General features: G+C 62.1%; 796 protein-coding genes, 19 tRNA genes, 3 rRNA genes, 4 pseudogenes and 2 riboswitches (2 of these 824 only partly in view). Of the genes and pseudogenes, 459 read left to right on the top strand and 363 right to left on the bottom strand.

Features of this window, described 5'->3' with window-relative positions; all coding sequences use genetic code 11:
• From QYQ99_RS09380 to QYQ99_RS09360, 5 genes are all read left to right on the top strand, one after another.
• Positions 1–359, top strand: partial view of a response regulator gene (locus QYQ99_RS09380; RefSeq protein ID WP_302092387.1) — the 3' portion only. Its footprint begins 349 nt before the window's first position; only the last 359 of its 708 coding nucleotides appear in the window; the start codon falls outside the window, past its left edge; the stop codon is at positions 357–359.
• Between the two features lie 18 nt (positions 360–377).
• A riboswitch (S-adenosyl-L-homocysteine riboswitch) is annotated at positions 378–475 on the top strand.
• A gap of 75 nt (positions 476–550) precedes the next feature.
• A complete protein-coding gene (gene ahcY, locus QYQ99_RS09375; RefSeq protein WP_302092386.1) occupies positions 551–1,981 on the top strand; it encodes an adenosylhomocysteinase in 1,431 nt (476 codons plus the stop codon).
• A 304-nt stretch (positions 1,982–2,285) separates the two neighbouring features.
• Positions 2,286–3,482 (top strand): TlyA family RNA methyltransferase, encoded by a 1,197-nt coding sequence (locus QYQ99_RS09370; protein WP_302092385.1) that lies wholly within the window; start codon positions 2,286–2,288, stop codon positions 3,480–3,482.
• Between the two features lie 78 nt (positions 3,483–3,560).
• Positions 3,561–4,388, top strand: coding sequence for a methylenetetrahydrofolate reductase [NAD(P)H] (metF, locus tag QYQ99_RS09365; protein WP_302092384.1), 828 nt, complete (start codon positions 3,561–3,563; stop codon positions 4,386–4,388).
• A 139-nt stretch (positions 4,389–4,527) separates the two neighbouring features.
• Positions 4,528–5,205, top strand: coding sequence for a septal ring lytic transglycosylase RlpA family protein (locus tag QYQ99_RS09360; RefSeq protein ID WP_302092383.1), 678 nt, complete (start codon positions 4,528–4,530; stop codon positions 5,203–5,205).
• Positions 5,206–5,319: 114 nt separating this feature from the next.
• On the opposite strand, the gene QYQ99_RS09355 is transcribed toward QYQ99_RS09360, so the two are convergent.
• Complete coding sequence (locus QYQ99_RS09355) at positions 5,320–6,186, bottom strand: 23S rRNA (adenine(2030)-N(6))-methyltransferase RlmJ (RefSeq protein ID WP_302092382.1); 867 nt, start codon at positions 6,184–6,186, stop codon at positions 5,320–5,322.
• Positions 6,187–6,518: 332 nt separating this feature from the next.
• Here QYQ99_RS09355 and rplM point away from each other — a divergent pair, with 332 nt between their 5' ends.
• The 7 genes from rplM (at position 6,519) to QYQ99_RS09320 (ending at position 15,286) form a co-directional block, all read left to right on the top strand.
• Positions 6,519–6,947: a 50S ribosomal protein L13 gene (gene rplM / locus QYQ99_RS09350; RefSeq protein WP_003059004.1), complete on the top strand. Its 429-nt coding sequence runs from the start codon at positions 6,519–6,521 to the stop codon at positions 6,945–6,947.
• 10 nt (positions 6,948–6,957) lie between these two features.
• On the top strand, positions 6,958–7,350 hold the full coding sequence (gene rpsI, locus QYQ99_RS09345; RefSeq protein WP_003059002.1) for a 30S ribosomal protein S9: 393 nt from the start codon (positions 6,958–6,960) through the stop codon (positions 7,348–7,350).
• Between the two features lie 211 nt (positions 7,351–7,561).
• Entirely contained in the window at positions 7,562–7,927 is a 366-nt protein-coding gene (gene erpA / locus QYQ99_RS09340) for an iron-sulfur cluster insertion protein ErpA (RefSeq protein ID WP_003059000.1), read from the top strand.
• A 112-nt stretch (positions 7,928–8,039) separates the two neighbouring features.
• On the top strand, positions 8,040–9,464 hold the full coding sequence (gene mdtD / locus QYQ99_RS09335) for a multidrug transporter subunit MdtD (RefSeq protein WP_302092381.1): 1,425 nt from the start codon (positions 8,040–8,042) through the stop codon (positions 9,462–9,464).
• 319 nt (positions 9,465–9,783) lie between these two features.
• Positions 9,784–11,394 carry a xanthine dehydrogenase small subunit gene (gene xdhA, locus QYQ99_RS09330; RefSeq protein ID WP_302092380.1) on the top strand — a complete coding sequence of 537 codons (1,611 nt, stop codon included), beginning with the start codon at positions 9,784–9,786 and terminating at the stop codon, positions 11,392–11,394.
• Position 11,395: 1 nt separating this feature from the next.
• Positions 11,396–13,822 (top strand): xanthine dehydrogenase molybdopterin binding subunit, encoded by a 2,427-nt coding sequence (gene xdhB / locus QYQ99_RS09325; protein ID WP_302092379.1) that lies wholly within the window; start codon positions 11,396–11,398, stop codon positions 13,820–13,822.
• A 162-nt stretch (positions 13,823–13,984) separates the two neighbouring features.
• Entirely contained in the window at positions 13,985–15,286 is a 1,302-nt protein-coding gene (locus QYQ99_RS09320; RefSeq protein WP_302092378.1) for an NCS2 family permease, read from the top strand.
• Positions 15,287–15,611: 325 nt separating this feature from the next.
• Here the strand turns inward: QYQ99_RS09320 and QYQ99_RS09315 are convergent, their stop codons facing one another.
• Together QYQ99_RS09315 and QYQ99_RS09310 are read right to left on the bottom strand one after the other, a co-directional pair.
• Positions 15,612–16,751: an anhydro-N-acetylmuramic acid kinase gene (locus QYQ99_RS09315; protein ID WP_302092377.1), complete on the bottom strand. Its 1,140-nt coding sequence runs from the start codon at positions 16,749–16,751 to the stop codon at positions 15,612–15,614.
• Between the two features lie 142 nt (positions 16,752–16,893).
• Entirely contained in the window at positions 16,894–18,252 is a 1,359-nt protein-coding gene (locus tag QYQ99_RS09310; RefSeq protein WP_302092376.1) for a M23 family metallopeptidase, read from the bottom strand.
• 191 nt (positions 18,253–18,443) lie between these two features.
• On the opposite strand from QYQ99_RS09310, the gene tyrS reads away from it, so the two are divergent.
• Entirely contained in the window at positions 18,444–19,676 is a 1,233-nt protein-coding gene (gene tyrS, locus QYQ99_RS09305) for a tyrosine--tRNA ligase (RefSeq protein ID WP_302092375.1), read from the top strand.
• Between the two features lie 197 nt (positions 19,677–19,873).
• Here tyrS and QYQ99_RS09300 read toward each other — a convergent pair whose 3' ends face one another.
• Positions 19,874–20,854, bottom strand: a complete 981-nt coding sequence (locus QYQ99_RS09300; protein ID WP_302092374.1) for a LysR substrate-binding domain-containing protein — start codon at positions 20,852–20,854, stop codon at positions 19,874–19,876.
• Between the two features lie 104 nt (positions 20,855–20,958).
• Here QYQ99_RS09300 and glmU point away from each other — a divergent pair, with 104 nt between their 5' ends.
• Complete coding sequence (gene glmU / locus QYQ99_RS09295; protein ID WP_302092373.1) at positions 20,959–22,407, top strand: bifunctional UDP-N-acetylglucosamine diphosphorylase/glucosamine-1-phosphate N-acetyltransferase GlmU; 1,449 nt, start codon at positions 20,959–20,961, stop codon at positions 22,405–22,407.
• The gene (locus QYQ99_RS09290; RefSeq protein ID WP_302092372.1) at positions 22,407–23,204 is read left to right on the top strand and encodes a sensor histidine kinase; all 798 of its coding nucleotides are present in this window, start codon (positions 22,407–22,409) and stop codon (positions 23,202–23,204) included. The genes glmU and QYQ99_RS09290 overlap by 1 nt, the downstream gene beginning before the upstream one ends.
• Positions 23,205–23,208: 4 nt before the next feature.
• On the opposite strand, the gene QYQ99_RS09285 is transcribed toward QYQ99_RS09290, so the two are convergent.
• Both QYQ99_RS09285 and QYQ99_RS09280 read right to left on the bottom strand, forming a co-directional pair.
• Positions 23,209–24,288, bottom strand: coding sequence for a sensor domain-containing diguanylate cyclase (locus QYQ99_RS09285; RefSeq protein WP_302092371.1), 1,080 nt, complete (start codon positions 24,286–24,288; stop codon positions 23,209–23,211).
• Between the two features lie 181 nt (positions 24,289–24,469).
• The gene (locus QYQ99_RS09280; protein WP_302092370.1) at positions 24,470–24,970 is read right to left on the bottom strand and encodes an Lrp/AsnC family transcriptional regulator; all 501 of its coding nucleotides are present in this window, start codon (positions 24,968–24,970) and stop codon (positions 24,470–24,472) included.
• A 136-nt stretch (positions 24,971–25,106) separates the two neighbouring features.
• Between QYQ99_RS09280 and glmS the strand changes: the two genes are divergently transcribed.
• Complete coding sequence (glmS, locus tag QYQ99_RS09275) at positions 25,107–27,023, top strand: glutamine--fructose-6-phosphate transaminase (isomerizing) (RefSeq protein ID WP_302092369.1); 1,917 nt, start codon at positions 25,107–25,109, stop codon at positions 27,021–27,023.
• Between the two features lie 539 nt (positions 27,024–27,562).
• On the opposite strand, the pseudogene QYQ99_RS09265 reads toward glmS, so the two are convergent.
• Positions 27,563–28,567: pseudogene (locus tag QYQ99_RS09265) on the bottom strand (IS481 family transposase).
• 185 nt (positions 28,568–28,752) lie between these two features.
• Positions 28,753–30,801, bottom strand: a complete 2,049-nt coding sequence (locus QYQ99_RS09260; RefSeq protein WP_302092368.1) for a sensor histidine kinase — start codon at positions 30,799–30,801, stop codon at positions 28,753–28,755.
• Between the two features lie 116 nt (positions 30,802–30,917).
• Between QYQ99_RS09260 and QYQ99_RS09255 the strand changes: the two genes are divergently transcribed.
• The 4 genes from QYQ99_RS09255 to QYQ99_RS09240 all read left to right on the top strand — a co-directional run bounded on the left by QYQ99_RS09255 (position 30,918) and on the right by QYQ99_RS09240 (position 36,602).
• Positions 30,918–31,607: a response regulator transcription factor gene (locus QYQ99_RS09255; RefSeq protein WP_302092367.1), complete on the top strand. Its 690-nt coding sequence runs from the start codon at positions 30,918–30,920 to the stop codon at positions 31,605–31,607.
• A gap of 333 nt (positions 31,608–31,940) precedes the next feature.
• The gene (locus tag QYQ99_RS09250; RefSeq protein ID WP_302092366.1) at positions 31,941–33,110 is read left to right on the top strand and encodes a TolC family protein; all 1,170 of its coding nucleotides are present in this window, start codon (positions 31,941–31,943) and stop codon (positions 33,108–33,110) included.
• 6 nt (positions 33,111–33,116) lie between these two features.
• Complete coding sequence (locus QYQ99_RS09245; RefSeq protein WP_302092365.1) at positions 33,117–35,372, top strand: ATP-binding cassette domain-containing protein; 2,256 nt, start codon at positions 33,117–33,119, stop codon at positions 35,370–35,372.
• 3 nt (positions 35,373–35,375) lie between these two features.
• Positions 35,376–36,602 (top strand): HlyD family efflux transporter periplasmic adaptor subunit, encoded by a 1,227-nt coding sequence (locus QYQ99_RS09240; RefSeq protein WP_302092364.1) that lies wholly within the window; start codon positions 35,376–35,378, stop codon positions 36,600–36,602.
• 549 nt (positions 36,603–37,151) lie between these two features.
• On the opposite strand, the gene QYQ99_RS09235 is transcribed toward QYQ99_RS09240, so the two are convergent.
• Both QYQ99_RS09235 and QYQ99_RS09230 read right to left on the bottom strand, forming a co-directional pair.
• Positions 37,152–44,756, bottom strand: coding sequence for a cadherin domain-containing protein (locus QYQ99_RS09235; protein ID WP_302092363.1), 7,605 nt, complete (start codon positions 44,754–44,756; stop codon positions 37,152–37,154).
• A gap of 251 nt (positions 44,757–45,007) precedes the next feature.
• Positions 45,008–45,854: pseudogene (locus tag QYQ99_RS09230) on the bottom strand (IS5 family transposase).
• Between the two features lie 131 nt (positions 45,855–45,985).
• On the opposite strand from QYQ99_RS09230, the gene QYQ99_RS09225 reads away from it, so the two are divergent.
• Complete coding sequence (locus QYQ99_RS09225) at positions 45,986–46,279, top strand: hypothetical protein (RefSeq protein ID WP_302092362.1); 294 nt, start codon at positions 45,986–45,988, stop codon at positions 46,277–46,279.
• Between the two features lie 166 nt (positions 46,280–46,445).
• Here QYQ99_RS09225 and QYQ99_RS09220 read toward each other — a convergent pair whose 3' ends face one another.
• The 4 genes from QYQ99_RS09220 to QYQ99_RS09205 all read right to left on the bottom strand — a co-directional run bounded on the left by QYQ99_RS09220 (position 46,446) and on the right by QYQ99_RS09205 (position 50,153).
• Positions 46,446–47,741, bottom strand: a complete 1,296-nt coding sequence (locus QYQ99_RS09220; RefSeq protein ID WP_302092361.1) for a TRAP transporter large permease — start codon at positions 47,739–47,741, stop codon at positions 46,446–46,448.
• A complete protein-coding gene (locus QYQ99_RS09215) occupies positions 47,734–48,240 on the bottom strand; it encodes a TRAP transporter small permease (RefSeq protein WP_302092360.1) in 507 nt (168 codons plus the stop codon). The genes QYQ99_RS09220 and QYQ99_RS09215 overlap by 8 nt, the downstream gene beginning before the upstream one ends.
• 80 nt (positions 48,241–48,320) lie before the next feature.
• Positions 48,321–49,304 carry a TRAP transporter substrate-binding protein gene (locus QYQ99_RS09210; protein WP_182285590.1) on the bottom strand — a complete coding sequence of 328 codons (984 nt, stop codon included), beginning with the start codon at positions 49,302–49,304 and terminating at the stop codon, positions 48,321–48,323.
• 171 nt (positions 49,305–49,475) lie between these two features.
• Positions 49,476–50,153, bottom strand: coding sequence for a GntR family transcriptional regulator (locus QYQ99_RS09205; protein ID WP_302092359.1), 678 nt, complete (start codon positions 50,151–50,153; stop codon positions 49,476–49,478).
• Positions 50,154–50,446: 293 nt separating this feature from the next.
• On the opposite strand from QYQ99_RS09205, the gene QYQ99_RS09200 reads away from it, so the two are divergent.
• Genes QYQ99_RS09200 through QYQ99_RS09175 form a run of 6 tightly spaced genes read left to right on the top strand, consistent with a single transcriptional unit; the run spans position 50,447 to position 56,964 of the window.
• Positions 50,447–51,166 carry a DUF969 domain-containing protein gene (locus QYQ99_RS09200; protein WP_302092358.1) on the top strand — a complete coding sequence of 240 codons (720 nt, stop codon included), beginning with the start codon at positions 50,447–50,449 and terminating at the stop codon, positions 51,164–51,166.
• Positions 51,163–52,116 (top strand): DUF979 domain-containing protein, encoded by a 954-nt coding sequence (locus QYQ99_RS09195; protein WP_003074320.1) that lies wholly within the window; start codon positions 51,163–51,165, stop codon positions 52,114–52,116. The genes QYQ99_RS09200 and QYQ99_RS09195 overlap by 4 nt, the downstream gene beginning before the upstream one ends.
• 12 nt (positions 52,117–52,128) lie before the next feature.
• Positions 52,129–52,791 carry a pyroglutamyl-peptidase I gene (gene pcp, locus QYQ99_RS09190; protein ID WP_302092357.1) on the top strand — a complete coding sequence of 221 codons (663 nt, stop codon included), beginning with the start codon at positions 52,129–52,131 and terminating at the stop codon, positions 52,789–52,791.
• Positions 52,792–52,811: 20 nt separating this feature from the next.
• Complete coding sequence (locus QYQ99_RS09185) at positions 52,812–53,579, top strand: LamB/YcsF family protein (RefSeq protein WP_302093147.1); 768 nt, start codon at positions 52,812–52,814, stop codon at positions 53,577–53,579.
• 5 nt (positions 53,580–53,584) lie between these two features.
• Positions 53,585–55,216: an urea amidolyase family protein gene (locus tag QYQ99_RS09180; protein ID WP_302093146.1), complete on the top strand. Its 1,632-nt coding sequence runs from the start codon at positions 53,585–53,587 to the stop codon at positions 55,214–55,216.
• Positions 55,217–55,227: 11 nt separating this feature from the next.
• Positions 55,228–56,964: an acetyl/propionyl/methylcrotonyl-CoA carboxylase subunit alpha gene (locus tag QYQ99_RS09175; RefSeq protein WP_302092356.1), complete on the top strand. Its 1,737-nt coding sequence runs from the start codon at positions 55,228–55,230 to the stop codon at positions 56,962–56,964.
• A gap of 50 nt (positions 56,965–57,014) precedes the next feature.
• Here the strand turns inward: QYQ99_RS09175 and QYQ99_RS09170 are convergent, their stop codons facing one another.
• Entirely contained in the window at positions 57,015–57,668 is a 654-nt protein-coding gene (locus tag QYQ99_RS09170; protein ID WP_302092355.1) for a TetR/AcrR family transcriptional regulator, read from the bottom strand.
• Between the two features lie 244 nt (positions 57,669–57,912).
• Between QYQ99_RS09170 and QYQ99_RS09165 the strand changes: the two genes are divergently transcribed.
• The 4 genes from QYQ99_RS09165 (at position 57,913) to QYQ99_RS09150 (ending at position 63,157) form a co-directional block, all read left to right on the top strand.
• The gene (locus tag QYQ99_RS09165; RefSeq protein WP_302092354.1) at positions 57,913–58,794 is read left to right on the top strand and encodes a TauD/TfdA dioxygenase family protein; all 882 of its coding nucleotides are present in this window, start codon (positions 57,913–57,915) and stop codon (positions 58,792–58,794) included.
• A complete protein-coding gene (locus QYQ99_RS09160; protein WP_302092353.1) occupies positions 58,776–59,546 on the top strand; it encodes a class II aldolase/adducin family protein in 771 nt (256 codons plus the stop codon). The genes QYQ99_RS09165 and QYQ99_RS09160 overlap by 19 nt, the downstream gene beginning before the upstream one ends.
• Before the next feature lie 73 nt (positions 59,547–59,619).
• Positions 59,620–60,570, top strand: coding sequence for a 2-hydroxyacid dehydrogenase (locus QYQ99_RS09155; RefSeq protein ID WP_302092352.1), 951 nt, complete (start codon positions 59,620–59,622; stop codon positions 60,568–60,570).
• A 103-nt stretch (positions 60,571–60,673) separates the two neighbouring features.
• Entirely contained in the window at positions 60,674–63,157 is a 2,484-nt protein-coding gene (locus tag QYQ99_RS09150; RefSeq protein ID WP_302092351.1) for a heavy metal translocating P-type ATPase, read from the top strand.
• Positions 63,158–63,214: 57 nt separating this feature from the next.
• On the opposite strand, the gene QYQ99_RS09145 is transcribed toward QYQ99_RS09150, so the two are convergent.
• The 5 genes from QYQ99_RS09145 to hglS form a co-directional block, all read right to left on the bottom strand.
• Complete coding sequence (locus tag QYQ99_RS09145) at positions 63,215–63,922, bottom strand: riboflavin synthase (RefSeq protein ID WP_003074301.1); 708 nt, start codon at positions 63,920–63,922, stop codon at positions 63,215–63,217.
• A 93-nt stretch (positions 63,923–64,015) separates the two neighbouring features.
• Entirely contained in the window at positions 64,016–64,891 is an 876-nt protein-coding gene (locus tag QYQ99_RS09140; protein WP_302092350.1) for a hypothetical protein, read from the bottom strand.
• Between the two features lie 138 nt (positions 64,892–65,029).
• Positions 65,030–65,221, bottom strand: a complete 192-nt coding sequence (locus tag QYQ99_RS09135; RefSeq protein WP_302092349.1) for a hypothetical protein — start codon at positions 65,219–65,221, stop codon at positions 65,030–65,032.
• Between the two features lie 181 nt (positions 65,222–65,402).
• Entirely contained in the window at positions 65,403–66,641 is a 1,239-nt protein-coding gene (locus QYQ99_RS09130) for a PLP-dependent aminotransferase family protein (protein WP_302092348.1), read from the bottom strand.
• A complete protein-coding gene (gene hglS, locus QYQ99_RS09125) occupies positions 66,638–68,056 on the bottom strand; it encodes a 2-oxoadipate dioxygenase/decarboxylase HglS (RefSeq protein WP_302092347.1) in 1,419 nt (472 codons plus the stop codon). Before hglS ends, QYQ99_RS09130 begins: the two co-directional genes overlap by 4 nt.
• Positions 68,057–68,227: 171 nt before the next feature.
• Here hglS and QYQ99_RS09120 point away from each other — a divergent pair, with 171 nt between their 5' ends.
• Positions 68,228–69,148, top strand: coding sequence for a LysR family transcriptional regulator (locus QYQ99_RS09120; protein ID WP_302092346.1), 921 nt, complete (start codon positions 68,228–68,230; stop codon positions 69,146–69,148).
• Between the two features lie 122 nt (positions 69,149–69,270).
• On the opposite strand, the gene QYQ99_RS09115 is transcribed toward QYQ99_RS09120, so the two are convergent.
• Entirely contained in the window at positions 69,271–70,182 is a 912-nt protein-coding gene (locus QYQ99_RS09115; protein ID WP_302092345.1) for a transporter substrate-binding domain-containing protein, read from the bottom strand.
• Positions 70,183–70,647: 465 nt separating this feature from the next.
• Between QYQ99_RS09115 and QYQ99_RS09110 the strand changes: the two genes are divergently transcribed.
• On the top strand, positions 70,648–71,325 hold the full coding sequence (locus QYQ99_RS09110; RefSeq protein WP_302092344.1) for a DUF2760 domain-containing protein: 678 nt from the start codon (positions 70,648–70,650) through the stop codon (positions 71,323–71,325).
• Positions 71,326–71,328: 3 nt separating this feature from the next.
• A complete protein-coding gene (locus QYQ99_RS09105; RefSeq protein ID WP_302092343.1) occupies positions 71,329–73,308 on the top strand; it encodes an Hsp70 family protein in 1,980 nt (659 codons plus the stop codon).
• A 357-nt stretch (positions 73,309–73,665) separates the two neighbouring features.
• On the opposite strand, the gene QYQ99_RS09100 is transcribed toward QYQ99_RS09105, so the two are convergent.
• Entirely contained in the window at positions 73,666–74,697 is a 1,032-nt protein-coding gene (locus tag QYQ99_RS09100) for a porin (protein WP_302092342.1), read from the bottom strand.
• Positions 74,698–74,893: 196 nt separating this feature from the next.
• Between QYQ99_RS09100 and QYQ99_RS09095 the strand changes: the two genes are divergently transcribed.
• From QYQ99_RS09095 to QYQ99_RS09010, 18 genes are all read left to right on the top strand, one after another.
• Positions 74,894–77,767, top strand: coding sequence for an Hsp70 family protein (locus QYQ99_RS09095; protein ID WP_302093145.1), 2,874 nt, complete (start codon positions 74,894–74,896; stop codon positions 77,765–77,767).
• 195 nt (positions 77,768–77,962) lie between these two features.
• Entirely contained in the window at positions 77,963–78,991 is a 1,029-nt protein-coding gene (locus QYQ99_RS09090; RefSeq protein ID WP_302092341.1) for a Bug family tripartite tricarboxylate transporter substrate binding protein, read from the top strand.
• A gap of 13 nt (positions 78,992–79,004) precedes the next feature.
• Complete coding sequence (locus tag QYQ99_RS09085) at positions 79,005–79,430, top strand: DUF2809 domain-containing protein (protein WP_302092340.1); 426 nt, start codon at positions 79,005–79,007, stop codon at positions 79,428–79,430.
• 145 nt (positions 79,431–79,575) lie between these two features.
• Positions 79,576–80,850, top strand: a complete 1,275-nt coding sequence (locus QYQ99_RS09080) for a nitrate regulatory protein (protein WP_302092339.1) — start codon at positions 79,576–79,578, stop codon at positions 80,848–80,850.
• A gap of 260 nt (positions 80,851–81,110) precedes the next feature.
• Complete coding sequence (locus tag QYQ99_RS09075) at positions 81,111–82,385, top strand: CmpA/NrtA family ABC transporter substrate-binding protein (RefSeq protein ID WP_302092338.1); 1,275 nt, start codon at positions 81,111–81,113, stop codon at positions 82,383–82,385.
• A 26-nt stretch (positions 82,386–82,411) separates the two neighbouring features.
• On the top strand, positions 82,412–83,404 hold the full coding sequence (gene ntrB / locus QYQ99_RS09070; RefSeq protein ID WP_302092337.1) for a nitrate ABC transporter permease: 993 nt from the start codon (positions 82,412–82,414) through the stop codon (positions 83,402–83,404).
• Between the two features lie 109 nt (positions 83,405–83,513).
• Positions 83,514–84,326 (top strand): ABC transporter ATP-binding protein, encoded by an 813-nt coding sequence (locus QYQ99_RS09065; protein WP_302092336.1) that lies wholly within the window; start codon positions 83,514–83,516, stop codon positions 84,324–84,326.
• A 289-nt stretch (positions 84,327–84,615) separates the two neighbouring features.
• A complete protein-coding gene (gene nirB / locus QYQ99_RS09060; protein ID WP_302092335.1) occupies positions 84,616–87,090 on the top strand; it encodes a nitrite reductase large subunit NirB in 2,475 nt (824 codons plus the stop codon).
• A gap of 177 nt (positions 87,091–87,267) precedes the next feature.
• Positions 87,268–87,666 (top strand): nitrite reductase small subunit NirD, encoded by a 399-nt coding sequence (nirD, locus tag QYQ99_RS09055; RefSeq protein ID WP_302092334.1) that lies wholly within the window; start codon positions 87,268–87,270, stop codon positions 87,664–87,666.
• 189 nt (positions 87,667–87,855) lie between these two features.
• On the top strand, positions 87,856–90,717 hold the full coding sequence (locus QYQ99_RS09050; protein WP_302092333.1) for a nitrate reductase: 2,862 nt from the start codon (positions 87,856–87,858) through the stop codon (positions 90,715–90,717).
• A 36-nt stretch (positions 90,718–90,753) separates the two neighbouring features.
• On the top strand, positions 90,754–91,578 hold the full coding sequence (gene cobA, locus QYQ99_RS09045) for a uroporphyrinogen-III C-methyltransferase (protein WP_302092332.1): 825 nt from the start codon (positions 90,754–90,756) through the stop codon (positions 91,576–91,578).
• Positions 91,579–91,724: 146 nt separating this feature from the next.
• Positions 91,725–93,167 carry an NAD-dependent succinate-semialdehyde dehydrogenase gene (locus tag QYQ99_RS09040; protein WP_302092331.1) on the top strand — a complete coding sequence of 481 codons (1,443 nt, stop codon included), beginning with the start codon at positions 91,725–91,727 and terminating at the stop codon, positions 93,165–93,167.
• 255 nt (positions 93,168–93,422) lie between these two features.
• Entirely contained in the window at positions 93,423–95,387 is a 1,965-nt protein-coding gene (locus QYQ99_RS09035; RefSeq protein ID WP_302093144.1) for a TonB-dependent receptor plug domain-containing protein, read from the top strand.
• Between the two features lie 5 nt (positions 95,388–95,392).
• Entirely contained in the window at positions 95,393–96,298 is a 906-nt protein-coding gene (locus tag QYQ99_RS09030; RefSeq protein ID WP_302092330.1) for a substrate-binding domain-containing protein, read from the top strand.
• Between the two features lie 13 nt (positions 96,299–96,311).
• Positions 96,312–96,860 carry a DUF2478 domain-containing protein gene (locus tag QYQ99_RS09025; protein WP_302092329.1) on the top strand — a complete coding sequence of 183 codons (549 nt, stop codon included), beginning with the start codon at positions 96,312–96,314 and terminating at the stop codon, positions 96,858–96,860.
• Positions 96,854–97,906: an iron ABC transporter substrate-binding protein gene (locus tag QYQ99_RS09020; protein ID WP_302092328.1), complete on the top strand. Its 1,053-nt coding sequence runs from the start codon at positions 96,854–96,856 to the stop codon at positions 97,904–97,906. The genes QYQ99_RS09025 and QYQ99_RS09020 overlap by 7 nt, the downstream gene beginning before the upstream one ends.
• Before the next feature lie 135 nt (positions 97,907–98,041).
• Positions 98,042–99,043 carry a FecCD family ABC transporter permease gene (locus QYQ99_RS09015; protein ID WP_302093143.1) on the top strand — a complete coding sequence of 334 codons (1,002 nt, stop codon included), beginning with the start codon at positions 98,042–98,044 and terminating at the stop codon, positions 99,041–99,043.
• Positions 99,043–99,798, top strand: a complete 756-nt coding sequence (locus tag QYQ99_RS09010) for an ABC transporter ATP-binding protein (RefSeq protein WP_302092327.1) — start codon at positions 99,043–99,045, stop codon at positions 99,796–99,798. The genes QYQ99_RS09015 and QYQ99_RS09010 overlap by 1 nt, the downstream gene beginning before the upstream one ends.
• Positions 99,799–99,803: 5 nt before the next feature.
• Here QYQ99_RS09010 and QYQ99_RS09005 read toward each other — a convergent pair whose 3' ends face one another.
• The 3 genes from QYQ99_RS09005 to QYQ99_RS08995 all read right to left on the bottom strand — a co-directional run bounded on the left by QYQ99_RS09005 (position 99,804) and on the right by QYQ99_RS08995 (position 103,555).
• A complete protein-coding gene (locus tag QYQ99_RS09005) occupies positions 99,804–101,798 on the bottom strand; it encodes an FUSC family protein (RefSeq protein ID WP_302092326.1) in 1,995 nt (664 codons plus the stop codon).
• The gene (locus QYQ99_RS09000) at positions 101,795–102,286 is read right to left on the bottom strand and encodes a MarR family winged helix-turn-helix transcriptional regulator (RefSeq protein ID WP_302092325.1); all 492 of its coding nucleotides are present in this window, start codon (positions 102,284–102,286) and stop codon (positions 101,795–101,797) included. The genes QYQ99_RS09005 and QYQ99_RS09000 overlap by 4 nt, the downstream gene beginning before the upstream one ends.
• Before the next feature lie 180 nt (positions 102,287–102,466).
• Positions 102,467–103,555 (bottom strand): YeiH family protein, encoded by a 1,089-nt coding sequence (locus QYQ99_RS08995; RefSeq protein WP_302092324.1) that lies wholly within the window; start codon positions 103,553–103,555, stop codon positions 102,467–102,469.
• Between the two features lie 216 nt (positions 103,556–103,771).
• Here QYQ99_RS08995 and QYQ99_RS08990 point away from each other — a divergent pair, with 216 nt between their 5' ends.
• Complete coding sequence (locus tag QYQ99_RS08990) at positions 103,772–104,716, top strand: LysR family transcriptional regulator (RefSeq protein ID WP_302092323.1); 945 nt, start codon at positions 103,772–103,774, stop codon at positions 104,714–104,716.
• Positions 104,717–104,855: 139 nt separating this feature from the next.
• Positions 104,856–105,077, top strand: coding sequence for a hypothetical protein (locus QYQ99_RS08985; RefSeq protein ID WP_003058848.1), 222 nt, complete (start codon positions 104,856–104,858; stop codon positions 105,075–105,077).
• Positions 105,078–105,147: 70 nt separating this feature from the next.
• On the opposite strand, the gene QYQ99_RS08980 is transcribed toward QYQ99_RS08985, so the two are convergent.
• The gene (locus QYQ99_RS08980; protein WP_302092322.1) at positions 105,148–105,648 is read right to left on the bottom strand and encodes a CreA family protein; all 501 of its coding nucleotides are present in this window, start codon (positions 105,646–105,648) and stop codon (positions 105,148–105,150) included.
• Between the two features lie 274 nt (positions 105,649–105,922).
• Here QYQ99_RS08980 and QYQ99_RS08975 point away from each other — a divergent pair, with 274 nt between their 5' ends.
• Positions 105,923–107,122, top strand: a complete 1,200-nt coding sequence (locus QYQ99_RS08975) for an MFS transporter (protein WP_302092321.1) — start codon at positions 105,923–105,925, stop codon at positions 107,120–107,122.
• A gap of 11 nt (positions 107,123–107,133) precedes the next feature.
• On the opposite strand, the gene QYQ99_RS08970 is transcribed toward QYQ99_RS08975, so the two are convergent.
• From QYQ99_RS08970 to cphA (QYQ99_RS08955), 4 genes are all read right to left on the bottom strand, one after another.
• Positions 107,134–109,440: a TonB-dependent receptor gene (locus QYQ99_RS08970; RefSeq protein WP_302092320.1), complete on the bottom strand. Its 2,307-nt coding sequence runs from the start codon at positions 109,438–109,440 to the stop codon at positions 107,134–107,136.
• Positions 109,441–109,524: 84 nt separating this feature from the next.
• On the bottom strand, positions 109,525–109,899 hold the full coding sequence (locus QYQ99_RS08965; RefSeq protein WP_302093142.1) for a DUF2946 family protein: 375 nt from the start codon (positions 109,897–109,899) through the stop codon (positions 109,525–109,527).
• Between the two features lie 306 nt (positions 109,900–110,205).
• Positions 110,206–112,776 (bottom strand): cyanophycin synthetase, encoded by a 2,571-nt coding sequence (cphA, locus tag QYQ99_RS08960; RefSeq protein WP_302092319.1) that lies wholly within the window; start codon positions 112,774–112,776, stop codon positions 110,206–110,208.
• A gap of 95 nt (positions 112,777–112,871) precedes the next feature.
• Entirely contained in the window at positions 112,872–115,052 is a 2,181-nt protein-coding gene (gene cphA / locus QYQ99_RS08955; protein ID WP_302092318.1) for a cyanophycin synthetase, read from the bottom strand.
• A gap of 225 nt (positions 115,053–115,277) precedes the next feature.
• On the opposite strand from cphA (QYQ99_RS08955), the gene QYQ99_RS08950 reads away from it, so the two are divergent.
• The 3 genes from QYQ99_RS08950 (at position 115,278) to QYQ99_RS08940 (ending at position 118,706) form a co-directional block, all read left to right on the top strand.
• Positions 115,278–117,575 carry an ABC transporter ATP-binding protein gene (locus QYQ99_RS08950; protein WP_302092317.1) on the top strand — a complete coding sequence of 766 codons (2,298 nt, stop codon included), beginning with the start codon at positions 115,278–115,280 and terminating at the stop codon, positions 117,573–117,575.
• The gene (locus QYQ99_RS08945) at positions 117,572–118,063 is read left to right on the top strand and encodes a DUF1854 domain-containing protein (protein ID WP_302092316.1); all 492 of its coding nucleotides are present in this window, start codon (positions 117,572–117,574) and stop codon (positions 118,061–118,063) included. The genes QYQ99_RS08950 and QYQ99_RS08945 overlap by 4 nt, the downstream gene beginning before the upstream one ends.
• Positions 118,064–118,268: 205 nt before the next feature.
• A complete protein-coding gene (locus QYQ99_RS08940; RefSeq protein ID WP_302092315.1) occupies positions 118,269–118,706 on the top strand; it encodes a hypothetical protein in 438 nt (145 codons plus the stop codon).
• 66 nt (positions 118,707–118,772) lie between these two features.
• Here the strand turns inward: QYQ99_RS08940 and QYQ99_RS08935 are convergent, their stop codons facing one another.
• The 3 genes and pseudogenes from QYQ99_RS08935 to QYQ99_RS08925 form a co-directional block, all read right to left on the bottom strand.
• Positions 118,773–119,240, bottom strand: coding sequence for an EF-hand domain-containing protein (locus QYQ99_RS08935; protein WP_302092314.1), 468 nt, complete (start codon positions 119,238–119,240; stop codon positions 118,773–118,775).
• A 71-nt stretch (positions 119,241–119,311) separates the two neighbouring features.
• Positions 119,312–119,719, bottom strand: a pseudogene (locus QYQ99_RS08930) (5'-nucleotidase); the annotation flags it as partial.
• Positions 119,720–119,908: 189 nt separating this feature from the next.
• The gene (locus QYQ99_RS08925; RefSeq protein WP_302092313.1) at positions 119,909–120,064 is read right to left on the bottom strand and encodes a helix-turn-helix domain-containing protein; all 156 of its coding nucleotides are present in this window, start codon (positions 120,062–120,064) and stop codon (positions 119,909–119,911) included.
• Between the two features lie 391 nt (positions 120,065–120,455).
• On the opposite strand from QYQ99_RS08925, the gene QYQ99_RS08920 reads away from it, so the two are divergent.
• The 3 genes from QYQ99_RS08920 (at position 120,456) to QYQ99_RS08910 (ending at position 122,071) form a co-directional block, all read left to right on the top strand.
• On the top strand, positions 120,456–120,881 hold the full coding sequence (locus QYQ99_RS08920; protein ID WP_280008351.1) for a hypothetical protein: 426 nt from the start codon (positions 120,456–120,458) through the stop codon (positions 120,879–120,881).
• Positions 120,882–120,943: 62 nt separating this feature from the next.
• On the top strand, positions 120,944–121,279 hold the full coding sequence (locus QYQ99_RS08915) for a hypothetical protein (protein ID WP_302092312.1): 336 nt from the start codon (positions 120,944–120,946) through the stop codon (positions 121,277–121,279).
• A 249-nt stretch (positions 121,280–121,528) separates the two neighbouring features.
• The gene (locus tag QYQ99_RS08910) at positions 121,529–122,071 is read left to right on the top strand and encodes an HAD domain-containing protein (RefSeq protein WP_302092311.1); all 543 of its coding nucleotides are present in this window, start codon (positions 121,529–121,531) and stop codon (positions 122,069–122,071) included.
• A gap of 604 nt (positions 122,072–122,675) precedes the next feature.
• On the opposite strand, the gene QYQ99_RS08905 is transcribed toward QYQ99_RS08910, so the two are convergent.
• Positions 122,676–123,020, bottom strand: coding sequence for a DUF4148 domain-containing protein (locus tag QYQ99_RS08905; RefSeq protein WP_302092310.1), 345 nt, complete (start codon positions 123,018–123,020; stop codon positions 122,676–122,678).
• Between the two features lie 279 nt (positions 123,021–123,299).
• Between QYQ99_RS08905 and QYQ99_RS08900 the strand changes: the two genes are divergently transcribed.
• Positions 123,300–123,587: a heavy-metal-associated domain-containing protein gene (locus QYQ99_RS08900; RefSeq protein ID WP_367882845.1), complete on the top strand. Its 288-nt coding sequence runs from the start codon at positions 123,300–123,302 to the stop codon at positions 123,585–123,587.
• A gap of 27 nt (positions 123,588–123,614) precedes the next feature.
• On the opposite strand, the gene QYQ99_RS08895 is transcribed toward QYQ99_RS08900, so the two are convergent.
• Entirely contained in the window at positions 123,615–125,018 is a 1,404-nt protein-coding gene (locus QYQ99_RS08895; RefSeq protein WP_302092309.1) for a heavy metal sensor histidine kinase, read from the bottom strand.
• Complete coding sequence (locus QYQ99_RS08890) at positions 125,019–125,702, bottom strand: heavy metal response regulator transcription factor (protein WP_302092308.1); 684 nt, start codon at positions 125,700–125,702, stop codon at positions 125,019–125,021.
• A 407-nt stretch (positions 125,703–126,109) separates the two neighbouring features.
• On the opposite strand from QYQ99_RS08890, the gene QYQ99_RS08885 reads away from it, so the two are divergent.
• From QYQ99_RS08885 to QYQ99_RS08850, 7 genes are all read left to right on the top strand, one after another.
• Positions 126,110–128,074 carry a copper resistance system multicopper oxidase gene (locus QYQ99_RS08885; RefSeq protein WP_302092307.1) on the top strand — a complete coding sequence of 655 codons (1,965 nt, stop codon included), beginning with the start codon at positions 126,110–126,112 and terminating at the stop codon, positions 128,072–128,074.
• A gap of 25 nt (positions 128,075–128,099) precedes the next feature.
• Positions 128,100–129,080, top strand: coding sequence for a copper resistance protein B (locus QYQ99_RS08880; RefSeq protein ID WP_302092306.1), 981 nt, complete (start codon positions 128,100–128,102; stop codon positions 129,078–129,080).
• Between the two features lie 239 nt (positions 129,081–129,319).
• Complete coding sequence (copC, locus tag QYQ99_RS08875; RefSeq protein WP_302092305.1) at positions 129,320–129,706, top strand: copper homeostasis periplasmic binding protein CopC; 387 nt, start codon at positions 129,320–129,322, stop codon at positions 129,704–129,706.
• Positions 129,707–129,710: 4 nt separating this feature from the next.
• Positions 129,711–130,637, top strand: coding sequence for a copper homeostasis membrane protein CopD (copD, locus tag QYQ99_RS08870; RefSeq protein WP_302092304.1), 927 nt, complete (start codon positions 129,711–129,713; stop codon positions 130,635–130,637).
• Positions 130,638–131,032: 395 nt separating this feature from the next.
• Positions 131,033–131,176, top strand: a complete 144-nt coding sequence (locus QYQ99_RS08860) for a hypothetical protein (protein ID WP_302092303.1) — start codon at positions 131,033–131,035, stop codon at positions 131,174–131,176.
• A 131-nt stretch (positions 131,177–131,307) separates the two neighbouring features.
• Positions 131,308–131,559 (top strand): DUF2933 domain-containing protein, encoded by a 252-nt coding sequence (locus QYQ99_RS08855; RefSeq protein ID WP_302092302.1) that lies wholly within the window; start codon positions 131,308–131,310, stop codon positions 131,557–131,559.
• Between the two features lie 3 nt (positions 131,560–131,562).
• On the top strand, positions 131,563–133,887 hold the full coding sequence (locus QYQ99_RS08850; protein WP_302092301.1) for a heavy metal translocating P-type ATPase: 2,325 nt from the start codon (positions 131,563–131,565) through the stop codon (positions 133,885–133,887).
• A 486-nt stretch (positions 133,888–134,373) separates the two neighbouring features.
• Here QYQ99_RS08850 and QYQ99_RS08845 read toward each other — a convergent pair whose 3' ends face one another.
• Both QYQ99_RS08845 and QYQ99_RS08840 read right to left on the bottom strand, forming a co-directional pair.
• Positions 134,374–135,639, bottom strand: coding sequence for a type II toxin-antitoxin system HipA family toxin (locus tag QYQ99_RS08845; RefSeq protein ID WP_302092300.1), 1,266 nt, complete (start codon positions 135,637–135,639; stop codon positions 134,374–134,376).
• Positions 135,636–135,965, bottom strand: a complete 330-nt coding sequence (locus tag QYQ99_RS08840) for a hypothetical protein (RefSeq protein WP_302092299.1) — start codon at positions 135,963–135,965, stop codon at positions 135,636–135,638. The genes QYQ99_RS08845 and QYQ99_RS08840 overlap by 4 nt, the downstream gene beginning before the upstream one ends.
• Before the next feature lie 384 nt (positions 135,966–136,349).
• On the opposite strand from QYQ99_RS08840, the gene QYQ99_RS08835 reads away from it, so the two are divergent.
• Positions 136,350–136,820, top strand: a complete 471-nt coding sequence (locus QYQ99_RS08835; protein WP_302092298.1) for a hypothetical protein — start codon at positions 136,350–136,352, stop codon at positions 136,818–136,820.
• Positions 136,821–136,879: 59 nt separating this feature from the next.
• Here the strand turns inward: QYQ99_RS08835 and QYQ99_RS08830 are convergent, their stop codons facing one another.
• The 3 genes from QYQ99_RS08830 to QYQ99_RS08820 form a co-directional block, all read right to left on the bottom strand.
• Positions 136,880–137,911: a DNA helicase UvrD gene (locus QYQ99_RS08830; RefSeq protein WP_280008338.1), complete on the bottom strand. Its 1,032-nt coding sequence runs from the start codon at positions 137,909–137,911 to the stop codon at positions 136,880–136,882.
• On the bottom strand, positions 137,896–139,464 hold the full coding sequence (locus QYQ99_RS08825; protein ID WP_280008337.1) for an ATP-dependent nuclease: 1,569 nt from the start codon (positions 139,462–139,464) through the stop codon (positions 137,896–137,898). The genes QYQ99_RS08830 and QYQ99_RS08825 overlap by 16 nt, the downstream gene beginning before the upstream one ends.
• Positions 139,465–139,614: 150 nt before the next feature.
• Complete coding sequence (locus tag QYQ99_RS08820; RefSeq protein WP_280008336.1) at positions 139,615–140,949, bottom strand: hypothetical protein; 1,335 nt, start codon at positions 140,947–140,949, stop codon at positions 139,615–139,617.
• Between the two features lie 151 nt (positions 140,950–141,100).
• Here QYQ99_RS08820 and QYQ99_RS08815 point away from each other — a divergent pair, with 151 nt between their 5' ends.
• Complete coding sequence (locus QYQ99_RS08815; RefSeq protein WP_280008335.1) at positions 141,101–142,414, top strand: RES domain-containing protein; 1,314 nt, start codon at positions 141,101–141,103, stop codon at positions 142,412–142,414.
• Between the two features lie 318 nt (positions 142,415–142,732).
• Here QYQ99_RS08815 and chrA read toward each other — a convergent pair whose 3' ends face one another.
• Positions 142,733–143,962 carry a chromate efflux transporter gene (chrA, locus tag QYQ99_RS08810; RefSeq protein WP_280032001.1) on the bottom strand — a complete coding sequence of 410 codons (1,230 nt, stop codon included), beginning with the start codon at positions 143,960–143,962 and terminating at the stop codon, positions 142,733–142,735.
• Positions 143,959–144,288, bottom strand: coding sequence for a PadR family transcriptional regulator (locus QYQ99_RS08805; protein WP_280007610.1), 330 nt, complete (start codon positions 144,286–144,288; stop codon positions 143,959–143,961). The genes chrA and QYQ99_RS08805 overlap by 4 nt, the downstream gene beginning before the upstream one ends.
• Before the next feature lie 476 nt (positions 144,289–144,764).
• Here QYQ99_RS08805 and QYQ99_RS08800 point away from each other — a divergent pair, with 476 nt between their 5' ends.
• Positions 144,765–145,997: an RES family NAD+ phosphorylase gene (locus tag QYQ99_RS08800; protein WP_280007609.1), complete on the top strand. Its 1,233-nt coding sequence runs from the start codon at positions 144,765–144,767 to the stop codon at positions 145,995–145,997.
• An 86-nt stretch (positions 145,998–146,083) separates the two neighbouring features.
• Here QYQ99_RS08800 and QYQ99_RS08795 read toward each other — a convergent pair whose 3' ends face one another.
• From QYQ99_RS08795 to gspF, 8 genes and pseudogenes are all read right to left on the bottom strand, one after another.
• On the bottom strand, positions 146,084–147,016 hold the full coding sequence (locus QYQ99_RS08795) for a 5'-nucleotidase (protein ID WP_280007608.1): 933 nt from the start codon (positions 147,014–147,016) through the stop codon (positions 146,084–146,086).
• Positions 147,017–147,039: 23 nt separating this feature from the next.
• Positions 147,040–147,570, bottom strand: a complete 531-nt coding sequence (locus QYQ99_RS08790; RefSeq protein ID WP_280007607.1) for a hypothetical protein — start codon at positions 147,568–147,570, stop codon at positions 147,040–147,042.
• The gene (locus QYQ99_RS08785; RefSeq protein ID WP_280007606.1) at positions 147,567–149,831 is read right to left on the bottom strand and encodes a hypothetical protein; all 2,265 of its coding nucleotides are present in this window, start codon (positions 149,829–149,831) and stop codon (positions 147,567–147,569) included. Before QYQ99_RS08785 ends, QYQ99_RS08790 begins: the two co-directional genes overlap by 4 nt.
• A gap of 20 nt (positions 149,832–149,851) precedes the next feature.
• On the bottom strand, positions 149,852–151,906 hold the full coding sequence (locus tag QYQ99_RS08780) for a hypothetical protein (RefSeq protein WP_280007604.1): 2,055 nt from the start codon (positions 151,904–151,906) through the stop codon (positions 149,852–149,854).
• A 12-nt stretch (positions 151,907–151,918) separates the two neighbouring features.
• Positions 151,919–153,046, bottom strand: coding sequence for a site-specific integrase (locus QYQ99_RS08775; RefSeq protein ID WP_280007603.1), 1,128 nt, complete (start codon positions 153,044–153,046; stop codon positions 151,919–151,921).
• 305 nt (positions 153,047–153,351) lie between these two features.
• A pseudogene (locus QYQ99_RS08770) lies at positions 153,352–153,861 on the bottom strand (5'-nucleotidase); the annotation flags it as partial.
• Positions 153,862–153,922: 61 nt separating this feature from the next.
• On the bottom strand, positions 153,923–155,125 hold the full coding sequence (locus tag QYQ99_RS08765; RefSeq protein ID WP_302092297.1) for an ammonium transporter: 1,203 nt from the start codon (positions 155,123–155,125) through the stop codon (positions 153,923–153,925).
• A gap of 131 nt (positions 155,126–155,256) precedes the next feature.
• Positions 155,257–156,480: a type II secretion system inner membrane protein GspF gene (gene gspF, locus QYQ99_RS08760; RefSeq protein WP_302092296.1), complete on the bottom strand. Its 1,224-nt coding sequence runs from the start codon at positions 156,478–156,480 to the stop codon at positions 155,257–155,259.
• Between the two features lie 175 nt (positions 156,481–156,655).
• Here gspF and QYQ99_RS08755 point away from each other — a divergent pair, with 175 nt between their 5' ends.
• On the top strand, positions 156,656–157,405 hold the full coding sequence (locus tag QYQ99_RS08755) for an SDR family NAD(P)-dependent oxidoreductase (protein WP_302092295.1): 750 nt from the start codon (positions 156,656–156,658) through the stop codon (positions 157,403–157,405).
• 71 nt (positions 157,406–157,476) lie between these two features.
• Here QYQ99_RS08755 and QYQ99_RS08750 read toward each other — a convergent pair whose 3' ends face one another.
• The 14 genes from QYQ99_RS08750 to gspG all read right to left on the bottom strand — a co-directional run bounded on the left by QYQ99_RS08750 (position 157,477) and on the right by gspG (position 170,100).
• Positions 157,477–158,133 carry a glutathione S-transferase family protein gene (locus tag QYQ99_RS08750; RefSeq protein WP_302092294.1) on the bottom strand — a complete coding sequence of 219 codons (657 nt, stop codon included), beginning with the start codon at positions 158,131–158,133 and terminating at the stop codon, positions 157,477–157,479.
• Between the two features lie 93 nt (positions 158,134–158,226).
• Complete coding sequence (locus QYQ99_RS08745; protein ID WP_302092293.1) at positions 158,227–158,916, bottom strand: helix-turn-helix transcriptional regulator; 690 nt, start codon at positions 158,914–158,916, stop codon at positions 158,227–158,229.
• Positions 158,917–159,043: 127 nt separating this feature from the next.
• The gene (locus QYQ99_RS08740; protein WP_302092292.1) at positions 159,044–160,048 is read right to left on the bottom strand and encodes an LLM class flavin-dependent oxidoreductase; all 1,005 of its coding nucleotides are present in this window, start codon (positions 160,046–160,048) and stop codon (positions 159,044–159,046) included.
• A 46-nt stretch (positions 160,049–160,094) separates the two neighbouring features.
• On the bottom strand, positions 160,095–160,379 hold the full coding sequence (locus QYQ99_RS08735; protein WP_302092291.1) for a hypothetical protein: 285 nt from the start codon (positions 160,377–160,379) through the stop codon (positions 160,095–160,097).
• 150 nt (positions 160,380–160,529) lie between these two features.
• Complete coding sequence (locus QYQ99_RS08730; protein WP_302092290.1) at positions 160,530–161,891, bottom strand: GspE/PulE family protein; 1,362 nt, start codon at positions 161,889–161,891, stop codon at positions 160,530–160,532.
• A gap of 13 nt (positions 161,892–161,904) precedes the next feature.
• A complete protein-coding gene (gspD, locus tag QYQ99_RS08725) occupies positions 161,905–164,283 on the bottom strand; it encodes a type II secretion system secretin GspD (protein WP_302092289.1) in 2,379 nt (792 codons plus the stop codon).
• 3 nt (positions 164,284–164,286) lie between these two features.
• The gene (gene gspN / locus QYQ99_RS08720; protein ID WP_302092288.1) at positions 164,287–165,117 is read right to left on the bottom strand and encodes a type II secretion system protein N; all 831 of its coding nucleotides are present in this window, start codon (positions 165,115–165,117) and stop codon (positions 164,287–164,289) included.
• A gap of 9 nt (positions 165,118–165,126) precedes the next feature.
• Positions 165,127–165,669, bottom strand: coding sequence for a type II secretion system protein GspM (gene gspM / locus QYQ99_RS08715; protein WP_302092287.1), 543 nt, complete (start codon positions 165,667–165,669; stop codon positions 165,127–165,129).
• Positions 165,666–166,892 carry a type II secretion system protein GspL gene (gene gspL, locus QYQ99_RS08710; protein WP_302092286.1) on the bottom strand — a complete coding sequence of 409 codons (1,227 nt, stop codon included), beginning with the start codon at positions 166,890–166,892 and terminating at the stop codon, positions 165,666–165,668. Before gspL ends, gspM begins: the two co-directional genes overlap by 4 nt.
• A 45-nt stretch (positions 166,893–166,937) precedes the next feature.
• Positions 166,938–168,008, bottom strand: coding sequence for a type II secretion system minor pseudopilin GspK (gspK, locus tag QYQ99_RS08705; RefSeq protein ID WP_302092285.1), 1,071 nt, complete (start codon positions 168,006–168,008; stop codon positions 166,938–166,940).
• Positions 168,005–168,697: a PulJ/GspJ family protein gene (locus QYQ99_RS08700; RefSeq protein ID WP_302092284.1), complete on the bottom strand. Its 693-nt coding sequence runs from the start codon at positions 168,695–168,697 to the stop codon at positions 168,005–168,007. Before QYQ99_RS08700 ends, gspK begins: the two co-directional genes overlap by 4 nt.
• A gap of 3 nt (positions 168,698–168,700) precedes the next feature.
• A complete protein-coding gene (gspI, locus tag QYQ99_RS08695; RefSeq protein WP_034357356.1) occupies positions 168,701–169,066 on the bottom strand; it encodes a type II secretion system minor pseudopilin GspI in 366 nt (121 codons plus the stop codon).
• Complete coding sequence (locus QYQ99_RS08690; RefSeq protein ID WP_302092283.1) at positions 169,063–169,503, bottom strand: prepilin-type N-terminal cleavage/methylation domain-containing protein; 441 nt, start codon at positions 169,501–169,503, stop codon at positions 169,063–169,065. The genes gspI and QYQ99_RS08690 overlap by 4 nt, the downstream gene beginning before the upstream one ends.
• A 168-nt stretch (positions 169,504–169,671) precedes the next feature.
• Entirely contained in the window at positions 169,672–170,100 is a 429-nt protein-coding gene (gene gspG, locus QYQ99_RS08685) for a type II secretion system major pseudopilin GspG (protein WP_302092282.1), read from the bottom strand.
• A 70-nt stretch (positions 170,101–170,170) separates the two neighbouring features.
• Here gspG and QYQ99_RS08680 point away from each other — a divergent pair, with 70 nt between their 5' ends.
• Positions 170,171–170,641, top strand: coding sequence for a general secretion pathway protein C (locus QYQ99_RS08680; RefSeq protein WP_302092281.1), 471 nt, complete (start codon positions 170,171–170,173; stop codon positions 170,639–170,641).
• Here QYQ99_RS08680 and QYQ99_RS08675 read toward each other — a convergent pair.
• From QYQ99_RS08675 to ilvA, 3 genes are all read right to left on the bottom strand, one after another.
• Complete coding sequence (locus tag QYQ99_RS08675; protein WP_302092280.1) at positions 170,634–171,197, bottom strand: histidine phosphatase family protein; 564 nt, start codon at positions 171,195–171,197, stop codon at positions 170,634–170,636. The two genes, QYQ99_RS08680 and QYQ99_RS08675, sit on opposite strands and share 8 nt — an antisense overlap.
• Positions 171,194–172,027 carry an adenosylcobinamide-GDP ribazoletransferase gene (locus tag QYQ99_RS08670; protein WP_302092279.1) on the bottom strand — a complete coding sequence of 278 codons (834 nt, stop codon included), beginning with the start codon at positions 172,025–172,027 and terminating at the stop codon, positions 171,194–171,196. The genes QYQ99_RS08675 and QYQ99_RS08670 overlap by 4 nt, the downstream gene beginning before the upstream one ends.
• Before the next feature lie 106 nt (positions 172,028–172,133).
• Entirely contained in the window at positions 172,134–173,687 is a 1,554-nt protein-coding gene (ilvA, locus tag QYQ99_RS08665) for a threonine ammonia-lyase, biosynthetic (protein ID WP_302092278.1), read from the bottom strand.
• A 383-nt stretch (positions 173,688–174,070) separates the two neighbouring features.
• Here ilvA and QYQ99_RS08660 point away from each other — a divergent pair, with 383 nt between their 5' ends.
• Complete coding sequence (locus QYQ99_RS08660) at positions 174,071–174,523, top strand: OsmC family protein (RefSeq protein ID WP_302092277.1); 453 nt, start codon at positions 174,071–174,073, stop codon at positions 174,521–174,523.
• Between the two features lie 59 nt (positions 174,524–174,582).
• Here the strand turns inward: QYQ99_RS08660 and coq7 are convergent, their stop codons facing one another.
• On the bottom strand, positions 174,583–175,200 hold the full coding sequence (coq7, locus tag QYQ99_RS08655) for a 2-polyprenyl-3-methyl-6-methoxy-1,4-benzoquinone monooxygenase (protein WP_302092276.1): 618 nt from the start codon (positions 175,198–175,200) through the stop codon (positions 174,583–174,585).
• 330 nt (positions 175,201–175,530) lie between these two features.
• Here coq7 and QYQ99_RS08650 point away from each other — a divergent pair, with 330 nt between their 5' ends.
• Entirely contained in the window at positions 175,531–176,586 is a 1,056-nt protein-coding gene (locus QYQ99_RS08650) for a porin (protein WP_099738791.1), read from the top strand.
• 229 nt (positions 176,587–176,815) lie between these two features.
• Positions 176,816–177,985, top strand: a complete 1,170-nt coding sequence (locus QYQ99_RS08645; protein ID WP_302092275.1) for a porin — start codon at positions 176,816–176,818, stop codon at positions 177,983–177,985.
• Positions 177,986–178,147: 162 nt separating this feature from the next.
• Here the strand turns inward: QYQ99_RS08645 and groL are convergent, their stop codons facing one another.
• Together groL and groES are read right to left on the bottom strand one after the other, a co-directional pair.
• The gene (gene groL, locus QYQ99_RS08640; protein WP_302092274.1) at positions 178,148–179,791 is read right to left on the bottom strand and encodes a chaperonin GroEL; all 1,644 of its coding nucleotides are present in this window, start codon (positions 179,789–179,791) and stop codon (positions 178,148–178,150) included.
• A gap of 92 nt (positions 179,792–179,883) precedes the next feature.
• A complete protein-coding gene (groES, locus tag QYQ99_RS08635; RefSeq protein WP_003058782.1) occupies positions 179,884–180,174 on the bottom strand; it encodes a co-chaperone GroES in 291 nt (96 codons plus the stop codon).
• A 245-nt stretch (positions 180,175–180,419) separates the two neighbouring features.
• Between groES and QYQ99_RS08630 the strand changes: the two genes are divergently transcribed.
• Positions 180,420–183,062 (top strand): chemotaxis protein CheW, encoded by a 2,643-nt coding sequence (locus tag QYQ99_RS08630; protein WP_302092273.1) that lies wholly within the window; start codon positions 180,420–180,422, stop codon positions 183,060–183,062.
• Between the two features lie 12 nt (positions 183,063–183,074).
• On the opposite strand, the gene QYQ99_RS08625 is transcribed toward QYQ99_RS08630, so the two are convergent.
• The 6 genes from QYQ99_RS08625 to QYQ99_RS08600 all read right to left on the bottom strand — a co-directional run bounded on the left by QYQ99_RS08625 (position 183,075) and on the right by QYQ99_RS08600 (position 189,460).
• Positions 183,075–183,413 carry an H-NS histone family protein gene (locus QYQ99_RS08625; protein WP_003058775.1) on the bottom strand — a complete coding sequence of 113 codons (339 nt, stop codon included), beginning with the start codon at positions 183,411–183,413 and terminating at the stop codon, positions 183,075–183,077.
• A 188-nt stretch (positions 183,414–183,601) separates the two neighbouring features.
• Entirely contained in the window at positions 183,602–184,096 is a 495-nt protein-coding gene (locus QYQ99_RS08620) for a GNAT family N-acetyltransferase (RefSeq protein WP_302092272.1), read from the bottom strand.
• A 66-nt stretch (positions 184,097–184,162) separates the two neighbouring features.
• Complete coding sequence (locus QYQ99_RS08615; RefSeq protein ID WP_302092271.1) at positions 184,163–185,323, bottom strand: bifunctional nicotinamide-nucleotide adenylyltransferase/Nudix hydroxylase; 1,161 nt, start codon at positions 185,321–185,323, stop codon at positions 184,163–184,165.
• Positions 185,324–185,531: 208 nt separating this feature from the next.
• Positions 185,532–187,235: an NAD+ synthase gene (locus tag QYQ99_RS08610; protein ID WP_302092270.1), complete on the bottom strand. Its 1,704-nt coding sequence runs from the start codon at positions 187,233–187,235 to the stop codon at positions 185,532–185,534.
• A 16-nt stretch (positions 187,236–187,251) separates the two neighbouring features.
• Complete coding sequence (gene pncB / locus QYQ99_RS08605) at positions 187,252–188,457, bottom strand: nicotinate phosphoribosyltransferase (protein WP_302092269.1); 1,206 nt, start codon at positions 188,455–188,457, stop codon at positions 187,252–187,254.
• Between the two features lie 154 nt (positions 188,458–188,611).
• Positions 188,612–189,460 carry a cysteine hydrolase gene (locus QYQ99_RS08600; RefSeq protein WP_302092268.1) on the bottom strand — a complete coding sequence of 283 codons (849 nt, stop codon included), beginning with the start codon at positions 189,458–189,460 and terminating at the stop codon, positions 188,612–188,614.
• Positions 189,461–189,581: 121 nt separating this feature from the next.
• On the opposite strand from QYQ99_RS08600, the gene QYQ99_RS08595 reads away from it, so the two are divergent.
• The gene (locus QYQ99_RS08595) at positions 189,582–190,265 is read left to right on the top strand and encodes an NUDIX hydrolase (RefSeq protein ID WP_302092267.1); all 684 of its coding nucleotides are present in this window, start codon (positions 189,582–189,584) and stop codon (positions 190,263–190,265) included.
• An 86-nt stretch (positions 190,266–190,351) separates the two neighbouring features.
• On the opposite strand, the gene QYQ99_RS08590 is transcribed toward QYQ99_RS08595, so the two are convergent.
• Together QYQ99_RS08590 and metK are read right to left on the bottom strand one after the other, a co-directional pair.
• Positions 190,352–190,513 (bottom strand): DUF1328 domain-containing protein, encoded by a 162-nt coding sequence (locus QYQ99_RS08590; RefSeq protein WP_302092266.1) that lies wholly within the window; start codon positions 190,511–190,513, stop codon positions 190,352–190,354.
• 194 nt (positions 190,514–190,707) lie between these two features.
• Entirely contained in the window at positions 190,708–191,895 is a 1,188-nt protein-coding gene (gene metK / locus QYQ99_RS08585) for a methionine adenosyltransferase (protein ID WP_302092265.1), read from the bottom strand.
• Between the two features lie 126 nt (positions 191,896–192,021).
• Between metK and QYQ99_RS08580 the strand changes: the two genes are divergently transcribed.
• On the top strand, positions 192,022–192,873 hold the full coding sequence (locus QYQ99_RS08580) for a lysophospholipid acyltransferase family protein (protein WP_302092264.1): 852 nt from the start codon (positions 192,022–192,024) through the stop codon (positions 192,871–192,873).
• Positions 192,870–193,751 carry a lysophospholipid acyltransferase family protein gene (locus QYQ99_RS08575; protein ID WP_302092263.1) on the top strand — a complete coding sequence of 294 codons (882 nt, stop codon included), beginning with the start codon at positions 192,870–192,872 and terminating at the stop codon, positions 193,749–193,751. Before QYQ99_RS08580 ends, QYQ99_RS08575 begins: the two co-directional genes overlap by 4 nt.
• 52 nt (positions 193,752–193,803) lie before the next feature.
• Here the strand turns inward: QYQ99_RS08575 and QYQ99_RS08570 are convergent, their stop codons facing one another.
• Both QYQ99_RS08570 and yihA read right to left on the bottom strand, forming a co-directional pair.
• Positions 193,804–194,721, bottom strand: a complete 918-nt coding sequence (locus QYQ99_RS08570) for an alpha/beta fold hydrolase (RefSeq protein ID WP_302092262.1) — start codon at positions 194,719–194,721, stop codon at positions 193,804–193,806.
• Between the two features lie 44 nt (positions 194,722–194,765).
• The gene (gene yihA, locus QYQ99_RS08565) at positions 194,766–195,536 is read right to left on the bottom strand and encodes a ribosome biogenesis GTP-binding protein YihA/YsxC (protein WP_042437473.1); all 771 of its coding nucleotides are present in this window, start codon (positions 195,534–195,536) and stop codon (positions 194,766–194,768) included.
• Positions 195,537–195,613: 77 nt separating this feature from the next.
• On the opposite strand from yihA, the gene QYQ99_RS08560 reads away from it, so the two are divergent.
• The 5 genes from QYQ99_RS08560 to QYQ99_RS08540 all read left to right on the top strand — a co-directional run bounded on the left by QYQ99_RS08560 (position 195,614) and on the right by QYQ99_RS08540 (position 201,698).
• On the top strand, positions 195,614–196,237 hold the full coding sequence (locus tag QYQ99_RS08560; protein WP_003058744.1) for a c-type cytochrome: 624 nt from the start codon (positions 195,614–195,616) through the stop codon (positions 196,235–196,237).
• A 130-nt stretch (positions 196,238–196,367) separates the two neighbouring features.
• Positions 196,368–198,548: a cytochrome c biogenesis protein ResB gene (locus QYQ99_RS08555; protein WP_302092261.1), complete on the top strand. Its 2,181-nt coding sequence runs from the start codon at positions 196,368–196,370 to the stop codon at positions 198,546–198,548.
• Positions 198,545–199,879: a c-type cytochrome biogenesis protein CcsB gene (gene ccsB / locus QYQ99_RS08550; RefSeq protein WP_302092260.1), complete on the top strand. Its 1,335-nt coding sequence runs from the start codon at positions 198,545–198,547 to the stop codon at positions 199,877–199,879. The genes QYQ99_RS08555 and ccsB overlap by 4 nt, the downstream gene beginning before the upstream one ends.
• A gap of 194 nt (positions 199,880–200,073) precedes the next feature.
• Positions 200,074–201,066, top strand: a complete 993-nt coding sequence (msrP, locus tag QYQ99_RS08545; RefSeq protein ID WP_302092259.1) for a protein-methionine-sulfoxide reductase catalytic subunit MsrP — start codon at positions 200,074–200,076, stop codon at positions 201,064–201,066.
• A complete protein-coding gene (locus QYQ99_RS08540; RefSeq protein WP_302092258.1) occupies positions 201,066–201,698 on the top strand; it encodes a sulfite oxidase heme-binding subunit YedZ in 633 nt (210 codons plus the stop codon). The genes msrP and QYQ99_RS08540 overlap by 1 nt, the downstream gene beginning before the upstream one ends.
• On the opposite strand, the gene QYQ99_RS08535 is transcribed toward QYQ99_RS08540, so the two are convergent.
• Positions 201,662–202,489, bottom strand: a complete 828-nt coding sequence (locus tag QYQ99_RS08535) for an MBL fold metallo-hydrolase (RefSeq protein ID WP_302092257.1) — start codon at positions 202,487–202,489, stop codon at positions 201,662–201,664. The genes QYQ99_RS08540 and QYQ99_RS08535 overlap by 37 nt on opposite strands.
• 74 nt (positions 202,490–202,563) lie before the next feature.
• The gene (lptM, locus tag QYQ99_RS08530; RefSeq protein ID WP_302092256.1) at positions 202,564–202,812 is read right to left on the bottom strand and encodes an LPS translocon maturation chaperone LptM; all 249 of its coding nucleotides are present in this window, start codon (positions 202,810–202,812) and stop codon (positions 202,564–202,566) included.
• A gap of 12 nt (positions 202,813–202,824) precedes the next feature.
• On the opposite strand from lptM, the gene cyaY reads away from it, so the two are divergent.
• On the top strand, positions 202,825–203,166 hold the full coding sequence (cyaY, locus tag QYQ99_RS08525; protein ID WP_003061987.1) for an iron donor protein CyaY: 342 nt from the start codon (positions 202,825–202,827) through the stop codon (positions 203,164–203,166).
• A gap of 67 nt (positions 203,167–203,233) precedes the next feature.
• Here the strand turns inward: cyaY and QYQ99_RS08520 are convergent, their stop codons facing one another.
• Positions 203,234–205,564 (bottom strand): penicillin-binding protein 1A, encoded by a 2,331-nt coding sequence (locus QYQ99_RS08520; RefSeq protein WP_302092255.1) that lies wholly within the window; start codon positions 205,562–205,564, stop codon positions 203,234–203,236.
• Between the two features lie 349 nt (positions 205,565–205,913).
• On the opposite strand from QYQ99_RS08520, the gene QYQ99_RS08515 reads away from it, so the two are divergent.
• The 10 genes from QYQ99_RS08515 to QYQ99_RS08470 all read left to right on the top strand — a co-directional run bounded on the left by QYQ99_RS08515 (position 205,914) and on the right by QYQ99_RS08470 (position 215,688).
• Positions 205,914–206,996, top strand: a complete 1,083-nt coding sequence (locus QYQ99_RS08515) for a pilus assembly protein PilM (protein ID WP_302092254.1) — start codon at positions 205,914–205,916, stop codon at positions 206,994–206,996.
• Positions 206,993–207,604, top strand: a complete 612-nt coding sequence (locus QYQ99_RS08510; protein WP_302092253.1) for a PilN domain-containing protein — start codon at positions 206,993–206,995, stop codon at positions 207,602–207,604. The genes QYQ99_RS08515 and QYQ99_RS08510 overlap by 4 nt, the downstream gene beginning before the upstream one ends.
• A complete protein-coding gene (locus tag QYQ99_RS08505; protein ID WP_302092252.1) occupies positions 207,604–208,278 on the top strand; it encodes a type 4a pilus biogenesis protein PilO in 675 nt (224 codons plus the stop codon). The genes QYQ99_RS08510 and QYQ99_RS08505 overlap by 1 nt, the downstream gene beginning before the upstream one ends.
• A complete protein-coding gene (locus tag QYQ99_RS08500) occupies positions 208,275–208,826 on the top strand; it encodes a pilus assembly protein PilP (RefSeq protein WP_302092251.1) in 552 nt (183 codons plus the stop codon). Before QYQ99_RS08505 ends, QYQ99_RS08500 begins: the two co-directional genes overlap by 4 nt.
• Positions 208,823–210,934, top strand: coding sequence for a type IV pilus secretin PilQ (gene pilQ, locus QYQ99_RS08495; protein WP_302092250.1), 2,112 nt, complete (start codon positions 208,823–208,825; stop codon positions 210,932–210,934). Before QYQ99_RS08500 ends, pilQ begins: the two co-directional genes overlap by 4 nt.
• A 114-nt stretch (positions 210,935–211,048) precedes the next feature.
• Entirely contained in the window at positions 211,049–211,585 is a 537-nt protein-coding gene (locus QYQ99_RS08490; RefSeq protein WP_302093140.1) for a shikimate kinase, read from the top strand.
• Positions 211,586–211,649: 64 nt separating this feature from the next.
• Positions 211,650–212,747, top strand: coding sequence for a 3-dehydroquinate synthase (gene aroB, locus QYQ99_RS08485; protein ID WP_302092249.1), 1,098 nt, complete (start codon positions 211,650–211,652; stop codon positions 212,745–212,747).
• Positions 212,748–212,831: 84 nt separating this feature from the next.
• A complete protein-coding gene (locus QYQ99_RS08480) occupies positions 212,832–214,010 on the top strand; it encodes a deoxyguanosinetriphosphate triphosphohydrolase (protein WP_302092248.1) in 1,179 nt (392 codons plus the stop codon).
• A 155-nt stretch (positions 214,011–214,165) separates the two neighbouring features.
• The gene (locus QYQ99_RS08475) at positions 214,166–214,783 is read left to right on the top strand and encodes a DUF1415 domain-containing protein (RefSeq protein WP_302092247.1); all 618 of its coding nucleotides are present in this window, start codon (positions 214,166–214,168) and stop codon (positions 214,781–214,783) included.
• Positions 214,783–215,688: a class I SAM-dependent methyltransferase gene (locus tag QYQ99_RS08470; protein WP_302092246.1), complete on the top strand. Its 906-nt coding sequence runs from the start codon at positions 214,783–214,785 to the stop codon at positions 215,686–215,688. Before QYQ99_RS08475 ends, QYQ99_RS08470 begins: the two co-directional genes overlap by 1 nt.
• A 45-nt stretch (positions 215,689–215,733) precedes the next feature.
• On the opposite strand, the gene pgi is transcribed toward QYQ99_RS08470, so the two are convergent.
• Both pgi and tal read right to left on the bottom strand, forming a co-directional pair.
• Positions 215,734–217,335 (bottom strand): glucose-6-phosphate isomerase, encoded by a 1,602-nt coding sequence (pgi, locus tag QYQ99_RS08465; protein WP_302092245.1) that lies wholly within the window; start codon positions 217,333–217,335, stop codon positions 215,734–215,736.
• A gap of 15 nt (positions 217,336–217,350) precedes the next feature.
• Complete coding sequence (gene tal / locus QYQ99_RS08460) at positions 217,351–218,316, bottom strand: transaldolase (protein ID WP_302092244.1); 966 nt, start codon at positions 218,314–218,316, stop codon at positions 217,351–217,353.
• 244 nt (positions 218,317–218,560) lie between these two features.
• On the opposite strand from tal, the gene QYQ99_RS08455 reads away from it, so the two are divergent.
• The gene (locus tag QYQ99_RS08455; RefSeq protein WP_003058703.1) at positions 218,561–219,406 is read left to right on the top strand and encodes an SIS domain-containing protein; all 846 of its coding nucleotides are present in this window, start codon (positions 218,561–218,563) and stop codon (positions 219,404–219,406) included.
• Between the two features lie 214 nt (positions 219,407–219,620).
• Here the strand turns inward: QYQ99_RS08455 and catC are convergent, their stop codons facing one another.
• The 10 genes from catC to QYQ99_RS08405 all read right to left on the bottom strand — a co-directional run bounded on the left by catC (position 219,621) and on the right by QYQ99_RS08405 (position 228,564).
• A complete protein-coding gene (catC, locus tag QYQ99_RS08450; protein ID WP_302092243.1) occupies positions 219,621–219,905 on the bottom strand; it encodes a muconolactone Delta-isomerase in 285 nt (94 codons plus the stop codon).
• Between the two features lie 57 nt (positions 219,906–219,962).
• On the bottom strand, positions 219,963–221,300 hold the full coding sequence (locus QYQ99_RS08445) for a short-chain fatty acid transporter (protein WP_302092242.1): 1,338 nt from the start codon (positions 221,298–221,300) through the stop codon (positions 219,963–219,965).
• A gap of 206 nt (positions 221,301–221,506) precedes the next feature.
• The gene (locus QYQ99_RS08440; protein ID WP_302092241.1) at positions 221,507–222,244 is read right to left on the bottom strand and encodes an SDR family oxidoreductase; all 738 of its coding nucleotides are present in this window, start codon (positions 222,242–222,244) and stop codon (positions 221,507–221,509) included.
• Between the two features lie 51 nt (positions 222,245–222,295).
• Positions 222,296–222,604, bottom strand: coding sequence for a YciI family protein (locus tag QYQ99_RS08435; protein WP_302092240.1), 309 nt, complete (start codon positions 222,602–222,604; stop codon positions 222,296–222,298).
• 19 nt (positions 222,605–222,623) lie between these two features.
• The gene (locus tag QYQ99_RS08430) at positions 222,624–223,685 is read right to left on the bottom strand and encodes a cyclase family protein (RefSeq protein WP_302092239.1); all 1,062 of its coding nucleotides are present in this window, start codon (positions 223,683–223,685) and stop codon (positions 222,624–222,626) included.
• 68 nt (positions 223,686–223,753) lie between these two features.
• Positions 223,754–224,551, bottom strand: coding sequence for a 3-oxoadipate enol-lactonase (gene pcaD, locus QYQ99_RS08425; RefSeq protein ID WP_302092238.1), 798 nt, complete (start codon positions 224,549–224,551; stop codon positions 223,754–223,756).
• A gap of 207 nt (positions 224,552–224,758) precedes the next feature.
• The gene (locus QYQ99_RS08420; protein ID WP_302092237.1) at positions 224,759–225,754 is read right to left on the bottom strand and encodes a Bug family tripartite tricarboxylate transporter substrate binding protein; all 996 of its coding nucleotides are present in this window, start codon (positions 225,752–225,754) and stop codon (positions 224,759–224,761) included.
• Positions 225,755–225,921: 167 nt separating this feature from the next.
• Positions 225,922–227,133 (bottom strand): 3-oxoadipyl-CoA thiolase, encoded by a 1,212-nt coding sequence (gene pcaF, locus QYQ99_RS08415; protein WP_302092236.1) that lies wholly within the window; start codon positions 227,131–227,133, stop codon positions 225,922–225,924.
• A 56-nt stretch (positions 227,134–227,189) separates the two neighbouring features.
• Positions 227,190–227,831 (bottom strand): 3-oxoacid CoA-transferase subunit B, encoded by a 642-nt coding sequence (locus QYQ99_RS08410; protein WP_003074107.1) that lies wholly within the window; start codon positions 227,829–227,831, stop codon positions 227,190–227,192.
• Positions 227,832–227,862: 31 nt separating this feature from the next.
• Positions 227,863–228,564, bottom strand: coding sequence for a 3-oxoacid CoA-transferase subunit A (locus QYQ99_RS08405; RefSeq protein WP_302092235.1), 702 nt, complete (start codon positions 228,562–228,564; stop codon positions 227,863–227,865).
• Positions 228,565–228,667: 103 nt separating this feature from the next.
• Here QYQ99_RS08405 and QYQ99_RS08400 point away from each other — a divergent pair, with 103 nt between their 5' ends.
• From QYQ99_RS08400 to QYQ99_RS08385, 4 genes are all read left to right on the top strand, one after another.
• Positions 228,668–229,504 (top strand): IclR family transcriptional regulator, encoded by an 837-nt coding sequence (locus tag QYQ99_RS08400; protein WP_302092234.1) that lies wholly within the window; start codon positions 228,668–228,670, stop codon positions 229,502–229,504.
• 89 nt (positions 229,505–229,593) lie between these two features.
• Complete coding sequence (locus tag QYQ99_RS08395) at positions 229,594–230,301, top strand: transposase (RefSeq protein ID WP_003062049.1); 708 nt, start codon at positions 229,594–229,596, stop codon at positions 230,299–230,301.
• A 182-nt stretch (positions 230,302–230,483) separates the two neighbouring features.
• Positions 230,484–235,220 carry a glutamate synthase-related protein gene (locus tag QYQ99_RS08390; protein ID WP_302092233.1) on the top strand — a complete coding sequence of 1,579 codons (4,737 nt, stop codon included), beginning with the start codon at positions 230,484–230,486 and terminating at the stop codon, positions 235,218–235,220.
• 73 nt (positions 235,221–235,293) lie between these two features.
• A complete protein-coding gene (locus tag QYQ99_RS08385; RefSeq protein WP_302092232.1) occupies positions 235,294–236,769 on the top strand; it encodes a glutamate synthase subunit beta in 1,476 nt (491 codons plus the stop codon).
• A gap of 145 nt (positions 236,770–236,914) precedes the next feature.
• Here the strand turns inward: QYQ99_RS08385 and QYQ99_RS08380 are convergent, their stop codons facing one another.
• On the bottom strand, positions 236,915–237,364 hold the full coding sequence (locus QYQ99_RS08380; RefSeq protein WP_302092231.1) for a DUF3293 domain-containing protein: 450 nt from the start codon (positions 237,362–237,364) through the stop codon (positions 236,915–236,917).
• A 269-nt stretch (positions 237,365–237,633) separates the two neighbouring features.
• Between QYQ99_RS08380 and QYQ99_RS08375 the strand changes: the two genes are divergently transcribed.
• From QYQ99_RS08375 to QYQ99_RS08300, 16 genes are all read left to right on the top strand, one after another.
• A complete protein-coding gene (locus QYQ99_RS08375) occupies positions 237,634–238,443 on the top strand; it encodes an amino acid ABC transporter substrate-binding protein (protein WP_302092230.1) in 810 nt (269 codons plus the stop codon).
• Between the two features lie 143 nt (positions 238,444–238,586).
• Positions 238,587–239,240 carry an amino acid ABC transporter permease gene (locus QYQ99_RS08370; protein ID WP_302092229.1) on the top strand — a complete coding sequence of 218 codons (654 nt, stop codon included), beginning with the start codon at positions 238,587–238,589 and terminating at the stop codon, positions 239,238–239,240.
• Positions 239,221–239,997 (top strand): amino acid ABC transporter ATP-binding protein, encoded by a 777-nt coding sequence (locus QYQ99_RS08365; RefSeq protein ID WP_409813814.1) that lies wholly within the window; start codon positions 239,221–239,223, stop codon positions 239,995–239,997. The genes QYQ99_RS08370 and QYQ99_RS08365 overlap by 20 nt, the downstream gene beginning before the upstream one ends.
• 221 nt (positions 239,998–240,218) lie before the next feature.
• A complete protein-coding gene (locus QYQ99_RS08360; RefSeq protein WP_302092228.1) occupies positions 240,219–241,031 on the top strand; it encodes an ABC transporter ATP-binding protein in 813 nt (270 codons plus the stop codon).
• Positions 241,028–241,804 (top strand): lipid asymmetry maintenance ABC transporter permease subunit MlaE, encoded by a 777-nt coding sequence (gene mlaE / locus QYQ99_RS08355; protein ID WP_302092227.1) that lies wholly within the window; start codon positions 241,028–241,030, stop codon positions 241,802–241,804. Before QYQ99_RS08360 ends, mlaE begins: the two co-directional genes overlap by 4 nt.
• A gap of 29 nt (positions 241,805–241,833) precedes the next feature.
• Positions 241,834–242,334 carry an outer membrane lipid asymmetry maintenance protein MlaD gene (gene mlaD, locus QYQ99_RS08350; protein WP_302092226.1) on the top strand — a complete coding sequence of 167 codons (501 nt, stop codon included), beginning with the start codon at positions 241,834–241,836 and terminating at the stop codon, positions 242,332–242,334.
• On the top strand, positions 242,331–243,128 hold the full coding sequence (locus QYQ99_RS08345) for an MlaA family lipoprotein (protein ID WP_302092225.1): 798 nt from the start codon (positions 242,331–242,333) through the stop codon (positions 243,126–243,128). The genes mlaD and QYQ99_RS08345 overlap by 4 nt, the downstream gene beginning before the upstream one ends.
• Positions 243,129–243,208: 80 nt before the next feature.
• Complete coding sequence (locus tag QYQ99_RS08340; protein ID WP_302092224.1) at positions 243,209–243,841, top strand: MlaC/ttg2D family ABC transporter substrate-binding protein; 633 nt, start codon at positions 243,209–243,211, stop codon at positions 243,839–243,841.
• A gap of 19 nt (positions 243,842–243,860) precedes the next feature.
• Entirely contained in the window at positions 243,861–244,187 is a 327-nt protein-coding gene (locus tag QYQ99_RS08335) for an STAS domain-containing protein (RefSeq protein ID WP_302092223.1), read from the top strand.
• Positions 244,188–244,261: 74 nt separating this feature from the next.
• Positions 244,262–245,197, top strand: a complete 936-nt coding sequence (locus tag QYQ99_RS08330) for an ABC transporter ATP-binding protein (protein ID WP_302092222.1) — start codon at positions 244,262–244,264, stop codon at positions 245,195–245,197.
• A complete protein-coding gene (locus tag QYQ99_RS08325) occupies positions 245,194–245,949 on the top strand; it encodes an ABC transporter permease (protein WP_003058656.1) in 756 nt (251 codons plus the stop codon). Before QYQ99_RS08330 ends, QYQ99_RS08325 begins: the two co-directional genes overlap by 4 nt.
• A 72-nt stretch (positions 245,950–246,021) precedes the next feature.
• Positions 246,022–246,264: a BolA family protein gene (locus QYQ99_RS08320; protein WP_003062090.1), complete on the top strand. Its 243-nt coding sequence runs from the start codon at positions 246,022–246,024 to the stop codon at positions 246,262–246,264.
• Positions 246,265–246,357: 93 nt separating this feature from the next.
• The gene (gene murA, locus QYQ99_RS08315; protein WP_302092221.1) at positions 246,358–247,629 is read left to right on the top strand and encodes a UDP-N-acetylglucosamine 1-carboxyvinyltransferase; all 1,272 of its coding nucleotides are present in this window, start codon (positions 246,358–246,360) and stop codon (positions 247,627–247,629) included.
• Positions 247,626–248,288 carry an ATP phosphoribosyltransferase gene (gene hisG, locus QYQ99_RS08310; RefSeq protein ID WP_034364421.1) on the top strand — a complete coding sequence of 221 codons (663 nt, stop codon included), beginning with the start codon at positions 247,626–247,628 and terminating at the stop codon, positions 248,286–248,288. Before murA ends, hisG begins: the two co-directional genes overlap by 4 nt.
• Before the next feature lie 21 nt (positions 248,289–248,309).
• Complete coding sequence (gene hisD / locus QYQ99_RS08305) at positions 248,310–249,626, top strand: histidinol dehydrogenase (RefSeq protein ID WP_302092220.1); 1,317 nt, start codon at positions 248,310–248,312, stop codon at positions 249,624–249,626.
• A 198-nt stretch (positions 249,627–249,824) separates the two neighbouring features.
• Positions 249,825–250,676, top strand: a complete 852-nt coding sequence (locus QYQ99_RS08300; protein ID WP_302092219.1) for a hypothetical protein — start codon at positions 249,825–249,827, stop codon at positions 250,674–250,676.
• 57 nt (positions 250,677–250,733) lie between these two features.
• On the opposite strand, the gene QYQ99_RS08295 is transcribed toward QYQ99_RS08300, so the two are convergent.
• The gene (locus QYQ99_RS08295; RefSeq protein WP_302092218.1) at positions 250,734–251,048 is read right to left on the bottom strand and encodes a DUF2917 domain-containing protein; all 315 of its coding nucleotides are present in this window, start codon (positions 251,046–251,048) and stop codon (positions 250,734–250,736) included.
• Between the two features lie 152 nt (positions 251,049–251,200).
• Here QYQ99_RS08295 and QYQ99_RS08290 point away from each other — a divergent pair, with 152 nt between their 5' ends.
• The 8 genes from QYQ99_RS08290 (at position 251,201) to QYQ99_RS08255 (ending at position 257,776) form a co-directional block, all read left to right on the top strand.
• Positions 251,201–252,637 carry a PLP-dependent aminotransferase family protein gene (locus QYQ99_RS08290; RefSeq protein WP_302092217.1) on the top strand — a complete coding sequence of 479 codons (1,437 nt, stop codon included), beginning with the start codon at positions 251,201–251,203 and terminating at the stop codon, positions 252,635–252,637.
• Positions 252,638–252,689: 52 nt separating this feature from the next.
• Positions 252,690–252,962 (top strand): hypothetical protein, encoded by a 273-nt coding sequence (locus QYQ99_RS08285; RefSeq protein WP_256496887.1) that lies wholly within the window; start codon positions 252,690–252,692, stop codon positions 252,960–252,962.
• A 5-nt stretch (positions 252,963–252,967) separates the two neighbouring features.
• Positions 252,968–253,399 carry a PIN domain-containing protein gene (locus tag QYQ99_RS08280; RefSeq protein ID WP_302092216.1) on the top strand — a complete coding sequence of 144 codons (432 nt, stop codon included), beginning with the start codon at positions 252,968–252,970 and terminating at the stop codon, positions 253,397–253,399.
• A 69-nt stretch (positions 253,400–253,468) separates the two neighbouring features.
• Entirely contained in the window at positions 253,469–254,587 is a 1,119-nt protein-coding gene (gene hisC, locus QYQ99_RS08275) for a histidinol-phosphate transaminase (protein WP_302092215.1), read from the top strand.
• Complete coding sequence (hisB, locus tag QYQ99_RS08270) at positions 254,584–255,207, top strand: imidazoleglycerol-phosphate dehydratase HisB (RefSeq protein ID WP_003058637.1); 624 nt, start codon at positions 254,584–254,586, stop codon at positions 255,205–255,207. The genes hisC and hisB overlap by 4 nt, the downstream gene beginning before the upstream one ends.
• An 81-nt stretch (positions 255,208–255,288) precedes the next feature.
• Positions 255,289–255,957: an imidazole glycerol phosphate synthase subunit HisH gene (gene hisH / locus QYQ99_RS08265; protein WP_302092214.1), complete on the top strand. Its 669-nt coding sequence runs from the start codon at positions 255,289–255,291 to the stop codon at positions 255,955–255,957.
• Between the two features lie 216 nt (positions 255,958–256,173).
• On the top strand, positions 256,174–256,917 hold the full coding sequence (gene hisA, locus QYQ99_RS08260) for a 1-(5-phosphoribosyl)-5-[(5-phosphoribosylamino)methylideneamino]imidazole-4-carboxamide isomerase (protein WP_302092213.1): 744 nt from the start codon (positions 256,174–256,176) through the stop codon (positions 256,915–256,917).
• Entirely contained in the window at positions 256,910–257,776 is an 867-nt protein-coding gene (locus QYQ99_RS08255) for a D-hexose-6-phosphate mutarotase (RefSeq protein WP_302092212.1), read from the top strand. Before hisA ends, QYQ99_RS08255 begins: the two co-directional genes overlap by 8 nt.
• 133 nt (positions 257,777–257,909) lie before the next feature.
• Here QYQ99_RS08255 and QYQ99_RS08250 read toward each other — a convergent pair whose 3' ends face one another.
• The 7 genes from QYQ99_RS08250 to glmM form a co-directional block, all read right to left on the bottom strand.
• Entirely contained in the window at positions 257,910–258,779 is an 870-nt protein-coding gene (locus QYQ99_RS08250) for a hypothetical protein (RefSeq protein WP_302092211.1), read from the bottom strand.
• 47 nt (positions 258,780–258,826) lie between these two features.
• On the bottom strand, positions 258,827–260,461 hold the full coding sequence (locus tag QYQ99_RS08245; protein WP_302092210.1) for a DUF2334 domain-containing protein: 1,635 nt from the start codon (positions 260,459–260,461) through the stop codon (positions 258,827–258,829).
• Positions 260,462–260,499: 38 nt separating this feature from the next.
• Positions 260,500–260,817 carry a hypothetical protein gene (locus QYQ99_RS08240; protein WP_302092209.1) on the bottom strand — a complete coding sequence of 106 codons (318 nt, stop codon included), beginning with the start codon at positions 260,815–260,817 and terminating at the stop codon, positions 260,500–260,502.
• A gap of 102 nt (positions 260,818–260,919) precedes the next feature.
• Positions 260,920–263,670: an NfrA family protein gene (locus QYQ99_RS08235; protein ID WP_302092208.1), complete on the bottom strand. Its 2,751-nt coding sequence runs from the start codon at positions 263,668–263,670 to the stop codon at positions 260,920–260,922.
• A 10-nt stretch (positions 263,671–263,680) separates the two neighbouring features.
• Positions 263,681–265,903, bottom strand: a complete 2,223-nt coding sequence (gene nfrB / locus QYQ99_RS08230; protein WP_302092207.1) for a cyclic di-3',5'-guanylate-activated glycosyltransferase NfrB — start codon at positions 265,901–265,903, stop codon at positions 263,681–263,683.
• Positions 265,890–267,071: a non-hydrolyzing UDP-N-acetylglucosamine 2-epimerase gene (gene wecB, locus QYQ99_RS08225; protein ID WP_302092206.1), complete on the bottom strand. Its 1,182-nt coding sequence runs from the start codon at positions 267,069–267,071 to the stop codon at positions 265,890–265,892. Before wecB ends, nfrB begins: the two co-directional genes overlap by 14 nt.
• 162 nt (positions 267,072–267,233) lie before the next feature.
• Positions 267,234–268,568, bottom strand: coding sequence for a phosphoglucosamine mutase (glmM, locus tag QYQ99_RS08220; RefSeq protein ID WP_302093138.1), 1,335 nt, complete (start codon positions 268,566–268,568; stop codon positions 267,234–267,236).
• A gap of 787 nt (positions 268,569–269,355) precedes the next feature.
• Between glmM and hisF the strand changes: the two genes are divergently transcribed.
• The 9 genes from hisF (at position 269,356) to tatC (ending at position 275,122) form a co-directional block, all read left to right on the top strand.
• Complete coding sequence (gene hisF / locus QYQ99_RS08215) at positions 269,356–270,156, top strand: imidazole glycerol phosphate synthase subunit HisF (protein ID WP_003058607.1); 801 nt, start codon at positions 269,356–269,358, stop codon at positions 270,154–270,156.
• A gap of 109 nt (positions 270,157–270,265) precedes the next feature.
• Complete coding sequence (gene hisI, locus QYQ99_RS08210; protein ID WP_003058605.1) at positions 270,266–270,655, top strand: phosphoribosyl-AMP cyclohydrolase; 390 nt, start codon at positions 270,266–270,268, stop codon at positions 270,653–270,655.
• Positions 270,656–270,659: 4 nt separating this feature from the next.
• Entirely contained in the window at positions 270,660–271,058 is a 399-nt protein-coding gene (locus tag QYQ99_RS08205) for a phosphoribosyl-ATP diphosphatase (protein ID WP_034364449.1), read from the top strand.
• A 15-nt stretch (positions 271,059–271,073) separates the two neighbouring features.
• Entirely contained in the window at positions 271,074–271,472 is a 399-nt protein-coding gene (locus QYQ99_RS08200; RefSeq protein ID WP_302092205.1) for a DUF4870 family protein, read from the top strand.
• 269 nt (positions 271,473–271,741) lie between these two features.
• Positions 271,742–272,785, top strand: a complete 1,044-nt coding sequence (locus tag QYQ99_RS08195; RefSeq protein ID WP_302092204.1) for a patatin-like phospholipase family protein — start codon at positions 271,742–271,744, stop codon at positions 272,783–272,785.
• 98 nt (positions 272,786–272,883) lie between these two features.
• Positions 272,884–273,252, top strand: coding sequence for a histidine triad nucleotide-binding protein (locus QYQ99_RS08190; RefSeq protein ID WP_149354967.1), 369 nt, complete (start codon positions 272,884–272,886; stop codon positions 273,250–273,252).
• Between the two features lie 120 nt (positions 273,253–273,372).
• Complete coding sequence (gene tatA / locus QYQ99_RS08185) at positions 273,373–273,609, top strand: Sec-independent protein translocase subunit TatA (protein WP_302092203.1); 237 nt, start codon at positions 273,373–273,375, stop codon at positions 273,607–273,609.
• 22 nt (positions 273,610–273,631) lie between these two features.
• Complete coding sequence (gene tatB, locus QYQ99_RS08180; RefSeq protein ID WP_302092202.1) at positions 273,632–274,153, top strand: Sec-independent protein translocase protein TatB; 522 nt, start codon at positions 273,632–273,634, stop codon at positions 274,151–274,153.
• 156 nt (positions 274,154–274,309) lie between these two features.
• Complete coding sequence (gene tatC / locus QYQ99_RS08175) at positions 274,310–275,122, top strand: twin-arginine translocase subunit TatC (RefSeq protein WP_302092201.1); 813 nt, start codon at positions 274,310–274,312, stop codon at positions 275,120–275,122.
• Positions 275,123–275,331: 209 nt separating this feature from the next.
• Here tatC and QYQ99_RS08170 read toward each other — a convergent pair whose 3' ends face one another.
• Complete coding sequence (locus QYQ99_RS08170) at positions 275,332–276,492, bottom strand: trypsin-like peptidase domain-containing protein (RefSeq protein WP_034364461.1); 1,161 nt, start codon at positions 276,490–276,492, stop codon at positions 275,332–275,334.
• Between the two features lie 364 nt (positions 276,493–276,856).
• Between QYQ99_RS08170 and QYQ99_RS08165 the strand changes: the two genes are divergently transcribed.
• The 3 genes from QYQ99_RS08165 to pdxA all read left to right on the top strand — a co-directional run bounded on the left by QYQ99_RS08165 (position 276,857) and on the right by pdxA (position 280,177).
• Positions 276,857–278,182: an MFS transporter gene (locus tag QYQ99_RS08165; RefSeq protein ID WP_302092200.1), complete on the top strand. Its 1,326-nt coding sequence runs from the start codon at positions 276,857–276,859 to the stop codon at positions 278,180–278,182.
• Positions 278,183–278,284: 102 nt separating this feature from the next.
• Positions 278,285–279,037 (top strand): Nif3-like dinuclear metal center hexameric protein, encoded by a 753-nt coding sequence (locus QYQ99_RS08160; RefSeq protein WP_302092199.1) that lies wholly within the window; start codon positions 278,285–278,287, stop codon positions 279,035–279,037.
• Positions 279,038–279,118: 81 nt separating this feature from the next.
• A complete protein-coding gene (gene pdxA / locus QYQ99_RS08155) occupies positions 279,119–280,177 on the top strand; it encodes a 4-hydroxythreonine-4-phosphate dehydrogenase PdxA (protein WP_302093137.1) in 1,059 nt (352 codons plus the stop codon).
• 126 nt (positions 280,178–280,303) lie between these two features.
• On the opposite strand, the gene mscL is transcribed toward pdxA, so the two are convergent.
• Both mscL and QYQ99_RS08145 read right to left on the bottom strand, forming a co-directional pair.
• Positions 280,304–280,738: a large conductance mechanosensitive channel protein MscL gene (gene mscL / locus QYQ99_RS08150; RefSeq protein WP_302092198.1), complete on the bottom strand. Its 435-nt coding sequence runs from the start codon at positions 280,736–280,738 to the stop codon at positions 280,304–280,306.
• A complete protein-coding gene (locus tag QYQ99_RS08145; protein WP_167006308.1) occupies positions 280,713–280,889 on the bottom strand; it encodes a hypothetical protein in 177 nt (58 codons plus the stop codon). Before QYQ99_RS08145 ends, mscL begins: the two co-directional genes overlap by 26 nt.
• Here QYQ99_RS08145 and petA point away from each other — a divergent pair.
• From petA to QYQ99_RS08115, 6 genes are all read left to right on the top strand, one after another.
• Positions 280,888–281,490: a ubiquinol-cytochrome c reductase iron-sulfur subunit gene (petA, locus tag QYQ99_RS08140; RefSeq protein WP_302092197.1), complete on the top strand. Its 603-nt coding sequence runs from the start codon at positions 280,888–280,890 to the stop codon at positions 281,488–281,490. The two genes, QYQ99_RS08145 and petA, sit on opposite strands and share 2 nt — an antisense overlap.
• Positions 281,491–281,504: 14 nt before the next feature.
• Positions 281,505–282,920, top strand: coding sequence for a cytochrome b (locus tag QYQ99_RS08135; RefSeq protein WP_302092196.1), 1,416 nt, complete (start codon positions 281,505–281,507; stop codon positions 282,918–282,920).
• 17 nt (positions 282,921–282,937) lie between these two features.
• Positions 282,938–283,693 (top strand): cytochrome c1, encoded by a 756-nt coding sequence (locus tag QYQ99_RS08130; RefSeq protein ID WP_003062174.1) that lies wholly within the window; start codon positions 282,938–282,940, stop codon positions 283,691–283,693.
• A gap of 100 nt (positions 283,694–283,793) precedes the next feature.
• Complete coding sequence (locus QYQ99_RS08125) at positions 283,794–284,405, top strand: glutathione S-transferase N-terminal domain-containing protein (RefSeq protein ID WP_003058564.1); 612 nt, start codon at positions 283,794–283,796, stop codon at positions 284,403–284,405.
• Between the two features lie 99 nt (positions 284,406–284,504).
• Positions 284,505–285,023 (top strand): ClpXP protease specificity-enhancing factor, encoded by a 519-nt coding sequence (locus tag QYQ99_RS08120; protein WP_302092195.1) that lies wholly within the window; start codon positions 284,505–284,507, stop codon positions 285,021–285,023.
• An 84-nt stretch (positions 285,024–285,107) separates the two neighbouring features.
• Positions 285,108–285,183 (top strand) — tRNA-Thr (locus tag QYQ99_RS08115).
• A gap of 52 nt (positions 285,184–285,235) precedes the next feature.
• Here the strand turns inward: QYQ99_RS08115 and QYQ99_RS08110 are convergent.
• Positions 285,236–285,544: a hypothetical protein gene (locus QYQ99_RS08110; protein ID WP_003074017.1), complete on the bottom strand. Its 309-nt coding sequence runs from the start codon at positions 285,542–285,544 to the stop codon at positions 285,236–285,238.
• A gap of 330 nt (positions 285,545–285,874) precedes the next feature.
• Between QYQ99_RS08110 and secA the strand changes: the two genes are divergently transcribed.
• From secA to QYQ99_RS08090, 4 genes are all read left to right on the top strand, one after another.
• A complete protein-coding gene (gene secA, locus QYQ99_RS08105; RefSeq protein WP_302092194.1) occupies positions 285,875–288,634 on the top strand; it encodes a preprotein translocase subunit SecA in 2,760 nt (919 codons plus the stop codon).
• A 377-nt stretch (positions 288,635–289,011) separates the two neighbouring features.
• Positions 289,012–290,241 carry a bifunctional glutamate N-acetyltransferase/amino-acid acetyltransferase ArgJ gene (argJ, locus tag QYQ99_RS08100; RefSeq protein WP_302092193.1) on the top strand — a complete coding sequence of 410 codons (1,230 nt, stop codon included), beginning with the start codon at positions 289,012–289,014 and terminating at the stop codon, positions 290,239–290,241.
• A gap of 272 nt (positions 290,242–290,513) precedes the next feature.
• Entirely contained in the window at positions 290,514–291,449 is a 936-nt protein-coding gene (locus tag QYQ99_RS08095; RefSeq protein ID WP_302093136.1) for an ATP-binding protein, read from the top strand.
• Between the two features lie 12 nt (positions 291,450–291,461).
• Entirely contained in the window at positions 291,462–291,932 is a 471-nt protein-coding gene (locus QYQ99_RS08090) for an NUDIX domain-containing protein (protein WP_302092192.1), read from the top strand.
• Between the two features lie 12 nt (positions 291,933–291,944).
• Here the strand turns inward: QYQ99_RS08090 and QYQ99_RS08085 are convergent, their stop codons facing one another.
• The 8 genes from QYQ99_RS08085 to QYQ99_RS08050 form a co-directional block, all read right to left on the bottom strand.
• Complete coding sequence (locus tag QYQ99_RS08085; protein WP_034357520.1) at positions 291,945–292,154, bottom strand: DNA gyrase inhibitor YacG; 210 nt, start codon at positions 292,152–292,154, stop codon at positions 291,945–291,947.
• A gap of 99 nt (positions 292,155–292,253) precedes the next feature.
• Positions 292,254–293,009 (bottom strand): cell division protein ZapD, encoded by a 756-nt coding sequence (gene zapD / locus QYQ99_RS08080; RefSeq protein ID WP_302092191.1) that lies wholly within the window; start codon positions 293,007–293,009, stop codon positions 292,254–292,256.
• 87 nt (positions 293,010–293,096) lie between these two features.
• Entirely contained in the window at positions 293,097–293,723 is a 627-nt protein-coding gene (gene coaE / locus QYQ99_RS08075) for a dephospho-CoA kinase (protein ID WP_302092190.1), read from the bottom strand.
• Positions 293,724–293,726: 3 nt separating this feature from the next.
• Complete coding sequence (locus QYQ99_RS08070) at positions 293,727–294,596, bottom strand: prepilin peptidase (RefSeq protein WP_302092189.1); 870 nt, start codon at positions 294,594–294,596, stop codon at positions 293,727–293,729.
• Positions 294,596–295,813 (bottom strand): type II secretion system F family protein, encoded by a 1,218-nt coding sequence (locus tag QYQ99_RS08065; RefSeq protein ID WP_302092188.1) that lies wholly within the window; start codon positions 295,811–295,813, stop codon positions 294,596–294,598. Before QYQ99_RS08065 ends, QYQ99_RS08070 begins: the two co-directional genes overlap by 1 nt.
• A gap of 24 nt (positions 295,814–295,837) precedes the next feature.
• The gene (pilB, locus tag QYQ99_RS08060) at positions 295,838–297,580 is read right to left on the bottom strand and encodes a type IV-A pilus assembly ATPase PilB (RefSeq protein WP_302092187.1); all 1,743 of its coding nucleotides are present in this window, start codon (positions 297,578–297,580) and stop codon (positions 295,838–295,840) included.
• A gap of 138 nt (positions 297,581–297,718) precedes the next feature.
• Positions 297,719–297,795 (bottom strand) — tRNA-Pro (locus QYQ99_RS08055).
• Between the two features lie 39 nt (positions 297,796–297,834).
• Positions 297,835–298,764, bottom strand: a complete 930-nt coding sequence (locus QYQ99_RS08050; RefSeq protein WP_302092186.1) for a polyprenyl synthetase family protein — start codon at positions 298,762–298,764, stop codon at positions 297,835–297,837.
• 365 nt (positions 298,765–299,129) lie between these two features.
• Between QYQ99_RS08050 and rplU the strand changes: the two genes are divergently transcribed.
• The 4 genes from rplU (at position 299,130) to proB (ending at position 302,237) form a co-directional block, all read left to right on the top strand.
• Complete coding sequence (rplU, locus tag QYQ99_RS08045; RefSeq protein WP_003058536.1) at positions 299,130–299,441, top strand: 50S ribosomal protein L21; 312 nt, start codon at positions 299,130–299,132, stop codon at positions 299,439–299,441.
• 16 nt (positions 299,442–299,457) lie between these two features.
• A complete protein-coding gene (rpmA, locus tag QYQ99_RS08040) occupies positions 299,458–299,715 on the top strand; it encodes a 50S ribosomal protein L27 (protein ID WP_003058534.1) in 258 nt (85 codons plus the stop codon).
• 156 nt (positions 299,716–299,871) lie between these two features.
• Positions 299,872–300,987 (top strand): Obg family GTPase CgtA, encoded by a 1,116-nt coding sequence (cgtA, locus tag QYQ99_RS08035; RefSeq protein WP_302092185.1) that lies wholly within the window; start codon positions 299,872–299,874, stop codon positions 300,985–300,987.
• Between the two features lie 110 nt (positions 300,988–301,097).
• The gene (gene proB / locus QYQ99_RS08030) at positions 301,098–302,237 is read left to right on the top strand and encodes a glutamate 5-kinase (RefSeq protein ID WP_302092184.1); all 1,140 of its coding nucleotides are present in this window, start codon (positions 301,098–301,100) and stop codon (positions 302,235–302,237) included.
• A 52-nt stretch (positions 302,238–302,289) separates the two neighbouring features.
• Here proB and QYQ99_RS08025 read toward each other — a convergent pair whose 3' ends face one another.
• Positions 302,290–302,994, bottom strand: coding sequence for an RNA pyrophosphohydrolase (locus QYQ99_RS08025; protein ID WP_302092183.1), 705 nt, complete (start codon positions 302,992–302,994; stop codon positions 302,290–302,292).
• 94 nt (positions 302,995–303,088) lie between these two features.
• On the opposite strand from QYQ99_RS08025, the gene QYQ99_RS08020 reads away from it, so the two are divergent.
• Both QYQ99_RS08020 and QYQ99_RS08015 read left to right on the top strand, forming a co-directional pair.
• Entirely contained in the window at positions 303,089–304,831 is a 1,743-nt protein-coding gene (locus QYQ99_RS08020; RefSeq protein ID WP_302092182.1) for a proline--tRNA ligase, read from the top strand.
• Positions 304,832–304,840: 9 nt separating this feature from the next.
• Entirely contained in the window at positions 304,841–305,494 is a 654-nt protein-coding gene (locus QYQ99_RS08015) for a lytic transglycosylase domain-containing protein (protein WP_302092181.1), read from the top strand.
• A gap of 109 nt (positions 305,495–305,603) precedes the next feature.
• On the opposite strand, the gene QYQ99_RS08010 is transcribed toward QYQ99_RS08015, so the two are convergent.
• The 8 genes from QYQ99_RS08010 to hemA all read right to left on the bottom strand — a co-directional run bounded on the left by QYQ99_RS08010 (position 305,604) and on the right by hemA (position 314,042).
• Positions 305,604–306,989, bottom strand: a complete 1,386-nt coding sequence (locus tag QYQ99_RS08010) for a hemolysin family protein (RefSeq protein ID WP_302092180.1) — start codon at positions 306,987–306,989, stop codon at positions 305,604–305,606.
• A gap of 97 nt (positions 306,990–307,086) precedes the next feature.
• A complete protein-coding gene (locus tag QYQ99_RS08005) occupies positions 307,087–307,545 on the bottom strand; it encodes a ribonuclease HI family protein (protein WP_302092179.1) in 459 nt (152 codons plus the stop codon).
• A gap of 31 nt (positions 307,546–307,576) precedes the next feature.
• Entirely contained in the window at positions 307,577–307,897 is a 321-nt protein-coding gene (gene grxD, locus QYQ99_RS08000) for a Grx4 family monothiol glutaredoxin (protein WP_003058519.1), read from the bottom strand.
• Between the two features lie 127 nt (positions 307,898–308,024).
• Positions 308,025–308,900 carry a peptide chain release factor N(5)-glutamine methyltransferase gene (gene prmC, locus QYQ99_RS07995; protein WP_302092178.1) on the bottom strand — a complete coding sequence of 292 codons (876 nt, stop codon included), beginning with the start codon at positions 308,898–308,900 and terminating at the stop codon, positions 308,025–308,027.
• Between the two features lie 13 nt (positions 308,901–308,913).
• On the bottom strand, positions 308,914–309,447 hold the full coding sequence (locus QYQ99_RS07990; protein ID WP_302092177.1) for an SUKH-3 domain-containing protein: 534 nt from the start codon (positions 309,445–309,447) through the stop codon (positions 308,914–308,916).
• Positions 309,448–309,456: 9 nt separating this feature from the next.
• Complete coding sequence (locus QYQ99_RS07985) at positions 309,457–311,433, bottom strand: PEP/pyruvate-binding domain-containing protein (protein WP_302092176.1); 1,977 nt, start codon at positions 311,431–311,433, stop codon at positions 309,457–309,459.
• 98 nt (positions 311,434–311,531) lie between these two features.
• Positions 311,532–312,611, bottom strand: a complete 1,080-nt coding sequence (gene prfA, locus QYQ99_RS07980; RefSeq protein ID WP_302092175.1) for a peptide chain release factor 1 — start codon at positions 312,609–312,611, stop codon at positions 311,532–311,534.
• 126 nt (positions 312,612–312,737) lie between these two features.
• Positions 312,738–314,042 carry a glutamyl-tRNA reductase gene (gene hemA / locus QYQ99_RS07975; protein ID WP_302092174.1) on the bottom strand — a complete coding sequence of 435 codons (1,305 nt, stop codon included), beginning with the start codon at positions 314,040–314,042 and terminating at the stop codon, positions 312,738–312,740.
• A gap of 72 nt (positions 314,043–314,114) precedes the next feature.
• Between hemA and QYQ99_RS07970 the strand changes: the two genes are divergently transcribed.
• A complete protein-coding gene (locus QYQ99_RS07970; protein ID WP_302092173.1) occupies positions 314,115–314,390 on the top strand; it encodes a hypothetical protein in 276 nt (91 codons plus the stop codon).
• Between the two features lie 89 nt (positions 314,391–314,479).
• Here the strand turns inward: QYQ99_RS07970 and QYQ99_RS07965 are convergent, their stop codons facing one another.
• Positions 314,480–315,385 carry a LysR substrate-binding domain-containing protein gene (locus tag QYQ99_RS07965; protein WP_302092172.1) on the bottom strand — a complete coding sequence of 302 codons (906 nt, stop codon included), beginning with the start codon at positions 315,383–315,385 and terminating at the stop codon, positions 314,480–314,482.
• Positions 315,386–315,543: 158 nt separating this feature from the next.
• Here QYQ99_RS07965 and QYQ99_RS07960 point away from each other — a divergent pair, with 158 nt between their 5' ends.
• From QYQ99_RS07960 to QYQ99_RS07945, 4 genes are all read left to right on the top strand, one after another.
• Positions 315,544–316,533 carry a tripartite tricarboxylate transporter substrate binding protein BugE gene (locus QYQ99_RS07960; protein ID WP_302092171.1) on the top strand — a complete coding sequence of 330 codons (990 nt, stop codon included), beginning with the start codon at positions 315,544–315,546 and terminating at the stop codon, positions 316,531–316,533.
• Between the two features lie 11 nt (positions 316,534–316,544).
• On the top strand, positions 316,545–317,438 hold the full coding sequence (locus QYQ99_RS07955) for an N-formylglutamate amidohydrolase (protein WP_302092170.1): 894 nt from the start codon (positions 316,545–316,547) through the stop codon (positions 317,436–317,438).
• A gap of 189 nt (positions 317,439–317,627) precedes the next feature.
• Entirely contained in the window at positions 317,628–319,256 is a 1,629-nt protein-coding gene (locus QYQ99_RS07950) for an SEL1-like repeat protein (RefSeq protein ID WP_302092169.1), read from the top strand.
• Positions 319,257–319,438: 182 nt separating this feature from the next.
• Entirely contained in the window at positions 319,439–320,422 is a 984-nt protein-coding gene (locus QYQ99_RS07945; RefSeq protein ID WP_302092168.1) for a Bug family tripartite tricarboxylate transporter substrate binding protein, read from the top strand.
• A 202-nt stretch (positions 320,423–320,624) separates the two neighbouring features.
• On the opposite strand, the gene ugpQ is transcribed toward QYQ99_RS07945, so the two are convergent.
• The 5 genes from ugpQ to ugpB all read right to left on the bottom strand — a co-directional run bounded on the left by ugpQ (position 320,625) and on the right by ugpB (position 325,820).
• Complete coding sequence (gene ugpQ, locus QYQ99_RS07940; protein ID WP_302092167.1) at positions 320,625–321,401, bottom strand: glycerophosphodiester phosphodiesterase; 777 nt, start codon at positions 321,399–321,401, stop codon at positions 320,625–320,627.
• Between the two features lie 179 nt (positions 321,402–321,580).
• Entirely contained in the window at positions 321,581–322,588 is a 1,008-nt protein-coding gene (locus QYQ99_RS07935; protein WP_302092166.1) for a sn-glycerol-3-phosphate import ATP-binding protein UgpC, read from the bottom strand.
• Between the two features lie 60 nt (positions 322,589–322,648).
• The gene (ugpE, locus tag QYQ99_RS07930) at positions 322,649–323,500 is read right to left on the bottom strand and encodes a sn-glycerol-3-phosphate ABC transporter permease UgpE (protein ID WP_302092165.1); all 852 of its coding nucleotides are present in this window, start codon (positions 323,498–323,500) and stop codon (positions 322,649–322,651) included.
• Positions 323,501–323,502: 2 nt separating this feature from the next.
• Positions 323,503–324,384, bottom strand: a complete 882-nt coding sequence (ugpA, locus tag QYQ99_RS07925) for a sn-glycerol-3-phosphate ABC transporter permease UgpA (protein WP_034364530.1) — start codon at positions 324,382–324,384, stop codon at positions 323,503–323,505.
• A 122-nt stretch (positions 324,385–324,506) separates the two neighbouring features.
• Positions 324,507–325,820 (bottom strand): sn-glycerol-3-phosphate ABC transporter substrate-binding protein UgpB, encoded by a 1,314-nt coding sequence (gene ugpB / locus QYQ99_RS07920; protein ID WP_302092164.1) that lies wholly within the window; start codon positions 325,818–325,820, stop codon positions 324,507–324,509.
• Between the two features lie 504 nt (positions 325,821–326,324).
• Here ugpB and QYQ99_RS07915 point away from each other — a divergent pair.
• The 16 genes from QYQ99_RS07915 to QYQ99_RS07840 all read left to right on the top strand — a co-directional run bounded on the left by QYQ99_RS07915 (position 326,325) and on the right by QYQ99_RS07840 (position 344,316).
• Complete coding sequence (locus tag QYQ99_RS07915; RefSeq protein WP_302092163.1) at positions 326,325–330,242, top strand: FAD/FMN-binding oxidoreductase; 3,918 nt, start codon at positions 326,325–326,327, stop codon at positions 330,240–330,242.
• 156 nt (positions 330,243–330,398) lie between these two features.
• Positions 330,399–330,836 (top strand): HIT family protein, encoded by a 438-nt coding sequence (locus QYQ99_RS07910; protein ID WP_302092162.1) that lies wholly within the window; start codon positions 330,399–330,401, stop codon positions 330,834–330,836.
• Between the two features lie 74 nt (positions 330,837–330,910).
• Positions 330,911–331,330 carry a DUF971 domain-containing protein gene (locus QYQ99_RS07905; RefSeq protein WP_302092161.1) on the top strand — a complete coding sequence of 140 codons (420 nt, stop codon included), beginning with the start codon at positions 330,911–330,913 and terminating at the stop codon, positions 331,328–331,330.
• Between the two features lie 243 nt (positions 331,331–331,573).
• Positions 331,574–332,305 (top strand): bifunctional demethylmenaquinone methyltransferase/2-methoxy-6-polyprenyl-1,4-benzoquinol methylase UbiE, encoded by a 732-nt coding sequence (gene ubiE / locus QYQ99_RS07900; protein ID WP_302092160.1) that lies wholly within the window; start codon positions 331,574–331,576, stop codon positions 332,303–332,305.
• A 51-nt stretch (positions 332,306–332,356) separates the two neighbouring features.
• Entirely contained in the window at positions 332,357–333,352 is a 996-nt protein-coding gene (locus tag QYQ99_RS07895) for a Tim44 domain-containing protein (RefSeq protein WP_302092159.1), read from the top strand.
• A 140-nt stretch (positions 333,353–333,492) separates the two neighbouring features.
• Positions 333,493–334,104 carry a hypothetical protein gene (locus tag QYQ99_RS07890; RefSeq protein ID WP_302092158.1) on the top strand — a complete coding sequence of 204 codons (612 nt, stop codon included), beginning with the start codon at positions 333,493–333,495 and terminating at the stop codon, positions 334,102–334,104.
• Positions 334,101–335,669: a ubiquinone biosynthesis regulatory protein kinase UbiB gene (gene ubiB / locus QYQ99_RS07885; RefSeq protein ID WP_302092157.1), complete on the top strand. Its 1,569-nt coding sequence runs from the start codon at positions 334,101–334,103 to the stop codon at positions 335,667–335,669. Before QYQ99_RS07890 ends, ubiB begins: the two co-directional genes overlap by 4 nt.
• Positions 335,670–335,704: 35 nt before the next feature.
• Entirely contained in the window at positions 335,705–337,156 is a 1,452-nt protein-coding gene (locus QYQ99_RS07880) for a sodium:solute symporter family protein (RefSeq protein WP_302092156.1), read from the top strand.
• Positions 337,157–337,257: 101 nt separating this feature from the next.
• Positions 337,258–337,545, top strand: a complete 288-nt coding sequence (locus QYQ99_RS07875; RefSeq protein WP_302092155.1) for an FmdB family zinc ribbon protein — start codon at positions 337,258–337,260, stop codon at positions 337,543–337,545.
• A gap of 14 nt (positions 337,546–337,559) precedes the next feature.
• Entirely contained in the window at positions 337,560–338,204 is a 645-nt protein-coding gene (locus QYQ99_RS07870; protein WP_302092154.1) for a DUF502 domain-containing protein, read from the top strand.
• Positions 338,205–338,222: 18 nt separating this feature from the next.
• Positions 338,223–340,028 carry an aspartate--tRNA ligase gene (aspS, locus tag QYQ99_RS07865; protein ID WP_302092153.1) on the top strand — a complete coding sequence of 602 codons (1,806 nt, stop codon included), beginning with the start codon at positions 338,223–338,225 and terminating at the stop codon, positions 340,026–340,028.
• Between the two features lie 242 nt (positions 340,029–340,270).
• Positions 340,271–340,774: a dihydroneopterin triphosphate diphosphatase gene (gene nudB, locus QYQ99_RS07860; RefSeq protein ID WP_302092152.1), complete on the top strand. Its 504-nt coding sequence runs from the start codon at positions 340,271–340,273 to the stop codon at positions 340,772–340,774.
• A gap of 14 nt (positions 340,775–340,788) precedes the next feature.
• Complete coding sequence (locus QYQ99_RS07855) at positions 340,789–341,553, top strand: endonuclease/exonuclease/phosphatase family protein (protein WP_302092151.1); 765 nt, start codon at positions 340,789–340,791, stop codon at positions 341,551–341,553.
• A gap of 228 nt (positions 341,554–341,781) precedes the next feature.
• Complete coding sequence (gene folE, locus QYQ99_RS07850; RefSeq protein WP_302092150.1) at positions 341,782–342,504, top strand: GTP cyclohydrolase I; 723 nt, start codon at positions 341,782–341,784, stop codon at positions 342,502–342,504.
• Positions 342,505–342,699: 195 nt separating this feature from the next.
• Positions 342,700–343,590: a DMT family transporter gene (locus QYQ99_RS07845; protein WP_302092149.1), complete on the top strand. Its 891-nt coding sequence runs from the start codon at positions 342,700–342,702 to the stop codon at positions 343,588–343,590.
• A gap of 78 nt (positions 343,591–343,668) precedes the next feature.
• Positions 343,669–344,316, top strand: coding sequence for a LysE family translocator (locus QYQ99_RS07840; protein WP_302092148.1), 648 nt, complete (start codon positions 343,669–343,671; stop codon positions 344,314–344,316).
• Positions 344,317–344,490: 174 nt separating this feature from the next.
• Here the strand turns inward: QYQ99_RS07840 and QYQ99_RS07835 are convergent, their stop codons facing one another.
• The 5 genes from QYQ99_RS07835 to QYQ99_RS07815 all read right to left on the bottom strand — a co-directional run bounded on the left by QYQ99_RS07835 (position 344,491) and on the right by QYQ99_RS07815 (position 349,888).
• The gene (locus QYQ99_RS07835; protein WP_302092147.1) at positions 344,491–345,978 is read right to left on the bottom strand and encodes an ABC transporter substrate-binding protein; all 1,488 of its coding nucleotides are present in this window, start codon (positions 345,976–345,978) and stop codon (positions 344,491–344,493) included.
• Positions 345,979–346,149: 171 nt separating this feature from the next.
• Entirely contained in the window at positions 346,150–346,980 is an 831-nt protein-coding gene (locus tag QYQ99_RS07830; RefSeq protein WP_302092146.1) for an ATP-binding cassette domain-containing protein, read from the bottom strand.
• Positions 346,977–348,005: an ABC transporter ATP-binding protein gene (locus tag QYQ99_RS07825; RefSeq protein WP_302092145.1), complete on the bottom strand. Its 1,029-nt coding sequence runs from the start codon at positions 348,003–348,005 to the stop codon at positions 346,977–346,979. Before QYQ99_RS07825 ends, QYQ99_RS07830 begins: the two co-directional genes overlap by 4 nt.
• Before the next feature lie 18 nt (positions 348,006–348,023).
• Positions 348,024–348,929: an ABC transporter permease gene (locus QYQ99_RS07820; RefSeq protein WP_302092144.1), complete on the bottom strand. Its 906-nt coding sequence runs from the start codon at positions 348,927–348,929 to the stop codon at positions 348,024–348,026.
• Positions 348,926–349,888, bottom strand: coding sequence for an ABC transporter permease (locus QYQ99_RS07815; protein ID WP_302092143.1), 963 nt, complete (start codon positions 349,886–349,888; stop codon positions 348,926–348,928). Before QYQ99_RS07815 ends, QYQ99_RS07820 begins: the two co-directional genes overlap by 4 nt.
• Positions 349,889–350,063: 175 nt before the next feature.
• Between QYQ99_RS07815 and QYQ99_RS07810 the strand changes: the two genes are divergently transcribed.
• Complete coding sequence (locus QYQ99_RS07810; RefSeq protein ID WP_302092142.1) at positions 350,064–350,324, top strand: YfhL family 4Fe-4S dicluster ferredoxin; 261 nt, start codon at positions 350,064–350,066, stop codon at positions 350,322–350,324.
• 80 nt (positions 350,325–350,404) lie between these two features.
• Here QYQ99_RS07810 and pth read toward each other — a convergent pair whose 3' ends face one another.
• The 7 genes from pth to QYQ99_RS07775 all read right to left on the bottom strand — a co-directional run bounded on the left by pth (position 350,405) and on the right by QYQ99_RS07775 (position 356,304).
• The gene (pth, locus tag QYQ99_RS07805) at positions 350,405–351,043 is read right to left on the bottom strand and encodes an aminoacyl-tRNA hydrolase (protein WP_302092141.1); all 639 of its coding nucleotides are present in this window, start codon (positions 351,041–351,043) and stop codon (positions 350,405–350,407) included.
• A gap of 129 nt (positions 351,044–351,172) precedes the next feature.
• The gene (locus tag QYQ99_RS07800; RefSeq protein ID WP_302092140.1) at positions 351,173–351,796 is read right to left on the bottom strand and encodes a 50S ribosomal protein L25/general stress protein Ctc; all 624 of its coding nucleotides are present in this window, start codon (positions 351,794–351,796) and stop codon (positions 351,173–351,175) included.
• Positions 351,797–351,952: 156 nt separating this feature from the next.
• Positions 351,953–352,912: a ribose-phosphate pyrophosphokinase gene (locus tag QYQ99_RS07795; RefSeq protein ID WP_003066035.1), complete on the bottom strand. Its 960-nt coding sequence runs from the start codon at positions 352,910–352,912 to the stop codon at positions 351,953–351,955.
• Between the two features lie 44 nt (positions 352,913–352,956).
• Positions 352,957–353,033, bottom strand: a tRNA-Gln gene (locus QYQ99_RS07790).
• A 30-nt stretch (positions 353,034–353,063) separates the two neighbouring features.
• Positions 353,064–353,939, bottom strand: a complete 876-nt coding sequence (gene ispE, locus QYQ99_RS07785; protein ID WP_302092139.1) for a 4-(cytidine 5'-diphospho)-2-C-methyl-D-erythritol kinase — start codon at positions 353,937–353,939, stop codon at positions 353,064–353,066.
• A 59-nt stretch (positions 353,940–353,998) separates the two neighbouring features.
• Entirely contained in the window at positions 353,999–354,520 is a 522-nt protein-coding gene (locus QYQ99_RS07780; RefSeq protein ID WP_302092138.1) for an outer membrane lipoprotein LolB, read from the bottom strand.
• On the bottom strand, positions 354,517–356,304 hold the full coding sequence (locus QYQ99_RS07775) for a tetratricopeptide repeat protein (protein WP_302092137.1): 1,788 nt from the start codon (positions 356,302–356,304) through the stop codon (positions 354,517–354,519). Before QYQ99_RS07775 ends, QYQ99_RS07780 begins: the two co-directional genes overlap by 4 nt.
• A gap of 50 nt (positions 356,305–356,354) precedes the next feature.
• Here QYQ99_RS07775 and mutM point away from each other — a divergent pair, with 50 nt between their 5' ends.
• From mutM to mutY, 3 genes are all read left to right on the top strand, one after another.
• Positions 356,355–357,194: a bifunctional DNA-formamidopyrimidine glycosylase/DNA-(apurinic or apyrimidinic site) lyase gene (gene mutM / locus QYQ99_RS07770; RefSeq protein WP_302092136.1), complete on the top strand. Its 840-nt coding sequence runs from the start codon at positions 356,355–356,357 to the stop codon at positions 357,192–357,194.
• 267 nt (positions 357,195–357,461) lie between these two features.
• A complete protein-coding gene (locus QYQ99_RS07765) occupies positions 357,462–359,459 on the top strand; it encodes a dynamin family protein (protein ID WP_302092135.1) in 1,998 nt (665 codons plus the stop codon).
• Between the two features lie 4 nt (positions 359,460–359,463).
• The gene (gene mutY / locus QYQ99_RS07760) at positions 359,464–360,531 is read left to right on the top strand and encodes an A/G-specific adenine glycosylase (RefSeq protein ID WP_302092134.1); all 1,068 of its coding nucleotides are present in this window, start codon (positions 359,464–359,466) and stop codon (positions 360,529–360,531) included.
• A gap of 63 nt (positions 360,532–360,594) precedes the next feature.
• Here mutY and QYQ99_RS07755 read toward each other — a convergent pair whose 3' ends face one another.
• The 7 genes from QYQ99_RS07755 to QYQ99_RS07725 all read right to left on the bottom strand — a co-directional run bounded on the left by QYQ99_RS07755 (position 360,595) and on the right by QYQ99_RS07725 (position 368,165).
• Positions 360,595–360,876: a hypothetical protein gene (locus QYQ99_RS07755; RefSeq protein WP_302092133.1), complete on the bottom strand. Its 282-nt coding sequence runs from the start codon at positions 360,874–360,876 to the stop codon at positions 360,595–360,597.
• Entirely contained in the window at positions 360,873–362,297 is a 1,425-nt protein-coding gene (gene creD / locus QYQ99_RS07750) for a cell envelope integrity protein CreD (RefSeq protein ID WP_302092132.1), read from the bottom strand. The genes QYQ99_RS07755 and creD overlap by 4 nt, the downstream gene beginning before the upstream one ends.
• A 107-nt stretch (positions 362,298–362,404) precedes the next feature.
• A complete protein-coding gene (gene creC, locus QYQ99_RS07745; RefSeq protein WP_302092131.1) occupies positions 362,405–363,859 on the bottom strand; it encodes a two-component system sensor histidine kinase CreC in 1,455 nt (484 codons plus the stop codon).
• A 5-nt stretch (positions 363,860–363,864) separates the two neighbouring features.
• Positions 363,865–364,548, bottom strand: coding sequence for a winged helix-turn-helix domain-containing protein (locus QYQ99_RS07740; RefSeq protein ID WP_302093135.1), 684 nt, complete (start codon positions 364,546–364,548; stop codon positions 363,865–363,867).
• A 29-nt stretch (positions 364,549–364,577) separates the two neighbouring features.
• On the bottom strand, positions 364,578–365,501 hold the full coding sequence (rapZ, locus tag QYQ99_RS07735; protein WP_302092130.1) for an RNase adapter RapZ: 924 nt from the start codon (positions 365,499–365,501) through the stop codon (positions 364,578–364,580).
• A gap of 4 nt (positions 365,502–365,505) precedes the next feature.
• The gene (gene recN, locus QYQ99_RS07730; protein WP_302092129.1) at positions 365,506–367,263 is read right to left on the bottom strand and encodes a DNA repair protein RecN; all 1,758 of its coding nucleotides are present in this window, start codon (positions 367,261–367,263) and stop codon (positions 365,506–365,508) included.
• Positions 367,264–367,265: 2 nt separating this feature from the next.
• Positions 367,266–368,165, bottom strand: coding sequence for an NAD kinase (locus QYQ99_RS07725; RefSeq protein WP_302092128.1), 900 nt, complete (start codon positions 368,163–368,165; stop codon positions 367,266–367,268).
• Positions 368,166–368,194: 29 nt separating this feature from the next.
• Between QYQ99_RS07725 and hrcA the strand changes: the two genes are divergently transcribed.
• The 3 genes from hrcA to QYQ99_RS07710 all read left to right on the top strand — a co-directional run bounded on the left by hrcA (position 368,195) and on the right by QYQ99_RS07710 (position 369,524).
• The gene (hrcA, locus tag QYQ99_RS07720) at positions 368,195–369,202 is read left to right on the top strand and encodes a heat-inducible transcriptional repressor HrcA (RefSeq protein ID WP_302092127.1); all 1,008 of its coding nucleotides are present in this window, start codon (positions 368,195–368,197) and stop codon (positions 369,200–369,202) included.
• 52 nt (positions 369,203–369,254) lie between these two features.
• Positions 369,255–369,331, top strand: a tRNA-Ile gene (locus tag QYQ99_RS07715).
• A gap of 116 nt (positions 369,332–369,447) precedes the next feature.
• Positions 369,448–369,524, top strand: a tRNA-Arg gene (locus tag QYQ99_RS07710).
• 53 nt (positions 369,525–369,577) lie between these two features.
• Here the strand turns inward: QYQ99_RS07710 and QYQ99_RS07705 are convergent.
• The 5 genes from QYQ99_RS07705 to QYQ99_RS07685 all read right to left on the bottom strand — a co-directional run bounded on the left by QYQ99_RS07705 (position 369,578) and on the right by QYQ99_RS07685 (position 376,618).
• Positions 369,578–371,923 (bottom strand): CHASE2 and HATPase_c domain-containing protein, encoded by a 2,346-nt coding sequence (locus QYQ99_RS07705; RefSeq protein WP_302092126.1) that lies wholly within the window; start codon positions 371,921–371,923, stop codon positions 369,578–369,580.
• Positions 371,924–372,039: 116 nt separating this feature from the next.
• Positions 372,040–373,746 carry a FecR family protein gene (locus QYQ99_RS07700; protein WP_302092125.1) on the bottom strand — a complete coding sequence of 569 codons (1,707 nt, stop codon included), beginning with the start codon at positions 373,744–373,746 and terminating at the stop codon, positions 372,040–372,042.
• Between the two features lie 70 nt (positions 373,747–373,816).
• Positions 373,817–374,527: a response regulator transcription factor gene (locus QYQ99_RS07695; protein ID WP_302092124.1), complete on the bottom strand. Its 711-nt coding sequence runs from the start codon at positions 374,525–374,527 to the stop codon at positions 373,817–373,819.
• Between the two features lie 78 nt (positions 374,528–374,605).
• Positions 374,606–375,907 (bottom strand): tryptophan--tRNA ligase, encoded by a 1,302-nt coding sequence (locus QYQ99_RS07690; protein ID WP_302092123.1) that lies wholly within the window; start codon positions 375,905–375,907, stop codon positions 374,606–374,608.
• A gap of 42 nt (positions 375,908–375,949) precedes the next feature.
• On the bottom strand, positions 375,950–376,618 hold the full coding sequence (locus QYQ99_RS07685; protein ID WP_302092122.1) for a site-2 protease family protein: 669 nt from the start codon (positions 376,616–376,618) through the stop codon (positions 375,950–375,952).
• A gap of 226 nt (positions 376,619–376,844) precedes the next feature.
• On the opposite strand from QYQ99_RS07685, the gene QYQ99_RS07680 reads away from it, so the two are divergent.
• The gene (locus tag QYQ99_RS07680) at positions 376,845–378,101 is read left to right on the top strand and encodes a methyl-accepting chemotaxis protein (protein ID WP_302092121.1); all 1,257 of its coding nucleotides are present in this window, start codon (positions 376,845–376,847) and stop codon (positions 378,099–378,101) included.
• A 1-nt stretch (position 378,102) separates the two neighbouring features.
• On the opposite strand, the gene QYQ99_RS07675 is transcribed toward QYQ99_RS07680, so the two are convergent.
• The 3 genes from QYQ99_RS07675 to QYQ99_RS07665 are packed head-to-tail and all read right to left on the bottom strand — an operon-like array spanning position 378,103 to position 379,963.
• Positions 378,103–378,426 carry a hypothetical protein gene (locus tag QYQ99_RS07675; RefSeq protein ID WP_302092120.1) on the bottom strand — a complete coding sequence of 108 codons (324 nt, stop codon included), beginning with the start codon at positions 378,424–378,426 and terminating at the stop codon, positions 378,103–378,105.
• 10 nt (positions 378,427–378,436) lie between these two features.
• A complete protein-coding gene (locus tag QYQ99_RS07670) occupies positions 378,437–379,081 on the bottom strand; it encodes an L-threonylcarbamoyladenylate synthase (RefSeq protein ID WP_034364598.1) in 645 nt (214 codons plus the stop codon).
• 18 nt (positions 379,082–379,099) lie between these two features.
• A complete protein-coding gene (locus QYQ99_RS07665; protein WP_302092119.1) occupies positions 379,100–379,963 on the bottom strand; it encodes a 3',5'-nucleoside bisphosphate phosphatase in 864 nt (287 codons plus the stop codon).
• 190 nt (positions 379,964–380,153) lie between these two features.
• Between QYQ99_RS07665 and QYQ99_RS07660 the strand changes: the two genes are divergently transcribed.
• The gene (locus tag QYQ99_RS07660; RefSeq protein WP_302092118.1) at positions 380,154–381,899 is read left to right on the top strand and encodes a methyl-accepting chemotaxis protein; all 1,746 of its coding nucleotides are present in this window, start codon (positions 380,154–380,156) and stop codon (positions 381,897–381,899) included.
• 312 nt (positions 381,900–382,211) lie between these two features.
• Positions 382,212–383,930 carry a methyl-accepting chemotaxis protein gene (locus tag QYQ99_RS07655; RefSeq protein WP_302092117.1) on the top strand — a complete coding sequence of 573 codons (1,719 nt, stop codon included), beginning with the start codon at positions 382,212–382,214 and terminating at the stop codon, positions 383,928–383,930.
• A 69-nt stretch (positions 383,931–383,999) separates the two neighbouring features.
• Here QYQ99_RS07655 and recJ read toward each other — a convergent pair whose 3' ends face one another.
• Genes recJ through QYQ99_RS07635 form a run of 4 tightly spaced genes read right to left on the bottom strand, consistent with a single transcriptional unit; the run spans position 384,000 to position 389,134 of the window.
• Entirely contained in the window at positions 384,000–385,739 is a 1,740-nt protein-coding gene (gene recJ / locus QYQ99_RS07650; RefSeq protein ID WP_302092116.1) for a single-stranded-DNA-specific exonuclease RecJ, read from the bottom strand.
• The gene (locus QYQ99_RS07645) at positions 385,736–386,707 is read right to left on the bottom strand and encodes a phosphoglycerate mutase (RefSeq protein ID WP_302092115.1); all 972 of its coding nucleotides are present in this window, start codon (positions 386,705–386,707) and stop codon (positions 385,736–385,738) included. The genes recJ and QYQ99_RS07645 overlap by 4 nt, the downstream gene beginning before the upstream one ends.
• 52 nt (positions 386,708–386,759) lie before the next feature.
• Positions 386,760–388,085: a sulfatase family protein gene (locus QYQ99_RS07640; RefSeq protein WP_302092114.1), complete on the bottom strand. Its 1,326-nt coding sequence runs from the start codon at positions 388,083–388,085 to the stop codon at positions 386,760–386,762.
• A 47-nt stretch (positions 388,086–388,132) separates the two neighbouring features.
• Positions 388,133–389,134, bottom strand: coding sequence for a Bug family tripartite tricarboxylate transporter substrate binding protein (locus tag QYQ99_RS07635; RefSeq protein WP_302092113.1), 1,002 nt, complete (start codon positions 389,132–389,134; stop codon positions 388,133–388,135).
• A 159-nt stretch (positions 389,135–389,293) separates the two neighbouring features.
• On the opposite strand from QYQ99_RS07635, the gene QYQ99_RS07630 reads away from it, so the two are divergent.
• The 3 genes from QYQ99_RS07630 to lolD all read left to right on the top strand — a co-directional run bounded on the left by QYQ99_RS07630 (position 389,294) and on the right by lolD (position 391,777).
• Positions 389,294–389,764 (top strand): MarR family winged helix-turn-helix transcriptional regulator, encoded by a 471-nt coding sequence (locus tag QYQ99_RS07630; RefSeq protein ID WP_326999585.1) that lies wholly within the window; start codon positions 389,294–389,296, stop codon positions 389,762–389,764.
• A 77-nt stretch (positions 389,765–389,841) separates the two neighbouring features.
• On the top strand, positions 389,842–391,095 hold the full coding sequence (locus QYQ99_RS07625) for a lipoprotein-releasing ABC transporter permease subunit (RefSeq protein WP_302092111.1): 1,254 nt from the start codon (positions 389,842–389,844) through the stop codon (positions 391,093–391,095).
• The gene (gene lolD / locus QYQ99_RS07620; protein ID WP_302092110.1) at positions 391,088–391,777 is read left to right on the top strand and encodes a lipoprotein-releasing ABC transporter ATP-binding protein LolD; all 690 of its coding nucleotides are present in this window, start codon (positions 391,088–391,090) and stop codon (positions 391,775–391,777) included. The genes QYQ99_RS07625 and lolD overlap by 8 nt, the downstream gene beginning before the upstream one ends.
• Positions 391,778–391,861: 84 nt before the next feature.
• Here lolD and QYQ99_RS07615 read toward each other — a convergent pair whose 3' ends face one another.
• Positions 391,862–393,286 carry a methyl-accepting chemotaxis protein gene (locus tag QYQ99_RS07615; protein WP_302092109.1) on the bottom strand — a complete coding sequence of 475 codons (1,425 nt, stop codon included), beginning with the start codon at positions 393,284–393,286 and terminating at the stop codon, positions 391,862–391,864.
• 170 nt (positions 393,287–393,456) lie between these two features.
• Between QYQ99_RS07615 and QYQ99_RS07610 the strand changes: the two genes are divergently transcribed.
• From QYQ99_RS07610 to QYQ99_RS07570, 9 genes are all read left to right on the top strand, one after another.
• Positions 393,457–394,278, top strand: a complete 822-nt coding sequence (locus QYQ99_RS07610) for a TatD family hydrolase (protein ID WP_302092108.1) — start codon at positions 393,457–393,459, stop codon at positions 394,276–394,278.
• Between the two features lie 99 nt (positions 394,279–394,377).
• Positions 394,378–394,914: a DNA-deoxyinosine glycosylase gene (locus tag QYQ99_RS07605; RefSeq protein WP_302092107.1), complete on the top strand. Its 537-nt coding sequence runs from the start codon at positions 394,378–394,380 to the stop codon at positions 394,912–394,914.
• Between the two features lie 15 nt (positions 394,915–394,929).
• Positions 394,930–395,793 carry a spermidine synthase gene (locus QYQ99_RS07600; RefSeq protein ID WP_302092106.1) on the top strand — a complete coding sequence of 288 codons (864 nt, stop codon included), beginning with the start codon at positions 394,930–394,932 and terminating at the stop codon, positions 395,791–395,793.
• A 67-nt stretch (positions 395,794–395,860) separates the two neighbouring features.
• Positions 395,861–396,223 (top strand): FlxA-like family protein, encoded by a 363-nt coding sequence (locus tag QYQ99_RS07595; protein WP_302092105.1) that lies wholly within the window; start codon positions 395,861–395,863, stop codon positions 396,221–396,223.
• 114 nt (positions 396,224–396,337) lie between these two features.
• Positions 396,338–398,140, top strand: coding sequence for a GspE/PulE family protein (locus QYQ99_RS07590; RefSeq protein WP_302092104.1), 1,803 nt, complete (start codon positions 396,338–396,340; stop codon positions 398,138–398,140).
• A 191-nt stretch (positions 398,141–398,331) separates the two neighbouring features.
• Positions 398,332–398,820: a tripartite tricarboxylate transporter TctB family protein gene (locus tag QYQ99_RS07585; RefSeq protein ID WP_043370989.1), complete on the top strand. Its 489-nt coding sequence runs from the start codon at positions 398,332–398,334 to the stop codon at positions 398,818–398,820.
• A gap of 15 nt (positions 398,821–398,835) precedes the next feature.
• On the top strand, positions 398,836–400,347 hold the full coding sequence (locus QYQ99_RS07580) for a tripartite tricarboxylate transporter permease (protein WP_087084926.1): 1,512 nt from the start codon (positions 398,836–398,838) through the stop codon (positions 400,345–400,347).
• A gap of 126 nt (positions 400,348–400,473) precedes the next feature.
• Positions 400,474–401,781 (top strand): DUF3422 family protein, encoded by a 1,308-nt coding sequence (locus tag QYQ99_RS07575; RefSeq protein ID WP_034349041.1) that lies wholly within the window; start codon positions 400,474–400,476, stop codon positions 401,779–401,781.
• A 106-nt stretch (positions 401,782–401,887) separates the two neighbouring features.
• Positions 401,888–402,685 carry an SDR family oxidoreductase gene (locus QYQ99_RS07570; RefSeq protein WP_302092103.1) on the top strand — a complete coding sequence of 266 codons (798 nt, stop codon included), beginning with the start codon at positions 401,888–401,890 and terminating at the stop codon, positions 402,683–402,685.
• Positions 402,686–402,751: 66 nt separating this feature from the next.
• Here QYQ99_RS07570 and QYQ99_RS07565 read toward each other — a convergent pair whose 3' ends face one another.
• Positions 402,752–403,651: a DMT family transporter gene (locus QYQ99_RS07565; RefSeq protein ID WP_302092102.1), complete on the bottom strand. Its 900-nt coding sequence runs from the start codon at positions 403,649–403,651 to the stop codon at positions 402,752–402,754.
• A gap of 150 nt (positions 403,652–403,801) precedes the next feature.
• Here QYQ99_RS07565 and QYQ99_RS07560 point away from each other — a divergent pair, with 150 nt between their 5' ends.
• Positions 403,802–404,617: an NUDIX hydrolase gene (locus tag QYQ99_RS07560; protein WP_302092101.1), complete on the top strand. Its 816-nt coding sequence runs from the start codon at positions 403,802–403,804 to the stop codon at positions 404,615–404,617.
• A gap of 16 nt (positions 404,618–404,633) precedes the next feature.
• Here the strand turns inward: QYQ99_RS07560 and QYQ99_RS07555 are convergent, their stop codons facing one another.
• The 4 genes from QYQ99_RS07555 to QYQ99_RS07540 all read right to left on the bottom strand — a co-directional run bounded on the left by QYQ99_RS07555 (position 404,634) and on the right by QYQ99_RS07540 (position 411,328).
• Positions 404,634–406,298 (bottom strand): Na/Pi cotransporter family protein, encoded by a 1,665-nt coding sequence (locus tag QYQ99_RS07555; RefSeq protein WP_302092100.1) that lies wholly within the window; start codon positions 406,296–406,298, stop codon positions 404,634–404,636.
• Between the two features lie 377 nt (positions 406,299–406,675).
• Positions 406,676–407,188, bottom strand: a complete 513-nt coding sequence (gene lspA, locus QYQ99_RS07550) for a signal peptidase II (RefSeq protein ID WP_302092099.1) — start codon at positions 407,186–407,188, stop codon at positions 406,676–406,678.
• A gap of 117 nt (positions 407,189–407,305) precedes the next feature.
• Positions 407,306–410,161 (bottom strand): isoleucine--tRNA ligase, encoded by a 2,856-nt coding sequence (gene ileS, locus QYQ99_RS07545; RefSeq protein WP_302092098.1) that lies wholly within the window; start codon positions 410,159–410,161, stop codon positions 407,306–407,308.
• Between the two features lie 105 nt (positions 410,162–410,266).
• The gene (locus tag QYQ99_RS07540) at positions 410,267–411,328 is read right to left on the bottom strand and encodes a bifunctional riboflavin kinase/FAD synthetase (protein ID WP_302092097.1); all 1,062 of its coding nucleotides are present in this window, start codon (positions 411,326–411,328) and stop codon (positions 410,267–410,269) included.
• 182 nt (positions 411,329–411,510) lie between these two features.
• Here QYQ99_RS07540 and QYQ99_RS07535 point away from each other — a divergent pair, with 182 nt between their 5' ends.
• On the top strand, positions 411,511–412,068 hold the full coding sequence (locus tag QYQ99_RS07535) for an HNH endonuclease (protein ID WP_034364656.1): 558 nt from the start codon (positions 411,511–411,513) through the stop codon (positions 412,066–412,068).
• Here the strand turns inward: QYQ99_RS07535 and QYQ99_RS07530 are convergent.
• Positions 412,051–412,287 (bottom strand): hypothetical protein, encoded by a 237-nt coding sequence (locus QYQ99_RS07530; protein ID WP_302092096.1) that lies wholly within the window; start codon positions 412,285–412,287, stop codon positions 412,051–412,053. The genes QYQ99_RS07535 and QYQ99_RS07530 overlap by 18 nt on opposite strands.
• 364 nt (positions 412,288–412,651) lie before the next feature.
• Here QYQ99_RS07530 and QYQ99_RS07525 point away from each other — a divergent pair, with 364 nt between their 5' ends.
• Positions 412,652–413,599, top strand: coding sequence for a bestrophin family protein (locus QYQ99_RS07525; protein ID WP_302092095.1), 948 nt, complete (start codon positions 412,652–412,654; stop codon positions 413,597–413,599).
• Positions 413,600–413,674: 75 nt separating this feature from the next.
• On the opposite strand, the gene QYQ99_RS07520 is transcribed toward QYQ99_RS07525, so the two are convergent.
• From QYQ99_RS07520 to QYQ99_RS07505, 4 genes are all read right to left on the bottom strand, one after another.
• Positions 413,675–414,169, bottom strand: a complete 495-nt coding sequence (locus QYQ99_RS07520) for a nucleoside deaminase (protein ID WP_302092094.1) — start codon at positions 414,167–414,169, stop codon at positions 413,675–413,677.
• A 162-nt stretch (positions 414,170–414,331) separates the two neighbouring features.
• Entirely contained in the window at positions 414,332–415,447 is a 1,116-nt protein-coding gene (locus QYQ99_RS07515) for an acyl-CoA dehydrogenase family protein (RefSeq protein ID WP_302092093.1), read from the bottom strand.
• Positions 415,448–415,593: 146 nt separating this feature from the next.
• A complete protein-coding gene (locus QYQ99_RS07510) occupies positions 415,594–416,775 on the bottom strand; it encodes an acyl-CoA dehydrogenase family protein (protein WP_302092092.1) in 1,182 nt (393 codons plus the stop codon).
• Between the two features lie 234 nt (positions 416,776–417,009).
• Positions 417,010–417,696, bottom strand: coding sequence for a YceH family protein (locus QYQ99_RS07505; RefSeq protein ID WP_302092091.1), 687 nt, complete (start codon positions 417,694–417,696; stop codon positions 417,010–417,012).
• A gap of 86 nt (positions 417,697–417,782) precedes the next feature.
• Here QYQ99_RS07505 and purN point away from each other — a divergent pair, with 86 nt between their 5' ends.
• Entirely contained in the window at positions 417,783–418,361 is a 579-nt protein-coding gene (purN, locus tag QYQ99_RS07500; RefSeq protein ID WP_302092090.1) for a phosphoribosylglycinamide formyltransferase, read from the top strand.
• Between the two features lie 62 nt (positions 418,362–418,423).
• Here purN and QYQ99_RS07495 read toward each other — a convergent pair whose 3' ends face one another.
• Positions 418,424–418,681: a DUF1653 domain-containing protein gene (locus tag QYQ99_RS07495; RefSeq protein WP_302092089.1), complete on the bottom strand. Its 258-nt coding sequence runs from the start codon at positions 418,679–418,681 to the stop codon at positions 418,424–418,426.
• 96 nt (positions 418,682–418,777) lie between these two features.
• On the opposite strand from QYQ99_RS07495, the gene QYQ99_RS07490 reads away from it, so the two are divergent.
• The 3 genes from QYQ99_RS07490 (at position 418,778) to QYQ99_RS07480 (ending at position 423,561) form a co-directional block, all read left to right on the top strand.
• Positions 418,778–420,655: a M48 family metallopeptidase gene (locus tag QYQ99_RS07490; RefSeq protein ID WP_302092088.1), complete on the top strand. Its 1,878-nt coding sequence runs from the start codon at positions 418,778–418,780 to the stop codon at positions 420,653–420,655.
• A gap of 231 nt (positions 420,656–420,886) precedes the next feature.
• Complete coding sequence (locus QYQ99_RS07485) at positions 420,887–422,218, top strand: RsmB/NOP family class I SAM-dependent RNA methyltransferase (RefSeq protein ID WP_302092087.1); 1,332 nt, start codon at positions 420,887–420,889, stop codon at positions 422,216–422,218.
• 122 nt (positions 422,219–422,340) lie between these two features.
• Complete coding sequence (locus QYQ99_RS07480) at positions 422,341–423,561, top strand: DesA family fatty acid desaturase (RefSeq protein ID WP_302092086.1); 1,221 nt, start codon at positions 422,341–422,343, stop codon at positions 423,559–423,561.
• Here QYQ99_RS07480 and QYQ99_RS07475 read toward each other — a convergent pair.
• A complete protein-coding gene (locus QYQ99_RS07475) occupies positions 423,536–423,931 on the bottom strand; it encodes a hypothetical protein (protein ID WP_302092085.1) in 396 nt (131 codons plus the stop codon). The genes QYQ99_RS07480 and QYQ99_RS07475 overlap by 26 nt on opposite strands.
• Positions 423,932–424,129: 198 nt before the next feature.
• Here QYQ99_RS07475 and QYQ99_RS07470 point away from each other — a divergent pair, with 198 nt between their 5' ends.
• Positions 424,130–425,656 (top strand): PLP-dependent aminotransferase family protein, encoded by a 1,527-nt coding sequence (locus QYQ99_RS07470; RefSeq protein ID WP_302092084.1) that lies wholly within the window; start codon positions 424,130–424,132, stop codon positions 425,654–425,656.
• A gap of 16 nt (positions 425,657–425,672) precedes the next feature.
• Here QYQ99_RS07470 and QYQ99_RS07465 read toward each other — a convergent pair whose 3' ends face one another.
• The 4 genes from QYQ99_RS07465 to trxB all read right to left on the bottom strand — a co-directional run bounded on the left by QYQ99_RS07465 (position 425,673) and on the right by trxB (position 428,218).
• On the bottom strand, positions 425,673–426,431 hold the full coding sequence (locus QYQ99_RS07465) for a hypothetical protein (protein ID WP_302092083.1): 759 nt from the start codon (positions 426,429–426,431) through the stop codon (positions 425,673–425,675).
• Positions 426,432–426,570: 139 nt separating this feature from the next.
• A complete protein-coding gene (rpmG, locus tag QYQ99_RS07460) occupies positions 426,571–426,741 on the bottom strand; it encodes a 50S ribosomal protein L33 (protein WP_003058233.1) in 171 nt (56 codons plus the stop codon).
• A 20-nt stretch (positions 426,742–426,761) separates the two neighbouring features.
• On the bottom strand, positions 426,762–426,995 hold the full coding sequence (gene rpmB / locus QYQ99_RS07455) for a 50S ribosomal protein L28 (RefSeq protein WP_003058229.1): 234 nt from the start codon (positions 426,993–426,995) through the stop codon (positions 426,762–426,764).
• A gap of 269 nt (positions 426,996–427,264) precedes the next feature.
• Positions 427,265–428,218 (bottom strand): thioredoxin-disulfide reductase, encoded by a 954-nt coding sequence (gene trxB, locus QYQ99_RS07450; protein ID WP_302092082.1) that lies wholly within the window; start codon positions 428,216–428,218, stop codon positions 427,265–427,267.
• 258 nt (positions 428,219–428,476) lie between these two features.
• Between trxB and QYQ99_RS07445 the strand changes: the two genes are divergently transcribed.
• Together QYQ99_RS07445 and lolA are read left to right on the top strand one after the other, a co-directional pair.
• Positions 428,477–430,837 (top strand): DNA translocase FtsK, encoded by a 2,361-nt coding sequence (locus QYQ99_RS07445; RefSeq protein WP_302092081.1) that lies wholly within the window; start codon positions 428,477–428,479, stop codon positions 430,835–430,837.
• A gap of 20 nt (positions 430,838–430,857) precedes the next feature.
• Positions 430,858–431,493 (top strand): outer membrane lipoprotein chaperone LolA, encoded by a 636-nt coding sequence (lolA, locus tag QYQ99_RS07440; protein ID WP_302092080.1) that lies wholly within the window; start codon positions 430,858–430,860, stop codon positions 431,491–431,493.
• A 123-nt stretch (positions 431,494–431,616) separates the two neighbouring features.
• Here the strand turns inward: lolA and brnQ are convergent, their stop codons facing one another.
• Positions 431,617–432,945, bottom strand: a complete 1,329-nt coding sequence (gene brnQ / locus QYQ99_RS07435) for a branched-chain amino acid transport system II carrier protein (RefSeq protein WP_302092079.1) — start codon at positions 432,943–432,945, stop codon at positions 431,617–431,619.
• Positions 432,946–433,344: 399 nt separating this feature from the next.
• Here brnQ and QYQ99_RS07430 point away from each other — a divergent pair, with 399 nt between their 5' ends.
• The 7 genes from QYQ99_RS07430 to QYQ99_RS07400 all read left to right on the top strand — a co-directional run bounded on the left by QYQ99_RS07430 (position 433,345) and on the right by QYQ99_RS07400 (position 440,806).
• Positions 433,345–434,685, top strand: coding sequence for a replication-associated recombination protein A (locus QYQ99_RS07430; RefSeq protein ID WP_302092078.1), 1,341 nt, complete (start codon positions 433,345–433,347; stop codon positions 434,683–434,685).
• Between the two features lie 350 nt (positions 434,686–435,035).
• The gene (locus QYQ99_RS07425) at positions 435,036–435,965 is read left to right on the top strand and encodes a branched-chain amino acid ABC transporter permease (protein ID WP_302092077.1); all 930 of its coding nucleotides are present in this window, start codon (positions 435,036–435,038) and stop codon (positions 435,963–435,965) included.
• A gap of 9 nt (positions 435,966–435,974) precedes the next feature.
• Positions 435,975–437,054: an ABC transporter permease subunit gene (locus QYQ99_RS07420; RefSeq protein WP_302092076.1), complete on the top strand. Its 1,080-nt coding sequence runs from the start codon at positions 435,975–435,977 to the stop codon at positions 437,052–437,054.
• Positions 437,055–437,084: 30 nt separating this feature from the next.
• Positions 437,085–437,867, top strand: a complete 783-nt coding sequence (locus QYQ99_RS07415) for an ABC transporter ATP-binding protein (protein ID WP_302092075.1) — start codon at positions 437,085–437,087, stop codon at positions 437,865–437,867.
• Positions 437,868–437,869: 2 nt separating this feature from the next.
• The gene (locus tag QYQ99_RS07410) at positions 437,870–438,628 is read left to right on the top strand and encodes an ABC transporter ATP-binding protein (RefSeq protein ID WP_302092074.1); all 759 of its coding nucleotides are present in this window, start codon (positions 437,870–437,872) and stop codon (positions 438,626–438,628) included.
• Positions 438,629–439,128: 500 nt separating this feature from the next.
• Entirely contained in the window at positions 439,129–439,776 is a 648-nt protein-coding gene (locus QYQ99_RS07405) for a DUF47 domain-containing protein (protein ID WP_034364720.1), read from the top strand.
• A 19-nt stretch (positions 439,777–439,795) separates the two neighbouring features.
• Complete coding sequence (locus tag QYQ99_RS07400) at positions 439,796–440,806, top strand: inorganic phosphate transporter (RefSeq protein ID WP_302092073.1); 1,011 nt, start codon at positions 439,796–439,798, stop codon at positions 440,804–440,806.
• A gap of 122 nt (positions 440,807–440,928) precedes the next feature.
• On the opposite strand, the gene QYQ99_RS07395 is transcribed toward QYQ99_RS07400, so the two are convergent.
• Positions 440,929–442,713: a putative bifunctional diguanylate cyclase/phosphodiesterase gene (locus QYQ99_RS07395; RefSeq protein WP_302092072.1), complete on the bottom strand. Its 1,785-nt coding sequence runs from the start codon at positions 442,711–442,713 to the stop codon at positions 440,929–440,931.
• Positions 442,714–442,931: 218 nt separating this feature from the next.
• A complete protein-coding gene (locus tag QYQ99_RS07390) occupies positions 442,932–443,417 on the bottom strand; it encodes an NINE protein (RefSeq protein WP_302092071.1) in 486 nt (161 codons plus the stop codon).
• A gap of 282 nt (positions 443,418–443,699) precedes the next feature.
• On the opposite strand from QYQ99_RS07390, the gene rpsP reads away from it, so the two are divergent.
• From rpsP to QYQ99_RS07360, 6 genes are all read left to right on the top strand, one after another.
• Positions 443,700–443,954 (top strand): 30S ribosomal protein S16, encoded by a 255-nt coding sequence (gene rpsP / locus QYQ99_RS07385; protein WP_003058210.1) that lies wholly within the window; start codon positions 443,700–443,702, stop codon positions 443,952–443,954.
• A 103-nt stretch (positions 443,955–444,057) separates the two neighbouring features.
• Positions 444,058–444,627 carry a ribosome maturation factor RimM gene (gene rimM, locus QYQ99_RS07380; protein ID WP_302092070.1) on the top strand — a complete coding sequence of 190 codons (570 nt, stop codon included), beginning with the start codon at positions 444,058–444,060 and terminating at the stop codon, positions 444,625–444,627.
• A gap of 52 nt (positions 444,628–444,679) precedes the next feature.
• A complete protein-coding gene (trmD, locus tag QYQ99_RS07375; protein ID WP_302092069.1) occupies positions 444,680–445,459 on the top strand; it encodes a tRNA (guanosine(37)-N1)-methyltransferase TrmD in 780 nt (259 codons plus the stop codon).
• 137 nt (positions 445,460–445,596) lie between these two features.
• Positions 445,597–445,983: a 50S ribosomal protein L19 gene (rplS, locus tag QYQ99_RS07370; protein ID WP_003076790.1), complete on the top strand. Its 387-nt coding sequence runs from the start codon at positions 445,597–445,599 to the stop codon at positions 445,981–445,983.
• Between the two features lie 111 nt (positions 445,984–446,094).
• Positions 446,095–446,793 (top strand): CoA pyrophosphatase, encoded by a 699-nt coding sequence (locus QYQ99_RS07365; RefSeq protein WP_302092068.1) that lies wholly within the window; start codon positions 446,095–446,097, stop codon positions 446,791–446,793.
• A gap of 47 nt (positions 446,794–446,840) precedes the next feature.
• Positions 446,841–447,824 carry a CobD/CbiB family protein gene (locus QYQ99_RS07360; RefSeq protein ID WP_302092067.1) on the top strand — a complete coding sequence of 328 codons (984 nt, stop codon included), beginning with the start codon at positions 446,841–446,843 and terminating at the stop codon, positions 447,822–447,824.
• Between the two features lie 146 nt (positions 447,825–447,970).
• On the opposite strand, the gene QYQ99_RS07355 is transcribed toward QYQ99_RS07360, so the two are convergent.
• The 4 genes from QYQ99_RS07355 to QYQ99_RS07340 form a co-directional block, all read right to left on the bottom strand.
• Positions 447,971–448,861, bottom strand: coding sequence for a lytic transglycosylase domain-containing protein (locus QYQ99_RS07355; protein ID WP_409814058.1), 891 nt, complete (start codon positions 448,859–448,861; stop codon positions 447,971–447,973).
• A gap of 143 nt (positions 448,862–449,004) precedes the next feature.
• Positions 449,005–449,991, bottom strand: a complete 987-nt coding sequence (gene rsgA, locus QYQ99_RS07350; protein ID WP_302092065.1) for a ribosome small subunit-dependent GTPase A — start codon at positions 449,989–449,991, stop codon at positions 449,005–449,007.
• 5 nt (positions 449,992–449,996) lie between these two features.
• Positions 449,997–450,335, bottom strand: coding sequence for a 4a-hydroxytetrahydrobiopterin dehydratase (locus tag QYQ99_RS07345; protein ID WP_302092064.1), 339 nt, complete (start codon positions 450,333–450,335; stop codon positions 449,997–449,999).
• 19 nt (positions 450,336–450,354) lie between these two features.
• Positions 450,355–451,656: a M48 family metallopeptidase gene (locus QYQ99_RS07340; protein WP_302092063.1), complete on the bottom strand. Its 1,302-nt coding sequence runs from the start codon at positions 451,654–451,656 to the stop codon at positions 450,355–450,357.
• Between the two features lie 30 nt (positions 451,657–451,686).
• Here QYQ99_RS07340 and orn point away from each other — a divergent pair, with 30 nt between their 5' ends.
• Both orn and QYQ99_RS07330 read left to right on the top strand, forming a co-directional pair.
• Positions 451,687–452,295, top strand: a complete 609-nt coding sequence (gene orn, locus QYQ99_RS07335) for an oligoribonuclease (protein WP_409814065.1) — start codon at positions 451,687–451,689, stop codon at positions 452,293–452,295.
• A 287-nt stretch (positions 452,296–452,582) separates the two neighbouring features.
• Positions 452,583–454,760 (top strand): DEAD/DEAH box helicase, encoded by a 2,178-nt coding sequence (locus tag QYQ99_RS07330; RefSeq protein WP_302092062.1) that lies wholly within the window; start codon positions 452,583–452,585, stop codon positions 454,758–454,760.
• A gap of 180 nt (positions 454,761–454,940) precedes the next feature.
• Here the strand turns inward: QYQ99_RS07330 and QYQ99_RS07325 are convergent, their stop codons facing one another.
• The 8 genes from QYQ99_RS07325 to QYQ99_RS07290 form a co-directional block, all read right to left on the bottom strand.
• Complete coding sequence (locus QYQ99_RS07325; protein ID WP_053283649.1) at positions 454,941–456,173, bottom strand: multidrug effflux MFS transporter; 1,233 nt, start codon at positions 456,171–456,173, stop codon at positions 454,941–454,943.
• Between the two features lie 160 nt (positions 456,174–456,333).
• A tRNA-Lys gene (locus tag QYQ99_RS07320) sits at positions 456,334–456,409 on the bottom strand.
• Positions 456,410–456,458: 49 nt separating this feature from the next.
• A tRNA-Lys gene (locus QYQ99_RS07315) sits at positions 456,459–456,534 on the bottom strand.
• 49 nt (positions 456,535–456,583) lie between these two features.
• Positions 456,584–456,659, bottom strand: a tRNA-Lys gene (locus QYQ99_RS07310).
• 49 nt (positions 456,660–456,708) lie between these two features.
• Positions 456,709–456,784 (bottom strand) — tRNA-Lys (locus tag QYQ99_RS07305).
• A 79-nt stretch (positions 456,785–456,863) separates the two neighbouring features.
• Positions 456,864–457,742: an NAD(P)-dependent oxidoreductase gene (locus QYQ99_RS07300; RefSeq protein WP_302092061.1), complete on the bottom strand. Its 879-nt coding sequence runs from the start codon at positions 457,740–457,742 to the stop codon at positions 456,864–456,866.
• A gap of 198 nt (positions 457,743–457,940) precedes the next feature.
• Positions 457,941–458,918: a GMP reductase gene (locus QYQ99_RS07295; RefSeq protein ID WP_302092060.1), complete on the bottom strand. Its 978-nt coding sequence runs from the start codon at positions 458,916–458,918 to the stop codon at positions 457,941–457,943.
• Between the two features lie 199 nt (positions 458,919–459,117).
• On the bottom strand, positions 459,118–459,765 hold the full coding sequence (locus tag QYQ99_RS07290) for a TetR/AcrR family transcriptional regulator (RefSeq protein ID WP_302092059.1): 648 nt from the start codon (positions 459,763–459,765) through the stop codon (positions 459,118–459,120).
• 106 nt (positions 459,766–459,871) lie between these two features.
• Between QYQ99_RS07290 and QYQ99_RS07285 the strand changes: the two genes are divergently transcribed.
• The 5 genes from QYQ99_RS07285 (at position 459,872) to QYQ99_RS07265 (ending at position 466,907) form a co-directional block, all read left to right on the top strand.
• Positions 459,872–461,368, top strand: a complete 1,497-nt coding sequence (locus QYQ99_RS07285) for an efflux transporter outer membrane subunit (protein ID WP_302092058.1) — start codon at positions 459,872–459,874, stop codon at positions 461,366–461,368.
• A gap of 124 nt (positions 461,369–461,492) precedes the next feature.
• Positions 461,493–462,665, top strand: a complete 1,173-nt coding sequence (locus tag QYQ99_RS07280) for an HlyD family secretion protein (RefSeq protein ID WP_302092057.1) — start codon at positions 461,493–461,495, stop codon at positions 462,663–462,665.
• Between the two features lie 7 nt (positions 462,666–462,672).
• On the top strand, positions 462,673–464,253 hold the full coding sequence (locus QYQ99_RS07275; protein ID WP_302092056.1) for a DHA2 family efflux MFS transporter permease subunit: 1,581 nt from the start codon (positions 462,673–462,675) through the stop codon (positions 464,251–464,253).
• A 58-nt stretch (positions 464,254–464,311) separates the two neighbouring features.
• Positions 464,312–464,452 (top strand): hypothetical protein, encoded by a 141-nt coding sequence (locus QYQ99_RS07270; protein WP_302092055.1) that lies wholly within the window; start codon positions 464,312–464,314, stop codon positions 464,450–464,452.
• On the top strand, positions 464,430–466,907 hold the full coding sequence (locus tag QYQ99_RS07265) for a UvrD-helicase domain-containing protein (protein WP_302092054.1): 2,478 nt from the start codon (positions 464,430–464,432) through the stop codon (positions 466,905–466,907). The genes QYQ99_RS07270 and QYQ99_RS07265 overlap by 23 nt, the downstream gene beginning before the upstream one ends.
• 82 nt (positions 466,908–466,989) lie before the next feature.
• Here QYQ99_RS07265 and QYQ99_RS07260 read toward each other — a convergent pair whose 3' ends face one another.
• The 4 genes from QYQ99_RS07260 to QYQ99_RS07245 form a co-directional block, all read right to left on the bottom strand.
• Positions 466,990–468,981, bottom strand: a complete 1,992-nt coding sequence (locus QYQ99_RS07260) for a PhoX family protein (protein WP_302092053.1) — start codon at positions 468,979–468,981, stop codon at positions 466,990–466,992.
• 234 nt (positions 468,982–469,215) lie between these two features.
• Entirely contained in the window at positions 469,216–470,046 is an 831-nt protein-coding gene (locus tag QYQ99_RS07255) for a BPSS1780 family membrane protein (RefSeq protein WP_302092052.1), read from the bottom strand.
• A gap of 111 nt (positions 470,047–470,157) precedes the next feature.
• Positions 470,158–471,114 (bottom strand): homoserine kinase, encoded by a 957-nt coding sequence (locus QYQ99_RS07250; RefSeq protein ID WP_302092051.1) that lies wholly within the window; start codon positions 471,112–471,114, stop codon positions 470,158–470,160.
• A 112-nt stretch (positions 471,115–471,226) separates the two neighbouring features.
• Positions 471,227–471,589, bottom strand: coding sequence for a hypothetical protein (locus QYQ99_RS07245; RefSeq protein ID WP_302092050.1), 363 nt, complete (start codon positions 471,587–471,589; stop codon positions 471,227–471,229).
• A gap of 100 nt (positions 471,590–471,689) precedes the next feature.
• Here QYQ99_RS07245 and polA point away from each other — a divergent pair, with 100 nt between their 5' ends.
• The 5 genes from polA (at position 471,690) to QYQ99_RS07220 (ending at position 477,922) form a co-directional block, all read left to right on the top strand.
• Positions 471,690–474,503 (top strand): DNA polymerase I, encoded by a 2,814-nt coding sequence (gene polA, locus QYQ99_RS07240; RefSeq protein WP_302092049.1) that lies wholly within the window; start codon positions 471,690–471,692, stop codon positions 474,501–474,503.
• Positions 474,504–474,740: 237 nt separating this feature from the next.
• Positions 474,741–475,421 carry an AzlC family ABC transporter permease gene (locus QYQ99_RS07235; protein ID WP_302092048.1) on the top strand — a complete coding sequence of 227 codons (681 nt, stop codon included), beginning with the start codon at positions 474,741–474,743 and terminating at the stop codon, positions 475,419–475,421.
• The gene (locus tag QYQ99_RS07230; protein ID WP_302092047.1) at positions 475,418–475,729 is read left to right on the top strand and encodes an AzlD domain-containing protein; all 312 of its coding nucleotides are present in this window, start codon (positions 475,418–475,420) and stop codon (positions 475,727–475,729) included. Before QYQ99_RS07235 ends, QYQ99_RS07230 begins: the two co-directional genes overlap by 4 nt.
• A gap of 132 nt (positions 475,730–475,861) precedes the next feature.
• Positions 475,862–476,767: a dienelactone hydrolase family protein gene (locus QYQ99_RS07225; protein ID WP_302092046.1), complete on the top strand. Its 906-nt coding sequence runs from the start codon at positions 475,862–475,864 to the stop codon at positions 476,765–476,767.
• Positions 476,768–476,968: 201 nt separating this feature from the next.
• Positions 476,969–477,922, top strand: a complete 954-nt coding sequence (locus QYQ99_RS07220; protein WP_302092045.1) for a ZIP family metal transporter — start codon at positions 476,969–476,971, stop codon at positions 477,920–477,922.
• A 49-nt stretch (positions 477,923–477,971) separates the two neighbouring features.
• Here QYQ99_RS07220 and QYQ99_RS07215 read toward each other — a convergent pair whose 3' ends face one another.
• The 3 genes from QYQ99_RS07215 to QYQ99_RS07205 form a co-directional block, all read right to left on the bottom strand.
• On the bottom strand, positions 477,972–478,709 hold the full coding sequence (locus tag QYQ99_RS07215; protein ID WP_302092044.1) for a LytR/AlgR family response regulator transcription factor: 738 nt from the start codon (positions 478,707–478,709) through the stop codon (positions 477,972–477,974).
• Positions 478,690–479,760, bottom strand: coding sequence for a sensor histidine kinase (locus QYQ99_RS07210; RefSeq protein ID WP_302092043.1), 1,071 nt, complete (start codon positions 479,758–479,760; stop codon positions 478,690–478,692). The genes QYQ99_RS07215 and QYQ99_RS07210 overlap by 20 nt, the downstream gene beginning before the upstream one ends.
• A 195-nt stretch (positions 479,761–479,955) precedes the next feature.
• Positions 479,956–480,921: a DMT family transporter gene (locus tag QYQ99_RS07205; RefSeq protein ID WP_302092042.1), complete on the bottom strand. Its 966-nt coding sequence runs from the start codon at positions 480,919–480,921 to the stop codon at positions 479,956–479,958.
• Between the two features lie 340 nt (positions 480,922–481,261).
• Here QYQ99_RS07205 and argH point away from each other — a divergent pair, with 340 nt between their 5' ends.
• The 11 genes from argH (at position 481,262) to pbpC (ending at position 499,030) form a co-directional block, all read left to right on the top strand.
• Positions 481,262–482,710, top strand: a complete 1,449-nt coding sequence (argH, locus tag QYQ99_RS07200; protein ID WP_302092041.1) for an argininosuccinate lyase — start codon at positions 481,262–481,264, stop codon at positions 482,708–482,710.
• 99 nt (positions 482,711–482,809) lie between these two features.
• Positions 482,810–483,790: a Bug family tripartite tricarboxylate transporter substrate binding protein gene (locus QYQ99_RS07195; RefSeq protein WP_302092040.1), complete on the top strand. Its 981-nt coding sequence runs from the start codon at positions 482,810–482,812 to the stop codon at positions 483,788–483,790.
• A gap of 153 nt (positions 483,791–483,943) precedes the next feature.
• A complete protein-coding gene (locus QYQ99_RS07190) occupies positions 483,944–489,958 on the top strand; it encodes an alpha-2-macroglobulin family protein (RefSeq protein WP_302092039.1) in 6,015 nt (2,004 codons plus the stop codon).
• Between the two features lie 227 nt (positions 489,959–490,185).
• The gene (locus QYQ99_RS07185) at positions 490,186–491,307 is read left to right on the top strand and encodes an ABC transporter ATP-binding protein (protein WP_302092038.1); all 1,122 of its coding nucleotides are present in this window, start codon (positions 490,186–490,188) and stop codon (positions 491,305–491,307) included.
• A 46-nt stretch (positions 491,308–491,353) separates the two neighbouring features.
• Positions 491,354–492,643: an ABC transporter substrate-binding protein gene (locus tag QYQ99_RS07180; protein ID WP_302092037.1), complete on the top strand. Its 1,290-nt coding sequence runs from the start codon at positions 491,354–491,356 to the stop codon at positions 492,641–492,643.
• A gap of 35 nt (positions 492,644–492,678) precedes the next feature.
• A complete protein-coding gene (locus QYQ99_RS07175) occupies positions 492,679–493,599 on the top strand; it encodes a carbohydrate ABC transporter permease (protein ID WP_302092036.1) in 921 nt (306 codons plus the stop codon).
• Positions 493,596–494,462 (top strand): carbohydrate ABC transporter permease, encoded by an 867-nt coding sequence (locus QYQ99_RS07170; RefSeq protein ID WP_302092035.1) that lies wholly within the window; start codon positions 493,596–493,598, stop codon positions 494,460–494,462. Before QYQ99_RS07175 ends, QYQ99_RS07170 begins: the two co-directional genes overlap by 4 nt.
• 34 nt (positions 494,463–494,496) lie before the next feature.
• The gene (locus QYQ99_RS07165; protein WP_302092034.1) at positions 494,497–494,883 is read left to right on the top strand and encodes a VOC family protein; all 387 of its coding nucleotides are present in this window, start codon (positions 494,497–494,499) and stop codon (positions 494,881–494,883) included.
• 67 nt (positions 494,884–494,950) lie between these two features.
• Positions 494,951–495,826 (top strand): endonuclease/exonuclease/phosphatase family protein, encoded by an 876-nt coding sequence (locus QYQ99_RS07160; RefSeq protein ID WP_302092033.1) that lies wholly within the window; start codon positions 494,951–494,953, stop codon positions 495,824–495,826.
• Between the two features lie 106 nt (positions 495,827–495,932).
• Positions 495,933–496,490 (top strand): HdeD family acid-resistance protein, encoded by a 558-nt coding sequence (locus QYQ99_RS07155; RefSeq protein ID WP_302092032.1) that lies wholly within the window; start codon positions 495,933–495,935, stop codon positions 496,488–496,490.
• Between the two features lie 134 nt (positions 496,491–496,624).
• Positions 496,625–499,030, top strand: a complete 2,406-nt coding sequence (gene pbpC, locus QYQ99_RS07150) for a penicillin-binding protein 1C (protein WP_437439066.1) — start codon at positions 496,625–496,627, stop codon at positions 499,028–499,030.
• A 27-nt stretch (positions 499,031–499,057) separates the two neighbouring features.
• Here pbpC and QYQ99_RS07145 read toward each other — a convergent pair whose 3' ends face one another.
• Positions 499,058–499,951 carry a LysR family transcriptional regulator gene (locus QYQ99_RS07145; protein ID WP_302092030.1) on the bottom strand — a complete coding sequence of 298 codons (894 nt, stop codon included), beginning with the start codon at positions 499,949–499,951 and terminating at the stop codon, positions 499,058–499,060.
• An 80-nt stretch (positions 499,952–500,031) separates the two neighbouring features.
• Here QYQ99_RS07145 and QYQ99_RS07140 point away from each other — a divergent pair, with 80 nt between their 5' ends.
• Together QYQ99_RS07140 and QYQ99_RS07135 are read left to right on the top strand one after the other, a co-directional pair.
• Entirely contained in the window at positions 500,032–500,652 is a 621-nt protein-coding gene (locus QYQ99_RS07140) for a nitroreductase family protein (RefSeq protein ID WP_302092029.1), read from the top strand.
• Positions 500,649–501,530, top strand: coding sequence for an EamA family transporter (locus tag QYQ99_RS07135; RefSeq protein WP_302092028.1), 882 nt, complete (start codon positions 500,649–500,651; stop codon positions 501,528–501,530). Before QYQ99_RS07140 ends, QYQ99_RS07135 begins: the two co-directional genes overlap by 4 nt.
• A 40-nt stretch (positions 501,531–501,570) precedes the next feature.
• Here QYQ99_RS07135 and lldD read toward each other — a convergent pair whose 3' ends face one another.
• From lldD to QYQ99_RS07115, 4 genes are all read right to left on the bottom strand, one after another.
• Positions 501,571–502,707 carry an FMN-dependent L-lactate dehydrogenase LldD gene (gene lldD / locus QYQ99_RS07130; protein WP_302092027.1) on the bottom strand — a complete coding sequence of 379 codons (1,137 nt, stop codon included), beginning with the start codon at positions 502,705–502,707 and terminating at the stop codon, positions 501,571–501,573.
• The gene (lldR, locus tag QYQ99_RS07125; RefSeq protein WP_302093133.1) at positions 502,704–503,474 is read right to left on the bottom strand and encodes a transcriptional regulator LldR; all 771 of its coding nucleotides are present in this window, start codon (positions 503,472–503,474) and stop codon (positions 502,704–502,706) included. The genes lldD and lldR overlap by 4 nt, the downstream gene beginning before the upstream one ends.
• A 17-nt stretch (positions 503,475–503,491) precedes the next feature.
• The gene (gene lldP / locus QYQ99_RS07120; RefSeq protein ID WP_302092026.1) at positions 503,492–505,156 is read right to left on the bottom strand and encodes an L-lactate permease; all 1,665 of its coding nucleotides are present in this window, start codon (positions 505,154–505,156) and stop codon (positions 503,492–503,494) included.
• Positions 505,157–505,536: 380 nt separating this feature from the next.
• Entirely contained in the window at positions 505,537–507,195 is a 1,659-nt protein-coding gene (locus QYQ99_RS07115; RefSeq protein WP_302092025.1) for an L-lactate permease, read from the bottom strand.
• A 198-nt stretch (positions 507,196–507,393) separates the two neighbouring features.
• Between QYQ99_RS07115 and QYQ99_RS07110 the strand changes: the two genes are divergently transcribed.
• A complete protein-coding gene (locus QYQ99_RS07110) occupies positions 507,394–508,572 on the top strand; it encodes an alpha-hydroxy acid oxidase (protein WP_302092024.1) in 1,179 nt (392 codons plus the stop codon).
• A 55-nt stretch (positions 508,573–508,627) separates the two neighbouring features.
• Here the strand turns inward: QYQ99_RS07110 and QYQ99_RS07105 are convergent, their stop codons facing one another.
• The 3 genes from QYQ99_RS07105 to nhaA form a co-directional block, all read right to left on the bottom strand.
• Positions 508,628–509,386: a tetratricopeptide repeat protein gene (locus QYQ99_RS07105; RefSeq protein WP_302092023.1), complete on the bottom strand. Its 759-nt coding sequence runs from the start codon at positions 509,384–509,386 to the stop codon at positions 508,628–508,630.
• Between the two features lie 43 nt (positions 509,387–509,429).
• On the bottom strand, positions 509,430–510,284 hold the full coding sequence (locus QYQ99_RS07100; RefSeq protein WP_302092022.1) for a tetratricopeptide repeat protein: 855 nt from the start codon (positions 510,282–510,284) through the stop codon (positions 509,430–509,432).
• A 362-nt stretch (positions 510,285–510,646) separates the two neighbouring features.
• Positions 510,647–512,035, bottom strand: a complete 1,389-nt coding sequence (nhaA, locus tag QYQ99_RS07095; RefSeq protein WP_302092021.1) for a Na+/H+ antiporter NhaA — start codon at positions 512,033–512,035, stop codon at positions 510,647–510,649.
• 351 nt (positions 512,036–512,386) lie between these two features.
• Here nhaA and QYQ99_RS07090 point away from each other — a divergent pair, with 351 nt between their 5' ends.
• Positions 512,387–513,319: a DMT family transporter gene (locus QYQ99_RS07090; protein WP_302092020.1), complete on the top strand. Its 933-nt coding sequence runs from the start codon at positions 512,387–512,389 to the stop codon at positions 513,317–513,319.
• A gap of 160 nt (positions 513,320–513,479) precedes the next feature.
• On the opposite strand, the gene QYQ99_RS07085 is transcribed toward QYQ99_RS07090, so the two are convergent.
• Positions 513,480–514,748 carry a D-amino acid dehydrogenase gene (locus QYQ99_RS07085; protein ID WP_302092019.1) on the bottom strand — a complete coding sequence of 423 codons (1,269 nt, stop codon included), beginning with the start codon at positions 514,746–514,748 and terminating at the stop codon, positions 513,480–513,482.
• Between the two features lie 171 nt (positions 514,749–514,919).
• Positions 514,920–515,019, bottom strand: a riboswitch (glycine riboswitch).
• Between the two features lie 543 nt (positions 515,020–515,562).
• Here QYQ99_RS07085 and QYQ99_RS07080 point away from each other — a divergent pair.
• The 4 genes from QYQ99_RS07080 (at position 515,563) to QYQ99_RS07065 (ending at position 522,619) form a co-directional block, all read left to right on the top strand.
• Positions 515,563–517,083, top strand: coding sequence for an amino acid permease (locus QYQ99_RS07080; protein ID WP_302092018.1), 1,521 nt, complete (start codon positions 515,563–515,565; stop codon positions 517,081–517,083).
• Positions 517,084–517,275: 192 nt separating this feature from the next.
• Positions 517,276–518,493: a DNA polymerase IV gene (gene dinB, locus QYQ99_RS07075; protein WP_302093132.1), complete on the top strand. Its 1,218-nt coding sequence runs from the start codon at positions 517,276–517,278 to the stop codon at positions 518,491–518,493.
• 137 nt (positions 518,494–518,630) lie between these two features.
• Positions 518,631–520,187, top strand: a complete 1,557-nt coding sequence (locus tag QYQ99_RS07070; protein WP_302092017.1) for a methyl-accepting chemotaxis protein — start codon at positions 518,631–518,633, stop codon at positions 520,185–520,187.
• A 74-nt stretch (positions 520,188–520,261) separates the two neighbouring features.
• A complete protein-coding gene (locus QYQ99_RS07065; protein ID WP_302092016.1) occupies positions 520,262–522,619 on the top strand; it encodes a hypothetical protein in 2,358 nt (785 codons plus the stop codon).
• Between the two features lie 96 nt (positions 522,620–522,715).
• On the opposite strand, the gene queF is transcribed toward QYQ99_RS07065, so the two are convergent.
• The 4 genes from queF to QYQ99_RS07045 form a co-directional block, all read right to left on the bottom strand.
• Positions 522,716–523,561: an NADPH-dependent 7-cyano-7-deazaguanine reductase QueF gene (queF, locus tag QYQ99_RS07060; RefSeq protein ID WP_302092015.1), complete on the bottom strand. Its 846-nt coding sequence runs from the start codon at positions 523,559–523,561 to the stop codon at positions 522,716–522,718.
• Positions 523,562–523,634: 73 nt separating this feature from the next.
• A complete protein-coding gene (locus tag QYQ99_RS07055; RefSeq protein WP_302092014.1) occupies positions 523,635–524,534 on the bottom strand; it encodes a 2OG-Fe(II) oxygenase in 900 nt (299 codons plus the stop codon).
• Positions 524,535–524,579: 45 nt separating this feature from the next.
• Positions 524,580–525,380, bottom strand: a complete 801-nt coding sequence (gene yaaA / locus QYQ99_RS07050) for a peroxide stress protein YaaA (protein WP_302092013.1) — start codon at positions 525,378–525,380, stop codon at positions 524,580–524,582.
• Positions 525,381–525,485: 105 nt separating this feature from the next.
• Positions 525,486–528,461 carry an Rne/Rng family ribonuclease gene (locus QYQ99_RS07045; RefSeq protein WP_302092012.1) on the bottom strand — a complete coding sequence of 992 codons (2,976 nt, stop codon included), beginning with the start codon at positions 528,459–528,461 and terminating at the stop codon, positions 525,486–525,488.
• A 585-nt stretch (positions 528,462–529,046) separates the two neighbouring features.
• On the opposite strand from QYQ99_RS07045, the gene QYQ99_RS07040 reads away from it, so the two are divergent.
• The 4 genes from QYQ99_RS07040 to QYQ99_RS07025 are packed head-to-tail and all read left to right on the top strand — an operon-like array spanning position 529,047 to position 532,172.
• Positions 529,047–530,051, top strand: coding sequence for an RluA family pseudouridine synthase (locus QYQ99_RS07040; protein WP_326999432.1), 1,005 nt, complete (start codon positions 529,047–529,049; stop codon positions 530,049–530,051).
• Positions 530,052–530,060: 9 nt separating this feature from the next.
• On the top strand, positions 530,061–530,744 hold the full coding sequence (locus QYQ99_RS07035) for an HAD family hydrolase (protein ID WP_302092010.1): 684 nt from the start codon (positions 530,061–530,063) through the stop codon (positions 530,742–530,744).
• 8 nt (positions 530,745–530,752) lie between these two features.
• Entirely contained in the window at positions 530,753–531,118 is a 366-nt protein-coding gene (locus QYQ99_RS07030) for a Rieske (2Fe-2S) protein (RefSeq protein ID WP_302092009.1), read from the top strand.
• Between the two features lies 1 nt (position 531,119).
• Positions 531,120–532,172 (top strand): S49 family peptidase, encoded by a 1,053-nt coding sequence (locus QYQ99_RS07025; RefSeq protein ID WP_302092008.1) that lies wholly within the window; start codon positions 531,120–531,122, stop codon positions 532,170–532,172.
• 95 nt (positions 532,173–532,267) lie between these two features.
• On the opposite strand, the gene QYQ99_RS07020 is transcribed toward QYQ99_RS07025, so the two are convergent.
• Together QYQ99_RS07020 and QYQ99_RS07015 are read right to left on the bottom strand one after the other, a co-directional pair.
• Positions 532,268–533,056, bottom strand: a complete 789-nt coding sequence (locus tag QYQ99_RS07020; RefSeq protein ID WP_302092007.1) for an SAM-dependent methyltransferase — start codon at positions 533,054–533,056, stop codon at positions 532,268–532,270.
• Positions 533,053–533,661 (bottom strand): Maf family nucleotide pyrophosphatase, encoded by a 609-nt coding sequence (locus QYQ99_RS07015; protein ID WP_302092006.1) that lies wholly within the window; start codon positions 533,659–533,661, stop codon positions 533,053–533,055. Before QYQ99_RS07015 ends, QYQ99_RS07020 begins: the two co-directional genes overlap by 4 nt.
• 25 nt (positions 533,662–533,686) lie before the next feature.
• On the opposite strand from QYQ99_RS07015, the gene QYQ99_RS07010 reads away from it, so the two are divergent.
• From QYQ99_RS07010 to purT, 26 genes are all read left to right on the top strand, one after another.
• Positions 533,687–534,241, top strand: a complete 555-nt coding sequence (locus tag QYQ99_RS07010) for a YceD family protein (protein WP_302092005.1) — start codon at positions 533,687–533,689, stop codon at positions 534,239–534,241.
• 235 nt (positions 534,242–534,476) lie between these two features.
• Complete coding sequence (rpmF, locus tag QYQ99_RS07005; protein ID WP_003058062.1) at positions 534,477–534,659, top strand: 50S ribosomal protein L32; 183 nt, start codon at positions 534,477–534,479, stop codon at positions 534,657–534,659.
• 196 nt (positions 534,660–534,855) lie between these two features.
• On the top strand, positions 534,856–535,896 hold the full coding sequence (gene plsX, locus QYQ99_RS07000) for a phosphate acyltransferase PlsX (RefSeq protein ID WP_302092004.1): 1,041 nt from the start codon (positions 534,856–534,858) through the stop codon (positions 535,894–535,896).
• Positions 535,897–535,904: 8 nt separating this feature from the next.
• Complete coding sequence (locus QYQ99_RS06995) at positions 535,905–536,885, top strand: beta-ketoacyl-ACP synthase III (RefSeq protein ID WP_302092003.1); 981 nt, start codon at positions 535,905–535,907, stop codon at positions 536,883–536,885.
• A gap of 51 nt (positions 536,886–536,936) precedes the next feature.
• Positions 536,937–537,881, top strand: a complete 945-nt coding sequence (fabD, locus tag QYQ99_RS06990) for an ACP S-malonyltransferase (protein ID WP_302092002.1) — start codon at positions 536,937–536,939, stop codon at positions 537,879–537,881.
• Positions 537,878–538,621 carry a 3-oxoacyl-ACP reductase FabG gene (fabG, locus tag QYQ99_RS06985; RefSeq protein WP_003058052.1) on the top strand — a complete coding sequence of 248 codons (744 nt, stop codon included), beginning with the start codon at positions 537,878–537,880 and terminating at the stop codon, positions 538,619–538,621. Before fabD ends, fabG begins: the two co-directional genes overlap by 4 nt.
• 159 nt (positions 538,622–538,780) lie before the next feature.
• A complete protein-coding gene (gene acpP / locus QYQ99_RS06980) occupies positions 538,781–539,020 on the top strand; it encodes an acyl carrier protein (protein ID WP_003058049.1) in 240 nt (79 codons plus the stop codon).
• A 36-nt stretch (positions 539,021–539,056) separates the two neighbouring features.
• Positions 539,057–540,304 (top strand): beta-ketoacyl-ACP synthase II, encoded by a 1,248-nt coding sequence (gene fabF / locus QYQ99_RS06975; RefSeq protein ID WP_302092001.1) that lies wholly within the window; start codon positions 539,057–539,059, stop codon positions 540,302–540,304.
• 124 nt (positions 540,305–540,428) lie between these two features.
• Positions 540,429–540,911: a hypothetical protein gene (locus QYQ99_RS06970; protein WP_302092000.1), complete on the top strand. Its 483-nt coding sequence runs from the start codon at positions 540,429–540,431 to the stop codon at positions 540,909–540,911.
• 38 nt (positions 540,912–540,949) lie between these two features.
• Complete coding sequence (gene rpoE, locus QYQ99_RS06965; protein ID WP_302091999.1) at positions 540,950–541,579, top strand: RNA polymerase sigma factor RpoE; 630 nt, start codon at positions 540,950–540,952, stop codon at positions 541,577–541,579.
• Positions 541,580–541,606: 27 nt separating this feature from the next.
• Positions 541,607–542,395, top strand: a complete 789-nt coding sequence (locus QYQ99_RS06960) for a sigma-E factor negative regulatory protein (protein WP_302091998.1) — start codon at positions 541,607–541,609, stop codon at positions 542,393–542,395.
• A gap of 258 nt (positions 542,396–542,653) precedes the next feature.
• Positions 542,654–544,153, top strand: coding sequence for a DegQ family serine endoprotease (locus tag QYQ99_RS06955; protein ID WP_302091997.1), 1,500 nt, complete (start codon positions 542,654–542,656; stop codon positions 544,151–544,153).
• A gap of 429 nt (positions 544,154–544,582) precedes the next feature.
• Positions 544,583–546,391, top strand: a complete 1,809-nt coding sequence (gene lepA, locus QYQ99_RS06950) for a translation elongation factor 4 (RefSeq protein WP_302091996.1) — start codon at positions 544,583–544,585, stop codon at positions 546,389–546,391.
• On the top strand, positions 546,391–547,368 hold the full coding sequence (gene lepB, locus QYQ99_RS06945; RefSeq protein WP_302091995.1) for a signal peptidase I: 978 nt from the start codon (positions 546,391–546,393) through the stop codon (positions 547,366–547,368). The genes lepA and lepB overlap by 1 nt, the downstream gene beginning before the upstream one ends.
• Before the next feature lie 72 nt (positions 547,369–547,440).
• Positions 547,441–547,791, top strand: coding sequence for a DUF4845 domain-containing protein (locus QYQ99_RS06940; RefSeq protein WP_034364897.1), 351 nt, complete (start codon positions 547,441–547,443; stop codon positions 547,789–547,791).
• 9 nt (positions 547,792–547,800) lie between these two features.
• Positions 547,801–548,484: a ribonuclease III gene (rnc, locus tag QYQ99_RS06935; RefSeq protein WP_302091994.1), complete on the top strand. Its 684-nt coding sequence runs from the start codon at positions 547,801–547,803 to the stop codon at positions 548,482–548,484.
• A complete protein-coding gene (gene era / locus QYQ99_RS06930; RefSeq protein WP_302091993.1) occupies positions 548,481–549,584 on the top strand; it encodes a GTPase Era in 1,104 nt (367 codons plus the stop codon). The genes rnc and era overlap by 4 nt, the downstream gene beginning before the upstream one ends.
• A 145-nt stretch (positions 549,585–549,729) precedes the next feature.
• Positions 549,730–550,509: a DNA repair protein RecO gene (gene recO / locus QYQ99_RS06925; RefSeq protein WP_302091992.1), complete on the top strand. Its 780-nt coding sequence runs from the start codon at positions 549,730–549,732 to the stop codon at positions 550,507–550,509.
• Complete coding sequence (locus tag QYQ99_RS06920) at positions 550,506–551,279, top strand: pyridoxine 5'-phosphate synthase (RefSeq protein WP_302091991.1); 774 nt, start codon at positions 550,506–550,508, stop codon at positions 551,277–551,279. Before recO ends, QYQ99_RS06920 begins: the two co-directional genes overlap by 4 nt.
• Positions 551,280–551,343: 64 nt before the next feature.
• On the top strand, positions 551,344–551,739 hold the full coding sequence (gene acpS / locus QYQ99_RS06915) for a holo-ACP synthase (protein ID WP_003064212.1): 396 nt from the start codon (positions 551,344–551,346) through the stop codon (positions 551,737–551,739).
• A gap of 56 nt (positions 551,740–551,795) precedes the next feature.
• On the top strand, positions 551,796–552,887 hold the full coding sequence (gene nagZ / locus QYQ99_RS06910) for a beta-N-acetylhexosaminidase (RefSeq protein ID WP_302091990.1): 1,092 nt from the start codon (positions 551,796–551,798) through the stop codon (positions 552,885–552,887).
• 194 nt (positions 552,888–553,081) lie between these two features.
• On the top strand, positions 553,082–554,863 hold the full coding sequence (locus tag QYQ99_RS06905; protein ID WP_302091989.1) for an ABC transporter ATP-binding protein/permease: 1,782 nt from the start codon (positions 553,082–553,084) through the stop codon (positions 554,861–554,863).
• A 112-nt stretch (positions 554,864–554,975) separates the two neighbouring features.
• Positions 554,976–556,031: a 6-phosphofructokinase gene (locus QYQ99_RS06900; protein ID WP_302091988.1), complete on the top strand. Its 1,056-nt coding sequence runs from the start codon at positions 554,976–554,978 to the stop codon at positions 556,029–556,031.
• 54 nt (positions 556,032–556,085) lie between these two features.
• The gene (locus tag QYQ99_RS06895; RefSeq protein ID WP_302091987.1) at positions 556,086–556,556 is read left to right on the top strand and encodes a hypothetical protein; all 471 of its coding nucleotides are present in this window, start codon (positions 556,086–556,088) and stop codon (positions 556,554–556,556) included.
• A gap of 115 nt (positions 556,557–556,671) precedes the next feature.
• On the top strand, positions 556,672–557,025 hold the full coding sequence (locus QYQ99_RS06890) for a hypothetical protein (RefSeq protein WP_302091986.1): 354 nt from the start codon (positions 556,672–556,674) through the stop codon (positions 557,023–557,025).
• Positions 557,026–557,158: 133 nt separating this feature from the next.
• Positions 557,159–558,376: a formate-dependent phosphoribosylglycinamide formyltransferase gene (gene purT, locus QYQ99_RS06885; protein ID WP_302091985.1), complete on the top strand. Its 1,218-nt coding sequence runs from the start codon at positions 557,159–557,161 to the stop codon at positions 558,374–558,376.
• 61 nt (positions 558,377–558,437) lie between these two features.
• Here purT and QYQ99_RS06880 read toward each other — a convergent pair whose 3' ends face one another.
• Positions 558,438–559,094 carry a mechanosensitive ion channel family protein gene (locus tag QYQ99_RS06880; protein ID WP_302091984.1) on the bottom strand — a complete coding sequence of 219 codons (657 nt, stop codon included), beginning with the start codon at positions 559,092–559,094 and terminating at the stop codon, positions 558,438–558,440.
• A 144-nt stretch (positions 559,095–559,238) separates the two neighbouring features.
• On the opposite strand from QYQ99_RS06880, the gene QYQ99_RS06875 reads away from it, so the two are divergent.
• On the top strand, positions 559,239–559,421 hold the full coding sequence (locus tag QYQ99_RS06875; RefSeq protein ID WP_302091983.1) for a hypothetical protein: 183 nt from the start codon (positions 559,239–559,241) through the stop codon (positions 559,419–559,421).
• A gap of 10 nt (positions 559,422–559,431) precedes the next feature.
• Here QYQ99_RS06875 and QYQ99_RS06870 read toward each other — a convergent pair whose 3' ends face one another.
• The 7 genes from QYQ99_RS06870 to QYQ99_RS06840 all read right to left on the bottom strand — a co-directional run bounded on the left by QYQ99_RS06870 (position 559,432) and on the right by QYQ99_RS06840 (position 565,741).
• Positions 559,432–559,869, bottom strand: coding sequence for a hypothetical protein (locus QYQ99_RS06870; protein ID WP_302091982.1), 438 nt, complete (start codon positions 559,867–559,869; stop codon positions 559,432–559,434).
• A gap of 98 nt (positions 559,870–559,967) precedes the next feature.
• Positions 559,968–561,026, bottom strand: a complete 1,059-nt coding sequence (locus QYQ99_RS06865; protein WP_302091981.1) for a GGDEF domain-containing response regulator — start codon at positions 561,024–561,026, stop codon at positions 559,968–559,970.
• A 114-nt stretch (positions 561,027–561,140) separates the two neighbouring features.
• Positions 561,141–562,169, bottom strand: a complete 1,029-nt coding sequence (locus QYQ99_RS06860; RefSeq protein ID WP_302091980.1) for a hypothetical protein — start codon at positions 562,167–562,169, stop codon at positions 561,141–561,143.
• Positions 562,170–562,276: 107 nt separating this feature from the next.
• Positions 562,277–563,113, bottom strand: coding sequence for a class II glutamine amidotransferase (locus tag QYQ99_RS06855; RefSeq protein WP_302091979.1), 837 nt, complete (start codon positions 563,111–563,113; stop codon positions 562,277–562,279).
• A 180-nt stretch (positions 563,114–563,293) separates the two neighbouring features.
• Positions 563,294–564,838: a lysine--tRNA ligase gene (gene lysS, locus QYQ99_RS06850; protein ID WP_302091978.1), complete on the bottom strand. Its 1,545-nt coding sequence runs from the start codon at positions 564,836–564,838 to the stop codon at positions 563,294–563,296.
• The gene (locus tag QYQ99_RS06845) at positions 564,831–565,064 is read right to left on the bottom strand and encodes a hypothetical protein (RefSeq protein ID WP_302091977.1); all 234 of its coding nucleotides are present in this window, start codon (positions 565,062–565,064) and stop codon (positions 564,831–564,833) included. The genes lysS and QYQ99_RS06845 overlap by 8 nt, the downstream gene beginning before the upstream one ends.
• A gap of 26 nt (positions 565,065–565,090) precedes the next feature.
• Positions 565,091–565,741: an LON peptidase substrate-binding domain-containing protein gene (locus tag QYQ99_RS06840; RefSeq protein WP_302091976.1), complete on the bottom strand. Its 651-nt coding sequence runs from the start codon at positions 565,739–565,741 to the stop codon at positions 565,091–565,093.
• Positions 565,742–565,801: 60 nt separating this feature from the next.
• Here QYQ99_RS06840 and QYQ99_RS06835 point away from each other — a divergent pair, with 60 nt between their 5' ends.
• Complete coding sequence (locus QYQ99_RS06835; RefSeq protein WP_043371073.1) at positions 565,802–566,368, top strand: YggT family protein; 567 nt, start codon at positions 565,802–565,804, stop codon at positions 566,366–566,368.
• Between the two features lie 174 nt (positions 566,369–566,542).
• Here QYQ99_RS06835 and accD read toward each other — a convergent pair whose 3' ends face one another.
• The 11 genes from accD to QYQ99_RS06780 all read right to left on the bottom strand — a co-directional run bounded on the left by accD (position 566,543) and on the right by QYQ99_RS06780 (position 580,698).
• Entirely contained in the window at positions 566,543–567,418 is an 876-nt protein-coding gene (accD, locus tag QYQ99_RS06830) for an acetyl-CoA carboxylase, carboxyltransferase subunit beta (RefSeq protein WP_003076614.1), read from the bottom strand.
• 187 nt (positions 567,419–567,605) lie between these two features.
• Positions 567,606–568,415: a tryptophan synthase subunit alpha gene (gene trpA / locus QYQ99_RS06825; RefSeq protein WP_302091975.1), complete on the bottom strand. Its 810-nt coding sequence runs from the start codon at positions 568,413–568,415 to the stop codon at positions 567,606–567,608.
• The gene (trpB, locus tag QYQ99_RS06820; protein WP_302091974.1) at positions 568,412–569,704 is read right to left on the bottom strand and encodes a tryptophan synthase subunit beta; all 1,293 of its coding nucleotides are present in this window, start codon (positions 569,702–569,704) and stop codon (positions 568,412–568,414) included. Before trpB ends, trpA begins: the two co-directional genes overlap by 4 nt.
• On the bottom strand, positions 569,629–570,414 hold the full coding sequence (locus tag QYQ99_RS06815) for a phosphoribosylanthranilate isomerase (RefSeq protein ID WP_302093131.1): 786 nt from the start codon (positions 570,412–570,414) through the stop codon (positions 569,629–569,631). The genes trpB and QYQ99_RS06815 overlap by 76 nt, the downstream gene beginning before the upstream one ends.
• A gap of 42 nt (positions 570,415–570,456) precedes the next feature.
• Positions 570,457–571,287 (bottom strand): tRNA pseudouridine(38-40) synthase TruA, encoded by an 831-nt coding sequence (gene truA, locus QYQ99_RS06810; protein ID WP_034364957.1) that lies wholly within the window; start codon positions 571,285–571,287, stop codon positions 570,457–570,459.
• A gap of 40 nt (positions 571,288–571,327) precedes the next feature.
• Positions 571,328–574,255, bottom strand: a complete 2,928-nt coding sequence (locus QYQ99_RS06805) for a FimV/HubP family polar landmark protein (protein ID WP_302091973.1) — start codon at positions 574,253–574,255, stop codon at positions 571,328–571,330.
• 368 nt (positions 574,256–574,623) lie between these two features.
• Positions 574,624–575,736 carry an aspartate-semialdehyde dehydrogenase gene (gene asd / locus QYQ99_RS06800; RefSeq protein ID WP_302091972.1) on the bottom strand — a complete coding sequence of 371 codons (1,113 nt, stop codon included), beginning with the start codon at positions 575,734–575,736 and terminating at the stop codon, positions 574,624–574,626.
• A 390-nt stretch (positions 575,737–576,126) separates the two neighbouring features.
• On the bottom strand, positions 576,127–577,203 hold the full coding sequence (gene leuB / locus QYQ99_RS06795) for a 3-isopropylmalate dehydrogenase (RefSeq protein WP_302091971.1): 1,077 nt from the start codon (positions 577,201–577,203) through the stop codon (positions 576,127–576,129).
• Positions 577,204–577,468: 265 nt separating this feature from the next.
• Positions 577,469–578,125 carry a 3-isopropylmalate dehydratase small subunit gene (leuD, locus tag QYQ99_RS06790; protein ID WP_302091970.1) on the bottom strand — a complete coding sequence of 219 codons (657 nt, stop codon included), beginning with the start codon at positions 578,123–578,125 and terminating at the stop codon, positions 577,469–577,471.
• A gap of 125 nt (positions 578,126–578,250) precedes the next feature.
• A complete protein-coding gene (gene leuC / locus QYQ99_RS06785; RefSeq protein WP_302091969.1) occupies positions 578,251–579,672 on the bottom strand; it encodes a 3-isopropylmalate dehydratase large subunit in 1,422 nt (473 codons plus the stop codon).
• A 57-nt stretch (positions 579,673–579,729) separates the two neighbouring features.
• A complete protein-coding gene (locus tag QYQ99_RS06780; RefSeq protein WP_302091968.1) occupies positions 579,730–580,698 on the bottom strand; it encodes a LysR substrate-binding domain-containing protein in 969 nt (322 codons plus the stop codon).
• A gap of 372 nt (positions 580,699–581,070) precedes the next feature.
• Between QYQ99_RS06780 and QYQ99_RS06775 the strand changes: the two genes are divergently transcribed.
• Complete coding sequence (locus QYQ99_RS06775) at positions 581,071–582,372, top strand: tetratricopeptide repeat protein (RefSeq protein WP_302093130.1); 1,302 nt, start codon at positions 581,071–581,073, stop codon at positions 582,370–582,372.
• A 63-nt stretch (positions 582,373–582,435) separates the two neighbouring features.
• Here QYQ99_RS06775 and dnaJ read toward each other — a convergent pair whose 3' ends face one another.
• The 3 genes from dnaJ to grpE all read right to left on the bottom strand — a co-directional run bounded on the left by dnaJ (position 582,436) and on the right by grpE (position 586,275).
• Positions 582,436–583,572, bottom strand: a complete 1,137-nt coding sequence (dnaJ, locus tag QYQ99_RS06770) for a molecular chaperone DnaJ (protein WP_034364974.1) — start codon at positions 583,570–583,572, stop codon at positions 582,436–582,438.
• Positions 583,573–583,672: 100 nt separating this feature from the next.
• A complete protein-coding gene (dnaK, locus tag QYQ99_RS06765) occupies positions 583,673–585,607 on the bottom strand; it encodes a molecular chaperone DnaK (RefSeq protein WP_302091967.1) in 1,935 nt (644 codons plus the stop codon).
• Positions 585,608–585,729: 122 nt separating this feature from the next.
• Entirely contained in the window at positions 585,730–586,275 is a 546-nt protein-coding gene (gene grpE, locus QYQ99_RS06760; RefSeq protein ID WP_302091966.1) for a nucleotide exchange factor GrpE, read from the bottom strand.
• Between the two features lie 313 nt (positions 586,276–586,588).
• Here grpE and rpsF point away from each other — a divergent pair, with 313 nt between their 5' ends.
• From rpsF to dnaB, 5 genes are all read left to right on the top strand, one after another.
• Positions 586,589–586,951 carry a 30S ribosomal protein S6 gene (gene rpsF, locus QYQ99_RS06755; protein ID WP_003057922.1) on the top strand — a complete coding sequence of 121 codons (363 nt, stop codon included), beginning with the start codon at positions 586,589–586,591 and terminating at the stop codon, positions 586,949–586,951.
• A 20-nt stretch (positions 586,952–586,971) separates the two neighbouring features.
• Complete coding sequence (priB, locus tag QYQ99_RS06750; protein ID WP_302091965.1) at positions 586,972–587,262, top strand: primosomal replication protein N; 291 nt, start codon at positions 586,972–586,974, stop codon at positions 587,260–587,262.
• 18 nt (positions 587,263–587,280) lie between these two features.
• Positions 587,281–587,562: a 30S ribosomal protein S18 gene (rpsR, locus tag QYQ99_RS06745; protein ID WP_003057920.1), complete on the top strand. Its 282-nt coding sequence runs from the start codon at positions 587,281–587,283 to the stop codon at positions 587,560–587,562.
• Between the two features lie 11 nt (positions 587,563–587,573).
• On the top strand, positions 587,574–588,026 hold the full coding sequence (gene rplI / locus QYQ99_RS06740) for a 50S ribosomal protein L9 (RefSeq protein WP_003057918.1): 453 nt from the start codon (positions 587,574–587,576) through the stop codon (positions 588,024–588,026).
• A 150-nt stretch (positions 588,027–588,176) separates the two neighbouring features.
• Positions 588,177–589,610 (top strand): replicative DNA helicase, encoded by a 1,434-nt coding sequence (gene dnaB / locus QYQ99_RS06735; protein WP_302091964.1) that lies wholly within the window; start codon positions 588,177–588,179, stop codon positions 589,608–589,610.
• 159 nt (positions 589,611–589,769) lie between these two features.
• Here dnaB and QYQ99_RS06730 read toward each other — a convergent pair whose 3' ends face one another.
• From QYQ99_RS06730 to QYQ99_RS06715, 4 genes are all read right to left on the bottom strand, one after another.
• Positions 589,770–590,174 carry a hypothetical protein gene (locus tag QYQ99_RS06730; RefSeq protein ID WP_302091963.1) on the bottom strand — a complete coding sequence of 135 codons (405 nt, stop codon included), beginning with the start codon at positions 590,172–590,174 and terminating at the stop codon, positions 589,770–589,772.
• On the bottom strand, positions 590,175–591,953 hold the full coding sequence (locus tag QYQ99_RS06725; protein ID WP_302091962.1) for a PhoH family protein: 1,779 nt from the start codon (positions 591,951–591,953) through the stop codon (positions 590,175–590,177).
• Positions 591,954–592,176: 223 nt separating this feature from the next.
• Complete coding sequence (locus QYQ99_RS06720; RefSeq protein WP_003057908.1) at positions 592,177–592,665, bottom strand: peroxiredoxin; 489 nt, start codon at positions 592,663–592,665, stop codon at positions 592,177–592,179.
• Positions 592,666–592,804: 139 nt separating this feature from the next.
• Positions 592,805–593,173, bottom strand: a complete 369-nt coding sequence (locus tag QYQ99_RS06715) for an Mth938-like domain-containing protein (protein WP_302093129.1) — start codon at positions 593,171–593,173, stop codon at positions 592,805–592,807.
• Positions 593,174–593,339: 166 nt separating this feature from the next.
• On the opposite strand from QYQ99_RS06715, the gene QYQ99_RS06710 reads away from it, so the two are divergent.
• The 8 genes from QYQ99_RS06710 to QYQ99_RS06675 all read left to right on the top strand — a co-directional run bounded on the left by QYQ99_RS06710 (position 593,340) and on the right by QYQ99_RS06675 (position 601,590).
• Positions 593,340–594,629: a pyridoxal phosphate-dependent aminotransferase gene (locus tag QYQ99_RS06710; protein WP_302091961.1), complete on the top strand. Its 1,290-nt coding sequence runs from the start codon at positions 593,340–593,342 to the stop codon at positions 594,627–594,629.
• Positions 594,630–594,697: 68 nt separating this feature from the next.
• Entirely contained in the window at positions 594,698–596,032 is a 1,335-nt protein-coding gene (locus QYQ99_RS06705) for a homoserine dehydrogenase (RefSeq protein ID WP_302091960.1), read from the top strand.
• Between the two features lie 91 nt (positions 596,033–596,123).
• Entirely contained in the window at positions 596,124–597,320 is a 1,197-nt protein-coding gene (locus tag QYQ99_RS06700; RefSeq protein WP_302091959.1) for a hypothetical protein, read from the top strand.
• Positions 597,321–597,476: 156 nt separating this feature from the next.
• Positions 597,477–598,901, top strand: a complete 1,425-nt coding sequence (gene thrC / locus QYQ99_RS06695) for a threonine synthase (protein ID WP_302091958.1) — start codon at positions 597,477–597,479, stop codon at positions 598,899–598,901.
• A 129-nt stretch (positions 598,902–599,030) separates the two neighbouring features.
• On the top strand, positions 599,031–599,573 hold the full coding sequence (mobB, locus tag QYQ99_RS06690) for a molybdopterin-guanine dinucleotide biosynthesis protein B (protein WP_302091957.1): 543 nt from the start codon (positions 599,031–599,033) through the stop codon (positions 599,571–599,573).
• Positions 599,574–599,587: 14 nt separating this feature from the next.
• Complete coding sequence (locus tag QYQ99_RS06685) at positions 599,588–600,844, top strand: molybdopterin molybdotransferase MoeA (protein WP_302091956.1); 1,257 nt, start codon at positions 599,588–599,590, stop codon at positions 600,842–600,844.
• Positions 600,845–600,855: 11 nt separating this feature from the next.
• The gene (moaD, locus tag QYQ99_RS06680) at positions 600,856–601,110 is read left to right on the top strand and encodes a molybdopterin converting factor subunit 1 (RefSeq protein ID WP_302091955.1); all 255 of its coding nucleotides are present in this window, start codon (positions 600,856–600,858) and stop codon (positions 601,108–601,110) included.
• 126 nt (positions 601,111–601,236) lie between these two features.
• Positions 601,237–601,590, top strand: a complete 354-nt coding sequence (locus QYQ99_RS06675) for a recombinase family protein (protein WP_302091954.1) — start codon at positions 601,237–601,239, stop codon at positions 601,588–601,590.
• 108 nt (positions 601,591–601,698) lie between these two features.
• On the opposite strand, the gene QYQ99_RS06670 is transcribed toward QYQ99_RS06675, so the two are convergent.
• Complete coding sequence (locus QYQ99_RS06670; RefSeq protein ID WP_302091953.1) at positions 601,699–602,892, bottom strand: MFS transporter; 1,194 nt, start codon at positions 602,890–602,892, stop codon at positions 601,699–601,701.
• 89 nt (positions 602,893–602,981) lie between these two features.
• On the opposite strand from QYQ99_RS06670, the gene QYQ99_RS06665 reads away from it, so the two are divergent.
• From QYQ99_RS06665 to QYQ99_RS06655, 3 genes are all read left to right on the top strand, one after another.
• Positions 602,982–603,554: a TetR/AcrR family transcriptional regulator C-terminal ligand-binding domain-containing protein gene (locus QYQ99_RS06665; RefSeq protein WP_437439065.1), complete on the top strand. Its 573-nt coding sequence runs from the start codon at positions 602,982–602,984 to the stop codon at positions 603,552–603,554.
• A 171-nt stretch (positions 603,555–603,725) separates the two neighbouring features.
• A complete protein-coding gene (locus QYQ99_RS06660) occupies positions 603,726–604,076 on the top strand; it encodes a GIY-YIG nuclease family protein (protein ID WP_302091951.1) in 351 nt (116 codons plus the stop codon).
• The gene (locus QYQ99_RS06655) at positions 604,073–604,660 is read left to right on the top strand and encodes a hypothetical protein (RefSeq protein WP_302091950.1); all 588 of its coding nucleotides are present in this window, start codon (positions 604,073–604,075) and stop codon (positions 604,658–604,660) included. Before QYQ99_RS06660 ends, QYQ99_RS06655 begins: the two co-directional genes overlap by 4 nt.
• A gap of 82 nt (positions 604,661–604,742) precedes the next feature.
• Here QYQ99_RS06655 and QYQ99_RS06650 read toward each other — a convergent pair whose 3' ends face one another.
• Together QYQ99_RS06650 and QYQ99_RS06645 are read right to left on the bottom strand one after the other, a co-directional pair.
• Complete coding sequence (locus tag QYQ99_RS06650) at positions 604,743–605,069, bottom strand: hypothetical protein (RefSeq protein WP_302091949.1); 327 nt, start codon at positions 605,067–605,069, stop codon at positions 604,743–604,745.
• Positions 605,070–605,072: 3 nt separating this feature from the next.
• Complete coding sequence (locus QYQ99_RS06645; RefSeq protein WP_003057869.1) at positions 605,073–605,327, bottom strand: hypothetical protein; 255 nt, start codon at positions 605,325–605,327, stop codon at positions 605,073–605,075.
• A 53-nt stretch (positions 605,328–605,380) separates the two neighbouring features.
• On the opposite strand from QYQ99_RS06645, the gene QYQ99_RS06640 reads away from it, so the two are divergent.
• From QYQ99_RS06640 to QYQ99_RS06615, 6 genes are all read left to right on the top strand, one after another.
• On the top strand, positions 605,381–605,842 hold the full coding sequence (locus tag QYQ99_RS06640; RefSeq protein WP_302091948.1) for a molybdenum cofactor biosynthesis protein MoaE: 462 nt from the start codon (positions 605,381–605,383) through the stop codon (positions 605,840–605,842).
• Positions 605,843–606,291: 449 nt separating this feature from the next.
• Entirely contained in the window at positions 606,292–608,904 is a 2,613-nt protein-coding gene (gene clpB / locus QYQ99_RS06635) for an ATP-dependent chaperone ClpB (protein WP_302091947.1), read from the top strand.
• A gap of 29 nt (positions 608,905–608,933) precedes the next feature.
• Complete coding sequence (locus QYQ99_RS06630; RefSeq protein WP_302091946.1) at positions 608,934–609,290, top strand: hypothetical protein; 357 nt, start codon at positions 608,934–608,936, stop codon at positions 609,288–609,290.
• A gap of 179 nt (positions 609,291–609,469) precedes the next feature.
• On the top strand, positions 609,470–610,909 hold the full coding sequence (locus tag QYQ99_RS06625; protein WP_302091945.1) for a coniferyl aldehyde dehydrogenase: 1,440 nt from the start codon (positions 609,470–609,472) through the stop codon (positions 610,907–610,909).
• Positions 610,910–611,176: 267 nt separating this feature from the next.
• Entirely contained in the window at positions 611,177–611,701 is a 525-nt protein-coding gene (locus QYQ99_RS06620) for a GNAT family N-acetyltransferase (RefSeq protein WP_218242760.1), read from the top strand.
• A gap of 33 nt (positions 611,702–611,734) precedes the next feature.
• Positions 611,735–612,949, top strand: a complete 1,215-nt coding sequence (locus tag QYQ99_RS06615; protein WP_302091944.1) for a class I SAM-dependent methyltransferase — start codon at positions 611,735–611,737, stop codon at positions 612,947–612,949.
• 11 nt (positions 612,950–612,960) lie between these two features.
• Here QYQ99_RS06615 and QYQ99_RS06610 read toward each other — a convergent pair whose 3' ends face one another.
• The gene (locus tag QYQ99_RS06610) at positions 612,961–613,572 is read right to left on the bottom strand and encodes a hypothetical protein (protein ID WP_302091943.1); all 612 of its coding nucleotides are present in this window, start codon (positions 613,570–613,572) and stop codon (positions 612,961–612,963) included.
• A 172-nt stretch (positions 613,573–613,744) separates the two neighbouring features.
• Here QYQ99_RS06610 and QYQ99_RS06605 point away from each other — a divergent pair, with 172 nt between their 5' ends.
• Positions 613,745–614,788, top strand: coding sequence for a tRNA dihydrouridine synthase (locus QYQ99_RS06605; RefSeq protein WP_302091942.1), 1,044 nt, complete (start codon positions 613,745–613,747; stop codon positions 614,786–614,788).
• Here QYQ99_RS06605 and QYQ99_RS06600 read toward each other — a convergent pair.
• The 9 genes from QYQ99_RS06600 to QYQ99_RS06560 form a co-directional block, all read right to left on the bottom strand.
• Entirely contained in the window at positions 614,742–616,457 is a 1,716-nt protein-coding gene (locus tag QYQ99_RS06600; protein ID WP_302091941.1) for a phospholipase D-like domain-containing protein, read from the bottom strand. The genes QYQ99_RS06605 and QYQ99_RS06600 overlap by 47 nt on opposite strands.
• A 52-nt stretch (positions 616,458–616,509) precedes the next feature.
• Positions 616,510–617,619 (bottom strand): bifunctional diaminohydroxyphosphoribosylaminopyrimidine deaminase/5-amino-6-(5-phosphoribosylamino)uracil reductase RibD, encoded by a 1,110-nt coding sequence (gene ribD / locus QYQ99_RS06595; protein WP_302091940.1) that lies wholly within the window; start codon positions 617,617–617,619, stop codon positions 616,510–616,512.
• 30 nt (positions 617,620–617,649) lie between these two features.
• Positions 617,650–618,099, bottom strand: coding sequence for a type IV pilin protein (locus tag QYQ99_RS06590; RefSeq protein WP_302091939.1), 450 nt, complete (start codon positions 618,097–618,099; stop codon positions 617,650–617,652).
• A gap of 11 nt (positions 618,100–618,110) precedes the next feature.
• The gene (locus QYQ99_RS06585; RefSeq protein WP_302091938.1) at positions 618,111–621,656 is read right to left on the bottom strand and encodes a pilus assembly protein; all 3,546 of its coding nucleotides are present in this window, start codon (positions 621,654–621,656) and stop codon (positions 618,111–618,113) included.
• A 282-nt stretch (positions 621,657–621,938) separates the two neighbouring features.
• Positions 621,939–622,631: a pilus assembly PilX family protein gene (locus QYQ99_RS06580; protein WP_437439076.1), complete on the bottom strand. Its 693-nt coding sequence runs from the start codon at positions 622,629–622,631 to the stop codon at positions 621,939–621,941.
• 114 nt (positions 622,632–622,745) lie between these two features.
• Positions 622,746–623,684, bottom strand: a complete 939-nt coding sequence (locus QYQ99_RS06575) for a PilW family protein (RefSeq protein ID WP_302091936.1) — start codon at positions 623,682–623,684, stop codon at positions 622,746–622,748.
• Positions 623,681–624,328, bottom strand: a complete 648-nt coding sequence (gene pilV, locus QYQ99_RS06570) for a type IV pilus modification protein PilV (RefSeq protein ID WP_302091935.1) — start codon at positions 624,326–624,328, stop codon at positions 623,681–623,683. Before pilV ends, QYQ99_RS06575 begins: the two co-directional genes overlap by 4 nt.
• Positions 624,319–624,819 carry a GspH/FimT family pseudopilin gene (locus tag QYQ99_RS06565; protein ID WP_302091934.1) on the bottom strand — a complete coding sequence of 167 codons (501 nt, stop codon included), beginning with the start codon at positions 624,817–624,819 and terminating at the stop codon, positions 624,319–624,321. The genes pilV and QYQ99_RS06565 overlap by 10 nt, the downstream gene beginning before the upstream one ends.
• A gap of 139 nt (positions 624,820–624,958) precedes the next feature.
• On the bottom strand, positions 624,959–625,564 hold the full coding sequence (locus QYQ99_RS06560; RefSeq protein ID WP_302091933.1) for a GspH/FimT family pseudopilin: 606 nt from the start codon (positions 625,562–625,564) through the stop codon (positions 624,959–624,961).
• Between the two features lie 597 nt (positions 625,565–626,161).
• Between QYQ99_RS06560 and rpsO the strand changes: the two genes are divergently transcribed.
• The 22 genes from rpsO (at position 626,162) to QYQ99_RS06445 (ending at position 646,814) form a co-directional block, all read left to right on the top strand.
• A complete protein-coding gene (gene rpsO, locus QYQ99_RS06550) occupies positions 626,162–626,428 on the top strand; it encodes a 30S ribosomal protein S15 (RefSeq protein ID WP_302091932.1) in 267 nt (88 codons plus the stop codon).
• 205 nt (positions 626,429–626,633) lie between these two features.
• Complete coding sequence (pnp, locus tag QYQ99_RS06545; RefSeq protein ID WP_302091931.1) at positions 626,634–628,877, top strand: polyribonucleotide nucleotidyltransferase; 2,244 nt, start codon at positions 626,634–626,636, stop codon at positions 628,875–628,877.
• Between the two features lie 131 nt (positions 628,878–629,008).
• Positions 629,009–630,016, top strand: coding sequence for an NAD(P)H-quinone oxidoreductase (locus QYQ99_RS06540; RefSeq protein ID WP_302091930.1), 1,008 nt, complete (start codon positions 629,009–629,011; stop codon positions 630,014–630,016).
• Complete coding sequence (gene tpiA / locus QYQ99_RS06535) at positions 630,013–630,759, top strand: triose-phosphate isomerase (protein ID WP_302091929.1); 747 nt, start codon at positions 630,013–630,015, stop codon at positions 630,757–630,759. The genes QYQ99_RS06540 and tpiA overlap by 4 nt, the downstream gene beginning before the upstream one ends.
• Before the next feature lie 57 nt (positions 630,760–630,816).
• A complete protein-coding gene (gene secG / locus QYQ99_RS06530) occupies positions 630,817–631,203 on the top strand; it encodes a preprotein translocase subunit SecG (protein WP_302091928.1) in 387 nt (128 codons plus the stop codon).
• A 119-nt stretch (positions 631,204–631,322) separates the two neighbouring features.
• Positions 631,323–631,407: transfer RNA gene (locus tag QYQ99_RS06525), tRNA-Leu, on the top strand.
• 74 nt (positions 631,408–631,481) lie between these two features.
• Positions 631,482–631,841 carry an NADH-quinone oxidoreductase subunit A gene (locus QYQ99_RS06520; RefSeq protein WP_003064381.1) on the top strand — a complete coding sequence of 120 codons (360 nt, stop codon included), beginning with the start codon at positions 631,482–631,484 and terminating at the stop codon, positions 631,839–631,841.
• A gap of 22 nt (positions 631,842–631,863) precedes the next feature.
• The gene (locus tag QYQ99_RS06515) at positions 631,864–632,343 is read left to right on the top strand and encodes a NuoB/complex I 20 kDa subunit family protein (protein WP_003057832.1); all 480 of its coding nucleotides are present in this window, start codon (positions 631,864–631,866) and stop codon (positions 632,341–632,343) included.
• A gap of 9 nt (positions 632,344–632,352) precedes the next feature.
• Positions 632,353–632,964: an NADH-quinone oxidoreductase subunit C gene (locus tag QYQ99_RS06510; RefSeq protein ID WP_302091927.1), complete on the top strand. Its 612-nt coding sequence runs from the start codon at positions 632,353–632,355 to the stop codon at positions 632,962–632,964.
• Positions 632,965–632,993: 29 nt separating this feature from the next.
• Entirely contained in the window at positions 632,994–634,247 is a 1,254-nt protein-coding gene (locus QYQ99_RS06505; RefSeq protein WP_302091926.1) for an NADH-quinone oxidoreductase subunit D, read from the top strand.
• Positions 634,244–634,735, top strand: a complete 492-nt coding sequence (gene nuoE, locus QYQ99_RS06500; protein ID WP_003057829.1) for an NADH-quinone oxidoreductase subunit NuoE — start codon at positions 634,244–634,246, stop codon at positions 634,733–634,735. The genes QYQ99_RS06505 and nuoE overlap by 4 nt, the downstream gene beginning before the upstream one ends.
• Positions 634,732–636,096 carry an NADH-quinone oxidoreductase subunit NuoF gene (nuoF, locus tag QYQ99_RS06495; RefSeq protein WP_003064388.1) on the top strand — a complete coding sequence of 455 codons (1,365 nt, stop codon included), beginning with the start codon at positions 634,732–634,734 and terminating at the stop codon, positions 636,094–636,096. Before nuoE ends, nuoF begins: the two co-directional genes overlap by 4 nt.
• A 23-nt stretch (positions 636,097–636,119) precedes the next feature.
• Positions 636,120–638,237 carry an NADH-quinone oxidoreductase subunit NuoG gene (gene nuoG, locus QYQ99_RS06490; protein ID WP_302091925.1) on the top strand — a complete coding sequence of 706 codons (2,118 nt, stop codon included), beginning with the start codon at positions 636,120–636,122 and terminating at the stop codon, positions 638,235–638,237.
• Complete coding sequence (gene nuoH, locus QYQ99_RS06485; protein WP_294257745.1) at positions 638,234–639,310, top strand: NADH-quinone oxidoreductase subunit NuoH; 1,077 nt, start codon at positions 638,234–638,236, stop codon at positions 639,308–639,310. The genes nuoG and nuoH overlap by 4 nt, the downstream gene beginning before the upstream one ends.
• An 11-nt stretch (positions 639,311–639,321) precedes the next feature.
• On the top strand, positions 639,322–639,831 hold the full coding sequence (gene nuoI, locus QYQ99_RS06480; protein ID WP_003057824.1) for an NADH-quinone oxidoreductase subunit NuoI: 510 nt from the start codon (positions 639,322–639,324) through the stop codon (positions 639,829–639,831).
• Between the two features lie 34 nt (positions 639,832–639,865).
• Entirely contained in the window at positions 639,866–640,546 is a 681-nt protein-coding gene (locus tag QYQ99_RS06475) for an NADH-quinone oxidoreductase subunit J (RefSeq protein WP_302091924.1), read from the top strand.
• Positions 640,543–640,851, top strand: a complete 309-nt coding sequence (gene nuoK / locus QYQ99_RS06470; RefSeq protein WP_003057821.1) for an NADH-quinone oxidoreductase subunit NuoK — start codon at positions 640,543–640,545, stop codon at positions 640,849–640,851. Before QYQ99_RS06475 ends, nuoK begins: the two co-directional genes overlap by 4 nt.
• A gap of 30 nt (positions 640,852–640,881) precedes the next feature.
• Positions 640,882–642,918: an NADH-quinone oxidoreductase subunit L gene (gene nuoL / locus QYQ99_RS06465; protein ID WP_302091923.1), complete on the top strand. Its 2,037-nt coding sequence runs from the start codon at positions 640,882–640,884 to the stop codon at positions 642,916–642,918.
• Positions 642,919–642,934: 16 nt separating this feature from the next.
• Positions 642,935–644,410 carry an NADH-quinone oxidoreductase subunit M gene (locus tag QYQ99_RS06460; protein ID WP_302091922.1) on the top strand — a complete coding sequence of 492 codons (1,476 nt, stop codon included), beginning with the start codon at positions 642,935–642,937 and terminating at the stop codon, positions 644,408–644,410.
• A gap of 24 nt (positions 644,411–644,434) precedes the next feature.
• Complete coding sequence (gene nuoN / locus QYQ99_RS06455; RefSeq protein ID WP_302091921.1) at positions 644,435–645,928, top strand: NADH-quinone oxidoreductase subunit NuoN; 1,494 nt, start codon at positions 644,435–644,437, stop codon at positions 645,926–645,928.
• Positions 645,929–645,984: 56 nt separating this feature from the next.
• Entirely contained in the window at positions 645,985–646,290 is a 306-nt protein-coding gene (locus tag QYQ99_RS06450; RefSeq protein ID WP_003057814.1) for a DUF2818 family protein, read from the top strand.
• 8 nt (positions 646,291–646,298) lie between these two features.
• Positions 646,299–646,814, top strand: coding sequence for a DUF1178 family protein (locus QYQ99_RS06445; protein WP_302091920.1), 516 nt, complete (start codon positions 646,299–646,301; stop codon positions 646,812–646,814).
• A 33-nt stretch (positions 646,815–646,847) separates the two neighbouring features.
• Here QYQ99_RS06445 and QYQ99_RS06440 read toward each other — a convergent pair whose 3' ends face one another.
• From QYQ99_RS06440 to QYQ99_RS06430, 3 genes are read right to left on the bottom strand one after another with little or no spacing between them, the layout of a single operon-like run.
• Complete coding sequence (locus tag QYQ99_RS06440; RefSeq protein ID WP_302091919.1) at positions 646,848–647,648, bottom strand: anti-sigma factor family protein; 801 nt, start codon at positions 647,646–647,648, stop codon at positions 646,848–646,850.
• Between the two features lie 11 nt (positions 647,649–647,659).
• A complete protein-coding gene (locus QYQ99_RS06435) occupies positions 647,660–648,187 on the bottom strand; it encodes an RNA polymerase sigma factor (RefSeq protein ID WP_053283575.1) in 528 nt (175 codons plus the stop codon).
• On the bottom strand, positions 648,188–648,577 hold the full coding sequence (locus QYQ99_RS06430; protein WP_087084761.1) for a COG4315 family predicted lipoprotein: 390 nt from the start codon (positions 648,575–648,577) through the stop codon (positions 648,188–648,190).
• Between the two features lie 718 nt (positions 648,578–649,295).
• Between QYQ99_RS06430 and QYQ99_RS06425 the strand changes: the two genes are divergently transcribed.
• From QYQ99_RS06425 to QYQ99_RS06395, 7 genes are all read left to right on the top strand, one after another.
• On the top strand, positions 649,296–650,066 hold the full coding sequence (locus tag QYQ99_RS06425; RefSeq protein ID WP_302091918.1) for an ABC transporter ATP-binding protein: 771 nt from the start codon (positions 649,296–649,298) through the stop codon (positions 650,064–650,066).
• 120 nt (positions 650,067–650,186) lie between these two features.
• Positions 650,187–650,906 carry an ABC transporter ATP-binding protein gene (locus tag QYQ99_RS06420; RefSeq protein WP_003057808.1) on the top strand — a complete coding sequence of 240 codons (720 nt, stop codon included), beginning with the start codon at positions 650,187–650,189 and terminating at the stop codon, positions 650,904–650,906.
• Positions 650,907–650,961: 55 nt separating this feature from the next.
• On the top strand, positions 650,962–652,158 hold the full coding sequence (locus QYQ99_RS06415) for an ABC transporter substrate-binding protein (RefSeq protein ID WP_003064413.1): 1,197 nt from the start codon (positions 650,962–650,964) through the stop codon (positions 652,156–652,158).
• Between the two features lie 48 nt (positions 652,159–652,206).
• The gene (locus QYQ99_RS06410) at positions 652,207–653,091 is read left to right on the top strand and encodes a branched-chain amino acid ABC transporter permease (RefSeq protein WP_003057801.1); all 885 of its coding nucleotides are present in this window, start codon (positions 652,207–652,209) and stop codon (positions 653,089–653,091) included.
• A gap of 12 nt (positions 653,092–653,103) precedes the next feature.
• Positions 653,104–654,096: a branched-chain amino acid ABC transporter permease gene (locus tag QYQ99_RS06405; RefSeq protein WP_302091917.1), complete on the top strand. Its 993-nt coding sequence runs from the start codon at positions 653,104–653,106 to the stop codon at positions 654,094–654,096.
• A 223-nt stretch (positions 654,097–654,319) separates the two neighbouring features.
• Positions 654,320–656,764: a membrane-bound PQQ-dependent dehydrogenase, glucose/quinate/shikimate family gene (locus QYQ99_RS06400; RefSeq protein WP_302091916.1), complete on the top strand. Its 2,445-nt coding sequence runs from the start codon at positions 654,320–654,322 to the stop codon at positions 656,762–656,764.
• Positions 656,765–656,954: 190 nt separating this feature from the next.
• Positions 656,955–657,626 carry a TetR/AcrR family transcriptional regulator gene (locus tag QYQ99_RS06395; RefSeq protein WP_302091915.1) on the top strand — a complete coding sequence of 224 codons (672 nt, stop codon included), beginning with the start codon at positions 656,955–656,957 and terminating at the stop codon, positions 657,624–657,626.
• Between the two features lies 1 nt (position 657,627).
• Here the strand turns inward: QYQ99_RS06395 and QYQ99_RS06390 are convergent, their stop codons facing one another.
• The 9 genes from QYQ99_RS06390 to QYQ99_RS06350 all read right to left on the bottom strand — a co-directional run bounded on the left by QYQ99_RS06390 (position 657,628) and on the right by QYQ99_RS06350 (position 668,603).
• On the bottom strand, positions 657,628–658,800 hold the full coding sequence (locus QYQ99_RS06390) for a carotenoid 1,2-hydratase (RefSeq protein WP_302091914.1): 1,173 nt from the start codon (positions 658,798–658,800) through the stop codon (positions 657,628–657,630).
• A gap of 63 nt (positions 658,801–658,863) precedes the next feature.
• Positions 658,864–659,304: a VOC family protein gene (locus tag QYQ99_RS06385; protein ID WP_003057786.1), complete on the bottom strand. Its 441-nt coding sequence runs from the start codon at positions 659,302–659,304 to the stop codon at positions 658,864–658,866.
• An 87-nt stretch (positions 659,305–659,391) separates the two neighbouring features.
• Entirely contained in the window at positions 659,392–662,052 is a 2,661-nt protein-coding gene (locus tag QYQ99_RS06380) for an FtsX-like permease family protein (protein ID WP_302091913.1), read from the bottom strand.
• Positions 662,049–662,783, bottom strand: a complete 735-nt coding sequence (locus QYQ99_RS06375; protein WP_302091912.1) for an ABC transporter ATP-binding protein — start codon at positions 662,781–662,783, stop codon at positions 662,049–662,051. Before QYQ99_RS06375 ends, QYQ99_RS06380 begins: the two co-directional genes overlap by 4 nt.
• Positions 662,784–662,821: 38 nt before the next feature.
• Positions 662,822–663,829 (bottom strand): tRNA (adenosine(37)-N6)-dimethylallyltransferase MiaA, encoded by a 1,008-nt coding sequence (gene miaA, locus QYQ99_RS06370; protein ID WP_302091911.1) that lies wholly within the window; start codon positions 663,827–663,829, stop codon positions 662,822–662,824.
• Between the two features lie 121 nt (positions 663,830–663,950).
• The gene (locus QYQ99_RS06365; protein ID WP_302091910.1) at positions 663,951–665,273 is read right to left on the bottom strand and encodes a sulfatase family protein; all 1,323 of its coding nucleotides are present in this window, start codon (positions 665,271–665,273) and stop codon (positions 663,951–663,953) included.
• A gap of 16 nt (positions 665,274–665,289) precedes the next feature.
• Positions 665,290–666,288, bottom strand: a complete 999-nt coding sequence (locus tag QYQ99_RS06360) for a tripartite tricarboxylate transporter substrate-binding protein (protein WP_302091909.1) — start codon at positions 666,286–666,288, stop codon at positions 665,290–665,292.
• Between the two features lie 117 nt (positions 666,289–666,405).
• Positions 666,406–667,581 carry a multidrug effflux MFS transporter gene (locus QYQ99_RS06355; RefSeq protein WP_302091908.1) on the bottom strand — a complete coding sequence of 392 codons (1,176 nt, stop codon included), beginning with the start codon at positions 667,579–667,581 and terminating at the stop codon, positions 666,406–666,408.
• A gap of 158 nt (positions 667,582–667,739) precedes the next feature.
• Positions 667,740–668,603: an alpha/beta hydrolase gene (locus QYQ99_RS06350; RefSeq protein WP_302091907.1), complete on the bottom strand. Its 864-nt coding sequence runs from the start codon at positions 668,601–668,603 to the stop codon at positions 667,740–667,742.
• A 183-nt stretch (positions 668,604–668,786) separates the two neighbouring features.
• On the opposite strand from QYQ99_RS06350, the gene QYQ99_RS06345 reads away from it, so the two are divergent.
• Complete coding sequence (locus QYQ99_RS06345; protein WP_012837335.1) at positions 668,787–669,662, top strand: methylglyoxal synthase; 876 nt, start codon at positions 668,787–668,789, stop codon at positions 669,660–669,662.
• 16 nt (positions 669,663–669,678) lie between these two features.
• Here the strand turns inward: QYQ99_RS06345 and QYQ99_RS06340 are convergent, their stop codons facing one another.
• The 3 genes from QYQ99_RS06340 to QYQ99_RS06330 all read right to left on the bottom strand — a co-directional run bounded on the left by QYQ99_RS06340 (position 669,679) and on the right by QYQ99_RS06330 (position 671,679).
• Positions 669,679–670,044, bottom strand: coding sequence for a DUF5329 domain-containing protein (locus tag QYQ99_RS06340; protein ID WP_302091906.1), 366 nt, complete (start codon positions 670,042–670,044; stop codon positions 669,679–669,681).
• A gap of 93 nt (positions 670,045–670,137) precedes the next feature.
• A complete protein-coding gene (locus QYQ99_RS06335; RefSeq protein WP_302091905.1) occupies positions 670,138–670,575 on the bottom strand; it encodes a cupin domain-containing protein in 438 nt (145 codons plus the stop codon).
• Between the two features lie 162 nt (positions 670,576–670,737).
• Positions 670,738–671,679, bottom strand: coding sequence for a Bug family tripartite tricarboxylate transporter substrate binding protein (locus QYQ99_RS06330; RefSeq protein WP_302091904.1), 942 nt, complete (start codon positions 671,677–671,679; stop codon positions 670,738–670,740).
• 406 nt (positions 671,680–672,085) lie between these two features.
• Between QYQ99_RS06330 and QYQ99_RS06325 the strand changes: the two genes are divergently transcribed.
• A complete protein-coding gene (locus QYQ99_RS06325) occupies positions 672,086–674,791 on the top strand; it encodes an HAD-IC family P-type ATPase (RefSeq protein ID WP_302091903.1) in 2,706 nt (901 codons plus the stop codon).
• A gap of 100 nt (positions 674,792–674,891) precedes the next feature.
• Here the strand turns inward: QYQ99_RS06325 and gdhA are convergent, their stop codons facing one another.
• Positions 674,892–676,238 (bottom strand): NADP-specific glutamate dehydrogenase, encoded by a 1,347-nt coding sequence (gene gdhA, locus QYQ99_RS06320; protein WP_302091902.1) that lies wholly within the window; start codon positions 676,236–676,238, stop codon positions 674,892–674,894.
• A 255-nt stretch (positions 676,239–676,493) separates the two neighbouring features.
• On the opposite strand from gdhA, the gene QYQ99_RS06315 reads away from it, so the two are divergent.
• Genes QYQ99_RS06315 through QYQ99_RS06305 form a run of 3 tightly spaced genes read left to right on the top strand, consistent with a single transcriptional unit; the run spans position 676,494 to position 678,961 of the window.
• Entirely contained in the window at positions 676,494–676,703 is a 210-nt protein-coding gene (locus QYQ99_RS06315) for a hypothetical protein (RefSeq protein ID WP_302091901.1), read from the top strand.
• 60 nt (positions 676,704–676,763) lie between these two features.
• Positions 676,764–678,260, top strand: a complete 1,497-nt coding sequence (locus tag QYQ99_RS06310) for an MFS transporter (RefSeq protein WP_302091900.1) — start codon at positions 676,764–676,766, stop codon at positions 678,258–678,260.
• The gene (locus QYQ99_RS06305; protein ID WP_302091899.1) at positions 678,257–678,961 is read left to right on the top strand and encodes an aspartate/glutamate racemase family protein; all 705 of its coding nucleotides are present in this window, start codon (positions 678,257–678,259) and stop codon (positions 678,959–678,961) included. Before QYQ99_RS06310 ends, QYQ99_RS06305 begins: the two co-directional genes overlap by 4 nt.
• Positions 678,962–679,100: 139 nt before the next feature.
• On the opposite strand, the gene QYQ99_RS06300 is transcribed toward QYQ99_RS06305, so the two are convergent.
• The 3 genes from QYQ99_RS06300 to QYQ99_RS06290 form a co-directional block, all read right to left on the bottom strand.
• Complete coding sequence (locus QYQ99_RS06300; RefSeq protein ID WP_302091898.1) at positions 679,101–679,976, bottom strand: MurR/RpiR family transcriptional regulator; 876 nt, start codon at positions 679,974–679,976, stop codon at positions 679,101–679,103.
• A 109-nt stretch (positions 679,977–680,085) separates the two neighbouring features.
• Complete coding sequence (gene mutL / locus QYQ99_RS06295; RefSeq protein WP_302091897.1) at positions 680,086–682,419, bottom strand: DNA mismatch repair endonuclease MutL; 2,334 nt, start codon at positions 682,417–682,419, stop codon at positions 680,086–680,088.
• 113 nt (positions 682,420–682,532) lie between these two features.
• Positions 682,533–682,778 (bottom strand): hypothetical protein, encoded by a 246-nt coding sequence (locus QYQ99_RS06290; protein WP_302091896.1) that lies wholly within the window; start codon positions 682,776–682,778, stop codon positions 682,533–682,535.
• Positions 682,779–683,159: 381 nt separating this feature from the next.
• On the opposite strand from QYQ99_RS06290, the gene QYQ99_RS06285 reads away from it, so the two are divergent.
• Entirely contained in the window at positions 683,160–683,816 is a 657-nt protein-coding gene (locus QYQ99_RS06285) for a DedA family protein (RefSeq protein WP_302091895.1), read from the top strand.
• Between the two features lie 92 nt (positions 683,817–683,908).
• Here the strand turns inward: QYQ99_RS06285 and QYQ99_RS06280 are convergent, their stop codons facing one another.
• From QYQ99_RS06280 to tsaE, 7 genes are all read right to left on the bottom strand, one after another.
• Positions 683,909–684,850: a response regulator gene (locus tag QYQ99_RS06280; protein WP_302091894.1), complete on the bottom strand. Its 942-nt coding sequence runs from the start codon at positions 684,848–684,850 to the stop codon at positions 683,909–683,911.
• Positions 684,851–684,889: 39 nt separating this feature from the next.
• Positions 684,890–686,734, bottom strand: coding sequence for a DAHL domain-containing protein (locus tag QYQ99_RS06275; RefSeq protein ID WP_302091893.1), 1,845 nt, complete (start codon positions 686,732–686,734; stop codon positions 684,890–684,892).
• Between the two features lie 7 nt (positions 686,735–686,741).
• Complete coding sequence (locus QYQ99_RS06270; RefSeq protein WP_302091892.1) at positions 686,742–687,749, bottom strand: cytochrome-c peroxidase; 1,008 nt, start codon at positions 687,747–687,749, stop codon at positions 686,742–686,744.
• 229 nt (positions 687,750–687,978) lie between these two features.
• A complete protein-coding gene (locus tag QYQ99_RS06265; protein ID WP_302091891.1) occupies positions 687,979–688,176 on the bottom strand; it encodes a hypothetical protein in 198 nt (65 codons plus the stop codon).
• A gap of 374 nt (positions 688,177–688,550) precedes the next feature.
• Complete coding sequence (locus QYQ99_RS06260) at positions 688,551–688,766, bottom strand: glycine zipper 2TM domain-containing protein (protein ID WP_003064466.1); 216 nt, start codon at positions 688,764–688,766, stop codon at positions 688,551–688,553.
• A gap of 196 nt (positions 688,767–688,962) precedes the next feature.
• On the bottom strand, positions 688,963–690,483 hold the full coding sequence (locus QYQ99_RS06255) for an N-acetylmuramoyl-L-alanine amidase (RefSeq protein WP_302091890.1): 1,521 nt from the start codon (positions 690,481–690,483) through the stop codon (positions 688,963–688,965).
• Complete coding sequence (tsaE, locus tag QYQ99_RS06250) at positions 690,480–691,001, bottom strand: tRNA (adenosine(37)-N6)-threonylcarbamoyltransferase complex ATPase subunit type 1 TsaE (RefSeq protein ID WP_302091889.1); 522 nt, start codon at positions 690,999–691,001, stop codon at positions 690,480–690,482. The genes QYQ99_RS06255 and tsaE overlap by 4 nt, the downstream gene beginning before the upstream one ends.
• 12 nt (positions 691,002–691,013) lie before the next feature.
• On the opposite strand from tsaE, the gene queG reads away from it, so the two are divergent.
• Positions 691,014–692,054, top strand: a complete 1,041-nt coding sequence (gene queG, locus QYQ99_RS06245; protein WP_302091888.1) for a tRNA epoxyqueuosine(34) reductase QueG — start codon at positions 691,014–691,016, stop codon at positions 692,052–692,054.
• Between the two features lie 56 nt (positions 692,055–692,110).
• Here the strand turns inward: queG and QYQ99_RS06240 are convergent, their stop codons facing one another.
• Positions 692,111–693,019 (bottom strand): AEC family transporter, encoded by a 909-nt coding sequence (locus tag QYQ99_RS06240; protein WP_367882843.1) that lies wholly within the window; start codon positions 693,017–693,019, stop codon positions 692,111–692,113.
• A 236-nt stretch (positions 693,020–693,255) separates the two neighbouring features.
• On the opposite strand from QYQ99_RS06240, the gene QYQ99_RS06235 reads away from it, so the two are divergent.
• Complete coding sequence (locus tag QYQ99_RS06235; RefSeq protein WP_302091887.1) at positions 693,256–694,236, top strand: tripartite tricarboxylate transporter substrate binding protein BugE; 981 nt, start codon at positions 693,256–693,258, stop codon at positions 694,234–694,236.
• 190 nt (positions 694,237–694,426) lie between these two features.
• Here the strand turns inward: QYQ99_RS06235 and QYQ99_RS06230 are convergent, their stop codons facing one another.
• Positions 694,427–695,467, bottom strand: a complete 1,041-nt coding sequence (locus QYQ99_RS06230; RefSeq protein ID WP_302091886.1) for an NAD(P)H-quinone oxidoreductase — start codon at positions 695,465–695,467, stop codon at positions 694,427–694,429.
• Positions 695,468–695,578: 111 nt separating this feature from the next.
• Here QYQ99_RS06230 and QYQ99_RS06225 point away from each other — a divergent pair, with 111 nt between their 5' ends.
• On the top strand, positions 695,579–696,463 hold the full coding sequence (locus tag QYQ99_RS06225; RefSeq protein WP_302093126.1) for a LysR family transcriptional regulator: 885 nt from the start codon (positions 695,579–695,581) through the stop codon (positions 696,461–696,463).
• Between the two features lie 114 nt (positions 696,464–696,577).
• The gene (gene xerD, locus QYQ99_RS06220; protein WP_302091885.1) at positions 696,578–697,534 is read left to right on the top strand and encodes a site-specific tyrosine recombinase XerD; all 957 of its coding nucleotides are present in this window, start codon (positions 696,578–696,580) and stop codon (positions 697,532–697,534) included.
• Positions 697,535–697,542: 8 nt separating this feature from the next.
• Here the strand turns inward: xerD and QYQ99_RS06215 are convergent, their stop codons facing one another.
• Positions 697,543–698,205: a Twin-arginine translocation pathway signal gene (locus QYQ99_RS06215; RefSeq protein ID WP_302091884.1), complete on the bottom strand. Its 663-nt coding sequence runs from the start codon at positions 698,203–698,205 to the stop codon at positions 697,543–697,545.
• Positions 698,206–698,428: 223 nt separating this feature from the next.
• On the opposite strand from QYQ99_RS06215, the gene QYQ99_RS06210 reads away from it, so the two are divergent.
• Positions 698,429–699,433: a Bug family tripartite tricarboxylate transporter substrate binding protein gene (locus QYQ99_RS06210; protein ID WP_302091883.1), complete on the top strand. Its 1,005-nt coding sequence runs from the start codon at positions 698,429–698,431 to the stop codon at positions 699,431–699,433.
• Between the two features lie 108 nt (positions 699,434–699,541).
• Here the strand turns inward: QYQ99_RS06210 and QYQ99_RS06205 are convergent, their stop codons facing one another.
• The 3 genes from QYQ99_RS06205 to QYQ99_RS06195 form a co-directional block, all read right to left on the bottom strand.
• A complete protein-coding gene (locus QYQ99_RS06205) occupies positions 699,542–700,825 on the bottom strand; it encodes an EAL and HDOD domain-containing protein (protein ID WP_302091882.1) in 1,284 nt (427 codons plus the stop codon).
• A 35-nt stretch (positions 700,826–700,860) separates the two neighbouring features.
• Positions 700,861–702,120: an EAL and HDOD domain-containing protein gene (locus QYQ99_RS06200; RefSeq protein ID WP_302091881.1), complete on the bottom strand. Its 1,260-nt coding sequence runs from the start codon at positions 702,118–702,120 to the stop codon at positions 700,861–700,863.
• Between the two features lie 162 nt (positions 702,121–702,282).
• On the bottom strand, positions 702,283–703,089 hold the full coding sequence (locus QYQ99_RS06195) for a ferritin-like domain-containing protein (RefSeq protein ID WP_302091880.1): 807 nt from the start codon (positions 703,087–703,089) through the stop codon (positions 702,283–702,285).
• Positions 703,090–703,139: 50 nt separating this feature from the next.
• On the opposite strand from QYQ99_RS06195, the gene QYQ99_RS06190 reads away from it, so the two are divergent.
• Both QYQ99_RS06190 and QYQ99_RS06185 read left to right on the top strand, forming a co-directional pair.
• Entirely contained in the window at positions 703,140–703,664 is a 525-nt protein-coding gene (locus QYQ99_RS06190) for a gamma carbonic anhydrase family protein (protein ID WP_302091879.1), read from the top strand.
• A 30-nt stretch (positions 703,665–703,694) separates the two neighbouring features.
• Positions 703,695–704,702: an Hsp33 family molecular chaperone HslO gene (locus tag QYQ99_RS06185; protein ID WP_302091878.1), complete on the top strand. Its 1,008-nt coding sequence runs from the start codon at positions 703,695–703,697 to the stop codon at positions 704,700–704,702.
• Between the two features lie 122 nt (positions 704,703–704,824).
• Here the strand turns inward: QYQ99_RS06185 and QYQ99_RS06180 are convergent, their stop codons facing one another.
• The 5 genes from QYQ99_RS06180 to QYQ99_RS06160 all read right to left on the bottom strand — a co-directional run bounded on the left by QYQ99_RS06180 (position 704,825) and on the right by QYQ99_RS06160 (position 710,123).
• Complete coding sequence (locus QYQ99_RS06180; protein WP_302091877.1) at positions 704,825–705,367, bottom strand: hypothetical protein; 543 nt, start codon at positions 705,365–705,367, stop codon at positions 704,825–704,827.
• Entirely contained in the window at positions 705,336–705,614 is a 279-nt protein-coding gene (locus QYQ99_RS06175) for a septum formation initiator family protein (protein ID WP_302091876.1), read from the bottom strand. Before QYQ99_RS06175 ends, QYQ99_RS06180 begins: the two co-directional genes overlap by 32 nt.
• 117 nt (positions 705,615–705,731) lie before the next feature.
• On the bottom strand, positions 705,732–707,018 hold the full coding sequence (eno, locus tag QYQ99_RS06170; protein WP_302091875.1) for a phosphopyruvate hydratase: 1,287 nt from the start codon (positions 707,016–707,018) through the stop codon (positions 705,732–705,734).
• A 435-nt stretch (positions 707,019–707,453) separates the two neighbouring features.
• Positions 707,454–708,311: a 3-deoxy-8-phosphooctulonate synthase gene (kdsA, locus tag QYQ99_RS06165; protein WP_003076380.1), complete on the bottom strand. Its 858-nt coding sequence runs from the start codon at positions 708,309–708,311 to the stop codon at positions 707,454–707,456.
• A 150-nt stretch (positions 708,312–708,461) separates the two neighbouring features.
• Positions 708,462–710,123 carry a CTP synthase gene (locus QYQ99_RS06160; RefSeq protein WP_302091874.1) on the bottom strand — a complete coding sequence of 554 codons (1,662 nt, stop codon included), beginning with the start codon at positions 710,121–710,123 and terminating at the stop codon, positions 708,462–708,464.
• Between the two features lie 113 nt (positions 710,124–710,236).
• On the opposite strand from QYQ99_RS06160, the gene coaBC reads away from it, so the two are divergent.
• The 4 genes from coaBC to QYQ99_RS06140 all read left to right on the top strand — a co-directional run bounded on the left by coaBC (position 710,237) and on the right by QYQ99_RS06140 (position 713,464).
• Positions 710,237–711,463 (top strand): bifunctional phosphopantothenoylcysteine decarboxylase/phosphopantothenate--cysteine ligase CoaBC, encoded by a 1,227-nt coding sequence (coaBC, locus tag QYQ99_RS06155; protein WP_034365190.1) that lies wholly within the window; start codon positions 710,237–710,239, stop codon positions 711,461–711,463.
• 23 nt (positions 711,464–711,486) lie between these two features.
• Positions 711,487–712,014: a hypothetical protein gene (locus tag QYQ99_RS06150; RefSeq protein ID WP_302091873.1), complete on the top strand. Its 528-nt coding sequence runs from the start codon at positions 711,487–711,489 to the stop codon at positions 712,012–712,014.
• A gap of 151 nt (positions 712,015–712,165) precedes the next feature.
• Positions 712,166–712,615 carry a dUTP diphosphatase gene (dut, locus tag QYQ99_RS06145; RefSeq protein WP_012837362.1) on the top strand — a complete coding sequence of 150 codons (450 nt, stop codon included), beginning with the start codon at positions 712,166–712,168 and terminating at the stop codon, positions 712,613–712,615.
• Between the two features lie 30 nt (positions 712,616–712,645).
• Complete coding sequence (locus tag QYQ99_RS06140; protein WP_302091872.1) at positions 712,646–713,464, top strand: hypothetical protein; 819 nt, start codon at positions 712,646–712,648, stop codon at positions 713,462–713,464.
• A 6-nt stretch (positions 713,465–713,470) separates the two neighbouring features.
• Here QYQ99_RS06140 and QYQ99_RS06135 read toward each other — a convergent pair whose 3' ends face one another.
• From QYQ99_RS06135 to QYQ99_RS06125, 3 genes are read right to left on the bottom strand one after another with little or no spacing between them, the layout of a single operon-like run.
• Positions 713,471–714,958: a sensor histidine kinase gene (locus QYQ99_RS06135; RefSeq protein WP_302091871.1), complete on the bottom strand. Its 1,488-nt coding sequence runs from the start codon at positions 714,956–714,958 to the stop codon at positions 713,471–713,473.
• Positions 714,940–715,635 (bottom strand): response regulator transcription factor, encoded by a 696-nt coding sequence (locus tag QYQ99_RS06130; RefSeq protein WP_302091870.1) that lies wholly within the window; start codon positions 715,633–715,635, stop codon positions 714,940–714,942. The genes QYQ99_RS06135 and QYQ99_RS06130 overlap by 19 nt, the downstream gene beginning before the upstream one ends.
• A 28-nt stretch (positions 715,636–715,663) precedes the next feature.
• The gene (locus QYQ99_RS06125; protein ID WP_367882852.1) at positions 715,664–715,963 is read right to left on the bottom strand and encodes a PepSY domain-containing protein; all 300 of its coding nucleotides are present in this window, start codon (positions 715,961–715,963) and stop codon (positions 715,664–715,666) included.
• Positions 715,964–716,252: 289 nt separating this feature from the next.
• Between QYQ99_RS06125 and QYQ99_RS06120 the strand changes: the two genes are divergently transcribed.
• Entirely contained in the window at positions 716,253–716,633 is a 381-nt protein-coding gene (locus QYQ99_RS06120) for a PepSY domain-containing protein (protein WP_302091869.1), read from the top strand.
• Positions 716,634–716,908: 275 nt separating this feature from the next.
• Positions 716,909–717,529 (top strand): glycine zipper 2TM domain-containing protein, encoded by a 621-nt coding sequence (locus QYQ99_RS06115; RefSeq protein WP_302091868.1) that lies wholly within the window; start codon positions 716,909–716,911, stop codon positions 717,527–717,529.
• A 194-nt stretch (positions 717,530–717,723) separates the two neighbouring features.
• On the opposite strand, the gene QYQ99_RS06110 is transcribed toward QYQ99_RS06115, so the two are convergent.
• A complete protein-coding gene (locus QYQ99_RS06110; protein ID WP_302091867.1) occupies positions 717,724–718,245 on the bottom strand; it encodes an FKBP-type peptidyl-prolyl cis-trans isomerase in 522 nt (173 codons plus the stop codon).
• Between the two features lie 233 nt (positions 718,246–718,478).
• Here QYQ99_RS06110 and QYQ99_RS06105 point away from each other — a divergent pair, with 233 nt between their 5' ends.
• A complete protein-coding gene (locus QYQ99_RS06105) occupies positions 718,479–719,261 on the top strand; it encodes a DUF2076 domain-containing protein (RefSeq protein WP_302091866.1) in 783 nt (260 codons plus the stop codon).
• A gap of 220 nt (positions 719,262–719,481) precedes the next feature.
• Here the strand turns inward: QYQ99_RS06105 and QYQ99_RS06100 are convergent, their stop codons facing one another.
• From QYQ99_RS06100 to QYQ99_RS06075, 6 genes are all read right to left on the bottom strand, one after another.
• Positions 719,482–720,933 (bottom strand): aldehyde dehydrogenase, encoded by a 1,452-nt coding sequence (locus QYQ99_RS06100; protein WP_302091865.1) that lies wholly within the window; start codon positions 720,931–720,933, stop codon positions 719,482–719,484.
• Between the two features lie 227 nt (positions 720,934–721,160).
• On the bottom strand, positions 721,161–721,874 hold the full coding sequence (locus tag QYQ99_RS06095) for an ABC transporter ATP-binding protein (RefSeq protein WP_302091864.1): 714 nt from the start codon (positions 721,872–721,874) through the stop codon (positions 721,161–721,163).
• Positions 721,867–722,637, bottom strand: coding sequence for an ABC transporter ATP-binding protein (locus QYQ99_RS06090; protein ID WP_302091863.1), 771 nt, complete (start codon positions 722,635–722,637; stop codon positions 721,867–721,869). The genes QYQ99_RS06095 and QYQ99_RS06090 overlap by 8 nt, the downstream gene beginning before the upstream one ends.
• Positions 722,634–723,584, bottom strand: coding sequence for a branched-chain amino acid ABC transporter permease (locus QYQ99_RS06085; protein WP_302091862.1), 951 nt, complete (start codon positions 723,582–723,584; stop codon positions 722,634–722,636). The genes QYQ99_RS06090 and QYQ99_RS06085 overlap by 4 nt, the downstream gene beginning before the upstream one ends.
• On the bottom strand, positions 723,581–724,456 hold the full coding sequence (locus tag QYQ99_RS06080) for a branched-chain amino acid ABC transporter permease (protein WP_302091861.1): 876 nt from the start codon (positions 724,454–724,456) through the stop codon (positions 723,581–723,583). Before QYQ99_RS06080 ends, QYQ99_RS06085 begins: the two co-directional genes overlap by 4 nt.
• 217 nt (positions 724,457–724,673) lie before the next feature.
• A complete protein-coding gene (locus tag QYQ99_RS06075; RefSeq protein WP_302091860.1) occupies positions 724,674–725,897 on the bottom strand; it encodes an amino acid ABC transporter substrate-binding protein in 1,224 nt (407 codons plus the stop codon).
• 217 nt (positions 725,898–726,114) lie between these two features.
• Between QYQ99_RS06075 and QYQ99_RS06070 the strand changes: the two genes are divergently transcribed.
• Entirely contained in the window at positions 726,115–727,095 is a 981-nt protein-coding gene (locus QYQ99_RS06070; RefSeq protein ID WP_302091859.1) for an AraC family transcriptional regulator, read from the top strand.
• Between the two features lie 253 nt (positions 727,096–727,348).
• Here QYQ99_RS06070 and QYQ99_RS06065 read toward each other — a convergent pair whose 3' ends face one another.
• The 4 genes from QYQ99_RS06065 to QYQ99_RS06050 all read right to left on the bottom strand — a co-directional run bounded on the left by QYQ99_RS06065 (position 727,349) and on the right by QYQ99_RS06050 (position 731,396).
• A complete protein-coding gene (locus QYQ99_RS06065) occupies positions 727,349–728,899 on the bottom strand; it encodes an FAD-binding oxidoreductase (RefSeq protein WP_302091858.1) in 1,551 nt (516 codons plus the stop codon).
• Positions 728,900–728,918: 19 nt separating this feature from the next.
• Positions 728,919–729,434, bottom strand: coding sequence for a hypothetical protein (locus QYQ99_RS06060; protein ID WP_302091857.1), 516 nt, complete (start codon positions 729,432–729,434; stop codon positions 728,919–728,921).
• A gap of 13 nt (positions 729,435–729,447) precedes the next feature.
• Positions 729,448–729,768, bottom strand: coding sequence for a c-type cytochrome (locus QYQ99_RS06055; protein WP_302091856.1), 321 nt, complete (start codon positions 729,766–729,768; stop codon positions 729,448–729,450).
• Positions 729,769–729,944: 176 nt separating this feature from the next.
• Positions 729,945–731,396, bottom strand: coding sequence for an aldehyde dehydrogenase (locus tag QYQ99_RS06050; RefSeq protein ID WP_302091855.1), 1,452 nt, complete (start codon positions 731,394–731,396; stop codon positions 729,945–729,947).
• A gap of 355 nt (positions 731,397–731,751) precedes the next feature.
• On the opposite strand from QYQ99_RS06050, the gene QYQ99_RS06045 reads away from it, so the two are divergent.
• From QYQ99_RS06045 to QYQ99_RS06035, 3 genes are all read left to right on the top strand, one after another.
• On the top strand, positions 731,752–732,702 hold the full coding sequence (locus tag QYQ99_RS06045; protein WP_302091854.1) for a helix-turn-helix domain-containing protein: 951 nt from the start codon (positions 731,752–731,754) through the stop codon (positions 732,700–732,702).
• A gap of 71 nt (positions 732,703–732,773) precedes the next feature.
• Positions 732,774–733,898: a JmjC domain-containing protein gene (locus QYQ99_RS06040; protein ID WP_302091853.1), complete on the top strand. Its 1,125-nt coding sequence runs from the start codon at positions 732,774–732,776 to the stop codon at positions 733,896–733,898.
• 377 nt (positions 733,899–734,275) lie between these two features.
• Complete coding sequence (locus QYQ99_RS06035) at positions 734,276–734,542, top strand: hypothetical protein (RefSeq protein ID WP_034359978.1); 267 nt, start codon at positions 734,276–734,278, stop codon at positions 734,540–734,542.
• A gap of 306 nt (positions 734,543–734,848) precedes the next feature.
• On the opposite strand, the gene bamC is transcribed toward QYQ99_RS06035, so the two are convergent.
• The 7 genes from bamC to QYQ99_RS06000 all read right to left on the bottom strand — a co-directional run bounded on the left by bamC (position 734,849) and on the right by QYQ99_RS06000 (position 742,308).
• Positions 734,849–735,961 (bottom strand): outer membrane protein assembly factor BamC, encoded by a 1,113-nt coding sequence (bamC, locus tag QYQ99_RS06030; RefSeq protein WP_302091852.1) that lies wholly within the window; start codon positions 735,959–735,961, stop codon positions 734,849–734,851.
• A 63-nt stretch (positions 735,962–736,024) separates the two neighbouring features.
• Complete coding sequence (dapA, locus tag QYQ99_RS06025) at positions 736,025–736,921, bottom strand: 4-hydroxy-tetrahydrodipicolinate synthase (RefSeq protein ID WP_302091851.1); 897 nt, start codon at positions 736,919–736,921, stop codon at positions 736,025–736,027.
• A 298-nt stretch (positions 736,922–737,219) separates the two neighbouring features.
• Complete coding sequence (locus QYQ99_RS06020; protein WP_302091850.1) at positions 737,220–739,370, bottom strand: DUF6630 family protein; 2,151 nt, start codon at positions 739,368–739,370, stop codon at positions 737,220–737,222.
• A 35-nt stretch (positions 739,371–739,405) separates the two neighbouring features.
• Positions 739,406–740,026: a class I SAM-dependent methyltransferase gene (locus QYQ99_RS06015; RefSeq protein WP_437439064.1), complete on the bottom strand. Its 621-nt coding sequence runs from the start codon at positions 740,024–740,026 to the stop codon at positions 739,406–739,408.
• Between the two features lie 82 nt (positions 740,027–740,108).
• A complete protein-coding gene (locus tag QYQ99_RS06010; RefSeq protein ID WP_302091848.1) occupies positions 740,109–740,921 on the bottom strand; it encodes an SDR family oxidoreductase in 813 nt (270 codons plus the stop codon).
• Positions 740,922–740,963: 42 nt separating this feature from the next.
• Positions 740,964–741,095, bottom strand: a complete 132-nt coding sequence (locus QYQ99_RS06005) for a hypothetical protein (RefSeq protein WP_302091847.1) — start codon at positions 741,093–741,095, stop codon at positions 740,964–740,966.
• A 16-nt stretch (positions 741,096–741,111) separates the two neighbouring features.
• Positions 741,112–742,308, bottom strand: a complete 1,197-nt coding sequence (locus tag QYQ99_RS06000) for an MFS transporter (RefSeq protein ID WP_302093124.1) — start codon at positions 742,306–742,308, stop codon at positions 741,112–741,114.
• Positions 742,309–742,722: 414 nt separating this feature from the next.
• Here QYQ99_RS06000 and QYQ99_RS05995 point away from each other — a divergent pair, with 414 nt between their 5' ends.
• The 4 genes from QYQ99_RS05995 to QYQ99_RS05980 all read left to right on the top strand — a co-directional run bounded on the left by QYQ99_RS05995 (position 742,723) and on the right by QYQ99_RS05980 (position 749,912).
• Positions 742,723–744,693: a DNA topoisomerase IV subunit B gene (locus QYQ99_RS05995; RefSeq protein WP_302091846.1), complete on the top strand. Its 1,971-nt coding sequence runs from the start codon at positions 742,723–742,725 to the stop codon at positions 744,691–744,693.
• A gap of 54 nt (positions 744,694–744,747) precedes the next feature.
• Positions 744,748–745,614: a lytic transglycosylase domain-containing protein gene (locus QYQ99_RS05990; protein ID WP_302091845.1), complete on the top strand. Its 867-nt coding sequence runs from the start codon at positions 744,748–744,750 to the stop codon at positions 745,612–745,614.
• Positions 745,615–745,654: 40 nt separating this feature from the next.
• Positions 745,655–748,045 (top strand): DNA topoisomerase IV subunit A, encoded by a 2,391-nt coding sequence (parC, locus tag QYQ99_RS05985; protein ID WP_302091844.1) that lies wholly within the window; start codon positions 745,655–745,657, stop codon positions 748,043–748,045.
• A 205-nt stretch (positions 748,046–748,250) separates the two neighbouring features.
• Entirely contained in the window at positions 748,251–749,912 is a 1,662-nt protein-coding gene (locus tag QYQ99_RS05980; RefSeq protein WP_302091843.1) for a methyl-accepting chemotaxis protein, read from the top strand.
• A 16-nt stretch (positions 749,913–749,928) separates the two neighbouring features.
• On the opposite strand, the gene pdxY is transcribed toward QYQ99_RS05980, so the two are convergent.
• Both pdxY and QYQ99_RS05970 read right to left on the bottom strand, forming a co-directional pair.
• Entirely contained in the window at positions 749,929–750,819 is an 891-nt protein-coding gene (gene pdxY, locus QYQ99_RS05975) for a pyridoxal kinase PdxY (protein ID WP_302091842.1), read from the bottom strand.
• A 163-nt stretch (positions 750,820–750,982) separates the two neighbouring features.
• A complete protein-coding gene (locus QYQ99_RS05970) occupies positions 750,983–751,441 on the bottom strand; it encodes a RidA family protein (protein ID WP_302091841.1) in 459 nt (152 codons plus the stop codon).
• A gap of 208 nt (positions 751,442–751,649) precedes the next feature.
• Between QYQ99_RS05970 and QYQ99_RS05965 the strand changes: the two genes are divergently transcribed.
• The 4 genes from QYQ99_RS05965 to QYQ99_RS05950 all read left to right on the top strand — a co-directional run bounded on the left by QYQ99_RS05965 (position 751,650) and on the right by QYQ99_RS05950 (position 758,773).
• The gene (locus QYQ99_RS05965; RefSeq protein ID WP_302091840.1) at positions 751,650–754,139 is read left to right on the top strand and encodes a DNA internalization-related competence protein ComEC/Rec2; all 2,490 of its coding nucleotides are present in this window, start codon (positions 751,650–751,652) and stop codon (positions 754,137–754,139) included.
• A 303-nt stretch (positions 754,140–754,442) separates the two neighbouring features.
• A complete protein-coding gene (locus QYQ99_RS05960; RefSeq protein ID WP_302091839.1) occupies positions 754,443–755,816 on the top strand; it encodes a hypothetical protein in 1,374 nt (457 codons plus the stop codon).
• 400 nt (positions 755,817–756,216) lie between these two features.
• On the top strand, positions 756,217–757,677 hold the full coding sequence (locus QYQ99_RS05955; protein WP_302091838.1) for a circularly permuted type 2 ATP-grasp protein: 1,461 nt from the start codon (positions 756,217–756,219) through the stop codon (positions 757,675–757,677).
• Between the two features lie 139 nt (positions 757,678–757,816).
• The gene (locus tag QYQ99_RS05950) at positions 757,817–758,773 is read left to right on the top strand and encodes an alpha-E domain-containing protein (protein WP_302091837.1); all 957 of its coding nucleotides are present in this window, start codon (positions 757,817–757,819) and stop codon (positions 758,771–758,773) included.
• A 65-nt stretch (positions 758,774–758,838) separates the two neighbouring features.
• Here the strand turns inward: QYQ99_RS05950 and bfr are convergent, their stop codons facing one another.
• Positions 758,839–759,315 (bottom strand): bacterioferritin, encoded by a 477-nt coding sequence (gene bfr / locus QYQ99_RS05945; protein WP_003057652.1) that lies wholly within the window; start codon positions 759,313–759,315, stop codon positions 758,839–758,841.
• Between the two features lie 382 nt (positions 759,316–759,697).
• On the opposite strand from bfr, the gene ahpC reads away from it, so the two are divergent.
• The 8 genes from ahpC (at position 759,698) to QYQ99_RS05905 (ending at position 769,079) form a co-directional block, all read left to right on the top strand.
• Complete coding sequence (ahpC, locus tag QYQ99_RS05940) at positions 759,698–760,273, top strand: alkyl hydroperoxide reductase subunit C (protein ID WP_302091836.1); 576 nt, start codon at positions 759,698–759,700, stop codon at positions 760,271–760,273.
• A 175-nt stretch (positions 760,274–760,448) separates the two neighbouring features.
• The gene (ahpF, locus tag QYQ99_RS05935; protein ID WP_302091835.1) at positions 760,449–762,005 is read left to right on the top strand and encodes an alkyl hydroperoxide reductase subunit F; all 1,557 of its coding nucleotides are present in this window, start codon (positions 760,449–760,451) and stop codon (positions 762,003–762,005) included.
• Positions 762,006–762,409: 404 nt separating this feature from the next.
• Positions 762,410–764,674, top strand: a complete 2,265-nt coding sequence (locus QYQ99_RS05930; protein ID WP_302091834.1) for a TonB-dependent hemoglobin/transferrin/lactoferrin family receptor — start codon at positions 762,410–762,412, stop codon at positions 764,672–764,674.
• A gap of 71 nt (positions 764,675–764,745) precedes the next feature.
• Positions 764,746–765,135 (top strand): hypothetical protein, encoded by a 390-nt coding sequence (locus QYQ99_RS05925; RefSeq protein WP_302091833.1) that lies wholly within the window; start codon positions 764,746–764,748, stop codon positions 765,133–765,135.
• On the top strand, positions 765,132–766,244 hold the full coding sequence (locus tag QYQ99_RS05920) for a hemin-degrading factor (RefSeq protein WP_302091832.1): 1,113 nt from the start codon (positions 765,132–765,134) through the stop codon (positions 766,242–766,244). The genes QYQ99_RS05925 and QYQ99_RS05920 overlap by 4 nt, the downstream gene beginning before the upstream one ends.
• Positions 766,241–767,125, top strand: a complete 885-nt coding sequence (locus QYQ99_RS05915) for a heme/hemin ABC transporter substrate-binding protein (protein WP_302091831.1) — start codon at positions 766,241–766,243, stop codon at positions 767,123–767,125. Before QYQ99_RS05920 ends, QYQ99_RS05915 begins: the two co-directional genes overlap by 4 nt.
• Positions 767,126–767,139: 14 nt before the next feature.
• Complete coding sequence (locus QYQ99_RS05910) at positions 767,140–768,249, top strand: FecCD family ABC transporter permease (RefSeq protein ID WP_302093123.1); 1,110 nt, start codon at positions 767,140–767,142, stop codon at positions 768,247–768,249.
• Positions 768,246–769,079: a heme ABC transporter ATP-binding protein gene (locus tag QYQ99_RS05905; RefSeq protein WP_302091830.1), complete on the top strand. Its 834-nt coding sequence runs from the start codon at positions 768,246–768,248 to the stop codon at positions 769,077–769,079. Before QYQ99_RS05910 ends, QYQ99_RS05905 begins: the two co-directional genes overlap by 4 nt.
• 85 nt (positions 769,080–769,164) lie before the next feature.
• On the opposite strand, the gene QYQ99_RS05900 is transcribed toward QYQ99_RS05905, so the two are convergent.
• Positions 769,165–769,437 (bottom strand): DUF2798 domain-containing protein, encoded by a 273-nt coding sequence (locus QYQ99_RS05900; protein WP_053282249.1) that lies wholly within the window; start codon positions 769,435–769,437, stop codon positions 769,165–769,167.
• A 189-nt stretch (positions 769,438–769,626) separates the two neighbouring features.
• Here QYQ99_RS05900 and QYQ99_RS05895 point away from each other — a divergent pair, with 189 nt between their 5' ends.
• Entirely contained in the window at positions 769,627–770,547 is a 921-nt protein-coding gene (locus tag QYQ99_RS05895; RefSeq protein ID WP_302091829.1) for a LysR family transcriptional regulator, read from the top strand.
• A 131-nt stretch (positions 770,548–770,678) separates the two neighbouring features.
• Here QYQ99_RS05895 and ppsR read toward each other — a convergent pair whose 3' ends face one another.
• Entirely contained in the window at positions 770,679–771,500 is an 822-nt protein-coding gene (gene ppsR, locus QYQ99_RS05890; RefSeq protein WP_302091828.1) for a posphoenolpyruvate synthetase regulatory kinase/phosphorylase PpsR, read from the bottom strand.
• 252 nt (positions 771,501–771,752) lie between these two features.
• Here ppsR and ppsA point away from each other — a divergent pair, with 252 nt between their 5' ends.
• From ppsA to QYQ99_RS05870, 4 genes are all read left to right on the top strand, one after another.
• Positions 771,753–774,143: a phosphoenolpyruvate synthase gene (ppsA, locus tag QYQ99_RS05885; RefSeq protein WP_302091827.1), complete on the top strand. Its 2,391-nt coding sequence runs from the start codon at positions 771,753–771,755 to the stop codon at positions 774,141–774,143.
• A 15-nt stretch (positions 774,144–774,158) separates the two neighbouring features.
• Positions 774,159–774,548, top strand: coding sequence for a DUF4212 domain-containing protein (locus QYQ99_RS05880; protein ID WP_302091826.1), 390 nt, complete (start codon positions 774,159–774,161; stop codon positions 774,546–774,548).
• On the top strand, positions 774,541–776,634 hold the full coding sequence (locus tag QYQ99_RS05875; RefSeq protein ID WP_302091825.1) for a VC_2705 family sodium/solute symporter: 2,094 nt from the start codon (positions 774,541–774,543) through the stop codon (positions 776,632–776,634). Before QYQ99_RS05880 ends, QYQ99_RS05875 begins: the two co-directional genes overlap by 8 nt.
• A gap of 179 nt (positions 776,635–776,813) precedes the next feature.
• Positions 776,814–777,320, top strand: a complete 507-nt coding sequence (locus QYQ99_RS05870; protein ID WP_302091824.1) for a hypothetical protein — start codon at positions 776,814–776,816, stop codon at positions 777,318–777,320.
• A 77-nt stretch (positions 777,321–777,397) separates the two neighbouring features.
• On the opposite strand, the gene QYQ99_RS05865 is transcribed toward QYQ99_RS05870, so the two are convergent.
• The 6 genes from QYQ99_RS05865 to dnaG form a co-directional block, all read right to left on the bottom strand.
• Positions 777,398–777,751, bottom strand: coding sequence for an FKBP-type peptidyl-prolyl cis-trans isomerase (locus QYQ99_RS05865; RefSeq protein ID WP_302091823.1), 354 nt, complete (start codon positions 777,749–777,751; stop codon positions 777,398–777,400).
• 128 nt (positions 777,752–777,879) lie between these two features.
• Complete coding sequence (locus QYQ99_RS05860) at positions 777,880–778,185, bottom strand: winged helix-turn-helix transcriptional regulator (protein WP_003057624.1); 306 nt, start codon at positions 778,183–778,185, stop codon at positions 777,880–777,882.
• Positions 778,186–778,541: 356 nt separating this feature from the next.
• Positions 778,542–779,486 carry a ketopantoate reductase family protein gene (locus QYQ99_RS05855; RefSeq protein WP_302091822.1) on the bottom strand — a complete coding sequence of 315 codons (945 nt, stop codon included), beginning with the start codon at positions 779,484–779,486 and terminating at the stop codon, positions 778,542–778,544.
• 21 nt (positions 779,487–779,507) lie between these two features.
• Positions 779,508–780,500 (bottom strand): Bug family tripartite tricarboxylate transporter substrate binding protein, encoded by a 993-nt coding sequence (locus QYQ99_RS05850; RefSeq protein WP_302091821.1) that lies wholly within the window; start codon positions 780,498–780,500, stop codon positions 779,508–779,510.
• 147 nt (positions 780,501–780,647) lie between these two features.
• Positions 780,648–783,095: an RNA polymerase sigma factor RpoD gene (gene rpoD, locus QYQ99_RS05845; protein WP_367882842.1), complete on the bottom strand. Its 2,448-nt coding sequence runs from the start codon at positions 783,093–783,095 to the stop codon at positions 780,648–780,650.
• Between the two features lie 275 nt (positions 783,096–783,370).
• Positions 783,371–785,356: a DNA primase gene (gene dnaG / locus QYQ99_RS05835; RefSeq protein WP_302091818.1), complete on the bottom strand. Its 1,986-nt coding sequence runs from the start codon at positions 785,354–785,356 to the stop codon at positions 783,371–783,373.
• 151 nt (positions 785,357–785,507) lie between these two features.
• On the opposite strand from dnaG, the gene QYQ99_RS05830 reads away from it, so the two are divergent.
• Positions 785,508–786,728: an ISL3 family transposase gene (locus QYQ99_RS05830; RefSeq protein ID WP_302089465.1), complete on the top strand. Its 1,221-nt coding sequence runs from the start codon at positions 785,508–785,510 to the stop codon at positions 786,726–786,728.
• Positions 786,729–787,264: 536 nt separating this feature from the next.
• The gene (locus QYQ99_RS05825; protein WP_302091817.1) at positions 787,265–788,911 is read left to right on the top strand and encodes an acyl-CoA synthetase; all 1,647 of its coding nucleotides are present in this window, start codon (positions 787,265–787,267) and stop codon (positions 788,909–788,911) included.
• A gap of 191 nt (positions 788,912–789,102) precedes the next feature.
• On the opposite strand, the gene QYQ99_RS05820 is transcribed toward QYQ99_RS05825, so the two are convergent.
• The 4 genes from QYQ99_RS05820 to QYQ99_RS05805 all read right to left on the bottom strand — a co-directional run bounded on the left by QYQ99_RS05820 (position 789,103) and on the right by QYQ99_RS05805 (position 792,149).
• Positions 789,103–789,900 carry a UDP-2,3-diacylglucosamine diphosphatase gene (locus QYQ99_RS05820; protein ID WP_302091816.1) on the bottom strand — a complete coding sequence of 266 codons (798 nt, stop codon included), beginning with the start codon at positions 789,898–789,900 and terminating at the stop codon, positions 789,103–789,105.
• A gap of 378 nt (positions 789,901–790,278) precedes the next feature.
• Positions 790,279–790,806: a peptidylprolyl isomerase gene (locus QYQ99_RS05815; protein ID WP_003076264.1), complete on the bottom strand. Its 528-nt coding sequence runs from the start codon at positions 790,804–790,806 to the stop codon at positions 790,279–790,281.
• A gap of 69 nt (positions 790,807–790,875) precedes the next feature.
• The gene (locus tag QYQ99_RS05810; RefSeq protein ID WP_302091815.1) at positions 790,876–791,460 is read right to left on the bottom strand and encodes a peptidylprolyl isomerase; all 585 of its coding nucleotides are present in this window, start codon (positions 791,458–791,460) and stop codon (positions 790,876–790,878) included.
• A gap of 125 nt (positions 791,461–791,585) precedes the next feature.
• Positions 791,586–792,149: a tetratricopeptide repeat protein gene (locus tag QYQ99_RS05805; protein ID WP_302091814.1), complete on the bottom strand. Its 564-nt coding sequence runs from the start codon at positions 792,147–792,149 to the stop codon at positions 791,586–791,588.
• A 222-nt stretch (positions 792,150–792,371) separates the two neighbouring features.
• Here QYQ99_RS05805 and cysS point away from each other — a divergent pair, with 222 nt between their 5' ends.
• The 12 genes from cysS to QYQ99_RS05745 all read left to right on the top strand — a co-directional run bounded on the left by cysS (position 792,372) and on the right by QYQ99_RS05745 (position 804,908).
• On the top strand, positions 792,372–793,757 hold the full coding sequence (cysS, locus tag QYQ99_RS05800) for a cysteine--tRNA ligase (protein WP_302091813.1): 1,386 nt from the start codon (positions 792,372–792,374) through the stop codon (positions 793,755–793,757).
• Positions 793,758–793,807: 50 nt separating this feature from the next.
• Entirely contained in the window at positions 793,808–794,632 is an 825-nt protein-coding gene (locus tag QYQ99_RS05795; protein WP_302091812.1) for a DNA-3-methyladenine glycosylase family protein, read from the top strand.
• Between the two features lie 60 nt (positions 794,633–794,692).
• Complete coding sequence (locus tag QYQ99_RS05790) at positions 794,693–795,670, top strand: acetyl-CoA carboxylase carboxyltransferase subunit alpha (protein WP_302091811.1); 978 nt, start codon at positions 794,693–794,695, stop codon at positions 795,668–795,670.
• A gap of 155 nt (positions 795,671–795,825) precedes the next feature.
• Positions 795,826–796,830, top strand: a complete 1,005-nt coding sequence (gene tilS / locus QYQ99_RS05785; RefSeq protein ID WP_302091810.1) for a tRNA lysidine(34) synthetase TilS — start codon at positions 795,826–795,828, stop codon at positions 796,828–796,830.
• A 93-nt stretch (positions 796,831–796,923) separates the two neighbouring features.
• Complete coding sequence (locus tag QYQ99_RS05780) at positions 796,924–798,189, top strand: aspartate kinase (RefSeq protein WP_302091809.1); 1,266 nt, start codon at positions 796,924–796,926, stop codon at positions 798,187–798,189.
• A gap of 54 nt (positions 798,190–798,243) precedes the next feature.
• A tRNA-Ser gene (locus QYQ99_RS05775) sits at positions 798,244–798,336 on the top strand.
• A 342-nt stretch (positions 798,337–798,678) separates the two neighbouring features.
• Positions 798,679–800,211: ribosomal RNA gene (locus tag QYQ99_RS05770) — 16S ribosomal RNA — on the top strand.
• 90 nt (positions 800,212–800,301) lie between these two features.
• Positions 800,302–800,378: transfer RNA gene (locus QYQ99_RS05765), tRNA-Ile, on the top strand.
• Between the two features lie 28 nt (positions 800,379–800,406).
• Positions 800,407–800,482, top strand: a tRNA-Ala gene (locus tag QYQ99_RS05760).
• Positions 800,483–800,902: 420 nt separating this feature from the next.
• Positions 800,903–803,780: ribosomal RNA gene (locus tag QYQ99_RS05755) — 23S ribosomal RNA — on the top strand.
• Between the two features lie 164 nt (positions 803,781–803,944).
• A 5S ribosomal RNA gene (gene rrf, locus QYQ99_RS05750) occupies positions 803,945–804,057 on the top strand.
• The 16S, 23S and 5S rRNA genes sit together here with 3 tRNA genes alongside, the layout of an rRNA operon.
• Before the next feature lie 104 nt (positions 804,058–804,161).
• A complete protein-coding gene (locus QYQ99_RS05745; protein ID WP_302091808.1) occupies positions 804,162–804,908 on the top strand; it encodes a 16S rRNA pseudouridine(516) synthase in 747 nt (248 codons plus the stop codon).
• A 65-nt stretch (positions 804,909–804,973) separates the two neighbouring features.
• On the opposite strand, the gene QYQ99_RS05740 is transcribed toward QYQ99_RS05745, so the two are convergent.
• From QYQ99_RS05740 to QYQ99_RS05720, 5 genes are all read right to left on the bottom strand, one after another.
• On the bottom strand, positions 804,974–805,786 hold the full coding sequence (locus tag QYQ99_RS05740; RefSeq protein ID WP_302091807.1) for a DNA/RNA non-specific endonuclease: 813 nt from the start codon (positions 805,784–805,786) through the stop codon (positions 804,974–804,976).
• 297 nt (positions 805,787–806,083) lie between these two features.
• Positions 806,084–806,791 (bottom strand): hypothetical protein, encoded by a 708-nt coding sequence (locus QYQ99_RS05735; protein WP_302091806.1) that lies wholly within the window; start codon positions 806,789–806,791, stop codon positions 806,084–806,086.
• Between the two features lie 72 nt (positions 806,792–806,863).
• Complete coding sequence (locus QYQ99_RS05730) at positions 806,864–807,301, bottom strand: RNA-binding S4 domain-containing protein (protein WP_302091805.1); 438 nt, start codon at positions 807,299–807,301, stop codon at positions 806,864–806,866.
• 32 nt (positions 807,302–807,333) lie between these two features.
• A complete protein-coding gene (locus tag QYQ99_RS05725; RefSeq protein ID WP_302091804.1) occupies positions 807,334–808,809 on the bottom strand; it encodes a sensor histidine kinase in 1,476 nt (491 codons plus the stop codon).
• Positions 808,806–809,507 (bottom strand): response regulator, encoded by a 702-nt coding sequence (locus tag QYQ99_RS05720; protein ID WP_302091803.1) that lies wholly within the window; start codon positions 809,505–809,507, stop codon positions 808,806–808,808. Before QYQ99_RS05720 ends, QYQ99_RS05725 begins: the two co-directional genes overlap by 4 nt.
• A gap of 135 nt (positions 809,508–809,642) precedes the next feature.
• Between QYQ99_RS05720 and QYQ99_RS05715 the strand changes: the two genes are divergently transcribed.
• From QYQ99_RS05715 to QYQ99_RS05650, 14 genes are all read left to right on the top strand, one after another.
• A complete protein-coding gene (locus QYQ99_RS05715; protein ID WP_302091802.1) occupies positions 809,643–810,608 on the top strand; it encodes a Bug family tripartite tricarboxylate transporter substrate binding protein in 966 nt (321 codons plus the stop codon).
• A gap of 224 nt (positions 810,609–810,832) precedes the next feature.
• On the top strand, positions 810,833–811,426 hold the full coding sequence (locus QYQ99_RS05710; RefSeq protein ID WP_302091801.1) for a tripartite tricarboxylate transporter TctB family protein: 594 nt from the start codon (positions 810,833–810,835) through the stop codon (positions 811,424–811,426).
• Positions 811,426–812,943 (top strand): tripartite tricarboxylate transporter permease, encoded by a 1,518-nt coding sequence (locus QYQ99_RS05705; RefSeq protein ID WP_302091800.1) that lies wholly within the window; start codon positions 811,426–811,428, stop codon positions 812,941–812,943. The genes QYQ99_RS05710 and QYQ99_RS05705 overlap by 1 nt, the downstream gene beginning before the upstream one ends.
• 196 nt (positions 812,944–813,139) lie before the next feature.
• Positions 813,140–814,663 (top strand): sigma-54 interaction domain-containing protein, encoded by a 1,524-nt coding sequence (locus QYQ99_RS05700; protein ID WP_302091799.1) that lies wholly within the window; start codon positions 813,140–813,142, stop codon positions 814,661–814,663.
• An 85-nt stretch (positions 814,664–814,748) separates the two neighbouring features.
• Positions 814,749–816,737: an acetoacetate--CoA ligase gene (locus tag QYQ99_RS05695; RefSeq protein WP_302091798.1), complete on the top strand. Its 1,989-nt coding sequence runs from the start codon at positions 814,749–814,751 to the stop codon at positions 816,735–816,737.
• A gap of 47 nt (positions 816,738–816,784) precedes the next feature.
• Complete coding sequence (locus QYQ99_RS05690; RefSeq protein ID WP_034357944.1) at positions 816,785–817,666, top strand: amidohydrolase family protein; 882 nt, start codon at positions 816,785–816,787, stop codon at positions 817,664–817,666.
• Between the two features lie 247 nt (positions 817,667–817,913).
• Positions 817,914–819,101: a substrate-binding domain-containing protein gene (locus tag QYQ99_RS05685; RefSeq protein WP_302091797.1), complete on the top strand. Its 1,188-nt coding sequence runs from the start codon at positions 817,914–817,916 to the stop codon at positions 819,099–819,101.
• 139 nt (positions 819,102–819,240) lie between these two features.
• On the top strand, positions 819,241–820,071 hold the full coding sequence (locus QYQ99_RS05680; RefSeq protein ID WP_302091796.1) for an ABC transporter ATP-binding protein: 831 nt from the start codon (positions 819,241–819,243) through the stop codon (positions 820,069–820,071).
• Positions 820,068–820,793 carry an ABC transporter ATP-binding protein gene (locus QYQ99_RS05675; protein ID WP_302091795.1) on the top strand — a complete coding sequence of 242 codons (726 nt, stop codon included), beginning with the start codon at positions 820,068–820,070 and terminating at the stop codon, positions 820,791–820,793. The genes QYQ99_RS05680 and QYQ99_RS05675 overlap by 4 nt, the downstream gene beginning before the upstream one ends.
• Positions 820,794–820,884: 91 nt before the next feature.
• Positions 820,885–821,868 (top strand): branched-chain amino acid ABC transporter permease, encoded by a 984-nt coding sequence (locus tag QYQ99_RS05670; RefSeq protein WP_302091794.1) that lies wholly within the window; start codon positions 820,885–820,887, stop codon positions 821,866–821,868.
• A gap of 11 nt (positions 821,869–821,879) precedes the next feature.
• Entirely contained in the window at positions 821,880–822,950 is a 1,071-nt protein-coding gene (locus tag QYQ99_RS05665; RefSeq protein ID WP_302091793.1) for a branched-chain amino acid ABC transporter permease, read from the top strand.
• A gap of 57 nt (positions 822,951–823,007) precedes the next feature.
• The gene (locus QYQ99_RS05660; protein ID WP_302091792.1) at positions 823,008–825,146 is read left to right on the top strand and encodes a D-(-)-3-hydroxybutyrate oligomer hydrolase; all 2,139 of its coding nucleotides are present in this window, start codon (positions 823,008–823,010) and stop codon (positions 825,144–825,146) included.
• A 92-nt stretch (positions 825,147–825,238) separates the two neighbouring features.
• Positions 825,239–826,153, top strand: coding sequence for an alpha/beta fold hydrolase (locus tag QYQ99_RS05655; protein ID WP_302091791.1), 915 nt, complete (start codon positions 825,239–825,241; stop codon positions 826,151–826,153).
• 84 nt (positions 826,154–826,237) lie between these two features.
• Positions 826,238–827,188 carry a VTT domain-containing protein gene (locus tag QYQ99_RS05650; protein WP_302091790.1) on the top strand — a complete coding sequence of 317 codons (951 nt, stop codon included), beginning with the start codon at positions 826,238–826,240 and terminating at the stop codon, positions 827,186–827,188.
• 63 nt (positions 827,189–827,251) lie between these two features.
• Here the strand turns inward: QYQ99_RS05650 and QYQ99_RS05645 are convergent, their stop codons facing one another.
• The 14 genes from QYQ99_RS05645 to hemH all read right to left on the bottom strand — a co-directional run bounded on the left by QYQ99_RS05645 (position 827,252) and on the right by hemH (position 840,808).
• The gene (locus tag QYQ99_RS05645; RefSeq protein ID WP_302091789.1) at positions 827,252–827,425 is read right to left on the bottom strand and encodes a hypothetical protein; all 174 of its coding nucleotides are present in this window, start codon (positions 827,423–827,425) and stop codon (positions 827,252–827,254) included.
• A 13-nt stretch (positions 827,426–827,438) separates the two neighbouring features.
• Entirely contained in the window at positions 827,439–828,536 is a 1,098-nt protein-coding gene (locus QYQ99_RS05640; protein ID WP_302091788.1) for a YeeE/YedE thiosulfate transporter family protein, read from the bottom strand.
• Positions 828,537–828,703: 167 nt separating this feature from the next.
• Positions 828,704–829,660 (bottom strand): sulfurtransferase, encoded by a 957-nt coding sequence (locus QYQ99_RS05635; RefSeq protein ID WP_302091787.1) that lies wholly within the window; start codon positions 829,658–829,660, stop codon positions 828,704–828,706.
• A gap of 215 nt (positions 829,661–829,875) precedes the next feature.
• Positions 829,876–830,412 carry a (2Fe-2S)-binding protein gene (locus QYQ99_RS05630; protein ID WP_302091786.1) on the bottom strand — a complete coding sequence of 179 codons (537 nt, stop codon included), beginning with the start codon at positions 830,410–830,412 and terminating at the stop codon, positions 829,876–829,878.
• Positions 830,409–832,691: a xanthine dehydrogenase family protein molybdopterin-binding subunit gene (locus QYQ99_RS05625; protein WP_302091785.1), complete on the bottom strand. Its 2,283-nt coding sequence runs from the start codon at positions 832,689–832,691 to the stop codon at positions 830,409–830,411. Before QYQ99_RS05625 ends, QYQ99_RS05630 begins: the two co-directional genes overlap by 4 nt.
• Before the next feature lie 6 nt (positions 832,692–832,697).
• Positions 832,698–833,495: an FAD binding domain-containing protein gene (locus tag QYQ99_RS05620; RefSeq protein WP_302091784.1), complete on the bottom strand. Its 798-nt coding sequence runs from the start codon at positions 833,493–833,495 to the stop codon at positions 832,698–832,700.
• Positions 833,496–833,519: 24 nt separating this feature from the next.
• Positions 833,520–834,032: a nucleoside deaminase gene (locus QYQ99_RS05615; protein ID WP_302091783.1), complete on the bottom strand. Its 513-nt coding sequence runs from the start codon at positions 834,030–834,032 to the stop codon at positions 833,520–833,522.
• Between the two features lie 20 nt (positions 834,033–834,052).
• Positions 834,053–834,814 (bottom strand): ABC transporter permease, encoded by a 762-nt coding sequence (locus tag QYQ99_RS05610; protein WP_043371226.1) that lies wholly within the window; start codon positions 834,812–834,814, stop codon positions 834,053–834,055.
• Between the two features lie 30 nt (positions 834,815–834,844).
• A complete protein-coding gene (locus tag QYQ99_RS05605) occupies positions 834,845–835,624 on the bottom strand; it encodes an ABC transporter ATP-binding protein (protein ID WP_302091782.1) in 780 nt (259 codons plus the stop codon).
• A gap of 68 nt (positions 835,625–835,692) precedes the next feature.
• Positions 835,693–836,691, bottom strand: a complete 999-nt coding sequence (locus tag QYQ99_RS05600; RefSeq protein WP_302091781.1) for an ABC transporter substrate-binding protein — start codon at positions 836,689–836,691, stop codon at positions 835,693–835,695.
• 40 nt (positions 836,692–836,731) lie between these two features.
• Positions 836,732–837,532 (bottom strand): alpha/beta fold hydrolase, encoded by an 801-nt coding sequence (locus QYQ99_RS05595; RefSeq protein WP_302091780.1) that lies wholly within the window; start codon positions 837,530–837,532, stop codon positions 836,732–836,734.
• Between the two features lie 11 nt (positions 837,533–837,543).
• Positions 837,544–838,497: an isopenicillin N synthase family dioxygenase gene (locus QYQ99_RS05590; protein WP_302091779.1), complete on the bottom strand. Its 954-nt coding sequence runs from the start codon at positions 838,495–838,497 to the stop codon at positions 837,544–837,546.
• 190 nt (positions 838,498–838,687) lie between these two features.
• Entirely contained in the window at positions 838,688–839,665 is a 978-nt protein-coding gene (locus QYQ99_RS05585) for a LysR family transcriptional regulator (protein WP_302091778.1), read from the bottom strand.
• 45 nt (positions 839,666–839,710) lie between these two features.
• Entirely contained in the window at positions 839,711–840,808 is a 1,098-nt protein-coding gene (gene hemH, locus QYQ99_RS05580) for a ferrochelatase (protein ID WP_302091777.1), read from the bottom strand.
• Positions 840,809–840,880: 72 nt separating this feature from the next.
• Between hemH and QYQ99_RS05575 the strand changes: the two genes are divergently transcribed.
• From QYQ99_RS05575 to QYQ99_RS05565, 3 genes are read left to right on the top strand one after another with little or no spacing between them, the layout of a single operon-like run.
• Positions 840,881–841,630: an HAD family hydrolase gene (locus QYQ99_RS05575; protein ID WP_302091776.1), complete on the top strand. Its 750-nt coding sequence runs from the start codon at positions 840,881–840,883 to the stop codon at positions 841,628–841,630.
• 45 nt (positions 841,631–841,675) lie between these two features.
• Positions 841,676–842,524 (top strand): DUF2189 domain-containing protein, encoded by an 849-nt coding sequence (locus tag QYQ99_RS05570; RefSeq protein ID WP_302091775.1) that lies wholly within the window; start codon positions 841,676–841,678, stop codon positions 842,522–842,524.
• 47 nt (positions 842,525–842,571) lie between these two features.
• Entirely contained in the window at positions 842,572–842,787 is a 216-nt protein-coding gene (locus tag QYQ99_RS05565) for a DUF2788 domain-containing protein (RefSeq protein WP_003078455.1), read from the top strand.
• A gap of 122 nt (positions 842,788–842,909) precedes the next feature.
• On the opposite strand, the gene QYQ99_RS05560 is transcribed toward QYQ99_RS05565, so the two are convergent.
• The 4 genes from QYQ99_RS05560 to hpnC all read right to left on the bottom strand — a co-directional run bounded on the left by QYQ99_RS05560 (position 842,910) and on the right by hpnC (position 847,301).
• Positions 842,910–843,932 (bottom strand): Bug family tripartite tricarboxylate transporter substrate binding protein, encoded by a 1,023-nt coding sequence (locus QYQ99_RS05560; protein WP_087086057.1) that lies wholly within the window; start codon positions 843,930–843,932, stop codon positions 842,910–842,912.
• Between the two features lie 149 nt (positions 843,933–844,081).
• Positions 844,082–845,428, bottom strand: coding sequence for a hydroxysqualene dehydroxylase HpnE (hpnE, locus tag QYQ99_RS05555; RefSeq protein ID WP_302091774.1), 1,347 nt, complete (start codon positions 845,426–845,428; stop codon positions 844,082–844,084).
• A gap of 7 nt (positions 845,429–845,435) precedes the next feature.
• Positions 845,436–846,275 carry a presqualene diphosphate synthase HpnD gene (gene hpnD / locus QYQ99_RS05550; protein ID WP_302091773.1) on the bottom strand — a complete coding sequence of 280 codons (840 nt, stop codon included), beginning with the start codon at positions 846,273–846,275 and terminating at the stop codon, positions 845,436–845,438.
• A gap of 144 nt (positions 846,276–846,419) precedes the next feature.
• Entirely contained in the window at positions 846,420–847,301 is an 882-nt protein-coding gene (hpnC, locus tag QYQ99_RS05545; RefSeq protein WP_302093122.1) for a squalene synthase HpnC, read from the bottom strand.
• Positions 847,302–847,493: 192 nt separating this feature from the next.
• On the opposite strand from hpnC, the gene QYQ99_RS05540 reads away from it, so the two are divergent.
• The 12 genes from QYQ99_RS05540 to QYQ99_RS05485 all read left to right on the top strand — a co-directional run bounded on the left by QYQ99_RS05540 (position 847,494) and on the right by QYQ99_RS05485 (position 859,181).
• On the top strand, positions 847,494–848,732 hold the full coding sequence (locus tag QYQ99_RS05540; RefSeq protein WP_302093121.1) for an efflux RND transporter periplasmic adaptor subunit: 1,239 nt from the start codon (positions 847,494–847,496) through the stop codon (positions 848,730–848,732).
• Positions 848,729–851,938: an efflux RND transporter permease subunit gene (locus QYQ99_RS05535; RefSeq protein WP_302091772.1), complete on the top strand. Its 3,210-nt coding sequence runs from the start codon at positions 848,729–848,731 to the stop codon at positions 851,936–851,938. Before QYQ99_RS05540 ends, QYQ99_RS05535 begins: the two co-directional genes overlap by 4 nt.
• Before the next feature lie 85 nt (positions 851,939–852,023).
• Positions 852,024–852,110, top strand: a tRNA-Leu gene (locus QYQ99_RS05530).
• A 338-nt stretch (positions 852,111–852,448) separates the two neighbouring features.
• The gene (gene tig, locus QYQ99_RS05525; RefSeq protein WP_302091771.1) at positions 852,449–853,759 is read left to right on the top strand and encodes a trigger factor; all 1,311 of its coding nucleotides are present in this window, start codon (positions 852,449–852,451) and stop codon (positions 853,757–853,759) included.
• A gap of 133 nt (positions 853,760–853,892) precedes the next feature.
• Positions 853,893–854,501 carry an ATP-dependent Clp endopeptidase proteolytic subunit ClpP gene (gene clpP / locus QYQ99_RS05520; RefSeq protein ID WP_003068910.1) on the top strand — a complete coding sequence of 203 codons (609 nt, stop codon included), beginning with the start codon at positions 853,893–853,895 and terminating at the stop codon, positions 854,499–854,501.
• A gap of 176 nt (positions 854,502–854,677) precedes the next feature.
• Positions 854,678–855,940 (top strand): ATP-dependent Clp protease ATP-binding subunit ClpX, encoded by a 1,263-nt coding sequence (clpX, locus tag QYQ99_RS05515; protein ID WP_003057503.1) that lies wholly within the window; start codon positions 854,678–854,680, stop codon positions 855,938–855,940.
• Positions 855,941–856,094: 154 nt separating this feature from the next.
• Complete coding sequence (lon, locus tag QYQ99_RS05510; RefSeq protein ID WP_302091770.1) at positions 856,095–858,509, top strand: endopeptidase La; 2,415 nt, start codon at positions 856,095–856,097, stop codon at positions 858,507–858,509.
• A gap of 108 nt (positions 858,510–858,617) precedes the next feature.
• A tRNA-Gly gene (locus tag QYQ99_RS05505) sits at positions 858,618–858,693 on the top strand.
• A gap of 57 nt (positions 858,694–858,750) precedes the next feature.
• Positions 858,751–858,826 (top strand) — tRNA-Gly (locus QYQ99_RS05500).
• A 57-nt stretch (positions 858,827–858,883) separates the two neighbouring features.
• A tRNA-Gly gene (locus tag QYQ99_RS05495) sits at positions 858,884–858,959 on the top strand.
• Between the two features lie 57 nt (positions 858,960–859,016).
• A tRNA-Gly gene (locus tag QYQ99_RS05490) sits at positions 859,017–859,092 on the top strand.
• Positions 859,093–859,107: 15 nt separating this feature from the next.
• A tRNA-Cys gene (locus tag QYQ99_RS05485) sits at positions 859,108–859,181 on the top strand.
• 224 nt (positions 859,182–859,405) lie between these two features.
• Here QYQ99_RS05485 and metE read toward each other — a convergent pair.
• Positions 859,406–861,727 carry a 5-methyltetrahydropteroyltriglutamate--homocysteine S-methyltransferase gene (metE, locus tag QYQ99_RS05480; RefSeq protein WP_302091769.1) on the bottom strand — a complete coding sequence of 774 codons (2,322 nt, stop codon included), beginning with the start codon at positions 861,725–861,727 and terminating at the stop codon, positions 859,406–859,408.
• Positions 861,728–861,856: 129 nt separating this feature from the next.
• On the opposite strand from metE, the gene QYQ99_RS05475 reads away from it, so the two are divergent.
• Positions 861,857–862,780: a LysR family transcriptional regulator gene (locus QYQ99_RS05475; RefSeq protein WP_302091768.1), complete on the top strand. Its 924-nt coding sequence runs from the start codon at positions 861,857–861,859 to the stop codon at positions 862,778–862,780.
• A gap of 44 nt (positions 862,781–862,824) precedes the next feature.
• Here QYQ99_RS05475 and QYQ99_RS05470 read toward each other — a convergent pair whose 3' ends face one another.
• A complete protein-coding gene (locus QYQ99_RS05470; protein WP_302091767.1) occupies positions 862,825–864,042 on the bottom strand; it encodes an MFS transporter in 1,218 nt (405 codons plus the stop codon).
• 150 nt (positions 864,043–864,192) lie between these two features.
• Between QYQ99_RS05470 and QYQ99_RS05465 the strand changes: the two genes are divergently transcribed.
• Together QYQ99_RS05465 and QYQ99_RS05460 are read left to right on the top strand one after the other, a co-directional pair.
• Positions 864,193–864,759, top strand: coding sequence for a TetR/AcrR family transcriptional regulator (locus QYQ99_RS05465; RefSeq protein WP_302093120.1), 567 nt, complete (start codon positions 864,193–864,195; stop codon positions 864,757–864,759).
• A gap of 176 nt (positions 864,760–864,935) precedes the next feature.
• A complete protein-coding gene (locus tag QYQ99_RS05460) occupies positions 864,936–865,154 on the top strand; it encodes a DUF4287 domain-containing protein (protein ID WP_302091766.1) in 219 nt (72 codons plus the stop codon).
• Between the two features lie 561 nt (positions 865,155–865,715).
• On the opposite strand, the gene QYQ99_RS05455 is transcribed toward QYQ99_RS05460, so the two are convergent.
• From QYQ99_RS05455 to QYQ99_RS05445, 3 genes are all read right to left on the bottom strand, one after another.
• Positions 865,716–866,576, bottom strand: coding sequence for an isocitrate lyase/PEP mutase family protein (locus QYQ99_RS05455; RefSeq protein WP_302091765.1), 861 nt, complete (start codon positions 866,574–866,576; stop codon positions 865,716–865,718).
• Positions 866,577–866,702: 126 nt separating this feature from the next.
• On the bottom strand, positions 866,703–867,704 hold the full coding sequence (locus QYQ99_RS05450; RefSeq protein ID WP_302091764.1) for a Bug family tripartite tricarboxylate transporter substrate binding protein: 1,002 nt from the start codon (positions 867,702–867,704) through the stop codon (positions 866,703–866,705).
• Positions 867,705–867,779: 75 nt separating this feature from the next.
• Positions 867,780–868,754: a Bug family tripartite tricarboxylate transporter substrate binding protein gene (locus QYQ99_RS05445; protein ID WP_302091763.1), complete on the bottom strand. Its 975-nt coding sequence runs from the start codon at positions 868,752–868,754 to the stop codon at positions 867,780–867,782.
• A gap of 183 nt (positions 868,755–868,937) precedes the next feature.
• On the opposite strand from QYQ99_RS05445, the gene prpR reads away from it, so the two are divergent.
• Positions 868,938–870,947 carry a propionate catabolism operon regulatory protein PrpR gene (gene prpR, locus QYQ99_RS05440; protein ID WP_302091762.1) on the top strand — a complete coding sequence of 670 codons (2,010 nt, stop codon included), beginning with the start codon at positions 868,938–868,940 and terminating at the stop codon, positions 870,945–870,947.
• Positions 870,948–871,172: 225 nt separating this feature from the next.
• A complete protein-coding gene (locus QYQ99_RS05435; RefSeq protein WP_302091761.1) occupies positions 871,173–872,120 on the top strand; it encodes a sensor domain-containing diguanylate cyclase in 948 nt (315 codons plus the stop codon).
• Between the two features lie 50 nt (positions 872,121–872,170).
• On the opposite strand, the gene prpF is transcribed toward QYQ99_RS05435, so the two are convergent.
• The 5 genes from prpF to prpC all read right to left on the bottom strand — a co-directional run bounded on the left by prpF (position 872,171) and on the right by prpC (position 878,314).
• Positions 872,171–873,364, bottom strand: a complete 1,194-nt coding sequence (prpF, locus tag QYQ99_RS05430; protein ID WP_302091760.1) for a 2-methylaconitate cis-trans isomerase PrpF — start codon at positions 873,362–873,364, stop codon at positions 872,171–872,173.
• A 54-nt stretch (positions 873,365–873,418) separates the two neighbouring features.
• The gene (locus tag QYQ99_RS05425; RefSeq protein WP_437439063.1) at positions 873,419–873,793 is read right to left on the bottom strand and encodes a 2'-5' RNA ligase family protein; all 375 of its coding nucleotides are present in this window, start codon (positions 873,791–873,793) and stop codon (positions 873,419–873,421) included.
• A 209-nt stretch (positions 873,794–874,002) separates the two neighbouring features.
• Positions 874,003–876,639, bottom strand: a complete 2,637-nt coding sequence (gene acnD / locus QYQ99_RS05420) for a Fe/S-dependent 2-methylisocitrate dehydratase AcnD (protein ID WP_302091759.1) — start codon at positions 876,637–876,639, stop codon at positions 874,003–874,005.
• 21 nt (positions 876,640–876,660) lie between these two features.
• Positions 876,661–877,095: a GntR family transcriptional regulator gene (locus QYQ99_RS05415; RefSeq protein ID WP_302091758.1), complete on the bottom strand. Its 435-nt coding sequence runs from the start codon at positions 877,093–877,095 to the stop codon at positions 876,661–876,663.
• Between the two features lie 31 nt (positions 877,096–877,126).
• Complete coding sequence (prpC, locus tag QYQ99_RS05410; protein WP_302091757.1) at positions 877,127–878,314, bottom strand: bifunctional 2-methylcitrate synthase/citrate synthase; 1,188 nt, start codon at positions 878,312–878,314, stop codon at positions 877,127–877,129.
• 170 nt (positions 878,315–878,484) lie between these two features.
• Between prpC and QYQ99_RS05405 the strand changes: the two genes are divergently transcribed.
• The 23 genes from QYQ99_RS05405 to QYQ99_RS05295 all read left to right on the top strand — a co-directional run bounded on the left by QYQ99_RS05405 (position 878,485) and on the right by QYQ99_RS05295 (position 903,726).
• Positions 878,485–879,972 carry a short-chain fatty acyl-CoA regulator family protein gene (locus tag QYQ99_RS05405; RefSeq protein ID WP_302091756.1) on the top strand — a complete coding sequence of 496 codons (1,488 nt, stop codon included), beginning with the start codon at positions 878,485–878,487 and terminating at the stop codon, positions 879,970–879,972.
• 235 nt (positions 879,973–880,207) lie between these two features.
• Positions 880,208–880,939, top strand: a complete 732-nt coding sequence (locus QYQ99_RS05400; RefSeq protein ID WP_003078419.1) for an SDR family NAD(P)-dependent oxidoreductase — start codon at positions 880,208–880,210, stop codon at positions 880,937–880,939.
• A 12-nt stretch (positions 880,940–880,951) separates the two neighbouring features.
• A complete protein-coding gene (locus QYQ99_RS05395) occupies positions 880,952–881,719 on the top strand; it encodes an SDR family NAD(P)-dependent oxidoreductase (protein ID WP_302091755.1) in 768 nt (255 codons plus the stop codon).
• Positions 881,720–881,735: 16 nt separating this feature from the next.
• The gene (locus QYQ99_RS05390) at positions 881,736–882,386 is read left to right on the top strand and encodes a nuclear transport factor 2 family protein (RefSeq protein WP_302091754.1); all 651 of its coding nucleotides are present in this window, start codon (positions 881,736–881,738) and stop codon (positions 882,384–882,386) included.
• A 9-nt stretch (positions 882,387–882,395) separates the two neighbouring features.
• Positions 882,396–883,478, top strand: a complete 1,083-nt coding sequence (locus QYQ99_RS05385; RefSeq protein ID WP_302091753.1) for an alkene reductase — start codon at positions 882,396–882,398, stop codon at positions 883,476–883,478.
• A 294-nt stretch (positions 883,479–883,772) separates the two neighbouring features.
• On the top strand, positions 883,773–884,675 hold the full coding sequence (locus tag QYQ99_RS05380) for a VOC family protein (protein ID WP_367882841.1): 903 nt from the start codon (positions 883,773–883,775) through the stop codon (positions 884,673–884,675).
• A gap of 16 nt (positions 884,676–884,691) precedes the next feature.
• Entirely contained in the window at positions 884,692–885,570 is an 879-nt protein-coding gene (locus QYQ99_RS05375) for a CoA transferase subunit A (RefSeq protein WP_302091751.1), read from the top strand.
• 12 nt (positions 885,571–885,582) lie between these two features.
• Positions 885,583–886,353: a CoA-transferase subunit beta gene (locus QYQ99_RS05370; protein ID WP_302091750.1), complete on the top strand. Its 771-nt coding sequence runs from the start codon at positions 885,583–885,585 to the stop codon at positions 886,351–886,353.
• Between the two features lies 1 nt (position 886,354).
• The gene (locus QYQ99_RS05365; RefSeq protein ID WP_302091749.1) at positions 886,355–887,257 is read left to right on the top strand and encodes an enoyl-CoA hydratase; all 903 of its coding nucleotides are present in this window, start codon (positions 886,355–886,357) and stop codon (positions 887,255–887,257) included.
• A complete protein-coding gene (locus QYQ99_RS05360) occupies positions 887,254–888,342 on the top strand; it encodes an NAD(P)H-dependent flavin oxidoreductase (RefSeq protein WP_302091748.1) in 1,089 nt (362 codons plus the stop codon). The genes QYQ99_RS05365 and QYQ99_RS05360 overlap by 4 nt, the downstream gene beginning before the upstream one ends.
• A 22-nt stretch (positions 888,343–888,364) precedes the next feature.
• Positions 888,365–889,123: an enoyl-CoA hydratase family protein gene (locus tag QYQ99_RS05355; protein WP_302091747.1), complete on the top strand. Its 759-nt coding sequence runs from the start codon at positions 888,365–888,367 to the stop codon at positions 889,121–889,123.
• Between the two features lie 28 nt (positions 889,124–889,151).
• Entirely contained in the window at positions 889,152–890,306 is a 1,155-nt protein-coding gene (locus QYQ99_RS05350) for an acyl-CoA dehydrogenase family protein (protein WP_302091746.1), read from the top strand.
• Positions 890,307–890,323: 17 nt separating this feature from the next.
• Positions 890,324–891,463: an acyl-CoA dehydrogenase family protein gene (locus QYQ99_RS05345; RefSeq protein ID WP_302091745.1), complete on the top strand. Its 1,140-nt coding sequence runs from the start codon at positions 890,324–890,326 to the stop codon at positions 891,461–891,463.
• Positions 891,460–892,614 carry an acetyl-CoA C-acetyltransferase gene (locus tag QYQ99_RS05340; RefSeq protein ID WP_302091744.1) on the top strand — a complete coding sequence of 385 codons (1,155 nt, stop codon included), beginning with the start codon at positions 891,460–891,462 and terminating at the stop codon, positions 892,612–892,614. The genes QYQ99_RS05345 and QYQ99_RS05340 overlap by 4 nt, the downstream gene beginning before the upstream one ends.
• Before the next feature lie 191 nt (positions 892,615–892,805).
• Entirely contained in the window at positions 892,806–894,368 is a 1,563-nt protein-coding gene (locus QYQ99_RS05335; RefSeq protein ID WP_302091743.1) for an amidase, read from the top strand.
• 57 nt (positions 894,369–894,425) lie between these two features.
• A complete protein-coding gene (locus QYQ99_RS05330) occupies positions 894,426–895,301 on the top strand; it encodes an SDR family oxidoreductase (protein WP_302091742.1) in 876 nt (291 codons plus the stop codon).
• A gap of 99 nt (positions 895,302–895,400) precedes the next feature.
• Positions 895,401–896,510, top strand: coding sequence for an acyl-CoA dehydrogenase family protein (locus QYQ99_RS05325; protein ID WP_302091741.1), 1,110 nt, complete (start codon positions 895,401–895,403; stop codon positions 896,508–896,510).
• Positions 896,507–897,685, top strand: coding sequence for an acyl-CoA dehydrogenase family protein (locus QYQ99_RS05320; protein WP_302091740.1), 1,179 nt, complete (start codon positions 896,507–896,509; stop codon positions 897,683–897,685). Before QYQ99_RS05325 ends, QYQ99_RS05320 begins: the two co-directional genes overlap by 4 nt.
• A 217-nt stretch (positions 897,686–897,902) precedes the next feature.
• A complete protein-coding gene (locus QYQ99_RS05315) occupies positions 897,903–898,688 on the top strand; it encodes an SDR family oxidoreductase (RefSeq protein WP_302091739.1) in 786 nt (261 codons plus the stop codon).
• A gap of 2 nt (positions 898,689–898,690) precedes the next feature.
• Positions 898,691–899,176, top strand: a complete 486-nt coding sequence (locus tag QYQ99_RS05310; RefSeq protein ID WP_302091738.1) for a MaoC family dehydratase — start codon at positions 898,691–898,693, stop codon at positions 899,174–899,176.
• Positions 899,177–899,312: 136 nt separating this feature from the next.
• Entirely contained in the window at positions 899,313–900,515 is a 1,203-nt protein-coding gene (locus QYQ99_RS05305) for an acetyl-CoA C-acyltransferase (protein ID WP_302091737.1), read from the top strand.
• 41 nt (positions 900,516–900,556) lie between these two features.
• Positions 900,557–901,804: a LuxR C-terminal-related transcriptional regulator gene (locus QYQ99_RS05300; RefSeq protein WP_302091736.1), complete on the top strand. Its 1,248-nt coding sequence runs from the start codon at positions 900,557–900,559 to the stop codon at positions 901,802–901,804.
• A gap of 470 nt (positions 901,805–902,274) precedes the next feature.
• Positions 902,275–903,726, top strand: a complete 1,452-nt coding sequence (locus QYQ99_RS05295; RefSeq protein WP_302093118.1) for a sensor domain-containing diguanylate cyclase — start codon at positions 902,275–902,277, stop codon at positions 903,724–903,726.
• 140 nt (positions 903,727–903,866) lie between these two features.
• Here the strand turns inward: QYQ99_RS05295 and QYQ99_RS05290 are convergent, their stop codons facing one another.
• Positions 903,867–905,000 carry a CaiB/BaiF CoA transferase family protein gene (locus QYQ99_RS05290; protein ID WP_302093117.1) on the bottom strand — a complete coding sequence of 378 codons (1,134 nt, stop codon included), beginning with the start codon at positions 904,998–905,000 and terminating at the stop codon, positions 903,867–903,869.
• 182 nt (positions 905,001–905,182) lie between these two features.
• Between QYQ99_RS05290 and QYQ99_RS05285 the strand changes: the two genes are divergently transcribed.
• The 7 genes from QYQ99_RS05285 to QYQ99_RS05255 all read left to right on the top strand — a co-directional run.
• On the top strand, positions 905,183–906,157 hold the full coding sequence (locus QYQ99_RS05285; protein ID WP_302091735.1) for an SDR family NAD(P)-dependent oxidoreductase: 975 nt from the start codon (positions 905,183–905,185) through the stop codon (positions 906,155–906,157).
• An 83-nt stretch (positions 906,158–906,240) separates the two neighbouring features.
• A complete protein-coding gene (locus tag QYQ99_RS05280) occupies positions 906,241–907,446 on the top strand; it encodes an acetyl-CoA C-acetyltransferase (protein ID WP_302091734.1) in 1,206 nt (401 codons plus the stop codon).
• A 17-nt stretch (positions 907,447–907,463) separates the two neighbouring features.
• Positions 907,464–909,635, top strand: coding sequence for a 3-hydroxyacyl-CoA dehydrogenase NAD-binding domain-containing protein (locus QYQ99_RS05275; protein ID WP_302091733.1), 2,172 nt, complete (start codon positions 907,464–907,466; stop codon positions 909,633–909,635).
• A gap of 88 nt (positions 909,636–909,723) precedes the next feature.
• Positions 909,724–911,430, top strand: a complete 1,707-nt coding sequence (locus QYQ99_RS05270; RefSeq protein WP_302091732.1) for a GMC family oxidoreductase — start codon at positions 909,724–909,726, stop codon at positions 911,428–911,430.
• A 30-nt stretch (positions 911,431–911,460) separates the two neighbouring features.
• On the top strand, positions 911,461–913,872 hold the full coding sequence (locus QYQ99_RS05265) for an acyl-CoA dehydrogenase (protein WP_302091731.1): 2,412 nt from the start codon (positions 911,461–911,463) through the stop codon (positions 913,870–913,872).
• Between the two features lie 103 nt (positions 913,873–913,975).
• The gene (locus QYQ99_RS05260; protein ID WP_302091730.1) at positions 913,976–915,334 is read left to right on the top strand and encodes a spinster family MFS transporter; all 1,359 of its coding nucleotides are present in this window, start codon (positions 913,976–913,978) and stop codon (positions 915,332–915,334) included.
• Positions 915,335–915,598: 264 nt separating this feature from the next.
• Positions 915,599–916,825, top strand: the 5' portion of a protein-coding gene (locus QYQ99_RS05255; RefSeq protein ID WP_302091729.1) for an AMP-binding protein. It continues 399 nt past the right edge of the window; 1,227 of the gene's 1,626 nt are visible here — the first part of the coding sequence; its start codon is at positions 915,599–915,601; its stop codon lies off the right edge, out of view.

The following is a 916,825-nucleotide window of genomic DNA, read 5'->3' as shown; positions in this document are numbered from 1 at the left end:
GCGTGATGCTGCGCCGCCGCCAGCAGGCCTCGGGGGCAGACAAGCCCGGCAACTGTGCGCGTTTCGGCACGGTGGTGGTGGATCTGGCGGCGCACGATGTCAAGCGTGACGGAGCGGCCGTGCACCTCACACCCATTGAGTTTCGTCTGCTGGCGACGCTGATTGCCGGTCATGGCAAGGTGCTGACGCATCGCCAGCTGCTGCTGCAGGTCTGGGGGGCGGAGTATCTGGACCGACCTCACTATCTGCGCGTGCACATGGCCAACCTGCGCCAGAAGATAGAGAGCGATCCGGCCCAGCCCCGGCATCTGGTAACCGAGTTGCAAGTCGGTTATCGCTTGGTGGGCCTGGAAGGCTGATTCCTTTATAATCGCCCTCCATCCGAGGAGCGTTGCAGCGTTCCCCCGGCCAGCCATGAGCTGGTCTGCGCGGGGCGTGAGGCTCGGATTTCATCCCGCAACGACGCTCGCCCACGCTTTCTGTGCGGTGAGCCGGTTCATTCCCCCTCTGCTGCAGAACGTGGTTTTTCATTCAAGATTTGGAGAAAACCATGAACGCTGCCGTGCGCTTCAACCCCGCTGATTCGGCCATTACCGATATTTCCCTGGCTGCCTGGGGCCGCAAGGAAATCAGGATCGCCGAAACCGAAATGCCCGGTCTGATGGCTGTGCGTGAAGAGTTCGCCGCTGCCCAGCCCCTGAAGGGCGCGCGCATCACCGGCTCGCTGCACATGACCATCCAGACGGCCGTGCTGATCGAGACGCTGACGGCTCTGGGCGCACAAGTGCGCTGGGCTTCGTGCAACATCTTCTCGACCCAGGACCACGCAGCAGCAGCCATCGCCGAAACCGGCGTGCCTGTCTACGCCATCAAGGGCGAGTCGCTGGAAGACTACTGGAACTACACCCACAGCATCTTTGAATTCGGCGCCGCCGGCACCGAAGGCGAAGGCCCCAACATGATCCTGGACGACGGCGGCGATGCCACCATGCTCATGCACCTGGGCAAGCGCGCCGAGAAGGACCTGTCCGTGCTGGCCAACCCCGGCTCGGAAGAAGAGCGCATCGTCTTCGCCGCCATCAAGGCCAAGCTGGCCGTGGACCCCACCTGGTACAGCCGCAAGTCGGCCCAGATCCTGGGCGTGACCGAAGAAACCACCACTGGCGTGCACCGCCTGAACGAAATGTCTGCCAACGGCAGCCTGCTGTTCCGCGCGATCAATGTGAATGACTCGGTGACCAAGTCCAAGTTCGACAACCTGTACGGCTGCCGCGAATCGCTGGTGGACGGCATCAAGCGCGCCACCGACGTGATGATCGCCGGCAAGGTTGCCGTGGTCGCCGGTTACGGCGACGTGGGCAAGGGCTGCGCCCAGGCGCTGTCTGCGCTGCGCGCTCAAGTGTGGGTGACCGAGATCGACCCCATCAATGCACTGCAGGCCGCCATGGAAGGCTACAAGGTCGTGACCATGGAATATGCCGCCGACAAGTGCGACATCTTCGTGACCACCACCGGCAACAAGGACATCATCCGCCACGAGCACATGGTCGCCATGAAGGATGAGGCCATCGTCTGCAACATCGGTCACTTCGACAACGAAATCGATGTCGCTTCGATCGAGAAGTACGAGTGGGAAGAGATCAAGCCCCAGGTCGACCACATCACCTTCCCCGACGGCAAGAAGATCATCCTGCTGGCCAAAGGCCGCCTGGTGAACCTGGGTTGCGCCACCGGCCACCCCAGCTTCGTGATGTCCAACTCGTTTGCCAACCAGACCCTGGCGCAGATCGAGCTGTTCACCCGCCCCGACGCCTACGAAGTGGGCAAGGTCTATGTGCTGCCCAAGGTGCTGGACGAGAAGGTCGCACGCCTGCACCTGAAGAAGGTGGGCGCCCAGCTGACCGAGCTGAGCGACGAGCAAGCCGCTTATATCGGCGTGAGCAAGCAAGGCCCTTACAAGCCTGAAACTTATCGCTATTAAGCACCCCCTGAGCGGCGGCCCCGCCGCTTCCCCCTCTCTGGCGCTTTGCGCCGGAGGGGGACGACAGCTTTGCTGCGCGGCGGCGCTTGCTCGCTGTCACTTTGCTAGGCTCTGCCAGTATTAGTGAGCGGCTGTCGTGGTTTAAATTTTATAGCTGCTTGCGCACGTCATATATAGATTTCAGGTGAATATTTATCTGAAATCAAGATGTATCAAGCGTAGGCTGCTATCTCAAAAGATTTCTTTTGCCCGCTGCATCTTTGTGCAGCGCCTGGCGCCGGTTTATTTCAAAGGAAGCGACGCTATGCGCGCAGATGTTTTTTTGGTTGAAGCAGGTCATGCTGCCACCCGTTCCCAGGCCCAGCGCCTGATCGCCTCGGGTGTGGAGTGGCGCCTGACGCCGCTGGCGCCATGGAAGAAAGTGGCCAAGAACGGCGACGAGATCCCTGCCGGTGCCGAGCTGCAGCTGCTGGACGCCGCCGAGGCCAAATACATCTCGCGCGGCGGACTCAAGCTCGAGGGCGCGCTGGCCGCGACCGGCCTGAGCGTCAAGGGCTTGCGCTGCCTGGACGTGGGTCAGAGCACGGGCGGCTTCACCGATTGCCTGCTGCAGGCCGGTGCGACCCAGGTCATCGGCATCGACGTGGGTCATGGCCAGCTGCACGAGCGCCTGAAAAGTGACGAGCGCGTGGTCTGCGTCGAGGGCTTCAACGCCCGCGCGCTGACGCCCGAGCTGCTGGAGAAGGCCTGCGACGAGGCGCTGTGCGAAGTCATCGAGGAAGAAGAGGACAACGACACCCAGCCCGTCGCTCCCTATGCCTGGATGCGCAACGGCGGTCAGGTCGATGAAGACTATGACGACAGCGACGATGCCAAGGAGCAGGAAGTCGAGAGCTTCAAGGCCGAGCGCGCCGCCAAGGCCAAGGCCCGGGCCGAAGGGCTGGCTCCGGTGGAGTTGCGCCGCAAGCCCGGCACCGAGCATATCGACATCAGCCCGACGTTTGATTTCGTGACCGGCGATCTGTCCTTCATCTCGCTGACCCTGGTGCTGCCTGCCGTGGTGCAACTGCTCAAGCCCCATGGCCAGCTGCTGATGCTGGTCAAGCCCCAGTTCGAGCTGCAGCCCGGCCAGATCGGCAAGGGCGGCATTGTGCGCGACACGGCCTTGTACGCCGAGGTCGAAAAGCGCATTCGCGACTGCCTCGGCGATCTGGGGCTGAGCGTCAAGCAGTGGCTGGACTCGTCCATTGAAGGCGGCGACGGCAATCACGAATTCTTTGTCTGGGCCCAGCAGGGCGCTGAAGTCAAGGCTCCGGCCCCGGCTGTTGCAGACGAATCGGCTGCGGCCAGGCCAGCCGTCAAGGCGGCCGCCAAGCGCCCTTCGCGTGCCGACATCAAGGCCCAGCGCGCCAAGCAGGAGCTCTACGAAGACCCCGAGGTGGCTAGCTTCGGTCAGCCCGGCCCGGCCCGCAGCAAGCAGAAAAAGCGCAACGACCGTTGAGCGTTGAGTAAAAAAGCGTGGCGGGTGCCGAGCCTTCGACGCCCGCCCATGACCCAGGATTCAGAGACATAGACCGCCATGAGCTTTCCCGTCAGCTTCGAGTTTTTCCCCACCAAGACGCCCGAAGGCGCTGCCAAGCATGTGGGCGTGCGCCAGGCCCTGTATGCGCGCAAGCCCGAGTTCTGCTCCGTGACCTATGGCGCGGGCGGCTCCACCCAGGCCGGCACCTTCACCATGGTGCGCGACATCCAGAACGAAGGTGTGGGCGCGGCCTCGCACTTCTCCTGCATCGGCGCCACGCATGAGAAAGTGCGCGCCGAACTGAGCGAACTCAAGGCCATGGGCGTCAAGCGCATCGTCGCCTTGCGCGGCGACCTGCCCAGCGGCTACGGCCTGGGCGGCGAGTTCCAGTACGCCAGCGATCTGGTGGCATTCGTACGCCAGGAGTTCGGCGACTGGTTTCACATCGAAGTGGCCGCCTATCCCGAAACTCACCCCCAAGCAAAGTCCCCTCGCAGCGATCTGGACGCATTTGTTGCTAAAGTGCGCGCTGGTGCAGATTCCGCCATCACGCAATACTTCTACAATGCCGACGCATACATGCGCTTTGTCGATGAGGTGAAGGCTCTGGGGCTCGACGTGCCGGTCGTGCCAGGAATCATGCCCATTACCAGCTCTACGCAGCTGATGCGCTTCTCGGATGCATGTGGTGCCGAGATTCCGCGCTGGATTCGTCTGCGTCTGCAGGCGTTCGGAGATGACACCGCTTCCATTCGTGCGTTCGGTCTGGATGTCGTGACTCATCTATGCGAGCAGTTGCGCAGCCAGGGTGCTCCCGGGCTGCACTTCTATACGATGAACCAGAGCGTCGCCACTCTGGAGATCTGCGACCGTCTGGGCCTGTAAGCCAAAAGCTTGCCGGCCGCGAGGCGGCCGGTCTTGGGCGGCTCTCACTTGAGCTTTCAAGGAGATTGCGCCCGTGCAACCGAAATTTTGGCGCTTGCGTTGTTGTCAGTGGATAGGTCTTGCCGTCGTCACCGCGACCATGGCCGGCTGTGCTCCACTGTCGCAAAAGCCTGAGGAACAGCCTCCCGTCGTTCAGAGCCAGCCCCGAAAAAAGGGCGCGCAGCCCACGGTCTCCGCCCCCCTGCTGCCCGACGCCTATGCGCGCAGCAACTATCGCGACAAAGGCCTGGGCGTCAAGGCCAACAAGCCTGCGGATGCCGACAAGGCAGACCTGCCCGAAGACAGCACCAAGTACGAGCTGAGCCCGCCGCGTGAAAGCGACCAGGCGGGCCTGGCCTCCTGGTATGGCGAGCAGTTCCACGGCCGCAAGACGGCCAGCGGCGAGCGTTTTGACAGCATGGACTTGACGGCAGCGCACAAGACCCTGCCCTTCGGGACGCGCGTTTGCGTGCGTAGCTCCGTGACCGGCAAGAGCGTGGTGGTGCGAATCAATGATCGCGGCCCCTTCGCGCCTGGTCGCGTCATCGACCTGAGCAAGGCCGCCGCCCAGGAGCTGGGCATGCTGGGCCTGGGCATCAAGCCCGTGGAGCTGTGGCAGCTGGACGCCGATGAAGACGAGTGCCCGGCCACGCTCAATGCGTCGAGCCGAAAGCGTCACCCCAGCGTGGCGCAGGGAGCTGCCGCCGCCAAGACGCGCGCGGCATCCGCGAATCAGCCCGCGCGCAAGGTCTCCCACGCCGCCAAGCGCAAGCGCTGAACCATCATTGCCGGTTGAAGGCGGCGCGCCGCCTGCGCAGCTGGTGCGCCTGGACGGCAAAGGGACTGCAAAGCGCCGGCAAAGGTCGGCAAGGGCCGACCCGCAACTGCTCTGTTAGCCGCCGGACTCCAGCGTGAATCCTGCATTGCTGTCCTGACCCAGCAGCTTGACCAGCTGCGGCATGGCGGGCTTGAGCTGATCCTTGAGATTGAACGGCGGGTTGATCAAAAACATGCCGCTGGCGGGCAGGCCGCCGCGCTCGGAGGTCTTGTTGCTCTTGACCGTGAGCGTTGCATGCAGCCAGCTCTTGCCGGCCTTGGTGGCCATGGTCTTGAGCCGCTTGGGCAGATCATGGGCGTCGGGGCGCGGGATGATGGGATACCAGACGGCGTAAGTGCCTGTGGGAAAGCGCTTGAGGCCGTCCGCCACCATGTCCAGCACGCGGCCGTAGTCGGTCTTCAGTTCGTAGCTCGGATCGCAGAGCAGCAAGGCGCGGCGCGATGGCGGAGGCAGGAATTTCTTCACGCCTTCAAAGCCATCCTCGTGCAGGATGACGACCTGGCGCCTGGCTTCCAGCTGGGCCATGTTGCCGATCAGCGAGCGCATGTCCGTGGGGTGCAGCTCAAAGGCCTTGAGACGGTCATGACCGCGCAGCAGTGCCTGGGTGATGAAGGGCGAGCCGGGATAGTTGCGTATGGCATTGCCCTGGTTGAAGCGACGCACCATCTGAAGATAGTCCTGCAGCACCGGGGCCAGCTCGGCCTCCTTGGCGGCAGCCAGGCGCAGCACGCCTTCTTCGGCCTCGCCGCTCTTGCTGGCGTAGTCGCCGTCCAGGCGGTACAGGCCTGCGCCGCCGTGGGTGTCGAGCACCGTCAGCGCAGCCTCTTTTTGCGTGAGGTATTGCACGGTGGCAATCAGAACGGTGTGCTTGAGCACATCGGCGTGATTGCCTGCATGGAAGGCGTGGCGGTAACTGAACATAGAAATGGATGGTAACCAGCAGGGCAAGAGGGGAACAGCACTTTTTACCCTGTGGTCTTTAAAGGCTGTCGTCGCCTGGGTGCAGAGGGAGAAACAGGCACTGGGGGCTGTTTCACAACAGGCTGCTGCACGAAAACACGCAGATTCTGGCGTTTTTGTATAATGGCGGGCTTCGCAGCGATTTTATGGTTCCCGCGGCGAAGGCTTGGGCCAAGTTTAAATGGGTCCGAGTAACCCCGCCTAAGAGGCTTCCTTTAAAAGACCTGTCTTTTTCAAGAAGAAGCACCGACCGCGGAAAAGGGACCGCCAAACCCTCTTGAAAGAGAAAACTCATGTCTACATTCAGCGCAAAGCCCGCTGAGGTGCAACACGAGTGGTTTGTGATTGACGCCACCGATAAGGTGCTCGGACGTGTCGCCAGCGAAGTGGCACTCCGTCTGCGCGGCAAGCACAAGGCCATTTACACACCTCACGTTGACACCGGTGACTACATCGTCATCATCAACGCCTCCAAGCTCAAGGTCACTGGTACCAAGAACCTGGACAAGGTGTACTACCGTCACTCCGGTTTCCCCGGTGGCATCACTGCTACCAACTTCCGCGACCTGCAAGCCAAGTTCCCTGGCCGTGCTCTCGAGAAGGCCGTCAAGGGCATGCTGCCCAAGGGTCCTCTGGGCTACGCCATGATCAAGAAGCTGAAGGTTTACGGCGGTGCTGAGCACCCCCATACCGCACAGCAGCCTAAGGCTCTGGAAATCTAAGGAGACCTAGATGATTGGTGATTGGAATAATGGCACAGGCCGTCGCAAGTCCAGCGTCGCTCGCGTGTTTCTGAAGAAGGGCTCCGGCAAGATTACTGTGAATGGCAAAGACATTCAGCAGTACTTCGGCCGCGAAACCTCCATCATGATCGCAAAGCAACCCCTGGTTCTGACTGAGAACCTGGAGACTTTCGACATTCAAGTGAACGTCCATGGCGGCGGCGAATCCGGTCAAGCCGGTGCAACCCGTCACGGCATCACTCGTGCCCTGATCGACTATGACGCAGCTCTGAAGCCTGCACTGAGCCAAGCCGGCTTCGTGACTCGCGACGCTCGTGAAGTCGAACGTAAGAAGGTCGGTCTGCACTCCGCACGCCGCGCCAAGCAGTTCTCGAAGCGTTAATCCGCGTCCCCTGCAGGAAAGACTCTTCGGAGTCTTTTCAAGAAAAGCCGCCTCGAATGCAAGTTCCAGGCGGTTTTTTCATGGGCGGCCTGCGCCTTGTCCAGCGCTTGCGCAAAGCCCCCACTTGCTCTGGCGACAAACAGATACGGCCGGTATTCCCGAGCCCCTTGCTGTACCATTTCAGCCAATCAAGAAACTACGGAGTAATGCCATGAGCGCCGTTGCTGAAACCACGACCACCGAAATGCCTTCCCCCATCGTCTTCACCGACAGCGCTGCTGCCAAGGTGGCCGACCTGATCGCCGAAGAGGGCAATCCCGATCTGAAGCTGCGCGTTTTTGTGCAAGGTGGTGGCTGCTCCGGTTTCCAGTACGGTTTCACCTTCGACGAGATCACCAACGACGACGACACCACCATGACCAAGAACGGTGTCTCGCTGCTGATCGACTCCATGAGCTATCAGTATCTGGTGGGTGCCGAGATCGACTACAAGGAAGACCTGCAGGGCGCTCAGTTCGTGATCAAGAACCCCAATGCCTCGACCACCTGCGGTTGTGGCTCCAGCTTCTCGGTCTGAGTGAGATGATTGTCTGCGCGCCGGCCGCTCTGGTCTGGCGCTTGCATATTGCTTAAGCCGCTGCCTGTCAGCGGCTTTTTTGTTGCCGTGCCGCCTTGTTCCGGAGCTGCCCATGGGTGAGATGCCCGCCGCGCACCATAGTGCCCCCCATAAAGAAAGACTGCTGTGGCTGGTGGCCATAGGCTTTTTCATGCAGTCGCTGGACGCGACCATTCTCAACACGGCCTTGCCGGCCATGGCGACCGAGCTGGGCGAGAGTCCGATGAAGATGCAGTCCGTCATCGTGGCCTATGCGCTGACCACGGCCATGCTGATTCCGGCCACGGGCTGGGTGGCCGACCGCTTTGGCACGCGGCGCGTCTATGGCTGGGCGATAGGGCTGTTTGTGCTGGGCTCGGTGCTGTGCGCGCTCTCGCCCAGCCTGCCGTTTTTGATCGCGGCGCGCGTGGTGCAGGGCGTGGGTGGGGCCATGATGCTGCCCGTGGGGCGGCTGGCCGTGCTGCGCACCTATCCGCGTGGCGAGTTCATTCGCGCCATGAGCTTTATCGCCATTCCCGGCCAGGTCGGGCCGCTGCTGGGGCCTACCCTGGGCGGCTGGATGGTGGAGTACGCCAGCTGGCACTGGATCTTCTGGATCAATGTGCCCGTGGGCCTGATCGGGCTGTGGGCGACCTGGCGCTGGTTCCCGCGCAGCGCGCCCGTGCCCGTGCACCGCTTTGACGGCACGGGCTACGCCATGCTGGCCTTCGGCATGGTGGCCATTTCCATCGCGCTGGACGGCCTGTCCGGCATGGGGCTGGGCATGGCGCTGGTGGTGGTGCTCATGGTGTTCGGCCTGGCCAGCCTGGCCAGCTACTGGATGCATGCGCTGCGTGTGGATGAGCCGTTGTTCCCGCCGGGCCTGTTCAAGGTGCGCTCGCTGCGCGTGGGGCTGCTGGGCAATCTGTTCACCCGTTTCGGCAGCGGCGCCGCGCCGTTCCTGATCCCGCTGATGCTGCAGGTCGGCCTCAAGATGTCGCCCATGAACGCGGGTCTGATGATGCTGGCCACGGTCACCGGCAGCATGCTGGTCAAGCGCGTCGCGGTGCGCACGGTGCAGCACTTCGGCTACAAGCGCGTGCTGCAGGTCAACTCGGTGATGCTGGCCTTGATGCTGGCCTCGTTCGGGCTGGTGGTGCCGGGAACGCCGGTCTGGCTGCTGCTGGTGCAGCTGTTCATCTTCGGCGGCTTCAACTCCATGCAGTTCTCGGCCATGAATTCGGTCACGCTCAAGGATATGGAGGGCGAGTCGGCCAGCAGCGGCAACAGCCTGCTGTCCATGGTGCAGATGCTGGCCATGAGCATGGGCGTGGCCCTGGCCGGCGCCCTGCTGACGGGCTTCAGCGATATGTGGCCGGCGCACAGCGACGAGCGCATGCAGGCCATTCGCGCGACCTTTGTGACGGTGGCTCTGATGACGCTGGCGGCAACGCTGGTGTTCAGCCAGCTCGATGCCGACGAGCCCGTGCGCCCGGCTCCGGATGGCGGCGATGCCTGAAAAATTTGATAGCTGGTGGCGCTTGTCAATAAACGATTTCAGATAGTTTTGTCTTTGAAATTGTTGATTGGAAAGTGCTATTAGCTATTAATGTGGGAGCGTTACTCTGCTCCCACTTCCTGGGACTTACCCGTAGGCAACCGGGTTTTGTACGGGTTCTCCCTTGATTTTGGTCATGGATATATGACGCACTACATAGCCCCTATGAGCGCGTCCATATGAGAAGCTGCCCCTGCAGGCGTAGCCTTCGATCTTGACGAATGCTGCGTTTGGAATGCATCTTGCATGCAGGCATTCAATCTCACCCAGTCCCACGATCATGAGCACCAGTCAGAACTCTCAACCGATACGCTTCTTCCACCGCGGCGAGGTGGTGGAAGTGCAAGGCCCGCACCCCACACGCTCCGTGCTGCAATGGCTGCGCGAGGATGCCCATTGCACCGGCACCAAGGAAGGCTGCAACGAAGGCGATTGCGGTGCCTGCACGGTCGTCATCGGCGAGCTGGCCGAAGCCGGCGATACCGAGGCCATCAACGGCCTGCGCCTGCAGACCGTCAATGCCTGCATTCAATTTCTGCCCAGTCTGCATGGCAAGGCCTTGTTCACGGTGGAAGACCTCAAGAGCCAGTGCGCGGGCAAGTCTGCCTGCGCCGGCAAGCCGGCAGGCCCGCAAAGCCTGCATCCGGTACAGCAGGCCATGGTGGAGTGCCATGGCTCGCAATGCGGCTTCTGCACGCCCGGCATCGTGATGACGCTGTGGTCGGCCTATGAGCATCACCAGCAGCAGGGTAGCGAGCCCACGCGCCAGCAGCTGGCCGACGAACTCTCGGGCAATCTGTGCCGCTGCACGGGCTACCGCCCGATTCTCGATGCCGGTCAGCGCATGTTCGACCTGCCTGCCGCGCGACTGGATACGGCACCCGTGGTGGCTGCGCTGCAGGGGCTGAAGGCCGAGGCTGGCGATGCAGGGCTGAACTATGCGGCCCCCCAGGGCCTGCGCACCGACTTCTTCCACGCTCCGCGCACGCTGGCAGAGCTGGCCGGCCTGTGCGAGGCCAAGCCCAAGGCGCGCATCGTGGCCGGCTCCACCGATGTGGGGCTCTGGGTCAACAAGCAGTTTCGCGATCTGGGCGACATGATTTACGTCGGCGACGTGGCCGAGATGAAGCGCATCGAAGTGCGGCCCGACGCCGAGGGCGGCGAGCTGTATATCGGCGCGGGTGCGTCGCTGGAGTCCGCCTGGAGCGCGCTGGTGCAGCGCTGGCCCAGTCTGACCGATGTCTGGCTGCGCTTTGCCTCCACACCCATCCGCCATGCAGGGACCATGGGCGGCAATGTGGCCAACGGCTCGCCGATCGGCGATTCGCCGCCCGTGCTGATGGCGCTGGACGCCCAGATCGAGCTGCGCAAGGGCGAGCGTGTGCGCCGCATGCCGCTGACGGAGTTCTATCTGGACTATATGAAGAACCAGCTGGAGGCGGGCGAGTTCGTGCAGGCTTTGGCGGTGCCGCTGGCGACCATGCAGCGTCAGGTGCGCGGCTACAAGATCAGCAAGCGCTTCGACTGCGATATCTCGGCCCTGTGCGCCGGCTTTGCCATCGAGCTCGATGGCGAGGTGGTGCAATCCATCCGACTGGCCTTTGGCGGCATGGCGGCCACGGTCAGAAGAGCGGCGGGCGCCGAAGCGGCCCTGCTGGGCAAGCCCTGGAGCCTTGAGAACGTGAAGGCCGCACAGGCCGCGCTGGCCCAGGATTTCAAGCCCATGAGCGATATGCGCGCCAGCGCCGATTACCGCCTCAAGGTGGCACAGAACCTGATTCAGCGTCTGTGGCTGGAAACGCGTGCCGAGCAGCCGCAAAGTACCGAGGCGACCAGTGTCTGGAGCGTGATGCCCCATGTTGTTCCTGCCGCCGTGGAGCAAGGAGTCTGAAATGAACCACCCCCTTGAATTGACGAATGAACTGGTGGCAGAAGCCTTTGCCGATTACCGCAAGAACCAGGCCTATCGGATCGACGAAGTGACCGAGGCCAAGGCCCATGACCAGGGCGCGCGCGTGGGTGTCAGCCGCAAGCATGAGTCCGCACACCTGCATGTGGCCGGCGAGGCCGCCTATATCGACGACCTGCCCGAGCTGGAAGGCACGCTGCATTGCGCCCTGGGGCTCTCGCCCGTGGCTCACGGCCGTCTGACGGCGCTGGCGCTGGAGGCCGTGCGCGCCATGCCCGAAGTGGTGGACGTGATCACGGCAGCCGATATTCCCGGCGTCAACGACTGCGGCTCCATCATTCATGACGACCCGATCCTGTGCGATGGCGAGATCCGCTACGTAGGCCAGCCCCTGTTCGCCGTGATTGCCCGCTCGCGCGATGCGGCGCGGCGTGCGGCTGCCCTGGCCAAGGCGGCCGCCACCATCAGTGAGCTGGCGCCCGTGCTGACGCCGCGCCAGGCCCATGAGCTGGGCCAGTACGTGATGCCGCCCATGCACCTGGAGCGCAGCACCCGCGAAGGCGGCGCGCGCGCCGCCATGGATGCCGCGCCGCACCGCCTCAAGGGCTCCTTCGATGTGGGCGGGCAGGAGCAGTTCTATCTGGAAGGGCAGATCAGCTACGCCACGCCCAAGGAGGACGGGGCCGTGCATATTCACTGCTCCACCCAGCATCCCAGCGAGATGCAGCATCTGGTGGCGCATGCCCTGGGCGTGGCTTCGCACTGCGTGCATGTGGAATGCCGGCGCATGGGCGGCGGCTTCGGCGGCAAGGAGTCGCAGTCGGCGCTGTTTGCCTGCGTGGCGGCCGTGGCGGCCACCCGGCTGCAAAAGCCGGTCAAGCTGCGCCTGGACCGCGACGACGACTTCATGATCACCGGTCGCCGTCACTGCTTCTGGTATGAGTACGACGTGGGCTATGACGATGAGGGCCGCGTGCTGGGCGCCGAGATCTCCATGGTCTCGCGCGCCGGTCACTCTGCCGATCTGTCGGCGCCGGTGATGACGCGTGCGCTGTGCCATTTCGACAATACCTACTGGCTGCCCGATGTGCTCATGCATGGCTATATGGGCAAGACCAATACCCAGAGCAATACGGCTTTCCGTGGCTTTGGCGGCCCCCAGGGCGCGATTGCCATCGAGAACATTCTGGATACGGTGGCCCGCAGCCTGGGGCGCGATCCGCTCGATGTGCGGCGCGTCAACTTCTACGGCAAGGGCGAGCGCAACATCACGCCCTACGAGCAGGTCGTGACCGATAACGTGATTCACGAGCTGGTGGCCGAGCTGGAGGAGTCCAGCGACTACCGTGCGCGCCGCGCGGCCGTGAATGCCTTCAACGCCGGCAGTGCCGTGCTCAAGCGCGGCCTGGCGCTGACACCGCTGAAGTTCGGCATCTCCTTCAATGTGGCCCACTTCAATCAGGCCGGCGCACTGGTCCATATCTATACCGATGGCTCGATTCTCGTGAACCATGGCGGCACCGAAATGGGCCAGGGCCTGAACACCAAGGTGGCCCAGGTGGTGGCGCATGAGCTGGGCGTGGCCTTCGAGAATGTGCGTGTGACGGCCACCGATACCAGCAAGGTGGCCAACACCTCGGCCACGGCGGCTTCGACGGGGGCCGACCTCAACGGCAAGGCCGCACAGGATGCCGCACGTCAGCTGCGCGAGCGTCTGGCCGAATGCGCAGCGCGCCTGCATGGCGGCGAAGCGCATGACGTGCGCTTTGCCAACAATGCGGTGCAGGTCAATGGCCAGAATGTGCCGTTTGCCGAGCTGGTGCGCGCCGCCTACCTGCAGCGTGTGCAGCTGTGGTCGGATGGCTTCTATGCGACGCCTGGCCTGCACTGGGATGGCAAGCGCATGAAGGGCCACCCCTTCTTCTACTTTGCCTATGGTGCAGCCGTCAGCGAAGTGGTCATCGATACGCTGACGGGCGAATGGAAGCTGTTGCGCGCCGATGTGCTGCATGACGTGGGCCGCTCGCTGAACCCGGCCGTCGATGTGGGCCAGGTGGAGGGCGCCTTTATCCAGGGCATGGGCTGGCTGACCACCGAAGAGCTGGTCTGGCATCCGCAAACCGGAAAGCTCACGACCCATGCGCCCAGCACCTACAAGATTCCTACTGCCAATGACTGCCCGCCGGTCTTCAATGTGCGCCTGTTCGAGGGTGACAACTATGAAGACTCCATCCACCGCAGCAAGGCCGTGGGCGAGCCGCCGCTGCTGCTGCCGTTCTCGGTGTTCTTCGCGATTCGCGATGCGGTGTCTGCCGCCGGCGAGCACCGGATGAACCCTCCACTGCAGGCACCTGCCACGTCAGAAGCCATCCTGCGCGCAGTGGAAGCCGTTCAAGGGCACACTGACTAGTTTTTCCTCACAGGTGTTGTCGCCTTGCGGGGCGGCAGCCATTTGAGTCATGGCTGTTTGCCGCGGGGCAAGGCCATGTGCTGCGCCGCTCATTTGGCGGCGCAGGACCGGGCGCGTTCCTCGCGTTGCGCCTTGCATGCAAAACAACACGGAGACTATGCAATGAATTGGACAGAGCGGATATTCAAACTCAGGGAGCACAACACCAATGTGCGCACCGAACTGGTCGCAGGACTGACGACCTTTCTTTCAATGGCCTACATCATGTTCGTCAACCCCTCCATTCTGGGGGATGCGGGCATGCCAAAAGGCTCGGTCTTTGTCGCCACCTGCCTGATCGCAGCGCTGGGCTCGACCATTATGGCGCTGTATGCCAACTACCCGATCGCGCTTGCGCCGGGCATGGGGCTGAACGCCTATTTTGCCTACGTGGTGGTGCTCAAGATGGGCTATACGTGGGAGGCGGCTCTGGGGGCGGTGTTCATCTCGGGATGTCTGTTCCTGATCTGCACGATGCTGGGCCTGCGTGAGCTCATCATCAAGGGCATACCGCAGTCCATACGCGTGTCCATCACCGTCGGGCTGGGACTGTTCCTGGCGCTGATTGCGCTCAAGACCGCCGGTGTGGTTGCCGCTGACCAAAATACCTATGTGACGCTGGGCGATCTGCACAAGCCCGAGGTCATCATGGCGCTGCTGGGCTTTTTGCTGATCGTGGTGCTGGACCGTCTCAAGGTGCCGGGCGCATTGCTGATCGGCATCCTGGCCGTGACGGTGGCCTCGTTCTTCTTCGGCGGCAATACCTTTCACGGCATCTTCTCGGCACCTCCCTCCATCGAGCCCACCTTCATGAAGCTCGACATCAAGACGGCGCTGACCACGGGCTTCCTCAATGTGGTGCTGGTGTTCTTCCTGGTGGAGCTGTTTGATGCCACCGGCACGCTGATGGGCGTGGCGCGCCGCGCCGGCCTGCTGGTGCCTGAGCGCATGGGGCGTTTCAACCGCTCGCTGCTGGCCGATTCGGGCGCGATTTTCGTGGGCTCCATCCTGGGCACCTCCAGCACCACCGCCTATGTGGAGAGCGCTGCCGGTGTGCAGGCCGGCGGCCGTACCGGTCTGACGGCTCTCACGGTTGCCATGCTGTTCCTGGCCTGCCTGTTCATCGCACCGTTGGCCAGTGTGGTCCCCGGCTATGCCACTGCGCCTGCTTTGCTGTTCGTGGCCTGCCTGATGCTGCGTGACCTGACGGAAGTGCAGTGGGATGAAACCACCGAAGCCATACCGGCAGTCGTCACTGCGCTGATGATGCCTTTCACCTACTCCATCGCCAACGGTCTGGCCTTCGGCTTCATCACCTATGCGGTGCTCAAGCTGTGCACGGGCAAGGTCAAGGAGGTGCACTGGATCATGTGGGTGATTGCTGCCCTGTTCCTGTTCAAGTTCATCTACGTCGGCGGTCACTGAGCGTTCATGCGCTGATCGAACCCGGCCTGGCTCGATGGAGCCAGCCGGGCAGGACATCCAAGATGCGAAAAGCAGTCCGGCTACTGGTGGGTCGGGCTGCTTTTTGCATTGCGGGCGGCCGGCTTTCGGCAGCCTGGCGTCATGCCACCGGCGCTGCACTCCCCGCGCCATGGGCCATGGGCCATGGGCTGAGCATGCCGCGCTCATCCAGCAGCTGCTGGAGCTGTTGGCCAAGCGAGGTCGTGCCCATTTTGCGCAAGCGCGGGCTGTTGCACAGCGACCGCGAGAGCGGAACAGGCCTGCAGTCAGACCGGCGTACGCGCTGTCAAGCGGGGTGGATGGCGCCCAGAATGCGCGGGCCGCTGGCACCCGTCACGCTGGCCAGATTGCCGGGCAGGCCCAGCAGGCATTGGCGTGCCAGCCAGGCAAAGGCTGCGGCTTCCACTTCCAGCGGGGGCAGGCCGCGCTTTGCCGTGGAGGCTACTGTCACGCCCGGCAGCAGGGCGGCCAGGCGTTGCATCAGATAGGTGTTCAGTGCACCGCCGCCGCAGACCAGCAGTTCGGTGCCGCCCCTGCCGATACGCTGCACGGCATGGGCGCAGCTGGCGGCCGTGAATTCGGTCAGGGTCGCCTGAACATCGAGCGCGGCAGCCTGCGCCGCATGTTGCTGCAGATGCCGCTCCAGCCAGCCGGCATGAAACAGATCGCGCCCCGTGCTCTTGGGCGGCTGCTGGGCCAGATAGGGATCGCCCAGCATGGCGGCCAGCAGTTCGGGCAGGACCTTGCCGCTGGCGGCCCACCGGCCGCTGTCGTCATAGCTCTTGCCGGTATGGCGCAGGCACCAGCCGTCCATCAGCGCATTGCCGGTGCCGGTATCGAAGCCCAGCACCGAGCCGTCGGCATCCAGCACGCTGAGATTGGCAATGCCGCCGATATTGAGCACCAGGGCTGTTTCCCCGGGCTTGCCGAACACGCTTTGATGAAATGCCGGCACCAGCGGCGCACCCTGGCCGCCCGCTGCCACATCGCGGCTGCGCAGGTCGGCGACGACGGTGATGCCGGTCAGCTCGGCCAGCAGGGCGGGACTGTTGAGCTGCAGCGTGTAGCCCGTGCCATCGTACATCTGCGGACGGTGGCGCACGGTCTGGCCATGGGCGCCTATGGCCGCGATCTGCCCGGGCTGGACGCCGGCTGCAGCCAGCAGTTGCTGTACCACCTGTGCATAGTGGCGCACCAGTGCATTGGCAGCCAGGGCCGCGCGATGCAGCTCGTCCTGGCCGCCAGCGGTGTTGAGGGCCAGCAACTCGGCGCGCAAGGCCGCGTCGAAGCCGCAGCTGGCATGTTGCAGCACTCGCGTTGCCTGGCTGAAGTCCACGAGAACCCCGTCGACGCCGTCCAGCGATGTGCCGGACATCAGGCCGATATAGAGGGAGCTTTGAGCGGCTTGTTCAATGGCATTGGGCATGGCAGATCAGACGGGTTGGCGTGCGGTTTACTATCTTAGCTGTAGCGTTTGCGGCTTTCCTGGCGGTGGCTGCAAACGATCCTGATGCGGAAATGAAAAAGGGCTGCAATGTGCAGCCCTCAGGTTGTTTCGCGGCGATGGATCAGCGCGCGCTGGCCACGGCGAAGGCCTGCGTGCCGGCGTTGAGTTCGATGCGCATCTGCGCTGCCTGCTGCTCGAAGGCCGGGCGAGCGGCCTTGGAGATGGGCTGGGCGGCATCGGTGATCTGGGCAATGGTCAGCGGGTCGCGCTGCTCGCCCTTGTCGCGGAATTCGAAGTGCAGATGAGGGCCGGTGGCCCAGCCCGTGGAGCCCACGGCGCCGATGATGTCGCCCTGGTCCACGCGTTGACCGCGCTTGACGTCGATGCGGCTCAGGTGGGCATACACGGTGGTGTGCTGGTTGGCGTGATCGACAAAGATCACATTGCCGTAACCGTTTTGTACGCCGGCAAAGGACACGACGCCGTCGCCCACGGTGCGCACCTTGGTGCCCGTGGGTGCCGCGAAGTCGGTGCCCAGATGGGCGCGCCAGGTTTTCTGGATGGGGTGCACGCGCATGGAAAAACCGCTGCTGATGCGCGAGAACTCCACGGGGTAGTTCAGATACGCCTGGCGCAGGCTCTTGCCGTCCAGCGTGTAGTAGGCGCCTTTCTTGCCGGCTTCCTGGAACCACATGGCCTGATGCGACTTGCCATTGTTGTAGAACTCGGTGCTCAGCACGCGGCCGGCGCGCAGCGGCTCGCCATCGGCTTCCAGCGATTCATAGACCACGGCAAAGCGGTCGCCCTTGCGCAGGCCGCGGCGGAAGTCCAGCTCGCCCTGGAAGATGTCGGCCATCTGCATGGAGACACTGTCGGGAATGTCGGAGGCATCCGTGGCGGCAAAGAAGGAGGAGCGGATCACGCCCCCCGCGAGGCGGGGGCTGGCCGTGAGCTTGCCGGTCTCGATCTTGGACTGCAGCTTGCCGTCCACGCGTTCCACGGTCAGGCGCTGAAAGCTGCCGTCTTCGCCGGGGGCCCAGCGCACGGTCAGCTGGCTCAGCTGCTGGTCGGGCGTGGTCTCTGCGGACACCAGGCGGCCGGCGCGGCCCAGCACGTTCTGGCGCACGGCTTCATTGCTGCGCATGAAGGCTGCGGCCTGCGGGTCGGCAATGCCAAGGCGCTGCAGCAGCGACTCGGTGGTGTCGTTGCTGCGGGTGTATTCGGAGCGGTAGAGGGAGAAGGACTGCAGATCCGTCAGATCGGCCAGATCCTGGCCGGCGGCCAGGGAGGCGACGGGTTCGGTCAGTGTGCGTACGGGGAGGTCGGCGGGGTCGGGGCCCAGGCTGGCCACTGCGAAGGCACCGCTGCCACCGGTCAGCAAAACAGTCGCCAGCGCCGCCGTGGCGCGCTTGGGGTGTTTTTGCAGAGCCGATGTCAGCCGTGCAAGCAGGGCACCGCCGGCATTTTTCAAGCCAGTCATCAAAACATCAAATCCTTGGGAAAGCGTGTCGGTGGAGTTGGTATTTGTTACGACTGACACGTCTCCAGCAGCTCTACCGTGCCATAAGTCCATCCAAAGAGGTCTTTATGAGGGAGCAGTCTAGAATTGACCGTAACACCAAACCTCCAAGTATATCGGCCGCGTCCTACCTCGCCTGCCGAAAAACCCTTATGAATCAATCTGCTGTTACAAGTTTTCCCGTGACCGACAGAGTGAACCAGGCGCTGGAAGTCACTCTGCGTGGAGTCGATGAGCTGCTGCCGAGGGACGAGTGGGTCCAGAAGCTGGCCAGGTCCGAAGCCACCGGCGTGCCCCTGCGCATCAAGCTGGGTCTGGATCCGACAGCTCCCGACATTCACCTGGGCCATACCGTGGTGCTCAACAAGATGCGCCAGTTGCAGGATCTGGGCCATCAGGTGATTTTCCTGATCGGCGATTTCACCACGCTGATCGGCGACCCTTCGGGCCGCAACTCCACGCGCCCGCCGCTGACGGCCGAGCAGATCAAGCTCAACGCCGAGACCTATTACACCCAGGCCGCCAAGGTGCTGGATCCGGCCAGGACCGAGGTGCGCTACAACAGCGAGTGGTGCGACCAGCTGGGCGCGCGCGGCATGATCCAGCTGTCGGCCAAGTACACCGTGGCGCGCATGATGGAGCGCAACGACTTCCATACGCGCTTCACCGACGGCAGCTCCATCAGCCTGCACGAGTTTCTCTATCCGCTGCTGCAGGGCTATGACTCGGTGGCGCTCAAGTCCGATCTGGAGCTGGGCGGTACCGATCAGAAGTTCAACCTGATGATGGGCCGTCATCTGCAGGCCGAGTATGGTCAGGAGCAGCAGTGTGTGCTCACAATGCCGTTGCTGGTGGGTCTGGACGGCGTGCACAAGATGTCCAAGTCCAAGAACAACTACATCGGTATCACCGAGGACGCCAACACCATGTTCGCCAAGGTGCTGTCGATCTCGGACGAGCTGATGTGGGACTGGTACACCCTGCTGTCCTTCAAGAGCCTGGCCGAGATCGCTGCGCTCAAGGCCGAGATCGAGGCCGGCGGCAATCCCAAGCATGCCAAGGTGGCGCTGGCCAAGGAGATCACCGCGCGCTTTCACAGCGCCGAAGCCGCCGATGCGGCCGAGCAGGATTTCATCAACCGCTCCAAGGGCGGCATCCCCGACGACATCCCCGAGCTGAGCCTGTCGGGTGCGCCCGCCGGCATTGGCGCGCTGCTCAAGCAGGCCGGCCTGGCTGCATCGACCGGCGAAGCCAACCGCCTGATCGATGGCGGCGGTGTGCGCGTTGACGGCAACGTCATCAGCGACCGCGCTCTGAAGCTGGATGCCGGCACCTTTGTGCTGCAAGTGGGCAAGCGCAAGTTTGCGCGCGTCACGCTGAGCTGAGGGCCCTGGGGCGTCTTGCCCCATTCGCCCCATTCGCCTCTTTTGTGTTTCGCGCCACAGGGCAAGACCTTTGCCGCTGTGGCGTCGCCGAAAGAAGGGGGTAGTAAAAATGAGAGCTGTTTACGCTTGATACATATGCGTTTCAAATCATTTTGTATTTGAAACCGTTGCAGATCATGCGTGGGTAGCTCTCTTTTTTATTGCTCGCTGTGGCTCGCAGCTTGCATGGCGCTGCGGGTCTGCAGGGCTTCGGTCATCAGCCATTGGCAGAAGGCCTGCACTTCGGGCCGTTCGCTGCTGCGCGGGCCTTGCAGCAGCCAGTACGACAGGGGCGATGCCAGGCGATGCTCTGGCAATACCTCGACCAGGGTGCCGGCCGCCAGCGCATCGGCCACCAGCGGCAGGCGCGCAATGGCCAGGCCCTGGCCCGCCAGCGCGGCCTGCACGATCTGGTGGGCGTAGTTGAAGTACAGCCAGCGCGGCGGCTGCAGCTGGTCGCAGCCGTTGGCGGCAAACCAGCGCTGCCAGCTCAGCCACTCCAGCTGGGGCATGCGGTGCACGTCGCCGGTTTCAATCAGCGTGTAGCGGGCCGCATCGGCGGGGCTGCGCACGGCGGGGCCGCTCTTGAGCAGGGCTGGGCTTGCGACCAGCACCAGCTCTTCGCCAAACAGGGCCTTGGCCGCAGCATCGGAGACTCCGGCGCTGTAGCGTATGGCCAGGTCCACATCGGTGGTCTCCAGATCGACCACGGCGTCGCCCGTGTCGATGCGAATGTCGATATCGGGATGGGCGCGCTGGAAAGCTTCCAGGCGCGGAATCAGCCACATGGCGGCAAAGCTGGCCCAGGTGGTGATGGCCACGCTCTTGCGGCCCACAGTCTGGCGGATCTGGCGCACGGTGGCGTCGATCGACTCCAGCGCAGGTTGCACGGCATGCAGCAGCTGGGCACCGGCACCCGTCAGCTCCACGGCGCGCGAATGGCGCAGAAACAGCGGAATGCCGACCTCGTCTTCCAGCGACTGGATCTGGCGGCTGACGGCAGACTGGGTCAGTGCCAGCTCGTTCGCTGCGGCACGAAAATTCAGGTGTCGGGCTACGGCCACAAAGGCGCGCAGATGGCCTGCGCCGACGGCGCGGGTGCGAAGCAGCGGAGTGGGGCTGGTGGTTGCATGAGGCATGGCAGGCAAAGCATAAGGCGTTTGCGGCCACTGTTGCCTGCGCTTGCAGTTGCCGGCAGCGGCTATGGGTCGATAATCAGGCGGTTTTCATCCCACAAATCAATATGACTGCACCTCTGGACATCGTCGTCATGGCTGCCGGCAAAGGCACCCGCATGAAAAGCCGCCATCCCAAGGTGCTGCAAAAGCTGGCCGGTCGTGCCCTGTTGCAGCATGTGCTGGATACCGCTGCGCAGCTCAAGGCGCGCTCGGCGGTGGTGGTGACGGGCCATGGTGCTGCAGAAGTTGAAGCGGCCATCGCCGCTGCCAATGGCGCGAGTGGCGCGGATGGCACCCATGGTGCAATGGATCTGAGGTTTGTGCGCCAGGAGCCCCAGCTGGGAACCGGCCATGCCGTGCAGCAGGCCGTGCCTGCGCTCAAGGACGATGGTCTGGTCGTGGTGCTGTCGGGTGATGTGCCGCTGACCCAGGCCGACACGCTGCAAGGTCTGCTCGATGCCGCAGGCAGCGACAAGATGGCGCTGCTGACCGTGACCATGGCCGATCCCACGGGCTACGGCCGCATCGTGCGCAACGATGCCGGCACGGTGCAGCGCATCGTCGAGCAAAAGGACGCCAGCGAAGCCGAACGTGCCATCACCGAGATCTACAGCGGCATCATGGCCGTGCCAGCCAGGCATCTGACGGCCTGGCTTGCCAAGCTCGACAACAACAATGCCCAGGGCGAGTACTACCTGACCGATATCGTCGCCATGGCCGTGGCCGACGGCGTGCCTGTGGTGGGCCACCGCATTGCCGATGCGCTGCAGGTGGCGGGCGTCAACAGCCCGCTGCAACTGGCCGAGCTGGAGCGCGCCCACCAGCTGCGCCAGGCGCGCCAGCTGATGGAGCAGGGCGTGCGCATGGCCGATCCTGCGCGCTTCGACCTGCGTGACGATGCTCGCGGCACCAAGGCCAGCCTGAGCTGCGGCCAGGATGTGGAAATCGACGTGAACTGCATCTTTGCCGGCAAGGTGACGATCGGCGCCGGCGCCAGGATCGGCGCCAACTGCCATCTCAGCAATGTGAGCATTGCCGAGGATGCCGTGATCCACCCCTTCACGCATATCGATGGCGAGAAGGCCGGTGTGGAAGTGGGTCAGGGCGCGTTGATCGGCCCGTTTGCCCGCCTGCGCCCCGGAGCCAGACTGGGCCGCGAAGTGCATATCGGCAACTTCGTGGAAGTGAAGAACTCCACCCTGGCCGATGGCGCCAAGGCCAACCACCTGGCCTATCTGGGCGACGCCACGGTGGGCGAGCGCGTGAACTATGGTGCAGGCAGCATCACTGCCAACTATGACGGCGTGAACAAGCACCGCACCGTGATCGAGGCCGATGTGCATATCGGCAGCAACTGCGTGCTGGTGGCTCCGGTGACGATTGCCGCCGGCGGCACGGTGGGCGGTGGCTCTACCGTGACCAAGAATACGGAGGCAGGCGCGTTGACGGTAGGACGTGGCAGGCAGGTCAGCATCCGCAACTGGAAGCGCCCTGAAAAGCTGCCCAAAGCCTGATGGAACAAGTGCAGCAAGCTTTGGAGAGCCTGGCGCCTCAGTCCCTGGACGAGGCGCTGGCGCTGCTGGCCAGGCGCGAGGCCGAGCTGGCCGCCTTGCGCACGGCCCAGCAGGAATGGATGCATGCCGTCTCGCATGATTTGCGGGCGCCGCTGCGCCATCTGCTGGCTTTCAATCCGCTGGTTGCCGAGTTGCTGCAGTCCACCAGCCCGGGTGTCGAGGACCTGGAGGAAGCGCGCAGCTTTTTGCAGACCATGGACCAGTCCGCCCAGCGCATGGCGGCCATGCTCGACGGTTTGCTGCAGCTGAACCGGGCTCAGAGCCATGTGCTGCGGCCGCAGCCCGTGGACTTGCAGGCCTTGCTGCCCGGTATTCGGCAGCGTTTGCAGGCTGGCTCGGAAGGCCGAAGCATCGAGTGGTGTCTGCCTGCGGCAGCGCCCATGTTGCTGGCCGATCCTCATCTGCTGGAGCAGGCTTTGAGTGCGGCTCTCGCCAATGCCGTCAAGTTCACGCGCACCATGTCTCTGGCGCGCATTCAGGTCGATGTGCAGCGCGACGGGCAAGGCGGTTGCTGCATCTCGGTGACGGACAACGGAGTCGGCTTCGAGCAGGCGCGCGCGGGCAAGCTGTTTGGCGTCTTTCAGCGCATGCATCGCGAGGCCGAGTTCGAGGGCCTCGGTGTCGGTCTGGCACTGGTGCGCGATATATGTCGTCGCCATGGTGGCGAGGCGGAAATTCAAGCCCGGCCCAATGCGGGATGCCAGTTGCAGATGCACTGGCCAACCTGCCTGCCCTGAGTGCTCAGACCACGTCGCGGTCCAGGTTTTCCTGCCCGGCGCTCGACGGGCTGATTCGCGTGGATTCCGGTCGCATGGGCATGGTCGAGGGACTGTGCTGCCGCTCGGGTTGCTGCGTGGCATCCATCACCTGGTCGCGCCCGCCGCTCTTGGCGCTGTAAAGCGCACTGTCGGCCGCTTTGATCCACTCGGTCACCGAGCCAAAACTGTGATCGGCGGCCGCAACGCCGATACTCGCACTGAGGTGCAGCTGTGGATATTCGCGAATGCGTATATGAGCAATTTTTTCGCAAATACGCATGGCGACCGAATATGCCTCCTTGGCCGTGGTGTGCTTGCAAAGCACGGTGAATTCATCGCCGCCGTAGCGCCCTGCAATATCGTTGTTGCGCAGGCTGCTTCTAATCGCCAGCCCGATCATTTTCAAAACATCGTCGCCCACAATATGGCCGTACAGATCATTCACGCTCTTGAACCGGTCAATGTCAATCACCAGCAGGCAGGTCTGCTCCTTGACGGTGCGGTGCTGGTGCAGCGCGACACGGGCTTTCTTCCACCAGTAATCGCGGCTGTATACCGTGGTCAGCGGATCAATGCGCCCCAATAGCTTGAGCTGCAGGTTCTGCCTGGCCAGAGCCTTGAGCATCCGGCTGTTGGACCAGCTGGCATAGGCGCTGTGCAAAATGATCAGCGGCAGCAGGCTGAGCTGCACCGCCAGTGGTGCGTCCCATTGCGGAGTGGGCGTTAAGGCGATGCCCATGAACAGCATGCCGCACAGCAGCGCGATCAGGGAAGGCAGCCAGCGGCGCTTCAAACCGGTATAGAAGCGGTCGGCCACGCCGATGGCCAGAATGCAGATGCTGGGCAGCAGGCTCCAGTGCATCAGAGAAATCCAGCAGCCGACGATCAGCGCATCTATCAGAGAATTGAAATACTCCGCATGGAACTGATCCTGTTGCCGACTCGAATGCAAAAACGCAATATGCGGCCATAGCAGCGCACTGACCGCAGTGAATGCCCACCATGCGAGATTGGTCGGGAGATATGACAGGCTCGCAGCCACCACTGCTCCGCCCAGTGCCATATAAGAGGCGCGTAGAGGGTAGGTCCGGCGGTGAATATCTCGATGCAAGGGCATCTGGTGGGATTGGCTTAAGTCAAGGCTGCGAGAATAATCGAATTAATACAATTTGTATCAATTATTGAGGGGCTTGCGCGGCGTCCGCACCACACATGGCGGTTCAAAAATAAAGGCGTGCAAGTCCCTAATGATTGGGGACGGGCAAGGGCAGTGCGGTACTGAATTTGGCTCGCTTGATGCTGAAGAAGGCTTTGACATTGCGCACATTGGCATCCTGCGTGAACAGCTTCTGGCTCAATGCCAGGTAGGCCGGCATATCGATGCAGGCAATGACGAGGATGAAGTCGGGGCCGGGAGAGACGCGCCAGCATTGCTGCACGCCGGGTTCGGCCACTGCCTTGTGCTCGAATTGCAGCAGTGAGCTGCTGTCTTGTCGGTCCAGCGAGACTTCCACAATGGCCTGCAGGCCATGACCGGTGAGGCGGGCGATGTGTTCGCTGCTCAGAATGGCGACTTGTTTCTCGATCAGGCCCAGCTCCTGCAGGCGCTTGACCCGGCGCAGGCAGGTAGGGGCAGACAGCTCGAGATGCCGGGCCAGGGCCTGGTTGCTCAGGCTGGCATCCAGCTGCAATTGCTGTAGCAGTTGCAAGTCGGTATCGTCCAGATTGATGGAATTTTCATTCATTTATATGAATTTTATTGAATAAATAATCAATATTCTTGTTTGGTGAAATTTTCAATCATTTCGTTGTTTTTATTGATTGAAAATTTTTTATTGTAGCCGTTAGCATGCTCGCTCAAACAACCTAAGGTGTACCTCTATGTGTGGCATTGTTGCTGCGGTGTCTCATCGCAATATCGTTCCGGTTCTGGTCCAGGGTCTGCAGCGACTCGAGTATCGCGGTTATGACTCCTGTGGTGTGGCTGTACAGGCCGCTGATGCCAACGGCTTGAGCCAGGGCTTGCAGCGCGCGCGCTCTACAGCCCGCGTGGCCGAGTTGATGGAGCAGGTCAAGACCGAGCATGTGGAAGGTTTCACCGGCATTGCCCATACCCGCTGGGCCACTCACGGCGAGCCTGCGGTGCGCAATGCCCATCCGCACTTCAGCCATGGTCCCGGCATCTCGCCCGTGGCTGATGCCGATGCACCGGCACGCGTGGCATTGGTGCACAACGGCATCATCGAGAACTACGAAGCCTTGCGTGCCGAGCTGCAGGCCAAGGGCTATGTATTTGCCAGTCAGACCGACACCGAGGTCATCGCCCATCTGGTGGACAGTCTCTACAACGGCGATCTTTTCGACGCCGTGCAAGCCGCAACGGCTCGCCTGCATGGCGCCTATGCGATTGGCGTGATGCACCGGGACGAACCTCGCCGTGTGGTGGGTGCTCGTGCCGGCTCGCCGCTGATTCTGGGTGTGGGCAAGGACGGCGCGGAGCATTTCCTGGCCAGCGATGCCATGGCGCTGGCGGGTGTGACCGACCAGATCGTGTACCTTGAAGAGGGCGATCTGATCGATCTGCAGCCGGGACGCTACTGGGTCATCAGCAAGAGCGGCGAGCGCCTGACAGAGCAGCAGCGTCCGGTCAGGACCGTGATGGCGCACAGCGGCGCAGCCGAGCTGGGCCCTTATCGCCACTACATGCAAAAGGAAATCTTCGAGCAGCCGCGCGCACTGGGCGATACGCTGGAGGGCTTGAAGAACATTGCCCCCGAGCTGTTTGACGGGGTCACTTCGGAAGGCAAGACCGGTGCTGCTGCCTGGCGCGTGTTCAAGGAGATCGACCGGGTCCTGATTCTGGCCTGCGGCACCAGCTATTACAGCGGCTGCACGGCCAAGTACTGGATAGAGGCGATTGCCGGCATTCCCTGCAATGTGGAAGTGGCCAGCGAGTACCGCTACCGCACCAGCGTGCCCGATCCCAAGACCCTGATCGTGACCATCAGCCAGTCGGGCGAGACCGCCGATACATTGGCGGCCCTGCGCCATGCCCAGAGCCTGGGCATGAAGCACAGCCTGACCATCTGCAATGTGGCCACCAGCGCCATGGTGCGCGAGTGCGAGCTGGCCTACATCACGCGCGCCGGCGTGGAGATCGGCGTGGCATCGACCAAGGCCTTCACGACACAGCTTGCAGGCCTGTTCCTGCTGACGCTGGCGCTGGCTCAGTCCAAGGGACGTCTCACGGAAGAGAAAGAGCAGCAATATCTGACGGCCATGCGCCACCTTCCCGTGGCCCTGCAATCCGTGTTGGCGCTGGAGCCGCAAATCATCAGCTGGGCTGAAGACTTTGCAAAGAAGGAAAACGCACTGTTCCTGGGTCGCGGCATTCACTACCCCATTGCACTGGAAGGTGCGCTCAAGCTCAAGGAAATCAGCTACATCCACGCCGAGGCCTATCCCGCCGGCGAGCTCAAGCATGGCCCGCTGGCGCTGGTGGACAGCCAGATGCCTGTGGTCACCGTGGCCCCCAACGACGAACTGCTGGAAAAGCTCAAGAGCAATATGCAGGAAGTGCGTGCGCGCGGCGGTGTTCTCTATGTGCTGGCCGATGCCAAGACCAATATCGAAAGCAGCGAAGGCATGCATGTCATTCGCATGCCCGAGAACTATGGTGCGCTGAGCCCCATCCTGCACGTGGTGCCGCTTCAGCTGCTGGCCTATCACACTGCGGTGGCACGCGGCACCGATGTGGACAAGCCGCGCAACCTGGCCAAGTCGGTCACGGTGGAATAAGCCAATGGCTTCGTGCTGACAAGAGTAAATAAATTTTGTCGGACGCGAATAAAGTTAGTAGGGCTGGGTGTCCCACTTTTTGCTTGAGTTAGCAGCAGTAAAAAAGCGCTCGGATGTGAGCGCTTTTTTGTGTCCAGAGTTTCACCGCTCTTCCTGGGCAGGACTCCTTTGTCGGAATGCTGCTCTGTGACGAATTTGTATTTCGGTCGGAGGATGGTTCGAAGGCTTGTCGAGTTTAGACGCTTGCTTCAGGCTGCAAGCGGTTGATGGTGGTGTCGCAAAGCAGTCGAACAAGGATCGACAAGGTCGACGCCAGTGTCATAGATCCCAATAGCGCCGCTGAACACCACGTTAGCCGCACTGGCGCGGTATCAGGTGCGGGGGCACGGCTCCGTGCAACCCGAGCGCCCAAATGTCTATTTCGATGATCTCGTGTTCTGCCTCAGTCGGCGCACATCCAACTCACGCGCAGGGCTGTTTTGTCGCTTGCAACCGCAAGAGGTGGTTACGCCACCAGTGATTTATGCAGATTTCGCCGACTAGGTGTTTAGTCCTGGCATTTGATGGAGCGGAGCGAGTTTGAAGCGTTTGGGCTCGGATGTCCACTGCTTGCAAATGAACTCATACGGCGTCAAGCCCTTGAGCGTCTTGAGTCTTCGCCCGAAGTTGTAGGCAGCGATGAAGTCAGCCAGATGCTGCTGCAGCTGCTCGTGATCGTCGTAATGAAAGCGCTTGACGGTAGCTTCTTTGATGGTCCGGTTCATTCGCTCAACCTGCCCGTTGGTCCAAGGATGTTTGATCTTGGTAAGGCGATGTTCAATGTTGTGCTCGGTGCAGACGCGGCCAAAAATATGATCGCTAGCCCACCGATCACACGCACGGTTCATAAACTGGATGCCAGACCGGTGCACGATGCTGTTGTCGTTTGGCAGAAGACCTCTTGCATTTAGTGCGTTATCAGTCAGCACCGTATGGATGGTGTATGGCACTGCGCTGACCAGATGCTGCAGGAACTGTGCAGCAATCATCTTGCCGGCCTTGGCATGGAGTTCGATAAAAGCGAACTTGGAAGTTCGGTCAATGGCCACAAGCAGATAGAGCTTGCCTTGGGCTGTTTGCACCTCGGCAATGTCGACGTGGAAGTAACCGATTGGATAGCTCTTGAACTTCTTCTTGACAGGCTTGTTGCCTTCAATCTCTGGCAGCCGCGAGATGCCATGACGCGGCAGACATCGATGCAGCGACGAGCGCGTCAGATGCGGGGTGCTCGGCTGCAGTGCATAGAGGCAATCGTCCAGCGGCAGCAAGGTATGCCTGCGAAAGGCGATGATCGCCGCCTCATCTTCAACGGACAAAATGGTGGAGCACGGCTGCCTCGGCCCTGTTGGCAGATCGGCGACCGAGGTTCGCTTCTGCCACTTCGCCACCGTCTTCTGACTGATCCCGTAGCGCTTGGATAGTGCTCTTCAGCGCTCTTGACTATGTTGTATCGCTCGACGGACTGCCTCTGTCGTTGTGGCGCTCACGTGCAGTACCTGGCTCATAGTGCTTCCTTCCATTCATGGGAAAAAATTGCACCATCAAAACGTGGGATCAAACACCTGTTGCGGGTTGTCCAAATTTTTCTCAAAAGGAAGAGGCTTGCCGTTCATATGCGCAGTCCATCAGTGTGCAAGTGATGGACCTTGTCCCGGGGGAAGAGCAAGATCACCGCTTGAGTTTGACTGACTCATACAGGAATACTTATTAGGAACCGTACGGTTTTATCCTTTCTCAAGTCTTCCAGCACTACCTCTCCGTTATGTAGCTCTGCGATCCGGCGAACCAAGTACAAGCCCAGCCCTGCCCCTGGAGATTGTTGAGCCTGCCGGCCTCGAAAATATTTTTCGAACAGATAGGGCACTTCTTCGACAGGTATCTCAGTACCAGGGTTACTGACCCGAAAGGCAATTCTGCTTTGAGATTGCCTCAAGACCTCCAAATCGAACTGCAGGCCAGACGCTGTGTGACGATCGGCATTCGCCAACAGATTACGGATCGCCACCCTCATAAGCTGCAAATCGCACCACAGCCGATCGGGAATGGTTGCGTCATGCAGTCTCACTCTTTCTTCAGGCCAGTCTGATACCAACTCATCCAAAAGTTCGCGCAACTCCGCGCCAGAGCACTCCCGCGGTTGAAACGGTGCATGCTCGGTGTTCATGCGATCGGTGCTCAAATACTCATCGACCAGTGCCATCATCCGCTTGGCTGCGTTGCGCAGATTTACGCATCGTGCCAACGTCTTTTCACGCGCTGCATCAATATTGCGAGCGATCTGCTGAGCAGTCGTGTTGACGATGGCCAACGGCGTGAGAAACTCATGTGAAATCATTGCGATGAAATCCAGTTGTGACTGCCTGGTCCGGCGCTCTGTCTCCAGTGCCGCCCGCAGTTCTGTCTCCAGATACTCTCTTCGTCCAATTTCCTGACGCAAAGCCTCAGTTCGACGAAGTACTTCCTGCTCCAGCAGCTCGTTTTGTTGCTCGACCAACGCCACAACGCGCTGCTGCGCGGCTTCCTTCTCTCGGTGCATGCTGTCGTAGTTCCCACTGAGCCGAACGCTCATCACAACCATGTGAACCAGAGTACCCAAGGCTGCGGCGTTCTGAGAGATCACTGAGTTTGGAACCAGCCCTAGGTTGCGCAAGAAGGAGACCATCACGCCAGCGTAATAGATACCAAACACCAGCAGAAATGCGCGTGCCCGGCCATCGTCTCTTTGCAGCATCCAGATAGCCGTCCCTATCATGATGAGCATGGCCGCCAAGGCAGAAAGCTGCATCAGCAGCATGCCGGAGCCGAAGTCACCTGCGATTACCAGCGTCGCTGCAATCAGCCCTATCGCGGTAAAGACGACAATCAAGCCCCGACTGAAGCGCGGCATTCTCTGTGCCAGCCCCAGTTGCATATCACTGTAGAACACCCCTACAGGTAAGGCCGCACACAAGACCAAGCTCAGCCAATAGTCCGAAAGCCATCCCGGCAGACCGAAGGTCTGTTGGGCCAGGCCGGAAGTCAGCCACTCGCTTTGCAAAGCAATCCCCACATAAGCCACGTACCAGGCATTAACCGTCTCGCGCGTCTTAAACCAGAACAACGCATGAAATAGGATCAGCAGCAGTCCGAAACCAAGGCCCAGCCCGTAATAAAAGCTTTCGCGCTGCGATTCGGATCCATGCAACTCTGGCGTGGCAATTTCCAGGCGTGTCGTCAGCGCATTGCGTGTCTGTACGCGCAATAGAAGGGATTCGGGAGCTGCGCTGTCCAGTTGCAGCGGCAGCACAGGATTCCTTGCATTGATAGGCCAAAGTCGGCGATCTTGCTCCTCGCCGGAATGCTGCACTAACTGCCAATACCCGAAACGATCACGCCGATACAAGCGTACATCGTCAAGCAATGCATTGCTGAACTTAAGCAGCCAGCGGGCAGGAGCATCTCTGCCACGTTGCACGCTTAGGCGAAGCCATACCGCATCATCGGTATAGCCCAGATTCACAGAGCCGGGCAGAGCTCGCCACGAAGCTGCCGCGTCCGCTGCATCGGCATCCATTAATTCACCTGGATCGCGCAAAAGCGCCAGATAGCCATTGGCCGAAATGCTGTCGCCAACCTCAAGCTGCAACACGGGCTGAGCATAGGCGGAAGGGCAGGCCAGAGCCAGCAACAGTACCGTCATCAACACCCACAACCTGTGCTGGGCCAGCCGTGCCAATGGAAACAATATCAGGGTCCACATCGGCGCAGATTATCGGTGTACGAACGATGTGTGCCCGGACTGCGGGAGCTGCTGCCTGTAGCACAATACCGACCAATGCTCAGATTGGCGCACTCCCTGCGACCTACCCTACACTCATGTTTGATGTGATCTTGCTCGAAGACGAAGCGGTGCTGCGTGACGAACTGTGCGACTTTCTCAGTGACTGCGGCTATCGCGTCGACGCAGAGTCCTCGTTGGCTGGCTTTCGTAGGCGCTTTGATCCGAATCGCCACGGCCTAGCACTGCTCGACCTTGGGCTGCCCGACGGCGATGGCTTAGCTGTGATCCAGGAACTGCGTACACGCGGCGAAAATCTAGGCATTGTGGTGTTCACAGCGCGTGGTAGTGCACGCGACCGCGTCAGCGGCCTGGATGCCGGAGCGGACCACTACCTTTCCAAAACCTCAGATCTGGACGAGCTGGCCGCAACCCTGGCGGCACTGTCCAGACGGCTGAACGCACCCAGCACCAAAAAGGCAGACACCTGGGTGCTGAAACCGGGACCCCGCAGCCTGCACCCACCAAGCGGACCAACCATCGCTCTTTCCGAGCAGGACTTGATCGTATTACAAGAGCTGATGCGCCATGCAGGCCATATCGTTAGCCGAAGACAGATCATTCAAGCTCTGGACGAGGACTACCTCAGCTATGACCAGCGGCGATTGGATACCCAGATGCGCCGCCTTCGTCGCAAGGTCGACGAATGCAGCGGACTGACATTGCCGATCATCACGGCGCGCAATGTGGGCTATCGCTTCCATGCGAACGCGCTCGTCAGCATCTGAACGCCGCCCAGCACTCACGCAGAAACTTTATCCGCAACCTGCAGTTAAGCCACTTCTGCTCAGAATCCCTCAGATTGGCTACCTTTAATGCGCTTATAACCAGCTGCCGGGCAGCCAAGGCGCCATCTTGAGCCAATTTCATCAATGGCTCCACGATCGCGAGCTGCCGAGCGCTTTGTCAGACTGTGTCGTCCTTAACTACAGGTCGGCCATTGCCCCATCATGCATCGCACCCTTCTTCTGACCGCAGGCATGGCTTGCTGCCTAGCCTTTTCAGCATCTGCTCAAGCCATAACCGATTTACCCTCCGGTCTGCCGGCGGCTCTGCGCAGCATGCTGCAAAACCACCCCGCTCTGGCTGGAAAGCAAGCCCAGGTTAGAGCCAAGGAATCCGCTGCCGATGGCGCGCGTGCCGCACGCTACCCCACGCTCAGTACCTCGATCGGCACCGGTCAGAGTTCAGGCTACAGCGGCGCTAGTACCGCCACGATTAACGCTAGACAGCCCCTGTGGGCATTCGGTCGTATCGACAACGCAATCGCCTATGCCGACCAGGATGTTCAGGTGCAGCAGGCCGAAGTCTGGTTCACCATGCGGCAGCTGCTGGAGGAAACCGCCGTTAGCTACTCCAACGTGCAAGGCGCGCGTGAGCGTCTTGCAGTTGCGGAGCAAAGCGTGCTTCGTCATCAGGAGTTGCAGCAGCAAATCCAGCGCCGTGCTACCGGTGGTCTGGCCTCTGCAGTGGATGTCAGCATGGCTCAGACCCGGCTGCTACAAGCCCGTGCCCAGCGCGAAACCGCTGGAGCCGATCTGCGCAATGCCGAGGCTGCGTTATTGGCTCTAACTCAATTGACGGTGGCCAGCGATCTGCCAGCGCCTTCCTTCATGCTTGATCTTCCTGGCGAACCAGTGATCAACGAGCAGGTATTGGGGCAAAGTGCACCTGTGCGCCTGCGCGAATCCATGGTGACTCTGGCCGAGGCCGATGTGCAGCGCGCACGTACCGCCAACATGCCCACGGTGCTTCTGGAGGCCGGGCGCAACCAGGTTGCAAGGCTGCCCAATCAAACCAGCAGTACGACGCTCAATATCGTCATGCAAGCCAGCTTGGAAGGTATGGGGTTGGCCAATCAGGCGCAACAGCGAGCTGCATTGGAACGCGTCGAAGCCGCACGCCAGGACTTGGCCCAGCAGCGCCACGAACAGCAGATCCAGCTGCTCCAGTTACTGGACCGTCGTGCCTCCGACCAGACCTTGCTGGCTGGTTATGCCGAATCGGTGATGACGCTGGAGAGCACCCTGGCATCGTTTCGCCGCCAATACGAATCCGGCTACAAAAGTTGGCTCGACGTGCTCAACGCCGTACGTGAGCTGGCAGATCAGCAAATGCAGCAAGCCCAGGTGCAAGCCAGCTGGCGCGTCAACAGCTTGCGCCTGTCTGCTCGCATGGGGCGGCTGGACCCCCCAGGTGCCATGCCTGCCATGTTCTCGCAACCTCGATAAGTTCCCATGAAACCCGTATCCCTGCCCGAACTGCAGGCCCTGCTGGGCAAATTGCGTATCAGTGCCAACGCCTCAGAACTGGCCCAGGCCTACGGCCACGCATCGAAAACCCGGACACAGGTACACCCACTGGAGCAACTCAGGCAGTTGCTGGTGGAGGCCGGCCTGAAGGATATCCAGGCAGCCATACTGCCTTGGCGCCGTCTGGATCCACGCCGGCTACCAGCATTGCTCTGGTTTAAAGAGGAATGGTGGCTTGCCGAGCGCACGGCTCCCGGACGGATCAGCCTGAGTCGTGAGGGCGCCGCACAGTGTGAGTGCACTGAAGATGCCTTGCATGAAGCCGAGGTGCTGTGGCTACGTGCCCCGGCTAGGCACAGTAGAGACGACGCAGAAGAAGACCCAAGCAACCCGGCACTGCATATGGTCTGGCACGAATTGCTGCGCAGCCGGGGCTGGATTCCACGTGTGGTGGTCGCCACTCTGCTGGTGAACCTGTTAGCGATCCCGACCTCTATCTTCGCCATGCAGGTCTATGACCGCGTCGTTCCCACAATGGCCTACGCGACCTTGGCCACCCTGACTGTCGGCATGTTGCTGATGATAGGTTTGGACTGGCTGCTCAAGACGTTGCGCGCCCATATCCTGGACAGTGTGAGCTGTGGCATGGATCAGCGCCTGTCCCAGCGGGTCTATGAACATCTGCTGCGCTTACAGCTTGATCAACAGCCGCGAAGCCTCGGCACACTTGCAGCGCAGGTCGGAGCGCTGGACTCGGTACGGCAGTTTTTCTCATCCAGCATCATCTTCGCGCTGGTAGATCTGCCATTTGCGCTGCTCTTCATCGGCCTCATCGCACTGATTGGCGGGCATATCGGCTGGGTCTATGCCGGTATATTGCCCGTGGCGCTGCTGATAGGTCTGTACACCCGGTTGCGCCTGCGTCGGCTGACCCGCCAGCAGATGATGCGCAGCAACGAGCGCCAGGGCCTGCTGGTGGATAGCATTCGGGGTGCGGAAAGCATACGTGCCAGTCATGCTGGCTGGCGCTTTGCCCAGGACTGGCAGAAGCTGAGCCAGTCGATTGCTGGCTATAGCATCCAGCACAAATCCCTGGCTCATTTCAGTGCCACCACTACAGCCAGTCTATCCACGCTGGCCTATGTTGCCGCTATCGTCGTTGGCGTCTGGCAGGTCGAAGCCGGACATCTGACTATGGGCGGCATGATCGCCTGCAGTATCCTAGGCGGGCGAGTCATCGCACCCATCGCCCAGGGGGTGCAATATCTGGTGCAATGGCAGCAGGTCAGCGAATCGCTGCAAATGGTGAATGGCCTGTTGAAACTCAACCCCGAGCGCCGCCCTCACCAGACCTTGCTTCTGCCCGAGCGCCAGCCCGAGAGATTGGCCGTCGAGCAACTGCGCTTTGCCTTTCCCAACTCCCCGCTTCAACTGCTGAATCTGCCACGTCTCGAATTCAAGTCCGGTGAGCGCGTGCTGCTGCTCGGCCCCGTGGGCGGTGGTAAATCCACTTTACTCAAGGTTTTGGCCGGCCTATATCGCCCCAGCGAAGGCCGCGTACGCTTGGGCGATGCTGACTTGTGGGAGATAGACCCTCAGCTCGTCAGCACCCAGGTCGGCTACCTGCCTCAGAACGTGCAATTGTTCAAGGGTACGCTGCGCAGCAATCTATCACTGTCTGGTGCCGTCAGTGATTCCGCCATGCTTGAAACTGTGCGCGCACTTGGCTTGGACCAGGTCGCGGCCGGTAGCCCGCAAGGCATGGATATGGAAATCAGCGAAGGCGGCGAAGGCTTGTCCGGCGGCCAACGGCAGCTCGTGGGCCTGGCTCGCGTGCTGATGGCTCGTCCCCGCATCTGGCTGCTCGATGAACCCACTGCCTCCCTGGACGGCGATGCCGAGGCTCGTGTCTGGCAGCAGTTGCAGCAGTTGCTGCGCCCAGAGGACATTCTTATTGTGTCCACACATCGGCCCATGGCCGCCATGGCGCTGGCCACCCGCGTCATCGTGCTGCAGCAGGGTCAAGTCAGTCGTGATGGTCGGCCTGACCAAGTCATGCCCGGCTTGATGGCTCGTGCTGGTGGTGCCCCGGTCACTATGCCCGACGCTGCAGCGCCTCAGCAGCCCTCAGCGATGCAGTTGCGGCAAGTACGTGTGCAGCCTCAGACTGCGGCGCATGCCACCCCCACCAGCACTCCGGCTGCAACGCTTGGCGGCATGGCGGCACAGACGAAGGAGTAATGCATGCCCATAGACCTGTTTGAAGAAGAGAGCGCTGACTCCGCCCGCGTGCAGCGCCTCAAAAACTACCACCAAAGCCGCGCAGCTGCCGGTCTGATCTGGGGCATTGCGCTTGCTTTGGTCGGCTTTGTGCTGTGGGCCATGTTTTTCCAGATCGACGAAGTTGCCAAGGCGCGCGGCGAGGTCATTGCCAGCAGCCGGGTGCAAATCATTCAGTCCGTGGATGGAGGCGTATTGTCCGAACTGAATGTTAGAGAAGGAGATCAGGTGCGTGCCGGCCAGCTTTTGGCTAGGCTGGACCCCACGCGGCTGGAAGCGGCCGCAGGCGAAGTCGATGCCCGCATTGCCGGCCTGCAAGCCAGAATCGCCAGACTGCGCGCAGAAGCCATGGGCCTGGCCGCACCACAATTCCCTGGCCAGGTCAGCGCTGGCCTGCGCGAGCAGGCCGCCATCGAGCGCGCCTTATTCGTGCAGCGTCGCCAAGGCCTGCAGGAAGATCTGCGCACCCTGCAAACCGCCGTGGACCTGGCTCGCAAGGAGCTGGTGCTGGTGGAAGGGCTGCAGCGCTCCGGTGACGTTAGTACTGCCGAAGCGCTACGCGCACAGCGCGGCGTAAACGATGCCGAGGCCAGACTTATTGGTCGGCGCAACAAATTTTTGGAGGATGCCCGCGCCGACCTGAGCAAGGCCGAGGACGAACTCAGCCAGGTCAGCCAGTTGAGAACCCGCCGCCGTCAGGAAGTGCATGACAGCATCTTCACCGCAGCCGGCTCCGGCATTGTCAAGAATGTGCGCGTCACCACACTGGGCGGCGTGTTGCGGGCGGGTGAGGAAATCATGCAGATCGTGCCCCAGGACGATGCACTCATTCTTGAAGCCAAGGTACTGCCCGCCGACATTGCGCGCGTGCGCGTAGGTCTACCAGCCACGGTGCGCCTGGATCCATTCGACTACACCATCTATGGTTCCGTGCAGGGCGAGGTGACCTATGTCAGTGCCGACACGCTCAAGGAAAATACGCCGCGCGGCGAAGAAATTTATTATCGCGTTCACGTGCGGCCTCAGATGCCCAAGCCGGGTCAGCCCGTGGTCAGCAGCACCGGACGCACGCTGGAAATTTTGCCCGGCATGACCGCGCAGTTGGACATACGCACCGGAGAGCGCACGCTGATGAACTATCTGCTCAAGCCGCTGAACAAGACGATCAGCGAGTCCTTCAAGGAGCGTTGAATTACAACACACACGGACGCGTTGCCTATATTCATAGCAACGCTTTTCCTTGTGCCAATCAAGGCAGTGCGCCAAGCTCTATCGCCGGCAGATCATGCGGGATGCAGAAAACATGGTGCGTACCCTCAAAAGCTAACGCAAAGTACAACAGGCCTCGATGACGCATCAACCTGCGGCGAGTGGCACTAGATGCCATGAACCCGTAGGACTGTACTATCAGGCAGGGGGGGTCTCCTGCCTTTTTCATTCCGGCGCACTTGAACTTCAGGCAAGGCTGTGCCTTCGTACCGGCCCTTTGGACTCTTGCAGTCTGGCAAGCTCAAACCCCAGTGGCCAAGAAGTGCAGATTGCTCCCCCAACTCTTTGGATCTTCTCCCAGTCAAGCTCATCGAAAGCTGACTTTGATACGCGCTATGCCGAACAGGGCAGAACATGAAGCGAGTCCCGCCGGTATTGAGGTATGTATAAAAATAGCGTCCAACGCTTTTCAACAAAGCGTTGGACGCTATTAAAGCGACGACGAAATGCCGTCACTCGAAGACCTAAAAATCACGTAGGCATGGGCGTCCAGAAGGCGAGATGGTTCTCGAAATCAAACCCTGAGCCAATCCCGACAGCCAGCTCCAGCGTACCGCTATCGTCCGGTTTGCTGTACATAGCATGCACACCCTGGGCATCCACCTCCACGCGCAGTTCTGCATCCGCGCCGCCCGAGTTGCCGTCGTAATAGTAGTGCGTGACTTCTCTGAAATAGTTGCCTTCGTCGGTTTGCTGCCAGTAAGCGTAGCTCTGATTCAGCTCCCCCATGTCCAACCCCATGCCCGTGTTGTTGTAGACAGTGCTGTCGTCCATGACAACTTCCAGGAAGTCATTGGCACCCAAACCATTCAAGTCAAGTTTGGGGCCGACGACGCTCATGAACTTCACTGTCCAAGCGTCGTTAGCCAGATCGATCGTATGACCAGTGCCATCTTGAAGTCCATTGATCACTGCATTGCCCGTTACTCCATGAAAACCCGGTGTACCTATAGCCGCCTCGGTGTATTCCCAGCCCATGGCACCTTTGGTCACCAAAGCCATGTCGCCCTGGCTGAACACTCCATTGCCGTCCTGGTCCACATACACCCCTTCGCTATACACCATCAACGTGCGGCTTAAGGGTTCGCCCGCAGTGACCGCAAAATTCAGTGCAGTGCCGCCGCTGATGCCCGCATAGCTGTTGCCCGCCACATCCTTGAGCGCGCCGCTGTCCACTTCAATGTGGTAGTTCCCGCCAGCTAAAAAATCGCTGCTCGGATTAACAGTCACCGTCGCACCGTTGATGTTGACTTGGCTGCTGTCGAGCACATCAATGGTCAACGATAGGTTCGGATTGTCATCATTGACGATGCGGATGAAGCCTGTGCCCGCCAGCACAGCTTCGGAGAAGCTCAGCACGATATCGGCACCCACCGCCACATTGCTGGCGTCATCGGCAGGGTTGGCAGTCACTAGCGTGGGCGTCGTGTCGTCCATATTATTAATGGCCAACGTCACCAACTGCTGACTGTGGTTGCCTGCCAAATCGGTAGCTACCACCGTGAAGCTGTAGCCGGCTTTGGCCTCGAAATCAGGATTACCTGTCAGCGTAACTTGGCCGGTCGCTGAATCGATGCTGAAGGCGGCTGCATCGCCATCTGCCTTCAAGCTGTAAGCCACCGCGTGACCATCAGTGGCTGCTGCGGTGTAGATCACCTGGCCCGCACCGCTGTTCTCGTTAATTGCGGCCGCAACGGTCTCGGAGCTGAAGACTGGATTGTGCGCATCAAGCGTGATATCCAGGCTGGCGACGCCTGAGGTGTGGCCGGCCGCATCGCGCTGGCGTACTTCCACGGTATACAAACCGTCCGCAGTGGGTGCTGTATAAGAGGAGCTCCATTCGCCAAATGCGCCGGAACCTTCCTTGACGCGGTACTCCATCACAAAGCCGGAGAGCTGCCCTGCGGCAGCCAAGGCTGCGCTGCTGGTAATGCCGTCGCTACCGTCAACGCCCGTGTCTTGAATCAGCGTGACTTGGGGCGTAGGAATATGCTGCACGACCACGCTATAGGGTGCAGAAGCGATAGAGGTATTGCCAGCGACATCTGTTTGACTCACGCTCAGCAGATATTCTCCCGGAGCCAGGGCTTCGGTCCAGGTGAAGGACCATTTACCGGTCGCATCGGCAGTTGCCTGGCCGATAGGTGTGTTGCTGCCTTGCAATGCAATGGTGATGAGCGCATTGGCCTCAGCACCCGAACCACTCAGTTTGAGATCCTGCGAAACATAGGTTGAGACCGAACTGGTCCCCTTGCCGGTGTTGATTTGATCATCTGCCAAACGCAGGGCAAAGGTCACATCATTGCGGAAATAGCGGATGGTTCCTCCTGAGTCACCAATCAGAAAATCGGCATCACCATCGCCATCTATATCCCCAGCTGCAGCAAAGGGAATGTTAAACGTCAAATTTTTGAACGGGTTGCCTGCGACCTCCTGGACAAACTGTCCCTGGCCATTGCCTTGGTACAACCAGATCTTCCCTTCTTTGCCATAGACAGCAAAGTCCAGCTTGCCGTCGCCATTGAAATCCCCCAGATATGGGATGTAGTAATGGGGAGATGAACTAGTACCTTCAAGGCTGTTGAAGGGATTGGACGCTCCGCTGATCTGCGTAAAAATGCCGCTGCCGTCGTTTCGCCAAAGCTGAATGGCGCCGCCACTTTGCCCGAACTGTCCCACGACCAGATCATCGTCACCATCTCCGTCGACATCTCCTGCCGCCAGAAATGAATAGGACTGGCGCACGATACTGGCAAAGGGATTGTTGTTACCCGTTTGCTCCGTGAACTGTGGCTGGCTGGCCGTTCCGGTGTTCTTGAAATACTTGACGGCCCCGCCACCGACTCCAACCAGCATGTCCAGCAAGCCATCGCCATTGACATCCAGCAGAGCTGGGAACGAATCATAGACAGGGGCAGGCAAGATCGCTCCCCCCATGGGATCGTTGGCACCGCTGGCCAGCACAAAGCTGCCATTCTCCTGCTGAAAATAGGTCCGAACCCGATTGGAACTGCCATCCATACCGACTACCAGGTCAAGCCGGCCATCGCCATTCAGGTCGCCCAGTGCAGGAAAAGCCCATTGCCCGGCAGATACGCCTGCAAATGGATTGGTCACCCCGGTCTGCTGGTTAAATTGTCCCTCTCCAACCAACTGCTTGGCAATGCTGTCCAGCGTCAAACTCAGCGCCGCACTGGCTGCACTGGTATGGCCGGCACCGTCGGTCAGTGTGGCCGTCAGGCTCTTGACGCCGTCTGCTCCAAGACTGCTGGTGGCTATTTCCACATAGCCTGCTGAAATATCGTCCGCCGTCAGGGTTGCGGTACCCACCTGATTCGATCCGCCCAAAAATACCTTAATTACATCGCCAGCGACTGCGGCCGTGGCGCCACTGCCCGCCAAAGACACCCGCAACGTGGGAACCGAAACATTGGTAATGCCATCACTATCGAAACGTCCGCTATCGCTGCTCGCAAGCAATTGAAGGCTCGGGGCTGCTGGAGCAGTGGTATCGAGGGCGAACTCCAAACGTCCGGATTCGGAAGCATTGCCAGCTGCATCAACCTGACGCACTTCTACCGTGTATAGACCATCAACCGTGGGCGCCACATAGTTCGCGGACCAGCCACCAAAATCTCCCGAGCCAGCTTTAATACGGTACTCAACAAGCGCTCCAGCTTCGGTACCACTGGTGCTGAGCGTCGCATTGCTGGTGACTCCGTCAGCACGTCCGGTATCGTTGACAAGGCTCAGCGCTGGGGCTGAAGGTGCTTCGGTATCGACTCGGTATGCCGATTCATCTTCCAACGGTGGATGATTCAATAGCGCATGGTTGCCAGCTGCGTCCTTGAGAACGCCACCATTGAGCTGCAATGCATCGGCAGGTATGGCTATGCCGTCTGCATCAACATCGCCGGCCTGTACGACATATTGGAAGACTAGGCTAGATGTTCCGCCGCCAGAGACATAGTCTGCATATACCGTGTTGCCTCCCAGATTGAGCGCAATGCGCGGAACGCCGTTGTTGGTTTCAACCAGCGTGTCTTCACTCATGGTCACAGTCACATTGACAATATCGCCAGCATTCAGTGTGTTGTTCTGACCACCAGTTGCACCAATGCTGACAGAGCTCACCGTCGGAGGTATTTCCTCCACATCACTGATCGCCAGCGTCACGTTTTGCTGGCGGTGGTTGCCCAGCGCATCGGTGGCCACCACCGTGAAGCTATAGCTGGACTGGCTCTCGTAGTCCGGGTTGGCAAGCAGCGTGACCTTGCCGGTTTGGGCATTGATGCTGAAAGCGGCGGCATCCTCGCCGCTGAGGCTGTAGAGGAACTCGCTGGCATCGGTCGCCACGGCCGTGTAGACCACCTGGCCGGCGCCGCTGTTCTCGGCAATCGCCTGGGCTGTGGCGCCCGAGCTGAACACCGGTGGGTTTTCATCCACATCGTTGACGGCCAGCGTCACGTTTTGCTGGCTGTGGTTGCCCAGCGCATCGGTGGCCACCACCGTGAAGCTATAGCTGGACTGGCTCTCGTAGTCCGGGTTGGCAAGCAGCGTGACCTTGCCGGTTTGGGCATTGATGCTGAAAGCGGCGGCATCCTCGCCACTGAGGCTGTAGAGGAACTCGCTGGCATCGGTCGCCACGGCCGTGTAGACCACCTGGCCGGCGCCGCTGTTCTCGGCAATCGCCTGGGCTGTGGCGCCCGAGCTGAACACCGGTGGGTTTTCATCCACATCGTTGACGGCCAGCGTCACGTTTTGCTGGCTGTGGTTGCCCAGCGCATCGGTGGCCACCACCGTGAAGCTATAGCTGGACTGGCTCTCGTAGTCCGGGTTGGCAAGCAGCGTGACCTTGCCGGTTTGGGCATTGATGCTGAAAGCGGCGGCATCCTCGCCACTGAGGCTGTAGAGGAACTCGCTGGCATCGGTCGCCACGGCTGTGTAGACCACCTGGCCGGCGCCGCTGTTCTCGGCAATCGCCTGGGCTGTGGCGCCCGAGCTGAACACCGGTGGGTTTTCATCCACATCGTTGACGGCCAGCGTCACGTTTTGCTGGCTGTGGTTGCCCAGCGCATCGGTGGCCACCACCGTGAAGCTATAGCTGGACTGGCTCTCGTAGTCCGGGTTGGCAAGCAGCGTGACCTTGCCGGTTTGGGCATTGATGCTGAAAGCGGCGGCATCCTCGCCACTGAGGCTGTAGAGGAACTCGCTGGCATCGGTCGCCACGGCTGTGTAGACCACCTGGCCGGCGCCGCTGTTCTCGGCAATCGCCTGGGCTGTGGTGCCCGAGCTGAACACCGGTGGGTTTTCATCCACATCGTTGACGGCCAGCGTCACGTTTTGCTGGCTGTGGTTGCCCAGCGCATCGGTGGCCACCACCGTGAAGCTATAGCTGGACTGGCTCTCGTAGTCCGGGTTGGCAAGCAGCGTGACCTTGCCGGTTTGGGCATTGATGCTGAAAGCGGCGGCATCCTCGCCGCTGAGGCTGTAGAGGAACTCGCTGGCATCGGTCGCCACGGCCGTGTAGACCACCTGGCCGGCGCCGCTGTTCTCGGCAATCGCCTGGGCTGTGGTGCCCGAGCTGAACACCGGTGGGTTTTCATCCACATCGTTGACGGCCAGCGTCACGTTTTGCTGGCTGTGGTTGCCCAGCGCATCGGTGGCCACCACCGTGAAGCTATAGCTGGACTGGCTCTCGTAGTCCGGGTTGGCAAGCAGCGTGACCTTGCCGGTTTGGGCATTGATGCTGAAAGCGGCGGCATCCTCGCCGCTGAGGCTGTAGAGGAACTCGCTGGCATCGGTCGCCACGGCCGTGTAGACCACCTGGCCGGCGCCGCTGTTCTCGGCAATCGCCTGGGCTGTGGCGCCCGAGCTGAACACCGGTGGGTTTTCATCCACATCGTTGACGGCCAGCGTCACGTTTTGCTGGCTGTGGTTGCCCAGCGCATCGGTGGCCACCACCGTGAAGCTATAGCTGGACTGGCTCTCGTAGTCCGGGTTGGCAAGCAGCGTGACCTTGCCGGTTTGGGCATTGATGCTGAAAGCGGCGGCATCCTCGCCGCTGAGGCTGTAGAGGAACTCGCTGGCATCGGTCGCCACGGCTGTGTAGACCACCTGGCCGGCGCCGCTGTTCTCGGCAATCGCCTGGGCTGTGGTGCCCGAGCTGAACACCGGTGGGTTTTCATCCACATCGTTGACGGCCAGCGTCACGTTTTGCTGGCTGTGGTTGCCCAGCGCATCGGTGGCCACCACCGTGAAGCTATAGCTGGACTGGCTCTCGTAGTCCGGGTTGGCAAGCAGCGTGACCTTGCCGGTTTGGGCATTGATGCTGAAAGCGGCGGCATCCTCGCCGCTGAGGCTGTAGAGGAACTCGCTGGCATCGGTCGCCACGGCCGTGTAGACCACCTGGCCGGCGCCGCTGTTCTCGGCAATCGCCTGGGCTGTGGCGCCCGAGCTGAACACCGGTGGGTTTTCATCCACATCGTTGACGGCCAGCGTCACGTTTTGCTGGCTGCTGTGACCTGCTGCATCGGTGGCCACCACCGTGAAGCTATAGCTGGACTGGCTCTCGTAGTTCGGGTTGGCAATCAGCGTGACCTTGCCGGTTTGGGCGTCGATGCTGAAAGCGGCGGCATCGCCGCCTTCGGCAAGGCTGTAGCGCACGCTGTTGGAATCCATGGCCACTGCTTGATAGATTACTTGACCTTCGCCAATGTTTTCTTCGATAGCGGCTGCGGTAGCGCTTGCACCGGAGCTGAACACAGGTGCAAAAGTATCGACGATGCCTCCCACGCCGCCGGTGGGATTATTCTGATCAGCACCTGGAATCTGACCCACTTTGGAACCTTCAATCAGCAAGTCCTGAGCCTCTTTGCTGATTACAGTCATGCCACCACTCACGGTGATGCCAGCGAGCACCTTGTCCAGAGTGTCCTGCACCTTGCCAGTACCGTTCTTGTCAGCTCCCGAGAAGGCCGACAACAGCGAGCCATATGTCTCTCCTGGGCTCAGGCCATCACCGGGGTTGTATTGACCTCCGTTGGTGGGAATGACGGGGGTGTGCAACATATCGTCCACGCCAAACACCTTGCTGATGGCACTGGCGGCCCGACTGACTTGCTCCGCTGTCAAAAGACTGGGATTTTCGGGCGTGCCGCCTGCGGCCTCCTGAGCCTTGTTATAGGCGATGGTGGTGAGCACGTTGACATTCAGGCTCAACGTGGAATTAGGCGTGGTGATGACGCCCATTGAATAGAGAGTAGTGTCCAGATCCTTTCCGATGCCCGTGGATTCGTCTAGGTAATCGGAGGCACTGCCGCCATTGACCAGCTTGACGATGACCGCGCCCTGATAGTCCTTGACATCCACGGTCACCATGCCGTCGGCGCCGAGCTTGCCCGTGCCCAGCAAGGTCTTGCCATCAGCCTGGTAGACGCTGACGCTCAGATCGTTGTCTTTAAGAGCGGGGCCACCCACAAAACTGAGCGTGACCAGGTTGTGCACGCTGGCGGTGGCAACGGCTGCCGAACCGCCGCCGCCACCGGCGAACAGCAGACCAGCGCTACCCGCTCCCACGCCCGCAAGCCAACCCACGCTGCTCGAATCCTGCGGAACATAGGTCACCAGATCACCTTTGAGCCCAGCCAATGGCTGCTCCAACCCAGGGTGGGTCGGCACCATGCTGGCCAGCGCTTCAGGGGCGCCATGGGCATACAGCACGGTACTGCCGTCGGCCAGTCCCGCACCGTCATTGGCTGAGGCGGTGAGCTGCCAGCCCTGAGGCGTATCGCCAGCAAGGGTGACAGCACAGTCGGCTCCGGGCTTGCATTCAGTGAAGTAATCCTGCAGCGTCAACCGCGTTCCGTCCGCATAATCTAGTTGCAGGTCTGTACCACTGCGCTGTGCCACTACGTCGCCAGCCAATTCATCGCCAGCATCGCCCTCACGGCGCTTGAGAACGCGGTAGCTCTCGCCAGACACCGCCTTGTGCGCTTGGGCCTGACCGGCCTGCAAGATAAGTTCACCTTTGCGGGTGCTGAGTTTGTATTGAGTCTTGGCGGTGGTTTTGTTCATGGAGAATCGGTTGGGCTGCGCTGCGAATTCCTTGGGCTTCACAGGCATCTCAAGGCTCGAGGGCATACCTCAAGCCTACGAACGCCTATCCCCATAGGTACATCTCACAATAGAGTAACAAAACATATAAAAATGAAACTGAGCATTTCTAAGCTTCGCCGCTTAGAGTTGCCTGTATGGAAACCTTCCCGATTGGAGGGGCTGTTACATAAATCAGTGCTAGGTCATCCTTTCCCAGACCACAGAAGTGGCTAGGCCGCTGCCACCGTTTGCGTACAGCTCAGTTCAGTGAGTCGGTCGAGAATGGAGGCTCGGATATCCAGCTCATGAACCTTCCGCTCGAACGTGCGTGACATATCGCTCTCTCGCCCAGTCATTTGATGCAGTGCATCTTGGTCTCCACCACGCTGCGCTGGTGACACTCACTCCAACTCTTCCTTAACAGGCGCAAAGCGCCTGCTGCAGCAATCGCCGCATTGTGGTGGGCTGATGGGTATGGCATTGAGCTCCAGCACTGGGGCATGTACCGGTTGTGTTTCATAAGCGCATTCACCAGTGACGGTCAGTTGTGGTTCAGTAACCGGCAGTTGTCCCAACAACTGAGGCGCCACCGTTGCATCGCTGATGTTGTTGGAGGTGACGCAGACGGCTCGCACCTGCAATTTCTGGGCATCAATACTTATGTGCAGCTTGCGTCGTTGACACCGATGTTCCGCGCCAACTTTTTTGCACGTCTATTCGCCTTCGTTCAGAAACTTGATGCCCGTGGAATCGAGCAGTAGGTCTAGTCCACCCGAACCGGGGCGATACGCCACTGGCACATCCAGGCTGCGTTGTCTGAGACATGGCAGACTGAAGTCCAGACAAGGCCATCGGCGATTGCAAAAGCCGGCGGTCTGTCTTAAGACCAGGCCAAACAGGTTCTTGATGGTCAGACAGAACTTGATAGTCGCATCAGAGAACTGCGGGCTACGCCCGCGTTTGCCGCTAACAGCGGCAAACCAGATATTCAGGCAGTCTTGCGCCTTGAGCGCAGCGTTGTACTGTTCCCGGTTGTTTGTGCGATAGCGGGGGCTTGGAATACCGGGGCTGACTCATCGCCCGAGGCTACCCGACGGTAGGGGCAATTTATGCAACCGCGCCTCCCAGGCTAAATAGTAAGACCCCTCATAGGGAACGACTGACTTTGTAAATTCAGCTACGCTTGCTTCACAAATCTTCGACAGACTTTGTCTCGTGAAGTGAGCCTGGAGAAATCAATTGCTTACAGCCCACAACCCGACGGACTTTATTTGCTTCAGTCAGTGCCACGAAAAAGCGCTCCATGGGAGCGTTTTTTTGTTATGGCATGGCCGGTGGATGGCTGGCTTCAGCGCTGGCTAGACTCCTGCCGCTTTGAAGACCCGGCGCAGTACCTGCATGGGCAGAAACTTCACGCGGCGGCGTTTGAGTTCATGTCGGTAGAGGCGCTCCCTCTCAATGAAGTTGATTTTTTCTTTCATTGGATGTGTCTGGATGGCTAACCCGACTAATCTAACAGCGTAGTGCGCATTTTCCGTAACACCCTGTCAGCGGGATTCGGCATCCACATCCCGGAGCTGACGCCTACATGGGCTGGCATGCATCCAGCCATCCTGGTTCGCCCATGAAAAACGCCCCTTTCGGGGCGTTGGTGCCAAGCGATTTTGCTTACATATTGTTGGGCAGCGCGGTCACGATCTGCGGGAAGAACCACAGTATCACGAGTGCCAGCACCATCAGCAGGAAGTACGGCGCGCAGACGCGGGCCAGATAGGTGATCTGCTTGCCCGTCATGCCCTGGAGCACAAACAGGTTGAAGCCTACCGGTGGCGTGATCTGGGCGGTCTCCACCGTGATCACGAGGAAGATGCCGAACCACAGGGGGTCGATTCCTGCGGCCTGGATGATGGGCAGAACCACGCTGGAGGTCAGCACAATGGTGGAGATGCCGTCCAGAAAGCAGCCTATGAGAATGTAGAACAGGCCCAGCACCACAATCAGCATGGCAGGCGACAGGTTCAGGCTGCCCACGTATTCGGCCAGCTGGCGTGGCAGGCCGATATAGCCCATGGACAAGGTCATGAAGGCTGCACCGGCGAGGATCAGCGCAATCATGCAGTACAGACGGGTGGCTCCGAACAGCGATTCCTTGAAGTTCTTCCAGGTCAAAGCTCCTTGCAGGGCCGACAGAATCAGCGCTCCCGTCACGCCGATGGCGGCCGCTTCGGTCGCGGTGGCAATGCCGCTGTAGATGCTGGCAATCACGCCCGAGATCAGCAGCACGACGGGGATCAGGTGCCGCGACTCGTAGACTTTTTGCCTGAAGCTCATGGAGCTGTCGGCCTTGGGCACCTTGTCCGGGTTCATCAAGGCCCAGGCCATGATCCAGCCGCTGAACATCAGTGCCAGCATGATGCCCGGCAGCACGCCAGCCATGAAGAGCTTTGAGATCGACAGCTCGGCCGACACGCCATAGACGATCAAGATGATGGAGGGCGGGATCAGCAGACCCAGTGTGGCGGGGCCGCCCAGTGAGCCGATCACCATGTTCTCGGGATAGCCGCGTTTGCGCAGCTCGGGCACATTCATCTTGCCCACGGTGGCGCAGGTGGCGGCCGAGGAGCCGGACACCGCGGCAAAAATCGTGCAGCCGATGACGTTGGTGTGCAGCAGGCGGCCCGGCAGCGCGTTGACCCAGGGTGCCAGACCGCGGAACATGCTCTCGGACAGATTGGTGCGGTAGAGAATCTCGCCCATCCAGACAAACAGCGGCAAAGCCGTCAAGGTCCAGCTGCTGGCAGAGCTCCAGATGGTCATGGCCATGGCATCGCCCGCTGCGCGCGCGGTGAAGAACTCCATGCCGAACCAGGCAACGCCTGCCAGAGTCAGTCCGACCCAGACACCGCCGCCAAGCAGGATCAGCAGCACCACGATCAGTGCAATGCTTGCGGTGATTTCATTCATGAGGGGTTCCCTCCTTCTCTACCGCCTTGCGTTTGCCCAGCAGCTCCAGCACCAGTTCGTCGCAGAACGCGATGCAGAAAACAATCGTGCCCAGAGCCATGAAAATCTGCGGAATCCACAGCGGTGTGGCGTCGATGCCCACGGAGATGTCTTCGATCTCCCAGGACTGCCAGACCAGGCGCGTGGAATAGAAAGCCAGAAAGGCCGAAAGAATGGTGGCGATGCCAAGGGCGGTCAGCTCCAGCGCCTTGTAGGCCTTGCCCTTGAGCGCGCCCAGCAGCAGGGTGACGCGGATATGTTCACCTTTCTTCAAGGTGCTGGCCAGGGCCATGAAGCCGGCCCCGGCCATGGCGTAGCCTGCGTAGGCATCGGTGCCGGGGGCGCTGAAACCAAAGAGTCGGCTGGTGATGGTCAGCAGCACCATCGCCAACACGCCGATCATGGCGATGCCGGCAAGCCAGGCACTGCCGTCATAGAGGCCGTTGAGTAACTTGCGCATACTTGTCTTCCTGAGCGGATGAGGTCATCGGCCGCGCGGCCCCGAATACCAGGGCCGGGCGGCCAGATGCAATCTGCGCCTTACTTGCCAGCCTTGTAGCCGTCGAGAATGGCCTGGCCGTCAGCACCGGCCTTGTCCGTCCATTCCTTGATCACGGTCGCGCCGATCTTGCCCAGGTCTGCCTTGAGCTGGGCGGAGGGCTGCTCGACCTGCATGCCGCCTTGCTTGAGGGCTGCTATCGAGCGCGCATCCACTTCCCTGGACTCTTTCCAACCGCGCTGCTCGGCGGCGGCAGCGGCCTTGAGCACGGCCTCCTGTGTGCTCTTGTCCAGTGCGCCAAAGGCCTTCTTGCTCACGGTCACGGCATTCTTGGGAATCCAGGCCTGCACGTTGTAGTAGTACTTCAGGCTTTCAAACAGCTTGTTGTCGGCACCGGTTGCGCTGGAGGTGATCAGGCCATCCACCACGCCGGTAGCCAGAGCCTGGGACAGCTCGGCCTCCTGCACGGTCACGGGCTGGGCGCCGATCAGCTCGCCAATGCGGGCAGTGGTCGGGGAGTAGACGCGCCACTTCATGCCCTTGAGATCGGCCGCAGAGTTGACGGGCTTTTTGGTGTAGATCCCCTGGGGAGGCCAGGCCACGGAATACAGCAGTACCTGCCCCTGCTTGTCCAGCAGCTTTTGCAGCGCGGGTTTCTGAGCCTGATAGAGCTTGTAGGCGTCGTCATAGTTGCTCACCAGGAACGGCAGTCCGTCGACACCGAAGATCTGCGACTCATTCTGAAAGCTCACCAGAAAGAATTCGCCCATCTGTGCATTGCCGGTTTGCACGGCACGCTTGATTTCGGGCATCTTGAACAGCGATGCACCAAAGTGCGGCGTGATCTTGAGCTTGCCGCCCGTGGCGGCATCCACATCCTTCACGAACAGTTCGTTGTTCTTGGAGTGAAAGTTTCCAGGCCCGTATGCGGTGGCGAAATCCCACTTGGTTTGTGCCATGGCATGACCGGCAATGCCGATGCCGGCGAGCAAGGTTGCGGTGGCGCAGAAGATGCGACGCTTCATGAGAACTCCTCAGATAAGAGATGCGGACAAATGAACTCAGGCAAGAGTTGTGCCAAAAGTAGCATTTGTCTCAACAAACATCCATGAGGGATTTCAACGAGTTTCAAAGAAACGTAGGGTGTTTTATTGCTTTGTTTCTATTGAAAATGTCATTTTGTTGAACAAGATCCCTCAAGGTGCCTTGATCCCCGCCTCTGCCAGACGTCGGGCATAGGCGGCCAGAATGATGCGTTCCGAATGCACCAGGTAGGCACTGAGCTCCTGTGCCGCCTCCGCAGGCCTGCCGGCTTCGAAGATCTGCAGAATCTTCAGATTCATGCCCACATAGGGGGCATGCAGAAAATGCGGGTCGCGCAGCAGGCCGAAAGCCAGGCGCAACTCCGCCAGCAGATGCGAGAACATCTCGTTGAGGCGTTCGCTGTCTGCCAGGGCCACGATGGCTTTGTGAAACGCCATATTGGCGGTACCCACCTCGGACCAGTCCTCGGCCTCGCTGTGCCGCTGGCCGCTTTCCACGGCCTCGCGCATCCGCGTCAGTGCAGGGTGCATGGGGTAAGCCTGTGCCAGGGCCTGGCACTCGATCATGCGTCGCACGCGATAGATATCGATGATGGACGCCATGCTGGGCACGGCCACCGATACGCCCTTGTTGGGCTCGTGTACCAGCAGACCTTCCTTGGTCAGCATGCGAAACACCTCGCGCAAGGTGTTGCGCGAAATATCCAGCGCTTCGCTGAGTGCTGCTTCTGACAGTCGCTGGCCCGGGCTCAGCACGCCCTTGACCAGCTGGCTGCGTATTTCTTCGGCGATGCGTTCGGTCAGGTTCTGGACCTCTGCGACGACTTTCATGGCATTCCCTTTTGGCTGTCGCCAGAGTGTAGCCATCGTTCTGTTGACCCAGAGAAGTTCAAAAGAGTGGTGAGACCTAGGGTTTGCTCTATTACAAAGTCTGTTTGTTCTGCAAACAATTTCATTTGTGGAATCAATCTAAATAGATTGTTCAACAATTTGAGGAATGAAGCAGATCTGAAACAGAGCTGATCAACCTTCTTCGAAAGAGCTGGGCGGGGGTGCCGATAGCGTTCCCGTCTTTGGTAGAGCCCGCCGCACAGCGGATCAGGGCGTGATTTCCGGAGGCTTCCATGCCTGTAGACGTAAACCTGTGGCCGCTGATCGGCGTGCTCATCATCATTGCCGGCTTCGCGCTGCGCTTTAACCCCATGCTGGTGGTCATCGTGACCGCCATCGGCACGGCCTTTGCGGCGGGCTTTCCGCTGGACAAGGTTCTGGCCGCCATCGGGACCGGCTTCATCAAGACCCGCAATCTGCCGCTCATCATCTTGCTGCCGCTGGCCGTGATCGGCCTGCTGGAGCGTCATGGCCTGCGTCAGCATGCGCAGAACTGGATCAGCTCCATCAAGTCGGCCACCGCCGGTCGCCTGCTGATCGTCTACCTGGCAGCGCGCCAGCTCACGGCAGCCATCGGGCTGACCAGCCTCGGCGGGCATCCCCAGATGGTGCGTCCGCTGCTGGCCCCCATGGCCGAAGGCGCGACCGAAAACCGCTACGGCAAGCTGTCGGGCAAGGTGCGCGAGAAGCTGCGTGCCATGTCGGCTGCCACGGACAACGTGGGCTTGTTCTTTGGTGAAGACATCTTCGTGGCCTTCGGTGCGATCGTGCTGATGACCACCTTCCTGAAGGAGGCGGGCATTGAGGTCGAGCCGATTCATGTCGCGCTGTGGGGCATTCCCACGGCCCTCTCGGCCTTTGTCATCCATGCCTTGCGCCTGCACCGCCTGGACAAGCAACTGGCGCGTGACATTGCTGCGGAAAAGAAAGCTGCTCAGGGAGAACAGGCATGACCATCACCATTCAATACCTGTACTACCTCGTCGGCCTGGTGCTGGCGGTGACGGCCTTGATGACGCTGCGCGACGGCAGCAACCCGCGCCGTTTCTCGGCGGGCCTGTTCTGGGCGCTGTACGCGCTGGTGTTCCTCGTCGGTGATCTGCTGCCGCCCGTATGGGTGGGGGCGGTCGCGGTCGTCATGGCCCTGATTGCCGGCTTCGGCGGCGTGATGGGCGGCAAGCATCAGCCGCGCACCGATGCGCAGTACCTGGAAAGCGCCAAGCGCCTGGGCAACAAGCTGTTCGTGCCGGCGCTGGCCATCCCGCTGATCACCATGGTGGGCACGCTGTCGGCCAAGCATCTGGTCTTTGGCGGCACTCCCCTGATCGACCCCAAGAACAGCACGCTGGTCAGTCTGGGCATCGGCTGCGTGATTGCGCTGGTGCTGGCCTGCAAGATGACACGCGAGACCCCCGTGCAGGGCCTGCGCGAGTCGCACCGCCTGATCGACGCACTGGGCTGGGCCCTGGTGCTGCCGCAGATGCTGGGCATGCTGGGTCTGGTGTTCTCGGATGCCGGCGTGGGCAAGGCCGTGGCCTATGTGACCACCACCTACATCAACATGGATGTGCGCTTTGTGGCCGTGGCCGTGTATGTGATCGGCATGGCGCTGTTCACCGTCATCATGGGCAATGGTTTTGCGGCATTTCCGGTGATGACGGGCGGCGTGGGCGTGCCCGTGCTGGTTGGCGTCTACCATGGTGACCCGGCCGTGATGGCGGCAGTCGGCATGCTGTCGGGCTACTGCGGCACCTTGCTCACGCCCATGGCGGCCAACTTCAACCTGGTGCCCGCAGCACTGCTGGAAATTGACAAAAATGCCGTCATCCGTGCGCAGGTTCCCACGGCCATCACGCTGCTGATCGTGAATGTGTTCCTGCTCAACTTCCTGATGTTCCGATAAGAGAGAGTTGCCATGACCGAGGCTGCCCACCGAATCCTGCTGACCGGCTTTGAGCCCTTCGATAAAGATAGCGTCAACCCCTCGTGGGAAGTGGCGCGCGCGCTGGACGGCGAGCTGATCGCGGATGGCGTGGTGCATGCTGTGCAACTGCCCTGTGTGTTCGGCGCGGCCATGGAGGCGCTGGACGAGGCGCTGGCGCGGCTGCAGCCCTCGCTCATCATCAGCCTGGGGCTGGCCGGTGGGCGATCGGAAATCACGCCCGAGCGCGTGGCCATCAATATCGACGATGCCCGCATTCCGGACAACGCGGGCCATCAGCCCGTCGATCAGAGCGTGGTGCGCGATGCGCCTGCGGCCTATTTCTCGACCCTGCCCATCAAGGCCATGGTGCGCCATCTGCGGGACGCGGGCATCCCGGCTTCGGTATCGAACACGGCGGGCACTTTTGTCTGCAACCATGTGTTCTATGCCCTGATGCACAGGCTGTCGCGCCGTGCGGGCCCCGGCGTGCGCGGGGGCTTTATTCACATACCCGCGCTGCCGCAGCAGGCCGCGCGCCAGCCCGGCATGGCCAGCATGGCGCTGGACACACAGATTCAGGGCATCCGCGCTGCCATTCATACGGCCATGACGGTGCAGCAGGATTTGCTGGAACACGCAGGTCAGCTGCATTGATGCTGACCGGGAGACGAATGATGAAAATGGATTTGAACAGCGATCTGGGCGAGAGCTTCGGCGCCTGGCGCATGGGCGACGATGCGGCCATGCTGGACATCGTCAGCAGCGCCAATGTGGCTTGCGGCTTTCATGCCGGCGACGCGGCCGGGATACTGGCCACGCTCAAGGCGGCCAAGGCGCGCGGCGTGGTCGTCGGCGCACATGTGGCCTACCGCGATCTGTCGGGTTTCGGGCGTCGCAACATGGATGTGGCCAGCGGCGATCTGGTGGCCGATGTGATCTACCAGATCGGCGCTCTGCAGGGCCTTGCGCAGGCGGCCGGCACCAGCGTCCAGTACGTCAAGCCGCACGGCGCGCTCTACAACACCATTGCCCAGGACAGACGTCAGGCCATGGATGTGATCAATGCCATCAAGGCCATCGATCCCAGGCTGGTGCTGATGGCGCTGGCAGGTGCGCCCCTGATCGAGTGGGCCCGCGATGCGGGCCTGAACGTGGTGGCCGAGGCCTTTGCCGATCGCGGCTATACGCCGGGCGGCGCCCTGGTCTCGCGCCGCGAGCCCGGTGCCGTGCTGCACGATGAAAACCTGATTGCCCAGCGCATGCTGACCCTGGTGCGTGAGGGCGTGATCGAGGCCGTGGACGGCACTCTGGTGCGTGTGCAGGCCGACTCCATCTGCGTGCATGGCGACAGCCCCGGTGCCGTGGCCATTGCGCGCAACATCCGCCAGCGCTTCGAGCAGGAGGGCGTGCAGATCACCTCTTTTGTGGACACCGCGCCATGAGTGCCATGCGCTTTTTGCCCGTCAACCGCCACGCCATCCTGGTGGAGCTGGCCGACCTGCAGCAGACGCTGGTGCTGCTGGGCGCCTTGCAGGCCAGTCCCATAGAAGGCGTGCAGGAGCTGGTGCCTGCCGCGCGCACCATTCTGGTTCAGTTCGCGCCCCATATCATCGGCGCGGCGCAACTGGTGCGGCGCATTGCTGCCTGCGATCTGAGCGGCAGCGTGCAGCGCTCGGACGTGCTGGTGCAGATTCCCGTGCGCTATGACGGCGAGGATCTGGCTGAAGTCGCCCAGATACTGGGCATCACCGCCGAAGAGGTGGTGCGCCGCCACACGGGCAGCGAATGGTCGGTGGCCTTTACCGGCTTTGCGCCGGGCTTTGCCTATCTGAGCGGCGGCGACCCCGTCTTCAATGTGCCGCGCCGGGCCACGCCACGCACCAAGGTGCCTGCGGGTGCCGTGGCGCTGGCCGGCAGCTTCAGCGCGGTGTATCCACAGGCCAGCCCCGGCGGCTGGCAGATCATCGGAGTGACCGATGCCGCGATGTGGGATCTGGCGCGTGATCTGCCGGCCTTGCTGCAGCCCGGCTATCGCGTTCAGTTTGTCGATATTGCTATGCAAAAGGAAGCTGCTAGCGCTCTACATAATTCGATTTCAGATAGAAAAGTATCTGAAATCAATAAGGAACATGCGCAAGCAGCTACGAATTTTGAGGCGAATGCCGGTGCCTTGCGTGTGCGCGCCACAGGCCTGCTCACGCTGTTCCAGGACCGGGGTCGCCATGGCCAGGCCGGCCAGGGCGTGTCGGCCTCAGGTGCCATGGATCAGGCGGCGTTCAAGGCGGCCAACCGGCTGGTCGGCAATGCCAGCCATTTGCCGGTGCTGGAGACGGTAGGCGGCGGCCTGTCGCTGCAAAGCGTGGGCGAGAACGTGGTGGCCGTGACCGGCGCGGACGCACCTCTTGGCATCACCACGGCCGACGGACGCCGCTGGTCTGCGCCACGCTGCGCCGCAGTTGCGCTGGCCGATGGCGACACGCTGAGCCTTGCCCAACCCGTGGCCGGTGCCCGCTGCTATGTGGCGGTGCGCGGTGGCTACGAAGTGGCACCCGTGCTGGGCAGTGCTTCGACGGACACCCTGGCCCATGTCGGCCCGCCCGCCCTGCACAGCGGCCAGTTGCTGGCGGTGCTGCCGGCCCCCCATGCCGTGGTGGCCGAGTTTGCCCTGCCGGAGCAGGACTTGCCGGCCCCGGACGGCGAGGTGGTGCTGGATGTGGAGCTGGGCCCGCGCACCGACTGGTTCACGCCCGAGGCGGTAGCCTTGCTGGCTGCCCAGCGCTGGCAGGTCACGCCCCAGTCCAATCGCGTGGGCTTGCGCCTTGCCGGCGAGCAGGCGCTGACGCGCGCCGTGACCAGCGAGCTGCCCAGCGAAGGCACGCCACTGGGGGCCATCCAGGTTCCCGCCAGCGGCCAGCCCGTGCTGTTTCTGGCCGACCACCCCCTGACCGGCGGCTATCCCGTCATCGGCTGCGTGGCCCCCCATCATCTGGACCTTGCGGGGCAGATCCCCGTAGGTGCCTGGATTCGTTTTAACCCCATCCGCGCCTTTGCAGAGCTGGTGCCTGCAAGCGCGCAATGAGGAGTGAGTTGATGAAAAAAGTTCTGATTGCCAACCGTGGTGAGATCGCTGTGCGCATTGCACGCGCCTGTGCCGACTATGGCGTGAAATCCGTCGCCGTCTATGCCGATGCCGATATCGATGCCCTGCATGTGCGCCGTGCCGACGAGGCCTACGGCCTCGATGGCGACAAGAGCGCGGACACCTATCTGAACATCGCCAAGCTGATTGCGATCGCCAGGCGTTCGGGTGCCGACGCCGTTCATCCCGGCTATGGCTTTCTGTCCGAGAGCGAAGCCTTTGCGCAGGCCGTGCTGGATGCCGGTCTGATCTGGATCGGCCCGCGCCCCGACACCATTGCCAAGCTGGGCGACAAGGTCGAGGCGCGCAAGATTGCGCTGCAGGTCGGAGCGCCGCTGGTGGCCGGCACGCCCGATCCCGTCAAGGATGCCGACGAAGTGCTGGCCTTTGCCCAGCAGCATGGTCTGCCCATCATCATCAAGGCTGCCTTTGGTGGCGGTGGCCGTGGCATGAAGATCGCCTGGCGCATGGACGAAGTGGCCGAGCTGTATGCCTCTGCCGTGCGCGAGGCGGTGACGGCTTTCGGCCGCGGCGAATGCTTTGTGGAGCAGTTCCTCGACAAGCCGCGCCATATCGAGGCGCAGGTGATTGCCGACACGCATGGCAATGTGGTGGTGCTGGGCACGCGCGATTGCTCGCTGCAGCGCCGCAACCAGAAGCTGGTGGAAGAAGCGCCGGCCCCCTTCATCACCGAGGCCCAGCGCGAACGCATTCACAGCGCGGCGAAGGCTATCTGCGCGCAAGCCGGCTATGTCAGCGCCGGCACCGTGGAGTTTCTGCTCAGCGAGAACGCTAAGGGAGAGGGCGCCATCTCCTTCCTTGAGGTCAATACCCGCTTGCAGGTCGAGCACACTGTGACCGAGGAAACCACGGGCATCGATCTGGTGCAGGAGCAGCTGCGTGTGGCCGACGGCCTGCCGCTGTCTTTCACGCAGACACCGGCGCCGCGTGCCCATTCCATCGAGTTCCGTATCAATGCCGAAGATGTGGGGCGCGGCTTTCTGCCCACACCGGGTCTGATCACGCGCTTTGCGCCTCCTTCGGGGCCGGGTGTGCGACTCGATTCGGGCGTCGAAACCGGCTCGGTGATTCCCGGCTCCTTCGACTCCATGATGGCCAAGCTCATCGTCACGGGGGCCACGCGTGAGCAGGCCCTGGCCCGTGCGCGCCGCGCACTGGCCGAGTTCCGCATCGAGGGCGTGGCCTCGGTGCTGCCCTTTCACAAGGCCGTTCTGAATCAGGCCGACTTTGTGGGAACGAATGGCTTCAATGTCCACACCCGCTGGATCGAAACCGAGTTTGCCGAGCCACTGGCCGCAGCCGCCCGCGCCGAACCTGTGGCCGACACCAGCCTGCTGCGCACCGCCATCGAGATCGACGGCCGCCGCGTGCAGCTGGGCCTGCCCGCCATGCTGCTGCAAGGTCTGTCTGCGCCGACGACGGGCGTGGCTCAGGCCGCCGCGCAGCAAAGCGTGGACCCTGATGCGGTTATCTCGCCCATTGCCGGCAATCTGCATGCCTGGAAGGTCGCCGATGGCGACGAGGTCAAGGAAGGCGATGTGATCGCCGTGATGGAAGCCATGAAAATGGAGATGCAGGTCTCGGCCCACAAGAGCGGCCGCGTCACCTTGGCCGCCCAGGCAGGCACTGCGCAGACCCTGAGCGCCGTGATCGCGCATATCCGATAAGCTTGGCCAGCCCCGCTTGAAGCGCGACCCCTGGGTCGCGCTTTGTTTTTCTAGCTTTGCTTCACACAGCTCATGGCCATGGCCACCAGTGCATCGAGAAACTCGGGTGAGCGGGCCTGCTGCGGCACATCGTGCACGGCGCTGTGGATGATCTCGCGCAGGCCCTGGCCCAGCAGATAGGCAGCCAGTGGCAGGTTGTCGGTCTGCACCTGCGCGCCATGCATCTGCAGCAGCGGCAGCCAGGTGGTGTTGATGAATTCTTCCCGGCTGGCCTGTGGTGCATGCCACAGCCCCAGATGCAAGGCCGAGCGATAGCGCGTGTGGAAAGCATGGCTGAGCTGATGCAGGCGCTGCTCGACCCGGATCATGTTCGCAAAGATCTGGCGCAATATGGCTTCGAGCGACAGGCCCTGCAACTGCTCGCGCATCTGGAAAAGCTGCTCGGACTCCTGATCGAGCAGGCGTTCATACACCGCCGCAATCATGGACTCCTTGTTGGGAAAGTATTGGTAGATGGAGCCCACGGCAGCACCCGAAACTTCTGCAATGCGATTGACCGTGAGAGCGTCCTCGCCCTCTTTTTCGAGAAGGCGCAAACAGGCTTCGGCAATGGCATCGACCAGCGCTCTGGAGCGTGCCTGCACAGGCTGCTTGCGCGGTTGCGGCAACTGGTCCTTGGGGCGTGGGGTGGTGGGCGCGTCCATGAAATGCAAGTCCTGTCTTCGGTTGATCGGTGGGTGCTGATTTTTTCTTTTTCCATCAATGACTTGCAGCGTCTTTGAGGGAGTCGGAATGCGAGTGGAAAAACGCACTCCCTCTGCCTAGACTTTGTATCAGGCTGCTCGCCATCCTAGCGCCAAGGAGCGGCCCGACAGAGCCTGAGGCAGACGCTGTGCAGGAGAAAGAAGCACGGCACTCGGGCAAGACATTGCATAGAGGAGAAAGCCCATGTCATCCCCCATCTCGGTTCAGATTCTCGGCCCGCGCATCGGTGCCGAAGTGCTGAAACTGGACCTGGCAGACCCGTTGTCTGCGCCAACCCTGCAGGCGCTGGAAGCCGCCTTGCTCAGGCACGAAGCACTGGTGCTGCATGTGCCCGATATGACGCCCGACCAGCATCTGGCGATTGCCCGGCATTTTGGCGAGGCCGAAGTCCATACCTTCTATCCCAATCTGGGGCAGGGCTATGAGCAAATCACAGTCATCGACTCCAAGCTCGGCGACCGCGCCGATATGTGGCACCACGACGAGAGCTTTCTGCCCAGTCCGCCCATCGTCACCATGACCCATGCGCGCATCCTGCCGCCCACGGGGGGCGATACCTGCTGGATCAGCATGACCAGTGCCTACGATGCGCTGTCGCCGCAGATGAAGCAGTACCTCGACGGCCTGAGTGCCTGGCATGACATGAACAGGCCCATGACGGCGGCGCTGCAGCATGGCATCTGCACGCACGAGCGCTATGTGGAAGTGGTCGCGCAGAACCGTCGCCAGCTGCACCCCATGGTGCGCGTGCATCCGCTCACGGGGCGCAAGGCGCTGTACGTCAGCCCCACCTATGTCACGCATATAGACGGCCTGCCGCAGGCCGAAAGCCATGCCATCCTGGCCTATCTGCACGCGCACTGCATGCAGGTGGAGTTCCTGTTCAAGCACCGCTGGGCGCTGGGCGATATGGTGATCTGGGACAACCGCAGCGTGGTGCACAACGCCATCATGGACTACGCCCCGCACCAGCGCCGCATGCATCGTGCATCGGTGTTTGCTCGCCAGGGCGCTGTCGCCCGGATGCACCACGAACAGGAGGCAGCATGCGCCACGACGGAATAAACCAGGAGCTGCTGTCCAGATACGCGCCGCGCCCGGGTCGCAAGCCGCTGCTGCCGGCGCTCAGTGATCGCCAGCAGCTTGCGCTGTTGTGCCGCGTGCTCTCACGCGAAGGCTATAACGACCATATCGCGGGCCACATCACCCTGCGCCTGGACGACGGCAGCTATCTTGCCAATCCCTGGGAGCTGACCTGGAGCGAGCTGACGGCCTCGGACATCCTGCGACTGGATGCACAAGGCCAGGTGATCGAGGGCGACTGGAACATCACTCCGGCCATCCGGCTGCACATGGACGTGCATGAAAAGCGCCACGATGTGCGCGTGGTCATCCACAACCATCCCGAATGGAGCTCGGTCTGGTCGGCCACGGGCAAGGTGCCGCCGGTCTATGACCAGACCTCGGCCCTGGTCGATACCGACCCCGTGGTCTATGACGAATACCGGGGCACGGTAGAGCAGCGCGAGCTGGGCAATGCCGTGGCCAGCGCATTGGGCCAGAGCAAATGGGCGCTGCTGGCCAATCATGGTGCGCTGGTGGTGGGCGAGAGCATTCGGCAGGCGCATCTGCGTGCCATCACGCTGGAGTGGCGCTGCCGCCTGGCCTGGCGGGTGCAGGCGCTCGGTGGCGGCACCCCCTTGAGCGATGCCGTGATCCAGGCGACCGGAGCGCGCACCGACCTCAACGGCTTTCCCTTTCTCTGGGAGGCCATGTGCCGCGAGGAAATCCGCCGCGATCCCTGCGTGCTGGACTAAGCCCAGCCTGGCTCTGCGCGCTCTGCGGGCAGCAAGCCAGGACTGCATCTGTCGATCTGCCGAAAGCCCTCCCATGTCCATCCATGAATCACCGCACCCGCAGCGTCCCCGGCTGCTGCTTCACACGGCGCTGGCGCCAGCCATGCACGAGAGACTGCAGCTGCAGTTCGAGCTGCTTGAGGCGGCCGGGATCGGCAGCGCCCGCCGCAGCGAGCTGTGCCCTCAGGTGCGAGCCATGCTGTGCAATGCCCAGTCCATCGTCAGCCGCGAACAGATGCGGCAGTGGCCGGCGCTGGAGCTGATCGTCGTCATCGGCGTGGGCCGGGACGGCATCGATCTCGACGCAGCCGCAGAACTGGGCATCAAGGTGAGCAAGGCGCCCGATGTCTGTGCCCAGGACATTGCCGATCACACGCTGGCCCTGCTGCTGGCTGCCACGCGGCAAATCGTGCAGGCCCATGAGTTTGTGCGGCAGGGGCGCTGGCTGCAAGGGCGGTATCCGCCCACCCTGCGCTTTTCGGGGCAACGCATGGGCATCGTCGGCCTGGGGCGCATCGGCCGTGCCGTGGCCAGGCGCTCGCAGGCCTTTGATATGTCGATTGCCTATACGGGACGCGCTCCCAAGGGCGATGTGCCGTACCGCTGGTGTGGCAGCGTGCTGGAGCTGGCCGCCGAGGTGGATTTTCTCGTGGTCTGCGCCAGCGGCGGTCCTGCAACCCGGGGCCTGATCGATGCCGAAGTGCTGCAGGCCCTGGGCCCGCAGGGCGTGCTGGTGAACGTGGGGCGCGGCTCCGTCGTCGATGAAGCGGCATTGCAGCAAGCGTTGCAGGAACGCACGATTGCGGCTGCGGCACTCGATGTGTTTGTGCATGAGCCGCAAGTCTCAGATGCCTTGATCGAGCTGCACAACACGGTGCTGACGCCGCATATGGCCAGTTCCACCCTGCAAGGCCTGCAGGACATGTTTGTGCAGGCCGAGGCGTACCTGCTGGAGCATTTCGGATTGGCACCGCACACAGGCTGAAACACCGCATGTTTGCACCCTTGCAGCAGAGGTTTTTGCCGGGCGCTTGACATTTACATGATGTCAATCTCTACAGTGGCCTTCAACGTGAATGGAGAACGCGATGAATGCACTGACCAAAAGCGGAGCCTTTGAGCTGTCTGTGGAGGGAATGACCTGCGCTTCCTGCGTGGGCCGCGTGGAGCGCGCGCTCAAGAAAGTGCCCGGCGTGCAGGAGGCCGTGGTCAATCTGGCCACGGAAAAAGCCAGCCTCACCGTGGCCGATCCGGCGCAGGCTGCAGCCATCTTGCCGCAGGCCGTAGCGGCGATTGAAAAAGCGGGCTACGCGGTGCCCGCGCAAAGCGTGGATCTGCAGGTGGGCGGCATGACCTGTGCGTCCTGCGTGGGCCGTGTGGAGCGTGCGCTCAAGAAAGTGCCTGGTGTCCAGAGTGCAGTGGTGAATCTGGCGACCGAGCGTGCCAGCGTGCAACTGCAGGGCAGCGTGGATGTGAGCCGCTTGATTGCAGCGATCGAAAAGGCCGGCTATGAAGCGCACGCCGTGCTGCACAACGCCGGCGCGACTGGCGAGGATGCCACAGCCCAGCGCCAGGCGCAGGAGCGCGAATCGCTCAAGCGTTCGCTGATCTTTGCGACCGTGTTCGCACTGCCCGTGTTTGTGCTGGAGATGGGCGCTCACATGGTGCCCGCGTTTCATCACTGGATTGCGGGCACCATCGGCACGCAGAACAGCTGGTACATCCAGTTCGCGCTGACGGCCGTGGTGCTGTTCGGGCCGGGTCGGCGCTTTTTCGAGAAGGGCGTGCCCGCGCTGCTGCGCGCAGCGCCCGACATGAATTCGCTGGTCGCAGTGGGCACCTCGGCGGCATTCGCCTATTCGGTGGTGGCGACCTTTGTGCCGCAATGGCTGCCCGCAGGCACCGTGAATGTGTACTTCGAAGCCGCGGCCGTCATCGTCGCGCTGATCCTGCTGGGCCGCTTTCTGGAGGCGCGTGCCAAGGGCAATACCTCGGAGGCCATTCGCCGCCTGGTGCAGCTGCAGGCCAAGACTGCGCGCGTGCGCAAGGGCGGCGTGGTGCAGGAAATCGACATTGCCCAGGTGCGCGGCGGCGATGTGATCGAAGTGCGCCCTGGCGAGCGCATTCCCGTCGATGGCCTGGTCATCGAAGGCCACAGCTTTGTCGACGAATCCATGATCAGCGGCGAACCCGTGCCGGTCGAGAAGGCTGCAGGGGCCGAAGTGGTGGGGGGTACGGTCAATCAGAATGGCGCGCTGGCTTTCAGCGCAACAAAGGTAGGGGCAGACACGCTGCTGGCGCAGATCATCCGCATGGTGGAGCAGGCCCAGGGCAGCAAGCTGCCGATCCAGGCGCTGGTGGACAAGATCACCATGTGGTTTGTGCCGGCCGTCATGGCTGCGGCCCTGCTGACCTTTGTGGTCTGGCTGATCTGGGGCCCCGATCCCGCGCTGAGCTTTGCCCTGGTCAATGCGGTGGCCGTGCTCATCATTGCCTGCCCTTGCGCCATGGGGCTGGCCACACCGACTTCCATCATGGTGGGCACAGGCCGCGCCGCGCAAATGGGAGTGTTGCTGCGCAAGGGCGAGGCGCTGCAGCAGCTCAAGGATGCCAGGGTGGTGGCGGTGGACAAGACCGGCACGCTGACCCGTGGTCGCCCCGAACTCACCGATCTGGTGCTGGCCGAAGGGTTTGAACGTGCCGTCGTTCTGGCGCAGGTAGCCGCCGTTGAGGACCGCAGCGAGCACCCGATTGCGCGCGCCATTGTCGATGCTGCCAAGTCAGAGGGACTGGAGATTCCATCCATCAGCGACTTCGCATCGGTGACCGGTTTCGGCGTGCGTGCCGTGGTGCTGGGCGACCAGGTGGAGATTGGTGCCGACCGCTTCATGCGCGAACTTGGCCTGAGTGTTGACGGCTTTGCGGCCGAGGCCGAGCGCCTGGGCAGCGAAGGCAAGACGCCTCTGTATGCCGCCATCGGCGGCAAGGTGGCGGCCATGATTGCCGTGGCCGATCCGATCAAGCCCACCACCAAGCCGGCGATCGACGCCTTGCATGCGCTGGGCCTGAAGGTGGCCATGATTACCGGCGACAACCGCCACACGGCCGAGGCAATCGCCAGGCAGTTGGGCATTGACGAGGTGGTGGCCGAGGTCCTGCCAGGCGGCAAGGTCGAAACCGTAAAGCGTCTCAAGGCCGAGCATGGGACTCTGGCCTATGTGGGCGACGGCATCAACGACGCGCCGGCCCTGGCCGAGGCCGATGTGGGCATCGCCATCGGCACGGGCACCGATATTGCGATCGAGGCTGCCGATGTGGTGCTGATGTCGGGCGACCTCTCGGGAGTGTCGAATGCGATTGCGCTGTCCAAGGCCACGATGAAGAACATTGGCGAGAACCTGTTCTGGGCCTTTGCCTACAACGTGGCGCTGATACCGGTGGCAGCGGGTCTGCTCTACCCGTTCAACGGCATGCTGCTGTCGCCCGTGTTTGCAGCCGGAGCCATGGCGCTTTCCAGCGTATTTGTGCTCTCCAACGCGCTGCGGCTCAAGCGCTTCAAACCCGTCCTCTGAAAGCGGGGCATGGGGCGGGCGCCGGAAGATGCTCTGACGCTTGCCCCGTATCCGGGACTATGGCTTGGGCAGTTGCGGCACATCCACAAAATCGTCGAGGCTCAGGCCTTTTTCCTGCAGCAGGGCTTCGAGCACGGGCTTGAGCCGGCCCAGGCTGGCTTCCACGGTTTCGCGCACGGTATCGACCACTACCTGGGTGCTGCGTTCGATCTCGATATTGACCAGATCGCCGACCTTCTTGTCGCCGAACACCGTCATGCGCAGGGTTTCGGGAATCAGCCAGACCTCGAACCAGCCTTCCTTGCGATTCACCTCGGCCACCGTCAGGCTGGCGCCGTTGACGGCGATATAGCCCTTGGCAAACACATATGGGCGGAATGCCTCGGGAATGCCGAAGCGGATCTTGTGGTTGGTCTCGGTCTGCATCACCTCCAGCAGCGGCGCCGTGAAGTCCACATGGCCCGACAGCGGGTGGCCGCCGATCTCGGCACCATCCCTGGCGGCGCGCTCCACATTGAGCGTGTCGCCCGCCTTGTAGCTGCCCAGCGTGGTGATGTTCAGGCTTTGCAGCATCACGTCAAAGCTGGCGCTGGTGGGCGAGAGGTTCTCGGTCACCGTCAGGCAGACGCCGTCGTGCGAGACGCTGGCACCAATGGCCAGATCCTGGCAGAAGCCTTCGGGGAACTCCATGATGAAAGTGCGCAGGCCGTCCTGGTCGCGCAGCGCGGCAATCTTTGCCACGGCCTGAATGATGCCGGTAAACACGGGGCAGACTCTCTTATCAACAGGCGGGCGCCGGGCGCTGGCCTTGGGTCAAAACAGCCATTTTGCCTGTTTGCCCCTTAACCCGGCCAGCGTCTAGGCGAAGGCCGGCCGGCCTTCCCAGAAGCCGCTGATCAGCGCCTCGGGCTTTTTGAGCGCACGCACCCAGGCGCAGTCGGGCCAGGCCTGCATCTGCACATTCATGCCGGCAAACACGCCGTAGCCCGGGCCGGCCGCAATCTCGCCCTCGGCCTGCAGGGTCTCGCCACTGCGGATGCTGCAGGCCGCGCGGATATCGCCCTGGGCCTTGATGCCCCAGCCGGCCTGAATATGGTTGCCGCACAGGATGCCGTCGTTGCCGGCAATGCCGTGACCGACATCGAGCAGGCCCTGCACCTCGATGGCGCCGCCTGCTTTCAGGCCCTTGCCGCAGTGCATATCGCCTTGCACCTGCACTTCCTGGCCGATATGGGCATTGCCCTTGAGCCTCACATGGCTGCCGCCGCGCAGCTCCCAGCCGCAGCGCAGGTCTTCGGCGCGCAGCTCGCCCTCGACTTCCACGCTCCAGGCCGCCTTGATGCTGCCGCCGGCCTGCAGCAGCTCAGCCGCGAAGATGGCGCCGCCGCATTGAATCTCTTCGCCCGCTTCGAGCTTGCCCGCCCGTATGCCGCCGCCCGCCTGCAGGCTGCGGCCCACCAGCAACTGGCCGGGAACGCGCACATCGCCATGCACGATCAGGGTGCCGGCATAGACGAAGTGGTCGGCCTCCAGGTGCTCGAGCTCCAGCACGCTGCTGGTGGAGCCGAAGTTCTCCAGCAGCCAGCGTGCATCTTCCACGCGGCCGGCGGCCACCTGGGTGTCCATGGCGGCCTGGTAGTCGCCGCCGGCCAGGTTGTTGCGCACAAACCAGCGATAACCCATGGCACAGGGATTTTTGCCGCGCAAGAAATTTTGAGTGAGTTCCATGTCCATGGCTGACCTCCGGATCGTCCTTTGAGCAAGATGCGGTGCGTCTGGCGGTACGCAGCCTCGAAGGCGTGGACGTACCTCTCCCATGCACCTGGGAAATGCTGTTCTGGAAGGCCGTGCGGAGGATGTGAGCTGTGTGCTTCAAGCCATCCGCACGGCGGCGGAAAGCATGGCCGTGACACCGCTCAGGCTCACGAAGGCGGTAGGAATGCCATGGCGGCGGGTGTGCAGCGCACGCAGCACGCAGGCACGCGCGGGCAGCTCTGCGGCAAGGGCAAAGCGGCGCAGGCGGGCGGCGGTGGACAGGTGCAGGCAGGCCATGGTGTGGGGCATGAAAGAAGCGGCAATTATGCCGCGCGGCCCGCTCTGGTGCAGATGACCCCCTGCTTCTCCGTTATTTCATGGCTCTGTGCATGGCCGGGAGCCGCGCAAGGGCCGCCCCGCAGCGTCGGTGTCGTCCCCTCAGGCGAAGCCAGAGAGGGGGAAGACGCGAAGCGGCCAGAGGGGCTTTATCTCAGCGGCTTTGCGCTGCGGCCCGGCACAGGCGTTCCACGGCCTGCGCGATCTGCGGCACCTCGGGCGCGGCAAACGACATGCGCAGCGTGTGCAGGTCGGGGTCTGCCGGATAGAAGGCCTTGCCTGGCACATAGACCACGCCCTGGGCGACGGCGGCGTCGAAGAGCTTTTGCGGATCGATGCGGTGGTCCAGCTCGGCCCAGACGAACATGCCGCCGGCGGGGTGCGAGCAGCGTATGCCGCTGTCCGGCGCCGCGTTCAGGCCCTGGACCAGGGCCTGCATGCGGCGCTGGTATTTCTGGCGCGCGCGCTGCACGGTGGCCGGGTAGCGGCCGCTGGCCAGATAGCAGGCGGCGACCGACTGCGTCAGCGGCGAGGTGCACAGGTCGGCCGTTTGCTTGGCCACCGTGCAGCGGCGCAGCAGCGGCGCGTCGGCCAGCATCCAGCCCACGCGCAGCGCGGGGGCCACGGTCTTGGAGAGGCTGGACAGATAGATGACGGGGTTGGCGCCGGGCCCGGCCAGGCGCTCGCCGGCGGCGCGCACGGTGCCCGGCATGGCTTGAGGAGCACCGCCGGGATCGTCGAAGCGCAGCTCGCCATAGGGATCGTCCTCGACCACCCAGAAGCCGTGCTGCAGCGCCAGTTGCACCAGGGCTTCGCGGCGCTCGGCTGCCAGCAGCGTGCCGCGCGGGTTGGAAAAATTCGGCACGGTGTAGAGCAGCTTGGGACGCTGGTCTGCGGGCAGTGCGGCCAGCAGATCGGCAAGGGCTTCGGTTTGCAGGCCCTGCTCGTCCATGGGAATGGGCAGGATGCGGGCCTGCGCCAGGCGCAGGGCCTGCAGCGTGGCGGGATAGGCCGGCACCTCGACCAGCACCGTGTCGCCGGGCTCCACGAGCACGCGCACCAGCAGGTCAAAGGCCTGCTGCGATCCGGTGGTCACCAGGATGTCGGCGGCTGTCGCCTGCATGCCGCGCTCGCGCGCCTGCTGCGCCAGGGCCTCGCGCAGCTCGCCCAGGCCTTCGGTGGCGCCATATTGCAGCGCGCCCGGACCCTGGGCCATGGCCTGCTGGGCGGCCTGGGCCAGGCCCTCGGCATCGAAGAGGCTGGGCGATGGATAGCCGCCGGCCAGCGAGATCATGCCGGGGCGCGAGAGATAGGGAAACAGCTCGCGTATCGGAGACCCCGCAGGCTCGGCAAACACGGCGGCAAAGGGCGCCAGTACGCTGTCCTGACTCATGCTGCAGCTCCCGCCAGCATCCCGAGAACCTGGGCCCTGGATTGCTGCTCGGAGGCCTCGTACAAGGCGATTTCGTCATGCACGCGTGCGCCCAGTGCGGCCTCGAAGACCTGCTGCGCGGCATGGGCCTGGTATTGCTTTTGCTCCTCGCCGCCGAGGTTGGACTGGAAGATGCCGGCCGCGCTCACGGGCAGAAAATCCTCATAGGTGATCGGCTCGGCCTGCACCAGACCCTGGTCGATCAGCGCTTCCAGGTCTGCCTCGGCAGCGCCCTGGGGCAACTGAGCCTGAGCCTGTTCGGTCAGGCGGTAGCGGTAGAAAGCCAGGCCCTGGCGGCGCAATTGCTCGTGCGTGTCTGGAAACTGCGTGAAGACCTGCTGCAGACGGTGCGCATAGTCGGGCGCGGCGCTGCCCGCGCTGTCTATGCCGCGCACCAGAGCCAGGAGCTCGTCGTACAGGGCGCGGCCCTTGCGTGTCAGCGCGACGCCGCGCTGCTCGATCTCGCCAAAGCGGGCGGTATGGGCGCCGGCACTGTCCGCGTTGGCGTCGGCATCGGTAAAGCGCACGGCCTCCTTGAGTGCCTTGAAGCTGGTCTGGCGCAGCAAGATGGGGCAGGCGCGCTGTGGCGGGCCTTCGACCACGTCCTTGGCATCCATGCCGCGCGTGGGCATATCGGCCTGGGCCATGTCGATGTCCAGCGTGCGGGGCGTCAGATGGTTGATGTGCGGGCCCTTGAAGCACACCACATCGGCCACCAGGCGGTGGGCTTTTTGCAGGGCGTTGTAGGTGGCGGCGTCCACGGTGGCATCGCTGTGCCAGCGGAAGGTCTCCAGGGCCTGCTGCACAAAGTCGTCTGCGTCGCTGCTGTCCAGTCCTGCGTCACGCTCGGCCTGGGCAATGAGCTCCAGCGCGCGCGGCGTGAAGATGCAACGGCGCTGGAGGATCTCGGCGGCCTTCGCGCGCAGCGCCTCATCGGCAATCAGCTCCAGGCGCAGCAGCGAGGTGAAGACGCGAAACGGGTTGGCCAGCAGCGCCTCGTCGTGCACGGGACGAAAGGCCGTGGAGTGCACGGGAACGCCGGCCACCGAGAGGTCGTAGTAGCCCACGGGCTCCATGCCCATCACGGCAAACAGGCGGCGCAGCGTGGCCAGCTCCTCGGCCGTGCCCACGCGGATGGCGCCATGGCGCTCCACATCCAGGCGTTCGAGCTCGCCGCTGCTGGTCATGCGCTGGCGCAGCTCGGGGTCGCCCTGCAGCGTCACGGCGTTGACATCGGCCACCAGGTCGATCAGGGTGCCGTACTGCGGCACCTCCTTGCGGTACATCTCGGACATGGCACGCGAGAAGCGCGTGCGGATCTCGTCGACGCTGACAAAGCGGGCTGCGGTGGAAGAGGCGTGGGGCGTGGCGCTCATGACAAAACAGAAGGGTCTTGGGGTCGAGGGATGGCCGCGCCGCTGGCGGGGCCGCAGGAATATGCAGCATGTTCCGCGCCGTCATGACTTTGGTCAAACGATAATCCGGCCTGCAGGTCATACCCACACGGAATGAACCTGCACCCGAATCATTTCCATATCCTTGCCGCCATGCAGCTATCCCGTCGCTTTCTGCCACCCATGTCCCTGCTTTGCGCCTTCGAGGCCTCGGCGCGGCATCAGAGCTTTACCGCAGCGGCCGCCGAGCTGCATCTCACGCAAAGCGCCGTCAGCCGCCAGATCCGCGCGCTGGAGGAGCGCCTGGGCACGGAGCTGTTCGTGCGCGAGCGCCAGACCGTGCGCCTGAGCGCTGCGGGCCAGGTCTATGCCCAGGAGATCCGTGCCGCCCTGGCGCGCATCTCCAATGCCACGCTGGGCTTTCGCACCAATCCCCAGGGCGGCAGCCTGAATCTGGCGATCCTGCCGACCTTCGGCACGCGCTGGCTGGCGCCGCGGCTGCCGCAGTTCTTCAGCGCCCATCCGGGCATCACCATCAACCTGACCACGCGGTTGTCGCAGTTCGATTTCCAGCTCGAAGCCGTGGATGCGGCCATTCATTTCGGCCTGCCGAACTGGCCGGGCGCGGAGCTGGAGTTCCTCATGAGCGAGACGGTGGTGCCGGCCTGCAGCCCCGATGTGGCGGCCCGCCATGGCTTTGCCCGGCCCGAGGATCTGCTGCGCGCACCCTTGCTGCATCTGGCTTCGCGTCCCGACGCCTGGCAGCGCTGGTTCGGCAGCCAGGGTTGCCAGGGCGGCGATATGCAGGGCATGCTGTTCGATCAGTTCGCCACGGCGGCGCAGGCGGCGATTGCTGGCGTGGGCGTGGCGCTGCTGCCCAAGTTTCTGATCCAGCGCGAGCTGCTAAGCGGCGATCTGGTTCAGGCCCTGCCGCTGCTGCCAGAGGTGGAAAGTGCCGAGCGCTACTACCTGGCCTGGCCGACCAGCCGCTCGACCTATCCGCCGCTGCAGGCCTTCCAGGGCTGGCTCAAGCAGGTCGCGCAGGAGTTTGCTTGCTCTGCATCTCTAGAATAAAAAAGGAGCTGCCAGCGCAGCTCCTTCAACGGATTCAGATATAAAAGTACCTGAAATTAATGCTGATCAAGCGTAGCAAGCTATCAATAAAGTATGACTTCAGGCGCACTCCAGTGGTCGGTTCAGCTGTTGTAGGCTTCCAGCGGCTTGTCATTGGGCGCCTGCAGCAGCTGCTTGAGCATCTCGCTCATGGGCAGGTTCAGCGGCATTTCCTTGGGCGGAATGGGCTGCATAAACCATTTGTCGTAGATCTTCGCCACTTCGCCGGACTTCATCATGCGCACCAGGGCATCGTCCACGGCCTTCTTGAAGCCGGGATCGTCCTTGCGCATCAGCAGTGCGATGGGCTCCGATCCCAGCGCCTCGCCCACGATCCTGTAGCCTTTGGGGTCCTTGGAGTTGGCGATCACGCCGGCCAGCAGATTGTCGTCAAGTACAAAAGCGTCAGCGCGGCCGGACTCCAGCATCAGAAAACTCTCGAAATGGTCCTTGCCCAGCTGGGGCGGCAGCTTCACATTGTTGTCATGACTGTATTTGCGCAGCAGCTGCACGGCGGTGGTGCCTGCCGACGCTGCCACGGTCTTGCCGTCCAGCTGCTTGAACGAGGTCACGGGCGAGTCCGCGCGCACGGCCATGCGCACCTGGCTGACATAGGTAGTGACGGCAAACGAGACCTGCTTTTGGCGGCTGAGGTTGTTGGTTGTGGGGCCGCAGCCCAGATCCACCGTGCCGTTCTGCACCAGCGGCATGGTGTTCTGCGCGGTGATGGCCATGTATTCGATCTTGGCGCTGGGCGCGATCTGGGCCAGCACCTTTTCGCACAACTCCACGTGGTAGCCGGTGAAGCGGTGGTTGGCACCTAGGGCATAGGCCATGGGGGCCGAGCTTTCGCGCACGCCTATGACCACCTTGCCGGTCTTTTGCAGCTTCTCCAGCGTGCCGCCGGGGGCGGTCTGGGCCTGGACGCCGGAGGCGGCCATGGCGGCTAAAAGGGCGGTACATGCCAGCGTTATGTTCGCGGTCATCAGGCGCATGGGGGAAGTCTCCTCGGGAAGTGGGCGTATCGAAAACGCAATGCAGTTGTTGTTCGGTCGTCCATGGGGCTGCGCATTGCCTGCAGCCCATGAATCGGCAAGACCCGTTTCCGGGGTGGCCTGTTTGTCAAGATACTGCATCAACTATCGGGCAAATAGCAGCCGCTTCATAACGATGAAACGGAAGAAGGTCATGCTTGCGGCGTATGACCCGGCAGCGCGCGTCCGGGCGCGGCAGCCGGCGCGGCAAAGCCATAGCGGCAGGGCAGACCGGGCTTTTTGGGTAATATCTGCGCCTGTTGCACAGGCCCGCGCGCATCGCTTGCGGCGCGTCCAGCCTTGTGCCGCCAGGGCCGGCCGTGTCGCTGCCGCCTGGTCCGGCTCCGTTTTCGGTTCGCGCAGCGCAGCTCGCAAGGGCGCCACAGAATGACTCTGCATGCGTGAACCTGTTTTGAGACAGACTCCATGACTGCCAATACCCCCCCCTCATTCCTGAGCCGCATCGCCATCGCGATCGGCAGTTTCTTTGCCATTCTCGGTAACGCGCGCCTGGCCGCCGACGTGAGTCGTGTGCGCGCCGGTGAGGCTTTTGCCGCCGACGTCGCCCCCAGGGAAGTACGCGTGGAAGTGCCGGTCGAGAAGATCGTCGAGGTTCGCGTCGAAGTACCGGTCGAAAAAATCGTGGAAAAGACCATCGAAAAGCGCGTCGAGGTTCCGGTCGAGAAGCTGATCGAAAAAACCGTCGAGGTGGAAAAGCTCGTCGCCACCGACAGCGCCGCCCTGCAACTGCTGGGCCTGATGCAGCGCGAGGCCCGTTTTGTGGACTTCATCCAGGAAGATGTCGCGCCCTATACCGATGCCGAAATCGGCGCGGCCGCGCGCGTGGTGCATGAAGGCTGCCGCAAGGTGCTGCGCGAGCATTTCACGCTCTCCCCCGTGCGCAGCGAAGCCGAAGGCTCACGCATCACGTTGCAGGCCGGTTTTGACGCTGCTGCCGTGCGACTGACGGGCAATGTGGTCGGCCAGCCACCGTTTACCGGCACGCTGTCCCACCGGGGCTGGCTGGTGACTCAGGTCAGGCTCCCCCAGCTCACCGACATTCAGGCCGCCAAGGTCATCGCCCAAGCCGAAGTGGAGCTGTAAACCATGAATATGTTTGCCTCCATCGCCGCATCGGGTGCGGCCCCCCAGGACGCTACCGTGGCGGACTCCGTGGCTGCTGTCGCTCAGCCGCAAAGCAGCGCTGCTGGCCCAGTCGATGCTGCATCTGCCGGCGCTAGCTACAGCATCGGCATCGATCTGGGCACCACCCACTGCGCGCTGTCTTATGTGAACAAGATCGCCAGCGATGGCGAGAAGGTGGTGCAGGGCGTGCTGGACATTCCCCAGCTCACGGCTCCCGGCAGTGTCGAGGCCAGGCCCCTGCTGCCGTCCTTTCTCTATCTGCCGCACGAGAGCGAGCTGACCGAAGCCGAGCGCAGCCTGCCCGGTGCGCCCGGCGACTTCATCACCGGCGAATTCGCCCGCAGCCGTGGCGCGGCCACGCCCATCCGTCTGGTCAGCAGTGCCAAGAGCTGGCTCTGCCACCCCGGCGTCGATCGCCGCGCCGGCATTCTCCCCGCCGATGCACCGGAGGAGGTCAGCCGCATTTCGCCGCTGACGGCCTCCACCCGCTATCTTGAGCATCTGCGCCGCGCCTGGGAGAAGGCCCACCCCGAGGCCCCGTTCGACCAGCAGGACATTACCGTCACCATCCCGGCATCGTTCGACCCTGCCGCGCGCGAGCTGACGGCCGAGGCCTGTAAGGCTGCGGGCTTTGCCAAGCTGACGCTGCTCGAAGAACCCCAGGCCGCGCTGTACAGCTGGATCCAGGCCAGCGGCGGCCAGTGGCGCAAGCAGGTCAAGCATGGCGACATCATTCTCGTCGTGGACGTAGGCGGCGGCACTACCGACCTCTCGCTGATCGCCGTGCTGGAGCGCGAAGGCAATCTGGAGCTGCAGCGCATTGCCGTGGGCGAGCACATTCTGCTGGGCGGCGACAACATGGATCTGGCCCTGGCCTATGGCGTGGCGCGCAAGCTGGCGGCCGAGGGCAAGCAGCTCGATGCCTGGCAAACCCGCGCGCTGGCCCATGGCTGCCGCGCTGCCAAGGAGCAATTGCTGGCTGACGCCAACTTGCAGGCCGTGCCCGTGGTCGTGCCCAGCCGGGGCAGCAAGCTCATCGGCGGCAGCATTCGCACCGAAGTGACGCGCGACGAAGTGCTGGCCATGCTGGTCGAGGGCTTTTTCCCCAAGGTGGCCGTCAGCGACAAGCCCAAGAGCCGCGCGCGCGGCGCGCTCACGCAGCTGGGCCTGCCCTATGCGCAGGATGCGGCCGTCACGCGCCATCTGGCGGCCTTTCTGAGCCGCCAGGTCAATGCGCTGGCCGAGATTGACGGTCTGAACGGTGAGCAGGTCGAAGGCTCGACTTTTCTGCACCCCACGGCCATTTTGTTCAACGGCGGCGTGCTCAAGGCGCCCCAGATCGAGCAGCGCATCCTGGAAGTCATCAACGGCTGGCTGGACGACGAGGCCTGCGAGCCTGCGCGACTGCTGGACGGCGCCAACCTCGATCTGGCCGTGGCGCGCGGCGCGGCCTATTACGGCCATATCGCCAACAGCGGCCGTGGCGTGCGCATTCGCGGCGGCACGGCCCAGTCCTATTACGTGGGCGTGGAGAGCAATATGCCCGCGATCCCCGGCATGGAGCCGCCCCTGTCCGCCCTGTGCCTGGCACCGTTCGGCATGGAAGAGGGCACCGAAGTCGCTCTGCCTGACGAAGAGTTCGGCCTGGTCGTGGGCGAGCCCGTGCGTCTGCGCTTCTTCGGCTCGTCCGTGCGCCGCACCGACCAGGTCGGCACCATGCTGGACTTCTGGTCGCCCGAAGAGCTGGTGGAGCTGCAGGAGATCGAGCTGAATCTGCCCGCTGCCGGCCGCGCGGCCGGTGAGGTGGTGCCCGTGACCCTGGCGGCGCGCGTGACCGATATCGGCACCCTGGAGCTCAATGCCGTGCCCGTGGGCGGAAGCGAGCGCTGGAAAGTGGAATTCGATGTGCGCGCGGAAACCTCTGCGGAGGCTGCCGAGTAAGGCCGCTGAGTTGCTTGACGGCGAAAGCCCGCTGGCCGGTTGGCTGGCGGGCTTTTTTTGTTCTGGACACGACTTGCGCAGAACGGGTTCAGGCAAGACGACTGCCTCTGCAGGCAGGCCTTTGTCGCATTCTTGTTTGCGTAAGTCCTACTGGAGTTTGCGGCTGCATTTCAGCCCCTGATCAAGGCATGTCGCCCCAGCAAGCCCGTGGCAGCAGCGATCTGATACAGGGACTTCAAGCCAGATCAGCCTCCAGCCCAATCACGGAAAGCGCGATCAGCTCATTTTTTTTGAGGAAGCAGGGCGCGCGCCACGCCCACCAGCAACATGGCACGCGCCCGCCACTCAAGCAGAGCTCTAGAACGCGTGGCGCAGACCCACGCTCAGGCTGCTGGCATCTTGCCCGTAGCCCACGCCACCCTTGAAGTTATAGCCATAGGCCACGCCGGATCCGTTGTCGATGCGCGTGTAGGCCGCATAGAGCTTGGTGCGTTTGCTCAGGTGGTGGTTGTAGCCAAGAATCCACTGGCGCGCGCTGCTGCCGGGCACATGGCTCCATCGGCTGGCCCAGCCGTAGCCAAGGGCAAGCTCCGAAGCGCCGGCCCGGTAGACCGCAGTCACGCGCGCAGCGTCTCGCGTGCCGCAACCGGCACCGCCATTGCCGCACAGCGAGCCCGAGCCGTTGTCCGAGCGCTGGTAGTAGGCACCGACCTGCAGCGCATTCCAGAGGTAGTGGCCGCGCAGGGCAAACTGCCTGTCGTCACCCAGCTGGGTAAAGCCCGCACCCAGGGCCAACGGGCCGCGTTCCCAGTTGGCATAGAGGTCGTAACCGTTCTTTTGCACGGAGCCTGTCGTCTTTTCGTGTAGCGATGCCTGAGCTTCCAATGTCAGTCCGGCCAGCACAGGGCTGCGGTAGGCGATCTTGTTGGTGTTGCGCATGACGTAGTCGTAGAGCGCATCGGCGATGGAGCCGGTGTCGTGGTTGGGCTCATCCAGTGCACCATAGTCTGCAATGCCGAAATAGGTGGCAGCACCAAAACGGCCCAGGCGCAGCTTGCCCAGACTGCCCGAGAGGTTGACTTCGCTTTGACGTTGAAAGGCCAGGGCGCCGGTGCTGCCGGTGCCGGCACCGGTGTCGGACTCAAAGCCGGATTCGAGCTGGAAGCCGGCCTTGAGGCCGCCGCCCAGGTCTTCGCTGCCCACAAAGCCAAAGCGCGAGTTGTTGTTGAAGAGACCGGTCAGGGTGCTGCCTCCAACCTTCTGATGCTCGAGTGAGGTGTTGAGGCGGCCATAGATCTGAACGCTGCTCTGTGCGAGAGCGGCGCAAGCTCCGGCGGAGGCCAAAGCGGCGAGGAGGACACGAGACACCGTTGTTGTTTTGACTGGCATGTAGCGACTAGCCTTCGATCTTTGCTATGAAACTTGCGCGAACCTGCGCGCTGGTAACAAGGCAAATCCCGTGCCAGCCACCGTGCACTGCATTGGACAGTTGTCGTCGCGGCAGCGGCTCATCCCGGCAGGCGGTTCGGGCATCCGGCTCTTGTTACGATCGGCGACAGAGTTTTACGTGTCTTTGTCTCAGCCCATGCATCCATCTCGCCCCACCCACGCCGTCGGCATCGACCTGGGCACCAGTCACACGGTCGTGGCAAGCGTTGCGCTGGACGGTGCGACAAGCGATATCGCGCTGCTCGATATTCCGCAGCGCACCACGGCTGGCGAGCTTGTGGCCCAGCCTCTGCTGCCTTCGGTGCGTTACCAGGCGGCAAAGGGCGAGCTGGGCGAGGCCTGGCAGCAGCCCTGGCCGCCGCAGGGCGCGGATGAAGCTGCGCCTGCCGTCATAGGCCGCTGGGCGCGAGATCTGGGGGCTGCCGTGCCGGGACGGCTGGTGGCCAGTGCCAAAAGCTGGCTCTCGCATACCGGCGTGGATCGCACGGCCGCCATCCTGCCCTGGGGGGCTGGCGAGGACGTGGCCAAGATATCGCCGCTGGCGGCCTCAAGCTCCTACCTGGCCCATGTGCGAGCAGCATGGGACCAAGCGCATCCCGAAGCGCCGCTGCACCAGCAAAGCGTGGTGCTGACGGTACCTGCTTCATTTGACGAGGGCGCGCGTGCGCTGACGCTGGAGGCCGCGCAGATGGCAGGTCTGCCGCGCGTGCAGCTGCTGGAGGAGCCCAAGGCCGCGTTTCACGACTGGCTGGTGCTGCAGGGTAATGGGCTGGCGGCGCAACTGGCGGACAGCCGGCTGGTGCTGGTGGTGGATGTGGGCGGGGGGACTACCGATCTGACGCTGATCCGAGTGGATGCAGCGCCCGACGGCGGCCTGCCCACGCTGACGCGCACGGCCGTCGGCGAGCACCTGATGCTGGGCGGCGACAACATGGATCTGGCGCTGGCCCATCAGCTTGAGACGGCGTTTGCGGCCAAGGCCGAAGCGCAGGGCCAGAGGCTGTCCCTGCAGCGCTTTGCCCAGCTGGTGCAGCGCTGCCGCACGGCCAAGGAGCAGCTTCTGGCGCAGAACGCGCCCGAGCAGATCGGCATCACCTTGCTGGGCGGCGGCAGCAAGCTGCTGGCGGCAAGCCAGAGCGTCACGCTGACCCGCGAGCAGGTGCGCCAGTCGGTGGTCGACGGCTTTTTGCCGGTCGCGCAGATCAGCGATATGCCCGCCAGGCGGCAGGGCGCGCTGCGCGGCTTTGGTCTGCCCTATCCGGCCGATGCGGCCATCAGCCGTCATCTGGCGCAATTTCTCGGTCAGCATGCAAGCGGGGGGCTGCCCGATACCGTGTTGCTCAACGGCGGCGTGTTCCACGCCCATGCCATGGTGCAGCGTCTGACGGAGCTGCTTGGCCGCTGGCGCGGCAGCCCGGTGCGTGTGCTGCACAATCCGCACCCGGACTGGGCCGTGGCGCGCGGTGCGGCAGCCTACGGGCTGGCACGCCATCAGGCCGAGCTGGCGGTGGCTCAGATTGCTGCGCCCAATCCGCCTGAAGCACCGGCTGGGCAGGCTTCGGAAACGGTCAAACCCGTGGTGCCACACATTGGCGGCGGTTCGGCTCGCAGCTACTGGTTGCTGCTGCCGGGCAAGAAGGGCGAGGCTCCGCAAGGCCTGTGTCTGCTGCCGCGTGGCACGCAAGAGGGCGTGCGCATGGTGCTCTCTGGCCGGCGTTTTGCGCTCAAGCTGGGCCAGGCCGTGCGCTTCAATTTGCTGGCCAACAGCCAGAGCCAAGCGCCCGCGCAGGCCGGCCAGATTGCACCTTTGAGCGGCGATGGCTGGGTGGAGCTGCCGCCGCTGGCCACCGTTCTGCCTGTGCCCGAAGGCCGCTCTGCTGCCCAGGTCGAGGTGCAGCTGCAAGCGTGCATGAGCGAGGTCGGCACGCTGGAAGTGCGCTGCGTCGCCGCGCAGGATGCGGGCCAGTCCTGGTTGCTGCCCTTTGCCGTGCGCGGTGCAGCGGCTTCTGAATCAATAGCTGACAACGCAGATGCGCAAAGCGCTGAAGGCCCCAAACAGTCCAGCTCTTTGGCAGACAGGCTGCCCGAAGCCGTGGCGCTGGTGGATCGCATCTTCGGCACGCAGGCGCAGGAGGTGACGGCTCGGGAAGTGCGCCAGCTGCGCCAGTCGCTCGAAAGAGTCCTCGGCCCGCGCGAGGGCTGGGAGCTGGGCCTGCTGCGTGCCCTGTTCGATGCGCTGCTGGCCCGTGCCAGGCGCCGCCGCCGCACGGCCGACCATGAGCGCGTCTGGTTCAACCTTGCCGGCTGGTGTCTGCGTCCCGGCGTGGGAGCGCAGCTCGATGGCTGGCGCATAGACCAGGTCTGGGCCTTGTATGGCCAGGGACTGGGTCATGCCAAAGAGGCCGCCAACTGGACGGAGTGGTGGGTGTTCTGGCGCCGCGTGGCAGCGGGTCTGAACGAGGCCCGACAGATGGAGCTGCTCGAAGACGTGGCCGGCCATATGCACAAGGCCGTGCAGCAGAACGCGCGCGGTAAATCCAGCCATGGCAGCTATGACGACATGCTGCGCCTGTTCGCGGCCATGGAGGCCGTGCCCTGGCAGTACCGCCAGGAAATGGGGCAGTGGATGCTGCAGCGCCTCAGGCGCGAGGATGAAACCGTGCAGACCTGGTGGGCCATAGGCCGCCTGGCGGCACGCCAATCGCTGGCCGCGAACGCCCATTTGGTGATGCCGCCCGAGGCGGCGCTGGAGTTCCTGAACGCCACACTGGCGCAGGACTGGCGCAAGAACGAAACCGCGATGTTTGCCGCCGTGCAGATGGCCCGCATGACGGGCGACCGCGCGCGTGACCTGCCCGACGAGATACGTGCCCAGGTACTGGAAAAAATGCGTGACTCCGGCGCGCCCCAGCGCTGGATCAGCATGGTCGAGCAGGTGGTGCAGATGGAAGCTGAAGATCACAAGCGCAGTCTGGGCGACAGCCTGCCGCCGGGGCTGGTGCTGCTGTGAAGAGAGCATCCCGCTGCGGCCAGGCTTGGGGGCACGGCATTTGCAGGAGGCTGCCCCTATCAAAGACGATGGCCGAAGCGGGAGTGCGGCTGCAGCCGCCCGGCCAGCGATGCAACAATGGCCTGTTGCATGGAACGGCAGGCCGGCAGGGTGGGCTGGCAGCGTCCATGTCCACGACCACAGAAAGTGATTGCCATGAAGTTTGAAGAAGCTGCGCGCACCGAGATGGCGCGAGACGCTGTTTTTATCTCTGCAAACCAACGCCGCTCGCTGCTGCTGGCGGCGGTGGCTGCCGTGGTGGCGGCTCCTCTGACGCAAGCACTGGCGCAGGCCGGCAACTGGCCTGCCAAGCCGATTACCTTTGTCGTGCCCCAGGCACCGGGCGGTGCCAACGATGTGATTGCGCGTGCCGTGGCCCAGGGGCTGGAGAATTCGCTGGGCCAGCCCGTCATCGTGGAAAACCGCGCCGGTGCCAACGGCAATCTGGGCACGGGCCAGGTGGCGCGCAGCGCGGCCGACGGCTACACCTTTCTGGTCACGGCACAAAGCGCCTACACCAGCAATCCGGCGCTTTATTCCAAGGTGCCGTTCGATCCCATCAAGGATTTCACTGCCGTGATGCAGCTGGCCGTCGCGCCTTATCTGCTGGTGGTGAATCCGAACTTTCCGGCCAGAAATCTGGACGAACTGGTGGCCTATGCCAAGGCGCATCCGGGCAAGGTGGAATACGCTTCTGCCGGCAACGGCACGCTCAACCATCTGCTGGGCGAGATGCTGAAAAAGCAGAAGAACGTGAGCCTGCTGCATGTGCCTTACAAGGGGGCGTCGGCCGCCGCCACCGATGTGGTGGCCGGCCAGTTGCCGGTGACCTTCGGCAGCTTTCCCGGCGTGATGCCATTTGTCAGCAGCGGCAAGCTGCGCGTGCTGGGCGTGGCCTCCGACAGGCCCACGTCGCTGGCGCCCGAGATTCCCGTGCTGGGCAAGGGCCTGGCCGTGACCAGCTGGTACGGCTTGTTTGCACCGGCCGGTACGCCGCAGCCGGTGGTGGACAGGCTTTATCAGGCCGTCAAGACCGTGCTGGACAGGCCCGAGATGGCCGAGCGCCTCAAGACTCTGGGTGCCGAGCGCGTGGAGTCCACGCCGCAAAGCTTCAAGGCCATGCTGCCGGCCGAGCTGGCGTACTGGAAGCAGGTGGTCAAGGACTCCGGCGCGCATATCGACTAAAGGGGACGACAGCTTGTTGATACATCTGGCCGCTACCGGGCCCTTTCGTCGCTCACGGATGGTGTTGAGCCTGCTCATGGTGGCGGTCATCGCCATCGGGCTGGCGTCCCGCCGGGGCTATGTGCCCTTTCCCGCCGTGCTGGGCAACTATCCGGGCGATGCGCTCTGGGCCTGGGTGGTGCTGCTGTGCGTGGCCTGGCTGCGGCCGGCCGTCACGCGCGGCAGGCTCATGGCCTGGTCCCTGCTCATCGCCTTTGCCATCGAGTTCCTGCAGCTCTATCAGGCCCCCTGGATGCAGGCTGTGCGCGCCAACAAGCTGGCCTATCTGGTGCTGGGCAATGGCTTCGATCCCCTGGATCTGCTGGCCTATGTCGTGGGAATCGGTGTGGGCGTTATGGTGGACTGGCTCTGGGAGAGGCGGCAGCGTCGCCTTGCCTGAGATGGCATGAATCGTGCTGATCGTCCATGGCATCAACACGACCACGACTTACGCAAAACGGGTTCAGGCCGGGCGACTGCCTCAAGAGGCAGGCCGTTGTTGCCTTCTTGTTTGCGTAAGTCCTAATGACGACAAGCACTACCCCATGAAAACGCCTCTGCACTATCTGGTGGCCGCAAGGCAAAGCGAGATTGCCGAGCTGGAGCAGATCAGCCGCGCCAGCAGCCTGGTGGCGAGCGTGTCCGAGCTCGTCCATGCGCTGCAAAAAGAGCGCGGTCTCTCGAATATCTTTCTGGTCAGCGGCGGAGCACAGGCGCAGCAGAGCCTGCTCGATCATGGCCGGCATGTGGACCGTGTCATGGAGCGTGTCTGCCTTGCGCTTGAAGAGCTGGGCGCGCGGGCGCCGGGCGCGCATGGCGCTCGCCTGTTCAATGCGATCGCCAATGCGCTGCAAGGCTTTGAAGCCCTGCCGCTGCTGCGCCGTCGGCGCGATGCGCTGCAGCTCAGTGCCGAGGATTGCACGCAGGCGCTGATCCGCATGATTGCGGCCTGCCTGACCGTGGTGTTCGAGGCGGCGGACAGCGCTTGCGATCCCGATATCGCGAAATTGCTGGTGGCGCTGTTTCATTTCATGCAGGGCAAGGAGCTGGCGGGCCAGGAGCGCGCCACGGGGGTCGCGGCGTTTACCGCAGGGGGCGGCAGGTCGGAGCGTCAGCGCCATTGGCTGCATCTGATCGAGTCGCAGGAGCGCTGCTTTCAGGTGTTTGCAGACTTCGCCAGCCCCTCTGGGATGGAGCGCTGGCAGCAGCAATGCGGGGCCTGTCCCGATATGACGGTGATCGAGCGGCTGCGTCGTATGGGCTGCACGGCCGGGGACGGCATGGCGCTGGACCGCAGCCTGAGCTCGCCGTGGTTCGAGGCCTGTTCCAGCCGGCTCGATGCCATGCACCAGATTGAGGCATTTCTGGCCGATGAGCTGCAGGCCCAATGTCTGCGCAAGCTGGAGCAGGCGGGGGCGGCGCTGGGTCAGCAACTGGCGCTGCTGGAGATGCAGCCGCAGCCTGGGACTCGCGCCGAAGCGGCTGCGGCCTTTCTGGGGGCCACGCAGTCAGCTGCCTCCTTGCCTGCAGAGGGGGCGTACGGGTTGCAGCTTGAGAAAAGCATTGTCTTGCTGGTGCAGGAGCAATCCATGCGCCTGCAGGACATGCAGACCGAAATCGACAAGGCACGCGCCACGCTCAAGGAGCGCAAGACCATAGAACGCGCCAAGGGCGTGCTCATGAACTACCGCCAGCTCAGCGAGGGCGATGCCTACAAGCTGATCCGCCAGACGGCCATGAACCAGAACCGGCGCATGCTGGATGTGGCCGAGGCCATTCTGGCCACGGTGGATCTGCTGCCGGGCAGCACCAATTCATAGCGCTTGGCAGCGCTGCGTTTGTTGCGTTGCACCAAATATGGGCCAACACCGGTGGCGCAAAGCCTGCTCCGCCTCTGATCAAGGTCTGGCATGGTTTGTGCATGACTGTTGATGTCAAGCAGACCAAAGGCGGTCGCGCTTAAAGCGTTATTACGAGTGACCTGGGACAACGGCGTCCTTTTCTCCTCACACCCGAGGAGGGAAGGGCGCCTTTTTGTTTTCCGGATCGCCTTCACCACGATTCTTGATGGAGTTTTCTCATGAGCCAGCGCCTTCCTTCGTCTACTGCTCCTGTGCCCGAGCCCGTATCTGCCGGCGGCCGGCGTGAGTTTCTGCGCGTGGCCGGTGCCGCCGCCCTCTATGGCACGCTGGGCCACCATGGCGCCTGGGCCGCAGGCTCCGACGCGCCGGAGAAGAAAGAGGTCAAGATCGGCTTCATCCCGCTGACCGATTGCGCCAGCGTGGTCATGGCCTCGGTGCTGGGATTCGATCAGAAATACGGCGTGAAGATCGTCCCCAGCAAGGAGGCGAGCTGGGCCGGCGTGCGCGACAAGCTGGTCAACGGCGAGCTGGATTTCGCCCATGTGCTCTACGGTCTGGTCTACGGCCTGCACCTGGGCGTGGGCGGCCCCAGGAAGGACATGGCGGTGCTCATGAGCCTGAACAACAACGGCCAGGCGATCACGCTGTCCAAGGCCCTGGCCGACAAGGGCGCGGTCGACGGCGCCAGCCTGGCCAAGGTGATGGCCAGGGAGAAGCGCGAATACACCTTCGCCGGCACCTTCCCCACCGGCACCCATGCCATGTGGATGCATTACTGGCTGGCGGCTGCGGGCATCAACCCGTTATCCGAGGCCAAGCTGATCACCGTGCCGCCGCCCCAGATGGTGGCCAATATGCGTGTGGGCAACATGGATGGCTTCTGCGTGGGCGAACCCTGGAACCATCGCGCCATCATGGACGGCATAGGCATCACCGCCAATACCACGCAGGACATCTGGAAGGATCACCCCGAGAAGGTGCTGGGCACCACGGGCGAGTTCGCGCAGAAGAACCCCAACACCTGCCGCGCCGTGATGATGGCGATTCTGGAGGCCGGCCGCTGGATCGACGCCAGCTTGCAGAACAAGACGAAGATGGCCGAGACCGTGGCCCAGAAGTCCTACATCAACACCAGTGTGGACGCCATCAATCAGCGCATTCTGGGCCGCTACCAGAACGGCCTGGGCAAGACCTGGGACGACCCCAACCACATGAAGTTCTTCAACGACGGGGCCGTGAACTTCCCCTATCTGTCGGACGGCATGTGGTTCCTCACCCAGCACAAGCGCTGGGGTCTGCTCAAGGCTCATCCCGACTATCTGGCCGTGGCCAGGCAGATCAACCGCATCGACCTCTACCAGCAGGCGGCAAGCCAGCTCAAGGTCAGCGTGCCCAAGGATGTACTGCGCACCAGCAAGCTGATCGACGGCGTGGTGTGGGACGGCAAGAACCCTGCCCAGTACGCCGACAGCTTCAAGATCAAGGCCGCCTGAGGCCGCCACCTTAACGGAGAACCATCATGGTCAGTGCCGTCCTTCAATCACCGCTCGAACTCGACCCCCCGCACGATCCGCAGCTGGCAGCCCAGGCGGCCAATGATGCGCTGCTCGAAGCTTCAAAAGAGATAGCTGCTGGCACAGAACTTGTAAAGGCTGAAGTGCAAAAAGATATCAAACCCAAGGCGATAGTCACGGCTGCGGTTGCGGTGGCACCCAGCCGCCTGCGCCAATGGGCTGAGCAGCTATTTGGTCAGGCCCTGCCGCCGCTGCTGGGGCTGGCGCTGCTGGTCGGCCTGTGGTCGCTGGTCTCCAGCACCACCGGCAAGAGCATTCCGACCCCGGCCGAGACCTGGGAGCAGGCCTTGCAGGTGTTCAGCGACCCGTTCTACCGCAACGGACCCAATGACCAGGGCGTGGGCTGGAATGTGCTGTCCTCGCTGCAGCGCGTGGCCCTGGGTTTCGGTCTGGCGGCACTGGTCGGCATCCCTTTGGGTTTCGTGATCGGGCGCTTCAGCTTTCTGTCGCGCATGTTCAACCCGCTGATCAGCCTGCTGCGCCCGGTGTCGCCGCTGGCCTGGCTGCCGATCGGCCTGCTGGTGTTCAAGGGCGCCAATCCGGCAGCCATCTGGACCATCTTCATCTGCTCGATCTGGCCCATGGTCATCAACACCGCCGTGGGCGTGCAGCGTGTGCCCCAGGACTATATGAATGTGGCGCGCGTGCTCAATCTGTCGGAGTGGAAGATCGCCACCACCATTCTGTTTCCGGCGGTGCTGCCCTATATGCTGACCGGCGTGCGCCTGGCCGTGGGCACGGCCTGGCTGGTGATCGTGGCCGCCGAGATGCTGACGGGCGGCGTGGGCATAGGTTTCTGGGTCTGGGACGAGTGGAACAACCTCAACGTCAAGAACATCATCATCGCCATCTTCGTGATCGGCATCGTGGGCCTGGTGCTGGAGTGGGCTCTGGTCAAGCTGGCTTCGGCCTTTACGTTTGAAGAGGTCAAGACTTAACCCACCCCTGAGCCGCGCCCTCGGGCGCGTCACCCCCTCAAGGGGGCACCACCGGTGGCCCGGCACAGCCGGCGCCACGGAGGCCTCGGAAAAAAGCAAGGAGTACCTCATGCATACATCTCTCAGCACCAAGTACATCGAGATCCACGGGGTGGAGCAGACCTTCAAGACCGCCAAGGGCCTGTTTCCCGCACTGCGCGACATCAACCTGAACATTGCCAAGGGCGAGTTCGTCAGTCTCATCGGGCACTCGGGCTGCGGCAAGTCGACGCTGCTCAATCTGATTGCCGGCCTGACCATTCCCTCGGGCGGTGCATTGCTGTGCGCCAACAAGGAAATCAAGGGCCCCGGCCCCGAGCGTGCGGTGGTCTTCCAGAATCATTCGCTGCTGCCCTGGCTGAGCTGCTGGGGCAATGTGCACCTGGCCGTGGAGCGAGTCTTCGGCAAGCGCGAAAGCAAGGCACAGCTGGCGCAGCGCACCGATGCGGCGCTGGCCATGGTGGGCCTCAGCCATGCGGCGCAAAAGCGCCCTGGCGAAATCTCGGGCGGCATGAAGCAGCGCGTGGGCATTGCGCGCGCGCTGTCGATGGAGCCGCAGGTGCTGCTCATGGACGAGCCCTTCGGCGCTCTCGACGCCCTGACGCGTGCCAAGCTGCAGGACGAGTTGCTGGAGATCGTGGCTCGCACCCACAGCACCGTGGTCATGGTCACGCACGATGTGGACGAGGCCGTGCTGCTGTCCGACAAGATCGTGATGATGACCAACGGGCCGGCAGCCACGATCGGCGAGGTGCTGCATGTGGCATTGCCGCGCCCGCGCAGCCGGGTTGAACTGGCTGAAGATGCCCGTTATCAAAGCTACCGCAAGGCGGTGATCGACTTTCTCTACACGCGCCAGGGTCACGTGGAAAAAGCGGCCTGAGCCTTTTTGATTTCAAGCTGCATGGCGCCTCAGGGCGCCATGTTTGTCTTGCACAGCAATAAAGCGGCCATGCACAAAAGCAGTGCATGCCGCAGGATGGAATAGTCTTTGCAGGCTGAGAAAAGCTGGCACAGCAATTGCGTGTTGTTCAGCGTGGCCAAGGTGGGTCACCGGGGGATGGTGCAAGGCTGGACCAGAACCCACAGACAAAGACGTCTACGCGTTCATGCAAGTCATGAAGCGCGCAGACGTCTTTTTTTTGGCTTTGCAAATGCCCACGGGGACTCAGATGAAAAAATCCAAACTGGTCATGATTGGTAACGGAATGGCAGGCGTGCGCGCGCTGGAAGAGTTGCTGGCCATTGCCCCCGATCTGTACGACATCACGGTCTTCGGCGCCGAGCCGCATCCCAACTACAACCGCATTCTGCTGTCGCCCGTGCTCGCCGGCGAGCAGACGCTCGGCGATATCGTGCTCAACGACTGGTCCTGGTACCAGGACCACCATATCTTGCTGCACGCCGGCTATACCGTGACGGCCGTCGACCGGGCCCGGCGCACGGTGCATGCGGTCAATGCCCTGGGCGAGAGTGCCAGCGCCGAGTACGACCGCCTGATCATGGCGACGGGCTCCAAGCCCTTCATCCTGCCCATCCCGGGCAAGGACCTGGAGGGCGTGCTGGCCTACCGCGACATTGCCGACACCGAGGCCATGATCGAAGCGGCAAAGACACTCAAGCATGCGGTGGTGATCGGCGGTGGCCTGCTGGGACTGGAGGCGGCCAACGGCCTCATGAAGCGAGGCATGCAGGTCACCGTGGTGCATGTCGGCGACTGGCTGATGGAGCGCCAGCTCGACGATCAGGCGGGCCGCATGCTGCAGAAGTCGCTGGCCGAGCGCGGCATGCAGTTCCGCATGCAGGCGCAGACGCAGGAGCTGCTGGGCGACGAGGACGCCGGGCGCAGTGGCCGCGTGCGCGCCGTGCGTTTCAAGGACGGCAGCGAGATCCCGGCCGAGTTGGTGGTGATGGCCGTGGGCATCCGGCCCAGCACCGAGCTGGCCGAGTCCATGCATCTGCATGTGAGCCGCGGTATCGTGGTCAGCGATACGCTGCAGACCGTGACCGATCCGCGTATCTATGCCGTGGGCGAATGCGCGGCACACCGAGGCATTGCCTACGGACTGGTGGCGCCCCTGTTCGAGCAGGGCAAGGTGCTGGCCAACCATCTGGCCGAGTTCGGCATCGGCCGCTACCTGGGTTCGCTGACCTCGACCAAGCTCAAGGTCACGGGCATCGATCTGTTCTCTGCAGGCGATTTCCAGGGCGGCGGCGACACCGAGGAAATTCTCATGAGCGACCCCTATGCGGGGGTCTACAAAAAGCTGGTCATCAAGGACGACAAGCTGGTCGGTGCCTGCCTCTACGGCGACACGGTGGACGGCAGCTGGTACTTCAAGCTGCTGCGCGAGGGCCGCAGCGTGGCCGATATCCGCGACAAGCTGATGTTTGGCGAATCCAATCTCGGCGACACCGGCCACCAGGGGCAGAGCAAGGCTGTGGCCATGGCCGACGGCGACGAGGTCTGCGGCTGCAACGGCGTGACCAAGGGCGCGATCTGCAAGGCCATCAAGGACAAGGGCCTGTTCACGCTCGACGATGTGCGCAAGCACACCAAGGCCAGTGCCAGCTGCGGCTCCTGCACGGGACTGGTGGAGCAGATCATCATGTTCACGGCCGGCGGCGACTACTCGGCAGCTCCCAAGACCAAGGCCATGTGCGGCTGCACCGATCACGGCCACCAGGCCGTGCGCGATGCGATTGCCGAGCACAAGCTGCTGAGCACGGATGCCGTGTTCCGCTTCATGGAGTGGCGCACGCCCAATGGCTGTGCCTCCTGCCGTCCGGCCGTCAACTACTATCTTGTAAGCACCTGGCCCAAGGAGGCCAGGGACGACCCGCAAAGCCGCTTCATCAACGAGCGCAGCCACGCCAATATCCAGAAGGACGGCAGCTACAGCGTGATTCCGCGCATGTGGGGCGGCGAGACCACGGCCTCCGAGCTGCGCCGCATTGCCGATGTGGTGGACAAATACCAGATCCCCACCGTGAAGGTCACGGGCGGCCAGCGCATCGATCTGCTGGGCGTGAAGAAGGAGGATCTGCAGGCCGTCTGGAACGATATCGGCATGCCCTGCGGCCATGCCTATGCCAAGGCGCTGCGCACGGTCAAGACCTGTGTGGGCAGCGAATGGTGCCGCATGGGCACGCAGGACAGCACCCAGATGGGCAAGGACCTGGAGCGCGCCATGTGGCGCATGTACGCCCCGCACAAGGTGAAGTTCGCCGTCAGCGGCTGCCCGCGCAACTGCGCGGAGTCCGGCATCAAGGATGTGGGAATCATCGGCGTGGACTCGGGCTGGGAGATGTATGTGGGCGGCAACGGCGGCATCAAGACCGAGGTGGCGCACTTCTTCACCAAGCTCAAGACCGCCGAAGAGGTGATGGAGTACACGGGCGCCTTCATGCAGCTGTACCGCCTGGAAGGCTGGTATCTGGAGCGCACGGTGCACTACATCAATCGCGTGGGTCTGGACTATGTCAAGCGACGCATTCTCGACGATGCCGAGGGCCGCAGGGCGCTGTGGGAGCAGCTGCAGTTTGCACTGGACGGCGAGCCCGATCCCTGGTTCGAGGCCGACAAGGCGTCCGTGGATGTGCGGCAGTTCCAGGCTTTGCCCGCTGGTGTGTCAGTTATTGCCTGAAACCGAGAACCTCTTTCAATTTTTCAGCAGTTTACGAACCTGGCGCGGCATAGCCAAGGGACGGCGAGCAAGGGCCTGGGCGGCCCTGCCGCTCCGTAGTGAGGCCGTCGTCCCCCTCCCGCGAAGCGAGAGAGGGGGAAGCCGCAAAGCGGCTCAGGGGGAGCTTAGGAGATGCAAATGAGCGCATGGATTTCTATCTGCACGATGGACGACATCCCCGTGCTGGGAGCACGCCGCGTGGCGCGTGCGCAAGGGCTGGATGTGGCCGTATTCCGCAATGCCGACAACGAGGTGTTTGCGCTGCTGGACCGCTGCCCGCACAAGGGCGGGCCGCTGTCGCAAGGCATTGTGTTCGGGCGCAGCGTGGCCTGCCCGCTGCACAACTGGACGATTGCGCTGAGCAGCGGCGAAGCGGCAGCGCCCGATGAAGGCTGCACGCCTTATTTCAGCGTGCGTGTGCAGGACGGCGAAGTGCAGCTGCGCGCCGACGAGCTGGCCAACCGCGCCCTGGAACAGACCCGCCCGCATGCCGGTCCTGCGCATTGCGCCGCCATGTCCGGCTGTGCTGCCGCCTAGCGTCTTGATGGGTATGAATTGAGTAGCAGCATGCGCCTGATAGTCGCGCGCTGCGGTGCAATTTCACTGAAAGTCTGCCATGCATGAGACCCGATCCACTTGTCCCTGCTGCGGCGTGGGCTGCGGACTCGCCTTCGGCGGTCCGCGTTGCTGTGAGCATGAACGCCGCTGCATCTGTCTGGGGACGCCATGAACGAAACCAGGTCCACTTGCCCCTATTGCGGTGTCGGCTGCGGCGTGGTCATCGAGTCCGATGGCCTGCAGATTACCGGCGTGCGTGGCGATCCCGAGCATCCTGCCAACTTGGGCCGTCTGTGCACCAAGGGCAGCACCCTGCATCTGACGGCCGCGCCGGCCTATGCGCAGCAGGCCCGTTTGCTGCAGCCCATGCGCAGGCTGGAGCGGACATCCGCACCACAGGCCGCGAGCTGGGATCAGGCCCTTGATGAACTGGCTGCGCGTATCGCCGGCATTCGCGCCGCACATGGGCCCGATGCGCTGGGGTTCTATCTCAGCGGGCAACTGCTGACCGAGGACTACTACGTCTTCAACAAGCTGGTCAAAGGCCTGCTGGGCACCAACAATCTCGACACCAATTCGCGCCTGTGCATGAGCAGCGCCGTGGCTGGCTACAAGGCCACGCTGGGCGCCGATGCGCCACCGGCCTGCTACGAGGACATAGACCTGGCCGGCTGCATGTTCATCACGGGCAGCAATATGGCCTGGGCGCATCCGATTCTGTTCAGGCGTGTGGAAGAGGCCAGGGCGGGCAACCCGCAGCTCAGGATCATCGTGGCCGACCCGCGCCGTACCGAAACCGCAGAGCTGGCCGATCTCTATCTGCCGCTGCAGCCGGGCAGCGATGTGATGCTGTTTCACGGCCTGCTGCACATCATGCTGTGGGAGGGATGGACGGACAGCACCTTCATCGCGGAGCACACCAGCGGCTTTGCAGCGCTCAAGGAGCTGGTGCGCGAAGCCACGCCCGAGAAGGTCGCTGCCATCTGCGGCCTGCCCGTGGCGGACCTGTACCGGGCGGCGCGCTGGATGGCACTGGGCGGTGCCCAGGAGCCGACGGGCGCGCGTCGTCCCACGCTCAGCCTGTACTGCCAGGGCCTGAACCAAAGCCGCAGCGGCACGGCCAATAATGCGGCGCTGATCAATCTGCATCTGGCGACGGGCCAGATCGGCAGGCCCGGCGCCGGGCCTCTGTCGCTGACGGGCCAGCCCAATGCCATGGGCGGGCGCGAGGTGGGCGGGCTGTCCAATCTGCTGAGCGCGCATCGTGATCTGGCCAAGCCGGAGCATCGGGCCGAAGTGGCGCGGCTATGGGGGGTGGAGTCGATTCCGGCGCAGCCCGGAAAGTCCGCGCTGGAGATGTTCGAGGCCGCTGCCGACGGCCAGATCAAGGCCTTGTGGATTGCCTGCACCAATCCCGCGCAAAGCATGCCCGAACAGGCCATGGTGCGCAGGGCGCTGGAGCGCGCCGAGCTGGTGGTGGTGCAGGAGGCTTTTGCCGCGACCGAGACCACGGCCTATGCCGACTGGTTGCTGCCGGCCTCCACCTGGGGCGAGAAGCTGGGCACGGTCACCAACAGCGAGCGGCGCATCTCGCGGGTGCGCGCCGCCGTGGTCGCACCGGGGGCGGCGCGCCATGACTGGCAGATAGGCGTGCAGCTGGCGCGGCGTCTGGAAGAGCATCTGCGGCCCTCGCTGCCAAGCTTGTTTCCCTATGACACGGCGAATGCCGATGCAGGTGCGGAAGCCATCTGGAACGAGCATCGCGAGTCCACACGCGGGCGAGATCTGGATATCACGGGTCTGAGCTGGGCGGTGCTGGAGGTCAAGGGGCCCCAGCAGTGGCCCATGCCTCAAGGCGCCGGCCAGGGCCGGCAGCGTCTGTATGGCGATGCGGTGTTTGCGACCGAGGACGGGCGTGCACGCTTTGATGCGCAGCCCTGGCAGACGGTGGCCGTGCCGCGCGATGCGCGGCATCCGTTCAGTCTCAACACCGGCCGCCTGCGCGATCAATGGCATGGCATGACGCGCACCGGCCAGTTGGGGCGCCTGTTCGCCCATGTCAGCGAACCGCAGCTGCAGGTCAGTCCCCAGGATATGCAGCGGCTGCAGCTGCAGGAGGGCGACCTGGTCCACCTGTCCAACCGCTATGGCGCCATCGTGCTGCCCGTGCAGGAGGAAGGGGGGCTGCAGCCCGCACAGCTGTATCTGCCCATGCACTGGGGCAGCATGTATCTGAGCGGTCTGGGCTCCAAGGGGCAGCGGCTTGCGGGCGTCAACGCCTTGACCACGCCCGAGCGCTGCCCGCGCTCCAAGCAGCCCGAGCTCAAGCATGTGGCCGTGAGGCTGCTCAAGGCCGAGCTGCCCTGGACCTGTCTGGGCATGGCCTGGCTGGATGAGCAGCAGGTGCAGTCGGTTCGCCAGGCTTTGACCGAACTGATGGCTGAGTTCGACTTCGCCAGCTGTGTGCTGTTCGGGCGCGCCGTGCCGCTGGAAAAAGCGGATCAGGGCCGCACCGGCGTGCAGTTCCGCGCGGCGGCCTATGCGCAGCCCAGTGCCCAGGTGCTGGCGCGGCTGCATGGCCTGCTGCAGCTCGATGGCCCGCAGGCCATGCGCTATGCCGACGCGCGCCGCCAATGCAGCCGGGCCATCGCGATAGGCCGGCAGACCGAGGAGCCCAGGCTCGATGCCTTTTTGCTCTGCGGTGATGCCAGTGCCGGCCGCTGGCTGGGGCCGGTACTGCGTGACGAGCAATCGGTGCAAAGCTATGGGCGTCTGCTGCTGTCCTCGGGGGCCAGGCCGCCCGCCGCCATGCCGGCCCGGTCGCCACAGATCTGTGCCTGCATGAATGTGGATGAGGCCAGCATCAGCTCGACGCTGGCCACGTGCGAGGGCAGCGCCGACGAGCGACTCGCCCAGCTCAAGTCCTGCCTGGGTTGCGGCACGCGCTGCGGCTCCTGCATTCCCAGGATCAAACAACTGGTGCATGCGACGCCTGCGCCGCAGTCGGCAGCCCTGCCGGTTGCTGCCTAGATTCCGATGTCCGGCAATGCATATGAAAGGCCAGCCATGACAAACAGCCATGCCACTTCCCTGTCGCCCGTGGGCCGTTGCTATCTGGTCGGTGCCGGCCCCGGCGATCCGGAGCTGCTCACGCTCAAGGCGCTGAGACTGATCCAGTCCGCCACGCTGCTGCTGGCCGACGACCTGGTGTCGGCCGACATCGTGAAGCTCGCCAGCGCAGGCGCCCGCGTCGTTCACGTGGGCAAGCGCGGCGGGCGCGAAAGCACCTCGCAGGAATTCATCGAAAAGCTCATGATCATGGCGGCCCGCCAGGGCGAGCTGGTGGTGCGCCTCAAGGGGGGCGATCCCTTCATCTTCGGCCGGGGCGGCGAAGAGGTCGAGCATTTGCGCATGGCGGGCATAGCCGTCGAAGTGGTCAACGGCATCACCGCCGGGCTGGCAGCCGCCACCAGCCTGGGCGTTCCGCTGACCCATCGCGACCATGCCCATGGCGTGGTGTTCATCACCGGCCACGCCAAGCCAGGCAGTGCCGGTCATGACTGGCAGCTGCTGGCCGGCACGGCGCGGATGCTGGGGCTGACGCTGGTGATCTACATGGGCGTTGCCACGGCCGCCGTCATCCAGCAGCAACTGCTGGCCGGCGGACTGCCGGCCTCGACGCAGGTGGCGCTGGTCCAGAACGCCAGCCTGCCTGCACAGCAGCAGATACTGACCGATCTGGGGCAGATGACGCAGGCGCTGGCAGCCAGCGGACTGGGTAGCCCCTGCGTGTTCGTGGTGGGCGAGGTGGTCGGCCTGGCCGCATCGTCGGCAGCCGGCCTTGACGGCATGCTTGAGCAGGTGCAGTTGCGCCGCGCCGTGGGTGCGTAAAGCCCGATTGCTGACAGCTGTCTCCCTTTTGTCTGAGTGCCGAGCCTGCATGACTAGAATTTGTCCGGCAACCCCTGAACATTTGTCACACCCGGCCGCGCCAGTCTGCAGGGGGATAGCGGCGGCCGACACCTATGAGTCATGCGATGAGCACTGCATATCCTGATACCCAGCTTTTGATCGACGGTCAGTGGCAGGACGCTGCCAGCGGCAAGAAAATTGATGTGCGCAACCCGGCCACGGGTGAGGTGATTGGCCGCGTGGCCCATGCCGATATTGCCGACCTGGACCGCGCCCTGGCGGCGGCCGACAAGGGCTTTCAGGTCTGGCGCAAGGTGTCTGCCCATGAGCGCGGCGCCATCATGCGCCGTGCCGCGGCCTTGCTGAAGGAACGCGCCGACGAGATCGCCGCGCTGCTGACGCAGGAGCAGGGCAAGCCGCTGGCCGAGGCCAAGGTGGAAATCATTGCCGGCGCCGGCATCATCGAATGGTTTGCCGACGAGGCTCTGCGTGTCTATGGCCGTATCGTGCCTTCGCGTCGCCCCGAGCAGCAGCAGCTGGTGATCAAGGAGCCTGTGGGCCCGGTCGCCGCCTTCACGCCCTGGAACTTCCCCGTCAACCAGATCGTGCGCAAGATCGGTGCGGCCCTGGCTTCGGGCTGCTCCTTCCTGGTCAAGGCGCCCGAGGAAACTCCGGCTTCCCCCGCCGCCCTGCTCAAGTGTTTCGTCGATGCCGGCATTCCAGCCGGTGTCGTGGGCCTGGTCTATGGCAACCCCGCGCAGATATCCGAATATCTGATTGCCCACCCGGTGATCCGCAAGGTGACCTTCACGGGCTCTACGGCCGTGGGCAAGCAACTGGCAGCGCTGGCCGGCCTGCACATGAAGCGCTCCACCATGGAGCTCGGCGGTCATGCCCCCGTGATCGTGGCCGAGGATGCCGACGTGCAACTGGCCGTCAAGGCCGCAGGCGCGGCCAAGTTCCGCAACGCGGGCCAGGTCTGCATCTCGCCCACGCGCTTTCTGGTGCACAACAGCGTGCGCGAGGAGTTCACGCGCGCGATGGTCGCCCATGCCCAGGCATTGAAGGTCGGCAACGGCCTGGAGCAGGGCACGCAGATGGGGCCGCTGGCCAATCCGCGTCGCGTGACCGCGCTGACCCAGCTGATCCAGAACGCCGAGCAAAGCGGCGCCAAGCTGATGACGGGCGGCGAATCCTTTGGTGCTGCGGGCAACTTCTTTGCGCCCACGGTGCTGGCCGACGTGCCCTTGACGGCCGATATCTTCAACCAGGAGCCCTTCGGCCCCGTGGCGGCGATTCGCGGCTTCGACAAGATCGAGGATGCCATTCAGGAGGCCAATCGCCTCTTCTATGGCCTGGCGGCCTATGCCTTCACGCGCTCGCTCAAGACGACGCACCAGCTGTCGCAGGATGTGGAAGCCGGCATGCTGTGGATCAACCAGCCTGCCCTGCCATCGGCCGAGCTGCCCTTTGGCGGCATCAAGGATTCGGGCTACGGCTCCGAAGGCGGCCCGGAAGCGCTGGAGGCCTATCTGGTGGCCAAGGCCGTGGCAATCAGCTGCGTTTGAATCTGCAAGGCATCTGATGCAAGGCCACCCTCGGGTGGCCTTTTTCATGGGACGTGTATGCCGTGCGGCTTATGGGGACTGTTTGTCGATCGTTATTCCAAAAATGAATAGCGGTGGCTAGAATCGACGGTTTTTTACATTCGACAACAAATTCCAGCCCGCGCCATGTCATTGCACTCCACGGTTTCCTCTCTCCATCCTCCGAGTTTTGTTCTTCGCCGCAGCTGGTTGTGGGGCGCGCTGGCCATCGTGCCCATGGGCACGGCCTGGGCGCAGGTGGCAGCTGCGGGCGCAGCCGAAGCCGCGAGCCAGACCTTCACGCTGGGTACGGTGGAAGTCAGCGTGCGGCGCGAGGCCGAGGAGCTCGGGGCCGGCGACATGCAGCGTGTATCCAGTGCCGAAATGGAGCGCAGCAACGCCAGCACCGTGGCCGATGCCGTGCGCAATCTTCCTGGCGTGAGCCTGTCGCGCAACATCCGCAACGAGGAAATGATCAATCTGCGCGGCTTCGATTCGCGTCAGGTGCCCATCTTTGTGGACGGCGTGCCGCTGTACGTGCCCTATGACGGCTATGTGGATCTGGGCCGCTTCACCACCTTCGACCTGGCCGAGATCAACGTGGCCAAGGCCGGAGCCTCGCTGCTCTACGGCCCCAATACGCTGGGCGGCGCCGTCAATCTGGTCACGCGCAAACCGGTCAAGCCCTTCGAGGGCGACGTGCGCCTCGGAGTGGGCAGCGGCGGCGAGCGCAGGGCGAGCTTCAACCTGGGCGGCAACCAGGGCAACTGGTACTACCAGCTGGGTGCCTCCTACCTGGAGGCCGACAGCTTTCCTCTGCCCCGGGGCTTCAGGGATTACAAGAAGCAGCCCACCGATACCGGCAGCAAGCGCGAGAACGCCGACCGCACCGACAAGCGCCTGTCCTTCAAGCTCGGACTCACGCCCAATGCCACGGACGAATACGCCATCGGCTATGTGCGCCAGGAAGGCGAGAAGGGCAATCCGGTCTACACCGGCCAGTCCACGCAGAAGAACGCCGTGCGTTACTGGCGCTGGCCCTACTGGGACAAGGACAGCCTGTATTTCCTGAGCACCACCCGTCTGAACAGCAGCAATGTGCTCAAGACGCGCCTCTACCACGACACCTACAAAAACGGTCTCGACATGTACAAGGACGCCAGCTACACGGCCCACGATCCGACCAGCGGCTACAAGGACGTGAGCAAGGGGGCCAGCGTGGAGTGGGTCAACTACGCCTTCTCCGGTCATGAGCTGCATGCGGCCTTCCACTACAAGCAGGACGAGCACACCGACGCGGCTTCGGGCAAGGACCCGCAGAAGCACTACCGCGATGTGACCACCTCGCTGGTGCTCGAGGATCACATCGCCCTGGCCGAGCGCTGGCGCCTGACGCTGGGCCTGAGCCACGACCAGCGCGATGCCAGGCAGGTCTACCAGTGGCCCACGGGCTCCACCAGCGCCACCAACGGCCTGGCACGCCTGAGCTATGCGCTCACGGCCCAGGGCGACGAGGTCTATCTGATTGCCTCGCACAAGAGCCGCTTTGCGACCATCAAGGACCGCTATTCGGCACGCATGGGAACGGCCCTGGCCAACCCCGACCTCAAGCCCGAGGTGGCCAGCCATCTGGAGCTGGGCCTGAGCGGCAAGCCCTGGCAGGGCGGCAAGGGACAGGCGGCCGTGTTCTACAGCCGGGTGCGCGACCAGATCCAGACCATGGTTGTGGACTCCACGGCCTGCGGCGGCAAGACCTGCAACCAGGCGCAGAACGTGGGACGCACGCGCAATGTCGGTTTTGAGGTGTCGCTGGCGCAGCAGCTGTCGGCCCAATGGGCTGTGCATGCGGGCTACACCTATCTGAGCCGCACCAATCTCAGCGATCGCAGCATCACGCTGACGGACACGCCGCGCCAGCGCCTGACGGCGGCCCTGCAATGGAGTCCGCAGGCCCAGTGGCAGCTGCGTGCCGAGCTGGAGGCAGAACAGGGCCGCAAGGTGCCGCTGTCGGCCAGCGGACAGGCACAGGTCTATCAGATGGCCGGCTACGGCGTGGCCAATCTGCGTGCGCGCTATCTGCCGCGCCCGGACACCACGCTGGACTTCGGCGTGGCCAATCTGGGCGACAAGTGGTATCAGCTGGCCGACGGTCTGCCCATGCCGGGGCGCAGCTGGTACGTGAATCTGGGCTACCGGTTCTGATGGCCATGGAACACCTGCTTCAGACATCGCTGACCTCGCTGACAAGACGTGACTGGCTGCGGAGTCTGGCGGCCCTGGGCATGGCCGGCGGCCCGGCCCTGGCGGCGGGAGCGCAACCCGCTTCGGACGCCGGCATACAGGTGGCGGCCGTGGGCGGGCTCGTGCTGTGCGGCGTGTGGCCGCGCGTGGCCGAGCAGGCCAGCCACGCCCTGACCATGCCGGTCACCACCGTGGCGGCCGCACCCAAGGAGGGCGTGGTGCCCGCCTTCGCGCGCGGCCAGGCGCAGATGCTGCTGATCCACGCCAGCGACGAAGCCATGGCACTGGAGGCCAGCGGCATGGCTGGCTCTGCGCGCGTCTGGGGCTGGAACGAGCATGTCATTGCCGGCCCCGCTCATGACCCCGCCGGCGTGCGTTCGGCCGCTGACGGCACGCAGGCGCTGCAGCGCATTGCCCAGACCGGCACCCCCTTTATCGCGCTGCGCGATCCCGGCAGCTATACCGTGATGCAGCGTCTGTGGCGGCGCGGGGGCATACGCCCCGATGCGCGCTGGCTGCGCGCCGACACCGGCCCGCGACCACAGGCCGTGCTGGAGCTGGCTGCGCGCGAGCAGGCCTACGCCGTGGTCGGCCATATTCCCCTGGCCTTCGGCAAGATGGGCGCCCCCGGCATAGAGCTGCTGCTGCACGGCGATCCGCTGATGCGCAGACCCTATGTGCTGCTCACACCGGGCCCGCGCCATCCGGCCACAGCGCAGCAGCGCCAGGCGGCTGGCCTTTTGGCCGAGTACCTGCTGTCTGCGCCCGGCCAGCGTGCGCTGGAAGCGGCCAGCGGTGTGAACGGTCCTTGGGTGTTTGCGCGCGACAGCGTGCCCGCCGGCATGAGCGCCGGTGTCGATGGACAGACTTGAGTGAAGGAGCAGCATGAGCACCGCTATGACGCCGCCGCTGGCGGCATTGATTTACCCCGATGAGCGGCACGATATCGAGGACTTGCTGGAAGGCGTGGCGCGGCGGCTGCAGCAGTCGGGCCGCAGCGTGGGCGGGCTGGTGCATCGGCAAAGCTGCTATGCCAACGGCAACAAATGCATGCGTCTCGTGGATCTGCGCAGCGGCCAGCAGTTCGAGATGACCGAGGATCTGGGCGCGGCCTCGCGGGCCTGCAGCCTCAATCCTCAGGCCCTGGCCCGGGCCAGCGAGGTGCTGCGCCAGGCGCTGGCCGATGGTGTGGAGCTGGCCGTCGTCAACTGCTTCGGCCAGCTCGAAGCCGCCGGCGGCGGGTTTGTCCAGGAGATCGCCGCCTTTGTCGAGGCCGGCATTCCCGTGATCACGGCCGTGGCGGCCCGCCACGAGGCCGGCTGGCAGAGCTTTACCGGCGGCGCCTTCGTGCGCCTGCCGGTCGATGAACAGGCACTGCTGCACTGGTGCCGCCAGCAGCTGCAGCGCGAAGACCCGGGAGACCGGTCATGCTGACGCGGCGCCAATGGCTGCAGGCCGGTGCTGCGACGTTGGCCTCGGGCCTGCATCAGAGCGGGGCCTGGGCGCAGGATGGCGGCTCGGTCATTGCAGCGCGCTTTGGCTCGCTGCCGGCACGGCCTGGCCGCGTGTTCGCTTCGGGGCCGCCGGCAGGCGTGCTGCTGGCCGCGCTGGCGCCTCAGCAGCTGCTGGGCTGGCCCATGCAGCTCAGCGACGCGGCGCGCGCCCATCTGGGTGCGCCACTGCAGGCTTTGCCCTATCTCGGGCGCCTGTCGGGCCGTGGCAGCACGCTGCCGCTCGAAAAGCTGCTGGCGCTGCAACCCGATCTGGTGCTGGACTCCGGGACCTCCGACGCCACCCATGTCTCTGCCGCCGAACGCCTGGCGCGCCAGACGGGCCTGGCCTGCGTGCTGGTGCAAGGCAGCCTGCCCGAACATGCGCACCAGCTGCGCGAGGTCGGCGCCCTGCTGGGTGCGGCCGAGCGCGGCCGGGCCCTGGCCCGCCATGCGGACGAGGTCGCGGCTCTGGTGCGCGCCGTGACTGCCGGACTCGGTGAGCAGGCCCGGCCGCGTGTCTATCTGGGGCGCGGCGCCAACGGTCTGGAAACCGGGCTGGCCGGCTCCATCAATGTCGAGGTGATCGAGTATGCGGGCGGTCGCAATGTGGCGGCCCAGGCCGGCAGGGGCGGACTCACGCGCGTGTCCATGGAGCAGATCCTGGCCTGGGACCCCGAAGTCATACTGACCCAGGAGTCGGGCTTTGCCGAGCGCGTGCGCCAGGATCCCTTGTGGCGCGGCGTCAGCGCCGTGCGCAGCGGCCGTGTGCACTGCGCGCCCGTGCTGCCCTTTGGCTGGCTGGACGGCCCGCCCAGCGTGAACCGGCTGATCGGCGTGCGCTGGCTGCTTGAGAAGCTGCATCCGGGCCGCTTCGCCCAGCAAGGTGTCAAAGCCCTGGAGCAGGCGGTGAGCGAGTTCCATGCGCTGTTCTATGGTGTGCAGCTGTCGTCGGCCCAGCTGCATGGGCTGCTGCAGCTGGCGCGCTGAATGCATGAGGCTGGCATGAAGTCATTCGATATCGGGGAAGGTGCCCAAAGGTCGAAGGAAGCGGCAAGTCCGCAAAGCGCGGCATCGAGCAATGCCGCAGGGCATGGTCGCCAGCGCGGCCCTCTGCGTGCGGGCATGGGTTGGTGGCTGGCCCTGCTCTTGCTGGCTCTGGTGCTGCTGTGGGCGCTGGGCTCGGGCCAGTTTGCGCTGGCGCCGGCACAACTGGCCGAAGCGCTATGGGCGCGGGCCATGGGGGCGGATTCGCCGCTGGCGCCAGCGGCCGAAACCGTGCTCTGGAACATCAGGCTGCCTCGCATCGCAGCCGGCATGGCGGTCGGTGCGATGCTGGGTGCGGCCGGTGCGGCCTACCAGGGCATGTTTCGCAACCCGCTGGTCTCGCCCGATATTCTGGGCGTGTCGGCCGGCGCGGGTCTGGGCGCCGTGGTCGCCATCTATCTGGGGCTGTCGATGTTCGCCGTGCAATGGCTGGCCTTTGGCGGCGGGCTGGTCGCCGTGGCTGTCGTGGTGGCCGTCAGCGCCTGCGTGCGCAGACATGATCCGGTGCTGGTTCTGGTGCTGGCCGGTATTGCGCTGGGCGCCTTGCTGGGGGCCGGCATTGCCCTGATCAAGACCCTGGCCGACCCGAACACCCAACTGCCGTCCATCACCTTCTGGCTCATGGGCGGCCTGTCGGCCGTGACGCTGCAGGAAGTGGCCGCCACGGCTCCCGTGATGCTGGCGGCCCTGCTGCCTTTGCTGCTGCTGCGCTGGCGCATCAACCTGCTGGCTCTGCCCGATGAGGAAGCGCGGGCTCTGGGCGCGCCGGTCGCGCGGCTGCGCCTGGTGCTGGTGGTTTGCGCCACGCTGGGCACGGCGGCGGCCGTGTCGCTGGCCGGCATCATCGGCTGGGTCGGGCTGGTGGTGCCGCATGTGGCGCGCCTGCTGGTCGGCCCCGATTTCGTGCGCCTGCTGCCGGCCTCGGCCCTGCTGGGCGCGGGCTTTGTGGTGGTGGCCGATACGTTGGCCCGCACCATGGCGCGCATCGAGCTGCCGCTGGGCATTTTGACGGCCCTGGTTGGCGCACCATTCTTTCTGTATCTGCTGGCCCGCACGGGTCGCCGTGAAGGACAGGCCTGATGGCGGTGCTGGACTTGCTCGGGCTGCGCACCGGCCACGGTCGCCGTGTGGTCAGCGAATCGGTGGACCTGTCCATTTCCACCGGCGAGGTGCTTTGTCTGCTGGGCCCCAACGGCTGCGGCAAGACCACGCTGTTTCGAACGGTTCTGGGCCTGCTGCCGCCGCTGGCGGGGCGGGTGCTGGTGCAGGGCCAGCCGGTGCAGCACTGGCCGCGCGCGGAGTTCGCGCGCCGCGTCGGCTATGTGCCCCAGGCACAGGCCGGAGTGTTTGCCTTCGAGGCGCTGGACATGGTGCTCATGGGCCGCGCTGCGCGCCTGCCCCTGCTGGCCAGGCCCTGCGGCGCGGACCGCGCCATGGCACTGGCCTGCATGGAGCGGCTGCAGATCGCACATCTGGCCGCACGCCGCTACACGGAGCTCAGCGGCGGCGAGCGGCAACTGGTGCTGATTGCGCGCGCGCTGGCGCAGGAGCCGGCGCTGCTGGTCATGGACGAGCCCACGGCCAGCCTGGACTTCGGCAACCAGATTCGCGTGCTGGAGCAGATCGAGGCGCTGAGCGCCCAGGGCATGGCCATGCTGCTGTCCACCCACCAGCCCGAGCACGGCTTGCGTGTGGCCAGCCGGATCGCTCTGCTGGGCCATGGGCGACTGCTGGGCGTGGGCGAGCCGCGCGCCGTGGCCGCGCCCGCAGCGCTGGCTGAGCTCTATGGTGTCAGCGAGGCGGCGATTGCCGCCCATCTATCGGGCGGCCGCTGAAGTGATCAGCGCAACGAGGCGCTGGAGGCAAAGAAGGCCGGATGCTCGTAGATGTCCTGGGCAGCGAGTCGCAGTTGCAGCGCCTGCTCTGGCTGGCGCTGCTGTATGCGCCGGGCCAGGCCTTGCAGCAGCGGCACGGCCCTGGCGGGAGCGCTGGGCAGTTGTTGCAGTCTCTGCAGCGCGCTGTGCACAACGCGCAAGGTGCTTTCGGACAGGAGTACATCCGCTTGCAACTGGTGCAGGATCAGCACGGCCTTGCCCACCCGCAGCGCGGCCAGGCCGCAGTCGGCCGCGTCCTGCACGGCGGGGGCGCTGACTTTTTCGCAGGCACGCACCAGGCGCAGCAGGCGGTGGTAGAGGCGGGCGCGCCACACGCGCACGTCTCGGGCGTGCGCCGGGGCCGAGGCCATGTCCTGCAGCTCATGGACCATCATGGCGCGCAGGCCGTCCAGCCTGCCTTGCGCGGTGACGGGCAGGATGAAGCGATAGGCCGCCCAGCCGGCCAGCGGGCCGGTAACGATGGCAAAAGCCATGGACAGCGAGTGGCCCACATCGAGCTGATAGGGGAAATGCGGCGACAGTGCCAGCAGGATCACCATATTGCAGTCGAAGCCGTACAGCGTGGTGCGGCGGTGGCTGAGCAGCAGGGCGCCAAGGAAGATAAAGGGCAGCATCATCAGCACCATCTGCAACTGGCTGTTGGCAAACGGCCAGGCAAACCACTGGCAGGCCAGCGCCACGCCCGCGCCCATGGCCTGACCCAGAATCACAAAGCGCATGGTGAAGGCCGGGTTCTCGAAAGAGGAGAACACGGTGATCATCACCGACAGGCCCAGCAACATATAGGCGCCGCCATGCCAGCCGGTGACCACCCAGATCAGGCCGACCAGAAAAATGGAGCTGAATGCCCGCAGCATGGCCCGGCGCGCGCCCACCCAGTCGCTGTGCAGGACCACGGGCAACTGACGTGCGCGATGGTGGGCTGGCAGAGTCAGGTCGCTGGCAGCCACAAAGTGGGCCTGCAGGGCCAGGCCGATATTGCCCAGAATCTCTTCGGCATGGCCCCAGCCTGCGGCGGCGTTGCGGGCCGTGGCAATGGCGTCGATGGCGGCCAGCGGTGCGGGCTGGGTTTCCAGCAGCTTGGCAGCTTGCCTCAGTGCAGCCGTCATGGCTTGGGCGTGGTCGGGCGAGAACTCGGCCGTGAGGGTCTTGCCCGCGCTGTCGCGCAGCCAGAGCAGGGCCGAGATCTGGGTATTGATCAGGCGGCGCAGCGCCCGCACGGCGCGGCGCGAACGCTGCGAGCCTGCGGCATGGGGGTCCAACCCTTCCTCGATGGCAGCCATCACGACAAGGCGCTCGGCCAGGTCCCTGGGGCTGAGGGCGCTATGCCCGCTGGCCGTGGCCTGGGCGGCGTCGGCGATGTCGCGCAGCAGACGGGCGCAGAGCCGGCGCACCCGGCCGTCACCGGGTATTTCGGCGCTCACGGGCGTGAACAGCCAGCCTACGACCAGGGCGGCGGCCACGCCGGTCAGGGCGGTAAACAGGCGATCCCAGCCCAGCGCGTAGACATGGGCAGGGTTGCCGTTGTCCAGCAAAGCCACCATGGAGGCCGAATAGCCGGCCAGCATGGTGCCGTAGGAGGCAAAGCTGCGCTGCAGATTGCCCATGCCCGCGCAAATGCCGATCCACACCGCCAGTCCCGTGACCAGCCAGAGCAGATCGCCATTGGCCACCAGCACCAGCACTACGCCGGCAGCCGTTCCGACCAGCGTGCCCGTGGTGCGGAAAAAGCTTTTCTCCAGCAGTTGGCCGCGCAGCGGCTGGGAGGCGGCCCAGACCGTCATGCCTGCCCATTGCGGGTGCTCCAGCCCCAGGGCCCAGGCGGCGAACACGGCAATGCAGGCGGCAAAAGCCGTGCGCAGATGCTGGCGCAGGCGGGCGCTGTCAAAGCCCCATCGCGTAGCACTCTCCAGCAGGCGGTCGTAGGCTGCCACGCTCATGCGCGCTCCTCGGTGCCGCAATGGGCTTGGGCCGAGTGCTGCTCGTGCATCTGCTCGATGCGGGCGCGAATCTTGTTGACGCCGCCCAGCATGGCTTCGACCTCGGAGTCCTCAAGGTCCTGCAGCAGACTGAGCTCGGCTTCGAGCATGGTGGCGCGGATGCTGTCCACGGCGCTATTGCCTGCGGCAGTGAGAAAGATGCGCTTGCTGCGGCGGTCGGCCGCATCGGCACGGCGCTCCACCCAGCCCTTGCCCTCAAGAATGTCCAGCAGGCGAACCAGGCTGGAGCCGTCCAGCCCCACGCGCTCGGCCAGTTCCTTTTGCGTCACGCCGTCACCCCAGGCGCGCAGGTGCAACAGCGGCGTCCAGGTGGCGTCGGTCAGGCCGCTGGCGGCCAGCTGTTCTTCGACAAAGCGCCGCCATTGGCGGGTCAGGGTGACCATGAGAAAGCCCAGGCGGTCGCGGGAGGGAGCATCGGCAAAAGACATGGCCGAATTTTGATGCTTTTGCAATTAATTTGCAATTCAAACTAATTGAGTCTGCATTGATATATAGGGTATTCCCCTGTTTCTCTGCGGCATAAAAAAAGAGAGCTACAAGCGCTCTCTTTCAAAGGGTTTCAGACCTTTAGATGTTGTATTTCTAATCCAGTCAAGCGCAAGCCGCTATCAAAACAGTGTCGGAATCCAGAGATTCAGTACCAGTCCGGCGACCAGCAGCCAGGCGAACAAAGCCAGGGCCAGAATCAGCGGCCGGGTGCCGGCAGCGCGCACGGCGCGGATATGGGTGGTCAGGCCCAGAGCGGCCATGGCCAGGGCCAGCAGCGCGTTGTCGAGTTGAATGCCGACGCTGACCACTTCCTTGGGCAGCACGCCCAGGGAGTTGACGCCGGCCATGGCCACGAAGCCCACGGCAAACCAGGGAATGGTGATCCGGTTGGCGGGCTGGCCGTTGTTCACACCCAGGGCCCGCTCGCTGCGTGTCAGCCACATGGACAGCACCAGCAGGAAGGGGGCCAGCATCATCACGCGCACCATCTTGGCGATCACGGCCGTGTCTGCGGCCTGGCTGCCGATGGCTTCGCCGGCGGCCACGACCTGGGCCACCTCATGCACGGTGGAGCCGACGAAAACGCCGTACTGCTGCATGCTGGTGTCTATCCAGCCGTACTCGGCATTCCAGTGAAACAGCGCCGGGTAGAGAAAGGTGCCGATGGTGCCGAACACCACCACGGTGGCCACGGCCACGGCCACGTCTTCTGCGCGGCCCTTGACCACGGGTTCGGTGGCCAGCACGGCGGCAGCGCCGCAGATGGAGGCGCCGGCCCCCACCAGCATGGTGGTTCGCTTGTCCATGCCCAGCAGCTTCTGGCCTATCCACTGCGCCAGCAAAAAGGTGCTGGACAGCACCAGCGCATCGATCACCACGCCGGCCATGCCGACCTGGCCGATGTCCTGGAAGGTCAGGCGCAGACCGTAGAGCACGATGCCGGTGCGCAGCAGGCGGGCCTTGGTGAAGGCGATGCCGCTGGCACACTGGCTGGCGATGGCGGGATAGACGGTGTTGCCGATCAGCAGACCGATGATGATGGCCAGCGTCAACGCGCTCAGGCCGTTGTTCTTGATGACCGGAAACTGCGCGGCCCAGGTGGCCACGGCAGCGATGGCGCCCGCCAGCAGCAGGCCGGGGATCATCCCGCCGGTCTTGTGCATCCAGCCTTGCGAGGGTGCGGAGTTTTTCAGTGTTGTAGTGTTCATCGTGACCTTTCGCAGCAGGCAAGACAACAGGTCTGATTGCCGGCATGGAGGTCACTTTAGATTTCTTGGTTATATTTGTATAACTAATAGTTTTTGTAAGATCAACCTGTAAAACAGGTAGATTGGGCTATCTGGCTCCTGCAATCCGACTCAATCATGGGCGGGATGAGCCGGCGCTAGCCTGCTGTCATCGATACGAATATACGAATCATCGTCATGCTGCATCTCACCTTGCGTCAGTTCGAGATCTTCTGCGCCGTGGCCCAAAGCGGAACCACGGTGGCGGCCGCAGAGGCCGTAGCGCTTTCCCAGTCGGCCACCAGTGCCGCGCTGCAGCAGCTGGAGCAAGGCCTGGGCGTGCAGCTGTTCGAGCGCGTGGGCAAGCGCCTGGTGCTCAACGATGCAGGCCGCGCGCTGCTGCCCCAGGCCCTGGGCGTGCTGGAGCAGGCAAGAGGCATAGAGCAGACGTTTTCCGCGCGTGCGGCCAATATGCCGGTGCGCCTGCGCGTGGCGGCCAGCACCACCATCGGCACCTATGCGCTGCCCGAAGTGCTGGCGCGGCTGGCGCGCTCGCATCCGCTGGTGCGCGTGGACCTGCAGATCGCCAATACCCAGGAGGTGGGCGAAGCCGTGCTGGCCATGGAGGTCGACATGGGCCTGATCGAGGGCAGCAGCCACTGGCAGGGGCTGGAGGTCGAGCCCTGGCTGCGCGACGAACTGGTCATCGTGGCATCGCCGCAGGACCCGCTGGCCGAGCAGGCGCGCAACAAGCCGCTGGGCGTGGCAGCGCTGCGCAAGGCGGCATGGCTGCTGCGCGAGGCGGGCTCGGGCACGCGCGAGATGGTCGAGCATGCGCTGCTGCCGCATCTGCACCAGCTGCCTGCAACCGCCACGCTGGGCAGCTCCGAGGCGATTGCGCGCTGTGTCGAGCAGGGGCTGGGCATCAGCTGTCTGTCGCGCGTGCTGGTGCAGTCACAGCTGCAGGCGCGGGCGCTGGAGATTCTTCCCACCACCTTGCCGCGCATGTGGCGCAACTTCTCTTTGGTGCAGCGCGCCGGCAAGCGCCGCTCGCCCGCGCTGCAGGCCTTTGTCGATGCCTGCAAGGCCGGCGAGCCGCCGCCGCTTGCAGCGTCCGCAGCCCAAGCGCCCGACATGCTGTAGCGCTTGAATGACAGTCGCAGGCAGCTATGGTTTTCTTGACAATGATTTTGCTTGCGGCGGCGGTTTTTGCCCCTATATTGGATAGACAAGTCGGGCGCGGGTTGCACAGCGCCTGCTTCCACAAGCAGGGAGGAACACCATGAAAACTATCGATGAAATGCTGCACCTGGACCTGCTCACTCATGAACAGCATCTGCAGATCAGCCACTGGATCGACGATGCGCAGTCCCCCGAGGCCATTTTGCAGATGCCTGCCGGACTGTGGCAGGCCGTGGAGCGGGCCAGCCAGGCCATGGGCGTGAACGAGGATTTGCTGCGTCCGCCGGCGCTGGACGCGGGCGGCCTGACCTTCAGTCAGTAAGTCGCTGCACCTGGCCTTGAGCGAAGACTGCCTCAAACGCAGGCTGCATAACTGCAGCCTGCTCTGATTTTCATTTCAGCGGGATCGCCGTTGCCTGCGGCACGGCCACGGCGGTGACGCTGTTCTGGGGCGAGCCCTCGATCACCCGGTCCGAGTAGGTCATATAGATCAGGGCATTGCGCTTGGCATCCACCATGCGCACCACACGCAGGCGCTTGAACAGCAGCGAGGTGCGCTCGGTGAACACTTCTTCCTGCTGCCTGAGCGGCGCGGGGAACTGGATATTGCCCGTGGCCTGGCAGGCGATCGACGCCTCCGAGCGATCCTCGGCCAGGCCCAGGCCGCCCTTGATGCCGCCGGTCTTGGCGCGCGAGACATAGCAGGTCACGCCCGGCACCTTGGGGTCGTCATAAGCATCGACCACGATCTTGTGATCCGGGCCAATCCACTTGAAGACGGTGTCCACGGAGCCGATCTGCTCGGCATGGCTCATGCCGACAAAGGCCATGGTTCCTACGGTGGCGGCCGCAACGGCCAGAGCGGCAGAGAGCAATTTCATGGTGGTGCGCATACGTTGAATTAAGGGTTAACCCTTGTTTTTTGACAGGGCATTGAGTCCTGGGCAAGGGATTGGCAGCCGGCCTTAGGACAATACCCGCTGCTGCAGAACTTTCTGTATTGCATCACGGTTTGCCCCGGCCTGCTGGCGGGCACCGGCTGCTGAGACGCCGCCACAGGCATGACACAGCGCATGCCGGACTTCCGAACTCCCTCTTTGATCTGCGACGGCCCCTTGGGCGGTGGCTCCATGCAAGTGCCGCATCCGCCGGATGTGGCCGTTATCTATGTCGGTGAACGTTTCTGCGCCCGGTCTGAGCGCTTCCTCCCTGCTGTTGATGGCACTGGCCTGTGGCCTGTGCGCGGGCGGCAATTATTTCAATCAGCCACTGCTGCACTCGATTGCCTCTCATTTCTCGGTCAGCGAGTCGGCAGCCGCGACCAGCGTGACGCTGGCCCAGGTGGCCTATGCAGCAGGCCTTTTGCTGCTCGCTCCGCTGGGCGACAAGCTGCAGCGCCGCGGCCTGGCCGTGAGCCTGATGCTGCTGGCGGCCCTGGGGCAGGCGCTGTGCGGCCTGGCGAGCCAGTTCGACCTGTTCCTGCTGGGCACGCTGATGGCCGGTCTGTTCTCGGTTGCGGCCCAGGTGCTGGTGCCCATGGCGGCGGCACTGGCCCAGCCGGGGCAAAGCGGGCGGGCGGTGGGCTGGGTGATGAGCGGTCTGCTGCTGGGCATCTTGCTGGCCCGCAGCGTGGCCGGCATGGTCTCGGAGGCCTGGGGCTGGCAGGCCGTCTACCAGGGCGCTGCGCTGGTGATGGCCGTGGTGGCGCTGTGGCTGTGGAAGGCGCTGCCGGCATCGCGCAACCCCAGTCCTGTCAGTTATCCACAGGTGCTCAGAAGCATGTGGCATCTGCTGCGCAGCCAGCCGGGTCTGCGCCAGCGTACCCTGGTCAGCGCGCTGGCGTTCGCCTCGGTCAGCGTGCTGTTCTCGACCATGGCGCTGCAGTTGTCCAGCGGCCCCCTGGGCCTGGATGACGGGCAGATCGGCCTGATCGGTCTGGCCGGCGCGGCAGGAGCCCTGGTGGCCACACAGGCGGGGAGGCTGGTGGACAAGGGCCTGGGCCGCGTGAGCTGCGCCATCGGGGCGCTGGCCCTGCTGCTGTCCTGGCCTCTGCTGTGGGTGGGCGGAGCGCATCTGGGCTGGTTTGTGCTGGGCATGGTGGTGATCGATCTGGGCCTGCAATGCCTGAACATCACCAACCAGGCCACGGTGGCCCAGTTGCTGCCCGCAGCGCGCGGCCGCATGAATGCCGTCTATATGACGGGCTATTTCACGGGCGCAGCGGCGGGCTCGGCCCTGGGGACTCTCGCCTGGGGCATTGACGGCTGGCAAGGTGCCTGCGTGCTGGGCCTGGCCCTGGCGCTGCTGGCCTGCCTGGGCACTTTCAGGATGCGCAAGACCCATGGCAGGCTTGTCAGTCTGGTCTAGAGCCAGCGGCTTTAAAGATCCCAGCGCAGGGAGGCGCTAAAGGTTCTCTGCGGATAGGGGTGGAAGTTCCAATACTTGGCATTGTTGGCGTTGTCTATGCCAAAGGCCGCCGACAGCTGTCTGTCGATCTGATAGCGTGCCCGCAGATCGACGCTGAAATACTGGCTGGCTCCCATATAGGTGTCGGCATGCACGTCGCTGTTGTCCAGATTCGAGTACTGGCGCCCGCTGTAGCGCGCCGCCACGGTCAAGGCCCAACGCTCGTCGGGCTTGTAGGTGGCCCAGGCCGTGGCGCGCCAGCGCGGCACCCGGGGCTGCCATTTGCCGACGCTGGCCGGGTTGGCCGCATTGGCCGTGATGCGCGAGTTGGCCCAGGTCAGGCTGCCGCCCAGGTCCAGCCCGCGAATCCACACCGACTGCGCCGAGTAAGCCAGCTCCAGCCCCGAGGTCCTGACCTGATCCACGTTCTGCACCGCAGAGACGGTGGTGCCGGCAATCAGCTGGCTGTAGAGCGCATCGCGCGTGCGCTCATGGAACCAGGTCGCGCGCAGCAAACCACTGCCCAGATCCTGCTCGGCCGTCAGCTCGCCCGTCCAGGACTTTTCGGGTTTCAAATTCGGGTCGTTGATGAAGGACAGCGCCCCGCCCGAGGTCGCGCCATACAGCTCGCCCACGGTGGGAAAGCGCACGGCCCGGCCCAGCGATGCCTTGAGCGTGGTGTTGCGGGCCAGCTGATAAGCCAGTGCCGCCTTGGGCGAGAAATGCGATTCGCTGCGCTGGGCGTAGTCCAGCTGACTGCTGGCCGTGGCGGTGTGGCCCTGGCTGGCCGTCCAGTCCTCCCAGCGCAGGCCCAGCACGGCCTTCCAGTCCCTGGCCAGCTGCCAGCTGTCCTGTGCCCAGGCGTAGCGGGTCTCGGCCCTGCCGCCGACCTGGCTGACGACCGATTGCGCGTTGGCCGGGCCGGACTGCCAGTCGCCGAGCACGTTGTATTTGCTGATGTTCAGCCTGTAGGCGTCGCGGCCCAGGCCGAAGTCCACGATATGTGCACCTTTCATTCCCTGCGGCCGCCATGTGCCCTTGGCGGCCAGTGTGTTCCAGCCCGTGCCGTCCTGGTCCTGCAGCGTGCCCTTGCCGCCCAGATTGGCGGCAGGCTGGGCCACGGTGGGAACTCGCTGCTGATCCTTGCCGTAGTCGTACAGGCTGGCGCTGAGCTCCCAGTCAAACTCGCCCTGCGTATGGCTTTTGAGCGAGACCCCGTGCATGGTGTGGGTCTGCTGGTCCTGGCTCAGGCCGAAGGCGGTGTCGGCCAGCTTGTAGGTTTTGCCGTCGATATTGATGTTGCCGCTGTAGACCGGCTGGCCATTGGGTCCGCGCAGATAGGTCTCGGAGCTGCCCTGGGCGCTGTTCTGCCACCAGCCCAGCGTGTAGCTGGCGCGCAGCGTGGGCGTGATGTCATAGGCCAGCTTGATCTTGGCGTGATCCTGCCGGGTGCGGTACTGCGTGCCCGCGCCCAGGATGTACCAGGGCTGGTTGGTGGTGTTGAGCCCGGCAATCGCCCCGGTCACGGGCGTGCCGGCACCGCCTGCCACGCCGGCGGACTGCAGCACGGTGGGGAAGGTCATGGGCTGGCCCTGGCTGTCGCTGCGGCTGAGGTTGATCCAGTACGACCAGCCTGCGCTTCTGCTGCCGATGGAGGCGCTGGTATTCCAGCTGCGGTATTGGCCGCTGCTGCCCAGCACGTCGGCGCTCTGGTGGGCATAGCCAGCGGCCACATGGGCTTCGAGCTTGTCGGGCATGCGCGTCACATAGTCCACCACGGCACCGGCGGAGTTGCCGGGGTAGGCGGCCGAGAACGGGCCGTACATGACATCGACGCGTTCGATCTCCTCGGGCGTCACCAGGCCCCAGCGCGGCGCATAGTTGCTGCCGTTGGCAATGCCATTGCCCAGATAGTTGGACAGCAGAATGCCGTCGGCATAGACGGCCGAGCGCGCGCTATTGCCCGTGCCCGAAGCCCGCGTGGAGAGGATGGCGTGGTTGTAGTCGCCGATATAGCGCTTGCGCACCAGCAGGCTGGGCAGATATTTGAGCGCATCCTCGCTGTCGGTGGCATTGATGCGGGTCTCGATCTCCTCGCGCGTGATGCCTTCGATGGTGGTCGGAATCTGCGTGGGCAGCGAGCTGGGCTGGCCGCCGTTGACGGTGACCACGCCCAGGGTCTTGGAGCGCTCGGGCAGGTCAGCGGAATCGGTCGAGGTCTGGGCCAGGCACGGCCATGCAATACCACTGACCACCAGTGGCAGAAAAATCTGTTTCATGAATGCTTACCTTGGGACGTGGTTGTCCCTATGAATCTGATAGCGGCCAGCGCAGATCAGAACTGCGCTAGAGCCCGAAATGGTTCAGAGGTAAGCGGGAGGCGGCCCGCGCGCGGGCAGGGGAGCAGCGGTGAGCGAGGCGATGCGCGCCCGCTGCACGGGCAGCAGCGCATGCCACAGCGGTGACTCGGTAGGGGGCGGCAGTTGCAGCGCGGGCGGAGGCAGTGCTGCATGGGGCAGGCACATGGGGCAATCGAGGTGACCCGCACCCAGAACGCTGCTGCCGTCTTCGCCCTTGACGATCAGCTTGACCGCGCCGGTGCTGGTGCAGATCAGCTCAAACCCCTGAGACTGGATCAGCGGCGCGGCAGCCGCGACCCCCATGGACAGTGCCAGCCATGCCAGCACGCACCGGCCCAGCAGGCAGGTGGCTATGCGGCGAAGCGGTTGCAAGGTCATGGGTCGGTCGGTGCGGATATGCGTTCGCATCATACGGCGTCTGCCGGCTCAGACCATGCGTGAAAACCGCCGCGCAGCCCCTGTGGCCGGTGCAAAGTGCTGTGACTTCAAAGACAAAACCCTGCGCAAGGCCGGGTTTGAAAAACTGAAAACTGGCGCACTCCAGGCCAGTGACAGCAAGCAAGGGCCTGGGCGGCCCCGCCGCCGCGCAGCGAGGGCTGCCCCAGCAAGGGCTGCCCCAGCGAGGCTGTCGTCCCCCTCGTGAGGGGGAAGGCGCGTCAGCGCCTCAGGGGGGCTGTTATGGGGTTACTGCCCTGCAACGTGTTTGCGCAGGTGCTCCAGAGCTTCTTCCACCTGGTCCACCAGCACCAGGCACAGGTCGCCGGGCTGCAGGCGCTCCAGTGCGTGGTCGATGGCGAGGAACTCGCCATGGATCTCGGTGCTGTAGCTGGTGCGCGGCGCGCCTTCCAGGCCCTTTTTCAGCAGGGCCAGCACTTCGCCATCCACGCGGCCACGTTGGCAGGCGTCCTGATAGAGCACCACATCGTCGAACACCTTGCCCAGAATCTGGGTCTGTTCGGTGATGTCCTGGTCGCGGCGGTCGCCGGCGCCCGAGATCACCACGCTGCGGCGCTTGGCGGGCATGGCTTCCACGGCCTGGGATAGCGCGCGAATGGCGTCGGGGTTGTGGCCGTAGTCGGCAATGATGGTGGCGCCCTTGTAATCCATCACATTGAAGCGGGCAGGGGCATTGTCGCTGTCGTTGAGGAAGCCGGCCAGACCGCGGCGGATGGTCTGCCAGGGCAGGCCTGCGGCCCAGGCGGCGCCGATGGAGGCCATGACGTTTTCCACCTGGAAGGTGATGGTGCCGTTGCGGGTCAGCGGAATGTCGCGCAGCGCGATGCTCTCGCGCCAGGAGCCTTCCGCGGCCACGATGGCGTCGCCATCGACATAGACCACGCGGCTGCCCTGGGCACGGTGTGTGGCCATGACGGGGTGGTGGCGGTCAGCGGCAAAGAAGATGACCTTGCCGGGGCAGACATGGGCCATGGCCGCAACCAGCGGGTCGGCGGCGTTGAGCACGGCATAGCCCGTGGGGGCCACGTTCTGCACGATGACGCGCTTGAGAACGCCGACATCTTCCTTGGTGGTGATGAAGTTCAGACCCAGGTGGTCGCCTTCGCCCACATTGGTGACCACGGCGACCTGGCAGCGGTCAAAGCCCAGGCCTTCACGCAAGATGCCGCCGCGTGCGCATTCCAGCACGGCCGCATCGGTCTCGGGGTGGGCCAGGGCGTTGCGCGCACTCTTGGGGCCGGAGCAGTCGCCGCTGTCGATCTGGCGACCGTTGACATACACGCCATCGGTGTTGGTCATGGCGGTGCGCCAGCCATGCGAGGTGAACAGATGGGCGATCACGCGCGTGGTCGTGGTCTTGCCATTGGTGCCGGTGACGGCGACCAGGGGGATGCGGCCGTCGTCGCCGGGCGCGAACAGCTCGTCCACCATGGGAACGCCCACATTGCGGGGACGGCCGAAGGAGGGCGCCAGGTGCATGCGCAGGCCGGGAGCGGCGTTGACTTCGACAATGCCGCCGCTTTGCTCTTCCAGGGGCTTGAGCATGGTTTCGCAGACCACGTCCACACCGCAGATATGCAGGCCGATGGTCTGTGCGGCCTCGATGGCGCGGGCGGCGATTTCGGGATGCACATCATCGGTCACGTCGGTGGCGCTGCCGCCGGTGGACAGATTGGCGTTGTTGCGCAGCACCACGCGCTGACCCTGGGCGGGCACGCTGTCAGGCGTCAGGCCTTCGCTGGCAATGCGGGCGATGGCGATATCGTCCAGGCGCACCTTGGTCAATGCCGTGCCGTGGCCGGAGCCTCGGCGGGGGTCCTGGTTGACGATGTTCACCAGCTCGCGGATGGTGTGCTGGCCGTCGCCCAGTACCTGGGGCGGCTCGCGGCGGGCGGCTGCCACCAACTGGCCGCCGACGACCAGCATGCGGAAGTCATGGCCGGGCAAAAAGCGCTCGACGAGGATCTCGTCGCCAAACTCGCTGGCGGTCTTGAAGGCGGCTTCCAGACCTTCGCGGGTGGTGATGTTCACCACCACGCCCTTGCCCTGGTTGCCGTCCTGGGGTTTGACCACCACGGGCAGTCCCACTTCCTGGGCCACGGCCCAGGCGTCTTCCACGTCGGTGACGGGGCGGCCCATGGGCACGGGCACGCCGGCTGCATGCAGCAGGCGCTTGGTCAGATCCTTGTCCTGCGCAATGGATTCGGCCACGGCGCTGGTGGAGTCCAGCTCGGCGGCCTGAAAACGGCGGGCGCGCGAGCCCCAGCCCAGCTGTACCAGCGAGCCGGTGGTCAGGCGACGGAAGGGAATGCCGCGCGCTACGGCGGCATCGACGATGGCGCCGGTCGAGGGGCCGATACGGTCGTCCTCGTCGAGCTCGCGCAGCTCGGCAATCGTTGCGTCGGCATCGAAGGGGGTGTCGTTCAATGTGGCCTGAATCAGGGCCTCGGCGCGCTCCATGGCCAGCTTGCCCACGGACTCCTCGGTGTACTCGACCACCACCTGGAAGGTGCCGTGATCCACGGTCTCATGGGTGCGGCTGAAGGTGACGGGGCAGCCCGCCTGGGCCTGCAGCGACAGGGCGGCAACTTCCAGCACATGGGCCAGCGACAGGCGCTGGTCTGCGCCATGCGGCTGCAGCGTACCGATGGTGGGGAAACGCGCACGCAGCTTTTCTTCAAAGCCGGGCATGGCCGTGTACAACAGCTCGCTGTCTTCGCAGTGCACGATGGCTTCGATGGCGGTGCTGCGGGTCCAGAGGTTGGGGCCGCGCAAGGCTCGGGTGCGAGTGATCTGCATAGTGTTTCTTTCAGCTGGATTTCAAGCTATTTCTTGGTTTGACGCTTATCTGATAAGCGTCAGCAGCTATATCTGTTGAAGCGTTTATGAGGCAATCAGGCCTGGTATTCAAAGGTCTTGATGCCGGCGCCGATCAGCTCGGGCGTGATGTCCAGGGCCCAGGCGGTGGCAATCGCAGCCAGCAGCGCGCTGGTGTCGGGGCGCTTGCCGCCGGCCAGGGACAGTGCTTGCAGCGTGCCCAGCACGCGTTCCTGGGTGCCGGTGGCCAGCACCACGCTGCTGCCCTTGATGAAGACGGCGCGGCCGCCTTCATGCCGGGCTTCGGTATTGGCGCGGTGGGTCGCGACAAATTCATTGTCGGCGCCGGTGGCGTAGAGAATGACTTCGCCGTCGCAGAGCTCGGCCAGATCGGCCACTTCGGGCAGGTCGGCGTTGAGCACGCCCGCACCTTCGTCCAGCACCACGTCGATCTGGGTGCGCATCACGCGGCGCATCTGGCCGGGCTCCAGCACATCGTGATCGGCCAGTTGCTCGTAGCCGTCCATGTCGGTGACCACACCGACCAGGCAACGGTCATAGGCCAGACCTTCTTCCAGAATGGAGCGGGCCGTGGTCTGGATGACGGCGGCTTCGGCCAGACGGTTGGTCAGCAGGCGATGGGCGCCTGCCCAGTTGGCGGTATTGGTCTTTTGTGTCTGGCGATTGGCGAGGAACATGCCTTCGCCGCTGGCCACGCCGGTCAGCTTGCCCGACAGCTGCAGCAGCCAGCCGACCAGGCGCGAGATGAAGGCGTTGTTGCGTGTGCCCACAATGCCGACCACGGGGATGCGACCGGCGCCGGCACCGTCTTCGCGGGGGAAGAGATGGTCGGCAATGGCCATGCCCACGGGGCGCGGTGCGCCGCTGGTGGGCTTGAGGTGCATCAGCAGGCCGGGGCCGGCGTTGACTTCCAGGATCGCTCCCTGGCCCTGCATGGGCTTGGAGACATCCTTGAGGATCATGTCCATGCCGGCAATGTCCAGGCCGACGATCTTGGCGGCCAGCACGGCGTAGTAAGCCACGTCGGGGTGCACGTCGTCCAGGCAGTCGATGGCCATATTGCCGTTGCGCTGCAGCAGCACGCTCTGGCCCTGGGGAATCACGCTGTCGGGCGTCACATGCTGGCGGTTGAGCTCCAGCTTGACGGCACCGGCTTCCAGATTGATCCAGTCCAGCGGGTATTCCTGCTCGGGGCCGCGGCGCGGGTCCTGGTTCAACACTTCCACCAGCTCGCGCAGCGTGGCATTGCCGTTGCCGTAGACGGAAACCGTCTCGCCCTTGGTCGCTGCCACCACCTTGCCACCCACGACCAGCAGGCGGTGCTCCACGCCGTCGATGAATTTTTCGACGATCACGTCCGAGCCTTCGGGCTGCGCCAGTGCAAACGCGGCCTTGATGTCCGCTTCCTTGGACAGCTCCAGGGTCACGCCACGGGCATGGTTGCCGTCCGAGGGCTTGACGGTCACGGGAAAGCCGATGTCCTGCGCCACTTCCCAGGCCTCTTCGGGCGATGCCACGACCTGGCCTTCGGGCACGGGCACGCCGCAGGCGGCCAGCAGGCGCTTGGTGAAATCCTTGTCCTGGGCAATGCCTTCGGCGATGGCGCTGGTCTGGTCGGACTCTGCCGTCCAGATGCGGCGCTGCGCCGCGCCATAACCGAGCTGCACCAGATTGCCGTCATTCAGGCGGATATGGGGGATGCGGCGCTCGCTGGCGGCATCGACGATGCAGCCGGTCGAGGGGCCCAGGTAGCGGTCGTTGATGGCCGTCTTGATGGCATGCACGGCGGGCTTGATGTCGAACGGCTCGTCATTGATGGCCGCCATCAGCAGCTTGTGCCCGTATTCCAGCGCCACGCGGGCCACGGCCTCTTCGGGGCAGCGGAACACCATGCGGTACACGCCGCGCCTGGAAATTTCGCGGGTCTGACCGAACTCGGCGGGCATGCCGGCCAGGTTCAGCAGCTCGATGATGACATGCTCCAACACATGACCCATCCAGGTGCCGCCTTCCAGGCGCTGGATGAAGCCACCGCGCTCGCCGACGCCACAGGTGTGCTCGATCAGGTCGGGCAGCCAACTGGTCAGGCGCTCGTTGAGGCCGGGAATCTTGTTGGACGGATAGTCTTCCAGCTCTCCCAGATCCAGCCAGACCTCCAGTACCGGGCGGTAGGTCCAGACACTGGGGCCACGCAGGAAAGTTGTGCGCAAGAGTTGGATGTCGTTGAATTTCGCCATGTTGATCAGCGGATAGGAATGAGGAGAGCAGGTTTTCTTAAACTCCTGCCCCTGATAGGTTGGCATTGTGCGCCCAGAATCTGCATTGTGAAGCTTGTCAGCCTAAATGCAGGTTCGCGCGTTAACCAGGGTGTATCGGACGTCAGGCGCAGCCATATTTACCATGCCGATGCGGTTGCCCGCATGACTCTTGGAGCCGCCATCGGCGGAGAAAAATAACTCAACATGCAACATCACCATACTGTGGACGCCTCGGCAGTCTTTGCCGGCCCCCTGGGGGGCGAGCTGCGAGTCAGACTCGCTGAACATGAAAACGTATTAGCCGTCGTCCCGGTTGACCTGAGTGCGGATTTGCAGTTCGGTAGCGGCCTGCTGGCCCTGACGCAGGAGCGTCTGCTGGCCTGCGATCCCAAGACCCAGCAGTGGCGTGAATGGGCCCTGGCGGTAGATCAAAGCCTGCGCCTGCAGGATCATGGCGGTGTGGGCAATCTGGAGCTGCATGACCCTCGTGAGCGCCTGGCGCACTGGCTCATCACTCTGAAGCACCAGACTGCCATGCTGCAGCTGATGCAGCAGTTCGACCGCCAGCGCGAGCGCATCGCCCGTCAGGAGGCCTACAGCCCGGTCAACGAAGAGAATGTGGCGCATTGCCCGGTCTGCCACTCGGTGCTGCCGCCCGATACCGAAGAATGCCCGGCCTGCGCACGCCAGCAGGCACCCCAGACCTCGACCTGGGTGCTGCTGCGCCTGTGGCGTTTTGCCAAGCCCTATCAGGGCCAGCTGCTGCTGGGCTTCTTGCTGACCCTGGCCACCACGGCGGCCCAGTTGGTGGCACCTTATCTGACCATCCCGCTGATGGACAAGATCCTGATTCCGTTCCAGAACGGTGAAAAAATCGACCAGGATCTCGTTTTCTTCTATCTGGGCATGCTGCTGCTGTCGGCGCTGCTGGCCTGGGCATTGGGCTGGGGACGTACTTTCGTGCTGGCCAAGGTGTCCGAGCGCATAGGCTCCAATCTGCGCACCACCACTTACAACCACTTGCTGAATCTGTCGGTGGATTACTACGGCAGCAAGCGTACGGGGGATCTGATGGCGCGTATCGGTGCTGAAACCGATCGCATCAATCTGTTTCTGTCGCTCAACGCACTAGATTTTGCGACCGATGTGCTGATGATCGTGATGACATCGGCCATCCTGTTCTCCATCAACCCCTGGCTGGCGCTGGTCACACTGGTGCCGCTGCCCTTCATCGCCTGGATGATCCATACCGTGCGCGACCGTCTGCGCACGGGCTTCGAGAAGATAGACCGCGTCTGGTCCGAGGTGACCAATGTGCTGGCCGACACCATTCCCGGCATCCGCGTGGTCAAGGCCTTCGCCCAGGAAAAGCGTGAAGCCGACCGCTTTGCCGACGCCAACCTGATCAATCTGCAGGCCAACGACAAGGTCAACAAGACCTGGTCGCTGTTCACTCCCACGGTGACGCTGCTGACCGAGGTCGGCATTCTGGTGGTCTGGGGCTTCGGCATCTATCTGGTGGCCGGCGGCTCCATCACTGTCGGTGTGCTGACGGCCTTCATCGCCTATATCGGCCGCTTCTATACCCGCCTGGATTCGATGAGCCGCATTGTCTCGGTCACGCAGAAGGCGGCGGCCGGTGCCAAGCGCATCTTCGACATCCTCGACCATGTCAGCAATGTGCCCGAGCCCAGCAACCCCGTGAAGCTGCCCGGCAAGGCCAAGGGCGCCATCACCATGGAGGATGTGGGCTTTCGCTACGGCAGCCGCGCCGTCATCAAGCATCTGAACCTTGAGATCAAGCCCGGCGAGATGATCGGACTGGTCGGCCACAGCGGCTCGGGCAAGAGCACCCTGGTCAATCTGATCTGCCGGTTCTACGACGTCTCCGAGGGCTCCATCCAGCTCGACGGCGTGGACGTGCGCCGCATGTCCGTGTCCGACTACCGCAGCAATATCGGCCTGGTGCTGCAGGAGCCCTTTTTGTTCTTCGGCACGATCGCCGAGAACATCGCCTACGGCAAGCCCGACGCCACGCGCGAGGAAATCGTGGCCGCAGCACGTGCCGCCCATGCCCACGAGTTCATCCTGCGCCTGCCTCATGGCTATGACTCCCTGGTCGGCGAGCGCGGCCAGGGCCTTTCGGGCGGCGAGCGCCAGCGCATCTCCATCGCGCGTGCGCTGCTGATCGATCCGCGCATCCTGATCCTCGACGAAGCCACTTCGGCGGTGGATACCGAGACCGAAAAGGAAATCCAGAAGGCACTGGACAATCTGGTCCAGGGGCGCACCACGATCGCCATTGCCCACCGTCTGTCCACCTTGCGCAAGGCCGACCGTCTGGTGGTCATGGATCGTGGCGAGATCGTCGAAGTGGGCCCGCACGACGAGCTGATGGACCTCAAGGGCCATTACTTCCGTCTGTACGACGCGCAGGCGCGCCGTGCCGAAGAGGATGCGCAAGCGGCCGGCCTGAAGCTGCAGACCAAGGAACCCCAATGATCGAAGCTCCCCAATCCAATCTGAACGGCATGCAGCTGGTGCGCAATGCCCATGGCCGTCTGGTGCTGACCCTGGGCAACGGCCTGGTCTACGAAGCGGTGGTTCCCGTGCGCGCATTCCCCATCGCGGCTCCCACCGAAGGGCTGTCGCTGATCGCGGCCGATGGCAAGGAAGCGCTGTGGGTGGCCCGCATGGCCGACCTGCAGCCCGAGCATCGCCAGCTGATCGAGCAGGACCTGGCTGTGCGCGAGTTTGTGCCGACCATCGAACGCATCCTCAATGTCTCCAGTTTTTCCACCCCCAGCACCTGGGACCTGCAGACGGATCGCGGCCCGACGCAGATGGTGCTCAAGGCCGAGGAAGACATCCGCAAGCTGGCCGGTCGCACCCGGCTGCAGATCACGGGCCAGGATGGCGTGCAGTACCGGATTCCCGACAGCAGCAAGCTGGACAGGCATTCGCGCAAGCTGCTGGAGCGCTTTCTGTAAGCCGCGCAGGGCAACGTTTTCGAGGGTCTCGCACGAATGCGAGGCCCTTTTTTGTATCAAATTGCGCAACGGCGCTTGATATATATAGGCTAATAGCTATCAAAATAGGATTGAAAATAATCCTACAGTTTTCTCAAGCGTGGCCGATAACAGGGCGAGATAGCTGATTTTCCGCCTGCACCTTTTTACTGCCGAGGGCCAAGCCATGCAAATTCCACCTCTAGACCGGACACAGACGCCCTGGCGTACCCAGGGGGCTGATTTGTATTCCACAGGCGCCTCTGGCGCCGCGCCGGTGCGCCCCGTGAATGCGGTGAATGCCACAGAGTCGGTTGACAAGATCGGCGAGGGCCGCACGGTACGCGAACCCGAGAAGCCATCGGCTCCCGATACCGAGAACCGCGACTGGACGCTGGCCGAGGAGGTCAAGCAAAAGGAAGAGGTGGAGGAGCCGCCCAAGGAGCCCATCTCCAAGCAGTTGATCGAGTTCATCCAGTCCATGTGGCGCGCCAGCGCCCAGGCGGTGGAGCAGGCGCAGGAAACCAGCAAGTCGGAAGATCTGCTGCAGAGCAAGCAGCACGCGCGCAATGAGCCGCTGACTTATTCCGAGCCCCGGGTCAAGCGCAGCGGCAACGCTAAGTAAGGCGGTTGCTTTGATTTTGAGAGCTGATTGCGCTTGATATTCAAGCGCTTCAGCTATTTTTATACCTTATTTGCTTTCAGAGTCTGTGTTATCAGCTTCTGATTTATGAGCATCGTCCTTGGCCGGTGCAGCAGCCACGGCTTCGGCGGCCTTGGCCTTTTCACGCTCTGCACGGTATTTGACGGCAAAGGCGCGCACTTCCTCATAGGTGACGAAGCCGTCCTTGTTGGTGTCGGTTTCGTCAAAGGCGGCGGCCAGCTTCGGGATGATGGCCACTTCCTTGCGGCTGAGCTTGCCATCCTGATTGAAGTCCAGCATCTTGAACTGCTGCTGGGCCTTGATCTCGCCCTTGGACAGCTGGGTTCCCTGCCTCTCCCCCATCTTGTCGCCGGAGGGTTCCTCGGCGCGCACCGTGGGCAGCAGCAGCACGGCGCTGGTCAGCAGCACGCCCATGGCGGTCTTCATGACCGAGCTGCTGCGCGCGACGATGGGGTGGTTCTTGGCTTTTGACATAGCGGTACAGATGAGGGCCATGACGGCATTCTCAACCTCCGGCCCGCCGCACTTTCAAAGTTTTGCATTCGCTTGCCGGACTTTGCCAAGCTTTACGTAGGCAGCGCCGCCTTGTCATGGGCAATGCCGCTGCGCACATGGCCCGAGGGAACATGTCCGGCCGCATTGCGCACATGACCTGTCTGGTCGTCGAAGAAGAAGTCGGGCTCGAACTCGCGCAGAAAACCGCCCTTGGCCAGTCCGCCAAGGAACATGGCCTCATCGACATCGATCTTCCAGTCCATCAGCGTATTGAGCGCGCGCTCATGGGCCGGGGCGCTGCGCGCCGTGACCAGGGCCGTGCGCACGCGCATGCCGGCCACATCGGCCTGCTGCAGCCGGTGCAGGGCGGCCAGCAGGGGCTTGAACGGGCCTTCGGGCAGCGGCTGGGCGGCCTTTTCCAGCTCATGCTGCTGAAAAGCCTCCAGACCCTGGGTCTGGAAGATGCGCTCGGCCTCGTCAAGGACTATGTTTGGCGCAATGCTAGCCAGAACTTCCACTTCAGAGGTAAGTGACGGTTGGCTGTGATGGAGGGCCTAGCCATAACTTTACACCTTGGTGTCAATCCAATCTTGTGGCTAGCTACTGGCAGATACAAGACAGAACGGTTCGGGCTGACTGAGGGCCGTCTAAGAGGGGTACCAAAGGTCCTAATCGAATTCATCAAACAGGTCGCGAACAGACACATTGAGGCCTGCTGCGAGTGCTTCCAACGTTTCAAGGGTGACGTTGCGTTGCTTGCGTTCAATGTGGCCGACGACCGTTCTGTTCAAGCCTGCTAGGTAGCTGAGGTCCTCTTGTGACATCTTCCGCTCAGCTCGTAGACGCACAAGATTCTTCGCAAGCAGCTCCTTCGTTGGGACTTTTGTTTTCTGTTTAGGGAGCTTTGGGACATGCATGCCTACATGGTGTTGTGGCACTTCATAAACGTCGACTTCTTATAAGAGCACTGCATATAAGAAACCTACATATATGGCACAATCTGGGCGGTAGTCGCTACGAAATCCCATCAGCTTTCTGTCCGCACTGGGTATGAATTTGAGCCTGAAGTCCAAGCGCAACGATAGGTGGCCTGGGACGGAAGCGATTCAACGAAAGCAGATCAAGGGATTGCTGAAAGAGGTTGAGGCAGGTTCGGCCTAGGCACGGCTTTCCCGAAGCTAGCTACTTCTTTTGAGTTCATAGAGAAACACAGCAATGTCCACGACAGCAGAGTCTTCGGTCAGCCTTACATACTCAGAGGCTCTACGCAAAATGCAGGGGAAGGATTGGTTGCAGCAGCCCCTTGCAAACTTCACATTGGATGAACTTGCAGCTCTCGCTCGTACCCTTCCGAATTTGCACGGCTTTGACAGCGACTCACTGCTGAGCGGTGACCTGGGCCGTAATGCTCTTGCTCCAGTCGCATTGGTTTTCTCGCTTTTATGGAGGCACCCATCTCTCGCAAACTTTCGTCCTGCATCACCGGAATTGATTGAGGAGCGTCATATCGACGAAGGACTAAGGTTATTCCATTCTTATGTTGAGGCTGAAATCATGTCTCGTCGTCAAGGAGTATCCAATGACATTGGCTACGCAACTCTTATTGGGAAGTACGAGAAACTTCTTGAAAGCAACGTTTGATGTGAAATTTTGGGTATTTTCTTATGAATAGGGTTTATTAAGTTTGATAGAGGTTCTAGAGTATGAATAAAGCGCCTTCAGATTTCCCGAGACAGAATAGTTTTAGTGCACTCTCTGGTGCCCAGCCAAAATTGAGTGTGTTGAAAATCGACGGTCGATATTACTTGGAACAGCCTGATGAAGATGAAATTTATCAACGATATGATGTATGTGCAGATCTAGTTGAGCAGCTAATAAGCTATTGCAAAAGGAAAAAACAATCAACCCATTCTTGGGAGGCGCTTCTTAATGCAGTTGCACTTTCTTTATCTCAGAAGCCTTGGGGTTTGACTGTTGAAGAAAATGCCTGGATCATGAAAAAGCTGCAAGCCCACTTCATCTCGGGATCAAGCGAATAGTAATTTGGCTACTGCTTATTCGGTTATGAGGTAGCGGTTGCCGCGGAACGCCTACGTCGAGTGGCGCCCGGGTTAAATGGACTTGCGTCAATCGAGCTATGGCTACGCGCGATGCCTGGCGAGTTCGCTCAACGTTTGATTGGTTTTTGAAATTAGTTTTCTCTGTAGGTCGGCTGGTGAGCTTGATGTACTGAGAGCCTGAATGTCGCCTGCTATTCAAAAACTGCACTTTTCCGAAGAAGATCGGCCATGACGAACATGGACATCATTAGGTCAGAGTCTTTAGGCTTTTCTGGTTGTGGGCCGGTGCTGTACCTCGATTTCGACGGCGTTTTACATCACCATAATGTGCTCTGGTCAGCATCAAAAGGACCCTACCTAGAAGCATCTTCCAGAGACAGGTTATTCGAACATGCTTCTTTGCTGGTCGAGCTATTGGAGCCTCATTCCGCAGTCCGCATCGTCCTGTCTACTTCCTGGGCCGTGAAGTACGGCTGTCATGGTGCCGCGCGTCGTCTGCCTCTTGAGCTGCGCACCAGGGTCATCGGGGCAACCTTTCACAGTCAGATGAATCGGGTCGAATTCGAATCAGCTTACCGAGGTATGCAGGTCTGGGCAGACGTGTTTCGTCGCCGTCCATCCGATTGGCTTGCGATTGACGATGACTATCTGCAGTGGCCCGCTTGGTGTCGTGACAAGCTTGTCAGATCACATCCTGAAAAAGGTCTGGCGGATCCGGCGGTTGTAGAGCAGGTTCGACTTGGTTTGCAGCGGATCACCTGCGCCCAATGACGCTGTAATCTCAAGCCGCCTTCAGGCTCAAGAGGTGTACACGACGCAGCGTCTCAGGGGCGGCATCAACTGTTCATGAGCCACTTAAAACGGGCTCCACTTAACCTTGGGTTGCAACTGACGGCCACACTCTAAACCTGTGCCAGTGGTCAGTACCTACATTGGCGCTCGAAGGACGGTCATACAGTGATTGCCCTTGTGCAGGCGTTGGTCCTCAGCGAGCATGATTCCTCTAGGAGATAACCAGCCGCTTGTACTGAAGACCCGTTGCTGTCGTTCGTGCCTCGGCAGCCAATGCCTACTTTGCAGCGCTTGTTGGCGGTCACAACAATAAGATGAATTCACGGTCTCGGCCACTTGTGGTCATCGGGCTCCTACGAGCGGAGCGCCGAGAATGACTCTTATGGAAGGGACTTCCGACATTGTCGCTGCCGGTGCTCAGTCCACTCCGCTTCTGCCAGTCCAATGACTACTTTTCAAGAGCACGAGTAGTCACGACGAATTGCTCAGCAGTAACCAACTGCTTATCGAAAGTTGAATATTGTTTAGTAAGTCACTAGCTGCAGAACAAGCCTCAATGAGAAAGATGAGGCCATTTCTAGCCTCAGCGAGCGATGGCTTGCATACGAGCTTCCCGCGCTGCTGGAGATTCGCGCAGCAACTCGTTAATCACTTCTGTGCGTGTTTTGCCTGGACCAGTGGCGGGCACATAGCTAGGAAAATTGCTCTCTCCATAAGACAGGCGGCCATTTTTCATCGCATCTATGGTTTCGGCTTTGACTTGTTCGCGTGTCTTTTGGCTCACGAAGTGCTCTGGGTGAACAGTCACGCCTTGCTCGTTATTGGCTGGGTGCTCGTAGGCTGCTGAAGCCATACCAGGCATAGCCAGTACAGCTACAGCTGCTGCGCTTGCGAAAACAGATGCGATGGAGAGACGACGTTGAGACATGATGGTAGCTCCTAAGAAAGTCGGTGAAACACAAGCTCCTAGGCCTTGAAAAAGGTAGTAAGGAGGAGATGTGTGAATCTTAGAAATCCGACCCCAACAGAAGCGAGACAGCGCCGTGACATTGTTGTCAGCTTCTTATCATGTCGATCAATGTTTCACTGAAGCGGTCCGACATTGAAGTGCGCAGGCTGAACTGTTTTCTTCAACTAGAGCAGAGGCTCTTGACATTCTCATGATGTAAAGGTTGAGACTTGCTTCACAACCTCAAAGGAGCATGCAATGACAGCCTTTCACATAGAGAACATGACCTGCGGCGGCTGCGCCGCACGTATTCAACGTGCAATCCTGGCTATAGATGATCAGGCACAAATCCAAATTAGCGTCCAAGACAGGATGGTGCAGGTCTCGGGATCTGCAACTAATGCAGAGTACGAGGCCGCAATTCAAAAAGCTGGATACACGCCGCAGCACGTCGCTCAGACGCCAGCCGCAGACGCCAAGAGGCATGCAGGAGCTTGTTGTGGGATGCATTCCACGCGCAAGTCGAGCTGCGATCAGTCGATCTAGCGATACACGCAAACTATTCTTTGCATCTCATGACAGCACGAGCTCTAGTGGGAAATTCATTGTGAATCGAGTTCGCCCATTGGAGGAGATTGCAGTGATGCGTCCTCCGTGGGCTTCGACGATGGCACGGGTAATGGCCAAGCCCAGTCCGCTACCGTCAGAGTCCGGGTGGGCCCTAGATGGGTCGGCGCGATAGAAACGGTCAAAGAGTCGTGGCAATACCTTGGGGTCAATCTCCTGGCCCATGTTCTCCACCTCTACGACGGTCATGGATGCTGAGGTCGAAATATGGATCGTGACTTCACCGGTCTCTGGGGTGTAGCGCAAAGCATTGGACAACAAGTTGCTCACTGCCCGGTGGAACATCAAGCGGTCGCCATTAATGATGCCGTCTCCAATTACTCCGAGCCGGATTTGCTTTTCTTCTGCGACAGCTTCGTAGAACTCCAGTAAAGCCAACGCCTCATGGCGTGCAGAAAACTGCTCCTTGTGCGGCAAACTTACACCGCCTTCGGTTTTGGCCAAGAACAGCATGTCCGAGACCATGCGTGCCAAGCGCTGAAACTCCTCGGCATTGGAGGCAAGACAGTCTCGGTATGTTGCTGCATCGCGCTTTGCAGCCAATACAACCTGTGTCTGCGTCAACAAATTACTGATGGGCGTGCGCAGCTCATGTGCCAAGTCCGATGAAAAATCCGTCAGACGTTGAAAGTCCGCTTGCAACCGATCCAGCATTCGATTGAGTTCTTGGGCCAGATCTGCCATTTCAATCGGCACCTCGTCGACGGGCATTCGCTCATTCAGTTGTTGACCTGTGACGACTGCTGCGCGCGATTTCATTTCTCTCAGAGGTGCCAGTCCTTGTCGCGCTGCAAGCCATGATAGGAATCCACAAATCACGATAGCTGCAACCATATAGAGCGCTAAGCTGTTGCGGATTCCGTTGAGAAATTGCATGTGGTGCTTTGTGTCGGCTGCGATCAACACCTTCAATGCTGAAGCAGAGTAAGCTGGAGACGTTTCAAAGCTCAGGGTGTGGAATTTCACGTCGGCGTGCCGCCACACACCAAACGTCCCCTTCTTTTCTACTTCTTGTGTTTTTGCTTGCTGCTTGAGAAATCCTGATCCTGGAGATTCAAACAAGGTATCTCCTTGAAAGCCCTTCACCAAGACTTGGAGATCTTCGTGATAGTTCAATGCTTCTTGGAGGCGCCAGCGAGCATCTTCAATTGATTTGGCGTTTTTGAGGATTTCTTCAATCAGATGCCGCTTATCTTGCAACGTCATTCGATCCAGCTCGACGAAGTGCCGCTCTGTGACAATCAAAAACATCGCCCCTAAGCCTAAGACTACGGCAGCAGCTACCACAGTGAAAAGCAAGGACAGGCGGCGGGTCAGCGAAAGCCTTGTCCAGCGTGATTGCTGTTGCACCTATTCCTCCTCGGGAATGTCCAAGACGTAGCCCATACCACGAACAGTCTGAATGAGCTTGACTGGTTGGCCTTCGTCGATTTTGACGCGCAGACGACGCATGGCGACCTCGATGACATTGGTGTCGCTGTCAAAGTTCATGTCCCAAACTTGGGATGCGATCAATGAGCGAGGCAGTACCTCGCCGTGACGACGCATGAGTAGTTCCAGTAGACCAAACTCCTTGGCGGTGAGGTCAATGCGCTTGCCATTACGGGTTACACGTCGGCGAAGCAGGTCCAGCTCCAGATCCGCCACGTTTAGCGTGGTGCTCTCGTTGGGGGGATGGCCACGTCTGAGGATGATGCGAACTCTGGCCAGTAGTTCTGCGAACGAAAAGGGCTTGACCAGATAGTCGTCAGCACCGAGCTCAAGCCCTTTGACACGATCCTCCACATGGTCTCGTGCAGTAAGAAAGAGGACGGGCATTTGCAGCCCTCGATCACGCAGAGCTTGGAGCACCTGCCAGCCGTTCAGGCCGGGCAGCATGACGTCCAGAATGACCAGGGAGTAGTCTCCTTGAAGCGCCAAATGCAAACCATCCGATCCGTTGGGAACAAGGTCAGCGATATACCCGGCCTCAGTCAGGCCCTGGCGCAAGTATTCGCCTGTTTTGGGCTCGTCTTCGACGATCAATATCCTCATTTACTTGCTCCATTTCAATCAACGAGCATGAGTGTGCCGAGTTTGAAGCACTCTGACTTGAAGATAAGAAAAATGTAATGCGTCGGACATCTGACCGACAGGACCTTCCTACAAGGCTGTTGGAGCAAGTCCCCCGTTGTCCGTCGCACGAGTTCGATCAGATAGCGTCTGAACGAGAAAGATTCATTTGGCCGCAGACTCCAAATTAGGTGATCAGCTCCCTCGCTATGTCAGGCCTTTTGCTACCTGCAACCAACATGACGTGACCATTACACGAATGTAATTTATGAGTCACTTGCGCGAAAAGCACCGCTCCTTAGCATGCTGAACATGCATCGAAGCGCGCTTTCTGAGCCCTTTGCTGTGCTGAACACGATTTTCAGTTTCCTTCTGGAGGACTCCGCACCATGTCACGTCGTTCGCCCTTTCTTATCACTCCATCGTCGGGCTTGTCGCGCAGACGTTTTGTACAAGGTTTAGCAGCAGGAGGCGTCGTTGCAGGCCTGTCGACTCCAGCGCTGCAAGCATTCGCGCAGCAGGGTTCGGCGACACGCGGGGGAGCTCCGGTTCTAAGGGGTAATGAATTCGACCTAGTGATTGCAGAGTCTCCAGTCAACTTCACTGGAAAGCCGGGGATTGCGACGACGATCAACGGGTCGCTACCCGCGCCGACACTGCGTTGGCGCGAAGGTGAAACCGTCACGATCCGAGTGACCAATAAGCTTCGCGAAGCCACCTCCATCCACTGGCACGGCATCATTCTTCCTTATCAAATGGATGGTGTGCCAGGCATCAGCTTCAACGGGATTCCCCCCGGTGAGACCTTCACCTATCGCTTCAAGGTCCAGCAAAGCGGCTCCTATTGGTACCACTCTCACTCCGGCATGCAGGAGCTCACAGGCATGTATGGAGCGATCATCATCGACCCTGCCGGCCCAGAAACCATTCGCGCCGACCGCGATCATGTGGTGCTTTTCTCGGATTGGACCGACGAAGACCCGATGCGTGTCTTCGCCAAACTCAAATCTCAAGGCGATTACTACAACTACAACCAGCCCACAGTTTTCGACTTTTTTCGAGATGCCTCGCGCGACGGTGTAGCAGCCGCAATCGACAAGCGAAAAATGTGGAACGAAATGCGGATGAATCCAACAGATCTTGCTGATCTGTCATCAGCAACGTTGACCTATCTCGCCAACGGCATCACTCCCGCAGGCAATTGGACCGCCTTGTTCCGTCCGGGTGAGCGCGTAAGACTACGCATGGTCAATGGTGCCGGAAACACCTTCTATGACGTGCGCATCCCTGGCTTGAAGCTCACGGTTGTTCATGTTGACGGAGTGGATGTCGAACCCGTGACCGTTGATGAGTTCCGCTTCGGACCTGGCGAGACCATTGATGTCATCGTTCAGCCCCGCGATGACGCCTACACGATCTTTGCGCAGTCCATGGATCGCACCGGATATGCGCGGGCCACACTGGCTGTTCGCGAGGGGATGCAAGCCCCTGTGCCGGCACTCGACCCTGTTGAATGGTTGGGTATGAACGACATGATGGGTGGCATGAGCCACGGCGGTATGTCTGGCATGTCTGGCATGTCTGGCATGTCCGGGATGTCTGGGATGTCCGGGATGACCGGGATGACCGGGATGACCGGGATGACGGGGATGACCGGGATGACGGGGATGACCGGGATGACCGGGATGACCGGGATGACCGGGATGACCGGCATGGACTCGGGCGCGATGGCCGGCATGGACCATGCGGCGATGGGCGCGATGAACCACGGCGGTATGGCGATGGACCATAGTCAGCACGCAGCGTCTTCAGGTGGATTGGCGGTGCCTAGCACCACAGCCAGACACGCTCGTACCGAATATGGCGCCAGCACGGACATGCGTGTCGACATGGCGCGCACGAATCTCGACGACCCAGGCATTGGATTGCGCAACAACGGTCGACGTGTACTGACCTTGGCAGATCTGCATACACCATCGGGTCCCATGGATCCCCGAGGGCCCGGGCGGGAAGTGGAGCTGCATCTGACCGGCAACATGGAGCGATATGCGTGGTCTTTAGACGGCTTGGAGTTTGGGCAGTCCACCCCCGTGCATTTCCGCCATGGTGAGCGCCTGCGCGTGATCCTGCACAACGACACCATGATGACCCACCCCATGCATCTGCATGGAATGTGGAGTGAACTGGAAAGCCCGGATGGCAGCTTCCTCGCTCGTCGTCACACGTTGCCTGTACAGCCTGCGCAGCGCATCAGTTTTCTGGTAACGGCCGACGCGCTCGGACGCTGGGCTTGGCATTGCCATCTGATGTTCCACATGGATGCTGGCATGTTCCGCGAAGTCGTGGTGTCCTAATTCCAGCGCAAAAGGAAGATCAAGTATGTCTAAAGCACTCCCCATCCGCGCACTTGCCACAGCTGCTCTGACTCTGATGAGCGTTGCCGCACAGGCCCAAGCACAAAGCGACCATTCCGCGCACGGTCAGCCCAGCTCCACGAGCGCTGCATCAACCGAAGCGGCAACCGCACCTGCTGCTGACCCACACGCAGGACACGCAGCTTCCGCAAGCGGCGCTGAAGCTGCTCCGGCGATGGATCATGGCAGCATGAAAATGCAAGGCGGATCAGCCCCTGCCGATGCTCGCGACCCTCATGGCTACTCCAATGGCCTGAAACTGGGGTCGGGTGACTATGCGGTCCCAGGTGTTGCGCGCCTAACCTTGGCCGATGAACATACCTTTGCCTCACTGAGAGGTGAGACCCTGGAGCGTCGCTTTTCTCGTAAAGGCGAAGACTCAACGGCCTATGACTTCCAGGCATGGTATGGGAATGCCTACAACAAGGCGGTCCTTAAAGCAGAAGGCAATCTTGCCAAAGGAAAGCTTGAAGAATCGCGTACCGAACTCCTCTGGAGTCGCGCTGTATCGACTTATTGGGATACCCAGCTTGGCCTGCGGCTTGACAACGGTGTAGGCCCCAGTCGTCAATGGCTGGCCTTTGGTGTCCAGGGCCTCGCACCTTACTGGTTCGAGTTGGAGGCGACAGGTTATGTAGGCAGTGGGGGCAGGACTGCGCTTCGACTCAACGCGAGCTACGAGTTGCTACTCACCCAGCGCCTCATTCTGGAGCCACGAGCTGAGCTGCAGTTTTATGGAAAAGATGACCCTGAGCGTCATATCGGCAGAGGTCTTGCCGAGGCTTCAGCAGGTCTGCGCCTGCGCTACGAGTTCAGCCGTCAATTCGCCCCATACATCGGTGTGGAACGAGCAGGCAGTTTCGGACGAACCGCAGATCTCGTACGAGCTGATGGTGGCCGTACTCAGCAGACACGCTGGGTGGCCGGTGTGCGCTTCTGGTTCTAAACATTTCTGAATCTGACAAATCGACTCGGTTGCTGTTCATGAATCTGAATTTTTGTTCAGTGCCCGGACAAAGCGCTTCAGCAGTACAGCAGTGTGCGCATGCAGCACTATTCATAACCGCTAAGAGGCCTCAATGGCACCCGCAAATCAGTAGTCCCTTTTCACCGCGCTGCCAGGGCGCAAGCCTTGATTCGGCACCTATTCACTAAACCACATCTCACATTTAGGTAGGAATCTCTATGTCTCGTTCACATTTCTTCGCCAAGTTGGCCGCTCCGATCGCTGCCGGCCTCTTTGCAACCGCCGCATTTGCGCATCCCTCGCTGGTGTCATCCACTCCTGCAGATAAATCTCAGGTTGCTGCCCCTGCGACTATTGAGCTGAAGTTTTCTGAGACGCTGGTGCCGCAGTTTTCAGCTGCAAATCTGGTCATGACGGGTATGCCCGGTATGCCCAATCATGGCGCTATGAAGATCAACGCAAGCGTCGCGGGTGCCAGCGATGGCAAAACCATGGTGATCACTCCGGCCCAGGCGCTGCAACCCGGTGCTTACCGAGTGGACTGGCGTGCCGTTTCTTCGGACACGCATCCAATCAACGGCAACATCAATTTCACGGTGAAGTAAGCTGATGGCCGAGGATTGGTTCACCATCGTATTGCGCCTTGCGCTCTATCTGGACCTGGCGGCGGCATTCGGCGTCGCCATGTTCTGTGTCTATGCTCTTGGCCACGACGAGCGATCCTTGGCGATTGCGCGCCGCTATCGAGTATTCGTCGGTGCATTCGCAGTCCTTGGCATTGGGCTTTCATTCATTGGAATGACGGTCCTGGCCAAGGCAATGTCTGGAGCACAAAGTTTCGGAGAGCTGTCAACGCACGTTTTCGAAATGCTCATTACAGGCACGCATATGGGCATTGCTTGGTGCGTACGTATCCTGGCGTTGACGCTTTGCGTTGCAATCGCGCTGTTGAAGCTGAACCCCACATTGCGATTTGCTGGCATGGCGGCCTCCAGTGGCGTGGCGTTGGCGACACTTGCTTGGGCGGGGCATGGAGCCATGGATGACGGCATACGCGGATACATCCACCTTTCATCGGACATCGCACACCTGTGGGCAGCCGGTGCTTGGGTGGGGGCCTTGTTCTCCTTCTTGATGCTTGCAGTTCATAGAGGAGATGCAACGGAACGTGCGGTAGCGATACTGAGTCGAACATCGAACGGCTTCGCGAAAGTCGGCACCCTCATCGTTGGCGTTCTTGCAGTCACAGGCATCGTCAACTACTTGCTGATTGCTGGGCCATCGCTTGATTCACTGTTCTCCACTCTCTACGGACGACTGCTGCTGACGAAGCTGGCGTTGTTTGGGGGAATGCTGCTGTTGGCGGCCGCTAACCGATTTCTACTGAGCCCTGGCCTGGAGGCTTCGCTGAAGACCGGAAATTTTGGACAGGCAGTCGCCAAACTGCGACAGAGCTTGTTCACGGAGACAACGCTAGCCATTCTGGTCCTAGTCAGCGTTGCTTGGCTAGGCATCCTCTCTCCAAAGGGAGGCTGATATACAGAGAACACCATGAATACCATCACAAACATTTTGACCATCTCCGCTCGAGCCATCGGAATAGCCATGCTTGTCAGGAGTTTTGCTTAAGCGACGATGGACCACGGCAAGATGGCTCTGTCTCACACACCGGACTCCATAACCGGCGGCGAGGTGAATAAGTTCGATCCGCAGAACGGCACGGTCACCTTCAAGCACGGGGGGTCATGGTTCACGACAAGCGCCAGCTTGCCAAACTCAACCCAGGTGATAGGGTTCAATTCATGGTGATCCAGGCTGGAGTGAAGACGGTCGTCACTGACATCCAACGCCTACGCTGAGCCGAGAAACCAATGCGCATCGTTGCGGGGCGCAGCAGCCCAAGTTAACTCTCACTGCAGGAAGGAAGCATCATGATTCAAATTCGCTACTCATTACGGGTGAGCGGGGAACTGGCGCAGGGCAGCGCTCCTTTGTTGATGGCCTTGAAGGATACGGGCTACCCCGCGAAGCTGGCCGCAGATGAGTCCATTCCCGTTGCAACCTCGCAGCCCTGAGCCTCGGGCTGCCACAACGGCGGTGCGGGAAGCTGCGGTTGCCGATAACGGCCCGAGCATGAATTCTCGATCAACTGGGCAGGCGCGTCCGACCCCATACCTTTTGCGAGCAACTCTGAAGGAGTAACACCATGGATCAGCATGACAACGACGCCCATGCGCCATCGTTTTGGCGCCGCCCAGCCAGTATGGCTTTGGTAACGGTTGCCTTGATCGTCGGTTTTTACCTGCTGCGAGAGCACTGGGGCCATGTTCTAGGTTATTGGCCCTACCTGCTGCTGCTCGCCTGCCCGCTAATGCACCTGATGCACGGCCACGGTGGCCATGGAGGGCACGGCAACCATGCGCAGACGTCCCAGCGCACCAACAACGACAAGGAATAAGCAATGGTCATGCACGCACACCACCATCACGGCAATCACCCCCCTGCCGAACCAGCAGCGCCAAAGGAGCCGAAAGATCCGGTGTGCGGCATGGCGGTCACGGAGCAGTCTGAACACCAATTGACGCACGAAGGTCGGCCCTACTATTTCTGTAGCGCCAAGTGTCAAGGCAAGTTCGCGGCGAACCCACTGCAGTACGTTGTAGCTACAGCGCCCGCAGACACCGCGCCAGAGCCGGCCGGCACCATCTACACCTGCCCCATGCACCCTGAGGTGCGCCAAGATCATCCTGGCACCTGTCCCAAGTGCGGCATGACATTGGAGCCCATCGTTCCCCTGGACGAGGAAGACAACCATGAGTTGAAGGACTTTCAGCGGCGCTTCTGGTGGACACTGCCATTCACGGTCATCGTCACCGTTCTGGCCATGTTCGGCCACCGCCTGGGATGGTTTGACATGAAAGTGCAAACCTGGCTTGAACTGGCGCTGTCCCTGCCTGTCGTGTTGTGGACTGGCAGGCCCTTCTTCGCACGCGGCTGGCAGTCCCTCATCCATCGCAGCCCCAACATGTGGACCTTGATTGGTCTGGGTACGGGCGCTGCCTTTCTCTACAGTCTGGTGGCCACACTGGCACCGGGCGTGTTCCCGGATTCATTCGTCTCCATGGGGCGTGTTGCTGTGTACTATGAGGCGGCAGTGGTCATCATCTCGCTGACCATGTTGGGTCAGATCATCGAGTTGAAGGCCCGTTCGCAAACCTCTGCTGCGATCAAGGCACTGCTCGGTTTGGCGCCCAAGACGGCACGCCGCATCAATGCGGACGGCAGCGAAGAAGACGTACCTCTGAACCATGTTCACGTAGGAGACCTGCTGCGCATTCGCCCCGGCGAGAAAGTGCCGGTCGATGGCATCGTGACCGAGGGCAGCAGTGCCGTCGACGAATCCATGCTGACCGGTGAACCTGTGCCGGTGACCAAACGCATTGGCGACAATGTCATTGGTGCCACGATGAACACCAGTGGTGCCTTGGTGATGCGCTCCGAGAAAGTCGGTGCGGCCACCATGCTGTCGCAGATTGTTCAGATGGTGGCCAATGCACAGCGCTCGAAGGCACCAATGCAGCGCATGGCTGATGTGGTCGCAGGTAAGTTTGTTTTGGTGGTGGTTGCGGTTGCCGTCGCCACATTCTTTATTTGGGGTATTTATGGGCCAGAACCCAGTTGGGTGTTTGGGCTGATCAATGCAGTTGCGGTGCTCATCATCGCGTGTCCATGTGCTCTGGGGTTGGCGACACCGATGTCAGTCATGGTGGCAACAGGACGCGCTGCCAAACAGGGTGTTTTGTTTCGAGATGCTGGTGCAATCGAAAAAATGCGTGAGGTTGACACACTGATCGTGGATAAGACTGGAACGCTGACGGAAGGTAAGCCTGCATTCGATCGGGCGATATCCGTTTCGGGGTTCACTGATGATGAAGTGTTGCGGTTGGCGGCCAGTTTGGATCAAGGCAGTGAGCATCCCCTGGCCGATGCCATCGTGAGTGCGGCACGGGCGAAAGGCCTGCAACTCACAAAGCCAGAGGACTTCGAGTCTGGCAGCGGTATTGGCGTGCGAGGCATTGTGGAAGGGCGCCGTTTGGCACTAGGAAACACCGCGCTGATGGAGCAAGTGGGTGTCTCAGTGACTACATTGAAAGAGGATGGAGAGCGCATGCGTGCTGAAGGTTCCAGCATCATGCACTTAGCTGTGGATGGCCGCTTCGCGGGTATTCTGGCAGTGACAGATCCCATCAAAACTAGCACGCCTGATGCGATTCAAACCCTTCACAGCAGCGGCTTACGCATTGTTATGGCAACGGGTGACGGCCTCACCACCGCCAAGGCTGTCGGTGCAAAGCTAGGCATCGATGAAGTGCATGGCGAGGTTAAGCCGGCCGACAAACTCGCTCTAGTAGAGCAATTACAGAAAGAAGGCCATGTAGTAGCGATGGCCGGGGACGGCATCAACGATGCACCTGCACTCGCTAAGGCAGATGTGGGTGTAGCTATGGGGACAGGCACCGACGTGGCGATGAACAGCGGCCAGATCACCTTGGTTAAAGGGGACCTTCGTGGCATTGCCCAGTCGCGTGAAATCTCCACTGACACAGTACGGAATATGCGACAGAACTTGCTGTTTGCCTTTGTCTACAACGGCATTGGTGTGCCGATTGCAGCAGGGGTTTTGTATCCGTTCACTGGGTGGCTTCTGTCTCCAATGATTGCGGCGTTGGCAATGAGCTTGAGCTCGGCATCAGTAATTTTCAACGCGTTACGTTTGAGAAAGTAGCTGATATTTTTTAAGAATGGAGTGAGTAGCTGCTCAGACGGACTTAAATTTTGATACCTCATCAGGAGCAAGAAAATATCTGTTTTTGGTCAATCTATAGCGCTATTTACCGCAGATGTCGAAATGAAGTATTGAGAGTTATCCTTACACACCAGCGGCCACTCACCTGTATTCGAGGGAAGCTTTCGGTGGCCTTGAGCAGTCGTTGAGCGGCTGCTCTCGCACCTACTACGGTCATATGATTCATTGCAGGCTGAATGTCCGGTGATGACAGCTGCGGTCACTCTGACTGCTGACCGCAAATGACTCACTTCAGCCTGATGCACTCGCCTGGAGGAGCGCTTTAAAGGACTGCTACTGGCCGAACTCAGTCGGTCACGATCAACAGACTGGTACAGCTGTATCCAGCACGGGTGGTCAATTCAATTGGAATACGCATCCAGGGGCGGATACAGGCATGGGTCCAATTTTTTGAGATTGTGAGCTTCATCGTCCTCGGTACCGGTGCGCTGCTACGGCCGCTTTTGACAGGCGATCGTGTCGTGGGGGAAGCTCAAATATCGGCGGCTGTAATGGCTTTTGGTCAACGGACTCTGCCAAGCTGTCCCATTGCCCTTTGATCAGTTCATAGGTTGCATCGAGGTAGTTGTTCGCATAGTCGTAGTCAACATCCAACTCCTTTGCACAAAGCAGTAGAACGTCTGCAGTAGCACGTGCCTCACCTGAGCGAAGCAATCCTGTGGACAGTGCTTTAACTGGGTGGACTTTGCCACCAGTGGGCGTGTACGGCGCAATGTCGTAGGCAGGAGACAGCGCCCAGCCTTTTGGACCAAGCAGGAAGCCATGGTTACGTGCGTGATCGTCACCGTTGCCGATCAGCACGTTGAATGCAATGCGGCGCCACAACTCATCTTTGAAATCTGGCACTAGCCACCTACTCGCGTACTGGGCGATCATGGGATAAGTGCGAGTCCCTGCAACGGCTCTATCCGTGCCCATTAGGGTTGCGGCCGAAGCAAAGTGGGTTCGCAGGACAGTCCCATCGCCGCCGACGTTCCGGTCAAATCGTTTGACGAGCACAGTGCCTCGCGTGCCCTTGTGCACATAGTCAACTTCTGCTGTGTTGATGCCGCTGAGTGCGGCCAGGCGCATGGCCAAGAATTCACGCAAGGTGGAGCTCGGGTCGTCTTTGCTTCCAGCGAATTTAGCGATCCATTGCTGCCCCTTAAAGAGCACGGTGGATTTTGGTCGCTCGCCACCTAAGCCTGTGCTGACTATGTTTTCCAGTGAGCCCCCTGCTTGGCCGACGTGAGCCCCAGGTGCAAGCATCTTCATGGCCTCGAACAGGTCTTCAGCTGCGTGAGGAAGGAACAGCGCTTTTTGAGCGATATCGTCACAAACAGCCAAGGCACCTACGGTGTCTCCCGCGGAAAACTCCAATGCTTCGAGGTCCGTAATACTGCTGCGAGAGTGTTTCCTGGTCAGGATGTGAAGCCCAAATCCTTCGGGCTTCACATCCTTGAACATGTCATACAGTCCCTCATTGCGCGTGGCCTTAAGTGGCCTGCGCTTCAAAAATTTGAGCTGTCCTTGGTCCAAGGGAAGCATATCGGCGCGAGCTAGGTAGCTCGTGTCATAGACAAAGGCGCCTACTGGCTTGGCCCCCTCAGCCCAAGTGAACGTTCCTGCGTGTACCGGCTCGGCTTGACCGGGTAGCCAGATCCACACTGGTTTCGTTATCTTCTCGCTCATCGCTTTGATCTTTGGCGCACGTTTTTTGGTAGGTTGGACTCCATGAGGGAGAACTCAGTTTCGTTGATGCCGACCATCCCCATCTGCTTGGTGAAGTCATCAATCAGCTCCAGCGCCCAAAGCGCCTTGAGGTAGAACCCAAATTGCACTCCAGGGTGGCCCGCTTCCATCTTTACGACGGTGTTCAAAGACATCTGAGTAGCGTCAGCAAGATGTTGCTGGGTCATCTCGCGGATGCGACGGGCCATTCGTATCTTTTTGCCCATAAGCAGTGCGGCGTCTTCTGCCTCTATGGGGAGCATCGCGGTGTCGGATGACTTTTTCATAAGCTATACGACTTAAATTTTCCTTTAAATAGTATTTTTGTGGAGTAAATCACATTTAAAAAGAAATTTCTATCCGGGAGAAAGCGGCGAAGGAGTTTTCAAGTGGTGAGCTACAGGTGACTTTGCGCAAGAACTCTCGTCTGGTGCAACCCCAGGCCGACGATGCTCTTGAGAGCATAGGGTTGAGTGGTCGGGCCGTGGTGCTGCAAATGCCCAAATTGGCTGAGCGTCCATGACTATTCAGCTCTCAATATGATCTGACCCAGGGCCTTCCAAAGGCGGCAGGATCTACTGATCCACAAGGGCTAACGTCGAAGCAGGAAAGTGTCGTTGACGATAGGCGCTGAAGGAATGCCCATGATGCAAGCTGCAAGGAGATGAAAAGTGGGTCAATCCCTGCGAGAGGTCATCGATCTTCTCTACAAACCACCACCAGGCGTTCGTCAGGCAATTGCTGTTTCGAGAAGGGTGGCAGAACAACTTCCGCCGCTCAGCACAGTGGCGATGATTTCGATCACTGCTCCTGAGCGAGCTCCTGCAGAAGTACATGGATTTAGCCAGCTGTTGCGGCTGAGCTTTGCCGACGTCGATTTTTTGAATACGGAGATTTCTGCGCGAGCGAAGGCAAAAATCAAGGACGGTTTTTCGCCCCTACAGGCGAAAGAAATTCATGCATTTGTGCGGGCTCTAGCGCCGGAGATCAGGAGCGTGGTCGTGCATTGTGAAGGCGGCTATTCGCGATCATGTGGCGTTGTCTTAGCTCTGCACAACATCTATGGCTTTGCTGTGAACCTCAACAGTCTCAGCCAAGCCAATCGGTCTGTAGTGACGACTATGGAAGTTAGTAAGCGTTGAGTTGACACTGCGGCTACGTGAAATTGAAATCCTTCGCTTAGCATGTGTTGTGGAGGTACTCAGGAGCGCTTGTATTGCTTCAGCAGGGATTCGGGGATGAACGTCAGATTCCCTCTTGCGCGAGAACAGGCAACGTAAAGTTTGTTGCGCGTTTCCGGGTTGATGTCCCGGAAGCTGCCGGCTTTCCAAGCCTTCACATTGCCCGGGTTCAGCACTACACACACATCCTCATAGCAGTCCATGCCCTTGGACGCTCCCCAGTTTTGGGAGAAGCAATCGTATTTCTGATGTTCCTTGTAGAACAACTTGACCGTCCCAGAATCGCGGTAGAGGGCTTCCACCGTCGCCGGGTCGTCTTCGAAGCGAACGACACTCGTCCGTTCGTCATGTGCTTGTATGTAGATACCGATCTTCTCTGTGATGAAGTCACAGACGCTCTTGCTGCAGCGCCGGCTGCGTATGAGACTGTCGGTATCGACCTTCAAGCGGGCTCGCTCGAACTTCTTCTTGTAGGCATCGTAGTCGGCATGAAGGTTGGCATTGACGTTGCCGTCGCGGCTCGTGTCGAAGGTGTGCTGGTGGAAGTCGCCAACGAAGCTCGTTCTCACCTGAGCAGCGCTGATCTTCAATAAAAAGTTGAAGTCATGCCCGCCGAAATCCTGTACCTCGTCGACGAAGAAGACGTCGAAGTACTTTTCTATGCGGGCCACCACCGCATCAACCAGGCCAGACTGTTCGATGAACTTAGCTAGCCTGTTCGCATAAAGCCAGCGGCCAGGTGACATGTAGCGTCGGTCATCAGTCAAAGGGTAGACCGGAAACCGTTCAGGAGCGTTGAACGTTATGCCGCGCGTGTCTTTCTTGGAGCGCAGGAACGGCCGGTAGCAGAAGCTGTGCAGGAACCTGAAGTAGGTGTAGATCGCGATGTTGGGCGGCATGTAGCCGAACCGTTCAATGACCTTGGTACGCAGGTTGTTGTAGTTGGCCTCGGTATACGTGACCAGCAAGAAGCGTCGCACCTCGTCCAACGCCGCGACCAGACGGGTGGTCTTGCCTGATCCGGCGACCGCGAAGACTACGCTCTTATCCATGTCACTGCCTGCTGGATGTAGCCTGGGGCTACCAGCGCGGAGCCTTTCTTTTCCAGCAGCTGGAATGCGGCGTCGGTCTTGTTCTTCAACATGTATTCTTCGACGCTCAGGGTCTTGCGGCGAGCCGCGAAAAGCTCCTCGCAGGCCGCCTGATTGTCCTTGTACATGCAGACCTCGAAGGTATGGCGGCTGTTATCGAGATCCGCAAAGACTTGGATCGAAGCCGACACGTGGTCAGAGTAGTTCGCGACGCAGTTGGCCGCATGGTCCTTGTCGTTGTCGCGGATCGCCGCCACCTTAATGCCAAGGAGGTTGGCAAGCTCAAGGTAGCGCTTGAAGCTAGTGCCATCAACCGAGATCACATGGACGCCATCGGCATCCAGACTTCCCTCCGGGGCACTGATTTTGTAGAGAGCCTCCATCAGGATGAACTCGGCGTCGCCCTCGACTAGGATCGCCTTTTTGCACAAAGCCAGCTCCAGGACGTTGTTGTCGGGCGCCTTCATAAAAAACTCGGCGGTTCCCGGGCTGAGATCCTTCAAGCTGGCTGGTCGCGACGGATGTTCTTCACTAAGAATCAGAACCTTCCTGAGATTCAGCCGCGTAGCGATGAAGCTGCTGTGCGTGGCCACAAAAAGCTGCTTTTTGGCAGAGGCACGGATACGCTCGATCAACTTGCGCATATGCACCTGGCTGAGATGGTTCTCCGGCTCCTCCAGCAATAGTACGTGTAGCGCATGCTCCCGATTACGCAGCGCGAACTCCGTCTTGATGAAGCACTGGCGGCCCTTGCCCTTGCTGTCCACCGGTATGTCGTCCTCGGTAATGATGATGTCGGTCTCGACGCTGGCCTTTGGACTGGTTCTAACATCGAACTTGTATGCATCCAGCTCGTCGTTCATCGACTTGAAAACGTCATCCTTGAACTTCGCTTTCGCCTTTCTGTACTCGAAGCCGTGCAGGTTGCGCTGAGCAACACTCGCATGCGCGGCATACATTGAACGCGTGTACTCGCGCGTGGCGTGCTCGTTGTTGATTAGTGAGCTGTCAATCAGCAGGTGCCGCAACGGCTTCTTGTAAGGAAAGACAACCTCGTCCGTAAAAGTCAGAAAGCTTATTCCGTAGTACTCGAATGGAAAGTTATCGTGCTTTTCCGTAAGGATGGCTTGGATGTGCTTTGTGAAATCGTCGACTGGCTTGCACACCATCTTGATGCCTAGGTGGTCGACGCCCTTGCTATTGTTCCTTCCATCTAGGTCGTGACGACCAGGAAGATCATCAAAATAGAGCTCGATATGCAACTCGGGCAGATCGCCGATTTTCCTGGCGCCCGCAAGAAACTCAGCGATACAGTCAGCGTTGAATAGCGCTTCAAGCCCCATGCCCTCGACCTTGCTTCGACTGGCGCTTAGCACAATGTCCATTGCTTGAAGCACTGAACTCTTTCCTGCTTCGTTGCCGCCAACCAGGATGTTGAGCTCCGGATCGAATTCCAATTCAAGCGATTTGAAACGCTTGAAATTCTTGAGCACCAGTCGCCGAATCGTTCCCATACGCTTCTTCCTTCATTCGATATTTATGTTTTGGCAGTATCGACTTCGTCAACGGCGTCTAACTGTTCAATTCTTGGAACTAGACCCCCGTAAGCCCTCGTTCAAGGCTTGCTTTGATGTGGATTGTGGTCTGTTGGCTTGGCCGTATGGTCAGGTCTTGGGTGGGAGGTTCGCGACCCCTTGATTGAGTAAGTCGAGGAGGATGTTTTCGCGAAGCTGCGTCTTTTGTGCCAGGTCGACCAGAGCGTTTGTCGCTTCCCGGGCTAGGCGACGAGCCAAGACACGCTGCTGGGTTGAGATGATGCGGCCTTCATGACGCCCATGAATGTAGGTGCAGCGCATGTCGTACAGATCCAGGTATTCCTTTGCCGCGCCCGGTTTGCCTATGGCGGCGCTTAGCCTTGCCGCGACTCTGCGTGTTGCCGATTCTGCATAACTGTCGCCAGGAAGTCGCAGTTTTTTCTTGTGGTCAGCTTCTGTACCAAAGGCGGCTTCGATCACGATAAGGTGGGCCATCACTTCATCGATGCCATCGGAAAGGAACGCACGAACTAGGAAGTGCTCTACTGGGGTAGAGAACAAGTCCGAGTTCAGCGTGCTCGGCACCTGTAGCCTTGCCCAGCAGCTATCTAGATCCTGGCGGATATCCTCGGCGGTTGCGAAGGTTCGCAGACACAACGGGCGCTCGGATTCCACCCATTCGTCATGATCCACCTGGTGTTGGTATGGCTCCCACGACAGGCGCTTGGGAGCAGGTGGTGGAGCCGGAAAAGTACATAGGTCATCGTCTAGGGTGTAGATCCAAGGTATCTGGAAGCCTCGCCAGTCCACCTCAGGCATCTCTGACCAGGCCTCCCATGGCGCCAGAAGCAGGAGGAACAGCGCTCGCTCGACTACCGCGGGAAAACGCCCGCCATGGGGAACAATCTCACCTGGATCCTTGTTCATGGGAAAGTCCAGAAAGGAGAACTGGCGATTGCCCGATTCGCCTCGAACCGAAACGTCTTCCTCAATGACCAGCCAATGAAATTGGGACAGACGCAAGACATCCAGCCGGATGTCCGGAAAGCAGCGCTCCAAGCGAGGCGCATCAAATAAGCACTCTAGTTCAGCAGCGGTGAATCGACCCAACTTCGCATTGCCAAACAGGAGGGGCGGAAGGTCATCGGCCATATCTAGCGGGCAGAGGTATCGCCGCCTGATGGTGGTCCGCTGAAACTCGTGAACTAGTGCGGAGGCCACCTGGCTCAGCTCCAGCCCGGGCTGCGTGGGCAGATGTGGGATGCTGTATCGCAGGCCGAGCGACCTTAAGGCATTGCCGATGGAAACTTCCAGTCCGAAGGTGGATTTTCCGTTGTGGTAGTGCTTGATGAGCAGTTCCTTCACTGCGATGAACTCGCGGCTGCCCCAGAGGTTCTCTGGACCGGGGGGAGGGATGTCCCACAACGCTTGGAGGGCTGCGACAAGAGATAATTCTGCGGACATAAGTGGCTCGGCACCTCCCAAAAATATCAGTTCAAATAGTTTCTGATAGAGGTTACCTTAAGGACACCGTGCAATCAGTTGCCGCTTTTTTGGGTTTTCGCGAGCAGCCAAGATTTCGAAGCCGGTAGCCTCAGCCATTCATAAGAAGAACTTGCAGGAAGCAATGATGATTTGTATTGAGTGTGTTACGCCGGTACCCCTCAAGAAGCTGTTCGATGCACATGGGCAGGAAGGTGACTGCAAGTATTGCCGCCAACGTGGGAGGGCAATTGAGTCCCAGCGGCTATTTGAGTATGTCTATGAGCGAGTTAGGGAGAATATCGCAGTCAAGGATGATCTCTCTGATTATGAGCTCGGCATGTTGTACGGAGCTAGGGTCGAACTATTCCCTATCGCGGAAATCGGCATCGTCCTCTCGGAGTGGCTTGATCTTGGAGATGATCCATATTTCGATGACTTGTGTAATGGAGTTCCCGACGAATTCAGGGTGGATGATGCGGGCGATCCTACGCACTTCTATGGCGAAGACGACGCGATGGAGGTGAACCTCTACGAGGCTCGTTGGGAGAAGTTCGTTGAGGGCGTGCAGTACACGCACCGCTTCTTCAACGGGAAAGCCAAAGACTTCCTCGACTTGGTTTTCTCTTTCTTGGTCGCCGATGACGAAGGCCTCAAACCTGAAGCCATCCGGATCATGACCAATGGAAATTTGATGTACCGTGCGCGTCTTGCCAAAGGCTTGGGCGAAGCGGAGAAGATAGTCAAAAACCCCGCTGGCGAGTTCGGCCCCACGCCGAAGTTTCTGGCGAGCAGTCAAAGAATGACGCCGAATGGCATTTCTGCCCTCTATTGCGCGCTGGAACGAGAGACCTGCTTGAGCGAAATCCGCTCCATTACCGGCGATCATGTAGTGAGCGCGGCACTGACTCCGGTCGCTGAGCTAAAGCTGCTTGACCTCACAGCGCTGGACCGGGTTGCCCCCCCAGATCTGTCGCTCCTGGACGTGGGATGTCGTGAAGCGCTGCACCTCAAAGTATTCCTAGGCTCACTGGTCAAAAAGATGTCCAGGCCAAAAGCTCGAAATGATGAGCTGAGTTATCTTTCCACCCAGGTGGTGTTCGAGTACCTTCGGATGCGCTTCGGTCGGCAGGTCGACGGCCTAGTTTTCCCGTCCGTGCAGACGGGCGAGGCGGGTACCAACGTCGTCTTGTTCCCCGAGGCCAGCCGACTCGCATACGTTATACCGGCTGGGCCCGATGAAGACAGACTTGTCGATGGGCTCGTACCTGTTGAAGTGGCAGTCGACATGGACAACCCATCCAAGCCGCCCACCAAGGTGATGGTTGTTCACGGCTCTATCCGATATCACCAAGTTACGGCGATTGAGACCAGGGCCCGTGAGTGTCGTCATATCTACGACATGTTCATGAGCGACGAGTCGCGTAGGCGCCTGAACTTAATCTAGGTAACTTGCAGGGCACTGGCAACGTAGCCAGTGCTCCCGTGTACCTCACTCTCACGATGGCCAACAAGTTTGTTCAGCGACTCCTGCACCGTCGCCATAGCGATGGACCGTTGAGCCTATCAAAGTGAAGGTGTCAATCTCAAGTCTCCTCGCAACCCAAGCCGGCTGCTGCTAGCCAAGTCAACATTGCGATGTCGGCATCCATCATGATCGCTCTCCCTCATGAGTTGGCCGGCTTGTTTGATCTGTCCACTGGCAGAGATCGACCCAAAGCCGACATTGGCATGGCTTGTTTGGCTGTCTGCTGTGAAGTATGTTTTAGATGCCCATCGCCATGACCCAGCCAGACAGCCCGGCCAGCAGAACCACTAGTGCTGGCGGAACCCGCCCCACAGTCAATAGTCCGAATGACAGCAATGCCAGCCCAAAATCCGCCTTGCTATGGATGGCACTCGTCCACACCGGGTCATAAAGTGCGGATACCAGAATGCCGACCACGCCGGCGTTGATACCTGCCATGGCTGTTTGAATGCCAGCGCGATGACGCAGCCCTTCCCAGAATGGCAACGCTCCTATCAGCATGAAAAAGGCGGGGAGAAAGATAGTGGCCAGCAGCGCTAGACCACCAACCCAGCCGTGCAGCGGGCCCTGGGCGACTGCACCAAGGTAGGCCGAGAACGTGAAAAGTGGTCCTGGCACGGCCTGCGCTGCACCGTAGCCAGCCAAGAAGTCGGCATTGCTCACAATGCCGCTCGGCACCACGGCAGCTTGCAGCAGTGGCAAGACAACGTGTCCACCGCCGAAGACCAGCGCGCCGGAACGATATACCCCTTCAAGCAGAGCTATCGTGGACGAGCCCGTGACTGCTGCCCACAATGGCAATCCGACGAGCGGTGCAGCAAACAACAGCAGTGCAACAATGCCTAGCTTGCGCGAAACCGGGTAGCTATGTGCCTGACCACCGCCAGGTTGAGCTATCTTTAATTGCCACCACCCCAGCAACCCCGCCACCGCGATGGCGGCAACCTGTCCCAGCGCCGAGGGCAAGATCATGGTCAGCAGTGCTGCCAGAATTGCGAGTGCAGCACGGGGTCGATCCGGACACAGTGACTTAGCCATACCCCATACAGCCTGTGCCACGATGGCCACGGCGACAACCTTGAGTCCATGTACCCAGCCAGACTGAGCCAGACCCTGGTATTCGGCGATGCCGAAGGCAAACAGGATCAATGCAATAGCAGACGGTAAAGTAAATCCCGCCCAGGCTGCCAGCAATCCAGACCAGCCTGCGCGGCCTAGCCCCAGTGCCATGCCGACTTGGCTGCTGGCCGGTCCCGGTAGGAACTGGCACAGGGCTACCAGGTCGGAGTAACTGCGGTCATCCAGCCAGCGGCGGCGCTCGACAAACTCCGATCGAAAATAGCCTAGGTGAGCGATGGGTCCACCAAAGGAGGTCAGGCCCAGTTTGAGAAAGGCGCCAAAGACTTCGGCAGTCGTACCCCGCGCGGGAGTGGTTTCGTGCGACAAGCTGTTGGTGGAATCGGTCATTTGTGCATTGCCTCCCCGGCGAACTCCCGGATGCGCTCCTTAGCCAGCGCCAAGCCTGCTTTGCCCTTGGTCGTGATCGTGTAGAGCTTGCACACCGTGCGCCCTTCGCGCTCCTGCCGCGAGACAAGGTAGCCGTCCCGCTCCATCTTGTGCAGCATCGGGTAGAGCGTTCCAGGAGACAGGCGGTAGCCGTGATGAGCCAGCTCGTCGATCATCCATTGCCCATAAATTTCCTGTTCGGCAGCATGGTGCAGCACATGCAGGCGAATAAACCCAGACAGAAGGTCGTGGTGCTCTAGTGTGCTTGGTGTTGGTTTATCTGTCATATCGAATTTCGATATCGAAATTCGATGATAACTCTTGCATGAGCACTTAGTGTGTTTAGCCGATGCCCCTTCTCCCGATAGATCACGCTAGCTCTAAGGTCTGCGTTCTAAGGCAGGCAGTTGGAGCTGGATCGGTCGGATGTAACTAGGACAGTAAGGCAGGGTCTTCTGCCCAGGGGCCCTACCTTCAAAGACTGCTAATGTCCAAACAGCGACTGTCGTTGTTCGATCCGAAGCGGCTGCTCAAATTGCATCTCTGCATGTTGGCTATTCAGCGACCACTGTATTTCGCCGAGGTCATGTCATAGTTCTATCAAATGATGATCTAGGCGAACTGCTTGGGGGGGGGGCGTATGAGCTATATATGTGCTGATTGTGTTGGGGAGCCACATCTACAGTGTCTGGTACAAGACGCTGCAACGTCTGAAAATTCTTGCGAGTTCTGCGATGTCGATGCACCGGCAGCAGACCTATGGGTGGTAGCTGAACTGTGCGAAAAAGTGATCGATACGTTTTTCGAGGAATCCAGCAACACGATGGCGGTGATTCATTTCGGGCGAACTCCTGCCGGCAGCGACTTGCAGACAACGATTTCGGAGCTGACTGGCATACCGCAGGATGCAGTCGAAGTTGTGGTGGAGCACCTGAGCGAGCTTTGGTACGACGAGGGGTCAGGACAGTCTCGCTATGGCGACGACGATCCTTGGTTCGTCCTCAAGCCATCAATGGCCGAGCCACTCGGTTTCTCTTGGCGCGAGATGGAAGACAGCCTGCGTAGTGAGGTGCGCTACTTCAACCCCAAGGCGCTGGCATTGCTCGACATGATCTTTGGCGAGATCACCAATGATCAAGACCAGGAGGGGCGTTCGGTTGTCCTTGAAGCTGGTCCCGGCACTTCATTGAAGACGCTCTACCGGGGCAGAGTGTTCCAAACCGAGGATGCGTTGATTGCCGCGCTACGTTGGCCAGAGCGTTTTCTAGGTTCGCCGGCGGTAGGTGTCGGAGCTGCAGGACGAATGAATGGGCAGGGTCAACCTGCTTTCTACGGAGCCACCCATCCTGAGATCTGTATTGCCGAGGTGAGACCGCCTGTGGGGAGCTTGATCGCATTGGCCGCGTTTGATGTGATTCGGCCGCTGCGCCTATTGGATCTGCGGCGACTGGCTACCGTTGAGCTGCGCCCGAATGCCAGTTTGTTTGATCCAGATACCCTCTTAGCGGCGCAGCGTCGCGATTTCCTGAGGACATTGGGTGACCGCTTATCAGCGCCCGTGGTTCCTGAACAACAGGATCGGGACTACCTTGTCACACAGGCCGTTGCGGACTATCTGGCTGCCCATGCGACGTTGAATGTAGACGGCATCATCTATCCATCTGCACAAAGTCGCATTCCAGGTGAGCTCCCCGCTGGCGATAACGTCGTCTTGTTCCGCAAAGCGTGTGATGTGAGCAACTCTGATGGAGACGGCAACACTGCCGAGATCTCTCTGTGGGAATACGAGGAGGACGGGCCGGGCCGCAGGTTCCGTCCTTCCATACATTTCATCAGCCGGGCCGCGATGTGGCCTAGTCAGCGTGAAGTGCAACCGGCGCTGTCGCTGGTGCAGGACTCGATTGTCATTCACGACATATCAGCTGTGCGCTATTTCAGTAAGCCTCATACAGTGGACGGTGTTGCCTCTATCAATGATCGCCACTACGGTTCCTGAGCTACCGTTCGGCGGCATCAAGCGATCTGGCTACGGCCGTGAGCTTGGGGAATCAGGACTCTAGTAAAATAAATATCAGAAGGCATTTATTCGATGATTTTATTTGCAATTCCAAATGGAATATGAACCATCGGTATGTCTCCTGCCTCAGATTCAAGGTGACTTTTCTGGTCATCGAAGAACATATGTGGCTTTAGCCGAGCAAGAATTCGATCTTTTTTCATTCCACCTAAGAAGAAGGTCTCATTTGCGCTGACTCCCCAATCTTCCAGCGTGGTAATAACACGTTCATGGGATGGCGCATTTCTTGCGGTAATTATGGCGGTCCGAATGATGCGTTTGTAATCTCGATTCTTCTCCTGCTCTTTGTCTTCAAGTTTTTGCATGAATGAGAGCTTTTGAAATAAGTCGGCCAGAGGGCCTGGCTTGTGAGGAATGTGTGCGTTTGCAACTTCATAGTCGCGAAACGCTGAAAGATCCTTGCCTTTGAAAACCGCTTCAGATTCGTCATCGGCGATCACGCCATCAAAGTCGAATGCGATGCGAAGCTCGTCCTCGGATTCGTCATCGATGACTGTACTCGGTAAAACAATGCCAGCTGGGTACTTACTGCTAATGGCATTTTTTACGTCTTCCTCATTAGCAGATAGAAACAATGACGCGTTGAAGGCTGGGATGTATTCGTAGGGTGATTTCCCCTCCATAAACGCAGCTCGTGAGATATCTAAGCCGTAGTGAGAAATGGATCGAAAAACTCTTTTTCCGGTGGCTGCAGAATTTCTAGACAAGAGAACCACCTCGACAGGTGATTGCTTCGGGAAGCGCTTGTTGATATTCAAAAAGCGCCGAACAAATGGAAATGCAACCCCTTTCCCGAGAAATTTGTCCAGGTTGGCTTCCTGAAATTCTTTGTAGGCTTTAGGGCCTTTTTCGACAAAGACCGCATGTGACTCTGAAAGGTCGAAAAGAGCACTGGACGAGACGGCAACAACTAGCTTTTTTTCAATTGGATATGCCATTTTATACCTTTTACATTGAAATCTCAGTCAGGCTTTTTTGGACGTATCGGGACAACTTTCAATGTCTTTTGCTGCGAAAGCTGTTGACGTAGTTGCTCGTTCTCCAAAAGAACTTCTTTGAGCCTGGCTTCCGCGTACTGAAGATCAGTTTCGCTAATGCGGTGAGTCTCAAGTAAGTCCTCATATAGCTTCTTCCATTCCTGGATTCGGGTCCCCAGTTCTTTGCGGACCCGACCTTGACCAACGACCGCACCTTGCTTCAATGTCTCAAGCCATGTCTTTACTTCCTTGCCGAGCTCTAGATAGCGCGGCTTGTGAAAAGTAAGGGGATGTATTTCTGCGCGTCGTGCGACCTCCGCCATCGAAACTGCGCCCTTGTTATGGGGGTAGATGCCTTCGTTGGCGGCCATCTCCTGTTGGATGGCTTGCATTACGTGGCGAACTCTTTCATGAGACTGTGCGGCCTGTGAGTCATAACGTGCCAGCGCTGCTGAGCGCATGCGCTCAATAGCATCGACAGAGTGGGTTCGCTTTGGCTTTGATGTTTTCTTCATTCGACCACTTTGTCCAATTCGTCGGCGAACAACTCCCGCACGGTCTCGTTGAGCATCCACTTCGCCTGCAGGTCAGAAAAACGCGGGACATGGGCGCGTACCTGTGCGGCCCAGTGAGCGGCAGTCAGGCTTTCCTCATTGGCAATTGCAGCTTCATAAGCTGCTACTGCGTCTTGAATCGAACCTTCAACGTCCTCACGTAGGAAGGCTTCTTCCAGCCGATGGTTACAGCTGATCTGACACTTCGAGGGTTCGGGACGCCCTTTGCTCTTGCTGCAGGGCCCCACTTCACCAGGAAATTTGGTGCAGAGCACACCTGTTCTGACTTGCTCCCATGCTTTGCCTTGCAACGTCAGCAACTCGGCCAATTCTCCAACGTCGTTCGCACCCCATTGGGCACCTTGACGGTGTGCTCGATCACGATTCTCTCTGATGACGTTCTGCAGTGATACCGCGGCAAGTCCTCCATAGCCGCCTAAGTCGGCACTTTCTGTTCCCTTAGAAGCCAAGTCCGCCTCGACCATACGTTCGACCACCTCCTTAGCACGCATTACGCGCAACTCACGTGCCACTGTCTCGATTTCGGCACGAAGATTTTTGTCGGAGAGGATGTAGTACAGCGTCATTTCGATGGATTTATGACCAAACACATCCATCAACAACTTCGGAGCTTGTGTCAAGGCTAAAGCCACGAGACGTGCAAGTGTCTTCCTGAATCGATGCGATCGGAGAGGCTGCCCACCGGGCTCAGTACTCAATCCGATCGCATGCGCATATGCTCGCAATGCTGAATTGATTTCGAAGGACGAATTCGCCGGGTCACTAGTGTTCCCTGCATTTAATTGTCCCCAGAGATGCGTGCCTGAGCTAACGGCGTCTATATCGGTATCCCGCTGCACTTTGAAATAAGCGATCCGCATAGCAGTCTCAATGAGCAGTGCCTGCTGAGCGAGTGCCTCGACTGCTGCCTCTGGTAATTGCCAGTCCCTCCACTCGCCGCCGTGTCGTTCCACGAGCTTGTAGGTTTTACCGTTTGCGTAGCGTCTCCCGTCAACTGAACGTACGACGCAATCCCTTTGTAGTCCTAGTACCTCAGATTGGCGGGCTCCCATACTGAGGCTGACTATAAAATAGTGTGCCATTTGCACGAGCCCGAGCAATCCCATCACGTCTGAAAGACTTTTTGGTGGCCAGTACGCCTCTGTTTCAACATTACGACCATTTACTGATTTAGTTTCACTGCGCAGCTTGTGTCGACGCAGCGAGAAGGGAAGTGCGTAAAATTCTTGGCCTTCTTGGTCGAGCCAACGAAAGGTAGAGAGTAGCTTTCGCACCTTTCTAGCACAGCTGCTGACTATATTTTTTTGGGGCTTTCCATTGCTGCCTTTTTCCGAGTAAAGGTCAGCTATTGCCTTTCCAATGTCAAGCAGGTTCGGGAGAAGCACGCGCATGAGCCAAAGACTGTGACGACCCATTTCTGAAACATACTCGTCAGGTAGGGGTTGATGACTAACGACCTTTCGCGGCTCTACTGTGTAGCGAAGGCCTCCGGTCATCGCAATCGTGCTAGTTTCCGTCTGTATGCTGGGTGCATCCGTCCACAGTCCTCGATCCACGAGCTCCTTCATACGCAGCCACTCTGCCAGCACTTGCCTTTTTTGACTCTCTGAAAGTGCAGATAGATCATCCGTACGCAGCGATCGGAAAGAGATGCTGTCGGCTGTTGGTTGTCCTTTCGTATCAAAGGACGATGCAATTGCTAGCGCGAAAATAATTGGCGCTATGCTATAGCCAATATAGATGATCGAATTTGGGTCAAGTGTGCGCTGGGCTCCCTTTTTTCCGCGGCCCACCGGGCCAATACGCAAAAGCACCAAATAACGTGTTATTTTGAGCACAGCCTCGTCTAAGTACTTCGCGATTGAATGATGAACGCGATGACTCGTCAGATCTTCATCGCTCGCTAGGCGTTGAAGATGTGCAGGCAAGAAATGGACGATACGTCGACGTATGTCGATTGACAAAAACGCAGAGCTCTTTTTTGACGAAGGAACCCATGCATCAGCAGTTACCCATCTGCCTAATGTATCGCCGTGCTGCAAGATCCGTTGCAATGCGATGAGTTGAGCGGCATCGGCGTGTTGAATGGAGTGGACCGGCATGAGCAGTAAACCACGATTGCGGGTTGCCTCTATCTCGTAATCTCTCCCGAATATTTCGGAAGGATCGGTATTGAGTTCCAATTTAACTAAGTTATTCATTGATTATTCTCTTGCGAGTTTTAATCAAACTCAATGACTCGGTGTGCTCCGCTTTCAATGCGTCGCTCCCATTCCTCAAGCAATTGCGTAGATTCTTGAGCGTCGAAGGCAATTAGTGCAAGCTCTGTATTGTCCAACTCCTTTAAAAATGAAGATTCTTGGAACGCAGTTACGCTCATTCTCGATCGCAGATACCGCAGCTCAGCTAACCTCTTGCAAAGGCCGGGAAGGCTATCGGGAAGGAGGACGGCATTCTCTAGGCAGAGTGTGCAACGTTGGACATGGCACATTGCTTTCCCGTCAGCGACGAAGTCGGGGGCGATGTGACGTGGAGGGTTTGTGGGGTCTGTGCAGGCAATACCAACCCGGCTTCGCATCAGCGTTCGGTAATCCTGTAAACGCTTACGGTGCTCTGGAGTTATGCTGCCGTAGCGTGACCGCTGAGCAATAATTGTAGGGTCAACTCTTTGATGGGTCGCTATTTCGCTCCAAAGGGCTTCGCTGAATGTCCCGAACAGTTTTTGATGTTCATCATTCAGCAATGTATTGTTCAGATAGCCTTGAGTTGATCTAATGCTGCGATGGCCTAGAGCCTTCATCACATAGAGAATTGAACCTCCGCTTGCGTGATATTGTGTTGCTGCATAGGCGTCACGGAAGTCCGATGCTCGAAGCGGTGATAATTGATTTTCTTTAGGTCTATTTAAATTAAGATCTGCGATGAATTTCCCGATAAAAGAAAGGTAACCGATGCCTTTTTTATACACACCCTCCGAGAAATTTTCGTCGGTCAGCCAAAGAATATCATCACCATTTTTTTTTACAAAAATCCAAGGGGATTTTGTTCCCTGCTCTAGAGATGTGATATGTATGCGCATCAATTCAAGTTCGACCGCTGTGTGCGACGTGCTTTTCATTTCTGCCAAACTCGCTTTGTACACATGCAGGTCATTAATCAAAGACTCACGAAGCGACTTCGTTCGGGCTATTAGTGCCTGTATGATGAATCCTGCACTTCCTTGGGACTTTAGCAGCCCTTCGCTGAGTTGTTCGGCCCCACCGGTCCGAGCCTTTGTTCCGCGGAGAATGTATCGCCCTGGGTCTTTTGGATGCTTTTCAATAATTGAAGTCGTGACATCAAGACTTAGTAAGACTGCGGGATTCCAGCCAGTGGTGGCCATACATAAATGAAAAGCAACGCGGATATCGAAGCTGTCAGGATAGCTGCCGCACAGCATATCGCTGTAGTTGAAGCCTTGTTCATAGAAGGTCTGGGCGGAAACCCCCTGCAGTAACGAACTAACTGATGGTCGCGGATCGCCAGTTTTCTCTACAACCGAGTCGAATAACTTGTAATTACGAAGTAGGCGCTGTTGCTCCTTGTGAGTCTCCGGGTCTGCGTCGTGCTCAACTACAGTGCTACATTGTTTTCGTAAATCGTCTGCCAATGACCATCGGTCAAGCACAGAGAACCAGTGGCGTTTAAGTTGTTGACGGATTACGTCGGTTTGCCACTTTGAAGGTAGATGTCGGTTGACAGGTTTCGATGACGGCGCTAGCCAGTACAGTGGTTTTAATCCTAGAGCAATTCGAGTTGTGTTCGCTAATTGAAAGAAATTGACGAACTCCAATCGCCCAATTCCTCTGTCTAAAGCAACTTGGCGATGCAGGTCAGTAATTTGGGAAACTGAAGTAATTGGGTGTGCTGTTCCCTCCGTCATGGCTTCGACTGAATCAAAGATCCGCCACCATGCACGCAGTGAAGCCAAAATCTGGTCCACCGATTTATGTGCTAATGGCATTGCACGGTCGATAATTGCAGGTTTAAGCTGTGCTATCAGTTCAGGTCGGCCGGAAAATGGCTCTTTCCAGCTATCATTGCTTGAAGAAATGCTTTGACCAGTCTTGAAAACATTGAGATCTACTATGCGGGGCTTAGTCTTATGGGTTGTATAAAAGCGAAGCGCCTCTTTTTCATGAGGCAGAGTAGTTGAGCCTTCTACAGGTGAAGGGTGTAGTGTTGTGACACTCTGGCTTAGGTGATCCTTCGTATTCGTGTTCGTACGGATACTCATATCAGTCCTTGCTTATTTAGTGCCTATTGACGGCTCGTCGTCGTCTTCAAGTGAGGCCGGTACCGCGAGCATGTCCATCACCCATCGCAGATACACCATCGTCGTAGCTTCGTTGGCGTGACCTAGTTGCGGTTGGACTTGAAGTCTGATGATGCTCAGGGCAGTGTTCTCAAGCAGTGCTGCCGTAGTCTCATTGCTCAAGTGCGGCGTGTGCTGGTGCTTCTTCAGCTCTCGCCAAAGTACAGAGCATGCCCACCAGTGTCTTCCCTGGTGGGGAGACCAGCCATTGATGGGAGGCAGGGCTCCTGTCCACGCGTTATATAGCTCAGGGCCTTTGAACTGCATCCCATCTGAAGCGCGGAGGAATAAGTGCACAGCGCTCTTTGCAAGCGCAACCCGTGCCGCCCCTTTGACTCGTTTCATGCGCGCCGCAAAAGCTTGGTTCCGGGCATTAGAGCGATAGTGATCCCAGCTTTGAGCAAGGCTCAGGGGGATCAAGATGTCTCGCTCTGGACCAATCTTGTCCCCATTGTCCAGGCCATAGGTTGGACCCTTTGTGCCGTATCGGATAGTGATGCGAACTTGTTGTTGCGCAGGGGGGGCGAGTGGGTTCGCGATGAGCCAGTCTTTGGGGTTCTCGGGCAAGGTGTCGTGGCGGAGGCATACGACTTCTTCGCGTCGCATTGCAGTAAACAAGACCGTTTCGCACATAAGGCCGTAAGTCTGTCCATACTTTTCATGGACGCTTTCAAGCCACGCTTTCACCTGCGCATCTGTTGGCATACACAGAGGACGCGTCGGTCGCCGCACTTTTCCCTTACGTACACGGACGTTAAAACCCAGGTGGCCGATGGAGCTTGTGGCTGAGCCGATTCTCAGCTTTGCAGTGTCGTACGGAATCTTGAAGACTACCCTCTGGCCTGTGTCTGCCATCCAAGTCAAAAAGTCGCACGCTTGTTGAACTCTCAGATTCACAGTGCTTGGTGCGAGGCCGTAACCATCGCGTGACCAGAGGCCTTCAAGCATCTCTTTTTGATAGCGGCCCACTATATGTGTGGCGTAGTCACATGTCTTGAGGTCTACCTTGCGCTTGTCTGCCCACTCTAAGAAATTCGCAAGCCATTGCGCGTAACTGAGCATTGACTTGGCAGTGGGGATGCGCCCGGTCAGGACTTGGTTCCGACTCTCTGGTCCCCAGAGGCCTAAGCCACGCTCAACCAGGTACGCGTTACCTAGCCGGTGGTAGCTGGGGCGCGAGTCCAAGATGAAGGGGAGATGCGCTAGTGCGGGGTACCTCGATGCAAATTCACCGTTAGGCGTGAAGTTCACCGAGTAGCTACGGCTATGTTGCATCAATAAAAGAAGAAGTTCCAATAATTTGAATTATTAGCGATCCTTCCGATGTTGGCAATATATGGCTAGTGTTCTTGATGCATCGACATAACGGAAAACAGCACGGCATCGCCGTCGAAAGCGATGCGCACTTCGCGCGGATGGCTGCTGCTGGCGCGCATGGAGTCGGTGAACACATGGGCTGCCGGGTAGCCCAGCTGCAGTGCCTGGGTCACGTCCTCGGCATTCGCCGACAGAAAAAGCTGGGCCCCCAGCGGGCGCAGATAGCCGAATGGGTCGCGCCCCTGGGTGAATACGCCGCGCTGTATGGAGTGCAGGCCATGGGCCTTGGCCGAGCGGAAGACGCGCATGCCGCTGACGGGGTCGTTGCGCGAGAGCAGCACCACCTCCACATGCTGCTGTCCTTCGGCGTTGAAGGCCAGCAGCTTCTTGACCAGCGAGAAGGCCACGCCGGGCGCGGCAGGCACGTCCAGCCGCTCGCGCTGCAGGCGCAGATAGCTTGCCGGGTCGCTGTCCTCGAAGAGGCGGTTTTCCTCCTCGAAATCGAAAAGGGCTCGCGAGGAGATGGCGACGACGAGCTTGTCGTTCAGGGTCATGGCCATGGCGGTACGGCTTTAAGCGGATGTGCAGACAAGCTCTGATGATACGCAGCCCGCCACGCCCTCACCAGTTGGCTTCGCGCTCGGGCGTGGCACTGATGTGGTGTATGGACAGGTCTGCGCCGTCGAACTCCTGCTCCTGGCTCAGGCGCAGCCCCACGGTTTTCTTGAGCAGGCCGTAGACCAGCAGGCCGCCCAGCGCTGCCCAGGCCACGCCCATCAGCGTGCCTATGAGCTGGGCCAGAGGGTGCACACCGCCAAGCCCGCCCAGCGCCTGCGTGCCGAAGATGCCGGCCGCAATGCCGCCCCAGGCGCCGCACAGACCGTGCAGCGGCCACACGCCCAGCACGTCGTCGATCTTCCATTTGTTCTGCGTCAGCGTGAACATGAATACAAAGATGGCACCGGCGGCAGCCCCCACGACCAGCGCCCCCAGAGGGTGCATCAGATCCGAGCCCGCGCAGACGGCAACCAGGCCGGCCAGCGGGCCGTTGTGCACAAACCCCGGGTCGTTTTTGCCCACCGCCAGGGCGGCCAGAGTGCCGCCCACCATGGCCATCAGCGAGTTCACGGCGACCAGACCGGAGATCTTGTCCAGATTCTGGGCACTCATCACATTGAAGCCGAACCAGCCCACGATCAAAATCCAGGCGCCCAGCGCCAGGAAGGGAATGCTGGAGGGTGGTGTGGCGGCAATCGCTCCGCCCTGGCGGTAGCGGTTGCGGCGCGGGCCCAGCAGCAGCACGGCGCCCAGGGCGATCCAGCCGCCGACGGCGTGGACCACCACGCTGCCGGCAAAGTCGTGGAATTCGGAGCCGGTCAGCGCCTTGATCCAGGCCTGCACGCCGAAATGCTGGTTCCAGACAATGCCCTCGAAGAAGGGGTAGATCAGGCCCACGATCACGGCCGTGGCGATCAACTGGGGCCAGAACTTGGCGCGTTCGGCAATGCCGCCCGAGATGATGGCGGGAATGGCGGCGGCGAAGGTCAGCAGAAAGAAGAACTTGACCAGGCCATAGCCGTTGAGTGCCGCCAGCTGCTCGGCGCCCACGAAAAAGTGCGTGCCGTAGGCCACGCCATAGCCGAGCGCGAAATAGACCACGGTGGAGACCGAGAAGTCGACCAGGATCTTGACCAGGGCATTGACCTGGTTCTTGCGGCGCACGGTGCCCAGCTCCAGAAAGGCGAAACCGGCGTGCATGGCCAGGACCATGACGGCGCCCATCAAAATGAACAGGGCATCTGCGCCCTGTTTTAGTGCTTGCATGAAAACGCTCCAGCTGAAATTTGCTATTTATTGGTGCGAAATTGCGGGAAAAACCCGCAATGCACTAAAAGAAAGCAAGAATTGCGCCAAGCTGGAGTGTGCGCTTCCGCACCGCTACGGGCGCGGCCGGCCTATTTGACGAACTGGTTGAGCTGGATGATGGGCATGAGCACAGCCAGCACGATGAGCATGACCACCAGCCCCATGACGACGATGAGCAGGGGCTCCAAAATCGTGGCCAGGTGCATGGCACGACGCTGGACTTCGGTGGACAGCTGGGTGGCGGCACGCTGCAGCATCAGCGGCAGCTGGCCCGTCTGCTCGCCCAGTCGGGCGAACATGGCGAGCAGGCCCGGAAAGCGCTTCTTCTGTGCCAGGGCCGAGGCCAGTGGCGCGCCTTCGCGCACCAGCACCAGCGCATCCATGGCATCGGCGCGCAGTGCGCGGTTGTTCAGCGTCTCGGCGGCGGCCTGCAAGGCCTTGAGAATGGGCACGCCCGCTCCGGCCAGCATGGCCAGGGTACCGGCAAAGCGCGCCGCGTTATAGCTGCGCGAGAGCCGGCCTATGAGTGGCAGATGCAGCCACTGGGCATCGAAGCGCTCGCGAAACGCCTCGTTCTTGAGCGCCAGCCGAAAACCCGCGGCAGCCAGCAGCAGCACGGCCAGCATGAACCAGCCATAGCTGCGCACAAAGCTGCTGATGCCGAGCATGAGCACGGTGAGAAACGGCAGCGCACGCTTGGTGCCGGCAAACACGCCGGCGACCTGCGGCACGACATAGCTGACCAGAAAGGTCACGATGACGATGGCCACCAGCGTCACGATGGCCGGATACAGCGAGGCGCCGATGAGCTTGGACTGCAGTGCCTGACGCGCCTCCAGGTCGTCGGCCAGGTTCTCCAGCACCGGGCCCAGGCTGCCGCTGGATTCGCCGGCACCGATCACGGCGCAGAAGATGTCGGAAAACTCGCGTGGATGCTGCTCCAGCGCCCTGGCAAAGCTGGAGCCGGCATTGACTTCTGCCCTCAGCGCGGCGACCAGTTGATGCTGGCGTTCGTCCTCGGCTTCCTCGGCCAGCGCGGCCAGCGCGCGCTCTATGGGCAGGCCGGAGCTGACCAGCCCCGAGAGCTGGCGGGTCCAGACTGCCAGACTCGTGGAGTTGAAGGCCGGGCGCGTGAGCCATCCGGATGCGCCTGTCCGGCCCCGGCCCTGGCCTGCGGCCACGGGTTCGACCTGCAGCGGCACCAGGGCCTGACTGCGCAGCTGGCTGCGCGCGGCACGGGCGTTGTCGGCTTCCAGGGTGCCCTTGCGGGTCTGGCCCTGGGCATCCAGGGCTTCAAAGGTAAAGGCGGGCATGCGCGAATCGATCTGACGGGTGACGGGTTAGGACATGTTTACGTTCTTGGGATGGTAGCGACTAATGATGTCAGCACATCGGCATTGGAGAGCACGCCGCAGACTTGAGGCAGGTCATGACGGTCGCGGGCGAGGTCGGCACAATGGTCTGCCGATTCAAGAACGGGAGGTTTCGATGCTCAAGGACAAGGTTGCATTGGTGACGGGGGCTGCGTCCGGCATAGGCCGCTGTGTGGCGCTGACATGGGCCCGGGAAGGCGCGCGGGTGGTGCTGGCCGACCTCAACGAGGAGCAGGGCCAGGAGACCGCAGCCCTGGTGCGCGAGCTGGGTGCCGAGGCACTGTATCTGCGCGCCGACGCCGGCAGCGCGGCGGATCATGAAGCGCTGGTGGCCTTGACCATGCGCCACTTCGGCCGTCTGGATGTGGCCTGCAACAACGCCGGCATCGGCGGTGTCAGTGCGCCCACGGCCGACTATCCACTGGATGCCTGGGAGCAGGTGCTGCGCGTCAATCTCTCTGGCGTGTTCTATGCCTGCAAATACCAGATCGCCGCCATGCTGCAGGGCGGCGGCGGCTCCATCATCAATATGGCGTCCATCCTCGGTGCCGTGGGCTTTGCCAACTCTGCGGCCTACACGGCCGCCAAGCATGGCGTGCTGGGCCTGACCAAGGCGGCAGCGCTCGAATATTCGGCCAGAGGCGTGCGGGTCAATGCCGTGGGGCCGGGCTTTATCCACACTCCCATGATCAGCGGTCTGGAGCAGGACCCGAGCACGCATGCGGCGCTGGTGGCGGCCCACCCCATGGGACGCCTGGGCCAGCCCGAGGAGATCGCCGAGCTGGTGGCCTGGCTGGCCAGTGACCGCGCGTCGTTTGTGACGGGCGCTTATTACCCGGTCGACGGCGGTTACTTGGCGCGCTGAGTGGTTGGCAGCGGTTTGCTCCAGGTGTTGATGGCCCTGCGCCTGACTGGCAGGCGCTACGGGCCAAAACCTTAAACGACTGGTGCCATGGCGGCGGCTTGCATATCGCCGTCCATCTCATCGGCGCGCACCGAGGCTGCACGCTGCAGCAGCGGCGTGGCATAGGCCTCGAATTCGGGCCGCCTGGGCAAGCTGCCGTCCATCATGCTCCAGCCGATATAGCTGGCCAGATACAGATCGGCGGCCGTGAAGTGGTCGCCGCAGACATAGCGTTTGCCGGCCACCGCATGCAGCAATGTGTTCAGCACATCGTCAAAGCGGCCAAAGCCCGCGCTTATGGCCTGCTGATGAGTTTGCGATTGCAGCCAGCCTTCGTTGCGGGCGGTCGTGACGGCCTCCACCGGCCCGGCGACAAAGAACAACCAGCGAAAGTAGCCGGCGCGCTCCGGGCTGCCCATCGCCGGGGCCAGTCGCTTCTCGGGGAAAAGATCGGCCAGATAGGCGAGGATGGCTCCGGTCTCGGTGACCACGGCATCGCCATGCTGCAGCGCCGGGACCTTGCCCATGGGGTTGATGGACAGGTACTCGGGCGACTTCATCTCGGGTCCGAATTCCAGCTCAACGGTTTCATAGTCGGCACCGCATTCCTCCAGCATCCAGCGCACCATGCGGGCGCGTGATCTGGGGTTGCTGAAAAAGCGCAGCTTGGGCTGGTGAGGTGTGGACATTGCGGTTCTCCTTGGCGGGCTGTTGTGACATGGCAAAAACGCCATGCAGCCAATGTAGGAGCGGGGGCTGACAGTTTCTGTCAGCAGCACCGTTCAATCCAGCGTGTAGCCGGTTTCGTCCAGCCAGCGCTGTATCAGCGCCTGGCGCCTTTGTGGATAGCGTTCGCCCAGATCCTCCAGGGCATCCACACGGTCGGCGCGAAAGTGACGAAAGGCCTGGCGCAGCTCGCACCAGGCCGATACCACGCGGGAGCGCTCGAAGTAGGCCATGGCAAACGGCCAGACCCGGCGCTGGCTTGGCACGCCATGCTGGTCTCGGTAGTGCAGCACGACCTTGTGTTCGGCGCGGATGGCGCGGCGCAGCGCGGCCTGCCAGGGCTCGGCCGGCGGGTCTGTCTGCATATTGGGAACCAGCAGACCGCTGGTGTCGACGGCGATGCGCAGCTCCAGCGGCAGTGCCGAGCGTATGCGGTCCATGGCGGCGGTGGCGGCCTGGGCCAATTGCGGATCGGCCTGCAGGCTGGCCCAGCGCGCGCCCAACAGCAGCGCCTCCAGCTCGTCGGCGTTGAACATCAGGGGCGGCAGCAAAAAGCCGGGCCGCATCTCGAAGCCTATGCCGGGGTCGCCCAGAATGTCGGCGCCCTGAGTGCGCAAGGTGGCAATGTCGCGGTACAGCGTGCGCAGGCTGATGCCCAGCGCCTGGGCCAGCTCGGGCCCGGTCTGCGGCAGACGGGCGCGGCGCAGCGTATCCAGCAATTGCAGCAGACGGGCGGAACGGCTCATGGGCGAAATCCGAGAGGTGAACGACGCAGGAGTTTGGCATGCTCCCACGCCGGGACGCCGGGACGCCGCTATCCCTGAGCTTCCTCCTGCCGCACAGCGAGAGAGGAGGGAGCTGCCTGGGGAGCAATCAGGCGCAGTTCATTGCGCCAGCCGTGATCTCCAGGCTGCGCAGGCGCAGCTCGGCGTCATAGACATCGCTGACGATCATGAATTCATCGGCCTGGGTCTCATCGGCCAGCTTTTGCAGGCCCTGGCGCACGGTATCGGGGCCGCCGATGACGCCCACGGCCAGAAAATCGGCAATCGCCGCCTGGGCGCGCCCATCGAGCTGCTCCCAGAAGTCCGCTATGGGCGGCATGAGCCGGGTGCGGTTGCCGGTCAGGATGCCGAGCACGCGCTGATAGGTGCTGCTGGCCAGAAAGCGGGCCTCTTCATCGCTGGGGGCTGCAATCACGGGCACGCCGACAATCGCGTAAGGCTTGGCCAGTGTGGCGCTGGGCTTGAACATCTGGCGGTACAGGGCCAGGGCCTGGTGCAGCATGCGCGGCGCAAAGTGCGAGGCAAAGGCATAGGGCAGGCCCATGTGTGCGGCCAGCTGGGCCGAGAACAGACTGGAGCCCAGCAGCCAGATCGGGACATGCGTGCCCGTGCCCGGCATGGCGATGATGCGGGCTCCATCCTGGTGATCGCCCAGCAGACGCTGCAGCTCCTGTACGTCGCGCGGGAAGTCCTCCTCGGTCTCCACGCGGTCGCGGCGCAGGGCGCGCATGGTCGCTGCGTCGGTGCCCGGCGCGCGGCCCAGGCCCAGGTCGATGCGGCCCGGGTAGAGCTCGGCCAGCGTGCCGAAGGCCTCGGCCACCACCAGCGGTGCATGGTTGGGCAGCATGATGCCGCCCGAGCCCACACGAATCTTCTGCGTGGCACCTGCGATGTGGCCGATCAGCACGGCCGTGGCCGAACTCGCAATGCCCGGCATATTGTGGTGCTCGGCCAGCCAGTAGCGGGTGAAGCCCAGCTTCTCGGCCTGCTGCGCGGTGCGCACGGCAATCTGCAGTGCATCGGCCACCGTTGCGCCTTCGCGCACGGCGACCAGGTCCAGCATGGACAGCTTGACGTTGTTCAGGGATTTCATGGCGATTGATCCATATGGTTTTGATGGCTCTCAGCGCTTTTTTGAATCAGCGCTTGCGGCCGAGCTCACGTCCAAGAATAATGCCGACCAGCACGCCCCAGGCCAGCAACACGGCGGCCATGGCGTAATAGGTGCTGCCGGCCTGCATGGCGAATACCGAGCCCAGCAAGGCCACCAGCGCCGCCATGCGGATCACGCGGCGTAGCTGATCCACGGGGAAACGGCCTTTGAGGTTGAACAGCACGGCAAGGCTGACAATGGCCAGGGCGATCAGCAGCAGAAACAGATCGCCGCCATAGGGCTGGACGGAAGTGCGAAGGTTTTCAAGCATGCCGATGATTCTGGCAAAGGCTCAATGACCGGTGCTGACCGAGGCCATGCGTGAAGGGCCCGCCAGGCGGCGGGCCGATTGCGTGCGGTTGCTGCTCGCGGCCCTGCCTTGCTGCGTCACTGCGCTGGCGCAAGTGAGTCGCGGGGGCGCTCAGTCCCGCGTGACGCGCATGACTTCGGCTTGCGTGGTGACGCCTTCGCGCACCAGGCGTTCGCCATCCTCGCGCATGAGCTGCATGCCGGCGGCCATGGCGGTCTCGCGAATCTCTGCCTCGCTGGCGCCGCGATGGATCTGGGCGCGAATGGCATCGTCCACCGCCAGCAGCTCGAAGATGCCGGTGCGGCCCCGGTAGCCGCTGGGCTCGCTTGGGTCGACCTTGCGCACCAGGCGCTGTGCCAGCACACCCAGCAGCGAGGAGGACAGCAAAAACGGCTCGACCCCCATGTCGATCAGACGGGTGACGGCGCTGGGTGCGTCGTTGGTGTGCAGCGTGGCCAGCACCAGGTGGCCGGTGAGCGAAGCCTGGATGGCGATCTGCGCGGTTTCGAAGTCGCGGATTTCGCCGATCATGATCACGTCCGGGTCCTGGCGCAGCAAAGCGCGCAAGGCCTTGGCAAAGGTCAGCTCGATCTTGGCGTTGACCTGGGTCTGGCCCACGCCGGCCAGCTCATATTCGATGGGGTCTTCCACCGTCATGATGTTGCTGTGACTGGAGTCCATGCGCTGCAGCGCGGCATAGAGCGTGGTGGTCTTGCCCGAGCCCGTGGGGCCGGTGACCAGCACGATGCCGTGCGGCTGCGCCGTCAGATGGGTGAAGCGTCTGAGCGTCTCGCCGCCCATGCCCACGGCTTCCAGGCTGAGCTTGCTCTCGCTCTTGTCCAGCAGACGCAGCACGGCGCGCTCGCCGTGGGCGCTGGGCAGGGTGGAGACGCGCACGTCAATGGCTCGCGTGCCCAGGCGCAGGCTGATGCGGCCGTCCTGCGGCAGGCGTTTCTCAGCAATGTCCAGGTCGGCCATGATCTTCAGGCGGCTGATCAGGGCAGCATGCAGGGCGCGATTGGGCTGTACCACCTCACGCAGATCGCCGTCCACGCGAAAGCGCACGCTGGAATGGCGCTCGTAGGGCTCGATGTGGATGTCCGAGGCACCGTCGCGCGCCGCCTGCGTGAGCAGGGCGTTGAGCATGCGGATGATGGGGGCGTCGTCGGCGGTTTCCAGCAAGTCCTCCACGGCTGGCAGCTCCTGCATCATGCGCGTCAGATCGGCATCAGACTCGACCTCGCTGACCACCATGGCCGCGCTGGAGTCGCTTTGCGCATAGGCCGCGCTGATGCGGTGGGCCAGCGCGCCGCTGTCCAGCAACTGCCAGCGTTGCACTGCATGCTTGCGCTGCACTTCGGAGATGGCCGACCAGTCGGGCTGCGGACCATGCCAGAGCACGGGCTCCTGGCCGTCATCCTCGATCAGCAGCTGGCTGCTGCGGGCAAAGCCATAGGGCAGTGGATAGCGCATGCGTGGCCTTCGCTTACAGGGTGCCCGCAGGCAGGGTGGCGGGCGTTGCAGGCGTCACGGTCACGGGCTGGCCGTTCACCGTGGGCTGGCCGGGGCGCGTGAAGTCCACGATCTCGGGCTTGGCTCCAGGCACGATGACCACATTGGGCGCGCTTGCCTGCGTAGCGCCGCTGGATGCGGGCAGCAAGGGCGCTGCATTGACGTTGCGCATCAGCAGATTGGGGTCGGGCTGCACGGTTTGCTGCATGCCGCGAATGGACTCATAGCGGTCCTGCGAAAGCTGACTGGTGGAGTTGGCGTCGCGCAGCACGGTGGGGCGCAGAAACACCATCAGATTGGTTTTCTTGCGCGCGCGGCTGGTGTTGCGGAACAGGTTGCCCAGCAGGGGAATGTCGCCCAGCAGCGGCACGCGCTCCTGGCTCTGGCTGTATTCGTCGGCAATCAGGCCGCCCAGCACCACGATGGCGCCGTCCTCGACCAGCACATTCGACTCGATGGAGCGCTTGGTGGTGGTGGCGCCGGACTGGGCATTGGCCGTTCCCTGCTTGACTGCCGAGTTCTCCTGGTAGACGGCCATCTTGATGGTGCCGTTCTCGTTGATCTGCGGGCGAATCTTGAGCAGCGTACCCACGTCCTTGCGCTCATAGGTGGTGAAGGGATTGACCGAGCCCGAGGTGCCCGCAGTGTTGGTATAGGAGCCCGTGGGGAAGGGGACGTTCTCGCCCACCATGATGCTGGCCTCCTCGTTGTCCAGCGTCATCAGATTGGGTGTGGAGAGGATGTTGGTGTCGCCGTCGCCCTGCATCAGGTTGACCAGGGCACCCAGGCTGGTGTTGCCGTTGACGCTCTGGGTGAAGCCCAGGTTCATGCCCTTCATGCCGCCGATGGCCGAGGCCTGGCTGTCGGTCAGGGGCGTGCCGTTGACCAGACTGCCCACCGCACCCGACAGGCCGAAGATGTTGGAGATGCCGCTGATGGAGGTGCCGTTGCCAAGCACGCCCAGCACGCGGCCGTTGTTGCGGATCACCGAGCTCCACTGCACGCCCAGCTGGGCCGCCTTGTCGGCGGAGACTTCGACAATCAGCGCTTCGATCAGCACCTGGGCGCGGCGGCCGTCGAGCTTGTCGATGACGGTGCGCAATTGACGGTACAGCGGGCCGGGGGCGGTGATGATCAGCGAGTTGGTCGTGGGGTCGGCCTGGATCATGCCGCCCGTGGATGGTTGCTGTGCGGTGCCGAAGCGCGAGCTGGGGCCGCTGTTGCCGCCGCCCAGGCCGACGGTTGCGCTGCCGTCCGTGCCGCGCGAGATCATGGGCTGGGAGCTTGCTGCATTGATGGTCGAGCCGGCCGCCGCCGTCATGCCAGGCTGGCCGCCCAGGGCGGTGCTGGCGCTGGTCTGGGCGTTGATGGCAGCACGCAGCGTGGCGGCCAGGGACACCGCGTCGGCGTTCTTGAGATACACCACATGGATATTGCCGTCGTCGCCATTGCCCGTCATGGCCGGCTGGTCCAGACGTGCGATCAGCGAGCGGATCAGCGACAGCTTGGCGGGGTTGGCGGCGCGGATCAGCACCGAGTTGCTGCGCGGCTCGGCCAGTATGGAGGTGCGGAAGCTGGTATCGGCCTGGCCTGTGGCGGCACCCGCTCCCGCCTGGATCGCGCCGCCGGCGGTGGCCGAGCCACCTTCCATCAGGCGATTGACCAGGGCCACCATATCGGCGGCCACGGCATGGCGCAGCGAGATGACTTCCACATCGGTGGCGTTGGAGACATCGGTGCTGGCGATGATGCGCGAGATGCGCTGCAGATTGTCGGCGTAGTCGGTGATGATCAGCGAGTTGTTGCCGGGGTTGACGTTGATGGTGTTGTTGGGGCTGATCAGCGGCCGCAGCACGGGCACCAGATTGTTGGCGTTCTCGTAGTTGAGCTTGAAGATCTGCGTGACGATCTGTCCGCCGCCCTGGCTGGCGCGTCCGCCCTGTCCGACGGAGACCTCGCTGGACTGCAGCTTGGCATCGGCTTCTGGAATCACCTTGAACAGGCCTGCCGACTCCGTCACCGTGAAGCCCTGCATGCGCAGCGCCGCCAGATATTGCTGGTAGGCCGTGGCCGGTGAGACGGCCTTGTCGGTCAGCAGCGTGATCTGGCCCTTGACGCGCGGATCCACCACCACGTTGCGGTTGGTGATGGCGGCCATGGCGCGCGACACCGCCTCGATATCGGCATTGGTGAAGTTCAGCGTGACCGGCTCGCCGGGTCGCAAACTAGGAGTGGCATTCGCTTGTCCACTCTGGGTTTGAGCATGAATGGGTGCTGAAATGCAGACGGCAAGCGAGGCAACAGCTATCGAATGCAGTGTGTTTTGCCAGGCGGTGCGTGAATGCTGAGTCATGGGTCAACCAAAGGTGATGATGGAGCGCGCACCCTGGCGGCGCCCCAAGATATTGAGCAAGTTCGACAGAGCGGCTTCGCGCTCGGGGCTGGCAGAGGCTTCGCCCCTGAAGTGCAGGCGCGAGCCCACCCATTGGCCCTGGCCGCTGAGCTGCAGGTCGCCGCCCAGCGTGGTCAGATTCAGCTGGGGATTGTCTCCGCCCTGTATGTCGAGGCGGTAGCTGCCCAGAGGCTTGAGCGACGACAGTCTTGACGATACGGCCAATGCTTCCAGCCGCGTCAGGCCCTGGCTGGTGGCCCGGCCGGCGCGATATTGCAGTGTCAGAGCGACCGTGGACAGGCGCAACTGGCCCTGCAGGGCCACGGTGTTCCAGGGCGTGCCAAGGCCGGCCAGCATGTCGGCGGGCAGTTGCAGCACGCTGTCCTTGAAGCGTACCGTCATGGCGTTCCAGCCCGGCTGCAACTGCGCCAGCATCGGGGTGCTGGTGCAGCAATCGCTTTGCAGACTGATGCTGGCGCCACTCAGGCTGGGGCGCAGTGTCCAGTTCAGACGCGTGGGCAAGCTGCTCTGGTCCTGGCTGTCCTTGCCGCCCGTGAGCACCAGTCGGGCCGAGCCACGCCAGAGCGTGCCGCGCGGCTCCTGCAGCAGTACCTGGTTGGCGCTGACCGATTGCACGCCGGCCGCGAGCCAGGCCGCAGGGGCCTGGGCCAGCACCGCCAGCACAGCGCCCAGCAAGGCGCCGCCCACGGCCCAGCGGCGCGGCGAACGCGGATCGCCCGCCTCGCGCGGTCTGCGCAGGGCTGGGCTGGCGGGGCGTGACCGGGACAGGTTCATGGCCTGGGCTCAGTTCGGTGCGCCCGCGTTGCCGGGCAGCTCGAGCAGCAGATTGCCGCTCCAGCGGGTGATGGCCGCGCCATCGGCGGCTTCGCCAAGGATGCGGTTGAGCTTCATCTCGGCCACCGAAGCGTGGCTGTTGTCGCGCACCTGAGCCAGCCAGCGGGCCAGTGCCGGTGCGGCGGTCTGGGTCAGGCTGATCTGGGCGCGGTTGCCCAGCCACTGCAGCTGGGCGCTGCTGCCGAGTTCGGTCTTGAGCGACTGCTCCAGCTGCGTGCGTGCATCGGCGCTATTGCCCTGCGGCTGCTGACGCAGCAACTCGGCCTGGGCCTGCATCTGCAGCATGTTCTGCAGCTCAAGCTCCGCGGCCGCATGGCGCGCCGGGGCCGTGCGCAGGCTGTGCAGGGCCGGCGCCAGCGCCAGCCACCAGAGCAGGGCCAGCAGCACGACGCTGGCGGCGAGCAGCAACAGATTCTGCTCGCGCGGGGCCAGGGCGCTCCAGCGCTGGGCCAGCGGAGCCAGTGCGGTTTTCAAGGCGTTTTTCTGCTTCATGGCCTAGCCTTTGCACTCAGCACCAGTTCTGTTCCTTCGCGTTGCAGCACATAGCCGTTGGCCTGCAGACTTTGCTGTGCGTCGCCCAGTGCTTCGGGGCTCAGGTCCAGGCCCGAGATGCGCAGCTGCTTGTCCTGGTATTGCAGGCTCTTGGCATCTTGCACGCCCTGAATGCCGGCGCTGGCGGCCAGCAGGGCCTCAAGGTCGTTGGCGGACAGGGCGCCGGAGTTGCTGCGCAGCAGGTCCAGTTCGCGTTGCATCTGTACCGGAGCATCGATGATGACGGGCACGTGTGGGAAGGTGCTCTGAAGTACCTGCTTGGCCTGCTGCTGGCGCAGTTCGATGGCACGGTTTTCCCTGAAGGCCCAGGCGTTGAGTCCGGCCAGCTGGGCAACGATGGCAATGCCTGCCGCCCAGCGCGCAGCACGCCATTGCGGGGCCTTGGCAAAACCATGCCAGGCATCGAGCAGGCGGCGCTTGGCGCGGGTGCTGCCGCCCAGATCCAGATCGAACTGGGCCAGGTCGCCTGCGTAGCCATGGCTTTGCAGCAGTCGCTGGGCAGCCGTGAAGATGGTGACCGGGCGCTGCAGCGCTTCCGCGCTGCGTGCCAGATGGGGTTCGGCCAGTACCGGCAGATCCTCGGGCAGGCGAGCCAGCAGTGGCGGCAGCAGGCTGGCATCCGCATTTAGGGGCAGGACGACGAGGCATGCCTGTGCATCCAGTCCGGTGGCGCTGAGCTGGGGTTGGGTGCTGTCGCCCGACAAAAGCAGCTGGGCCGCGCTGTTGGGCCATTGCTCGGGCAGCAGGCGGCTGGCGGCATGACCATGCTGCTCCAGTGCCTGCAGATGGGATTGCAGCCAGCTCTTGTCGCAGGCCGCTACCCAGCAGGTCTGGCCTGCTGCCGAGCCTGCGTCCAGCGCCAGATGCATGCTGGGCGGCTCATCGAGCAGCTTTTCTTCCAGCAAACCATCGAGCACGGCGCGCAGACGCTGCTGGCGCCGGCTTTGCACATTCAGTCCCAAAGGCAGGGTGACGGCATGCCAGGACAGCTGAGCTGCAGGGATGACGGCTGAGACCTGGGTCGTGCGGCTTGTTGCCGGCAGCAGCGACGCCGCAGCCTGGCCGCTGCGCTGAATGCTTTGGCCATCGTCGCTGAGGACGTAGAAGTATTCCGTGGCGGAGTTGGCGGGCTTCGCCGACAGCTGTATTAGCAATGTGCTCATGAGGGAAGATGCCGCATTCTATGGGGGCAATGTGACATCAGGGTGTCAGGGTCTGGCAACTGCGGGCATACCCCAGTCGGCATGCTCCTGCCACAGGGTAGTCACGTTCATGTTCCTGCGCTGAATCAATGAGCGCAGGCTCAAGACGTTGTCCCCGAGACGCAGGCGACCGCGGGCTTCGAAATAGCTGGTGGTCACGGAGTGCTTGGCACTGTTGAAGACGCCGCTCAGACCTATGGCCGCAGCCGCTGCATTCAGGGACTTGAAAGGCGAGGCATCGCGCAACTGCACCAGCTGGTTGGCGCGAGCCCAGTCCAGATCATCGGTGCTGGCCCAGATGACCTCGGCGCTGGCCGTGTTGAGATTGACCGTGGTGCGCTCGGGCAGCAGCGAGACATAGGGTTCGATGCGCGCGATGAGACGAGGATCGACGCCCAGCCAGCCCAGTTGCCCGACGGTGCGGGGCATCAGCGCCGCAGTCTGGCTCTTGCCGCGCATGGCTTGCTGCAAGGCCGTGGCGATCTGCATGACGGAGCTGCCGGGCAGGCCCAGGCGCTCGAACAGACGCTGAAAAGGCCTGAGGTCTTCCTCCTTCACGCTCGAATCGGCCCCGCTGAGCAGATTGCGCAGATTCAGGCGCGACTGCAGATCCACGATCTCGCCCGAGAGAAAAGCGTCCTGCATGTCGGCAAGGCCGTCATCGACCTGGCTGACATTGTTCTTGGCGGCCAGGAATGTGGACAGGCGAGCCTCCTTCAGCGGCACCGCCCAGGGCTCGCCCAGATGGTCGACGGGGTTGCTGCGGTTGGCGCGCGAGTCCTCCTGCAGCACCACGCGCGACCAGTCCAGCGCGCCCAGCAGCAACCAGTTGGCCTGGACTCTATTGCGTTCGGCGGTCTCGATTTCCACATCGCGCCATTGCTGCCAGAGAGCGGCCGAGGCCAGGGTGGCAACCAGCACCACCGTCAGCATGGCCGCCAGCAGCGCCGCGCCGCGCTGGCGCGCGCGTCTGAAACTGGCGCGCCCCAAGCCCGAAACCCCGAGCAAGGGCCGCCCCGCAGCGATGGGGTTGTCCCCCTGGGGGGAAGGCGCGAAGCGACGCAGGGGGGATTTCATGATCTAGAGTTCGAGCGCAGCGGGTTGACCCAGTCCACCGTCATCACGCCGTTGAGCGCGCGGCCCGGGGGCAGCGTCAGTTCGATGCGGATGCCGTCGGGCACGTTGGGCAGCACGGGATTGCCATCGCTGCCGACGCTGCTGCCGTCATCGTCGCCCTGATCGCTGGACTGCGGGTTGGTCCAGGCGTTGCTGCGGTAGTAGTAGACACGCCAGAGGTCCAGAGGTATCAGCACGGTTTCGCGGCGCATCTGATCGCTGGAGGGATTGCGGCCCCATTGGGCCGCCTGGTTCCAGGCATCGTTCCATTCGCTGACCGTGCGTGCGGGCAGCGATTGCCAGCGCACCCATTGGGAGCGGCCGTCCACATTGCGACGGCTCCAGGCCACGATGAGCGCTCCGCTGTCGACGGCGGCACTGGTCTTGCGCGTCAGGCGCAGCACCTGACCGTCCCAGTCCAGCACCTGACGGCCCTGCAGCGGCATCAGCGCGTTGAGGTCGGCATTCCACTGAGCCAGAACGGTCTGCATGATGGCGTGCTGCTCGCCCTGCTCGCGCGTCACCTCCTGCGCGCGCAGCATGCCGTCGATGCCGCGCCAGCTCATGATGGCCAGCAAGGCCATGGCGGCCAGGGCCACCAGCAGCTCGATCAGCGTGAAGCCATTGTTTCTGTTGCGCATGCTGCTCATGATTCAGTAGCGGCCGACGATGGTGGAGACGCGCAGCACCGCAGCCGCTTCGGAAAACACCTGGGCATCCACGCGTCTGAAGCTGGGGTTGGGCGTGGGGCGCACGCTGAGCTGTACCTGCATCTGTCTGCCGGCCTGCTGGCACTGGATGGTGGTGTCGCCGACGGCAGGCATCTGATTGAACAGGCGCAGTCGCACCAGCTCGTTCTGTGCGCAGAGCTGGGCCAGAATGACGTCGGACTGGCGCTGGGCATTGCGCGTCAGGGCGCTGCTGGCCTGAAGTCCAGCCAGCAGGGTGACGCCGACGATACCTACCGCGACCAGTACCTCGATCAGCGTGAAGCCGCGCTGCAGCAGGGCGGGCTTCATGGCGTCACCTGCTGGCTTTGAATGCTGAACGGACGCAGCCCGTCGGTGGCCAGCCGCAGCGGTGCCGAGTTGCTGCCGGGCAGCGACAGCGTAATGCTCTGCCTTGGAATCAGCGGCTCCGGCCCCAGCACCACGGGCGTATTGGGCTGCACCAGCACTGGAGTCTGCAGCCATTGCGTGGGCATTTTGACGTTGGGTGGCAGGCCTTCGAAGCGAAAGCCTTGCGGCATGGGACGCCAGATCACCAGGGCGCCGTTGGTGCGGGCCTGGGCGCGTGCCGATTCCAGCAGCGTGGCCAGGCGCTGGGCTTCGCGCTCGAGCTGCTGCTCGCCGCTGTCGCGGATGGCCAGGCTCACGCCGGCCGTTGCCAGCGCCATGATGGAAATCACCACCAGCAACTCCAGCAAGGTAAATCCGGCGTGTTTGAGGTGAGCCATGAAGGAGTGAGCGGCCGAATTGCTGATGTGAAGCGGGTTAGACGGAGGACTTTTCGCCGCCGGGCAGCCCCAAGGCGAAACTCGGCTTTAGCCGGTCAGGGCCCCTTGGGGGCAGCGACCACACGCAGTGAGGGAGCGTGGGGTCGATGCTCTCGTGGGGGTTCATTGCTATTGCCAGGAACCAATATCCGCATCCTTGCCTTCGCCGCCGGCCTTGCCGTCAGCGCCAAAGGACATGATGTCGATGGGGCCCTTCACGCCTGGGTTCAGGTATTGATAAGGATTGCCCCAGGGGTCATTGGGCAGCTTTTCCAGGTAGGGCTTCCAGTTCTGTGGAGCGGGGCCGGTGGTTGGTTTGGCTACCAGCGCCTGCAGGCCCTGTTCGGCCGTTGGATAGCGCTGGTTGTCGAGGCGGTAGAGCTTGAGCGCCTGGTTGATATTGGCGATATCGGTCTTGGCTGCGGTCACGCGCGCATCGTCGGCGCGGTCCAGCACATTGGGCACGATAAGCGCTGCCAGCACGCCAATGATGACCAGCACCACCATCAATTCGATCAGGGTAAAGCCGCGTGATGCGGCGTGGCGAATAGCAGACATCGGATGACGGCAGTGGGTGCTCATTGGAAACTGTAGGAAAAATGCAGTATTGCACCATCATAATCGTCGAATGCGACTGCAATCTTTCAATACCGGTCAGGGCCTTTCCATGCCGGTCAAACTCACGACCCTGCTGCTGTGGGCGATGGCCGCTGCGGTGGTGGTGTTCTGGACACTGCGCTTCGTCGGCAGCGCCAGCGAGCAGTTGCCCTCGGTCGTACCTGCGCAGCCGGTACAGGCCAATGCCCAGGCCATGGCCAAGGCTTTGGGGGCGGTCGCAGCGCCTGTCGCCGCCGTGGCCGCGCCAGTGGCCAGTCGCTATGCGCTGCTGGGGGTGCTGGCAGGGCGCGAAACAGGTGGCGGCGCCGCCGTGATTGCCGTGGAAGGCAAGGGCAGCAAGGCCGTGCGTGTGGGCGAGGCCGTGGAGGAGGGCGTGATTTTGCAATCTCTGGCGGCGCGCGAAGCGCGACTGGGCCCTGCCAACGGGCCTACCAGCACGGTGCTGCAATTGCCCAGGCCGCCCATCGCGGCATTCAACTGAGTTCGAGTCGCAGCCACTGTCCGTAGGCGGGCGCCGGCAAGGTCCACTCATGGCTTTGCGGCAGCCGGTGGCCATGCTGCAGCAGCCACTGCGCGCAGCGCGCCACGCCTGCGTGGCAGATCCACACCATATGCTCGCTGTTGCTGCTGAGCGCGTCCTGCAGCGCCTCGTTCACGCGCTGCAGCATCTGTGCCAGGGATTCGCCGTCGCCGGGCGCGTGCAGCGCCAGATCGTGCGCCCAGGCACCGATGGCAGCTTCGCCGATGTCATTCCAGCGCAGGCCTTCCCAATGGCCGAAATCCATCTCCTGCAAGCGGCCGTCTGGGATGGAGACGAAATCCGGCTCCAGCGTCTGAAGGTAAAGTGCCAGCTGCCTGCAGCGTTGCAGCGGCGAATGCCGGATCTGCAGCTGGCCATGCAGGGGCTGCAAAGAGTGCCGCAAGTCCTGTGCGGCTTGCCGGGTGGCTTCTGCATCGGCGGCGATATCGAGGCGGCCGTAACAGCGCTCGGTATCGATCAAGGGACGTGCGTGGCGCACCAGCCATAGCGTTTTCATGTCTGGAGTAGCTGGCGCAGATAGATGCAGCTGACCAGCAGCAGCGCCAGTTCATTGAGCTGCTGGCAGGCGCCCAGGCAGTCGCCCGTCATGCCGCCCAGACGCTGCAGCAGCCAGCGCCGCAGCAGCCAGGTGGTGACCAGCATGGCCGACAGCAGGCTGGGCACAAAGCTCCAGACGCCGAGCCAGCCCAGCAGGCCCAGTGCCGGCAGGCACCAGAGGCCGCCGGTCAGCAGGCCTTGCCAGCCCAATTGCCGGCCCGCGATATGCAGGGTCTTGCTACTCGCGGCCAGACCGACATGAGGCATGCTGCGCATCAGCACCAGCGGCGCAAAGCGTGACAGCACATGAATGCAGCACACGAGGATGAGCAACGGAGCCGGCCCCCACAACGGCTGCATGACGGACAGCAGCAGGGCGATCAGCACGACCTTGGTGAGCAGGGCCAAGAGCAGCGCCATCACGCCATAGGCGCCGATGCGCGAGTCCTTCATGATCTCCAGCGCACGCTCGGCTGGCACCAGGCCGCCCAGCCCGTCGGCGACATCGGCCAGGCCGTCCTCATGAAAACCGCCGGTCAGCCACAGGGTGCCGGCGGTGCTGATGAGCGCGGCCGCCAGCGGCGACCAGGGGCTTGCCGGCAGCAGCCAGAGCAGGGCTGCCAGCAGCAGCGCTGCCCATAGACCCACCAGCCAGCCCACGCCAGGCAGATGCGCGGCGCTGGCGCGCTGCATCTCCGGGCTCCAACCCACCCAGGCCGCCAGACGCCCGGCCACGGGGATGCGGCTGAAGAACTGGACGGCCAGCAGATAGTGGCGCAGGGCTTGCATGGTGTTGTGAATAAAAAAGGAGCTGGTTGCGCTTTGTGCTCCTTGATTTCAGGGTCTTTTCTATCTGAAATCAATACAGGAAGAGCAGTTATAGCTCCTATTTTTATTACTTCAAGAACAGTTGGTAGGCAGGATTACCGGTTTCTTCCACCCAGGGATAGCCGAGGTTCTTGAGGAAGCTGTCGAACTTCTTGTGGTCCTTGGCCGGCACCTGCATGCCCACCAGAATGCGGCCGTAGTCGGCGCCCTGGTTGCGGTAGTGGAACAGCGAGATATTCCAGGTCGGCGCCATCAGGCTCAGGAACTTGAACAGCGCGCCGGGACGCTCGGGGAAGACAAAGCGCAGCAGGCGCTCTTCCTGGGCCAGCGGCGAGTGGCCGCCCACCATATGGCGCAGATGCTCCTTGGCCATCTCGTCAAAGGTCAGATCCAGCGCCTCGAAGCCGTTCTTCTGGAAGTTCTTGCAGATCTTCTCGCTCTCGCCCTTGGTCGGCGTGGTCAGGCCCACAAACACATGGGCCTTGCTGTCGTGGCTGATGCGGTAGTTGAACTCGGTCACGCTGCGCGGGCCGCCGGGCAGCTTGCCCACCACCTCGCAAAAATGCTTGAAGCTGCCGCGTTCCTCGGGGATGGTGACGGCGAACAGGGCTTCGCGCTCCTCGCCGACCTCGGCGCGCTCGGCCACAAAGCGCAGCCGGTCGAAGTTCATATTGGCGCCGCTCAGTATGGCGGCATAGGTCTCGCCCTTGGTCTTGTGCCTGGCCACGTACTGCTTGATGGCCGCAACGCCCAGGGCTCCCGATGGCTCGACGATGGAGCGGGTGTCGGTAAAGATGTCCTTGATGGCGGCGCAGACGGCATCGGTGTCCACGGTCACATAGTCGTCCACCAGGCCCTGGGTGACACGGAAGGTTTCCGCCCCCACCAGCTTCACGGCCGTGCCGTCGGCGAACAGGCCCACATCGGCCAGCTCCACACGCTCGCCCGCCTGCACGGACTGCATCATGGCGTTCGAGTCCTTGGTATGCACGCCGATCACCTTCACCTCAGGGCGCACGGCCTTGATGTAGTTGGCAATGCCGGCAATCAGGCCGCCGCCGCCGATGGGCACGAAGATGGCATCCAGACGCTGGCTGCCCAGTTTTTGCAGCTGGCGCAGCAGCTCCATGGCGATGGTGCCCTGGCCGGCAATCACATCGGGGTCGTCAAAGGGGTGGACAAAGGTCAGGCCCTCGGACTTTTGCAGCTTGACGGCGTGCTTGTAGGCGTCCGAGTAACTCTCTCCGGCCAGTACCGCCTCGCCGCCCAGAGCGATCACGGCATCGATCTTCACCTGGGGCGTGGTGGTGGGCATCACGATCACGGCGCGGCAGCCCAGCTTCTTGGCGCTCATGGCCGTGCCCTGGGCGTGGTTGCCCGCGCTGGCGCAGATCACGCCCTTTTGCAGTTGCTCGGCCGTCAGATTGGCCATCTTGTTATAGGCGCCGCGCAATTTGAAGCTGAACACGGGCTGCTGATCCTCACGCTTCAGAAGCACTTTGTTGTGCAGGCGACGGCTGAGGTTCTTGGCAATGTCCAGATCCGACTCCACGGCCACGTCATAGACGCGTGCATTGAGGATGCGAGTCAGATAATCGGCAGGGGTCAGGGCTTGAGTCATGGTGCAAATCGAAAGCAGAGCACCAGAGCCAGGGCAATCAGCCTGCCGGGTGCATGGAAGCCGACCATGATAGGCGCTTGCTTGCTGCGCTGCAGTACTCGCTCAAGAGGTGCATGCTGCTGCTCTGAGAAGCACGATGAGCAGGCACGAAAAAAAGCCCCTAGCTCAAGAGCTAGGGGCTGAATCCACCATTAGAGGAGGTGGAGGAGACAAATGGTGCGATGCAGATCGGTGTTAACCAGTAATCTGCAGTCTGCCTGCGGGTTTGACCTCACAGGTAACGCTTGAGTTGTATTGTATGAGGCTTGTATTTTCTGTACATCAAAAGATTCGGGTTTTTGTGTATTTGATGCAAAATTGCAACAGTTTCGAGAGGAAAGACAATGGAATGCACGGTTAGTTGGACAGGCGCGGCCACCGGCACGCGCTCGGGCATGGGTTTTGTGGCAGAGACCGGCAGCGGCCATGTGGTCAATATGGATGGCGCGCCGGACGAGAAGAACCCGGCCAACGGCGGTCGCAACCAGGCGCCGCGCCCCATGGAGATGCTGCTGGCTGGTGCCGGCGGCTGCACGGCCTACGACGTGGTGCTCATCCTCAAGCGTGGTCGCCACGATGTGAGGGGCTGCAGCGTGCAGCTGAGCTCCGAGCGCGCCGATGCCGACCCCAAGGTGTTCACCAAGATCCACATGCAGTTCACGGTCAGTGGCAAGAATCTGCCCGCCGGTGCCGTCGAGCGGGCCATCGCCATGAGCCACGACAAATACTGCTCGGCCACCATCATGCTGGGCAAAACGGCCGAAATCACTACTGGCTTTGACATCGTCGAAGCCTGAGCTGGACGTGCGATCGAAAAGCGGGCCTCAGCGGCCCGTTTTTGTTGAACAGGCGCTAATCAGATGCGATGCGCTGTAATGGTCATGACCTTGGCCGCCACACGCATCAGCCCCTGGGCAATCGGGGGCAGTTGCATCGCACCTTCGTCGATCGCTGCAGCGGCATGACGTTCCTCGTCATCCTTCATGCGCTCGACCACGGCACGCGAAGCCTCGTCCTCCTCGGGCAGGCGGCCCAGATGGCTTCCCAGGTGGGCGGAGACCTGGTTTTCGGTCTCGACCACAAAACCCAGACTGGTGGCATCGCTGATCTTGGCGGCAATCGTGCCAATCGCAAAAGCGCCCGCAAACCACAGCGGGTTCAGCAGCGAAGGCCTGCCACCCAGGGCATGCAGGCGTTCGCGGGTCCAGGCCAGGTGGTCCATTTCCTCGCGAGCGGCATGCAGCAGATGCTCGCGCAGCTCCATGTCCTTGGTGACCATGGCCTGGGCGTTGTACAGCGCCTGGGCGCAGACCTCTCCCACATGATTGACGCGCATCAAGGCTGCGGAGAGCCTGCGTTGCTCATCGCTCAAATCGGCTTCGGCAATTCCTGTAGCGGGCGAACGCTCTGCGGCCACCGGGTCGGCAAACAGAGTGCGAAGAGCTGCATCGGCAGCGGTCAGAAACTTGTCCATGGCTAAAAAGAACTCAGTGCGGCGCCTGTGTGGCGTCAATGCACATAAGGTACACCAGAGTGGCTCATCCGCAACTTGCGCTGGGGCAATGCTAGGCCGAAACCCTTAAGGGTGTGCCCGTTAGTGCGGCTTGGTGTTTGTTGCGGTGGTGCAACGAAAACGCGCCGAATCGAGCAGTTTTGGGTGAATTCCTTTGCGCTGGGCTCGGTGGTCTGGTGCAATAGACCCAACTTCCCCACCAGGAGGTTGGCGCGGGAAACCGGTGGAGCTCGAGGCTCAAGTCTCTCTCCCATAGAACCGGCGCCCTTCTAAACCTTGGAGTAACTCGTAATGAAAAAATCTCTGATCGCCCTGGCAGTGCTGGCCGCTTCCGGCGCCGCAATGGCTCAATCTTCCGTGACCCTGTTCGGTATCGTTGACACTGGCGTGTCTTACGTGAACAACGCTACTGGCAACGATTCCAGCAAGTACGGCGTCGGCACTAGCGGTAACGCTACTAGCCGTCTGGGCCTGCGTGGTACCGAAGACCTGGGTGGTGGTCTGAAGGCTGGCTTCTGGCTGGAAGGCGAAATCTTCGGCGACACTGGTAACGCCAAGGGCTTTGATTTCAAGCGCGAATCCACAGTGCGTCTGTCCGGCAACTTCGGTGAAGTTCGCCTGGGTCGCGAAACAACTCCCACTTTCCGTGCTGGTCTGAAGTATGACCTGTTCGGCGCTACTGGTATCGGCCAGTTCATGGGTTACAAGGACTGGGCTGGTACAGGCCTGGCCGACGGCAACACGATCCGTAAGGACAACATGCTGTCGTACTCCTCGCCCAACTTCAGCGGCTTCACAGCCAACATCAGCTATGCTTTCGACGAGAAGGCTAACCAAGCTACCCTGGGTGGCAACGGTGGCCGTTACGTCGGTGGTAACGTTGGTTACGACAATGGTCCTCTGAGCGTGACTGCTGCTTACGGCACTCTGAGCTACGGCAACGTGGGCGACCGTGACGAAATGTCCATCGGCGCTTCCTACAACTTTGGCGTGGCCAAGGTGATCGGTCTGGCTCAACAGATCAAGTACAAGCCCAACGCTGGTTCTAGCGACAAGTTCAACAACTACGCTCTGGGTGTCTCCGCTCCCGTGGGTGGCGTTGGTGAAGTGAAGGCTCAGTACGCTTACTACGACCAAAAGGGCAACAACACCAAGGCTCAACAGCTGTCTCTGGGTTATGTGCACAACCTGTCCAAGCGTACCGCTCTGTACGGCACTGTTGCTTACATGAAGAACAACAAAAACTCCAACCTGGGCCTGCAAGCCAAGGGTGTGAACGACGGTTCTCTGTCGGCTCTGGGCAAGAACCAGACTGGCGTGCAAGTTGGTATCCGCCACGCTTTCTAATCAATTGCTGGTGTAAGCCAGTAACTGCTTAAAAGCCAAAAGGCCTGTCGAAAGACAGGCCTTTTTTGTTTCTGGGGTTAAACCTGAAAGGGTGTTTGCTGAGAGGTTTGTCCCCAAAGGGAAAGGCCTGTGTTGCGCTTGTGCCAATGCGCGCGCGGTTGAGGAAAGCATTTCTAGAATGAATTTTCCACCAACTGTTTGCGAATTGAATTAAGAGAGAGGCAACACAATGGCAGCTTCATTTGTGAAAAAAACATTGGCCTTGGCTGTGCTGGGAACCTTGGGAACTCTGGCATACGCACAAAGCAGCGTTCAGCTATATGGCATTGTGGATGCGGCAATTCGCCATACGAATAATGAGGGAGCGAATAAAAGCGGTCTGACCAAAATGATTGGCGGCGGCATGTCCGAGAGCCGCTGGGGTATCAATATCAAGGAAGATCTGGGCGGCGGCCTGTCGGCGATTGCCAATCTGGAAAATCGTTTCTGGACGGACTCCGGCACTCCCAGCACCGCACAGCCTTATTTCGCCCAGTCCTGGGTGGGCTTGCGCAGCACCAGCTTTGGTCAGCTGACCATGGGTCGCCAATACAACGTCTTGTTCGATCTGGTGACCTCCACCTACGCATCGTTCCCGTATTCCCCATATATGGACGCCTACAAGCCTGAAATCGGCATGTCTCTGGGCGCGCGTGCAAACAATATGCTGAAATACGTGGCCGAATTTGGCCCTGTTCGTGCAGGCTTGCAGTACTCGTTTGACGAGAGCAATACCTTTGCGAAGAAAGGGGCTGGAGTGGATATGACCCCGGGCGGTCTGGCATTGAAGACCGCAGGCGGCTATCTGCGCTATTCTGCCAACGGCATTTCTGTGGGTGGCGCTTTCCAGCGCTCGACCTTGCCGGCCGGCACCGATGTAGATGCCTGGACACTGGGTGGTTCCTATCGCACCGGGCCTCTGTATCTGATGGCAGGCTACGGCCAGAACAAGGTCAAGGATAGTCTGGGGGCTGCGGGCGCGGGTGCGATTTTTGATGCTGGCTTGCTCAACGCATATTGGACAGGTTCGTCCAATGGCGGCTTTATCGCGGGCAATGCCCCTGGCAACTTTGCCAACAAGCGTGAGATGTTCAAGGTGGGCTTTGGCTATCAGGTCACGCCGCAGCTCAATGCAGGCCTGCATTACTACCATGCCAAGCAATCGGGATCGGCGACTGGCGCCTTCAACGGCAAGGCTGACTTTATCGTTGCCGTGGCCGACTATGCCTTCTCCAAGCGTACCGATGCCTATTTCGCGGTGGACCACACCAAGACCAAGGGCGGTGCGGGCGTGATGCTTGATGCCAATGGCCCGAAAAAGCGTACCGGCATTACCATCGGTCTGCGTCATCGCTTCTGAGGCCAATCCCTGGGTAAAAAAGCCAGCCGATATTGGCTGGCTTTTTTGTTCTCGGAGCCGAGCAGCTCGTGAAGCGCGACACAAAAGGAAAAGGCCGCATCTGCGGCCTTTTCCTTTTGTGCATAACCGGATGGTGAAGACCATCCGGTAGCAGCAGAGCAATTACATGCCCATGCCGCCCATGCCACCCATGCCGCCCATGTCGGGCATGGCAGGACCTGCGTCAGCCTTGGGGGCTTCGGCGATCATGCACTCGGTGGTCAGCAGCAGGGAAGCCACGGAAGCGGCGTTCTGCAGAGCAGTGCGAGTCACCTTGGTGGGGTCCAGAATGCCCATTTCCAGCATGTCGCCGTAGGTGTCGTTGGCAGCATTGAAGCCGTAGTTGCCGGAGCCGTTCAGCACGGCGTTCACGACCACCGAGGGCTCGCCACCGGCGTTGGCCACGATTTCGCGCAGAGGGGCTTCGATAGCCTTGAGCACCAGCTTGATGCCGGCGTCTTGTTCGGCATTGCCGGTAGCCAGGGCACCAACAGCTTGCTTGGCGCGCAGCAGGGCCACGCCACCGCCGGCCACGATGCCTTCTTCCACAGCAGCGCGGGTAGCGTGCAGGGCGTCTTCCACGCGGGCCTTCTTTTCCTTCATTTCGACTTCGGTGGCAGCGCCAACCTTGATCACGGCAACACCGCCGGCCAGCTTGGCCACGCGCTCTTGCAGCTTTTCACGGTCATAGTCGCTGGTCGCTTCTTCGATCTGGGCGCGGATTTGCTTGACGCGGGCTTCGATTTCAGCAGCTTGACCAGCACCGTCGATGATGGTGGTGTTTTCCTTGCCGATTTCGACGCGTTGGGCTTGGCCCAGGTCTTCCAGGGTCACCTTTTCCAGCGACAGGCCCACTTCTTCAGCGATGACCTTGCCACCAGTCAGGATGGCGATGTCTTCCAGCATGGCCTTGCGGCGGTCGCCGAAGCCAGGTGCCTTCACGGCCACAACCTTCAGGATGCCGCGGATGGTGTTGACCACCAGAGTCGCCAGGGCTTCGCCTTCGACGTCTTCGGCAATGATCAGCAGAGGACGGCCGGCCTTGGCCACAGCTTCCAGTGTGGGCAGTAGGTCACGGATGTTGCTGATCTTCTTGTCGAACAGCAGCACGAAGGGGTTGTCCAGAACAGCGGCTTGCTTTTCGGGATTGTTGATGAAGTAGGGCGACAGGTAACCGCGGTCGAACTGCATGCCTTCGACGACGTCAAGCTCGTTGTCCAGCGACTTGCCTTCTTCAACGGTGATCACGCCTTCCTTGCCGACCTTGTCCATCGCGTCGGCAATGATCTTGCCCACGGATTCGTCGGAGTTGGCGGAGATCGAGCCGACTTGAGCGATTTCCTTGGAGGTGGTGGTGGCCTTGGATTGCTTCTTCAGCTCTTCCACCAGGGCAGCGACAGCCTTGTCGATGCCGCGCTTCAGATCCATGGGGTTCAGGCCGGAAGCCACGTACTTGGAGCCTTCGCGCACGATGGCCTGGGCCAGCACGGTAGCAGTGGTCGTGCCGTCACCAGCGATGTCGTTGGTTTTGGAGGCCACTTCCTTCACGAGCTGGGCGCCCATGTTCTGCAGCTTGTCCTTGAGTTCGATTTCCTTGGCCACGGACACGCCGTCCTTGGTCACGGTGGGGGCGCCGAAGGAGCGCTCCAGCACCACGTTGCGACCCTTGGGGCCCAGGGTAACCTTGACTGCGTTAGCCAGGATGTTCACGCCTTCAACCATGCGTGCACGTGCTTCACCGCCGAAAACTACGTCTTTTGCTGCCATTTTTGGCTCCTAAAGAATGGGGTTCAAATGTTCTGCCAGCGTTTATCAATCAATCGCTCGCAGCTATGAATAGGGGTTGTGTTCGGGAAGGATTACTTCTCGACGACTGCGAACAGGTCGTCTTCCTTCATGACCAGCAGCTCGTCGCCGTGGATCTTCACGGTTTGGCCAGAGTACTTGCCGAACAGGACGCGGTCGCCGACCTTCACGTTCAGAGCGATCAGTTCGCCCTTGTCATTGCGCTTGCCGGGACCCACAGCCAACACTTCGCCTTGGTCAGGCTTCTCAGTGGCAGCATCAGGGAGCACGATGCCCGAGGCTGTCTTGGTTTCGTTTTCGAGGCGCTTGACGATCACGCGATCGTGCAGGGGACGCAGGTTCATACCAACTCCTAAATACATCAACAAAGTTGAAACAAGACTTGCCAGCCATCCTGGCTGACATTCGGATATCTAGGGTCAAGCTGTTAGCACTCAACCCCATCGAGTGCTAATAATAAGGCAATTTCCCGAGCTTTCAAGACCTCCCCCCCGCCGAACAGAGGGCAAATCTGTCAGGAAACAGGGTTTGTTCTTAGTCATGTGTAACGTGTTTTTACAAATAGGCCTGGCTTTTGCTCTGGCAGAACATGCCTCTAGAAACCATGACTGCCCCGGCGCAGCGCGCCCAGGATCTGCTGCAGACAGATGTCTTCATTCCTCATATGCGCCAGGTCGGGCGCTGCGAGAGTTCGCTCAGGGAGCTGAATCTGATGTGGCGGCTCATAGAGTCCTCCGCCAAGATGAATTGCCCGCAGGAAGCGCAGGCCTTGCTGCCCATGATGGCCGCCACGCGAGGCGGCTTCGAGCGGCTGGAGCAGGACCTGGTGCAGTCCATGGTGATGCAGGCTGTGACGGGGGTGACGGCGGGGCTGGCCAGTCAGGCACAGCATCTGATCGATACCCTGGTGCGCAATCTCTACGAGCGCACGGCCGACGTGGGGTTTCTGGCGACCGATGCCATGCTGTGCGGTTTCATGGCCGGGCTGGATGGTGACGAGGCCGCCATCACCCAGCGTCTGCGTGCCTACCGCAGCAAGTACACGGTCTACGCGGACATTTTGCTGCTGGATGCCGAAGGTCTGGTGCGAGCGAGTGCACGCGAGAGGAGTCGGCTCACAGATCAGCCATGCCGGGATGCGCTGATTGCCCGAGCCCTGCAAAGCCAGGGATTTGTGCAGAGCTTCGGTGCTACCGACCTGCTGCCGGGCCATGACAGCGGCCTGATCTATGCGCATCGCATGCTGCACCCCATCAACCGGCAAGCCATGGGCGTGCTGTGCCTGTGCTTCGACTTCGACGGCGAGATGCAAGGCATCTGGAGCGGACGCGACCAGGCTGACGGCAGTGGCGTTCCGGAGGCGCAGACCAGCATCGCCCTGCTGCTGGATGAGCAGGGCCAGGTGCTGGCCAGCAGCGATCTGCACTGGCTTGGTGTGGGTGCGAATGTGCGCCCTCACCATGATGGTGCGAGCGCGCTGCATGTGCATGGAGGGCGCACCTATCTGGTGCAGTCTGCGGTGTCGGCAGGCTATCAAGGCTATATGGGGCCCCAGGGCTGGCGGGCGCAGATCATGACGCCGCTGGAGTTGGCCTTCGGCCTTCAGTCGCAAGCGGGCCTGGATGGACTGGATGCGGCCGTGGCTCAGGGCCTGCTGGCGCATGCGCATCGCTTCTGCCCGCCTTTGCACGCCATTCACAGCGCGGCGGACACCATACGCCGAGTGGTCTGGAACGGGCGGGTGATGACGGCAGGCAAGCAGATGGACAACACGCGGCTGCAGGCTGTGCTGGAGCAGATTGGCGAGACAGGGGCGCGGACCAACGAGGTTTTCTCTCAATCCATTGATGCGCTCTACGGCACGGTGCTCAATACCGCTCTGCGAGACAACAGCCTGTTGACGAGTCTGTTAGTGGATCTGCTGGATCGCAATCTCTATGAGCGTGCCAACGACTGCCGCTGGTGGGCGCTGACGCCGCAGCTGCCCGAACTGCTGGAGGCCCTGGCCTTGGGGGAGAGGGCCGGTGATCAGGTGAGCGAGGTGTGCGAGCTGCTCACCGCCATTCACGACCTGTATACGGTCTACCAGCAAATCATGGTCTATGACGCCTGCGGCAAAGTCGTGGCCGTCAGCCGCAAAGGGCAGGCGCAGAGCCAGGAACTGCTGGGCAGCCATATAGAGGCGGACAGCCTGCACCAGGTCCTGGCACTGGCAGAGACCCAGGCCTATCACGTGTCCCCATGGCGCCCCTGTGTGCAGCACAAGGATGAAGGACCGACCTATGTCTATCACGCGGCCATACGCAACGCCGATGGCATGGTGCTGGGCGGAATCGGCCTGGTGTTTCATGCGCAGCGTGAATTCAAAGCCATGCTGGAGGGCGTGACCGGCGTGCAGGCAGGAGGCGCAGGCAGCAGGCAGGTGTCCTACCTGAGCCGCTCGGGCATGGTCATGTCTTCTTCGGATGTGCAGTTGCAGCCGGGCGTGCAGCTGGAACTGCCGCCCGTCATGCTGGCCCTGGCACCCGGGCAGAGCATGGCCCGTGCCATGGTGTATCAGGGCCAGTATTGCGTGGTGGCGATCACGGCGGGCAGCGGCTATCGGGAGTTCAAGCGCAGCGATGGCTATCGTGAAGAGGTGCTGGCCTTGTCCGTGCAGGCGTTTGGCGCCGTGCAGGACGATGCGCTGGCAGCAGTCTCGCGCCGCAATACCAGGGTGCAAAGCCTGGCGGCGGCCAGCCAGTGCAGTGCCGCCGGCATGGAGATGGCGACCTTTTTTGTGGAGCGCAGCGTGCTTGCCGTCGATGCGGCCTGCGTGCTCGAGGCCCAGAGTGCCTCGGCCATCGCTCCCGTTTCGGCCGGACGCTTGCCGCACTGTGTGGGTACGCTGGCCAGGCGCAGCCAGGGGGCTGTCGCCGGCTATGTATGGGTCTTCGATCTGGGGGCGCTGCTCTTTGGCAAGCCCGTGACCAGGACGGCGCAAAGCCAGGTAATTGTGCTGGAGCATCAGGGGCTCAAGCTGGGCGTGCTGGTCAGCGATCTCGAAGGCGTGGTGCGCTTCGAGAACGGGCAGTTGCGACTGGCTCCTGCAATGGCGGGTGCGGCGGATCAACTGGTGGACCGCTTGATCCGGGCCAATGAAGGCGATCTGCTGATCCAGTGCCTGAACGTGGCTGCCCTGGTGCGCATGCTCAAGGCGCCACTGCCGGCGGAGCAGGGTGCTGTCGGCTGAGCGGCCGGCCGCTTACTGAACCGGGAACGGGTTTTTTTCGTCGCGCGGCGCGTTGAAGTCCACGCTGGGCGTGGTCTTGATCTCGTACTGGCTGCGGTCCTTGCTCTCTATCCACTTCGGGGGCTTGCCGCGGCCGGTCCAGGTCGCGCCGCTTTCGGGGTCGTAGTACCTGGCTTCGACCTTCTTCTTCTCCTCAGGCCTCCAGGGAAAGACTTGCTGAGAGGTGAAGCCGAAGGTGGCGATCAGTTGCTTGACGGTGGCCAGGGCTTCCTTGGCTTCGGTGCTGCGCGCTTCTTCGATGCGCTTGTCCAGCGCATTTTTCTGAGCGATGAGTTCTTGATAGCTTGGCATTCTGGATTCCAGAGAGAGTGTGAAAGGTCAGCACTGATTGCCGCCTTTGTTATTGTTTTGCAGAACCATTCATTTTGGCGCAAGCGCGAACGCGCCGTATTGTTGATGTTGCGTACACTCAATCTGCAAAGGGACGCACATCACTTCGAAGGGCTGCATACATCACTCTGGATGATCCGGCCCGCGGCTCAAGCCTGTTTGTCACCCGTGGCCATGGCCCGCAGGGCCGAGCCCGTCATGCGATAGCGGATCCACTCGGTCTGCGGCACGGCACCGAGGCTGTCATAGAACTTGATGGAGGGGGTGTTCCAGTCCAGGCAGCTCCATTCAAAGCGGCCGCAGTCCTTTTCCATTGCAATCCGGGCCAGATGCTGGAGCAGGGCCTTGCCGGCGCCGTGGCCGCGTGCGTCGGGAGTGATGTACAGGTCTTCCAGATACAGGCCGTGCTGGCCCTGCCAGGTGGAATAGTTGAAGAAATACACGGCAAAGCCCACGGCCTTGCCCTCGATCTCGCAGATCAGGCCGAAGACAGCAGGGTTGGCGCAGAACAGCGTGCGGCGCACATGGTCGGGCGTGGCCTTGACCTCATTCTCGGCCTTTTCATAGATGGCGAGTTCACGCACAAAGTGCAGGATCAGGTCGATGTCTTGTTCGGTGGCAGGGCGGATATGGAGCTGGCTCATGGAATTGCAGGAAAAAGTAGCTTAAGCGCTTGATGGTAAAGCGCTTGCAGCTATGGTTTTGATATATCAGGCGACCTGAAGCTCGGGCTCGCTCTGAGCCAGAGTCACGGGCAGGAACTGGCACAGGATCTGGAAATGGTCCTCGAAGAACTCGGCCTCCATGCGGGGCAGATCGGCAATCGGCACCCAGCGGGCCAGGGCTGCGTCGTCCGCGCCCTGTACCGGAGGCAGGCTGGGCTGCACGCCCAGATCCAGATAGTGCACATGGGTAATGGTGCGCCCGCGCAGGCTGCGGTCCGGGTGATCGAAGACCTGCACGGCCTGCAGGGCCGCTAGCAGATCGGCCTCACTGATGGAGGAGCAGGTCTCTTCACGCAACTCGCGCATGCAGGATTGCCAGAGGCTGTCACGCTGTTCGAGAAAGCCGCCGGGCAGCGCCCAAAGGCCCTGGCCTGGCGCATGGCCGCGCTGAATCAGCAGCACCTGGTCCTGGCCCTTGGCGCGGCAGCGCAGCAGCGCATCCACGGTGACGAACACCGGCGCATAGGGCGCCTTGGCCCAGGCCCGCTTGTAGTCCTGCAGCATATGCCACTCTTTTTGCAGGCGCAGATACAGCGGGGTCTGGGCCCAGTGGCGCAAAAACTCCAGCGTGCTCTCGGGCATCTGGGAGGAGAGCCTGGCCAGTGCGGCATCCATGGCTTCGGGCGAGGCGTCGCCTTCACCGAAGAAGATTTCGCGCAGCGGAGTGGCGTCGAACTGACCCAGGCGCGGCAGGCTGATCAGCTCCCAGCCCGGAAAGCGGGCCAGATAGCTGCTGCTGGAGTCCTTGAAATGCCCGACCAGGGCCACGCTCGCGCCTTCGGGCACATGGGCATGGACAGCTTCGCGCACGGCATGTACCCACAGCGGCTCGTTGTAATAGTCGCGCACGGGCACACAGCGCACGCGCCCGGCATCCTCTTTCGATAGCGCATTGCGCAACATCTGTGCGCGCTCCTGCCAGCTGAACGGGTTTTTGGGATTGGGAGCCTGCCAGGCGCTGCCCAGTACCACCACGACCTGGCGAGCCCGCTCCAGTGCGGCATGCAGCAAGGCCATGTGGCCGTTGTGCAGTGGCTGAAAGCGGCCGACCAGCACGGCGGTATGCAGGGGCACGGAGGTGGGCAGAGTCTCGGGTGAGGCGGCAATGACACGCTTGCTGGAGGTGTTGGGACTGGCTTGAGGCATGAGAGCGAAACCCGTACAGAAATCGGCGCCCGCAAGGGCAAATATTGGTGAAAACTGGGCTAAGCGCTTACCAGGTAAGTGCATGAAGCTCACTTTTTTGAATGGTTAACCCGTCCTGGCACCACGAAGTCGGTGCGGCGAAGGCCCTGGCGGCACCAGTGTGGTGGCCAGGCTTTGCCACTATGTCCCAAGCGGGTGTTGGGCATTGCTACTCGTAGTGTGCCGCAATTGGCATCTGCCGGCCCGTGCCAAAGGCCCGTGGGCGTACTCTGAGCATGGGCGGAGCCTGGCGGCGCTTGTATTCGCTGCGGAACACCAGCTTTTGCACGCGGGCAATGGTCTCGGGCCCGCCTGCTTCGGTGCGCAGCCTGGCCACAAAGGCGGCGGCCTGCGCATATTCCTTGCTGGACAGATGCTGGCCCTCGATATGCCATTTGAGAATCTCGTCGAGCACGGCATAGGGCGGCAGGCTGTCCTCGTCCTTCTGGCCGGGAGCCAGTTCGGCCGAGGGCGGCTTGTCGATGATGGCCTGCGGAATCAGCTCGCGCCCCGCATGGCTGTTGATATGGCGCGAGAGCTCGAAGACTTCGGTCTTGTACAGATCGCCAAGCAGGCCAATACCTCCGTTGGTGTCGCCATAGAGGGTGCAGTAGCCCACCGAGACTTCGGACTTGTTGCCCGTGGTCAGCAGCAGATGGCCGAAGGCATTGGAAAACTCCATCAGCGTGGTGCCGCGTGCGCGGGCCTGCAGATTCTCCAGCGCCAGGCCCTTGAGCGGCTCGCCAAAGCTGGCCTCGAACTGGCGTGCATAGGTGGTGACCAGCTCCTTGATCGGATGCTCGTACAGTCTGATGCCCAGATTGCGGCACAGCAGCACCGAGTCGTCGACCGAGCCGGCCGAGGAATAGCTGGACGGCATGGTGATGCCGACCACGTTGTCCGCTCCCAGGGCATCGACGGCCAGAGCCAGCGTCAAGGCCGAATCAATGCCGCCCGAGCTGCCCACCACTACCTGCTTGAAACCGCAGCGGCGCGCATAGTCGCGCAGGCCCAGCACGATCTGCTGGCGGTAGAACTCCATGGTGGGCAGGCCCTGGGCCGCCACAGTAGGCAAGGCCGTGCCGTCGCAGGCCTGAAACCGGCCCTGCACATTCAGCTCCAGTGTGCAGACATCTTCCTCAAAGCGCCTGGCTTCAAACACCAGCCCCGCCTCGGGCTCCACGGCAAACGAGGCGCCGTCGAACACGATCTGGTCCTGGCCGCCGATCTGGTTGATGTAGAGGATGGCCAGCTTGTGGCGTGCCGCTGCCTGGGTGAAGACCTCGTGGCGCTGCTCGCGCTTGCCCAGGTGGCTGGGGCTGGCGTTGATGCTGATGACCAGGTCAGGGGCCGCATCGCCCATGCGTACAAAGGGGTTGGTCGCGTAGTCGGCGCCCTGGTCGTTCCAGCCGTCCTCGCAGACCAGAAAGCCCACCTGGCAGTTGCCCACGCGCAGCACCTTTGCCGTGTCGGCCCCGGGCTCGAAGTGGCGGCGCTCGTCAAAGATGTTGTAGGTGGGCAGCAGTTGCTTGTCGTACTGCAGGCGAATCTGTCCGTTCTTGAGCACCAGCAGGCTGTTGTGCAGTGGTTTGCCGGGTCCATTGTGCCGGGTGGGCGCGCCCACGACCCAGTGCAGATCGGGGAGCTGGCGCGTGGCCTGCAGCAGCTCCTGCAGACCTGCATCCAGTCTTTGCAGAAAGCTGGGCTCGTCCAGCAGGTCGCCGGGATAGTAGCCGCTCAGCGACAGTTCGGAAAACACCACCAGGTCGGCCTGCTCGGCCGCAGCCCTGGTTGCGGCCTCTCTCATGCGGCGGATATTGCCGCTGATGTCGCCCACCATGTAGTTGAGTTGGGCGAGGGTGACTTTCAGCATGGTTGCCTCCGAAGATTCAGGCTGCCTTGGCAGCAGGCTCAGGGATGTTGAAGACCTGGCGCAGATAGGCCAGATAGGTCTCGTCGTTGCACAGCGTCTTGCCGGGCGAGTCCGAAATCTTGGCCACGGGCTGGCCGTTGGCATGGGTCAGCTTCATCACGATATTGATCGTGGTCAGTCCCATGTCATTGGTCAATCGCGTGCCTATGCCGAAGCCGCACTGGATGCGATCGGCAAAGCGGTGGTAGAGCGCCAGGGCCGTGTCCAGATCCAGCCCGTCCGAGAACACCAGACGCTTGCTCTGCGGGGCAATGCGCAGCTTGTCATAGTGGGCAATGGCCTTCTCGCCCCATTCGAACGGATCGCCGGAGTCATGACGCAGGCCGTCGAACAGCTTGGCAAAGTACATGTCGAAGTCGGCCAGAAAGGCGTCCATGCCCACGGTATCGGTCAGGGCGATACCCAGGTCGCCGCGGTATTCCTGCACCCAGTCCTCGAGGGCGGCTACCTGGAAGTCGCGCAGACGCACGCCCAGTGCTTGATAGGTCTGCAGATACTCATGGGCCATGGTGCCTATGGGCACCAGATTCAGATCGCGCGCCAGCAGCACATTGGACGTGCCCTTGAACCACAGCGCGGTTTCCTGGGCAAAAGCCTGCACCACCTCGCGTTGCCAGGCTCCCGAGAAGCGGCGGCGCACGCCGAAGTCAAACAGCTCGAAGGGGTTGCGCAGCCTGGCCTCGACTGCCAGATGCTTGAGCTGGGCCAGCTTGACCTGCAGGCGTTTGCGGCCTTCGACAAGTGCGGACTCGGCGTCGAAGCGGCGGAAGTACAGCTCATTGACGATGGCCAGCACATAGATCTCGAAGCCCATGACATGGACTTGTGGGCCCTTGGCCACGATATGGAGCTGGTCGCCTTCGGCCCAGGCGCGGATGAAGGCGCGCTGGAACTGGAAGATGCGCAGAAAGTCGATGAAGTCGCTCTTCATGAAGCGTAGACCAGCCAGATAGTCCAGCTCGCCCTTGTCGAAGCGCAGAGTGCACAGGGCGTCCAGCTCGCGCTCCACCTCGGGCAGCAACTCGGCCAGGGGGAAGGCCGTGGGCGTGCGGCAGACAAACTCGTACGCGGCCTCGGTCTGGGGGTGGCGGTGCAGCATGGCCTGCCACATGGTGAACTTGTAGAGGTCGGTGTCCAGCAGGCTGGTGATGATGGGCTTCATGCCGTTCTTCTTTTCTAGGACTTACGCAAACAAGAATGCAACAACGGCCTGCCTTCTGAGGCAGTCGCCCGGCCTGAACCCGTTTTGCGTAAGTCGTGTTTTCAAAATGTGAGCTGCTAGCGCTTTATTCGTAAACGCTAGAGGCTGATTTGTCTCATAAGCCAAAGCTGGCGCTGGTTTCGCAGCGTACACCGGTTGCACGCATGCGTTGCAGGAAGTCGTGGTGCGCGGCCTCGAATCCTGCGACCGGGCTCATGCAGTCAGTCAGCAGCACGATGCGCGAGAAATCATCGCTTTCCCAGTGCTCCACGATGTGCTCGGTGGTGGCGCGCACGCAGTGGCTGCTGGCCTCGCCCGCAATCACCAGAGTGCTGCTTCGGCGTAGCTGGGCCAGCAGGGCGGTGTTCAGGCCGGTTTCGGGGTCCTGCGGGTCGGGCACTTCGGCACGAATGGCGCTGTAATGCTCGGTCCAGGGGTTCATGCCCTTGAAGACATGACGGGTGGCACGGTGCTGCAGCTCCTGCCACTGGCGGCAGGCCGTGAGCACGCCGGCATGGATGCCATGGCCCCAGCTGCCGATCTCGCAGTGCAGCGGCCAGACCATGAGGCTGTAGCTGCCCTGGGCCTCCAGCTGATTCAGGTATTGCAGCGTGCGTTCACGTTCGGCAGCGTTGCGCGGTGCATAGTCGCCGGCACGGACCTGCGCTGCCGTGATCGGGGTGAATGGCAGGACGGCACGGCCATCGCGCTGCTGCCAGAAGGCGGGATGAGCAATGTCGTAAGTCTGGTGCGAGTCCAGAGTGATGGTGATCTGGTCCAGCTTGTATCCCTGGGCTGCCATCCAGCTGCTCAGGCGCTGCATATCGGCATGAGCGCCCGTTACCGGAAGGCTGGGTGCTATCGCCTGATGAGTGCCAGGCGAGTGGGGGCACCAGCCGCCTGGCAGATCGCAGAAGTCGTTTTGCGGGTCAATGATGAGCAGCTGGGTTTGCGGATGACTCATGGTGTTCAGCTTTCATGCGAGATGCAATGTTGGCAGTCTAAGTTACTTAAAATATTTTTGCAACTAAGTATTTTGGATTGATGTGAAATAATCAGGAGAGAAAAAAGAGGTTGGTAAAAAAATGAATCAAAGTGATGAGCGTAGGGAGCCGGTGCAGGTGAGTGTGGATGTGGTGCTGCTGACCCTGGTGGAGCAGCAGTTGCATGCCGTGCTGCTGCGTCGTCAGGCTGCGCCTTTTGCCGGGGTATGGGCTTTGCCCGGCGGCTTTATTCATACCGAGGAGGATGCGGACGCCAAGGCCAGTGCGGCGCGCGTGCTCAGAACCAAGGTGGGCATAGAAGGTGCGTATCTTGAGCAACTGGCCACGTTCAGCGGCCCGGCGCGCGATCCGCGCGGCTGGTCGGTGGCGATCGCCTATTGCGCTTTGCTGCCCGTGCAGAACCTGCCGCCGAATCGCTCCGACATCAGCGTGGTGCCGCTCTCGGCCTTGCCGCAGCTGCCGTTTGACCACCGTGCCATCCTGGACGCCGCCTTGGAGCGCGTGCGCAGCAAAAGCCTGTATTCCTCCTTGCCCGTGCACCTGTGCGGCGAAACCTTCACGCTGCCGCAGCTGCAGCAGGTCTATGAAAACATTCTGGGTGAGCCGCTGAACAAAGTCAGCTTCAGGCGCAAGATGGACGAGATGGACTGGCTGGAGGCCGTGTCAGGGGCCATGCTGGGTGGCGGGGCGCATCGGCCCGCCCAGCTTTACCGCGCCAAGCCCGGCTTCAGCCAGACGCTGGCGCTGACTGCCCGGGGGCTTTGAGAACGCGTAAACACGTTCCGAGGCCGCTGTGCATGAAAAATGCCTGCACAAGGCAGGCATTTGGGCGGGTTTGCAGCTGAGGGCGGCTAGCTGACAGCCCCTATGCCCAGCAGCGCCAGAACGACAAAGATCACGGCAACGGCAATAAAAATAAAGAACAGGATCTTGGCTATGCCGGCTGCGCCGGTGAAGCCGAAAACACCGGCTACCAGGGAAATGATGGCAAAAATAATGGCCCACTTGAGCATCGAAACTCCTTTGTCTGAAGCGATGTTTCAAGCCTAAGCCGCCGGGTGCAGGCTTGCGGTGCTCATTTTGGGGAAATCCTTGTCGGCTTGATCCGACAGCAAAAAAGCCACCGCGATGGTTCGCGATGGCTTCTTGAGGAGGCTTGAGGGCCCAAGCCCTCAGATACTCAGACCCGCTTTTGCGGGTGTCCGAATCACTTCAGACCGGCAGCGGCGCGCAGCAAAGCCGCCTTGTCGGTGCGTTCCCAGGTGAACTCGGGCTCTTCGCGGCCGAAGTGACCGTAAGCCGCAGTCTTGCTGTAGATGGGGCGCAGCAGATCCAGCATCTGGATGATGCCCTTGGGGCGCAGGTCGAAATGCGCGGCCACCAGCTTGGCGATTTCCGCATCGGGAATCACGCCGGTTCCTTCGGTGTACACGGTGATGTTCATGGGGCGGGCCACGCCGATGGCGTAGGCAACCTGCACCTGGCACTGGCGCGCCAGGCCGGCGGCCACCACGTTCTTGGCCACATAGCGCGCGGCGTAGGCGGCCGAGCGGTCCACCTTGGTTGGATCCTTGCCGGAGAACGCACCGCCACCATGGGGGCAGGCACCGCCGTAGGTGTCCACAATGATCTTGCGGCCGGTCAGGCCGCAGTCGCCCTGAGGGCCGCCCACGACGAAGCGGCCCGTGGGGTTGATCAGGTACTTGGTGTCCAGCAGCCACTCGGAGGGCAGCACGGGCTTGATGATCTCTTCGATGATGGCTTCGGTGAACGATGCCTTCATCTTGGTTGCCGTTTCCGACTGATCGGGGCTGTGCTGGGTGGACAGCACCACGGTGTCGATGCTGTGGGGCTTGCCGTCCACATAGCGCAGGGTCACCTGGCTCTTGGCGTCTGGGCGCAGGAAAGGCAGACGGCCATCCTTGCGCAACTGGGCCTGGCGTTCCATCAGGCGGTGGGCGTAATAGATGGGCGCGGGCATCAGCTCGGGCGTTTCGTCGCAGGCGTAGCCGAACATCAGGCCCTGGTCGCCAGCGCCGGTGTTCAGTTCGTCATCGCTGGCCTTGTTCACGCCCTGGGCGATGTCCTGGCTTTGCTTGTCGTAGGCCACGAGCACCGCACAACCCTTGTAGTCGATGCCGTATTCGGTGTTGTCGTAGCCGATGCGCTTGATGGTGTCGCGTGCGACCTGGATGTAGTCCACATTCGCACCGGTAGTGATTTCACCGGCCAATACCACCAGACCGGTGTTGGTCAGTGTCTCGGCAGCCACGCGGCTGTGCGGGTCTTGGGTGAAAATAGCGTCCAGAATCGCGTCAGAGATCTGGTCGGCAACCTTGTCGGGGTGGCCTTCAGAAACCGATTCCGAGGTAAACAGAAAATCGCTGTTCGCCATTGATATAACTCCTTGTAGCTTGGGCAATTGCGTTGCCCGAGCTTCGAAGTCTGGCGAACGCTTTAGCAGTTTTGTTTTTACGTCGCCCTGCAAGTTGCTCTTTAACTCAGCGACCCCGCTATTCTAATGCCTTCCCTGTTTCGACTGTTTGCTGCACTGCCTTTATGGCTATTGCATGGCCTTGGCGCTGCCATGGGTTGGGTGACCTGGGCGCTATCTCCCACCTATCGGCGCCGATTTGCAGCCAATGCCGCGCAGGCCGGCTATGGCTTTGCCCAGGTCAGGGCTGCGGTGGGGCATGCGGGGCGCATGGTGTTCGAGATGCCGCGCATCTGGCTGGGCCAGTTGCCGGACTGCGACATCGTCAATGGAGCCGTCGCCGAGCAGGCCTATGCGCGTGGCAAGGGCATTGTGTTTCTCACGCCACATCTGGGTTGCTTCGAGATGTCCGTGCAGGCCGCAGCGCGGCGCTGGTCGGATCGGCATGGCGCAATCACCGTGCTCTACCGCCCTGCACGCCAGGGCTGGCTGGCAGAAATTCTGGAAACCGCGCGCAATCGTCCTGGCGTTCACGCCGTTCCCACCACCCTGGCGGGCGTGCGCCAGATGATCAAGGCGCTGCGCCAGGGCGCGGCCGTGGGTCTGCTGCCCGATCAGGTGCCGCCCAATGGTCTGGGCATCTGGTCGCCTTTTTTCGGTCGTGATGCGTATACGATGACATTGGCAGCACGCCTGGTGCTGCAAACCGGGGCCACGGTGATCGTGGCCCGGTGCGAGCGCAAGTCCTGGGGGCGGGGCTACACGCTGTATCTAGAGGAATTGCCTGTGCCCGAATCTCAATCGCTGGAAGCCACCGTGGCGCTTATCAATCGCGCCATGGAAACCACCATTCGCCAGTCTCCGCAGCAATATCTGTGGGGCTATGGCCGCTACAAGCAGCCACGTGAAGACAAGCAACTCTCGGGGGAGAAGGCATGAGCGCCAGCAAGATCGCCATTGCCGGCATGCATGTGCTGGCCAAGCTGCCGCTGCCTGTGCTGCGTGGCCTAGGCAAGCTTGTGGGGCGTGTGCTGTTTGTGGTGGCGGGCCAACGCCGGCGCATTGCACTGCGCAACTTCGAGCTGTGCTTTCCCGATGTGCCTGAGGTGCAGCGCAAAGCTTGGGCGAAAGAGTCCTTTGAAGTCTTTTGCCAGACTTTTCTCGACAGAAGCTGGCTGTGGTTCGGCTCCGAGGAGCTGGTGCGCAGCCGTGTCAAATTGGTCGGGGCCACGCATGAGCTGGAGGGCGATACGCCTACCATCGTCTTCGCGCCGCATTTCTACAGCATGGATGCCGGTGGCCTGGCCCTGCCGCTCAATACCGAGCGCGAGTTCACCTCCATCTTTGCCACCAATCCCGATCCGGACCTGGATGCCTGGTTCATGAATGGCCGTCAGCGCTTTGGCAATGTGAAGATGCTCAACCGCGCCGATGGCGTCAAACCCATCATCCAGTGCCTGCGCAAGGGCGGGCTGCTGTATCTGCTGCCCGATATGGACTATGGCAAGAACGATTCGGTGTTCGTGCCTTTTTTTGCGGTGGAAAACACGGCCACGATTCCCTCGCTTTCGCGCTTTGCGCGCCTGGGCAAGGCTAAGGTGGTGGCGCTCTACAACCGTATGACGCCTGAAGGCTATGTCGCTGAGCTGACGCCGGCCTGGGAGAATTTCCCGACCGACGACCATGTTGCCGACACCGCCCGCATGAACCGCGAGCTGCAGGCCGCCATCATGACCATGGTTCCGCAGTATTACTGGGTGCACAAGCGCTTCAAGACCCGCCCGGATGGCGAGCCATCGCTGTATTCCAAAGAGTGAACATCAAAGCGGCTTGAGAGCCCGGGTGGAAAGAAGCCGGCCGCTTCCTTTTTCAGGAGCGACCTGGCATCAGAAGAAACTCGGCCAGGGCGCGCTGCACGGCCTCGGGCCTCTCATGGACCACCCAGTGGCTGCAGCCCTGGAGATGCTCTATCTCCAGCTGCGGCACCCATTGCTCCAGCCCATGCAGCAGAGCGGGCTGTAGTGCCAGGTCGCTGTCCCCCCAGAGAATGCGCACCGGCACAGGGATATGCAGCATTTCATCGGGAAGGCTGAGCTCGCGAATGTCCTGCAGTTCATCGGCGCTGCCGCCCGGACGGGGCGGCACCAGCGGGCTGGCTGCATAGAACATGCAGGCGCCGTGCACGCCCAGGTCCCAATGCTCGCGGTATTGCTGCTTGCGCTCGGGCGTCAGCCATGCGGGCATGCTGCCGTCGGGGTTCTGAAAAAATCCGAGCATGCGCTGCCAGCCGTTTTCGGCCAGCAGCTCGGGCGCGTCAGGTCGGCGCAGAAAGTGCATGTACTGGCTGGCGGACTGCTGCACAGGGTTGGACTGAAGTTCGCGCAAGAAGCTGCCGGGATGCGGGGAGTTGAGTATGAGCAGCCGCTCAAGCTGCTGGGGATAGCGGTTGGCCAGGCCCCAGGCCACGGCGCCACCCCAGTCATGGGCAATCACGCAGGCAGCGCGCTTGGCCGGGTTTTCCAGCGCAATCAGGGCGGCAAGATCTTCCACCAGGTATTTGGCGCGGTAGTCGCTGATGGCCGTGGGCTGGCTGGAGCGGCCATAGCCGCGCAGATTGGGCGCCACGCAGCGGTAGCGGCTGCCAAACTGCTCAAGCAGCCCATCCCAGATGAAGGCCCCTTCGGGAAAGCCGTGCAGAAACAGCAACAGGGGCTGACCCGGCTTGCCGCTGGTGCGGCATTCCAGTTCAACCCCTGTGGACAGGGTATGCATGCAAGTCGTGACCATGAAGCTCTCCTTTTTGTAGCTTCTGGCGCTTGCAAGATAAGCGCCTATGGCTGATTTTGCGCAGGAGTCTCGTCCGCGGGCGTCGCTTGGGTGACGGGAGCAGCCTGGGGCATTCCCGCCTGGGGCAAACCTGCCTGGGGCAATCCCTCGGGGTGGCACCAGTGCCACAGCAGTTGTGCCACATCGTCCACCCCCTGCTTTTTGAGGGCAGAGAACAGGCGCACCTCACCTCCGCCGGCATTGAGCTTGGTGATGGACAGAATCTTGGCTTGCTCGGCGCGGGTCAGCTTGTCGGCCTTGGTCAGCACGATGAGAAACTTCAGGCCTTGCTCCACGCGTGGGCGGATGGCATCCAGCAGGGCTTCGTCGAGTTCGGTCAGGCCCAGACGCGGGTCGCACAGCAGCACCACGGCGGACAGGCTTTCGCGGCTCATCAGATAGTTGAGCATGACGCGCTGCCAGCGCTCCTTGTCGGTGCGGGAGACGGCCGCGTAGCCATAGCCGGGCAAGTCGGCCAGCACGGCATCGGTCACGCCCTGCTTGCCCAGTGCAAACAGGTTGATGTGCTGGGTGCGGCCTGGCTTCTTGGAAGCGAAAGCCAGCTGCTTTTGCTGGGTCAGCGTATTGATGGCAGTGGATTTGCCGGCGTTGGAGCGACCGACGAAGGCAATCTCGGGAACGTCGACCTTGGGCAGCTGGTTGAGCTGGGCCGCGGTCGTGAAAAAACGTGCGGTGTGCATCCAGCCCATCGCAAGCTTGCTGTCGATCAAAGAAAGTGTTTTTCCGGCAGTGGTATCCGGGGAAGCATGGGTCATGACGGTAACTATTTCAGGGAGGCCCATTGTAGAATTTGACGGATTCGAGCTCTCAACAATAGACCCAGCCCCTTGATATGAAGTTGCTTGCCTCTTTGCTGACTGCTGCCATTTTCGCAGCACCTGCCTTCCCCGCATTTTCTGCGGGAGAAACACCTGTCAAGGCGGATGCTGCCAAAGGGCAAGCCAGTTATGGGGCGGTCTGCGCCGCCTGTCATGCCGCAGACGGCAATTCCACCATTCCCCTGCAGCCCAAGCTGGCAGGCCAGCACCCCGAGTATCTGGTCAAGCAGCTGCGCGAGTTCAAGGATGGCAAGCGCAACGACCCGGTGATGAAGGGCTTTGCCTCCACGCTCAGCGATGGCGACATGCAGAACATTGCGGCCTGGCTGCATACCCAGGCACCCAAGAACGGCTTCTCCAAGGACAAGGACTCCATCGCCCTGGGTGAGCGCATCTACCGCGGCGGCATTCAGGAGCGCCAGATTGCCGCCTGCGCGGGCTGCCACAGCCCCAACGGCTCCGGCATTCCGGCCCAGTACCCGCGTCTGTCGGGCCAGCATGCGGATTACACCGTGAAGTCGTTGACGGATTTTCGCGACGGCAAGCGCAGCAATAGCATTCCCATGGCCCAGGTTGCTGCCAAGCTTAATGATCGCGAAATCAAGGCCGTGGCAGACTATATAGCTGGCTTGCGTTAAAAATCCTTTTCACCAGATGCGCGGGTGACTTCGGGAACTTTCAGGCATCTGGCACCCCCCAAGTCAGGCGGGCCCATCGGCTAGTTCAGCAGATGGCCCGCCTTTTTGCGTTCGGCTCTATCTCATCCTCATGTCAGACCTTCCACTTCGCGATCGTGACTCCTCTCGCTCACAGGCAGTGCGCGCGACTCTGGAGTTGCTGGCCTCCATGCGCTTTGCGATTTCACTGCTCACGGTGATCTGCATCGCATCGGTCATCGGCACGGTGCTCAAGCAACATGAACCGCTGGTCAACTATGTCAACCAGTTCGGCCCTTTCTGGGCGCAGCTGTTTCTGGCGCTCAAGCTCAATGCGGTCTACAGCGCCTGGTGGTTTTTGCTGATTCTGGCGTTTCTGGTCATCAGCACCTCGCTGTGCGTGAGCCGCCATGCCCCCAAATATCTGGCCGACATCCGCAACTACAAGGAAAACCTGCGCGAACAAAGCCTCAAGGCTTTCCACCATCGCGCCGAGGCCGACGTGGCGGGCAGCACCGAAGAGGCGGCCCAGCGCATCGGCCGGCAACTGGCATCTGGCGGCTGGAAGGTCAAGTTGCAGCAGCGCGACACGGCGGCCGGGCCCGGCACCGGCTGGATGCTGGCGGCCAAGGCCGGCGCGGTCAACAAGCTGGGCTATATCGCCGCGCACTGTGCGATTGTGCTGATCTGCATTGGCGGGCTGTTTGACGGCGACCTCATCGTGAGGGCGCAGATGCTGCTGGGCGGAAAAACACCTTACACCGGCGGCGGCATGATCTCGGACGTGGCACCCGAGCACCGTCTGTCCGTCAAGAATCCGACCTTCCGCGGCAACCTCATGGTCTCCGAAGGTACGCAGTCCGGCACTGCCATCCTGAATCAATCGGATGGTATCCTGCTGCAAGATCTGCCATTTTCGGTGGAACTCAAGAAATTCATCGTGGAGTACTACTCCACCGGCATGCCCAAGCTGTTTGCCAGCGAGATCGTGATTCATGACCGCGCCACGGGCGAGAAGCTGGAAAAGCGCGTGGAAGTGAACCATCCGGCCAGCTACAAGGGCATCGAGATCTATCAGAGCAGCTTCGATGACGGCGGCTCCAGCGTCAAGCTGCATGCCGTGCCCATGGATGGCGTCTCCCAGCCCTTTGACGTGGAGGGCGTGATCGGCAACTCCACCGAGTTCGTGCGCAAGCTGGCCGATGGCCAACAGGACAAGGTGACGCTGGAGTACACGGCACTGCGCACCATCAATGTGGAGAACTTCGGCGGCCAGGACAAGGGCGGTGCCGGCACCGATGTGCGCAAGGTCGACCTGAAGCAGGCTATCGACGAGCGTCTGGGCGCTGCCCACAAGACCACGGACAAAAAGGATTTGCGCAATATAGGCCCCAGCGTGGGCTACAAGCTGCGCGATGCCTCGGGCCAGGCGCGCGAGTTCCAGAACTACATGCTGCCCGTGGACACGGGTGAGGGCCAGCCCGTCTTCCTGCTTGGCGTGCGTGAGAATCAGGCCGACCAGATGCGTTATCTGCGCGTGCCTGCCGATCCTGAAGGCACGATGAACACCTTCATGCAGCTGCGTCAGGCCATGCAGAGCAAGGCGCTGGCCGAAAAAGCAGCGCGTGCCTATGTGCAGCGTGCGGTCGATGTCTCCAAGCCCGAGCTGGCCGAGCCGCTGACGCAGTCCGCGCTCAAGGCGCTGGAGCTGTTTGCCGGCCAGGACGCCAAGCTCAAGGGCCCTGACGGTCGCCAGCTCGGTGGTTTGCAGGCGATATCGGACTTCATGGACAGCAATGTGCCCGAGGCCGAGCGCGAGCGCGCCGGCGAGGTGCTGGTGCGGATTCTGAACGGCGTGCTGTTCGAGCTGGCCCAGCAGGTGCGCCAGCAGGCGGGGCTCAAGCCTTTCGAGAACGACGAGAAGACCCAGGCCTTCATGACGCAATCGGTGTTCTCGCTCAGCGATGCGCAGTTCTACCCGGCGCCCGTGGTCTTCATGCTGCAGGACTTCAAGCAGGTGCAGGCCAGCGTGTTCCAGGTGGCGCGCGCTCCCGGTAAAAACATTGTTTACCTGGGTTGCCTCTTCCTGATCATCGGCGTTTTTGCCATGCTGTACGTGCGTGACCGCCGCATCTGGATCTGGCTGACCCCTGCGAATGGGGCCAGCCATGCGAACATGGCCTTGTCCACCAACCGCAAGACCATGGATGGCGACCGCGAGTTCGTCATGCTGGCCGACAAGCTGATCGGGGCCAAGCCCTTACAAAAGAAGACTCCCGGAGGTTCTGTATGAACACCGCAACCACGACATTGACTCTGAACGAAGGCTATTTCGCCCGCCGCAACTGGTTTGACTGGTTGTTCGCGGTCGTGGTGGCCGTGGGCCTGGGCTATGCGCTGCAGCGCTACGCCGCCTATATGGATGTGTATGAGAAGGGCATTTTGCTGGCGACCATCCCGGCCATGATCTGGATGGGCTGGTTCTGGCGTCCGCTGGCGGTGCTGATGCTGACCGTGGCCGGCTTCTCGCTGATGGCCATCGGCCTGTACCAGGGAGGGGATGGCGGGGAGCTGGCGCGATCGGAGAGCGTCTTCGGCCTGAAGTACTTCCTCTCCAGCCAGTCCGCCATCCTGTGGATGAGCATGGTGTTCTTCATCAGCACGGCTTTCTACTGGATAGGCGTGTTTGCCAAGGGCGAGCGCTCGGTCATGTCGCTGCTGGGCTCGCGCCTGGCGTGGCTGGCCGTGGCCATGGCGCTGATCGGCACCATGGTGCGCTGGTACGAGAGCTATCTGCTGGGCCCGGACATCGGCCATATCCCTGTCAGCAATCTCTACGAAGTGTTCGTCATGTTCTGCTGGATGACGTCCATCTTCTATCTGTACTACGAGCAGCACTACGACACGCGTGCCCTGGGCGGCTTTGTGATGCTGGTGGTCAGCGCGGCGGTGGGCTTTTTGCTCTGGTACACGCTGGTGCGCCAGGCCCATGAGATTCAGCCCCTGGTGCCAGCCCTCAAGAGCTGGTGGATGAAGCTGCATGTGCCCGCCAACTTCATCGGCTACGGCACGTTTGCGCTGTCGGCCATGGTGGCGTTTGCCTACCTGATCAAGCAGCAGGCCACCGAGACCAAATGGTACAAGCTTGCGCCGCTGTGGCTGCTGGGCGTGGTGCTGTGCTTCGAGCCCATCGTCTTTCGCAAGGGCGCGACCGAGAACGGCGGCAGCTACTGGATGGTTTACTTCGGCATCTCGGCGCTGATCGTGGCCGGCATCCTGCTCTCGCGCAAGCGCATTGCCGCACGCCTGCCCTCGTTCGAGATTCTGGACGACGTGATGTACAAGGCCATCGCCGTGGGCTTTGCCTTCTTCACTATCGCCACCGTGCTCGGCGCTCTGTGGGCGGCAGAGGCCTGGGGTGGTTACTGGAGCTGGGACCCCAAGGAAACCTGGGCGCTGATCGTCTGGCTCAACTACGCCGCCTGGCTGCATATGCGCCTGATGAAGGGCCTGCGCGGCACGGTGTCCGCCTGGTGGGCGCTGGCGGGTCTGGCCGTCACGACCTTTGCTTTCCTGGGCGTGAACATGTTTCTGTCGGGGCTGCACAGCTACGGCGAGCTGTAGGCTTCGCACCAGGCGCCCTAAAAAACAGGAGCTGCTTGCGCTGATTGAATAAGGATTTCAGGTTGAAAACAATCTGAAACCATTGATCATCAGGCGTAAACAGCTCCTTTTTTATTGAGGAGTTCGGAGGAACTTTGCTGACGCAGAGGGCTTCCAAATCGCACTACTCTTGATCGTCGTTTGGGAGCATTCCTATGCTGATACGTCACCGCAACCAAGGCTTTGAACATCCACTGAGCAGCGAGATCACGCCTCAGACCCAATACCTGCAGCGCCGGGATTTTCTGCAGACCCTGGCCATGGGGGTGGCTGGTGCCACCTTGGCCGGCTGGGCCGGCCGCGATGCATGGGCGGCGACCGAACGCGGCAGCCTGCCGTCTCTCAAGGGGCAGCCCAGCAAGCTTGCCGGCGCCATGACGGTGGAGGCCGCCACGGCCTACAAGGACGCCACAGGCTACAACAATTTCTACGAGTTCGGTCTGGACAAGGACGAGCCCGCTCGCAATGCGCACATGCTCAAGACCCGGCCCTGGACGGTACGCATCGAAGGCCTGGTGCAAAAGCCGCAGACCCTGGACATCGACAGCCTGCTCAAGCTCGCGCCCATGGAGGAGCGCATCTACCGCCTGCGCTGCGTGGAGGGTTGGTCCATGGTCATCCCCTGGGTCGGCTACTCGCTGTCCGAGCTGCTCAGGAAAGTGCAGCCGCTCTCAGGCGCCAAGTATGTGGAATTCGTCACCCTGGCCGACAAGGCCCAGATGCCCGGACTCAGAAGCGGCGTGCTGGACTGGCCCTATACCGAAGGCTTGCGGCTGGATGAGGCCATGCACCCGCTGACGCTGCTGGCCTTCGGCATGTATGGCGAGGTTCTGCCCAACCAGAATGGTGCGCCGCTGCGCCTGGTCGTGCCCTGGAAATATGGTTTCAAGAGCGCCAAGTCGTTGGTGGCGATCCGCCTGACCGACAAGGAGCCGGGCACGGCCTGGAACAAGGCGGCACGCAACGAGTACGGCTTTTATTCCAATGTGAATCCCGAGGTTGATCATCCACGCTGGAGCCAGGCCACCGAGCGGCGCATCGGTGAGGGCGGGCTGTTCGCCAAGCGCCGCAAGACTCTGCTGTTCAACGGCTATGGCGATCAGGTGGCGTCGCTGTATGCGGGCATGGACCTGAAGAAGTTCTACTGATGCAGGCCTGGTTGCTCAAGCCCTGGGCCAAGCCGCTGGTCTTCACGCTGTGCCTGCTGCCTTGCGCATGGCTGTTCTATGCGGCGTTTACCGACGGGCTGGGGGCCAATCCGGCCGAAGCCCTGCTGCGCAGCACGGGCGACTGGACCCTGCGCTTTCTCTGCATCGTGCTGGCGGTGACGCCGCTGCGCCAGTTCAGCGGCTGGAACCTGCTGGTGCGTTACCGGCGCATGCTGGGTCTGTACGTGTTCTTCTACGCCTGTCTGCACCTGCTTTGCTATGCCTGGTTCGACATGGGACTGGACTGGGGCGATATCCTGGCCGATATCCCCAAGCGTCCGTTCATTTTGGTGGGTTTCAGCACCTGGCTGCTGCTGCTGGTGCTGGCTGCCACCTCGCCAAAGTTCATGCTCAGGGCTCTGGGCGGCAAGCGCTGGCAATGGCTGCACCGCGCCGTCTATGTGGCGGTGCCGCTGGCCTTGCTGCATTTTTTCTGGATGCGTGCCGGCAAGAACAATTTTGCCGAGGTGGCTGTTTATGCAGCCATTCTCGGCAGCTTGCTTGGCTGGCGAGTGCTGCGCGCACTCAGAGGCAATCAACCGGCTACAGCGCGCAGGGGCGGACGTACCTGACGCGAGACCGGGTCGATCTCTGCTGAGGGCAACTGGTAAGCGCGCTGGTCGAACAGGTCGATTCCGCATTGCAGGCCTTCGAGCCAGTTGAACAGGTCGCCAATCGCCTGTTTGCCCATGATGGGCGCGCCATGCTGGGGCACGATCATGTCGATGGACAACTGTCGTGCCATCTGCACCCATAGCCTCAGAATCTTGTTGGAGACCATGTAGCGGCGGTGAAAGCCTTCCATGCGCGAGATATGGGGAGCGAGGTCGGTGACGGGCTTCTGCGCTTCTGCTCCGGTGGTCAGGGACACGCCCAGGTCGCCGGTGAACAGGATCTTGCTGATGGGGTCGTAGAAGTGAAAGTTCCCCTCGGCATGGAGAAAATGCGCCGGCAGCAGCACCAGCTCGCTGTGGCCCAGAGGCAGGCGTGCGCCCGAGTCAGGTACGCCGATGACGCGGTTTTCCGTTTTGCCCACCTTGGTGAAGTGTGGTGCAAAGCGCTCCCAGATGCGCGAGATGACCAGTTGTGCGCGGGTGCTGCTCATCCAGCGATCCAGCGAGGCAATGATGTCCGGGTCGGCATGCGAGGCAATCAGATAGGCGAGCTTTTGCGGCGGGAAATGCCGCGACATGCCCATGAACAGCTCGTTGAAAGCCAGGTTGCCACCGGGATCGATGATGGCGCCCGTGCCGTTGTCCACAATCAGGAACTGGTTGGCCTGAATGGCCTGACCGTCCTCCTCGATGAGGTCTGTGAACATCAGACAGACGTGGTTTTTGTCGCGATAGAGCTCAATGGACATGACAGTTTGTCAAAGGACAAGATGCCGTCACTCTAGAGAGTAAGCCTGGGCGCCATGTTGATGTGCATCAATCCTCAGGGCTTGGCATCGGTCCGGGGCATCTCGTCAGCCTCTGTCGGCGTGGCTTTCGTTGCGGGTGTTGCTGCGCTGGAAGGCTTGGTGGAAATGCCCAGTGTTTCGGGCAGCGTGGCGCGACCCTGCGCCGCAGGATCCGTAGGCAGATAGAGCGGGCCTTTTTGTCCGCAGGCGGAAATTGCTGCCAGGGACGCCGCACAAGCCGCAAGGGCAATGCTCCTGACTAAAATTTGGTTGGCTTTCAACATGGGCAAATTGTAATGACTGACCTTGAATATCTGGATCGCGCCGACCAACTTCTGCTGGCTGTGGAGCAATGCTGTGATCGCATCAATGACGAAACCGATGCCGACCTTGATGCCCAGCGCGTGGGCGGTATGGTGACTTTGGTGTTTGCCAATCGCAGCCAGATTGTCATCAACCAGCAAAAACCCCTGCATGAAATCTGGCTGGCGGCCAAGGCTGGCGGCTTTCACTATCGTTTTGACGAAGACAAGAAAGTCTGGCTGGACACCAAGGGTGCTGGCGAGTTCTTTGCCAATCTGACGCAATATGCGAGCGAGCAGTCGGGCATGGCTCTGGAGTTCAAGGCCCTGGCCTGAACATTCAGGGCGCTGGAATAAAAAAAGCCTGCCTCGACGAGAGGCAGGCTTTTTGCTTTGCGAGGGCTTAGTTTCTGAACAGGTCCAGAATGCGGCTGCGCTCCTCTGCGGCCGGCGGTTGGGTGGCCCCCGGGCCTGCGTTGCCAGGATCGGAGACGCCTTCCATGCCGAGGCTGGAGACGCCGCCGTTGCGTGCGTTTTCTTCGTAATACCAGTCGCCGCCCATATTGACCACGCCGGGCGGGGTCTGCACTTCGGCCACCGGCACACCCTTGAGTGCGTGCTGCATGAAATTGATCCAGATGGGCAGGCTCAGGCCGCCACCGGTTTCGCGCGAACCCAGATTGCGCGGGGTGTCGTAGCCAATCCAGGAGACTGCGGCAATGCTGGGCTGGTAACCGGCAAACCAGGCGTCCACCGAGTCATTGGTGGTGCCGGTCTTGCCATACAGGTCGGGGCGCTTGAGTGTGGCCTGGGCACGTGCAGCCGTGCCCACGCGCGCCACATCATTGAGCAAGGTGCCGGTGAGGAAAGCATTGCGCTCGGGGATGGCCTGGGGCAGCTCCTTCACCGCGGGGGGGGTGAACTCGGAGAGGATGCGACCCTTGTGGTCTGTCACGCGGGCAATCAGCCAGGGATTGATGCGGTGGCCGCCGTTGGCAAACACCGAATAGGCGCCCGCCATCTGCAGCGGCGTGACGGAGCCGGCGCCCAGGGCCATTGTCAGGTAGGCGGGCTGTTTGGCGGCGTCAAAGCCAAAGCGCGTCGCCCATTCCTGTCCGGTCTTCGGACCGATGGCCTGAAGCAACCGGATGGAGATCATGTTCTTGGACTTGTTCAAGCCCGTGCGCATGGTCATGGGGCCGTCGTAGCGGCCGTCGTAGTTCTTGGGCTCCCAGGGCTGGCCACCGGTGGTTGCTGCACTGAAGAAGATCGGTGCGTCGTTGATCATGGTGGAGGGCGAGAAGCCGTGCTCCAGCGCCGCCGAGTAGATGAAGGGCTTGAAGCTGGAGCCCGGCTGGCGCCAGGCCTGGGTCACGTGGTTGAACTTGTTCTTTTCGAAGTCGAAGCCTCCGATCAGCGCGCGGATGGCGCCGGTTTGCGTGGACATGGCCACAAAAGCGCCTTCGACTTCGGGCAGCTGGGTGATTTCCCAGGCACCCTTGGCGTTCTTGATGGCGCGGATCACGGCACCGGGGCGGATCTTGATATTGGGCGGAGCCTTGGGGCTGAGGCCGGATTCGGCGGGCTTGAGGTTGTCGCCCGTGATCTCGAAATGGGTACCGTCCGCACGGGCCGCGACGATCTTGCGAGGCGATGCTTCCAGCACCACGGCCGCAACCACATCGCCGTTGTCGGGATGGTTGGCCAGCGCATCGTCGATGGCGTCTTCCAGCTCCTGTGCGTTGCTGGGCAAAGTGATGAACTTCTCGGGGCCGCGGTACTTCTGGCGGCGTTCGTAGTTCATGATGCCTTCGCGCAAAGCCTTGTAGGCAGCCTCTTGTTCACCGGCATTGAGGGTGGTGTAGACGTTCAGGCCGCGGGTATAGGCGTCGCTGCCGTATTGGGCAAAGATCAGCTGACGGGCCATTTCAGCCACGTACTCTGCATGTACGCGGGTCGAATTGGCAGCAGTACGCAGCTTGAGCGGCTCTTCGCGGGCCTGCTTGGCCTGCTCGGCGGTGATGAAGCCGTTTTCCTCCATGCGCTCGATGATGTAGAGCTGACGAATGCGAGCGCGCTTGGGGTTGCTGATCGGGTTGTAGGCCGATGGAGCCTTGGGCAGGCCGGCCAGCATGGCGGCTTCGGCCACCGTGATGTCCTTGAGCGGATGGCCGAAATAGGCTTCACAGGCTGCTGCAAAGCCATAGGCACGGTTGCCAAGGAAAATCTGGTTCATGTAGATCTCGAGGATCTGCTCCTTGGTGAGCAAGTGCTCAAGCTTGAAGGTCAGCAGTATTTCGTAGATCTTGCGGGTATAGGTCTTCTCGGAAGAGAGGTAGACATTGCGCGCGACCTGCATGGTGATGGTGGAGGCACCCTGGCTCTTGACCTTGCCCAGGTTGGCCAGCGCAGCACGCAGCATGCCCTTGTAGTCCACGCCGCCATGCTCGAAGAAGCGGGTGTCTTCGATGGCCAGCACCGCATCCGTCATGACCTTGGGGATCTCGTTGATGGGCGTCAGGGTACGACGTTCCTCCCCAAATTCGCCCAGCAAAGCGCCTTCGCTGGAGTAGACCCGCAGCGGTAGCTTGGGGCGGTAGTCTGCAAGTTCGGAGACGTCTGGAAGATTGGGGTAAGCCATGGCCAGCGCCACGGCCACGGCCAGCAAAACGGCCAGGGCAGCGGCGACGGCAAGTCCGATCAGCCAGAAAATGGAACGCGGCAGCCAGTGCATGCGTTTTTTGGGAGTTTGAGACCCAGGCGCAGGTGCCTGGTGAGCAGAATGTTCTGATGGCGGCATTTCGCAGTATTGGCAAGGGGTAGGGCATTATAGAAATGCCGCCCGGAAAAGCATCGTGGCGGCAGGGTAGGGGCCGCGCTTTGATTGAATCCTAAATCACAGGGTAAGCACTAGTATGCGCAGGGGCTGAAGTTCTTGCAGTTTGACGTTACACAAGTTTGTGTTTTTTTGACCACGAAATACGGTGCAAAGCGCTGCAGCAAAGCATGTTCTGCTATAGCTTGCTGCTAGGATCCCGGGGTATTGCTGGCTTTTGTTTCCATTCTTACAAACCTGGGGGGGCATGTTGATTGCTCTGAGTTCTTTATTCAGCCGTCAGCCTGCGCCTTTGCTTGGCATTGATGTCAGCTCCTCCAGCGTGAAGCTGGTCGAGCTGGCCAAAAGCAAATCCGGCGAGTGGCAACTGGAGCGTTGTGCGATTGAGCCTCTTGAAAAAGGCTGGATTACCGACGGCAATATTGAGAAATTTGATGAGGTGGCGGAGGCTGTGCGCCGTCTGGTCAAGAAAAGCGGAACGCGTACAAAGCAGGTGGCCATGGCGCTGCCAGCCGCTGCTGTGATTACCAAGAAGATCACCTTGCCAGCCGGCTTGACCGAGCTGGAAATGGAAGTTCAGGTCGAGTCCGAAGCCAATCAATACATTCCGTTCTCGCTCGATGAGGTGAGCCTGGATTTTTGTGTCATAGGCCCGTCGGTGGCGTCGCCTGGCGATGTGGATGTGCTGATCGCTGCCTCGCGCAAGGAAAAAGTGCAGGACCGCCAGGGCCTGGCCGAGGCAGCCGGTCTCAAGCCCATCGTGATCGACATCGAGCCCTACGCCGCCCGAACGGCAGCAACGCGTCTGGTGTCGCGTTTGCCCAATGCCGGGCGTGACGCTGTCGTGGCGCTATTCGAAGTGGGAGCAATGACTACCAGCATGCAGGTGCTTCGCAATGACGAGGTGCTGTATGAGCGTGATCAGGCCTTTGGCGGTGCACAGCTCACCCAGCTGATTGCGCGCCAGTATGGTTTTTCTCCGGAAGAGGCAGAAGCCAAGAAGCGCAACGGCGAATTGCCAGACGACTATGCGGCTGGTGTGCTCAAGCCCTTCGTGCAAAGCCTGACCCAGGAAGTGGCGCGGGCGTTGCAGTTCTTCTTCACGAGTACTCCCTATAACCGCGTCGATCATGTTTTGCTGGCCGGTGGATCGTCGTCCTTGCCAGGGCTGGTGGATGCCGTCAGCCAGCAGACTGGATGTGCCTGCAGTCTTGCCAATCCTTTCGAGGGCATGGAAATTGGCAGCGGCGTGCGTCTGAAGAGGATGGCGCGTGAAGCGCCGTCCTATCTGACCTCTTGCGGCTTGGCCATGCGGAGGTTTCAAGAGTGATACTGATTAACCTTTTACCGCACCGCGAAGCAGCCAAAAAGCGCCGTAAAGAAGCGTTTCAGGTCAATATGGTGCTGGGCGCACTGGGTGGACTGCTGATCGCAGCACTGATTTACTGGTACTTCCAGATGATGATCGAGGGCCAGCAGAACAAGAACAATTTGCTGCGCTCCGAAATCACGGTCCTGGAAACACAGATCAAGGCAATCGAGGGGCTTGAGGCTGAAATCACCGCTCTGCGTGCACGACAGAAGGCGGTGGAGGATCTCCAGTCCGACCGCAATCTGCCGGTGTACATGCTCAATGAGCTGGTCAAGCAACTGCCGGACGGTGTCTACATCAGCAGCATCAAGCAAGAAGGCCTGTCTGTGACCATGCAGGGAACGGCGCAGTCGAATGAGCGTATTTCCGAGATGCTGCGCAATCTTACGGATGGCTCGCCCAGGTTCTCCAAGCCGGAGCTGATGGAAATTGTGGCCAAGACGGTTGATGTGACTGCCAAGGATAAGCGCCGTGCAGCTGCATTCACATTGCGCTTCAATCTGACCAGGGCCAGCGATGCGGAGAAAAATCTGCTTGCTGTGACCTCCCCTGTGAAGGCGCAGTAATGGCAAAAAAGAAGAAATCTCTGGACATCGACTTCGCTGCACTGCAAGAGAGAGTTCAGCGTCAATTCCGGAATCTGGATCCCAATGATCCTTCGGTCTGGCCTGCCTTGCCCAAGGCACTGCTGTATGTCGCAGTCGCAGTCGCGGTTGCTGCCTTGCTGTGGTTCGTCTTCCTGAAGGATTACGAGGCAGAGCTGGACGCCGAGCGTGCGACCGAGGTGACTCTGCGCGAAGACTACTCCAGGAAAATGATCAAGGCGGTGAGTCTGGATGGCTTGAAGAAGCAGCGCGAGCAGGTGCAGCAGTATGTGACGCAGCTGGAAAAGCAACTGCCCAGCAAAGCGGAGATGGCTGCTCTGCTTTCCGATATCAACCAGGCAGGCTTGGGACGTAGTCTGCAGTTTGAAGCATTCCGCCCTGGCGCCATGGTGGCCAAGGAGTACTACGCCGAGCTGCCAATCACCCTGAAGGTGACTGGGCGCTATCACGACATCGGTGCTTTTGCCTCGGATATCGCTTTCCTGTCCCGTATCGTGACCTTGAACAATCTGTCCATCACGCCGGGCGGCAAGGACACGGATGTGCTGTCCATGGATGCCACGGCACGGACATTCCGATATCTGGATGCGGACGAAGTCAAGGCGCAGCGCAACGCGGCCAAGGGGAAGAAATGAGCAGAGCATTCTTGAGCCCTGTCTGGCTGGTCCTGATGAGCAGTGCTTTGCTGGCGGGCTGCGCCTCCTCCGAGGAGGAGCAGCTGCGTGAGTGGATGGCCCAGGAGCGGGCCAATGCCAGGCCTCGCGTGACTCCTCTGGAGGAGCCCAAGCCTTTCAAACCCCAGGCCTACACAGGCGCTGATGGCATGGAGCCCTTCAATCCGCTCAAGCTGATCCAGGTGCTGCGCAAGGAGTCTGCGCAATCCAACATCAGCACGGCGTTGCTCACGCCAGAGCTGAGTCGCCGCAAGGAGCCGCTGGAGGCCGAGCCGCTGGACACCATGACCATGGTGGGCAGTCTCGACAAAAAGAACGTGCCCACGGCCTTGGTCAAAGTTGGCGGTCTGCTCTATCAGGTACGTGTTGGCAACTATCTGGGGCAGAACTACGGAAAGATCACCAAGATTACGGAAAACTCCATCCAGCTAAGAGAAATTATCCAGGATGGCGGTGGTGACTGGATTGAAAGAACAAGCACTTTGGAGTTGCAGGAGGTTGGCAAATGATGGGTATTAATCGCAGCACTATGGCGAAGGCCCGTTGGGGTCTGACCCTGAGCGGCCTTTTGCTTTCTTCGGCAGCTTGGGCGCAAGCCCGCATTGAGGCTGTTACAGGCGCTTTGCAGTCAGGCTCCGAGGTCGTCCGTGTTGAGATGTCCGAACCGCTGGCTGCAGATCCGACCGGATTCGTGGTTCAGTCTCCTGCGCGTATCGCTCTGGATTTTCCGGGGGTGAGCAATGGCTCAGGCAAGTCCTTGCTTGAATTCAATCAGGGCAATCTGCGTTCAGCAAATCTGGTGGAAGCATCGGGTCGCTCGCGTCTGGTGTTGAACCTGAGGACGGCTACGACCTATCGCTTGCAGCGCCAGGGCAAATCTTTGCTGATCTTGCTTGATCCCGCAGGTGCGGCGACAGCCGCTGCAGCTGCGGCTCCTGTCATGGCTCCGGTGTTCGAGAGCAAGACGGCAGCCTCTGATGCGGCTCCGATTCGCGGTATCGACTTTCGCCGTGGTAGCGATGGCTCCGGCCGGGTTGTCGTCAGCCTTGGCAGCAGCCAGGTTGGGGTGGATCTGCGGCAGGAGGGCAAGGGCCTGACGGTGGACTTCCTGCGCACAGCCCTGCCTGAAAATTTGCGCAAGAAGCTCGATGTGGGAGATTTCGGTACGCCTGTGCAAACGATCTCGACCACTCAGCAAGGTGATCGTGTTCGGATGCGCATTGACCCCGTGGGGGACTGGGAGCACAGCGCATACCAGAGCGACAATCAGTTCGTGGTGGAAGTGCGCCAGAAAAAGATCGACACCAGCAAGTTGACGCAAGGCCCGGGCTACAGCGGCGAAAAGCTGTCGCTCAATTTCCAGAATATTGAAGTGCGTTCTTTGCTGCAGGTCATCGCGGACTTCACCAACTTCAATATCGTCACCTCGGATACGGTGACAGGTGCCTTGACACTGCGTCTGAAGGATGTCCCTTGGGACCAGGCTCTTCAGATCATCATGGATGCCAAGGGGCTGGGTATGCGCAAGTCCGGCTCCGTGCTCTGGATCGCTCCCAAGGACGAGATTGACGCACGTACCAAGCGTGACTACGAAGCGGCCATGGAGATCCAGAAGCTGGAGCCTCTGCGCACGCAAGGCTTCCAGCTCAACTATGCGAAGGCGGCGGACATTCTGCAGCAGATCACGACTTCGACAGGCGGCGGTGGTGCAGGCGGCACAGGGTCCAGCACGCGCTTTCTGTCGTCGCGCGGCTCCGCCATTTCCGAGCCACGCACCAATCAGTTGTTTGTGACGGATACGCCGACCAAGCTGGAAGAAATGAAGGCTTTGCTGGCAACGCTGGATGTGCCGGTACGCCAGGTCATGATCGAGGCCCGCATTGTGGAGGCACGCGATACCTTTGGCCGTTCGTTGGGTGTGAAGTTTGGCGGAGGGGCTGTCGGCAGCAATGCCGCCATGACATCATCTCAGTTCCTGCCTAATAGCAGCTCGGGAACGAGCACCAGGTTCCCCAGTGGCAATTTCGTCAATTTGCCAGCCAGTGTTTCGGGGATCAACACGGTGGGGCAGGTCGCATTCTCTGTTTTCAATAGCTCGATGTCGCGTTTTCTGTCCCTGGAGCTGTCCGCTCTGGAAGCTGAAGGTGACGGCAAGATCATCTCCAACCCTCGGCTGGTGACCGCAGACCAGAACAAGGCCTTGATCGAGCAAGGCACGGAGTATCCTTATTCCGTCACGGCGCCGAACGGCGCCACGACGATTGCGTTCAAGAAGGCAGTGCTGAAGCTGGAAGTGACTCCGCAGATCACCCCTGAGGGCGACATCATTCTGGATCTGGATGTGAACAAGGACAGCCGCGGCGAGACCACGACTCAGGGCGTCGCCATTGATACCAAGCATGTCAAGACCCAGGTGCTGGTCGAAAATGGTGGCACCGTGGTGATTGGCGGTATCTTTGAGCTGGAGGAGACCAACCAGCTCAACAAGGTTCCGCTGTTTGGAGATCTGCCTGTGTTGGGGCATTTGTTCCGTAGCAATACGAAGGCTTCGAGCAAGCGTGAAATGCTGGTTTTCATCACTCCCAAGATGCTGAGCCAGACGCGCAGCAGCAAATAACTGTTATCAGTTTTTACATAGGGCCCGCATGAGTTGATGCGGGCCTTTTCATTTGTAATATCTGTGAGCTGCGAGAATCATGGGCTGGCCAGATTGGCGGATGACGGTAACGCGATGACTGTTCTAAAGAAATTTCATATTGCCCTTGTGGGCTTGCCAGGCTCCGGCAAATCCACCATCGGACGCTATTTGGCCAAGCGTTGGTCTATGCCTTTTGTGGATGTGGATGTGGCCATCGAAGAGCATATCGGCTGCACGATCCGCGATTTTTTTGCCAAGGAAGGCGAGCCCAGATTCAGGGATGTAGAGCAGGAGGTGCTGGCAGCGCTGCTGGCGCGACCTGAGAAAACGGTGGTTGCCACAGGTGGCGGTGCCGTGCTGAAGGCTGAAAACCGGCAAGAGCTGACCGAGCATGCACAGGTGGTCTATCTGAGTGCATCACCGCATGAAATTGCCAAGCGCCTGCAGCGGGATACGCAGCGTCCCTTGCTGCAGGTGGACAATCCATTGCAGCGCTTGCTGGATTTGCATGCCATCAGAGATCCGCTCTACAAGGAAGTGGCGGATTTTGTGGTGGCGGGCAGCGGCCTGTCTGCTGCGCAGGTGGCTCAGCGAGTGGCCATGCAGATTGAACTCGGTCAGCATTCCTGATTGCGCTGAAAAGCTTGCTGGTCAATACACTGCGTGTGGTTCCTGCTATGTATTTTGAGAGAGGTTGAACGTGGAAACGGTGCATATTGATCTGGGAGAGCGCAGCTACCCCATCGTGATTGCAGAAGGCTTGCTGGCCCAGAGCTCCACTTGGCAGGCATTGCCCAAGGCGGCGGCGGCTCTGGTCGTGACGAATGATGTCGTGGCTCCGCTTTATCTGTCTGCGCTCAAGCAGGCCTTGAGCAGCCAATACGCCCAGGTTCACGAGGTGGTGCTGCCCGATGGTGAAGCGCATAAAGACTGGCAGACCCTGAACCTGATCTTTGACGCCCTGCTGCAGCATGGATGTGACCGCAAGACGGTGCTGTTTGCGCTGGGCGGCGGCGTGGTGGGCGATATGACGGGCTTTGCTGCCGCCAGCTATATGCGTGGCGTGCCTTTTGTGCAGGTGCCGACCACGCTGCTGTCCCAGGTCGATTCCTCGGTGGGGGGCAAGACGGCCATCAACCACCCGCTAGGCAAGAACATGATTGGGGCCTTCTATCAGCCGCAACTGGTGCTCTGCGATCTGGCTACGCTCGATACCCTGCCCGAGCGCGAGTTGAGCGCAGGTCTGGGGGAAATCATCAAATACGGCCCTATTGCCGATATGCAGTTCTTTGACTGGCTTGAGCAGAACATGGATGGCCTGCTGCGCCGCGATCGCGACTTGCTCGCCCATGCCGTCAAGCGAAGTGTTGAGATCAAGGCCTGGGTCGTTGGGCAAGACGAGAAGGAAGCGGGTCTTCGCGCGATTCTCAATTTTGGTCATACCTTTGGTCATGCGATCGAGGCCGGCATGGGCTACGGCAACTGGCTGCACGGTGAGGGTGTGGCGGCAGGCATGGTGATGGCAGCTGAGCTGTCCCAACGTCTTGGCCTGGTGGAGGCGAGCTTTGTCTCGCGCCTGCGCAAGCTGATTGAGCGAGCGGGCTTGCCGGTGCGCGCAGCGGTCATCGATGCCCATGACAATGCGGCTCGCTATCTGGAGCTGATGCGGGTCGACAAGAAATCCGAAGCCGGTGAAATCCGCTTTGTGCTGATCGATGGTCCCGGCAAGGCGGTGATGAGGTCGGCGCCCGACGCGCTGGTGCGTGAAGTGATAGGCAGTTGCTGCGCTTGATGGATGGCGCTATGTGAGCAGACCCTGGGGGCGGCAAGCCCATAGCTGTTAGAGTCATTGCATTGAGTTGTTGAGGCGATTTGCATGACCGCTCTGGCTTCCTACGCCTGCCATCCCCAGCAAAGCCGCGGACGTCGCTTTGCTGAGCCCCCGGCTCCCACGCGCAGCGACTTTCAGCGCGATCGGGATCGCATTGTTCACTCCTCTGCCTTCAGGAGGTTGGTTTACAAGACCCAGGTTTTTGTGAACCATGAGGGCGATCTGTTCCGAACCCGGCTCACGCATTCTCTGGAAGTGGCGCAACTGGGACGCTCCATCGCGCGTTCTTTGCGGCTGGATGAAGACCTGGTTGAAGCCATCTGTCTGGCGCATGATCTGGGACACACACCTTTTGGACATGCGGGGCAAGACGCACTCAATGAGTGCATGAAGCCCCATGGCGGTTTTGAGCACAATCTCCAAAGTCTGCGTGTCGTGGATAGGTTGGAGGAGCGTTATCCTGCCTTTGACGGTCTGAACCTGACTTTTGAAACGCGCGAAGGAATTCTCAAGCATTGCTCGCTCAGCAATGCGCAATTGCTGAATGCACGGGAGCCCGGCGGCGTGGCTCGGCGTTTTCTGGATGGCACTCAGCCTTCTCTGGAAGCTCAGCTATGCAATCTGGCGGATGCGATTGCCTATAACGCCCATGATGTGGACGACGGCGTTCGATCGGGTTTGATCACCATGGCCCAGTTGCGTGAAGCCGTGCCTTTGTTTGCCCGCTATCACGCCTCGACATTGGCGGATTGGCCCGATCTGGCTTTGCCGGATGCTCAGCGCAAGCTGCTCTATGAGAGCATTCGCCGCATGCTCAGTGACCAGGTCTATGACGTCATCCATCACTCACAGGCCGGTATTGAGCAGGCGGCCGTGAGCTCGGTGCAGGAGGTTCGTCAGCATGGCCGGACGTTGATCGGTTTCAGCGAAGAGATGAAAGCGCAGTCCCTGGTGCTCAAGCAGTTCTTATTCAGGCAGCTCTATCGGCACCCTCAAGTCATGCAGACCATGAACAGTGCCCAGCAAGTTGTGAAAGAGCTGTTTGCCGCTTATATGGTGGAGCCTGAGCGTATGAAGCCGCGCTTTGTTCAGCGTGCCCATATCGCCACTACCCTGCATGAACGTGCGCGAGTGGTGGCAGACTTTATTGCGGGTATGACGGATCGTTATGCGGCGCGTGAGCATGAGCGCATTACCGGGCTTAGGCTGCTGGGCGAGGCCTGAGGGACGCTTGCCAACGGTCTTGCTGCCAGTGGCGAGCATGGCACAGGCCGGATCGCTAAAATAGCGGCGCTGTGTATCTAGAGCCGGAGTATTTCCCGCCCAGTGCGCATTCTTTGGGGGCGATGGCCCCCGTTTGCATTTTGGAGGGCCTTGTCATGACTGAAACTTCAACCATCGCCGATCAGGCTTTCCCGCCAGAGCTTGTGATTGCGGATACCGTGCGCTGGCTGGAAAAGGCAGTCATCGGCCTCAATCTTTGCCCCTTCGCCAAAGGCGTGCATGCCAAAGCCCAGATCCACTATGTCGTCAGCGATGCGAGCGATGCGCAGGGCGTGGCGGATGCCCTGCATCGCGAGCTTGAGGCCCTGGCCGAAGCCAACGCGGAAAAACGCGACACCACGCTGCTGATCCTGCCCCATGCCCTGCAGGACTTCCTGGACTTCAATGACTTTCTTGAAGTGGCCGATGCCATGGTCGAGGAGCTGGATCTGGGGGGCATCTTGCAGGTCGCCTCGTTTCATCCTCAATTTCAGTTTGAGGGTACGGATGTGGATGACGTCACCAACTGCACCAATCGTGCTCCCTATCCCATCTTGCATTTGCTGCGCGAAGACAGCATCGACAAGGCTGTGGAGGTGTTTCCGGAAGCCGAGACGATTTACGAGCGCAATATGGAAACGCTGGAAAAGATCGGCATCGAGGGCTGGCTGGATCTGGATGTCGGGGCTCGCTGCCCCGTGACCGGCCATGGTGAGGCAAAGGCGGAGAAGTGATGGGCAAGACCGACAAAAAGCAGAGCCTGCAAAAGCCCGCCAAAGCAGGGGCACTTGATATCGCCGAGCAACTGGGGCTCAAGCCCGGCCAGAGCCTTGAGCTGCTCAAGGCTCTGCATATTCTGACGCGCGAGGGCAAGCTCAATCAGGATTCGCGCCGCAAGCTCAAGCAGGTCTATCACCTCTATCAGTTCATCGAGCCTTTACTGGCAGAGCTGTCCAAGGATGGGCATGCCGTGACACTGGCTGACCATGGGGCGGGCAAGTCCTATCTGGGGTTCATTCTTTACGACCTGTATTTCAAGGCCTTGGCTCAGGGCCGGATTTTCGGTATCGAGACGCGTGCGCCGCTGGTCGAGGCGTCTCAGAAGTTGGCGACTGAACTTGGCTTCGATCGCATGGAGTTTCTCAATATGTCGGTGGCCGAGTCCACGCGAGCAGACTTCATGCCTTCGCAGTTCGATGTGGTCACGGCCTTGCACGCCTGCGATACGGCGACTGATGATGCGATAGCCTTCGGGCTGGAAAAGCAGGCCAAGGCCATGGTGCTGGTGCCTTGCTGTCAGGCAGAGGTGGCTGCATGCCTGCGTCAGACCAAGGCCATGAGTCTGGCGCGTACTCCGCTGGCCGAGTTGTGGCGTCACCCGATCCACACTCGCGAGATGGGCAGTCAGATTACCAATGTGCTGCGCTGTCTGTATCTGGAGGCTTGCGGCTACCAGGTCACGGTCACCGAGCTGGTCGGCTGGGAGCACAGCATGAAAAACGAATTGATTGTGGCCCGTTACACGGGGCAGAAAAAGCGCAGTGCGGCGCAACGCCTGCTTCAGCTGCTCGCCGAGTTTGGGCTGGAAGGTCTGTCCGACGTGCGCTATCCCCATTTGCCGCAAACCAGCGCGGTTTGAGCAGGCTTGAAGCATGAGCCCTACCGGGCTCGCTGTTCGTGATGCTCAGTGAGCTTGCATCAGGCGCTTCATCAACTCCTGTGTCGATGCGTCCACTCCTGCCCAGTCATTGTGGCTCTGGCGGGCATGCAGCTGCTTTGCCAGCTTCTTGCCCAGCTCCACTCCCCACTGGTCGAAGCTGTTGATATCCCAGATGGCGCCGGAGACAAAGATGCGATGTTCATACAGCGCGATCAAGGCGCCCAGAGAGGCGGGGTCCAGTCTTTCAAGCATCAGGAAGCTGCTGGGGCGATTGCCGTCGCAGTCTTTTTCCAGACCCTCTCCGCAGCGCCCCACCATCAGCGCCTGGGCCTGGGCAATGGCGTTGACCACCAGGCTTTGATGGTGCTCGCCCAGGTATTTGCCCCCGTCGCGCAGGGCAATGAATTCGACCGGTATGACATCGCGCCCCTGATGCAGCATCTGAAAAAAAGCATGTTGCCCATTGGTGCCGGGCTCGCCCCAGATCACCGGTGCAGTGGGAGCTGTGAGTCGAACGCCATTCTTGTTGATGCTTTTGCCATTGCTCTCCATCTCCAGCTGCTGCAGATAGGCCGTCAGGCGGCGCAGACCATGGCTGTAAGGCGCAATGCAGCGGCTGGAAAACTGGCAGAAATTGCGATACCAGACATCCAGCAGTCCCAGGCGCACTGGGAGATTGCTCTCCATGGGCGCAGTGAAAAAGTGGGCGTCCATCGCATGAGCGCCGCCCAGTAGCGCCCTGAACTGTTCCGAGCCTATGGCGATGGCGATAGGCAAGCCGATGGCGGACCACAGCGAAAAGCGTCCGCCCACCCAGTCCCAGAAACCCAGCGTGCGCTGTATGCCAAATTCTGCCGCAGCCTGTGTATTGGTGGTGAGGGCCACGAAGTGCTGGTCAATCGAGCATGGTGCTTGCGGATCTGGGCTGCCCCCATGATCCAGAAACCACTGCCTGGCCGAGCGAGCATTCAGCATGGTCTCGGCCGTGGTGAAGGACTTGGAGGCAATCAGGAACAGCGTGCTTTCCGGTTTGACCCGGCGCAGCACATGTCCCAGCTCGTGGCCGTCAACATTGGATACAAAGTGAAAGTTCTTGTCCTGGTCTATCCAGTCCTCAAGGGCATTGACCACGACTTCCGGACCCAGGTGCGAGCCGCCGATGCCGATATTGACGATATCGGTGATCTGCTGGCTGCCCCTGATCTGATCGGCCAGGGCGAGCATTCGATCCAGCGTGTCGTGCACTTCACGCAGCGCCGAGTGCATGTCCTGGGGCCAGGAGCGAAGCACAGGGGACTGGGCGAGCTGCCCGCCGTCTGCGGGAGTGCGCAGCAGCCAGTGCATCGCGCTGCGCTGCTCGCTGGTATTGATGGCTGCGCCTGCCAGCATGGCATCGCGTTTGCGAGCGAGCTGGCTCTCGGCTGCAAGCTGCCCCAGCAAGGCCTCGGTCTCGCAAGTCCAGAGGTTCTTCGACAGGTCGGCGAAGACATATGGCGCCTGCATGCTCAGGGCATCAAGACGTTGTGGGTCCTGTGCAAAAGCCTGGCGCAAATCCAGATGCTGGATCTGCGACCGGTAATGGGTTTGCAAAGCCTGCCAGGCAGGCAGCTCGTGACAAAGAGGCATCAAAGGAAATTCCCGTCAATCTGCAGCCGCTTGCTGCATCAATGCTTCCAGCTTCAGGGTGTCTGCGGTGAAAGCGCGAATGCCCTCGGCCAGCTTTTCCGTGGCCATGGCATCTTCGTTCAGCGCAAAGCGAAACGAGGCCTGGTCGTACAGAACGCGCTCCTGCGGCTGGGCCCTGGCCTTGTCCGGGTCCAGGGCGCGGGCCAAAGGCATGGCGTCGTCCTGCTGTGCGCGGAGCTGGGCCAGCAGCTCAGGTGCAATGGTAAGCAGATCGCAGCCCGCCAGAGCCAGAATCTGCCCGGTATTACGAAAGCTTGCACCCATGACCTCGGTGGAAACATCGAAGTGCTTGTAGTAGTCGTAAATTTTCTGTACCGAGCGCACGCCGGGATCATTGGCGCCGGCCATGGCGGCTTCATCCCATTGCGCGCCGGCTTGCTTTTTGTACCAGTCGTAGATGCGGCCCACAAAGGGCGAGATCAGCTGGACCTTGGCCTGGCCGCAGGCAACGGCCTGACAGAAGGAGAACAGCAGCGTCAGGTTGGTGTAGATGCCGCGCTGCTCAAGAATGCGGGCCGCTTCAATCCCTTCCCAGGTGGCGGCGATCTTGATGAGCACGCGCTCGGTGTGGATGCCTGCGGCCTGATACAGCTCGATCAGTCGCTCGGCGCGCGTGACCGTGGCCACGGTGTCGAAAGACAGGCGGGCATCGACCTCGGTGGAGACACGGCCGGGGATGGTGTTCAGAATCTCGCAGCCGAAGCGCACCAGCGTCCGGTCCATGATTTCGTCCAGCCCTCTGTCTTTGAACTGCGCCACGGTAGCGCGCATCAGCGGCGCATATTCGGTCTTTTGAACCGCCTTGAGAATCAGGGATGGATTGGTGGTGGCATCTTGCGGTTGAAACTGCGCCAATTGATGAAAATCACCGGTGTCCGCGACCACGGTTGTGAATTGCTTGAGCGCCTCCAACTGATTCATGTCCATCCTTTGCTGTGTTTCAAACTAACCAGCAAGTGTAGAGCGTGAATCCCAGATTGAGAACGAGCCTGCCGACACTCTGTTTGATGGTGCATCAAGGCAAACCCTGCTGAATATGTTCGCTCTCCTATTTATTTGCGGAAATATTCAAGTTTTGCAGCCATTTTGCAAGGTGTGAGGCGCTTCGGTCTTATGCTCGCCTTTTTCTGCACGCATTTATTGCTTCCACCTCATCCGCGCCAATATGCTTGATCGGATTACCGCCTCCCTTCCGTCCCTGGCGCCTGCAGAGCAGCGTGTTGCACGCCTGGTGCTGGCCGACCCGCGGGCCTTCGCGCATCTGCCGGTGCGAGAGCTGGCAGTGCGGGCGCATGTCAGCAAGCCGACGGTGGTGCGCTTTTGTCGCAGCATGGGCTATGACGGCCTGGCGGACTTCAAGCTCAAGCTCGCGGGCAGCGTCAGCGAAGGCGTGCCCTTCATCCATCGCAGTGTGGACAGCGATGACAAGACCAGCGATGTCATGGTCAAGGTGGTGGACAACGCAGTTGCCGCTTTTCTGCAGTACCGCAATGCGGCCAGCACGGCGGCCATAGAGCAGGCTGCGCAGGCGATTGCAGCGACCTGGCAGACGGGCAAGCGCATCGAGTTTTACGGCGCCGGAAACTCGGGCATCGTGGCGCTGGATGCCCAGCACAAGTTTTTCCGCCTCGGTGTGACAAGTCTGGCCACCAGCGATGGCCATATGCAGGTCATGAGCGCCACCTTGCTGGGTCCGGGCGATTGCGTGGTCATCATCTCGAACTCCGGCCGCACGCGAGATCTGATGGATGCGGCTGATATCGCCCGCAAGAACGGGGCCACCACGATTGCCATCACGGCCAGCGGCTCGCCTCTTGCCTCGGCGTGCCAGGTGCATCTGGCTGCCGATCACCCTGAAGGCTACGACCGCTACAGTCCCATGGTCTCGCGGCTGCTGCACCTGCTCATCATCGACGTGCTGGCGACCTGTGTGGCCCTGCGCATCGGGCCAGCACTGCAGCCGGCGCTGGAGCAGATGAAAAACAATCTGCGCGCCAAGCGCTACACCTGAAGACCTGCAAAGACGCAGCCCGGGACGGGCAGCAGCGAAGGCTCGAATGCTCTTTTAATAGGAGCTTATATCGCTCTATTGATAAACATTTCAGATGCAAAACATATTGAATTCGTTTGTGAGTAGGCGATGACAGCTATCAAAAATAAAGCCCATGCGGCCAGGAGCTGCATGGGCTTTGTTGCGGGCGGGCGCTTGCCTGCGGCTTCCGTGCTTACTCCTGCACGATGGAGGAGGGGTGGTTGGCCAGGGGCTTGACCTTGATCTGCATATAGGGGAACAGCGGCAGGCCGCTGAGCAGGCTGTGCAGCTCGTCATTGCTCTGGACATCGAAGATGCTGACGTTGGCGTATTCGCCCACCACGCGCCAGATATGGCGCCACTTGCCTTCGCGCTGCAGCTTTTGCGAGTATTCCTTCTCGTCCTGCTTGATCTGCGCGACCAGGGCGGGGTCCAGCGAGTGGGGGATCTGGACAATCATTTCGACCATGAACAGCATGGGTTCTCCTAGGTGAGGATGTGAACGGAAAAGCGGAAAAAGAACGTCGGCGACCAGTTACAGGTGCGGCCAGATCAGCATGGTGCTCGCGTAGATCACGCCGACCAGCATCATGGAGACCACGGTATAGCCCATGATGTCCTTGAGCTTGAGCTTGGACAGCGCCAGGGCCGGCAGGATCCAGAAAGGCTGCACCAGGTCGTTCCAGCCATTGCCCAGCATCACCGACATGGCGGTCTGGGCCTGCGAGGCGCCCAGGGTCTTGGCCGCGTCGATCATGAACGGGCCCTGCAGCACCCAGTGGCCGCCGCCCGAGGGTGCGAAGAAGTTGATCACGAAGGAGCTGATCAGCCCCCACAGCGGCAGCGTGTGCTCGTTGGCGATGCTCACGAAGATGTGGGCGATGGACTCCACCAGGCCCGAGCCATGCATGATGGCCATGATGCCTGCGTAGAAGGGGAACTGCAGGATGATGCCGCCGATGGTCTTGACGCCCTCATTGACCTTTTCCACATAGAGCATGGGTGTCTTGAGCAGCAGCACGCCCAGGAACAGGATGAAGAAGTTGATCATGTTCAGGTCGAGGTTGCCGCCCTTGACGAAGTGCAGCACCACATAGGCCATGCCGCACAGGCCGATCAGCAGATTGAGCACGCGGCTGTTGTTCAGGCGGTAGGCCAGGGTCTTCTGGTCGCCCAGCAGGTCGTGGCCTGCGCCGCCCTTGCCTTCGTCAGCGGCCATGGCGGGGTCCAGCTCCACGATCTTCTCGCCGGCCTTGGGGTGCATGGCAGCGTTGAGCAGCGGCAGGGCGATGAGCACGGCCAGACTGGTCAGCAGCATGGGTGCCGAGAAGATGGTCTGCGTCAGCGGGATCAGGCCCATGCTGCTCTCGAAGGTGTGACCCTTGGTCGAGATCAGCACCGGAATCGTGGCCGAGAAGCCCAGGCTGTACATGGTGAAGCCGGTATAGGCCGAGGCGATGATCAGCGGATAGTGAACGCCCTTGACCTTGAGCGCCAGCTTGCGCGCCATGATGCCGCCGATCACCAGGCCGAAGCCCCAGTTCAGGTAGCTGCCCACGCAGCCCACGATGGTGGCCACGATGATGGCCTGGCGCGGCGTGTGCACGTGGCTGGCGATGCGGTCCAGGAAACGGTTGACCAGGGGCGCGGCCGCCAGTACATAGCCCATGACCAGGATCACGGCCATCTGGGTGGTGAAGGCCAGCAGGCTCCAGAAGCCCTTGCCCCAGTCCTCGACGACCAGGTTGACGGGCCGGCTTTCCACGGCAAAGGCCAGGACCATGGTCAACAGGGTCAGCAGGATGGCGAAGACAAAGGGGTCGGGCAGATACTTGCGCATCAGCTCGGTGAAGAAGGCGGTGATTTTCGACATGGGTGCCGGTCTCCGGGGTTGGAATGGTTTGTGGGGAGAGGAAGGCGCCTGCGCCGTGGGGCGCAAGGCTGGAGCGTGGTTCTGCTCAAGCGGCCGGCAGGGCTCGCGTCAGAAACGCCGAGCCAGGGCCGTCCCGCAGCGTGGGCGTCGTCCCCCTCCCGCGCAGCGAGAGAAGGGGGGAGGCCGCACTGCGGCTCAGGGGGTGTTCATACGGAGGCCACGCCGACGGTCATGCCGCCGCAGACATAGAGCACCTGTCCGGTCACGAAGCCGCTGCGCTCGTCGAGCATGTAGGACACGGCATGGGCCACGTCTTCGGGTGTGCCCACGCGCTTGACGGGCACGGACTGGATGATCTTTTGCGTGCGCGGTGCATCGGGCGGGTTGGCCTTGTCGAACAGCTCGGTGCGGATGGGACCGGGGCCGATGGCGTTGGCCGTGATGCCCCATTGGCCCAGCTCCAGCGCCCAGACGCGGGTCATGCCGATCAGGCCGGCCTTGGTGGCTGCGTAGGCGGTGCGCAGGTCCTTGCCCAGCGCGGCGCGCGAGGACATGTTGACGATGCGCCCGAACCCCGCCTCCTTCATGCCGGGCAGCAGGGCCTGCATGCACTGGAAGGCGCAGCGCAGGTTCAGCGAGACGGCCAGGTCGAACTCTGCCAGGGTCTGGGACCCGGCGTCATTGGGCACGACCACGCCCACGTTGTTGATCAGGCGCGTGATGGGCCCGCCCTCCAGGGCCAGGCGCAGGGCTCGGGCCGTGTCCTCGGCATTGCTGAGGTCGGCCTGGATGCCGCCCGCAACGTGATCAACCACACGGTCGATGATGATGGGCTCGTAGCCGTCGGCACGGCAACGCTCGGCGGCGGCCGCACCGATTCCGGCACCGCCACCGGTGATCAGCACGCGGGGACGGACAGGAAGGGAAGCGTTCTGGGAAGACATGGCAATACTTTCGGACGGAATGCGGGGAAAGGAGGGGCGGCCGGACTGGAGCTAGGCCGCCGCAGGCAGGTGGCTGGTGCCGGCGACATAGGCTTTGCGCCAGCGGGTGATGGACACGCGCTCGAACAGGCCGGCCCGGAAGAAGGGGTCGGACTCTATGAAGGACTGGGCCGCTTCGCGCGTGTCCAGTTCCACCACGTACAGGCCGCCGCCGAGGTCGCTGCCGTCGTCGGCCAGCTTGGCGCCGCAGGCCAGCAGCAGGTGTTTGTGGGTGTCCAGAAAGTCCAGGTGTGCGGGGCGATGGGCCTGACGCACGGCCTGGTGGCCGGGCTTGTCGAAGGTTTCGATGATGAAGGGCATGAAGGCTCCGGTGTTGGGCTCAGACCGTGGCGACCGGTGTGACCGGCGAGGCGATGGCACCCGGCAGGTTCAATGGCGGCGCCGTGAGCAGGAAGCGATGGCGGCCGTGCTCGCGCAGCCAGTGCGCCAGCGGCGTCAGATGCCACAGCTCACCCAGGTGCACGCCCAGCTTGAACAGGCAGTGCTCGTGCAGGGGCAGGGCCGCGCAGCAGGCGGCGCCCGGGCGCGCGGGGAAGGCCTCGACCGCGTAGTTGTCGGTGGCGATGACGGCGATCTGGCTGTCGGTGATCCACTGCAGCAGGCGTGCATCGCGCCCGTCGAGCACGGCGCAGGCGTGTTCCAGCACCTCGGGGTCGGGGTTTTTGTGCATATCCAGCACGCGCTGGGCAAAGCCTGTGTGCAGGCACAGCATGTCGCCGGGTTCGATCTGCACGCCGTCGGTGGCGATGACCTGCATCAACTGCTCGTAGCCGACCAGGGTGCGGGCGTCGCCGAAATGGGCGCGCAGGTCCACCATCACTCCGCGGCCCTGCACGCCGTTGCGGGCCATGCCTTCAATGCCCAGGGCCTTGGCGCAACTGGTGCTGGCGCTGTCGTCAAGGCGCGCGGGAATGCCGGTGCCGCTCAGCTCGGCGGGGCCCACGATGTCGACGCCGGCGGCAAAGCCGTTGTAGTAAAGCGGCTCGGGCAGGCCGTCGCCATTGGCATCGAACAGGGCGCCCACGTGGGCCAGGCCGTCCCACTGCGTGGAGTACTGCAGCGAGAGGATGACCATGTCGTCCGAGAGCACATCGGTGCGGCCCGGCTCCAGCTCCTGCAGCAGGCAGTTGAAGTTGACGCGGCCCTTGCGCTGCAGCGGGCGCAGCACGGGCGGCTTGCGGTTGGGGTTGAGGGCGCTGCCGCCCGGGTAGTCCAGCGGCAGGCTCAGCGCAAAGCGCTGGCCGGTCTGCACTTCGGCCGCACCTTGGCGGACTTTTTCAGGGGTCAGCAGGTTCAGGCGGCCGAGCTGGTCGTCTTCACCGAAGTCGCCCCAGGTCGAGCCTTGGGGGCGCTGCTTCCAGCGGCGGGAGCGAGTGGACATGGCAGTCTCCGTATCACAGGCTGTGGCGGCCGCTGCCGGATGCGGGCAGTCGGTCGTCGCGGCGTCGGTCAGTGCTGGCGCGCAAAGCCGGCCAGGGCTTGCTCGAAGGCCTCGGGTGCCTCCAGGTTGGATAGGTGCGAGGCCTGCAGCTCGGCCAGCTGCGAGCCGGCGATGGCGGCCTGCATGGCCTGGGCATCGGCCACCGTGGTCACGGGGTCCTGTGCGCCGGCCACCAGCAGAGTGGGGGTGGCGATGCCGGCAATCGCAGTGCGCAGATCTTCGCGGGCCAGGGCTTCGCAGCAACTGGCATAGCCCTCGGGCGCGATACCTGCGATCCAGCCCTGGGCGCGCTGCACCACGGCGGGCTGGGCAGCCGCGAAGCCCGGCGTGAACCAGCGGCCGGGCGATGATTCGGCCAGGGCCAGCATGCCGGCCGCGCCGTTGGCGCGCACCTGGGCGGCACGTTCCAGCCAGGCAGACTCCACGCCGATCTTGGCGGCGCTGTTGGCCACAGTGAGGCTGCGCAGGCGCTGGCCGGCATTGACGCCCAGCCACAGGCCGGTCAGGCCGCCCATGGAGATGCCGCAGAAATGCGCCTGCTGCACCTGCAGCGCGTCGAGAATGGCCAGCACGTCACGGCCCAGCTGCTCGACGCTGTAAGGGCCGCTGCTGCAGACACTGGCACCATGGCCGCGCGTGTCGTAGCGCAGCACACGAAATTCGCTGCGCAGGGCAGCTGCCTGCGCGTCCCACATCTCCAGCGTGGTGCCCAGGGAGTTGGAGAGCATGAGCACGGGAGCGTCGGCAGGGCCTTGCAGATCAATGCGGAAATCGCCGGTGGCGGTGGAGAGGAGAGAGGTGGTCATACAGGCTTGCAGACGATGCGTGAAATAGAGCGCGCAGCAGCGCATGAAACTGGCGTGGACCAAGCCAGGGACAGCGAGAAAGGGCCTATGCCGGCCGGGCCGCCCCGCAGCGGGGGCTGCCCCAGCGAGGCTGTCGTCCCCCTCCCGAAGGAGAGGGCGCCGTGCCACGGGGGAAGCCGCGCAGCGGCTCAGGAGGAGTGTTGGATCTCAGACGCTGGCGCCGGAGTCCTTGACGACCTTGCCCCACTTCTTGGCTTCGGCGTCGATGAACTTGGCAAAGCCTTCCTGGGTGTCGATCACGACTTCTCCGCCCTGGTCGTTGATCTTCTTGATCACGGCGGGATCCTTGAGCACCTTGGCGATGGCGGCATGCAGCTTTTGCTGGATGTCGGCCGGTGTCTTGGCCGGAACGAAGAGACCGAACCAGGAGGTGGCCTCATAGCCGGGCACGCCGGCTTCGGCCACGGTGGGCACATCGGGCAGCTCGGGCGAGCGCTTGGCCGTGGTCACGGCGATGGGGCGCAGCTTGCCCGAGCGCACATGCTGGATGGCCGAGGGCATGTTGTCGAACATGATGGCGATCTGGTTGCCCAGCAGGTCGGTGATGGCCGGCGCGCTGCCCTTGTAGGGCACATGCACCATGTCCAGATGGGTCATGGACTTGAACAGCTCGCCCGACAGATGGATGGAGCTGCCCGAGCCCGAGGAGCCGAAATTGAGCTTGCCGGGATTGGCCTTGGCGTAGGCCATCATTTCCTTGACCGTCTTGAACGGCTGGCTGGGGTGGGCCACCAGCAGATTGGGCACGTTGGCGACGCGAGTCAGCGCAGCGAAGTCCTTGACCGGGTCGAAGGGCATCTTCTTGTACAGGGCTTCGTTGATGGCGTGCGTGCCCACCGTCCCCATGAACAGGGTGTAGCCGTCGCCAGCTGCACGGGCTGCGGCCTGGCCGCCGATATTGCCGCCCGCGCCGGGGCGGTTGTCGATGATGATGCTCTGGCCCAGTTCGGTGTTCAGGGCCTGACCCACCACGCGCGCCAGGATATCGGTCGTGCCGCCGGCCGAGAAGGGCACGATCATGGTGATGGGCTTGCTGGGATAGGGCGTCTGGGCCATGGCGGGAGCAGCGCCCAGAGCGAACAGGGCGGTTGCTGCCAGGGTCTGCAGACTGCGGCGGCGAGACAGGGAAAGGGAATTGGACATTGAGGTCTCCGGGAAAAGGCAAGACACCGCCGGCCAGTGGCCGGGGCGCGGGCTGCCGCGGTGGCACACCTGCAAGAGAAGGTGCACGTCAGCGGTCGTTGTTTTTGAGCAAGAGGCAAGGGGGGGCGGCAGCAGGCCGGACTGATCCGGCCCTGCCGCAGTCGGGATCAGACGCGTTCGAGCACCACGGCAATGCCCTGGCCCACGCCGATGCACATGGTGCACAGCGCGTAGCGGCCGCCCAGGGTATGGAGCTGATTCACGGCCGTGGTGGCCAGGCGGGCGCCCGATGCGCCCAGGGGGTGACCCAGGGCGATGGCGCCGCCCCACTGGTTGACGCGGCGGTCGTCGTCGGCAATGCCCAGGTCGCGCAGCACGGCCAGGCCTTGTGCGGCAAAGGCTTCGTTGAGCTCGATGACATCCATCTGCTCAAGAGTCAGGCCTGTCTGGGCCAGCACCTTGCGCACGGCGGGAGCGGGACCGAAGCCCATGATGCGCGGCGCGACGCCGGCCACGGCCATGCCGACCACACGGGCGCGCGGTACCAGGCCGTACTGGCGGGCGGCTTCCTCGTTGGCCAGCAGCAGGGCGCAGGCGCCGTCGTTGACGCCGCTGGCGTTGCCGGCCGTGACCGTGCCATCGGGGCGTACCACGCCCTTGAGCTTGGCCAGTGCCTCGATGGTGGTGGCGCGGGGGTGCTCGTCCTGGCTCACGACGATGGGGTCACCCTTCTTCTGGGCGATGGAGACAGGCACGATCTCGCGTGCCAGATGGCCGGCAGCAATCGCTGCTGCTGCCTTTTCCTGGCTGGCCAGGGCCATGCGGTCCTGGGCTTCGCGCTCGATCCTGAAGTCGTCGGCCACGTTTTCGGCGGTCTCGGGCATGGAGTCCACGCCATACTGGGCTTTCATCAGCTTGTTGACGAAGCGCCAGCCGATGGTGGTGTCGTAGACGGCATTGCTGCGGCTGAAGGCGGACTCGGCCTTGGGCATGACGAAGGGCGCGCGGCTCATGCTCTCCACGCCGCCGGCAATCATCAGGCGTGCTTCACCGGACTTGATGGCACGCGCGGCCGTGCCCACAGCATCCAGGCCCGAGCCGCACAGGCGGTTGATGGTGGCGCCGGACACGTCTATGGGCAGGCCGGCCAGCAGTGCCGACATGCGGGCCACGTTGCGGTTGTCCTCGCCGGCCTGGTTGGCGCAGCCATAGAGCACATCGGCCACGGCGGTCCAGTCCACATCGGGGTTGCGCTGCATCAGCGCCTTGATGGGCAGGGCGCCCAGATCATCGGTGCGCACGCTGGACAGCGCGCCGCCGTAGCGACCGAAGGGGGTGCGGATGGCGTCGCAGATAAAGGCTTGGTTCTGGTTGCTCATGGCATGTCTCCGTTATGAAAATTGAACTTCTGGTGCAGACCGGATCGGCCTGCCGTTCAGGCCGCGATGGGCAGGCCCACGATGCGTTCGAGCTCGGCGTGCTCCAGGCCTTCGACCTTGTCGATCAGGCGCAGCCCCTCGGCAGTGCAGGCCAGGGTGCACAGATCGGTGTAGATGCGCTTGACGCAGCCCAGGCCGGTCAGCGGGTAGCTGCACTGGGCCACGACCTTGCTTTCGCCCTTTTTGGTGAGCAAATCCATCATCACCCAGGTCTGCTTGGCGCCAATGGCAAGGTCCATGGCTCCGCCCACGGCGGGAATGGCGCCGGGCTCGCCCGTGCTCCAGTTGGCCAGGTCACCCGTGGCCGAAACCTGGAAGGCTCCGAGCACGCAGATGTCCAGATGGCCGCCGCGCATCATGGCGAAGCTGTCGGCGTGGTGGAAATAGCTGCCGCCGGGCAGCAGGGTCACGGGCTGCTTGCCGGCATTGGTCAGGTCGTAGTCTTCAGAGCCGGCAGCCGGTGCCGGGCCCATGCCCAGAATGCCGTTCTCGCTTTGCAGCACGATTTCGCGTCCTGCGGGGATGTGGTTGGCCACCAAGGTGGGCTGGCCTATGCCCAGATTCACATAGGCACCGTCATGAATGTCCTGGGCCACGCGCAGGGCCAGTTCGTCCTTGCTTCGTTTTTGATAGCTCACGCTTGTATCTCCTTGCTGGACCTTGGCTGGCTCAGGCCGCCTTCTTGAAGCCGCCGGCCTGGGTGGCCACGCGCTCGATCTTCACCACCTGGCTCACATAGATGCCCGGGGTGACCACGGATTCGGGGTCAAGCTGGCCGAGCTCCACGATGTCATGCACGGTGGCCACAGTGAACTTGGCGGCCGAAGCCATCACGGGGCCGAAGTTGCGCGCCGACATGCGGTAGGTCAGATTGCCCCAGCGGTCGCCTTTTTCGGCCTTGATCAGCGCCACATCGCCATGGATCGGGTACTCCAGCACATAGTGCTTGCCGTTGATCTCGCGCGTTTCCTTGCCTTTGGCGAGTTCGGTGCCGTAGGCCGTGGGGCAGAAGAAAGCGCCTATGCCTGCAGCGGCGGCGCGCATGCGCTCGGCCAGATTGCCCTGGGCCACCAGCTCTAGCTCGATCTTGCCGCTGCGGTACAGCTCGTCGAAGACCCAGCTGTCCACCTGGCGCGGGAAGCTACAGATGATCTTGCGCACCTGGCCGGTCTTGAGCAGGGCGGCCAGGCCGGTGTCGCCATTGCCGGCATTGTTGTTGACCACGGTGAGCTCGCGTGCACCCTGGGCGATCAGGCCGTCGATCAGCTCGCCGGGGATGCCCGAGGTGCCGAAGCCGCCGATGAGCACGGTGGAGCCGTCTCGAATGCCGGACAGGGCCTGAGCGACCGAGTCGGCGATCTTGTTGATCATGGGGGTCTCCAATTTTCTATACAAAGACTTGCGCCATTGGCGCTAAAATGTTCGCATATAGAACATTTGTTCGCTAAAAGAATTGTAGGAAAGGATGAAGAAAATGGAGACTGTAAAAACCACATCAGGGAAAACCCCGGTTGAGGGCGAGGCGCCCTCTCTCAAGCCCGGCGACAGCTATGTGCAGTCCTTTGCCCGGGGGCTGGAAGTCATACGCTCGTTCAGTGCCAGGGCGCCGGAGCAGACGCTCAGCGAGGTGGCTGCCGCCACGGGTCTGACGCGTGCCGGTGCCAGGCGCATCCTGCTGACGCTGCAGACGTTGGGCTATGTGCGCAGCGACGGCAAGTACTACGCACTCACGCCGCGCATCCTGGATCTGGGCTTTGCCTATCTGAGCTCCACGCCGCTGTGGAATCTGGCCGAGCCGGCGATGGAGGCGCTGGTGGACGAGGTCAAGGAGTCGTGCTCGGCCGCCGTACTCGAAGGTCTGGATGTGGTCTATGTGCTGCGCGTGCATACGCACAAGATCATGAGCACCAATCTGGGCGTGGGCTCGCGACTGCCCGCCTTCTGGACCTCCATGGGCCGGGTGCTGCTGGCGGCGCTGCCCCCCGATGAACTGCGGGCGCTGATGGCCCGGCGCGAGCAGCGCGCCTTCACGCGCCACACGCTGACCGGCGACGACGAGTTGTATGCCGAGGTCGCCCGCGTGCGCGAGCAGGGCTGGGCCCTGCTCAACCAGGAGCTGGAGGAAGGGCTGATCTCGATTGCCGCCCCCATACGCAATGCGCGCGGCCAGACGGTGGCGGCGCTCAACATCAGCGGTCAGGCCAACCGCACCAGCGAGCAGATGATGCGCGAGCGGCTGCTGCCGCAACTGCTGGCCGCTACGCGGCATATCAGCCAGTTGCTGAGTGCTTCGGGCCGCATGCATCTGTGATGTCTGGCGCTTGAGGAGGCGTCGGCCTTGGTGCGACGCTTCATAATGACCGAAAAGCCTTCCCTGTCGCCCCTGTCCAAGTCTGCTCCATGGCCCGTCTTCCCCGTCTTACGCTGGCAAACATGCCGCACCACATCATCCAGCGTGGCAACAACAGCGGCGAGATCTTTGTGGATGCGCAGGATCGCCTGGTCATGCTGGATCTGATGCGCGAGATGGCGCGGCGCTTCGAGGTCGATGTGCATGCCTATGTGCTCATGCCCAATCACTTCCATCTGCTGCTGACGCCCAGGACGGAGCAGGGCGTGCCCCAGTTCATGCAGGCCGTGGGGCGCAGCTATGTGCGTTACTTCAACAACCGGCACGGGCGTACCGGCACCCTGTGGGAGGGGCGCTACCGCTGCACCGTGCTGCAGGCCGAGCAATGGCTGATGGCGACCATGGTCTCCATGGATCTCAACCCCGTGCGCGACGGGCTGGTGCAGCGCGCGGTGGACTGGCCCTGGTCCAGCTATGCGCACAACGCAGGCCTGCAAAGCGATGCGCTCATCAGCCCGCACGCGCTTTTCTGGGCTCTGGGCAACACGCCGTTTGCCCGGGATGCGGCTTATGTCAGGGCCGTGGAGGCCGGTCTGGATGCAGATACGCAGGCGCAGATCAGCCATGCTGCACTGCGTGGCTGGGCTTTGGGCGAGCCCGATTTCATTGAAAATTTGCAACAGAAAACCGAGCGGCGCGTGAAGCGGCAGAAGGCCGGCAGGCCTGCAGCACGCACAGCTTCGGTGCACGAGGACTAGGGAGCTTTTCCAACTCCTTGTTTTTATTGGATTGCTTTTCTCGGTTTTTATATGTCCCTAATTAAATTCAAATAAAAAAAGTTGGGAATTAATTGGAATCTGACCCCAATTAATACTTATTGCATAACTTCATGTCATGTCGTAATCTTGCGTTCCCCGCGATTGATATAAGAGGATTCCCCATGACGACTGCTGCCGAGATCAAGTATCTCCAGGACCACGGTCTGTACTCCAAGAGCAACGAACACGATGCCTGCGGTCTGGGCTTTGTGGCCCATATCAAGGGCCAGAAGCGCCATGACATCGTGCTGGGGGCACTGAAGATCCTCGAAAACATCGACCATCGCGGTGCTGTGGGTGCGGACCCCCTGATGGGCGACGGCGCCGGTATCCTGATCCAGATCCCGGATCAGCTCTACCGCGAAGAAATGGCCAAGCAGGGCGTGGCACTGCCTCCTGCCGGCGAATATGGCGTGGGCATGATCTTCCTGCCCAAGGAACATGCTTCGCGCCTGGCTTGCCAGCAGGAGATGGAGCGTGCGATCAAGGCCGAAGGCCAGGTGCTGCTGGGCTGGCGCGATGTGCCGGTGAACCGCGACATGCCGATGTCGCCCACCGTGCAGGAAAAGGAACCCATCCTGCGCCAGGTCTTCATCGGCCGTGGTGCCGATGTCATCGTGCAGGATGCGCTGGAGCGCAAGCTGTACGTGATCCGCAAGACGGCCTCGGCCGCCATCCAGAACCTGGGCCTCAAGCACAGCAAGGAATACTACGTCCCCAGCATGAGCAGCCGCACCGTGGTCTACAAGGGCCTGCTGCTGGCCGATCAGGTGGGCGTGTACTACCGTGACCTGGCCGACGAGCGCTGCGTCTCGGCCATCGGCCTGGTGCACCAGCGTTTCTCCACCAACACCTTCCCCGAGTGGCCTCTGGCTCACCCCTACCGCTATGTGGCCCACAACGGTGAAATCAACACCGTGCGCGGCAACTACAACTGGATGCTGGCGCGCGAAGGCGTGATGGCCTCTCCCGTGCTGGGCGAAGACCTGCAAAAGCTCTATCCCATCAGCTTTGCCGGCCAGTCCGACACCGCCACCTTCGACAACTGCCTGGAGCTGCTGACCATGGCCGGCTACCCCATCAGCCAGGCCGTGATGATGATGATTCCCGAGCCCTGGGAGCAGCACGAAGCCATGGACGAGCGCCGCCGCGCCTTCTATGAATACCACGCTGCGATGATCGAGCCCTGGGACGGCCCCGCCTCCATCGTATTCACCGATGGCCGCCAGATCGGCGCCACGCTGGACCGCAACGGTCTGCGTCCCTCGCGCTACTGCATCACCGATGACGATATGGTGATCCTGGCTTCCGAAGCCGGCGTGCTGCCCGTGCCCGATAGCAAGATCGTGCGCAAGTGGCGCCTGCAGCCCGGCAAGATGCTGCTGATCGACCTGGAGCAAGGTCGCATGATCGAAGACGAAGAGCTCAAGGCCAACGTCGTCAACACCAAGCCCTACAAGCAGTGGATCGAGAACCTGCGCATCAAGCTCGACGAGGTGGAAATCCCCGCCGACTTCAAGGCACCCGCAGCCAAGACCGAGCTGTCCCTGCTGGACCGCCAGCAAGCCTTCGGCTTCACGCAGGAAGACATCAAGTTCCTGCTGACCCCCATGGCCGAGAAGGGCGAGGAAGGCATTGGCTCCATGGGCAACGACAGCCCGCTGGCCGTGCTGTCCGACAAGAACAAGCCGCTGTACAACTACTTCCGTCAGATGTTCGCCCAGGTGACGAACCCCCCCATCGACCCGATCCGCGAAGCGATCGTGATGTCGCTGGTGTCGTTCGTGGGTCCCAAGCCCAACCTGCTGGACATCAACCAGGTCAACCCGCCCATGCGCCTGGAGCTGCAGCAGCCCGTGCTCGACTTCGAAGGCATGGCCAGGCTGCGTGATATCGAAAAGCGCACCAACGGCAAGTTCAAGAGCTCGACCATCGACATCACCTACCCGCTGTCCTGGGGCAAGCAGGGTGTGGAGGCCAAGCTGGCTTCGCTGTGCGCCCATGCTGTGGACGAGATCAAGGGCGGTGCCAACATCCTGATCATCAGCGACCGCAACATGAGCGCCACGCAAGTGGCCATCCCCGCGCTGCTGGCTCTGTCCGCCATCCACCAGCATCTGGTGCGTGAAGGCCTGCGCACCACCGCCGGTCTGGTGGTGGAAACCGGCACGGCCCGCGAAGTGCATCACTTTGCCGTGCTGGCCGGCTACGGCGCTGAAGCTGTGCACCCCTATCTGGCGATGGAGACCCTGGTCGACATCTTCAGCCGCGAAGGTGCGCCCATCACTGCCGACAAGGCCATCTATCACTATGTGAAGGCCATCGGCAAGGGTCTGTCCAAGATCATGTCCAAGATGGGCGTGTCCACCTATATGTCCTACTGCGGCGCCCAGCTGTTCGAGGCCGTGGGCCTGAACAGCGAGACCGTGGACAAGTACTTCACGGGCACGGCCAGCCGTGTGGAAGGTATCGGCGTTTTCGAGATCGCCGAGGAAACCATCCGCAACCACGAGGCTGCCTTCAGCGACGACCCCGTGCTGGAAACCATGCTGGATGCCGGCGGCGAGTACGCCTGGCGTGCCCGTGGCGAAGAGCATATGTGGACGCCTGACGTGATCGCCAAGCTGCAGCACTCCACACGTGCCAACAACTTCAGCACCTACAAGGAATACGCCCAGCTGATCAACGACCAGACCAAGCGCCACATGACGCTGCGCGGTCTGTTCGAGTTCAAGTTCGACCCCGCCAAGGCCATTCCCGTGGACCAGGTCGAGTCGGCCAAGGAAATCGTCAAGCGCTTTGCCACGGGTGCCATGTCGCTGGGCTCCATCTCCACCGAAGCCCATGCCACGCTGGCCGTGGCCATGAACCGCATCGGCGGCAAGAGCAACACCGGCGAAGGCGGCGAAGATCCCAAGCGCTATCGCAATGAGTTGAAGGGCATCCCCATCAGCAAGGGCGAAACCCTGGCCTCCATCATCGGCAAGGACAAGGTCGAGTCCGATATCGAACTGCAGGCCGGCGACTCGCTGCGCTCCAAGATCAAGCAGGTCGCATCCGGTCGTTTCGGCGTGACTGCCGAATATCTGGCTTCCTCGGACCAGATCCAGATCAAGATGGCTCAGGGCGCCAAGCCCGGCGAAGGCGGCCAGCTGCCCGGCGGCAAGGTCTCCGACTACATCGGTGCACTGCGTCACTCGGTGCCGGGTGTGGGCCTGATCTCGCCTCCTCCCCACCACGACATCTACTCGATCGAAGACCTGGCGCAGCTGATCCACGATCTGAAGAACGTGGCTCCGCACGCCAGCATCAGCACCAAGCTGGTGTCCGAAGTCGGCGTGGGCACGATTGCCGCAGGCGTGACCAAGTGCAAGAGCGATCACCTGGTGATCGCAGGGCACGACGGCGGCACCGGCGCTTCGCCCTGGTCCTCCATCAAGCATGCGGGCGGCCCCTGGGAAATCGGCCTGGCCGAGACCCAGCAGACCCTGGTGCTGAACCGTCTGCGCGGCCGTGTGCGTGTGCAGGCCGACGGCCAGATGAAGACCGGTCGCGACGTGGTCATCGGCGCTTTGCTGGGTGCTGACGAGTTCGGCTTCGCCACGGCTCCGCTGGTGGTGGAAGGCTGCATCATGATGCGCAAGTGCCACCTCAACACCTGCCCCGTGGGCGTGGCTACGCAAGACCCCGTGCTGCGTGCCAAGTTCACCGGCAAGCCCGAGCATGTGGTGAACTATTTCTTCTTCATCGCTGAAGAAGTGCGCCAGATCATGGCCCAGCTGGGCATTGCCAAGTTCGACGACCTGATCGGCCGCTGCGACCTGCTCGACACCCGCAAGGGCATCGAGCACTGGAAGGCTCAGGGCCTGGACTTCAGCCGTCTGTTCGCCCAGCCCGAAGTGCCTGCCGGCGTGGCCCGCTACCACGTGGAAAGCCAGGATCACCTGCTGGACAAGGCGCTGGACGTCAAGCTCATCGAGCGCTGCAAGCCCGCCATCGAAAACGGCGAGAAGGTGCGCATCATGGAAGTGGCGCGCAACGTCAACCGCTCCGTCGGTGCCATGCTCTCGGGCGCGGTGACCAAGCATCACGCCGAAGGTCTGCCAGATGACACCATCCGTATCCACTTCGAAGGTACGGGCGGCCAGTCCTTCGGTGCCTTCCTGTGCAACGGCATCACGCTGAACCTCAGCGGCGAAGCCAACGACTACACCGGCAAGGGCCTGTCCGGCGGCCGCGTGGTGGTGCATCCCAGCCATGAGTTCCGTGGCTCGACGACGACCAACACCATCGTGGGCAACACCGTGATGTTCGGCGCCACCAGCGGTGAAGCCTTCTTCAGCGGCGTGGCCGGCGAGCGCTTTGCCGTGCGTCTGTCCGGCGCCACGGCCGTGGTCGAAGGCGTGGGTGACCACGGCTGCGAATACATGACCGGCGGTACCGTGGTCGTGCTGGGCAAGACCGGCCGCAACTTCGCGGCCGGCATGAGCGGCGGCGTGGCCTATGTCTACGACGAGGACGGCAAGTTCGCCGAGCGCTGCAACACCGCTTCGGTGAAGCTGGAGAAGGTGCTGCCGCACGACGAGTTTGTCTCGCGTGTCGATCCCGGCATCTGGCACCGCGGCCAGAGCGACGATCAGCAGCTGCGCGATATGGTGGAGGCTCACAGCCGCTGGACGGGTTCCAAGCGTGCCCGTGATCTGCTGGACAACTGGGCCGCGGCGCGTGCCAAGTTTGTCAAGGTGTTCCCGACCGAGTACCAGCGTGCACTTGGCGAGATCTTTGAACGCAAACAGAAGGAAAAGCAAGCTGCGAAAGCGCCAGCAGCTCCTCAAAAAGAAGCAGTAGCCGCCAAGTAAAAACGGCTCCAAGCGGTGGCGGCCAGGCGGCCACCGCACTGCAAGCGAACACAGATTTCAAGGATTAAAGATCATGGGAAAGACCACCGGCTTCATGGAATACGAGCGCATCGAAGAGGGCTATGCCCCCGTTGCGGAACGTCTCAAGCACTACAAGGAATTCGTCATCGGCCTGACCACCGATCAGGCCAAGGTGCAGGCTGCGCGCTGCATGGACTGCGGCACGCCGTTTTGCAACAACGGCTGCCCGGTCAACAACATCATTCCGGACTTCAACGACCTCGTGTACCAGGGTGACTGGAAGAACGCCATCACCACGCTGCACAGCACCAACAACTTCCCCGAGTTCACGGGCCGCATCTGTCCCGCACCCTGCGAAGCTGCCTGTGTGGCCAATATCAATGGCGATGCCATCGGCATCAAGTCCATCGAGCACTCCATCATCGACCGCGCCTGGAGCGAAGGCTGGGTCAAGCCCCTGCCGCCCAAGCACAAGACCGGCAAGAAGGTGGCGGTGGTCGGTGCCGGCCCTGCTGGCATGGCAGCGGCCCAGCAACTGGTGCGCGCCGGCCACGACGTGACCCTGTTCGAGAAGAACGACCGCGTGGGCGGCCTGCTGCGCTACGGTATTCCCGACTTCAAGCTGGACAAGGGCCTGATCGAGCGCCGTGTCGAGCAGATGGTGGCCGAAGGCCTGAAGATCCGCACCGGCGTGCTGATTGCCGGCAAGGACGGTCTGGGCAAGGATTCCAAGGTCACCAACTGGGCCAAGGAAACCATCAGCCCCGAGCAGCTCAATGCCGAGTTCGACGCCGTGCTGCTGACCGGCGGCTCCGAGCAGTCGCGTGATCTGCCCGTGCCCGGCCGCGATCTGGAAGGCGTGCACTTCGCGATGGAGTTCCTGCCCCAGCAGAACAAGGTCAACGCGGGTGACAAGCTCAAGGGCCAGATCCGTGCCGACGGCAAGCATGTCATCGTCATCGGCGGTGGCGACACCGGCTCCGACTGCGTGGGCACCTCCAACCGCCATGGCGCCAAGAGCGTGACCCAGTTCGAGGTCATGCCCATGCCGCCCGAGCAGGAGAACAAGCCCCTGGTCTGGCCTTACTGGCCGATCAAGCTGCGTACCTCGTCCAGCCACGATGAAGGCGTGACGCGCGAGTTCGCCATCTCCACCAAGGAATTCACCGGCGAAAAGGGCAAGGTCAAGAGCCTGACCACCGTGCAGGTCGAGTTCAAGGACGGCAAGCTGAGCGAAGTGCCCGGCACGGAAAAGGTCTGGCCTGCCGATCTGGTGCTGCTGGCCATGGGCTTTGTGAACCCGGTGGCCACCGTGCTCGAAGCCTTTGGCGTCGACAAGGATGCACGCGGCAACGCCAAGGCCAGCACCGACTTCATCGGCGGCTATGCCACCAGCGTGCCCAAGGTGTTCGCTGCCGGCGACATCCGCCGCGGCCAGTCGCTGGTCGTGTGGGCGATTCGCGAAGGCCGCCAGGCGGCGCGTGCCGTGGACGAGTTCCTGATGGGCGCCAGCGAACTGCCTCGCTGATCATTCACAGCGGGTCATCACACAAAAGGCATTCTCCGGAATGCCTTTTGTTTTTTGATAGCTGCAAGCGCTTGCCATGACTGGAATTCAAATATCTTTTATTGGTTTTTTGATTGCTGTAAAGCGCAAGGTGCTATCAAAATATTCAGCGTAGCCACAGCAGCCGAGGCCGGGCGTCGGCATCGCTCCACAGCACGGCGTTCTGCTGCCAGCGCCGGCCCCATTGCCGGGCCGTGTCGGCGTCCATGCCCCAGATCAGCACGCTGTCTTCGGCGGGCCACTGGCCGAGGGGGTCCTGGCCGCAGCCGCCCAGATACTGCCAGCCCTCGCTGTCCAGAGCCTGGCGCAGAGCGCGCATGCGCTGCGCGTTCTCGGCCGGCTCCAGGAGCTGCCCCCAGGGATTGCAGGCCGTGAGATAGCAGGCGGCCCGGATGGGCTGCCGTCCCAGTTGCTGCCCGAGCCAGTCATTGCGCTCGCCCACGCGTAGTGTCTGTGCGACAGCGCCCTGGGCGGCATCGACCCGGTAGAGCGCGTTGCGATAGGCCTGCTGCAAGGCGGCGGGGAGCTGGCTGGTGCCGGGTGACGGTGGTGACATGGTCTGGAGTTTGGCAAGCTTGCAATTGGTGAGGACTTACACACACAAGAATGCAGCAACAACGGCCTGCCTCCTGAGGCCGCCGTCTTGCCTGAGTCTGTTTTGCGTAAGTCGTGATGGTTTTGCGACCGGCGAGTGACGTTCTGTCCCGTCTGCGCGACAATAGCGGATTCGGCGCTGGCGGCAGCCCGGCTCCGGGGCTGTTGCGATAGACCCGGGCAGGAGACAAAGCCCCTGCCTCCGCTTTTTCCACTTCAAATTTTGACGCCATGAAAAAACGTACCCTGCTGGCCTCGGTGGCCCTGACTGCAATTTTGGCTGCCTGCGGCAAGAACGAGCCCGCAAGCAACACCGCTGCAGCTCCTGCGCCCGCTCCTGCGGCAGCCGCCGCCAAGCTGGTGGTGGGTCTGGACGACAACTTCCCGCCCATGGGTTTCCGTGACGAAAAGAACGAGCTGGTCGGTTTCGACATCGACATGGCCCGTGAAGTGGCCAAGCGCGCCAACATCGAAGTGCAATTCAAGCCCATCGACTGGAACGCCAAGGAAGCCGAGCTGCTGGGCAAGCGCGTGGACGCTCTGTGGAACGGCCTGACCATTCTGGAAGAGCGCAAGGAAAAGATCCTGTTCTCCGACCCCTACATGGTCAACAAGCAGATCATCATCGTGAAGGTCGGCTCTCCCATCAAGAGCAAGGCCGACATGGTCGGCAAGGTCGTGGGTGCCCAGGAAGGCTCCAGCGCCGTGACCGCCCTGGCCAAGGACAAGGAGCTGTCGGACAAGTTCAAGGAAACCAAGCTGTTCGGCGACAACATCACGGCTCTGATGGACCTGGACGCCGGCCGTCTGGACGTGGTGGTGGTGGATGAGGTGGTGGGCCGTTTCCTGGTCAACAAAAAGCCCGAAAACTACGTGGTGCTGGCTGATGACTTCGGTACCGAAGACTACGGCGTGGGCTTTCGCAAGGACGACGAAGCCACACGCAACAAGGTCAACGATGTGCTGAGCGAAATGAAGAAGGACGGCAAGGCTGCTGAAATCGCCAAGAAGTGGTTTGGCGCTGACGTGATCAAGCACTAATCCCTTTTTCGTGTACTGCACCGGCAATGCCTGGCATTGCCGGTTTTTTTTGCGACGACAATGCGTGCAAACACTTCCTTTTGCGCACGCCCGTGCCTGTGGCGGGCTTTCGATAGCTGCAGCGCCACACTGAAGGCCATTTGATGGACTATGTAATCTCGCTCCTGGGGCCCATGTCGGCTGGTGCCCTCGTCACACTCAAGCTGTTTTTCATCACGCTGGTGCTTTCAATCCCTCTGGGGCTGGCGTTGGCGCTGATGCGCATCTCCAGCATCAAGCCGCTGAGCAGCGCCGTGGGCGCCTATATCTGGCTGATGCGCGGCACGCCGCTGATGCTGCAGCTGCTGTTTGTGTACTTCGCGCTGCCCTTTGTGCCCTACATCGGCGTGCGCCTGCCCGACTTTCAGGCGGCCGTGGTGGCATTTGCGCTGAACTACGCGGCCTATTTCGCTGAAATTTTCCGTGCTGGCATCAAGTCCGTGGACCGCGGCCAGTACGAAGGTGCCAAGGTGCTGGGTATGACTTATGCCCAGACCATGCGCCGCATTGTGCTGCCCCAGATGTGGGCCCGCATCCTGCCGCCCGTCAGCAACGAGACCATCACCCTGGTCAAGGACACTTCGCTGATCTATGTGCTGGCGCTCAACGACCTGCTGCGCGTGGCGCGCGGTGTGGTGCAGCGCGACTTCAGCTTCACGCCCTTTGTCGTGGCTGCGGCCTTCTATCTGATCATGACCCTGGTGCTGACCTGGGGCTTCCAATACCTCGAGAAACGCTATGCCAAGTATGAAGCCTGATGTGATGATCTCCGCCCAGGGCATCCACAAGGCCTTTGGCGGCAATGAAGTGCTGCGCGGCGTCTCCCTGGATCTGCTGCGCGGCGAGGTGGTGGCCGTGATCGGCCCGTCCGGCTCGGGCAAGAGCACCTTTCTGCGCTGCCTCAACCATCTGGAAACGATTGACCGAGGCACCATCAGCATCGAAGGTGCGGTGCTGGCGCGCTCCGAGGGCGAGGCCAGGGCCCAGTATGTGAGCGAGGCCGAAATCCGCAAGATCGGTCGCAAGATGGGCATGGTGTTTCAGTCCTTCAATCTGTTTCCCCATCTCACGGTGCTGGAAAACATCATCGAGGCGCCCGTCGTTGTCAAGGGCATGAAGCGCGAAGACATCATCCCCAAGGCCGAGGCCCTGCTTGCCAAGGTGGGTCTGGCCGCCAAGCGCGATGCCTACCCCAACCACCTCTCAGGCGGTCAGAAGCAGCGCGTGGCGATAGCGCGTGCGCTGGCCATGGAGCCGGACATTCTGCTGTTCGACGAGCCTACCTCGGCGCTGGACCCCGAGCTGACCGGCGAGGTGCTGCGCACCATGCGCGAACTGGCCGAGGAGCACATGACCATGCTGGTCGTGACCCACGAGATGGGTTTTGCGCGAGAGGTGGCCAACCGCGTCATCTTCATGGACGGTGGCTACATCGTCGAGCAAGGCCCGTCTGAAGCATTTTTTGCGGCGCCTCAGCACGAGCGCACCAAGGCGTTTCTGCAGAATATGTTGTAAATAAGTCGCAACTGCCGATGAGGTTTCATATCGCAAAAAAGGTGGTTTGCGTATGCACAACAAGCGCTGACCGCTCCTGAAACAGGAGTGATGGCTCTGAGATCCAGGCCAGGCTTTGAAGAAACATTCGTGAATGTATGTTTACTTGGGGCTAACCCGCGCTTTTTGTCGAGCTTGTCGGCACAATACCAGTTTGCTTTCTCTTGAGCGGCTCTTCACGCATGTCATCCAACGCCCCCTTTGTGGAACTGCGCAATGTCACCTTTGGCTATGGTGACCGCGTCATCCTGCGCGATCTGTCCCTGCAAGTGCCGCGCGGCAAGGTCACGGCGCTGATGGGCGCATCGGGCGGCGGCAAGACCACGGTGCTGCGTCTGATCGGCGGGCAGAACCGCGCCCAGCAGGGGCAGGTGCTGTTTGACGGCCAGGATGTGACCACCATGGATGCGCAGCAGCTCTACGCCGCGCGTCGCCGCATGGGCATGCTGTTTCAGTTCGGTGCGCTGTTCACCGATATGAGCGTGTTCGACAACGTGGCCTTTCCGCTGCGCGAGCACACCGATCTGCCCGAAGAGCTGATTCGCGACATCGTGCTCATGAAGCTGCATGCCGTGGGCCTGCGCGGTGCGCGCGATCTGATGCCTTCCCAGGTCTCGGGCGGCATGGCCCGCCGCGTGGCACTGGCCCGCGCGATTGCGCTGGATCCCGAACTCATCATGTATGACGAGCCTTTCGCGGGCCTGGACCCTATTTCACTGGGTACCTCAGCGCAGCTGATCCGCCAGCTCAACGATGCCATGGGCCTGACTTCGATTCTGGTTTCCCACGATCTGGAGGAAACCTTCCGCGTGGCCGACCATGTGGTGATTCTGGGGGCCGGCGGCGTTGCCGCTCAGGGCACACCCGATGAGGTGCGCGCCAGCGCCGACCCGCTGGTGCAGCAGTTCATCCATGCCAGACCCACGGGGCCTGTGCCGTTTCACTATCCGGGCGTCAGCGCCGACGAGGACTTTGGCAGCAGGAGGCGTGCATGAACTTTCTCGCACGCATTGGCCTGGCGGTGCGCTGCCAGCTGGTGAACATGGGGATTGCCGCGCGCCTGCTGTGGCGCCTGCTGGGCTTGATGGGGCCGGCGCTCAGGCGACCGCGCCTGATCGGCGACCAGATTCACTTTCTGGGCAATTATTCGCTGGCCATCATCGGCGTCTCCGGTCTGTTCGTGGGCTTTGTGCTGGGTCTGCAGGGCTATTACATCCTGCAGCGCTATGGCTCGGCCGAGGCGCTGGGCATGATGGTGGCCCTGAGCCTGCTGCGCGAGCTGGGACCCGTGGTCACGGCCTTGCTGTTCGCGGGTCGTGCCGGCACGGCCCTGACTGCCGAAATCGGCCTGATGAAGGCTGGTGAACAGCTGTCGGCCATGGAGATGATGGCGGTTGACCCCGTCAAACGCATTCTGGCACCGCGCTTCTGGGCCGGTCTGATCACCATGCCTTTGCTGGCTGCGGTCTTCAGTGCCGTCGGCGTGCTCGGCGGCTGGCTGGTGGGCGTGGTGATGATCGGCGTCGACAGCGGTGCTTTCTGGGGGCAGATGCAGCAGGGGGTGGACTGGTGGACTGATTTGGGCAATGGCGTGCTCAAGAGCTTTGTCTTCGGCTTGGCCGTGACCTTTGTGGCCCTGCTTGAGGGCTATGCCGCCAAGCCTACGCCCGAAGGGGTTTCCAGGGCCACCACCCGTACCGTGGTCGTGGCCTCGCTGGCCGTGCTGGGTCTGGACTTCCTGCTCACCGCAACCATGTTCAGCATTTGAGGCTGCACAGCAGATAAAGGTAGAAAATCATGCAGCAAAAGAAAAGTGATCTCTGGGTTGGCCTGTTTGTGCTGATCGGTGCTATGGCCCTGGTGTTCCTGGCCTTGCAGTCGGCCAATCTGCTGAGCCTGAACTTCCAGAAGACCTATACGATTACCGCCCGCTTTGACAATATCGGCGGGCTCAAGCCCAAGGCCGCCGTCAAGAGCGCCGGCGTGGTTGTGGGCCGCATCGAGTCCATCACCTTCAACGACCAGACCTTCCAGGCCAACGTGGCCATGAGCATGGAAACCCGTTACGCCTTTCCCAAGGATAGTTCGCTGAAAATTCTGACAAGCGGTCTGCTGGGCGATCAGTACATTGGTATTGAGGCGGGCGCCAGCGAAGAGAACCTCAAGGCCGGCGACCGCGTGACGGCCACACAGTCCGCCGTGGTGCTGGAGAATCTGATCGGTCAGTTTCTCTACAGCAAGGCGGAGCAGGGTGGTGATTCCGGTGGTGCCACGGCCAACGGGGGAGCGAAAGAATGATGACTACAACAAGCCCACAGACGAAATTGACGTCAGACAAGAACCAGGCGCTCAGGCGCGTTGCGCTGGCAGCCAGTGTTTCCGTTGCCGCACTGCTGTCCGGCTGCGCCACCACCACGGGCCCAGCCAACCCTGCCGACCCGCTGGAGTCCATGAACCGCAGCATCTACTCCTTCAACGAAGGCGTGGACGATGCGATCTTCAAGCCCGTGGCCACGGCCTATCAGACCGTGACGCCGCGTGTGGCGCGTCAGGGCGTGACCAACTTCTTCGACAATCTCGGCGATGCTTGGTCCTTCGTCAACAATGTGCTGCAGGGCCAGGGCCAGGGCGCTTACAACTCCATGGTGCGCTTCAGCGTGAACACGGTGCTGGGTATCGGCGGTCTGTTCGACATCGCCAGCGAGGCTGGCATCGAGCGCCGCAAGCAGGACTTTGGCCAGACTCTGGGTCGCTGGGGCATGCCCACGGGGCCGTATCTGGTGCTGCCCTTCTGGGGACCGTCCACGGTGCGGGATTCGGCCGGCCTGGTGGTCGATGCCTACGGCTATCCCGCCAACACCATGGATGATGTGCGCTGGCGCAACAGCCTGTTCGGTCTGCGCATGGTCAACAACCGTGCCAATCTGCTCAAGGCCGGCGATGTGCTGGACTCCGTTGCGCTCGACAAATACAGCCTGGTGCGCGATGTCTATCTGCGCTCACGCATTGGCGGCGCGGCGTCCGGCGGCGATGGTCGTCTCGAAAACTATGATGACGACAACGCCGGCAAGCTTCCCCCAGAAGGCCAGTGAGCCGGTAGAGCTTGGTTACAAACATGATGCACAGGCTGCGTGAGTGCGGTGACACTTGCGGGCCTAGGAGAAAAAACGCAATGAAGATTACTCGTCGCATGTGGGGCATGGCAGCAGGTGCCGTGCTCGCTCTGAATCTGGGTCTGCCCGCAGCCCGGGCTGCTGAGGAAGCGCCCGATGCACTGGTCAAGCGCGTCTCTGCCGATGTGCTGGAGACCATCAAGAAGGATGCCTCGCTGCGCAACGGCGATTCCAGCAAGATCAATGCGCTGGTCAACGAGAAGGTCATGCCCTATGTGGACTTTCGCCGCATGACATCGGCCGCGGTCGGTCCGGCCTGGCGTCAGGCCACGCCCGAGCAGCGCCAGAAGCTGCAGGATGAGTTCAAGGCCTTGCTGATTCGCACTTATGCGGGGGCCCTGTCCCAGGTCGGCGATCAGACCATTACCGTCAGGCCTGTGCGCATGGCCGCCGGCGACACCGACGTGCTGGTGCGTACCCAGGTCAACGGCCGTGGCGACCCCGTGCAGCTGGATTTCCGTCTGGAAAAGCAGGACACGGGTTGGAAGCTCTACAACTTCAATGTGCTCGGTGTGTGGCTGGTGGAAACCTATCGCAACCAGTTTGCGCAGGAAATCAATGCCAATGGCATCGATGGCCTGATCAAGACCCTGGCCTCGCGCAGCTCCATGCCGGCCACGGCCGCCAAGTAAGCAAAGCGCTTCAGACGTCATGGCGCGCTCAGCTAGCAACCCTCTGCAATTGCCCAAGGAACTGACCTATCGTCAGGGGCGCGACTGTCTGCTGCGTCTGCGTCCGTTGGTCACGGGCCATGCGGATGCCCAGGTGGTGCTGGATGCCAGCGCCGTCAAGGTCTTTGACTCGGCGGCTCTGGCCGTGCTGCTGGGCTGCCGGCGTGCTGCCCAGGAGGTGGGCAAGCAGCTCATCGTCCAGGGTCTGCCCAAGGGGCTGCAGTCCATGGCCGCGCTGTATGGCGTGGACGGCTTGCTGATGCCCGCTCCCGAGCCCGATGCGGCTGCCACCGCTCAGCAGGGCTAGGCTGACGAATCACTGTGTCCGGCTAAGCCCCGCCAAGGCAGAGGCTGTGGGCAAGCCCTAGAATCATGGGCTCCATGTCCGCAGTCTCATTCCAATCCGTCTCCAAGACCTACCGCACCCCCAAGGGGGATTTCCAGGCGCTCAAATCGGTGAGCCTGGATATCGAGGAAGGTGAATTCTTCGGTCTGCTAGGCCCCAACGGCGCCGGCAAGACCACGATGATCAGCATCCTCGCCGGACTGGCGCAAGCCACGGGCGGGCGCGTGCTGGTGCAGGGCAGCGATGTGCAGGCCGATTACGCCGATGCACGCCGCAAGCTGGGCATCGTGCCGCAGGAGCTGGTCTTCGACCCCTTCTTCAATGTGCGCGAGGCCTTGAAATTCCAGTCCGGATATTTCGGCGTCAAGAACAACGATGACTGGATCGACGAGCTGCTCGACAGCCTGGGCCTGATGGACAAGGCACACAACAATATGCGCCAGCTCTCGGGCGGCATGAAGCGCCGCGTGCTGGTGGCCCAGGCCCTGGTGCACAAGCCGCCCATCATCGTGCTGGACGAGCCCACGGCCGGTGTGGACGTGGAGTTGCGCCAGACTCTGTGGCATTTCATTGCCAAGCTCAACAAGCAGGGCCACACGGTTCTGCTGACCACCCACTATCTCGAAGAAGCCGAGGCACTGTGCAGCCGCGTGGCCATGCTCAAGCGCGGCGAGATCATCAAGCTCTCGCCCATGAGCGAGCTGCTCAAATCGGCTTCCAGCAATGTGCTGCAGTTCAAGACCGATAGCGCCTTGCCCAAGGCAGTGGCTGACAGAGCGCGTGTAACCGGTCGAATCGTGCAGATTCCCTCCGCCCATGCAGTCGATGTTGAGCAACTGCTGGCCGCTTTGCGCGAAGCGGGTGTGACCCCCGAGGATGTGGAGATCCGCCGCGCGGATCTGGAAGATGTGTTCATCCACATCATGAATGAAGGCTCCAGGACACAGACTCCTGCAGGAGGTGCCCAATGAACGGTTGGCAGACCCTGCTCAAGAAGGAAGTGCTGCGCTTCTGGAAAGTGAGCTTTCAGACCGTGGCCGCACCGGTGCTCACGGCCGTGCTCTATCTGCTGGTTTTCGGCCATGTGCTCGAAGGCCGGGTCATGGTCTACGACCGCATCCCCTACACCGCGTTTCTGATTCCCGGTCTGGTGATGATGAGCATGTTGCAAAACGCGTTTGCCAACAGCTCGTCCAGCCTGGTGCAGAGCAAGATCATGGGTTCGCTGGTGTTCGTGCTGCTCACGCCGCTGTCGCACTGGGCCTGGTTCAGCGCCTATGTGGGAGCGGCCATTTTGCGCGGTCTGCTGGTCGGTCTGGGCGTGTTTGTGGTCACGCTGTTCTTTGCCGTGCCCGACTTTGCCGCGCCGCTGTGGATTTTGGTGTTCGGCTTTCTGGGCTGTGCCCTGATGGGCACGCTGGGCCTGATCGCCGGTCTGTGGGCCGAGAAGTTCGACCAGATGGCGGCTTTCCAGAACTTTCTGATCATGCCCCTGACCTTTCTGTCCGGCGTGTTCTATTCCGTGCACTCGCTGCCCGGCTTCTGGCAGGCGGTCAGCCATGTCAACCCGTTCTTCTACATGATCGACGGCTTCCGCTATGGCTTCTTCGGCCAGAGCGATGTCTCGCCCTGGCTCAGCTTTGCCATCGTGGGCGCTGCCTGGCTGGCCGTGAGCGCGCTGGCCGTGCACCTGCTGCGTATCGGCTACAAGATTCGTAACTGATTTTTAGAATGGACGCAGGGCTGCGTGCGAGACAATGACCGGTTTCGCCAGCTTTGCGCTTAAAGGTTCCCCATGACTGCAGACCAACTCAAAGACCTGATCGCCGCCGGCCTGCCCTGCGAGCATATTGCGCTGGAAGGCGATGGCCGACATTGGTTTGCCACCATCGTGTCTGCACAGTTTGAAGGCCAGCGTCTGCTGGGCCGCCAGCGCCTGGTGTATGCGACGCTAGGCAACCGCATGGCCACCGATGAAGTCCATGCCCTGTCCATGAAGACCTACACCCCGGCAGAATGGGCTGCCGCCCAGGCCTGAGGCTGCTTGAAAAGCAAGATTGATAGCTGTCAGCGCTTGATACATGGGCGCTGAGTGCATTTTTTATATACATAACATTCAAGGCTTGAAGCCATGGACAAACTCAAGATCCACGGTGGTCGTCCCCTCAAGGGCGAAGTAATCATTTCCGGCGCCAAAAACGCCGCTCTGCCTGAAATGTGTGCCGCACTGCTCACGGCCGAGCCCGTGCATCTGCACAATGTGCCGCGTCTGCACGATGTGGCCACCATGCGCAAGCTGCTGGCCAATATGGGTGTGCAGACCGAAACCCATGGCGAGCGCGGCGGCATGAGCTTTGTGGCCCCCGACAGCCTGACGCCCGAAGCGCCTTACGAGCTGGTCAAGACCATGCGCGCCTCGGTGCTGGCCCTGGGCCCGCTGCTGGCCCGCTTCGGCCACGCCAAGGTGTCGCTGCCCGGCGGCTGCGCGATAGGCTCGCGCCCCGTGGATCAGCACATCAAGGGCCTGCAGGCCATGGGTGCCATCATCACCGTGGAAAACGGCTATATGCATGCCAGCCTGCCCGAAGGCCGAAAGCGTCTGAAGGGCGCTCGCATCACCACCGACATGGTGACCGTGACCGGCACCGAGAACTTCCTGATGGCTGCTACGCTGGCCGAAGGCGAGACGGTGCTGGAAAACGCCGCCATGGAACCCGAAATCTCCGATCTGGCCGAGATGCTGATCAAGATGGGGGCCAGGATCACCGGTCACGGCACCAGCCATATTGTGATTCAGGGCGTGGACAAGCTCCATGGCTGCGAGCACCAGGTGGTGGCCGACCGTATCGAGGCCGGCACCTTCCTGTGCGCCGTGGCGGCCACCAGCGGTGAGGCGCTGCTGCACCACGCGCGTGCCGACCATCTGGGCGCCGTGATCGACAAGCTCAAGGATGCGGGTGTGAGCGTGGAGTGCGTGGATGGCGGCCTGAAGGTGGCCTCCTCGGGCAAGCTCAAGGCCCAGGGCTTTCGCACCACCGAATATCCGGGCTTTCCCACCGATATGCAGGCCCAGTTCATGGCGCTGAACCTGGTGGCCGAAGGCACCAGCATGGTGACCGAGACCATCTTCGAGAACCGCTTCATGCATGTCAACGAGATGGTGCGCCTGGGCGCGCGCATCACCACCGACGGCCGCGTGGCGACCATCGAAGGCGGCAAGCGCCTGTCTGGCGCCACCGTGATGGCCACCGATCTGCGCGCTTCGGCCAGCCTGGTGATTGCCGGTCTGGTGGCCGAGGGCGAGACCATCGTCGATCGCATCTACCACCTGGATCGTGGCTACGACCGAATGGAAGACAAGCTGCGCGCCCTGGGCGCCGATATCGAGAGAATTTCCGCATGAGCACCGCAACGCCTGTGACCATCGCCCTGTCCAAGGGCCGCATTTTTGAAGAAACGGTGCCTCTGCTGGCCGCTGCCGGCATTGAGGTGACCGAGGATGTGGAAAAGTCGCGCAAGCTGATTTTCGACACCAACCGTCCCGATGTGCGCGTGGTGCTGGTGCGAGCTTCGGACGTGCCCGTCTATGTGCAATACGGCGGCGCGGACCTGGGCGTCTCGGGCCTGGATTCGTTGATCGAGCATGGCGGCCAGGGCCTGTACCAGCCGCTGGATCTGCAGATCGCCAAGTGCCGCGTCAGCGTGGCCGTGCGCAACGGCTTCGACTACCAACTGGCCGTCAAGCAGGGCGCGCGTCTGCGCATCGCCACCAAGTACCCCGAGATTGCCCGCAACTTCTTTGCCAAGAAGGGCGTGCACGTGGACATGGTCAAGCTCTACGGCTCCATGGAGCTGGCGCCGCTGACCGGCATGGCCGATGCCATCGTCGATCTGGTGTCCACCGGCAACACGCTCAAGGCCAACGATCTGGTCGAGGTCGAGCCCATCATGGACATCAGCTCGCGTCTGGTCGTCAACCAGGCTTCGCTCAAGCTCAAGCAGGCTCCGCTGCGCCACATCATCGATGCGTTTGCGCAGGCCGTTGCCGCCAAGAACAACTGATTTTCCCCACTGGTAAATACTATGGAATTCGTAGCTGCTCCCGCCCGTCTTTCAACCGCTGATGCCCAGTTTGAGCATGATTTTGCGCAGCGTCTGCATTGGTCGGCGGACACGGACGCGGCCATCGAGCAGCGCGTGGCCGACATCCTGGCCGATGTGCAAAAGCGCGGCGATGCCGCCGTACTGGAGTACACGGCACGCTTTGACGGCCTGCAGGCCGATTCCATGGCGGCACTGGAGCTGACCAAGCAGGAGCTCAAAGCCGCCTTCGACGGCCTGCCAGCTGCCGAGCGCGAAGCGCTGCAGTCGGCAGCGCGCCGTGTGCGCAGCTATCACGAGGCGCAGAAAAAGGCCAATGGCGAGAGCTGGAGCTACCGCGACGAAGACGGCACGCTGCTGGGCCAGAAGGTCACGCCGCTCGATCGCGTGGGCATCTACGTGCCCGGCGGCAAGGCGGCCTATCCGTCTAGCGTGCTGATGAACGCCATTCCCGCCCATGTGGCCGGTGTGCCCGAGATCATCATGGTCGTGCCCACACCTAAGGGTGAGAAGAATCCGCTGGTGCTGGCCGCCGCCTATGTGGCGGGCGTGACGCGCGCCTTCACCGTCGGCGGTGCCCAGGCCGTGGCGGCCCTGGCCTATGGCACGGCCACCGTGCCCAAGGTGGACAAGATCACCGGCCCCGGCAATGCCTATGTGGCCAGCGCCAAGAAGCGCGTGTTCGGCATTGTCGGCATCGACATGATTGCCGGTCCTTCGGAAATTCTGGTGCTGGCCGACGGCACGACCCCGCCCGACTGGGTGGCCATGGATCTGTTCAGCCAGGCCGAGCACGACGAGCTGGCCCAGTCCATCTTGCTGTGCCCCGATGCGGCCTATATCGATGCCGTTCAGGCCGCGATCGACCGCCTGCTGCCCGAGATGCCGCGCAAGGCCATCATCGCCAAGAGCCTGAGCGACCGCGGCGCGCTGATCCTGACCAAGGACATGGAAGAGGCCTGCGCGATCAGCAACCGCATTGCGCCTGAGCACCTGGAAGTCTCCAGCCGGGACCCGCACCGCTGGGAGCCTCTGCTCAGGCACGCCGGTGCCATCTTCCTGGGCGCATATACGTCGGAGAGCCTGGGCGACTACTGTGCAGGCCCGAATCACGTGCTGCCCACCAGCGGCACTGCGCGCTTTTCCTCGCCGCTGGGGGTATACGACTTCCAAAAGCGCAGCTCCATCATCGAAGTCAGCGAGGCCGGTGCCCAGATCCTGGGCAAGACCGCTGCCGTGCTGGCCTATGGCGAAGGCCTGCAGGGCCACGCCAGGGCTGCCGAAATGCGCCTGAAGTAAATCCGCCGGCGCTTGCCCATCAGCCGTGGCTTGCCCACGGCTTTTTTCATTTCCGGGTGGCTCTGAATGTCCCCCGTCTCGGGGTAAATCATCTCCAGATGTTTCCTTGCGCGGGAAAGAGCGGATTTGCGGTGACACTCGGCGGGCTGCGCAGCAGCGAAGCATTCAATATGCCAATCACAACAAGGGAGCGTGAAGATGAGTCAAGTCGTGAGTTTCTGGCGCGGAGGCGGCTGGCGGCTGCTGGGCGGATTGCTGCTGGTCGCGGGACTGGCCGCCTGCGGTGCACCGCCTTCGGCGCAGGACGCCTTGCAGGTCGCACAGAGCGCATCGGCAGCGCCGCGCACGCCCAGGGTCGAGTCCACACTGGGCACGCAATGGGGGGAAGGGCGCGAGTCCGTCACCAAGGTGGTACGAGCATCTCGCCTGACGCCAGAGCGTCCACGCGATGTGGGTCAGCTGCGCTATTCGGACGAGCACAGCATTCTGCGTGCGCTTGGCAACTCCGCTGAGCGGCAGACCAATGCGCTGCTGGCCGATGGCGATGTGGAGTTGCAGGTGCTCGGCGGAAGCGGATCGGTGCTGCGCATTTTCTCCACGCGCGGAGCCAGGGACTTCCATGTCGCGGGCAGCCATGGCGAACGCTATGAACTGCTCTACATCAACCGCAGCAATCGCTTCTATGAAGTGGTGGCGACTGTCGATGGACTGGATGTGCTGAGCGGTCAGCCAGGCAGCGTGAGCAGTGGCGGTTATCTGCTGCGCCCGGGCGAGCGGCTGGTGATTGACGGCTTTCGCAAAAACGACCGCGAGGTTGCAGCATTTCGCTTTTCTGACAAGGGCAGGGCCTATGCCAACAATACGCCCGCAGGCGATGCGCGCAATGTGGGGGTGATTGGTACGGCGCTGTTTGATGTGCGCCTGGACGAGCGCGACCCGGATCTGCCTCGCCGCCCTGCACCCGCAGTGGAGCTGCACGATTCCCGTGACCCCAGCGCCTTCCCGGCGGATGGCCGGCAGTATGCGCCGCCGCCGCAGTATCGGCGCTGAGACCGTTTTCTTTTCTGTCCAAGGCCTGGCTCTGCTGGGCCTTTTTTATGCGCAGCTTCAGGCCGTCGCTGCTGCTGGCAGTGCTGGTGCAGCAGGGGCCGCTGAGGGGCGCTTGCCGGTGTTGCTCCAGCGCAGGGTTGCCGGCTGTGAGCCTTGCGTACCAAGATACAGCCGGGCCGGTCCGTCAAAGCGCAGCGATTCACCGGCTTGCACAAAGTAGTCCCTGGGCTGTCCCTCGCAGGTCAGCCAGACAATGCCGCTCTGTGTCTGCAGCCACAGGCTTTGACCGGCGCTCAGGTGCATGGTCTGCACCGATGCTGCGGCCTGCAGGGACATGGTGTTCCACGAGGAATAAGTGAGAGCTGAGTTCATGCTTCGACTGTGCAAAACGAAGATCTGTACCACCAGCCACAGCGGCAGCCGATCTGGATGAGTACAGATGACGACAGCCTTGCATCTGTACTGACCGTTCTGCCACTCATCTGTGCTGTATGTGCTTGCCTGTGCCAGTACAGAATCCCGTCATGGATTTTGATGCGTCGACACCGCTATATCTGCAGATCGCTGGGCAACTGAGTCAGGCCATACGTCAGGGGGCGCTGGCCCATGGGCAAAAACTACCCTCGGTGCGCATGCTGGCCCGGCAGTACGGTGTGGCACAGACCACGGTGGTGCAGGCCTATCACTGGCTGGAGGATGCACGGCAGATCACGGCACGCCCGCGTTCGGGTTTTTTCGTGACGCCACGTGCCGTGCAATTGCCCGAACCCAAGATTTCCCGGCCCATGCGCCGCCCTCGCACCGTATCGCTGGACTGGCTGGGGCAGCGCGTCCTGGGGCGGGAACAGCCCGAAGGCATGGTGTCGTTCAGCAGCGGCACGCCCGGCATCGACCTGCTCAACCCCGACCGCGTGCGCCGCGCGCTGACCCGTGCCGTGCAAAAGCACCGCCATCTGCTGTGCACCTATCCAAGCTCGGACGGTCATGAAGAGGCACGCCGCGCGCTGGCGCGCTATGCCGTGGGGCTGGGCTGCAGTCTGGACCCGGAGCGCATTCTCATCACCGGCGGCTGCATGGACAGCGTTGCCCTGTGTCTGCGTGCCGTGACCCAGCCTGGCGATGTAGTGGCACTGGAGTCGCCCACGCACTTTTCGTTTCTGGAGGTGCTGCAGGCCTTGCAGCTGAAGGCTCTGGAGATTCCCAGTCACCCACGCCATGGCCTGTCGCTGGATGCTCTGCAACTGGCACTGGAAACCCAGCCTGTCAAAGCCTTGCTGCTAGTGCCCACGCTCAGCAACCCGCTGGGCAGCTGCATGCCCCAGGCTGAGCGCAAAAAGCTGGTGCAGCTCGCAGCTCAGCATGAACTGCCGGTGATCGAGGACGCCATCTATGTCGATCTGGCCGAAGGCGATGCTGCCCGGCGCAGCCTCAAGTCCTATGACGGCTCGGGCCAGGTGATGCTGTGCCATTCCTTTTCCAAAACGTTGGCGCCGGGCCTGCGCCTGGGTTGGCTGGAGGCCGGCCGCTGGACGGACAAGGTGCGCCATATCAAGGAGATGCAGGCTGGTGGTCAATCGGCGGTGCTGGAGCTGGCGCTGGCGGACCTGATCTCGCAGGCAGGTCACCATGCGGCCATGCGCCAGTTGCGTGCTGCCATTGCCGCTCGGGTCGAACAGGCCAGGCAAGTGATCGCGCAGAGCTTTCCTCCAGGCACGCGGGTCAGCGATCCGCCGGGGGGGCTGCTGCTGTGGTTGGAGTTGCCGGCGCCACTGGATGCCGTGGCCTTGCATGAAGCCTGTCTGTCCCGGCAGATCCTGATCGCTCCTGGTGCGCTGTTTAGCGCCGCAGGTCGCTTCAGGCAGGGAGTCCGTGTAGGCCTGGGAGGCGACTGGACGCCGCAGCATCTGCAGGCCTTGCGGCAGGTGGGGGAAGTGGCCTGCTCCATGCTGAGTTCGATGTAATGGCGATCCCCACGAATTTCGTGTAGCACGAATTTCGTGTACTATTCGACCCATGAAGAACGTCACCATCACCGTTGAAGACAGCGTGCTTGACTGGGCGCGCATTGAAGCGGCCAGGCGTGGCAGCAGTGTGTCGCGCATGCTGGGTGACTTCATGGCCGAGCTGATGCAGCGCGAGGATGCCTACGAGCGTGCCTACCTGGCCTGGCGCACGGATGAGCGCACCTGGCAAGCTGCCGGTCAGTCGGCAAAATCCCTGGCGCGCAGTGCCAGCAGCAAGCGTGCTGCCGTTCAAAGCAATGCCGAAACCGAGGTGGCCAGGTGAGTCCCGTGTTTGTCGACACCTCGGTGCTGATCGCCGCAGAAGATGCGGCCGGTGGTGCGCTGTATGCGGCCACGCTGCAATGGCTGGATCTGCTGTGGCGCAGCCGCAGCGGCCGCACCAGCAACCAGGCGCTGGTGGAGTTCTATGACCAGGCCACCACCGCAGCCCTGCCCCTGCCGCAGGGCGATGCCCGCGCCGCCATCCGTCGCTACCAGACCTGGACGCCCTGGAAGACCGACGCCGCCACGCTGGAGACGGCCTGGGCCGTGCAGGCCCGCCATGCGCTGGATTTCGGCGACTGCCTGGCCGTGGCCTGCGCCCAGCACAGCGGCTGCAACCAGATGCTGAGCCTGCATCTGCCCCATGGGGCAGAGTTTGGCGGTGTGACCGTGGTGCACCCGCTGCAGCAATCTGCCCGTGAGAATCTTGAGGCTTGAGCGCCACGACCGCAGCGACCCGTATCGACTGCATTGGCCAACGCAAGCCTCGTGTGAAGGAGTGAACCCATGACTGCTCAAGACATCCAGACCAAAGCCCTGCAACGCATCCGCGCCGATGTACGCGCCATGCAGGGCTACCATGTGCAGCCCGCGCAAGGCCTGCTCAAGATGGACACGATGGAGAATCCCTACCGTCTGCCGCCCGAGTTGCAGCAGAAGCTGGGAGAGCATCTGGGCGGCCTGGAAATCAACCGCTACCCTGGCGAGCGTCAGGAAGTGCTCAAGCAGATGCTGGCCGACTATGCCGGTGCTCCGGCCGGCACCTCGGTGCTGCTGGGCAATGGCTCGGACGAAATCATCACCCTGCTGGCACTGGCCACGGCCCAGCCTTGCAACAATGCCCGCGCCAAGATGCTGGCGCCCATGCCGGGCTTTGTGATGTATCCGCTGTCTGCCAAGCTGCAGGGCCTGGATTTCGTGGGCGTGAATCTGACGGGCGACTTTGACCTGGATGTGCCGGCCATGCAGGCCGCCATTGCCGAGCACCAGCCTGCCATCACCTATATCGCCTATCCCAACAATCCCACCGCCACGCTGTGGGCCGAGGACAAGGTGCAGGCCGTGATCGATGCCGTGGCCGAGGTTGGCGGTCTGGTCGTGATGGACGAGGCCTACCAGCCCTTCGCCAGCCGCAGCTGGATCACCCGCATGAAGGCCGACCCCGCGCGCAACGCCCATGTGCTGCTGATGCGCACTCTGTCCAAGTTCGGTCTGGCCGGTGCGCGCCTGGGCTATCTGATCGGCCCTTCGGCCATCGTCAACGAGATCGACAAGGTGCGCCCGCCCTACAACATCAGCGTGCTCAACTGCGAGACGGCGATTTTTGCGCTGCAGCACGAGTCCCTGTATGCCGAGCAGGCTGCCGCCATCCGCGCCGAACGCCAGCCGCTGATCGATGCCCTGGCCCTGCTGGACGGCGTGCAAAAAGTCTGGCCCTCCGAAGCCAATATGGTGCTGCTGCGCGTGCGCGACGCCGGCAAGGCCCAGATCGAGATGAAGCAGCGCGGCGTGCTGGTCAAGAACGTATCGGCCATGCACCCCTTGCTGCACAACTGCCTGCGCCTGACCGTGGGCACCCGCGAAGAAAACGCCCAGATGCTGGCGGCACTGAAAGAAAGCCTATGAGCAATATCGTCCCCTCCATCGCCCAGAACCTGCCGCGCATTGCCGAGGTGCAGCGCAACACGGCCGAGACCCGCGTCGCCGTGCGCGTCAACCTCGACGGCACGGGCAAGGCCAGCCTGAACTCCGGCATCGGCTTTCTCGACCACATGCTGGACCAGATCGCGCGCCACGGCCTGATCGACATGGACATCGAATGCGCGGGCGATCTGCACATCGACGGCCACCACACGGTGGAGGACATCGGCATCACCCTGGGCCAGGCCTTCGCCAAGGCCATCGGCGACAAGAAAGGCATTCGCCGCTACGGTCATGCCTATGTGCCGCTGGACGAAGCCCTGAGCCGGGTCGTCATCGACTTCTCGGGCCGTCCCGGTCTGCACATGGATGTGAAGTTCACGGCCGGCAGCATCGGTCAGCTCGATACGCAGCTGGTCTTCGAATTCTTCCAGGGCTTTGTCAATCATGCCGGCGTGACGCTGCACATCGACAACCTCAAGGGCTTCAACGCCCACCACCAGTGCGAAACCATCTTCAAGGCCTTTGCGCGCGCCATGCGCTTTGCGCTGGAGCATGACGAGCGCATGGCAGGCGTGATTCCCTCGACCAAGGGTGCTCTGTAATCAGGAGCGTCTTGCGCTTGTTCACACTGAATTTCAAAGCTCTTTGTCTGTAAAAACCAATATCCATAAGCGGTAGCTGCTATGAGTTTGAAGAACAACACCGTGGCCGTGGTCGATTACGGCATGGGCAATCTGCGCTCGGTCTCGCAGGCGGTGCGCACGGCCGCAGCCGATACCGGTTGCGACGTGGTCGTCACGGCCGATCCCGAGGTGGTCCATGCCGCCAGCCGCGTGATCCTGCCCGGTCAGGGCGCCATGCCCGACTGCATGCGCGAGCTGCGCGAATCGGGCCTGCAGCAGGCCGTGCTCGATGCAGCCGTCAACAAGCCGTTGTTCGGCGTCTGCGTGGGCATGCAGATGCTGCTCGACCACAGCGATGAAGGCGATGTGCCGGGCCTGGGGCTGATTCCCGGCAATGTGCGCAAGTTCGATCTGGAAGGCAGGACGCAAGCCGACGGCAGCCGCTTCAAGGTGCCGCAGATGGGCTGGAACCAGGTACAGCAGACGCAGCAGGGCGGCAAGCCCCATGCGCTGTGGGCCGGTATTCCCGACGGCAGCTTCTACTACTTTGTGCACAGCTTTTATGCGCAGGTGCAACAAAGCGCGCATTGCGCGGCCGAGACCGACTATGGCGGCCTCTTTGCATGTGCCGTCGCACGCGATAATATTTTCGCAACCCAGTTCCACCCCGAGAAAAGCTCGGACCAGGGACTGGCGCTGTTCCGCAACTTCCTGGGCTGGAAGCCCTAAAGGTCAACATTGAACAAGTCTTTGCGCGCATCGCATCCCTGGCTTGGGCGGTCTGCAGCGTTGCAAATCCTCGCCGGGCGATCAGCCCGGCTGTGGTTTGCGCCTCGCAGCCCATCCCAATCCAGTGCGCGCTGCATCGCGGGACTTATTCACTGTTAACCCGAATTTTTTCAACCGGCCATTTCTGACGGCCAAACTTGCTAGCAGATCACCATCATGTTGCTCATCCCCGCTATCGACCTCAAGGACGGCCACTGCGTTCGCCTGATTCAGGGTGATATGGACCAGTCCACCACTTTCGGTGAAGATCCCGCAGCCATGGCCGCCAAATGGCTGGATGCTGGCGCCCGTCGCCTGCACCTGGTAGACCTGAACGGCGCCTTTGCGGGTCAGCCCAAGAACCTGTCGGCCATCAAGAGCATCCTCAAGGAAGTCGATGGCGAGATTCCCGTGCAGCTGGGCGGCGGCATTCGTGATCTGGACACCATCGAGCGCTACATCGATCTGGGCATCGAGTACCTGATCATCGGCACCGCTGCCGTGAAGAACCCCGGTTTCCTGCAGGATGCCTGCAGCGCCTTTCCCGGCCACATCATCGTGGGCCTGGACGCCAAGGACGGCAAGGTGGCGATTGACGGCTGGAGCAAGCTCACCGGCCAGGATGTGATCGAGACTGCCAAGCGCTTCGAGGACTGGGGCGTGGAATCCATCATCTACACCGACATTGGGCGTGACGGCATGCTCAGCGGCATCAACATCGACGCCACCGTCAAGCTGGCCCAGTCGCTGAAGATTCCGGTCATCGCCTCGGGCGGTCTGGCCGGCATGGCCGACATCGAAGCGCTGTGCAAGGTGCAGAACGAGGGCGTGGAAGGCGTGATCTGCGGCCGCGCCATCTATACCGGCGATCTGGACTTCGCCGCCGGCCAGGAGCGCGCGGACGAGCTCACGGGTGAGTGATTTGACGTTTCAGGCCCAGGCGGTTGACTGGGAAGGACTCCCTGCCATTGCGTTGAAGCTGGGTCAGGGGGATTCGGTGCTGATCTGTCTGCAGGGTGCCCAGGTGCTGTCCTGGATCGGACGGGGGCAGGAACGCCTGTTCCTCAGTCCCAGGGCCGCCCATGATGGCCAGAGCGCCATTCGCGGCGGCATTCCGGTCTGCTTCCCCCAGTTCAATCAGCGTGGTCCCTTGGTCAAGCATGGCTTTGCGCGCCTCAGCCACTGGCAGGCCGATGCTGCGCGCCCATTGGGCGAGGATGGTGTGCAAATCTCCTTGTGCCTGACGGACAGCGAAGCATCGCGTGCGGTCTGGCCGCACGCCTTTGAAGCAGTTCTCTCGATTGAGCTCAGGCCCGGCGCGTTGCGTGTGGAGCTGGCCGTGCATAACCGCGGCCGGCAGGACCTGTCTTTTACCGCAGCCTTGCACGGTTATCTTCGTGTTGCGCAGGTCGAGCAGGCCAGCTTGCATGGCCTCGAAGGTTTGAGCTACTGGGATGCCGCTGCGGCTGAGCCGAACACCCATGTCACGCAGGAGGGCTGCGTCAGCTTCGGTGCGGAGACCGATCGCGTCTATCCACGTGCTGCTGCTGCCGTGCAGCTGCAAAGCTCGGGTCAGCCCTGGCTGCGGCTTGCCCAGGATGCATCCTGGAGCGAAACCGTGGTCTGGAATCCCGGCCCCGCTCTGTGCGCCACGCTCAAGGACATGGAGGCCGACAGCTGGCAGCAGATGCTGTGCGTGGAGGCTGCGGCCATTGATGCACCTGTGGTTCTTGCACCCGAGCAGCGCTGGAAGGCGGCGCAGACCTTCGAATGCTTTTGAAGCGCTGAACGGCACGGGGTGATGCCACTCGGGTCTGGGCCTGTCCGTATGCGCAGCTCTTTGGGCTGTCAGCCTGCTCAGCCCTGTTGCCGGCTCCATGGGCCGCAGCTGTAGAAGCAGGGCGGACGGCGATTCATCGGGATTGGGTGCTCAGAGCATCCGCCAATGCATCGACCAGAGGCGGGCTCAGATAATGCGGGCCGTCGAATGCGAAGACCGTCCAGCCTTGGTAGGCCGTCAGCTGGGGCAGGAATTCCTCTGCCATGGCGCTGCGGAAGCCGCCGCCCGGCGCAGGCCGGAAGGCTTCGGCAATCACCCGTACCCGCGCCTGGCCCAGATGGGCGGTCAGCATCTGCAGGTATTCGCGTGCCACGCTGGGGGTGCGCGCGTGCACGCCGACTCCATCCTGGAAAAACACGCCCACATCTTCAGGTATCCAGCGCATGATCCAGTCAACCAACGCCTGGGGGCCCAGGTTGGCATTGTCATAGGCGCTGATCCACAGCGGACGCGGCAGCTTGTTGAGAACTTCGGTGAGAAGACTGGGCGCAGCCCAGGTCGGATCGACTTCGACCGGGAAGTACCAGCCGGCAACCCGCAGTGGCAGCGCCGTGATCGCCGCTTTCAAGGCATATGACTGCATTGCCAGATCCGCGAGACTGGCGCGGGCCTTGGCCTCGTCATGCATGCCGGCCAAGCCGAGAATCAGCTCCTGCGCCCAGGGCTCGGCCGCGATGCGCTCCCAGTCCGGGAGATTGCGGCTCATGGAGGGCAGGTAAGTGCCGGGCACCAGGCTCAGATTGTCCACGGCCGTCCATTGCACCAGCAGGCGGCGGATGCCCAGACGCTGCCATGGTCCATGGGGCCGCAAAGTGGCGGCACTGGGCTGCCAGACCATGCCGGGCAGGCGCAGGCCGGGCTTGGCCTTCGCCTCGGACAGACCGCAGGCCAGTGCCCAGCCCAGGCCCAGGGCCTCGCGTCTGCTGCATCGTTGCATCGTCATATCGATGGGGTGGAGCGCTTTCTCCCTGCGGAGAAAGCGCTTTTCCTTCATGGCAGCTGGCTCGGAACCGTCCAGGTGAAGCCCAGATTGGAGATGCCGCTGACAAGGCTCTTGAAGTCCGCCAGGCCAGGGGTTCCAACCTGCGGCTCCAGCCAGAACGGGTGGAAGAAGAACGAGGCATAACCGTCACGCACCGTCTTCACATACTGGGCATTGGTGAGAATGTCCTGCCATGTGTAGTTGTAGAAGGAAGTCGGGTCGATCTGGCTAATGTCGTACTCGATGTTTCCCAGGCTTTCAGGCAGCACCTTCTGGCCGTAGTAGTCGGTCTGGATGGGGTAGGGGAAGATCTGGCCCAAGGAAAAATCCTTTTCCACCGGTGCGTTGAAATTGGGCTTGTCAGCCGTGAAGTACACGACACGCTGATAGGTCTTGGCAAAGACCTGCGTACTGGCCTTGGATGCCAGCGCCGAGCCATGGTAGTGCGGAGTCTCCCAGGCTGTCGGGCGGTAGCCGTTGAGAGACAGCTCCAGCAGGCCGGCCCGGTAGCGTCCCAATGCCCAGGCGGTGGAGTCTTCGGGTACCGGCTTGTTGTTGACGATGTCCCAGAACTCGTAGTCATCGCCACTCACGGCCGTATAGCGGTTGCGCACATTGCTGTACTGGTGCGTGTAGCCATGCATCACGATTTCGCCGCCGCGTGCCAGCGCATAGTTGAGCGCTCTCTTCAGATTGGTCGCCAGTGACAGGGGTACCTGCATCGGCACTCCTGCGTTGTAGACGCCCAGAGGATCCCGGTAGTAGGGAATGGTCGCTATCGAAAACGGTACCCGTTGCTGGTAGAGATAGTCCGTCAGCGATTTCATCGCCGTCACGCTGACCAGGGCGCTCACGTCTTCAAGCCGGACCATGGCCTTGTGGCTTTCGGCATGGTTCACTCCCAGCATGTCGTGCAGGATGTCGGTGAGCACCAGATAGCGGTCACGTGGCCCGATATAGCTGAACGGCAGGTCCGCCACGTACCAGAAGTTGCCCGACTTCACCACATAGGGCGCCTGCTCGCCGGTCTTGGGATTGGACATGGAAACCAGGTTCTGGGCCTTGGTGGTGTCGGTAATGGCCGTCAGCCCCACATCGGGATCCGCATTCACGGCGCCAGTGCTGCTGTCGTATGCGTAGTATTTGACAAACGGCAGGTTTTTGTAGGTGATGGTGTCGAAGAACCCTGGCGTGGTGTTGCTCGCAGTTGGCGCCGCATTGAGTCCTCGCAGCGCCGTCAGGTTGAAGCCATAGCGGGACTGGAAGCCGTAGGCCGGATCCCAGGCAAACTGCCAGATGTTGTACTTGAACCAGACGATGGTCTTGCTCGAGTTGGCGGCATCGGTCATGAAGGCGGCGGGAACCGGGTTGTCGTAATACGAGCCGAGGTAGAACGTGGCGTCGTAGCCGCTGAGCTGGCCTGCCGTGTAGTTCTGCACCGGGACCATATCGACCTTGCTGTCGAAATGTCCCAGCAGGTTGCGCAGCATGATGGCGTAGCCGAATCCGAGCTTGGTGTAGGCCGTATTGGGCGGCGCGTCATAGAGGATCAGGGTGCGCGGGCCTGTTTGCGCAAAAGCGCCAGGGCTCGCAAAGAGCATGGCGAGCAGCCATGCCCCAAGAATGCGTCCTAGAGTTTTCATGAGACTCTCCTGAGATCATTACACGGTGAGGCTTATTGCTACTGGTCACGGAATGGACTGCCCGGATGGGGCTTGCCTTTGGGCGGATTGCCGGGGGAAGGGTTGCCAGGTTTGACAGGCGGCTCGTCCAGCGTGTCATCCCGTGTGAAATCCTTCTTGAAATGTCCTTTGTGGTGGTGGGCACGTTCGTTGCGCTTGCGCTCTACGGGGGACGAACCGACATCCATGCGGATCTGGGAGGCCCCAGGTGGCAAGGGGGGCGGCACGACGTTGGAGGCCTGGGACCAGGTGGCCCAGCTCAGCAGCGCCAGCGCGAGCAGCGCGCGCGTGGCCTGCCTGTGATCATGGGAGTGCATGAGAGTCTCCTTTCTGGAGGGCAGAAACAAAAAGTGTCAAACAACACCATCTCCATAAACTCTAGAAATGGCGATGGGTTCGGGCCTTAAAGGCGTGCCTTCTCAAAACACCAAGGCGGCACGTAGAAACACGCCTTTCCCTCTGTCGTCCCCGGCAAGCCGGGCGCGATACTGCAGGGAAAGGTCGAGGTAGGAGCGAGGTGCATGGTCACGGTCCTCGCGAAACCAGAAACGCATGCTCACGCCAACGCCAGCACCAACCGAGCTTTGCTTGCCCGAGGCTGTGCGTTCAGAGTTGTAATCAGCGCCCAGGACTGCATGCGGAAACAGCACCAGTCTTGAGTCGCTCCCCCCCATTCGGAAACTGCGCCCTGCTTGGGCCTCGAACGTCGCGTAGTTCTGCTTGCGCTGAATGAAGCGACCTGCTTCGGCGTACATATTGAACGTGTTCCAGCTGGGCACATCCACGCGCAGGTCAGTGCCCATGCCGCCCGAATATCCCATGCGCAGCAACCAGTCGTTGCTGGACAGCGAGCCGATGCGCACGCGCCGTTCGGCCGCGAGTATGAGGTTGTAATCGCTCAGCGGCTTGGCTCGAATACCGATAGCACCCTGGGTGGTCTGGCCTCCCGTGGGCACATCGTGGCGGCTGTAGACCGTTTGCGCAGCGCCGCCGTACAGCTCCCAGAAGCGGCCGTCGCCGAACTTCTGCGGGCGCCAGTACACCTCGCTGACCAGCTGAGCCACGTCGCCATAGAGGCTGGGCTGGGCACCCGCCGCCCCCAGGGAAATGCCCCGATAGCCGAGCAAGGTGTTGATGCCCCAGGAGCGGTCCCGGTCGGCAACTTCACGCCGCGTCTCATATTGCTGCTGCGGCGTCATGGCGAGCCTGCCGTCATGTGCTGCGGCAATGGCCTGCTTGAAGTAGTCGATGGACTGCTCGTTCTCGGCCAGCCTGCTGGCCGCGTAGGCTCCATCGCGCAGCGCAGTGTCCGGCAGGCGGCTCTGCTCCCGTGCGCGGTTGAAGATGGACAAGGCACTGCGATCGTCCCCCACGCGGACGGCCAGATAGGCCAGATTGGGGTCGGCGCTTTGCTGCAGCCCAGGCTCCGAGACGGCCTGGGCAAAGCGTGCTGCCGCCTCCTCGCGCCGTCCCAGTTGCAGCAGCAGATCCACCTCGCTGGACAGAGACAGGCCGCCCATCTGCAAGGCCGTCCGTGCATCGGCATCGGCCGCCTCTGTCATGCCCAGCTCGCGACGCAGACGGCTGCGCAGGGCTAGCACCTCGACGGCATCGGGCCGCAGCTGCAGTGTTTGATCGGCCTCCTCAAGTGCCTGCGCCTTTTGGCCGGCAGCCAGCAATGCCTGCAGGCGAAGCTGACGGTAGGGCAGTTGTCCGGGGTTGAGCTGCACGGCAGCCTCGGCCTTTTCTGCCGCCAAAGCATATTGCCCATCGCTGTAGGCTTGATAGGCATCACGCGCGACCTTGTAGGCCGGGTCCGGCGCCTCCTGCCCGGGCCAGATTTCGCAGCCGGGCACGTCGCCGGCGCTGAAGCAGTTGACCAGGGGCAGTGGCAGCTCGTAGCTGCGTGACATGGTTGAGGTGCGCAGCGCCCTGAGCTGTTCCCGGCGGCTGTTGACGTCGGCATTGCTGTCCGCCTCCAGCGCCTGCAGCAGCCGCTGGGCTCGTTCTGTCTGGCCGGCGGCCAGCGCCGCATCCAGGGCTATCACACCGTAGTTCTGCCGCTCCGAGCGCGACAGGTGGGGGGCGGCAAGCGCTGCGTCGAAGGCCTGTTCGGAGGCCATGCCGCGACCTTGGACATGCAGGGCCACGCCCTGAAGTACCTGCAGTGCAGGATCATGCTGCAGCGCCAGCCCTTGCTCTGCCACGCGCTGTGCCTGGGCCGCTTGCCCATCCTGAAGCAGCAGGCCCAGCCATTGCAGGCGCGGAGCCAGCGCCTGCGGTGCCAGACGCACGCTGGACTCGGCATGGCGCAGGGCCTTGGCCATGTCGCCTTGCTCGCGGGCCTGCAAGGCTTGCTCGAAAGGGCGCAGGGCCTGGCGCTGGCGTATGGAGGTGCGCAGCATCTGCCAATCGGCGTCTGACTGCAGCTGTTTCACGTTGTCCAGTCTTGCTGCACGGGCCTCGGCCTCGTCGAAGCGTCCGTTCTCCACCAGCAGATAGACCAGCAGGCGCTGGTAGTCCAGACGCCCGGGGGCCGCCGCTACGGCCTGCCTGGCCAGAGGCAATGCTGCGGCAAAGTCGCGTCGCTCGGTGGCGGCATAGGCCTGGCTGGCCTTGGCGTAACCAGCAGGCATGGCCTGCGCTGCCGGGCTCTTGCGCGGGCGCGGCGATGTGTCAGTTGCCGGTGCGGCAGCTTTCGCAGGCTGCGCTGTCGTGGCTGTGGCAGGCTCTGCAATGTCGGGGGTCTTGGATGCTTTCTGGGTGCCGGTGGCCGGTACGGACTGAGACTCGGGCTGTATGGCCGGAACGGCGCCCTGGTGCATATCGCGCAGAGCCTGGGCCAGGCGCGCATCGCCAGGGTGGCGCTGAAGCTGAGCTTTCAGTACAGCTTCGGCCTGTGCGGGTTGGCCAAAGCGGCGATGGGCTGCCGCCAGCTGCAAGGCGAGCTCGGTGTTGTCCGGTGCCAGACGCTGAGCCTGCTGCAGCTCGGAGATGGCGCGCGGGCCATCGCCGCGCGCCATGGCCTCATACGCCTTGTCGATCCGGGGGTAGACCTGAAAGCGCTGTCTGGGAGTGATATCCGGACCTAGATCCACCGTCTGCGCCAGACCATCGTATGGGGCGACGCATGCCAGGGAAAGAACCAGAATAGGACGAGAAAGCTTCATATATTGGCACCTAAGCAGCAACAGACACGATCGGGGCGGCATCAAGGCGGCGCAAAAGTTGCGCCATGGTGACCTGCAGCTGTTGCTGCAGTCGCAGTGCTTCATCCAGTGTGGCCTGCGTCAACGCCCCCTGGTTCACCAGAAACTGGCCCAGGCTGTCATCGCTTTGCTCATGTCTGAGCAGCAAGGCATTCAGCACGGCCGTGTCGATGCGGCCCAGGGCTTGAAGCACTTCGCCCAGCATCAGCTGCCGCGACACATAGAATTTCCACAGCTCTTTAGCCTGTTCGGCGGATACGCGTTTGCGCTCCACGGCCCAGGCCAGCAGTTCGCGAGCCGGCTCCCCGTGCTGTCTTGCATACAGACGCCGCAGCTCGACCGTGACCTCTCCCTTGGGGGCAATGAGGTAGCGCACAGGCCTGTCCAGCTTGCGCTCCAGGGCTGCATGCGAGACCGGGTCTATGACCGACTCGCTGGCCAGGATCAGTGTTTCGCCCTCCTCGCGCAGCGGCACCACGCTGTAATGCAGTGCCAGATGTGCCGGCAGCAGCGCCGCGATCTCGTCGGGGATCAGGTGCTCTCCCAGAAACTCCCATGAAACGCCGGCCTGCTGGGCCACTGCGGCGGCCAGCTGTGCGCTGCTGATCAGGTCCTTGTGCACCAGCGCACTGCCAAGGCGCAAGCCGGGGGTGGGGCGCAACAGGGCCTCCTGCAACTGGCTCTCGGTCAAGGCGCCTTGTGCGACCAGTATCTGTCCCAGGGGCTGGCGCAGTCGGGGTCCCTCTCCCAGCATGGGAAAGTCATGGTCGGTCTTGGCCCAGGCCATGCGCCGGATATCCTTGGCCTGCAGCGCCTGGGCGATGGCCCGCCAGTTGGCCAGGAAGTTCACTAAATTGCCCCAGAGCAGGCGCGGAAGCGACATCAATCCCTGGACGAAGCCGTAGTAACTGGTGACGAAGAACATGCGCTGGACAATGCGGTTGAGCATCAGCACGAAGTTCGCGGCCAGCAGCGCATACAGCCACCAGTCACCCTGGAAGATGGAGAGAAACCGGTAGCTGTCCGGCACCAGGCGCTGGTAGAGCCAGATGGCAACCAGCTGCATCGCCAGCAGCATGGCCAGGAAGCTGGCGAAATTGGTGAGAGCACCCTTGCGGTCACGCCAGAGAAAATAGTTCAGCACGCCGCTCTTGGTCCAGCGCAGGGTCTTGAAGCCCTGGATCACGATGCCCGTGATCCAGCGGGACTTCTGTCGCACCGCCGCATTCAGCGTATCGGGAAAGAACTCCCGCACGCAGATGACGCTGGCCTCACGCGCGCTGCGTCCGCGTCGGCGTGACTGGTCGGGATCGGCCGGCTGGTCCGCATCATGCACGGGAAAGCGCACGAAGATCTCGCGCATACCCAGCTGCTTGAGCCGGAAACCGATGTCGTAGTCCTCGGTCAGGCTCTGGGTATCGAAGGCCACGCCGTCGCCCAGCTCCAGCAGCGCCGTGATGGCGCGGCGGCTGAAGCAGGTGCCGACCCCGGCGCTGGGCACCTGACCCACCAGGGCCTCGCGCACCACGATGTCCTTGGCATGTAACTCGGCAAACTCGTCCAGATAATGCCCCCCGGTAAATTCGCGCAGCGGCCGCTCCAGGGGGTAGACCGGCAGCTGGATCAGATCCTTGCGATCCACGAGAAAGTTGAACAGCCTCAGCTCCAGTCTGGACAGCACGTCTTCCGAGTCATGCAGGATGAAGCCTGCAAACGCGATGCCCGAGCGCTGCTCGAACTGGAAGATGGCATCGAGCACATTGTTGAGGCAGTCGGCCTTGCTGGTCGGCCCGGGGCGTGCGCAGACCACGCTGTGCACATTCGGGAAATGGGCTCTTACCTGTTCCACATCGGCGTGTGTCTGGGGGTCGTTGGGGTAGGTGCCGATGAAGATGTGGTAGTTTTCATAGTCCAGCGTGGTGGCCGCCAGCTGCGCCATCTTGCCGATCACGCCATGCTCCTGCCAGGCGGGCACCATGATGGCCAGCGGCTTCTCGTCCACGCCGAGCAAGGCCTTGTGATTCATCTGCTCATGGCGCGAATACACGGTCAGTGCACGCCAGGCGCGCCGCCCCCAGTACATGAGGTCGATGAACAGATCGTCCAGTCCGCTGATGAAGATCACCACCGCAATGACGATGGCGATGCTCTTGAGGACATAAAGGTATCCGGTGAACAGGTCAAGCCAGGACATGGGGCGTCCTTTCTGCCGCTTTCTGTGCCAGGCCAGCTTGATCGGGCCTCAGCATCTGGTGCAGTCTTTTCACGGTGCGCTGTGCTGCAGTCCCGTCACCAAACGGGTTGCTGCTGGCCTGCATGCTTCGGTAGGCAGCATCGTCATGCATCAGGTGGCGCACGGACTGAACGATCCTGCTTCTGTCGGCTCCAACCAAAGCGGCGCAGCCAGCCTCCAGCACCTCGGGACGCTCGGTCTCGTCGCGCAAGACCAGCACCGGAACCTTGAAGGTCGGCGCCTCCTCCTGCAGTCCGCCGGAATCGGTCAGCACCAGCCAGGCATCGGCCAGGGCCTGCTGCATGGCCAGGTAATCCAGCGGCTCTGTCAGCTTGACATTCGCAAGTCCGCCCAGCAGCCGGTATACGGGCTCCTTGACCACCGGATTGAGGTGGACCGGGAACAGCACCGGCATCTGGGGAAACTCGCGCGCGATATCGGCAATGGCTTCGCACACATGATCCACATCGGGGCCCCAGTTCTCTCGCCGGTGCATGGTCACCAGAACATGGCCCCGGCCCTGCATGCGGCGATGGATGTGGTGATGCTGGCTGGCCCAGAGCTGGGCATCGACGACGGTGTTGCCAGTGAGCTCGATCTTTTCCTTCGCCACGTTTTCGCGCTCCAGCGCCTGCTGGGCTCTCAAGGTGGGGGCCAGATGCAGGCTGGCAATGCGCCCTATCATTTGCCGCAGACCTTCTTCCGGAAAAGGGCGGTGCAGGTTGTAGGTGCGCAGGCCGGCCTCGACATGGACGACGGGCACCTTCAGGTAGAAGCCGGCCAATGCCCCCTGAAACGCGCTCTCTGTGTCGCCTTGCACGATCACTGCCTCACAGCTCGTATCCGCGAGCACGGACTCCAACTGAGTCCGGCAGCCTGTGGCGAACTCCAGCAGCGAGCTTCCTTGCCTTTGCAGCACATGATCGGGCTGGATATGAAAGCAATCCAGCATTTGCGCAGCCATGTCGCCATGCTGGCCGGTGTGCAGCCAGATGGGGCGGGCCCATTGCGTTTGTTGCAGTGCGTGATAGACAGGGGCCAGCTTGATGATTTCGGGCCTGGTCCCGGACACGATGAGCAACTGCGCGATGTCTTGCTTGGCGTGAAGAGCCTCGGAGTCCTGATTCATTGCGTTCTCCCTTTGAGTCAATTGGTATCAGACTGTCTTCATTCGTACCTGCTCAAAATCATCTTTCACGCCCTGCTTCGGGTATGTCGGCCAGCTCCTCATGCTGGCCGCTATCGGTGCCGGCTTTCTCTGCTGCATGAGCGGCGCAGCCGCATCAGCGGGCTAACCGTCTCTGGCAGCCGTGACCAGTCGCTCGGCACAGCGGCTGGCCTGATCGCCATCCTGCGCTTCCACCATCACATGCAGCAGCGGCTCCGTGCCGCTGTGGCGCACCAGCACACGCCCGGTAGAACCCAGCTCGGCCTCGACCTGTGCCTGCACTCGTGCCAGCAACGCATTGCTGCGCCAATCCCGGTCTGGCGACCAGTGCACATTGAGCAATGCCTGGGGGTATAGCTGCACCGGCAGCAGCCATTGCGACAGCGAGCGGCCGGTGCGCACACAGGCCTGCAATATCTGCAGAGCGTTGACCAGACCGTCGCCCGTGCTGTGCCGGTCAAGGATCAGCAGATGGCCTGACCCCTCGCCGCCGAAGGTCCAGCCCCTGCGGCTGAGCTCTTCGAGCACGTAGCGGTCGCCGACCTTGGTGCGCATGAAGTCCACATCCAGCACCCCGAATGCCCGCTCCACCGCCATATTCGTCATCAGCGTGCCGACGGCGCCCGCAATGCTCTCGTCGTGCTCCAGGCGGTCGGCCACGATCAGGTACAGCAACTCGTCCCCGTTATAGAGCCGGCCGGCGGCATCGACGACCAGCAGACGATCCGCATCGCCATCCAGGGCGATGCCGAAATCCGCACCGCAACCGGAAACAGTCGTGGCCAGGAGCTCCGGATGGGCGGCTCCAGCCCCCTGGTTGATATTCATGCCATCGGGCGCGCAGCCTATGGCAACCACTTCGGCTCCGAGTTCATGAAAGACCATGGGTGCTATCTGATAGGCGGCACCATGGCCGGCATCGACCACGATCTTCAGTCCTCGCAAGGTGAACGCATGGTCGCAAGTGCTCTTGCAAAACTCGATATAGCGACCGGCGGCATCCTCCAGGAGCTGGGTCTTTCCGAGTGCAATCGCCGGGACCCAATGCGGCTCATCCAGCAGCATTTGCTCGACTGCCACCTCCCAGACGTAGGGCAGCTTGGTGCCTTTGGCACTGAAGAATTTGATGCCGTTGTCCTCGAAGGTGTTGTGGCTGGCGCTGATGACCACTCCGAGACTGGCCCGCAAGGCCCGCGTGAGATAGGCCACCCCCGGTGTAGGCAGCGTCCCAAGCAGCACCACATCCACGCCAGAGGAATTGAAGCCCGACACCAGGGCGCTTTCGAGCATGTGCCCCGAGATGCGCGTGTCCTTGCCGATCAGCACCGCCGGGCGTTCTTCGTTGCGATGAAGCATGCGTCCGACGACATGGGCGAGATGCAGAGCGAAGTCCGGCGTGATGGGGAAATACCCAGCCCGCCCACGGATTCCGTCGGTACCGAAATATTGGCGTCTCATATCCATGCTGATCACCTGTGCCTGAATACATTGATCGAACGGGATGGGTTTCCGGGGTTGGTCAATTATTTATGGGGACAACAATGACAAAGTATTAAAAACTATTGATTTATTTTTTTCATAGTTTCACTAGCAAAAACAATCCGAACAAGAATGCAGCGTAAAAAGAAACATCTTTTTACGCTATGAATATTTGGATACTGAATTGGGGTTTTATACACAATATTTAAGGTATATCGCTTCCCGCTCGGGACTGCTTTGCATTGCTGTAAACCCTGGCGTCAGGCGGCTTGCCAAAGCCCGATCCGCAATAGATTTGCTTGTCATGCAGTCGTGTGCCGCTCTCGGCAGTGCCGCTTATCGCTGGCGTGGATGCCGCTCATTGAGAATGTCAGTGCCTTTATTTCTGGATCGCTCGTGGCATTCCTGCTCAGGAGCGGGCGATGGTCTTGTGTGCGCCAGTTAATCTGAGCCGGAATATTGATGCAGGAAAGAAATTGCGGCTGAAAGCAATAAATCCTGAGGCCGGCTCTGTGTTTGCTGTTATTTAATTGGGAGCACAGGGATTTTGTGCAGCTTTATGGATGGGGGCTGCTGTTGAGTTGAAACGTTTCAACTCGCTCAGGTTGGATGCGAAATGCGATGGCTGTGGCCGGACTGTGTGCCGCCGAAGCGGGTCGGCAATGCCATGGCAGCGGCAAGGGCGCGCCGTCGGCAGATGCCCTGGGCAGCGGCGAGGCCGTGGTATCTTTGGCCTCCTTGTTCGTAGATATTCCGAGACTGGTCCATGCTTGCCAAACGCATCATTCCCTGCCTTGACGTGACCGGCGGCCGCGTGGTCAAGGGCGTCAATTTTCTGGAGCTGCGCGATGCGGGCGACCCGGTGGAGATTGCCGCGCGCTACAACGCCCAGGGTGCGGACGAGCTGACTTTTCTGGACATCACGGCCACCAGCGATGGCCGTGACCTGATCCTGCCCATCATCGAGGCCGTGGCTTCGCAGGTCTTCATTCCGCTGACCGTGGGCGGTGGCGTGCGCAGCGTGGAAGATGTGCGCCGCCTGCTCAATGCCGGAGCCGACAAGACCAGCTTCAACTCCGCCGCCATTGCCAACCCGGACACCATCAATGCCTGCAGCGACAAGTACGGCGCGCAATGCATCGTGGTGGCCATCGACGCCAAGCGCCGCACGCCCGAGGACGAGCAGCGCATCGGCCCTGGCGGCACGCCCATGGGGCCGGGCTGGGATGTGTACAGCCATGGCGGGCGCAAGAACGTGGGGCTGGACGTGGTGCGCTGGGCCGAGGAGATGGCCAGGCGTGGTGCCGGCGAGATCCTGCTGACCAGCATGGACAAGGACGGCACCAAGAGCGGCTTCGATCTGAAGCTCACGCGTGCCGTGGCCGATGCCGTGGCCGTGCCCGTGATCGCATCGGGCGGTGTCGGCAATCTGGAAGATCTGGCCGATGGCGTGACCATTGGCGGCGCCGATGCGGTGCTGGCCGCCAGCATCTTCCACTATGGCGAGTACACCGTGCAGCAGGCCAAGGAATGCATGCGCGCGCGTGGCATTCCCGTTCGCTTGTAATAGTTAATTTGAGAGCTGCTTGCGCAGGCTACAAGCGGATTTCAATATGTTTTGTGGTTGAAATTGGCTACTGGCCTGCGCTGGTAGCTATACAAAGCAAGGGTCTGCAATGAGCTGGCTGGATCAGGTCAAATGGGATGCGCAGGGGCTGGTGCCCGTGATCGCACAGGAGCAAAGCAGCGGCGACGTGGTCATGTTCGCCTGGATGAACCGCGAGGCACTGGAGAAGACCGCCGAGCTCGGACGTGCCGTCTACTTCAGCCGCTCGCGCAACAAGCTGTGGTTCAAGGGCGAGGAGTCCGGCCATGTGCAGACCGTGCACGAGATGCGCATCGACTGCGACAACGACGTGGTTTTGCTCAAGATCACGCAAGAGGGGCATGATCCCGGTATTGCCTGCCATACCGGTCGCCACTCCTGCTTCTACAGCGTTTTCAAGGACGGACAGTGGCTGGCTGTCGATCCGGTCTTGAAAGATCCTGCTTCCATCTACAAATAAAGTCATGTCTGAACACAACACCGCGTCGGTCGAGGGCGCACTGGCCCGTCTGGCCGCCGTGATCGAAAGCCGCAAGGTCGCCAACGGTGGCGATCCCGAAAAAAGCTATGTCGCGCGCCTGCTGCACAAGGGGCCTGACGCCTTTCTGAAGAAGATCGGCGAAGAGGCAACCGAAGTCGTGATGGCCGCCAAGGATGTCGATCATGGCGCGGACAAGGGCAAGATCCTCTATGAAGTGGCCGATCTGTGGTTTCACTCCATGATTGCGCTGTCGCATTATGGATTGACGCCCGCAGAGGTGGTGGCCGAGCTGGAACGCCGCGAGGGCACCAGCGGTCTGGAGGAAAAAGCCCTGCGCAAGGCCCAGGAACGCGCTGCTCAGGAAGGGGCGGCCAAGCAATAAACAAGGAGGAAGCGCATGAATGACGATCGCGACATCATCGATGTAGGCCCCAGCGGCTCTGCCGAGGTCGAGGGCCTGAAGGCCTGGGGCTGGGTCAGCTATCTGCTGCACCTGATCGTGGCTGTGGCTGCGGTGCTGCCGGGCGCCCAGGTCAGTGTGCTGCTGTTGCTGATTGCAGTCGTCATCGATCTGGTCAAGCGCGACGATGCGCGCGGCACCTGGCAGGAGAGCCATTTTTCCTGGCGTCTGCGCAGCGTGCTCTGGGCCATCGTGCTCTATGCCGTGACCTTCCCGTTCTTCCTGCTGGGCCTCTTGATCTTCAACCCCGCCTGGGTGCTGATCTCCATCTGGTTCCTCTACCGCATCGTCAGCGGCATGATCGCCATGAACAAGAACCGAGCGATCCAGCCCTGAGCCGAACTTGCCAGACACCCAAGCCCCCGCTTTACGGCCGGGGCTTTTTTGTTTTGGCAAGCGGTTTTGCTGCACTGCAACAGATTCGAGGTCGCAGGCTGACACGAGTGCCGGGCCTGTGCAATGCTCGCAGTGCTGGATAAGCTGAACGACTTACGCAGATTCGAATCGGGTAGGGTGTTTGGCCCACGGATATGCCCGGTGTACCGTCTTGTTTGCGCAAGTCCCAAGCCCCTTGCTTGGTTCCTCAACCTTCACAGGATCGCGCCATGGCTGCAGAGACTTCCCATACCCTCAACCTGGCCTTGCAGGGCGGGGGATCGCATGGTGCGCTGACCTGGGGCGTGCTGGATGCATTGCTGGACGATGACGGCCTGATCTTCGAGGGCATCAGCGGCACCAGCGCCGGAGCCATGAATGCCGTGGCGCTGGCCCATGGCTTCGCGCAGGCGGCCGCGCAGGAAAAAAAAGTGGACGATGCCCGTTACCTGGGGCGGCAGCTGGCGCGCCAGTCTCTGCGCGAGCTGTGGGAGGGCGTGGGCACCATGGGCAGCGTGGGCAAGATGTTCTGGGCCGCGCCGTTGCCGGGCAGCAAGCAGTTCATGGGCGTGCTCAATCAGTTTCTGTCGCCCTATCAGACCAATCCGCTCAATATCAACCCGCTGCGCCAGTTGCTCACCCGGGTGGTGGACTTCGAGATGCTGGCGCATCCCGAGCACCCCAGCGTGGTGCCCAAACTTTTCATCTGCGCCACCAATGTGCGCACGGGCGCCGGCAAGATCTTCAAGGGCGAGCAGGTGACGGCAGACGCCATCATGGCTTCGGCCTGCCTGCCGCAGCTGTTCAAGGCGGTGGAGATTGACGGGGAGTGCTACTGGGATGGCGGGTTTTCGGGCAATCCGGCCCTGTATCCGCTGATCTACGAGACCCGGAGCCGGGACATCCTGCTGGTGCAGATCAATCCCAAGGAGTCCGATGTCTCGCCTGACACGGCTCGCGAGATCATGGACCGCATGAACGAGATCACCTTCAACGCCAGCTTGCTGGCCGAGTTGAGGGCCATCGAGTTCGTGGTCAAGCTGCTGGAGCAAAAGCGCCTGGACCCCGAGCGCTACAAGCATGTGCTGATGCACCGCATCGATGGCGGCTCGGTGCTCAAGCCCTTTGGCGCCTCGAGCAAGGTGCGCGCAGACATGGGCATGGTGCGCAAGCTGTTCGAGCTGGGGCGCGAGCGCGGCCAGCAATGGCTGCAGCTCAACCGCGAGCACCTTGGCGTCAAGCAGACGCTGCGATTCAACGAGAATACGGGATAGCCTCCGCAGGGGGCGACGCCATTGCTTGCTTTGTGGCTTCCCGGGCCATGGTCAGGGCAGGGCGTCCGCAGTACTGAACCGTAGAGATACCAGAGACCATGCACGACCACGATTACGACGCCCATTGCATTTTCTGCCGCATCGCCAAGGGGGAGATTCCTTCGCGCAAGGTGTATGAGGACGAGGAACTGTTCGCCTTCCATGACATTCACCCCGGTGCGCCCGTGCACTTCCTGGTGATTCCCAAGAAGCACATCCGCTCCATGGCCCAGGTCGGTGCCGAGGATGCGCCCCTGCTGGGCCGCATGATGGCGCTGGCTCCCAAGCTGGCGATGGAGCAGGGCTGCAACCCTTATCCCGATGGCGGTTTCCGCATCGTGGTCAATACCGGCAGCGAAGGCGGGCAGGAAGTGCACCATCTGCACCTGCACGTCATGGGCGGCCCGCGCCCCTGGCTCAAGGGCTGATCCGGAGCAGGCGAGGCCTGCTGCCGTCGATAGAGCTGTGCGCTACAGGCTTTTTGGGTGATTGATTCGTATCTGTCACAAGCCCCGTCTAAAATGGTTTGCAATTTCTAGGAGATTCTCATGGGCTCGTTTTCTATCTGGCACTGGGCGATCGTGCTGCTCATCGTGGTTCTGGTGTTTGGCACCAAGAAGCTCAAGAACATCGGCTCCGACCTGGGCGGCGCCGTCAAGGGCTTCAAGGACGGCATGAAGGAGGGCGGGACTGACGCCGATGCCAAGGCCGCGACCGGCCAGGTGGCCAACCAGCAGGCCGCCGACAAGGCCACCATCGACGTGGAAGCCAAGCAAAAGAGCTGATCGCGGCAGGACTGACATTTAGATGTTTGATATTGGCCTGTCCAAAATGGCGCTGATCGGTGCCGTGGCCCTGGTGGTCATCGGTCCCGAGAAGCTGCCGCGCGTGGCCCGCATGGTGGGCACCTTGCTTGGCAGGGCACAGCGCTATGTGTCCGACGTCAAGGCCGAGGTCAACCGCTCCATGGAGCTCGATGAGCTGCGCAAGATGAAGGACACGGTCGAGACCGCAGCGCGGGACGTCGAGTCCAGCATGCGCAGTCAGGCCTCCGATCTTGAAAAGGACTGGAGCGATGCGACCAAGGACCTGCGCGACGACTCGAACATGACTTCGGCTTCGTCCTTCGGCTCCTATGACGCAGAAGGTGGCTACACCGGTCTGGATACGCACAGCAGCGTGGTGCCCAGCTATCGCCATCCGCGCAAGAACTGGCGCGTCAAGCGCGGTGCCGTGCCCCAGTGGTACAAGGCCCGTGCCGGGGTACGCAGCAAGGTCCAGTCAGGCGCGGCGCGCGTGGCGCGCTTTCGCCCCAAGAAGTTCCATTGAACATGCAGCTCAGCAGCCTGCCGGCCGCAAGGTCGGCCATGGCCGACCCCAGGGGGACGGCTTGGCTGCCCGCATGTCGCTCTTTGCCCGTGATCCGCGGGCGTCGTTGTTTCTCAAGCGTGTGGAGCCGATCGGGCTCCGGCGCGGTTTTGCACCATGTCCGAACCCTCTAAAGAAGACGAACTCTCTGGCACGGAGCAGCCGTTTGTCCAGCACCTGATGGAGCTGCGTGATCGCCTGCTCTACAGCCTGTATGGCGTTTTGATCGGCGTCGGGCTGCTGATGTTCTGGCCAGGCCCTGACGGCCTGATCGACTTCATCGCCCTGCCCATCAAGGAGCACATGCCCCCTGGTGCCAAGCTGATTGCGGTGGGCGTTTTCTCGCCCTTCTTCGTGCCGCTCAAGGTGTTGATGATGGTGGCCGTGCTGCTGGCGCTGCCCTGGATCATGTACCAGATCTGGGCCTTTGTGGCACCGGGCCTCTACAGCCACGAGAAGAAGTTCGCCCTGCCGCTGATCATGTTCGGCAGCCTTCTGGCCTATGCCGGCATTGCCTTCGTACAGTTCTTTGTGCTGGGCAATATGTTCAAGTTCATCCAGCACTTCACGCCGGCCAGCGTGGCAGCCACGCCCGACATCGCCTCGTATGTGGAAGCGATTCTCTCGCTCTACATCGCGTTTGCGGCGGCCTTTCAGGTACCCATCGTAGTGATGCTGCTGGTGCGCTTTGGTCTGGTGGAGGTTGAAAAGCTCAAGGCCTTCCGCGGCTATTTCGTGGTGCTGGCCTTTGTGATTGCTGCCGTCATCACGCCGCCCGATGTGATCTCTCAACTGGCGCTGGCCTTGCCCATGTGCCTGCTCTACGAGATCGGCATTCTGGGAGCCGGCTGGTTCAGCCGGGTATCGCGTGCGCCCGATGCCGAGGAAGGCACGGGCACGGAAGTGGAGAAATCCACGGACGGCCACTGATCTTCATCCCCGACTCCCGGCAAAGCCCTTGAAGCAATTCAAGGGCTTTTGTTTTGATGGCCGCCGGCGCTTTGCCTGCAAGCGCTTGAGCCGTGTTCCTGAGGAGTCCTGATGATCCCTGATGTTGCGGCTGCGGCTTGCAGAGCGGGCCGCAGCATGAAAAAAGCCAGCGACTGGCGCTGGCTTGTGTGGGCTTGATGGCGCGGCAATCAGCGCCGTGGGCGGCTTTGCTGCTGCAAGGTACTGGCTGCCGGGCGGGCACCCGGAGTGATGTCCAGCACCACTTCGCTGTCGCCGCGACGCACATCGAACTTGGCGGCTTCGCCGGGCTTGAGCGAGGCCACGGCCGTCAGCAGTTCGGAGACATTGCGTGTCGCGGTCTCGCCCACCTTGACGATCACGTCGCCGGGGCGCATGCCGGCCTGCGCGGCAGGGCCGGCCTGCAGCACGCCGGTGATGATGACGCCGGCATCGGCCTTGACGCCAAAGGTCTCGGCCAGCTCGGGCGAGAGCTCGTTGGGTTCCACGCCGATCCACCCGCGCGTGACCTTGCCGTCCTTGACGATGCCGTCCAGCACCATCTTGGCTGTGGAGACGGGAATCGCGAAACCGATCCCCATGCTGCCGCCCGAGCGCGAGTAGATGGCCGTGTTGATGCCCAGCAGATTGCCGTTGGCATCCACCAGCGCACCGCCGGAGTTGCCGGGGTTGATGGCAGCGTCGGTCTGGATGAAGTTCTCGAAGGTGTTGATGCCCAGCTGGCTGCGGCCCAGAGCGCTGATGATGCCGCTGGTCACGGTCTGGCCCACGCCGAAGGGATTGCCGATGGCCAGCACGCGGTCGCCCACAGCGACCTGATCGGAGTTGCCCAGCACGATGACGGGCAGCTTGTCGAGTTCGATCTTGAGAATGGCCAGATCGGTCTCGGGGTCCGTGCCAATGACCTTGGCCTTGGCCTGACGGCTATCGGTGAGCGTGACCTCGATATCGTCGGCGCCTTCCACCACATGGTTGTTGGTGAGGATGTAGCCATCTTGACTGATGATGACGCCGCTACCCAAACCAGATTGCTCTTGCGGACCCTGATCGCCAAAGAAGAACTGGAACCAGGGATCGTTGGCGCGCGGGTGGCGAACGGCCTTGCTGGTGTTGATGCTGACCACGGCGGGCGAAGCCTTGCGCGCGGCAGGCGCAAAGCTGCCGGGCGCGACTTCACCCGCCGGAGTGGATGGAGCCTGCAGCAGCGAAACACCGGCACTGCTACGGATATTTCCGCGCTGAAGCCAAGTGGGCTGTAGGGTAGCCACTACAAAATAGATAGCCACCAGCACGGTGACAACCTGCGAAAACAGCAACCAGGTGCGTTTCATGTAATGCGTATAGGTAGTGAGGAGAACAAGCCCACATTGTGAAGCATGGCTGCACCGGGCGTCGAAGCGAACATTTGCTTGCACGCAATTGCTTAACGCAAAGCTTTGCAGATTGCAGGGCCGATGGCTATAGGACTGCAGGCATCTATAGTTTTGCGCGTCCAGGAGCCATGAGTGAAAACCCTAGAATGTTTTTTCGACTGCGCTTACGCCGCCGTTACTGAAGTGACTGCCCACAAGGTGCTCATATTCGGTCTGGTGTGGTTTTGTATCTGAAGCCCGCCGCAATCGGTCTGCCACTGCACGTTGACCCGTGATCAGCGGCCTTATCCGCGCTGTCCTGTTGTTCGATCTAGGAAACACCATGACTACGCTTGACCACGCTGCATCGGCTGACGCGCCGGCTGCAGCGACGAATCGTCTCCTGAACCGGGAGGACTACAAGACCCTGGGCTTATCGGCCCTGGGCGGAACGCTGGAGTTTTACGACTTCGTGGTGTTCGTCTTTTTTGCCAATGTGATTGGCAGCCTGTTCTTTCCTGCTTCGCTGCCGGAGTGGATGCGCCAGCTGCAGACTCTGGGCATTTTCGCGGCCGGCTATCTGGCACGCCCCATCGGCGGCATCTTGATTGCCCACTTCGGCGACATCCTGGGCCGCAAGAAGATGTTCACGCTGTCGGTGTTCCTGATGGCCGTGCCCACGCTGGTCATCGGCCTGCTGCCGACCTATGAAACCATAGGCCTTGCCGCTCCCATCCTGCTGCTGCTGATGCGCGTGATGCAAGGTGCTGCCATCGGCGGTGAAATGCCCGGTGCCTGGGTGTTCGTGGCCGAGCATGCTCCTCAGAAGCGTTACGGCTTTGCGATCGGCGCACTGACCTCCGGCATTACCGGCGGCATTTTCCTGGGCTCCATCATCGGGGTCTGGCTCAACAGCACCTACAGCCAGGGCGAGATCCACGACTGGGCCTGGCGTCTGCCCTTCATTCTGGGCGGTGTCTTCGGTCTGGTGTCGGTGTATCTGCGCAAGTTCCTGCACGAGACCCCCATCTTCCAGGAACTGCAGGCCCGCAAGGCCGCTGACCGCGAACTGCCGATCAAGACCATCTTGCGCGACCACCGCGAAGCCTGCGTTGTCGTGGCGCTGATGACCTGGGTGCTGTCCACGGCGATTGTGGTGGTGATCCTGTTCACGCCGGCCTATTTGCAAAAGGTGTTCCACATCGAGCCTGCCATGGCCCTGAAGGCCAATGCCGTGGCGACCGTGACACTGACCATGGGCTGCGTGTTCTGGGGCTGGCTGTCCGACAAGATCGGCACCAAGCTGACCATGCTCATCGGCTGGGGCGGCATGACGGCCACTGCCTATCTGTTCTATCTGAACCTGCCCGGCAACGAGGCGTCTCTGATCTGCAACTATGCGACCGTGGGCTTTTTTGTGGGCTCCATCTCGCTGCTGCCTGTGGTGGGCGTGCGGGCCTTTCCGCCAGAAGTGCGCTTCACCGGTCTGTCCTTCTCCTACAACATGGCTTATGCCGTGTTTGGCGGCCTGACTCCCATGCTGGTGTCTGTGTGGCAGCAGGTGGATGTGATGGCTCCTGCCCACTATGTGGCGGCCATGGGCGTGCTGGGCATGGCCATGGGCTTCTGGCCACTGGCCTGCAAGGGCTGGCATGCCAAGAAGGCTTGAAGCCACTTGTTCTGATAAGAGGGCGGCTCTGGGCTGCCCTTTTTTACGTCTGCCAAAGCCTTGCTGGCTGGGCCTGCGTGCGGGCTTGTGCACAATCGAGCCATGAGCATTGAGCGAAACACCCTGTTATCCGTTTTCAATGGGCTGCTGCAGCCCGAACGCTTCAAGGACTACGGACCCAACGGCCTGCAGGTCGAAGGCAGGAGCGAGATTCGTCGCATCGTCAGCGGTGTGACGGCCAGTCGCGCCCTGATCGAAGCTGCGATCGAGGCCGGGGCCGATGCCATCTTCGTGCACCACGGTCTGTTCTGGCGCGGCATGGATGGCCGCATCACGGGCTGGCTCAAGGAGCGCATCCGTCTGCTGCTGGCGCATGACATCAATCTGTTTGCCTATCACCTGCCGCTGGATGCCCATGCCGAACTGGGCAACAACGCGCAACTCGGTGAGCGGCTGGGCGTGCAGGGTCAGGCCGCATTCGGCGACCAGAACCTGGGCTGGCTGGCCGATGCGGACTTTGCCGATGCCACTGCTCTGGCCGAGCATGTGCAAGCTGTGCTGGGGCGCAAGGTGACGCTGGCCGGTGCACAAGAGCGCAGGCCGATTCGCAAGCTGGCCTGGTGCACCGGAGGGGCTCAGGGCTTTTTCGAGTCCGCGATTGCCGCCGGCGCCGATGCCTATATCACTGGCGAGATCTCCGAGCCCCAGATGCATCTGGCGCGAGAAATGGGCGTGAGCTTTATCGCCGCCGGCCATCACGCCACCGAGCGCTACGGCGCGCCGGCCGTGGCCGCCCATGTGGCCCGGGAGTGCGGGCTGGAGCACCGCTTCATCGATATCGACAACCCGGCCTGATCCGGTCCTGGACCTTCGTCTCTCACTTTTGATGGCTGCAAGCACTTGGGAACCGAGGAGCTTGTGGCGCTTTGGATGCCTATGTCCGTCATCGCTTCAACCCAAACCATCGCTATCACCCAGGGCGACTGCGCAGGCATAGGGCCTGAAATCATCGCTAAGGCTTTTCGGGCTGCACCGCAGGCCATGCGCGGCTGCTTTGTGGTTGGGGAGTTGCAGACCCTGCGTCGGGCGACAGCGCTGGCCGCCAGTGCCGCCGTCGGCGATCAGGCCATCGCCCAGCCCGTGGTGGTGATCGATGAGCCGGGCGAAGCCTGGTCTGTTCCGCAAGGTGCTGTCGCGCTGCTGAACTTGCCGGGGCTGGCGGGGCCTCAGCCCTATGGCCGGATTTGCGCAGCGGCCGGGCAGGCGGCTGCGCAATGCGTGGTCTGGGCCGCGCAAGCGGCTTTGCGTGGCGAGATTGCCGCCCTGGTCACGGCTCCCTTGCATAAGGAGGCGCTGCATCTGGCAGGCGTGACTTTCCCCGGGCATACGGAACTCCTTCAGGCGGAGGCGGCCGCCCATGCGGGCGTTTCGCTTGAGCAGATGCCGGTGCGCATGATGCTGGCGAACGACGAGTTGCGCACCGTGCTGGTCAGCATCCATGTCTCGCTGCGCGAGGCCATCGAGGCCGTGACCGGGCCGCAGATCCTGCAGACCTTGCGCATCACGCATCAGGCGCTGAGCAGGAGCCTGGGGCGTGCGCCTCGCATTGCCGTGGCCGGACTCAATCCACATGCGGGCGAGGGCGGCATCTTCGGTCGTGAGGAGATCGAGATCATTGCCCCGGCGATCGCGGCAGCGCAGGCCGAAGGCATGGATGTGCAGGGGCCGTTTGCGCCAGACACGGTCTTCATGCGGGCGCGAAATACGCCAGCTCACCCGGGTGAATTCGATGTGGTGTTGGCGATGTACCACGACCAAGGGTTGATCCCAGTCAAATATTTGGGTGTGGAAAAAGGCGTCAACGTGACCCTGGGTTTGCCGCTGGTGCGCACCAGTCCCGACCATGGCACGGCCTTTGACATTGCCGGCCTGGGCGTGGCCGACGAGGCCAGCCTGCTCGAAGCCGTGCACATGGCCCGCAGTCTGGCTATTTGACGGGTCTTCAGCGGCGGATCGAGCGGCAGATCGAGCGGTGGCCGCCCGCAGGTATGCACGGCATGTGCACCCATGAAAAAAGCCTGCCGGTGACGGCAGGCTTTCAGTCATCGGATTGGAAGGATCTCAGGCCTTGCGATTGAGGCTGTCGCGGATCTCGCGCAGCAGCTGAATATCTTCAGGGGTAGCGGGTGCTTGCTCCGGTGCCGCAGGTGCCTCGCGCTTGAGGCGGTTGATCTGCTTGACCATCATGAAAATGATGAAGGCCAGAATCACGAAATTCACTGCAACCGTGATGAAGTTGCCGTAGGCAAATACAGGAATTCCGGCTTTTTTCAGTGCATCCAGAGTACGAGGAACTCCTTCGGGCATGGTGCCCAGAACGACGAACAGGTTGGAGAAATCCAGCTTGCCAAAGAGCAGACCCACCAACGGCATGATGAGGTCGTTGACCACGGAATCAACGATTTTCCCGAACGCACCGCCGATGATCACGCCCACGGCCAGATCCATGACGTTTCCCTTGATTGCGAACTCACGGAATTCTTGCATCATGCCCATAAGCAGTTCCAGTCACTAAGAGTTTGAGATAGCGCAGTATTGCGTGACTTTGGCGGTTGTCAACGTCGGACTGGGGCTGGAATAACCATAACCCCACCGCTAGAATTTGCAGTTGACCCCAAATCAAGCGATGTACTTCGAGGAAATCCATGAGTGACTCTCCAGTCGACTCCAGCAAGCGCACGTGGATCATCACGTCAGCATGTGCTGGTGCCGTGGGCGGTGTGGCAACGGCCGTCCCTTTTGTGAGCTCCTTCCAGCCTTCTGAAAAAGCCAAAGCAGCAGGTGCTGCGGTAGAGGTGGATATCTCCAATCTCAAGGATGGTGAGAAGCTCACCGTCGAGTGGCGTGGCAAGCCGGTGTGGATCATCAAGCGCACACCCGAGCAGCTCAAGGACTTGCCTGGCCTCGATGGCGAACTGGCGGACCCGACCTCGGCGCGTCATCCCGAAGAGTTCACGCCTCCTTACGCGCAAAATGAAGCGCGCTCCATCAAGCCTGAAATCCTGGTGGTCGTGGGCATCTGTACCCACCTGGGCTGCTCTCCCTCGGACAAGTTCGTTGCCGGGCCTCAGCCTTCGCTGCCTGCAGACTGGAAGGGCGGTTTCCTGTGCCCATGCCATGGCTCCACCTTTGACATGGCCGGCCGGGTGTTCAAGAACAAGCCAGCGCCGGACAACCTGCAGGTGCCGCCACATATGTATCTGTCCGACACCAAGCTGCTGATTGGTGAAGACACCAAGGCAGCCTGAGGGAGACAAGAACAATGGCCCACGAATTCAAGCAAATCGACCCGAACTCCACGACCGGAGCGAAGGCCATGAACTGGCTGGAGAACCGGTTTCCGACGGCATTCGATGCATACCGCGTCCATATGTCGGAGTACTACGCTCCCAAGAACTTCAACTTCTGGTACATCTTTGGCTCGCTGGCGCTGCTGGTGCTGGTGATCCAGATCGTCACCGGCATCTTCCTGGTGATGCACTACAAGCCCGACGCCGAAAAGGCGTTTGCTTCCGTGGAATACATCATGCGTGATGTGCCCTGGGGCTGGCTGATCCGCTACATGCACTCCACGGGCGCCTCGGCGTTCTTTGTGGTGGTCTATCTGCATATGTTCCGCGGTCTTCTGTACGGTTCTTACCGCAAACCGCGTGAACTGGTCTGGATCTTCGGTTGCGCCATCTTCCTGGTGCTGATGGCCGAAGCCTTTATGGGCTATCTGCTGCCCTGGGGCCAGATGTCATACTGGGGCGCGCAGGTGATCGTGAACCTGTTCTCCGCCATCCCCTTTGTCGGTCCCGATCTGGCCTTGCTGATCCGCGGCGATTATGTGGTGGGCGATGCGACGCTGAACCGCTTCTTCAGCTTCCACGTGATCGCCGTGCCCCTGGTGCTGCTGGGTCTGGTCGTGGCGCATTTGCTGGCGCTGCACGATGTGGGTTCCAACAACCCCGATGGCATTGAAATCAAGGGCCCCAACGCGCCCAAGGATGCCAAGGGCAATCCGCTGGACGGCATACCCTTCCATCCCTACTACACCGTGCACGACATCTTTGGTGTGACCGTGTTCCTGTTCCTGTTCTCGGCGGTGGTGTTCTTTGCGCCCGAGTTCGGCGGCTACTTCCTGGAGTACAACAACTTCATCCCCGCCGATCCGCTCAAGACGCCCAATCACATTGCCCCCGTCTGGTACTTCACGCCCTTCTATTCGATGCTGCGAGCCATCACCGGCGAGATGATGTATGTGCTGATTGCCTGCGTGGTGCTGGGTGCCGGCTACGGCATTCTGAAGTCGCGCCTGCCCGGTTTTGCCAAGGGTGCCGTGGCCATCGTGGCGCTGGGTGCCATCGCCATGATGCTGTCCATCGACGCCAAGTTCTGGGGTGTGGTGGTCATGGGTGGTGCGGTCATCATCCTGTTTGCCTTGCCATGGCTCGATTGCAGCCCGGTCAAGTCGATCCGCTATCGTCCCAGCTGGCACAAATATGTGTATGCAGTGTTTGTGGTGAACTTCGTCGTCCTGGCCTATCTGGGGGTGCAGCCTCCGTCGCCGATTGGCGAGAAGGTGTCTCAGGTTGGTACGCTGTTCTACTTCGGCTTCTTCCTGCTCATGCCCTGGTGGAGTCGCTTGGGCGAGACCAAGCCCGTGCCCGAGCGTGTGACCTTCAAGCCTCACTGAAGCAGGAGAGAACAAGAATGAAGAAACTGATTCTGACCCTGGTTGCGGCCCTGGGTATTGCCGGTGCCGCGCAAGCCTCCGAAGGCGGCATCCACTGGGACAAGGCGCCGGTCAACACCAGCGACACGGCATCCCTGCAAAACGGTGCCAAGATCTTTGTCAACTACTGCCTGAGCTGCCACTCCGCTGCCTTCATGCGTTTCAACCGCCTGAAGGACATTGGTCTGACCGATCAGGACATCAAGGACAATCTGTTGTTCACCACCGACAAGGTGGGCGAGACCATGAAGGCAGCCATCAATCCGAAGGAAGCCAAGGAGTGGTTCGGTGCCAACCCTCCCGACTTGACCGTGATCGCGCGCTCGCGCGCCGGCTCGGGCGGATCGGGAGCTGATTACCTGTATACCTTCTTGCGTACTTTCTACAGGGATGACACCAAGGCCACGGGCTGGAATAATCTCGCCTTTCCCAGCGTAGGCATGCCGCATGCGCTGTGGGAGCTGCAGGGCGAGCGTCGCGCCATCTTCGAAGAGCATGACGACCATGGAACTAAGACCCAGGTGTTCAAGGGTTGGGAGCAGGTGTCTCCTGGCAAGATGAGCGCAGTGCAGTACGATCAGGCAGTTGGCGATCTGGTGAATTACCTGCAATGGATGGGGGAGCCGGCTCAGAACACCCGAACCCGTATCGGGGTGGGTGTGTTGATTTTCCTGGCCTTCTTCATCTTTATCGCTTGGCGCCTGAATGCCGCGTTCTGGAAAGACGTGAAATAAGCGTTGCCGCCGTGCAGAAGTTATCTGCAGCCAAACCGTGTTAGTGCAGAGTGGGGTGCCGTGGGCAACCCACTCTTTTTGATTTTTAGGAGTCTCCACCATGATGGTGCTTTATTCGGGAACGACTTGCCCCTTCTCACACCGCTGCCGCTTTGTGCTGTTTGAAAAAGGCATGGATTTCGAGATCCGCGATGTGGACTTGTTCAGCAAGCCCGAAGAAATCGCCGTGATGAACCCCTATGGTCAAGTGCCAATCCTGGTCGAGCGCGACCTGATTCTGTACGAGTCCAACATCATCAACGAGTACATCGATGAGCGCTTTCCCCATCCCCAGCTGATGCCTGGCGACCCGGTGGACCGTGCTCGTGTGCGCCTGTTCCTGCTGAACTTCGAAAAGGAACTGTTCGTGCACGTGAGCGCTCTGGAAGAGCGCAACGTCAAGGGCAATGAAAAGGCTCTGGAGAAGGCCCGTGCCCATATCCGTGACCGCCTGACCCAGATGGCGCCCATCTTCCTGAAGAACAAGTACATCATGGGCGAGAACTTCTCCATGCTGGATGTGGCCATTGCTCCGCTGCTGTGGCGCCTGGACTACTACGGCATCGAGCTGTCCAAGAATGCCGCTCCTTTGCTCAAGTATGCCGAGCGCATCTTCTCGCGTCCGGCTTACATTGAAGCGCTGACGCCTTCGGAAAAGGTCATGCGCAAGTAATTGCACATGAGCGCAGAGCGGGCATGCTGAAGGGATTTCCTTCATCTGCCCGCTTTTTTGTCTTTGCAATCTTCTGGATTTGATTCGTCAGGAAATGAGATGACAGCCCCTGAAACGACTTCAACCCGTCCGTATCTGCTGCGGGCTCTGTTTGAATGGTGTACCGACAATGGTTTGACGCCGCATATCGCCGTGCGTGTGGATCGCAGCACCCAGGTGCCCATGGAATTTGTGCGTGATGGCCAGATCGTGCTCAACATCAGCTATGACGCGACCAGCGGCCTGCTGATCGGCAATGAATATGTTGAATTCAATGCACGCTTTGGCGGCCAGCCCCGGCAAATCATGGTGCCTGTGGCGAACGTCCTGGCCATCTATGCACGCGAGACCGGCCAGGGCATGGCCTTCCCGCCCGAGGAGGACGAAGTCCCCGAGGATGGCGATGAGCCGTCGATGGAGGAGGTCGAGCCCGGCATGGAGTCGGATGAGGCGTCCTCGGCCGAGCGGGTGGTGCAACTGGTTCCCGTCAAGGTGGAAGCAGAAGCTTCCGGCGAAGATGATGCTCCTCGTACTCCACCGCCCGCAGGCGGCCGTCCGGCGCTCAAGCGTGTGAAGTAGTCCGGCCAGTGTTTTTGCCGGTAGATCGGGAAATTTCAGGATTCTTCTTTTGGGGCTGAATTTCTACGTTAGAATTCAGTCTTCGCCGGTTTAGCTCAGTTGGTAGAGCACCCGCCTTGTAAGCGGTAGGTCGTCAGTTCGAATCCGACAACCGGCACCAAACAAATAGGTCTCTTAGGAGACCTTTTTTGTTTTTCAGTGCCTAAAAAGCCTTATCGGGCCTGAACTTTGATGCGGATGCTGGTGACGGCCCATCCTTTGGTGCGCAGATGAGCCGCCATGGCTGGCAGCAGTTGGCGCACTTTGGCTGCCGCTGCGTTGTTTTTCACGATCAGGCACCAGCCGTCTTCATCGATGGGGCCGGCCTGCAAGCTGGCGCGCAGCATGGGTGGAACCAGGGGCAAAACGGCTTTGAGTCGGTTGCTGGAGTCCTGAGTCAGTGCTGCCAGGCGCGCCAATGTGGGAGAAGACTCCATGGCATTGATGGCAGTGACGGCGTGATGGCGGCGAACAATGGTCATGCGAGCGGCAAACAGTTGGGCTAGGGCAAGCCCAAGCTTAGCTCAGTCGAGAATGGATGCCGCAGTGCCGGCTATCGCAGTGCTGGCTATTTGCGCGTGCAGTGCAATCCCATACGTGCTCTGGAGTAGCGAAAAGCCAAGGCAGGCTTGCGCGGTTAGAATCATTTTTTGGTCCTGTCCCTGTTTGGGGTGCGTCAGGAGGTTTTTTCACCCATTTCGGGTGTGGCTCTTGACTGCCGCAGGGACGGCCCTATCTGAAGACCAACAATCAAGGGATTCTGGACACATTGCTTTGCGCAACAGGCAAAAAAGCAATGTGCCTTCGCACGCATGGCCACCAATTTCCTCACCAAACTGTTCGGCAGCCGTAATGACCGGTTGCTCAAGCAATACCGTAAAACAGTCGCTCGCATCAATGCGATGGAGCCTGAGTACGAAAAGCTCAGCGATGAGGCATTGCGCGCCAAGACGCAGGAGTTCAAGGAGCGCGTTGCCAAGGGCGAGGCGCTGGACGAGTTGTTGCCCGAAGCCTTTGCCGTAGTGCGTGAAGGCTCCAAGCGCGTCATGAAGATGCGTCACTTCGATGTACAGATGCTGGGCGCCATGGCGCTGCATGACGGCAAGATTGCCGAAATGCGCACCGGAGAAGGCAAGACGCTGACTGCGACGCTGCCCGTGTACCTCAATGCCCTGTCGGGCGAGGGCGTGCATGTCGTGACCGTCAACGATTACCTGGCCAACCGCGATGCGATGACCATGGCTCGCCTCTACAACTTCCTTGGCCTGTCGGTGGGCATCAACCTGCCCAATCTGTCGCGAGAGCAAAAGCAGCAGGCATACAACTCCGACATCACCTACGGCACGAACAACGAATACGGCTTCGACTACCTGCGTGACAACATGGTGTACGAGCCCGGCGACCGCGTGCAGCGCGTGCTGAACTACGCCATCGTCGACGAGGTGGACTCCATCCTGATCGACGAGGCGCGTACTCCGCTGATTATCTCCGGCCCGGCCGAAGATCACACGGCCATGTACGTGGCCATGAACCAGATCGTGCCTAATCTGGTGCGCCAGGAGGGCGAAGCCGATCCCCGCACGGGTGAAGGCGTGACCAAGCCCGGCGACTTCACGGTCGACGAGAAATCCCATCAGGTCTACCTGACCGACCAGGGCTATGAAGCGGCCGAGCGCCTGCTGGCCCATGCCGGCCTGATCACCGAAGGCTCGTCCCTGTACGACCCCTCCAATATCTCTCTGGTGCATCATCTGTACGCCGCGCTGCGTGCCAACCAGTTGTACTTCCGCGATCAGCACTATGTGGTGCAGAACGACGAAATCGTGATCGTGGACGAGTTCACCGGCCGTCTGATGGCAGGCCGTCGCTGGAGCGATGGCCTGCACCAGGCCGTGGAAGCCAAGGAAGGTGTGGCCATCCAGGCCGAGAACCAGACCATGGCCTCGATCACCTTCCAGAACTACTTCCGTCTGTACAAGAAGCTGTCGGGCATGACCGGTACTGCCGATACCGAAGCCTACGAATTCCAGGAAATCTATGGCCTGGAAACCGTGGTGGTGCCGCCCAACAAGCCCAGCAAGCGCCAGGACCAGCTCGATCGCGTCTACAAGACCACCAAGGAAAAGTACGACGCGGCGATCAAGGACATCCGCGAGTGCTACGAGCGCGGCCAGCCCGTGCTGGTCGGCACGACCTCGATCGAGAACTCCGAAATCATCGACCAGTTGCTGACGCGCGAAAAGCTGCCTCATCAGGTGCTCAACGCCAAGCAGCATGAGCGCGAGGCCGACATCATTGCCCAGGCGGGCAGCGAAGGCATGATCACCATCGCCACCAATATGGCCGGTCGTGGTACCGACATCGTGCTGGGCGGCAATATCGACAAGCAGCTCAAGGCCATCGAGAGCAACGAGGCGCTGAGCGAGGCCGAGCGCCAGCAGCAGATCGAGCAGCTGCGTGCCGACTGGCAGGTGGCCCACGACAAGATCGTGGCGCTGGGCGGTCTGCGCATCATCGCCACCGAGCGTCATGAGTCGCGCCGTATCGACAACCAGCTGCGTGGCCGCTCGGGCCGCCAGGGCGACCCCGGTTCCTCGCGCTTCTATCTGAGTCTGGACGACCAGCTGATGCGCATCTTCGCGGGCGACCGCGTCAAGGCCATCATGGATCGCCTGAAGATGCCCGAAGGCGAAGCCATCGAGGCAGGCATCGTGACCCGCTCCATCGAGTCGGCGCAGCGCAAGGTCGAAGCACGCAACTTCGACATGCGCAAGCAGTTGCTCGAATACGACGACGTGGCCAACGACCAGCGCAAGGTGATCTACCAGCAGCGCAACGACATTCTGGATTCGACCGATCTGGGCGGCATGCTGGCCGCCATGCGCGAGGACGTGATCACCGATCTGGTGCGCCAGTATGTGCCGGCCGATTCCATGGAAGAGCAGTGGGATGTGCCCGGCCTGGAGAAGGCGCTGGCCAGCGAATGGCAGATCGATCTTGCCTTGCAGCAGGACGTGGCGGGTTCGGAATCCATCACCGACGAAGACATTCTGGAGAAGGTCGTCAAGGCAGCCCACGATCTGTTCGACGCCAAGGTGGCCTTGATCGGTCAGGAGAACTTCACGCAATTCCAGCGTGCCGTGCTGCTGCAGAGCTTCGACACCAACTGGCGCGACCACCTGGCTGCGCTGGACTATCTGCGCCAGGGCATTCACCTGCGCGGCTATGCCCAGAAGCAGCCCAAGCAGGAATACAAGCGCGAGGCTTTCGAGCTGTTCCGCCAGCTGATCGATCAGGTCAAGACCGAAGTCACCCGCGTGCTGATGACGGTGCAGGTCCGCTCTCGCGAAGAGATGGACGAAGCCGCCGTTGCCATGAACGAGCGCGGCGCGCAGAGTCTGGAGCACATGAGCTATGCCTCGCCCTCGGAAACCGAAGGCATGAGCATAGAAGACGATGTGATGCTGGCCGAGCCACTGGCCATGCCCGAGGGCGTGCATGTGGGCCGCAACGACCCTTGCCCTTGCGGCAGCGGCAAGAAGTTCAAGCTTTGCCACGGCAAGCTGTCCTGACCCCCTGAGGCGCTCTGCGCCTTCCCCCTGAAGGGGACTCATTGCTGTGGGGCGTCCCTTGCTGGCCGTCTCTGGCTTGGAGCATGCGTTATCGAACAACACGGGCTGCGGCCCGTGTTTGCATTGGGGTGCAGCTTTTTGCGCAACAAAATCCGGCAAGTCCGATCAGGCCTCCGTTTGTTCCGATAATGGGTAACGTTTTGCTTGCAGTCCGAACTTGCCCCGCGGACTGTGAATCAGTGGCGTGCTCCAGGCGAGAGACATCGAGCAAGGGCCGCCCCGCAGCGAGGATGTCGTCCCCCTCCCGCCAGGCGAGAGAGGGGGAAGCCGCGCAGCGGCTCAGGGGGTGTCTTCTACTTTTCTAGGAACATACAGAAATGTCCGTGAATCTTTCCGCTCCCGTCGCCGCTGATCTGCTGGCGATCAATGGCGTTCGCATTGGTGTTACCGAAGCCGGCGTGCGCAAGGCCAATCGCAAGGACCTGACGGTGTTCCTGCTCGACGAAGGCGCCTCGGTGGCCGGCGTGTTCACCCAGAACCGTTTCTGCGCCGCTCCCGTGCAGATCTGCCGCGATCATCTGGCGGCCGGCACCGGCATCCGCGCCATGGTCATCAACACCGGCAATGCCAATGCCGGCACCGGCGCAGCCGGTCTGGCCAATGCCCGTGCCACCTGCGCGGCTCTGGCCAAGGAGCTGGACCTGAGCGCGGGCCAGATCCTGCCTTTCTCCACCGGCGTGATCATGGAAGAGCTGCCCGTGGACCGCATCGTGGCGGGTATGCCCAAGGCCATCGCTGCCGCCAAGGCGGATAACTGGGCCACGGCTGCCGAGGGCATCATGACCACCGACACCTTGCCCAAGGCTTTCAGCCGCAGCGTCAGCATTGGCGGCAAGACGGTCTCCATCACCGGCATCAGCAAGGGGGCGGGCATGATCCGCCCCAATATGGCGACCATGCTGGGCTTTCTGGCTACCGATGCAGCGATTGCCCCCGAGCTGCTGCAGCCCTTGGTCAAGGAGCTCGCAGACGGCTCCTTCAACCGCGTGACTATTGATGGCGACACCTCCACCAATGACTCGTTCGTGCTGATCGCCACCCACAAGGCAGGCAACGCCCAGATCACGGCGCTCTCCAGCGCCGAGGGCGAGCAGCTCAAGGCTGCATTGCTGGAAGTGGCGCAAAAGCTCGCGCAGGCCATTGTTCGCGATGGCGAAGGCGCCACCAAGTTCATTAGCGTCAAGGTCGAGGGCGGCAAGAATGAGGATGAGTGTCGCCTGGTCGCTTACTCCATTGCCCACTCGCCCCTGGTCAAGACGGCCTTTTTTGCTTCGGACCCCAACCTGGGCCGCATCCTGGCCGCTGTGGGCTATGCCGGCATTGCCGATCTGGATCAGACCAAGATCGATCTGTACCTGGACGATGTGCATGTGGTGGTCGACGGCGGACGCAACCCTTCCTACAAGGAAGAAGACGGTCAGCGCGTGATGAAGCAGCAGGAGATCGTGGTGCGCGTGGTGCTGGGTCGTGGCGATGCCGAGCAGACGGTGTGGACCTGCGATCTGAGTCACGAATATGTGACCATCAATGCGGATTACCGGTCGTAATTGAGCACCCCCTGAGCGGCGGCGCCTGGGTGGCCCCGCCGCTTCCCCCTCTCTCTACGCGCTGCGCGCTAGGGGAGGGGAACGACAGCCTCGCTGCGCGGCGGCGCTTGCTCGCTGTCCCTTGCTGGTGAGCGCCCCTATTTGGGTGCTTCAATTTCAGGAGCTGTTTGCGCTTGTCTATATTGAGTTTTGATTGCTTTTCAAGCTGAAATCAATATCCATCAAGCGCAAGAAGCTATAAAAAATATGGAGATTTGGTCGTGCAAGATGTGATGAACCCTTTGGAGCGCCTGGTCGAGCGTGCCGAGCAATTGATGCAGCGCATCGAGTCCGTGCTGCCCCAGCCCCTGCAGGCGCCCACCGACTGGGGTGCGGCGATTGCCTGGCGCTACCGCAAGCGAGCCAACGGCTGCGGCGTGCTGGAGCCGGTGCGCCATGTGGGTGCCATGCAGTTGTCCGATCTGCAGAACATCGATGTGCAAAAGGAAAAGATTGCCCGCAATACCGAGCAGTTCGTCAGCGGTCGCACGGCGAACAACGTGCTGCTGACAGGCGCGCGTGGCACGGGCAAGTCCTCGCTGATCCGCGCCTGCCTGCACAGCTATGCACCCCAGGGGCTGCGTCTGATTGAGGTGGACAAGGTCGATCTGACCGATCTGCCCGACATCGTCGACGTGGTTGCGGGCCGGAGCGAGAAATTCATCATCTATTGCGATGATCTGAGCTTTGAAGAGGGCGAGCCCGGCTACAAGGCCATGAAATCCATGCTGGATGGCTCGGTTTCCGCTGCCACGCCCAATGTGCTGGTCTATGCCACCAGCAATCGCCGCCATCTGCTGCCCGAGTACATGACGGACAACCTGGCGCAGCAAAAAAGCGAGAACGGCGAGATCCACCCGGGCGAGGTAGTGGAAGAGAAAATCTCCCTGTCCGAGCGCTTCGGTCTCTGGGTGAGCTTCTACCCCTTCAGTCAGGACGAGTATCTGCGCGTGGTGGCGCAGTGGCTGTCAGCGCTGGGCATGGACCTGGCCACCATCGAGGCGGCCAGGCCCGAAGCCCTGGTCTGGGCGCTGGAGCGCGGCTCACGAAGCGGCCGTGTGGCCCACCAGTTCGCGCGCGACTACGCGGGCCGCAACGAGCGCCCCGTGACGGTCAAGAAGCGCATTGAAGATGTGGATGGTCTGGCTGAAGAAGCAGACCTGGAATGAAGAAAGAGTGTTGTGGAAGTGACTGCTGAAACACAGGCGCAGCGCAAGCACACGGAAGTGGCCGTGGGCGTGCTGCTGCGCGAATCCGATGGGGCGCTGCTGATTTCAAGCCGCCCTGCAGGCAAGCCTTATGCCGGCTACTGGGAGTTTCCTGGCGGCAAGCTGGAGGCTGGCGAGAGCGTGGAAGAGGCCTTGCGCCGCGAGCTGATCGAAGAGCTGGGCGTGACCATTGGCCAGGCCCATGCCTGGAAGGTGACCGAGCATGACTACCCGCATGCGCTGGTGCGTCTGCACTGGTGCAAGGTGACGCAATGGACGGGCGAGTTCGAGATGCGCGAGGGCCAGCAGATGGCCTGGCAGCAGTTGCCGCTCGATGTGCACCCGGTCCTGCCGGGCGCCTATCCCGTGCTGCAATGGCTGAGCGAGGAGCGTGGACTGGTCTTTGATCAAAGCCATTACGAGGCGCAGCAGCCCGTGGATTGAAGCGGTATGCGCTTAGTTTTCCGTGCGTGGATCGCCAAACGGTGCATCTTCGGGGGGCGTCTGAGCCGGAACGCGGAACTCTTCATTGCCCCAGGCGCCCAGGTCGATATTGCGGCAACGCTCGCTGCAGAAGGGGCGGAATTTGTTGCTGGGCAAAAAAACGCTGGGGCCGCCGCAGGTCGGGCATTTCACCATGGTGGGGGATTGCTTGTCAGTGCTCATGGCGTAGATGTATCACAGCTGGAAAACACGGGTGGCTGACCCTGAAAGCCATTGAGCCGCAATTTGCGGCTCAATCGGGGCGAGAAGACTGCCGGTGACTTATGCGCAGAGCGTCAGCTCGAAAGAGGCGTCGTCATTGCTGGGCTGAGGCTTGCTGCCATTGGCCAGCCTGAGCAGGCGCACCGATACCAGCAGGCGGTTGCCGCTGATCTCGGGCACCAGATTCAGATGGGGATCTATGCGCAGGCGCAGCAGCTGGAAGCTGCGGCCGGCCGGCATGGCCTGCTGGAACACGCCTTGCTCGGCCACCACGCGCTGGGGGATGCCGGTTTCGCGCAGCAGCTGCAGGATCAGCTCAAGCGCCTGACCCAGGGGGGTCAGCTCGCTGGCCCAGTCTTCGAGGTCGCGCTGGCGGTAGCGCGGATCGAGGTTCTGCCAGGCGTGATAGGCCGGCAGGTCAAAGCTGCAGGTGCCGCCGGGTATGCCCACACGGCTGCGGATGGACATCAGCCATTCGTTTTCGGTCAGCGCCTGGCCGGTCTTGCCGGTCTGTGCATTGATGGTGGCAAAGCAGCTCTCCACCTGGCGCGCCACCTGGTGCAGCATGTGCTGGGAAATATCGGGGTTGTCGCGCAACACGTCCAGCAGGTGCTTCTGGCGCTCCAGATCCTTGATGACGTCGGCCCGCAGATCGCTGCGCGAGGCCACGTCCATGATCTCGAAGATGGTGATCAGGGCGAAATGATGATCGACCGAATGCGCGCGGGTCAGCAGCTCGCGCAGACGGCGATACAGCTGCTCAAGGCGCAGATAAGTTCTCAGACGCTCGTTAAAAGGATATTCGTACAGGATCACGTTTGCTGGGCTCCTCGGGGCGCACAGGAATCAGCGGTCAACGTGCACATGCGGCGATCACACGCACAGGCCAAGCCATGGCCTGCATCATAGCCCGAACCATGCAGCGATTTGATCGGTATATGCGTGGAGAGTTTCGATTGTGACCCCGTCATCGTTATAGATGACCCAGTCGGCCGTGGCCAGACGCTGGGCACGCGTGGCCTGGGCGTCGATGATGGCCTGCACGGCCTCGTGTGTGAGAGCGCTGCGCGCCATGACGCGCTCTGTCTGCGTGCTCTCTCGGCAGTCCACGACCAGCACGCCATCCAGGCGTGTTCGCCAGTGGCCGGACTCGACCAGCAGCGGAATGTCGTGCACGATGAGTTGGCTGCCGGCCGCCACGGCTGCTTCATGCTGCTGCCGGGTCTGCTCGGCGATCAGGGGGTGGAGTATGGCTTCCAGGCGCTGCCGCGCGGACGGATCGGCGAAGACCAGCTCGCGCATGCGGGCGCGGTTGAGGGCGCCCTGCGCGTCGATCAGGTCGGCGCCAAAAGCCTGAGCGATAAGGGGCAGGGCGATGCCGCCGCTTGCCGTCAGGCTGCGTGAGATATGGTCGGCATCAATCAGCGTTGCGCCGCATGCCTGCAGCCTGGCTGCAACGGTGCTTTTGCCGCTGCCGATGCCGCCCGTCAGCCCCAGCCTGAATGGTGAGCGCTCAGGTGCGACTTTCATGGCTTACAGGCCTGCAAAGCTGAGCACCGCTTGCGGGCCCCAGATCAGGCTGACGAAACCGCCGCCGGCGAGAAAGGGGCCGAAGGGCACATAGCCGCCTTCGCGCAGCTGGCTGTTGATCTTGAGTGCAATGCCGATGACGGCACCCACGACCGATGCCATGAGAATGATGGGTACCAGTGCCTGCCAACCAAACCAGGCACCGAGTGCGGCAAACAGCTTGAAGTCGCCGTAGCCCATGCCTTCCTTGCCCGTTGCCAGCTTGAAGGCCCAAAAGACAAGCCATAGCGACATATAGCCTGCGACAGCGCCCCACAGCGATTGCTGCAAAGGTACGCTGGTCCACTGCAGTGCGGAGGCGATCAGGCCGGCCCAGAGCAGGGGCAGAGTGATGGAGTCCGGCAGGAATGTGGTGTCCCAATCTATCAGTGCAAGCGCCAGCAGCGCCGCGCTGAAGCCGCACCAGGCAAAGCCGGTGGCGCTCAGGCCGTCGCGGCCCAGGCAGAAGGCAAACAGCGCGGCGCAGACCAGTTCAACCACCGGGTAGCGCAGGCTGATGGGCTTTTTGCACTCGGCGCAGCGGCCGCGCAGAAACAGATAGCTCAGCACGGGAATGTTCTCGTACCAGGCAATCTGATGGCCGCAATGCGGGCAGCGCGAACGAGGCTGGCTCAGAGTGACAGCAGGCTTGGCCGGCGGCAGCTCGATCCTGGCGCCCTTGTCCTTTTGTTCTTCGGCCCATTGCGCCCCTTCGGCATGCCATTCCTGCTCCATCATCAGAGGCAGGCGGTGGATCACCACATTCAAAAAGCTGCCGATCAGCAAGCCGAGGACGCCGCCGGCAGCGGCATTCAACACCAGTTCGGAAATCATCACACCACTTGACCCATCTTGAAGATAGGCAGATACATGGACACCACGATGCCGCCGATCAAGGTGCCCAGGAAGACGATGATGATGGGCTCCATCAGGCTGGACAGCCCCGCCACCATTTCGTCGACTTCGCTCTCATAGAAATCGGCTGCCTTGCCCAGCATATGGTCGATGGCGCCCGACTCCTCGCCGATGGCACACATCTGCAGCACCATGGAAGGGAAGATATTGGCATTGGCCATGGCAACCGTGAGGCTGGTGCCTGTGGAGACTTCCGACTGAATCCTGTCGGTGGCGTTTCTGTAGAGGTAGTTGCCCGAGGCGCCTCCCACGGAGTCCAGCGCCTCGACCAGCGGCACGCCGGCGGCAAACATGGTGGACAGCGTACGCGTCCAGCGGGCCACGCAGGACTTTTCAATCAGCACGCCGAAGATAGGCAGCTTGAGTATGGCGCGGTCCATGAACTGCTGCACGCGCTCGTTGCGCTTCCAGGCCTGCATGAAGAAATAGAGGCCGCCACCCAGCACGCCGAAGATCAGCCACCAGTACTGCACGAAATACTCACTGATTGCCATCACCAGCAAGGTGGGCGCGGGCAGGTCGGCGCCAAAGGAGGTGAAGACCTCCTTGAAGGCCGGGATCACGAAGATCATGATCACGGTCACCACGACAAAGGCCACGATCATCACCGATATCGGATACATCAGCGCGGACTTGATCTTGGACTTGATGGCTTCCGTCTTTTCCATGTAGGTGGCAAGACGGTCCAGCAGCGATTCCAGAATACCTGCGGCCTCGCCGGCCTCCACCAGGTTGCAGTAGAGGTTGTTGAAATAGAGCGGAAACTTGCGAAAGGCCGCGCTCAGCGAGGTGCCGGTTTCCACGTCTGAGCGGATGTCGTTGAGCAGCTTGGTGACATTGGGATTGGTGTTGCCTCGGCCCACGATGTCGAAAGACTGCAGCAGCGGCACGCCGGCCTTCATCATGGTGGCCAGCTGGCGCGTGAACAGCGCAATGTCCTTGGGCTTGATCTTCTTGCCGCCGCGGGTCCTGCGCTTCTTGATCTTGGACGGAGTCACGCCCTGGCGGCGCAGCATGGCCTGGATCTGATTTTCTCCACCGGCACGAGTCTCGCCGCGAACGATCTTGCCGTTGCGGTCCTTACCTTCCCACTCGAAGAGAAATTCCTTGATTCCCTTGGACGCTGCGCTTGCCATGGCGTTCCCTCACTGATACTGGTTTTATTCGTTGGTGACAGCCAGCACTTCTTCGAGTGAGGTCAGACCCAACTTGACTTTATGCAGGCCCGAGCCACGCAGAGAGCGTACTCCTTCGGCCTTTGCCTGTTCGGCAATCTCCAGAGCGCTGCCGTCACGCAAGATGATGCGTTGAATTTCTTCGCTGATGGGCATCACCTGATAGATACCGACACGTCCCTTGTAGCCGTTGTTGCAGGCCGGGCAGCCGACAGGCTTGTAGCTGACCCAGCTGCCGTTGAGTTCTGCTTCATCGTAGCCCGCTTCGAGCAGGGCCTCATGCGGTATGTCGGCAGGTTCCTTGCACTGCGCGCACAGGCGTCGCGCCAGACGCTGGGCGGTGATCAAAATCACGCTGGAGGCAATATTGAAAGGGGCGATGCCCATATTGCGCATGCGCGTCAGCGTGGTCGGAGCGTCATTGGTGTGCAGCGTGGACAGCACCAGGTGACCGGTCTGGGCGGCCTTGATCGAGATGTCGGCGGTTTCCAGGTCGCGGATTTCGCCGACCATGATGATGTCCGGGTCCTGGCGCAGAAAGGATTTGAGCGCAGCAGCAAAGGTCAGGCCAGCCTTCTCGTTCACATTGACCTGGTTGACGCCGGGCATGTTGATTTCGGAGGGGTCTTCGGCGGTGGCAATGTTCACGCCCGGCTGGTTGAGCAGGTTCAGGCAGGTGTAGAGCGACACGGTCTTGCCCGAGCCCGTGGGGCCGGTGACCAGAATCATCCCGTAGGGGCGGCTGATGGCCTTGAGCAGGCGCTCTTTTTCCTCGGGCTCGTAGCCCAGGGCGTCGATGCCCATCTTGGCCGAGCTCGGGTCCAGGATACGGATCACGATCTTCTCGCCAAACAGCGTGGGCAAGGTGCTGACACGAAAGTCGATGACGCGGTCGGGGCCGACCTTGAGCTTCATGCGGCCGTCCTGCGGAACGCGTTTCTCCGAGATGTCCAGGCGCGAGATCACCTTGATGCGCGAAGCCAGCTTGTCCTTGATCGCGATAGGAGGAGAGGCTATCTCGCGCAGTTCGCCGTCGATGCGAAAGCGCACGCGGTAATTGTGTTCGTAGGGCTCGAAATGCAAGTCGGATGCGCGCATATTGAAGGCGTCCAGCAGCATCTTGTGCAGAAACTTGACGACCGGCGCATCCTCGACCTCGGCGCCGACGGTATTGTCTTTTTCCTCGGGGGCATCCTCGATCTTGACGTCGTCAAAGTCAAAGTCTCCGGAGCTGGAATAGGAGTCCAGCGATTCGCTGACGCTCTTGCCGGTCTGCTCGACGAGCTTTTGCAGCTTGTCGGCCTCGACAACCACCCAGTCCACCAGTAACTGAGTCGTGAATTTGATCTGTTCGGCAGCTTCCTGCTGAGTGGGGTCTGCCGTGGCGATGGTGAGCCGATTGCCGCGCTTGCTGATTGCCAGCACACGATAGGCGTTGCTGATTTTCGGGTCCAGCAGCTCGCGCGGAAGTTGCTGGACGTCGATGGCGTTGAGGTCCAGCAGCGGAGTGCTGAACATCATGGAAATGGTTTCGGCAATTTCCAGCGCGCTGATTTCGCCAGACTGGCTGAGCTCGGTAATGAACGGGGTCTTGCCTGTGGCGGCTTTCTTGGCAGCGTTCTCGGCGGCTTGCTGCGAAACCTTTCCTGCAGAAATCAGGGCTCTGCCTAGACCAGGGATGGCGATGGGCGCAGGGGCGTTCTTTTGCAGATTGTCGGCAGCGGCCATGTATCCAAGTCTGGGAGGGGTGGGAGAGGACCTATCCTACCATTCTTGTTGTGACAAACGACAGGTCGCCCCAGGCGCATGCATGCGTCAATGCCGCGTCATTGGACATGGCGCAAGAAACTGCGACAAAAATGAAATTGGTCGGGGTGAGAGGATTCGAACCTCCGGCCTCTACGTCCCGAACGTAGCGCTCTACCAGGCTAAGCTACACCCCGCAGGCTTTGTTTGTGGAGCACCGTGATGCACCTGGCGATTCAGGTGCGGCGCTCCAAAAGCTGAGAAGCCAATTGTAGCAAACTTGCGGTGTATGTATTGCTTGGCAGCGAAGCCAAAGCATCAATGGCGCGCTGAGCTTCCGCGTGCGCGGCGGCTCGGGCAACGTCCAGGGCGCCGGTGCTGCGCACGATTTCCACTACGGCATCCAGTTGATCCGTAGAGCCTTGTTCGATGGCGTTGCGCACGATGGCAGCCTGCTCGGCGTTGCCGCGCTGCATGGCGGCGATCAGGGGCAGGGTGCATTTGCCTTCGCGCAGGTCATCGCCCAGGTTCTTGCCCATTTCCTGAGCGTTGCCGGTGTAGTCGAGCACATCGTCAATGATCTGGAATGCCGTTCCAAGTGCCTGGCCGTAGGCTGCACAGGCTTGCTCCACTTCGGGCGTGGCACCCGCCAGCACGGCTGCCAGCTGTGCGCTGGCCTCGAATAGCTGGGCGGTCTTGGAGCGGATGACGTGCAGATAACCGGCCTCATTCAGCGAAGCATCATGAGTGTTGATGAGCTGCTGGACTTCGCCTTCTGCGATCACGTTGGTGGCGTCGGACAGAATCTGCAGCACACGCATGCTGCCCACTTCCACCATCATCTGGAAGGAGCGGGTGTGCAGAAAGTCTCCGACCAGAACGCTGGCAGGGTTGCCAAAGGTCTCGTTGGCCGTGGCCCTGCCACGACGCAGCGTGGATTCGTCCACCACATCGTCGTGCAGCAAGGTCGCGGTGTGAATCAGCTCCACCACGGCGGCCAGGATGTATTTGCTCTTGGCCTGGTGGCCCAGGGCGCCGGCGATCAGCAGCAGCAGTGCCGGGCGCAGGCGCTTGCCGCCGGCGGCAATGATGTATTGGGAGATCTGTGCGATCAGGGGGACGCTGGTTGTCAGTCGCTGAGCAATGACGATATCCACTTCGCGCATGTCATCTGCGATCAAGGCAAGCGGATTGGATGTGGAAATTTCTGTAGTCAAGGTGATGAACCGCCAAGTGGACTCACGATTATAGGAAGATGCAACAGGATTTTGCGTGGTGCCCTCAGAGCCCGTTCAAGTGAACAGAGGCTTTGCGAGCGGTCTGCGGCCTTGCAGTCGCTTGCAAGGAGCAGGCCTTGCCGTGCGCCTGCGGCTGGCATCTCGTTTCGCGCGCCGCCAGGGGTCAGGGGCGCGGCTTGCGGAGATCCCGAAGCGCTTCCTGGGGGTATGGCGGCAGAGAAAATGCATGCGTGCTAGAATTGCCGGCTCCGTGAAAATCATTTCATGGAACTCTCAAAATTTAGAGGTTTTCAATGTACGCAGTCATAAAAACCGGCGGCAAGCAGTATCGCGTTGCAGCTGGCGAAAAGATCAAGGTAGAACAGATTGCTGCGGACGTAGGCCAGGAAATCGTGATCGACCAAGTTTTGGCCGTCGGCAACGGCGCTGAAATCAAGGTTGGTGCCCCCCTGGTGTCCGGTGCATCTGTAAAGGCAACTGTGGTTGCTCACGGCAAGCACGACAAAGTGCACATCTTCAAGATGCGCCGTCGTAAGCACTATCAAAAGCGCCAAGGCCATCGTCAGCAGTTCACCGAACTGCAAATCGTGGCAATCGCTGCTTAATTTTAGGAGCTAAGTCATGGCACAGAAAAAAGGCGGCGGCTCTACGCGTAACGGACGTGATTCCAAGCCAAAAATGCTGGGCGTGAAGGCCTTTGGTGGCGAGCTGGTGACAGCTGGTTCCATCATCGTGCGTCAGCGCGGCACCAAGTTCCACCCCGGTGAGAACGTTGGCGTGGGCAAGGATCACACCCTGTTTGCACTGGTTGACGGCCACGTGTCGTTCGGTGTGAAGGGCGCTCTGTCCAAGCAAACAGTCAACATCACGGCTGCATAAGTCGTCTTTGACTCAAACAAAGCCCCGACTTGTCGGGGCTTTGTTGTTTGAAAAGGCTCCAGGCAGCAGATTTCTGGCAGATGGGGCATGGTAATAGACCACTCAGGTGTGGCCCGGGGCTTCTGGTGCACACCGATTTTGTAGACTGGATGCCTCATGAAGTTCGTTGACGAAGCTTTTATCGACATTGCAGCCGGTGACGGCGGCAATGGTTGCGTGTCTTTCCGGCACGAAAAATACAAGGAATTTGGCGGCCCCGACGGTGGCGACGGTGGCCGTGGCGGTCATGTGTACGCCGTGGCCGATGTGAACCTGAACACGCTGGTGGATTACCGCTATTCGCGTCGCCACGAGGCCAAGCGCGGTCAGCACGGCATGGGCTCCGACATGTTTGGTGCGGCCGGTGACGACATCACGCTGAACATGCCCGTGGGCACCATCATCAGCGATGCGGATACCGGCGAGGTGCTGTTCGAGCTGCTCGAGCCCGGCCAGGTCATCACCATCGCCAAGGGCGGTGACGGCGGTTTCGGCAATCTGCGTTTCAAGAGCGCCATCAACAGGGCGCCGCGCCAGAAGACTCCCGGCTATCCCGGCGAGCGCCGCAACCTGAAGCTGGAGCTCAAGGTGCTGGCCGATGTGGGCCTGCTGGGCATGCCCAATGCCGGAAAGTCCACTTTCATCACGGCCGTCTCCAACGCCCGCCCCAAGATTGCCGACTATCCCTTCACCACCTTGCATCCCAATCTGGGTGTGGTGCGCGTGGCCGCCGAGCAGAGCTTTGTGGTGGCCGACATCCCGGGTCTGATCGAGGGCGCCTCCGAAGGTGCTGGCCTGGGTCACCAGTTCCTGCGCCATCTGCAGCGCACACGTCTGTTGCTGCATATCGTGGACATTGCACCGTTCGACGAGGGCGTGGATCCGGTCGAGCAGGCCAGGGCCATCGTGGCCGAGCTCAAGAAGTACGACGCCGAGCTCTACGACAAGCCGCGCTGGCTGGTGCTCAACAAGCTGGACATGGTTCCCGCAGAGGAGCGTGCCGCCAAGGTCAAGGACTTCGTCAAGCGCTTCAAGTGGAAGGGCCCGGTCTACGAGATCTCGGCGCTGACCCGCGAAGGCTGCGAACCGCTGATCCGCAAGATCTACGAGCATGTGCACAACCAGCAACTGGCGGAGCAGGCTCCCAAGGAGATCGATCCTCGTTTTGCGGGAGGCGAGGATTCTGCTCTGGATATGACCGATCCGCGTTTCGCCTCTTACGATCCGGAATAAGCTAGAGGGTATAACCCAGCAGCGCACTTGGTGCGCTGTTTTGCTTTGAATTTAATAGCTGCTTGCGCTTTATTCATAGGCGTTTGAGGCCTAAAACACTGTAAATTCTCATGTCTTCCAATGTGCTGCGTGATGCCCGTCGCATCGTCGTCAAAGTCGGCTCCAGCCTGGTTACGAATGAAGGTCGTGGCCTGGATGAGGCCGCCATTGAAGAGTGGAGCCGCCAGTTGGCGGCATTGGTGAATGGTGAAGACGGCGTCAAGCGCGAAGTCATCATGGTCTCCAGCGGCGCCATTGCCGAAGGCATGAAGCGACTGGGCTGGGCCACGCGTCCGACCGAGGTGCATGAGTTGCAGGCCGCTGCTGCCGTCGGTCAGATGGGGCTGGCCCAGATGTACGAGACCAAGCTGCGCGGCGAAGGCGTGCCCAGTGCCCAGGTGCTGCTGACCCATGCGGATCTGGCCGATCGCGAGCGCTATCTGAACGCCCGCACCACGCTGCTGACACTGCTGCAACTGGGCGTGGTGCCCGTCATCAACGAGAACGACACGGTGGTGATCGACGAGATCCGCTTTGGCGATAACGACACCCTGGGCGCGCTGGTGGCCAATCTGGTCGAAGCCGATGCCCTGGTCATCCTGACCGATCAGCGCGGCCTCTACAGCGCCGATCCGCGCAAGAACCCCGATGCCAGGTTCATCGACGTGGCCGAAGCCGGCAACCCCGAGCTGGAAGCCATGGCCGGCGGAGCGGGCCTGTCCATCGGCACCGGCGGCATGATCACCAAGATCCTGGCGGCCAAGCGTGCAGCGGGCTCCGGTGCTTCCACCGTGATCGCCTGGGGACGTGAAAAAGACGTGCTGCTGCGCCTGACGCGTGGCGAGTCCATTGGCACGCTGCTGGTCGCCAACACGCACAAGATGCAGGCGCGCAAGCAGTGGATTGCCGACCATCTGCAGCTGCGTGGTTCGGTGACCGTGGATGCGGGTGCCGTCTCCAAGCTGCGTGATGAAGGCAAGAGCCTGCTGCCCATAGGCATGATCATCGTGGAGGGCGATTTCTCGCGCGGCGAAGTGATTGCAGTGCGTGATGAGAACGGCGCCGAGATCGCCCGTGGTCTGGCCAGCTATGCCAGCGCCGAGGCGCGGCTGCTGTGCCGCAAGAGCTCCTCGGAGATCGAAGCGCTGCTGGGCTACTCGGCCGGCCCCGAAATGATGCATCGCGACAATATGGTGGTGGCCGGACACTGAGCCTGGGCCGCCGACAAAAAAGCCGTAATGCTGCGAGGCATTACGGCTTTGTTCATTGCAGAGGCTTGTGGTCGGGCGGATTGTCTATGCCGGTCTGCGGGTCCGGGTCAAAACTGGCACCGGGCGGCAGCTCTATGCCGGGGTTGATACGAAAGCTCCCTGTGCGGGCGGGGTACATGACCTGATGGTGCTGCCCCGGATGGGCAGTGCTGCCGGTGGTCTGGCCTGCCTCCTGCTCGCGCGGCCGCATGCCGCTGCGCAGATAGCGGTTGCGCTGCTGCTCGCCGCGCGGTAAAAAGCGCGCGAGCTCGGTCAACGCCATTTCATAGACGCCGCGTTTGAATTCGACCACCACATCCAGAGGAACCCAGTAGTCATTCCAGCGCCAGGCATCAAACTCAGGGTGGTCGGTGGCACGCAGGTTCAAGTCCCAGTCATGCCCAACCAGTTGAAGCAAAAACCATATCTGCTTCTGGCCTTTGTAATGCCCGCGCGCGTCGCGGCGGATGTACCTGTCTGGCACCTCGTAGCGCAACCAGTCCCTGGTGCGGGCAACCACGCGAACGTGATTGGGCTTCAGCCCCACTTCCTCGTGCAGCTCGCGGAACATGGCTTGCTCGGGTGTCTCACCCCGATCAATGCCACCTTGCGGAAACTGCCAGCTGTGGGTGCGAATGCGTTTTCCCCAGAACACCTGGTTTCTTTGGTTGAGCAGGATGATGCCGACGTTCGGGCGAAATCCGTCCCGGTCAAGCATAATCAAACCCCAAATTTTTGAATTGTGTTCATTATGCATGGCCCCTTGTGATCGACAAGCGGGCCATGCCTATTTCCACTGAATTGCCAGTTCCATGAAAGCCTCCCAATTTCTCATCTCCACCCTGAAAGAAGCTCCGGCCGATGCCGAAGTGGTCAGCCACAAGCTCATGATGCGGGCTGGCATGATCAAAAAGCTGGGTGCTGGCATTTACAACTACATGCCCATGGGCTTGCGCGTGATCCGCAAGGTCGAGGCCATCGTGCGCGAGGAAATGAACCGCGCCGGTGCCATCGAAACCACCATGCCCGTGGTGCAGCCCGCTGAGCTGTGGCAGGAAACCGGCCGCTTCGAGAAGATGGGCCCCGAGCTGCTGCGCATCCAGGATCGCCATGGCCGTGATTTCGTGATCCAGCCCACTTCCGAAGAAGTGGTCACCGATATCGCGCGCCAGGAGTTCAAGAGCTACAAGCAGCTGCCCAAGAACCTCTACCAGATCCAGACCAAGTTCCGTGACGAGCGCCGTCCGCGCTTCGGCCTGATGCGCGGTCGCGAGTTCATCATGAAGGACGCCTATTCCTTCGACAAGGATCGCGATGCGGCCCAGATCAGCTACCAGACCATGCGCGAAGCCTATAAGCGCATCTTCGATCGCTTCGGTCTGCAGTACCGCGCCGTGCGTGCTGATTCGGGCGCCATCGGTGGCGATCTGAGCGAGGAGTTCCAGGTCATCGCTTCCACGGGCGAGGACGCCATCGTCTACTGCCCGAGCAGCGACTACGCGGCCAATATCGAGAAGGCCGAGAGCCTGGCGCCCGCCCAGGCCCGTCCTGCCGCCGCGCAGGCCCTGCAAAAGGTCGCCACACCCGGCAACAGCACCTGCGAAGCCGTGGCCGAGCAGCTGGGCCTGCCTCTGGCGCAGACCGTGAAGTCGCTGGTGCTGGCCACGGACGAGCTCGACGACAAGGGTCTGATCGTGAAGACGCAGGTGTGGCTGCTGCTGCTGCGCGGCGATCATGAGATGAACGAGATCAAGGTCGGCAAGGTCGAGGGCCTGGCGGGCTTCCGTTTCGCGACCGTGGGCGAGATCGAAGAGCATTTCGGCACCAAGCCCGGCTATCTGGGCCCCATCGGTCTGAAGAAGCCCGTGAACATCGTGGTGGACCGCGATGTGGCCGTGATGGCCGACTGGGTCTGCGGCGCCAACGAGGAAGATTTCCACATCACCGGCGTGAACTTCGGCCGTGATCTGCCTGAGCCCGCCGTGGTGGCTGATCTGCGCAACGTGGTGGCGGGCGACCGTTCGCCCGACGGCGCGGGTGAGCTGGCGATTGAGCGCGGCATTGAAATCGGCCATGTGTTCTACCTGGGCACCAAGTATTCCAAGGCCATGGATGCGACCTTTCTGGGCGACAACGGCAAGCCGCAGCACTTCGAGATGGGTTGCTACGGGATTGGCGTGACCCGCCTGCCCGCCGCTGCCGTGGAGCAGAACCACGACGAGCGCGGCATGATCTGGCCCGATGCGATTGCGCCGTTCACCGTGGTGATCTGCCCCATCGGCATGGGTCGCAGCGAGGCCGTGAAGACCGAGGCCGAGAAGCTCTACGGCGAGCTGCTGGCACTGGGCGTGGACGTGATCCTGGATGACCGCGACGAGCGCCCCGGTGCCATGCTGGCCGACTGGGAGCTGATCGGCGTGCCCCACCGCGTGGTGCTGGGCGACCGTGGCCTGAAGGAAGGCGTGGTCGAGTACCAGCAGCGCCGTGACACAGAAGCCACAAAGCTGGCGACCAATGAGGTGCTGGGTCACCTCAAGAGCCGCCTGGGCTTGTAAGCTGCTTCAATGCCGGAAATCCTCCTCAGCCGCCGCTCCTGCCTGACTGCCGCAGCCTCGCTAGCCGTTCCATCGGCGGGCTGGATGCTGCCGCACACCGCATGGGCGGGCGGTCAGCTGGAGGAGCCGCTGGCGGATTCGGTACGTACGGCCCTGAGTGCAGCGGTGGCCGGCTCCGGGGCTCCGCCCGAGCTGGAGTTCACCTCCACGGAGGCGCGCATGAGCTATCTGCGCTGGCTGGTGGCTTGCAGCGACAAGCTGGCCAAGCGCAAGCCCGATCCTCAGGTCCGGCGCGAGTTCTTGCAGACCGTCTGGTATGAGTCCAAGCGCGCGGGCCTTGATGTGTCCATGGTCATGGGCCTGATTCAGGTGGAGAGCGGCTATCGCAAATACGCCATCTCCAGCGTGGGTGCGCGCGGCTATATGCAGATCATGCCGTTCTGGATGCGGCTGATCGGTGACGGCGATATCGGCAAGCTGTTCCACATGCAGACCAATCTGCGCTTTGGCTGCGTGATCCTGCGCCACTACATGGATCGCGAAAAGGGCGATGCCTATATGGCGCTGGGCCGCTACAACGGCAGCCGGGGCCAGCCCCAGTATCCGAATGCCGTGTTCGGCGCGCAGCGGCGCTGGCTGGTGGAAGAGCCGCAGTCGGTCTGATACCGTCGCGATATACAGAAAAAAGAGAGCGCCTAGCGCTCTCTCTTCATTGGTTTCAGCAATAAAAGAGCCTGAAGTCCTTTGGGGGTAAGCGCAAAAAGCTACTGATTCAGGAGTGATTGCTTTTGCTGGCCTGGGCCTGGGCGGCGCTGCCCTGTACCTTGGCCGCAGCGGCCGCCGAAGGTGCGGCAGATTCGGCCGCGGGCTCGGGCAGCTGGGTCACCATGACCTGGTCGATGCGGTAGCTGTCCACGTCCAGCACTTCAAACTTGTAGCCGCCCCAGATCACCGCATCGGTGCGGCGCGGCACGCGGCGCAGCATGACCATCAGGAAGCCGCCCAGGGTTTCGTATTCATCGTCATGCGGCATATCGTCCAGTTGCAGCACGCGCATCACATCCTCGACGGGGGTGACGCCGTCGATCAGCCAGGAATGCTCGTCGCGGCGGATGATCTGCTCTTCCTCGTCAGAAGGGCTGACCAGATCGCCCATCACCGTGCTCATCACATCGTTCAGGGTGACGACACCGACGACGCGGCTGTACTCGTTGACGATGACGGCAAAGTCTTCGTGCACCATGCGGAACTGCTCCAGCACCTCTGCAAGACTCAGTCGGTCGGGCACGATGAGCACCTTGTGAATCAGCGATCCATCCTGCAGGGACAGGGGCTGGTTGTTGAGCGCGCGCTGGAACAGGTCCTTGGCGTCGACATAGCCGATCACATGGTCGATATCGCCGTCGCAGACCGGGTAGGTGGAGAAGGGCTCCTCGGCAATGCGGGCGCGAATGATGGCGTCGGCGTCATCCTTGAAGAAAAAGGCAATGCGCTCGCGCTGCGTCATGGCCGAGGCCACGATGCGCGAGTCCAGCTCGAACACGTTGGCAATCACCTGCTGCTCGCGGGCGGCCAGCACGCCGGCCTTGGTGCCCGCTTCGGTCATGGCCAGGATGTCGTCGCTGGTGATGCGCTCGTCGCGCGTGGCAGGCAGGCCGAGCAGGCGAAACAGGGTGTCGGTCGCCAGGTTGTAGAACCAGATGATGGGCTTGAAGATCACCACAAACCAGCGCATGGGCGCGAGCACGCGCACCACATAGCGCTCGGGCTCGTTCATGCTGATGCGGCGCGGCAACAGGTCGGCCAGCAGGATGAAGGCCGAGGTGACTATGAAAAACGAGAGCAGGAACCCGAGCGTCGTCGAGAGGCTGGGCGAGAACCAGATCGAGAAAAATTCGGTCAGCGCGGGGCTGAACGCCCCCTCGCCCACGATGCCGCCGAGGATGGCGACGGCATTCTGTCCCACTTGCACCACGGTGAAATATTCGCCCGGCTGCTCCTGTACGCGCAGGGCATGCTCAGCTCCCTCATTGCCATCGTCGGCCATCTGGCGCAGGCGCAGGCGGCGGGAGGCGGCCAGAGAAATCTCCGCCACAGAGAAAAAGGCGCTGAGCAGAATCAGCAGAACAATCACCGCAAGGCTTTGGGACACACTCATAGGCAGGGCTGCTGCGGCACGTCGACGTGCCTGCGGCCGGTTATCAAGGAGTCTCTATTCGACCACATAAAGCCTGTGGCAGGCAGCTGTACTGGCTTCAGGACTGAAGCGCGGCTGCCGAATGGGCCATGCGTGCCAGTGCATCGGCCTCGGTATTGCGGTGTCTGGGCACCCATTGCAGCACCAGCTCGTCAAAGCCCTGCATCTGTGCACGGGCGGCCTCGAACAGCTGGCTGAGCCGCACAATCGGCCGCGCCGGCTTGGCCATGGGCGGGCCGAGCTGCTCCAGCAGCACCCGGGAGTCGGTGCGCACGGTCAGGCTGCGCGCGCCGAGATCGCGTGCCAGCGTCAGGGCCGCCATCAGGGCACGCAGCTCGGCTTCGTTGTTGCAGCCGCTGCGGTGCAGATCCTGCGACAGCGTATGGCGACTGCCATCGGGCAGCTGCAGCAACACGCCCAGGCTCATGGGGCCGGGGTTGGGCAGGGCGCTGCCATCGACATGGATGCAGCAGTGGTGGGCGGGCGCGGGTTTGGGGGGCGGCATGAAAAAAGCCACCGGGGGCCGGTGGCTTGCAGGCAGCTTGGTCTTACTTGGCGGCCAGCACTTGCTGCAGCTCGCCCGATTCGTACATCTCCATCATGATGTCCGAGCCGCCGATGAATTCGCCCTTGATGTAGAGCTGGGGGATGGTGGGCCACTGGCTGTAGTCCTTGATGCCCTGGCGGATTTCCTGGTCTTCCAGCACGTTCACGGTGGCGATGGACTTGGCATCCACACCGCAGGCCTTGAGGATCTGGATGGCACGGCCGGAGAAGCCGCACTGAGGGAAGCTGGCGTTGCCCTTCATGAACAGCAGGATGTCGTTGTTCTTGACCAGGTCGTCGATGCGTTGTTGAGTGTTGCTCATAGTGGGCTCCGGATTTTGGAAATGGCGGTACCAGCCGCGATGTCTGCAATTATTTCACCGACCGCAAGCAATGCGATGCTGTGAGGAAATCTTGCTGCCTGTTTATCTGGGGGCTCAGTTCTGGAAATCAAGCCTTGTCAGGGCGACAGCCGCCCGTGCAGCGCGCAATGCCGGCCAGGTCGTGGCGGTGCTGGACCTGCCCGAAGCCTGCATCCCGCATCAGCCGCGCCACGTCTTCGGCCTGATCCCAGCCATGCTCGAAAAGCAGCCAGCCGCCGGCCTTCAGGTGTGCCGGGGCCTGCTCGATGATGCTGCGTATGTCTTCCAGCCCATCTGCGCCGCTGGCCAGGGCCGACAGTGGTTCGTGGCTCAGCGCCGCCAGATGCGGGTCGTCGGCGCGGATATAGGGCGGATTGCTGACGATCAGATCGACAGGTTCCTGCCCGTTCAAGGGCTCCAGCCAGCTGCCGTGGGCGAACTGCACGGGCAGTTGGAGCCGGGCGGCGTTGCTGCGGGCCACGGCCAGGGCATCGGCGCTGGCGTCCACGGCAATGACCCGGGCTGCGGGGCGCTGGCTTTGCAGGGCCAGGGCAATGGCACCACTGCCGGTGCCCAGGTCGACGACGCGAACCGGCTGCCCTTCAGGCATGAGCTCCAGCGCCCAGTCCACCAGGGTCTCGGTATCGGGGCGCGGGTCCAGCACCCGGCTGTCCACGGCCAGATTCAGGCCATAGAACTCTTTGCTTCCGGTCAGGTAGGCGACAGGCGTGCCTTGCTGGCGCAGGGCGCACAGCTGGCCCCAGCGGGCCTGCTGCTCGGCGTTCAGCATATCGCCGTCATGGGTGATGAGCCAGGCGCGGGCATGCGCTGGCTGCTGCATCAAGTGCAGCAGCAGCATCTGTGCATCGACACGTGCCAGCCCTTGGCTGGCGGCTTGCTGCAGGGCTTGAGCGACGGAGAAAGTGGGGGGCGAGGGTTCGGTCATGGCTTGGCCGGTGGCCATCTTCTTCGGAAATTCAGTAAGGGTATACCTCGGGGGCACCCGCCTTGTAGCGCCTGCCGTACAACTGGGTCGACGACTGGCCGGGCTCCAGCATGGGGCGCGAGCGTATACCGAGCAACAGATGCTCCAGCGCCTGCTGAAGATTCTCGCCCTCGAAGCACATGCCTACAAAAGACCAGCCAAAGCAGCGTCCATCGCCCGCCATCAGCAACTGGCCGTGCCCATGGTGCACTTCGGCAAGTGGTATCAGCCGGGTGTTCAGGCGCTGTTCCCAGCAGAGCAGGGCGTCGTCCGCATCTTCGCTGGTGAAATGCGCTTCGCGCCAGTCAAACTCTATATCGCTGCTGGCGCATTCCCGGCCCTTGCCCACCTGGCCGATGTGCAAGCCTGCCAGGCTCTGCAGCGCAGCCACGGCGGGGTGGCAGGCCAGACTGGGCTGTTGGTCCAGAGCGCTCCGGATAAGCGCGGGTATGGCGACCTCGCGCTGCGGGGTCCAGCCCTGGGCTTGCAGCAGCTCCACAACAACAGGTGACTCGAAATTCAGCATGGCGGATTCTTAACGTTGGGGTGCCGAGATGAAGGGGCGCGACTGCAGGATGATGAGCTGATCGCCCTGCACGGCCCACTCGATGTCCTGATCCTTGCCGCCAAAGCGCTGCTTGATGCCGGCTCCTGCGCGGGCCAGTCGCTGCACCAGTGCGTCGCTGAGCACGGCGCGGCCGGGCGCAACCGCCACTTCACGCACGCCGCCCCTGTCATCCAGCTGCAGGGCCACATCGTCCTGGGAGCGGTTGAGCACCTGCACGGCCTTGCTGCGGCTGGAGTAGAGGATCTGCTCTGCAACCCGCCGGCCCTCGACCACGCGGATGCCTATGCCGCGCTTGGCGGCGATATAGCTCATGTAGCGGTGCGAGGCATCGAAGGGGTCGCGGGTGATCATCACCCCCGATGCCGAGGAGTCCACGGCTTTTTGTACCAACACCGACATCATCACCTGCGCGTCGTCGATGCCCGCTGCCTGTCTGGCTTCCCAGGCCTCGAAGTTGTAGACAGAGGCCCAGACCTTGCGCACCGCAGCAGCCAGATCCGTGCCGCTGCGTACATTGGGCACGGTGGTGTACAGGCCTGCTCCGCTGAAGTTGGGCAGGTCCTCGGAGCTGGAGGAGCTGCGTACGAACACGCCCTGGCTGCCCAGCTGGCCGGACCAGCGCTGCGCCCAGGCATCGGCCACGGCCGGGCTGACGGGCCATTGCTCGATTTCGGCCTGCAGCGCGGACAGGGCTTGCCTTCGGATGCCTGCATCCGTCGCAAAATCGGGCTGCTGGCGCATGCGGGCAATGCGCTCGGCCAGGCCGTTGGCGCGCATGAAGTCGGCATAGGCGGCAAACGGAATGCAAAAGCCGTCGGGCACGCTGACGTCCGCCAGGCGGGCGGACTGGATCTCGCCCAGATTGGCGGCCTTGGCACCGCAGCGGCGGCGATCCGCGCTGCGCAGGGCGGCCAGAGGCACCAGCTCGCTGCGGCGCAGATCGGGCTGCAGCAAGACCTTGCGGCCCTTGGCGGGCTGGCGCAGTGCCTGCTGCTGCGCGCTTTGCTGTTCGGCAGCCGTGGCGGCGCGCAGCGCAAAGCTGGCGGGCTGTACGTCGATATGCACCCAGCGGCCGTTGAAGGCAGCGTATTGCTCGGCCGCTTTTTGCACATAGGCATTGGGTATGCCCCAGCCGCGCGCCAGCAAATTGACATGAGACAGCACGGTTGACGGCCTTTCCGTCACCACGCCGGCCACGGGCGGCAAGCTGATGGGCACTTCGCGCAGCAGCACGATGTCATTGGGCTGAAGATCACTCACCTCTTCAGCCTGGTTCAGGATGCGCAGCCGGCCCACGGCCTGACCCTGGTTCAGCGGCAGATAGGTCTGGGCACCCAGCAGCTGGGCCTGGGTGACTGCTGCAATACCGGCTTGCTGGGCCACGGCTTCTTGCTGAGTGGAGTTGGCCTTGAAGCGCACAGGGGCGAAGAAGCCGGTTTTCAGTGCAGCCGCCGTGGTCTGCAGCAGCTCGGGCGTGAGCTGGTCGCCCTCCCAGAACTCGTAGCTGTAGTCCTTGAGCGCGGGCTGCCAGCTCAGCGTGCCCAGGATGAAGCGGCGGCCCGGTTCGCGGTAATTGCGGTTGAGCGCAGGCTTGCCGCCCTGCAGCAGGCCTTTGGCACGCAGAAAATCTTCGTGAAACGCATAGCGCGGCGTGTTGATGAAATGCAGTGGTGCACTCTTGCTGTGGCGGTCGATCACAAACAGCACATGGGGCATGGCGCTGGCTGGCTCGAAGATACGGGCCATGCGATCGAAATCGGCGCGGCTGGCCAGCGCCGGAAGGCTGGCAGCAGCGCTGCGGTTGCCGCTGGCGTCGACCGGGCTTCCCGCGCCCGAGTCATAGGCCGATGGCTTGCGCAATGCCTGAGCCTGGGCGGCGGTCGATGCGAACAACAGGCCCGATAGCAAAGCAGAAACCAGAGTCGGCAAAAAGCGCTGTGTCATCTTGAAATTGTTCCCATTGCTGGCGAGTCGTTCGAGCGGGCCGGGTTCGAGCCGGCTGCCGCCTGGCTGTCCCCTGCCGCAGGGCAATGCCTGTGGCCTCAGGATGCGGCCAGCTCTGCCAGCAGCTCGGCCTCGCGTGCATGTTGCAGGGCCTGGATCACATCGCCCAGATCGCCTTCCATCACGGCCAGCAGCTTGTACAGCGTGAGGTTGATGCGGTGGTCGGTGAGGCGGCCCTGGGGAAAGTTGTAGGTGCGGATGCGGTCGCTGCGGTCGCCCGAGCCGATCAGGCCCTTGCGCATGGCCGCTTCCTTGGCGGCCCGCTCGCTGCGTTCCTTTTCCTGGATGCGGGCCTGCAGCACCTGCAGAGCCTTGGCCTTGTTGCTGTGCTGGCTGCGGCCGTCCTGGCATTCGGCCACGATGCCCGTGGGCAGGTGGACCACGCGCACGGCGGAGTCGGTCTTGTTGATATGCTGGCCGCCGGCACCGCTGGCGCGAAAGGTGTCGATGCGCAGATCGGCGGGATTGAGCGTGATGGCCTCGGCTTCGTCGGGTTCCGGCATCACGGCCACGGTGCAGGCGCTGGTGTGGATGCGTCCCTGGGTTTCAGTGGCGGGCACACGCTGCACGCGGTGGCCGCCCGACTCGAAGCGCAGCGCGCCGTACACGTTGTCGCCCTCGATGCGCAGCACGACTTCCTTGTAGCCGCCGATTTCGTTTTCGCTGGCGCTCATCACTTCCACCTTCCAGCCCACGTTGGTGGCGTAGCGGGTGTACATGCGGGTCAGGTCGCCGGCAAACAGGGCCGACTCGTCACCACCCGTGCCGGCGCGGATTTCGACAAAGGCGGGGCGGGCATCGTCGGGGTCCTTGGGCAGCAGCAGGCGCTGCAGCTCGTCCTCGAGCTTGATCAGCTCGGCCTCGCCGCTGCCGATCTCCTCCTGCGCCATTTCGGCCATGTCGGGGTCGTCCAGCATGTCACGCGCGGCGGCGATGTCGGCTTCGGTCTGCAGGTAGCGGGTGTAGCGGCTGGCAATGGCCGTCACATCGGCATGCTCGCGCGAGATGGTGCGGTACTGCTTCATGTCGCCCATGATGTCTTCGCGCGAGAGCAGAAAGTCCAGCTCCTGCAGGCGTTGGGCGTAGCGTTCGAGCTGGTTGCGCAAAAAGTCTTGCATAGGGGGCACCTAGGGCTTGGGAAAGGTGAGGGTGCTCACCTTTGTGGAGTCAGAAAAGAGGGAGGGCGGGCCACGGTCGGGCCTTGCGCTGCACGAGGACGGCAGCGCCAAAGCGGGCGAGCGCCGCTAAAGCTTGCTGGGGTTGCGGCTGGCGCGCAGGAACAGACGGGAGACGGTGTCCGCTGTCTGGGCACGCTCTTCGGCGCCGCCCTTGTGCAGCTCGGCCATGGTGCCGTGCAGCATTTTCTGTGTGAGGCCGCGCGAGAGCGCTTCCAGCACGGTGTCGATATCTTCGCCCTTGGCCAGCAGCTTTTTGGCGCGGGCAATTTCCAGCGCACGCCATTCGTCGGCCTGGGCATTGACCTGCTGGATCAGTGAGACCGCGCCGCCCACGGGGTTGCGCTGGTCCATCCATTGCATAAAGCTTTGCACGCCGGTGTCGATGATGACCTCGGCCTGCTGCACGGCGGCCTGGCGCTGGGCCTGACCCGTGCGCACGACGGTTGCCAGATCGTCCACGGTATAGAGATAGACGTCGTTGAGGTGCTTGACCTCGGCTTCGATATCGCGCGGCACGGCCAGGTCCACCATGAAGATGGGGCGGCGCTTGCGCTTCTTGAGAGCAGACTCCACGGCACCCAGGCCGATGATGGGCAGGGTGGAGGCGGTGCAGCTGATGATGGCGTCGTACTCGTGCAGATGCTCGGGCAGGTCGGCCAGGCGCATGGTGCCGGCGCCGAACTGGGCCGCCAGCTTTTCGCCACGCTCCATGGTGCGGTTGGCGATGGTGATCTGCCTGGGGTTGCGGGCGGCAAAGTGGGTGGAGACCAGCTCGATCATCTCGCCTGCGCCCACGAAGAGCACGCGGATCTTGCTGAGGTCTTCGAACAGCTGGCCGGCCAGACGCACGGCAGCGGCAGCCATGGAGATGCTGTGCGCGCCGATCTCGGTGGAGCTGCGCACTTCCTTGGCCACGGCAAAGCTGCGCTGAAACAGCTGGTTGAGCGTGGTGCCCAGTGCGCCTGCGGTTTCGGCAGCGCGCACGGCGTTCTTCATCTGGCCGAGGATCTGCGCCTCGCCCAGCACCATGGAGTCCAGGCCCGAGGCCACGCGGAAGGCGTGACGGGCGACCGAGCCGTCCTGCAGCAGATACGAGTGCTGGCGCAGCAGCTCAGGCGCTACGCCGCCGCTGTTGGCCAGCCAGTGCATGGTGTGATCCATGGCCGGGGCGTCGGCCGCGCAGTAGATCTCGGTGCGGTTGCAGGTGGAGAGGATGGCGGTTTCCACGGCGCTGTGAGCCCGGCCCGCATGGGACAGGGATGCGCGCAGGCCTTGCAGCGTCGGCGCGATCTGATCGAGCGCGAACGCAAAACGGCCCCGCATATCGAGCGGCGCCGTGTGGTGATTGATACCTAAAGCCCAGACTGCCATAACTGAGGATTATAAAATTTAGAACCGGATTGGGCACCCCCCGGTCTCAAAGCCTTGGAATCGATTGTTGCCATGGATTTTGTTGCGAGCGTTAATCATTTATTCAACTTCGTCGCCCCCGCTTTTTTTCTCGCGCTGGGCCTGGCTGTCTGCGCACGCTTGTTCAAGCAAAACAAGGCTGGAGCCCAATCCTTCATTGCGCAGGTAGCTATTAATTTCATATTAGGTATGGCGGTTTTGCTGGCCAGTCTCTGGCTGTTTTCACGCGATGGCAAGATGCTCGGCTATGCCGCACTGGTGTGCACAAGTGCCTGCTGCCAATGGGTGCTTTGCAGAGCCTGGCGCTGATTGGCGCACTGGCTGGAAAGCAGTTTTGCGTGAAATCTTGATCTGACTCAAGAGTGCCTGTTGTATTCGCGCCAGTCTCTGGCCGGGCCTCAGTCGCTGACGGCCCTGGGGCCGGCCTGCTCCAGTATCCAGCGGCGAAACTGCTTTAAGGCTTCCGTCGGAGGGCGGCTGCCTTGCTGGCACAGAAAGTAGCCGCGCTCGATATGCACCGGTGCATCCAGCGCCAGAGCCACGCGCCCCGAGGCCAGATCCTCCTCCACCAGGCAGCGCTGAACCATGGCTGTGCCCATGCCGGCAGCCACGGCCTGCACCAGCAGGGCCACGGTCTCAAAGTCCGCAACCGGGGCAGGGCAGGGCTGGTCGAGACCCCGGGCCTGCATCCAACTGGCCCAGTTGCCCGGGTAGTTGGTGTGGAACAGCAGCGGGCGGTTCAGCAAATCCTGTTCGCTGCGGATGGGGTTCGGCCCCTGCAGCTCGCGCGGGTGGCAGATGGGAATGAGGTCGCGGCCGATCACATATTCGGCCTCCACGCCTGCCGGCCAGTGCTGGCTGCCGACGCGAATCCAGGCATCGATCTCCGGCGCATTGAGCGGATCGTCGCGCCGGTAGGGCGCGAAGGAAAGCATGATTTGCGGATGACGGCGGTTGAAGTCGGGCAGGCGCGGAATCAGCCAGTGGCTGAACAGCGTGGGAATGACCGACAGACGCAGCTGGGGCCCGTGGCGGCGCCTGCGCGCGGCGGCCGATGCGGCTTCGATCGCCATCACGGCAGGCTCTACCGCCTGCAGATAGTCCTGTCCTGCTGCGGTGAGCGCATTGCGTCTGCCCAGGCGCTCGAACAGGGCAAAGCCCAGATGCTCCTCAAGCCTGGCAATGGCCCGGCTGATGCCGCCCTGCGTCACATACAGCTCCTGGGCGGCGAGCGAGTAGCTGCCCAGGCGGGCTGCTGCGGCAAAGGCGTGAAGTTCGGACAGGGACGGGGAGTGCATGCGCATGACGGCTTGAATTATGACGGTTGGTAATACTTGCGTGCCGTCTTGTCGCTTTTCGTGCCACGGCCTGCGGCACAGAATGAAACAAAGGTCGGAGCGTTCGATGAAGCGCTCTGAGCCGACCCATAACCAGTCTTTCACGAGATCCAAGGAGAAGCCGCATGGCCATTCGTCGTACCGTTCTGTCGTCCATTGCCGCCTGCGCAGCGGCCGCCGCGCTGTCCCCCGCGTTCGCGGCCAATGCCGCAGCGGACTACCCCAATCGTCCCATCCGCCTGATCGTGCCCTTTGGTGCGGGCGGCTCCACCGATATGGTGGCGCGTCTGCTGGCCGACAAGATGGGCCAGATACTGGGCAAGGCCGTGGTGGTGGACAACCGGGGCGGAGCCGGCGGCTCCATCGGCGCTTCGGAAATCGCCAAGGCCGCTCCCGACGGCTACACCATCGGCATGGCCACGGTGTCCACCCATGGCTCCAATCCGGCCATCTTCCGCAAGCTGCCCTATGACGCGATCAAGGACTTTGCTCCCATCACCAATGTGATGAGCGTGCCCAGCGTCTTTGTGGTGAACGCCAGCGTGCCTGCCAAGACCATGAAGGAATTCATCGCGCTGGCCAAGGCCAACCCCGACAAGTACACCTTTGCCTCGCCGGGCACGGGCTCGCTCGGTCATGCCAATATCGAGAACTTCATGAACCTCGCGGGCATCCAGCTGCTGCACATTCCTTACAAGGGTGCGGGCCAGGCGATTACCGATGCGCTGGGCGGACAGGTCAATGCCATGACGGACAACCTGCCCTCGACCCTGCCGCATATCAAGGCTGGCCAGCTGCGTCCCCTGGCCGTGCTGGCCCTCAAGCGCAGCGATGTGCTGCCCGATGTGCCCACCTATACCGAGCTGGGCTTTCCCCAGATGGGTGACGGTGGCTGGTTCGGCCTGGTCGCGCCTGCCGGCACGCCCAAGCCCATCATCGACAAGCTCAATGCGGCGGCCCACAAGGTCATGGCTTCGCCCGACTATCTGGAAAAGCAGAAGTCCATCTCCGGTGAGTCCATGGGCAACACGCCCGAGCAGTTCGCCAAGCAGATCCGGGCCGCGATCGAGCGCTACACGGCCGTGGCCAAGCGCGCCAATATCAAGCTGGACTGATGAAGACCTCGATGTCTGTGCCTGATTTCCTGCAAGCCAGACCGGCCGAGCCGGTGCTGGTGCACCCGGCCCGGGGCGAGGTGCTGCCCATAGTCTGCGACTCGCCGCACAGCGGCACGGCCTATCCGGAGGACTTCGGCGCCGTCGTGCCCATGAGCCTGCTGCGCCGTGGCGAGGACACGCATGTGGCCGCGCTCTGGGACCGCTGGCCCGAGTTCGGCGCGACGCTGCTGGAGGCGACTTTCCCGCGCACCTATGTCGATCCGAACCGCAACGAGTCCGATCTGGACCCCGCGCAGATCGAGGGCGAGTGGCCGGTGCCGCTGTCGCCCAGCATCAAGACCCAGCAGGGGCTGGGCCTGATCTGGCAGCGCATCAGCAAGGCCGGCGTGGCTACGCCCCTATATGAGCGCAAGCGCACCGTGGCCGAGGTGCAGCACCGTATCGAGCGCTACTGGCGCCCCTATCACGCGGCGCTGGCGCAGGCCATCGACGACAGCGTGGCGCGCTTCGGGGCTGTGTGGCATCTGAATCTGCACTCCATGCCCAACGACGTGTACCAGCGACTGGGTCGTAGCGATGCGCCGCCGCTGGCCGACTTCGTGCTGGGCGACCGCGATGGCACGACCTGTGCGCCCGAGTTCATCCACCTGGTGGGCGATACGCTCAAGGGCTTCGGCTACAGCGTGGCCTATAACGAGCCCTATAAAGGTGTGGAGTTGATCGGGCGCATCGGCCAGCCGCAGCTCAATCGCCACTCGATGCAGATCGAGATCCGTCGCCCCGTCTATATGGACGAGGATACGCGCGAGCCGAATGCGGGCTTCGAGCCGCTGCGCCTGCATTTTGCCCAGCTCATGCAGGTGCTGGCGGACTATGTGCGCCAGCAGATGAGCAGAGGCTGAAACCCTTCCATCGCTCCAAGCCCGGCTTTGCCGGGCTTTTTCATGGCCCGGCCAAATGTCAAAAAACTGTGGCTAGGATGCCGCGATTGAGGGATTCCTTATCGAAGCTGCTATCAGAATCAGTTACGCTCGCAGGTTGGTGTCATCGTATGTCTGATGTAACAACAAGCGTCTAGGAATCGTACCGGAATGAAGTTCACTCCCATCGCAGCGCTGGTCATGTCGAGTCTGGCGGCCTTTGCCCAGAGCGCATCCGCGCAAACCGGTGCGGAAGGTCGCATGAATTTTTTGCGCGATTCCAGAGCCGCCACATCGGGCCCCCAGTTTGAATTCAGCCGCCTGCAATATGGCCCGCTGCCGATTGCAGGCTCGCGCGTGGCCTCCACGGCCGGACCGCTGCAGGAGGCTGAGCGCGGCGATGCCAAGGCGCAGAACCAACTGGGCGAGATGTATGTGCACGGCCAGGGAGTGCCCCAGAATGCCGCCACCGCCGCACAATGGTTCCGCAAGGCCGCGGCGCAGGGGCACGCGGGTGCCCAGAACAGCCTGGGTGCGCTGTATGCCAACGGCCAGGGCGTGCCTCAGAACTATCGCGAGGCGGCCCAGTGGTACGGCCGCGCGGCGCAGCAGAACAATGCCGTGGCGCAGTACAACCTGTCCCACCTCTATCAGCAAGGTCTGGGCGTGCCCCAGAGCTTCAGCACCGCTGCCCAGTGGCTGGAGAAATCCGCCGCACAAGGCCATGTGACGGCCCAGTTCGAGCTGGGCCAGCGCTATCTCAAGGGCGATGGCGTGGCCGTGAACTACATGACGGCTGCAGACTGGTTCAAGAAAGCCGCCGATCAAGGCCATGCACAAGCGCAGAACCAACTGGGCTCCATGCTGTCCGACGGAGTGGGCGTGAAGCTGGACCCCGTGCATGCCGCCCAATGGCTGCAGCGCGCTGCCGAACAGGGCGACGCCAGGGCCCAGAACAGCCTGGGCCGCATGTATATGGATGGCGTGGGCGTCCCGCGCGACTACAAGCTGGCGGCTTCCTGGTTCCAGAAGAGCGCCGAGCAGTGGAATGCCGACGGCCAGAACCATCTGGGCCGCCTGTATCTGTACGGCCTGGGTGTGGAGCAAAGCCCTGCCTATGCAGCGCAATGGTTCCAGCGCGCGGCCGACCAGAATCACGCCGATGCCCAGTACAACCTGGGCACCATCTATGCCGAAGGCCTGGGCACGCCCCAGAACTACGGCACGGCTTTGCAGTGGTATCAGAAGGCGGCCGAGCAAGGCCATGCAGCGGCCATCAACAACGTGGGTACGCTGTACGCCGAAGGCCGTGGCGTTGCGCAGAACTATGCGACGGCCATGCAGTGGTTCCGCCGCGCGGCCGACAAGGGCGATGCCTCGGCCCAGTTCAACCTGGCGCGTCTGTATGCCGATGGTCAGGGCGGTGCCGCCAGCCCCGCTCAGGCGATGAAGTGGTATGCCGCAGCGGCCGAGCAAGGCCATTCCGGCGCGCAGAACCGCCTGGGCGTGATGTATGCCGAAGGCCAGGGCGCTGCGCGCGACTACGCCAAGGCCGTGCAGTGGTACCAGCGTGCGGCCGAGCAGGGCGATGCCGCAGCCCAGTACAACCTGGGCATGGTCTATGCACAGGGTCAGGGCGTGCCGCGTGACAATGCCAGGGCCTACTTCTGGTACAACCTGGCGGCCATGGAGCTCGGTGGCGATGCCGCCAAGCGCCGCGATGAAGCGGCCAACAAGCTCAGCATTGCCCAGGTGGCCGAGCAGCAGAACAAGGCGCTGGCCTGGCAACCCAAGCGCTGATTGCCGCTTGGCACTCAGGCACCCAAGCGCTTCCTTCGAGAAGCGCTTTTTTATGTCGGCCGGCTCCCGCCATGGTTCAAGTCATGGCTCGAATGCCGCTATCCAGCGCAGGTTGACTACCGATCAGACTGCCCGGACAGCGCTTTGTGCGGCCGATGATTTCTAAAGCCAAGGAGACAACAATGAACAAGACTTCAATGAACATGCTGGCCGGCCTGATGGCTGGCGCAGGCCTGCTTTTGTCCGCGGGCGCACAGGCTCAGGACGCCTTTCCGACCAAGCCGATTCGCATCGTGCTGGGCTTTCCCGCCGGCGGCCCGCTGGACCAGCATGCCCGCTTGCTGACCGAAAAGCTGCAAGGCGTGCTCGGACAGCCGCTGGTGGTGGATTACAAGCCTGGAGCGGGCGGCTCCGTGGGGGCGCAGGACGTGATGCGCTCGCCCGCCGACGGCTACACGCTGATGCTGGCCAATACCGGCGTGATGGTCATCAACCCTGCGCTCTACAGCAAGCTGCCCTACAACACGCTCAAGGACTTCACGCCGATTGCCCGCACCGCCATGCAGCCGCTGGCGCTGCTGGTCAACAACAAGGTGCCGGCCAAGACGCTGATCGAGTTCACGACCTATGCCAAGGCCAACCCCGGCAAGATCAACTTCGGCTCGGCCGGCAATGGCGGCATCAGCCATCTGGTGCCCGAGATGTTCAAGAGCGCCGCAGGCCTGGATCTGGTGCACATTCCCTACAAGGGCAGCGCGCCTGCGTTCACCGATCTGATCGGCGGTCAGGTGCAGTTCATGGCCGAGAGCATTCCTCAGGCAGCGGCCTATCACAAGCAGGGCAAGGTGCGTGCTCTGGCCGTGACCAGCAAGGAGCGCAACCCCGCACTGCCCGAGGTGCCGACCGCCATAGAGTCCGGCCTCAAGGGCTTCGAGGTGGTGGGCTTCTATGGCTTTCTAGCCCCCGCCGGCCTGCCCAAGGAGGTGACTGCCAAGCTCAGCAACGCCTTCCAGCAGGTCATGAACCTGCCCGATGTGAAGAGCCGCATGGTGGAGCAGGGCGCCGATCCGGCCTTCCTGGGCTCCGACGCCTTCGGCAAGTTCCTGGCCAGCGAGACGCCGCGCTGGGCTGCAGCCGTCAAGGCCTCCGGCACGAAACTGGATTGACACCCCCTGAGGCCCTTGCGCGGCCGCCCTGCTTTGTCAGTGCCAGTATTGGAGGTGGTGAACGCAAAAAAGCCCGGTCGCTTTGCAGTGGCCGGGCTTTTGTACTGCTATGAATATAGAAGCTTCTTGCGCTTGATTTGAAGGGATTTCAGCATTGATTGATGCTGAGGTTCTTGGTGGATCTGCGTAAGCAGCTACTGATTTACAGCTGCTCGCCTGTCTGCGCGGGGCTGAAAAGGTCCACGCAGTCGGTGATGATGCCGTCCGTGCCCAGGTCTATCAGGCGCTGCGCCGCCCATGGGTCGTTGACGGTGTAGCTGCTGCAGTAGAGGCCGGCGCCATGCACCTTGGCCACCAGCTCGGGCGTCCACAGCGCATGGTTGAGCACCATGGCGCTGCACTCCAGCTCCAGAGCCAGCTTCAGGTCGGCGTCGCCGCTGGCGTCGGCCAGCTTGTCCACCAGCAGGCCGCGCGGAATATGCGGAGCGGTCTCGCGGGCGCCCTTGAGCGAGTCGGACTTGAACGAGGTGAACAGCGGCTGCACCTCGGTCTTCGGCCAGATGCGCTGCATCAGCTCGCCGCAGGCACGGCCGGTTTCCAGCTCCTGGCCCGGAGTCGGCTTGATTTCCACATTCAGGTGCAGATGGTTGGCCAGGCACCAGCGCGCCAGGGCTTCCAGCGTGGGCAGGGCTTCGCCCGCATAGGCGCGTGAGTGCCAGCTGCCGGCGTCGAGCTGGGCGATCTCGCCCATGCTCAGTGCGCCGCCAATGCCGCGGCCGTTGGTGGTGCGCTCCAGCGTGGCGTCATGCATCAGAAACAGCACGCCGTCCTGGCTGAGCTTGGCATCGCATTCAAAGAAGCGGTAGCCGTGTTGCGCGCCCAGGCGGAAGGCGCTCATGGTGTTCTCCGGTGCCAGCTTGCCGGCGCCGCGGTGGGCCACCCAACGAGGGTAGGGCCAGGGTTTCAAAGCATTCGTCATAGTGAGTCCAACAAAGTTTGCGGCTTCATACTTCAGGGTAGCTTTGGGCGCGTCGATGAGAACTGGCGCAACCCATCTCAGAGACACCGAGCAAGAGCCGCCTTGCGGCGAAGGTGTCGTCCCCCTCCCGCGTAGCGAGAGAGGGGGAAGCGGCGCAGCCGCTCAGGGGGTGTTGCGATTTATACGCGTTTGCCGGTTTCGGCGTTGAACCAGTGCAGGCGGTCTTCGCGCGCCGAGATGCGGGCCGTTTCACCGGGCTTGGGATAGGGCTTGCCTTCTTCCACGCGCACGGTGACGTCTTCATCGCCCACCTTGCCGTAGAGCAGGCGCTCGGCACCCAGCAGTTCCACGGTCTGGACCTTGAACTCCAGGCCGCCGGCTTCCACCAGGTCGATATGCTCGGGGCGGATACCCAGGATCAGGCCGGGCTTGCCGTTGGGCGAGTGCTTGAGCAGGTTCATGGGAGGGGATCCGATGAAGCCCGCCACAAAGGTGGAGGCGGGTGTGTGATAGACCTCTTCGGGCGTGCCGAACTGCTCCACATAGCCGCCGTTCATCACCACCATGCGCTGCGCCAGGGTCATGGCCTCGACCTGATCGTGGGTCACGAACAGGCTGGTGATGCCCAGCTCGGCGTGCAGCTTCTGGATCTCCAGGCGGGTCTGGCCGCGCAGCTTGGCGTCCAGATTGGACAGGGGCTCGTCGAACAGGAAGACCTGGGGCTGGCGCACGATGGCGCGGCCCATGGCCACGCGCTGGCGCTGGCCGCCAGAGAGCTGGCGCGGCTTGCGGTCCAGCAGATGGCTCAGCTCCAGAATCTTGGCGGCCTTGTCCACGCGGCGCTTGATCTCGTCCTCGGGCACCTTGGCGAGCTTCAGGCCATAGGCCATGTTCTCGTAGTTGCTCATATGGGGGTAGAGCGCGTAGTTCTGGAACACCATGGCGATATTGCGCTTGGCGGGCTCCAGGTCGTTGACCTTGTTGCTGCCGATCAGCAGGTCGCCATCGGTGATTTCTTCCAGGCCTGCGATCATGCGCAGCAGGGTGGACTTGCCGCAGCCCGAGGGGCCGACCAGCACGATGAATTCGCCGTCCTTGATTTCGACGTTGATGCCGTGAATGACGGGCACGGCAGACTTGCCGGTGCCGTAACGCTTGATGATGTTCTTCAGAGAGATGGATGCCATGACAGGTCTTCCAAGTATTCGTTCAATGGGGCAAAAGGCGGGATGGGTCGTGGTCGAGGCTTATTTCTCGGTATCCACCAGACCCTTCACAAACCACTTTTGCATCAGCATCACCACGGCCGTAGGCGGCAGCATGGCCAGGATGGCAGTGGCCATCACAATGTTCCAGTCGACGCTGGCGTCGCCGCCGCCGCCCAGCATGCTCTTGATACCGACGACCACGGGGTACATGTCTTCCGAGGTGGTCATGAGAAGAGGCCACAGGTACTGGTTCCAGCCGTAGATGAACTGGATCACGAACAGTGCGGCAATCGAGGTCTTGGACAAGGGCACCAGAATGTCCTTGAAAAAGCGCATGGGGCCGGCGCCGTCGATGCGGGCTGCTTCCACCAGTTCGTCCGGCACGCTCAGGAAGAACTGGCGGAACAGGAAGGTGGCGGTGGCGGAGGCGATCAGCGGCAGGGACAGACCGGCGTAGCTGTTGAGCAGGCCCAGTTCAGCCACAACCTTGTAGGTGGGCAGAATGCGCACTTCCACGGGCAGCATCAGCGTCACGAAGATGGCCCAAAAGCACAGCATCTTGAAGGGGAAGCGGAAGTAGACGATGGCAAAGGCCGAGAGCAGCGAAATCGCGATCTTGCCCACGGTGATGATCATGGCCACGACAAAGCTCACCCACATCATCTGCACGACGTTGGTGTTGGAGCCCAGTTTGCCCGAGCCCACCAGGGCTTCCTTGTAGTTTTCCCACAGGTGCGAGCCGGGCAGCAGCGGCATGGGTGCCTGCACGATCTCGCTGGCCGTGTGGGTGGAGGCGACCAGTGCCAGGTACAGCGGGAAGGCGACGATGGCCACGCCGAGAATCAGTACGGCGTGGGAGAAGAAATTAAGCCAGGGATTGCGATCGACCATGATCAGTACTGCACTTTCTTTTCAACATAGCGGAACTGGATCACGGTCAGCACGACAACAATCAGCATCAGGATCACGGACTGGGCTGCCGAGCCGCCCAGGTCCAGCGCCTTGAAGCCGTCCAGATAGACCTTGTAGACCAGAATCGATGTCGATTGGCCGGGGCCGCCATGGGTGGCTGCGTCGATGATGCCGAAGGTGTCAAAGAACGCGTAGACGATGTTGATCACCAGCAGGAAGAAGGTGGTGGGCGAGAGCAGCGGCAGCTGGATGTTCCAGAAACGGCGCCATGGGCCGGCACCGTCGATGGATGCGGCCTCGATCAGCGCTTTGGGGATGGACTGCAGGCCCGCAAGGAAGAACAGGAAGTTGTAGGAGATCTGTTTCCACACCGAGGCCAGCACGATCAGCGTCATGGCCTGGTTTTCGTTCATCAGATGGTTCCAGGTATAGCCTAGCTTGTTCAGGAAATACGCCACCACACCGATGGAGGGCGAGAACATGAAGACCCACAGCACACCCGCGATGACGGGGGCGACCGCGTAGGGGATGATCAGCAAGGTCTTGTAGACCATGGCGAAGCGCACGATGCGATCCGCAAAGATGGCCAAGGCCAACGAGGTGGCAATGCCAAGACCAGCGACGAGCACGGAAAACAGGGCTGTACGCTTGAAGGAGTTCAGATAGGTGGGGTCGGAGAAGATCTGCCGGAAATTGTCAAATCCCACCCATTCGGTACTCATGCCGAACGCGTCTTCCATCTGGAATGACTGGAGGACAGCCTGACCAGCGGGCCAGAAAAAGAAGATACCGATGATCAGTAGCTGGGGGGCGATCAGCACCCAGGGCAGCCACTTGGATCGGAAAAGAACGCGTTTTTCCATGAGGAGTTACAAATAAAAAAACCGCCGGAGCCTGGGTGCAGTCAACGGGGTATTTGGGGGTGCAGAGCCTTGTTTGAAGGCCCCGCAGGCCTTGGCGGCACCCTTGCGGGTGCCTGGAGGGTTTACTGTTTGTAGGAGCGCTCGAAGCGAGCCAGCAATTCGTTGCCGCGGCTCACGATGGAGTCCAGCGCCTGCTTGCCGGTCTTCTTGCCAGCCCACACCTGTTCGAGTTCTTCATCCTCGATGGTACGGATCTGCACGTAGTTGCCCAGACGGATGCCGCGCGAGTTGTCGGTCACCTTGCGGATCATCTGCGTCACGGCCGTGTCGGTGCCGGGGTGCTTGGCGTAGAAGCCGGACTTTTCGGTCAGGTCATAGGCCGCCATGGTCACGGGCAGGTAGCCGGTACGCTGGTGCGAAGCGGCCTGCACCTTGGTCTGCGACAGGAACTCGAAGAACTTGGCCACGCCCTTGTACTCTTCGGCCTTCTTGCCGGCCATGACCCACAGCGAAGCGCCGCCGATCACGGTGTTCTGGGGCGCGCCCTTGACATCGGGATAGTAGGGCAGGGGAGCCAGGGCGTAGTTGAACTTGGCGTTCTTGGCCACATCGCCGTAGAAGCCGGACGAAGTCTGGATCATGGCGCATTCACCGGCGGTGAACGAAGCCTGGGGGGTGGAGGCGCGACCCTTGTAGACAAACTCGCCAGCCTTGGCCGCTGCGGCCAGGTTGTCGATGTGCTTGACGTGCAAAGGCGAGTTGATCTTCATGCGCGCCTTGTAGCCGTTGGCGCTCAGACCGTTGTGCTCGGTGGCGAATTCCACGTTGTGCCAGGTGGAGAAGGACTCCAGCTGGGTCCAGCCTTGCCATGCCAGGGTCATGGGGCAGCTGTGGCCGCTTTCCTTGAGCTTCTTGGCGGCAGCAAAGACTTCGGGCCAGGTCTTGGGGGCGACGTCGGGGTTCAGGCCGGCCTTCTTGAAGGCGTCCTTGTTGTAGTAGAAGATGGTTGTCGAGCTGTTGAAGGGGAAGCTCAGCATCTGGCCGTTGGGGGCCGTGTAGTAGCCGGCCACGGCGGGGATGTAGGCCTTGGGGTCGAAAGCGACGCCGGCGTCCTGCATCACCTTGCCCACGGGCACGGTCGCGCCCTTGGAGGCCATCATGGTGGCAGTACCCACTTCAAACACCTGCAGGATGTGAGGGGCGTTGCCCGAGCGGAAGGCTGCAATCGCGGCTGTCATGGATTCGTCGTACACGCCCTTGAACGTGGGGACGACCTTGTAATCCTTCTGGCTTTCGTTGAACTGCTTGGCCAGATCATTGACCCACTCGTTATTCACGGCAGTCATCGAGTGCCACCATTGGATTTCGGTGACGGCTTGTGCCGAGAAAGTAGTAGCGGCGACGGCGGCGGCCATGGCCAGTTGCTTGAATTGCATGAAGGCTCCTCTAACGATCGTTGACGCAATATGCGGTGATGCACACTAAGTCATCCGTATGACATATGGATGTCATTGTTTGCATGGGCAACGCGTCTCACCATGGGCAGAACCCGCAGTCACAAGCCTATGTATGACGATCCGGTGACATTTGGTGGTGCGCGAAGCTGCGCCATTCTAGGTCAACGGCATTTCGTTTGTTGTTGGTAGTCTTTCGTATTGAGTTGTTTTTGATTCGGAAATGTATGATTTTTGTCTCAATCGCCTATGGAAGATTCATCTGCGCATTTGGCTGCATGCAGCGGTGAACGGGTTCGCAGCGCCCTTGTGCACTGCCATGTGGCGAATCGCCTGGGAAATGCCGGTGGGGCTTGCTGCTTTGGCGATAGCAGGGCTGGCCACTCAGAACCCATAGCAAAGCATGGCTGAGCCGCCGTCGCTTAAAATCGTCATCCCACTGGCTTAGGGGTGCCACACAGAGGGCGCCCGACACGGTCTACCCCCATGAATGTACCGATTGCGTTGGCTGCCGCCCTCCAGGCCCAGGCTGCCGAACCCGCACGACTGCGCGAGATTCCCTATAACTACACATCGTTCTCTGACCGTGAGATTGTGATTCGTCTGCTGGGCTCATCCATGTGGGATGTGCTCAATCAGCTGCGTCAGGAACGCCGGACCGGCCGATCTGCCCGCATGCTCTACGAAGTGCTGGGGGATATCTGGGTTGTGCAGCGCAATCCCTATCTTCAGGACGATCTGATCCACAACCCCGACCGCCGCAAGTCGCTGGTCGAGGCTCTGGAGCATCGCCTGGCCGAGATCGACAAGCGCCGCGAGCCCAACGAGGATGCGCTGCGCGATCAGCTGGTGGGTCAGCTGGTGGAAGCGGCCCACCGCGCCGTGCATGAATTCAACGCCACTTTTGTCGAGGCCGAGCAGCTGCGCCGCCGCGCGCAGAAGACGCTGCGTCGCTATACCGCCAAGGACAACATCAAGTTCGACGGTCTGTCGCGCGTGGCCCATGTGACCGATGCGACCGACTGGCGCGTCGAGTACCCGTTTGTCGTGCTGACGCCCGATACCGAAGCCGAAATGGCCGGTCTGGTCAAGGGCTGCATCGAGCTGGGACTGACCATCATCCCGCGCGGAGGCGGTACCGGATACACGGGTGGTGCCATACCTTTGACCTGGCGCTCGGTGGTCATCAACACCGAGAAGCTGGAAGCGCTGAGCGAAGTCGAGATGCGCATGATTCCCGGCGTGGATCATGAAGTGCCCACCATCTACTCCGAAGCCGGTGTGGTGACGCAGCGCGTGGCCGATGCGGCCGAGCGCGGCGGCTTTGTGTTTGCCGTGGATCCGACCTCCATCGAGGCCTCCTGCATCGGCGGCAATATCGCCATGAACGCGGGCGGCAAAAAGGCCGTGCTCTGGGGTACCGCCCTGGACAATCTGGTGTCCTGGCGCATGGTCACGCCCGATGCGCAGTGGCTGGAAGTCACGCGTCTGGACCACAACCTGGGCAAGATTCACGATGCCGAGATGGCCTGCTTCGAGCTGAAGTACTTCGAGGCGGACGGCAAGACCCATGTGCGCACCGAGCGCCTGGACATTCCCGGTCACACCTTCCGCAAGGAAGGCCTGGGCAAGGACGTGACGGACAAGTTCCTCTCGGGTCTGCCCGGTATTCAGAAGGAAGGCACGGACGGCCTGATCACCAGCGCGCGCTGGGTGGTGCACCGCATGCCGGCGCACACGCGTACCGTGTGCATGGAGTTCTTCGGCAATGCCAAGGACGCCGTGCCCTCCATCGTCGAGATCAAGGACTATATGTTCGCCGAGCAAAAGCGCTCGGGCGTGCTGCTGGCCGGTCTCGAACACCTGGACGACCGCTACCTCAAGGCCGTGGGCTACGCGACCAAGAGCAAGAAGGGCAACGGCCATCTGCCCAAGATGGTGCTGCTGGGCGATATCGCCGGTGATGATGCCGATGAAGTGGCGCGCGTGACCAGCGAAGTGGTGCGCATTGCCAATTCGCGCAACGGCGAGGGCTTTATCGCCATCAGCTCCGAGGCGCGCAAGAAGTTCTGGCTGGACCGCAAGCGCACTGCCGCCATCTCGCGCCATACCAACGCCTTCAAGATCAATGAAGACGTGGTGATTCCTCTGCCACGCATGGCCGAGTACACCGACGGCATCGAGCGCATCAATATCGAGCTGTCGCTGCGCAACAAGCTCAAGCTCTGCGACGAGCTGAGCGGCTTCTTCAAGCACTCCGATCTGCCCCTGGGCAAGAGCGACGACGCCGGCGACATCCCCAGCGCCGAGCTGCTGGAAGACCGCGTGCAGCAGGCGCTGGCGCTGGTGGCCGAGGTGCGCGAGCTCTGGCAGGGCTGGCTGGACGGCGTGGCCACGCTGTTCCCCGAACTGCAGGACCACCGCTTGCGTGCGAGCTGGAAGACCCAGCTCAAGGAGCCGCTGTCCGCGATTTTCGCGGGCGCTGCCTTCCAGCCGCTGCGCGAGTCCATCAACGAGATTCACCAGAAGGTGCTCAAGGGCCGTGTCTGGGTGGCGCTGCACATGCACGCCGGTGACGGCAATGTGCACACCAACATCCCTGTCAACTCCGACGACTATGAAATGCTGCAGACCGCGCACGAAGCCGTGGCTCGCATCATGGAGCTGGCGCGTAGTCTGGACGGCGTGATCTCGGGTGAGCACGGCATCGGCATCACCAAGCTGGAATTCCTCTCGGATGCCGAGCTGGCACCGTTTGCCGATTACAAGAAGCGTGTGGACCCAGAAGGCCGCTTCAACAAGGGCAAGCTGATCCGCAACGAAGAGTGGGATGCCCTGGCACACCAGAGTCACGACGGTCGCTCGCCGCGCGAGTCGCTGATGTTTGCCGACCTGACCAACGCCTACACGCCCAGCTTCGGCCTGATGGGTTATGAGTCCATCATCATGCAGCAGTCGGACATCGGCGCCATCGCCAACTCCGTCAAGGACTGCCTGCGCTGCGGCAAGTGCAAGCCCGTGTGCGCCACCCATGTGCCGCGCGCCAATCTGCTGTACTCGCCGCGCAACAAGATCCTGGCCACCTCGCTGCTGGTGGAGGCCTTCCTCTACGAGGAGCAGACACGCCGTGGCGTGTCCATCAAGCACTGGCAGGAATTCGAAGATGTGGCCGACCACTGCACGGTCTGCCACAAGTGCTTCAACCCCTGCCCGGTCAAGATCGACTTCGGCGACGTGACCATGAATATGCGCAATCTGCTGCGCAAGATGGACAAGAAGAGCTTCCGTCCCGGCAACAAGCTGGCCATGGCCATGCTCAATGCCACCAACCCCGACACCATCAAGTTCATGCGCACGGCCATGGTGGGCGTGGGCTTCAAGGCCCAGCGTCTGGCGGCCGACTTGCTGGGGGCTGTCGCCAAGAAGCAGACCGCGCATCCGCCCGCATCCGTGGGCACGGCTCCCATCAAGGAGCAGGTGATTCACTTCATCAACAAGAAGCTGCCCGGTGGTCTGCCCAACAAGACGGCACGCGCCTTGCTGGATATCGAAGACAAGGATTACGTGCCCATCATCCGCGACCCGCAGGCCACCAAGTCGGATACCGAGGCGGTGTTCTACTTCCCGGGTTGCGGCTCCGAGCGCCTGTTCAGTCAGGTGGGTCTGGCCACGCAGGCCATGCTCTGGCATGCAGGCGTGCAGACCGTGCTGCCGCCCGGTTATCTGTGCTGCGGCTATCCCCAGCGCGGCTCGGGCCAGTTCGACAAGGCCGAGAAGATGATCACGGACAACCGTGTGCTCTTCCACCGTGTGGCGACCACGCTCAACTATCTGGACATCAAGACCGTGGTGGTGAGCTGCGGCACCTGCTATGACCAGCTGCAGGGCTACCAGTTCGACAAGATCTTCCCCGGCTGCCGCATCATCGACATCCACGAATATCTGCTCGAAAAGGGCATCACGCTGCAGAACAAGGGCTCATACCTCTACCACGACCCCTGCCATACGCCCATGAAGCAGCAGGACCCGATAAAGACCGTCAAGGCCTTGATGGGTGACAACGTGCTCAAGAGCGAGCGCTGCTGCGGCGAGTCCGGGACGCTGGGCGTGACGCGTCCCGACATCTCCACGCAGATCCGCTTCCGCAAGACCGAGGAGATCCGCAAGGGCGAGGCCGCGTTGCGCGACAACGGTCAACTGGGCGCTCAGGACAACGTCAAGATCCTGACCAGCTGCCCCAGCTGCCTGCAGGGCCTGAGCCGCTATGGCAACGACCTGAACAACGGGCTGCTCGAAGCCGACTACATCGTGGTCGAGATGGCGCGCGACATTCTGGGCGAGAACTGGATGGCCGAGTACGTCAATCGCGCCAACCAGGGCGGTATCGAGCGCGTGCTGGTGTGATGCCCCCTGAGTCGCTTCGCGCCCTCCCCCCAAAAGGGGGCGACACCCTCGGCGTGGGGCGGCGCGGCCGGCATAGGCCCTTGCTCGGTGCCTCTGGCCTGCGCTGGGGTCACATCGCAGTGATGTGGGTAAGAAGCATTGCAATGGAGATTTCAGATGTTGGTTGAAAACTGTCCTCTGTGTGCAACCGATGGCGGTGCGCTGGTCTGGCGCGGCGACAAGCTGCGCGTGATCCGGGCTGTGGAAGCTGGCTTTCCGGCCTTCTATCGCGTCGTCTGGAATGACCATGCGGCCGAATTCTCGGAGCTGAGCGCGACGGATCGCATTGTCTGCATGGATGCCGTGGCCCTGGTCGAGCGTGTGCTGCGCGAGCAACTGGCCCCGACCAAGATCAACCTGGCGGCTCTCGGTAACATGGTGGCGCATCTGCACTGGCATGTGATTGCGCGCTATGACTGGGACAGCCACTTTCCCGCCTCGGTCTGGGCTGCGGCCCAGCGCGAGCGCGATGAAGAGCGCGAAGCCGAGATTGCCCGCCAGCTGCCGCAGGTGGATGAAGTGCTGCAAAAGGCGTTGGCCCTCTGGGCCGCGTGATGTTTTTCATCTCCCTCGGGAGATTCAAAGGGCAGCTTGAGGCTGCCCTTTTATGCATTGATTAGGAGAAAACCATGGCAGGACTGCAAGCCAACACTCCCACCCCTCAGTCGCTGACCGTGCATGGTGCATCACGCGTGCTGGAGGTTTCTTATTCGGACGGCAAGACTTTCCGCATCCCGTTCGAGTTGCTGCGCGTGTACTCTCCCTCGGCCGAGGTGCAAGGTCATGGCCCTGGCCAGGAAGTGCTGCAGACCGGCAAGCGCGATGTGGGCATCAACACCATCGAACCGGTGGGCAACTACGCCATCAAGCCGTTCTTCAGCGATGGGCACGAAAGCGGTCTGTACACCTGGGAATACCTCTACCAGCTGGGCAGCCAGCAAGATGCTCTGTGGCAGCAATATCAGCAGCGCCTGGAAGAGGCCGGGATGGATCGCGATACGCCCATGCCCGAGAAGGGCGCAGGCGGTCATGGCTGCAGCGTGCATTGAGCTTTGACTGTCAGGGGCTTGAATGTCGGCTCAAAAGCCGGCAGCAACGTCCCGTACACGCCACATAGCCCATGCGTACGGCACAGGGTTATTGAGGCTGGTGCTATATTTACAATAGCTTTAAGCGCGCATGAAATAAGCGCTCAAGGCGAATTCTTTCCAAAAACCATAGTGCTTCAAAGCCTGTAGCTATACGGGGTTGTCGCTGTACGCGCAAGCACTGCCTGCTTAGCATTCTTTGTTATGAGCTCCACACACTTCGGATTCCAGACTGTTGATGAAAGCGAGAAGGCATCGCGCGTACGCGGTGTGTTCGACTCCGTGGCGTCCAAGTACGACGTCATGAACGACGTGATGTCGGGTGGGCTGCACCGCGCCTGGAAGGCTTATGCGCTGATGGTGGCCAACCTCAAGGAAGGCGACAAGGCGCTGGACATCGCGGGCGGCACAGGCGATCTGTCCCTGGCTTTTTCGAAGAAGGTGGGCGCCAGCGGTCAGGTGGTGCACACCGACATCAATGAAGCCATGCTGCGCGTGGGGCGTGATCGTCTGACCGACAAGGGTGTGATCCTGCCCACGCTGGTCTGCGATGCGGAAAAGCTGCCCTTCCCCGACAACTATTTCGATCTGGTCAGCGTCGCCTTCGGCCTGCGCAATATGACGCACAAGGATGCAGCGCTCAAGGAAATGAACCGCGTGCTGCGCCCCGGGGGCAAGCTTTTGGTGCTCGAGTTTTCCAAGGTGGCCAAACCGCTGGAGAAAGTCTATGACTGGTACTCGTTCAAGATTTTGCCGACCATGGGCAAGATGATTGCCGGCGACGCCGAAAGCTATCGCTATCTGGCTGAGTCCATCCGCATGCACCCAGGCCAGAAGGAGCTCAAGGCCCTGATGCAGCAATGCGGCTTTGGCCATGTGGACTATCACAACATGACAGGAGGCGTCTGTGCCTTGCATGTGGGAATCAAGTGTTAAGTGCGCCCTGTGCGCAGATTTGTAGCGACTTTCTATAAGAAGGGAGATGAGATGAAGAAACTTTGGTCAATCGCTTTGGTGGCGATGCTGGTGGTGGCACATGGACAGGCCGATGCAAAACGCATGGGCGGTGGCTCATCGTTCGGCAAGCAATCGGGTAACGTCACTCAACGCGAAGCGTCTCGTGCTCCTGCCCAGCAGGCTCCGCAGCAAAATGCGGCGCAGCAAAACCGTGCTGCTCCGCCTGCAGCGGCTCCGGCTGCTGCACCCAAGAAGCCATGGGGCGCCATGCTGGGCGGCCTGGCCGCAGGCCTGGGCCTGGCCTGGCTGGCCAACTCGCTGGGCATGGGCGAAGCCTTTGCCAATATGCTGATGTTCGGTCTGCTGGCCATGGTGATCATGGTGGTGGTCGGCATGATCATGCGCCGTCGCAAGGCAGCGCCTGCCGTGCAGAGCGCTGCCAGTCCATTCGCCTTTCAGGGCGCAGGCAATCTGGGCGGTGATGTGAATGCACCTCAGGCACGCCAGTACAACCCTGAAAAAGTGGGCAATGACGCGTCGGCTCGTCCTTGGGAGCAGAACCATATTCCCGAAGCCGCAGCAGCTGCTGCTGGCGGCTCCATGATCGGCTCTGCCCTGTCGGGTTCGCAGAACTGGGGTGTGCCTGCAGACTTCGATGCCGAAGGCTTTCTCACTGCAGCCAAGCGCAACTTCGTGACGCTGCAGTCGGCCTGGGATCGTTCCGACATCACCACTTTGCGCTCCATGATGACCGACGAGATGCTCGCGGAAATCCGCGGCCAGCTGTCCGAGCGCGAGACGCAGCGCGCGGGCGAGCCCAACCACACCGATGTGTTGATGATCGATGCACAGCTGCTGGGCATCGAAGACCTGGGCAATGGCTATATGGCCAGCGTCGAGTTCTCCGGCATGATCCGCGAAGAGACATCGGCAGGCCCCAGCCCCTTCCGTGAAGTCTGGAACATGACCAAGCCCAAGAGTGGCAACAGCGGCTGGCTGGTGGCTGGCGTGCAAGCCCTGCAATAAGCGCAGCAGGTTTGGATTCTCTCGCGGTCCGCGCGAGGGGCTCCAAGCCGGGGCTGCCCCCCAGCGATGGTGCCGTCCCCCTCAGGGGGAAGGCGCAAAGCGCCACAGGGGGGAATCAAATTCATGAATAATCGGGGACTATGGCAACACAGTCCCCTTTTTCTTTTCTGGGCGGTCTCGTCGAACGCGTGATGGCCGGTCCCCAAGCTCCTGAATGGCTGGTGAGTGAAATGCACCAGCGTCTGGTGCTTTTCCTCAATCATGTGCTGATGCAGGAAAAAGAGGCCACGGATCGCCTCGTGCGCCAGAAGGGGCGTATTGCGCGTGTGCAATGGCGCCAGTATTCGGTCGCCTTGCTGGTCACTCCTGCTGGCCTGTTCGACGTGGCTCCTGCCGATGCCGCGCCCGATCTGATGCTGGAAGTCACCGAGACCTCTCCTTTGTCGCTGGCCCAGACGGCCTTGCGTGGCGACAAGCCCAGCATTCGCATCGAAGGCGATGTGCAGTTCGCCGCCGAGATCAATTGGCTGGTGGATAACGTCAAGTGGGATGTGGAGGAAGATCTGGCTCGCCTGATCGGCGATGTGCCGGCCCACACCATTGGCAAGGTTGCACGCACGGCAGCACAGGGGCTGCGTCAGTTCGTCGGCGCACGCATGGGCAGCAAGTCTGCCTCTGCTGCCGATGTGGCCCATCCTGTCAGCACGGTACCCGTGGCAGCCATGCCCGGAGCCGATTACACACAGCCATGAGCCGCTTTCTGCGAGGCTGGGCCATCCTCTGGGTGGTGTTTCGTTATGGACTCGACGAGCTGGTGCTCTCCGGGATTCCGCATCCGCGCCTGCGCAGCCTGCGCGGCGTGCTGACCTTCGGGCGCAAGCTGGACAAGCCACGTGGCGTGCGCCTGCGCGAAGCGCTGGAGGAGCTCGGTCCCATCTTCGTGAAGTTCGGTCAGGTGCTGTCCACGCGCAGCGACCTGATGCCGCCCGATGTGGCCGAGGAACTGGCCAAGCTGCAGGACCGCGTGCCGCCGTTCGATTCGCAAATCGCGGTGGACACCATCGAGCGTTCCTTTCGCAAGCCGCTGGAGCAGATCTTCATCAGCTTCGAGCGTCAGCCCGTGGCCAGTGCCTCGATTGCGCAAGTGCACTTTGCCGTGATTCGCGACAAGGCGGGTGTTGAGCATGAGGTGGCCGTCAAGGTGTTGCGTCCGGGCATGAAGTCCGTGATCGACAAAGACCTGGCGCTGATGCACATGATGGCGAGCTGGCTGGAAAAGCTCTCCCGCGATGGCAAGCGCCTCAAGCCCAAGGAAGTCGTTGCCGAGTTCGACAACTATTTGCACGACGAGCTGGACCTGATCCGCGAAGCCTCCAATGCCGCGCAGCTGCGCCGCAATATGGATGGGCTGGATCTGGTGCTGATCCCCGAGATCCACTGGGATTACTGCCACACCGATGTGATGGTGATGGAGCGCATGAAGGGCGTGCCCATCAGCCAGGTCGATCGCCTGCGCGAAGCCGGCGTGGACATCCCCAAGCTGGCGCGCGATGGCGTGACGATCTTCTTTACCCAGGTGTTCCGCGACGGCTTCTTTCATGCCGACATGCACCCGGGCAACATCATGGTCAGCCTGGAGCCCGATACCTTCGGGCGCTATATCTCGCTGGACTTCGGCATCGTCGGCACGCTGACCGAGTTCGACAAGGAATATCTGGCGCAGAACTTCCTGGCCTTCTTTCGCCGCGACTACAAGCGTGTTGCCGCCTTGCATGTGGAAAGCGGTTGGGTGCCGGCCACGACGCGCGTCGAGGAGCTGGAGGCAGCCATTCGCGCCGTCTGCGAGCCTTATTTCGACCGGCCGCTGGCCGAAATCTCGCTGGGCATGGTGCTGATGCGCCTGTTCCAGACCTCGCGCCGTTTCCAGGTCGAGATTCAGCCCCAGCTGGTGCTGCTGCAAAAGACGCTGCTCAATATCGAAGGCCTGGGGCGTCAGCTCGACCCCAACCTCGATTTGTGGAGCACGGCCAAGCCGTTTCTCGAGAAATGGATGCTGGACCAGATGGGGCCGCAGCGTCTATGGCATGAGCTGCAGGCACAGGCGCCGCGCTACGCCAAGATCCTGCCCGACATTCCACGCGTGCTGCACCAGTATCTGTCCAGGCATGGCTCCGGCAACGACAGCGAGGCCCTGCTCAAGGAGCTGCTGCAGCAGCAGAAAACGACCAACCGTCTGCTGCAGGCCATCCTTTGCGGCGGCATCGGTTTCGTCATCGGGCTGGTGGTGCTGCAGGTTCTGCTGCGCATCCGCTTCTGAGCTTTCCCCTTCTTTAGAGTTCAAGGAGTGCCAGCGTGCTGCTCTCATTGGTGATCGTCTACCTGTTTGTGACCATCGGCATCGGCCTGTGGGCCGCCAGACGCGTGAAGAACACGGCGGATTTCGCCATTGCCGGCCGTCATCTGCCGCTCTACATGATCATCACCACCACCTTTGCGACCTGGTTCGGGTCCGAGCTGGTGCTGGGCGTGCCTGCCAAGTTCATCGAGGGCGGTCTGCATGCGCTGGTGGAGGATCCGTTTGGCGCGGGCATGTGCCTGATTCTGGTCGGGTGCTTTTTCGCGGCCAAGCTCTACCGCATGAACCTGCTGACCATCAGCGACTACTACCGCTCGCGCTATGGCCGGACCATCGAGGTTGTCTGCTCGCTGATCATCATGCTCAGCTATCTGGGCTGGGTCTCGGCCCAGGTCACGGCGCTGGGCCTGGTGTTCAACCTGCTCTCGGGCGGTGCCGTCAGCATTCCCATGGGCATGACGATTGGCGTGCTCTCCGTGCTGGTCTATACGCTGTTTGGCGGCATGTGGTCCGTGGCCGTGACGGATTTCGTGCAGATGATCATCTTGGTTGCAGGCCTGCTGATCCTGGCCTTTTTTGCCGGTGACATGGCGGGCGGAGCGGGCAAGGTGGTCGATCTGGCCACCAGCCGGGATCTCTTCAAGTTTCTGCCAGAGCCCTCGCTGCATGAAATCGTTTTCTTCATCGGTGCTGCCGTGACCATGATGCTGGGCTCGATTCCGCAGCAGGACATCTTTCAGCGCGTGATGTCGGCAGACACCGAAAAATCGGCCGTGCGCGGCACCATCATCGGCGGTGCCTGCTATGTGATCTTTGCCTTCGTGCCCATGTTCCTGGTGGCCAGTGCGCTGATCATCATGCCCGCCGAAGCCACGGCTTTGCTGGCCGATGATCCGCAGAAGGTGCTGCCCACCCTGGTGATGGACAAGATGCCGTTTGCCATGCAGGTGCTGTTCTTCGGTGCGCTGCTCTCGGCCATCAAGTCCTGTGCGTCGGCCACCTTGCTGGCCCCCAGCGTGACCTTTACCGAGAACATCTGGCGTCAGTTCCGCCCCTATACCTCTGACAATGACAATCTCAGGACCATGCGCATCAGCGTGCTGGTGTTCGCGGCCTGCGTGCTGGGCTATTCGATCGTCATGCAAGGCACGCCCATCTATGAGCTGGTCGCCAGTGCCTATCAGGTGCCGCTGGTGGGGGCCTTCGTGCCGCTGGTGTTCGGCCTGTACTGGAAGAGGGCCACCACCCAGGGCGCCATCAGCGCCGTGGCGCTGGGCATCGGTGTGTGGCTCATCTTCATGGTCACGCCCGTGCTCAACCAGGCTTTTCCACAGCAGCTGGCTGGTCTTTTGGCTGCGGTTGCCGGCATGTTGGCAGGTTCGCTGCTGCCGCAGTGGATCAGCAACCACCACCGTGAAATCGAGTCCTTGGCCGAGATCAAGGCCTGAGAGAGCAAACCGGCTGCAGCGGGGCTTGCTTGCGCAGCGCAGCAAAACCGGGGGCGGCGCCTATAATTGAGGGTTTTTGCACTTCCCCCGTTTTTAGCGCTATGCCTATCTATGCATACAAGTGTGGCTCCTGCGGTCACGCCAAGGATGTGCTGCAGAAAATCTCGGACGCGCCGCTGACCGTGTGCCCCGCCTGCGGGGCCGAGGCCTTTTCTAAGCAGCTTACCGCTCCGGGCTTTCAGCTCAAGGGTTCTGGCTGGTATGCCACGGACTTCAAGAACAGCGGCAGCAAGCCGGCTGCAAGCACTTCTTCATCCAGTGACAGTGCCGCAGCCCCTGCACCCGCAGCAGCTGCCGCTCCTGCACCCCCTGCACCCGCCAATTCCTGAGGCTTGTCCACACTATGTCTGCATTGCGCAAGTGGCTGATTGCCGGTTTGCTGGTCATCGTTCCCCTGGTGATCACGCTGGGCGTGCTCAACTGGATCATCGGGACGCTGGATCAGACGCTGGCCATTCTTCCCGAGGCCTGGCAGCCCGACAGATTGCTGGGCATGCATATTCCGGGCTTTGGCGTTATTCTGACCTTGCTGATCTTGCTGCTCGTGGGCGGCATTGCCAGCAATTTCATCGGCCGCAAGCTGGTGGGTTGGGGTGATGCGCTGGTGCGCCGCATTCCCGTGGTGCGCTCCATCTATTCCAGCGTCAAGCAGGTCTCGGACACCGTGTTCTCCGACAGCGGCAACGCTTTTCGCACGGCGGTGCTGGTGCAGTGGCCGCGCGAGGGCGTATGGACCGTGGCCTTCGTCACCGGCCAGCCCAGCGGCGAAGTGGCGGCCTTGCTGCGCGATGAATATGTGAGCGTCTTCGTGCCCACTACGCCCAACCCCACCGGGGGTTACTTCGTGCTGGTGCGCAAGAGCGAATGCATCGAGCTGGAAATGAGTGTGGATACGGCGCTCAAATACATTGTTTCGATGGGCGTGGTGGCTCCGCCAGACCTCTCCCTGATCGAAGACTCCAAACAAACAACCTTGTCGCACCCCTAAGGTGCAGGAAGAATTTTCATGGCAATGCGTTCTCAATACTGCGGTCTGGTGACCGAAGCCCAAATGGGCGAAACCGTGACCCTGTGCGGCTGGGTGAACCGCCGCCGTGACCATGGTGGTGTGATCTTCATCGACCTGCGCGACCGCGAAGGCTATGTGCAGGTGGTCTGCGATCCCGACCGCGCCGAGATGTTCAAGGTGGCCGAAGACGTGCGCAACGAGTTCTGCGTGCAGGTCAAGGGTGTGGTGCGTGCGCGTCCCGCCGGCACCACCAACGACAAGCTCAAGAGCGGCCAGATCGAAGTGCTGTGCCATGAGCTCAACGTGCTCAACGCTTCCGTCACGCCTCCTTTCCAGCTGGACGACGACAACCTGTCGGAAACCGTGCGCCTCACGAATCGCGTGATGGATCTGCGCCGTCCCGTGATGCAGCGCAACATGATGCTGCGTTACAAGACCGCCATCCAGGTGCGCAACTTCCTCGACAAGGAAGGCTTCATCGACATCGAGACCCCCATGCTGGGCAAGTCCACGCCCGAAGGCGCCCGTGACTACCTGGTGCCCTCGCGTGTGCATGACGGTGAATTCTTCGCGCTGCCCCAGTCGCCCCAGCTGTACAAGCAGATGCTGATGGTCTCGGGTTTCGACCGCTACTACCAGATCACCAAGTGCTTCCGCGACGAAGACCTGCGCGCTGACCGTCAGCCCGAATTCACGCAGATCGACTGCGAAACCTCGTTCCTGAACGAAGAGGAAATCCGCGCCATTTTCCAGCGCATGATCAAGGAAGTGTTCCAGACCCAGTTGAACGTGGATCTGGGCGATTTCCCCATCATGAGCTACCAGGACGCGGCCTTCCGCTTCGGCTCGGACAAGCCCGACCTGCGCGTCAAGCTGGAGTTCACCGAGCTGACCGACATCATGGGCGATGTGGACTTCAAGGTCTTCTCCACCCCCGCCACCACCAAGGGCGGCCGTGTCGTGGCCCTGCGCGTTCCCGGCGGTGCAGCCATCTCGCGCGGCGAGATCGACGGCTACACCGAGTTCGTCAAGATCTACGGTGCCAAGGGTCTGGCCTGGATCAAGGTCAACGAAGTGGCCCAGGGTCGCGAAGGCCTGCAGTCGCCCATCGTCAAGAACCTGCATGATGCAGCGATTGCCGAAATCCTCAAGCGCACCGGCGCGCAGGATGGCGACCTCATCTTCTTCGGTGCCGACAAGGAAAAGATCGTCAACGACTCCATCGGTGCCCTGCGCCTGAAGGTCGGTCACAGCGAATTCGGCAAGAAGAGCGGCCTGTTCGAAGACAAGTGGGCACCGCTGTGGGTGGTGGACTTCCCCATGTTCGAGCATGACGAGGAATCCGGCCGCTGGGTGGCCGTGCACCACCCCTTCACCTCGCCCAAGGACGGTCACGAAGACCTGATGGACACCGATCCCGGCAAGTGCATTGCCAAGGCCTACGACATGGTCCTGAACGGCTGGGAGCTGGGCGGCGGCTCGGTGCGTATCCACCGCGCCGACGTGCAGGCCAAGGTATTCGCTGCCTTGAACATCAGCCCGGAAGACCAGCGCGCCAAGTTCGGCTACCTGCTGGACGCGCTGCAGTACGGCGCACCTCCCCACGGCGGCCTGGCCTTCGGCCTGGATCGTCTGATCACGCTGATGACCGGCTCCGACTCCATCCGCGACGTGATTGCCTTCCCCAAGACACAGCGCGCCCAGGATCTGCTGACCCAGGCTCCCTCGCCCGTGGACGAGAAGCAGCTGCGCGAGCTGCACATCAAGCTGCGCAACCCCATGGTGGTCACCACCGAAGCTTGATTGCCAAGCTCCCCGTGAACAGCGCCGGTCGCTGTTCACACCGGGCGCCAGTTCGCGACAGCGGCTGGCGCTTTTTTGTTGCTTTGAAATCAGGAGCTGCTTGCGCCCGTCAATCTTGAAATGCAGATGCTTTTCAATCTGAATTCAAGGAATGGCAAGCGGTTACAGCTATAAATATTGATGGCTATCAAGCAGCAGGGCGACTCAGCCTGCTGTCATCCTGGCCGCGCTAATATGGTGCGATGCAAGTCAGGCCCTACAAGATTCCGCAGTCCGTGCTGGTCGTGATCTACCGTGAAGACGGGCAGGTGTTGCTGCTGCGCCGCAGCATTGCCGCGCCAGAGGGCGAGCCATTCTGGCAATCCGTCACGGGCAGCAAGGACAGCCTGGACGAGGACTGGCATGAAACCGCCGTGCGCGAGGTGCTGGAGGAAACCGGCATCGACGCGCTGGCGCCCGACTGCTGCCTGAGCGACTGGGAACTTGAGAACGTCTACGCCATCTATCCACAGTGGCTGCATCGTTACGCGCCGGGCGTCAGCCACAACCAGGAGCGTGTCTTCGGCCTTCGTGTGCCACTTCACATGACCGTGCACTTGAATCCCAGGGAGCACACCGCACATGATTGGCATGATTGGCGTGAGGCAGCCCAGCGCTGCTTTTCTTCTTCCAACGCAGAAGCTATTTTGCTGTTGCCGCGCTTCGAGCCGGCGCTGATCGAGCGCCGCTGCCGGCAACAGCCTTGAAACCATCAGTGCCTATGTCTGAAGTTCAGTTGTTTACGCCGCCAGAGCCGCAGATCCTGCGCGTGGCCACCTACAACATTCACAAGGGTGTGCAGGGCCTGGGCCCTGCCAGACGGCTGGAGATTCACAATCTGGGACTCGCGGTGGAGCAGCTCGATGCGGACATCGTCTGCCTGCAGGAAGTGCGCAAGATGAACCGCAAGGAGGAGCAGTATTTCGACCGCTGGCCCAATGTGCCGCAGGCCGAGTACCTGGCTCCCGAAGGCTATGAGTCCGTCTATCTGACCAATGCCTACACCCGGGACGGCGAGCATGGCAATGCGCTGCTCAGCCGCTGGCCCGTGATCGGCTACCAGCACGAGGACATCTCGGACCATCGCTTCGAGCAGCGCGGCCTGCTGCATGTGGAGCTGGACATCCACGGCCGGCGCGTGCACTCCATCGTCGTTCACCTGGGCCTGATTCCGGGCAGCCGCATCCGCCAGATTGCACTGCTGCAGCGCTTCATCGAGCGCGAAGTACCGCCCAATGCGCCGCTGGTGGTGGCGGGCGACTTCAACGACTGGGGCAACCAGATCAAGCGCATGCTGGCGGGCTTTGGCCTGTTCGAGTACGAGGAAACGCAGGGCATTCTGACCTATCCCTCGCGGCTGCCGATTGCGCAGCTCGACCATATCTATGTGCGCGGGCTGACCCCGCTGGGGCTGCAGGTGCCCAAGGGGCGCATCTGGTGGCGCATGTCGGATCATCTGCCGCTGATCGCAGAGTTCAAGCTGTAGCGCCCCTGAGGCGCTTTGCCCGGGCGGCTCCGCGCCTTTGCCTCTCTCGCGGCTCGGGAAGGCGCGACAGCCTCGCCGCGCGGCGGCGCTTGCTCGCTGTCTCTGCTCGGGTGCATGCCTATTTTGAGATTGCTCCTGAAACCATAGCTTCCAAAGCCTTGTAAATGTGCATCTGGACGGCAAATCCTTTGTGGCTTCGGGAAGTTGATTCACTGGTACCATTCTTGAATGTTCAGAGATCTCGCCGACATGAAAAAAGACCACTCAGCCGAAGGAACACCCGTTTCGGTCAAGATCCGCGAGCGGTTGCAGGCAGCTAACAAACGTTTTCACGCCAACGACAACATTGCCGAATTCATTGAGCCCGGCGAGCTGGAGAAGCTGCTGGACGAGGTGCAGGAGAAGATGCAGGGCGTGCTCGACTCCATGGTCATCGACACCGTGCATGACCACAACACGCGCGCCACGGCCCGCCGTGTGGCCAAGATGTATGTGAACGAAGTGTTCCGCGGCCGTTATGTGCATCAGCCGGCCATCACCGAATTTCCCAACGCCGAGCATCTGAACGAGCTGATGATCGTCGGCCCGATCACCGTGCGCAGCGCCTGCAGCCACCACCTGTGTCCCGTGATCGGCAAGATCTGGGTGGGCGTGCTGCCCAACAAGAACACCAATGTGATCGGTCTGTCCAAGTACGCGCGTCTGGTGGACTGGATCATGGGTCGCCCGCAGATCCAGGAAGAGGCCATCATCCAGCTGGCCGACCTGATCATGGACAAGACCCGACCCGACGGGCTGGCCGTGGTCATGGAAGCCTCGCATTTCTGCATGTCCTGGCGCGGCGTGCGCGAGATGGATTCCAAAATGCTGAACTCCGTCATGCGCGGCGCATTCCTCACCAACTCCGAACTGCGCCGCGAATTCCTCTCGCTCATAGCGGCTCGAAAGTAAATGATCCCCCTGTGGCGCTTCGCGCCTTCCCCCAGGGGGGGACGACGCCTTTGCTGCGGGGCGGCCCTTGCTTGGCGTCCCTCACATGTGCTGCGCCAGTCACATCAAGCACTGGCCATGTTCGGCCAGATGAGCAACTGAACTTTTCTTTTCAAAAGGCTGCGCGTCGCGCGGCCTTTTGCATTTTCGGCTCCTATGTCCCTGCAAGCGTTCACTCTCATCATCCTGGCCGGCCTGATCCATTCGGGCTGGAACATCGTGGCCAAGAAGGCGGGTGGAGACGCCCGCTTCTCGCTCTACACCGCCATCTGCAACGCCATCATCTGGCTGCCGCTGGGCTGGTGGCTGGGCAAGGATGTGGTGCAGCACTGGGGCTGGATGGAGTGGGCGTTCGTCACCGCCAGCGCCGTGCTGCATGTGGCTTATTTCGTGGTGCTGCTGCGCGGCTATCGCGTGGCCGACCTGACGGTGGTCTATCCGCTGGCGCGCGGCAGCGGGCCGCTGATCTCGTCGCTGGTGGCGGTGATGTTTTTGGGGGAGCAGATCTCCACGCTGGGGGCTGCCGGCATTGCGGGCGTGGTGCTGGGCGTGTTCTTGATTGCGGGCGGCCCGCGGATGATCATCACCATCCGCGAAGGGCAGAACGCCGAGGCGCGCCAGCGTGTGCTCGCGGGTCTCTACTATGGCCTGCTGACGGGCATGTTCATTGCCAGCTATACGGTGGTGGACAGCTATGCCGTCAAGGTGCTGCTGATGTCGCCAATTCTGGTGGACTATGTGGGCAACCTGATCCGCCTGGTGATTCTGGCCCCGCTGGCCGCCCGGGATTGGCCCGAGACCAAGCGCCTGTGGCGTCTGCAATGGCGCCATGCAGCCTTGGTGGCCTTCTTCAGCCCGATTGCCTACGTGCTGGTGCTCTATGCAGTGCAAAGCGCACCCATCTCTCACGTTGCTCCTGCGCGCGAGGTGTCCATGCTGTTCGCGGCCCTGATCGGCGGCAGGCTGCTGGGCGAGGGCGACCGCGCCCTGCGCATTGCAGGGGCCGTCATGATTGCCCTGGGCGTGACGGCGCTGGGCCTGGGTTGAAGCGGGCGGCCGGCCCAGGCGGGCCTGCAGGCTTTGCCGTTGAATCGCACGCTGCCATTTTTTTGAAGAGAGCTGACAATGCCGACTTGGGAAGTCCTGATCACATTCTTTGGCGTGGCCCTGCTGCTGGGCCTGAGCCCCGGCCCCGACAATCTGTTTGTGCTGGTGCAATCGGCCCAGCGCGGCTGGCGCGTGGGGCTGTGCGTCGTGCTGGGCCTGTGTCTGGGCATTGTCGGACATACGGCCGCCGTGGCGCTGGGGCTGGCGGCCGTGGTGGCGACATCGCCCATGCTGTTCACGGCGCTCAAGCTCTGCGGCGCCGCCTATCTGGTCTATCTGGCCTGGGGCGCATGGCATGCGCCCGTCAGCGTGGAAGAAAGTGCCAGGGCGCAGGAGCAGCGCGATGTGTTGACTCTGCGCTCCGCCATGGGCTGGGTGGGCAAAGGCGTGGTCATGAACCTGAGCAACCCCAAGGTGCTGATTTTCTTTCTGGCCTTTTTGCCCCAGTTCACCGACCCCGCTCGCGGCAGCGTGCCAGTGCAGATCATGGTGCTGGGCAGCGTCTTCATGGCGGCAGCCTGGCTGGTCTTTGGCTCTATTGCCTGTTTCTCTGGGCTCTTTGGCCAGATCCTGCAGCGCTCCGCCCGCGCCCAGCACTGGCTTAACCGCATCGCTGCCACCGTCTTCGGTGCGCTCGCACTTCGTCTTGTGATGGTGCAGCGCTAGAGGCAAACACTCTCAACACTGGCGCGCCCCAGCAAAGGGGCCGCGAGCAAGGCCTGGGCGGCCCCAAAACCGCCCTGCAGCGAGGCTGCTGCCGTCCCTCTCCCATGGTGCGAAGCACGTAGAGACAGGGGCGCTCGGCTGGGGGGAAGGCGCGTAGCGCCTCAGGGGGATGCTCTAGCCCCAGGATAGGGCAGACAAGTCATTGACAAACACCGGCATGTCCTTCCACAGCCCGCGCAGCTTCTGGTTCGCCACGGTCACCCACTGCGGGGTGTAGAGAAAGCCGTGTACCGAATCATGCGCCAGCAGGCGCTGTGCATCGCCAAGCAGGCGTGCGCGGTCGGCGGGGCGCGGTGTGTGCTTGATCTTGTCGAAAAGTTCGTTGAATTCCTGGGACTGGTAGCCCCAGTAGTAATCGGGCTTGGCAAAGTTGCCCAGATCAAACGGCTCCACATGCGAAATGATGGTCAGGTCGTAGTTCCTGTTGGTGTAGGTGCCCGACAGCCACTGTGCCCATTCCACATTCTGCAGCTTGAGCTGGATACCGATCTTGGCCAGCTGGGCTGCAATCAGCTCACCGCCTTGGCGCGCATAGGGCGCTGGCGGCAGCGTCATGGTCAGCGTCAGCGGGGTCTTGACGCCTGCTTCAGCCATCAGGGCCTTGGCTTTTTCCAGGTCAAAGGGGTTGATGCCCGTGGTGTCCACATAGCCAAAGGCGGTGGGCACATAGTAGCTGCCGATGGGCGCGCCATAGCCATCGGCGGCACCGGCAATCACGGCCTTGCGATCGATGGCAGCGGCAATGGCACGGCGCACGCGAATATCGTTGAGTGGTTTTCGCGCATTGTTGATGGCCAGAATGGTCTTGGCGCGCGAGTTGCTCACCACCACCTGAAAGCGGGCATTGGCTTTGAACTGAGGCACGCTGCGCGGCGAGACGCGCGGGAAGGCATCGACATCGCCGGCCAGCAGGGCTGCCACTTGTGCCGCAGGGTCGGGAATGAAGCGGAACACGGCGCGCTTGATGCGAATGCTCTGTGCCGAGCGATAGCCGGGCCAGGCAGCCAGCGTGACCGATGCGCCCTTGGCCCAGGCTGCCAGCTGGTAGGGGCCGGTGCCCACGGGCTTGCTGGCGTTGGTGGCGGCGCTCTTGGGTTCGACAACGATGGAGGTTGCCTGACCCATCATGAACAGAAAGTCGGGATCGATCTCCTGGTTGGTCAGCACCACCGTGTGCTCGTCGGCGACTTTGGTGCTCAGATTGGCAAAGGTGCGCTTGTCCTTGTTGGTGCTTTTGTCGGCGGCTGCGCGGTCGAACGAGAACTTGACGGCGGCAGCGTTGAAGGGCTCGCCGTTGTGGAACTTCACATCCTTGCGCAGGCGAAAGGTGTAGGTCTTGAGATCGGACGAGACTTCCCAGCTTTCGGCCAGCAGAGGCGAGACGCTGCCGTCGGAGTTGATCTTGGTCAGCGTCTCAAACACGTTGTAGAGCACGACTTCGGCTATCGAGGAGGCAGCCCCGGCCGTGGGGTCCAGTCCTGGCGGCTCCAGCGTCATGGCCAGCGTGACGCTGTCTTTCTTGGCCTGGGCCAGGGCAGGCCAGGCGGCGAACAAGGGCAAGCTGGCAGCCGAGCTGGCCAGCAAGGAGCGGCGATTGAGCATCAACAAAGTCTCCGATGGGGGGGCTGGCCGCGTGGGGCCATCAAAAGCGCTGCAAGTCATCGCGGGAAGCGGACTTGTTTCATATGCGTTTTTACACCAGTCGGAGCAGGCTTTGCTGTGGTCGACAGCATATCGCTGCTGCGAGTGTGAACAACTGTTTGCCGGACCGGTTCAGATGACCCGCGGTGCGGCCTTGACCAAGGCCTGGGTATAGGGGTGCTCGGGGGCGGAGAACAGCTTGCGCGGTGTGCCGCGCTCCACCACTTCACCCTGATGGAGCACGATGACCTGATCGCAGACATGCTGGACCACGGCCAGGTCATGACTGATGAACAGATAGGACAGGCCCAGCTCGCGTTGCAAGTCCTGCATGAGATTGAGCACCTGGGCCTGCACCGAGACGTCGAGCGCGCTGACCGGCTCGTCGGCCACGATCAGGCGGGGGCGGGTAATCAGAGCGCGGGCAATGGCAATGCGCTGGCGTTGGCCGCCGGAGAACTCGTGCGGATATTTGTCGGCGTCCTGTGCGCGCAGACCCACCTGGTCAAGCACGCTCATCACCTGCTGGCGTCTGGCAGGGCGAGTGAGCTTTTCATGAGTCGTTCCCAAAGGCTCGCTGACGATGGCTTCCACTGTCATGCGCGGGTCCAGCGATCCATAGGGGTCCTGAAACACCATCTGGAAGTCGCGCCGCGCGGCGCGCAGTTCCTGTTCGCAGAGGCGGTGCAGATTGCGGCCCAGCAGTTCCACCCTGCCTTCGCTGGGACGGTCCAGCGCCATGACCAGGCGCGCCAGTGTGGACTTGCCGGAACCCGATTCGCCGACCACGCCCAGGTTCTGTCCCGCTGGCAATTCAAAGCTCACGCCGCGCAGTGCCTGCAGCGGCTCGGGCTTGTGCCACAGCGATGTGCGGGGGCGTGAATAGGCGCGTTTCAGGTCGCTAACCCTCAGCAAGACTGCGCCGCTGGTTCCTGTTTCAGAAGTTTCGGCCGGCTTGATCATGTCTTGGCTCCTGCCGTCAGCACCTGTTCATACAGGCAGCGTGCCATATGGGGCTTGCGCCAGGAAGCCAGAGAGGCCGGTGCCGCCACGCTGGGCTGGTGCAGCGTGCGCGGCTGGGGGCGCTGCACATAGCAGTCGTCCTGGGTGTGGGCGCAGCGGCCCGCAAATGGGCAGCCTGCGGGCAGATCCACGAGCTCTGGCACGGCTCCGGCGATGGTGGGCAGATGGGCTGTACCTTCTGTGGCGTGCAGTTGCGGGCGTGCAGCAAACAGGCCGCGCGTATAGGGGTGGGCGCGCCTGGCGAACACCGCTTCCGTCATGCCGGACTCGACCACGGTGCCGCCATACATGACCAGCAGCTGCTCCGCATTCTGGGCAATCACGCCCAGATCATGGCTGATGAGAACCAGCGCCATGGAGTGCTCGGCCACCAGCTCCTGCAGCAGATCCAGAATGCGCTGCTGAACCGTCACATCCAGAGCGGTGGTGGGCTCGTCGGCCACCAGCAGATCGGGGCCGCAGGCCAGTGCCATGGCAATCATGATGCGCTGGCGCTGGCCGCCGGAGAACTGGTGCGGATATTCATCGAGCCGCTGTGCGGCCTGCGCAATGCCCACCCGCTCCAGCAGCTCGGTGGCGCGGGCGCGGGCCTGGGCGCGGCTCATTCCCTGATGAAGCCGCAGCGGCTCTGCGACCTGGCGGCCGATGCTGTGCACGGGGTTGAGGGCGCTCATGGGCTCCTGAAACACCATGGCCATGCGGTTGCCGCGCAGGGCGCAGAGCTGGCGCTCGCTCAGGCCCAGCAGTTCCTGGCCGTCCAGCTGGATGCTGCCGTCCACTTGCGCGTGCTCGGGCAGCAGGCCCATCAGCGCCAATGCCGTCAGCGATTTGCCGCAGCCCGACTCGCCGATCAGGCCCAGTGTGGCACCGCGCTCCAGCGTGAAGCTCACATCGCGCACGGCCTGGGCACGGCCGCGATGGGTCTGCAAATTGATGGTGAGGCTGGAGACTTCAAGCAAAGCCATGGTCGGTATCCCTACGCATTAGCGCTCGCGTGTCAGTCGGGGGTCCAGCAGGTCGCGCAGACCGTCGCCCAGCAGGTTCAGACCCAGCACCGACAAGGCGATTGCCAGGCCGGGCCAGACGGCCAGCAGCGGCGCCTGGAACATCAGGGTCTGGGCTTCGCTGAGCATGCGCCCCCAGGATGGCTGGGGCGGCTGCGTGCCCAGCCCCAGATAGGATAGGGCGGCCTCGGCCAGAATGGCCAGCGCAAACTGAATGGTGGCCTGCACGACCAGCACGGCAGCAATATTGGGCAGCACATGCTGCACCGTGATGGCACTGCGGCTTTTGCCGCAGGCGCGCGCGGCCAGCACGTAGTCGCGGGCCCAGATGGCATTGGCCGAGGCGCGGGTGATGCGCGCAAAGGTGGGGATGTTGAAGATGCCGATGGCAATGATGGCATTGACCATGCCGGCTCCGAACACGGCTGTGAGCATGATGGCCGAGAGCAGGGCTGGAAAGGCAAAGGTGAAGTCCGCCAGCCGCATGATGATTTCTTCCACCCAGCCGCGGCGTGCGGCGGCGACAAGGCCCAGCAGCACGCCCAGCGCCAGTCCTATGCCCACGGCAATCAGGCCCACGGCAATCGAGGCGCGCGCACCGACCAGAATCTGCGAGGCCGTGTCGCGCCCGAAGGCGTCGGTGCCCAGCCAGTGCCGGCTGCTGCTGGCCTGCAGGGCGGCGTCCATGTCCACTTCATAGGCCGAGCCGGGCGTCCAGACAAAAGACAGCAGTGCGGCGGCAATCAGCAAGGTCGTGAGCAGGGCGCCGAGCACAAAGCTGCGGTGCTGCAGGGCGCGTCGGCCAAAGCCCTGGGGCTGTGCACGCGTGAAGGCGCGTGTCGGGTAGTGGGCCGCGCTGGCGCGCGTATCGGTCTGCCTGCTCATATATCGCCGGCCTTGATGCGGGGGTCGATGGCGGCATAAAGCACGTCGACGACAAAATTCACCACCACCACCATGGCGGCTAGCAGCAGCACGCAGTTGCGCACCACGATCACGTCGCGGTTGGAGATGGATTGAAAGATCAGCCGGCCCAGGCCCGGCAGATAGAACACGTTCTCCACCACGATGGTGCCTGCCAGCAGGTTGGCGAACTGCAGTCCCATGACGGTGATGACGGGAATCATGGCGTTGCGCAGCACATGACGCCAGAGCGCCGCACTGCGTGACAGCCCTTTGGCGCGCGCCGTGCGTACAAAGTCCTCGCGCAGCACCTCCAGCACCGCAGAGCGGGTGATGCGCGCCAGGATGGCGGCCTGCACCACGGCCAGCGCAACAGCAGGCAGCAGCAATGCCTGCAGCGCAGGCCAGAAGCCGCCGCCGGCCTCCTCGCTCCAGCCCGGAAAGCCGCCTGCCGAGAACCATTGCAGCTTCACCGAGAACAGCAGGATCAAAAGAATCGCAAACCAGAAGTTGGGGATGGCAATGCCGATCTGGGCCAGGCCCATGAGGCTCACATCGCCCCAGCGCTTGTGGTTGGCGGCCGCAAACACGCCCGCAGCAATGGCCAGCACGGCGGTGATGCACATGGCCATGATGGCCAGCGGCACGGTGACCGCAAGGCGTTCCCAGACCAGCTCGGCCACGGGCGAGCCATAGACGTAGCTGTCGCCCATGTCGCCGTGCAGCAGGCCGGCTATCCACTGCCAGTAGCGCGTCAGCGCGGGCTGGTCCAGGCCCAGTTGCTGCGCCATGGCTGCCACGGCCTCGGGCTCGGCATCGGGGCCCATGAGCATCTGGGCTGCATCGCCGGGAAGGACTTCCAGCACGGCAAAAACCACGATGGAGGCACCGATCAATGTGGCGATCAGCGTGAGCAGGCGTTTGAGCAAGAAGATGCTCATGGCGTGGGGCGTTGTTTCATCGTGAAGTGGGCTCAGACGCAGGGTTTGCGTGCTGCGCAGCATAGCGGCAATTGTGCCGCGTCCGAGAGGGGGGTGCTTTGTCCCGGGCGCTGCCATGTCTTGGGGAGCTTGGGATAATGTGGGCCGATACCGAGAACTGCACAGGAGCTGGCACATGGCATTGATGATTACCGATGAATGCATCAACTGCGATGTGTGCGAGCCCGAGTGCCCCAACGATGCCATCTATATGGGTGAGGATTTCTACGAAATCGATCCGCACAAGTGCACCGAGTGCGTGGGCCATTTTGACGAGCCCCAGTGCGTGCAGATCTGCCCTGTGGCCTGCATACCGGTGAACCCCGAGTACATTGAAAGCCGTGAGGTGCTGTTCAAGAAATATGAGCAGCTTACGCAGGCCAAGAAAGAAAGTTAAGGCTTTTTGAGTCTGAAGTCGTTGTATATCAAGCGCTAATAGCTCCTTATTCAGGAGCTATTTTTCATTCTGCCTCGGGTTCAAGCCTCGCCAGCAGCGGGCTGGGCGGCATCGGGGGCAGGCTTGCGGGGGGGCTTGGGGCGTGGTGCCTTGGTGGTGTGGATGACCAGAGTGGCCTTGTCCATCTGGCCGGCCACCATATCGGGCCAGGCCTTGAGCGAATGTGCGATGGCGTCTTCGATCAGCTTGAGCTGGTCGGGGGCCGGCTTTTTGAGCACCCAGCTGGCGACCTCGCCCTTGTGGCCGGGGTGGCCGATGCCCACGCGCAGACGCCAGTAATTGGGCGAACCCAGCTGGGCATGGATGTCGCGCAAGCCGTTGTGGCCGCCATGGCTGCCGCCGAGCTTGAGCTTGACCACGCCGGGCTCGAAGTCCAGCTCGTCATGCACGACCAGGATTTCCTCGGGCTGGATCTTGAAGAAGCGCGCCAGTGCGCCGACCGACTTGCCCGAGAGATTCATGAAGGTCTGCGGCTCCAGCAGCCAGACGTTCTGGCCGTGGATGCTGGTGCGGGCCATCAGTCCCCAGTAGCTGCGTTCGGGAACCAGACTGACCTTGAGTTCGCGCGCCAGCGCATCGATCCACCAGAAGCCGGCATTGTGCCGGGTGTCTTCATATTCAGGGCCAGGGTTGCCGAGGCCGACAAACAGTTTGATCATTGCTCGATTATCTTCTTGCCAGCAAAGCTGGGCGGACAGGGGCTGTTCTGCATGGGCCAAAGAAAAAGCCCACCGAGGTGGGCCTTTTCTTGGAGTACAGCGGCAGCCGCCGTACCGAAGTCACAAGAATTACTTCTTGCCCTTCTTGGCGGGAGCAGCTACGGGAGCAGGTGCAGCGCCTTCGGCAGGAGCCACTTCGGGCAGCTTGATCGAGATCAGCGAAGGGTTCTTGTTGGCGCCACGCACCACAGCCTTCACGCCGTTGGGCAGCTTCAGAGCTTGCAGGCCCAGCACGGACTTGGAAGTCAGAGTGCTCAGGTCCACCTTGATGAACTCGGGCAGGTTTGCGGGTTCGCAGATCACTTGCAGCTCGTGCATCAGAGGAGTCACGGTGCAGTTCTCGCCCTTCACGGCGGGGGATTCAGCAGCGCCTTCGAAGTGCAGGGGCACGTTCATGTGCAGCTTGGTGTTGCCGTCCACGCGCTGGAAGTCGATGTGTTGCACCAGCTTCTTGTAGGGGTGGAACTGCACGTCGCGCAGCACGACCTTGGTCACTTGACCGTTGATTTCCATGTCCAGGATGCTGGAGTGGAAAGCTTCCTTGTGCACAGCGTGCCACAGGGCGTTGTGATCGATTTCGATCAGTTGGGCTTCACCAGCACCGTAAACGATACCGGGGGTCTTGCCCGACAGACGCAGACGGCGGCTCGCACCCGTACCTTGCTTGGCGCGCTCAGTAGCGACGAATTGCATAACTAACTCCTAGATGGGCGGACCGCGACCAGTCTCGCCCGATTGATAAAAGAATCTGCACCTTGCAGCAAGGCCGTGGATTCTTGCGGTGGCCTCGAAACAGTCAAACCTCCCGAAGGAGGTTTGCTTGGGCTCAAGGCCGAAAAACCAGAGATTTTAAGCGGTAAACAGACTGCTCACCGAATCGCCTGTGGAAATGCGGTGAATTGTCTCGGCAAAGAGGCCCGCTACGGACAGCTGACGAATCTTGCCGCATTGCTGGGCTGCGGGGCTCAGAGGAATGGTGTTGGTCACAACCACTTCGTCCAGAGCGCTGCCGTTGCCGATGCGTTCCAGGGCCGGGCCCGAGAAGATGGGGTGCGAGCAGTAGGCGTACACGTTCTTGGCGCCGCGCTGCTTGAGCACTTCGGCAGCCTTGACCAGCGTGCCGGCGGTATCGATCATGTCGTCCATGATCACGCAGTTGCGGCCGTCGATATCGCCGATCACGTGCATGACTTCGGACACGTTCGCCTTGGGGCGACGCTTGTCGATGATGGCCAGATCGCAACCCAGCTCCTTGGCCAGGGCGCGAGCACGCACCACACCGCCAACGTCGGGGGAGACGACGATCAGGTCTTCGTAGTTCTTCTGACGCAGATCACCCAGCAGCACAGGGGTGGCGTAGATGTTGTCCACGGGGATGTCGAAGAAGCCCTGGATCTGGTCGGCATGCAGGTCCATGGTCAGCACGCGCTCGACACCTACGGCCTGCAGCATGTTGGCCACCACCTTGGCGGTGATGGGCACGCGGCTGGAGCGGGGGCGGCGATCCTGGCGGGCATAGCCGAAGTAGGGGATCACGGCGCAGATGCGCTCGGCCGATGCGCGCTTGAGGGCATCGACCATGACCAGCAACTCCATCAGGTTGTCGTTGGTCGGAGCGCAGGTGGACTGAACCACGAAAACGTCGCGGGCGCGAACGTTCTGCTTGATCTCGACCGCGACTTCTCCATCGGAGAATCGGCCAACGTCAGCAGCACCAAGAGAGGTACCGAGGTGCTTAACAATCTCTTCGGCCATGCCAGCATTGGCATTGCCTGTGAAGACCATGAAATCTGAGTGATGTGAATGCATTGTGCGTCCCAGTGCTGTGGGTTGCTATGACGCAAGAAGATGTTTGGCAGGGGAAGAAGGATTCGAACCTTCGCATGCCGGAATCAAAATCCGGTGCCTTAACCAACTTGGCGACTCCCCTACACAGGCCCTTTGTCGAAGACAAAAAGCCTTATAACTTGTTCTCTGGAATCCAGCTATTAAGTGGGTGTTTTTCCAGATTTCTGCAAACCCTGATCTGCCAAGAGCTTGGAGCACTGCTCAGATCAATGTTTTGCTCAATATTTTCCGCTATCGGTGCAAATACCGCACTTCCAGAGCCCGTCATTCTAGCATGTAATTTGAGTGATTCAAGCCAGCTTCTGACTTTCATCACTTCGGGCTGCAAGCCTTCAGCGACCGGCTGCAGGTCGTTTCGGCCAAAGCCGAAGTGGTTTGCAGCGAAGTCCTCAACTATAGCAGGCTTTGTGTCGCGTTTCAGGGACTCGCTGGAAAAAATCTTGCCGGTTTCCAAGCCCTGTTCGGGCTTGACCACCAGGAACTGCTGCTGCGGCAAGGCGTTGCGGCCTGTCAGCGGGGTGATGATTTCGCCGATGCCGCTGACCCAGGCCGAGTGACCGCAGAGGAAAAAGGGGACATCGGCGCCGAGCTTCAAGCCTATGCTTTGCAGTTCCTGGCGCGAGAGGTTCAGATTCCAGAGGCGGTTCAGCGCCATCAGCGTGCTGGCCGCATCGGATGAGCCTCCCCCCATGCCGGCTTGGGCGGGCAGTCGCTTTTCAATCCCTATGCGCACGCCTTGCGTGCAGCCGGAGGCTTGCTGCAGGGCGCGGGCCGCGCGTGTGATCAGATCATCGGCAGGCAGGGCAACGCCGTTGAGGTCTTCACGGCTGATGTGGCTGCTGACCGTACGCTCGAAATGCAGCACATCATGCCAGTCGATGAGCATGAAGACGGATTCCAGCAGGTGATAGCCGTCAGGCCTGCGGCCGGTGATATGCAAAAAAAGATTGAGCTTGGCCGGGGCCGGCACGTCATAAAGCGAGTGCATGGCGTGTATGTGTCAGTAAGAGAAAAACGGTGCCACGATAGCACCGGGTTGCCGGCCAGTCAGCGAGCGTCCTGATCGAGAACGATACGCAAAGAGGCCTCGGGTGGCGGGCTGATACGGTCGGCACGCAGGCGGCCATCGCTGATGCGCGAAAGATCGGTCTGCCAGCCGGTCACAGCCGTGTTCCTGCCTTGCAGCCAGTCGAACAGGGCGGCGACGGGAATATCGCTGCCTGTCATGCGGGTTATGAGTTCAGGCAGGGAGTCCGACTGGGTGATCTGATCGCCTTGCTGCAAGGTGGCTCCGCCACGCGTCCATTGCAGGCGGGCCATGATGGATCCCAGTGGGTTGAAGAGCAGCAAAGTACCGCTTTCGGGCTGACCTTGCAGCTCAAAACCTGCGCTGAAGGATTGCTGCTGGGCATCCTGGACCTGTAGCGCCATGCGGCCGGACCAGTGGTGGCTGGCCGCCACATCGAGCGGTAGCTGCCGTGCCGGTTGGGCGCAGCCGCCGAGCATGGCCGCTGCCAGAGCCAGCCCGAGGGCCGGAACAATCTTCAAGAAAGCCGGGCTGCGCTTCATGGCGTCACTTTGAGCCGTTTGAGCGTTTCCAGCAAAGTGTCATTGCTGCTGTCTGCCTTCATGCCCTGGCGCCAGATGAGTTGGGCGCGGTCTTGCTTGCCTTGGGCCCAGAGAACTTCCCCCAGGTGGGCGGCAATTTCTGCATCCTGACGCGTGGCATAGGCCTGCTCCAGCAGCTTTTCGGCTTCGTCCAGATTGCCGCGGCGGAAATGCACCCAGGCCAGGCTGTCGGTGATGAACGGATCACCGGGCTGCATGTCCAGAGCCGTCTGGATCAAGGTCTGCGCTTCTTCCAGCTTGATGCCGCGATCCGCGTAGGAGTATCCCAGTGCGTTGTACGCATGCTTGAAGTCGGGCTTGCGCTTGATGATGTCGCGCAGCAGGCGCTCCATCTCGCTGAAATTTCCGGCTCTTTCCGCGAGCAAGGCTGTGTCGTAGGTCAGCTCCACATCATCGGGTGCCTGGCTCAGCAGATGGGCTTGCAGCGCATAGGCTTCCTTGTTCAGGCCGGCGTCGCGCAGCAGCTGCACCTCGGCAATCTGCTTGAGGCGCTTCTGGTTGGGGCCGTTTGCCGGAATGGCCTGGATAAGGGCGCGAGCTTCCTTGACCTTGCCCTGGCGAGCCAGCAGATCGGCGCGCCGGGCCTGCACGCTGAGCAGGTTGGCGGCATCGGGAATGCGCTGCAGATAGACGTCGGCTTCGTCGTAGCGCTGGCGCTTTTCGGCCAGATCGGCCCTGAGCAGATAGAGCTGGGATTCGCCAGCAGCGCGACCCACACCCTCGGGCAGCTTGGGCAGCAGAGAGCTGAACTGTGTCAGGGACACGTCGGCAGCATCCAGCTCGCCATCCTGCAGTTGCAAATTGGCGAGCATGACCCAGGCTTCCGGAAATTCGGGGGCCTCGCGCGTGATGAGCTGCAGCTGGGTCTTGGCATCGGCATTGCGCTTTTGTCCCAGCAGCACGCGGGCATAGGTCAGGCGCAGCTGGGGCGAGTGATTTTTTTCAAGATAGCGCTTGACCAGCGGCTCCACTTCGGCGGAACCCGATTCCAGCAGCTCCATGGCCAGCAAGGCGACGGCACCCGAATCAGGACTGAGCTTGGCGCCGTTCTGCAACGCCTGCAGGGCGGCGGGCTTTTGGCCGGCGATCAGGCGCATATGGCCTATGGCGGCCCAGGCCATGGGGCCGTTCTTCGGGTCCTTGAAATCGATTTCCAGCGCTTGCTCGACCACATCGGCGGCCAGAGGCTTGTCCGAGGCATTGTTGTAGAGCTGGGTGATGGCCAGAAAAGTGGCGCTTCGATTGGCTTGCGGGGTCAGCTCGACCTCTCGACGCAGATAGCTGCCCGAGTCTGCGATGCGGTTCATCACCACCAGAATGCGCAGCACGGCGCGGTTGGCATCGCGTGATTCGGGGTAGGCCTCCAGCCAGGCGCGGGCATTGCGCAATGCGCGGTCGCCCGAGCGTGACTGAATGGCAAGTTCGGTGGCGCGACGATAGAGCTTTTCGTTGTTGCTGCCGCGCGCGGCCTCCATCATCAGGGCCTGAGCGTCCGTCAGAGCGCCTTCCTGAGCGGCCATCTCTGCCACCAGGATTTCGTAGAACAGCTCGGCAGACAGAGCTGCTTGCTCATTCTCAAGCTCCGCGGCCTGTTCGAGATCGGTGCTTTGCTCGATCTTGTCCTGCTGGGGGGGCGGGTCAGCGGTCTGGGCGGATGCGATTGCCGATCCCATGGCCAGAACGGCGGCCACGGCGAGTCCCTGAAAACGTAGAGGATGAACCATCGGCTCATAATAATCCAAGCTTGTTGAACACTTGGCGAAGATGAGATTGCATGCCTGAGTTGCCCGAAGTCGAGGTTACGCGCCGCTCTTTTGCTGACCGCATTGCGGGTGCGCAGATTGAGAAAGCCACCTTGGGAAAGCCCCTGCGCTGGCCTCTGGGACTGTTGCCGCAGGCACTGGCCGGCAAAGTCGTGCTGGGCGTGCGCAGACGCGGCAAGTATCTGCTGCTGGACCTGAGCGAAGGTCTGCTGCTCATGCACCTGGGCATGTCGGGCAGCCTGCGCTTTGCGGGCCTCGACGAGGAGCCGCTGGGCACGGCCGGAGCGCATGATCACTTTGACCTGCAGACATCGCGCGGCTTGCTGCGTCTGCATGATCCGCGCCGCTTCGGTGCCGTGATCTATGTTCCGGATGAGGGCGATGCCCTGGCGCGCAAGCTGCTTGACCATCTGGGTATGGAGCCGCTGAGCGAGGGATTCACGCTGGATGCCTTTCAGGCCGGGCTGGCCGCCAGCCGCTCGCCCATCAAGCAACTGCTGCTCAGCGGCAGCGTGGTGGTCGGTGTCGGCAATATCTATGCTTCCGAGGTGTTGTTTCTCTCGCGAATTCACCCGGCAACACCGGCGCGTGATGTGGGCAGGCGCAAGGTCAAGGTTTTGTATGAGGCCATTCGCACCGTGCTGGCCTTGGCGGTGGAGAAAGGCGGCACGACCTTGCGCGACTTTTCCGCAGCCAACGGCATGGAAGGGCACTTTCAGCTGGAGGCCCGGGTCTATGGCCGCGATGGCCTGCCTTGCTCGCATTGCGGCGCCGCCATTCAGCTCATGCGCCAGGGGCAGCGCAGCACCTATTACTGCGCCCGCTGCCAGAAAGCCGCGAAAACCCTCTGAATTTGATAGCTAATACCGCAGTTTGAGTATGCGTTCAGGCATGTTTTGACGTCACAATTTCATTTTGGTGCTTGATATGTCTCAGGGGCGCCGCCAATGCCCAGGCATTGGCGCTGTTCTGCGCCGTTGCGCGCAGATACTTTGCGGCTAGGGATATCAGGCCAGCCTCTGGAAGAGCCGTAGATGCTGTCAAGGGGCAATGCTATATATTGATCTGGCTGTCAGCCTTGGCTGACCCGGCGACTCAGACAAACAAGAGGGGTAGATGTGTCAGCTTCATTCAACGAGCAGTTCGGACAGTATGGTGCCTGGCGAAGGGGCTTTGCCACCCAACTGCAGGAGCTGCGTGAATGGTTGATGGCCCAGGATCTGCTGGACGCCTCGGTGCAGGAGCGCTTGCAGAGACTGGAAGAGCAGATGCGCACCGACAAGGTCATGGTGGCCTTCGTGGCCGAGTTCTCGCGCGGCAAATCCGAGCTGATCAATGCCGTCTTCTTCGCCCATTACGGCCGCCGGCTGATGCCGGCCAGTGCAGGTCGCACCACCATGTGTCCAGCGGAGCTGGGTTGGGAGCCGGAGTTGCCGCCCTGTCTGCGTCTGCTGCCCATCGATACCAGAGAGTCGCCGGAGAGCCTCGGCCAGTGGCGCATGCGCCCCGACGCCTGGGTGCAGCAGCCCCTGGATATCGCCGATGCACAGCAGATATCCGACACGCTGGCCAAGGTGGCCGAGGTGCGCAAGGTCTCCATCGATCAGGCCAGGGCCTGGGGCTTTTGGCATGACGACGATGCTGCCGACAACCCCATGGTCGATGCCGACGGTTGGGTCGAAGTGCCAATGTGGCGCCATGCCTTGATCAATATGCCCCATCCGCTGCTCAAACAGGGGCTGGTGATTCTCGATACGCCTGGTCTGAATGCAGTGGGTGCCGAGCCGGAGCTGACCGTCAATCTGATACCCCAGGCACATGCCGTGGTCTTTGTGCTGGGTGCCGATACCGGCGTGACCAAGTCCGACCTTGCCATCTGGCGCGACCATGTGCTGCCGGCAGGAGCCGGCAAGGCAGGGGGCGATGACGCCCTGGCTGCATCGCGTCTGGTGGTGCTCAACAAGGTGGATACGCTGTGGGACAGCCTGAGTTCTGGCGCGCAGGTGCAGGCCCAGTTGCGCCGTCAGCAGCAGGACTCGGCCCAGTTGCTGGGGGTGGCGCTGGAGCGCGTGCTGCCCATCTCCGCCCAGAAGGGGCTGGTCGCCAAGGTGGGGCGTAACGACAGCCTGCTTCAGGCCAGCGGTCTGCCCGCTTTTGAAGACCTTCTGGCCAATGGCATCATGGGGCAGCGCCAGAAAGTGCTGCAGGCCGCTGTGCGTACCAATGTGCAACAACTGCAGTCGCAGGTCGAGCGCGTCATCAATATGCGCCGCAGCGATCTCGACGACCAGTTGGCCGAGCTCTGCGGCCTGCGCGGAAAGAATGCGACGGTGATTGCCAGCATGCGTGCCCGCATCGAGGCCGAGCACAAGGAATTCGACCAGAGTGCCGGCCGCATCCAGGCCATGCGCCACATCCATATGCGCATGCTCAAGGAGCTGTTCCAGCTTCTGAGCTCGAGCACTTTGAAGGCCGAATTGGCCGGGCTGAAAGAGGCGCTGGATCAGCGCGGGCTCAAACTTGGCCTGCGCAAGGTCTATGAACAGACCTTCGAGCGTCTGCATGCTGTGGCTGCAACGGTACAGGACCAGGCCGATGAGATCCAGGCAATGATGAGCTCCTCGTTCAAGGAACTCAATGCGGAGTTCGGCTTCTCCCTGCAGACACCGCCGCAGCTGGTGCTGTCCGAGCTCAAGGACGACTTGCGCAGCATCGAGGGCAGCTACACCCAGTATCTGGGGCTTAGCAGTGTCATCAGGCTCGGCAGTGCCGACTTTTCGCAGCGCCTGATCAAGGCGCTGGCGCTGCGCTTGCGCACGGTGTTTGAAGCGGCATCGAACGACGTGGATATGTGGAGCAAATCACTGACTGCGCCTGTCGATGCACAATTGCGCGAACGTAAACGCAGTTACACGCGCCGCCTGGAGGCCGTGGACCGGATCAGCGGTGCAGCCACTGAGCTGGAGGAGCGCATTGCCGACATGGAAAATGTGCAAGCCCGCATGGGAATGCTGCAGACGCAGCTGATCAGCGCATCGGCGCAACTGCTGGATCCGATTGCGGCCGAGCGGCCGCAGGCCGCGTCCATGCCGTTGGACATCAACCTGGTAGCTTGAAATCTTGACTCTCCCTTCGATTGCCGCAGCTGTAGTGCAGTGGCAGGCCAGCCATGGCCGCAATCATCTGCCCTGGCAGCAAACCCGTGACCCTTACCGCGTCTGGCTGTCTGAAATCATGCTGCAGCAGACCCAGGTCAGTACCGTGCTGGGCTACTACCAGCGCTTCCTGGACGCTTTTCCGGATGTGGCCAGCTTGGCTGCTGCTCCGCAGGATGCCGTGCTGGCGCTGTGGAGCGGCCTGGGCTACTACAGCCGCGCGCGCAATCTGCATCAATGCGCGCAGACCGTGATGGAGCAATGGGGCGGGGCTTTTCCGCAAACGGCCGAAGAACTGGCGACCTTGCCAGGCATTGGCCGTTCCACGGCCGGTGCCATTTCATCGTTCTGCTTTTCCGAGCGGGTGCCGATTCTGGATGCCAATGTGCGACGTGTTCTCACACGGGTGCTGGCGTTCGATGCGGATCTGGCGCAGTCCAGAAATGAAAAGCAGCTCTGGGAACACGCCCAGCAACTGTGCCCCACAGAGAATCTGCACGAAGCCATGCCGCGCTACACCCAGGGCATGATGGATCTGGGCGCCAGCGTCTGCACATCGCGCAAGCCCACTTGCCTGGTGTGCCCCTTGCACTCCGAATGCCGGGCGGCCCGCGCCGGCAACCCGGAGAACTATCCCGTGCGCACGCGAAAGATCAAGCGCAGCTCCGAGTCCTGGTGGCTGCTGCTGGCGGTGGATGCACAGCGCCGCGTATGGCTGCAAAAGCGTCCGCAAGCCGGTATCTGGGCCGGGCTTTACAGCCCGCCGGTCTTTGAAGACTATGCGGCACTGCAAAGCCATGCGCAGGCCGCATGGCCTCAGGACGGGACCAGGGGCTGGCAGGATCTTCCAGGCTTTTTGCATGTGCTGACCCACAAGGATCTGCACCTGCATCCGGTTCTGGTGCCCGTCGATCAGGCGCATGCAGCCCTGGCGTCAGAGGTCGATGCATCGTGCTGGGCAGATGCAGCGGCCTGGACCGAGCTGGGTCTGCCCGCTCCTATCCGCAAGCTGCTCGATGCCGAGCTGGCCTGAATGCCAGCCGCATGAATGAAAAAAGGTGACGGCTGGCGTCACCTTTTTTCATGGCGGCAGATTTCAGAAGCGCAATCTGGGCATCAGCATGGAGCAGCGCAGCCCCATCAAGGCCAGCCACAGGGCCTTGGCCTGCGGGTTGCTGCGCTGCGCCTGCAATTGCCGGCCGGCGGCCACGACCTGCTGGCGCAGGACTTGCTGCTCCCTGCGGTCGCCTTGACTTTGTGCGCTCAGCCAGAGCTGCTGGTACTGCTGCACGCTGAGCTGGCAAGGCTCGCCGAGCAGATGGCGCGACGAAGTGTTCAGCAAGGCCTGAGCCTGCGGGGTGTGCCGTGACTGGCTCATGCGGCCTCCTCTTGTTTCGAAGACTTGCTCGGCGCGTCGCTCTCAGTGCGTCCAAAGGCGTACCAGTCCACATGACGGGTGCAGATCATGACCAGGGCCAGCACGCCGAACAGGGCGATGGAGCCGACAACCAGTGCGGTCTGCTCCAACTGCAGCAGTACATACAGCAGGCCGTACAGGGCCGAGATGGCAACCGCGAACGGCAGGCCGCGCCTGATGCTGCCCAGAATGTGGCTGGCATAGAAAGCCAGCAGAGCCACGCAGGAGCTGGCCGCTATCGCATAGGCCGTTGCAAAGCCCAGGTGTTCGGACAGGCTGATGAGCAGCAGGAAGAAGCTGCACAAGGCCGAGCCGACCAGCAGGTACTGCACGGGGTGAACGCGCAGCTTTTTCATGACTTCGAACAGACCGACCGCGACAAAAGTCAGGATCACAAAAAGAATGCCGTACTTGGTGGCGCGCTCGCTCAGCGAGTAGACATTGACGGGGTTGACGAACTCCGTGTCCATGGTTTCGAGGCAGGGGCCGCTGTCGTCATGGCTGCGGGTTGACGAGGCAGCATAGGTTTCCGAGCCGCCCCAGTAGCCAGGGTTGCAAAGACGTTGCTGACGGGTGAAGGCCGTGCTGGCAGAGGTGGCCAGCGAGGACAGCTCCCAGCTGGCGGTGAAGCCGCTGTCCGTCACCTCGCGTCGGCTGGGTAGAAAGCTGCCGCCAAACGAGGGGTGGGGCCAGTCGGCAGTCAGCGTGACCTTGCTTTCCGTGGCGATGGGGCTGAAGGCGAGCTGCTCCGTGCCCAGCAACTGCAGCTTGAGGTCTAGGTTCAGGGCTTCACCCTTTTTCAGCAGGCTGGCATCAATCTCTGCCTGAATGCCTTTGCCATAGCGCTCCAGCGGCGTACCGGACTCGACCGCCAGATCCTGGCCGTTGGCCTGCAGCGTCGCGCTGCGGATGCCGCGCGGGTCGCTGAGCGCAAATGCCACAAGGACCTTCTTGCAGCGCACCACGGCGTTGGGCTCGCTGGGCTTGGGCAGCGCCGCATACTGCGCGGCATTGGCAAAGCTGGCCGATATCTGGTCGTGCAGCACATAGGTGTTGATGTGGTGCAGGCCGCGTGAGCGCTCTTCCATCTTGGCATTGGCGTCGTGGTTGAGCGTGTCGGGCAGCAGCATGCGCTGGAATTCCCGGGTGCTGTATTCGATTTTCTTGCCATTGGTCGTGCTGGTGGTCTCCGTGCAGCTCTGCACCAGGGCCGGCCCAATCAGCGTTTGCGTGCCGGCCAGGCTGGAGACCACGCTTTGCACGGCGTAGTCGCGGTTGCGGATGCGGTCTTTCACCACATCCTGAATCATGGACAGGCCGGCCATGAGCAAGGCCAGAACGATCAGCAGTGAGACTGTCTTGAACAGCAGTCGGTTTTTCATGCGTGCTCCTGAATGAGGGGTTTCAGGACGCAGTGTCGGCGGCGACTGTGTGGACGCAATGAAGTCTGTGAAGCGGGTGTGAAGTCCTGCTTGAAAGCCTTGGTTGCTCAGCTTTGGGGAGCGAAATCCAGGGTCACTGCAAGGCCAGGGTGGCGATTTCGGACCTGCATGCTGCCGCCATGAAGATGCATGATGCGGGTGACGATGGACAGGCCCAGGCCGGTGCCGCTGCGCTCTCCGTTGGGTCTGGGCGTGGTGAAGAAACGCTCGCCCAGACGGGCCAGCAAGGGCTCGGCAACCCCCGGGCCCTGATCACTGACGGTGATGCGGTGCGGGCCCAGCTCAAGCTCGATCACGCTGTTCTCGGCAGAGAAATCCAGGGCGTTCTGCAGCAGATTGCTGATGGCCAGGGTGACCAGGCCGGTCTCCCAGGGGCCGCTGCTGTCCACGCCGCTCAGGCGTATGGAGATGCGGCGTTGCTCGGTATGGCTTTGAAGAGAGTCCATGGCCTGGCGCGCACATTCCATCAGGCTGCAGCCGTGGCTGGTGTCCAGTTGCTGGCGCTGTTCGAGACGGCTGAGCTGCAGCAGCTGGTCGATCAGGTTCTGCAGGCGCAGGCTCTGGTCCACCACCTGTCTGGCGAACATGGCCCGGTCCTGGGGCGGTAGCTCTTCCTGCAGCAACTCGCCCGCGCCGCGTATGGCGGCCACCGGGCTTTTGAGTTCGTGGGTCAGAGCGCGTACATACCCCTCGATATAGTCGCGCCCTTCCAGGCGCTTGCGCATATTGTCCATGGCCTGGGCCAGCTCGCCCAGCTCGCCAGGCATGTCGGGTATGGCCGCAGGAGCCGAGGCCTGTGCGGGGTGGGCAGACTCGTTGAGCGTGGGGGCCTGTACATGCTGCGCATAGTTGCGCAGCCGGCGCACGTGAAGCACAAACCACCAGGTCACCGCACAGCCCACGGCGGCGGACAGCAGCACAAACAGCAGGCCGCCGCGCAGAATCTTCTGCTCGGCGCCGTCGACGATTTTCTGTACCGAGCTGGAGGGCTTGGAGGTGGTCAGCACCCCGGCAATCTGGCCGTCCACCATGATGGGTGCGGAGACATACATGACGCTGCTGGATTCGTCCTCCTTGACGGCTCGCGTGGTGCGCGCGCCATATTCACCGCGCAGTGTCAGATAGACATCGCGCCAGCGCGAATAGTCGGCGCCCTGGTCCCTGCCCTGGGAGTCGAACAGCACGATGCCTCGGGAGTCGGTGACGGTGATGCGCAGATCCAGCGTGGTCTTGCGTGTGTCCCAGATCCAGGCCTGTATCGGCTTTTGTGTGTAGCCCTGAAGCTGAGTGGCAAACGTGCTGTCCGCACCGGCTTGCAGCCGACCTTCTTCCATGTCGGCACTGGCCAGCGTGGCAAGCGCATAGGCGGTCTCCACCAGCGTGTCCTCGGTCACTTTGCGCACGCTGGGCTTGATCTCCACCATGAAGACGCGCAGCACGAAAAAGGCGGCCAGGCCGTTGATCAGGAAGAAGGCAAAGAAAAGGCGCAGGCCCAGACGCATACCGGCTATCCGGGCTGGTTCAGGCTGTAGCCCAGACCGCGGTGGGTGACGATGAGCTCCTGATCGGGCAAACGCTCGCGCAGTTTGGCGCGCAGGGTCTTGATATGGGTATCCACCGTGCGGTCCGTGCTCTCGCTGTCCAGCCCCCAGATTTGCTCCAGCAAGGCGTCGCGGCTCAGGATACGGCCTGTAGCGTTGACAAGGCTTTGCAGCAGCTGATATTCGCGCCGTGTCAGATCCAGCGCTTTGCTGTGGATCAGAGCCCGTTGCCCTTGCTCATCTATTTGAAGTGCTTTCGCAAGCTGGGCGGGTGCTGCAGGCTGAAACTGCCTGGAGCGGCGCAGCAGGGCTCGGGTGCGCGCCAGCAGCTCGCGCGGGCTGAAGGGCTTGGTCAGATAGTCGTCCGCGCCCAGTTCCAGGCCCAGAACCTTGTCCATCTCCTCGCCTCTGGCACTGAGCACCAGTACCGGAACAATGGAGCCGGCAGAGCGCAGCTCGCGGCACCAGTCCAGGCCGTTGCCGTCGGGCAGGCCCACGTCCATGAGCAGTACATCAAACGCTGTCCTGCTCCATTGCCGACGCGCATCGGCGATCAGCAGGCTGTGGGTGACGGCTATGCCCTCGCGCTCCAGAGCGTAGCAAATCGTTCTTGCAATGGCCGGGTCGTCTTCGAGCAGCAGCACCTGCATGGCTGACGTCTGAGGGCTGAGCATGCGGTTCAGCTGATCGGTTGGGTGGCGTCAGTGGCCAGAAACTGCTGAGAGACCTGGATGAATTTGTCGCGAAAATCCAGTGAGCGGTGGCGGCGCACGGTGGGCCACTGCTTCTCGAAATGTCTGGCCAGGGCTTCGACGAGAAAGACCGAGCGGTGTTGCCCGCCCGTGCAGCCTATGCCCACGGTGACATAGCTGCGGTGGTCTCGGGACAGCAGCGGTAGCCAGCGTTCGAGGAATTGCTGTATGTCCAGCTGCATCTGCTGCACCTCGGGCAGGGCACCCAGATAGTCGGCAACCGGCTTGTCCAAGCCCGTCAAGGCACGCAGCTCCTTGTCATAGAAGGGATTGGGCAGCATGCGCACGTCAAACACATAGTCAGAGTCTGTGGGCATGCTGTGCTTGAACCCAAAGGACTGGAACATCAGCGTCATCTGCCCTGTGGGTGCTTCGATGATCTGCTTGATATAGCTTTGCAGTTGCGCCGACTTGAGGTCCCCGGTGTCGATGACGATGGAGCGGTCGCGCAGCAGGCCCAGCAGCTCGCGCTCCTTTTCGATATCGAGCTCCAGTGCCTGGCGCTCGTTCGTCTGGGCGCCCGGAGACAGAGGGTGGCGCCTTCGGGTTTCCGAAAAGCGCCTGATCAGAGTGCTGCTGTCGGCATCTAGAAAAATCATGCGCGGCATCAGCCCCTGCTTTTTCAGGCGATGCAGCTGGTCAGGCAGCTGAGGCAGGCCCTTGGCGCTGCGTGCATCCATGGCAATGGCCACTTTCTCGTCCTGATGGGTGAGCTTGAGCTCCACAAAGGACTGCAGCAATTCCGGGGGCAGGTTGTCGACGCAGTAGTAGCCAGCATCCTCCAGCGCGTGCAGCGCAACGGATTTGCCCGATCCGGACATGCCGCTGATCAGAACAATCTCCATGGACATGATTTCAAACTCCTCTGACTTTGCCGCTCTTGCGGGCTGTCGTGCTGGCCTTGGCGCTTCTGGCTGGGGTGGCCGATGGACGCAGGGCGCTGTTGGCGGCCTGCTTTGCAGGCAATCTTGCCATGGCCAGCATTTCTCTGGCATGGGCCATGGTTGCTTCGGACAGGTGCTCGCCGCCCAGCATGCGGGCCATTTCCATCTCGCGCTCCTCGCCCGCCAGCGGGTCCACGCTGCTGATGGTGGTGTTGGATTTGGGGCGCTTGGTCACTCGGTAATGCTGGTCTGCATAGGCTGCGACCTGAGGCAGGTGTGTGACGGCCAGCACCTGGCGCGAGCCGCCGAGCGAGTGCATGAGGCGGCCTACGGTTTCGGCCACGGCTCCACCCACACCGGAGTCCACCTCGTCAAAGATCAAGGTCCCGGCCTGACCCAGTTCGCTGGTGGTCACGGCAATGGCCAGCGAGATGCGCGACAACTCGCCGCCTGATGCCACCTTGGCCACGGGCTTGGGCGTGGCGCCGGTATGGCCGGCCACAAGAAAGGTGATGCTGTCCGTGCCGGCCGGGCTGGCGGCGTCGGCATGCTCCAGCTGCACTTCGAAACGACCGCCCTTCATGCCCAGACTTTGCATGGACTGGGTGATGGCGCGCGACAGGCGTGGTGCTGCCAGGGTACGCTGTTGCGAGATTTTGCGCGCCTCGGCCTGATACCTGAGGTGGGCGGCTTGCTCTTTGGCGCGCAGCCCCTCCACATCGACGGCAGCATCCAGCTGGTGCAGCTCCTGTTTCCAGCCTTCGAGCAGGGCGGGCAAGTCCTCAGGTGTGCGCTTGTAGCGGCGCGCCAGCTGCATCCACACCGACAGGCGTTCATCGAGATCGGCCAGCAGCTCGGGGTCCAGATCGGCGCGGCGCAGATAGGCCTGCAGCGAGTGACGGGCATCGTGCAACTGGGCCACACAGGAGCCCAGTACGTCGGCAATGCTCTGAAACTCAGGCTCCAGGTGCTCTTGATCCTGCAACAGGTGGTGGGCTCTGCCCAATGGGGTGGCCGCTCCTGCATCATCATCCTCCAGCAGTTGCAGGCAGGACTGTGCCGAGTCCATCAAGGTCTGCGCGTGCGACAGACGCGTGTGCTGGGCATTGAGCTCATCCCACTCTTCAGCGCGTGGCGACAGCTTGTCCAGCTCGGAGATCTGCCATTGCAGGCGTTCCCGTTCGCGTTGCAGATTGTCCTGGGCCGAGAGCGCCTGCTCCAGAGCCTGATGGCTCTGGCGCCAGTCCTGCCAAAGCGACTTGAGCTGGGCCGTTTCAATGCCGCCATAGGTATCCAGCATGGCGCGTGCTGCGTCAGGGCGGGTCAGGCTTTGCCAGGCATGCTGGCCGTGAATGTCGATCAACTGATCGCCCAGATGGCGCAGCTGTGTGGCCGTGGCGGGCGAGCCGTTGATCCAGGCACGGCTACGGCCCAGACTGTCAATGACGCGGCGCAGCAGCAAATCCTGCTCCTGCGCAAAACCCGACTCCTCCAGCCATTCATTCAGTTGGGGAGGGCAATCGAACTCTGCGCAAATATCGGCCTGAGGGCAGCCTTCGCGCACCACCTGTGCATCGGCGCGTGCGCCCAGCACCAGTTGCAGAGCGTCGAGCATGATGGACTTGCCGGCGCCGGTTTCGCCGGTCAGCACCGTGAAGCCGGTCTGCCAGTCCAGATCGAGTGACTGGACAATCACAAAGTCCCGCAGGACGATGCGCTTCAAGGCCATGGTCAAACGCCTCCCTCGTTCCAGCCCAGCTTTTTGCGCAGGGTGTCGAAGTAATTCCAGCCCTTGGGGTGCAGAAAGTGCACGCTGTGATCGGCGCGAGTCACCAGGATGCGGTCGCCATGCTGCAGCGATTTCAGGGACTGCATGTCGAAGTTCGCGCTGGCGTCGCCCCGGCCGCCCACCACCTCGATAGTCACTTCCTGAGCGTCGGAGAGCACGATGGGTCGGTTGGAGAGGTTGTGCGGCGCGATGGGCACCATCACCCAGGCCGGAATCGATGGGTGCAGCATGGGGCCGCCGGCCGAGAGCGCATAGGCGGTGGAGCCCGTGGGGGTGGCCACGATCAAGCCGTCCGCGCGCTGGTTGGAAACAAAGCTGCCGCCGACCTCGATGCGCAACTCCACCATGCCCGAGGTCGAGCCACGGTTGACCACCACATCATTCATGGCCTGGGCTTCAAACACGCACTGGCCGTCGCGCATGACGCGAGCATTCATCAAGGTGCGTTCGTCTTCCTCGTACTCGCCCTGCAGTATGGGCGTGATCGAGGCTTCGAATTCATCCAGGGCAATATCGGTGACAAACCCCAGCCGCCCCTGGTTGATGCCGACCAGCGGCGTGCCATAGCGCGCCAGATGGCGACACACGCCCAGCATGGTGCCGTCGCCGCCCACCACCAGACCCAGGTCGCAATGCCTGCCCAGTCCGTCCACATCCATGCTCGGGTAATCGGGCAGGCCCGCGTAGATGGCGGACTGGGTATCCAGAATCACCTCACAACCCATGCTGCGCACGTAACCGGCAATCCGTTGCAGCGCTTCGCTGGCTGCATCGGACGGAACGCCTGCTGCGGGTGTGTGGTACTTGCCGATCAGGGCAATATGGTGGAACGTGGATGTCATCTGGGAAATTACATCATTAAAATGAAATCATGCTCGACGAACGTGCCAAGTTATTGCTCAAAGCGCTGATCGAGCGTTACATCGCTGACGGTCAACCAGTCGGTTCGCGCACTCTTTCACGTGCATCCGGGCTTGAATTGTCGCCTGCCACCATACGCAATGTGATGGCCGACCTGGAAGAGATGGGACTGATCATCAGTCCTCACACATCGGCAGGCCGCGTGCCGACAGCCAGGGGATACCGCCTGTTTGTCGACACCATGCTGACCGTGGATCGCTGCGATCTTGTAACGCCCGGCCTGATGCCCGAACAGCCGCAGAAGGTGATAGCCAATGCGGCCAATCTGCTGTCCAGCCTCTCCCAGTTTGTGGGAGTGGTCATGGTGCCGCGTCGCAGCTCCGTCTTCAAGCATATCGAGTTCGTGCGCCTGTCGGAGCGGCGCTTTCTGGTCATCATCGTCTCGCCCGAAGGCGATGTGCAAAACCGCGTGATCTTCACGGATGTGGATTACGAGTCCTCGCAACTGATAGAAGCCTCGAATTTCCTCAATCACCATTACGCCGGTTTGGCAATGGAGGAGGTGCGCACGCGGCTGCAAACCGAGGTGGAGCAATTGCGGGGCCAGGTTGCCAGCCTCATGCAGGCGGCGGTAAATGTAGGCACCGAGGTCATGAGCAACCATGATCGCGAGGACGTGGTGATCGCCGGCGAGCGCAATCTACTGTCCGTGAGCGATTTTTCCAGCGACATGGGCAATCTGCGCCGTGCTTTCGACCTGTTCGAGCAGAAAACGCAAATCCTGAGGTTGCTGGACTTCTCCAATCAGGCCGATGGCGTGCGCATCTATATCGGCGGCGAGAGCCAGACCGTACCGTTTGAAGATCTGTCTGTAGTGAGTGCTCCCTATGAGCTCGATGGCAAGGTGGTCGGCACCTTGGGGGTGATCGGCCCCACGCGCATGCACTACGACAAGATGATCCAGATTGTCGATATCACATCCAAACTGGTGAGCAATGCTCTGAGCCACAAGCGTTAGGCCCTACAATGGCGAAGTTTTTCTGGTGGCAGCCACGGCTGTTGTCAGTGTTGGGGCGTTAGCTCAGTTGGTTAGAGCAGAGGACTCATAATCCTTTGGTCGTCGGTTCAAGTCCGCCACGCCCTACCAAGCTGCATGAAAGCCTGCCGTCTTCATCGATGGTGGGCTTTTTCTTTGCATGAACGCGAAAAAGTTGTCGATTTGGTCCGAGAGCCGTTTTTGCGCTGCTAGAATACAACCCTGTTGCGGCTGTAGCTCAGCTGGATAGAGTACTTGGCTACGAACCAAGGGGTCGTGGGTTCGATTCCTGCCAGCCGCACCAAAAAACGTCAAGCCTCAGAACTGAAAAGTTCTGAGGCTTTTTCGTTTCTGGGCTCAGGCTTTGGGTATCAGCAAGGTGAAGCTGCTGCCTTGGCCCAGCTGGCTGCTGATCTGCAGGCTGCCGCCATGACGCTGTGCCACGGTGCGCGTGAAGGCCAAGCCCAGGCCCACGCCATCCATGCGCTGGTGCTGCTGCAGGCGCTCGAATGGCTGGCTGAGCCTGGCCAGCGACTCCTCATCCATGCCGCAGCCGTGATCGCGCACAGCGATGCCCCATTGGCTGCCTTGCTCGACAATATGGATTTCCACAAGGGCGATGGCATCGGTATCTTGCGGCTTGCCGTACTTGACGGCATTGGTCAGCAAATTGATGACGGCGCGGTGCAGCAGACCGGGGTCGCCATGCACGCAGGCTTCGGCATCAGGCAGCTCGAACACCAGTTGCATGTTCTGCTGCTGGGCAAGGGTCCAGCAATCCGAGACGGCCTGATCCGCCAGCAGACCCAGATCTAGGACTTCGCTGCGGTATTGCTGCTGCTGGGCTCTGGCCAGATGCACAAAATCGTCTGCCAGCTGAAGGGATGACTGGGCATAGCCCTCAATGCGCTTAAACAGAGCATCTTGCGAATCGATGCGCTTGCCTGTGCGCTGCATCTCCAGCAAGGTGATGATGGAGCCTATCGGCGCACGGATATCGTGGGAGATGAACTGCATGGCTTGGTCGCGCTGGGCCTGTGCACTGCGCAGGTCGCTGATATCGACCAGGGTGATGAGCCAGCCTGAGGTGGGCGGTGCCTCGAAGCTCTGGCTCAGCAGCATCAGGTGGCGGCCCTGGGTGTCGCGCCCTTCGCTTTGGCGTGACAGAGTGGCTTGCTGCAATGCACTGTGCGTGAGCAGTGGTGTGCTGCTGGCAGCGCGGCCGCCGTCGCTGCTGGCGCTGTTCAGGCCGCGCAGAAGGGCGACCAGATCGTCGCCTTGCTGGAGTTTGTGCTCCAGGCTTTCGATATAGCGGTGCGCGGCCGTGTTGGCGAGCAGCAGAATCCCTTCGCGGTCGCAGACAAAAGTGGCCGAGGGCAGCTGGCGCAGGCTTTCGCTGACGAAATGATGCAATGCACGCAGCTGGCGCGAGGCTTGCTCCACAGCGTCAATCCGCTGATCGAGTGCATCGCTTTTGAGCGAGGGTGCGGGAAGGCCCTGGCCTTGCAGATCGCGCAGCTCCAGCGCCAGAAAGCGTGTGGCGGCGCGCAGGCGCAGCCAGCTCCACAGCGGGTAGGCAAGCGACAGGCTCAGCAGTGCCGCAGCGGGGGCTGTCTGCACATGACCCCAACGCGGCGCCAAACCGGCTATCGACAGACTGAGCAAGGCCAGCAGGATGCTGGAAATCAGCCCGCCAGAAGGGCCGAGCCAGGCCAGAGCCAGCAGGCCCAGCAGCACGGGCAGCACATTGAGGCTGCGGTTGAGCGTGGCAGAGGCCGGCTCCAGATGCGTGTCCTGAAGGATGCCGTTGAGCACATGGCCCAGCATTTCCACATTCGAGATCAGGCGCGCATCAAAGCCGATGGGGGCTGTGAATTTTTCGCCAATACCCGCGGCAGTGGCTCCAATCAGCACGTATTTGCCGCGAAAAGCGACTGCCGGGATATTGCCGCGCAGGATGTCGATATAGGAGTAGGTGGTGAACGGCGAGCCCAGGCTGTTCTGGCGGTCCCGCGAAGCCTGGGCAAAAGCGATGAACTGGGGCTGCAGCTTTTGCCAGGAGTTGGCTGCAACCGAGTCTGCTGGAGGTGGGGCAGATGGTTGGCAGGGGCGGGCGGTCTCGCCCACGCAGTGCAGGCTCAGCGCCATATGCCACCAGAGCTGGTCGGCCCTGCCTTCCTGCGCATAAAAGCGTCGCACCACGCCGTCGGCATCCACAGGCATCTGGGTGTGCCCCAGAGCAGCAGCCTCGCTGGCAAGGCTTTTCAAAGGGGTGGTGGCAGTGCTTTGCGCGGAGCGCGTGACGGGCAGCACTACATTGCCGCTTTTTTGCAATGCTCGTTGCAAAAGCAGATCGTCTCCGGGGTAGTCCCAGTCTTCCTCGCTGAAGACCACATCCATGCCGATGGCGCGGGGCTGGCCTTGGGTGATACGCTCCAGCACGGCGGCGTGCAGTGCACGGCGCCAGGGCCAGCGGCCTATGCTGTCGATACTGTCATCGTCGATGGCCACGATGACGATATCGGGCGAGGCGGGACGCTGGTGCAGCCAGGCCGATGTGTCCTGAATAATGCCGTTGAGACGTGCCAGCTGCCCCGGGCCGCTGAGCCACCAGGTCATGCCGAGCAGGAAAGTGCTGAGCAGCAGCCAGCTCAGGCGCAGGTTCTGCAAGCGGCTTTTGCGCAGGTTGGGAGCTTCAACCATAGAGGTGGTTCGGTAAGAAGCACATAAAACCATAGCATCCAGCGCTTGCTATATAAGCATTCAAGATATGAATCCTATGAAGTTTCATGGAATTCAAGCGCTGGAAGCTATTGTTTTTACTGGCGCATCAGGCGTGAACCGTCGCCGGAAGTCATCGTCTGCCCCTCGGACGAGGTTACCCAGTTGCCGGTCTGGAATTGGCGCGAGGCAGACAGATTGCTGCGCAGGCCATTGGCATCCTCGACCTGCATCTGCAGATAGTAGGTACCAGGAGGCAGGTCCTGCGTGCTCCACTGAGGCTGGGTCACCCAGGTGTCGATCAGGGGGGCAGTAAAACCGGCGTCGCTGGCGACCACGATGCGGTAGCGTTGACCCTCTTCACCTGCCCAGTGAATATGGCTGCTGCCTTCGCCGGGCGCGCCGCCGATCTGCATCTCGGGCGATTGGGGGGCCAGGGCCAGTTTCATCTTTTGCGGGGCGGCGAAGGGCCCCGCATCCGGCTGTCCGTTGTCAAGCGTACGTATGCTGCCTACGCGCCACATATATTCGCCGACAGGCAGCTTGGTCAGCGCATTGGCAGGCAGGGCGCAGTCCTTGAGGGCGTTGGCGTCGATGAGCGGCTGGGCAAAGCTGCCGTCGGCGGTGGCCACCTGTATGCGGTAGGCCGAGGCTTCGGCCACCTGGGTGCATTGCAGGCCTTGCTGGCCCTGTCCGACGGTGGCTTCAGGTGCAGGAGACTCGTAGAGCGGAGGCACCGGATGCGCTTTGATGCGCAACGCTTGCAGGCTGCGTTTGCCAGGAATGCCGTTGGTGTCAATGGCGCGAATGGCCGCAATGTAGTTGCCGTCTTCCACTCCCGTCAGGCGTGCCGGTGACTTGGTGAACATGCCGCCGCGCACGATCTGGGTCAGCTCATTGTCCTGAGCCAGCAGCACTTGGTAACGCACGGCACCAGCCATGGCCGGCAAGGGCAGGCTGACCCAGCTGGCGTCTTCGACAAGAGAGGGCCAGGCCGCAATATCGGGAGCCTCCAGCATGGCAGTGGGCCTGCCGATCTGGCCGTTGGCGGAAACGGACAGACCTTGACCTGGCCTCAGCAAGGCTGCGGGCTGGCCCGTCTGCACGGCGACCGAGCCTTCGTCGACGGCAGCAGCCGTGCGGCCCTCGTCATCGCTCATTACCAGAAACTGGGTACCGCGCACGCTGGTCGAGGCCGCCGGGGTGCGCACTTCGAAGCGGCGCTCGCCATTGGTCTGGCTGGACACTTGGGCTTCAATCGCGCCCTCGCGCAGATCGATGACGGACTGCAGAGTGCCGGCTCGGCCTTTGCGGCGCATCTGGCGCAACTCGACATCGGATTCGGACTGCACGCGCACCAGTGAGCCATCTGCCAGACGCACAGAGACAAAGGCGTTGGCGGGAACCTGGAGCGAATCGCCTTCCTGCAGCAGCTGGCCTTTTTGCACAGGCTGAGGTGACGCGTTGACGGAGTCTGCGAGATGGCTCGCGGAGCGTGAGCTTTGCACATCGCCTTGTACAAACACCACCGAAGCCATCGCGGCGCGCAACAGGCGCGTGGGAATTTCCAGCACCGAACCGGGGCGCAGACGCAAGGGGTCTTCCACCTTGTTGTGGTTTTGCAGCGCCGTCCAGCGCTTGTGGTCGCCCAGATAACGTGCTGCCAGCACCTCCAGCGTATCTCCAGTCACTACGCGGTGGGCAATGACATCGTTGCCGCGGGGCGTGATCTGGGCATGGGCCAGACCTGTTGCCGCCATCCCTCCAAACGCCACCCACAGCATGCCTGCACCCAGAATGGGCATGGGGGAGTGGACGGAAAAGAGGTTTTGACGTAAATCAGGCATCTTTAAAGGCAGGTTATGGGCTGCGAACTCAGGCAGCTGGGGCTGCGGGCTGCGCAGCTTCGGGGGTATCGAGGCGGTAACCATAGCCATAAACGGCTGAAATGGCATAGGGCTGACCAGCGCGCAAGTTCAGCAGATTGCGCAGGCGCGAGACATGGGTGTCCAGCGAGCGTGACTGCACCTCGGCGTTCTGGCCCCAGACGACCTCGCGCAGATGATCGCGCGAGAGCAAACGGCCCTGGTTCTGGAACAGCGTCAGTGCCAGCGTGTATTCGCGGTGCGTGACCTCCACGGGCTGGTCGTCCATCTCTATGCCATTGATGGCGGTGAGAAAGCGGTAGGGACCGAAGTCCAGCACGCTTTGTATGGTCAACGGATAGGCGCGGCGCAGCAGCGCGGCGATGCGTGCGCGCAGCTCGCCCGCACGGATGGGCTTGATCATGAAGTCATCGGCACCGCTGGCCAGGCCTTCGATAATGTCGGCCTCTTCGCTGCGGTGCGTCACGAAGATGATCGGCACTTCCTTGCTGATCTGCTCGCGCACCCAGCGCACGATGTCCGGCCCGCTGCTATCGGGCAGTTCCCAGTCGACAAGCAGCAGATCGAAGCTCTCGCGCCGCAGGGCCTGCTGAAGGGCAGCTCCCTTGAGGTAAGAGTGACAGCTGTGCCCGGCTTCCGTCGCGACCTGTTGCAACAGTTCCAGTTGTAGTGGATCGTCATCCAGGGCAGCAATGCGCATCGGTCGTTCCTTTAGTGCGAAGGATTAAATCCGCGCTGCCTCGTGAGTGCCGAGGCAGCGTCCCATAGGGGTGAGGAGCTATTGCTCGGCGGCCTCACGCAGTTGTTCCAGAGCCTGGATCACCAGGTCATCGCTGACACCATCCAGTGTCTGCAGGCGCGGCTTGATGGCGGCCAGCGCCGTCGCGCCTTCGCGCTGCAACTGGGCAATGTTCTGCCCCGCTTCCTTGGGGGCGGCAAAGCCCAGGCTTTGCAGCAGCAGCTGGCCGTCAGCGGCCACCAGCTTGAAGTAGAACTGGCCGTCCGTCTCGCGATACTGCTTGAACTGGGGCAGCGCCGTCTTGGCGGCTTTGGTCTTGGCCTTGCTGGCCTGCGCCAGATTGCGGATGCCCACGGCGGCGCGCAACTGCTGCAGCAAAGGGGTTGCCAGCTTGCGGGCCTTGACCGCACCGGCCTGAAGAATCTCTTCCAGCTCGGCGGGATGGGCAATCAGGTATTCGTAGCGCTCGCGCATGGGGGCGATTTCGCGGTCGATGCGCTCGAACAGGATCTGCTTGGCATCGCCCCAGGCAATGCCTTCGGCATATTGCTGGCGCAGTGCGGCACTTTCCTCTTCGCTGGCAAAGCCCTGATAGATCTGGAACAGGGCCGAGCCTTCGACTTCCTTGGCCTCGCCGGGAGCGCGCGAATCGGTGGTGATGCTGTTGATGAGCTTTCTGAGCTGCTCGCGTGGTGCGAAGAGCGGAATCGTGTTGTTGTAGCTCTTGCTCATCTTGCGGCCGTCAAGGCCGGGCAGGGTGGCGACAGACTCTTCCACCACGGCTTCAGGCAACGTGAAGTACTCGCTGCCGTAGATGTGGTTGAAGCTCGACGCCATGTCGCGCGCCATCTCCAGATGCTGCACCTGATCGCGGCCCACAGGAACCTTGTTGGCGTTGAAGATCAGAATGTCGGCGCCCATGAGCACGGGATACATGAAAAGACCGGCGGTCACCCCGTCGTCAGGTTCGCTGCCGGATGCATTGTTCTTGTCCACCGCCGCCTTGTAGGCGTGGGCGCGGTTAAGCAGGCCCTTGCCGGTCACGCAGGTCAGGAACCAGGTCAGCTCCGGAATCTCGGGGATGTCCGACTGGCGGTAGAAGGTCACATGCTCGGGGTCAAGCCCAGCGGCCAGCCAACTGGCGGCGATTTCGATGGTCGAGCGCTGCACGCGCTCGGGGTCCTGACACTTGATGAGCGCGTGGTAGTCGGCCAGAAAGTAGAAGTTCTCCACATTCTTGTCACGACTGGCTTCGATGGCGGGGCGCATCATGCCTGCGTAGTTGCCCAGGTGTGGGGTACCGCTGGGGGTGATGCCGGTCAGAAAACGGGTGGTGCTCATAGGGATCAACAACAGATATCAGTAGCAGACCAGGCGCGGGGTTCAGCGCAGCAAGGCCATGAAAGGGTAGAGGATCAGATCGATGGCCGAGTAGCCCAGGCTCATCAACGGACGCAGCCAGTAGCTGCCGACCACGCCGGCAATCACCAGTGCCATGACGATGAAAAAGCCATAGGGTTCGATACGCGCCACCAGTTGCGCCTGTTTCCAGGGCAGCAGACCGACCAGAATGCGGCCGCCGTCCAGAGGCGGCAACGGAAAGAGATTGAAAGCCCACATCACCAGATTGACCAGAATGCCGGCGCGGCACATCTCCAGGAAAAAGCGCTCGTGCAGACCTGAACCTACCAGGACGATCAGCAGCAGACCCCAGAACACGGCCTGCGCGAAATTGGAGGCGGGACCGGCCAGCGCTACCCAGATCATGTCGCGCTTGGGGTGGCGCAGATGGTCAAAGCGCACGGGCACGGGCTTGGCGTAGCCGAAAAGAAACGCCCCCGAGGTAGCGAAATACAGCAGTAGCGGCATCAAGATGGTGCCGATGGGATCGATATGCTTGATGGGGTTGAGCGTGATGCGCCCCATCATGGCTGCGGTGTTGTCGCCAAAGTGACGCGCAGCATAGCCGTGCGCCGCCTCATGAATGGTGATGGCGAACAGCACGGGCAGTGCGTAAATCAGTACGGTTTGTATGAGTTCGGTGAGTTCCACGCACTGATTGTCTCAGACGCCGCGTCAAGCTGCTGTCTTGTGTCGGGACAAGCCGTTTGCCGTTGCAGAAATACGGGTTGCACATAGTTGTGTGGTAAACCAGATGTTGCAAAATGCAACTCGCGCAAATCTGCGGTTGCTGCCTGCACGGCAGAACAGGTTTTGTGCGGGTTGATGCAATCAATACATAACACGGCGTTCGGCAGGACAGGGCAAGGGGATCGATATGACGGTAAGCAAGCGACTGGTAATCGCATTTGTCAGCATCAGTGTTTTTGTGCTGGCTTTGATGGGAATTGCCTGGTCAGCAATGTCCGATGTGCTGGAGGTGCTCAAGGCGGGTTCGCTGACGGCGCAGCAGTCCGAGAGCCTGATGGCCGAGGTGGAACGTTCGCGCTGGTGGCTGCTGGCACTGGGGGCCTGGGTCTGCATTTCCTGCGCCTGGTCGTGGGTCAGCCTGCGACGCCGCATCGTCGCGCCCCTGCAGGAAGCCATACTGATTGCCGAGACCGTGGCGGCAGGGGACCTGAGCAAGGAGTTCTCTTCCAATGCCGAAGGCGAGTTCGGGCGTTTGCTGACGGCACTGAGCACCATGGAAGACACGCTGACCGAGTTAGTGGGCCGTATCAAGCAGTCCACCGACTCGCTGGCCGTATCGGCCTACGAAATTGATGCAGGCAACACCAACCTCTCCAGCCGTACCGAGCAGCAGGTCAGCGCGCTGACCGAAACCGCAGCCAGCATGGAGCAGCTCACCGTCACCGTGCGCCAGAACGCAGAGCGCGCTCATTCGGCCAGCTCTCTGGCGGTCGCTGCATCGGCCACGGCCGGACGTGGCGGCGATGTGGTGGACCAGGTGGTTCACACCATGGATGCCATCAGCGGCAGCTCGCGCAAGATTGTGGACATCATTCAGGTCATTGAAGGTATCGCCTTCCAGACCAATATCCTGGCCCTCAATGCGGCCGTGGAAGCGGCCCGTGCTGGCGAGCAGGGACGTGGCTTTGCCGTGGTTGCCAGCGAGGTGCGCTCGCTGGCGCAGCGCAGTGCCGAAGCGGCCAAGCAGATCAAGGAGCTGATCACGGCCAGCGTGACCCAGGTCGAAAGCGGCTCTGGCCTGGTGGGCCAGGCCGGCAGCACCATGAAGGACATCATGCAGTCCGTGGGCCAGGTCACAGGTCTGCTGAGCGAAATCTCCGGTGCGCTGCAGCAGCAAAGCGAGGGCATCGCCCATGTGAATACGGCCGTAGCTCACATGGACAGCACCAATCAGGAAAATGCCGCCCTGGTCATGCAGGCCACGCAAGCCGCTGCTGCGCTCAATGCGCGCACGCAGGATCTGCAACAGGCGGTGGGTGCCTTCAAACTCGATGACGATGAGGCGCCTGGTCTGGCTCCTTTTGCCATGCCAGCTCCGCGCGGAGCGGTGGCCGCGCAGGCGCGTCCAGCTCGTGCCCGCGAGCTGGCCTATGAAGAACTTTGATTCAGCGAATTTCGTGCAGATAGCCGTAAATGGCTACGGCGGTAAAGCCGAAATGGAGGCAGATAGCCGTTCCCAGCAAGACTTTGCGGCGAAGCATGGAGTCATCCTCATGTGCCGACAGTCCTGGACAGACATGGAATGATTGGCCTTTGCCATAGGCCCTGATTGCCCGCGCCGTCCAGAGGGTGGCCAGGGCATAGATCAGCCATGACGGAGACGCCCGCCAGAACAGCACCGCCACCATCACCGAGTACGCGCACAAAAAGCCGGTGAGCCAGGGCCAGTGGCGCTGAACAAAGTCTTGCGGCGGCTGCTTTGGCTGCATGAGGCCGCGCTTATTCGGGTTGCAGGCCGATGTCCTTGAGGCTGCCCATGCCCTGGCGCACCACGACGGGCGAATTGTTCAAGGCCATGGGCGTGAGGTCCAGCACCGTGGTGGGTTGCTGCGGGCAGGCACCGGAGTCGACCACGGCATCCAGCTCATGGGGGAAGCGCTCCAGAATCGACTCTGCATCATTGAGCGGTTCGGTCTCGCCGGGCGCGATCAAGGTGGTGGCCAGCAAGGGCTCGCCCAGCTCTTCCAGCAGCAGCTGCAGGCCTTTGCGATCCGGCACGCGCAGGCCGATGGTCTTGCGCGAGGGGTGGCTCAGGCGCTTGGGCACTTCCTTGCTGGCTTCAAGAATAAAGGTGTAGGGGCCTGGCGTGGCCAGCTTGAGCAGGCGGTACTGGCGGTTGTCCACGCGGGCATAGTTGGCCAGCTCGGACAGGTCGCGGCACAGCAGCGTGAGGTGGTGCTTGTCGTTGATCTGCCGGATGCGGCGCATGCGGTCCACGGCGTTCTTGTCGTCCAGGTGGCAGACCAGGGCATAGCTGGAGTCGGTGGGTACTGCAAGAATGGCACCCTTGCGCAGCATGTCTGCCGCCTGCTTGATGATGCGCGGTTGCGGGTTCTCTGGATAGACTTCAAAAACGGTGGTCATGCAATCTCTCTCTGTGATTTACGCACGCTGTATGCGGTGCTGCAGCAGCTCCCAGACGGGTGTGAGCTGGCTGGGCAGATGGGGCAGCTGCCCCAGGTCTATCTGCGATTCATCGGGGCTGTGAAAGTCGCTGCCGCGCGATGCGGCCAGTCCGAATTCCAGGGCCAGATCAGCATAGATCGCATATTCGTGCGGGCGATGGCTGCCGGTCACGACCTCCACGCCCTGGCCGCCGAGTTCCTTGAACTTGGAAAACAGCGCATATTCCTCGTTGCGGCTCAAGTCGTAACGTGCGGGGTGAGCAATCACGGCGACGCCTCCTGCATCCACGATCCAGCGCACGGCATCCTCCAGATTCGCCCAGACATGGGCGACATAACCGGGCTTGCCTTCTGTCAGATAGCGTTTGAAGACTTCATAGGTGTCGCTGCAGACTCCGCTCTCCACGAGAAAGCGCGCAAAGTGGGTTCGCGAGATCAGCTCGGGGTTGCCTGCGTGGCGCAGTGCTCCTTCATAGGCACCCGGAATGCCGGCCAGCTCCAGCTGCCTGGCCATTTCGCGGGCGCGTGGGCCGCGGCCGTTGCGCGTGTCGTACAGGCCTTGGGTCAGAGCTGCGTTATCGGCGTCAAAGCCCAGGCCCACGATATGTACGCCGCTGCCCGAGAAGCTGACGGAAATTTCAGTGCCTGTCAGATAGTCCAGCCCCGCTGACCTGGCTGCGGCTGCTGCCCGGTGCTGGCCACCGACCTCGTCGTGATCGGTCAGCGCCCAGAGCTCCACCCCTCGCTCGGCAGCACGCAGAGCCAGTTGCTCGGGCGTCAGAGTGCCGTCGGAGACGACGGAGTGGCAGTGCAGATCGGCGTTCAGATAGGTTTTGGGCACGGCTTGATTGTAGGCGGCTGTGCGCAATCATGATGTGTGTCATCGCACGAGCGCTGTTGCGGTCGTAGCTTGTAACAAAGCTCAAATCTCTCGCAAGTATGCCGATTAAGGATTAGCTACAGCTCTTGTGAGTTTCTGAATTCGTTAAGGCTGCCACGGTGTTGCTTGATCTATTGAGATGGATAAAAAAATGAAATTGAATCAGTTCTCTGTGTCACAAAAGCTGTGGGCTTTGGTGATTGGCTTGCTGGCGGGCTTGCTGCTGGTCTCTGCAGGCAGTCTGATCTATCTGGATCGCGTGTACGTGAGCATCTCCAAGGAGGCCACACGCACCCGAATGGCTGCCAACATTGCCAGCGAGTGGCGTCATCTGACCGAGCAAAGTGTGGATCGCTCCATCGTCGCGGCCATTTCCTCCGAGGAAAACCTGGTGGAGCAGCAGCGCAAGCTGATGAGTGACGGGATTGCGCATATCACCGAACTGCAGAAAAAGCTCAACGAGCTGGTCACTGACGATGAGTCACGCAAGGTGCTGGACGAGGTTGCCGAGCGCAGGCGCAAGACGCTGGAGAGCAATGCAGCCGTGCAGGCCGCGCGCAATAGCAGTGATTTCGCGGCAGCTTTCGACATTGTGGAAAAGCGGCTGCGTCCCGATGCCAAAACCTATATGGATGCCCAGCGCAAGTTTGTGCAGTTGCAGGAGCAGCGCAGCGAGCGCGCGATTGCCGATGGCGAAGCGCGCCAGTCTCAGGCCTATGTGGCTATCGGTCTGGTCTGTGGTTTGATTGTTCTGCTGGGCTTGGCGATGGCCGTGCTGATTCTGCGCTCGATCACCGCTCCATTGAATGAGGCGATGGTGCTGGCCGACTCGATCGCTGCCGGCGATTTGACGGCAACGGTACGCAATGACCGTCATGACGAACTTGGCCGTCTGCTCAAGTCCCTGAACGCCATGGCCGAGCGCTTGCGCTCCGTCGTTGGTCAGGTGCGATCGGGCGTGGAGTCCGTCTCCTCGGCCTCGGGCCAGATTGCCACGGGCAACCAGGACCTGTCGGCCCGCACCGAGCAGACGGCGGCCAACCTCGAAGAAACCGCTGCCAGCATGGAAGAGCTGACGGCCACCGTCACCCAGTCTGCCGACACTGCGCGTCAGGCCAATCAGCTGGCATCGACAGCCGCCCAGGCGGCCGAGCAAGGCGGTCGCGTGGTGCAGCAGGTCGTGCAGAGCATGGGCCAGATCACCGACAGCAGTCGCAAGATTGCCGACATCATCGGCGTGATCGACTCCATTGCCTTCCAGACCAACATCCTGGCCCTGAATGCGGCCGTGGAGGCGGCACGCGCCGGCGAGCAGGGCCGTGGTTTTGCCGTGGTGGCGGGCGAGGTGCGCAGCCTGGCGCAGCGCAGCGCCGAGGCAGCCAAGGAGATCAAGCAGCTCATCACCACCAGCGTGGACAATGTGCAGTCGGGCTCGCAGCAGGTGGAGCTGGCGGGCCAGAGCATGAGCGAGATCGTGGCCAGTGTGCGCCGCGTCAGCGACCTGATTGGCGAGATCACGGCCTCGTCCACCGAGCAGCGCGACGGCATCAACCAGGTCAATCAGGCGGTGAGCAATCTGGACCAGATGACGCAGCAGAACGCGGCGCTGGTGGAGGAGTCCAGTGCGGCAGCGCTGTCCATGCAGGAGCAAGCGCGCCGCCTGGCCGAAGTGGTGTCTGTCTTCAAACTCGGCCATGAAACCGGCTATGCCAAGGCGGCAGCTCCCCAGCGCCCGGCCAGCCGCGCCATGCCGGCCATGGCGCCAGTGAAGCAGACTGCTGCTGCAGTCAGGCCCGCGATCAAGGAAGCGCCCGCAGGCCCGGCTCCCACTGCACTGAGTGCCAGCAAGGCCAAGCCTGCTGCGCACTCTGACGATGGGGATTGGGAAACTTTCTAAACCGCAGGCCGACACCTGCTTGCAGGCCCGCCGCTTCTGACAGGAGGCGGCGGGCTTTTTCATTCTGGCTTGCCAACTCCAGCCGTGTCGAAAAGCGGGAAAGTACTGAGAACATCAGTCGTGCGCAATATGCAAAGCAGTTGTAACAATTATTAATATATTGATGAGACCTCGGGGAGAGCATCCCGCAGAGGTGGAGGGAGGACGTCAGGGGCCAGGAATTGACCGTCAGAGTCATGCACAAGCCAGCCCGGAGTTCACGATGCGGACGTGCCTGTGTTTGTGGGTTCTTTTGTCTGGATTGGTTGGTTCATGAAGTTGTTTCAATTCACCGTGGCCCGGAAGCTGTGGGCGTTGGTGATCGGTCTTTTGGCGGGCATGCTGTTGCTGGTGGCAGGCAGCCTGGTTTATTCCAAACGTGTCAACGAGGACGTTCTTGCGGCGGTAGTGGAAGCGCAGACTGCTGCTGCGCAGGCCAAGGAGTGGCGCATCCTGACCCAGATGAGCATGGATCGCTTCACGGCGGCCGCCATGTCCACGGAAGAGAATCTGGTCGAGCACCAGTACAAGGCCATGGCCGGCCTGATCGCCAGCATCAACGAGTTGCGCGACAAGGTGCTGGCACAGGTTCATACACAAGAGGCCAAGAGCCTCATGGCCGATGTGAACACGCATAGAGATGCCTTGTTTGCGGTGAACAAGGAGGTGGATCAGGCTCGTCAATCCAAGGATTTCGAGCGTTCGCAAAAGCTGATCGAAGAGCGGCTCAATCCGATGGCGCAAAAGTACTATGCGACCCTGGATGCCTATGTGCAGTTGCAGGACCGCTACCGGGTGCAGGCGCTGGAGCTGGGTGAATCCATCCGCTCCAAAGCCTATGTGGTGATAGCTATCTCTAGCGGTGTCATCATGCTGCTGGGCCTGGTGACCGGCCTGCTCATCATGCGCTCCATCACCCAGCCTCTGCTTGAGGCCGTGGAGCTGGCAGATGCGATTGCCGAGGGTGATCTGAGTTTCAGAACCGGGCATGACAGCGAAGACGAGCTGGGCCATCTGCACCAGTCATTGAATGCCATGGCCGAGCGGCTGCGCTCCGTCGTTGGCCGGGTGCGATCGGGCGTGGAGTCCGTCTACTCGGCCTCGGGCCAGATTGCCACGGGCAACCAGGACCTGTCGGCCCGCACCGAGCAGACGGCGGCCAACCTCGAAGAAACCGCGGCCAGCATGGAAGAGCTGACGGCCACCGTCACCCAGTCTGCCGACACTGCGCGTCAGGCCAATCAGCTGGCATCGACAGCCGCCCAGGCGGCCGAGCAAGGCGGTCGCGTGGTGCAGCAGGTCGTGCAGAGCATGGGCCAGATCACCGACAGCAGCCGCAAGATTGCCGACATCATCGGCGTGATCGACTCCATTGCCTTCCAGACCAACATCCTGGCCCTGAATGCGGCCGTGGAGGCGGCACGCGCCGGCGAGCAGGGCCGTGGTTTTGCCGTGGTGGCGGGCGAGGTGCGCAGCCTGGCGCAGCGCAGCGCCGAGGCAGCCAAGGAGATCAATCAGCTCATCACCACCAGCGTGGACAATGTGCAGTCGGGCTCGCAGCAGGTGGAGCTGGCGGGCCAGAGCATGAGCGAGATCGTGGCCAGTGTGCGCCGCGTCAGCGACCTGATTGGCGAGATCACGGCCTCGTCCACCGAGCAGCGCGACGGCATCAACCAGGTCAATCAGGCGGTGAGCAATCTGGACCAGATGACGCAGCAGAACGCGGCGCTGGTGGAGGAGTCCAGTGCGGCAGCGCTGTCCATGCAGGAGCAAGCGCGCCGCCTGGCCGAAGTGGTGTCTGTCTTCAAGCTGGGACGCGATACCGAGGCCTTCGCGGCTAAGCCCATATCGCTTATGAAAGTGCCAGCGACGATCAAGGCGATCAGGCCTGCGGCTCAGCCTGTCGCAGCCCTCCCCAGGCTGACGCAGGCCAGGCCCAAGGCGCGGTCGGTCGCAAGCACTGCGGACGACGATAGCTGGGGACAGTTCTAGGTAGCGGGCGCTGCGCGCACATTACAGCCGCCGCGTCCCCGGTGGCGGCTTCCCTGGCTGGGGTGAAGATCAGAAGCCCATGTTGCCGGCACCACCCTCGAAGTCCTGCGCGGCTTCCACGAGAAACTGCACCTTGCGCTCGCCGCGCCATTCGTTGATGTCCAGGCGATAGGCCAGGGTGGTGCGCGCGGGCAGCGGGTCGGTGTGGTTGAACCAGATGCCGTCGATCTTGGAGCCATGGTGCAGCAGCTCCAGCTTCAGATGCTTTTCGCCGACCAGTCGCTGCGAGGTGATTTCCAGCTCTTCGCTGAAAGTCGGGGCGGCAAAGCCCTGGCCCCAGACGGCCAGCTGCATTTGTTCGATCAGGCCGGTGTCCAGCCATTGGGGCGAAAGCGGCCCGTCGGTCTCCAGTCTGCGCGTCAGCGTTGCGGCATCCAGCCATTCCCTGGCGACCTGGGCGAAAGCCTGCTCGAACTCGTCAAAGTGCGCTTCCTCTATGGTGCAGCCTGCCGCCATGGCGTGGCCGCCAAAACGCAGTATCAGACCGGGGTGGCGCTTGCTGACGAGGTCCAGCGCATCGCGCAGGTGAAAGCCTGGAATGGAGCGGCCCGAGCCCTTGAGCTCATGCTCCTTGCCCGGAGCGCCACTGGCGGCAAAGACAAACGTGGGCCGGTGCAGCTTGTCCTTGATGCGCGAGGCCACCACACCGACCACGCCTTCGTGAAAGTCGGGATCGAACACGCTGATGGCCGGCGGCGGCGTCATGCCGTCCTCGCACAGGCTCTCGGCCATGAGCAGGGCATGCTCGCGCATGCTGACTTCGATCTCGCGGCGCTCGCGGTTGATGCTGTCCAGCATGCGTGCCAGATTGTCGGCGCGGCTGACATCTTCCGTGGTCAGGCACTCGATGCCTATGGTCATGTCGGCAAGACGACCGGCGGCATTGATGCGCGGGCCCAGGGCAAAGCCGAAGTCGATGGTGGAGGCCATGTCAAAGCGGCGGCCCGATGCCTCGAACAGCGCGCGTATGCCGGGCTGCATGCTGCCTTTGCGAATCTGCTTGAGGCCCAGGGCCACCAGGCGGCGGTTGTTGGCGTCGAGCTTGACCACATCGGCCACCGTGCCCAGGGCGACCAGCGGCAGCAATTGCTCAAGACGGGGCTGGTTGTGGCGGTCAAAGCGGCCGCGGTTGCGCAGCTCGGTGCGTAGTGCCAGCAGCACATAGAACATGACGCCCACGCCGGCCATGGATTTGCTCGCGAACTCGCAGCCAGGCTGGTTGGGGTTGACGATGGCATCGGCTGGCGGCAGGTGGTCGCCAGGCAAGTGGTGGTCGGTCACAACGACGGACATGCCCAGCTCCTTGGCCACGGCCACGCCTTCCACGCTGGCAATGCCGTTGTCCACGGTGATCAGCATGTCGGCACCGGTCTCCTTGACGCGGCGCGAGATGGGGGCGGTCAGGCCGTAGCCGTCGATCACGCGGTCGGGCACGAGGTAGTCGGCATGGGCAGCGCCCAGCATGCGCAGGCCGCGCAGGCCCACGGCGCAGGCTGTTGCGCCATCGCAGTCATAGTCGGCGACGATGCACAGGCGCTTTTGCTGGGCAATCGCGTCGGCCAGCAGTTGCACGGCAGCGTCGATGCCGCGCAGGCCCGAGGGCGGCAGCAGCCGGGCCGGGGCATCGTCCAGTTCGTCGGCCGAGCAGACGCCTCGCGCTGCATAGAGCTGGGCCAGCAAGGGATGAATCTTGGCCTGCAGCAGTGCAGAGACACTGTCGTTGGGGATGGATCTGGGAATTATTTTCATAGCATTTCCCGTAGATCAGGCAGGCGTTTCGTGCCAAAAACACTCTTTATCTTGTCCATCAGGCCGCGTGGCTGGCTTTGCCACTGCACCGCATTGCGTTCGCCGCAGAGCGTGAGCTTTACGGGTTCGCCACGGGCAGCCCGCTGCTGCAGCTCGGCGATCAGGCCGCTGTCCAGCGCCTGCCAGGCCTTTTGCCAGCCTTGCACATTGCCTTGCAGCGCGCTGTGGCGCAGATCATCCACGCACACGGGCCGGGCGGTCGCTGCGGGCAGGCTGGCGAGGTCTCCCGTGCCATGCACCCAGAAGGAGTTGATGGGCGGCAGGCCGCGTTCGGCCCGCAGGTCGTTGAATACATGGGTGTAGAGCAGCATCTGCAACTCGGTCTGCAGACGCTGAATGATGGCTCCCTGAATCGGGTCGGGCATCCAGGGGCGCACGTCGCGGCCCAGCGCTCGGTCCATCGATGCGGTGGCCAGACCCTTGAAGGCTGCACCGCGTGCCAGCCAGAGGTCGGCGCGCAGATATTGCAGCGTGATGCCGTCGTCGCTGAACCAGGGAGCGATCAGCGCCAGCAGCTGGCGGGATTCGTCTTCGTCCAGTGGCGCGCTGGCCGGGTCGGTCTGATGGACCTGGTCCGGCGTGATATGCCAGTGGCAGGGCGTGATGAAGGCACAGGCCTGGTTGCTGTCTCCAGCCGCCAGTGCAGCCCAGGGAATCAGACCGGGTGTATCGGGCAGCTGCATGCCACGGGCCAGGGCGCGCTCATGCGGGGGAGAGAAATCCATCTCGTCGCCCTGCACCAGCGGGGTCGGTGCCAGCGTTGCCAGCAAGGCCTGCAGGTGAGGGAGTTGCAAACCGTCCCATGCCTGGGGAATGTCGGCAGGGCCGCTGGCATAGGCAACAATGATTTCAGAGGCGCCTGTGCCCAGGGCTTGGGCGGCAGGCAGCAAAGGCGCGGTCAAAGACATGGGCGCTATTGTCGGGCATGGCCGCGGCCCGGGCATGGTGCGGGGTGCTTTGTCACCTCGCCGGCATATTTTTCAGGGTGTAGACCAGGCTGTAGCTCGCGTCCTCGGCAATGGCCGGCATGCCGGCATTCCAGTCGTCCCAGCGCTGGCGCATGGCCTGCATGCGCTCGGGGTGCTGGCCGGCCAGATTGGCACGCTCGCGCTCGTCCTGCGCCAGATTGAACAGGTATTCGTTGTCTTCCACGCGCAGGTATTTCCATTCGCCCTCGCGCAGCGCGCGCTGGTTGCGGTAGAGCATGCGCCAGTGCAGCGGGCGGGCAAACTCCGCACCGTCGGTGCGCAGCACGGGCAGCAGGGAGACGCCGTCCAGCGGGTAGTCGGGATCGGCGCTCACACCGGCTGCATCCAGCACCGTGGCCGACCAGTCCATGCTCATGCATGGCTGGGCGCTGGCGCGACGGGCTTCGATCACGGCAGGCCAGTGGGCGATCCAGGGCACGCGGATGCCGCCTTCGGTCAGGTCCATCTTGCCGCCCACCAGAGGCCAGCTGTCCGAGAAGCGCTCGCCGCCGTTGTCGCTGGTGAAGACGATCAGCGTGTTGTCGAGCTGGCCGTTCTTGCGCAGTGCTTCGACGATCCAGCCTATGCCCTCATCCATGTGATGAATCATGCGGCGGTACTGGTGAATATTGCCTCCCGTCAGGTGCGTGATGCCCGCTCCCAGCTGCTCGGCAGTCTCGCGGTCATCACGGGTTTCCCAGGGCCAGTGCGGCGCCGTGTAGTGCAGGCTCAGGAAGAAGGGGGCGTTGCCCTCGCTCATGCGGTTGACAAAGTCCACGCTGCGCTGGGACAGCAGGTCGGTCAGATAGCCTTCGTCGTGATGCTCCTCTTCGCCCACCCACAGATCGTGCTGGCCCGAGCTGCTCAGATGGGTGAAGTAATCCACGCCGCCCGACATGGGGCCGAAGTACTCCTCGTAGCCCGAACGCAGCGGGCCGAAGTGGGGAGGGTAGCCCAGATGCCATTTGCCTATCAGTGCCGTGCGGTAGCCCGCGCCCTTGAGCAGCGAGGCGACGGTGGGGATCTCGGGCGGCAGGCCCAGCTTGGCGCCCAGCGGCGTGCCACGCGTCTTGCTGTTGATGGGCTCCTCGGCGGCACCGCGCAAGCGGTATTGATAGCGGGCCGTGGCCAAGGCAAAACGCGTGGGCGAGCACACGGGTGAATTGGCATAGCCCTGGGTGAGCCTTAGGCCGTTGGCGGCCAGGCGGTCGAGCACCGGGGATACCGGGCCGAAGTCGGCATCGCGGCCGCCGTAGCAGCCCAGATCGGCATAGCCGAGATCATCGGCGACGATAAAGATGATGTTGGGACGAGTCATGAAATGCGGGCCGTTGTTGTTATAGGTCGGTAGGTCGGCAAGAGGCCCTATTCCATCTTCATGCCGGTGGCCTGGGCCAGCACACGGTAGCGGTCGGCCAGGGCCTGGATGCGCTTGGCGGCTGCATCACCTGTCAGTCCTTCGTAGACCATGTCGTTGACACGCATGCGCTCGCGCAGCGTGCCGTCCTTCATGGCCTTGTCGAGGTGGGCCTGGATTTTCTGCACCAGCGGCTCAGGTGTGCTGCTGGGCACCCAGGCCGCGAAAAGCACTTCCTGCTGCAGCTCCTTGTGTCCCAGCTCTGCCACCGAGGGGACGTCCGGCAGCAAGGGGTTGCGCTGGGCCGTGGTCACCGCCAGCGCCGTGATCTTTGCAGTGGTCACATGGGGCAGCATGGCGGTGGAGCTGATGACGCCGCCATCCACTTCGCCCGAGAGCATCGCCAGCGTGGCAGGTGCATTGCCTTTGTAGGGCACATGGTTGACCTTGGCTCCGGTGGCGTAAGTCAGGATGCTGGAGGCCAGATGGCCGGGGGTTCCATAGCCGGCGGAGCCCAGGGTCAGGCCCTTGTCCTTGCCGCGAGCAATGAACTGCTCCAGTGTCTTGATATTGGTCTTGGGACTGACGGCCATCAGCATGCCTTGCGAGGCGAACACCATGACAGGACGCAGGTCGCCATTTTTGAACGGCATGCTTTTGTAGATCAGCGGGTTGACCGTGAAGCTCGTGTCCAGGCCGATCAGCATGGTGTAGCCGTCGGCGGCAGCCTTGGCGACGTAATCGGCTCCTATGTTGCCGCCAGCGCCGGTGCGGTTTTCAACAACGAAGGGCTGCTTGGTTTCGCGCTGAAGCACTTCTCCGACACCGCGCGCCAATATGTCCACCGCCCCTCCGGGAGCGAAGGCTGCTATCAGCCGAACCGGCTTGTGAGGCCAGGCGGCGACGGCAGCGCCATCGACAGATTGGGCCAGGGAGGCGAAGGCGGAGCAGCCCAGCAGCAGAGCCAGGCTGGTTGGGAGAAGGCGGCGGGGTGCAGTCAGGCGAGCCATGGAATCACTCTCTTGTCTGAGGGAGGAGCCGGCATTTGCGAAAATCCCCGGCACTCCCCTTTGTCTCTGTATTGGGAATGCCACTGTAGAAGTGACATCCACAATTGATCTAATCAACTCATCCCCGTGAATACCCGACAACCCACCTCCATTCAGCACATGCTGTTGTTTCGCATCAGCCGCTTCTTTGGCGTGGCGGGCGGAATGGCGATGCGCATGTGCGAGGCCCGCTTCGGCCTCACGCGTCGCGAATGGGGAGTGATGGCGACGCTGGCGACCGAGGAGGGTTTGCTGTCCTCCGAGCTGGCGCAGAAGGTGCAACTGGACAGGGCGCGCACCTCTCGGGCGCTCGGCGGTCTGGAGGACAAAGGCTGGGTGCTGCGCAAACCTCTGGATGGAGACCGCCGGCGCGTGGCCATGTATCTGACCGATGAGGGGCGGCGCATGTACGGCCTGATACTGCCCGAGATGGTCAAGATCCATGCCGATATCGTGTCCATTCTCAGCGATGAGGAACTGGCCTTGTTTGACGGCCTGCTGGCAAAGCTCCAGGCCCATGCGGTGACGCTGGAGCAGCAGGATCGGTATGCGGATCTGCCGCGCATAGGGCGCAGCAGGCCGCCCCGATAGAGGGGGCAGGCCGTCAGGTCGCAGAAGGCTGGCGCCGACAACAGGGCATTGCCGGCAATGCCACAATGCATGCCAACATGCAATTTCCCTACGAACTGGCCGTGGGCTGGCGCTATACCCGTGCAGGGCGCGCCACACGCCGCAATGGCTTCATCTCCTTTATCTCGGGTGTCTCCATGCTTGGCATTGCGCTGGGCGTGGCGGCGCTGATCATTGTGCTGAGCGTGATGAACGGCTTCCAGAAGGAAGTGCGGGATCGCATGCTCAGCGTCGTCTCACATGTGGAGATCTACGCCCCTCAGGGCGCGCCCCTGCCCGATGTGGAGCGCACCATGCGCGAGGCCAGAGCCAACCCCGATGTGGTGGGGGCCGCGCCTTTTGTGGCGGCCCAGGCATTGCTGGCGCGTGGCGAGGACATGAAAGGCGCCTTGGTGCGCGGTATCGATCCGGCGCGTGAGGGCGAAGTCACCGATCTGGCGGCCGCCAGCGGCGAGGTGCTCAAGCGCCTGGTGCCCGGCGAGTTCAAGGCGGTGCTTGGCATCGAGCTGGCGCGCAGTCTCGGTGTGAGCGAAGGCGATGTGATCACGCTGATCGCGCCCAGCGGACAGGTCACGCCAGCGGGCGTGCTGCCGCGCATGAAGCAGATGACGGTGGCCGGCACCTTCGATTCCGGTCACTACGAATATGACTCGGCGCTGGTGATGATGCATTACGAGGATGCACAGCGCATCTTCCGCCTGGAAGGGCCGACCGGCATTCGTCTCAAGCTCAAGGATCTGCACGAGGCGCCGCGCGTGGCGCATGAGCTGGCGGACACCCTGACGGATCGCCTGTTCATCCGTGACTGGACGCAGCAGAACAAGACCTGGTTTGCCGCCGTGCAGCTTGAAAAACGCATGATGTTCATCATCCTGACCCTGATCGTGGCCGTGGCGGCTTTCAATCTGGTGTCCACCCTCGTGATGAGCGTGCAGGACAAGCGTGCCGACATTGCCATCCTGCGCACCCTGGGGGCTTCGCCCTCATCCATCATGGGTATCTTCATGGTGCAGGGCGCCATGGTCGGCGTCATCGGTACCTTGGCCGGTCTGGCGCTGGGGCTGGCGATTGCCTTCAATATCGACGTTATCGTGCCGGCCATTGAACAGGCGCTGCATGCCAACTTCCTGCCCAAGGACATCTACCTGATCAGCAAGATGCCCAGCGAGCCGCAGTCCACGGACATCGTGCCGATCGCCGTGATTTCCCTGATTCTTTCTTTTGTGGCCACGATTTACCCCAGCTGGCGTGCCAGCCGCGTGAACCCTGCGGAGGCACTGCGTTATGAATGATGTTGTGATGGACCGGAATGTGCTGGAGGCACGCGGCCTGACCAAGCGCTTTGCCGAAGGCAAGCTGGATGTGACCGTGCTGCAGGGTGTGGATCTGCAGGTTCGGGCGGGCGAGACGCTGGCGATTGTCGGCGCCTCGGGCTCGGGAAAATCCACCTTGCTGCATTTGCTGGGCGGGCTGGATGCGCCCACCACCGGCAGCGTCAGCCTCATGGGTCAGCCCCTGCACCAGCTCAGCCCGCAAAAGCAGGGCGCGCTGCGCAACCGGCATCTGGGCTTCATCTACCAGTTCCACCACCTGCTGGCCGAATTTTCGGCCCAGGAAAATGTGGCCATGCCACTGCGCATTCGCCGCGATGTCAGGGAGGACTGCATGGACCGCGCGGCCGAGATGCTGCGCGCCGTGGGCCTGGGTCAGCGCATGGCGCATCGCCCGGCCGAGCTGTCGGGCGGCGAGCGTCAGCGCGTGGCCATTGCACGCGCCCTGGTCACGCGTCCGGCCTGCGTGCTGGCCGACGAGCCCACGGGCAATCTGGATCGCGGCACGGCTGATACGGTGTTTGCGCTGATGCTGGAGCTGGCGCGCAGCCATGGCACGGCGTTCGTGATGGTCACCCATGACGAGGGCCTGGCCGCGCGTTGTGATCGCATGGTCAGGCTGGGGCGCGGGCAACTGGCCTGATCGTGCTCAGCCACAGCAAGGCCCGGGTCGCTGCAGCTGCAGTGCCCCGGGCCTTTGTTCATGAAATTTGCCTGAAACGATTTATCAATAAGCGCTGACAGCTGCATTTCTGATAGCAACCTTGGCTTGCTCGCGAGCCGATGCCTGCAGCGGCACGGCGGGGCGCGGCTTGCCTGAGCCAGGGGTGGTCGAGACATCCTGAGCCGTCAGGTCGTCGGTGACCTCACGCAGCTTGGCGGACTGGGCCAGCGAAGTCTGCACCACTTCGCCCATGATCTGCGTGACCTGGCGCGATGAGTTCACGATCTCCGCCATGGTGGTGCCCGCTTCGCGCACCTGCGTCACCCCCTGGGTGACCTGGGTGACCGAGGTCTGGATCAGTTGCTTGATCTCCTTGGCGGCTTCGGCACTGTGCTGGGCCAGCTGGCGCACCTCATTGGCCACCACGGCAAAGCCCCGTCCCTGGTCACCGGCGCGGGCCGCTTCCACGGCGGCGTTGAGCGCCAGCAGATTGGTCTGGAAGGCGATGGAGTCCATCATGCCGATGATGTCGCTGATCTTGCGCGAGCTGGCGCTGATGGATTCCATTGTGGTCACCACATCCTGCACGGTGCGACCGCCGGCCTCGGCCACGCTGCAGGCGTCCTGGGCCAGCTCGTTGGCCTGGCGCGCATGGTTGGCGCTTTCGGTTAGCCCCTCCACCGTGGCGCGCAGGGTTTGCGCTGCGGTCACGCGGCGTGTGATGTTGGTGGCGAACTTGACGACCTTGAAGGGCCGGCCTTCGGCGTCGAGTATGGGGTTGTAGCTGGCTTCGATCCAGACCTGGCGCCCGGCCTTGGCTATGCGCAGGTACTGGCCTGCATCATGATGGCCCAGGGCCAGCTTCTGCCAGAAATGCTGATAGGCCGGGGATTGGCGCTCGTGCGGCTGGACGAACATGCTGTGGTGCCTGCCAACGACTTCGGCGAGGGAGTAGCCCATGGTCTGCAGGAACAGATCGTTGGCCGTGAGGATGTTGCCGTTCAGATCGAACTCGATGATGGCTTGCACCTTGGCAATGGCCTGGAGCTGGCCGCGTGCATCGTCTTCGTGCTGCTGCTGCTCGGTGATATCGGTGGCGTACTTGATGACTTTGCGCGGCTGGCCCTGGCTGTCGAAGATCGGGTTGTAGCTGGCCTGCAGCCACACATCCTCGCCCTGGCTGTTGATGCGGCGGTAGCGGCCGCTGTCATGCAGGCCTGCCGCCAGGCGCTGCCAGAACTGGGCGTACTCGGCAGAGGCTCGGGTCTCCTCGTCCACAAACATGCGGTGATGCTGGCCGATGATCTGCTCGGCGCTATAGCCCATGGTGCGCAGAAAGTTGTCGTTGGCCGTCAGTACATGGCCTTGCAGATCGAACTCGATCACGGCCTGCACCTGATCCAGTGCGGCCAGCTTGCCCTGCATATCGGCGCGTTGATGACTCTGGCTCAGGCGTTGCCAGAGCGTGCTTTGCAGAAGTCCCGTCATAACTTGCTCCTTTGGCCGATAGCACAGGGCAGGGGGGTGAAGTTGCTTAATGTTTTATTTGTTTCAATGTGTGTACCGTAGGACAAGGCTGGAAACTGTCTGTAGTCACTTGACGTTTCATCTGCCGATGCCACCCTGCGCAGGCAGCCCGGCCGAGGCATGATGTGCAGATGCCCACCTGGATCGATACCCATTGCCACCTGGATGCGCCCGAATTCGCGCCTGACAGAGATGCCGTGCGCGCCGCTGCGCAGGCCGCAGGCGTCACGCATCTGGTCATTCCAGCCGTGCAGCGCAGCCACTGGCAAGAGGTGATTGCACTTGCGCATCTGCATGGCGACAGCTATGCGCTGGGCATTCATCCGCTCTACACGCCCGGCGCCGAGGAGTCCGATATCGCGGCGCTGCGCGAACTGCTGAGCCAGCAGCGCGGGGACCCGCATCTGGTGGCGGTGGGCGAAATCGGCCTCGACTTTTTTGTCCCCGGACTGGACGAGCAGCGCCAGATCTGGTTCTACGAGCAGCAGATCCGGCTGGCATGCGAGTTCGAGCTGCCCGTCATCCTGCATGTGCGCAAGAGCAGCGATCGTCTGCTCAAGACCTTGCGTCAGCACAGGGTGGTGGGTGGCATTGCCCATGCCTTCAACGGCAGCGCCCAGCAGGCGCAGGCCTTCATCGATATGGGCTTCAAGCTGGGCTTTGGCGGTGCCATCACCTATGAGCGCGCGCTCAAGCTGCGCGAGCTGGCGGCCAGCCTGCCGCTGCAGGCCCTGGTGCTGGAGACCGATGCGCCCGATATCCCGCCGCACTGGCTCTACACCACGGCCGAGCAGCGCGCGGCCGGCCAGCCCCAGGGACGCAACAGCTCCGCCGAGCTGCCGCGCATTGCTGCGCAGATCGCGCGGCTGCGCGGCATAGGCATTGAGCAACTGGCGCAGGCCAGCACGGCCAATGCACGCAAGGCGCTCAAAGGGCTGCCGGCACTCCCGTAGATGGGCCGTATCTATCCTTTGCAGGCGATGAGGTTCATGCTCATCTTTTTGAATATCAGCCCAAGGTCCAGGCCGATGATGGCTGGGCGACAATAGCGCATGACCGAGGATTCTTCAGCCACTCCAACAGAGACTGGCCTGCGCTGGCAGGGGCTGGCGGCGGTGGCTGATGGCCGCACGCGAGCGCTGGTGCTGGGCAGCTTTCCGGGCCTGAAGTCGCTGCAGCAGGCACAGTACTACGCCCATCCGCAAAACCAGTTCTGGCCTTTGCTGCAGGCCTTGTGGCCTGGGTATCCCCAGCCGCCACGCGCCGACTACGCGGGCCGCTGCGAGTGGCTGCTGGAGCGTGGCCTGGGTCTGTGGGATGTGTATGCGAGCTGCGAGCGCGAGGGCAGTCTGGACAGCGCCATTCGCTGCGCCCAGGTCAACGACTTTGCCGGGCTGCGTCAGCGCAGCCCGGATCTGCAGCTGGCATTGCACAACGGCGGCGAGAGCTACAAGCATGCCCGCCAGACCGAGGCGCTGGGGCTGACGGCCCTCAAGCTGCCATCGACCAGCCCGGCCAATGCCAGCTGGCCGTTCGATAAAAAACTGCAGGCCTGGCGCCATGCGCTGGCGGCCCATGGCCTGCTTTGAAGATTGGTGTGAAACGTGATCCGTAAAACCCGTGGCGGTGCCAAATCCGCGCAGGACAAGAATGTGGGCAGCGTGCAGGAGCTGCCCGAAGTCAGCGTCTCCGACGATGGCGATATCCGCTATCTGCATCTGGGTACGCCCTGGGTGCAGGGCTCCATGCGCATTCGCGACCCTTTTGATATCGACCTGGAATATGTGCAGCGCATGATGGGCTGGCTGCTGTTTGCCACGCCTGCCGAAGTACCACGGATGCACGCCATGCAACTAGGTCTGGGGGCTGCCGCCATCACCAAGTTCTGCCACAAGAAGCTGCGCATGAAGACCACGGCGGTCGAGCTCAATCCCCAGGTGCTGGCCGTGTGCCGCAGCTGGTTCAAGCTGCCCCCCGACAGCAGCACGCTGCAGGTGGTGCTGGCCGATGCAGCTCAAGAGATCAAAAAGACAGAATGGCAAGGCACGGTCGATGCACTGGCAGTCGACCTCTATGACCATGAAGCGGCGGCTCCCGTTCTCGACAGCGCAGAGTTCTATGCTGATTGCCGCAATCTTCTGACCGAGGACGGCATCATGACCGTCAACCTCTTTGGCCGCTCCTCAAGCTTTGACAAAAGCCTGGATCAGATGGCCCAGGCCTTTGGCGAGGACGCGCTCTGGGCCTTTCGCCCCACACGCGAAGGCAATACCGTGGTGCTGGCACAGCGCACACCGCGTGTTCTGCAGGGCGCCGAGCTGGATCTGGCCTGTGACCAGGTGCAGGCCCGCTGGGACCTGAACACCACGCGCTGGGCCAAGGTGTTCGTGCCGGCCCGCGATGCCGAGGCCGGTAGCAAGACGGCCAGATCCAAGGTTGTCCGAATCGGCCGGGGTGCAGCCGAATGACTGCAAAGCCTGAGTAAATCGATGGTATCAGCCTTTAGGGCGGCGGTTTTGTGCCGATGATATGGTCATGACGATCAGTGCCATCTCCTCCAGTTCTGCCAGCCCAGCCTCTTCGGCGGCTGGCGTGGCATCGCGTATCCAGCAGTTGCAAAGGCAGATCAAGGATGCCACCAACGAACTCAAAGAAGTTGCCAACAGCGACGCTGATGCCAAAACCAAGAAGCAGCAGGCGCAGTTGCTGCAGACCAAGATCCAGATGTTGCAGGCCCAGATAGAGGCATTGCAGAACCAGCAGGCACAGCAAGCCCAGCAGGCTGCCCAGCGTGGGGCCGAAGCCGTCCGGCAAAAGCCGGACGATGCGGTGCAGAGCAGCAGTCGCAGCAATGCGGGCCAGGGTGGGCTGGGCGGTCTGCTGGACGAATACGCCTGAGCTGCATCAGACAAAAGGGATAAAAGGCCTTTATCGGTCTCTTATGCACCTTCCTGATCGGGTGCATGGGCCGATGGCGGTACAGTCAAGGCAGTTTTGTTGCCACAGCCGCCCATGTCATTGACTGAATCCATCCTGCCCCGATCCGTCAAGCCAGCCCACTACCAGGGGCCGCTGGACTGGCGCACGCTGGTGCAGTGGCTGCAGGAAGACGGTGTGATCACGGCGCAGGAGGCGGGGCGCACGGTGGCGCGCTGCTCGGCGGCCGAGAGTGCTCAGCTGCCGCTGGTGCGCCTGGCCAATGTGGGCGTTGTCGGCGCCCAGACGCATCAGCCGCTGGATCTGGAAGCGCTGACCCAGTACCTAGCCCAGCGCAGCGGCCTGGCCTATCTGCGCATCGACCCGTTGCGCGTGGATGTGGGCCGCGTGGGCGAGGTCATGAGCGCCAGCTACGCCGAGCGCCACAAGGTGCTGCCCGTGCAGGTCACGGCCAAGGAAGTGGTGATTGCCACGGCCGAGCCCTTCATCACGGACTGGGTGAGCGAAGTCGAGCGGCAGGCCCACCGCAGCGTGCGCTGCGTGGTGGCCAATCCGCAGGACATCAAGCGCTACACGGCAGAGTTCTTTGCGCTGGCCAAGTCCGTGCGTGCTGCCGAGAAAGCCGGCGGTGCGACCGGTGGCGCGAGCTTCGAGCAACTGGTGGAGCTGGGCCAAAGCAACAAGCAGCTCGACGCCAACGACCAGGGCGTGGTGCGCGTGGTGGACTGGCTGTGGCAGTATGCCTTCGACCAGCGCGCCAGCGACATCCACCTGGAGCCCAGGCGCGAGCAGGGCGTGATCCGCTTTCGCATCGACGGCGTGCTGCACCCGGTCTACCAGATGCCCATGGGCGTGCTGAACGCCATGGTGGCGCGCGTCAAGCTGCTGGGGCGCATGGATGTGGTGGAAAAGCGCCGCCCGCTGGACGGCCGCATCAAGACGCGCAACCCGCGCGGCGAGGAAGTGGAAATGCGCTTGTCCACCTTGCCCACGGCCTTTGGCGAGAAGATGGTGATGCGCATCTTCGATCCCGAGAACACGGTCAAGAACCTCGATGCGCTGGGCTTCAGTGCCCATGATGCCCAGCGCTGGGAAGATCTGGTCAAGCGTCCGCACGGCATCATTTTGGTCACCGGCCCCACAGGCTCGGGCAAGACCACCACGCTGTACTCCACGCTCAAGCGGGTGGCGACCGAGGAGGTCAATGTCAGCACGGTGGAAGACCCCATCGAAATGATCGAGCCCAGCTTCAACCAGACCCAGGTTCAGCCCCAGCTTGAGTTCGGCTTCACCGAAGGCCTGCGCGCGCTGATGCGTCAGGACCCGGACATCATCATGGTGGGCGAGATCCGCGATCTGGCCACGGCCGAGATGGCGGTGCAGGCTGCCTTGACCGGCCATCTGGTGTTTTCCACGCTGCATACCAACGATGCCCCCAGCGCCGTCAGCCGCCTGATGGAGCTGGGCGTGCCCTCGTATCTGATCAACGCCACATTGCTGGGTGTGCTGGCCCAGCGCCTGGTGCGTACGCTGTGCTCCAGCTGCAAGGTGCGCGATGAAGACGCAAAGCCCGAGGATCTGGCCGAGTCGGTCAGGCCCTGGAAGCTGACGGGCAGTTACCAGCCCTACAAGCCCGTGGGTTGCGAGGACTGCCGCATGACAGGCTACCGCGGCCGCATGGGGCTGTACGAGCTGCTCATGGTCACCGAGGCCCTCAAGAAGCAGATTCACGATGCCCCGTCCATGGACGTTCTGCGCCGTCAGGCCGTGCAGGACGGCATGCGTCCTCTGCGCCTGGCTGGGGCTTTGCGAGTGGCAGAGGGTGTGACCACCTTGCCCGAAGTGCTGGCCTGCACGCCGCTGATGAGCGAAATCTGAAGGTTTGCGTGCAAGTGCTTGCTTTCGGTTTTTCTCAGTAAGAAAAGGCCGGCACTGGCCTGGGCTGAATGCGCTAAATGTGTACAAAACGTCGGCATTAGGGTATGCCCTTTGTAGGTGGAATCCACATCAATTTGGCATATCTATGAAACGAGAATCGCCAAGTCGTGATTTCCGTAAGGAGACGTTTTGTGAAAATCAAGAGCCAAAAAGACTTTTTCTCCGGTCTGATGTTCTTGGCCGTCGGTCTCGCATTTGCGATCGGCGCGTCCAACTACACCATTGGCACCGGCGCCCGTATGGGTCCAGGTTACTTCCCTCTGATCCTGGGTGTGCTCATGTCCATCCTGGGTGCAGCCATCTGCGTCGGCGGCCTGACCAAGGGCCCCGAAGGTGGTGACAAGATCGGCAAGTGGGCCTGGAAGCCGGTGTTCTTCGTGCTGGCTGCCAACTTTGCCTTCGGCATTCTGTTGGTGGGCGTGCCGGCTGTGGGCATCCCCCAGTTCGGCCTGATCATTGCGATCTACGCTTTGGTCTTTATCGCCAGCATGGCCGGTCAGACCTTCAACCTCAAGGAAACAGCCATTCTGGCCACCATTTTGGCGGTCGGCAGCTATTTCGCTTTCGTGTGGGCGCTGAATCTGCAGTTCCCCGTGTGGCCTAGCTTCATCGCTGGCTAATCAGGAGCATCGTCCATGGATCTGATTCAGAACTTGTCGACGGGTTTTGGCGTGGCTTTCACGTTCCAGAACCTGATCTACTGCTTTGTGGGCTGTCTGCTCGGTACGCTGATCGGCGTGCTGCCCGGCATTGGCCCAGTGGCGACCATCGCCATGTTGCTGCCCGCCACTTACGCACTGCCTCCTGTGGCGGCGCTGATCATGCTGGCCGGTATTTACTACGGCGCCCAGTACGGTGGCTCCACCACCGCCATTCTGGTGAACCTGCCAGGTGAGTCGTCCTCTGTGGTGACCGTGATCGACGGTTACCAGATGGCCCGAAAAGGCCGGGCGGGGCCCGCGTTGGCGGCAGCCGGTATCGGCTCCTTCTTCGCAGGCTGCGTGGGTACCGTGATTCTGGCTGCCTTCGCTCCTCCTCTGACCGAAGTCGCTTTCAAGTTCGGCCCTGCCGAGTACTTCTCGCTGATGACCCTGGGTCTGATCGGTGCTGTGGTGCTGGCTTCCGGCTCGCTGCTCAAGGCGATCGCGATGATCGTGCTGGGTCTGCTGCTGGGCATGGTCGGTACCGACGTGAACTCCGGCGTGGCTCGCTACAGCTTCGACATTCCTGAGTTGACCGACGGCATCGACTTCGTCGTGATCGCCATGGGTGTGTTCGGTTACGGCGAAATTATTGCCAACCTGTCCAAGCCCGACGACGAGCGCGAAGTGTTCGCCGCCAAGGTGACCGGTCTGATGCCCACAGGCGAAGACTTCAAGCGCATGATTCCTGCCATGCTGCGCGGCACGGCCCTGGGTTCGGCCCTGGGTATCTTGCCCGGTGGCGGTGCCATGCTGTCGGCCTTTGCTGCCTACACCATCGAAAAGAAGACCAAGCTGAAGCCCGGCGAAGTTCCTTTCGGTCAAGGCAATATCCGTGGCGTGTGCGCTCCCGAGTCGGCCAACAACGCCGGTTCGCAGACATCGTTCATTCCTCTGCTGACCCTGGGTATTCCTCCCAACGCCGTGATGGCGCTGATGGTGGGTGCCATGACGATTCACAACATCCAGCCCGGTCCTCAGGTGATGACCAGCAACCCAGAACTGTTCTGGGGTCTGATCGCCTCCATGTGGATTGGTAACCTGATGCTGATCATCTTGAATCTGCCGCTGATCGGCGTCTGGATCAAGCTGCTGACCGTGCCTTACCGCTGGCTGTTCCCGTCCATCGTGTTGTTCTGTGCTATCGGCGTGTACGGTACCAACAACAACGCCTGGGACGTTTGGATGGTGGGTATCTTCGGCTTCATCGGCTATGTGTTCCACAAGCTGGGTACCGAGCCTGCTCCTTTGCTGCTGGGCTTCATCCTGGGCCCGATGATGGAAGAAAACCTGCGCCGTGCCCTGCTGCTGTCGCGTGGTGACTGGTCGGTCTTCGTGACCCGCCCCATCTCTGCCTGCCTGCTGGCCGCTGCTCTGGTGCTGCTGGTGATCGTGCTGATGCCTGCAGTGAAGAACAAGCGTGAAGAAGCTTTCGTGGAAGACTGATCGTCAACCTGATCGCTGATCAACGTTAAAGCGGCCCTTACGGGGCCGCTTTTTTTATATGAGGACCTTTGTTTCGGGGATCATGGATTAGGGCGGCAAAATAGCTGCAGTTATTCGAAAGATTGCATGGCCTTGTCTTTATTGCCCGCGCAGCACCCTCAGCGGGTCTTGCTGCACAACGAAATTCATGCCCGTCCTGCGGAAATCATGCAGGCTCCTCTGGCTATCACCCATATCGTGATGCTCACCGATGCGGCCCAGCGTGAAGCCAGCCGTGAGCATGTGGCAGCCCTGCTGCGCAACCACCATCGCCCTTTGCCCGATGCGGCAACCACCCATGTGCTGATCGACCTGGGTGCATTTCGCCTGCGTTGGGAGCAGCACACCGAGTTCGTGGCCTGGACCTTCACCACGCCCATGGCGCAGGCCGGCGTGGCGGATGTGCGCGAGCCCGAGACAGCCATCGACGCCGTGCCGCGCGACTGGCTGGCCGCCCTGCCGGGGCAGTGCCTGAGCAGTCTGCATCTGTGGGCGCTGAACGAGCAGGATGTGGATCCGCAGTATCTGATGCGCCACATGCTGCAAGCCGATACTTTGGTCGGCTCGCGCGTCTCCGGCGGTGCGGGGGCCATCTATACCGACTTTGCGATTCACCCCGATGGTTTCTCGCGCATGCTGCTGCTGGCGGGCGCCGACCTGTCCCCGCGCCGCCTGGGCCGTCTGGTGCAGCGCGTGCTGGAGATCGAGACCTACCGTATGGCGGCGCTGCTGGGACTGCCCGCCGCACGCAAGGCAGCTGCCGTGCTGGCCACGGCCGAGCGTGAACTGGCCGAGCTGGCCAATGCCATTCGCGCGGCCGACCGCGACACCGAGCCGGCGCTGCTGGACCGCCTGACCCGGCTGGCCGGCCAGGTGGAGAGCGAATATGCGGCCACGCATTCGCGCTTTTCGGCCAGTTCCGCCTATTTCGAGCTGGTGGACAGGCGCATTCAGGAAATTCAGGAGACGCGGGTGGACGGCATCCAGACCATCCGTGAATTCATGGACCGGCGACTCACGCCTGCGCGTGCCACCTGCGAATGGGCGACACGCCGTCAGAATGCGCTGTCCGAGCGGGTCTCCCGCGTCAGCAGCCTGTTGCGCACGCGTGTCGAGATCGAGCAGCAGCAAAGCAGCCAGCAACTGCTGGGCACGATGAACGACCGACAGGGCACCCAGCTCAAGCTGCAGTCCACGGTGGAAGGCCTGTCGGTGGCGGCCATCACCTACTACATCACCGGCTTGATCAGCTATCTGGCCAAGGGTGGGCAGAAGCTGGGCTGGCCCTGGTCGCCCGAGTCGACGGCGGCCGTGGCCATTCCGGTCGTCGCACTGGGCGTGTGGTGGTCGCTTCGCAGGCTGCACCACAAGCTGTTTCATGGTCGCAGTCATTGAGCATGAAATGGGATGCCGGCGCTTTCTGACAAGGCGCTGGCAGTGATTGAATTTGATAGCGTCGGGCAGCTTGCCCGGCTTGGAAATTGTGTGAAAGGACACTGACATGGACTTTGGTATCTCCGGGCGCTGGGCTCTGGTCTGCGGCGCCAGCAAAGGTTTGGGTTTTGGCTGCGCCAAGGCTCTGGCCGAAGAGGGGGTGAATCTGGTCATCAACGCCAGAAACCCCGAGGCATTGCAGCTGGCCGTGCAGAAGTTGCAGGCCATTGCTCCTCAGGTCAAGGTCATCGGTGTCGCTGCAGACATCACCACGCCAGAAGGTCGCACGGCCGTGTTCGAAGCCGCCGGCGGCCCGGGAAAGGACTACGACATCGTCGTGACCAACGCCGGCGGCCCGCCTCCTGGCGACTTCCGTACCTGGGATCGTGAGGCCTGGATCAAGGCAGTGGACGCCAATATGCTCACTCCTATCGAGCTGATCAAGGCCACGGTGGACGGCATGGCTGCGCGTGGCTTCGGTCGCATCGTCAACATCACCTCCAGCGCGGTCAAGGCACCCATCGACATCCTGGGTCTGTCCAACGGCGCGCGCAGCGGTCTGACGGGCTTTGTGGCCGGCCTGGCGCGTTCGGGCATTGCCGCCAAGGGCGTCACCATCAACAGCATCCTGCCCGGCAAGTTCGATACCGACCGTCTGGTGGCAACCCATCAGGCGGCGGCCAACAAGACCGGCCAGGACCTGAATGCCGTGCGCCAGGCACAGGCCGCCCAGATCCCTGCCAAGCGCTTTGGCACGGCCGAGGAGTTCGGCGCCATCTGCGCCTTCCTGTGCAGCCGCCAGGCCGGCTATATGACGGGACAGAACATCCTGCCCGACGGCGGTCTGTATCCCGGCACTTACTGATCCGGGATCGAGTACCGAAACGACAAAAGCCCCGCAATGCGGGGCTTTTGTCTGGGGGGCAGCCGTTTATTTGCGCGACGACACGACGATGCCGGTCACGATCAGCGCAAACGCAAGCGCGTGGTAGAGGTGCGGGGTTTCGCCGAGCACGGGAATCGACAGCAGGGCCGTGAACAGCGGAATCAGATTGCCGAAGAAGCCCGCAATGGCGGGCGTGGCGCGCTGCACGCCCATGCCCCAGAAGCGGTAGGCCAAAATGGCCGGGCCCACGGCGATGAACAGCAGGCTGCCGAGCAGCGGCCAGCCCGGCGCCAGGCGGAACTCGCCCAGCAAGGCTTCGCCGGCCGTGAAAAGGCCGGACCAGAGCAGGCCGAAAACGATCTGCGCGAGCAAAAAGCTGGCCCAATGCGATTTCACTTCCTGGGGGCCGCTGCTGCGCGACAGCAGCCAGGTGTAGAAGGCCCAGGCGATGGTGGCCAGCACCATGAAAAGGTCGCCGGGCACAAAGCGCAGAGCAAGCAGCGTCTGCCAGTTGCCGCGCGACATCACCACCGCCACGCCCAGCACGGACAGCAGTGCTCCGCCCATCTGGCGGCGGCTGACGCGAATACCCCAGCACAGCCGGCCTATGGCCAGCATCCACACCGGCATGCTGGAGCTCACCAGCGTCACGTTCAGCGGGGTCGAGGTCTTGAGCGCCAGGTACAGCAAGGCGTTGTAGCAGCCGATGCCCAGCAGCCCGAGCAGCATGTACTGGCGCCACAGCGGCCAGATCGGACTGCTCCTGCGCAGCACCCGCCACGCCAGCGGCAGCAGCAGCACAAAGGCGATGCACCAGCGCAGGAAGTTGAGCGCGAAAGGCGAGATCAGATCGTGAGCGAGGCGGCCCACGATGGCATTGCCGGCCCAAAGTGCCGGAGCCAGGCTGAGCATGGCGACCGTGGCGGGTTTCAGGGGGGAATTCATGGGTTGTCACTGTAACGCGCGGCCACTGGCCTTTGGAGCTGCAGCGCCCTGCGGGCGCAGTTGTTGCCGGCAAACTGGTGACCATCAATAGTGATGCAAGCCTTCCCGTTTTGCGAAGCTGAGCACAATGCAGTGCATGGGAGATTTTTCATGAAGCAGCAAACCACGTCGCTCCAGCAGCAATGGCTGCAGGCACAACATGCCATGGCCAGCAGGCAGCCTCTGCGCCCGCGCCAGCCGCTGTGCATTGATGATCAACAGATCGGCAGTATCGAGGAAGACTTCGCTCGGAAGCTGGGGCAGGAGCTGCTGGCGGTGCACCAAGTCGACTTGCAGTCGGTTGCCGGGCAATGGCTTCTAAAGGGCGCGGGCGGGGCGAGCGAGAATCTGAACCGGCTGGCCCTGGCCATGCGCAGTGCCGGTCTTGCCGGGGCCTGGCGCAATGAACAACTGGCGGTCTGCAATGCGCAAGGCCAGCAACTGGCAACCGTCGAGCGTGGTGCCGTGCGGCCACTGGGCATCGCCACCAGAGCCGTGCATCTGGTGGGCGTCTGCGCGGATGGCTCGATCTGGGTGCAGCAGCGCTCGCAGGACAAGGCCAACAACCCCGGCATGTGGGATACCTTGATGGGCGGCATGGTCTCGGCGGCAGATGGTCTGGCCGAGGCGCTGGCGCGTGAAACCTGGGAGGAGGCCGGCCTGCATGTGGCAGAACTGGGCGAGCTTCGGCACGGCGGAAATGTAATGTTCGCAAGACCCAGCGACGAAGCAGAGGGGCAGGGCTATATGGTCGAGCGCATAGACTGGTTCTCGGCCCTGGTACCCGATGCGCTGCAGCCTGTGAATCAGGATGGCGAGGTGCAGCGTTTCGAGCGGCTGGAGCTGACCGAGGTCCAGGGATGGATGCTGCAGGGCTGTTTCACGCCCGAGGCGTCCCTGGTGCTTGCCGCCTACATGGGCTGGTAGGGCGGCGGCACAGCATCTAGCGCTGGCTCTCCAGTGTGGTGGACTTGAGCCGGCTGGGCGCCAGGGCTCCGGCCTGTTCCAGAATCGGGTAGGCCACCGAGCACAGCAGCGAGTTGATGCGCTTGAGGTCGCTGATCATGTCGATATGCAAAGAGCTGGTCTCTATGCTTGAAACCGTGTGCTGCGACAGGCGCTCCAGGTGGGTTGCCGAGTAGGCCAGTTCCAGATCGCGAAAGCGCGCTTTTTCCTCAAGCAGCTTTTGCGCCTCGCGCACATTGCCATTGAGAAAGACGCTCATGGCCAGGCGCAGATTGTCCAGCAGATGCTGGGTCAGCTCGTGAATTTCCTGTTTTCCGGCGGCCGAGAACTGGCGGCCCTTCTTGATCTTCTTGTCTTCCAGATCCAGCAGCACGCGCTCGATGATGTCGCCGATCTGCTCCATATTGATGGTGAAGCTGATGATTTCCGTCCAGCGCTGACCTTCGCGCTCGTCGAGTTCGGCGCGCGAGATCTTGGTCATGTAGTACTTGATGGCCGAATACAGGTCGTCCACCGTGCCTTCCAGGTTGCGCACTTCCTCGGACAGTTTGGCATCGTCGGTTTCGGCCACTTTTTGCAGGCCGATCAGCATGGACTCCACGACGTCGGCCTGGTGCAGTGACTCGCGCACGGCGCAGGTGATGGCCAGCGAGGGAGTGGACAGGGCCGAGGGGTCCAGGTGGCGTGGGCGCAGCAGTTTGGCCGCGCTTTCTTCCTCGGGCTTGGGCAGCATGGCCGTCACCCAGCGGGCCACGATCTGGGTCAGGCCGATAAAGCACAGGCTGTTGAAGACATTGAACGCCAGATGGAACATCACCACGTTCTGGCCGGCGTTGGGCAGATAGGGCTGGGCGTACTGCGACCACAGTCCGATAAAGGGGGCGACGATGGCCACGCCCATGATCTTGAACAGCAGATTGCCTATGGTGACCTGACGCTCCTCCACCGCCGATTTGGCAGTGGTGAGCGCCGCAACCAGGCCGCTGCCCAGGTTGGCACCCAGGGTCAGGCCCAGAGCCACATCCAGCGGAATGGCACCGGAGCTGGCCATGGCCGCAATCAGCAGCACCACGGCCAGGCTGGAATAGGCCAGCACGGCCAGTACCGCACCCAGCAGCAGCTCCATGAACAGATCGCTGCTGACCGAGGCCAGCAGGGTGCGCACGGCAGGGGCCTGTAGCAGGGGCTCGGTGGCTTCCACCACCAGGCGCAGGGCCAGCAGCATCAGGCCCAGGCCGATGAGCACGCGGCCGATACGCCCGGGCTTGGAATCCTTGCGTGAGATATACAGCACCACGCCGACAAAGATGAACAGCGGCGACAGCCAGGAGAGGTCGGTGGAGAAGAGCACGGCCATCATGGCCGTGCCCACATCGGCACCGCGCATCACGGCCAGGGCCGAGGGCAAGGTGATCAGGCCCTGGCCCACAAAGGACGAGGTCATCAGCGAGGTGGCCGTGCTGGACTGAACCAGGGCTGTGACGCCCATGCCGGACAGCGCCGCAGACAAGCGGTTGCGCATGCTGCGGGCAAGAATATTGCGAAGGTTTGCGCCGAAGACCTGCAGAACGCCGGTGCGAACCATCTGAGAGCCCCAGATCAACAGGGCAATGGCTGCTAAAAGATTCAATAAATGCTTCATGTTCTGCCCGCGAAGGAGCGACCTAATATACCCCTGAGTGAGGTCGGTCTGCCCGGATGACTCACTCTTCACGCACAAATAAGTGCGGAATAAGGAACACAATAGAACAAAAACGAATTATTTAAAACATCGTTTCTACGGATGTGATTTCAGCGCTGGCCGAGCTTTCTGTATATCTGTATTGCGTTCGATGCTATTAAAAAGGTAGGCTCATGATTCCTGTCATGTCCGGTGCCGCTGCGGTGGGCTTCCTTTTGCTGCTGCTGGCAGCCTTGGCAGCCGCCGGCTTGCTGCTCCGGTAGGGGGGCGCAATGAGCAAGGCCCGCAGTCTGCTAAAGAGACAGCGGGCCTTGCCGATGAAAAGCGGCTGATGCCTATCAGCGCTGGTTCTTGGCGCGTTTTGCGCGCAAAACCTCATCCAGGATCAGCAGTATGGCGCCCAGGGTGATGCCCATGTCGGCCACGTTGAAGGCCGGGAAATGGCTGCTGCCCCAGTAGAAGTCCAGGAAGTCCACCACATAGCCGTGCTGCAGGCGATCCACCACATTGCCGATGGCCCCGCCCAGAATGCTGGACAGCGACAGGCAGAACATCTTCTCGCCAGGGTGCTTGCGCAGTTGCCAGACGATGAGCACGGTGGCAATCACGCCGATGGCCACGAACAGCCAGCGCTGCCAGCCGCTGCCGCCCGCAAGGAAGGAGAAGGCCGCGCCCGTGTTGTGCGCGCGCACGATGTTGAAGAAGCCGGTGATGGGAGTCCAGTCCCCATACTGGTAGGTGCTCAGAATCATCTGCTTGGTGATCTGATCCACGCCGATGATGACAAGCGCCCACAGCAGCCAGGGCCAGATACGGCCAAGGCCTGCGAAGGAGGTCTGGGTGTTGCTCATGGCAGCTCTTTGCTAAGGTTTTTTTGATAGCGGTTAGCGCTTGATTTGAAAGGATTTCAGCAAGATTTAATGCTGAAAATGTCTACCAGCATACGCTGGTAGCTCACTTTTTAAGACTCAAGCCTTGGTGCGGACTTCGCCCGTGCCGTGCAGATTGCTGTCGCAGCGCCCGCAGATCGAGGGGTGCTCGGGGTTCACGCCCACGTCTTCACGGTAGTGCCAGCAGCGCTCGCACTTGGCGTGCTCGCTGGCCTTCACGGTGGTGCTCAGGGCATCGCCGGCCACGGCAGTCGCAGCCGAGGTGATGAAGACGAACTTCAGATCGTCCTTGAGGCTTTGCAGCAGGGCCAGGTCCTCGGGCTCGGCCGTGAGCGTGACTTCGGCCTGCAGGGACGAGCCCACGGCGCCGGTGGTGCGCACCACTTCGATGTCCTTGTTGACCAGGTTGCGGATCTCGCACAGGCGCGTCCACTTGGCCAGCAGGCCTTCGTCGCCGGCGGGCAGCTCGGTGAACTTTTCCAGGAAGATGGATTCGCTGTGGCCCACGATCTTCCAGGCTTCCTCGGCCGTGAAGGACAGGAAGGGCGACATCCAGCGCAGCAGCGCCTGGGTGATCTGGTAGAGCGCGGTCTGGGCCGAGCGGCGTGCCAGGCTCTTGGGGGCGCTGGTGTAGAGGCGGTCCTTGAGCACGTCCAGGTAGAAGCCGCCCAGGTCCTCGGAGCAGAACAGCTGCAGCTTGGCGACCACGGGGTGGAACTCGTAGACCTTGTAGTGGGCCAGGATCTCCTGCTGCAGCTGGGCCGAACGCGCCAGCGCGAACTGGTCGATCTCCAGCATCTCGCCGTAGGCCACGGAGTCCTTGCTCGCATCGAAGTCACTGGTGTTGGCCAGCAAAAAGCGCAGCGTGTTGCGGATGCGGCGATAGGCGTCCACCACGCGGGCCAGGATCTTGTCGTCGATGCCCAGGTCGCCCGAGTAGTCGGTCGAGGCCACCCACAGACGGATGATTTCTGCGCCCATCTTGCTGGACACATCCTGCGGGGCCACGGTGTTGCCCAGCGACTTGGACATCTTCTTGCCCTGGCCGTCCACGGTGAAGCCGTGGGTCAGCAGGCCGCGATAGGGCGCGCGGCCGAAGATGGCCGAGGCCAGCAGCAGCGAGCTGTGGAACCAGCCGCGGTGCTGGTCGTGGCCTTCCAGGTACAGATCGGCCTCGGGGCCCTTGTCGTGGTGGTGCTCGGGATGGGTGCCGCGCAGCACATGCCAGAAGGTGGAGCCCGAGTCGAACCAGACTTCCAGAATGTCGGTGCTCTTGGTGTAGTGCCTGGCTTCCTCTGCACCCAGGATATCTTCGGTGCTCACGCGGCTCCAGGCCTCGATGCCGCCTTGCTCGATCATGGCTGCCGCCTGGTCGATGATCTCCATGGTGCGCGGGTGCAGGGCGCCCGTGTCCACATGCAGGAAGAAGGGGATGGGCACGCCCCAGCTGCGCTGACGCGAGATGCACCAGTCGGGACGGCCGGCGATCATGGCGCGCAGGCGGTCCTGACCGTTTTGCGGGTAGAAGTTGGTCTGCTCGATGGCGTCCAGCGCGATCTGGCGCAGGGTCTTCTCGGGCTTTTGCGCGGGATCGGTGAACACGCCTTCGCCTTCGTCCATGCGGATGAACCACTGGGCGGCCGCGCGGTAGATGACGGGCGTCTTGTGGCGCCAGCAGTGCGGATAGCTGTGGCTGATGGTGGTGGTGTCCATCAGGCGGCCCGCGACCTTCAGGGCGTCGAGGATGACGGGCACGGCCTTCCAGATATGCTGGCCGCCGAACAGGGGCAGGTCGGCCGCGTACACGCCGTTGCCCTGCACGGGGTTCAGGATCTGCTTGTAGTCCATGCCGTTGGACATGCAGCTGTTGAAGTCATCCACGCCATAGGCAGGGGCCGAGTGCACGATGCCGGTGCCGTCGTCGGCGGTGGCGTACTCGGCCAGGTACACGGGCGAGATGCGGTCAAAGCCCTTGTCCACATGGGCCAGCGGGTGCTTGAAGGGCATGTGGTCGAGCTTTTCGCCCTTGGCGGTGGCGAGCACGCGGCCCTCCAGCTTCCAGCGGGCCAGGCATTTCTCGACCAGGGCGGAGGCCACGATCAGCAGGCCGCGCTCGGTCTCCACCAGGCTGTATTCCAGATCGGGGTTGACGTTGAGCGCCTGGTTGGCAGGAATCGTCCAGGCCGTCGTCGTCCAGATGACGATGAAGGCTTCTTTGTCGAGCTTGTCCAGGCCGAATGCTGCGGCCAGTTTGGCAGGCTCGGCTGCGGGGAACATCACGTCCAGGGTCTGACTTTGCTTGTCGGCGTATTCGATCTCGAACTCGGCCAGCGAGGAGGCGCAGTCAAAGCACCAGTACACGGGCTTGAGGCCGCGGTAGACAAAGCCACGCTCCATCACCTTCTTCAGGGCGCGCAGCTCGGCGGCCTCGTTGGCGTAGTTCATGGTCTTGTAGGGGTGGTCCCAGTCGCCGAGCACGCCCAGGCGCTTGAAGTCCACCATCTGCTGATCGATCTGCTCGGCGGCAAAGGCGCGGCTCTTGGCCTGCATCTCGTCGCGCGGCAGATTGCGGCCATGCAGCTTCTCGATGGCGTTCTCGATGGGCAGACCGTGGCAGTCCCAGCCCGGTGCGTAGAGCGCGTCGAAGCCTTCGAGCTGGCGGCTCTTGACGATCATGTCCTTGAGGATCTTGTTCACCGCATGGCCGATGTGCAGCTTGCCGTTGGCGTACGGAGGGCCGTCGTGCAGGATGAACTTGGGCGCGCCGCTGCGGGCGTCGCGCAGCTTCTTGTAGATGCCCTTGTCGTCCCATTCCTTGGCCCAGGCGGGCTCGCGCTTGGGCAGGTCGCCGCGCATGGGGAAGGGGGTGTCGGGCATGTTCAGCGTGGCGCGGTAGGCGGACGCTTCGGGCTTGTTGGACTTCGAATCAGACATGGGGAACCTTGAAAGCAATGCAATGCCCGGGCAGTTCTGCCAGGGCGTGAATGGTGAGGTGAGCGCCAGTGCGCTGCTGCGCCTGAGGCGTGCGAGCAGCGAGCTTCAAATTCGGTCGCGCGTGGTCTGGCGACGGGTCTCTGTGTGCGACGAGGTATGGGACGGTATGTGGGCCGAGGCGAAAAACGCTCGCGCGTCTTCGCAGTCCTTGGCGATGCCGACCGTCAGGGCATCGAGACTGTCATACTTCAGCTCGTCGTGCAGTTTGTGCAGAAGTTCCACGCGGATGATTTTACCGTAGGCACCTTCTCCACCCAGCTGGGCGGGCCAATCGAAACAGTGGGTCTCCAGCAGCACCCGGCCGCCGTTGATGTCGTCGGGGTCCAGCGAGGGGCGCACGCCCAGGTTGGCCACGCCCTGCAGCGGCTGGTCCGTCAGTCCGTGCACGAGCACGGCAAAAATGCCGCTGGCGGCGGGCTTCCAGTGGTCGAAGCGCAGATTCAGCGTGCGAAAACCGTCCTCGGCCCCGCTTTGTGATTCGGCCAGCTTGCGGCCCAGCTTGCGTCCATGCACCACATGGCCCGAGATGCGGTAGGGGTGGCCCAGCAGCTTGGCGGCCTGCTGCATGTCGCCGGCGGCCAGCGCCTCGCGCACGGCCGTGCTGGACACGCGCAGGCCATGGACTTCATAGCTGTTCATGCGGGCCACATCAAAGCCCAGAGCCTGGCCGGCGTTGTCCAGCATGGCGTAGTCGCCCGCGCGCTTGGCACCAAAGCGGAAGTCGTCGCCCACCAGCACGTATTTGGCGCCCAGACCCGAGATCAATACATCCTGAATGAAGTCTTCGGGGCTTTGGCTGGCCAGAGTCTGGTTGAAGGGCAGGATCACGACCTGATCGACGCCGCAGACTTCGAGCTGGCTGAGCTTGTCGCGCAGCGTGCCCACGCGGGCCGGGGCCAGCTCAGGCCTGCCCAGCTTCTTGGCAAAGTAGTCGCGCGGGTGCGGCTCGAAGGTCATGGCGCAGCTGGGAATGCCGCGCTGGGCCGCCTCGGCCTTGAGCAGGCCCAGCATGGCTTGATGTCCCCGGTGCACACCATCAAAATTGCCAATAGTCACAGCGCAGGCCGGAGCCAGGCCGGGATGATTGATACCGCGAAAAATCTTCATGGGCTGCTTTGTTATTTGTAGCAACTGGCGCCGATGCATGCGACACAAGCCGTCAATTTGACATAGTTTCAGAGTATATTGCTTCAAATCAGGCAGCTGTGGAGGCTGCACGATTGTGCTCAAAAGCGCCAAGATGCTTGTCCGTTTTCCGTGGTCGATGTTTGACTGTATGGAGGCTGGTTGTGAAAGTCTTGAAGCTGACAGCCCAGGGGCTGCCGCAGTCCTGGGTAACGCTGGAGCAGGCGGCGCTGCATTACGCAGCAGAAGATGTGCGCTGGGAAGCCGGTGTCGAAATCGCCTGCTTTCGTGGTGGCCACAATGCGGTGACGGGCAAGCAGTCAGTCATTCACATCAACTCCATCATCGGCACCAAGGGCATGCCGAATATCAACCCGCACGAATTGCTACCGGGGCTGACGAACGGCAAGCTCTTTGCGCGTGACCGCTGTGTCTGCGCCTATTGCGGGCGGCAGTTCCACGAGGGCGATCTCACTCGCGAGCACATTGTCCCCGTGAGCACCGGCGGGCAGCACAGCTGGATGAATCTGGTCACGGCCTGCCGCGCCTGCAATCACCGCAAGGGTGCCAGAACGCCGGAGCAGGCCCGCATGCCTTTGCTCTACACGCCCTACACGCCCACGCTGTGGGAGGATTTCATCCTGAGAAACCGCCGCATTCTGGCCGACCAGATGGAGTTTCTCGTGGCCCATGTGCCGCGTGGATCACGCTGGCGCAGCTAATGCCAGGCCTCGTAGAGGTCTTCGCCCGTTTCGCCCTTGCGCGCGTTTCGCCCGTTCTTCCGACAGCGCCGTGGGCTCCTTGAAATGCTCGCCGGTGTCAAAGCGCAGCTCGAAGTCCCCGGTGCGTGCCGCAGCGGCGGCCAGCATGGGGGCATCGGTGCGGCCCTCGGCATTTGGGTGCGGGTGCTGTTCAGACGCCGCGCGGGGGGGCTGCGCCACGTCAGCATATTGCGCATCTGCCGGAGCACGGGAATCGCGCTCATGGTGCCCATCAGGGCCAGGGCCGGCATGCCCACGGCGCGCCGGCCTGTTTGCCGAGCTGGCCTCGCGCACCGAGCGCCGTCAGCCTGCAAGCGGCCCGAGCCCTCCAGCGCGGCCCAAGCCTTGCAATGCGGGGCTTTTCTTGTACTGGCTGGCCGCTTGGCACCGCATGTCGGGTCCGCTGCCCATGTGCAGCAGACGCCGCATGTGCGGTGCTGGCGCGGCACGGGCTGCCTACTGCCGCAGTGGGAGTTCTCGGCGTCGGCTGAAATCCCCGCATGCTTGTGATTGAATTCGGGTTTGGACCTCATTTCTCGTTTTCATGATCGTCAGAGATCGCCCGTCGGGCTTCAAGCTGCTGTGGATTGTCCGGGGCTCGGTGCTGCAACGCATCAAAGGTGTGCTTGCCGTCAATATCGTGCTGGCCATCATCGTCACCGTGGCGCATGGCACGCTGTTCCACACCAAGATCCCCATCACGCCGATTCCGTTCACCCTGATCGGTCTGCCGCTGGCGATTTTTCTGGGCTTTCGCAACAACACCGCATATGCGCGCTACTGGGAGGGACGCAAGCTCTGGGGCGAGATCGTGATCTATGCACGCACGCTGGCGCGCCAGTGCCTGAGCCTGATCGAGCTCGATCACCCCATAGACCCGCGCCAGCGGGCCAACGATGTGCGGGTGCGCATGGTGCACCGGGCCGTGGCTTTTTCTCATGTGCTGCGGGCCCAGCTGCGCGCACTCAAGGACGATGTGGCTGCCCAGCAATGGCTGACCCATGCCGAGTGGCAGCGCCTGCAGCAGCTGCCGCTGAATCAGCGCACCGATGCGCTGATGCTGGCCATGGGCAAGGATCTGGGCCAGTGCGTGCGCGACAGGCGCATAGACCCCTGTCTGGCCGTGGAGCTGGACCGCACCCTCAATGGCTTCACGACGGCCGCAGCCTCCTGCGAGCGCATTCGCAATACGCCGATTCCGTTTTCCTACACCTTGCTGCTGCACCGCACGGCCCATCTGTACTGCTTTTTGCTGCCTTTCGGACTGGTGGACATCACGGGCTTCATGACACCGTTTGTCGTGGCCATCGTGGCCTATACCTTCTACGGCCTCGATGTGCTGGGTGACGAGCTGGAAGAACCATTCGGCATGGAAAGCAACGACCTGGCACTGGACAGCATCTGCCGCAGCATCGAGATCAGCCTCAGCCAGTCGCTGGGCGACCCCCAGGTTCCGGAGCCGCTCAAGCCGGTGGACTATCTGCTGACCTGAGGCGCTCCACCATGCCAAAGCCCTGAACTCCTCATTCAGGGCTTTGTTCTTGATGGCGGCTGGAGCCCGTGCGGGCTAGACAGTGGCGCGATCCTCGTCCACGGCCTTTTGCCAGGCCTTGTACAGATCCTCGCCGGCATCGCGCACGCGGTGGCCGACGACGGCCAGCTCGCGCCGGCCTGCGGGGCGGGCCAGCTCCTCATAGCCGCGCGCGGCCGACAGGTCGTAGGGCTCGCCGTCTTCGTTGGAGTAGGCGAAGTACACCTGCTTCACGCCGGCCAGCAGCATGGCGGTGTGGCACATGGAGCAGGGATAGCCGCTGGCATACATGACCGAGCCGGACAGATCGGTACTGCCCAGCTGCCTGGCGGCAATGCGCAGGGCCTGCATCTCGGCGTGGGCCGTGGGATCGCACAGATCATCGACCTGGTTGACGGCGCGCGCCAGGACCTTGCCCTCACGCACCAGCACGGCGCCGAAGGGCCAGGTCGCGGATTCGCGGCCCTTGACATTGCCCATGGCCAGGCGGATGGACTCCAGCAGATACTTTTCGCTGTCTTGCTTGCTCATGCATGTCTCCTTGATCTTGGTGAATGGCGCAAAGATCATAGGAAGAGCGGCAGGCTCCATAGTGCATGCAGGAAGCAAAACAGCACGCCGAAGCGTGCTGTTGACTTTTGGTTCTGGTTTGAATGCAGTTGCCGTGATCTTGATGAATGTTGATGCAGGCTTTCAGGCAAAGACGCCGGCGCTGTCCTGCATATGGGCCGATACCGTGCCCAGATGATGCAGGGTGTCGCCACCCGTCATCTCCATCTGGGTCAGGCGCTTGAAATAGTGGCTGCCCACATATTCGTCCGTCACGCCGATGCCGCCATGCAGCTGTACGGCCTGCTGGCCCACATAGCGCATGGACTGGCCCAGCTGCACCTTGGCGCGGGCGATGGCGACATGGCGCTCCTCGGCAGGCGCCACCAGCTTGAGCGTGCCGTAGTAACTCATGGAGCGGGCCAGCTCCAGCTGCATCTTCATATCGGCCACGCGGTGGCGAAGGGCCTGGAAGCTGGAGATCACCACGCCAAACTGCTTGCGCTGGTTCATGTACTCGGTGGTGAGCTTGAGCGTCTGCTCCATCACGCCCACGCCTTCGGCGCAAAGAGCGGCATTGGCCACATCCTGGGCCAGGCCGAGGGCCGCCACGCCATGGGTGGTGATCAGGGTAGCCGCTGCTGACCGGCAGACCAGATCGGCCGCGCGTGCCTCATCCTGCGTGGCATAGGGCTTGGTGGCGACGCCCTCGCTGCCGTTCTCGACGAGAAAGAGCGCAATCTTGCCGTCGAGCTGAGCGGGCACGATGAAGGCGTCGGCCTGGTCGCCTGCAGGAACAATGTTTTTCGTGGCATCTACCGTATATCCATCGCCGGACTTTGACGCCTTTGCTGCACAAACATCAAGCCGGTAGCGCGCCTTGCGCTCCTGCGATGCGAGCACCACCAGTTTTTCACCGCTGGCGATACGGGGCAGCCAGGCTTGCTTGACAGCTTCGTCGCCAAACTGCCCGAGCAGGGCGGAGACCGCGAATGCCTGGGTCAGCGGCTCCATCACCAGACCGCGGCCCAGCTCCTCCATGACCACCATCACATCGACCGCGCCCTGGCCCAGGCCGCCATATTCCTCGGGCACGGTGAGGGCCGTCAGGCCTAGTTCGGCCAGCTCGTTCCAGACCTCGCGCGAGAAGCCGCCCTGGCTGGCAATGCTCTGGCGGCGCTCGAAGGTATAGCCCTTGTCCACCCAGCGGGCCACGGCATCGCGCAGTTGTTGCTGGTCGTCGGAAAAATCGAAATCCATATTTGTCTCCTGCCACCGGGCCGCAATTGGCGCGAAGCGCCAAACCAGCCCAGCGAAGCTCAATCTAGAACCCCCTCCCGGAGGGGGCGTGGGGGGGCAGAACGAATTCGCGCAAGCGAAACATCGTCGCCTTCACTGCTTCTGAATCAGCCCAGCACGGTTTGGGCGACGATGTTTCGCTGCACCTCGTTGGAGCCGCCATAGATGGTGGTCTTGCGCATATTGAAGTAGGTCGCGGCCAGCGGCGCATTGCCCAGCACGTCGCCGGGATAGTCGCCCTGGTAGCCGGCTTCCATGGCTTCCTGGATATAGGGCAGGGCATAGGGGCCGGCAGCCAGCATCATCAGCTCGGAGTAGCGCTGCTGAATCTCGCTGCCCTTGATCTTGAGCAGGCCGGCGATGTCCAGCGGGTTCTTGCCCGACTTCATGGCCGAGAGCACGCGCAGCACCAGCATCTCCAGCGCGATCACATCGATCTCCAGCAGGGCGATCTGATCACGGAAGCGCTGGTCTTCCCAGACGCCTTCGGCCCTGGCGATGCGCTTGAGGCGCTCCAGCTCGCGCTTGGCACGGTTCACATCGGCGATATTCGTGCGCTCGTGGCTGAGCAGGTGCTTGGCGTACGTCCAGCCCTTGTTTTCCTCGCCGATCAACTGGTCGGCAGGCACTTGCACATTGTCGAAAAAGACCTCGTTGACCTCGTGCGAGCCATCCAGCAGCTTGATGGGGCGCACGGTCACGCCGGGCGACTTCATATCGATCAGCAGGAAGCTGATGCCGGTCTGGGGCTTGCCTTCGTTGCTGGTGCGCACCAGGCAGAAGATCCACTCGCCGTACTGGCCCAGCGTGGTCCAGGTCTTCTGGCCGTTGACGATGTATTTGTCTCCCACGCGTTCGGCGCGGGTCTTGACACTGGCCAGGTCCGAGCCCGAGCCCGGTTCGGAATAGCCCTGGCTCCACCAGACCTCGCCGCTGGCAATGCCGGGCAGAAAGCGCCGGTGCTGCTCCGGTGTGCCATAGGCCATGATCACCGGCGCCACCATCACGGGGCCGAAGGGCACGATGCGCGGCGTGCCGGCGAGTGCGCATTCTTCCTCGAACAGATGCTTTTGTACGGCGCTCCAGCCGGGGCCGCCGAATTCCTTGGGCCAGCCGTAGCCGAGCCAGCCTTTTTTGCCCAGAATCTTGGCCCAGCGCTGCAAGTCCTCGCGCGTCAGGTGCAGATCGTTGCGCACCTTGTGCGCAATATCCTCGGGCAGATTTGCCCGCACCCAGCTACGGATCTCTTCGCGAAAAGCCTGTTCTTCAGGGGTGAATGCCAAGTCCATGCGTTGTCTCCTGCAAATGCTGGAGATTTGTAGCACGCACGTTCTTTTTCTGGCTGTCCGGGTTGCGACAAATGGTGGGAAACCCCAGGGATGAGCATCCCCTGAGCGGCTGAGCCTGTCTGCCTTCCTTTGCCTGGCGTGCGCCAGTTTTTGGCACTGGCGGGGCGTTTGTCATGAAACAGGCCGCCAGCGCTTATTGGGTCAACGCTGGCAGCTATCAGTTTCTCTGTGGATTCATTCAGCCGGGGCTGCAGGCGGCTCCACGCCCAGCGATTCGCACAGCATCTGCACGGTGGCGCGCAACTGGGCGACTTCGGCTTCGAGCGCATCCACACGCTGCTGCAGGGCCGATGCATTGCCGCCTGTGCTGGCGCTGCCGGTGCTTGCCAGTGCGTTGACATCCACCGGGCCGCAAAGCAGGTGGGCCCAGCGCTGTTCGCGGGCACCGGGGGCGCGCGGCAGCTGCACGACCAGCGGGCCGCCTTTTTCCTCGCTGCGTTCGCGCAGTTCGTCGAGAAAGGCCTCGACCGAGGAGATATCGGCAAAGCGGTGCCAGCGCTCGGAGTTGATGCGCAGCTCGCCGGCGGTCTGGGGGCCGCGCAGCATCAGGAGGGCCAGCAGCACGGCCGACTGGTCGGGCACGCCAATGCCGCGCGGGAAGTTGTGCTCCCAGCGCGTGGAGCGCACGCTGCTGATCTGTACCGACAGGGTCTTGAGGCGCAGGCTGTCCAGTGCCTCCTGGGCTTCGCCCTCGCTGACCTCCATCACCGGGTCGCGGCTGGACTTCTGGTTGCAGCCCGTGACCAGGCTGTTGAGCGTGAGCGGATAGCTGTCGGGCACGGTGCGGGCCTTTTCCATCAGCGTGGCCAGAACGCGGGCTTCGATGGCGCTCAAAGGGGTGTTGCGTGGGTCAAACGGCATGGGGTCTCCTCGAAAGTCTTAGGGCAGCGCACAGGAACTGGTGCAAACCCGATAGGGTTTGTCCGTCAATGCGACAATCGCCGCCCATGAAAAACATCGTGATCCTCATCTCGGGCGGCGGCTCGAATATGGCTGCCATTGTGCGTGCATCCCAGCAGCAGAACTGGGCAAAGCAGTACAACGCCCGCGTGAGCGCTGTGGTGAGCAACAAGGCCGAGGCCCAGGGCCTGGTGTTCGCGCGGGGCAACGGCATCGCCACCGAGGTGCTGGATCACAAGCAGTTCGACAGCCGCGAGGCCTTTGATGCCGAGCTGGCGCAGGTCATCGATCGCCATGCGCCCGATCTGGTGGTGCTGGCCGGTTTCATGCGCATTCTCACGCCGGGATTTGTTGCGCACTATGAGGGCCGGCTGATCAACATTCATCCCTCGCTGCTGCCGGCCTTCACCGGCCTGCACACCCATCAGCGAGCGATCGATGCGGGCTGCAGGTTTGCGGGCTGCACCGTGCACCGCGTGACGGCCGAGCTCGACGTGGGCCCCATCCTCGATCAGGCTGCCGTGCCCGTGCTGCCTGGTGATACGGCCGAGCTGCTGGCGGCACGGGTGCTGGTGCAGGAGCACATCATTTACCCGCGCGCGGTGCTCAACCTGCTCAAGGGTTGATGCAGATTTGATGGCTGTCAGCGCTTGATGCATGCTTGATGCATAAGCGCTGCAGCCTGTTTTCATTCGGATTTCTGCTGCTCTGCGGGCAAGCGGCGAAAGCGTGGCTGCTCCACGCCATCAATCACCACGGTCTCGTTGAACATGGCGGCAGGGCGCACCCACAGACCGTGTTCGCCGTACAGGGCGCGGTACAGCGTCATGGGCTGCAGTGTTTCGCTGTGGCGCACGGTGCCCACCACCTCGTAGCGCATGCCTTTGTAATGCTCGTACAGACCGGGCTCGGTGGTGATCAACGGGGGAAGTTCGGAGTTGCTCATGAGGATGCTGAAACGGTGAGGGCTGTGAAGGGGTTGGAGCCTGGCGGCGTGTGAGAATCCTGCCAAAGTAATCAATCGGGGAGGCAGGGCTGCGCCATGGAACAGGCAGATTATGTGCATCTGGTGCGCGTCAGCGAGCTTGCCAGCGCCGAAAACAGTCATGCATACAGGCGCAGCGTGGCCTTGTTTGCCGCACTGGGCTATGCCTGGGTGCTGGGTTGCCTGGCTCTGGCGCTGTGCCTGCTGTTCTGGGCCGGCTCGCATCTGCTGGCCGGGCAGTGGCGCTTTGTCTGGATCATGACGGCCATTGCCAGCCTGAGCCTGTTCTGGAACTGCCTGCGCGCGCTGTGGTTCAAGGTGGACAAGGCCGAGGGCATTGTTCTGATGCCCGAGGACGCCCCGGCCCTGTTCGAGGCGCTGGAGCGCATTCGCCGCAAGATGGCAGGCCCCGGGATCGATGCCGTTTATCTGACCCGGGACTTCAATGCCAGCATTCGCCAGGTGCCGCGCTGGGGTGTGCTGGGTGGCGTGCGCAATGAGCTGAGTCTGGGTCTGCCGCTGATGATGGCGCAGGACAGAAACCGTTTGCTGGCCGTGCTGGCCCATGAATACGGCCATCTGCGCGGCGGGCACGGCAAGTTCGGTGCCTGGGTCTACCGCACGCGGCTGAGCTGGACCCGGCTGTACGAAGGCATGCAGGGTGACTCCGGCGTGGCCTCGTTTGCCACGCGCAGGTTCCTGCACTGGTATTTCCCGCGCTTTCTGGCCCGGACCTTTGCCATGGCGCGCCAGGACGAGTACGAGGCCGACAAGGCCGCAGCCGGTCTGCTGGGCCGGGCCGTCATGGCCGATGCGCTGGTGGAAGTCGACCTGCGCCAGCAATGGTTTCAGCAGAAATTCTGGCCGCTGCACTGGCGCTCGGCTCGCAAGCATGCAGTGCCCATGGGGCCGTACAGCGCCATGAAGTACTGGCTGGCGCAGCCCGTCAAGCCGGCGTTTGCGCGCCAGGCGCTCAAGGCCAGCCTGCGCCTCAAGTCCGGCCTGGAAGATACCCACCCGGTGCTCAGGGAGCGCGTGGATGCACTGATAGGCGAGCGCCCGCAACTGCCGCAGCAATGGTCGGCGGGCGGTGCGCTGGCCTTGCTCAACCCGCGCAAGCTCGGCGAATGGCTCAAGAGCTTTGACAAGCAGTGGTGCCTGGAAAACGCCAGCGCCTGGAAGGAGCATCACGCCCGCCTGGCGCGCAGCGAGCGCATGCTGGCTCAGCTCGGCGGCGAGGGCTACCAGTCCGTGGCCGACCTGCTGCTGCGCGTGCATCTCATGCTGAAGCTGGACCCCCATGCCGAAGTCAGGACGCTGTACCAGGAGGTGCTGCGCCGCGAACCCGACAACGCCAAGGCGCTGGCAGGCATGGTTGACGTGTTGCCGCCGGACATGGGCGATGTGCAGCTCGACCTGCTGGAGCGCCTGTTCGATCTGCATGTGGAATATCGCTGGTGGGCCGCCAATTTTGCGGTGGAGCTGCTGGAGTCCCGTCAGCAGATCGGGGTGGAGGGCGAGCCGGTTCAGGCGCTCAAGCTGTGGCGCGAGCGGGTCAGACAGACCAGCGAGCTGGAAGACCGGTTTTCCGAAGAGCTGATGCAGACGCCTTTGCTCAACGCTCTGCTGCCGCATGGACTGACGGATTTCGAGATTTCAGAGGTCGCGGCCGAACTGCGCAATTTCCGAGCGGTATCTCAGGCCTGGCTGGTGCGCAAGCAGCTCAACACCATTCGTAGTCGGCCCGTCTTTCTGCTGCTGGCCGAGATGGACGGGCTGGGGGAAGAGGACGGCGACGCGCTGGGGGCGCAGATTCACGACGCTCTGGAGCTGCCCGGCAAGCTCTACGTCATGCGGGTGCAGCAGGCTGCAACGCGCGACGACATCGCACGCCAGGGCGTCAGACCCGTGTATCTGCGCGCCTTTGCTGGCTAGACATGGCTTATGCAAAGCAGGTTCAAGCAAGAGACTCACTCCCAGGCGCATCCTGGGTGACCTTGGTTTTGCTAAATTCATAGCTTCTACCGCTTGCCTTGATTGATTTTCAATATGTTTTGAATCCAAGATCAATGAATGAATTGCGATGTAAGCTATGATTTTTATAGTAAAACCGCCGGCAGCCAGAGGGCGTCATATGGATATGCGGGCAGTGGGACAATTGCGCCCATGCATCCCAAACAGCTTCTCGACGCTTGCTCTGAACTCGTCAAGCGCGCCCTGACATTTGAACACCCGGCCGATTCCGTGGTGTCCTATTTCTTCCGCGAAAACCGTTACCTCGGCCCGCGCGAACGCGCCACTCTGGCTGAAACCACTTACACCGTGCTGCGCAAAAAGCTGCTGTTTGAAGGCCTGGCGCATTCGGGCAGCGGCGCACGCGAGCGCCGTCTGGCCATCCTCGGCTTTGCCGCCGTCCTGCGCGAGCAGGCCAAGAAGGAAGGCAAGGTCAAGAACAAGGAAGGCCAGGACAGCGAGACCTTCATCAAGGCCGCGCTGACGCCCCAGGAACTCAAATGGCTGGCTGCCTGCGACGGCATCAAGCCCGAAGAGCTGATGGAGGCGCACCGCCACAACCTGCCCGAGTGGCTGGTCGAGCCGCTCAAGGCGCAGGTCGGTGATGAGTTCTGGGCTTTGGCCGAGAGCATGGAGAAGGCCGCTCCTCTCGATCTGCGCGTCAACACCCTCAACGACAAGCGCTCCGATCTGCGCAAGGAACTGGAAAAAGCCGGCATCAAGGCCGAGCCCACACCGTTCTCGCCCATCGGTCTGCGCGTGGACGGCAAACCCGCGCTGGCCAAGGTCGATGCCTTCAACCGTGGCGCCATCGAGGTGCAGGATGAAGGCTCGCAACTGCTGGCACTGATGCTGGACGCCAAGCGCGGCGAGATGGTGGTGGACTTTTGCGCCGGTGCCGGCGGCAAGACCCTGGCCATTGGCGCTGCCATGCGCAACACCGGCCGTCTGTATGCCTTTGACGTATCGGGCCACCGTCTCGATGCGCTCAAGCCGCGTCTGGCACGCTCGGGCCTGTCCAATGTGCACCCCGCAGCCATCGCCCATGAGCGCGATGAGCGCGTCAAGCGCCTGGCCGGCAAGATCGACCGCGTGCTGGTCGATGCACCTTGCTCGGGTCTGGGCACGCTGCGTCGCAACCCCGACCTCAAGTGGCGCCAGAGCGCCAAGGCGGTGCAGGAGCTGACCGTCAAGCAGGCATCCATCCTGGAGAGCAGCGCCCGTCTGGTCAAGGCCGGCGGACGTCTGATCTATGCCACCTGCTCCATCCTGCCAGAGGAGAACGAGGCCATTGCCGAAGCCTTCAGTGCAGCGCACCCCGAGTTTGTGCCGCTGGACGCGGGCGAGGTGCTGGAGCAGCTCAAGATTGCCGATGGCGACAAGCTTTGCAGCGGTGGTGACGAGGGCCGGCGCTATCTGCGTCTGTGGCCGCATCAGCACGAGACAGACGGGTTTTTCGCGGCTGTTTGGGTGAAAAAGGCGTAACTTCGGTGCAAATTCGGTATCTGCTGTCGGGGAATCGACAGCAGACCGGTCGGCGGCTCACCTAAAATGGCACGGCCGTGCTTATCGGGTGGGCGCGGTTTTTGCCAAAGGCTTTGTTATTTATGTCGCTGGATATCGGCTTGATCTGGAATGCCGTCGTGGATTGGATGGCCAATGGCCTGTGGGATCTGTCGTGGTGGCAGCTGCTGCTCTACACCCTGATCACCACCCACTTCACGATTGCGGGCGTCACGATCTATCTGCACCGCAGCCAGGCGCATCGGGCGCTGGATCTGGGGCCTATTCCCTCGCATTTCTTCCGCTTCTGGCTCTGGCTGGGCACGGGCATGGTGACCAAGGAATGGGTTGCCATCCACCGCAAGCACCACGCCAAATGCGAGACCGCAGATGACCCGCACAGTCCGCAGACGCGCGGCCTGGGCAAGGTGATGCGCGAAGGTGCCGAGCTCTACCGCGCCGAGGCCCAGAACGAGGAAACGCTCAGGAAATACGGTCACGGCACACCCGACGACTGGATGGAGCGCAACATCTACCGCCATTCGGTGATGGGCCCCTCGCTGATGCTCATCCTCAATGTGGCGCTGTTCGGCGTGATCGGCCTGTCGATCTGGGCCGTGCAGATGGTCTGGATTCCGTTCTGGGCTGCGGGCGTGGTCAACGGCGTGGGGCATTTCTGGGGCTATCGCAACTACGAAGCGACGGATGCCTCCACCAATCTGCTGCCCTGGGGCCTCATCATTGGCGGCGAAGAGCTGCACAACAACCACCATACCTTCCCCACTTCGGCCAAGTTCTCCGTCAAGCCCTACGAGTTCGATATCGGCTGGTTCTACATCAGCCTCATGCAGAAGCTGGGTTGGGCCAAGGTCAAGAAGACCCCGCCGCGTCTGCGCATGGGCGCCGTCAAGCCTGTGGCCGACGAGCTGACGCTGGAAGCCATCATTGCCAATCGCTACGAGGTCATGGCCCGTTATGCGCGCGGCGTGCGCACGGCGGTTCAGCAGGAGCTGGATCTGCTCAAGCACAAGCAGGCGCAGAAGTCGGATGTTTCCCTGCTCAAGGGCGTGCAGCGCTGGCTGCACCGCGATGCCGACAAGGTGCCCGAGCGTGCCCAGGGGCAGTTGGCGCAGGCGCGTGCTGCGCACCCGGTGATCGACCAGATGCTGGTCATGCGCGAAGAGCTGCGTCAGCTGTGGCTCAACACCAGCCTGAGCCGCGAGCAGCTGACCGGCCAGTTGCAGGCCTGGTGCCAGCGCGCCGAGGCCAGCGGCATTGCGGCACTCAAGGATTTCTCCGTCAAGCTGCGCGCTGCCCACGTCTGAGGCCGAGCTTGCCAAGCTGCTGCCAGATTCTGGCAAGCGCGAAGCTCAGGCCTTTTTCCTCTTCAAGCCGCTTCGCTGCCCTGTTCGGGCGGGGGCGGCTTTGCTGTATCTGTGCCGCCGGATATTGAATCCAGGCCGCACTTGCCGGCGTGCTCAGCTGCACCCAGGTGCGACTGGGGCAACGCCAGCTCTGCCCGGTTTGCAGCACCATGACCTGGCCGAAGTGATTGTCGGTAAAGCTCAGTGGCCCGATGGCCAGACGCAGCAGCCCTTGCTGGCAGAACAGTTCGCTGCCTTGCTCAAACAGCAGCGATGCGGCTTGGCCGCTGTTGAGGCGATGTGTTTTCGGGGGGAAGTCCGGCTGTGACATGGTGGCTAGAGGTCTGTGATTCAGGCCCTCAAGCGTAGGGAAGCACGGCTTGGCAGAACAGGCACAGCCAGCGTAATGTGCAGGCGTAGCAGCGCGGATTCCGGTGTATCTGTTCTGCTGTGTTTGCTGACAATCTGTATCTGTTGCAGAACAGAGCTTGCTGGCATGATGCCTGCCCGGCCCTGTATTTTTGTCATCATGCTGACTTCCTCCCCCTCCGAACCACAGCCTGTCGATGATGCGGCAAGCGATGTGCTGCTGCCGCTGTACCAACGGCTGGCCGCGCACTACAGCGCGGCCATAGAGCTGGGGAGCCTGAAGCCGGGGGAGCGCATGCCGTCGGTGCGCGAGCTGATGGCGCGGCATGGCATCAGCCTCTCGACGGCCTTGCAGGTGCTGCGCTTTCTGGAGGCGCAGGGCTGTCTGGAGGCCAGGCCCCGCGTGGGCTACTTTGTGTGCGCGACGAGGGCGGGTGATATCCCTCTGACCAGCGAGCCGGATCTGAGCCAGCCGCTGGCTCCCAGTGCGCACGCGCATTTCGTGGGTATCAACGAGCATATTTCTCTGCTGCTCGAGCGCGGCCGCCAGGCCGAGGTCTATATGGACATCGGTGGCTGCACGCCGCCGGCCTCCTTGTTCGATCATCACTATCTGAACAAGACCGTCACCAGGCTGCTGCGCGAGCATCCGACGCTGCTCTCACAAGGGCGTTCACTGCTGGCCAATCAGGGCAACCACCCGCTGTTTCAGCAGGCCATGGCCAGACAGGCGCTGGCCTCCGGTATCCGTGTCGCGCCTGTAGATGTGCTGGCAACCACAGGCAATTCGGAGGCAGTGAGTCTGGCGCTGGCTGCCGTGGCATCCCCCGGGGATGTGGTGGCCGTCGAATCGCCAACCTATTACGGCCTGCTGCAGGTGGTGGAGTCCTTGCAGCTGAAAACGCTGGAAATTCCCTGCAGTCCGCGCACCGGCATGTCCATCGAGGCGCTGGAGCTGGCCTTTCAGACCCAGCCGCGCCTGAAGGCCGTGGTGGTGGTGCCGGATCTGCAGATGCCGCTGGGCGCGCGCATGCCGGACGAGAACAAGGCCAGGCTGGTGGCCCTGTGCGCAGCCCATGGAGCGGCGCTGATCGAGGATGACTCCTACGGCCTGTTTGTCGAGGGGCTGCCGGTCAAGCCGCTCAAGGCCTGGGACAGTGTCTCCGGGCATGTGGTCTATTGCCAGGCTTTCAACAAAAGTCTGGCGCCGGGCCTGCGCCAGGGCTGGATGAATGGCGGCCAGTGGCATGGCCGCATCCAGATGCTGAAATTTGCGCAAAGCCGCAATACCCAGACGCTGGGGCAACTGGTCGTGGCCGAGGTGCTGGGCTCTCCCACTCATCAGCGCAGCCTGGAAAAGCTCAGGCAGCAGCTCAAGCGGCAGCGCGAGGCCATGGCCAGACTGGTGGCGCGCCATTTTCCACTGGGCACGCGAATGAGTCTGCCAAGCGGCGGCCTGTGTCTGTGGCTGGAGTTCCCGGCGCAGCTGTCCACGTCGGACTTGTTCACGGCAGCCCTGGCGGGCGGCATACGCATTGCGCCGGGCAGCATGTTCTCCAACTCCGGCCGGTATGAGCACTGCATGCGGCTGGCCTGCACCCATCCGGTCAACGAGCTCATGGACAGGGCGATGCAGGATCTGGGCGCTATGGCCTGCCGGCAGCTGGGACAGAATCCGCGCAGCTAGCGCTGGCCGAGGTCCTTTATTTCGTCGGTTGACCGGCCATGCACTTGCTCAGGAATTCGCGGGCTTTGCCGCCTTCCTTGTAGAAGGTGCTGATCACTTCCTTGCCTTCCACGGAGACCTTGAAGCGGGCTTCTTGCTCTTCACCGAGCTCCTTGAGCAGTGCTTCGGGGCCGCCCAGCGCGTAGACGATGGCGCCCCATTTGCCATTGGACATGGTGTAGTTGATGGCGCCAACTTCCTGGGGCCGGTCCTGGTTCTGGGTCAGAGTGGTTCTGATCTTGCGCGGGCTGGCGGGCTGGGGAATGTCCATGCCCAGAAAGGTCAGCAGGGCGCCGTTGTGCTTGGCCGTGGGGCCGGAGAGCTGAACGGCTCCGGACATGCTGCCAAAAATCGCCGCACATTCAAGACCCGAGCGCGGGTTTTTCTCGTCATGCGAAAACATCCAGTAGCCCTTGCGCAGTTTCTGATACTGCGGGTCTTGTGCAATCCTCTGCCCTTCCTTGAGCAGCTCCTGCCCCTCGCGCAGCAGCTCCAGCTGGCTGCGTGCCAGACCGCCCAGTGCATCGGCGGGAGAAGGCTCGGCGCGCTGGGTGGCGGCGGGCGCGGAGCTGAACTGTTCGCACACGGGCACGGAGGCCAGACCCGGTGAGCCGCCTGTCATGCCGACCTGGCGCTGGCCGGGGCCCGGTCCCGTGGGGCAGATGAAGGTCTGGCCGAAGACGACTGGCGACACGGCAAGCGAAAAAAGCAATGTGCTCAGCGTCCGGCGATTCATGTGATCCATCCCTGTTGGTTGCAAAGTGCCAAGTATAGGGAGGCTCGCCGCGTCAGCTCTCGCGCCGTGACAGGCGTCGCCAAGGCATGAAAAAACCGCCTGCACTTGCGTGAGGCGGTTTTTCAAGAAACAGGCCGAATTACTTCAGCTTGGTTTCCTTGTACTCGACGTGCTTGCGAGCCTTGGGGTCGAACTTGATGATCGACATCTTTTCAGGCATCGTCTTCTTGTTCTTGGTCGTTGTGTAGAAGTGACCGGTACCAGCAGTGGAAGCCAGCTTGATCTTTTCGCGTCCGCCTTTAGCAGCCATGGTGTTTCTCCTTCAGGAAATTAAGCTTGGCCACGAGCGCGCATGTCTGCGAGCACGGAGTCGATACCGTTCTTGTCGATCAGGCGCAGAGCAGCGCTGGAAACGCGCAGGCGCACCCAACGGTTTTCGCTCTCCACCCAGAAGCGGCGGTATTGCAGGTTGGGGAGGAAACGACGCTTGGTCTTGTTGTTGGCGTGGGAAACATTGTTGCCCACCATGGGCTTCTTGCCCGTAACTTCACATACGCGTGCCATTGGGACACTCCGATAGTTGAATCGGCCGCCGGCTCTGGAATCCTGCAGGAGCAGGAGGTGCCGACAACCTCACCTCGCCAGTTTGTAATGGGTGGCGGTAGCCCGATTGCGGAAGTCCCGAAGCACCGTAAAGCGCGAACCTGGAATTCAGCAAAGTCTGCGATTATAGCGTTCTCGCAAAAAAGCCCCTGGTGCCGGCCAAAACTGGCCAAACCCAAGGGCTTTTGCGCCGAACATGCGCTAACAACCGCTCAATCGCGTTGGTGTTATCAGGATTCCTGTTCCAGGAAGCGCTCGGCATCCAGGGCCGCCATGCAGCCGGTGCCGGCGCTGGTGATGGCCTGGCGGTAGACATGATCCTGGCAGTCGCCAGCGGCAAACACGCCTGGCACGCTGGTCTGGGTGGCAAAGCCCTTGAGACCGCCCTGAGTGATGATGTAGCCGTTTTCCAGCTCCAGCTGACCCTGGAAGATGTCGGTGTTGGGGTGGTGGCCGATGGCAATGAAAGCGCCTTGCAGCTTGACCTCTTCGGTGTGGCCGTCCTGCGTGCTCTTGATGCGGATGCCGGTCACGCCGCTCTGGTCGCCCAGTACTTCATCCAGGGTGAAATGGGTCTTGAGCTCGATCTTGCCTTCCTTGACCTTGTCCATCAGCTTGTCCACCAGGATGGGCTCGGCCTTGAACTTGTCGCGGCGGTGCACCAGGGTGACCTTGCTGGCGATGTTGGACAGGTAGAGAGCTTCTTCCACGGCCGTGTTGCCGCCGCCGATCACGCAGACGGGCTGCTCGCGATAGAAGAAGCCGTCGCAGGTGGCGCAGGCGGAGACGCCACGGCCCATGAAGGCTTCCTCGGAGGGCAGGCCCAGGTACTTGGCCGATGCGCCGGTGGCGATGATCAGCGAGTCGCAGGTATAGACGCCGCTGTCGCCGGTCAGGGTGAAGGGGCGCTTGGAGAGGTCAACCTGGTTGATGTGGTCGAAAACGATCTCGGTCTTGAAGCGCTCGGCATGCTCCTGAAAACGCTGCATCAGCTCGGGGCCCTGCACGCCCATGACGTCGGCAGGCCAGTTGTCCACTTCGGTGGTGGTCATCAACTGGCCACCCTGGGCCATGCCGGTAATCAGCAGGGGCTTGAGGTTGGCACGGGCCGCATATACGGCTGCGGTATAGCCGGCAGGGCCGGAGCCGAGGATGAGAACTTGTGCGTGTTTGGTAGAGGACATGGAGCGGAACTCTGAAAAAAGCAGGCCGACAGCCGGCGCGCGGTCATGAAAACATTGGGAAGATGTGGGAGTATCGCTCCGGATCAAGGTCTGCGCGTGCAGCTGTTTTTAATCACCGGAATTGTTAAAAATGATAGTGATGAAGCGAATCCGGCTGCCGTATGGCAGTTTTGTTGCATGTGCTTGCATTACGCTGAGCGATCGTCTTGGCCGAATGTACCGCTTGGATAAGGGCCTAAGGTAAGCTTGCGCCTGCGTATGACATATACATTGAACGCTTCGAACGCGTCCTCCTCCAGCAAATCGAAATCCCGCGCTGCCGCTCCGCGCTATGGAGTGATTCGCTTCAGCCAGGAAGTTTTGCTGTTGATCGGCCTGCTGGCACTGGTGTTCTGGCTCATGGCCATGTTCACCTACTCGCCGCAAGACGCCGCCTGGTCCACCTCGGGTGCCGGGCAGAGGCCGTTTGTGCATAACTGGATGGGCCGTGTGGGTGCCTGGCTGGCCGATGCCTGCTACTTCGGCTTCGGCATGTCCATCTGGTGGCTGGTGCTGGCCGCCGTGCAGACCTGGGTGACATCGCTGGTGCGCTGGATGCGCGGCGGGGTGAACAAGGACGGCAGTCCTCTGGCGCTGATGCCGCTGTGGCGTCGCCGATTTCTGTTCTGGGGAGGTCTGGCCATTCTGATGATTGCCAGCTGCGCGCTGGAATGGACGCGTCTGTACCGTTTCGAGAACCTGCTGCCCGGCCCTGCCGGTGGCGTGTTTGGTTACATGATGGGCTTCAATGCCCTCAAATGGCTGGGCTTTGCGGGCTCGGGCCTGATCGGCATCTGCCTGTTCGTGCTGGGCGCTGCCATGGTGTTCGGCTTTTCCTGGGGCACGCTGGCCGAAGGCCTGGGCGCGCGCCTGGACGGCATGGTGCAGTTTGGCCGTGAGCGTCGTGAAATTGCCAAGGATGTCTCTGTCGGCAAGAGAGCGGCCCGCGAACGCGAGGAAGTGGTGTTTGACCGCACCGACGGTGCGATCGCTGCACCGGCGCATCAGCCTGTGCAGATCATCGAGCCCGTGCTGCAGGAGACCAGCCAGCCCAGCGCCCGGGTGGTGAAGGAGCGCCAGAAGCCGCTGTTCACCGATCATCCGGACAGCAAGCTGCCTCAGGTGGACCTGCTGGATCAGGCCCAGCAGCGCCAGGAGCTGGTGTCTGCCGAGACGCTGGAGATGACCAGCCGGCTGATTGAAAAGCGCCTCAAGGACTTTGGCGTGGACGTGCGTGTGGTGGCGGCCATGCCCGGCCCTGTTATCACACGCTACGAGATCGAGCCTGCCACGGGCGTCAAGGGCTCGCAGATCGTCAATCTGGCCAAGGACCTGGCGCGTTCGCTGTCTCTGGTGTCGATTCGTGTGATCGAGACCATTCCCGGCAAGAACTATATGGCGCTGGAGCTGCCCAACGCCAAGCGCCAGTCGATTCGTTTGTCCGAGGTGCTGGGCTCGCAGGTCTACCACGATGCCAAGAGCCTGCTGACCATGGGACTGGGCAAGGATATCGTGGGCAACCCCGTGGTCGCCGATCTTGCCAAGATGCCCCACGTGCTGGTGGCCGGCACGACCGGCTCGGGCAAGTCCGTGGGTATCAACGCCATGATTCTGTCTCTGCTCTACAAGGCAGAGGCGCGCGATGTGCGCCTGCTCATGATCGACCCCAAGATGCTGGAAATGTCGGTCTATGAAGGCATTCCCCATCTGCTGTGCCCGGTGGTCACCGACATGAAGCAGGCGGCCAACGGCCTGAACTGGTGCGTGGCCGAGATGGAGCGCCGCTACAAGCTCATGAGCAAGCTCGGCGTGCGCAATCTGGCCGGCTACAACAGCAAGATCGACGAGGCCAAGGCGCGCGAGGAGTCGATTCCCAACCCCTTCAGCCTGACGCCCGAGGAGCCCGAGCCGCTGCAGCGCCTGCCGCACATCGTCATCGTGATCGACGAGCTGGCCGATCTGATGATGGTGGTGGGCAAGAAGATCGAAGAGCTCATCGCCCGTCTCGCACAAAAGGCGCGTGCCGCCGGCATTCATCTGATTCTTGCGACCCAGCGCCCCAGCGTGGACGTTATCACCGGCCTGATCAAGGCCAATATCCCGACCCGTATTGCCTTCCAGGTCTCCAGCAAGATCGACAGCCGCACCGTGCTGGACCAGATGGGAGCCGAAACCCTGCTGGGCATGGGCGACATGCTGTACATGGCCAGCGGCACCGGTCTGCCGATCCGCGTGCATGGTGCTTTTGTCTCCGACGACGAGGTGCACCGTGTGGTCAGCTATCTCAAGGAACAGGGCGATCCCGACTACATCGAAGGCATCCTGGAGGGCGGCGCTGTCGACGGCGAGGGCGGCGATGAGGATGGCGAAGGTGGGGGCGAAAAGGACGAGCTCTACGATCAGGCCGTCGAAATCGTGCTGAAAGACCGCAAGGCCAGCATTTCCTATGTTCAGCGCAAACTGCGCATCGGCTACAACCGCTCGGCCAATCTGCTCGAGCAGATGGAAAAGGCCGGCCTGGTCAGCTCGCTCACCTCCAGTGGGCAGCGCGATGTTCTAGTTCCGGCTCGCAGCGAGTGAGCCGCACAAGAAGGAGATTCATGAAACGTCTTTTGACTGCAATTTTGATCGCCGGCAGCGCAGGTGCTGCAATGGCCGATGGCCTGAAAAGCCTTGAGTCCTTCATGAAGACCGTGCAGGCCGGCAAGGCGGATTTCACCCAGTCCGTGACCTCGCCGCCCAAGTCCGGGCAGGAGGCGCGTACCAAGGTCTCCAGCGGCAGCTTCGAGTTCCAGCGGCCCGGCAAGTTCCGTTTCAACTACACCAAGCCTTTCGAGCAGCTCATCGTGGCTGACGGCAAGACGCTATGGCTGTACGACGCCGACCTGAATCAGGTGACGGAGCGTGCCCAGGCCCAGGTGCTGGGCAGCACACCGGCGGCCATCCTGACATCGGCCACCGACCTCAAGGCCTTGAAGGCCGATTTCGAGCTGGGCAACCAGCCTGACGCCGACGGTCTGGAATGGGTGCTGGCCAGTCCCAGGCAGAAAGGCGGCCAGCTCAAGAGCGTGCGCATAGGCTTCACCCCCGAGGGCAAGCTGGCGGCTCTGGATATCGAGGACAGCTTTGGCCAGCGCTCGCTGATGCAGTTCAAGGGCCTGCAAACCCAGGCTTCGCTGCCGGCATCGACCTTCCACTTCACGGTGCCCAAGGGGGCTGACGTGCTCAAGCAGTAAAGATCGCGGCACGCATCAGCAAAAAGGCCTGCGGATTGTGTCCGCAGGCCTTTTTGTTGCAGGAATCGGGTTTAAGCCCTTGTGAGTAGAGCGCAGCCAGTTGCGCTTTGGTAGGGACTGTGATCAGGCGCGTGTGGCGTTTGCGGCACTTTGCTTGTTGCCGATGGCGAAGTCCAGCAGGCCTGCAATCACCAGCACGCCGACCACGGGGGTGACCCAGCCCATGCCCAGGGCGGCGCCGGGCAGTTTGTCCAACCAGGCGGGCACCAGTGCATCAAGCTTGGCGGCCTTGGCAGCGTCAAACAGGCCAAAGATCAGGGAGACGGCCATTACGGGAATGTAGACGCGCGCCGGCTGATTCCAGCGGTGCAGCAGGCTCAGAGCGATCAGGGCGATGGCCACGGGGTACAGCCCCACGAGCACTGGCACGGCGACGGCAATCAGCTGGGCCAGGCCCTGGTTGGCCACGGCTGCACTGAAGACTGACAGGCCGATGACCATGGTGCGGTAGGAGATGCCGGTCAGCTCGCTGAAGAAGCTGCTGCAAGCGGTAATCAGGCCCACGCCGGTGGTCAGGCAGGCCAGCATGATGACGATGGCCAGCAGCCACAGGCCAGCGGGGCCAAAGGTCTGCTGTACAAAGGCCGTGAGGATCTGCACGCCGGTGGTGGCGTTGGTAGCCAGTTCGCTGTTGGTGGCACCCAGGTACATCAGCGAGACATAGACCAGGCCCAGGCAGGTCGCGGCAATGATGCCGGCGTAGATGCAGTAGCGGGTGTGCAGCTTGCCGTCGCTCACTCCAGCCGCCTTGATCGCGTTGACGATGACGATACCGAAGATCAGCGAGGCCAGGGCGTCCATGGTCTGATAGCCCTGCAGAAAGCCTTCGGAGAAGGCGGCCGCCTGCGTGGCATAGGCCTCGGTGCTGAGACTGTAGCCATCCACAGGAGCCAGCACGGCGGAGCCGCCGAGCACGGCAAGAGCCAGAATCAGCACGGGCGTGATGATCTTGCCCACGTTGTCCATGAGCTTGCCGGGGAAGAGCGACAGCAGCGCCACCGCCACAAAGTAAGCGATGGTGAAGGCCAGCAGCATGGCGGGCGTGTTACCGACAAAGGGAGCCAGTCCCATCTCGAAGGATACGGTGGCCGTGCGCGGCGTTGCAAACAGAGGGCCGATGGTCAGATAGATGGCCACGGCCAGCACCAGACCGGCAATTCGGCCGATGGGGCTGGTCAAGGTGTCCAGACCGCCACCCACGCGTGCGAGAGCGACGACGCCGAGAAGGGGCAGACCGACACCCGTCAGCAAAAAGCCGGTTGAGGCGCCGAGCAGGTTTTCACCGGCTGCCAGGCCCACCATAGGCGGGAAGATGATGTTGCCGGCCCCGAGGAACAGGGCAAAGGTCATGAAGCCGAGGGCAAAAATGTCCCAGGTCTTGAGTTTTTTCATACGCTTAGGCTCAGGCGTGCAGCGCTGGCACGCCCTGGAGCAATGTGGAACCAAGGAAAGTTGCGGATGCTTTCGATTGATTTCTGGCTGATGGCGGTAGCCCTATCAGGCACAGGCATTGCGTGGCGCAGATGAGGCGGCCAGCAATGAATCTAAGCGTGCTGCCGGGCCTGGCTGGCCTGGTTTTTGGCAGGCCGGATGGGGGCAGTACCTCCATGGGGCGAGGGGTGGCCTCGTTAATGGAGAGATTGAATCCGTTAAAACGCTATTTTCTCTTATGAGAAATTCTGATAAGGATGCAGGGGTTAAGGTGGATAAGTAATGGCGGCATTCGTTGTGCAAACAGCCCCAACCCATTTGAATGCGCAACTGCCCGGAGCGTTGGATACTTGAGGGGTCATGGTCACGCACATCAACTCCCATTCCCCAGCCGTTCCCCATCAGCCCCTGGCCGAGCGCCTGCGACCGCACACTCTGGCCGAAGTCATCGGCCAGCAGCATGTGTTGGGCGAGGGCATGCCGCTGCGCCTGGCCTTTGAGTCGGGTCGCCCGCATAGCTGCATACTCTGGGGCCCGCCGGGAGTGGGCAAGACCACGATTGCGCGCCTGATGGCCGATGCCTTTGATGCGCAGTTCATCTCCATCAGCGCCGTGCTGGGCGGCGTCAAGGACATCCGCGAGGCCGTGGAACAGGCGCAGGCGGCGCGAAGCGGACTGTTGCAGCAGCGCACCATTGTGTTTGTGGACGAGGTGCATCGCTTCAACAAAAGCCAGCAAGACGCCTTTTTGCCTCACGTGGAAAGCGGGCTGTTCACCTTCATCGGCGCGACCACGGAGAACCCGTCGTTCGAGGTCAACTCGGCCCTGCTGTCGCGGGCGGCCGTCTATGTGCTGCAAAGCCTGACGACTGACGATTTAAGGCAGATTGTGGCCAAAGCCCAGGCCATCAAAGCGGTTCCAGCGATTGAAGATGAAGCGCTGGAGCGCTTGATTGCCTATGCTGACGGCGATGCGCGCCGCTTGCTGAACACGCTGGAGACCCTGTCCATCACGGCCGAGCAGGCCGGAGTGGAAAGCATTACCGATGGCTGGCTGCTCAAGGTGCTGGGCGAGCGCATGCGCCGCTATGACAAGGGTGGCGAGCAGTTCTACGACACCATCAGCGCACTGCACAAATCCGTGCGCGGCTCGGACCCCGATGCGGCGCTTTACTGGTTTTGCCGCATGCTGGATGGCGGCGCCGACCCGCGCTATCTGGCGCGTCGCATCGTGCGCATGGCATGGGAAGACATAGGACTTGCCGACCCGCGTGCCATGCAGATGTGCAACGATGCCGCTGCGACTTATGAACGCCTGGGTAGCCCCGAGGGCGAGCTGGCGCTGGCCCAGGCCGTGATCTACCTGGCCGTCGCGCCCAAGAGCAATGCCGGCTACATGGCCTACAACAAGGCCAAGGCCTTTGTGAAGGGCGACTCTACAAGGCCTGTGCCGCTGCATCTGCGCAATGCACCTACCAAGCTGATGAAGCAGCTGGACTATGGGCGGGACTACCGCTATGCCCACAGCGAGGAGGGCGGCTTTGCGGCGGGCGAGCGCTATTTGCCTGATGGAATGGAAGATCAGGGCTTCTACCAGCCCGTGGCGCGCGGGCTGGAAATCAAGATCGGCCAGAAGCTGGCAGAACTCAAGGCGCTCAACGACGCCGCCCGTGCGGCAGATGACGAGCCGGCAGGCTTGTAAAGAGCGAGTTGCCCAGATGTTGCACAACTGGCACTAGTTGAATGCTGCATTTTTTGCGGTGTTTTCAGGGTTTTTCGCTAGATTGAGTAGCGGCCCATGACTAAGTGCCTGTATTTATTGGACTTGCGCTGCCGATGAAATTATTGCGCTGCAGCATTTGGGGCCTGCGCACGGGAAACCCCGGCCCTGAGTCCTGAAAACAGCTCCCTAGAATCGATTCACTCTTTTGCGACAAGCGGCCCACAAAGCGGCGGACTGCAGAAGGGGAACCATGGCATCGCTGGCTCCGTCGTTCGGGATGAGAGGCTCGCAGTGTCTCCGTCTTGGATCGAGGGAAGGGGAGCGCGCTTATGGATATCTTGCTGCAGCAGATCATCAATGGTCTGGTGTTAGGCAGTATGTACGCCTTGATAGCCCTGGGCTACACCATGGTGTACGGCATCATTCAGCTGATCAACTTCGCGCACGGCGAGGTGCTGATGGTGGGGGCTTTGACCAGCTGGAGCTGCATCGGCCTGATGCAGGAGGCCATGCCTTATCTGCCGGGCTGGCTCATGCTTTTGGTTGCCGCCATCATCGCCTGCGTGGTGGCCGCGTCGCTGAACCTCGTGATCGAGAAGGTCGCCTACCGGCCGCTGCGCAACAGCCCGCGACTGGCCCCGCTGATCACGGCCATCGGTGTCTCCATCCTGCTGCAGACCCTGGCCATGATCATCTGGAAGCCCAATTACAAGGCTTATCCCACGTTGCTGTCGTCCACGCCCTATGAGATCGGCACGGCGGTGATCACACCCACGCAGATTCTGGTGCTGGTGGTCACGGCGATTGCGCTGGCCACGCTGATGTATCTGGTCAACTACACCAGGCTGGGGCGCGCCATGCGGGCCACGGCCGAGAACCCGCGCGTGGCAGCGCTGATGGGCGTCAAGCCCGATATGGTGATTTCCGCCACCTTCATCATCGGTGCCGTGCTTGCGGCGATTGCCGGCATCATGTACGCCTCCAACTACGGCACGGCTCATCACACCATGGGCTTTCTGCCGGGTCTCAAGGCCTTTACGGCGGCCGTGTTCGGCGGCATCGGCAATCTGGCCGGGGCCGTGGTGGGGGGGCTGCTGCTGGGGCTGATCGAGTCCATCGGCTCGGGCTATATCGGTGACCTGACGGGGGGCGTGCTGGGCAGCCAGTACACCGACATCTTTGCCTTCATCGTGCTCATCATCATCCTGACGCTGCGCCCTTCGGGCCTGCTGGGTGAGCGTGTGGCGGATCGTGCCTGAGGAGTGCCCATGAAGAACAACAAGACACTCCACTGGATTCTGGGCGGCATAGGCCTGCTGGTGCTGCCGCTGATCCTGCAGTATTTCGGCAACGCCTGGGTGCGCATCGCCGATCTGGCCCTGCTCTATGTGATGCTGGCGCTGGGTCTGAACATTGTGGTCGGCTACGCCGGCCTGCTGGATCTGGGCTATGTGGCCTTCTATGCTGTGGGCGCGTATATGTTTGCGCTCATGGCATCGCCGCATCTGGCCGAGACCTTCGAAGGTTTTGTGGCCATGTTTCCCAACGGACTGCACACCTCGATCTGGCTGGTGATTCCGCTTGGAATGCTGCTGGCCGCCTGTACGGGCGTGCTGCTGGGGTTGCCGGTGCTGCGGCTGCGCGGTGATTACCTGGCCATCGTGACACTGGGCTTCGGCGAGATCATCCGCATCTTTCTGAACAATCTGGATCAGCCCGTCAACGTCACCAACGGTCCCAAGGGTATTGGTCAGATCGATTCGGTCAAGATCTTCGGCTTCGACCTGGCCAAGCGGCATGAGATCTTCGGCTACGACATCTCCTCCGTCACGCTGTACTACTACCTGTTTCTGGTGCTGGTGCTGGCCACCATCGTGATCTGCTACCGCCTGCAGGATTCGCGCATAGGCCGTGCCTGGATGGCGATCCGGGAGGATGAAATCGCCGCCAAGGCCATGGGCATCAATGTGCGCAACATGAAGCTGCTGGCCTTCGGCATGGGCGCTTCGTTTGGCGGCGTGGCCGGCTCCATGTTTTCGGCCTTCCAGGGCTTTGTCTCGCCTGAGTCCTTCAGCCTCATGGAGTCCGTGATGATCGTGGCCATGGTCGTTCTCGGCGGCCTGGGCCACATCCCTGGCGTGATTCTGGGGGCGGTGCTGCTCTCGGCCCTGCCCGAGGTGCTGCGCTATGTGGCCGGGCCGCTGCAGCAGATGACCGATGGGCGCCTCGATGCTTCCATATTGCGCCAGTTGCTGATTGCCCTGGCCATGATCGTCATCATGCTGATGCGCCCGCGCGGCCTGTGGCCCACGCCCGAGCATGCCAAAAGCCTGGACCGTCAGTCCTGATGACTGCACAGACAAGGAATGTGAACTGATATGGCAGAGAGCACGACTTCCGCAGTCCTTCATGTCTCGGACATCTCCAAGCGCTTTGGCGGTTTGCAGGCGCTGTCCGGTGTGGGCATGAAGATTGACAGAGGCCAGGTCTATGGCCTGATCGGCCCGAATGGCGCAGGCAAGACCACGTTTTTCAACGTGATCACAGGCCTTTATACGCCCGATACCGGCAAGTTCGAGCTGGCCGGAAAGCCCTATGAGCCGACGGCGGTGCACAAGGTGGCCCGGGCCGGCATTGCCCGGACCTTTCAGAACATCCGCCTGTTCGCCGAGATGACGGCACTGGAAAACGTCATGGTCGGTCGCCATGTGCGCACGCATTCGGGCCTGCTCGGGGCGGTGTTTCGCACCAAGGGCTTCAAGGCCGAGGAAGCCGCGATCCGCGCCCGCTCCCGTGAGCTGCTCGACTATGTCGGCATCGGCAAATATGCGGACTTCAAGGCGCGCACCCTGTCCTATGGCGACCAGCGTCGCCTGGAGATTGCCCGAGCATTGGCGACGGACCCGCAGCTCATTGCGCTGGATGAGCCGGCCGCCGGCATGAACGCGACCGAGAAGGTGCAGCTGCGTGAGCTGATCGACCGCATTCGCAACGACCACCGCACCATCTTGCTCATCGAGCACGATGTGAAGCTGGTCATGGGTCTGTGCGACCGCGTGACGGTGCTGGACTATGGCAAGCCGATTGCCGAAGGCACGCCTGCCGAAGTGCAGAAGAATGAAAAAGTGATTGAAGCCTATCTGGGCACGGGAGGCCATTGAAGATGCAGGATCAAGTGCTGGAACAGGCGCAGGCCTCCAAGTCCACGGCCCCGGTGTTGCTGCAGGTCAAGGGCCTGAAGGTGGGCTATGGCGGCATTCAGGCTGTGAAGGGCGTGGACTTTCAGGTGCATCAGGGCGAGCTGGTGTCACTGATCGGCTCCAACGGCGCGGGCAAAACCACGACGATGAAGGCTGTCACGCGAGGGCTGCCGATTGCCGATGGCGACATTCTCTACCTCGGCAAGAGCATCAAGGGCAAGGGCGCCTGGGATCTGGTGGCCGAAGGCCTGGTCATGGTGCCGGAGGGGCGCGGCGTGTTCGCTCGCATGACGATCACCGAAAATTTGCTCATGGGGGCCTACACGCGCAAGGACAAGGCCGGCATACAGGCGGATATCGAGCGCATGTTCGGCATCTTTCCGCGTCTGAAGGAGCGCAAGGATCAGTTGGCGGGCACCATGTCCGGGGGCGAGCAGCAGATGCTGGCCATGGCCCGCGCGCTCATGAGCCAGCCCAAGGTGCTGCTGCTGGACGAGCCGTCCATGGGCTTGTCGCCCATCATGGTGGACAAGATCTTCGAGGTGGTCAGCAATGTCTATGCGCTGGGCGTGACCATGGTGCTGGTGGAGCAGAACGCCAGTCGCGCGCTGGCGCTGGCCGATCGGGGTTATGTCATGGAGTCCGGCATCATCACCATGACGGGGCCGGGTCAGACCTTGCTGAGCGATCCGCGCGTGCGTGCGGCTTACCTGGGAGAGTAGGTCTCGACGAGCCCCTTGGCGCTGTCGATCGCGGTGCGCTATCCCGCCGTGACGCTCTCCTGCAGTCAAGGGTGAACCCTAATTCCCCTGAAATTCAAGAAAATGACAAAAAAATGACGTTTTTTATGGTTCTTTGATTGTTTTATTCATTTCTTTTTAGTTCCTTTTAATTCTTTTTTGTTATTGAATAGAATTTGTATATTACAAAAAGAAGTATTTGGAACGTTTTCGCGTGGCAGGGTGACATGCTCCTGCAGTCGGTGCATTCGGCGGGCGGATTTCTGCTTTGTGCTGTTGTCAGGAGGAATCACAGGCTTTGTGACAGCTCTTAGCATGGCTCAGAGCTTGTATTTTATTTTTCGTGGTGCCCGAAGGGGTGTCTTGAAGACGCGCTGAAACGCACAATGACTCAAGAGTAAACTCCGCCCCGTTTGAGCCGGGAACCTTGCACTTTTTTTGCAGTGAGTCGCCTGGTTTCTTTTCCCCGGTAAGGAGCATTCATGCTGTTTGGCAAGCTATTGCCGCGCGAAGGCAATTTTTTCGAGATGTTCAATCAACATGCGGACCGCATCGTTGAAGCAGCTCATGCTTTCTCGCAACTCGTTGCAAATTACAACGATCTCCATCTGCGCGAAAAATACAACGCCGATGTGGACAACGCCGAGCGCGCAGCCGACCGTGTGACCCATGATGTCACCAAGCTGCTGCACAAGACCTTCATCACGCCCCTGGATCGCGAGCATATCCACTCGCTGATCAACACCATGGACGACGTGGCCGACCTGATTCAGGACTCGGCCGAGACCATGGCACTGTATGACGTGCGTCACATGACAGACGAAATCACACGTCTGACCGATCTGTGCGTGCGTTGCTGCGAGCGTGTGCGTGATGCCGTCAAGCTGCTGGACCGCCTCTCGGACCCCACGATCGTGGACGCCGCCAGCAAGACCTGCGACGAGATCGACCGCCTGGAAAGCGATGCGGACCGCGTGATGCGTGCGGCCATGAGCAAGCTGTTCCGTGAAGAGCCCGATGTGCGTGAGGTGATCAAGCTCAAGGCTATCTATGAGCTGCTGGAAACCATCACGGACCGCTGCGAAGATGTGGCGAACCTGATCGAGGGCATCGTCCTCGAGAATTCCTGATTCTCGCTGGAGTCCGATCATGGAGCCGGTACAGGCAGCCCTCTGGGTTGTAATTTTGCTGGTGGTGCTCGCCTTGCTGTTCGATTTCATGAACGGCTTTCACGACGCTGCCAATTCGATTGCCACCGTGGTTTCCACGGGGGTTCTCAAACCTACTCAGGCCGTGGCATTTGCCGCGTTCTTCAACGTTGTGGCGGTTTTCGTCTTCCACCTCAGTGTGGCGGCAACCGTGGGCAAGGGTATTGTTCAGCCGGGCATCGTTGACACGCATGTCGTGTTCGGCGCTCTGGTGGGTGCCATCACCTGGAACATCATCACCTGGATCTACGGCATTCCCAGCAGTTCCTCGCATGCCCTGATTGGCGGCATCGTGGGTGCGGTGATTGCCAAGGCCGGCGCGGGTGCGCTGATCGCCAGCGGTATCTGGAAGACTGTGGCCTTCATCTTCGTCTCTCCCGTGCTGGGCTTTCTGCTGGGCTCGCTGATGATGGTGCTGGTTGCCTGGATTTTCCGCCGCGCCAGCCCCAATCGCGTGGACAAGTGGTTCCGCCGTCTGCAACTGGTGTCTGCTGGTGCCTACAGCCTGGGTCACGGTGGTAACGATGCGCAAAAGACCATCGGCATCATCTGGCTGCTGCTGATTGCGACGGGTTATGCCAATGCCGGTGACGCCGAGCCTCCCTTGTGGACCATCGTGAGCTGCTATCTGGCCATCGGTATGGGCACCATGTTTGGCGGCTGGCGCATCGTCAAGACCATGGGTCAGAAGATCACCAAGCTCAAGCCCGTCGGTGGCTTCTGCGCCGAATCCGGTGGTGCTCTGACATTGTTCTTTGCCACCTTCCTGGGGGTTCCTGTATCGACCACGCACACTATTACCGGTGCCATCGTGGGTGTGGGCTCCACGCAGCGCGCGAGTGCCGTGCGCTGGGGCGTGGCAGGCAATATCGTCTGGGCCTGGGTTCTGACGATTCCTGCCAGCGCCTTTGTGGCATCCATTGCCTACTGGGTCAGCCTGCAACTGTACTGAGCTGCAACTGTACTGAGCTTGTGTACTCCTTGGTTGATAGCTGTTGGCGCTTGTCAATCAAGGGTTAAATGCCAAAAAGGCTTCGCATTGCGAAGCCTTTTTTTATGGCTGAAACGCGGTCGTCAAGCTGCAGCTTCCTGCAGACTGGATAGGGCCTGCCGCTGCAGCAGTGATCTGAGCTGGCTCGCCGGTGCCGGGGGGCTGAGCAGATAGCCCATGAAATGCTCGCAGCCATATTGCGCCAGCAGGGCGCGCTGCTCAAGGGTTTCCACCCCTGCGCCGACGATCATCATCTGATGGCGGGCGGCCAGCGCGATGGCCGCCTGCACGGCGGCTTCGGCGGCATTGTTGGGTCCCAGGCGCTGCACGAGAGACTGCGAGAGCTTGAGCTGGTTCAGGGGCAGCTGCTGCAGCGCTTGCTGCATATGGAAGCTGCCACCAAAATCGTCGAGTGACAGCCCTACCCCCATGGTGCGCAGGCGGGTGAGCGTGGGCACGATATCCGCGTGCGAAGGACTCAGGGCTTGAGTGGAAAGCTCCAGCAGCAGCAAGGCCGGGTCGGCCCCTGTCTGGCTGATGATGCCCTGCACCTGCTCGGCCAGGTCGGCTTGCCTGAGCTGCCTGGCGCTGATGTTGACGCAGATGGGCAGCTTGCCCAATTGCAGGTCGGCCCTCCATCGGGCCAATTGCTCGCAGGCGGCTTGAATGCTCCAGCGGCCCAGGGGAGTGATGATTTCGGTTTCCTCTGCCACCGACAGGAAGATGCTCGGTGGCACCAGTCCTCGCCTGGGATGGCGCCAGCGCAGCAGGGCTTCCAAACCGTTGACGTCGCCGTTGACGGAGTATTGCGCCTGGTAATGCAGCTCGAACTGGCCGAGGCGCAGGGCTTCGCGCAGCTCTTGCTCCATGCGGTGGCGATCATTGGCCTGGATGCGCTGCTCGGGGCTGAAGAAGTGCAGGCCTCGGGCTTCCTCGTCGCGCAGACGGTACATGGCGCTCTCAGCCTGCTGCAGCAACTCGGTGGCGGAGCGGGAGTGGGGGCCGAACAAAGTGGCGCCGATATTGGCCTCCAGCATCGCGCTTTTGTTGCCGAGCTGGTAGTTGCCGTTCAGGCTTTCCTGCAGACGCTCTCCCAGGCGCTCCACCAGCACCGTGGTCACTTCGATATCCGGGGACAGATCCGAAACCATGATGACGAAATGCGTGGCATCGAGTCTGGCCACGGTATCGCAGGAGCGTACGCAGGCGAGCAGGCGCTGTGCGATGTTCTGTGCCAGGCCGGCCGGGCTCTCGCCTGCGCTGGTGGACGAGCCCGCCACCACCGGCCCCATGTCTATGGTCAGCAAGGCCCCGCGCCAGCCCGTGCGCTCGGACTGGATCATGGCCTGGGACAGCCGGTCCAGCAGCAGGCGCCGGTTGGGCAGATTGGTCAGCACATCGAAGAAGGAAAGGCTTTCTTCCTCGTTGCCATGAGGCTGCAGTTCCTTGCAGGCCAGCACGGTGTAATTGGCCGATAGGGCGTGAGCCGACAGATTGAGCTTGCGCCCATTGGGCAACTGAAACTGGGCATGGGCCTGCTGGCGCGCAATCAGGGCTTGATGACTCCCGGCGATATGACTCAGAGCCGGTGCAGCGCTTGCCGGGGCTGCGGTTGCGGCAGCTTGCAAAGCGGCTTGCAGAGGTATGCCTACCTTGAGGGTGGCGGCCAGCCAGGGAAACAGCTGCAGGTAACCATCATTCCAGCGCTGAGCCCGGTTCTGGGCATCCAGCAGCACATAGCCGCTGCTGGTCTGTTCGAGAATGCGGAAAAGCTGTTCTCCGTACACGCCCACCAGACTGGTGGCAGCTGGAAAGGAGTGTTGCCCATGCACTTCGGATCTGGCAGATTTTTCGTTGGTTGCAGACATAAGACCTCTTCGGACTGGTGCAGCAAAGCCGTCGTAGTGCAAAAACTGCTGGGATGCAGTCTTTGCAAGATGTGCGTCAGTTGGGCATTGTGAGTTCTGTGGAATCAGCAGGCGGCGCTTTGCGTCCAGCAGGTGGAAAATTAGACTTTTGCTTACAAAAGCGGCGAGGTCGAAGCCGCTTCGGCGTGGGCGAAAACCCCTGGTTCAGAGCGCTGCAGCTACTGCGAAATCTTGCGCGCCTCTTCGACCTGATATTCGAAGTAGTGCTGGAAGCTGTAGGCAATACTGGCCATCAGCACGGTGGCCCCCAGCATCAGGGACAGGCTTACGGCAAAAATCGTCGCCCATTGGGTGCGTCCCGCAGGCGCGTCGGCCTCTATAGAGGGATTGAAGAGCCGGTTCCAGTTTCCTGGCTCCATCAGGCCGTAGAGAATGGCGCGCAGGGCGCAGCCTGCGATGGTGAAGCCCAGCAGGGGGATCAGCAGCCAGCTCAGCCTGTCGTCCTGCCCCAGCTGCTGCACGCGTTCGATGCCGTAGACGCCGAGTGCCGTGGGAATGGGCAGCAGCCAGCCCAGCCAGTCCCCAAGGCCGTGCAGGTAAAAGCGATGCAGCCCGAGCGGACCGCCGAGCAAGGCCAGCCAGGCGGCAACTGTCTTGTTTTTGGGGCGAGGGGCCGGGGTGGAGGCGGGAGCAAGTGGGTTCATGGTCTGGTGCGCAGGCAGAAAACGAAAGAACCCGTCCATTATTCCCTTCGCGCGGAATGTGGGGCTCAGGGCAATTGCGGTTCACTTTCAGGGAGTCCTCTGTACCGACTATGCCCATTTGTCGTTGCTATAGGCAGCTTTGGCAGAACTCGATATAATTTCCGGTTTTACGGCGTGTCGCTGGCCGGGTGGTCATGTCGCGTGTCTCAAACGCTGTAAGAAAACCTGCGCAGCTGGTCAAATTTTTGATGGCACTGGCTGTAACCACCCGAAGGAAACATCATGGTTGTTATTCGTCTCTCCCGCGGCGGCTCTAAGGCTCGTCCCTTCTACAACATCGTTGCAGCTGACAAGCGCGTGCGTCGCGACGGTGCTTTCATCGAACGTCTGGGTTTCTACAACCCTAGCGCTCGTGGCGCTGAAGAAGGCCTGCGTCTGGCTCTGGACCGCGTGAACTACTGGAAGAGCGTTGGTGCTCAAACTTCCGATACGGCTGAACGCCTGATCAAGGAAGCTGCAAAGAAGGTTGCTGCCTAATTTAGGCGGTCGCTCTCTAGGCACCTTTACCAAAGCGGGTTCCGTTGGCTTGACTGACGGAACCCGTTTTTTTATTGAAATTCTGCATTTTTCTGCTGATCCCATGAGTCACATGCCTGTCCTTCAAGCCACGAGCTTGCCTGCTGATGCCATTGAAGTCGGTCGTATTGCCGATGCCTGGGGAATCAAGGGCTGGTTCAAGGTTCATGCCTTCAGCAGCGCCCCAGAGGCCCTGTTTGCCGCCAAGGACTGGTTTTTGCAGCCTGCCGAGAAAGGCGCCAAGCATTTCACAGGCACCGTGGTGCTGCCCGTCAAGCAGGCGCGCTTCCATTCCGACACCATTGTGGCCACCTCGCTTGAGGTCGCTGACCGCAACGCTGCCGAGGCTTTGCGCGGTGCCCGCGTCTTTGTGGCACGCGAGCATTTTCCCAAGGCCGAGGATGGTGAGTTCTACTGGGTGGATCTGATGGGACTGAACGTGGTCAACCGCGAAGGCGTGGCCCTGGGGGTGGTCAAGGACCTGATGGCCACCGGCCCGCAGACCGTGCTGGTGCTGGGCTATGAAGAGGAGGGCAAGGAGCAGGAGCGTCTGATACCCTTTGTCGATGCCTATGTGGATTCGGTGGATCTGGCCGGCAAGAAGATCGTGGCCGACTGGCAGCCCGATTATTGAACTGGAAAGCCTTTTTGCTATCTAGTTTGTAGCTGAAATCGCTTTTATACCAATGCGTTTCGACATTATTACGCTGTTCCCTGAACTGTTCGCTCCATTTCTTGAGAGCGGGGTGACGCGTCGTGCCTACAGCTCGGGCCAGGTGGCAGTGCATCTGTGGAATCCGCGTGACTGGGCTGAAGGCAATTACCGCCGTGTCGATGATCGACCCTTTGGCGGAGGCCCCGGCATGGTGATGATGGCCGAGCCGCTGCAGCGCTGCCTTGAAGCGATTCGCTCGGCACGCACCGAGGCCGATGCTCAGGAGCATGCCGAGCCTGCTCCTGTCGTGCTGTTCTCACCCATAGGTACGACTCTCAAGCATGCGGTGGTGGCCGATTGGGCCGAAAGCCGGGGGGCGGTGCTGCTCTGCGGCCGCTATGAGGGCATCGACCAGCGTTTTATTGATAAAAATGTCACTCATCAATTGAGTCTGGGTGACTTTGTCCTTTCGGGCGGCGAGCTGGCAGCCATGGTGCTGCTGGACTCTTTGGCGCGTCTGCAGCCCGGCGTGCTCAACGATGAAGGCAGCTTTCAGCAGGACAGCTTCAATCCTGCGCTTGACGGCTTGCTGGACTGTCCTCACTACACGCGCCCGGAGGTCTGGGATGGCCAGGAGGTGCCGGCAGCGCTGCTCTCCGGCCACCACTCCAATATCGAGCGCTGGCGCCGCGACCAGCGCCTGCGCATCACGGCCGAGCACAGGCCCGAGCTGATAGAGCAGGCCCGCGAGCAGGGGCTGCTCAACGCCAAGGATGAGGGGTTTTTGGCAAAAACAGCGTCCAAGCTATAATCTCAGGCTCTTTGATCCTCTATCCGGCCGCTGCAAGGAAATGGCGGAGCCGCTTCGGCAGCTCGCTTAATGCAGCAATAGCACCAATCCCGGTGCTTGCCAATTCTGGCGCGGACAAGATCAAGGTGGACTAAATCATGAATCTGATCCAGACCCTCGAGCAAGAAGAAATCGCTCGCCTGAACAAGACCATCCCCGAATTCGCCCCCGGTGACACCGTCATCGTGAGCGTGAATGTGGTGGAAGGTAGCCGTAAGCGCGTGCAGGCTTACGAAGGCGTGGTGATTGCCAAGCGTAATCGCGGCCTGAACAGCGGCTTCACAGTGCGCAAGATCTCCAGCGGCGAAGGCGTGGAACGTACGTTCCAGACCTACTCTCCCCTGATCGCCAAGATCGAAGTCAAGCGTCGCGGTGATGTGCGTCGTGCCAAGCTGTACTACCTGCGTGAGCGCAGCGGCAAGTCTGCTCGTATCAAGGAAAAGCTGCCCCAGCGCGTTAACAAGACTGCTGCTGCAGCCGTGTAATACGCGTACCGGAAGCGATTCCGTAAAAGCCGCTACAGTTCGCTGTGGCGGCTTTTTTTATGCCGGCCTTGGCTTTGTGATTCTTGCTTTTGGTTTTGGCTGAACACCTACATGCCTGCAACTGATAATTCTTCGCTCCCCGTGTTGGGCATTGTTGATCCGCGCCAGGCGCGCCTGCTGGGTAGAGACAGCCAGCTGCCGGCCGTGCCGCTGGATGCGCAGACGCCGCAGGCCCTGCGCACGCGCTTTGCCCAGCCGCCGCAATGGCTGCCCGAGGCCATGCAGGAAAAACGCATCACCGCCAGGCAGCCCTCCGACGCGGCCGTGCTCGTGCCCATCGTCATGCGCGAGCAGCCCACGGTATTGCTGACCGTGCGCTCGGCCGGGCTGTCCACGCACTCGGGCCAGGTGGCCTTTCCCGGCGGCAAGCGCGACCCGCAGGATGTATCCGCTGAGGCCACGGCGGTGCGCGAGGCGCATGAGGAAGTCGGGCTGGCCCCGAGGAATGTCGAGGTGCTGGGGCGCCTGCCGATTTATGTGACGGGGACCGCGTTCCACATCACCCCTGTGGTGGCTCTGGTCCACCCGCAGGCCAGCTACTTCCCCAACCCGGGGGAGGTGGCGGATCTGTTCGAGGTTCCGCTGTCCTATCTGCTCAATCCCGCGCATCATGAGCGTCATGCCATGCAGTGGCAGGGCGTGGATCGCGAATGGTTTGCCATGCCCTATCAGGATGGTGAGCAGCAACGCTATATCTGGGGTGCGACAGCAGGCATGTTGCGCAATCTTTATCGTTTTTTGGCGGCTTGAGACAGCAGTTGTAACGAGCCGACAAACAGCGCCGCTATGATGAAGCAATGAGCTTTTTTGCCATCCTGATCGCACTGCTGCTGGAGCAGGCACGTCCGCTGGCCCGGTCCAACCTGGTACAGGCCGGTTACCGCGCCTGGACCGTGACCGTGCGCAGCAACTTCGATGCGGGCAAGCCCCATCACGGCTGGCTGGCCTGGGCCATGGCCGTGCTGCTGCCCAGTCTTATCGTGCTGGGCATATTCTGGGCGCTGATGGAGTTCATTGGCTGGCCCGTCGCGATGCTGTGGAACGTCGCCGTGCTTTATGTCACGCTGGGTTTCCGCCAGTTCAGCCACCATTTCACGCGGATTCGCGATGCGCTCGATGCCGGCGATGAATTTGCCGCCCGCCAGGCCCTGGCCGACTGGCAGCAGGTCGATGCCAGCGAGGTGCCGCGCAGCGAGGTGGTACGCCACGTCATCGAGTACTCGGTGCTGGCAGCACACCGCCATGTGTTTGGCGTGCTGTTCTGGTTTTCGATTCTCTCGGCCCTGGGACTGGGGCCGCTGGGGGCCATTCTCTACCGCATGGCTGAATACCTGTCGCGTGCCTGGTCGCGCAAGGGGGCGGAAGGGCTGCGGGCGCCAACCAGCGAGCGTTTGCAGTCTGCCGCAGCCAAGGCCTGGTATGTGATCGATTGGTTGCCGGCGCGGCTGACGGCGCTGTCCTTTGCCATGGTGGGCAGCTTTGAAGAAGCCATAGACAACTGGCGCGTCTATGCGCAGCGCTTTCCCAATGACAACGATGGCGTGATTCTGGCCGCCACTGCGGGTGCCATCAATGTACGCCTGGGGGGCGAGGCCTTGCGCTTTCGCGATGCAGCTGACGGTGAAGAGGGCGACGATGCACACTGGGCGGGCAGCGATGTCACTCCGGGACGAGAGCCGGAAATGTCTCATCTTCGCAGTGTGGTGGGGCTGGTCTGGCGTTCGGTCGTGGTCTGGCTTTTGCTGCTGGCCTTGCTGACCTTTGCCCGTCTGCTCGGGTGAGCACCCGGACATGGCCTTTTGCGTGGCAGCAGCTGGGCGCATGAGCGTTTGAGCCGCAGAGGCTCACCGAGGTGCTGCGCTGCGCAGTGCCACATGCGAAGGTGGCTCAGGTGCGACGGGCATGCTGGGCGCGGTTCAAGGTGCCATCAGCGAGCAGGACGCTCGTGGCGCGTGGCGCGATAGAAGCTCAGTATGCGTCGCACATATTCACGCGTCTCCGCATAAGGAGGCACACCGCCATATTGCTGCACGGTTCCCTCGCCCGCGTTGTAGGCGGCCGATACCAGTGCCACATCGCCCTCGAAGCGCTCCAGCAGCCAGCGCAGGTAGGCCAGGCCGCCACGCACGTTCTGCTCGGGATTCCAGGCGTCGCGCACGCCAAAACGCTCGGCCGTCTCGGGAATGAGTTGCATGAGGCCTTGAGCGTTGCGCGGCGACAGCGCCTGCGCCTCGAAATTCGACTCCGAGCGCACAATGGCCAGTGCCAGCCTCGGATCGATCGAGAACCGGGGCGCGAGTCGCTGCACCAGCTCGGCCATGCGCCGCTTCTGCCTGGGCAGACTGCTCACATAGCTGGCCACCACCTCGTGGGGGACCGCCTCCTGGCTGGCCTCCAGAAACTCCTGTGCGGGCGCATCGCCCTGGGTCAGGCAGTCGGGCAGCCGGTCGCCGGGCAGCTTGCCGGCCAGCAGCAGCTGGGCTTTCTCATGTCCGCGCTGGGCGGCCAGGGCCAGCAGCGTCGTGCCCGTGGCAGGGTCGGGTGTCATGCCTCGGCCCAGCAGCAGCAGCCGGCCCAGCCGGTATTGGGCCTCGAGGCTGCCATAGCGTGCCGCCGCGCAATAACGCTGGGCGGCGCGCCATGGCTGCTGGCGCTGCTCGGCCTTGTAACCCTCTTCGATCCAGCGAGACAGCGTGGGCGGCTCGTCGTCCCAACTGGGGGCGGGCTCCGTGCCCTGGGCCCAGCACAGACTCATGCCCGCAGACAGCGCGACGGCGAGGGCGGCTTGCAAGCAGGGCTGAAAAACTCTGGGTTTCATGGCGTGAACACCGGGTTGTGGTCGGCAGTCTATCCCGGATGCGGCGCAATCGTGCCGGCGCTCATCGGGCCTGGAATGGCTGCGTGGCAAACGCTGAAATTGCTCTCGTATGGCGCGGCCTTCCGGCTTGGCGGGCCTGGCGCTCAGTAGCGGGGCTCCTGACTCAATTCCTCGAACAGCTCGCCATAGATCCGGTAGCGGTTGGCGCTGATGGCGTGGGGGCTGTCCTGCGCTTCGACCTGGGCCATGACGGCGCAGCCAGGCTCATGCAGATGGGTGCAGTTGTAGAACTTGCACTCGTCTGCCAGCGCGCCGATGTCGGGCATGCAGGCGGCCAGTTGCGTGGCGGCAATGTGATAGAGGCCGAACTCCTGAAATCCGGGCGAGTCAATGATGGCCGTGGTGCGTGCCTCATCCACCCAGTACAAGGTGGTGCTGGTCGTGGTGTGCTTGCCGGTGTTCAGCGCCTGCGAAATTTCGTTGGTCGCCACCTTGGCATCGGGCAGCAGCAAGTTGATCAAGGTGCTCTTGCCTACGCCCGAAGGGCCGAGAACCAGCGTGGTCTTGCCTTGCAGCAGACCGATGATGGCATCGCGGTCTTCATCGTCCGCATCTTCCAGCGACAGCGGCAGCACCATGTAGTGCGGCGCCGCGTCCGCTGCATCGCGCATGCTCCGGTAGGGCTCCAGCCGCTGCCAGGCGCGCAGAAAAGGCTCTTCCAAGTCCATCTTGTTGAGCGCAATGATGGGCTTGATGTGCGCGGCCTCGGCGGCGATCAGGGCGCGGGCGAGCTGCACTTCGCTGAATACCGGCTCGGCGGCTATCAGAATCAGGAGCTGGTCCAGGTTGGCTGCAAAGGTCTTGGTGCGAATGTCATCCTGGCGGTAGAAGACGTTGCGGCGCTCCACGACTTTTTCGATCGTGCCTTCATCGCCCTGGCCGGGTGGGGGGGCCAGCCATTGCACATGGTCGCCCACCACGGCCTGGCTTTTCTTGCCGCGCGGATGGCAGATGCGGCGCTCGCCGTCCGGGGTCTCGACCACGCAGTGGCGGCCATAACTTGCGACCACCAGGCCTGTCTGGGTGCCGCCTGCTGCTTGGGCGCCTTGGCGCCGTCCTTGTTTTGCCATAAGGATCAGGCCGGATTCAGCAGTGCTTCGATGCGGCGTGCGCAGTCGATGTCGGTCTCGGAGATGCCGCCCACATCATGGGTATTGAGGCTGACCTTGCAGCGGTTGTAGCCGACTTCCAGATCGGGGTGGTGGTCCTGCTGATGGGCAATCAGGGCCAGCGCGTTCACAAAGGCCATGGTTTCGTAGAAGTTCACGAAACGGAAGGTCTTGCTGATGGCCGCATGGCCGGCCGACAGCTCCCAGCCCTCAAGGGCTGCCAGCTGCTCTTGCACTTGCTCTGTGCTCAAGGCGCTGCGCTTGAGTTGGGACCAGTCTTTTTGTTGCAGTGTGGGTGTGCTCATGTCTGAAACCGTTGTGGTGTTACAAGCTGCCTGCGGGAGCCGGCATGCGCGCCAGGCGATCCACGGCAGGAGGATGTGAATAGTAAAAGCTCACATACCATGGGTCTGGTGTGAGTGTGGACGCATTGTCCTCGTAAAGCTTGAGCAGTGCCGAAGCCAGCTGTGCGCCATCGGCCTGCTGCATGGCATAGGCATCGGCCTCGAACTCGTCGCGGCGCGACATGGCGGACATCAGCGGTGTGAGAAAGAAGCTGAACACCGGCACTGCCAGCATGAACAGCAGCAGGGCCAGCGCATTGTTGTCGGCAGCCACGTCGATGTTCGGGCCCAGCAGCGCCGAGACTCCGAGTCCCGTGTAGAACCAGAGTTGCTGACTGAGCCAGCCCAGCAGCGCAAAGCCCAGCAGCGAGGCGCCAAACATCAAGGCCATGCGCTTGCTGATGTGCTTGTGCTTGAAGTGGCCCAGCTCGTGCGCCAGCACGGCTTCGACTTCGCCGGGGCTGAGCTGCCTGAGCAGGGTGTCGAAGAAGACCACGCGCTTGGAATTGCCGAAGCCCGTGAAATAGGCGTTGGCATGCGCCGAGCGGCGGCTTCCGTCCATCACGAACAGTCCTTTGGCCGCAAAGCCGCAGCGCTCCATCAGCCGGGTCACGCGGCTCTTGAGGCTTTCATCGGCCAGCGGCTCGAACTTGTTGAACAGCGGTGCGATAAAGCTGGGGAAAATCCACATCAGCAGCAGATTGAAAGCCGTCCAGGCGCCCCAGGCCCAGAGCCACCACAGCGGCCCGGCCCCGCCCATGAGCCAGAGAATCAGGGCCGCCAGCGGCAGGCCGATGATGGCGGTCACCAGCGTTGACTTGAGCAGGTCGCCCAGCCACAGGCCTGGCGTCATCTGGTTGAAGCCGAAGCGCTGCTCCAGCCTGAAGGTCTGATAGAGCGACAACGGCAGCTCGATCAGCGCCGAGATCACGGCAAAGCCGGCTAGCAGCGCCAACTGCTGCCACAGGCCGGGGTCCATGAACGCGAGCAGCCAGCGGTTGAGCCAGTCCAGCCCGCCCAGCAGCGTCCAGCACAGCAGCACGGCGGCCGACAGTGCGATGTCGATCAGCGACACCTTGGCCTTGGCAAGCGTGTAGTCGGCCGCTTTCTGGTGGGCGGACAGGCTGATGCGATGGGCGAATGCCGGCGGCACGGCACCGCGATGGGTGGCCACATGGCGAACCTGGCGCGAAACAAGCCACACGCGCAGCAGCCATTGCAGGGCCACGGCCGTCGCAAACAGCAGCGAAAGTGCCAGTGTGAAATCTAGTTTGGAAGCCATGTATTGGCAGTGTAGGCGACAATTTGCGCCATGTCTGAAGCTTCCTGTACGAATTCCGTCAGCGCCGCCCCCGTGGCCGCTACCCCACCGGTTCTGCCCAAATCCGATCTCAATATGGTGTGGCTTGACTGCGAAATGACGGGGCTGAACCCCGATCATGATCGAATCATCGAGATTGCCGTGGTGGTCAGCAGCTCCGATCTGCAGATTCGCGTCGAAGGCCCGGTATTCGCCATTCATCAGTCCGACGAGCTGCTGGGCGGCATGGATGCCTGGAACAAGGGCACGCATGGCAAAAGCGGCCTGATCGACAAGGTCAAGGCCTCGACCATCAGCGAAGCCGAGGCGGAAGCCGCGCTGATTGCTTTTCTGGGCAAATACGTGCCCAAGGGCAAGACGCCGCTGTGCGGCAACAGCATCGGTCAGGACAGGCGCTTCATGGAGCGCTACATGCCCAAGCTCAACAATTTCTTTCACTATCGCAATATCGACGTGAGCACGCTCAAGGAACTGGCCAAGCGCTGGAAGCCCGAGGCCTATACCTCCTTCAAGAAGGCACAGCGCCACACGGCCCTTGCCGATGTGCACGAGTCGATCGACGAGCTGCAGCATTACCGCCGCCAGCTGCTCAGTGTCTGATGGCGCGGTGGCGGGCCAGGGTGTATAGCCCTGCCACTTGCGGGAAAACCCGGGGCGTGCGACAATGCGCTGCTTACCCGATCAATGGGTAATTTTTGCGCATCTCCATCACACACCGGGTTCTTACTTGCGTGCAACGGCCTGCATACAGCCGACACGACAAGCCATAACACCCATCTGCCCCGTTTTGCGAACGGGCCAGTCAAAGTTTGACGGTGGATGTTGATAACCAACCGTCAAAGAAGCGAGCAGCACGCTGACTGCGTCGCTTTTTGCGTGAGCTATTCATGACAGAAAACTCCCTGGAGCAGGGCCAAGTGGCCGCTGCTGATATTGCTTTGTCTTCGCCTGAAATCGATTCCCGTCTGGACGCCATGCTGGCTGATATGGACGCAGAAGACGCTGCTGCTGAAGAAAACACTGCTGAAGAAAACACTGCAGAAGAAATTGCTGCAGAAGAAACTGCTGCTGAAGAAGTCCCTAACGGCTTCGTCGAACTGGGCCTGGCCCCAGAGCTGGTTCAGGCTGTGGCCGACCTGGGTTACACCCAGCCCACACAAGTGCAGCAAAAGGCCATTCCTCTGGCCATGGGCGAAGCCGCTGATGCCAGCGGTTTCATCGACCTGATGGTGTCCAGCCAGACCGGCTCCGGCAAGACCGCCGCTTTCCTGCTGCCCGTGCTGCACACCCTGATTGAGCAACGCGCTCAAGCCGATGCCGATGCCAAGGCCGAGTTCGAGCGTCTGTGCGCAGAAGCCGCCGCCAAGGGCGAGCCTGCGCCCAAGCGCAACAAGCGCAAGGACCCTACCAACTCCCGCAACTTCAAGGCTGCCGTACCTGGCGCCCTGGTGCTGTGCCCCACGCGTGAGCTGGCCCAGCAGGTGGCGCATGACGCCATCGAGCTGGTCAAGCACTGCCGCGGCATTCGCATTGCCAACGTGGTGGGTGGTATTCCTTACCAGCTGCAAATTGCCAAGCTGCAAAACGCTGACCTCGTGGTGGCCACTCCCGGCCGTCTGCTGGATCTGCAGCGTTCCATGCAGATCAAGCTGGACAAGGTTCAGTTCCTGGTGGTCGACGAAGCTGACCGCATGCTGGATCTGGGCTTCTCCGACGATCTGGCTGAAGTCAATGTGATGACTGCCCAGCGCAAGCAGACCATGATGTTCAGCGCTACGTTTGCACCCCGCGTGCAACAGCTGGCCATGCGTGTGATGCACGACAACGGCTCCGGCGTGAAGAAGCTGACGATTGATTCGCCTCAGGAAAAGCACGCCAGCATCAAGCAAGTGCTGTTCTGGGCTGACAACGCTCAGCACAAGCGCAAGATGCTGGACCACTGGCTGCGTGACAGCAGCATCAACCAGGCCATCGTGTTTGCATCCACACAAGTGGAATGTGACGGCCTGGCTACCGACCTGCAGCAAGACGGCTTCTCCGCCGTGGCCCTGCACGGTGCTCTGAGCCAGGGTCTGCGCAATCGCCGCCTGATGGCGCTGCGCAACGGTCAGGTCCAGATCCTGGTGGCTACCGATGTGGCTGCTCGCGGTATCGACGTGCCCACCATCACCCACGTCTTCAACTACGGCCTGCCCATGAAGGCTGAAGACTACACCCACCGTATCGGTCGTACCGGCCGCGCTGGTCGCGAAGGTACTGCTGTGACGTTTGCGGAATTCCGTGACCGTCGCCGCGTGTTCGATATCGAAGGCTATACCCGTCAGCAGTTCAAGGCCGAGACCATTCCCGGCATGGAACCCCAGCAGCGTTTCCCCGCAGCTGGCGAACGTGACGGTCGCCGTGGTGGCGGCGGCGCTGGTGGTCGCGGCGGCTTTGGTGGTCGCCGTGATGGCGACGGCTACGGCCGCAAGTCCGGCTTCGGCAGCTTCGGCGCCGGCCGTGGCAATGACCGCGGCGGTTTCGGTGGTGATCGTGGTGGCGACCGTGGCGGTGACCGCTTCGGTGGCGATCGTGCCGGCTTTGGCGGTGCACCTCGCGGTGATCGCTTTGGCGATCGTGGCGAGCGCGGTGCGGATCGTGGCTTCGGCGGCGGTCGTCCCGGCTTCGGTGGTGGCGAGCAGCGCCCGGAGCGCAGCTTCGAGCGTCGCGATGACCGCGGCAGCTTCGGCGGCGGCGATCGTGGCGAGCAGCGCGGCGGCGGCTTCCGTGGTGGCGAATCGCGCGGCTTCGGCGGCGGTGAATCGCGTGGCGGCTTCGGCGGTGGCCAGCGCCGTGAAGGCGGCGACTTCGGTCGCAAGAGCTTCGGCGGTGGCCGTGAAGGCGCTCATGCAGGCGCTCCCCGCGAAGGCGGCTTCCGCGGTGGTGAGTCGCGCGGCTTCGGCGGCGGCGATCGCCGTCCCGCCTTTGGTCAGAGTGCCGGCAAGCCTTTCCAGCCCCATGGTGAACGTGGTGGCGAGCGCAGCTTTGAGCGCAAGCCCCGCGCACCGCGTCGCGACGAGCGTTGATCGCTGATTCGGGCTGCGGCCCGAAGCATGAAAAAAGCCGGCTCCTGAAGCCGGCTTTTTGTTGCCCGTGCGGGGCTGGAATCTTGCTTAAAAAGTGAGCTGCTAGCGTATGTTATTCAATGATTTCAGATACTTTTAAATCTGAAATCTATGAATAGCGTGCGGTAGCAGCTCCTTTTTTTAATGTTCAGAGGCATGGCGGCCGATGTCCGGCCAGTGGTGGTGCAGATAGATCCAGGCGACCAGACCGATCAGCATCATCAAAATCGAGCCCGTGGCCAGCAGTGCGGCCGAATGCATGACCAGCGGCGCAATCACGCCGGCCACAAAGCCGTTGGCCACCGAGCCCACCACGGCCTGCAGGGAAGAGGCCAGGCCGCGCCGCGCAGGGTGGATGTCCAGCACCAGCAGCGTCACCACGGGCACCATCAGCGCCCAGCCGTAGGCGAACAGGCTGATGGGAATCAAGGCCCAGCTCACATGCGCGGGCCAGATCAGATTGGCCACCAGATTGATGATGGAGGTCACGCACATCACCAGAAAGCCGTGCCGGATCTGGCGCTTGGGCGGGATGCGTCCGGCCAGCCGGCCGCTGGTCCAGCTGCCGGCCATGATGCCGCCGATGGTGGCGATGAAGAACCAGAAGAACTGCGTGGGCTCAAGCTGCAAGATATCGCCCAGAAAAGCCGGCGCCGACAGCAGATAGAGAAACATGCCGTTGAACGGAATGCCGCTGGCCAGGGCCAGCAGCAGAAAGCGCGGATCGGTGAGCAAGATGCCATAGCCCTGCATCAGCGGTCTGAACTGGAAAGGCTGGCGCTTTTGGGGTGGCAGCGATTCGGGCAGAAACTTCATGTTGATGAGCCAGAGCAGCACGCCCACGATGGTCAGAAACCAGAACACGGCCTGCCAGCTCAGGTGCACGAACAGCCAGCCGCCGATCACGGGAGCCAGCGCCGGTGCCACGCCGAAGAAGATGGTGATCTGCGCCATCACGCCCTGGGCCTGGGTCGGCGGAAAGATGTCGCGCACGATGGCGCGCGAGACCACGATGCCGGCGCCGGTGGACAGGCCCTGCAGCGTGCGGAAGATCACCAGTTGGGTGATGTTCTGCGACAGCGCGCAGCCGGCCGAGGCGATGGTGAACATCACCAGTCCCCAGAGGATGACGGGGCGGCGCCCGAAGCTGTCGGCCAGAGCGCCATGAAACAGGTTCATGAAGGCAAAGCCCAGCAGGTAGGCAGACAGGGTCTGCTGCATTTCTACCGGGGTTGCGCCCAATGCCTTGGCAATGCCCGAGAAGGCGGGAATATAGGTGTCAACCGAGAACGGGCCCAGCATGCCGAGAATGGCAAGCAGCATGGCCAGAGTCCAGCGCGGTCCGCGCCAGAACGTGGAGAGGTCGTTTTGCATATTGAGTCTTGGGTGGGCCGATGCGGCCCGGGGATGTCTGCATGATGCCTGATATGGCGCGGCTGCGATGTCGGCGCCCATGCTTTTGCAGATGCGGCCGCATTTGGAAGCGGCAAACAAAAAAAGCCAAAGTCCCTGAGGACTTTGGCTTTTGAAATTTTGGTGGGCCCTGAGTGATTCGAACACTCGACCAACGGATTAAGAGTCCGCTGCTCTACCAACTGAGCTAAGAGCCCGCCGGATAAACCGGAGGATCGATCTGAAACATCAGACCGGATAAATTTTTGGTGGGCCCTGAGTGATTCGAACACTCGACCAACGGATTAAGAGTCCGCTGCTCTACCAACTGAGCTAAGAGCCCGCCGGATAAACCGGAGGATCAACCTGAAGAATCAGACTGAATAAATTTTTGGTGGGCCCTGAGTGATTCGAACACTCGACCAACGGATTAAGAGTCCGCTGCTCTACCAACTGAGCTAAGAGCCCGCCGGAGTAAATCCGGAGGATCAATCTGAAGAATCAGACTGAAGAAATTTGGTGGGCCCTGAGTGATTCGAACACTCGACCAACGGATTAAGAGTCCGCTGCTCTACCAGCTGAGCTAAGAGCCCCACACAACGCCTGCGCTGCAAGCGAGACCGCAATTATGCGCTAATTCTGGAGGGCTTGCAGGAAAACCCGCAGGTTTTTTTAATCCAGTGCATTGCGGCGTTGCAATTCGACGAACAGGCCCGCCTGGTCCAGCTCGCCCAGGCCGTTTTTCACGCCCTCGGCATAGAGCTGCTCCAGCAGGCCGGTGATGGGCGCGTCAAAGCCGACTTCCTCGGCCGTGGCGATGGCATTGCGCATGTCCTTGAGCTGCACCGTCATGCGCCCGCGTGGCGCAAAGTCGTGCTTGACCATGCGTTCGCCATGCACTTGCAGGATGCGGCTGTCGGCAAAGCCGCCGGAGATGGCTTCGCGGACCTTGGCCGGGTCGGCACCGCCGCGCTCGGCCAGCAGCAGGGCTTCGGCCACGGCACCGATGGTGATGCCCACGATCATCTGGTTGGCCAGTTTCGCCAGCTGGCCTGCGCCATGCGGGCCTACATGGGTGGCACGGCCCAGCGCCGCAAAGACGGGCAGGGCGTGTTCGAAATCCGCAACGTCGCCGCCGGCCATGATGGCCAGCGTGCCGGCTTCGGCTCCCAGCGTGCCGCCCGAGACGGGGGCATCCAGATGGCGCACGCCCAGCGCGGCAAGCTTGCCGGCATGTTCGCGCGCCTCGCGTGGCTGGATGGAGGCCATGTCGATGAACAGCGAGCCCTTGGGCAGGGCTTCGGCAACCCCCAGCTCGAACAGCACTTCGCCCACGATGGCGCCGCTCTCCAGCAGGCTCACGGCAAAGTCCACGCCGCGCACGGCATCTGCCGCGCTGTCGTGGATGCTCGCGCCATCGGCAGCCAGCGGCTCGGCCTTGGCGCGGGTGCGGTTCCAGACATGGACTTCATGGCCGGCCCGGGCCAGGCGGCGAGCCATGGGCAGGCCCATCATGCCCGTGCCCAGAACTGCGATCTTCAAAGTGTTCATGGCGTTGTCTCCCTGGAGTTCTGATGAATGACGACATGCTAAGCCCTGACGAAGGCCGCAATCGAAGCCATGATCACAGATCAGTTGTGCGCGCGGGATGCAGAACCAGGAACGCCAGAAACAACAAGGGCAGCCTGAGCTGCCCTTGATGCTTTTTTTGGAGGTTCACCTTCGCGCTGGTGAGTCGCGCCTAGCGGCCTACATCAGCAGATGCTCGCCGGCGTTGTCGCCGCCGAGGATGACGTAGTTGACCTTGCGGATGTCCATGAGCTTGGTGCCGCCTGCGTAGCTGATGGAGGACTGCACGTCCTGCTGCATCTCGACCAGCGTGTTCATCAGCGGGCCCTTGACGGGCTCCAGAATGCGCTTGCCTTCCACATGCTTGTACTCGCCCTTGTTGAAGTCGGAGGCCGAGCCGTAGTATTCCTTGAACAACTGGCCGTCGACTTCCACGGTCTTGCCGGGCGACTCTTCATGGCCCGCAAACAGGGAGCCGATCATCACCATGGTGGCACCGAAACGGATGCTCTTGGCGATATCGCCGTGGCTGCGGATGCCGCCGTCGGCGATGATGGGCTTGGTGGCCACGCGGGCGCACCACTTGAGCGCCGACAACTGCCAGCCGCCCGTGCCGAAGCCGGTCTTGAGCTTGGTGATGCAAACCTTGCCGGGGCCCACGCCGACCTTGGTGGCGTCCGCGCCCCAGTTTTCCAGGTCGATCACAGCCTCGGGCGTGGCGACGTTGCCGGCAATCACGAAGGCCGCAGGGATCTTGGCCTTGATGTAGGCAATCATGTTCTTCACGCTCTCAGCATGGCCGTGGGCAATGTCGATGGTGATGTATTCGGGGCAGATGCCGTCGGCCACGAAGCGGTCCACCGTCTCGTAGTCCGGCTGCTTGACACCCAGAGAGATGGAGGCAAACAGTCCCTGGGACTGCATCTCCTTGGTGAAGGCCACGTTGTCGATGTCAAAACGGTGCATCACATAGAAGAAACCGTTTTGTGCCAGATAGGTGCAGATCTTCTCGTCCACCACCGTCTTCATGTTGGCGGGCACCACAGGCAGCTTGAAGCTGCGGTTGCCCAGCACGACGCTGGTGTCACATTCCGAACGGCTTTCCACGCGGCAGATGCGGGGAAGCAGAAGAATGTTGTCGTAGTCGAAGATTTCCATGGTTCCAAGCTCCGGAAAAGGTCACGGCGGGAATCTCACCCACCTCAATTTTCAAGGATAGGCGCTTGGCTTGGAGCCCGGTTTTTGGCAGTGCCGGCATGCAGCAGACAAAAAAAACCGGACCTCAAAAAACTTGGGCCCGGTGATTGATTCTATACGGCGCTGGCGCAAATCGTATGTCCCTGTATTGTTATGAGGGTTATAAGGATTTTCTTATAGGGGCGCTTTCGCTGTGCGTGTCGCCTGGTGTGCCATAGGCCCGCATGAAGGCATCCACGGCGCGCTCGGTGCACAGGGCAATCTCCTGCGCCGTAGGGGCGGGCAGGTGCTGGAACATGAAGCGAGGCAGCAGCTCGGCCTCCAGCAGCGCCAGCAGATGATGGCGCATGACCTCGGTATCGGCGCGGCGCAGCAGCCGGCGCTCTATGCCCTGCTGCAAAAAGGCATTGATGGCGGCATTGCCACGCGCCGGCCCCATGTCCCAGCAGCGCTGGCCGATATTGGAGCGCCCGCCTTCGCAGACCAGCAGGCGGCGCACGGCCATCACCTCCGGCGAATACAGCAGACCCAGGAAACGCTGGCCAAAGTTGCGCAGTGTCTGCGCCGCATCGTCATTGCCTGTCTGCAGCGCCAGCATGGTGTTCTGGAAGTCGGCTTCGGAGGCCTGAAACATCACCTCCAGAAACAGCGCTTCCTTGGACGCAAAGTAGTTGTAGAGCGTGGCCTTGGAGCCGCCCAGCCGGGTGCAGATCTCGGACATGGAAGTGCGCTCAAAGCCCAGTTCGCCAAAGGTGGCCGCTGCAACGTCAATGATGGCCTGTCGCTTTTCTTCCGTTTTGGTGCGCATGGGGCGAAATGTCCTGGGTCGGTTGTGATGTCTTTCAGTGTAGCGCTTGCGATCTCGAACGCTGGAAACATATACTGTACCGTACAGTTCATTATTAAAGTATTTCATGACTCAATGCATAGCCGCCGAGGCGCAGAGGATTCGGCCCGGGCGCCATGGCTGGTGGGTTCTGGGCTTGCCTGCGGTTCTGGCAGCCTGCGCCCAGATTCCCGAATGGGAGGGCAAGGCACTATTGGCGCAGCCCGTGCCCGAGACTCTGCAGGCTGCAAGCCATGCCCCGCCCATGGACTGGCCCACCCGGCAATGGTGGCAGCGCTATGGCGATGCACAGCTCGATCAGCTGATTGCCCAGGCCCTGGAGGGCGCTCCCGATATGGCCGCCGCCGCAGCCCGCGTGCGGCAGGCCAGGGCCATGCTGGGGGTGAGCGAAGCGGCCTCTGCGCCGCAGCTTTCCGCCCGCGCCTCGGTCAGCGAGGACAAGCTCAGCTACAACCATCTGACGCCAGAGGCCTTCGCGCCGCGCGGCATGAATGACTACGGCCGCGCCACGCTGGACCTGAGCTGGTCGCTGGATCTGTGGGGCAAGCAGCGCGCCGCCGTGGCCGCCGCTGCCGGCGAGTTGGCAGCGAGCGAGGCCGATGCCGCGCAGGCGCGTCTCGTGCTGTCCAGCAATGTGGCCCTGGCCTATGCGCAGCTGCTGCGCCTGGCCGCCAATGCGCAGACGCTGGAGCAATCGGTGCAGGTGCGCCGCACCACGGCCGATCTGTTTGAGCAGCGCTATGCCAACGGGCTGGAAAACCAGGGCAGCGTGCACAGCGCCAGGGCGCGTCTGGCAGCCGCGCAGGCCGAGCTGGCACAGATGCAGGAGCAGGTCGCCTTGCAGCGCAACAGCATTGCAGCGCTGATCGGGGCCGCGCCCGATCGTGGTGCTGCCATCGAGCTGGATGCCGGACGCCTGCAATCACCGTGGCAGCAGCAATGGGCCTTGCCTGAACAACTGCCGGCGAATCTGCTGGGCCGTCGCCCCGATGTGGTGGCCGCCCGCCTTCAGGCGCAGGCGCTGGAGTCGCGCGTGGCATCGCAGCAGGCCGAGTTCTATCCCGATGTGAACCTCAGCGCCTTTGTCGGCGTGCAGTCGCTGGGCCTGGACATGTTGACCCGAAGCGGCTCCGGCATCGCCAGTGTGGGGCCGGCCGTCAGCCTGCCGATCTTCAATGGCGGCCGTTTGCGCTCGCAACTGGGTGCCGCGCGTGCCCGTTATGACGAGGCCGTGGCCCAGTACCGCAGCACGCTCAACCGGGCCTTGCAGGAGGTGGCGGACAACGCCGTCAGCCAGCGAGCGCTGCAGCAGCAACTGGCGGCCATGCAGCAGGCCGTGACGGCTGCGACCGAGGCGCATCGCGTGGCGCGCAACCGCTATGAGGGCGGGCTGGCGCGCTATCTCGATGTGCTGTCGGCGGAAGACCAGTTGCTGGCCAGCGTGCGCCAGCTGGTCGATGTGCAGTCGCGTGCCCTGACGCTCGATATCGGTCTGCATCGCGCACTGGGCGGTGGCTGGAGCGAGTCTGCCGGTGCCCCTGATGCGCTCTCGCCAAAGGTCTGAGCCGCTTTCCTGAACTGAATCACGACCTGCGCACAACGGGTTCAGGCAAGACGACTGTCTGATCAGGCAGACCGTTATTGCAATCCCGTTTGCGTAAGTCCTATGAATATTTCCAAGGTTTTGTATGACTGAAAACGCTTCTTCCGTGAACGCGAATCCTGCTGCGCGCGAACAGCGCCGCAACCGGCTGCTGGCCGCGCTGGCAGGTGTGGTGCTGCTTGCCGGTGGGGCCGCCGGCGCCTATTGGTGGCTGCATGCCTCCCACTTCGTCTCCACCGACAACGCCTATGCGGCGGCCGAGGTGGCGCAGGTCACGCCCTCCATAGGCGGCACGGTGCTGGAGGTGCTGGTCAGGGACACCCAGGCCGTCAAGCAAGGCGATGTGCTGGTGCGCATCGATCCCACGGACGCCAGGCTGGCACTGGCCCAGGCCGAGGCCGAGCTGGCCCGTGCCACGCGCCGCGTCAAGGGCTATGTGGCCAATGATGGCGGGCTGAAAGCGCAGGTCACGGCACGCGAGGCCGACGAAAAACGCGCTGCCGCCCAGTTGCTGGCGGCCGAGGCCGATATGGCGCGCGCCACCATCGACCTGCAGCGCCGCCAGGCCCTGGCCAAGAGCGGTTCGGTCTCGGGCGAGGAGCTGACGCAGGCGCAGAACGCGTTTGCCGCAGCCAAGGCGCAGCAGGCATCGGCCGTGGCCGCCCAGGCCCAGGCCAGGGCCAACCGCGAGGCCGCCATTGGCGCCAAGCAGGTCAACGCCACGCTGATCGAGGGGGCGGATGCCGAGACCAATCCCGAGGTGCAGCTGGCGCAGGCGCGTCGCGACCAGGCACAGGTCGATCTGGATCGCAGCACGGTGCGCGCTCCCATCGATGGCGTGGTGGCCAAACGCAGCGTGCAGATCGGGCAGCGCGTGCAGGCCGGCGCGCCCCTGATGACGGTGGTGCCGGTGCAGCAGATCTATGTGGATGCCAATTTCAAGGAAGGCCAGCTGGGCAAGGTGCGTGTGGGCCAGCACGTGCAGCTGCAGTCCGATCTGTACGGCAGCGATGTGAAGTACAGCGGCACTGTGCTGGGCTTCAGCGGCGGCTCCGGTTCGGCGTTTGCGGCCATTCCCGCGCAGAACGCCACGGGGAACTGGATCAAGGTGGTGCAGCGCCTGCCGGTGCGCATTCAGCTGGATGCCGCCGAGCTGGCCAAGAACCCGCTGCGTGTGGGCCTGTCCATGCAGGTGACGGTGGACACCCGCAGCGGTCCTGCCGGCGCAGCCGGCGTTGCGACCACGGCCGCGCAGTGAGTGCCTCATGAGCGATCACAACGCAAGTGCGGCCACGGTTGCCGATACGCCTGCCGTGCCCATGGCCGCCGGCATGGTGCCGCTGACGGGGGGCACGCTGTGGCTGGCGGCCCTGGTGCTGGCCGCAGCCAATTTCATGGCCGTGCTGGACATGACGGTGGCCAATGTCTCCGTGCCCAGCATTGCCGGCAATCTGGGCGCGACCACCAGCCAGGGCACCTGGGTCATCACCAGCTACGCGGTGGCCGAGGCCATCACCGTGCCGCTGACCGGCTGGCTGGCGGCGCGCTTTGGCGCGGTGCGCGTGTTTGCCACGGCCATGGGCTTGTTCGGTCTGGCATCGCTGCTGTGCGGCCTGGCCAATTCCCTGGGCATGCTGGTGTTTGCGCGTATCTTGCAGGGTCTGGCCGGCGGCCCGCTGATGCCGCTGTCCCAGTCGCTGCTGCTGCGCATCTTCCCGCCGCGCATGGCGCCCGCGGCCATCGGCCTGTGGTCCATGACCACGCTGATTGCCCCCGTGCTGGGCCCCATCGTGGGCGGCTGGATCTGCGACGAGTACACCTGGCACTGGATCTTTCTGATCAACATCCCGGTGGCCCTGGTCTGCGCGTTTGCGGTCTGGCATCTGGTCAGGCGCTACGAGCAGCCGCTGCTCAAGAACCCCATAGACACCGTGGGCCTGATTCTGCTCATCGTCTGGGTGGGATCGCTGCAGCTGATGCTGGACGAGGGCAAGAATCTGGACTGGTTTGCCTCGCCCATGATCGTGGCGCTGGCTGCGGTGGCCGTGGTGGGCTTTGCAGCCTTCATGATCTGGGAGCTGCATGCCGAGCACCCGATCGTGGATCTGCGCGTCTTCAGGCACCGGGGCTTTTCCATGGCCGTGCTGACCATCAGTCTGGCGTTTGCGGCCTTTTTCGCCGTCAATGTGCTCACGCCGCTGTGGCTGCAGAGCTTCATGGGCTACACGGCCACGCTGGCCGGTCTGGTCACGGCATGGACGGGGCTGTTTGCGCTGTTCGTGGCGCCTGCTGCCGCAGGGCTGGCGGCCAGGGTGGACCCGCGCCGGCTGATCTTTGGCGGCGTGTTCTGGATGGGGGTGATCACCTGCTGGCGGGCGTTTGCCACGACGGACATGGGCTATTGGGACATCGCCCTGCCGCTGATGTTCATGGGGCTGGGCCTGCCGTTCTTCTTCATACCGACCACCGGACTGGCGCTGGCCAGCGTGGAGCCGCAGGAGATGGACAACGCGGCCGGCCTGATGAACTTTCTGCGCACCCTGTCGGGCGCAGCGGCGGTCTCCATGGTCAACACGGCCTGGGAGAGCGGAACGACGCGCAAGCATGCCGAACTGGTGGGCCTGAGCGACGCCGGCGGCGAGGTGCTGCACGGGCTGCAGCAGTCGGGCATGAGTGCCGATGCGGCGCTGTCGGCGCTCGATCAGCTCATCACCAGCCAGAGCGTGATGCTGGCCACCAACCAGATCATGTTCATCATTGCGGGCGGCTTTGTGCTGGCGGCTTGCGCGATCTGGCTGGCACCGAGGCCGAGCCGCGTGGTCGAGCCCGGTGCGGGCGGCCATTGAGGGCGATGGCTTGAATGAATTGATAGCTGCTTACACTTGATATGAATGAGTTTCAGATATGAAAATATCTGAAATCCTTATTAATCAAGCGAAGCAAGCTATTTTTTCAGGAGTGTTAAGCCGCGAAAGCAGCAGCAAGTCGCAGGGAGTCGCCAGCATTTCTACAATGGGAGGCTATGTTCCCGATCGACCTGCTTGACTCCGCGCCAGACGGTGCAAATTCTGGCGCCAGCCCCGCCTCTCACTCGCCCCTGCTGACCGGCCTCAACGATGAGCAGCTGGCTGCGGTGACCCTGCCTGCGGGCCATGCGCTGATTCTGGCGGGTGCCGGCTCGGGCAAGACGCGCGTGCTGACCACGCGCATCGCCTGGCTGCTGCAGACCGGGCAGGCCACGCCCGGCTCCATCATGGCGGTGACCTTCACCAACAAGGCCGCCAAGGAGATGCTCACGCGCCTGTCGGCCATGCTGCCCTACAACGTGCGCGGCATGTGGATAGGCACGTTTCACGGCCTGTGCAACCGTCTGCTGCGCGCCCATTACCAGGCGGCCAAGCTGCCGCAGACGTTCCAGATTCTGGACACCCAGGATCAGCTCTCGGCCATCAAGCGCCTGTGCAAGCAGTTCAATGTGGATGACGAGCGCTTTCCGCCCAAGCAGCTGATGTATTTCATCGCGGGCTGCAAGGAAGAGGGCATGCGCCCCGGCGATGTCGTGGCCACGGATCCGGACACCCGCAAAAAGGTCGAGATCTACCAGCTCTACGAGGAGCAATGCCAGCGCGAGGGCGTAGTCGATTTCGGCGAGCTGATGCTGCGCAGCTACGAGCTGCTGCGTGACGATGCCCATCTGCGCCACCATTACCAGCGCCGCTTTCAGCATATTTTGGTGGACGAGTTCCAGGACACCAACAAGCTGCAGTACCAGTGGCTCAAGCAACTGGCGGGCGACGATGTGGGCGGGCGCTACGAGTCGGCTGCCAGCGTGATTGCCGTGGGCGACGACGACCAGAGCATCTATGCCTTTCGCGGCGCGCGCGTGGGCAATATGGCGGACTTCATCCGCGAGTTCGACGTCAGGCACCAGATCAAGCTGGAGCAGAACTACCGCAGCTACAGCAACATCCTCGACTGCGCCAATGCGCTGATCAGTCACAACAGCAACCGCCTGGGCAAGAACCTGCGCACCAGCCAGGGCCCGGGCGAGCCGGTGCGCATCTACGAGGCGCCCAGCGATCTGGCCGAGGCCGCGTGGATGGTCGACGAGATCAAGCAGCTGGTCAGAAACGACGGCTTCACGCGCCAGGAAATCGCCGTGCTCTACCGCAGCAATGCGCAAAGCCGGGTGATCGAGTCGGCACTGTTCAATTCCAAAATTCCCTATCGCGTCTATGGCGGCCTGCGCTTTTTCGAGCGCGCCGAAATCAAGCACGCGCTGGCCTATCTGCGCTTGCTGGAGAATCCGCACGACGACACCAGCTTCATGCGCGTGGTGAACTTTCCCGCACGCGGCATCGGCGCGCGCACGATCGAAGTCCTGCAGGACACGGCGCGCAGCAGTGGCACTTCGCTGAGCGACGCCGTCACCGCCGTGGGCGGCGCAGCAGGCACCAAGCTGCAGGGCTTTGTGGCCCAGATCGATGTGCTGCGCGAGCAGACGCAGGGGCGCACGCTGCGTGAAATCATCGAGACCGTGGAAGAGCAAAGCGGGCTGATCGAGCATTACCGCAACGAAAAGGAAGGCGCGGACCGCATCGAGAACTTGCAGGAGCTGGTCACGGCTGCCGAGAGCTTTGTGACCCAGGAAGGCTTTGGCCGCGATGCCGTGGCCATGCCGCTGGACGAGCAGCAGAATGCGCCGCAACTGGGTCAGTCGCCCGTCAGCCAGGGGCTGGATCCGAATCAGCCGCTGCTGGACGAGGCGCTCAGGGCGCCGGCCGGTACGGCGGCCTCCATGGTCAATGCCGACACCGGCGAGACGCTGTCGCCGCTGCAGGCCTTTTTGGTGCATGCGGCGCTGGAAGCGGGCGACAACCAGGCACAGGCCGGCCAGGACGCGGTGCAACTGATGACCGTGCATGCCTCCAAGGGCCTGGAGTTCGATGCCGTGTTCATTGGCGGCGTCGAGGAAGGCCTGTTCCCGCACGAGAACGCCATGATGGATCGTGGCGGTCTGGAGGAGGAGCGGCGCCTGGCCTATGTGGCCATCACGCGTGCGCGCAAGCGTCTGTATCTGAGCCATTCGCAGACGCGCATGCTGCATGGCCAGACGCGCTACAACGTCAAGAGCCGCTTCTTTGACGAGCTGCCCGAAGAGGCGCTCAAGTGGATCACGCCCCGGCAAAGCGGCTTTGGCAGTTTTGCGCCCTCTTCAGGCGCCGGTGGTGCCTGGGGATCCAGGGCTGGAGGTCAATACGGCTCGGGCTGGGGCGGCAAGCAGACCGAAGTCTTTGCCAGCCCGCCGGTGCCACAGCAAAAGGCCGAGCCTGCGCATGGCATCAAGGCCGGCATCGCGGTGTTTCACAACAAGTTCGGCGAGGGCAAGGTACTGGCGGTGGAGGGCACGGGGGACGACGCGCGCGCCCAGGTCAGCTTCGGTCGCCATGGCACCAAGTGGCTGGCGCTGGCGATTGCCAAGCTGACGATTGTGGATTGAGTTTCCCCAAGTCCCTGGCGCAGAAAAAAGCCGCTGCCTTTTGCAAGGCGCGGCTTTTTTTGTTGAGGCCCGGGCGCGGCGCTTACTTGGCGCTGAGCTTCATCTGAGCAGGCGAAGCGGTGAGGTAGCCTACAGCCGCACCGAATTTGCCCTTGTAGTTGGCGTTGATCAGTGGATCCAGCTGGGCCTTGACGTTGGCGTGGATGCCGCCCCAGTCACCGGCGTGCTGGAAGTTGCTCATGATGTAGGTCCAGCCGTTGATTTCGTCCACGGCATGCAGGCCCGTGGATTCGCCGCCGGCAGGCACGGACAGCACGCGCGACAGCTGCTTGGTGTCCACGTTGTAGGCCCACATGAAGTTGTTGACGTGCTGGCTGCTGTCCTCGCCGATGAAGAGGGTGCGCATCTTTTCCGAGAACTTGAGGTTGTCGGGGTTGGCAATCTTGTTGGGGTTGGCGGTGTTGCCCAGGGCGTCGCCCTTGAGGGTCTTGCCATCGGTGTCCAGCAGATCTTCGCCGGCCAGCAGGGGCGCGGTGTCCACGGGCATCCATTCGCTGCTGATGGCTGCGCCGTCGGTGTCCTTCTGGCCACCCTTGAGGTTCAGCGCCATCACCACGCCTGCCACCAGCTGCTTGGGCACCGAGACGCCGTTGCCAGCCACGTTGGCAGCGTTGCCCGCCACCATGGAGGACTGCACGTTTTGCAGTGCGGAGTAGGCAATCTTGTCCTTGGCGTTGACGGTCGTGCCTTCCATCTTGGTGAAGCCCAGGCTGGCGCCCTTGAAGGCGGCATAGCGATGGGTTTCGAGGAAGGCTGCGGCCTTGTCCATGCCGGCGTTGATCTTGATCCACTCGGTCTTGCCGTTGACCACGATCTTGGTGTAGCTGGCGTCGCTGGGGTCGGTCTTGACCACGGTCATGATGTCCGTGGGCTTGAGCGTGTTGGCCAGGTTCTCGATCTCGGCGCTGGTGGCAGAGCCCAGCTTGATCCAGGTCAGGGGGGCAGCGCTCTTGGCGGCGGGGTCGATGGAGAAGCCCGCGCCGACCTTGGCGGCGTACAGCGTGCCCGAGGACAGGTCTTTTTCCTTGTCGGCGACAAAGACGAAGTAGCCGCTGTTGGTGGCGTCGTCACCCATCAGCGCGGTGCGCTGGTCGGGCATGACCTGCACCAGCTCGTGCGAGATGCGGCCCATGCAGAAGTGCTTCTTGATGGTGGCCGTGCCGTCGACGTTCACGATCACTTCGGGCATATGGCCGTAGTGGTAGGGGTTGGCCTTGGCCGGGTCGCCGTACAGGTTCTGGCTGAAGGCCTGCAACTGGGCGTTGGATGCGTTGAAGGCATCGGGCTCGTACTCTTCCGACGACAGATGGGTGCCCCAGGGCGACAGGCTCGCGCCGCAGGTGATCCACAGGCCGTGGACCTTGGAGGTGTCGACGTTGTGGTATTTCACCAGGCTCAGCTTGCCGGTGCTCTGGTCCTGATCCAGCGTCAGCACGGCGATGGGCGAGGGCAGCTTGCCGTACATATCGGTCTTGCCGTCCTGGGCCCAGGTGGTGTATTCGAACTGCACCACGGCAAACACGGGCTTGCCCTTGACGCCGTCTACCTTGGCATCAGGAACGGTCAGCAACGATGTGCCGTCAGGCGAATCGGAGAAGAAGTGGCGCTCTTTGCCTGCGACCGTCTTGTCGATGATCTTGTTGTTGTAGATGTCGTAGTAACCACCGGCCAGCACCTGGTCGCCCTTGCCGTTGGAGACCATGTCGCCGGTCACGAAGAAGGGCTGATAGCCCAGGTCGTAGACCTGCTCGCTCTTGTCATCGAAAGCGACCTTGAGCTGCGAGGCCGCATACATGGTCGCCATCTTGTCAGGGGTGCTCAGCGTAGGCGCGGCCATGCTGGTGAAGCTGGCGGAAACATAGTTCTTGGTGACAGGAGGCGTTGTGTTGTCACTGTCACCACCACCACATGCGGCCAGCAGGCTGGATGCGGACACGACCGAACCCAGTGGGAGCAGAGGAGCGCCGGAAAAGAGTTGCAGGGCCTTACGACGGCTGAGCAGATTTTGTGCCATGAGAGTTTCGCAGTGTGGGGTGAAGCGCAGACCTGGGGCCGCGCTGAATTGGATGAATGCCAGGGCATGAGATGCATGCCTTGGTCAGTCCTGCGAATCCTAGGAAACGAATATGACAGTGCCATGGCGGCTTGATGACGCCGGGATGAATGATCTGCTGGCGCGGGCCTGTGTTCAGCCCATAAAAAAGCCCCGACCTGAGGGCGGGGCTGGGGCTGGGTGTAGTGCTAGAGCTTACGAATCCGATGACGGCGGCGCTGTGCCCGACGAGGACTCGATCAGAGCCTGGTCGTCCTCGGGCGGACTGAAGCTGTCACGGAAGGTAAACACAATCGAGGTAAAAAAGATGGCGGCCAGCATCAGTGCCGTTGCCACCATCAGGCCACCGGCAATGCTGCCGATGAGCATGGCCAGGATGCCGGTCACGATGGCCAGGGCCATGCCGGAGACAATGAACACGCCGATCCAGCAGACACCGAACACCAGATAGGCACCGATATTGCGGATGCAGCCGACAAAACTGAAGAACAGCGATTTGACGGGGCTGATTCCATGCCAGTGGATGAGCGCCGGAGCATGCCAGAAGGCCAGCGACAGCGGCAGGTAGAGAAACATGCTCAGCCACATGGCGGACTGGAACTCAGGCTCTTCGGCCAGTTCGCGGGTCATGGGCGTCTGGCCCAGGTAGACGCTGGCAAAAGTGCCGCCGTCCACAAGGCTGGAGGCTCCGATGATGAGCAAAAAGCCTGCGGCATAGAGGCCGCCCAGCATCAGCATGGAGTGCAGATGCTGGCTGCCGGAGCGGAAAGCCACCAGCAGCAGCGCCGGTGTGGGCTTGCGGCCGTGGGCGGCTTCGGATGCCGCGACCATCATGGTCAGCGAGATGCAGGGCAGCAGTGCCAGTGCAATGACGGGGCCGATCAGCGGCAGGGCCGAGATCAGAGACATGCTGGCCATACCCAGAAAGAAAAGGGCTGCCAGGGCCAGGGGCTGGCTTTTGAAGGTGCGCAGGCCCTGCAGCACCCATTGCAGACCGGTGCCGGGTGGAACGATTTGAAGTTTCATGGAAGAGGCTGAAATACTTTTGCGAGAGCGTGCAAAAGTCGCTTCTTGCACTGTACCCGAGACGGCTGGGCGGGGCCATCAAAAGCCCCGGCGCAATCAGCTGCTTGGTACTCAGTCCAGCGTCAGCGGATGTGCGATGCGCTGGCTCAGCACACGCTCGAAGTGGGTGGGGTCGTGGGGCTGCAGCAGTGCGGCTTCACGCGGCAGATGGAAGTCCCAGAGACGGGAGATCCAGAAACGCAGGGCGCCGGCACGCAGCTGGGCGTTGAGCAACTCGCGCTCGGGCCCGGTCAGCGGACGCACGGCCTGGTAGGCCGCAAGCATGGCTTTGGCGCGCTCGGCATCATGTGCACCTGTTGCGTGATCGATACACCAATCGTTGAGGCAGACCGCCAGATCGAAGAGCCAGGTGTCCACGCCCGCGAAATAGAAGTCGAACAAGCCGGTCAACCGGTCGCCGTCGAACATCACGTTGTCGCGGAACAGGTCGGCATGGATGGGGCCGCGCGGCAGGGCCGCATAGCTGGCCGAGGCGGCGATATGGTTCTGGTAGGCCAGCTCGGCGCGCAGCATGGCGGCGGTTTCCTCGCCCAGATGGGGCAGGACCACGGGCACGGTTTCATTCCACCAGGGCAGGCCGCGCAGATTGGGCTGCTGGCGGTTGTAGTCCTGACCGGCCAGATGCATGCGCGCCAGCATCTCTCCCACGGCCGCGCAGTGCACGGCAGCCGGGGCCAGCTGGCTTTTGCCGGCCAGGCGGTTGACGATGGATGCGGGCTTGCCGCACACCTTGAGCAGAATGTCGCCGCTGCGTGTCTCGCCCTGCGGGTCCGGCACGGGAATCCCGGCTTGTGCCAGGTGCTTCATCAGGTAGAGGTAAAAAGGCAGCTGCTCGGCACTCAGGCGCTCAAACAGTGTCAGCACCCACTCTCCCTGGTCGGTAGTCAGAAAGTAGTTGGTGTTTTCAATGCCGCCTTGAATGCCGCGCAATTCCTTGAACGAGCCTAGGGGCATGCGGCGCAGCAGTTCGCGCGCATCTTTATCGGAAACTTCGGTGAAAACAGCCATGGTGAATATGCCGGTCTGGGGCGACCGACCGAACTAGCGGGGAGAAGGTGTCTATATGCAACAGGGCAGTGAAGCACTGCCCTGTCATGAATGGGGGAAAGCGCGCCGCGCTTCAGAATTTGATGAAATTCCAGACGCGGGTGCCCGTGGTGTCGCCGCTGTTGTTGTCGCGGTTGCGGGCTGCGCGGGCGCCGTCGTTGGACTGCACCTCGTACTCGGGCATGGAGCCGACCTTGGGTTGCACGGTGATGCTCTGGGTCTGACCGCCGACACGGGTTTCATCCACACGGCTGCCAGCGTCTTCCACACGGATATGTTCGATCCGCTGGTTGTGCTTGCCGGTGGGCGCTGAGTTGTCCTCTTGACCCTGGGGCGCAGGAGCGACCACGGCATTGGCCGGAGCAGGAGTGGGGGACTGGGCCAGAACGGATCCGGCAGCCAGGCTCAGGATGATGAAAAGTGGTGCAGCGCGCATGATGCATAGATTGTAGGGCGTCTTCGAATGGTCACACTAGGCGCTGTCTGTCTTTGAGGCTGGGGCCTACAGTGTCGGGCACGCGTGCACAATCCGGGGTATGAGCAATTCCAAGACCCTGGTGCTGGTGGACGGCTCCAGCTACCTCTACCGCGCCTACCATGCCATGCCCGATCTGCGGGCGATTCCAGGCGATCCGGCCAGCCCGGCCACGGGCGCTATCCGCGGCATGGTGAACATGATGCAGGCGCTGAGGAAGGATGTGCAGGCCGATTACGCCGTCTGCGTGTTCGATGCCTCGGGCCCGACCTTCCGCGACGAGATGTACACCGAGTACAAGGCCACGCGCTCGCCCATGCCCGATGATTTGCGCAGCCAGATCGAGCCCATCCACGAGGTGGTTCAGCTGCTGGGCTGGAAAGTGGTGGCCGTGCCCGGCGTGGAGGCCGACGATGTGATTGCGACCTTGGCGCAGACTGCGGCGGCCCAGGGCATCAACGTGATCGTCTCCAGCGGCGACAAGGACCTGAGCCAGCTGGTGGACGAGCATGTGACCATCATCGACACCATGAATGGCAAGAAGCGCGACGTGGCGGGAGTGACGGCCGAGTTCGGCGTGCCGCCGGCGCTGATGATCGACTACCAGGCGCTGGTGGGAGACACCGTGGACAACGTGCCAGGCGTGACCAAGGTCGGCCCCAAGACCGCTGCCAAGTGGCTGGAGGAGTTCGGCTCCCTGGACAATCTGATTGCCAACGCGGCCGGCATCAAGGGCGTTGCGGGCCAGAACCTGCGCGATGCGATTGCCAGCGGCCAGTTGGCGCTGAGTCGCCAGCTGGTGACCATGAAGACCGATTGCGATCTGTCCGCCTACATCGGCGGCCTGCCGCAGCTCGATGCCGTCACGCTGGGCGAGCCCGATAGCGCCGCACTCGCGCCGTTCTACGAGAAATACGGCTTCAAGGGCCTGGTGCGCACGCTGGGCGCTGCGGCAGCCGAAGCCAAGCCGGCCAAGCCCGGCAAGGCTGCCAAGGTCGACAGCGCCCAGGGCGGTCTGTTCGATGCCGATGACGCGGCGGCGACGGAGGTGGCTGTGGCCGCCCAGCAGCGCGATGTGCTCTACACCACGATTCTGAGCGAGGCTCAGTTCGATGAATGGCTGGCCAAGATCCAGGCCGCCGAGCTGACCGCGCTGGATACCGAGACCGATTCGCTGGACGAGATGGTGGCCCGCATCGTCGGCATCTCCTTCAGCGTGGCTGTGGGCGAGGCCGCCTATATTCCGCTGCGCCACGAGGGCATGGACGTGCCCGAGCAGTTGGACCTGGACATGGTGCTGGCTAAGCTCAAGCCCTGGCTGGAAGACGCCGGCAAGAAAAAGCTGGGCCAGCATGTCAAATACGACCAGCATGTGTTTGCCAACCACGGCATCACCGTGCGCGGCTATGCGCACGACACCATGCTGCAGTCCTATGTGCTCGAAGCCGACCGCCCGCACAATCTGACCAGCCTGGCGCTGCGCCATGTGAATCGCAGCGGCATCAGCTACGAAGACCTGTGCGGCAAGGGCAAGGGCCAGATTCCGTTTGCCCAGGTGCCAGTGGACAAGGCTGCGGCGTACAGCTGCGAGGACTCCGACCAGACGCTGGACGTGCACCACGCCTTGTGGCCGCGCATCCAGGCCCAAGCCGGGCTGCTGCACATCTACGAGCTGGAAATGCAGACCAGCGAAGCGCTGCTGCGCATCGAGCGCAATGGCGTGAGCATCGACGCGGGCGAGCTGGCGCGCCAGAGCAACGATCTGGGCGCGCGCATCCTCAAGCTCGAAGAGGAGGCTTACGAGATTGCGGGCCAGCCCTTCAATCTGTCCTCGCCCAAGCAGCTGGGCGAGATCTTCTTCGACAAGCTGGGCATGCCCGTCGTGAAGAAGACCGCCACCGGCGCGCGCAGCACGGACGAGGAAGTGCTGGAAAAGCTGGCCGAGGACTATCCGCTGCCCGCCAAGCTGCTCGAACACCGCTCGCTGTCCAAGCTCAAGGGAACCTACACCGACAAGCTGGCGCAGATGGCCTTGCCCAGCGACGGCCGCGTGCACACCCACTACGCCCAGGCCGTGGCGGTGACGGGGCGTCTGTCCAGCAACGACCCCAATCTGCAGAACATTCCCGTGCGCACGCCCGAAGGCCGCCGCGTGCGCGAAGCCTTTGTGGCCCCCGAGGGCAAGCTGATTGCCAGCGCCGACTATTCGCAGATCGAGCTGCGCATCATGGCCCATCTGTCCGGCGACGAGGCCCTGCTGAGCGCCTTCAAGAACGGCCTGGACGTGCACCGCGCCACGGCCGCCGAAGTCTTCGGCGTGAGTGTGGACGAGGTCAGCAGCGAGCAGCGCCGCTATGCCAAGGTCATCAACTTCGGCCTGATCTACGGCATGAGCAGCTTCGGCCTGGCCAAGAACCTGGGCATTGAAACCAAGGCGGCGGCGGCCTATATCGACAAATACTTCCAGCGTTACCCCGGCGTGAAGCGCTATATGGACCAGACCGTGGAGCTGGCCCATGCCCAGGGCTATGTGGAGACCGTGTTCGGTCGCCGCCTGGTGCTGCCCGAGATCAACGGCGGCAACGGCCCGCGCAAGAAAGCGGCCGAGCGCGCGGCCATCAACGCCCCCATGCAGGGCACGGCGGCCGATCTGATCAAGAAGGCCATGGTGGCCGTGCAGGCCAGGCTGGATGCCGAAAAGCCCGAGGTGCTGGTCATCATGCAGGTGCATGACGAACTGGTGTTCGAGCTGCCCGAGTCCGCCAGGGACTGGGTGCAGGCCGAGATCCCGGCCATCATGGCCGGCGTGGCGGACCTGTCCGTGCCGCTGCTGGCCGAGATCGGCTTTGGCAGCAGCTGGGAAAAAGCGCATTGAGTCTTTCGCCACAAAGCGCTCTGGGCTTTTTTCAAGAAAGCGCACCAGGCCTCTTGCCAAGGAGGCCGTGCGCGCTTTCGACTCCAGGATGCGCCCGGATTCTTTCGATGCGTAGCTCCTAAAAAGAGAGCTTATAGCGCATGATAAATAATAACTTCAGGTTGTTTTTGACCTGAAGTTGTTTGTGAGCATGCGCTTGCAGCTCCTGAATTGTTCTAGCTTGATCCAGGAAATATCTTGTTCAAAGGCTTTGCAATGACGCCCGCCGTGCGCATGGGGCTGTCGATTTCGGTGGCGACGGGGCTGTACGGCATCTCCTTCGGCGCGCTGTCCGTGGCCGCAGGCCTCAGCCTCTGGCAGACCATGGCGCTGAGCGCGCTGATGTTCACGGGCGGCTCGCAGTTCGCCTTCATCGGCGTGGTGGCGGGCGGCGGCAGCGGCGTGGCGGCCGTGAGTGCGGCCTCGCTGCTGGGCGTGCGCAATGCCATCTACGGCATGCAGATGAGCCGCCTGCTGGGCGTCAAAGGGCTGCTGCGCTGGCTGGCGGCGCACTGGACCATCGACGAATCTGCAGCCACGGCATCGGGGCAGCAGGAGCTGGCCGAGCAGCGGCGCGGCTTCTGGGTCGCCGGGGCAGGTGTGTTTGCGCTGTGGAATCTGTTCACCTTGCTGGGCGCGCTGATGGGCAATGCGCTGGGCGATACGCGTCGCTTTGGGCTGGATGGGGCGGCGGTGGCCGCCTTTCTGGGCTTGCTCTGGCCGCGCCTGAATGCGCGCGAGCCGGTGGCGCTGGCGCTGGCTTGCGGGCTGGTGACGGCGATTGCCATTCCTGTGGTACCGGCAGGCGTGCCCATTTTGCTGGCCGCTGCAGTGGGCGCGTTCTGGGGCTGGGTCAGGCCATCGGAGGCAAAGCAATGACGCTGTCTTTATGGCAATGGATCTTGCTGGCCTGTGCGCTGGCTTTTGTGACCAAGCTGCTGGGCTACAGCCTGCCCGAGCGCTGGATGCGCAGCCCGCGCATGGCCCAGATCGCGGCCTGTCTGACGGTGGCGCTGCTGGCCTCACTGACGGTGATGAACACCCTGGCCAGCGGCACGCGAATCGATCTCGATGCGCGCCTGGGGGCCTTGCTGGTGGCGGCGCTGGCCCTGTGGCTGCGGGCACCATTCTTGCTCGTGGTGATTCTGGGCGCGGCCGCAGCGGCGCTGCTGCGTTGGCTGGTCTGAGAACGTCGACATGCTCCGGGTGCCTGCAACGCACTGGCCTTAGACTGCATGGCCAGCCGGGCTTGCTGCGCGAGCCGGGCTGGCTGGAGATCGTCAACACGTTCTGAAATTCCATCATCCCAAGGAGGATCCATGAAGTACGAAGACATCGCTCAGGATATGCAGGGGCTGCTCGGTGGTCGCGCCGATGCCCAGCCCAGCCGCCGCACAGCCTTGCGTGCGGCCCTGGGGGCCGGCCTGGGCGTGGGTTATGCCTGCGCTGCCGGCCCGGTCATGGCACAGACGGCCATCAAGACCCCGGTCGACGGCCTGACGGCAGGCGAGGTCAGCATCGATGTCAAAGGCTTCAAGCTGCCGGCCTACCGGGCCATGCCTGCGGGCAGGCAGAATCTGCCCGTGGTGCTGGTGATCTCCGAAATCTTCGGCGTGCACGAATACATTGCCGACACCTGCCGCCGTCTGGCTCGTGCCGGCTATCTGGCGATCGCCCCCGATCTGTTTGTGCGCCAGGGCGACCCCATGGCCTATGCCGAGATGGCCAAGCTCATGAGCGAGGTGATTGCCAAGGTGCCCGATGCCCAGGCCATGGGCGACCTGGACGCCGCCGTGCAATGGGCGGGTACCCAGGGCGGCGATGTCAAAAAGCTGGCCATCACCGGCTTTTGCTGGGGCGGGCGCATCACCTGGCTCTATGCCGCGCACGCGCCGCTCAAGGCCGGCGTGGCCTGGTACGGGCGTCTGCAGGGCAACAAGAACGATCTGCAGCCCAGCTATCCGCTGGATCTGGTGGGGCAGCTCAAGGCGCCGGTGCTGGGCCTGTACGGCGGCAAGGACACGGGCATTCCGCTGGAGTCGGTCGACGCCATGAAGGCTGCGCTCAAGACCGGCTCTGCGGCGGCCAGGGCCTCGGAGTTCGTGATCTTCCCCGAGGCGCCCCATGCCTTCCATGCCGACTATCGCCCCAGCTACCGCGAGCAGGCCGCGCAGGACGGCTGGGTCCGCATGCTGACCTGGTTCAACCAGCATGGCGTGGCCTGATGCTTCATGCGCCGAAATTTTTGGCCCCGGGGGGCTTGACAGCTTTGCTAAGGTGAAAGAAGTCCCGGCATGCCATGCATGTCATGCGCATCCGGGGCTGACGTTATGGGGATAGTCGCAAGCGGGCCGCGTTGGGCGGCGCATTCTGCGAAAATCCCCAAGATTCGCCTGTAAAAGGTTGCGGTTAAGCCATATAAAGCTATGACATTGGTAGCAATTATTCTGGCCACCCTGGCTGCTGGTATCGGCAGTGTCTGGGTGGCCGCGTTGTTGATGAGTCTGGGAGGGGGACGCACGCCAGGGCTGATGCCCCAGCGTCTGCTGAGCCTGGCTGCGGGAGCCTTGCTCGCTACGGCTTTCATGCATTTGCTGCCCGAGGCGTTCGAGAGCCACGGCAAGTCCCATGATCTGTTCGTGGTGCTGCTGATCGGGCTGGTGTTTTTCTTTCTGTTGTCCAAGGCCGAACTCTGGCACCACGGCCATGAGCATTCGCATGGCGATGCCCACCAGCCTGTTGCCGTGCACCACGCTCACAGTCATGGCCACGATCACCAGCATGGTCACGAACGCCATGACCATGGCGAGCACGCGCATGGTCACAGCCATGTCAAGGGCGGCTGGGCCATTTTGACGGGCGACAGCGTGCATTGCTTTGGCGATGGCGTGCTGATTGCATCGGCTTTCGTGGCCGACATCCGTCTGGGCCTGATCGCCGCCCTGTCGGTGCTGGCGCACGAGGTGCCTCACCACATGGGCGATATCGTGGTGCTGCGCCAGTCCAGCAGCAATCGCCGCGTGGCGCTGATCAAGGTGTCCATGGCGGGAGCCGTGACCACGCTGGGCGGGGTGGCCGGCTATTTCCTGATCGGACAGCTGCACGAGCTGCTGCCGTATTTCCTGGTCGTTGCGTCGAGCAGCTTTATCTATGTGGCCCTGGCCGACCTGATTCCCCAGCTGCAAAAGCGCCTGAGCGCCAAGGAAACCGCAGCCCAGGTCTTCTGGCTGCTGCTGGGCATTGTCATCGTGACGGTGATGAGCGGCGCGGCGCACAACCATGGGCACGAGCACGACCACGATCATGGCGCCGAGGTCGGGCAACCGCATGAGCCCGCATCCCCGGCTGCCGGCGAAGCGGCGCACAAGCATGAGCATTGATTGCGGCTGCAGTCGATAAAAAACCGGCTTTCGGCCGGTTTTTTATCGTTCAGGACATCTCTCTGAGCTCGGTCTTGACCGCTGCCAGCTGGCGGCGCGAGACCGGCAGCAGCTCGGGCACGCCCTGCAGGCGCAGGCCCCAGCCTTCGCCTTCCTGCGGGTCGTCATATTTTTCAAGGCCGCGCAAGGCCGCACGCAGCACCAGGGCGTTGCGGTGTATGCGCAGCAGATGCTCGCCATGGCGGCTTTCGAGATCGGCCAGCGCTCCGTCGAGGACGTAGTTGCGCTGCACGGTGCGCACGGTGATGTATTTCTGCTCGGCCTTGAGAAAGCGCACCTCGGACAGCGGCAGCCGCAGCGTGCTGCCGCGCTCCTGGATCAGCAGCACGGGACCGTTGTCGACGACGCTGCGCGTGCTCAGTGCGCGCTCGGCCTTTTGCAGCGATTGCTGCAGGCGCTCCAGGCGTACGGGCTTGGTCAGATAGTCCACGGCATCGAGCTCGAAGGCCTGTACCGCATGGCTGGCATGCGCCGTCACGAACACGATGGCGGGCGGGTCGGCCAGCTCCGCCAGTGCCGCTGCCAGCTGCAGCCCGTTGCGGCCCGGCATGTGGATGTCCAGCAGCACCAGCTGTACGGGGGTGGGCCGTGCGGCCTGCAGTATCTGCAGGGCCTGGTCGGCATCGGCGGCTTCCTGGATATGGTGCGGGCCATGTGCGCAGTCGCCGAGCAAAGTGCGTAGTCTGGCGCGGGCCAGAGCTTCGTCATCAACGATCAGAATGTGCATGGCGGGATTGTCCCGGTTTTGACTCGCTCTGCAGCAAAGGCACGCTCAGGCGCACCACATACAGCCCGTCGCGCACCTTGGCGCTGAAGCTGCCTTGCAGATCGTGCAGCAACGACAGCCTGGCCTTGACATTGTCCAGGGCCATGCCATGGCCGGTGCTTTGATGCTCGGCGCTGGCCGGCGGCAAGGTGTTGATGATCTGGATCAGCGCCTCGTTGCCGCGCCTTTCCGTGCGCACCTGCAGCTTGCCGCCGCGTGCATTGGGCTCCACGCCGTGGCGGATGGCGTTCTCCACCAGCGGCTGCAGCAGCAGGGGCGGCAGCAGCGCGCCATGCACGCTTTCGTCGAGCTGCCACTGCATCTGCAGGCGCTCGCCAAAGCGTACCTGCTCTATGGACAGATAGCGCTGGGCCAGCTCTATCTCCTGGGCCAGCGTGGTGGTCAGATGCGGCTCGGCCAGCGCATAGCGAAACAGATCGCTGAGGTCTTCGAGCAAGGCCTCGGCCTTGGCCGGCTCGGCGCGCACCAGCGCAATCGCGCTGTTGAGGGTGTTGAACAGAAAGTGCGGCCTGATGCGTGACTGCAGCTCGGTGAGGCGAGCCTGGGTCTGCGCCGGCGTGTTGCCGCGTGCGCGCAGCACCAGCGCCGTCACCAGCAGCGCGGCCAGCAGGCCTCCCGTGACAGCACTGGCCAGCCAGGGGGCTTTGGGTATGCCGATGAAAAACAGCATGCCGCAGGCATAAAGACCCGCAAGGGCGCCCAGCAGCACGCCGGCCAGATACTGGCCGCGCGTGCCCAGGCGCTGCAACTGGTGCTTGAGGCTGCAGGCCGCTATCAGCCAGACCAGGGTGCCGGGCAGGCAGGCCCCGGTGAGCAGGGCGGTGCTGGAAAACCACTCCCACAGCGACTGCGCACCATAGAGGGCGGCCGTGCCCACCACCACCTGTACAAACAGCACGGCGCGCAGCACCACGCCGGCATTGCAGGCGTCGAACACCAGGACCTTGCGGGCCGGGTTGGGGGCGGCAGCGATGAGCGGAGAAATGGGCACGGGCGGTCTGGTCGGGTCTGGTGCAGGGCGGTGACTTGGATGCAAGAGCCGGGCGGGCCAGCATGCGCAAAGAGCATATCCATCGACATGCCCGATCCGAATTTGCGCAAGTCCCGTGATTATTGGCCCGCAGCTGCGCCGCAACTGCAATTCCTGCGGCATCTGTCGGCTGGATGCATCAGCGTTTGTGCTGACTCAAACCGAGGCCGCAGCCCGGCCTGCGGCCTGAAAGCGTCTGAGCGACCAGACCACGCCCGCGAGAATCAGCAGCATGGGCGCCAGCTCGGCGAGCTGGGGCAGGCGCTGTTCATAGAGGAAGTGGTAGGCCAGGGCGAACAGGGTCTCGAACACCAGCAACTGGCCCACGAAGGTGATGGGCAGGCGCTGGCTGGCGGCATTCCACATCCAGTTGCCCAGCCAGGACGAGAGGATGGCCACGGCCAGATTCAACAGCCAGAACAGCTGCCAGCGCTGGGCCGAAATGTCGGGATTGCCGGCACCGCTGGCCTCTGGTGATATCAGCCACAGCAGCGCCCAGAGCAAGGCGCTGATCAGCCCGACGACCAGACCCCAGAGCGTGGACCATTCCGTGCCGTTGAAGCGGCTTTGCGCCAGATAGCGGGTGTTGTCCAGCGCGTAGCGGCTCCAGCAGAGCATGGCCAGCACGGCCATCAGCACGCCCAGCAGATAGCGCCCCTGGCTGCCTTCGGACCCTGTGGTCAGCGCATGGGCGTTGACGAGCACGATGCCGGCCAGAATCAGCGCCATCGGCGCCAGCATGCGGCGCAGCGGAAGCGCGCCATGGGTGTTGCGGCCCAGCAGCGGCACGGTGACGGGCACCAGGCCCACGATCAGCGAGGTCACGGCCATTCCTATCCATTGCACGGCGGTGGCGACCAGGGCAAAGTACACCACATTGCCCGTCAGGGCCAGCCAGACCAGGTGCCGGATATCGGCCGCTTGCAGCCTGGGCAGCAGCCTGGTGGCCCGAGGCAGGAAAACGCACAAGGCCACCACGCCATAGAGCACGAAGCGGCCGAAGGTGATCTGCAGCGGCGAGAACTCCGGCAGCATGGCCGGCACGAGAAAAATCGCGCCCCAGAGCGCACAGGCGGCCAGGGCAAAACCGAGGCCGGAAATCAGGGAAGAGCGGGAATTCATGCCGGGCGGCGCGTCAGCCGGGCGGGCCGCGGCCTGTGAGGAAGGTGAGCGAAGAGGCCGAGATTGTCCGCGCAAGCCAGAAACCGGGTGGCTGCTGCCGGATTTTCCTGATTTGCATGGAAAGGCCGTTCAGGCCTTTCCCATAAAGCGTGGAAAGCTATTTATTAATGAGCGATTGGTGCGTGAGTGCCGCTTTGTCGCAGTGACCGGCAATGGCTCTGGGGCGCTCTGGCACCGGTGTCGGGTCAGGCCGATAAAATCCCTGTTTCTGCTTTGCACAGCCGTCACGCCAAACTTCTGCATTGGGCGGCCTGTGGTTTTACGGGATTGTTGCCCTCACATGTCTACATCTGCTCCTTCGCACAACCAGCTCGATTCCAAGGCCGAAGCCTGGTCTGCCCTGTTCTCCGAACCCATGAGCGACCTGGTCAAGCGCTACACCTCCAGCGTGTTCTTTGACAAGCGCATGTGGCAGGCCGACATCCAGGGCTCTTTGGCGCATGCCGAAATGCTGTCGGCCCAGAAGATCATTGCGGCCGAAGATTTCGCCTCCATCCAGAAGGGCATGGCGCAGATCACGGCCGAGATCGAGGCCGGCACTTTCGAGTGGAAGCTGGACCTGGAAGACGTGCACCTGAACATCGAGGCGCGCCTGACCCAGCTGGTCGGCGATGCCGGCAAGCGTCTGCACACCGGCCGCAGCCGCAACGACCAGGTGGCTACCGACGTGCGCCTGTGGCTGCGCAGCGAGATCGACATGATCGAAGGCCTGCTCAAGGAGCTGCAACGCTCGCTGGTCGACGTGGCTGCCAAGAACGTGGACGTGATCCTGCCCGGCTTCACCCATCTGCAAGTGGCCCAGCCCGTGAGCTTCGGCCACCACATGCTGGCCTATGTGGAAATGTTCAAGCGCGATGCCGAGCGCATGCTGGACGTGCGCAAGCGCGTCAATGTGCTGCCCCTGGGCTCTGCCGCTCTGGCCGGCACCACCTACCCGCTGGACCGCGAGCGCGTGGCCAAGACCCTGGGCATGGAAGGCGTGAGCCAGAACTCGCTGGACGGCGTGTCCGACCGTGACTTCGCCATCGAGTTCACCGCTGCGGCCTCGCTGTGCATGGTGCACGTGAGCCGTCTGTCGGAAGAGCTGATCATCTGGATGAGCCAGAACTTCGGCTTCATCAAGATCGCCGACCGCTTCACCACCGGCTCGTCCATCATGCCCCAGAAGAAGAACCCCGACGTGCCCGAGCTGGCACGCGGCAAGACCGGCCGCGTGGTCGGTCATCTGATGGGCCTGATCACGCTGATGAAGGGCCAGCCCCTGGCCTACAACAAGGACAACCAGGAAGACAAGGAGCCGCTGTTCGACACCGTCGATACGCTCAAGGACACGCTGCGCATCTTCGCCGAGATGATCGGCGGCCAGCTCAACCCCGCCAGCGGCGTCAAGGAAGGCGGCATCACCGTGAATGCCGAGAACATGCGCGCGGCTGCCCTGAAGGGCTATGCCACGGCCACCGACCTGGCCGACTATCTGGTCAAGAAGGGTCTGCCTTTCCGTGACGCCCACGAAACCGTGGCTCACGCCGTGAAGCTGGCCACCATGAAGGGCGTGGACCTGACCGAGCTGCCGCTGGCCGAGCTGCAGGCCTTCAACCCCAACATCGAGGCCGATGTGTTCGAGGCCCTGAGCCTGGAAGGTTCGCTCAATGCCCGCAACACGCTGGGCGGTACGGCTCCGGCGCAGGTGCGTGCGCAGCTGGCCAAGCACCACGCTCGTCTGGTCTGATGGACTCAAGCACTGTGGCGTAACGTTCACGCCTTGAAAGCGCCCTTTGCCGGGCGCTTTTGTTTTGGTTAGTCTGGAAAAAGCATAAGGAGAAAACACATGACGCAAACTCGTCGTCAATGGCTCAAAGCCGGAGTGGGAGCGGCTGCCGCGTCTGCCCTGGGCTCGGTGGCCTGGGCCTCGTCGGGCCAGCCCATCCGCATTCTGGTGGGCTTTCCGCCCGGCGGCGGCTCGGATGCGATTGCGCGCCTGCTGGCCGACAAGCTCAAGGACGAGCTGGGCGGCGTGACGGTGCTGGTGGAGAACCGCCCCGGCGCTGGCGGCCAGATTGCGGCGCAACTGCTCAAGGCCTCGCCTGCGGACGGCCATACGCTGTTTCTCACGCATGACCACACCATCTCCATCCTGCCCAAGGTCGTGAAAAAGCCGGGCTTCGATCCGCAGCAGGACTTCATTCCCGTGGCCGGGGTCGCCACTTTTGTGAATGCACTGGCTGTCTCCAGCAACACGCCGGTGAGGAATCTGGCCGAGTACGCGGCCTGGGCCAGGGGCAGTGCCAAGAACGGCACCATCGGCATTCCGGCTCCGGCATCGACGCCCGAATTTCTGGTCAAGATCCTGGCCGAGCACTACAAGCTCGATCTGGTGGCCGCACCGTATCGCGGCAGCGCTCCCTTGCTGGCCGATATGCTGGGCAATCAGATTCCTGCCGGCATTGCCTCGGTGCCCGACTTCATGGAGAACCAGAAGGCCGGCAAGCTGCGCGTGATCGGCGTGCTGGGCGCCAAGCGTCAGGCTTCCATGCCCGAAGTGCCGACCTTGCTGGAGCAGGGCATCAAGGGCTTCGAGGACATGCCTTACTACGGCATTTTTGCGCCCAAGGGCGTGCCCCAGGCCTTTGTCGAGCGCTTTTCTGCAGCCGTTGGCAACGTGCTCAAGCAGCGTGACGTTTACGCGCAGCTGACGGCACTGGGGCTTACAGTTGGATACATGAATCCCCGCCAATTGGGGGAGCGTGAGGCCGCCTATTCCAGGGTTTGGGCCGGTATCATTCAGCGCAGCGGTTTCCAGCCGCAGTAGTTTCGCGCGTGCGGCACCTGCTCAAGGCCCTGCTTCACTTGTGAGGCAGGGCTTTTTGCATTCTGCCGTCCTGCACTGCTGCGTCGCTGATTCCAGACTTCAGACTCAAACAGCCAGGGCCGGCAGCAGCCTGCCCGAAAAGAAAGTGACTGTATGACTGTGCCTTATGCAGAGGGAAGGAAGAGGGAGCAGATCGCGCCGCACTGGCGCGGGCTGCTCAAGGCAGGCCTGTTATGGGGCCTGGCGGCCACGGCGGCCCATGCCGTGGGGGTGCGCCAGTTCAGCCCGCAGGGCGATGTGAGCAAGGTGGGCCAGGTAGTGGTGCAGTTCGATGGGGCAGCCGTGCGCTTTGGCGACCCCAAGGCCGCCGCGCCGGTCAACCTGCAGTGCAGCGATGCCCAGGCCGCCAAGGGAACGGGGCGCTGGAACAGCGAAAAGGAATGGGTCTTCGACTTTGCCCAGAACCTGCCCGCAGGCGTGCGTTGCACGGCCCAGCTCAACCCGCAGTTCAAGAGCGTCACGGGTACAGCTCTGACGGGGGCAGCCAGCTATCAGTTTCAGACCGGCGGCCCGCAGGTCGCCAGCATCGCGCCCGATACCTATGAAGAGGTGGACGAGCAGCAGTATTTCGCACTGCACCTGACGGGCGCGGCATCCGTCGACAGCCTCAAGCAGCGCGTCTGGTGTACCTCCGAAGGTGTGGGCGAACGCATTCCCGTGCAGCTGATCGAGGGCAAGGACCGCGAGGCCGTGCTCAAGCAGCGCCACTGGGACAAGGATGCTGCAAAGAACCCGCAGAACTTCGCAGTGCTGGCCTGTAACCGCCGCCTGACTTCGGGCAGCAAGATGACCCTGGTCTATGGCAAGGGCGTGGCCATGGCCAACGGCCTGGCCAGCAAGGACGAGCAGCGCTACGAGTACCAGGTGCGCCAGCCGTTCAGCGCCGACTTCAGCTGCGAGCGCGAGAACGCCAACGCCGCCTGCCTGCCGATCCGGCCCATGCGCCTGTCCTTCAGCGCGCCGGTGCCGCGCAAGCTGATCGAAGGCATACGCCTCAAGAGCGGTGCCTCGGCCGTGGCTCCCATCATCGAGCAGAACGGCGACAAGCTGGCCGAGGATTCGCTGGTGGACAGCGTGAGCTTCCCCGCCACCATGCAGCCCAACACCAAGTATGTGGTGGAGCTGCCGCCGCAGTTCAAGGATGCTGCGGGTCGCACGCTGAGCAATGCCAATATGTTCCCGTTGGCCACGGCCACGGGCAATATGCCGCCGCTGGTGAAGTTTGCCGCCGCGCCCTTCGGCATTGTCGAGCGCTTTGCCGAAGGTCCCAAGGGCCCGGCGCTGCTGCCCGTGACGCTGCGCAATGTGGAGCCGCAGCTTCTGGGCAAGTCGCTGGATGCCAGCGTGGTGCGCACCAAGAAGGGCGGCTCGGACGCCGACATCATCGCCTGGCTCAAGAAGGTCGAGCGCTATGACAGCTACAGCGTGGAGCGCAAGCGCGCTGCGCGTGATGTAAAGGTCTTGCCTCCTGTCATCAACGACGACAACAAGCACTGGGTGCAGACCCGCATGCTGTCGCTGCTGGACGGCCAGAGCCAGACCCAGACGCTGGAGCTGCCCAAGGCGGCCAAGAGCGACCCGCGCCCCTTCGAGGTCGTCGGCATTCCGCTGAACCCGGGCTTCCAGGTGGTGGAGATCGCCTCGCCCATGCTGGGCCAGTCTCTGCTCGACGAAGGCTATGGCGCGGGCCGCACCATGTATGTGCGTACCTCGGTGCTGGTGACCAATCTGGCCGTGCACTTCAAGCTGGGTCGTGAAAACTCGGTAGCCTGGGTGACGACGCTGGACAAGGGCACCGTGGTGCCGGGCGCCACGGTGCAGGTCTCGGACTGCAACGGCCAAGCGATTGCTTCGGCCGTCAGTGATGCCCAGGGTCTGGTGACCTTTAACGGCCTCAATCCCAATCCGCCTTCTTGCAGCAATGAAGACGGCTACTACCGCAGCAACTCCTATTTTGTGAGTGCGCGTGCCAAGACCGAGGCTGGCGAGGAGCTGGCCTTTGTCTGGAGCAACTGGAACAAGGGCATAGAGTCCTGGCGCTTCAATGTGCCGACCAGCTCCAGCAGCAAGCGCGACGAAGTGGCGCATACGGTGTTTGACCGCATGCTGTTCCGTGCCGGCGAAACCGTGTCCATGAAGCACTTTCTGCGTGCCCTGACGGGCCCCGGCAAGAACTCCACGGGCTTTGAACAGACCCAGGACAAGCCTGACCGCCTGACCATCACCCATCTGGGCAGTGGCCAGCGCTTTACCCAGGCCCTGAACTGGAATGGCAATGGCAGCGCGAGCAGCGAGTTCCCCATCTCCAAGGCCGCCAAGCTGGGCGAATATGCGGTGGAGCTGGGCTATGCCAACGACAGCGGCCGCCGCTCCAGCTTCAGCACCGGCATCTTCCGTGTCGAGGAGTTCCGCCTTCCCGTGATGGAGGGACGTGTGGGCCCGGCCGGCAAGGAGCAGCTCTACGCTGTCAGCAGCGTGCCTGCCGAAGTGCAGATCAACTATGTCTCGGGTGGTGCCGCCGCCAATCTGCCGGTCAAGGTGTCGGCTCTGCTGCGCTCCAAATCGCTGGATTTCGCGGGCTGGGATGGCTTCAGCTTCAACCCGCCGCGCAGCGCCCAGGACGTGGGCAGCAGCGACGACGAGGAAAGCACGGCGGCTGACGACACCAAGGTCGTGGCCGACAAGCTGTCCGTGACGCTGGACAAGAACGGTCTGGGCAAGGTCGCTATCGACAAGCTGCCCAAGTCCGGTGAGCCGCGCGAGCTGCTGATGGAGGCGACCTACGCCGACCCGAATGGCGAGGTGCAGACCCTGCGCAGCACGCGCACCATCTGGCCGGCTGCCGTGGTGGCCGGCGTGCGCTCCGAGAACTGGATCTCGGTGGATCGCAAGCTGCGCTTTCAGGCGCTGACGCTGGATACGGCAGGCAAGGCCCAGGCAGGCGTGCCCGTCAAGGTCGAGGCCGTGGCGCGCATCACCACCTCCAGCCGCAAGCGGCTAGTGGGCGGCTTCTACAGCTACGACAACCAGACCACGCTCAAGAATCTGGGCACCGTGTGCTCGGGCACCAGCGACAGCCATGGCCTGGTTCAATGCGAGGCCCAGCTGTCTCAGCCCGGCGAGGTGGAGCTGATCGTCAAGGCCGCCGACAAGGAAGGCCGCAGCAGCCAGGCCGCGACCTCGGTGTGGGTCACTGGCCAGGGCGAACTCTGGTTCGGTGGTGAAGACCATGACCGCATGGATGTGCTGTCCGAGCGCAAGAGCTATGAGCCCGGCGAGACAGCGCGCTTTCAGGTACGCATGCCCTTCCGCCGCGCCACGGCGCTGGTGGCCGTGGAGCGCGAAGGCATCGTCAGCACCCAGGTGGTGGAGCTGGCGGGTGACAACCCCACGGTGGAGGTCAAGATCGAAGATAACTGGGGCCCCAATGCCTATGTCAGCGTGCTGGCGCTGCGCGGCCGCCTGATGGAGGTGCCCTGGTACAGCTTCTTCACCTGGGGCTTCAAGTCGCCCATGGAGTGGTGGCGTGCCTTCTGGAATGACGGCAAGGAATTCATCGCGCCAACTTCCATGGTGGACCTCTCCAAGCCTGCCTTCCGTTTCGGCATGTCCGAAATTCGCGTGGGTTTGAAGAGCAATACCCTGGACGTCAAGGTCTCCTCGGACAAGTCCAGCTACAAGGTGCGCGGCACAGCCAAGGTCACCATCAAGGCGACGCTGCCCGATGGCAAGCCTGCTGCGGGTGCCCATGTGGCGCTGGCGGCCGTGGACCAGGCCTTGCTGGAGCTGATGCCCAACAGCAGCTGGAATCTGCTCGATGCCATGCTGACACGCCGCGAATGGGGTGTGCAGACGGCAACGGCCCAGATGGAGGTGATCGGCCGACGCCATTACGGCAAGAAGGCCGTGCCTGCGGGCGGTGGCGGTGGCCGCAGCCCCACGCGCGAACTGCTCGACACCCTGCTGCTGTGGAAGCCCGATGTGGTGCTGGACGGCAACGGCATGGCGCTGATCGAGGTGCCGCTCAACGACGCCCTGACCACCTTCCAGGTGGTGGCCGTGGCCGATGCGGGCGTGAGCCTGTTCGGCACCGGCCAGGCGGCGATCCGTACCACGCAGGATCTGCAGATCATCAGCGGCCTGCCGCCTCTAGTGCGCGAGGACGATCAGTTCCGCGCCCAGGTCACGTTGCGCAACACCTCGGCCAAGGCCATGAAGGTGGAGGTCACGCCGCGTGCCACCATGCTGGAGCTCAAGGCCCAGAAGGTGGAGATTCCCGCTGGTGAGGCGCGTGAAGTGGCCTGGGATGTGAAGGCTCCGGCCCAGCTCTCGGGCACGCGTGTCGAGGCGCTGATCTGGGAGATTTCCGCGCGCGACACCGCTGGCGGCGCCGATGCGGCGCAGGATGCGCTCAAGATCAGCCAGCGCATCGTGCCCGCTGTCCCGCTGTCGGTGCAGCAGGCCACGCTGGTGCAGGTCAACGGCAGCTACAGCGTGCCCGTGAATCCGCCCGCCGACGCGCTGCCCGGCCGTGGCGGTCTGCAGATGTCGCTGGTGCCCAAGCTGACCGAAGGTCTGCCCGGCGTGCGCGACTGGTGGGCCCGCTATCCCTACACCTGCCTGGAGCAGACCACCAGCAAGGCCGTCGGCATGAACAACGCCGAGCTGTGGGGCAGCATCATGGCCCAGCTGCCCAACTATCTGGACGGTGACGGCCTGGCCAACTACTTCCCGCCCCAGGACGGATCGCTCAGCCGAGGCAGCGACACGCTGACCGCGCATCTGCTTAACCTGTCGGCCCTGGCACAAGGCGTTGACAAGCGCTTCGTGATTCCTGCCTCCGATCGTGCGCGCATGGAGGACGGCCTGATCGCGTTTGTGGAAGGCCGCATCCAGCGCAACTTCTGGAGCCCGCGCAAGGATCTGGAAATGCGCAAGCTGGCGGCGATTGCCGCGCTGGCACTGTCGGGCAAGGCCACGCCGCGCATGCTCGACAGCATCAACGCCACGCCCAACCAGTGGCCCACGCACACGGTCATCGACTGGGTGCAGCTGCTGCAGCGCATGAGCGATGCGCCGCAGCGCGACGAGCGCCTGGCCCAGGCCATGCAGATTCTGCGTGCCCGCCTGACCTACAACGGCACGCGTGCCGGCTTCTCGACCGATCAGGACGATGGCTGGTGGTGGCTGATGCAGGGCCCGGACGTGAATCTGGCGCGCCTGATTCTGGCGACCATCAACGATGCGGCATGGGCCGAAGACATGCCGCGTCTGGTCAGCGGCTTTATCGCACGCCAGCAGGGCGGTGCCTGGCACACGACCACGGCCAACCTCTGGGGAGCGCTGGCGTTGCGCCGCTTCTCGCAGAAGTTCGAGTCCGAGCCCGTGGCCGGCAGCACCGTGGCCAGCATGAACGGCAACGAGGCCAAGGTGAACTGGGCTGATGTCAGGCGTGCCACGGCCGAGGATGCGCAGGGCACGGCCCATGCCAGCAGCCTGTTTGGTGATCCCGTGCGCGCCGGCGGTCTGATGAATAACACCATGTTCATGCCCTGGGCCAAGGCCGGCAAGGGCCAGCTCAGCGTCACGCAGCAAGGCACGGGCAAGCCCTGGCTGACCGTGCAGTCCGTGGCGGCCGTGGCCCTCAAGGCTCCGTTCAGCGCCGGCTACACCATCAAGAAGACCGTGACGCCGGTGGAGCAGGCGGACAAGGGCCTGTTCGGTGGCGGCCAGTACACGCGCGGCGATGTGCTGCGCGTGACGCTGGAGGTGCAGGCCAAGACCGATATGACCTGGGTGGCCATCACCGACCCCATTCCCACGGGGGCGACCATTCTGGGCGGCGGCCTGGGCCGTGATTCGGAGATCGCGTCCAAGGGCGAGAAGCAGGAGGGGGCCGGCTGGCTGGCCTATGAGGAGCGCAGCTTCGAGTCCTACCGTGCCTACTACCAGTACCTGCCCGCAGGCACGACCAAGGTCGAATACACGGTGCGCCTGAACAACGCCGGTGAATTCGCCCTGCCGCCCACACGTGCCGAAGCGCTGTATGCGCCCGAGATGTTTGGCGAAATTCCCAACGCCAAGCTCAAGGTGGTGATGCCCAAGTAAGCCCTCGGCGGTTTTCTGCCGGGCTCGGCCAAGCCCCGGTCTGCGCAAGCGGCCGGGGCTTTTTCATGCACTGATGCTATGAATACAGAAGCTGCTTGCGCCTTTGAACAGGATGATTCAAAGTCATTTCAATCTGAAATCTATGAATAGAGAGCGCAAGAAGCTCCTGTTTTTGATGACACTCAAGTTGACACGCGGCTGTCATCCAGTCTTTCTAGACTGGCGCGATGTCTTTGATCGAGCTGGAGAACGTCGCCAAATCCTGGGGTGACGCCACGGCCCTGCATGCCGTGAATCTGCGCATTGAACCAGGCTCGTTCTGCGTCCTGCTCGGCCCTTCGGGCTGCGGCAAATCCACCACCTTGCGCATGATCGCCGGGCTGGACACGCCTAGCTCGGGGTCGGTGCGCATCGATGGTCGCGACGTCACTCATCTGCCGCCCGCGCAGCGCGGCATTGCCATGGTGTTTCAGAACTATGCGCTGTTCCCGCATCTGAGCGTGGCCGACAACATCCAGTTCGGTCTGCAGGTGCGCAAGGTTGCCAAGGCCGAGCGCGAGCAGCGTCTTGAGCAAACGGCCGAGCTGCTGGGGCTGACGGCACTGCTGGAGCGTCGGCCCGGGCAACTCTCGGGCGGTCAGCAGCAACGCGTTGCGCTGGGCCGTGCGCTGGTGGCGCAGGCCAGGGTCTGTCTGATGGACGAGCCGCTGTCCAATCTCGATGCCCAGCTGCGCCAGGAAATGCGCGCCGAGCTGCGTGAGCTGCAGCAGCGTCTGGGTCTCACGGTGGTCTATGTGACCCACGATCAGGCCGAGGCCATGAGCATGGCCGATCAGGTGGTGCTGCTCAACAAGGGTCTGGTGGAACAGGCCGCCGGGCCGCGCGAGATCTATGCCCGGCCCGCAACCACATTTGCCGCGCGCTTTATCGGCACGCCCGCCATGAATATCGTTGCCCTGCAAGGCAACCGGATTGCCGGCAGCGATGTGGTCGTGGCCCCGGATCTGGTGACCGGCAGCGCCTATCCGCAGGCGCTGGGCGTGCGGCCCGAGGTGATTGCCGTGGCAGGTGATGTCGACGGCGGCAACGAGGGGCTGGGCAACGGCATTTCGGCCACCGTGCAGGGCTTTGAATATCTGGGTGCCGATCTGGTGCTGCGCTGCCAGGTTGGCAGCGAGCTGCTGACGGCGCGTGTGCCCGGCCATGCCCATGCAGATCTGCGGCCTGGACAAGGCGTGATCCTGTACTGGCCGCAGCAGGCTGCGCATTGGTTCGATGCGCAGGGCGGGCGCATTCATGTGTGCGGGCAGGCGGTGGAATCCGCCCGCTCCTTGCTGGCCGCAGCCTGAGCCGCCGGTGTTTTCCATTGTCTGCAAATCCCGAGGAGAGATTCCCATGCGTCGCCATACCTTTGTTCACGGCCTGTTCGCCGCTGTCGCCGGCCTTGGCCTGGCGGGCACTGCTCTTGCGCAGTCCCCGCTGGAAGTGCCTTTCTATTACCCGGTGGCCGTGGGCGGCCCCATCACCAAGGTGATAGACGGTTATGCGGCGGACTTCAACAAGGCGCATCCGCAATACAAGCTCACGCCCATCTATGCGGGCACCTATCAGGAAACCATCGTCAAGGCGCTGACGGCGCACAAGGCCGGCAAGGCGCCTGCGAGCTCGGTGCTGCTGTCCACCGATATGTTCACGCTGATGGACGAAGGCGCGATTGCGCCCATTGACGACTTCGTGAAGACCGATGCCGACAAGGCCTGGCTCAAGGGCTTTTACCCGGCCTTCATGGCCAACAGCCAGGCCGGCGGCAAGACCTGGGGCGTGCCCTTTCAGCGCTCCACCGTGGTGATGTACTACAACAAGGAAGCTTTCAAGGAGGCCGGCCTGAACCCCGACAAGGCGCCCCAGAACTGGAAGGAGCTCAAGGAGGCCGCCCACAAGCTGACCAGGAAAGACGCCAGCGGCAAGGTCGTGCAATACGGCATCCAGATTCCGTCCACCGGCTTTGGCTACTGGATGCTGCAGACCCTGACCACGCCCAATGATGTGCTGCTGGCCAATGAGTCCGGCACCCGCGTCATGCTCAACCACCCCAAGGTGGTGGAGGCGCTGAACTTCTGGGTCGGCCTGGTCAAGGACGGCGTGCACCCTGCAGGTGTGGTGGAGTGGGGCACGACGCCCAGGGACTTCATGGAAAAGAAGGCCGCCATCATCGTGACGACCACGGGCAATCTCACCAATATCCGCGCCAATGCCAAGTTCGACTTCGGTGTGGGCCAGATCGCCGGCAATGTCCGCAAGGGCTCGCCCACGGGCGGGGGCAATTTCTACATCTTCAAGAATGCGCCCAGGCAGCAGCAGCAGGCTGCGTTCGAGTTTGCCAAATGGGTGACGCAGCCAGAGCGTGCAGCGCAGTGGAGCATGGACAGCGGCTATGTGGCTGTCTCGCCTGCTGCCTACGAGACTCCCGCACTCAAGAAGTACGGCCAGGAATTTCCCCAGGCACTGGTGGCGCGCGATCAACTGCCCGTGTCGGTGGCCGAGTATTCCACCCATGAGAACCAGCGCGTGACCAAGGTGCTCAACGATGCGATTCAGGCGGCCCTTAACGGCACCAAGACCGCAGCCCAGGCCATGGACGACGCGCAGAAGGAATCCGAGCGCATTCTGCGTCGCTACCAGTAATGAGCAGTCCGGCGCTTGAAACCGGCAAGGGCGCCATGTCTGCGCCTTTGTCATCCAGGGCCGCCCGCCGGCTGGCGCAGGCCGCCGCGCGACAGCAGGCCGTGCATGCCTGGCTGCTGCTCATGCCGGCGCTGGTGCTGCTGCTGGGCTTTACGCACTGGCCGGCCTTGTCCACGTTGATCGACAGCCTGCATGCCACGGGGCGTGGCGGCCAGTCCGGCGAATGGGTGGGTCTGGAAAACTACGCGCTCATGGTCGACGACCCCGTGTTCTGGCAGGCCGTGCGCAACAACCTCTGGTTTGCCGCCGCCACCATTCCGCTGTCCATGGGGCTGGCCTTGCTGATGGCGCTGTGGGTCAACGAGAAACTCGCGGGGCGGGCCTTGCTGCGCATGGCGTATTTCACGCCCACGGTGCTGCCCATGATTGCCGTGGCCAATATCTGGCTGTTCTTCTACACGCCTCAGTACGGACTGCTGGAGCAGGTGCGCGGCGCACTGGGCCTGGACGCGCACAACTGGCTGGGCGATCCATCCACGGCCCTGGCCTGCATCACGCTGGTGGCCGTGTGGAAGGAGGCAGGCTTTTTCATGATCTTCTATCTGGCCGCGCTGCAGACGCTCAATCCCAGCCTCAAGGAGGCGGCGGTCATCGAAGGCGCATCGCGCTGGTATTTCCTGCGCCGCGTGCAGTGGCCGCTGCTCATGCCGACCACGCTGTTCATCCTGGTCAACGCCGTGATCAATGCCTTCCGGCTGGTGGACCATGTGTTCATTCTCACGCGCGGCGGGCCGGACAATGCCTCCACGCTGCTGCTCTATCACCTCTACGAAGTGGGCTTCAAGTTCTGGGATACCGGCTATGCAGCGGCCATCACCGTGGTGCTGGTCGTGGTGCTGGCTGCCGTGGCACTGTTCCAGTTCTTCGTGCTGGACAAAAAGGTGCACTATCAATGACAGCTGCTGCATTTCTGTCGGGGCGCAGGAGCGCACGGGCAAGCCAGGGCGTGAGCTTTTATGGCGCTTCATGGCTGGACACCCTGGCCGCCTGGACGCTGGCGCTGCTGTGGCTGCTGCCGCTGGCGTATGCGGTCTGGACGGCGTTTCATCCGTCCGATGCGTCCACGCGCCTCGATCTGTCGGCGCCCTGGACGCTGCAGAACTTCCGCCATGCCTGGGAAGCCGCGCCGTTTGCGCGCTATTTTCTCAACACCATCTTGCTGGTGGCCATGATTTTGGCGGTGCAGCTGCTGCTGTCCACGCTGGCTGCATTTGCCTTTGCACGCTTGCGCTTTCGCGGCAGCAATGTGGCGTTTGCGCTGGTGCTGATACAGCTGATGATCATGCCGGACATCCTGCTGGTGGCCAACTATCAGACCATGTCCGGGCTGGGCGCGGTCGATAGCCTGTTGGGCATAGGTCTGCCGTATTTCGCCTCGGCCTTTGCCATCTTTTTGCTGCGCCAGACCTTTATGGGCATACCCCGCGAGCTGGACGAAGCTGCGCGCGTGGAAGGTGCCAGCACGCTGCAGATTCTCTGGCGTGTCTACGTACCGCTGGCCAGGCCGGTCTACACCGCGTTTGCGCTGGTTTCGGTGAGCTTTCACTGGAATAATTTTCTCTGGCCTCTGATCATCACCAACAGCGTCCAGGCGCGTCCGCTCACCGTAGGGCTGCAGGTTTTCTCCAGCGTGGAATCGGGCGTGGAATGGTCGAGCATCTGCGCCGCCACGCTGATGACTTCAGGGCCGCTGCTGATCGCATTCCTGCTGTTCCAGCGCCAGTTCGTGCAAAGCTTCATGCGCGCGGGCATCAAGTGAGTGGGATACAGTCAAACCATTTGAGGAGTTGGCGATGCCTGGTCCCGCTGCTGCCGGTGTGCTGATTTATGCCAAGGATTTCCAGAGTCTGGCCGGCTTCTATGAGCAGGTTCTGGGCATGCAGCGGCTGCATGAGGATGCGCACGTCATCGTGCTGGAGTCCGCTGCGTTGCAGCTGGTGATTCATGCCCTGCCTGCCGAGATTGCGGCGCGGGTCAGGATCGGCACGCCACCGCAGCGCCGTGCCGATGTGGCTCTCAAGTTCTTCGTCACCGTGGCGGCGATTGACAATGCCAAAAGCGCTGCGCAGGCGCTGGGCGGACAGGTGTTTGACGAGCGTTGGCAAGGTCCTGGCTTTGCGGCCTGCAATGCCATGGACAAGGAGGGCAATGTGTTCCAGTTGCGCGAGACCTTGGTCTGATCCGCAGCTGAAAAAATAGTGGCGAGCCAGGGCTTGAGCCATTTTCAATCTGGAAAGACACGACAAGATGAATATCCTGACCTGGAACGTGCAATGGTGCTGCGGCATGGATGGACTGGTCAGTGTGGAGCGCATCGTGCGTCACGCGCTGCAAATGGGCGAGCAGGCCGGCGGACTGGATGTGCTGTGCCTGCAGGAAATCGCCGTCAACTACCCCGATCTGCAGGGCCGGCCCGGCGACCAGCCGGCCGAGCTGACGGCGCTGTTGCCGGGATGGCAGATTTGCTTTGGCGCATCGGTCGATGAGTTCACGCCCCGGGGACATCAGCGTTTTGGCAATCTGATTGCCACGCGGCTGCCGGTGCGGCTGGTTCAGCACTATCTGCTGCCCATGCCGGCAGAGGCCGATATGCGCTGCATGCAGCGCATGTGTTCTGTGGTCACGGTCGAGGACGCGGCGCTGGGGCCGGTACGCATCATGACCACCCATCTCGAATATTTTTCGACGCGTCAGCGCATGGCTCAGGCCGGGGCACTGCGTGCCCTGCAGATGCAGGCCTGTGCGCTGGCCGATGCCCCGCCGCAGCCGGCCAGTGATGGCTCGCCCTATCAAACCAAGCCGCATACACGCCATGCCGTGCTGTGCGGGGATTTCAACTTCGAGCCGCACGAGCCCGAATATGCCGTTCTGTCCGCGCCTTGGGCTGCCGGCGAGGAAGGCTGTCTGCAGGCCGGGCAGTGGCGCAATAGCTGGGATGTGCTGTATCCCGGGCAACCGCAGCCGCCGACCTTCAGACTGGTGGACAGAACCTGGGGAGCAGAGCCCGGTGCCTGTGACTTGATATGGGTCAGCGACAGCTTGTGCCAGAGAGTGCAAACTTGGCGTGTGGACAGCGCCACACAGGCGTCTGACCACCAGCCTGTGATGTTGACGCTGGGCTGAGCTTGTTGCTAGGGTCGGAGCTGGAGTCGAGAGACGAGTGGCTGCACAAGTCGCACTGTTGTGAAACCCTGAGAACGTAAACACGTTCTAAAAGAGAGGAGTCTTCATGCCTGTAGAAATTCCGTCCATGTCCATCATGCTGCACCGTAGCTGGTGGGTGCTGTTGCTGCGCGGCGCCGCCGCCATCATCTTCGGCGTGCTGACCTGGATGCAGCCCGCAGCATCCGCCGCCGCGCTGGTGCTGGTGTTTGGCGCCTATGTGTTTGTCGATGGCCTGCTAGGCATCTACACCGCCATCAAGAGCCGCCAGCAGTCGCGTCACTGGTGGGTGGTTTTGCTGTGGGGGTTGACGGGGGTGGTGGTGGGGGTGCTCACGGTCGTCAACCCTGCGATTACTGCGCTGGTTCTGACCATCTATATCGGCGTCTGGGCCTTGATGACGGGCGTACTTCAGATCGTCGCGGCGCTGCGTCTGCGCAAGGAAATTCAAGGCGAATGGGTGCTGGTGCTCGGGGGGCTGCTCTCAGTGCTGTTCGGCATCTTCGTGCTGATGCAACCCGGCGCGGGCATGATGGCCATGTTGTGGGTGCTGGCGACCTATGCCGTCATCTTCGGTGTGCTGATGGTGATACTGGCCTTCAAGATCAAGAAGTTCACGGCTTGAAGGGCAGTGATCTCGCAAAAGCGGCTCGCTGGAGCCGCTTTTTTGCTGCGGCTTGTCTGAGCGGACAGTTTGCCTGCCATCTTTGGGACAATGACTGCTGACTTCCAACAGCACACAAGGACATGGAACAAGGCATGCAGCGGTATCTCCAGCCCCCGAAAATGAAGCAGTCCTGGCGAACCGTTGGCATGACGGCCGCTTTATGGCTGGGTCTTGCCGCCAGCAGCCATGCGGTGCCCAGCTATGACGAGGTGCGCAGCGACCATCGCTCCTCGGAGACCCTGCTGCTTTCGCGCGAAGGCGAGATGCTGCAGCGCCTGCGCACCGACAGCACGGTGCGCCGCGGCTCCTGGGTGGCATTGGCCGATGTCTCGCCGGCACTGCGCACGGCCCTGGTGCTCAGCGAGGACAAGCGTTTCTACGAGCACAGCGGCGTGGACTGGGCTGCCGTCAGCGCAGCCGCCTGGGGCAACCTCTGGAACACGCGCACGCGCGGCGCAAGCACCATCACCATGCAACTCGCCGGTCTGCTGGATGGCGACTGGCGTCAGGGATCGGGCGGGCGCAGCGTGGTGCAGAAGGTGGGTCAGGCCGTGGCGGCCCAGGTTCTGGACAGGCGCTGGCGCAAGGACCAGATTCTTGAGGCCTATCTGAACCTGGTGCCGTTTCGCGGCGAGATCGTGGGTATAGCTGCGCTGTCGCAAAGCCTGTACGGCAAGGCTGCTCATGGGTTGGATGCGCGCGAGGCGGCCATTGCTGCGGCCCTGGTGCGTGCGCCCAATGCCTCTGTCGAGCGCGTGGCCCAGCGTGCCTGCGGCGTGCTGCAGGTGATGGTGCCCGATGATGTGGCGGCCAAGGATTGCTCGGCCATGCAGCTCTATACCTCCAGCGTGCTGCAGCGGCGTCAATGGCTGGCCAGCGAGGGCGTGGCCCCGCATTTCGCGCGGCGCTGGCTGGCCTTGCCCCAGAACAGGGGGCAGGAGCAGGTGCGCTCAACCTTGAGCGCACCCTTGCAGCGCTTTGCGGTGGCCAGCCTGCAGCAGCATCTGCGCGAGTTGCAGGGCCGCAATGTGGAGGATGGTGCGGCCGTGGTGCTGGACAACCGGACAGGCGAGATTCTGGCCTGGGTCGGCTCCTCAGGAACGCTGAGCCAGGCGTCCGAGGTCGATGGCGTCACCGCGCTGCGTCAGCCCGGCTCCACGCTCAAGCCTTTTCTCTATGCCCAGGCGATTGCCGAAAAGCGCATCACGGCCGCCTCGCTGATCGAGGATTCATCGGCCCATATTCCCACGCAGAACGGCCTCTACATTCCGCAGAACTACGACCGGCGCTTCAAGGGCTGGGTGTCGGCGCGCACGGCGCTGGCATCCTCGCTCAATGTGCCTGCGGTGCGCACGCTGGTCATGATCACGCCCGACGCCTTTTTCGAGCAGCTCAAGAAACTGGGCCTGCCGCTGCGCGAAAGCGGGGGCTATTACGGCTTCAGCCTGGCGCTGGGCAGCAGCGAGGTCGCGCTGCTCAATCTGACCAATGCCTATCGGGCACTGGGCAATGGCGGTCAATATCGCCCCGTGAGTTGGGCCTTGCCTCAGGCTGAAAGCCGCAAGGCCGGCGGCAAAACCGGCGACGACGCGCTGCAGGCGCTGGATGCGCGGGCCGCCTTCATCGTGGGAGACATCCTCTCCGACAATATGGCGCGGGCCCCAACGTTCGGCACGGACAGCGTGCTGGCCACCCGTTTCTGGACGGCTGTGAAAACCGGCACCAGCAAGGATATGCGCGACAACTGGGCCGTGGGCTGGTCCGAGCGCTACACCGTGGGCGTCTGGGTGGGCAATGCGGGTGGCGAGGCCATGCATTCGGTCAGCGGCACCAGCGGCGCAGCGCCCATCTGGGCCGATATCATGGGCTTTTTGCATCGCAACCTGTCCAGCCGTGCGCCCAGGGCTCCGAGCGGTGTGCTGCAGCAGCAAGTGCAGTTCGGTGCGTTGGCAAGCGGCGCCACGCCTATCGAAAGCGCACGCGAAGAATGGTTTGTGGCAGGGACCGAGCAATCACTGTTTGCCATGGATCACGTGGCTGGCAGTGCGGAGCAGAAAAACCTTGCAAGGCAAAAAGGCAGCAAGTCAGGCAGCGCTGCGGCTGCGTCCGCTGTTCGTATTTCGCGCCCGGTCAATGGCACGATTTTGGCGCTGGACCCCGATATTCCGCCTGACAGCCAGCGTGTGCAGTTGGTGGCGCGCCAGGCCGGTATGGCGGCCGAGCAGGACTGGCGTGACGGCAGCTTGCGCTGGCGGCTGGTGACCCGGCAATACGGCCCGCCTGCGGCTGCCGACAAGAATGCGCAACCCGTGATGCGGGAAGTGCAGCGCGAGCTGGGGCGCGGCAGTCAGCTGGGCTGGCTGCCCTGGCCGGGACGTCACAGGCTGGAGCTGCTCGATGCCTCTGGCAAGGTGCTGGACAGCATTGCGCTTGAGGTACGCGGTGCCGGGGCCCTCGTGGCCGGGCCGGAGCAGATCCCGAGCCTGCGCCGGCGCTGAAAGCCGGCTGCTCAACCGGCCAGACGCTCAGCTGCCAGAATCGAACTGCGTTATCAGAAACTCCAGTAGCGCCCGCAGCTTGGGCGCCACATGCTGGCGCGAAGGATAAATGGCATAGAGTGCGGTCTTCACCGTGCTCCAGTCCTCCAGGGCTGCCTGCAGCCGGCCCGTGCGCAGGTCTTCCTCGACATAGGGTCGCGGGATCAGGCTGACGCCAAAGCCCGAGCGCAATGCATCGCGCACCGCCAGGCTTGAGGACACCGAGTAGCGCGTATTGACCGCCACGCGCTCCATGCGCCCGCCTTGCTCGAATTCCCAGACATCCGCATGGCCGGAGAGGCTGAAGCGTATGTGCTCCAGGCCGTTGAGGTCGGCTGGCGTGTGCGGGCGACCGCGTTTTTCGAAATAGCCGGGAGCGGCGCACAGCACATGCGGCATGGTCGTCAGCGGGCGCGCGATCAGCGAGGAGTCCTCGAGCCGGTCGCTGCCGCGGATGGCCAGATCGAAGCCCTCGCGCACGATGTCGACGCGCCGGTCGTCCAGGTGCAGGTCCAGCTGCAGCCCGGGGTGGCGCTGCAGAAAGGCGGGGATGGCATGCGAGAGCCGAGTCAGCGTCACCGTCATGGGCGCGCTGACCTTGAGCAGGCCGCTGGGCGCGGTCTTGAAGGGGCATAGCGCCGAGTCGGCATCGGCCAGTGCATCCAGAGCCCGCGTGACATGCTCGAGATACAGGCGGCCTTCTTCCGTCAGCACCATGCGCCGCGTGGTGCGCTGGATCAGGCGTGTGCCCACATGCGCCTCCAGCTCGGCGATGTTCTTGCTGATCGCGGCCGGTGACAGGCCCAGGCTGCGGCCGGCCTCGGCAAAGCTGCCGCGCTGAGCGACGCGATGAAAGACTTGCAAGGCGGTCAGACGGTCCATGCGATTATTCACTGATGGTGAATGGTTTCTGTTGATAGAAGCCAATTATCAATCCGGGATGAATTATCTACAGTCATGCCATGACAACGCTTCACCCCACACTCGCCCTCATCGAGCAGCGCATCTCGGCCAATCGCTTCGATGCTTCCCACACCCTTGCGGATGCTGAGATAGCACGGCTGGTGCAGCTGGCCACGCGCGCTCCCACGGCCTACAACCTTCAGAACTGGCGCTTCATCGCCGTGCGCACGCCTGGGGCCAAGGCCAGGCTGCGCGCCGTAGCGCAGGACCAGGCCAAGGTGCAGGAGGCAGCCGTCTGCTTTATCGTCTGCGGCGTGCTGGCCGACCCGGAGGCGCTTGCCGAACGGCTGCAACCCTCTGTGGACGCGGGCTTCATGCCGGCCGCCATGGCGCAGGGATGGCTGCAGGCCGCGCAGCAGCAGTACGCCAGCGCGCAGGCGGTGCGCGACGAGGCCCTGCGTTCGGCCAGCTTCGGCGCCATGACGCTGATGCACGCGGCGCAGGCGCTGGGCCTGGCGTCCTGTGCGATGACCGGCTTCTACGCCGAAGGCGTGGCGGCGAGCTTCGGTCTGGCGAGCGAGGAGGTGCCGGCCATGCTCGTCACCGTGGGCCGCGCCGCGCCCGGCAACTGGCCGCAGAAGCCACGCCGGCCGCTGGACCAGGTGCTGGAGCTCGTATGAGCGCCGGCCAATCTGCGCTTGTGTTCAGGCGGACCCAGGCGCGCGATCTGCTGCTGACGGCGCTGGCACCCGCCATCTGGGGCAGCAGCTACATCGTCACCACGCAGCTGCTGCCGCAGGTGCCCGCGATGACCGTGGCCTTGCTGCGCGCGCTGCCCGCAGGCCTGTTGTTGCTGGCATTTGCACGGCGCCTGCCGCAGGGCGTGTGGTGGCTGCGGGTGTTCATTCTGGGAGCGCTCAATTTCTCGGTGTTCTGGAGCATGCTGTTCGTCTCGGCCTACCGCCTGCCGGGAGGGGCGGCCGCCACGGTCGGGGCCGTGCAGCCGCTGGTGGTGGTGTTTCTTGCGGCCTGGGTGCTGGGCAGCGCGCTGCGGCCGGCCTCGGTGCTGGGAGCCCTGGCCGGTCTGGCGGGTGTGGCCTTGCTGGTGCTCACGCCCGGTGTGAGCCTGGATGCGACGGGGATTGCTGCGGGCCTGGCAGCAGCGGTTTCCATGGCCTGCGGCACGGTGCTCACGCGCAAGTGGCGCGCTCCCGTACCGCTGCTGACCTTCACCGCCTGGCAGCTCACGGCCGGCGGCCTGTTGCTGCTGCCGGTGGCGCTGTGGGCCGGCCCGGCTTTCCCTGCGCCCACACCGGGCCATCTGATCGGGCTGGTGTGGCTGGGCCTGGTGGGCGCGGCGCTGACCTATGTGCTGTGGTTTCGCGGCATTGCCCGGCTGGAGCCGGATATGGTGGCACCGCTGGGCTTCCTGAGCCCGCTGACGGCGATCTTGCTGGGCTGGGCATTCCTGGACCAGACGCTGACGACCGTGCAGATGGCCGGCGTGGCCCTGGTCCTGGGTGGCATCTGGCTGGGGCAGTGGGGCACGGCGCGCTGATTCCCGCCATGCCCCGTTCCCTGCCGGGGTCAGCGCGGAATCATTCCCGCACCAATAGATCGCCCGTGATCTCCGAGACCTTCTTGACGCTGGTCAGCGTCATGGCCACGCGCATTTCCTTTTCGAGCAGGTTCAGCAGGTTGGTCACGCCGGCTTCGCCTTCAGCGGCCAGCGCGTAGACGAAGGCGCGGCCTATCATGGTGCAGTCCGCGCCCAGGGCCAGCAGGCGCACGATGTCCAGGCCGTTGCGCACGCCCGAGTCGGCAAAGATCTTGATCTGGCCCTTGACGGCATCGGCAATGGCTGGCAGGGCGCGTGCCGACGAGAGCACGCCGTCGAGCTGGCGCCCGCCATGGTTGGAGACGATGATGCCGTCAGCGCCGAAGCGCACGGCATCCCTGGCGTCCTCGGGATCAAGAATGCCCTTGATCAGCATGGGACCCTTCCAGAAGTCGCGAATCCACTCCAGGTCCGACCACGAGATCGAGGGGTCGAAGTTCGCGCCCAGATAGCCCATATAGTCTTCGAGCGAGACGTTCTGGCCCTTGTAGGTGGAGATATTGCCCAGCGTGTGCGGGCGGCCCATCAGGCCCACGTCCAAGGCCCAGTGCGGATGGGTCACGGCCTGCAGATAGCGGCGCATGGCGGCGTTGGGGCCGCTCATGCCCGAGTGCGCGTCGCGGTAGCGGGCGCCGGGCACGGGCATGTCCACGGTGAAGACCAGGGTGGAGACGCCCGCAGCCTGGGCGCGCTCCAGCGCGTTCTTCATGAAGCCCCGGTCCTTGAGCACATAGAGCTGGAACCACATCGGTCGGCCCAGCCTGGGGGCGACTTCCTCGATGGGGCAGACCGAGACGCTGGACATGGTGAAGGGGATGCCCTTCTTGTCAGCGGCCATGGCGGCCTGCACTTCGCCGCGGCGGGCGAACATGCCGGTCAGGCCCACGGGGGCCAGCGCCACGGGAATCGAGAACTTCTCGCCGAACAACTCGATGCTGGTGTCCAGCTGGCTCATGTCCTTGAGCACGCGCTGGCGCAGGGCCACGTCGGCCAGGTCGTCGACATTGCGCGCCAGCGTCTTCTCGGCATAGGCGCCGCCGTCGAGGTAGTGGAACAGAAAGGGCGGCAGGCGCTTTTGCGCAGCCGCGCGGTAGTCGGTGGTGGAGGAGATGATCATGAAAAAATGGCGGAGGAAGAGGAGAAACGATCCAGCCGCTTGCGTCGGGCCGCTTCGGCATCCGACTCGGACAGCTTTTCGTGAACATAGGCCAGGTGCTGGCCGATGGCGCTTCTGGCCTGCTCCGGCTCGCCGTCGACAATGGCCTGCATGAGATTGCGGTGCTGCGCAGTCAGATGCTCCAGCGTCGAGAGATCGTCATGCACGAACATCAGGCGCCGGTTCTGGGCCACGGTGCCCAGCACCAGCTCGAAGAGGCTGCCCATGAGCTGAACCAGCACGGCGTTGTGCGAAGCCTCGGCAATCGCCAGATGGAACTGCGCATCGGAGCGGGCCGCACTGGCGGCATCGCGCGCCTGCTGGTGGCGCAGCATATCGTCGAAACAGTGGCGGATGCGGTCCCTGTCCTTGTCGGTGGCACGCTGGGCCGCATACCAGGCGGTGCTGAGCTCCAGAGCCTGGCGTGCTTCCAGCACGTCGTAGCGGTATTGGGGGTCGTCGCGCAGCAAGGATTCCAGCGGTGCGACGGCTTGTTCGTGCCACAGCGGCACGCGCGAGCCGACAAAGGTGCCGGCGCCTACGCGGCTTTCGAGCACGCCTCGGCTTGCAAGCTTCTGTATGGCCTCGCGCAGCGCCGTGCGCGAAACCCCCAGTTGCTCGGCCAGCGCCCGTTCGGTCGGCAGCCTTGCGCCGCTCTGGAGCTGGGTGCTCTGGATCAGCTCCAGCAACTGCTGGGCAACGCGGTCGGACAGGCGGATGGCGGACATGGGGTCTGGCAGGAGTTTCAGGTGGTGGGAATCATCCACGGAAACACATAAGCCTGCAGCGTGCAGATGATGCCGATCAGCACCAGGAAGGCCAGGCTGTGCTTGACGGTAAAGCGGAACAGGTCCGACTCCTTGCCGGCCAGGCCTACGGCTGCACAGGCAATGGCGATGGACTGGGGCGAGATCATCTTGCCGGTCACGCCGCCGGTGGTGTTGGCCGTCACGGCCAGCACCTCTGGCAGCCCCAGCTGCGCTGCCGTCGTGGCCTGCAGGGCGCCGAACAGCGCATTGGCCGAGGTGTCGGAGCCCGTGAGGAACACGCCGACCCAGCCCAGGAAGGGCGAGAAGAACGCAAAGGCCTTGCCGGTATGGGCCAGCGCCATGGCCAGCGTGGTGGACAGGCCGGAGTAGTTGGCGATGAAGGCGAAGGCCAGCACCATGCCGATGGAGTAGATGGGCAGTGCCAGTTCCTTGAAGGTCTCGCCCATGGTCCGGACTGCCACGGCAGGCTTGAGGCGCAGCAAAAGAATGGAGAGCACGGCGGCGATCAGGATCGCGGTTCCCGTGGCCGACAGCCAGTTGAAGGAATAGACCGCGCCATAAGGCGTGGGTGTGGCAACGACGGGAGCCATTTTCTGCACCAGATTGTGCAGCATGGGCACGGGAATGCTGAAGACCGTGCCGGACAGTGCGCCGCCCGAGGCGAACAGCGCCTTGAAGGGCTTGAGGCTCCAGATGGTCACCATGGCCGTGAGGATGATGAAGGGCGACCAGGCCTTGAGCACCATGCCGGTCGTCAGCTTGACGGGGGCCGCTGTCTGGATCTTTGCCGCGCCCGGCTCGGTGTCGAAGCGGAAGATGCGCTTGGGCTGCCAGAACTTGAGGAAGGTGGTCAGTGTCACCAGGGCGAAGATGGCCGAAGTGATGTCCGGCAGTTCGGGGCCGATGTAGTTGGCTGTCAGAAACTGTCCGAGTGCAAAGCTGCCGCCGCCCACCAGCACCGCAGGCCAGGTTTCCTTGACGCCGCGCCAGCCGTCCATGATGGCCATGAGCCAGAACAGCACGATGATGGTCATGAAGGGCAGCTGGCGGCCGGCCATCTGGCTGATGGCCATGACATCGACGCCCGAGACCTGAGCGGCCACGATGACGGGAATGCCCATGGCGCCGAAGGCCACAGGAGCGGTATTGCCGATCAGGCACAGGCCCGCGGCATATAAAGGCCTGAAGCCCAGGCCCACCAGCAGCGCTGCCGTGATGGCCACGGGGGCGCCGAAACCGGCAGCTCCCTCAAGGAAGGCACCGAAGCAAAAGCCCACCAGGATCAGCTGCAGACGCTGGTCTTCGGTGACCGACAGAATCGACGAGCGGATGATGTCGAACTGCCCGGTCTTGACCGAGACCTTGTAGAGAAAGACCGCCGCGACAATGATCCAGGCAATCGGCCACAGACCGTAGAAGAAGCCGTAGACGCCTGCTGCCAGCGCGTTGGCGACCGGCATGCGATAGAACAGCAGCGCCACGGCCAGAGACAGCGCCACCGTGATGGTGCCCGCCACATAGCCCTTGAGGCGCAGCTTGGTCAGCGCGAGAAAGAAAAAGATGATAGGTATGAGCGCCACCAGCGCCGACACCCACACATTGCCTGCGGGGTCGTAGTTCTGCGACCAGATTTCTTGCATTGCCTTGATCTCCTGGAGATGCGCGGGGAGGTCAAGCCTCCTGACTGCCCAGAAGTCTTCCCCGTCAAATTTTCAAAAATGACCGTGCGCAAAACCGGCTGTGCCGCGCCATAGGCGGGCCTGGGTTATTCCAGTCTTGCTTGCTAAATTGGTATTACCAATATCGGTCGATTTCAAGTGGAGTGGATTGTATGAAGCGAAATAAGTCTTGAAATTCATGGTTTTCCCTTGATTTATGAAATTAATTGGTCATACCAATTAGGGGCGGTATGAAATTCTGAGAACATAAAAAAACCGCAGGCCTGGGGCGCTGCGGCTTTTATGGACAAGCTCATTGCCGTCCCCCTGGGGGGACGCCGCAAAGCGGCTCAGGGGGCGCGTCAATTCACCATCAGATGGAAGGGCCAGACATAGGCCTGCATGGTGACGAACAGGCCCATCAGGCAGGCCAGGGCGATGGAGTGGAAGAACACATAGCGCAGGATGTCGCCCTCGCGGTTGAACCAGCGTGTGGCGGTCGAAGCCACGACAATGGATTGCGCATCGATCATCTTGCCCATCACGCCGCCCGAGCTGTTGGCGGCACCCATGAGGTTGGGGGACAGGCCCAACTGATCGGCAGCGACTTTCTGCATGCCGCCGAACAGCACGTTGGACGCCGTGTCCGAGCCCGTGAGCGCCACGCCCAGCCAGCCCATCAGCGTGCCGAAGAAGGGGTAGAACACACCGGTGTTGGCAAAGGCCAGGCCCAGGGTGGTGTCAGTGCCCGAGTAGCGTGTCAGTGTGCCCAGGGCCAGCATCAGCACGATGGTCAGCAGCGAGTAGCGCACCAGCCAGGTGGTCTTGAAGAAGGTGCGCACTATGGTCACCGGGTTGTACTTCATGACGAAGGCGCTGACGATGGCAGACAGCAGAATGCCGGTTCCGGTGGCCGACAGCAGGTTCAGCGTGTAGACCGCGCCTTCCTTGGTCGGCTGAGGCACCACGGGCGGCATTTTCTCGATCAGATTGTGCAGGCCCGTCATGGGGAAAGCGGGGGCAAACAGGCTGTTGAGCCAGGCCTTGACCGGCGGCAGACCCCAGATGAACACAAACACCGAGAGAATGATCCAGGGTGTCCAGGCGGCGATCAGCGCGCTCCTGCTGTGCTTGGCTACGGGCTGGGGCGGCTTGACTTCGGAGGCGCTGACATCCTTGCCGCGCAGCGAGGCCGAGGTCCAGATCTTCTTGGGCTGCCAGACGCGCAGGAACAGGATCAGGCTGGTCATGGAAACAATGGCCGCGATGATGTCCACCAGCTCCGGGCCGATGAAGTTGGAGACCAGGTACTGGGGAATGGCAAACGACAGGCCGGTGACCAGAATCGCGGGCCAGATCTCCATCATGCCCTTGCGACCGGCAAAAGCCCAGATCAGCCAGAACGGCACCAGCACCGAGAAGAAGGGTAGCTGACGGCCGATCATGGCGGTCACTTCCATCAGATCGTAGCCATGGACCTTGGCCAGCGTGATGACGGGCGTGCCCAGTGCGCCAAAGGCCACGGGAGCGGTGTTGGCGATCAGCGACAGGCCGGATGCCGCCAGCGGCGAAAAGCCCAGGCCGATCAGAATGGCGGCCGTCACGGCCACGGGCGTGCCGAAGCCGGCAGCGCCTTCGAAAAAGGCACCGAAAGAAAAGGCAATCAGCAGCAACTGGATGCGGCGGTCTTCGGTGATGCCGGAAAGCGAATCCTGCAGCACCTTGAAGCTGCCGTTCTGCTCGGTCAGCTGATGCAGGAAGATGATGTTCAGCACAATCCAGCCAATGGGCAGCAGGCCGGTGAAGCCGCCGAACAAGGCGGCACGCCCCGCCATTTCGCCGGGCATGTTGTAGACAAAGACTGCAATCAGCAGCGCTGCAATCAGGCCTGCACCTGCGGCCAGGTGGGCCTTCATGTGCAAAAAGCCCAGGCCCACCAGCATCACCACGACCGGAATGGCCGCAAGCAATGTGGATAGCCACATGTTCGATAGAGGGTCGTAGACCTGTTGCCAAACCATCTCTGTTGTCTCCTGTTTGTTGTGGTGACGACGATGGTGGCTGTGCAAATAGGCTCGCATACCTAGCAATAGCCCTTGATTTTTTCTCGCTGAAGAAAATTTCAAAACCGGCATAAATCACTTCAAACCATAGTGCACCGCCGATCACGACGTTGAGGGCTACCATCGGGTTCAATTCCAATTACAAGGCTAGAAGTCGTGAGCGATCTTTCCAAAATCACCTGTATCGAAGACCTGCGTGTGGTGGCCAAGCGTCGTGTGCCGCGCATGTTCTATGACTACGCCGATTCGGGCTCTTACACCCAGGGCACGTATCGGGCCAACGAAGACGAGTTCCAGACCATCAAGCTGCGTCAGCGTGTGGCCGTGAACATGGAAGGGCGCAGCACGCGCACCACCATGATCGGCGAGGAGGTCGCGATGCCGGTGGCGATTGCGCCCACGGGCCTGACGGGCATGCAGCATGCCGATGGCGAGATTCTTGGAGCCAAGGCCGCCAAGGCTTTTGGCGTGCCGTTCACGCTGTCCACCATGAGCATCTGTTCGCTGGAGGACATCGCCGAGCACACCGATCGCCATCCGTTCTGGTTCCAGCTGTATGTGATGCGCGACAAGGCCTTCATGGAGCGCCTGATCCATCGTGCCAAGGCGGCCAACTGCTCGGCGCTGGTGGTGACGCTGGATCTGCAGATCCTTGGGCAGCGCCACAAGGACATCAAGAACGGCCTGTCCACCCCGCCCAAGCCCACGCTGGCAAACCTCATCAATCTGGCGACCAAACCGCACTGGTGCCTGGGAATGCTGGGTACCAAGCGCCGCAGCTTCGGCAATATCGTCGGCCATGTGGATGGTGTGGGCGATGTCTCCTCGCTGTCGTCCTGGACGGCAGATCAGTTCGATCCGTCACTGAACTGGAGCGATGTGGAATGGATCAAGAAGCTCTGGGGCGGCAAGATCATTCTCAAGGGCGTGATGGATGCCGAAGATGCGCGTCTGGCGGCACAAAGCGGTGCTGACGCGCTGGTGGTCAGCAATCATGGCGGCCGTCAGCTTGACGGTGCGCCTTCTTCGATTGCCGCCTTGCCGTCGATTGCAGAGGCTGCGGGCAAGGACATCGAAGTCTGGATGGATGGCGGCATTCGCAGCGGTCAGGACGTGCTCAAGGCCCGCGCACTGGGTGCGCAAGGCACGATGATAGGTCGCAGCTTCCTCTATGGTCTGGGGGCCTATGGCCAGGCCGGCGTGAGCAAGGCGCTGCAGATCATCCACAAGGAGCTCGATACCACCATGGCCTTCTGCGGGCACACTAATATCAACCATGTCGGCAAAGAGATTCTGTTGCCAGGCACCTATCCCAAGCCGTTTGCAGTGATCTGATCCGTGTTGTCGGCGGCTTGCTGCGCTGCAAGCCGCCGCGACCTCTGGCCGCAGGTCAGGAGTTGCCGGCCTTGGGCTTCCACTCCTGCACCTGCTGCTGGATCTTGGCCCGTTGCGCAGGCTTCAATTTCTTGGCAATGATTTCCTGCTGCTTGGCCGAATCCTTCTCGCCATCCCTGGCGGCCAACAGCGCCCAGAAATAAGCCTGGGGCCAGCTTTGGCTGACACCGCGGCCCAAGGCATACATGGAGCCCACGTTGAACTGGCTATTGGCATCTCCTTGCTCTGCCGCAATCATGTACCACTTGAAGGCTTCCTTGCTGTCTTGCGCCACGCCACGGCCATGGTCGTACATATAGCCGAGATTGCTCTGGCTCGATACATGGTTTTGTGCCACGGCAAGGCGGTACAGCCTGACGGCTTCTTCCGGGTTCTCAGCCACGCCCCGTCCGTCGTCATACATCACCGCGAGGTTGAACAGGCCATCGGCATCGCCTTGTTCTGCCGCCAGGCGATACCACTTGACGGCCTCTTCATCGCTTTGCGGCACGCCGCGTCCGCGGCCGTACATCAGGCCCATATTGGCCTGGCTTTCGGCGTGGCCCTGCTTTGCGGCCAGCATGAACCACTTGGCGGCTTCGTCATCATTCTTGGGTCCGCCGCGGCCCGTGAGATAGACGGCCGCGAGCTTGAACTGCGCCTGGGCATCGCCCGCCTGGGCTTTTTGCAGCAGGTCTGCCGATTGCGCGATGGCAAGAGGGCCGGACAGCAGCAGGGCGGCTGCGCAAAGGAGATGGCTGAATTGCTTTTTCATGGATTGCCTGTCGATAAGGGGGTGCTGTTTCGAATGCGCAAATTCAGCGATTTGTCGTCTTGGGTTTCCAGGCGCCGATTTTCTTGTCCAGGGCGGCGCGCTCCGCAGGCTTGAGCTTCTGGGCCGCAGCATCGCGCAGCGACACCGTGTCCTCCAGGCCCTGGGCAGCTGCCAGGGAGTACCAGAAATAGGCCTGAGACAGGCTGCGCTTGACGCCGCGGCCTTCCTCAAACATCGCGCCGAGGTTGACCTGGGCCGTCGCATTGCCTTGTTCCGCAGCCAGGCCCAGCAGTCGGGCTGCCTCCTTCTCGTCGAGCGGCACGCCGCGACCGGTGGCATACATCACGGCGAGGTTGGCCTGGCCCGAGTCGTGGCCCTTGGCGGCCGTGATGCCAAACCATTTGGCGGCCTCCTGATCGCTTTGCTCCACCCCGCGGCCGCTGACATACATCAGCCCCAGGTTGTACTGGGCATCGAGAAGGTTCTGCGCGGCTGCAAGCCGATACCACTTGACGGCTTCCTGATCGCTTTGTTCCACCCCGCGGCCGTCTTCGTACATGACGCCAAGATTGAACTGGCCGTTGGCCTCGCCCTGCGCTGCCGAGAGGCGATACCACTTGACGGCCTCCTGATCGTTCTGCGCCACACCACGGCCACGGTCATACATCAGGCCGAGATTGCTCTGGCTCAAGGCGTTGCCTTGTGCGGCTGCCAGGCCAAACCATTGCGCGGCTTTCTCGTCGCTTTGCAACACCTCACGGCCATCTGCGTACATCTGGCCCAGGTCAAGCTGTGCCTGGGCATCCCCCGCCTGTGCTTTGCGCAACAGATCCGCAGGTTGGGCCATGGCCAAGGTGCTGGCTAGCAGCAGTGCGGCAGCGGAGTAAAGGTGAACCATGTTTTTCTGCATTTTTCCTGATGTTCTTGGGATGGAGGTGCCGTTTTCGGCCTGCAGCTGCAAAGCTCGTCATCGCTTTAGGCGGCCCTGAGGCCTTTGCCTGAGAGCCGGTGCAGGAGCACGGTGAAGCGGTTCACTGTGCGTGAGCGTGCAGGGACGCTGCACAGCGAGACCTCCGAACACCGGGTCCTGGCCGATTGACGCCTGAGCATGGATCGAGAATCTCTGGAGCACCGGTCATTGCCGTCAATGGAGCAGGCAGATGTGCGGATTGCGGGGCAGAGCGAGGAGGCATTCTAGTCACCAAACAGGAACGCCTTTGACTGTTTCTAGCCCGATTGGGCACCACGATCGAGAAGTGCTTATGCGTGCTGCAGGCGCTTGCGCATGGCAAAGCCATAGCCCAGCCCCAGCAAGGCGGCGACGGCCGAGCCTGCCAGAATGCCCAGCTTGGCCGCGCCCAGCAGCTTCGCATCGGCAAAGGCCAGGCCGCCGACAAAGATGGACATGGTAAAGCCTATGCCGGCCAGCAGACCCACCAGCAGCACACCGCGCCAGTTCAGGCCCTCGGGCAGGCTGCACAGCCCGCTCTTGACGGCTAGCCAGGTGCAGATGAAGACGCCCAGGGGCTTGCCCAGCACCAGGGCCACCAGCACGGCCATGGCCGTGGTCTGCGGTGCGCTCGCGCTCAGGTCTATGTCCGAGAATTGCACGCCGGCATTGGCCAGCGCAAAGATGGGCATGATGCAAAACGCCACCCAGGGATGAAGAATCATGGGCAGGCGCAGAGCGGGCGGCAACAGGTCGCGCTGTGCGAGCTGGGCGGTGCGCAGCTCCTGCAGCAGGTGCTGCGGATCGGGCTGGCCGCTGAGCATCTGCTCGCCAGCCTTGCGCATCGCCGTCTGTGCCGTGATCAGCGGAGGCATGGGAGTGGGACGTACAAACACAGGCGTCATCAGACCCAGCACCACACCAGCCAGAGTGGGGTGAGCGCCGGTCTTGAGCAGGCCGAACCAGAGAATGGCTCCGGGCAGCACATACAGGGGCGCGGCGGCAATGCCCATGCGGTTGAACAGCAGCACCAGCAGCACGCCAGCTGCGGCAACTACAAAGCCCATGGCCTGCAGGCCGCCCGAGTAGAAGAACGCGATGATGAGCACGGCCACTATGTCGTCGATGATGGCCAGTGCCAGCAGGAAGATGCGCAGTGCACCCGGGATATTGCGGCCCAGCAAGGCCAGCACGCCCACGGCAAACGCGATGTCGGTCGCCGTCGGAATTGCCCAGCCGTTGAGCAGTGTCCTGTCGTTGCCCGCGAGGGCCACGTAGATGAGTGCGGGCACGGCCACGCCGCCGATGGCTGCGATCAGCGGCAGGCTGGCCTGGCGCAGGCTGGCCAGCGCGCCGTTGTGCAGCTCGCGCCGGATCTCCATGCCCACGACCAGAAAGAACACCGTCATCAGAACGTCGTTGACGATGAAATGCAGATCGGTGCTGAAGCTCCATGGGCCCAGCGTCAGCGCGACGGGCGCATGCCACAGTGCAAAGTAGCTTGGAGCTGCAGCGGAGTTGGCCCAGATCAGGGCTGCCGCAGCGGCCAGCATGAGCACCATGCCGGCGAAGGACTCGATATGCAGCAGGTGCGAGATTTGTGCCTGCACGCGCTCGGTCGCGGATTGCAGCGCGGGGACGCGGGGCGAATTTTGGGATGCAAAAGGCGCAGGGGCCTGCACAAGTGTTTGTGGGTCCATGAGTTGGTAGGTGTCTGAAGTCGTGCGCTGAAGGCGTTCTGCACCTGAGGCAATGCCTGCTGGTGCCGTCCGCATTCCTGGACGACTGGTGCGCTGGCGGCCCGACCTGCGCATGAACATTCACCTGCCATCGCCACCTCGTGCGGCGGGCACCCGGCTAAAATTGTAGCTAAAGACGCAGCAATGGTCTGGATATGGGGTTTATTTGCCGGGAAAAGGACGTCGCCATCAGCACGGAATCCGTTCGTGCTTCACGTCGCCTTGGCTTGAGCGGGCGGACTGCACGAATCGCGTCAGCACCGCCCGGCAGCCGGCGCTATGCTGGCGCGTTCACAAAAAAGAAAGTGTCTCATGCCGGGCATAGGAATGGAATATCTGTGGGTGGGAGTGGTGCTGTTTGCGGCGGCGGCGCAGACGGTGCGCAACACGGCCCAGCGCTCGCTGACGACGCAGGTCGGCACTCTGCCAGCCACGCTGGTGCGCTTTCTCTATGGCCTGCCGTTTGCCGCCGTCTATCTGCTGGCGCTGTATGGTCTGGGCGATCCGTCCCAGGTGCTGCCGAAGTTCAGCGTCGCGTATCTGGGCTGGATTGCGCTTGGTGCGCTCTTTCAGGTCGCAGCCACGGTCGCCTTGCTCATGGCCATGAAGGAGCGCAACTTTGCCGTGGCGGTCACGCTGTCCAAGACCGAGGTGCTGCAGGTGGCCCTGTTTGCCGCCATGTTCCTGCACGAGCTGCCGACGCGGCTGGCGCTGCTTGCCATGGTGCTTGCCACGGTGGGCGTGCTGATGCTGTCGCTGCCGCCGCGCGGGCAGCTGTTCACGCTCTCGGCCTGGACCAGTAAATCCTCGGTCTACGGGTTGATCTGCGGCGCCTGTTTTGCGCTGGCCACGGTGGGCTTTCGCGGCGGCGCGGTCGAGATCGCAACATTGGGCGTGAGCTCGCCCTGGTTGTCGGGGGCCTGGGGCGTGCTGATTGCGCAGACCATGCAGTCCGTCGTCATGAGCGCCTGGATCGCCAGAACCCATGAACAGGGCTTGCGCCCCATCTTCAAGGCCTGGCGCATCTCGCTGCTGGCCGGCAGCATGGGCGCTGCCGCCTCGCTGGCCTGGTTCACCGCCTATGCCATGCAGGGGGCGGCCGCCGTGCGTACCCTGGGCATGGTGGAGGTGGTGTTCAGCTATATCGTCTCTCGCAAGGTGTTCAGCGAGAAGCTGTCGCTGACGGAAAAGCTGGGCATGGCGCTGATGATGCTGGGCCTGGTGCTGATCTGTCTGCAGCTATGATTTCAAGAGCTGCTTGCGCTTTTCATCGTTCATTTTCAAGGTGAAAAGTCATCGAAATGAAACGTGGAAGAGCGCAATAAGCTCCTGAAACAATAGCTTTGTGCAGCGAGGATGCGCGATGCCGTGCCTGGCTTGTTGCTGCAGTTCCTTGAAGCCGCTATCAGGCGCTGGCGGTGGTCAGCGTGGCCGACCGGGGCTGCCTGCTGGCGCTGCCCATGGACTGCAGCACGACATCGCCGATCATGTCGGCGGTGACGGCCGACAAGGTCCAGCCCAGATGGCCGTGGCCGGTGTTGTAGAACACGCAGGGCTTGTTGCCAGAGCCCACGCGCGGCAGCATGTCCGGCATCATGGGACGCAGACCGGCCCAGGGCACGACGCTGCGTGTGCTGACGCCCGGGAAGCATTGCTGCACCCATTCGATGAGCGGTCGGATGCGGTCGGCGCGGATGTCCTTGTTGTAGCCGTTGAATTCGGCCGTGCCGGCCACGCGGAAGCGATCGTCACCCAGGCGGCTGGTGACCAGCTTGGTCTCGTCGTCCAGCAGGCTCACCAAGGGGGCAGCGGCTCGGCTGGCTTCATCCCTCAGATTGACCGTGATGGAATAGCCCTTGACCGGGTAGATGTTGACGCTGTCGCCGAGCTGAGCGGCCAGCGCGCGGCTGGCCGTGCCCGCGCAGACCACCATGGCGTCGAAGGTCGAGGTTTCGGTTTCCAGACCCTGGCGCACGGTCACGCTGGCCTGCTTGCCATTGCTGTCCACCGCCACGATCTCCTGACCGTAGCGGCATTGCACGCCCAGTCGCTCGCAGGCGGCGGCAAGGCCGCTGGTGAACTTGTGGATGTCGCCGGTGGAGTCGCTCTCGGTGAAGTAGCCGCCATAGAAGGTTCCGGACAGGGTCGGCTCGATGGAGCGCATCTCCTGCGGTGTTACGGCGCGGCGCTCCAGCCCGCCTTTGGCCAGCAACTGGGACACCTTGCCCGCATGTTCAAAGCCTGCTCGGTCGCGGTAGATATGCAAGATGCCTTTTTGCTTCAGATCGAAGTCAATGCCTTCGCTGGCCGCCCAGCCAAACAGGTGTTCGCGTGCCGCAATCGCCAGTCTGGCGGTCTCCACGGTGTTTTTCTCGTAATGGGGGATAGCAGCGAGAAACTGGCAGAACCAGGAAATCTTGTGCCAGCTGGGCTTGGGGTTGAGCAGTAGCGGAGCATCGCTCTTGAGCATCCATTTGAGGCCCTTGACGATGGTGGACCAGTGGGTCCAGACCTCGGCGTTGGAGGCCGAGAGCTGGCCGCCATTGGCGAACGAGGTTTCCATGGCGGCATAGCGCTGCTTCTCGAACAGGGTGACGGAAAATCCGCGGCGTGCGAGGGCGTAGGCGGTGGTCACGCCCGTGATGCCACCGCCGATGACGGCGATTGTCTTCATGATTCAGATTCCAGATGCGTCAAGGGTGGAGCCCGTGCGCAACATGCGCAGCGGACGCCCCCTCTGTTCTGGACCTGAGAGATTCACGAGGCAGGGCCTTGCGGCGCTGCTCGCTTGCTCCTTCGGTATGCCCGGCGGACGATGACGTCCGGACATTCTTCAGAGTGTGTGAAAGCGATGCCGATCCTTTGGCCTGAGAGTTTCCGGGGCGGTTGCTCCTTCGGCGCTGCATGCGCCAAGTTTGCGCTGCAGTCTCTCTCGGCATCACCGGGCTGAGAGCCTGTGGGCAAATGTAGGAAGAATGGCGGCGTCTGGATATACGGGTTTACTCGACTTCTGCGCCAGGGGGCAGCCATGGCCGATCATGCCGCTTCTGAAATATTTGATAGCAATTACCGCCTGTGCCCTGTAGAACTCAATGTTGTTTGACCATGAAAGTGAATATATTCATGCGCAATATGCTTCCAAATTCATAGCTATAAGCTCTGTCAAGAGTGCCTGAGCAGCCCCAGAGTCAGCCCCTGCATTGGCACAGCGGCTCATGGAGGTTGGTGGATTTGGGCAAAATATCGTCTTTGCCTGTCAATGGGCCCGGCGATATCACCGCTTTGCCATTGAAGCACCCGACCGGGGTGGCTGCCGATTCAGAATGCAACTGGCCTATCCGCCATGGCGTTCTGCTGTCATGGCTTCGTTCCTTTGTCCTTGTTGACCGCGACCGTCATGGTCGCCTTTTTGCGTTGCCAGTCGCAGCGCCTGCGGGATGGTTGGGTGTTTTGTCCGGATGGGCGCAAACCATTACAACAAGACATTTATGTCCCAACCCAACTCAAGCCAGCAGCTCGCGCCGACTGGCGACGGTGACGATAACCAGCCCCGCTTGCACCGGGTGCTCAAGCAGCGCCACCTGAGCATGATCGCCATTGGCGGCGCCATCGGCACGGGCCTGTTTGTGGCCTCCGGCTCGGCCATCGCCCAGATCGGCCCCGGCGGTGCCGTGCTCACCTATCTGCTCATCGGCATCATGGTCTACTACATCATGACCAGCCTGGGCGAGCTGGCTGCCTTCATGCCTGTGGCCGGTTCCTTCTCTACCTATGCCTCGCGCTATGTAGATCGCGGCTTCGGCTTTGCGCTGGGCTGGAACTTCTGGTTCAGCTGGGCCGTGGTGGTGGCGGTGGATCTGGTGGCCTCGCAGCTGGTCATGGCCTACTGGTTTCCCAATGTGCCGGGCATCCTCTGGAGCGGCCTGTTCCTGCTACTGATGGTGGGGCTGAACGCGTTTTCCGCGCGCGGCTTTGCCGAGGCCGAGTACTGGTTCGCGCTGATCAAGGTGCTGGCCGTGGTGGCCTTTCTGATCACCGGCGTGCTGATTCTGTTCGGCATCATCAGCAACGGCCATGCGCCCGGTTTCGAGAACTGGACCACGGGCGATGCGCCTTTCGTCGGCAGTTTTGCGACTTTTGTGGGCGTGGCCATGATCGTGGCCTATTCCTTCCAGGGAACGGAGCTGGTGGGCGTTGCGGCGGGCGAATCCGAGAATCCGCGCGAGAACGTGCCGCGTGCGATTCGCCAGGTGTTCTGGCGCATTCTGCTGTTCTATGTGCTGGCCATCATCGTCATCGGCTTTCTGATTCCCTACACCGATCCGCAGCTGCTGCGCACCGATGTGGCCGATATCGCCGTGAGCCCGTTCACGCTGGTGTTCCAGCACGCGGGCCTGCTGTCGGCGGCCACGGTGATGAATGCGGTGATCCTGACCTCGGTGCTGTCGGCCGGCAACTCGGGCATGTATGCGGCCACGCGCATGCTCTACAACATGGCCACCGAGGGCAATGCGCCGCGCATCTTCTCCCGGCTGACCCAGAACGGCGTGCCGCTGGTGGCCTTGATCGGCAGCACGCTGGTGGCCAGCCTGTGCCTGTTCTCCTCGCTCTACAGCCCGCAGGCCGTCTATATCTGGCTGCTGAATCTGGCCGGCATGACGGAGTTCATTGTCTGGCTGGGCATTGCCGTCAGCCACTACCGCTTCCGTCGCGGCTATGTCATGCATGGTCATGATGTGGGCCTGCTGCCCTACAAGGCCGGCGCCTTCCCCTTCGGACCCATCTTTGCCTTTGTGCTGTGTCTGGTGGTGACGCTGGGCCAGAACTACCAGGCCTTCCTGGAAGATCGCATCGATTGGGGCAGCGTGGTCTCGACCTATCTGGGCATTCCGCTGTTCCTGCTGTTCTGGCTGGGTTACTGGCTGGTCAAGCGCAAGACCTGGATCAGCTATGCCGATATGCGTTTTGACGAGCTCGAAGACATCAAGCAGGGCAAGGTGTCGTCCTGAGGCGGTTTGAGCCTTCCCCTTCTCCAGGCGGGAAGGGGTAGCGGCAGGGGCGGGAGCTGCTTGCTGTTTCCCGGTGCCCGTGTGCCTTTTGACACACGGCTGCCGTCTCTTGCCAGCGCAGGCAAAATCGGCACTGTGAGCGATCTTCCCACCAGCCCCGAGCCCAGGCCCAGGCGCATAGCGCATCTGGACATGGATGCGTTCTACGCCTCCGTGGAGCTGTTGCGCTACCCGCAGCTCAAGGGGCTGCCGGTGGTGATCGGCGGCGGGCGGCGCAGCTTTGACGAGCAGCTGCTGGCGCGGCATGCGGGGCGGGCGCTGTCCGAGATCCCGGTGGCGGACTTTCCGCTGCTGCGCGATTACACGGGGCGCGGCGTGATCACCACGGCCACCTATGCGGCCCGGCAGTTCGGCGTGGGCTCGGCCATGGGCATGATGAAGGCCGCCAGGCTGTGCCCGCAGGCGATTCTTCTGCCCGTGGACTTTGCCGAGTACCGGCGCTTTTCGCGGGCCTTCAAAGAGATCATCGTGTCGGTTGCGCCGCTCATGGAGAACCGTGGCGTGGACGAGGTCTACATCGACTTCACCGACGTGCCCGGCGGCCAGCGCGAAGGCGGACGCGTGCTGGCCCGGCTGATCCAGAAATCCATCTTCGACGCCACGGGCCTGACCTGCTCGGTCGGTGTGGCTCCCAACAAGCTGCTGGCCAAGATGGCCAGCGAGTTCAACAAGCCCAACGGCATCTCCATCGTCCAGCCCGAAGATCTGCAAAGCCGGATCTGGCCGCTGGCCTGCCGCAAGGTCAACGGCATAGGGCCCAAGGCCGATGCCAAGCTCAAGAGCCTGGGCATAGAAACCATTGGCGACCTGGCCGCGCAAAGCCTGCCACAGCTGCTGCACTGGTTTGGCAAAAGCTATGGCCACTGGCTGCACGAGTCGGCCTGGGGGCGGGACGAGCGCGCCGTGGTGACCGAGAGCGAGCCGGTGTCAATGAGCCGCGAGACCACCTTCGAGCGCGATCTGCATGCCGTGCGCGACAAGGCCGAGCTGGGGGCCATCTTCACGGACCTGTGCGAGCGGCTGGCCGAGGATCTGCGGCGCAAGGGCTATGTGGGACGTACTGTGGGCATCAAGCTGCGCTATGACGATTTCAGGATCGCCACGCGGGACCAGACCCTGAACCTGCCGATACAGGATGCGGCCGCCATACGCCGGGCCGCAGGCCAATGCCTCAAGCGCGTGCCACTGGGCAAGCGCATCAGGCTGCTGGGGGTCAAGGTCTCGGGCCTGATCGCCGAGCCGCTCTGGCAGGCCAGCGCCCACGATCCGGTGGCAAGAGAGCTACTGCTGAGACCTTATGGTTTGACCTCCATCAAGCATTTGGATCCCTATACCGCATCTCTGTTCTGAGCCTGGGGGCTCGGGAATCATCACTGTGCGATGATTCAAGTGTGAATTTGTGTATCTGGATAACCAGCTGACTACGGGATGCCTGATCGCTCACTCTCGAACAAAAACTACATAGGCCTATTGGAGGAGTGCAAAGCATGCGCCTGAACCTGCCGGTATCTCAACAAAACTACGACTTTCCGGGTGACGAACTGCTGGTCTCCAGCACCAACACCAAGGGCGAGATCTCTCACTGCAACCCGGCCTTCGTGCGCGTCAGCGGCTATGCCTACGACGAACTGATCGGCCAGCCGCACAATCTGATTCGCCATCCCGACATGCCGTCTGCTGCCTTCAAGGACATGTGGCGCACCATTGCTCATGGCTATCCCTGGACGGCACTGGTCAAGAACCGCCGCAAGAACGGCGACCACTACTGGGTGCGCGCCAATGTCACGCCCATCATGGAAGGCGGAAAGCCCAGCGGCTATCTGTCGGTGCGTACCAAGCCTTCGGCCAGGGAGGTGGCCGAAGCCGAAGCGCTGTACGCGCGCATGCGTGACGAGGAAAAGCAGGCACAGGCCAGCTTCCGCCTGCGCGCAGGCGCGGTGCGCCGTCTGGGCCTGATGGGCTGGTGGGATGGTCGCAAGGATGTGGGCCTGGTGGCGCGCATGGCCTGGTTGCTGGCCATCGTGGCCTTGATCGCCATGCTGCCCGATATGCTGGGCTGGCAGGGTGCAGCCGCCTGGGGCTGGCGTGCTGCCAGCCTGGTGGCTGGCGGCGCATTCGTGCTGTGGCGCTTTCAACGGCGCTGCGTGGCGGGACTGGAGGAAGCCAGCCGCTTTGCTGCCGATGTGGCCGCCTGCAACCTGAGCACCGAATGCAGCCAGAGCTACAGCGGCGCCATGGGAGCGCTGATGCTGAGGCTGCAGCAGATCCAGATCAATCTGCGCGCCGTGGTGGGGGATGTGCGCACTGAGGTGCAGGGCTTTGCCCAGACCGCCCATGAAATCGCCCAGAGCAGTTTCGATCTGGCAGGGCGTACCGAGTCGCAGGTCACCAGCCTGCAGCAGACGGCGGCCTCGATGGAGGAAATTTCGGGCACCGTGTCGCAGACGGCCGATACGGCCCAGTTCATGGCCGGAGCCAGCGACGAGAGCAGCAAGGTGGCCAGCCGCAGCGGCGCTGCCATCAGCGAGGTGGGCCAGGCCATGGAACATATTCGGGGCTCCTCCACGCGCATGAGCGAAATCATTGGCGTGATCGAGAGCATTGCCTTCCAGACCAATCTGCTGGCACTGAACGCGGCCGTGGAGGCGGCGCGTGCCGGCGAGCAGGGGCGCGGCTTTGCCGTGGTGGCGGGCGAGGTGCGTGCACTGGCCCAGCGCAGTGCCGAGGCGGCCAAGGAGATCAGCGTGCTCATCAACCGCACGGTCGACGGCATCAACGACGGCAATGCGCGCATGCGTGCCGCAGGCCAGACCATAGATGGCATGGTGCAGGCCGTGGACAAGGTCGGCTCCCTGGTGCACCAGATCAGCATTGCCACGCGTGAGCAATCGATAGGCATCTCCCAGGTCAACGAGGCCGTGGCCCAGCTCGACTCCGTGACTCAGCAGAATGCGGCTCTGGTGGAGCAGTCGACCAGCGCCGCGCAATCGCTGCGCCAGAGTGCCAAGACGCTGGAGCGTTCGGTGGACGTGTTCCATCTATAGGCTTTTGTGGCCTTGCTCTGAAAAGGCAGCCGTGGAGCTGCCTTTTTCACATCGGCTTTGGGTAGGATTGCGGCATGAGTGTTGTGCTGATCCTGATCGCCATTGCGGCGCTGGCCCTGTGTTTGCTGATCTGGCTGATATCGCGTTTGCGCGCTGACGCCAGACCGGCACCGTCTGCAGCTGTGGGGCAGGAGGCCGAGCCGTCCGTGGCCCAGGCCAGAACGGCGTCGCAGGCTGCTGCGCAGACACCCTCCGATCAAGAGCTTGTGGCGCAGGCGGACATGGTGTCGGAGTCCAATCGGGATGTGAATTTTCGCCCCCAGGGCGAGCGCGGCATGGGCGGCCCCATCTATGGCGACGTGCTGTGTGCGGACGGAGTCTATCTGCCCCATGTCTGGGAGATGGACATGCACACCTCCTATGACGGGCGCTGGCTGCGCACGGGCTTTTACGACAGCGAGGCCGCCCATCTGGTCGATCGCAAATCACGTCGCAGCTGGCGCATAGACAAGCCGGAAGGCGAGCTGCTGGATGCCATCCACTGGCGCATGCCGCGCTGGAGTGGCGAGAGCATCAACGAAAGCGGCATTGCCGACGATGCACATGTGATCATGTCCGATGCCAACTTCGAGGGCTGGCTGGGCGAGCATATGGCTGCGCAGCCGCAGCCCCTGCAGCAGGTGGTGGATCTCTGGGTGCCGGCAGACTGCCTGCCGGTCGAGGTCGCCCGGCCCATGCCAACCCTGCCGCAACCGGCTCAGCCCAGCTCGGTGCCGCCGGTGCTGCTGCAGCGCCACTGGCCGGCTTCGCTGCGCAAGCTGCGCTACCCCATGGCTCCGCTGCAGAATCCGCACTGGCAGCTGATGCTGGGTGAGTCCCCCCAGCCCTGGGTGCTGGACGAGAATCACAGCATGGTCTGGCGTGCCGATGCCCAGGCCTTTGCGCTCTATGCCTACCCGACCCAGGGCGATGCCAGCCAGGCCAGCCTGCGGCTGGCCGTCTGGACCATGGAGGGGGGCTGGCAGCAATGGCCGGAGTTGATGCCCGAGGACCGCAAGCCCTGGGCGCTGGGCCTGGCACGCCTGACCCGGCCGGGTGATGAGCAGGAGTCCGGTGCTTTGCCGCTGAGCTGGCTCAATGAACTGCTGCTGCAGAAAGTGCAGCTCGATATACCCGAGACCGAACGCCTGCACGATGGCACCAGCATCAGCTGCGCCATGAGCGAGGTGGATGTCTGCGCTGCCCATCAGCGCGATGGTCTGCCCATCACCAAACCCTCGCTGCCCGTGGGCTTCGACTGGCTGCGTGACCCGGCGCAGCCCGCGCTGTGGCGCGCGCAGAGCGAGCCACTCAAGGGCCAGCGCCTGATCTGGACCCTGTCCAAGCCCGCCCGGGAGGAGCTGGGCGAAACAGCGGCCTACAACCTGCAATGGGGCGAGCGCCATCTGCCCGGCAGCTGGGCGCTGGAGCATGTGATCGTGCAGGGGCGCTGGGCGGTTCTCATGCCCCATGGCCGTGCCCCGATTCGCGGCGGCAGCGGCAGCCTGCAGGTCTGGGACGGGGAGCGACTGCAAAGCGTGGACCTGCCCTGGCCCGTGGTGCGGCTGGCTGCTGTGCCGTCGGTCAAGGGCGGCATGGCCGCCCGCATGCGCGTGCTGGCGTTGACGGCCAGTCTGGCGGACAAGGACTGGGACCCCTCCACTGCATCCTGGCGCTGGCCTCTGCAGTCCGTGTCGGCCAGCCATCTGGCCAGACCAGACTGGCGCCCGCTTTACTCCGAGCGCGAACTGGCGCCCGATGCGCAAGGGCGCTGGCAGCTGCTGCCGCGCTGGCGCGAGGTGAGGCAGATCCAGCACCCCTGCTCCGACGGCGACTATGTCTGGCGCGACGAGGTGCGCGGCGACACCGTCTGGTGGTGGGGCGGCGTGAACGAGCGTGTCAACCACTATTGGCAGCATGATGAACCTCGCAAGGATGGCGTGATCATGACGCGCAGCGGTCTGGCGTTCTGCGGTGTCGGGCCCTGCGCCTGTCCCCATCCTTCAGGCGAAGGCTGGGCCTTGCTGGAGCCGGTGGAGACACGCCATGGCGAACAGGGGCAGTGGCAGCTGCACTGGCTCAACCCTGTGGAAAAGGAAGTGCGCACGCTGACGCTCAAGGCGCGCATGCCGGTGCTGCATGGCTGGGATGCCCAGGGTCTGCATTGGCAGGATTTGCCCTTGCCGGATGCTGAGCACTCAGGCGAGGCGAACGCGGCTCACAAGTCCCGGGCAGAGCCTGCGGCGCCGCGTCAGCTGGTGGTGGTGCAGACCTGGCAGCGTGCTGCGGTCGAACCCCTGCGCCAGGGCATGAACGGGCTTTGGCTGCGCATTCAGGATCTGCGTTATGCCGAGGCTTTGCTGGGGCAGGATGACTGCCCTTGGAAGAGTTGATCTCCCTGAGCCGCTTTGCGGCCTCTCCTTGAGGGGGACGGCAGCCTTGCTGCGGGGCGGCCCTTGCTGGCTGCCCTTGATTGGGCCGTGCCTCTGTTACTGGCGGGCGGTGCGCACATTGGCGGGCAGGGCGCCCGGGTGGCTGGTGCGCAAGGGGTTGATGTCCAGGCCGCCACGGCGCGTGTAGCGCGCGTAGACGGCCAGCTTGATGGGTTTGCAGCGGCTCCAGATGTCCATGAAGATGCGCTCCACGCATTGCTCATGGAATTCGTTGTGGTTGCGAAAGCTCACCAGGTACTGCAGCAGACCTTCCTGCTCGATCTGTGCACCGCTGTATTGAATCTGCACGCTGCCCCAGTCGGGCTGGCCGGTGACCAGGCAGTTGCTCTTGAGCAGGTTGCTGACCAGGGTTTCGCTGACGGGCGCTTCGTCATGGTTGGCACGCAGCAGCTCGGGAGCCGGCGTGTACCGGGTGCACTCCACATCCAGGCGGTCCAGCAGCAGACCGTCGAGCTCGTGCACTTGCTGGGCATCGAACTGCGGCGCTTCCAGCAGCCGCACGCCCACGCTGCCCTGGGTTTGGCTGCCGCGCCAGGTGGCTTCGGACAGATCGCTGCGCAGGCGCGCCAGCACCTCGCTGGCGTCGGCAAAGCGGGTGTTGTTGAAGCTGTTCAGGTACAGCTTGAAGGACTTGCTCTCGATCAGGTTGGGCGTTTCGCAGGGGATGGTGAAATGCGCCAGCGCCACCTGGGGCTTGCCGCGCAGATTGAGCCAGGAAACTTCGAATGCCGTCCACAGATCGGCGCCAAAGAACGGTGGGTTGATGGCGGCACCGATTTCCTCGCGCTTGGCAAGGCGCGGCAGGGGAAAGAGCAGGGACGCGTCGTACTGGTCCACATAGGCCGAGCTTTTGCCCAGCTGCGATTGTTCAGGGGTATGCATGATTCAAAAACAAAATGGCCAGCAGTAAAAAGGATAGCTGCTGGCGCTTTATGAGTAAGGGCTAGCGCCTGTTTTACTTGAACTCTCGTTCACGCAGCCACTTGGTGGCAATCCATTTTTCGCCCTCCAGCACGGGGGCGCCGCCGTGCAGGGTCTTGGTGGCCGGGTCGGGCCGGTTGTAGCTGAAGAATACGGCATTGCCACGGCGCGGAACGACCTGCAGCCCTACATCGGGAAAGGTGGTTGCGCCGCCGCGCGCGGGCTCGTTGAGATACATGACCAGGGTTCCCACGCGCTGGCCGCCACGTTTGAGTATGGTCGGCGTGCCGGGCTCGCTGGGGGCGAAGTAATCGTAATGCGGCTTGTACTCGGCGCCTGGTCGGTAGTGCAGCACCTGCATGCCTTCGCCGTTTTCCAGCGGCCAGTTCAGCAGTCTGGCAATGCGCTGCTCGACACGGCTGATGAGCTCGTTTTCTCCGCGCTGGAAGAACATGCCATTGCTGGTGCGGTCGTCGTTGACGGCCTCGCCACCGCTTTGGTTGTCCACGGTCAGCGAGCGCTGCATGCGCGGGCGGGCAGCTGCGATGATGGCATCGCATTCCTCGTTGGAGAGCAGGTTGCCGAACACCACCACGCGCGGGTGGCGCACGCTCATCAGCACATGGACATCGCGATCGCCGGCATGGACGCAGCAGGGATCTGTCAGCAGATCGGGCTCGGGAACGCCTGACTCATGGACCTGCACCGCCACGTCGGCTTCGGGTCTGGCTGCTGCGAAAGGCAAGGGCAGTACACCCTCTTCGGGCAGGGCCAGCGCGCGGCGTGCCAGATGCTCGGCCCAGCCCGCCTTGCGCATGGATTGCAGCAGCGATGGCAGTGGCACGCCAGAGGCGCTTTGTGTGCGCACCCATTGCATCAGCTCGGGTGTCAGGCCGGGAGGTGTGACGAACTCGTCTTGGGTGGAAGTGCTCATGTCGACAATGCTAGTGCGCACTGATGCTGATTTCAATGTGCAGCGTCAGTCTTGCTGCTTGCGGCGGAACACCAGCTTGCCGGGCGTGCTGGCCTGCTCGGCCAGTGCATAGCCTTCCAGGTCGAACTTGCGCAGGTCGGCCACCTTCTTGGCCTTGTGCTGCACGGCCCAGCGCACCATCAGCCCGCGCGCGCGCTTGGCATGGAAGCTGATGATCTTGTATTTGCCGCCCTTGAAGTCCTCGAAAACGCATTCCACCACGGGAGCCTTGAGTGCCTTGAGATCCACGGCCTTGAAGTATTCCTGAGATGCCAGGTTGACGACTATTCGCTCGGTCTGGGCGTCAACGCGCTCGGCTTGCGCGCTGCTGCGCTCGTTCAGGTAGTCGGCAATCTGGGTTCCCCAGAACTGGTAGAGGTTGCTGCCCTTGGCGTTTTCCAGCCGGGTGCCCATCTCCAGGCGATAGGGCTGCAGCAGGTCCAGCGGGCGCAGCGCGCCGTAGAGGCCGCTCAGGATCACGACATGCTCCTGGGCCCAGTCCAGCTCCTGGGGCTTGAGGCTGGCAGCATTCAGGCCCTCATAGACATCGCCATTGAAGGCCAGCACGGCCTGGCGCGAGTTCTTGGCGGTGAACCTGGCGCTGAACGCTTCGTAGCGGCCCACATTGAGCACGGCCAGCTTGTCGCTGATTTTCATGAGCTCGGAAATCTGCTGGGGCGACTTCTCGCGCAGCACTTCGATCAGTTCCAGGGGCTGCTTTTTGAATACCGGCAGCGTGTGTGGCAGCTCGGCGGAAATAGGGCTTTCATAGTCCAGCGATTTGGCCGGAGAGATCAGAAACAACATGGCTTGACGTTCACTCAATCAAAGAAAGGGCGCATGAAAAAGGGCCAAGGCCCATCCACGGAAGTGGACAGTGCCTTGGCCCAGTGATGCCGCAAGGCAGTCGGCTTAGGCGTTGACGCCTGTAGCCTGTTCTTCCTTCTCGAACGGCAGCTGCATCAGGCTCAGATCCTTGCGGGTCTCGACCAGAATCAGCGGGCCTTCGTCGAGCACCACCACGGGTGGGCGCTCGCGCGGAATGCGCACGGGCTTGGGCTCGGCGGCAATCGCAGCCTGGACGGCGGCGATCTTTTCGGCATCGGAGTTGATCCATTCCAGACCCGATGCGGCTGCCAGGGCTTGCAGCTCGGCAATCGGCAGCGCGTAGCTCTGTGCCTTGGGCGCTGCGACTGCGGGGGCAGGAGCTGCGGCTTCAGCCACAGGCTCCACGACTGCTGGCTGAGGCTCTGCGGCAATCGCAGGCTCCGCCTGCACGGGCTGGGCGGGTTCGGCCTCAGGAGCGACAGCTGTCACTACGGCTTCTTCTGCAACCACGGGTGCCTGTACTTCTGCCGCAACAGGCGCTTGTTCTGCCTGAGCCTGAGGTGCAACAGCATCAAAGTAGCTGCGGCGTGCCGGTTGCTCGCCAGCGTCTGCGGCAGGCACTTCGACTGGGGTCTGGGCTTCGGCTGTCTGCTCGGCTGCCTGGCCTTCCGCCTGGGCGTCGCGCGGTGCACGGTCGCGGCGGTCACGGCCATAGCGGTCGCGCGAACGGCGCTGACGGGGCTCGCGAGCCTCGCCGCCTTGTGTGCCATCCTGCACCTGAGCGTCAGAACCCTCGACTGGGGCGATGTTCAGCGCCGCTTCGTCGGCCACGGCCTGCATGGCGGGCTGGGCATCGGCGTTGCGATTCTGGCGCTCGCGGCGGCCTTCACCGCGTTCGCCGCGCTCATTGCGTTCCGCACGTTCACCGCGCTCCTGGCGGTTGCGCTCGGGCTTGGGAGCTGCGTTGAACTCTTCGCCATTCAGCGCGGCTTCTGCCACCTGGGGCTGGCGGTCGTCGCGGCGCTCGTTGCGTTCGCCACCGCGGCGACTGCCGCGCTCGGGGCGGTCCTGGCGCTGCTGCTGCTCGGGACGCTCGTTGCGTTGCTGCTCATCACGGCCCTGGGCATTGCGGCGGTTGTTGCGGTCTGTGCGTTCGCTGCCATTGCGCTCTGCGCTGTTGCGGTCGCTGCGCTCGTTGCGGTCACCCCCACGGCGGTTGCGGTCACCGCCACGGCCTTCGCCTCGGCGGCTGTCGCGGCTGCCTTCACGGGCGGCAGGAGCGGCAGCCTCGGCCGCGGGAGCGGGTGCTGCCACGGGAGCCGGTGCGCCAAAGCCGAACAGATTCTTGAGCCAGGCAAAGAAGCCTTGCTCGCGCACCACGGGGCGGGCCGCTACGGGAGCGGGTGTCGCGGCGGCTGCGGCAGTGCGCGGCTGGCGGGGCTCGGCAATCGGTGCGGGAGCATCAGGCAGCACCCCCTTGATGACGGGAGTCTGCTTGTTGGTGGGCTCCTGCGAGCGGCGGGTGACGGTGGTCACCTCTTCGGGCTCGTCGGCCAGCTTGTAGCTGGCTTCCATGGACTCCAGGCGCGCGTCGTCGTGCTTGAGGCGCTCGAGCTTGTAGTGCGGTGTGTCCATGGACTTGTTGGGCACCATGATCACGTTGACGCGCTGCTTGAGCTCGATCTTGGTGATTTCACTGCGCTTCTCGTTGAGCAGGAAGGAGGCCACTTCCACGGGCACCTGGCAGTGCACGGCGGCCGTGTTGTCCTTCATGGACTCTTCCTGGATGATGCGCAGAATCTGCAGCGCCGAGCTTTCCGTGTCGCGGATGTGGCCGGAGCCGCCGCAGCGCGGGCAGTTGATGTGTGCGCCTTCGGACAAGGCGGGCTTGAGTCGCTGGCGGCTCATTTCCATCAGTCCGAACTTGCTGATGGTGCCGAATTGCACGCGGGCGCGGTCCTGGCGCAGGGCATCGCGCAGGCGGTTTTCCACTTCGCGGCGGTTCTTGGCCTCTTCCATGTCGATGAAGTCGATCACGATCAGGCCGCCCAGGTCGCGCAGGCGCATCTGGCGCGCCACTTCGTCGGCTGCCTCGAGGTTGGTGCGGGTCGCGGTTTCCTCGATATCGCCACCCTTGATGGCGCGGGCCGAGTTCACGTCCACGGAGACCAGGGCTTCGGTATGGTCGATCACGATGGCGCCGCCCGAGGGCAGGGTCACGGTGCGCGAATAGGCGGACTCGATCTGGTGCTCGATCTGGAAGCGTGAGAACAGGGGGGCGTCGTCGCGGTAGCGCTTGACACGGGCAGCATGCTCGGGCATCACATGTGCCATGAACTGCTGGGCCTGTTCGTAGATGTCATCGGTGTCGATCAGGATGTCGCCGATGTCATTGTTGAAATAGTCGCGGATGGCGCGGATCACCAGGCTGGATTCCTGATAGATCAGGAAGGCGCCCTTGGAGGACTTGGCGGCACCGTCGATGGCGCTCCACAGCTTGAGCAGGTAGTTCAGGTCCCACTGCAGCTCGGGAGCCGAGCGGCCGATGCCGGCAGTGCGCGCAATGATGGACATGCCCTTGGGGTACTCGAGCTGGTCCATGGCCTCCTTGAGCTCGGCGCGGTCCTCGCCCTCGATGCGGCGCGAAACGCCACCGCCACGGGGGTTGTTGGGCATCAGCACCACATAGCGGCCGGCCAGAGAGATGAAGGTGGTCAGGGCTGCGCCCTTGTTGCCGCGCTCTTCCTTTTCGACCTGGACGATCAGCTCCTGACCCTCGCGAATCACGTCGTTGATGCGGGCCTGGCTGGGCGAAACGCCTTCGGCAAAGTATTGCTTGGAGATTTCCTTGAAGGGCAAAAAGCCGTGGCGGTCTTCGCCATAGTCAACAAAGCAGGCTTCGAGAGAAGGCTCGACGCGGGTCACGACGGCCTTGTAGATATTGCCCTTGCGTTGTTCGCGACCTTCGATCTCGATCTCGTAGTCCAGCAGCTTCTGGCCGTCAACAATGGCCAGACGGCGTTCTTCAGACTGCGTCGCGTTAATCAGCATCCGTTTCATGATGCGCTTCCTTTATTCGTTTTATGGGGCACGCTGGTCACAGACCAACGTGCCTTTGACTGGTAATCAAAGACAGGCTCAACAGGAGCCGTGATGCCAGACGAACGCGTTGAAACGGATGAGGAATCTGGGGCGGTACAGGACGGCGCTACTGGCCTGATCTCAAGTCAGTAGCGGAGGTACAGGCCGGGGGACGAGCGGGAGAGGACGCGCATGCAGACGGGGTACAAAAGAAGCCGATGCGCGTGCTAGGGAGGTGGGTGGTTTCTTCAAGACATGGCTCGTCTCGGGGGCCGGCCGTGCCTTGCCCCAGAGGTTGATCAGCAATGTCCAAAAGATCCACATGCTCGTTGAGAGAACCGGCAGTTGCAGGCTGCTTTTGCCTGGTCAACTGCACGGTATGAGATTCCGTATCAGTGTTTCAATTCGTCAGCCTTTGCCAGGCTTTCACAGGCTGCTGCAGCTCTTCTTGACTGCAATTTGCGTGTGCAAAACTGGCGGGCATCGACCTGCCTGTGCGGTGGGAAATGATTGTTTGGACTAAACTCCATGCGAATCAATCACTTACAACTAAGCTCGGCACAGGTGAAACACATTATAGAGGGCAAACCGGCGCAGGGCCGGTCACAGAATACGGCTGCGGCCTCGGTACGGCTGATCGAGGTCGATGAAGACTCTGCCGGACAGCGACTTGACAACTTTCTCATGCGCCACCTCAAGGGGGTGCCCAAGACCCATGTCTACCGCATCATCCGCAGCGGTGAAGTGCGTATCAACAAGGGGCGCGTGAGTGCCGAGACCCGGGTTCAGCCCGGCGATGTGGTGCGTCTTCCCCCGGTCCGGATTTCCGAGAAAGTGACTGAAAAAGCGGAACGTCCGGCGCCGGCTAAGGACTTTCCCTCCCTGTTGGATGACGAACACATGATTGCGTTGTCCAAGCCTGCCGGTGTGGCCGTGCATGGAGGCTCGGGCGTGAGCTTTGGCGTCATCGAGCAACTGCGCCAGGCGCGTCCCGATGCCAAGTTTCTCGAGCTGGTGCACCGGCTGGATCGCGAAACCTCGGGCATTTTGCTGGTGGCCAAAAAGCGCTCCGCACTCATCAATCTGCAGGACCAGTTTCGCGAGCGCGAGACCGGCAAGACCTATCTGGCGCTGGTGCAGGGAGCCTGGCCGGCCAACAAGAAGGTCATCGATCTGCCGCTGCACAAGTATCTGCAGGCCGACGGCGAGCGCCGCGTGCGCGTGACCACGGCCGATGATCCGGATGGAATGCGCTCCATCACGCTGGTCAAGGTCAGGAAGCTGATCGAGCCGCGCCCTCTGCAGGGACTGCCAGCCATGAGTCTGCTGGAGGTGACCATCAAGACGGGACGTACCCACCAGATTCGCGTGCATCTGTCCTCGCAGGGGCATCCCATCGTGGGCGATGACAAATATGGCGATTTTGATCTCAACCGTCGTGTGCAAAAGCAGGGGCTCAAACGCATGTTTCTGCACGCCTGGCGGCTACAGTTCAATCATCCCGCCAGCGGCGAGCGTGTCGAGCTGCGCGCCGAGTTGCCGCCGGAACTGGCGGATTTTGTGAACTGACTAGGCTTCATGACTACTGAAAACCATAGCGCCCGGCGACCACGCCGCTTCGATCTGATTGCATTTGACTGGGATGGGACCGTGGCGGACTCCACGGCCATCATCAGTCGCAGCATCCAGGAGGCGGTGCGTGATGTGGGCGGCACCGTACCCAGCGACGAGCAGGCTGCCTATGTGATCGGCATGGCGCTGATGCCAGCCCTGGCCCGCGCGGCACCCGATGTGCCGCCCGAAAAATATCCTGAGCTGGCCAATCGCTATCGCTTTCACTTCTTCAAGCATCAGGACGATATCTGCGTGTTTGACGGCATCCTGCCGCTGCTTGCCGAGCTGCGCGAGCGCGGCCACTGGCTGACCGTGGCCACGGGCAAGAGCCGCATGGGGCTCAACCATGCGCTGCAGGACCCGCAGCTCAAGGGATTGTTCGACGGTTCGCGCACGGCCGATGAGACCGCCGGCAAGCCCAGTCCGCTGATGTTGCACGAGTTGATGGCCGAATTCGGTGTGGAGCCCGAGCGAACACTGATGATTGGCGATACCACGCACGATTTGCAGATGGCGCAGAACGCCGGCTGTGCCTGTGTGGGGGTTTCCTATGGTGCCCATGCTCCCGACGGCTTCTCTCAGTTCAATCCGCTGTTCGTGGCCGACTCCGCAGCGCAGCTGCGGGCCTGGTTGCTGGCCAGCGCGTGAAGGCCGCCATGACGCAGACCGTGGAGTTGTGCGCCAGTGCCGCTTTGGTCGAGGGCGGTCGGGCTGTGGGCTTTGACGTGCGGTATGCCGGCCAGGGCAGCCGAGCTTTTGCGATTCGCTACCAGGGACAGGTCTATGCCTATCTGAATCGCTGCAGCCATATTCCCATGGAAATGGACTACCAGGAGGGTCAGTTTTTTGACGATTCCGGTCGCTGGCTGTTGTGTTCTACCCACGGAGCTGCCTATGAACCTGACAGCGGTGCCTGCGCCGGCGGTCCTTGCCGCGGCGGGCTGGTAAAAATCGCCTTGAGCGAAAGCGATGGCGTGGTGCACTGGCATACTGGGCCACAACTGAAACCTCCAGAGTTTTGAGATGAGTTCCCCAAACACCCCTGACAACCATGATTCCCAGCAGCATGTGACGCCGGGCGCGGACCTGTGGTCCAAGGCTTCTGCCGCATCCGCCGAAGCGCCAGCCGCGGCCAAGGCCTCCGGGAATGGGGGCTGGGAGCGCGATGTGCTGGAAAAGCTGGTGTTCGCCTCCATCAAGGAGCAGCGAGCAGCACGGCGTTGGCGCTTTTTCAGCCGTCTGCTGTGGTCCGTCGTGGTGCTGCTGGTGCTGTGGGTGGTGTTCTTCAAGGATACGGCCACCAAGACCAGCACCTCACCCCATACAGCGGTAGTGGAGATCAAGGGCGAGATCGCCTCGGGTGCGGACGCCAGTGCCGAGCTCGTGGTGGCCGCCATGCGCAGTGCCTTTGAGGATTCGGGCTCGCGCGCCGTGGTGCTGCTGATTAACTCGCCCGGCGGTAGCCCCGTGCAGGCAGGCATCATCAACGACGAGATGACGCGTCTCAAGGCCAAGTACAACAAGCCTCTGTATGCGGTGGTCGAAGAGTCCTGCGCCTCGGCGGCCTACTACATCGCGGCGGCGGCCGACGAGATTTTTGTCGACAAGGCCAGCATCGTGGGCAGCATCGGCGTGCTCATGGACGGCTTCGGCTTCACAGGGGTGATGGACAAGGTGGGGGTGGAGCGCCGCCTGCTGACGGCTGGCGAGAACAAGGGCTTTCTCGATCCGTTCAGCCCCATGTCGGCGCAGCAAAAGGAATTTGCGCTGCAGATGCTGGAGCAGATCCACCAGCAGTTCATCGGCGTGGTCAAGGCTGGCCGTGGCGACCGTCTGCATGAAACCCCCGAAATGTTCAGTGGACTGTTCTGGACCGGCCAGCAGGCCGTGGAGCTGGGTCTGGCCGACAAGCTGGGCAGCCTCGACTTTGTGGCGCGTGAAGTGGTCAAGGCCGAGGAAGTCATCGACTACACCCGCCGCGACAATGTGGCCGAACGTCTGGCCAAGCGATTTGGTGCGGCCATCGGCGAGGGCTCGGTAAAAGCCATGCGCGGGCTGGTGCCCAGCATTCGCTGATCAGGCATCACAAAGGCGTTAACCTTTCTGGATAAACGCCGGTAGCTATCAAAAAAGCCTGCGGTTTGGCCGCAGGCTTTTTTGTTTCCTGGCGCTCAACGGCCTATGGCAAACACCACCGGCGTGCGATTGTCGGGTGGTGCATTGCGCTGGCGCCATTCGCGCACCAGATGGCTTTCAATACGCGCTGTCTCCAGCGTCAATCCGCTGGCCAGGGCCAGCCTGGTATTGGGTTGCAAGGTTTGCAGCAACGCCTGCCAGAGGGTTGCATTGCGGTAAGGCGTCTCGATGAACTGCTGGGTCTGGCCTTGACGCAGGGCCAGGCTCTCCAGTTCCTTGATGCGGGCCGTGCGCTCAGCGCCGTCCTGAGGCACATAGCCGACAAAGGCGAAATTCTGGCCGTTGAGGCCGCTGGCCGCCAGGCCCAGCAGCAGCGAAACCGGCCCCGTCAGCGGCACGACGCGAATGCCCAGATCATGGGCGGCACGCACGATGGAGCTGCCGGGATCGGCCACGGCGGGCATGCCCGCCTCGCTGATCAAACCCATGTCCTGCCCGGCCAGTGCCGGTGCCAGCAGGGGTTTAGGGTCGAAGACGGCGCCGCCCTTGTTGCCGTGGTCGCCTTTTTTGTGGGCTTCGCGTGGCAGCTCGGCAATGTTCTGGGCCTGCAGCGGCGCAGCCAGCGGGAACAAGGCGTCGATACGCTTGAGGTAGGCTCGGGCCGTCTTGGCGTTTTCGCTGATCCAGTGAGTCAGAGAGGCGGCGCGGCGCAGTGTGCCCTCGGGCAGCACCTCGGTCAGCGCTGTCTGGCTTTCGCAGCCAAAATCGAGTGGAGCAGGCACCAGATAAAGAGTGCCTGCTTTGCTTTGGGAAGTCTCGCTCATGGCAGCACCACTCCTGCAGCACGCAGCAACTGGCAGGTGCGGATCAGCGGCAGGCCTATCAGTGCCGTGGGGTCGTCGCTGACGATGGCATCCAGCAGGGCGATGCCCAGGCCTTCGCTCTTGGCCGAGCCTGCGCAGTCATAGGGCTGCTCGGCGCGCAGGTAGCGCTCGATCTCAAGGTCGTTCAGTTCGCGAAAGCGCACTTGCACCGTGACCACGCTGGATTGCGTGAAGCCGGTTTCGGTACAGCTCACGCAGACGCCGGTGTGGAAATTCATCTGGCGGCCGCTCATCTGGCGCAGCTGTTCGGTGGCTCGCTCGTGGGTGCCAGGCTTGGACAGGGGCTGGCCGTCGAGCTCGGGCACCTGGTCGGAGCCGATCACAATGGCGCCAGGGTGCAACTGGGCCACGGCCTGCGCCTTGGCTATGGCCAGACGCAGACTCAGGTCGTGGGGTGTCTCGCCACTGAGCGGGGTTTCATCCACTTCGGGAGACACTGTCTCGAACGGCAGTTGCAGGCGGCTGAGCAACTCACGGCGATAGCGCGAGGTGGAGCCAAGAATCAATGGACGCTCAAGTCGTCCGGCAATCAATAAGTCGGGCATTTCGGGATTCTCTTACACTGGCTGCATGAGCAAGGATTTTTCTGCGACCCGGCTGGACGTGCGTGCATTCGCGCAGGCTGCAGGTCATGTGCATGGTCAGGCACCGTTGTCGGACTTCAAGCGTCTGGCGGCCGATGCGTTGGCGATTACTGGAGAGCAGCCCCTGGTGCGCTGGGAAGCCGAAGGCGAGCTGGTTGAGCAAAAAGGCGGCAGCGGCCATGTGTGGCTGCACCTGAGTGCCGAGGTGGCTTTGCCGCTGACCTGTCAGCGCTGCCTGACCGAGGCCGATATTCCCCTTTACGTGGATCGGTCATTTCGCTTCGTTCCGGACGAAGAGACGGCAGAGCTGGAAGATGACGACAGCGATGAGGATGTGCTGGCATTGAGCAGCGAGTTCAATCTGCTGGAGTTGATCGAGGACGAGTTGCTGATGGAAGTGCCTGTAGTGCCTCGCCATGAGGTCTGCCCGGTCCCCGTCAAGCTAGAGGTCAGCGATGACGCCTTCGAGCAGGCCAGTGAGCAAAAGGAAAACCCTTTTGCCGTGCTGCAATCTCTCAATGTAGGCAAGTCTGCCGACTGATCCATCCCATGGCACGGTGGGGATTTGATTTTGCCTGGGCCGCGAAAAGCGTTTGCGCTATAATCGTGAGCTTCGCGCGAAACCCCCTCGTGTCTTTAATGGGCTGATCGCGTTTTTTTAGGACTTGCACGGTCAAGGGCGCCCTCTCGCTGAGGGTGTCGAAAGGCAGAGTTTTTTGCCCGGTCTTGCTGTGTAGGTCGTGTTACCAACCCTTTCAAGATACACAGGAGCCATCATGGCTGTTCAGCAAAACAAGAAGTCTCCCTCCAAGCGCGGCATGCACCGTTCGCACAATGCACTGAATGTGCCTGGCATCGCTGTTGAAGCCACCACTGGCGAAACACACCTGCGCCACCACATCAGCCCCAACGGCGTGTACCGTGGCCGTCAAGTGCTGAAGAACAAGTCCGAAGCCTAAGCGACGACTGCATTCGCAAAGCCTGTTGCTACATTTTTTGTAGCAACAGGCTTTTGTTTTTATAGGGATATTTGCAAAATCAGTCATGGCCGCCCTTGCTGCACAATTCCGGGACTGGTTTTGCAAATAACTCCTGTTGTGGTCTCAGGACCGTTCAGTTCATCACCCCAAACCCGATTGGACCTGTCAGTCGCCCATGATTACTTTGGCTGTTGACTGCATGGGGGGCGATCATGGCCCCCGCGTCACGCTGGCCGCGTGTCGTCAGTTTCTGAATTTACACCCCGATGTGCATTTGCTGCTGGTCGGCAAGGCCGATGAGTTGGCTGGCTTCAAACACGAGCGTGTGACCGTCGTCCCCGCCACGGAAGTGGTGAGCATGGATGATCCTGTGGAAATCGCCCTGCGCAAGAAAAAGGACTCGTCCATGCGCGTGGCCGTGCAGCAGGTCAAGAATGGTGCGGCTCAGGCTGCAGTGTCGGCGGGCAATACCGGGGCGCTGATGGCGATCTCGCGCTATCTGCTCAAGACGCTGGATGGCATTGACCGTCCTGCCATTGCCTTTGGTTTGCCCAACGCCAAGGGTAGCGACACCACCATGTTGGACCTGGGGGCCAATGTGGACTGCACGGCGGAGCATCTGCTTCAGTTTGCGGTCATGGGTTCGGCCCTGGTGTCGGCGCTCAAGAACACGGAGGCGCCCAGCGTCGGCCTGCTCAACATCGGTGAAGAGCTGATCAAGGGCAGTGAAGTCATCAAGCGTGCGGGAGAGCTGCTGCGCGCCGCAGGCGAAGCGGGCAACCTCAACTTCTACGGCAATGTGGAAGGCAACGACACCTTCAAGGGTGTGGTGGATATTGTCGTGTGCGATGGTTTCGTTGGTAACGTTGCGCTCAAGACCACCGAGGGGGTCGCCTCGATGATCTCGGGGATTCTCAAGGAAGAGTTCAAGCGCAACATCTTCACCAAGATTGCTGCCATCATTGCCTATCCGGTGTTATCTGCGCTGATGAAGCGTGTTGATCACCGTCGTTACAACGGCGCTGCATTGCTGGGTCTGCGCGGGCTGGTCTTCAAAAGCCATGGCTCGGCCGATGCAATGGCATTCGAGCATGCTTTGAACCGCGCGTATGATGCGGCACGCAACAACCTGCTTGACCGTGTCCGCAGCCGTATTGCTGCTGCCGCACCATTGCTACTGGCAGCACAGACGGAATCTGGAACTTCGGCGCCCTGATAGAAGACATGAGACGCTACGCACGCATCATTGGTACCGGCAGTTACCTGCCGCCCCGCCGCCTGACCAACAACGACCTCGCAGCCGAGCTGGCTCAGCGCGGCCTGGAAACCTCGGACGAGTGGATCGTCGAGCGCACCGGCATTCGTGCTCGCCACTTTGCCGAGCCCGATGTGACCAGCAGCGACCTGGCTCTGGAAGCCAGTCGCAACGCCATCGAGGCTGCAGGCATAGAGGCTTCGGATATTGATCTGATCATTGTCGCAACGTCCACCCCGGACATGGTGTTTCCCTCGACGGCCGCCATCCTGCAGCACAAGCTGGGCATCAGCAACGGTTGCCCAGCCTTTGATGTGCAGGCGGTGTGCAGCGGTTTCGTCTATGCCCTGGCGGTGGCCGATTCCATGATCCAGACCGGCGCTGCCAAGCGCGTGCTGGTGGTGGGCTCCGAAGTCTTCAGCCGCATCCTGGATTTCAACGACCGCACGACCTGCGTGCTGTTCGGTGATGGCGCAGGCGCCGTGGTGCTGGAGGCCTCCGACGAGCCAGGCATCCTGTCCACCGAGCTGCACGCCGATGGCAGCCATGTCGGCATTCTCTGCGTGCCGGGCAATGTCTCCGGCGGCAATGTGCTGGGCGATCCCTTGCTCAAGATGGATGGTCAGGCCGTGTTCAAGCTGGCGGTGAGCGTGCTGGACAAGGCGGCTCGCTCCGCGCTGGAAAAGGCAGGTCTGACGGATGCCGACATCGATTGGCTGATTCCGCATCAGGCCAATATCCGCATCATGCAAAGCACGGCGCGAAAGCTCAAGCTGTCCATGGACAAGGTGGTGGTGACTGTCGACCAGCATGGCAACACCTCTGCGGCGTCGATTCCCCTGGCGCTGGACCATGGCGTGCGCAGCGGCCAGGTCAAAAAAGGCCAGACCGTGTTGCTCGAAGGCGTGGGTGGCGGCTTCACTTGGGGTGCTGTGCTCCTCAAGATGTAGCTGTAAGCGCAATCTGGATAAGCGTTTAAGGCAGTTTTTATACTAAGAAATATGAAGAAATTCGCATTTGTATTTCCTGGCCAGGGCTCTCAGTCCGTAGGCATGCTGGACGGCTGGGGTGATCATCCTGTCGTGGCTCAGACCGTAGCCGAGGCCTCCGAAGCTCTGGGTGAGGATGTGGGCCTGCTGATCAAGCAAGGCCCCAAGGAAGCGCTGGCGCTGACGACCAATACCCAGCCCGTGATGCTGGTGGCCGGTGTGGCGGCCTGGCGTGTCTGGCAGGCCGAAGGCGGCGCGCTGCCCGATGCCGTGGCCGGTCACTCCCTGGGCGAGTACTCGGCGCTGGTTGCTTCCGGCGTGCTGACGCTGGCTCAGGCCGCACCCCTGGTGCGTCTGCGCGCCGCTGCCATGCAGGATGCCGTGCCTGTGGGCGCGGGCGGCATGGCGGCCGTGCTGGCGCTGGATGCCGAAAAGGTCAAGGCAGTCTGTGCCGAAGTGACGGCCCAGCTGGGCGGCGCTGAAGTGGTGGAAGCCGTGAACTTCAACGACCCTGGCCAGACCGTGATCGCCGGCAGCAAGCTGGCCGTGGAAAAGGCCTGCGAAGCGGTCAAGGCGGCCGGCGCCAAGCGTGCCCTGCCTCTGCCGGTCTCCGCACCTTTCCACTCCAGCCTGATGAAGCCCGCTGCAGAAAAGCTCAAGGCCGCGCTGGCCGAGCTGACACTGGCCGCTCCATTGATTCCCGTCATCAACAATATCGACGTGACCGTCCAAACGGACGCTGATGCGATTCGCGATGCCCTGTACTGTCAGGCCTTTGGCCCGGTGCGCTGGGTGGAGTGCGTGCAGGCCATCAAGGCTCGCGGCGTGACCCACATCGTGGAATGTGGACCCGGCAAGGTGCTGGCCGGCATGGTCAAGCGTATTGACGCCGACCTGACGGGTGCTCCCCTGTTTGATACAGCCAGCCTGGCTGACGTGAAAGAATTGCTCGCATGACAGATAACCAGACCAAGCCCCAGGTTGCCCTGGTCACCGGTGCCACCCGTGGCATTGGTGCCGCCATCGCGCAGGAGCTGGCCTCCAAGGGCTATCAAGTGATCGGCACGGCCACATCGGATGCTGGCGCTGAAAAGATCAGCCAGGCTCTGTCCGCCTTCGGTGGCCGTGGTGTCACGCTGAACGTGACTGACGGCGCTGCCGTGGATGCCCTGATCGACTCCATCGTCAAGAATGACGGTGGCCTGCATGTGCTGGTCAATAACGCAGGCATTACCCGCGATACCCTGGCGATGCGCATGAAGGATGACGATTGGGATGCAGTCACCGACACCAATCTGAAGGCTGTTTTCCGAGTCAGCCGTGCGGCTATTCGTCCCATGATGAAGCAGCGTTTCGGCCGCATCATCAGCATCACCAGCGTGGTCGGCGCCTCGGGTAATGCCGGTCAGGCCAACTACGCTGCAGCCAAGGCTGGCGTGGCAGGCATGACCCGTGCCCTGGCCAAGGAACTGGGCAGCCGAGGCATCACCGTGAACTGCGTGGCTCCCGGCTTCATCGCCACGGACATGACGGCAGATCTGCCAGAGGCGCAGAAGGCTGCGCTCAAGGCGCAGATCGCCATGGGCGATCTGGGGCAGCCCAGCGACATCGCGCATGCGGTGGCCTATCTGGCTTCTGCCGGTGCCGGCTATGTGACGGGGCAGGAATTGCACGTCAACGGCGGCATGTACATGTAAGAAATTTCGGCAGTTTGCGCGGTGTTTGTCGCACTTGCTGCCAGAAGCTGAACACTTTTGCAAGTTCAGTGGCCGTTTCCTCGCGACGGCCAGCCGCCAAGGGGCTTCTCCCGAAACGGCTAGAATCGCGGGTTCATTCACAACCCCCTGAGGGAAACCATGAGCGATATCGAAGCACGTGTCAAAAAAATCATTGCCGAACAACTCGGCGTTGAAGAGTCCCAAGTGACCAACGAAAAGGCCTTCGTGGCTGACCTGGGCGCTGACTCCCTGGACACAGTGGAACTGGTGATGGCCCTGGAAGATGAATTCGGCATCGAGATCCCTGACGAAGACGCAGAGAAGATCACGACGGTGCAAAACGCCATCGACTACGCCAATACCCACCAAAAGGCCTAAGGTCTTTTTTCAGCGATCAGTTAAAGGTTTGAACGCATGAGCCGTCGTCGCGTTGTCGTGACCGGTCTAGGCTGCATCTCCCCCGTGGGTAACACGGTGGGCGAAGCCTGGGCCAATCTTTTGGCCGGCCAGTCCGGTATTGACCTCATCACCAAGTTCGATGCGTCGAACTTCTCCTGCAAGATTGCAGGTGAGGTCAAGGGATTTGATGTGGAGAAGTACATGAGCGCCAAAGATGCGCGCTCCATGGATACCTTCATTCATTACGGCATCGCGGCTGCGGAGCAAGCCGTTCTGGACGCAGGCCTGCCCACAGGCGAAGCCCTGTCCGAAGACCTGGCCACACGCATTGCCTGCGTGATCGGCTCGGGCATTGGCGGCCTGCCGCTGATCGAGAACACTCACGCAGAACTGGCTGCCCGCGGTCCTCGCCGCATCACGCCGTTCTTCGTGCCTGCTTCCATCATCAATATGGTGGCAGGGCATGTGTCCATGCGATTTGGCTTCAAGGGGCCGAATCTGTCGATAGTGACAGCCTGCACCACAGGCCTGCACTGCATCGGCGAAGCCGGACGCATGATCGAATACGGCGATGCAGACATCGTCGTGGCCGGTGGCACGGAAGCCACTGTTTCGCCTCTGGGTGTCGGCGGCTTTGCTGCCATGCGTGCGCTGTCAACGCGCAACGATGACCCGAAGGCTGCTTCGCGCCCCTGGGACAAGGACCGTGACGGTTTTGTGCTCGGTGAAGGTGCTGGCGTGCTGGTGCTCGAAGAGTACGAACACGCCAAGGCCCGTGGCGCCAAGATTTACGCGGAGCTGGCTGGCTTTGGCATGAGTGCCGACGCCGGTCACATGACGGCTCCCAATATGGACGGCCCCCGCCGCGCCATGCTCAATGCTTTGCGCAATGCCGGTGTGAACCAGGATCAGGTCAACTACCTGAATGCGCACGGCACGTCCACACCGCTGGGCGATGCGAACGAATCCAATGCCATCAAGGCGGCCATGGGTGAGTTCGCCAAGAAGAATCTGGTGGTCAGCTCGACCAAGTCCATGACGGGTCACCTGCTGGGTGGTGCTGGTGGCATCGAGAGCGTTTTCACCGTGATGGCGCTGCACGACCAGAAGATTCCTCCGACCATCAATTTGGTGAACCAGGATCCCGGGTGCGATCTGGACTATTGCGCCAACACAGCGCGTGACGCCAAGCTGGAAGTCGCCGTGAAGAACAACTTCGGTTTCGGTGGCACCAACGGCACACTGGTCTTCAAGCGCGTCTGAGTCGCGTCGAGCCGCTTCTGCGCAAGCCCGCACCGGCCCTGGCCTTGCGGGCTTTGTTCTATGTGCGGCTTGATCGTGCTTTCCCTAGCTTTGCTGCAGCCGGGTTTTCGCACATGGTCGGCCCATGAGTGCTCGCTACCATGCTCCAGCTGTTGCCTATGTCTTTGTCCGGCCTAGCTGGGCCGGAGGGGGGCTGGCGCTGACCGGGATGCTCCTGCTGATGGCTCTGCTGGTCTGGTGCCTGCAAGTCCAATCGGGCTGGTTGCAGGTGCTGCTGGCTTTACCGGCCTTGATCCTGGCCGCGGTGCTGCTTTACGGGCAGTGGCGCAACTGGCCGCAAGGACGTCTGCTCTGGAATGGCGAGCATTGGTTGCTGGAGGCCGAAAACCTGTCAACCGCTCGGTCACTGCCTGTGCGGCTGGCGGTGGGGTTTGATGGTGGCCACTGGCTTTGGCTCAGTGTTTCGGATGCTTTCGTGTTCAGGACCAAGGGCGGAAGGCGCAAGGTGCTATGGATTTTCCTGTCCCAACGACACAGCCCCGAGCAATGGGGAGACTTGCGGCGTGCGGTATATTCCTCCATCGTGCCGCTGGCAGAGCAAGGCTAGGCCTTCGCCGGTTATGGCAGCACGCCGCTTGGCCTTTCATGACACCTCCCGATTTTCCCACTCCCTCTGCCGACAGCGATCTGGCTCTGGTCGAACGAGCCAATGCTGGCGACACACGGGCTTTTGAGCTGCTGGTCATCAAGTACCAGCGCCGCATCGAGCGTCTGGTGGGCCGCATGGTGCGCGATGTCGACCTGGTGCCCGACATCACGCAGGAAACCTTCATCCGCGCCTACAAGGCCTTGCACCAGTTTCGCGGCGAGGCCCAGTTCTACACCTGGCTGTACCGCATTGCCGTCAACACGGCCAAGAAGGCATTGATGGAAATGCATCGCTCGCCGGTGATGACCGAGAGCGCGTTACACGCTGGGGACGATGAGGATGAAACTTCTTTTCACAGACAGGAACTAACGACTCAGGAAACCCCGGAAACAGTGTTGGCGGCGCGTGAAATTGCCGAAGCCGTCAATGCCGCCATGGAGGCTTTGCCCGAGGATTTGCGCCAGGCGGTCACGCTGCGCGAAATCGAGGGGCTCAGCTATGAGGAAATCGCGCAGGCGATGGACTGTCCCATAGGCACGGTGCGCTCGCGCATCTTTCGGGCACGCGAGGCGATTTCGGCCAGGGTCAAGCCCCTGCTGGAGCGCCAGGGTGGAAAGCGTTGGTAGTACAGGCAAGACGAGCAGGTGAACTTCATGAATGACGATCTGATCAAGCAGGAACAGTTGTCGGCCCTGGTGGATGGCGAGACTTCCTCGGTCCAGATGCAGGACGTGCTTTCCTATGCGGAAAGCGACGAAGGCCAGCATTCCTGGGCCATGTATCACCTGATTGGCGATGTGCTGCGTTCTCCCGAGCTGGCCCATCACAGTCAGCACGATATTCTGAGCCGCGTGCGCGCTCATATGGAGCGCGAGCCGATCCGCGGCATTCATCTGCCCGGTGTGACCGCAGATGCAGCCAGCTCCCTGGGTTTGGGCGGTCTGGAACAGATCACCGCAGCCGAGGAGCGCGGGCAGGCTCAGGGCAACGGCGCAACCGTGGTCAGCCTGCCTGCCCGTCAGGCGGCCAATGCATCGGTCTTTCGCTGGAAGATGGCTGCCGGCTTTGCTTCGGTTGCTGCCGTGGCCGCCGTTGGCTGGGGGGTCATGCTCGCAGGCTCGGGGGGACTGTACGGCCGCCAGGGTGGGGCGCAGCTCGCTGCTCTGAGCCCGAATGCCGTAGTGGCCGCTGCGCCTGCCGCATCGCTGGGCTTGAGCCAGCCCGTTTCGGACAGTGAAGAGACAGCCATGCCCTTGGGTTCGGAGGCCCAGTCTTCCACTGTGGTGGCAGTTGCTGGTCCCAACGGCCAGACCGTGATGCTGCGCGATCCGCGTCTGGACGAATTGCTGGCTTCTCACCCTCAGCAAAGCAGCGCGCCCAATCTGCAGATGCCGGCCAGCTTTTTGCGCAATGCAAGCTTTGCCACGGCCACCCGCCATTGATGCTTTTCCACACAGCAGTCTTGGCCTGAAATGCATGGTTTCAGGTCTAGGCTTTTTCCCGGCTTGCGTACGCAGCTATTGATTTAGGATCAGTTGGGCGCAGATACTGTTTCATCTGCGCCCAATTTGAAGGGCCGGAGCGCTTTCAGTCGATGGCGGCTTTTGCCAGAAAGCGTTTCAATGCTCTCACCTATTTTCTCTCATGGGTCTGATTTGGCGACCCGTTCTGTCAGACGACTCGAACAAGGAATAAAAACGATGCGCACACCAGCCTGGACGACGCTCAAATCCCGTGTTTCGGCTACAGCCATTGCCAGTGCGATGGCGATCGCGGCTCTGGCCGCAGGAGGCATGCTGCCGGTTACGGCTGCTCATGCCCAAAGTGCTGCAACGGCGCGCGGTCTGCCGGACTTCACGGATCTGGTCGATCAGGTCGGACCTTCGGTGGTCAACATTCGAACGCTGGAGAAGGTCTCCAACAACAGCGCCGAAGCTCTGGGCATGGATGAGGATATGCTGGAGTTCTTTCGCCGCTTCGGCCTTCCCGTGCCCAATGTGCCGCGTCAGCGTTCGCCCAAGGGCGGTCAATCAGAGGAGGAGCAGCCCCGTGGCGTGGGCTCTGGCTTCATCCTTACGGCTGACGGCTATGTGATGACCAATGCCCATGTGGTCGACGGCGCAGACGAAGTCATTGTCACGCTGACGGACAAGCGCGAGTTCAAGGCAAAAATAGTCGGCGCAGACAAGCGTACCGATGTCGCCGTGGTCAAGATCGATGCCAAGGGGCTTCCCGCGGTCAAGATCGGCGATGTGAGCAAGCTGCGCGTGGGCGAGTGGGTCATGGCGATAGGCTCGCCCTTCGGACTCGAAAATTCGGTCACAGCCGGCATTGTCTCGGCCAAGCAGCGCGACACCGGAGACTACCTGCCCTTCATCCAGACCGATGTGGCCATCAATCCCGGCAACTCGGGTGGCCCGCTGATCAATATGCGCGGAGAGGTGGTGGGGATCAACAGCCAGATCTATTCGCGCTCGGGCGGTTTCATGGGTATCAGCTTTGCGATTCCCGCCGATGAAGCGATTCGTGTCAGCGATCAACTGCGTGCCACCGGCAAGGTCACGCGCGGCCGTATAGGCGTGCAGATCGGTCCCGTGACCAAGGATGTGGCCGAGTCCATAGGCCTGGGCAAGCCAGAAGGCGCTCTGGTGTCGGCCGTCGAGCCGGACTCCCCTGCCGCAAAGGCCGGCGTGGAGGCGGGCGACGTGATCACCAAGTTCGATGGCAAAGCCATCGAGAAGGTCTCCGATCTGCCGCGTCTCGTAGGAAATACCAAGCCAGGCACCAAGAGCGCCATTACCGTGCTGCGCCGTGGCAAGCTCAAGGAGTTGAGCATGGTGATTGCCGAAGTGCCTTCCGACGAATCAGCCAAGACCAAGGCTGGCAGCAGCGGTGCAGGCAAGACTCCATCCGGCACGCTGGAGAACAAGTCGCTGGGTCTGACGCTGAGCGAGCTGACGTCTGCACAGAAGAAGGAGCTGGCCATCAAGGGCGGCGTGCGCGTGGCGGCTGCGGTGGATGCCGCAGCCCGTGCCGGCTTGCGTGAAGGCGATGTGATCCTGCAACTGGCGAATGCGGAAGTCTCCGATCTCAAGAGCTTCGAGGCTGCCTGGGCCAAGGCCGACAAGTCCAAACCCGTCAATGTACTGGTGCGCCGTGGTGACTGGGCGCAGTATGTATTGATTCGCCCTGCCAAATAACTGTGGTGAAAAGCCTGCATGGGCTTGTTGCCATTTCGTGATCTGAAATGACAACAAGCCCTCAGCCTGTCAGTGTCCCTATGCCATTGGGTAGAATCCCACGCAAATGCATGGTGGTTGGACGCAAAAAATCACGCTGACAGGCGGTTTTCAAGCGGTGCAAAAGCCTTTGCAATCTCCGGCTGCTGATGGCTAAACAGTGTTTTCCGGTTTGTGGATAATTTGTTGATAAATGAATTCGAAAATCACAAACCGAAACTTGTCAAGCCTTGCCGGGTCTTGGCTTGCGGCCAGTTTTGCCTACAATAAAGTCCCAACTATCGCAGTTGCCAGAGATTGTTGGTTAAGGGCGCGCCGCTTGAGGGACGCGCCCTTTTTTCTTGCTGCTGCAGGCCACTTTTTTCAATTCCAAAGCTGTCTTTCTCGTTGATGAATCACATCCGTAATTTCTCCATCATTGCGCACATTGACCATGGCAAGTCCACTCTGGCGGACCGCCTGATCCAGCGCTGCGGAGGCCTTGCCGACCGCGATATGGAAGCCCAGGTGCTGGACTCGATGGACATCGAGAAAGAGCGCGGCATCACCATCAAGGCCCAGACCGCGGCCCTGCAGTACAAGGCCAAGGATGGTCAGGTCTACAACCTGAACCTGATCGACACCCCCGGCCACGTGGACTTCTCCTACGAAGTCTCGCGCTCGCTGTCGGCCTGCGAAGGCGGCCTGCTGGTGGTCGATGCCTCCCAGGGCGTGGAGGCCCAGACCGTGGCCAATTGCTACACCGCGCTCGATCTGGGCGTGGAGGTGTTCGCCGTCCTCAACAAGATGGACCTGCCCCAGGCCGATCCCGAGAACGCCAAGGCCGAGATCGAGGACGTGATCGGCATTGATGCCAGCGACGCCATTCCCTGCTCGGCCAAGACCGGCATGGGTATCGACGAGATCCTGGAAGCCATCGTGGCCAAGGTTCCTGCCCCCAAGGGCAATCCCGACGGCCCGCTGCGCGCCATGATCGTGGACAGCTGGTTCGACCCCTACGTGGGCGTCGTGATGCTGGTGCGCGTGGTCGACGGTCAGCTCAAGAAGGGCGAGCGCTTCAAGATGATGGCCACAGGCGCAGCCTATGAAGCCAACAACATCGGCGTGTTCACCCCTGCCAACCAGCCGCGCGATGCGCTCAAGGCCGGTGAGGTGGGCTACATCATTGCCGGCATCAAGGAGTTGAAGGCCGCCAAGGTGGGTGACACCGTCACGCTGGAAAAGAAGCTACCCAACAACCTGGGCCCGGCCGAGAAGGCCTTGCCCGGCTTCAAGGAAGTCAAGCCCCAGGTGTTTGCGGGTCTGTACCCTACCGAAGCCTCTGAATACGACCAGTTGCGTGATGCGCTGGAAAAGCTGCAGCTCAACGATGCGGCGCTGCAGTTCGAGCCCGAAGTCTCGCAGGCGCTGGGCTTTGGCTTCCGCTGCGGCTTCCTGGGCCTGCTGCACATGGAAATCGTGCAGGAACGCCTGGAGCGCGAGTTCGATCAGGACCTGATCACCACAGCCCCTAGCGTGGTGTACGAAGTGGTCAAGGCCGACGGCGAAGTCATCCAGGTGGAAAACCCCTCCAAGATGCCCGATCAGGGCCGCATGGAAGAAATCCGCGAGCCCATCGTGACCGTGCATCTTTACATGCCGCAAGACTATGTCGGCCCGGTGATGACGCTGGCCAACCAGAAGCGCGGCGTGCAGAAGAACATGGCCTACCACGGTCGTCAGGTCATGCTGACCTATGAAATGCCGCTGGGCGAAATCGTGCTGGACTTCTTCGACAAGCTCAAGTCCGTGTCGCGCGGCTATGCCTCCATGGACTATGAGTTCCTGGAGTACCGCGCTTCCGACGTGGTGAAGGTCGATATCTTGCTCAACGGCGAGAAGGTCGATGCCTTGTCCATCATCGTGCACCGCTCGCAGTCCGTGTATCGCGGCCGCGCCGTGGTCGCGAAGATGCGCGAGATCATCAGCCGCCAGATGTTCGATGTGGCCATTCAGGCTGCCATCGGCGCCAACATCATTGCGCGCGAGACCGTCAAGGCCATGCGCAAGAACGTGCTGGCCAAGTGCTATGGCGGCGACATCACGCGCAAGCGCAAGCTGCTCGAAAAGCAGAAGGCCGGCAAGAAGCGTATGAAGCAGATTGGTTCGGTAGAAGTGCCGCAGGAAGCCTTCCTGGCCATTCTGCAAGTGGAGGATTGATGCAAGTCATGCAGTGGATCACGGCCGCCATCCTGGCGGCCTTTGTAGGCTATATCGCTGCCTGGTACACCGGCTCCATCGAAGGCAACTTCGCATTGCTGCTGTTTCTGGCAACCGTGGTGACCGGCGTGTACTGGCTGGCCGAGCGCTTTTACTTCTGGCCGCGGCGCCGAGCGGCTGCGGCCGCTCTGGAGCAGGCTGCGGTCGAGCGCCGCGCCGAGCTGGACCGCATGGGCATCGCCAAGACAGACATCGAGGTCTCCGACGACGCCAGGGACCGCATCCTCATGCAGCCCTGGTGGCTGGACTGGACCGCCGGTCTGTTCCCGGTGATCGCCATCGTCTTCGTGCTGCGCTCCTTCCTGTTCGAGCCGTTCAAGATTCCCTCGGGCTCCATGATTCCGACGCTGATGGTGGGCGACCTGATCCTGGTCAACAAATTCACCTACGGCATCCGTCTGCCCGTGATCAACAAGAAGATCACCGAAGGCAACAAGCCCCAGCGTGGCGATGTGATGGTGTTCCGCTACCCGCCCCAGCCCACGCTGGACTACATCAAGCGTGTGGTGGGCGTGCCCGGCGATGAGGTGGCCTATATCAACAAGCGTCTGAGCATCAACGGCAAGGAGCTGCCCACCCGCGAGCTGCCGGACTTTCTGGACCGTGACGTGATGCGTTACTTCAAGCAGTTCGAGGAAACCCTGGGCGAGCAGCCGCACCGTACCATCGTCAACAACGATGTGCCGGCCTTCATTCAGGGAGCGAGCAACTTCGAGTACAAGGAAAACTGCCGCTACAGCGTTGAAGGCGTGACCTGCAAGGTGCCCGAAGGGTACTACTTCATGATGGGCGACAACCGCGACAACTCGCTGGACTCGCGCTACTGGGGCTTTGTGCCGGACCAGAACATCGTGGGCAAGGCATTTTTTGTCTGGATGAACTTCGGTGATCTGAGCCGTATCGGCCGCTTCCACTGAACCCCGGCAATCGTTTCGTCATTTTTCTGGGATACACGGGCAGAAACATGCCCGGCTTCAGAGGGGAAAAGCATGAAAAATCTGGCATTGCGCTCCAGGCAGCGTGGTCTGTCCTTCATCGGTCTGGTGTTTCTCGTGGCCATCATCGTGGCGGTTGCCGCAATTGGCGCACAATCGGTGCCCGTCTTCCTGGAGTACCAGGCCATCACCAAGGCGGCCAACAAGGCCGCCGCTGAAGGCAGTAGCGTTGCCGAAGTCAAGGCCAGCTTTGATCGTTCGGCCTCCATTGATGATTTCAAGTCCATCTCCGGCAACGATCTGAACGTGACCAAGGTCAACGACAAGATCGTCGTGGGCTTCGAGTATTCCCGTGAGATTCATCTGGCAGGCCCTGCCTACCTTGTTTACCGTTTCAAGAAATAGACCTTTCAGGTGGAACCTGCTCTAGTCGCTCTGCAGCAAAGGCTGCAACATCAATTTGCCAACCCGGCGCTGCTGCAGCGTGCCATCACGCACCGCAGCTTTTCGGCCGACAACAACGAGCGACTGGAGTTTCTGGGCGACTCGGTGCTCAGTCTGGCCATCTCCAGCTTGCTCTATGCCAAGCTGGCCTCCATGCCCGAAGGCGATCTGTCGCGTGTTCGGGCCAATCTCGTCAAGGAAGGCACGCTGCACAAGATTGCGCTGAAGCTGCAGTTGCCCGATCTGCTGCGTCTGGGTGAGGGCGAAGCCAAGTCCGGTGGCAAGCAGCGCCCGTCCATCCTGGCCGATGCCGTGGAGGCGCTGATCGGAGCCGTCTACCTCGATGCCGGTTTTGCCGCCGGCGAGACAGTCGTCCACCACCTCTTCGAGGGCGTGGACATCAATCCCCACATGCGTGCGGCCGACAAAGACCCCAAGACCGCACTGCAGGAATTGCTACAGGGCAAGCGCATGAAGCTGCCGCAATACCATGTGGTGGAAATCAGTGGCGCGGCGCACAAGCAGACCTTCAAGGTCGAGTGCACGATTGCCGAATGGAATATCAGCGCCCAGGGCTCGGGAGCATCCCGACGCATGGGCGAGCAGGCAGCCGCCGCTGCCTTGCTGGAAAAAGTGAAAGCCAAAAATCCATGACCGATGCTGCTAAGAAAAAGATAGCGGGCACCGCAGGTGCAGAAAAAGCCAAGGGCCAAAAAGGTCCCAAGTCTGTGACTACCGATATCAGCGACCCCAACCTGGACTACATCAGCGCCATGCTGGCTGCTGCCAAGCCGGGCAGCACGCCGACCGCCATCCGCGACCAGGAGGAAGAAGCTCCGGCGCGCGTCTACGCGCCCGAAGAGCAGCGCTGCGGCCTGATCGCCATCGTCGGCAAGCCCAATGTGGGCAAGTCCACGCTGATGAACGCACTGGTGGGTCAGAAGATCTCCATCACTTCGCGCAAGGCACAGACCACGCGCCACCGCATCACCGGCATCCGCACCAAGGACGAGACCCAGTTCGTCTTTGTGGATACCCCCGGTTTCCAGACCAAGCATTCCACCGCCCTGAACAAGTCGCTCAACAAGACTGTGATGGGCGCGATCGGCGATGTGGACCTGATTCTGTTCGTGGTGGAGGCGGGCAGCTTCACGCTGGCCGATGCCAAGGTGCTTAGCCTGTTCAAGCCAGGCATTCCCACGCTCTTGATCGCCAACAAGCTCGATACCGTGGGTCGACGCGCCGAGATCGCGCCCTGGCTGCGCGATATGCAGGAGCGCCATCCTTTTGCCGAGTTCGTGCCCATGTCGGCCAAGAACAAAAAGGATATCGAGCGCATGTATGGCATCTGCGCCAAATACCTGCCGCAGCAGCCCTGGTTCTACGGTGAGGACGAACTGACCGACCGCAGCGAGAAGTTCCTGGCTTCCGAGACCCTGCGCGAGAAGCTGTTCCGCTTCACGGGCGACGAGCTTCCCTACACCTCGACGGTGGTCATCGACAAGTTCGAAGAGGAGCCCAGCCCCAAGTTCGGCCGCTTCATGCGCGTTGCCGCCACCATCGTGGTCGAGCGCGACGGTCACAAGGCCATGGTGATCGGCCAGGGTGGCGAGCGCCTCAAGCGCATTTCCACCGAAACCCGCCAGGAACTGGAAAAGCTGCTCAACGCCAAGGTGTTCCTGGAAGTCTGGGTCAAGGTCAAGTCCGGCTGGGCCGATGACGAGGCCCGGGTCAGGTCCTTCGGCTATGAGTAAAACTTTTTGACCCCTACGCTCGCTCACTGCGTGTGCTCGCTGCCCCCCGAGGGGGCCCTGACCCGGCTTAGGCCGGGTTTTGCCTTGGGGCGGCCTGGCGGCAAAACCGCCCCCTTCACCTTTTTGTTGTGGTACGGAGCAAGTCATGGCTAGCGCCAAACGCGTCGGTGACGAACCCGCATACATCCTGCACCAGTACGACTGGAGCGAATCCAGCCTGATCCTGGAGGTGTTCACACGCCATCGCGGGCGCGTGGCGCTTGCGGCCAAGGGCGTCAAGCGCCATACCTCCAACTTTCGCCCTGTGCTGCTGCCGCTGCAGCCGCTCAAGCTCAGCTACACGCTGGGAGCAGAGGGCAATGCCGAGATTCATAGCCTGAAGGGGGCGGAATGGGTGGGCGGCCATGTCATGCCCCAGGGCGATGCGCTGTGGTCGGGCATGTACCTGAACGAGCTGCTGCTGCGCCTGCTGGCACGCGACGACCCTTATACGGCGCTGTTCGACATCTATGCCGGTGTGGTGCGCGTGCTGGCTGGCCAGCATGGCGGCACGACCGAGGCCATCGAGCCCGTGCTGCGCGCCTTCGAGCTGGTGCTGCTGCGCGAACTCGGCCATCTGCCCGATCTGAGGCAGGAAAGCGCCACGCTCAGCCAGGTCAACAGTGTTTTGCGCTACACGCTGGTGGCCGATGGTGGGTTGCGCCAGGCTTCTGGCTACGAACGCGCGGCCCTGACCGGCGTGCAGTGGCAGAGCATAGAGCTGGCGCTGCAGGCCGAGCAGCCGTTTCCGAGAACCCTGAACGCGCTGTCCGAGCCCGAAGTGGCCCAGGCCCTGAAGCCGCAATTGCGCCATCTTCTGCAATACCATTGCGGCTCAACCATGCTGCGCACCCGCCAGCTGATGATGGATCTGCAATCGCTATGAATACCTCTGCCTCCCCACGCACCGCGCTTTCGGTCAATGTCAACAAGGTGGCGCTGCTGCGCAATACCCGCCATCTGGGCATTCCCTCCGTGACGCGTGCGGCGCAGATCTGCCTGGAGGCCGGAGCGCAGGGCATCACCATTCACCCGCGTCCCGATGAGCGCCATATCCGTGCGCAGGATGTGTTCGAGCTGCATGAGCTGCTCAAAAACTGGCCTCAGGCCGAGTTCAATATCGAAGGCAATCCCACGCAGAACCTGATGGATTTCATCCGCCAGACGCGTCCGCATCAGGCCACGTTCGTGCCCGACAGCGAAGACCAGTTCACCAGCGACCATGGCTGGAGCTTTCCCCAGGATGCCGAACGCCTCAAGCCCTTGATTGCCGAATGCAAGGCGCTGGGCGTGCGCGTGAGCCTGTTCATGGATCCCATCCCCGAGCAGATGGCGGCTGCCAAGGCGGTCGGCGCCGACCGCGTGGAACTCTACACCGAGCCCTTTGCCGCCAACTGGGGCCAAGCCGGCCAGGAGCAGCAACTGCAAGCCTATGCCAGGGCCGCGCAGGCTGCGCTGGATGCAGGACTGGGCATCAATGCCGGCCATGACCTCAATCGCGACAACCTGGCGGCCTTCGTGGCCCGGGTGCCTGGTCTGGCTGAGGTCTCCATCGGCCACGCTCTGGTCGCCGATGCGCTGGAGCTGGGCTATGCCGAGACTGTCAAGGCCTACCAGGCCTGCATCGACTCTGGCATGGCTGGCAAAAATTCCTGAAAAGATAGCTGATAGCACTTTGTAGGTCAGCGTTTTAGGCCTTTTTCTCTAAAAGGAGTCATGGATGATTTACGGCATCGGTACCGATATCTGCGACGTGCGCCGCATTCGCGCCAGCCTGGAAAAGCATGGCGAGCGCTTTGCCCGCAAGGTTCTGGCCGATGGCGAGCTGGCGACCTGGAAGGCGCGCAGCGAGCGCTGGCCCGAGCGCGGCATCCGCTATATGGCCACGCGCTTTTCGGCCAAGGAGGCTTTCAGCAAGGCCGTGGGAATGGGCATGGTCATGCCCATGACCTGGCGCCATTGCGAAGTCATCAAGCTGCCCAGCGGCCAGCCTGCGATTCGTCTGCATGGCGAACTCAAGGAGTGGTTTGAGAAGAACAATCTGACGGCGCACCTGTCCGTCACCGATGAATCCGACTACGCAGCCAGCTTTTGTGTCGTCGAAAGAAAAGAGTGAAATTAGCCTCTAGTGCTTTATCTATAAGCGCCGGATGCTATGGAAATATATAAATCATGAGCATGCATGCACCTCTGATCATTGATATTGCCGGCACATCGCTGACCGATGTGGACCGCGCGCGCCTGGCCCATCCGCTGGTGGGCGGCATCATTCTCTTCAAGCGCAACTGGGAAGACCGCAGTACGCTGGTCCAGCTGTGCGCCGATATCAAGGCCGTCAAGCCCGACCTGCTGATCAGCGTGGACCACGAGGGCGGCCGCGTGCAGCGCTTTCGCACCGATGGCTTCACGCATATTCCGCCGATGCGCGCCTTTGGCGAGATGTGGATGGATGACGGTAAGGGCAAAAAGCACCGCGAAGGCAGCGGCGCCATGCGGGCCATGAACGCTGCCACGGCCGCCGGCTATGTGCTGGGTACGGAGCTGCGCGCCTGCGGCGTGGACTTCAGCTTCACGCCTGTGCTGGATCTGGACTACGGCGAATCCTCGGTCATCGGTGACCGCAGCTTTCACCGCGACCCGCGCGTGGTGGCCGCTCTGGCCAAAAGCCTGATGCACGGCCTGTTACAGGCCGGCATGGGCAATTGCGGCAAGCATTTCCCTGGCCATGGCTTTGTGAAGGCCGATTCGCATGTGGACATTCCCGTCGACAAGCGCAGCCTGACGGCTATCCTCGACGAAGACGCCGCGCCCTATCCCTGGCTGTCCAGCGTGCTGACCGCCGTCATGCCCGCCCATGTGATCTATCCCAAGGTGGACAAGCGCCCGGCGGGCTTCAGCGAGAAATGGCTCAAGGACATCCTGCGCGCCCGCCTGCGCTATGACGGAGCCATCTTCAGTGATGACCTGAGCATGGAGGGCGCGCGCCGCATCGATGGTGCACTCATCAGCTACACCGATGCCGCGTTGACGGCCCTGAATGCAGGCTGCGACATGGTGCTGCTGTGCAACCAGAGCCTGGGTCTGGGCGAGCATGTGGACGAGTTGCTGGACGGCATGGATGCCGCACTGCGCGATGGTCGCTGGGTGCCCGATATCGACTCCGAATCGCGCCGTGTCTCGCTGCTGCCCGATACCGAACCCCAGGCCTGGGATGATCTGATGCGCCAGCCCGCCTACCTGCAGGCGCTGGATCTGCTGCCGTAGGCCAGGACTTGCCCGACCCCGCCATCCGCTGCCTCTGATGCAAGGGCAGCGGATTTTTTTATGGCTTTCGACAGCCGGGCAGGGCGGTCCCGCACATTTAAGTCTGGCCTCAGCGAGCCGGCTTAGGGTGAGCTCAGTAGCCCGGCAGCGACATCAGTGCCGTGCCAGTTGTTCAAGAATCACCGAAAGCCTGCATGAATTCGAAGATTTCGGGACCTGAGTCCCGCAAACACCGACCGGGAGTGCTGCGTCAGGCCTTTTCCCTGACCCGGCCCTATTTCCAGTCCGAGGAGAAATGGAAGGCCTGGGGGCTGCTGGCCGCCATCGTGGGCCTCAATCTCGCAGCGGTGTTCATGCTGGTGCAGATCAATGAATGGAACCGGGTGTTCTATGACGCATTGCAGAACAAGCAGGCCGAGGTGTTCTGGCAGCAGCTATGGCGCTTTCTCTGGCTGGCCCTGGTCTATATCGTCATCGCGGTCTACAAGTTCTATCTGACGCAGTTGCTGCAGCTCAACTGGCGGCGCTGGCTGACCGAGCACATGTTGCAGCGCTGGTTGTCGGCCAAGGCGTTCTACCGGCTGGAGCTGGGGCGCTATGGCGTGGAAGGCAATGCCAAGGCCCCCGACAACCCCGACCAGCGGATTCAGGAGGACCTGAATCTCTTCACCACCTATACCGTGTCGCTGTCCATGGGGCTGCTGAATGCGGCCGTCACCTTTGTGAGCTTCGTCGGCATTCTGTGGAGCCTGAGTTCCGTCGTCGATATCGGTCTGCCTGCCCTGTTCGGCGGCGGGCAGCTGCAGGTTTCCGGCTTCATGGTCTGGATGGCGGTGCTGTATTGCCTGGTCGGCAGTGCCATCACCTTCTGGATCGGCAAACCCCAGGTCTGGCTCAACAGCCGCCAGCAGCAGCTGGAGGCCAATTTCCGCCACCACCTGATCCGCGTGCGCGAGCATGCCGAAGCCATCGCCCTGGACGGCGGCGAGCGCGTGGAGGGCGCGCAGATCGGCCTGCGTTTTGGCGATGCCCTGGGCAACTACCTGAACCTGATCAAGAAACAGAAGAGTCTGGGATGGTTTACCAATTTCTTCGGCCAGGCGGCCGTGGTCTTTCCCTTCATCATTGCCGCACCCCGCTTTTTCAGTGGCGCCATCCAGTTGGGTCAGCTCATGCAGATAGGCTCGGCCTTCAATCAGGTGCAGGACTCGCTGAGCTGGATTGTCAACAACTACTCCGATATCGCGGCCTGGCGGGCCACGACCTTGCGTCTGGCCGGTTTTGACGAGAGTCTGCGCGAGCAGGAGGAGCATCCGGTGGGCGTGCAGCTTGCAGCGTCGACCCAGTTGCAGACCCGGGCTCTCGATGTGTCCCTGCCCGCAGGCAGCCCTATCGTGGCGGACGCCGAGCTTCAGATACGCCCGGGCCAGAGGCTGCTGATCAGCGGGCCTTCGGGCAGCGGAAAGTCCACCTTGCTGCGGGCGTTTGCGGGCATCTGGCCCTATGCGCGAGGTCAGGTGGAGCGGCCTCTGGACGCGATGTTCATTCCTCAGCGCCCCTATTTTGCCGACGGCAGCCTGCGCGATGCCCTGGCCTATCCGGAGCCGGCGGCAAGCTACAGCGACGCTGAGCTCAAGCAGGTCTTGCGCGAAGCGCAGCTGCCGCAGCTGCAGGAGCGGCTGGACAGCCAGGGGGCCTGGAACAGCAGCCTGTCGGGAGGCGAACAGCAGCGGCTGTCCGTGGCGCGGGTCCTGCTCAAGCGTCCGGCCTGGGTGTTTGCGGACGAGGCCACGAGCGCGCTGGACAATGCCGCCGAAGCGCAGATCTACAGCCGGCTGGTGCAGCTGGTGCAAAGCAGAGGCGGGGCACTGGTCTCGGTGGCCCACCGCGACAGCGTGACGCAGTTCCACACGGCCCGCTGGCTGCTTTCGCCGCAGCAAGGGATCCGGGAGGCCGGCCCTGCAGGGAGCTGCTGAAGCAGGCAGGTTCGAGGACAAGCAGTCTCAACCGCAGTGCAGGCCTGCGAGGCTTTGGCCGCGGCTTTCTCGTGGGATGATGTGCATTCGAGAATCTTTGGAGAGCGAGCCCATGCGCGTTGGTGTGCTGACCGGTGGCGGCGATTGCCCCGGCCTCAATGCGGTGATCCGTGCGGTCACCAAGTCCCTGATCAACCATGGCCAGTGCGAGGTGCTGGGCATTGCCGACGGCTTTGAAGGGCTGATGGATGCAAGCCCGCGGGTCAGAGCGCTGAGTTGGGACGAAGTCAGCGGCATTTTGCATGTCGGCGGCACGATCCTGGGCACCAGCAATAGCGCCAACCCGCTGCGCGATGCGGCCACGCTGGCCCAGGTGGGGCGCAACGTCAAGGCGCTGGGACTGGATGTGGTGGTCGCCATCGGCGGCGACGGCACCATGAGTCTGGCCCACGGTCTGGCGCAGGTGGGACTGCAATGCGTGGGCGTGCCCAAGACCATCGATAACGACATTGCCAACTGCGAGCGCAGCTTCGGCTTCGATACGGCCGTGGCCACGGTGACCGAAAGCCTGCGCCGCATCGAGAGCACGGCCATGAGCCACCACCGCGTGATGATCGTCGAGACCATGGGTCGCCACGCGGGCTGGCTGGCGCTGGAGTCCGGCATTGCCGGTGCTGCCGACATCATTTTGCTGCCCGAGATCGATTATGACCTGCAGTCCATCATCAAGGTTTGCCAGGAGCGCGAGCGGCGTCAGCGCTACACCATCATCTGCATCGGCGAGGGGGCCAAGGAAAGCGGCCAGAGCCTGACGGTGCGCGAGCGGATTTCACACAGTCCCGACCCCGTGCGCCTGGGCGGCGTCGGCCATGTGCTGCGCGAGCGCCTGCAACCCCATCTCCAGAGCGAGGTGCGCACCACGGTGCTGGGCCATGTGCAGCGCGGCGGCGATCCGACTCCGTTTGACCGGGTGCTGGCCACGCAGTTCGGCCACCATGCGGCGCAGCTGGTGCTGGGCGGCCGCCTGGGCCATATGGTCACGCTGCAGAACGGCCGCATCGGCAGTGTGGCGATTGCCGATGTGGCCAATACCCAGCGCACCGTGCCGCTGGACAGCCCGCTGCTGACCATGGCGCGCGATATCGGAATTTGCTTCGGCGAGGCCTGAGCTGCGCTAAGGTGTGAGCCTGCGCGCACTTTCGGCGCGCCGGAGAAATTGAGCATGGACCGACATGAAGAGGCCGTGATGCAGCTGCTCACGGCCAACGGTGAGACTTTTGTGGCCCCCAAGTACGAGGTGGCCGATGGCTGGCAATGTCCGGCTTTCGTGGCATTGCGCCCGGCTCGTCGCCAGGTCTATGTGGTCGAGGTATCGGCCTCCGGCTATCCGCTGGCGCTGGTCAACCGTCTCAACGAGCGGGTCGAGAAATGGTATGCGCCGCTGCTGTCGCAGCTGCACGGCCTGGGCATCACGCAGCCTGACTGGGAGATCGCCTGCCTGGTGTTTGTGCGCAGCGATCAGATCGACTGGCTCAAGGAGCGCGTCAAGGACTTGAGCGGCGTGCATGTGCTCGGCCTGGAGCAGGCCAGCAGCCCCTGGGTCTGGGACGATGCGGTCTGGACTGCCGAGATGAAGTTCGACGCGGGAAGCATTCCGCAGCGTGGCGGCAAGGCTGTCGGTCTGACGCATTGATGGCCACCGGAGATTTTCATGAAATTGGCCTTAATCCACTTTTATTAAAGCGATTGATGCTATCGATTTGATAGAGATGCAGGTCCATGAACACCACTCACTTGCAGGTAGGCAGATGACTCTATTTCGAATTCTGATCGCGGCGGCTTTGACAGCCTGCGCCGCTGCCGCCCAGGCTGCAGACTGGCAGATCTGCGATCTCAAGGTGCAGGTGCGAGAAAAGCAAAGCGGTGGCCGTGCGCTGCAGACCCGCGTGCTCGAAGCCAAGGCCAGGGGTGATGCCGAATGTCCGCAACCGGGCACGGCGCTGAGCTTCAGGCCCGAAACGGCGGACTATCAAAGCGAGTTGCCGCGCAAGCAGTGGCCCAGCCCCGGTGCTGCCGTGACGGTACGCTTTCGCTATCTGGACGGGCAATGCAAGAATCGCGGCGCCTGCCGCATCGAGCATTACTCGCCGATGCCGCACTGAATCTTCCATCCGCTGCGTCATGCGCTGCATCGGTCGGCGCTGAAAGCGGCCCGAATTGCCAAGCTGCAGCCCAGAGAGGCTTGCCTGCTCGCCTATGATCGGGGGCTTGGCCCCATATATGCAGGATGCAACCATGACCACCCTAGGAACCCCTCTCTCCCCCAATGCCACCAAAGTCATGCTGCTGGGCAGCGGCGAGCTGGGCAAGGAAGTGCTGATTGCCCTGCAGCGCCTGGGCGTGGAAACCATCGCCGTGGACCGCTATGAAAACGCGCCTGGCCAGCAGGTGGCCCACCATGCGCGCACCATCACCATGAGCGATCCGGCCCAGCTCAAGGCGCTGATCGAAGAGGTCAAACCCGATCTGGTCGTGCCCGAGATAGAAGCCATTGCCACGCCCATGCTGGAAGAGCTGGAGGCAGCAGGCGTCATCACCTGCATTCCCACAGCCCGCGCCGCGCGTCTGACCATGGACCGCGAAGGTATTCGCCGGCTGGCCGCCGAGACCCTGGGCCTGCCCACCAGTCCCTATCGTTTCTGCGACTCCCTGGCCGAGCTGCAAGCCGCGATCGAGGGCAGCGACGGCCAGCCCGCCATCGGCTACCCCTGTGTGGTCAAGCCCGTGATGAGCAGCTCGGGCAAGGGCCAGAGCAAGATCGACGGCCCGGCCGATGTGGCCAAGGCCTGGGATTACGCCATGGCTGGCGGCCGTGTGGCCAAGGGCCGCGTGATCGTCGAAGGCTTTATCGACTTCGATTACGAAATCACCCAGCTGACCGTGCGCGCCAAGGGTGCGGATGGTCAGATCGAAACCCATTTCTGCGACCCCGTGGGCCATGTCCAGCAGGCCGGCGACTATGTGGAAAGCTGGCAGCCCCACCCCATGCACCCTGCCGCGCTGGAGAAGTCGCGCCAGATTGCCAAGGCCGTCACCGACGACCTGAGCGGCCTGGGGCTGTTTGGCGTGGAACTGTTTGTGAAGGGCGAGCAGGTCTGGTTCAGCGAAGTCTCGCCACGCCCTCATGACACAGGCTTGGTGACGCTGTGCACGCAGTGGCAAAGCGAGTTCGAGCTGCATGCCCGCGCGATTCTGGGTCTGCCTGTGGATGCCAGCCTGCGCAACCCCGGTGCCAGTGCCGTGATCTATGGCGGTCAGGATGCCGAAGGCCTGGTGTTTGATGGCGTGGAGCAAGCCCTGGCCGTGCCCGGCACCGATCTGCGCCTCTTCGGCAAGCCCGAGAGCTTTGTCAAGCGCCGCATGGGCGTGGCCCTGGCGCGCGCCAGCGATGTGGAGCAGGCCCGCTTGAATGCCAAGCTGGCTGCCAGCAAGGTCAGGCCGCGTCTGCCTTGAGGGAGTCAAAAAAGGGCTTCTCAGTAAGCCCTTTTGCATGGAGGCCGGGTATCAGCCGCTCTCAGCCCGAGGCAGCGGCGCTGCCGCCAGGCGTGGTGATGGCCACGGCGCAGGCTTCCTCCTGGCTGGTGGCCGGAGTGTTCTCCGTCACCATCGGCATGCCGCCTTTCCAGCGGCGAATGACGCGCTGGAAGATCAGTGAGTTGGGAATCTGCAGCAGATTGGGCATGCCAGCCGGCGCGCTGTCATCCTGCAAGGTGATGTAGAGCATGTTGAGGTCGATCACGCGGCCCTTGGCCCCAGGTTTCTCGGCCGTGTCGAGCACCTCGATATAGTCGCCCAGCCTGAATGGGCCGACGGTGACGATCAGCAGCGCGCAGAACAGGTTGGAGAGCACGCTCCAGGCTGCGAAGAAGGCAACGGCGCCCACGGTGGCAAAGCCGGTGAAAGCCGTCCAGAGAACGGTGGCCGACATGCCCAGGCGCTCCAGAATCGCCAGCACGGCGGCGGCGATGATGATCCAGCGAAACACGCCGCGCAGTGGCATGAGCAGCTCATGAGGCAGGTCATAGGCCTTGCCTGCGCGCGAGATGATGCGCTTGATGAGCCAGTTGATCAGCCAGGCCACCAGGATGATGAGAAAGATCTGAATCCCGGGAATCAGGATTTCAAGCCAGTCCTGCATCCAATCGGGCAGGCGCATTTGAAGACGACGCATAACCAGTCACTCGAGAAAAACGGCAGAGGTCAGTCCCGAAGGACCGACAGGACAATGCGCCAATCCTAGCGTCTCTTGAGCGCAGCGCTGATAAGTGTCGATCGGCAAGGCTGTGCCGCAACGCTGCTTGGTGGACTGCTAGGCGTGACGCGGCGAATCGAAGGCCTGACCGTGCTTGACTACCCGATGCCGCGCGGGGCGCTGGCGGGCTACTACCCGGAGCTCAACCCCCTGCTGCCGCTGGACTACTACGACCGGATCAGCGGCACGCCAACGGCGAAATCCATTCCGGTACGGATGCGCGCGCAGGTCGACGTGTCTGCGTAAGGCCCCGTGCCTACAATTGCTCTTTGTCGCTCAGCACGATGCTGCCATCCAGCAGCACCGGCACCATCTGGGTCCAGCCCTTGGCGTTGTAGTCAAGGCCGACCAGGTACACCCAGCCGCGCGCTGCATCCTCGCCCTGCGCTGCAGCGCCTTCGGTGGTAAACCGCAGCAGGCTAACCTCGGAAACCACGAAGTCATCGCTGGGATAGCGCAGGTGCGCGTGGGCCAGCGCGGCCGCCGTTGCTTGATGCACCGACAGCGGCGGCTCGGCGCGCGCCGGGTCGAAGGCGGGAAGCGTTCGCAACCGCGTCCCGCTTACCTGCCAGCGTTCATGGGTGTCGGCGCCATCGCCGCTGGACAGCACGGTCCATTGGCGTTCGCCTGCCATGACCGGAGGGCTCAGCAACGCGGACAGCAGGAAGGCAGCAGAGGCGATGCGGGCAGACATGAAAAAGCTCCAATGAACGTCATGCATCATGACAGCAGGCAGCAGCGACGGGCGCGTCGTGCGTTGGCTATCATCAGCTCGTGGACATATCCGGACTGCTAGATCTGTCTTTGCTCTATGGTGTCCATCTGCATCTCGAAGCTGAAGAAGCGGTTGCGCCCTTGCGATTTGGCGGCGTACAGGGCTTCGTCGGCTCGCATCAGCATGGATTCGGCGCTGGTGTGCTCGTCGGGAATGCAGGTGGTAATGCCGCCGGAGAGGGTCAGCGGAATATCCTCGGTGGTTCCTGGCGGGCGAACCTTGAGGAACTTGAGCATTTGGCCAAGCGCACGGGCGAATGTCATCGAACCGGAACGCGGGGTATTGGGCAGGATCAGGGCAAATTCTTCACCGCCGTAACGTGCGGCGATGTCGCGCGGGCGCACGCAGACTTCGCGCAGCAGACGCCCGACCTGCTTGAGGCATTCGTCGCCCTGGACATGGCCGTAGTTATCGTTGAAGTGCTTGAAGTGATCAAGGTCGCAAAGCATCAGCGTCAGCGGCCTGCTCTCGCGCCTTGCCGCAGCAATTTCGGCATGCAGCATGCGATCGAGGCCTCGGCGATTGACCAGGCCCGTGAGCGCATCGAGCTCCACCATTTCGTTGAGCTTTTGATTCGCCAGATGCAGCTCCGCAGAGACCGTGACCAAGCGACGGCGCATGTCCAGCAGGCGGCGCATGGCGCGCAGCTTGGCGACCAGCACAATGGGTTTGACGGGTTTGACCAGATAGTCGTCGCCGCCCGCCTCAATACCGCGCCAGACGTCCAGATCGTTGTCCAGGCCGGAGAGAAAGATGATGGGTGTCCACTCGCCGGGCTCGGCCTCGCGCAGCTGGCGCGCGACCCAGTAGCCGTCTTCGCCGGGCAGGCGGATGTCCAGCAGCACCAGGTCGGGCCTTTCGCTGCGAAACAGTGCCAGCGCGGTGCGGCCGTTTTCGGCTTCCAGCACCTGGGTCACGCCGGCCTGGCGAAGTTCCGTCACCAGAGCAGCGCGCATGACGGCCTGATCCTCGACGACCAGCACGGAGAACGGCGTCGCGGAATCGGGCGACGAGAACCGTGCACCGCTGGATTCGATGGCAGACAAAGCTGATGCAGAAGATGGCAGAGCTGTCATGGGAGGAAGATCAGGGGCGGACGCATCTGTAGTTCAGGCATGTTCCGGGGAAATATATGGTTACTTTATACGCCGGTTTCGAGCAACAGGCTTTGCGAATGGTCACGGAGATACTCAGGCCAATTCCAGAGTGGAGTGCGCCTTGCTGCTTTCATCGTGCCAGATGACAAAAGTCTGGGCCGCTGAGCACAGCGTCGTCGCGCCCAGCTGATCGATGAAGCGGCAGGCCGCGAACCGTGCCGATTTGGCCTCATAGTCGGACACCCACTGCTGGCGTGCAGCCCGGTGGGCCTCAGGCAGGGGCCAGCGTCTTTCCTGGGTGGACAGGCTGCTCAAGCCCATGCGCCAGGGCTTGCCGCTGACGCGGGCGCGAAAGCACTGCTGCTGATGGCACAGCATGGCATACAGCGGGTCGACCTCAAGCCGCTGGAAAAGTGTCTGCACCTCGGGGGAAGATGGGCTGAATGTGGCGTGGGTGACGATGACGCGCAAGCCCTTGGGCGTTTCGTAGACGCGCAGGCCCCAGTCGGGATGGTCGGCGCAGAAGGCCTGAACCCTTGCCAGCGCGATTTCGGCAGGCGGTGGCTGCCGGGCCTGGCTGCGCTGCGCCTGGCGGGACTGCAGCCATTGCTTCAGGCCCGACCAGAAGACCAGGCCGATGCTGGCCAGCAGCAGCATCAACAGTGCCGCCCCCAGACTCCAGGTCAGCGGGGTCACCCACAGCCAGGGCAGGGCCAGGGCCAGCAGCAGCGACGAGATGAGAGGAAATCGGGCGGGCTTTTTCTGAAGCGGAAAGTCGATGTCGGCAATGGCCACGTTCTCCGTATTCAGGCAATGTGCGCCATAGCTGTTGCGGGTCATGACGGATTCATCACGCCGCTCCAGCACCTCTTCGCGAATGGGCGTGCCGCCTTCCAGCCCGTATTCACCACGCCACTCCATGCGCTCGAACCCCGCATCGAGGTGGCGTTGCGTGGGGGCGGCCAGCACGGCGTCCAGCGCTTGCTGGGCTCGTTGCTGCGCATGGTTATCTGCTTCCTGCTGGCTGTGGTCGGACCAGCCCCAACGCTGGACGGTCGCGCCGTGGCGTTGGCCGGTTGCATGGCGCAGCCGCGCTTGCGCCCAGTATTGAGGGATATGCATGGTGGGCCAGTATAGCCATGGGGCTGATGCCACAGTCGCTGGCCAGATGGCCGACGGCGATTGGATGAGCTTGCGCCGGGCTTTGGCTTGCGTGGCTGAGCACGCCCTCAGGCTTGAATGGGTGCGAATGGCAGGTATTCGATCTGCGTGCCACGCACGACGATCGCCGTCGACTCGGGCACCTGTGCCCAGGCCTGCGGCAGATCGACCAGCGGTTCGGACACGATCAAATACGCATCGTCACCAACGGCCGCGATGCGCGGGTCGTCGGGGTAAAGCGCGTGAAGATGCTTGAAGGAGGTGCTGTGATAGAGCGAGCGCGGCGACTGGCCTTCGCTCGCGTAGCGCACGGCCACCAGTTGCTCGCCATCGCTGGCACACACGGTCATGCTCAGCGGGTGAGCGATCCCATGCCTGCGCGCCGTGGCCTCGACAAAACCCGCCATGCGCGCGATGGCCGGCGCAGGACTGTGCTCCAGCCCGAAACTCATGGCCAGAAGGAACATGGTCTCCGAGTCCGTCGAGCCTTCCAGCGAGGTGAAGAACTGCGGATCGATGGCCATGAGCAGATCGCGCCGTACCAGGGGAAAGTCCTCGATCATGCCGTTGTGCATGAACATCCAGCGCCGGTGGCGGAAGGGATGGCAGTTGGTCTCCTGCACCGGCGTATGCGTTGCCGCGCGAACATGCGCAAGAAACATGGGCGTCGACACGGCGCGCGACAGCTCGCGCAGGTTGTGATCGTGCCAGGCCGGCTGGGTGCTGCGATAGCGAAAAGGCATGTCGCGCGGGTGCTGGTACCAGCCCAGTCCGAAGCCATCGCCATTGGTCGTCGTCGCTCCAAATCTCGAATGCAGGCTTTGGTCGATCAGCGAATGGCGTGCGTGGAACAGCATTGTTTCCAGGGAAACAGGATTGCCGGTATAGGCCAGCCAACGACACATGGCGCTCTCCTTGTGGACATGGAACCGAGGATTCATCCTATCGGCACCAGGCACCACCGGGGCAATACCGGTTTTTTGCTGATTTTTTAATAGCTAGTAGCGCTTGCTCTGCTTTGCTTTCAGTAATGAAAGTATCTGAAAACCAAGGCAGTCAAGCGCTAAAAGCTATCAATTTCAGACTTACTGCTCGCGGCGCAGGGCCGGGAACAGAATCACGTCACGGATGCTGGCGCTGTCGGTCAGCAGCATCATGAAGCGGTCGATACCGATGCCGCAGCCGCCGGTGGGGGGCATGCCGTACTCGAGGGCGCGCACAAAGTCGTGGTCGAAGTACATGGCTTCGTCGTCGCCGCCGTCCTTGGCTTCCACCTGGGCATTGAAGCGGGCAGCCTGGTCTTCGGCGTCATTGAGCTCGGAGAAGCCGTTGCCGAATTCGCGGCCGGTGATGTAGAGCTCGAAGCGCTCGGTCACTTCGGGACGCTCGTCGTTGGCACGCGCCAGCGGAGAGATCTCGGTGGGGTGCTCCATGATGAAGGTGGGGTTCCACAGCTTCTCTTCCACCACCTCTTCGAAGTACAGCACCTGCAGGCTGGCCAGGGTGCGGGTGGACAGCTTGTCCTTGTCTTCCTTCATGCCCAGCTTCTTCAGGGCATTGGTCAGCCATTCGCGGTTGGCCACGTTGTCGCCAGCTTCGGTGTACTTGACGATGGCTTCGGGGATGGTCAGGCGCTCGAAGGGCTTGGCCAGATCCACGGGCTTGCCGCCGTAGCTCAACTCCAGCGTGCCCACGGCCTTGATGGCCGCGTCGCGGATCAGCTTTTCGGTGTAGTCCATCAGGTCCTGGTAGTTCCAGTAGGCCGCGTAGAACTCCATCATGGTGAACTCGGGGTTGTGGCGCACCGAGATGCCTTCGTTGCGGAAGTTGCGGTTGATCTCGAACACGCGCTCGAAGCCGCCGACGATCAGGCGCTTGAGATACAGCTCGGGCGCGATGCGCAGGTACATCTCCTGATCCAGCGCGTTGTGGTGGGTGATGAAGGGCTTGGCATTGGCACCGCCGGGGATGGGGTGCAGCATGGGGGTCTCGACTTCCAGGAAGCCGTGCTCGACCATGAAGTCGCGGATGCCGGCCACCGCCTTGCTGCGCGCCACGAAGCGCTTGCGCGCTTCTTCGTCGGTCATCAGGTCCACATAGCGCTGGCGCACCTTCTGCTCCAGGTCGGCCATGCCGTGGAACTTGTCGGGCATGGGGCGCAGGCTCTTGGTGAGCAGGCGGATTTTCGCGGCCTTGATCGACAGCTCGCCGGTCTTGGTCTTCATCAGCTGACCTTCGACAGCGATGATGTCGCCCAGATCCCACTTCTTGAAGTCGGCATAGACCTCTTCGCCCACGGCATCGCGGGTGACATAGGCCTGGATGCGGCCCGTGGCGTCCTGCACGGTGGCAAAGCTGGCCTTGCCCATCACGCGCTTGAGCATCATGCGGCCCGCCACGCTGACAGCCACGGCAGCGGCGTCCAGGGCTTCGGCATCCTTGTCGCCGTGCTCGGCGATCAGGGCAGCTGCGCGATGCTCGGGCTTGAAGTCGTTGGGGAAAGCGACGCCGCCATGGGCCTTGGAAGACTCGCGCAGGGCTTTGAGTTTTTCGCGGCGCTCGGCGATGAGTTTGTTTTCGTCCTGAGGGGCGGTGTTTTCTACCGCAGAAGAGGTGTTTTGTTCAGTCATGAAAAGAGAGCGCCAGCGACAAGCGCCGGATGGAGGCCAGAAACAAGGGGCAGCAAAGATGGCTGCTGCCCGAAACCGGTGATTTTAAGTTTTTTGCCGAAGCAGCGGTAGGCGGGCGGGCAAAGCGCTGACGGGCGCTGCGGTATGCGGCCTCAATGGCTCGGGCCGCAGCCAACAATGTCAGTTTTATGCTATTGAAAAAGTAGCTTTGATCGATTGTCAGCAAAGGGATTCAGGCGATTACAGGCGATTTCAGGCATCGTCCTGCGGGGCCGATCCGGTAATGCCGCTTTGCTCCAGCACATCGGCGATCAGCTCCAGCCGCAGCAGCGGGGCATCCAGCGTCATCAGCTGCTGCTTGATCCGCAGCGCCAGGGGCAGCATCTCGGCCCAGCGATTGGCCACCCAGGCGCAGTCGTGCATCTGCGCCGGTGTGGGCAGCTGGGCGTGATCGGGGTCGTGGTCGTGCAGGTTCAGCAAGGCCTGAGCCAGCGCATAGGAGGTGCTGAGCAAATGCTTGGGAACGGTGACCTTGGGGTCATCGGGCAGCATGGTGACATCGGCCACCCACAGGCCATGCGGCAGTTGCCAGCAGCGCTGGATGTGAAAGCGCTGGGCGCCCCGGCATTGCAGATGCATCAGCCCGGGCTGGGGCGAATTGAGCTGGGCAATACGGGCCAGCACGCCTTCGGAGTGCAGGCGCTCGGTCTGGGCGCCTGCCTTGCGCACTTCCTGACCCGCCTGCAGCGCCACCACGCCGAAAGGAGCGTCGGCATGCTGGCATCTGCGGATCATGTCCAGATAACGCACCTCAAAGACCTGCAGACTCAACAGGCCTTCAGGAAACAGCACCGTGTTCAGCGGGAACAGGGGCAGGGAATGCAGACTTTGCGTATCGGTCATGATGCCCGGCTATCATCCCATGAATAGGTGAGTTGCTCACTGTTTTCTGAATTGGGTCACATGCTGTTTGAAATCGTTTTGTTTCTGCTGGATGTCGTCGTCGGGTTGATCAGCGGGGCCTGCCTGCTGCGCATGTACATGCAGGCGCAACGTGTGCCGTTTGGCAATCCCGTGGGGCAGCTGGTCTTTGCGCTGAGCGACTGGATCGTCATGCCGTTGCGCAAGGTCGTTCCGGCCAAGGGCCGCTGGGACAAGTCCAGCCTGATTGCTGCCTTGCTGCTGCAACTGGCGCAGGTGCTGCTGATCTGGCTGCTGCTCGGTGCCAAGGGATCGGTGCTGGCGCTGCCATGGCTGGCTTTTTGCGGACTGGTCAAGGTCATCCTGTCCGGCATGATGGGCATCTTGCTGATCTACGCCATCCTGTCCTGGGTTCAGCCCTATTCCCCCATCTATGGCGTGCTGCAGCGCCTGGCCGATCCGCTGGTGGCACCGATACGCAAGGTGGTGCCCCTGATAGGCAATGTGGACTTTTCGGCGCTGATTGCCCTGATCGGCCTGCAGGTGCTGCTGATGGTGCTCAACTATGTCCAGGCTGGCGGCCTGTCCATGATTGCCGGTGTGCGCTAGGGGCGCTTCCCGGGCCGGCAAAGCTGCGCCGCCTTGAGGTTGGCGGATGAAACCTCGTCAATTCCAGAGCCTGCTCCGAGGTGCTTTGTGAATGTCCCGAGGCATGAAAGCCGACAAAAAAGGCTGACGCAGATGAATGCTGCGTCAGCCTTTTTGCTTGGGGTCGGCCGGTGCTTATTCCACGGCGTCCGCAGGCAGGCGTTGCAGCATGGCCAGAGAGCTGGAGATGCGATCACGCAGCTCGCGGCGGTCGACGATCATGTCCACGGCGCCCTTGTCCTGCAGGAATTCGGCGCGCTGGAAGCCCTCGGGCAGCTTCACACGCACGGTGGTTTCGATCACGCGAGGGCCGGCAAAGCCGATCAGGGCCTTGGGCTCGGCGATCACGATGTCGCCCACGAAGGCGAAGCCGGCGGACACACCGCCCATGGTCGGGTCGGTCAGCACGGAGATATAGGGCAGGCCCTTCTTGGCCAGACGTGTCAGCGCAGCATTGGTCTTGGCCATTTGCATCAGCGACAGCAGGCCTTCCTGCATGCGGGCACCGCCGGTGGCGGTGAAGCAGATGAAGGGCACTTTCTGCTCGATGGCGGTTTCCACGCCGCGCACAAAGCGTTCGCCGACCACGGAGCCCATGGAGCCGCCCATGAAGTCGAACTCGAAGCAGGCCACGACCACATTGATGCTCTTGACGGAGCCGCCCATGACGATCAGTGCGTCGGTCTCGCCGGTGTTCTCCAGCGCTTCCTTCAGACGCTCTGGGTACTTGCGGCTGTCCTTGAATTTCAGCGGGTCGACAGGAATGACTTCCTGGGCCAGTTCATAGCGGCCTTCGGCGTCGAGGAAATGGTTCAGACGCGCACGCGCACCGATGCGGTGGTGGTGGCCGCAGGTCGGGCAGACGTTCTGGTTCTTTTCCAGATCGGTCTTGTACAGAACGGTTTCGCAGCTGGGGCACTTGATCCACAGACCTTCGGGAATCTGCTGGTGGCGTTCCGTCGGATTGGTCTGCTGGATTTTTGCAGGCAGAAGTTTTTCAAGCCAGGACATGGTTATTTCCTTTTCAGTTTCCACTGCACTGCGCGCCACCCGCAACCCATGAGAGCGGCGCGGCGCAGGCACTGGCGCAATCCCGGTCAGGGACAGCGAGCAAGGGCCGCCCCGCTGCGAGGCTGTCGTCCCCCTTCAAGGGGGAAGCGGCAAAGCCGCTCAGGGGGTGGCTGATTTCAGGGCTGCATTATGCGTCGAGAGCCTTTCGCACACCACGCAGAAAGTCTATTGCCAAAGGCACGATCTTCTCGTGGGGCTGGTTGTCGAGCAGGTCAATGATGCGGCTGCCGATGATGACGGCATCGGCCACCTGGCCCACGGTCTGTGCGGTCTGGGCATCGCGAATGCCGAAACCCACGCCCACGGGAACGCTGACATGCTGGCGAATGCGCGGCAGCATGGCCTCCACGGCCGAGGTGTCCAGAGCGCCCGAACCGGTCACGCCCTTGAGCGAGACATAGTAGACGTAGCCGCTGGCCACGCGGGCCACCTGTTGCATGCGCTCGTCCGTGCTGGTGGGCGCCAGCAGGAAGATCAGGTCCATGTCGCGGGCCTTGAGCTTGGCGGCGAACTCCTCGCATTCCTCGGGCGGATAGTCCACGATCAGCACGCCATCGACGCCGGCTGCGGCGGCATGGTTGACGAAGGCATCTTCGCCATGGATCTGGTCGTAGCGCTCCAAGGGGTTGGCATAGCCCATGAGGACCACGGGCGTGGTCTGGTCCTTTTTGCGGAACTCGGCCACATAGGCCAGCACCTGGCTCAGACCCACGCCGTTGGCGATGGCCTTGTCGCCTGCGCGCTGGATGGTGGGGCCGTCGGCCATGGGGTCGGAGAAGGGCACGCCCAGCTCGATCACGTCGGCACCGGCTTCCACCATGCCGTGCATGAGGGGCGGGGTGATGGCGGCAAACGGGAATCCTGCAGTCACATAGGGAATCAAGGCCTTGCGGCCTTCTTCCTTGAGCTTGCTGAAAGTGGCGGTGATTCGACTCATAACTTGTTGCCCCCTGAGGCAGCCTTGGCTGCATCATGTCCGGGAGCGCCCTTGACGGTGAGACCGCGCATGGAGGGGCGGTCGAAGTATTCGGCACCCGACAGGTCGGCCACGGTGCCGATGTCCTTGTCGCCGCGGCCGGAGAGGTTGACGAGAATGGACTGCTCGGCGCGCATGGTCTTGGCCAGCTTCATGGCATAGGCCACGGCGTGGCTGGACTCCAGGGCCGGGATGATGCCTTCGGCGCGGCACAGGTAGTGGAAGGCGTCCAGCGCTTCCTGGTCGGTGATGCCCACGTACTGGGCGCGGCCGATTTCCTGCAGCCAGGCATGTTCGGGGCCTACGCCGGGGTAATCCAGGCCGGCGCTCACCGAGTGAGTCTCTGTGATCTGGCCGTTTTCATCCTGCAGGATGAAGGTGCGGTTGCCGTGCAGCACGCCCGAGCTGCCTTTTTGCAGCGAGGCCGAGTGCTTGCCGGATTCCAGGCCTTCGCCAGCCGCTTCCACGCCGAACAGCTGGGTGTCTTCGTAGGGGATATAGGGGTAGAAGATGCCCATGGCATTGCTGCCGCCGCCCACGCAGGCAACCACCGCGTCGGGCTGCTTGTCGGCGCCCAGGAACTCTGGCATCTGCGTCAGGCATTCGTCGCCGATGACCTTCTGGAAGTCGCGCACCATCATGGGGTAGGGGTGGGGGCCGGCCACGGTACCGATGATGTAGAAGGTGTTGTCCACATTGGCCACCCAGTCGCGCATGGCTTCGTTGAGCGCGTCCTTCAGGGTCTTGCTGCCGGACTCGACAGGCACCACGGTCGCACCCAGCAGCTTCATGCGGTAGACATTGGGGCTTTGGCGCTTCACGTCCTCGGCACCCATGTAGACGATGCACTCGAGGCCGTAACGCGCGCAGATGGTGGCCGTGGCCACGCCGTGCTGGCCGGCACCCGTCTCGGCAATGATGCGCGGCTTGCCCATGCGCTTGGCGAGCATGGCCTGGCCGATCACATTGTTGATCTTGTGCGCGCCTGTGTGGTTGAGGTCCTCGCGCTTCAGATAGATCTGCGCACCGCCCATTTCACGGCTCATGCGCGAGGCGTGATAGACGGGCGAGGGGCGGCCTACATAGTGGGCCAGCTCGGACTGGAATTCGGCGACGAATTCGGGGTCGTTCTGATACCTTGCGTAGGCCTCACGCAGCTCGGTGAGGGCGTGAGTCAGGGTTTCGCTGGCGAAGCTGCCGCCGTAGCGGCCGAAATGGCCGTGGACGTCGGGATACTGGTATTCAAACATGTGTCAGTCTGCAAAATTTGGGCATCAGCTGCGCGTACGGCAGCAATGAAGCGATGAATCTTGTGGGCATCCTTGATGCCTTTGAGAGGCTTGCCGTCGGGACCTTCGGCCTCGACTCCAGAGCTCACATCAACGGCCAGAGACAACCCGCGAGGGCGCACTTGCAAGATGCCATCGGTCACGTTTGCAGGCGTGAGTCCACCAGACAAAACGAGGTGAGAGTTGACGCTTGTTGGCAGAAGTGACCAATTGAATGCCTTGCCGCCGCCACCATAACCATCGACATGGGCGTCGAGCAGGATGGCTTGGGCCTTTGAATAACGTTGGGCATATTCTACGAGGTCAAACTGGGCCGCATCGTCTCCAAGGGGTATGCGCGCCGCGCGCAACCAGGGCTGCACGCCCCGGGTGGCGGCCTCGCAATCCGCTGCCGTTTCATCGCCATGAAATTGCACGCAGGCGTTTGATATTCGGTCGCAGGCTGCTATCACATTGGTAGCTGTTTCATTCACAAAGAGCAAAACAGGTGTGACAAAGGGCGGCAGTCGCCGAGCCAGCTCGGCCGCGCGTTGCAGCGTCACGGCGCGCGGGCTTGGTGCATAGAGCACAAAGCCGACGGCATCGGCTCCGGCGGCCACTGCAGCGTCGACATCCTGCTCGCGGGTCAGGCCGCAGATTTTGATGCGGGTGCGGGGGGCAATGGAAGACATGGCAAGTCTCTGGCGTTGCAGCAATCGATGGTGCTTGGCCGCTCAGGGCAGCCAGGCAAACGGGGGAGTGTCTACAGGCAGGCCCCAGCGTGTATCGTAAATGGGGCCGAGAAAGTACAGCCCGTCAGGGGAGAAGGTGGGGGCTGCCACCTCGCGCGAGCGTGCCTCCAGCACCTGCTGCATCCACTCCACGGGCTTGGAGCCCTGGCCCACGTAGATCAGGCAACCCATGATGTTGCGGATCATGTGGTGCAAAAAGGCGCTGCCCTCGAACTCGAAGCGCCAGTAGCCGCATTCCATCTGCGCGTCGCGCATGGGCGCCTGTCCTGCGGGGCGGTAGTGGATGTCGATGCGGCGCAGGGTCTTGACCGGGCTCTTGGCCTGGCAGCCTGCGGCGCGAAAGGACGAAAAATCATGCTCGCCCAGCAACAGATCGGCGGCTGCGCGCATGCGCTGCGCATCCAGAGCCTGAAACACCCAGCCCACCCGGCCCTGGTCAACGCTGGGGCGCACGGGCGATTGCAGCAGAACATAGGCATAGCGGCGTGCGGTGGCGCAGGCCCGGGAATGGAAGCCATCCGGGCCGTCAGCGACCTCGGCCGCCCATTGCACGGCGATGTCCTTGGGCAAGAAGGTGTTGGTGCCTCGTACCCAGGAGTTGGGCGCGCGCTGCAACTCGGTGTCAAAGTGCACGACCTGCATCAGGCCGTGCACACCGGAATCGGTGCGACCGGCGCAGATGGTGGAGACTTCTTGAGTAGCAAAGCGGCCCAGGGCCGCTTCGAGTTTGTCTTGTACGGTGTTGCCATCGGGCTGGCTTTGCCAGCCGCGATAGGCCTGACCGTTGTAGCTGACGCCAAGAGCTATGCGCATGGCATGGCTCCCGGCGCGGGGTCTGAATGCATCAAATCAATCAACCAATCTGAGAGAGAAGGCTGTGGGCCTTGGCCTTGAGATCGCCATGGGCTTCGGCGATCACTTCCTCGATCAGTGTACGCGCACCGTCGCTGTCGCCGATGGCATTGAACTCTTCGGCCAGGGCCAGCTTGGTGGCCAGCGGGTCTTCGGGTTCGGAGGGGGCTGGCACGGCATCGATCGGCGTGGCGATATCGGATGTGCCCAGATCCAGCGACAGGCCGCTGAGGTCGAAAGTTACCTCGGGTTGTGCAGGAGCGGTGGCGGCGGGGCTGTCGCTCTCCTGGGCTGGCTGCTGCAGGGTCAGGGCTTCGGCACCTTGCACTTCGTCCAGTGTCTCCAGGCTGGAGGATAGGTTCAGCGGTGCTGTTTCCAGTCCGCCGTCCGGCTCGGGCGGTGTCTGCAAAGGCAGGGTGAAGCTGTCGAGGTCGAACTCGAGCGCATTCAGAGAGTTTTGCTCGGCGGGCGCGGGAGCTGCGACTGGGGCCGGAGCTTGAGATGCCGTGGCGGGCAGGCTGAACGAGGCCAGATCATCGAGATCCAGGCTCAGGCCATTGTCTGCGGTTGCAACTGCCGGCTCTGCGGAAGGGGCCGCAGGAGTGTCCCACTGTGCCAGTGCTGCGAAGTCCTGTTCGTTGGGCAAGGAGACGGGTTCAGAGGCCACAGGCGCTGCGCTGGCCGCAGTGTCGGGCAGGCCTGCTGGCAGTTCCAGATCCATGTCGAAGTCCAGGCCGGCGGGCTCCGTGGGAGGACCTTCGCGGCTGGCCGCGGCTTCGGCGGCCTGTGCAGCAGCCAATGCCGAGCCGAAGCCCAAGGCGGCGCCCACGCCGCCTTGCAAGGCGGTCGATGGAGCGGTGGGGTTGAAGGTGTTGGGTGCAGCCGCTGCGCCTGCTTGGGGCTGGGGGGCGCCGCCCATCTGGTAGGTCAGATTTTCCGGATCCAGGATACGGCCCTGATCGGCCAGTCGCTGCCATTCGGGGCCCTTGCCCTGGGTCAGGGCAAAGACGTTGTTGGCCACTGATGCGTAGGCCATGCGGTCATGGCGCTTGGCATAGATTTCAGCCAGCTTCTGGTGCAGCACCAGACGGTTGGGGTCGGTGCGCAGCGCTTCCTTGAGAATTTCCTCTGCCTGCAGGTCGCGGCCGTAGGCCAGGTACACATCGGCTTCGGCCAGCGGGTCCACATCGCCGGCGTCGAGCTGGCTGGGAGAGTACTGCATGGACTGGCCCGACATCTGGCTGCTGCTGGTCGTGGTGTCCACGCGCTGGCCGCCGCTGGCGCCGAAGAAGGAGTCCGCCGACAGCTGGCTGTCACCCAGCATGCTGTCCGCGCCTGCCGCAGCGGCTTTGCGACGCTGGGACACACGGTAGCCGCCATAGCCCAGAAGCAGGGCCAGCAGTGCTGCACCAGCCAGCGGGATGGTCGGGTCTTCCATCAGGCTGTCGATAAAGCTGGGCTCCTCGGGAATGGGGGCCGGTGCCGCCACAGGCTTGGGCGGTGCCGGTGCCGGTGCCGGCGCGGCAGGCTCGGCTGCGGCCTGTGCCGGTTCGCCTTCGGCCGGAGCAGGTGCAGGCGTGGTGTCGCCTGGCTTGCCGGCATCGGCTGCCGCAGCCTCGGGTGTGGCTGGGGTAGCAGGCGTTGCAGCCGCATCAGCAGCCGCGGCGGGGGCGGGCGCTGCTGCAGTGGCGGTGCTGGCTGCGGGCACTGTGACTGTGGGGCTTGCCGCTGGCGCAGCGGCAGCCGGGGTGCCTGCTGCGGGAGCGGCAGCCGTACCTGCGGGCTTGGTGGCTGCCGCAATCTGGCTCAGCTCGGCCATATTGCGTTTGAGCTCATCGGCGCGGGCAGATTGGTCTGCGGCCTGTTTTTGCTGGGCCACTTGCTCATCGGCGGCCACGCCCTTGACGGAGCCCTTGGACAGGGTCAGCTTGTCGGGAGCTGCGGTGGCGGCCTTGGCATCTGCGACATGGGCCTGAACCTGGCCGGACGCGCTGCGGGATGCTGCTTCCACAGGGGCCACAGGCGCCACGCCAGCCAGTTGACGGCGGAACTGGTTGAAATCCTTAGACTGGGCCGCCATGATCTGGCGTGCTTCCTTGGCCGAGGTGGCCTGGGCGGCTGCCTGATCGGGCAACTGGATTACCGCGCCGCTGCGCATGCGGTTGATATTGCCATTGACAAAGGCCTGTGGGTTGCTGCGCAGCATGGCGACCAGCATCTGATCGAGCGAGACGCCTGCTGGTTTGTGCGCCGCAGCAATGCGACCTGCGGTGTCGCCTGTCCTGACGCGAACTTCATCACCGCTGCCAGCCGGCGCTGCAGTGCCAGCCTGGCGCTTTTGCTGAGGCTTGGTTGCCGCTTCATCGTGATCGCGGTCATTGCGCAGGTCCCGACCGGCCATGTTGACGGAGCCGGGCGCCGGGCGTGTAGTCACGGCGGGACGTACAGGCGCAGGTGCAGGCGCAGGCACCACGGCAGGCGTGGCCTGGGCGGCGGTCGTGGGCGTCGGGGCCGGGCGGCGCGTTGCAGGGGGGTCGAGCAGCAAGGTGTAGTTGCGCTGCAGCTTGCCCGATGCCCAGTTGGCATCGATTACCAGGTCGACAAAGGGATCATTGACCGGCTGAAAGCTGCTGAGCTTGAGCACGGCCGAGCCATTGGCGCGTTTTTGCACCTGCACGCGCACCGAGTTGGCCGTGCCTGTGAATTCCATGCCCTGGGCGCGGAATGCTGCTGGCGATGCGATAGCGGCCTGCAGGCTGTCGGCCTCGGCAGCGCTGAGTTGAGGGATCTCGACCTCGGCACGCAAGGGCTCGCCCAGAGCCGACTGCACCGTGATGCGGCCCAGTGCCAATGCCCATGCATCGGTGGCCGGCAGGCTTGACAGTGCGAGGGAGGCTGCGGCGAGCGCAGAAAGTTTCCAGCGTTGCATAGGGCTCAGACTTGATTCGTGCAGCCTACAGCCCTCTTGTTCTTGATCGGGTTTGTGGCTGCGGTGCACATAAAAATTGGAAATTCCAGCACGCGGCAAAGGTCTCTCGGCCCGGCGGACACAGTTTGCATTGTCAACGACGCTATTGCAATGTGAGCAATTGCAGGGTCGGCAAGGCTCTCAATTGTTGTCGATTGGCAACGAGCTGAAACCTAATGTAGGTTTGCTGACGGTTTGCATTCGCCCGGATAGGTGGGCAATTGTCGCCCAAGCCCGGAGTCTGGGAAGCAAAAAAGCGCCGCTCATCACGCGGATGAGCGGCGCTTTGCTGCGCTGGATCAAGCCCGCTGCGGGCTTGGTGGCGCAGATCAGGCAGCCAGCAGGATGCGCAGCATGCGGCGCAGCGGCTCGGCAGCGCCCCACAGCAGCTGGTCGCCGATCACGAAGGCCGAAACGTACTCAGGGCCCATATTGAGCTTGCGAACGCGGCCCACGGCAACGTCAAGGCCGCCTGTGGTCGCTGCGGGAGTCAGCTCCTTGACGGTCAGGGCGCGCTCGTTGGCCACGAACTTGACCCAGGGGTTGCCGCCCTTGATCAGAGCTTCGATCTCTTGCAGGGGCAGGTCCTTCTTGAGCTTCAGGGTCAGGGCCAGGGAGTGGCAGCGCATGGCGCCAATGCGCACGCACAGGCCGTCCACGGGGATGGTGGCTTCGGTGCCGAGAATCTTGTTGACCTCGGCCTGGCCCTTCCATTCTTCCTTGGACTGGCCGTTGGGCAGCTGCGCGTCGATCCAGGGGATCAGGCCGCCGGCCAGAGGCGCGCCGAAGAATTCGGTGGGCACATCTTCGCGGATGGTCTGGGCTACCTTGCGGTCGATTTCCAGAATCGCCGAAGCAGGGGTTGCCAGCTCGTCGGCGACGGCGGCGTGCACCACGCCCATGCCCTTGAGCAGCTCGCGCATATGGTTGGCGCCACCGCCCGATGCGGCCTGGTAGGTCATGGAGGAGACCCATTCCACCAGACCGGCCTTGAACAGACCGCCCAGACCCATCAGCAGGATGGAGTTGGTGCAGTTGCCACCGATCCAGTTCTTGCCGCCGGCGGCCAGCTTTTGCTGGATCAGGTCGTCGTTGACGGGGTCGAGCACGATGACGGCGTCGCTCTCCATGCGCAGCGAGGAGGCGGCGTCAATCCAGTGGCCACTCCAGCCGGCAGCGCGGATCTTGGGGAAGACTTCCTTGGTGTAGTCGCCGCCCTGGCAGGTGATGATGATGTCGCACTTGGACAGCTCGGCGATGTCGTTGGCGTCCTTCAGCTCGGTGTGCACGGTGGCCATGGCAGGAGCCTTGCCGCCGGCATTGGAGGTGGAGAAGAACACGGGCTCGATCAGCGCGAAGTCGCCTTCGGCCTGCATACGATCCATCAGCACGGAGCCGACCATGCCGCGCCAGCCCACCAAACCTACCAATTGCTTGCTCATTTGAAACGCCCTTTCAGTTTTGAAAACAGTAGCTTGAGACTGATTCGTCCGGCTCGTCAGGGCCGGAGGGGGCGCGCGACGAACCGGGCTGGGTCAGCCTGTAATCGTCTTAATCGTGATTGCGCGCGCATTCACACCGGCAAGCTTTGCGGGTGTGACGATCTCGGGAGCGAAGGTGCGTGCGGCAAACATAAGAGTTGTCATTCTAGCGACTAGAGCACAAGCTTGAAGAACTAAAAGCGCTTGAAACTCTAGTCAAAACGTCGAAATAAGTGATTTATTTTTGACGTTTTGTTTGTTTGATGCCGAAAAATGCGTCAAGCCCAAGCCACCGCCTTGCGGCAGTGGCGGGGTATCAGCAGCTTCCAGGCCTGGATCGTAATGACGCTCTCAGACGCCGGCCAGGGCCTTGACCACGGCATCGCCCATTTCACGGGTGCTGACCTTGGTCGTGCCTTCGCTGTAGATGTCGGCGGTGCGCAGGCCGTCGGCCAGCACCTTTTGCACGGCGGCTTCGATCTTCAGGGCGGCTGCTTCCTGGCCCAGGCTGAAGCGCAGCATCATGGCGGCCGAGAGGATGGTGGCCAGAGGATTGGCAATGCCCTTGCCGGCGATATCGGGGGCCGAGCCGTGGCTGGGCTCGTACAGGCCTTGCTTCTTGTCGTTCAGGCTGGCGCTGGGCAGCATGCCGATGGAGCCGGTCAGCATGGAGGCTTCGTCGGAGAGGATGTCGCCGAACATATTGCCGGTGACCACCACGTCGAAGCGCTTGGGCTCCTTGACCAGCTGCATGGCGGCGTTGTCCACGTACATGTGGTCCAGCGCCACATCGGGGTACTGCTTGGCGACTTCGGTGACCACGTCCTTCCACAGCTGGAAGGTTTCCAGCACATTGGCCTTGTCCACGCTGGTCACGCGCTTGCTGCGCTTTTGGGCAGCCTGGAAGGCGACATGGGCGATGCGCTCGATCTCGGGACGGGTGTAGCGCATGGTGTCGAAGGCTTCCTCGGCACCGGGGAAGTGACCATCGGGAGCCACACGGCGGCCGCGTGGCTGGCCGAAGTAGATGTCGCCGGTCAGCTCGCGGATGATCAGGATGTCCAGGCCCGCCACCAGCTCGGGCTTGAGGCTGGAGGCGTGGGTCAGTTCCTTGTAGCAGATGGCGGGACGGAAGTTGGCGAACAGGCCCAGGGCCTTGCGCAGGCCGAGGATGGCCTGCTCGGGACGCAGGGGGCGGTCCAGTGTGTCGTACTTCCAGTCGCCCACGGCACCGAACAGAATCGCGTCGGCTTCCTGGGCCAGCTTCAGCGTGGCGGGGGGCAGGGGGTGGCCGGCAGCTTCGTAGCCGGCGCCGCCCACGGGAGCGGTTTCCATCTCCAGACCCAGATTCAGGGCCTCAAGCACCTTGACGGCTTCCGCGACGATTTCGGGACCGATGCCATCACCGGGCAAAACTGCAATCTTCATGATGTTCCTTTGATTAATTTGATAGCTGTCAGCGCTCGTTATTCATAGATTTCAGATTGAATTAATGCTGATATGTATGAATAGAAGGCGCAAGCAGCTCATTTATGGGTAGCAACCTAAAAACAAGCACGCCCCAAACAAGGGGCATCAAGCAAGGGCCTGGGCGGCCCCGCCGCCCCGCAGCGAAGATGCCGTCCCCCTTCCGATGCAACGCATCGAGAAAGGGGGAAGCCGCGGGGCCGCCTAGGCAAAGCGGCTCAGGGGGTTATTTCTGCAAGAGCGTATGCGCCAGCCAGGGCTTTTGCGCCAGGCGCTCGGCTTCGAAGGCCTTGATCTTGTCGGCATGGCGCATGGTCAGGCCGATGTCGTCAAAGCCGTTGAGCAGGCAGTACTTGCGAAAGGCGATGACGTCGAAGGCGATCTCTTCGCCCTGGGGGCGCACGATGACCTGGCGCTCCAGGTCAATGGTCAGCTCGTAGCCGGGGAAGGCCGCCACGTCGTTGAACAGCTGGTCGATCGTCGCCTCGGGCAGAGCGATGGGCAGCAGACCGTTCTTGAAGCTGTTGTTGAAGAAGATGTCGGCAAAGCTGGGGGCCAGGATGGCGCGGAAGCCGTACTGGTCCAGGGCCCAGGGCGCATGCTCGCGGCTGGAGCCGCAGCCGAAGTTCTTGCGCGCGATCAGGATGCTGGCGCCCTTGAAGCGGGGCTGGTTGAGCACGAAGTCTGGGTTGGGCTTGCGGTCGGCTTCGGGCACACCGGGCTGGCCGGGCTGGTCCAGATAGCGCCACTCGTCAAACAGATTGGGGCCGAAGCCGGTCTTCTTGATGGACTTCAGGAACTGCTTGGGGATGATGGCGTCGGTGTCGACGTTCTCGCGGTCCATCGGGGCGACAAGGCCCTTGTGCACGGTGAATTTTTGCATGGTGTGATTCCAGAATCTTTGGTCTTGGCGACGTTCGCGTCTTGCGTCAGAGACGGCCCGCAAGGGCCGTCCCGCAGCAAAGGCCGTCGTCCCCCTTGGGGGAAGGCGCGCAGTGACTCAGGGGGTTACGCAAATTGACGGATGTCGACAAAGTGACCATGGATGGCAGCCGCGGCGGCCATGGCGGGGCTGACGAGGTGGGTGCGGCCACCGGCGCCCTGACGGCCTTCGAAGTTGCGGTTCGAAGTCGACGCGCAGCGCTCGCCGGGCTCCAGGCGGTCGGCGTTCATGGCCAGGCACATGGAGCAGCCGGGTTCGCGCCACTCAAAGCCGGCGGCCTTGAAGATCTGGTCCAGGCCTTCACGCTCGGCCTGTTCCTTGACCAGACCGGAGCCGGGCACGACCATGGCCAGCTTGATGTTCTTGGCGACCTTCTGGCCCAGCTTCTTGACCACGGCGGCGGCTTCGCGCATGTCCTCGATGCGGCTGTTGGTGCACGAGCCGATGAACACCTTGTCGACAAAGATGTCGTTGATGGGCTTGCCGGGTTCCAGCGCCATATAGGTCAGCGCACGTTCGATGGCGCCGCGCTTGTTGGAGTCCTTTTCCTTGTCGGGATCGGGAACGACGGCATCGATGCCCAGCACCATCTCGGGGCTGGTGCCCCAGGTCACCTGGGGCACGATATCGGCGGCGTCCAGCTCCACCACGCGGTCGAACTTCGCATCGGCGTCGGAATGCAGCGTCTTCCAGTAGCTGACGGCGGCATCCCATTCGCCACCCGTGGGCGCCAGGGGGCGGCCCTTGATGTAGTGGATGGTCTTGTCGTCCACGGCCACGAGACCTGCGCGAGCGCCGCCTTCGATGGCCATGTTGCAGACCGTCATGCGGCCTTCCACGCTCAGGTCGCGGATGGCTTCGCCGGCAAACTCTATGGTGTAGCCCGTGCCGCCGGCGGTGCCGATCTTGCCGATGATGGCCAGCACGATGTCCTTGGCGGTGATGCCGGGCGCGACCTTGCCGTTGACCTGCACCAGCATGTTCTTGGCCTTCTTGGCCAGCAGGGTCTGGGTGGCCATCACATGCTCGACCTCGGAGGTGCCGATGCCGTGGGCCAGCGCGCCGAAAGCGCCATGGGTGGAGGTGTGGCTGTCGCCGCAGACCACGGTCATGCCGGGCAGGGTCGCGCCTTGCTCGGGGCCCATGACGTGAACAATGCCCTGGCCCTTGTCCATGAAGGGAAAGAAGGCGGCCGAGCCGAACTCGGCAATATTGCTGTTCAGCGTGGTGATCTGTTCCTTGCTGATGGGGTCGGCAATGCCGTCATAGCCGCGCTCCCAGCCGTCGGTGGGGGTGTTGTGGTCGGCCGTGGCCACCACGGAGCTGACGCGCCACAGCTTGCGTCCGGCCATACGCAGACCTTCGAAGGCCTGGGGGCTGGTGACTTCGTGCACCAGATGGCGGTCGATATAGAGGACAGAGGTGCCGTCTTCCTCGGTGTGAACGACGTGCTCGTCAAAAATCTTGTCGTAGAGGGTGCGTCCCATGATGGTCTCGTGAGGTTGGTTTGTTGGGAGGATTCTGTGGTGGCTTGATGCGATGTCTCAGGCCTTGGCACTGGCAGGGCAGAGGTGATCGACCAGCAGGCGGGTGGTCACCGGCAGCGCTTCAAAGTCGCGGGCCACCACGCAGAGTTCGCGGTGCGCCCAGTCGTCGGTGAGCTGCACGGCGCGCAGATGGCCCACGCCATGCATCAGCTCGAAGGCGCGGTCGGGCAGCAGGCCCAGTCCCAGGCCGTTGTCGATCATGCGGCACATGGCGTCCAGGCTGGTGACCTGGATGCGCTGGTGCAGCGGATGACCGGCCTGGGCCGCAGCAGAGCGCATGGCCAGGCTGATCGAGGAGCCCGCATGCAGGCCGACGATGTCCCATTCCAGCACTTCGGTGAAGGCCACGCTTTCGCGTTCGGCCAGGGCATGGCGCTCGGGCACGACGACGACCAACCGGTCTGTACGATAGCTGCGGTACTGCAGCGGCACATTGCCCTGGGTCAGCTGAACGGTGGCCTGCTGGCCTTCGCTGCTCCTGATATTGCCCAGCGTGCAGATGCCGATATCGGCCGTGCCCTCGGCCACGGCGCTCAGCACGTCGGGGCTCAGGTGCTCCTGCAGATCGATCTTGATCTGGCTGTGTTCGCGCGCAAAGGCCCCCAGGTCTTCGGGCAGAAACTGCACGATGGCCGACATATTGGCGTGCATGCGCACATGGCCGCGCACGCCGTCGGCGTACTCGGAGAGCTCGCCTTGCATGCGCTCCAGCCCGTACAGCACATTGCGCGCATGGTGCAGCAGGCTCTCGCCGGCCGGCGTCAGCGTCACGCCGCGGCTGTGGCGATAGAGCAGGGCGGTGTCCACCGTCGCTTCCAGGTCGGACAGCCGCTTGCTGACGGCCGAGGCTGCAATGAACTCGCGTTCAGCGGCGCGGCCAATGCTGCCCAGTTCGCACACGGCGACGAACAGCTGAAGCGAGGTGAGATCGATGCGGCGCGCAAAACTGCGCTCTGAATTCTTCATGGGGTAGGCTCAAGTCTTCTCGTTTCGAGAAGTTTTCAGCATTTTTACCGATTAATCCAGCTGTATCCATCTTTGAATGAGATGTCTGGCTTGGCGATGGGTAAATTTTGGAGATGGGTAATTTCTTGCTTTGCGATGGATTGAGTAGACCTGGAAAAGCGATGTTGCATTGGTCAGTCTTGCGCACTTGCATTTTCATAGCGAAGACTCTAGATGCCAGAATCGTTCGAGCCTGATCCAGACTGAGGCGCTGAAGTCTTGCCGGTGCCTGAGTTCCGGCATTTCTTTGACAAAGTAAATCGTCAGTAAAGCAGCCCGGAGTCGATGCTATTCGCTGCAAAAATGTGAGTCATGAGAGTTCCCAATCATCCGATGTCCGACAGTGAGCCTTCCGAGTTGCCAGCCATGGCTTCTGGAGCGCCCCTCTTGCACCGCAGCCGTTGCTGGGGTCAGGTCTGCCTGCTGGCAGCTGCGCTGGCGCTGGGCGGCACTGCCTTGCCGGCTGTGGCTAAAGGCAAGACCCCGGCCAAATCCAGTGCGGCCGCGCCAGCCAAATCATCCAAGTCCACCAAGTCCACCAATTCCACCAAGAGCACGACTGCAGGTGCTGCCAAATCTTCATCGGCAAAGTCCGCCGGCAAGGCCGGTAAAAAAGGGCGCGCCGGCCGCAATGCAGCGGTCGCTGGTGCTGCGGCAGCAGGTGCGGCAGCGGCCGCTCCGCTGGGCCGTGAGCATTGGACGCCGGAGGCCAGGGGCAACCAGGCCGAAGATGCCAAGGAGCTGGCCGCCATGCGTGCAGCCGCACAGACGGGCGACGCCAAGGCCCAGTATCTGCTGGGCTCGCGCTACCGTTTTGGCAAAGGCGTGAACCAGGACCTGGCACAGGCCGTGCACTGGTATCGCCAGTCGGCCGACCAGGGCTATGCCCCTGCGCAATCCGATCTGGGAGTGCTCTACGCCAATGGGCGGGGCGTGGCTCTGGACGAGGCGCAGGCTGTGAACTGGTACCGCAAGGCGGCAGATCAGGGCGACGGCATCGCCCAGAACAATCTGGGTCTGATGTATGCCGAGGGTCGCGGCGTGGCGGCCGATGATGCACAGGCTGTGCAATGGTTCGAGCGTTCGGCCAAAAGCGGCGAGGCGGCAGGTCAGTACAGCCTGGGGGTGATGCTCTCCAGCGGCCGGGGCGTCAAGGAGGACGGTCGGGCCGCCTTGCAATGGTTCGAGCAGGCGGCCGACAAAGGCCATGCCGACGCCCAGTACAACACCGGCATGATCTATGCCGTAGGTGCGCTGGTGCCGCAGGATCTGACGCGCGCGGCGCGGTGGCTGGAAAAGTCCGCCGGCCAGGGCAATGCGGCGGCTCAGTCGTCTCTGGGTTTTCTGTATGCCAACGGCCAGGGCGTGCCGCAGGATGCAGGCCAGGCGGCGCGCTGGTTCGATCGCGCAGCCAAGCAGGGCTACACACTGGCGCAGTCGAATCTGGCAGCCATGTATGTCAGCGGTCAGGGGGTTCAAAAAGACATGGGCAAGGCCTATTTCTGGCTGACCATCGCTCATGCCAAGGATCCCTCGCTGCAAAGTCGCATGCTGGCGGCGGAGCAGGCATTGAGCGCCGCAGAGCGGCTGAAGGTGCAGCGCGAGGTGCGCAACTGGAAGGCCGGCAAGGAGTGATGGGCGCGCCATGAAAAAAGCCCATCAGGTAGTGCTGATGGGCTTTTTGTGGGGTGCAGGGGCCTAGCTGAAGAAGCTCTTCAGGCGGTCCGTCCAGCTTTCGCCGCTGGGCGAATGCTTGGAGCCGCCTTTCTTGAGCGATTCGTCCAGGTCCTTGAGCAGCTTGCGCTGGTACTCGGTGAGCTTGACCGGAGTCTCCACCACGATGTGGCAGTACAGATCGCCGGGGTAGCTGGAGCGAATGCCCTTGATGCCCTTGCCGCGCAGGCGGAACTGCTTGCCGGCTTGCGTGCCTTCGGGAATGTCGATCGCAGCCTTGCCTTGCAGCGTGGGTACTTCGATTTCGCCACCCAGGGCGGCGGTGATGAAGCTCACGGGCACGTTGCAGTGCAGATCGTCGCCGTCGCGCTCGAAGATGTCATGGTCCTTGACGCGAATCTCGATATAGAGGTCGCCTGCCGGGCCGCCATTGGTGCCAGGTTCGCCATTGCCGGCCGAGCGGATACGCATGCCGTCGTCGATGCCGGCTGGAATCTTCACTTCCAGCGTCTTCTGGCGCTTGACCTTGCCCTGGCCGCCGCAGGATGTGCAGGGCTCGGGGATGATCTTTCCCGTGCCACGGCAGTGCGGGCAGGTCTGCTGCACGCTGAAAAAGCCCTGGCGCATCTGCACCGTGCCCATGCCGTTGCAGGTGGTGCAGGTCTTGGTGCTGGTGCCGGGCTTGGCGCCGCTGCCGCTGCAGGTGTCGCAGCTGTCCCAGCTCGGAATGCGGATCTGGGCATCCTTGCCCTTGGCAGCCTCTTCCAGGGTGATTTCCATGGAATAGCTGAGATCGTTGCCGCGGTAGACCTGGCGGCCGCCGCGACCGCCGCGGCCACCGCCGCCGCCGTTGAACATATCGCCAAAGATGTCGCCAAAGGCCTCGGCAAAGCCACCAAAGCCCTCGCCGCCGCCCATGCCGCGATTGGGGTCCACGCCGGCATGGCCGTACTGGTCGTAGGCCGCGCGTTTCTGGCTATCGGAAAGCATCTCGTAGGCCTCTTTGACCTCCTTGAACTTTTCCTCGGCTTCCTTGGCCTTGTCGCCCTGATTGCGGTCAGGGTGGAACTTCATCGCCAGCTTGCGATAGGCCTTCTTGATGTCATCGTCCGAGGCGCTTTTGGCAACGCCCAGAACTTCATAGTAGTCACGTTTGGACATGTGAGTTTTCGGTCGGATGGAACAGGAACGCCGCGCCAGCTCCTGGGAGCCCGGCGCGGCGGCAAGCGGTCAATGGTTTGAGGCCAGGACCTGCCCGCGCTTAGTCCTTCTTGACTTCCTTGACTTCGGCGTCAACCACGTTGTCGTCAGCGGCAGCCGATGCGCTGGCACCGGCGGAGGCTGCAGCGGCAGCTTCGGCACCGCCTGCGGCCTGTGCGTCGGCGTACATCTTCTCGCCCAGCTTCTGGCTGGCCGTCATCAGGGCCGTGGTCTTGGCGTCGATGGCGTCCTTGTCATCGCCCTTGAGCGCTTCTTCCAGCTCCTTGACGGCGGTTTCGATGGCGCTCTTTTCGGCGGCATCGAGCTTGCCACCATGCTCGGCCAGGCTCTTGTTGACGCTGTGAACAGCGGCTTCGCCCTGGTTCTTGGCAGTCACCAGCTCCAGCTTCTTCTTGTCATCGGCTGCGTTCAGCTCAGCATCCTTGACCATGTTCTGGATTTCTTCTTCCGACAGGCCAGAGTTCGCCTTGATGGTGATCTTGTTTTCCTTGCCGGAGGCCTTGTCCTTGGCCGACACGTTCAAGATGCCGTTGGCGTCGATGTCGAAGGTCACTTCAATCTGGGGCGTGCCACGCGATGCGGGCGGGATGCCTTCCAGGTTGAACTCGCCCAGCATCTTGTTGGCGCTGGCGATCTCGCGCTCGCCCTGGAACACCTTGATGGTCACGGCAGGCTGGTTGTCTTCAGCCGTGGAGAAGGTCTGCGCGAACTTGGTGGGGATGGTCGTGTTCTTGCTGATCATCTTGGTCATGACGCCGCCCAGGGTCTCGATACCCAGAGACAGGGGAGTCACGTCCAGCAGCAGCACGTCGGAGCGCTCGCCACCCAGCACCTGGCCCTGCACGGCAGCGCCCACGGCCACGGCTTCGTCGGGGTTCACATCCTTGCGGGGTTCCTTGCCGAAGAATTCCTTGACCTTTTCCTGCACCTTGGGCATGCGGCTCATGCCGCCGACCAGGATCACGTCGTGGATGTCGGAGACCGAGATGCCCGCATCCTTGATGGCGGTGCGGCAAGGCGCAATCGTGCGCTCGATCAGATCGTCCACAAGGCTTTCCAGCTTGGCGCGGGTCAGCTTGATGTTCAGGTGCTTGGGGCCTGTGGCATCGGCGGTGATGTAGGGCAGGTTGATGTCGGTCTGTGCGGAGTTCGACAGCTCGATCTTGGCCTTTTCAGCAGCTTCCTTCAGGCGCTGCAGGGCCAGCACGTCCTTGGACAGGTCAACGCCTTGTTCCTTCTTGAACTCGTCGATGATGTAGTTGATGATGCGCTGGTCGAAATCTTCGCCGCCCAGGAAGGTGTCGCCGTTGGTCGACAGCACTTCGAACTGCTTTTCGCCGTCCACGTCGGCGATTTCGATGATGGAGACGTCGAAAGTGCCGCCACCCAGGTCATACACGGCCACCTTGCGGTCGCCCTTGCCCACCTTGTCCAGGCCGAAGGCCAGGGCCGCAGCGGTAGGTTCGTTGATGATGCGCTTGACTTCCAGACCAGCGATGCGGCCAGCGTCCTTGGTGGCCTGGCGCTGTGCGTCGTTGAAGTAGGCGGGCACGGTGATGACGGCTTCGGTCACGGCTTCGCCCAGGAAGTCCTCGGCGGTCTTCTTCATCTTGCGCAGCACTTCGGCGCTGATCTGGGGAGGAGCCAGCTTCTGGTCGCGCACTTGCACCCAGGCGTCGCCATTGTCGGCCTTGACGATCTGGAAAGGCATCAGGTCGATGTCCTTTTGCACCTCGGCTGCGGCAAACTTGCGGCCGATCAGGCGCTTGGCAGCGTAGATGGTGTTCTTGGGGTTGGTGACGGCCTGGCGCTTGGCGGATGCGCCGACCAGGATTTCGCCGTCTTCTTGATAGGCAACGATAGAGGGGGTGGTGCGGGCGCCTTCGCTGTTCTCGATCACGCGGGTGTTGTTACCCTCCATGATGGCGACGCAGCTGTTGGTGGTGCCCAGGTCAATACCGATGATTTTTCCCATAATTCTCTCCGTAATCTGTTGAATGTTTGCTTGATTCGTCACTTGTGGGCGTAGTGGCCGGCTTCAAGAGCTGTCACTCACAATTTTTGCCCTGACGGTGGGTTTTCTGATGTCTTGCGGGCTCAGCCCTGGGCCACGGTCACCAGCGCGGGACGCAGGATGCGGTCGGCGATCACATAGCCCTTTTGCAGCACGGCAACCACGGTGTTGGCGGGCTGGTCGGCGGGAACCATGGAGATGGCCTGGTGGTGGTGAGGGTCGAACTTCTCGCCCGCAGCGGGGTCGATGGCAAGGACCTTGTTGCGTTCCAGGGCCGAAGTCAGCTGGCGCAGGGTGGCATCCGAGCCTTCGCGCAGCTGCTCGGGCGTGGCGTTCTGGATGGACAGGGCCGCGTTCAGGCTGTCGATCACGGGCAGCAGGCTTTCGGCAAAGCTCTCGATGCCGAACTTGCGCGCCTTGGCAACCTCTTCTTCGGCGCGGCGGCGCATGTTTTCGGCATCGGCCTTGGCGCGCAGATATTGGTCGGCCAGATCGGCGCTCTTGGCCTTGAGTTCTTCCAGCTCGGCCTGCAGACGACCCAGTTCGTCCGACGCATTGGCTGCCAGTGCCGCCTCCAGTTCCTCGGGGCTGGCGTCGTTGATGGTGTTGGGGTTGTGGTTCTCGGTCATAGGTGGTGAAGGTTTCTCAAAACTTAAGACAATCTGTCTGCCAGATGCGCCCTGGCAGGTCTATTTCAAGACCCGTGCCGCTCAACAAAGGGCGGCGGGCGCAGTGGCTGAGGTGAGCCTGCAGATTTGCGGAGCATTCCAGGAGAGTAAGTGCTTGTGATTTCAGGACCTCTCGCCTTGATTGACCAATGGTAATCGCAGGTTTATAGGCCCCAGAGTGTACAGATAGTCTGCCACTCGGCTAGAATCTAACGTTTTGCCTTGCCGCACCGCTACAGACGCAGTGGGCGGCGTTTACCCAAAAGGAGTCGTTATGCGTCATTACGAAATCATTTTGTTGATCCATCCGGATCAAAGCGAACAAGTTCCCGCGATGCTGGAGCGCTACAAGGGCATGATTGCTGCTGGTGGCGGCAAGGTGCACCGCGAAGAAGATTGGGGCCGTCGTCAGCTGGCTTACATGATCAACAAGCTCGCTAAGGCTCACTACCTGTGCCTGAACATCGAAGCCGATCAGGCTGTGATGGCTGAACTGGAACACGCCTTCAAGTTCAATGATGCCGTGCTGCGTCACCTGACTGTGCAGAAGAAGAAGGCTGATACAGCTGCTTCCGCCATGATGAAGAGCGTTGAGCGCGAAGAAGCCCGCAAGGCCAACCAGGCCGAGCACGCTTAACAGCATCAGACACTGAAGGAGTGGAAAACCGCGTTGTATTGACGGGCCTTCTCGCAGAGCAAGCTGCTTTGCGCTACACGCCCGCCGGATTGCCGGCCCTGGATTTGCGAATTGAACACAGTTCGCAGCAACAAGAGCAGGGCAGTGCGCGCAACGTGAATGCATCTGTCAAGGCTGTTGCCTTTGGCGCCCTGGCTGAAAAGCTGGCCCGCCAAGCACCCGGTAGTCAATGGACCTTTCAAGGTTTTCTGGCCACGCCGCGCAATAGCAAGATGCTGGTTTTACACATTCAGGATATTCAACAAAATTAATTTTCAAGAGGTCCAGCAATGGCCACGTTCAAGAAATTCAACAAGGACAAGCGTCCTAAGCGCAACACCCAGTCGCTGCTGTTCAAGCGCAAGCGTTTCTGCCGCTTCACAGTCGCCGGCGTCGAAGAAATCGACTACAAGGATGTCGACACCCTGCGTGACTTCATCGCCGAAAACGGCAAGATTGTGCCCGCACGCCTGACCGGCACGCGCGCCATCTATCAGCGTCAGCTGAACACAGCCATCAAGCGCGCTCGCTTCCTGGCTATGCTGCCCTACTCTGACCAGCACAAGATCTAAGGAGCACGACAATGCAAATTATTCTGCTCGAAAAGGTTGTGAACCTGGGTAACCTGGGCGATATCGTCAAGGTCAAGGACGGTTACGCTCGTAACTTCCTGATCCCCTCCGGCGCTGCACGTCGTGCAACAGCTGCTGCCAAGGCTGAATTCGAAGCCAAGCGCGCTGAGCTGGAAAAGGCTGCTGCCGAGAAGCTGGCTGCCGCTCAAGAACTGAGCGAAAAGCTCAACGGCGCCAATGTGAAGATCACTCAGAAGGCCGGCGTTGACGGTCGTCTGTTCGGCTCCATCACCAACGCCGACATCGCTGAAGAACTGGTCAAGGCCGGTTTCGCAGTGAACAAGTCGCAAGTGCGCATGCCCAACGGCCCCATCAAGACCGTTGGCGACGCCACTGTGGTGGTGGCTCTGCACACCGACGTGGCTGCAGAAGTGGCCGTCTCCGTGTACGGCGACCACTCCTAATTCAGGCTTTGTTCTGAATTGGCAAAAAGCCGCCTTCGGGCGGTTTTTTGTTTTCTGGTAATTGTTTGTCTCGCTGGCGTTTTTATAGTCACCCGCCGTGACGTCGCCACCGCCTCCCGCTACGATGGAGGACTTGTCTCTAGGAGTCTCATGTCGTCAGTAATGCCCCCGCTTGATCTGCAAGATGATGCATTCGCCCCGGTCCCGCCTGCAGACCAGCAGGTGGCGCAACTGCGTGTGCCGCCGCACTCCATGGAGTCGGAATCTTCGGTGCTCGGCGGTCTGCTGCTGGACAACAATGCCTGGGAGCGTGTTGGTGACCTGCTTGGCGACGGCGACTTCTATCGACACGAGCACAAGCTGATCTACGAAGCCATCGGCAAGCTGATCAACGCCAGCAAGCCGGCCGACGTGATCACGGTCTACGAGCATCTGCAAGGCATGGGCAAGGCCGAGGAAATCGGCGGCCTGATGTATCTGAACCAGCTGGCGCAGTATGTGCCCAGTGCCAGCAATATCCGCCGCTATGCGGAAATCGTGCGTGAGCGCGCCATCTTGCGCAAACTGGTGACGGCCAGCGACGACATTGCGACCAATGCCTTCAATCCGCAGGGCAAGACCGTGGAGCGCATCCTTGACGAGGCTGAGCAGAAGATCATGGCGATCGGCGAGGAGGGGGCGCGCAACAAGCAGGGCTTCCAGTCGCTGGACACGCTGGTGGTGGATCTGCTGGACCGGGTCCAGGAGATGGCCGACAACCCCATGGATGTGACCGGCGTGCCCACGGGCTTTGTCGACCTGGATCGCATGACCTCGGGCCTGCAGGCCGGCGACATGGTGGTGCTGGCGGCGCGTCCCTCCATGGGCAAGACCTCGTTTGCCGTGAATATTGCCGAGCATGTGGCGCTCAACGAGGGCTTGCCGGTGGCCATCTTCTCCATGGAAATGGGCGCGGCCCAGCTGGCGGTTCGTATCGTCGGCTCCATCGGTCGCGTCAACCAGGGCAATCTGCGTACCGGCAAGCTCAGCGACGACGAGTGGCCGCGCCTGACCGAGGCCATCGAGCGATTGCGCACGGTGTCGCTGCATATCGACGAAACCCCGGGCCTGTCCCCGACCGAGCTGCGTGCCAATGCGCGTCGTCTGGCGCGCCAGTGCGGCAAGCTGGGCCTGATCGTGGTCGACTACCTGCAGCTGATGAGCGGATCGGGATCTGCCGCCAGTTCCGACAACCGTGCCACCGAGCTGGGCGAAATCTCGCGGGGCTTGAAGATGCTGGCCAAGGAGCTGCAATGCCCGGTGATTGCGCTGTCCCAGCTCAATCGCTCGGTGGAGCAGCGTACCGACAAGCGCCCCATGATGTCCGACCTGCGTGAATCGGGCGCCATCGAGCAGGATGCGGACATCATCATGTTCATCTACCGGGATGACTACTACAACAAAGAGAGCAAGGAGCCCAATATTGCCGAAGTCATCATCGGCAAGCAGCGTAACGGGCCGACAGGGACGGTGAAGCTCTTCTTCCAGAAGAACCAGACGCGTTTCGAGAATCTGGCTCAGGGCTATGGCACGGACGAATACTAAAAATCATAGCTGTTAGCGCCTGTGGTGTATTGATTTCAGAACTCTATGAATCTGAACTCTATGAATACCGGGCGCTGACAGCTATCAAATTGAATGTGGACATAAGAAAAGCCCGCAAGGCACAGACCTTGCGGGCTTTGTTTTTGAGTGACGCAGGCGCTAGCGGCTGAACAGGTAGATGCCAAGACCGATCACGCACAGTCCCAGCACGCCGCAGGCCCAGGCCAGGCGCTGCGCACCTGTGCGCAGCGCGCCCACGGTCGCGACGATCTGGGCATTTTGCTGGGCCAGCTTCTCGATGATCTCCAGCGACTGGCGCTGCGACTGCTCCAGCTGGGCGATGCGCTCTTCCTGCTGCTGGATCAGCAGCAGCGCCTGCTCGCCTGCGGAGGCCGGCGGCGAAATGCGCTGCGCAGCGCTTTGCGCGCTGGCGTCCTGCTCGCGCGCCTCGGCCTGGGCCTCTTTCTTCTTGAGCATGCCCTGGGCGGCCTTCACCACCTGGGGCGTGGCCTTGATGACCTCGCCCCAGGGCACGAGCTTGAGCGCCGCGATCCAGCTGGCCACTTACAGCACCTCGCTGGCGAAGTCCGCCAGGCGCGAGCGTTCGCCGCGCGCCAGGGTGATGTGGCCGCTGTGGGGCCAGCCCTTGAAGCGGTCCACCACATAGGTCAGGCCCGAGCTGCCTTCGGTCAGATAGGGCGTATCGATCTGGGCCAGATTGCCCATGCAGATGATCTTGGTGCCGGGGCCGGCACGGGTGATCAGGGTCTTCATCTGCTTGGGCGTCAGGTTCTGGGCCTCGTCGATGATGACGTACTTGTTCAGGAAGGTGCGACCGCGCATGAAGTTCATGCTCTTGATCTTGATGCGGCTGCGGATCAGCTCATTGGTGGCGGCACGCCCCCATTCGCCGGCATTGCCACCATCGCCCTTGGCCAGGAACTCCAGGTTGTCGTCCAGCGCGCCCATCCAGGGGCCCATTTTTTCCTCTTCGGTGCCGGGCAGGAAGCCGATATCCTCGCCCACGCTCACCGTGGCACGGGTCATGATGATCTCGGTGTAGCGGCGCTCGTCCAGCACCTGGGCCAGGCCGGCGGCCAGGGCCAGCAAGGTCTTGCCGGTGCCGGCCGTGCCCGTCAGCGTGACAAAGTCGACTTCGGGGTTGACCAGCAGGTTCATCGCGAAGTTCTGCTCGCGATTGCGTGTGGAAACGCCCCAGACGGCATTCTTGGGATTGCCGAAGTCGCGCAGTGTCTTGAGCACGGCCGTCTTGTCGCGGATCTCGGTCACGCGCATGTAGAGGCTGGGCTCGCCCGGCGCTTCGTAGTAGACGAACTGGTTGATCATCAGCTGGTCGACGATAACGCCGCTGACGCGGTAGTAGGTGATCGCGCCTTCCTGCCAGCTCTCCACATTCTTGCCGGCCTTGGCCCAGAAGTCGTGGGGCAGGGCCAGGGCGCCCGAGTACAGCAGATCGCCGTCTTCCAGCACCTTGTCGTTCTGGTAGTCCTCGGCGGCCAGGCCCAGCGCGCGCGCCTTGACGCGCATATTGATGTCCTTGGACACCAGCACCACTTCGCGGTCCTTGTGCTGCTCGCGCAAGGCGGCGACCACGCCCAGAATCTGGTTGTCGGCCTTGCCCTGAGGCAGGCTCTCGGGCAGGGATGCATCCAGGGTATTGGTCTGGAAGTACAGCGTGCCGGTGGCACTGCGCTGACCCGTGGCATTGAGCGGCAGGCCTTTTTCCAGACCGTCGGCGGGCTGGGAGGCAACCAGGGAGTCCAGCGTGCGGCTGACCTGGCGGCCGTTGCGCGCCACTTCGGTCATGCCCTTTTTGTGGTTGTCCAGCTCTTCCAGCACCACCATGGGCAGGAAGATGTCGTGTTCTTCGAAGCGGAACAGGCTGCTGGGGTCGTGCAGCAGCACATTGGTGTCCAGCACGAACAGCGTGGTCGGGCCTGTGCGCGTATTGCGGGCGCGGCGGGCAGGCTTGGCAGCCGCGTCGGCGGGTTTGACGGGTGCTGCGGCAGCGGGCCCTGTCTTTGCGGAGGCAGCCGATGCTGCGCCAGCCGAAGCTGCGGCAGTCGAAGCTGCGGCAGTCGAAGCTGCGGCCGTGGGTGCAGCAGCGGCAGTCGTTGTGGCGGTCTTGCGCGGCTTGCTGGTGCTGCGGCGCGGCCTGGTGGCCGCAGGGGCGGTCTCTGGAGTCGCATTCAGGGCGACTCCGTTGGAGGGGTTCAGATCCTCGTCAAGCTCTGCAGTCTGCCTGGCAGTCTTGCGGATGGACGAAAAGGCTTCTGCGGAGAGCTTTGCGGCGCGGTGGCCGGGTGCGGGGGGCAGGGGCATAGTGGACGAACCGTTCTCAACAAGATTCAAAAAGCACAAAGCCGCCTGGAAACCGAGGCGGCTTTGGTGGGGTGAACAGAGAATACTGCGTAGCACTGAGGCATGCCCCATTATGCATAGGCTGCGAGGGCCTGAATGCAGTATTTCCTGTTTTGCCTTGTTTAAAGACTTTGAAATACTTTGCGTGTAGATGAATGCAAGGTTTTCTGTCTCAGGCAGTGGCTCAGGCCACTTTCTTGTCTTGAGTCTTCAGGCTCTTGACGGCCTTGAGAACTTCGTCCACATGGCCGGGCACCTTCAGGCCGCGCCATTCCTGCATCAGGATGCCGTCGGCGCCGATCAGGAAGGTGGAGCGCTCGATGCCCTTGACCTTCTTGCCATACATGATCTTGTTCTTGACCACGCCGAACATGTGGCACATCTTTTCTTCGGTGTCAGCGATCAGCTCGAAGGGCAGTTCCAGCTTTTCCTTGAAGTCGTTGTGCGAGTTCATGTTGTCGCGCGACACACCAAACACGGTGGCGCCAGCCTTCACGAAATCCTTGTACTTATCGCGGAATTGCATTGCTTCCGTGGTACAACCCGGCGTGTTGTCCTTGGGGTAGAAATACAGGATCAGAATCTGGCCGTTGTGCGAGGTGTTGGACACCTTGACGCCGCCGGTGGCATTGGCTTCAAATTCTGGAAGTGGTTTGTTGACAACGATCGCCATGCGCTTGTATCTCTCGGGTGTGTTCGTTGAAATGCCGAGGGCGTCGGTGGTATTTTTGTTTTTATCAATCGATTGCCCCCAACCGCAACCTGCGATTTTACCCTGAAATACGTATTTCTCTCAATGTAAGCTTACAAGGCTATGCTATCAGCAGGGCTGCGACCACGTTGCGGCCTTCGCTGGCCAGAACGTTATAGGTGCGGCAGGCTGATGCGGTGTCCATGCTCTCCAGGCCAATGCGTTTGGCGATCAGCGGCCTGAGCCAGGCTGCGGGTGGAAAGCGGTTCTTGCTGCCGCTGCCAAAGAGGACGACTTCCGCATCCAGCTTGGCAAGCTCCTCGAAATGCTCGGCCGTCAGGTCTTCGAAACGGGTGCAGTTCCACTCGGTCAGCAGGCCGCGGGTGCCTACCAGCAGACTGGTTTCATGGTTTTGCTTGTCAACGGCGATCCAGCCCGGGCCATAGCCGGTGATGGTTTGCGCATCGGATTTGTCTGCCTGAAATTTCATGATGGAGAGTGTGCGCAATCGGCGCGCTGGACGGGTGCGATGGCTGCTGTCTCCATACAGAGAGGGTGGGGACATTGCTGCAGCGCGGAACTGTGCTTAAATTATAGGTTTCACCATGGCACTTAATGCGCCCTGGCGTGCCTGAAATCCTTTTGTATTGATTCGCATGAAAACCGTTCAAAAATCCGCCAAGTTAGCAAACGTCTGTTACGACATCCGCGGGCCGATCATGGACGCGGCGAAGAAGATGGAGGACGACGGCCAGAAGATCATCAAGCTCAATATCGGCAATCTGGCCGTGTTCGGCTTCGATGCTCCCGAGGAAGTGCAGCAGGACATGATCCGCAACCTGCCCAACTCGGCCGGTTACTCCGACAGCAAGGGCATCTTCGCGGCGCGCAAGGCCGTGATGCACGAAACCCAGCGCCAGGGCATCAGGGGCGTGACGCTGGACGATATCTATCTGGGCAACGGTGCCTCGGAGCTGATCAGCCTTGCAACCAATGCGTTGCTGGACAACGGCGACGAGATGCTGCTGCCTGCGCCCGACTATCCGCTGTGGACGGCTGCCACCAGCCTGTCTGGCGGTACGCCCGTGCATTACATGTGCGACGAGTCCAATGGCTGGATGCCCAATATGGACGACATCCGCGCCAAGATCACGCCGCGCACCAAGGGCATCGTCGTCATCAACCCCAACAACCCCACGGGTGCGCTGTATTCCAGGGAGCTGCTGCTGCAGATCGTGGAGCTGGCGCGCGAGCATGGACTGGTCATCTTCGCGGATGAGGTCTACGACAAGGTGCTGTACGAGGATGCCAAGCACACGCCGCTGGGCAGCCTGTCCATCGATGTGCTGACCATCACCTTCAATTCCCTCTCCAAGGCCTACCGCTCCTGCGGCTACCGTGCCGGATGGATGGTGATCTCGGGCGACAAGAAGCCCGCCAAGGATTACATCGAGGGCCTGAACATGCTCTCCAATATGCGCCTGTGTGCCAATGTGCCCGGCCAATGGGCGGTGCAGACGGCACTGGGCGGTCACCAGAGCATCGATGCCCTGGTGCAGGAGGGCGGACGCCTGCGCGTGCAGCGCGATCTGGCCTGGGAGCTGATCAACGCCATTCCCGGCGTGAGCTGCGTCAAGCCCCAGGGGGCGCTGTACATGTTCCCGCGCCTTGATCCGGCCGTCTACCCTATCCAGGACGATCAGGAATTCTTCCTCGAAGTGCTGCAGGAAACCAAGGTCATGCTGGTGCAGGGCACGGGCTTCAACTGGCCCGAGCCTGATCACTTCCGCATCGTCTTCCTGCCGCATGAGGCCGATCTGCGCGAGGCCATCAACCGGCTGGCCGCCTTCCTCGAGAAGTACCGCAAGCGCCATGGCACGGACAAGCCCAAGGCCGTGCCGGCTGAAAAGGCACTCAAGCCTGCCAAGGCTGAGAAAGCCGCGTAACACATCTTTTTGATAGCTGATGGCGCTTGATTTTCAAGCGCTTCAGCGCTTTTTTGACCTTAGAACTTATGAAACCCATCCAAGTAGGCCTGTTGGGCATTGGCACCGTAGGCAGCGGTACTTTCAATGTGCTGGAACGCAATCAAGACGAGATTCGCCGTCGTGCGGGTCGTGGCATTGAAATTACCATGGTCGCCGACTTGGATACCGAACGCGCCAAGAGCGTGGTGGGTGACAAGGTCAAGGTGGTCGGCGATGCACGTGAAGTCATCGCCAACCCCGATATCGATGTGGTGGTCGAGCTGATCGGCGGCTACGGCATTGCCAAGGCCCTGGTGCTGGAAGCCATCGCGGCCGGTAAGCATGTGGTGACCGCCAACAAGGCCTTGCTGGCCGTGCACGGCACGGAAATCTTCAAGGCAGCGTCCGAGAAGGGCGTGATGGTTGCTTATGAAGCCGCCGTGGCCGGTGGCATTCCCATCATCAAGGCCTTGCGCGAAGGCCTGACCGCCAACTCCATCCAGTGGGTGGCCGGCATCATCAACGGCACGACCAACTTCATCCTGTCCGAAATGCGGGACAAGGGCCTGGACTTCGACGTGGTGCTCAAGGAAGCGCAGCGTCTGGGCTATGCCGAAGCTGACCCCACCTTCGATATCGAGGGTGTGGATGCAGCCCACAAGGCCACGCTGATGAGCGCGATTGCCTTCGGCATTCCCGTGCAGTTCGACAAGGCCTATGTGGAAGGCATCACCAAGCTGGCAGGTGCCGATATCCGTTACGCCGAACAGCTGGGCTACCGCATCAAGCTGCTGGGCATCACCAAGCGCACGGACAAGGGCATCGAGCTGCGCGTGCACCCCTCGCTGGTGCCTTCCAAGCGTCTGATTGCTAATGTGGAAGGCGCGATGAACGCCGTGGTGGTGAACGGCGATGCCGTGGGCACCACGCTGTACTACGGCAAGGGTGCCGGGTCCGAGCCCACCGCTTCTGCCGTGGTGGCTGACCTGGTGGATATCGCCCGCATGGACGGCTCCGACCCTGCCCACCGTGTACCTGCCCTGGCCTTCCAGAGCAGCACCCTGGCTGCCGCTGGCAACGTGCTGCCCGTGCTGCCCATGGCCGAGGTCGTGACCAGCTACTACCTGCGCATCCGCGTGGCCGATGAAGCCGGAGTGCTGGCCAAGATCACCGGCTTGCTGGCAGGTGCCGGCATCAGCATCGATGCAGTGCTGCAGCGCGAAGCCGACGAAGTGGGCGGTGAAGGCTCGACCCAGACCGACCTGATCATCCTCACGCACGACACGCGTGAAGGGGATATGGACAAGGCCCTGGCCGAAATCCAGGCTCTGCCCACGGTGCTGGCTCCCATCACCCGCATCCGCAAGGAAGAGCTGAACTAAGGGCTTGAGCATGTACCGTCGCACTCAAACCGGTTTATTCCCTGTTTCGTGCGGTGTTGGTATTGCAAACTCCTTCAAAGGCTGGTGCCCTATGGCGCCAGCCTTTTTGCTTTGGGTGGCAGCGGGTGCGCAAGCGGCGCCCGTCGACGTCTATCGTGGCACGCTGGGCGGCTCGGCGGTGGTGATGGAGCTGGGCAAGCCGGGTGAGGATGGTGAACGCCAGGGGCGCTATTTCTATCTGCGGCATGGAGTGGATATTCCGCTCCGGGGCGCGCTGAATGCGCTGTCTGAGGCACGTCCTTTGAATAACGACTGGGCGCGTGAAAGCGGTGGCGAGCCTCCCGTGTTGACCGACTCCCAACAGCGCCGCATCGTTTGGCAGCTGCGCCAGCAAGGCACTGCTTTGGCAGGTGAATGGGTCGATGATATTCATGGCAAAAAACTGCCGCTAGCCCTTACCCATATTGCGCAGTACGACCCTGAAAAGATAGCGCCATTCGGTGTGGAGGCCGTGACGTTGGCGATTGTGCAAGGTGCGGGCAGCGGTATTGCATCGGGCGTTGCCATCTCGGCACAGGCCACGCCCTACGACTATCTGAAAGTCGCCGAGCAAAAGCTGGAGCAGGGCAAGGAAGTGGTGGTCAGCCCCACTCTGGCCTGGAGGCCGGTGCGCGATGCGCGTACCCAGTTCTGGTATCCGCGCCTCACGCGTCATCCGAATACCAAAATTCTGGCGCAGACCAATACCGTTCTGGAGCAGCGCCACTGGGGCATGAGCCTGGAGGCGCTGGCCTGTGTGGGCTCGATCTACCAGAACGCTGGCCCGGCGGCAGGCTCACTGGGGGACTTCAATAACGAGTCGATCAAGGTGACGTACCTCTCAAGCGCCTTGATGAGTGTGGTGGAGTCCGGTTCAACCGGTTGCGGCGGCGCGCACCCCAACAATCATTACGACCCCTTTGTGCTGGATTTGCTGCGGGGTGGCTATATGGACTTCACCCGCCTGCTCAAGGACGTGAAATATGGCGAGTACACGCTGGAATACGGTGATCGGCTGTCGCGTTTTCTGAGCAAGGCAGTGAGCCGGTATTCCGAGGATGACAAGGAGTGCACCGAGCTCCTGCCTCAGTACATGGCGCTGATGTTCGACAAGCCCGACAAGATGAGTTTTGTGATCTCCGGCATAGGTCATGCCATGGGAGTGTGCCTTGGCAGCGGCGTCAGTGTCCCGTTCAAGGAGCTGAAGCCCTATATCAAGCCGGGGGCGCAGCGCTATTTCCAGCCCTGAGTCCCCGTTCAGCGCGATATGAGGCAATGGCGTTGGCCGGTCTCTGCATTCGCGCACAGTCAGATCGGGCTTGCTGACCGATAATGGTCAGCTTGGCGGCATGACTTCTGTTCGTTTGGCTGCCCGTTCCGAATTTTAGTTTTTGGCGAGTTTGAGATGCTGTATCTGTCCACCCGCGGCCATGCTGACCGCAAGCGTTTTTGCGATATTTTGCTGGCCGGTCTGGCTCCCGATGGCGGCCTGTATCTGCCCGTCGAGTACCCCCAGATCGACGATGCCAAGCTGACTCAGCTGCGCGAGACACTGGCCACCCAGGGCTATGCAGCGCTGGCCTTCGAGATTCTGTCGCTCTATATCGACGACATTCCCGCCGAAGATCTGCGCGCCCTGTGTGCCAAGACCTATACCAAGGAAGTCTTTGGCAGCGACGCCATTGTGCCCGTGCGCCAACTGGACGGTGTGCTGCACATCGAAGCCCTGTCCAACGGCCCCACGCTGGCCTTCAAGGACATGGCCATGCAGCTGCTGGGCAATCTGTTCGAGTACGAACTGGCCCGCCGCAACGAGGAGCTCAATATTCTGGGTGCCACCAGCGGGGACACCGGCAGCGCGGCCGAGTACGCCATGCGCGGCAAAAAGGGCGTGCGCGTCTTCATGACCAGCCCCCACGGCCGCATGAGCCCCTTCCAGCAGGCGCAGATGTTCAGCCTGCAGGACGAGAACATCCACAACATCGCCATCGAAGGCGTGTTCGACGACTGCCAGGACATCGTCAAGGCCGTCTCCAACGACCACGCCTTCAAGGCCCAGTACAAGATCGGCACGGTCAACTCCATCAACTGGGCGCGTCTGCTGGCCCAGGTGGTCTACTACTTTGCCGGCTATCTGCAAGCCACCCGCTCCAACGACCAGCAGGTGAGCTTCACCGTGCCTTCGGGCAACTTCGGCAATATCTGCGCAGGCCATGTGGCACGCCAGATGGGTCTGCCGATTGCCAAGCTGGTGGTTGCCACCAACGAAAACGATGTGCTGGACGAGTTCTTCCGCACCGGCATCTACCAGGTGCGTGGCTCGGCCAACACCTACGAGACATCGAGCCCCTCGATGGACATCTCCAAGGCCAGCAATTTCGAGCGCTTTGTGTTCGACCTGGTTGGGCGTGACGGCGTGCGCACCAGGCAACTGTTCGCTGAAGGCGTGGCCAAGGCGGGCAAGTTCGATCTGAGCACTGACCCCGCCTTCAAGGATGCGGCCGGCAAGTACGGTTTTGTGAGCGGCAAGAGCACCCACGCCGACCGACTGGCCACCATCAAGGACACCTTCGAGCGCTTTGATCAGATGATCGACACCCATACCGCCGACGGTGTGAAGGTGGCGCGCGAGCATCTGGGCGCCGAGCCCATGCTGGTGCTGGAAACCGCTTTGCCCATCAAGTTTGCCGCGACGATCGAAGAGGCGCTGGGCCGCCAGCCCGACCGTCCCGTCAAGTTCAACGGCATCGAAGACCTGCCCAAGCGCGTGGTCGTCATGGCTTCCGACGTGGACAAGGTCAAGGCCTTTATCGCCGCAAACTGCAGATAAAGTCCTGCGGCGCTAAGCTTGAAAAGCACCTGTGGCTTGGCGACAGGTGCTTTTTTTCTTTGAATAAAATTGGTGTTCTGCGCTTTCCCGTAGAGCATTGGTAGCTATCAAAAATATATTGAAATCAAGATGAAGGTCATAGGCTTTGCCGGATATTCGGGCGCGGGCAAGACCGGCCTGGTCGAGGCGCTGGTGATGCTGATGAAGCAGCGCGGCCTCAGGGTCTCGGTCATCAAGCATGCCCACCATGACTTTGATGTGGACCAAGAGGGCAAGGACAGCTGGCGTCATCGCAAGGCTGGCGCTTATGAAGTGCTGCTCGCCTCCGATAGGCGCCTGGCGCTGATGCGCGAATACGAGCAGCCTGTACCGCTGAGCGTGCACCATATGCTGGCGCAGCTGGACCCCAGCGTGGACTGGGTGCTGGTTGAAGGCTTCAAGCATGGCGAGTTGCCCAAGATAGAGGTCTGGCGGCAGCAGCAGGACAGGCTCAATAGAGGCAAAAGCCTGGAGCCTCTGTTTCCGCATGACCCTCGGGTGCTGGCCGTGGCCACCGACGCTGCCCATGACCTGCCGCAAGCGCCTCTGCAGCCCGTGCTGGATCTGAACCAGCCACAGTTGGTGCTGCAATGGCTGCTGGCTCATTCGGATTCTCTGCAATACAAGAACTAAGGAAAGACACAGCAATGCAAGCACCACAGACGCCTCGCAAGCCGCTCAAACCTCTGGATGAAGCCCTGCAGGAGCTGCTGGCCCATGCCCGGCCCCAGGCCGGCATGCAGATGGTGGACACCTTTGATGCCGATGGCCGCGTGCTGCTGCAGGCCGCCGTCTCGCCGCTGCAAGTGCCGCCCCAGGACAATTCGGCCATGGATGGCTATGCCGTGCGCGCCGCCGAATGTGCGGGCGGCACGGCGGTACTGCCGGTGTCGCAGCGCATCCCTGCCGGCACCTCGCCCGAGGCACTGGCCGCTGGCACCGTCGCCCGGATTTTCACGGGCGCGCCCGTGCCTGCCGGGGCCGATGCCATCGTCATGCAGGAGGACTGCGAATTGCTCGATGACGGCCGCGTGCGCATCAAGGTCGAGCCACGGCTCGGTCAGTGGATTCGCCGCGCGGGCGAGGACATCACGCAGGGAGCGACCGTGATCGAGGGCGGCACCCGCCTCACGCCGGCCCATCTTGGTCTGGCTGCCAGCATGGGTTTCGCCAGCCTGCAGGTGGCACGCAAGCCGCGAGTGGCCCTGTTCTCCACCGGCGATGAACTGGTCATGCCCGGCACCGTGGCACCGCAGGACATGCCAGCTGGCAGCATCTACAACAGCAACCGCTTCTTCCTGCGTGCATTGCTGTTGCGCATGGGCTGCGAGGTGACGGATCTGGGCATAGTGCCCGACGACCGCGAGGCCACGATTGCAGCGTTGGCCGATGCCGCCATGGACCACGATGTGATCGTCACCAGCGGCGGCGTCTCCGTGGGCGAGGAAGACCATATCAAGCCCGCGGTTCAGGAGTTGGGGCAGCTGGATCTCTGGCAGATCAACATCAAGCCCGGCAAGCCTTTTGCGTATGGCCGCGTCAATCGCGAGTCCGGCACAGGCTTTGCACACTTCATCGGGCTGCCGGGCAATCCGGTCTCCAGCTTTGTCACCTTCCAGGTGCTGGTGCGCCCCTTTTTGCTGCGTCTGCAAGGCGTGCAGCATGTGCTGCCGCGTGCCATCGATGCGCGCGCCGATTTCGAGTGGCCAAAGGGCGACAAGCGCAGAGAGTTTCTGCGGGTGCGCTACAACGAGCGTGGCGGGCTGGAGCTGTTCAGAAACCAGAGCTCGGGCGTGCTGACTTCCACGGCCTGGGGCGACGGCGTGGTGGACAACCCTGCCGGCACCACGATTGCCATGGGAGACAGCGTGCGCTTTATCCCGTTTGCCGAACTCATGGCCTGATGGAGTTGGAGATGAAGACCGTTACGATTCGATATTTCGCCTCTATCCGGGAAGCCTTGGGTACGGGCAGCGAAAGCCTGCAGACCCCGGCTGCCACCGTGGGAGCATTGCGCGAGCAACTGATGAGCCGCAGCGATGCGGCTGCCCAGGTGCTGGCTGCCGGCAAGGCCGTGCGCATGGCGCTGAACCAGGATATCTGCGATGCCGATGCCGTGCTCAGCAATGGCGATGAAGTGGCGTTCTTCCCGCCTGTGACGGGCGGCTGATCAGCCCTTGAGCGCGTGGCGGCGGCTCCAGGAGCTTTGCCGCTTGTTGCCTCGCACACCGCTGCTGTGCTGTCCCCGCAATGGTTGCGGGGTCAGTCCCTGAGTCATATACCCATCTCTAATGCCATGAGCGAAACCGCCGATTTGTCCACTCCCGAAGTCAACCCCGAGATCAGTGCCCGCACCCGCAAGGCTCTGGCTGAAGCGCGCGAGCGCGGAGTCAAGCTGGGCACGGCCGGTGCGGCCAATATCCGCGCCACGGTGGAAAAACGCAAATCGGCGGCCGATGCCTTTGCCAGGCAGCACGAAGCGCTGTTCGCCGAATTGCAGCAGCAAGGTCTGACCCACCGCGCCATGGCGGCCGAACTCAATGCGCGGGGCATTGCGGCCGCCAAGGGTGGCGAGTGGACCCATGGCCAGGTGCAGCGCATTCTGAACCGCTATGCGCACTGGAAGGCTTCGGAGCCGATCCAGGCCTGAGGCCGTGATGCCGACCCCAAAAGCCGTGCTGCGTCAGCTGCACGGCTTTTTGATGAAGGTCGGGTGAGAATGATTCAGGCAATACAGAGCAAAGCCGCAGCGCACATCTTATGCGCCATGCAGGGTGACCGCTTTCTGCCTTGTAGCAGCCAGTGCCAGCAAGCCCAGCACAATCAGCATCAGACCATAGCCATAGGTGGTGGGCACCAGCCCCAGGCTCTGGGTCAGCAGGCCTGCCGCAATGGCCGGCAGGCTGAAGGCCAGATAGCTCAGCACATAGATGGTGGACAGCAGGCCGCCGCGTTCATGCGGCTCGGCCAGTGGCAGCACGCTGCGCAGTGCCCCTTGAAAGCCCACGCCAAAGCCCGCACCGGCAATGATGGAGGCGGCCACCATCAGCGTCAGGCTGTGGCTGGCCACGCCCAGCAGCAAAATCACAATGCCCAGCGGCAGAATCGAACCACCAAAGCGCAGCATGCGCTGGGCCGTCCAGTGGCGAAGCAGCCAGATGGCCGCTGCGGCGCTCAGAGTGTTGATGCACACTGCCAGGCCTGCCATCAGGGTGGAGCCGGTGATCACGCGCAGCAGGGTTGGGCCTAGCGAGAGATAAAAGCCTGCCAGCGCCCAGGCGGCAATATCCAGCGGTGCCATGCGCATGAACGCCGGGCGGATATGCGGGGGAAGGCGGATGCGAGGGCGCATGGAGGCCGCAGCTCCGCTGCGGCGGCTGACGGTTTCAGGCATCACTGCAATGGCCCAGGCCGATGCCGCAAATACCAGCAGCAGCCACCAGTAGATCTGGTGCAGCCCGTCGTGACCGTGGCTTGCCAGTTGGTTGGCGCCGAACACGCCGGCTGCCATACCCAGCATGGGAGACAGCGTATTGATCAGCGCACCGCGTTCGCGGTCCAGATCGAGCAGGGTCGCGCCCAGGGCTGCGCTGGCCATGCCGGTGGCAAAGCCCTGCACCACGCGCGACCAGAGCAAGGCTTGCGCATCCTGTGCATGGGCGAACATCAGCATGGAGATTGCCTCCAGTCCCAGGGCGGCAAGAATGACGGGGCGCCGGCCCAGGTAATCGGACAGTGCGCCCATGGTGAGCAGGGCGACGAGCAGACTGAAGGCATAGACCGCAAAGATCAGGGTCAGCATGCCCGAAGAAAAGCCCCAGGCCTGCTGGTAGAGCCGATACAAGGGCGTTGGAGCGCTGGAGGCGGCCAGAAAACTGGCCAGGGTCAGCGCGACGGCGGCCATGCTGCGGGTGGTGGACGCGGCAGTCAGGGATATAGAGGATGTGGGCATGGAAAAGCAGGCTCCGCTACCATAAAAGCAAATTTTTTGCGTTTGCGTATTCTGCGTTAGTTTCTCACTAACGCAAATATTTAGCTTTAATGACCATGATTGCAAAAGACCCAGTCCAATCCCGGCCGGGCGGGCGCAGCTCCCGTGTACAGGCCAGCGTGCATCAGGCGGTGAGGAAACTGCTGGAGCGCATGCCGCGCGAGGAGCTCACCTTCCCCCTGATCGCCACCGAAGCCGGAGTGACTCCTTCCACGCTGTACCGCCGCTGGGGCGATCTGCCGCAGTTGCTGGCCGATGTGGCACTGGAGCGCATCCGTCCCATTGCCGAGCCTGCGGACACGGGCAGCCTGCATGGCGATCTGCAGGCCTGGACCGAGCAATACATCGAGGAAATGGGTTCGCCCCTGGGGCGCACCTTGCTGCGCGATACCTTGGTGGCGACCCAGGAAGACCAGGTGACCTGCGCCTGCGTGGACATCATCCGCGACCAGCTTGGCATAGTGCTCAGCCGGGCCCGGGCGCGTGGCGAGTCGGGTCCCGATGTGGACACCATGCTGGACCAGTTGGTGGCACCCATCGTCTATCGCATTCTTTACGGTCTGCAGCCCGATGTGGCTTTCGGACGCAAGCTGGTCGAGCAACTGAAACCTGCACTGCTCTGAGGCTCTTGCTCTAGAATCGCGGCTCACAGGTGCAAAGGGGCGCCTGCCCGCACAAGAGGCTCTCACCCTTGCTTTAGGCGGCGTGTTCACGCTCGATGTCGATGTTCTGTCAGACCATGGTTGTTTTACGGGCCCTGCGCGGGAGGCTCCGATGCAACCTGGAGCACTGTCATGACTTCATCTCTTCATCCCCAGGCGCGGCGCGCGCTGACGCGGGACTACAAACAGGCGTTTCCCGCCATGGGCATCTACGCGGTGCGCTGCGATGCCGCCGACCTGTTGCGCCTGGGTGCCAGCCGCAATGTGGACGCAATACTCAACCGCCTGCGGTTCGAGCTGAGCAATGGCTCCCGGCGCGATGTGGCCCTGGCCCAGGCCTGGGCGCGCCATGGCGCGCAGGCATTTCGTTTTGAGGTACTGGACCGCGTGAAGGAGCGCGAGGATCCCTTGTTCGACTATGACGCCGAACTTCAGGCTCTGCTGTCCCTGTGGCAACAAGAGCTGCAAGGGGTGCAGCCATGAGCCGCGAAGCCGTGAATGCCATGAGCGCAGGCCAAGCACTGCCCGATGGCGCTGTAGCCATTGACCCGTCGGGTCCGGCCATGGGGGCCAGTTCTGTTTCAGGATTCCTGTCGCCGCAGGCCCTGGTCGACGAGATCAAGGTGCGTGCCCGCGTGCGCTTGAGCCGCGCGCGGCGCGAGGGTTCTGCGGGCTCGGCCTCATTGCGCGACCACTTGCATCAGGCGGCGCGCGAGGTCGGCTTTGCCGGCTGGGAGCAGGCGCGTCTGGTGCTGGGAGCGCTGGCGGCTGCCGGTGATGACATGGGCAGCTTCTGGCATGCGCCGCGTAGCGGCATTCTTTTGCACATCTGGTTCAGCGAGTACGCACAGGCGCGCAGTGTGCTCGCACAGCAGGTGGATGGTTTTTTGCTGCCTTATCGGCGCCAGTGCTTCATCGTGCAAGCGCCGTTCATCGAGGCCTTGGGCTTGAGCGCGGCCGACCCGGCCTGGGCCGCCATAGGGCGAGATCTGGTCGCTGGCTATGGAACGCCTGGCTGGCGGGCCTTGGCCTGGCAGCGGCTGCATGCGCCTGCCGGGGCCTTCTGATCTGCTCCAGAGCGGCAGGCTCCTGAAATTGGGCCGAATAATGCTGCTCTGACAGCGCTGAAAATCGGTTCTGTCCAGGTTTTCAGGCCGGGTCTGCTGGAATGGGGAACTGCGGTGCACGCCATTCCAGCAGCTCGGCCAGGCGCTGAACGATCCAGACCGCTTCAAGCGCCGTGACGACCGAGCCCTCCGCAGCCAGGCCCGCATGCATGCCCAGCAGCACCTGCTCTTCGGAGGAGTTTCCCGAGTGATAGAGCGTCTGTGCCTGCTCGGTCAGATGGCTTGCCAGGTCTTCGCACAGCTCGTAGCGTGCGACGACCTCGGCAATCGGGGCGGACAGCTTGCCGCTGCGCGTGCGAAACAGCTCGGCAAAGCTGGGCGGCGGCTGAATCTGGCTGGTGTCGTCCATGGCTTAGCTCGGCTCGAACAGGCGCTCGAAACGCTCGATGTCCACGGCCAGCTCGCAGGTGATGAGCTGACCCGATTTGTTGTCGCGCTTGCGGTGGGCGGCAAACAGCGTGGCCTTGCCCTTGAAGTTGTAGTCGGGCAGGTGGATCAGCTCATAGGGATAGGGCACAAAGAGCTGGAACTCGAAAATCATCCGGTGCTCATTGCGCGGAGAGGGGTACAGCGTGTACTCTGGCAAATTGATGGTTTGTGTGGCCATGGCGCAATGCTAATGCGCCAGACATGCCCATGCTGGCCTGCGACAATGCAGGCATGACTGCAGCACGTGTATCCATTCAGACCCAGGACTTTGACCTCTCGGCCGAGATTGCCGCCCTGCGCGCCGGCGATGCACGCGTGGGCGCGGTCTGCAGCTTTGTCGGCACGGTGCGCGACTGCAACGAGGGCGATGCCGTCTCCAGCATGGAGCTTGAGCATTACCCCGGCATGACCGAGAAGTCGATCGAGGCCATCATCGACAAGGCCGTGACGCGCTTTGGTATCTATGGGGCGCGCGTGATTCACCGTATCGGCCTGCTGCAGCCCATGGACCAGATCGTGCTGGTGGCCGTGACCAGCGCCCACCGCGGCAAATCCTTCGAGGCCTGCGAATACATCATGGATTATCTGAAGTCCGAAGCGCCGTTCTGGAAAAAAGAGCAGACCGAGCAGGGCGCACGCTGGGTGGATGCTCGCATCAGTGACGAGCAGGCGCTGGCGCGCTGGACCCGTTAAGGCACTGTTCGGCTTGCCATGGGCGGGACGGAGCCCCGTTGTCGGGCGGCTCTCTCAATGCTGGTTCTTGCCTGGTGAGCAGGCTTGGATGGTGGCGGTTGCCTAACTGTGCTGGACGAAATTCTATGAATGAACGCCTTCGGTCTTTTATCTATCAAGCAGTAGCAGCTATGGTTTCTGATGGACTGTATCGCTCGTTTACGGGCGTGGAACCGGCTGATCCAGCTTGCCGAAGTCGGGTGCATTGTGGGCTTGCTCCTACACGGCGGTATGGCTGGGCGCGCCATGCTCGGGTGTGGCCTGCGTGCAGATGCACCGTTTGATCCTGCGCAAACAAGGTCGCGCTTGAAGCCGTCTTGCCGCTTTGTTGCGGGCTCTGGTCTTGAAAATACCCGCACGGCTATCAGATAAATCGCAATGACATTGATATGGAGCGAAAGCGACACACCATGCGAATTGACAAACTGACGACCAAATTCCAAGAAGCCTTGGCCGACGCGCAGTCTCTTGCGCTCGGTGCCGACCAATCCAGCATCGACCCCTTGCACCTTCTGGTGGCCATGCTGCGCCAGGATGACGGCCCGCGTGCGCTGCTGCAGCGCGCCGGCGGCAATGTGCAGCAACTCAAGAACCTGGCCGAGCAGGCCATGGCTGATCTGCCGCGCGTGCAGCAGCAAGGCGATGTGCAGGTAGGCTCCGAGCTGGCCCGCCTGCTGCAGGCGACCGAAAAAGAAGCGCTCAAGCGCGGCGACCAGTTCATCGCCAGTGAGTTGTTCCTGCTGGCGCTGGCTGACGCCGCAGGCTCGGCCACGCGTGCCGGGGCCTTGCTCAAGCAAAGCGGCGTGAGCAAATCCAGCCTGGAAGCCGCCATCAATGCGGTACGAGGAGGGCAGAACGTGGACAGTGCAGAAGCCGAAGGCCAGCGCGAAGCGCTGAAGAAATACACCATGGACCTGACCGAGCGCGCCCGCAGCGGCAAGCTTGATCCGGTGATCGGCCGCGACGACGAAATCCGCCGCGCCATCCAGGTGCTGCAGCGGCGCAGCAAGAACAACCCCGTGCTCATCGGCGAGCCCGGCGTGGGCAAGACCGCCATTGTCGAGGGCCTGGCCCAGCGCATCGTGGCCGGCGAAGTGCCCGAGAGTTTGCAGAACAAGCGCGTGCTGTCGCTGGACATGGCGGGCCTGCTGGCCGGTGCCAAATACCGAGGTGACTTTGAGGAACGCCTCAAATCCGTGCTCAAGGAGCTGGCCCAGGAAGAAGGGCGAGTCATCCTGTTCATCGACGAAATCCACACCATGGTGGGTGCCGGCAAGGCCGACGGCGCCATGGATGCGGGCAATATGCTCAAGCCCGCCCTGGCGCGCGGCGAGCTGCACTGCGTGGGTGCGACCACGCTGGACGAGTACCGCAAATACATCGAAAAGGATGCCGCGCTGGAGCGCCGTTTCCAGAAGGTGATCGTGGACGAGCCTTCGGTCGAAGACACCATCGCCATCCTGCGCGGTTTGCAGGTGAAGTATGAGGCGCACCACAACGTCGACATTACTGACCCCGCTATCGTTGCTGCAGCAGAGCTGAGCCATCGCTACATCACCGACCGCTTCCTGCCCGACAAGGCCATCGACCTGATCGACGAGGCTGCGGCCAAGATCAAGATCGAGATGGACTCCAAGCCCGAGGTGATGGACAAGCTCGAGCGCCGCATGATTCAGCTCAAGATCGAGCGTGAAGCCATGAAGCGCGAAAAGGACGAGGCTTCGCAAAAGCGTCTGCAGCTGATCGAGGAAGAGCTCGAAAGCCTGGAGCGCGAGTACGCCGACCTCGAGGAGATCTGGAAGGCCGAGAAGGCCAGTGCGCTGGGCTCCGAGCAAATCCGCAAGGAGGTGGATCAGCTGCGTATCCAGATCGAAGAGTTCAAGCGCAAGGGTGACTTCAACAAGGTGGCCGAGCTGCAGTACGGCAAACTGCCCGCGCTCGAAAAGCAGTTGCATGAAGCCCAGGCCAAGGAAAAAGGCCAGGACGGTGCGCCCGCCCACAAGCTGCTGCGCACACAGGTGGGGGCCGAGGAGATTGCCGAGGTGGTCAGCCGTGCCACGGGCATTCCCGTTGCCAAGATGATGCAGGGCGAGAAAGACAAGCTGTTGCACATGGAGGACAAGCTGCACGAGCGTGTGGTGGGCCAGGAAGAGGCGATTGCCGCCGTGGCCAATGCCATCCGTCGCTCGCGCTCGGGTCTGTCCGATCCCAACCGTCCCACGGGTTCCTTCCTGTTCCTGGGCCCCACGGGCGTGGGCAAGACCGAGCTGTGCAAGGCGCTGGCAGGGTTCCTCTTCGATAGCGAGGAGCATCTGGTGCGGGTTGACATGAGTGAGTTCATGGAAAAGCACTCTGTGGCACGATTGATCGGTGCGCCTCCCGGCTATGTGGGCTACGAAGAAGGCGGTTATCTGACCGAGGCCGTGCGTCGCAAACCCTATAGCGTGCTGCTGCTGGACGAGGTGGAAAAAGCCCACCCCGATGTCTTCAATGTGCTGCTGCAGGTGCTCGACGATGGCCGCCTGACCGATGGTCAGGGTCGTACGGTGGACTTCAAGAACACCGTGATCGTGATGACCAGCAATATCGGCTCGCATCTGATACAGGCCATGGTGGGCGAGGACGCCGATGATGTGAAGGACGCGGTCTGGGGGGAACTTAAAAACCATTTCCGACCCGAATTCTTGAACCGTATCGATGAAACCGTGGTCTTCCATGCACTGGATGCCAAGAACATCGAGGCGATTGCCAGAATTCAGCTGAAGTTGCTGGAAAGCCGTCTGCAGAAGATGGAGCTGAGCATTCAGGTGTCCGAGCAAGCCCTGGCCGAGCTGGCCAAGGTGGGCTTCGATCCCGTGTTCGGTGCCCGTCCGCTCAAGCGCGCCATCCAGCAGCGTATTGAAAACCCGCTGTCCAAGTTGTTACTCGAAGGAAAGTTCCCGCCCAAGAGTACGATAGCTGTGACAGTCGACCCGGTGAATGATCCCGGGGTGTTCCGGTTCGAGTCCGCAGGCACTGCCTGAGGCCCCGAACCCTAGAAAGAGGTATTGCTTTGAACGATTTCGCCGCCACTGCAACCCGTTGGGCCGTCCGCATCATGCTGATGCTGGTGGGCCTGGTGTTCTTCCTGTGCCTGATGGCCGTGGCCTGCCTCATCGCCCTGGCCTGGGGCGTGCGCGCCCTGTGGGCCAGACTCACGGGCCAGCCCGTGGTGCCCATGAGCATGGGTGCCATGAGCCCCTTTGCCGGCTGGCAGACGGTGTACCGATCGGGGGCCGAGTGGATGGCGCAATCGTCGGGCAATGCCGACGCCAGAATGGATGGGCGTGAAGCCCGCGGGCGTCGCGGCGTTCTGCCTGGTAGCGGCGATGTGACCGATGTGCAGCCGCGCGAGGTGCACGAGTCGTAATGACAAGCCCTTGCTCAGGCTTCATACTTTGGAGCCAGTGAGGCACAAAAGGCCGCAGGCTGGTTTCGCGGTCTACACACAAGAGCCTGTGCAGTGTTGCATCAGGCTCTTTTTTTACGCTGTGTTTACGCAGTCTCGCGGTATGGTCGGGACTGTGATCTTGGGATTTTCAGACAGGCATGAACTACATGGACTTGCACCGCATTTTTGACTTGCAGTACCAAGCCAGCCGCACGCAGGTCGATGTGCCTTTGCTGGTGCGCCGGGAGAGGCTGCTGCGTCTGCAGAAGCTGTTGGACCAGAATGGCCCGGCCTTGTGCGCGGCGGTGGAGCAGGACTTTGGTGTGCGCTCCGAGCGCTGGACCGAAATGCTGGATCTGATGCTGGTGCGAAACATGCTCAAGCACACGCTCAAGCATCTGCCCCGGTGGAGCAAGCGCCAGCGCGTGCGCACGCCGCTGATGCTGCAGCCCGGCAAGGCCTGGGTGGAGCGCCAGCCTCTGGGCGTGGTGGGCATCATCTCGCCTTGGAACTATCCGCTGCAGCTATCGTTGGCGCCAGCCATCACGGCGCTGGCGGCGGGCAATCGTGTGATGCTCAAGCCCAGCGAGCTGACGCCGCAGACTTCGGCAAAAATGGCCGAGCTGGTCGCCCAGTTCTTTGCGCCCGAAGAGTTCAGCGTGATCGAGGGCGATGTGGCCGTGGCCACGCAGTTCTCTGGCCTGCAGTTCGACCATCTGCTGTTCACCGGCTCCACGGCCGTGGGGCGGCGCGTGGCGCAGGCGGCAGCCGTGCACCTGACGCCCACCACGCTGGAGCTCGGGGGCAAGTCGCCCTGCATCATTGCGCAGGACTGCGATATGCAGGCCGCTGCGCTCAAGGTGGCCTACGGCAAGCTGGTCAATGCCGGGCAGACCTGCATCGCTCCCGACTATGTGCTGCTGCCGCGCGGCAAGGAGCAGGAGTTTGCCGAGGCCTATCAGGCGGCGGTGCAACAGCTGTACCCACGCATCTCGGGCAACCCGGACTACACAGCCATCATCAGCAAGCGCCATCTGGCACGACTCAAGCAGATGCTGCGCCAGGCGCAAAGCCTGGGAGCGCAGGTGCACTGGATGCATGAAGCGGCTGCCCCCGCTGCGGACGGTGACACCACGGCCTGGGGCGAGGCCGTGGAGCGGCAGTTCGCTCCGGCGTTGGTGTTCGGTGCCACGGGCGAAATGCAGTTGATGCAGGAAGAGATCTTCGGCCCCATCCTGCCCGTGATCTCCTACGAGCATATTGAAGATGTGATCAATGCCATCAACGCGAGCCCCCGTCCGCTGGCGCTGTACTGGTTTGGCAACGACGAGGCCGAGCGCGATGCGGTGTTGATGCGCACCGTCAGCGGAGGCGTCTGCGTGAACGACACCTTGCTGCATGTGGCGCACGAGAACTTGCCGTTCGGTGGTGTGGGCGACAGCGGCTGGGGTGCCTATCACGCAGAGCAGGGCTTTTTGCGCTTTGTGCACCAGAAGGCGGTTTTCGTGCAGTCGCGCTGGGCGGCGACTTCCTTGCTGTACCCACCGTTCGGGGACAAATTCGACCGTGTGATGGACCTGATACGACGCTGGCTCTGAAATTTCTTGGCCGTCGCACGGGGATTGAGCGCTTCGATGCTGTCCTGAGTGCTTGCCATTTTGTCATCAAATGTGACGCAAACCATTGATGGTTGCGGGCTTGCTGCTCTGCTTAGTGGAGCGCATAGCACATAGACTGCGCCATAGCAAGAAATTGCGAACAGCCGCAGTTGAGCAAATGGCTAACCATGGCGCCGCGTGCCAAAACTCTGAATCTGTAGACAATTACGCCCTTCTATTCTTACATGTTTCTGCCCCGGTTTTTCCATGTCTAGTATCCAGGTCCGTCCCGCTACTCTTCGCGATGCAAAAGCGATTGCCCAGATCCATACTGCTTCCGCACTGGAGGCTTATCGAGGTCTGGTTCCCGATGATCAACTGAAGGCCATGTCCTCGGTTGAAAAGCGCCAGGCTTACTGGCGCGAAGCTATTGAATACTGTGAGCCACAGGTCCAGGTCGCCATCGACGGCGACAAGATCGTTGGCTTTGTCGGCTTTGACCGTTCCCGTGATGAAAAGTCCCGCCAGACCACAGGCGAGATCTGGGCTATCTATGCAGCTCCCTCGCACTGGAGTCAAGGGGTTGGCGTTGCCCTGTGGGACGCCGCCCGAGATGGTCTGTTGGAGGAAGGCTGCACCAATGTGACAGCCTGGATTCCGCTGCGCAACGAGCGTGCCCTGCGTTTCCATGAAATGGCAGGCTTCAAGCGTGAAATGTCCACGGCCAAGACGGCTGTGATTGGCAGCATCAAGATTGAAGAAGTGCGCGTCAAGCGTCCTCTGAACGGCTGATTACAGCGTTCAGCACTCACTGAAAGACAGGCCGTGACGTCTCCTAACAGCAAGCTCGCGGCCTCGGTCTGCGCTCCCTCATCTGCTTTCGACCTGCTGCAATGGCAGGAGCAAGCTCAGGCTCATACGGCTTTGTGGCGCAGCGAAAGCAGCTTGCCCAAGCCCCGCCGCATCGAAGTTGCCGATGACACCATGCCCGCTGATACGGCGTTTCGCCATATCAGCGAAGGTGCGTCGCTGCTGTGGCGCGGTGATTTTCAAAATGCGCGTCAGCTGTTGCTGGCGCTGGGCCGCAGACTCGACAAGAAGTCGCGACGCAAGAGCCCGGCAAAGAGCCCTGCCGCATCAGGCTTTCCCCACGCTTTTCATCTGTACCGCCAGTCCCAGGCTCAGCGTGCACGTTTGCTGGCCAGCCTTCTGATCGAGCTGGATGTGCAATGGCATTGCGCCTTGCGCCGGGCTCCGGACTGGAGCCTGGCCTGCTCCGAGGCCTGGGGCGCAGTTCCGGCCGAAGCGCATGCGCAGTCCGTGCTGGTGCCGCTGCGCGATCTGCTGGGCGTGGTCGGCGCCCATGAGTGGCGCAAGAAGGGGGTGGAGATCCCTGCCCTGGATGGCGCCCGCATTCATGCGCACTACGGTGTTTTCTCGCCCGTGCGCGGTGAGTATCTCGATCTGGTGGCGCGTGCGAGCATTCCCGCTGCCGGTCTGGAGCAGGCCTGGGATATTGGTGTCGGCACGGGCGTGCTCTCGGCATTGCTGCTCAAGCGCGGCGTGAAGTCGGTGGTCGCCACCGATACCAGCGAGCGTGCGCTGGCCTGTGCCTGCGAGAATCTGCAGCGCCTGGGTCATGCTTCCCGGGTGCAGTTGCAGCATGCCGATCTGTTTGCACAAGGGCAGGCCGGCCTGATCGTCTGCAACCCGCCCTGGCTGCCGGGAAAAGCGGCATCGGTGCTCGATCAGGCGATTTACGACGAAGACAGCCGCATGCTGCGCGGTTTTCTGCAAGGGCTGGCGGCGCACCTGCTGCCGGGCGGCGAGGGCTGGCTCATCATCTCCGACCTGGCCGAGCATCTGAAGCTGCGCACGCGTGACGAGTTGCTGGGCTGGATTGAAGCGGCTGGCCTCAAGGTGCTGGGACGCGACGATATCCGCCCGCACCATGGCAAGGTACTGGACAGAGAAGACCCTCTGCACATTGCGCGCTCTGCCGAAGTGACCTCGCTTTGGCGTCTGGCCAACGCCGGCTGACAGCCAGGCTGCTAGGCCGTTGCGCCTTGCAGTTCCTGGCAGGGTGGATTGGCGGCTTCCCCATGCGCCAGCAGTGCCGCCAGCCTCTCGCGCAGCGAATGTGCGCGCTCTTCGCCCGCATATTCCTCTACCGCCACCAACAGGCTGATGCCTGCGCTGCGCAAGCTGTTCAGGTCTCTGGCCTCGCGCAGTTGGGTACGCAATGTCTGGGCCAGGGCTTCGTGGCGGTTGGCAAACAGGCGCTCGCACATATCGAATAAGTACATGCGCGTGCCCGCCATATTGATGGCCGGCACCGAGCTGGCGGCTTGCTCGGCTGGCGCCAGGGCTGGTATAGCCGGGCCGTCTCCAACCTTGGCGAGAGAGGTTGCTGGATGAGTGGCCATGCTGCGCTCTTTGGAGGCGCTGGTCGGCACCAGCTGAAGATATCCCTGCTCCACCAATTGCTGGGCCAGTGCGGCATGATCGCTGCCCAGCATGGCGGCAAGTTCCTCCATGCTCTTGCCGCCAGCCAGCAACAGCAGGGAGCGCGCGCGCTGCGGCAGCTGGCGCGATCCGGGCTGAAGTTCCTCCTGGGCCTTGGCGGTTTTCTGCAAAATCATGGCTGGTTCTGTCTGGCGCATTACAAGTGCGGATGCGCTATTGCATGAGCTGACGATGACACTGGTGTGAATCTGCGCCAATTCGCAGTGGATCGCCCTGTCATTGCTGCCCAAGCTTGCCAACTGCTTCTGAATTAATAGCTGCTGGCGTTTTCTGAATAAGCGCTGCAGGTCAATCTGACTTGAATCTGAAATGAGACTGCTGCTTGCGCCCATGGAAGGGCTGCTGGATTTTGTGTTGCGCGATGTGCTGACCCGGGTGGGCGGCGCGGATCGCTGCGTGTCCGAGTTCATTCGCATCAGCGGTTCGCTGCTGCCGGACAAGGTCTATCTGCGTACCATGCCCGAACTGCGCAACGGCAGCAGGACGCTGGCCGGCGTGCCGGTGCGGGCGCAACTGCTGGGCTCCGACCCCGTCAGCATGGCCGAGAACGCGGCCAATCTGGCGCGCCTGGGGCCCGAGGGCATCGATCTGAATTTCGGCTGCCCGGCCAAGGTGGTCAACCGCCATGGCGGCGGTGCATCGCTGCTGCAGGATCCCGAGCAGATCGTGCGCGTGGTGGACGCCGTGCGCAGTGCCGTACCCGCGCAGATGCCGGTGTCGGCCAAGATGCGCTTGGGCTTTAACGACCGCGCGTTGATGATCGAGTGCGCCCAGGCCATGGAGCAAGGCGGTGCCTGTGAGATCGTCGTCCATGCGCGTACCAAGCTGGACGGCTATCGTCCGCCGGCCTATTGGGAAGAGATTCCGCGCATCCGTGAGGCGGTGGGCGTGAATGTGGTGGCCAATGGCGAGATCTGGACTGTGGAAGAGGCCTTGCGCTGCCGCGAAGTATCGGGCTGCGAGGATCTGATGCTCGGGCGCGGCATTGTGGCCGACCCGGGTCTGGCCTTGGCCGTGCGCCGCGCCGTGGGGCAGGGCAGTGGCACGGCGGCCGCTGGTATTGACTGGCTGGCGCTGGTGCCCCAGGTGCAGCGTTTTTGGTATATGGTCTGCGAGGATCTGGAGCCGCGCCAGCGTGCGGGTCGCCTCAAGCAGTGGCTCAATCTCATGCGCAGGCGCTTTCCGGAGGCCGAGCTGGCTTATCAGGAAGTGCGTACCCAGACCGATCAACGCGCCATCAGCGACTGGGTGCAGGCGCTGCCGCTGCGGGACCTGCAGCAGGAATGGGCTTGGCCGCAAACCACGCCTAAAGCAGACTGTCCGGAGCCAGAGGCCCGAGCAGCTGCAGCATGAGGCGTAGTCCAAGGCTGGCATCGGGCTCCGAGTAGGAGTCCCTGAGCCCGCTGTCCAGGGGGGCGCGCCAGACCAGCTTCCCCTTGGGGTCCAGATCCACCCGCCAGCTGTTTTCGGGCAGGCTTTCGTCGATGCTGTCGCCGGCCAGCTGGCTGAAGCGGCGGCTGGCGATCAGTACGGCGATCTCGGTGTTCTGCAGTTGTGAGCGCATGTCCAGATTCATGGAGCCCACGGCGACCAGGCGTCCGTCTATGACCAGCAGCTTGGTGTGCAGCATGGCCCGCGAAGCCCCGGCACTGCCCCCGCTGGAGCCTGTGGTGCCTGCGCGCAATGCCGAGCGTACGTTGGCCGCTTCGCTGCGCATTTCATGCAGCTCGATGCCCATCTCCAGCAGCGCCTTGCGGTGGCGCGCATAGCCGGCATGGGCCAGCGGCGCATCGTTGGAAGCCAGGGAGTTGGTCAGCACCCGGATGCGCACGCCCTTGCTGCGCGCGGCGCGAAAGGCGTCCATGATCTCCGTCCCCGGGACAAAGTAGGGTGACACCACCAGCAGGTCCTGCCTGGCGGAGCGGATCAGAGCCAGCAGACCATCGACCACCGATTCGGCATTCAGAGCCGGCGTGGCCGAGGGGGGCGGGCTGTAGGCGTCGTTGGCCTTGAGCACAGCTGACTCGGCGTGCTCGCTGGCGGCCGATCGTTCCGCACCTTCGGCGGGGATCTTGGTCGGGCTGTCCGCCAGCACCATGGCCTGGGCCCAGATCCAAGGGATCTGGTTCAGGTTCATGGACCCGCCTTCGGACTCCGGTTCGGCGATGCCGGTGTCCGGGGCTGGCGCGGCTTCGGTTTTGGCGTCTTCCTGGTCAAACTGGGTCTTGAGCTTGAGCAGGTCCGGCTCGCTGATCAGCGACTGCACGGGGTAGGCACGCACATTGTTCCAGTAGCGGTCGAAGCTGCGCGACAAATCCTTGACGACGGGGCCGCCGGCCAGAACATCGAGATCGACAAAATTGCCCACATTGGAGGCATCAAAGTAGGCATCGCCCAGGTTGCGTCCGCCAATCACGGCCAAGGTGTTGTCGGCCACGAACAGCTTGTTGTGCATGCGCTGCTGGGCGCGCTGAAAGTCGGTCAGCAGCGTCCAGGCCCGGCCGATGGTGGAGGCGCGCGAGCCGGCCAGCGGATTGAACATGCGCATCTCCACATTGGGCACAAAAGCCAGGCGCATGACCTGCGCATCGGGCCCCGTGCTGTGGAAGTCGTCCAGAAGCACGCGCACGCGCACGCCGCGCCGGGCCGCCTGCACGACCGCGCGCAGCAGTCTCCCGGTGCTTTGATCGGCATGGATGGCGTAGTACTGCAGATCCAGCGTCTTCTGTGCGTTCTCCACGAGCGCCATGCGGCTGCTAAGGGCATGCCTGGGGCCGGAGAGCAAGGCAAAAGCCGAGGCATCTGGCTTTGCCCGGGCCGGGCGAGCCTGAGAGACGAGCAGGCCCAGCTCGGTGCCTTGGGGCTGGCTCAGTGCGGTGCTGACGGGGCGCTCCACGTCCTTGGGTAGCGATGCCGCGCAACCCGTGAGCAGCAACGCGATAAAAGCGCCGGCAAGCAGTGCCAGACACTTTGGCCGCCGCAACGGCTGCAGTCGTGACGATGTGGGGATAAAAGCCGTCATTGCTGCTTTGTAACCCATGATGACCGAGTGCACATGTCGGACACAGGCTGCGCTAGAACTGCTCTCGGCCCTGGACTCTGGCAACAATGCGCAGGTCCGGTCCCAGGCGGGCGACATCGTGGAACTGCAGTGGCAGACCTTGGTCCAGGCTGTCGAGCGGGCCGAAGTTGGCAATGCCCATAGCACCCGTGCCCAGCAGCCTGGGGGCTTGATAGAAGAGAAACTCATCGACCAGACCTTCGCGAATCAGTGAGCCGTTGAGTTTGAAGCCTGCTTCCACATGCAGCTCATTCGTGCCGCGCTGTGCCAGATCGCGCAACATGGCTGCCAGATCGACCTTGCCCGCTGCATTCGGCATAGCAATAACCATAGCGCCTAGCGCTTGCAGTTGCTCGATCTTGGATTGATTTGTACTGCAAGTGTATACAAAGCATGCGCTAGGTGCTTTCAAAACATGAGCATCCAGTGGCATATCCAGCTTGCTGTCCACCACGGCAATGCGCGGCTGGCGTGGCGTGTCTACATCCCGCACATTCATGCGCGGATTGTCTTCAAGCACCGTGCCTATTCCGGTCAAGATCGTGCAGGCGCGGGCACGCCAGGCATGTCCGTCGGCGCGCGCTGCCGCCGAGGTGATCCACTGGCTTTGACCATTGTGCAAGGCCGTGACGCCGTCCAGCGAGCTGGCGGCCTTCATGCGCACCCAGGGCGTGCCGCGAATCATGCGGCTGAAAAAGCCGATATTGAGTTCGCGTGATTCAGCTCCGCCGGGGCCTATCTCCACATCGACACCCGCGGCGCGCAGCCGCTCGAAGCCCTGGCCGGCCACCTGCGGATTGGGATCCGTCAGTGCACCCACCACCTTGCCTATGCCGGCTGCGATCAAGGCGTCGCAGCAGGGGCCGGTGCGGCCGTGGTGCGAGCAGGGCTCCAGCGTCACATAGGCCGTGGCCCCACGCACATCGTTGCCTTTGGAAGCCGCGTCGCGCAGAGCCATCACCTCGGCGTGCGGGCCACCGGCCTGCTGGGTAAAGCCCTGGCCGATGATGCGACTCGAGGCATCGACGATCACGCAGCCAACACGCGGATTGGGTGAGGAAAGAAAAAGCGCCTGAGCAGCCTGCTCAAGCGCTTTGTTCATGAAGTGGGCAGAGGGTGTCATGCCCAGGATGGTAATGCAGAGGCGTCGGGCTTACTTGCCCCAGCAATCTGTGTCGTAACCAGATTCCCCGGACTTTTTACCATTGGCTCCATGCAAGCCTGTATTGCTCAGGGTGTAGGTGCCGCATTTGTCACTGGCTTGTGGGCCGGGAGACTTTGGGGCAGCACTCAAAATAAATGCCAGTTGAGTGTCCTTGTTACCATCTTTATTGAGGCTGATGGTGTAACGCTTGTTTGTGTCGCTGGCCCAGGTTAGCGTATCTGGTATAGCACTTGGGTAGACGCCTGTTGCCGTTGCTGCGCGCTCCATCCATTGCTGCGCTTGCAACAGTCCTGTCCGAGCATCAGCTCTATGGCCGCGGCGCACATATTCCGTATAACTCGGGTAGGCGATGGCGCCGAGAATGCCAATGACAGCAACCACGATCATCAGCTCAATCAAAGTAAAGCCCTGTTGATCGGTGCGAATTCGATAAGTCATGGTTTCCCTTCTTATTTGATTTGGCGCCAGCTAGGGCGTGTTGATTGTTCGGGCATGCGTGCCAATGTGTCGCGCGGTCCACCGCCGCCAGTGAGGTCGGTAATACGATCGCGCTTTGTAATCAGCAGTGGTGTACCGGTCTTGACTGCTACACGTGCAATGTTCATGTCCGAACTGTTGTAGAAGCCGTCGTTATTGGTGTCCACGAGCTGAATGGTGGGACGCTTGCCATCCATGATATTGATAAGTGTGCGCCATTGAGCTCCGGCACTGGTGTCCACTTTGACAGGTACACAACTCTCGTTGATGTTGTCGCTCTCGGCATTCTTGGTGCCAGAGGGCGACTCACTATAAACTGCCAAAATATTGCTGCCATCAAAGAACTGCATGGGTTTGAGCAGGCGCTCACCAGCGGCTGGTAGGTCTAGATACCACCCCTTATAGCTTTTCCAGGTTGCAGCGGTCAGCTCCTGATTGGCAGTTACGGTTGCGTCATCATTGGTAGCCCCGGTGGGCACAGTAATGCTTTGCTGTGCAAGCAGCTTCCCTGTGCTGTTCATGGTGCCAACAGGCGCAGGTGTTGGGATGCATGCTGGGTTTGTAGTGCAGTCGCCTGAGCCTGGGTGAACCTCCAAGGCGGTTTTGTCCGTATTCATTCGATAGCGTGTGTTGTCCAGGACTGAATACAGTGTTTGGACGTTCTGCGTGATGTCGGTGCGGCGGTCATTTGCCGTGAGGTTCCGGCCTGTACCGAATGCAACCATCATGCCTCCCAAGGGAATACTTTTAGCATCTGTTCCTGAGCCTATAGTCATACTTCGGTCATTGGCTCGCACAATTGGCGGAGCCGTAATCGGTTGCACTTGGTCGCGAGTGGTGCTTGTCAGTGTGGCAGGGCCGCGTGCGGCGAACAGAGGCTTGTCATAGCCATAGGCTACGGCCCAGTTGCTGTCGACGGTGCTAGTCAGATCAAATTTCCAGAGATTGCCCAAATTGTCGCCAGCATAGACGACGTCGGTCTTGCCATTGCCATCAAGGTCCACCAATGCGGGCGATGCCAATCCGTTGTCGCTGGCATTGCCTGTGCCGGTCGTGGCAGTGGTGGCTTGAATGCGTTTAAGAGCCCTGTCGCCGTCCAGATATTGCACCAGCAGCACGGGACGTTGATTGGTGCTGTTATAGCCATTGCCCATTAGCACTGCCCAACGCCCATTGTTCAGGCGCGTGATTTGCGTTGCTTCTTGCAGGCTGGCGGGGTTGCGTCCAGGCCGGGCGGTGATATTGCCGATATCGCCATCTTCGGTTACTGTGGCGGCGCAATCTTGCTGTGCAGTTCCGGTTAGCGCGCTACAGGTGGGGGCTGCCTCGCTATTGCTGCGGGTGCGATCTTTTATGACTGCTGCTGCGGTGAAACTGCTTGGATTGGTTACGTCCAATAGAAAATAACCTTTGCCTCCCGCTCCCAGTGAGCCGACGAGCATTGTCTTCCAGTTATCACCATCCTTGATGTCTCCGGTCATTGGTGAACCATCGACGTAATACTGATGTAGATAGTCCTTATCTGTCAGCTTCTTGAGTCCGCCTACGACGCCACGGGGTACATAGGCCAGCAATTCACTGCCATTGGTGGCTGAGAAGCCGTGCAGCATACCGTCGTTGCCGCCAACATACAGAACAGGGTTGCGGTCTTTCTGCTCAGTCACAAAGGCCGAATAGCCCATGGAATAGTTGCTGATCGGGCCACCGGTGTACCAGATTTCAGAGTTCACAATGTCTCCCTGCCGACTTGCGCGTACACGCAGGGGTTTGGCATCCGTGGTGCCTTCGAGTGAGCGGTCACCTCGGATGTAGTTGACGATGTTTTGTCCCAGGACTCTATCGGCATCCGTCAGAGCACCTGCGGCAGTGCTGCCGATCAGCGTCTTAATTTGGGTCGTGCTGTAGCCTATCGGGCTAGCTGTTGTGGACCATTTGAAAGGAATGCCTGCATTGCTTTCGTCGCTCCAGCTTAGCACCAGTCGACCATCGGGTTGGCCATTCGTTGGCTGCAGAGCATCTAACCTCTCTGCCGTGCTTTTGCCGTCCCAGCCGGAAACTACATCGGGAAAGCGGATGCAGGTCTTTTCTGGATCGTCTTTAGTGGGGCAGGCGTATGTTTCTGGCTCAAGTGCGCGAGTGGCGGTGATATAGCCGCTCCAGCCATCCTTGGGGCTATAGGCTGAGGCATAGATACCGGCATTATTCTGTGAAACGTTGTAGCCGCTGGTGCTGCCACCGCCAGCAATTTTGTCGGGAAGTGGGGCGCTTTCGTCGTTGATCTTGCCAATGATTTCGCGAAATGCTTTGGCTAGGTCTTCTGCTTCTGTCACTGCATAGAAGCGCCCTCGTCCATTAATGGCTGCATGCCATAAGTCTAGTGCACGGTCCGAATTTGAGTCGGACTTGTGATGTGCGCTTGAGAGTAGGTCTGGCCAAGTCACCCAGCCAGTGATTAAGTCAATGAATCCATCTGTATATCCAAATGGAACTTTGTTGCTGGGGGCAATGATATCGGGACTCAGGTTCCAGGAGACTGCTTGTTCGCTGAAACCAATTGTGTAAGTGACCATATGAGGCCACGTAGCAGGGTTGTATGCAGGATTCCAATATTTGTTTAAATTGACAGATCTTGTCTCTTGTCGTGTCCCAACTTGAATTTGTTCGGTGCCTGTTTGTTTGGTTTCATATTTTGTACATTGATTCCACCGGTTCCATTGAGTGCAAACTTCTCCATATACAGGGCGCGTTTCGAAAATACCTACATTCTTTGTGGCTGAAAAATTTTGAGTGGCGCTCGCTTCTGTATAGATTTGCGAGGGCTTGAGTTTGTCAGAGTCTTTAAGCTTTGTAGGGTCTTGGAGTGGATTCATCCAGCTTTTAAAGGCCCAGTCAGCGGCCATGTTGGAGTATGCGTCATAATAGATCTTTGTCTGATCTGATGACGTATCATATGCTTGGCGACCATTGAGTGCAGGCCAATTTTGACCATCTTGATCCCCTCCTGAGGTTGTTCCGTTCCAAACACCATCAGTCATCATGATATGGTAATTTCGACGGCATCCTAAATACTCAGTGCTTTTACTTCCTGTTCCGCCGGGGTCACTGGACCAAGGGCTATTTCTGCCCAAAGGTCTTCGCATATAGGAATCGGCTTGACTAAACATCTTGTGTGAAGGTGTTCCATTATTAGCTTTCAAGCTATTTACGAAGCTAAGGAAGTTGTCTCTATGCTGGGTGCTAGTGCTTATTTTTGCATCAATGGGGCGCATCGAATTAGTGTTCATTGAGGTTGAATCAACACTATCTGCGGTGCTATTTTTTGACCCGCCATTATCATGCATTGCTTGCCAAGCAATGCGTATTTTATTGTCTGGAATAAGTTCTTTGTCGTTAAATACTGCTTTTAGAGCATATTTGAGGACATTGATGCGCTTTGCATTGCTTTTCCATTTGCCGTCGCTGTCAGGTTCTGTATATCCAGGACCAGTAGTGCTTGGACCATCTTGCGTGGTTTTCACGCCCCAGTCCATACTTCCAGAGTCGTCAATTGAGATAATTACATTGGGTGCGACGAAAGCGGACTTTGATGTGGGAAGAGGGGGTTCTTGTACTAAATTTATTGACCAAGTTGCCGTGGGTGTGAGTATTGCTCCAATGGCAATGGCAAGTAGTCTCTTCTGAAATGGAAAAACTGTAATTTGGGACATGGGTGCTTCAATTTTGTTGAATATGAAATAGAAGAAAATTATTGATCTCTTTTTTGAAGAAGAACCGTTAAAATCTCTGACTGATGGTTGTGCTCAGTCCTTCATGCGCTGGCGAGCGTAAGTTTCCTGCAATACAACGGTAGTTCCATCTTTTCGTCCTTTTGCCAAGGCTGTAATTCTGTAAATTACATATACATCAAGATTAAGAGGTAGTTGGCTGGTGCTTGAATCTGTAATTAAATTCGCAGTTTTGGCAGCATCGCTGTAGCGCATGACCTCAATCCAATACCAACCACCTTTACCATCGGCGGTTTCCGCGAGTATCGGGTTTAACTGGCCGTTGTCTGTCTTATGAGCGGCACCTGTAAACTGGCCATAACGTGCCCCAACGGGTGTCATTGCCGAAAGAGGTACTTCGCCAAGACTTGCATCTGCCGCAGGTGATATAGAAGTTTCTGGTGTCGCGAAATTCCAGAAATCCTGTCGGCCCACACGTCTTGCGCAAAGGGCATCTTTGCATCTTGTGGCTTCAGCTTCCAGTTTTGTAATCAAGGGGTTGATTTCTTGAGAATCCCCCGGAAACTGCAATGCGGAGCTGTAGGTGCGACATGGTGGTGCACTGCATGCTGTGCCACTGGAGGTTTCTCCGCGAATATCCAGTTCAGCATCCTGCAGTAGTGCTTGAGCTGCTTCAAAGGCTCGTTGGTAATCTGCATCATTGCCAACAATCATTTCGCCAAATAAAGAGGTGCGTGATGCCCACAGTGCCAAGAGCATTGAGAGCATGACAAAAATAATCACCAAAAATAATGCGATTCCTTGTTGCCCATTCTTATTTGTGAATTGAATTTGTGGTTGCACGCGGTTTGGTCGCAGTGGGGTGTTGTGAGATTGCATAAATCAGAGCAAGCCTTGGCTACGTAGCTGAAAGGTATTGCGAAAAAGCAAGTGGATGCGACTCTTGCGAGCGCCGGTGAGCTCGGTGAGGTCTTTGCTTTGGCCATCGCACTGCGTGTAACTTCTCGTTGCTTTGGGGAGGTCTTTGAGGTCTATAAGTTCATTACCATAAAGAACAAAGCAAATCTCTACACCTTGAACTTGACGCCACTTTGGATCAGTATTTTCTGTGGGCATGTCTGCTGCTTTTACACGCTGAATGCTGGAGCCAGTACCTGAGGCAACAGTTTGAACAAGGTAAGAGACTTGAAACTCAGCAACATTCTGTGCAATTGGTTGTGCATTGCTACTATTGCCTGCGCAGCGAAGGTTGCCCTCGGAAAATGTGAAAATGCTTTCTACACGTTCATCTGTGCTTTCATTTCCTGGGGCTCCTAAACAATTTCGAGCCAGAAAATCTGTGTTGCTTCCGGATTTGCTGGAGAAGAAGACATTATCTTGATATCGTCTGAATCCGGTGGTTAGCGTGTCAGCTCCTCCGATTAGAGTATTTGATTGATCGAAGCTATTTCCTTTGTCATCTTTGGATTTTGCTTTGATTTCAAAAACTACGGCGCTGAGCGCATCATTTGCTGAGGATGAAGCGGAACTTGGGTTGGGGTTCAAATACAGAGAGCCGGCTTGGCGCAGTTGCGAGGCTAATATGCGAATAATATGAGCGCCTTGCTGCTGAATTCCAATTACATCGCTGACAGTGCCTGAAACACCGCGCGATACCATTAGCGCGCCGGCTGCAACTGCTACTACCAGCAATCCAATAACTAGACCCACTAGCATTTCTAGTAGAGTTACACCTCGTTGTTGAATTGGGGTATGGCGTCTATATTTGCTCGAATAGTGGAGTGGTTTCGGACGCAGTTTGATGTGTTTCGTTATTTTCATGAGCAATAGACGGTGGGGTTGGAGCTATCGCCATATGGTGCGCAGCGTGCAGAGACGGAGATATATTGCAGATGGCATATGAAGTTTTCAGGACAGGTGTTATCATCGCCGCCTGCATTTTCAAACTTTCCATCAGCGCTTTTTATTTTGCTGGCATCAATGATGTCGGTCTTGGTGCCCTCTGGTTCATTTTCACGCCAAGCAATAATAACGCCCAGTTGGCGACGATTACCATCAGATGCGCTTTCTCCAGGGGCCAGAAAAATCTGAGCTTGCCCTAATGGAAGTGTTTGCTGGAGCGTCGTTTTCCAGATCTTTAAGTCAAAACTGGCTTGTTTGCTGGGGAGGCATGCTGCTGTTGAGCAGTCAGCGCTGGCGTAGTCGGCAGCTTTTTTTGTAAAGGTGGATGTGTAATCTCCAATGCTTAGGAGAGCATTGGGGTTGACCTTCATCCGTTCGCTTAGATCTTCAATTAGCCTAATGGCCTGGGTGCGGCGCATGCTGGTCTGCGTGTCTGTCAGTGTGCGCATCTGGACGCCCAAAATGCCGAGAATGCCAAGTGCAACAACAACAATGGCAATCAAGGACTCAAGCAGAGTAATTCCAAGCTGTTTTTTTGCGCGGATGGTATGGGTTAGACGCATGGGATGTCTTTTTGATTAATGATGCGAATGCGACCGCCCGCAGCAAGGCATATGCCCTTGGCTGCAGGAGACGTAATTCCAGTTTTTTTCGGAGAGATATAAAAGCTGAAAAGGTTGGCGCCATTGGCTTGACCCCAACGGTTCAGGCTAATAGTGGCGCCGGATGGGTTTTTAGTGACCAGAATATTTTTGGGAGTTTCGAAGCGCTGAATTTCCTCGCCCGCATTCCAACGTTTGTTGGCATTGGCATCAACAAAGACTACCCAGCCGCAATCCCAGTCTTGAGTGGTTCCATCCGTTACACATCCGGCGGTGGTTTTTGGAAGCTTTTCCAGATAGACCTTGCCACCACGTTTGATAGCTTCGGATCTGGCAAGCATTAAGCTGGATTTCATTGCCTCAGTCACTTGATATACGCGCCATTGATCAAATAGGGGGTTGAAGCTGGGGATCGCAATTGCAGTCAAGACAGCCAGGACTGCCATGGTCATCAGCATTTCAATGGACGTGAGTCCACGAGATGAAAATTGCCTTTGGCAACTGCTGCTGGTAGAGCAAGACACGCGAACTCCATTTCAAGAATCACGATCTATCTAGCCGGGCTGCATTGCTGTTCCCCTGTGGGTTTTCTCAGGTGCAGGCGAGGGTGCTTGAATTCATGCGCTTGATGCGGCCGCTGCCACTCACGCAAAGCGAGCTGGCACTGGCTTCTGCGTTGCTGCTATCCAAAGGCGTCAGGCGGAAAGCGAAAAAAGATACGCTGTCGCTTGTAAGCTGACCCCAGCGATCGACCTGAACTGGCTTGGTCAGGCTTCCGCTGTCCTGTCCGGTGCTGCTATCAAGACTTGTAAGCTTGACTTTAATGCGGCGAGGAGGCGGTGTTTGCTGAAGAATTTCTTCGCCGCTGTCTTTGACGCCGTTGCTGTTTTTGTCGACAAATACGAGCCATCCGCAATTCCATACATCCGTGTCAGTGTCGGAAATCGTGCATCCGTCGGTACTGGTGTTTCGGAGGATGGTAACCCCCCCTCCGCGTTTGACCGCCTCTGACCGCGCAAAGTACAGCGTGGACTGCAACTCTTCCGAAATCTGGCGCACTCGCCAGCGTTCAATGATTGGATTGAAGCTGGGCGCGGCAATGCCGGCCAAAATGGCCAGAATGGCAACCGTGACCATGAGTTCAATGGCTGTGAAGCCTTTGGAAAAATGGCGACGAATGAGGGGCGAATTGGGCATGCTGGCATATTACGTTTCGTTGCATGCCGAATGCTTTGTGACTGGATGAGTGGTCTTGCTGGGGAGATCGGTGGTTGTTTTCAGCGGCGGCGGCCGGAAGGTGGGTAGGCATACCCGGCGCATGCCCCGGAGTTGGGTCTTCCCTGGCATTCCCGATACAGCCGTCTCTCGCGTTCGGCCGTGGTTTCTTCCGAGCTGCTCCGGGTGGTCTGGATCTTGACCTTGCTGCTTTGCTTCTTGGTTGCTTTGTGCTTGCGTTGGCCTGTATTGGCTGCGAGTGCTGGCTGATCTGCGAGAGCGAAGACCATGAGGGCCGCTGTGCAGAGGCTGGCAAACGAATGGCGTCTAGGAAAGCTGGTCATTGCAGATCCCTGGATGGAGGTGATGGGCGCATTGTCCGAGCCTTGCTTGGAAGCGGGCAAGCGGGTTTGCCAGCCTTGGTCTTGTGCCTAGTCGTGCTGTTGCATGGAGGATAAATCGCCTCTTGATATAATCACTGAGTTTTGCATGGTGCAAGACGCACGCTGAGGCCTTTCCAGCCTTGGCGCAAGTAACCAAGGTGCTCCCCGCTGAGTGCCAAATCCTAAGGAAAACAAAATGATCGCTGCCGATAAGAAGGCTGAAGTTGTCAAGTCCAATGCCCGTTCCGAAAACGACACTGGTAGCCCCGAAGTGCAAGTGGCTCTGCTGACAGCTCGCATCAACGAACTGACTCCCCACTTCAAGGCTAACGCCAAGGACCACCACGGTCGTCGCGGTCTGCTGCGCATGGTGAGCCGTCGCCGCAAGCTGCTGGACTACCTGAAGTCCAAGGACGCTGACCGCTACACAGCACTGATCGCCAAGCTGGGCCTGCGCAAGTAAGCACGGTGAAAGATCGAAACGCCTGAGTTAGATTGCCTAGCTCAGGCGTTTTTTACTTCGGAGTTCGCAAAACAGAGCGAAGCTGTGTCATTCCAGTGCTGCACTATTTGTAGCGCGTAGCGCAGCACTGGAATGGCATCGTGTTCTGTTTGCACTCCAAATCAAGACTGGATCAGCGCATCCAGCTATTCATAAAGGAGTCAATATGACCATGTTCAACAAAGTTACCAAGACCTTCCAGTGGGGCCAGCATACGGTCACCATGGAAACCGGCGAAATCGCCCGTCAGGCCTCCGGCGCCGTGCTGGTCAACATCGACGACACCGTGGTGCTGGCCACTGTGGTGGGCTCCAAGATCGCCAAGGCCGGCCAGGACTTCTTTCCCCTGACCGTTGACTACATCGAGAAGACTTATGCAGCCGGCAAGATCCCCGGCAGCTTCTTCAAGCGCGAAGCCAAGCCTTCCGAGCTGGAGACTCTGACCTCGCGTCTGATCGACCGCCCCATCCGTCCCCTGTTCCCCGAAGGCTTCTACAACGACGTGCATGTGGTCATCCACACCATTTCGCTGAACCCCGAAGTCGACGCCGACATCGCAGCCATGATTGCTGTCTCCGCTGCTCTGGCAGTGTCGGGCCTGCCTTTCAACGGTCCTATCGGTGCAGCCCGCGTGGGTTACATCAATGGCGAATACGTGCTGAACCCCGGTCAGACCCTGCGCAAGGATTCGCAGATGGATCTGGTCGTTGCCGGCACCGAATCCGCCGTGCTGATGGTGGAGTCCGAAGCCCAGCAACTGCCTGAAGAAGTGATGCTGGGCGCCGTGGTGTTCGGCCACGAGCAAGGCAAGATCGCTATCGACGCCATCCATGACCTGGTGCGCGAAGGCGGCAAGCCCGCATGGGACTGGACTGCTCCCGCCAAGGACGAAGCGCTGATCGCCAAGGTGGTCGAGCTGGGCGAAGCCAAGCTGCGCGCCGCTTACCAGGAGCGCAACAAGCAGGTGCGTACCCTGGCTTGCCGCACTGCCTACGCCGATGTCAAGGCCGCCTTGACCGAGCAAGGCGTGGCGTTCGACGGCGTCAAGGTTGAAGGCATGCTGTTCGACATCGAAGCCGGCATCGTGCGTTCGCAGATCCTGGCGGGCGAGCCCCGTATCGACGGCCGCGACACCCGTACCGTGCGTCCCATCGAAATCCGCTCCTCCGTGCTGCCCCGCACTCACGGCTCCGCGCTGTTCACTCGTGGTGAAACCCAGGCTCTGGTGATCTCCACGCTGGGTACCGAGCGCGACGCTCAGAAGATCGACGCGCTGGCTGGCGAGTTCGAAGACCGCTTCCTGTTCCACTACAACATGCCTCCCTTTGCCACTGGCGAAGTGGGTCGCATGGGCTCGACCAAGCGCCGTGAAATCGGCCACGGCCGTCTGGCCAAGCGCGCTCTGGCCGCTTGCCTGCCGACCAAGGAAGAGTTCCCCTACACCATCCGCGTGGTGTCGGAAATCACCGAGTCCAACGGTTCCTCGTCCATGGCTTCGGTCTGCGGCGGCTGCCTGTCCATGATGGACGCCGGCGTGCCCATGAAGGCGCATGTGGCCGGTATCGCCATGGGTCTGATCAAGGAAGACAACAAGTTCGCCGTGCTGACCGACATCCTGGGTGACGAAGATCACCTGGGTGACATGGACTTCAAGGTGGCCGGTACCACCAACGGGATCACTGCCCTGCAGATGGACATCAAGATCCAGGGCATCACCAAGGAAATCATGCAGGTCGCCCTGGCTCAGGCCAAGGAAGCGCGCATGCACATCCTGGGCAAGATGCAGGAAGCCATGGGTGAAGCCAAGACCGAAGTCTCCAGCTTCGCGCCCAAGCTCTACACCATGAAGATCAACCCCGAGAAGATTCGTGACGTGATCGGCAAGGGCGGCGCCACCATCCGTGCGCTGACCGAAGAGACCGGCACCCAGATCAACATCGAGGAAGATGGCACCATCACCATTGCCGCCACCGACGGCGCCAAGGCTGAAGCTGCCAAGCTGCGCATCGAGCAGATCACGGCTGAAGTCGAGATCGGCAAGATCTACGAAGGCCCCATCGTCAAGATTCTGGAATTCGGTGCCCTGGTCAATCTGCTGCCCGGCAAGGACGGTCTGCTGCACATCAGCCAGATCGCTCACGAGCGCGTGGAAAAGGTCACCGACTACCTGCAAGAAGGTCAAGTGGTCAAGGTCAAGGTTCTGGAAACCGACGACAAGGGTCGTGTCAAGCTGTCCATGAAGGCGCTGACCGAGCGTCCCGCCGGCATGCCCGAGCGCGAGCCGCGTGAACCCCGTGGCGATCGCGAGTACCGTGAACGTGCTCCTCGTCAGAATCGCGAACCCCGCGAGAATCGCGAGCCGCGCGAAAACCGCGCAGCCGCTGACGAGCAGCAGCAACAGCAGCAGTAATGACTGAGCAGGAGTCCGCCGCGAGGCGGTCTCCTGTTTTGTTGTTTGCTGGCTGATCCTGAGTTTGTAGTTGCTAGCGCTTTTTGCATAAGCGCTTGAGCCTGATTTCTTTGATAAAGCAAAGCCTGACTATGCAAGCCAACACAATGCGAGCGGTGGAAATCACCAGCTATGGTGCGCCAGACGTGCTGCGCATGGGTGTACGTCCCATGCCGGTGGCGGCCGAGGGGGAGGTGCTGATTCGCGTTGCCGCGAGCGGCATCAATCGCCCTGACGTGCTGCAGCGCAAAGGTCATTACGCACCGCCTCCTGGTGCCTCCGATCTTCCGGGGCTTGAGGTGGCGGGTGTGATCGTGGCGGGCGATGAGGCGGCCATGGGCAAGGCGGGCTTCAAGCTCGGCGACCGTGTCTGCGCGCTGGTCGCCGGTGGCGGCTATGCGAGTTTCTGCGCTGCGCCCGTTGACCAGTGTCTGCCGGTGCCGGCGGGCTTCAGCGACGTGCAGGCGGCTGCCTTGCCCGAGACCTTTTTCACGGTCTGGAGCAATGTGTTTGACCGGGGGGCTCTGCAGCCCGGCGAAACCTTGCTGGTGCAGGGCGGCAGCAGCGGCATTGGCGTGACGGCGATTCAGCTGGCCAAGGCCTGGGGTGCGACGGTCATTGTCACAGCGGGCAGTGATGCCAAGTGCGAGGACTGCCTCAAGCTCGGAGCCGATCACGCCATCAACTACAAGACACAGGACTTTGCGGCAGAAGTGCAGCGCATCACGTCGGGCGAAGGCGTCAACGTCATCCTCGACATGGTCGCCGGCAGCTATGTGGCGCGCGAAGTCCAGTGCCTGGCTCCTGATGGCCGTCTGGTCATCATTGCGGTGCAGGGCGGTGTCAAGGCTGAGTTCGATGCCGGCCTGGTGCTGCGCAAGCGACTGACCGTGACCGGCTCCACGCTGCGCCCGCGCTCCGTGGCCTTCAAGGCGGCGATCGCCGAGGCGCTTAAGCGCAATGTCTGGCCTCTGCTGGAGTCCGGCAAGGTGCGCCCAGCCATTTATCGTGAATTCGATGCTGCTGATGCGGCGCAGGCTCATGCGCTGATGGAGTCCAGCCAGCACACCGGAAAAATCGTTTTGACTTGGGAAACATGAAGCAAAAACTCATTGTTGGCAACTGGAAGATGAACGGCAGCCTGGCTGCCAATGCCGCTTTGCTGCAGGCCATCAAGCAGGGCTTGCCTGCTGACAACAAGGCGGGTGTGGCTGTGGCTGCTCCTGCGCCCTATCTGGCTCAAGTCCAGGCGGAGCTTGCGGGTGCTGCCATTGGTGTGGGCGCTCAGGATGTGTCCCAGCACGAGCAGGGCGCATTCACGGGCGAGGTTTCGGCTGCCATGCTCAAGGAGTTCGGCGTGCGCTATGCGCTGGTCGGTCACTCCGAGCGTCGTCAGTATCATGGCGAGACCGATGCCGTGGTTGCCAGCAAGGCTCAGGCCGCGCTGGCCAAGGGCATCACGCCCATCGTCTGCGTGGGCGAGACCCTGGCGGAACGTGAAGCAGGTCAGACCGAAGCCGTGGTCAGGCGTCAACTGGCAGCCGTGATTCATCAGGTCGGCCACTGCGTGAGCGAGCTGGTCGTGGCCTATGAGCCTGTCTGGGCCATAGGCACCGGCAAGACTGCCACTCCCGAGCAGGCCCAGCAGGTGCATGCCGTGCTGCGGGCGCAGCTGGCAGCGGCCAGCGACAAGGCTGATCGCGTGCCCCTGCTTTATGGCGGCAGCATGAACGCAGGCAATGCGACGCAACTGCTGGCTCAGGCCGATATTGACGGTGGCCTGATCGGTGGCGCGGCTCTCAAGGCCCCGGATTTCCTCACTATTATTGCGGCAGCGCAATAATTCGTCTGCGCCGCACTCCGGTGCGGTGCGCAATGATTCAGACTTTTAGGTTTTGATATGAACGTCTTTTCCAGCGTCATTCTCGCGGTCCAGATGCTGGCCGCTCTGGGCATGATCGGCCTCATTCTCATGCAGCACGGCAAGGGTGCCGATATGGGGGCTTCTTTTGGCAGCGGCTCGTCGGGCAGTCTGTTTGGCGCCTCGGGCAGTGCCAACTTCCTGTCGCGCTCCACGGCCGCTCTGGCCACGGTGTTCTTCGTGGCGACACTGGCACTGGCTTATCTGGGCAACGCTCGCCCAGTGAGTTCGGGTAGTGTGCTGGAAGGCGCAGCTCCTGTGTCGGCTCCTGCGCCTGCTGCCGATGTGCCGCCAGCAACTACCGGTGGTGCTGCCGTGCCTCCTGCTGCTCCTGCAGAGGGTGCAGCCCAGATCCCAACAAAATAATTTGAGAAAATCCTGAGGAACCCCGGAGAGTGGGGTTTTTCAGGCTAGAATCTAAGGATTGTCTGGGGATCAGAATCTTTGCAACGAAGGTTCCAGAGATTGCCAGACTTTGAGACGATGCCGTCGTGGTGGAATTGGTAGACACGCTATCTTGAGGGGGTAGTGGCGAAAGCTGTGCGAGTTCGAGTCTCGCCGACGGCACCAACATATAACTAAAAACCTGCCCTGCTGATCAGGCAGTGATCGGTGAGGCATGTTTTCATAACAAGGCCCACTCGATGAACATCGATCAGTACCTTCCCGTTCTTCTGTTCATTCTTATTGGCATGGCTGTGGGTGTTGTACCCCTGGTCCTCGGCTACGTGCTGGGTCCCAACCGCCCTGATGCTGCCAAGAACTCCCCCTATGAATGCGGTTTCGAGGCGTTTGAAGACGCTCGAATGAAGTTTGATGTGCGCTATTACCTGGTCGCCATCCTGTTCATTCTGTTCGATTTGGAAATCGCATTTCTGCTTCCCTGGGCTGTCGCACTCAAAGATGTCGGCGGCGTGGGTTTTGTTGCTGTCCTGATTTTCCTGGCCATTCTGGTCGTGGGCTTTGCTTACGAGTGGAAAAAAGGCGCCCTGGATTGGGAATGAGCAGCTTTTCTGAGGAAACACGATGATCGAAGGCGTGATGAAGGAAGGCTTCGTCACCACCAGTTATGACACGGTGGTGAACTGGGCCAAGACAGGGTCGATCTGGCCCATGACGTTTGGCCTGGCCTGCTGTGCGGTGGAGATGATGCACGCAGCCGCTGCCCGCTATGACATCGGTCGCTTCGGCTCCGAAGTGTTCCGTGCCAGCCCCCGCCACTCTGACCTGATGATTGTTGCCGGTACGCTGTGCAACAAGATGGCTCCCGCGATGCGCAAGGTCTATGACCAGATGTCCGAGCCGCGCTGGGTCATCTCCATGGGCTCCTGTGCCAATGGCGGTGGTTACTATCACTACAGCTACTCGGTGGTGCGCGGTTGCGATCGCATTGTTCCCGTCGACGTCTATGTGCCTGGTTGCCCACCGACAGCGGAAGCGCTGATCTACGGCATCATCCAGCTGCAGCAGAAGATTCGTCGTACCCACACCATCGCTCGCGTTTAAAGGGCTGAGATGACTGCAATTGCAATTCACCCCGAAAAGCTTCGGGATGTGGTTACGGCTGCCTTGGGTGACAAGGTGCGCTCTGTCACTTTGGCCTACGGCGAAGTGACGGTGGAAGTATCCGCGGACAAGTATTTGGACGTGATGCAGATTCTGCGCAATGCCCCGGACTGCCAGTTCGAGATGCTGTTGGATCTGTGCGGCGTGGACTACTCCACTTATGCGGAAGTCGGCAAGGACGGTCCGCGTTTTGCCGTTGTATCCCACCTGATGTCTCTGACGTTGAACCAGCGCCTGCGGGTGCGCGTGTACTGCGTGGATGACGACTTCCCCGTGGTGGCCTCGATCAACCCCATCTGGAACTCGGCCAACTGGTTCGAGCGCGAAGCCTTCGATCTGTTCGGCATCGTGTTCGAAGGTCACGAAGACCTGCGTCGCATCCTGACCGACTATGGCTTCATCGGCCATCCGTTCCGCAAGGATTTCCCTCTGTCCGGCCACGTGGAAATGCGCTACGACGCCGAGCAGCAACGTGTGGTGTACCAGCCCGTCACGATCGAGCCGCGCGAAATCACGCCTCGCATCATTCGTGAAGAAAACTACGGCGGAGGCCTGCACTAAAGGCGCACGTCGCCTTTTGACGGAAGACCATGGCTGAAATCAAGAACTATTCCCTGAACTTTGGTCCGCAGCACCCGGCAGCGCACGGTGTGCTGCGTCTGGTGTTGGAGCTCGATGGCGAAGTGGTGCAGCGCGCCGACCCGCACATCGGTCTGCTGCACCGCGCGACCGAAAAGCTGGCCGAAAGCAAGACCTATATCCAGTCGCTGCCCTATATGGACCGCCTGGATTACTGCTCGATGATGAGCAACGAGCACGCTTACTGCCTGGCCATTGAAAAACTGATGGGCATCGAAGTGCCCATTCGCGCCCAGTACATCCGCGTGATGTTCTCGGAAATCACCCGCATCATGAATCACCTGATGTGGCTGGGTTCCTCGGGCAACGATGCCGGAAGCTCGACCATCCTGATCTACAGCTTCCGTGAACGTGAAGCGCTGATGGACATGTACGAAGCCGTCTCGGGCGCGCGCATGCACGCGGCCTACTTCCGTCCCGGTGGTGTGTATCGCGACCTGCCGGACAGCATGCCCCAGTACAAGGCCAGCAAGGTGCGCAATGTGCGCTCCATGGAGGCCATGAACGAAGACCGCAAGGGTTCGATGCTGGACTTCATCGATGCTTTCACGCAGCGCTTCCCCAAGTGCGCGGACGAGTACGAAACCCTGCTGACCGACAACCGTATCTGGAAGCAGCGCAACGTCGGCATCGGCGTGGTGTCTGCAGAGCGCGCCATCAACCTGGGTCTGACCGGCCCCATGCTGCGCGCCTCCGGCTTGCCCTGGGACATGCGCAAGACGCAGCCCTACGAGGTCTACGACAAGCTGGACTTCGATATTCCGGTGGGCGCTACGGGCGACTGCTACGACCGCTATCTGGTTCGCATGGCCGAGATGCGCGAGTCCAACAAGATCATCAAGCAATGCGTGGACTGGCTGCGTGTCAATCCCGGCCCGGTGATCACGGACAATCACAAGGTTGCACCCGCAAGCCGTGAAGCCATGAAGTCCAACATGGAAGAGCTGATTCACCACTTCAAGCTCTTTACCGAAGGCTTCAAGGTTCCCGAAGGCGAGGCTTATGCTTCCGTCGAGCATCCCAAGGGTGAGTTCGGCATTTATTTGATCAGCGATGGTGCCAACAAGCCCTATCGACTGAAGATTCGTCCACCAGGATTTGCGCACATGGCTGCTCTCGATGAAATGAGCCGTGGCCATATGCTGGCTGACGCCGTGATGGTGCTCAGTACCCTGGACATCGTGTTTGGAGACGTTGACCGATGATTACCGAAGCGACCAGAGAACGCTTTGCGCGTGAGGTGGCAAAGTATCCGGCTGACCAGAAACAGTCTGCCGTCATGGCTTGCCTGTCTATCGTGCAGCAGGAGCAGGGCTGGGTCAGCCAGGAAAGCGAGGCAGTGATTGCCGAAGTCCTGGGCATGGCCGAGATTGCGGTGCACGAAGTCACCACTTTCTACAACATGTACAACCAGCAGCCCGTTGGCAAGTACAAGCTCAATGTCTGCACCAATCTGCCATGCCAGCTGCGTGACGGCTACAAGGCCTTGCACCACCTGGAGCACAAGCTGGGCATCAAGATGGGTGAGACCACCAAGGATGGCCTGTTCACGCTGCAGCAGTCCGAGTGCCTGGGCGCCTGCGCCGACTCGCCCGTGATGCTGGTCAACGACCGTTGCATGTGCAGCTTCATGAGCAATGAGAAGCTCGACGAGCTGGTCGACGGCCTGCGCGCAGCGGAGGGCAAGGCATGAGCACGATTCTGAACAATCCTGCCGCCAATGCCGTGCTGGCCAAGTTCGCGTCGACCGGCAATGAAACCTGCTTCCACGACCGTCACATCAACCCCCAGATCTATGCAGATCTGAACGGCAGCAACTGGTCCATCAAGGACTACGAAGCACGCGGCGGCTATCAGGCCCTGCGCAAGCTGCTGGGCAAGGACGGCGGCGAAGGCCTGACGCAAGATCAGGTCATCGCGACGCTCAAGGAATCCGGTCTGCGTGGCCGCGGTGGTGCGGGCTTTCCCACGGGTCTGAAGTGGAGCTTCATGCCCCGCCAGTTCCCCGGTCAGAAGCATCTGGTCTGCAACTCCGACGAGGGCGAACCAGGTACCTGCAAGGACCGCGACATCCTGATGTTCAACCCTCACATCGTGATCGAAGGCATGATCATTGCCGCTTTCGCGATGGGTATCAGCATTGGCTACAACTACATCCACGGCGAGATCTTCGAAGTCTATGAGCGCTTCGAGGCAGCCCTGGAAGAAGCCCGCGCGGCCGGTTATCTGGGTGACAACATCCTGGGCAGCAGCTTCAGCTTCCAGTTGCATGCCCACCATGGCTTTGGCGCCTATATCTGCGGCGAAGAAACCGCGCTGCTGGAATCGCTGGAAGGCAAGAAGGGTCAGCCCCGCTTCAAGCCGCCATTCCCCGCCAGCTTCGGTCTGTACGGCAAGCCCACGACCATCAACAACACCGAGACTTTTGCGGCCGTTCCCTGGATCATCCGCAACGGTGGCCAGGCCTATCTGGAATGCGGCAAGCCCAACAACGGCGGCACCAAGATCTTCTCGGTCAGCGGCGACGTGAACCTGCCCGGCAACTACGAAGTTCCCATGGGCACGCCTTTCAGCAAGCTGCTGGAGCTGGCGGGCGGTGTGCGCACCGGTCGCAAGCTCAAGGCCGTGATCCCCGGCGGCTCTTCGTCGCCCGTGCTGCCTGCCGACATCATCATGGACTGCACGATGGACTATGACTCCATCTCCAAGGCCGGCTCCATGCTGGGTTCGGGTGCCGTGATCGTGATGGATGATTCGCGCGACATGGTCGAGTGCCTGCTGCGTCTGTCGTACTTCTATTCGCACGAGTCCTGCGGCCAGTGCACGCCCTGCCGTGAAGGCACGGGCTGGCTGTGGCGCGTGGTGAACCGTATTCAGCACGGCGAAGGCCGTCCGGAAGATATCGAGCTGTTGGACTCGGTATCCGTGAACATCATGGGCCGCACCATCTGTGCGCTCGGCGACGCGGCAGCCATGCCGGTTCGCGCCATGATCAAGCACTTCCGCCACGAGTTCGAAGCGAAGATCCAGAACGCTTCCAAACAGGCTGCATAAGCGCCTGATCGCGAGACAAGCATATGGTTGAAATTGAACTGGACGGAAAAAAGGTCGAGGTGACGGAAGGCAGCATGGTCATGCATGCAGCCGAGAAGGCCGGCACCTATATTCCTCACTTCTGCTACCACAAGAAGCTATCCATTGCGGCCAACTGCCGCATGTGCCTTGTGGATGTGGAAAAGGCTCCCAAGCCCATGCCCGCCTGCGCCACGCCAGTGACGCAAGGAATGATCGTGCGCACCAAGAGCGAGAAGGCCATCAAGGCACAACAGTCGGTGATGGAGTTCCTGCTCATCAATCACCCGCTGGACTGCCCCATCTGCGACCAGGGCGGCGAATGCCAGCTCCAGGATCTGGCAGTGGGTTATGGCAGCAGCTCTTCGCGCTACGAAGAAGAAAAGCGCGTGGTGTTCCACAAGAACGTGGGGCCGCTGATTTCCATGGAGGAAATGAGCCGTTGCATTCACTGCACACGTTGCGTGCGCTTTGGCCAGGAAGTGGCCGGCGTCATGGAACTGGGCATGATTCACCGCGGCGAGCATTCCGAGATCACCACCGTGGTGGGCGATAGCGTGGACTCCGAGCTGTCGGGCAATATGATCGACATCTGCCCCGTGGGCGCGTTGACCAGCAAGCCCTTCCGCTACAGCGCCCGTACCTGGGAACTGTCGCGCCGCAAGTCGGTGGCTCCTCACGACTCCACAGGCTCCAACCTGATCGTTCAGGTCAAGAACCACAAGGTCATGCGCGTTGTGCCTTTCGAGAACGAAGAGGTCAACGAATGCTGGATTGCCGACCGCGACCGCTTCTCCTACGAAGCGCTGAACAGCGACGAACGCCTTACCAAGCCCATGCTCAAGCAGGGCGGCGAGTGGAAGGAAGTCGACTGGCAGACCGCTCTGGAGTATGTGGCCAACGGCCTGCAGCAGATCAAGAGCAACCATGGTGCCAGCACCATCGGCGCTCTGGTCAGCCCTCACAGCACAGTGGAAGAGCTGTTCCTGGCTGGCAAGCTGGTGCGCGGCATCGGTAGCGAGAACATCGACTACCGTCTGCGCAATGCCGAGTTCACTGCCACGCAAGGCGTTCAGTGGCTGGGCCTGCCCATCGCTGCATTGAGCAATCTGCAGTCGGCGCTGATCGTGGGCTCCAACCTGCGCAAGGACCATCCGCTGTTCGCACAGCGCATTCGCCAGGCTGCCAAGAAGGGCTGCAAGGTCTTCGCCATCAACGATCGCGTCTATGACTGGGCCTTGCCCGTCAACGCATCGGTGGTCGCTGCCGGTGACTGGGCTCAGGCCCTGGCCGATGTGGCCGCCGCCGTGGCCGAGGCCAAGGGCGTGACGGCTCCCGTAGCCGGTCAGGTCCATGACGAAGCCAAGGCGATTGCCGCTGCCCTGCTGGCCGGCGAGCAAAAGGCCGTGCTGCTGGGCAATGCCGCAGCACACCATGCCCAGGCTTCCGCACTGCTGGCTCTGGCCAGCTGGGTTGCCGAGCAGACCGGCGCTGCCGTGGGCTATCTGACCGAAGCCGCCAACACCGTGGGCGCGCAATGGGTCAAGGCCATGCCTGCTGGCAACGGTCTGAATGCGGCTCAAATGATTGACGGCGGCCTGAAGGCAGCCATCTTGCTGAACAACGAGCCCGAGTTCGACAGCGCTGCCGGCAAGGCCGCCATCGCCGGTCTGAACAAGGCCGAGATGGTGGTGACACTGAGCCCTTTCAAGGCCAACCTTGAATTCAGCGATGTGCTGCTGCCCATTGCTCCGTTCACGGAAACCTCGGGCAGCTTTGTCAATGCCGAAGGCCGTCTGCAGAGCTTCCACGCCGTCGTCAAGCCTCTGGCCGACACGCGTCCCGCATGGAAGGTGCTGCGCGTGCTGGCCAATCTGATGGGTGTGCCGGGCGTGGACTATGAGACGTCGCAAGACGTGCTGGCTGAGGCCACTGGCGGCGCTGCCCAGGTGCCTGCCAATGTGCTGAGCAATGCGGCCCAGGCCGTGAGCGCAGTGCCCGCCGGCAATGTGACTGCGCCTGCAGTCGCCAGCATTTACCAGCTCGACAGCATCGTGCGCCGCGCTACATCGCTGCAATTGACGGCTGACGCTCGTCAGGTTCGTGAGGGAGGCGCCGCATGATCGACGCATTGAAAGCCTGGGGCGCGGGCCTGTCCGCCGCTCCTTTCTGGACCGATGTGGCCTGGCCCGTCATCTGGATTCTGCTCGGCATCGTGGCCATCGTGGCTCCCCTGATGGGTGCCGTGGCCTACCTCACATTGTGGGAACGCAAGCTGCTGGGTTTCATGCAAATCCGTCTGGGCCCCAACCGCGTGGGTCCCTCGGGTCTGCTGCAGCCTCTGGCTGACGGCCTGAAACTGCTGACCAAGGAGCTGATTCAGCCCACGGCAGCTGCCAAGGGCCTGTTCTATGTGGGTCCTGTCATGGCCATCATGCCTGCCCTGGCGGCCTGGGTGGTGATTCCCTTCGCTCCCGATGTGGCCCTGGCCAACGTGAATGCGGGCCTGCTGCTGCTGATGGCCATCACTTCCATCGAGGTCTATGGCGTGATCATTGCGGGCTGGGCCTCCAACTCCAAGTACGCCTTCCTGGGTGCGCTGCGCGCCTCCGCTCAGATGGTGAGCTACGAAATCGCGCTGGGCTTCTGTTTCCTGGTGGTCATCATGGTCACGGGCAGCATGAACCTCTCGGCGATCGTGATGAGCCAGGGTCAGGGTCAGTTCGCATCCATGGGCGTGAGCATCCTGTCCTGGAACTGGCTGCCGCTGCTGCCCATCTTCATCGTCTACCTGATCTCGGTCGTTGCCGAAACCAACCGTCACCCGTTTGACGTGGTTGAAGGCGAAGCCGAAATCGTGGCCGGTCACATGGTCGAGTACTCGGGCATGGGCTTTGCGGTCTTCTTCCTGGCCGAATACGCGAGCATGTGGCTGGTCTCCATCCTGGCCGTGATCATGTTCCTGGGCGGCTGGTTGCCTCCGTTCGACTTCCTGGGTTTCATCCCCGGTTGGATCTGGCTGGCGATCAAGACCTTCCTGGTGGTGTCGTGCTTCATCTGGATTCGCGCGACCTTCCCGCGCTTCCGTTATGACCAGATCATGCGTCTGGGTTGGAAGATCTTCATTCCTGTCACCCTGGTGTGGCTGGTGGTTGTGGGTGCTTGGCTGTACTCGCCCTGGAACATCTGGAAATAAGCGGAGTACGTATGTCTGCAGTAGCTGCAACACCTTTCTCCTTCAAGGATTTCCTCAAGAGCTTCATGCTCTGGGAACTGGCCAAGGGCATGGCCCTGACTGGTCGCTACACCTTCCGTCGCAAGATCACGGTGCAGTTCCCTGAAGAAAAAACACCTCAATCGCCACGCTTCCGTGGTCTGCACGCCCTGCGCCGTTACGAAAACGGCGAAGAGCGCTGCATTGCCTGCAAGCTTTGCGAAGCCGTGTGCCCTGCCATGGCCATCACCATCGAGTCCGATGTGCGTGACGACGGCTCGCGCCGTACCACGCGCTATGACATCGATCTGACCAAGTGCATCTTCTGCGGCTTCTGCGAAGAAAGCTGCCCGGTGGACTCCATCGTGGAGACGCACATCTTCGAATACCACGGCGAAAAGCGCGGTGATCTCTACTTCACCAAGGACATGCTCCTGGCAGTGGGTGACCGTTATGAAGCCGAGATCGCTGCCAACAAGGCAGCAGATGCCAAGTACCGCTGAAGCGGCTCCTTGATCACTTGAAAAGATTCGATCCATGGACGCCAAAACTGGTTTTTTCTATCTGTTCTCGGTCGTGCTGCTGTTTGCAGCCTTCCGGGTTGTCACGGCTCGCAACCCTGTGCACGCCGTGCTCAATCTGATTCTGGCCTTCTCGCAAGCGGCCGCCATCTGGCTGCTGCTCAAGGCTGAATTCCTCGGCATCGCTCTGGTGCTGGTCTATCTGGGCGCTGTGATGGTGCTGTTCCTGTTCGTGGTGATGATGCTCGATATCCGTATCGACTCCATGCGCCGCGGCTTCTGGAAGCATTTCCCGTTCGCAGCCCTGATCGGTGTGCTGATCGCCTTTGAAATGGGCATGGTGCTGATGGGCGGTTTCGGCGATGTCGAAGACGCCAAGGCTGTTGGTGCGACCATGGTCAATGCAGCCGGCCAGACCGTTCCTTACTCGAACACACAGGCTCTGGGCAAGCTGCTGTACACGGAATACCTGTATCCCGTGGAAATAGCGGCCGTGATCCTGCTGGTGGCCATGATTGCCGCAATTGCCCTGACGCTGCGCAAGCGCAAGGACAGCAAGGCCATGAACCCTGCAGATCAAATTCGTGTACGCGCCTCTGACCGCATCAAGCTGGTCAAGGTCGACAGCACCAAGCCTGCACAAAAACCTGACGCTGAAGCCGCGGCTACAGCGCCTGCTGTGGAGACAAAAGCATGACGCTGACTTTGGGCCACTTCCTGACGCTGGGTGCCATGCTGTTTGCACTCTCCGTGGTTGGCATCTTTCTGAACCGCAAGAACCTGATTGTCTTGCTCATGGCCATCGAGCTGATGCTGCTGGCCGTGAACATGAACTTTGTCGCGTTTTCCAGTTATCTGGGCGACATGCACGGTCAGGTGTTCGTGTTTTTCATCCTGACAGTGGCTGCTGCTGAATCGGCCATCGGTCTGGCGATCTTGGTGCTGCTGTTCCGTAACAAGACAAGCATCGATGCGGAAGATCTCAACGCCCTCAAGGGTTGAGTCCGCCGTAACTTGCAAGGTTCTCAAGAAATGAGTCAAACCCTTTCTGCATCCATGCTGCTTGCGGTGCCTTTGGCACCGCTGGTCGGCTCCGCACTCGCGGGTATCTGGGGCACGGCCTTTGGCGGCAACAAGATTGGTCGCACCGGCAGCAGTTCCCTGACGATTCTGAGCGTGCTCTTGGCCTTCGTTCTGTCGGCCCTCACGTTCCAGGCTGTCGTATTCGACGGCGCAAAGTTCAACGAGACCATCTACACCTGGATGGTTGTCGGTGGCCTGAAGATGGAAGTCGGTTTTCTGATCGACTCCATCACGGCCATGATGATGTGCGTGGTGACATTTGTGTCGCTGATGGTTCACATCTACACCATGGGCTACATGGAAGAAGATGACGGCTACAACCGTTTCTTCTCCTATATCTCGCTGTTCACCTTCTCCATGTTGATGCTCGTGATGAGCAACAACCTGCTGCAGCTGTTCTTCGGCTGGGAAGCCGTGGGTCTGGTGTCCTATCTGCTGATCGGCTTTTACTACAAGAAGCCCACGGCCATCTTCGCGAACCTGAAGGCCTTCCTGGTCAACCGCGTGGGTGACTTTGGCTTCATTCTGGGTATCGGCCTGATCGCTGCCTACACCGGCACGCTGAACTATTCTGAAATCTTCGCCAAGCTGCCGGAGATCCAGAACACCCAGCTGCCCGGTACGGGCTGGCTGCTGGTGACCGTGACTGCCATCTGCCTGTTCATCGGCGCGATGGGCAAGTCGGCCCAGTTCCCGCTGCACGCCTGGCTGCCGGACTCCATGGAAGGCCCCACACCTATCTCCGCGCTGATTCACGCGGCGACCATGGTGACGGCTGGTATCTTCATGGTGTCGCGCATGTCCCCTCTGTTTGAGCTGTCGGATGTGGCGCTGAACTTCATCCTGGTGATCGGCTCCATCACGGCGCTGTTCATGGGTATCCTGGGCATCATCCAGAACGACATCAAGCGCGTGATTGCGTACTCCACGCTGTCCCAGCTGGGCTACATGACCATCGCTCTGGGTGTGTCGGCCTACTCGGTGTCCGTGTTCCACCTGATGACCCACGCCTTCTTCAAGGCGCTGCTGTTCCTCGGTGCCGGCTCCGTCATCATGGGCATGCACCACAATCAGGACATCCGCTGGATGGGCGGCGTGCGCAAGTACATGCCCATCACCTGGATCACCTTCCTGCTGGGTAATCTCGCGCTGATCGGCACGCCGTTCTTCTCGGGCTTCTACTCCAAGGATGCGATCATCGAGGCGGTTCATGCTTCCAACCTGCCTGCTGCCGGCTTTGCCAATTTTGCAGTGCTGGCCGGTGTGTTCATCACGGCTTTCTACTCCTTCCGCCTGTACTTCATCGTCTTCCACGGCAAGGAACGCTACGACCAGAACCCCGATGCCCACCATGATGACCACCACGGTCACGACGACCACGGGCATGGCCATGATGCCAAGCCCCACGAGTCGCCTCTGGTGGTGACCGGTCCTCTGGTGCTGCTGGCCATTCCTTCGGTGGTGATTGGTGCGATTGCGCTGATGCCCATGCTGTTTGGCGACTTCTTCAAGGGCGTGATCCACGTCGATGGCTCCAAGCATGGCGCCATGGCCGAACTGGCCGAGCAGATCCACGGCTGGGTGCCCATGGCGCTGCACGGCTTCACGGCTGCACCGTTCTGGCTGGCTCTGGCCGGTGTGGTGGTGTCCTATGTGTTCTACATGGTCAAGCCCGAGATTCCTGCTGCCATCATGGCTTTCTCCAAGAAGATTGGTCTCTACCAGGTTCTGGAAGGCAAGTACGGCGTGGACTGGGTGTACGAGAACATCTTCGCCCGCGGCTCCCGTGCCTTCGGTACCTTCTTCTGGAAGGCCGGCGATCAGGCCATCATCGATGGCGCCATCGTCAACGGCTCCTGGAAGCTCATGGCCAAGCTCGGTCAGTGGGTGCGCGGCCTGCAAACAGGCTATCTCTATCACTACGCGTTGGTCATGCTGCTGGGTATCGTTGCCCTCATGACGTACTTCGTGTGGCTCAACAAGTAGTAGGGGAAGAACAAAAATGGGTTTGTTGAGTCTTTCTATCTGGGTGCCGATTGCTTTTGGCACCCTCCTGCTGGCCTTCAGCAAAGAAGGGCAGGCCAACGCGGTGCGCTGGCTGGCACTGATCGGTGCGCTGATCGGTTTTGCGGTGACCATTCCTCTGGTCACCGGCTTCGACACCACGACTGCCAATATGCAGTTTGTGGAGAACGCGCTCTGGATCGAGCGCTTCAACATCCACTACCACCTGGGCGTGGATGGCATCTCCATGTGGTTTGTGCCGCTGACGGCCTTCATCACCGTCATCGTGGTGATCGCCTCCTGGACCAGCATCACCGAGCGCGTTAACCAGTACATGGCCGCTTTCCTGATCCTGTCGGGTCTGATGATCGGTGTGTTCGCGTCTCTGGACGGCATGCTGTTCTACGTGTTCTTCGAAGCGACTCTGATCCCGATGTATCTGATCATCGGTATCTGGGGTGGTCCGAACAAGATCTACGCAGCCTTCAAGTTCTTCCTGTACACCTTGATGGGCTCGCTGCTCACGCTGGTCGCCCTGATCTATCTGTACACCCAGTCGGGCGGCAGCTTCGAGATCCTGGACTGGCACAAGCTGCCCCTGTCCGGTACCGCACAGACGCTGATCTTCTTCGCCTTCTTCGCCGCTTTTGCGGTGAAGGTGCCCATGTTCCCGGTCCACACCTGGCTGCCCGACGTTCACGTTGAAGCGCCTACCGGCGGTTCCGCCGTGCTGGCCGCCATCATGCTGAAGCTGGGTGCCTATGGTTTCCTGCGCTTCTCTTTGCCCATTGCTCCCGATGCGGCGCATGAGTGGTCGGGCCTGATGATCACGCTGTCGCTGATTGCCGTGATCTACGTGGGCGTGGTGGCTCTGGTGCAAAAGGACATGAAGAAGCTGGTGGCTTATTCGTCCGTGGCTCACATGGGCTTTGTGACCCTGGGCTTCTTCATGTTCAACAACCTGGGCATCTCCGGTGGCCTGGTGCAGATGATTGCCCACGGTTTCGTGTCCGGTGCCATGTTCCTGTGCATCGGCGTGCTGTACGACCGCGTTCACTCGCGCGAAATCGCCGCTTACGGCGGTGTGGTCAACACCATGCCCAAGTTCGCTGCCTTTGCCCTGCTGTTCGCCATGGCCAACTGCGGCCTGCCTGCCACAGCCGGTTTTGTCGGCGAGTGGATGGTGATCCTGGGTGCCGTGCAATACAACTTCTGGATTGGTCTGGGCGCTGCAACCGCTCTGATCTTCGGCGCTGCCTACACCCTGTGGATGTACAAGCGCGTGTACCTGGGTGCAGTGGCCAACGACCATGTGGCTGAGCTCAAGGACATCAACTGCCGCGAATTCCTGGTGCTTGGCCTGTTGGCCGCGGCCGTGCTGGTCATGGGTCTGTATCCCAAGCCCTTCACCGATGTGATGGATGTGTCTGTGGCAGAGCTCATCAAGCATGTGGCTGTGAGCAAGCTCAACTGACCAGACTGAAACGAGAGACACGAGATGATTGACAACATCAGCTGGCTGGCGATCTACCCGGAGATCACACTCCTGGTCATGGCCTGCGTCATTGCCTTGGTGGACCTGGGCGTCAAGAGCGCCCGTCGCACCGGCACCTATGTTCTGACCATGCTCACCCTGCTTGTCGTGGCGGTGATGCAAGGCATGTACGCCGCAAGCGGCAACACCTTCTACGGCTGGGGCAACATGGTTGTCTCGGACGCCATGGGCAACTGGCTCAAGTGCTTTGCCACTATCGCCGTGATGATCACCATGGTCTATGGCCGCCCTTATGCGGCCGAGCGCGACATGCTGCGCGGCGGTGAGTTCTTCACACTGTCCATGCTGGCCCTGCTGGGCATGTTCATCATGATCAGCGGCAACAACTTCCTGGTTCTGTATCTGGGCCTGGAGTTGCTGACCCTGTCCAGCTATGCGCTGGTGGCTCTGCGCCGCGACCACACCGTGTCCGTCGAAGCCGCCATGAAGTACTTCGTTCTGGGTGCCATGGCTTCCGGCTTCCTGCTGTACGGCATGTCCATGCTCTACGGCGCTACCGGTTCGCTGGATGTCGGACAAGTCTTCAAGGCCATCAATTCCGGTGAAATCAAGCACCAGGTGCTGGTCTTCGGTCTGGTCTTCGTGGTCGCCGGTCTGGCCTTCAAGCTGGGTGTGGTTCCCTTCCACATGTGGGTGCCCGACGTTTACCAGGGTGCACCTACCGCCATCACCGCCTTGATCGGCGGCGCGCCCAAGCTGGCTGCCTTTGCCATGACCATCCGCCTGCTGGTGGACGGCCTGCTGCCGCTGGCCATCGACTGGCAGCAGATGCTGATGGTTCTGGCCGTCTGCTCGCTGCTCATCGGTAACCTGGCCGGTCTGCAGCAGACCAACCTCAAGCGCATGCTGGCTTACTCGACGATTTCCCAGATGGGCTTTGTGCTGCTGGGTCTGATGTCGGGTGTGGTGGATGGCAAGGTCGACCCTGCCACCGTCGAAAATGCCTACAGCTCGGCGATGTTCTACATCGTGACCTATGTGCTGACCGCCCTGGCTTCGTTCGGCGTGGTCCTGCTGCTGGCCCGTGAAGGCTTTGAAAGCGAAGAGATCTCCGATCTGGCCGGCCTGAACCAGCGCAGCCCGCTGTACGCCGGCGTGATGGCGATCTGCCTGTTCTCCATGGCCGGTATTCCTCCGCTGGTCGGCTTCTACGCCAAGCTGTCCGTGCTGCAGGCACTGGTCGCTTCGGGCAGCAGCCTGTACATCGGTCTGGCCGTGTTCGCCGTGATCATGTCGCTGATTGGTGCCTTCTATTACCTGCGCGTGGTCAAGGTCATGTACTTTGATGCTCCAATCACCGCTACCAGCGTGTCTGCTCCTCTGGATGTGCGCGTTGTGCTGACTATCAACGGTGCGCTGGTTCTGCTGCTGGGCATCTTGCCTGGCGGTCTGATGGCCTTGTGCGCTGACGCCGTTGTGCGTGCCCTGGCTTCCTGATAAGACGAATGTGATGAGGGCTCGATGCCCTCATCGCTTTTTCTAGGAATGGCTTTGTGTCTATAACCGCCTCTATCTGGCTCATCATCTTGGCTGCCCTTGTGGCAGCCAATTTGCCTTTTATCAACCAGCGTCTGGGCATTGTCGGCCCCGTCATGGCCGGTCGCAAGCCGCTGTGGGTGCGCCTGCTGGAAATGATTGCCCTGTATCTGCTGGTGGGTGGTCTGGGCTTGCTGCTGGAGCGCCGCGCCGGCCAGATATCTCCCCAAGGCTGGGAGTTCTATGCCATTACTGCTACGCTGTTTTTGACGCTGGCATTTCCCGGCTTCGTTTACCGCTATCTGGTTCACCGCAAGGGTTGAGTGGCGCCATGAAAGTGCTTGATCTTCACTGCCCTGCAGGCCATGTCTTCGAAGGCTGGTTTGCTTCGGAAGATGATTTTCAGAATCAGCTGCAGCGCAAGCTGGTGCAATGCCCTGTTTGCGGCGACAGCGATGTGACCAAGCGCTTGAGTGCTCCCCGTCTGAATCTGGGTGCCCAGCCACCCAAAGCTGCCCAGGTGTCGCAACCGGCCCCTGCCGCAGCGCCGGCACTTCCTGCGGCCAGCCCCGAAATCAGCGCCGAGGCGCGCGCACATCTTCAGTCCATGCAGGCAGCGTGGATGCAGTGGTCGCGCAAGGTCGCGCAGAGCAGCGAGGATGTCGGCAAGAAATTTGCCGAAGAGGCGCGCCGCATTCACTACGGCGAAACCGAGGAACGCGCCATTCGCGGTCAGACCAGTGCCCGGGAGGCCATGGAGCTGATCGAAGAGGGCATTGGCGTTCTGCCCCTGGCCTTGCCCGAGTCGTCGGCCAGCGGCGAAGGCGGCAGCGGCAGCCTGCAATAAGACAACCCAGTCTCCGATCGGAGATCTGCGGCCTCAGTTCAGTTGCTGATAGACCGCGTTGGCCAGAGCCTGCAGGCGCTCGCGTGGCAAGGAGGCGCTCAAGGCATAGCCTTGCCGGCCGTCGATCCAGTAGAAACCATGGCTTGCACCGTCGCTGCTCCATTCAAAGGAGGCGGGTGCGGAGGTGGCCGCCGTCTCGGGACTGAGCACCGAGACATACAGGGTGACGCGCTGGCCGGCCTGATCCTCGTACATGAACTGGGCGCGGGCCTGGCCGCTCTCTCCGGGCAGCAGCCGCCCGCCCATGAGATGAAAGCCCTGGGCCTCCAGCACCGGGGGCTTGAGCGCAACGCCCAGCCGCTTGGACAGCCACTGCACCAGATGCGCCTGCTGCTGCGCCGCGACCTCGACGGGGTGGCGCTGCTCGGGCACATAGACGGCATGGGCGGCCGCCGCCTCGCGCACAAAGCCCGGCAATTGAGCGGCCGTGTCGGCCTGGTGCGAGGCGGATTTTTGCTGGCCTGCGCCATAGCCTAGACCCAGGCCCAGACCCAGGCCCACGCTGAGCATGAGGCCGGCGGCCAGCGCATGCGGCCAGCGCCACTGCAGTGCTGGCTTTTGCAGCGATCGCATGAGCCGGGGCGGCACCGGCTCATCGAGCAGTTGCGCATGCAGAGCCTGAAGGCCTGCGTTCTGCGCCTGGATGGCGGCCATGCGCGCTGCCTCTTCGGGATGCTCGGCCAGCCATTGCGCCACGGCCGCAGCGGCATCGGGCTGCAACTCTCCATCCACCCAGGCATGCAGCGTGGTTTCATCGGGGCGCTGGCGTGTCATTGCACTTTCCTTCATTTGACAGCCCTCAACACGGTCGTCGCGGGTCTTTCTCCTTCCATGAGGCGCCTGAGCTGCTCGCGGGCGCGCGAGAGGCGCGACATCACCGTTCCCACGGGCACGCCCAGCATTTGCGCGGCTTCGCCATAGCTGAACTGCTCCATGCCGATCAGCAGCAGCACCTCGCGTGCCTGCGGCGTGAGATGGGACAGGGCGCGCTCCAGATCCAGCTGCAGCGCCAGTCTGGGCATGGGGTCGTGGGGCGTGTCCTGGGCCTCGTCAAGCGCCACCATGCGATGCCGCGACGACTGCTGCCACTGATTGGCGTAGAGGTTGTGCATCAAGGTCAGCAGCCAGCTGAGCAAGGCCTTTTGCACCTGCTCGACCGAGGCGGCGGCCGGCGGCTGCCACAAGTCCCACTTCTGGCAGGCGCGCTCCAGGGTGTCCTGCACCAGATCGTCTGCCAGCGCGGCATCGCCCGCCAGCGCACGCGCATAGCGGCGCAGGCGGGGAATATGGACCAGGGCGGCGTCGACCTTCACTCAAGGCTTGGCGACATGCCAGCTATTGTTGAGGAAGCCGTCACCCGTCATGTCGCCGGGCTTGGCATCCTTGGCCCAGTGATAGAGGGGGCGGCCCTTGTAAGCCCATTGCTTGCTGCCGTCGTCGCGCATCACCACGCTCCAGTCGCCGATCGGCGCAGCATTCGCGGGGGCCATCAAAGGCGGCCAGTTGGTGGCGCAGCCGCCGTTGCAGACGCTTTTGCCGGAGCCTGCTGCATCCTTGTCAAAGACATAAAGCGTCATCTGGGTCGGACCTACCAGCACGCCGTTGAGGGTGGTGGCAGGGGATTTGGCCGAAGTGACCGAGCCGGTCGAGCAGGCAGCCAGCAGGGCGGCGGAAGCTAACGTCAGAGAAGCGATGCGAAACATAAAGTCTCTCCTTGTGGTTGACCTGCAGTAAACAGTTCTGCAAGGGGTTTTATTCCATGCGTTTTCACGACGGAACTCAAGAGCAGCGCGGCAGCTCTTGCAGGCATGGGCTCAGGCATCGATGGATAAATAATTTAATAGCTGCTATCGCTTACTGAGTATGTATTTGAAATATAAAAATGCCTGAAAATGTTATATATAAAGCGGAGTAAGCTCTTGAATTAATAGCGATATGGCCGCTCTTTGTCGCCCTTGGTTTTTAAGGGCGACAAATGGCAAGCATATTTGCGGGCATTGGGCTAGTAACCTAGTTACTTCAGTGGGAATTGAGGGGCTCAGGGTTTACGACATCAGGGCCAATCTGGGGAGCGCTGTGCGATGGGGACATATTTCGCCCAGTCTTATTAATATTGATAGCGCAATATGTATAAGGCATAAGCTTTATAGAGATTTCGAACTGGATGCTGGACATTCCTGCGGATGCCGCTATCTCTGGTGCGACTTGCAGATGCGATGAGTTTGAAGTTTGCAATTACTTATGTTGTTGCTATTTGTTTTCCAGGGGATTAGGGAAAGCATACGTCCGGCAGCTCTCCATTCCTAGGAGTTTCCCGCTGCGGCACTGCAGCATGAAAGACCAAGATGCCGCTCAGGCAGAGGAAGCACAGCAAGTTGCGCTCCTCTTTGTTTTGCAGCATTCAGGACTGACGGCCAGCGCATGAGCGACCTTATTCTCGAAACCAGGCAACTCACCAAAGAGTTCAAAGGCTTTACCGCGGTCAGCAAGGTGGATCTGGCCGTGCAGCGTGGCTCCATTCACGCGCTGATCGGACCCAATGGTGCGGGCAAGACCACTTGCTTCAATCTGCTGACCAAGTTTCTGGAGCCCACTTCCGGGAGCATTCAGTTCAACGGGGTGGACATTACCCGCGAGGCGCCGGCGCAGATTGCGCGGCGTGGCGTGATTCGCTCGTTTCAGATTTCCGCCGTCTTTCCGCACTGCACCTTGCTGGAGAACGTGCGCATCGGCCTGCAGCGCAAGCTGGGCACGGCCTACCAGTTCTGGACCAGCGAAAAAACGCTCAACCAGCTCAATGACCGCGCCATGGAGTTGCTGACCGAAGTCGGTCTGCAGGATCTGGCCGACGAGGTGACCGTGAACCTGCCCTATGGTCGCAAGCGCGCCCTGGAGATCGCCACCACGCTGGCCATGGAGCCCGAGCTGATGCTGCTGGACGAACCCACGCAGGGCATGGGCCACGAGGATGTGGACCGCGTGACGCAGCTCATCAAGAAGGTCTCTGCCGGTCGCACCATTTTGATGGTGGAGCACAACATGAAGGTGATCGCCACCATCGCCGATCGCATCACCGTGCTGCAGCGAGGCGCCGTTCTGGCCGAAGGGCGCTACGAAGAGGTTTCGCGCAATCCGCAGGTGATGGAAGCCTATATGGGGACCACGGACGGGCAACTGCAGGGGGTGCATTGAAGGCTCCCCCTGTGCCGCTCACGCGGCTTCCCCCTGAGGGGGACAACACCATCGCTGCGGGGCGGCCCTTGCCTGGTGTTTCTGACTTGGGTTCGTGCCAGTTTTGAGATCAGATGAACAATGAATAAGACAAGTACTCCGGCGCTGGAAATTTCGGGACTCAATGCCTGGTATGGCGAATCCCATGTGCTGCACGGCATGGATCTGGTGGTCAATCCCGGCGAGGTGGTGACCCTGCTGGGCCGCAATGGCGCGGGGCGCACTTCCACGCTGCGCGCCATCATGGGGCTGACCGGCTCGCGCAAGGGCTCGATCAGGATCAACGGCGTGGAAACCATTCACATGCCTACGCACAAGATCGCCCACCTGGGCGTGGGCTACTGCCCCGAGGAGCGCGGCATTTTCTCCAGCCTGTCCTGCGAGGAGAACCTGATGCTGCCGCCGCCGCTCAAGACCGGTCAGCCGGGCATGAGCATCGACGAGATCTACCAGATGTTCCCCAACCTCTATGAGCGCAGGAACAGCCAGGGCACACGCCTGTCGGGCGGCGAGCAGCAGATGCTGGCCGTGGCGCGCATCCTGCGCACGGGCGCGCGCCTGTTGCTGCTCGACGAGATCTCCGAAGGTCTGGCCCCCGTCATCGTCCAGACCCTGGCTCGCATGATCACCACGCTGCGCGAGAAGGGCTACACCGTGGTGATGGTGGAGCAGAACTTCCGCTTTGCCGCGCCGCTGGCCGACCGCTTCTATGTGGTCGAGCATGGCCATGTCGCCTTGCGCTTCGGAGCCAGCGAACTGGACGAGAAGATGTCCGTGCTCAACGAGCTGCTGGGTGTCTGAGCCTGCAAGCAATTCCCATTCGTTCACAACAAAGACCCAACCCGTGGAGATAAAGATGAAAGCAAAACTGAGCGTTCTCTCGTGCATGCTGGCCGTGGCCGGTCTGTCCAGCCCTCTGGCCCAGGCCCAGGAAAAGGTGAAGATCGGCTTTGTCACCGATATGTCCAGCCTGTACGCCGACGTGGAGGGCAAGAACGGTGCGGTCGCCATGCAGATGGCGATTGACGACTTCGGTGGCAAGGCCCTGGGCCAGCCCATCGAGCTGGTCAGCGCAGACCACCAGAACAAGGCCGACATCGCTGCCTCCAAGGTGCGCGAATGGATTGATACGCAGGGCATCTCGATGGTCTTCAGCGGCACCAATTCCGGCACGGCACTGGCGGTGTCCCAGATCGCCAACGAGAAAAAGCGCGTTCACTTCAACAGCGGCGCGGGTTCTTCCGCGCTGACCAACGAGCAGTGCAACCCCTATACCGTGCACTACGCCTACGACACCGTGGCCCTGGCCAAGGGCACCGGCGGTGCGGTGGTGGATCGCGGCGGCAAGGACTGGTTCTTCCTGACGGCGGACTATGCGTTCGGCCAGGCACTGGAGGCCGACACCACCAAGGTCATCAACGCCAAGGGCGGCAAGGTGCTGGGCTCGGTCAAGCACCCGCTCAATGCCTCGGACTTCTCGTCCTTCCTGCTGCAGGCGCAAAGCTCCAAGGCCCATATCCTGGGTCTGGCCAATGCGGGCGGCGACACCATCAATGCCATCAAGGCCGCCAAGGAGTTCGGCATCAACAAGACCATGAAGACCGCCGGTCTGCTGGTCTTTCTGACCGACATCCACAGCCTGGGCCTGAAGAACACCGAAGGCCTGCTGCACACCACCAGCTGGTACTGGGACATGAACGACGAATCGCGCAAGTTCGCCAACAAGTTCTTTGCCAAGACCAAGCGCATGCCTACCGATGTGCAGGCCGCCGACTACTCGGCCGTGATGAACTACCTCAAGGCCGTGGAGGCGGTGAAGACCACCAATGCCGACAAGGTGATGGCCCACCTCAAGAGCACGCCCATCAACGACTTCTACGGCAAGGGCGTGATCCGTCCCGACGGCACGTTCGCCCACGATATGTATCTGGTCGAAGCCAAGAAGCCCAGCGAATCCACCAAGCCCTGGGACTACCTCAAGGTGCTGACCAAGTTGCCTGCCGAGACGGTCTGGACCACCAAGGCCGAAACCAAGTGCGCGCTCTGGAAGTAATGGCACTACCGGTTTGATGCACACCTCACCCTCACCAGCGTATCTCTCATGGAAATCTTCGGCGTTTCATTGCCCGGCCTGATGAGCCAGCTCCTTCTGGGGCTGGTCAACGGTTCGTTCTACGCAATTCTGAGTCTGGGCCTGGCCGTGATCTTCGGCCTGCTCAATGTCATCAACTTTGCGCATGGCGCCCTGTTCATGCTGGGGGCCATGTGCACCTGGATGGCCATGAGCTATTTCGGCATCAACTACTGGGTGATGCTGATCCTGTCGCCGGTGCTGGTGGGGATTCTGGGGGTGTTGATCGAGCGCTTTTTGCTGCGCTGGATCTACAAGCTCGATCATCTCTACGGCCTGCTGCTGACGCTGGGGCTGTCGCTGCTGATCGAGGGGGTGTTCCGCTCCGTCTACGGCGTCTCGGGCCTGGGCTATGACACGCCCGAGCTGCTCGAAGGCGCGACCAATCTGGGCTTCATGATCCTGCCCAATTACCGTGCCTGGGTGGTCGTGGCTTCCATCGTGGTGTGCGTGGCAACCTGGTTTGTGATCGAGAAGACGCGCATCGGCGCCTATCTGCGTGCCGGCACCGAAAACCCGCGCCTGGTCGAGGCGTTCGGCGTCAACGTGCCCGTGATGATCACGCTGACCTATGCCTTCGGTGCCGCGCTGGCAGCTTTTGCCGGCGTGCTGGCCGCTCCCGTCTACCAGGTCACGCCGCTGATGGGGCAGAACCTCATCATCGTGGTGTTTGCCGTGGTGGTGATTGGCGGCATGGGCTCCATCATGGGCTCGATCCTCACAGGTCTGGCGCTGGGCGTCATCGAAGGGCTGACCAAGGTTTTCTGGCCCGAAGCATCGTCCACCGTCGTGTTTTTCATCATGGTCATTGTTTTGCTGATTCGCCCCGCTGGCTTGTTCGGTAAAGAAAAATAAGAGGGGCACGACATGAAATCCAAGACGCTTGTTCAACGCATTGCCCCCGTGGGCTATGGCCTGCTGCTGCTGGGCCTGATAGTTGCTCCCTTCCTCGGTGCCTATCCGGTCTTTGTCATGAAGCTGATGTGCTTCGCACTGTTTGCTTCGGCCTTCAATCTCCTGCTGGGCTATACGGGTCTGCTGTCCTTCGGCCACGCCGCGTTTCTGGGCGGTGCGGCCTATGTGGCGGGCTACAGCATCAAGGCCTGGGGCTTCACGCCCGAAGTCGGCATGTTGCTGGGCACGGTGATCGGCGGTCTGCTGGGCCTGATCTTTGGCTGGCTGGCCATCCGTCGCCAGGGCATTTATTTCTCCATGATCACGCTGGCGCTGGCACAGATGCTGTTCTTTGTCGCGCTGCAGGCCAAGTTCACCGGCGGCGAAGACGGCCTGCAGGGCGTGCCGCGCGGCAAATTGTTCGGCGTGATCGATCTGAGCAGCGACCTGGTCATGTACTACGTGGCGCTGATCATCGTGGCGGCGGCTTTTCTGCTCATCGTGCGCACCATCCACTCGCCGTTCGGCCAGGTGCTCAAGGCCATCAAGGAAAACGAGCCGCGAGCCATCTCGCTGGGCTATGACGTCAACCGCTTCAAGCTGCTGGCCTTTGTCATCTCTGCGGCCCTGACGGGTCTGGCCGGTTCTCTGAAGACTCTGGTGCTGGGCTTTGCCACCTTGTCCGATGTGCACTGGACCACCTCCGGCCATGTGATTTTGATGACGCTGATGGGGGGGCTGGGCACGCTTTCCGGTCCGTTGCTGGGATCGGCGGTCGTGGTGGCACTGGAAAACAAGATCGGCGAGTTCGGTACCTTTCTTGCTCACACCACGGGAGTGGAATGGTTCGGCACGCTGGGCGAATCGGTGACCATCGTCACCGGCCTGATCTTTGTGCTCTGTGTGCTGCTGTTCCGCAAGGGCATCATGGGCGAGTTGATCGCCTGGCTGCTGCGTCGCAAATAAGGCGCTTCACTCTTGCTTCCAAGGCCGCATCTGCGGCCTTTTTTGATTGGGATCACTCCGGTCAGGGGTAGGAAGTTTCAGATATTTCTGAAATTACTGGTACACGTTTGCAAGCGATGGACTTTATTTCTCACAACAATGGACTTTTTTTCTCATTTCAAAAAATGCCTTGCCGTCGCCGGAGGCCGGTGCGCGCGCGGGCTCATACAGTTCGAGGTTCGATATGACACATCAGGAGCAGGCGCAGCCCTTGGCCGCGCGCATCTGGCTCTGGGTTCTGGGGGCGGCGCTGACGCTTGCCGGCCTGTTCTTCTTGATAGGCGGTGGCAAGCTCATCAGCCTGGGCGGCAGCTGGTACTTTTTGCTCGCCGGCCTGGGTCTGCTGCTGTCCGGCGTGCAAATGGTTCGCCGCCGCAGGAGCGGCGCATGGTTTTACCTGAGCACTTTCGGCGCGACCGTGCTGTGGGCGCTGGCCGAAGTCGGTCTGGATTACTGGAGCCTGATTTCGCGTCTGCTGGCGCTGACCTTTGCTGCCGTGGCGGTGCTCGCCAGCATGCCCTTGCTGCGCAAGGCCGGCGAGCCGGGCAAGGTGTCGTCGAGCAAAGCGCCATTTGCGGCAGCGGCGGTCATGCTGGTGGCCGGCATGGCGGCCTTTGTGTCCATGTTCCAGATTCACCCCGAGGTGCAGGCCCAGTCTGCCGTGGCACGCAAGCCCGTGGATGCGGCCAGCGAGCAAAAGGACTGGAGCCATTACGGCAACAGCAGCAACAATGACCGCTTTGCCGCGCTGGATCAGATCAACGTGGACAACGTGAACCAGCTGCAGGTAGCCTGGACTTTTCGTACCGGCGACGTACCCAAGTCCACAGGTGCCGGCGCTGAAGACCAGACCACGCCGCTGCAGGTGGGCGACAAGGTGTTTGTCTGCACGCCCAGCAACAACGTGATTGCGCTGGACGCCGACACCGGCAAGCAGTTGTGGCGTCATGACACCAACTCCCATGTGGGCGGTGTGTGGGAGCGCTGCCGAGGCCTTGCCTACTTTGATGCGGATGCCGCACTGGCTCAGCCCAGCGTGCCGGGATCGACTCCTGTGCAGGCGGTGAGCCTGCCTGCTGGCGCCACCTGCAAGCGCCGCATTCTGATGAACACCATCGATGCGCGTCTGTTTGCCATCAACGCAGACAACGGCGAGCTGTGCGGCGAGTTTGGCGATCACGGCGTGGTCGACCTCAAGCAGGGCATTGGCAATGTCCCCAATCCCGCCTACTACACCCTGACATCGGCCCCCACGGTGGCCGGCACCACGGTGGTGATCGGAGGCCGCGTGGCCGACAACGTGCAGGTGGACATGCCCGGTGGCGTGATCCGCGGCTTTGATGTGGTGAGCGGTGCACAGCGCTGGGCGTTCGACTCCGGCTCGGCCACGCCCAATGAAGTGCTCAAGCCCGGCCAGACCTACACCCGCTCATCGGCCAATGTCTGGGCGGGAACGACCTACGACGCAAGCTCCAACACCGTCTACCTGCCCATGGGTTCTGCCTCGGTGGACCTGTATGGCGCCACGCGCTCTGCAGCGGACCTGAAGTACGGTGCTTCCATCCTCGCGCTGGATGCCGCCACGGGCAAGGAGAAATGGGTGTACCAGACAGTGCACAACGACCTGTGGGACTTCGACCTTCCCATGGCTCCCACGCTGATCGATTTCCCCGGGCAGGATGGCAAGACGACCCCGGCGCTGGTGGTCGGCACCAAGGCCGGTCAGATCTTCGTGCTGGACCGCCACAGCGGCAAGCCGCTGACCAAGGTGGAGGACATTGCCGTCAAGCCCGCTCATATTCCCGGCGAAAAGTACGCTCCGACCCAGCCTTTGTCCGTGGGCATGCCGCAGATCGGCACCAAGACCTTGACCGAAGCCGATATGTGGGGCGCAACGCCGGTGGATCAGCTGATCTGCCGCATCAAGTTCAAGTCCATGCGCTATGAAGGCCTGTTCACCGCGCCTGGTACCGATGTGTCGCTGAGCTTCCCGGGTTCGCTGGGCGGCATGAACTGGGGCGGTCTGTCTGCGGATCCAGGCAACAATCTGATCTTTGTGAACGACATGCGTCTGGGCCTGTGGGTGCAGATGATGCCCCAGCAGAAAAAGGACAAGCTGTCCGACGGTGGTGAAGCGCCCAACACCGGCATGGGTCAGGTGCCGCTGGGCGGCACTCCCTATGCGGTGATCAAGGACCGTTTCATGTCGCCTCTGGGCATTCCTTGCCAGAAGCCTCCATTCGGTACGCTGACTGCCATCGACATGAAGACCCAGCAAGTGGTCTGGCAGGTGCCCGTGGGCACGGTGCAGGACCAGGGACCCATGGGCATCAAGATGCGCATGCCCATGCCTGTTGGCCTGCCCACACTGGGCGGCACGCTGGCGACCCAGGGCGGTCTGGTGTTCTTTGCCGGCACGCAGGATTACTATCTGCGCGCCTGGGATAGCGCCACCGGCAAGGAAATCTGGAAGGGCCGCCTGCCAGTCGGCAGCCAGGGCGGCCCCATGACTTACAAGTCGCCCAGAACCGGCAAGCAATATGTGGTCATCTCGGCCGGCGGTGCCCGTCAGTCGCCCGACCGCGGCGACTACGTGATTGCCTACGCGCTGCCCGATAGCGTCAAATAAGCACGGATGCATTGAACCGACCAGCCATGGCTCGCAAGAGCCATGGCTTTTTTCATTGCCGGGCAGCCCCAGGATGAAAAGCGTCCTTCTTGGAGGGGCAGCAACCACACGCAGTGGGAAGCGTGGTGGGCTTTTTTCATGTCTGCGCTGCGTGTTACGCTGGCGCGCTTGAGTCAATGGAGATGTGGTTGTGAGCGAGCAGCAAGGTCTTGAAAATTCATGGGGCCAGCAGCCTTCGGCAGACGAGGCATCGGCCGATATGCGCCGAGCCCTGCTAGACGCGGGCAAGACCGAGTTTGCCAATTTCGGCTATGACGGAGCACGGCTGGAGCGCATTGCCGCCAAGGCGGGCTGCGCCAAGCGCATGCTCTACTACTACTTCGGCAACAAGAAAGACGTGTATCTGGCGGTCATCGAGCAGAGCTACTCGGATATCCGCGAGTCCGAGGAGCAGCTCAATCTCGATGCGCTGGAGCCCTTGCAGGCGCTGCATGCGCTGGCGCAAAAGAGCTTCGAGTATCACGAGCAGAACCAGGAGTTCACGCGACTGGTGCTGCAGGAGAATTTCCAGGGCGGCGAGATGCTGGGTCAGATATCCAAGACCGAATTGCTGCGCAAGGCGGCGCTGGAGCCGATCGAGCGCATCGTGCAGCGCGGCGTGGCGCAGGGCCTGTTCAAGGATCAGCTGAACGCTGTCGATGTCCACTATCTGATTTCGGCCCTGTCCGGCTTCCGCGTGGATCATGCAGCGACCTGGCACAGCCTGCTGCAGGTCGACCTGTTGGGCGACAACCTGCGCGCGCGCCATCTGCAGCTGCTGCTCGCTCAGCTCAGTGCTCTGGTTTGCAAGGAGCGGGGCTGATCTAAAGCCTCAGCGCATTCGCATAGCCGGTCATTTCCAGGTAACCGCTGCCTACGCGGCGGCTTTTGCCGTCGGAGCCGATGTTGCGCAGCTCGCACAGACCCTCCCAGTAAATGGCGCCGGTGCTGGCGCGGCTGTCCAGTTCCTGGTCGTCCACCAGCGCATGAACCTCAAAACGGCCCGCCGGTGTCTGCACGCTCCAGGCCACAGGGTAACTGGCTTTGCTGTGCGGGCTGCTCCAGTGGCGCAGCGGTTTGAACCGTACCTGATCGGCTGCAAAGATTTGCGCGTTCTGGTTCGGCGCGCGAAATGAACCACCGGCCCACAGTGCCGAGCCATTGCGTTGGCGCAGATGAAAGGCCGTGAGGGCGCTGCCGTCATCGAGGTTCATGCCAATCCAGTCCCAGCCTTGGGCCTCTGGGTCCATGATGGCCGCGCTGCATTCATGGTCCAGCCAGGCGCGGTTGTGCGCGCTGGCTTGCACAGGCAGTTTTTGCCCGTCCACGGTGATGGAGCCGCCGACCTTGAGCTGAGGCTGGCTGTAGTAGTAGCTGGCCTGTTCCTCACGCGGGCCTTTGCGTGAAAGACCATTCAAGCCCTGCAGCAGCAATGGCTGCGTGCTGTCAAATTCAAGATCCAGTGTGAAGTCCTGGCTGCTGAGCAAAGCGCCGTAGCGGCTGGCTTCGCTGGCGCTTCGTCCTGGTACGGGTCGACGCTGGAGATACCAGTCGTTGAGATGCACATCGGTATCGTTTTCGCTGGCTCCGGCCAGGCCCAGTCCCGCGCGCGCCATGCGCTGGTCGTGGCGCAGCTTTTGGCCCTCGACATCGCACAGGGCCGCATGGGCGAAGATCAGCTGCTTGGCCGCGAGCGCCGATTGCAGGCCTTGTGCGGCTTCGATGCGTGAGCGAAAGAACGTCAGCTGAAAGCCCCAGGGCTTGCCGCCGGCCTGCAACTGCCCGGTGATGTACCACCACTCGGTCTGCAGATCAGGGTGGCTGCCGAAGTCGCGAGGAAACTGCAAGGTTCTGGAGGGCAACGCCATGCCTGGCAGAGGCAGGCCCAGAGCCGCCCAGCCCAGACCGGCAGCAGCCAGCGTCTGCAGGGACTGCCTGCGTGACAGGGCCAGCAGTGCCGGTTGTTGAGGCGGGGAGGGCGTGGGCTGATAAGGCATCGCCCATTGTCGCCCAGCCGATCAGCGCAACGCCATGATCGCGAGGTGCTGCTTTGCGCCGCCTCAGCCTATATCGACCAGGGGAACGATCACCATCCAGCTGACCCCGAAGCGGTCGGTCACCACGCCAAAACGACGTGCGAAAAACGTGGTGTCCAGCGCCATCTGTACCTTGCCGCCCTGGCCGATGGCGGCAAAGATGCGGTCGGCCTCATTCTCGCTGGGCGCGGTGATGGACAGAGAAAAGCCTTTGAAGTCGGGCTTGCCGCCGTTCATGCCGTCAGATGCCATGATCTGCGTCTCGCCAATCTGGACATTGGCGTGCATGATTTTTTCGGGATCCATCTGGCCCGGGCCGCAGCCTTGCTGGGTCGATGGCTCGGGCTGCGGTGGAGCATCCTTGTAGCGCATCAGCATGGTGACCTCGGCGCCCAGAGCGGCCTGGTAGAAATCCAGAGCCTCTTCGCAGCGACCATCGAAAAAGAGATAGGGCTGGATTTGCATACGAACTCCTCGCAGCGGTGAAGATTTCATTGTGCGCTGCGCAATGGCGCAATCATGTGAAAAACGCTGATAGGGGTGCAGGTATAGCTACCAGTCCTCCTTGACGGCCAGCACCGCGTCGGCACTGGCGGCCCGGCTCCCGGCCAGCCATGCGGTAATGACGCCTGCCAGCACCACGGCCGCGCCCAGAGCCAGCAGGCGCAGCAGGGGCAGGCGCAGTTCCATGGTCCAGTGAAAGCTCTGCGGGTTGACCACATGCACGAGGATCACCGCCACGCCCAGCCCGAGCAGCGTGCCCGCGATGGTGCCCAGCATGGTCCAGGCCAGTCCCTCGGCGGCGACCACGCTCAGCACATTGCGCCGCGTCAGGCCCAGATGGGCCAGCAGCCCGAACTCCTTGCGCCTGGCCAGCACCTGGGCGCTGAAGCTGGCGGCAATGCCGAACAGGCCTATGCCTATGGCCACGGCCTGCAGCCAGTAGGTGACGGCAAAGCTGCGATCGAAAATGCGCAAGGAGCGCTCGCGCAGCGCCTGGCTGCTGACAAATTCCAGCGCCGGGGGCGGCTGCCCGGGCGTGCCGAGGGCCTGCTCTATCGCCGCTTGCAGATCGGTGCCAGACAGCTGGCTCGGGGACGCTGGCCAGACGGCGATCTCGCTGATCTGTGCCGCATTGCCAGCCTTGCCCACCAGCGCCAGATAGTCCTTCCAGTCCAGGGCCACGGCACCGAACTGACGCACATAGTCGCGCCACACGGATGCTATGTAGAAAGAATCCTCTGACGCTTGATGGTCCTGGGTTTGAAGGCTGAAAGCCTTGGACAGCAGTGGCCAGCTGTCACCGGGCTTCAAACCATAGAGCTGGGCCACGGCTTCGCTGATGTGCACAGGAATGCCCGGGCGGGCCTGGTGCAGCGGCCCCTGCACCCAGGGCAGCTGCATGGCCTGCTCACCTTGAAGAGGACGAATCAGCAGACTCAGGGCCGGGCGCTCTGGGCTGAGCACCAGTTGGCTGCTGCGCATGGCCTGGGCACGCGCTATGCCGGGCAACTGCTCCAGGCGCTGCGCCGCGTCGGCCGGCAGCAGGGCGGCATCGACGCGGCTGGAGCCGCCGGCGGCGCGCACATACATGGGCGCAGGCAACACGGCGTCCAGCCACTCCATCATGCTGCCGCGAAAGCTGGTGACCATCACCGTCAGCGCCACCGCCAGGCTCAGGCTGGTCACCACGCCGCCCACGGCCACGGTAGTGGCGTGGCGCATGCGCCGCGCGCGCTCCAGCGCCAGCATGGCCAGCGGCTGGCGCGAGAAGGCCTTGGGCACCAGTCCCAGCACCACACCCAGCAGCCAGGGCAGGGCTGCCATGCCGCCCAGCAACAGCAGGCCCACGGCCAGATAGGCCGCCAGCGGGACACCTGCCACCGGTGGCATAAAGGCCAGCACCAGGCTGGCTGCAAGCAGCGCCGCAGCGGGCCACAGGCGCGGCGCTCTCTCATGCGTGCTGCCCAGCCCCTTGAGCGTGGCCGCTGGCGGCAAATCCATGGCGGCACGTGCGGGCCACCAGGCGCCGGCCACCGTGGCGGCAAGGCCCAGCAGGCCAAATACCAGCGCCGCCACAGGACTCCAGTGCAGGGCAGGCTGCACGCCGGCAAAAAAGCCACCGCCCAGATCGCCGCCCAGCAACTGCAGCGCCAACCAGGCCAGCGCCGTGCCCAGCGCAATACCGGCCAGGCTGCCCAGCGTCCCCAGCGCCAGCGCTTCCAGCAGCACCAGCGCCATGCGCTGGCGTGGCGTGGCTCCCAGCACGGCCAGCAGCGCAAACTGCGGCGCGCGCTGTGCCACGCTGAGCGCCAGCACCGAGAACACCAGAAACGCTCCCGTGAACAAGGCCACCAGCGCCAGCACAGTGAGGTTGACGCGGTAGGCGCGCGACATCTCGCCCACGCGCTGCTGATCGTCGCTGGGCTGCTGGATCAGTATCTGCTCTTGCCAGGCCGCCACCGCGTGCAGGGCGGTGGCCACCTGGCTGCGGCTGGCGCTGTCGGTGAGCAAAAGGTCCAGCCGGTCGATGCGCTCAAACAGGCCGAGCTTCTGCTGCAGTGCGGCAATGTCCATGACCGCGACCGGTGCGCCGCTGGCGGCAACCGTGCCCGCAATGCGAAGTTGCTGGGCCTGGCCGTTGAGCAGCCATTGCATGGGGGCATTGACGGCTTGTTCAGGACTCAGTCGCAGGGCCTGCAAGGCGGCGGCATTGAGAAACACGGCGTCGGGTGCAAACAGATCCAGCCGGTCGCCGCCATCAAACAGGCGCGGCATCAAGGCCGGGGCGACAGGGGCGAGCTTGAGAGCATCGCTGCCGAGCACGCGCAAGCTCACGCCTTGCGCCGCCCCTTGCGCCGCCCCTTGCGTGCTGCGCGTCTGCGCGTCTGCAGTGCTGCCGGGCAGCAATACCGTGGTTTCGACCCAGGGCACGGCGCTGGCCACGCCCCGGACCTGCGCCACCTGGGGATAGAGCGCCAGCGGCAGGCCGCCCTGCATGGCGTGCAGCTGCAGATCGGGCTGGCCGTTGACGCTGCGCACCGCCCTGGAGAATTCGTCCAGCGCCGACTGGTTGATCACATGGACGGCAAAGCCCAGCGCCACGCCCAGCATGATGGCGATCAGCGCCGTGGCCGTGCGCCAGGGATGCTGGCGCAGCTCCTGCCAGGAAAAGCTGGTCAGCAGCAGAAGAAGCGGGGGGCGTGAAGTCACAGGCCTAGGGTGGTTTGCTGGGATGCGGATAGTTCGGCCTGCATGCCGCCTGCCGTCAGGCGCAGCACGCGGTCGGCTCGTCTGGCCGCTTCTGCGGAATGGGTGACCAGTACCAGCGCCGTGCCGTTGTCGCGGGTTTGCTGCAGCAGCAAATCCATGATCTGCTGGGCAGTGGACGGGTCGAGATTGCCCGTGGGCTCGTCGGCCAGCAGCAGAGGCGGTGAATGCACCAGGGCACGCGCAATGGCCACGCGCTGCAGCTGGCCTCCGCTGAGCTGCTGGGGCAGGCGCTGGCCCAGACCCGCGAGTCCCACGGCTTGCAGCACCTGCTGCACGCGCTGCTGACCCTCGCCATCCATGCGGCCCAGCAGCATCAGCGGCAGGGCGACGTTCTGCGCCACATCGAGATGGGGCAGGACATGAAAGGCCTGGAACACAAAGCCCAGATGCGCGCGCCGCCAGATGGCGCGCCGGGCTTCATCGAGCGTGGACAGATCCGTGCCGCTGTGCAGAACCCGGCCTTGCTGCCAGCTGTCCAGCCCGGCCAGGCAGTTGAGGAAGGTGGACTTGCCCACGCCGGAGTTGCCGACGATGGCGACAAATTCGCCGGCGGCTATCTCGCAGCTCACCTGCGCGAAGACCGTGGTCTGGGCCTCGCCCTCGCCATAGCGTTTGGCAAGGTCGCTGACCTGCAGCAGTGGGTGGGCGTGGGATGAGTGGGTGGCAGCCATGCAGCGATCTTAACGACGGGCGCTGCTGCGGCAGCTCTCTAGCTTGCGGCCTGCTGTGCTGCGTCAATAGCCGCCATGGCTGCATCCAGCAGCTGCTGCTGGGCGCCCGGCGCATCGCAGGCAATGGCATGGCGCTGGGGCATGGAGCGCAGCCAGGTGATCTGGCGCTTGGCCAGCTGGCGTGTGGAGGCGATGCCGCGCTCGCGCAGGCCTGCCATGTCCAGCGGTTTGCCGGGATCGGCTTCAAACGCTTGCAGCACTTCCCAGGCCTGGCGATAGCCCACGCAGCGCATCGAGGGCAGATCCAGATGCAGATCGCCGCGCGCCCGCAGGCTGCGCACTTCGTCGAGGAAGCCCTGCTCCAGCATCAGCTCAAAGCGCAGTGCAATGCGCTGGTGCAGCCAGGCTCGCTCTGCAGGCTCCAGCGAGAAAAGCGCGGCAAGTCCCATCTGTTCTGCGGGGCCCGCCTTGTTCTTGGTCGTGTGAAAGCTCGAAAGCGGTTTGCCGGAGACCTGCCAGACCTCCAGCGCGCGCTGGATGCGCTGGCTGTCGCCGGGGGCCAGGCGTGCGGCGGTGACGGGGTCCACCTCGGCCAGTCTGGCATGCATGGCGGGCCAGCCCAGCTCGGCGGCCTGTGCGTCCAGCATGGCGCGCACTTCGGGGTTGGCGGCGGGCATATCGTCCAGCCCGTCCATCAGCGCCTTGAAATACAGCATGGTGCCGCCCACCAGTAGAGGTATGGCGTTGCGCGCGCGGATTTCATCGACCAGCTTCTGCGTGTCGCGCACGAACTCGGCTGCGCTATAGGCCTGCAGCGGATCGATGATGTCGATGAGGTGATGCGGGACGGCGGCCAGCTCTGCCGCAGTGGGCTTGGCCGTGCCGATGTCCATGCCCTTGTAGACCAGGGCCGAATCCACGCTGATGATCTCGGCCTTCTGACCGCGTTGCGCCAGCCGCTCGGCCAGTGCCAGCGCTGCCGCAGTCTTGCCCGAGGCAGTGGGGCCGGCAATGGCGATACAGGGCAGGGCGTGGGCAGCAGTCATGGGGCGAAATCCGTACAGGTCAAAGCACAAGAACCAATGGCCGTCGGTCATTGGTTCTTGCTGGTTGTCAAGGATAACGCAGCCTGCCGCCTTGCGGCAGCGGCGGGACTTAGTGAGCTGCCTAGCCCTGGATCAGTCGTGCCGGCACATAGCGGTCGGCCTGAATATCGGGCGAGAGGCCGTGGCTGTAGTTTTCGGCCGTGATGGGCAGCAACTGCTCGTTCCACTGCTCCCATTGCCTGCGCAGTCCGGCAAAGATCTCGGGTTGATGCTCCTTGAGATTGGCGCGTTCGCGGGCGTCCTCCTCCACATTGAACAAAAACTCGTTGTCGTTGATCTTGAGGTATTTCCACGGGCCCTGGCGCACGGCGCGCTGGGTCTGTGATTTGTAGCGCCAGAACAGGCTGCGCTCGGTGGGGGCCGCATTGCCCTCCAGGATGGGCAGGATGTTCTGGCCGTCGCTGGGAAAGTCCGGGTGCGGCCTGGCACCGGCAGCGGCCAGCAGCGTGGGCAGCCAGTCAAAGGAGGCGGTGACCTGTTCCTGGACCTGGGGGCGGATGCGGGCGCTCCAGCGCAGCAGCGTGGGCACGCGGATGCCGCCTTCCAGCAGCTCGGTCTTCTGGCCGGTGAAAGGCCAGGTCTTGGAAAAGCGCTCGCCGCCGTTGTCGCTGGTGAAGATGACAATGGTGTTGTCGGCCTGGCCGCTGTCATCAAGCGCCTGCAGCACCTGGCCCACGGCCTTGTCCAGCGCCTCGACGATTTCGCCGTATTTCTTCAGACTGCCGCCGTCGTAGTGAAACAGATCCTTGATGCTGTGCGCGACATGCTCGTCCTCGGGCCCTTCCCAGGGCCAGTGCGGCGCCGTGAAGTGCAGCGACAGGAAAAAAGGCTTGTCCTGACCCTTGCGCTCATGCACATAGCGCGTGGCTTCATCCCCCAGGATGTAGGTGTAGTAGCCCGTGCGCTGCACAGGCTCGTTGCCTTGCCACAGATCGGGGCTGAACTGTTCGCCCACGCCGGGCTTGTGCGTGAAGTAGTCGATGGCACCGCTGTGGTTGCCGAAGAAGTAGTCGTAGCCGCTGCGCTGCGGGCCATAGGAGGGCGGCTTGCCCAGATGCCATTTGCCGATCAATGCCGTGTCGTAGCCGGCCTGTTTGAGCAGCGATGGCAGCGTGGGGTGATCGGCCGGCAGGCCGAGTTGCGCGCCATGGCGTGCCAGCGGCTCTTCGAGCCCGGCCTGCAGCCGGTACTGATAGCGCCCGGTGATCAGCGCAATGCGTGTGGCCGAGCAGACGGCCGAGTTGGCATAGGCCTGATTGAAGCGCACGCCCTGGGCGGCGAGCCGGTCCAGATGCGGGGTCTTGAAATCGGTGGCGCCATAGACGCCTAGGTCGGCCCAGCCCAGATCGTCGGCGAGGATGAAAACGATGTTCGGTGCGGTCATGAGTTCTTCGCCCTGCTTATTCGATGACAAAGCCGGAGTTGCTGATCACGGGACGCCATTTGGCGACTTCGGCCACGCGCAACTGCTCCAGCGCCTGCGGAGTGCGCGGGTCGGGCTGCAGGGACAGCTCCGCCCATTTGGGCTGCAGCTTGGGGTCCAGCAGCGCATGGTTGACGGCGCGGTTGACCGCGGCAATGGCTTCGGGCGAAGTGCCTTTGCGTGCCCACAGGCTGTACCAGCCGCTGCCCGTGGCCTTGGGGTAGCCGGCTTCGGCAAAGGTCGGCACATCGGGCAGTTCGCGACCGCGCTGGCTGCCGAAAGTGCCCAGAATGCGCACCTTGCCTTCCTTGTGCAGCGGAGCGAGCTCGCTGGTGGTCTGGATGGCGGAGGCCAGCTGGCCGCTGATCAGATCCGTCATCATGGTCGGGCCGCCCTTGTAGGGCACATGCACGATGTTGACACCGGCCGCTTCGCCCAGCAGCAGACCGAAGAAATGCGGCAGGCTGCCCACGGCGGGGCTGCCGAAGTTGGCTTTGTCGGGGTTGGCCTTGAGCCAGGCCACATATTCCTGAATATTGCGCGCCGGGTGCCTGGCGGGGACGGCCAGACCGAACTGGAAATGCGCGAGCAGACCCACGGGGGAGAAGTCGCGAGCTGGATCGTAGCCAGGCTTTTTGTAGACGATCTGCGATAGCACCGGGGTGATCAGCGGCGCGATCAGATAGGTGCTGCCGTCGCTGGGGGCGTTGAGCAGCGTCTGTGCGGCAATCTGGCCGTTGGCGCCAGGCTTGTTGTCCACCACCACATAGTGGCTCTTGCCCAGTTGTGCGGCGATGCTTTCGGCCAGCACGCGTGCCAGCAGATCGATGCCGCCGCCTGCGCCAAAGCCCACCAGAATGCGGCTGGCCTGAGGAACGGCGGAGATCTCGGCGGCCTTGGCCAGAGAGCTTAAAGAGAAGCCGGCAGAGCTGGCGGCGAGCAGCGATTGCTGCAGAAAGGAGCGGCGGGAATGCATGGCTGGAGATCACAAAAAGTGCGGCGCGTTGGCCAGTCCAGGCATTCTCAAAAAAACTCTATAAAAAGAAAAATAATAAAAATTGGTTTTTAAATAACCTAATCATCTTATTTCAAATCATGATTTGCTGATGCCAAAACGCTGCACCAGCGTCCATGCCGTGATGGCCGTGCAGGCCGACCAGAACCAGATGCCGAAGGCCAGCGGCATGGTGGAGTCCCCATCCAGATTCAGTCCCAGCCAAAGTCCCATGGCAAAAGCCATGAGCATCATCACCAGGCCGTTGATGGCCGAGGCCGTACCCGCAGCCTGGGGGAAGGGCGCGATGGCATTGCTTTGTCCGCAGGGCATGTGAATGCCGTGGGCGATCTGGTAGAGGCAAAAAGGCAGGGCATAGGCCCAGATGCTGCGCAGATCGAACAGGGCCGCCAGGCCCATGATGGAGCCCGCCGTCAGCGACAGCACTCCTGCCACGGCCACGGTGCGCTGCACGCTCATGCTGCGCAGCAGGCGGCGGCAGGCAAAGGTGCCGGCGATGTAGCACAGCGCATTGCCGCCCAGCATCAGCCCGAAGTGCGTGCGCTCCATATGCAGCACGTTGATATAGGTGAACGCAGAGGCCGCCAGATTGGTGAACAGCCCTGCATAGCTGAAGCAGGTCAGCAGGTTGTAGGCCTGGAACATGGGGTTGCGCACAATGCGCGACCAGGTGCGCAGCAGATTGCCCGCTTGCAGTGCCTCGGGGGTGCGCTGGGGAAGCGACTCCCTGAAGCGCAGCATCACCAGCAGCCAGGCCAGGCTGCCCATGAAGGCCTGGGCCAGCATGGTGGAGCGCCAGCCCAGCCAGCCCACGAGCAAGCCGCCGCTGATGGGGGCCAGAAAGGCCAGCACGCCCAGAACCGTCAGCGCCTTGGACATGACTTGCGCGCCCCTATGCGGTGCGTAGAGATCGCGCACCACGGCACGAGCGCATACCACACCGGCTCCCAGGGCTGCGCCTTGCAGGCTGCGCAAGGCAATCAAGGACTCCATGCTCTGGGCGCTGGCGCAGCCCAGCGCTGCGATCACATAGCCGCTGATGCCCAGCAGCAAGACCGGGCGGCGGCCCAGCCTGTCCGACAGCGGGCCCCAGAGAATCTGTGAGCAGCCAAAGGCCAGCAAAAAGCCGGTCAGTGTCAGCTGGGCCTGCGAGATAGGGGCGCCAAAGTCTTGCCACAGCTGTGGCAGGGCGGGCAGATAGAGGTCGGTTGCCAGCGGCTGAAGACCCAGCAGCAGCCCTAGCGTGAGAATCACGAAGACTGCAGATTCAGGATCACTCTTCGCTTGCTCATCAAGGGAGTGAGTGGGATTGGGCTTTGATTTCAGGGCAGGCGGCGCAGACATAGCCAGACAGACTATCAGAACCTGCCCATTGATCCGTATGCTGACGAGACTGTCTGTAGCGATGCCGCTCAGCGCGGATTCAGGCCGAACAGCTCATGCAGGGCCTGGCGATACTGGGCCAGGGCCTTGGATTGGGTGTTGTGGTGGCTGGCACCTTCGACCAGGATCAGGCGCTTGGGCTCGCGCGCCGCATCGAACAGCTGCTGGCCCAGCCGGGCCGGAATCAGCGGATCGGCCGTGCCGTGCACGACCAGCAGCGGCGAGCCGATGTCCGCCACCCTGCCTACCGAGTTGAAGCGCTGCGTGATCAACCAGTTCACGGGCAGCCAGCCCCAGCGCATGGAGTCGAACACATCGGGAATGCTGGTGAAGGTGGACTCGACCAGCACCCCGCTTTCATCCTTGACGGAGCTGGCCAGATCGATAGCGACGGCACCGCCCAGCGAGTGGCCGAAGACATAGCGTGGCCTGCCTGCGGCCTGTCGGCCCAGCCAGTCCCAGGCGGCGCGCGCATCCTCGGCGGCCGAGGCCTGCGAGGGCAGGGCCGGGCTGCTCTTGCCAAAGCCGCGGTAGTCCACGGCCAGCACCGAAAAGCCCATGGCCTGCAGGCGTCGTATGCGTGGCGAGGAGCCAGCCACATTCCAGCGCGCACCATGCAGAAACAGCAGCAGCGGGGCACGAGCATCGCTGGATGGCATCCACAGGGCGTGCAGCCTGGCGGCGCTGCCGTCACGGCTGCGAAAGTCTATCCATCGCTCCTGCATGCCGGCCGTGTTGGCTCCGGGCCAGCTGCGGTCGCTGGGCTGAAAAATCCAGACCCGCTGCCTGGCATCGAGCTCGCGCATGCCCCAGCTCACAAGCGCCAGCAGCAAGGCCAGACCGAGTGCTGCCGCGATGCGGCGGGGGCTCCAGAAGCGTGAGGTCGTGGGCATGAGAAGGGGGCGGCGCAAGAGGGCGGCTGTCAAGTGCTGTGCAAGTATGGCTGTCTGACCCGGCCCCAGTCATCTGGGGTGCATGAATTGGCGATATTCTTGCGGGTGTTTCAAACCGCAAATAGATAGCTGATTGCGCAGGGTTTGCGAGCGTTTGAAGCTTGTTTGAAGGATTAGTTCACTATGTCGATCTGCCTGGGTCTTGCCGCCAACAAACTCCACCACCAAACCGAGGACGCTGCGCTGTTTGCCTTGCTGCGCGCCTGCGAGGCCGGAATTCGCGAGCTCAAACTCGGCTTTCATACCGTGGGCCGCACCTATGACGCCATCACGGCGGCCAGCATGCTCCAGGGCTACAAAGGCCTGGTGCGCTATCCCTACGGCCGCGAGGGCGGTCTCATGAGACTGGTGGCCGAGGTGGTGGGCATGGAGGGAGACGAGCGCACCCTTGATGGCGCCATCTACCTGATGGATCCGGTGGACCCATCGTCCATCTTCCCCGAAGCCCTGGCCTTGAAGCGCCAGTGCGTGATTCACGGCAAGCCTTTTCTTTCCACCGTCGCCTCCACGCGCGACTGGATAGAGATGGAGCGCATTCACGCCGGCCTGGCACGTGACCGCAATGCCGACCGCTTTCATGACTACGAAAACCAGACGCTGGCGCTGATTGCCCACGATGCCATGAAGCCCACCATGCTGGACTTTGCCGCGCACAACTTCGAGCTGCTCAGCCGCTACCGCCGCCGCGTGGGGACAGGCACCACGGGTCAGAAACTCAACGAGATGGCCTGGAGCAAAGGCTGGCCTGCCGACAAGCCCTGGGTGGACCGCTACAACAGCGGTCCGCTGGGCGGCGATGCGCAGATTGCCGATCTGGTGCTGGAAAAGCGCTGCCACCGCGCCATCTTCTTTGAAGACCCCCATGTGGCGCGCCAGCACGAAGCCGATATCCAGCTGCTGGAGCGCGCCGTGACCACGGTCACGCACGATGCCGTCTGCAGCACCTCGCCCCAGGTGGCGCAGCGCTGGTGCGATGCGGCCGTCAAGCGCGCGGGCTGAGGCGGGTGGCTGAGCGCTACTGGCGGCTGCGGTAGCGCTTGAGCTCGGCCTGCAGCCAGACGGCGCTGGCTTCGGCCTGCTTGCCGCTGCAGCGCACCTGGTAGGGCTTTTGGCTGATGCTGCTTTGCGTGGCTGCGCGGGCAATGAAGTCCTCGGCCGTCTCCACCCAGCCCTTTTTGAGCAGATAGTCGTATTTGCTGCGCAGATGCTCGGCGGCCTTGGCACTGTCATGCCAGCTGCCATTGCGCTCAAACTCGCAGCCCGAGGCTTTGAGGTGGCCGATCAGGTACTCGATCTCCTGAGTCGCTGCAGGCGTGGGCGATGCGGCAAGGCTCAAGCTGCAGGCTGCACCCAGCAGCAAGGCGGCAACGGTGTGTTTCATGTGCCTGATCCTACAGAAGAAGAGCCGAGCAAATGACAAAGGCCGCAGCGACGGACTGCGGCCTTGTCCTGGTCGGCTGAAGCCGTGTGGTGCTCAGGGGGCCGGTGTGGCCAGAGGCTTGCCCTTTTCCACGACATACACGCCAATCAGTTTGACCGTGCCATTGCTGGCGTTGTGCGCGTCATGAATCACTCCAGCGGGCACGACAAAGGTCTCGCCGGCCTGGAGCGTGCGCGGCGGCTGGCCGTCGATCAGCAGATCGACCTCACCTTCGCTGATATAGCTGATCTCGTCGCCCGGGTGAGTGTGGCGACCCGCGCGCGAGCCTGGGGCGACCTCCACCCTGGCCACCACGGCTTCGCGACCCGGTACCGAAACATCGGCCTTGCCGACCAGGGTCCGGGACAGGCCTGAAGCCTGGGGTGCAGCCGGCTGGGGCGCTGCAGCTTGGGCCAGGGCATTCTGGCTGAACAGTATGAAGGCGCTGCTGCAAAGCAGGGTCGAAAAGCTGGCGCGGCGAATCAAGATCATCAGATATCCCTCCGGATGTGTGAAACCTGTCACTTGTACCGGCAAGGAGCGCCGCCATGCCATGGGGGCAGCCCTAGTCGAAGGGCCGCCGAAAACCAGCCCGGGGCGCCATGGCGCAAGAGCATTCGGGCAGGCAAGCGCCTGGCGTCGCAGGCCGCCGCTTTAGTTGTCTGCGCTGATCCTCGCGAACTTCACCAGCTCGGCGTATTTGTCCATGTCGGTGCGCATCACCTGGGCAAGGCTTTCATTGCCCTTGGCGGGCGGGGTTCCGGCTGCTTCGAGCTTCTGGCGGATGGCCGGATCGGCAAGACCTGTCTGTATCGCTTTTTGCAGCTTGGCCAGCACTTCCGGGGGCAGGCCCTTGGGAGCCGCGAGGGCAAACCAGCCGCTCAGGGCATAGCCCTTGAGCGCGGGATGTTCCGCCAGCGCCGGAACCTCCTTGAGCGTGGCGATGCGGGTGGCCGTGGTGGCCCCCAGAATCCGGATCTTTCCGGACTGCACCAGCGGCGCTGCGGCCATGGGCGAGAGGATGGCGAAGTCCAGATTGCCGCCGCCCAGATCGCTGGTCATGGCCGGAGAGCCCTTATAGGGGATGTGCACGAGGTAGACACCCGCAGTCTTCTTGATCAGCTCTCCCGAAAAATGCGGTGTCGAGCCAATGCCGGGGCTGCCGTAGCTGTATTTGCCGGGGTTGGCCTTGGCCAGTTTGACGAAGTCATCCACGGTTTTGACAGGAACATGCGCTCCGGCCACCCACAGATTGGGGGCCTGCGCGGTCAGGCTCACCGGGGTCAGATCCACAGCCGGATCGTACTTCTGCGCGGCATTCACAAACTTGGTGCCCGCCATTTCGTTGCTTGAGCCTGCCAGCAAGGTGTAGCCGTCGGGCTTGGCCGATACCACGCGCTGTGCTCCCACCACGCCTGCGGCGCCCGGCACGTTCTCAACCACGACGGTGGCGTTCAACTGCCTGGCCAGTATGTCCCCGACCACGCGGCCGACCATGTCGACGGAGCCGCCCGGGGCATAGCCAATCACGATGCGGATGGGCTTGCTGGGATAGGCATCCTGTGCGTGCACCGCGCCTGCGAACAGGCTGGTCATGGCACAGGCGATGCAAAGTCGGCGGGAAAGAGGGGCGCGGTCTGGATTCATAAGTCCCACAACTATTTGTGGCGAAGGTTGATTCAGTGATTGGCGTTGAATTGCTCAACAAAACTTAATTAATTGTCATGAAATTTCGGATGAGGAGGAATCCATGAAAACCAGCAGTTCCACTGATTTCCAGCCAGTGCCTCGCGCCGGCAGAGCTGGCTGAAACAGCGGCTGCGTTGGCTGGCGCAGGCGATCAGCCCGTTGCAGTCAATCAATGATCGATGTTCCTGCTTATAGTCAGTGGCAAGGCGCTGTCGAGCGCATACCATGCAACGGCGCGTTCTTCGCGGCAGACAGCCAACCGGGCACAGATCCGGCTCACAAGCGTTTCAGTGGAATCGTCAGGGAGTCTCAGATGCAGGAACAGAAAAGCGTTGCCGCCTGGCACGCGTTGCCGACCGATGCCGTACTCGCTCAATTGCAATCGACTGCCGCCGGGCTGAGCTCCGGCGAGGCGGGTGAGCGCTTGCAGCAGCAGGGGCCCAACGCCCTGCCCGCCGCCGCGTCACGCGGCATGCTGGCCCGCTTTCTGTGGCAGTTCAACAATCTGCTGATCTATGTGCTGCTTGGCTCGGCCGTGGTCACCGCACTGCTGCAGCATTGGGTCGATACGGGGGTGATCCTCGCGGTGGTGCTGATCAATGCGGTCTTCGGATTCGTGCAGGAAGGCCGTGCCGAGAAGGCGCTGGACGCCGTGAAGGCCATGGTTTCCAGTCGCGCCAATGTGCTGCGCGACGGCTTGCGCATGGCAGTGCCTGCAGAAGAACTTGTGGCTGGCGACTGTGTGCTGCTCGAGGCCGGCGATCGCGTCCCGGCCGATGTGCGGCTGCTGCGCGCCAGCAGCCTGAAGCTGGACGAGGCCATGCTGACCGGGGAGTCGGTGGCCGTCGACAAGTCGGCCGATCCGGTGGCGGTCGATGCCGCTCTCGGCGACCGGCTCTCCATGGCCTACTCCGGAACCCTCGTTGCCGCAGGGCAAGGCCTGGGCGTCGTGGTCGCCACAGGCCCTCGTACCGAGCTGGGCCAGATCAGCACCATGCTGGGCTCGGTGCAGACACTGGCCACCCCGCTGACGCGGCTCATGGACCGTTTCGCGCGCCAGCTCACCATCACCATACTGAGCCTGTCCGCGCTCATGTTCTGCTTTGCCCTATGGGTGCGCGACTACGACACAGCCGATGCCTTCATAGCCGTGGTGGGGATTGCCGTATCGGCCATCCCCGAAGGCCTGCCCGTGGTCATGACGATCGCGCTGGCCATCGGTGTGCAGCGCATGGCCGCACGCTATGCCATCGTGCGCAGCCTGCCGGCGGTGGAGACACTGGGCGCCGTCTCGGTCATCTGCTCCGACAAGACCGGCACATTGACACGCAACGAAATGAGCGTGCGCGCCGTGGTGCTGCCCGGTGCCAGCTTCGACATAGAGGGCGAAGGCTATGCCCCCCAGGGGCGCTTCACCCTGGCGGGCGAGGAGATTGATCCTGCACGGCATCCGCAGTTGCTGCACTTCGCCACCGGCGCAGCACTTTGCAACGACGCCCATGTAAGACATGCCCAGGGCAAGGCCTGGGCAGTGGAAGGCGACCCCATGGAAGGCGCGCTGGTGACGCTGGCCGCGCGCGCCGGTCTGGATGTGGAGCGCCTGCGTCAGGACTGGCGCCGACTCGACGAAGTTCCCTTTGATGCCGTCCACCGCTACATGGCCACTTTGCACCGCCCAGTGGATGCTTCAGCCGTGGTCTTTGTCAAAGGGGCTCCGGAGCAGGTTCTTGTCATGTGCCGCGACCAGCAGGGCGCACAAGGCTTGCAGGCGCTGGATGCAGCCTATTGGCTGGAGCAGATCGATGCCCTGGCCGCCAAAGGCTATCGCGTGCTGGGTCTGGCTAGCCGGGTCCCGGTTGAAGGCCGGGACATGGTTGATATGGCCGACATCAAGGACCTCACTCTTCTTGGCGTGCTGGGCATGATAGATCCGCCGCGAGAATCGGCCAAGGAGGCCGTGCGCGAATGCCGCAGCGCCGGAATTGCCGTGAAGATGATCACCGGCGACCATGCTGCCACTGCAGCTGCCATTGCCCGGGAGCTGGCGCTGGCCGACACCATCCGAGTCACTTCGGGCCATGAGCTGGACGGGCTCAACGATGCCCAACTGATCGACGTGGCCAGAGCCTCCACGGTATTCGCCCGCACCAGCCCGGAGCACAAGCTGCGCCTGGTGCAGGCCCTGCAGGCAGATCGCAGCGTCATCGCCATGACCGGTGACGGCGTCAACGACGCGCCGGCCCTCAAGCGTGCCGACATCGGCGTGGCCATGGGCATCACAGGCACGGCTGCCGCCAAGGAGGCCGCAGGCATGGTGCTGGCCGACGACAACTTCGCCACCATCGTCGCTGCCGTCAAGGAAGGGCGCACCGTCTACGAAAACCTGCGCAAGGTCATTGCCTGGACCTTGCCGACCAACGGCGGCCAGGCCCTTGTCATCGTCGCCGCCATTTTGCTGGGCGTGTCGCTGCCGGTCACTCCGGTGCAGATTCTCTGGGTCAATCTGGTCACGGCTGTGGCCCTGGGCCTGACGCTGGCCTTCGAGCCGCCCGAGGCCACGCTGATGCAGCGCAAGCCGCGCTCGCCGAACGAGCAACTGCTGCAGCCCTATCTGCTGTGGCGCGTCGCCCTGGTCTCGGTGCTGTTTGCCTTGGGCTGCTTCGGCATGTTCGAGTGGTCGCTGCACCGCGGCGACTCGGTCGAGCTGGCCCGCACCATCGTGGTCAATGCACTGGTGATCATGGAGGTCTTCTATCTGTTCAGCGTGCGCTACACGCAGGGAACATCGCTCAGCCTGCGCGGCGTCCTGGGCACCCCGGCAGTGCTGCTGGGCGTGGCCGGCGTCACCCTGGCGCAACTGCTGTTCACCTACGCCCCTCCCATGCAGGCGCTGTTCGACAGCCGTCCTGTCGACCTGGCGGCCGGACTGCTGGCCATCGGGCTGGGAGTTGCCCTGCTGCTGCTGCTGGAGGTCGAGAAGCTCTTGATGCGCTGGATGAGACTGTGCGTGAGGGCTTAGGGCGCTGTGCACGCAAGACAAGCCGTCGCTTCACCGCCTGAGCGAGGGCATGAAAAAAGGCCCCGAAGGGCCTTTCTTGCGAGTGACGAGCGCCTGACGCTCAGATCACGCCTTGTGCCAGCATGGCATCTGCCACCTTCACAAAGCCGGCGATATTGGCACCGTCGATGTAGCTGATGGTGCCGTCTTCGCGCTTGCCGTGCTTCACGCAAGCAGCGTGGATGCTCTGCATGATCTGCAGCAGACGTGCATCCACTTCTTCGGCAGGCCAGGACAGGCGGGCCGAGTTTTGCGACATTTCCAGGCCGGAAGTGGCCACGCCACCGGCGTTGGATGCCTTGCCGGGTGCGTACAGCACGCCGGCAGCTTCGAAGGCGCGGGCGGCTTCATTGGTGGAGGGCATGTTCGCGCCTTCGGCCACGCACAGCACGCCATTGGCGATCAGGGTCTTGGCATCGGCTTCATCCAGCTCGTTCTGAGTGGCGCAGGGCAGGGCCACGTCCACCTTGATGGACCAGGGGCGCTTGCCGGACAGGAATTCCACGCCGGCAACCAGCTTGGCGTAGTCGCTGACGCGGCCGTACTTGTGGTTCTTCACATCCATCAGGATGGCCAGCTTTTCGGTGGTGAAACCGGCGGCGTCATATGCGGTGCCCGAAGAGTCGGACACGCTAACGACCTTGGCACCCAGCTCCATGGCCTTTTCCACGGCGTACTGAGCCACATTGCCCGAGCCGGACACGGACACGGTCTTGCCTTCGAAGGACTGGCCGCGAGTGGCCAGCATTTCCTGAGCGAAGTACACGGTGCCGTAGCCAGTGGCTTCGGGACGGATCAGCGAGCCGCCGAAGGACAGGCCCTTGCCCGTGAACACGGAAGCTGCGGTGTTCGACAGCTTTTTGTACATGCCGGCCATATAGCCCACTTCACGGCCGCCCACGCCGATGTCGCCTGCGGGCACATCGGTGTCAGGGCCCACGTGGCGGAACAATTCGGTCACGAAAGCCTGGCAAAAGCGCATGACTTCGGCAGGGCTCTTGCCCTTGGGGTCGAAGTCCGAGCCGCCCTTGCCGCCGCCCATGGGCAGCGTGGTCAGCGCGTTCTTGAAGGTCTGCTCGAAAGCCAGGAACTTCAGCACGGACTGGTTGACCGAGGGGTGGAAGCGCAGACCGCCCTTGAAGGGGCCGATGGCCATGCTGTGCTGGATGCGGAAGCCGCGGTTCACCTGCACCTGGCCCTTGTCGTCAGTCCAGCTCACGCGGAACTGGATGATGCGCTCGGGCTCGACCAGACGCTCCAGCAGGGCGTGCTCGGCGTACTTGGGATTCTTCTCGATGAAGGGCCACAGGCTTTCCATCACTTCGGTGACGGCTTGCAGGAATTCGGGCTGGCCGGGGTTGCGTTGTGCCACTTCTTCCAGGAATTGGCCTACGGACTCGTACTTCATAGAGAACTTTCTGACAGGGACAGGGGAATGCGCTGAAACTCGCGAAAACAAAATTATGCCAAAAAGTTATGCCGTCATGCATAGATTCGGTGCATGGGGGTGCAATTCTGGTGCGTGCATGCCCGAATTTGGAACATTTTTGCCGTATTTGTTCTTAGTTTTCAGGCACTTGGATGGTGCATTTGAAGTAAAAGATTTTTCATTTTCGTGTCGTAAAAACATTTTTGCGGCTTGTCGCACAAGCGTTTTTGTTTCGTGACACACCGCTTCAGGCGCTCGCCATGTCTTATCTGTGATAGCACCATCGTGGTGCATGTGATTTCAGGCACGGAATCTGCAATCGTGAAAACTGATTTTCATGAAGGCACCCGCAAGCCTGCGCAGGCGGACTTCGCGGTCGGCTTCATGGCCTGGGTAAATATGGATTTGAAAAGTTATTTTCATAATTTCAAATATGAAAAATGAATTTCAAGTTCGTTTTGCCGGCCCAGTGACTGGGCGGTCATCAGCACACAGGAGGTGGATATGGCAGGTGAGATCCCCGTGACGCCCTCGGCGTCAGGCAAGGCCAGTGCGGCGCAGATGCAGCAGCTGGAAAATGCGCTTAACCAGATCGGCGTGACGCGCTCGCACAAAAGCATCATCTTTCTGGTGGTCTGCGGTGTGCTCTTCGATGTGTTCGAGCAGAACGCGGTTGGCCTGGTCGGCCCCCTGCTGCGCCAGCAATGGGGGCTGGACGCGACGGACATCGCCTTTCTGAACACCATCACCTTCTTTGCCGCCGCCATGGGGCGTCTGCTGTCGGGCTACCTGGCCGACCGCATGGGCCGACGCTTCATGCTCAATGTGAACCTGGCACTGTTCACGCTGGGAGCCGTCGGCTGCGCGCTGGCGCCCGACTACGCTTTTCTGGCCGTGGCGCGTGCCATCGTGGGCTTCGGTCTGGGCGGCGAAATCACCACGGCCGTGACCATGCTGGCCGAGTTCTGCTCGGCCCGCTTTCGCGGCACGGCCGTCGGACTCATCAACGTCGGCGGCGGCGGTCTGGGCAATATGCTGGCACCGGCCTTTGCGCTGGGCGTGTTCACGCTGTTTCCGGGCGATGACTCCTGGCGCTGGCTGTTCGGCTGTCTGGTCATGCCGGCCATCTTCATCGTGTTCTACCGCCGCTTTGTGCCGGAGACGCCGCGCTTTCTGCTCTCCAAGGGGCGGGTCGAGGAAGCCAACCAGGTGCTGAGCATGCTGGCGGCCGGCAAGCTGGCCAATGCGCAGTACGAGCTGCGCGAGTTCATCAGCCCGGGCAGCGCCCAGGCGCAGACGGCTGCCGCGCAGACCGTGCAGCGCAGCTCATTCAGCGACATCTTCAGGGGCGGCTATGCGCGGCGCACGATTGCCGTGGGTGTGGCTTCGTGGATGACGTTTGGTGCGCAGCTCTCGGTGCTCACGCTGATGCCGACAATTCTGGTCGCCCAGGGCTACTCCATCACCAAGAGCTTCAGCTTCACCATCGTCATGCAGATGGGCAGTCTGGCCGGCGCGATCGCGGCATCGACCATGGGTTATTACTTCCCGCGCAAGCGGGTGCTCACGGCAGGCGCGATTGCCGCCTGTCTGGCGGGCCTGGCGTTCGGCAACTTCACCGATAGCGTGGCCATGATCCTGGTCTGCGGGGCGCTGTTCCAGTTCTGCGTGCTGACGCTCAACACTTCCATCTGGATCTTTGCGCCCGAGCTCTACCCCACGCGCATTCGTGCGCTGGGAACCTCCTTCCTGCTGGCGCTGGGCACGATTGGCGGAGCCATGTCCCAGGTGCTGGCAGGCAAGATGTTCGACCTGCATGGCGTCTCCGGAATGTTCGGCATGATCGCCGCCATGTATTTCATCTTTGCGATTGCCGTGCAGTTTGCCCCCGAGACCTTTGGCCGCTCCATCGAGGAAGGCGCTGGCGGGCAATCCCATCCCGAGCAGGAGTCTGCCGCTGCCGCAGGCGAGCATGCCGGTGCTCAGGAGCGCACGGCATGAAAGCTGGCATGCAGATATTGCTGATCAACCCCAACACCTCTGAGCAGACCACGGCGCTGATGCTCAGACAGGCGCGGGCCTGTCTGCCACCCGGCGCGCTGCTGCATGGCGCGACGGCCGAGCGGGGCGCGGCCATGATTACCGACGAGGCGGGGCTGAGGCTCGCCGAGCAAGAGGTGCTGCGCCTGGGCCTGGCCTTTGCCCGGGGCGATGACAGTCAGGCTGGCCGGGCCATCATCGTGGCCGCGTTCGGCAATCCGGGGCTGGAGTTGCTGCGTGCGGCCCTGCCGCAGCGGGTTGCCGCCTTTGGCATTGGCGAAGCCGCCATGCGGCAGGCCGCGCGCGACGAGCAGGGCGGCCCGCGCCGCTTTGGCATTGCGACGACCACGCCGGGGCTGGAGGCTTCGATTGCCGCCTCGGTCGCAGTGCTGGGCCTCACGCCCTGGTTCTGCGGCACGCGCATTGCCGTGGGCGAGCCGCTGGCGCTGGCTGCAGACCCGGCCTTGCAGTGCGAGCGCCTGGGCGATGCCGTGGCCCTATGCGTGCAGCGCGATGGCGCGCAGGCCGTGGTGATCGGCGGCGGCCCGCTGTCCGAAGCCGCGCTGTGGCTGGCACCGCGCTTTCAGGTGCCGGTGCTGTCGCCGGTGGTGGCAGCGATGCAGGCGGCGCTTGCGGAGCTGGCGCTCGCCGTCACCCACTGATTGATAGGGGCTGCTATTGCTTGCTATCGACTACTATTGACTGCTATTGATTAAAGAGCTATTACCGCACGTCAATCATGGATTTCAGATAGAAAAGTATCTGAAATCTATGAATAGCAAGCGAGGTAAGCTTCTTATTTCATAGCATCTCGTCCAGCGCATCGTGGCTGGTCTCGATGGCCGCCATATGTCGGCGCCCCGGCTGCCCGCTTTGCTGCAAGGTGGCCGTGGCAATCAGATGGCAGAGCATGAAAAGCGCCGTGTGATTGTCCAGCGGTCCCGGCGCCGAGGTCTGCACGCGCAGCAGCCAGTCCGCCTCGGGGGCCGGGCTGGCATGGTCGGTGATGCAGATCAGGCGGGCGCCCAGCAGTCTGGCCTGGCGCGCGAACTCGCTGACCACGCGCACGCTGCGGCGCAGGGCAAAGATCACCACCACATCGTTTTCGCCGATCTGGGCCGCATACTCACCCAAGGTCTCGCCAGCGCCGGGAATGACCTGGCTGGGCATCTCCAGTGCCTGCAGCAGCTGCCAGCGAAGATAGGCCGCAAAGTTGCGGTTCTGGCGATAGCCCACAAAGAACAGCTGACGCGCGCCGATCAGCGCCATGGCGATGGCATCGAGCTGATCTGCCGAAATCTGTCCGATGGTGATGGCCAGATTCTCCGAGGCCTGGCGCAGATGCGTGGCGATCACATCCGCCGTAGGGCAGCCCTGGGCCGATGCGGCAGCCAGAAACAGTGGCGAGCCATTGTCGCCCTGCGCACGGGCATGGCGGCGTGCATCCTCGTAGCCCTCATAGCCCAGCCGCTGTATGAAGCGCGTGACCGTGGCATTCGATACCCCTGTGAGCTTGGCCATCTCGGCGGCCGCGTAGCTCGACAGATTGCCGGGAAAGTCCAGCAGGAATTCCGCCAGCCGCCGCTCCGACGGCGGCAGCTGCGGCAGGGCCGCACGCACGCGGGCGATGAAGGAATGGGCTTCGGCGGGTTCCGGGGTGGGGGGGCTGGAGTTCATGACGGCGGATGGCAGGCGGGCCCGCTGATCTCCCGGCCCGCCGTTTTGGTCGATAACGGCAATGTAGCGGCTATTGAGTGACTATTGAGCGGCTATTGCCGCCCGGCCATTAGCGCCCGCGCAGAAACAGCGCATCCAGCTCCTTCATGCTCAGCTGGCGCCAGGTGGGGCGGCCGTGATTGCACTGGTCGGAGCGCTCGGTCACCTCCATCTGGCGCAGCAGCGCATTCATCTCGTCCAGCGTGAGCTTGCGGTTGGCGCGCACCGCCCCGTGGCAGGCCATCGTGGCCAGAATCTCGTTGCGCGCGCGCTGCACCACGGTGGTTGCGTCATGCTGGGCCAGTTCGGCCAGCACGCTGCGCGCCAGCTCCACGGCATCGCCCTGGGCCAGCGTGGCCGGCACGGCGCGCACGGCCAGGGTCTTGGGCGAGAAGGGCGAGACCTCCATGCCCAGCGTCAGCAAGGTCTCGGCGTGGGCTTCGGCCGTGGCGACTTCCTCGGGCGTGGCGGCAAAGGTGGCGGGAATCAGCAGCGGCTGGCTGGGAATCTGCTGGTCGCCACCTTCCGTATTCACGGCATTCTTGAGCTGCTCATAGACGATGCGCTCGTGGGCTGCATGCATGTCCACGATGACCATGCCCTGGCTGTTCTCGGCCAGGATATAGACGCCGTGCAGCTGGGCCACGGCCCGGCCCAGCGGCCAGACCGGGGCCGAGTCGGCCGCAGCGGCGGCGGGCTGCTGCGCAGCGGCAGCGGGCGCGGCGGCGACTGCCGTCGGCCTGGCTGTCGTCAGTGGTTGTGCTGGTGGTTGCGCCGCTGCAACGATCTGCGTAGCGGCTGGCGCTTCCTGCATCTGGGGAGCAGGCGCTTTGCGCTGAAAGTAGCTGGACTGGCCCGAAGGGCGCAGCCTGATGCCCTCGGCCTCGGGCTGAGGCACGGGGCTGGGCATGGCCGTGGTGTTGGTGATCGTGGTCGTGATCGCGCCGCTGGCAGATTCCGGCGTGGCGGGCGTGGCAGGCGTTGCAGCGGCGACACTCGCTGGGGCTGGTGCCGCAGTCTCCATCTGGGGCGCGGGCGCGGTCTCGGGCGTGGGTGCAGTCTCGAGTGCGGTCTCGAGTGCGGTCTCGGGGGTGGGTGCGGCTTCCGCAGTGGCTTCGCGCATGGGCTCCCAGAGCTTGGCCAGATCGCTGACGGGGTTGCCAACGGCGGGTTCGCCAAAGCTCATGCGGGTCTGCGGCCAGGCCGGGGTTGCAGCGGGCTTGGTCGCAGCCTTGGTAGCGGCCTTGGCTGCGACAGGCGTGGCAGTGCTCTCGTCGATCAGGCCGGACTGACGTGCGGCTTCCTGTGCCGCCGCCTCGACCACGGCTGCGGCGCGCGGTGTGGCCAGCGCGTTCTCGATCGCGTGGCGCACCGCCTGGTGGACTTCACGGCTATCGCGAAAGCGCACCTCGATCTTGGTGGGGTGCACATTCACATCCACACGCGCGGGGTCGATCTCGATGTAGAGCGCATAGACCGGCTGCTTGTTGCCGTGCAGCACGTCCTCGTAAGCAGAGCGGGCCGCATGCGTCAATACCTTGTCGCGTACAAAGCGGCCGTTGACATAGCAGAACTGGTGGTCGGGGCGCGAGCGCGCCGCGTCCGGGATACCGGCGCGACCCGTGACGTGGACGGGGCCGGCCCAGTGATCGACGGCCACCGAGTTGTCGACGAACTTGTCGTTCAGCACATCGGCCAGGCGGCGCGACAAGGCTTCGTCGGGCGTGCTGCCGGCCGCGCGCCATTGCTCGACCAGCTTGCCTTCATGCCAGATGGCAAAGCCCACATCGGGGCGTGCCAGTGCATGGCGACGCACGGACTCTATGCAATGCGCCAGCTCGGTGGCATCGGTCTTGAGGAATTTGCGGCGCGCGGGCGTGGAGAAGAACAGCTCCTTGACCTCCACGGTCGTGCCTTGGTTGCGTGCGGCGGGGCGCAGCTCGCCGCTGCGTGCGTCCAGCAGATAGGCCGAGTCCTGACCTGCGGGGCGCGAGAAGATGGAGGTTTCCGATACCGAGGCAATGGCGGCCAGAGCCTCGCCGCGAAAGCCCATGGTGGCCACGGTTTCCAGATCGTGCAGATCGCTGATCTTGCTGGTGGCATGGCGGCGCAGGGCCACGGGAAGCTCGTCGCGCGGGATGCCGCAGCCGTCGTCTTCCACCGCGATCAGGCGCACGCCCCCGGCCAGCAGGCGCACGGTGATCTGGCCGGCGCCCGAGTCCAGGGCGTTGTCCACCAGTTCGCGCACCACGGAGGCGGGGCGTTCGACCACCTCGCCGGCAGCGATCTGGCTGATCAGCTCGTCGGGCAGATCGCGAATCGGCCGGCGCACGGGGGCAGCCTGTTCGGCGGTTTCGGTAGGGGAGGGGGGGAGTTCGGTGCTGGTTGCGTTCACGGCAACCATTCTAGGCGGCTGTACAAACCGGCCGGCAAGTGAGTTTTTTGAGGGGCGAAAACACAAAGAGCTGCCGGAATATTTCTGGCAGCTCTTTATTCGGCCCGCGGCGCTCGCAGGGCTTAGCGGTGGCGGTGGCCGCCCTTGGTCAGCTCGTTACCGATCAGCGCGCCGGCGGCAGCACCGCCGATGGTGCCCACGGGGCCGCCAAACAGCACATTGCCCACTGCACCGCCGGCCACGGCACCTGCGCCGATACCGACTTGCTGACGGCTGGGGCCATGGGCGCAGCCGCCCAGTGCCAGGGCGCCGGTCAGTGCGGCTGCCAGAGTCAGGGCCTTGCCATAGCGCATGGTGAATGTCTTCATGTTCGTATTCCTCTCGTCGTGCTAGTTATGGAAAGCGGTCTGGTCTCTGTGCCCACTCCTGCACATGCGGGAGGCTGGAGACACCGGACTTTGTTGGCCAGGGGGCCGATGTCGTGATTTGCAATGCACGGCTTGCGGCGACACAGCTCTACTGTGCCAGCAGAAATGCCAAGCTGACGTATTGTTGACGTTTAGTTTTATCAAAACTTGTAACAAACCAGCATGAAAAGGCCGGCCTTGTTGCAGTCTGCAAGCAGCTGTGAGTTTGCTCTCAAAAACATGGCGCTCCAGCAAGGGGTGGAGCGTCTGCGGGCTTTGGGGGCGCAGTACATTACTGGCCGGCATACGCTGGTATGCCAATCCATTTTTGAGGACCGTGTTTTGGAAATCATTCAGTTTCTGATCGACTTCATCCTGCATATCGACAAGCATCTGGAAGCCTTTGTCGTGGCCTATGGGCCCTGGGTGTATGCCCTGCTGTTCATCATCGTGTTTGTCGAAACCGGTGTGGTGGTCATGCCTTTCCTGCCCGGTGACTCACTGATGTTCATCGTCGGCGCGCTGTGCGGTGCCGGCTACATGAGTTACCCGCTGGCGGTGGTGGTGCTGCTGGCCGCAGCCATCCTGGGCGACCAGAGCAATTACACGATAGGCCGCTACCTGGGGCCCAAGGTGTTCCAGTGGGAGGATTCGCGCTGGTTCAACCGCAAGGCTTTTGACCAGGCCCACAACTTCTATGAGCGCTATGGCGGCGTGACCATCATCTTGGCGCGCTTCATGCCTTTCATCCGCACCTTTGCGCCTTTCGTTGCCGGTGTGGCTCATATGAGCCGCGCCAAGTTCAGCATGTTCAATGTCGTGGGGGCCGTGCTGTGGGTGGTGGGCATCAGCGCTGCAGGCTACTTCTTCGGCAATATGGAGTGGGTGAAGAACAATCTCGAGAAAATCATCTGGGGCCTGATCCTGGTGCCGGGCCTGATCGCCATCTTCGGTGCCTGGCGCGCCGGCAGCAAGGAAAAGACTGGCAAGCCTGCCTGAGTCCATGACCGGGCATGCAGCAAAAAAAGGGGCGCGGCAAGCGCCCCTTTTTTGTCGCTCGAATTTGTCGCTCGAATTGGCAGCTCAGTCGCTCACTTCCACAGGCCGGTGACGCGCTTGCGCAGGCTTTTGAGGCTTTGCACGATGCTGCCAAGGAGCACGCTGTCGCTGCTGGCCTCCTTGTCCTCGGCCACCAGGTGACGGTGGGCCAGTTCGGGCGATATGCGAAAGCGTCCGTGCTCCTTCATCGCCGCAGACACGGCCAGTTGCAGCACGCTCTTGCGCAGCGGCTTGGTGGCAAAGCGAAAGATCTGGCTCGTGTTGATGAGACGGATCACCAGATCGGCATCGCTGGCGCGGGTGAGCATGACGGTATTGATCAGCGGGTAGTGGCGCTTGAGCAGATGCAGAAAGTGGCCCACGTCGCTATTGCCGACACGTGCCTCGGTGACGAGCACTCCCACATCGTGTCTGGACAGCAGGTCGATGGCCTCTTTCACCGATTCGGCCGTCAGACAGGCGTGGTCCTCGCCCAGTAACTGGGCGATGGCGTCGAGATCCGAGCGCTGGTCGTCGATGATCAGTACCTGCGGGCGTTGCGCAGCCTGTACCATGAAATCCTGCACAGCCTGATCGGTCGGGACGGCAGCCACTCGCGCCGCGCTGCCGGCCTGGACTGCCGAGGCGATGGTCGCCTGGATTTCCGCATGGTCCCAGGGCTTGTTGATGAAGCGAAAGACCTCGCCCTCGTTGACCGAGCCGACAATTGCCGCCAGGTCCGAGTAGCCGGTAAGCAGCAAGCGCATGGCTGACGGCTGCAGCCTTCGCACCTGATCCAGAAACTCGATGCCAGTCATGCCCGGCATGCGCTGATCGCTGACGACCACATCGACCGGCGTGCTCTGCAGTATCTGCAGAGCTGCGGCACCGGAGGTGGCTGTGTGGACTTCGTAGTCCTGACGAAAAATGATGCGTAGCTGGTTGACTACGCGCTCCTCGTCGTCCACAAAAAGAATGCAGGGACGCATGCCCATAGTGGATTTCCTCTTTGATTGGGTTTCTTGGGGCCGCGCTCAGTCAGAGAACAATGTGTCTGCACTGCTGGCGGCCTTTTCGGGTGTTGTGGCGGCGTTGCTCAGGGGGAGCAAGATGGTGAAGACGGTGCCGGCATCCTTGACGGTGTCTATCAGGATGCGACCACCGTGCTCTTGAATGATCTTGAAGGAAATCGACAGCCCCATGCCCGAGCCTTGGCCAATGGGCTTGGTGGTGTAGAACGGGTCGAAGATGCGGGGCAGCACCTCCTCGGGAATGCCGCTGCCGTTGTCCTGAATCTCGATCAGCACCATATGCTCTTCGGGCGCGATGCTGGTGCGCAACGTGATGATGTTGGGCGTATCGCGCTCGGGCATGGCCTGGGCTGCATTGGTGATCAGGTTCAGGAAGACCTGGTTGATCTGGGACGGCGAGCCCGAGATCTCGGGGATCTGGCCGTAGTCCTTGCGGATCTCGATATGGTTCTTGAGCAGGTTGCGCGCCAGCAGCAAAGTGCTTTCCAGACCGGCCTCGACCGAGAAGTCGGTGATGCGTTCTCGGTCCAGACGGCTGAAGTTCTTGAGGTTCAGCACGATCTCGGAAATCTGCTCAATGCCGTGCACGCCATCATCGAGCAGCTTGTTCATCTCAGGCATCACCTGCTGGTCGTTGAGGTCGGCAGCCAACTGCTCGACGCGCTGAAAATGCTGGTTCAGCAGCTGTTGGTCGCGCTGCGGCGCTCGCATGGCCTGGGTAAGGGCCTTGCTGTGCTGGCTCAACTCGTCCAAGGGACCCAACTGGTCGCGCACGATGCTGAAAGTGCTTTTGACATAAGCCAGCGGTGTGTTGATCTCGTGGGCGATGCCGGCCACCATCTGGCCCAGGGCAGACATCTTTTCGGATTGCACCAGCTGGACCTGTGATTCCTGGAGCTCCTGGTGGCTGCGTTCCAGTGCGGTATTGGCCTGGGCCAGCGTGTTGTTGGTCTGGTTGAGCAACTGATAGTTGCGAAACAGTTTCCAGCCTACAAAAGCCAGCAGCAGCAACAGCAAGGTCGAGTAAATGGCCAGCGCGCGCTGGTAGCCTTGCAGGCCTGCGAGCAATTGGTCGTTTTCTTGCGTGTGGGCGTCGGACAGATCGTCGATAGCCTTCGCGGTCGGCAGGCTTGCCAGCGTCTGAAGCAATTGGTCGCCACGTTCTTGCTGGCGCAGCATGGAGTGGACATGGGCGACAAAGGTGTCGGCCAGCGTCTGCAGATCCTGGCTTTGGGCCAGGGCTTGCAGGGCGGTGGCGTTGTCGCTGATCAACTTGCGCAGCTCCGGATCGGGCGTTTGGGCGTAGCTCATGGAGCTGGCCAGTATCTGGTTGAGCAGCTCTTCGGCGCGCTGTCGCTGATCCGGGGCCTGCGAGCTGTTGCGCAGTGCCTGCGCCAGCTCGGTGGCAGCCAGGGGGAGAAAGCGTGAGGAGTTCTGCAAGATCGCGTTTTGCGATTTGAAGTGCTCGATCGACGCAATTTTTTGCTCCATCAGCTTGCTAAAGTGATCGAGCAGCGGACGCATGCGCGAGACGCTCTCATGCCTGCCCAGCCAGTATTCGGCGGTGGTTTCGCTCAACTGCTTTTCCAGCTGTGCGATCAGCGGCAAAGGACTTGCCACCTGATCGTAGTTGGTGCTCAGGCCGGTCTTGGCGCGCAGCACGTCCACGTTCCAATCCGCGTCTACCTGTTTGAGGTTACGCAGCGTGCCGATGATTTCATTGCTGGCGTTGAGGTTGATGGCGCGGGTCTGCAGCACCAGGAACACCAGCACGGTAATGAGCAGGAGTGCGACCAGTGCATAGACCCAGCGCAGCGAACCACGCCTGGGTATCGATTTTGTAGTCATAGCGTGTTCAGGGTTCTTGAGCCCAATGCTTCAGTGGCTGGCCGTCGAGCTCGCCAGTCAGGGTGTGAAGAAACTTGATGATGTATTTCTTGTCCAGCTCAGGGGCACTGCGCCCGAGCTGATAGCGGAACATCACATCGACTGCGTCTTCAAGCGTCTTGGCCGAGCCGTCATGGAAGTAGGGGGCCGTCAAGGCCACATTGCGCAGGCTGGGGACCTTGAACACATGCTTGTCATCCGGATTCTTGGTGACGTTGTAGCGCCCGAGATCGGCGTCGCTCGGCTGGCCTCGCTGGCTGAAATAGTCACCCATGACGCCAAAGGTCTGGAACATGTTGCCGCCGACATTGACGCCCTGGTGGCAGGCCACGCAGCCATAGGACTTGAACAGCTGGTAGCCACGCAGCTCGTCCTGGCTGAGTACGTTCTTGTCGCCGCGCAGGTAGCGGTCAAAGCGCGCGTTGGGAGTGATGAGTGACCTTTGGTAGCTGGCCAGCGCATCGGAGATGTTGCTGGCACTGATGCCGCTGCTCGGGTAGAGCGCCTTGAACTCGGAGCCCAGTGCTGCGTCACTGGACAATTTGCCCAGCACCTGCGCCCAGGTGGTGTTCATTTCGTTGGGGTCATGCAGGGGGCCTTTCACCTGTTCTTCGAGTGACGCGGCGCGGCCGTCCCAGAACTGGCGAAAGTTGTAGCGGCTGTTGAGCACGGTGGGCGTGTTGACCTTGCCCAGCCGTCCCTGTACGCCGCTGGACAGCGCCTTACGATCGGCCCCGCCCTTTTTCACCTCGTGGCAACTGGCGCAGGAGATGGAGTTGTCGGATGACAGCCTTGTATCGTTGAACAGCTTGCGTCCCAGATCCACCTTGCGCGGGTTTTCCTGCGTCGTGGGCGGAATCGGGGTAATCGGCTCCTGGGGCGGTGCCTGGGCAGTAGCCCAGCCACATGTGGCCAAGGCTGCAAGCAGGCAGAGCATTTGGATTTGGCGATGACGGCTGGTGGATTGGTGGTCCATCTTTGCTGATTCTCCGGTGCGCCAACCGGCTCTCCCATGCATGACCTATGCGAGTGCCAAATGCAGCAGCGGCAACGCTGGCGCACGAGGACAAGCAGAGCAGGAGGTACCGGATTGGTAATGGACAAAGAGTGGGGGTGCATTGGCCTGTGACCAGACGGCACAGTGGCTGCGCCATCAGGTTGGAGACCCCCCTTTTGATTTTTTTTCTTGCGCTGTTGGGTAGTGGTCAGCGCTCTTTGGAGCGATGCCGATGCGTGTGGCAAAGGTCGCTCAGTTGAAGGTAGGCACGCGTTTGGAAATTTGTTTTCGCCAAATCAAATGAGTGGTCATTTGCGGCAAAAATGAAACTGTTTGCTATTTTTTCGTCTTGACTTAACTGTTTTGCATGTTGTTTGTATCTGTGTGCCCGCAGAGCGATCTGCATTGACCCATTTCTGAGTAGATGTGGTTATGCCTTCTGCTCACACCCCGTGCCCACGAAGGGCTCCTGTCGCAGCTCGGTCAAGTCCGCGCCTGTATTCCTAAGCGCGAGTTTTCAAGGACTCGGTAAAGTCCGATGGATCACCGCAGAAACACGTAGCTAGCGCTTTTGGCAAAGGTCAGAAACCAATGTTGCTGCGGTTCACTTGGCTGCTGAATTTGAGTATCCATAAGAAATTGCCCGGGATAAATCAGAACTGTCTGAAAAATCTCGTGAACTGCCAAAGGCATTGCCTGAGCTCAGCAGCATGAGCAAGTCAGATCCGTTCGATCTATGCCGGGGCTTTCTCGTTGAACATTCAGATCGGATCGAGGTGCTTATTTGCGCTTGCCTACCTCGTTACCAATCAGCGCGCCTGCTGCAGCGCCGCCTACGGTGCCCAAAGTGGAACCAAACAGTGCATCACCGACCACGCCGCCGGCAACGGCGCCGACACCGGTGCCGATCTGGGCATTGGTGGGCGAGGTGGAGCAGCCTGCCATGGCAAGTGTGAAGGCTGCAGACACGGTGATGGCAAGAGTTCGCAGTTTCATGAGGTCTCTCCTGTATAGCTGCCAAAGAGGCCAGCTTTCATAAGAACACGCCTTGATCTTGAATCTTTTGCCCTGGCTTTGAGGTAGGAGAGAGGGCCAAGCCTGTGTCATTCAGGCTTGGCGACTGTCATCAAGCCGGCTTGCCGGCTGACAGCCAGTGCGGCTGTTTTATGTAAGCGCGCACTTAAATGGATCGTTAAACAGATCGGCTGCGTGCCAGGGGCGGGTTGTGCGCGAAGTACTTTCGGATGCCCGTCATCAGCGCATCGGCCAGTTGCTCGCGGTAGGCGGCAGAGGCCAGCTTGGCTTCCTCTTCGGGGTTGCTGATGAAGGCGGTTTCCACCAGCACGCTGGGAATGTCGGGCGCCTTCAGCACGGCAAAGCCGGCCTGCTCCACACGGGCCTTGTGCAGCTTGGCCATGGAGCCAATCTCGCCTAGCAGCGAAGTACCCAGCTTGAGGCTGTCCTTGATCTGGGCTGTGGTGCTCATGTCCAGCAGCATGCGCTGCACATGCTGGTCCTGCAGTCCTCCCACGTTCAGGCCGCCCACCAGGTCGGCCTGATTTTCCTTGTTGGCCAGCCAGCGTGCGGCCGTGCTCGATGCCCCGCGCTCGCTGAGCGCAAACACGCTGGCACCACGCGCGGCCGGGGTGGTGAAGGCATCGGCGTGGATGCTGATGAACAGGTCGGCCTGGACGCGGCGGGCTTTTTCCACGCGTGTGGCCAGGGGCACGAAGAAGTCGGCATCGCGCGTCATGAAGGCGCGCATGGGACTGCCGCCGATACGCGAGCTGTTGATGCGCTCGCGCAGCAGATGGGCGACCTTGAGCACCACGTCTTTTTCTCGCAGGCCGCTGGGGCCGGTGGCGCCGGGGTCTTCGCCGCCATGGCCGGGGTCAAGCGCCACGATGATGATGCGATCCGTGCTTTGCGAGGTGGCAATGTTGGGCGCAGTCCTGGGTGCCGGAGCCGGGCGTGGCGCGGGAGCCGGTGGCGGCGGCACGGGAGCCGGTGCCTGTGCAATCACCGCAGGAGCCGGTGCTGGAGTGCTGGGGCGCTGATTGCGCTGGGCAATCAGATCACCCAGAGGGTCGACCTGGGGCGCTGTCGCAATCGCCGCCGGGGGCGGCGTCGTGATGGCGGGATGGTTCGCAGCCGACGCGGAGGTCGAGTTGCCGGCATCGCGCAGGCGCTCGCTGATCAGCGCTTCCAGCGGGTCCACGGCCTTGGCGGGGTAGAGGTCCAGCACCAGCCGGTGCTTGTAGGGAGCAATCGGGGCCAGCGTAAAGACCTGGGGCCTGGCTTCCTGCTTGAGGTCGATCACCAGGCGCACCACGCCGGGCGCAAACTGGCCGACGCGGATGCTGGCGATATTGGGGTCGTCGGAGCGGACCTTGGCCACCAGTTCCTTGAGCGCCGGGTTCAGATCCAGGCCTTCGATATCGACGGCCAGGCGCGGCGGGCTGGGCACGAAGACCGGCTTGGCCGTCAGCGGAATATCGGATTCCAGCGTGACACGCGAGTAGTCGGGCGCGGGCCAGACGCGCACTGCCACGATGCTCGCGCCTTGCGCAATATGCTGGCGACCCAGCAGCAGCACCACGCCGCCTGCCTGCAGCAGATTGCGGCGGGAAAGACCCGGTCGGGAGAGACCCGGTCGGGAAAGACCTGGCTGGGAAGGGCCCGGAAAAGCCGTGAAAGAAGTTGTTTTGCTCATGCCGTCAATGCTTCAAGCACGGTGCAGCCTGCGGGGGTGCCAGCCTTGAGCGTCACCTGTCGCTGCACATCGTCAATTGCTTCGATATGAATAGCTATATCCGCAACAGGTGTAACCGCTGCAGCCTTTTCGGGCCATTCTGCCAGCTTGAGTCCGGCGCTGGCAAAAATGTCACGAAAACCTGCATCTTCCCATTCACGCGGATCGTCGAAGCGATAGAAGTCAAAGTGCCAGATCGAGAGATCGCCGGCCTCGTGCGGCTCCACCACTGCATAGGTCGGGCTCTTGATGCGGCCCTGCACGCCCAGGGCGCGCAGCCAGTGACGCACCAACGTGGTCTTGCCCGCCCCCAGGTCGCCATGCAGGGTCACATAGGCGTTGCGTAGCTCGGGCAGGGCGGCCAGTTGCCGGGCAAAGCGCTCGGTATCTTGTTCGCTTTGCCAGAGTATCTGGCGCTGCGCCAGCGCCGATGTGGGCTCGCTTCCTACAATTCGGGGTGTATGTTGAGCAGCAGTCAATTGGTTCCTTTGATGCAAGCCTGGGCTCGCGAGCTGGGATTTTCCCAAATCGGCGTGGCGGGCGTGGATTTGTCCTCGGCAGAGTCCGGTTTGCTGCAATGGTTGGCGCAAGGGTTTCATGGGGAGATGCATTACATGCAGGCCCATGGTTTGAAACGAGCCCGGCCAGCAGAATTAGTTCCCGGCACGGTGAGCGTGATTACCGCGCGCATGGATTATCTGCCGCGCGCGACCGAGGACGGCTGGCAGGCCGTGGAATGGGATCGGCTCAAGCGTCCGGAGGAGGGCATTGTCTCCATCTACGCCAGAGGCCGTGACTATCACAAGGTGCTGCGCAACCGTCTGCAGAAGCTGGCCGAGCGCATTGCACAGGAAATAGGCCCGTTTGGCCACCGTGCCTTTACCGACTCCGCCCCGGTGCTGGAGGCCGAGCTGGCCAGCCGCAGCGGCCAGGGCTGGCGCGGCAAGCACACCCTGGTGCTGAGCCGTGAGGCCGGATCGATGTTCTTTCTGGGTGAAATCTATGTGGACTTTGCACTCGAGCCCACCGCAGCAGTCACGGCGCACTGCGGCAGCTGCTCGTCCTGCATCGACGCCTGCCCCACGGGCGCCATCATCGCGCCGCACAAGGTCGATGCGCGGCGCTGCATCTCCTATCTGACCATCGAACATGCGGGCAGCATTCCCGAGGAGCTGCGGCCCTTGATGGCCAACCGCATCTATGGCTGCGATGACTGCCAGCTGGCCTGTCCCTGGAACAAGTTCGCCCATCCCAGCGTCTTGCCGGACTTCGACGCCCGCGCCGCACTGGCGGGCACGCAACTGGTGCATTTCCTGGCCTGGGATGAAGCCACGTTTTTGCGCGTGACCGAGGGCAGCCCCATTCGCCGCATCGGACATGCGCGCTGGCTGCGCAATGTGGCCGTGGCCCTGGGCAATGCCTGGCGCGAAACCGGCAACCCGCAGCTCAGGGCGGCGCTGCAGAGTCGGGCCGATCATCCCGATCCTGTGGTGGCCGAACATGTGGCCTGGGCGCTGGCGCAGCGCGCCTGATTTTGAGTGAAATCGGTCTCTATTGCTTATCAAGTGAGCGCAAGAAGCGATCACATTCAAATCCCGATCAGCCAGAGCCCGAAGGGCAGGCTGAGCACGCCAAGCATCGTGGATAGCGACACCAGACTGGCCACAAATGAGCCCTCGTAGCCCATGCGCACAGCCAGCACATAGCAGGACGAGGCCGTAGGCAGGCTGGAGAACGCCATCAGGGCAATCGCCTGCGGCTGGTTGAGGTGGAACAGCTGAATCATGGCAAAGGCGATCAGCGGCTGGATGGCATGGCGTATCAGCAGCAGCTCGCTGGCCAGCAGCTTGTTGCTGGCCAGTGCACTGAGCTTGAGGCCGGCGCCGGCGGCCATCAGGCCCAGCGCGATCGAGGCCGCGCCGATACGGGCCACGGGGGTTTCCAGCAGGGCTGGAATCTTCAGTCCGGCCGCATTGAACAGCAGGGCGCTGACGGTGGCGATGATCAGCGGGTTGCGCAGCAGATGCCCGAGAAAATGCTGGTCGCTGCCGCGCGCCATGGGCCAGACGGCGGCCACATTGAACAGCGGCACGGACACGCCGATCAGCACCGAGACATAGAGCAGCCCGTCCGGCCCCGCCAGGCGCGAAACCAGCGCCAGTGCGATAAAGGAGTTGAAGCGAAACGCCACCTGCGCTGCCCCCGCATAGCTGCGTGCATCGATGCGCCGGCCCAGAAACGGTAGGTGAGGAAGGCTGTAGGTCAGCGCAATGCCCAGCAGACCTCCCAGCACACCGGCGGCCAGCAACTGGCTGGCGTCGCCCCACTGGATCGGGTTGCGGGTGATGGAGTGAAACAGCAGCACCGGAAACAGCAGGTAGTAGACGAGCTGCTCCACGGCTTGCCAGACGCTGCGGTTGATGGGCGTGAAGCGGCACAGCACATAGCCCAGCACGATGAGCGCGAAATCGGGGAAAAGCAGTTCGAGGTAGTTCACGGCCGGTAAGCATAGGGCCGGGCGCAGGTTTGCTGAGAGAAAGCTGTCACCCAGTTTCTATGTAGTAGTACTTACTGCTGCGGCGCTGCTCATTGGCAATGAAGCTTGATGCGGTTCAAGGAAATGCCGCGAATCTAGGGTAATTACTGATAAATCAGGGCTAACAAGAATGTGTCGGGTTTTTTGCGCCACGTACCATCAGCCGTCAATTTCAGAACTCATAAGGAGACCCCTTCATGAATCGTCGTATGTGCGTGGGCCTGACAATGGCTCTGGCAACTGTCGGTTTTTCGACCGCTGTGATGGCCGAGGCCAATTACCCCACCAAGCCCATCAAGCTGCTGGTGCCTTTTGCTGCAGGCGGCACGACCGACATCATTGCGCGTGTGATCGCCGAGCCGCTGAGCCGGGAGCTGGGCCAGTCGGTGGTGGTGGACAACAAGGGCGGTGGCGGCGGCGTCATCGGTGCGCAGGAAACCGCGCGCCAGAAGCCCGATGGCTACAACCTGGGCATCTCGACCCTGTCGACCATGGCCACCAATCCGGCCATCAACCCCAAGACTCCCTACAACCCGCTGACGGACTTCACGCCCATCATCAACATTGCGGCCACGCCCAATGTGATCGCCGTGAACCCCAAGTTTCCCGGCGCGGCCAGCTACAAGGCTTTCGAGGCCGAGCTCAAGGCCAATCCCGGCAAGTACTCCTATGGCTCGTCGGGTACGGGCGGCATCCAGCACATGCTGATGGAGCTGTACAAGTCGCTGACCGGCATCCAGATGACCCATGTGCCTTATCGCGGCGCGGGCCCGGCCCTGAACGACGCGGTTGCCGGCCAGATCCCCATGATTCTGGACAACCTGCCTTCGGCACTGCCTTTCATCAAGGACAACCGCCTCAAGGCCATCGCCGTGGCAGCTCCCCAGCGTCTGGCTGTGCTGCCTGACGTCCCCACCTTCAAGGAAGTGGGTCTGCCCCAGGTCAATCGCATGGCCTCCTACGGCATTCTGGGCCCCAAGGGCATGGACAAGGCCATGGTCGACAAGATCAATGCCGCCGTGAAGAAGGTGCTGCAGGACCCAGCGGTCAAGAAGCGCATCGAAGACACCGGCTCGCTGGTGGTGGGCAACTCTCCTCAGGAATTCGCCAAGGAACTGAAGGAAGAGTACGAAACCTACAAGCAGGTCGTGGCCAAGCAGAAGCTGACACTGGACTGAGCAGCTGATCTGCTGCCGATGCAGTAGCGGATACCGCAAGCCCGAATTGCCGCTGAGGCCATTCGGGCTTTGTTTTTAGGTGCGAAGCCGGCCTCTGTCCATGGTTGTCCGCAGCCGTGCTCACCGAAGGCTGAAGATGGCCTGCCGGTGGTGAATCGGGCCCGGTCGGCCGGCAAGAGCTGACTCCTCTTTATTCGGCGTTTCCGGGCAGCAGCAGAATCTTGCCGATGATGACCCCGGACTCCATATGCCTATGCGCCTGGGCAGCATCTGCCAACGCGAAGGTGCTGTCGATCACGGGCCGGATGGCCCCACTCTCCAAGGCGCAAAGCCATCGCTGGGCAAAGCGCTGGACCATCGCCTGCTTGACTTCGGGGGGGCGTGACTTCATCACGGTCCCGAAGATCCGCAGATGGCGGTACAGCACCAGGTCCATGGGCAATGCAGCACCCTGGGAGCCGCCCAGCAGGCCCACCATCACCATGCGCCCGCCGATGGCCAGCGATCGCACATTGGACTCCAGGTAGGGGGCACCTACGAAATCGATCACGATGTCCACCCCTTTGCCGTCCGTGGCCTGGGTCACCACGGTCTGGAAGTCCTCGCTGCGATAGTCGATGAAGACATCGGCTCCGAAACCCAGGACCGCTTCGCGCTTGTCGGCGCTGGCCGTCGCAAAAACCCGAGCTCCCGCAGCATGTGCAAGCTGAACGGCGGCCGATCCGACACCACCTGCCGCCGCATGGATCAGCACCGACTCGCCAGCCTGCAGGCCGGCCAGATGGAACAGGGCCTCGTGCGCGGTCACGAAGACCTCGGCGATCGCGCCGGCATTCGCCAGATCCAGGCTCTTGGGCACATGCATTGCCATGCGGTGGTCGATGCGCGAGAGCTCGGCATAGGCACCTCCGCCCACGATACCCATGACCCGGTCGCCCACGGCGAAGCCCTGCACCAAGGGCCCGGCTTCGATCACGGTTCCGGCGATCTCCAGGCCCATGGTGTCTGCATCGCCGAAGGAGGCGCGGCCGTAGGCGCCCTTGCGGTGATAGAGGTCGGCACGATTGACGCCGATGGAAGCATTGCGCACCAGCAAGTCGTGGGGGCGAAGTTCGGGAACCGGAAGCTCGCGGGCCACCAGCACTTCGGGCCCGCCGAAGTCGTCAAAAACGATGGCCTGCATGGTGGCAGGCTTGCTTGCAGGGATGGGGGCGGTCAAAAAGGTGGGCATATGCGTCGTTCTCGAAATATCTTTGAGCGCTGAAGGTTACGACGCAAGACTGCGTTTTCAATGCAGCGATTTCGCTCTACAGTGATGCAAATTTGCATCAACCTGAAGACCATGAACTGGGACGACACGCGCATCTTTCTTGCCTTGAGCCGTACACATTCCCTGCGCGCAGCAGCACGCAGCCTGGGCATTGATCAGGCAACGGTAGGACGACGCCTGAATGCCCTGGAGTCCGAGCTGGGAGCAAAGCTGTTTCTGCGCGCCAAGGATGGCTACCTGCTCACTGCCGCTGGCGAGACGGCGCTTGCTGCGGCACGGCGCATGGAGAGCGCGGCGATGGACTTGCGCACCAAAATCGAGGGTCAGGATGACAGTCCCAGCGGTCTTGTACGCGTGACCAGTACCGATTCGATCGCCATCGACCTGCTGCTGCCCGCTGTCGAGCGTTTGCAGCAGCACTGGCCGAACATCCGCGTGGATCTGGAAGTCTCCACACAGTTGCTCAGCCTCGGTCGCAGGCAGGCGGATATCGCATTTCGCAACGTCAGGCCCGAGGCCCCTGAGCTGGTGGTTCGTCGTGTGGCTTCGTGGCCTGTGGGGCTGTTCGCAAGCGCGGGCTATCTGGCTCGCTTTGGCGAGCCTGTCCCTGAGGACGAGTTGCGCGGCCACCATCTGGTGGCATACGGCCCCTATCTGGAGCAGAGTCCATTTCTGAGCATGGCTGGGGTGCTTGCACGTCAGGCCAAGATTGCCATGTCGGTCCGTTCCAGTCTCCTGGTGCGCAAGGCGGTTGCTGCAGGCATAGGGATTGGGGAAATGCCATTGTGGATGGGGGAGTGCGAAGGCCTGGTGCGTATCTGGCCGCAACGCCGGCGCCCGAACGACTACGAAGTCTGGCAGGTCATGCATCCCGATCTCCAGCGCACGGCCAGGGTGAGAGCGGTTGCACAGTTCCTGGCCGAAGCTTTCGACCTCTCATCCGCTGGCATAAGCTGAAGCAGGCGCAGCGCTTGCTCTGGCCGGTACCGGATCCTTACCCTGACCCTGATTCCGATGGTGCACTGCCCTGATTTCAGCTCGGCACCCCTCGTCAGCGTGTACGCTAGCCCCATGTCCGACGCCTCTCAAAAAGCCCGCAAACCGCAGATTCCCGATGACTGGCCGCAGCCCTTGCCGCAGAGCCAGGATGCCCTCGATCAGTTCATCGATGCTCTGCTGCTGGAGGACGGGCTTTCGCGCAATACCTTGTCCGCTTACCGGCGTGACCTGACGGCGACTGCGCGCTGGCTGGCGCGGCTGCAGCCGCCCAAGGCGCTGGATGCTGCGCTGGAAGCCGATCTGCAGGGCTATTTCACGGCCCGTGTGGAGGGCACCAAGGCCACCTCCTCTAACCGTAGGCTGACGGTGTTGCGTCGCTACTTTCACTGGGCGCTGCGTGAAAAGCGCATCGCTGCCGACCCCACGGTGCGCATGCTGGCTGCCAAGCAGCCGCCGCGCATGCCCAAGACGCTGACCCAGGAGCAGGTAGAGGCCCTGCTCGATGCGCCAGATGTGGATACTGCACTGGGTTTGCGCGATCGCGCCATGCTGGAGCTGATGTATGCCAGCGGTCTGCGCGTCAGCGAACTGGTGAGCGTGCGCATGCACGAGCTGGACTTGCGCTCGGGCGTGCTGCGCGTGACGGGCAAGGGGCGCAAGGAGCGGCTGGTGCCGTTCGGTCAGGAGGCGCAGCACTGGCTGGAGCGCTATCTGAAGCATGCGCGTGCCGTGATTCTGGGAGGCCAGCAGACCGAGGAGGTGTTCGTGACCCAGCGCGGCGCGGGCATGAGTCGCGTGATGTTCTGGGTCATCGTCAAGAAATGCGCGCAGATTGCAGGTGTGAACTCGCCGCTGTCGCCACATACGCTGCGCCATGCGTTTGCCACCCATTTGCTCAACCATGGCGCCGACCTTCGCGTGGTGCAGATGCTGCTGGGGCATGCCGATATCTCCACCACCACCATCTACACCCATGTGGCGCGCGAGCGGCTCAAGGCTCTGCATGCCGAGCATCATCCGCGCGGCTGAGCCGCAGCCTAGGCCGTCGCGCTGCCCAGTTGCAGGTGGTACAGCCCCCAGACGGCGGCGGCAAAGCGTTGCTTGACGGGCAGCTGGCCGAGCTCCGGAATCTCATGGGCTGCAAAAATGGCCCAGAGCGGGCCCACGCCGCCCATGGCCAGCGGCACGCCGTCCAGCTGGGTGGCGATCACCATGCGCCAGCGCACGGCCTGGGCCAGCGGCATCTGGCTGCGATAGCCGTCTATGCCCTGCAAGGTCAGTTGCAGGCCGCGCGCCATGGCCTGGCCCACATCCACGCCGGCGGCCTGCAGCACCTGCTCCAGCAGCGGGCCTTGCAGGCTGTGCTCGGCTTCGTCGTATTCAAGCGTGGTCCTGAGCGTCTGCTGCTCCAGGCTGTTGAGCGCATCCATGCCGCAGGACCAGGCTGCATCGAACTGATAGCCATGGATGATCAGCATGCGGTCCGCCACGGCCTGCGGCTTGCCGCGATTGGCCTGCACACCGGGGCCGCTGATGGTCAGTGCCGCAGGTTGCAGGCCGTCGAGCACGCAGGTGCGCGAGGCCTTGCGCATGGTCGTGGTCGTGGCCGAGGCGGGCAGGGCCATGGCGCCCAGTGCAGCGCCCGCAGCACCGCCTTGCAGCAGCAGGGAGCGACGTGATAGAGGGTTTTGTTCTGCCATAGGTGCTTTCTCTGTGGTGATGGCTGCAGTCTAGCGGCAAGGCTTGCGGCCGTCATTGCGGCATGCCGGCGAAGACGCTGGTCGGCCGCAGCGTTGGTCTATTTGAATGTTTGAGGTTTTATTTTGATGTTTTATGTCCAATGAATTGACGAATCGTCGTTCAAATCAACCTGGGAATTCACTTTGGTCAAAAATGCAGTTCTTGATTTTTGGATTTCGAGTGATGACTAACTTTCTGCGTCGCAGCATGCTGACCTGTGCCCTGGCTGCCGTGCTGCCTGCCACCTTGTCCCTGAATGTCCAGGCGGCCGACAAAGCCGACGCGGCTGGCTGGCCCAGCCGTCCTATTCGTCTGGTGGTGTCTTACCCTGCCGGTGGTGTGAGCGATGTGGTGGCCCGTGCACTGGGTGAAAAGCTGTCGCAGTCGCTGGGTCAGTCGGTCGTGATCGACAACAAGGCCGGCGCGGGTGGCGCGATTGGCCTGGATCAAGTCGCCAAGTCCAACCCCGATGGCTATACGCTGGGCTTTTCGTCCATCAGCCCGCTGACGCTGAGCCCCCATCTGGGCAAGCCGCTGTTCGACCCGCACAAGGATATTGTTCCCGTGGTCAGCGTGATGTACTCGCCGGTGCTGCTGCTGGGCACGACCCGTCTGGCCGCCAAGAGCTTTCCCGAGCTGATGGCCCAGGCCAAGGCCCACCCCGGCGATGTGCGTTGGGCCACGGCCGGTCTGGCGTCGCTGGGCCACATCATGCTTGAGCAGATTTCCGATCAGGGCAAGGTGCAGATCACCCATGTGCCTTACAAGGGCGGCGGCCAGCAGCTCAATGACGGCCTGAGTGCGCAGTTCGAGGTGTTGTCCACGAATGCCGGCCCGGCCGTGATGCAGCACATCAAGGCCGGCAAGTTCAAGGCCCTGGCCGTGGGCGCGCCGGCACGTCTGGACTCGCTGCCCCTGGTGCCCACGCTGGCCGAGCTGGGTTACAAGAACGCCAACACCACATCGGTCTTCGGCATCTTCGCTCCCGCCGGTGTGCCTGCCCCCGTGCTGGCTCGACTGAATGCCGAGGTGAACAAGGCGTTGGCGCTGCCCGAGATCCGTCAGCGCCTGGAAGCCACGGACAATGTGCCTACCGGCGGCAAGGCTGCGGACTTCGCCAGGCAGATCGAGGCCGAGTCCAGATCCAACGCTCAGATCATCAAGGCTGCAGGTATCCAGACCAACTGATCGGGGCTGTCTTGCATGACAAAGGGCTTGCGGTCACATCGGCCGCAAGCCCTTTTTTCGCTGTGCGCAGCAAGCTCACTGATTGCTCGCGAAGCGGATTGGTTCAGATCACACTTCGCTGGCCAGGTTGTCGGCCCAGCTCAGTGCCTGCAGATGGGCCCAGTTGACCTGGTGGTTGGACAGCTGTAGCGCATTGGCAGCGCGGGCAAAAGCCGCTTCGTCGCCCGACTCGCAGGCGCGCGTCAGATCCAGGAAGGGCGCAAAAACTCCCTTGTCATGCACCAGTGCGTCGACCACGGACTGGGGCAGGGCCACGGATTCAAGGGCCTTGGCCATGGGCTGGCTCAGCATCACATCGAGCAGCGAGAAAACGCCCACGACGAACGCGTGGTCGCATTCCTCGGGCGGCAGCAGCTCGGCGGTCAGCAGCTCCATCAGGCGGCCGCGCACCACGGCCGTCTGGCCCACAGCCGGCGGTGTGCCGCCGGCGCGTGAGGTGGTCAGCAGCAGGGCCGCCCAGCGAAACAGCTTCTTGAGTCCCAGAATCATCACTGCATGGCGGAAGGAGGTGATCTCGCAGGACAGGCCAAAGCCCGAGCTGTTGATGAAGCGCAGCAGGTTGAAGGACAGCGTGGGGTCCTTCTTGAGCAGCTCTTCGATCTCCTCCGTGCTGGCCTGCTGGCGCACCAGGTTGATGAGCTGGATGATGGTGGTCTGCGTGGGGCGGATGGTGCGTGCCTGCACAAGCTGGGGCTGGGCGAACCAGTAGCCCTGGAACAGCTTCACGCCCAGGCTCAGCATGTGCTCGAACTGCTCGGACGCTTCGACCTTCTCGGCCACGATCTGGGCGCGTGTGTAGGTCTGGGCAAACTTCACCAGCTTTTCGGCATGCTCGATTGCGAAGCTCTGCATGTCCAGCTTGACGAAGGAGGCCATGGGCAGCCATGACGCATAGTTGCGGCGCAGCAGGTTCTGGTCAAAAGCCAGACGAAAGCCACGCTGGCGCAGGGCCGCAAATGTGGGCAGGCAGGCTTCGATGTTTTCCTGGGTGGCGTCGGCGGGCAGGGCCGGGACCTCCAGCACCACCCGGTCGGGGTGAATCAGCTCCAGGTGGCCGCCGCTCAGGCTGTCATGGGTGCAGTTGATGAAAACCGTCTTTTTGCCCACCAGAGCCTCGGCGCCGGCATAGGACAGGGCGTTGAACAGCAGTGCCGCATCGGATGCAGCAGTGTGTGCGTTATGTGCAACCGAGCGGTCAAACAGCTCGTAGCCATATACATCCCGTTTCTCATCGACGATTGCCTGACGCGCAATGCTGGCCATATTGGCCTCGTCCTTGTCTGCAGCGGGGCCGGCGGTCGGTGAAGAGGAGTTGGTGTCAGAGGTATCCATGTCGGTTATCGCTTGGGTGTGGGGCAAAAGCGCTGTCAGTCGGACAGACACTCCGTCCATCTCAGAGCCTGCAGATGAGCGTGATTGATGTCCCCGTGCTGCAGCTCCAGGCTGCAGGCGCTGCGGTCGAATTGTTCCTGGTCATGACTCTCGCAGGCCTTGGTGAGTATCAGCAGCTCGCCCAGAATGCCTTCATGATGCAGTAGCGCGGCAGAGACCGATTCGGACACGGGAATCAGCGCCAGCGCTGCTGGCAAAGGCATGCCCAGCATGCGGTCCAGCATGGAGAACATGCCGCAGATAAAGGCCAGATCGGCGTCGGTGTCCGTCAGCGAGTGCTTGGCCAGCAGCTCCATCAGACGACCGCGAATCACGGCGGTCTGGCCCACGGCTGGTGGCGGGCCGCCTTCACGGGCGGCCGTCAGCAGCATGGCCGCCCAGCGGAACAGCTTGTTCAGGCCGAGCAGCATCACGGCCTGCTTGAAAGAGGTGATCTTGCGATGGGCGCCAAAGCTGGCCGAGTTGATGAGGCGCAGCAGGTTGAAGGCCAGGGCGGCGTCCTTCTTGAGAACTTCCTCGATCGCCTCGGTGCTGGCCTGCTCGCGTACCAGCGTCAGCAACTGGATGATGCTTTGCTGCGTCGGGCTCAGAAGGCGGGTCTGCATCACCGTGGGGCGGGCAAACCAGAAACCCTGGAACAGCTCGATGCCCAGGCGCTGCCCCAGCTCATGCTGGTAGGCACTTTCGACTTTTTCGGCGATCAGCTCGGCGCGGGTGTGGCGGTTGGCGAACTTGACCAGCACCGTGAGCTGGTCCGGTGCCAGCGTGGAGAGGTCGAGCTTGATGTAGTCGGCCAGCGGCAGCCAGGCCGAATACACAGACTCCAGCACCGTGTGGTTGAAGGCCAGATGAAAGCCCTGGTCCTTGAGTGCCAGCAGCGTGGGCAGGCGGGCTGCCACTTCATGCACTGCCGCATGGCCCAGCGGGGGGATCTCCAGCACCACCTTGTCGGCCGGCAGCAGCTCCAGGTGCTCGCCGGTCAGGCCTTCGTGAGTGCAATTCACGAACATGAGCTTGGTGCCGACCAGATCTTCCTCTCCTGCATGCGTGAGGGCCGCAAAGATCAGCGTCGCATCCGAGGCCATGGTGTGACCATAAGGCGAGCGCGAGCGGTTGAACAGCTCGTACCCGATGATTTGCTGCAGCCCGTTGACGATGGGCTGGCGTGCAATCATGCCTTTGGACAGGTTGCGCGGCGAGGCGAATGCCGTGTCCTCTATGGTTTGTTCACTCATTGCTGCATGACGTCTGTGTGGGAAATGGTTGGCTGTGGCGGCTATTGTAAGAACGAGCTGATCATAGTGTCAGCTTTGTGCGTTCAGGCCGTTTGTGCCAACAACTTCGGCTCGCAGGCCTTGCTTGCCGACGGTTCTTGATTCGAGTCAAGCAAAAAATACCTAGATCTGTTGCAGCCAGGCGATCTCGGTCGCGGTGAAGCCTGCGGCTCGGCGTGCCTTTTCGTTGAAGGGCGGGCGCAGGCGCGGCGCTTCATAGCGCTTTGTCAGCTCCAGGTACAACGACTCGGGGTCCAGGCTGTTTTTCTCGCACAGCCAGCGGTACCAGTGATTGCCTATGGCCACATGGCCCACTTCCTCGCGCAGGATGATGTCCAGAATGTCGCAGGCCACCAGCGCATCGGGCGCATGGGTGTTGCGCAGCTTGTTCTGGATTTGCGGCGTGGCGTCCAGGCCGCGCGCCTCCAGGGTTCTGGGAACCAGAGCCATGCGGGCCACGATGTCGTCTGCCGTTTTTTCGCACATGGTCCACAGGCCCTGGTGTGCCGGATGGTCTCCATAGTCCTGTCCATGGTGCTGGCGCAGGTGGTCGCGCAGCAGGCGGAAATGCTTGGCCTCCTCGGCGGCCACCTGCAGCCAGTCGTGGTAGTACTGCCCGGGCATGCCGTCAAAGCGCCAGACGGCGTCCAGTGCGAGGTTGATGGCATTGAACTCTATATGCGCAATCGCATGGATGAGCACGGCACGGCCTTCGACGGTGGCAGGCGAGCGGCGCGCCACGGCCGTGTGGTGCTTGAGCTCGGGCCGGGCCGGGCGGCCGGGAAGCTCGGATTCGGGGATGCGCAGTGTCGGTGCTGTTTCTGCTATCGAATAGAGAGCTTTTTGTGCATGCAGATCAATGGCTGCAGCAGCTTTTTCTTCAGGGTCTGCAAGGCACAAGACCTCTAGCGCGCGATGACGTAACTCCATCCCTACAATTCTAGGTTCTATCAAGAAGCAACCCACTGGGAGACAAGCAGATGGCAATTTACGAGCTCGACGGCGTTGCGCCGCAGATCGACGAGACCGCCTGGGTGGCTGACAGCGCCGAGGTCATGGGCCGCGTCAAGCTGGACAAGGACGCCAGCGTCTGGTTCGGAGTCGTCATCCGTGGGGATACCGAAGACATCAGCATTGGCGCGGGCTCCAACATCCAGGATGCCAGCGTGCTGCATGCCGATTTCGGCAAGCCGCTCACGGTGGGTTGCAATGTGACGATTGGCCACCAAGTAATGCTCCATGGCTGCTCGATTGGCGATGGCTCGCTCATCGGAATCGGTGCAGTGGTGCTCAACGGTGCCAGGATCGGCAGGAACTGCCTGGTCGGCGCAGGCTCGCTGGTGACCGAGGGTAAGGAATTTCCCGACGGCTCCATGATCATCGGCAGCCCCGCCAAGGTCGTGCGCCAGCTATCGCCCGAGCAGATCGAAGGTCTGCGCCAGAGCGCCAGGAACTATGTTGAAAATGCTCGCCGCTTCAAGCGCGGCTTGCGCAAGCTGGGCTGAGGGCCCCGCTTTTTACCGGAATCGATTAGCGTGTCTGAACTGCATAAATTCATTTTTGACGGCCTGCCCGTGCGTGGTGCCATTGTTCGCCTGACTGACTCCTGGCAGGAAATCCTGCAGCGCCGTGCTGGCAACAAGGATACCGGCGCCTATCCCGAGGCCGTCAGCACCTTGCTCGGCGAGATGACGGCGGCTGGCGTGCTCATGCAGTCCAGCATCAAGTTCAATGGCGCGCTGGTATTCCAGGTCATGGGTGACGGCCCGGTCAAACTGGCCGTGACCGAAGTGCAGTCGGATCTGAGTTTTCGTGCCACGGCATCGCTGGTGGGAGAGGCCAATCTGCCCCTGCGCGGCCAGTTGGCCCCGCTTGCAGAGCTGGTCAATGCCCATGGCGCGGGCCGCTGCGCAGTCACGCTGGACCCCAAGGACCGTCAGCCCGGCCAGAACCCCTATCAGGGCGTGGTGCCGCTCAACGATGGCTCTGGCGGTCGCTTCGAGCGCCTGTCGGATGCGCTGCAGTTCTACATGATGCAGTCCGAGCAGCTCGACACCGTGATGGTGCTGGCCGCCAATGACCAGATCGCTGCCGGCCTGATGCTGCAGCGCATGCCTGTGAAGGGCGAGGCGAATCTGGCTGCCGCCACCGAAAGCGGCGAGGCCGAGCACGATGCCCAGGGCCTGAACGAGGAATACAACCGCGTTGCCACGCTGGCCTCCAGCCTGACGCAGCAAGAGCTGTTGACGCTGGATGTGGAGACCATTTTGCGCCGCCTGTTCTGGGAGGAGAAGCTGCTGCGCTTTGCTCCTCAGGCCGGCGAGCAGGCCCCGCGTTTCGCCTGCACCTGCAGCCGTGACCGGGTGGTCGCCATGCTGACGTCGCTGGGCGAGGAAGAGGTTGAGTCCATTGTGGCCGAGCGCGGCAAGATCGAAGTGGGTTGCGACTTCTGCGGTCAGCAATACCAGTTCGACGCCATCGATGCGGCGCGTCTGTTCACCGAAGTGCAAAAGCAGCCGCCCAGCTCCAGCTCGGTGCAGTAACTGAGCATGGTGCTTGCGGCTATTGATCTGTGATGGTGGCCGAGACACCCAGCAAGGGCCCAGGCCGGGCAGCGCAGGTGTCTTCCCGCTCAGAAGAGATAGGGCAGAAGGCGCGAGGCGCCTCAGGGGGCGCTTTTCAAGGCCTCGAACAGCGCCAGTTCGCACTCGGGATCGCCGCATTGCTCACAGGCTTTGCGGCGTATTTTCTGGCTGGAACTCCAGGGGTTCTGTCTTGAAATCCAGTCCCAGTCTGCGGCCGGTTCTGTGAATTTCACAGAGGCAGCCAGTTGCTGCCATTGGGCAGACGGTCTGCCGTACAGCATCACATAGCTCTGCGAGCGTGCTTGCAGCAGTGCACGCCATCGGCTGATCTGCTGAGCGATGGCGGGATCCGGGTCGGCATCGCGCCAGTCCTGGCCCAGCACATAGACCAGGGCATCAGCCGGCCATTCATCGTCTGCCGCAGGGGCCATGCATTGCCAGGGGCTGCTCAAACCCGCATCCAGACGGGCCTGCAGCAGGCCATGCGCCATGCCGCGTGCCAGGGCATGGGGCGCGCCCAGCAGCACCAGAGTGGGCGCAGGAGCAGCAAAGCCAGCGCGGGGCTGGCTTTGAGGCAGAGCGGGGGCAGGGTCAGCGCCTGGAAACCTGAATATAGATTTCATTGGGTTTAACCATGCCCAGCTCGTAACGGGCCTTTTCTTCCACGGTGGACAGGCCGTCCTTGAGGTCGTTGACCTCGGACTGCAGCCTGTCGTTTTCCGATTTCTCAAGGGTGTTGGCCGCGTATTGATCCTTGATTTGCTGTTGCAACTCGTGCACATAGGCCATGCTGCCATTGCCCAGCCAGAGCTGGGCATGAATGGCGGTCAGCAAGACCAGCAATGTGACGCAGACGACGCGGTTGACCATAGAAAAGGTGGCTTAAAAGTAGCTTGTTCGCAAGAGACACCGGGCAAGGGCCGCCCCGCAGCAAGGGGGTCGTCCCCCTTTTGGGGGAAGGCGCGAAGCGGCTCAGGGGGCTCTTGTTTAGCGCAGATTGTAGAAGGCAGCGCGGCCGGGGTACTCAGCCACATCGCCCAGGTCTTCCTCGATGCGCAGCAGCTGGTTGTACTTGGCGATACGGTCGGAGCGGCTCATGGAGCCGGTCTTGATTTGACCAGCATTCAGGCCCACTGCGATGTCGGCAATGGTGCTGTCTTCGGTTTCGCCCGAGCGGTGCGAGATCACGGCGGTGTAGCCGGCGCGCTTGGCCATCTCGATGGCGGCGAAGGTCTCGGTCAGGGTGCCGATCTGGTTGATCTTGATCAGGATCGAGTTGGCGATGCGCTTTTCGATGCCTTCCTTGAGGATCTTGGTGTTGGTCACGAACAGGTCGTCACCCACCAGCTGAACCTTGGTGCCCAGGCGCTCGGTCAGGATCTTCCAGCCATCCCAGTCGCCTTCGTGCATGCCGTCTTCGATGGAGATGATGGGGTACTTGTCGCACCAGCCGGCCAGCATGTCGGTCCACTGCGTCGAAGTCAGTGTCATATTGCCTTCGCCGGCCAGCACGTACATGCCGTCCTTGTAGAACTCGGACGCTGCGCAGTCCAGGCCCAGGGCGATCTGCTCGCCGGGCTTGTAGCCGGCCTTTTCGATGGCTTCGATGATCAGCTGGATCGCGGCTTCGTGGTTTTCCACGGAAGGTGCGAAACCGCCTTCGTCGCCCACGGCGGTGGACATGCCCTTGTGGTGGATGATGGCCTTCAGTGCGTGGAAGACTTCGGCACCCCAGCGCACGGCTTCACGGAAGGTGGGGGCACCCACGGGGATGATCATGAACTCTTGCAGGTCCAGCGAGTTGTTCGCGTGGGCGCCGCCGTTGATCACGTTCATCATGGGCACGGGCAGCTGCACGCCGCCCATGCCGCCGAAGTAGCGGTACAGGGGCAGGCCGGCTTCTTCGGCAGCGGCGCGGGCCACGGCCATGGACACGGCCAGCATGGCGTTGGCGCCCAGGCGGCTCTTGTTGTCGGTGCCGTCCAGATCGATCAGGGTCTTGTCCAGGAAGGCCTGCTCGGAGGCATCCAGGCCCAGCACGGCTTCGGAGATTTCGGTGTTGATGTGCTCGACAGCCTTGAGCACGCCCTTGCCCAGGTAGCGGCTCTTGTCGCCGTCACGCAGTTCAATGGCTTCGCGCGAGCCGGTGGACGCGCCCGAGGGCACGGCCGCACGGCCCATCACGCCGGATTCCAGCAGCACGTCGCACTCAACGGTGGGATTGCCGCGGCTGTCCAGCACTTCGCGGCCTACGATGTCAACAATGGCACTCATTGCATTTCCTTTGGGTTTCTGAAATCGGTACGTGCAGGCTGACTTCTTTCATGAAATCACGCCTAAGCCCTTGCGCATGAAGCGCAAGCTGCTATCAAAATTGTGAAGCCGACTCTTCTCCACATGCTGCGCGCGCGCCGTGCACGCGACGAGTATGGAAGAGGCTGCGGCGGCTATTGTGCACAAATTTGGTGGGCCGCTTTTGCCTTGACGTGTTGCAGCAGTCGAATTTCTTGCGCAAGACGTTTCTGTGCAAGCATTCGGACACAAAAGCGGATACAAAAAAGGCATGACGCCACGTTTGATCGTGTCGGTCATGCCGGGGTGCATCATCTGCTCAGACGCCGGGGTCCGCCTTGGGGCGGCCGGGGCGCATGGACATGCAGGCCTGCAGCAAGGCCGTCATGTCGCAGTTGATGCGCTGTGGATGCATGCTCAGGCCTGGAAGTGGTCTTCCAGGAAGCCGTTGCGCTTGGTCACATCGTCCAGCGCCACCAGGGTTTCGAGCAGGGCCTTCATGTGCTTGAGCGGTACGGCATTGGGGCCGTCGGACAGGGCGTTGCAGGGATCGGGGTGGGTTTCCATGAACAGGCCTGCCACGCCTACGGCCACGGCCGCACGCGAGAGCACGGGCACCATCTCGCGCATGCCGCCGCTGGAGGTGCCGTTGCCGCCGGGCAGCTGCACGCTGTGGGTGGCGTCGAACACGACAGGGGCACCGGTCTCGCGCATGATGGCCAGCGAGCGCATGTCGCTGACCAGGTTGTTGTAGCCAAAGCTGGCGCCGCGTTCGCAGGCCGTGAAGCTGTCTGCGGGCAGGCCCGCTTCCACCGCCGCAGCACGGGCCTTGTCGATGACATTCTTCATGTCATGCGGGGCCAGGAACTGGCCCTTCTTGATGTTCACGGGCTTGCCCGACTGGGCCACGGCGCGGATGAAGTCCGTCTGGCGGCACAGGAAGGCGGGGGTCTGGAGCATGTCGACGACAGATGCCACATAGGGCACTTCGGCTTCGGTGTGCACATCGGTGAGGATGGGCACGTTCAATTCCTTTTTCACCTTGGCGAGGATCTCCAGGCCTTTTTCCATGCCGGGGCCGCGAAAGCTGGTGCCCGAGGAGCGGTTGGCCTTGTCGAAGCTGCTCTTGAAGATGAAGTGGATGCCCAGCGAGGCGGTGATTTCCTTGAGTTGTCCGGCCACGTCCATCTGCAGCTGTTCGGATTCGACCACGCAAGGGCCGGCGATCAGAAAGAAGCGCTTGTCCAGACCAATATCAAAGCCGCAGAGTTTCATGGTGGGTTCCTTTTTGCACGCCGCGCATGCTTCAAAAACTGAAGCTGTCAGCGCTCTATATTGAATGACTTCAACATCATTTGATGCTGAAGTCATTGATTTTCAAGCGCTGGCAGCTCCTATTTAAGGATTGATTCCGGAGGAAGGGAATCAGGCCTTCTTGCCCGCCTGGGCCTTGTTGTCCATGGCCGCCTTGATGAAGGCGTTGAACAGCGGGTGACCATCCCAGGGGGTGGACTTGAACTCGGGGTGGAACTGCACACCGATGTACCAGGGGTGGACCTTGGCGGGCAGCTCGACGATTTCGGTCAGCTGTTCGCGCTGGGTCAGGGCCGAGATCACCAGGCCGGCTTCGCGCAGCTGGTCCAGATACTGGGTGTTGGCTTCATAGCGGTGGCGGTGACGCTCGGTCACCACGTCGCCGTAGATGCTGTGCGCCAGCGTGCCCTTTTGCACGTCGGAAGACTGTGCGCCCAGACGCATGGTGCCGCCCAGGTCGGAGTTCTCGTCACGGGTCTTGATCGTGCCGTCCGCGTCCTTCCACTCGGTGATCAGGGCGATCACGGGGTTGGGGGTGGCCGAATCGAACTCGGTGGAGTTGGCGCCTGCCAGGCCTGCCACATGGCGGGCGTACTCGATGGTGGCGACCTGCATGCCCAGGCAGATGCCCAGGTAGGGCACCTTGTTTTCACGGGCGAAGCGGGCCGTCGAGATCTTGCCTTCCACGCCGCGCGAGCCGAAGCCGCCGGGCACCAGAATGCCGTCGTAGTCCTTGAGCAGCTTGGAGGCATCCGCGTCGTGGATGGTCTCCGAGTCCACGTGCGTGATCTTCACGCGCACATGGTTGCGCATGCCGGCGTGCTTGAGCGCTTCGTTGACCGACTTGTAGGCGTCGGACAGCTCCACGTACTTGCCCACCATGGCAATCTTGACTTCCCCCTGGGGATGCTCGGTCTCATAGACCAGATCGTCCCAGCGCTTGAGATTGGTGGGCGGCGTGTTCAGGCGCAGCTTGTCGCAGATCAGGCCGTCCAGACCCTGCTCGTGCAGCATGCGCGGCACCTTGTAGATGGTGTCCACGTCCCACATGGAGATCACACCCCACTCGGGCACATTGGTGAAGAGGGAGATCTTGCTCTTTTCCTCTTCGGGCACCTGGTGCTTGGCGCGGCACAGCAGCGCATCGGGCTGGATGCCGATTTCGCGCAGCTTCTGCACGGTGTGCTGGGTGGGCTTGGTCTTGAGCTCGCCGGCCGTCTCGATGAACGGCAGGTAGGTCAGGTGCACAAAGGCGGAGTTGTTGGGGCCGAGCTTGAGCGCCAGCTGGCGCGCGGCTTCCAGGAAGGGCAGGGACTCGATGTCGCCCACGGTGCCGCCGACTTCGCAGATGGCCACATCCACTTCGTGGTCGGTGCCAAGGCCCGCGCCGCGCTTGATGTATTCCTGAATTTCGTTGGTGACATGGGGGATGACCTGCACGGTCTTGCCCAGATAGTCGCCACGGCGTTCTTTTTCCAGCACGGACTGGTAGATGCGGCCCGTGGTGAAGTTGTTGGTCTGACGCATGCGCGTTTCGATGAAACGCTCATAGTGGCCCAAGTCCAGATCGGTCTCGGCTCCGTCATCCGTCACGAACACTTCACCGTGCTGGAAGGGCGACATGGTGCCCGGGTCCACGTTGATGTAGGGATCGAGCTTGATGAGGGTGACTTTGAGACCGCGCGACTCGAGGATCGCTGCAAGGGAGGCTGAGGCGATTCCCTTACCGAGGGAAGACACCACACCGCCGGTGACGAAGACGAACTTGGTCATGTCTTTTTTTGGTGGTGGTAAAACAGGATTATAGGTTCGCCACGAATTTCGGCGTGGCGTACAGGGATGCTCAAGCCGCATAAAAGCGGCTCAGGTCTGATAAATTGCGCAGCATGAATGACGTGTTCGCAGGCAAACATCTGGTGCTGGGTCTCTCCGGAGGCGTGGCTTGTTACAAATCGGCCATGCTGTGCCGCTTGCTGGTCCAGGCCGGAGCCACGGTGCAGGTGGTCATGACGGAGGCAGCCGAGCAGTTCATGACGGCTGTCACCATGCAGGCGCTTTCTGGGCGCGCAGTCTACACCTCCCAGTGGGATGTGCGCGAACCCAACAACATGCCCCACATCAATCTGAGCCGTGAGGCCGATGCCATTCTCATCGCACCCTGCAGCGCGGACTTCATCGCGCGCCTGGTGCAGGGTCGCTCGGACGAGCTGCTCAGCCTGATGTGCCTGGCCCGCCCTATGGAAAGCGTTCCCCTGCTGCTGGCCCCGGCCATGAACCGCGAGATGTGGGCTCACCCCGCGACCCAGCGCAATCTGGCGCAGGTGCAGGCCGACGGTGCCCAGGTGCTGGGCGTGGGCAATGGCAGCCAGGCCTGCGGCGAGACCGGCGACGGCCGCATGCTGGAGCCCGAGGAAATCATGGAGGAGCTGGCGGCGCACTTCACGGCCAAGAGCCTGCAGGGCCAGCATCTGCTGTTGACGGCAGGCCCGACCTTCGAGGCGATCGATCCGGTGCGCGGCATCACCAATCTCTCAAGCGGCAAGATGGGCTTTGCGATTGCCCGAGCGGCGCGCGAGGCCGGTGCCCAGGTCACGCTGGTGGCCGGCCCGGTGCATCTGCCCACGCCGCGAGGCGTGACCCGCGTCGACGTGCAGTCGGCGCGCCAGATGCAGACTGCCGTGCAGTCCCTGGTGGCGGGGGCCTCGATCTTCATTGCCACGGCTGCCGTTGCCGACTGGCGTCCGGCCGAGTTTTCCGATCAGAAGATCAAGAAGGACGGCTCGGGCGATGTGCCGGCCATGGACTTTGTCGAGAACCCCGACATTCTTGCCGGCGTGGCCCAGTCCGACCAGGCCCGGTCCGGCAAGCTGTATTGCGTGGGCTTTGCGGCCGAAAGTCATGATCTGCTCAAGCACGCCAGTGCCAAGCGCCTGCGCAAGAGCGTGCCGCTGCTGGTGGGCAATATCGGCCCCGCTACCTTTGGCAAGGACGACAATGCCCTGCTGCTGATCGACGATCAGGGCTCCAAGGAGCTGCCCCATGCCAGCAAGGACGTGCTGGCGCGCCAGCTGGTCGATGAAATTGCGCAGCGCCTGAGCGCCAAGCGTCCCTGACCCGTGATCCCAGGAGTCCGAACATGAATCTCTCCAGCTATGAAGGCCCGCGCAATGGCGACTATGTGGCTTATGTGGATCAGCTGATGCGAGCCAGTCCCGAGTACCGCCGCACGCTGCGCAGCATCGACGGAGCGATTCAGACCGCAGTCGTCACGCCCGGCTCCCAGGCCGCCTCGCCCATGTCCCAGCTGCGCAACACCTTGCAGAAGGCGCGCGACATGGCCGAGCAGGCGCAGCAGATGCCGGGAGCGCGAACCACGGCGGCCGCTCAGCCGGCCCAGCGCACGGCTGCTGCACGGCGCCCCAATACGGCCGTGACCAAGCAGGAGGCGCAGCAGCGCTTCAAGGCCATGGAGCGCGAGATCGAGGGACAGAAGGCTCAGAACGCTCAGAACGCTCGCAAGCCCTGGGTGTCTCCGGGCTCGCTGGCGCTGATCGTGGGCGGGATGATCCTCTCCCAGTTCATCCAGGGCTTTGGCGTGCTGCTTGCCATCATGGGTCTGATGTCGCTGGTGGGCGGCGTGCTCAAGCGCCTGCAAGGCCGCTGACAGGCACCAGGGGCCGACGCCTGCCCGGCACAGGGCACAATGGCGCCCTTCGGAAAACCGCTGGCGGCTGCACGGCAGCTGCCGCAATGAAGGCAAGGCCTGGCTCACGGGCCTTGTTTCTATCTAGACAGACAAGACTGGCCAGACCCTTATGAATGTTGATGTAAAGATTCTCGATGCGCGCCTGCGCGACAACCTGCCCGCCTACGCCACTGCCGGCAGCGCCGGCCTGGACCTGCGCGCCTGCATCGATGCGCCCGTGACGCTGGAGCCCGGCCAGTGGCAGCTGATCCCCACCGGCATGGCCATGCACCTCAAGGACCCCCATTACGCGGCGCTGATCCTGCCGCGCTCGGGCATGGGCCACAAGCACGGCATCGTGCTGGGCAATCTGGTCGGTCTGATCGACTCCGACTACCAGGGCCAGCTCATGGTCAGCGCCTGGAACCGTTCGCAGACCGCCTTCACGCTGCAGCCCATGGACCGTCTGGCCCAATTGGTCATCGTGCCCGTGGTGCAGGCACAGTTCAATCTGGTGGATGACTTTGCCGATGCCAGCGAGCGCGGCGAAGGCGGCTACGGCTCTACCGGCAAGCAGTAAGCCTGCCCAAAGGCACGTACCTCGCGCCCCATGAACCGCCAGAGCCGCCGCCGCTCAGCCTCCTGGACCAAGGTGCAGCTGGGCAGCGACCAACACATGCGGCGGCACCTGCAAAAACGCCACTGGCTGCGTCTGCATGCCGCTGTGACCGGCGGCCTGAGTCTGGCGGCCATGTCCCTGATCAGTCTGTGCCTGCTGCATGCCGGTGTGCACAGCATGGGGCTGCGCTATGGGCTGGCGCTGGCCTGCGGCTATCTGCTTTATCTGTTGCTGGTGCGCCTGTGGGCCGGCTGCATGCTGCGCCGCGACTGGGATACGGGCGATGCCGGAGTCGATGTTCCCGGCTCCGGCGGTAGATCAGGCAGTGCCGATGCTGCGGATACTGCGGGCTTTGAAAGCGGGCAGGGTGGCTTCTACGGCGGCGGCGGTGCCGGCGGCCACTGGGACGATGGCGCTGCCGTGGCTGATATCGCGCCTGCGTCATCGGGCCTGGAGCTGCCCGATGTCGATGTGTCGGGGCTGGACGGGCTCGATGAAGGCGCGGTGGTGCTCGTGCCGGTCATGCTGATTTTTGCCGTCCTGCTGGTGGCGGTCACGGGCATGGGCTCGCTGGTGTGGCTGGTGTTCGGTGCCGATCTGTTTCTGACCGTGGCGGTAGAGGTGGCGTTTGCGCTGCTGATGACCCGAGTCCTGTATGTGGTGGAGCGCGAAGGCTGGCTGCTGGCAGCCTTGCGCATCAGCTGGAAGCCCGTGCTGGGCGCCCTGGTCGCGGCGGTGGCGCTGGGGCTGCTCTCCGATTGGCTGTTTCCCCAGGCCGATACCCTGGCGCAGGTGCTGCGCAGTCTTTGATCGACCTCAGTCCTGGTGCCTGGTGCCCGGCAGTTGCAGCTGCATGCGCAGCCCGCCCAGCGGCGAGGGCAGAGCCTGGATGCTGCCGCCATAGGTCTGAACCAGATCGCGCACGATGTCCAGGCCCAGGCCGGCTCCGGGACGCTGTTCGTCAAGCCGCTCTCCGCGGGCAAAGATGCGCTCGCGCAACTCGGGCGCAATGCCCGGGCCGTCATCGTCTATGCACAGCGTCAGCTGTTGGTTGTCATTGGCGAGTGGCTGTACTTTCAGCACGACCTTCGATCTGGCCCATTTGCCGGCGTTGTCCAGCAGATTGCCCAGCATCTCCATCAGGTCCTGCACGTCGCCCTTGAAGTCCCATTGCGAGGCATCCCCCTGCAGCTCGAAGCGTATGCTGCGCGCCGCATGCAGCTTGTCCATGGTGTGCACCAGGGAGTGCAGCGGGCCGGCCAGCGCGGTGCGCAGGCCATGGCCCTGCTGCGCCGCTGCTGCTGCGGCACGGGCGCGGGCCAGGTGGTATTCGACCTGGCGGCTGGCACTGGCGACCTGCTCGCGCACCAGGGTCGCCAGCGGGCTGTCCTGCTGCGCCGCCGCGTTGCCCATGATGCTCAGCGGGGTGTTGACCGCATGGGCTAGATTGCCCGCCTGGGTGCGGGCCCGCTCCACCATCTCGGCATTCATGCGCAGCACATGGTTGAACTCCTGAACCAGGGGCATGATTTCGGCCGGGTGCTCTCCCCTGATTTCAGACGCTTCGCCCTGGCTCACGGCGGCCAGCTGACGGCGCAGGGCAGCCAGCGGAGCCAGTGCCAGCTGCAGCTGCACGACCACGGCGGCGATCAGCCCCGCTGCCAGCATGCACAGCGCGGCCACCAGCATCTTGGTAAAGCGCTGCAGCGGCGTGGCCAGCATGGCCGCGTCGGCAGCAATCATCAGGCGCAGCGGCGGGGCACCGGCCTCGGGCAGCTGCACGGTACGCGTCACGATCACCAGGGTGTTGCCATTGCCGTCCGACATATGGCCATAGCTGGCCGGTGCATGCAGGGGCAGGGTGGGCTCCCAGACCTTGTCGGCCTTGAAGAAAGGCCAGTCCAGGGTTTGGTCCCAGAGCGAGCGCGAACGCTGGATGCCGGCCTGAACCGTCTGCTGGCCGGCAGCGTCAAGCTGGTCCACCTGCCAGTACATGCCCGACAGCGGCTGCTGCAGCAAGGGGTCGCCGGAGAAGGGCGAGACCGTGACCGGGACGGCCTGATCGGGCTGATAGTTGACGGCGCCGCTGAGCCGGTCGAGCTTGGCCACCAGCTGGCCGCGCAGCTGCTGGGTCAGATGCTCGGCAAACAGCGTGCGCAGGCCCCATCCCGTGAGCAGCAGTGCTGCCAGCACCCAGATCAGGGCGCCCGCCAGCAGTCTCAGGCGCAGCGAGTTCTTCCAGGAGCCTGCGCTCAGCGGTGGCGGCTGCTGGGTCGTGGGGGAGGTCAGGGTGTGCTCGGACATATGGTTGATGCGTGGTTTGTGGGCGCAACCAGGCGATAGCCCAGGCCGCGCACGGTTTCGATCGAGCCTGCGGGCAGTTTTTTCCGCAGCCGCCCGACAAAGACCTCGATGGTGTTGGAGTCGCGGTCGCTTTCCTGCGGATAGATATGCTCGGACAGCTCGGTGCGCGAGACCACGGCGCCCATGCGCTGCATCAGCAGGGCCAGTACCTTGAATTCATGGCTGGTCAGCGTCAGCGCCTGACCTTCGACGGTGACGCGCGCCTGGCGCGAGTCCAGGGTGATGGAGCCGCATTGCCACAAAGCGCTGGCATGCGGACTCAGGCGTCGCAGCAGCGCACGCAGACGCGCCAGCAGCTCTTCCATGTGGAAGGGTTTGGCCAGATAGTCGTCGGCTCCGGCATCCATGCCCGCGACTTTTTCATGCCAGGCGGCTCTGGCGGTAAGGATCAGCACCGGCATGGAGCGGCCCTGAGCGCGCCAGGCGCGCAGCACGCTCAGCCCGTCGCGCACCGGCAGGCCCAGGTCCAGCACTGCGGCGTCGAAGCTCTCCACCTCGCCCAGGTATTGCGCCGTCTCGCCGTCGGAGGCCGTCTCCACGGTGTGGCCGGCCTGCACCAGGGCCTGATGCAGCTGCTCGCGCAGCGTGGGCTCGTCTTCAATCAGCAGAATTCGCATGCTCTACAGCCTTCCTGAGTGCCGGGGTTCACTTCTTGCGCTTCATGCTGATGAGGCTGCCGTTGCTGGCATCGATCTCCAGCTTGACCACCTTGCCGTCGCTTTGCAGCAGCCGGATCTCGTAGACAAAGCGGCCGTCCTCGCGGTCGAACTCCACCTTGATGACCTGGCCCTGGTATTGCTGCTCGACCTGATCCAGAACGGTGCGCAGCGGCAGCACCTGGCCCTGGCGCAGGGCCTGACGGGCAAGCTCGTGGTCGTTGTCACCGGCATCCGAGGTGACGGGCCACAGGCTCAGCGCGGCAAAGCCTGCCGTTGCCAGCAGCATGACCAGCACGGCATGAAGGGCGCGCCGGCGTGGGCGGTGCGCAGATTGCGGGTCATTCAATGCGTTGAAAAAAGACATGGCAAGAGGGCTAGAGTGGGAGGTGATGAGGTCTGGTTGCGTTCTGCAGCCAAGGTTATAGGTCTGCATCGATGAACGAAAGCTGAATGGCGGCTTCAGAAACGGTTCAGGGTGAATGCGAACAATCGGCCGCAACCCGCAACAGAGTGCCTCTCGCCCGGCGGGCCGTCTTTTTGTTCCCACCGTTCACCCGTCGACTGCAGGAGTTTTCATGTCTCGTCTTCAAGTCCCCGTCTTTGCGATGTCCGCTCGCGCCCTGTCGCTATACCGGTCCATGCAGCGCCGCAGCGGCATCGCCTTGCTGGGGAGCGCCGCGCTGCTGTCCGCAGGCTTCTGCCTGGCCGCAGAGAACGCTTTGGCGGACCGTGCCTCGGCCTCGGTGGCCGCCGTGCGCGGCATGGCGCTCGGGCCGACCCTGTCCATCGGCGATGTCTGCGACCGGCTGGAGAAGGCCGGCTATCGCGAATTCCAGGAGGTGGAATGGGACGACGGCCTCTACAAGGTCAAGGCCACGGCCAGCGATGGGCGCTTGGTGAAGCTCTATGTGGATGGCCGCAGCGGCGAAGTGCTGCGCGTACGCAGCAAAGGCTGAGGCTGCTATATTTTTGATAGCATCAAGCGCTTTGTGATGGCGGTTTCAAATGATATTCATATCGCAAATGAGCGTTGCAAAGGGCAAGGCGCTATGGTTTGACGCGTTGTAAACGGCTGCGCTTTGCTCAAAGTATTGTGAGCAAATGTGAAACCTGTCGTCCTGGCGAGCCGGTGCTGCGTTGCAATGGGAAGGCAGGCCGTGCAAGGTTTGCAGAGCAACTCATCACAGGACTGCGGCGCATGGAATGTGCATGCGTCAATCAGGAGATTTCCATGCAAATCAATCAACGCTGGGGCCGGTTGGCCATGGTGAGCGCAATCGTTGCAGCTCTGTCGGCCTGCGCGGCCTATCCCCAGGGTGGCTACCAGAGCGGCGGCTACCAGAACAGTGGCTACCAGGGAGGCTACTCCCAGGGTGCTTATTCGGGCTCGGGCTACCCGGGCAGCACCCAGGCCTACCCCGTGGGCAACAACCAGGCCCAGACCTATCCCGCCAATAACTGCGGCTACAACAACCCCAACTGCTACTCGCAGCAGCCCCAGCAATACGCCCAGCAGGGCCGTGTGATGAATATCGAGACCGTGCGCGTGCAGGACGGCAGCGGCATTGGCGCGGGCGGCGCGATTGCCGGCGGCGTGATCGGTGGCGTGCTGGGCAACCAGGTGGGCAAGGGCTCCGGCCGTACGCTGGCCACGATTGCCGGTGTGGTGGGCGGTGCGCTGGCCGGCAACGCCGTGCAGAACAGTGTGGGTGGCGGCAGCGTGCGCGATATCTACCGCGTCACCGTGCAGTTGCAGGACGGCAGTGTGCGCGCTCTGGACTACCAGCAGCCTCCGCAGCTGAGCATCGGCGAATACGTGCGCGTGGAAGGCAACCAGATCTTCCGCCGCTAGGCAGCCAGGCGCACATAACAAAAGGGACTTCGAGGAGTCCCTTTTGATTTCTTTGCCTGAAGTGATCAGCGATGCCTGAGCCTGTGGCGCAGCGCAACTCAGTGACAGCCAGCGAGAGCCTGGTCGGCACCGCCGCCCGGCTGCGAAGCTGTCGTCCCCCTAAAGGGGGAAGGCGCAAAGCGCCTCAGGGGGTGTCAATGCAGTGTTTCATTGCCAGGGGCCATGGGCTCGATACGGAAAAAGCCCGTGCCGGCCGTGCCGCGACCGATTTCTTCCTCGGTAGCCTCGCGCACGGCTTCGATCTTGAGGTGCAGGCGGATGGCGATTCCGGCCAGCGGGTGGTTGCCGTCCAGCACCACATGCTCGGGATAGATTTCGGTGACCGTGTAGAGCAGATCGGCAGGCACGGGGTTGGTGCCCTTGGGCATGGCGCTGCTCTCGAAGCTCATGCCTTCCTCGATCTCTTCGGGAAACAGCTCGCGCTTTTCCAGGAAGATCAGGCTCTCGTCATAGTCGCCGAATGCCTCTTCGGGCTCCAGGTGCAGGTCCAGAGCGGTGCCTACGCCGTGGCCTTGCAGGGCCTCTTCGATGCGCTTGAACAGGTCATCGCCGCCGACAAGGAATTCCACGGGCTCGTCCAGCACGTCCAGCTCCTCGCCCAGGGTGTCTTTCAGTGTCCAGGTCAGTGCGACCACGCATTGTTGGGTAACTTCCATGGTGTGTATGCAGTTGATGGGCCGCGGGCCAGTCCCGCAACCGAAATTGAAACGCCGCCACAACAGTGGCTCAATGGCAGGCATTGTCCCATGCGCTGCCCGCAACTGCAGCACAGGCCTTTTGTTACACCCTGCAAAAAGCACTTGCACGGCCTTCACATTGGCGCTCTTGCAGGCCTGCATACTGACCCCATCTTCGCTGCAAGTCATTTGCGGGATTAAAGGAAGGCACCATGACCCCTCAGGAACAACAACTGCTGCAAGACCTGTGCGCCAGGCTGACGCTGACCCAGGGCCAACCCAAGGACGCGCAGGCCGATGCCGAGCTGCGCCGTGGATTGAGCAACGCGCCCGATGCGGTCTACTGGCTGGCCCAGCGCACCTTGATGCTGGAGCAAGCCATTGAGCAGGCCCAGCAGCAGATCGGCGAGCTGCAGCAGCAGGTGAAACAGGCCCAGCAAAGCCAGAGCCAGGGCGCAGGCAGCTTTCTCTCGGGCGGCCTGGGCACGCACTTCGGCCGCGCTCCCGAGCGTTATGCCGAGGACGGCGGCTACGCTGCCAGTGCCCAGCCTCCCTATCAGCCCCAGAACCAGCCCCAGTATCAGCCTCAGTACCAGCCGCAAGCAGCGCCTCAGCCCTCCAGCTGGCGCGACCGTTTCTTTGGCGGCGGCTCGGCACCGCGTGCTGCAGCGTCGCAGGCCTACGGCCAGCCAGCGGCCCCGGCTGGCAGCAGCTTCCTGGGCAATGCCGCAGCGGCCGCGGCCGGCGTGGCGGGCGGCATGTTTCTGTTCAACGGGCTGGAGAATCTGATGGGCGGCCATCACGCAGGCTCGGGCAGCCAGAGCGGCGGCAGCGAGAGCAAGTCGCTGGCGCAGGACAGCAGCAGCCAGGGCCTGCATGGCGACAGCGGCAATACCTCCAGCCTGGCCAACGATGCGGGCCTGGGCAGCATCGATAGTGCGGACAACGACAGCTGGGGCGATGGCGGCGACTTCTTCAACGATGATTTTGCCTGATTACATGCTTTGAGATTTTTGAGGCTCAAGCCCTTTTCCATCAAACGCTAGCAGCTATGGATTAGATAGTGAGAAGGAAAAAAGAAAGCCACCTGGCGTTTTCAAATCAGGTGGCTTTTTTAATTTCAGTAGCGATGGGCGCGAGCTCTAACTAGGGCGCGACCTAAGTGTGGGGCAGCAAGCAAGCGCCGCCGCGCGGCAAAGCCGCTCAGGGGGGTCTTTAGAACGGATATTGGCGTTCTGTGGTCTGCATGGTCACCCAGCGGGTCTCGGTAAAGGCATTGATGCCCTGCTGGCCGCCGAAATGGCCATAGCCCGAGGCCTTGACGCCGCCAAACGGCATCTGGGCTTCGTCATGCACCGTGGGGCCGTTGATGTGACAGATGCCGGCCTCGATGCGCGCCGCCACACGCCAGCCTCGGGCCGCATCCCGGGTGAAGACTGCGGAGGACAGACCGAACTCGTTGTCATTGGCCGTGGCAATGGCTTCTTCCTCGCCGTTCACGCGCACGATGCCCTTGACCGGGCCAAAGCTCTCCTCGTGGAAGATGCGCATCGCCGGCGTCACATGATCGATCAGCGTGGCGGGCATCAGCGTGCTCTCGGCCTTGCCGCCGCAGACCAGCTTTGCGCCCTTGGCCAGTGCGTCGTCGATCATGGCATTGCAGCGCTCCACCGTGGCCAGATCGACCACCGAGCCCAGCACCACGGGGCCCTTGCGCGGGTCGCCCAGCGGCAGGCTTTGGGCCTTGGCGGCAAACTTGGCGATGAACTCGTCGGCCACCTTGTTATCCACCACAAAGCGCTCGGTGGACATGCAGATCTGGCCCGAGTTGGCAAACGCGCCAAAGGTGGCGGCGTTCACGGCCGCATCGATATCGGCATCGTCCAGCACCAGGAAGGGGGCCTTGCCGCCGAGCTCCAGCAGCGCGGGCTTCAAGTGCCTGGCGCAGGTCTGGCCGATGATGCGGCCTACCTTGGTGGAGCCGGTAAAGCTCACGCGGCGCACGGCCGGGTGGGCCACGATGGCCTCGACCACGCTGCCCGCATCGGCCGGCGCATTGGTCACAAAGTTCACCACGCCGGCAGGTAGGCCCGCGTCCTGCAGCGCCTCGATGATCAGGCCGTGGGTGGCGGGGCAGAGTTCCGATCCCTTGAGGATCACGGTATTGCCGCAGGCCAGGGCCGTGGAGATGCTGCGCACGGCCAGGATCACGGGAGCATTCCAGGGCGCGATGCCCAGCACCACGCCGGCAGGCTGGCGCACGGCCATGGCCACGCTGCCGGGCACGTCCGAGGGGATGATCTCGCCATTGATCTGCGTGGTCAGCGAAGCCGCCTCCAGCAGCATGCTGGCCGCCAGATGCACGTTGAAGCCGGCCCAGATGCCCGAGGCGCCGGTTTCTGCGGCCATGGCCGCGGCAATCGCTTCGCCCTTGGCTTCCAGTGCCTGCGAGGCCTTCATCAGCATGGCGCGGCGGGCGTTCGGCCCCAGTTGCGACCAGGCGGGGAAAGCGGCTGCCGCAGCTTCGCAGGCGCGAATAGCGTCCTCGGTGGTGGCGGCGGGCGCACGCGTGGCAACCGAGCCATCCAGCGGGTTCTTGCGCTCAAAAACTGCGCCATTGCTGGCGGCACATTCCTGGCCGCCAATCAGCATTTTTTGTTCGATCATTTTTCATCTCCTTTTGACGTGAAAGCAGTCATCAAAGCTGCCTGTTGTTCATATCGTTGAAATTAGACGCGGCCCAGCACAGAGGTGTCGAGCAAGGGCCTAGGCGGCCCGCCGCCCCGCAGCACGGGCTGCCCCAGCGTGGGCTGCCCCAGCATGGGCTGCCCCAGCGATGGCACCGTCCCCCTTCGGGGGAAGCGGCAAAGCCGCTCAGGGGGTATCTATATCTCTCAATGTTCGCCGCCCAAATAGGCGCGTCTGACAGCAGCACTGCTGCCAAGTGCTTGTGCCGAGCCTTCACCCACAATGCGCCCGGTCTCCAGCAGATAGCCCCGGTCGGCGATGGCCAGGCTCTGGCGGGCGTTCTGCTCCACCAGCAGCACGCCCATGCCCAGCGTCTTGATGCGCGCCAGGGCCGAAAATAGCTCTTTGCACATCAGCGGCGACAGGCCCAGCGAAGGCTCGTCCAGCAGCAGGATATCGGGCTGGCTCATGAGCGCGCGGCCCACGGCCACCATCTGCTGCTCGCCGCCGCTCATGGTGCGCACGGCCTGGGTCAGACGATCGCGCAGCTTGGGAAAGAGGGCGAAGACCTGCTCCAGATTCCGGGCCTCGTTGGCGCGTGCGCGCCGGGGCTGGGCACCGAGCAGCAGGTTTTCCTTGACGCTGAGATCGCCGAACACGCCGCGCCCCTCGGGCACCAGGGCCAGACCCGATTGCACGATGGCATGTGGTGGCAGCTGCATCAGCTCCTGGCCGGCCAGTTGCGCGCTGGCGCCGGCCTGGGGTGTGACCATGCCGCCCAGCGCCTTGAGCAGGCTGGACTTGCCCGCTCCGTTGGCACCCAGCATGACGACCAGCTCGCCGGGCTGCACCTGGAGACTGACCTGGTGCAGCGCCTCATGCTTGCCGTAGCTCACCGAGATATTGCGCACTTCAAGCATGGCGGGCCTCCGCTGACTGGTCTTCATCCGCACTCACCTCTTCCCCCAGATAGGCTCGCACCACCTCGGGCTCCTTGAGCACCTGGGCCGTGGGGCCGTCGGCTATTTTTGTGCCCGCATTCATCACCACGCAGCGGCTGCACAGCGCATGCACGGCGTCCATCACATGTTCGACCATGAGAATCGTCAGCCCCGTGGCCTGCAACTGACGGATCAGCGCAATGCCCTGCTGCAGCTCCGTGGGGTTCAGGCCTGCCAGCCATTCGTCGAGCAGCAGGATCTGCGGCTCCAGCGCCAGCGCGCGGGCCAGCTCCAGACGCTTTTGGTTGATATAGGTGAGCTCGCCTGCCGGAGTATTCGCAAATTCGGCCAGTCCGACCTGATTGAGCAGTTGCAGGGCACGCGCAGCGGCAGGTTTGCCAAACAGCGGCCGGGGCTTGAAGGCCATGCCGGCAATGACGTTGTCGCTGCAGCTCATGGAGCCCAGCACCTTGACCAGCTGGAAGGTGCGCGCCACGCCCAGGCGGGCGATCTGGTGGCTTTTGAGCGGGTGGATGGGTTTGCCGTTGAACCAGATCTCGCCGCCGTTGATGGGCAGGGCACCCGAGATCAGATTCATGGCCGTGGTCTTGCCCGAACCATTGGGGCCGAGCAGGCCCACGACCTCGCCCGGGTAGACGTCAAAGCTCAGTGCGTTGACGGCCACCAGGCCGCCGAAGCGCCGTGTGGCGCCGCGCACCGAAAGCAGGGTGGCGGTCTTCATGGCTGCTCTCCCTTGCTGGCCGCATTCCTGCCCGGCAGCCTGGCCAGCACGCCAGACAGACCCTGAGGAATGAAGTACACGATCACGATGAACACCAGGCCCAGCAGAATCGAGAAATGGTTGGGGAAGTTGGCGCCCAGGTACTCGAACAGCAGCACCAGCGGCACGGCCCCCAGAATCGGGCCGAACAGCGCGCCGGCACCGCCGAGCAGGGCCATGATCAGCGTCTGGAACGAGACGGCAGGAGCAAAGGCAATGCTGGGGTCGATATAGGTCCAGCGCGGAGCCATGATGGCGCCCGTGACGGTGATGAACACGGCGCTGACGGCGAACAGCAGCAGCTTGGCCGTGGTGGTGTTGATGCCCACATGGCTGGCCACGGTCTCGTCCTCGCCGATCACGCGCAGGGCCAGGCCCAGGCGCGAGCGGTTGATGAGGGCGCGCAGCGCCAGCACCAGGGCCAGCATGGCCAGCAGTTGCCAGTAGATATCGAGCTGGGTGATCTCCACGAACACATAGCGGCCCAGATCCTTGGTGATGTTGACTTCCCACCAGGTGACGAGCTGCTTGACCAGCTCGGCCAGGCCGAAGCTGAAGATCACAAAGTACACGCCCGACAGCCGCAGCGTGGACAGGCCCACGATCAAGGCCATGACCAGGCCCACGCCGGCCGCAATCCCCAGCACGGCGGCCCAGGGCAGGGACTCGCCGAACACGGCGGTGACATAGGCGCCCATGCCGAAGAAGGCGACGGTGGCCAGCGAGATATAGCGCGTGGGCCCCGAGAACAGCGCCCAGGCCGTGGCCAGCACGCAGTACATGAGGATGCTGATCATGAGCGAGAGGTAGTACTCATCCGTGAGCCAGCGCGGCAGCAGGGCCAGACCGGCGGCGGCGATGGCGCTGACGGCCCAGATCAGGATTTCTTTGCGATGGATCGGATTCATCGTGCGGCCCTCCCGAACAAACCGGTGGGCTTGAACAGCAGCACCAGCAGGAACACCGCGTAATTGACGGCCAGCGTCAGGCCGGGGTCGACAAAGGAGGCCACCAGCGTCTCGGCAAAGCCCAGCAGCATGCCGGCCACCAGGCAGCCCATGAGGTTGCCCACGCCGCCCATGATGACGACGATCAGCGCCTTCATGGCAAACATGGTGCCCATGCTGGCCGAGAAGGGCAAAAACATGCTGACCAGCACGCCGCAGATCGCCACCAGCGCGCCGCCCAGACCGTAGGCCAGGGCCGCCGTGCTGCGCACATTGATGCCGACCAGATGGGCGAACTGCGGTGCCACGGACACGGCACGCACCACGGCGCCGGCGCGGGTGCGCGTCAGCAGCAGGTACAGGCCGCCGCCCAGCACGATGGCAAAGCCCAGCACCAGCAGGCGGTTGGCCGCGACCTTGCTGCCCAGGATCTCCACGGGATCGGCCAGATAGCTGTAGCTGTGATAGTCGCCGCCGAACATCACCAGCATGACGCCCTGCACGACGAACAGCATGCCGAAGGTGGCCAGAATCGAATCCACCTCCAGCGCCGGCCCGCCCTTGGCGCGGCGCACCAGCGGGGTCAGCAGCAGCTGATAGATCAGCCACTGGATGGCAAAGCCCAGCGGCACCACCAGCAGCACCAGAAGCAGCGGCGAAACACCCCAGCCGCTCACTGCAAAAAAAGCCAGAAAGGCCGGTGCAATCAGAAACTCCCCATACGAGAGATTCATGATGCGCGCCACGCCATACTGCAGCGTCAGCCCCATGGCCACCAGGCCGTAGAGCCCGCCCAGCATCGCGCCAGCGAGAAGGATGTCTATTAAATTCATAGCGTGTACCGCTGGTGATTCATTGTTCTTGTTATGAAATCAATGCGAAGTTAAAGCGAGACATGCGCAACCAGCTCTTGTTTTGATAGTTCTTGCGTAGCTGGGCGAATGCTGGAATAGGCATGCCCCAGCAACGGGACAGCGAGGAAGGGCAGCCCCGCACCGAGGCTGTCGTCCCCCTCCCGCGAAGCGAGAGAGGGGGAAGGCGCAAAGCGCCTCAGGGGGGGCTTCTAGGAATCACCGCAGGTTTCACCCCCGCCCGTGTAGTCGGCGCAATCGCGTTGAACTCGCCGTTCTGCCACTGGCCCACATGCCAGAGCTTGGTCAGCATCTGGCCTTCAAGCTTGACGGGGCCGAGCACGGTCTCGAAGCTGCCGCTCTTGAGCTCCTGGGTCACGGCGGCGCGGTCGATCTTGCCCACGCGCTCGATGGCCTGCTGCAGCATCTGCAGCGAGGTGTAGACGATGGGGCTGGCAAAGCGGTCCGATTCCTGGCCGGTCACCTCCTTGAAGCGTTTCAGATAGGCCTGCATCTGCGGGTTGCCGGCATCGATGCCGCCCGGCGCCATCACGCCTTCGGCAGCTGCGCCGAACTTGCCCTTGAACATGGGAAATTGCGTGCCCACGCCGGTGAACAGCACCTTGGGAGCCAGGCCCAGCGTCCTGGCCTGCTCGTTGATCAGCATGGTGTCGGGCGGGTAGGAGTAGGCCACGAAGGTGTCGGCACCCTTGCCCTTGGCCTCGTTGATGATGGGCGTCATGTCCTGCGTGCCGATCGGATAGCTCTTGTCGTAGACCAGCTCGAAGCCATGCTGCTTGGCGGCCTTGCGCGTGGCATTGGCCAGCTCCACGCCAAAGCCGTCGGCGATGTTGATCATGGCGATCTTGTGGTTGATCTTGCCGTCCTTCTTGGCCTTTTCCAGCATGGCGACCAGGCCCTCGGCATATTCGCCGCCCGTGCCCAGGAAGAAGAAGGCATGCTTCCAGCGCTTGGCCAGATCGGGGGCCTTGTCGGTCACCGAGGTGGCGGCCAGCAGCGGGTATTTGTGCTTTTCGTAGGTCGGACCCACGGCCAGATTGGAGCCCGTGCCCCAGGGCGGCAGCACGAAGTCCACCTTGTCCTGGGTGATCAGGCGCTCGGTGGCGCGCACGGCCTCTTCGGTGCTGGAGCGGTCGTCGTATTCGATGACCTCGATGGGTACGCGCTTGTTGTAGGCCTTGAGCATGATGCCGCCGGCGTCGTTGATCTCCTTGACCCAGAGCTTGTAGTTGGGCGCTGTGGTCACCGAGGTGCCGCCCGCGTTGACGCCCGTCTTGGCAATGGCCCAGCCGATGCGGATGGATTGGGGCGCTTCCTGGGCCAGGGCCGTGCCGCACAGACCCGCCAGGGCGGTGGCAGCGACCAGACTCTTGAGAACAAAACGCTTGTCGGCGAATGTCATGCTTGTCTCCTTTTTTGATGGACAGGTGTCCGGGTTCTTCGGCCATCGTAGGAAATCGCGGCGGCAGGGGCTTGTCTGGGCGTGCACTGCGTCTTGTCTGTGCATGCAAGTGTCTGTGGGTAAACACTGATTTCCCTGCGAAGCGCCGGTTTTGCCCGGGCCCTGGTCCGGGTCGCTATGGATAATGAAGCATCCTGTTACTTCTTCAGGAGCCCAGATGCGGCCAGACATTCCTGCCTACCAAGTGACCGAGAAGATGACCGAGATGCAAGGCGCTCAAGCCGTGGGCGCCTGGCAGCACTGGATGTCCACGCTCTATGGCCTGGAGAGCGATGTCTATGGCGACCAGCATTTCTCGGCGCGACTGGGCACCTTCGAGCTGGGGCCGGTGGGCATGACCCGGATCGAGGCCAGCCGCCATCGCGTGCGACGCACTTCGGCCAGCATGGCACGCCACAGCACCGACTTTCTCAAGATCGTGGCCCCCTGGCATGGCCAGGCCCGCGTCTGCCAGAACGGGCGCGAAGCCGTGGCGCGCAGCGGCCAGTGGCTGATCTACGACACCACGCAGGAGTACGAGGTGCTCAACCCCGAGTGGTGCGAGCATCTGATCATCACCTTGCCCAAAAGCCGCTTCGAAGACGATGGCCGCGCCATCGACGCCCTCATGGGACGCTATGTGGGCGGCAGCGAAGGCGTGTCCCGCATTGCGCTGGACATGATGCGCGGCACCTTTGCCGAATGCCGGGCCATGGGCCAGGGTCTGGCCCAGCATGTGACGGATTCGCTGCTGCAGCTGATCCAGCTGTCCCTGCTCGATGCCTGCGGCCGTGCGGCCTCGTTGAGCGCCAGCGAGCTGCTGCTGGGCCGCATCAAGGCCTATGTGCGCCAGCATCTGCGCGATCCGGCCCTGAGCGTGGATGCCGTGGCCGCAGCGCTCAACTGCAGCAAGCGTCATCTCTACAACGCCTTTGCCGAGGAGCGGCTGTCCATCAGCCAGCATATCTGGGCCGAGCGCGTGGCCCTGTTCCAGCGCGAGCTGCTCAGTCCTGCCAATCGCCACTGCACTTTGACGGAGCTGGCGCTGGCCAGCGGCTTTGCCAGCGGCGCGCATCTGAGCCGCCTGTTCAAGCAGCACACGGGGCAGACGCCCGCGCAGTTCAGGGCCGGCATGTTTGGCTCCAAATTGCTCAATTAAGAGTTAAACAAGCCTCAGGTCCAGATATTAAATACGCTGTAAGCTATCAATAAGGTAGCAATCCAAAAACAAAAAAGCCACCCGGCGTTTTCAAATCGGGTGGCTTTTTTGCGTGCTTGGCTGCGACCAAGAGCGTTGGATTGAGCATGCTCTGACTCAGTAATACCGAGCAAGGGCCGCCCCGCAGCGAAGGTATTGTCCCCCTCCCGCGCAGCGAGAGAGGGGGAAGCGGCAAAGCCGCTCAGGGGGAGCCTCAGATATCAATCCCGCACTTGCCCGGAGCCAGAATGCCGTTGGGGTCCAGAGCACGCTTGATCTTGCGTTCGATATCGCGCTTGACCGGACCGTAGCTCTTGGCCACGCGCTCCTGGAAGGCAGTGTTCACGCGGTACACGGCATAGCCTTCCTTTTCGAACTCGTCCAGCAGCTCGGCAAAGCAGGCGTTGGCACGCTTGGTTTCCTCTTCGTTGCTGCGGTCGTACAGCACGTCGATGACATGGTGCATATCGCGCCAGCCGACGATGAACTCGCCCACATAGTCCAGGCCATGCTTGTTGAGGATCTTCTTGGCCAGCGACTTCTGCTTGTCGCACTCGCTGCCGCGCGCCTGCGACACCGGGGCAAACCACATCGAGCCGCCACCCCCGCGCCAGTTGTAGAGGCCGAATTCCTGCAGGTTGGGCACGCCTGACATGAGCTGGGCACGGTACTTGAAGGGCTGGGTGTCTCCGGCCATCTCCTCGGTGATCAAGCGGCCCTTGCCCAGCTTCTTGAGCGCGTCCTGCACGATCTTGAAGTTGACGTCGACCTGCTCCCTGGTGCCGTACAGCGCAGCGTAGACATTCCAGGCACCCAGGTGCTTGTCTTTCTGGATCTGCTTGAGGATGGCGTCGGGCGTATGGCCGGGCTCGGTGGTGTAGTCCGAGCGGCGGGTGTTGCAGGTGGACGCTTCCCACAGCACGCCGGCAATCACCACCGAATTGGGGATGACCTGGGCGATGCGCAGGGGGCGGATGAATTCGACGATCTCGGAGATATCGCTGTCTTCGTCGAACTGGATTTCCAGCGGCTTGAAGACCGGGGGCTTGGGCATCAGCCAGAACCCCATCTTGGTGCAGATGCCGTAGTTGGACTGGGTGAACATGCCGTCCAGCGTCGGGCCGTAACCCCACTTGAAAACCTGCCAGGCCTTGTCGCCCTTGACACCTCCCATGCCGGTGCGCAGCACATCGCCGTTGGCCATCACCACTTCCATGCCGCACTGCATCATGAAGTGTTCGCCATAGGGGGTGTAGCCCACGCCGCGGTCCATGGTGTTGCCCAGAGGACCGGCAATGGCCGAGGGGGCCGAGAACGACAACATCAAGGGAATCTTGTTCTCTTCGAGGTAGTCGTAGAGCATCTGGTAGGTCACGCCAGGCTCGACCAGGGCCGTGCACAGCTCGGGGTCCACGTGGATGATTTTGTTCATCTTGCGCAGGTCCAGCACCACCTGGCCGCGCTGGCCCGGCGCGGCCGAGCCGTAGCCGAAGTTGCGGCCGGTGGAGATGGTCCACACGGGCACTTTGTGCGCGTTGCAGATCTTGACCACCTCTTGCACCTGCTCCACGGTGGTGGCCGTCACCACGGCGGACGGTGTGTGCTCTTCGGTAGGCACAGCCATCATCACCTTGGTGTAGGGACGAACCAGCTCGTCCTTGATCATCACATTGTCTTCGCCCAGGGCTTTCTTGAACTGGGCGATGGCCGCATCAAAGCTGCTCTCGCTCATGCCCTTGGGCAGGGCCATGTATTTGCTTGTCATGCTCTGCTTTCCTTGTTTCTTAGATTACGCAGCTAAAGGACACGCGGGCTTCCTTGCCTGCTGCCGCCGTGGTGGTGTTCATGACCTGACTGGACGCCAGCGACCGACCCAGCGCCTGGGCCCAGTCGGCGGCAGCGCCGTCCACGCGATGGTGTTCCACGGCCAGCACGCGGCCACCGCAGGAGCGAACCAGGTCCAGCACCAGCGTGGCCGAGGCGTCATCGAGCAGACCCACCAACAGGGTTTCCTGACTGTCGCTCAGCAGCTCGCCCAATTGATGGAATGCGGCGCTGTCCAGACCTTGAAGGCCGGTGTGCAACGCGTTGCGGGACGTGCTCTGGACACCGGCCACAAAGGCCTTGTCCAGCGCGCTGGCGTGCATGGAGGATGTCACGGCCAGCACCTCGGCGGAGCGCGTGGCTGCGCTGGCGGTCCGGCCTGCGGCGGAAGTGGCAGCCTGTGCCCAGCCTATGCCGGAGACAGCCAGACCTGTAGCGGTCAGAGCTTTGAGAAGGGAGCGACGATCGGCTTGCATTACATCGTCCTCCTTACTTCCTGGCGGGCTCGGCAGCCTTGGGGGCCTCTGTCTTGGACAGGTAGTTTGCCAAGTCTTCCAGCGTGGCGTCGTCGATATCGGTCACGCGAAAGGATGGCATGGCGTTCATGCCGTTGCGCGCAATGATCACGTAGGTCGCGGGCGGAAAGCCTCGCCCCTTGATGATGGGGCCTATGCCGGCTTCATGGCATTTGGCGCAGGTCTTTTCGTAGAAGCGCTGGCCGGGGCCAATGCTGTGAGAGTCCGCAGCCGAGGCAGCGAGGCTGAGGCCGGACAGCAGGGCTGCCAGGGCCAGTTGGGAGGCATGTTTCAACGTGGGTCTCCGGAGGTTCTTTGGGTCGGCAGACACAAGGCGCGGGCGGGGCTTCGCGCCTTGCCCATGCGGGCGCTGCGCCTGAGGTCTTTGCCCCATGGCCCAGCGGCCGCGATGGAGGTTTCAAGCGAAGACAGCCGTCATGCCTGCCGGCTATGGCTGCTGTCCTGGGCGCTTTAGAAGGGGTAGTGACGTGCGGTGGTCTGCATGGTGATCCAGCGCGTGTCGGTGAAGGCATCGATACCGGCCTGGCCGCCAAAGTGACCGTAGCCCGAGTTCTTCACGCCGCCGAAAGGCATCTGGGCTTCGTCGTGCACGGTGGGGCCGTTGACATGGCAGATGCCCGCCTCAATGCGGCCTGCCACGCGCCAGCCGCGCGCTGTGTCCCTGGTGTAGACGGCGGAAGACAGGCCGAACTCGTTGTCGTTGGCCATGGCGATGGCCTGCTCTTCGCCACGCACGCGCACGATGGCCTTCACGGGGGCAAAGGTCTCTTCGCGGAAGATGCGCATCTCGGGGGTCACTCCGTCGATCAGCGTGGCGGCCATCAGGGTGTCGCCGGCCTTGCCGCCGCACAGAATCCTGGCGCCCTTGGCCACGGCGTCGTCGATGAGCTCGTTGACGCGGTTCACGGTGTTCATGTCCACGACGGAGCCCAGCACCACAGGGCCTTTGCGGGGGTCGCCCAGAGGCAGGGTTGTGGCGCGGGCCACCAGCTTTCCGATGAATTCCTCGGCCACGGCCTCGTCCACGATGATGCGCTCGGTGGACATGCATATCTGGCCCGAGTTGGCGAAAGCGCCAAAGGTGCAGCCGGCCACGGCGGAGTCGATGTCGGCATCGTCCAGCACCAGGAACGGGGCCTTGCCGCCCAGCTCCAGAATGACGGGCTTGAGGTGTTTGGCGCAGGTCTGGCCGATGATGCGACCTACGCGCGTGGAGCCGGTGAAGTTCACGCGGCGCACGGCGGGGTGGGCCACCATGGCTTCAACCACTGTGCCGGCGTCTTCGGGCGCATTGGTCACAAAGTTCACCACGCCGGGCGGCAAGCCGCCTTCCTGCAGCGCTTCGATGATCAGGCCGTGGGTGGCGGGACACAGCTCCGAGCCCTTGAGGATCACGGTATTGCCGCAGGCCAGGGGCGTGGCAATGGCGCGCACGGCCAAGATGATGGGGGCATTCCAGGGGGCGATGCCCAGCACCACGCCGGCAGGCTGGCGTACAGCCATGGCCATGCTGCCGGGAATGTCCGAAGGAATCAGCTGGCCGTTGATCTGGGTGGTCAGCGATGCGGCTTCGAGAAACATGTTGGCGGCCAGATGCACATTGAAGCCGGCCCAGATGCCGGAGGCACCGGTTTCTGCTGCCATGGCTGCGGCAAAGGCCTCGGCCTTGGCTTCCAGGGCCTGGGAGGCCTTCATCAGCATCAGTCGGCGTTCTGTGGGGCCCAGGGCTGCCCAGGCCGGGAAGGCTGCCTGAGCGGCTTCCACGGCACGCACTGCATCGGCGCTTGTGGCGGCCGGGGCACGCGTGGCGACCGATCCGTCCAGAGGGTTCCTGCGCTCGAAAGTGGCACCATTGCTGGCCTGTACGGTCTGACCGCCGATAAGCATGCTTTGTTCAATCATCTTCGCTTCCTTCACTACCAAGGGCGCGTGACCTCGGTCACTGCTTGTTGATGCAAGTTCAAAAAGTGGGAGCTGGTGTCGTTGCACAAGGCTTGCGTCACCGGGCTCGTCTTCCCCTTTTGTGGTGTTTCGCCTGAGACTGGCGTGTGAGTGATCGTAGGAAAAGCCTTGGCAAGATGCTGTGCGTAATGTGCACAAACCGTTTGACGAATCGTGCACGCGGCCTAGGGTTTGCACTAGTTTGAATACAGCGTGGGAGATTCTTGATGGCCTGAGCACGAAAGTGCTCACTTACCGATAATTGCGGTACTTTGTCGGCACAGGCAGAGATAGATATAACGAGGAGTCAAGGCCCATGACCGCGCCCATGGTACTGAGTACCGATGGTCTTCCCGAGAAGGAAACTGCACCAGCCTGGCAGGACTGGATGGCGCAGCTGTTCTTGGGTCTGGATACGGATCTGTATGGCGACACCTGTTTTGACGGGCATCTGAGCGTGGCATACGCAGGCGATGTGATGCTCACCAAGCTGGATGCCGGGCGTCACCGCGTCATACGCGACAGCCACCGTCTGCGCGACAGCGAAGCGGCCTATCTCAAGATCGTGGCGCCCTGGAGCGGCCATGCCGAGGTGCAGCAGTACGGCAGCAAGGCCTGCGTGAGCAATGGCAGCTGGGCCATCTATGACACCTCGCAGCCCTACGTGGTGGCCAATCCCCAGCACACGGAGCACCTGATCATGATGGTGCCCAAACAGAGCATTGCCGAGCGAGGCCTGCGTCTGGAAAACCTCATGGGTCGATCGGTGGGGGGCAGCGCCGGCATTGCGCGCATTGCTCTGCAGACCATGCGCAGCACCTATCAGGAGCTGGACAATATGGCGGCACCGCTGGCCCGCCGCGCCGGGGAGTTGCTGGTGGACATGGTGCATCTGTCCCTGCAGGCGCTTGGCGGGCAGGCCACGGCGGTGACGCAAAAGCAGGCCCTGTACGACCGCATCTGCGAGCATGTGGCCTGCCATGTGCGCGACCCCGGGTTGTCGGTCGATCAGGTGGCCGAGGCACTCAATTGCAGCCGTCGGCATCTGCACAACGCCTTTGCGGGGCGAGACCAGTCGCTGGGCGGCTTCATCCAGCAAAGCCGGCTGGAGCTCTGTATGCGGGAGCTGCATTCCCCGGCGCTCGCGCATCGCACCATTACAGAAATTGCCATGGGCTGTGGTTTTGGCAACAGCGCGCACTTCAGCCGTGCCTTCAAGGCCTATGCCGGCATGTCGCCGTCCGAGTTCAGAGCGCTTGGTCATTGATCTGTGCTGACCAGCGTTTTCAAGGCCTATAGGACAATGCAGTCCGTTGCTTAGAAAGCAGGACTGTATTCATGGACATCAATACGCCGCTCACCCTGCTGGGTGGGCTCACCGCCTCTCAATTCATGCGCCGCCACTGGCACAAAAAGCCCTTGCTGGTGCGCCAGGCCATCCCCGGCTTCAAGGCCCCGATTCCGCGTGCTCGCCTGCTGGCCATGGCGGGTGAGGATGGCGTGGAGTCGCGCCTGATCCAGCAGCTGGAAGGTGATAGCTGGAAGCTCAGCCATGGCCCGCTGTCTCGTCGCAGCCTGCCTGCGTTGACCAAGCCGGGCTGGACCGTGCTGGTGCAGGGCGTGGACATGCATGACGCCAAGGCGCATGAGTTGCTGCAGCAATTCCGTTTTGTGCCCGAGGCGCGCCTCGATGATCTGATGATCAGCTTTGCCACCGATCAGGGGGGCGTCGGCCCGCATTTCGACAGCTATGACGTGTTCCTGCTGCAGGCCCACGGCAAGCGTCGCTGGCGCATCGGTCGTCAAAAAGACCTGTCTTTGCAGCAGGGCAAGCCACTGAAAATTCTCGCCAACTTCGAGCCCGAGCAAGAGTTCGTTCTGGAGCCCGGCGACATGCTGTACCTGCCGCCCAAGTGGGCGCATGACGGAGTGGCCGAAGGCGAATGCATGACGTACTCGATAGGCTTTCGCTCGCCCGATCGCAGCGAGCTGGGCCGCGAGTTGCTGCTGCGCATGTCGGACGAGCCCGACGAGCCCGAAACTCCGGTCATTTATCGCGACCCCAAGCAGGAGGCCGTGAGCAGCCCGGCGCTGATTCCTGAAGCCATGTATGACTTTGCCCGCGAGGCACTGAAGAAGGCCATGGCCGAGCCGCTGGCACTGGAGCGCGCGCTGGGCGAGTATCTGAGCGACCCCAAGCCCAATGTCTGGTTCGAGCATGGCGATGAAAACGGCATGTTCGAGAGCGTGGTGCTGGATCGCCGAACGCGCATGATGTATGACGCCAGGCACATCTTCATCAATGGCGAAAGCTATCTGGCGGGCGGCCGCGATGCCACGCTGATGCGCAAGCTGGCGGACACCCGGGCGCTGTCGCGCAAGGATCTGGCCACTGCCAGCGATGATGCGCTGGAGTTGCTGTCGTCGTGGTTCGATGCGGGCTGGGTTCGCTCGGGCGACTGACGCAGGGTGGACTTGTAACTGCGATCGTGCTAACTTACGGGTTTGTCCTCTGTGGCTTTTGTCGATTCGGCGGGCTTTGTATAGATTATGTAAATCTACGGCAAAGCTCAGTCAGGGATTTGACAGGAAGAAACTTATGCTCCACAGTGCGACACAAGGCAAGCGTGGGCTTGCCCGGTAAATGAGAACGCGCCGATTTGTGCAGAATTGTCTAGTTGCTGTCAGTGTTAGTCAGCAATGGGCAAAACTACCTATAATGCGGGCTGAGTCGAATTTATCGTTTGACCTGATATGCCATAGCGATCAATAGCTGCAAAAGGCTGACCGTAATGGCAATCTGCATACCGTCTGCTGAACCTACCATTTAGGAAACTGTCATGAAGAACTCTCTGATTCTGGCTACTGTGATCGCTGCTGCTGCTCTGGCTGCTTGCGGCAAGAAGGAAGAAGCTCCTGCTGCTCCCGCTCCTGCTGTGGAAGCTCCTGCTGCTCCCGCTCCTGCTGCTGAAGCTCCTGCTGCTCCCGCCGCTGACGCTGCTGCTCCTGCTGCTGACGCTCCTGCTGCCCCCGCCGCTGACGCTCCTGCTGCTCCTGCCGCTGACGCTCCTGCTGCTCCCGCCGCTGAAGCTCCTGCTGCCAAGTAATTCGCTGCATCAGCCAGCTTGAGGCCCAGGCCTCAAGCATGAAAAAACCGCACTCAGGTGCGGTTTTTTTGCGTCTGGATTTCGCAGCGGATCTTCACGCTGCGGATGCCTGTCGACATACAAGGTCTGTACCTGTACCTGTACCTGCACTTGCACTTGCACTTGCACTTGCACTTGCACTTGGGCGGATTCTGGCGGGCAAGCGCGGCATGCGCCTTGTAGCCTCAGGCCGAAGCTCGATTCGCTCGGACATGAAAAAAGCCACCAGAGCCGAGCCTGGTGGCTTTTGTATGGGTGCAGCGCTCTTTACTTCAGATCATCGGTGATGATGCGCACGATGCGCTGGCCGTTGGCACTGCTGTCGGGCTGGCCTTGCTCATTGAGCACGCTGACCTGGGACTTGTTGCCGTCACCCTTGACCTGGATCTGATACTTCTGAGGCGCAGCAGCTTCCTTGCCCTGGCTGAAGATCTTGCTGAAGAAGCCCTTGGCCTCAGGCTTGGCGTTCGGGTCCACGTAGCGCACATAGTACAGGCCACGGCTGCGGTCGCGGTCTTCCACGGTGAAGCCGGTGCGGTCCAGTGCCACGCCAACGCGGCGCCATGCGCGCTCAAAGCCTTCTTGCAGCTGCAGAGTGGGCACGCCGTTGATGGTGTCCATGCGTGCGCCGGTCGAGGTGGTGGCCGCAGACCTATCGGCCTTGGCGACGGCAGAGGCCTGCTCTTCGCTCACGCCCAGCTTGACCATGATGCGGCGCAGGAATTCGGTTTCCAGTTCGGGGTCGCGAGGACGTGGTTGCCAGATGGTGTTGTCCTTGCGCTCGCTGGTGTAGACCTCCTGCATGCCACGGTGGGTGACGTAGATGCGGGTCTTGCCATCGGGCTCGCGCTCCAGGCGGGTGCGGAACTTGTCGCGCTCGCTGGTGGAGTAGAGCGAATCGAACACCTTGCCCAGGCTTCTGCGGATGATGTCCTGAGGCAGCTTGGCCCGGTTTTCGGCCCAGTCGGTCTCGAGAATGCCCAACTGGCGGTCTTCCATCGAGTAGATGAAACCGTTTTCCAGCCAGAAGTCGCGAGTGGGTTCCCAGAGCTTGTCGGCTGCACGATCAACCACGAGCCAATGTTCGGCACCGTCGCGCTCGATGCGGACGTCGCCAATCTTGTTGGCTGCTGTGTTGTTGTCGGCGGGCTTGGCTGCCTTGGCATTGGCCTGCATGGCAGCAGCGGATACCACGCCACCAGGGACGGTATAGCGCGAGTCTTGCGACAGCTGCGTCAGATCCGGAGGGACTTCAAGAGAGGGGGCCTGATTCTTGCCCGCGCTCTTGTAGTCGATCTTGGTCTCTTGGAACGTGGTCGTGCAGGCAGACAGGCCCAGCGCGATGCTGAGCAGGCTCAAACGTGCTGTTTGTTGTTTCACGCGGATTGTCCTTGGGTAGCGTTCAAGCTATGTGCGAAAAACCGCTAGCTTAGCGCAACTCGATCAGAGTACGCCAACTTTACGCAGAGCATCCTCAACAACTGCTTCGCATTGCTCGCTCAGCTGCGTCATGGGCAGGCGCATGGTGGGGCCGCACAAACCCATGCGGGCTGCTGCCCATTTCACGGGAATGGGATTGGCTTCGACAAACAGGCTCTTGTGCAGAGGCATGAGCTTGAACTGGATTTCCATGGCGCGCTTGGTATCGCCGGCCATGGCAGCCTTGCACAGCTCGCTCATCAGGCGGGGCGCGACGTTGGCCGTCACGCTGATATTGCCGTGGCCGCCGCACAGCATCAGTGCCACGGCGGTGGGGTCGTCGCCGGAGTAGACGCCGAAGCCGGCAGGCACGTCGCGGATCAGCCATTGAGCACGCTCGATGTTGCCGGTGGCTTCCTTGATGCCGATGATGCCGGGGATCTGGGCCAGACGCAGCACGGTGTCATGCTGCATGTCCGCAACCGAGCGGCCGGGCACGTTGTACAGAACCACGGGCAGGTCTCCAGTGGCTTCGGCGATGGCCTTGAAGTGCTGGTACTGGCCTTCCTGTGTGGGCTTGTTGTAGTAGGGAACGACCTGCAGCTGGCTGTCGGCGCCCACCTTCTTGGCGTACCTGGCCAGCTCGATGGCTTCGTGCGTGCTGTTGGCGCCGCAGCCGGCCATGATGGAGACGCGGCCGGCGGCCTGTTCCACGGCGACACGAATGATTTCGCAATGCTCTTCGACATTCACGGTGGGCGATTCACCGGTGGTGCCGACCACACCGATGCAGTTGGTGCCTTCGGCCACATGCCAGTCGATGAGTTTGCGCAGCGACGGGTAGTCGACGCTACCGTCTTCGAGCATGGGCGTAATGAGGGCAACAATGCTGCCAGTGAGAGCAACGGAGGGTGATGTCATATCCGCAATCAGAAAACGGTAAAAATGAATTCTACAAACAGGGACAGGGTGCAGGCAGTGGTTTGCCATCAACAGTGTCTAGCAAAACTCTGTTTTTGTCGAAGTGTTGTTGATAAATGACGAAATGACGAAATATTTAATTTTTGTGCGTCATATTGTTCGTTGATCGTGGCGCTGTTTCGGACGGCATGGCTGCGGTTTGGCGGTTTTTCAGGTCTTGCGCGGAGCGGGTCGTCCGCCTTCCTCAGAGCCTGCAGGCTGGCCCGGCGAGCCCAGGTCCCACCCCGCCGGCATCGCTTCAGTTCGCGCTGTAGTTCCAGGCGCTGATATGGGCCTGCGCCAGCCGCTCCATGAAGTCCTCGGCATCTGCCGCGCGCACCACGGTCACGCGCAGGCTGTCGTCATCGGTGGCCAGCTTGATCAGGGCCAGCTGGCGGCCGGTCAGATGTTCGGCCATGCTCTCCAGGCCCGATTCAACACCGTCAGCAGGCGTGTCCCATTGCCAGTCATCGGTGCCGGGCAGCCAGTGCGTGGCGGCAATGCCCTCGGCATCCTTCCAGTCAAATCGGGCGAACTGATCGGCAACGGCAAGCAGATGCACCCAGTACAGGGTCAGCGCGTTCTCGCCTGCGGGCAGATGCATGACATCGGGGTCGATCTCGTCATCTTCGTCCCAGCCCATGTCCTCAGGATCAGGTGCCGCCACGCAGTCGCGCCATTGCAGCAGCAGCTGTGCGGCCCGGCTTTGGTCATTCAGGCAGAGAATGCGCGACATATCCTGCATCCAGTCCTCATCCTCTGCCTCTATCAGTTCCGCGCGGGTCATGGTCGTGGGCTCGGGGATGTCTCCACTCAGGCCCTTGAACATGCCGCGCAGCGCATTGCGGTAGTCCTCCCAGGTTTCTCCGGTGCGGGTGATGCTGAAATCCTGGAGGGAGAACATGACCAACTCGGCCTCCGGACCTTCGCCCATAAAGGTGAGCAGCTCATTTTTCTTCGGACTGCAGTTCAGCGGCGGGCACCAGATATCGGGGGCAGCCAGCAGCTTGCCTTTGGTGTTGAAGATGCGCGGCTCGCCTTTTTCGGTGATGGCCAGAAGCTTGCGGCCGGGAAATACCTTGGGGGGCGAGCTGCTGAAGCCGCGCTCTATGGTCTTGAACCGACAGGGGATGATTTCCTGGCCTCGGATGTCGATCACGCCTTCGAGGATGCGGTGCTCTTGCTCGCCCTGCTCGTTGACAAAGGGTTCCCGGACGCAGGCGACGGCCAGGTTTGTCTTGGCGCTGAAGTCGTTGATGTGCCAGTAGCGGCTGGCATCGAACAGCGGCAGGCCGTCTGCCTTGAGCAGCAGCTGGCGCGAGTTGCCGTATGGGCCTTTTTCGGCGCGGATGAATTCGTCCTGTTCCTCGTTGTAGTCGATGCTGCTGAGCCCCTCGTGCAGCAGCGCGAGGCTGGGCAGGCTGCGCAGGTCCTGCATGTTTTCCTGCCCCGGCGATCGGCAGGCCATCACCTGGGGCGTGACGGCATAGGCGTCGCGATAGACCTCGGAGGGCGATACCAGCCAGATGCCGTTCAAATCCTTGATGCCGGACTTCGCACCTTCGCCCGGCGTGGTCTCGGGGTAGTGCACGCTCAGATGCTCGCCAGAGACAAAGGCCATCCTCGCGCCCTCCAGGGGGCGCTGCAGCCAGCGGCCATAGGGCGTGACCATGCCCACAGGCCAGTGGTCGCGCTCGGCCTCGTTCTGTGGCTTCAGGCCCGTGCGCGGGTGCAGCCTGGGCATGACGTAATAGCTTTCGGTCGCTTCGTCCCAGGCGCCATGGTGGCGCGGCTCGTAGTGATCGGCCAGCCAGGCGGGCCAGTCTTCTTCGCTTTGCTGCTCGATGACCTCGGTGCGGGCAATGACCGAATCGCTCCACCATCCCAGATGGGATTGCGGCGCCCGTTTCAAGGCCTGCAGAGATTCGGGCAGCTCGCCGCCGCTGCAGCTCCATTGCCGGCATCGCTCGCGCTGGGCCTGCAAAAAGGTCGTGAACTCGGCCTCGTCAAAGTCATGCGGACATAGCGTGGCGCAGTCCAGCAACAGCCATTGGCGCGTGCTGGTGCTGATGGTGTGGTCGATTTGCTGCCATTGCCTCTTGATGGAATCGGGCCAATGCGCAGGGCCTTTTGAGGGCAGTGGCGCAATCACGCCCTTGAGCCATTGCCAGCGGGCCCGGACCTGCTCCATGGGGGCGGCCAGGGCCGAGAGGCTTTGCCTGTCCTGATAGGCGCTGCAGGGCACCAGCTCGGGCAGCTGGCGCGCATCGCCGAGCAGCACGCTGAACAGCAGCGGCGTGCTGCTGAACCACTCGGCCCAGCCGTCGCAGCTGCCGCCGGGTTCTGCGGGCCACTGTGTCGAGGGACTGGGGTGTTCGTTGTGGGCAAGCAGCAGGGCGTAGGCGGGCATGGCAGGTGGGCGCAGGTGGATGCAGAAGAAGAGCGTCAGGCTTGCAAAAGTGCAACGGGTGCGGCAGGTGCAGTGGGTGCGGCAGGTGCGGTCGCGCCATCGGGCCGGATGGCGGCAATGCGCTGCACCACGCGCGCGGGCTGCTCAAGCAGGCCGTGTTCGTAGGCGACGATGTTCCAGCCGGCGCAGACTTGCAGCAGCTCGCCGGGCGCCAGCAGGAAGTCCGGGCGCGAGGGCTTGCCATAGGCTTCGTTGCCCTGGGCGAAGGTTTCGTAGAGCAGCACGCCGCCGGGCTTGACGCTGTCCAGAATCAGCGGCCACAGCGGACGCCACAGATAGTTGGTGACGACCACGCCGTCAAAGCTGCGGCCCGTCAGCGGCCAGGCGTTGTTTTCGATGTCGGCGGTAATCGCCTCGGCGATATCCGCCACGGACCGCGTCGCCTCCGGCGCCTTGTCCACGCTGGTCAGCGTGTGGTTCAAGGCCGAGAAGAAGCGGGTATGGCGGCCCATGCCGCAGGCCAGATCCAGCACCGAGCCCTGCGGGCGTACCAGATGGGCAAAGCGGGCAATCCAGGCGGAGGGCGCCGGCGCGCAGTGGCTGGCGGTCGTAGCAGGAATGGGGGCGGGTGCGGGAGGCTGGGAGTGGCTGGTCATCTTGCGAAAACTATAGCAGTGCCCGCAGCCCAATCCTTGCATGGCCTGTGCGTTGCTGCATCGGCAGCCGCTCGCCGTCGGCTCAGTGCGGCTTCACATCGTCCTTGAGCGCGGCCAGGGCCATGTCTTCCACCATGCCCGGGGCGATCAGCTTGATGAAGCGGCCCAGCTTGCCCTTGCCGGTCATCACCACCTCGCGCTGGCGGCGCTTCAGGCCGTCAAGGATGAGGCGCGCGCATTCGACCGCCGTCATCGCGCCGTCTTCCTTGAGGCCGCTGACGCCTGCGGTCTCGCCTCTGGCGTTGTAGCCGTGGTAGCGGATGCGCGTATCCACCACGCCGGGGTAGGCGGTGGTCACGCTCACGCCGGCGGGCTTGAGCTCGATGCGCAGGGCTTCGAAGAAGCCGGCCATGGCGAACTTGCTGGCGCTGTAGGCCGTGCGGCCCGGCACGCCGATCAGCCCGGCCAGCGAAGACACGGCGACGATGGAGCCCTTGCTGGCCTTGAGGTGCGGCAGTGCCGCATGGGTGCACCAGACGCTGCCCCAGAGGTTGACGCGCATCAATCTTTCATACCAGCCCAGGTCTTGTGCGCTGACCTGCTCGAACAGCGCATGGGCCGAGATCCCGGCGTTGTTGATCAGGGCGTCCAGCCCGCCAAACTGCTGCACGGCGGCGTCGATCAGCGCGCGGCACTGGGCCTCTTCGCTCACATCGGTGGGGACTGTCAGCACCTGCGCCCCCAGGGCCTGGCATTGCTCTGCCACGGCTAGCAGATTGCCGGCATTGCGCGCAGCCAGCGTCAGCTGCAGCCCGCTGCCATGGGTTTGTGCCAGCTGGCGGGCCATTTCGGCGCCTATGCCGTCCGAGGCTCCGGTGATGATGATGCGGGCCATGCTCTCTCCCGGCCATGCTGCCCGGGCGGCTTGCCCAAGGGCTCAGAAGCAGGCCCAGACCTGGTCTGCCAGTGTGAGCATGAATTCCGGTTGCAGATACAGGGCAAACACCGCCAGCAGCAGCACGAGCACGGCAGACCAGATGGAGATGCGTTGCCAGAGTTTGAGCGGCATGGCGGTGTCTCCGGAATCAGGCGACGCTGGGCGTGCTGCGAACAATGGCTGTCTCGCGCACGGGCAGGTTGACGACGGCGGCAAAAATGCCCAGGGCAATCGAGAGGTACCAGACCATGTCGTAGTTGCCGTTGATGTCGTAGAGATAGCCGCCCAGCCATACGCCCAGGAAGCTGCCGATCTGGTGGCTGAAGAAGACAAAGCCGCCCAGCATGGACAGATGCTGCACGCCGAAGATCTGGGCGATGGTGGCATTGGTCAGCGGCACGGTGGACAGCCACAGAAAGCCCATGGCGGCGCAGAAGGCATAGACCGACCAGGGCGAGAGCGGGGCCAGCAAAAAGGCCACGGTGGCCACCGAGCGCAGGCCGTAGATGCCCGACAGCAGATAGCGCTTGGGCAGCTTCTGGCCCAGATTGCCGGCCAGATAGGTGCCGAAGATATTGAACAGGCCGACCAGGGCCAGCGAATAGCTGGCCACATGGGGCGCCATGCCGAAGTCCTTCAGATAGCTGGGCATGTGCACGCCAATGAACATGACCTGGAAGCCGCAGACAAAGTAGCCCGCCATCAGCAGCAGAAAGCTGGGGTAGGTCCAGGCTTCCCTGAGCGCCTGCCCCACGGTCTGCTCGCGCTTGATGGGCGTGCTGCCGCCAAAGCCCGGCTCGCGCAGGCCAAAGGCCAGCGCGGTAATCAGCAGCGCGAACAGCGCCAGTATCAGCAAGGCATTGGACCAGCCGAACTGCGCGATCAGCTTGCCCTCCACGGGCACCATGAAGAACTGGCCGAACGATCCCGCGGCCGCTGCCACGCCCATGGCCCAGCTGCGCCGCGCCACGGGAATCTGCCGGCCCAGCACGCCGTAGATCACGGCATAGGTGGTGCCGGCCTGGGCCGCGCCGATCAGCACGCCGGCGGTCAGCAGGAACACCGTGGAACTCGGCGACAGCGCCATGCCGACCAGCCCCAGGGCGTAGAGGACGGAGCCGCCGATCAGCACCTTGAAGGCACCGATGCGATCGGCCAGCATGCCGACGAAGATGCCCAAGATGCCCCAGGACAGGTTCTGCACGGCAATGGCCAGGGAAAAGCTCTCGCGCGTCCAGCCCATCTCCTGGGTGATGGGTTGCAGCCACAGGCCGAAGCCGTGGCGTATGCCCATGGAGAGCGTGACGATGGCGCCACCGCACAGAAGAATCTGCGCCATGGACATGGGGGCTGGAGTTGTCTTTGTAGTCATGCCGTGTGTGCGAAAAAAGGCTTGGGGGCGGTCAGCACACCACTGTAACGAAACCCGCTGTTTTGCGCCTGCACCGCTCGTCACATGCGTGGCAGTCCGGCCTGCCAGAATGCGATGGCAGTGCCGGGTTGCGTGGATGCGCAGCGCAGCAGAAAATAAAAAGTGAGCTTCTTACGTAAGCCTTGTAAAGAATGTAGATAAAAAACTATCTGAAACCTATAAATTACAAGCAGTACAAGCTATCTTTTTAATAGTTTTCTCTACGATAAAGACCCGGTAAAAACACGTTGCCAAGACAGATGTTCGGGCTTTGTGCAAGAGTATTGGGAGTAAACAACTGTGAATTTATCCAGCTCTCATCCGCAGAGGCCACTACAATCCGCCCCCATGGCAGTCAAACCGTCCAACGAATATTCCGAAGGCTCGATCCGCGTTCTCAAGGGTCTTGAGCCTGTCAAACAGCGTCCCGGCATGTATACGCGCACCGACAACCCCCTGCACATCCTGCAGGAGGTGATCGACAACGCGGCCGACGAGGCGCTTGCCGGCTATGGCAAGAAGATCAAGTTCACCATGCATGCCGACGGCTCCTACAGCGTGGAGGACGACGGGCGCGGCATTCCCTTTGGTCTGCACCCCGAAGAGAAGGCGCCCGTGGTGGAGCTGGTCTTCACGCGTTTGCACGCGGGCGGCAAGTTCGACAAGGGCAATGGCGGCGCCTACAGCTTCTCGGGCGGTCTGCATGGCGTGGGCGTCTCGGTGACGAATGCGCTGGCCACGCGTCTGGAGGTGCAGGTGCACCGCGACGGCCAGGTGGCCACGCTGGTGTTCTCGGGCGGCGATGTGATCGAGCCGCTGAAGGTGCGCCCTTTGCAGGCCGGCGAGCGCAAGCAGGGCACGACGGTGCGTGCCTGGCCCGATGCCAAATACTTTGAATCCTCGGCCCTGCCCATGGGCGAGCTGGTGCATCTGCTGCGCAGCAAGGCCGTGCTCATGCCCGGCGTGGCTGTTTCGCTGACCAATGAAAAGTCGCGTGACACCCAGAGCTGGCAGTTCAAGGGCGGTCTGCGCGACTATCTGGCGCAGAGCCTGCATGGCGAGCCCGTCATCCCCCTGTTCGAGGGCGAGGGCTTTGCCGACAAGAACAACGACAGCTTTGCCGAAGGCGAGGGCGCGGCCTGGTGCGTGGCCTTCACCGAAGACGGCGCGCCGCTGCGCGAAAGCTATGTCAACCTGATTCCCACCACCGCTGGCGGCACGCATGACAGCGGCCTGCGCGACGGCCTGTTCCAGGCCGTCAAGGCCTTCATCGACATGCACTCGCTGCTGCCCAAGGGCGTCAAGCTCATGCCCGACGACGTGTTTGCGCGCGCCAGCTATGTGCTCAACGCCAAGGTGCTGGATCCGCAGTTCCAGGGCCAGATCAAGGAGCGCCTGAACTCGCGCGACGCCGTGCGTCTGGTCTCGGGCTTTGTGCGCCCGGCGCTGGAGCTGTGGCTCAACGAGCATGTGGACTGGGGCAAGAAGCTGGCCGAGATTGCCATCAAGGCCGCCCAGACCCGCCAGAAGGCCGGCCAGAAGGTGGAAAAGCGCAAGGGCAGCGGCGTGGCCGTGCTGCCCGGCAAGCTGACCGATTGCGAGAGCAAGGACATAGCCGTCAACGAGGTGTTTCTGGTCGAGGGCGACTCTGCCGGCGGAAGCGCCAAGATGGGCCGCGACAAGGAAACCCAGGCCATCCTGCCGCTGCGCGGCAAGGTGCTCAACACCTGGGAGGTGGACCGCGACCGGCTGTTCGCCAACAACGAAATCCACGATATTTCGGTGGCGATCGGTGTGGACCCGCATGGCCCCAATGACGAGCCCGATCTCTCCGGTCTGCGCTACGGCAAGATCTGCATTCTCTCGGATGCGGACGTGGACGGCTCGCACATCCAGGTGCTGCTGCTGACGCTGTTCTTCAAGCATTTCCCCAAGCTCATCGAAGCCGGTCACATCCATGTGGCGCTGCCGCCGCTGTTCCGGGTGGATGTGCCTGCGCGCGGCAAGAAGCCGGCCATCAAGGTCTATGCGCTCGATGCGGGCGAGCTCGATGCCATCATCGAGAAATGCGCCAAGGACGGCGTGCCGCGCGAGAAATGCCAGGTCAGCCGCTTCAAGGGCCTGGGCGAGATGAATGCCGAGCAGCTGTGGGAAACCACGCTGAACCCCGATACGCGTCGCATGCCTGCCGTGCAGTTCATGAACATGGACTTTTCCGAGGCGGCAGCCGTCGTCACCAAGCTCATGGGCAAGGGCGAAGCCGCCGCCCGCCGCGAGCTGATGGAGCTGCATGGCGATGCCGTGGAGGTCGATATCTAGGCGGGCGTTGTCAACGCCTGCACTAGCGGTCACTAGCGGTCGATGGAGCCAGCCATGTACAAGCCCATGTTCGATGCCTCAACCAGCCAGCTGCCTTCGCGCGGCGGGCTCGCGTCTGTGCGTTTGCGACGTGCAGTGGCCGCTGCCTTGCTGGCGGGCTCGGGCTGGCTGGCCATGGCGCCGGCGGCGCATGCCGATCTCTGGGCCTATGTCGACGAATTCGGCGTCACGCACTTTGCGGCCGAGGCGCTGGACGAGCGCTACAAGCTGTTCTTCAAGGGCGAACTCTACGACAGCAGCCAGCCGGGCCTGCAGCTCAAGCAGGGCTCGGTGGCCGAGGGGCTCAACGCCCGCACGCGCATGCAGAGCTTTTTCGAGGTCTCGCCGCGCTACAAGAGCGTGAGGCCGCATCTGCAGAAGGCGGCCGAGAGAACCGGCGTGGACTACGACCTGATCAAGGCCGTGATCGCCGTGGAGTCCGGCTTCGATGCCGAGGCCGTCTCGCCCAAGGGCGCTGTCGGCCTGATGCAGCTGATGCCGGCCACGGCCGAGCGCTTTGGCGTGTCGGCCAGCAAAAAGCGCAGCATGCAGCAGCAGCTGGTCGACCCGGCCGTGAACGTGCCTGCCGGCGCGCGCTATCTGAGCTATCTGATTGACTTGTTCCCGGGCCGGCTCGATCTGGTGCTGGCCGCCTATAACGCGGGCGAAGGCGCGGTGCAGAAATTCGGCAAGGCGATTCCGCCCTACAAAGAAACAATGAATTACGTCAAGGCCGTCACGGGCATCTACGAGCAGCTGCAGGCAGCTAGGCCCATGAGCGGCCGGGTGGCTGCGGCCGGCTCGGCTGGCCGCGCCGGCTCCCGCATACGCATGACGCTGCCGGGCGCGGCCTCTGCGGCTGCGGACGCGCAAATACCTTGAGTCGCCGGATCGGCGCAATTTGGAAAATCACAAAGAATTCATGAGCGATCAAACCACACTGGATTTGTCTCAACAAGCCGCTGGCGATGCACTGGACCTGGGTCAATACGCACAGCGCGCCTATCTGGAATACGCTTTGTCGGTGGTCAAGGGCCGTGCCCTGCCAGACGTCAGCGATGGCCTCAAGCCCGTGCAGCGCCGCATTCTCTATGCGATGGACCGCATGGGCCTGAGCTATAGCGGCCCGAACGGCAATACGGCGGCCAAGCCGGTCAAGAGCGCCCGCGTCGTCGGTGACGTGCTGGGCCGCTTTCACCCGCACGGCGACCAGTCGGCCTATGACGCACTGGTGCGCATGGCGCAGGACTTCAACCAGCGCTACCCGCTGGTGGACGGCCAGGGCAACTTCGGCAGCCGCGACGGAGACGGCGCAGCAGCCATGCGTTACACCGAGGCGCGCCTGTCCAGGATCACCGGCCTGCTGCTCGACGAAATCGATATGGGCACGGTGGACTTTGTGCCCAACTACGACGGCAGCACCCAGGAGCCCAAGCAGCTTCCGGCCCGCCTGCCGTTCTCGCTGCTCAATGGCGCCAGCGGCATTGCCGTGGGTCTGGCAACGGAAATCCCCAGCCACAATCTGCCCGAGGTGGCTGCGGCCTGCGTGGCCCTGATCAAGAAGCCGCAGCTGCCCGAGGAGGAGTTGCTGGCGCTGATTCCCGGTCCCGACTATCCGGGCGGCGGCCAGATCATTTCATCGAGCAGCGATATCGCCGACGCCTACCGCACGGGCCGTGGCAGTCTCAAGGTGCGTGCGCGCTGGAAGATCGAAGAGCTGGCGCGCGGCCAGTGGCAGCTGGTGGTGACCGAGCTGCCGCCCGGCGTGTCGGCCCAGAAGGTGCTCGAAGAGATCGAGGAAATCACCAACCCCAAGGTCAAGACCGGCAAGAAGGCGCTGAGCCAGGAGCAGACCCAGCTCAAGGCCAGCATGCTGGCGGTGCTGGACTGCGTGCGCGACGAGTCGAGCAAGGATGCGCCGGTGCGCATCGTGTTCGAACCCAAGACCGGCAAGATCCCTCAGTCGGAGCTGATCACGGCGCTGCTGGCCCACACCAGCCTGGAGTCTTCGAGTTCGATCAATCTGACCAGCATTGGCCTGGATGGCCGCCCGGTGCAGAAGTCGCTGCGCCAGATGCTGGAGGAGTGGATTGCCTTCCGCTTCCAGACCGTGACGCGACGCAGCCGGCATCGGCTGGAGAAGGTGCTCGATCGCATCCACATCCTCGAAGGCCGTCAGGCCGTGCTGCTCAATATCGACAAGGTCATTGCCATCATCCGCGCCAGCGATGAACCCAAGCAGGCCCTGATCGATGCCTTCCATCTCTCCGAGCGTCAGGCCGAGGACATTCTTGAAATCCGTCTGCGCCAATTGGCGCGCCTGGAGGCCATCAAGATCGAGCAGGAGCTCAAGGAGCTGCGCACCGAGCAGGGCAAGCTGGAAGACATCCTGGGCAGCGAGGCGACCATGCGTCGCCTGATCTGCAAGGAAATCGAGGCCGATGCCAAGACCTTTGGCGATGCCCGTCGCACCCTGATCCACGAGGAGAAAAAGGTGGTGGCCGAGGTCAAGGTGGTGGATGAGCCCACGACCGTGATCATTTCCGAAAAGGGCTGGGTGCGCACGCGCAGCGGTCATGGCGTCGATGCCGGTACGCTGAGCTTCAAGGCGGGCGATAGCCTGTACGGCACGTTCGAGTGCCGCACGGTCGATCAGCTGCTGGCCTTTGGCAGCAACGGCCGGGTCTATTCGGTGCCGGTATCGGCCCTGCCGGGCGGACGCGGCGACGGCCAGCCCGTGACGACGCTGATCGAGCTCGAAGCCGGAACGCAGCTGCTGTACTACTTTGCCGGTGCAGAAAGCACGCAGCTGCTGCTGTCGGGCTCGGGCGCCTACGGCTTCACGGCGAGCGTGGGCGATATGGTCTCGCGCCAGAAGGCCGGCAAGGCCTTTGTCACGCTGGGCGAGGGCGAGACCCTGTGTGCTCCTTCGGTGGTGCATGGCGTGCCCATGAATGCGCGTGCCGAATATGTGGAAGGCGGCGAGCAGGGGGCCGGTTTGCTCAACCCCGCCAGCCATGTGATCTGCGCCTCGGTGGGCGGTCGCATTCTGACCTTCGAGATCGCCGAGCTCAAGGCCATGCCCAAGGGCGGGCGCGGCCTGATGCTGATCAGTCTGGAAGACAAGGATCAACTGGCCGGCGCGGCCGCCTATACACGCAGCATTCGCCTGGATGGCGTGGGACGCGGCGGCAAGGTGCGTACCGAGACGCTGGAGATCCGCAGCCTCAACAATGCCCGTGGCAATCGTGGGCGCAAGGGCAAGGCCGCTGATCTGGGCTTCAAGCCGCAGATGGTGACGCGCGTGGAATAAGCAGGCTTGTGCCGCCTGTCAAAAAGCCGCGCCAGGCAGGTCCTGGGCGGCTTTTTGTTTTCTGCGGTGCAGACATGGGCCCGGGGCAGCGCACTACAAAGGGAAATTCCTGCTGCTGACATGGGTTCAGCATGGATACATTTTGTCTTAATGCGCAGCGATGTCTGCGCGCAGGCATGGTGCAGCTTTGTTGGCAGGATATTTTATGCAGCGACTCAAGATGGCCCACAAGCTCTGGGCGGCAGTGTTACTCATCGTGGCGGTGTTGATTGCGGTGATCGGGTTCGCGGGCTACCGCTCCTCGGTCACGCAGCAGGCGTCGGACCAGGCGGCGCAGCAAATGCGCTCACGCACCGAGCTGGCGATCGAGTGGATGGGCCTGACCGAAGCCAACGCCGTGCGCACCTTGGCATTGGCTCTGAGCAGCGAGGCGTCGGTGGAGGCGAGCTTCAAGCCCGCGATGGCCGAGACCTCGGACCGTATTTCCAGGGTGCAAAAGGCGCTGCAGGCACTGGCGGTGTCTGCCGAGGACAAGGCCCAGATGGAGCGGGTGTCCGCAGCGCGCCAGCAGGTGCTGACGCTGCGCCAGCAGATTGCCCAGCTCAAGGACCAGGGGGAGACGGTCCGGGCTCTCGCGCTGGCCGAGCAAAGCTTCAAGCCCGCGATTGCAGCCTATCTGCAATCGCTGCAGGCGTTTGTCGAGCTGCAGAAAAAAGCCGCTGCCGACAGCCAGCTGCAGATGGCCGAGTTGCGCATGGCGACCGTGAAGGTAGCCGGTGTGGTCGTGCTGCTTGTGGTGCTGGGCATTGCCGCCGGCGCCTTCTTTCTGATCCGCAGCATGCAGTCGCCGCTGCTGGCCGCCCAGCTCATGGCCGAGCGCATTGCCGGCGGCGATCTGCGGGTGGGCGAAACCGTGCAGCGCCATGACGAATTCGGCGCGCTGCTGCGCACCCAGCAGGACATGTGCCGGGCACTCAACGATATGGTGGCCCAGGTGCGCCACAGCGCCGACAGCATTGCCACGGCCAGTGCCGAGATCGCTGGCGGCAACCAGGACCTGTCGGCGCGCACCGAGCAGACTTCCAGCAATCTGCAGCAAACCGCTGCCGCCATGGAGGAGTTCACCAGCACCATCCAGAACAGCGCCAGCAGCGCAGAGCTGGCGCGCAGCACGGCATCGGGCGCGGCCGCCCTGGCCCAGCGCGGCGGCGAGGTCGTGGCTTCCATGGTGGTGACCATGGACGAGATTCGCCAGAGCAGCCAGAAGATTGGCGACATCATCGGCGTCATCGACGGTATTGCCTTCCAGACCAATATCCTCGCGCTCAATGCGGCGGTGGAGGCGGCGCGCGCCGGCGAGCAAGGTCGCGGTTTTGCCGTGGTGGCCAGCGAGGTGCGCTCCCTGGCCCAGCGCAGCGGCGACGCGGCCAAGGAAATCCGTACCCTGATCGGCACCTCGGAGGCTCGCGTGCAAAACGGCATCCGTTTGGTGCAGAGCGTGGGCGAATCCATGGACGATATCGTCAAATCGGTGCAGAACGCCAGCACCATGATTTCCGAGGTGAGCGAAGCCTCGGTCCAGCAAAGTGCAGGCGTGACCCAGGTCAACCAGGCCATCAGCCAGCTCGATCAGATGACACAGCAGAATGCGGCTCTGGTCGAAGAATCGGCCGCTGCCGCGCAAAGCCTGCGGGAGCAGGCCGAGCAGCTGACGCAGACGGTCAGCATGTTCCGCATGGATGATCTCAGAAGCAGCCAGGTGCATGCCAAGTCTGCTATTGAATCGGGAGCAAAAAGGCCCGCCTCGACGCTCCGGCCACGCCCGTCCGGCGCCGCGCGCCAGCCGGCGCTGGCGCACCAGGAGTGAATCGGGTCGCGCCGCTTCAGCCGATGACCGGCACGGCGTCAAAGAGGTGCGCCGGTGCCATGATCTGCTCGCGGCTGGCGACCAGGGGCAGGTCGCGCTGCCCCGATTCGGTGCGAGAGACCAGGGCATATAAGGTGCTCACGGCTCTGGACACCGCATCGGCCACGGCGCGCCCTTGAATCAGATGGCCCAGCAGCACGGCCGAGAACACATCGCCCATGCCATTGGGCAGGGGGTGCAGGTCGATGTAGGGCGTCTGCACCAGCCAGGATTGGTCGGCCGTCACGGCCAGTGTGGCCAGGTGATCGGCAGGCAGATCGTCCGTGCGCAGGCTGGTGATGACGATCAGCGCAGACTGGCTGTCATGCATCTGCGCGAGCATGGTGCGTGCCGCCTGCGTGGCGGCCTGCACCGTGGTCAGCGGGCCGCCGCACAGCAGCTCGAACTCGTAATGGTTGGGCGTGATGACGCTGGCCTGGGACAGCGCGCGCTTGCGCAGAAAGTCCGGAATGCCGGGGCGCACAAACACGCCGCGCCCCACATCGCCCATGACCGGGTCGCACAGATAGTGTGCCTTGGGCTGGGCGGCGCGCACCTCCTGCACGGCCGCCAGAATGGCTTCGCCCACACCGGCATCGCCCAGATAGCCCGAGAGCACTGCGGTGCAGCGCGCCAGCACGCCGCGCGCGCGCAGACCGTCCAGCACATCCTGTACATGGGCAGGTGTGAAGACCTGGCCCTTGAATTCACCGTAGCCGGTATGGTTGGAGAACTGCACCGTATGCACGGCCACGGGCTCTATGCCCAGCAGCTGCAGCGGCAGCATGGCAGCGTCGTTGCCCACATGGCCGTAGGCGACATGGGATTGAATGCTGAGAACCAGCGGGGGGGCCTGCATGCCGGGCATGGGAGCTCTTTCGTGAGTGGTTGGGATGCTTGCCGCAAGTATCGCGCTGCAAAGATAAAGTGAGCTGCTTGCGCCTGCCAGTCAAGCACTTCAGATAGTTTTTTATCCGAAATCTATGAATAGCAAGCGGTATTAGCTCACTTTATATGTGTGAGCGGTAGTCTTAGCCCAGCTCGGCCATCAGCTCTATTTCCACGCAGCAGCCCAGGGGGATCTGGGCCACGCCGAAGGCGCTGCGGGCGTGCTTGCCGGCTTCACCGAAGACTTCGCCCAGCAGTTCGCTGCAGCCGTTGGTGACCAGATGCTGCTCGGTATAGCTGGTGCTGGAGTTGACCAGGCTCATGACCTTGACGATGCGCTTGACACGATTCAGATCGCCGCCGCAGGCATGCTGCAGCGTGCCCATCAGATCCACGGCCACGGCGCGGGCTGCCTGCTTGCCTTCTTCGGTCGTCATGTTCTCGCCCAGCTTGCCGACCCAGGGCTGGCCGTTTTGCTTGGCGATATGGCCGCTGAGGAACACCAGATTGCCGGTCTGCATATAGGGCAGGTAGGCGGCTGCAGGCATGGCCACTTCGGGCAGCGAGATGTTCAGGGCTTTGAGTTTTTCATAGACGCTCATGACGGCTCCAAAAAGTGCGAGGCTAAGGATCGACAAGTTTGACACAGCAGCGGGGCCGGGCATGGATTGCCTTGGTACAGCGGCCATAGCTTTTGAATTGATAGCTGCTCGCGCAATGAGAGCAAATGTTTGGTGCTGTTTTGGTGTTCGAGACAGGGCAGGGATAGTCGCAATGCTGTGCCTGGGCGCTGCCTCCTAGCATGGCAGCATGCCGCTCCATCAGACTCCAAGCTCTCAGCGTCACCGCCCGTCGTGGCTGGCGCCGCTCTGGGGTTGTGTGCTGGGTGCTGCCTGGCAGGTGACTCAGGCCAGGCTGTGGCATCTGTCGCTCTACCAGCTCTTGCTGGCTGGGGGGGGGCTGACAATGCTGTTTGCATGCAGATGGCGTGGCAGGCCCTGGCAGAGCTGGTGGCTGATGCTGTTGGGCGCTGCCTGCTGTGTGGCGGGGCTGACGGGGTGGCGCGCCCACGCCTATCTGGAGCAGACCCTGCCACAGGCGCTGGAGGCGGTGGACTTGCAGGTGGAGGGTCGCATTGCTTCCATGCTGCAGAACCAGGCCAACGGTCAGCGCTGGCGTTTTGTGGTCGATAGCTCGGATGCCGGCGTGCCAAGGCTGCTGGAGCTGTCCTGGTATGGCCCGTTCGGGCAGGTGCCGGATGCCAGTCAGCCTCTCGTGCCTGACTGGGCCAAAGGCGTGGCGCTCAGTCCCGGCCAGCGCTGGCGTTTCACGGTACGCATCAAGCGCCCGCATGGCTCGCGCAATCCGCACGGCTTTGACTACGAGCTGCTGGCCTGGGAGCAAGGAGTGCAGGCCACGGGTTATGTGCGTAGTCAGCCCGCGCCCGAACTCCTGGCCGTGACAAACCAGTATCCGTTGCAGCGCTGGCGACAGGGCTTGCGCGATCGCATTCAGGGCGAGGCATTGCGCTTGCAGCGCTGGTGGCCAGATGGCGGCGCAGAGCATGCTCAGGCCGCCCTGGGCGTGGTGGCAGCGCTGGCCGTGGGCGATCAGCAGGCGATTGAGCGCAAGGACTGGACCCTGTTCCGTCAGACGGGCGTGGCGCATCTGATGAGCATATCGGGCCTGCACATCACCATGTTTGCCTGGCTGGCCGTCTTGATCGTGGGCCGTGCATGGAGGCTTAGTGCGCCCGCTTGTCGTTGGATGCCTGCCCCGCGCGCGGCCCTGGCCGTGGGCGTGGTGCTGGCGGCGGCCTATGCCTTGTTCAGCGGCTGGGGTCTGCCCGCGCAGCGCACGATCTGCATGCTGGCCGTAGTGGCGCTGCTTCAATGGCTGGGCGTGCGCTGGCCCTGGGCCTGTGTATGGCTGCTGGCACTGGCGGTGATTGTGGTGGCCGACCCCTGGGCGTTGTGGCAGGCTGGGTTCTGGCTCAGTTTTGTCGCCGTCGGCGTATTGCTTGCTTCCAATTCAGTGGCGGATAGCGCCGAAGCCGCAAGCGCAAAAAGACGATTTCTTGCAAGAGTGAAGGAGTTGTGGCGCGAGCAGTGGCTGATCTCGCTGGCCTTGGCGCCACTGGGGCTGCTGCTGTTTGGTCAGGTGTCCGTCGTGGGCCTGCTGGCCAATCTGCTGGCCATTCCCTGGGTCACATTGGTGGTCACGCCGCTGGCCTTGCTGGCTGCGGTGCTGCCCATGGCGGCAAGCGCTGCCGCCGTCGCCATGCTGCCCTTGATGAGGCTGCTGCAGTGGCTGGCTGCGCTGCCCGGAGCCGTATGGGCCTTGCCGCAGCCTGCCTGGTGGGCCAGTGTGCTGGCGATAGCCGCCGGACTGCTGGTGATTGCGCCTTTGCCGGGCCGGCTGCGGCTGGTGGCCGCGCTGTTGGCGCTGCCTGCCTTGTTCTGGCCTCAGGCCTGGCCGCGTGTCGGCGAGTTCGAGCTGCTGGCGGCGGATATCGGCCAGGGCAATGCCGTCATCATCAGCACAGCCAGGCACCGTCTGCTCTATGACGCAGGGCCGCAGTACAGCCGCCAGAGCGATGCCGGTGAGCGTGTGCTCTTGCCGCTGATGGCTGCGAATGGCATGCAGATGGATGCCATGATGCTCAGCCACAGTGACAAGGATCACACCGGCGGGGCTTTGGCCGTCAAGGCGGCTCAGCCTCGCGCGAAAGTCTGGGGCTCGGACTCGGTGATTCAAGCTGCGCAACTGGCTGGCCTGGCTGCGGTTCAGCGCTGCACACAGGGACAGCACTGGCAATGGGATGGCGTGACGTTTGAGGTGCTGCATCCGCCCGCCGCAGAGGACTGGCTCAATGGACGCAAGGCCAGGCCGAACTTTGGCAGTTGCGTGTTGCGCCTGCGTTCGGCCAGCGGGCGCGTGGCCCTGCTGGCCGGAGATATCGAGGCGGCGCAGGAGCGGCAACTGCTGCAAACCAGTCTGGATGAGCCGGTGGACTGGCTGCTGGTGCCTCACCATGGCAGCAAGACGTCATCGACCGAGTCCTGGGTCAGCACGCTGCGCCCGCGCTGGGCGGTGGTGCAGGCGGGTTATCGGAATCGTTTTGGACATCCGGTGACAGCGGTGGTGCAGCGCTATCAGGCGGCGGGCAGCCAACTGGTGGCTCAGGATCGCTGCGGCGCAGCCTACTGGAGCTCTGCTCAACCGGAAAAATTGGAATGCGAGCGCTTGATTCGGGCGCATTATTGGGACGTCCATGCGGTCTCCAGGCAGCAGCCCTGAGAAACAGGCATGGGGCTTGCCTTGATGCTGTACCGCCTTCAGGCGGATACAGATATGGATGGTTGCACGCTCGTGGCCTGACAGATAGATTGCCTTGCCTTGCCGTGGCGGCTTTCGCTGCGTCAGGCGCAGCTACCTTGCTTGGCGTTCATGTCTGAACAACGTATAAGTGCCCATGCAGGGTTGCCTGTGACAGACTGAAATTGTCGGTTCGAAAAATTCCCATCTGACCTGTTTGCGCTCAAAGCATCATGCCTGGCGTTTGGCTTGTGTATGCGCCGCTGCCTCCTGGAGATTGATGCCATGTCGCGATTGTTTATTGCCCTGTCCCTGAGCCTGTGTTTCACACACGCTGTGGCTGCCGCCGATCTGGAGGCTTTGTTCAATCAGGAGCGCTATGGCGAGTTTTTGCCAAAGGCTCACAGCGCTGCGGCCACAGGGGACGCGCAAGCCTTGTTCCTGCTCGGCAAGGCCTATCACCTTGGGCAAGGTGTAGACAAGAGCGAGGCGCTCGCCAAAAGCTATTACGAAAAAGCACGCGCCGCAGGCTCCGCGCGCGCCAGCCACAATCTTGGCGCTGTGCTCATGAGTGAAAAGCGCTCTGTCGAGGCCATTCCTTTGTTCGAAGAGGCGTTGCAGCGGGGTTTGCTGATGCCGACACTGTTCAATCTGGGCAAGGCATACAGCCCTAGCGATCGCGACTATGAGGTGCAGCGCCATGGCGGGGTTGTCAGGGCCGAGCGAGCAGGAGACTACTTTGTCCAGGCTTATGAGCAGGATGCGGACATCACCTCGCTCATGGAAGCCTCGCGCAATTATCTGCAGGCATATTTGGCGCTGCGCAATAACCACTTCAGCGTTCCCACAGAAGACGCGCGTGAGCGGCTGCGGGGCAAGGCATTGGCAGGGTTGAAGAAGGGCATGGCTCTCGACAACGCGCAGGCATGGAGCAACTATGGCGTGATGCTGCTGGAGGAGCGGGATTTCAACGGTGCCCGACAGGCTTTGCAGCAAGGTGCAGAGCGCAAGGTGGCGGTGGCGCACTACCATCTGGCGCGCATGGCTGCCAAAGGTTTAGGGCTGCCTGATGTGGACCGCCGGGCAGAAGCGTATCACTACGAGCAAGCCGCTTTGCTGGGGTTGAAGGAGGCTGCCCGACCAGCCATTAGTCGCCTTGTGGAAGTGCTTCGATACGAGACGGATTTGGCCGCACTCGAAGACGGTGCAGGCAGGCTGCGGGTGTTGCAGGCTGCCGACGGCGATGGCTTACGGGCTGACTCCGTCTTGTCTCGTCTGGAGTGGGGGCGTTTTCTGCAGAGCCAGCGCGAGCAGGCCAAGGCCTTGCCCGATAAGCCGCTGTACCTGCAAGCCTGTGGCCTGGGTCTGAGCCAGCTGTATGGCGGCACTTACAACCTTGGCTCTAACACTTCGTGGCGATTGCAGGTGCACCGTTCACTGGAAAAACCAGAGCGTCTTCCCATCGAAGGGCATGTCGATGAAGACGGTTGTGCCACGCTTTCCGAGCCTTTGCCGCAGCGTATTCGAGCAAGCCTGAGTGATGGCGCAGTCCTGGCTCTTGCCTTTCCGAACTTCACCTTGCCACTGGCCATGAAGGAGGCCGATGACCGCTTGCGGCTCGACATGCAAGCCATAGGGCTGCCGATTCCCTCGTTTTAGTTGTGCGCCGGCTCTTGTGCGCCGGCTCCTGTGCCCATTGGTGCGGTTTTTTGCACCCAGCGCAGCCGCAGGTGACCATTGTTCGGTCAGGCCATTGTTCGGTCAGGCTATTGCAGCCGCTCGGGGCAGGGTGTGACGGCGATGCTTTGCCGTGACCACAAGCGCAGTCAACGTGGTCAACACGCCCACACCTGCGGCGCTGCTAGAGCCCTGAATCTGTGCTGTGCGAGCGTGCCATAGCCCCGAGTACTGCTCGCCAACTGCGCCTTGGCGCGGGGCTGCATTGCTACACTGATCGACACATGAAGTGCATGAATGGCCTGTGTTTTTGAGGAGGGCGGGTCAATGGGCCTGATTCTTGCTTAACAACTGACAATCCATTCGCAGGAGGCGTGCAAGTATGCAGAAATTCGATGAAATGTACGCAATGCTGCCCTATGAGGGCAGCGATGTACGGGCCCATTACAAGGTCTATGCCCAATGGCTGGCGCACCAGCCGCACGCCACCATGCAAGCCCGCATGGCAGAGGCCGAGATGATCTTTCGGCGCGTGGGCATCACCTTTGCCGTCTATGGCGACAAGGACGAGAGCGGCGCCGGTACGGAACGCCTGATTCCGTTCGATTTGATCCCCCGCATCATTGCGGCCCATGAGTGGGCCAGCATGCAGGCGGGTCTGGCCCAGCGCGTGAAGGCGCTCAACTGCTTTATCCGCGATGCCTACCATGGGCAGGACATGGTGCGTGCCGGCCTGATTCCGACGGAGCTGGTGCGCGGCAACAGCCAGTACCGGCCCGAGATGGAGGGCATTCAGGTGCCCAACGATGTCTACGCCAATATCGCCGGCATAGACATCGTGCGTGCGCCCGATGAGCAGGGCAACGGCGTCTACTACGTGCTGGAGGACAATCTGCGCGTGCCATCGGGTGTTTCCTACATGCTGGAAAACCGCCGCATGACCATGCGCCTGTTCCCCGAGCTTTTCGGCAAGCATGCCGTGGCACCCGTGGCCCACTATCCCGACATGCTGCTCGACACTTTGCGTGCCAGCGCGCCCTCGGGCGTGCTGGAGCCCACGGTGGTGGTGCTGACTCCGGGCATGTACAACAGTGCCTATTTCGAGCATGCCTTCCTGGCCCAGCAAATGGGGGTGGAGCTGGTCGAAGGCCAGGATCTGGTGGTCGAGAAAGACGTGGTCTATATGCGCACCACCCAGGGTTTGCAGCGTGTGGACGTGATCTACCGCCGTGTGGACGATGATTTCCTCGACCCCGAAGTCTTCAGGCCCACATCGACGCTGGGCTGCAAGGGCCTGATGCGGGCCTACCGTGCAGGCAACGTCAATATCTGCAATGCCGTGGGCACGGGCCTGGCCGATGACAAATCGGTGTACCCCTATGTGCCGGAGATGATCCGCTTCTATCTGGGTGAGGAGCCCATCCTGCAGAACGTGCCGACCTGGCTGTGCCGAAAGGAGGACGACCTCCAATACGTGCTCGAGCACCTGCATGAGCTGGTCGTCAAGGAGGTGCACGGTGCAGGCGGCTACGGCATGCTGATCGGGCCGGCCGCGACCAAGGCCGAGATCGAGGCCTTCCGCCGCGTGCTGGTCGGCAACCCTTCGGGCTATATCGCGCAGCCCACGCTCTCCCTGTCCACCTGCCCGACCATGGTGGAAAAAGGCATAGCGCCGCGCCATATCGACCTGCGGCCCTTTGTGCTCACGGGCACCGAGGTCAACATGGTGGCCGGTGGACTCACGCGTGTGGCGCTCAAGCAGGGATCGCTGGTGGTGAATTCATCCCAGGGCGGCGGAACCAAGGACACCTGGGTGCTGGAAGATCAAGAGGGAGGCCATTGATGCTGTCACGTACCGCAGATCATCTTTACCGGATGTCCCGCTGCACCGGGCGGGCAGAAAAAAAGGCTGCAAGCATTTTTTCACCAGAATACGGCGCGCGCGTTCAGCGCGTGCGGGGTTCTCTGCCCAAGGAGGGCCTATGCTGAGCCGTACCGCCGACCATTTGTACTGGATGTCACGCTACACCGAGCGGGCAGAGAACACCGCGCGCATGCTCAGCGTGGCCTATGAAACCGCCATGCTGCCGCAGGCCATCCACGATGCCCATCGTGGCTGGCAGAGCGTGCTGTCCATCAGCGAGCTGATCCCGGCCTTCAAGGCGCAGTTTCCGGTGGTGGACCGCGACTCGGTGCTGCAGTTCATGGTCTCGGACGAGGCCAATCCGTCCTCCATCTTTGCCTGCCTCAAGGCGGCGCGCGAGAACGCGCGTGCCGTGCGCGGAGCGCTGACCACGGAATCCTGGGAAACGCAGAACCAGACCTGGCTGGCGCTGCAGCGCCACTTCGGCAAGGATGCCTGGAAGAAGGATCCGGCGCAGTTCTTCGAATGGGTCAAATACCGCTCGCACCTGTGGCGCGGCGTGTCGCTGGGCACCATGCTCAAGGACGAGGCGCTGCACTTTGTGCGCCTGGGTACTTTTGTCGAGCGGGCTGACAACACGGCACGCCTGCTCGATGTGAAGTTCCACTCCATAGAGCGCGACTACCACGGCATGCCGCGCGGTCGCGCCCTGATGAACTTCGACTTCTATCACTGGAGCGCCTTGCTGCGCAGCGTCTCGGCCTTCGAGGTCTACCGCAAGGTCTACCGCGATGTGATCACGCCCGAGCGCGTGGCCGAGCTGCTGATGCTGCGCGCCGACATGCCGCGCTCGCTGCTGGCCAGCATGCATGAGGTGGTCAAGAACCTGGAGCGCGTGGCCAACGACCATTCGCAGGAAACCACGCGCAAGGCCGGGCGCCTGCTGGCCGATCTGCAGTACGGCCGCATCGACGAGATCCTGACCACCGGTCTGCACGCCTATCTGACGCAGTTTCTCGACCGCGTCAATGATCTGGGCTCCGGCATCAGCCGGGACTTCCTGATGCCGACCTGAGACAGGCGGCGCTCAAAGCAAAAGCGGCCCTGAGGCCGCTTTTGTATTTCGACGCGAAGCTGGACTTACTCGATCTCGCCCATCAGCGACTGCAGATAGTTCTGCGTGCCGACCTTGTCGATCAGGTCGAGCTGGGTTTCGAGGAAGTCGATGTGCTCTTCGGTGTCGTCCAGGATCTTCTGCAGCAGATCGCGCGAAACATAGTCGCGCACGGATTCGCAGTGCGCGATGCCGTCCTTGATGGTTTGCTGTGCGGCCTGCTCCAGGCGCAGGTCGCAGGCCAGGGCTTCCGGCACGTCCTCGCCGATCTGCAGCTTGCCCAGATCCTGCAGGTTGGGCAGGCCGTCGAGCATGAAGATACGGTCCATCAGCGCGTCGGCATGCTTCATCTCGCCGATGGATTCCTCGTATTCCTTCTTGGCCAGCTTGTCGAAGCCCCAGTGCTTGTACATGCGGTAATGCACAAAGTACTGGTTGATGGCGGTCAGTTCGTTCTTGAGCTGGGCTTGCAGCCAGGAAATGACTTGTGCATCACCTTTCATGGGGAGGACTCCTTCTCGGGCAGTTGTTGTTCGAGCCGATTGTCCATGCTTTATGAGGCAAATCAAACAAAGCCCATGCCCGCCCGAATTGGCTGCATCTGATGCGCGTTCTCGTTTAGCTTTGGGGTTCGCTGCCCAGCTTTGACGCAGTGATGACAACAAAAGCTATGAGCGCGATTGAAGGACTATTGGCTGGAACTACCTGGTTTCGGCCCACAATAGAAAGCTGAGCTGCACAGCGCTGCGGCTTGACTTCAGAAGCCGGGAATCTGGTTTGATAGGTTTTTTAAATCAATTTAATGAAATCAATTGATTGGTTTTATTAAGCAGGCCGCTCTAAACTTCATCCTGTCTTCAAACACTAACCACAAGGAAACAGCAAATGTCTCTGATCAACACTCAAGTTCAACCTTTCAAGACCGAAGCCTATGTGAACCGCAACGGCAAGGGTGAGTTCATCACCGTGACTGAAGAGAGCCTGAAGGGCAAGTGGTCTGTGGTGATCTTCATGCCCGCCGCCTTCACCTTCAACTGCCCCACCGAAATCGAAGACGCCGCTAACAACTACGCCGAGTTCCAGAAGGCCGGTGCCGAGGTCTACATCGTGACCACCGACACCCACTTCTCGCACAAGGTGTGGCACGAAACTTCCGACGCCGTGGGCAAGGCCCATTTCCCCCTGGTTGGCGACCCCACACACCAGCTGACCAACGCTTTCGGCGTGCACATCCCCGAAGAAGGTCTGGCTCTGCGCGGTACCTTCGTGATCAACCCCGAAGGCGTGATCAAGACCATGGAAGTGCATTCCAACGAAATCGCTCGTGACGTGTCCGAGACCCTGCGCAAGCTCAAGGCTGCCCAGTTCACCGCCGCCAACCCCGGCCAGGTGTGCCCCGCCAAGTGGAAGGAAGGCGCCAGCACGATCACTCCTTCGCTGGATCTGGTCGGCAAGATCTAAGCCTGATACCTGTCGGCTGAGCGTGCAAGCGCTCTGAAAGCCGGACGACGTTCAGGCGAGTTCTGCCCGTCCGTCCGGCTTTTTTTCGCCCAGTTTTTGCTTTCATGGGCGGGCAAAGGCCTCAAAAGCACTTTGCTGCATTGCATCAACAACTCTAAATTCAAAGGAATCCACCATGCTTGACGATCAACTCAAAGCCCAACTCGCCGCCTACCTGGAACGCGTGCAGCAGCCGTTTGAGCTGGTGGCTTCTCTGGATGACAGCGAGACCAGTGCCCAGATGCACGATCTGCTGAAAACCATCCAGTCCCTGCGCAGCGACAAGATTTCCCTGCGCACCGACGGCAGCGATGCCCGCAAGCCCTCGTTCACGCTGCAGCGTCAGGGCACTGCCACCCAGCTGCGTTTTGCGGGTCTGCCCCTGGGCCATGAATTCACCTCGCTGGTGCTGGCCCTGCTGTGGACGGGTGGCCACCCTCCCAAGGTGGAGCAGGACGTGATCGAGCAGATCAAGGCGCTCGATGGCGACTTCAACTTCGAGGTCTATATGAGCCTGAGCTGCCACAACTGCCCCGATGTGGTTCAGGCACTGTCGCTGATGGCCATTCTCAATCCCAAGGTCAAGACCACGGTGATCGAGGGCGGCGCTTTCCAGAAGGAAGTGACCGAGCGCGAAATCATGGCCGTGCCCATGGTGTTCATGAACGGCAGCGTGTTCGGCTCCGGTCGCATGACCATCGAAGAAATCGTGGCCAAGCTGGACACCGGCGCTGCCTCGCGTGACGCGGCCAAGCTGTCGGCCAAGGAAGCTTTTGACGTGCTGATCATCGGCGGAGGCCCCGCCGGCGCGGCAGCCGCCGTGTATGCGGCTCGCAAGGGCATTCGCACCGGCGTGGCGGCAGAGCGCTTTGGCGGTCAGGTCAACGACACGCTGGCGATCGAGAACTACATCTCCGTGCTGGAGACCGACGGACCCAAGTTCGCTGCGGCCCTGGAAGCCCACACCCGGGCCTATGACGTGGACATCATGAACCTGCAGCGCGCAGAGAAGCTGATTCCCGCTGCGCAGCCCGGCGGTCTGGTGGAAGTGCAAATGGCCAACGGCGGCTCGCTCAAGGCCAAGACCGTGATCCTGTCCACGGGTGCACGCTGGCGCAATGTGAACGTGCCCGGCGAAGCTGAGTACAAGAACAAGGGCGTGGCCTACTGCCCGCACTGCGACGGCCCGCTGTTCAAGGGCAAGCGCGTGTCGGTGATCGGTGGCGGCAACTCCGGCATCGAAGCTGCGATCGACCTGGCGGGTCTGGTGTCCCATGTGACAGTGGTGGAGTTCGCCGATCAGCTCAAGGCCGATGCCGTGCTGGTCAAGAAGCTGCACAGCCTGCCCAATGTGACCGTCATCACCAACGCCCAGACCACCGAGATCACGGGGGCCAACGGCAAGGTCAACGGCCTGAGCTACAAGGACCGTACAAGCGGTGCCGTGCACCATGTGGAGCTCGAAGGTGTGTTTGTGCAGATCGGCCTGGTGCCGAACACCGAATGGCTCAAGGGCACACTGGAGCTGAGCAAGTTCGGCGAAATCATTGTGGATGCCAAGGGGCAGACCAATCTGCCCGGGGTGTTCGCCGCCGGTGACTGCACCACGGTGCCTTACAAGCAGATCGTGATTGCCGCCGGCGCCGGTGCCACTGCAGCGCTGTCGGCCTTCGATCATCTGATCCGCAACTAAACGGCTTTCATCGCTTGCAGGGCAGGCGATGAAAGCTATCAAAAAAGGACTGCCCGGGCAGTCCTTTTTGCTTTTGAACGGCCGCGAAGAGGGGGCTGTCGCCGCCGGGGTCGTCACGGGGCTTTGGCGTTCAGTGCACCGGGTTTGGGGCTTAACAGCCCTTGAAAACAGCTGTTGAAAACAGGCCACAGTGCAAGCCGCAGCCTTGCGTCGGCAAGCAATTCCCGGTTGGTAACGAAGTTATTTGCAGTTGAGAATTATTCGCATATACTGAGCTCCATTCAGCCAGCCAATGCCTTGCCAGCTACAGGCCGCGAAGCCTCTGACGTTTCGACCTGTGGCCATTGACGTACCCATCAGAAGCCAGCTCTTGTCCATTTCTATGAATAAAGAGGGTTTCTAGTATGGCTTCCGCCACCGCTTTGCACGCCCGCGCCTCGCTGGCGCCACGCTCCAATCTCCGTCCGCTGGCGCTGGCCTGCGCACTGGCCTGCGCCGCCATCTCGGCCCAGGCCCAGCAGCAATATTCCGAATCCGTCCAGGTCGCGGCGGCCCGTGCCGACCGCAGCACGCCCGTGCTGCGCGATGTGGTCATCAGTGCCTCGCGCGACGAGCAGGACGCCGACAGCCTGCCCATGACGGTGGACGTCATCGATGGCAAGCAGATGGAGGAGGAGCAGATCGGCGACATCCGCGAGCTTGCCGCCAAGCTGCCCAATGTGACCGTGCCGCGCAGTCCGGCGCGGTTCACACTGGCCGGCTCCTCCTCGGGGCGTGACCAGAACAGCGGCTTCAATATCCGTGGCCTCGAAGGCAACCGCGTGCTGATGCTGGTCGATGGCGTGCGCCTGCCGCGCAGCTATGCCTTCAGCGCCAACTCCTTTGGCCGTGACTATCTGGATCTGGGTCTGGTGCAACGCGTGGAGATTCTGCGCGGCGCCGTGCCCGCGCTCTATGGCTCGGACGGCATGGGCGGCCTGGTCAATTTCATCACCGTGCAGCCCGACGATCTGCTCAAGGACGGAAAGTCCATCGGCGGCCGTGTCTCGGCCAGCTATGACGGCTCGGACAACGGCAAGCGCGTGGGTGCGACGATTGCAGGGCGCGCCAGCCCCGAGTGGAGCTGGCTGGTGTCGGCTGGCATGGGCCGCTCCAGCGCGCTGGAAAACATGGGCAGCAACAATGTGGTGGGTGCGCTGCGCACCACGCCCAATCCTGAAAAGGACAAGAGCCATTCGCTGCTGGGTCGTCTGGTCTATACGCCGTCTGCCGTGCAAAAGCATGTGTTCACGCTGGAAAACGTGGACAAGCGCGCGGACTACGATTTGCTCAGCGCACGCACGGCCACGGTGACGGATTCGCGGGCGCAAACCACCATGAAGCGCTGGCGTGCCAGCTGGCAAGGTGAGTGGCGTGAGCTGAATATGGCACTGGCCGACGAGCTCAAGCTGATGGCCAGCTACCAGAGTTCGGACTCGCGCGAGTTTGTGACCGAAACACGTACTCCACCTCTGGCCTATCGCGAGCGCGATGTGACCTATGACGAGGACGCGCTGCAGCTGCACGCCCAGGCCGGCAAGACGCTGCGCTGGGGCAATGGCCTCAGCGGCAAGTTCAGCTATGGCGTGGACTATCTGCGCGGCAAGGTGGTCAACGAGCAAAACGGCATCACGCCACCGGCAGGCGAGAGCTTTCCGCTCAAGCGCTTCCCCGACACCACGGAAACCTCGACGGCGCTGTTTGCCCAGGCCGAGCTGCACTACGGCGCGTTCAGCCTGACGCCCGGATTACGGGCCGAGCACTACAGCATCAAGCCCAAGCAGCAAGGTTTTGGCGGCACAGCGGTCAGCAACTCCGACTCCGCCGTCTCCCCCAAGCTGGGCGCCATGTTCCAGATGAACGATGCCTGGTCGGTTTACGGCAACTATGCCGCCGGCTTCAGAGCGCCGAATGCGGGGCAGATCAATGCCTTCTTCGAGAACCCGTTTGCGTTCTACAAAAGCATTCCCAATCCCGATCTCAAGGCGGAAAAAAGCAATACCTTCGAGCTGGGACTGCGCGGTCGCATGAATGCGCTGCGTCTGGATGCGGCAGTCTTCACGGGCCGCTACAAGGACTTCATCCAGGATCAGGTGACGGTTTCCGGCGCATTTGGTGACCGCAACAACCCGGCTGTCATCCAGTCCGTCAACCTCAATCGCGTGCATATCAGCGGCTTCGAGCTCAAGGCCGACTACGACTGGGGTCGGTTTGCGGGAGGCAACTGGCGCACCAACGCTGCCTATGGCTATACCAAGGGCACGGACAAGAGCACCAACAAGCCGGTGGACACCATCTCGCCACAGCAGTTGGTGCTGGGCGTGCGCTATGACAGATCCACCGTTGGCGTGCAGCTCAGCGCCTCGCACTGGGCGGGCAAGAAAGACAAGGATGCGCCCGATCTTTCCTCCGGCCGCCCCTTCCTCAGCCCATCCGCGACAGTGCTGGATCTGAGTGCGCAATGGCGCATCCGCCCCGGCACGCGTCTGAATGTGGGCATCTACAACCTGACCGACAAAAAGTATTCGCGCTGGGCGGATGTACGTGGCTTGAGCCGCACGACGCAGATTGCCGATGCCTATACCCAGCCGGGCCGCAATGTGCGCGTGTCCCTGGTTCAGGACTTCTGATTTTGTAGCTGAAAGCGCTTGTTTGATAAGCGCTTGAGATCTGTTTGACTCAAAAACTGCGGGAGTGAGCCATGTCTGTTTATGAGAACACCGCCAATGCCCAGAGTGCCTCTGGCAGCCGCGATGAGGAATATCTGCTGACCGAGGGCGAAGCCCAGCTGGCCACGGTGCTGGCGCTGATGACCGGTTTCAGCCAGGGCTGCTGTGCGGCGCACCGCGCGCCCATGGCCCTGAGGGTATCGGCGCAGCTGGCGCGCATGGCCGAAGGCCTGGACGGCTGTGAGCGCTCCGAGGACATGCGCCACTTTCTGCAAAAGCTGGAGCAGCGCTGGGCCACCGTGGCCCAGGTGCTGGCCCAGCCTGAACAAGAGCCCGAAGCCCAGGCTTCGGCTCCCCGCTTTGGCGACGAATTTTCCAACCCACAACCACACTGGCATCACAGCCCGGAGACCCTGCAATGAACGCCATCACCTCCCCCGAAATCCAGACCATGACTGCGGTGCAAATCCGTGAGCAATTCGCGCAAAAGCGCGAGCAAGGCCTGCGAGCCAAAGATGCGGCCGAGGCGCTGCAACTGAGCGAAGGCGCGGTCATCGCGGCCCATGGCGGCGAGCATGAACGCTCGCTGCAGGCGCTGCCGCTGCGCGCCGAATGGCTGGACATTCTTAAAGCCCTGCAAGCCTGCGGCCCGGTGATGGCGCTCACGCGCAACGAATCCACCGTGCATGAAAAGGACGGCATCTATCAAAACGTCTCGGCCCAGGGCCCGGTGGGTCTGGCGCTGAGCCGCGAGATCGATCTGCGCCTGTTCTTCATGCACTGGCACGCCGGCTTTGCGGTGACCGAGGAGTCCGCCAACGGCAACCGCCCCGCCATGCGCAGCCTGCAGTTCTATGACGCGGCCGGCCGTGCCGTGCACAAGGTGTTCGCACGTGAGGCCACCGATATGGCGGCCTGGAATGCGCTGGTCGAGCGCTTTGCCGAGCCGTCCGCAGGCTATGTGTTCCGCGAGCCTGCGGCCAAGCCTGCCCTCAAGGCCGACGCCGAGATCGACGTGCCCGCGCTGAGCCAGGCCTGGAGCGATATGCAGGACACGCATGAGTTCTTCGAGATGCTGCGCAGGTTCGGAGCCGAGCGCCAGCAGGCCTTCCGTCTGGTGCCTCAGTACTGCGAGCGCCTGAGCACCGACGCAGTCGCGCAGCTGCTGGGCGATGCGGCGGTGGACGGCGTCTCCATCATGGTGTTTGTGGGCAGCAGCGGCTGCATCCAGATCCACACCGGCCCCGTGAGCAACATCCAGCCCATGGACGGCAAGGACGGCGTGCGCTGGATCAATGTGCTGGACAAGGGTTTCAACCTGCATCTGCGCACCGACCTGATTGCCAATGTCTGGGTGGTGCAAAAGCCCACCAGCGATGGCGTGGTGACCTCGGTCGAGGCCTTTGATGCCGAAGGCAACAACATGGCCATGTTCTTTGGCGAGCGCAAGCCCGGCCAGCCCGAGCTGCAAAGCTGGCGCGACCTGGTGGCCGGCCTGCCGCGCAAGGCAGCAGTGGCGGAGGCCGCATGAGCACAGCCAGCATTTCCCGGCGCCAGGGTCTGCATTGGCTGGGTGCGGCTGTGGCGGGCGCGGCCTTGCCGGCCCTGGCTCAGACCGCCGCTTCCGCGTCTGGAGCGAAGCGGCTGGTGTCTCTCAGTGGCGCATTGACCGAGGTGGTCTATCTGCTCAATGCCCAGGGCCTGCTGGTCGGCACGGACACCACCAGCCTGTTCCCCGAGGCGGCGCAAAAAACCGCCAAGGTCGGCTATGTGCGCCAGCTCTCGGCCGAAGGCCTGCTCTCGCTCAAGCCCGATGCGGTGATCGCAACCAGCGAGGCCGGCCCGCCCGTGGTGCTCGATCAGATCCGTCAGGCAGGCGTACGCGTATCGCTGGTTGCGGCCAGGCACAACTGGGCCGAGGTGCAGGAAAAGGTCAAGGTCGTGGGACGCGAGACAGGTCGCTCTAGCGAGGCCGACAAGCTGCTGGCCCAGCTCGATGCGCAGTGGAGCAGCGTGCAGGCCCAGGTGGCCAAGGCCCAGCGCAAGCCGCGCGTGCTGTTTGTGCTCTCGCACAGCGGCAGTCCGCAGGTGGCGGGCAAGGGCACGGCAGCCAATGCGCTGATCCGGTACGCGGGCTGTGTCAATGTCATCGACCAGTTCGACGGCTACAAGCCCCTGACCGCCGAGGCCATGGCCAGCGCCGCGCCCGAGGTCATCATCAACACCACCCAGGGCATCGAAGCTCTGGGCGGCGAGGCCGCCTTCTGGAAGCGGCCCGAGCTGGCACTGACGCCCGCCTACGCCAAGAAGGCGCTGGTGACGCTGGAGGCCAGCCACCTGCTGGGCTTTGGGCCGCGCCTGCCCAGCGCTGTGCAGGCGCTGCATATGCGCGCACTGCAGTGGGTGGCCTGAGCATGAGCGCAAGCATGGGGAGCGTGGCACCAAAGCCAGCAGTCGAGCGGCCTGTCGCATCGCGCTGGCGCACTCCTGCTGGACGGCTCAGCCGCGGCGCAGCCCTGTTGCTGGGGGCGGCACTGGTGCTGCTGGCCATGGTGTGGGGAAGTGCCAGTGGGGCCTATGCCATTGCACCGGGACAGTTGCCAGGGATTGTCTGGGACGGGCTTCGCAGTCTTTTTGGCGGTGCCGTGGACAGCGGCCCCGAGCATCTGGTCTTTCTCAATATCCGCCTGCCGCGCCTGCTCATGGGCGTGGCTGCGGGTGCGGGACTGGGGCTGGCCGGCGCATTGATGCAGGGGCTGTTTCGCAATCCGCTGGCGGACCCCGGGTTGATTGGCGTCAGCAGCGGCGCGGCCCTGGCTGCCGGCATCACCATCGTGCTGGGCGGCCTGTATCTGCCCTGGCTGCCGCGTCATCTGGGCAGCTGGGCCCTGGTAGCCATGGCTTTTGGCGGCGGCCTTGCCGTGACCGCCGTGGTCTATGTACTGGGCCAGGTCCAGGGCACGACCCGCATCGGCCTGATGCTGCTGGCCGGCATTGCCATCAATGCGCTGGCCGGTGCCGGACTGGGTTTTTTGAGCTTTGTATCGACGGACGAGCAACTGCGCAACCTGCAGATGTGGCTGCTGGGCAGCCTGGGAGCCTCGCGCTGGAGTGCGCTGGCCCTGGTGTCGGCGGCCGTGGCCGTCAGCGCGGCGGCAGCGCTGGCGCTGGCCAGGCCGCTGAATGCGATCGCTCTTGGCGAGGCCCAGGCCAATTTGCTGGGCGTGGCCGTGGAGAAGACCAAGCGCCGCGCCGTGATGGTGGCGGCGCTGGCCGTGGGGGCCGTGACCGCGACCACGGGCATCATCGGCTTCATCGGCCTGGTCGCGCCGCACTGGGTGCGGCTGATGGCAGGGCCTGACCATCGCGTGGTGCTGCCGGGCTCGGCCCTGCTGGGCGCGGCGCTGGTGGTCAGCGCCGATGCCGTGGCGCGCACCATTGCCAAGCCGGCCGAGCTGCCGCTGGGTGTGCTCACCGCGTTTATCGGCGTGCCGCTTTTTCTGGCCATGCTGCGCCAGTTCAGGAGCAAGGTATGAGTACGCACCAAGGGCTGTCCAGCCTCGAATGCCGCAATCTGGGTGTCGGCGTAGCCAAGGGGCCGCGCCTGGCGACGGTGGATGTGCGGATTGCGGCTGGGCGCTTTACCGCCATTCTCGGCCCCAATGGCGCCGGCAAGTCCACGCTGATGTCCATGCTGGTGGGCGAGCGCGCGCCGCAGTCAGGGCAGGTTCTGCTCGACGGGCTGGAGCTGTCCGGGCATGCGGTGGAAGGGCTTGCGCGCCGTCGCTCCGTCATGCCCCAGGATTGCAGCGTGGCCTTTGACTTCACGGCCCAGGAGGTGGTGGAGCTGGGGCGTTATCCGCATCGTCACCAGCCAGCCGCCGGGGAAGCGCAAATTCCGGCGCAGGCCATGGCGCTGACCGGGGTCGATCATCTGGCGCAGCGCAGCATCAACACGCTGTCGGGCGGGGAGCGGGCTCGCACCCATCTGGCCCGGGCACTGGCGCAGATCTGGCCGGATGAGCGCGCGCCCGCCGACGGCGCGGCGCGCTGGCTGCTGCTGGACGAACCCACCGCCGCTCTCGATCTGGCCCATCAGCACCATGCCATGCGTTTGCTGCGCCAGTGGGCCGCTCAGCAGGGCGCGGGTGTGGTGGCGGTGATCCATGATCTGAACCTGGCGCTGCGCTATGCCGACGATGTGCTGGTGCTGGGCGGTGATGCCGGAGTGCATCACGGTGCGGTGCTGGAGGTGCTGCAACCGGCGCTGGTGCGCCAGGTCTGGGGCATGCAGTGCGACCCGGTGCGCAGCAGCGACGGCGCGCTGCAATATATTTTTGTAGCTGATACCGCTTTACCTGCTTGAAATTTCAGAAGATTGCATTGAATTATGAAGCCAGTCATGCGCAGGCTGCTTCATATTCAATAGCGTATGACCTGCCGATTCAGATTCAATGTGTATGTACGGTCAGCGCAACCAGCTTGAGCACCAGAGGCCGCACCATCATCACGCAGAAAAATGCCACCGGCATGGCCAGCGCATAGGCGCTGAACACGCGACGGACATAGCCGCTGTCAAAGCCGGTATTGGCCGCCACGATGGTGCAGCACATCAGAAACGCCATGATGCCGGCCATGAAAAACGCAAAGACAAATGGCGTGTAACGCCGGTGCAGCTTCAGCGTCGAAAGTCTGGATGGGGAAGAGCTGGTGGAGGAGTTCATGAATGCGATGCCGGAAGTGCATGGCGCGTCGCCGCGGCGGGAGTAGGGCCTGCCAGCGGTTCGGGCCGAATGCAAGGATGGGAAACAGGGCTGAACTTTAGGCAGGATCAGCGGGCTGCGGTAGAGGCCCGGGACTTGTTGCACTCATAAGCAGAACTTTCGAATGCAATTGGAGATACATTCGCAGTCATGCCGAATCTGCGAGCCATAGAAACCTTTGTCAAAGCGCTGGAGGGAGGCTCCATCGCCTCGGCCGCGCGCCAGCTGGGCATATCGCCCGCCGCAGCCAGCCAGAACCTCGCACGGCTGGAGCGCGAACTGGGCACGCGCCTGATCACCCGCACCACCCGGTCCATGGCCTTGACCGAGGCCGGCGAGCGCTATCTGGCGCGCGTCGCTCCGGTGCTCGACGAGCTCGAAAAAGCCCAGTCCGATCTCTCGCTGATTCATGGAGAGCTGCAAGGCAGATTGCGCATTGCCTGCATGGCTGCGTTCGGCCGCCATGTGCTGGCGCCGCTGCTGCCCGCGTTTACCGCGCTGCATCCTCGGCTGGAGCTGGAGCTGTTGATCACGGACCGGCATGTGGACGTGCTCAAGGAGGATGTGGACATCAGCGTGCGCTACCGCGATGTGCTGGAGCCCGGCATGTCGGTGCGGCTGCTGGCCTCGATGCCGCGCATTCTGTGTGCCTCGCCCCAGTATCTGCAGCAGCACGGCCGACCGCAGACGGCGCAGGAGCTGCTGGGGCATGCCTGTCTGCTGTACCGGCGCGAGCGCGACGGCCGGCTCATGCGCTGGCCGTTTCAACGTGACGGGCAAAGAGCCGATCCGCCCCAGCGCATTGCGCTGATTGGCAGTGATATCGACGCACTGGTGGAATATGCGGTCGCGGGCGGCGGCATTACCTGGGCGGGTGACTTTATCGTGCACGAACATGTGCGCGACGGGCGGCTGGTGCCGCTGAGCCTCAAGCCGGGGCGCAAAGGCCAGCTGCAGTTTGCCGATGAGCCGCTGGACTTTTTTGCCTGCTTCAGAGACCGTCAGTATGTGCCCGCTAAGGTCAGGGCACTGGTGGACTATCTTGTTCAGGCATTACCGCAGCGGTGGTGAACTTCACCGTCTGGGTAGTAGCGGCAGCTCTTGAAACCGACGCAGCTCAAATGAGAGACACCGAGGAAGGGCCGCCCCGCACCGAGGGTGTCGTCCCCCTCGGGGGAAGCGGCAAAGCCGCTCAGGGGGGCTCAATGCCCCAGATGCTGCGGCAGCACTTCCTGCAAGATAGTGGTGGCAATCTCTTCGATCGACTTGGTGGTGCTGGACAGCCACTGGATGCCGCTTCTGCGCATCATGGCCTCGGCCTCGGCCACCTCGTAGCGGCAGTTGGGCAGGCTGGCGTACTTGGAGTCGGGACGGCGTTCGTTGCGGATGCTGGACAGGCGCTCGGGCTGAATCGTCAGGCCAAACAGCTTTTTGCGGTAGGGCTCCAGCGCGGGCGGCAACTGCTTGCGCTCGAAGTCCTCGGGAATCAGCGGATAGTTGGCCACCTTGAGGCCGAACTGCATGGCCAGGTACAGACTGGTGGGCGTCTTGCCGGAGCGGCTGACGCCCACCAGGATCACGTCGGCACCGCTCAGGTCGGCATGGGTCTGGCCGTCATCGTGAGCCAGCGTGTAGTTGATGGCCTCCATGCGCTCCAGATATTCCTTGCTCTCGCTGATGTCGGCAAAGCGGCCCACGCGGTGCAGCGACTTCTGGCCCAGCTCCACTTCCAGCGGGCGCACAAAGGTGCCGAACATGTCGAACAGCTTGCCCTTGCAGTTGGCTTCAAGGAATTCCAGCATCTCCTGATTGACCAGGGTGGTGAAGATGATGGGCTTTCTCTTCTCCACCTCGGCCACATGGTTGATCTGGCGCACGGCCTGATGAATCTTGTCCATCGAGTCCACAAAGGGGATGCGAATCAGCCTCGGCTTGCTCTCGAACTGGGCCATGATGGCCGTGCCAAAGGTCTCGGCCGTGATGCCTGTGCCGTCAGAAATGACAAAAATCGTATGGGTATGCATGGTGCGCGCAGTGATTAGGTGGAGGCGGGGCCGGCAATGCCATGCCCTGAAGTCTGAAACAGGTTTGAGCCGCGCCAGGGTTCATGGCTAGGCCTACAATTGCGCCCATTATTCCCAAATTCCACCCATGCTCGTTGACGGTCAACATCCAGAACAGCAAAGCACTGCATCGATGCAGCGTGGGTTCGCGTGCCCTGGCCATTCAGCCCAGTCGCCGCAAGCGTGCCGGTTTTTTACCTTTGGAGCTTTCCCATGTCTCAACTCTTCGAAGCGACCGCATTAGTCGTTCCGTTCGAAAAACTGCGCATGACCGACGTCGAGTCGGTCGGCGGCAAGAACGCCTCGCTCGGCGAAATGATCTCGCAACTGCCCCAGGGCGTGCGCGTGCCCACCGGCTTTGCCACCACGGCTCATGCCTTCCGCGAATTCCTGGCCTTTGAAGGTCTGGCTGGCAAGATCTCGGCCAAGCTGGCCGCTCTGGACGTGGACGATGTCCGCGCCCTGGCCGCTGTGGGCGCGGAAATCCGCGCCATGGTGGAAAGCCAGCCTTTCCCTGCCGATCTGGAGCAGGCCATCCGTGAAGAATTTGTCCGCCTGCAAGGTGGCAATGCCGAGGCATCGTTTGCCGTGCGCTCTTCCGCCACTGCGGAAGATCTGCCCGATGCATCGTTTGCCGGCCAGCAGGAAACCTTCCTGAACGTGGTGGGCATCGAAGACGTGCTGCACAAGATGAAGGAAGTGTTCGCGTCGCTGTACAACGACCGCGCCATCTCCTACCGCGTGCACAAGGGCTTCGAGCACGATGTGGTGGCTCTGTCCGCCGGCGTGCAGCGCATGGTGCGCTCCGACAAGGGCGCTGCCGGCGTGATGTTCACCATCGACACCGAATCCGGTTTCGAGGAAGTGGTCTTCATCACCTCCAGCTACGGCCTGGGCGAGACCGTGGTGCAGGGCGCCGTGAACCCCGACGAGTTCTATGTGCACAAGCCCATGCTCAAGGCGGGCAACAAGGCGCTGATCCGCCGCAATCTGGGCTCCAAGCTGATCCAGATGATCTTTGCCACGCCTGAGGAAAAGGCTGCCGACGGCAAGCTGGTCAAGACCGTGGATGTGGCCCATGAGCTGCGCAACCGCTATTCGCTGACTGACGAGGAAGTGCAGCAGCTGGCGCATTACGCTCTGGTGATCGAGCAGCATTACGGCCGCCCCATGGATATCGAATGGGGCAAGGACGGCACCGACGGCCAGCTCTACATCCTGCAGGCGCGCCCCGAAACCGTCAAGAGCCAGGCCAAGGGCCAGGCCGAGCTGCGCTACAAGCTCAAGGGCACGGGCACCGTGCTGGCCGAAGGCCGCGCCATCGGCCAGAAGATCGGCACAGGCCCCGTGCGCCTGGTGTCCGACATCTCGCAGATGGACCAGGTGCAGGCCGGAGACGTGCTGGTGACCGACATGACCGACCCCAACTGGGAGCCCGTCATGAAGAAGGCTTCGGCCATCGTCACCAACCGTGGCGGCCGTACCTGCCACGCAGCCATCATTGCTCGCGAGCTGGGCATCCCTGCCGTCGTGGGCTGCGGCAATGCGACCGATCTGCTCAAGGCCGAAACCCTGGTCACCGTGTCCTGCGCGGAAGGCGATACCGGCAAGATCTACGACGGTCTGCTGGAAACCGAAGTGACCGAGGTCAAGCGTGGCGAGATGCCCAGCATCTCCACCAAGATCATGATGAACGTGGGCAATCCCCAGCTGGCTTTTGACTTTGCCCAGCTGCCCAATGAGGGCGTGGGTCTGGCCCGCCTGGAATTCATCATCAACAACAACATCGGCGTGCACCCCAAGGCTATCCTGGACTACCCCGCCGTTGACGCCGATCTGAAGAAGGCTGTCGAGTCCGTGGCCCGAGGCCATGCCTCGCCCCGTGCGTTCTACGTGGACAAGGTGACCGAAGGCGTGGCAACGATTGCCGCCGCTTTCTGGCCCAAGCCCGTGATCGTGCGCATGTCCGACTTCAAGTCCAACGAATACCGCAAGCTGATCGGCGGCAGCCGTTACGAACCCGAGGAAGAGAACCCCATGCTGGGCTTCCGCGGTGCCGCGCGTTACATCTCGGCCGAGTTCGGTGAAGCCTTCAAGATGGAATGTGAAGCCCTGCGCCGCGTGCGCGAGGACATGGGTTTGACCAATGTCAAGATCATGATCCCCTTCGTACGTACCCTGGGCCAGGCCAAGCGCGTGACCGAGCTGCTGGCCGAGAACGGCCTCAAGCGTGGTGAAAACGACCTGCAGCTGATCATGATGTGCGAAGTGCCCTCCAACGCCGTGCTGGCCGAAGAGTTCCTCGAATACTTCGACGGTTTCTCTATAGGCTCCAACGACCTGACCCAGCTGACCCTGGGCCTGGACCGCGACTCCGGTCTGGAGCTGCTGGCCGTTGATTTCGACGAGCGCGACCCCGCTGTCAAGAAGCTGCTGGTTCATGCCATCAAGGCCTGCCGCGATCAGGACAAGTATGTGGGCATCTGCGGCCAAGGCCCTTCGGACCACCCCGACTTTGCCAAGTGGCTGGCCGACGAAGGCATCTCGTCCATCTCCCTGAACCCTGACAGCGTGGTCTCCACCTGGCAGAAGCTGGCTGAATAAGCCTTGCGCATCGGCATGCAGACGCATCACGCGCCCGTGCATGACGATGCTGCGCCGGATGCTCCGCGACAGGCATTCGATGCGTTGGGCAATCCGGTGGAAGTCACCTTCCCGCCGGATCTGCACGATACCTACCACCTGAGACTCAAGGCCTTGCTGCTGACGGTCTGGGTGGTATTTTCATTTGGCATCTGCTACTTTGCGCGGGATATCCAGGAGCTGGTGCCCGACTGGCCCGTGGCCTACTGGATGGCGGCCCAAGGGGCAGTCCTGATGTTCCTGCTCATCATCGTGGTCTATTGTGTGGCCATGGATTATTTCGAACGCCAACAGGCGCGTGACGAGGCGCGCAAAGCGGCTGAGGCTCACGATGCCTCCTCTGCCGCTTCCGATCTTCATGCCTGAGCGGCCCGTTCTGAGCCGCGCCTACCACTGGCGGCTGCATCGCATTCTTTTTCTCTATGTGCTGGGCACGGCGGGCTTTTTGCTGACCATGCTCTGGGCCGAGGAGCGCGGGCTTTCGCGGCACTGGATAGGGCCCATCTTCCTGTTCTCCACAGTGATGGTGTACGCGGCCATCGGTGTGTATTCGCGCACCAGCGATGCCGAGGAGTATTTCGTCGCCGGCCGGCGCATTCCGCCTTTCTACAACGGCATGGCGGCGGCTGCCGACTGGATGAGCGCAGCCTCGTTCATCAGCCTCTCCGGCGCGCTTTATCTGCAAGGCTTTTCGGGAACCGGCACACAGCCCGGCGGGCTGGCCTATGTCCTGGGATGGACGGGCGGGTTCTGCCTGGTCGGCATGCTGATTGCCCCCTATCTGCGGGCCATGAATCTCTACACCGTGCCGGATTTCTTCCAGGCACGCTATGGGGGACGCTGGCCGCGCATCATTGCTGCGCTGGCAGCCATTACCTGCTCCTTCACTTATGTGGTGGCGCAGATCTATGGCGTGGGCCTGATTGCCGCACGGCTGACCGGTGTTCAGTTCGAGATCGGCATCATGCTGGGGTTGGGCGGCGTGCTGCTGTGCTCGTTCCTGGGTGGAATGCGGGCGATCACCTGGACTCAGGTGGCGCAATATGTGGTGATCCTGCTGGCCTTCATGCTGCCGGTTTCCTGGCTGGCCTACAAACAGCTGGGCAACCCCTGGGCGCAGCTGGCCTATAGCCAGCAATTGGGCAAGATTGGCGCCATGGAGCAGCAGCTGCTGTCCTCGGAGGCTGAGCAGTCTGTGCTGGAGGCCTACCGCACCCGGGCCCAGGTGCTGCAGGCCAAGCTGCGGGATGTGCCCAATGTGCTGGCGGCTGAACGTCAGGCGCTGAGCGAGCATATCCGCGAACTGCGCACCAGCAGCGGCAATATCGGTGCCATCATGACCGCCAGCCGGGAGCTGGCCGCCATGCCCAAGGACGAGGTGGCGGCACGCGAGCTCTGGAGCCGCGAGCTGCACGAGGCCTATGAGCGGGCCAAGCCGCTGGGCGGCATGCCGCTGCAAAGCCAGCCTTTCGCGGGCGATCCGCATGGCTCGCCGGCCGAGCAGCAAGCCTATGAGGAAAGTCGGCGCAATTTTCTGGCGCTGATGTTTTGCTTGATGGTCGGCACTGCCGGGCTGCCGCACTTGCTCACGCGCTATTTCACGGTTCCCTCGGTGTCGGCGGCGCGTACCTCGGTGGCCTGGTCGCTGTTCTTTATCGGCCTGCTGTATCTTGGCGCACCGGCCTTGGCCGTGCTGGTGAAGTACGAGGTCATGAGCAATCTCGTGGGCACGCATTTCGATGCCTTGCCGAACTGGATAGCACAGTGGTCAAGGGTGGACGCCTCGCTGCTGTCGGTGGAGGATATCAACGGCGATGGCATCTTGCAGTTTGCCGAAATCCGCATGGGGGCCGACCTCATCATGCTGGCCACTCCGGAACTCGGCGGCATGCCTTATGTGCTCTCCGGGCTGGTGGCTGCTGGCGGGCTGGCGGCGGCCCTGTCCACGGCCGATGGCCTGCTGCTGACCATCAGCAATGCCTTGGTGCGTGACCTCTATTTTCAGGAGCGGCGGCGCCTGGATACGCGCAAGCGACGTGTCTCGCCCGAACAGCGCGTGATTCTCTCCAAGTTCGCATTGCTGCTGGTGGCCCTGTCGGCGGCATTTGTGGCGGCGCGGCGCTCTTCGGACATTCTTCCCATGGTCTCGGCCTCCTTCTCTCTGGCGGGCTCGGCTTTTGTGCCGGCCATGGTGCTGGGCATCTTCTGGCGTGGCACCACGCGCCGTGGTGCGGTGGCCGGCATGCTGCTGGGCCTGGCCGTGACGGTGTACTACATGCTCTCTCATGTGCCGGGGCTGCAGGGCGTGCTGCCCTCGGCACTGCGCGGCGAGGCACTCTGGTGGGGCATTCAGCCCATCTCGGCCGGAGTGTTTGGCGTGCCGGTGGGCTTGGTCACCACATTGCTCGTGAGCTGGTGGGAGCAGCGGCGGGCGAGAGTTAAAAACTCTTGATTTGACGGCCTTCAGCGATTTCTGGGATTGGGTCCGAGGCAGTTTTCTGCCGGATATCCGTCATGAGTTGATCTGGAGCATGTGCGAACCTGGCTTGCAGGAAAACCCGCTTTTCAGCCGCAGCCATAGCTGCCACCCTGCAGGGCGGAAAGCAATTCAATGCACAGAGGGCGGGGTCGATGTATCTAGTGAAAACACCCGAGGGTCAGCAGGCCTTCAAGGAGCGCAATGCCGATCTGAGCCAGCGATTACGCTCGGCCTTTTTGCTGTTTGACGGTCGTCGCACCCTCATGCAGGTGCTGGAGGCAACCTCGGCGCTGGGGGTGAACAAGGACGATATTCTGGCGCTGGTCAGCAGGGGCTGGCTGGCCACAAGAGAGTCGTCCGTCGTGGCTGATGCAGCCGCACAGGCCCATGCATCCTCGCTCTCAAAGAGCAGTTCGGCATCGTTGGCACCTGCTGACGTCGACTCTGGCAGCTTCCAAAGGCGCTACCAGAGAGCCTATCCGATAGCGGTGTCCATAACGGGGGCTCTGGGGCTCAAGGGCTTCAGGCTGAATCTGGCGGTGGAGGCGGCCATGGGTTATGAGCAACTGGCTGCGCTGGCTCCACGCATACGAGATGCTGGGGGTGACAAGGCCTATATGTCTTTGCACAGGGTGCTGTTTGAGGCGGATGAGACATAGACCCCCACTGTGCCGAGCCTCTCGCATAGAAAAAAGCGGCTTCGGAGAGCCGCTTTTTTCATGAGTCAGCCTGTTTTTTAGACAGCCAGCAATTCCACGTCAAACTTCAGCGTGGCGTTGGGAGGGATGACGCCACCGGCGCCGCGCGCACCATAGCCCAGGGCAGCGGGGATCAGCAGCGTGCGCTGGCCGCCCACCTTCATGCCCTGCACGCCTTCGTCCCAACCCTTGATGACCATGCCGGCGCCCAGTGCAAAGACGAAAGGATCGTTGCGGTCCTTGCTGGAGTCGAACTTGGCGCCTTGAACGCCGTTGTTGTAGAGCCAGCCTGTGTAGTGCACGGTCACGCTCTGACCGGCTTTGGCTTCGGCGCCTTCACCTGCGACGGTGTCTTCGTATTGCAGGCCGGAGGCAGTAGTGTTGAATGCCATGATGGATTTCCTTTCAGCGCAAAGCAGAAAAAAGCGATGGAAAAAGGGCCAGCCAAGCACGCTTGGGGCCCTTGGATGATAGTTGTGCGCGTTTGCCGCCAGGTCCCCGGCCGCAACAGCGCCAAGGTTTACTTCTTGGCGCGTGCTGCCACCCAGCGGTTGGCAAAGGCCTGTACATCGGACAGGCGCTTGAGCAGATCCTGCCCGGTCAGGGTGACGGTGTAGCCATCGCTGCCATGCTCGAGCAGACCGCACTCACGCAGTTCCTTGATGCGGGTGTTCAAGGTGTTGGGCGTGATGCCGCCCACGCTGTCTTGCAGCAGTCGGAAGGTCTGGGGATGACCATCCCGCAAAGCCCACAGCACGCGCAGCGCATAGCGGCATTCGAGCTTCTCGAACAGCTGGTTGATGGCGGCGTTTTCCTTGGAGCTCATGGACGCTTCTCCTTGCGCAATGATGTTGTCGAGCTGGGCGCACTAGGCGCTTTCAGTGCCATGTCCAATGGACTATAGCGGTTAATTTATTTTGCTACAAGTTTAGTAGCTTCAAATCTTCGACTGCAACGCCTTGAAGTCATAAAGGCCACAAACAGCACGCAAGTGTTGCGGGTCAGCCACGAATCAGCGAGAAGACTCGCTTGCTTCAGGGTTTGTAGCAATAAGGGCAGAGCTGAAGCAGCCCTCGGGACAGGTTGGCGAGCTATGCCGGAAGTGTTAGTGCTGGCTTAGGTGTTTCTGGGTGTAAAAAATGACTCTGGCCATTGATTTGTCAGAGCAAGCAGCTACGGAAATCATAGTTCCTGCTTTTGTGTCGGTATTTGCTTGAGCTGCACCAGCACCTGCAGCAGACGGTTGAGCGGCGTGGCAATGCCCAGCGCCTGACCGCGTCGCACCACATAGCCGTTGAGATGGTCGATTTCCGTGGGCTTGCCGAGCGCCAGATCCTGAGCCGTGGAAGAAAGCTGCTGGGGCATGGTGCGCGCTATGGCCGCTACAGCCTCGTCCACGGAGGCCGGCAGCTGCATGCCGTCGGCCAGAGCCACGGTCTTGCATTCGGCGGCAATGTCCTGCATCACGGCGGGTATGCCCTGCTGCGCGACCAGCCAGCCATAGGGCTGCTGGGTGAGGGCGGAGAGTGCGTTGTACACGCAGTTGATGATGAGTTTTTGCCAGAGTGCGACCTGCACACCATCCGAGACCTGCGTGGGAATGCCGGCGGCGCTGAACTGGTCCGCGATCGCATAGCCTTGCTGGCAGGGCGCGATGACCAGCTCGCCCCGGCCAAAGTGGCGTACATGGCCCGGGCCTGCCATGGCGGTGGCCACATAGACCACGGCAGCTGCCACCGGCTGCTGACCCAACACCTGGCGCAGGCGCTGGTCGTTGTCCACGCCGTTTTGCAAGCTCAGTACCTGGGTATGTGCAGCCAGGTGCGGTTTGATCTGTGCGGCCGCTGCTTCGGTGTCGGTGGATTTCACGCAGAACAGCACCACATCGGCGCCCGCCACGGCACTGGGCTCGGTGCTGGTGGCGACGGGCAGGTGCAGATCTTCTGTTGCCGTCTGCAGTCGCAGACCGTGCTGGCTGATGGCCTGCATATGCGAGGCTCTACCGATCAGCGTGACGGGGTGGCCGGCGCGTGCCAGCAAAGCGCCAAAGTAGCAGCCCACCGAGCCAGCGCCCATGACGGCAACGCAGAGGCGGGAGGGGGGTGGGGTGTGGTCGACCAGGTTCATGCGGCTATCTCGCAAAGAGGCTCAGCTCTTGAGCTTGAGCAGATAGGTCATCAGCTGGGCAGTCGAGGTCTCGACCTCCAGAAATTCCTGCAGGGCCTTGCCGGTTTTCCAGGAGGAGCTCCAACTATTGCTGACCAGGGCTTGCTTCCAGCTGTCCTGGTTGCTTGCCTGCTCGATAGCTGCCAGCAGTTGCTGGGCGCGCTCTGCAGGCAGATTCTTGCCTGTAAAGACGGCACGCCAGTTGGACATTTCAGCGTCCAGACCCTGCTCGCGCATGGAGGCAATGCCGAACATGGCACGGCGTGACGAAACACCGATGGCGCGCAGCTTGCCCGCCTGCAGGGCTTCTCTGAACTCGCTGTAACCCGAGATTCCCACCTGCACCTGCTTTTGCAGCAGGGCCTGGAGCACATCGTTACCGCCGGCAAAGGGCTTGTATTGCAGTTGCTCCGCATTGGCCTTGGCCAGGCGGGCCAGCATGCCCGCATACATATGGTCCACACCGCCTGCAGAGCCTCCGGCAATGGTCAGTGCTGGCAGGTTCTCGCGCATGGCCTTGGCCAGTGCCTTGGGGTTGGCAAGCGGCGAGTCGGGGGGCACGGCCACCACCAGATAGTCGCTGGTCAGGCGCGCCAGGGGCTGCACCTGAAGCAGCTCTGCCGACTTCTTGTTCAGCGCCAGAGCGCCGACCATGACCATGCCGCCGATCAGCAGGCTGTTGGGGTCGCTGCCATAGCGTTTGGTGTACTCGGCCAAGCCTATGGTGCCGCCCTTGCCGCCGATGTTTTCATAAATGACCTTGTCCACAGTGCCGCTGCTGGTCAGCGCTGCGCCCAGGGCGCGGCCGGTCTGGTCCCAGCCGCCGCCGGGGTTGGCGGGGATCACGATACGCAGCTGCGTGCCAAGGCGCTGGGGCGGATTGGCGATGGCTGCAAAAGGTGTAGACAGCAAGGCAGCGCAATAGCTGAGCCAGTGGCGGCGTGTCGGGGTGCTGTTCGCGTGGGGGGTATTCATGTCTGTCTCCGTTGTTATGTGTCTTTTGGTGTGTTTGGCAGAAAGCAAAGGCTTGCTGACCTGGGGTGCATACGAAAAAGCCCCGACCTGAAACAGATCGGGGCTTGGAGTAGCAGGGAACCGGCGGGCCGGTTCCTCGGACTGACTCTACAGCGAGTCGATGAAGCTGCGCAGCTTGTCGGAGCGCGAAGGGTGCTTGAGTTTGCGCAGCGCCTTGGCTTCGATCTGACGGATACGCTCGCGCGTCACGTCAAACTGCTTGCCGACTTCTTCCAGCGTGTGGTCGGTGGACATTTCGATACCGAAGCGCATGCGCAGCACCTTGGCTTCGCGAGGCGTCAGGCCGTCGAGGATGTCCTTGACCACATCGCGCAGGCCGGCCTGCATGGCGGCGTCGATAGGCGCCGTGTTGTTGCCGTCCTCAATGAAATCGCCCAGGTGCGAATCGTCGTCGTCACCGATGGGGGTTTCCATCGAGATCGGTTCCTTGGCGATCTTCATGATCTTGCGGATCTTGTCCTCGGGGATCTCCATCTTGGCGGCCAGGATGGACGCATCGGGCTCGAAACCAAACTCTTGCAAGTGCTGGCGCGAGATGCGGTTCATCTTGTTGATGGTCTCGATCATGTGCACCGGGATACGGATCGTGCGGGCCTGGTCAGCGATGGAGCGCGTGATGGCCTGACGAATCCACCAGGTCGCATAGGTCGAGAACTTGTAGCCGCGACGGTATTCGAACTTGTCCACGGCCTTCATCAGGCCGATATTGCCTTCCTGGATCAGATCCAGGAATTGCAGACCACGGTTGGTGTACTTCTTGGCGATGGAGATCACGAGACGCAGGTTGGCCTCGATCATTTCCTTCTTGGCGTCACGGCTGGCGCGCTCGCCGCTGTTCATGCGCTTGTTGATGTGCTTGAGCTCTTCCAGAGGCACAACCACGCGGGCCTGCAGGTCAATCAGGTTCTGCTGCAGCTCCTGCACGGGCGGAATGTTGCGCTCCAGCACGGCGCTGTAGTTCTTGCCTGCCGCCACTTGCTTGATGACCCAGTCCAGGTTCAGCAGGTTGGGCGGGAAGTCCTTGATGAACTGCTCCTGCGGCATGCCGCACTTGTCCACGATGATCTTGCGCAGCTCGCGTTCCTTCTTGCGCACGTCGTCCACCTGGGCGCGCACCAGATCGCAGAGCTTCTCGATCGTCTTGGCCGTGAAGCGAATGGTCATCAGCTGTTCGGTGATGGCCTTTTGCACCTTCATGTATGCCTCGGTGCCGTAGCCTTCCTTGTCATACACCTTGTGCATCTTGTCGAAGAGCTCGCGCATGGAGTCAAAGCGACCCAGGGCTTCGTTCTTCAGCTCTTCGAGCTTCTTGGTCAGGGCCTTGGAGCCGCCCTTGCCGTCATCGTCGTCTTCTTCGTCGTATTCGTCGAAGTCTTCCTCGGCCACATAGTCGTCGTTCTCGTTGGCATTGACGAAGCCGTCCACCACGGTGGAGATGACAACCTTGCCTTCGCGGATTTCCTCAGCCATGTTGAGGATTTCGGCGATGGTCGCGGGAGAAGCCGAGATGGCTTCCATCATGTCCATCAGACCGCCTTCGATGCGCTTGGCGATTTCGATTTCGCCTTCGCGTGTCAGCAGTTCGACGGTGCCCATTTCACGCATGTACATGCGAACGGGGTCGGTGGTGCGGCCGAATTCGGAGTCCACGGTGGACAGAGCCGCTTCGGCCTCTTCTTCCGCTTCCTCTTCGGTGGTCGCCGACTGGCCGGTGTTGTTCAGCAGCAGGGTTTCCGCATCGGGAGTCTGCTCGTACACGGCCACGCCCATGTCGTTCAACATGGAGATCACGACTTCCAGCGTTTCGGCATCGACCAGCTTGTCGGGCAGGTGGTCGTTGATTTCGGCGTGGGTCAGGTAGCCGCGGGTCTTGCCCAGCTTGATCAGCATCTTCAGACGCTGACGGCGGGTGTTCATTTCCTCTTCGGTCAGAACGGTCTCGTCCAGGCCGAATTCCTTCATCAAGGCGCGTTCCTTCGCCTTGCTGATCTTCATGCGCAGAGGCTTGACCTTTTCGGCAGGAGCAGCAGACGCTTCGGTCGATGCCTCCTCTTCGACTTCGCCTTCCAGTTCGCTGTCGATATCCGACAGGTCTGCATCATCCATGTCCCCGTCGGCCTCCTTGGTCTTGGGCTTGCGACCGCGTTTGGCGGGAGCCTTGTCGGCATCGGCGCTGGCAGCAGGGGCCTTGACGGCGGCTGCCTTCTTGGCCGCAGGGGCCTTTTTGGCGATGGTCTTCTTGGCGGCGGGAGCGGTAGCTGTGTCGTCGTCTTCTTCGGCCTTCTTGCGGCCGCGCTTGGGAGTTGCCTGCGCCAGCAGCGCATCGGCCATGGCTTTGAGTTCGGCTTGTGACTTGGTAACCACGGTGGTGTCTTTCTTTGCTTCGGCTGCAGATGCAGCACTCTTCTTCACAGCAGGCTTGCTGGCACTGGCCTTTTTCGCGGACTCTGCTGCGGAAGTGGAAGTTTTAGAGGTCTTGGGCTTTGCTGAAGCTTCTGGGGCCTGCTTGGACTTCACGGACTTTGAAACGGGCATGAACACCTCTCACGGTACGAACACACACAAACACACAAAGGAAAACGGAAAATGCAAACAAACGCCACTAAAGCTGGCGCAAGAACAGGCCTAGCCTGTCCGGTGGAGCACAAAGACTCCCTGGCAAGATGTTGGGGCGATCATTTGGTATGCAATCCTTGCGAGAAATGGGCCATGCAGTTGCTGCCATCACGTGATTTCTTCACGGTGCCCGGGTCGGAGGTGTTGCTGTCGCTCTTGCCTATATCCGTTAAATTATACCTTTTTTAAGGATGTCAAGAGGCGGAGCTAATAATTACAGATAAATTTTTTCGCCGCTGTTGAAACTCTATGTAACGCCTTGCTGCTGTGGGGTCGGTGGCGATCTCCTTGAGCGCCTGCGCCTCCTCGCGCTTGAGGTGATCCACGAGGATCAGATTGAGTGTGCCGCGCAACTCCTTGCGCAACTCGTCCACCTCGCCTTCGGGGTTGGCATGGGCGCCGCTCATGAGTTTTTGGGCCAGCGGCTCGCAAGGCGATCCTTGCAATTGCTCGCGCAGCACTGCCCAGGAGCGCGGCCCGGACTCGGTGAACTGGGCCTCCAGCCAACGGAACAAGGGGGCATGGCTTTGGTTGCAGCGAGCCAGGGCATCGAAATCCTCATGGGTCATCTCTTCCATGAACTCCATGTGACACATCAGCAGGCGTGCGGCCTGGTCTTCGCGGCTGACCGGCGTGGGGCGCGGGCCCAGCTGCGGCGGGTTCCAGTCCTCGCCCTTCTTGCCCCAGGGCTTGCGCGTCCGGCCGAATTCCTTGCGGCCCGACCAGTTGCTGCCGCCGCCCTGGCTCGGGTAGGAGGGAGCCGGTGCTGCAGCATCGGCCCAGTCAGGAGCGCTTTCCCAGTTACCGGGCGGCGCATCCCATTCCGGTGCCTGAGGGCTGGCAGCAGGAGGGGCGCGACGGGCGGCGGGGGCGGTGCGTGCGGCTTCCTGCGCCCAGATATCGGAGAGGTCGCGCGAGTCCAGCTGGGCCAGGGCTGCGATTTCGGAGAGCAGCTGGCGCTTGAGCGCGCCGTCGGGCAGTAGCGACCACAGCGGCCGCGCGTTGCTGGCCATGTGGGCACGGCCTTCTGTCTGACCCAGGTCGCAGCCTTCGCTGGCCGATTCGATGAGAAAGCGGCTCAGTGGCGTTGCGTCGCCTACATAGCGCGAGAAGGCCTCGGGGCCGAATTCGCGGATGAAGCTGTCGGGGTCATGCTCCGAAGGCAGGAACAGGAATTTGATGGAGCGCGTGTCCGTCGCCAGTGGCAGGGCCGCATCCAGCGCCTTGCGGGCGGCGCGCCGGCCCGCGCCGTCGCCGTCGAAGCTGAAGACCACGGCATCGGTAAAGCGCAACAGCTTTTGCACATGCTCGGGCGTGCAGGCCGTGCCCAGCGTGGCCACGGCATTGGCAAAGCCCAGCTGGGCCAGCGCCACCACGTCCATGTAGCCTTCGGTGACCAGGGCGTAGCCCATGTCGCGCAGGGCCTGCCGGGCCTCGTAGAGGCCGTAGAGTTCGCGGCCCTTGTGGAAGACCGGGGTTTCGGGGGAGTTCAGGTATTTGGGCTTTTCATCGCCAAACACCCGTCCGCCAAAGCCTATGCATTCGCCTTTGACATTGCGAATCGGGAACATCAGCCGGTCGCGAAAGCGGTCGTAGCGGCGGCTGTCGTCCTCGCCCACGATGACCAGCCCGCATTCTTCAAGCTGCGGGTTGTCGTACTCGGCGAACACGCTGGCCAGGCCATGCCAGCCTGCAGGTGCATAGCCCAGGCCGAAGCGCTTGGAGACTTCGCCGGAGACGCCGCGCTTTTTCAGATACTCGATGGCCTTGGGGGCGGCCTTGAGCTGTTTGCGATAGGACTCGCCGGCTTTTTCCAGAAGGTCGCTCAGGGTCTCGGCTTTTTGCTTTTGCTGAGCCTGGCGCTGGCGCTCGGCAGGACTGATGTCGTCCTGGGGCACTTGCAGACCGCATTGGCTGGCAAGTTCCTGCACGGCTTCGACAAAGCCCATGCCGGCATGCTCCATCAGAAAGCCGATGGCATTGCCATTCTTGCCGCAGCCAAAGCAGTGGAAAAACTGCTTGCTGGGGCTGACTGTGAAAGAGGGCGACTTCTCGCCATGGAAAGGGCATAGGCCCATGAAGTTGGCGCCGCCCTTTTTGAGCTGTACATAGCGGCCCACGATGTCGACGACGTCGACGCGGGAGAGTAACTCTTGGATGAATGATTGGGGAATGGCCACCCGCGTATTCTGCCTTTTTCGGCAAACGCCGATGGCGCGGCAGGAATGTGCGGGCGGGCAAAAAGAAAGGTTCATCGAGGAATTTCGTGGAGATAAGCCCGTTCGTTTTGTAATCTGATGGCAACGACACTGACATCGGAGAACAAATCAAATGCTGGACTCGAAGTTATTGCAGGCTCTTGGCGGCTGGGAGGGCTACGTGGTTGAACGTGTGCAGTGGCCCCAGGGCGATAGCCGCACCGTGTCGATTTATCTGAAGCCGCAGGCCAGCGTCATGCATTGCGAGCGCTGCGGTGCGCAGTGCAGCCAAGTCCATGAGACCACGACACGGCGCGTGCGCGATCTGGCATTGTTCGAGTACAGAGTGGTGCTACATGTGCCGCGTCGGCGTCTGTGGTGCGATAGCTGTGGTGGCCCGCACCTGGAGAAACTCAGCTGGCTCGGTCGCTACCAGCGCGTCACAGACCGTCTGGCGCAGGCGTGCAGCCAGTTGCTTCGCAGCAGCAGCATCAAGGCGGTAGCGGCCTTCTTCGATCTGGGCTGGCACACCGTCAAGTCCATCGACAAAGCCTTGCTGCTGGCCAACACTGCGCAGCCGCAATGGGATCAGATCGAGTACCTGGCGATGGACGAGTTTGCGCTGCACAAGGGCCATCGCTACGCCACAGTCGTCGTCGACCCCATCAGCCGGCAGGTGCTGTGGGTGGGGCAAGGGCGCTCACGCGAGACGGCCCGCCAGTTCTTCGAGCAGTTGCCCGCTGGCGTTGCCCAGCGCATTCGCGCAGTTGCTATCGACATGACTACGGCTTACGAGCTGGAGATTAAGGCCCACTGCCCTAACGCCGAGATCGTCTATGACCTGTTCCATGTCGTGGCCAAGTACGGCCGGGAGGTCATCGACCGAGTGCGTGTCGATCAGGCCAACTTGCTGCGCCAACAGCCCTCAGCACGTAAGGTGCTCAAATCCAGCCGCTGGTTGCTGCTGCGCAATCGCAACAAGCTGCAGCCTCAACAAGCAGTGCAACTCAAGGAACTGCTGGCGGCCAATCAACCATTGATGACGGTATACGTCTTGCGCGACGAGCTCAAACAGTTGTGGTTCTACCGTCGTGCGACTTGGGCGCATCGCGCCTGGCGGCACTGGTGTGATCAAGCCCATCAAAGCGGCATTGCCGCACTGAGCACCTTCGCTCAGCGCTTGCAAAGCTACCTGCACGGGATCATCGCCCGATGCAGGCATCCGTTGAACACAAGTGTTGTGGAGGGCATCAACAACACCATCAAGGTCATCAAGCGCCGGGCCTATGGCTACCGCGATCAGGACTACTTCTTTCTGAAGATTCGGGCAGCATTCCCCGGTAATGCGCGATGAACCAAAAAAAAGCCTGCACCCATGGGTGCAGGCTCAGGTCTCCTGATGCCTGGATCATTGCCAGGCTCTCCTCTAAAACGTCTCCTCCGCCACGCAGTCTTGAGGCTTGCGACCGGCTCCGTGCGGGCAGAGATGTCGGTCTTGCACTGCCAGTTCTGGCAGTCATATCCTCAAAACATGTGCGCATTCTAAGAGCGATTCGAAGTCCTAGTGATTGGTCTGTCAGATAAATGATGTCTTATAGATGACTTGCATGGGTTGGCGTTGCCTGGGGAATGAGGGGATTTTTCAATAGGATTGCATGTGATTGATTTCAAATGAATTTATTGATTTTCAGAAGCTGTTGAAAGTACTGGCTCGCTGAATGACCTTTTAAATTGCTCTGGTTTGTCTGCGCATGTCGCATGCCGGTTTGCCGGCGCGGTGCGGCCATTTCGGGCGCAGCTGCTTGATCCCGGTCACAACAGGCCTGTATGGCGCTCGGTTGTAAGCCTGGCGTGACCGATGCTGGGGTACAAAGCGCTCAGGAGACAAACATGACAAGTTCTTTCGATCTGAACCTCGCACCGAATACCGCCAACTACGCGGCGCTGACGCCGCTGGGCTTTATTGCCCGCACGGCCGAGGTCTACCCCGAGCGCCTGGCCATTGTTCATGGCGACTTGCGCCAGAGCTGGGCACAGACCTATGCGCGTTGCCGTCAACTGGCCAGCAGCCTGCAGAAAATCGGCATCGGCAAGAACGACACGGTGGCCGTGATGCTGCCCAATACGCCACCCATGGTGGAGGCGCACTTTGGCGTGCCCATGGCCGGTGCCGTGCTCAACACGCTCAATACCCGGCTCGATGCCGAGACCCTGGCATTCATGCTGGACCATGGCGAAGCCAAGGCCTTGATCGTGGACCCCGAGTTCGCGGCCTTGATGGCCAGGGCACTCAAATTGCGCAAGGGCACAGAACCCATCTATGTGATCCAGGTCGAGGACAGCGTCTATGGCGAGGCGGCCGAGCAGATCGGTGCCATCGACTACGAGAGCTTCGTGGCCCAGGGCGATGCCGGTTTCGACTGGCAGTGGCCCAGCAACGAATGGGATGCGATTGCGCTGAACTACACCAGTGGCACCACAGGCAACCCCAAGGGCGTGGTCTACCACCATCGCGGCGCGCACAACAATGCCATCAGCAACGTGTTGGAGTGGGACATGCCCAAGCACGCCGTCTATCTGTGGACGCTGCCCATGTTCCATTGCAACGGCTGGTGCTTTCCCTGGACGGTGGCAGCGCGCGCGGCCGTCAACGTCTGCCTGCGCCGGGTGGATGCGCAGGCGGTGTTTGACGCCATTCGACATCATGGCGTGACCCATTACTGCGGCGCGCCCATTGTGCACAGCTTGCTGGTGAATGCGCCGGCGGCCATGAAGCAGGGCGTGCCCGCAGGCGTCAAGGCCATGGTGGCAGGGGCCGCGCCGCCCGCATCGATGATCGAGGGCATGGAGTCCATGGGCTTTGACATCACCCATGTCTACGGCCTGACCGAAACCTACGGCCCGGCCACGGTCTGCGCCAGGCACGAAGCCTGGAATCAGCTCGATATCGGTGAGCGCGCCCGCCTGAACTCGCGCCAGGGCGTGCGCTACCACCTTCAGCGCTCTGCCGCAGTGCTGGACCCCGAAACCATGCAGCCCGTGCCGCGCGACGGCCAGACCATGGGGGAGATCATGTTCCAGGGCAATATCGCCATGAAGGGCTATCTCAAGAACCCGCAGGCGACGCAGGAGGCTTTCCGCGGCGGCTGGTTCCATAGCGGCGACCTGGCCGTTCAGCATCCCGACGGCTATATCCAGATCAAGGACCGCAGCAAGGACATCATCATCTCGGGCGGCGAGAACATCTCCTCCATCGAAGTGGAGGATGTGCTCTATCGTCACCCTGCCGTGCTGGCTGCGGCCGTGGTGGCCAAGCCCGACCCCAAATGGGGCGAGACGCCCTGTGCCTTTATCGAGCTCAAGGCCGGAGCCGAGACCACGGAGCAAGACATCATTGCCCACTGCAAAAAGCATCTGGCCGGCTACAAGGTGCCGCGCGCCGTGGTGTTCGGGGAGCTGCCCAAGACCAGCACGGGCAAGATCCAGAAGTTCGAGCTGCGCAAGCAGGCCGGTTCGGCTGGCGCCATTTCGGCCTGAGATCCGGCCGCCAAGCCCAAAGCCCGGTGCCTTGGCGATGTGGGCAGCGGGCTTTTTCGTGTCTGTCGGTTCAGCAAATTTGATAGCTGCTAGCGCCTGCTATTCATAGAACTTGGATAGTTTTCAATCTGAAATCTATGAATGGCATGCGCAACAAGCTCTCTATACGATAGCAGAAGCTGCTCGGCGCTTCAGGCCAGATCGGGCGGCATGCGCTGCCAGCCTTCGGGCGTCACGCGCAGCACCTCGGCGCGCTGTGTATCGGCATCGATATGCCAGTCGCTGAGCACGATGCGCCATTGGTCATTGCCCAGTGCGTGGTCGGCGGGCTGATGGGTATGGCCGTGAATCAGCCAGGGCGCTTGCGCGGCCTGCATCCAGGTGGCATTCATCTGCGTGTCGGCATCTGCGTAGGGAGCGCCGCTTTGCTTGCGCTGCTCGCTTTCGCTGCGTGCCGATTTGCCGATCGCGCGGCGCACGGCCAGGGGCTGGGCCAGCAGTTGCTGCTGCCAGGCGGCGGAGCGCGAAACAGCGCGGAATTGCTGGTACTCCACATCGTCCAGACACAGCGCATCGCCATGGCTGAGCAGGATGCTGGGGCCTGCCCATCGCAGCACCGTGGGGTCGGAAAGGCCTCTCATGCCGCTGCGGCGCAGAAACTCGTCACCGGCCAGAAAGTCGCGGTTGCCGACCATGAAGAACAGCGGACGCTGCTGCGCCGCCTCGTGCAGCACGGCAGCGCATTCGGCTTCGAAGCTGCCGGGTTCATCGAGTGCATCGTCACCGACCCAGACTTCAAACAGATCGCCGAGGATAAAGATGGCATCGGCCGTGCTGCGTGCCAGATAGCTGCGCCAGGCTTCAACCGTCTGCGGCTCGGACGGCTGCAGGTGCAGATCGGAAATAAAGTCGATGGCTCGCCAGCCGGGGGCGCCTTGCAGCTGCGCGACCTGAGGAGCAGTCGTGCGGGGATCTGAAGAATCAGTCATGTGATGATGGTACGCAGCCTGAAAACGATAACGGCCCCGAGCGAGAGCCGGCAAGCAAGAGCCGCCTTGCAGCGAGGCCGTCGTCCCGGCCGGGTGCGCCTTGCAGCTGCGTCACCTGAGGCGCAGTCGTGCGGGGATCTGAATGAACGGCGGATTCAGTCATTTGAACAAGTGAGGACTTGCGCAAACAAGAATGCAGCAACAGCCTGCTTCCAGCAGGCAGTCATCCTGCCTGAACCCGTTTTGCGCAAGTCGTGAAATACGCGGCTTCTACAAACAACTACGGCCTCGCGCGAGAGACGGCAAGCAAGGGCCGCCCCGCAGCGAGGCCGTCGTCCCCCTCCGGGGGGAAGCCGCAAAGCGGCTCAGGGGATCAAATTACAGGGCCACGGCCTTGTCGATCACCACTGCGTCGAAAGGCACGTCGTCGTGGAAGCCCTTGCGGGTGGTGCGCACCTTCTTGATGGCGTCCACGACTTCTTCGCCCTTGACCACCTTGCCGAACACGGCATAGCCCCAGCCCTGGCCGGTGGGAGCTGTGTGGTTCAGGAAGCCGTTGTCCACGGTGTTGATGAAGAACTGGGCGGTTGCGCTGTGAGGATCGCTGGTGCGAGCCATGGCAATGGTGTACTTGTCGTTCTTCAGGCCGTTCTTGGCTTCGTTCTCGATGGGAGCAGCGGTTTCCTTTTGCTTCATGTCGGCTGCAAAACCGCCACCCTGGATCATGAAGTTCTTGATCACGCGGTGGAAGATGGTGCCGTTGTAGAAGCCCTGGTTCACGTAGCTCAGGAAGTTCTCGGTGGACTTGGGCGCGTTCACGGCGTCCAGTTCCAGGGTGATCACGCCCTGGGTTGCGGTGTCAGCCACGTTGATGGTCACGTGCAGTTCGACTTGGGGATTGCTCATGTCTGTACTTTCTAGAGGATGGAGTGAAGAGGCGGGCGCAGACCTGCAGATGCAGCGCCGCCGGGTTGTTTACTTGATTTCGGTGGCGGAGAGGATTGTTACCGGCGTCGTAGGCACATTCTGGTGCATGCCACGGTTGCCCGTAGCCACGGCGCGGATTTTGTCCACCACATCCATGCCCTTGATCACCTTGCCGAAGACGGCGTAGCCATGGCCGTCGGGCTTGGGGGCGTTGAGCATGTCGTTGTTCACCACATTGATGAAGAACTGCGAGGTGGCAGAGTTGGGGTTGCCGGTGCGCGCCATGGCAATCGTGCCGCGGTCGTTCTTGAGGCCGTTGCTGGCTTCCAGCGGAATCGGGGCGCGTGTGGGCTTTTCGTTCAGATTGGCGTCCATGCCGCCACCCTGGATCATGAAGCCGTCGATGACGCGGTGGAACACCGTGCCGTCATAGTGCTTGTCACGCACATATTGCAGAAAATTGGCGGCGCTCTTGGGCGCCTTGGCGTCGTTGAGCTCGACCACGATATCGCCCATGCTGGTCTTGAGCTGCACCTTGGATTGCGCCTGGGCCAGGCCGGGGGTAGCAAAAACAGTGGCTGTCAGCGCAATGGCGGACAGGGCTTTAAGGCTGTTTCGACGGAAATTCAGCATGGTCATATTCCTGGGTAAGTGGGCCTTGGGCAAGACCGCTGGATAGCGGCTGCAAAAAAACCGGCTCGAGGCAGCTGAGGGCGCCGGCCTGCTTCACAAGAGGGCGGCGATGGCAAAAAACGGGTTCAGCGCTGTGCAGGCTGGGCCGGGGCAGGCGTTGCGAGGGAGGCCGCAGGCTGCAGCAGGTCCTTGAGCTGCTTGAGCTTGGGGTTCAGGGCTGCGGGGCGGCCGCCCTTGGCCAGGGACTGCGCATAGGACTGATAGGCCAGGCGGGCATAGATATCGCCCAGGTTTTCATGTGCTACGGCATAGTTCGGATTGTTGCGCACGGCAGCTTCAAGTGCAGAGCGGGCGCGATCCAGATCGCCCTGGCGTGCATAGATCACGGCCAGGTTGTTATAGGGCTCTGGCAGTTCTGGATAGTCCTCGGTCAGCTGGCGAAAAGCCGCAATCGCGTCCTCGGTCTTGCCGTCATTGCTCAGCGCGATGCCGCGCAGAAAACGCATCTGTGGGTCGCGTGCATTCTTGGCCAAATAGGTTTCCGTTTTTTGCAGCGCCTGCTGCGTCTTGCCGCTCTTGAGCAACTGGGCAACATCCGTGTAATCGTCGGCGTAGGCGCTACCTGCAGCGAGCAAGGCAGCCAGGGCTGCCGCACGCGCTGCGGTACTGAACAAGTTGCGTACAGGCATGTAGGTGCTTTCATGGCGCCGCAAGAACTGCGCTGCGGCGGGAGCTTATACTGCGGGGAATTGTAGCTGAGGGGTGTGCAGCGCTTAGGCGTCTGGCCGGACCGGGATGTGTCTGGATGCTAGTGCCCATCTTTCAGCCTCAGGGAATGGCAGGCACGGTTTATGCATCGCAGGCATGGCCAGTGCTGCTGGTCGCCACCCTCTCTCCCTATTTCAAGATTCATGAGTTTGCGCATCTACAACACGCTGTCGCGTGCACTGGAATCGTTTTCGCCGCTGGAGCCGGGCCATGTGCGTATGTACGTCTGTGGCATGACGGTCTATGACCTCTGCCACCTGGGCCACGCGCGCTCCATGGTGGCTTTCGACGTGGTGCAGCGCTGGCTGCGCGCCAGCGGCTACAAGGTGACCTATGTGCGCAACATCACCGACATCGATGACAAGATCATCAGGCGCGCGGTGGAAAATGGCGAAACCATCCGCAGCTTGACCGATCGCATGATCGATGCGCTGCACCAGGATGCGGATGCGCTCGGTATCGAGCGCCCCACGCTGGAGCCGCGCGCTACCGAATACGTGCCGCAGATGCTGAGCATGATCGCCCAGCTGCAGAGCAAGGGCCTGGCCTATCAGGCCGGCAATGGCGATGTGAACTACGCCGTGCGCAAGTTTCCAGGCTACGGCAAGCTGTCGGGCAAATCGCTGGACGAACTCAACGCCGGTGAGCGCGTGGCCGTGGCGGACGGCAAGCATGACCCGCTGGACTTTGTGCTGTGGAAGTCGGCCAAGGCCGATGAGCCGGCCGATGTGAAATGGCAGAGTTCGTTTGGTGAAGGCCGACCCGGCTGGCATATCGAATGCTCGGCCATGGGCTGCGAGCTGCTGGGCGAGAGCTTTGACATTCACGGTGGCGGTGCAGACCTGCAGTTCCCTCACCACGAGAACGAGATTGCCCAGAGCGAAGGTGCGACCGGCAAGCCGTTTGCCCAGACCTGGATGCACAACGGCTTCATCAACGTGGACAACGAGAAGATGTCCAAGTCGCTGGGCAACTTCTTCACCATCCGCGACGTGCTCAAGGAATACGACGCCGAGACCATCCGTTTCTTCGTCGTGCGCAGTCACTACCGCAGCCCGCTGAACTATTCCAACGTGCATCTCGATGATGCACGCGGTGCGCTCAAGCGCCTCTATACCGCTTTGGATCTGGTGGCACCCGCCGAGGTGCAGATCGACTGGAGCAACTCCTATGCCGCCCGCTTCAAGGCGGCGATGGATGAAGACTTCGGCACGCCCGAGGCAGTGGCCGTGCTGTTCGAGCTGGCCGCTGAAGTCAACCGCAGCAAGTCGCCCGAAGTGGCGGGCTTGCTCAAGGCCCTGGGGGCCTGCCTGGGCCTGCTGCAGGCCGAGCCGCAGAAGTTTCTGCAGGCCGGTGCCGAAGGTGTGGATGCGGCCGCGATCGAAGCGCAGATTGCCGCGCGCGCTCAGGCCAAGGCTGCCAAGAACTGGGCCGAGGCCGACCGCATCCGCAAGGAACTGCTTGAGCAGGGCATCGTCCTCAAGGACTCTGCCGCGGGTACGACCTGGGAATCGGCCGCCAAGGGCTGAGGCTGCATGCAATATTCCATCAACTGTGTGAGCAGTGCGAAGGGGCGTGCATGAGCGCGGCCAAGCATCTGGACACCATGGAGTTCGAGCAGCTGCCGCTGGTTGCCGATCTGCCCGTGCCCATGGGGCCGGCTGCGCCTTTGCCTGTAGCGCCTTTGGGGGCGGCAGCCATTGCTCAGCCTGTCGGTACAACTGCAAAGCAGACAGTCGCGCCCAAAGCGGCTGCTCCCAAGATCCATCTGGATCTGCCCGATGGCGTGCCCGCCTATTGGGCCGAGGCCTGCCGCCAGCTCATGCGCCGCGATCGTGTGCTCAAACGCCTGATTCCGCAACTCGGCAGCCAGGCGCTGCTGCCTTGCGGGCAGGAGCAGGCCTTTGCCACATTGGCCCGCTCCATTGTCGGGCAGCAGATTTCGGCGAAGTCGGCCAAGACCTTGTGGAACAAGTTCGCCAAGCTGCCTGCTGCCATGCAGCCAGAGCAGGTGCTCAGGCTCAAGGTGGACGATATGCGTGGCGCGGGACTGTCGGCGCGCAAGGTGGACTATCTGGTCGATCTGGCGCTGCACTTCACCGAGCATCGCCTGCACATGGATGAATGGGCCCAGATGAGCGATGAGGCCATCATCGCTGAGCTGATGTCCATACGCGGTCTCAGTCGCTGGACGGCCGAGAATTTTCTGATTTACTGCCTGGGGCGGCCCAATGTGCTGCCTCTGGATGATGCCGGCTTGATACAGGGCATCTCTCTCAATCATTTTTCGGGTGATCCTGTCAGTCGCAGCGATGCCCGTGAAGTTGCCGAGGCTTGGAAACCGTGGTGTACGGTTGCAACTTGGTATATTTGGCGCTCGCTCGAGGCGCAGCCTGTGGCTTGATGACATCTGTCCACTGGCCGATTGCAAGGATTGCAACAGGCTGGCACAAGGAGAAATACGTTGGCGAAAAAGAACTTTCTGGATTTTGAGCAGCCCATTGCAGAACTCGAATCCAAAATCGAAGAACTGCGCTATGTGCAGACTGAAAGCGCAGTAGATATCTCGGAAGAGATTGATCAGCTCAGCAAGAAAAGCCTGCAGCTGACCAAGGACATCTACAGCGACCTGACCCCCTGGCAGATCACCAAGATTGCCCGTCATACCGAGCGTCCCTATACGCTCGACTATGTCCGCGAGTGCTTTACCGACTTTGTCGAAATGCACGGCGACCGACATTTTGCGGATGACCAGTCCATCATCGGTGGCCTGGCACGTTTCAATGGCCAGCCCTGCATGGTGATCGGTCATCAAAAGGGCCGCGATACCAAGGAGCGCACACTGCGCAACTTCGGCATGACGCGCCCCGAGGGCTATCGCAAGGCTCTGCGTCTGATGAAGACGGCCGAGAAGTTCAAGCTGCCCGTGTTCACATTTGTGGACACGCCCGGCGCCTTCCCTGGTATCGACGCCGAGGAGCGTGGCCAGTCCGAAGCCATCGGTCGCAACATCTACGAGATGGCCCAGCTGCAGACACCCATCATCACCACCATCATCGGTGAAGGTGGCTCGGGCGGTGCGCTGGCCATTGCCGTGGCTGACCAGGTGCTGATGCTGCAGTACTCCGTGTACTCGGTGATCAGCCCCGAAGGCTGCGCTTCCATTCTTTGGAAGACGGGTGAAAAGGCGCAAGAAGCGGCTGATGCCATGGGTATCACGGCTCACCGCCTGAAGGCGCTGGGCCTGGTCGACAAGATCGTCAACGAACCCGTGGGTGGCGCTCACCGCGACACCAAGCAAATGGGGGCATTCCTCAAGCGTGCGCTGGGTGATGCCCTGCGTCAGTTGTCGGATCTCAAGCCCAAGGAGCTGCAGGATCGTCGCTACGAGCGCATTCAGAGCTATGGCAAGTTTGCTGACACCAAGGCAGACAATCGCTAAGCCACTGCTTGCTTGCGGCTTGCGCACAATGGCTCCTTCGGGAGCCATTCTTTTTTTTGCGGTCGACCTTGATGGGTTTTGAGTGAAATATGCTTCAAGCCCTTATAAATCAAGCGCTGCCTGCTATTGAATTATGAATTGGAAGGCTGTTTGCAATGCAAATCAAGTCCGATGCTGACTTGTTGAGTGTCTCGGCAGCACTGGTCGACGCTGCAATCGGGGGCTTCAAGCCGCCGCTGCCGCTGGCGGTGGCTTTCAGTGGTGGCGCGGACTCATCTGCCTTGTTGCTGGCCTGCCATGCGCGCTGGCCTGGGCAGGTGAGGGCGATTCATGTGCATCATGGTTTGCAGTCTGCGGCTGATGGTTTTCAGTGGCACTGCGAGCAACTGTGCGCCCGGCACGGCATCGCACTCAAGGTCTGCGCCATCGATGCGCGCAATGTGCAGGGGCAAAGCCCCGAAGATGCGGCGCGCCAGGGGCGTTATGCCGCCTTGATTCAGGTGGCTCGGCAGCCCTGGTTCGATGCGCAGGGCGCAGAGCTGGACGCGGTGCGCTCCATGGCGCTGGCCCAGCATGCCGATGATCAGGTCGAGACCTTGCTGCTGGCGCTCTCGCGCGGTGCCGGTGTGGCCGGTCTGGCGGCCATGCCCGGGCATTGGCAAAGAGCGGGGCTGGAGTGGTTCAGGCCCTTGCTGGCGGTGCCGGGCCAGGCGCTGCGCGACTGGTTGCGCCTCAGGGGCTTGAGCTGGATCGAGGATCCGACGAATGCCGATCCGGGCTACACGCGCAATCGCATCCGGGCTCAGCTGCTGCCGGTGCTGGAGCAGGTTTTTCCGCAGTTCCGCAACACGTTTGCACGCAGCAGTGCGCATTGCGCGCAGGCTTCAGAGCTGCTCAACGAGCAGGCGGCAGCAGACCTGCAGATGGTGGGAGTGCCGCCGGCTATCAAGGCGCTGCAGCGTTTGAGTGAAGCGCGTCTGGGCAATGTTCTGCGCTATTGGCTGCGCGTCGCACATGGCACAACGCCGACGGCGGCGCAGCTTGCGCAGCTCGTGGCGCAGCTCGGCGTTTGCACTACGCGAGGGCACCGCATCCATATCAAGGTGGGGCGGGGTTTTGTGGAGCGCCAGGGGGCAAGTCTCGGTTGGTACAATTCCTAGGTTTTGGTTTTTTTACCTGTACGAAAACCGCCGGCGCGCCAAAACCTTTGTGATCTGCGCCGTGGCTGCTGTTTCGTCACCCTTTAGTATCCAATGGCACTGATCGTTCATAAATACGGCGGCACCTCGATGGGCTCGACAGAGCGCATCCGCAACGTCGCCAAGCGTGTGGCCAAATGGGCTCGGGCAGGTCACCAGTTGGTGGTTGTGCCCAGCGCCATGAGTGGCGAAACCAACCGTTTGCTGGGTCTGGCCAGCGAGCTGGCTCCCAGCCACGCCAAGAGTTCGTACTACCGTGAGCTCGATATGCTGGCCGCCACTGGCGAGCAGGCATCTTCTGCGCTGCTGGCCATTGCGCTGCAGGCCGAGGGCATGGAGTCCGTCAGCTATGCGGGCTGGCAAGTGCCCGTGCGCACCGATAGCAGCTACACCAAGGCTCGCATCGAGTCCATTGACGACAAGCGCGTGCGCGCTGACCTCGAGGCAGGTCGTGTCGTTATCGTGACCGGCTTCCAGGGTATCGATCCCGAAGGCAATGTCACCACGCTGGGTCGTGGCGGCTCCGACACTTCTGCTGTGGCCGTGGCTGCCGCCCTGAAGGCTGCCGAATGCCTGATCTATACCGATGTCGATGGCGTCTACACCACCGACCCCCGTGTAGTGCCTGCTGCCAAGCGCCTGGGTACGGTGAGCTTCGAGGAAATGCTGGAAATGGCCAGCCTGGGCTCCAAGGTGCTGCAAATCCGTTCCGTGGAGTTTGCAGGCAAGTACAAGGTACCCATGCGCGTGCTGTCCAGCTTCACGCCCTGGGATATCGATCTGGAAGAAGAAGCCAAGTCCGGCACGCTGATTACTTTTGAGGAAGACGAAAAAATGGAAAAGGCTGTCGTATCCGGCATCGCTTTCAACCGTGGCGAGGCCAAGATCTCCGTGCTGGGCGTGCCTGATACCCCCGGCGTGGCTGCTGCCATCCTGGGTCCCGTGGCTGATGCCAACATCGAAGTCGATGTGATCATCCAGAACATCTCCAAGGACGGCAAGACCGACTTCAGCTTCACCGTGAGCCAGGGCGACTACCAGCGCGCCATGGAGCTGCTGCGTGAAAGCGTCGTTCCTGCGCTGGGTGCTTCCGAAGTGGTAGGCAATCCCAATATCGCCAAGGTCAGCATCGTTGGCATCGGCATGCGCAGCCATGTGGGCGTGGCCTCCACCATGTTCCGTGCCCTGAGCAAGGAAGGCGTGAACATCCAGATGATCTCCACCTCCGAAATCAAGACCTCCGTCGTGATCGACGAGAAGTACCTGGAGCTGGCCGTGCGTTCCCTGCACACAGCCTTTGGTTTGGACAAAAGCGAATAATTTTCGCAACTTTCCAAAAACGATCAAAAAAGCTGTTTACAATAGCGTCATTCCGGAAACGTGACCGAGTGGCCGAAGGTGCTCCCCTGCTAAGGGAGTATGGGGTGTAGAGCCTCATCGAGGGTTCGAATCCCTCCGTTTCCGCCAAATCAAAGAAAAAGCCGAAAGGCTTTTTCTTTTTGTCAAGACCTTACGGGTCTTGACAAAAAGTTTCAAACTTTGATTTGAGCCTGCTGAAAAACAGGCTACAATGCAAGGCTTCGCTGATCGCAGCAAGCAACAAGATTCAAGATCAAGTTTTTTGGTTTTGTACTTGGTTCATTAAAAAAATACAGCCGATAAGCGTGGGCGTTTGAGGGCAAGCAGCCAGTTCTTCGGAACAAACTCTTCGGAGTTATCAAACGCTCACAAAAACAGTAATGAGGAAGAATTTATTCTTCTTGATTCCGTCAAGTGAGTGAGCAGTCGAAAGACTTTAAATTCAAGATCGAACTATAGAGTTTGATCCTGGCTCAGATTGAACGCTGGCGGCATGCTTTACACATGCAAGTCGAACGGTAACAGGTCTTCGGATGCTGACGAGTGGCGAACGGGTGAGTAACACATCGGAACGTGCCTAGTAGTGGGGGATAACTACTCGAAAGAGTAGCTAATACCGCATGAGATCTACGGATGAAAGCAGGGGACCTTCGGGCCTTGTGCTACTAGAGCGGCTGATGGCAGATTAGGTAGTTGGTGGGGTAAAGGCTTACCAAGCCTGCGATCTGTAGCTGGTCTGAGAGGACGACCAGCCACACTGGGACTGAGACACGGCCCAGACTCCTACGGGAGGCAGCAGTGGGGAATTTTGGACAATGGGCGAAAGCCTGATCCAGCAATGCCGCGTGCAGGATGAAGGCCCTCGGGTTGTAAACTGCTTTTGTACGGAACGAAAAGCCTGGGGCTAATACCCCCGGGTCATGACGGTACCGTAAGAATAAGCACCGGCTAACTACGTGCCAGCAGCCGCGGTAATACGTAGGGTGCAAGCGTTAATCGGAATTACTGGGCGTAAAGCGTGCGCAGGCGGTTTTGTAAGACAGTGGTGAAATCCCCGGGCTCAACCTGGGAACTGCCATTGTGACTGCAAAGCTAGAGTGCGGCAGAGGGGGATGGAATTCCGCGTGTAGCAGTGAAATGCGTAGATATGCGGAGGAACACCGATGGCGAAGGCAATCCCCTGGGCCTGCACTGACGCTCATGCACGAAAGCGTGGGGAGCAAACAGGATTAGATACCCTGGTAGTCCACGCCCTAAACGATGTCAACTGGTTGTTGGGTCTTAACTGACTCAGTAACGAAGCTAACGCGTGAAGTTGACCGCCTGGGGAGTACGGCCGCAAGGTTGAAACTCAAAGGAATTGACGGGGACCCGCACAAGCGGTGGATGATGTGGTTTAATTCGATGCAACGCGAAAAACCTTACCCACCTTTGACATGGCAGGAACTTACCAGAGATGGTTTGGTGCTCGAAAGAGAACCTGCACACAGGTGCTGCATGGCTGTCGTCAGCTCGTGTCGTGAGATGTTGGGTTAAGTCCCGCAACGAGCGCAACCCTTGCCATTAGTTGCTACATTCAGTTGAGCACTCTAATGGGACTGCCGGTGACAAACCGGAGGAAGGTGGGGATGACGTCAAGTCCTCATGGCCCTTATAGGTGGGGCTACACACGTCATACAATGGCTGGTACAAAGGGTTGCCAACCCGCGAGGGGGAGCTAATCCCATAAAGCCAGTCGTAGTCCGGATCGCAGTCTGCAACTCGACTGCGTGAAGTCGGAATCGCTAGTAATCGTGGATCAGAATGTCACGGTGAATACGTTCCCGGGTCTTGTACACACCGCCCGTCACACCATGGGAGCGGGTCTCGCCAGAAGTAGGTAGCCTAACCGCAAGGAGGGCGCTTACCACGGCGGGGTTCGTGACTGGGGTGAAGTCGTAACAAGGTAGCCGTATCGGAAGGTGCGGCTGGATCACCTCCTTTCTGGAAAAATGCTGCTTCAAATTGAACGTCCACACTTATCGGTTGTTGGAACAAGCCAGGTGGCCTGCTAAACAGTAGGCTGCATGGAATGGGTCTGTAGCTCAGCTGGTTAGAGCACTGTGTTGATAACGCAGGGGTCGTTGGTTCGAGCCCAACTAGACCCACCAAGATTCCAATATCTGGTCAGAGGATCCCGGGGGATTAGCTCAGCTGGGAGAGCACCTGCTTTGCAAGCAGGGGGTCGTCGGTTCGATCCCGTCATCCTCCACCAAAAATGATAGCGCCGAAAGGTGCTATAATCGTTGGCTCGGCAGATGTGAAGCGCAAGCGGATCGGAAGCAGAGTAAAAGCGAAAAAACCAAATTCAATATAAAAGCAGTCTGAAGCAGACTGCTTTTATATTGATCTTTGATCAATAGGCTGTTCTTTAAAAATTCATAGAGTCGAAATCAGCGTTGCTGGTGGAAAGCACAAACCAAGGTTTGTGCACCGTGCCGCCAGCAACATTTTGATTGCGTCAAAACAGATATTTTGCGAATGCAAATTTATCTAGTAATGACGAATATTCTCTAAGCTGCATCGAAAGATGCAGCCAAAGATATTCACATTACGGCATAACGCGTGAGGTGCAAGACCTCACCAGTCTTTGAAACCAGGCTTTGATTCTCGACAAGAGAGTCCAAAGTTATAGGGTCAAGTGACTAAGAGCATATGGTGGATGCCTTGGCGATGATAGGCGACGAAAGACGTGATAGCCTGCGATAAGCTTCGGGGAGCTGGCAAATAAGCTTTGATCCGGAGATTTCTGAATGGGGGAACCCACCTCGCAAGAGGTATCGTGCACTGAATACATAGGTGCTCGAAGCGAACCTGGAGAACTGAAACATCTAAGTACCCAGAGGAAAAGACATCAACCGAGATTCCGATAGTAGTGGCGAGCGAATTCGGAAGAGCCTTGCAGTGATAGTCGATCAGTTAACAAAACGGCATGGAAAGGCCGACCATAGTGGGTGATAGTCCCGTATGTGAAAACCGATCGGTGGTACTAGGCTGCAGACAAGTAGGGCGGGGCACGAGAAACCCTGTCTGAATATGGGGGGACCATCCTCCAAGGCTAAATACTCATCATCGACCGATAGTGAACCAGTACCGTGAGGGAAAGGCGAAAAGAACCCCGGGAGGGGAGTGAAATAGATCCTGAAACCGTATGCTTACAAAAAGTCGGAGCCCTTAGGGGTGACGGCGTACCTTTTGTATAATGGGTCAGCGACTTACATTCAGTGGCAAGCTTAACCGAATAGGGGAGGCGAAGAGAAATCGAGTCCGAATAGGGCGATTAGTCGCTGGGTGTAGACCCGAAACCAAGTGATCTATCCATGGCCAGGATGAAGGTGCCGTAACAGGTACTGGAGGTCCGAACCCACTAATGTTGCAAAATTAGGGGATGAGCTGTGGATAGGGGTGAAAGGCTAAACAAACTTGGAAATAGCTGGTTCTCTCCGAAAACTATTTAGGTAGTGCCTCAAGTATTACCGTCGGGGGTAGAGCACTGTTTAGGCTAGGGGGTCATGGCGACTTACCAAACCTATGCAAACTCCGAATACCGACGAGTACAGCTTGGGAGACAGAGCACCGGGTGCTAACGTCCGGACTCAAGAGGGAAACAACCCAGACCGCCAGCTAAGGTCCCTAAAATTGGCTAAGTGGGAAACGAAGTGGGAAGGCTAAAACAGTCAGGATGTTGGCTTAGAAGCAGCCATCATTTAAAGAAAGCGTAATAGCTCACTGATCGAGTCGTCCTGCGCGGAAGATGTAACGGGGCTAAGCCAGTTACCGAAGCTGCGGATGCACAGTTTACTGTGCGTGGTAGGAGAGCGTTCTGTAAGCCTGTGAAGGTGTCTGGTAACGGATGCTGGAGGTATCAGAAGTGCGAATGCTGACATGAGTAGCGTTAAAGGGGGTGAAAAGCCCCCTCGCCGTAAGCGCAAGGTTTCCTACGCAACGTTCATCGGCGTAGGGTGAGTCGGCCCCTAAGGCGAGGCAGAGATGCGTAGCTGATGGGAAACAGGTCAATATTCCTGTACCGATCAATAGTGCGATGTGGGGACGGAGAAGGTTAGCTCAGCCAACTGTTGGATATGTTGGTTCAAGCCTGTAGTCGTGCCTGGTAGGCAAATCCGCCGGGCTTAGATGAGGGGTGATAACGAGTCTGCTTGCAGACGAAGTGAGTGATACCCTGCTTCCAGGAAAAGCCACTAAGCTTCAGCTATTGACGACCGTACCGCAAACCGACACTGGTGCGCGAGATGAGTATTCTAAGGCGCTTGAGAGAACTCAGGAGAAGGAACTCGGCAAATTGACACCGTAACTTCGGGAGAAGGTGTACCCCAAGTAAGTGAAGTTGAACAAACGGAGCTCAAAGGGGTTGCAAAAAATTGGTGGCTGCGACTGTTTAATAAAAACACAGCACTCTGCAAACACGAAAGTGGACGTATAGGGTGTGACGCCTGCCCGGTGCTGGAAGATTAAATGATGGGGTGCAAGCTCTTGATTGAAGTCCCAGTAAACGGCGGCCGTAACTATAACGGTCCTAAGGTAGCGAAATTCCTTGTCGGGTAAGTTCCGACCTGCACGAATGGCGTAACGATGGCCACACTGTCTCCTCCTGAGACTCAGCGAAGTTGAAATGTTTGTGATGATGCAATCTCCCCGCGGAAAGACGGAAAGACCCCATGAACCTTTACTGTAGCTTTGTATTGGACTTTGAACGGATCTGTGTAGGATAGGTGGGAGGCTTTGAAGTGCGGTCGCTAGATCGCATGGAGCCAACGTTGAAATACCACCCTGGTGCGTTTGAGGTTCTAACCTGGATCCATTATCTGGATCGGGGACAGTGCATGGTAGGCAGTTTGACTGGGGCGGTCTCCTCCCAAAGCGTAACGGAGGAGTTCGAAGGTACGCTAGTTACGGTCGGACATCGTGACGATAGTGCAATGGCATAAGCGTGCTTAACTGCGAGACTGACAAGTCGAGCAGATGCGAAAGCAGGACATAGTGATCCGGTGGTTCTGTATGGAAGGGCCATCGCTCAACGGATAAAAGGTACTCTGGGGATAACAGGCTGATACCGCCCAAGAGTTCATATCGACGGCGGTGTTTGGCACCTCGATGTCGGCTCATCTCATCCTGGGGCTGTAGTCGGTCCCAAGGGTATGGCTGTTCGCCATTTAAAGAGGTACGTGAGCTGGGTTTAAAACGTCGTGAGACAGTTTGGTCCCTATCTTCCGTGGGCGCTGCAGATTTGAGGAAGCCTGCTCCTAGTACGAGAGGACCGGAGTGGACACACCTCTGGTGTACCTGTTGTCACGCCAGTGGCATCGCAGGGTAGCTAAGTGTGGAAGAGATAACCGCTGAAAGCATCTAAGCGGGAAACTCGTTTCAAGATGAGATCTGCCGGGGCCTTGAGCCCCCTGAAGGGTCGTTGTAGACCACGACGTTGATAGGCTGGGTGTGGAAGCGCAGTAATGCGTTAAGCTAACCAGTACTAATTGCCCGTGCGGCTTGACCCTATAACTTTGGGTAAGCCTGAAAAATAAAGACAGAACGCAAGTTCTAGTTATGCCGAAAAGGCGCAATCGAAAAGCTGATTGAAGACTCTATGAATTCGTTGGACTGAAGGTGAGCAAGATTAAGAAGTTAATCAAGGCGCCGTCAATCTGACAAAAAGTTTATGCCTGATGACCATAGCAAGTTGGTACCACTCCTTCCCATCCCGAACAGGACAGTGAAACGACTTTGCGCCGATGATAGTGCGGGTTCCCGTGTGAAAGTAGGTCATCGTCAGGCTCTTACAGTAAAAACCCCGTAGTCGAAAGATTACGGGGTTTTTTATTTGATCAATCGGTATTGTTGATATCGCTTGCGCAGTAGCGGACATGGAAAGGATAAGCATGCAGCTGCAGGACATGTTGTATTCACAGGGCTTTGGCATTCGCCGTGTGTGCTCCGGCTTGGTGCAGCAAGGCTGGGTGGAGCTATGGAACCAGCAGACTTCCGACTGGGAGAAGGTTCTGGACTCCACCCAGCAGGTGGATCCCGAAGGTCTGCGTTTCAGGGTGCAAGGCGTGGAGTGGGAGTATCACGAGCTGGGTTATGTGCTGCTGAACAAGCCAGCCGGCACCGAATGCTCGCAAAAGCCATCGGCCTATCCCAGCATCTATACCTTGCTGCCGGCTCCGCTGCGTCAACGACCCAACAAAGGGGCGGTGCAAGGTGTTCAGGCAGTGGGCCGTCTGGACCAGGATACGACGGGCATGCTGCTGCTCAGCGACGATGGCCAGTTCATCCACCGCATGTCGTCGCCCAAAAAGCATGTCTCCAAGGTTTACCGGGTGACTTGCAAGCATCCGGTGGATGCCAAGCAGATACAGCGGCTGCTGGATGGCGTCGTTCTCGACGATGATCCCAAGCCCGTCAAGGCAGCGGCCTGCGAGCAGGTGGACAGCCATGTGCTGGATCTGACGCTGACCGAGGGCAAGTATCACCAGGTCAAGCGCATGATTGCGGCTGTGAGCAACCGGGTCGAAGGTCTGCACCGCAGAAGAATCGGCGGCATGGAGTTACCCGCAGAGCTGGAGCCTGGCCAATGGCGCTGGCTGACGGCGCAGGAGCTGGATCTGTTCAAGCCGGGCAAATAAAACCGAGCAAGATAAAAAGCCTGCTGGCTTGCGCCAGCAGGCTTTTTGATGGGCAGTATGGGAACTCAGCGCCGTTGAATGGCGGGCGCGGATGCCTGCTGGAGCTTGCCGGAGGTTTGCAGCGCAGCGCCGGGCAGGAATTCGATGCCGGTGCGGCGAACCAGTTCCGCGTAGCTGATGGGTTCTGTGACGCGGGCGGCGTCATCATTGGCCTGCCAGTGCGCCCAGGCTCGCTGGCTCTGAGCGTCGTAAACCAGCTTGTAGAGAAAGCTGGGCACACGCACCTGGTTGTGGCCGACGGAGGCAGCGCCGGCATCAAAGACCGGGCCGGTGATGATGTAGACATCGCCCTGAGCCCGTTGCGCATAGCTGCGCGTGTCTTTCTCGATGCGGGCCCAGGGGCCGCCGTTTTGCTTGATGGACTGGGGCACCATATTGGCCAGCGAGAAGCTCTGGGCCATGGCCTGTGCGGTCGGCATGTCGCCAGCGGGAGCCATGTGGCCGCGTGAGTAGCCGGAGCGCTTGTAGTCGTCCAGCTCGGCGCGTTCATCGCGGGGCAGGCGGGCGTCGCTGTAGAACTTGTTGGTGCGCTTTTCGTCGGCGTCGGCGACCAGGGCCTTGTTCAGACGTTGAGCGACGAAGACGGGAGTCTTGCTCTGGCCGCTGTGCAGCACGGCAAACGCGTCATAGCACAGGGCCCGCAGCTTGGGCTGATCGCTGAGCACGGGTGCCTTGCCGTTGGCAAAGAACTGCGGGCATTGCTCAAAGCCCTGGGTGCTGCGCGTGGGGTTGCTGACCTGGATGAGCGATGCGGGGCTGGTCGCTGCCGAGGGCGCAGGCATCTTGGCAGAGCAGGCCACGCTGCTGATGGCCAGCATTGCGATGCCGGCATGGTGCAGCCATAGCGGGATTCGTGAGCAAGAAGAGGAAAGCGGTGCTGAAAAAGCGGAGGACATGAGCGAAGAAGGCCGGGGGAGATGAAAAAAGTGCCAGCAGCCCAGGCGCAAGAGCGAGTCCTGCCATCATTGATGGGTGATTGATTGCTACTCAAATAAGAGCTGCTTGCGCAATATTTGAAAGCTTTTCAAGGTAAAAGTTTCCTGAAAAGCTTTGCAGTAAAGCGCTAAGTGCTCATATTTTATAAAAAGTGGACTTTGCCACGGCCTTGTCCCGGCTCATGTCGCCAAGCTGCGGGTCCCCGAGGGCGTTCCATGCATGAGCAGAATCTGCAGTGCGGCTTGGGTTTGCAGATGCAGCTGCTTGAGCGCCTCATCTTTCTGGGGCGGCAAAATGTACCGGCCCTGTGCGTTCCTGGCATAGGGCTTGCCCAGAATTTCGGCCATATCGATCTGGTAGTAGCTGCGGTCGCCATACGGCCGCTTGCCGTCGATATAGGGCAAGGGCCAGGTTGCCTGGCCCTCTTCCTCGTTGGCCAAAACATAAGGCAGTTCATCGGTACCGGCTTCTCGCCACAGGGCGGCATGCAGCAGTGTCAGGTGTTCGGGACGAAAGTCGAAGCTGCTGTCTGACGCCTGACCTGGGAAGTCGGGCGGCAAGGTATAGCGACCGGGTACCAAGGTGGCGCTTGCCACAAATTGCGGCAGCCAAAGGCAGACCTCGGCCAGGAGCTGGGTGGTCAGAGCAGGATTGCGAATGCGCAGCACTTGCTGGGCAGTGTCGAGGGTGGCCAGATTGCCGCCAAAGGGCTGCGCGGGATCGAAGCCGGGTGCCCCCGACTCTATGGGTATCCACTGCACACGCAGAAGGCGTATCAGCTGCAGATGCTGGGCGCTCAGTGGCGGCAGCGCCTGGCTGAATACCGTCTGGATCATGGATCGACGTTCGGTACTGCCCTGCCGCTTGCGCAGCCACGACCAGCTCAAGGCACCGGTTGCTGCAACTGCGAGGGTGGATAGTGTGCAGATCAGCCGCCTGCGCTTCATGGGCGAAGGTTTTCAGTCATCGATGGAGGCGCTCCAGCGGTCGCCCCAGCCGCTGCTGCGCTGCACGCGGTCGATTTCGCGGCGGTCACGCTTGGTGGGACGGCCGGTGTGCTGGGCCGCCAGTGCATCGGCAGGCTCAGGTGCCAGGCGGCGCTGCTCGGCCAGCTGTTCTCGCTGGGCAATGCTTTGCGCTGTTTCCTCGTAGAGCTGCTGGGCCACGGGTGCAGGGCCGCGCATGCCGCTGAGCCCGCGCACTATGACTTCCCTGGGAATATTGCCCTGGCGCAGGTGGATGTGGTCGCCCGGGCGGATTTCACGCGAGGCCTTGGCATTGGCGTTGTTGACCGTGACCCGGCCTTTGCCAATTTCCTCCACAGCCAGGCTGCGGGTCTTGTAGAACCGCGCACACCACAGCCATTTGTCCAGACGCATGGATTCGGTTTCACTCATATCGGTATTTTGCGGCGTGAAGGGATGGCGATTCAAGTCAGAGCAGTATCCATGTCCGGGGCATCGCCATTGTGCAGGGGCAACTTAATCAGCGCCTGCAGGCCACGCACGAGGCCGAGTTCGTCGTGCAGATTGCGCAGCTCGATCTGGCCGCCCAGGGTTTGCACGATCTCCTGGCAGATGGCCAGGCCCAGGCCCGAGCCGCTGCGCGTGTTGCCCGCCGAAAAAGGCTGAAACAGCCGCTGGGCGAGTTCATCGTCGATGCCACTGCCGCTGTCTTCGATACTCAGCTGCGCCATGCCGCCGCGCGCGCGCACATCGATTTGCAGACTCCCGTGCCTGGGGGTGTGGCGTATGGCGTTGTGCAGCAGGTTGCGGGTCAGCTCGCGCAGCATCCATTCATGGGCGGCCACGCAACAGGCCTGGGTTTCGATGCCGAAGTCCATGTCGTGATCGGCAATCAGCGGCGATAGCTCCAGCGCCACGTCGCGCACGATGTGGTCGAGCTGGGCGAGCATGGCGCTGTTCTGGTTGCTGTCCTCCTGGCGCAACTGTTCGACCTTGGCCAGGGCCAGCATCTGGTTGGCGACGCGGGTGGCGCGATCCACCGTGTCGTCGATCTCGGCAAAGGCCTGGGCCGGGGGGATATCGCCGCGCTTGGCCGACTGCACCTGGACCTTGAGCACGGCCAGCGGCGTGCGCAGCTGGTGCGAGGCGTCACGCACAAAGCGTTTCTGATTGCTCAGCAGGCCTTGCAGGCGCTGCATGGTCTGGTTGGTAGCCTCCAGCAGAGGCTGGATTTCACGTGGTGCCTCGGGTGCCGCCAGCGGGCTCAGATCTCCCTGGGCACGGCCCTGCAGGTCCTGGCTGAGCCGGCGTATGGGTTGGGTGGCGCGCTGCACCACGATGATGACGATTAGGGCGACGACCAGCACCAGCAGGGCCTGACGAATCAGGGTGTCACGCAGAATCTGCAAGGCCAGTGATTCGCGCAGCTCCAGGGTTTCGGCCACCTGGATCACGGCCATGCCGCGTCCGTCGGCACTGGCAACCGGCTGCAGCAGCACGGCCACGCGCACGGGGTGGCCACGAAACTCGTCGTCATAGAAGTCCACCAGCGCAGCATAGGGGGGGCGCTGCGCAATCTTGCCGTTCCAGACAGGCAGTTCCTCGAAGCCAGAGATCAACTGCCCGTCCAGCGTGGAGACGCGGTAGAACATGCGGCTCTGGTTGTCGGCCTCGAAGATTTCCAGCGCCGAATAGGGGACGATGGCGCGCAGCTGTGCATGCTCGTCGTATCCCGTGACGCCGATCTGCTCGCTGATGCTCTTGGCCGAGGCCAGCAGGGTTCTGTCGTAAGCCGTGTGCAGCGATGCCAGGGTTTGCTGATAGAGGCTCCAGGCGTTGAGGGCAATCAGCGCCAGCACGGGCAGCAAAATGCCGGTGAGCAGCAGGCGCCGCAGCGACCAGGCTGTCTTGGGCCGCGTCCTGGCCGGACTGGCTGTCATGCCGCCGCCTCGGCCTTGACCAGATAGCCCAGTCCGCGCAGCGTGACCAGTTGCACGCCGGTGCCGCCCAGCTTTTTGCGCAGCCGGTAGGCCACGACTTCCACGGCCTCGTACTGCACATCGACCTCGCCGGGGAAGACCAGGCTGAACAGCCGCTCCTTGGTGACTGCATGGCCGGGGCGCGCCAGCAGCGCATGCATCATGGACAGCTCGCGCGGGGTCAGCTCCAGTACCTTGTCGTCGAGATAGATCGCGCCGCTCTCCTTCTCATAGCGCAATGCGCCCAGGGTGACAGCTTCAGAAGCCGATCTGGGTGTGAAACTATCCTGGCTGCGGCGCAGCAGGGCGCGCAGGCGTGCTTCGAGCTCGTCGAGGTCAAAGGGCTTGGCCAGATAGTCGTCGGCGCCGGCGTTCAGCCCCATGACGCGGTCGCCCACAGTGCCACGTGCCGTGAGGATCAGCACCGGCGTGCGCAGGCCCAGAGCCCGGGCACGTTCCAGCACCTGCAGGCCGTCGAGGCCGGGCAGACTCAGGTCCAGCACCACGGCATCGGGTTCGCGGGTCTGCCAATGGGCCAGGGCGCTGGGGCCGTCGGCCGCCACATCCACATTCAGCCCGCGGCGCATCAGGGTGCGCTGCAGCGTGGTGCGCATGGCGGAGTCATCTTCAACAAGCAGTAATTGCATGTTGCCGAACATAGCACTGCGCTGCGAATGCGCAGACAAGTCGTGAAACTACCAGGGCTGCTTAAGGGATAGCCCTAGGTGATTGGACAGCTGTTTGACAGGCAGGCTGTCCATGATTGCATCCACTAACTACATAAGGAGTACATCATGCGTCGTGATACGTTTCTGAAGTCTCTGGCAGCCCTTGCGGCGGCCGGTGCTTTGCCCCTGTCGGCCCAGGCCGCGGTGGCCATCAAGATGATGCTGCCCGCCAACCCGGGTGGCGGCTGGGACACGACAGGCCGTGCCCTGGGCAAGGCCTTGCAGGACGCAGGTGTGGCTTCTTCGGTCACCTATGACAACAAGGGTGGTGCTGCCGGTGCCATCGGCCTGGCCCAGTTCGTCAACGGCAGCAAGGGTGATCCCAATGCGATGATGATCATGGGCGCCGTGATGCTGGGCGGCATCATTACCGGCAAGCCTCCCGTCAATCTGAGCCAGGCCACGCCTCTGGCGCGCCTGACCAGCGAGTACAACGTGTTTGTGCTGCCCGCCAACTCGCCGTTCAAGAGCATGGCGGAAGTGGTGGCCCAGCTCAAGAAAGATCCCGGCTCCGTCAAGTGGGGTGGCGGCTCGCGCGGCTCCACCGAGCACATTGCTGCGGCCATGATCGCGCGTGAAGTGGGCGTGGACCCCGCCAAGATCAACTACGTGGCCTTCCGTGGGGGCGGTGAGGCTATCTCCGCGATCCTGGGCGGCAACGTCACCGTGGGCGGCAGCGGCTTCAGCGAGTTTGCCGAATACATCGCGACCGGCAAGATGAAGCCCATCGGCGTGACCTCGGCCCAGCGCCTGAAGGGCGCGGCGTCGAGCATTCCCACGCTCAAGGAGCAGGGCATCAACGTGGAAATCGGCAACTGGCGCGGTGTGTACGGCGCACCCGGCATTTCCAAGGTCCAGCGCGAGGAGCTGGTCGCCCAGATCGAGAAAGCCACCAAGAGCAAGGCCTGGGCCGAAGCGTTGCAGAAGAACGACTGGACGCCTGCCTGGCTGGGCGGGGATGCTTTCGGCAAGTTCGTGGACGACGAGTTCGCCAGCCTGCGCGCCACCATGGTCAAGTCCGGCATGATCTGACGATCATCAGGCAGCTGCGTTCTGCAGCGGCCTTTCAGGACATGGCACAGGGCTGGCGACTTCAGCCCTGATCACGTTGTGTCCTGCTGTTTCTCCCTCGCACTGATTGATGGCCTGCCCCTGACGGCGCAAGCCAGGGTTTGTGCAACCCCATGATGCCGTGGGAGCTGCCGCAAGGCGGCTCTGGCGGGCTCCGAAAACCACTGAAATCACACACATTCATCATGTCTGATTCCTTCCAAGATCTGGCCCGGGCAGCGGAGGCCGCACAGGTTTCGGCCTATGCAGACCCCGACGAGCCGCAGAGCCCCAACGTACCGTCACAGACAGCACAAACCATTGTCGGTGCGGGCGTGCTGCTGGTCGCTGCGGGACTGGCCTTTGGCGCACTGCAAATTCCTTCGGACTCCGGCTACGGCGGCGTCGGCCCCAATTTCCTGCCCTGGGTCTGCGCAGTGGTGCTGGGTATCTGCGGTGCCTTGCTGATCTGGGAAGCACGCAGCGGTGGTTTTCGCCATGCGGCAGACCCGGGCGGCCAGCCCAAGGCCGACATCCTTCCCTTTGCCTGGGTCTCGGCCGGTCTGCTGGTGAATGCGGCCTTGATCAGTACCCTGGGCTTTATTTTCAGCTGCACCATCTGCTATGTGCTGGCCGTGCAGGGCTTGCGCCGAGCTGCGCATCAGTCGCAGGCGTCCGCACCGGGCACCTGGGTCAAGGATGTGATCACGGGGCTGTTGATTGCGGCACCGGTGTTCTGGATGTTTACCCAGTTCCTGGCCATCAATCTGCCTGGTCTGACTGAAACGGGGTGGCTGTAATGGATATCTTCAATGCTTTGATGGCTGGCTTTGCCACGGCCATCACGCCCGCCAATCTGCTGTGGGCTCTCGTTGGCTGTGCCCTGGGTACGGCCGTGGGCGTGCTGCCCGGTATCGGCCCGGCCGTGGCCGTGGCCATGCTGCTGCCCATCACCGCCAAGGTGGATGTGACGGCATCCATGATCTTTTTCGCCGGCATCTACTACGGCGCCATGTACGGTGGCTCGACCACCTCGATTCTGCTCAATACGCCCGGCGAGACGGCATCCATGGTCACGGCCATGGAGGGCAACAAGATGGCCAAGAGCGGCCGTGCCGGGGCGGCGCTGGCAACCGCCGCGATCGGCTCGTTCTTCGCGGGTACTTTTGCCACCGTGGTGGTGACCCTGTTCGCTCCCTATGTGGCCGACTTCGCTGTGAAACTGGGCCCGCCCGAGTACTTCATGCTCATGGTGCTGGCCTTCACCACCGTGAGTGCCGTTCTGGGCCAGAGCACGCTGCGCGGCATGACGGCGCTGTTTGTCGGCCTGGCTGCGGGTTGCATCGGCATGGACCAGATCTCCGGTGCGGCGCGTTACACCGGCGGCAAGATGGAGCTGCTGGACGGCATCGATATCGTGCTGGTGGCCGTGGGGCTGTTTGCCGTGGCCGAAGTGCTGTATGCCGCCATGTATGAAGGCAAGGTCGAGGAGTCCCAGAACAAGCTGACGCGTGTGCACATGACCAAGCGTGACTGGAAGCGTTCCTGGCCCGCCTGGATGCGCGGCACGCTGCTGGGCACACCGTTCGGCTGCATTCCTGCCGGCGGTACCGAGATCCCGACCTTTCTGAGCTATGCGACGGAAAAGAAGCTGGCCAAGGGCGAAGACAAGGCCGAGTTCGGCGGCAAGGGTGCCATCGAAGGCGTGGCCGGTCCGGAAGCTGCCAACAATGCGACCGTGACTGCGGCTCTGATTCCGCTGCTGACTCTGGGCATTCCCACCAGCAACACCACGGCCGTGCTGCTGGGCGCTTTCCAGAACTACGGCATCAACCCCGGTCCCCAACTGTTTACCAGCTCGGCGGCCCTGGTCTGGGCGCTGATTGCCTCGCTGTACATTGGCAACGTGATGCTGCTGGTGCTGAACCTGCCCATGGTGGGCCTGTGGGTCAAGCTTTTGAAGATTCCACGTCCCCAGTTGTATGCCGGCATCCTGATCTTCGCAACCGTCGGTGCCTACGGCATGCGCCAGAGCGCATTCGATCTGTTCCTGCTCTACGGCATCGGCGTGCTGGGCGTGATCATGCGCCGCTTCGACTTCCCCACCGCACCTGTGGTGGTGGGCATGATCCTCGGCCCCCTGGCCGAAGCCCAGATGCGCAACGCCGTCTCGATCGGCGAGGGCAGCTGGTGGATCTTCCTGCAGCGTCCCATGTCGCTGACGCTGATCATCATTGTGCTGGCCGTGCTGATCATTCCTCGCGTGCTCAAGCGCCTGTCGCAGGCCAAGCATGCCCGGGAGACAAGCACCGCCTGAGTCCGGTTTCCTAGCCTGCTGCGGGTGCTTCACGCATGGAGCCCGTTGCATTCACATCCCCTGTCCGGTGAGTCGGACAGGGGATTTTTTTATGGAGGCAGGCTCAGTTCAGAAGCGTGGATGCGTTGTCCGCGCGCGGCTACAGGTCTGTGCTGATGGTTGGGCTTGAATGTCGCCCTACCATGACGCGATGGAAATGAGCCAACTGCTACCCCACGATTTCGCTTGCGAGCTGCCCGAAGATGCCGACGGCATCTATGCCCTGGCGGCGCGGTCCATGTTTCAGCTGTTCTCGTCGATGAGCCAGGGCATGTTTCTGGTCGACAGAAGCGGGCGCATCGTCTGGGTCAACAAAGGCTACGAGCGTTTTTTGCCGCGCCTGGGTGTGGCCGGTGTGGGCGACTTTCTCGGGCATATGGTCGAGGAGGTCATCCCCAACACGCAGATGCGCAGTGTGCTGGAGACCGGCAAGCCAGTCCTGATCGATCTGCTGACCAATAGCGCCGGAACCTTTGTCGTCAGCCGCCTGCCGCTGCACGACGACGAAGGAGGCGTGATTGGTGTCATCGGCATTGTGCTGTTCGATCAGCCAGAGACGACCTTGCAGCCGCTGATCAGCAAGTTCGCGATGCTGCAGCGCGATCTCGATGAAGCGAGGCGCGAGCTGGCTGCCCAGCGCAGCCGCAGCTTGCAGGCGTCCGTACAAGGGTCGCGCCGCAGCAAATACAGCTTTGCCAGCTTTGTGGGCAGCAGTCCGGCGGCAGTCGAGGTCAAGCGCCAGGCGCGGCGGGCTGCTCAGTCCATGAGCCCGGTGCTGCTGCTGGGCGAGACAGGTACCGGCAAGGAGGTGCTGGCCCATGCCATCCATGCCGCATCGGCGCGCTCTGCCGGCCCTTTTGTGAGCGTCAATATCGCGGCCATTCCCGAGACGCTGCTGGAGGCCGAGTTCTTCGGCGTGGCACCGGGCGCATTTACCGGAGCCGAGCGCAAGACGCGCGATGGCAAGTTCAAGCTCGCCGATGGCGGCACCCTGTTTCTCGACGAAATCGGCGACATGCCCGCCAGCCTGCAGGCCAAGCTGCTGCGGGCCTTGCAGGAGGGCGAGATCGAGCCGCTGGGCTCCAACCAGATCGTGCATTTCGATGTGCGCGTGGTGGCCGCCACTTCTCGCGATCTGCTGCAGATGGTGCGCGACGGGCGCTTCCGCGAAGACCTGTTCTATCGGCTGCATGTGCTGCCCGTGCGCGTGCCGCCGCTGCGCGAGCGCAGCAGCGATATCCCGGCCCTGGTGGAAGTGCTCTGCGAGGACCTGGCGCTGCGCAACGACATGGTTCCGCCGGAGCTGGGAAAGGGAGCGCTGGAATTGTTGGTCGCACAGGCCTGGCGCGGCAATATTCGCGAGCTGCGCAATGTGCTGGAGCAGGCCGCCATGCGCTGCGATGACTCGCACATCGATGCCGGCCTGCTGGCGCAGGTGCTGCGCTCGTCCGGGGTGGAGCTACAGGTTCCACATCTGTTGCCCTTGACTCGGGCGCCCATGGCTGCGGTGGCTGCGACGGGCGATCTGCTCAAACCGCTTGCCGAGCAAATGGCGGATCTCGAAACCCGCGCGATAAGGGCCGCGATGCAGGCCCATGGGGGTAACAAGCTGGCAGTGGCAAGGACGCTCGGCATATCGCGGGCCAAGCTGTACGACCGGCTCGAGAAGCTGAATTTCTGAGCCATGCTAGGGATTGCCCTTGGTAGGCAGGACTTGGTTTGTTTTTATAGTTATAAAAAATATCTAATTTGAGTCCGGAGACAGTATGGCATTGGTACAAGGGCAGGAGTTGTGGAGGCCCACGCAGCAACAGCAGGAGCAAAGCGGCCTGTGGCATTACATGAACTGGCTGCGCGACAGCCGTGGCCGTGACTGCTCCGACTATGAGGCGCTGTGGCAATGGTCGGCAACCGATATCGAAGGCTTTTGGCGCTCGATCTGGGACTACTTCGAGATTCAGGCCGATGGTGACCCGACGCAGGTGCTGGCCGGCCGCAAGATGCCGGGTGCTCAGTGGTTTCCCGACACCCGGCTCAACTATGCCGAGCATATCTTCCGCCAGGCCAGCGATCAGCGCCCGGCCATCATTGCGCGCTGCGAGGGCCAGAGCCCGGTCGAAGTCTCCTGGCAGCAACTGCAGCGCGATGTGGGAGCCTTGGCGGCAAGCCTGCGCGGTCTGGGCATTGGGCCTGGCGATCGTGTGGTGGCCTATCTGCCCAATGTGCCGCAGACCGTGGTGGCGTTTCTGGCCTGTGCCAGCATTGGCGCCATCTGGTCCAGTTGCGCGCCGGAGATGGGCGTATCCGTGGTGCTGGACCGCTTCCAGCAGATCGCGCCCAAGCTGATTTTCGCGACCGACAGCTATACCTATGCAGGCAGGCAGTTCGATCGCCGTGAGGTGCTGGACGAAGTGCTTCAGGGTCTGCCCGATATCGCCCGGGTGATTCATGTGCCGGGGCCCTTGTTCGGCAGCGATGCAGCACATGCGGCCGTGCCCTGGCGTGACTGCATGCGCTGGGACGAGGCAACGCGTCATGCAGCGCCGCTGCAGTTCGAGCGCCTGCCGTTCTCCCATCCGCTGTGGGTGGTGTACTCCTCGGGAACCACCGGCCTGCCCAAGGCCATGGTGCACAGCCATGGCGGCATCGTGCTCACCCACCTCAAGACCAATCGCCTGCAGCACGATGTGTTGCCTGGCGATCGCTTCATGTTCCTGGGCAGCACGGGCTGGATTGTCTGGAATCTGATGATAGGCAGCCTGCTGGCCGGCGCGACCGTGGTGCTGTCCGACGGCAATCCGACGGCGCCCCATGATGATGCGCTCTGGGACTTCATCGACCAATACCAGGTCAGTATCTTTGGTTGCGGTGCGGCCTTCCTCATCAAGAGCATGAAGGATGGTGTCTCGCCGAAGAAGGGGCGCCAGTTCGAGAAGCTGCGTGCCATCAACTCCACGGGCTCGCCGCTGCCTCTCGATGCCTATGCCTGGGTCTATGAGAACGTCAAAAGCGATCTGTGGCTGGCCTCGATCAGCGGCGGCACGGATATCGCCTCGGGCTTTGTGGCCTGCGCTCCCATACTGCCGGTCAATGCGGGCGAGATTCAGTGCCGCGAACTGGGCGTGGCGGCCCACGCCTTCAACGAGCAGGGCCAGAAGGTGGTTGCCGAAGTCGGCGAGCTGGTGATTACCGAGCCCATGCCCTCCATGCCCGTGTTCTTCTGGAACGACGAGAGCGGCGCGCGCTACCACGACAGCTATTTCGATGTGTTTGCCGGCTACTGGCGTCATGGCGACTGGATCGAGTTCAGCGAGCGCGGCACGGCCGTGATCTACGGGCGCTCGGACAGCACCATCAACCGCTTCGGCATACGCATGGGCACGGCAGAGATTTACCGTGTTGTCGAGGAGCTCGACGCCGTCAAGGACAGCCTGGTGGTCGATCTCGAATACCTGGGCCGACCTTCCTTCATGCCGCTGTTCGTGACCCTGGCCGAAGGCCAGGCATTGACGGGCGAGCTGACTGCCCAGATCAAGAACGCCATCAAGACCAAGGCTTCGGCACGCCATGTGCCCAATGTGGTGGTGCAAGTGGCCGAGATTCCGCGCACCCTCACCGGCAAGAAGATGGAAGTGCCTGTGCGCAAGCTGCTGCTGGGTGCGGACGCCGCCAAGGTGGCCAGCCCCGATGCCATGGCCAATCCATCGAGCATTGATTTCTTTATTCAATTTCGAGAGCAGGTGCCGCAGGCGTGACAAGCGCTTGAGGCTGATTTGACTCAATACCCAAAGCAGACCCACCCATGAACCATCAAGATCTGATCGCCATCGACTTCCACACCCATGCCGAAGTCAGCTGCCGCAATCCCTTTGACAGCTATGGCGAGGAGTACGACCGCGCGGCCGACAAATACTTCGGCAGCTCGCTGCGCCCGACGATCGCCGAAACCATTGCTTATTACCGCGAGCGCAAGATCGGTCTGGTGATGTTCACGGTGGACAGCGAGGCGCAACTGGGCCGCCGCCGCATTCCCAACGAAGAGATTGCCGATGCCGCGCGCGAGAACAGCGACATGATGGTGGCGTTCGCGAGCATCGACCCGCACAAGGGCAAGATGGGCGCGCGCGAGGCAGAGCGTCTGATCACCGAATGCGGCGTCAAGGGCTTCAAGTTCCATCCCACGGTGCAGGGCTTCCATCCCTACGACCGCATGGCCTGGCCCATCTACGAGGTCATCAACCACTACAAGCTGCCTGCCATCTTCCACACCGGCCACAGCGGCATCGGCAGCGGCATGAAGTGCGGCGGCGGCCTGCGCCTGGCCTACAGCAACCCCATGCTGCTGGACGACGTGGCCGTGGATTTCGGCGATATGCAGATCGTCATGGCTCACCCCAGCTTTCCCTGGCAGGACGAGGCGATCTCGGTGGCGCTGCACAAGCCCAATGTCTGGATCGATCTTTCGGGCTGGAGCCCCAAGTATTTCCCCAAGCAGCTGGTGCAGTACGCCAACACCTTGCTCAAGGACCGTGTGCTGTTCGGCAGCGACTTCCCCCTGATCACGCCGGAGCGCTGGATGAAAGACTTCGAGGTCGCCGGTTTCAAGCCGGAGGTCATGCCCGGCATTCTCAAGGACAACGCCGTGCGGCTGTTGGAGCTGGACAGAAAACGCGATGCCGCATGAAAGCTCAAAGGATCACCCCGGTGATCCTTTTTTCATGGCGCTTGAACTTCGGCAGAGGCGAGGCCTGAAGAGATGTATGGAAATCATGCAGTGTCTTTTTTTCAGACATTTTCTGTTTGATTTTCAGGCAGTCAGGATGCAGGCTGAAACAAGACTCAGAGGAAAGCCAGACTGGCACGAAGGCTGCTTGATGCACACCATACAAAGACAAGCGGACACACCGCATCCATCCTCAAGGAGACAACACATGCACAAGCGCAGCCTGCTGCAGGCGGCCGTTCTGGCGGCCATGGTGGTTTATGTTCCCGGCGCCTTGGCGCAATCTGAAATCCGCATTGCCCATGTCTACAGCAAGACCGGGCCGTTGGAGGCCTATGGCAAGCAGACGCAGGCCGGGCTGCTGATGGGGCTTGAATACGCCACGGGCGGCAGCATGACGGTGGCAGGCAAGAAGCTGGTGGTGATCGAGAAAGACGACCAGGGCAAGCCCGACCTTGGCAAGAGCCTGTTGGCCGCCGCCTATTCGGACGACAAGGTCGATCTGGCGGTCGGTCCCAGCGCGTCGGGCGTGGCGCTGGCCATGCTGCCTGTGGCAGAGGAGTACAAGAAGATCCTGATCGTCGAGCCCGCCGTGGCCGATTCCATCACCGGCGACAAGTGGAACAAGTACATTTTTCGCACCGGCCGCAATTCCAGCCAGGACGCGATCAGCAATGCCGTGGCCATCGACAGGCCTGGCGTGACCATTGCGACACTGGCCCAGGACAATGCCTTCGGCCGTGACGGTGTCAAGGCCTTCAAGGAAGCGGTCAAAAAGGGCAAGCTGGTGCATGAGGAGTATCTGCCCGCAGCCACCACCGATTTCACGGCCGGGGCCCAGCGCCTGATTGACAGGCTCAAGGATGTTCCAGGCAAGAAGGTGATCTGGATTGTCTGGGCCGGTGCCGGCAACCCCTTCAAGATCGTCGACATGAACCTCAAGCGCTACGGCATCGAGATTGCCACGGGCGGCAACATACTGCCTGCCATGGCCGCTTACAAGAATATGCCGGGCATGGAGGGCGCCACCTACTATTACTTCGGCATTCCCAAGAATCCGGTGAACGAAGCCATGGTCTCCATGAGCTACAAGCAGTTCAAGGCTCCGCCCGACTTCTTCACGGCGGGCGGTTTCTCGGCCGCCATGGCCATTGTCACAGCACTCAAGAAGACTGGCGGCGACACCAAGACCAACACCTTGATCAAGGCTCTGGAAGGCATGAGCTTCGATACACCCAAGGGGGTCATGACCTTCCGCAAGGAAGATCACCAGGCCATGCAGAGCATGTACCACTTCAGGATCAAGAACGATCCGGCCATGGCCTGGGGCGTGCCCGAGCTGGTGCGCGAGATCAAGCCTGAAGAAATGAACGTTCCCGTGCGCAACGGGCGCTGACTGAGCGGCCCGCAATGCGGCGGGTGCCCATTCCATCTTTGAAAGCTGATGGTGCTTGTCCACCAAGCGCTGGAGGCTGCTTTGGCCTGAAATTCTTGCGACTGCCTGCCGCCATGCCCGGAATCTCTCCTTTTCATCCATGCTGACCACAGACAAGCTCACCATCCGCTTTGGCGGCCATGTGGCGGTCAACAGCGTGACCTGCTCCTTCGAGCCGGGCACGCTGACGGCCATCGTCGGCCCCAATGGCGCGGGCAAGACCACTTACTTCAATCTGATCTCGGGGCAGCTGCGGGCCACGGAGGGCAGGGTGTCGTTGCAGGGGCGCGACCTCACGGGCCTGCCGCCTTCGGCACGCACGCGTGCCGGCCTTGGGCGGGCCTTTCAGCTCACGAATCTGTTCCCGGCCCTGTCGGTGCTGGAGAACGTGCGCCTGGCGGTGCAGGCCACGCGCCAGGGCGCGCACCGGCGCGGCATGAACCTCTGGAGTATCTGGAGCGACCACCGCGCATTGCTGGCGCGTGCGCAGCACATCCTGGAGCAAGTGGCGCTGTGGGCGCGGCGCGATGAGCCGGTTTCGGCCCTGCCGCACGGCGACCAGCGCAAGCTCGAGGTGGCGCTGCTCATGGCGCTGGAGCCGCAGGTCTATATGTTCGACGAGCCTACGGCGGGCATGAGCCATGACGAGGCGCCGGTGATTCTGGACCTGATACGCGAACTCAAGAAAGATCGCAGCAAGATCATTTTGCTGGTGGAGCACAAGATGGATGTGGTGCGCGAACTGGCCGACCGCATCATCGTGCTGACCAATGGCACGCTGGTGGCCGACGGCAAACCGGCCGAAGTCATTGCCTCGCCCGTGGTGCAGCAGGCATACCTGGGTCTGACGCCCCAGGATGCCGTTGGCGGCATTGACGCTCCCCCCGACCCCGGTCTTCCCGCGTCTGGGGGACGAGGAGAACAGCCATGAGCGAGATACTGTTGGAGCTCCAGGGCGTGCACACCCATATCGGCGCCTATCACATCCTCCACGGCGTGGACCTGGCTGTGCCGCGCGGCGAGGTCACCCTGCTGCTGGGCCGCAATGGCGCGGGCAAGACCACCACGCTGCGCACCATCATGGGCCTGTGGCAGGTCAGCCAGGGCAGCATCCGATTTGGCCAGAAGGACATCACGCGCCTGGCCACGCCGGCGATTGCCCAGCTCAACATCGCCTATGTGCCCGAGAACATGGGCATCTTTGCCGATCTCACGGTCAAGGAAAACCTGCTGCTGGCTGCGCGCTCGGCCTCGCATGCGGCGCGCATGGACCGCTCGCGCCTGGACTGGATCTACGAGCTGTTCCCGGCCGTGCAGAAATTCTGGGACTACCCGGCCGGCAAGCTCAGCGGCGGGCAAAAGCAGATGGTGGCCGTGGCGCGCGCCATCGTCGAGCCGCGCGATCTGCTCATTGTGGATGAGCCAAGCAAAGGCCTGGCACCGGCCATCATCAACAACATGATCGAAGCCTTCGCCCAGCTTAAGGCCAGCGGCGTGAGCATTTTGCTGGTCGAGCAGAACCTTGCCTTCGCCAAGCGCCTGGGCGACGGCGTGGCCGTCATGGACAACGGCAATGTCGTGCACGCGGGCCGCATGGCCGATCTTGCGGCCGACGAGGAACTGCAGCAGTCGCTGCTGGGGCTGGCGCTATGAGGTCACGAAAATCAAAACAAAAAGCAAATCGAGCGCTTGCTGGTCAAGCGCAGGCAGCTATGGATATGAAAGTTCGCGCCGAGGTGAAGACATGATGCGCAAGGACCTGGATTACAAGCCGCTGCTGCTGGTGCCGCTGCTGGCGCTGGCCACCTTGCCCTTGGTGGGCTCTCCCAGCACCTGGCTCACGCTGACGGTGGCGGGCTTGGCGATGGGCATGATCATCTTCATCATCGCCTCGGGACTGACCCTGGTATTTGGCCTCATGGACGTGCTCAACTTCGGCCATGGCGTGTTCATCGCTCTGGGGGCTTTCGTTGCCACAAGCGTGCTCGGCGCCATGGGCGACTGGACGGGCTCGGCGCAGCTGTGGCGCAACCTGGTGGCCGTGCTGCCCGCCATGGTGATGGCCATGCTGGTGGCGGGTGCCTTGGGTCTGGCCTTCGAGCGCTTCATCGTGCGGCCCGTCTACGGCCAGCACCTCAAACAGATTCTCATCACCATGGGCGGCATGATCATTGGCGAGGAGTTGATCAAGGTCATCTGGGGTCCGCAGCAGATTCCGCTGCCGCTGCCCGAAGCCATGAAGGGCGCCTGGCTGCTGGGCGATGCGGCCGTGGAGAAATACCGGGTCTTCGCCGTGCTGGTGGGCGCAGCCGTGTTCGCCGTGCTGGCCTGGACGCTGGCGCGTACCAAGATCGGTCTGCTGATCCGCGCCGGCGTGCAGGACCGCGAGATGGTCGAGTCCCTGGGCTACCGCGTGCGCCGATTGTTTGTGGCCGTGTTCGTCGCAGGCTCTGCCCTGGCCGGGCTGGGTGGCGTAATGTGGGGCCTGTACCAGCAGAGCGTGGTGGCGCAGATGGGCGCCCAGGTCAATGTGCTGATCTTCATCGTGATCATCATCGGTGGCCTGGGCAGCACGGGCGGCGCGCTGATCGGTGCGCTGCTTGTGGGACTGATGGCCAACTACGCTGGCTTTCTGGTGCCCAAGGTGGCGCTGTTTTCCAATATTGCACTGATGGTCGCCATCCTGCTCTGGCGTCCCCAAGGCATCTATCCGGTCGCCAACCGCTGAAGGAGAACAGAATGCTCAACCGTTTGCTCTCGGGCGATCTGCCGCGCAGCCGCATCCTGGCGCTGATGCTGCTGCTCATCTTCATCGGCCTTGCCGTGGCACCGTTTGCCTTTCCCGGCGTCAAGGCGCTCAATGTGGCGGCCAAGGTGCTGATCTTTGTGGTGCTGGTGGCCAGTTTTGACCTGTTGCTGGGCTATACCGGCATCGTCAGCTTTGCCCACACCATGTTCTTCGGCATAGGCGCCTATGGCGTGGCCATTGCCTCGGGCAAGCTGGGCCCGGGCTGGGGGGCGCTGGTCCTGGGACTGGGGGCGGCGCTGCTGGTGTCGCTCGTTCTGTCCCTGGCCATCGGCCTGTTCTCCCTGCGTGTGCGCGCCATCTTCTTTGCCATGATCACGCTGGCGGTGGCGGCTGCATTTCAGACCCTGGCGTCGCAGCTGTCCGACTGGACGGGAGGCGAGGACGGCCTGACCTTCAAGATGCCCGAATGGCTGTCGCCCAGCTTCGAGCTGTTCGAGAACGAGATCTTCGGCATCCTCATCGACGGCAGGATCATCAGCTACTACCTGCTGTTTGCCGTGGCCGTGGTTCTGGTACTGATGCTGCTGCGCATCGTCAATTCGCCCTTCGGCCGCGTGCTGCAGGCGATTCGCGAGAACGAGTTCCGTGCCGAAGCCATTGGCTACCGCGTGGTGATCTATCGCACCACCTCCAGCGTGCTGTCGGCCCTGTTCGCCTGCGTGGCCGGCGCCATGCTGGCCGTCTGGCTGCGCTACAACGGGCCCGATACCTCGCTCTCGTTCGAGATCATGATGGACTGTCTGCTCATCGTGGTGATCGGCGGCATGGGCACGATTTATGGCGCGGTGATCGGCTCCGTCATCTTTCTGGTCGCGCAAAGCTATCTGCAGGATTTGCTGCGGCTAGGCAGCGAAGCCGCCGTCAGCCTGCCATGGCTGTCGGCCCTGCTGTCGCCGGACCGCAGGCTGCTGTGGCTGGGTCTGCTGTTCGTGCTGTCGGTCTACTACTTCCCTACCGGCGTGGTTGGCCGGCTGCGCGTGGCTGCGGCGCGCAAACCCTGACATCTTTTACTGGCATCCCTTCTCTGACTGCTTTCACTACGACAGGAGACAAAGCCCATGCAGAAGACCTATGCGATTGCCTTACCGCCTGCAGCCCTAGCGGTGCTGGCGGCTGCCGTGCTGACCGCCTGCGGGGGCGGCGATGGAGGCGAGCTCAATGCCAAACCCGGCTACCTGGGCACGGTGCGGCAACAGAGCTATGACGGCAGCAGCGATGACCTGCTGACCGCAGGCATGGGCAAGAGCGGCCTGGCTGCGGCCACGGCACCGGGCTTTGCCATTGCGCTCCAACCCACGGCGGCCGAACTGCGCCGCCTGGCCATTTACACCAATTACCGCGCCATGCTGGACATGACAGCTGCGGGTGGCTACGGCACGCTCTACGGCCCCAATGTGGATGCGCAGGGCCGGGTGACGGCCGGCGAAGGCAGGATTGCCGGCATCGAGTACATCGCGTTTTCGGACGACGGAACGGGCCGCAAGAACGTCACGCTCATGGTGCAGGTGCCGGCCAGCTTTGACCCAAGGAAGGCCTGCATCATCACCGCCACGGCTTCGGGATCGCGCGGCGTGTACGGCGCCATCACGACGGGTGAATGGGGGCTCAAGCGCGGCTGCGCGGTGGCCTATTCCGACAAGGGCACGGGGGCCGCGCCACATGACCTCATGAACGACACTGTGCCTCTGATTGACGGCACGCGCAGCACGGCTGCGGCAGCGGGCAAGCAGGCTGCATTCAATGCGGGACTCACGGCTGGCGAGCTGGCTTCCTTCAACACTGCCACGCCCAACCGCTTTGCCTTCAAGCATGCGCACTCGGGCCAGAACCCAGAGAAAGACTGGGGCCGTACCACGCTGCAGGCCGTGGAGTTCGCCTACTACGTGCTCAACGAGCGCTATGGGGACCGCAACATTCTGGGCGAACGTCTGCGGACGCTCAAACCGAGCAACACCATTGTCATCGCATCAAGCATCTCCAACGGCGGCGGCGCGGCGATTGCCGCCGCCGAACAGGGCTCGCAAGGGCTGATCAACGGCGTAGCCGTGTCCGAGCCAGCGGTTGAATTGCCCACCAACCCCGGCGTGACCGTGCAGCGCGGCGGCACGGCGCTGCCTGTGGTGGGCAAGACGCTGGTGGACTTCACGACTTATGCCAACCTCTACCAGCCCTGTGCCTCTCTGGCAGCTTCGATCAGCGGCTCGCCCTATGCGGCTGCGTTTGCCGCGGGCTATGCCAGCACGGCTCTGCCGATTGCGCCCAACCGCTGCGCGGCACTCAGGACTGCCGGTTTGCTGAACGCCATGACCACGGCGGCCCAGGCCGAAGAAGCTTTGCAGAGGCTGCGCGACTATGGCTGGGAACCGGAATCCAGCGAGCTGCATGCCTCGCTGGCCGCCTTTGAGGTGGCGCCCGCCGTGTCGGTCACCTTTGCCAACTCGCTCTCGCGCGCCAGCGTGAAGGACAACCTCTGCGGCTACAGTTATGCCGGTGCGACGGCTGCGGGCGCAGTGACGCCGCTGGCCCCCGGGGCGCTGGTCAGCATGTTCTCCACGGGCAACGGCGTGCCCCCATCGAGCGGCGTGCAGCTCATCAACAACAAGGGCAAGTTCGGTGCCGCGCGCGATTTCCTCTCCGTGTCGATGAACTCGGGCGTGGCCGACTGGAACACGCCGGGTGCGCTGTGCCTGCGCAATCTCGTCACCGGCAACGATGGCTCCGCCAGAGCGCTACAGGCCGGTATCGACGAGACAAGACGCAGCGGCAATTTGCAGGGCAAGCCGACCATCATCGTCCATGGCCGTGCGGATGCGCTGCTGCCCGTGAACCACACGACACGGCCCTATGTGGCGCTCAACCGGAGGGTGGAAGGCGCTGCCAGCAAGCTCAGCTATGTGGAGGTCACAAATGCCCAGCATTTCGACAGCTTCATCGGCCTGCCGACCGTGCTGCCGGGTTACGACACGCGTTACATCCCGCTGCATGTCTACCTGAACCGCGCGCTCGATGCCATGTATGACCACCTTGCCAACGGCAAGGCGCTGCCGCCCAGCCAGGTGGTGCGCACCGTGCCGCGTGGTGGCAACCCGGGCCAGGCACCGGCCATACAGCCGGCCAACCTGCCGCTGATTGCCGGCACGCCTGCAGCGGCCGACAGGATAGAAGTCAGTGTCGGAGCCATCCGCGTGCCGGACTGATACGTTTGACCGGCCGGCGGCTACGGCTGTCGGCCGACTACCGAAGTTGATAGCTGATAGCGCTCATCACATATGCGCTAGAGGCCTTTTTGATGCTGAAACCTGCCATGCCCAACAACTGCGCTTCTGCGGCCATCGTGCCGGCATCCCGCTATGCGAACTGCGCTGGCTACGAGATTCATTACCTTGACTGGCAGCCGCAAGGCCCGACCAAGGCTGCGGTGATCGCCTGGCATGGCCTGGCCCGCACGGGTCGCGACATGGATGCACTGGCGCAGTTTCTCGCGGCGCAAGGCTATCGCGTCATCTGCCCGGATACGCTGGGTCGAGGCCTGAGCCAGTGGAGTCGCAAGCCGCGCGAGGAGTATCAGTTGCGCTTTTATGCCCGTCTGGCGCGCGAGCTCATGGATGCGCTGGCACTGCAGCAGGTGCACTGGGTGGGCACCAGCATGGGCGGTGCGATAGGTACGGTCTGCGCATCCGGCATGTTCGAGCCGGATCTCAGGCAGCGCATTCTCACGCTCACGCTCAACGACAATGCGCCCGAGCTGGCCGAGGCTGCGCTGGCCCGCATCAGGAGCTATGCCGGCCGGCCGCCGGTGTTTGACACCGTCGCCGAGCTGGAAGGCTTTTTTCGCGCGGCCTACAAGCCCTATGGCTGGCTCAGCGATTTCGAGTGGCGCAAACTCACCGAGACCAGTACGCGCCGTTGCGATGACGGCCGCGTCACCCCGCATTACGACCCGCGCATGATCGAGCAGTTCACCGAGCATGACAACGACTATCTGCTATGGGATCACTATGACGCGCTGCACCTGCCCGTGCTGTTGCTGCGCGGCGAGCAGTCCGATCTGGTGCTCAAGCCGGTGGCTGAGCAAATGCAGCAGCGCGGCCCCGGTGCCCGAGGTCTGCTGACCTGGCTGGAAGTGCCGGACTGCGGCCATGCGCCGGCGCTCAATGTGAGTGCGCATTTCGAGGCCGTTCTGTCCCATCTGCACCAGGCTTGAAGCGCAACAACCTCGCAGCACTGGGGATGTTCGCGTCTCGCTAGCATCGGTGGCTCACCCTGGTCGGGGTAAGGAGCGTGGGTCATGGGTTTTGTCGTCGATCTGATTCGGGAATACGGCTTCGGCATTGTCTTTCTCAATGTGCTGGTGGAGCAGCTGGGCGCACCCATCCCGGCTTATCCGGTGCTGGTGGTGACCGGAGCGCTGGAGGGCGGCAGCCTGGCACGCCTTGGTTGGCTCACCGTGATTGCGGTGGCCGCAGCGCTGATGGCCGATGTGCTCTGGTACCACGCAGGCCGAGCCTATGGGCACAGGGTGCTGGGACGTATCTGCCGCATTTCTCTCTCGCCCGATGCCTGCATCCGTCAGACCGAGTCCGTCTATGGCCGCTGGGGAGCCAGGTCTTTGTTGGTGGCCAAGTTCGTGCCGGGCTTTGCCTCCATTGCCAGTGCGCTGGCCGGCGTGGTGGGCACGCCGCTGCGTACCTTTGTGTTGTTCGATACGCTGGGGGCCCTGATCTGGGTGGGTTCGGCCGTGTTTCTGGGCTCGCTGTTCAGCTCCACGGTGCAGGATTTGCTCGATGTGCTGACGGCCCTGGGCAAATGGGGGCTGTTGCTGCTGTGCGTGGCGTTCTCAGTTTTCGTGGCGCGCAAGTGGTGGCAGAGGCAGCGCGTGGTGCGTTCGCTGAAGATGCCGCGCATGTCGGTCGAGGAACTGGCGGGGCTCAACGCTCAGGGCATCACGCCGACGGTGATCGATGTGCGTGAACCCCTGCTCTTCGGTCAGAGTCATATTCCCGGTGCCAGCTCCTGGCTGGAGCATCAGGGCAAGGGCAGAGCGGCCTACGAGCACTTGCTGCCGCGTGAGCGGCATGAGCATGGCCTGGTCGTGTATTGCGACTGCCCCGACGAGATCTCCGCCGCACGTGTGGCCAGGCAATTGCAGCGTGCGGGATTTCACAATGTCCGCCCATTGTCCGGTGGCCTGACGGCCTGGGAGGCGGCCGGCTTCGAGCTGGAAAAGCCCGAGGCCTGAGCAGGCCCCAAAGAAAAATGCCCTGACCATTCTCTGGGCAGGGCAGCGGGTGGGTCGAAGCGCTTACTTGCCGGCAGGCATGGAGCAATGCCCGCCCTGTGCGGCCTGGCCGGAGCCCGCGGCAATCAGCGGTGCTTCAAAGCGCAGGTCGATGGCTGGCGATGCATGAAAGTCCCAGGCCAGAAAGACGAGCAATACGGCCCAGAATACGGTGCGCAAGGTGCTTGGTGAGGTCATGGTTGTTCCTTGCTCAGAAGCCGAAATGGCGGCGGATGCGCAGGCCGAAGATGGTGCCCGCAAATGCCAGCGGCACCCAGATCCAGCCGTGGATGGAGCCGGTGGAGATGCCCGAGAGCATGGCGCCCACGTTGCAGCCGAAAGCCAGGCGAGAGCTATAGCCGAGCACCAGTCCTGCCATCAGGGCCACGACCCACTGCGTGCCTGTCAGTGCCTTGGCCGCCGCGGGCTTGCCGGCGGCAATCCACAGTGCGCCGCCCAGAATGCCGATATTGGTGATGCTGGTCACGTCCAGCAGCACGGTCTCGTTCAGGCGCGCCGCATTGCCGGGCTGGCTCCAGAACCAGTTGCTGGCCAGATCGACGGCGCCCGTGGCGTTGGCGATCTTGGCGGCCCACAGACCAAAGCCGTAGACCACGCCCCAGGGCTGGCCCGCAATGATCAGGTTGAGCGTGGCCAGGATGGCCAGCAGCACGGCACCCACCAGCCATTTGCGCACCAGCAGCGGCTTGGCCGGGCGGTTCAGGGCGGCATTGGCCTTTTTCACATACAGGGCCACGCCTGCAGCGATCACGGCCAGTGCGACCAGTGTGGCGATCAGCGCTGGAGCCCAGCCCCATTGCGTGACCAGACCCACGGGGGCGGCATTGCCCAGGTCCAGCCACCAGCCCAGATGCAGGCTGCCCAGAAAGCTGCCGATCGCAAACAAGGGCAGTATGGCGGTGTTCATGGGGATGCCCATGCCAGCTTTGTAGAGGGTGCCGCTGCCGCAGCCGTCGGCGATCTGCATGCACAGGCCGAAGACAAAGGCACCGACCAGCAAGCTGATGCTGGGTGGGCCCAGAGCTGCCGTCAGCTCCGGGAAATGGCCCAGCAAAGGCATGGCAAGGGCCGCAGCCAGCGCCAGCAGCAGCAACTGGCCGAAGATGCCGCTGCCGTCTTTTTCCTCGACCAGCATGCGCCAGCCCGTGGTGAAGCCAAAGCGCTTGCCGGCCAGCACCGCGCCCAGGCCTATGCCCACGGCAAACAATGCCGCCTGACGCACCGAGACCGACCACAGCAGCCAGCCAAAGAAAACGGCCAGCAAGGCCGTTATGGGAAGTCGTTTCATGTTGTTAGTGTTAATTCAGTGCCTCAAGAGTTCGAGGCTTGTAAAACCGCCACACACCAAGTCAGAGACACCAAGCAAGTCCTGGGCGGCCCCGCCGCCTCGCAGCAAGGGTGTCTGCCCCCCTTGGGGGCGCCCGGCTTGGGGAAGGCGCGAAGCGACTCAGGGGGTTACTTGAATGTTTTTTCCCACCATTTTTGGGCGTCATAGGCCAAGGACTGGGCGCGGCCCGGCTGGTTGGCCATGCGCGGCGCGTCCTTGGATTGCGTCCAGTCCACCATGGAGCCCGCATACAGTTTCACATTGGGCAGGCCCGCCATTTCGGACAGGCCGAACCAGTCGGTGGCCGCCCAGTGGCCGGTGTTGCAAAAGGCCACCATGTCCTGGCCTTGCGGGCGCTCGATCTTGGCGGCGATTTCCCGGGCCTTGGCGGCATCCACGAACTGCGAAGTCCCGGGAACAAACCACTGGTTGAAATCAAGCTGCTGGGCGCCGGGCAGGGTGCCCGAGAGCTTGGCGGCCGGCGCGCGGGTCTTGCCCAGATAGAAGGCGTCGGGGCGGGAGTCCACCAGGGCCGCATTGGAGAGGTCGATGTGCTTGCCCACGTCCTGCTGGGTGGCCAGCCAGTTGGCGTCAAAAGTCGGGGCGTAGCTGCTGGGCGCAATTTGCGTCTGGGTCTTGCCCAGGGGCTTGCCTGCGCTTTCCCAGGCCTTCATGCCGCCGTTGACGATGGACAGCTCCTTGAGGCCAAGGCTTTTGAGCGTCCAGTACACACGCGCTGTGGCACCGAAGTCAGTGGCATCGGCACCGCTGGAGATCACGATAGCATGCGTGGCTGGCGTCAGGCCCAGGGACTGGACCAGCGCCACCAGCTTGGCCTGGTCGGGCAGCTCGCCAGGATTGGTGGCCGGGCCGCGCCATTTGCCGTAGGGGGCGTTGGCGGCTTGGGCGATATGGCCGGCCTCGAAGGCTTTGGGGTCGCGGATATCGATCAGGCGGATATCGGCCTGCTGCAGCAGCGGCTGCAGTTGCTCGGGGTTGAGCAGGGGCTGGGCCGCGAGCGCCCAGGCGCTGGCACCCAGGCTCAAGCCCAGACCCAGTGCATAGCGTGTCAGAGAGTTTTTCATGGCAGGAGTCGGCAAAGCCGATTCGTCAGGGGCATGGCTATGCCCAGGGCCTCTATTGTCCGGTCTTGCCGCGACAGCGCCAACCAAGAAAAACTTGTCTGCTTATTGCCTGGGGTCATGAACCGGCATGCAAACGGCGTGGTTTCTGATAAATGTGGTTAAAAGTGGATGAATCGCTTTGTAGGTAAGAGATTGCAGCTATTAATTTAGAAAAATCATGCGCTTTGCTCGGCCGGAAACAGCTCATGCACAGCACGCCGGATGCCGCCATAGCCCGTACAGCGGCAAAGGTTTCCGCACATCTGGGCCTCGGCCTCGGCGGCCGTGGGACGGGGTTGCTGCTGGTGCAGCCAGCTCATGCTCATGACCATGCCGGAGGTGCAATAGCCGCATTGCACGCCGCCGCAGCGCGCCAGCGCGTCGCGCACCGGTTCGCTGGCGCTGTCCTGAGCCACGGACTCGATGGTGCGCACGGTCTGGCCCTGGATCTGATAGGCCATCAGCAGGCAGGCGTTCACGGGCTCCGCATTGAGCCAGACCATGCAGGCTCCGCAGCGTCCCACTTCGCAGCCGGGCTTGGCTCCGGTGAGGTTCCAGTGCTCGCGCAGCAAGGTCAGCAGCCGGGTATCGGGGCTGCAGCTGGCGCTGACCGGCTGGCCGTTCAGATTCAGCTGCAGCACAAAAGCCGGGGCCTCCTTCGTGCTGGCTGCGGGCGGCTTTACGCCGTGATCCGGGATGTGGGTCGTCGTCATGGTGTGAAGGGCTCCGCGCCCGCTTCCAGCAGCGCGATCACGCGCTTAGGGGTCATGGGCAGTTGCGTGATGGGGTGCTGAAGTGCGGCGGCCAGGGCATTGGCCACTGCAGGCAGGGCCAGGTTGACGCTGATCTCGCCGGCTCCACGCGGGCCTATGGGGTCGCCCTCGGGAAGGTTCTCGATCGCCAGCACCTGCATGTTAGGGGCATCGGCCAGCGTGGGAATCAGATAGCCGTCGAGATTGCGCGCCTGGTAGCGGCCGTCCAGGCAAGCCAGCTCCTCCTGCGTGCCCATGGCCAGGCCCATGAGGGCGCCGCCTTCCATCTGGCCCAGATAGCCCTGGGCCGATGCCACGGGGCCCAGAGCCGCGCACATCACCAGCCGCTGCACCTGAACCATGCCGCTCCAGGTGTCGATGCGTACCTGGGCAATGGCGGCGCAGGCTCCGAAGACGAAGTGGGTGTCATGCGCGTTGCCCTCCGGGTCCTCTGCGCGCAGGTCGATGGAGATACAGGGCGCTTGTTCGCCCGATGCCTTTGCCAGATCGGCATAGCTGAGGCACAGGCCTGCATCGCTTTCCAGGCCTCGTGCGCCGCAGCGTAGAGGAATATCGGGCCGCAGTCTTGCGGCAGCCAGTAGCAAGGCTTGCTGCCAGGGCTGGACTGCCTGCTGCAAGGCGCGCCATACCAGTGTGGTGGCGCGCGAGGCGGCCACCGGGCCCGAGTCGGGCGTCAGCCGCGTATCGCCCAGTACCGGCCGGATGGCATCGGCAGCGCAGCCCAGATAGCGGGCGCCGAGGCTCTGGATGGTCCCGACCAGGTTCTGTCCCAGCTCGGTAAAGCCACAGCGCAGCTCGATCGCTCCGTCGGCGGCCAGGGCCAGCTCCATGCGGCAGTCGCTGGGGCCACCCTTGCCAAAGCCGTCGCTGCGGTGGATCAGCGTGAGGCCCACGCCGTGCAGATGGCGGCCGTCCGCGCTGGCCCAGCGATGCGGCCCGCGCCACAGCGCTTGCTGGCGGGCGACATCGAGTGCGCGCTGAGCGCCGTCAAACGGCACGACATGCTGGCCCAGCGGGCCGGGGGCTTCGGGAGCTGAGAGATTGAGGGTGCGAAACGCGTCAGCTGTCATGCCGACCAGCGCAGCCAGCCTGTCCATCTGCTGTTCGAGTGCAAATTGCACCTGCACGGCGCCAAAGCCGCGAAACGCACCCGCGATGCCGTTGTTCGTATAGGCCAGCCTGGCACTGAGGTCCAGTGCCTGATACCGGTAGGGGCCGGGGGCATGCTCGAGCGCGGCATCCAGCACCTCGGGGCCATGCGTGGCATAGGCTCCGGTGTCGGCCACTATCTGCACCTGGTGGTAGGTAAGCCGGCCCTGTGCATCGCAGCCGGTCTGCATTGCGATCTGCATGGGATGGCGCTTGACGCCCAGATCCACCGATTGCGGGCGTGTCAGATGCAGCCGCACCGGGCGTTGCGTCTTCCAGGCCAGCAGGGCCGCAATCGGCTGAATCGTCAGCTCGTCCTTGCCGCCGTAGGAGCCGCCCACGGGCGTGCCTACGGCATGCACCCTGTCATGCGCCAGGCCCAGCATATCGGCGATGACCTGCTTTTCGCGCGCAGGGTTGTGGCCGCCGAAGAACAGGCGCAGGCCGCCCGTACCATCTGGCTCGGCCACACCGCCCTCGGTCTCGAGAAATGCATGCATCTGGCGCGGCGTCACATACTGGTCCTGCACCCGGTGCACTGTGCCTGCCTGGGCCGCAGACATGTCGCCCTGGCGGTGGCTGGCGGCATGCAGCAGATTGCCGTCCTGATGGACCGGCTGCTCGGCGGCCACCGTGCCGTCAAGGGCCGCGACCGGGTCGCAGACCGAGGGCAGGAGTTCGTATTCAACGCGGATCAGCGCCAGAGCCTGGCGCGCCGTCTCCATGTCCACGGCCGCGACGGCGGCGACCGGGTCGCCCACATGGCGCACTTTGTCGATGCAGAGCACGGGCCGATCCACTTTGCGCAGGCCGTAGTACTTGAAGCCCGGGATATCGGCATGTGTGACCACGGCATGGACACCCGCAAGAGCTTTGGCGGCGCTGGTATCGATGCGCAGAATGCGTGCATGAGGATGGGGGCTGCCGAGAATCGCTCCGCGCAGCTGACCCGGCTGAATGCGGTCGCTCAGAAAGCCCGGGTTGCCGCCGAGCTTGGCTGCGGCGTCGGGTCGGATCGGCAAAGGCTCCAGGGCCAGATCGCGAATGTGATGAGGGGTGAGAAATTCCATGGCGGTTCAGGCCAGCAGCCCGCAATGTCCGGCAATCAGGCGGCTGGCGATCCGGGCCAGGTCGGGGGGCAGGCTTTGCTCGCAGGTGGTGCGTATATCGCCGAGGGAGGGGCGGATCTGCAGCTCCTGCGCATAGCTCAGCAGCTTTTCCGTGGCTTGCAGGCGGTGCACGCCTATGCCGGGAGCTGCCACGGCGATGCGGTCCAGGCTCAGGCGCTTTTGTGCATCGCTCCAGCGCAAGGCCATGCGCAGGCGCGCGGGGGAGAATGCCGCGCGATAGCCGACTTTTTCGAACACCAGAGGCCGGGGCTCCATCACATCCCTGCGCGGCAGCAGGAACGACAGCATCAGAGGCCGGTCCATGAGCTTCAGCGTCTGCGCCAGCGACTGCAGGTTGCCGTCCGTCAACTCGACCTGCGCATCCATGGCCAGCAATACCGGGCAGCAGTCGCCTTCGCCCCAGCCTATATTGCCGCCCAGGGTTCCCAGGCGGCGTATTCCCATGGCCCCTAGCTGATCAAGGGCCTGGACGAGCACGGGCGCGTGCTGCTGCACCCAGGGGTGGCGGCGGACGGCCTCCAGCCGCATGCCTGCACCGATGTGCAGATATTGCGGGCCGAGGCTGATCTGCTGCATCTCGGGCCAGTGCATCACATTGATGAAATGTGTGGCCGACGGGGCCAGACGAGGCTCGGGCCATGACTGCTGCAGCAGCGTGCCCCCGGCGATGAAGCAGGCGGCATTGCCGAGCTTGCGGGCCAGGGCCTGCGCGGCCTGGGGTGACGAGGGATGGGTGAGCAGCATGGCAGCGTCCTGCTGGCGTGGTTCTCAGCGCTGCGCCCAGAAGGCTTGCTGCTGGGCGGCGATCTCGGCCTCCATCTCGGGTACGGGGCCGATCAGCTCCACGGCCTTCTGGCAATGATCGAAGACATAGCGCGATGAGACGCTCATGGTCGGATTCTCGCCATGGCTGCCTGTGCACTCCAGCAATCGGTGCTCGGTCATGCCGAACACGATGCGGCCGATATTGGCCCAGTAGGCCGTGCCGGCGCACATGCAGCAGGGCTCCACATTGGTGTAGAGCGTGCAGCCCCAGAGAAACGCGGCCGTGTAGTTGGTGGCCGCCATGCGCGCCAAGGTCGATTCCGCGTGGTTGACGGTGTCGATATTGCACTGCTCCATGAGCACGGTCTCCTGATCGGGGCCCACCAGTACGGCGCCGAAGGGGTGGTGGCCCATCTGGGTGGCTCGCTGGGCCACGTCCTGGGCGCGACGAAGATTGCGCTGGATTTGCTCGGCAGAGGGCGTCAGGCCCTGAGGGGGGAAGTTCTGGTCTGTCATGGTGGCGGTCCTTGTGTTGATCAGGCTGGAGTGCTCTGGCTCCAGGGAAAGAAGCGCTTGTGCAACTGCTGCACTCCACCATAGAGCAGCAGGCTGCACAGCACCAGCAGTGCCAGTGCGGCAAAGGCCACGGGCACCTTGAAGGAGGAGGTGGCAAACAGAATCAGATAGCCCAGGCCCTTTTCCGCAGCCACGAACTCGGCGACCACGGCTCCCACAATGGCCAGCGTGATGGAGACCTTGAGGGCCGAAAACACATAGGGCACGGCAAACGGCATGCGAATCTGCCAGTACTGGCGACTGGTGGTGGCGCGCAGCGAGCGCGACAGCTCCACCAGCTCAGCCGGCACCGAGGCCAGGCCCAGGGCGGTGGAAACCACCAGCGGGAAAAAGGCAATCAGCGTGGTGATGACCACGCGGGGCAGCAGGCCGGCGCCCAGAGTGACGACGATGATGGGGGCGACGGCCACGATGGGAGTGGACTGGATCACCACCAGCCAGGGCATGATGATTTTCGAGAGCAACTGCGATCGCGTGATGGCGATGGCCAGCGGAATGGCCAGCGCGATCGCCAGCGCATAGCCTATGAGCGCGACCTGCAAGGTGGCCGTGACATGCTCCAGCCAGCGCTGCAGCCCCATCTCGGAAGCAGCCAGCCAGATCTGGCTGGGAGCGGGAAAAATGTATTCCGGGATATGCGCCAGGCGGCAGGTGCCCTCCCAGAACAGCAGGACGGCGAGGAAAACCAGCAGCGAAGCATGGCGTTGTATGAGGGCAGACATAGAGGGCCTCTTGGGGCGGCGGGAGGATCTTCAGGCGTGTGCGGGGTGTTTGCTGAAGACCTGGAGACGAATCTCGTTGGCCATTTCGGTAAACACAGGATCGGCCAGGGTGGCCATGCTGCGCGGTCGTGCCAGCGGCACATCGATGATGTCGGCCACGCGGCCCGGGCGAGCGCTCATGACCACGATGCGGTCGGACAGCAGCAAGGCCTCCTGGATGGAGTGGGTCACAAAGACCACGGTCTTGGGGCGCTCGTTCCAGATGCGCAGCAGCTCCAGGCTCATCTCGTCGCGTGTGAGTGCGTCCAGCGCCGAAAAAGGCTCGTCCATCAGCAAGATGTCCGGGTCATGCAGCAGCGAGCGTGCAATCGCGACGCGCTGCTGCATGCCGCCCGAGAGTTCGTGGGGCCGCTTGTGGCCGAAGTCTCCGAGACCGATCATCTCCAGCAACTGCTGGGCGCGGGCCTCTTCCTTCATTTCCACATGGCCGTATTTGTGGCGCATGGGGAAGGTGATGTTGTCTAGCACCGAGAGCCAGGGCAGCAGCGTGGGCTTCTGGAACACCATGCCGATCTCGTCGCGTGGTTCGGTCACGGGCAGATCGAAGATGCGTACCTCGCCGCTGCTGGGACGGATCAGGCCCGCAATCAGGCGCAATATGGTGGACTTGCCGCAGCCCGAGGGGCCGATCAGCGAGACGAATTCGTGGCGGCGCAGATGCAGGTCCACGCCCTGCAGGGCCGTGACGGGGCTGCCATCGCTGGAGACAAAGGTCTGGGTGACCGCGTTCAGATCGATTACGTATTGCATGGCAGGCGATCAAGGAAAGGACAAGGGCGGGAGCGCGAGGGCGGCGCAGCGACGCCCTCGCATGGGATTTACTGGCTCAGAAAGCGGCGATCCACCAGCGTTTCCGGGTCGACCTTCTTGAGGTCGTAACTCATGGACTGTGCCACCCAGCCCCAGGTGGCAGCCAGCAGCCGGGGCTCGAATTTGCCCAGGCCGTCGCGCTGGCTGATCTCGTTCCTGAGCAGCGGGATGGAGGCTTCAAATTCGGCCTTGACCACGGCAAGGTCGGCTTCGGGCACCTGGGCCTTCAGCGACTCGGCCGCCTTTTGCGGGTTCTGGATGGAGAACTCCAGCGACTTTCCCAGTGCCCGCACATAGCGCTTGAGCACTTCAGGGCGCTCCTTGATGGTCCTGTCGCTGGCCATGACGGACCAGCCATAGCCGTCCAGACCGAACTGCGTCCAGGGCAGGACCGAAAGCTCCTTGCCGGCCTGCTTGAGCACGGCGCCGAAGGCCGGAGCCACGGTCACCCAGTTGATGGTCGCGTCCACACGGCCCTGGGCCAGCATGGGAGCCAGCGTGGCCGGGTCCGACTTGATGACCTTGATCTTGCTGGCGTCCACGCCGTTCTTCTGCAGCACGATGGGCCACAGGGCATTCGACGAGGAGAAGGTGGGCATGGCCACCGTCTTGCCTTCCATGTCCTTCAGATTCCTGATCTTGCTGTCGGCGCGCGTGAACAGCGCATCGGGCTGTTTGGAATACAGCGACATCACGGCCTTGACCGGAATCCGGCCTTCGGCAGCGGCCATCATCAGCGCTGAGATGCCGCCAAAACCCACATCGGCAGAGCCCGAGGCCACCTTGGTCACGGCATCGGCCGAGCCTCGGCCGGGAACGATCTTCACGTCCAGGCCTTCGTCCTTGAAAAAGCCTTGCTGCACGCCGACATAGACAAAGGACTTGTCGCCCCCGGGCAGCCAGTCGAGCTGTACCGTGAGCTTGTCGGCCGCCTGGGCCGCTGCGCCACAGGCGACGAGCATGGCGGCAAGGGCGGAGCGTTTGAAGGAGATAGTGGGGTGCGTCATGAATAACTCCTGAAGAATACGAGTCCGGGGTAATTGGTTGCTATACATTGATGAGCGGAATGCGCAAGCTCATAAAGGGTCTTGAGTGGATTTCATTTAAAGCCGGCAGCAAGACGTCGCTCAGGGCTTCGGGGCAGGCCAGCTGGGGCACATGGCCGCAATCGAGGCTGATGCGCCTGGCACCCGGCGTGAGCTGCTGCATGCGCTGCTGCAGCGGCAGCGTCACGGAGCGGTCCTGGCGACATTCCACATAGATGCGTGGCACCTGGCCAAAACGGTCGGCACTGAGCCGATTCACCATGGCCCGGCCCGTTTCGGGTTGGACGCAGAAACGGCTGGCTGCCTTGAGCGCTGCGGTCGGAGGGCAGTCATGCAGGAACAAAGCCATGGCGGCTTCCAGCGGCACGCTGCTGGCATTGCGCTGCTCGTTCCAGGCCAGATGTGGGCCTATGCCCTGGTAGTCAAAGCCCGGATCGGCAGCGCGGCATTGCGCGATCACATCGCCATAGCTCATGCCGCTGGGCAGCATCATTCCGGCCAGGTAGACCAGGGCGCTGACCCGCTCGGGGGCGGCCTGGGCGACCTGAGACGCTGTCATGCCGCCACCGCTGTGACCGACCACCACGGCAGGGTCGTCCAGCGACTCCAGCACGCGCAGCACATGGGCGGTGTAGCCGTCGAGATTGGCGCAGCTGTCGTCTTCGGCGGCGGCATCGTTGCCCGGCAGATTGACGGCAAGCACCTTCCAGCCCCGGGCCTGCAGCAGCGGCGTCCAGGCGGCAAAAGCCCAGCTGCCTTGCCAGGCCCCGTGGATCAGCACCATATTGCGTGAGCTTGTCATCGTGGCCTCCGTCAACCGTAGGTGCGGCGATAGCATTCGATCTGGTGCTGCTCCACCGTGACGGCCGGGTACTTGGGCTGCTCGCCCTCGTCCAGGCAGGTGGGAATGCATTCCACCTTGTGCAGCAGATTGCCCGTGAAGAAAAAGGGTACGGAGTAGCGTTCGCGCCCCGAGACATTGATGACCCGGTGCAAGGTGGAGACATAGCGGTCGTTGGTCCAGCGCGCGAACAGGTCGCCGATGTTGACGACGAAGGCACCGGGCACGGGGGGGGCGTCGATCCAGTTGCCGAGGTCTTTGTCCCAGACCTGCAGGCCGCCGGCCTCGTCCTGCAGCAGCAAGGTCACGCCGCCGAAGTCCGTGTGTTCGCCACAGCCTTTCTCGCCGGGGTCGGGATTGGCAGGCTGGGGCGGGTAATGCAGCAGGCGCAGGGTCGCGGCTGCGTCCTTGAGATAGCCGTCGAAGTGGCTGACCGGCACGCCCAGCGACAAGGCCAGGCCGCGCACAATGGTCGCGCCCAGGCCATAGGCCGCCTGGTAATAGTTCTGCATCACGGCGCGGAAGTCGGGTAGGGTTTCGGGCCATTGGTTGGGGCCGGTATTGAAGCGGCCGGCCAGCACACGCGCATCGTTGGCCGCGACCTCGGCGCCCGCGTAGAAGCTTTCCTTGAGATCGGGCGGTGCGCCGCTCTCCAGCGTCTGGGCGCGCAGCGGCTCATAGCCGCGGTTGCAGCGGGAGAGCTTTTTGTCCACGGCCAGCTTCTCGGTCATGGGCAGGTCGAAGAAGCGCTGGCTGGCCGCAAACAGGCTGCTGATCAGCGCCGGGTCTATGCCGTGGCCCGTGATATAGAAAAAGCCGCGCTGTTCGCAAACCTGGCGCAGTTGCTCGGCCACCAGGTGCTGATCCACAGGGTCATGGCTGCGCAGGCCGCTGATGTCGATGAGGGGGAGGACAGAGGTGCTCACAAATGGCTTCCAGAAACTGAAGAACTGGAGTCAGTTTAGAAAGCGTAGCCCGTGCTGGATAGCGCAGCTTTTGCTGCGGGGTGATCTAAAAATGTGAGCGCTAATCGCTGATGAGTAAAGCATTGCACGGCATTGGTGCACTCGCAAAAAGCGATGCGCACAATGCCGGTGCAGGCACAGGCGGGCGGGCTCAGCTCCTGGCGGAAGCCGCCACAGCTGTGGTCTGCGTGCGGGCCACCCATTCACGCAGGGCGACGCTTTCCTCGTCCTCGCGGCTTTCTATGGCATCGGCCACGATGCGATTGAAAGCGTCGAGTGCCGATGGCAGCGTGCGTCCTGCACGCACATAGACGCCGAGTTCGGAGTACAGCGTGGTGGGGGTATCCAGCGGCACATGAACCAGCCGCCCTTCGCGCAGCTCGCGCTCGAGCCCCAGTCGGCTCTGGAAAAAAATGCCTACGCCGCGTTCGGCCAGGCTCTTGGCCAGCTCGATGGACGAGGTTTCCAGCAATACCTGCAATGCACGTTTGTGGTGCGCCAGCAAGGGCTGCAGCAAGTCGTGCATCGAGAGTTCGGGCGTTGGCAGAATCAGCGGAAAGGCCGCGCATTGTGCAAAGTCCACGCGCTCCAGTTGGGCAATCGGGTGTTTGGGCGGCACGATGGCACCCAGCGCAAAGCGGCCCATGGTGCATTGGCGCAGATTGTCGTGGCGCTTGACCGAAAAGCCTATGCCTACGTCCGCATCGCCCTGAATCACGGCCTGTGCCGCCTGTTGGGAGCCGCAGGTGCGCACATGAATCTGAATCGTGGGATAGCGCCTGTGCATCTGCGTGAGCACGGCCGGCATCAGGTCGGCATTCAAGCCCTCCACCGCCGCCACGCTGACCGAGCCACGACGCACGCCGCGCAGTTGCTCCAGCTCGGTGCTGAGGCGGTGCTCGTCCTGCAGCACCGTGATCACATGGCGCGAAAACACTTCGCCAGCGGCCGTGAGCCGCAGGCCCGAGCTCAGGCGCTCGAACAGCGGGCTGCCGATTTCATCCTCGAGCTGCAGCAGCTGGCGGTTGACCGCCGATGACGCCACATGCAGATGGCGCGCGGCCTCGCGTATGGAGCCGCAGCGGCGAATCATGTCGAAATAGCGAATGGAGCGGGCGTGAATATGCATGCTGCCGGAGGCAGCATATGCCGTGCCAGTTCGTTCGATGGCCGCCTACTGCGGCGCGCCGGCCGCCTTGGCGTGCTGGGCGCGGGCCTTGAGCTCGGCATCGTCCTCGCGCCCGGTGGGCCAGCCTTGCATATGCTGCTGGGCAATATCGCTGAGTGCGGTGATCCAGGGTGCACTGTCGTTGAGGCAGTCTATGTACTCGAACTGCTGGCCGCCCGCATGCAAAAAGGCTTCACGCGCTTCCTGCTTGATTTCCTCCAACGTCTCCAGACAGTCGCTGGTAAAGCCGGGGCAGACCACATCGACGCGCCGGGTGCCAGCCTGGGCCATGGCAATCAGCGAGGGTTCGGTATAGGGCTCCAGCCATTTGGCCTTGCCAAAGCGCGACTGGAAGGTCACCAGATACTGCTCGTTGCCGAGCTTGAGCCGTTCGGCCAGCAGGCGTGCCGTCTTGTGCGATTCGCAGTGATAGGGGTCGGCCAGATGCAAGGTGCGCTCGGGCACGCCATGAAAACTCATGACCAGCTTGTCCCCGCGGCCGTGGCCGCGCCAGTGTGCTTCGATGCGCTGTGCCAGCGCTTCGATATAGCCGGCATGGTCGTGGTAGCGGTTGACGAAACGCAGCTCGGGAATATGGCGCTGGGTCCTGGCCCAGTCGTAGACGGCGTCGAACACGCTGGCCGTGGTCGTGCCCGAGTACTGGGGGTACAGCGGCAGAATCAGGATGCGCGTCACGCCGTCTTTCTTGAGTGCATCCAACTGGGCCGCAATGGACGGCGTGCCATAGCGCATGGCCGGCAGAACCAGCACATTGTGGCCGCGCTCGCCCAGCCAGCCGCGCAGCAAAGTGGCCTGGCGCGTGGTCCAGTGCAGTAGCGGGGAGCCGTCCTTTTCATGCCAGACGGTAGCGTACTTGGCAGCCGACTTGGCCGGGCGGGTGCGCAGGATGATGCCGTGCAGAATCGGCCACCAGGCGAGCTTGGGAATCTCGACCACCCGATCGTCACCGAGAAACTCCGCCAGATAGGGGCGCACTGCGGCGGCCGTGGGCGCGGCCGGCGTGCCCAAATTGCACAGCAGGATGCCGGTGCGTGCGGATTGATCGTGGCGGAAGCGGGGTTCGGGCGCAAAGCGTGATGGCATGGCGCAATTGTGTCAGCTAATCGGATAGGCGCAGCCGCTTTGCGGCATTAGCCGGGCCGCTATTCTTCGGGCATGCAATCCCAAGACACCACAGCCCTTGCCATTGAAACTCTCCAGCGCCTGCGCCACAGCGGCCAGATTCGCGCCATCAGCCTGGATCTGGACGACACGCTCTGGCCCATCTGGCCCACGATTGCCAAGGCAGAGGCCATTTTGCTGCAGTGGCTCGCGCAGCATGCCCCCGGTACGGCCGAGCACCTGGGCGATACGGACAAGGTGCGCGCCTTGCGCCATGAAATCGTTGCACTGCGCCCGGATCTGAAGGCCGATCTCAGCGGCCTGCGCCGCGAGTCCATCCGACTGGCGCTGACCAGGGCCGGTGACGATCCCGCCTTGGCCGAACCGGCCTTCGAGGAGTTCTTTGCCGCTCGCCAGCGCGTTGAGCTGTTTGACGATGCCTTGCCGGCGCTGCAGTTTCTCTCGCAGCGCTGGCCTGTGGTGGCCCTGTCCAATGGCAATGCGAATGTGCATGTGGTGGGTATCGGCGAGCATTTTCGCGCCTCGCTGTCTGCCAGCGCAGCCGGCATGGCCAAGCCCGAGACGCGTTTTTTTCAGGCGGCAGCGGATGCGGCCGGCGTGGCTCCAGAGCATGTGCTGCACATCGGCGACGATGCGCAGCTGGATGCCCGGGGCGCCATGGATGCGGGTATGCACGCAGTCTGGCTCAACCGCGGGCAGGTAGCATGGCCTTGCGTGGGTCCTGAACCCCACGTCACAGTCGCCAGCCTTTGGCAGTTGTGTCAGGGGCTGGCAGATCGTTGACCGGGACGAGGGAAAGCTTTGCGGGTCAGCGAAGAAGGACCGCCTATGCCTACCTGTCTGTCTGCCTGCCTTCTCACGCCGCCTCCGCTGGCACCTGTGCGAACCATTGCCTGGAGCCGGCCTCTGGTTTGGCTGTCCAGAGCCTTGCAGGACATTTCTAACGCTCCGTTAATCAGTCTGGCGCATGGTCTGGCCTTGATCCTGATCGGTGCAGCCATCCTGACCCTGGGGCACAATCGCTTCTGGTTGATGGCAGGAGCCTTGTCGGGCTTTCTGGTGGTGGGGCCTCTGGTGGCAACCAGCCTCTACGCCATAAGCAGGGCCGTCGAACGCGGCGAGGTGGCAGACTGGGGTCTGATCCGCCGCACCTGGACGCAATGGCAAAGCTGCCATGCCACGGGGCGGGGCGGGTACTGGTGCATGGTCAGGTTCGGTGCCTTGCTGGCGCTGGCGGCCACGGGCTGGGTGCTGATTTCGGCATCGCTGATCACTGTGATGTCACCTGTGCGGGTGCAGACCCTGCAGGATTTCATTGCGCATGTGGTGCTGGCCAGGGACGGTCAGCTGTTTGTGCAATGGATGGCTTTGGGCAGCTTTCTGGCTGCTCCGATTTTTGCGTCCAGCGTGGTGGCGATGCCGCTGATGCTGGACAGGCGAGTGACCGTGCGCCAGGCCGTGCTGACCAGTTGGTCCGTGGTGCTGGCCAACCCGGGCCCCATGGCCTTGTGGGCGGCACTGATTGTGATGTTGACTTTGCTGGGCCTTGGCAGCTATCTGCTGGGGCTGGTGGTTGTGATGCCCTTGCTGGGCCATGCCAGCTGGCACGCCTATCGAGACCTGGTGGATGCCTCGGCATTCCCTGCCAGGGATGAAGCGATAGCGCCTGCCGTCTGAGCGCTGCGCGACCAGGGCCTGGCAAGGGCTGTAAGGACCTGGTTGTCGTGATATTCGGTTATACGGAAGAGCAGATCGCCCACTTTTTCCTGACATGGGGCGTGGGTGCCTTCATCTTGTTCATGGTGTTCATCATCCTGCAGCTGGCGCGTCAGTCCAAGGCAGGCAAGTTCGGCACCTTTGTGATTTGCCTAGGCCTGGGTGTGGGCTTTGTGGGCTATATCGCCAAGATCATCATCCAGTGGTGGATAGAGAGCCACTGAGCTGCGCCACGAACTGTGCGCCATAAGGGCTGACCGACTCAGGGCATCGAGCAAGGTCTGCCCTGCATTGAGGATCTCGCCCCCCTTCCGAAACGAAGGGGGAAGGGGCGGCACCTCGGGGTTCAACCCGGTTTCACCTGTGCGCGCTTGAGCACTTTTTGCCAGCGGTTCTGCTCGGTGGCGATGAACTGGGCAAACTGTTCTGGCGTGCTTCCAATGGGTTCGGCCGCGTCGCCTTGCAGGCGCTTGAGCGCATCGGGTGCCTTGACGGCCTTGGCGCATTCTGCGGCCAGCTTGTCCACATGGGCGCGAGGCAGGCTGGAAGGGGCCAACATGCCGTACCACTGGGTCATCTCGAAGCCGGGAAAGCCCTGCTCGGCCACCGTGGGCACATCGGGCAGCTGTGGCAGGCGCTTGGTCGAACCGGTGGCGATGCAGCGCACCTTGCCGGCCTTGATGAAGGGCAGCAGCGCGGCGGCGCCGACCGAGGCCGCATCAAGACGGCCCGAGAGCAGGTCGGTCATCATGGGGCCGGTGCCGCGATAAGGCACGTGGAGCATGAAGATGTCGGCCGTCATCTTCAGATATTCGAAGGCCAGATGACCCGCGCTGCCGTTGCCGGCCGAGCCATAGCTGAGCTTGCCAGGGTTCTTCTTGGCATAGGCCACCAGATCGGCAATGTTCTTGACGGGCAGATCGGGGTGCACCACATAGAGGCTGGGCACCTTGGCTAGCAGGCTCACGGGCACAAAGTCCTTTTTCGGGTCCCAGGGCAGCTTGTCAAAAATATAGGGGTTGACGGCCAGGGTGCCGATATGGCCGAGGATGACCGTGCTCTGGTCGTCGGCGCGAGCCACTTCCTGCATGGCGATATTGCCCGCAGCGCCGGGCTTGTTGTCCACGAATACGTTCTGACCGATGGTCTTGGACAGCTCTGCGGCGGTGGAGCGGGCCACGATTTCAGAGCTGCCGCCGGGCGCAAACGGCACGACAAAGCGAATCGGGCGGTTGGGCCAGCTGTCATCGGCAGCGCGGGCCATGCCAGGCAGCAGGCTGCTGCAGGCCAGGGCTCCGGCGCCGGTCAGCAGATGGCGGCGCGAGATGCTCAGAATCTCGCGAGTGGATTTGTCGAACGTGGATGCCATGTTGTCTCCGTTGCTTTTGGCTTTATACGGCTGAGAGATTACCTCTTCGAGCATGGTTGCAACTGTGGCTGTCAAATCGCTGTCAAACTTGGTTCAGCAGGACTATCCAGATATCAGGATTGTGCTGATAGGGTTTGCTCTAGAGCTGCTCAGCCTTGGTCCATCCGGGCCAGCTCCTCAGCCGCCGCGAGTCCGCAACGTACGGCGCCTTCCAGCGTCGCCGGGTAGGGTCCGTTCACATAGTCGCCGCAAGCCCAGAGGCCATGGCCAAGTTCTAAGTCAGGGCGTTTCACGCCGGGTCTGCAGGCAAATGTGGCGCGCTTTTCAACCACGGTCAGCACAGCTTGAATGTCCTGCCAGCCCAGCTGTTGACGGGCTTGATCCAGCACCTGCTGCTCCAGTGTTTCGCGGTCCGTGCGGCAGTCGCTGACGACAAAAGCCATCAGACCTTGCTGGACGGTATCGGAGGGCTGCAGGTGCCCGCGGTCAAACACAAACTGGGCAGGAGCCTGCTCGTCAGGCTGCAGTGCAAGCCAGGGCAACTCGGCTGCAAGGCGATGGCAGGTGCGCGCATAGACCGTGGCAATGGCCGTGTGCTCCAGCGCCTGCGCGGTCTGTGCCCAGTGCTGGTAATGCACGCCGTCGCGTGCGGGAAGTCGCTGGTCTTCGGCAGCCAGCAGGGCCAGGCGGGCGGCTTCCTGAGGTGAGCAGGCCAGCAGCACGGCATCGAAGCGCGATTGCTCAAGCGCTGGTGTCAGTGCCGCGTTGGATGCACGCAGCAGCCATTGCCGGCCATGTGGAATCAGCTCCTGAATGCGGCTGGCCGTATGCACCGCATGGCCGCGGCCTTGCAGCCATTGCGCAGCCGGGATGGGAAAGATATCGCCAAGGCCGCGGCGTGGCACCATAAAGTGCGAGCCGCCTGTGCCCGCGAACAGGGCGTCATGCAGCACACGCAAGAAGATGCTGCCATTTGCCTGCGAGGCTGGCAGGTTGAGGGCTGATACGCAAAGAGGTTCGATGAACTCATCGAGCAGGCGCTTTGGCAGACCGTTGCAGATGTCGGCCACGGTGGCCTGGTCTGCGCAGCGAAAGCCCTGAATTCGCCAGCGCAGGGCGCGCGCCAGCAGGGCGGCACGTTCGCGAAGTGACCAGCCGCGGGCGCTGGCAATGCCGACGAGGGCGTCCAGCGGCGCTGGTAGGTTGGGGAAGGACAGGCCGCTGCCATCGGCGTAGCGCATGGCCAGTGGCCTGCGCAGCAGGGCATGCTCTGGCGCTGCACCCACGACGCGCATGAGCCTCAGGCATTCGGCATAGGCTCCGATCAGAATGTGCTGGCCGTTGTCGGCGATGGTGCCGCCTGGCAGTCCCAGATTGCGGGCCCGGCCACCCAGCTGGCGGCCGGCTTCGAAAACCGTGGGCCGATGACCGCTGAGCGAGAGCTGTACTGCGGCAGCCATGCCGGCCCAGCCGCCACCGATGATGGCAACTTGCATGGCGCGCTTACATGCGGCCCAGTGCCTGCATTTTCCAGACCAGCCAGAACTTGCGCAGTGGCGTGAGGCTGATGCGCTGGTGCAGCACCTGGAAGTTCTCTGACTCGATTTCGCGCAGCAGGGTGCGATAGATGCTCGCCATCATCAGGCCGGGCTTTTGTGCGTGACGATCGGCGTCCGGCAGCAGGCCCAGCGCCTTGTCATACAGGCTGTGGGCACGCTCGGCCTGAAAGCGCATCAGTGCAGTGAAGCGATCCGAGTACTCGCGCTTGTTGATTTCGTGGGCCTTGACGTCGAACTGCTGCAGCTCGCTGATGGGCAGGTAGATGCGTCCGCGCATGGCGTCTTCGCCCACATCGCGGATGATGTTGGTCAGCTGCAGAGCCTGGCCCAGCGTGTGGGCGTATTCGGTGGTGCGCTCCTCGGTCTGGCCGAAGATGCGGGCAGCGACCTCGCCGACCACTCCGGCGACCAGGTGGCAGTAGCGCTGCAGGCCGGCAAAGTCCAGATAGCGGGTCTGATCCAGATCCATCTGGCAGCCTTCGATGACGGCCTGCAGATGGCGCTCTTCGATGCCATAGGTCTTGGCGTGGGGCATCAGTGCCTGCATCACGGGGTGGACGGATTGACTGGTGAATGCCCTGTGTACCTCGGTCTTCCACCAGGCCAGCTTGGTGGCTGCCACGCCGGGATCCGTGACCTCGTCGACCACGTCATCCACTTCGCGGCAGAAGGCATAGAAAGCCGTGATGGCGGCGCGGCGCTCCTTGGGCAAGAAGAGAAAGGCGTAATAGAAGCTGCTGCCTGAAGAGGCGGCTTTGTCTTGGACGTACTGATCCGGATTCATAGGGGGAGCATTGTCCCATGACGCGGGCGGTTGGCCGACACAACAGTGAAATGCGCGGTATGCATCTGGTTGGATGTCAAATTGGATGTCAAATTCAATTGCGCCTTGCACAGGCCTATAAGAGGTTTGGGGCTATCTTTTCGATCACATGCGCACGGCTCGCCAGAGCATGGCGACCATATCGAGCTTGCTCAGCTTGATGCGCTGATAGAGGTTGCGTCCCTGCATGGCGTCCAGTCTGTCCAGAATGCGCAGACCGCCTTGCACGACCAGGCGCAGTTCCCAGCCCGTTCGGCCGGGTAGCTGATGCACCAAAGGCGTCCCATGGATCATCAGGCTGCGGGCCTGGCGGTTGAGTTCGCCGAGCAAAGAGCGCAGCTCGGGTGTCAATGCCGCTGCTTCCGGCTTGATGGCACTGCGCACAAGGCCGTGGCGGGCCAGGTCGGCATCCGGCAGGTAGTGGCGCTGGCGCGGCAAGTCCTGGCTCAGATCCTGCCAGAAGTTGATGAGTTGCAGGGCGGTGCAGATGGCGTCGCTCTGAATCAGTGTCTTGGCGTTGACCACCCCGTACAGATGCAGCAGCAGGCGGCCGACCGGGTTGGCCGAGCGGCGGCAATAGTCCAGCAGCTGGGCCATGTCGGTGTAGCGGGTCTGGGCGGCCGTCATGCGCACATCCTGCTCGAAGGCACTGAGCAGGTCTGCCAGCAATCGCTTGGGCAGACGATGGGTCTGAACCTGAACTGCCAGCGGGCCAAAGACATGGGGCCAAGAGGTTCGCATCAGCATGGCGGCTTCGCCAGCGCTGCCTAGCTGCTGCAGATCGGCGGCATATTGCTGCAACTGTGCCAGGCGCTTCTCTGTGCAATGATCGCCTTCGTCGGCCAGATCGTCAGCGGTGCGCGCAAAGTGGTAGATGGCGGCGATGGGCGCGCGCAGTCGTGGCGGGCACAGCCAGGAGGCGACGGGAAAATTTTCGTAATGGGTGATGCTGGCCGGCGCACTGGCGACGGGGCTTGCTGGGGGCATATGGTTCACGCCCGTATTGTGGACCGGGTGGGCTTGCCTGCTTGCGGCAGCCCATAAAAAGACGGCGCACAAGCGCACGTGCGTGCACAATCAGCGCTGACTTTGGTGCAGTGGCCTGCCCGGCGGCTGCGCTTTTCCTATTTTTTACAAGCCCAGAACACCATGGCTGTTTCGTCTTCTCGTCGTTTTGCAATGTTGTCTTTGCCGCGCCGGCCTGCCGTGCCCTTGGCTGCGCTGTCCATAGTGGCGGCTGCTGTCATGTTGTCGGCCTGTTCCAAGAAGGAGGCTGCGCCCGAGCCGGTACGCGCAGTCAAGCTGGTGACCGTGGGTGAGGGGCAGATCGAATCTGCCCAGGAATATTCCGGCGATGTGCGGGCCCGTGTGGAGTCTCGCCTCGGCTTTCGCGTGGCGGGCAAGATCACCAGGCGCGAGGTGGAACTGGGCCAGCGTGTGAAGGCTGGACAGGTGCTGGCGCGCCTGGATGCGCGTGACTATCAGCTCAGTGCCGATGCCGCGCGTGCCCAACTGGCATCGGCCACCACGCAGCGCGATCTGGCCGAGGCGAATGCCAAGCGTTTTCGTACCCTGCGTGCACAGAACTTCATCAGCGCCGCTGAGATGGAACGCTACGAGGCCAATCTGAAGGCGGCCCAGGCCTCGCTCGATCAAGCGCGGGCCCAGCTCTCCAGCCAGTCCAATCAGGAGAACTACACCCAGTTGCTGGCCGATGCCGATGGCGTGGTCACCAGCGTGGAGGCCGAACCCGGTCAGGTGGTTGCGGCCGGCACACCCGTGGTGCGGATTGCCCAGGATGGCGCGCGCGATGCGGTGTTCAACGTGCCGGAAGACCGACGTAGCGCCATCAAGCCGGGGCAAGGCGTGAAGGTGAGGCCCTGGTCGGATGAGTCGCGCGTGATCAATGCCCTGGTGCGTGAGGTGGCGGCCAGCGCCGATCCGGCCACGCGCACCTATGTGGTCAAGGCCGCCCTGCAGGGAGCGGACCTGCCCGCACTGGGCGCCACTGTGCAGGTCATGCCCGAGGGCATGGGCGTGAGCCGCGAAGCCGTTGGCAGCCAGGTCATCAAATTGCCAACCACGGCCTTGCGCCAGGAGGGCGATAACGGTCAGGGGACGGCCGTCTGGCTGTACGACGCGGCCAGCAGCTCGGTGAAGCTGCAGCCGGTGCAGATTGCCAGTGCCGACGGCAACGAGGCGGTGATTGCCTCGGGTCTGCAACCCGGAATGCAGGTGGTGGCCACAGGCACCCATGTGCTGACCCCGGGCCAGAAGGTGACGGTGTATCGCGATAAATATGCCAAATCGCCACAAAAATCTGTATCAAATCAGCACCCAACGCAGGTGGATAAAACGCGGAATGATCCTGAATATGGAGCGTCTCAGTCTGCAGTCGCTGCGGAGGCGGGCAAATGAGCGGCACTGGACACAAAAAGACCGGTGGCGCGCATTTCAATCTTTCCCGCTGGGCGCTCGATCATGTGGCGCTGACACGCTATTTCATCGTCGTGCTGATGCTGCTGGGCTTTACGGCCTTTTTTCAGCTGGGGCAGGATGAGGACCCACCGTTCACCTTCCGGGCCATGGTCATTCGTACCTACTGGCCTGGCGCGACGGCTGAGCAGGTGGCTCAGCAGGTGACGGACAAGATCGAGCGCACGCTGCAGGAAGTGCCTTATGCCGACAAGATCAGCAGCTATTCCAAGCCTGGCGAGTCGCAAGTCATCTTCCAAGTCAAGGACTACTCTCCCCCCAAGGAAGTGCCGCAGCTCTGGTATACGGTGCGCAAGAAAGTGGGGGACATGCGCTACACCCTGCCGCAGGGCGTGCAGGGGCCGTTCTTCAATGACGATTTTGGCGACGTCTATGGCGTGATCTATGCGCTGCAGGCCAAGGGCTTCAGTTATGCCGAGCTCAAGACCCTGGCCGACGATGTGCGTCAGCAGCTGCTGCAGGTGCCCGATGTGGCCAAGGTCGAGCAGTTCGGCGTGCAGGACGAAAAGGTCTATGTAGAGCTGTCGCACCGCGCCACGCAGATGGGGCTGAACCTCAAGCAGGTGCTGGATCAGCTCAACCAGCAAAATGCCGTGGCATCGGCCGGTACCTTGCAGACGCCTGCCGAAACCATTGTGTTGCGTGTGCAGGGGCAGTTCAACGACCTGGAGCAATTGCGTGCCATGCCCATCATCGGCCAGGGAGGTGCGCAGTTCAGGTTGGGCGATATCGCTGAAGTGCACCGTGGCTATGCCGATCCGGCCAATGTCATGGTGCGTTTTCAGGGCGAGCCTACGGTGGCCCTGGGGGTTTCCATGGTCAAGGGCGGCGACATCATTGCCCTGGGCAAGGAGCTGACGCAGGCCACGGAGCGCATCGCCAAAAGCCTGCCCGTGGGCGTGATGCTGAGCAATATGCAGAACCAGCCCAAGGCGGTGGCGGATTCGGTCAGCGAGTTTCTCCAGGTACTTGTCGAAGCCGTGGTTGTGGTGTTGGCAGTGAGCTTTCTGAGCCTGGGTCTGCACAAGCGTCCTGGGCAGCATCCGCTGTGGAAGCGCTGGTATATCGATCCGCGCCCCGGACTGGTGGTGGGCATCACCATTCCCCTGGTGCTGGCCGCGACATTCCTGGCCATGTGGTACTGGAATATCGGTCTGCACAAGGTGTCGCTGGGCTCGCTCATCATTGCGCTGGGCCTGCTCGTGGACGACGCCATCATTGCCGTGGAGATGATGGTGCGCAAGATGGAGGAGGGCTACGACAAGTACCGTGCCGCCACCTTTGCCTATGAGATCACCTCCAAGCCCATGCTGACTGGCACGCTGATCACGGCAGCGGGCTTTCTGCCCATCGGTATGGCCAAATCCATGACGGGCGAATACACCTTCGCCATCTTCGCGGTGACGGTGATTGCGCTGGTGCTCAGCTGGTTTGCCTCGGTGTACTTCGTGCCTTATCTGGGCCTGCTGCTGCTCAAGAAGCCGCCGCATGCCGCCAAGCTGCCCCCCGAAGTGGCGTCCGGTGAGGTGTCTGCCGAAGAAGCAGGCATCAACACCAACGCAGGTGAGCATGAGCTGTTCGATACGCCGTTCTACAACCGTTTTCGCCGTACGGTGAACTGGTGTGTGCAGCACCGCTGGCTGACGATTGGCGCGACGGTGCTGGTGTTCGTGCTGGGCCTGGCGGGCATGGGCAAGGTGCAGCAGCAGTTCTTCCCCGACTCCAGCCGGCCCGAAGTGCTGGTCGATATATGGTTCCCCGAGGGCACTTCCCTGCAGGCCAACAAGGAAGTGACGCTGCGCGTGGAAAAGCGCTTTTTGCAGCTCGACGGTGTGGAGTCCGTCAGCGAATGGATCGGCTCCGGAGCACCGCGCTTTTATCTTCCGCTGGACCAGGTGTTTCCGCAGAACAACGTATCCCAGTTCATTCTGGTGGCCAAAGATCTGAAGGCACGCGAGGAAATCCGCAAACAATTGCCGGCGCTGATGGCCGAGGAATTCCCCGAGGTGCGGGCGCGCTCCAAGCTGCTGCCCAACGGGCCGCCCGTGCAATATCCGGTGCAGTTCCGTGTGATGGGCTCGGACCCTGCCAAGTTGCGCACCTACGCCGATGAAGTCAAGGCGCTCATGCAGGCCAATGCCGATATGCGTGGCGTGAACGACAACTGGAACGAGTCCATCAAGGTCATACGCCTGCAGGTTGACCAGGACAAGGCGCGTGCCCTGGGTGTGACCAGCCAGTCTATCGCCGAAGCCGCGGGCATGAACTTCAGCGGCACCACCGTGGGGCAGTTCCGTGAAGGCGACAAGCTGATCGATATCGTGATGCGCTCGCCCAAGCAAGACCGCGATGCGATTACCGATATCGCGGGTGTCTATGTCACTACGGCAAACGGGCAGTCCATTCCGCTCACGCAGATTGCCAAGCCCGTCATGGTCTGGGAGCCGGGTGTGATGTGGCGCGAAAAGCGCAACTTCGCGATTACCGTTCAAGGCGATGTGCGTGAGGGTCTGCAGGGCGCCACGCTGACCAACGAGCTGTTGCCGCAACTGCGCAAGATGGAGGCCGGCTGGCATGCTGCCGGTGACACCGGCTATCGCATCGAGGTGGCCGGTGCCGTGGAGGAAAGCTCCAAGGGTTCAGGTGCCATCGTGGCCGGAGTCCCGGTGCTGCTGTTCCTGACTTTCACGCTGCTCATGCTGCAACTGCGCAGCGTCAGCCGTTCGCTGCTGGTGTTTATCACCGGTCCCTTGGGCATCCCTGGCGTGGCGGCGGCCTTGCTGCTGCTGAATCGCCCCTTCGGCTTTGTGGCGCTGCTGGGGGTCGTGGCCTTGATGGGCATGATTCAGCGCAATTCGGTCATCCTGATCGATCAGATCGAGAGTGGACGTGCCCAGGGTGTGCCGGCCTGGGACGCGATTGTGGAGGCTGCCGTTCACAGGCTGCGTCCCATCGTGCTGACTGCCGCGGCTGCCGTGCTGGCCATGATCCCGCTGTCGCGCAGCGTGTTCTGGGGCCCCATGGCTGTGGCCATCATGGGCGGTCTGATTGTGGCGACCGTGCTGACCTTGCTGGCCTTGCCCGCCATGTATGCGGCGGCTTTTCGCATCAGAAAGGACACGGCCTGAGCCTGTTTTGCGCGAAAGAGCGCCAGTTTTGCAGCTAGAATCTTAGTCTTGACCTCAGTAAGCGTAAATTTGCGCATTGCTGACCGCGCGGGTGGCGAAATTGGTAGACGCACCAGGTTTAGGTCCTGACGGTGGCAACACCGTGCCGGTTCGAGTCCGGCTCCGCGCACCAGACATTGGCAGTCCCTGCTGCATCAAGCCCGTAACCACAAGCCGTTACGGGCTTTTTCTTTTCCTGCCCCCCCTTCTTTGCATGTGCGGCGTCAGCTTTTAAGGCAAACCCCTGTAGGGCGATGGCAGAGCCTGCGCAGCGCCTCGTTATAATGGTCGGCTTCGCCTGTTCCTGATTTGAACAAATGCCTGGTGCCAGACGCTGGGGCAAATGACCGGGGCAGGCTCTGGAAATTTGTGGTGCCGCATGTCGTTGGGTGTGCGCGCACTGTGACTTTGCGCAATACGGTGCGGGTTGCTTGGCAATCTGCACGGTCCTCATCCCTCTTAGGAAAAATCATGGCCGTTAACGTTGAAACTCTTGAAAAGCTCGAGCGCAAGATCACGCTGAGCGTGCCCCTGTCTGCGATCCAGTCTGAAGTTGATGCTCGCCTGAAGAAGGTAGCGCGCACCGTGAAGATGGACGGCTTCCGTCCTGGCAAGGTGCCCATGAGCGTTGTGGCTCAGCGTTATGGCTACTCAGTGCAATACGAAGTGCTGAACGACAAGGTGGGCGAGGCTTTTGCCGCTGCCGTGAATGAAGCTGATCTGCGCGTTGCTGGTCAGCCCAAGATCACCGAGAAGGATGGGGCTCCTGAAGGCGAGGCACAATTCGATGCCGTGTTTGAGGTCATGCCCGAAGTCAAGATCGGTGATCTGACCGCTGCTGAAGTGGAAAAGCTGACCACCAGCGTGGATGACGCCGCCATCGACAAGACCGTGGACATTCTGCGCAAGCAGCGTCGCACCTTTACCGAGCGTGCAGCCGGTGAAGCAGCTGTGGACGGCGACCGCGTGACCGTGGACTTCGAAGGCAAGATCGACGGCGAGACTTTCTCCGGCGGCAAGGCTGAAGACTTCCAGTTCCTGGTCGGCGAAGGCCAGATGCTCAAGGAATTCGAAGACGCAACCCGCGGCATGAAGGCTGGCGAGTCCAAGACTTTCCCCCTGGCCTTCCCCGCTGACTACCATGGCGCCGATGTGGCTGGCAAGACCGCCGACTTCCTGGTGACCGTCAAGAAGGTGGAAGCTCCCAACCTGCCCGAAGTGAACGAAGAGTTCGTCAAGACCCTGGGTGTGGACGGCGGCTCCGTTGAAGCCCTGCGCGACGACATCAAGAAGAACCTGGAGCGCGAAGTGAAGTTCCGCGTTCAAGGCCGCAACAAGCAAGCCGTGATGGATGCCCTGGTGTCCGTGGCCGAGCTGGATCTGCCCAAGGCTTCCGTGCAAGCTGAAGTGGGCCGCCTGCTGGAAGGCGCACGCGCCGAGCTGGAACAGCGCGGCATCAAGGACGCGGCCAAGGCTGAAATCCCTGAAGACATCTTCCTGCCCCAAGCCGAGCGTCGTGTGCGCCTGGGCCTGGTGGTAGCCGAGCTGGTCAAGACCAACAACCTGCAAGCCACTGCCGAGCAGATCAAGGCTCATGTGGAAGAGCTGGCATCCAGCTACGAGAAGCCCGAAGACGTGGTGCGCTGGTACTTCGGCGACCGCAACCGTCTGGCTGAAGTGGAAGCTGTTGTGATCGAAAACAACGTGACCGAGTTCGTTCTGAGCAAGGCCAAGGTGACCGATAAGGCCGTTTCCTTCGACGAGTTGATGGGTCAGGCCTAAGGGCTGGACCTTTTATCGGTGCTTGCCCTAGGCGAGTTCCGATAAGTTAAATTGCGGGGCTTGTGCTTTTGCGCGCAAGCCCCATTTTCTTTTCAGAATGCGGCTACAGTAGGCGCATAGCACTGGAGAAAACATGAGCGCATTGGATACATTGGGTTTGGGCATGGTGCCCATGGTCATTGAACAGTCGGGTCGCGGTGAGCGCTCCTATGACATTTATTCGCGTCTGCTCAAGGAACGCGTGATTTTCCTGGTGGGCGAGGTTAACGATCAGACTGCCAACCTGGTGGTGGCCCAGTTGTTGTTCCTGGAAAGCGAAAATCCCGACAAGGATATTTCCTTCTATATCAACTCCCCCGGCGGCAGCGTGACTGCAGGTATGGCGATTTTTGACACCATGAATTTCATCAAGCCTGACGTCTCGACGCTGTGCACCGGTATGGCGGCGAGCATGGGTGCGTTCCTGCTGTCGGCCGGAGCCAAGGGCAAGCGCTATGCACTGCCCAATGCCCAGGTCATGATTCACCAGCCTCTGGGCGGTGCACGTGGTCAGGCGACCGAAATCGAAATTCATGCCCGCGAAATCATCAAGACACGCGAGCGTCTGAACAAAATACTTGCCGAGCGTACCGGCCAGCCTCTGGAAAAGATCCAGAACGACACCGAGCGTGACTATTTCCTTTCCGCCGATGAGGCTAAGGAATACGGCCTGGTTGACCAGGTAATCAGCAAGCGTTCCTGAAATGCATAGCACCGAGTCCAATGTCTGATTGGGCTTACGTGTGTTAGCACAGAAAAACCTGGGAGCTGCTGACTGGCTCCCGGGACTTGCTCGGCGGCGTTTGTCCCTGATGGCCTACGCCGCCTTGTCTTTGGTTATCATTAATTTTCGTTTTTTCGTAACGAGGCACAGCCCCCATGGCCGATAAAAAAGGCTCTTCCACCGAAAAGAATTTGTATTGCACCTTCTGCGGCAAAAGCCAGCACGAGGTCAAGAAGCTGATCGCCGGCCCGTCCGTGTTCATCTGCGACGAGTGCATCGACTTGTGCAATGAGATCATTCGCGACGAACAGCCTGCCGCCGACGCCAAGGAAGGTCGCGGCGATCTGCCGACGCCTGCTGAAATCAAGGCCAATCTCGACAACTATGTGATCGGTCAGGAGCAGGCCAAGCGCACGCTGGCCGTGGCTGTCTACAACCACTACAAGCGCCTGAACCACAAGGACAAGGCAGGCAAGGACGATGTGGAGCTCAGCAAGAGCAATATCTTGCTGATCGGTCCCACGGGTTCGGGCAAGACCTTGCTGGCTCAAACGCTGGCGCGTCAGCTCAATGTGCCATTCGTGATGGCCGATGCCACCACGCTGACCGAGGCCGGCTATGTGGGCGAGGATGTCGAGAACATTATTCAGAAGCTGCTGCAAAGCTGCGAGTACGACGTCGAGCGTGCTCAGCGCGGCATTGTCTACATCGACGAAATCGACAAGATCTCGCGCAAGTCGGACAACCCCAGCATCACGCGTGACGTCTCGGGTGAGGGCGTGCAGCAGGCTCTGCTCAAGCTGATTGAAGGCACGATGGCCAGCATTCCTCCTCAGGGTGGACGCAAGCATCCCAACCAGGACTTTCTGCAGATTGACACCACCAATATCCTGTTTATCTGCAGCGGCGCGTTCGCGGGATTGGAAAAAGTCATCGAGAACCGCACCGAGGCTTCGGGCATTGGCTTTGGCGCTACCGTCAAGAGCAAGAAGCAGCGTTCCATCTCGGAGATGTTCCTTGAGATTGAGCCTGAGGATCTGATCAAGTTCGGCATCATCCCCGAGCTGGTGGGGCGTATGCCCGTGGTGACGGCGCTGGCCGAACTCAGCGAAGAGGCGCTGGTGCAGATCCTGACCGAGCCCAAGAATGCGCTGGTCAAGCAGTACAGCAAGCTGCTGGCCATGGAGGGTGTGGAGTTGGAGATCCGCCCTGCGGCCCTGAAGGCGATCGCCCGCAAGGCCCTGGCTCGCAAGACCGGTGCCCGTGGCCTGCGCTCCATCGTCGAGCAGGCACTAATCAGCACCATGTTCGAGCTGCCGACCGCCGAGAATGTGGAAAAGGTCGTGGTGGAAGAAGCCACCATCGAAGACGGCAAGGAGCCGCTGCTGGTTTACCGCGAAGCGGCCAAAAAGGCCTGATACTGTGCTTGCGTGCAAGGCGACCTCTCAATCGGCTCGCTTTGTCGCCTGTGGCTGAAAGGCAATGCCCCTGCGGCGGCAAAAACAATTTGCCCCCAGGGGTTGAAATACACCGGTAAGCGGACCATCTTCCGCTGAGAAACCGAGGATACCTATGTCTGGACAAACCCCTTTGCCTTCTACCGAGCTGGACCTGCCACTGCTGCCGCTGCGCGATGTGGTGGTGTTTCCGCATATGGTGATTCCGCTGTTCGTGGGGCGTGCCAAGAGCATCAAGGCTCTGGAGCTGGCCATGGAAGGCGACCGCCGCATCATGCTGGTGGCGCAGAAGACGGCCTCCAAGGACGAGCCTGCAGCGGAAGACATGTTTGATGTGGGCTGTGTCTCCACCATCTTGCAGATGCTCAAGTTGCCTGACGGCACCGTGAAGGTGCTGGTGGAGGGCCAGCAGCGTGCGCTGGTCAAGCAGGTCGCCGACGAAGAGTCTCACTTCACGGCGTCTGTGACGCCTGTGGAGCCCGAAGGCGTTGCCCATGAGCAAAGTGAAATCGAAGCTTTGCGCCGTGCGGTGACCCAGCAGTTTGACCAGTACGTCAAACTCAACAAGAAAATTCCTCAGGAAATCCTGACCTCAATCGCCAGCATTGACGATGCTGGTCGTCTGACGGACACCATTGCGGCGCACCTGCCTCTCAAACTCGAGAGCAAGCAGGCTGTGCTGGATCTGGTGGACATCAAGGAGCGTCTGGAAAACTTGTTCGAGCAACTCGAGCGCGAGGTCGATATCCTCAACGTCGACAAGCGGATCCGTGGCCGCGTCAAGCGCCAGATGGAGAAGAATCAACGCGACTTCTATCTGAATGAGCAGGTCAAGGCCATTCAAAAGGAGCTGGGCGAAGGTGAGGACGGTGCCGACATCGAGGAGATCGAGAAAAAGATCAAGCTCGCCAAGATGCCAGCCGATGCTCGCAAAAAGGCTGAGGCCGAGCTCAAGAAGCTCAAGCTGATGTCGCCCATGTCGGCTGAAGCTTCAGTGGTGCGCAACTACATCGAAGTACTGACTGGTCTACCCTGGAGCAGGAAGACCAAGATCAAGCACAACCTGGCGAATGCCGAGGAAGTGCTGAACGAAGATCACTTTGGCCTGGAAAAGGTCAAGGATCGCATTCTTGAGTATCTTGCTGTGCAGCAGCGTGTGGACAAGGTCAAGGCGCCCATTCTGTGCCTGGTGGGTCCTCCCGGCGTGGGCAAGACTTCGCTCGGACAGTCCATTGCCAAGGCCACAGGTCGTAAGTACGTGCGTATGGCACTGGGCGGTATGCGAGATGAGGCGGAAATTCGCGGTCACCGCCGTACCTATATCGGCGCCATGCCCGGCAAGGTGCTGCAGAGCCTGGAGAAGGTTGGTACGCGCAATCCTCTGTTCCTGCTGGACGAAATCGACAAGCTGGGTATGGACTTTCGTGGCGATCCTTCGAGTGCTCTGCTGGAGGTGCTGGATCCCGAGCAGAACAACAAGTTTGGTGACCACTACGTGGAGGTCGACTTCGACCTGTCCGATGTGATGTTTGTGGCGACTTCCAACTCCATGAACATTCCTTCGGCCTTGCTGGATCGCATGGAGGTGATTCGTCTGTCGGGGTATACCGAAGACGAAAAGACCAATATCGCCGTGCGCTACCTGCTGCCCAAGCAACTCACCAACAACGGTGTGAAGGATGGCGAGTTGGAAGTGACCGAAGCCGCGATTCGCGACATCGTGCGCTACTACACCCGCGAGGCGGGCGTGCGTTCGCTTGAGCGCGAGCTGTCCAAGATTTGTCGCAAGGTGATCAAGGGCTTGCAACTTGGCAAGCTTCAGCCCAAGGTGGAGGTGAATGCCGACAACCTCAATGAATATCTGGGCGTGCGCAAGTTCAGCTATGGCCGTGCTGAGCATGCCAATCAGGTGGGGCAGGTTGTGGGTCTGGCCTGGACTGAAGTCGGAGGGGATCTGCTGACCATCGAAGCGGCAACCATGCCAGGCAAGGGGGTCATCACCCGTACCGGTTCACTGGGTGATGTGATGAAGGAGTCGGTCGAAGCTGCTCGCACCGTGGTGCGTAGCCGCGCTCGCCTGCTCGGCATCAAGGATGAAGCCTTCGAGAAAAAGGACATCCATGTGCACGTGCCTGACGGCGCTACACCCAAGGATGGCCCCAGCGCCGGTGCTGCGATGACAACAGCTTTTGTCTCGGCTCTCACTGGCATTCCCGTGCGAGCTGATGTGGCCATGACCGGTGAAATCACCTTGCGTGGAGAAGTCACTGCGATCGGCGGCCTCAAGGAAAAGCTGCTGGCTGCTCTGCGTGGTGGCATCAAGACCGTGCTCATTCCTGAAGAGAATGCCAAGGATTTGCAAGACATTCCCGATAATGTGAAGAGCGGTCTGGAAATCGTTCCTGTGAAGTGGATCGATCAGGTTCTCAAGGTGGCTCTGGAGCGTGTGCCGGATCCTTTGACTGAGGAAGCTGTTGCGGCCGTGGCGTCCACTGATGTCAAGCCGGTAGAGGCGGCCATCAAGCATTAGGCTTGTTTTGTGAAAATTGTGGCGTTTTTTCTGAGAGGGCTCAGAACTGCGCTACAATTCATCCATCGCAGCAAACAACGTTGTACAATGTTGGGCTTCGGTAGATATGCGGGAATAGCTCAGTTGGTAGAGCGATACCTTGCCAAGGTATAGGTCGACGGTTCGAACCCGTTTTCCCGCTCCAGGTTTTCAGAACCTGTAGCAATACAGGTTCGCATCAAAGAGTGAAAGCTTTTTGAATGCGGGAATAGCTCAGTTGGTAGAGCGATACCTTGCCAAGGTATAGGTCGACGGTTCGAACCCGTTTTCCCGCTCCAGGTTTTCAGAGCCTGTAGCAATACAGGTTCGCATCAAAGGGTGAAAGCTCTTTGAATGCGGGAATAGCTCAGTTGGTAGAGCGATACCTTGCCAAGGTATAGGTCGACGGTTCGAACCCGTTTTCCCGCTCCAGGTTTTCAGAACCTGTAGCAATACAGGTTCGCATCAAAGAGTGAAAGCTTTTTGAATGCGGGAATAGCTCAGTTGGTAGAGCGATACCTTGCCAAGGTATAGGTCGACGGTTCGAACCCGTTTTCCCGCTCCAGATTTTTGTGATAGCGGCGCGATAGCAAAGCGGTTATGCCCCGGATTGCAAATCCGGTTAGACCAGTTCGACTCTGGTTCGCGCCTCCAAACTAGTGGCACAAGCCCTGCAGATGAAAGTCTGCAGGGCTTTTTGCTTTGTGCGCTTGGTATCGGCGGGCTGAGGTGCTCCATATGCCGGCGAGTCTTGGAGACCAGCGCCACATCTGCATCACCCTATGCAACTCGGGCTGCTGCAGGCGATGTCCTTTCGCTATGAAAAAGCCCAAGACAATGCCTTGGGCGAGTCGGAGAGGACGGGGGGATGCTTGCGTTCAGACGGGCTCGGCCAGCTTTACGCTCTGACGCAATGTCTTGGCAGCCTCCACCATGTGCTGCAGTGCAGGAATCACTTCAGCCCACTGACGTGTCTTGAGGCCGCAGTCAGGGTTGACCCAAAGGCGTTCGGTGGGAATGCGTTTTGCGGCTTTTTGCATGAGCTCCACGATGTTTGCCTTGGTGGGAATGTTGGGAGAGTGGATGTCATAGACGCCCGGGCCGATCTCATTGGGGTAATCGAAGTGCTCGAATGCCTCCAGCAACTCCATGTCCGAGCGTGAAGTTTCTATGGTGATCACATCAGCGTCCATGGCTGCAATCGAAGCAATGATGTCGTTGAACTCCGAATAGCACATATGGGTGTGAATCTGGGTTGCATCGGCAACGCCATTGGCACTGATGCGAAACGCTTCCACGGCCCAGTGCAGATATTCTTTCCATTGTGATTGACGCAATGGCAAGCCCTCACGCAATGCTGCCTCGTCGATCTGGATCACGCGCACGCCGGCTCTTTCCAGATCCAGCACTTCTGCGCGAATAGCCAGTGCCAACTGATAGCAGGATGTGGAGCGTGGCTGGTCATCGCGCACGAATGACCAGTTCAGGATGGTGACCGGGCCTGTCAGCATGCCTTTCATGGGTTTGCGGGTCAAGGACTGGGCGTACTGGATCCATTCCGTCGTCATCGCCTTGGGGCGGCTGATGTCGCCGAACAGGATGGGAGGCTTGACGCAGCGTGAGCCATAGGACTGCACCCAGCCGAACTGACTGAAGGCATAGCCATCGAGTTGCTCGCCAAAGTACTCGACCATGTCGTTGCGTTCGGCCTCGCCATGCACCAGCACGTCCAGTCCCAGAGCCTCCTGCTCTTGCACGCAGCGTTCAATCTCGGCGCGCATGGCGCCTTGGTAGCGGGAGAAGTCCAGGCGACCAGCCTTGAATTCGCTGCGCGCCTGGCGGATCTCTGCCGTCTGGGGAAAAGAGCCAATGGTGGTGGTCGGGAAGGCTGGCAGCTTCAGCAGTCGGGCTTGCTCGGCAGCGCGTACTTCGTAGCTGCTCTGGCGTTGGCCCAGTTTGGCACTGATCTGCCTGACTGCGGCCTGCACCGCAGGGTTGTGAACGCGAGGCGATGTACGGCGTGTGGCCAGAGCGGCAGCGTTGTCCGCCAGTTCGGCCTTGACGCAGTCTCGGCCATGGCGCAGAGCCTCGCCCAGCACGCGCAGCTCATCAAGCTTTTGGTGCGCATAAGCCAGCCATGATTTGATGTCTGCATCCAGCTTTTGTTCGCTGTTCAGATCCACGGGTACATGCAGCAAGGAGCACGATGGCGCAATCCAGAGGCGGTCGCCTAGGCGTTCGGCCAGCGGCTCCACCCAGTCCAGCACGGCAGCCAGATCGGTTTTCCAGATATTGCGGCCATTGATCACGCCCAGCGACAGCACCTTGTGCGCGGGCAGCAGCCCCAGCAACTGTTGCACATCATCCTGTCCGTTGATGGCATCGATGTGCAGGCCGGCTACGGGCAGGTTCGCTGCCAGATATTTGTTTTCAGCCAACTGACCGAAATACGTGGCCAGCAGCAGCTTGATCCTGCAGCTTTTGAGGTGGTGGTATGCGGTGTTGAACGCGTGTTGCCAGTCGGCATCGAGCTCGGTCACCAGGATGGGCTCGTCCATCTGCACCCATTCCACGCCTTGGGTCGCCAGCGCATCCAGCAATTGGGCATAGACGGGCAGCAGACGTTGCAGCAGCTCCAGCTTGCTGGTGCCGTCCTTAGCCTTGCCCAGCGCCAGATAGGTGACGGGGCCGATGAGTACGGGTTTGGCTGCTATGCCTTGTGTCCTGGCTTCGGCCAGTTGTTCCAGCAGGCGCGCTGCATCAAGCTTGAATTCAGTGGCCGAGCTGAACTCGGGCACGATGTAGTGGTAGTTGGTGTCAAACCACTTGGTCATCTCGCCCGCGGCGACGCCAGCGCAGCAGCGGGTGTGGCCGGTACTGCGGGATTCGGTCGTGATCGCCGAGCGGCCACGGGCCACGCGAAAGTAGTTGTCCAGCGTATCGCCTTCGAAGCCTTGCACCCGTTCGGGCAGATTGCCCAGCGTAAAGCTCATGTCCAGTACCTGGTCGTAGAACGCGAAGTCACCCACAGGCACCCAGTCCAGTTCTTGCTGCGCGGCCCAGTGGCGTTGGCGCAGCTCGGCGCCCAGCGCCTTGAGCGCATCGCGCGAGGATTCGCCTCTCCAGTAGGACTCCAGCGCGAACTTCAGTTCGCGCTTTGTGCCGATGCGTGGAAAGCCCAGGTTGTGAATAGTCGTCATGCAGAAATCCAGTCTTGTGATTTTTTAGCCCATGGCCAGAGTGGCTTGGGTCAGCGAACTGGATGTTCTTGGAATCGATACATGAAGTAAAATGGTTGTTTCTCATGTATCCATGAATTGTGTTCACAGATGATTGAGCGTATCCATCTCGCCATCGTGCAAGAGGTTGAAAAGCAAGGCTCTTTGACTGCGGCGGCCGATGTGCTGTGCGTCACTCAGTCCGCCCTGAGCCACAGCATGAGAAAGCTGGAGGGCCAACTCGGCACCGATGTCTGGCTGCGTGAAGGGCGCAGCCTGCGCCTGACGCAGGCGGGTCAATACCTGCTGGCAGTGGCCAATCGCGTGCTGCCTCAGCTGGATCTGGCCGAGTCGCGTTTGCAGCAATTTGCCCAGGGAGAGCGCGGCAGCTTGCGCATTGGCATGGAATGCCACCCTTGCTACCAGTGGCTGCTGAAAATCGTCTCACCCTATCTGGCCGCCTGGCCCGATGTGGATGTGGACGTGAAGCAGAAGTTCCAGTTTGGCGGCATCGGTGCGCTGTTCGGCTATGAGATCGACATGCTGGTCACGCCCGATCCGTTATTCAAGCCGGGTCTGCACTTTGAGCCCGTTTTTGACTACGAGCAGGTGCTGGTCGTTGCGGCGAATCACACCCTGGCCCAGGCCGGTCATGTCAAGCCTGGTGATCTGTCCCGCGAGGTGCTGATTACCTACCCCGTGGCCGTGGACCGGCTTGACATCTATACCCAGTTTTTGCTGCCCAAAGGCATTGCCCCCAGGCGCCATAAAACCATAGAGACCACCGACATCATGATGCAGATGGTCGCCAGCGGCCGTGGGGTCGCGGCCCTGCCGCGCTGGCTGGCTCTCGAATATGCCGAAAAGATGGCAGTCGTACCCTTGAAGCTGGGCAGCAAGGGGATCGCCAAGCAAATCTACCTCGGTGCGCGCGAGTCAGAGTTGCATACCGACTACCTGCAGGCCTTCATTGCGCTGGCACGGGCACCTGGCCTGGCTCTGCCGGCTGCGGCACCCACGCAGAAAGAATCCTGAAAAGATATCGGGAACCAATTGCTCAATAAGCGATAGCGGCTGATTCACATGTTGATGGCTCTCATGCCCGGTGCGGACGCCCGGTCGGCTTGCCGTCCGGCCTGCACGCCCCACAGCCACATGGCGCCGCCCGCCAGCAGCGTCAGCACAAACGATTGCTGTGCGCCCCAGTGGTCGATCAGCCAGCCGGCAGCGGCTGCACCCAGGGCCACGCCGCTGGCCAGGCCAGTCAGCAGCCAGGTCATGCCCTCGGTCAGGCGATTGGCTTGTACCTGTTGCTCCACCAGGCTCATGGCCACGGTAATCGTCGGGCCAAAGGTGATACCTGCCAGCAGCACGGCCAGCGTCAGCGCGGTCAGATTGCTGGCCAGCAGCAGGGGCAGAGCGGAAATGGCGACCGATGCACCGACCCATACGATCTGGCGGCTGAGCGGCATCTGCAGGCGCAGCGTGCCAAACAGCAAGCCCATGGCGCAGGAGCCCAGTGCATAGAAGGACAGCACCACACTGGCCATGCCGGGCTGGCCCTGTGCGGTGGCGAAGGCCACGCTGGCCACATCGATCACGCCCACGATGACACCTTGCGCCAGCATGAACAGCGCCAGCGTGCGCACCACAGGCTGGCGCAGCATCGACGAGGTCCTGCCTTTTTCCGAGTCGGCTTGCGGGCTGACAGGTGGTTCGGTGCGGCGTTGCACCACAAACAGGCCTACGCCGATGATGAGGAACAGCGCCGCAGCCAGCGGGCCGGCCTCGGGGAACAGCAGCATGCTGAGGCCCACCGACAGCGGCGGGCCGACGATAAAGGCCAGATCGTCAAGCACGCCCTCCAGTGCAAACGCGGTCTGCAGCTGGGGCGTTCCGCTGTAGATTGCCGTCCAGCGGGCGCGAACCATCGCTGGCATGCTGGGCAGGCTGCCGACAGCAGCGGCCAGTATCAGCAGCAGCCAGTCCGGTCCCTGCCAGTGGGCACAGGCCAGCAGGGCCAGCATGGACAGTGCACTGCTGGCGGCCGCAAACGGCAGTACCCTGAACTGGCCGTAACGGTCAACCAACGCCGAGATGCGCGGTGCCAAAACGGCAATCGACAGCGCGAAACAGGCCGACACCATGCCTGCCAGCGTGTAGGCGCCGCGCTGCTGCGACAGCATGGTGATCAAGCCAATCCCCGTCATCGACAGCGGCAGTCGCGCCAGCAGCCCGGCCAGCACAAAGCCTGTGCTGCCCGGCGCTGTAAACAGCTTGCGGTAAGCATTCAACATGGAAACCCTTGAATAGATTCATTCGCATACATTGTGTATGCGAATGACATTCTAGGAGTTTGGGATGTAGCGCGTATGATTGGCATACGCTTTGTATGTGAATATTGCCGGGAGTTCGCAGTGACCCAAGTTCGCCAGAGTCGTGCCAGCATGATCGAAGCCACGCGGGCCAAGCTGATCAGCGCGGCGCGCAGCGCTTTCGCCCAGCATGGCTATGCCCAGGCAGCCATGGACGAGTTGACCGCGCAGGCCGGTTTGACGCGCGGCGCGCTCTATCACCACTTTGGTAGCAAGCCCGGTCTGCTGGCTGCCGTGGTGGCGCAGATGGATGAAGAAATGGACCAGCGGCTGGAGCTTGTGCTGCGAGGCCATGCCGATCCATGGGAGGGTTTTCTGGCCTATTGCCGCGCCTATCTGAGCATGGCGCAGGAGGCTGAGATTCGCCGCATTGTGTTGCAGGATGCACGCTCTGTGCTCACCGGTACCGACCAGGGGCAGCAGCACCAGCAATGCATTGCTTTTATCGCCGGTTTTTTGCAGCAGCTCATTGATCAGGGCGTCATCGTGAACGCCAGTGCAGCGGCGCTGGCAAGGTTGCTCAACGGCTGCCTGATCGAAGCGGCTTTCTGGATTGCCGAGGAGGGCGCTCCACCCGAGCGCCTGAACGAGGCTTTGCAGGCGCTGGATTTGATGCTGCAAGGCTGGAGGGCGGCGTGAGCCGGTGCCCCGACGGGTATCTTCGATGCCTGCAGGCTGACCGCCGAAGACAGGCGCAGGAAGACACAGTGGCGGCGCTGCCGTATCTGTTGCATGCGGCGCAATCCTGATGGAAAAGTGGCCGGGCTTCGGTGATGCTTTGCGCATGACTCTTCACCCAACCCTTGGAGCTGCACATGACAACTGAACCGAAGATCAAAGGCCCGGCCTCCTACTTTCCCTCCATCGAGAAAACCTACGGCCAGCCGGTCACGCACTGGATCAAGATTCTCGAAGGCCTGCACGACAAGAAACATATGGAGCAGGTCGCGTATCTCAAGCTCGAGCATGGCATCGGTCATGGACATGCGAACGCGCTGGTCGCATACCATCGGGCGCAATCTGGTGCCCAGTGAGAGTGCATCGTGCCAGGTTGCAGGCGTCAGAGATGGTGTGCGACCTGGTGCTGTCGATCTTGCGTGAGCCCTGCACCTTCAGCGAACCCATGAAATTTAAGAAAGTGCTTCGTGAAGCGTTGCGCCTCTGGTCATCGCAAATATGGATTTCTGACGGGCGGCTCATGGCCTGCGACGGAGGTCTGTCTCCGCAGCTGTCCGCACACTGGGAGATGGCGCAAGCCCCATGCAAAAGCGTGGAGTGAAGCGCATCAGCTGATGGTCTGGGCGATCTTCTGTGCATGGCACAAAGCTGCGGTCGAACATTTCAAGGCGGGTCGGGGCCGGATTTCCAAATCGGATCTGGATATACGGCATTTCCGCCAGAAGTACGAAGAAAGTCTGTTCGCAGATGGCAGCCGCTATCCACGCCAGATGCTGCGCGCCTATCGCCGTGAGCTGAGGTCCAGGCCAAGACCAGCTCCATAGGCTCAGCCACCTATGCGGGATGATAAAAAACAGCGCGCAACGCTTGATGCCGAGGCGTTGCACGCCGTCTGCTCCTCAGGACATGCTTTGGAGTTACTGGTACTTCTGCTCCAGCCCATCCCAGAAGTCCTTGTTCACCAGCCGCTGGCGTTCAAGGAAAGGTGCGACGATGGCGGGGTCTTCATCGACCTTGTGATCGTCACGCAGCAGGGTCAGGCACTTTTGCATGCCGGCCACAGCGCCTTGCAGTGCGGCATTGGCATAGAGCACAAAGCCATAGCCCAGCTCACCCAGTTCGTCAGCGTTGAAGATGGGGGTCTTGCCGCCGATGACCATATTCATGAGCTGGGGAGCTTGCAGGCGCTGAGGCAGGGCGCGCACTTCTTCGGCCTGGGTGACGGCCTCGATAAACAGGATGTCGGCACCGGCTTCCTGAAACTGCTGAGCGCGCTCGATGGCGGCTTCAAAGCCGTGAACGGCTGCCGCGTCGGTACGGGCCATGATGAGAGTGCCGCTGTCGCGCCGCGCATCGACAGCGGCCTTGATCTTGCCCAGCATTTCGCTGGTTTCGATCACGGCCTTGCCATTGAAGTGACCGCAGCGCTTGGGGCTGACCTGGTCCTCAAGCTGAATGCAGTCGGCACCGGCGCGCTCCAGCGTGCGCACGGCGTGGTAGGTGTTGACGGCGTTACCGAAGCCGGTGTCGGCATCGACCAGCAGCGGCACCTCCACGGCGTCGCGGATGCGGGCCGTATGGTCGGCGATATCGCTGAGACCCATAAAACCCTGGTCTGGCATGCCGAACCACATATTGGTCACGCCGGCACCGGTCACATAGATGGCTTCAAAGCCCAGGTCGGCGATCAGCCGCGCCGACATGGCGTTGAATGCACCGGGAACGATGACGCCGCGGCGGGCATCGGCAAGGGCCTTGAGTTGTTGCTTCGGGTTCATGAGATTGCTTGTTAAAAAAGGACTCTGAGACTTATCTGATGGGCGCATTCAACTATCAGCCTTGATGGCTGTATGCACTTCTGACTGGTGCAGCCAGGCAGAGCTGCCGCGCAGCTCCTCGGAGGATTAATCCAGCGAAATATTCGCGTTCTTGATCACAGGTCCCCACTTGGCGCGCTCGGCTTCCAGGTATCTGCCATAGGCCTGAGGCGTGCCGCCCATGATCTGGCCGCCACTGCTTTCGATCATCTGGCGCAGAGACTTGTCGCTCTTGAGCGCTTCGTTGACGGCCTGGTTGAGCTTGGCCACCACGGCGTCGGGCGTGTTGGCCGGTGCAACCATGCCCAGCCAGTTGTACGACTCAAAGCCCTTGACCCCGGCTTCGTCCAGAGTAGGTACGTCGGGCAGCACGGCCAGGCGGGTCTTGCTGGAAACGGCCAGGGCATTGATCTTTTTGGCCTTGATCGAAGGCAGGGCCGAATAGCCCATCTCGAACATCATGGCCAGATGGCCGCCCATGAGGTCAGTGGCTGCCAGTGAGCCGCCCTTGTAGGGCACATGGGTCAGCTGGGTCTGGGTCTGGTAGGCCAGCAGCTCGCCCGACAGATGATGGGCCCCGCCCACGCCCGAGGAGCCATAGGTCAGATCGCCGGGCTTGGCCCTGGCATGGGCCAGCAGTTGCTGCACGTTCTTGAAGGGCTGGTTGGGAGCGGTGGTCAGAAACAGGGGAGCCTGCTCGATGAGGATGATGGGCTTGAACGCCGTCTTGGCGTCATAAGGCATCTTTTTCATCAGCATGGGATTGGTGACCAGGGGGCCGGGCGAGCCGAAGCCGAAGGTGTGGCCGTCGTTGGCCTTGGCGATGGCATCCGTACCCGTCACGCCGCCGGCACCGCCACGGTTGTCGATGATCACGGGCTGGCCCAGCGCCTTGCCCAGCGAGTCGGCAATCAGGCGCGCGCGGGTGTCGGCATAGCCGCCTGCCGCATAGGGCACGATGAGCTTGACGGTGCGGGTGGGCCAGGCATCCGAGCCTTGGGCCAGAGCGGCAGAGGCGCCACCCAGCAAGGCTGTGATGGCGGCGGCACAGGCAGTGGCGCACAGCAAGGCGTTTCTACGGGAAATCATGAATCAGGTCTCGGTATTGTTATATGGCTCCAGCGTATATGGGGCATACGCTGGCTGCTATGTTTTTTGCGCAGCTCACTTTTCCTGCATATGAGCTGCCTTGACGATCTCGCCCAGGCGCTTGCGCTCGGCATCGGCAAACTTCACGAACTCCGCACGTGTGCCGCCTACCGGCTCGATGCCCAGGCCCTTGAGCTTCTCGACGGTGGCGGGCTCCTTCATGGCCTTGTCCACGGCAGCAGCCAGCTTGTCCAGAATGGCGGGTGGCGTGCCCTTGGGGGCATGAATGCCGGCCCAATGCGCGATCTGCAGGTCGGCAAAGCCCTGCTCCACGGCGGTGGAGAGCTGCGGGTAGGCGGAGATGCGCTGGGTCCAGGTCGTGGCCAGAGGCTTGAACTTGCCCTCATGAAGGATGTGCGGCAGCGCGATGATGCTGGCTTCGGACGTGCCTTCGACCTGGCCGCCGAGCACGGCCGTGGTGCTCTCCGAACCGCTCTTGTAGGGCACGGGCTGTAGCTTGGCGCCGTATTTCACATTCAGCATCTCGGCCACGAAGTGCGGCGTGCTGCCCGTGCCGGCGGTTGCAAAGTTGAAGCCGGCACCCTTCTTCGAGGCTTCGACGAAGTCGCGCAGGTTGTTATATGGCGCGTTCTTGGGAACGACGATTACCGAAGGCGCCAGGCCGATCATCACCACGGGCTGCAGAGCATCGTCCTTGAAAGGCATGGTCTTCTTGATCATGCTGTTGGAGATGACGCCGGCCGCGCTGACCAGCAGCGTATAGCCATCGGGCTGGGCCTTGGCCACGATATCAGCACCCACGGTGCCGCCCGCGCCAGGACGGTTGTCAATCACCACAGGCTGGCCGAGGATCTTGGAAGCGCCTTCGGCTGCCGATCGGGCCATCAAGTCATTGGCACCGCCAGCGGAAAACGGCACCACGAGGCGAATCGGGCGAGTGGGCCAGTCGGCGGCCTGGACCAGGCCTGCGGGAGCCAGCACGGACAGAGCCAAGGCCTGGACAACAAGATTGCGGCGGTTCAAAAACATCGATATCTCCTGGATCCAAATTCATATGGGTATGGGCTGTTACCGCAAGCACTGTGCCAGTTGGATCTAGGGGAAACCCTTTGCGAATCAAATGCTTGAAATCATTGAATTTTTTGCGATTTCTTGGGGTGCCTTTCTGCGAGGGTGTATTGGTTGTGTTTCGATGATGAAATAATTGTTTTCATGAATGAAACAGATGAGATATCCAACGATGGCGTCAATCGGATGCCGGCAACTGGTCAGCCGCATTTGCCCCACATCGTCACCGTAGGCCGCTATCGTGTGGGGCGGGTGCTGGAGCGGCTGGCACAGCCCTGGTCGGGTGAGGCCAGGTTCTCGCATATCTCGGCTTCCTTCGACGATGCGGTGGCCCAGGTGCAGGCGCTCAATCTGCGCCAGCCTATCGACGCCCTGGTGGGGGCTGGAGCCAGCGGTGCCTGGATTCGCGAGCGCGTGGACATTCCGCTGGCCATGGTCGAGGTGCGCGGCCTGGATTTGCTGCAGGCGCTGCGTCAGGCCAAGCTGCAAACCACGCAGGAGGCTGCGCGCGTGGGCCTGGTCAACTTCGAGGTGCCGTCGCCCGTGGTGGCTCAGTTCGACAGCCTGTTTGGTCTGGGCTTGGTCCAGATCGCCTATCAAGGTCCGCATGATGCGCCGGCCTGTGTGCAAAAGCTCAAGGCTGCAGGCGTTGGTGCCGTGGTGGCGCCAGGCCTGGTGGCCGATTTGGCAGAGCAGGCGGGCATGGCCAGCGTGTTGCTGTATTCCGATATTTCGGTGCGTCAGGCACTCAGTGACGCCATGCTGCTGGCCCGCCATCGACGTGCCGAGCGCGACCGGCATCAACGGCTGGAAACCGTGTTGCACCAGTTGCAGGACGGTGTGGCGGCTGTGGACGAGCGTGGCCGCATTTGCGCGCTGAACCCGCGCATGGCAGCCTTGCTCGGGGCCTCGGTCGAGGCCTTGCACGGCCGCATGCTGGAGGAGGTGGCGCCGTCCCTGGGAACGGCTCGGGCACTGGCGGGCGAGGAGGGCGGAGAAGAGGTGGTGCAACTGGCCCTGCGTACCCTGGTGGTGCGACGTGCGCCAATTGTGGAGAACGGGCTGGTGACCGGCGCTTTGCTGGTCTGCCGCGATCCTGCAGTCATCCAGCGGGCCGATCGCAGCCTGCGCGCCAATCAGCGGCAAAGAGCTAGCGGTGTGCGCTGGCGTATTGAGGACTATCTGGGCAGCAGCCCCGCTGCCCAGCGTGTGCGACTGCTGGCCAGGCAGTACGCGAACAGCGATGCGACGGTGCTCATCCTGGGCGAAAGCGGGACCGGCAAGGAGCTGGTGGCGCAAGGCATTCACAGCGCGGGACGACGTGCGGAGCAGCCATTTCTGGCGGTCAACTGCGCGGCGCTCAGTGAAAGCCTTCTGGAGAGCGAGCTTTTCGGCTACGAGGAGGGCGCTTTTACCGGAGCCAGGCGTGGCGGCAAGACCGGGCTGATCGAGGCTGCGCATACCGGGACCCTGTTTCTCGATGAAATTGGCGACATGCCGCTGGCGCTGCAATCGCGGCTGTTGCGCGTGCTGCAGGAGCGCGAGGTATTGCGCGTAGGTTCCACCGCGCCGATTCCCGTGGATGTGCGCGTGATCGCCGCCACCCATGCGGATCTGGCGGATCAGGTGGAGCGCGGCCGCTTCCGGCGCGATCTCTACTACCGGCTGGCGGTGCTGCGCCTGAGTACGCCTTCGCTGCAAATGCGTGGTGCCGCCGATATTGCGGAACTGGGCCGCGCCATGCTGGCTCAGCGCTTGAGCGCGGCAAGCGGGCTGCCCCGCGCACTGCATGACAGAGTGGGGCAGCAGCTCGATGCACTGCTGGCCAGGGCCGCGGCGCATGACTGGCCCGGCAATGTCCGTGAACTGGACAACTGGGTGGAGCGTCTGCTGGCCTGCAGCGATTATCTGGGCTCAGGCCGGGGCGGTCTTCTGGATATGGCGCGTTTGCTTGAAGTCTTCCCGGAGTGTGCCGACGGCCTGGCTTTGGCTGAGCCTGCAGCGGCCCGGCAGGCTCAGCTCAGAGACGCGGGCCGCCTTGCCGAGCAGAAGCGATTGTGTGAGGTGCTGGAGTCGGTCGGCGGCAATCAACGGCAGGCCTGTGAGATTCTCGGCATCAGCCGGGCCACTTTGTGGCGGCGCATGAAGGCTTAGCTGCGGAGCGGCTTGAGCGGCAGCAGGACACCATACGTATGATTTCGGCCAATATCGTGAGTGGATGGCGTGAATTTCGGCATCTGGCGCAACAATCTCCTGCAAGCTTGGATCGGGCTCTGACTTGAGCCTTCAAGGTCTGAACGACTGCAAGCGCGACAAGGCCAGGACCGGCAACAGGACAGGCCGTAGATTTATCGGTTGGAATCGGGAGGGAGACGGCTTATGTCCGATGTGAGCGAGCTTGAGAACGAGAGTGCGGTCTACAGAACCTTGCTGGAGTCCACCAAGGCCATTCCCTGGAAGATCGACTGGGCGACCATGAAGTTCGCCTATATCGGCCCTCAGATCGAGAGCCTGCTTGGCTGGAGCCGTGAAAGCTGGGTCAGCGTCGAAGACTGGGCCATGCGCATGCATCCCGACGACCGCGAATATGTGGTGAATTTCTGTGTGAGCCAGTCCCAGGCCGGCGTGGACCATGAGGCTGACTATCGCGCACTGACCAAGGACAACGGCTATGTCTGGATTCGCGATGTGGTTCATGTGGTGCGCAACGAACACGGTGAAGCCCAGGCGCTGATCGGCTTCATGTTCGACATCAGCGAACGTAAAAAGACCGAGGAAAGACTGCTGAGTCTGCAGAAGGAGCTGGAGGTTCTCTCCTTCAAGGATGGCCTGACCAGCATTGCCAACCGACGCTGCTTCGACGCCAGCTTCGAGCAGGAGTGGGAGCGCACGCGCAGCGATGGCAAGCCCCTGTCCATGCTGCTGTTCGATGTCGACTTCTTCAAGCAATACAACGATTTGTACGGTCATATACAGGGCGACAAATGTCTGGTGGATATTGCTCAGACCCTGAGCCTGGCACTGGACGGACAGCGTGACCTGGTGGCGCGTTACGGTGGCGAGGAGTTTGTGGTGCTGCTGCCCGAAGCAGACGCCGAAACCGCGCAAAAGGTGGCCGAGCGCTGCCAGCGCCTGATCCAGAAGCAGTCCATCGTGCATGCGCTGTCGCCCCATGACCGAAGGGTGACCGTCAGCATTGGCGCGGGTACGGTGCTGCCGGCAGAGCATATTCGACCTGCCGGCTTTATCGAAGCTGTGGACCGGCAGCTCTATGCGGCCAAGAACAAAGGCCGCCACCGGATTGAAAGCGTGACCTTGAGCACTTGAGCCTTGCCAAGGCCTGCATGCCGCAGGCGACCGGCAGTGCACACCCGGTGTCAGGCCTGCAGCACTTCGCCAGGCACCCGTACCCAGCCTTCCATCAGAATGCGGGCGCTACGGCTCATCAAGGCCTTGGTGACCTGCCATTGTCCCTGGTCGCTCCTGGCTTCGGCCCCCACACGCAGGGTTCCGCTGGGATGGCCGAAGCGCACGGACTGGCGCTCGCCGCCGCCCGCTGCCAGATTGACCAGCGTGCCGGGAATGGCGGCAGCCGTGCCGATGGCGACGGCTGCCGTGCCCATCATGGCGTGGTGCAGCTTACCCATGGACAGCGCCCGCACCACCAGATCGATATCCTTGGCGGCAATGGCTTTGCCGCTTGAGGCGATATAGCTTTGCGCAGGAGCCACAAAGCCGATCTTGGGCGTGTGCTGGCGTGTGGCGGCTTCACCGAGATCCTTGATCAGGCCCATCCTGAGTGCGCCATGGGCGCGAATGGCTTCGAATCTGGCCAGTGCTGCGCCATCGCTGTTGATGGCGTCCTGCAGTTCGCAGCCGGTGTAACCCAGCTCTCTGGCATCGAGAAAAATGGTCGGAATGCCGGCATTGATGAGGGTCGCGCAAAAGCGGCCGACGCCGGGCACATCCAGCTCGTCGCTGACATTGCCGGTGGGAAACATGGCAGCGCCGTCCTCACCTTCATCGGCGGGATCCAGGAACTCCAGCGCCACTTCGGCAGCGGCAAAGGTCACGCCGTCAAGTTCGAAGTCCCCGGTTTCCTGTACCTGACCATCGCGGATCTGCACATGGTTGATGATGGTCTTGCCGATATTGGCCTGCCAGATGCGGATGGTAGCCACGCCGTTGTGCGGAACGCGCTCGGCCGGAATCAGACCCATGTGGATCGCGCAGGGACCGACGGCTGCGCTCAAGTTGCCGCAGTTGCCGCTCCAGTCCACAAAAGGCTGATCGATGGAAACCTGGCCGAACAGATAGTCCACATCGTGATCGGCGCTTGCGCTCTGGCAGAGGATCACGCCCTTGCTGGTGGAGGATGAGGCATTACCCATGCCGTCAATCTGTTTGCCATAGGGATCGGGGCTGCCAAGGGTGCGCAGAAAGATGGCGTCGCGAACAGGGCCGGGCTGCCGGGCCGTTTCGGGCAGATCCTGAAGCTTGAAGAACACACCTTTGCTGGTGCCTCCGCGCATATAGGTGGCGGGAATGCGGATTTGCGAAGTGAGGGACATGGAATGGCAAACAAACAAGGTATTCAAGGCTTAAGCCAGGGCTTGAGCCTTGAATCAGTGAAACAGGCGTAGTTGTTGGGGACGAGGCGCAGAGCCGGAAGCCAATGGCCAGCGATGCAGTACCTGGTAGCGTAACTGCTTGCCTGTGACGGTTCGCTCGACCAACTGAATCTCATCGATCAGCCAGTCAACGGGATCGATACGCCGAGTGGGCAGGGCATGTAGTGCTCTGTAGCTGATGGTGATGTGCGGTCTATGACCGCTATCCTTGAAGCCGTGGGATTTCAACTCGGTCTGCAGCGTTGTCAGCAGCCGGTTGAAAGGCTCCGGACGTCCGCAGGTGCACAAAGACCAGTGAATGCGCTCGCCCACCTCACCGCGAATGCGGTTGAAGCTGAGCTCGAAGGCTTTCAGCTGTGCCGCTTGCACGGCATTGCCTGCGGCCAGCAGGGCGAGCAGTGCCTCTTGCCCGGAGTCAAACGGGCCACACCAGGTTTGGTGCCAGTTATCTGGGAGAACAGGCGCTCGCCCAGTTCCTTATCAAGGCCCAAAGCGTTGATCCGGGCACACAGGCGATGACGTACCAGGCTTTGGGGCTGGGTGACAATCAGTATGCGTGCCTGGCTCATAGCTGCTCCTTAGCTCACAAGTTCAGCCGTCGATGTGGAATCGGCCGCTGCGCTGTCCGCCAGGAAATCCTGGGCAAAGCGCTGCAGCACGCCACCGGCCTCGTAAATCGAGACTTCTTCTGCGGTATCGAGGCGACACAGTACCGGCACTTCGGTGCGAACACCGGTCGTTCGGTGGATATGAAGTGTAAGCATGGCCTGGGGGCTACGCTGGCCGATGACATCAAAGCTCTCAGTGCCATTCAGCCCCAGTGTGTGGCGGCTCGTGCCGGGCAGGAACTCCAGCGGCAACACCCCCATGCCGATCAGATTGGTACGGTGGATACGCTCGAAGCCCTCGGCCACGATGGCCTCCACACCGGCCAGGCGCACGCCCTTGGCTGCCCAGTCGCGGCTCGATCCCTGGCCATAGTCGGCTCCGGCGATGATGATCAGCGGCTGCTTGCGCTGCATGTAGGTTTCTATGGCCTCCCACATGCGCAGGGTCCGGCCCTCGGGCTCGACGCGGGCGAGAGAGCCCTGGCGCACCTTGCCCTGGTCGTCTACCACCATTTCGTTGAACAGCTTGGGATTGGCGAAGGTGGCGCGCTGCGCGGTCAGGTGGTCGCCGCGATGCGTGGCATAGGAGTTGAAGTCCTCCTCGGGCAGACCCATTTTGTGCAGATACTCGCCTGCGGCCGAGTCCATCAGGATGGCGTTGGAGGGCGAGAGGTGATCGGTGGTGATGTTGTCGGGCAGTATGGCCAGAGGGCGCATGCCGCGCAAACTGCGCTCGCCCGCGAGGGCTCCCTCCCAGTACGGCGGTCGGCGGATATAGGTACTCTGCGGGCGCCAGTCATACAGTGCCTCGACCTTCTCGCCCTGGTCTGCGCGGATGGCAAACATGGGTTCATAGACCGCACGGAACTGCTCGGGTTGGACTGCAGCCTTGGCCACGGCGTCGATCTCCTCGTCGCTGGGCCAGATGTCCTTCAAGCGGATTTCGCGGCCCTGGAAGACGCCCAGCACATCGTTCTCGATATCGAAGCGGATGGTGCCCGCAATCGCATAGGCCACGACCAGCGGCGGCGAGGCGAGAAAGGCCTGTTTGGCATAGGGATGGATGCGGCCATCGAAGTTGCGATTGCCCGAGAGCACGGCCGTGGTGTAGAGGTCGCGGTCGATGATCTCCTGTTGAATCACGGGGTCCAGCGCGCCGCTCATGCCGTTGCAGGTGGTGCAGGCAAAGGCCACCACGCCAAAGCCCAGCGCTTCCAGGTCCTGCAGCAGACCAGCTTGCTGCAGATACAGCGGCACGGTCCTGGAGCCGGGGGCGAGAGAGGTCTTGACCCAGGGCTTGCGCGCCAGACCCAGATTGCGCGCGTTGCGCGCCAGCAGACCGGCCGCGATCACATTGCGCGGGTTGCTGGTGTTGGTGCAACTGGTGATGGCGGCAATGATCACGGCCCCATCGGGCATACGGCCCTCGGCTCTCGCCCACTCACCGGCAATGCCTCTTGCTGCAAGCTCGCTGGTTGCCAGGCGGGCGTGCGGATTGGAGGGGCCGGCCATATTGCGCACCACGCTGGACAGATCAAAGCTCAGCGTACGTTCATATTCGGCATTTTCAAGGCTGTCTGCCCACAGGCCTGCCTGTCTGGCGTAGTTCTCGACCAGTTGCACCTGGGCAGACTCGCGCCCCGTCAGGCGCAGATAGGCGATCGTCTGTTCGTCGATCGCAAACATGGCGGCCGTAGCCCCATATTCGGGCGCCATGTTCGAGATGGTGGCGCGGTCGCCGATGGAGAGGCTGCGCGCGCCTTCGCCATGGAACTCCAGATAGCTGCCCACCACTTTCTGCTGACGCAGGAATTGGGTCAGGGCCAGCACGATGTCTGTGGCAGTGATGCCGGGCTGCCGCCTGCCAGTGAGCTGCACTCCAACGATCTCGGGCAGGCGCATCCACGAGGCGCGGCCCAGCATCACGTTCTCGGCTTCCAGCCCGCCCACACCCACGGCGATCACGCCCAGTGCATCGACATGCGGCGTGTGGCTGTCCGTGCCCACCAGGGTGTCGGGATATGCTTCGCCATCGATAGCATGGATCACAGGGCTCATGCGCTCCAGATTGATCTGGTGCATGATCCCGTTGCCAGGCGGAATCACTTCCACATTCTTGAAGGCCAGTTTGCACCACTCGATGAAATGGAAGCGGTCTTCATTGCGCCGGTCTTCGATGGCGCGGTTTTTCTCAAAGGCCTGAGGATCGTAGCCGCCGCACTCCACGGCCAGAGAATGGTCCACGATCAGTTGCACGGGCACGACGGGGTTGACCGCAGCCGGGTCACCGCCTTGCTCGGCAATCGCATCGCGCAGGCCGGCCAGATCGACCAACGCAGTCTGTCCCAGGATGTCATGACAGACCACGCGGGCCGGGAACCAGGGAAAGTCGCGTTCGCGCTTGCGTTCAATGACTTGCGTAAGGTACTCGGTCAGGTGGGCCGGATCGCTGCGCCGTACCAGATTCTCAGCATGGACGCGGCTGGTATAGGGCAGTGTGGTCCAGCTGCCAGGGCGTATGGCTTCCACAGCAGCTTTCGCATCGAAGTAGTGAAGCTGACTTCCTGGCAGGGGCTTGCGGTAACGCTGGGGTTGGGGTTTGCTCATTGTGGTGTCTGTTCGCGGTTTTCAGAGAGCCAGGGCTGTGCGCCGGTGCTCGGTCAGTGGGGCGGAAAACGTCAGGGGAGTACGCGGCGCGGGGCCCAAGGCCAGTTGCAGCCTCGCTTGTGCGATGGCATGCAAGTGCTCGGTCAGCTCTGTGCAGCCCCGGGGCTGCTGGCGTTGCAGCTGCGCAAGATGATGTGCAAGCAAGGTGCACAGCTGCTGGGCCTCGGCCACCTGAGCCGCCGTGAGCTGGGTGACCGTCATGCCCCGCCTTGGCTGGGCCGTCAGCAGTCCTTCATGGCACAGCAGCTTCATGGCTTCGCGCACAGGGGTGCGGCTCACGCCAAACTCCTGCGCCAAAGCGCCGTCGTTGATGTCGGAGCCGGGCGGCAAGCGGTGGCTCAGAATGCGCTCGCGCAGTTTGTTGGCGATGGCAATGCACAGTGAATGGGATTGCATGGGCTTGGCGGTCATGGCGCTTGGAAGAGATTTACTGACGCTCGTCGATGGGGATGAACGTCAGATCCTCCGGGCCTGTGTAGTTGGCGCTGGGACGGATGATCTTGTTGTCCTGGCGTTGCTCGATGATGTGCGCCGCCCAGCCGCTGGTGCGCGCAATCACGAACAGTGGCGTGAACATGGCAGTGGGCACGCCCATCATGTGGTAGCTGACGGCGCTGAACCAGTCGAGATTGGGGAACATGTTCTTGGTTTCCCACATCACTGACTCAAGCCGCGCGGCAATGTCGTACATCTTGGTGCTGCCGGCTTCATCCGACAGCGTCTTGGCGACGCCCTTGATGACCACATTGCGGGGGTCGCTCACGGTATAGACCGGGTGGCCAAAGCCGATCACGACCTCCTTGGCATCCACGCGGCGGCGAATGTCGGCCTCGGCTTCGGCAGGGTTGTCATAGCGCTTCTGGATCTCGAACGCCACTTCGTTGGCTCCGCCATGCTTGGGGCCACGCAGTGCGCCGATCGCGCCTGTAATGGCCGAGTACATATCGCTGCCGGTTCCGGCCACCACGCGGGCGGTAAAGGTCGAGGCATTGAACTCATGCTCGGCATACAGATTGAGCGAGGTATGCATGGCGCGCACCCAGCTCTCGCAAGGCCTGACGCCATGCAGCAGATGCAGAAAGTGACCGCCGATGGAGTCGTCCCCGGTTTCGACCTCGATGCGGCGGCCCGAGTTGCTGAAGTGGTACCAGTAAAGCAACATGCTGCCCAGGCTGGCCATCAGGCGGTCGGCGATATCGCGCGCACCTGGAAGGTTGTGGTCGTCTTTCTCCGGCAGCGCGCAGCCCAGGGCGGAGACACCGGTGCGCATCACGTCCATGGGATGGCTGGCGGCGGGCAACTGTTCCAGCGCAGTCTTTACGCTGCCGGGCAGGCCGCGCAAAGCCTTGAGCTTGGCTTTGTAGGCCTTGAGTTCGGCCTGTGTGGGCAGCTTGCCATGTACCAGCAGATGGGCGATCTCTTCAAACTCGCAGACCTCGGCAATGTCCAGGATGTCGTAGCCGCGGTAGTGCAGGTCGTTGCCGGTCTTTCCCACGGTGCACAGCGCCGTATTGCCTGCGGTCACACCGGAGAGGGCGACGGACTTTTTGGGCTTGAAACTTGCGGCGGCGTGGGCAGTGGCGGTTGGGGATGTTGCGTCGGTCACAGTGCTCATGGGTGTCTCCTTTGGATATGCAGTGCAGGCTCTTGCTGGTCTGCGATACTTCGCAATCTACGCATTTGCTTTTCATACGTACAGACCTGAATTAGTGAATGCTTGTGAAGGTGATTGCATGTATTTGCAAATTTTGCGAATCTTTGGCATCAGGAATAGGGAGTGGGTAAGTGGCCAAGACATTCATGGGCGTGCGCTTGCGCAGCCTGCGTGCCGAGCGCGGTCTTACGCAGGCTGCGCTGGCCCAAGCGCTGGAGCTGTCACCCAGCTATCTGAACCAGATCGAGCAGGATCAGCGCCCGCTCACGGTGGCCGTGCTGCTCAAGATTCACAGGGTGCTGGGCGTCGATATCCAGCAGTTCTCCGAGGATGAGGAGGCCCGCTTGCTGGCGCAGTTGCGCGATGCGGTGGCCGCCATGCCTCAGCCAGAAGGTGCCGTGCCGCTGCCCGAGCTGCGCGAGGTCGCAGCCAAGCTACCGCAGGTGGCACAGATGCTGCTGGCCATGCACCAGCGTCACCTGGCGGACGCAGAGCGGCTGGAGGCCTTGAGCGTCCATCTGGGTGATGGCCGTGCCGGGCCGGATGCCGACACCTCAGTTCACAGCAATGTCGCTGGGAATGGTGCAATGGCGGACCTGCTGGCTGAGCCCTTGCGCCAGATGCCGTTCGAGGCGGTGCGTGACTTCTTCTTTTCCCGCCGCAATTACCTTGATGCGCTTGATCGTGCTGCCGAAGCGCTGGCTCGGCAGGCTGCAGAGCAAGGCGGGCATCTGCATGACTGGCTGCAGTACCGGTTACAGGCACGACATGGGGTATTGGTTCTGCGTGCTCATGTCGGGACCGCTGAGAAAGCGGGCAGCCATAGGCGCTACGATGCGCTCACGCGCACCTTGTATGTGGCACCGCAGCTGAGCCCCATGCAGCAGGCGTTTCAGCTGGCTACGCAACTGGCACTGCTGGAGTTTGATTCACTGATTGAAAGGGAGCTGCAAAGCGTGTCCTGGCAGGACGAGGCCACGCTCCGGCTGGCACGCATGGGGCTGGCCAACTATGTAGCCGGGGCATTCGTGCTGCCATATGGAGTGTTTTTGCGTGAGGCCGAAGGCCTTCGCTACGACATAGACTTGCTGGCAAGGCACTTTGGTGTGGGCTTCGAGACCGTCTGCCATCGTCTCTCAACCTTGCAGCGAAGCGACGCGCCGGGCGTGCCGTTTTTCTTTATCCGAGTGGACCGGGCCGGCAATATCAGCAAGCGCCAGTCGGCCACGCATTTTCATTTCTCCAAGACAGGCGGCACCTGCCCGTTGTGGGTGGTGTACGAGGCTTTTACCCAGCCGGGTCGCATCGTGCCCCAGCTCGCCAGCATGCCGGACGGGCGTGTCTACCTGTGGATTGCTCGCACCATCAGCCATGCTGGCCAGGGCTGGGGGGCACCAGGCAAGACTTTCTCCATCGGCCTGGGCTGCGACTTGCAGCACGCCGCGCGGCTGGTGTATTCCCAAGGCATGGATTTGCGCAATATAGGAGCAGCGACTCCTATCGGCATGGGCTGCAAGGTATGCGAGCGCGGCGCTTGCCCGCAACGTGCCTTCCCGTACGTGGCCAAACCGCTCAAAGTCAATGAGAACGAGAGCGGGTTTGTCCCCTATGGCGGTTAGTTGCTGCTGCCATGTGCGGTGAAGTTGGAGATGAGGCATCTGACACGGGATTGCGGGCATCAGCTGATTGGAAGATGTGAAAATGCAGTGAAACGCAATTCTGTATTGCTTCAATTGCTATTGATTGAATAGCTTTTTGCGCAAATTCGCTTAGTCTTCTTGGACGATGGGCTGAAGGCGATTTCTTTTTACGCTTGTCTCCAAGTTTTGATTGCACATCAACAAGGAGACAAGAATGCGTCTAGCAGGAAAAGTTGCCGTGGTCACAGGGGCGGGCCAGGGCATGGGGCGAGCGATTGCACAGCGTTTTGCCGATGAGGGAGCCACTGTGGTGGCCGTGGACTTGAATGAAGAAGCGGCCAAGCAGACCCTGCAGGGCAAGCCTGGCAAGCATCTGGCCCGATCCTCCAACGTGGCCGACAGCGCTGCGGTCGATGCGCTGTTTGTCGAGATCCGCGAAAAGCTGGGCGCCGTCGACGTGCTGGTGAACAACGCCGGCGTAGGCTCGGTGGACCAGTTTGCCGATATTCCCGATGCAACCTGGGAGCGCGTGATTGGCGTGAACCTGAACGGCGCTTTCTACTGCGCCCGTGCCGCCGTCAAGCAGATGCAGGAAGGCAAGGGCGGAGCCATCGTCAATATCTCCAGCACCTCGGCTGTCAGTGGTGACGGTCCGGCGCACTACTGCGCTTCCAAGGCCGCCCTGATGGGTTTGACCCGTGGCATGGCCAAGGAGCTGGCGTCCAAGAAGATCCGTGTAAACACATTGGTTCCCGGTCCCACCAACACGCCCATGATGCAGGGCATTCCTCAGGAATGGGCCGATGCCATCATCGCCGGCGTGCCCATGGGGCGCATGGCTGAGCCAGAAGACATCGCCAAGGTGGCAGTGTTCCTGGCCAGCGACGACAGCGGCTTTGTGACAGGTCAGAACGTGGCAGTCAACGGCGGCAGCGCCTTCCTCTAAGGAGAGACAAGCATGAGCAAGCGTCTGGAAGGAAAGATGGCATTTGTGACCGGTGGTGGCTCCGGTATCGGTGCCGCAACGGCTGAGCGTTTCGCCCGGGAGGGGGCAACCGTTGTGATCTGCGGCCGCCGCAAGCAGCCTCTCGACGAAGTCGTGGCCAGGATCAAGGCGGCAGGCGGCAGTGCCGAAGCCATCGTGGCCGATGTGGGCAACGAAGCCCAGTTCGTTGGTGCGCTGGAGCAGACTGCCAAAAAGCATGGCGGCCTGGACATTCTGGTCAACAACGCCATGGCCTACACCTGGGGCGGCATCGATGCCATGACCACGGCCGACTGGCATGCCAATTTTTCCACCTCGGTGGACGGCACTTTCTGGGGGACGCGCACTGCGCTGAAGCTGATGGCCGGCAAGGGCGGCTCCATCGTCAATATCAGCTCCATCTGCGGCACGCTGGGAACGCCTTTCATGTCCGGTTACTCGGCGGCCAAGGCCGCCATCATCAACTTCTCACGTGCGGCGGCTGCCGAAGGAGCGGCGGCGGGCATCCGAGTGAACGTGGTGATCCCCGCCGTGGTGGAAACCCCTGCCACGGCCGGCATGCTGGCCGATGAAGCCTCGCGCAAGAACACCGAAAAGCTCATTCCCATGGGGCGCGTGGGTCAGTCCAGCGAGCTGGCCAATGCCGTGCTGTTTCTGGCCAGCGAAGAAGCCAGCTATGTGACAGGTGTCGCCCTGCCCGTGGATGGCGGCCGTTCCGCGGTGCTGGTGACGGCGCTGTAAGAAAGGGGCTGAAGAGATGAGTGAAGAACCCGTGAATCAGTGGCCGCAAACGCTGGATGAGCGCATCGACAGGCTGGAGTCGCTGGATTCGATTCGTCAGCTGGCTGGCAAGTATTCCCTGTCCCTGGACATGCGTGACATGGACGCCCATGTGAACCTGTTCGCTCCCGATATCAAGGTGGGCAAGGACAAAGTGGGGCGTGCGCATTTCATGGCCTGGCAGGACAGCACGCTGCGTGACCAGTTCACGGGAACCTCGCACCACCTGGGCCAGCACATCATCGAGTTTGTGGACCGGGATCACGCCACCGGCGTGGTCTACTCCAAGAACGAGCATGAGTGCGGTGCCGAGTGGGTCATCATGCAGATGCTGTACTGGGACGACTACGAGCGCATGGACGGCCAGTGGTATTTCCGTCGCCGCCTGCCCTGTTACTGGTATGCCACCGACCTGAACAAGCCGCCGATTGGCGACATGAAGATGCGCTGGCCCGGTCGTGAACCCTACCATGGCGCTTTTCATGACCTGTTCCCGAGCTGGAAGGAGTTCTGGGCCAGCCGCCCTGACAAGGATGAGTTGCCACAAGTGGCCGCGCCCGCGCCGCTGGAGCAGTTCCTCAAAACCATGCGCCGTGGCACACCCGCGCCGCGCATGCGTGTGCGCTAAGGAGCCGGCATGAGTCAAACGCTTTTCACGCCCATCCAGCTGGGCAAGATTGCTCTGCGCAACCGCGTGGTCATGGCCCCCATGACGCGCAACCGCGCCGATGCCGATGGCACGCCAACCGACATCATGGCCGAGCACTATGCCCAGCGCGCTGATGCCGGTCTGATCGTGGCTGAAGGGGCCTGGCCCGAGGTCACAGGTCAAGCCTATTGTCGTCAGCCCGGCATCGAAACTGCCGAGCATGTGCGCGGCTGGCGCCGGGTGACGGAAGCCGTGCATGCGCGTGGCGGATCCATCGTGCTGCAGATCATGCACTCCGGTCGTATCGGCAGCAGCCATATCAAACCCGCTGGTGTGCGTTCCGTATCGGCGTCCGCCATTCAGGCTCAGGGCAAGATCTGGACCGATGCTGCAGGCATGCAGGATTTCGACCTGCCCCAGGCATTGACGACGGAAGAAGTGCGCAAGGCCATTGCCGAGCATGCTGCGGCTGCACAGCGCGCCATGGATGCGGGGTTTGATGGCGTCGAGCTGCATGGCACCAGCGGTTATCTGAGTCTGCAGTTCCTGCACTCCAGCACCAATCGGCGTTGCGACGAATATGGCGGCGACGCCTGCAGCCGTTCGCGTTTCGCCGCTGAATGTCTGAGCGCCATGGGCAATGCCATCGGCATTGATCGCGTGGGTCTGCGCCTGAATCCGGGCAACACCTTCAATGACACTGCGGACGAAAACTCTGCTGCAACCCATGCCGAACTGATGCGTCAGGCCGCCAAGCTGGGCATTGCCTATCTGCATGTGATGCGTGCGGTGTTCGATCCTTCAATCGACGCCTTCAAGCTGGCACGTGAGAATTTTGGCGAAAACCTGATTCTCAACGACGGCTTTGATGCGCACAGTGCCGAAGCCGCGTTGCAGGCAGGCGAAGGCAAGGCGGTATCTTTTGCGCGGCATTTCATCGCCAACCCCGATCTGGTGCAACGCATGCGTCAGGGCCTGCCTCTGGCCAGGTTTGACCGCAACACCCTCTACACCCCCGGTGCCAGAGGCTACAACGACTATGCGTCTGCAGAAGAAGTGCAGACCGTCTGATCCATCAAGAAACTGAGTTCATCGTGTTGGCCGCATTCCCTCCTTGGGGGTGCGGCCTTTTTTTTGCACTGCGGGTTTTCACGGCTGTCGCGAGGGTGTCGGATCGGCCCGCTTAAAAGGTCCGAAAGCAATCTAGTCTATTGCTCTGAACTGCATGCTGATTCTTGTATGGATGCTATTAAATTTGGGTAATGAAGCGCTAAATCGTTAGTCTCAATGGACGATGTTTGCAAAGGCTCCCCTCTTCAGAATCCTCAGCATCACTAAAGGATTTGGGTTGGAGGCCCGGACATCATGATGGAAATACGTGGACTAGCGTACGTTGTTGCCGAGAGCTCTGATTTGGATCGCTGGGTCAGCTATGCACGCGATGTGCTCGGCATGATGCCAAGCACCACTGCCGATGGCGATCTGCTGATCAAGATGGATGAGCGTCAGTTCCGCTTCCAGGTTCAGCCTGGCAGCAATGACAGGTACTCCGCCTCCGGTTGGGAAGTGGCCGGCAAGCAAGCCTTTGAGCAGGCGCTCAAGGTGCTGCAGGCAGCGGATGTGCACTACGAAATAGGCAACTCCGAGCTGTGTGCCAAGCGCCATGTGCAGGAGCTGGCCATCGTGATGGATCCGTCCGGAAACCGTCATGAGATCGTCTGGGGCTTCAAGTCCGACTTCAGCCATTTCGCATCGCCCCAGGGTGTGTCGCGCTTCATCACCGGCGACTATGGTCTGGGTCACACCGTGCTGCCCGCTCCCGACTTTGACAAGACCGTGGCCTTTGTGCGCAATGTGCTGGGCTTTGGCCTCTCGGACATCTACAACTTCAAGCCCGCAGGCGATGCCGGCCCCACGGTCCGAATCCACTTCTTCCACTGTGCCAACGCTCGTCACCACAGCCTGGCACTGGCCGAGTTCCCTTCTGCATCGGGCTGCGTGCACGTGATGGTGGAGGTGGACAACATGCCCGAAGTGGGTCGTGCCATGGACCGCATGCAAAAGAGCCAGGTCAGGCTCTCGGCCACCCTGGGTCAGCACACCAACGACAAGATGATCTCGTTCTACATGAAGACGCCCTCCAACTTCGACCTGGAGTTCGGCTATGGCGGCGCCGTCATCGACTGGGATCACCACATCACGCACGAGTTCACGACCGTAAGCCTCTGGGGGCACGACTTCAGCGTGGGCCGTCCTGAAAACAACTGATAGGAGGCTTGGAGATATGGCCAATAAATTGATGACAGCGAAGGACGTTGTGGCATCCATCAAGGATGGCATGACGATCGGAATTGGTGGCTGGGGGCCCCGACGCAAGCCCATGGCCCTGGTGCGCGAGTTGCTGCGCAGCCCCGTCAAGGACCTGACCGTGGTGGCCTATGGCGGTGCCGATGTGGGCATGCTGTGTGCGGCCGGCAAGGTCAAGAAGTTGATCTTCGCCTTCGTGTCGCTGGACTTCATTCCGCTTGAGCCTTACTTTCGCAAGGCCCGCCAGAGCGGTGAGATCGAGGTCATGGAAATTGACGAAGGTCATATGGTGCTGGGCCTGAAGGCTGCGGGCATGCGTATTCCCTACATTCCCACCCGCGTCGGCCTGGGCACCGACGTGCTCAAGCACAACAGCTCCATCCGCCTGATCGAATCGCCCTACGACGGCAAGGAGTGGGTGGCGATGCCCGCCATCAATCTGGATGTGGCCCTGCTGCACGTGGATCGCGCGGACTCTCGCGGTGTCTGTCAGATTGCCGGTCCCGATATCTATATGGACGACCTGTTTGCCCGGGCCGCAACCCATACGTTTGTGAGCTGCGACGAACTGGTCGAGTCCAGCAGCTTCGAGTCGGAGCAAGCCGCGCGCCTGGTGTTCTGGGAGCGTTCTGAAACCACGGGCGTCGTGCATCTGCCCGGCGGTGCTCACCCATCGTCCTGCGCACCTCTGTATGGCTTTGATGTCAAACACTTCAAGGAATACGCGGCCAGCAGCAAGGAGGAGGGCGGCTGGAGCAGCTACCAGCAGAAATACGTGCAGTGCACGGAGCAGGAATATCTGGAAAAAGTGGGTGGCATGGAAGCAATCAAGCGCCTGCCCTTGCCCGTGTTCTGAGGAGGCACAGAGATGAGTGAAATTGCATTGGTAGATCGCGTCATCTGCGCCGCGGCACGCGCCTGGGAAAACGACGGTGAGGTGTTGGCCACCGGCATCGGCCTGGGGCCGCGACTGGCGGCTTCGCTGTGCATGCGGTCCATCAACACCGATCTGATCATGACGGACTCGGAGGCCTGGGTGGTCAACGAGCCCGTGCCCGTAGGTCCGCGAGGTGACTACAAGATCAAGCGTGAAAGCTGGATGGGTTTCTCGCGCATCTTCGACAACGTCTGGGGAGGCAAGCGACACGCCATGGTGGGGCCCGTGCAGGTGGATCGCTTCGGTCAGGGCAATATCTCCATGGTGGGCAGCGACTACGCCCGTCCCAAGTCCATGATGCTGGGCGTGCGCGGCTTCCCCGGTAACTCGATCAACCACGCCAACTCCTTCTTTGTGCCCAACCATAGCACCAAGGTTTTTGTGCCGGGCGAGGTCGACGCCGTGGGCAGCGTGGGCTACAACAGCGCACGCCTGGCCAAGGGCTGGACGCTGGAGGAGACCACCGACATCCGCTTCATCTTCACCAATCTGTGCGTGATGGACTTTGGCGGACCCAGCCATCAAGTGCGTCTGGTGTCGCTGCATCCCGGCGTGACGGCTGTGCAGGTCAAGGAGGCCACGGGCTTTCCGATCCATGTCCCCGAGAACGTGGGTGTGACACCTGATCCAACGCCCGAGCAACTGGCCTTGCTGGCCCAGCTCGATCCGCACAATCTGCGCGCTACGGTCATGGGAGCCTGATATGGATGATGCATCCAGCGAATTTGTGACACGCGAAGACAAGGCCGTCTACGAAACCGACGAGCCCGTGCTCTACAGCGTGGGCAACGGCATTGCCACGGTCACCATGAATCGACCCACGTTCAACAACGTGCAGAACTCGCAGATGACCTATGCGCTGGATGCGGCCTTGCGCAAGGCGACCGATGACGACGACGTCAAGGTCATCGTGCTGCGCGGCGAAGGCAGGCACTTCAGCGCGGGTCACGATATCGGCACGCCCGGGCGAGATATCAACAAGCCCTTTGAGCGCGTGCACCTGTGGTGGGATCACACCAACAAGCCCGGGGGCGAGCAGCTGTTTGCCCGCGAGCAGGAGGTGTACCTGGGCATGTGCCGCCGCTGGCGCGACATCCCCAAACCCATGATTGCCATGGTGCAGGGCGCTTGCGTGGCCGGCGGCCTGATGCTGGCCTGGGTCTGCGACCTGATCGTGGCCAGCGACGATGCGTTTTTCCAGGATCCCGTGGTGCGCATGGGCATTCCCGGTGTGGAGTACTTCGCCCACGCTCACGAGCTGCATCCGCGTATTGCCAAGGAGTTCCTGCTGCTGGGCGAGCGCATGCCGGCAGAGCGCGCCTATCAGATGGGCATGGTCAACCGCGTGGTGCCGCGCGCCGAGCTTGAGGACCAGGTCTATGCCATGGCCCAGCGCATGGCGGCCCAGCCGCGTCTGGGCCTGGCGCTGACCAAGATGGTCGTCAACAAGGCGGAGGAGCTGCAGGGCCTGCGCTCCACCATGGACATGGCTTTTGGCTACCACCACTTTGCGCACGCACACAGCCAGGCCATGGGCATGGGGCAACTGGGCGGCCAGGATGCCAGGTCCATGGCAAAGGCCAACAAAGAAGAGTCAAAGGCATGAGCAATATGAACGATATGGGCAGTCTGCGCACTCCTATCTGCGATCTGCTGGGGTGCCGACATCCCGTCATCCAGACTGCCATGGGCTATGTGGCGGGGGCTGATCTGGTGATAGGTACGACCAATGCTGGCGGCTTTGGCTTCCTGGCAGGTGCCACCATTGCCGCCGACAGGATCGAAGCCGAAATCCTGCGTGTCAAGCGCGAGACCGACGATCAGCCTTTCGGGCTGAACTTTCACATGTTCCAGCCCAATGCCCAGCAACTGCTGGACCTGGCTGTGAAATACCGTCTTCGTGCGGTGAGCTACGGCCGTGGCCCGGACAAGAAGGTGATTGGCCGTCTGCGCGATGCCGGCATCGTCTGCATGCCTACCGTGGGAGCCCTCAAGCACGCTCAGAAGGCGATCGAGATGGGCGCCAATGCCATCACCGTGCAGGGCGGTGAAGGGGGCGGTCATACCGGCAGCGTTCCCACCACGGTGCTGCTGCCTCAGGTAGTGGATGCGGTTGAGGTGCCCGTGATTGCCGCAGGCGGTTTCTATGACGGCCGTGGCCTGCTGGCTGCGCTGGCCTACGGTGCATCGGGCATTGCCATGGGTACACGCTTTTTGATGACCAGCGACTCCAAGGTTCCTGCGGAGACTTTGCAGCGCTATCTGGCTACAAAGGATGCGGAAAAGATCGCCATCTCGCACCTGGTCGACGGCATGCCCCAGCGCATGATCCCCAACGAATACCTGGCCATGCTGGAAAAAGCCAGCCCCATGAAGCGCTTGCGCATCGCCCTGGGTCTGGCGTTGCAGTGGAAGGCCGAGACCGGCATGACCACGGGCCAGGCCTTGAGCATCTTCCTGAAGGCCATGCGCGAAGACTCTTCTTCCGTCGCCCAGACCGTGATGGCCGCCAATGCCCCCATGTTGCTGCAGCGCTCCATGGTGGATGGCAACCCTGCAGAAGGTGTGATGTCAGCCGGCCAGGTGGCCGCGCTGATCGGCAAGCTCGACAGCTGCGAGGAAGTGATCGGCGGCATCGTCCGCCAGGCCATGGACCGTCGCAACGCATTGAACGCATTGACTCCCGCATAACAACAAGCCAACGAGGCTGGATATGTCCACTCAACAATTTCACTCCAATATTCACGACAACGGTGTGGCAGAGCTGGTGATCGACCGTGCTCCCGTCAATGCCCTGAATGCCGCTGGCTGGAACGGCCTGGCCCAGGAAATCGAGGCGCTGGGTCAACGCCCTGACGTGCGCGTTATCGTCATTCGTGCCGAAAACCGTGGCTTCTGCGCGGGTGTGGACATCAAGGAGCTGGCGACCAACGACAAGCTCATCATCGACGTGAACGCAGGCAACTACGCCACGTTCAAGGCCGTGCATCTGAACAAGGTACCTGTGATTGCGGCCGTGCACGGCTTTGTGCTGGGCGGCGGCATCGGTATCTGCGGGGCATCGGACATCGTGATCGCGGCCGAAGACGCCACTTTCGGTCTGCCCGAGGTGGACCGAGGAGCCATGGGCGGCGCCGCCCATCTGCAGCGCATGTTCGGCGTGCAAAAGACCCGCTATCTTTTCTTCACGGGCGAGATGATCGCTGCGGCAGAAGCCCTGCGCCTGGGGGCCATCGAGCGTGTAGTTCCCCGTGAGCAGTTGCGCGACGTCGCCATGGAGATCGCCAACAAGATTGCCGCCAAGAGTCCCGCCATGATCCGCATCGCCAAGGAAGCGCTGACCGGCATCGAAGACGGCAATCTGGAAGACAAATACCGCTGGGAGCAGGGCTTCACCCTGCAAGCCTATATGAGTCCCGATTCTGCCGAGACGCGCAGCGCCTTCGTGGAAAAGCGCGACGCCAAATTCTGAGCATCACTAGCGCGAAGAGGAGACAACCATGGATTTGACATACACCCCAGCGCAGAAGACCTTCCGTGCCCAGGTACGTGAATGGCTCAAGAGCAATGTGCCTGCGGAGCGACTGCAGAGCTACGACACCCGAGAGGGGTTCGAGCAGCACCGCCAGTGGGAAGCCAAGCTGGCCGACGCCGGCTACAGCGCCGTGACCTGGCCCAAGGACCTGGGAGGCAGCGGCTGCGATCTGACCGAATGGCTGATCTTTGAGGAAGAGTACTGGGCAGTCGATGCGCCAGCCCGCGTGAACCAGAACGGCATTCTGCTGCTGGGCTCAACGTTGATGGAATTCGGCACGCCCGAGCAGAAGGCCCGCTTTCTGCCCCGTATGGCGCGCTGCGACGATATGTGGGCCCAGGGTTGGTCCGAGCCCAACGCTGGCTCGGACATGGCGGCCATCAGCAGCCGCGCCATTCGCATGGGTGACAAATTCATTCTGAACGGTCAGAAAATCTGGTCTACCCGTGCGATTTTTGCCGATTGGGTGTTCGGCCTGTTTCGCAGCGACCCGACATCGAGCCGCCATCATGGCCTGAGCTACATACTGGTGCCCTTGAATACGCCCGGCATCACCGTGCGTCCCATTCGTGCCATCAATGGCCGAGAGCACTTTGCCGAAATCTTCTTCGACGATGTCGAAGTACCCGTGGAGAACCTGCTGGGTGCAGAAGGCAAGGGCTGGCATGTGGCGATGGCGACGGCCGGCTTCGAGCGCGGCCTGCTGCTGCGCTCTCCCGCCCGCTATCAGCGCAGTGCGCAGAAGCTGGTGGACCTGTATCTGCGCAATCAGGTCGATGCCGACCGCGACCACTCCATTCGCGACGCTGTTCTGCGTGCCTGGCAGGGGGCGGAGGCATACACGCTGTCTTCCTATCACACGGTAGGCCGTCTGAACAAGGGCGCACAGATTGGTGCCGAAGCCAGCACCAACAAGATTGTCTGGTCCGAGCTGGACATCATGATTCACGAAACCGCGATGCGCATTCTGGGCGCGCGTGCCGAACTCATCGATGACGCCGAGGCCAACGAATGGCTGGAAGGTTTCCTGTTCTCGCAGGCCGGTCCCATCTACGCGGGCAGCAACGAGATCCAGCGCAACATCATCGCTCAGCGCATGCTGGGCCTGCCCAAATCCTGATCGGCAGGGAGACAACCATGGACTTCACCTTTACCGAAGATCAAATCGCATTCCGTGACTCGATCAGCCGCTTTCTGATGACCGAGGCTGCCCCCGAGCTGCTGCGCGACATCTGGGAAACCCCGACCGGTCGCAGCCCCGAGCTGTGGGCCAAGATTGCAGAACAAGGCCTGATGGGGCTGTCCGCCCCGGAAGCCGATGGCGGCATGGGCATGGCCGATGTGGACTGGGCGCTGCTGCTGCAGGAAGTGGGCTATTACGCGCTGCCCGATTCCTTGACCGACACGGCCTATGTGGCCGTGGGCATGCTGAGTGCATTGCCGCAAGGACATGACAGCCGTGTCTGGCTGTCCAGGATTGCCGAAGGCAGCTGCCGCGTGGCCGTGGGCCATCCCGTCAACCTTAATGTGGCGGACGCCGCACTGGCCGATGTGCTGTTGCTGCCCCATGCCACGGCCACCGGCCTGGAACTGCACCTGGTCAGGCCCGCACAGTGCGAGATCACGGCGCTGAGCAGCATTGACTCCTCGCGTCGTCTGTCACGGGTAGGCTGGACGGCATCCGATGCCACCCGTTTGCTCGATGGAACTCAGGGCCAGAAGGTCTGGGACACTGCCGGCGAGCGCGGTGCACTCGCCGCAGCTGCCCAGATGCTGGGCCTGGCTCAGCGCATGCTGGACCTTTCGGTGGACTATGTGGCGCAGCGCAAGCAGTTCGACAAGGTCATCGGCAGCTTTCAGGCCGTGCAGCACCACCTGTCGGACATCGTCACCAAGATCGAGTTTGCCAAACCCGTGCTCTATCGTGCCTTCTATGCGCTGCAGCACGGCGAACCCGATCTGGCCGTGCGTATCTCGCACGCCAAGCTCCAGTGCAGCGAAGCGAGCTGGTTTGCGGCACGCAACAGTCTGCAGGTGCATGGCGCCATGGGTTACACCTGGGAAGTCGATCTGCAGATGTTCATGAAGCGCGCCTGGGTACTGGACGCTGCCTGGGGCGACAAGGCATACCATGCGGCCCGCCTGACTCAGGGCCTGCTGTGCAGTCCCAATGCCCCTGTGGGTCCCGGATCGACTTTTGATCGAGAAATCGATTCATGTGCCTCCTGCTTTGCGCAAGATGCCATCAAGAACATTGCTGAAGAGGTGGCTGCATGAGTGCCCAGGCCTATATCGTGGATGCGCTGCGTTCTCCTACCGGAAAGCGCAAGGGCTCTCTTGCCACCGTGCACGGTGCCGACCTCGGCGCCCATGTGATCAAAGCGCTGGTCGAGCGCAACGACATTCCCGCAGCCGATTACGACGACGTGATCTTTGGTTGCGTGGACACCATCGGTTCTCTGGCCGGTGATATTGCCCGCACCTCGTGGCTGGCAGCCGGTATGCCCATGAACGTTCCCGGCACCACGATCGACCGCCAGTGCGGCTCGTCCCAGCAAGCCATTCATTTTGCGGCCCAGGCCGTGATGAGCGGCACGCAGGACGTGGTGCTGGCCGGTGGCGTGCAGACCATGACCGCGATTCCCATCTCCTCGGCCATGCTCGCCGGTCAGCCCCTGGGCTTTACCACGCCGTTTGCCGAGAGCAAGGGCTGGCAGGCCCGTTTCGGCAACGCGCCCGTCAACCAGTTCTATGCCGCCCAGCGCATTGCCGATCACTGGGGTGTGAGTCGTGCCGATATGGAAGTGTTTGCCAAGCAAAGCCACGACCGCGCTTTGAATGCGATTGCCGAGGGCCGCTTCGACCGTGAAATCGTGCCGTTCGGCGATTTCAGGATGGACGAGACGGCCCGCCTTTCCACTCTGGAGAAGATGGCCACTCTGGAGCCGGTGGACCCCAGCTATCCCTCCATCACGGCAGCTGTCTCCAGCTCCACCTGCGATGCAGCGGCTGCGGTGCTGGTGGTGTCCGAAGCCGCTCTCAAGCGCTACAACCTCAAGCCACGCGCCCGCATTCACCATATGAGCGTGCGCGCCGATGACCCCATCTGGCACCTGACCGCTCCGATTGTCGCCACGGAGCATGCGCTCAAGAAGGCTGGCATGACCATGTCCGACATCGACCTGGTCGAGATCAACGAGGCCTTCGCTTCCGTGGTCATGGCCTGGCTCAAGGAGACCGGCTACGACCATGGCAGGACCAACGTCAACGGTGGCGCGATTGCGCTCGGTCATCCGCTAGGAGCCTCTGGCGCAAAGCTCATGACCACCCTGCTGCACGAGCTGGAGCGCACGGGTGGTCGCTATGGGCTGCAGACCATGTGCGAAGGTGGTGGTCAGGCCAACGTCACCATCATCGAACGTCTCTGAGGGCGCTCATGCAGGCACCGCAGTGCCTGCATCGCCCCGGATTTCAAGTGTGAGCACCTGGGCAAGTCGTCCAGAAAACCAGCGGAGACAAGGACATGCAAGACGACGCGACAGCCAGCGCCGGCCCCGCATCGGGTGCCTGACTGTCCGCACTCGGAACATGAATCCCGAACAACAAAAGGATGGAGACCATGGATACATTGAATCAAGGTGTGGATCGTCGCGGCTTTATTCAGGGCGCAGGTGCCGCAGCCGCCGCCGCGACCATGCCGGCAATGGCCGCACAGAAGAAAAATGAGGCGACTGCGGTGGATGGCTACGCCTGGGCAGAACAGATCCGCCGGGGCGATATCACGCCGCTGGAAGCGCTGGAAGCGGCGATTGCACGCACCGAGGCCTTGCCCAAGCTCAATGCAGTGGTCATCAAGGACTACGAGCTGGCACGTGATCAGGCCAGGCAGATGTCGGCTCTGGGCAGCGCTGCGCGTGCCGAAGCCACAGCCAGGGCGCCCATGTGGGGCGTGCCCTTTTTGCTCAAGGATCTGAACCAGTATCTGAAGGGAACGGTCACTACCAATGGCTGCCGCTTTTTCAAGGGAGCCGTGGCAGAGTATGACAGCACCCTGGTGGCACGCTACAAGGCGGCTGGTCTCAATATCTTCGGCAAGACGGCATCGCCCGAGTTCGGCCAGACGCCCACGACCGAGTCCTTGCTCTACGGCAAGTCGCCCAACCCCTGGAATGCTTCCCACACGACAGGCGGCTCCTCGGGTGGTGCGGCCTCGGTGGTTGCCGCAGGCATTGTGCCCGTGGCCCATGCCAGTGATGGAGGCGGATCCATCCGCATTCCCGCTTCGCACTGCGGCCTGTTTGGCCTCAAGCCCAGCCGTGGCCGTCTGCCTTCCGGTCCGGCCAATATGGAAGGCTGGATGGGCTTGTCCATGAACCATGTCATCAGTCGCAGCGTGCGCGACAGCGCTCACCTGCTCGATCTGACGCAGGGGCGTGAGCCCGGTTCGCGCACCGTGCCGCCGCGCGACGTGGAGGGCCGCTATCTGGACGCCCTCAAGCAGCCGCCCAAGAAGCTCAGGATTGCCGTCTGGTCCAAAAACTACTTTGGCATTCCCGTACATGCGGACTGTCAGGCTGCGGTGGACAAGGCCATCAAGGCCTGCCTGGCGCTGGGACATGAAATTGTGGAAGACATGCCGGAGTTGCCTGTGGCTGAGGTGTTCACGGGCCTGGGCGTGGTGACATCCGTGGGCATGATGGCCAGCATCCGTGCGCGCGAAAAGCTGCTCGGTCGCGCAGTGCGCCAGGATGAGCTAGAGCAGATGGACTGGCTGTATCTGGAAAAGGCCAAGTCCTATACCGCCGAGCAGATGCTGATGGCGCGTACCAACTTCGATACGGCCGGCCAGATTCTGGACCGCTTCTTTCTGAAGTACGACCTGATTCTGACCCCCGTGATGGCCGTGCCGCCACCGCTGTTGGGTGTGCTGACGCTGGACCAGCCTTATGACTCATTCGCGCGCGAAGCCGTCAAGGCGTCGCCCTATACCGCGCTTTTCAATATGACAGGCCAGCCCGCCATGTCTGTGCCCATGCACTGGACCAGTGACAACTTGCCCGTGGGCGCGCACTTCGCTGCACCGTTTGGCCGCGAAGGGCGCCTGTTGGCGCTGGCCGCGCAGCTGGAGCAAGCCGCTGCCTGGGCACATCGTCAGCCTGATCTGTCGGTTTTCAAAGCGTAATTTCAAAAAGGCAGACGGCCATGCGCTTGTCTGCATTGCAAGCAAAAGGGGAAAGAAATGGGTATTTGCAACCAGAGAACCGTCGTCATCACCGGTGCAGGCGGTGGCCTGGGCCGCGCTTATGCGCTGGCCTTCGCGCAAGAGGGTGCAAATGTGGTGATCAACGACATCCGTGCCGAAGCCGCTCAGGCCGTGGCCGAGGAAGTCAGGGCCGCTGGCGGCAAGGCCCTGGCCAACACGGGTGACATCACCACCGTTGCCGGAGCGCAATCGATTCTCGATGCGGCACTGGCCGCCTTTGGCGATGTGCAGGTCATCGTCAACAACGCCGGCGTGCTGCGTGACCGCATGTTCCTGAGCCTGTCCGAAGAGGACTGGGATATGGTCATGCGCGTGCATCTGCGCGGACATTTCTGCATGGCCAAGGTGTTTGGCAGCTACTGGCGCGATCAGAAGAAGGCCGGCAAGGACGTGGATGCGCGCATCATCAACACCAGCTCCGGCGCGGGCCTGCAAGGCTCCATCGGTCAGAGCAACTATGCCGCAGCCAAGGCCGGCATCGCCGGTCTGACTCTGGTGCAGGCTGCGGAGCTGGCGCGCTACGGCATCACTGCCAACTGTCTGGCACCTGCTGCTCGCACCTCCATGACCGAAGGCGCCATGCCCGATATGGTCAAGAAGCCCGAATCCGGCTTTGATGTGTGGGACCCCATGAACGTGGCCTCCATCGTCGTCTGGCTGGGCAGCAGCCAGTCCAGGCATGTGACGGGCCGCTGCTTTGAAGCCAAGGGCGGCGAGCTGTCCGTGGCCGACGGCTGGTTCACCGGCAAGGTCAATGACAAGCAGGCGCGCTGGGAGCCTGCCGAGCTGTCTGGTGTGGTCGATCGGCTGATCGCCGAGGGCAAGGCTCCTCAGAAGGTCTACGGGACCTAAGCAAAAGAAACAGCCGGGTCGTGGGGCCTGGCCTTCCCATTCGATGAAGAACTCAGGACGCGAGCCATCATGGATTTAAGTCTGAACCAAGAACAAAAAATGATCGCCGAAAGCGCGGCGGTGTTTCTGCAGGAAAAAAGCAGCACGGCGCAGGTGCGCAAAGTCTCAGAAACAGAAGGGGGCCTGGACCGCGCTCTGTGGCAGGAAGTGGTGGACATGGGCTGGTGCAGAGTGGCCCTGCCCGAAGCCGCAGGCGGCATGGGCCTGGGCTGGCGCGAGCTGGTGCTGCTGCAAGAGCAGATGGGCTACCACCTGGCCTGCGTGCCGTTTTTTGATGCTGTTGTCGCCGTCACTCCACTGTGGCAGGCGCTGAGTCAGACCGAGCAGGGCTTGCCCGTGGTGGAGCGCCTGGCGGCCTCGGGCCAGATCTGCGTGCTGGGCATGACGGTGCGCGGCGAGCTGCCTGCTGCCGCGACGGTGACGCCTGAAGGCGATACGCTGGTGCTGAACGGCCAGTGGAATCAAGTGGGCTCGGGCTCGCACGCCGATGTGTTTTTGCTGCCCGCCACGCTGCCTTGCGGGTCGCTGGGCCTGCTGGAAGTGTCCGCCAAGGCTGAAGGCCTGAGCGTGCAGGCGCTGACGACGGTAGATGCCACGCGCAGCAGCGCCAATGTGGCTGCCGTGAATGTAAACCTGACTGGCGCTGCCGTTCTGGTGCATGGCGACGCGCTCAAAAAACTGTGGGCTCAGACCCGCAATCTGGCGGCGATTGGCTTGGCCGCCGAGCAGGTGGGTGTGGCCGATCGCTCGCTGAATCTGGCGGTGGATTACACCAAGGAGCGTCAGCAGTTTGGAAAAGCCGTGGGCAGCTTCCAAGGCGTCAAGCACCGTGCAGCGCAGATTTTGGTGAAGGTGGAGACGGCCAGATCAGCCGTCTATGCTGCAGCTTTCATAGCTGATACCACTGGTGATGCAAGCGATCTGACGTATTTTTCAGCGCAAGCCCGCACAGATGCGACGGAGGCTGCTCTCTTTTCCTCGCGTGAAAGCATTCAGTTGCACGGCGGCGTGGGCTTTACCTGGGAGTTCGATCCGCATCTGTTCTTTCGCCGCGCGCAGGCATCCAGCCAGCGCATGGGCACGGTGGAGCAGTGGCGCGAGCTGGTGGCTGCGCGTTTGTTGGACGAGAGCGTGACGGAGGCAGCATGAAGATGCAGGAGTCGGAAATCAATGAAGCCTTTCGCGCTGAAGTGCGTGAATGGATGGCGCAACATCTGACAGGGCGGTTCGCCCCGCTCAAGCATGCCAGCGGTCTGGGTGCGGAGGGGTATGACGCGCAACTGGCCAAGGAGTGGGAGCAGGAGCTGGCCAAGGGCGGCTGGACAGGGCTGGGCTGGGAGGCCCGGTATGGCGGCCGTAACGCCCCGCTGGCCCAGCAAGTCATCTTCCACGAGGAGTATGTGCGCTGCGGTGGCCCAGGCCGTATCGGCCATATCGGCGAGACCCTGCTGGCCCCTACGCTGATGGCCTTTGGCACGGCCGAGCAGAAACTGCGCTTCCTGCCAGGCATTCTGGCCGGCACCGACTATTGGGCTCAGGGCTACTCCGAGCCCGGCGCGGGCTCCGACCTGGCCGGCATCCGTACCAGGGCCCGCCGCGATGCGGACACGGGTGAATGGGTGATCCATGGCCAGAAAGTCTGGACCTCCTGGGCCCATGAGTCCGAATGGGTGTTTGTACTGGCTCGCACCGATGAGGCCGCAGCGGCAGAGGTCAGCGCGCGCCATGCCGGCATGGTGCTGCTGCTGGTGCCTATCAGGCAGCCGGGCGTGGAAGTGCGTCCGATCCGCCAGATCACCGGCACCTCGGAGTTCAATGAAGTCTTCTTCGACGGGGCACGCACCGAAGGCACCTTGCACCTGGGTCCCGTGGGCGATGGCTGGAAGGTCGCCATGTATCTGCTGGGCTGCGAGCGCGGTGCCTCCACGCTGGGTCAGCAGGCGCATTTCCGTCATGAGCTGGACCTGATCATCGCCCTGGCCAAGCGCAACGGCACGGCCCGCGACCCGCTGATCCGTCAGCGCCTGGCCAAGGCCGATATGGGCCTGCAGACTCTGCGCGCCCATGCGCTGCGCTCCAGCGATGAGAGCACGCCCTTGCGTGTGGCTTCCGTCTCCAAATACGCATGGTCCAACTGGCACCGTGATCTGGGCGAGCTGGCCATGGATGTGCTTGGCGAGCAGGGCGAGCTGGTGCTCAAGGAGCCTGCGCTTGCTGCCCTGCAGCAACTGTGGCTGGTCAGCCGCGCCGACACCATCTACGCCGGCACCAACGAGATTCAGATGAACCTCATGGCCGAGCGTGCGCTGGGCATGCCGCGCTGAATCCAGCTGCTTGGAGTGCTCGTCTTTGTGCGGGTGATGACTCTGATTGGTTGACGTAAAGCTGCCGTAAATCAAGGGTTGACCCCTGGAGGTTTACGGCGTCTTTGCGTTTGAAATGTCGGTCCAGCGACACTAGGGAATGACCTATCGTCCAAAGTGACGATGCTGCAGCGCAGCGGGAGCCGGAAGATCAGGGTAACTACCTTCTGAATGACAAATGACTAGCGCTCCCTCCTACGTTGCTCCCCACGGCCTGCTCAAAGGCAAAACTGTGCTCGTTACCGCTGCTGCTGGCGCCGGTATCGGCTTTTCAGCTGCAAAACGAGCAGCAGAGGAGGGCTGCAAGGCCTTGTTCATCTCCGATGTGCATGAGCGCCGGCTGGCCGAAGCCGTGGAGCAGATCAAAAAGGACACGGGTTTGACCCAGGTCTTTGGCAAGCTCTGCGATGTGAGCAAGGAAGAACAGGTTCAGGCGCTGATCTCCGAAGCCGACAGCGCCATGGGCGGGATCGATGTGCTGATCAATAACGCCGGTCTGGGCACCAGCTGCAAGGTCGTCGACATGGGCGATGACGAGTGGAACAAGGTCATCGACATCACGCTGACCGGCACCTTCCGCATGACGCGCGCAGCGCTCAAGCTGATGCAGCCACGCGGCAAGGGCGTGATCGTCAACAACGCCTCGGTGCTGGGCTGGCGCGCTCAGACCGAGCAGGCGCACTACGCCGCCGCCAAGGCAGGCGTGATGGCCCTCACACGCTGCTCGGCGCTGGAAGCGGCCGAATTCGGCATCCGCATCAACGCCGTGGCCCCTTCCATCGCCATTCACGCCTTCCTCAAGAAGTCCGCCTCTGAAGAGCTGCTGGCCAAGCTGTCCGAGAAGGAAGCCTTCGGCCGTGGTGCCGAGCCCTGGGAAGTGGCCAACGTGATGATCTTCCTGGCCAGCGACTACTCCTCGTACATGACGGGTGAAGTGGTGTCCGTCAGCTCGCAGAGGGCCTGAGCATGAATGCAGTCGCAGACAAGATGCTGTTTGACTCGGCAGCCTCGGTGCAGGCATCGGTGGGACGTCAGCTGGGCGAGACCGAATGGGTGCAGATCACGCAGGAGCGCATCAATCAGTTTGCCGATGCCACGGGCGATCACCAATGGATTCATGTGGACCCCGAGCAGGCCAGGAGCGGCCCGTTCGGCGCCTGCGTGGCCCATGGATATCTGACGCTGTCGCTGGCCAATCTGTTTTTGCCTCAGCTGGTCAGCTATCAGGGGCTGAAGATGGGCGTCAACTATGGCTGCGAGAAGGTGCGTTTTCCGGCGCCGGTGCTGGTGAACAGCTTCGTGCGTGGCAGTGGCGAGGTGGTGGCGGCGACCCCGATCGGGGCAGACGGTGTACAGGTCACGATCCGGATCACCGTACAGGTCAAGAATCAGGATAAACCCGGCTGTGTGGTTGAAACCATCAGCAGGCTGTTCTTTATCCCGGAAAATTGAGGGTGTGCAAGCGCCTGCTTCGGTGGACGTTTGCATTTTTTGTGAGGAGGGACGAGCCGCCAGCAGAGTGGCCGACCTCGATACGGCAGCAAAAGCTGCCCAGGGCGCGACGACAAGAAAGTTAGGAGACAAAGACATGAAAGACGCAGTCATCGTTTCGACGGCACGTACCCCCATAGGCAAGGCTTACCGTGGTGCCTTCAACGACACCGAAGCTCCGGTGCTGGGCGGACACGTCATTCGCGCGGCGCTCAACAAGGTGAGTGTGGCTGGTGCGGATGTGGATGATGTCATTTTGGGCATTGCCGCGCAGCAGGGCACGCAGGGCTACAACCTGGGGCGTCTGTGCGGCTATACCGCCGGCCTGCCGGAATCCGTGGGCGGCATGGTGATCGACCGCATGTGTGCATCGGGCCTGATGAGCATTGCCACGGCTGCCAAGGGTGTCATGACCGGCGAGATGAATATCGCCGTGGCCGGAGGCCTGGAGTCCATCTCCCTGGTACAGAACAAGTACAAGAATTCGTACCGAGCCCAGTCGAAGGCGGTGCTGGCCGCAGAGCCCACAGCCTACATCCAGATGATAGAGACGGCCGAGCTGGTCAGTCAGCGCTACGGCATCAGTCGTGAAGCCCAGGACGAGTACTCGCTGCGCAGCCAGCAGCGCGTGGCCGCTGCACAGCAGCGTGGTCTGTTCGACGATGAAATCGTGCCGCTGACCACGGTCAAGCAGCTGTTTGACAAGGAAGGCAATGTCACCGGCAGCGAGGAAGTCACGCTGACCCGCGACGAGGGCAATCGTGCCGACACCACGCTGGAGAGTCTGGCCAAGCTCAAGCCTGTATGGAAGAACGGCCAATGGGTGGAGCAAGGCCAGTTCATCACGGCCGGCAATGCCTCCCAGCTGTCCGACGGTGCCAGCGCCTGTGTGGTGATGAGCGCTGATGAAGCTCACAGTCGCGGCCTTGCGGCACTGGGCACTTATCGCGGTGTGGCCGTGGCAGGCTGCCGTGCCGATGAAATGGGGATCGGTCCCGTCTATGCCATCCCCAAGCTGCTCAAGCAGCATGGGCTGACGGTTGGCGACATCGGCCTGTGGGAAATCAACGAGGCATTTGCCTGCCAGGTGATCTACAGCCGCGACAAGCTGGGCATTCCCGATGAGCGCCTGAACGTCAACGGCGGCGCGATCTCCATCGGCCACCCCTTTGGCATGTCGGGCGCCCGTCTGGTGGGTCACGCCCTGCTGGAGGGGCGTCGCCGTGGCGTGCGGTTCGTGGTGGTGAGCATGTGTATCGGCGGCGGCATGGGCGCTGCCGGCCTGTTTGAGCTGAACTGATCCGATCTGTCTGCAACCAACCTTCAACCAAGGAGTTGAACATGATGGACAGCGCTTTCGCCAAGATGGGCTTTTCCACCTACACGCCGAGCTCCATCGCTTGCGTGATCAAGGATGTGCCCATATTCGACACCCCGGCCCCCGTGCGCGCATCGGCCGATGCGCCCTTCGTGAGTGCCGAGCAGTTCAGCTCGCTGATCAGTCAGCTCTATGAAGCTGCCATGGACCCAGAAGGCTGGAAGCCTTTTCTGGAGACCCTGCGTCTGCAACTGGGCGGCAATTACGCTTCGCTCATAGTGCGCCCCGGCTCCGCCGACGATGTGGGGCTGATCGTCTCGGCCGCAGGCGACCGCCGCGATCTGATGCCGAACTGTCCCAAGATCAGCATGAGCCCGTTTCGCAGCATGCCTACCGACCGCATCGTGACGGTGGGGGATGTGATGCCCGAGTCCGAGTGGCGCGCTTCAAGCTACTACAACGACTGGTGCAAGCAACTGCAGGTGTTTCACGTGATGGCTGCCGACATCGTCACCAAGGACCGCTGCGTCTACGGTCTGCGCATCACGCGGCCCGAAGGGGCTCCGGCCTTCAACAAGCAGGAGCGTGCCTTCGGCTCCATGATGCTGCCTCACATCAAGCGTGCGCTGAATCTGCATCTGTCGGTGAACCAGGACCGTCAGGTCATCTCCCTCTACAGCAAGGCCACGGCCCAGCTGATGGTGGGGGTGGTCATCCTCGATCAGAACGGCAATGTGCTGGAGTGCAATCCCGCTGCGGCCAGCATCCTGGACATGCAGGACGGCCTGAAGATCTCCGGCGGCATGCTGGAGGCCAACTACGCCAACGACAACCGCAAGCTGCAGCGCCTGATCAAGGATGCGCTCATGCATACCCAGGTCTCGCGCCTGTCGATGACCGAAGGCATGTCGGTCAGCCGCCAGTCCGGCCAGCTCAACTGGGGCGTGGTGGTGCAAAGCATCTCGCCCGACGAGTGGACCGAGGGCAAGCAGCGCCCCAGTGTCGCCGTCTTTGTACGCGACACCGGCGGCAAGGCCGACCCACCCCTGAAGCTGGCTCAGCAGCTGTTCCAGCTGACGCCGGCCGAGACCTCGCTGGCCATCCAGCTGGCCAACGGCCTGTCGCTGGAGGAGGCCGCCGAAGCGCTCAATATCCGCCGCAATACGGCGCGAGCCCATCTGCGCTCCATCTTCTCCAAGACAGGAGTGCGCCGCCAGACCGAGCTGGTGCGCATCTTCCTCAACAGCGTGGCCTGGCTGGGCAACAAGTGAAGGCGGTTGGTGGAGATAAAAAGCGGGCTTCGGCCCGTTTTTTGCATTTGGAGCAGAGCCGGGCAGTCTGCCTTCAATCATGACCGTGCAAAAACACCTCGCGCAGCAGGTCGATGGGAGGCCTGGTTCAGGCTGCTTGCGTGCAGCTTGTCCGTGCAGGATGGTCCTGTTGTCTCGCTGGCTTGCTTCTCGCATATTCCATCCACGCAAGTTCAATCGTTTGAAAACAAGCTGGCGGTCGCGGCGCGAATTCCAGCCAGCCACAGCAAGATTACCCCCGACCCTCACTGGAGAATCCAAGGCAGAATGACGGGGCGCGGGGGGAGTATTCGGTGTTCCTACGGAAGAAAGCACCTGCCTGGCTAAACGGAAGAAATGTGACCGGCTCGCTCAAATAAAGCAACGACATGAAACTATTTCGCAAGCCTGCTTTTGATCACTTCAACTTCATTTCTCGTGTGCCCTATGCAATGCTCGTGGTGGGAGGAATTATTGCGCTGTCGATGACAGCGATCTGTACCGTAGTCCTCTATCAGAGTCGACTGGATGCAATGGAGCATGCGATAGAGACATCGCGCAATGTGGCGCTTCTTGCTGAAAATGATGTGGTGCGGAACTTCGAGCTCTATGCACTGTCGTTGCAAGCCGTGGTCGATGGACTCAACGATTCCGAAGTGATGGCCGCTTCGCCGCATGTGCGTAATGCGGCCTTGTTCGACAAGGCCGCAACTGCGAGCTATCTGGGATCCATCCTGGTTCTTGACGCAGACGGAAAAATTGCCCTCAATGCAGCGGCCGAGAATTCGGCGAACGGGCATTACTCGGATTATGACTTTTTCAAGGTGCACAAAGAAAGCCCAAGCATCGGGCTCTACGTGGGAGACCCTTATTCATCCATGCTGCATGGCGGCTCCCTGAGCATTCCTCTGAGCCGTCGGATTTCCCATGCGGACGGCTCTTTCGCCGGCATTGTGCTGATTGATGTTCAGCTGGAGTACTTTCAGAAACTGTTTTCTGCGCTTTCGCTGGGCAAACACGGATCGCTGGCCTTGATAAGGAAAGATGGCGCCATGATGATGCGGCAGCCCTTCGATGCAAAAGTCATCGGGCGCAATATCCGCAATGCAAGCACGTTCCAGCAGTTCATGTCGGCACCCGAAGGAAGCTTTTCGGATACCTCTTACCTTGATGGCACCCAGCGGGCGTATTACTTCAAGAATCTGCCCAGCTTGCCATTCATCATCATGGTGGCCAAGGCGCATTCCGATATTTACGCGGTCTGGCGACAGAGAGCCTTGCTGATTACCTCGGTCATGGGAGCGCTCACCATGGCTTTCATCGGCCTGTCCTTCGCGTTCGGAGTGCAACTCAAGCGCCGCATGCGCGCAGAGTCCGAACTGGCGCTGCTGGCGCGTACCGATGGCCTGACCGGCCTGAACAACCGCCGCAAGCTCGACGAGATCATCGAGTACGAGTGGCACAGGGCCAAAAGAAGTCACAGCGCCTTCTCGCTGCTGTTCGTGGATATCGACTGGTTCAAGGCCTACAACGACACCTACGGGCATCAGGCCGGGGATGCGGTTCTGGCTACCGTGGCCAGATGCATTGCCAACAATATCCGACGCCCCGAGGACAGTGCGGCCCGCTATGGGGGGGAGGAATTCATCGTGGTGCTGCCGGACACGACCCTGGATGGAGGTGCGCTGATTGCGGAGAACATCCGGGAGGCGGTCTTTGAACTTGCGATTGCGCACACCGGAAGCGAGTTCGGCTGCATCACGGTCAGCATTGGCTGTGCGGCCTGGGTGCCGGGCAAGGATCTGGACATGCAGGAGGTGCTGCGTGCGGCCGACAAGGCGCTGTATGGCGCCAAGATGACCGGGCGCAACAAGGTCACTCTCTCCAGCATGCCCGCAGCATAGTGGCGTGCCCCGCAGACTGATAATTAATGATAGCTAGTACCGTATGATTTATATGAGTTTCGATATCAAAAGTATCTGAAATTCAATAAGCAAAGGCGGTAGAGGCTATATTTTATATAGCGCATGTTCTGCGCCGGGGTTCAGGCGCAGGCCCCGCTATCGCGCAGCGCTGCAATATCTGCCCTGGCATAGCCCAGGGATGCGAGCACGGCATCGGTGTCCTGCCCGATCCTGGTTCCCGGTGTGGGGCTGCGCGTGGGGGTGCGTGAAAAGCGTGGAGCCGGTGAGGGCTGGCGCTGGGTGCTGCCGTCCACTTCCAGATCGATGAACAGATTGCGCTGGGCGTTGTGCGGGTGAGCGGGTGCCTCAGCCAGACTCAGTACCGGGGCAAAGCAGACATCGCTGCCTTCGAGCTCTTCGCACCACTGTGCCTGCGTCTTCCTGCACACGATTGCTGCCACGCGGGCCTTGACTTCGGGCCAGTCGCAGCTTTGGTACTGGCGCTTGGGATCGACATCGGTCAGGCCCAGCTTTTGCAGCTGCAAGGCATAGAACTGCGGCTCGATGGCGCCCAGGGTGATGTGCTTGCCATCTGCGCACTCGAACACTTCATAGAAGGGTGAGGTGTTGAGAAAGTGATTCTGCGCGGGATCGTCCTTCCAGTAGCCCATGGCGCCGCGCATCTGGTGCATCAGGCCACTCATGGCGGTCACTCCGTCGATCATGGCCGCGTCCACCACCTGACCCCTGCCGGACTTTCGCGCCTCGTGCATGGCGCACATGATGCCGAACAGCAGGAACATGGCTCCGCCCGCCATATCGCCCACGATGGTCGGTGGCAGCACGGGAGCCTGTCCGGGACGCATGGAGGTGGACATCACGCCCGTCAGCGCCACATAGTTGATGTCATGACCGGCGGCCTGGGACAGCGGGCCGGTCTGGCCCCAGCCGGTGACACGGCCAAAGACCAGCCGGGGCGCGCGGCGGGCTACTTCCTCGGGGCTGAAGCCCAGGCGCTCCATCACGCCGGGCCTGAAGCCTTCGATGAGTGCATCGGCAGACTCGATCAGCTTCCATGCGGCGGCGCGTCCGGCCTCGGACTTGAGGTCCAGCGCGATGGACTTCTTGCCCCGGTTCTGCGCCATGCGCGGGTAGCGGGATGCCGCCGCATGGTCGGCGCTGCGCTCAATGAGAATCACGTCGGCGCCCATGTCGGCCAGCATCATGCCGGCAAAGGGGGCAGGGCCTATGCCTGCAAATTCGAGGACGCGCATTCCGCTCAAAGGCCCCAGGTTCTGGTTCTGGGACGGGTTTTCTGTGCTCAAGTCGGTCTCCTGTTGGGTGTCTGACTTTTCCATCTTGTGGATCCTGCCGGTTTTGGACCCGTCCGTTTGGAGTATGTCCGGGGTGCAAGCCGGGCCAGCACGAGGCATTCCATATAAAAGGAGTGCAAGACATGTTCAGGCTGGACGGGAAAGTGGCGCTGGTCAGCGGCGGCGGGCGCGGCATGGGGTTCGGTATCGCGCAGGCGCTTGCCGTGCAGGGCGCGCATGTGGTGGTGAACGACTTTCATCAGAGCCGCGCCGAGAGTGCTGCACGTCAACTGCGCGAAGCGGGATTGAAGGCATCGGCCCAGGCGGCGGATCTGACGGACCGCGCCGCCATCTTTGCCATGGTCGAGCGCATCCAGGCCGAGCTTGGCGTGGTCGATATCTTTGTGCACAACGCCGGCATTCCGGCCCAGGGCTGGGGCTATACACCGTTTCTGCAGTCGCCCGAGTCCGAGTCCGAGTCCGAGTGGAACGCCTGGCTGCAGCTCAATCTGCACGGGCTGATGCATGCCTGCCAGGCGCTGCTGCCCGCCATGCAGCAAAAGGGCTGGGGGCGCATCGTGGCCATCAACTCCGATGCAGCGCGCACGGCCACGGGCATGGGTCTATGTGCCTATGGCGCGGCCAAGGCGGCAGCGGTTGGCTTCATCCGCAATCTCTCGGGCGAAGTGGGCCCGCACGGCGTGACGGCCAACGCTGTGTCGCTGGGCACCATGAACAACTGGGAAGGCTCGCAGAAGATCGCCAGAAAAGGCACTTCCGTGGGCCGGGCCGGATCGCCCCAGGATGTGGGTGCGGCCGTGAGCTATCTGGCATCGACCGAAGGGCAATGGGTCAACGGCCGGGTGCTGCCGGTCAACGGCGGTGGTCTGGTGGCCAGAGCCCGCCAGCCTTGCCCGACAGCCCCGCCCGACAGCCTTGCGGTGGTGAAAGCCGGAAGGCTTTTTTGTCACTCAAGAGACCGCGAGCTGTGGCACCGAGGGCGGCAAAGCCCCCGCTGGGGGCATTGTCGCGGCCCAAACCGGCTTTCGCGTCCGCAGAGGCAAGCCATGTGCCGCCAGGGGCGGTTGCGGCCGGTTTTTCTCATAGTCTGCCCCTAGTCTGAATCAGGTAGGTTGGAGCAAAAGCCGTATGGCAATCTGAAAAAGAACTCGATAACAACCTGGTGATGTGAGGAAAGCAGATGGAGGCATTGATCTTCGACCATGTCCGTACCCCCCGAGGCAAGGGCAAGCCGGATGGAGCGCTGCATGAGGTGACGCCGGTCTGGCTGGCAGCGCAGCCGCTGGTGGCGCTGCGTGAGCGCAATCGGCTCGATACGGCGGTGGTGGACGATGTGGTCATGGGCTGTGTGGTGCCCGTGGGCGAGCAGGGCGGCAATGTGGGCCGCATGGCGGTGCTGCAGGCCGACTATGCGCAAAGCGTGGCCGGCGTGCAGCTCAATCGCTACTGCGGCTCGGGCCTGGAGGCGGTGAGCTTTGCCGCGGCCAAGGTGATGGCGGGCCAGGCCGATATGGCCATCGGTGCCGGCGTGGAGATGATGTCCCGAGTGCCCATGGGCTCGGACGGTGGTGCCTGGGCCCAGGACCCGCAGCTGGCCAGCAAGACCTATTTCGTGATGCAGGGCATCTCGGCCGATCTGCTGGCATCGCTGCGTGGCCACAGCCGCCGTGATCTGGACGCGTACTCGGCTGAAAGCCATCGTCGTGCGGCCACGGCCTGGGCTGAAGGTCGCTTCGACAGGTCTGTCGTGCCTGTCAAGGACTTCCTGGGCATGACGCTGCTGGAAAAGGACGAGACCATTCGTGCCGGGACCTCGGTGGAGTCGCTGGCGACACTCAAGCCAGCGTTCACCGAGATGGGCCAGAAATACGGCTACGACAGCGTGGCGCTGCAGCGCTATCCGCAGGTCGAGCAGATTCACCATCATCACCATGCCGGCAACAGCTCGGGCATTGTCGACGGTGCGGCTGCCGTGCTGATAGGCACGGCCGAGGCTGGTGCCAGGCAGGGCCTGAAGCCCAGGGCCCGCATCCGCGCCTTTGCCAGCATCGGCTCCGAGCCGACCTTGATGCTGGACGGCCCGGCCCTTGCCGCACGCAAGGCCTTGGCCCGGGCGCGGATGCAGGCTTCCGACATCGATCTGTGGGAGCTCAACGAGGCCTTTGCCACGGTGGTGCTGACCATGATGGAGGAGCTGGACATTCCCCATGAGCGCATGAACGTCAACGGCGGAGCGATTGCCATGGGCCACCCGCTGGGTGCGACGGGCGCCATGATTCTGGGCACGGTGCTGGACGAGCTGGAGCGCACCGGCAAGCGCACGGCGCTGATCAGCCTGTGCGTTGCGGCGGGCATGGGCTCGGCCATGATCATCGAACGCGTGTGAATGAGGGAGCACAAGTCATGACAACAGAAATCATTCGCTACGCCGTCGATGAGGATGGCATTGCCACGCTGACGCTGGATTACCCCGGCAAGACCATGAATGTGATCGACCAGGCCTTCATGGACAGCCTGCAGGCCTGTATTGAACGCATGCAAGGCGACGACCGGGTGCGCGGCGGCATCATCACCTCGGGCAAGGACAGCTTTGTCGCGGGGGCCGACCTGATGGGCATGGAGGCCAATATCGACGCCATGGCGGACATGCCCATCCAGGAGCTGTTCGCCTCCTGCGCATCGCTGTCCAGGCTGCTGCGCAAACTGGAGAGCCTGGGCAAGCCGCTGGTGGCGGCCATCAACGGAATGGCATTGGGAGGCGGCTATGAAATCTGCCTGGCCTGCCACCACCGCATTGCCGCCGATGCCCCCACGGTCATGCTCGGCCTGCCCGAGGCGCAAGTGGGCTTGCTGCCCGGCGCCGGCGGCACCCAGCGCCTGCCGCGCATGATCGGCATTCTGGCCGCCATGCCTTTTCTGATGGAAGGCAAGCAGCTGCAGGCCGTGAAGGCCAGGGAAGCGGGTCTGGTGGACGAGGTGGTGGCTCCCGAGCAGTTGCTGGGCGCTGCCAAGGCCTGGCTGCTGGCCAGTCCCACGGCGGTGCAGCCCTGGGATGTGAAAGGCTTTCGCATTCCCGGCGGCGGCCCGCTGGATGCGCGCGTGGCCCCGGCTTTCGTGGTGGGCAACACCCTGCTGCAGGCCAAGACCTTTCACAATATGCCGGCGCCGCTGTGCATTCAAAGCTGCATCTACGAAGGCTGCCAGCTGCCCATCGACAAGGGCCTGCGCATCGAGAGCAAGTACATGGCCACGCTGTCGCGCAGCCCCGTGGCGCGCGGCATGATCCGTACGCTCTTCGTCAACAAGACCAAGGCCGAAAAAGGCATGCACCGTCCTGCAGGCTTCGAGCCCTTCAAATGCCGCAAGCTGGGTCTGATTGGCGCAGGCATGATGGGCGCGGGCATTGCCTTGGTGGCAGCCCAGCGCGGTATCCAGGTGGTGCTGATAGACCGGGATCAGGCCGCTGCGGACAAGGGAAAGCGCTACTCCGAGAAGGTGCTGGCCAAACAGGTGGACAAGGGCCGCCAGACGCGTGAGAAGGCCGATGCCATTTTGGCGCGCATTATGCCCGGCACCGACTACGAGCTGCTGCGCGATGCCGATATGGTGGTCGAAGCCGTGTTCGAAGACCGTGCCGTCAAGGCCGAAGTGACCCGCAAGCTGGACGCCGTGCTGCCGCCTGGCTGCGTGCTGGCCAGCAATACCTCGGCCCTGCCCATCAGCCTGCTGGCGCAGGCGAGCGACAGGCCCGATCGCTTCATCGGTCTGCATTTCTTCTCGCCGGCCGACAAGATGCCGCTGGTGGAAGTCATTCGCGGCAAGCAGACATCGGATGCCACGCTGGCGCAGGCCCTGGACTTCGTGGCTCAGCTCAAAAAGACGCCCATTGTCGTCAACGACAAGTGCGGCTTTTTCACCAGCCGCTTCATCGGCGCGTTTGTGGATGACGCCATCGGCATGGTGGCCGAAGGCATTGCCCCTGCATTGATAGAGAACTGTGCAAAACATGCGGGCATGCCCGTGGGGCCGCTGGCGATTACCGATGAGCTGTCGATTGATCTGTCCAAGCATGCGGGCGAATCCCAGGCCAAGGAGTTCCCAGAGGAGTACCGGCCCGGTCGCTCCGTGCCGGTAATCGGCAAGCTGTTCGAGCTGGGCCGCCTGGGCCGCAAGGTGGGCAAGGGCTTCTATGACTACGACCCCAGTGAGGGTGGCAGCGGCAAGCGCATCTGGCCGGGCCTGGCCGGGCATTACCCGCTCAAAGCCCTGCAGCCCAGCGCGCACGACCTCAAGCAGCGCATTCTCTATGTGCAGGCCGTCGAAGGGGCGCGTGCCATGGAGGAGGGCGTGCTGCTGGCACCGGCCGACGGCGACATCGGCTCGATTCTGGGCGTGGGCTTTCCGGCCTACACAGGCGGCCCGTTCTGCTTTATCGACGGCATAGGTCTGCCGCAGTTCGTGGCCGAGGCCGACCGTCTGGCCGATCTGTTCGGCGAGCAACTGCGCCCGCCGCAGCTGCTGCGCGATATGGCGGCCAGGGGGCAGACCTTCTACGGCAAGAGCGCAAGAGCCTGACAAGAGCACCAACGTGCCGCAAGGGGCGGGCCAGGGCTCGCCCCAGGTGCAGACACTCATCCGATAAATACATCAATGGAGACAAGCCATGGATGAAGTCTTCGATTACATCGTCATAGGCGCGGGCTCGGCGGGCGGCACACTGGCTGCGCGGCTGAGCGAGAACCGACAGCACAAGGTCCTGCTGCTCGAAGGCGGCGCGAGCCACAAGGATTTGCTGGTTTCCATGCCTTCGGGCTGGGGCCAGATGATCAACAGTCCCCGGTATTCCTGGGGGCACGAAACAGAGCCCGAGCAGTACGCCGCCAAGCGCCGCATCAGCCTGCCGCGAGGCAAGCGCCTGGGGGGCTCATCCTCCATCAACGGCATGATCTATGTGCGCGGCGATCGGGCGGACTTCGACAGCTGGGCTGAGCAAGGGGCCAAGGGCTGGAGCTATGACGAGTTGCTGCCCTACTTTGTGCGCACCGAAGATCAGCAGCGCAGCGAACAGGAATTCACCCGGCCCTGGCACGGGCGCGGCGGGCCACTGACGGCCAACAATCTGCACAACCCACATCCGGTATCGCTGGCCATGGTGCAGGCTGCCATTCAAGCCGGCATGCCCGCCTGCAAGGATTTCAACAACGGCCACCCCGACGGGGCAGGGCTGTTTCAGGTCAATCTCAAGAATGGTCAGCGCTCGTCGGTGGCCAGGAACGCCATCGAGCCCGCCATGCTGCGGCGCAATCTGGATGTGCGCATGCAGGTGCTGGTCACCCGCATAGGTCTGGACGGGCTGCGCGCCAGCACAGTGCACTGGAAGGACCAAGCCGGTGCAAGCCACTCAGCCTGTGCAGGCAAGGAAGTGCTGCTGTGTGCAGGGGCCCTGCAGTCGCCCCAGTTGCTGATGCTTTCGGGCATCGGCCCGGCAGCGCACCTGCAGGAGATGGGGATCGAGGTCAAGGTGGATCTGCCCGGAGTGGGCGCCAATCTGCAGGACCATGCGATTGTCCCCATGTCCTGGCGCATGAAGGCCGGCACGCCCAGCCTCAACCGCTCGCTGCGCGGCCTGGGTATTGGCGCTTCGCTCATTCAGTACCTGCTGACCAGGCAGGGCGCGATGGCCATGCCGGCCTCGGAGTTTGCCGCCTGGTTCAGCAGCGATGCGAGCCTGCCCTACAACGACATCCAGATTCACGGCCTGCCCGTGACCGGCGATATCGAGGGCTATATGCGGGGCGGCAGGAACTACCGCACCGAAGCCTTCCCCGGCATGACGATGGCACCCTATCAGGTGCGGCCCTATTCACGCGGCCAGCTCAGGCTCAGAAGCCGCCATCCCGAGGAACTGGCCAGCATTCGCATGAACTTTCTGCATGACGAGCGTGACCGCAAGGCGTTGCTCCATGGAGTACGCATGGCCAGCACGATTGCCCGCCAGAGCGCGCTGGCCGGTCTGATCGAAACGCAGACGCGCCCGGCACCTGGCCTGCAAAGCGATGAGGAGCTGCTGGACTGGATCTCCATGTACATGGGCTCGGGCCACCACGCCAGCGGCAGCTGCCGCATGGGCCATGCCGCCGATCCGCGAAGCGTGGTCACGCCAGACCTGCGGGTCAAGGGCGTGCAGGGGCTGCGTGTGATCGATGCCTCGGTCATGCCGCATCTGGTGTCGGGCAACACGAATGCTGCATCGGTGGTGATTGGCGACAAGGGCGCAGATCTGGTGCTGGGCCTGGCGCCGCCCGCTGCAAGGCAGTGGAGTGTGGCTGCGGTGCTACCGGATGTCGCAGCCGCCGCCGCCGTGGTTTGAGCGTTGGAAGAATGGGTGGAGACAACAAAGATGAACTTCGATTTCAGTGACGACCAGAACGCCTTGCGCAACGAGATACGCAAATTCCTGACCCGCGAATCGCCGTTGACGCAGGCGCGTGCCTTGCTCGAGGGCGAGGGGCACCATGCCCGGGACGTATGGAGCGGCATGGCCCAGCTGGGCGTGACCAGCCTGATGCTGCCGCAGGACTGTGGCGGTATCGGTCTCGGTGCCATGGAGATGTGCGTGGTGGCCGAGGAAGTGGGCCGCCAGCTCAGCCCCGTGCCTCTGGCATCGACCATGTATCTGGCGGTGCAGGCTGTCCTGCTATCTACACAGGATCAGTCTGCGCAACGCCGGCAATGGCTGCTGCCGGTTTCGGGCGGAAGCATTGGCTGCCTGGCAGCGCCTGTGGACGGGCAGGAGCCGCCATCCGGTCTGCCCCTGTTTGACGGCAAGACCTTGAAGGGGGAATGTCCGCTGGTGGCCGACGGCATGGCCGCGCAATGGGGTGTGGCGCTGGCGCGCGATGCGACGGGGGCGGATGTGCTGGTGGCCTTCAGCTGTGACGGCTCGGTGCAGCGCAGGAAACTCAAGACGCTGGATCCTTCCAAGCCCTATGCCTTGTTGCGCTTTGACGGCACGGCGGCCGAGCCGCTTGACGGAGCCCGCAGCGCTGCTCAGGTGCTGGCACGCGTGCGCAATCGTGCTGCCGTGATGCTGGCCTTCGAACAGCTGGGAGCCGCCGACGCCGCGCTGGAGATGGCCTGCAGCTATGCCAGGGAGCGCAAGGCCTTTGGCCGGCCCATTGGCTCCTATCAGGGCATCAAGCACAAGCTGGCCAATCTCTACACCAGCAACCAGCTGGCCCGTGCGCATTGCTACTACGGAGCCTGGGCGCTGACGGCAGATATGGCTCTGGCTGATGGTGCGCCCGAGCTGGCCTGCGCGGCCGCGGCAGCTCGCGTGAGCAGCACCCAGGCGCTGTCGGATGCCGCGCAGGAAAACCTGCACACCCACGGCGGCATGGGCTATACGTGGGAGCTGGACTGCCATCTGTTCTATCGCCGCGCGCGTCAGCAGGCCGTGCAGCTGGGCAGTATCCACACCTGGCGCGAGCAGGTGGCGGTCGAGTTGCAAAAGCGGCTGCTTGCTCCTGCGCAAGAGACGATTGTGCAGAGCACGGCCGCGGCGGAGCGTCAGTCCATGGACTTTGAGGACACGCCCGAAGAAGCCGTCTTCCGTGCCGAATGCCGCGCCTGGCTGCAAGCCAATGCCCAGCCCAAGGCCAGTGCCGACGATTACTTCGGTCGCGACATGACTGCCGAGCAGCGCATGGAGGCAGCCCGGCTCTGGCAGGGCAAGAAGGCTGCAGCGGGCTTTGGCGCGATTACCTGGCCCAAGGTGCTGGGTGGCCGGGGCGGCACACCCATGCAGGAGCTGATCTGGCGGCAGGAGGAGGGCAAGGTCAAAGTGCCCACGGGCATGTTCAATGTGAGCCTGGGCATGGTGTTGCCATCGGTGATGGCGCACGCCAGCGCCGAAGTGCTGGCCCTGCATGTGGCCCCGGCACTGGGCGGAAAAAACCTCTGGTGCCAGCTGCTGAGCGAGCCGGGGGCCGGCTCCGATCTGGGCATGGTGCGCACACGTGCCGAGCGTGCAACCGATGGCCGCGAAGGCTGGATCCTCAACGGCCAGAAGGTCTGGACCTCTCTTGCGCAGTTTGCCCAGTTGGGTCTGGTGCTGGCAAGGACCAATGCGCAGGCGAGCAAGTTTGAGGGACTGACCACCTTCTTTCTCGATATGCACTCGCCCGGCATTGCCGTGCGGCCGATTCGCCAGGCAGGGGGCGAGTCCGAGTTCAACGAAGTCTTCTTCGAGGACGTGTTCGTGCCCGACAGTCAGATGGTGGGCAAGCTGGGCGGTGGTTGGAAGGTCACGCTGACAGGCTTGATGGCAGAGCGCCTGGCCATTGGCGGCGTGATGCCCGCCGAGCTGTGGCGCACCACGGCGGGCCTGCTGGCCGATCATCGATTTGACGGCAAGCCGGCGCTGCAGGACGGTCGCCTGCGCGAGCGCTGGGCCGACCTCTATCTGAAGGAGCAGGCGCTATGGCTGCTGCAGTGCCGCGCGCTGACGGCGCTGAGCAAGGGGCGACAGCCCGGCCCCGAAATGAGCGGCGCCAAGAACGTGGCCGCTGCCGCGCTGCAGTCCTTCAGCTATTTCGCCATCGACTTGCTGGGCGAGCGCGGCGTGCTGGCCGCCAGCGAACTTGGCGAGCGTTTTGCCATGGTGGAGCGCCTGTGGTTCGGCTCTGCCGGCATGCGCATTGCGGGCGGTACCGACGAGGTGGTGCTCAACAGCATTGGCGAACGCGTGCTGGGGCTGGCTGCCGAGCCCCGTGCGGACAAGGACCTTCCCTTCTGCGAACTGCTTGCCTAGTGACTTGGCGCGGCACGCCGCAATGTGCCGCGTCCTTTTTGCCGGGCATGCACGGCTCCATTCAATCCACGTGGCGGAGATCACGTTTTTCAGGAGACAGGAAATGAGTGCATCTGCTGCGGCCCAAGTGCCGCAAGCCGCTTCGGTCAGGGTGCTGCCGGCGAGCAATGTGACGGGCTGGCGTCGTCACTATCTGCTGCTGGTGCTGCTGCTCGTCTATGGCGTGAGCATGATAGACCGTCAGATCATGGGGGTGCTGATTCAGCCCATCAAGCAGGAGATGGGGGTTTCGGACAGTGCCATGGGCCTGCTCACGGGTCTGGCCTTTGCGCTGTTCTACAGCATTCTGGCCGTACCCTTTGGCCGCTTTGCCGACCGCACCAATCGCCGCAACCTGATTGCCTGGTGCTGCGCCGGCTGGAGCGTTGCCACGGGTTTTTGCGGCATGGCGGTAGGCTTCTGGAGCCTGACGGCCGCTCGTGTGGGCGTGGCTGTGGGCGAGGCAGGCAGCACGGCGGCATCGACCACCATGATCGCCGACGTCTACCCGCCCGAGCAGCGCAGCCGAGCCATGAGCGTGTTCAGCCTGGGCCCGCATCTGGGCTCGCTGGTGGGGCTGGGTGTGGGCGCCTGGATTGCCCAGCACTATGGTTGGCGTGCGGCCTTTTTGTGGCTGTCTGTGCCCGGCGTGCTGATCGCTTTGCTGCTGCGCTTGACTTGCCGCGAGCCCTTGCGCGGCGCGCAGGAAGGTCGTGCCGTGGTGCAGGCAGCAACCGAGAAGTTCAGCGAGGTGATGTCGGCCCTGGTGCGCAACAAGGCGTTTGTGGGCCTGGGGCTGGCCAGCATGCTGATGGCGTTCTCGGGCTATGCGATCGGCATGTGGAATACCGCGTTTTTGGTGCGCTCCCATGGTCTTCAGCTCAAGGATGCTGGCGCCATCATGGGATTTATCGGTGGGCCGGGGGCAATTTTTGGGGCCTTGCTCAGCGGTTGGGTCACCGATCTGATGGCAAGGAGGGACGTGCGCTGGCAGATTGGCATTCCGGTTCTGGGGACGCTGATTTCGATTCCGCTGGGGCTGGCTTTCTATCTGGATGACTCTGCGGGACAGTGGACGCTGGCCGGGCTGCAGATTCCGCATGCGATTGCCTACTACGGCCTGTTCTCCATCTTCTCCAGCTTCTGGGCGGCGCCGGTGTTTGCTGCACTGACCAATGTGATTGCCTCCAGCCGTCTGGCGACTTCGCTGTCCATCTACAACCTGCTGCTGACTGCCGTTGGCGGTGGTCTGGGACCTTTGGCGGTGGGCCTTCTCAGCGATGCATTCAGCGCTCGGGCGGGCAATGAATCGCTGCGCTGGGCGCTGATCTGCATGCTTGCCTTCTATGCGCTTGCGCTGCTGATCTATGCCTGGACCATCAAGCCCTATGCATCGATGGTGACTACGAAAAAGATGGCTTGAGGCGATCTGGAGACAAACGATGGAGCGAATTTCCTCTGAGATTGTGCTTTCGTCGACCAAGCCCCGGGGAAGGCCCGGGCGGAAGTTTTTTCAGGGTAGGTGCTGTTGGGCGCTGCTGACCGATCTGCGAGCATGCCCCCTCGAAACCACAAGGGTCTGCACCAGGTTCAAGCGGACGATGAATGTGGACAGACCGCCGTCGAGCATTGCAGCACCTGCGGGACAAGTGGATTCATACAACGGGAAGACAGACGGAGACAAGAGATGACACGGACCTTCAATCTGGCGGATATTTTTGAGTTGGTGGTGCAAGCTGTGCCGGATCGCGTTGCTTTTGGCTGCGGCAACCAGACGCTCACTTTCAGACAGCTCGATGAGCGAGCCAATCAGCTGGGCAATGCGCTGCGTGCGCGTGGCATAGGGCGGGGCGACAACGTCGGCATCCAGCTCTACAACTGCGCCGAGTATCTGGAGGCCTTTTTCGCCTGCAGCAAGGTCGGTGCGGTGCCGGTCAACGTCAACTACCGCTATGTGGCCGATGAACTTCAGGGGCTGTTCAACAGCCTGGATCTGCGCGGCCTGGTCTATGGCGCGGACTTCGATGCGTCGGTGCAGGAAGTCATTGCCCTGGTGCCCACTTTGCGCCTGGCGCTGCGGGTTGGCGAGGATCGCCATGGCCAGTCCAGGACGGTGCAACCCTACGAGCGCGTGTTGGCCGAAGGTGCAAAGGATCTCACGGACGCCGATCGCAGCGATGACGATATCTTCATGCTCTGCACCGGCGGCACCACGGGGCTGCCCAAGGGGGTGATGTGGCCGCATAAATCCTTGTTCATGGGGGCCTTGGGCGGTGGCGGCTATTACTTCCGCCGACCTCCCATCGAAAGGCCCGAGGAGCTGCTGCAGCTGGTGCCCAACAGCCCGGCGCTGGCCTATCTGGCGGCGGCCCCGCTCATGCATGGCGCAGCCATGTGGGCCACCCTGATCAGCCTGTTTTCCGGGCATCCGGTCTATGTGAACGATCGCAAGCACTTCGATCCCGTGCACATGCTGGACCTGATCGAGCATCACCAGATCAATGTGATGGCCGTGGTTGGCGATGCCATGGCCTTGCCCATCATCCAGGCGCTGGAGAACAACCCCGGGCGCTGGCCTCTGAAGTCACTGAGGATCTTCGGCAACGGCGGTGCCGTGTTCTCGCGTCATCTGCAGGAGCGGCTGCTGGTGCAGGTGCCGCATCTGATGCTCAACAACGGCATGGCCAGCTCCGAATCCGGCGTTCTGGGCGGGGGAGAGAAGACGCCCGAGGGCGAAGGCTTTATGCGCATCGCGCCGCGTCCCGATCTCAGCGTGATTTCCGAAGATCTGCGCATCCTGACTCAGCCAGGGGAAGAAGGCATTCTTTCGCGCCGTGGTCACATGCCCCTGGGCTACTACGGCGACCCCAAGAAAACGGCCGAAACCTTTGTGGTCGTGGAGGGCAGCCGCTGG

Origin of the sequence: Comamonas testosteroni (assembly GCF_030505195.1) — a bacterium.
Lineage (GTDB): Bacteria > Pseudomonadota > Gammaproteobacteria > Burkholderiales > Burkholderiaceae_C > Comamonas > Comamonas testosteroni_G.
The sequence above is the reverse complement of the archived record's forward strand: the minus strand, read 5'-3'. Positions and strand labels throughout refer to the sequence as shown.

Coding starts and splice junctions, on each gene's coding strand:
- hisD (WP_302092220.1), top strand. CDS start 248,310: ATGGAATTCGTAGCTGCTCCCGCCCGTCTTTCAACCGCTGATGCCCAG.
- QYQ99_RS07220 (WP_302092045.1), top strand. CDS start 476,969: ATGACATTGGTAGCAATTATTCTGGCCACCCTGGCTGCTGGTATCGGC.
- QYQ99_RS07970 (WP_302092173.1), top strand. CDS start 314,115: ATGGATTTTGTTGCGAGCGTTAATCATTTATTCAACTTCGTCGCCCCC.
- QYQ99_RS05610 (WP_043371226.1), bottom strand. CDS start 834,814: ATGTCTGCCCTCATACAACGCCATGCTTCGCTGCTGGTTTTCCTCGCC.
- QYQ99_RS07295 (WP_302092060.1), bottom strand. CDS start 458,918: ATGGAAATCTTCGACTACGACAACATTCTTCTGCTTCCCCGCATCTGC.
- QYQ99_RS06195 (WP_302091880.1), bottom strand. CDS start 703,089: ATGGAGTTACGTCATCGCGCGCTAGAGGTCTTGTGCCTTGCAGACCCT.
- QYQ99_RS08085 (WP_034357520.1), bottom strand. CDS start 292,154: ATGAGCACTGACAAGCAATCCCCCACCATGGTGAAATGCCCGACCTGC.
- creC (WP_302092131.1), bottom strand. CDS start 363,859: ATGCGTCTGGGCCTGCGCCTTTTCTTTGCCTTCTTCCTGATCAACGGC.
- QYQ99_RS06405 (WP_302091917.1), top strand. CDS start 653,104: ATGAAATCCAAGACGCTTGTTCAACGCATTGCCCCCGTGGGCTATGGC.
- QYQ99_RS05390 (WP_302091754.1), top strand. CDS start 881,736: ATGAGTGAAGAACCCGTGAATCAGTGGCCGCAAACGCTGGATGAGCGC.
- QYQ99_RS07280 (WP_302092057.1), top strand. CDS start 461,493: ATGACTGAAAACGCTTCTTCCGTGAACGCGAATCCTGCTGCGCGCGAA.
- pilB (WP_302092187.1), bottom strand. CDS start 297,580: ATGGCCGCTGCCGACAATCTGCAAAAGAACGCCCCTGCGCCCATCGCC.
- QYQ99_RS07430 (WP_302092078.1), top strand. CDS start 433,345: ATGGTCACGCACATCAACTCCCATTCCCCAGCCGTTCCCCATCAGCCC.
- QYQ99_RS05915 (WP_302091831.1), top strand. CDS start 766,241: ATGAGCACAGCCAGCATTTCCCGGCGCCAGGGTCTGCATTGGCTGGGT.
- QYQ99_RS07740 (WP_302093135.1), bottom strand. CDS start 364,548: ATGCAGGTGCTGCTGCTCGAAGACGACCCGGCCATTGCAAGAACGATT.
- fabD (WP_302092002.1), top strand. CDS start 536,937: ATGAAGAAATTCGCATTTGTATTTCCTGGCCAGGGCTCTCAGTCCGTA.
- QYQ99_RS07070 (WP_302092017.1), top strand. CDS start 518,631: ATGCGCCTGAACCTGCCGGTATCTCAACAAAACTACGACTTTCCGGGT.
- QYQ99_RS08430 (WP_302092239.1), bottom strand. CDS start 223,685: ATGTCCACTCGCTCCCGCCGCTGGAAGCAGCGCCCCCAAGGCTCGACC.
- QYQ99_RS06330 (WP_302091904.1), bottom strand. CDS start 671,679: ATGACCAGCCTGTTCGCAGGCGCGGTGCACGCACAGGATGCCTATCCC.
- QYQ99_RS07480 (WP_302092086.1), top strand. CDS start 422,341: ATGTCGCTGGATATCGGCTTGATCTGGAATGCCGTCGTGGATTGGATG.
- QYQ99_RS07775 (WP_302092137.1), bottom strand. CDS start 356,304: ATGGTTCATCCTCTACGTTTTCAGGGACTCGCCGTGGCCGCCGTTCTG.
- gspG (WP_302092282.1), bottom strand. CDS start 170,100: ATGTCTGCTATTCGCCACGCCGCATCACGCGGCTTTACCCTGATCGAA.
- QYQ99_RS06060 (WP_302091857.1), bottom strand. CDS start 729,434: ATGCAAGCCGATCGTCGCTCCCTTCTCAAAGCTCTGACCGCTACAGGT.
- QYQ99_RS09130 (WP_302092348.1), bottom strand. CDS start 66,641: ATGAGTCAGGACAGCGTACTGGCGCCCTTTGCCGCCGTGTTTGCCGAG.
- brnQ (WP_302092079.1), bottom strand. CDS start 432,945: ATGAAAAAACTCAAGACCTGGGACATTTTTGCCCTCGGCTTCATGACC.
- QYQ99_RS08860 (WP_302092303.1), top strand. CDS start 131,033: ATGATTCAAATTCGCTACTCATTACGGGTGAGCGGGGAACTGGCGCAG.
- QYQ99_RS07395 (WP_302092072.1), bottom strand. CDS start 442,713: ATGTCTGCAACCAACGAAAAATCTGCCAGATCCGAAGTGCATGGGCAA.
- QYQ99_RS09235 (WP_302092363.1), bottom strand. CDS start 44,756: ATGAACAAAACCACCGCCAAGACTCAATACAAACTCAGCACCCGCAAA.
- nuoF (WP_003064388.1), top strand. CDS start 634,732: ATGAGCACGATTCTGAACAATCCTGCCGCCAATGCCGTGCTGGCCAAG.
- QYQ99_RS07465 (WP_302092083.1), bottom strand. CDS start 426,431: ATGAATCGCCGGACGCTGAGCACATTGCTTTTTTCGCTTGCCGTGTCG.
- QYQ99_RS08660 (WP_302092277.1), top strand. CDS start 174,071: ATGGAATGCACGGTTAGTTGGACAGGCGCGGCCACCGGCACGCGCTCG.
- QYQ99_RS08025 (WP_302092183.1), bottom strand. CDS start 302,994: ATGCTTGACCGGGACGGATTTCGCCCGAACGTCGGCATCATCCTGCTC.
- acnD (WP_302091759.1), bottom strand. CDS start 876,639: ATGAGCAAACCCCAACCCCAGCGTTACCGCAAGCCCCTGCCAGGAAGT.
- wecB (WP_302092206.1), bottom strand. CDS start 267,071: ATGAATCAGGACTCCGAGGCTCTTCACGCCAAGCAAGACATCGCGCAG.
- QYQ99_RS06045 (WP_302091854.1), top strand. CDS start 731,752: ATGACCGCGCCCATGGTACTGAGTACCGATGGTCTTCCCGAGAAGGAA.
- QYQ99_RS06235 (WP_302091887.1), top strand. CDS start 693,256: ATGAATCGTCGTATGTGCGTGGGCCTGACAATGGCTCTGGCAACTGTC.
- QYQ99_RS07265 (WP_302092054.1), top strand. CDS start 464,430: ATGTTCCCGATCGACCTGCTTGACTCCGCGCCAGACGGTGCAAATTCT.
- QYQ99_RS06205 (WP_302091882.1), bottom strand. CDS start 700,825: ATGGATACCTCTGACACCAACTCCTCTTCACCGACCGCCGGCCCCGCT.
- QYQ99_RS06105 (WP_302091866.1), top strand. CDS start 718,479: ATGACCCCTCAGGAACAACAACTGCTGCAAGACCTGTGCGCCAGGCTG.
- QYQ99_RS07755 (WP_302092133.1), bottom strand. CDS start 360,876: ATGAGCCAGTCACGGCACACCCCGCAGGCTCAGGCCTTGCTGAACACT.
- QYQ99_RS06040 (WP_302091853.1), top strand. CDS start 732,774: ATGGACATCAATACGCCGCTCACCCTGCTGGGTGGGCTCACCGCCTCT.
- yaaA (WP_302092013.1), bottom strand. CDS start 525,380: ATGTTGTTTCTGATCTCTCCGGCCAAATCGCTGGACTATGAAAGCCCT.
- nuoN (WP_302091921.1), top strand. CDS start 644,435: ATGATTGACAACATCAGCTGGCTGGCGATCTACCCGGAGATCACACTC.
- QYQ99_RS06725 (WP_302091962.1), bottom strand. CDS start 591,953: ATGCCCCTGCCCCCCGCACCCGGCCACCGCGCCGCAAAGCTCTCCGCA.
- QYQ99_RS05290 (WP_302093117.1), bottom strand. CDS start 905,000: ATGCGCGTCCTCGAATTTGCAGGCATAGGCCCTGCCCCCTTTGCCGGC.
- QYQ99_RS07610 (WP_302092108.1), top strand. CDS start 393,457: ATGCCCACCTGGATCGATACCCATTGCCACCTGGATGCGCCCGAATTC.
- QYQ99_RS09195 (WP_003074320.1), top strand. CDS start 51,163: ATGACCATCACCATTCAATACCTGTACTACCTCGTCGGCCTGGTGCTG.
- acpP (WP_003058049.1), top strand. CDS start 538,781: ATGAGCGATATCGAAGCACGTGTCAAAAAAATCATTGCCGAACAACTC.
- QYQ99_RS07855 (WP_302092151.1), top strand. CDS start 340,789: ATGTCTGAAGTTCAGTTGTTTACGCCGCCAGAGCCGCAGATCCTGCGC.
- QYQ99_RS05810 (WP_302091815.1), bottom strand. CDS start 791,460: ATGCTGAATTTCCGTCGAAACAGCCTTAAAGCCCTGTCCGCCATTGCG.
- QYQ99_RS05680 (WP_302091796.1), top strand. CDS start 819,241: ATGCTGACCACAGACAAGCTCACCATCCGCTTTGGCGGCCATGTGGCG.
- QYQ99_RS05980 (WP_302091843.1), top strand. CDS start 748,251: ATGCAGCGACTCAAGATGGCCCACAAGCTCTGGGCGGCAGTGTTACTC.
- QYQ99_RS05435 (WP_302091761.1), top strand. CDS start 871,173: ATGTCCGATGTGAGCGAGCTTGAGAACGAGAGTGCGGTCTACAGAACC.
- QYQ99_RS06160 (WP_302091874.1), bottom strand. CDS start 710,123: ATGACCAAGTTCGTCTTCGTCACCGGCGGTGTGGTGTCTTCCCTCGGT.
- pcp (WP_302092357.1), top strand. CDS start 52,129: ATGACCGAGGCTGCCCACCGAATCCTGCTGACCGGCTTTGAGCCCTTC.
- QYQ99_RS07035 (WP_302092010.1), top strand. CDS start 530,061: ATGACTACTGAAAACCATAGCGCCCGGCGACCACGCCGCTTCGATCTG.
- hisF (WP_003058607.1), top strand. CDS start 269,356: ATGCTTGCCAAACGCATCATTCCCTGCCTTGACGTGACCGGCGGCCGC.
- QYQ99_RS06420 (WP_003057808.1), top strand. CDS start 650,187: ATGAATAAGACAAGTACTCCGGCGCTGGAAATTTCGGGACTCAATGCC.
- QYQ99_RS08880 (WP_302092306.1), top strand. CDS start 128,100: ATGTCTAAAGCACTCCCCATCCGCGCACTTGCCACAGCTGCTCTGACT.
- QYQ99_RS07065 (WP_302092016.1), top strand. CDS start 520,262: ATGAGTGTTGTGCTGATCCTGATCGCCATTGCGGCGCTGGCCCTGTGT.
- QYQ99_RS08395 (WP_003062049.1), top strand. CDS start 229,594: ATGGCCCGTCTTCCCCGTCTTACGCTGGCAAACATGCCGCACCACATC.
- ubiE (WP_302092160.1), top strand. CDS start 331,574: ATGAGCTCCACACACTTCGGATTCCAGACTGTTGATGAAAGCGAGAAG.
- QYQ99_RS09050 (WP_302092333.1), top strand. CDS start 87,856: ATGAACGAAACCAGGTCCACTTGCCCCTATTGCGGTGTCGGCTGCGGC.
- QYQ99_RS05320 (WP_302091740.1), top strand. CDS start 896,507: ATGAAGATGCAGGAGTCGGAAATCAATGAAGCCTTTCGCGCTGAAGTG.
- QYQ99_RS07425 (WP_302092077.1), top strand. CDS start 435,036: ATGGATATCTTGCTGCAGCAGATCATCAATGGTCTGGTGTTAGGCAGT.
- QYQ99_RS08855 (WP_302092302.1), top strand. CDS start 131,308: ATGGATCAGCATGACAACGACGCCCATGCGCCATCGTTTTGGCGCCGC.
- QYQ99_RS08505 (WP_302092252.1), top strand. CDS start 207,604: ATGGCAAAAAAGAAGAAATCTCTGGACATCGACTTCGCTGCACTGCAA.
- QYQ99_RS08630 (WP_302092273.1), top strand. CDS start 180,420: ATGCCTCTAGAAACCATGACTGCCCCGGCGCAGCGCGCCCAGGATCTG.
- QYQ99_RS08400 (WP_302092234.1), top strand. CDS start 228,668: ATGGAGACTGTAAAAACCACATCAGGGAAAACCCCGGTTGAGGGCGAG.
- rapZ (WP_302092130.1), bottom strand. CDS start 365,501: ATGTCCATGGAGATTGTTCTGATCAGCGGCATGTCCGGATCGGGCAAA.
- QYQ99_RS06300 (WP_302091898.1), bottom strand. CDS start 679,976: ATGAACTCCAGCCCCCCCACCCCGGAACCCGCCGAAGCCCATTCCTTC.
- truA (WP_034364957.1), bottom strand. CDS start 571,287: ATGCGCATAGCTCTTGGCGTCAGCTACAACGGTCAGGCCTATCGCGGC.
- moaD (WP_302091955.1), top strand. CDS start 600,856: ATGAAGACCGTTACGATTCGATATTTCGCCTCTATCCGGGAAGCCTTG.
- ribD (WP_302091940.1), bottom strand. CDS start 617,619: ATGACACCCTCTGCCCACTTCATGAACAAAGCGCTTGAGCAGGCTGCT.
- QYQ99_RS06430 (WP_087084761.1), bottom strand. CDS start 648,577: ATGTTTCGCATCGCTTCTCTGACGTTAGCTTCCGCCGCCCTGCTGGCT.
- pcaD (WP_302092238.1), bottom strand. CDS start 224,551: ATGACCACCTCTCTCCTCTCCACCGCCACCGGCGATTTCCGCATTGAT.
- QYQ99_RS08065 (WP_302092188.1), bottom strand. CDS start 295,813: ATGGCAAGCGCAGCGTCCAAGGGAATCAAGGAATTTCTCTTCGAGTGG.
- QYQ99_RS07575 (WP_034349041.1), top strand. CDS start 400,474: ATGGCCTTGTCTTTATTGCCCGCGCAGCACCCTCAGCGGGTCTTGCTG.
- metK (WP_302092265.1), bottom strand. CDS start 191,895: ATGGCGAACAGCGATTTTCTGTTTACCTCGGAATCGGTTTCTGAAGGC.
- QYQ99_RS07180 (WP_302092037.1), top strand. CDS start 491,354: ATGCGTCGCCATACCTTTGTTCACGGCCTGTTCGCCGCTGTCGCCGGC.
- QYQ99_RS08120 (WP_302092195.1), top strand. CDS start 284,505: ATGACAGCCCCTGAAACGACTTCAACCCGTCCGTATCTGCTGCGGGCT.
- QYQ99_RS06345 (WP_012837335.1), top strand. CDS start 668,787: ATGTCGATCTGCCTGGGTCTTGCCGCCAACAAACTCCACCACCAAACC.
- QYQ99_RS06230 (WP_302091886.1), bottom strand. CDS start 695,467: ATGCCCACCTTTTTGACCGCCCCCATCCCTGCAAGCAAGCCTGCCACC.
- QYQ99_RS05535 (WP_302091772.1), top strand. CDS start 848,729: ATGAGCGGCACTGGACACAAAAAGACCGGTGGCGCGCATTTCAATCTT.
- QYQ99_RS07245 (WP_302092050.1), bottom strand. CDS start 471,589: ATGCGCGCTGCACCACTTTTCATCATCCTGAGCCTGGCTGCCGGATCC.
- QYQ99_RS06180 (WP_302091877.1), bottom strand. CDS start 705,367: ATGAAATCTATATTCAGGTTTCCAGGCGCTGACCCTGCCCCCGCTCTG.
- QYQ99_RS06375 (WP_302091912.1), bottom strand. CDS start 662,783: ATGGCTGCCACCCACTCATCCCACGCCCACCCACTGCTGCAGGTCAGC.
- QYQ99_RS08170 (WP_034364461.1), bottom strand. CDS start 276,492: ATGAAACGCACCTGGTTGCTGTTTTCGCAGGTTGTCACCGTGCTGGTG.
- QYQ99_RS09310 (WP_302092376.1), bottom strand. CDS start 18,252: ATGACTGGCTTGAAAAATGCCGGCGGTGCCCTGCTTGCACGGCTGACA.
- QYQ99_RS07515 (WP_302092093.1), bottom strand. CDS start 415,447: ATGGATTTCGATTTTTCCGACGACCAGCAACAACTGCGCGATGCCGTG.
- coaBC (WP_034365190.1), top strand. CDS start 710,237: ATGAATGACGTGTTCGCAGGCAAACATCTGGTGCTGGGTCTCTCCGGA.
- pgi (WP_302092245.1), bottom strand. CDS start 217,335: ATGCCTCTTTGTCACGAGCTGCCTGCCTGGCAGGCTTTGCAAACCCAT.
- QYQ99_RS09250 (WP_302092366.1), top strand. CDS start 31,941: ATGCTGCAAAACCACCCCGCTCTGGCTGGAAAGCAAGCCCAGGTTAGA.
- QYQ99_RS06340 (WP_302091906.1), bottom strand. CDS start 670,044: ATGAAACACACCGTTGCCGCCTTGCTGCTGGGTGCAGCCTGCAGCTTG.
- QYQ99_RS05780 (WP_302091809.1), top strand. CDS start 796,924: ATGGCACTGATCGTTCATAAATACGGCGGCACCTCGATGGGCTCGACA.
- QYQ99_RS07475 (WP_302092085.1), bottom strand. CDS start 423,931: ATGTCACAGCCGGACTTCCCCCCGAAAACACATCGCCTCAACAGCGGC.
- queG (WP_302091888.1), top strand. CDS start 691,014: ATGCAAGCCTGGGCTCGCGAGCTGGGATTTTCCCAAATCGGCGTGGCG.
- QYQ99_RS05340 (WP_302091744.1), top strand. CDS start 891,460: ATGAGTGCCCAGGCCTATATCGTGGATGCGCTGCGTTCTCCTACCGGA.
- QYQ99_RS08675 (WP_302092280.1), bottom strand. CDS start 171,197: ATGAAAACGCTATGGCTGGTGCGCCACGCACGTCCCTTGATCGATACC.
- cphA (WP_302092319.1), bottom strand. CDS start 112,776: ATGCAGATCACTCGCACCCGAGCCTTGCGCGGCCCCAACCTCTGGACC.
- hisH (WP_302092214.1), top strand. CDS start 255,289: ATGAGTTTGAAGAACAACACCGTGGCCGTGGTCGATTACGGCATGGGC.
- glmU (WP_302092373.1), top strand. CDS start 20,959: ATGACTGCACCTCTGGACATCGTCGTCATGGCTGCCGGCAAAGGCACC.
- QYQ99_RS07510 (WP_302092092.1), bottom strand. CDS start 416,775: ATGGACTTGGCATTCACCCCTGAAGAACAGGCTTTTCGCGAAGAGATC.
- QYQ99_RS07090 (WP_302092020.1), top strand. CDS start 512,387: ATGCCGGGCATAGGAATGGAATATCTGTGGGTGGGAGTGGTGCTGTTT.
- nuoL (WP_302091923.1), top strand. CDS start 640,882: ATGAGTCAAACCCTTTCTGCATCCATGCTGCTTGCGGTGCCTTTGGCA.
- tilS (WP_302091810.1), top strand. CDS start 795,826: ATGCAAATCAAGTCCGATGCTGACTTGTTGAGTGTCTCGGCAGCACTG.
- QYQ99_RS07230 (WP_302092047.1), top strand. CDS start 475,418: ATGACGCTGTCTTTATGGCAATGGATCTTGCTGGCCTGTGCGCTGGCT.
- QYQ99_RS08975 (WP_302092321.1), top strand. CDS start 105,923: ATGTCGGTGAACGTTTCTGCGCCCGGTCTGAGCGCTTCCTCCCTGCTG.
- QYQ99_RS07360 (WP_302092067.1), top strand. CDS start 446,841: ATGAGCTTTTTTGCCATCCTGATCGCACTGCTGCTGGAGCAGGCACGT.
- QYQ99_RS07485 (WP_302092087.1), top strand. CDS start 420,887: ATGCATCCCAAACAGCTTCTCGACGCTTGCTCTGAACTCGTCAAGCGC.
- hisB (WP_003058637.1), top strand. CDS start 254,584: ATGAGCAATATCGTCCCCTCCATCGCCCAGAACCTGCCGCGCATTGCC.
- QYQ99_RS08740 (WP_302092292.1), bottom strand. CDS start 160,048: ATGAAATCCCTGAACAACGTCAAGCTGTCCATGCTGGACCTGGTCGCC.
- QYQ99_RS09170 (WP_302092355.1), bottom strand. CDS start 57,668: ATGGACGCGCCCACCACCCCACGCCCCAAGGACCAGTTGCCGCAACCG.
- QYQ99_RS06190 (WP_302091879.1), top strand. CDS start 703,140: ATGGCAATTTACGAGCTCGACGGCGTTGCGCCGCAGATCGACGAGACC.
- fabG (WP_003058052.1), top strand. CDS start 537,878: ATGACAGATAACCAGACCAAGCCCCAGGTTGCCCTGGTCACCGGTGCC.
- QYQ99_RS09090 (WP_302092341.1), top strand. CDS start 77,963: ATGAAGTTTGAAGAAGCTGCGCGCACCGAGATGGCGCGAGACGCTGTT.
- QYQ99_RS05305 (WP_302091737.1), top strand. CDS start 899,313: ATGAAAGACGCAGTCATCGTTTCGACGGCACGTACCCCCATAGGCAAG.
- QYQ99_RS06675 (WP_302091954.1), top strand. CDS start 601,237: ATGAGCGAAACCGCCGATTTGTCCACTCCCGAAGTCAACCCCGAGATC.
- QYQ99_RS06400 (WP_302091916.1), top strand. CDS start 654,320: ATGACACATCAGGAGCAGGCGCAGCCCTTGGCCGCGCGCATCTGGCTC.
- QYQ99_RS07630 (WP_326999585.1), top strand. CDS start 389,294: ATGCTGTTGTTTCGCATCAGCCGCTTCTTTGGCGTGGCGGGCGGAATG.
- purT (WP_302091985.1), top strand. CDS start 557,159: ATGACCACCCTAGGAACCCCTCTCTCCCCCAATGCCACCAAAGTCATG.
- QYQ99_RS08250 (WP_302092211.1), bottom strand. CDS start 258,779: ATGACGATGCAACGATGCAGCAGACGCGAGGCCCTGGGCCTGGGCTGG.
- QYQ99_RS05660 (WP_302091792.1), top strand. CDS start 823,008: ATGCAGAAGACCTATGCGATTGCCTTACCGCCTGCAGCCCTAGCGGTG.
- QYQ99_RS06200 (WP_302091881.1), bottom strand. CDS start 702,120: ATGAGTGAACAAACCATAGAGGACACGGCATTCGCCTCGCCGCGCAAC.
- QYQ99_RS07415 (WP_302092075.1), top strand. CDS start 437,085: ATGGCAGAGAGCACGACTTCCGCAGTCCTTCATGTCTCGGACATCTCC.
- QYQ99_RS05685 (WP_302091797.1), top strand. CDS start 817,914: ATGCACAAGCGCAGCCTGCTGCAGGCGGCCGTTCTGGCGGCCATGGTG.
- lldR (WP_302093133.1), bottom strand. CDS start 503,474: ATGTCCGCCATCCGCCTGTCCGACCGCGTTGCCCAGCAGTTGCTGGAG.
- hglS (WP_302092347.1), bottom strand. CDS start 68,056: ATGAGCGCCACGCCCCACGCCTCTTCCACCGCAGCCCGCTTTGTCAGC.
- QYQ99_RS08165 (WP_302092200.1), top strand. CDS start 276,857: ATGACTACGCTTGACCACGCTGCATCGGCTGACGCGCCGGCTGCAGCG.
- QYQ99_RS07875 (WP_302092155.1), top strand. CDS start 337,258: ATGCCTATCTATGCATACAAGTGTGGCTCCTGCGGTCACGCCAAGGAT.
- rplU (WP_003058536.1), top strand. CDS start 299,130: ATGTACGCAGTCATAAAAACCGGCGGCAAGCAGTATCGCGTTGCAGCT.
- QYQ99_RS06255 (WP_302091890.1), bottom strand. CDS start 690,483: ATGAGCAAAACAACTTCTTTCACGGCTTTTCCGGGCCCTTCCCAGCCA.
- QYQ99_RS07165 (WP_302092034.1), top strand. CDS start 494,497: ATGCCTGGTCCCGCTGCTGCCGGTGTGCTGATTTATGCCAAGGATTTC.
- QYQ99_RS07800 (WP_302092140.1), bottom strand. CDS start 351,796: ATGCAATTCGTCGCTACTGAGCGCGCCAAGCAAGGTACGGGTGCGAGC.
- QYQ99_RS08130 (WP_003062174.1), top strand. CDS start 282,938: ATGAAGAAACTGATTCTGACCCTGGTTGCGGCCCTGGGTATTGCCGGT.
- QYQ99_RS09010 (WP_302092327.1), top strand. CDS start 99,043: ATGGCGGTGCTGGACTTGCTCGGGCTGCGCACCGGCCACGGTCGCCGT.
- QYQ99_RS06080 (WP_302091861.1), bottom strand. CDS start 724,456: ATGAATTTAATAGACATCCTTCTCGCTGGCGCGATGCTGGGCGGGCTC.
- QYQ99_RS06050 (WP_302091855.1), bottom strand. CDS start 731,396: ATGATTGAACAAAGCATGCTTATCGGCGGTCAGACCGTACAGGCCAGC.
- QYQ99_RS08190 (WP_149354967.1), top strand. CDS start 272,884: ATGCACGACCACGATTACGACGCCCATTGCATTTTCTGCCGCATCGCC.
- lldP (WP_302092026.1), bottom strand. CDS start 505,156: ATGCAAGAAATCTGGTCGCAGAACTACGACCCCGCAGGCAATGTGTGG.
- QYQ99_RS07540 (WP_302092097.1), bottom strand. CDS start 411,328: ATGAAGATTTTTCGCGGTATCAATCATCCCGGCCTGGCTCCGGCCTGC.
- rpmG (WP_003058233.1), bottom strand. CDS start 426,741: ATGGCTGCTAAAGGCGGACGCGAAAAGATCAAGCTGGCTTCCACTGCT.
- QYQ99_RS08365 (WP_409813814.1), top strand. CDS start 239,221: ATGCCAAGTATGAAGCCTGATGTGATGATCTCCGCCCAGGGCATCCAC.
- QYQ99_RS06335 (WP_302091905.1), bottom strand. CDS start 670,575: ATGATCTTGATTCGCCGCGCCAGCTTTTCGACCCTGCTTTGCAGCAGC.
- trpB (WP_302091974.1), bottom strand. CDS start 569,704: ATGTTTGAATACCAGTATCCCGACGTCCACGGCCATTTCGGCCGCTAC.
- ugpB (WP_302092164.1), bottom strand. CDS start 325,820: ATGCAATTCAAGCAACTGGCCATGGCCGCCGCCGTCGCCGCTACTACT.
- QYQ99_RS08420 (WP_302092237.1), bottom strand. CDS start 225,754: ATGTCCAATTCCCTTTCCCTGTCTCGCCGCCGCAGTCTGCAGACCCTG.
- rpsF (WP_003057922.1), top strand. CDS start 586,589: ATGCGTCATTACGAAATCATTTTGTTGATCCATCCGGATCAAAGCGAA.
- nfrB (WP_302092207.1), bottom strand. CDS start 265,903: ATGTCCTGGCTTGACCTGTTCACCGGATACCTTTATGTCCTCAAGAGC.
- dut (WP_012837362.1), top strand. CDS start 712,166: ATGAATGTTGATGTAAAGATTCTCGATGCGCGCCTGCGCGACAACCTG.
- QYQ99_RS07025 (WP_302092008.1), top strand. CDS start 531,120: ATGAGTTCCCCAAACACCCCTGACAACCATGATTCCCAGCAGCATGTG.
- prpR (WP_302091762.1), top strand. CDS start 868,938: ATGAATGAAACAGATGAGATATCCAACGATGGCGTCAATCGGATGCCG.
- QYQ99_RS08555 (WP_302092261.1), top strand. CDS start 196,368: ATGTCAGACCTTCCACTTCGCGATCGTGACTCCTCTCGCTCACAGGCA.
- QYQ99_RS08235 (WP_302092208.1), bottom strand. CDS start 263,670: ATGAAGCTTTCTCGTCCTATTCTGGTTCTTTCCCTGGCATGCGTCGCC.
- QYQ99_RS05710 (WP_302091801.1), top strand. CDS start 810,833: ATGTCTGATTCCTTCCAAGATCTGGCCCGGGCAGCGGAGGCCGCACAG.
- ispE (WP_302092139.1), bottom strand. CDS start 353,939: ATGCACTCGCTTTATGACGTGCCGGCCCCGGCCAAGCTCAATCTTTTT.
- QYQ99_RS08990 (WP_302092323.1), top strand. CDS start 103,772: ATGCTGCATCTCACCTTGCGTCAGTTCGAGATCTTCTGCGCCGTGGCC.
- ntrB (WP_302092337.1), top strand. CDS start 82,412: ATGGTCAGTGCCGTCCTTCAATCACCGCTCGAACTCGACCCCCCGCAC.
- QYQ99_RS06510 (WP_302091927.1), top strand. CDS start 632,353: ATGACTGCAATTGCAATTCACCCCGAAAAGCTTCGGGATGTGGTTACG.
- grpE (WP_302091966.1), bottom strand. CDS start 586,275: ATGACCGAGAACCACAACCCCAACACCATCAACGACGCCAGCCCCGAG.
- clpX (WP_003057503.1), top strand. CDS start 854,678: ATGGCCGATAAAAAAGGCTCTTCCACCGAAAAGAATTTGTATTGCACC.
- QYQ99_RS06085 (WP_302091862.1), bottom strand. CDS start 723,584: ATGAATCCGATCCATCGCAAAGAAATCCTGATCTGGGCCGTCAGCGCC.
- rplI (WP_003057918.1), top strand. CDS start 587,574: ATGCAAATTATTCTGCTCGAAAAGGTTGTGAACCTGGGTAACCTGGGC.
- tatC (WP_302092201.1), top strand. CDS start 274,310: ATGTCCGAACCCTCTAAAGAAGACGAACTCTCTGGCACGGAGCAGCCG.
- glmS (WP_302092369.1), top strand. CDS start 25,107: ATGTGTGGCATTGTTGCTGCGGTGTCTCATCGCAATATCGTTCCGGTT.
- coaE (WP_302092190.1), bottom strand. CDS start 293,723: ATGAAAGTCGCACCTGAGCGCTCACCATTCAGGCTGGGGCTGACGGGC.
- QYQ99_RS08780 (WP_280007604.1), bottom strand. CDS start 151,906: ATGAGTATCCGTACGAACACGAATACGAAGGATCACCTAAGCCAGAGT.
- QYQ99_RS07915 (WP_302092163.1), top strand. CDS start 326,325: ATGAATGTACCGATTGCGTTGGCTGCCGCCCTCCAGGCCCAGGCTGCC.
- QYQ99_RS05925 (WP_302091833.1), top strand. CDS start 764,746: ATGTCTGTTTATGAGAACACCGCCAATGCCCAGAGTGCCTCTGGCAGC.
- QYQ99_RS07825 (WP_302092145.1), bottom strand. CDS start 348,005: ATGGCTTTGCTTGAAGTCTCCAGCCTCACCATCAATTTGCAGACCCAT.
- QYQ99_RS05380 (WP_367882841.1), top strand. CDS start 883,773: ATGATGGAAATACGTGGACTAGCGTACGTTGTTGCCGAGAGCTCTGAT.
- QYQ99_RS05730 (WP_302091805.1), bottom strand. CDS start 807,301: ATGAGTGAAACCGAATCCATGCGTCTGGACAAATGGCTGTGGTGTGCG.
- QYQ99_RS06505 (WP_302091926.1), top strand. CDS start 632,994: ATGGCTGAAATCAAGAACTATTCCCTGAACTTTGGTCCGCAGCACCCG.
- QYQ99_RS06870 (WP_302091982.1), bottom strand. CDS start 559,869: ATGTCTGCCCGCATCGCCTCTGCTGCCTTCCTGCTGTCCGCGTTGCTG.
- kdsA (WP_003076380.1), bottom strand. CDS start 708,311: ATGAAACTCTGCGGCTTTGATATTGGTCTGGACAAGCGCTTCTTTCTG.
- QYQ99_RS05395 (WP_302091755.1), top strand. CDS start 880,952: ATGAGCAAGCGTCTGGAAGGAAAGATGGCATTTGTGACCGGTGGTGGC.
- QYQ99_RS05375 (WP_302091751.1), top strand. CDS start 884,692: ATGGCCAATAAATTGATGACAGCGAAGGACGTTGTGGCATCCATCAAG.
- lldD (WP_302092027.1), bottom strand. CDS start 502,707: ATGATCATCTCCTCCACCACCGACTACCGCGCGGCTGCGCAAAAGCGC.
- QYQ99_RS09120 (WP_302092346.1), top strand. CDS start 68,228: ATGCAGCTATCCCGTCGCTTTCTGCCACCCATGTCCCTGCTTTGCGCC.
- prfA (WP_302092175.1), bottom strand. CDS start 312,611: ATGCAAGACTTTTTGCGCAACCAGCTCGAACGCTACGCCCAACGCCTG.
- cysS (WP_302091813.1), top strand. CDS start 792,372: ATGAGTTTGCGCATCTACAACACGCTGTCGCGTGCACTGGAATCGTTT.
- QYQ99_RS07935 (WP_302092166.1), bottom strand. CDS start 322,588: ATGGCATCCATCTCTCTGAAGAACATCATCAAGCGTTACGGCACCGGC.
- QYQ99_RS08775 (WP_280007603.1), bottom strand. CDS start 153,046: ATGCTCAGTTACGCGCAATGGCTTGCGAATTTCTTAGAGTGGGCAGAC.
- QYQ99_RS06805 (WP_302091973.1), bottom strand. CDS start 574,255: ATGCAACGCTGGAAACTTTCTGCGCTCGCCGCAGCCTCCCTCGCACTG.
- QYQ99_RS07345 (WP_302092064.1), bottom strand. CDS start 450,335: ATGAGCACACCCACACTGCAACAAAAAGACTGGTCCCAACTCAAGCGC.
- QYQ99_RS06265 (WP_302091891.1), bottom strand. CDS start 688,176: ATGCAGATCGCTCTGCGGGCACACAGATACAAACAACATGCAAAACAG.
- QYQ99_RS09040 (WP_302092331.1), top strand. CDS start 91,725: ATGAGCACTGCATATCCTGATACCCAGCTTTTGATCGACGGTCAGTGG.
- QYQ99_RS08845 (WP_302092300.1), bottom strand. CDS start 135,639: ATGAGCGAGAAGATAACGAAACCAGTGTGGATCTGGCTACCCGGTCAA.
- QYQ99_RS05635 (WP_302091787.1), bottom strand. CDS start 829,660: ATGAAAAACTCTCTGACACGCTATGCACTGGGTCTGGGCTTGAGCCTG.
- recJ (WP_302092116.1), bottom strand. CDS start 385,739: ATGAAAATAATTCCCAGATCCATCCCCAACGACAGTGTCTCTGCACTG.
- QYQ99_RS06270 (WP_302091892.1), bottom strand. CDS start 687,749: ATGGACCACCAATCCACCAGCCGTCATCGCCAAATCCAAATGCTCTGC.
- QYQ99_RS07725 (WP_302092128.1), bottom strand. CDS start 368,165: ATGACATCCACGTTCCACCATATTGCCCTGATCGGCAAGTACCACACA.
- rimM (WP_302092070.1), top strand. CDS start 444,058: ATGAGTCACATGCCTGTCCTTCAAGCCACGAGCTTGCCTGCTGATGCC.
- QYQ99_RS07955 (WP_302092170.1), top strand. CDS start 316,545: ATGTCTGTGCCTGATTTCCTGCAAGCCAGACCGGCCGAGCCGGTGCTG.
- QYQ99_RS07990 (WP_302092177.1), bottom strand. CDS start 309,447: ATGCTGAATTTCGAGTCACCTGTTGTTGTGGAGCTGCTGCAAGCCCAG.
- QYQ99_RS06560 (WP_302091933.1), bottom strand. CDS start 625,564: ATGCCCAATTCGCCCCTCATTCGTCGCCATTTTTCCAAAGGCTTCACA.
- QYQ99_RS06410 (WP_003057801.1), top strand. CDS start 652,207: ATGGAAATCTTCGGCGTTTCATTGCCCGGCCTGATGAGCCAGCTCCTT.
- QYQ99_RS06655 (WP_302091950.1), top strand. CDS start 604,073: ATGAGCCGCGAAGCCGTGAATGCCATGAGCGCAGGCCAAGCACTGCCC.
- QYQ99_RS06600 (WP_302091941.1), bottom strand. CDS start 616,457: ATGACGGCTTTTATCCCCACATCGTCACGACTGCAGCCGTTGCGGCGG.
- QYQ99_RS05460 (WP_302091766.1), top strand. CDS start 864,936: ATGACAACTGAACCGAAGATCAAAGGCCCGGCCTCCTACTTTCCCTCC.
- QYQ99_RS08500 (WP_302092251.1), top strand. CDS start 208,275: ATGAGCAGAGCATTCTTGAGCCCTGTCTGGCTGGTCCTGATGAGCAGT.
- QYQ99_RS06415 (WP_003064413.1), top strand. CDS start 650,962: ATGAAAGCAAAACTGAGCGTTCTCTCGTGCATGCTGGCCGTGGCCGGT.
- QYQ99_RS07645 (WP_302092115.1), bottom strand. CDS start 386,707: ATGTCTTTGACCGCGCCTTTGCTGCCTGCCGCCCAAGCCCTGGGCACA.
- rpmA (WP_003058534.1), top strand. CDS start 299,458: ATGGCACAGAAAAAAGGCGGCGGCTCTACGCGTAACGGACGTGATTCC.
- QYQ99_RS07275 (WP_302092056.1), top strand. CDS start 462,673: ATGAGCGATCACAACGCAAGTGCGGCCACGGTTGCCGATACGCCTGCC.
- xdhB (WP_302092379.1), top strand. CDS start 11,396: ATGAACCACCCCCTTGAATTGACGAATGAACTGGTGGCAGAAGCCTTT.
- QYQ99_RS08650 (WP_099738791.1), top strand. CDS start 175,531: ATGAAAAAATCTCTGATCGCCCTGGCAGTGCTGGCCGCTTCCGGCGCC.
- QYQ99_RS07835 (WP_302092147.1), bottom strand. CDS start 345,978: ATGCTCAATCGCCGCTCCTTGCTGGCCAGCTCGGCTGCCAGCTTGCCC.
- QYQ99_RS08785 (WP_280007606.1), bottom strand. CDS start 149,831: ATGAATAACTTAGTTAAATTGGAACTCAATACCGATCCTTCCGAAATA.
- QYQ99_RS06920 (WP_302091991.1), top strand. CDS start 550,506: ATGAATACCTCTGCCTCCCCACGCACCGCGCTTTCGGTCAATGTCAAC.
- trmD (WP_302092069.1), top strand. CDS start 444,680: ATGCGTTTCGACATTATTACGCTGTTCCCTGAACTGTTCGCTCCATTT.
- QYQ99_RS06900 (WP_302091988.1), top strand. CDS start 554,976: ATGCGCGTTGGTGTGCTGACCGGTGGCGGCGATTGCCCCGGCCTCAAT.
- QYQ99_RS08010 (WP_302092180.1), bottom strand. CDS start 306,989: ATGAGTGTGTCCCAAAGCCTTGCGGTGATTGTTCTGCTGATTCTGCTC.
- QYQ99_RS08730 (WP_302092290.1), bottom strand. CDS start 161,891: ATGCGCTATCCACTGCCCTATGGCTTTGCCCGCAGCAGCCAGCTGCTG.
- QYQ99_RS07810 (WP_302092142.1), top strand. CDS start 350,064: ATGGCATTGATGATTACCGATGAATGCATCAACTGCGATGTGTGCGAG.
- QYQ99_RS07890 (WP_302092158.1), top strand. CDS start 333,493: ATGGCAACACAGTCCCCTTTTTCTTTTCTGGGCGGTCTCGTCGAACGC.
- QYQ99_RS05575 (WP_302091776.1), top strand. CDS start 840,881: ATGCAATCCCAAGACACCACAGCCCTTGCCATTGAAACTCTCCAGCGC.
- QYQ99_RS08360 (WP_302092228.1), top strand. CDS start 240,219: ATGTCATCCAACGCCCCCTTTGTGGAACTGCGCAATGTCACCTTTGGC.
- QYQ99_RS06350 (WP_302091907.1), bottom strand. CDS start 668,603: ATGCCCACGACCTCACGCTTCTGGAGCCCCCGCCGCATCGCGGCAGCA.
- murA (WP_302092221.1), top strand. CDS start 246,358: ATGGACAAACTCAAGATCCACGGTGGTCGTCCCCTCAAGGGCGAAGTA.
- QYQ99_RS07525 (WP_302092095.1), top strand. CDS start 412,652: ATGATCGTCAGAGATCGCCCGTCGGGCTTCAAGCTGCTGTGGATTGTC.
- QYQ99_RS05725 (WP_302091804.1), bottom strand. CDS start 808,809: ATGACAGCCAGTCCGGCCAGGACGCGGCCCAAGACAGCCTGGTCGCTG.
- QYQ99_RS05665 (WP_302091793.1), top strand. CDS start 821,880: ATGCTCAACCGTTTGCTCTCGGGCGATCTGCCGCGCAGCCGCATCCTG.
- QYQ99_RS06645 (WP_003057869.1), bottom strand. CDS start 605,327: ATGGCCACACAAACCATCAATTTGCCAGAGTACACGCTGTACCCCTCT.
- QYQ99_RS05825 (WP_302091817.1), top strand. CDS start 787,265: ATGACAAGTTCTTTCGATCTGAACCTCGCACCGAATACCGCCAACTAC.
- rplS (WP_003076790.1), top strand. CDS start 445,597: ATGAATCTGATCCAGACCCTCGAGCAAGAAGAAATCGCTCGCCTGAAC.
- QYQ99_RS07640 (WP_302092114.1), bottom strand. CDS start 388,085: ATGACTCGTCCCAACATCATCTTTATCGTCGCCGATGATCTCGGCTAT.
- QYQ99_RS06855 (WP_302091979.1), bottom strand. CDS start 563,113: ATGTGTCGTTGGCTGGCCTATACCGGCAATCCTGTTTCCCTGGAAACA.
- groES (WP_003058782.1), bottom strand. CDS start 180,174: ATGAACCTGCGTCCCCTGCACGATCGCGTGATCGTCAAGCGCCTCGAA.
- lepB (WP_302091995.1), top strand. CDS start 546,391: ATGCAAGTCATGCAGTGGATCACGGCCGCCATCCTGGCGGCCTTTGTA.
- mscL (WP_302092198.1), bottom strand. CDS start 280,738: ATGGGCATGATGCAAGAATTCCGTGAGTTCGCAATCAAGGGAAACGTC.
- QYQ99_RS05875 (WP_302091825.1), top strand. CDS start 774,541: ATGCCTGAGCGGCCCGTTCTGAGCCGCGCCTACCACTGGCGGCTGCAT.
- QYQ99_RS05560 (WP_087086057.1), bottom strand. CDS start 843,932: ATGGCATCCACGTTCGACAAATCCACTCGCGAGATTCTGAGCATCTCG.
- QYQ99_RS08615 (WP_302092271.1), bottom strand. CDS start 185,323: ATGCCTCAAGCCAGTCCCAACACCTCCAGCAAGCGTGTCATTGCCGCC.
- pnp (WP_302091931.1), top strand. CDS start 626,634: ATGACCATGTTCAACAAAGTTACCAAGACCTTCCAGTGGGGCCAGCAT.
- QYQ99_RS07030 (WP_302092009.1), top strand. CDS start 530,753: ATGACGCAGACCGTGGAGTTGTGCGCCAGTGCCGCTTTGGTCGAGGGC.
- QYQ99_RS07115 (WP_302092025.1), bottom strand. CDS start 507,195: ATGGTTTGGCAACAGGTCTACGACCCTCTATCGAACATGTGGCTATCC.
- QYQ99_RS06475 (WP_302091924.1), top strand. CDS start 639,866: ATGGACGCCAAAACTGGTTTTTTCTATCTGTTCTCGGTCGTGCTGCTG.
- QYQ99_RS05870 (WP_302091824.1), top strand. CDS start 776,814: ATGTATCTAGTGAAAACACCCGAGGGTCAGCAGGCCTTCAAGGAGCGC.
- QYQ99_RS05965 (WP_302091840.1), top strand. CDS start 751,650: ATGCCGCTCCATCAGACTCCAAGCTCTCAGCGTCACCGCCCGTCGTGG.
- QYQ99_RS06865 (WP_302091981.1), bottom strand. CDS start 561,026: ATGACAGCTCTGCCATCTTCTGCATCAGCTTTGTCTGCCATCGAATCC.
- QYQ99_RS06700 (WP_302091959.1), top strand. CDS start 596,124: ATGGCGCCAGCCTTTTTGCTTTGGGTGGCAGCGGGTGCGCAAGCGGCG.
- lspA (WP_302092099.1), bottom strand. CDS start 407,188: ATGAGCAACACCCAGACCTCCTTCGCAGGCCTTGGCCGTATCTGGCCC.
- QYQ99_RS08070 (WP_302092189.1), bottom strand. CDS start 294,596: ATGATTTCCGAACTGGTGTTGAATGCCGCTGCCGGCGGCGTCCTCGGC.
- QYQ99_RS08015 (WP_302092181.1), top strand. CDS start 304,841: ATGCCGGAAATCCTCCTCAGCCGCCGCTCCTGCCTGACTGCCGCAGCC.
- QYQ99_RS07700 (WP_302092125.1), bottom strand. CDS start 373,746: ATGCCCATTCTGGGTGCAGGCATGCTGTGGGTGGCGTTTGGAGGGATG.
- QYQ99_RS07285 (WP_302092058.1), top strand. CDS start 459,872: ATGACTCAATGCATAGCCGCCGAGGCGCAGAGGATTCGGCCCGGGCGC.
- QYQ99_RS06260 (WP_003064466.1), bottom strand. CDS start 688,766: ATGAAACTGCGAACTCTTGCCATCACCGTGTCTGCAGCCTTCACACTT.
- QYQ99_RS05655 (WP_302091791.1), top strand. CDS start 825,239: ATGCTGAAACCTGCCATGCCCAACAACTGCGCTTCTGCGGCCATCGTG.
- QYQ99_RS07405 (WP_034364720.1), top strand. CDS start 439,129: ATGCTGTTTGGCAAGCTATTGCCGCGCGAAGGCAATTTTTTCGAGATG.
- QYQ99_RS07225 (WP_302092046.1), top strand. CDS start 475,862: ATGAAGTACGAAGACATCGCTCAGGATATGCAGGGGCTGCTCGGTGGT.
- QYQ99_RS06115 (WP_302091868.1), top strand. CDS start 716,909: ATGCAAATCAATCAACGCTGGGGCCGGTTGGCCATGGTGAGCGCAATC.
- QYQ99_RS08295 (WP_302092218.1), bottom strand. CDS start 251,048: ATGAACTCAGCTCTCACTTATTCCTCGTGGAACACCATGTCCCTGCAG.
- ccsB (WP_302092260.1), top strand. CDS start 198,545: ATGAACACCGCAACCACGACATTGACTCTGAACGAAGGCTATTTCGCC.
- QYQ99_RS07020 (WP_302092007.1), bottom strand. CDS start 533,056: ATGAGCGAGACTTCCCAAAGCAAAGCAGGCACTCTTTATCTGGTGCCT.
- QYQ99_RS08125 (WP_003058564.1), top strand. CDS start 283,794: ATGATGGTGCTTTATTCGGGAACGACTTGCCCCTTCTCACACCGCTGC.
- QYQ99_RS08940 (WP_302092315.1), top strand. CDS start 118,269: ATGCAAATTCCACCTCTAGACCGGACACAGACGCCCTGGCGTACCCAG.
- QYQ99_RS05700 (WP_302091799.1), top strand. CDS start 813,140: ATGAGCCAACTGCTACCCCACGATTTCGCTTGCGAGCTGCCCGAAGAT.
- QYQ99_RS07945 (WP_302092168.1), top strand. CDS start 319,439: ATGAACAAGACTTCAATGAACATGCTGGCCGGCCTGATGGCTGGCGCA.
- QYQ99_RS05360 (WP_302091748.1), top strand. CDS start 887,254: ATGAGCAATATGAACGATATGGGCAGTCTGCGCACTCCTATCTGCGAT.
- QYQ99_RS07175 (WP_302092036.1), top strand. CDS start 492,679: ATGTCTGCGCCTTTGTCATCCAGGGCCGCCCGCCGGCTGGCGCAGGCC.
- QYQ99_RS05265 (WP_302091731.1), top strand. CDS start 911,461: ATGAACTTCGATTTCAGTGACGACCAGAACGCCTTGCGCAACGAGATA.
- QYQ99_RS08470 (WP_302092246.1), top strand. CDS start 214,783: ATGGGCAAGACCGACAAAAAGCAGAGCCTGCAAAAGCCCGCCAAAGCA.
- hrcA (WP_302092127.1), top strand. CDS start 368,195: ATGCTCGACGAACGTGCCAAGTTATTGCTCAAAGCGCTGATCGAGCGT.
- QYQ99_RS05280 (WP_302091734.1), top strand. CDS start 906,241: ATGGAGGCATTGATCTTCGACCATGTCCGTACCCCCCGAGGCAAGGGC.
- QYQ99_RS08595 (WP_302092267.1), top strand. CDS start 189,582: ATGAATCAAAGTGATGAGCGTAGGGAGCCGGTGCAGGTGAGTGTGGAT.
- QYQ99_RS05465 (WP_302093120.1), top strand. CDS start 864,193: ATGATCGAAGCCACGCGGGCCAAGCTGATCAGCGCGGCGCGCAGCGCT.
- cobA (WP_302092332.1), top strand. CDS start 90,754: ATGACAAACAGCCATGCCACTTCCCTGTCGCCCGTGGGCCGTTGCTAT.
- QYQ99_RS07355 (WP_409814058.1), bottom strand. CDS start 448,861: ATGAAACCCAGAGTTTTTCAGCCCTGCTTGCAAGCCGCCCTCGCCGTC.
- QYQ99_RS07185 (WP_302092038.1), top strand. CDS start 490,186: ATGTCTTTGATCGAGCTGGAGAACGTCGCCAAATCCTGGGGTGACGCC.
- QYQ99_RS05715 (WP_302091802.1), top strand. CDS start 809,643: ATGCGTCGTGATACGTTTCTGAAGTCTCTGGCAGCCCTTGCGGCGGCC.
- metF (WP_302092384.1), top strand. CDS start 3,561: ATGAGCTTTCCCGTCAGCTTCGAGTTTTTCCCCACCAAGACGCCCGAA.
- ugpQ (WP_302092167.1), bottom strand. CDS start 321,401: ATGACGAATGCTTTGAAACCCTGGCCCTACCCTCGTTGGGTGGCCCAC.
- QYQ99_RS07080 (WP_302092018.1), top strand. CDS start 515,563: ATGTCCCAACCCAACTCAAGCCAGCAGCTCGCGCCGACTGGCGACGGT.
- QYQ99_RS09370 (WP_302092385.1), top strand. CDS start 2,286: ATGCGCGCAGATGTTTTTTTGGTTGAAGCAGGTCATGCTGCCACCCGT.
- QYQ99_RS06685 (WP_302091956.1), top strand. CDS start 599,588: ATGCAAGCACCACAGACGCCTCGCAAGCCGCTCAAACCTCTGGATGAA.
- hpnC (WP_302093122.1), bottom strand. CDS start 847,301: ATGCCCCCAGCAAGCCCCGTCGCCAGTGCGCCGGCCAGCATCACCCAT.
- QYQ99_RS07155 (WP_302092032.1), top strand. CDS start 495,933: ATGCCTGTAGAAATTCCGTCCATGTCCATCATGCTGCACCGTAGCTGG.
- pdxY (WP_302091842.1), bottom strand. CDS start 750,819: ATGCCCGGCATGCAGGCCCCCCCGCTGGTTCTCAGCATTCAATCCCAT.
- thrC (WP_302091958.1), top strand. CDS start 597,477: ATGCTGTATCTGTCCACCCGCGGCCATGCTGACCGCAAGCGTTTTTGC.
- QYQ99_RS06175 (WP_302091876.1), bottom strand. CDS start 705,614: ATGGTCAACCGCGTCGTCTGCGTCACATTGCTGGTCTTGCTGACCGCC.
- QYQ99_RS05275 (WP_302091733.1), top strand. CDS start 907,464: ATGACAACAGAAATCATTCGCTACGCCGTCGATGAGGATGGCATTGCC.
- QYQ99_RS08950 (WP_302092317.1), top strand. CDS start 115,278: ATGCAACATCACCATACTGTGGACGCCTCGGCAGTCTTTGCCGGCCCC.
- QYQ99_RS08795 (WP_280007608.1), bottom strand. CDS start 147,016: ATGGCATATCCAATTGAAAAAAAGCTAGTTGTTGCCGTCTCGTCCAGT.
- QYQ99_RS06605 (WP_302091942.1), top strand. CDS start 613,745: ATGAGACTGCTGCTTGCGCCCATGGAAGGGCTGCTGGATTTTGTGTTG.
- QYQ99_RS08670 (WP_302092279.1), bottom strand. CDS start 172,027: ATGCAAGCCCTGCGCCACTATCTGCTGGCCGTCCAGTTCTTCAGCCGC.
- QYQ99_RS07985 (WP_302092176.1), bottom strand. CDS start 311,433: ATGACACAGCGCTTTTTGCCGACTCTGGTTTCTGCTTTGCTATCGGGC.
- QYQ99_RS08445 (WP_302092242.1), bottom strand. CDS start 221,300: ATGTCGAAAATCACCGCCTTCTTCACCGAGCTGATGCGCAAGTATCTG.
- QYQ99_RS08110 (WP_003074017.1), bottom strand. CDS start 285,544: ATGACCATTGTTCGCCGCCATCACGCCGTCACTGCCATCAATGCCATG.
- QYQ99_RS08750 (WP_302092294.1), bottom strand. CDS start 158,133: ATGTCCACACCTCACCAGCCCAAGCTGCGCTTTTTCAGCAACCCCAGA.
- leuD (WP_302091970.1), bottom strand. CDS start 578,125: ATGCAAAAATTCACCGTGCACAAGGGCCTTGTCGCCCCGATGGACCGC.
- QYQ99_RS07625 (WP_302092111.1), top strand. CDS start 389,842: ATGCAATTTCCCTACGAACTGGCCGTGGGCTGGCGCTATACCCGTGCA.
- QYQ99_RS07010 (WP_302092005.1), top strand. CDS start 533,687: ATGAGCAAGGATTTTTCTGCGACCCGGCTGGACGTGCGTGCATTCGCG.
- QYQ99_RS05970 (WP_302091841.1), bottom strand. CDS start 751,441: ATGAGCGTCTATGAAAAACTCAAAGCCCTGAACATCTCGCTGCCCGAA.
- QYQ99_RS06110 (WP_302091867.1), bottom strand. CDS start 718,245: ATGGAAGTTACCCAACAATGCGTGGTCGCACTGACCTGGACACTGAAA.
- hemH (WP_302091777.1), bottom strand. CDS start 840,808: ATGCCATCACGCTTTGCGCCCGAACCCCGCTTCCGCCACGATCAATCC.
- QYQ99_RS08925 (WP_302092313.1), bottom strand. CDS start 120,064: ATGTCACAAGAGGACCTCAGCTACCTAGCAGGCTTGAACAGAACGGTC.
- pcaF (WP_302092236.1), bottom strand. CDS start 227,133: ATGAGCAACCAGAACCAAGCCTTTATCTGCGACGCCATCCGCACCCCC.
- QYQ99_RS08455 (WP_003058703.1), top strand. CDS start 218,561: ATGCTTGATCGGATTACCGCCTCCCTTCCGTCCCTGGCGCCTGCAGAG.
- QYQ99_RS06135 (WP_302091871.1), bottom strand. CDS start 714,958: ATGTCCGAGCACACCCTGACCTCCCCCACGACCCAGCAGCCGCCACCG.
- QYQ99_RS09020 (WP_302092328.1), top strand. CDS start 96,854: ATGCTGACGCGGCGCCAATGGCTGCAGGCCGGTGCTGCGACGTTGGCC.
- QYQ99_RS05930 (WP_302091834.1), top strand. CDS start 762,410: ATGGCTTCCGCCACCGCTTTGCACGCCCGCGCCTCGCTGGCGCCACGC.
- era (WP_302091993.1), top strand. CDS start 548,481: ATGACCGATGCTGCTAAGAAAAAGATAGCGGGCACCGCAGGTGCAGAA.
- QYQ99_RS05335 (WP_302091743.1), top strand. CDS start 892,806: ATGGATACATTGAATCAAGGTGTGGATCGTCGCGGCTTTATTCAGGGC.
- QYQ99_RS08935 (WP_302092314.1), bottom strand. CDS start 119,240: ATGGCCCTCATCTGTACCGCTATGTCAAAAGCCAAGAACCACCCCATC.
- QYQ99_RS05690 (WP_034357944.1), top strand. CDS start 816,785: ATGAACCATCAAGATCTGATCGCCATCGACTTCCACACCCATGCCGAA.
- QYQ99_RS08490 (WP_302093140.1), top strand. CDS start 211,049: ATGACTGTTCTAAAGAAATTTCATATTGCCCTTGTGGGCTTGCCAGGC.
- QYQ99_RS08245 (WP_302092210.1), bottom strand. CDS start 260,461: ATGAAAACTCTAGGACGCATTCTTGGGGCATGGCTGCTCGCCATGCTC.
- rpsI (WP_003059002.1), top strand. CDS start 6,958: ATGATTGGTGATTGGAATAATGGCACAGGCCGTCGCAAGTCCAGCGTC.
- QYQ99_RS07490 (WP_302092088.1), top strand. CDS start 418,778: ATGGAACAGGCAGATTATGTGCATCTGGTGCGCGTCAGCGAGCTTGCC.
- parC (WP_302091844.1), top strand. CDS start 745,655: ATGAGCGATCAAACCACACTGGATTTGTCTCAACAAGCCGCTGGCGAT.
- QYQ99_RS06620 (WP_218242760.1), top strand. CDS start 611,177: ATGTCTAGTATCCAGGTCCGTCCCGCTACTCTTCGCGATGCAAAAGCG.
- QYQ99_RS05600 (WP_302091781.1), bottom strand. CDS start 836,691: ATGACGCACCCCACTATCTCCTTCAAACGCTCCGCCCTTGCCGCCATG.
- QYQ99_RS09030 (WP_302092330.1), top strand. CDS start 95,393: ATGGAACACCTGCTTCAGACATCGCTGACCTCGCTGACAAGACGTGAC.
- QYQ99_RS07820 (WP_302092144.1), bottom strand. CDS start 348,929: ATGAGCAGGCAGACCGATACGCGCGCCAGCGCGGCCCACTACCCGACA.
- QYQ99_RS09135 (WP_302092349.1), bottom strand. CDS start 65,221: ATGCCCCACACCATGGCCTGCCTGCACCTGTCCACCGCCGCCCGCCTG.
- coq7 (WP_302092276.1), bottom strand. CDS start 175,200: ATGGACAAGTTTCTGACCGCTGCCGATGCAGCTCTTCGCACTCTGTTT.
- QYQ99_RS06780 (WP_302091968.1), bottom strand. CDS start 580,698: ATGAAGAATTCAGAGCGCAGTTTTGCGCGCCGCATCGATCTCACCTCG.
- QYQ99_RS05645 (WP_302091789.1), bottom strand. CDS start 827,425: ATGACCTCACCAAGCACCTTGCGCACCGTATTCTGGGCCGTATTGCTC.
- ahpF (WP_302091835.1), top strand. CDS start 760,449: ATGCTTGACGATCAACTCAAAGCCCAACTCGCCGCCTACCTGGAACGC.
- hemA (WP_302092174.1), bottom strand. CDS start 314,042: ATGGCAGTCTGGGCTTTAGGTATCAATCACCACACGGCGCCGCTCGAT.
- QYQ99_RS07015 (WP_302092006.1), bottom strand. CDS start 533,661: ATGCCCGACTTATTGATTGCCGGACGACTTGAGCGTCCATTGATTCTT.
- QYQ99_RS06670 (WP_302091953.1), bottom strand. CDS start 602,892: ATGCCCACATCCTCTATATCCCTGACTGCCGCGTCCACCACCCGCAGC.
- QYQ99_RS08965 (WP_302093142.1), bottom strand. CDS start 109,899: ATGACCTTGCAACCGCTTCGCCGCATAGCCACCTGCCTGCTGGGCCGG.
- QYQ99_RS08480 (WP_302092248.1), top strand. CDS start 212,832: ATGACCGCTCTGGCTTCCTACGCCTGCCATCCCCAGCAAAGCCGCGGA.
- QYQ99_RS09200 (WP_302092358.1), top strand. CDS start 50,447: ATGCCTGTAGACGTAAACCTGTGGCCGCTGATCGGCGTGCTCATCATC.
- QYQ99_RS09315 (WP_302092377.1), bottom strand. CDS start 16,751: ATGCCCAATGCCATTGAACAAGCCGCTCAAAGCTCCCTCTATATCGGC.
- QYQ99_RS07675 (WP_302092120.1), bottom strand. CDS start 378,426: ATGCAGCCAAAGCAGCCGCCGCAAGACTTTGTTCAGCGCCACTGGCCC.
- nuoK (WP_003057821.1), top strand. CDS start 640,543: ATGACGCTGACTTTGGGCCACTTCCTGACGCTGGGTGCCATGCTGTTT.
- QYQ99_RS05895 (WP_302091829.1), top strand. CDS start 769,627: ATGCCGAATCTGCGAGCCATAGAAACCTTTGTCAAAGCGCTGGAGGGA.
- hpnE (WP_302091774.1), bottom strand. CDS start 845,428: ATGCAAGTTGCCATCATCGGTGGCGGCTGGGCCGGCATGGCTGCCGCA.
- QYQ99_RS07495 (WP_302092089.1), bottom strand. CDS start 418,681: ATGAGCAACTCCGAACTTCCCCCGTTGATCACCACCGAGCCCGGTCTG.
- rpmB (WP_003058229.1), bottom strand. CDS start 426,995: ATGGCACGCGTATGTGAAGTTACGGGCAAGAAGCCCATGGTGGGCAAC.
- hisA (WP_302092213.1), top strand. CDS start 256,174: ATGTTGCTCATCCCCGCTATCGACCTCAAGGACGGCCACTGCGTTCGC.
- QYQ99_RS07580 (WP_087084926.1), top strand. CDS start 398,836: ATGGATCTGATTCAGAACTTGTCGACGGGTTTTGGCGTGGCTTTCACG.
- QYQ99_RS06815 (WP_302093131.1), bottom strand. CDS start 570,414: ATGTCTTCCATTGCCCCCCGCACCCGCATCAAAATCTGCGGCCTGACC.
- QYQ99_RS08515 (WP_302092254.1), top strand. CDS start 205,914: ATGTTGATTGCTCTGAGTTCTTTATTCAGCCGTCAGCCTGCGCCTTTG.
- QYQ99_RS09215 (WP_302092360.1), bottom strand. CDS start 48,240: ATGCGCAAGTTACTCAACGGCCTCTATGACGGCAGTGCCTGGCTTGCC.
- QYQ99_RS06665 (WP_437439065.1), top strand. CDS start 602,982: ATGACCATGATTGCAAAAGACCCAGTCCAATCCCGGCCGGGCGGGCGC.
- QYQ99_RS08600 (WP_302092268.1), bottom strand. CDS start 189,460: ATGAGTCATCCGCAAACCCAGCTGCTCATCATTGACCCGCAAAACGAC.
- clpP (WP_003068910.1), top strand. CDS start 853,893: ATGAGCGCATTGGATACATTGGGTTTGGGCATGGTGCCCATGGTCATT.
- QYQ99_RS07190 (WP_302092039.1), top strand. CDS start 483,944: ATGACTGTGCCTTATGCAGAGGGAAGGAAGAGGGAGCAGATCGCGCCG.
- QYQ99_RS09260 (WP_302092368.1), bottom strand. CDS start 30,801: ATGTGGACCCTGATATTGTTTCCATTGGCACGGCTGGCCCAGCACAGG.
- QYQ99_RS05345 (WP_302091745.1), top strand. CDS start 890,324: ATGGACTTCACCTTTACCGAAGATCAAATCGCATTCCGTGACTCGATC.
- cgtA (WP_302092185.1), top strand. CDS start 299,872: ATGAAGTTCGTTGACGAAGCTTTTATCGACATTGCAGCCGGTGACGGC.
- QYQ99_RS08440 (WP_302092241.1), bottom strand. CDS start 222,244: ATGTCTTCCCAGAACGCTTCCCTTCCTGTCCGTCCCCGCGTGCTGATC.
- mobB (WP_302091957.1), top strand. CDS start 599,031: ATGAAGGTCATAGGCTTTGCCGGATATTCGGGCGCGGGCAAGACCGGC.
- QYQ99_RS09255 (WP_302092367.1), top strand. CDS start 30,918: ATGTTTGATGTGATCTTGCTCGAAGACGAAGCGGTGCTGCGTGACGAA.
- QYQ99_RS08850 (WP_302092301.1), top strand. CDS start 131,563: ATGGTCATGCACGCACACCACCATCACGGCAATCACCCCCCTGCCGAA.
- lptM (WP_302092256.1), bottom strand. CDS start 202,812: ATGTTGAAAGCCAACCAAATTTTAGTCAGGAGCATTGCCCTTGCGGCT.
- QYQ99_RS06710 (WP_302091961.1), top strand. CDS start 593,340: ATGAAAACCGTTCAAAAATCCGCCAAGTTAGCAAACGTCTGTTACGAC.
- trpA (WP_302091975.1), bottom strand. CDS start 568,415: ATGAGTCGAATCACCGCCACTTTCAGCAAGCTCAAGGAAGAAGGCCGC.
- QYQ99_RS08405 (WP_302092235.1), bottom strand. CDS start 228,564: ATGATCAACAAGATCGCCGACTCGGTCGCTCAGGCCCTGTCCGGCATT.
- QYQ99_RS08020 (WP_302092182.1), top strand. CDS start 303,089: ATGAAAGCCTCCCAATTTCTCATCTCCACCCTGAAAGAAGCTCCGGCC.
- QYQ99_RS06905 (WP_302091989.1), top strand. CDS start 553,082: ATGAATTCGAAGATTTCGGGACCTGAGTCCCGCAAACACCGACCGGGA.
- QYQ99_RS06120 (WP_302091869.1), top strand. CDS start 716,253: ATGTCTCGTCTTCAAGTCCCCGTCTTTGCGATGTCCGCTCGCGCCCTG.
- ilvA (WP_302092278.1), bottom strand. CDS start 173,687: ATGACTCAAGCCCTGACCCCTGCCGATTATCTGACTCGCATCCTCAAT.
- QYQ99_RS08330 (WP_302092222.1), top strand. CDS start 244,262: ATGTCCGCAGTCTCATTCCAATCCGTCTCCAAGACCTACCGCACCCCC.
- QYQ99_RS07290 (WP_302092059.1), bottom strand. CDS start 459,765: ATGCGCACCAAAACGGAAGAAAAGCGACAGGCCATCATTGACGTTGCA.
- QYQ99_RS08805 (WP_280007610.1), bottom strand. CDS start 144,288: ATGACAGATAAACCAACACCAAGCACACTAGAGCACCACGACCTTCTG.
- QYQ99_RS07205 (WP_302092042.1), bottom strand. CDS start 480,921: ATGAATTCCCGCTCTTCCCTGATTTCCGGCCTCGGTTTTGCCCTGGCC.
- QYQ99_RS06775 (WP_302093130.1), top strand. CDS start 581,071: ATGTCCGACAGTGAGCCTTCCGAGTTGCCAGCCATGGCTTCTGGAGCG.
- aspS (WP_302092153.1), top strand. CDS start 338,223: ATGGCAATGCGTTCTCAATACTGCGGTCTGGTGACCGAAGCCCAAATG.
- QYQ99_RS09105 (WP_302092343.1), top strand. CDS start 71,329: ATGAATATGTTTGCCTCCATCGCCGCATCGGGTGCGGCCCCCCAGGAC.
- QYQ99_RS07390 (WP_302092071.1), bottom strand. CDS start 443,417: ATGAACCCACTTGCTCCCGCCTCCACCCCGGCCCCTCGCCCCAAAAAC.
- QYQ99_RS07365 (WP_302092068.1), top strand. CDS start 446,095: ATGCCTGCAACTGATAATTCTTCGCTCCCCGTGTTGGGCATTGTTGAT.
- QYQ99_RS06280 (WP_302091894.1), bottom strand. CDS start 684,850: ATGGGCATGCGTCCCTGCATTCTTTTTGTGGACGACGAGGAGCGCGTA.
- recO (WP_302091992.1), top strand. CDS start 549,730: ATGGCTAGCGCCAAACGCGTCGGTGACGAACCCGCATACATCCTGCAC.
- rsgA (WP_302092065.1), bottom strand. CDS start 449,991: ATGGCAAAACAAGGACGGCGCCAAGGCGCCCAAGCAGCAGGCGGCACC.
- recN (WP_302092129.1), bottom strand. CDS start 367,263: ATGGCCTTGAAGCGCATCGTCCTGCGGGACTTTGTGATTGTCCAGTCA.
- QYQ99_RS07325 (WP_053283649.1), bottom strand. CDS start 456,173: ATGCAAAACGACCTCTCCACGTTCTGGCGCGGACCGCGCTGGACTCTG.
- QYQ99_RS06390 (WP_302091914.1), bottom strand. CDS start 658,800: ATGCCTTATCAGCCCACGCCCTCCCCGCCTCAACAACCGGCACTGCTG.
- QYQ99_RS09165 (WP_302092354.1), top strand. CDS start 57,913: ATGTCATCCCCCATCTCGGTTCAGATTCTCGGCCCGCGCATCGGTGCC.
- grxD (WP_003058519.1), bottom strand. CDS start 307,897: ATGAGCAACACTCAACAACGCATCGACGACCTGGTCAAGAACAACGAC.
- QYQ99_RS05740 (WP_302091807.1), bottom strand. CDS start 805,786: ATGCTGGCCATCAGCAGCGTGGCCTGCTCTGCCAAGATGCCTGCGCCC.
- QYQ99_RS08570 (WP_302092262.1), bottom strand. CDS start 194,721: ATGGTCACGACTTGCATGCATACCCTGTCCACAGGGGTTGAACTGGAA.
- prpF (WP_302091760.1), bottom strand. CDS start 873,364: ATGTCCCTCACTTCGCAAATCCGCATTCCCGCCACCTATATGCGCGGA.
- pdxA (WP_302093137.1), top strand. CDS start 279,119: ATGTCCGTCATCGCTTCAACCCAAACCATCGCTATCACCCAGGGCGAC.
- QYQ99_RS06515 (WP_003057832.1), top strand. CDS start 631,864: ATGATCGAAGGCGTGATGAAGGAAGGCTTCGTCACCACCAGTTATGAC.
- hisG (WP_034364421.1), top strand. CDS start 247,626: ATGAGCACCGCAACGCCTGTGACCATCGCCCTGTCCAAGGGCCGCATT.
- QYQ99_RS05995 (WP_302091846.1), top strand. CDS start 742,723: ATGGCAGTCAAACCGTCCAACGAATATTCCGAAGGCTCGATCCGCGTT.
- QYQ99_RS06365 (WP_302091910.1), bottom strand. CDS start 665,273: ATGACCGCACCGAACATCGTTTTCATCCTCGCCGACGATCTGGGCTGG.
- QYQ99_RS05950 (WP_302091837.1), top strand. CDS start 757,817: ATGCTGAGCCGTACCGCCGACCATTTGTACTGGATGTCACGCTACACC.
- QYQ99_RS05300 (WP_302091736.1), top strand. CDS start 900,557: ATGATGGACAGCGCTTTCGCCAAGATGGGCTTTTCCACCTACACGCCG.
- ileS (WP_302092098.1), bottom strand. CDS start 410,161: ATGTCTGATTCGAAGTCCAACAAGCCCGAAGCGTCCGCCTACCGCGCC.
- QYQ99_RS06540 (WP_302091930.1), top strand. CDS start 629,009: ATGCAAGCCAACACAATGCGAGCGGTGGAAATCACCAGCTATGGTGCG.
- QYQ99_RS05295 (WP_302093118.1), top strand. CDS start 902,275: ATGCTCGTGGTGGGAGGAATTATTGCGCTGTCGATGACAGCGATCTGT.
- QYQ99_RS08625 (WP_003058775.1), bottom strand. CDS start 183,413: ATGCCAAGCTATCAAGAACTCATCGCTCAGAAAAATGCGCTGGACAAG.
- QYQ99_RS09160 (WP_302092353.1), top strand. CDS start 58,776: ATGCGCCACGACGGAATAAACCAGGAGCTGCTGTCCAGATACGCGCCG.
- QYQ99_RS06890 (WP_302091986.1), top strand. CDS start 556,672: ATGACTCTATTTCGAATTCTGATCGCGGCGGCTTTGACAGCCTGCGCC.
- QYQ99_RS08380 (WP_302092231.1), bottom strand. CDS start 237,364: ATGTCACCACCGTCACCCGGCACCAGCCAGCTCCCCGCCGCCTTGCAG.
- QYQ99_RS06010 (WP_302091848.1), bottom strand. CDS start 740,921: ATGGCCCGCATCATCATCACCGGAGCCTCGGACGGCATAGGCGCCGAA.
- QYQ99_RS06960 (WP_302091998.1), top strand. CDS start 541,607: ATGAATGACGATCTGATCAAGCAGGAACAGTTGTCGGCCCTGGTGGAT.
- glmM (WP_302093138.1), bottom strand. CDS start 268,568: ATGAGACGCCAATATTTCGGTACCGACGGAATCCGTGGGCGGGCTGGG.
- QYQ99_RS09360 (WP_302092383.1), top strand. CDS start 4,528: ATGGCCGGCTGTGCTCCACTGTCGCAAAAGCCTGAGGAACAGCCTCCC.
- QYQ99_RS06425 (WP_302091918.1), top strand. CDS start 649,296: ATGAGCGACCTTATTCTCGAAACCAGGCAACTCACCAAAGAGTTCAAA.
- chrA (WP_280032001.1), bottom strand. CDS start 143,962: ATGACCGATTCCACCAACAGCTTGTCGCACGAAACCACTCCCGCGCGG.
- QYQ99_RS09240 (WP_302092364.1), top strand. CDS start 35,376: ATGCCCATAGACCTGTTTGAAGAAGAGAGCGCTGACTCCGCCCGCGTG.
- QYQ99_RS07330 (WP_302092062.1), top strand. CDS start 452,583: ATGACAGAAAACTCCCTGGAGCAGGGCCAAGTGGCCGCTGCTGATATT.
- rpsO (WP_302091932.1), top strand. CDS start 626,162: ATGATCGCTGCCGATAAGAAGGCTGAAGTTGTCAAGTCCAATGCCCGT.
- QYQ99_RS06715 (WP_302093129.1), bottom strand. CDS start 593,173: ATGAAATTTCAGGCAGACAAATCCGATGCGCAAACCATCACCGGCTAT.
- gdhA (WP_302091902.1), bottom strand. CDS start 676,238: ATGAAGTACGAGTCCGTAGGCCAATTCCTGGAAGAAGTGGCACAACGC.
- pncB (WP_302092269.1), bottom strand. CDS start 188,457: ATGAAGCCCATCATCACCAGCCTGCTGGACACCGACCTCTACAAGTTC.
- QYQ99_RS08830 (WP_280008338.1), bottom strand. CDS start 137,911: ATGGATAAGAGCGTAGTCTTCGCGGTCGCCGGATCAGGCAAGACCACC.
- tatA (WP_302092203.1), top strand. CDS start 273,373: ATGGGCTCGTTTTCTATCTGGCACTGGGCGATCGTGCTGCTCATCGTG.
- accD (WP_003076614.1), bottom strand. CDS start 567,418: ATGTCCTGGCTTGAAAAACTTCTGCCTGCAAAAATCCAGCAGACCAAT.
- catC (WP_302092243.1), bottom strand. CDS start 219,905: ATGCTGTTCATGGTCGAAATGATTGTCCAGATCCCCCACTCGCTGGAC.
- QYQ99_RS09080 (WP_302092339.1), top strand. CDS start 79,576: ATGAAAACGCCTCTGCACTATCTGGTGGCCGCAAGGCAAAGCGAGATT.
- QYQ99_RS06130 (WP_302091870.1), bottom strand. CDS start 715,635: ATGCGAATTCTGCTGATTGAAGACGAGCCCACGCTGCGCGAGCAGCTG.
- QYQ99_RS05260 (WP_302091730.1), top strand. CDS start 913,976: ATGAGTGCATCTGCTGCGGCCCAAGTGCCGCAAGCCGCTTCGGTCAGG.
- QYQ99_RS05385 (WP_302091753.1), top strand. CDS start 882,396: ATGAGTCAAACGCTTTTCACGCCCATCCAGCTGGGCAAGATTGCTCTG.
- tpiA (WP_302091929.1), top strand. CDS start 630,013: ATGAAGCAAAAACTCATTGTTGGCAACTGGAAGATGAACGGCAGCCTG.
- QYQ99_RS09280 (WP_302092370.1), bottom strand. CDS start 24,970: ATGAATGAAAATTCCATCAATCTGGACGATACCGACTTGCAACTGCTA.
- QYQ99_RS05450 (WP_302091764.1), bottom strand. CDS start 867,704: ATGATTTCCCGTAGAAACGCCTTGCTGTGCGCCACTGCCTGTGCCGCC.
- mutM (WP_302092136.1), top strand. CDS start 356,355: ATGCCTGAGTTGCCCGAAGTCGAGGTTACGCGCCGCTCTTTTGCTGAC.
- QYQ99_RS08970 (WP_302092320.1), bottom strand. CDS start 109,440: ATGAAACAGATTTTTCTGCCACTGGTGGTCAGTGGTATTGCATGGCCG.
- QYQ99_RS08980 (WP_302092322.1), bottom strand. CDS start 105,648: ATGCGCACCACCATGAAATTGCTCTCTGCCGCTCTGGCCGTTGCGGCC.
- QYQ99_RS09355 (WP_302092382.1), bottom strand. CDS start 6,186: ATGTTCAGTTACCGCCACGCCTTCCATGCAGGCAATCACGCCGATGTG.
- QYQ99_RS06020 (WP_302091850.1), bottom strand. CDS start 739,370: ATGCCCGCCTACGCCCTGCTGCTTGCCCACAACGAACACCCCAGTCCC.
- gspD (WP_302092289.1), bottom strand. CDS start 164,283: ATGACTCAGCATTCACGCACCGCCTGGCAAAACACACTGCATTCGATA.
- QYQ99_RS06290 (WP_302091896.1), bottom strand. CDS start 682,778: ATGAAGACATTCACCATGCGCTATGGCAAGGCCCTGACTCTGGCAGCC.
- QYQ99_RS07470 (WP_302092084.1), top strand. CDS start 424,130: ATGCTGACTTCCTCCCCCTCCGAACCACAGCCTGTCGATGATGCGGCA.
- QYQ99_RS06310 (WP_302091900.1), top strand. CDS start 676,764: ATGGCAGGTGAGATCCCCGTGACGCCCTCGGCGTCAGGCAAGGCCAGT.
- QYQ99_RS07300 (WP_302092061.1), bottom strand. CDS start 457,742: ATGAACACTTTGAAGATCGCAGTTCTGGGCACGGGCATGATGGGCCTG.
- QYQ99_RS07560 (WP_302092101.1), top strand. CDS start 403,802: ATGAAGCAGCAAACCACGTCGCTCCAGCAGCAATGGCTGCAGGCACAA.
- QYQ99_RS06940 (WP_034364897.1), top strand. CDS start 547,441: ATGAAAAATCTGGCATTGCGCTCCAGGCAGCGTGGTCTGTCCTTCATC.
- QYQ99_RS05805 (WP_302091814.1), bottom strand. CDS start 792,149: ATGCCTGTACGCAACTTGTTCAGTACCGCAGCGCGTGCGGCAGCCCTG.
- QYQ99_RS07895 (WP_302092159.1), top strand. CDS start 332,357: ATGAAGAAACTTTGGTCAATCGCTTTGGTGGCGATGCTGGTGGTGGCA.
- ugpE (WP_302092165.1), bottom strand. CDS start 323,500: ATGGTCGATCGCAATCCCTGGCTTAATTTCTTCTCCCACGCCGTACTG.
- QYQ99_RS06840 (WP_302091976.1), bottom strand. CDS start 565,741: ATGACCGATACGCAAAGTCTGCATTCCCTGCCCCTGTTCCCGCTGAAC.
- QYQ99_RS07655 (WP_302092117.1), top strand. CDS start 382,212: ATGAAGTTGTTTCAATTCACCGTGGCCCGGAAGCTGTGGGCGTTGGTG.
- rpoE (WP_302091999.1), top strand. CDS start 540,950: ATGACACCTCCCGATTTTCCCACTCCCTCTGCCGACAGCGATCTGGCT.
- copC (WP_302092305.1), top strand. CDS start 129,320: ATGTCTCGTTCACATTTCTTCGCCAAGTTGGCCGCTCCGATCGCTGCC.
- QYQ99_RS07045 (WP_302092012.1), bottom strand. CDS start 528,461: ATGAAACGGATGCTGATTAACGCGACGCAGTCTGAAGAACGCCGTCTG.
- QYQ99_RS09290 (WP_302092372.1), top strand. CDS start 22,407: ATGGAACAAGTGCAGCAAGCTTTGGAGAGCCTGGCGCCTCAGTCCCTG.
- plsX (WP_302092004.1), top strand. CDS start 534,856: ATGATTACTTTGGCTGTTGACTGCATGGGGGGCGATCATGGCCCCCGC.
- QYQ99_RS09100 (WP_302092342.1), bottom strand. CDS start 74,697: ATGCCAGTCAAAACAACAACGGTGTCTCGTGTCCTCCTCGCCGCTTTG.
- dnaJ (WP_034364974.1), bottom strand. CDS start 583,572: ATGTCCAAACGTGACTACTATGAAGTTCTGGGCGTTGCCAAAAGCGCC.
- QYQ99_RS08345 (WP_302092225.1), top strand. CDS start 242,331: ATGATGACTACAACAAGCCCACAGACGAAATTGACGTCAGACAAGAAC.
- QYQ99_RS06100 (WP_302091865.1), bottom strand. CDS start 720,933: ATGATCGAACAAAAAATGCTGATTGGCGGCCAGGAATGTGCCGCCAGC.
- gspI (WP_034357356.1), bottom strand. CDS start 169,066: ATGAAGCCCGCCCTGCTGCAGCGCGGCTTCACGCTGATCGAGGTACTG.
- QYQ99_RS05630 (WP_302091786.1), bottom strand. CDS start 830,412: ATGACGACGACCCACATCCCGGATCACGGCGTAAAGCCGCCCGCAGCC.
- QYQ99_RS08535 (WP_302092257.1), bottom strand. CDS start 202,489: ATGTCCATTGAGCTCTATCGCGACAAAAACCACGTCTGTCTGATGTTC.
- clpB (WP_302091947.1), top strand. CDS start 606,292: ATGCGAATTGACAAACTGACGACCAAATTCCAAGAAGCCTTGGCCGAC.
- QYQ99_RS05625 (WP_302091785.1), bottom strand. CDS start 832,691: ATGGAATTTCTCACCCCTCATCACATTCGCGATCTGGCCCTGGAGCCT.
- copD (WP_302092304.1), top strand. CDS start 129,711: ATGGCCGAGGATTGGTTCACCATCGTATTGCGCCTTGCGCTCTATCTG.
- QYQ99_RS09035 (WP_302093144.1), top strand. CDS start 93,423: ATGGGCACGGCCTGGGCGCAGGTGGCAGCTGCGGGCGCAGCCGAAGCC.
- QYQ99_RS06140 (WP_302091872.1), top strand. CDS start 712,646: ATGAACCGCCAGAGCCGCCGCCGCTCAGCCTCCTGGACCAAGGTGCAG.
- nuoE (WP_003057829.1), top strand. CDS start 634,244: ATGATTACCGAAGCGACCAGAGAACGCTTTGCGCGTGAGGTGGCAAAG.
- QYQ99_RS07695 (WP_302092124.1), bottom strand. CDS start 374,527: ATGCGCATTGCTGCCCTGGATGACGATCCACTACAACTGGAACTGTTG.
- QYQ99_RS05475 (WP_302091768.1), top strand. CDS start 861,857: ATGATTGAGCGTATCCATCTCGCCATCGTGCAAGAGGTTGAAAAGCAA.
- QYQ99_RS07950 (WP_302092169.1), top strand. CDS start 317,628: ATGAAGTTCACTCCCATCGCAGCGCTGGTCATGTCGAGTCTGGCGGCC.
- QYQ99_RS06005 (WP_302091847.1), bottom strand. CDS start 741,095: ATGCCGCTCAAACTCTGGCAACGCATCTCCATCTGGTCTGCCGTGCTC.
- QYQ99_RS05860 (WP_003057624.1), bottom strand. CDS start 778,185: ATGAGCTCCAAGGAAAACGCCGCCATCAACCAGCTGTTCGAGAAGCTC.
- QYQ99_RS05540 (WP_302093121.1), top strand. CDS start 847,494: ATGTTGTCTTTGCCGCGCCGGCCTGCCGTGCCCTTGGCTGCGCTGTCC.
- argH (WP_302092041.1), top strand. CDS start 481,262: ATGTCTACATCTGCTCCTTCGCACAACCAGCTCGATTCCAAGGCCGAA.
- QYQ99_RS09285 (WP_302092371.1), bottom strand. CDS start 24,288: ATGGCACTGGGCGGAGCAGTGGTGGCTGCGAGCCTGTCATATCTCCCG.
- QYQ99_RS06440 (WP_302091919.1), bottom strand. CDS start 647,648: ATGACACGCCAGCGCCCCGATGAAACCACGCTGCATGCCTGGGTGGAT.
- QYQ99_RS05830 (WP_302089465.1), top strand. CDS start 785,508: ATGCTGGACTCGAAGTTATTGCAGGCTCTTGGCGGCTGGGAGGGCTAC.
- QYQ99_RS08325 (WP_003058656.1), top strand. CDS start 245,194: ATGAACGGTTGGCAGACCCTGCTCAAGAAGGAAGTGCTGCGCTTCTGG.
- QYQ99_RS08520 (WP_302092255.1), bottom strand. CDS start 205,564: ATGCACTGGCTGCCGCGTTCCATTTTCTGGCTGATCGGACTTGCCGTC.
- QYQ99_RS08745 (WP_302092293.1), bottom strand. CDS start 158,916: ATGAGCCGTTCCGCCCGTCTGCTGCAATTGCTGGATACGCTGCGCCGC.
- ppsR (WP_302091828.1), bottom strand. CDS start 771,500: ATGCATACCCATACGATTTTTGTCATTTCTGACGGCACAGGCATCACG.
- QYQ99_RS08200 (WP_302092205.1), top strand. CDS start 271,074: ATGAATGACGATCGCGACATCATCGATGTAGGCCCCAGCGGCTCTGCC.
- QYQ99_RS07830 (WP_302092146.1), bottom strand. CDS start 346,980: ATGATCAAGCCGGCCGAAACTTCTGAAACAGGAACCAGCGGCGCAGTC.
- QYQ99_RS07690 (WP_302092123.1), bottom strand. CDS start 375,907: ATGAGCACCACCCGTTTTCTGACCGGCATCACCCCCAGCGGTACCCCA.
- QYQ99_RS08385 (WP_302092232.1), top strand. CDS start 235,294: ATGGGAAAGACCACCGGCTTCATGGAATACGAGCGCATCGAAGAGGGC.
- QYQ99_RS09140 (WP_302092350.1), bottom strand. CDS start 64,891: ATGGACATGGAACTCACTCAAAATTTCTTGCGCGGCAAAAATCCCTGT.
- gspK (WP_302092285.1), bottom strand. CDS start 168,008: ATGAAATCCCCCCTGCGTCGCTTCGCGCCTTCCCCCCAGGGGGACAAC.
- QYQ99_RS05605 (WP_302091782.1), bottom strand. CDS start 835,624: ATGCAATACGTAATCGATCTGAACGCGGTCACCCAGACCTTTGTCTCC.
- QYQ99_RS08560 (WP_003058744.1), top strand. CDS start 195,614: ATGAAGTTGCTTGCCTCTTTGCTGACTGCTGCCATTTTCGCAGCACCT.
- lysS (WP_302091978.1), bottom strand. CDS start 564,838: ATGACTGAACAAAACACCTCTTCTGCGGTAGAAAACACCGCCCCTCAG.
- QYQ99_RS07660 (WP_302092118.1), top strand. CDS start 380,154: ATGAAATTGAATCAGTTCTCTGTGTCACAAAAGCTGTGGGCTTTGGTG.
- QYQ99_RS05595 (WP_302091780.1), bottom strand. CDS start 837,532: ATGACAAGCTCACGCAATATGGTGCTGATCCACGGGGCCTGGCAAGGC.
- QYQ99_RS08290 (WP_302092217.1), top strand. CDS start 251,201: ATGGATTTTGATGCGTCGACACCGCTATATCTGCAGATCGCTGGGCAA.
- ahpC (WP_302091836.1), top strand. CDS start 759,698: ATGTCTCTGATCAACACTCAAGTTCAACCTTTCAAGACCGAAGCCTAT.
- QYQ99_RS08335 (WP_302092223.1), top strand. CDS start 243,861: ATGGCGCGCTCAGCTAGCAACCCTCTGCAATTGCCCAAGGAACTGACC.
- QYQ99_RS09210 (WP_182285590.1), bottom strand. CDS start 49,304: ATGAAGCGTCGCATCTTCTGCGCCACCGCAACCTTGCTCGCCGGCATC.
- gspF (WP_302092296.1), bottom strand. CDS start 156,480: ATGCCCGCCTTTACCTTTGAAGCCCTGGATGCCCAGGGCCAGACCCGC.
- nirB (WP_302092335.1), top strand. CDS start 84,616: ATGAAAAAATCCAAACTGGTCATGATTGGTAACGGAATGGCAGGCGTG.
- QYQ99_RS05855 (WP_302091822.1), bottom strand. CDS start 779,486: ATGAACCTGGTCGACCACACCCCACCCCCCTCCCGCCTCTGCGTTGCC.
- QYQ99_RS07100 (WP_302092022.1), bottom strand. CDS start 510,284: ATGGTTCACCTTTACTCCGCTGCCGCACTGCTGCTAGCCAGCACCTTG.
- QYQ99_RS05670 (WP_302091794.1), top strand. CDS start 820,885: ATGATGCGCAAGGACCTGGATTACAAGCCGCTGCTGCTGGTGCCGCTG.
- QYQ99_RS08755 (WP_302092295.1), top strand. CDS start 156,656: ATGCTCAAGGACAAGGTTGCATTGGTGACGGGGGCTGCGTCCGGCATA.
- QYQ99_RS06895 (WP_302091987.1), top strand. CDS start 556,086: ATGGACCGACATGAAGAGGCCGTGATGCAGCTGCTCACGGCCAACGGT.
- rpsP (WP_003058210.1), top strand. CDS start 443,700: ATGGTTGTTATTCGTCTCTCCCGCGGCGGCTCTAAGGCTCGTCCCTTC.
- QYQ99_RS06640 (WP_302091948.1), top strand. CDS start 605,381: ATGACTGCAGCACGTGTATCCATTCAGACCCAGGACTTTGACCTCTCG.
- QYQ99_RS09115 (WP_302092345.1), bottom strand. CDS start 70,182: ATGCGCCTGATGACCGCGAACATAACGCTGGCATGTACCGCCCTTTTA.
- QYQ99_RS08435 (WP_302092240.1), bottom strand. CDS start 222,604: ATGCCCTTCATCATCGAAACCTTCGACAAGCCCGGCCACCAGGCCGTG.
- QYQ99_RS08680 (WP_302092281.1), top strand. CDS start 170,171: ATGCGACTGCAATCTTTCAATACCGGTCAGGGCCTTTCCATGCCGGTC.
- QYQ99_RS07595 (WP_302092105.1), top strand. CDS start 395,861: ATGACGATCAGTGCCATCTCCTCCAGTTCTGCCAGCCCAGCCTCTTCG.
- gspM (WP_302092287.1), bottom strand. CDS start 165,669: ATGAAGCAGAAAAACGCCTTGAAAACCGCACTGGCTCCGCTGGCCCAG.
- QYQ99_RS06305 (WP_302091899.1), top strand. CDS start 678,257: ATGAAAGCTGGCATGCAGATATTGCTGATCAACCCCAACACCTCTGAG.
- QYQ99_RS08735 (WP_302092291.1), bottom strand. CDS start 160,379: ATGCTTGAAAACCTTCGCACTTCCGTCCAGCCCTATGGCGGCGATCTG.
- prmC (WP_302092178.1), bottom strand. CDS start 308,900: ATGGCCACCGGCCAAGCCATGACCGAACCCTCGCCCCCCACTTTCTCC.
- QYQ99_RS06035 (WP_034359978.1), top strand. CDS start 734,276: ATGAAGAACTCTCTGATTCTGGCTACTGTGATCGCTGCTGCTGCTCTG.
- QYQ99_RS07085 (WP_302092019.1), bottom strand. CDS start 514,748: ATGAAGACAATCGCCGTCATCGGCGGTGGCATCACGGGCGTGACCACC.
- fabF (WP_302092001.1), top strand. CDS start 539,057: ATGAGCCGTCGTCGCGTTGTCGTGACCGGTCTAGGCTGCATCTCCCCC.
- QYQ99_RS07615 (WP_302092109.1), bottom strand. CDS start 393,286: ATGACGGGACTTCTGCAAAGCACGCTCTGGCAACGCCTGAGCCAGAGT.
- QYQ99_RS05675 (WP_302091795.1), top strand. CDS start 820,068: ATGAGCGAGATACTGTTGGAGCTCCAGGGCGTGCACACCCATATCGGC.
- groL (WP_302092274.1), bottom strand. CDS start 179,791: ATGGCAGCAAAAGACGTAGTTTTCGGCGGTGAAGCACGTGCACGCATG.
- QYQ99_RS05865 (WP_302091823.1), bottom strand. CDS start 777,751: ATGGCATTCAACACTACTGCCTCCGGCCTGCAATACGAAGACACCGTC.
- miaA (WP_302091911.1), bottom strand. CDS start 663,829: ATGACTGCTGCCCACGCCCTGCCCTGTATCGCCATTGCCGGCCCCACT.
- QYQ99_RS08340 (WP_302092224.1), top strand. CDS start 243,209: ATGAAGATTACTCGTCGCATGTGGGGCATGGCAGCAGGTGCCGTGCTC.
- QYQ99_RS07795 (WP_003066035.1), bottom strand. CDS start 352,912: ATGCATTCACATCACTCAGATTTCATGGTCTTCACAGGCAATGCCAAT.
- QYQ99_RS07680 (WP_302092121.1), top strand. CDS start 376,845: ATGACGGTAAGCAAGCGACTGGTAATCGCATTTGTCAGCATCAGTGTT.
- hpnD (WP_302091773.1), bottom strand. CDS start 846,275: ATGAATCCGGATCAGTACGTCCAAGACAAAGCCGCCTCTTCAGGCAGC.
- QYQ99_RS07170 (WP_302092035.1), top strand. CDS start 493,596: ATGACAGCTGCTGCATTTCTGTCGGGGCGCAGGAGCGCACGGGCAAGC.
- QYQ99_RS07780 (WP_302092138.1), bottom strand. CDS start 354,520: ATGAAGCGCAGCCCGGCTTTCTTGAAGATTGTTCCGGCCCTCGGGCTG.
- QYQ99_RS05640 (WP_302091788.1), bottom strand. CDS start 828,536: ATGAAACGACTTCCCATAACGGCCTTGCTGGCCGTTTTCTTTGGCTGG.
- QYQ99_RS08620 (WP_302092272.1), bottom strand. CDS start 184,096: ATGAGCCAGCTCCATATCCGCCCTGCCACCGAACAAGACATCGACCTG.
- eno (WP_302091875.1), bottom strand. CDS start 707,018: ATGAGTGCCATTGTTGACATCGTAGGCCGCGAAGTGCTGGACAGCCGC.
- QYQ99_RS06590 (WP_302091939.1), bottom strand. CDS start 618,099: ATGACTTATCGAATTCGCACCGATCAACAGGGCTTTACTTTGATTGAG.
- QYQ99_RS07105 (WP_302092023.1), bottom strand. CDS start 509,386: ATGAAAAAGCAATTCAGCCATCTCCTTTGCGCAGCCGCCCTGCTGCTG.
- QYQ99_RS07815 (WP_302092143.1), bottom strand. CDS start 349,888: ATGAGCATCTTCTTGCTCAAACGCCTGCTCACGCTGATCGCCACATTG.
- QYQ99_RS06150 (WP_302091873.1), top strand. CDS start 711,487: ATGAATCTCTCCAGCTATGAAGGCCCGCGCAATGGCGACTATGTGGCT.
- proB (WP_302092184.1), top strand. CDS start 301,098: ATGTCTTCCAATGTGCTGCGTGATGCCCGTCGCATCGTCGTCAAAGTC.
- QYQ99_RS07555 (WP_302092100.1), bottom strand. CDS start 406,298: ATGAAGCATTTATTGAATCTTTTAGCAGCCATTGCCCTGTTGATCTGG.
- QYQ99_RS06065 (WP_302091858.1), bottom strand. CDS start 728,899: ATGACAAGCAAATACATGGCCCTGCCCAAGGGCATGAGCGAGAGCAGC.
- QYQ99_RS08590 (WP_302092266.1), bottom strand. CDS start 190,513: ATGCTCAAGTGGGCCATTATTTTTGCCATCATTTCCCTGGTAGCCGGT.
- lolA (WP_302092080.1), top strand. CDS start 430,858: ATGAAACGTCTTTTGACTGCAATTTTGATCGCCGGCAGCGCAGGTGCT.
- QYQ99_RS05285 (WP_302091735.1), top strand. CDS start 905,183: ATGTTCAGGCTGGACGGGAAAGTGGCGCTGGTCAGCGGCGGCGGGCGC.
- QYQ99_RS05315 (WP_302091739.1), top strand. CDS start 897,903: ATGACTAGCGCTCCCTCCTACGTTGCTCCCCACGGCCTGCTCAAAGGC.
- tatB (WP_302092202.1), top strand. CDS start 273,632: ATGTTTGATATTGGCCTGTCCAAAATGGCGCTGATCGGTGCCGTGGCC.
- QYQ99_RS08160 (WP_302092199.1), top strand. CDS start 278,285: ATGAGCATTGAGCGAAACACCCTGTTATCCGTTTTCAATGGGCTGCTG.
- QYQ99_RS08765 (WP_302092297.1), bottom strand. CDS start 155,125: ATGCAAGCACTAAAACAGGGCGCAGATGCCCTGTTCATTTTGATGGGC.
- QYQ99_RS07590 (WP_302092104.1), top strand. CDS start 396,338: ATGTCATTGACTGAATCCATCCTGCCCCGATCCGTCAAGCCAGCCCAC.
- QYQ99_RS06090 (WP_302091863.1), bottom strand. CDS start 722,637: ATGAAGACCGCCACCCTGCTTTCGGTGCGCGGCGCCACACGGCGCTTC.
- hisC (WP_302092215.1), top strand. CDS start 253,469: ATGACTGCTCAAGACATCCAGACCAAAGCCCTGCAACGCATCCGCGCC.
- QYQ99_RS06460 (WP_302091922.1), top strand. CDS start 642,935: ATGGGTTTGTTGAGTCTTTCTATCTGGGTGCCGATTGCTTTTGGCACC.
- QYQ99_RS05615 (WP_302091783.1), bottom strand. CDS start 834,032: ATGACAGACCAGAACTTCCCCCCTCAGGGCCTGACGCCCTCTGCCGAG.
- QYQ99_RS06095 (WP_302091864.1), bottom strand. CDS start 721,874: ATGCTTGAAGTGCGCAATATCTCGGTGAGCTACGGCAAGCATGAGGCG.
- QYQ99_RS06650 (WP_302091949.1), bottom strand. CDS start 605,069: ATGGACGACACCAGCCAGATTCAGCCGCCGCCCAGCTTTGCCGAGCTG.
- nhaA (WP_302092021.1), bottom strand. CDS start 512,035: ATGGACCCACAAACACTTGTGCAGGCCCCTGCGCCTTTTGCATCCCAA.
- QYQ99_RS06565 (WP_302091934.1), bottom strand. CDS start 624,819: ATGACCATGGCAGTCCTGGCTGTCTTGACTGCAATTGCGATCCCCAGC.
- QYQ99_RS07255 (WP_302092052.1), bottom strand. CDS start 470,046: ATGAAACTTCAAATCGTTCCACCCGGCACCGGTCTGCAATGGGTGCTG.
- QYQ99_RS09110 (WP_302092344.1), top strand. CDS start 70,648: ATGACTGCCAATACCCCCCCCTCATTCCTGAGCCGCATCGCCATCGCG.
- QYQ99_RS07505 (WP_302092091.1), bottom strand. CDS start 417,696: ATGCCGTTTGACCCACGCAACACCCCTTTGAGCGCCATCGAAGCCCGC.
- QYQ99_RS08375 (WP_302092230.1), top strand. CDS start 237,634: ATGAAAAAACGTACCCTGCTGGCCTCGGTGGCCCTGACTGCAATTTTG.
- QYQ99_RS06015 (WP_437439064.1), bottom strand. CDS start 740,026: ATGACCAGCCACTCCCAGCCTCCCGCACCCGCCCCCATTCCTGCTACG.
- mdtD (WP_302092381.1), top strand. CDS start 8,040: ATGGGTGAGATGCCCGCCGCGCACCATAGTGCCCCCCATAAAGAAAGA.
- QYQ99_RS05470 (WP_302091767.1), bottom strand. CDS start 864,042: ATGTTGAATGCTTACCGCAAGCTGTTTACAGCGCCGGGCAGCACAGGC.
- pth (WP_302092141.1), bottom strand. CDS start 351,043: ATGATCAAACTGTTTGTCGGCCTCGGCAACCCTGGCCCTGAATATGAA.
- QYQ99_RS05445 (WP_302091763.1), bottom strand. CDS start 868,754: ATGTTTTTGAACCGCCGCAATCTTGTTGTCCAGGCCTTGGCTCTGTCC.
- QYQ99_RS09065 (WP_302092336.1), top strand. CDS start 83,514: ATGCATACATCTCTCAGCACCAAGTACATCGAGATCCACGGGGTGGAG.
- QYQ99_RS08390 (WP_302092233.1), top strand. CDS start 230,484: ATGACGACTGCTGCCGAGATCAAGTATCTCCAGGACCACGGTCTGTAC.
- dnaB (WP_302091964.1), top strand. CDS start 588,177: ATGTCGTCAGTAATGCCCCCGCTTGATCTGCAAGATGATGCATTCGCC.
- QYQ99_RS07845 (WP_302092149.1), top strand. CDS start 342,700: ATGTCCCTGCAAGCGTTCACTCTCATCATCCTGGCCGGCCTGATCCAT.
- erpA (WP_003059000.1), top strand. CDS start 7,562: ATGAGCGCCGTTGCTGAAACCACGACCACCGAAATGCCTTCCCCCATC.
- nagZ (WP_302091990.1), top strand. CDS start 551,796: ATGAGCATGCATGCACCTCTGATCATTGATATTGCCGGCACATCGCTG.
- QYQ99_RS06385 (WP_003057786.1), bottom strand. CDS start 659,304: ATGCAAATCCAGCCCTATCTCTTTTTCGATGGTCGCTGCGAAGAGGCT.
- QYQ99_RS08790 (WP_280007607.1), bottom strand. CDS start 147,570: ATGAAGAAAACATCAAAGCCAAAGCGAACCCACTCTGTCGATGCTATT.
- tal (WP_302092244.1), bottom strand. CDS start 218,316: ATGAATCAGTTGGAGGCGCTCAAGCAATTCACAACCGTGGTCGCGGAC.
- msrP (WP_302092259.1), top strand. CDS start 200,074: ATGCTGATACGTCACCGCAACCAAGGCTTTGAACATCCACTGAGCAGC.
- QYQ99_RS08820 (WP_280008336.1), bottom strand. CDS start 140,949: ATGTCCGCAGAATTATCTCTTGTCGCAGCCCTCCAAGCGTTGTGGGAC.
- QYQ99_RS05270 (WP_302091732.1), top strand. CDS start 909,724: ATGGATGAAGTCTTCGATTACATCGTCATAGGCGCGGGCTCGGCGGGC.
- QYQ99_RS08050 (WP_302092186.1), bottom strand. CDS start 298,764: ATGCGCGAAGTGGATATCGTCATTGCTCAGCGACTGACAACCAGCGTC.
- QYQ99_RS09205 (WP_302092359.1), bottom strand. CDS start 50,153: ATGAAAGTCGTCGCAGAGGTCCAGAACCTGACCGAACGCATCGCCGAA.
- QYQ99_RS09075 (WP_302092338.1), top strand. CDS start 81,111: ATGAGCCAGCGCCTTCCTTCGTCTACTGCTCCTGTGCCCGAGCCCGTA.
- petA (WP_302092197.1), top strand. CDS start 280,888: ATGAGTGACTCTCCAGTCGACTCCAGCAAGCGCACGTGGATCATCACG.
- QYQ99_RS06000 (WP_302093124.1), bottom strand. CDS start 742,308: ATGTCCATGGCGCAGATTCTTCTGTGCGGTGGCGCCATCGTCACGCTC.
- QYQ99_RS07400 (WP_302092073.1), top strand. CDS start 439,796: ATGGAGCCGGTACAGGCAGCCCTCTGGGTTGTAATTTTGCTGGTGGTG.
- rpoD (WP_367882842.1), bottom strand. CDS start 783,095: ATGCCCGTTTCAAAGTCCGTGAAGTCCAAGCAGGCCCCAGAAGCTTCA.
- cyaY (WP_003061987.1), top strand. CDS start 202,825: ATGACTGACCTTGAATATCTGGATCGCGCCGACCAACTTCTGCTGGCT.
- QYQ99_RS05695 (WP_302091798.1), top strand. CDS start 814,749: ATGGCATTGGTACAAGGGCAGGAGTTGTGGAGGCCCACGCAGCAACAG.
- QYQ99_RS06070 (WP_302091859.1), top strand. CDS start 726,115: ATGCGGCCAGACATTCCTGCCTACCAAGTGACCGAGAAGATGACCGAG.
- QYQ99_RS08900 (WP_367882845.1), top strand. CDS start 123,300: ATGACAGCCTTTCACATAGAGAACATGACCTGCGGCGGCTGCGCCGCA.
- QYQ99_RS05455 (WP_302091765.1), bottom strand. CDS start 866,576: ATGAACCCGAAGCAACAACTCAAGGCCCTTGCCGATGCCCGCCGCGGC.
- QYQ99_RS07135 (WP_302092028.1), top strand. CDS start 500,649: ATGAGCGCCGGCCAATCTGCGCTTGTGTTCAGGCGGACCCAGGCGCGC.
- QYQ99_RS07670 (WP_034364598.1), bottom strand. CDS start 379,081: ATGACCACCGTTTTTGAAGTCTATCCAGAGAACCCGCAACCGCGCATC.
- QYQ99_RS07605 (WP_302092107.1), top strand. CDS start 394,378: ATGACCGAGGATTCTTCAGCCACTCCAACAGAGACTGGCCTGCGCTGG.
- trxB (WP_302092082.1), bottom strand. CDS start 428,218: ATGTCCTCTACCAAACACGCACAAGTTCTCATCCTCGGCTCCGGCCCT.
- QYQ99_RS07195 (WP_302092040.1), top strand. CDS start 482,810: ATGACGCAAACTCGTCGTCAATGGCTCAAAGCCGGAGTGGGAGCGGCT.
- QYQ99_RS09005 (WP_302092326.1), bottom strand. CDS start 101,798: ATGAGCGTGGCAGCCTACGACCGCCTGCTGGAGAGTGCTACGCGATGG.
- QYQ99_RS05955 (WP_302091838.1), top strand. CDS start 756,217: ATGCAGAAATTCGATGAAATGTACGCAATGCTGCCCTATGAGGGCAGC.
- QYQ99_RS08240 (WP_302092209.1), bottom strand. CDS start 260,817: ATGCACTCCCATGATCACAGGCAGGCCACGCGCGCGCTGCTCGCGCTG.
- QYQ99_RS09150 (WP_302092351.1), top strand. CDS start 60,674: ATGAATGCACTGACCAAAAGCGGAGCCTTTGAGCTGTCTGTGGAGGGA.
- cphA (WP_302092318.1), bottom strand. CDS start 115,052: ATGGCGAAATTCAACGACATCCAACTCTTGCGCACAACTTTCCTGCGT.
- QYQ99_RS08575 (WP_302092263.1), top strand. CDS start 192,870: ATGAGCGCCAGCAAGATCGCCATTGCCGGCATGCATGTGCTGGCCAAG.
- QYQ99_RS06275 (WP_302091893.1), bottom strand. CDS start 686,734: ATGACTACAAAATCGATACCCAGGCGTGGTTCGCTGCGCTGGGTCTAT.
- creD (WP_302092132.1), bottom strand. CDS start 362,297: ATGAAAAACCGACTGCTGTTCAAGACAGTCTCACTGCTGATCGTTCTG.
- QYQ99_RS09245 (WP_302092365.1), top strand. CDS start 33,117: ATGAAACCCGTATCCCTGCCCGAACTGCAGGCCCTGCTGGGCAAATTG.
- QYQ99_RS06955 (WP_302091997.1), top strand. CDS start 542,654: ATGCGCACACCAGCCTGGACGACGCTCAAATCCCGTGTTTCGGCTACA.
- QYQ99_RS08645 (WP_302092275.1), top strand. CDS start 176,816: ATGGCAGCTTCATTTGTGAAAAAAACATTGGCCTTGGCTGTGCTGGGA.
- QYQ99_RS05745 (WP_302091808.1), top strand. CDS start 804,162: ATGCAGCTGCAGGACATGTTGTATTCACAGGGCTTTGGCATTCGCCGT.
- QYQ99_RS05850 (WP_302091821.1), bottom strand. CDS start 780,500: ATGAATACCCCCCACGCGAACAGCACCCCGACACGCCGCCACTGGCTC.
- QYQ99_RS08690 (WP_302092283.1), bottom strand. CDS start 169,503: ATGGCTCACCTCAAACACGCCGGATTTACCTTGCTGGAGTTGCTGGTG.
- QYQ99_RS05330 (WP_302091742.1), top strand. CDS start 894,426: ATGGGTATTTGCAACCAGAGAACCGTCGTCATCACCGGTGCAGGCGGT.
- QYQ99_RS07215 (WP_302092044.1), bottom strand. CDS start 478,709: ATGCACATTCTGATCGTTGATGACGAAGCTCTGGCCCGCGCCAGACTA.
- nirD (WP_302092334.1), top strand. CDS start 87,268: ATGAGCGCATGGATTTCTATCTGCACGATGGACGACATCCCCGTGCTG.
- mlaD (WP_302092226.1), top strand. CDS start 241,834: ATGCAGCAAAAGAAAAGTGATCTCTGGGTTGGCCTGTTTGTGCTGATC.
- QYQ99_RS08300 (WP_302092219.1), top strand. CDS start 249,825: ATGAGTCAAGTCGTGAGTTTCTGGCGCGGAGGCGGCTGGCGGCTGCTG.
- QYQ99_RS05960 (WP_302091839.1), top strand. CDS start 754,443: ATGTCGCGATTGTTTATTGCCCTGTCCCTGAGCCTGTGTTTCACACAC.
- QYQ99_RS08195 (WP_302092204.1), top strand. CDS start 271,742: ATGGCTGCAGAGACTTCCCATACCCTCAACCTGGCCTTGCAGGGCGGG.
- nuoI (WP_003057824.1), top strand. CDS start 639,322: ATGTCTGCAGTAGCTGCAACACCTTTCTCCTTCAAGGATTTCCTCAAG.
- QYQ99_RS06660 (WP_302091951.1), top strand. CDS start 603,726: ATGACTTCATCTCTTCATCCCCAGGCGCGGCGCGCGCTGACGCGGGAC.
- QYQ99_RS08095 (WP_302093136.1), top strand. CDS start 290,514: ATGAACCCTTTGGAGCGCCTGGTCGAGCGTGCCGAGCAATTGATGCAG.
- QYQ99_RS05820 (WP_302091816.1), bottom strand. CDS start 789,900: ATGACTGATTCTTCAGATCCCCGCACGACTGCTCCTCAGGTCGCGCAG.
- QYQ99_RS07570 (WP_302092103.1), top strand. CDS start 401,888: ATGGACTTTGGTATCTCCGGGCGCTGGGCTCTGGTCTGCGGCGCCAGC.
- QYQ99_RS07410 (WP_302092074.1), top strand. CDS start 437,870: ATGCAGGATCAAGTGCTGGAACAGGCGCAGGCCTCCAAGTCCACGGCC.
- QYQ99_RS06610 (WP_302091943.1), bottom strand. CDS start 613,572: ATGCGCCAGACAGAACCAGCCATGATTTTGCAGAAAACCGCCAAGGCC.
- bfr (WP_003057652.1), bottom strand. CDS start 759,315: ATGAAAGGTGATGCACAAGTCATTTCCTGGCTGCAAGCCCAGCTCAAG.
- QYQ99_RS06625 (WP_302091945.1), top strand. CDS start 609,470: ATGAACTACATGGACTTGCACCGCATTTTTGACTTGCAGTACCAAGCC.
- QYQ99_RS08285 (WP_256496887.1), top strand. CDS start 252,690: ATGAAGAACGTCACCATCACCGTTGAAGACAGCGTGCTTGACTGGGCG.
- leuC (WP_302091969.1), bottom strand. CDS start 579,672: ATGGGACGCACCCTCTACGACAAGATTTTTGACGAGCACGTCGTTCAC.
- QYQ99_RS05720 (WP_302091803.1), bottom strand. CDS start 809,507: ATGTTCGGCAACATGCAATTACTGCTTGTTGAAGATGACTCCGCCATG.
- QYQ99_RS05400 (WP_003078419.1), top strand. CDS start 880,208: ATGCGTCTAGCAGGAAAAGTTGCCGTGGTCACAGGGGCGGGCCAGGGC.
- QYQ99_RS06210 (WP_302091883.1), top strand. CDS start 698,429: ATGACTAACTTTCTGCGTCGCAGCATGCTGACCTGTGCCCTGGCTGCC.
- QYQ99_RS06860 (WP_302091980.1), bottom strand. CDS start 562,169: ATGCATATCCCTCAATACTGGGCGCAAGCGCGGCTGCGCCATGCAACC.
- QYQ99_RS05585 (WP_302091778.1), bottom strand. CDS start 839,665: ATGCATATTCACGCCCGCTCCATTCGCTATTTCGACATGATTCGCCGC.
- QYQ99_RS08915 (WP_302092312.1), top strand. CDS start 120,944: ATGAATAAAGCGCCTTCAGATTTCCCGAGACAGAATAGTTTTAGTGCA.
- QYQ99_RS05910 (WP_302093123.1), top strand. CDS start 767,140: ATGGGGAGCGTGGCACCAAAGCCAGCAGTCGAGCGGCCTGTCGCATCG.
- QYQ99_RS08370 (WP_302092229.1), top strand. CDS start 238,587: ATGGACTATGTAATCTCGCTCCTGGGGCCCATGTCGGCTGGTGCCCTC.
- dinB (WP_302093132.1), top strand. CDS start 517,276: ATGGATGCGTTCTACGCCTCCGTGGAGCTGTTGCGCTACCCGCAGCTC.
- pilV (WP_302091935.1), bottom strand. CDS start 624,328: ATGCGTCTAACCCATACCATCCGCGCAAAAAAACAGCTTGGAATTACT.
- QYQ99_RS06520 (WP_003064381.1), top strand. CDS start 631,482: ATGAACATCGATCAGTACCTTCCCGTTCTTCTGTTCATTCTTATTGGC.
- QYQ99_RS06360 (WP_302091909.1), bottom strand. CDS start 666,288: ATGCATTCCCGCCGCTCCTTTCTGCAGCAATCGCTGCTCGCCGCCAGC.
- QYQ99_RS09185 (WP_302093147.1), top strand. CDS start 52,812: ATGAAAATGGATTTGAACAGCGATCTGGGCGAGAGCTTCGGCGCCTGG.
- QYQ99_RS05355 (WP_302091747.1), top strand. CDS start 888,365: ATGTCCACTCAACAATTTCACTCCAATATTCACGACAACGGTGTGGCA.
- QYQ99_RS08825 (WP_280008337.1), bottom strand. CDS start 139,464: ATGGGAACGATTCGGCGACTGGTGCTCAAGAATTTCAAGCGTTTCAAA.
- QYQ99_RS05815 (WP_003076264.1), bottom strand. CDS start 790,806: ATGAGCAATCCCCAAGTCGAACTGCACGTGACCATCAACGTGGCTGAC.
- QYQ99_RS05350 (WP_302091746.1), top strand. CDS start 889,152: ATGGATTTGACATACACCCCAGCGCAGAAGACCTTCCGTGCCCAGGTA.
- QYQ99_RS05310 (WP_302091738.1), top strand. CDS start 898,691: ATGAATGCAGTCGCAGACAAGATGCTGTTTGACTCGGCAGCCTCGGTG.
- QYQ99_RS05415 (WP_302091758.1), bottom strand. CDS start 877,095: ATGCAATCCCATTCACTGTGCATTGCCATCGCCAACAAACTGCGCGAG.
- QYQ99_RS07965 (WP_302092172.1), bottom strand. CDS start 315,385: ATGCGCATGCACTCCCCGTCCCTGTCCGAACTTCACGCCTTTGCCGCA.
- lon (WP_302091770.1), top strand. CDS start 856,095: ATGTCTGGACAAACCCCTTTGCCTTCTACCGAGCTGGACCTGCCACTG.
- QYQ99_RS05325 (WP_302091741.1), top strand. CDS start 895,401: ATGATCGCCGAAAGCGCGGCGGTGTTTCTGCAGGAAAAAAGCAGCACG.
- QYQ99_RS08995 (WP_302092324.1), bottom strand. CDS start 103,555: ATGAACACTACAACACTGAAAAACTCCGCACCCTCGCAAGGCTGGATG.
- QYQ99_RS05920 (WP_302091832.1), top strand. CDS start 765,132: ATGAACGCCATCACCTCCCCCGAAATCCAGACCATGACTGCGGTGCAA.
- metE (WP_302091769.1), bottom strand. CDS start 861,727: ATGACGACTATTCACAACCTGGGCTTTCCACGCATCGGCACAAAGCGC.
- QYQ99_RS05650 (WP_302091790.1), top strand. CDS start 826,238: ATGGGTTTTGTCGTCGATCTGATTCGGGAATACGGCTTCGGCATTGTC.
- lepA (WP_302091996.1), top strand. CDS start 544,583: ATGAATCACATCCGTAATTTCTCCATCATTGCGCACATTGACCATGGC.
- QYQ99_RS07160 (WP_302092033.1), top strand. CDS start 494,951: ATGAATATCCTGACCTGGAACGTGCAATGGTGCTGCGGCATGGATGGA.
- QYQ99_RS07705 (WP_302092126.1), bottom strand. CDS start 371,923: ATGGTTGAAGCTCCCAACCTGCGCAAAAGCCGCTTGCAGAACCTGCGC.
- QYQ99_RS07420 (WP_302092076.1), top strand. CDS start 435,975: ATGAAGAACAACAAGACACTCCACTGGATTCTGGGCGGCATAGGCCTG.
- QYQ99_RS07905 (WP_302092161.1), top strand. CDS start 330,911: ATGGCAGGACTGCAAGCCAACACTCCCACCCCTCAGTCGCTGACCGTG.
- QYQ99_RS05880 (WP_302091826.1), top strand. CDS start 774,159: ATGCAGACGCATCACGCGCCCGTGCATGACGATGCTGCGCCGGATGCT.
- QYQ99_RS05570 (WP_302091775.1), top strand. CDS start 841,676: ATGCCTACCTGTCTGTCTGCCTGCCTTCTCACGCCGCCTCCGCTGGCA.
- acpS (WP_003064212.1), top strand. CDS start 551,344: ATGATTTACGGCATCGGTACCGATATCTGCGACGTGCGCCGCATTCGC.
- QYQ99_RS05620 (WP_302091784.1), bottom strand. CDS start 833,495: ATGCTGCTCACCCATCCCTCGTCACCCCAGGCCGCGCAGGCCCTGGCC.
- QYQ99_RS06835 (WP_043371073.1), top strand. CDS start 565,802: ATGCTGTTTGAAATCGTTTTGTTTCTGCTGGATGTCGTCGTCGGGTTG.
- QYQ99_RS08610 (WP_302092270.1), bottom strand. CDS start 187,235: ATGCTGAAAGTCACCCTCGCCCAACTCAACTACATGGTGGGCGACATC.
- QYQ99_RS08700 (WP_302092284.1), bottom strand. CDS start 168,697: ATGAGCAGCATGCGCAACAGAAACAATGGCTTCACGCTGATCGAGCTG.
- QYQ99_RS07145 (WP_302092030.1), bottom strand. CDS start 499,951: ATGGACCGTCTGACCGCCTTGCAAGTCTTTCATCGCGTCGCTCAGCGC.
- QYQ99_RS05365 (WP_302091749.1), top strand. CDS start 886,355: ATGGATGATGCATCCAGCGAATTTGTGACACGCGAAGACAAGGCCGTC.
- rplM (WP_003059004.1), top strand. CDS start 6,519: ATGTCTACATTCAGCGCAAAGCCCGCTGAGGTGCAACACGAGTGGTTT.
- QYQ99_RS07250 (WP_302092051.1), bottom strand. CDS start 471,114: ATGGCTGTTTTCACCGAAGTTTCCGATAAAGATGCGCGCGAACTGCTG.
- mlaE (WP_302092227.1), top strand. CDS start 241,028: ATGAACTTTCTCGCACGCATTGGCCTGGCGGTGCGCTGCCAGCTGGTG.
- asd (WP_302091972.1), bottom strand. CDS start 575,736: ATGAGCAAGCAATTGGTAGGTTTGGTGGGCTGGCGCGGCATGGTCGGC.
- QYQ99_RS08540 (WP_302092258.1), top strand. CDS start 201,066: ATGCAGGCCTGGTTGCTCAAGCCCTGGGCCAAGCCGCTGGTCTTCACG.
- nudB (WP_302092152.1), top strand. CDS start 340,271: ATGCAAGTCAGGCCCTACAAGATTCCGCAGTCCGTGCTGGTCGTGATC.
- folE (WP_302092150.1), top strand. CDS start 341,782: ATGTTCAGAGATCTCGCCGACATGAAAAAAGACCACTCAGCCGAAGGA.
- QYQ99_RS06325 (WP_302091903.1), top strand. CDS start 672,086: ATGCAGGAACAGAAAAGCGTTGCCGCCTGGCACGCGTTGCCGACCGAT.
- yihA (WP_042437473.1), bottom strand. CDS start 195,536: ATGACCCATGCTTCCCCGGATACCACTGCCGGAAAAACACTTTCTTTG.
- QYQ99_RS06445 (WP_302091920.1), top strand. CDS start 646,299: ATGAAAGTGCTTGATCTTCACTGCCCTGCAGGCCATGTCTTCGAAGGC.
- QYQ99_RS09155 (WP_302092352.1), top strand. CDS start 59,620: ATGTCCATCCATGAATCACCGCACCCGCAGCGTCCCCGGCTGCTGCTT.
- QYQ99_RS07910 (WP_302092162.1), top strand. CDS start 330,399: ATGTTGGTTGAAAACTGTCCTCTGTGTGCAACCGATGGCGGTGCGCTG.
- QYQ99_RS09220 (WP_302092361.1), bottom strand. CDS start 47,741: ATGAATGAAATCACCGCAAGCATTGCACTGATCGTGGTGCTGCTGATC.
- QYQ99_RS06225 (WP_302093126.1), top strand. CDS start 695,579: ATGAACTGGGACGACACGCGCATCTTTCTTGCCTTGAGCCGTACACAT.
- gspN (WP_302092288.1), bottom strand. CDS start 165,117: ATGAACCTGTCCCGGTCACGCCCCGCCAGCCCAGCCCTGCGCAGACCG.
- argJ (WP_302092193.1), top strand. CDS start 289,012: ATGTCCGTGAATCTTTCCGCTCCCGTCGCCGCTGATCTGCTGGCGATC.
- QYQ99_RS05795 (WP_302091812.1), top strand. CDS start 793,808: ATGAGCGCGGCCAAGCATCTGGACACCATGGAGTTCGAGCAGCTGCCG.
- QYQ99_RS06575 (WP_302091936.1), bottom strand. CDS start 623,684: ATGAAAATAACGAAACACATCAAACTGCGTCCGAAACCACTCCACTAT.
- pilQ (WP_302092250.1), top strand. CDS start 208,823: ATGATGGGTATTAATCGCAGCACTATGGCGAAGGCCCGTTGGGGTCTG.
- QYQ99_RS05905 (WP_302091830.1), top strand. CDS start 768,246: ATGAGTACGCACCAAGGGCTGTCCAGCCTCGAATGCCGCAATCTGGGT.
- QYQ99_RS06215 (WP_302091884.1), bottom strand. CDS start 698,205: ATGGCAGAACAAAACCCTCTATCACGTCGCTCCCTGCTGCTGCAAGGC.
- QYQ99_RS08905 (WP_302092310.1), bottom strand. CDS start 123,020: ATGTCTCAACGTCGTCTCTCCATCGCATCTGTTTTCGCAAGCGCAGCA.
- QYQ99_RS08885 (WP_302092307.1), top strand. CDS start 126,110: ATGTCACGTCGTTCGCCCTTTCTTATCACTCCATCGTCGGGCTTGTCG.
- mutL (WP_302091897.1), bottom strand. CDS start 682,419: ATGGTTGCCGTGAACGCAACCAGCACCGAACTCCCCCCCTCCCCTACC.
- QYQ99_RS05900 (WP_053282249.1), bottom strand. CDS start 769,437: ATGAACTCCTCCACCAGCTCTTCCCCATCCAGACTTTCGACGCTGAAG.
- QYQ99_RS06075 (WP_302091860.1), bottom strand. CDS start 725,897: ATGACATTCGCCGACAAGCGTTTTGTTCTCAAGAGTCTGGTCGCTGCC.
- QYQ99_RS07445 (WP_302092081.1), top strand. CDS start 428,477: ATGACATATACATTGAACGCTTCGAACGCGTCCTCCTCCAGCAAATCG.
- QYQ99_RS07870 (WP_302092154.1), top strand. CDS start 337,560: ATGTCTGCATTGCGCAAGTGGCTGATTGCCGGTTTGCTGGTCATCGTT.
- queF (WP_302092015.1), bottom strand. CDS start 523,561: ATGCATACCCCTGAACAATCGCAGCTGGGCAAAAGCTCGGCCTATGTG.
- nuoH (WP_294257745.1), top strand. CDS start 638,234: ATGATCGACGCATTGAAAGCCTGGGGCGCGGGCCTGTCCGCCGCTCCT.
- tyrS (WP_302092375.1), top strand. CDS start 18,444: ATGAATCAATCTGCTGTTACAAGTTTTCCCGTGACCGACAGAGTGAAC.
- QYQ99_RS08145 (WP_167006308.1), bottom strand. CDS start 280,889: ATGGATTTCCTCGAAGTACATCGCTTGATTTGGGGTCAACTGCAAATT.
- QYQ99_RS07635 (WP_302092113.1), bottom strand. CDS start 389,134: ATGGCTCGCCTGACTGCACCCCGCCGCCTTCTCCCAACCAGCCTGGCT.
- QYQ99_RS05370 (WP_302091750.1), top strand. CDS start 885,583: ATGAGTGAAATTGCATTGGTAGATCGCGTCATCTGCGCCGCGGCACGC.
- orn (WP_409814065.1), top strand. CDS start 451,687: ATGTCTGAAGCTTCCTGTACGAATTCCGTCAGCGCCGCCCCCGTGGCC.
- hisI (WP_003058605.1), top strand. CDS start 270,266: ATGAGCTGGCTGGATCAGGTCAAATGGGATGCGCAGGGGCTGGTGCCC.
- tig (WP_302091771.1), top strand. CDS start 852,449: ATGGCCGTTAACGTTGAAACTCTTGAAAAGCTCGAGCGCAAGATCACG.
- QYQ99_RS06995 (WP_302092003.1), top strand. CDS start 535,905: ATGAGACGCTACGCACGCATCATTGGTACCGGCAGTTACCTGCCGCCC.
- ahcY (WP_302092386.1), top strand. CDS start 551: ATGAACGCTGCCGTGCGCTTCAACCCCGCTGATTCGGCCATTACCGAT.
- QYQ99_RS08135 (WP_302092196.1), top strand. CDS start 281,505: ATGGCCCACGAATTCAAGCAAATCGACCCGAACTCCACGACCGGAGCG.
- QYQ99_RS08910 (WP_302092311.1), top strand. CDS start 121,529: ATGACGAACATGGACATCATTAGGTCAGAGTCTTTAGGCTTTTCTGGT.
- ppsA (WP_302091827.1), top strand. CDS start 771,753: ATGTCTCAACTCTTCGAAGCGACCGCATTAGTCGTTCCGTTCGAAAAA.
- QYQ99_RS07340 (WP_302092063.1), bottom strand. CDS start 451,656: ATGGCTTCCAAACTAGATTTCACACTGGCACTTTCGCTGCTGTTTGCG.
- secA (WP_302092194.1), top strand. CDS start 285,875: ATGGCCACCAATTTCCTCACCAAACTGTTCGGCAGCCGTAATGACCGG.
- nuoG (WP_302091925.1), top strand. CDS start 636,120: ATGGTTGAAATTGAACTGGACGGAAAAAAGGTCGAGGTGACGGAAGGC.
- QYQ99_RS09320 (WP_302092378.1), top strand. CDS start 13,985: ATGAATTGGACAGAGCGGATATTCAAACTCAGGGAGCACAACACCAAT.
- QYQ99_RS05990 (WP_302091845.1), top strand. CDS start 744,748: ATGTACAAGCCCATGTTCGATGCCTCAACCAGCCAGCTGCCTTCGCGC.
- QYQ99_RS09300 (WP_302092374.1), bottom strand. CDS start 20,854: ATGCCTCATGCAACCACCAGCCCCACTCCGCTGCTTCGCACCCGCGCC.
- QYQ99_RS06720 (WP_003057908.1), bottom strand. CDS start 592,665: ATGGCGATCGTTGTCAACAAACCACTTCCAGAATTTGAAGCCAATGCC.
- QYQ99_RS09000 (WP_302092325.1), bottom strand. CDS start 102,286: ATGTCTTTTGCCGATGCTCCCTCCCGCGACCGCCTGGGCTTTCTCATG.
- QYQ99_RS06580 (WP_437439076.1), bottom strand. CDS start 622,631: ATGCTCTCAATGCTCTTGGCACTGTGGGCATCACGCACCTCTTTATTT.
- QYQ99_RS08840 (WP_302092299.1), bottom strand. CDS start 135,965: ATGAAAAAGTCATCCGACACCGCGATGCTCCCCATAGAGGCAGAAGAC.
- lolD (WP_302092110.1), top strand. CDS start 391,088: ATGAATGATGTTGTGATGGACCGGAATGTGCTGGAGGCACGCGGCCTG.
- purN (WP_302092090.1), top strand. CDS start 417,783: ATGAAAAACATCGTGATCCTCATCTCGGGCGGCGGCTCGAATATGGCT.
- gspL (WP_302092286.1), bottom strand. CDS start 166,892: ATGAGCACATTGCTAATACAGCTGTCGGCGAAGCCCGCCAACTCCGCC.
- QYQ99_RS05705 (WP_302091800.1), top strand. CDS start 811,426: ATGGATATCTTCAATGCTTTGATGGCTGGCTTTGCCACGGCCATCACG.
- QYQ99_RS09015 (WP_302093143.1), top strand. CDS start 98,042: ATGGGTTGGTGGCTGGCCCTGCTCTTGCTGGCTCTGGTGCTGCTGTGG.
- QYQ99_RS06125 (WP_367882852.1), bottom strand. CDS start 715,963: ATGCTGCTGGCAACGGCAGGCTTTGCCGCGCTGAGCCTGTGGCCCGTC.
- xdhA (WP_302092380.1), top strand. CDS start 9,784: ATGAGCACCAGTCAGAACTCTCAACCGATACGCTTCTTCCACCGCGGC.
- QYQ99_RS08890 (WP_302092308.1), bottom strand. CDS start 125,702: ATGAGGATATTGATCGTCGAAGACGAGCCCAAAACAGGCGAATACTTG.
- QYQ99_RS09175 (WP_302092356.1), top strand. CDS start 55,228: ATGAAAAAAGTTCTGATTGCCAACCGTGGTGAGATCGCTGTGCGCATT.
- QYQ99_RS08945 (WP_302092316.1), top strand. CDS start 117,572: ATGATCGAAGCTCCCCAATCCAATCTGAACGGCATGCAGCTGGTGCGC.
- polA (WP_302092049.1), top strand. CDS start 471,690: ATGAGCAATTCCAAGACCCTGGTGCTGGTGGACGGCTCCAGCTACCTC.
- prpC (WP_302091757.1), bottom strand. CDS start 878,314: ATGAGCACTGTGACCGACGCAACATCCCCAACCGCCACTGCCCACGCC.
- QYQ99_RS08985 (WP_003058848.1), top strand. CDS start 104,856: ATGAAAACTATCGATGAAATGCTGCACCTGGACCTGCTCACTCATGAA.
- QYQ99_RS06970 (WP_302092000.1), top strand. CDS start 540,429: ATGAGTGCTCGCTACCATGCTCCAGCTGTTGCCTATGTCTTTGTCCGG.
- xerD (WP_302091885.1), top strand. CDS start 696,578: ATGTCCGACGCCTCTCAAAAAGCCCGCAAACCGCAGATTCCCGATGAC.
- QYQ99_RS08205 (WP_034364449.1), top strand. CDS start 270,660: ATGTCTGAACACAACACCGCGTCGGTCGAGGGCGCACTGGCCCGTCTG.
- QYQ99_RS08475 (WP_302092247.1), top strand. CDS start 214,166: ATGACTGAAACTTCAACCATCGCCGATCAGGCTTTCCCGCCAGAGCTT.
- pbpC (WP_437439066.1), top strand. CDS start 496,625: ATGCAGCGGTATCTCCAGCCCCCGAAAATGAAGCAGTCCTGGCGAACC.
- QYQ99_RS09095 (WP_302093145.1), top strand. CDS start 74,894: ATGCATCCATCTCGCCCCACCCACGCCGTCGGCATCGACCTGGGCACC.
- QYQ99_RS07565 (WP_302092102.1), bottom strand. CDS start 403,651: ATGAATTCCCCCCTGAAACCCGCCACGGTCGCCATGCTCAGCCTGGCT.
- secG (WP_302091928.1), top strand. CDS start 630,817: ATGAACGTCTTTTCCAGCGTCATTCTCGCGGTCCAGATGCTGGCCGCT.
- QYQ99_RS07055 (WP_302092014.1), bottom strand. CDS start 524,534: ATGAGCACTTCCACCCAAGACGAGTTCGTCACACCTCCCGGCCTGACA.
- dapA (WP_302091851.1), bottom strand. CDS start 736,921: ATGACATCACCCTCCGTTGCTCTCACTGGCAGCATTGTTGCCCTCATT.
- QYQ99_RS08320 (WP_003062090.1), top strand. CDS start 246,022: ATGACTGCAGACCAACTCAAAGACCTGATCGCCGCCGGCCTGCCCTGC.
- rpmF (WP_003058062.1), top strand. CDS start 534,477: ATGGCTGTTCAGCAAAACAAGAAGTCTCCCTCCAAGCGCGGCATGCAC.
- QYQ99_RS06705 (WP_302091960.1), top strand. CDS start 594,698: ATGAAACCCATCCAAGTAGGCCTGTTGGGCATTGGCACCGTAGGCAGC.
- QYQ99_RS07260 (WP_302092053.1), bottom strand. CDS start 468,981: ATGGCACAAAATCTGCTCAGCCGTCGTAAGGCCCTGCAACTCTTTTCC.
- QYQ99_RS08580 (WP_302092264.1), top strand. CDS start 192,022: ATGCCTTCCCTGTTTCGACTGTTTGCTGCACTGCCTTTATGGCTATTG.
- QYQ99_RS09025 (WP_302092329.1), top strand. CDS start 96,312: ATGAGCACCGCTATGACGCCGCCGCTGGCGGCATTGATTTACCCCGAT.
- QYQ99_RS06880 (WP_302091984.1), bottom strand. CDS start 559,094: ATGCGTCGTCTTCAAATGCGCCTGCCCGATTGGATGCAGGACTGGCTT.
- dnaK (WP_302091967.1), bottom strand. CDS start 585,607: ATGGGAAAAATCATCGGTATTGACCTGGGCACCACCAACAGCTGCGTC.
- QYQ99_RS07270 (WP_302092055.1), top strand. CDS start 464,312: ATGAAAATATCTGAAATCCTTATTAATCAAGCGAAGCAAGCTATTTTT.
- QYQ99_RS07960 (WP_302092171.1), top strand. CDS start 315,544: ATGGCCATTCGTCGTACCGTTCTGTCGTCCATTGCCGCCTGCGCAGCG.
- QYQ99_RS07840 (WP_302092148.1), top strand. CDS start 343,669: ATGCCGACTTGGGAAGTCCTGATCACATTCTTTGGCGTGGCCCTGCTG.
- rpsR (WP_003057920.1), top strand. CDS start 587,281: ATGGCCACGTTCAAGAAATTCAACAAGGACAAGCGTCCTAAGCGCAAC.
- ubiB (WP_302092157.1), top strand. CDS start 334,101: ATGAGCCGCTTTCTGCGAGGCTGGGCCATCCTCTGGGTGGTGTTTCGT.
- QYQ99_RS07140 (WP_302092029.1), top strand. CDS start 500,032: ATGACAACGCTTCACCCCACACTCGCCCTCATCGAGCAGCGCATCTCG.
- QYQ99_RS07520 (WP_302092094.1), bottom strand. CDS start 414,169: ATGAGCAAGCAAGACAGCGAAAAGTATCTGCTGGAGTCCATCCGCCTG.
- leuB (WP_302091971.1), bottom strand. CDS start 577,203: ATGAAGATTGCAGTTTTGCCCGGTGATGGCATCGGTCCCGAAATCGTC.
- ugpA (WP_034364530.1), bottom strand. CDS start 324,384: ATGGAAAAACGCGTTCTTTTCCGATCCAAGTGGCTGCCCTGGGTGCTG.
- QYQ99_RS08920 (WP_280008351.1), top strand. CDS start 120,456: ATGTCCACGACAGCAGAGTCTTCGGTCAGCCTTACATACTCAGAGGCT.
- QYQ99_RS09180 (WP_302093146.1), top strand. CDS start 53,585: ATGCGCTTTTTGCCCGTCAACCGCCACGCCATCCTGGTGGAGCTGGCC.